Below are 918,164 nucleotides of genomic sequence, written 5' to 3'. Positions count from 1 at the left end.
TCGCCAAGCGATATCCCGATATCGCTTCCGCCATGGCGCGTATCCCCGTGGCGGCATCCGAGCAGCGCAGTGAAGAGCAGGCAGCGAGCGTCGCCGAAGCGGCGGCGGGCCAGGCTCGCGAAGACGCAGCGACACGGCGAGCAGAGGCGGCGACCTTGCGCGAGCGCGCCCATAGCCGACGAAGCGAGAAACTGCACTATCCCGAGACGGACGGCGGTGCTCCTGATCGCACGGGTATTCTTGAGGATCTGAGCGCCCAATACAGGACGGCTGAGCAAATCCTCAACAGCAAGCGTGATGCGCAACAGGCGAGGGTCTCTGCGCGGCTCGGTATCGTGAAGATCAATGTCGCCCAGCTCACAACCGCGGCCGACACGGCATACGAGGGATTGGTGGCCACCGATCTCCAGCCGTTCGAGGCTATTGTCGATCTTGAGCGGGCGATTGCGGATGCCGAAGCGGATGAAAGGCGGGCGCACGACGCTGTCGTGCAGACTGATACCGCACTTGGGTCGGCGAGCGCTGCCCGCGGACCTGTCAACGGTAAGCTTAAGCGCGCGCTCGAGCATGAGCAATTGAGTCCGATTGCCGTGCCGGAACTTGCTGATGCGGCGGCTGAAGAATTGGATAGAGCTGCCGCGGAGCGGGAGGAACTGACCGCGGGCCTTGAAGCCGAGGAACGGACTTTGGATCGCGCGCATGCGGCCCTGCAGACGCGCCAAACTGGAATCAAGGGCAAGATCACCGCAGTCAACCTGCAGATCAAGAATGCCGAAGGACACCTTCCGGAAAGCCATCGAGGCGAATTGCCAGACCTCAGTCTTAGCCATGAAGAGCTTGAGACCGCACTCGATCAGCTCGTCAGCCGGCTGAATGTGGCGGTCTCAGCCGTCCAGAAGCTCGCCGGAGCCGCCGACGACGCCTTCGAGGTTGTTCGCCTTCTCATCGAGGATGAGAGCTTCCGACGGCTGGAGCCGCATGTCGCGGACAATCTGCGGCGCTTCACCGCCCGTACAGCCGGCCGCGAACGAGCCGCGCTCGCCGCGCGGATCGAAGAGCGCGTGGCGATTGTGCGGAGTGAGATTGAAAATCAGCAACGCGACCAGAATGCGTGCCTCGAACAGATGCGCCTCTACGTGCTGCATGCCGACGATCTTTTGAGGCGCGCTGCACGATCCTCATTGATTCCGGATCACGTACCGATCTACGGGGGTGAGCGCATCCTAAAAGTCAAGCGCCGCGTCGGCGAGGTGCCGCAGGATGCCATTCGGAATCAGCTGGCGGTCTGGCTGGACGAGCAGGTCGTGATGGGGCGCGTTCCAAAGGATGGCGCGGCGCTCGCGGCCGAATTGCTGAGTCGCGCACAGGGCGGCCGTGCGCTGGGTATTGAGATGCTCAAGCCCAAGCGCGATGCCATTGAGGCCTACATGCCAGTCGACCGTATCGGCGTCTCGAATGGCGAAGGCGTAACCCTCGCCATGCTTCTCTACACGGTGATTCAGAAGATGGCGATGGACGAGCGCGCCGATGGAAAAAATGCTGCAACCGGCGGGTTTCTCATGCTGGACAACACCTATGGCACTTCGAATCTCATGGAGCACGTCGTCTTGCAAAAGACCATGGCCGATGTGCTCGACATTCAGCTCTTCGTCACAACCTGCGTCGAGGACAAGCACGTGCTGAATATGTTTCCGACCATCACCCGGCTGGTGCAGGGCGAGCGTATGTTCCGCGACGGCGCGGCGCAATATATCCGCGTGCGCGCGGCCGAGTTTCTCCTGAGCGAGTCCGAGCATGCAGCATGAGCCCGCGGCGCGCCTTATTCAGGCGCTGAAACGGACGGGTCGCCGCCGCATACCACTTGATCAGCTTCGCAAGGAATTTGCCGCCGCTTGCCCCGAGCTTGCGGAGCAGGCAGACCGGCGCTCGCGCCTGGCGCAGCTTCTCCAAAGCGCCGCGGCGTCCGGCGAGATTGTGTTGCCGCTCGGCAAGCGGAGCTGGGACCGAACCGGCGGGATGCCGCTGCCGGGTTTTGTGGTGCTTGCCGGACCCACACCGCCGCGTATTCCAGCCGTCGCGCCAGGATACAGCTGGCACCCCCTCTTGGGGTTTGCTGCAAGCGAGCGGAATCGTCTCCGCCTCGAGGCCGCACGCTGTATTAATGAGTGGCTGAAAAGCGATCCTGACTTGTCGCTGAACGTGCCCATCAAGGAACGCTCACTCGAAATCTTCGGGGACGAGAAGCGTCTCGACCGCCTGCGCGCAGGAAGCGACCACCTCTTCGGGCGCTTGAGCCTGTTGTCGCTTGGCTGCCGCATCTGTCCCATTCCACTTCCTTTCGAGGCAGGTCCAGCAGCGGCTTTAGGCAAGCCCATTCTGATCGTCGAGAACAACGACACCTGGGTCTCGTTTTCGATGTGGAATCGGTCGGCAGCCCGCCTATCCGCGGTTGCGTATGCAGGTGGTGGCCACGCCAAGAGCCTCGCCTATGACGAGACGTTCATCGATGAGCTAATAGGGCGGTTGCAGGCGCAGGCGCTGTACTACTTTGGCGACATTGATCCGGCCGGCTTGCGGATCGCCAGCCGGGCCGCGCAGCGGCGTGCCTGGCGGCTCGCTCTTCCGCTTCAGCCTGCACCGTCGCTCTATACGTGGCTTCTTGAACATGGGACGCGCACGCCGCTTGAGGGGAATGAGCGGGTAGCGGATGAGGATCTTGCGTGGCTTCCACCTGACATACGAAGTTCTGTTACTGCTTTGTTTGCTTCGAAGCAGCGTGTTCCGCAGGAAGCATTAGGGACGCGTGTATTGATGTCTGCACATGTGTCGGACTGGACCTAGGGCTTAACAAGGGGAACTGGGTAAGCTTGGCCAGGGAGATGGCAAGGCCCCCGGGGGTAGTGCTCCGACCACTTCGGATAACAACCAGCGTAATGGAGGATCATGATCGTGCGACGAATGCCCATTTTCGGCCGGATAAGCCCAGTGGTGCGACCAGTAAGTCATTGATTGTTCTCAACCCGGGGCTGTCTCTTAATCAGCGGGTCCCAGGTTCGAGCCCTGGTGCGCCCACCATTTCAATGCCTTAGCGACAGAAACCGTTTGAGTAGCTGATTTTTCAAACGGTCTTTTTGGGGCAGTAATCAACCAGCGGGCCGGCAACGCGAAGGGGGCATCGCGCCATAGTTCAGCAGTTCGTTGCGCGGGTGAGGCCTAGCCCGGCCTCAGCAGACGGCGACCAAGAATGCCGCTGGGGTTTATCCAATGATGGATTGGACTGAGAGTTTAAGATTTTCCATCAGTTAGAAGGCCACGTGTGCACGACGTGAGCATCGAGAGATAAAAGAAAATCCAGAGACAATTAGCGTGACCAGCCTGAACTGAATCCGTCAGGGCAGGCCAAGTTTTTGGCAGCCGGTGATGTGGTCGTCTGGCCAAAGGTTTACGCCGATCACTTCGCCGGCTAATCAGCTCGCGCTGACGAGCAGCGGATCGGCTGACATGATGAGCTTGAGGGTCCGCAGCGAAAAGGTCGATCGCGTGTGCCGGATACCCTGAATCCGGTAGAGCTTCTCGCGAAGGAAGCGCTCGTAATGCGTGGTGTCGGCGACCGCCACCTTGACCAGATAGTCGTAATCGCCGGTGACGAGGTGAGCCTCGATCACTTCCGGGATTCTGGCGAGTGCGTCACCGAATCGGGCGAGCACCTTGTCGTCATGCTTGTCGAGCGTCACCTCGATGAAGACGAGATCCTTCAGGCCGACGGCGATGTGATCGATGACGGCGGAGTAGTGTTTGATCACGCCGATCTCCTCCAGGTGCCGGACCCGCGACCAGCACGGCGATGATGACAGCCCGACGCGATTGGCCAGCTCGTTGACGGTCAGCCGTCCTTCGCTGCGAAGAATCGAAAGGATCTTTCGATCGGTCAGGTCGAGGTCCGCCTTGGTCCGCTGCTTTGCCGTCGAAGATGATTTCATCGCAAATCTCCATATCTGAAGACGATTCTTCTGCAAGGTCGCAACATCGCACAAGATAACGGGAAAATCACCTGGCGATCCAGCGGTAGAGTTTTGCCGAGGAGATCAGCCAATGCCATCTGCCGCTTGTCGCGCTTCGTCTGTCGCCTTCCGGGCCATCGCAACGGATTCGCTTGCGGCGGCGTCCCAGCTTCTCGCCGATGTGCAGCGCTTTGGGCTGCAGATAGTCGAATTCCGAATGGTGGTTGATGGGCAAGGCGGGGCCGCCATCGACTTCGGCATCGACGCGAAGGCGGACCGCGATCCCATCGTTCTGTGCTCGCGCTTCGCACGGCATCCGTCGCTGCGTTCCGTCGAGGTCGTTGGAGACTCGCCGGTCGCAACCGGCGGGGTGGCCTCATGAGCGGCGGGCCACTCACCTTGCACGTTCCCGAGCCGACGCCTTGCGCCGAGGCCGCCGATTTCAGCCGCCTTCATCTGTCGGAAGCGGGGCAGCTTCGCCGCCCGGCGGTCGATGTCGAGGCCGGCGAGATCCGCGATCTCGCCTACGGGCTGATCCGGGTGCTCGATGGCGAGGGGCGTGCTGTCGGGCCGTGGTCCGGCGCATGCACGATCGATCAACTCCGCGCCGGCCTGCGCGCGATGCTCAAGACGCGGGCCTATGATAGCCGCATGACCATGCTGCAGCGGCAGCGCAAGACGTCCTTCTACATGCAGTGCACCGGAGAGGAAGCGATCTCGTGCGGCTTTCAGTCGGCGCTGCAGGCGGGCGACATGAATTTCCCCACCTACCGCCAGCAGGGCCTTCTCATCGCGCAGGACTGGCCGGTAGTCGACATGATGTGCCAGGTGCTGTCGAACGAAAAGGATCGCATGAAGGGCCGGCAGCTTCCGGTGTTCTATTCGGCGCGCGAGGCCGGCTTCTTTTCGATCTCCGGAAATCTTGCCACCCAATATGTCCAGGCAGTGGGTTGGGCAATGGCCTCGGCGATGCGTGGCGACAATCGCGTTGCCGCTGCGTGGATCGGCGAGGGCGCCACCGCCGAAAATGACTTCCACGCCGCGCTGGTATTCGCTTCGGTGTACCGCCCACCCGTCGTTCTCAACGTGGTCAACAATCAATGGGCGATTTCGACGGCCCAGTCCGTTGCCGGAGGCGAGAGCGCAACCTTTGCAGCTCGCGCGCACGGCTACGGGATTCCCGCGCTGCGCGTCGACGGCAACGACTACCTCGCGGTTCGCGCGGCGGCGTGCTGGGCGGTGGAGCGTGCCCGCCGCAATCTCGGGCCGACCCTGATCGAGTGGGTGACCTATCGGGCTGCGCCGCATTCGACATCCGACGATCCGTCGAAATATCGCGCGCCGGAAGATGGGGCGGCCTGGCCGCTCGGCGATCCTGTCGAGCGGCTGAAGGATCATTTGATCGGGCTTGGTGCCTGGAGCGAGGCGCGTCACGTCCAGCTCAAGGCCGAACTGGACGAGGAGATCGGCATCGCGGCAAAGGCGGCGCAGGGGTTCGGGACATTGGTGGAGGGATCGAAATGCAGCCCGGCCTCGATGTTCGATGATGTCTACAAGCTGATGCCTCCGCATTTGCGCGAGCAACGGCAGGAACTGGGCTTCTGAGCATGTCCTCTCTCACGATGATCGAAGCGATCCGCGATGCCATGGATGTCATGATGGCGCGGGACGATCGCGTCGTCACCTTCGGTCAGGACGTCGGCCGTTTCGGCGGGGTCTTCCGCTGCACGGATGGTCTGCAGCGCAAGTATGGGCCATCGCGCTGCTTTGACACCCCGATCTCCGAAAGCGGCATCGTCGGTATCGCCGTCGGCATGGGTGCGTATGGACTAAGGCCCATCGCTGAAATTCAGTTCGCCGACTACATGTACCCGGCCTACGACCAACTGGTGTCGGAAGCGGCGCGGCTGCGCTTCCGCTCGGCCGGCGAGTTCAGCTCACCTATCGTCGTGCGCATGCCCTGTGGCGGCGGCATCTTCGGCGCGCAGACCCACAGCCAAAGTCCGGAAGCGCTGTTCACACATGTTGCGGGGTTGAAGACGGTTATTCCATCGAACCCGCATGACGCGAAGGGACTGCTCATCGCCGCGATCGAGGACGACGATCCCGTGATGTTTCTCGAGCCGAAGCGGATCTACAACGGTCCCTTCGATGGTCACCATGACCGGCCAGTCGTGCCGTGGTCGAAGCACGAGCTGAGCGAAACGCCGGAAGGCTACTACACCGTGCCGATCGGCAAAGCGGCGGTTCGCCGTCAAGGCACCGATGTGTCGATCCTTGCCTATGGCACCATGGTCCATGTCGTCGAGGCGGCGCGTCAGTCGGTTGGCGTCGACGCCGAGATCATCGATCTCAGATCGCTGGTGCCGCTCGACCTCGAGACCATTATTCAATCAGTCGTCAAGACAGGCCGCTGCCTCATCGTACACGAGGCAACCCGCACATCGGGCTTCGGCGCCGAGCTTTCTGCGCTGATCCAGGAGCGCTGCTTCTACCATCTCGAGGCGCCGGTCGTTCGCGTGACCGGGTGGGATACGCCTTATCCCCACGCGCAGGAGTGGGACTATTTCCCGGGCCCTGATCGCGTCGGCCGCGCGCTGACCCGGCTGATGGAGAGCTGAGAATGCCCGTCGAGCTAGTCAAACTTCCCGACGTGGGAGAGGGCGTTGCCGAGGCCGAGATCGTCGAATGGCATGTCGCGGTCGGCGAGACGGTCAGGGAGGATCAGATCCTGGCCGCTGTCATGACGGACAAGGCGACGGTTGAGATTCCTTCGCCGAGGGCGGGCGTGGTCGTCGAGCTCGGCGGAGAGCTGGGCGCGCGTCTCGCGGTTGGGAGTCCCTTGGTAGGTATTCGTTTTGGCGCAAATGATGACGTCGCCAACGACAAAGCCGTCGCTCGGCCTGACGGTCGCGCTTTAGCAAACGATGTGCCGGTTGACCCACAAGCAGGTTCTCTGGTCCAGGCGGAACAGCCTTATGATCGTCGGCCGAACGATGGCCACCCTACCAATGCCCATCGCAACGGCGCGGCCGGTGTCGAGGTGAAGCTCGCTCCCGTGCGGTCGATTGCGTCGCCCGCAATCAGGGCGCGGGCGCGTGAGGCAGGAATTGATCTTCGTCTGGTTTCGGGCAGCGGGGCCGCCGGCCGAATCACGCATGACGATCTCGCCGGCTACGTTCAAAACCGATCGACCGCGAGCGCCGGTCCACGGATCGCGCAACGCGACGATTCTGTCGAGCAGATCAAGGTCGTCGGCCTGCGCCGCAGGATCGCCGAGAGAATGGCGGAGTCGACCCGGCGTGTGGCGCATTTCTCCTATATCGAGGAGGTCGATGTTACGGCGCTCGATGAACTGCGCAAACAGCTGAACGCGAGGTTTGCCGGGAGCCGGCCGAAACTGACCGTCCTGCCTTTCGTCGTCGCGGCCCTGGTGCACGCAGTGTGCGATTTTCCGCAAGTCAACGGAACCTATGACGACGACAAGGAACTCGTCAGCCGGCATGGCGCCGTTCATGTCGGCATCGCTACACAAACTCCTTCAGGCCTGATGGTGCCGGTGCTCTTCCATGCCGAAGCACTCGATCTCTGGACCAGCGCAGCAGAGATCAAGCGGCTCGCGGAGTCAGCACGGCAGGGCAGCGCACGGCGCGAAGAGTTGAGCGGCTCCACCATCACCGTCACCAGCCTCGGCGATCTCGGCGGCATCGCAACGACGCCTGTTATCAACCGGCCGGAGCTGGCGATCATCGGGGTCAACCGGATGATGATCCGCCCGGTATGGCAGGGCGATCAATTCGTTCCCCGCATGATGATGAACCTGTCGTCCTCGTTCGATCATCGCATCATCGATGGCTTTGAGGCTGCGCAATTCATCCGGCGCACGAAAGAGCTGCTGGAAGCGCCGGCACTTCTACTGGTTGGGAACTGACATGCAGGATAGCGCCGCAGAAGTCGTGATTATCGGCGGAGGGCCTGGCGGCTATGTCGCGGCCATTCGTGCCGGGCAGCTGGGATTGCGCACCGTCCTCATCGAAAGTGCGGCGCTCGGCGGCACGTGCCTGAATGTCGGCTGCATCCCTTCCAAGGCGCTGATCCACGCTGCGGACGCCTTCCACAGCGCTGGTCGTCACGGCGAGATGACGTCGTTCGGCTTGAGCGTCAAACAGGTGCGACTTGATTTCGCGCGCACCGTCGCGTGGAAGGATTCGGTCGTGAACCGCCTGACCGGCGGTGTAGCGGCGTTGCTCAAGAAGAGCGGTGTGTCGGTGATCCCGGGCATGGCCGAAATCGTGGATGGCAAGACCGTCACGGTTGTAACGGCGGGCACGACAATGTCCTATCGTGCCAGGCATCTCGTTCTCGCAACCGGCTCGGTGCCGCAGGCGATCAAGACCCTGCCATTCGCTGGCAATGTCATCTCATCGACCGACTTGCTGTCGCTGCCGGAAATTCCCGCGCGGCTCGTGGTCGTCGGTGCGGGCTATATCGGTCTTGAACTGGGGATCGCCTTTGCAAAGCTCGGATCGAATGTGACGGTTGTCGAGGCCGATGAGCGGATCCTGCCTAAGTGGGATACGGCGCTAACGCGGCCGGTGGCGCGCAGACTGGAAGAACTCAAGGTAAGCGTCATCACCTCGGCGCAGGCGCAGGGGCTGACCGCCGGCGGCGAGAGCCTTCTGATCGAGCAGCGCGGGCATGGCCTGCGCGAACTGCCGGCCGACAAGTTCCTGGTCGCGGTCGGGCGCGAGCCTCGCACCAAAGGGTTCGGGCTGGAGCGGCTCGACCTCGCGATGGACGGAAAATTCGTCAAAATCAATGACCGTTGCGAGACGTCCATGTCCAACGTCTGGGCGATCGGCGATCTCACGGGAGAGCCGATGCTGGCGCATCGCGCCATGGCGCAGGGCGCGATGGTGGCGGAGATCATGGCGGGAAAGCGCCGTTCCTTTGACGCCGTCGCCATTCCGGCGGTCTGCTTCACCGATCCGGAGGTCGCATCAGTGGGATACACGCCGGAACAAGCCAAGATGGACGGTCACGACGTCAAGGTCGCGACATTTCCCTTTGCTGCCAACGGCCGGGCCCTGACGCAGATGGATGATGCGGGTTTCGTACGGATCGTGGCGCGGGCCAGCGACCACCTCGTGCTGGGAGCGCAGGCGGTAGGGGCGGGGGTGTCGGAATTGACGTCCTCACTCGCACTTGCCATTGAGATGGGAGCGGTGCTTGAAGACATCGCTGGCACCATCGGCGCCCACCCGACGCGGAGCGAAGCAATTCACGAGGCTGCGTTCGGCGCTTTGGGGCGCGGCTTGCATGTCTGATGGAAACGATAACGAACCAAGAGGAGACGTCATGCAGCAAGATCAAACTCTGGAGCACAACCCGTCAAACTCGGCACGGGTTTACCGCAACTACATCGCCGGCCGCTGGGTCGATGCTGCCGATGGACGGCGTCTCGCGATTCCGGATCCGTCCGATGGCTCGCATCTTGCGGACATTGCCCGGGGCAGCAGCGAGGACATCGATCGCGCGGTTCAGGCTGCCCGGGCGGCGTTGGCCGGCGAGTGGGGACGTTTGTCGGCGACCGAGCGCGGTCGCATTCTGCATCGGATCGGCGAGGGCGTCCTTAAGAATATCGACCTGTTGACGGAGCTCGAGGCGCGCGACGTCGGCAAGCCGCTGAAGCAGGCGCGGGCCGATGTCGAGGCGCTGGCGCGCTACTGCGAATTCTACGGCGCCGCGGCCGACAAGGTTCACGGCGATACCATTCCCTATCGGTCGGGATTCACTGCCCTCACGATCTATGAGCCGCATGGTGTCACCGCTCACATCATTCCCTGGAACTATCCGATGCAGATCATCGGGCGCAGCCTCGGTGCGGCGCTTGCGATGGGCAACGCCGCTGTCGTGAAGCCGGCGGAAGAAGCCTGCCTCACGGTGATCGAGTTCACCCGCATCGCGGAAGAAGCGGGATTGCCGGCTGGCGCGCTCAACCTTGTCACCGGCACCGGCGAGGAAGCTGGCGCGGCCTTGTCCGCCCATCCCGGCATCAATCACATTTCCTTCACGGGCTCGGTGACGACGGGCGGTCTGGTGCAGGCGGCCGCCGCGCGCAATGCCGTGCCGGTTACGCTGGAACTCGGCGGTAAATCGCCGCAGGTGGTGTTTGCCGATGCCGATCTCGATCGGGCGCTGCCGTTCCTGGTGATGGCAGGCATTCAGAATGCCGGCCAGACTTGCTCGGCGTCGTCGCGGATCCTCGTCGAGCGATCGGTCTATGAAGAGGTCGCTTCACGCATGGCCGATGCCTACCGGAAGCTGAGGGTGGGGCCGGCGCTGTCCGATCTCGATGTCGGCCCCGTGGTCTCGCGTCGGCAGAAGGACATCGTCGAAGGCTACATTGCGCTGGCCGAGCGTGGCGGCGCGCGTCTCGCCGCGCAGGGCACCATCGTGGCCGATGCGCCTGCGGGCGGCGCCTATGTCACGCCGACCTTGATCCGCGACGTTCCGCGAAGCCACCGCCTTGCGCAGGAGGAAATCTTCGGGCCCGTCCAGGTGATCATGCCGTTTGACGGCGAGCAGCAGGCAATCGAGCTGGCAAACGGCACGCCCTTTGGCCTCGTTTGTGGAATCTGGACGAGCGATGGCGGCCGGCAGTTCCGCCTGGCGCGGGCCATTCAATCGGGACAGGTCTTCATCAACAATTACGGTGCAGGCGGTGGCATCGAGCTGCCGTTCGGCGGCGTCAAGCGTTCGGGCCATGGCCGCGAGAAGGGCTTTGAGGCCCTCTACGGCTTTGCCACGACCAAGACCATTTCGATCTATCACGGCTGACAAATGCGAATGCCGGCGGCGATGCGCCGCCGCCATTCGCCAGGTGATCGCGTCAGATGCAACGGCCGCCGTCGACTTCCATGGCGACGCCCGTGATCATGCTGGCCTCGTCGGAACACAGGAACGCTGCGGCGTTGCCCATGTCCTCGGGCGTGGAGAAACGGCCGATTGGAATCGTCGAGAGGAATTTGGCGCGGATCTCCGGCGTGTCCTGCCCCATAAAGGTCTTGAGCAGCGGCGTTTCGCCGGCGACGGGATTGATGGCGTTGACGCGGATGCCGAACGGCGCAAGCTCCACGGCCATGGCGCGCGTCGCGGTGATGACCCAGCCCTTCGATGCATTGTACCAGGTCAGGTTTGGCCGCGGGCTGACCCCGCCGGTGGAGGCAACGTTGAGCACGACACCGTATTTCCGCTGCTTGAAATGCGGCACCACGGCCTTTGCGCCATAGTAGATCGACTTGATGTTGACGTTGGCGATCCTGTCGAACATCTCGTCTGTCACGGTTTCCAGCGGCTGCGGCGTGTGACCGACACCCGCGTTGTTGACCAGGATGTCGAGGCCGCCGAATTCCCGATGGGTTTTCTGCACGACCGCTGCGAAGCCGGATTCGTTGGAGATATCGGCGACGGCCGCGATGGTCCTGCCGGGAAGTGCGCCGGCCACGCGCTCTGCGGCGGCCTCGTCGCGGTCGGCAATGACCACGCGCGCGCCTTCCTCAACGAATTTGCGGACGATGCCCTCGCCGAAGCCGGAGCCGCCGCCTGTCACGATTGCGATCTTGTCTTTCAGTCTCATGGCGATCCTCTTTGCTAATATTGTTCGGAATTGGCTCGCGCGCGCCTTGCCATGGCAATGCGATCGCCAGCAAAGGCGCGGGAAGTGGATTGCTTTGCAAATGAACGGTCGGAAGGAGAGGGGGCGCCGCGGTCAGGACGAGTCGTCGAGAACGGCGGCTCTTGCAGCCTGTGCGGCGTTGTGCCTGTCGCCCCATGCCCCGCGCGACCTTTCGAGGTGGCGTTGCATGGTCGCTTCGGCGCCGGCCCGGTCGCGCTTCGATACATAGTCGAGCAGCTTGAAATGTTCGGCCGCCGATTGCTTGAGAAAATCCCGCGGCGAGTCGTTGCCGGCAAAGCCGTGCAGGCGCACGCGGTCTCTCAGCGTCTCGACCAGCTTGGCAAGCGAGCGATTGCCGAGCGTGGCAATCAGCTGAACGTGGAATTTGAGATCCGCATCGAGAAACGCGATCAGATCGCCGGCGTCTGCCGTTTGCTGCGTGGCCTCGGCCAGTTGATAGAGTTCGTCGAGTTGCTGCTTCGACAATCCGCCCTGGGCGATGTCGCCGACGCTTGGCACTTCGAGCAGAAGGCGGATGGCGAAGGTCTCATTGAGTTCGCTCAGCGACAGCGACACCACGCGAAAGCCGCGGTTGCGCTCCGCTTGCAGCAGGCCTTCGCGTTCGAGATCGAGCAGGGCTTCCCGCACCGGCGTTGCCGACACGCCAAGTTCGGCCGCCAGACGGGGGACCGAATAGAGCTGATCCGGCTGCATTTGCCCGGTGATGACCAGGCCGCGGATAACCTGTCGCGCCTGTTCGCGCAGGCTTGGCGCCGAAACCAAACCCAAAGGACCATTTTGAAGCGCTTCCATGCGCCTTCGTAGCAGGGGGCATCCAGATTCGCAACAATAAATGTGTGACATGTGATATGTTACTACTTGACCGGTCGAAAGTGCTGTGTGATGTTTTACTCAACGATAAAGGGAGGATTACAGGTGGCCGTAGATCGCATACTCATGATCGTTTCCGATACCGTCCGGACCCGATATGCTCGGTTACAACGGCGGTCACGTCCGCACACCGAACCTCGACCGGCTTGCCGCCAAGTCGATGGTGTTCGACCGTTATTATGCGTCGAGCTTTCCGACCGTCCCCGCCCGCTACGATTATCTTACCGGCAAGCCCGCTTTTGCCGGCGTCGGCTGGGGCGCACTGCCGCGCGCGGATCGCTCAATTGCAACCGCATTGACGGAAGTGGGTTACACCACGCTCGGCGTGGTCGATACGCCGTTCTACCAGGTCAACGGCTATTCATACGATCGCGGCTTCAATTTCTTCTACGATATGAAGTCCCAGCTCTTGGGAACGCCGCACTACTCTTCTTACAGCGCGCCCAACAAAACGAAGCGCCAGGGCGAAGGCAAGCTGCCGCAATGGCCGATCACCGGCAAGGTGAAGCCAGATCCCCGCACCGGCGAGATGGATTGTCCGGCGCCGCTCACCATGGTGCAGGCGGCGAAATGCCTGGAGCAGGTCTACGAGGACAAGTTCTTCGCACTGGTCGACACCTGGGATCCGCATGAGCCTTGGGATCCGCCAGCTTATTATACTCGCCACTATCTGCCCGATTATGCCGGCGAACGCGTGCATCCGCCCTATGGCGATTGCAAGAAGCACGGCATGACCGATCGCGATATCGCAGTCGCCCGCGCGCTCTATAGCGGCGAGCTCGAGCTCGTCGATCGCTGGATCGGCCATCTGCTTGACCAACTTGCCTATCTCGGCATCGAGGATTCCACCGCCATCATCTTCGTCTCCGACCACGGCTTCCTGCTCGGCGAGCACGGGCTGATGGGCAAGATGGTACGCCGCGCGCCCGGCGAAGCGACCTGGATGCGTTCGCCGCTTTACGAAGAGATCGCCAAGGTGCCGCTGCTGATCCACGTGCCGGGCGCAAAGCCTGGACGAACCAGCAAGCTTGCCTGTGCGCTCGATCTCGCGCCGACGATCTGCGATATGGCCGGCCTACAGCGTCTGCCCGAGATGCAAGGCTTGTCGCTGCTTCCTGCGGTAAGAGGCGAGGCGTTCGCAGGACGCGACCATGTGCTGACGGCGCTGCCGCTCGCCAATCCCGGCGAAAGCGTCGAAGTGGTCGACGATCTCATGCGGACCGTCGTCGAGTGGCAGCCAGTGACTATCACCACGCAGGACTGGTCGCTGCTGTATGCGACCCCGAGCGAGCCGATCGAGCTCTACGATCTGCGCACGGATCCGAAACAGACGACCAACGTCGCGACGATGCATCCTGAGGTCATCGCCAAGCTGGTAGAGCTCTACGCCGAGGATCTGCGTCGCGCGGGAGTTACGAAAAAATACTCCGACCCGCGCCTTGTGGGCTCCCTCAAGGCCGCATCCTAGCGCGCGGCTGCGCGCTTTGGTGCGCAGCCCGAAATTCCCCTTCGACCGGGCTGGTGGAGAGAGCTATGAGGGCCTACATCACGCGAAGGCAATTTCTTGGCTCCACCGGGGCGGGGTTTGTCGCCCTCGGCTACGGCGCCGCGCCGGCGGGAGCGGCGGACGAAGCGCCGGTGCCCAAACGCGGCGGCGTGCTCACCATCGGCCAGGACGAGAATCCGATCGGTCTCGACCCGCACAAGACCGCCGCATTCTCGACGGGCAACATCGCCGAACACATCTATACCTGCCTGCTGAGGTGGGACGAGACGTCGAGCCATATCGAGCCTGATCTCGCCACCGCATGGGAGAAGCCGGATCCGCAGACCTTCGTTTTCCATCTGCGCGACGGCGTGAAATTCCACAATGGAAATGTGCTCACCAGCGAGGACGTCAAGTTCACCTTCGAGCGCCTGGTCGATCCTGCCACCCGCTCGCCATGGGTATCGATCTTCTCGGTGATCAAGGCGATCGAAACGCCGGATCCCAAGACGGTGGTGTTCCGCCTCGCCAGTCCGTTCTCGCCATTCCCCAACTATCTTGCCACCATCAAATATTCCGCGATCGTCAACCGCGAAGACGTCAGGCAGCGCGGCGACCTCGTCAAGGGTGGCGCCGGCACCGGGCCGTTCATGCTGGAGGATTTCCGGCCGAATTCGCTGATCCGGATGAAGCGCAATCCCGACTATTACGAGCTGGGCCTGCCTTATCTCGATGGCCTCGACTTCCGCATCATTCCCGATGAGGCCAGTCGCATGGCCGCTCTGCGGGCGGGCAGCGTGCAGCTGACCTGGCTCGGCCGCCCCGACTCGGCGACGCAGATGCGCGATGTGCCTGACATCGTGGCACCCGACCCAAAGTCCTATTCGCGGCTGATGCTGCTCGAGTTCGATCAGCGCAAGCCGCCCTTCAACGATGTCCGCGTTCGCCGTGCTTTCAGCCTGGCGCTCAACCGCGAGCTAATTACCAAGGTCGTCTGGCGTGGCTTCGCCGGCCTCACTGCGTCGCTGCCGCCAATGCAAGCGCCGTTCGCCGTTCCGAGCGGCGAGGTGCTCGGCTTGCCCTATATGAAAGAAGACGTGGTCGCGGCCAAGGCACTGATGGCGGAGGCCGGCTATGCCTCCGGCTTCGAGGCGGTCTTTGCGGTCTCGCCGGCCAACTACGGCGACGTTCAGATTGCGCAGATCATGCAGCAGATGGTCGGACGCATCGGCATAAGGATTAAGATCCTGCAGAAGGAATGGAGCCAGCTCGTCGCCGATTTTCAATCGACGGAATCGCCGATGTCGATGGCAGGCTTGGTTTGGGGCCCGGATCCCGACACCAACATCTCGATCCGGCTGGACTCGAACTCCACGGTCAATCCGGGCAAGACGGCCGATCCCGTGCTGGACGAACTGCTGGCCAAAGCGCGGCAGAGCTATGACGAAGCCGAACGAACCAAGCTCTATCGGGCGGTGCAGCAGCGCGTGGCCGATATGGCCTACATCATTACGCCTTGTGCCGCGGCGCTGCGCTGGGAGATGTGGTCGAACAAGCTGCAGGGTTACCGCGCTGTGCCGTCGGCGCAGCGGGTCTATCTTCGGCAGTCCTGGCTGCAATAGGGCGCGTGCAGCGAGTTCGAAGGGAGTAGGCGATGCTCAGATATGCCGCGGGACGCATCGTTCTCACCGTGCCGGTGCTGTTCGGCGTTTCGCTGATGAGCTTCGCCATTATTCATCTGATCCCCGGCGATATCGTCAGCGTGCTGGCCGGGCCCACGGTAGCGCTCGATTCGGAAGCCGCCCAGAACATCCGCCGCTCCCTGCATCTCGATCAGCCGCTGCCGGTGCAGTATGGAATCTGGCTGATGGGCGCGCTGCGCGGCGATTTCGGCAATTCGCTGGTGATGGGATTGCCGGTCGCCCCGCAGATCGCCTCGCACTTGCCGGTAACGCTGGTGTTGACCGCGATGTCACTGCTTTTTGCGATCGCGGTCGGATTGCCCGCAGGCGTCGCCACTGCGAAAACCCGCGGGCGCTGGCCCGATCTTTTCATCCGCGCCGTGGCGCTGCTCGGCCTCTCGACGCCACCATTCTTCGTCGGTGTTGCAGCCGTGCTGCTGCTCTCGCTTTATTGGCCTTCGTTCAAGATCCTGAGCGCCGTCGACCTGCATCACGATCCGCTCGGCGGGATTAGGACCTTGCTGCTGCCGGCCTTCGTGCTTTCGCTGGCTTCCGCCACCACGATCATGCGCTACACGCGCGCCGCCATGCTGGAGGTGCTGACGGAGCCCTTCATGGCGACCGCACGTGCCAAGGGCGCAGGCCGCCTACGCGTGCTGATCCGGCATGGTCTTCGCAATGCACTGCTGCCGGTGGTGACCGCGGTCGGCGTCACTGCCGCGCACCTCGTTGCGGGCGCAGTCGTGGTTGAGCAGGTGTTCGGCCTGCCCGGCATCGGCCAGCTCATGCTCAACGCGATCTACCACCGCGACTATACGCAAGTGCAAGCCACTGTGCTGGTAGTCACCACGCTGGTGGTCCTGATCAACATCGTGGTTGACCTCAGCTACTACGTGCTCGATCCGAGGATTCAGCAACATGGCTGACGCGCATCCGACCATGATCGACTTGGCGGATCGGCCGGCGGTACCGGCGGACGAGCCGGCAGCCGACGAGGAGGGCATCCGCTTCCTGGCGCGACCCCGGCTGCGCTGGAATCTGCCGCTTGCAGTCGGTGCTGCGATGGTGCTGCTGTCGATCGTCCTTGCGGTCGCCGCGCCCTGGCTTTCCGGGCACGATCCGCTCGAGATTGCCGATGCCTCGCTCTCGCCGCCATCAGCGCAATACTGGCTGGGCACGGACCAGCTCGGGCGCGATGTGCTGACGCGCATCCTCTATGCGGCGCGCAGCTCTCTTGCGGTCGCCTGCCTGAGTGCCGCGCTAGCGTTTGCATCCGGCACGGTGATCGGCCTCATTGCCGGATACGCCAGCGGCCTGGTCGATGCCTGCCTGATGCGCCTTCTCGACATCCTGCAGGCCTTTCCCGCGCTGCTGCTCGCGATTGCACTGGTGGCGGCGCTCGGGCCGAACCTGCCGAATCTCGTCCTCACCATGGGTCTGCTGTTCATGCCGCGCTTTGCCCGCGTCGCCCGCGCTTCGACGTTGTCGGTGCGGGAGCGGGATTACATCGCTGCGGCCATCGGGCTTGGCGTCTCGCGTGCGCGGACGATGTACCGGCATGTGCTGCCGAATATCGCGGCACCGCTAATCGTCGAGGCGTCGCTGACGGTGACGATCGCAGTGCTGACCGAGGCTTCGCTGTCCTTTCTCGGGCTCGGCGTGCAGCCGCCCGATCCGACCTGGGGCGGCATGATCGCCGAATCCACCTCGGTGATGGCGCTCGCGCCGTGGCTCGCCCTTAGCCCGGGGTTTGCCATTGTGTTCGTCGTCGTCGGCTTCACGTTCATGGGTGATGGTTTGCGCGATGCGCTGGATCCAAGAGGTTGATCGATGCTCGACAAATTGAAGGCTGAAGCAGTGAGCGACCTGCCGTCCGATCTTCACTGGATGTCCGCCTGGCAGATCCGCGAGGCTATCGTGACACGGCGCTTATCAGCGACCGAAGTCGCCTGCCATTTCATCGAAAGGATCGATGCGCTCGATCGACGCCTCCACTCGTTCTTCACGGTGTCGGGGGAAGCGGCGCTGGACCAGGCCAGGGCGATCGATCGGCGGATCGATCGCGGCGAGCCTGTCGGCGCGCTGGCGGGTGTGCCGGTGTCGATCAAGGATCAGTTCTGGACCAAGGGCATCCGCACCACCAGCGGCTCGCGGATCTATGCCGACCACGTGCCGGAGGAGGATTCGCTACACGTCGCGCGCGTGAAGGCGGCCGATGGCGTGATCATCGGCAAGACTGCTACGCCTGAATTTGGGACGTTCTGGCGCACCACCGGCCGCGTCGCGCCCGAATGCGTCAATCCCTGGGATCCCCGATGCACGTCTGGGGGCTCGAGCGGAGGGGCGGCGGCGAGTGTCGCAGCCGGCTTCGGCCCGCTGGCGCTTGGGAGCGATTCAGGTGGATCGATCCGGCTACCCTCAGCAATGTGCGGGGTGCTCGGCTTGTTGCCGAGCAACGGCAGGGTACCGCAGCACGGCTCGCTCGGATCCACGCTGTTCCTTTGCAGTGCAGGCCCGATCAGCCGCGACGTGCGCGATGCGGCCACATTGCTGCAGCTACTGGCGCAGCCGTCCGTCGACGATTCCCTCTGCCGGCTGGATGAACCGCCCGACTACCTTTCCGGGCTCGATGATGGCATCGCGGGACTGCGGCTCGGATGGTGGGAGGATCAGAGCATCTCGGCTCAGGTCGATGCCGCCGTGATCGCCGCGATCAGGAAAGCTGCGTTTGGCCTTGGCTCGCTCGGTGCCAACTTTGTCGATGATGCCGTGACGTTCGACACGCAGGGGGTGGACGAAGCCTGGCGGGTGCTCGACTTCGTCGATCGTTACGCCGCGCTCGGCGAGTCGCTCTATACCGACCCGCTGGCACGGCGCAAGCTGACCCCGTATGCGCGCGAGCGATTTGCCTGGGCCAAGGGCGTGAGCGGCGCCGATTATTCGCGCGCGGTGCGCCGGCGCGCCGATTTTATCCGCTCGTTCGAGGCCGCCTTCCGCAGCTGCGATCTCGTGCTCTCGCCGACGCTCGGCTTCACCGCGCCGGTGATTGAATCCGTCGGTCCCGCCCAGCGCATCCCGGCGCTGGTCGCCCATACGCTGGCTGTCAATCTCGCCGGCTGCACGGCCGCCTCAATTCCCTGCGGCTTCGTCGATGGAATGCCGATCGGCCTGCAGGTGATCGCGCCGCCCAATCAGGAGGCGCTGGTGCTGCGCGCGGCGCGTGCCTTCGAGCTCGCATGGCCGTGGGTCGGACGAAAGCCGAATGTCTGATGGAGGATCGCGCGATGATCGAATGGCCACGCGTTCTCGCACCGTTCGCCGGGCTGCACGCCATCGCGCCAACCTTGCCGGCCGGCCTTGCCGACGGAATCGTTCGCGCGCCTGCGCGGAGTGGGCCGAACACGGCAGGTTCGCCGGCTCGCCTCTGGATCATTTCGACCGAACTCCTGATCGAAGCCGGGCCAGACGAAGGGCCGCGGTTTAGCGGGGCATGACCATGTCGCTCCTGCGCGTTGAAAATCTCCGGACCTATTTTGACACGCGATCCGGCGTGATGAAGGCCGTCGACGGTGTCGACTTCGACGTTCGTGAGGGCAAGACGCTTGGCATCGTCGGCGAATCCGGCAGCGGCAAGAGCGTCACCGCACTCTCGATCATGCGCTTGATCGAGAGGCCGGGCCGCATTCTGGCGGGCAGCCACATCTATTTCGAGGGCAGGGATCTCGCCGCGGCTTCCGAACGGGAGCTCGAGGCGGTTCGCGGCAATCGCATCTCCATGGTGTTTCAGGAGCCGATGACTTCGCTCAACCCGGTCCATACGGTGGGCAACCAGATCATCGAAGCCATCAGGCTGCATCGTCGCATGAGCGCACGCCAGACGCGCGAGCGCGCCATCGAACTGCTGGAGCTCGTGGGGATTCCGTCACCCGAGCGCCGCGTCGACGCCTTTCCGCACCAGCTGTCCGGCGGCATGCGGCAGCGTGTCATGATTGCGATGGCGCTTGCCTGCGAACCCAAGCTCCTGATCGCCGATGAACCGACGACGGCGCTGGATGTCACCATCCAGGCGCAGATCCTCGAGCTGCTGCGGCAGTTGCGCGACAGGCTGGCGATGGCGGTGATCCTGATCACCCATGATCTCGGTGTCGTTGCTGAGATGTGCGACGATGTCGCCGTGATGTATGCGGGCGAGGTGGTGGAGCGCGGTTCCGTCGACGCCATCTTCCGCAGTCCGCAGCACCCCTATACAGAGGCGCTGTTGCGGTCGATCCCACTATTGGGAATGACGCAAGCCGAGCCGCTCAACATGATTCCCGGCGTTGTCCCGAGCGCGCTGCATTGGCCGGAAGGCTGCCGGTTCGCCGCGCGTTGCAGTTATGCGTCCCAGCATTGTCATCGCCAGCCGCCGGCATTGGTCGCGACCCGTTCGGGATTCGCAGCCTGCTGGTTGCGCGGCAATGCCGCCGAACTATCGCAGCGGGGAGCAGCAACAAATGCATGAGCCGTTATTGTCCGCCCGCGACGTCAAGAAATACTTTCCGGTCGGTGGCGGGTTGTTCCGGCGCAGCGTCGCCTATGCGCGGGCCGTCGATGGTATCGATCTCGACATCGCCCCGGGAGAGACGCTCGGCCTCGTCGGGGAATCCGGCAGCGGAAAATCCACGCTCGGGCGGATTCTGGTCGGGCTGATGAAGCCAAGCGCCGGAAAATTGTCGTTCGACGGCGCGCAGATTGGCGATCTGGCAGGCGCGGAGCTGCGGCGCTCGCGGCGCGAGCTGCAATTCATCTTTCAGGATCCGAGCGGGTCGCTCGATCCGCGCATGAAGGTCGGCGATATCATCGCCGAAGGCCTCGATGCCCAGGGCCTGGAGCGCGGCGCGCGCGAGCGGCTGATTGCCGAAATGCTGGACAAGGTGGGACTGCGGCGGGAAGCCGCGCACCGCTATCCCCATGAATTGTCTGGCGGCCAGCGGCAGCGCGTCGGCATCGCCCGCGCCCTCGTGCTTCGGCCGAAACTGGTGGTCGCCGACGAGCCGGTTTCAGCGCTCGACGTTTCGATCCAGTCACAGGTGCTGAATCTTTTGGTCGAGCTCAAGCGCGAGCTGCGGCTGACCTATGTCTTCGTCTCGCACAATCTGGCGGCGGTGAGCTACGTCAGCGACCGCATCGCCGTAATGTATCTTGGCAGGCTCGTCGAGCTCACCTCGACCGAGCGGCTCTGTCGCTCGCCGCTTCATCCCTACACGAAGGCATTGTTGTCGGCGGTGCCGGAGCCGATTCCCGGCCGCCAGCGGCAGCCGATATTGTTGCGCGGTGACATTCCCAATCCGATCGAGCCGCCCTCCGGCTGTCGCTTCCGGACACGCTGTCCTTTGGCGCAACCGACTTGTGCGGAAAGGGAACCGCAACTGATGCCGAAGTCGGTGGCGGATCATCTCGTTGCCTGCCATTTGGCATGATCGGCCCCGCCGCCGTGCTCGATACCAGTGCCCACCATGTAAATCAGGATCTTAGTGAGAAACCGTTGAGACGGCCGAACTGGAACGGGTCCACGGACGATTGCAGATTTTTGCTGACCGTGACGCCTTGGTAACACCAGGCGACGGGTGCGATCACAGAGAGAAATTCTAAAGTTCAAATCCTGGTTGTGTCGAATCCTGGGATCGCGTTGCCGATCCTGTGCGCGCACCGCTACTGACGTCGCCCGCGATAACTCTGCAGTTTCAATGGGTACGTAGACTCGGCGATCGACGCAGCGCGGCTTGTGGCATTTGTAGGTGCATCGTTGTGACAAATTTGGTCCGTGTCAGGGCAGTAGATGTCGCTTGCGCCGCACGTGGAGCCTCACTCAGGATTGGAAACGCATCATTCATGTGCAGGCTCGACGCCCGCTGCATTGTTGCAATTCATAATCTCGCCAGATTGGAAGACCACTTGTGCGGCGACAACAACCGGTTGTTTGGCGACAAAAGGGCCAACTTGGGAAGGCCGCAGTCTCTGGCTGTTCAACTGTCGTTCGGTAGCTCGACTGTTTGTCAGGGGAGAGGTCATGTGGTCGCGCAGCCTGTTGGTCCAGAATCTGTTGGTCCCGAAAAAGGCCAAGTCAGAAGACGACGTTGCCGACAGTGCCAATGCGGTCGCCGAACGGCCGATCTCCTCTGAGATGCAGATTGTGCCGCCGCTGAGCGGCAACTTTGAGCATGCACTTGTCAATGCCGTTCTCTCCGGCGAGGTCGGCGCGGCGAGCAGATTTCTCGAGCACGTCTCGACGACACTGTGGTCGATCGTCGTGAAGCTGGTAGGCGATGGAGCCGAGGCGGAGGCTGCATTCCTTCACATCGTCGCATCGCTGAAGGCTGACGATTATACGCGGCTGCGGGGGTTCGACGGGCGTTCACGTATTACGACTTACTTGTCGCTTGTCGCTCGCGATGTTCTCGCCGACGAGCTGGCGGGGCAGTTCAGCAAAACGCCACACGAGGCGTGGGAGAGATTCTCGCGCTACTTCGAGGCAGACGTTCGCAGCCGGATCGCCAAGCAATTGCCGAGTAGACTTGGTAGAGCCGGTCGCGAGGACGCGTATCAGGAAGTATGCCTCAAGCTGATCGAGAATGATTTCCGTCGCATCCGCTCTTACGGGGGCCGCGGCAGTTTCACTGGCTATATTCTGACCGTAGTCGATCGTCTCTTGATCGATCTCGTGCGGCGTGAAACGCCTCGACGGCGTATGCCGGCGGCGATTTCCCGTTCGCCGCCGCTCGACCAGGCGATTTATACGGCCGTCGTATGGGAGGGTTGTCCGCTGGACGCCGATCGGCTTGCCGCTGCGCTACGCGGCAGGCTGGCGCAAGATCCGACAGCTGCTGACATCGCCGAGTCGATCGCGCGCCTTGCCGGTATCGTGAAGCTGGAGCGCGCGTCGCCCGCGACCGAGGCTGTCTCGCTTGACGCATTGCTCGGTGAAGGCGGAAGCATTTCGATCGCGGATTCATCGCCAACTCCCGAGGACCGGTTGCTGCTCTTTGAGGAGGAAGAGCGCCGCACAGCTCTCGTCGCCGCTATCAATGCGGCAGCAGAAAAGCTTCCTTCCGATGAACGGTTGTATCTTCAGATTGTATTTTCGGCCAATGAGCCGTTGCCAGCACGTGGCATTGCGCGGCTGATGGGTTGTCCGGTCGAGGACGTCTATCGTTTGAAGCAGCGCAGCCAGAAATGGTTAAAAGAAATTACGGTGCAATTGGAAAAGAATTCCGATATGTCCGTCTAAACATGGGTATTGGAACTCTGTCCGATGATTGAACGCCTCAGTCACGAACCGGCGTCTGTACCCGCCGAGGACGACGGTCGCTCTGACCGGCTGCAGGCGCTTGAGCTGCTTCGCGCACAACTGTCGCGGACCATTTCCGAAGGATTGGGGCAGGGCTCCGCTGCAGCAGGTCAATGGGGCGAGATCGACAACGCAGAGATCGCCGCGTTTCTCGATGGTTCCCTGTCGCGGGCAGAGTGGGATGCCGTCGCCACGAGGCTTGCCAACGATCCGGCAGCCCGCGCGGAGTTGGCCGCCGCGGTGGCATTGCTGGACGAAATCCAGGCGCAGCCTGCGACAGTTCCTGCGGGCTTGATGGCGCAGGCGGCCGGCGTTCTTGCTGCGCCGGAACAGAACCGGCCGCAGGTTTCGGCCGTGGCGGTTGCCCCGGTTGCTTGGTACCGGCGTTCGGTTGCATGGTCGGGCTTCGCCCTGGCCACCCTGGCTGTGATCGCGGTCCCGACTGTTGTGAAGATGGTTGGAGACAGCACAACGATCGCGGTCAAGCATGACGACGCAGGTGATGCGATGGGCCGCGGAATCGTGGCGACCCCGTCCAAGAAGAAAGATGCCCAGTCGTGCATTGAAGCGAACGAACAGGCCAAGAAATCGACGCCCGATAACATGGGAAGTGACCGCGGTACTGTAATCGAGTATCAGCAAGGCAAGGCGCCCACCAAAGACAATGATCCATGCGGGCCAAAGCCGGCGGGGGCCGGCAAGCATGAGCGCCCCGCTTCCGCAGGATCGAACTGACCTAAAAGCTCGACGCTTTAAGTCGTCCGAACCGCATCTCGTTTGCGGGCGGCAGGTTGTGTTCTGATCACAAGAACGGGAAGGAGACATCACGATAGCTGGCGACGGACCAAAAGTGAAAATCTGTCCGTCTTCTCCAGTGTTGTCGTACAAACTCACATTCCAAAGGAGAAGAATGTAATGCGCCACACAACGACGGAAGCTGCGATCGAATCACGCTTGAGCAAGCGCAGCGCGTTGCCGCTCCTGCATGTGGCAGGTGCTGTTCTGCTCGTCATTGCCGTCGCCGGGCCTGCACGCGCGCAGAACACCGGTATTGCCGCCTGCGACGACTTCTTGACGAAGTACGATACTTGCGTGACGTCGAAGCTTCCGGAGGCGCAGCGCGCGACCTACAAGGCGCAGCTCGACCAGACGCGCAAGACGTGGCTTGACATGGCCAAGAACCCGTCAACGAAGCCAGCCATGGAACAGAGCTGCAAGCAGACGATGGACGCGATGAAGACCTCGCTGCAAAGCTTCGGCTGCTCGTTCTGATGTAGCTGCACAAGAAGGCGTGGGACGTCCGTTCGTCCCATCCTTCGAGGCCTGGAGGTCATCCCACCAGAGCATCCGAAAACACCCGCCCCGCACTTGTTGCGGGGTGGGATATCGGCTTTCTTGCGAGAATTGCGGTTGCGCAGAGATCACGCTCAGGCAACAAGCCAAAGCGCGATGACAATTCTGAATCCGCTCGCTATTGACGAGTACTTCCGGCGAACCGTCGCGAAAGCAGGGGCGTGCGAAGGGAAATATTCTGCCCGTGTTATGGTCGCGACTGGTACGACTATCTCGCCTGTCGCGATTTGATTTCTTGGCAGCGGGCCGCGCGCAGCCCTGTCAAGGCGTCGCGCTGCAACAGTATCGGGCAAGCATTGCCGAGGTAATAGCTCTCGCCGCTCTCTCGCGCGACTTGCGCCACTACCGCGGTGCCGAGTGTGTTCCAGCAGGCTTCCGTGAGCGCCGCCGCTGCCTTGGCCTCATTCCAGTCGGGAGGCCGGCTGAGCGCGGCAATGACGGCGATTGCCAGATCCGGATCCGCACAGACCGCCGCGTTCGCTTCGGCCGGCACTTCGATCGCGATGGCGAAAAACGGCGCAGCGGCGGAACGGTTGAGCTTGCGTCCGACGAGACGGGCGGCGTCACGCGCGAGGTCGACGCGCACCGTACCGGCGTTCTTGGGCGTCGTGCGCACGAAGCTCTCCAGTCGCCGGCGGCAATCGACGGCGTAGGCCTGCTCAAGGCAGTCGCCGAACGCGGACAGGCCGATCGACGTGCGCAGGGCCAGGAATTTCGGGTTGTCGTTCAGGATCGGAAAGGTCGTGGCATAGTGCTCGAGCGCCGCAAGCCGATCGTCAAACGGTTGCGGCGACGTTGCAAGTGGAGTTAATTCGCCGATCGCGGCTTGCTCGGCCAACGAAGCCCAGTGTGCGTCACGCGCCGTCGGCCTCACCTTTGGCAGGTGGTCGCGGAGCTCGCTCCAGCTCTTCGCGGCCGCCAGAGCGTCGAGTTCGGCGATCGCAGGGTCGACCGGGGCAGCCGGCACAGCCTCGGTGGCGCGCTTGTCGACGTCGGAGAGCAGAGCCGCAGTTTGTGGTGCCGGCGGGTCGGCAGGTGTGGGGCGTCCGCTTGCGTTGAGCACGATCTCGCCAACGACCTGGTCGTAGTAGGCCGGCGTCTGGTCGCGACCGACGCTCGCCGCCAGCTGCCGGACCTCGATTTGCAGGCGCTTGGCAATCTGCACCAGCGTCAGGTCCTTCTCCGCCAGCCGGAGTATGAGGTTTCGCGTGAACACGGAGTTTGAGGCGCGCTCGGTGCTCGATAGCCGGTCGAGCGCGGTCTGCTTGGCGCCAGCGGAGAACATGATGAACACGCCTTCGGCAGGCGTCATCGCTGCGAGACCTCCGCTGCCCTTGAGCCCGCGCCCGCCCGGCCGCTCGAACGGATTGTTGCGGCAGGCGTCGAGCACGAGCACCACGGTGCGGGCGCCGCGCCCCTGCAGCCGGTCGATGATCCGGCTGGCTGGAATTGCGGAATCGCGGACTAACTCTTCCTGTCCTTCGCGGACCTCCGGCAGGTCCGTCGGCAGCAGGTAGTTCTGGCCCTGGATCTCGAAACCGTGTCCAGCGAAGAAAAACAGCGCGGTGTCGCCAGGTTCGACCGCCTTGTCGAACGCGAGCATCGCCTCGCTCATGGCACGGCGCGACTGGTTCTCTACGGAAATCACCGAGAAGCCGAGCTTGCGCAGTGCGGTGCCGACCGCGCGCGCGTCGTTGACGGCGGTCTGCAGCCGCGGAATGTTCTCATAGGCGTTATTGCCGACCAGCAGGGCAACGCGCTTCTCCGCGCGTGCGGGGGCAACGAAATTTATCGCGACGCTCAGCGCGAGGATCGCAAGGCAAAAGTTTTTCTTCGACATGAATGCTTTCGTCGATGCTATGGCGGGCTGATGGAGCGGCTGTCCCCGCCGGCTGGTCAAACGGTTCGGCGTTTGAGCGCCATTATTCGCCAATTCATTGTTGGTGGCCTCTGTGGCGGGATGATGGGCATATTGTGCCGGCTGCAAGCGGCGATGAGCAGGTCGGCAATGAAAAAATGGTCGAGATTGCCGATGTACTCGATTTTCAGCAATCTGCTAGAGCGCGATGACTTCAAGATGAATCGTCATCGCGCTCTTGCCTGTTATTTGAGCGTGATCTCTGGCAAACGCGGTCCGCGTTTGCTGCGAGGGAAAACGGTGTCTACCCTGCAACGAAGTGCGGAGCGGGGTTTTTCCGGATCATGCGTTAGGCGATACGATAGAGAAACGTAGCGACGATCGTCCATAGGCCGAGGACGATCGCGGCATAACCGAGCACGGTCTGATAGGGGACAATGGCAGCGCGAATCTGCTCGCCGCGCTGTGCCGCTTCAACGCTGCGGTTGAGAATGTACTTCGTCAGCAAGGCATAGCCGAGCAGCAGGCCGAGTGAGGCAATCAGCAGGCCGGTCGCGAGGTAGGTCAACCACCAGACCGGCACGTAGCTGAACCAGTTCAGGTTGATGATCGCGCTGATGATGATCCAGGCGCCCCACAGGCAGGTTATGAATCCGAACCACCCCTGGTAGGGTACCATCATTTCGATATAGGCCTTCGCGTCCGGACGCCTCGCGACGATACTCGAAGCGGCTGCAAGGGCGCCGAGCGCAAGCAAAACCAGCCCAGTAATCAGACCCGACATTGGATTCCTCTCTTTCTTGACAAGATAGCGCACCAAATTGCGGTGATATTTCAAGACGGCCTGCGGCCGTCGCCACCACATCACGATAGAGAGACGGACCGGCGAGGATTTTTCTCCGCGCCGGCTGCTGTAAATTCGTGCCCCGGGTAAAAGATTCAGCTACAGGAGGTCACCGATCGCAGACTTGAGGCGCGCCGAGGACGGTCGGCCTGTAACCGCCTCCTTCGCCTTGATCTCCACGATCAAGGCGTCGTCCGCCAGCTTGACGTCAACCTGGTCGGCGTCGCGGATGACGACGCGCCGCAATTTCGCCGCGATGGTCTCGCGTGCGATCGGTGAGGTGAGCATCTCCTCCAGCGTGTTTCCGGTGACCGCGATTGCGTCCGCCATGGCAGCCCATGCGGCGGAGTCATCGGACAGGCGCGGCGCGTCGAGCGAGATCGTGAGCGCCGGGGCGCCCGCGCCCCTGAGCCTGCGCCCGAGGGACTCGGCCCCGGTCTCGGCCTGCTCCTTCGTTGCCTTCTTCACGACGAGCGGCTCGGCGTCCTGGTCGCGATACGCGTCGGCCGAACCGCCCGACAATTTGTCACTGAATACGAGGATGCGGCCGGTTTCGTAGATCCGAAGAACCGAGACGCCGTCATCGCGCTTGAGCGTGATCGAATTGTATGGAGCCTGTTCGGCGGTCAGGGCCAGGATTTCGTCGGAGCCGTCGAAGCGCAGCTTGATCGGCGTTCCCATGCGGTCGATCACAAAGCCCATCAATCCGGTGCCGGTGCTGTAATGGCCGATGCGAAGCCGTGGGCCGTTCTCTGCGGCGAGGTCGCCGTGGCTGATGATCAAGGTGAGGGCGGCGCCGACGATCATTCGGAAACGTCCGGACATGGTAGACCTCACAACATCACGGCAATCCGCGGGATGCGGTATTGCCGACGAGCGCAGGGAGAAGTGAGAAGTAAATGCGGAGTTTTTGCGGCCGACACTCATGTTGAATGCGACGCATTCATTGTTCAAAGTGTTTCAATCAAGATAGGTGCTGCGATGACGCAGGAAAATCGCAGCCGCTGTCCGTCTATCCCTGGGTCGGTCGCAATGCCGGATGCCGTGCCCGCACCGGATGCGTGCATGAACATCTAATTCGGAGTTGTCAGCTATGGCCATGAATATCCACGTCGGTCTCGCCCTCGTCGGGCTCTCGATCCTCTCCTCGATCGCATTTGCACAATCGCTGAAGGACAAGGAGTATTTCGCAGACCAGGAGAAGTATCTCGCTGGAGAGGTCGCCACCACCAACGAGCGGTGCGGCAACAGTCTCACAGCGAAGTTTGACTGGTTGAAGCCGCCGGCGCCGGAGGAGCGGAAGATCTACAGCGCCTACGGTTATTGCGGCGCAGCTCTCGAGGCCATGCGGCGCGTCTGTGACTCCCAGGCCGGCAAGGAAGCCGTCAAACAGAAGATCAAAAGCCTGACGTGCAGTTTTGGACCGCAGCGTACCGTTGTGCTCAAGGATGGCGCGATCGACTACGAGGTCAATTTCAATTCAAGCAACGATGCCGACTACGTGTTCGAATATTTGCAGAACAATTTGTGAGCGCCTGGAGTGGTGAGGGCCACCTCGGCCCCGCTACGCGCGACCAAAATCTGATTTTTCAAACAGTTTCGGTCGTGCGGATTATGGATCTCTGCGAGAGCCATCCTTCTCGGATGGTGGCGCGGGGACGGTGCATTTCGGCCGAACAGGGAGTTCTTCAGCTAATTCAGCAAAGCGGAGTCGGTCATCGCGACGAGAATACGTTCTTCAACTGCACCAGGAATGTTATCAGCCACGCAAAGGCGTACATGCCCGCGAGGCCAAGAGCCGTTCTGCGATCCATCAAGGACAGGCCTGTCCACCACCATACCCGGTAAAGCCATAATCCGGTCGTGGCCGCGCCAAGCAAGCAGACCAATATTTTGAGGAAGGACGAGCTTGCGACGCCCAGGGCGCCGAACAAAAGCGTTGCTGGAACGAGAAACATCGTGCAGGCGGATATCAGAGTCTCGTTCATGGCCCCTCAAGACGTCTGCGAATCGCAGATACGGGGCGCAGTTTGCAGCAACGAGCACCTTTTTTGGAAGGGCCGATGTGTCGGCGCACAGTTCGATCTAGGCGCCTCCAGCAGCGCCGATGCGGGACGTGCTACGAGATTGAAATGATCTCAAGCTCCTGACCGGACGCGCCGACTTCGTCCCCAACAGCCTTGCCCATCAGAAGCCCTGCCACCGGTGATACGAAGGAAATAGAACCGGCCTTGGGATCCGCTTCGTCCTCTCCCACAATACGATATTTCTGCACGCGGCCGTCGGCTCGCCTGAAGGTCACCGTGCTCCCAAAGGCAACCGTGTCAGTCGACGTCGGATTGGGGATGACCTGAGCCGTACGAACTCTCGCCGCAAAGTAGCGCGCATCACGCAAAGGGGTGGCTGCTTGCCGCCGTCGTTCATTCACGTCTTCGATCTTCTGCGCGGCCTCGTATGCCTCGCGAGCCTGCTGGAGCTGAGATTCCAAAGCCTTTAAGCCGGCTTCCGTAACAAGGTTCGGATGAGGCGAGACCGGGCGGTCGGGGAGCAACGTCTCCGACGCCGTTTCGGCACTGTCTTCCTTGGTGAAAGCAACGCTCAAGCTCAAAACTCCTTTCAAGCGAGATATGCAAAAGGCGGTCGGCTACAAGAGCGCGGACACGTCAAAGGAATTTTAGCCCAACGCTCGACGACTCCCGCGAATCATATACCGCTGAGCGAGACGGGCGCCATTATCAAAAGTTACCTCGCATTATGGAGCCGAACTGCTGCAGCCTTGCTCCGCCGGCAGTTCCTCGGCATTGGGGTCGCCCGGCGCCGTCGCCCAGGCCAGTTCGACGAGCGTCACGATCCGCCGGCCGGCACCGTCGAGCTGGCAAACGATGAGGCCCTGCTCTTCGATGTAGGTCAGCAGGCGCCGCGCGCGGCGCAACGAATGTGAGCCGTAGGCGCGCGCAATCGCGGCATCGCCGGGGCAGGGCCAGCCTTCTTTCGCGGCGCGGGCGATCATCATGAAGACGCCCTGCATATCCTCCGGCAGAAGTGAGGCGCGGACGGAGACATCCTGCCATCCGTCATCCTCTGCGATATCGGAGCCGAGCCCGGCGCGGGCGCGCGTCAGCATGCGGCGGAAGTCACCGAGATCCGGCACTGCCGAACCGAGGCCCTCTATCCGGCAGCGGACCACGAACTCCTGATAGAGCACGCCGATGGCACGGAATCCCGCGTCGGGTTCCGCCATGATGGCGCGCAGAATACGGTCGACCCGCTCACGCCGCTCCGCCAGTTCCTCGGCGCTGAGTGGCTGCTCCACCGCTTCGGGACGGATCTCGAGCGCGGCGGTTTTTGCCGCCATGAGCTGGCCGAGGAGGTCTGGCGGCGGCGACCGGCGCTGAGGCCGATTATTCTCGGGCGGCGGCGCTGCCAGGATGATGGCGTGTGCGTCCGGTGTCGCTTCCGGCAGAGGCATCAGGCGCGGGGTCGCGTTGCGCGGCGTGGTGTCCGTCGGACCGATGCGCAGCCCCAGCGGACGGCGGGAGAGGGCCGGTCCCAGCGCCATGAACTGCCCGCGCTCCAGATCCCGGAAGGCCTCTGCCTGTCGCCGCTCCATGCCCAGAAGATCGGCGGCGCGCGCCATGTCGATGTCAAGGAAGGTCCGGCCCATGAGAAAATTGGACGCCTCGGCCGCGACGTTCTTGGCGAGCTTCGCCAGTCGCTGGGTGGCGATGACCCCCGCAAGCCCGCGTTTGCGGCCACGGCACATCAGGTTCGTCATGGCGCCGAGCGAGAGCTTGCGCGCCTCGTCCGAAACCTCGCCGGCGACTGCCGGCGCGAACAGCTGTGCCTCATCCACGACCACCAGCATCGGGTACCAGTGGTCGCGGGCGACCTCGAAAAGCCCGCTGAGGAAGGCGGCGGCGCGCCGCATCTGATTCTCGGCGTCAAGCCCCTCGAGATTGAGCACCGTGGAGACGCGATGGATGCGCGCGCGCTCGCCGGCGACCTCCAGGCCCCGCTCGGTATGGTCCTCTGCATCGATCAGGAGGTGGCCGAAACGGTCGGCCAGCGTCACAAAGTCGCCTTCGGGGTCCAGGATCGTCTGTTGCACCCAGGGCGCACTCTGTTCCAGCAGCCGGCGCAGCAGATGGGATTTGCCTGAGCCCGAATTGCCCTGCACCAGCAGCCGAGTCGCCAGCAGTTCCTCAAGGTCGAGGTTAGCCGGGGCGCCTGCCGTCGTCTGTCCCATCTCGATCGCAACGGTCATGTCCCGACTCAAACTCTCCTCAGCGGACGCGGGCTTAACAATCTGATCGCAGCGCGTCGAGCGCCCATGTCCGACTACTCCCGTGTTCTCCACGGCTGGTCGAACCCGATCGGAGGTTGGGAGCGACGCCCGATGAACGGACAATCATTTTTGAGCACGAGCACCCGCACCGCATCAAAAATCGTCACAACCCGCCCCCTTTCATCATCCCGACACATATGTCATTGTAGAAATACAAATGATCAGGGCGGCGCCATCGAGGTGCTGACCCGGGCGTTGCGAGGGAGAATCGCCATGAACAGGAAAACTGCACTCATCGCGGCTTTGTTCGGGGTCTTGGCGTTCGCCGCTCCAGCGCAGGCGGCACGCGTCGAGGTGCAATGGTGGCACGCCATGAGCGGGGTGCTCGGCGACCGGCTCAATGAACTGGTCGAGAAGTTCAATGCATCGCAGGACAAATATACCGTCGTTGCCGTCGCCAAGGGCAATTACGACGAGGTCACCAATGGCGTGATTGCAGCCTATCGCGCCAAGCGGCCGCCTGAAATGGTGCAGATCGCCGAGCGCGGCTATATGACGATGCTGCTCTCCGGCGCGATCGTGCCGGTGCAGGACCTCATGGATCAGAAGGCCTACAAGATCGACTGGCCCGACTTCATCAAGCCGGTGGCGAGCTTCTGGAGCTACAAGGGCCGGATGTCGGCGATGCCGTTCAACTCCTCGACGCCGATCTTCTGGTACAACAAGGAGCATTTCCGCAAAGCTGGCTTCGACAAGCCGGCCGACACCTGGCAGGAACTGGAGGCGCAGCTTTATGCCATCAAGGCCAAGGGTGTGAGCGAGTGCGGCTCGGTGCTGCCGGGCGACTTCTACTGGAGCCTGCTGGAGAATTACAGCGCCATCAACAACCAGCCCTACGGCACGCTGGCGAACGGCTTCGACGGGCTCGGCACCGAATTCGTCTACAACAAGACCAAGGTGGTTTCGCAAGTCGCGCGCCTGAAGAAATGGCTCGATGATGGCGTGCTGCAGATCGCAGGCCAAGGCTTCAGCCCGGAACAGTTGTTTACCTCCGGGCGCTGTTCGACCTTCGTCAACTCGACCGCCTCGCACGGCAATATCGAGCGCAACGCCAAGATCGACTGGAGCGCCACCTTCCTGCCGCACGAGAACGACATCAATCCGCCGCTCAACAGCACCATCGGCGGCGGCGCCATCTGGGTCATGAAAGGCCATACCCCGGAACGCTACGATGCGGTCGCAGCCTTCCTCGATTTCGTCGCGCAGCCGGAGACGCAGGTATGGTGGCATGGCGTGACCGGTTACGTCCCAGCGACCAACAAGGCATACGGGTTGGCGCGTGAGCGCGGCTATTACAAGGACCATCCCACCCGCGAGATCGCGGTGCTGCAACTCTCCCGAGGTACGCCCAACGAGAATTCGCGCGGTTTCCGCTTTGGCAATTTCGTGCAGACGATGCTGGCGCAACGCACCGAGGTGGAGGCGGTGTTCACCGGCCAGAAGCAGCCGCAGCAGGCGATGGATGACGCCGTCAAGCGCGGCAACGAGATCCTGCGCCAGTTCGAGAAGCTGAATGCCGGAAAGGATACCGAGGCGGACGGCAAGCCGAAATGAATGCAGGCTCGCCGATCGTCTTGTCCGAAGCATCCGCGGCGCAGGTGGCGCAGCCTTCCGGCCTGACCAGAACGCAGCATGCGCCTTCGGTTGGAGCCGTCACCGGGCGTGGCGCAATGACGCCTCGGCCCGGCAAGGCGCGGACGCTCAAGCACGGCCGTCCCGATCGCGAGCCGGGACTGAAGCGGGCGAATTTCGGCCATGGGCCCGGCTTGCCGACACTGTTGCTGTTGCCGCAGTTCCTGATCCTGGTGTTCTTCTTCTTCATCCCGTCGCTGCGCGCGCTGATGCAATCCGTGCTGCTGAGCGATCCGTTCGGCAACAATGTCCACTTTGTGTGGTTCGACAATTTCACGGCGCTGTTTGCAAACGGCGAATATCGCCAGTCGATCGTCACCACGCTCTGGTTCACGGTCGCGCAGAACGTGATTACGCTTGCCGTCGCCGTGGTGCTGGCATTCGCCACCGACCGCGTGGTGCGCGCACGTTCCGTCTACCGGACCGTCATCCTGCTGCCGTATGCGATCGCGCCGGCGATTGCCGGCATCCTGTGGGCGTTCCTGTTCAATCCCGTCGTCGGTCCGCTCGCACATATGCTGCACGCGCTCGGGATTGGCTGGGATCCCAACCGCAATCCGAGCGATGCGCTGCGGCTTGTGATCATGGCGGCGTCATGGAAACACATTTGCTACAACTACATCTTCCTGGCCGTCGGCTTGCTGGCGGTGCCGGCCTCGCTGATGGAAGCGGCCGCCGTCGACGGCGCCGGACCGATACGGCGCTTCTTCCTGATCGCGCTGCCGATGCTCGGGCCGACCGTCTTCTTCCTCGCCGTGATGAACTTCATCTACGGCTTCTTCGAAACCTTCGCCATCATCGATGCCGTCACCCATGGCGGGCCGGCCGGCGCGACCAATATTCTGGTCTACAAGGTCTATGTCGATGGTTTTGTCAATCTTGACCTCGGCTCCTCGGCCGCGCAGTCGGTTCTGCTGATGACGTTCGCGCTGATCTGCACGCTGCTGCAATTCCGCTATTTCGACCACAAGGTCAATTACGGGGTCTGACCGCATGGTGGAACGCGCACCCGTCCTCGACACGATCTGCCACGCGATCCTGATCGCCGGCGCGCTGTTGGTGTGCGTGCCGCTTTACTTTGCCTTCGTCGCGGGCTCGCTGACGATTGCCGAGGTGCAGAAGGTGCCGCTGCCGTGGCTGCCGGGCGACCAGTTCGTCGCCAATCTGCAGGCGGCCTGGGTCAAGGCTGATTTTGGCCGCACGTTCCTCAATTCCATTTTGGTGGCGGTCGGCATCGCCGCCGGCAAGATCGCGGTGTCGTTGCTCTCGGCCTTCGCCATCACCTATTTCCGCTTTCGTTACCGGATGCTGGCGTTCTGGCTGATCTTCATGTCGCTGATGCTGCCGATCGAGGTACGGATCGTGCCGACGTTCGAGGCGGTGGCGAATGCCGCGCTGCCGCTGCAATGGCTCGCCGACGCGTTGCATGTTTCCGGTCTCTGGAAATGGATCAGCGGCCATGACGTTGCGATCGCGCTGGAATGGAACATGGTCAATACCTATCCGGGGCTGATCCTGCCGCTGATCGCTTCCGCCACTGCGACCTTCCTGTTTCGTCAGTTCTTTCTCACGGTGCCGGACGAACTGTGCGAGGCGGCACGGCTCGATGGCGCCTCGCCGCTGCGCTTCTTCTGGAGCATCCTGCTGCCGCTGTCGGTCTCGAATATCGTAGCGCTTGCGATCATCCTGTTCCTGTTCGGCTGGAACCAGTATCTGTGGCCATTGCTGTTCACCACCGACAAGGACATGGCGACCGCCGTGATCGCGCTGAAGAATCTGATCCCGCGTTCCGACAACGAGCCGGCCTGGAACATCGCCATGAGCGGCGCGCTGCTCACGATGCTGCCGCCGACGCTGGTGATATTGCTGTTGCAGCGCTGGTTCCTTAAAGGGCTCATCGACAGCAGCAAATAGGGACGAAGCATGGTTTTCATTGCCGGACACCGCGGCGCCCGCGACCTTTGGCCGGAGAACAGCCTGCTCGGCTTCCGCAATCTATGTGGACTTGGCGTCGAAGCGGTCGAGTTCGACATTCACCAGAGCGTCGACGGCGGGCTCGTTGTCATTCACGATCCGCTGCTCGATCGCACCACCCATGACGCTGGACCGGTCGGCGTCCGCACGCTGAAACAATTGACCGCCACGCGCCTGCGCGAAGCCGGCGAAGAATGCATTCCGACGCTTGATGCCGTACTCGATCTGTACAGCGACTCACCGCTGGAGCTTCACATCGAGATCAAGACCGACGCCTTCGGCAATCCCTATCCGGGCATCGAAGGGCGCGTGCTCGATGCGGTGAAGCGGCGCCGGTTGGAGCGGCGCGCGGTGCTCACCTGCTTCGTCCCCGGTGCGATCGAGACAGTGCGGCGGCTGTGCCCGCAGGCGCGGGTGCTGGTCTCGCTGGATCGCCGGTCGGCGGAGATGATGGGGGGCATCTCGGCGGCGCTCGATCGTCTTGCGATCATCCCGGATTGCATCGTGGCGGTCGAGAAGTCGCTGCTGTCCCTGACGCTGCCGCTGGCGCTCAAGGTCCTTGGCCGCGAGCGGCTGGGCGCCTGGGTGACGAACGAGCCGCAGGAGATCGCCCACTGGCTGGCGCAGCCGGTGCGGCAGATCACCACGGACCGGCCGGATCTTGCCGTGAATATCCGGCGCGGAATGATGTCCGCGCCTGCGCCATCATGAACGGCCTCATGATGCCGCGCCGACGGTTCCTCGCGGGCTCGCTGGCCAGCGCCGCGGTGGCGTCGCCGTTCGGAATCGTGCGCGGTGCGCCGGTGATATTCGATGCGGATCCATACACGCTCGGCGTTGCGTCCGGCTGCCCGCGCGAGGATAGCGTCATCTTGTGGACGCGCCTCGCGCCGCGGCCGCTCGAGGAGGGCGGGATGCCGCCTTCGCCGGTCGAGGTCGAATGGCAGGTTGCGGAGGACGAAGGATTTGCGCGCATCGCCGCGAAGGGCGTCGTTCGCGCGACTGCGGAGCTTGCGCATTCCGTGCATGCCGAGGCGAAGGGGCTGCGCCCGGGTCGCGTCTACTGGTACCGGTTTCGCGCCGGCCCGGCGGTGAGCCCGGTCGGGCGCACCCGCACCGCGCCGGCAGCAGGCAATGGCAACAACCGGTTCCGGTTCGCGTTCGCTTCCTGCCAGCAATACGAGCAGGGCTACTACACTGCGTATCGCGACATGGCTGCGCGCGATCTCGACCTGGTCGTGCATCTCGGCGATTACATCTACGAGAAGTCCTGGGGCACGCGCCACGTGCGTCAGCACGGCGTCGGCATACCGACGACGCTTGCCGAGTTTCGCAATCGCTACGCGCTCTACAAATCCGATGCCGATCTCCAGGCGGCACACGCCGCCTTTCCGTGGCTGTCGATCTGGGACGACCACGAGGTGGCCGACGATTACGCCAATGATCGCTCCTACACGACGCGCGATCCGGAGCAGTTCCTGAAGATCCGCGCCGCTGCCTACCAGGCCCGTTACGAGCATATGCCGCTGCCGCCGTCGGCGCGTCCGGTTGGACCCGACGCCACCATCTACGCGCATTATCGTTTCGGCGACATGCTGGACCTGCTGCTGCTCGACGACCGGCAATACCGCTCTGCACCAGCCTGCGTGAAGGGCGGGCGTCCGACGACGGTGGCGGATTGCGAGGAGCGAACCGAGGAGGCGCGCACCATGCTCGGTGCTTCGCAGGAGCGATGGTTTGATGCGCGGTTGGGCGACAGAAGGGGGCGCTGGACTGTCGTGGCGCAGCAGACGCTGATGGCCGAGGCCAAGCGAAAAGATGCGGAGGGTGGTGACCGCTTCTGGATGGACGGCTGGGATGGATATCCCAATGCCCGCCGCCGCCTGCTCGACTCGATCATGACGCACAAGGTGCGCAATCCCGTCGTCATCGGCGGCGACCGCCACGCCTTTTTTGCCACCGACCTCAAGCGCGACTTTTCGCGGTCGCGCGAGGCGACCATCGCGGCCGAATTCGTCGGCACCTCGATCACCTCGGAAGGGCCGGGCGAGAGCAGCATCCGCAATGCGCTCGCCGGCAATCCCGGCCTGGTCTATGCGAACGGAGAAAAGCGCGGCTATGCCGTCGTGGAACTCGATGCGCGATCCTGCACGGTCGATTTCGAGGCGCTTGACGACGTCAAGGATGCGCGCAGCGCGGTGCGCCGACTCGCGACCTTCGTGGTCGAGGATGGCGTGGCCGGCGTGAAGGCAGCCTGAAGTGAACAGTTTCCACCAACAGAGTTTGATGCCGATGCCCGCTGAGACTGATTTGATGGCGCTGATGCGCGGCGCCGAGCCGGTGGTGGCGAAAGCGGCCGCGACGCTGGTCGAGATGCAGCGTGCGCCGCGCGCGACGGCGCGCAAGGAGCTGCGTGACATCGTCACCGATGCCGATCTTGCCGCGGAAAGGGTCGTGATCGACGGGCTGAAGGCGCTGACGCCGGGGGCGACGATCCTGTCGGAGGAGCGGGGCTTTAGCGGCGCTGCAAGCGCGTCGCGGTGGATCGTCGATCCGCTCGACGGCACCATAAACTACGCCACCGGTTTGCCGTGGTTCTCGGTGAGCGCCGCCTACCATGATGGCGGCGAGGCGCTGGTCGGCCTCATCGAGTCGCCGCTGGCCGACATCCGCGGCCGCTACGTGCGGGGCGCAGTTGCGACCGTGAATGGTAAGCCGGTGCGGGTGTCGGACACGCGCGCGCTTGCGGACGCGGTGGTGTCGGTGATCCTGACCTCGCATTATCAGCCCGACGAAGTTCGGATGGCGGCGGCCATTATCGAACGGCTCGGCTCGGCGGTGCGCGGCGTCCGCATCGTGGTCTCAGGCGCGCTCGAAATGACATGGATCGCGACGGGCCAGCTCGATGCCTTCGTGTCGGTCAAGGCCGATCTCGTCTCGCACGCCGCCGCGATGCCGCTGGTGCATGCGGCGGGCGGACGCGTGACCACGGTTGCGGGTGCCGATTCGCGGTTTGACGATTTGCAAAAGATCGCCTCAAATGGTCACATTCATGATGAGCTTTTGAGGCTGCTGCAGGAGATTGCGCTGTGAGTGACCAGACCATCCTGCGGGTCGCCTGGCTCTATTACATGGAAAACCTGACCCAGGCCGAGATCGGCGAGCGGCTCGGACTGACGCGTGCGCGCGTCAACCGCATGCTCTCGGAGGCGCGGCATAGCGGCATCGTCAGCATCCGGCTCAATTCGGCCTTCGCAAACTGCACCGAGCTCGAACATCAGTTGCGTCAGCAATGCGGGCTCGACGATGCCGTGGTGATCCCGAGTCCGGAAAACCCCGAACTGGTCGCCAGCCTGATCGGCATGGCGGCGGGGGCCTATCTGTCGAAATTCCTGGAAGAGAAGCGTCCGCGCACCGTCGGCATCGGCTGGGGCGCGACCTTGCGCGAAACCATCCGTCATGTCACGCCCGCGGAATATCCGGATCTCTGGATCGTCTCGATGATGGGCGGGCTTTCGCGCGGGCTCGAGCTCAACACCTTCGAGATCGCGGGCGAACTGGCGCGCCGGTTGCACGCAAAATGCAGCTACCTGGCAGCCCCGATCTATGCCAGCAGCCGGCGTTCACGCGACACTTTCATGGCGCAGGAAGTCTACGCGGAAGTGTTAGACCGCGTCGACCGGATCGATCTCGCGCTGCTCAGCATGGGCGACCTCTCGCCGCGCTCGCTGCTGGTTCGGCACGGACTGCCGCCCGACGTCGGTATCGAGGAATTGCGCGCGGCCGGCGCCGTCGGTGACGTGCTGGGGCAGTACCTCGATCAGTCCGGTCGGCAGATCAACCACGGCATCAACGCGCGCGCGATCGCGTTGCCGATCGAGAAACTCGCGCGGGCGCCGACCGTGATGCTGATCGCGGGCGGAACCAACAAGGCGCCGGTCATCGCGGCGGCGCTGCTCGGCCGGATCGGCAAGGTGCTGGTGACGGACGAGAAGGCCGCGGCTGGCGCGCTCAAGCTGATCGGCAAGCAGCGGTGAGCCTGTTTCTCGGGCTCGACATCGGCACCTCCGCTGTCAAGGCGATCATCGTCGACGCAGAGGATCGCGAGCAGGCCGCGGCGGAAGCGCCGCTTTCGATCGATCGCCCACAACCGCTATGGTCGGAGCAGCATCCGGACGCATGGTGGGCGGCGGCGGCCGCTGTGCTCGACCGCCTCGCGGCCGACCATCCAAAACTGATGTCCGGCGTCGCAGCGCTCGGGCTATCAGGTCAAATGCTAGGCGTTGCACTGATCGATGCGGCCGGCCGGCCGATCCGGCCGGCGCCGTTATGGAATGACGGGCGCGCGGCCGCCGAATGTGCCGAGCTTGATGCCACGGTGACGGATTTCGCCGGTCTTGCCGGCGCACGGCCGATGCCGGGCTTCTCTGCGCCGAAAATCCTCTGGCTGGCGCGTCACGAGCCCGATGCGACAGGCCGCACGCGGCATATTCTGCTGACCAAGGATTATGTGCGTCTGTGCCTTACCGGCGATGCGATCTCCGATCGGGCGGACGCCTCCGCGACGCTGTTGATGGACACGCGGGCCGGCGTGTGGTCGCCGCGGCTTGCCGATGCGTGCGGCATCACCGTCGACGTCCTGCCGGCGCTGGTCGAGAGTGGCGCGGTTGGCGGCACGCTGCGGCCGGAGCTGGCGCAACGCTTCGGCTTGCGGGCGCATCTTCCGGTCGCCGGTGGCGCGGGCGACAACATGGCGGGCGCGATCGGTGCCGGCGTGGTTCGGGCAGGCGACGCCTTCATCAGCCTCGGCACGTCGGGCGTCTATTTCGTCGCCAATGACCGCTTCGTGCCTGCGCGTGGCCAGGGCATGCACACCCATCGGCACGCCGTGCCCGAGCTGTTCGGCCAGCATGGTTGCGTTCTCAGCGCTGCCAGCGCGCTGGCATGGATCGCAGGCATTCTCGGCGTCGCGTCGATCGAACGGTTCCTCGCCGAGATCGAGGCCGCAAATCTTTCGCCGGCGGAGATACCGGTTTTCTCACCCTATCTCGGCGGCGAACGAACCCCGCATGATGATCCGCTCGCCAGCGCCACGCTGTCGAACCTGCGCGCCGCGGCGGGCCCGCTGCATATTGGCCGCGCGGTACTAGAAGGCGTCGCCTTTGCGATGGCCGATTGCCACGATGCGCTGACGAAAGCGGGCGCAGCCATTGATACAATCGCGCTGGTTGGCGGCGGGGCGCGCAGCCGTTTCTGGGGAAGACTGATCGCGACCGTAATCGACCGCCCCTTGCTGCTGCCGCCGCTTGCACCGCTCGGGCCCGCGCTCGGCGCCGCGCGGCTGGCACGGCAAGCCAGCGGAGGCGCGTTGATCGGGGAGGCCGAGCCGAGCGCCACGGTTACGCTTGAGCCTGACGCCGCATCCCGTGCCGGCTTGCAGGAGCGGCGCGAGATCTTCCGGCAGCACTATGCAAAAATGCCAGGTTCCTGAGCTTTTTGACCAGCTAGAACATTTGTAATCATAAAAAGACATATGTATATTCTCCGTCACTTGCCGGTGGCACCGTCGGAAAACAATCAGGGATCAGGGCTAGGACATGCGCGCAGCGGTTCTCCACGACATTCGCGACATCCGCGTCACCGAAATCCCGGCGCCGACACCTGCGGCAGACGAGGTGATCGTGCGGGTCAAGGCCGTCGGCGTGTGCGGCAGTGATCTGCATTCCTATCTTGAAGGCGGCACCACCGGCCCGACCCGGATCAATCCGTTCGTCCTCGGCCATGAGTTTTCCGGCACGCTGACCCCCGACACCGCGCGACGGGCAGGGTTGCCGGCCGATGCGCTGATGGCGGTGGATCCTGCGATTTCCTGCGGCCGTTGCGAATGGTGTCACCGTGGCCACACCAATTTGTGCCCGAACGTGCGCTTTCTCGGCTACGCGCCGAACAACGGCGCCATGGCCGAGTTCGTCTGCGTGCCGAAATCCGCCGTGCATGTCGTGCCCGACAACATCGATCCGGCCGCCGCGGCGATCCTGGAGACGCTCGGGGTTGCGATCCATGCCATGGACCTCGCGCGGCCGCGACTGATGGAAACCGTCGCCGTGCTCGGTTGCGGACCGGTGGGACTGCTGCTGGTGCAACTGGCGCGGTTGACTGGCGCCGGCAAGATCGTCGCCATCGACCCGGTGGATGAGCGCACCGCGCTGGCCTGCGATCTCGGCGCCGACGTTGCCTGCCGCAGCCATGACGAGGTCGCGGACGCGACCGAGGGCCGTGGCGCCGACCTCGTGATTGAGGCGACCGACTCCTCGCACGGTTTCGAGCACGCGGCGCGCTGTGCCCGCATCGGCGGCCGTCTCGTCATCGTCGGCATTCCCGAGAACAATCAATACGTCCTGAGCGGCGCGGAATCGCGCCGCAAGGGACTGTCGACCAAATTCTCCCGCCGCATGCCGGAGGTTTATCCGCGCGCAATTGCGCTAACGCAGAGCGGTCGCGTCAAGCTTTCCCCGCTGGCCACGCATCGCTTCTCGCTCGAGCAAGCGCCGGCAGCGTTCGAGCAGCAGGTCGCCCGCCGCGACGGCATCATCAAGGCGATTATCTATCCGTAGATCTGGCGTGCGAATGGCGCAGCCTGAGTAGCGAGACACGCGCTTATCTGCGTATTGACAAGAGACGCCATCGTATTCCCAAGCGCCGCGGTGTCCGGATCGCCCTTGATGTTACCCTCGTGATCAGGGGCGTCTTGCCGCCGGCACGATTCATGCTGTCGCCGCCGGCAGAAGCGCCGTCCGTCCAGCAAAACAGGACTGGACTTGGAGGCTTTCTAAAGAGGTGACACGTAACGGCAAAGCACGCGGGCTTCCAGATTTCGAATGTTTCAAATTGCTATGAGCACGCGATGGCTTGATGGCGGCTGCATCAGGGCGTAACCGTCCTGGGCGTGGCGTAACCGAAGAAGAGGACGCGAGCCGTGATGCAGCCAGATACTGACAGCGGATCTGCCGGCGCTGAAATGCATCGGTCCATCATGACTGCGTTCTGCGATGTTCTCCGGAGCAGTCAGCTTCCGCCTATGACGGTGATGAAGCTCGCCGCGTCCGCGCTCGGGGCCGTCTACAAGGAAGTCGCTGATCAGCATCGCTCTGATGGCGTTTGTCCCTGCGGCTGGCAGCCAAATCGGCGTACGGACATCGCGGTTCTGCAGGCCGCACTGGCTGCGTCAATGGAAGCCGTTCCCTCTGCTGATCTGCGTGTCATGCAGGCTGTCGGGCGGGCATAAGCCATCATGCGTGGGATGCCCGCCGGTCACGTGCATATCGTTTGGGTTCGCCGTCATCGTCTGCGCCGAGCCCAAGGGCCGCTCCGGACGTCCCGGCCACCTTCGCGGCCGGTGCGAACAGTACTTCGTGCGGCGCCGCCAGCGCAATAATCCAGCGCGGTCGTTTGTTTCGTCAATTTTGAGAGTTTCTAATTTCGCCTGGCGCGAAGCATAAGTGCCGTCAGGGTGCGCAGAACAGGCGCAAGTGTGCGGTAGTCGAATGGCGGCTGCTCGCAAATAATACCCCTCCCGGTGGGAAAAAAATCGCCCTTAAACGTCTTAATCCTGGAAGTGCCGCAAGGCCGCGACTGTCGGGGAATTGCGACAGCGAGCTGGCGGTAAGAGGCGCGCGCCTCATGACCGTACGCGGCGAACGAAGACGAAAGATTGAGGCGATGGCAGGTGTGATGACGAATTGGCCGATGCCGTGATGGCAGGGCGTAGGTTGGCGCGCGCGTGACGCCCTGCGAGGTGAAGAAGCGAAAGCTTATTCTGCTGGAAGAAGGCCATTGTCTGCGGGATCAGGCGCTCGATTATTGTGCAAAGGGGCGTTGGAACGTGGCCTCGAGCCTCAGTGCAACGAGCCTTGCAACCGTCATGCAGATGGTGGCAAGCGGATACGGCGCCACGCTAGTTCCAGAAGTCGCGGCCGATGCCGAGTTGCGCGACGAGCGAGTGAAGCTCCTTCGCTTTGTCGAACCACAACCCGGCCGCAGTATCGGGCTGGCGTGGCGCCGGACGTCTCCACGCAAGGCCGACTTCCTGGCGCTTGGTCAGATGGTGAAGAACGCGCTGAACGCACCCGCCTGGCCACAATGTATCCGCCACGAACGCACCGCTCGACGAATGGAAATCTAGTGGTGCTGATTCAACCAACGGGGCCGTTCAAGATTCTCGCAGCTTGCGAACATGCAAGACAGGAGGTGGGGTTCCGTCCTTCCGCAACGTGCGGCCATCGTCGTGGCTGCAAGTCTCCGAGCTTTCATTGCCGGGAATAATGAGCGATAATCAACAAGCCGGTCGTGGTGGGTAGGTGCCCAGCGTGACGGAATCGGTGCACGGAGATGGTAAAGGCCGATGCCTGAGCGGACGCACACTCCAGACAGCGATATCGATGCCACAAGAGCAAGCGCTCGTTTGCCCGGCCTCGACATCGACATCATTCACCGGCAATCGCCGAATGGTGATTGGGAGCAGATGTCGATCAACTTGCGGGCAACACCATCCTTCGAAGCGCTCGGGTCCTTGTTCGAGGCAGCTAACCCTTTCTCGTTTTGGGTGCAGGCCACACGATTTATGTGGATGCCCTGGCTGCTCACGGCGCAGACGATGCTGCTGCCGGCAGGCAGGCCGCGAACGCTCCCGAGCGCGATCCACCCTGAGCACGAGGCGCCGACGGCTCGTGGTTAGCGAGCCAAAGGATCAGGCAAGGCATAACGCTGACCGGCCGCGACGTTGCGAGCGGGATACAAAGCCCGAAGTGATCGCAGCCGAGCGTCCGTCAAGATGACCGCGCGGGGAGGGGTGATCTGGCTTAAGCTGCGGACGATCTGTTGCGTCGTGGCTATCGGTAATGAGTCCCAACGGTTGCCATTGCAAGCGCGAAATCGTTGCGAGGCGCCGGCGCAGTGGGCAAGATGACAACATGATTGCGCTGTTCACGGATTTTGGGTTGAACGGCCCATATACGGGTCAGATGAAGGCGGTGCTGCACCAGGTGGCGCCGGGCATACCCGTTATCGACCTCTTCTCCGATGCGCCAGTCGGCAATCCCAAGGCATCGGCGTATCTGTTGGCGGCCTATGCCGAATGGTTTCCGGTACGAACCGCCTTTCTCTGCGTTGTCGATCCCGGCGTCGGCGGAACGCGGCCATCCATTTTTCTCGAGGCGGACGGCCGCTGGTATATCGGCCCCGGCAACGGCTTGTTTGAATTGATCCAGCGCAGAGCCCGAGAGACGCGCAGCTGGGATATCGACTGGAAGCCGAAGCATCTCTCGGCCAGCTTTCACGGGCGCGACCTCTTCGCCCCAGTGGCAGCCATGCTGGCGCGCGGTGATCCGCCCCCCGGCCGGCCACGTCACGATGGCGCAGATCGCCGAGCAGACTGGCCGGACGACCTCTGCGAGATCGTCTACGTCGATCACTACGGCAATGCGATGACCGGGCTGAGGGCGGCTATGCTGCCGGCGGGCGCAAGGCTCGGAGCGGTGGGGCGGTTTCTGGACCGCGCGAGGACCTTCAGTGATCTGCCGCCAGGCGCGGCTTTCTGGTATGAGAACTCCAACGGGCTGGCCGAAATTGCCGTTAATCAGGGGCGAGCGGACCGCGATCTCGGTCTTGCCATCGGCAGTCCGGTCGAAATCGTCGCATGAGCAATGGCCTGCCGCTTTGACCCGAAGGCAACGTTCGACCAAACAGCGCCCACATCCGCATCGGCCGAAGCCGCCCGAGCGCTGCGACAAGCCGCAAGCTGACGCTAACAGGCGCCTTGCGGAGCAGACCCGCAAGATCCTGCGCAAACATTACATGAGCAAATACCGGGTGCGGTGAAATCGCGAAGACTGAAGTTTTGAAGTGAGCCTGACCCGATCGTACAGGTAGGCTCGCACGACATAATCGTGATGGACCCGTGCGTGTGTCGTGGAATGGCTCCGCGATTTGGCTGCCAAGCGCGGACCATGAAAGAAGCTCTTGAAGATCGCCGGTAGCTGCACGATAATCTGCTGCTGGACGGCGCGTTGCGCCGCAGTCCGCGCGAGGATGCCGGAGGCATCCCGTACAGGCCTTAATTGCAGTTTCGATCCGCTCGGCCGGGTCCCACGTCCCAATCTCATGCGGCTGCTGCGCCTCAGCCCCGTCCGGATGCAAGGACTCATTGTGATGTTGCAGCTTGGCACGCCGGCCGCAGCGTCGGCGGCCGCCGCTTGGTGACCGTCGCGGCCACCGACCACCAGACGGTCCCCCCGACACTTTAGGGCGAGCGGTGGATTTGAGAAGGCAACCCATCGGTCGAGGGAGGATATGCCATGAGAGCCTCGCCAGACTATTCACGTCGTCGCTTCCTTCGTGCCGGCGCAGCAGCAACCGTTGTCGCCGCGGCGGCAACGCCCGTTCGTGCGGCCGCCGAGGCGGGCATACAAGCGCCACCCTCGACGGCGACGGCGCCGCGGATTCTGCGCAAGCCACCGCTGGCTGAACTGGAGCGCATCGCCAGATCCTACAACTTGGCTCTCAGCCGCGACGATCTGACGTCATTCCGCAACCTCATGGACGGTGTGCTCGCGTCGTACCGTCGCTTGGACCAGTTCGCGGAGCCGACATTGGCGGTGAAGTACCCGCGAGACGCGGGGTTCCGTCCAGGTGCCTCGGACAATCGGCTCAACGCCTGGTACTGGAGGTGCTCGATCAAAGGCGCAACGTCGGGGCCTCTCGCGGGCAAGAAAATCGCTCTCAAAGATAACGTGTGCGTTGCCGGCATCCCGATGATGAACGGTTCCAACGTGCTGGAAGGTTACGTACCCGACGTGGACGCAACCATTGTGACCCGCATCCTCGATGCTGGTGGAGAGATCGTCGGCAAGGCCGTGTGCGAGCATCTTTGCTTCTCGGGCGGTAGCCATACATCCGATACTGGGCCCGTACTTAATCCGCACGATCCGAAGCGATCTGCAGGAGGCTCCTCCAGCGGCAGTGCGGCGCTCGTCGTCGCCGGCGAGTGCGACATGGCCATCGGGGGCGACCAGGGAGGGTCGATCCGAATTCCCAGCTCTTTCTGCGGAGCGGTCGGCCACAAGCCCACGCACGGGCTTGTGCCCTACACAGGTGTCTTCCCGATTGAACTAACACTTGATCATACCGGGCCCATTGCCCGTACCGCCGGCGATGCCGCCCGGCTTCTCGAGGTGCTCGCCGGAGCCGACGGCCTCGACCCGCGCCAACCGGCGGGACTGCGTACGGAAGCGTACACTAAACAGCTCACCGGAGACGCCCGGGGCCTCCGGATCGGGATCGTTAACGAGGGGTTTGGCTGGCCCAATTCCGAGCCCGATGTCGACGCCATGGTGCGCGAGGCGGCACAGCGCTTGACGCGAGTAGGAGGGACTGTAAGCGAGGTATCGATCCCTCTCCACCGCGATGGCATCCATATCTGGAATGCTATCGCTGTCGAGGGCGCCACGGCGCTGATGGTCGCCGGCAACAGCATGGGAACCAACTGGAAGGGGCACTACACAACTTCTCTTCTGGATTTCTACGGCCGGAGCCGGCGAGCGCGCGCTAACGACCTTTCGGAGACCGTCAAGCTCGTTGTCCTGCTCGGCCAGTACATGCAGGACAATTACCAGGGCCGCTACTACGCCAAGGCCCAAAACCTCTCGCGCGTCCTACGCGCCGCCTACGATGAGGCGCTCAAAGGCGTCGATCTCCTGCTCATGCCGACATTACCTTTGAAGGCCACGCTACTCCCAGCGCCGGACGCGAGCCGTGAGGACTATGTTGCGCGCGCACTCGAAATGATTTCCAACACTTGCCCGTTCGACGTCACTGGCCATCCTGCCGCCACGGTTTCGGCAGGCATGTCGGCGGGGCTCCCCGTCGGCATGATGCTGATCGGACGTCACTGGGAGGACGGCACCGTGTTGCGGGCGGCTGACGCGTTCCAGATCATCGGGTAGGCGCAATAGCGAATTGCGGCAACGCGGCGTCCAAAGGGTCGGAGACAGGAGGGCGTCGACGACGTTGCTCCAGATGGGAGCATGAAGGGTAGCATTCTGCTGTGTTGGTCGGAAACCGAGGCGGCTCGTCGCCGACGAGGGTAGCGCCTTGTGCCGAGATCATGAGAGGTCAGGCTATGGAGATCGAACGCACTACATTCGGCACCATCACGATTGACGGAAAGACGTATGAACACGACGTGATCATCCGTCTGTCCGGCGAAGTAGCAAAGCGGAAGAAGAAGCTGTCGAAGAAGTACTACGGCACCTCGCATGTCCTCTCGAAGGACGAGGCGAAGTTCGTCTTTGAGGACGGATGCGAGCAGCTGATTCTTGGCTCGGGCCAGATGGGCAATGTGCATCTATCGCCGGAAGCTGAGGCGTATTTTGCGAAAAAGGGTTGCACGGTCCTGTTGCAGCCGACCCCCGACGCGATTCGTACGTTCAACAATTCGCGCGCGAAGAAGATCGGCCTTTTTCACGTTACCTGCTGAATCGGGCCGGCCGAGACCCAGAGTCCGAGATTGTTCGAATTCCGCTGACTCGATGCGGCGCGTCTGCGGAAGCGGATTGACCGAGAAGCCTCTTTCAACCGCTATTCGACAGCATCGCTTGGAGTATTGCCTCGACCGAGAGCGGCGAAATCTCAAGTTCAGAAAATCCAGGCAACTCCGGCGACGACAAGGTGTCGATCTGCATCAGTTCCACTTGATTGCGAGTGAGGGGCGGACTCGGGAGCATTTCGGAGGCCCATGCGAGTGCGTGCCAAAGCGCGATCGGGATTGGAATCAGGTGGGACGCAACGCCGGCCTGGCGCGCAACGGCCCTGAGAAGCTCCTCGTAAGAGTAGACGCGAGGGCCGCCGAATTCGAAGATCGCTGAAGGCCTCTGCGCTCGCTGCATGATCCGGCCAATCGCCTCGGCAACATCCTCCACATAGACCGGCTGCAATCTGGTCTGGCCGCGGCCGAACATCGGATAGATCGGAAGCCGGCGGAGCAGTGTAAGGATGGTTGTGAGAAACGCGTCGTCCGATCCAAACATCACCGCCGGTCGGATGAAAGTTGCATCAGGGAACGCGGCCCGGACCGCAAGTTCGCCTTCGCCGCGCTTTCGGATGTACCGCGATTGTGACGCGGCATCCGCGCCTATTCCTGAAACATGAACGAGCCGTTCGACACCGGCCCGGCGCGCTTGCACTGCCACTCGTCGGGCAGATTCGACGTGAACGGAATGAAAAGTGTCCAGTCCGTGCTCGACGTAAAGACTGACTGCATTTACAACGCCGTAAGCGCCGGCAAGCGCATCCGCGACCGATCGCTCGTCGTGAACATTGGCCTCTACGGATTGAAGTTGCGGATCGTCGCGGCCAGGCTGACTATTTCTGCGATCCGGATGCCTTGACGCAATCCGAACCGGGAATCCGCGATGGCTCAGACGTTGAACGACGCGGCGGCCGAGAAATCCGGTTCCGCCGAATACGGTGACGGTGCGCCCGCTGGTAGCGACCATGTCTCAAATTCGCAAGTTCATGTGGGAGTCTTTCACCACTGGTGCGTCGTCATGGACCCGACGGTCGACCGGCGCCGCGACGGGATCGGAGCGGGCTTGCCCAACATTGGCGGCCGCTAGGCCTGAACCGTCGATGCGGCGAGCTCGTCCAGCACTTCGGTCAATCGCTCTACGGCCCAATCCACCTGTGATTCGTCGATAATCAAGGGGGGCGCAAAGCGTATCGTGTTCCGGTGGGTATCTTTGGTCAGAACTCCCGCCTGAAGCAAGTGCCCGATCACCGTACCGGCGCGTGCCATGTTGCTGTGTAACTCGACCCCGGCGAACAGACCGCGACCGCGCACCTCGCGAATGATCGGATTTTTGATCGCAGAGAGCCGATTGAGGAGATGCGCGCCGACAGTCGCGGCACGTTCAATCAATCGCTCGTCGATCAGAGTGTCGAGGGCGGCCAATCCAACCGCTGATGCAATCGGGTTGCCTCCGAACGTGCTGCCGTGGTCACCGGGAGTGAAAACCTGCATGACCTCGCGACGGGCGAGGAAAAGCGAAACCGGCAACATCCCGCCGCCGAGCGCCTTGCCGAGCATCAGACCATCGGGCGTTACGCCTTCGTGCTGGCACGCGAGCAGTCGACCGGTGCGTCCCAGACCACTCTGGATCTCGTCGCACAGCAGCAGCACGTTGTTCGCTTTGCAGATTCGCGCGGCCTCAGTGAGATATCCAGGCGGCGGCACGTTGATCCCGCCTTCGCCTTGAATTGGTTCGACCAGAAAGGCCGCAGTGTCAGGGGTAACGGCCGCGGCGAGCGCCGATGCGTCGCCGAACGGCACGCGCGTGAAGCCGGCCGGGAATGGTCCGAAGCCGTCGCGATATCGGGCTTGCGAAGAAAAACCAATGATCGAGATGGTACGGCCGTGGAAGTTTCCCTCCGCGGCAATGATTCCGGCCCGGTCAGTCGGCACACCCTTGACCTTATAGGCCCATTTACGTGCCGCCTTGAGCGCTGTCTCGACGGCTTCAGCGCCGCTGTTCATTGGCAACGCGGCGTCCATACCGGTCAGCTCGCACGCCCTGGCGAGGAAAGGCCCCAGCCGATCGCTGAAATAAGCGCGCGAGATCGTATCCAGACGCTGCGCCTGTTCGGTCAGCGCCTTGACGAGGCGCGGATGGCAATGGCCAAAGCTCGCCGCCGAATACGCTCCCATCATGTCGATGTAGCGCCGGCCGGCCTCGTCCCACACGTAGACGCCATCCCCGCGGACGATCGTCACCGGCAATGGCGCGTAATTTCCCGCGCCGAAGCGGGATTCAAGGCCAGCGAAATCGGTCATGACAAGCGCTCCTGCCGCGATCCTCGCTCGCGCCGGCTCGGCATGTCACCCCTGCTGCTGGTGAAGGCGCACAAGTGCAACTGCGTCGCGAGACCACGGCTCATGGCGCACTCTCCCGATTGGGCGCGCGTAAGGCATGCGCGCGCCTCTTCTTGGATGTAGGAAGGCCGTTGCAAAAAAACAGGTGCTAGGGCCCACGACAGGCGCCGCCACCTTTCTCGTTCTGCTATAATTTGTTCATGACGATCGGGATTACCGGGCCCGAGCGGAAGTCACCACGGCGAAACGCTGTGGTCGGGCTGATTGTGACTGCCATCTTCGCCGGAATTTGCCTGATCCTTCTCGCGCTCGTCGGCGACATCCTAGTCGACTGGATGTGGTTCTCCGCGGTCGGCTACTCGCAGGTATTTTGGACGTCGATCGGCGCGAAGGCCGGAGTCTTTTCCGTCGTCTGCGCGGCAACCGCCGCCATCGTGTGGGCAAACGCCGGGCTCGCACTTTACCTTGCTCGACGACGGCGAAGCCGGCTTCCCGCCGGTCTCGTCTGGAATCTCGTGGCTGCGATGCCGCCCGATCCGTTAGAATTCATACGCGATCGGTTGCCATGGTCCCGCGCCATTGCTGGCGGTGCCGGACTCCTCGCGCTGCTTGTCGCCTGGGCGGAGGTCGGCAACTGGAGCATCATTCTGCAGTTCGTCTATCACGTGCCATATGGCGCGAACGATCCGCTGTATGACAAGGAAATTGGATTCTATCTGTTTTCTCTGCCCGCCTATGTCGCCATCAGGAATTGGGCATTCTTGACGCTGTTCATGAGTGCGCTTTTCGCCGCAATGATCTACTGGGTGCATGGCGACATCGAATACCAGGTCCAGCGGCGGTCGATTTCGCCGACTGCGGTTGTCCACGGCTCGGCGCTGCTCGGCCTGCTCTTTGCGGTGAAGGCATGGTCCTACTGGCTCGACCGCTATTTGCTGCTCTACGGAGACAATGGCGTGGTGGTTGGCGCGAGCTACACCGATATCCATGTGGACCTGCCCGTCCTCTGGTTGCTGATCGGACTCTCGGTCGCCGCAGCCCTGGCCGCCTGGGCGAACATGTGGGTGCGCACCTACCGCCTCCCCACCGCCGCGCTGCTGCTCGTCTTTGGCGGCGCCTTCCTGCTGTCCGGCGTGCTCCCGATGTTGTTCCAGCGGTTCTACGTCAAACCGAACGAACTGGAGCTGGAGCGGCCCTATATCGAACGCAGCATCCGCCTGACCCGGGAGGCCTATAATCTCGATCGGATCGCGGCGAAGCCATTCCCGGCCGAACAGAACCTTACCGTCCGCACACTCGAAGCCAACAAGGCGACCATCGAGAACATCAGATTGTGGGACGGGCAGCCGCTGGCGGATACCTACGCGCAGCTGCAGGAGATACGCACCTACTACAAATTAAGCGACCTGGATGTCGACCGCTACTGGTTTCGCGGCACCTACCAGAGCGTGATGCTCTCGGCACGCGAGCTCAGATCCTCGCTGCTGCCGCCTAACGCCCAGACCTGGGTCAACCTCCATTTGCTGTTCACCCACGGCAATGGGGCAGTGATGAGCCCGGTAACGCACAAGAGCGCCGAGGGGCTTCCGCTGCTCTACCTGCGCGACATTCCTCCAGTTGCGGAGGGTGGCCTCGAAATCCGCGAACCGCGCATCTATTATGGACAAGAAAAGAGCAACTACGTCCTCGTCAGGACGGCCACGCCGGAATTCGACTATCCGAAGGGGAATGAAAACGTCTACGCGTCCTACGACGGTGCCGGCGGCGTCCCGCTGCCGGGGGTGCTGCGAAAGATCATCTTCGCCCACCACTTCAACGACATGAACCTGCTGCTCTCCAGCTACATCACTGACGACAGCCGGATCATGATCCGGCGCAATGTCGGGGAACGGGTTCGCACGATCGCCCCGTTCCTCAGTCTCGACCGCGACCCCTATCTGGTCATCAGCGAGGGGCGGATGTTCTGGATCCAGGACGCCTATACGACCAGCGACTATTTTCCCTCTGCGCAGCCTGCGCCCAGCCGCAATCTCAACTACATCCGCAATTCCGTGAAAGCCGTCATCGACGCCTATAACGGCAGCGTCGACTTTTATCTGATGGACCAGACGGACCCGATCGCCGGCACCTACCAGCGAATCTTTCCGGGGTTGTTCAAGCCGTTCGCGGCCATGCCGCCCGACCTGCAAAAGCACATTCGCTATCCCGAGGATCTCTTCCTGATTCAGGCGCAGCTTTACCAGACCTATCACATGGCATCTGCCGACGTTTTCTATAACCGCGAGGATCTTTGGCAGTTTCCGCGCCAGCCGGCTGGTGACGGCGGCGTCACGCCGATGGTCCCTTACTACATCGTGATGCGGCTGCCCGGAGAAGCCCAGGCCGAGTTCTTTATCATGCTCCCCATGGTGCCAAGCCGACGCGACAACATGATCGCATGGCTGGCAGCGCGCTGCGACGCCCCCGACTATGGCAAACTGATCGTCTACGAATTTCCCAAGGAGAAGCTCGTCTACGGACCGTTCCAGATCGAGGCGCGCATTCATCAGAACACGGAGATCTCCCAGCAAATATCACTGTGGAACCAGATGGGCTCGCGGGTGATCCGCGGAAACCTCCTGGTGATCCCGATCGAGAATTCGATCCTCTATGTATCGCCGCTGTATCTGCGCGCGGTCCACGGACAATTGCCGGAGCTCAAGCGCGTTATCGCGGCGTATGGCGAAAATGTCGTCATGAAAGAGACACTTGCCGAGGCCTTGTCCGAGCTTTTCATAGAAACTAACGCGTCGCCGGCATCGCCGAGTACTGCAACGGAAATGCCACGTGCGAGTCCTGCGGAAAGCAGGGCGCAGGAGGCGCGGGAGGCGCTCGATCGCTACAACCAGGCAATGGAGCTGTTGAGGTCCGGGGATTGGGCAGGCTTCGGCAAGCAGATCGACGCGATGCGCGGCCTTTTGGAGAAAATGAACCGGCAATCGGCCGAACACTGACCAACGCCGGGTAATTGTCATTCGACAAAGAGAAATTCTCTAGTGATCTCAAATGCCCATAATGCTGAGAAATGTCAGAATGGCTTTTGAAAGCATTGGGAGAAACCGGAGACTTCCAAGCTGGATACGTGGACCCTGAAGATTGCTTCGCGGTTCAAGCCGCTGTCTGGAACAGCAATTTGAGATGGTTGCGTGCCCCCATTAAGAACCCAGATTCCGGCTATGTGCCGAGCCGCGCTTCCGCTCTCGAAGCATTACCGGACGTCTACTCGAAGGACGATTGGAAACTGTACTTCTTTCAGGCCCGCAAATTCCTGGTGAACTTCACCAAGGAACCGTCTCCTGTGGCTGCTTCTCGCCGAGAAACTCCTCGGCTGTCACGCTGTTAATGCCGCTCGTGCCATGACTGTCGTCATCTCGCTAGGCGCAACACCGTCGAGAAAGGCTTTCACCGTGTGACTTGAGATGGAGATCAGAGGGGACATGGAATTCGAACGGCCCCCGTCAGCGCGGTCTCAATCGCGGACAGGCACGGGAGCGCGTGGGCATATCAGGGCGGCCTGCAGCTGACTTACAGTCAGTATCCTCGAAGACTTGCCACTGCAAGTAGAGCGAAGCTACGCCACCGTTGGTCGCCAGCTTTCGCACTTATACCAACTGATTACCCAATAACGGGTTCGGGTTGGTAAAGGCGGGACTTTGTAGGACTTTCGATCCGTTGTAATATGTGTGAAATTCGCATGGCTGCTCCCCGAAGGGCGCAGCAGCGTCACAATAAGCAGGCGCGAACCAACGTGCCGGTTTTTGGCATCGAGACCGACATGGCCGTTGGCGGATCGTTTGACACGTTCCCCAAGCTGCTGGCGCGAAATGCCGCGCAGTTTAGCAGCCGTCCTGCGTTTCGGCATAAGGATCTCGGCATCTGGCAGACGTGGACCTGGTCTCAGGTTGCAGAGATCGTGCGCGCTTACGCCGCGGGTTTGCATCGACTTGGACTGCGGCCAGGCGACACGATCGCCATCGTTGGCTCCAACCGTCCGAAGCTCTATTGGACGCTCATGGCAGCGCAAGCGCTGCGCGTGATTCCGGTTCCGGTCTACTCGGATGCGGTGGCTGACGAACTCGCTTACGTCCTCGCTCATGCCGAGGCGAAAATTGTTGCAGCGCAGGATCAGGAGCAGGTCGATAAGGTTCTGTCGGTATCCGACCGTGTGCCGCATGTCGAAAAGATTGTCTATGACGAGCAGCGTGGCCTCGATGACTACGACCACGACCGATTGATCGCAATCCGCGATGTCATCGAAGACGGCCGCGCCGCGCTTGCGGTCAGCGCGGGGCTCGGCAGGCAGATCGATGAGTTCATCCGGCAGGGTGAAGGTTCTGACATCTCAATTATCCTCTACACGTCGGGAACCACCGGCGCGTCGAAGGGTGTCATGCTGTCGGCGCGAGGCTGTATCGACGCCGCGACTGATACCGTCAGGTTCGACAACCTGACTGAAAAGGACGTGGCGCTCGCCTACCTGCCGCTCGCCTGGGTTGGTGATCATTACCTCAACTATGCACAAGGCATTGTCGCCGGATTCTGCATGGCGTGTCCCGAGAGCGGTGGGACGATCGAGCAGGATCGGCGCGAGATCGGACCAACCTTCTATTTCGCGCCGCCGCGAGGTTTCGAGGCCATGCTGACGCGAGTGATGATCCGCATGGAAGACGCTGCAGCCATCAAGCGGCGCATGTTCAACTACTTCCTTGGCATTGCGCGGAGGTATGGCGAGTCGATTTTGACCGGAAAGCCGGTGCCGCTGTCCGGCCGGCTGCTTTATGCGCTCGGGCGCTTGATGGTCTACGAGCCCCTAAAGAACGTTCTTGGCCTGTCGCGCGTGCGCGTCGCCTACACGGCAGGTGAGGCCATCGGCCCGGATCTGTTCGCGTTCTACCGCTCGATCGGATTGAACCTGAAGCAACTCTACGGTCAGACCGAAGCGTTCCTTTACCTAACCTGCCAGCCTGACGGTCAGATCTACTCCGATACGGTCGGTCCGGCTGCACCGAACGTCGACATCCGCATTGCGGAAACAGGTGAGGTGCAGTTCCGCTCACCGGGCATGTTAGTCGGATATTTCAAGGATCAGGCGAAGACCGCGGAGGCCATGACGTCCGACGGCTACGTCAAGACCGGCGACGCCGGTTTCTTCGACGAGAAGACCGGACACCTGAAGATCATCGATCGTGCGAACGATGTCGGCCGGCTGGCCGACGGCACGATGTTTGCGCCGAAGTATCTTGAGAACAAGCTAAAATTTTTTCCCAACATCAAGGAAGCGGTGGTTTACGGCGACTCCAGGGATTTCGTTTGCGCCTTTCTCAATATCGACCCGATCGCTGTGGCGAACTGGGCCGAACGCAACAACGTCGCATACGGTTCCTATCAGGAGCTGGCGGGGCATCCGCTGGTCTACGACATCGTGGCGAAAGATGTTGCCGAGGTGAACCGCTCCCTCGCGGAGGAAAAGGTGATGACGGGCGCGCAAATTCGTCGCTTTCTCATTTTGCATAAGGAGCTCGACGCAGATGACGGCGAATTGACCCGCACGCAGAAAGTTCGCCGTGGGTTCATCGCCGAGCGTTATGCACGACTGATCACGGCGCTCTACGACGGTTCGCATGAAGCCGACATTTCCACCGAAGTCACCTTTGAGGATGGCCGCAAGGGTGTGATTGCGGCGCGGGTCAAGATTCGCGACCTGGAAATATCTCGCTCGTCAGAATCTCTGGGGAAGGCCGCATGAGGACGCCGGGCACGAACGAAATCCTGCTGCGGGTCGAGGGCGTATCGCTGGCGTTTGGCGGCGTGAAAGCGCTGACGGACGTTTCATTCGATATCGTGAAAGGCGAAATTCGTGCCATCATCGGACCGAACGGTGCCGGCAAAACCTCGATGCTCAACGTCATCAATGGTTTCTACCATCCCGATCATGGCGCCATCACCTTCAAGGGACTGACCCGCGCCAAGATGCAGCCTTTCGAGGCGTCGCGCGGCGGCATCGCGCGCACGTTTCAGAACGTTGCCCTGTTCAAGGGGATGAGCGCGCTCGACAATATTATGGCAGGCCGCACCTTGAGGATGCGCCGCGGCCTGCTGTGGCAGATGCTGCGCTATGGCCCTGCGCTGGTGGAGGAGATCGAGCATCGGCAGCGGGTCGAGGAGATTGTCGATTTTCTGGAAATCGAGGCGATCCGGAAGGTGCCGGTTGCGCGTTTGCCATATGGCCTGCAGAAACGCGTCGAACTTGGCCGCGCCCTTGCGATGGAGCCCGACCTTCTTCTCCTCGACGAGCCGATGGCAGGCATGAATCTCGAGGAGAAGGAGGACATGTCACGGTTCATCATCGACGTGAACAATCATTACGGCACGACTATTGCGCTGATCGAGCACGATATGGCTGTGGTGATGGATCTCTCCCATCGCGTGGTGGTGCTCGATCATGGCGTGAAGATCGCCGACGGCACGCCGGATGAGGTCAAGAAGAATCAGGGCGTCATCGACGCGTATCTCGGCGTCGCGCACTAAGGAGCATTACGTGATCGCATTGGGCCAATTTCTCGAAGTGCTGATCGGCGGATTGATGTCCGGCGTGCTGTACTCGCTGGTCGCACTTGGCTTCGTGTTGATCTTCAAGGCATCCGGTGTCTTTAATTTTGCGCAAGGCGCAATGGTGTTGCTCGCCGCGCTTGCGCTGGTTCGCTCGCTCGACCTGCTGGTGGTCTGGGGCTTCTCGCTTTGGACTGCGATCATCCTCGGCATTGGCTTTGCCGCCGTGGTCATGGCGATAACGGCCAGGCTGATCGAGTGGTTCGTGATCGGGCCTCTTGTCAATCAGGACGCGCTCACGCTGTTCATGTCCACCATAGGCGTGACATTCGTCCTCGAAGGCGCGGCGCAGATGATCTTCGGTTCCGATGTTTACCCGTTGCGGCTGTTCCCGACGGACGTCTGGCTCCTGTTCGAAAGTCACTTTCCGGGTGGAATTCTGGTCAACAAGCTGGATGTCTGGGGCGCCTTTATCGCCGGAATTCTGGTAGCGGGTCTCGCGATCTTCTTCCAGCGTACCAAGACCGGTCGAGCACTCAGGGCGGTTGCCGACGACCACCTGGCGGCGCAGTCGGTCGGGATTCCAATCAGCTGGATCTGGTTTGTGGTCTGGCTTGTTGCCGGTCTCGTTGCGCTGGTTGCGGCGACCGTGTGGGGTACCAAGCTGGGTGTGCAGTTCTCCATCACGTTTCTCGCGCTGAAGGCCTTGCCGGTTCTGATCATTGGAGGCCTTACCTCGGTCCCCGGAGCCATCGTCGGCGGGCTTATTGTGGGTGCGGGCGAGAAGATCGCCGAGGTGTTCCTGGGGGCGCATATTGGTGGCGGTATCGAATATTGGTTCGCCTATGTGCTGGCGTTGGCGGTGCTGCTCGTGCGGCCGCAAGGGTTATTTGGTGAGCGTATCATCGAGCGTATCTGAGACGAGGGCCTAGTTATGCTTTATCGCGAGGCAGGCCAGTTCAAGACGACCTACGCGGCGGACATGGCGATTTTCCCCATCCGCCAGGATCGTATTGCGCTCGGTATCCTGCTCACGATTGCCTTCGTCGGGGTGCCGGTGCTGGCGAACTTCCGCATTTGGCCGTTCGCCAGCGAGTATCTGCTGTGGGCAATTCTGCTGCCCTTCCTGATCCTCGCGCTCGCCGCAATCGGCGCAAACATTCTCGTCGGTTACTGCGGCCAGATCTCGCTCGGCAGCGGCGCGTTCATGGCTATCGGCGCCTATTCTGCCTACAAGCTGGGGACCGGTGTTCATATTCCGCTTGCTTGGCTTGGCTTCGCGATTTCGATCCCGCCGCTGCCAGTGCTGGCATCCATTCTGCTCGGCGGGCTGATGGCGGCGGTCGTCGGAATCCTCTTCGGTATTCCCAGTCTACGGATCAAGGGTCTCTATCTGGCGGTCGCAACACTCGCGGCGCAGTTCTTCTTCGACTGGGTTTTCCTGCGAGTGCCGTGGTTCACCAATTACGCGCCCTCAGGATCGGTCAATGCTCCGGCACTGGAGTTCTTCGGCCTGACCGTGCGCACTCCGATCGAGCGCTATCTGCTGTGCCTGATCTTCGTAACCGTGTTCGCAGTTCTGGCGAAGAACCTCGTTCGCGGCAATCTCGGCAGACAATGGATGGCAATCCGCGACATGGACATAGCCGCAGAGCTGATCGGCATCCGGCCACTTTACGCGAAGCTTACGGCTTTCGCGGTTTCTTCATTTATCATCGGCGTGGCGGGCGCCCTCTGGGCGTTCGTCTATCTGGGGTCGTGGGAGCCGCTCGCCTTCTCGATCGAGCGCTCGCTGCAGCTTCTGTTCATGGTGATCATCGGCGGGTTGGGATCGATCATGGGTTCGTTCGTCGGCGCGGCCTTTATCCTCATCCTGCCGATCATGCTGAACCTGCTTCCAACCCAGCTCGGTGTGCCGCTATCAACAGAGACGATTACTCATCTGGAGTTCATCATCTTTGGATCGTTGATCTGCTACCTTCTCATCAAGGAGCCACATGGGTTTGCCCGGCTCATATCGATTGGCAAGGAGAAGCTTAGACTGTGGCCGTTTCCCTACTGAAGGGGGAAGTGCGAAGCAAGCCGAGGATCGCAAAGCGGAGCGGCGGTCGTTGGCAAAAGGAGGAAAGGAAGCCCCGCGAAAACAAGACCCGGTACGACAAGAAACGGGCTGAACGAGGAGGAGACTCACATGGTACGCAACAAATTGATACTGGCCGCAGCCATACTTTCAGGTGGAGCGTTTGACTCTCCCGCTGCGGCGCAGAACGAGCAGTTCATCCCGATACTATCCTACCGGACGGGTGCGTACGCCGTGAATGGCGTGCCGTACGCAAACGGCGTGGCCGACTACTACAACCTCGTCAACGAGCGGGACGGTGGCATCAACGGCGTCAGGCTTCTAGTCGAGGAATGCGAAACCGGCTACGCCACCGACAAGGGCGTTGAATGTTACGAGCGTCTCAAAGGGAAGGGCCCGACCGGCGCGGCCTTCGTCAATCCGCTGTCAACCGGCATTACATTCGCCCTCACCGAGAAGACCGCGACTGACAAGATCCCGATTATCACCATGGGCTACGGCCGCGCCGATTCCAAGAACGGAGCCGTGTTCGCCTACAATTTTCCGCTGCTCGGCACGTACTGGTCCGCGGCCGATATCGCGATCCAGCACGTCACCAAGGAGGTGGGCGGCGTCGACAAGCTGAAAGGAAAGAAGATTTCGCTGCTCTATCACGACAGCCCATACGGTAAGGAGCCGATCCCGATGCTGCAGGTGCTGGCCAAGAAGCACGGCTTTGAGTTCACACCGATCCCGGTCACGCATCCCGGCGTCGAACAGAAGTCGCAATGGCTGGCGATCCGCCAGAACCGGCCGGACTATGTCCTGGTCTGGGGCTGGGGCGTCATGAACGGCACGGCAGTCAAGGAAGCGGCGGCCGTTGCCTATCCACGCGACAAGATGATCGGTGTTTGGTGGTCGGGCGCGGAGCCGGATGTACAGCCCGCAGGCGATCAAGCCGTCGGCTACAAGGCGCTGATGCTTCAGCATGGTGCAGGCAAATTCCCCGTGCATGCCGACATCGAGAAGCACGTCTATGCAAAGGGCAAGGGGGCGTCGGAGCCCGGCAAGGTCGGCGAGGTTCTCTACAACCGCGGCATGGTGAACGCCATGCTCGGGGTAGAGGGGGTCCGCAAGGCGCAGGAAAAATTCGGCAAGAAGCCGCTGACGGGCGAGCAGGTCCGTTGGGGCCTTGAGAATCTCAACCTCTCTGAAGTGCGGCTCAAGGAACTCGGCTTCGAGGGCATGTTGAAGCCGATCAAGATTTCCTGCTCCGACCACGAGGGCGCGCGGGAAGGGCGCGTTCAGCAGTGGGACGGCAAGGGTTGGAAAATCATCTCCGACTGGTACACGGCCAACCAATCCGACACCGAACCGCTCGTCGACGAAGTGTCCGCGAAGTATGCCGCGGACAAGAAGATTCAGCCGCGAGACTGCTCGAAAGAGAGCTGAGAGCATCTCGGCGATCCGGGAGGAGTGTTCGTTTCCTCCCGGATATTTCCGAAAGCCGTACCAGTTTGGAGGGAGCAGCGTGTCAACCCCCAAGGCCGCCACGGCGACAGAAGCGGCAGCACCGTTCCTGTCGGTCAACAATATCGAGGTAGTGTACGATCACGTTATCCTGGTGTTGAAGGGTGTATCGCTGGATGTGCCGCGGGGCGGCATCGTCGCGCTTCTCGGCGCCAATGGTGCGGGCAAGACAACGACGCTGAAGGCGGTCTCCAATCTGCTGCATGCGGAGCGGGGTGAGGTCACCAGGGGCTCGATCCTGTTCGACGGCGTCGAAGTGCAGTCTCTGTCGCCAAGCGATGTGGTGCGGCGTGGCTGCATTCAGGTAATGGAGGGGCGGCGTTGCTTCGCTCACCTCACTGTCGAAGAGAACCTCCTGACCGGCGCCTTCACACGCACGGACGGCAAGTCCGCGATCGCGCAGGATCTGGAGCGAGTCTATGCCTATTTCCCCCGTCTCGGGGAGCGGCGTGGTTCGATCGCGGGTTATACGTCCGGCGGCGAACAGCAGATGTGCGTGATCGGCCGTGCGCTAATGTCACGCCCGAAGATGATCCTGCTCGATGAGCCTTCAATGGGGCTCGCGCCGCGGATCGTCGAAGAGATCTTCGAGATCGTGAAGGATCTCAACGTCAAGGAAAGTGTCTCGTTTCTTCTCGCCGAGCAGAATACCAATATGGCGCTCAAGTACGCCAGCCACGGATATATCCTCGAGAATGGCCGAGTAGTGATGGATGGCGAGGCGCGGGCGCTCGCCGCAAATGAGGATGTCAAGGAATTCTATCTTGGCGTCGCCGGCGAGAGGCGAAAATCATTCCGCGATGTGAAGCACTACAAGCGGCGCAAGCGCTGGCTCGTTTAGACAATGACGCGAAGCGATCGACGCGCGTTGAGTGGGCTCGCCGCGTGAGGCGCGGCGCAAGATCGGACTGTTTGTCTCGCATTGGGCACGATCAGTGCGACATCAACGTGGGTTTGGTCATCGAGGCAAGTATGCCACGTGTCGTCCCGCCAAGAATGAACTCCCGCAGCCGGGAATGCCCGTACCCGCCCATGACAATGAGATCGGGATCCGTATCGGCTGCATATGACAGGATTGCATTTGAAACATCGATCTTGCTGACGGGGATGCGCTCGATCTTGACGTTTACTCCGTGACGGGTCAGATGGGTCGCGATATCCGTACCCGGAAGGCCCGCGCTTTTCGCGCTCTGAATGTCCGCAACAACAACGCTCGCCTTGCCGGAGCGTGTAAGAAACGGCATGGCATCGGCGACCGCTCGCGCGGCTGCCATCCCAGCAGGCCATGACATTATCGAGTTTGAAGCGGTCTTTCTGAATAAAAGGAACGATGAGCACCGGCCTTCCGGATTCGAACCGCGCCGCCTCAATGACGATGTTTTTGGTTGGATGGTCGCTGCCGTTTTCAAATTGACCAATGATGGAAAGATCGAATCGCCTTGCGATATGCGCAAACTGGGTTGGTACGTCGCCAATGTCAGCTTCAATCCTGCGCGTTTCGGCTGAAGCGCCGGTGCGACGCGTCGCCTCGTTAGACGCGGTGACCACGGACTCTGCGCGTTCTCGAACGTCTGCTTGCTGGGGCTCGAACAAAGGCCGACAGGTCAGCGCGACCGAGCATTGCCGGATGGAAGGCGGCCCCCACGATGTGTGCGCCGAATGCTTCTGCAACCGACAAGGCGTAGTTGGAAACGACATCTTGCGACGTCCCGTAAGACAGGTTGACAAGAATATCCTTGATCATAGGTCTGCCTCCAATTAGGCGATCTCGCATCCACACTGATCGCTCCAGTATCTATCTTTATCCCTGCTGTTCCCGCGAGGTGCGTGGCGATTCAGGTAAAGGGCAAGCGGCTCCACGCTGCACGCTATCGAGACACTTCTCATCCGGCCTTCACCAGATGACGGTCCGGCTGACACGTTAGCAACGACCCTTCCCATCAGGTCATCAAGCGACCGGGTGATGCCAGCGATCATACCACCAGGTGATAGAGAGCGATCGGTCATCAGTTGCCAGGGCTGCAAAAAAGATTACCAATATACCCGACGCCACCAGTTGGGGATTGGCCGCGGACACATACGCGTGTGCAGTTCGAATTTCGTGTGCACGCTGTGTGCACTGAGAATGCGAAAATCGCGATTTTTGCTTCCAATCCGGTCGGATATGATCTTAGAGAAACCAATGTGAGGCAGTGGGGCAGGGGCGTGAATCTGGGCGTGGCGGACGACAGAGACTCGCTAGGGTGGGACTTACACGTGCGGGGGCGAGCCGCTGTTGTCGGAGGCGAAAAGTGCCGCCTCTTTTGCTTAGCTGCTCCGGTTCAGCTTGAAAGCAAAGAATCGCGGCAGCGGGGGCGTGACGCTCCCCTGATTTGAACGCCGATATTGTCTGGTGTTATGCGTGATCGAGACAGTCGGACACGTCGTTCGGCCGCGTGTCGAGAGATACTGCGCAATGCTGAGGATTGGAATCATATCGGACACCCACGGGCTCCTGCGGCCTGAGGCTGAGCAAAGGCTTGCCGGGGCGGCGCATATCATCCACGCTGGCGATATTGGTCACGCGGACGTTGTCGGCTTGCTGCGTAGGATTGCGCCTGTCACTGCGATCAGAGGAAACATCGATACCGGCGACTGGGCGAAACATTATCCCGACACTCAGCTAATACAGCTCGGGGAGCGGTCCTTCTATGTCTTGCACGACCTTCAGGATCTGCAGATCGATCCAGCAGTTTGCGGAATTGACGTGGTTGTTTACGGGCACTCGCATCGGCCGCGGATCCAAACGATTGACGGCGTGCTTTATCTAAATCCGGGAAGCGCCGGGCCACAGCGTTTCAAGCTGCCTGTCACAGTGGCTACTTTGGAGCTAACCGTAAGCGGCCTTCGGCCTGTCATTCACGACCTTAGTCCGCCGAAGTACTGAGCAGTGTGCTCTCCAGGGATATCCCGAAGGGAAGACTACAGCTGGATCTCTGACGGCGTCACGGGCATCCAAGGTCACCGTGAATTCTGGCCAGCCTCGGACTGTCGACCGGCACGGTCCTGCATCCAGCGGGGTTCTTCGCGCCGCTGGGGTGATTTTGATCTTCCTATGGTGCGCGAACCGACCTATATCGCGGCCCGGAGGACGCAAAGATGTTTGGAAGAAGGCGGCGAGAAAAGATACTGCGAGATCATGAAGCCAGGGAGGCTCGGGCGCGATTCGAGCGGAACACGCGTGCCGGCAGGGCCATTTACGCCCGGATCGCTGACTTGAAGAAAGTGCCGCGCGAAAATCTGCCGGATGCGGTGTTCCTGCTTTTTATGGAGGCAAAGCAGCAGAGCGAGCTGATTCGGCGATCGATAGGAGACCGTACCCACCATGACTTCAATTTCGGCGGCATGATCGACGGCGATCTCGCGACTTACCTTGCGCAGGACGCGGCGCACGCGCTCCGGGATCACGTCACAAATCCGCAGACATTCCTTGAAGCGATGTCTGAGCAATTGCCCGATGTACACTTCACGGTCCAGCAACAGGACGCCGTTTCGATGGTTGCCGCGATGATCCGTGAACAGCGTCTGGACGGAATTCTGGAAGGCTTGCGACTTGCCGGGTTATTGAACGAAGTGCCAAACCGCCGTCGCGTCGGCTCTGAAACCGAAGGGCCGGATTAGGTTCTCATTCGAAGCAGCTACTTGCATAGCAGCGGGGCTTGTGTTGCACACGAGTGCGACCAGCGAGTGCTGGCAGAAGTCGGATCGTCACCTTGGCCTTGTCCCCGTTGCTCAGATATCTCCTGGCCGCGACACTCTATTGAGGTTCGATTCCTGCCGCCTTGATGATTCGCCCCCATTTGTCGATTTCTGCTCGAAGGAAGGCCTCCAGCGCTTCTGGGGTCGCACGGTCTTGTTTGACCGGAGCCATGCTGAGTTCGCCAAAGCGACTGACAAGCGCCGGATCCTTGAGAGCGGTCTGCAGGGCAGCGACCAGCGTGGCGATGACGGGCTTCGGCGTGCCGCGCGGCGCATAGAGACCGTACCAGGTCGTAACATCGAATGCGGGGAGGCCGGCCTCGGCTGCGGTTGGCACGTTTGGCAGCGTCGGAACGCGCTGCTTGCTGGTGATCGCGTACCCCTTGATTGTGCCGGACTGTATATGGGGCGTCGGTCCGGTGGCGGGATCGCAATACACGTCGATATGACCCGCGAGAACATCATTTAGAGCGGGGCCGCCGCCCTTGTAATAGACCGATGTAAGCTTGGTGTCGGTCGTGCTCATGAACATCAATCCGCAGAGTTGCGATGCGGAGCCCAGTCCGACATTGCCGTATGTCGTCTTGTCGCCGTCGCTGCGGATTCGGGCGACCAGCTCCTTCAGGTCCTTTGCCGGAAAATTTGGTCGCGTCACGAGGATCATCGGCACGTCGGTGACGAGGCCGATCATGGAGAAATCGCCGACTGGGTCGAACGGCAATTTGGCGTAGAGTGCCGGCGCGGTCGCCTGGCCGACATGCATCAAGAGCAATGTGTAGCCATCGGGCGGCGCCTTTGCGACGCGATTGGTGCCGAGCGTGCCACCGGCGCCGACCACGTTCTCAATCACGAACGACTGCTTCAGTGTCGCGCTCATGGTAGTCCCGAGAATGCGCGCAATCACGTCACCGGGGCCGCCGGCAGAGAAGGGCACGATCATCGTGATCGGGCGGGAGGGGTAGTCCTGCGCAAGCGCCCTGGCGCAGGGAGAAGAAAGCACCAGAAGCAGGACCAGCGATCGCACCAGATACATCATTGAACACCCCCTAGGCGCTTCACCTATTCGTCGGGAAGCGAGTTCTCCTTGGCCGACGTGCGCGCGATCATGTCGAGGGCGGCAACCGCCGCCGCCTTGACGTGATCCACGCAACAGCGCTCGGCGAGTTCTTCATCGCCGCTCTGGATCGCGCGCCAGATTGCGGTCACCTCGCGCAAGCTCTTGTTGATCCGCTTCGGTTGCGACATCGAGGTGATCCGCAACAGTGTGATCCGGTCATGCAACGGCTTGAGCATCCGCTCGACAAAGCTGTTGCGGCAGCCTCCGATGAGTGCGCCATAGAAGTCGGTCTTGGCCTCCAGGCATCCGACCAGATCCTGCTTGGCAGCGGCGGCTTTCAGCCGGGTCAGGGCATCGCCAATTCGACGCACGACGTCGGGGTCGCACAGTCGCGCGCATTCGCGGCCGGCAAATCCTTCCAGAACCGCCCGCGCGTCGTAAAGCTGCCTGGCTTCCTCGAGGCTGATGGTGCTGACCACCGGGCCGCGATGCGGGACGGTCTTGACGAGCCCATCGGCCTCCAGGTGCCGCAATGCCTCGCGGATCGAGGGACGGCTGACGCCCATCATTTCGCAGAGTTCGCGCTCGACCAGCCGTTGGCCCGGCTTCAGGGTGCCGGACATGATTGCTTCGCGCAGCTTCTGGGCGACCATCGCCCGGACGGTCGGAACGTCCTCTATTCGAAGTGTCGACTGCAATTCCCTACGTCTGTCCATGGCCGGGCCTTCGTTTGCGTGGCTCAGTACCGGTTTACAGGCAGAATCATCATTTCGGCAATTTGAACATGGGCGGGCCGGTCAAGGGCGAAGGCGATCGAGTGGGCAATATCGAGTGCCATCTTGAACTTGTCGTCTGGCTCAACCCGTCGGTCATCGGAAGCATGCCTTTTCTGTATTGCTCTCCTCATGCGATCGACCAGCCTCCATCGATTGGCAGGCAAGCGCCGGTGATGTCCTGGGCGGCCGCGCCGCAAAGGAAGACCACAAGCGCGCCGACCGCCTCCATTCCGATGAACCGGCCGGAGGGCTGCCGCGTTGCTAGATAGCTCGCGGTGGCACTTTCGACACTCTCGCCGGCCTTTGCTGCGATGGATGCGATCTTGCCCTGGATGGCTGGTGTCGGCAGCGTGCCAGGCGCCACCGCGTTGCACGTGATTCCGGTGCGCGCTGTTTCCAGCGCAACGGCGCGGGTGATGCCAAGGATCGCCGTCTTGGTGGTGACGTAGTCGATGCGATCCTCAACGGCGCGCGTCGAATAGATCGACGCCATGTTGACGATGCGGCCCCAGCCGCGCTGTTTCATGGCGGGGAGTGCCAGGCGGATCAGGTGAAAGGGCGCGGACAGGTTCACCGCCAGCGCGTTGTCCCAGGCGTCCGGCGGAAAATGCTCCACGGCGGCGAAATGCCTGATAACGGCGTTGTTGACGAGGATATCGATGGCACCACAGCGGTCGAGCAAGCCCGCCATCATGGTTTCGATGGCGGTACGCTGCGACAGGTCCGCTTCGGTGGCCATGACCGAGACGCCAAAGCGGGCACTGAGGCGATCCGCGGCTTCTTTCGGCGCCACGAGATCGTGCAGGACGATATTGGCTCCCGCGCCGGCAAGGCTTTCCGCTACCGCCAAGCCGAGGCCGGCGGTCGCTCCGGTAACGAGGGCCCATTTGTCCTTCATTGCGTTGCGGCTCCTACTTCTTGTCGAACTCGGCAAACACTTCCTTGGCGTTGCGGAACGCATCCACGCCGGCAGGAACGCCACAATAGATCGCCACCTGCATGAAGACCTCGCGAATTTCCTCGCGTGTGGCGCCGTTGGCCAGCGCGCCGCGTACGTGCGTCTTCAGCTCATGCGGACGGTTGAGTGCGCAAAGCATTGCGAGATTGAGGAAGCTGCGGGTCTTTCGTGTCAGGCCGTCGCGGCCCCAGACATAGCCCCAGCAATACTCTGTCGTCAGGTCCTGCATCGGGCGGTTGAAGTCATCCGCCGACGCCAATGCCTTGTCGACGAACTCGCTGCCGAGCACATCCTTGCGGATTTCGAGACCGCGGTCGTAGGTCGCCTTGTCCATTGTGTTCTCCGTTTCTTATGGCGATGTCAGCTCTTGGGCCAGAAGGGTTGCGCGAGTGCCAGTTGCGGCGGGAATACCGTAACCGGTACGCCGGTCTGCCACTGCACGATAGTCATGCCGGCGCCGAGGCGTCGGCCTTTTTCGTCGAACTTGATTTCGCCGAGCGGGTAATACTTGGAAGGTCCGGCGTCCATGCTGCGCAGGGCCTCAGCGACCGCGACGCGATCGGCCTTGCCGGCCTTCTCGAGCGCGTCCTTGATCACCCACATGTCGCCATAGGTGGAGATCGCGTTCTGCGTCATCCATGGCTCCTTGTAGCGGTTCTTCAGCTCCGCGATGAGCGCTTCATGTCCCTTGGCTCCCCAGCTTGCGACGCAGGTCAATACGCCCTGCAGCAGCTCCGGGCTGACCGTCTGCAGCATATCCGGCTCGGCGATCGCAATTCCGAACGAGATGGTGGGAATCTTGCCCTGGCCGAGGCCGAACTCGTTCATCTTCTCCAGCAGCAGCTTTGCGTCGGAGATTATAGTGGGCAGGAAGAACAGAAGGTCGGGCTTGGCGGAGCGGATCTTCTGCACCAGCGACGTGGCGTCGGCGAGCGGAGGCGTAAAGGTCTCGTCGACGATCAGTTGCAACTGGTTCTCTGCCAGAAGACCTTCGCGCATCGACTTCGCGGAGGCGACGGAAGCTGCGGTGTTGTCGGTCAAGATCGCGACCGTCTTCGGCCGTTTGCCGGAGGCGGTTTCGGCAAGCTTGATGATCTGCGGCAAGGCCTGCCGTGCCTGGGAGCCCGCGGTCGCCGAGGTCTGGAAGACGTATTTGAAGCCGCGGTCGGTGATGAGGTCGGAATAAGAGAGGGTGAGGACGGGCAGGTTGGCCCGCTCCGTGACCTCGGTGACCGCGAGCGTGAAGGACGAGAGATAGGCGCCGCTCGCCGCCACCAGATCGGTCTCCTGCGCCACCATGCGCTGTGCGGCGTTCTTGGCCTTCTCGGTGCTGTCGCCGGAGTCGAGTACCACCAGTTTCATCTTGGCGCCGCCGAGCGCTTTGACGCCGCCCTGGGCGTTGATGTGATCGATCGCCATTTCGGCGCCCTGGCGCATCACGGTCCCCGGCCGCGCGTACATGCCGGATATCGGAACCAGCAGGCCGACCTTGACTTCAGAAGGCTGCTGCGCCCAGGCGCGGGATGCAATCAGCGCGCTGGATGCGCCGGCGAGCAATGTTCGCCGGGTCACTTTGGTCTGAAAATTCCCAGTCATGACGATCCTCCTCCCTCAATGGTGATGAAATTGTTCCTGTCAGGATTTTTTCGGCCAGAACGGCGAGGCCTGCGCGAGTTCGGGCGGATAGACGGTGACCGGCACGCCATTTTGCCACTGCACGATGACGACACCGGCGCCGACACGGCGGCCCTTCTCGTCGAATTTGAGCTGGCCGCCCGGATAGTATTTCGACGGCCCTGCATCCATGGTGCGGAAGGCTTGCGCGACAGCTTGGCGGTCGGCCTTGCCGGCTTTCTCCAGGGCTTCCTTCATCAGCCACATGTCGCCATAGGTCGAGACGACGTTTTGTGTCGCCCAAGGCTCCTTGTACTTGGCCTTCAACTCCGCGATCAGCTCTTCCTGGCCCTTCGAACCCCAGTTGGCGACGATCGTCATGATGCCCTGCACGGCTTCGGTGCTGACACTCTGCAGCATGTCCGGCTCGGCGATCGTGATACTGAAGGAGACGGTCGGGATCTTGCCCTGGCCGAGGCCGAACTCGTTGATCTTCTCCAGCCCGAGCTTGGCGTCCGATACCGCGTTCGGCATGAACAGGAGGAGGTCGGGACGCGCGGAGCGGACTTTCTGGATCAGCGGAGTGGCGTCCGACAGCGGCGGCGTCCAGATCTCTTCCACAACGAGCTGCAGACCTTCCTGCGCGAACAGCTTTTCCTTCAACGCCTTCGCGGTTGCGATCGAGGTCGCCGTGTTGTCCATCAGCATCGCCACCGTCTTCGGCCGCTTGCCCGATGCGGATTCGGCAAGCTTCATCAGTGTTGGCAGACCGAGTTCCGACTGCCGGCTGGCAGGGGCCGCGGTCTGGAAGATGTATTTAAAGCCGCGCTCGGTCAGCAGGTCCGAATAGGAGAGCGTGAGCACCGGCAATTCGGCGCGTTCGGTCACCTCGGTCACCGCCAGGGTGAAGGAGGAGAGGTAGGCGCCGGTCGCGGCAACGAGGTCGGTTTCCTGCGCCACCATTCGTTGCGCCGCGTTCTTTGCCTTTTCGGTGGTGTCGCCGCAATCGATCACCACAAGCTTCATCTTGGCGCCGCCGAGCGCCTTGATACCACCCTGTTTGTTGATGTGATCGATGCCCATCTCGGCGCCCATCCTCATCACCTGGCCGGGACGGGTGTAGATGCCGGACAGCGGCACGATAAGTCCGACCTTGACCTCGGCCGGCTGCTGTGCGCGGGCCAGTCCTGAGAAGCCGACAGCGGCGGCACCCGAAAGAACGGTCCGGCGCGTCAATCCTTTATTGTTCTTGTTCATTCTGCTTCTCCTTGTTTCTTGCTTTTTTGAACTTGTCACATGCCGAGATAGGCCTTGCGGACCCGATCATCCGCACGCAGCGTCTCGTTGTTGCCCTCGAGCACGACCCGTCCGGCTTCGAGGACGTAGCCGTGATCGGCGGATTCCAGCGCTTCCGCGACGCGCTGCTCGACCAGCAGCATGGTCAGGCCGGATTGCGTGCGGATGTCGATCAACCGTTCGAAGATGAAATCAGCCGTTGAAGGCGCGAGGCCCATCGATGGCTCGTCTAGCATCAGGAGCTTGGGCGAAGAGGCGAGGCCGCGGCCGATCGCCAGCATCTGCTGCTGCCCGCCCGACAGCGTGCCGGCGAACTGGCCCCGGCGTTCCGCGAGCACCGGCAGCCATTCAAAGATGCGCTCGATATTCTGTTTCCAGTCGCGCCGGCCGCTTTCGGTCATTGCGCCCATTTCCAGATTCTCCATCACGGTGAGCGACGGAAAAACCTGGCGTCCTTCGGGCACATGCGCGATGCCGAGATGCGCGCGCTGCGCCGGCGGTACCGTCAGCAGGTCGGCGTCGCCGAACATGATCCGGCCGGCGCCCGGCTGCAGGATGCCGGAGATGGTCTTGAACAGCGTGGTCTTGCCGGCGCCGTTGGGTCCTACGATTGCAACGAACTGGCCCGCCTCGACATTGATCGACACGCCGTTCAGAACGGGCTTGGCCGAATAGCCCGCGCTCAATCCTTCAATGCGGAGCATGGGCCACCCATTTCTTGCCGAGATAGGCCTCGATCACGCGGTTGTCGCGCGTAACGACCTCGGGCTCTCCTTCGGTGATGACGGCGCCGTGGTCGAGGACGACGAAACTGTCGACCAGGCGGACCATCGCCTGCATGGTGTGTTCGATGATCGCGATCGTGATGCCGTCACGGGCGAGCTGTTGGATGACTGCGACAACCTCGTCCGCCTCGCCATGGCCAAGGCCCGCGAGCGTTTCATCGAGCAGCAAAATTCTCGGCTGGCCGGCGAGGGCGCGCGCGAGCTCCATCAAACGCAATTCCTTGGTCGACAGCTCGCCGGCGACGCGATCCGCCACGTCAGAAAGACCGACGCGCGCAACGGCATCGGCGGCAAGCTTGCTCGCTTCGTCCTCGGTCGTTGCGCGCACATAGGCGCCGACCACGACGTTGTCGAGAATCGACATGCGCGGGAACGGACGCATGACCTGGAAGGTGCGGCCGATGCCGGCCTCGCAGATCGTATGCGGCCGTTCGCCGGACATATTGCGGCCATCGATGATAACTTCGCCCTCATCGGGGCGCAGGAAGCCGTTGAGGAGATTGAACAGTGTCGTCTTGCCGGCGCCGTTCGGGCCGATAATGCCGAGGATCTCGTTCTTGTGCAGCTTGAAGCTGACATTCTGAACGGCTTTCAATCCGCCGAACGAGCGTGAAAGATTACGCACCTCGAGCACGACTTCGGAGCCTGCGGCACGCCTGCGAGGCGCGGTGTGCAAGGGCGTCACGGTGGCCGTTGCCGGTTGTGGCGCGTCAGGCGCAGCATTTGCCTTCCGCGGGAAGCGCTTGCGCAGGAGATCGCGCAGCTTCCAGAACAGTCCTTCCGGAGCAACCAGGATCACGCAGATGATGGCGAAGCCGAAGATCACACCCTGGATGCCGGGGAAGCGATCGCCGGCTTCCGCGTGCAGTATCTCGGCCAGCGGGATCAGGATCACCGATCCGATCACTGGTCCCCATACCGTTCCGACGCCGCCAAACATGGCGACGGTCAGAGCTTGAGCCGACACCAGCATGCCGAACACGGATTGCGGCGTAACGACCAGAAGGACCTGGGCGTAAAAGGCACCGATCGCGGCGGCGATGGCGCCGCTCAGTATGATTGCGCGCAGCTTCCACGCCAGCGTATTGATCCCGGCGGCCTCGGCTGCGGCCTCGTTCTGCTTGATGGCGAGCAGCGCCATGCCGAAGCGGGACTGCTCGATGATCCGCGTCAGCACGATCGTGGCCAGCATGATGGCCAGCGCCAGCAATGTGTAGAGTCGAGGATCGCTAAACTGCATATAGGCGATTGGCGCATCGCGTTTCATCGGAAGCGTGACTTCCTGGAAACCGAGCCATTCGAAGACGTAGAGGATGGCGAGCGGGTAGGCGAGCATGGCCAGCGCAAAGTAATGGCCCTGCAGGCGGAAAGTCGGAAAGCCGATGAGAAGCCCGGCAATGCCGCCGAGCATTGCCGCGATCGGGATCAGAAGCCAGGGAGACAGATCGAAGTAGATCTGGCCGAGCGCGGTCGTGTAGGCGCCGATCCCGAAGAAAGCCGCATGGCCGAACGAGATCAGGCCCGTGTAGCCGCTGAGCAAATTCCAGGAAAGGCCGAACACGGCCCATACCGGGACCAGCGTCAGCACCAATTGATAGTAGGAATTGGTGACGCTGAGCGAGACCACCGCGTAGGCGATGGTAAAGAGAATCGCAGGCAGCAGCGAGCGGAACTGGGGCATGGTCACGTCCTCTCGACCATGCGTCCGAAGAAGCCTTGCGGACGGAAGAAGATGATCAGGAGGAAGACGACGAAGATCGCCGCATTCTGCAGCTGCGTCGGCAGGATCAGCGTCGACATCTGCTGGACCAGACCTATCGTCATGCCGCCCCAGAAAGCGCCGATGATGCTGCCCATGCCGCCGAGCACGACGCCGGCATACATCACGATCACGTATTCAAGGCCGACAAAAGGATGGAACGGATAGTTGGTGGCGAGCAGGCCGCCGGCGATGGCGGTGATGCCGCAGCCGAGCGCAAAGGCGACCCGGTGCGCACGATCGACGTCGATGCCCATATAGGTGGCCGCCGTCGGATTATCGGCCGCGGCGCGCAGCGACTTGCCGATCCGCGAACGTGTGATCAAGAGACTGAGCAGCGTCATGATCACCAGCGAGACAACGGCATCGATGCCACGCGCTTTGTTAATGAAGACGCTTACGTCGGAGAGAAGACCAAGCTCCCAGGCCGAACTCGATAGTGGAGTGCGGATCGAGGCCAGTACCGATCCGAAGATGATGAGGCCGCCGTTCTGCAGGATCAGCGCGATGCCGAGCGTGAGGATGAGCTGGGCATAATGGCCCTCACCCTCGAGTGAGGCGGTGCGGGTGCCCGATACGTGGGAGATCAGGGTGCGGTGAACGAAGTAGCCGAACACCGCGAGCACGGGGCCGGCGAGCAGGATCGCGACGAACGGTCCCACGGCGTTGCCGAACACGGCCTGCACCCCTGCGGCGGTGAAGAGGTAGAAGGCGGCATACATGCCGAGCATCATGAAGTCGCCGTGAGCGAAATTGATCACGCGCATGACACCGAAGATCAGCCCGAGGCCTACGCACATCAGGCCGTAGACCGCACCGATCAACAGGCCGGCGGCGAGCGCTTGCAGAAAGCCCTCCATCAGCGGCCGCTCCCGGTTATTGCAATGCTGGTTTCCTGGTTCACGATTCCCCCCGACACTCGCTTAAGATCGAGCCGGCATGCCGCGGCGATGACGCCGGCATCGCCAAGCTGCTCGCAGTCATCGATCGCCTGTTCCAACCGGTGTGCGCGGTCCGCACCGATCACCCAGGCTGCGGCGGCGCGAAAGCGGGTTCGGATTTCGGCCGGGGTCGCGGCGACGACGTCGGAAAGGCTGTGCCGGATCGTCTTGCCATCCCGCAGGTGGACGGTGACATCAGCGCCTTGTTTGGCGGGAAAGGCGGCCGTGAAGGCGGTATCGCTCTCAAGATCGGTTGCGGCGATCAGGCGGAGAACTTCCGGATCCTCGAGGGACGCGTAGTTCTCTTCGTCGATCTCGCCACGGGCAAGCGTGGCCGCCACGCTGAACGGAATGCTCATCTTTGCCTGCAACGCGTTCCGGTAGGGCCCCTTGGCATCGCAGCCGGGATAGCGAACCGCAGCATCAGGCGCGCGAATGATGATGCGCTCGACCGATTCGGTTTCGGCAAGCTCGTGCGAGACGCGGAGTGCGGCTTGCGATGCGGTCTGCGCGAAATTGCACGCCGGCGCCGGCTTGTTGTAGACAGCCATGATTTCCGCGTCACCGCCGCCGAACAGTTTGATATCGTTCGGTGCCCGCTGCCGCCGGTAGGCCGCGAACAGGCCGCCTTCGCCTTCCAGGATGGTCTCGGAGGCGGAGGCGCCGGCCTCGGCCAGCGCGATGGCCCTCAGCGCATTGGCTGCAGCGAAGCCCGGGTGAAAGTACATTTCGGCGCCACCGCCATGCGGCCACTCGTTGAGGCCGCTGGAAGTGTTGGCGGCGATCGCGATGGCGCTCGTCGCGGCTTGCTCCGACAGGCCAAGCGCAAAGCTGCCGGCCAGCGCGGCGCCAAGCGGCGCCACCAGACCGGTCGGTCGATACAGGCGAGCGAGGTCGGAGTTGAACAAGACACGGCCGATCCGTGCGCCGGTCTCATACCCGATGATGGCGGCAGCAAGCAGCGCGGTGCCGCGCAGGGCAGCCTGTTCGGAGAGCGCGAGCAATGTCGGCCAGATCACGACTCCATGGTGCGAGATGCTGGCCGCATGCATGTCTTCGCGGACGAGGCCGTGCCCCATCACGGCATTGGCAAAGGCCGCATCTGCCGGAGATGCAAGCCGGGAGGTTCCGATGATGGTCGCGCCACTGCTGGCTGGATGGGCCGCAGCCACGGCCTGACGGCTCCAAGGGTGATTGCCAGCCTCGAATGCGCAGGAGAGGAAATCGATCAGGCAAAGTTTGGCCTTCGCGACCACATCCGGACCGAAATCCGCGAACTCGACGGCAAGCGCCGATCGCGCCATTCGCCTCGCTAACGGTTCTTTGCCTGAAACGGTCGCGCCGATCACCATCGCACCCGCTGCTCCCTGAGATGCCTGCCGATCAGCCGCGCATCTGAACGCCGGCCCATTCCTCAACGACTTTGGCGATGGATGTGAAGTCCGACGCCGCGCCATATTTGGCGTTGGTGATCGCAAGCATCTGCCGCACCACCGCGCCGCAGACCATCGGCACGCCCATGGCTTCCGCTTCGTCGACACAGAGCCGCACGTCCTTGTAGGAAAGCCCGGTCGCAAATCCGAAATCGAATGTGCCGGGCAGCACTGCGCGCGGGAACTTGTCTTCGGACGCACTGTTGCGGCCGCTGCTGGCATTGATGATGTCGATCAGGACCTTGGCGTTGACGCCGCCCTTGACGCCCATCGCCACCGCTTCGGAGGTGATCACCAGCGCCGCAGCCGCCATCAAATTGTTGGCAAGCTTGGCCGTCTGGGCCACGCCGGGCTTGTCGCCGGTATAGAACAGCTTGCCGAAATTCTTCAGGATCGGCTGCACGGTGTCATAGGTCGCCTGCGGGCACGATACCATCACGGCGAGCGTGCCGTTGACGGCACCCTTGATGCCGCCACTCACGGGCGCATCAACCAGTGTCATGCCTTTTGCCTTCAGGCCTTCCGCCACCAGCTTGGCCGCGCCGGGGCCAGTGGTCGACAAATCGACCACGATTCGCGCGCGATTGCCGCTGCTGATGCCGTCGGGGCCAAGTGCAACTGCCTTGACGATGTCAGGTGTCGGCAGGCTCGCGAGCACGATCTCTGCGCGGGAGGCGACGTCGGCAGGCGATTTGGCTTGCTGCGCGCCGCGTTTGAGCAGCGGCTGCATCGCTTCGTTCTGGGTGTCATAGATGACGAGCGAATAGCCGGCGTCCAGTAGCCGCCCTGCCATAGGTCCGCCCATGCGGCCCGTGCCGATCACGCCGAGCGTCTCTCCCGCCATCGCTTGCTCCCTGTCGCGCGTCTCTTAAGGCGAGCGCGCTGTTGTTGTTCGACTTGCCGTCGCTGTTCGATTGTCGTTGCGGCACGGTTCCCACGCCGCCCCATATCTGTTCAGATTGTCAGTCAATCTGTCAAGCTGAACATTTAGAGGTCGACAGTTGGCCGCAGGTCGGCTTATGGTTCAACAAAGCGAGGAATGCGCCCAGGTGCCGCAAAGCGAAGTTTCAGGCGTCAGCCGGAGGTTGGCTGAATTGGTTGCCGCCACGTCATGGGCGGATGTCGCGGCACAGCAACATGAGGCCAAGCGATCGATTCTGAATTTCTTCGCTACCGCCCTCGGCTCGGCCCATGATCCGGCGGTCACCATCGCCATGCGGACCTTGTCGCCGTTTAGCGGTGCCGCGACCTCGGCAGTGATCGGCCGGACTGACCGGCTCGATGCGATGAGTGCGGCATTCGTCAACGCCATCTCGGCCAACCTGCTCGATTTCGACGACACCCACCCGGAAACGATCATCCATCCTGCTGCACCAGTTGCAGCTCCCGCGTTTGCGCTAGCGGAGGCGCGCGAGCTGCCCGGCCGCGACGTTCTGACGGCTTTCATCCTGGGCGTGGAGGTCGAGTGCCGCATCGGCAACGCCGTCTCTCCGCACCACTATGCACGCGGTTGGCACATCACCTCGACCTGCGGGATCTTCGGTGCGGCGGCGGCCTGTGCGAAACTGCTCGGGTTGTCTGCGGACGGCATCGCCAATGCGATCGGCATTGCCGCGAGCCAATCGGCGGGCAATGTCGAGAATCTTCCGACCGCAGCCAAGAATGTCAGCGTCGGCAATGCTGCGCGGAACGGGTTGTTCGCCGCATTGCTTGCGCAGCAGGGCTATGAAGCCGCGCCACGGGCGATCGAGGGGCCGCTCGGCTGGGCGCGCGCCATGGGTGATGATCCCGATCTCGAACGCCTGCTCGGCAGCCTTGGCCGGACGTGGGAGATATCGAAGAACACCTACAAGCCCTATCCAGCAGGCATCGTGTTTCATGCTGTCATCGACGCCTGCTTTGCGCTGCGCAGCCGCATTGGACGGATCGATCAAATCGAGGCGGTGATAGTGCAGGGGTCTGCACTATTGCTTGCACGCGGGGACCGGCCGGTCAGGAACGAGCGCGATGCCCGCGTGAGTATTCATCATTGCGTTGCCTGCAGCCTGCTGATCGGAGCCGCCGGCGTCTCTGAGTTTGCGCGCGAAACGGTGTTTCGGCCCGACATTGCAAAATTCCGCGAGAAGGTGCGGGCCGAACTCGACGGCTCCATGCCTGACGGTGCAGCGCATGTCAGCATCCGCCTGGCATCGGGAGAGACCGTGGCTGAAACCGTGACGTCTCCGCGCGGCAGTCTTGCCGACCCGCTCGGCGATCGTGACATCGAAGCTAAACTGCGTGACGGCGTGCGCACCGGGGGAAGCAATTGGGATGCCGAACGTATCATCGAGGCGGTCTGGCAGCTCGACGCATGCGACGACATCCCCAGCCTGATGCAGCGCCTGCACCACGAAGGCTCCACACCATTGATCAAACAGTAACGCTCTACAAACCTGAAAGGACGATCCATGAGCAAAAGCGAACTGTTCGAAAAGGGCCTCAAGGTCCGCAAGGAAGTGCTCGGCGAGGACTACGTCAACAAGTCGATCGCGGGCGCCGATGAATTCACCCGCACGATGGCCGAATGGTCGACCGAATTCTGCTGGGGGGCGCTGTGGACCCGGCCTGGGATGGACCGGAGAACCCGCAGCATCGTCAATCTGGCGATGCTCGGCGCGCTGAACCGTCCGCACGAACTGAAGCTGCATGTCAAAGGCGCGCTAAAGAACGGCCTCACCAAGGACGAGATCAAGGAAATCCTGCTGCAGGTGGCGGTCTACTGCGGCGTGCCTGCCGGTATTGATGCCTTCCGCAACGCGCGCGAGGCGTTCAACGAAGTCGAGGCAAAGTGATTAATCGCGAGGATGGCAGGAGATCGCATGGCTGAGCAGGAGTATGAACTCTTCGCCATTCGCTATGCGACCCGCGATGCGCGGCGCAGCGATCACTTCATCGGCGGAGATCCGCACGACGGACCGATGCCGATGGACTACTTCATGTGGGTGGCGAGAGGAGGGGGACGTACCTTCGTCATCGATACCGGCTTCAACGTGGAAGTATCGAAGAAGCGCAATCGGACTTTCCTGCGTTGTCCGGTCGAGACACTCGACGCGTTCGGCATTGATGTGAATGCGGTCGAGGACGTAATCCTCACGCATTTGCACTACGACCATGCCGGCAATTTCGACCGGTTTCCGAAGGCGCGCTTCCACCTTCAGGAACGTGAGCTGGCCTATGCCACCGGTCGCTTCATGCGGTATCCGCGGCTGTCGCACTCCTTTGAGGTCGAGGACATCTGCGGGATTGTGCGGCTCAATTATGCCCGCAGGGTCTTGTTCTACAATGGCGATGCCGAACTCGCGCCCGGTTTGACGATCCATGCGGCAGGCGGCCATTCGGCCGGACTTCAGTTCGTCCGTGTCAGGACGCGCAGGGGTTTTGTCGTGCTTGCCTCCGATGTCAGCCATTTCTACGAGAACATGGCAAGCGAGCGGCCGTTCACTACGGCGCTGCACATCGGTGAGATGCTCGAGGGGTTCGAACGATTGCTCACGCTCGCACCGGACGAAAACCATATCGTTCCGGGGCACGACCCGCTGGTGATGAAGCTTTATCCAGCGCCGAGCCCGGCGCTGGAGGGCATTGCTGTACGTCTTGACGTGCCCCCGTCAGGCTTTGCACCAGTTCGTGCCGACTTTCTGCAAGGGCACTAGCCGATTGCGAGGCTTCCTGAAGCGTGCGAATGCGTCAACGCTTTCCGTCCGTCGACCAGTCTTCGCGCAATGAGCGGTTTACAGAATGTCCGACACTGGTTGATGAAGTCGAAAGCACGGCGACCTTTGCGGGTAGTTCGGGCTATTCCGAATCGAGGCTGGAAGCCGTACGATCCACGCCGCGATTGTCTGGAGCGCCGCCTCCAGGAGCACGGCGGGACACGATGGCTGCTTCTTGCCCGGGAGTTCCTCAGCTGTCACGCCGTCAATGCTCGTGCAACGATTGGCGCCATCTCGCAAGGCACAGCACCATCGAGAAAGGCTTTCACTGTAGTGCGAGCGCGCAAATCGATCTCGGAAAGCGTTGGTATGTCGCCGAGCTGGAGCACGGCTTCCAGATGGATGTTTCCGTGGAGCATTCCAAGAAACTGGCGGGCGCCGGCTTCGCAATCCGCCAGATCGATTTCGCCGGCGTGCTTCGCTTTTGCGAGAATTTTGGCAAGGACTGCGATGGCCGGCTTAGGGCCATGTTGCGCATAGGCTCGTGTCGCATCGGGGTAGCGGTCCGCTTCGAGGATGGCCGTGTAGCAGACCTCCAGCAACGACGGCGTCATCATCGTACCGAGAAGATTGCGTCCAATGGTGATGAGCAACTCCCTTAGTGGCAGGGAAAGCTGGTCGGCACCGACACTCAGGGCGTTGGACGAGTAGTGGCTGACGACTTCGGTGAATTGGTCGACGAGAAGCTGCTGAACATCTGCGGGCCGTGTTGACTTTTCGCGGAGCAATTGCCGGTAGAGACCGTGCGGCGTCCATGCCCAGCTCGATCTCCCCAACAGGAACGCCGAGAGAACCGCGCAGTTCGACCACCCACGCAGCTGGCTCGCTTTACCCGGGACCGCTTCACGGACGCGAAGGATATCACCCATCGCACCCCACCGCAGAAATCTGACAGCATCGGCCGGCGGCAAGATCGTCACCATCATGCGCGTCCACCAGGGCTCCACGAGCAGCCAGCTCCCCGTGCTCGTTGGTCGCATGGCAAAGACGTGCTTATGCCTGTGATGAACGAACCGATGCCACCATTGCCGTCGAAGGCCTGGTACGAAGCAGACGATCCAGTCGGCGGGATCGACGGTCACCAGGGATCCATTCTCGTCGATGCTGTTCGCCAGGTCCGGCGGGACATCGCCGACTACCTTCAGTCTTGAAGGGCTCTCTCCACTTCGCCTCAGCCAGGTCCGATTCGACTGGACAATGTCGTTAGCTGCGCTCATCGGATCATGTCTCTCGCGCTCGCGCATCCATGAATGAAGCCTTCGATGTTGGCCCTGACGCGGTCGGCGGCTGCTCCCTCCTGGCGCATTGCAGGACTCAGCATGAGCGCCTGGTAGAGCGGTTCCCTCAGCAGTCCCAGCAATTGCTCGGCGTATAGCTGAGGGTCCGATATCGACAGAATCCCCCTCTCATTTGTTGCCGACAGAAACTCCCGCAGTTCGAATGTGACAGTCGCTTGCCCCGCCTCGTGCACCCGCTTCTTGAGCGCAGGATTGCGTGCACCTTCGGTCATCATCATCCGAATGAACCCGACAAAGGTGGTCGAGTACTCCTTCCAGGCAACGCGTCCGAACGCGATGAGCGTTTCGCGTGCATCGTCCAGGGTGCCAGGACGCGCTCTCCTCACCAATGGCTGCGATATGAGGGACGCTTTGTGTTCGGCGATCGCGACGACGAGATCGTCGACGCTGTCGAATTCCGATAGAATGTCTTCTTTCGAGTATCCGCTTCGATCCAGGATGCCATCGAGGTCCGCCGGCCCGCCGCTCGTATGAGCGAGAGCTTCGCTGATCGCTAGCACGATGTCAGCACGAGCATCCGGCTCCGATTCAGCATCGTCCGGTCGCGCGGAGGTCGGTAGCGATGCTTCGTGTTTTGTATCCGCAATCCCGACTGACTGCGCAGCGTGCATTTTCGCGTAGCGGTGGAATCCGACCTTGATGGCGACTAGGATGGGCGCGGCGATGACAAAGAGCAGCGCGACGGCATTGAACGCTGTGTCGAACGCGATCACGGTGGATTGACCGGTTACGGCTCTGCCAAGCAGGCTCGTGGCAGCCCGGCCGGCGGCCACCGCGTCCATTCCTTTTGCAGTCAGCATCGCCGTCGTCGCCGCCAGCCGCTCGCTGACCGCCGGAACGCCTGCGGTGACGCTGGCGCCAAGCACCGCGACATTGCCGGTGACGTTGTGGTCGATCAACGTCTGCAGTCCGGCTACTCCCATGAGACCGCCGAATTGGCGGCCTGTATCGAAGAGACCGATCCCGAACGCACGGTTGCGGTCGTTGAGTTCGCTGAAGGCGATCAGGGTGATCGACAGAAACAGGAAGCCGAGGCCCAGGCCGCGCAACAGGATGGCCGCCATCATGTCGTCCGCGCCGCTTTGGCTGGTCGAGCCGGACAGCATCCACATCGCAACCATGATCATCAGGATGCCAAAGGGCACGGTGGCGACCGGAGGGACGCGGCGGACCTGCATGAGGAACGCGGCTATCAGGAGCGTGAAGATGAAAAACGCGCCACTCGGCAGCAAAAGCTGGCCGGCGTCGGTGGGTCTGAACGCGAGCACGGATACGGCAAACGACGGAATCAGGAATGCGCTGCCGAACAGCGCGGCGCCGGCGACAAAGCTGACGATGAAGGCGAAGCAAAAATCCTCGGATTTGAACACGGTGAAATCGAGAAGGCCTTGGCCTTTCGCCACCACTTGCTGGCCGAGAAATGCCAGCAGGGCGGCAGCGCCGATCACCGTCAGCCAGAGAATGCGGGGTTCGTCGAACCAGAGCCATCGGCTGCCTTGGCTGAGGACATAGGTGAAGCAGAAGAGTGCGACTGAAATCAGTGAGAAGCCGATCCAGTCGAACCGACGGCGCACAGCCGTAACGGGGCTCGGGCCGTCGGCGATCACCAGCAGTCCGGCAGCCGCCAGGGCCACCGGGACAACGCTGAAGAATATCCATGTCCAGGACTGGCTGTCGATCAACCAGCCCTGGAGGGCCGGGGCGATTGTCGCGGGCGCGACGACCGACCCCATCGCAAACAGCGCCTGAAGGATCGGTTGGTGGGTTCGCGGATAGGCGAGAAAGATGATGGCCTGTCCCCCGACAAGCAAGGCGCCGCCGGAGAAGCCCTGTATCATGCGGAGCGCGACCAGCAGGTCCAACCGGGCCGTGATGGCGGCGATGCCGCATGCCGTGCCCATGATCAGCGTCGCGCCGATGATGAGGCTGCGCGGATTGATGCGGATCATCAGCCAGGGGGCGGTCATGAACCCGATCAGCTTCAGCGCGGTGTATCCGATATCGAGCCAGGCAAACTCGTCCGGTGTTGCATAGGTGTCGCCGATGATATCGTTGCGCCCGAGCGACAGCACGGTGCTGGCGATCGCCTCGGTCAGGGCGGCAACCACAACGCCCACGACAAGAAGGGAGCCTGTCGCGGGCACAGCGCGGCTCGGGGTGGCGGCGACGGCCGTGGTCATGAGCCGCTCCCCAGATCGATTTCGACACGCGCGGATAGCCCGGGCACGAGGCGGCCCGGCAATGGATTGCCGGCAAACCGGATCTTCACCGGCACGCGCTGAACGACGCGAATGAAATTCCCCGTGGCATTGTCCACCGGCAGGAGGCTGAAGGCAGACCCGCTGCCGGGCGCAAAGCTGTCCACCACGCCGTCCAACGTCTGGTTCGGATAGCCGTCGACGGTGATGCGGGCGCGCTGACCGGGCCGGATACGCTCGATCTGGGTTTCCTTGAAGTTCGCGACCACCCACACGTCGTTCACCGGCACGATATCGATCAGGGAGGCGCCCGGCGCGACAAGCCGGCCGACGCGGACCTGGCGGTTGCCGATGACGCCGTTGACGGGCGCATGTACGACGGTGTTGTCGAGGTCGATCTGAGCGAGATCGCGCGCGGCCGTTGCCTGCGCCAGGGCAGCGACGGCAGCTTCGCGCTGAGTAGCAAGCACGGCGATGCGTTGCTGCTGAGCCTCTACCGTTGCCGACGCCGCCGATACACCTGCCTCCGCTCTCGCCAGCGCGGCGTCACTTTCGTCGACCTGGGCCTGGCTGACCGCGCTGGTGCGGATCAACTCCCGGCGGCGATCGGAGGCCTTGGTCGCCAGGATCATTTCGGCAACGTTCGAGCGTTTTTGGGCCTCGGCCTGCCGAATGACGGCGTGCTGAAGCTGGACGTCCGCGTCGACATTGGTGAGGCGAGCTCGCGCAGCTTCGACATTGGCCTGAGCTTGCGCAAGCCGTGCGCGATAGTCCCGATCGTCGATGCGGAACAGGACGTCACCCGCTTTGACGGTCTGGTTGTCCTCGACCTCCACGGCCATGACGTAGCCCGCAACCTTTGGCGCGAGCGAGGTCACGTCCCCACGGAGGTAGGCATTGTCAGTCGATGCCTCGCCGCTGGCATGAACCCAGGTCCATCCAGCAGCGACGACCGCCACCGCGCCGAGGCACAGCAGCAGGCCGATCATCTTTCTCTTCTTCGGCGAGGAAATGCTCATCGTTCGTCACCACTGCGCGGTTCAGCCGCCTTCGATTGAAATTGAGGTGCCCGTAATCCGGTCTGCTACAGCCGCGCGTATCCAACGGGATTCACTGCTGGCTCAGCCGCGAGGCGGCTGATCAGCCCGCAACTAAGCCAATCCCAGGCCGCCATCGACATCGATCACCTGACCTGTCATCCATTCCGAAGCGGAGCCGGCAAGCCGCACGATCCATTCGGCTACATCTTCCGGAACGCCGCGTCGTCCCAGCGGTATGCGCGCTCTTTCCTGTTCCTTGATTGCCGCGGCCTGTTCGAGGGAGAGCCCCATCATGCCAGTCAGCGCGCCTGATTCCGTGGGGCCTGCCGCGACGGCGTTCACCCGTATGCCGAGTGCTGCAAGCTCCAGCGCCCAGCAGCGGGTCAAGTGCTCCAACGCAGCCTTGCTGGCTGCGTAGTGGGATAGCCCAGCCGCCGGCTTGTGGCCGAAAGTGCTCGAGACGTTGACGATCGTACCCCGGTTTGCCCTCAAGTGAGGAAGAGCAGCAGCGGCGAGCAGACTTGGGCCGAGCACATTTACGGCGAAGATGTCCGTGACCCTGTCGGCTGTCGTATCGGCCAGCGGAAGGATTGCGCCTGCGCCCGCATTGTTGACCAAGGCATCCACTCTGCCCCAGATTTCGACTGCCTTGGCGATCGTGCGCCTGGCATCTTCGGCGGAGGCGGTATCCGCAACGAGGCCAGCGATGTTCGAATGCTCGGCCGTTGTTTCCTCGATGGGGCCGGGACGGCGGCCGGTAACGAGCACCTTATCGCCTTGCCTGGCGAAGCGCAGTGCCGCTGCCCGTCCGATGCCGGAGCTGCCGCCTGTGACGATAACTACTTTCTCGCTCTGCATGTTCGATCGCCTTTCGTCTGTTACCGCGCTGTCCAACCGCCATCGACGGAGATTGTCGTGCCCGTGATCTGATCCGCCGCGCCGGAGCACAGGAACACAACGGTGCCGCCAAGCTGCTCCGGCGAGGCAAACTGCAGGGATGGTTGTTTCTCGGCAAGAAGCTCCTCGCTAGCTTCCTTCCGACTGATGCCGCGTTGCGCGGCGATATCGCCGATCTGCTTTTCGACCAGGGGCGTCCGCACCCAACCGGGACACACGGCATTGCAGGTGACGCCGCTTCCGGCCGTCTCGAGGCCGACCACCTTGGTCAGGCCGACCAGCCCGTGCTTGGCTGCGACATAGGCAGCCTTGTGGGTCGAGGCGACAAGGCCGTGTGTGGAAGCGATGTTGACGATCCGTCCCCAGCGTTGCTTTTTCATCTGCGGCACCGCGGCGGCAATGCCGTGGAACGCGGCCGACAGATTGATGCTGAGGATTGCATCCCACTTGGCAGCCGGGAATTCATCCACCGGCGCGGTGAACTGGATGCCGGCATTGTTCACCAGAATGTCGAGGCGTCCGAATTTCTCGACCGTCGCGGCGATCAATCCGCGCACGGCATCTCCTTTGGACATATCCGCGCCATCGTAGACGGCGCGCACGTCATGGTCGCGCTCGACCCCGCGGCGGATCGCCTCGATCTCGCCTGCGTCACCAAAACCGTTCAACACCAGATCGGCGCCGGCTCGCGCCAGCTCCCTGGCGATTCCTAATCCAATGCCGCTGGTCGATCCGGTGACGATGGCTACCTTGCCCTTCAACATGGGAATTCCTTTCGATGCTTTCTGGAAACGAAATCTGCCGCTGTTCATTCCGGGCGATGGATGTCGTGCGTGACGATGCCGACTTCGGGAGCCGGCGGATCCAGGCGCCGCGGATCGGCCAGCGTGCGGCGGATGTCTTCCAGTCCGCTCTGCCAATGCGCACGCATCGCACTCAGCCCGAATTCGTAGTCCCTTGAATGGCCCTCATAGACCTTGGACTGATAGATCAGGTGGACGATGTTGTAGGAGCGATGGCGGGCGAGGTCCGCGATCGCACGGAGTTCCGGATCGCTCTTTGCGCTCGCCGGCAGCTTCTCGAGGGTTCGTTGCAGTGCCTGACGCATCTTCTGCATCCGCAGTGCCTGGTCGGTGACGGCGCGGGTGCGGCTTGAATATTGAATGTCTTTCTGCCGGCTCGACACCTCCATCAGGTCGTAGGGAACCCGGCCCCTGGCCGACCACAGATCGATCTGGAATGTCAGCGTATCGCGAGGCTCGCCGGACAGTACGCGGGAGAGAGGCGTGTTCGAAACAACGCCGCCATCCCAATAGTGTTCACCCTCGATTTCGACGGCGGGGAATCCCGGCGGCAGCGCGCCGGAAGCCATAAAATGTTTTGGCCCCAGTCGGCGTTCGGCGGTGTCGAAATAGGTCAGGTTGCCGGTGCGGACGTTGACCGCGCCGACGCTGACGCGCACTTCGCCCGAGTTCAACCGATCGAAGTCGACGAGCCGCTCCAGGGTCTGGTGTAGCGGTGCCGTATCGTAGAAGCTGGTCGCGGCATCGCCCGAGAACGGCGACCAGAGCGGCGACGGGAAGCGCGGCTTGAAGAAGCCGGATTGGCCCTGGACCAACGCCTTCGCCGCCGCCAGCGCGTTACGCACCGAACTGATGTCGAACGCGAAGGGCAGGGCATTGGCCAGCCCTTCGCCGGCGGGCCACTCTATCGAAAAGGCACAGATGGTCTCCCAGAACTCGCGGAGCCGCGCGACGCGCTCGTCTTCCGGCGAGCCCGCGATGATGGCGGCGTTAAGCGCGCCGATCGAGATGCCGGCCAGCCAGTTCGGCCGGATGCCCGCTTCGTGCAGGCCCTCATAGACGCCTGCCTGGTAGGCGCCAAGCGCGCCGCCGCCTTGCAGCACCAGCGCGACAACATCATAAGGCAGCAGCGCCTTGTTGCGCGGCTGCGGCACAGGATCAGTCTGCTCGCGTATTACGTTCAGCATTGCCAATACTCCTTGCATTGCGACTGGTCCGATCAGCCGGCATTCGCTTCGATCAGGATTTCGGACCCGGAGCCGCGTCGCCGTACAGCCACGTTCGGGGCCAGATAGTCGTGGACCACGGTGCCAAGCCCGAGCGTCAGGTCGGCGACAACGTGCTTTGCCGACAGCACTTGAAGGACCGGCAGCTCAGCGACCGGGGCCAGGGCGTGGGAGAAGAGATCCAGAGCGGCCGGCCCGGTCCATGCGCCCTTCACCGTGATGTCTTCGAGGTGAAAGCGCACCAGCTCGCAGATACGCGGCGTGCCGTCGACATGCGGGATGACCTTGAGCAGGAAATTCGGTCCGGCAAGCTTCCTGGCTTCGGCAGCGGCGTCGAGCGCGCGGTGCTTGTAGCCCATGGTGCCAGTCGCGATGCGGACCGAGCCGTAGTTCAAGGTGCCGACAAGCGTGTCGGTCTCGACCGCGAGCTTCGGCTCCGCGAGCTTCTTGGGAAAGCCCCACAGCTCGCGCCCGCCTGCAATGGGCGGATGGTCGTTGAGAAACATCTGGTGGATGAAGCTGCCGCGCTCGCCCTGGTAGGACACCGGGATGACCTGGCCGCTTTCGGTGTAGTCGCCGAAGCCGGTGGAGTCAGGCATGCGGATGAATTCGTAATTCACCACGGGCTCGGTGATCGCCAGCGGCTCCGGCACGATACGGCGCAACGCTTCGGGATCGGTTCGGTACTGGATGATGAAGTATTCGCGGTTGACGAAGCGATAGGGGCCGGCGGGAAAGGCCGGGTTCGTCAGCGGCATGGCGAATGCGCTTGCGCGCACAGTCTCGTGTTTCATCGAGGTCGAGCTCCAAAAGGGTTTTTGGGTGAGCGGGTCGCGCTCCTAGTTGCGCACCGTTATGGCCTTCCTGTATGTCGCGGGGTCATCGAGGATCTTGACCAGATACTCGGCCACGTCCGCGCGGGTGGCTGTTGAGGTGATGTTCCAGCGCAGATCGGTCCCTGCCTTCAGGTTTCCGCGAGCGCGCTTGAATGTCAGCGTTGCCGGTCGAACGATCGTCCAATCGCAATCACTCTTCCGAACAGCTGCCTCTTGCTCCTCCTTGTCTGCCATCACCTCCCTGAGTACGAGCTTGACCATGAAGCCTGCGCCGAAACTCCCGGTGTGGTAGCTCTCACCGACGCTGACCGAACTCTCAACGATGAGTCGGCCACGGCCTCGAGGCATGGCCGCCAGAATGTTCTTGGTTCCCACCGAGCAAACCGGGACACTGGGCTGGCGTCGACCCCGGTCCCCTTTCGCCTGAGGTATCGCCCCCAACGCGCAGATAACCGCATCCGTACCTTGGACCGCAGACGCCATCGCGGCTGGATCCATTGCATCGCCCTTGACGATCCTGAGATTCGGATCCGTCAAGGGCATGCGCTTTGGGTCACGGACAAAGGCAGTGACGACGTGACCCGCGGACAAGGCGGACTCGACGACGAGCCGGCCTGTCGACCCCGTTGCACCAAAGACAACGACGTTCATCACACCCACCCGTCGCGCGGCTTCGAAGCGTGATCGCCGTGTAGGGTGACTTCCTTGACATGCATGTCCACGCAGAAGGCGCTGCCGTTGAGCTGCGAGGCGCGCAGGGTCTCGTGTTTCATCGAGGTCGAGCTCCAAGGGGTTTTGCGTGGGCGGGCCGCACTCCGGTGCTGGAAACGCGGCCCGTATCGGATGAAGCGCTTACTGCGCGCCCTGGTTCGCCCTAACCCGACAAGCGGTCAGTAATCCCAGGTGACCGGTACCCAACGAAACACGTCGCCGGTGACCGCCACCCGGCCGACGGACGGGAACGGCAGGTGAGTGGCCACCAGCAGCTCGCCGGTCGCTGCCAGCTCCCGCAAAAGCCGGCCCCGAACGCGGGCCGCCTCCTCGGGATCGTGTTCGAAGCCGTTGTGCCAGTCGGGGTTCTCGAACCCGACCGTGAACACGGCGTCGCCGGCGAATGTCAGCCGGTCGCCGCCGGACGCCAGGCGAACCACACTGTGCCCGGGGGTGTGGCCGCCGGTGCGGATGGCGACCACCCCTGGAGCCACCTCGTGCTTTTCCTTGAACAGCCGCAACTGGCTGCGGTACTCGTTCAAGAACCGATTGGCGGTCGCCCGAAGCGCGTCCGGGAAGCCCTCCGGCATGGCGGTTTGGGAAAAATCGGGCAACGCCCAGAACTCGGCCTCGGCGGCCGCAACGTGAATCCGCAGGTCCGGACGCAGCCGCTCCTTCACGCCGTCGACGAGCAGCCCGCCAATGTGGTCCATGTGCATGTGGGTCAGCACCACGTCGGTCACGGATCCGAGATCGATGCCGGCGGCCTCCAGTCGCTGGACTGTTCGCCCGGCCTTCGGCAAGTTCGGGTTCACCCCTAGCCCAGCGTCGACGAGTATGGTCTGCCCGCCACTACGCACCACGACCACGTTCAGCGGCCAATCGATCATTTCCGGCGGCAGCAACATGTCTTCGAGCCAAGCCGCCCGGACGGCCGGGTCGGTGTCGTGTGCCAACATCTTGGTTGGCAGCGATAGCACCCCATCGCTGATCACCAGCACCTCAATCTCGCCGACCCGCACCGCGTAGCGCGACGGAACCAGCTCGTCGTGTCCCGGTCGACCGAGATGTGAGGGGTTGTCCAGGCTCATGTGTGAGGTGTTGTGTAGGTTCATGTTTGTCTCCTCTCGAGTGTTGCGGATCATCTGATCCATCCTTGAAAGCTCTTGCGTTCGGTGCTGGGCGGGCCGCGCTGCTGCGTGAGAAGCGCGGCCCGTTTCGCGTGAAGGCCTAGAGGAAGCCGGTCACGTCAGTCACACGCTCCGGATCGGCCGAGGCCAGTGCGGCGGCGCGCTCGGCCTTCGGCGGATAGATCCAGACGGTGTTGATCTCCTGCTTGGTTTTCTTGGCGACGTCGCCGACCATCGTCACCTCGCGCTCCCAGCCGCGCGTGAACAGCGCGCCGGATTCGCCGAGGTCGAGGCAGGTGACGTAACCCTTCTGGTGGTAGGGTTTGGTCGGCACGCCCAGGAGCTCCGCGGCGGCGTTGTTGCCGGCGAAGGCCCCCATGCGCGTCGCGTGCTGACACGACATCAGTGCGTAGTTGCCGTCATCGTCGCATGCGGCTCTTGCGGCATCGCCGGTGGCGAAGACACCGGGCACCGTCGGCACGCGCAAATCGCGGTCGACGAGCAGGCGGCCGAAATTGTCACGCTCGGCGGGGATCTGCTGGGTCAATGGCGCGGCGCGCATGCCCGCCGCCCAGATCACGGTCTCGGTTTCGATGTGTTCGCCGTTGGACAGGGTGACGCCGGATTTGTCGAGCGAGGCGACGCCGGCCCCGAGCCTGGTCTCCACGCCGAGTTTGCGCATGGCTTCCTCGATGAGCGGGCGGGGGCCTTCGCCCATATCGGGAGCGATCGCGCTGTTGCGGTCGACGATGATCACGCGCGTCTTGGCATCCTTGCCGAAGATCTTGCGCAAGCGCGAGGGTATCTCGGTGGCCGCTTCGATGCCCGTGAAACCGCCGCCGGCAACGACGACCGTGTCGCGCCCGTTCACGGCTGGTCGGTCAGCCAGGCCGTGCAGATGCTTGTCGAGCGCGATCGCGTCATTGAGCGAGTCGACGCTGAAGCTGTGCTCGGCAAGGCCGGGAATGTTGGGGCGGAACAGCCGGCTGCCGGTGGCTACCACCAGACGGTCGTAAGAAAGCGTTTTTCGCGTGCCCTTGGGCGTCGCGATCTGCACCGTCTGCGCCTTGGTGTCGATCGTCTCGGCGCTGCCCTGCACATAGTCGACATCGATCGCCTTGAGGACGTCCAGCAGCGGCGCCGTCAGCGTTTCCGGCTTCGGCTCATAGAGCCGCGGGCGGACGACCAGCGTCGGCTCGGGCGCGATCAGTGCGATCTGGAGTTGTTCCGGCGAAACGCCCTGGATGTCGCGCAGGCGGGCGGCGGAAAGTGCGGCGTACATGCCGGCGAAGCCGGCCCCAATGATGATAAGTCGCATGGTGTTTGCTCCTGTGGTTGAATGTTATTGGACGCACGCGTCATCGCCGCCGCTCATGGCGGCAATCCTCGTACGATCGGTGACGCAGGGATGTGAGACGAAGCCCCGGCTGTTACGGAGCGGGGCAGTCCGGCACTAACGAGATCGGCATCGAGCGCTCGCACGCCGCTCGGCAGCCTCTGGGGCCCATGAGAGAGCTGCGTTGAAAGGCAGTCGACGGAACCGGCTTGGCGGGCCAGTCCTTGTAAAAGAGGATGGAAGGTACGGGATTTGCAGTGTGCGCGGCCTGTGCCGGAATTTCCGTTTCTTCACCCGCTGCCGAGGTGAAGCGAACGCTCAATGAAAGTCCGTACACGAGGGCGGTCGCGACGACCCTCCGTCGGGGTGCGATTGCAAGCGGGCTGATGACGTTCTTCCAGGCCATCGTTTTGTCTCCATCCGTTATTGGCGTTGAGCACCATGGTGATCTAGCGAATTAGACTGGCGGCTGCCCCAGAGCGATTGCCGTACCTGTAGAGCGATTGCTGCTACCGCATGCGCCGTCGCCAATCGCTCGGGGTTTCGCCGGTCAGCTTCCTGAAGGCTGCGGCGAACGCGGTCTGCGAGGAGTAGCCAAGCGCGGCTGCGACCGAGACGACTGATTCGTCGGTATCGCGCAGCATGTTCATGGCCTGCTCGAGCCGGTGCTGGCGCAGCCAGGCATGCGGGGAGAGCCCGGTGCTTTCCTTGAAGGCGCGGCAGAAGTGGAAACGAGACAGGCCGGCGTCCGAAGCGAGCGCCTCGAGAGAGACGTCCGCGTCACTGTCCGAGCGCAAGCGCTCGATGGCGCGGAGCAGGACCTTCGGGGCCAGCCCACCCACGGTCGGCTGGAACGGGGTGGGCGAGCCGGTGTGCGCGGCCAGGACGCGCGTGGCGAGGAGGTCCGTCAATTGCTGTCGGAACAGCGCATCCAGGGCCTCGTTGCCCTCCAGGACATCCGCCGCGCTCAGGAGCAATCGGGACGTAACGGGGTCGGGATGTCCCGTTCGCTCCAGGAGATTGATCGGTGTGGCGGTGTTGGCTTCGTCGGCAACGCGCTCGAGCGTTGCGTGAGGAAGATAGAGCTGAACGACATCAACAGGTTTCGGAATATCCCATCGGGAGCTTGATCCTTCCGGAATGATGATCACAACCCCGGGACGAAACGTTCCAATCGCAACCGATCCTCCTGACCGCCGCTCGATGCGCTGCATCGAGCCGTTGTAGGCCATGATGACGTGGTGGCTCATGGGCTCGACGACGTCGTGCAATGGTTCATGTTGCCAGTGCGCGATCCCGGCACCGGAGGCGTCCAACGCCATGCGAACTGGCTTGGTGTGAAGCACACGTGCCATCTCCACATCGGCGTGGCGGCGTTGGTCCGGACCTACCTCGGACGCGGTTGATAGAACTTCTGAAGAATGGCGCAAGATTCGGTTGCTCATTGGACTTGTTCTCGCGTCGAGGGTGGCGTCATTGCCTTCCGTTGCCTGCAATCATGACGGCAGGCATCGCGCGAAGGTATCGTGCGGCGAGACTGGTCCGGCTGGGTTCGGCGGATAGACCGACCTGCACCTTGGTATAGTGCAGGCGGCGCGTTCGGCATCGCAAAGCCTTCGTGCAGTGAAGTAGAAACTCATTGAATGAGGGGACGAGGCTAGCGAGGGAAGTCGGCAGAGGTGGCGTCAGGTGTGGCAGCGGCCGCAAGGCTGGTCGAGAGAGGTTTGCACGAGGTATGGAGGCGCAGATACGTTGTCAATCCTGGTAATCCGAACTGACAGGGACTGTGAACTGAAACGCCGCACCTTTTGGTACGTTTGCGGTCGCCCACAATTGTCCTCCGTGATCTTCGACGATCGAGCGGCAGATGGATAGTCCCATCCCCAAACCGCTCGACTTCGTCGTATAAAATGCCTCGAAGGCTCGCTCGATCGCGCCGTCTGACAGGCCCGGGCCGGAGTCTCGCACAGCAACGAGAACGCGGTCGGCTTCAGCCTGGGTGCTGATCAGCAATTCCCGACGGTCGTCGCTGATTTGGCCCATCGCCTCGACTGCATTTATGATCAAGTTCAGCATCACCTGTTGAATCTGGACCCGACTGCCTTGAATGACAGGTAAACCTTCCGCCAGGTGAGTCCGCACTTGAACGCCGTTTTTCAACACTTCCCCGCGCGTCAGTCCGATAACCTCCGAAATGGCTTCATTAATCTCCAGGCGATCCTTTCGCACCGGCTCCTTCCTGACCAACGCGTGCGTCCGGTCAACAACTTCAGCGATGCGCATGCCGTTCAGCACGGCTCGGTCTATTGCTTTCTTGGCCTTTTCAACATCTGGCTGCGGGCGTGTGAGCAGGCGTTGAGCGGTTTGGGTGTTCAGGAGCGCGGCCGTGATCGGCTGCTTGACCTCATGCGCAATAGACGCCGTAAGCTGTCCCAAAGTTGCCAGCCGATTGGCGTGGGCCAATTCCATCTGCATGTTGCGGAATCGCCGCTCGCTCTCACGCGCTTCTGCTTCTGCCCGCTTACGCTCGGTTAAATCGAGCACAAACGCGACGCCCTGGTCCTCTGTGCCTTCAAGGCTCGCGACCCCGATCAACACCGGGATACGGCTGCCATCCTTCCGGATATACTCCTTTTCAAAGGGCTTCACGGGTCTCTTGTTCTTTAGCTCGGATATCGTCATCGCAGTGCGATCGCGCCATTCAGGGGGCGTCATGTCCGCCCAGCTCATCCGACCGGACAGGAGATCGTGCTGATCATATCCAACGATGCGGAGAAACTCACTGTTGGCATCAAGAATCTGACCCTCCATATTCCAGATGATGATGCCGATGATGTTGGCATCGACCAGGCGGCGAATTTTCGCCTCGCGTTGCTCAATCTCTCGCTGCATGGTCGCAATGGATCTCAAGTCCGCCTGCAACACGTCCCGCCACTGCAATAGCAGTCTGAGGTAGAGCTCGCTGTATTTGTTGCTTTTCCTGTCGAGAACACAAATCGTTCCAAATATCTGGCCATCGGGCCAACTGATAGGCACACCGAGGTAAGAGATCATGCCTAGTTTGATGTCCGGATTTGATTTCCACGCCTCATCTTGCAGCGCGTCCGGGACCATCAATGGTCGGCGGGTGTTCATTACAGTTTCACAATAGAGCCCTGTATTGAGACAAGCGGCCTCGTCCGGTTCGTAAGGATTTCCCTTGGATTCGCTGGAAACGAAAACTTTGATGTTTGGAGGCTCTACCCTCATGATCAAGGCGGAGGGAACGCTGAGAATATCGGCCAGAAGATCTACGATCTCCTGCCATTTTCCCATGACTTCCGCGGGTATTTGCATGCTGTTGAACATGTCAGTCCACCTCGGCACTTATGTCCGTTGTGATCGCCTTGTGAAGGGGGCTGGCCATCGGAAAATTTTTCTCACCAGGCGTCAGATGGAAAGCCAGTCAGCCCCAGGGCGGACTGCAGATGCCGAAGCAGCGCTTCACTTTCCATCGGCTTCGTCAGGTATGCATAAGCGCCAGCTCTGGTCGCGCGCGATAGCGTCCCCGGATTTGTGTCAGCCGTGACAATGATCACCGGTATCGAGGAGCCGATGTCCCGCAGCCGCTGCAGCAGATCGATCCCACTGCGACCAGGCATGCTCACATCGGTGATCAGGCAGTCGAACCTGCCCGGGACGTACTCGGCCATGAAGGCCTCCGCTCGATCAAAAGTGCGACACGATAGTTCCAGCACCAGAAGGAGATCGGAAAGGGCCTCTCGCACAGCTTCATCGTCATCTACGATCGCGACTAAAGGCGCCTTGGACAACGGATGACTCTTCGCTCTCACGGCCGGATGGCCGTCTCCCTCATCTGACCCGCTGGCGGCCGGATCGTAACCATCCTTTGGTCTAGGGTGACTTTTTCTCCCGAACCTCCGCAGGCAAGAGTTCCCAGATGCGAATGAGTTGAGCGACCGAGGTCGCCTGCATCTTCCTGGTCACGTTGCCGCGGTGCAGCTTGACGGTGATCTCGCTGATGCCGAGATCGAAGGCGATCTGCTTGTTGAGGCGGCCCTTCGCCACTTCGCACAGGACTTCGCGTTCCCGCGGCGTCAGTTTTGCATAGCGATCGATATGTTGCTTGATGTGCCGGGCCGCGGTTCGCAGCGAAATGTCCTTCTCGATTGCCCCCGTAACCGCATCAAGCAGCGTCTGGTCCCTGACCGGCTTGGTCAGGAAGTCGACGGCGCCCGCCTTCATCGCCTGCACGGTCATGGCGATATCGCCATGGCCGGTGAGGAAGATGATCGGTCGCGTATTGCCGTTCGAGGCGAGATGGTGCTGGAGATCCAGGCCGCTTGCGCCGGGCATGCGAACATCGAGGATCAGGCAGCCGGGCCGTTCCGGAAGATCGGCCTGCAACAACTCCTGCGTCGATCCAAAACTGCATGCGTCGATTCCCACCGACATGAGAAGTTCTTCAAGCGCGGATCGGACGTCCTCGTCATCGTCCACAATCAAGACGAGTGGGCGGTCCGCAGTGTCGGCGGCTATACTCATGGGAAGGCGGGGCAAGGGTGGTGAAGCAAATGAGCCGGCGAGTGCAGCTGTCCCAATCATGGCGTGACCGTGCATGACTAAATCCTTCACTCAAGAATGGACCGGAGAAGGGCGTTGGTTTGCGCAATAGCGCCGCGGGCCGCGGGCGTATCGGCCAATGCGTTGAGCATGACGAAATCATGAATGGTGCCGTTGTATCTCGTAGAGGTGACGCGCACCCCCGCGCGAACCAGTTTGCGCGCGTAGCTCTCACCCTCATCACGGAGCACGTCGTTCTCGGCAACGATGATAAGTGCGTCCGGAAGGCCAGTAAGTTGATCAATCGAGGCGTTGAGTGGCGCCGCGGTGATCTGTTTGCGCGCGGCGACGTCCGGAAGATAGGCGTTCCAGAACGATTCCATCGCTTGCCTGGTCAGCCACGGACCATCTGCGAACGAGGCATAAGACACGGTGTCGAACATTGGACTGAGGGCGGGATAGAACAGCACCTGCACATCTATCTTGGGGCCGCGCCGCTCTTTCGCCATGAGAGTGACAGCGGCCGCCATGTTGCCGCCGACGCCGTCGCCAACGATGGCCAGGCGCGTGGAATCGATCCCTAGATGGTTGGCATGTTCCATCAGGTATTTGGTAACGGCATAGACTTGTTCGATTGCCACGGGGTATTTGGCTTCCGGCGTGCGGTCGTAATCCACGAAAAACAACGCAACTTGCGCACCGACCGCGATTTCGCGGATCAAGCGGTCGTGCGTCTCTTTGTCTCCGAAAGTCCAGCCACCATGGACATACACCAATGCTGGGAGCGTTTCACTTGCTCTCTCCGGTCGGACGATGCGAACCGGCACGGCTCCGGTGGGGCCGGTAGGGGCTATCATGTCCTCAAACCGCACGGCTGGCTTGCCGATCACGCCTGATTGGATACCCGCCAGAAATCTTCGCGCGTCTTCGGGAGATGGTCCGCGCATCATAGGGCCGTCAGCGATCGTATCGACGAACTGCTGCGTCAGAGGCTCCAGCAACGCTGTGTCGGGGATATTTGCCGGTGCTGCATTCTCAAGCATCGATATCCATCCGAAAAGGAGCGGTCGACGTGCATCATGCGCGCGCGCGCGATAAGCCTCTAACCAAAACTTGTGAAATCTCGTAAAATCCGGATGGAGGGCGTGAATCCTCCCCATGAAGCCTTGTGAATTTTCGTGAAATCTCAACAGGAGATGTGAAGCCGCCGGCTTTGGAGCCGGTCTGGGCTAGCGATGCTCCGAGAGTTCATCCAACAGGCTCTTTGCGACCTTGAGATCGTTGGTTTCGTATCCCTCGTTGAAGCGGCTATAGATCGGCGAGAGCAACTCGTATGCTTCGCCGGCTCTTCCCTGATCCCGCCGCAGTCGCGCCAGGCCAGTTGCGGTGCGAAGCTCCCACGCGAGGGCCTCCTGCGTTCGGGCTAACTCAATCGATCCCAGAAAATCTTCCTCGGCCTTGCCTGCGCCCTGATTGGCGTCCCGCTGCAAAACGACGACACCGTTGATCCGCAACAGCTCCGGGCTGCACCAGCGCTCTTCGCTTTGCTTGCTTCGTACGATCGCTTCATCGATCGTGGCCTTCGCCTGCGCGGCATCGCCGGCGACCGCCAGTCCCTCCGCCAGCACGCCCAGGAAGGTCGTGAGATACTGGACGAATCTGGCTCGACGGAGTTCGTCGATGCCGGCTTTCAGCTGCTGCAATCCGGCAGCGAGATCGCCGCGCCGGACGTGCAGTTCTCCTTCGAAGCAGCGCCCGTAAGCGCGCCAGATATCGAGCCCATCGCTTGCCGTCTGATTGAGCAGCATCCTTGTGTAGCGTTCCGCGGCCAGCAAATCGCCGGACATGAGCGCGACCGGGCACGCTGCTTGAGCAAGCGCGTTGCAAAGCGAAAGCTTGTGATTGAGCGAAAGAGCCTCACTGACATTGATCTCGACGCAATGTAACGCCTGATTGGCAAACCCTTGCAACCATAACACCCGCGCGAGCGTGATGCGGGCTGTCACCCGTTGATCGAATTGGAAGCGCACCGCATGTGATCGACGGACCGGAGTTACGTAGCGCGCCAGCATACGCTCAATGTGCTGTCTCGCACTCGCTTGCTTGCCCAGGAAATGCAGCGTCGCACCTGTCAATCGGTCGCCGAGCAATTGATCATTGATGTCCGCCGTCTTCTCGGCAACGGAAGAAAAGCGCCCTGCGAGGGCCAGAGCTTCGCGAAACTCTCCCCGATTAACTCGCGAAGCCCACATTCCCCAGAGTGCCCGTAAACGGTAATCAGTATCGTCCAACCCTTCCGCGATTTCGAACGCGGTCGCCCACGCCGCTCCAGTGTCTCGGGCTGCTGCCGTTGTGTACATCTGCGACCAGGCAACCGCGGCATAGAGGTGCATCCGGCGACGGTCGTCCTTCGTCGCGCTGTCTTCTAGGGCAGCCAGCGCACGCTCGGCCCGCGTGCGACATTCCTCCATCAGCGACATCTCGAACCAAAGCGGCACCGCCGCGACCGTCAACTCTACGCCGATGCCAACATCGCCACTCGATGAAAAGGCCCAATCGAGCGCACTGCGAATATCGTCGATCTTGGGAGCATGGGCGGTCAACCACTCGGTCGTGGGTTGCGTCTCCCACTCGGCATGGGCACGCTCGATCCGGTCGAGCTGGTAGAGCGCGTGTCGCTTCCTCACAGCCTGTGTTTCATCATCCTCGGTCAGCCTTTTCAGGGCGTAAGCTCGCGCCGTATCGGTTAGGCGATAATATACGGTCGCAGCCCCCACATCCGCGACGACAAGCGACTTCTCGACAAGGTCGGCAACGACCCCATCTACCTCGGAGGGGATAATTTTGGTGTCGCCAGCGATGGCGCTCGCTGCCTCCATCGTAAAGCGGCCGGCAAAAATACCCAGGCGACGCATGACGACGCGTTCGATTTCGGAGAGTAATTCGTAGCTCCAATCAAAGGCTGCACGAAGCGTCTGATGCCGTGGCAGGGCGGTGCGCCGACCGCGTGTCAACAGATGAAATCGATCGTCCAGGCGGCTGGCCACTCCGCGAACCCCAAACGCGTCAACGCGACATGCAGCAAGCTCTATTGCTAGTGCGATTCCGTCGAGCCGACGGCAGATTTGCGCGACAACCGGGACATCGTCATCCCTGAGTTCGTATCCGCCGGCGCTCGCTGCCGCGCGTTCGACGAAGAGTTGTACCGCCGGGTAGCTGAGCGCTTCCATAACTGTAAGTCCTGCCTCGGCAGGAGCGGTTTCCAGTGGCGGGAGGCGCTGCACGCGCTCATCTTCGGCGCGTAAAGGTTCTCGACTGGTGGCAAGAATGTGAACACCCGGTGCCGCTTTCAAAAGCTCTTCAGCCAGCGCTGCGGCTGCCAGCAAGACGTGCTCGCAGTTGTCGAACAGCAGCAGCATCTGCTTGTCCTTCAGAAGGGAGGCCAGTGCGGGATATGGATTCTCCGAGCGGATGGCAACGCCAAGCACAGAAGCGAGCGCGCTTGGCACAAGCTGGGGATCGTTGAGCGGGGCAAGATCGACAAACCGTCCACCATCCCTGTAGGAGGCAATCAGCTGGTCGGTGACCGCCAGGGCAACCGTGGTCTTTCCGATCCCGCCCGGTCCGACAATCGTGACGAAGCGGCCTCGCTGCAATCGACTGCTCACCATGGCAACGATGTCAGCGCGGCCGATCGGTCGGGTGAGGCGATCGGGGAAGTTGTGCCCTTTGTGGGCGGTGGCGGGGAGAGCTTGGGTTGCGTCACCTGTCAACCGTACAACCGTCGCAACGAAGCGATACCCTCGACCAGGCACCGTAACGATGTAATTCTCGCCGGTCCCGCCTTCCGCAAGAGCACGCCGCACGGCGTTGATTTGGGCTCGGAGATTCGATTCTTCGACGGTGAGGCCGGACCACACGCGAGCGATGAGTTCATCCTTGTCGACCAACTCGCCGGCGCGCTCAATCAGGGTGACGAGAATTTCAAAGGCTCGACTTCCGAGCGGAATCGGATTTTCGCCTTGAAGCAGTAGTAACTGTCGCGGGAAAAGGCGGAATGGGCCAAAGGTGAAGGTAAGCTCGACGGACGCTCTTGTGCTATTGCGTCCGTTAGCTTCCGTCACGGGCAAAGGAGGATCACGGTCGCCTCTGATAGCGGGTGCCATTTTTGGCTCGCCTCGTTGAGACCGAAGGAGGACGGACTACCACGCACGATGGAATCGGTCAATTCCACGGTCCATCGCAGGCCGGACATGTGCGTAATCTGGACAGGTCTCAGGCACGTGCCTGATCGTAACATCCTTCGGTCTAGGATGATGTTTGCTCTCGAAGTTCCGCAGGCAGGAGTTCCCAGATGCGAATGAGTTGACCGACGGAGGTTGCCTGCATCTTCCTGGTCACGTTGCCGCGGTGCAGCTTGACGGTGATCTCGCTGATGCCGAGATCGAAGGCGATCTGCTTGTTGAGGCGGCCCTTCGCCACTTCGCGCAGGACTTGGCGTTCCCGCGGCGTCAATCTTGCGTAGCGGTCGATATGTTGCTTGACGTGCCGGGCCGCGGTTCGCAGCGAAATGTCCTTCTCGATGGCCTCCGTAACCGCATCAAGCAGCGTCTGGTCCCTGACCGGCTTGGTCAGGAAGTCGATGGCGCCCGCCTTCATTGCCTGCACCGTCATGGCGATATCGCCATGGCCGGTGAGGAAGATGATCGGTCGCGTATTGCCGTTCGACGCGAGATGGTGCTGGAGATCCAGGCCGCTTGCGCCGGGCAGGCGAACATCGAGGATCAGGCAGCCGGGCCGTTCCGGAAGATCGGCCTGCAACAACTCCTGCGTCGATCCAAAACTGCATGCGTCGATTCCCACCGACATGAGAAGTTCTTCAAGCGCGGATCGGACGTCCTCGTCATCGTCCACGATCAAGACGAGTGGGCGGTCCGCAGTGTCGGCAGCTATACTCATGGGAAGGCGGGGCAAGGGTGGTGAAGCAAATGAGCCGGCGAGTGCAGTTGTCCCAATCATGGTGTGACCTCCTCTGATCGCTTCTGCTCCGCGTCCGGCGCGGTTGTTCACCAAGGGTTGAGCGTTCGGTGCGCGTTCTAGTCGCTGTCCGGTTCCGACGTCTTTCCTAAAGCCGCCATACTTTGTCGGAACCTGCTCCAAGCGCGTGATTGTGATACGAACTACCTAGCTGCACCAAGCTGTGACCGGATGATCCGGTGGGCGGATCATGTTGAAATAGCTTTGAAAATCGAGTTGGCGCCAAAGGCGTCGATTGCTTGTCACGACAGCTTCGCGCTTCGCGAGCAAGGCTGGACGGTCGCTCGCCGCTAACAGATAATGTGGGAAGACTTGAGGGCGATTGACGATTGCCCGCTGCAACTCCAGGGACTGCCGATTCAAATGACACAAGCGGGCGTCTTTGGACGAAGGCTCGGGCAATTCTTGCACCTGAAGGATGCGCCGCCCTCGCTGGTTACGCGTTCATTGCGCAGCACCGAACTCGCGGTCACCGAAACCCGGGATGACAACCCCGTGCCCGGTCTTTCCGGCTCGTTTACCCCAGAGGATGCCTTTCTCGTCAGCCTGAAACTGCACGATTACCCGGACTGCGAACTCTGGGAGAACGGCAAGTGCGTGATGAAAGCCGATGTCCCGGCGGGCGCAACCTATCTGTACGACCTCAAGACCGATCCGCGCTACGTGATCAACAAGCCGTTCCACTCCCTGTTTTTCTATCTGCCGCGCTCGGCGCTCGATGGCCTCACCGAACAGTCCCGCACGCCGCGCATCGGTCAACTCGCCTGTGAGCTCGGCGTAGGCCATGACGATTCAGTCGTCCGTCATATCGGCGCGACGCTGCAGCAGGGGCTACGTCGGCCGGACGAGACCAACCAGCTTTTCATCGACCATATGATGCTCGCGCTCACTGCGCATGTCGCGCAGGCCTATGGCGGACTACGTCCCGACAATAAACCGAACCGCGGTGGCCTTGCGCCGTGGCAAGCGAAGCAGGCCTGCGAAAGGCTCGAGGCAGACCTCGGCGGAAAGCTTTCGCTGGAGCAGATTGCGGCCGAATTTGGCCTCTCGGTCAGCCATTTTTCACGCGCATTTCGAACTTCCACCGGCTTGCCACCGCACCAATGGCTGCTTCGCCAGCGCGTGAAGACGGCCAAGCAGTTGATGACTGTCCGCGATCTGCCGCTATCTGAAATTGCGATCTCGGCCGGGTTCGCCAATCAAAGCCATTTTACGCGGGTGTTCTCGGCCGTGGTCGGCGTCAGCCCGGGAGCATGGCGCCGCGAAACGCAGGGTGGTCCGGAAAGCGACACGTGATCCGGATTTGTTGGCGCGTTTCTCTCGAAATCGCTATGGACGATGCCGGGAAATGGCATAGACGGCCCGGCGTAGCGCAAAGATCTCGTCTGGCGGATGACCGATGCCTTCGGCGAGATTTGCCGGATCGAAGACGGACGCGTCGCAGGCGTCATCCGCTTCAACACCGGTGATGACGATCGTTCCCAGCCGCACCGTGTCGCGACTGTCCTCATCCGGCCATCGGGCGGTCACGTCCATGGTGGGATCGCCGGGACGGTCGAGCAGCGCCATCACATTGAATCGGGCATCGCCTGCAGCGATCCGGCTTTCGAGGTCGTCATGCAGGAAGTCAACAGGCTTTGCCCTCGCTTCCTCATCGGTGAGCGTGACGCCTTCGCCCACCGGGACGGCCTTGAACTTGATGAACCGCGTTTCGCCCTTTGCATTCGTCGCGGGAAACGAATGTACGCCCCAATATGTGGTGGCCGCAAAACTCGCCGGCAGCGGATGCGTGGCGATGTAGTTCGCCTGATGCAACGTTTCGGGATTGGCGGCGGAGAATGCCATGATGTTCGCCGTATCCGGCTTGCCGTTCGTCCCCACCATGCGCGCCTTGAGGAAGGCCAGCATCTGGTCGGGCGTCCTCGCAAAATGCACCGGTACGCTCTGCAGGAGAATGTCCGAGCGATGGGCTTCGTTGCCGAGCCTGAAGCTGAAGCCGCGCGGCACGAATCTGTCGGTATCGGCCACGTGCGGATCGCTGCCGCCCACCGAAAAGCGCGCCAGTACGCGCGATGGTCTGGTGAAGCTGCGGGACTTTGTAATCTCTTTCGCCCGCTCCGAGGCGGCATAGGTGCCGCGAACGCACCGGCCTTTGACAAAGCTCGCGCGCGCCTTCGGATCGCCGGCTACCCCTTTCAGGGCGTCGACGATGGAGGCGGGCGTGGCGGTGCCGGTTGGGAATTCGGGCATGCTGAAATCTTGAGCGTGAGCGTTCTGTGTGCGTTTTGGCGCCGGACAGATCCGGTGTCTTCCTCAAAACGATCAGGCCTTGTCCGATCCTGCTGCCAGCTGCCCATCCGCGAGGCACCATGCGCCGCCGCTACCCCCGGTAGCGAATCCGCCTTTCCACCCACAGGCTATTCACCCTAGACCAGCGGATTAGAAATGCGATCCTCCCGTAGGATACCCCGGACCACGCCGCGCGACGCATCCTTGGCGCAATCTCGTCAATGGAAGTGGGAGAGAGAGATGCGCGAGTGTCGACAGGGGGCGGCGAGGCCGGATCGATTACCGGTTCGGCGCCGAGACAAGCTGGCCTATGCTGTCGGCAGCGCGACGGAAGCGGAGGAGGGTGTTTCCGACGAAATGCTTCTGAAGGGGGTTGCGGAAGGCGACAAGGCGTCGATGCACATCATGTTCGCCCGTCACCGCACAAAGGTGTTTCGCTTCATTCAGAGGATCGTTCGGAATGCGGCCATTGCCGAAGATCTCGTCAGCCAGGTGTTTCTCGATGTCTGGCGATCCGCAAACAGGTTCGAAAACCGCGCGCGGGTTACCACGTGGCTATTCTCGATCGCCCGCCTCAAGGCATTGTACTCCCTGCGGGAACGAAAGCATGAGGATATCGATCAAGACGATGTCGTCGGGATTGCCGATGCCTTGGATACGCCAGAAGCCGCGCTCGATCGCAAGAAAACGAGTGCGATGCTACGTTCATGCATCGACCAACTGTCTCCGGCGCAACGCGAAATCATCGAACTGATCTATTATCACGAACATTCCGTCGCCGAAGCCAGCCGGATCGTCGGCATTCCCTGTGCCACCGTAAAGAGCCGGATGTTCTACGCACGCAAGCAACTTGCGCGGATGCTTGTCAGCGCCGGTTTTGAGGCCACAACGGTCAGAACCGACGTTGATGAGAGAACAGAAGAACGGCCATCGCTTGGATTGCCGTTCGAGATGTGGCCGGGGTCAGCAGCCGTTCCGCAGGAGGCGTTCGGGCGGGTCGAGTGAATGCGCCCGCAAGCGCCATGGGAATGCCCGGATCAGACCGCGCGGCTATGCGTTGCCGCGGAAGGTGCGAGATGGGCATCGAACGCCGATGCAACGCTCCGCACCAGGAATTCCGCGCCATCGCTGATGGAGAGCCGGTCGTCGATCATCGTCACAACGCCGTCGGCGATCAGGCCCTCGATCCGCGACCGATCGACGATCGCGGATCGCAGGTCCCGGTCGTGCAACCGGGATACGAGGGGTAGATCGACGGCAAGGTCGCACATGATCCGCTCGATGATGTCGGCGCGGAAGCGATCTTCGTTGGTGAATGCATATCCCTTGGCGGTGGCGAACCGGCTTTCGGCAATGCGCGCGAGGTAGTCGCGGGTCGAAACCACGTTCTGTACGAAGCCTTGCTGCATGCGGCCGATGGCGCTGGCGCCGAGGCCGATCAATGTGTCGGCGGAATCGTCGGTATAGCCCTGGAAGTTGCGCTTCAGCCTGCCGTCCTGCTTGGCGAGGGCCAGGCTATCGCCCGGAAGTGCGAAGTGATCGAGGCCGATGCGGACGTAGCCTGCGTCGAGCAAAGCTTCGGCGATCGTTTCGGATTGAAGGTGCCGCTCGATGCTGTCGGGCAAAGAGTCTTCGGCAATCTTGCGCTGATGCTTCTTGAACGTGGGAACATGGGCATAGCCGAACACCGAAAAACGGTCCGGTCGGAGCTCGACGCATTTGGCAACGGTGTCGAGGCACGAATCGACCGTTTGCAGCGGGAGACCGTAGAGCAGGTCGAAATTGATACGGCCGACGCCCGCCCGACGCAGACGTTCGACGGAGCTTGCGGTTTGTTCGAAGCTTTGTAGCCGGTTGATGGCCCGCTGCACGGCGGGATCGAAACTCTGGACACCCAGGCTCGCGCGGTTGACGCCGCTATAGCCGAGCGCCTCCGTCATCGGTTCCGTCAGCGTGCGCGGGTCGATCTCGACGGCGATCTCGGCATCGGGGAGAACGAAGAACGAATAGCGTAGCGCGCCGACGAGATCCACGAAGGTTTCGGGCGGCATGATCGTCGGCGTGCCGCCGCCAAAGTGAACGTGCGAGATGGGCATTCTCTGACCGATCGCCTCCGCGACAAGCCGTACTTCAGTGCGCAGGCCTGCTGTATAGGTTGCGATCGGATCGTCGCGCTTGGTGACTGACGTGTGGCAACCGCAATACCAGCACATGGACCGGCAGAACGGCACATGCAAATAGATCGAGGCGGGCTGCTGGACCGGCACCGACTTCAGCCACTTTCGGTAATTGTCCTCGCCGATCGCCGGCGAGAAATGCGGGGCCGTCGGATAGCTGGTGTAGCGCGGCAGCCTGTCCTGCCCGTAGGATTGCGCCAAGTCCGATCGCATCTGCTGTTCTCCTTCCGTCTTCAGATCAACTACCGGACTTGGCGCGGAAGGACTTTGTTCTAGCTCAACCCGCTGGTCTGTCGCCAAACCGCTAGCTCCGCCGCAGCAGCTTCGCGATGTTGCGGGCGGCCGCGGTCACGATCGGCTGAGACGGTTCCATAACGAGCCTGAAGCCGAGATTGGCCGGCGGGACGCCCGCTGCGCAGCCGCCGGATCTTGGATCGCGGATGAAGTCGGTCATGTAGGAGCGATGGGCGCCTTGCACGACGCGGACGCCGCAATTGGTGTTGGTGGTCCGCTCCTGCCTACCGTCGAGTGAAACGCGAACGAAGCAGCTGTTCGTCCACTCCCAGACATTGCCGGCGAGATCGTCCAGTCCGTTACTGTTGGTGCCGAACGTGCCACCAGGTTGCGCGGCCGTTGCGGCCGGCCTGTCGCGGGCGGATTCGGTCTCATAGCGGGCGATCCAGGCCTGCGCGGGATCAGTGGGATCCACCAGAGGCATAGCTTCGTCGCGCGACTTCTCGGCGGCCGCGAATGTCCATTCTTCGTCGGTCGGCAGACGATAGTTGACACCGGTCTTGCGCGACAGCCAGGCGGCGTAAGCCGAGGCATCGTGCCAGCTGACGCCGACGACGGGAAGATTCGGCGCACCAGCGGAAGTGCTGACGCGCAGGCAGGCCCCTTCGTCGACACAGCGCGCGTATTCGGCGGCCGTGACTTGCCGCTTCATGATGACGAGATCGGCGGGCAGACGGAGTTCGCGCAACGGCCCTTCGACCGGCCGGCCGTTCCGCGAGAAATCGCCGGCGGCGCGGTAGCTGAAGGATGTAGATACCAGGCGCTGGGCTCTGTCCTGGCTGGGTGGAGGAGGGGTGAGCGCAAAGGTGGTCGCCACAATCGGCGCGGCCAGCGCGCCTACCAGCATCGCCATCTTCACTTTCATCACGATGAGCATGACATAACCTCCTCTTCGTGCGACGGCCCGCGGCGATAACCGCGGGCCGTCATTTTCGGCGCTACCTAGCGGGTGACGGCCACCGGGTCGGCGGCGCCGATTCTGTCAGGCGGGATCGGGCCGGGAGGGGAGACCTGTTTCATCAGGTCATCGTTCCATTTGCCCTCTACCTTGATATGCGCGCTTGCACCGAGTTCGACCGCCTCGATCAGGTTGTGGTTGACGTAGGCGTAGATGCCGGGCTCGCGGAAGGTGTAGAGGGCGGCACCCGCCGAGCCGCCACGAATGAACCAGGTCTCGAGGTCCTTCTGCGGCGGGTTGTTGAACTTGCCGGCCTCCCAGACGTGGTCGCCATGCCCGCCGATCAGGTGAGGCCGGGTATCGCGGTTGGCCTGCGAATGCACGAGCATGACGGTCTCGCCGACCTTCGCGGTCATGGCGTTTTTACCGGTGAGCGATCCGACCCGTCCGTTGAACACCACGTGGGTCGGGATCAGCTTGCGCATGACCTCGGTCGTGTCGGCAAAGGATTCGCCGACGGTCTCGTAGGTCTTGTACTTGCCGTTCGCGTCCTTCGGCACGTAGAGGTCATTCTCGCCGATGTAGAAGATCTTGTCGTAGCGCAGCGCCTTGCCTTCGGCGTCCTTCAGGCCGTCGCGCGGCAGCACCATCACCGTGCCGTGCATGCCGGAGACGACGTGCCAGGGGATCATGCCTTCGGGGGCGCAGTGATAGACGAAGACGCCGGGGCGCGTCGCCTTCCAGCGCAGCACCACCTGTTCGCCGGGATTGACATGGGTCAACGCGCCGCCGCCCAGGGCGCCTGTCGCCGAATGCAGGTCGATGTTGTGCGGCATGCTGTTGGAGGCGGGGTTGACCAGCGTGAGCTCCATGTAGTCGCCTTCGTGGAGCACCATCATCGGTCCCGGCATCGATCCGTCGAACGTCATCGCGTGGAATTTCGTGCCGGCATCGTCGATGACGACTTCCTGCTCGCGGATCGTCAGCTTGAACTCGACGATCTTCGGTCCCGCCTTGGTCGCCTGTTCATGCGCGTGGACGAAGGGCGGAGCCACCAGTTCGACCTTCTGGCGCGGCAGCTTCAGATCGTCTGCCGGTCCCGCCACGGCCGGTGCGGCCATCATCAGCGCCGCGACCGCGGCACCCATTAATGCAGTCCTTCTCGTCAGCATGATGCTCTCCATCGCTTTGTGCGTCCCAATTCGATGGATGCATCATGAGCGATGTGGCCGCGAGTCTCTTTGCTCTGGAACAACGAGAAACGCTTTATTGGCAGACGAAGCGGATCGTTCGAAAATTTGCGCGGGAGCAAAGAGCGCTGGAAGTTGTCGGGTTACGGTCGTTCGATGGGAAAGGCTGTCGAGGCTCGAGGTGAAGCGCCGGCTTATGGATTGGGTTTACGATTCAGAGCGCCTTCATCACCTTCGGCGAGGCCATGCAGTCTGTTCGCGTCGCGCAGCACGATGCGCTGCCTGCCGCCCTCGACCAATCCTTGTTGCTCCCATGCGCTGAGAATCCGGCTGACGGTGTGCAGCGTGGTCCCCGTCATCTCGGCGACGTCCTGCCGGCTGATCGGAAAGTCGATCTCGACGCCGGCATCGACTTTCCTTCCTGCCTGCTTGGCGAGCCGAAGCAGCGCATGGGCGACGCGCTGCTCGACCTGCTCGCTCGATATCTCCATGACGCGGGCCTGCGTATCCTGCAGACGGCTGCCGACGGTCTGCAGCGCGCTTGCGGCGAGGCTCGGATATTTGGCGAGCAGGCGATTCCAGGACGATGAGGGCCAGGCGAGCGCGATGCTGTCGACGGCGGCAACGGCGGTTGCCGGATAGTGCGTCAGGTTCATGGCCTGGGCGACACCGAACAGTTCGCCGGCCGAGACATAGCGCACGACGGACTGGTGTCCCTGCGGCGTGACCTTCTCGACGCGAAGATGGCCGTGAAGCAGGAGGTAGAAGTGATCGGCTTTCGCGCCCTGATCGAACACGGCGCTTCCCTTCGGATATCGAGTCGAGCGCGCTTCGCGCAGCAACTCGTCCTGTTCCGCGGGCGCAAGGCCGGCGAACATCGGCAGGTTGGCGACCAGGGAGCGGTCGACGGAGGCCATCGATATCCTCGTTTCAATGCCTGCGGAGAGTATCCGCGGCCGCGGCAAGCCTCAACGGCTTGCCACTCTCTTAATGCAGGATTCGGCGCGAAGATTGCGCTAGCGCAATATCGGCAAGATCAGGCGGCGATATCTGATCCCCGGGAGCCCGGTAGAGGCCGGGCCAGGTTCCAGGAAAACGGGAAAGAAACGGGAAAACATGAGAAAGATTGCGATGCTGGCCGCGGCTGCGGCTGCTCTGGTTCTGACCGGGAACGCCCGGGCGGCGGAGGTCGAAATCAAGCTTCTCAACAAGGGAAGCGACGGCGCCGTGATGGTGTTCGAGCCGGCTTTCGTGAAGGTCGCGCCCGGCGACACCGTCAAGTTCGTGTCCACGGACAAGGGACACAACGCAGAGTCCATCAAGGGCATGCTGCCCGAGGGCGCCGCGCCATTCGTCGGCAAGAACAACGAGGATATTGCCGTCAAGTTCGATCAGGAGGGCGTCTACGGCATCAAGTGCCTGCCTCACTACGGCATGGGAATGGTTGCGTTGATCGTGGTCGGTAAACCCGGCAACGTCGATCAGGCCAAGGCTGTTCCGCAGGTCGGCAAGGCAAAGCAGGTGTTTGCGAAGCTCTTCGACACGCTCGAGGCCAGCAAGACAGCCTCCAGATAGCGGCGTTCTAGCGCCAGCTTCTCCAGTGGGTGGGTGGATGAGCAGGGGCTCGTCCATCCAGACATTATACCGGACGCCTGACCTGGTCGGCACGGAAAGCGCAGCGCCTCGATCCCAACCATGCACATCTGGCCGAGTTCGAGGTCGCAGTCATCGGGGGAAAGCGCAATCGGAAGCCAACCGTCGCGCGAAGCAGCGCTGCGCATTGGCGATGATCTGTCGCCGAAGCAGCGGGCGCACCTTGATCTAGCGCAAGGTCGTCTATTGGGATGGCCTCGTTTCGGCCGAGCAGCAGGAACAACAGTCAGCTTTGCTCTCGGCAAGGGGCGGAATCGAGGTTTCGTCCTCCAGCTTCCGGAGAAGGTCGTCGGTGATGGCCTCGACAAGCCTGCGTTCGATGGCGCTATCGCCCCGGCTTCGCCCTCGCAATCTCTCGAAAATCCGCATTGCATCCTCCGTTGATGGTGGAACCAACAATGCAGCCGGGAAGCAGCACGGTCTTTGTCGGAGATCAAACGCCCCACCGAACGATGCTGCAATTTGTGCTTCGACAAAGAGCGCCGGCCGGAACGGCTTATGATCACGGCGAATGAACAGGGATCACCCATGGCGACGATGCAAAAATTGAGGGCCTATCAGGGACCGGCGCTGTTTTCCTACGGCTTCCGGCCGTTCTTTCTGTTCGGCGCCATCTATGCCGGCGCGACGGTTTCGCTGTGGCTTGCGGTATTCGCCGGTCATGTCTCATTGCCTAGCGCATTCACGCCGCGGGACTGGCATGTCCATGAGATGCTGTTCGGTTATGTCAGCGCCGTGATTGCGGGCTTTCTCCTGACGGCGGTGCCGAACTGGACGGGCCGGCTTCCGATCCAGGGTGTTCCGCTCGCGATCCTGTTCGCCACCTGGCTCGCCGGACGGCTGGCCGTGACATTCTCCGGGTTCATCGGCTGGGAAGTCGCGCTGGCGGTCGACGCTGCCTTTCTCACGTTGCTCGCTGGCGCAGCCGCCCGCGAGATCGTCGCCGGCCGCAAGTGGAATAATCTGATGGTGGTCGGCATCATCTCGCTGCTGGCCATCGTCAACATCGCGTTTCATGTCGAGGCGCATCTCGGTGGCGTGGCGGAATATTCCGCGCGCCTCGGTGTCGGCCTCGTGGTCACGCTGGTCTGCGTGATCGGCGGGCGGATCGTTCCGAGTTTTACGCGCAACTGGCTGGCGCGCCGCGAACCGGGACGGCTGCCCGTGCCCTTCGGTCGCTTCGATGCAATCACGATGGTTGTCGGCGTCTGCGCCATGATCGCGTGGGTCGCGGCGCCTGCGAACCGTTTCGTCGCAGCCGCGCTCGGCGTTGCCGGTTTGCTCCACCTCGTGCGCCTGGCGCGCTGGGCCGGCCATCGGACCGTGTCAGACCGCCTCGTGCTGATCCTTCATGTGGCTTACGCATTCGTGCCGGCCGGCTTCCTTCTCACGGCGCTGGCCGCCGTGGACCTCGTCGCCCCGAGCGCCGGGATCCATGCCTGGACCGGCGGCGCAATCGGCTCGATGACGATCGCGGTGATGACGCGTGCATCGCTCGGCCACACGGGCCAGGCGCTTTCGGCATCTGTCGCTACCCAGCTTGTCTATGCATCGATCGTCGTCGCCGCGCTGGCGCGGATATGTGCGGCGCTCGAACCGAGCCATGCGATTCCGCTTTTGATGGTCGCGGGTGTGGCCTGGGCGGGGGCGTTTCTCGGCTTCGCGGTCGTCTACGCGCCGCTGTTGTGCCGCGCGCGCAAGTTCTGAAGGGATACGATGATCGGCGCCAGCATATCACGATGGACGATGAGCTACTTCGCGATGGCGCTCGCGTGGTTGTTCGTGGCGCTGGCGCTGATGGTCGCGCGCGTCGGCTTTCCGGCGGCGCATCTGGCATCGCCCGATACGCTCGTTCTGGTACACGTGGTCTGCATCGGCTGGCTCAGCGTGGCGATGTGCGGTGCGCTGCTGCAGTTCGTGCCCGTGCTCGTGGCAAAGCCGCTGTATTCGGAGAAGTGGGCATTGCCTGCGCTTGCCCTGTTGACTGCAGGTCTGGTCGCGCTGCTCGCGGGCTTCCTGGGATTGGGCGGCCGGCTTCCCGCCTGGCTCTGGCTTCTTCCGCTCGGCGCAGTCCTGCTGACGGCCGGGTTCGGCCTGATCGTTATCGATCTCGGATTGACGGCATGGCAGCGGCCGACCGGCCCGGCACGCTTTGTCCTGGCAGGGCTGGCTTCGCTTTGTGCCACCGTCACCTTCGGCGCGATCTTCGCATTTGCGCATGCGGGGTGGGCGGGATCGATCGGGGCGTCGATTTTAACGAGCGGGGTTCCGCTGCATGCGATCGCCGGCCTTGGCGGCTGGCTGACGCTGACCGCCATGGGTGTGAGCTACCGGCTGCTATCCATGTTCATGCTCGCGCGCGATGTCGACGACCGGAAGAGCAGCATGACGCTGGCAGCCGGCGCGCTCGCCATCTCCATCGCGGTGGTCGGAGGCACCTTCGCGATCTGGCTCTCTTCCGGATTGAACGCCGTATTGTCGGTGGTTGCCGTCCTCGGCCTCGCGACGACTATTCTGTATGGGCGCGATGTGATCGAGATATTCCGCAGCCGCAAGCGGCGTCAGCTCGAACTCAACACTCGGATGGCGGTATTGTCCTTTGCCAGCCTCGCGGCGTCGGGCTTGCTGGGTGTGATGCTCGTCCTCACCGGCGCTTTCGCCGCGCAGCTCGGCGCTTTCGTCTTTCTCGTTATCTTTGGCTGGTTGTCGGGTCTCGTCCTCGCCAAGCTCTACAAGATCGTGGCGTTCCTGACCTGGCTCGAGACCTACGGGCCCGTGATGGGACGCGCGCCGACACCGCGCGTTCAGGATTTGGTTGCGGAGGCGAGGGCATCGAAGTGGTTCGTGATCTACCACATGGCCGTGTGGTTCGGCACGGCGATGCTGCTCGCTGATCAACCCTCGGCATTCCGCGCGGCCGCTGCGATGATGATGATCGGCATCGTCGGCATCATCCGCGAAGTGATCCGGACGCGCCAGCTTGCGGACGTCCAGAGCCCGTTGCGATTGCCGGACGGCGCCTGCGCGCCGCATCTGCTGTTTGCCAGAAGTTGACGATCAAACGAAAGGAGCAAGCATGATCGAATATATCGATGTCGACGTCCGTCCGATCCTGCGCGCAGGTGGCGAGCCGTTCTCGGTCATCATGTCCGCGCTCGAACGGCTCGAACCCGGGCAGGGACTTCGCCTCTACGCCACGTTCAAGCCAGTGCCGTTGTTCGCCGTGATGGCGGACAAGGGTTTCGCGCATGCCGCGCAAGCGCTCGATGCCGGCGAGTGGGAAGTGCTGTTCACGCCCGCGGAAACAAAACAGACTGCGTTCGTCCCCCGAGCAGCGACCTTCGATACCTGGCCCGAACCGACGGTCCAGCTCGATAATCGCGACCTCGAGCCGCCGGAGCCGATGGTCCGGATTCTCGCGGCTGCCGAGAAACTGGCGCCGGGTGAAACGCTGTCGGCGCTGCTGCGGCGCGAGCCTGTGTTCCTGTTCCCCCAGCTCGAGAAGCGCGGATATCGCTGGCTTGGCGGGTTCTCGCCGGATGGCACGACATACGAACTGACTGTCAGGGCGCCGTCATGACGGATCAACTCGTTGAGCAGATCCGCGACGCGATGCGTGTCGTGATCGATCCCGAACTCGGTTACAACATCGTCGATCTCGGCTTCGTCTACGACATCTCGGTCGTCGACGGCGCTGTTCGCATCACGATGACTGCGACTACGCCGGGATGCCCTGCGGTTCATTTCCTGAAAGAGGGCGTAGCGAGCGCTGTCGTACGGGTGCCGGGCGTCCGCTCCATCGACATCGTGATGACGTTCGATCCGCCTTGGGCACCCTCGCGCATCGAGCCGGTGATCCGCGCCTCGCTCGGCTTTGCCGCAGTCAACTGAAGTCCGAAAAAATGGCGCTTACTATCGAGATCGACCACGCGAAGACGCGCAGGGTCGCCGCAGCCGCAACGGGCCAACCGGTCGTGCCGCAGGCCGTCAAGGGACGGATTCGTCGCATCAAGTGGATCGTCCTGCTGCTGACACTCTCGATCTACTACGTCACGCCGTTCCTGCGCTGGGACCGCGGCCCGAACGCGCCGGATCAGGCGGTGCTGCTCGATTTCGCGCATGGACGGCTCTACTTCTTCTTTGTCGAGATCTGGCCGCAGGACCTCTATCTGGTCACGGGGCTGCTCGTTCTTGCCTCGACCATCCTGATCCTGACCAACGCGCTGGCGGGGCGGCTGTGGTGCGGCTTTGCCTGCCCGCAGACGGTCTGGACGGATTTGTTTCTGCTCGTCGAACGGCTGATCGAAGGCGACAGGCGCCAGCGCCTGAAGAACCTGGACGCGCCGCTTGGCGTCAAGCGGGCGATGCAGATCGTCGCAAAGCATTCTGCCTGGCTCCTGATCTCATTCGCGACCGGCGGCACACTGATCTTCTATTTTACCGACGCGCCGGACCTCCTGCGAAGCTTTGCGCGCGGCGATGTCTCGGCCAATGCGCTTGGCTGGATCGCCGTCTTCGCCGGCACCACTTATGGTCTGGCAGGCTTTGCGCGCGAACAGGTCTGCACCTTCATGTGCCCATGGCCGCGCCTGCAAGGCGCGATCTGGGACCCGGAAGCTTTCACGGTCAACTACCGGGACTATCGCGGCGAGCAGCGGATGTCGGCCAAGAAGGCGGCCGAACTCCGCCTGCAGGGCAAGCCGGCGGGGGACTGCGTCGATTGCCATCAGTGCGTCACGGTGTGCCCGATCGGCATCGACATCCGTGAAGGACCGAACTTTGCCTGCATCAATTGCGGGCTGTGCGTCGATGCCTGCGACAGCGTGATGTCGAAGCTTGGCCGCCCGCGCGGCCTGATCGACTACGAAAGCTGGAGCAATATCGAGCGCGGCCGCCGCGGCGAGGCGCCGGTCAACCGGCTGGTGCGCCCGAAGACCATCGGGCTGACGGCGGCGTGCCTGGTGTTGACGGCCGCGATCGTCTTTTCATTCATGGCGAAGACCGACGCCACGTTGTCGGTCCAACACGATCGCGATCCCCTGGCGGTCCGGCTCTCGGACGGATCAGTGCGCAATGGCTACACGGTCAAGCTTCTGAACAAGTCGTCGGCCGCGCACGCCTACACGCTTTCGGTCAGCGGCGTGGATGCCAAGATGGTCATCATCGGCAATGAGAGCCTCGCTCCGATCGAGGTGCCCGCCGACGGTTCCGAAGCGGTCCGGGTCACGCTTACTGCCATGAACCCGCGGGAAGCCGACGTGGTGTTCACCGCGCGCGATGAGACCGGCACAACGATTCTCTCCGCGAAAGACCGGTTCGTCGAACGTTGAAGCGTGGCCGGGTGTGTGAGGCAGACGCAACGTCGCTGCGATTGTCGCCGTGCAGCTTGCGCCCGATCAAAGTGAGGGACGCCGGGATTTGCCATGTTTGCGCAGTATCCCGGCCTGATCGGAGGTTCCGCCATGCTTTACCGGTTCAGCAAAATCGCGCTGATCGCCGCCGCTCTGACGACGTTCGTCGGCTCTTCGCCGGCTGCCGCCCACGACATCGCTGTGAAGCAGGCCTGGAGCCGCGCGACGCCGAAAGGGGCGAAAGTCGCGGGCGGGTACCTCTCGATCGAGAACCGCGGAATCCAGCCTGATCGGCTGCTTTCGGCTTCGAGCAACGCAGCCGCCAAGGTCGAGATCCATCAGATGGCCCTGCAGGACGGCATCATGACGATGCGGGCTCTCGACGACGGCCTGGTGATTCCTCCTGACGCCACGGTGACGCTCGCGCCGGGAGGAGATCACGTCATGTTCGTCGGGCTGATCGCACCGTTGGAGGAAGGGCAACGCGTCCCCGTTTCGCTCAATTTCGAGCGCGCCGGCAAGATCGATGCGAGCTTCGAGGTCGGCAGCGTCGGTGCCAAGGGGCCCCGATTGCAGGTCGCCTCGACGGAGCCTGCCGCGCCAGCAGCGTCTCGCGCGCCGGCCGCGGCAACCGACGAACCTTTCTTCACCCATATCTGCGGAACGCGCGTGATGGCCAACGTCACGGTCTCACCTGGCCGCAGCGGGCCGATCGAGGTCCTGGTGCAGCTCGAAGATAGCGAAGAGAAACCTCTCGCGGTGGATGCGCTTTCCGTGACGCTGTCCAATCCCGACAAGAAGCTCGCGCCCGTCACCGCGGCGGCCGAGCGCGTGGCGGCCGATAGCTGGCGCGTCCGCCTGACAGCCGCGGCGAGCGGGAAGTGGTCACTGTCGCTCGGCATCGACCTTGCGACGGACGACCGGGTCGACATCGCAGCCCCGATACTTATCGAGTGACATGACGCTACTGCGTCGTGAACAACACCACCGCGATGGCGATCGACAGCCCGACGGCGGATGCGGTCGCCGTCGTGGACAGGACGCCCATCGCCCTGAGCGCGCCGGCAAAGGCGATGATGATGGGGGTGGCGGTCAGCAGGCTCAGTTGTGCGTCGCTCATGGCGCTCCGTCCTCATTGTTTCAAAAGTCGCCGTATCTAGCGGCCATGACGGGCCGTTGACGTTGCGCTCCCGCAAGGAGCGTTGCGATGGCGGTGCCCGTCCCCGTGTTTGCTCGGCGACAAAGAACCCGTTCTGCCTGACGTGATAGGCGTCGATCGGGAGATCGAATGTCTATTGCGGATTGCGAACAGGAAGAGGCGGGCTGGGGTGTCTTTGAAGGACTCCCGGGCGACCCGATGATGTGGGTCCTCGTCTTCAGCGAACTCGTGGCCTTCGGTCTCTTCCTCGGCGCGTTCATCGTCGCCCATGCGGTCAAGCCTGCCATCTTCGCCTCGGGCCAGACCTCACTCGATGCGACGCTTGCCGGATACAACACGATTGTCCTGGTGACGAGCGGGTGGGCGGCGGCAAAGGGGGTGTCATCGGCGCGCGCGAATGCACGCCGCCATGCGCGACTTTGGCTGCTTCTCGCGATGGCGCTGGGCGGCGCCTTCGTGACGATCAAGCTTGTCGAATATGCGCGCGAGATCGGCAGCGGTATCGGCCTCGAGACAAGCGTATTCTTCACATTGTACTTCCTCCTGACCGGCTTTCACCTGCTGCACGTCTGCCTCGGAATCATCATCCTTGCGGTTGTGTGCCGCCAAGCCGATCCGGTCCATGTGGAGACGGGAACGATTTTCTGGCACATGGTCGATCTGGTCTGGATCGTGATGTTTCCGATCGTCTACCTGGTGCGCTGAAGCATGCGATATCAGCCCGACCGTATGGACCTCACGTTGCTTGCGCTGATCGCGCTCGCCGGCACTACCATGGCACTCACTGGCGCTGCCCACGGCCTGCCGCTCGCCAATGGAACCGTTCTCGCCATTGCGGCAATCAAGGGCCGGAGAATCCTGCTCGATTATCTCGATTTACGGACCGCACCGCCGATCTGGCGCGGGCTAATAACCGCCTGGCTGATGCTCATCGTCGGCTTCGCCTGGTCGGTCTCCGCCGTCTCCGTCCTGTTGTCCTGATTGAGAAATCCCGCGAACGGCTCGGGATCGTCGGGATCCTTGCGCCGGCACAAAGAGCGCCGGACGCGGGTGAATAGATTGACGCGACCGCTCAACTATTCAGCACACCAACCGGAAAGGACCCGTAATGGCTGAACGCCTTACCAAGTCGGCGGCTCGCAACGTCTTCTACGGCGGATCGGCCTTTTTCTTCGCGATCTTCCTCGGGCTGACGGCGCACAGCCACTACTACATGGTCACCACGTCGACGGACGAGAAGACGCTGACTGACTCCGTGGCGCGCGGCAAGCACGTCTGGGAGAAACACTCCTGCATCAACTGCCATACCTTGCTGGGCGAGGGCGCGTATTTCGCGCCTGAGATCGGCAACGTCTGGGATCGCTGGGGCGGCAATGAGGATCCCGCCACCGCCAAGGAAATCCTGAAGTCGTGGATGCAGGCGCAGCCATCGGGCGCGCCCGGCCGCCGGCAGATGCCGCAGTTCAACCTCACCGATCAGGAACTCAACGATCTCGCCGATTTCCTGCAATGGACCAACAAGATCAAGACGCAGAACTGGCCGCCGAACAAGGCCGGCTGAGTATCCCACCCGACAGCCCGTAGGAAACCTCACGATGAGATACGAAACCCAGAAAGTTGCGATGCTGTATTTCTACGGCGCGCTGACGCTTTTCCTCGCTCAGGTGCTGTTCGGCGTTTTGGCCGGCACCATCTACGTCCTTCCGAACACCCTGTCCGTTCTCCTGCCGTTCAACATCGTCAGGATGATACATACCAACGCGTTGATCGTGTGGTCACTCATCGGTTTCATGGGAGCGACATACTATCTTCTGCCGGAGGAGACCGAGACCGAACTGTATAGCCCGTTGCTGGCGAAGATCCAGTTCTGGATGTTCTTCGGCGCTGCCGGCGCCGCCGTGGTCGGCTATCTCTTCCATTACCACGAGGGCCGCGAATTCCTCGAACAGCCGTTCGTTATCAAGATCGGGATCGTCGTCGTCTGTCTCATGTTCCTCTTCAACGTGACGATGACGGCCTTGAAGGGAAGAAAGACGACAGTCACCAACATCCTGTTGTTCGGCCTCTGGGGCGTCGCGATCTTCTTCCTGTTTGCGTTCTATACTCCGAAGAATCTTGCGGTCGACAAGATGTACTGGTGGTACATCGTGCATCTCTGGGTCGAAGGCGTCTGGGAGCTCATCATGGCTTCCGTGCTGGCCTTCCTGATGATCAAGCTCAACGGAATCGATCGCGAAGTGGTCGAGAAGTGGCTCTACGTCATCATTGGCCTTGCGCTGTTCTCCGGAATCCTCGGTACCGGCCACCACTTCTACTGGATCGGCGCGCCCGGCTACTGGCAGTGGATCGGTTCGCTGTTCTCCACGCTCGAGGTCGCCCCGTTCTTCACCATGGTCATCTTCACCGTGCAGATGACCTGGAAGGCAGGTCGCAAACATCCGAACCGGGCTGCGCTGCTCTGGTCGGTCGGCTGCTCCGTGATGGCATTCCTCGGCGCCGGCGTGTGGGGCTTCCTGCACACTTTGTCCTCGGTAAACTACTACACGCACGGCACGCAGGTGACGGCGGCGCACGGACACCTTGCGTTCTTCGGTGCCTACGTGATGCTGAACCTTGCCGTCATGGCCTACGCGATCCCGCAACTGCGCCAGAGAGCGCCGTACAATCAGTGGCTCAGCATGGCGAGCTTCTGGATCATGTGCACCGCCATGATGACGATGACCTTTGCGCTGACCTTCGCCGGCGTGATCCAGGTTCATCTGCAACGCGTGCTGGGTCAGGGCTTCATGGAGGTGCAGGACCAGCTTGCGGTATTCTACTGGGTCCGGCTCGGCTCCGGCGTGTTCGTTCTGATCTCGGCCTTGATGTTCGTGTGGGCGGTTCTGGTGCCGGGCCGCGAACGCCCGGTGGTCGCGCCCGGCGCACTCCAACCCGCCGAATAGGCTTCAGGCGGCCGGTCATCGACGCGGCCGGCCGCCGCTCTAATGCTGGAGATTTGATATGAAGGCCGTACTTCACGCCGTCGAAGCGACATCCAAGATTCCGGCCTATGTTCCAAGCGGCAACGAGTGCACCCTGTTCGAGCACGCCTGGCGGCGTCGTCTGCCGGTTCTGCTGAAAGGGCCGACCGGCTGCGGCAAGACCCGCTTCGTTGCCCACATGGCGGCGCGACTCTCCTTGCCGCTGCACACTGTCGCCTGTCACGACGATCTCACCGCGGCCGATCTCACCGGGCGCTATCTGCTCAAAGGCGGAGACACGGTGTGGACCGACGGTCCGCTGACCCGCGCCGTGCGGGAAGGCGGCATCTGCTACCTCGATGAGGTCGTGGAAGCGCGCAAGGACGTCACCGTGGTGCTGCACCCGTTGACGGACGATCGCCGCATCCTGCCGCTCGAGCGCACAGGAGAAGAGCTGGTCGCGCCGCCGGGCTTCATGCTGGTCGTGTCCTACAACCCCGGCTATCAAAGTCTGCTGAAGGCTTTGAAACCGTCCACGCGTCAGCGCTTTGTAGCGATCGAATTCGACTTTCTTGCCGCGGAGCAGGAAATCGAGGTGGTCGCTGCCGAGAGCGGACTTGCGCCGGAGCGCGTGCACCCGCTGGTGACGCTTGCCGGCCGGCTGCGTGCGCTCAAGGGACAGGATCTCGAAGAGGGCGTATCGACGCGCCTGATCGTCTACTGCGCATCGCTGATTGCAGCGGGAGTTCCGACCGTGGATGCCGTGCTTGCCGGCATGATCGAGCCACTTACTGATGATGCCGACGTCAAAGCCGCGCTGCTCGATGTGGCCCGAGCGGTGATTGGATGAGACATGCTCGATTTCCTCGAACTTGAGGAGACGGTTGGCCGCGTCTGGCATCGGCTGGTGGGCGCTACGGCGAGCTATCTCGTTTATGCCGGGGAAGCCGCGACGCTTGCGGAAGTGCAGGGACAGATTGCCGTCATGTTCCGCGCGCTGGGCGGGGAGGCGGGCGTGCAGATCGCCGGCGCCAAGTCGCGAAAGTCTGGCCATCGGCTCGGCTGGCGGCAACGCATCGGCCTTGGCGACGAGAATCTCGATCATCCCGGCCGCGATCGGGCGACCGTCTTTCTGCCTGAGCGCATCGCCCTGTTTCCGAATCGCGAGCTCAACGCCTTGCTCTATCGCTGGCTGGCGGCGTGGTTTGCCACAGCGCCGGTGATGACGATCGACGAGACCGATCCGCTGCGGCGCGATCTCCTGACCTTGCGGCGCGCCCGCGAGACGGTCGAAAAAGTAAAGGTGCTGTTTCCTGGCCTGATCCTTTCATACGAGCGTCTGGCGGCGGCAATCGCGCAAGCGCGCCCCCGCAGACCCCTGCCTCGGGCAGAGCAGGAGGTCGAGCGCATCGTGCGGGCGCTGCTCGGAGCCGATGCGCCTCCGCAAGGCCGGCTGTGGCCAGTCGTGATCGGCACCGGCGATCTGCCGGCAAAAGCGCCGCCCGGATATCGATCAATGCTGCCTTGTCCGCTGTGGGGAGATTGCTGGATACGCGCGACCGTTCCTGCAAAGGTCGAGGATGACGATGCGCCTGTGCCAGGCGATGAGACCGACTTGCCCGATACGCGCAAGCGCAGGGCTGTCCGCGAGGCCGACGACGGCGGAAAGCGCGATCCGTTCATCCTGAACCGCTTCGAGAAGATACTCGCGATGGCGGAAATGGTGAATGTCGACCGCCCTTCGGACGATGGTGAGGACGAAGATGCGCGCAAGGCGGCCGACGACCTCGACGAACTCGCGATCGGCCGCCGCAGCGGCAAGCCTGCCACAAGGCTGAAATTCGACCTGGATCTGCCGCCGCAAACCATCGATGTCACGCGCCTCGACGCCGGTCGTCTTTATCCGGAATGGGACTATCGCGCCGGTGTCTATCTGCCAGATTGTTGCCGGGTGTTGACGGGGCAGGCGCCGGAGATCGGCGAAAGCTGGACGCCGGATGCAAACATTCTGCGGCACGTCCGTCATGTGCGGCGGCGCTTCGAGGCGCTGCGGCCGCAGCACGAGGTGATGCGCGGCCAGGCAGACGGGTTCGACCTGGATATCGATGCGCTCGTCCGCGCTCGATGCGATCTGCGGGCGGGCAGCGGATCGATCGATCGGGTCCATCTGGCGATGCGTCCGCAGCGACACGACCTCGCGGCAACGTTGTTGGTCGATGTCTCGCTTTCCACGGATGCGTGGGTCGATGGTCACCGCGTTCTCGACGTGGAGAAGGAAGCGCTGCTCATCCTGGCGCATGGGCTTTCCGCCTGCGGGGACCATCACAGCATCCTGACCTTCACATCGCGGCGGCGATCCTGGATACGCATCGAGGCCGTCAAGTCGTTCGAGGAGCCGATGGGAGCTGCCGTTGAGCGACGGATCGGTGCGCTCAAGCCGGGCTACTATACGCGCATCGGCCCGGCCATCCGCCATGCCGCCGCCGAGCTTGCCGGCCAACCGCAGCGCAAGAAGCTGCTGCTGGTGCTGACGGACGGCAAGCCGAACGACGTCGATCACTATGAAGGCCGCTTTGCGGTGGAAGATACCCGCAAGGCGGTGCGCGAGGCCCGGCGGCTAGGCGTTGCGGTGTTCGGCGTCACGGTCGACGCCGGCGCCCAATCCTACTTTCCCGCCCTGTTCGGACGCGGCGGCTACGCCATCGTCGGCAACATCAGCCGCTTGCCGGCGGCGCTTCCGGCGATCTACCGGCAATTGGCCCGCTGACGATGGCTGCCAGGATCAACGCAAGTCCAGGCAGCCGGAACTCAGGCTGCCGCGGCGGCAAGCCTGGATCGGCGGCGATATGCGAAGCCAACACCGGCGAAGCCCAGGAGCATCAGGTGGGTCCTCTCCAGGAGGCCATTATTAAAATCCTAACGAATGCGTTGGGCTGGAATTATTCATGCCCCGGGAGGCGCAGCGCCTTCGCACGCGAAAAAGCCATATGGATAAAACTGTAACGGTCAGTTTGAGCGGCGGGCAATAGTCATCCCGCCAAATCCCCTGAGAGCCCGCGAGAGGCTCTTTGGGGGTGTCTGATGTTTTCACGTGATCTGGCCGGTCCGACCAGCAGGGATGCGATTGAAGGCTTTGATGCGATCGCCAATGCGCTCGATCAGGGCCTGGATTCCGCCAACGGGAAAAGCTCTGGGCTGACCGACTTCCTTGCCATCGCCGCAGGCTGGCTGGTTCTCGGCGCGGTTGTTTTCTACCCCAGCCTCCAGCTCGTTGCATTCGCGGTCTGCGCAGCTCTCCTGGGAATGCGTTCGTTCGCGCGTCTCATCCTTGGTCCAAGCCCGGCCGCTGCGCAGCAGCGCGAAGGTAAACCGCTGCTGGCGGCTTAGGCTATTCGGCTCCGGCGCTATCAGCAGCCACGGCCGGCCGGGGCAGGGTGAGGTCGCCCATGTGCACCGGGTAGGAGTGGGAGGTCTTGTCCCACACCAGCGCTGTGCCGGATATCCGGTGACTCATATAGATGCGCACGGCGCGCCAGGTTGCGAAGAAGTTGACAAAATTTCCGACGACCAGTCGCGGCGCCGCCATCAGGGCGTGACGTAAATTGTAGATCATGCCCGTGAACGTCATTCGGTTGAACAGGCGCCAGATCAGAAACAGGAAGTTCACAAAGAACAGCCACATCGCCCAGTTCTGGTTCAACAGCGAATAAACAAACTGCCTTTCGGGATCGAAAACCGCCCGATAGAGTTCGAATATGGTCAGATTGGCGAGCGCAAAATAGGCCAGCATGACGGCTGGGCTGGTGATCACGCCCTTTCTGTCCCGCGCCAGGAAATATTTGGTCCCGAGCGAGCCTTTCCAACCGTGCTCCTGCGCGCCCTGGAACACGATGCCGAGCAACCAGCGTGCGCGCTGGCGATAGGCAGCCTCGAGGCCTGACGGAAAGAATTCGCGGGTCGCCACCGGAAGGGTTCGGTGCAGAATGCCGGGGTTGCCACTGTCGATATCGATGTCGATCGCATAGCTGGCCGGATAGGCGATGAACGCTGACTTGAATCCGAGCTCCGAGACGCGGAACGCGATGTCGTAGTCTTCCGTGAACGACGATGTACGGAAGGCCTCGCCCTGATTCTGATCGTTGAGATGCTGGATCGCCTCCCGGCTGAAGCATGCGGAAACGCCGGCGCAGGGAATGACGCCGCTGATGCGCTGGCGGACCTCGAGGTCCTTGGTGTGCATCTCGGCGAACTCGTCCATATAGAGGCCCGCGATGAGCGAAGTGATCGGCCGGGAGAACGAGTAGACCGGCAACTGGATGAAGTCGTAGACGTCGACCAGCTTGTTGAAGAGCTTGAGCTCCAGCGGATGAATGAGGTCCTCGGAATCGTGCATCACGATTCCCGCAAACTGGATGTTATGCTCGGCCTCGAACATGAAGATGTCGGAGATCGTCTGGTTCAGGCAGTCGGCCTTGCTGGTCGGGCCGTCATGCGGCACCAGTACCATGTGGATGTTTTTGTACAGCCCCTGCGCCTTGCGCACCTCGGCCTGGGTGAGGGGATCGTTCAGATAGACGCCGACGAAGTAATGCGCGCGCTCGTAGCGCACGAGCCGGGAGTTCGATGACAGCATCGAAAAGATGACGTCGTGCTCCTTCCAGCACGGCACCATGATGGCGATCGGGCGCTCGGGGATTTGCTCGAGGATCTCAACGCTAGGCAATTCCTTGGACTTGGCATCCGCCGTGCCCATCAGCCGGCTGGTCCAGTACAGCAGGTCCACAAACAGATCGTCGAAGCTGGAGATCGTGATGATCACAGCCGCGATCAGCATCAGAATCTCGACGACATAGAGGTATTGGAAGATGAAGGCGGGGGCTTGTGTCATTTCTCAGGACGCGTGGTGAAGCTGAACGATTTCGGCGGAGCGCATTTGCGGCGGCAGGACGAATTGCCGGTAGAGGGCCTCGACGATCCGCTTGCTGGCGTGGCCGTCCCCATAGGGAAATACCGGCCGGGCCATGCGGGTATATTTCGCGTTGTTCTTGTTCAACTCGGACAACGCGCCGAATACCGCCTCGCGAGAGGTTCCGACCAGTTCGACAACCCCTGATGCTACCGCCTCAGGCCTCTCGGTCACGTCGCGCAACACCAGAACGGGCTTGCCAAGCGCGGGCGCCTCTTCCTGAAGGCCGCCGCTATCGGTCACCACGCACCAGGCATTCTGTATTGCGGCGACGACATCGCGGTAGCCGAGCGGATCGACCAGCCTGACCCGCGGATGACCCGAAAGGATCTCGATCGCCGTTTCGCGTGCGTTTGGATTGGGATGAACCGGAAAATACACGGCGACATCGGGATTGAGGTCGACGAAGGCCTTGATCGCGGTGAACGCATCGCGCAGCGGCTCGCCAAAATTCTCCCGCCGATGCGCTGTGAGAAGGATGGTCCGCAACCTCGGAAAGTCGGCGGGCAGCGCCGGTTTTGAAGCCGCGACTTCGAGCAGGGAGTCGATCACCGTATTTCCGGAAACGATGATCTTCTCCCGCGCAATGTTCTCCCGCACAAGGTTCTGTGCCGCGGCCGATGTGGGCGCGCAGTGAAGGGATGTGGATACGGCGATCGAACGGCGGTGAAATTCTTCGGGGAAGGGCGCATCAAGGCTTGGCGTGCGCAGTCCGGCTTCCACATGCACAAAGGCGATCTTGCGGTAGAACGCCGCGATCGACGACGCATAGGCGGTCGTCGTGTCGCCCTGGGCGAGAACGCAATCGGGGCGAACCTGCCCGAAATAGCGATCCAGGCGGCGAATGAGCAGGCTGGCGAGAGCCGCCGGCGTGTGACAATTGCTGCGATGCCGGATCGAGAGGTCCGGGCGGAGGTCGAATTCGGCAAGGGTGCTGTCGAGGAGATCGCTCTGCTGGCCTGATGTCACGACCCGAACGACCGCCCATTCGGCTTCGCGCAGCCTGCGGACGATGGGGGCTACCTTGATGACTTCCGGGCGGGTACCAACGACGAAGACAAAGGTGCGGACAGGGGTCGAGTTGCTGAAATGCTCTCTGCGAGGGTGATGCATGCCTTGCTTTCAAAAAACATCGCATCGTCCCCACGATACGAACCACCAACCGAAATACCCCGCCCCATCATCCCTGCCCGGACGGCACGATTAGAAATCGGCGGCAATTTAGCCCGCGCCCCTAAATTAGACAATTGATTTAAATGGATTTTCGGACATTACCGTGGAAATGCGGAGCTTAGACTTGGACGCATGGTAAATGTCCGCGCGCCGGGCATAATGTTTAACCATCAACCCGGAAGCGATTTTTTGCGGCTGAAGATCGCCGAGTTCGGAGCGGTGGGGCGGATCTCACACCAAGCTCGATCAGTTAATCCTGAGCCGCTTTAAAAGAAGCATTTGTGAATCGGTCATCTGCGAGCCGCCGATATCCACACGCCCGGTGCTGAGCGAGCGGTTCGAGGGACGCGCGAGAGAAATCATGAGGTCAAGTTCCGCCTTGCGGACAGCTTTGCGAAGCTGCTGAACCTCCAGATAGGTATTTACAATATCGACCGGCATAAGGTGATCTCAACCGAACAGCCTGGACCCGCCCCCCTTGGCCGGGTCTCAACGCAATCAGGAAGCCGATAATGGCCTAGCGGGGCCATGCCATACAAATGGGCTTGCAAATGGGCTTGCCGGGATTTTCGCCGCTTGCGCGATGGCGGTGGAAGGATTGATGCTTGGCTGGCTGCCGGTGGTTTACCGCAGGACGCCGCTTTTTACCGCGAAGACAAAGTGGTTGACGAATGTCTCAAGCCCGTCGCGCCGGTTTCCCTCGAGGTTTTCGGCGGCCAGGCGCAACGAAGCATGTGGGCGTTGTTCAATGGCGTCCAAATCCGCTGAAACTGCCTCAAGGGCGTATCGCAATCGCCTCAAATCGGAACTGAGTTTGGTATCCACGGCCGCCACCGCTGGAAACAGAATTAAACAATTAAAGATTAAAGCTAGAATATAATATTGTGGCGGTCAATGCGGGGCAATTGAAAGTCTTGAGCGATTTTAGGAGCTTAACCCCGTAAAACCCCGGGCCGTCGCCATTTGCTCATTATCTGATGGCCGCTTGACGGGGCGAAACCGACCCGAACCTGTCATCACGTTTTTGCAATGGCTGTCCATCATGCGGCCGGCGTGACCCACATTGCACGTTGCCAATTGAAAAATCCAAACATCGGCTATCGGCATTATGGACTGAAGAACTTCGTGTGACGGTTGCTTCATACGGCTGCAGCGATGTCTTGGCGGCGGCCTTTAAGCTGGCGCAAACGTTGATGTTGGCATTGCCCGACAAAGCTCGCATCACTCATGGAAGCGATAGCGTGACGAACCGACGCTGATGCCCGCTTTGATCTGGCGGCGCATTTACTTGCGCAGCAGCGGTCCGGAATAAAACCGGAATGTTACGCAACTGTCACAGCGATTTAATACTGGTAAACGACGGTAAATTGCCGCCATGCCACAGCGGCCAGGAAAGCCTTGTCTGAGGCGAGGCTAAGCTTAGCAAATCAAGGAAGTACTATGAACAAAATCAAGACAGCCGCGGCCGTGGCCGTGGCCGCGATAACCTGCATCGCGGCGCTAAGTGCATCCCCCGCGTCAGCTGTTGTCGTCAGCAATCCAGTAAATAGTTACCCCAACGGCCCTCTTTCCGGCGCTCTGATTGGTGGTCAGCAAACCCAATTCATGGGTGAGACGTTCACCGCTCCTATCACGGGGGCGCTTACTAACTTTCAGTTTACCCTGAGTAACTCGACCATCACTTCCTTATATGGGGCAGTGTACGCGTGGGATGGCTCCAAGCCGACCACAATGCTCTGGCAGAGCCCGGTGATATCCGGAAATGGAGTCGGTCTGCTCGACTTCTCGCCCATTGGGCTCAACGTCACGCAGGGCCAGAAATACGTGGCGTTCCTGAGTACGTACGGAATCGCTGGTAACTCCGGCACAGCAAGCTTTGGTTCGTGTTTAAGCTTTAGTGGCTGCAACAACGTTAACTCTAACCCCTATCTTGGCACTTTGGTGTGGAGCACTATCTTCGCCGACACCGTGCCGCTCCCAACGCCTGGTCAAACTCAAAGTGCTTGGTCTTCAGCCAATCATTTCGATGCCACCTTCTCGGCGACGTTCACAAGCGCTGTCCCCGAACCCTCGACGTGGGCGATGATGATCCTCGGCTTCGCTGGTGTCGGCTTTATGGCTTATCGCCGCAGGAACAACGCCGCGCTTCGCGCCGCCTAATCCAGTCAGCCCTGATTTGAGATCGAGGGGCCGCCTCAGTTGGCGGCCTCTGTCCGTTCAAAGAACTGAAATTGTGGGGAGGGGGAGCGCGGCCTAAGAGCCGGTATTCCGCCAGACGCTGGCTTCGTAGCCGTCGATGACTTGCGAGGTGTGGGTGAACTCCTCGAGCTGACGCAACGGCTCAATGATCTTGCGCGCCACCAGCACGGTGTTCGGCTCGGCATTCTTCTGCATGTGCCCGGCGACGTCGATGACGCGGTCCGAGATCGTCTCGAGCGGCGTGGAATCGTCGAAGTAGACCAGGCCCGCGTTCACGCCGCAGCGAACGGAGAAATCGGCTTTCGACAGCTTTACCTCGCTGTTGAACACCTTGAGACTCTTGATGACGTCCTTGCCTGACTGGCAGGCGTCTTCCACATGGGCGAAGCATGCCATCACGCCGTCGGGCGTCCACGCCGTTTTCAACACGCCCCTGGCGCGGAAGATGCGCTCGACGAGCTTTCGATACTCCTCGAAGTCATACTGAATGGAAGCGGGATCCTCGCCGGCCTTCATCCCCGCCGAGCCGACCACGTCGATGGCAAGGAAAGCGACTTCGCGGCCGAACGTATCGAGCTTCTTCTTGGTTTCGGCGAACACCCGCAACAGCTCCTGACGGTTCACAGCCTTGTCGCTTTCCGCCATTCGCAGCGTCGTTTCCAGTTCGGCGTCGAGCCTGGAGCCCGGCTTCACGCCCTCTTTCCGGCGCCACGCCTGGGCCGACTTTCGCAGCAGCCGCCGGTTCTGCGCGGTCTGCGAGCGCTGCGCGACGGCGCCGGAAAAAATGGTAACGACAATGGCGAGACCGATCAGGATCCAGTCCGAGCGATCGCTGCCGGCAATGTTGGTCGGCACATAGCGATGTAGTACTGGCGCCGATTTACTGAGGATGTACTCGCGCGCCTCGAACAGTTTGGCTGGAACCGTTGCGTTCTTTGGATTGTCGAACAGGACAAACAGCTTCGGGCCGAGCAGAACGATGATCAGGGCAAAGGTTGCAATGCCCAGAAGTTTCCTCAGTCCAAAAAGCACGTGAACCAGGATCGATTTAGGAGCTTCACGATGAACCACTTTGATTGTCCCCAGGCCGAGCGGGCGAGACGCTCAGGCAGCCGCCCGGTCAGCTTATAGCTTGCCATCCGCTTGAGTGGCAAATCACTCGCTTAAACAGGCGCAGGACCAGCAATCTGCCTAGCCAGCTTACAGCGAGCGCTCGCTGTCAGTCGTCGGTGGCGGCGCTCCATCCACGTCGCCAATGTCCGGCTTGAGGGCGGACATTGCCGCCGCCTTCAGCCGGATCGGATCGCGTTCGCCGTCGCCGGCTACCTCCAAAATGGTCGCGGCGATCAGGCGAAGCTGCTGGACCGATGCCGGTTGCGGCAATGAAGCCTCGACATCCTCCAGAGCTTTCGACATCAGTTCGATCGTTTGCGGACCAAACGAGGGACCACCGAATTTCCCATGGTCCAGCTCCTCGATGATCCGGCGGGCCTTTCCATTCGGTGCGCGTTCCGCGGGAGTCGGTGTAGCGTCTTGCAAGGCTTCGTGCTTCGGATCGGACGCAAGGCTCCCGCCTGGGTGCATGAGCCTTTCAGGCACGAACAGTTCGAGAGCAAATTTCAATGTGTCTCGAAATCTCATCTTGCGTCGGTCCGGTCGTCACCTCGGCATATGCTTGGCAATCCTACACGCTTGCACGCTCGTCGCTAATCCGGAAATCCGAATCATCCGGGAGTCTAGCCTTTCGTTTCTCCCGGAAAAAGCAACGTTGTTGATTGGGCATCAGTTCGGTAGGCTGCACATAACTTCTTTTCCAACGTTGGTCTCGCGGTCTTGCCAGTCCGGCGAGCAGTGCTGCGAAACCGGTTAAGCCTAAGGAGACTCGATATGGCATGGGCTTTCAAGGTTCGTTCCGCAGAGCGCGACGCTCAAACCGACAGCGAACGGCTCGGCTCGATTTCGGCGGCGATCGAGGCCGCGGTTGCTTCAATCCGGAAGGAGAGGGATGCCTTGCGTGCGCGCGTCGATGCGGCGCGCGATCAGGCTGCCTTTGCCACCGGTACCGACTACGACGAATATCTGACGCGCGACGCCAAGGATGCGGCCAGGATCAAGGAATACGAACAGCAGATGGCGACCGGAGAAAAGCGCACGCAAGAACTCGATCGTCAACTGGGGGGCCTGGGCGCCGTCCAGGAAGCCTTCAACCAGTATTTCGCCGGCAAGGTGCGATAGGCCCGCCTGCTGCGGAAAATGCCTGATAATCCGCCTTTAAATCGCAGTCCCGGAATTATACCCGCTCTGAGTGCCAAATATTGAGCCGGGATCGCAAATGGAAATATGCCGGCCGACTGGTCAGCCCCAGAAAATACCCCACCTGAACGGTGAGTATTGGAAGCAGCACCGCGGTTATACTGTCCAGCAAACCTTGGCCGTTGGCCCAGGCCGAGACGATATACGCGGCGGCGCCTAATACAGTGAGTGGAAGCAGCGCCAGAATATTAAAATGAAGGCCCACATAGATGCCGGCAACGCAGGCGAGGATGGGCAACATTTGTCAACTTGCTCCGTAAAACGGTTAAAGGCGCATTCAAACCGATTAAATGTTGCGTTGCACTCCGGCCGAGTGTATGGTCACCGGTATTAACGAAGAGTTACTTAGACCTTTGAAGGTCTGTCGGATTTATGGGCTCCCAGCCGATAATCAGGCAGTTGGTTTCAGTAATACTGCGCGGGCATTTTCGTATGTCGATTGGAGCGGATATCGGCAACAAGGTGGGCCAACTCGACCAATCCGCTGGCGGTCCTCCGACTCGTTTCTCCAGCAACGCCGTCCCCTATCTCTTGTCGACAGCAGATGCCTTCGTGATCCTGCTGTCCAGTGTGGCAGGAGGCATCGGCTATCAGCTTTCCGTCGGAAACTCGGTGCCGAACATTCTCCCGCATTGCGCAGTCGGGTTGTTGGCGAGCTTCATTCACATCCTGCGCATGAGCGGAAACGGCTATTACGATTTTCCTGACAGCGCCAAACCGCGCGTCGAGATCGGCGAGATACTGATTTGCTGGTTCACGACTGGTTTGCTGCTCGCGTTCTTTGCGTTTCTGCTCAAGATCGGTGTCGATTATTCCCGCGGCGCCTTTGTGGTGTTTTATTTTGTCGCGCCGGCGGGATTGCTCGCGGTCAGGAAGGGGACCAAGTTGGCCCTGGCGGCCGCCGTGTCACGCGGCGTGATCGGCCGACGGGACATCGTGCTGATCGGCGATTTCGAGGAGATCGCCGCATTGGAGCCCCGGGATCTCCTGGTCTTCTTCGGGACGTCTGAAGTCAGCCGCTTCACGCTCAGTTCGGACGACGACCACGAGACGCGCGAGTCGACCGACGTCAACGTCATCAACGCAGCCGCAAATTTCGTCAGGCGCAACAATTGCCGGGAAGTTATGCTCGCCGTGCCCTGGGAGGACGCGGGCCGGCTGGAGTTCGTCCGCGAGCACGTCAAGATGCTTCCGGTTGCGGTACGGCTGTTGCCCGACATCCGGGTTCGGACGTTGACGAATTATGCGTCATCGGCGCGCCAGCGCGTCCTTGCCATCGAAATTCAACGCGCGCCGCTCAGCGCCGCGGAGCGCTTCGTCAAGCGCGTGATGGACATTGTCATCGCATCGCTGGCGCTCGTGTTCTTTCTGCCCATCATGGCGCTCACGGCGATCGCCATCAAGCTTGACAGTCCTGGCCCGGTTATTTTCCGGCAGTTCCGAAAGGGATTTAACGGCAAGCAGTTCATGATGTTCAAATTCCGCACCATGATCGTGCAGGAAAACGGGCCCGCCGTCGTGCAGGCTACGCGCGACGACCCCCGGGTGACATCCATTGGCCGTCTGTTGCGATCGGCAAGCATCGATGAACTGCCGCAGTTATTGAATGTCCTCAAGGGAGACATGTCCCTGATCGGTCCGCGACCACACGCGCTGGCCCACGACAATTATTTCGAGACAGTGTTGAGCGAGTATGCTTTCCGGCATCACGTCAAGCCTGGCATGACCGGTTGGGCGCAATGCAACGGAGCGCGCGGCGGCACACCTACGATCGAGCACATCTCCGAACGCGTAAAACTAGATCTCTGGTACATCAACAACTGGAGCCTGTGGCTGGACATCCAGATCGTGATCAAGACCTTTTTCGAAGTATTGCGTAAGCGCAACGCTTACTAATCGAAACGAGGTGGCCGGCGCTCGCTGGCGACTTTCCAAACACTGACTGGTTCCGCCTGATAGCGAAAGGGAACTTTGCCACCTGCGGTCTAGTGACTATCGGTCCGCTTGCAAAAATTGAGGAAAATCTTAAGCAACGATCCCGACACAGATCGCGATTTGAGAGATATTTGAACCACTTAGGTTTGACGCTCGGTAAATTCGCGTTCTGCGGAGATTTTCTGCCGAATCTACATTTTTGCTGGAAAGGCCCGGCGCTGGACTTATAGTTCATTACGAATCGTGATGGTCGCGAGCGGGATGAACAAGAAGCCAAATTTCGATGGAATGTCGGTAGACGAGTTGTGGCAGCTCCATGAGGAGCTCAGTCAGGTGTTGTCCGTTCGGTTGACGTCCGAGAAGCGCGAGCTTGAAAAACGGTTGGCGCAACTTCGGCGCGAGAAGGAAATGCGCCAGCCGGAATCAGCGGAGGCGCGAAGTGCGCCGCGCGAGCGCCGGAAGTATCCCCGTGTATTCCCGAAATATCGAAATCCGGACGAGCCTTCCGAAACCTGGTCGGGTCGCGGCAAACAGCCTCGCTGGCTTACGGCCGCCCTCAAGACCGGTCACAAGATCGAGGAATTCGTGATTGGCAAGCCGGAAGGCAGCGGCGAAAGTTCTCGCCGCCGCCGCGCATAGGCGTCTTTGGCGGCCGCGCACGCCGGATCATCGGGGGGTCTCCATGAAGCTCGCGCTCTGTGCAGCGTTGTCCCTGCTGCTGATTGGAACCGCCGCTGCAGGCCAAAGCAACGTCTCGATCGGTAAATTGCGCCTGGCCGATGCCGCCAGTGACGCCTGCTTTGCCAACTGCGCCAGCCAGAATGATGCCTGCAAGCGCGTATGTCCGACCACGCTCGGTGCGCCCTGCCAGAGCGCTTGTGACAGCCAGGCCCAAACCTGCAGGCAAAGCTGCCGGAGCAGGTAACAGGTTTGTCGCAACGCCATCGCCGGAGCGAATGTGACGTCCGCAACTATTTTGCGGCCTGCCTGTAGAATTCAGCCTCGGCGTCCCAGGCCGATGCTTCGCTCCAGCCGAAATCCGCCCCGTCAATCCGATCGGTATTGATCCGGACCATCGGTTCGGTGAATTCCTGCTGCTGCAGCAACGTGACGGGGCAGGGGATCCCAAGGCGGGATGACATCTCGGCGGCGAAGCGTTGGGCGAAGGCGCCCTGGCTCTCGACATAGAAACTCGGATTGAGCTTCGTTATGCCCTGACGCTGAGGCACGCTCTCCGCAAAGTTCGCGTAGGCTTGTGCCAGCAAATCAACATGAATGTTGTCCCGCACGTACAGGGGAGTTCGTACCGCCGGCACCTCGCCCTTGAACCAGGAGCGTATCAGATAGTTGCAGAACCGCGGCTCCTCGAACGGGCCAATGGGGTTCGCGATCACGAACTTTCCGAGATTGAAGTTCTGGGTCTCGCTCAGGAAGCGATAGTGTTGCCAGGTGAGGCCCTTCGACAGTCCGTAGGGCGAGAAAGCCCTGAGCGGCGCATCTCCCGCACCCTCGTCCTGCTCGAAGACCGAGCCGGTAAGCACAACGGCCACCGGGCCACGATCCATCATCTTCTTCAGGACCGCGACAAGATTTTTCGTGTTGTCGGCGACGGCGCCGATGACGTCAAAGTCCGGATTGCGGTAGTCGCCTGTTTGAGCCGCATGCTGACACAACAGGTCCCATGAGCCGGTGCTAGCGAGATCGAGAAAGCGGTCCGAGCCAAGGGGACAGTCCTCGACGACCTCGGCAACACGGCGAAGCTCGGCAACGCGATTGCCGCGCAGCCCCGAATAGTCGCTGCCCCTGAGGGGGGCGATGACGGTATGGCCTTTCGTGGCAAGGCTGCGCGCAAACCACAGACCGGTGAACGAGCTGCCTCCGGTCAGAAGGATTCTCACGTCAGGCCTCGCAGGGATTCGATGCCATGAAAGACGGGGTCGAAGTCTGGCCAGCTCTGGTCTTTGGGCGAAATTTCCGCGGGCTGCCGCGGCCACTCAATGCCAAACCGCGGATCGTCGAAGCGCAGGCCGCGTTCCTGTTCGGGAGCGTAGAACGCGTTCACCAGGTAGAACGCTTCGGTGTCGTCGGTGAGCGTCATGAGGCCGTGTGCAAAGCCCTGCGGAACGAAGATCATCGTTCGGTTTTCCGCGGTGAGCTCGGCGCCGAACCATTTGCCGAAGGTCGGGGAGTCCGGACGCAGATCGACGATGGCGTCGTAGAGCGCGCCGCGGATACAGCGCACTACCTTGATCTCCGCGGCCGGCGCGAGTTGATAGTGCATCCCGCGCAGGGTGCCGGCTTTCGCGCTCAGGGAGTTATTGATCTGGACGATCGGCATGGGCACGCCGGCTGCTTCAAATTCCTTCTGGCAAAAGAAGCGCGCGAAAAAGCCCCGGTCGTCACCGCGCTTTTCGAGTTCGATCGTGTAGGCGCCATGAAGCGGCGTAGGGTGAAACTTCACGATGTCAGGCCTTTCGAGGATTATTGCCAGCGGAGATCGGTGGACAGGCGACCCACTGCAATGTGGTCCTTGAGCGTCTTCAGTCGCATCAGCGCGGATGTGCGGAATTCCTTGTCCGAGAACTTCATGCCGTTCAGTCCGGCATGGAGATTTCGGACCGACTGGGCGAGCGGGACCGCGGGAAGATGCGCCGGAGCCAGTTCGGCAAAAAGCGAAAAATCAACCTGATAGGAACGCAAATCCGGCGGCGCCGCCGTGTTGATGCTGACCCTTGTGCCGGGCAACTGCTCGGCCACGACCTCCGCCAGGTCGCGGACCTGATAATTTCCCTTGTTACTGCCGGCGTTGACCACGAGGACCCGCCCGCCCTGGTCGGCATCGCGTCCGATCGCCCATTCAATGGCCCGGGCCATATCGGCCACATCGATCAGCGGCCGCCATGGCGTTCCGTCGCTGAGCACGGTGATCTCGCCGGTCGCCAGCGCGCTGGCGACAAAGTCGTTCAGGACCAGATCCAGCCGCAGACGGTCCGACATGCCGCAAGCGGTCGCAAACCTCAGGCACGTGACGGTCATCTCGCCCGCGTTGCTGGCGCGAAGCGCGTTTTCCATCGCGACCTTGGACCGTGCGTAGGCGGTGAGGGGATTGAGCGAATCGCTTTCGCGTTTGGGGCGGCCTTCGGCGGCGCCGTAAATGCTGCAGCTCGAGGCGAACACGAAGCGGCCGACGCCGCGCTGCTCGGCCATCTGCGCAAGCGCGACGCTGGCCTTTTCGTTGATCGCTTCAGTGACGCCTTCGAATTCCTTCCCCATCGGGTCGTTCGAAATCGCCGCCAGATGGACGACGACGTCGACGTCATCGAGTAGCTCCGGCGGGAAGTTGCGGATATCGCCGAAATGCACGCGATCCAGCAGCGACTCGGGCAGCCTGGTCGTTCCGGTAAGATTGTGGGCAAAGAATGCGGTATCGAAGCCGATCAGTTCGGCGTCCGGAAATTTCTGCCGGAGGTGACGCGTCAGGATGGGGCCGACATAGCCCATCGAACCGGTAATAAGAATACGCATGGAATCTTTCTTCGTTACCATTTTTTCCAGGGAGCCTTATTGCTTGACCAAAGATCTTCCAAATATCGCTTGTCCCGCAACGTATCCATCGGGTGCCAGAATCCGTCGTGGAGGAACACGCTGAGCTGGCCTTCTTCCGCCAGCTTCGTCATCGGTTCCTTTTCCCACACGGTCGCGTCGCCTTCGATGTAGTCGCCGACCTTGGGCGACAGCACGAAGAAGCCGCCATTGATCCAGTTGCCGTCGCCGCGCGGCTTTTCCTGGAAGCCGGTAACGCGGGGGCCCTGATGGTTGATGGCGCCAAAGCGGCCGGGCGGCTGCGTGCCGGTCACGGTCGCAAGCCGTCCTTCGCGGCGATGGAAGGCGATGCTTTCGGTGATGTCGATATCGGCCACGCCGTCACCGTAGGTCAGGCAGAACGCGTCGTCATCGCCGATATAGGGGAGGATCCGCTTGATGCGGCCGCCGATCATGGTCTCTTCGCCGGTGTCGATCAACGTCACCCGCCACGGCTCGGCGTGCTTCTGCAGAACCTCCATCCTGTTTTCGCGAAGGTCGAACGTGACGTTCGACTGATGCAGGAAGTAGTTGGAAAAATATTCCTTGATGACGTAGCCCTTGTAGCCAAGGCAGATGATGAAGTCGTTGATGCCGTGGCTGGAGTAGATCTTCATGATGTGCCACAGGATCGGCTTGCCGCCGATTTCGATCATCGGCTTGGGACGGACGTCGGTTTCCTCGGCAAAGCGGGTTCCCAGGCCACCGGCCAGCAATACTGCGCGCATTAATTTGCCATTCAATTCGTTGAGATTAATAGGTTTACCGGTATCACTACATGAAATGGGGAAGGGGCGCGAGGCCGCACCGTCATTTCGTGACAGAATGGTTTATTTGATTTCGTCGGTCAATTTACGGGTTCCCCTGCGGGAACGGGCTTGAAAATCGATGCCGCGGATCGTGCGCGTTGAGGTTGAATATGGTTGAGTAAGGTTGATGGGTTAGCTTAATCTGCGGCTTTAATTGAACCGTTCGCGGACGGAGCTATGATGAAGCATGAAGCGAAATCGCCCGCAACAGAAGGTTGTCATAAAACGTAAATCGCGGGCTCGGCCCGAGGATCTAGCGAAAAAATATCGGGAGGTGTGCGAGCTGCGGCGCAAACTCGAATGTATTACAGCCGCGGTGGCTTCCCTTCGTTCCAGACAAGTTGAGATGTGAACACGCCGTCGCCCCGCGCCGGCGCGACCAGCACTTTTGTGCCGGAGTTAGTCCGATGAGCCGCTACAATCTGTTTCAGAGCACGTCACTCAGCCCGGAGCGGGCGTGGGCCGATACCTGGCATCTCTGGACGGTCTTGATGCCAAGGCGCTCGATTACCGGGCGGCTGTTGTGGGGCAAGGTATGGCGCCGGCACGACGGCAGGCGTTGGATCTACAAGAAGTTCGTCGAATACGAGCCCGACGACCTCACTTGATGGATTGGTCGATCGCTCAGGCCTTGCGGGAAGTGCCGCTGCGCCGCTCGGCGCGAAGTGCCAGCGTAACGCCGATGGCGATGATGGTCATGGTCGCCAGCAGGCTGGCCGGAGCGGTGCAGTTGATGCACGTTCCAACGATCGAGAAGGTATCGCTCACGGGAGCTGCGACAAGGTTCGTCATACGGTCATCCCAGACATTCAGGCAAAAGCCGAAATTAAATGTAGCAGCTTCGTCCTGATCCAGCCAGCTTTGCCGGCACCCGCCCAGGTCAAACTAGCGATATTCACTCTACCTTGGATGAATATTAAACGGTCCGAAACGGGCCCATTGCTCCCCTGATTTTTCTCCCCACAAAGCTGCTTTCGAAACGCCGCAGCTTCGCGCCTCTCCCGCGGGCGCGGTCCGATTTACTGTCGATTAACCATGATGTTTTACCGATTATTTACGTGCCAATTTATTTCAGGGCGCGAAGTTTGTTTGGGGGTTTTCTTTGTCGTTTTCTCGTAGCCGTGCGACGAGGTTAGCCGCCTGTGGGGCGGCCATACTCGTTGTTTCGGGCTGCACCACCACCCCCATCGCGACGCCCCTGACGACGGTGTCGCAACCGAGATTGACTTCAGGGCAGCCGGTGTCTCTGGATGAAACCTATGCCCAGGCCGGCGGTCCGACCGGGGCCGTGCCGCTTCCGTCACCCTCGTCGCAGGCGGTTGCCGTCATGGACGGCGGCAGCGGCAGCATGATCGGCGGGACCTATTCGAAGCGGAAGGCGGCCGGCGCCGACGGCAACGTGGTTCTCAATCTGGCGAGTGTTCCGCTTCAGCAAGCCGCCAAGACCGTCCTCGGCGACATGATCGGCGTGAACTACGTCGTCGATCCCCGCGTCGACGGCGTCATTTCCGTGCAAACGACGCGTCCGGTCAGCAAGGCCGAAGCGCTGGAGATGTTCCAGACCGCGCTGGTGCCGATCGGCGCGGTGCTGGTCCAAAGCCGCGGCACCTACCGGATTGCGCCGTCCGACCAGGCCGCGACGGGCGCGATCGCGACCGGCGACGGTCCGGCCGACAGCGCCATCGCCGGCAACGGCATTCGCGTGGTTTCCCTGAAATACGTTTCCGCCACCGAAGTCGCCCGCGTGCTCGAGCCGATGGTGCCGAAAGGCGCCATCGTACAGGCCGACGACCAGCGCAACATTCTCGCGCTGAAGGGCTCTCCGGCGGAGATCGAAAGCATGCTCGACTCGATTTCGGTATTCGATGTCGACGTCATGAAGGGCATGTCGTTCGCCGTCGTTCCGGTGAAAACCTCGCAGCCGGAAAAGATGGTCGACGAATTGAAAGCGATCTTCGCCGCCGAAAAGGAAGGGCCACTCAAGGGGCGCGTGCGGTTCATCGCCAACACCCGGCTTGGCGCCATCCTGGTCGTGACGTCGCAGCCGAGCTACCTGCCGCGCGCGCAGACCTGGATCAGGCGGCTCGATGCCAAGGCCGCCGGCTCCGAGCGGCAGCTTCACGTCTATCAGGTGCAGAACCGGCCCGTCGCCGAGCTCGCCAGCGTGCTGCAGTCGATGTTCTCGAACGAAATGAAAGTGGTGAAGCAGCCGACGCGCAGCGTTTCACCGCGCTCGAAGCAGGCCAGCTTCTCGGCCAGGTCGCCCGGACCGGGCGGCTCGGTGACGGATATGGATCAGAACGCGGCGGCCGGGCTGCTCCGGGGTGGTGTCAATCCCGGCAACAATGATCTGCAGAGCCTGCAGCGTGCGCTGAACAACGAGCCGGACGCAGTGGCGCAGGATCCGATGGAGCGGCCGCCGTCGTCCAGCGGTAGTGCACCGGACGCCGAGCCGCCGCTCAAGATCGTGGCCGACGAGACCAAGAACTCGCTTCTCATCATGGCCAATGACCGGGATTACCAGCGCGTGCTTCGCGTGATCCAGGGGCTGGATGTCGTCGCCAGTCAGGTTTTGATCGAAGCCGTCATCGCCGAAGTGACGCTTAACGACAAGCTACAATATGGCGTGCAATGGCAGCTACAGAAAAATCGTACGCCGACTGCTACATTTACGAATGCGCTGACCGGCGGCGTCGCATCCGTCTTCCCCGGCTTCAACTATGCCGTCAACGCTGCCAACATAGCGTCAACGCTCAGCGCATTGAACGCGCTCACGCGCGTCAACGTTATTTCGACACCCTCGCTGATGGTTCTCGACAACAAGACGGCCCGCTTGCAGATCGGCGATCAGGTGCCGATCACCACGCAGACCGCGACCAGCGTCGTGACGGCGCAAACGGCGATCGTCAATTCGATCACCATGCAGGACACCGGCGTGATCCTTTCGGTGACGCCGCGCATCAATGAGAGCGGCAGGGTGCAGCTCGAGATCGAGCAGGAAGTCAGCGCGGTCGTGAAGACCACGTCATCCGGAATCGACTCGCCGACCATCCAGCAGCGCCGCGTCAAGACCACCGTCGTCGTCAACGATGGCGAGGTGCTGGCGCTCGGCGGCATGATCCAGGAGCAGGCCCACAAGTCCAGCAACCAGATCCCGCTGCTCGGCGACATTCCCGGGCTCGGCGCTGCGTTCTCCAACCGGGGCGATCAGGTTCAGAAGACCGAGCTCGTCATCCTGATCACGCCCAAGGTGGTCCGCGACGGCACCGAAAGCCGTCTCGTGACCGAAGAGTACCGGCGCAAGATGCATGTCTACATGCCGCACACGACGTCGCGCGAGCGGACACCGGCCAACACCTTTCAGCGGATAACGTCACAGTGACGAAGCGAGCCGCAGCCTGGTTGAGGAATTTCTCGCTGTCGGCGAGCCTGACCTGCTCGCTGGCCGGCTGCGTCACTTATGCCTATCCGATCGTCGAACCACCGCCGCCCTATGCTGTCCTGCCGGTCGATGAATCCATGAGCTGCAGCGGCATCGCGGCGTCGTTCCGTTACGCGGCGCGGCGGGCCGCCCGGCTGGAATATTGGCTGGCGGTCGGGCCGCTGGCGGGCTACGGCTACGAACGCTACCCGCTCGATGCGCCCAAGCAGCTCATCGATGAACGCAGGCGGCTCGACGCGCTGGCGGATTTGCAGCGCTACAAGGGCTGCACCGTGATGGAGCCGGGCCCTGCCGTTGTCGAGGAGCGGCTGAAGCTCGAAGGCTCGGTCCGTCCGCCACCGCCTCCGCCCGTGCCACCTATGCCGCCGCCGGTCGTGCTCAATTCAAAAGGCTAGGGCGTGAACCCATAAGATCAGAGTGCTCGGCCGACGTCCGCTTTGGTGCGCATACCGGACTCAAGTCTTATATTGCGTGAGGTCCGAAAAGGGCCAAAGGACTAAACCGCTCGCGCGGTAGGGCGCCGCGGCTGGCGACGGAGCCAAGAGGATAGCGCAACGGGGCGTCCTGCCTTGAGATCGAGGGGTTCGACAACCTCACTCAAGACAGGAGCATCCCCATGACCGACGAGGCAGTGAGCCCGTTGCGCCGGCGCATGATCGAAGACATGACGATCCGCAAGTTCGCGCCGAAGACCCAACATGACTACGTGCAAAGAATCAAGAACTTCGCTGCGTTTCTCGGGCGATCACCCGATACGGCGAGCTTCGAGGATGTCCGCCGCTACCAACTTCACCTGACGGCGAGCGGTGTTGGCGTGCCGACGATCAACCAGACCGTCTCGACCTTGCGGTTCTTGTTCCGGGTCACGCTGAAGCGGCACGAGATCGTCGAACATACCCATATCATTCACGAGCCGCGCAAGCTCCCTGTGGTGCTTAGCGTCGAGGAGGTGGCGCGGCTACTCGATGCTGCACCGGGGCTCAAATGCAAGGCGGCACTGAGCGTGGCCTACGGCGCCGGTCTGCGCGCCACCGAGGTGGTCTCGCTCAAGGTCTCCGACATCGACAGCAAGCGCATGATCATCCGCGTCGAGCAGGGCAAAGGCGGCAAGGACCGTAATGTCATGCTGTCGCCGAGCTTGCTCGACCTGCTGCGGACCTGGTGGAAGGCGGCGCGCCCACAGGGCTGGCTGTTCCCGGGCCGCGATCCGGCGCAGCCGATGACCACGCGCCAGCTCAATCGTGCCTGTCATGCCGCCGCGCAGATGGCGGAGATCAGCAAGCGCGTCTCGCTGCACACCTTGCGGCACAGCTTCGCCACCCACCTGCTCGAGCAGAACATCGATGTCCGCGTCATCCAGGTGCTGCTCGGTCACGCCAAGCTCGACACCACGGCGCTCTATACCCGCGTCGCCACCAAGACGATCAGCGAGGTCATGAGCCCGCTGGAGCATATCGCGCTCAAGCTCAAGGAGAGCCGACCGCCCAGCTGACGCGCAGGCCGCTCGTGTCGCGCCCGGCCTTGGAGGTTGCGGATATCTTCCGCAACCATGGCCCGGCATGGCGTCAAGCCCATGCCGGCCATGTCAGCCTCGATCAGTTGAAGGTGATGTCGGCGATCGAGCGCTGTCGCACGGCGGCGCTGGGCGGCCATGTCGCGCGCTGCGCGGACTGCGCCTATACGACGATCGCCTACAACTCCTGCCGCAACCGGCATTGCCCGAAGTGCCAAGGCGCCGCCGCGAAAGACTGGCTTGCCGACCGCGAGACCGAGCTGTTGCCGGTGCCGTACTATCACGTGGTGTTCACGCTGCCGGCGGCCATCGCCGACATCGCCTACCAGAACAAGGCCGTGATCTACGACCTGCTGTTCAAGGTCTCGGCCGAGACCATGCTGACGATCGCCGCTGATCCGAAGCATCTGGGCGCCAAGATCGGCATCACCTCCGTGCTGCATACCTGGGGCTCGGCGCTCACCCATCACCCGCATGTGCACATGATCGTCCCGGGTGGCGGCATCTCGCCCGACGGCCAGCGCTGGGTGTCCTGCCGGCCGGGCTTCTTCCTCCCGGTGCGCGTGCTCTCCCGCCTGTTCCGCCGATTGTTCCTGGAGAAGCTCATCGCCGCCCACCAGACCGGCCGCCTCAGCTTCTTCGGCGAGAACATCCATCTGGCCGATGCGCGATCCTTCGCGGCCTATCTCGCCCCGCTGCGCAAGGCCGAGTGGATCGTCTACGCCAAGCGCCCGTTCGGCGGACCCGAGGCGGTGCTGGCCTATCTGTCGCGCTACACCCACCGCGTTGCCATCGCCAACAGCCGCTTGATTGCCTTCGACGATCGCGGCGTCACCTTCAAGTGGAAGGACTACCGCAGCGAGGGCCGCGATCGATACAAGCACATGACGCTCACCACCGACGAGTTCATCCGTCGCTTCCTCATCCACGTCCTGCCCAAAGGCTTGCACCGCATCCGCCACTACGGCCTGTTCGCCAAAGGCGCTTGTGCCGACAACATCGCCCGCGCCCGTGAACTGCTCGCCGTTGCAAAACCTGACGACCAGCCTACCGCTGCCGCCGTCGATCCCAAAAAGCCGAGCTGTCCATGCTGCGGCGGTCGTATGATCATCATTGAGGTCTTCGAACGCGGCGCAACGCCACGGCATCGGCCGACAGCTCCAGCGACCGTCATCAGGATCGACACCTCATGACCGCGTTACAATCCCGCAAATCTGCGCGTCGCGCCCGCTGCCCCTCCGCCAGCCACGGCAGAGCGCGCCCAGCTCTCTGCCCACCGTCGCAAATCGTCGGACAGCTTATGCAGTTCAGCGTCATCCGCCGCTCGTTCGTCAGCCGCTTCACCGTCGCACAACGCGTTGCTTCGGCTCGATCCCAATCAGCCAGCGCGCCCGCGGCACTCAAATTCCCATAGCGCCTGCCGCACCGCCGTACGTTCCCTTAAGCGCGGTTTCCTCCCTTGGAGGCTTTCGGACGCCGGCCGCCGAGCACGCGGCGCCGTCCCTCAAGCGGCCGGCATCCGAAACCCTTCACACAACCGGACTCCATTCGCTGACGGGCTGTCTAGTGATTACCTCCGTCTATAACGCGGAGAGTCGGTTGACTAGCGGTGAGCGGAACGTTGTAGGTGACAACCGGCTGGGTGAGACCCTTCAATGCGAGAGCGCCAATTTGTTCAGTCGCTACGCTTCCGTTGAGCGCCACGTTTACGCGCTTACTGATCAGAATTTGGCCGTCCTTAGCCTCGCCGCAGAGCCGTGCCGCAACATTGCACACTGTGCCTATCGCAGTGTATCCGGAGCGCTCGGAATATCCGATCTGGCCCAAGGTCGCGTAACCCTGGGCGATGCCAGCACCAAAGCCCAACTCGCGACCTCGCTCGCGCCACGCGGCGATCAGCGTCGACACAGCCTCGCGCATCGCAACGGCCATCTTGACCGCACGTTCGGCCGGGTTGGGGACAGGCACGGGGTCGTTGAAGAACACCATGATCCCATCACCCGAGAATTGGTCGAGCGTCCCCTCGAACTGGCTGATTAGACGCCCCAGCTCGCCGTGATACTCGCGCAGGAAATCCAAAACCTCCTCGGGCTCGGCGGCCTCGGTGAAGGCGGTGTAGCCGCGAAGATCGCAGAATACGACAACGATCTCACGGCGATGACTCTCTAGGATCTTTTCATTGCCCTGCGAGACGATCATTTCGGCAAGCTGTGGCGCAAGGAACCGCTTCAGCCGCCCAACGCGGCCCAGCTCCTCAACCTGCTCCTTGACCCGCGCTTTCAGATCGCGGTTCCAGCCGGCGATCTCCTCGTTGCGCTCGCGTAATTCATTCAACAGCCTGGCATTCTCGATCGCGATTACCGCCTGGTCCGCGAAGGTCTTCAGAAGATCCTCCTGGGCCTTAGCGACAGGTCCGGCCTCGGCCCAGCCCACCACGATGACGCCGAGCGCATCGCGATCGCGCATTATAGGCATTCCCAGCATGCGACGCCAACCCATGGCGCGGGGAAACCGCTGATCGTAGTCTGGATCGGAAAGCGCATCGGCCAGCCGGACCACTGATTGATTAAGCAGTACGCGTCCGGATACCTGAGAATGATCGGGCCGCATCGGGTACGTCGCTCGAAGCATATCGACGTAGCTCGGCCCGACGTTGTGACTGGCGACGAAATGGATGAGGTCTCCATCAAAGCGGAACACGTTCGCGAACAAACTGCCGCAAAGCGCGACGGCGCGGCGCACGATCAACTCGAATACCGGCTGCGGATCGGCCGGCACGGCGCTGATCAGGCGGAGAATCTCCGCGGTAGCCGTCTGCTGCTCAAGCGCCTCTTTCAGTTCGCCAGCGAGAGCGCCTACCTGATTCTGTAGGTCGGCGATGGATGCGGCGGCCATGGACACTTTGTGAGCCCTATTCGCGCGCCGACCTTTGACCGGTTGTTTGCTTCCACCGCGTTCTCGCATCTCGCTCCCTCGGGTGGGCCAGGACAAGGAGGGGCATTAATCTTATGCAAATTCTCAGTTTCGCGCCATGGCAGGAAGTCGGCTGCGGAGCATTGGACCGCGGTAGAGGCCAATGTCCTCCCTGAGTCAATCGTGTCGTTTGGCCCTGGCTAAGACTTCCGGTCAGCCCTTGCGTGCGGCGTCTTCAGTGCTGGTGGGAAGGTCTCAATCGGGCCAAGAAGAGATGCACCGCATCAATTATTCGGCCTGAAATCAGTTAATTTGCCGGCGCAACATTATCCGCACTCAGCGATAAGATTAGCAGAATAAGCCGCCGCCGGGTTAAGAGCGGCGACGGCGTTCTTTAAGCTCTCACATGGCCGCGACTATCGCCTGATAAAGAAACAGTCAGCGATAGCGCCAGCTTTCGACGCCATCAATGAGACGACGCTCCTGCTTGCGCAATTCATCAACTAGACGTTCGAGTAGGGCGGCAGAGCTAGGCTTCGAGAGCTAAGTCCTGCTGCAATCGGTCACCCACCTCGTCACAGATCGACCGGGAGTCTTATGTTCAATGTGCTCGGACAATCGCCTGGAGGGTTCCATTTCGCGCTATCTCGATTTGCCCCCGATCCACTTAAGTTCCAGGCTTGGAGATTGTTTCGCGCTTACTTGGACGATGGCGATGGTTCCATCTATTGGAACGAAGGCCTTAGAGGTCATTGACTGCTAGCCACAATTCTCCAGGCGCGAAGAGTTCGCTGCCAACGTTTACACTTGACCGGTCTTTGCAAGCCTTCAGAACGTTGGTTTAGCAGTTGATCATGCCGGGTACCCGCGGCGAGTTGCCCAGCTTCTCAAGGGCCTCGTTGGGACCGACGGCCTCGACCCGAGCCAACCGGCGGGACTGCGGACGGAAGCCCATACAAGCAGCTCACCGGAGACAAATTCCTTGACCACCCGAAACACGCCCTACAGAATGAGAAAAGCCCCAGCTCGTTAGGCAAATGAGCCATGGCGCGCTCAAGCTCGAAGCCTAGGCAAGCTATTCTGGGCGCCGCGGGAGTGCTTGGCGCTGTCGTGGCGACCACGTTATGTCTTTTCGCCGTTGGCGATGGGGAGCGGGCCGTTGTCACGTCGTTCGGCAGGCCGGTGCAGGTGGTCACCACGCCGGGTCTTGGCGTGAAGCTGCCGTACGAAAGCGTGACCAAGTTCGACGGCCGGCTTTTTGTTTACCAGCCCCCACTGAACGAATTCCTGACGCTTGAAAAGACCGCCGTGACGGCAGCGGCCGCCGTCTTGTGGCGCATATCAGAGCCCAAACGTTTCTTTGAGACGGTTCTCAACAAGGCGGGTGCGGAATCGCGCTTGGGGGACATCCTCTCTGGGGAGCTTGGCGCCGCCATCGGCCGAAGTCCGCTCGCTGCCTTTGTCTCGACCGAAGCCTATCGAGCAGAGGTCGTGCTCGTTGAGGTCGCCGCAAAGTGCCGGAATGTTGCGCTTCGAGACTATGGCATCGAGGTCCTTGACGTGCAGCTATTGCGCTTTGACTTCCCTAAGCGCAACCGGCTCACGGTCTACGCTCGCATGCGCTCCGAGCGCGCCGCAATCAGCATGCGCTACCGCTCTGAGGGTGAGGAGGAAGGCCTCAAGATCCGTTCCGCGGCTCAGGGCGAGAAGACGAGCATTCTAGCCGAGGCCTTCAAGGTCGCCCAGTGGCACCGCGGCGCTGGCGAAGCAGAGGCGGCCCGCATCTACGCCGACTCGCTTAGCGAGGCACCGCAGTTCTACGCGCTGCGGCGGACGCTCGACGCGTCGCGCAAGTTCGTCAAGGAGGGCACGACGATGGTGTTGCCGGCGAACTCCGATCTCTTCGGCCTACTGTACGACAGCGGTTTCCATAAGCGCGCCAAGCCGCCGGCAAGCTTGGCCGACAGTGCGAGAAAGGACGCCCATAAGATGACGAGCGGAGATCTCATGCCGCCCCCATAGCAACAATCTACGCTGCCAAAACAGGAGGAATCTATGATTCGAATGAGCGAGCAGTCGGCACGAGCGGCCATCGTGGCTCTATCTTCGGCACTCGTAGTTATTGGGATCGCCCCTGCCTCGGCCGCGGAAGTCCGCTATGACCCAGGAGACACTGTTTACTTCACCTATTGCCATGCGCATCCGCCGGCGATCCGCATCAAGCCAGGCGACACGGTGATCACAAGGACCAAGGACGCGGCGAACGACGTCTTCCAGCCGACCGACAAGACGGTGTTTCCGAGACTCGACCTTACCAGAGTCAATCCGCAAACGGGGCCATTCTTCATCGAGGGCGCCGAGCCCGGCGATACGCTCGTCGTGCGTATCGACAGGATCGGCCTCAACAGAGACTGGGGTTGGGGAGCGTCGATCCCCTACTTCGGAGCATTGGCGCCCGAATACAAGACGGCGATGATAACCGACCCGGTGCCGGACCGGCTCTTTATCTGGCGGTTCGACAGATCGAAGATGGTCGGTGTGCTCGACCTGCCCAACAGCAAAATCGGCAAAGTCGAGGTCCCGTTGCGGCCATTCTTCGGAACAATCGGCACCGCACCTGCTGGCAAGGAGTGCATCAGCTCGCTGATACCCGGCCCTCATGGCGCGAACATGGACTTCAATGAGGTCGTTGAGGGTGTGACGATGTCTTTCCCGGTTTTCGAGCCGGGTGCGCTCTTCATGCTGGGTGACGGGCACGCAGCGCAGGGTGACGGCGAGGTGGACGGCGCCGCTGTTGAGACCTCGTTTGACGTCACCTTCACGGTGAATCTCATCAAGGGAAAAAAGATCAACTGGCCCCGGCTTGAGAACGACAGAATGATTATGTCGATCGGCAGCACGCGGCCGTTGATCGATGCGCTGCGGATCGCCTGCGTCGATCTCGTCAACTGGCTGGTGCAGGATCACGGCTACGACAAGATCGAGGCGGTTCAGCTTCTAGGCCAAGCAGCTCAGCTTGAGATCGCCAACGTTGTCGATCCAAATTACTCCGTGGCTTGTCAACTCGACAAGCGCTACCTGCCGCGATGAGGTTGCACTGAATGGAGACTTCAGGAAACGTAGGGCTCTGAACATGGGCGTAGCCTGTTGCGGAGAAGGCGCCACCTTCGAAGGCTTGTCGGCTGATTACAAGCGACGGCTTTGGATCGTCATTGCGATCAACGCCGCGATGTTCCTGGTGGAAATGGGAGCCGGCGCACTCGCCGGCTCGCAAGCGCTGCAGGCCGATGCTCTCGACTTTCTGGGCGACGCGGCGACCTACGGTATCAGCCTCGCGGTTATCGGTGCCTCCGTTCGGGTTCGGGCGCGTGCGGCCTTTGTAAAAGGCGTCAGCCTCACGCTGATGGGCTTGTGGGTGTTTGGAACGACCGGTTATCACGTGCTTGTGCTCGGTGTGCCCCGCGCCGAGATCATGGGCGTCATCGGCTTCCTGGCTCTCGCTGCCAACGTGGCTAGCGTCGTCATCCTCGTGCGCTACAAGGATGGCGACGCCAACGTGCGGTCCGTGTGGCTTTGCTCGCGTAACGATGCGATCGGCAACGTCGCCGTGATGCTCGCTGCGCTCGGCGTTTGGGCAACCGCGACCAAGTGGCCCGACCTGATCGTGGCCGCCATCATGGCGGGATTGTTCCTGTGGTCATCCGCTCAAATCCTGCGACAGGCGGTGTGTGAGCTCCGGACCGGGGAAATCTCGCTCCACACGCACGTGTCGCACACCCACGCGCCGCCGGAGTGGACCCGGCTGCGCGAGAGGTTTGCGGCCGCTACCCGTGTGTTTGTTACTGACACCCGCGTTAAGATCGCGGCATTGGCAGGCCTGGTCCTCCTCTGGTTCGCAAGCGGCTTCTTTACGATCCAGTCCGGGGAGATCGGCCTGCGCCTCCGGTTTGCTCGCATCGTCGCGGCCGATCTCGGCCCAGGCCTACACTACCGCCTGCCCTGGCCAATCGAGACGCACCGTCTCGTCGAAACCGAACGCACGCGGAGTGCAGAGCTCGGTTTCCGCAGTCAGGCGGACGAGAGCTTGATAACGCGCACACTCGCCCGCGAGCGGCTCACAGTAGGCGGCCCCTCCAATCCAGTGCCGGAGGCGATCAAGGCCAAGGGCTCCTGGTTCCAGCGTGAGGTGCTGGAGGGCGAGTCCTTCCTCCTGACCGGTGACGCCAACCTCATCGATCTTCGGTCAACCGTGCAGTACCGCGTCAAGGATCCAGTAGCCTACGTCACGAACCTGGCGGAGCCTGAGGCGCTCGTCCGGAGCGTTACTCGGGCAGCGCTGCGTAGCGTTATTGCCACTCAGCGAATCGACGCGGTGCTGACAAACGCCAGAGCCGAGGTTGAGGCGCGACTGCATGAGTTTGTTCAAGCGCGCCTAGACGGTCTGAACGCCGGCATCGCGCTCGTCTCGGTGCGCTTCGTCTACGTGCATTCGCCCCAGGAGGCACACGACGCCGAGCGGGACGTGGCTAGTGCACAGGAGGACAAGCTGCGCACGATCAACCGCGCCAAGGGGTTCGCCGCCGAGGAGGTAAACAAAGCGAAAGGGGAGGCCGCGGCGACGGTCGAGGGTGCCCTGGCCGTCCAAGAGGAACAGGTCCGCCGCGCTCGCGGCGAGGCGCTAGCGTTCAGCCTACAGGTCGAGGCGTTTCGGCAAGCGCCCGAATTGGCCGCATTCCGCTTGCAGATCGAGACGATCGAGGATGTGTTGCCGAAGGTGCACAAGCTTGTTCGGCCCAAGGCGGGTGCGATCAAAGACTTCGACCTTTGGCTCCTTGAGCCTCCGATAAGCGCGGGGGGCAACCGATGAAGGCAGCTCACTCTGGAGTTGGCAGAATGAGCCGCCCGGGCGGCAGACGGAGGGTAGCGCTCCGGGTGCTGACGCCTGCCGCTATCGCCGTGCTGGTGCTATCGGCTCTTGCGAGCCTCTTCACGTTAGATATCACTGAGCACGGGATGGTCACGCGCTTCGGCCGGATCGTGCAACTCGTTGACGAGCCGGGCCTAGGCTTCAAACTGCCTTTCGAGCGTGTGCAGCGGTTCGACAAGCGCCTCCTATACTTGAGCACTCGACCCGTTGAGTACGTCACGGCGGACAGGAAGAACGTGTCCGTTGCCACACTCGCTACCTGGCGCATCGCCGAACCGACGCGCTTCCTCGCGACGCTTGCCACGCGCGACGATGCAGAGCAGCGGCTTACGGAGGCTATCGTCGGTGAAGTCGGTGCAGTGCTCGGCCGCCATAGCTTCGCCTCCCTCATCGCGCCGCATGCTTCGGAGAACCGCTTCGGGGCGATAGTCGCGGAGGTACGAGCCGGTGTTCAGGCTCTTGTTGCGCCCGCCTACGGTATCGAGGTGATCGATCTCGGTCTGCGTGAACTCGCCCTGCCTCAGCAGAACCGGCAGAGCGTCTTCGAGCGGATGAAAGCGGAGCGGGCCCGCATCACCATGCAGCTGCGCTCCGACGGCAAGGCCGAGTCGAAGCGGATCATCGCCGAAGCTGATCGGCAGAAGGCACGCATCCTCGCCGAGGCCAACGAACATGCAAGGCAACTCGACGGCGAAGGCGACGCTGAGGCGATGCGTGTCTACGCGCGCGAGTTTGGCGCCGACCTACCCTTCTTCAAGCTCGTCCGCACGCTAGAGGCCTATGATCGTATACTCGACGACAAGACGACCCTATTCCTGCCGGCCGAGTCCGAACTCCTGCAGATGCTGAAGCCTAGCGCATCGGTCGCGCTGGATCCTAACCCGCCGCCCAAGGCTCGTCCCAGGAACGGTGAGACCGTGGGCGCTGGTGTCGAAGGTCAGCGGCCACCGTCACGCGGGGAATCGCCATGACGACCAGTCACGAACACGTGGTGCCGCAGGACCACACGGAAAGCGCCCCCAGACATCCGCGCTGGCGCGCGCACGCGCTCCGGGGAGGTATCGTCTTCTCGCTCCTGCTGATCGCGGCCTACTTCGCCACGGGCTTCCATCTCGTCGCAACGGACGAGCAAGCTTTGGCGCGCCGCCTCGGCGCGCCCCATGCCCGCCTGGGCCCCGGCATGCACTGGCGTTTCCCCTGGCCCATCGACCGGGTCGACGTGGTTAAGACCACAAGTGTCTCGAAAGTTGGCGTGGGCTTCGCTTTGCCCGAGGGCGAGCAGGAGGCCGTGATTGGGATGGAGCTGCTGACTGGGGACACGAACATCCTAAGCATCGCGCTCGTGCTACAATACGTGATACGCGATCCTGCCGACTTCCTGCTGCATGTCGAGGACACGAGAGCGCTGATCGGCGGGCTTTCCGAAAGTGTGCTCACCCAGATTTTGGCCGGCATGCCGGTGGATGAGGTCTTAACTACGGGCCGGCTTGCCATCCAGGATAGGGTGAAGATACGGACGCAGGAGCTCCTCGATGGCTACCGAAGCGGCGTTCAGATCACGGCTTCCAGCATCATGGCCATGACACTTGACGCGGCGGTGGCACAGGCCTTTCAAGACGTGGCGGACGCCATGGCCGATCGCGAGCGCTCACGCAACGAGGCGCGGGTCTATGCGGCCAACCTCCTGCCTAAGGCTCGCGGGGAGGCCCACACATTGGTCCAGGAAGCGAAGAGCCGGCGTGAGCAGCGCATCGCGCAAGCCATAGGCACGACCACCCGCCTCAAGGCTTTACAGCAAGAGTATGCAAAGGCCCCCGAGCTCACGCGCACCCGCCTCTATCTTGAAGCCATGGAGAAGGCTCTGCCCAGAGTGAAATCCTACATCCTGGGCACAGAGGACGGACAGGCCGCGCTCAACTTGCGAGTGAGAGGCCGGTAGATTCTGTCCAGCACAGCATCACGGGTGCTCTTTCGGCCGAGCTCTAGCCGCTCGACCAGAACCGGGCGAGCTGTGACTCCTGCCGCAGCTTCAGCGAGGCCTGCCAGGCAGCGGTTTAACAGCCTGAGTTCCTGATGCTTCCGCTTAGATATGCTGCGACGGTCTCGATGTGATCTTCTCTGATACGGCCTATCGCCGCGTGCCATCGGCGGACCAGATGATATTCAGGAAACGGGCCCGCTTGGGAAGAACCGTTGGATGTTCCTCCGGGTCAAACTCGGCCTTCCGATCCATCGAATTGGCCCTAAGTGCGTCTCCAATCATCCGAAAGCCGACGCGGGTTCACAAGGTTAACGGTTAGAGACTGACCAGCCTCATTAACCGAGGAGGTCATCATGACCGATGATGCGAGCACTAGCGAGTCCAAGCACGTCCCGTGGAACAAGGGAAAGATCGTGGGCGCGAAGCCGCCACTCCGCTCGAAGCACGTCTGGTCCATCCGGACGAAGCTCCAGGTCGAAGGCCGAATTCGCGATCTCGCGTTGTTCAACATTGCCATCGACAGCAAGCTTCGTGGGTGCGATGTGGTAGCCCTGAAAGTCGATGAAGTCGCGCCAAGCGGTTATGCGGCCGACAGGGCAAGCGTCCGCCAGAAGAAAACCGGGAGTACGCGGCTGTTGTCGGGTTGGCTAGCCGGTATAGGCTTGGATCCTCACCTGTTCGGAACGCATTCACTGCGTCGAACAAAGGCGACCCTCATCTATCGGCGCACAGGCAACTTGCGGGCCGTGCAGCTTCTTCTGCGGCATACGAAAATCGAGAGCACCGTCCGCTACTTGGGAATTGAGGTCGACGACGCGCTCGCAATAGCGGAACAAGTAGACGTCTGAACTTGGTGGGCAGAGCGGAAATGCTCTGCCCGTCCTTTACCGGCGGCTTGGGGCCAGAAGCCGACGAGTCCACGAGCAATGCAGAAGATGCGACTGTCATTCCGGCAGCCCAGCTTGGCGGAGAGCATCGGTCAGATGTTTACGATCGCTCGAAAGCCTGTACGCGTCCTTCAGCATAAAGCGCGAGATTGAGAACTCAGGCATGAGGTGAAGGATTTCGGCAGCATGATCTTTGGACCGATCAATATTGCCCGTCAAAGCATAGCAAGCCGCCAGGTATGTCTGCCCCCAATACATTGTACTTGGATACCGAGCAAAAGCCGCGATGGCGTCGTCATACCGGTGTGTCACGAAGTACGCTCTGCCCACCGCCCCCCAATACCATTTCGGAGCAAAGAAGGGATCGACGACTTTCGCTTCCTTCAAGTAAGCGATGCCTTTTTCGGATTCTCCGAGACGGACGTACAAGTCGCCTAAATTCGCCAAGACAGTCGGGCTGTTCGGGTTCAGCGCGCGCGCCCTAGCATAATAGTGCTCAGCGAGATCGTACGAATGGCGATACAAGTGCACAAAACCCAAAGCCCCCAGACACGTTTCCTGGCCATCGTCGAGTTCGACGGCCCGCTTCGCGAGCACTAGTGCTTGATCCAATGCGGCATTGGATCCACTCATGTCGACGTACCATTCGCGACAGACGGCAAACGCGAGCAGCGCATAAGCTTTTGCGTACCCGGGGTCGAGTTCGATAGCTCGGCTGAACAGACGGCGCGCTTCGGCCTCGCTAACGTCGTCGTATACGGGCAAGGCATCGCCGCGTAGCACACATTCGTATGCAACTAGGCTGGTAGGTGGCTTGCGTTTGGCACGATCAGCACGGTCGGCTTGCAGCCGTCCTACGAGAGTACCCACGATTGTCCGAACCACCTGATCCTGAACATCGAATAACTCTTCTAGAGGCCGATCAAATCGATCTGCCCACACATGGTGATTTGCTGACGCATCAATAAGTTGAGCAGTGATGCGAACGCGGCCTCCAAGCCGCCGGACGCTACCTTCCAATATGTATTGAACGCCAAGTTCTCGGCTGACGCGACCAAAATCAACATTTGGCCCGCGAAATTGGAACGAGGAATTGCGAGCCAGAACACGCAATTGTCGGAATCGTGACAGCTCGGTAATGATGTCATCACTGATACCGTCACAGAGGTATTGCTGTTCTTCTCCACTGCCCATGTTGTCAAAGGGCAGTACTGCGACCGAAGGCTTGTCTGTCGCAGTCTGGTCTACGGTTATTGCGACTGTCGGCGTGCCACTGATGCGATAAGCCCGCACCGGATCGGCGATGTTTTTCAGAGTTTGAGCGCCGATATCGTCGAACCCAACCTGGACCTTGTTCCTGACATAGTCATAGGCGTGGCCGGAGATCACGATGCCGCCCGGCTCGGCGAGGGTTTCGAGGCGCACGGCAATGTTGACCCCATCGCCAAAAATATCATCGTCTGCGATGATAATATCACCGACGTGAATGCCGATGCGGAGTTCGATCCGCTTGTCCCGCGGCACATCAATATTTCGTTCTGTCATGCAGCGTTGAATTTCATCGGCGCATCGCACGGCGTCGACCACACTGGCGAACTCAACGAGGGCGCCGTCGCCTGTATTCTTGACGATACGTCCGTGGTGCTCAGAGATTTTGGGATCGAAAAGCGTCTTTCTAAGAGCTTTCAGTTGCGCCAGCGTGCCTTCTTCGTCGATCCCTATCAATCGGCAAGAGCCCACGACATCTGCCGCCAGAATAGCCGCCAAACGCCGCTCCACGTGCTCACTGCTCACGACGTACCCCCGGGCTCGGGGAAAATAAATGTTTATATAGCAGGATTGTGGGCCGATGTCCGGCTATGCTCATGTCCGAAATGGGTCATTCGCGTCGATTTGGCATGTCCCCAGCATGTCCGGTTAGGGGTTAATCTCGGAAATGCCGATTGTCCGATTTTGCCAGGTGAAGGCATCGGTTCGGACGTGATTCAAGCGCTCAAATCGGGGCCTCGAATCATGCGGCATGAACTGACGCACTTTGAATGGGTTGCCATCAGGCCGTTCCTTCCGAACAAGCCGCGTGGCATTCCCCGTGTTGACGACCGGCGCCTCGCATCAATCCGAATTTGGTTGCGGGCTAATGGATCCGCGTCCTTGTTGCAGCTTCATCGTCGATGCAGCAAGTCAGCTTGCTGCTGCTTCGCGAACGCGCAGGCACGCGCGCGACGTGCCTTGGGGGTGTTCTTGCCGCGGGCTTGATGAATCGATATCCCCGCGCCGCCATTCGCGGATGACGAAGGGACGGCCATTGCCGCCTTCCAGCGAGACCAGCGCCTCGCGTATGAAGCGGGTACCGTCCGAGGCGCTGATATCCGCGCGGATGGTGATGCTGCCGCCTGTCGGCAGCCCTCGCTTGCCGGCCACCTGCTTCGGCGCGACATTCAGCAATCTGAGCGTAGCGGGAGAGGCGGCCTCGATGTCGGGCTCGGGCCGTCCGGAGCGAACCGTGACATGGCGAAGCGCTGTCCGGAACAGAAGGGGCGACATGCCGTCGATCTGGTCGAGCTGCATCACGGTCGTGAAGCGGGCTTCGGTAGGCCCGGCGCCTGGCGTGCTCTGCGCCTTGGGTTTGCGGAATTCGATGATCTGCGAGGCGATGCCGGTGCCTCGCGATGGATCGCCCGTGAGCGCGGTGAAGAACCGCGTCAGCGCGGCCGGGCTCGCGGTGTTCAGATCGATCTTCCCGGTCTCTTCCTCGATCGTGATGGTGGCGCGTTCGCCGCCGGGCAGCCAGCACCGCAGCGGAAAATTACTGGCTTGCTCGGGCGTCGGGGCCAGCGCCGTGGCAATTGCCAGGTTGACGGCGCTCTCCGCCGCCATCTCGGCGGCGGCCACCGAGGCATAGTTCGACGAGGTCTTGGTGCGGTAACGCGCGCCGACGATGACGGCCATTCCAAGCAGCGTAATCAGACCCAAGGTCCAGATCACGGCAACCAGCGCGAAACCCGATTGGCTGGCCTGGCGACGGGGCAGGGAAGGGCACTCCGGCCGGCCGGACGCGGGAAATCGGTTCGCTCGAGCTTTTGGCCGGTCTGCCACGTCGGGAAGCCTTTGGGACGGCCAGGCCGCCTGACCTTGCATGTTCGGCCGAAATTTACGCAGGAATGGCAAACAAAGCGTCAAAGCTTTGGTTAATCAAAACCTCCTAGAATCGCGCCGACGGAAAAACCTACGCCGAGCGCGCGAATGGCATTCGATATCCAGGAATTGTTGCGCCCGGCCGCGCCCTTGAGCCGGGCCACTGAACCGCCGGGGCCCAAGGACGCCGGCTTCGCCCAGGCGTTCTCCGACCTTCTGCTCGACAAGGACCTGGTCGATGCCGCCGCCATCAGCCGGGCGCGGCGGGCCGCGGAGGCGGCCTCCGAGCGCTTCGACCTCGTGCTGGTCAAGCTCGGACTGATTTCCGAGGCCGACCTCTGCCTCGCCTATGCCACCTATTGCGGCCTGCCGCTGATCGAGGCGGCGGATCTTCCGGCACGGCCCGTTCTGGCCGACCGCCTGCAGCTCGCCTTCCTCAAGACCAACCGGATCCTGCCGATCTCGTTCGACGGCCGGCGCCTGTTGGTCGCCACCGCCGATCCCTTCGTCGATGAGTCGGTCAAGGCCATCAGCTACATGCTCGACGTGCGCGTCGATCTCGCCGTGATCGCTCCGGCGGAAATCGAGCGCGCGTTGCGGACGCTGTATCAGGACGCGGCGCCCGAGATGCAGCCTGAGGAAACCGACGGCATCGCGCTTCCCGGCAATGACGGCAGCGAATTCGACGTCGAGCGCCTGCGCGACATCGCCAACGAAGCGCCGGTCATTCGGCTGGTGAATCAGATTATCGCGCGCGCCGTCGAACGCGGCGCTTCCGACGTGCACGTCGAACCGGGGCGCGATGCCGTCGCCGTTCGCTACCGTATCGACGGATTCCTGCAGCAGGAACGTCTCGTGCCCGCGCCGCTGCGGGCCGCGCTGACGACGCGCATGAAGATCATGGCCAAGCTTGATATTGCCGAGCGTCGGCTGCCGCAGGATGGCCGCATCAAGACCGTGGTGCGCGGCGTCGAGATCGACATCCGTGTCTCGACCTTGCCGACGGCGTTCGGCGAAAGCGTCGTGATGCGAATCCTCGATCGCACCCGGGTGGAGCTGGATTTCACCAAGCTCGGGCTCGACGGCAGGACGCAAGGATCTCTCCAGCGCCTGATGACGCTTCCGAATGGCATTATTCTCGTCACCGGCCCGACCGGCAGCGGCAAGACGACGACGCTTTATACTGCCCTAAAGGATCTCAATCGGCCTGAGCTGAAACTGTTCACGGTGGAAGATCCGATCGAATACCAGCTCTCCGGGATCAACCAGATCCAGGTCCAGCCGCAGATCGGTCTCGACTTCCCGACCGCGCTTCGCTCGATCCTGCGCCAGGACCCGGATATCGTCATGATCGGCGAAATCCGCGACCTCGAAACCGCGCGTATCGCGATCCAGGCGGCGCTGACCGGCCATCTGGTGTTTTCAACCCTGCACACCAACAGCGCGATTGCCGCGATCACGCGGCTGATCGACATCGGCCTGGAGCGTTACCTTCTCGCCTCGACAATCGCGGGCGTAATGGCGCAGCGCCTCGTCAGAAAGCTCTGCACTGTTTGCTCGCGACCGCACACGGACAGCGAACGGGCGCATGGCAAGCTCAAGATGGCGATCGCAGGCCATCCGCACGTGAGCTGGTCGCACAGCCGGGAGCCGGTTGGCTGCGAGGCCTGCGGCAACACCGGCTATAGCGGCCGCACCACGATATCGGAACTGTTGATCATCGACGACAGCATCCGCGAAGCGATCGGCCGGCGGAACCAGGATCAGCGCACGGTCGAGCAGCTCGCGCGCGAAGGAGGCTTTCACACGCTCTACGAGGATGGCCTCATCAAGGTCGGGGCCGGCGAGACTTCGCTCGAAGAAGTCCTTCGCGTCACCCGCGCGTCCTGAAGGGAGCACCGGCCTTGGCGACCTTTCACTACAAGGCTTACACGGCGCGAGGCGCGATCACGGCAGGAACGATCGTTGCTGAAGGCGTCGATGCGGCGATCGACGCGCTCTATGGCGCGGGGCTGACCCCGTTCGAAACCTATGGCGTCGCCGACCATGCGCCAGCACGCGCGCTCCAGCCATCCGCGTCACCGCAAGAGGCGGAGCAGTCGATCTGGAAGCGCGAGGTTGTTCAATCAAACCGCTTCAGCCTGAAGGAACTGACGGCCTTTACGGTCGAGCTGGCTTCGCTGATCAATTCCGGGCTGACGCTGGACGCTGCATTCCGCATCATCGCCGGGCCGGGCGCGGCGCCGAAAACCGCGCGTCTTGCCAACGGGCTGCTCAAGGACGTGCTGGCCGGATTGCAGCTTTCGGAAGCGATGGCGCAGCGACCGGACGTGTTTCCCTCGGACTACCGCGCCATTCTGGCCGCCGGCGAAGCCGGAGGGGTTACCGGGCAGGTGCTGACGCAGATCGCCGAACTGTTGACGCGCCGGCTCGAGATCCGCAACAAGATCACGTCGGCGCTGGTCTATCCGATGGTCCTGATCCTGATGTCGCTGGTCTCGGTCGTCGTCATCGTCTTCGTGCTGATACCGAGCATCTCGCCGATCTTTGTCGATGCCGGCCTTCCGCTGCCGGGTGTCCTGCATTTCTTCGAGGAAGTTCAGGACAACTGGCTGATCGTTCTGCTTGTGGCCGCACTTTGCGGCGCGGCGGGTTTCGTGGCGTGGGGCAGGGCGAAACAAAACCCCGAGATCATGCTCGGTGTAGATCGTTTGAAATGCTCGCTGCCAGTGGTTGGTCGGCTCGTGCAAAGCCGAGAAGCCGGCGGCTTTGCACGGGCGCTGGGCACGCTGCTCGTCGCACGGGTGCCGCTGATGTCCGCGATGCAGACCGCGCGGGCGCTCGTCACGAACCGGCACCTGAACGCGCTCTACGGGAGTGCCATCAAGCGCGTTCCGGAAGGTACGCCGCTGCACCGCGCTTTCGATAGCGACGGCCTGTTGCCACCCGCATCGCTTCGGCTCGTTGCCGTCGGCGAGGAGTCCGGTCAGCTCGGCCCCATGCTCATTCAGGTCGCCACCGTGATCGAGGCCGACCTGCAGCGGCGCATCGAACGCATGGTCGGCCTGCTGACGCCGGCGTTGACGCTTCTGATCGGCGGCAGCATCGGCGGGCTCATCATGCATGTGATGAGCGCGGTGCTGTCGATCAACAATCTCGCATTCCAATGAGGCGCCCCGCATCATCGTCAGCCGGGTTCACGCTGGCCGAACTGCTCGTGGTCATCGGCATCATCGCCCTTGTCCTTGCCGGCACGCTGTCCGCGAAGCCGAAGGCCGCGGCCACGCGTGTCGCGGTCACGGCCCGTTCCGTCACCGCAACGCTTCAGCTCGCCCGCGCGCAGGCGATGTCGAGCAATGCCGAAACGCTGTTCCGGATCGACGTCGAGAAAGGCCGGTTCGGCTTGCCGAACTCGATGCACGCGCTGCCGCGCGGAATGGCTGCCGCGGTGGTGGTGGCCGAGACGGAGCGTTCCGGCGACACGGGCGGCATCAGATTCTATCCGGACGGCCAGTCGTCCGGCGGCGAGATCGCGCTGACGCTGGACGGGCGGTCGGCGCGGATCGCCGTCAACTGGCTGACCGGCGAACCGCGGTTGATCCAGTGACGGGCGCGCGATCCAGACGGATGCTGGCGAGGCGCAAGGGCGAGCGCGGATTTGCGTTGCTCGAAATCCTCGTGGCCTTCGTCATCCTGGCGCTGGGGTTAGGCGCAATATCGACGGGCGTGGTGGTGGCGATGCGTTCCGATGCGCGCACGCAGGTCAATCGCACCGCGCTGCGGGTTGCGCAGTCCCGCCTCGAAGCCGCCGGCGTTTCCGAGATGCTCGTGCCGGGCACCCGCGAAGGCCTGGTCGCGAACAAATTCCGGTGGCGGCAGACCGTTACCGAAGTCCGTGTCGCCGGCGACACGCGTGCGCCGTCGGGCGCCCAGCCGGCCCCCGCAAGTGGTGCCCTGAAGTCGTTCTGGGTTGAAGTCGCCGTCGAGGCGCCAGACGGCGCCGCCACGAAACTTGCGGCGTTGAAGCTTGCGACAGAGGCGGGACAATGATGCGGGCGGTGAACAGCCGGCTGATCTCTCGCGTCGCTGCCCGCAGGAAGGGTGAGCAGGGGCTGACGCTGATCGAGTTGCTGCTGTCGCTTGCCATCCTCGCGATCTTGACCGGCTTTCTGGCCGGCGGATTGTCGATGGCACGGCGGGCCTTCGGCGCCGATCGCGCCGGCGAAATCGGAAGCGAAACCAGTGCCGCGATCCAGACCGTGGCGGCGCTGGTCGGGTCGGCGCTGCCGGTCCGGTTCGACGGAGCGGGCCCAAAGGACGCCATCGGGTTCGACGGCCGCGGCGAGGTGATCTCCTTCGTCGGCTTGAGCGAGGGGCGGTCGCTTCGGGGCGGGCCGCACAGGATCATGCTGCGGCGAAGCGGCAGCGATATCGTCGCGGACTTCGTCGCGCTCAACGGCGCCCGATCGAAGGAGAGCCCTGAACCATCGCCAACCCGCGTTGTGGTGCTCAGCGGCGTGCGCGACATCCGTCTCGGCTATTTCGGCACCACGGATCCAAAGGTAAAGCCAGCCTGGCGTGCGGACTGGCTGCGCGCCGAGCGGCTACCGGATCTGGTTTCGATCCGGATTGAATTTGAGGATGAGCGGCGCAACGAGCCCGCTGCTATCGTGGCGCTACGCCAAGGCTGATGCCTGACCAATTTTTCGAAAACATCGTGCCGGAACAACAAGATGAGCCGATAACTGAATGCAGTTAAAGCGGGCTGTGAGGCCGGCCGAAGCCTCACGCGACCGGGCGGAGTCCAATGAGACTAGAGCATGATCCGGAAAAGTGTGTAGCGGTTTTCCGAAAAGATCATGCTCAAACAAAAAGATAAAGCGGGATGACGATTCGAAGAAAAGTCATCACGCGTTAGGTCAGTCGATCGCCCTGCTAGGCCGGCCCTTGACGGCTACTTTGCATGGGGTTGTTTTCGATATTTCGTCTGGGCGATCAACGCAGCATCGGGCCGGACCTGCCCTCATCATGCTCCAGGGCCGCTCGTTACCCTTCGTAAAGAATTAGTAAATAGGCTTCGTCCATTCGAATCGAATGTGACGATCATGCCTGTCGCCAATCTGCCAGCCCGCGCCGGTGGCCTCCACGTCCTCACGGCGTGGGGCAGGGATTTTGCGCAGTGGTGGCTGTCGGGCTTGCGCGATGCGGTTCCCGCACGCTGGCGCGAATGGGCTGCCGGCGAGGCGAGACCGGCCGTGACGCTTTGGCGGGATGGCGACAGCGTCACGTGCCGCCTGACGTCTGCCGCCGGCCCGGTGGAAATCCGGATTCCCTCATCCCACTTCAGCGTGGCCGCACTCGAACAGTGGCTCACCGAACAGGGCGTGTCACGGGAGGTTGTGACAGTCGCACCGGTGATTTCGCGCGAGCTTTTCTTTCTGCGGGAGTTGAGCGTGCCCAGGGCCGCCTTCGCTGCCCTGCCCAGGATCCTGGAGCAGGACATCTTGCGGCGGACGCCATTCCAGCTTCCGGATATCTGGCATGCCGCCACCGCCGTCGGCGAGGGGGCGGACGGCGTCGTGCAGATGTGCCACTGGATCATCCGGCGCGATCGCGCCGAGGCCGCCTTGTCGGAGCTCGGTCTGGCGTCGCGCGATATCGATTGTCTGGCGGTGACGGATGCCGGCGGTGAGGCCGTGCCCGTGATCACGTTCCGCACCGTGAGCGACGAAGATCCGGCGTGGGCGTTGCGCGCGGTCCGGCTGCTGGCGGTCGCCGCGCTTGGGGCCGTCCTGCTCGGCCTCGTCGTCTTCGAATGGCGCCAGGCCAGCGTTGCCGCCGCGCTGGAGACGGCGCTCATCGAGGCGCGGCAATCGGCTCAGAGCGGCCGCGACGGGATGGATCCCGCGGCGCGCCTGTTCGCAATGAAGGCTGACACCGGTGTTCTCGCGGTGTGGGATGAGCTGTCGCGCATTCTGCCCGACCATACTTTCCTGACCGAAACCCGCATCGCCGACGGCACGGTGACGCTTTCAGGGTTTTCAGCTGATGCCGCAGGTCTGGTTCGCATCATCGACCAGTCTCCGCTGTTTTCCGGCGCGACGCTGACGTCTGCGATCACGACTGACGCGAACGAGCGCAAGGATCGCTTCAGCATCCTGTTCAAGCTGCGCGGCGCCCGTGCGGCGCGGCCGGCCGCAAGATCCCGGACTGCGCCATGATTGGAAGTCTGAAACTGGCGCGCGGGACGCCGTTCCTGGCCTTCAACGCCGCCGCGATACTCTTCGTTCTCATCTTCCTCGTCGCACCCATCCTGGGACACTTTGCCTCGCGGGGCGAAGAGATTTCGGACCATGCGGCGCAGCTTGCGCATTTCCAGAACGTGACGCGCACGGCAAGGAAGTCGGCCGGCAGCGTCGGGCTGACAGGCGATCCCTTCCTGCCCGGCAATGAAGAGCGCCTTGCCAGCGCCGATCTGCAGGCCAGCCTGAAATCGATGGCCGCGAATGCCGGCGTCAACGTGCTCGCGATCCGGGGATTGCAGGGGGGCCGGTCCCAGTCGCTGCCCATGATCGCCGTCAGCGTCGAGCTCGAAGGGCCGTTGAAGGCCGTTCGCGACATGATCTTTGCGATCGAGAATCAGACGCCGCTGTTGTTTGTGTCCTCAGCTTCGTTCCGCAGCCTGGCGGACGGGGAGGACGGTCCGATTAGGGCGGAGTTCAGGGTTCAGGGTGCGATCCGGAACGGTTCGCAACCTGCCGGTGACCGGGCGGTGGATGGCCAGCAAGCCGGTCGCCGATCGGCCTTGGTGGAGCGGACGCCATGACATCGTTTGCCCAGATGGTGCAGCTCCGGCTGGCGGGCGTGACCGGCTCCCCGCGGCAATTCGTAAGCTCCAGGCTCGCCGCCATGCTCGGACGGGCCGAGTTGCCCGGCCGAAGCGAATTGGTGGCGCTGCGGCCCGCGACGCGTGTCCTCATCATCGGCTTTTCGGCCGTCATTGGGCTCGCCGCGGTGGCAACGTTCAGCGCGGTGATTTCGCTCGAGCTCTCGACGGTCACGGCCCCGACATGGCTTGGCAGAAGCAACTCGGCCGCAAAGGGCGCCAGTGCGCGCGCCTCCGCAGGCTTTGAGAATATCTTGCAGCGTCCGCTGTTCTCGCGGAACCGGCAGGTTTTTGTCGCGGCGGAGCCGGTCTCCGCGCCACCGCCGATGGCGGCGACATTGGATTCCGGAATTACCCTGAAAGGGGTGTTCATGAGCGACGGGGTGGCCAAGGCGTTCCTGACGTCGTCGCAAAATCCGGTTGGCGTGTGGGTTCAGGTCAATGAGCAAATCGATGGCTGGCGCGTCGCGGCGGTTACGCCGGACCAGGTCGTGTTGGAGGGGCAGGGCGAGAAGCTGACCGTTCCCCTGCATGCGAGCGGGAGATGATTCGCGCGCTCCGCAAGACCTGCGACCGTACCGGCCGCTTTTTCGGCGACACGCTGGCGTGGCAGCCGTCCGGTCGGCAATACGTCGTCGTGGCATGGGGCCTGATCGCCGGCGCGATCTGGCTCGCACTTGGCCTTGCAGGCGATCCTGGCTGGGTATCGCTCGCCTTGGTCGGCTGCTACCTCGTCGTTCTCCTGGCCAGCGTATGCGCCATAGACGGCCGTTACGGCATCATTCCGGACAGCATGGTCCTGGCGCTGGCCGCTGGCGGAGCGCTACAGGCCTATCTGTGGGCCCCGGTAGACCTCTGGTCGCGCGGGGTGGAAGCTGTGCTGGTCTTTGCCGCCGCGGCCCTGTTTCGCGCCGGTTATCGCTGGCTGCGGGGCCATGACGGGCTGGGGTTCGGCGACGTCAAATTTGTCGCGGCGGGCACCTTTTGGATCGGCGCGGAAGGGATCCCCGGCTTGCTGTTGATCGCGGTGGCTTCCGCCTTGGCCAGCTTGCTGATCCTGAGAGCGCAAGGACATGAGCTGGATCGCAAGCAGGCGATCTCGTTCGGCCCGCACCTTACCATCGGCCTTTGGTGGATCTGGGTGTTGGGACAGCAGCCGGTTTAGAGCGGGGCGGCTTTCAGGTGGACATCAAGTCAGCAATGGAAAAGCCGCCCGAAGGCGGCCTTTCGCTTCATTGAGGAAGATGGGATCAGGCGGCCAACGCTGCCGGCCGCGATTTCCGGCGATAGGCCATGAAGCCGATGCCGGCGAAGCCTAGGATCAACATCGCCCAGGTCGATGGCTCGGGAACGGCATTTACCTGAATCGAGACGTCGGCCAGTTGCTGGTTTTCCGCGCTGAAGAGCTTGAGATCGAAAGTGTAGACGCCGGAGGCATTCGGATTGAAATTGATCGGGCCACCTAGAAAGGCGAAGCCGAGATTCTCGCTGTTCTGATAGAGCGGCCCGCCGATCGGCGTATTGTCCCCGATTATAATCGGATCGAATGCCAATGATCCTCCGGGACCGGTAATGGTCAGCAGCGAATGGGTGCCCACCAGCGAACCGGGGTTGACCGAGAACTCGAAATTCCACAGTGCCCTGCCGGGCGGAGTGCTGCCCACAGGCGCGATGTACAGATTTCCTGTCGGCGAGATCGGCCCGATAAATCGAAGGGAGGCGCGCAGTCCGAGCTCGACCCCATTATCCTCGGTGTCGACCGTGAAATGGCCGTTACTGGTGCCGCTCCCCTGGGTCCAGCCCGATGCCAGATTCTGATTAAACGTGACGACCGCCGAGGCGGAGCTGACAAACGACGTCAACGCCAGCGCGGCCCCCAGACCGATCAAGCCCAGCGACGAAAACCGCATAATACCCCCCCCATTTATTAGTGGTTGTATTTCCCTTAAACACATTCCTTTAATTTGAGTCAATCTCCGGTGGGGATAACACTTCGTTGCACGTGAAATCGGCTCTCGACCGGTTCCGCATTGCGGAACGGATCCGTTTTGGTCGGACGCCTTGGGGTTAAATCCAGCCGGAGCTAATCTCAAAATGGCCTATCCTTGGCGGACCATAACCGCCGTGCAGTTCTCGCACATAGGATACCGGCCGCGCCGCCCGCCATTTTCTCCAGCGCATCGATCAACGTGCCGTGCCGGTCCGGCGTAATGGTCTGCAAAACCTCCAGCAGCACTGCGGCGCCGAACACGATGCAGCAAACGAGGATCAGCCGCCGAGGGTAGGCGAACCAGAACAGGGCGCCGAGGATGGCAAACGCGATCACGTGCTCGAAATGCGCGTAGGTTCGCATCGCCGGCCGCATCAGGTACGGCGCGAGCTTGAAATAGATTGAATAGACAAAGCCGATGTGCGTCAGCGTGGCATAGGCAATCACGATGATCGCGATCCATGCCGCTACCGGCATTAGCTTGGTGACGAGCTTCCGGTTCATACCGGACTTGTGCATTGGCGATCGCTTTCGCGCGAATGATTTGGCTGCTTAACCTTACCGTGGTGAAGCGTCGGGATGAGTAGTCTAGCTTGTCAATCTTCGTGCTCGACCGCAGCAGGCAGCAGTTCCTACGCGCAAACGGCGGCGTGCGGGCGGCGGTTCTTGCCTTTCTGCTACTCGGAGCAGGGTTCTTTACAATTTAATGTATTAAATAAATTGTTTAATGGGCCGCCCATGCTGCCATGTGGCTCGGCTCGGAATTCGCCTTGCACAATCAAGTTGGCGGACAAAAAAGAAGCCGCCCAAATGGGCGGCTTCTAACTCAGACACGGCTGAAATCATCAAGCGAGGCGAAAGCCGATCTTCTTCGGGGTTTCCCGGCGGCGATAGGCCAGAAAGCCAACGCCGACAAAGCCCAGGATCATCATCGCCCAGGTCGACGCCTCGGGGACAGCCGCCACCGAGGCGTTATCGACCACAAAGTCTCCCGCGGGCACACCCTGTCCGTGGAAATTCAGTGCGAAAGTGTAGGGGTTGGCAGCGCTGGCCGTGAAAATAGCTGAGTATACGGTCCATCCGCTTGCCAACGTCTTGGCCGTGAAAAGCGGGGAAAGCACGCCGTCCACGCTCGACTGGAGGGTGGCATCGAATGCGTTACGCCGACCATTGTTGGGGGAGTAGACTTCGAAGCTCACCTGGTAGCTCTGACCCTGTGTCAGGCTGATTTCCTGGGAGATCGACTCGTTGGTGTTGTCCGAAACAAAGTAAGCGCCATAGTTACCACCATTGGGTGCAGTGGGGATCGGCTCCCCGAACGCGCCGGTGGGATAAGCGCCACCTTGATTATAGGCAATGACAACTTGAGGGTAGGTGGCCTCACCGCCGGTATTCACCGTCCAGCCCAAGAAATTTCCTGTTTCAAACCCGCCGTTTAGCAGCACATTCGCCTGCGAGGCGCCGCTCTGAAGAAGAACGCCAATTAATGCAGCGCCAGTAAATTTGAGCAGCCTATTCATTTTATCTCTCCTGGAATTTAATAAGATATTAATATCTGCGAATTCATGCCAAGTCAACTGCCGCGTATGACATTCCAATCATTCGCCCATCCGTTCTTTAGCATTTTTGCCCATTTATTGAACTGTAGGGCCAGTTTCAGTGCCAATTCTCGACTAGTCGATTGCAGACTAATATCTTTCGAGAAAACCTATCTCAAATTGCACATTATTCAAAATTTCGATCCTTTTTTTCAAGGCCAATTAACGTTGTCCACGATGTGATCGCCGCCCTGGCAGAAACCCCGAACGTGAAGCGCTATTGCGGGGGAACCGAAATAGTTAAAAGCTGAGACCAAAACTCCGAGGCTGACGCGGCTAAGTGGCTATTGTCGAAGTAGGCCGGTCGCCCTTCGATCGTTGCCGAACAGGAGCCTGTTCGGCAAAGAGCTCGCGAAGGTGAAACGGTGGCCTCTATCGACGGCCCGCTTTGCTCCAGGACGTCAAAGAAATAATCGAACTTTGACCAGTATTGCTGACTTGTGAATTCTAAAGATTCGGCAGGCGGCTTGTTGGGGTAAGCGTTGGCTAGCGCCTCAGGAACGCTTTGCTTTGCTCCCGGTAGAGGCTCCCATATCACAACTCGTAGCCCCATTTTTCTTAAGTGGGTGACGGTTGCCGAAAATTGGCGCTTGAATAGTGCGATCGATTCTTCCTTGGGTAAGCTTATGGTTTCCGAGGTCGTGAGAAATCCTTCTCGCGCCTGCAGCCACGTCGATACCAGCAACGTATTCTTGATCTCGGGCGACCTGTTGAGAAACTCAAGTACTTCATTATTGAATTCAAAACAGCCCCGATTATGTACGAGGTGAATTCCTTGCAGCGGCGGACAGGAGTGTCGAAAGATAAAGAAAGCGGATTCCCCTCTCGTATTTAGCCACTTGTCGAATGCCCCGTATGCAGCCCATGCATGCGAGTCCCCGTAAATCAGCCAGGTCGGCTTGGTGTTGGCTGCTCCAATCCTGCAAAAACTGGTGAGGTGGATTTTGCCCGACTTGAATTGGCATGGAAGCTCCTCGGTTTTGTCGGCGGTAAAGCTGGCCAATTTGATTGCCTCGGGCGCATAACGTTGCGGAAGGCCGTGCCCAGCATAGATCCAGAAACAGATGATGGCCGTTGCCGCAATCCCAGCAAGGTAGCCAGTGCCCAAAGATCGAGCGGTCCCTAAAACGCGATTTGTCCGGACCGGCTCCTCCACTATGTGGAATATCGCGGACGCGATCGCCAGCGACAGCGTGAAGGCGAACCATTTGGCTGGTTTGTTATAGCTTTCCGCCATGAGCCGCGCGGCAAAGATATGGACCGGCCAGTGCACTAGGTACAGCGGGTACGAAATTTTGCCGATATAGGCTGCCGCCGCATTGCTCATGCAACGTGAGAAACGCGTTGTTTGACCGGTCGATGCGAGAATTACGAGTGCCGCGCCGATTGTTGGCAGCAGAGCAAAATAGCCAGGAAAGTAGGAGGCTTTTTGATAGCCTAGCAGGCTCCAGGCGATCAGACCGATACCGATGACCCCTGCAATTTGGCTGACCAGCGGTCGAAGGGTGAACCGGGCACGCAGCCCCACAATCAACGCTCCCAGCAGCAATTCCCAAGCGCGTGTCGGCAAGAGATAGAAAGTGGCTTCCGGCTTGAGTTGAACAAACAATATGTTCAGAAAAAATGAGAGAAAGAAAATGGCGAGTATTATCTGCCAGACATGGCGCCTCGCGTATCGGTAGGCCAGGATTAGAAAGAGCGGATAGATCAGATAGAATTGCTCTTCAACGGCGAGCGACCATGTGTGGAGCAGGAAGGCTGAACTGCTATCGAGCCCGAAATAGTTTACAGTCCTCCAGTAGTAGATATTAGCAACGTAAGTTTGCGCGACGATTGCTTGCTTCGATAGTTCAATCAAATTGGACGGATACAGCCATACAAGCCCCGCCAGAAAAACAATGAGGAGTGTGGCAAGAAGGGCGGGGGCGAGGCGGCGGATGCGATTCAGGTAAAAACTGCCAAGACTGAATGAGCCGGCATTGATTTGCCGGCTGATTATCGAGGTGATCAAGAATCCCGAGATTACGAAAAAGACGTCGACACCCGTGAATCCACCTTGGCCTAATTCCAGCAGGTCAAAATGGAACACCAAAACCATCAAGACAGCGATTGCCCTCAATCCGTCGATGGCCGGAAAGTATCGATCATCTGATGCGCGATCGGCGGTCATGCCCTTGCTGTCGAATATGAGCGAATGAGAAAATGTCTTCATTGGCGAAATGCTGGGCTTTGAAAACTGAGAATTGTTCGAGCAGAGTACTAAGATCGAATGGCTCACCTAGCACGGCTTGCCTATGGCGCGCTCATCAATAGAAGTGGAAGGTCGGATGGGTCAGTCTGCCGCCCGATTTATTCGTAGGGGTCCGTGCTTGCATCCAGATGAGCCTCGATAATCATTTTGGAACGATGCACGCTTGGCAGATTGCTTGATCTATTTCCCTACCCGACATTCTCGTAGCAAGGATATTGTCTTCAATTGTTCGGCCATTTGGTGATTTGAGGTAAGGACTACCCAGCCCCTCTTTGCGCCCGTTTCTTCCCTTGATCCTGTCGTGGGGTAGAAGCAAGACAATTCCGGAAGGTCGGACTTTTCGACATAGGCGAGGGTTAGTTCCTTGTCCGGCGCATAGTGGTCGAAGCCATAACCCGCATCGTCGTCCACCTTGAAATCGTCGATCAGGACGACGGCGCTAGTGTAGTGATTGAAAATCAGTTCGAGTTCTTCCCGCAACGGGAGATAATTTTCCCAATGAGAATCCAGATAGAAAAGTTGTCGTGCGTCCTTTTCCGACGATCCTCGGGCAATCCGTTCCCTCAAAAACGGGACTGAGGACTGCAGGTAAATTTTCGCATTCGCGAATTTGGCCAACCGAGCCCGCGAAAAAGCCCAATAGCGTTCTGCAAGTTCGACGGTTTCCAATGGAAGGCCAAATTGAGCAAACCATTCAGCCGTAGTGCCGCGAAATGTCCCGGTCTCGACGATACTTTCAATTCCTAGCACGTGAATGATCTGGCGGGTGGCTTCCAATCTGGAAGTCATGCCGTTCATCGCAAAACCCCAAGGATAAAACTTTCCTTTGCTGCGAGAATAGTAGTCCACAAGGCCAATGACGTGTTGAAAATTCATAACCCACCGTAAAGTGATGATGCAAAGTATGAAGAGCTTTTCCGCTCAGGTTGGTTTCGGGAGATCCGTATTTTTAAGCGCTTCGGAAAACAAATCCATCGGTAAATCTGTCTTGGATTCTGGGCTGGTTTAAATATCCTGCCGTGGTCATCTGCTGAACGATCGCAATAATAATCGCCGGGATGCGGTGCTTGTGCCTTATTGGGCCCTTCTACCCGGTTCAGAGCTGCTTTTGAGACAATTGAATCTTTAACCTTACCTTTGGCCGGACAAGTCAGAGGGGGCGCCGAGCCGTGTTGGCTGTTGGCTAGCGGTAGCGGTAAACGTTCCAATAAGGAAAACCATCGACTGCGGGGCGATCGCTTAGGCGAAGTCCAATGGATTTTCGATAAGATTGCCGAAAGACAAAAATCAACGAGTATGGATGGGATCGAGTGTTTGTGGATCGGCGAAAAAGCGAACGTCGCGCCTGCCATGGGGCGGCAAAGGTTCAGCTGGGCGTCGGCTCGCTGCCGCGCGATTGCACGATCACGGACATATCAGATGGCGGCGTGCGGATTATTGCTGAAAATCTCGATGTGCCCGAAGAGTTCGCACTGATCCTTCCAACCGGTCGCCCGCGACTGTGCCGGAGATGTCCCGATCGCTGTTGAACTACGTCGGACCGGCGTTGGCGGAATGAATGTTACGCGGCTCTCGTGACGTGGGCAACGGGCTTGATCGTCATGCGATCGTGGTGAGCTTGAAGGGCCGCACGCAGAACCGACAATTGCTTATGCGCCTTCAATCGTCGGAAGCCCTTGTTGGCCTCGATCATGCCGGCCGCGACCCATCGCAAGGCCATGCCGGCATCCCGCCAGCGTTTGACGTTGCGCGTGACGCGGCGAATGGTACCCATCATGTTCTCGGCGATGTTGGTACAGGCGAGCGATCGACGCAGCTCCTTCGGCAGCTTCAACCGGACGACAGTCAGGATTTCGTCGAGGCCTTCGAGAATGCTGGCCGCTACGCCGGGCCATTGCTGGTCGAGTCGACGCGCGAGATTGCGGATCAATTTTTCAGCCTTGTCGGCATCATCGAGCTCCCAGGCCTGGCGCAGCACCCGACGGGTGGCCGCATGATGCTCTTTCGGCAGGCGTTCCGTGATGTTGCGCGCCTTGTGGATCTGACAGCGCTGGATCGCGGCGGCCGAACCGAAGGTGCGGCGGATCGCCTTCGACAACGCTTTCGCGCCGTCGACGATGAACAGTCTTGGCACCGTCGGGGCGAGCCCGCGGGAGACCAGGTTGTCCAGCAGGGCTTGAACCGTTGCGGCGTTCTCGGTTGCCCCTTCCACCAGCGCCAGCGGATGCTTGTTGCCTTCACCGTCGACCCCGATCGCGGCGACCAGCACGAGATCGTCGCCGAGATGCAGCCCGTCGATTTGAACCACCAGAAGGTCGAGCGCGGACAGATCGGCAGCCATGAAGTCGGCCAGCCGCGCCGCCGACAGCGCCACAAACCTCCGCGAGGCCGCCGACTTCGAAACCCCCGATCCGGGCGGTGCCGGCACATCACCCTCGGGCAGCCGGACAGCGCGGCCGAACCGGCGCGTCGATACATTGATCAGCATCAGGTTCATCGCCCAGCGACCAAGCCAGTCCTCCTCCGCCGCCGTTTCCCAGCTCGGGATCGTGACCTCGCGGCCGTCCAGGCCCCGGACCCGCGGGCGCTCGACCTCGATCTTGCCGCCGTGGAAGCCGATCCGTCCCCGCGTTCGGCCCCAACGGTGCGCCCGCCGCGCCGCGTCGCGACCGTGGCGCGGCCCGCAGGCCGCCGTGACATCCGCCTCCATCATCGTGCCGAGCGCCTCGATCCCTGCCGCAAGGCAGAACCGATCGAAGCTCGCCCGCACTTCTGCAAACGCTTCGTCCACAGCCCCGGTCGCCGGCGAACCAGCCGGTGTGATATCTCTCGTCATGGCGTTGCTCTCCTTTGTGGAATCAGCACCCCGAGCCTACCGGCTCAAGGGGGGCAACGCCGACCTCTTCAGAAATTCAACAGAACCCCGGGACATCCCCACTGTGCCGGCTGGCATGGCGCATCGGATGTGAGTTCGGCGCTCAGTTTATCGATCATCTGGCCAAGACTCCATCAGACCATTCCGCTCCACGGGGTAGTGCAAGGACGCCGGAATATGCGTAAAGCAAGTTCAGCTTTGTTTGCGTTTTGCCTAGCGCTCACGATCGTCCCCGAAGTCGCGGCAGCCGGTGGCACGTTTGTCGTCGCGCGGGGGTTCCGCGGGATTGGCTATCCAGGAGCCTACGGCTACGCGCGCCTCTACGGTCATCCATTTGACGATGGCTACGACTATCCGTCCGGCTACGGGGAATATGCCGAGTACGGTCCTCGGGCCTATCGCAGTGCGACTGCCTGCTATGTGGTGCGCCGTGTCTGGACCAGCAGGGGGTGGCGGCAAAGAGCGGTCAGCGTCTGCGACTGAGCGCTGGCCTCGAGGCGGCGTGACGTCGGTCCTCAGATCAGTCTAGAAATCAAACGCCCAGGCGAGGCTATGCAGAAGCAGCCACGACCAGCCAATCATGGCTGTGGCGATGGCAAACAGGTAGGCGCACCTGGTAACGGTCGGACGCATGAGGTTACTTCGCGGCGAGCCGATTGACGGTGGTCGGCGCCTGCAGCGCGGCCTGGGTCTGGCATATGGCCCGACGCAGTCTCAGTACTTCAGCGTAACGGTCTCTCAGCGACTTCGTGGCGGGTAGTGCCCGAACGTTCTTCGGTCTGCTCAAAGGTTGGCGCTTCACGTAATACCCCGCAAGGTGATGCAATCAATTCGGCCAAATACGGTAACTCGAAAACAACCATAGTTTCTCGCGGGGCATTCGCAATGCAACTTGCGCGTTAAGCTTGATAGCCGCGCAAAAGGTTAAATCGGGAACTTTGCTCTGACGGGCTCGAGAATGGACGAGCTTTAACCTGAACAGTGCCCCATAATCTGCGGCACCTTCCAAGCCGGACTATCTGGACGCCGCCGCCGGCACTTTGCCGACGTTTATACGCCAGGGCCAAGTCGCGAGGATGCGCTCGGCGTCGGCTTCGAGAAGTTTTTGTTTCGCGATGACTTCCTCCTTCACCGCTCTCAGATCTTCGTCCTGATAGAAGAAGTCGGAGCAGCGTGAATTGTAGTCGTTTGCGAGTGCGTTATAGGCGCGGATGTCTTCGGGGCCTCGAACCTGCTGCTTCACGACACGCAGCCGCTCCTCCTGGAAACGGCAGTAACGAACATATTCTCGCGCAAAGCGCTGACCCTTGCCGACGGGAGGAAGCACTTCCGGCTCCGCTTTTGCGTCAGGCGGATTAGGTGCTGAGGCGACGGAAAATGCCGCTCCTCCGTCGAAAGCCCAATACGCAACCAGAAGTCCAAGCATGACCAGCAGCGCTGCGACCGCAAGCGCGGCCTTTCTGACATGAGGAACGGTGCGGCTCCGGACCGGCACCGCAAGGCCGGGGTTCTGCACGACAGCAGTCGAGCCGGCCTGCAGCATTTCGCGCAGTATGTCCCCGACTTTGGCGAGGCGTGCAGCCGCATCCGGAATTGACCCGAAAGCGACGAGTGCGTGTTCCAGAACCTGCTGTGCCGTACGATAGTGCCGTTGGCTGCTGAGATCGCCGAGCAAGCCAAAGACGCGATCCGGAGTGACATTCGTTTCGCCGTCGTCCAATTCCTGGCGTGCGTCGAGCAACAACAGCGGCTCGTATAGCGACGTCCAGACGTGCAGCGTTTCTGCCAATCTCTCAACCGACGACGCGTCGCCCGGTTGTTGTTCCAGCGCGTGGCAGGCGCTGTCGACCTGCTGATCGGCGTTGATGCGCACTTTCGCAGTCGCGTGCCGATAGGCTTCCAATAGCGGTGAATGTGTTTGGATAAGCGTCGGTTCGCGGGTTGCGAGGATTTGGTGCGTGGCTTCCAGCAGTGGTTCTGCGGCTGCTTCAATCGGATCGTAGGCCTCGATAACGGCCACGCAATGCGCGTCCAGGAGATCGTCCAGCCCATCCCTCACGCTCGCCAGGGAAGGTGGAGGCCAACCGGCCCGATTCCGGAGCGCCTGCAGGGTCTGATAGATTTCCATCACATCGATGGAATTGTGCGCATCGATCAGTCCAAGGAGCAGTTCGCTGGAGACGCCGCGCCGCACCGCATGACGCGCAATGAAGTTGGCCGCTGAGAGCGGAGCAAACTGGGTCGATGTTTGCAGGACGTCGTCGTCGGAAGCATCGACGGGCCGCTCAGTGTAGAAGAGACCGACGCGATCGGGCGCGCTGTCGAGAGGATAGGAGAGCTCACTCGCAAGACGTCGAACCGGGTCCAGAACAGCTGCAGACGCCTCCGCCAGACTCGTCTCCCGCGCGATATGCATCTCGCGTGCCCGGCTGAGGGCAGAGTGGATTTCCGAAGCCGTTGTGCCAGGATCGATTCCGAGGAGGCGGAACGGCTGAGCTGACGAGTCAAACCTGGAAGGCGAGATGTTGTTGGCCGAATTGATTGCCATATCTGGGATACCCGACGTGCTCTCCGCTGACGTAACCTTGTGGAATGGTTACGACAAGCCGCTGGTCGAGATGGTTGATGTATCAGCCACGTCGAAGTCGTTTCTGAGCCGCACGCCGATCTCTTGTATTCGACAACGCCAGAGCTTGCGATCGATACGGGGGGCCAGCCTCCGGCCGAATCGTCAGCATGGCATTCCATGGGTTTGACCCATAGACCGTAACGACAAATCCGCTAGCAAGGCAACCATCGATAGTGCGCAGCGACTTCATGACGAGGCCTGCGATCTCATCCGTATGACGAATCTGTTTGCCGTCTGCGCTGGTGGGCGGGGCGGGCTGGGGTCCGCATCAGCTTGCCTGCTGGGTGGAAGCGGGGGCGGTAGGTTCTGGCTGCCGATTTTGACTGCGGCCGGCGACGTGTCGAGAGCGTCTGGCGGCGGCTGTTCGGAACGAGCTTCGTTCGCAATGCCCTTCGGTATGGCCGCGACTTTTTGGGCTCCGACCAATCTCATCGTCGGTGGACATAACGAAATCCCCGATCGAGCCTGAAAATCACGAGGTCAAGGCCGGATTCTTGACGTCGATCACCTTGAAGCCTTTGAAAAACACGCTGTGCCGGATTGAATCGGAAAGGTGCCGCGGAGGCGTGGTGTCTTCCTTCCCCGTGAGAATAACCCGCAGCCGCCAGAGCGACAGGCCCGCAATCCTGCAAATGTCGACCATGGCTGCGTAGAATGCGCCGTAGTTCTTCAGAAAGTGGCGTCTGCGCGCTTCCAGGAGATAGGGTGGCAAACGCTTCGGTTTGCTGTTCACACCGGTGGATTGACCGACAAGGTGGACCACGCGACTTGCCGGAACGTACCAGGTCGGCCATCCCCGCTTCCTGGCATTGAAGCAATAATCGATGTCGTCGAAATAGGTGAAGAAGCCTTCGTCGAGTAATCCCGTCGCTTCCATCGCCTCGCGACGGATGATCATGCTGGCGCCCGCAACCCAATCGGTTTCGCAGGCATAATCGACCACAGGAGGAGCTACGATCCAGCGCTTTAGCAATCTGCTTACCGGTCCAATTTTTAAACTGCCTTCAAGTTCTCCCAGCGGTGACTGAAAGCGGAACGCAGACCGTTGCGGCGTGCCGTCGGGATCCTCGAGCCGGCTGCCGGCGATGCCGACTTGCGGATTCTTGTCCATGAAGTCGACGAGTGCCTTGAAGGCGTTCGGCCGGACGATCGTATCGGAATTGAGCAGCAGGAAATATTGCGGTTTGTCGGCGGATTCCAGCGCCGGCCGCAGGACCGCATTGTTGCCGCCAGTAAAGCCGAGATTTACGTCGAGCGTCTTGAGCGTGCACCAGGATGACCAGCCATTGTCCTCGATCGTGCGCTGGATGCGTTCGGCGGAACCATCTCCCGATCCGTTCTCGCAGATCGCGACATGGATGCCGGGGACGCTGGCGATTTCCTTTGCGACCGAATGCAGACAATCAATCGCAAGCTGGGTGACGCGATAGTTAACAATGACAACGAGCAATTTCACGGGTGCGAGACCAGTTGGTGCAAACAATCGGCGATCATTAATCTTGCGGACGGGAAAAGAAAAGACGTCTTTCGGGCTCTTATTTAATGCATTGGGATAAACGTTAAGGGGCGGCCATCGTTCCTGCGGCACACCGGCTGCTTTCATCGGGGGGCGAGCCTATCGTAGGGCTGGTGGAGACGACGTTGATATCGGCGAAAGCGTGCTGCGGGATCGCATTTTTTGGCGCAGCCGGTCGATCAGCAGATAGATCACCGGCGTGGTGTAGAGCGTCAGGATCTGCGAGACGAGCAAGCCGCCGATGATGGTGATGCCGAGCGGCCGGCGCAGCTCGGTGCCGGGGCCGGTGGCGATGACCAGCGGAATGCCGGCGAACAGCGCCGCCATCGTCGTCATCAGAATGGGGCGGAAGCGGGCGCGGCAAGCCTCGAAGATCGCGTCCGCCGAGGACAGGCCGCGGTTGCGCTCGGCATCGAGCGCGAAATCGACCATCATGATGCCGTTCTTCTTGACGATGCCGATCAGCAGGATGATGCCGACAAAGGCTATCACCGTCAGCGGAGTATTCGTCACCTGCAATGCCAGCAGCGCGCCGAGGCCTGCTGAAGGCAGCGTCGAGATGATCGTGATCGGATGCGCCAGGCTCTCATAGAGCACGCCGAGCACGATATACATCGCGACCAGCGCGCCGAGGATCAGAAGCGGCTGCCGGCCGCTGGTCTTGTTGAAATCGCCAGCATAGCCTTCGAAACTGCCGCGGATGCCTTCCGGCATATGCAATTCGTCGACTGCGCGCTGAATGTTCGAGATCGCGGTCTCGATCGGCACGTTCGAGGCGACATTGAAGGATATCGTTGTCGATGGGATCGACTGGGTGTGGTTGATCGCCAGCGATGCCAGGCCGCGGTCATAGCGAACAACCGCGGACAGCGGTACCTGCGCATCGTTGGCACCGGCCACGAAGATGCGATCGAGATTGGCAGGGTCGCTCTGGAATTTCGGGTCGATCTCCAGCACGATCATGTATTGGTTACGTTGGGTATAGACGATCGAGATTTGCCGTTGTGCAAACGCGTTGTTCAAGGCGTCGTCGATGTCCTTGACGCGGACGCCGAGCGTGGCGGCGGCATTGCGGTCGATCATCAGCGTGAGCTGCAGCCCGGCGGCATCGCGATCGCTGGAAATGTCGGTAATCCCCTCCACCGTTTCCATGCGCTTGGCGACGATGGGGGCCCATTTCTTCAGCAGGTCGACGTTGACGCTCGAGACCGTGTACTGATAGTCGGAGGAGCTGCTTTGACGCCCGCCGCCCCGAATATCCTGAGCGGGGAACATGTAGAGCCGTACACCCGGCATCGTTTCCAGCTTCTTGCGCAAGCGGTCGATCACGACCTGCGTACTTTGTCCGGGTCTCTCCTGCGGCGGCTTGAGGCTGATGAAGAACAGCCCCCGGTTCGCGGTCATGCTGCCGAGGATCGAGCCGACGCCAGCGACGGCGTTGTCCGATTCAAGGGCATCCTCGAGCTGTTGCTGAAATCGGGTCATCGACTGGAACGAGGTGTCGGATGAAGCCTGCGACGCACCGACGATGAGGCCGCTGTCGTCGAGCGGGAAGTAACCCTTCGGGATCTTGATATAGAGCACCACCGTCAGCGCGATGGTGGCAAAGAATATGAGCAAGGTCAGGAACGGGAAACCCAGCACAGCCCGAAGGGTCCAGGCGTAGAAGGCGACGATGCGCGACAGCGTGCCTTCGACCAGGCGGTCGAACCGGGTCGCGCGATCCGACGTGGCTTCCTTGATGTAATGCGCGCAGATCATCGGCGTGATCGTGAGCGAGACCAGGGTTGAGACCAGGACAGCAAAGGTCAGCGTCAACGAGAACTCGCGGAGCAGCCGGCCGGCGATCCCATCCATGAAGATTAGTGGCGTAAAGGCTGCGACCAGGGACAGGCTGATCGCGAGGACGGTAAAGCCGATCTGCCTGGCGCCCTCCAATGCCGCCGGATAGGGCGCCATACCGCGTTCGAGATTGCGATACATGTTCTCGATCATGACGATGGCATCGTCGACCACGAAACCGACCGAGATCGCGAGTGCCATCAGCGACAGATTGTCGATCGAGAAGCCGGCGAGCCACATCCCGGTGCAGGTGCCGGCCAGCGCCAAGGGCACCGAGACGCCGGCAGCAATCGTTGGCGTCAGCCGCCGCAGGAAGGCGAACACCACCATCATCACCAGGAAAACGGCCGCCAGCAGCGTGAATTGCATGTCGAGCACGCTGGCGCGGATCGTATTGGTGCGGTCGACCAGCGTCGAAATCTCGAGGCCGGCGGGCAGCCATCGTTTGAGCTCTGGCAGCAAGGCCTTCACGCGATCGACGGTCTCGATCACGTTGGCGTCCCCCTGCTTGGTGATCTGGATCAGGACCGCCGGCTGCTTGTTGAACGAGGCGATCGAACGGTGGTTGCGGACGGAATCCTCGACCTCCGCGACGTCGGCGAGGCGGACGAAATTGCCCGCCGAGCTCTTGATGACGATGTCGCGGAACTCGGCCGCGGTGCGCATCTGCTGGTTGGTGGAAATCGTCTCGCTCTGGCGGCCGCCGTCGAAGATGCCGACGGGCCCGAGCGGATTGGCATTGATGATGGCGAGTCGTACGTCGTCGGTCGCGATATCAGCATTCGACAGCGCCACCGGGTTGAGCGCGATCCGCACCGCCGGCTGATCAGCGCCGGAGACGGTGACCTCGCCGACGCCGGGCACCTGCGAAATGCGCTGTGCGATCACGGTGTCGGCAACGTCATACAGCGCGCTCGCTGACAGCGTCTTCGACGTCAGCGCCAGCACGAACATCGGCGTCGCCGACGGGTTCGCTTTTTTGAAGCGCGGCAGCGACGGCAGGTCACTCGGCAGGTCGGCCAGTGACGCATTGATCGCCGCCTGCACGTCGCGTGCGGCGCGGTCGATGTTGCGGCCGATCGCAAATTGCAGCTGGATGCTAGTAGAGCCCAGCGAACTCGTCGAGGTGATCTGCTCGATGCCCGCGATCTGGCCGAGCCGTCGCTCCAGCGGCGCGGCAACGGTCGCCGCCATTACCGCGGGATCGGCGCCGGGGCGGCTGGCAAACACCCGGATCATCGGAAAATCGACATTGGGAACCGCCGAGACCGGCAGGAAGACATAGGCGACCATGCCCACCAGGAAGAGCCCGATCGCCAGCAGCGTGGTCCCAACCGGCCGGCGGATGAAGGGCTCGGAAATCGAGGCCATGCTCTATGTCGTCCATGGCGCCGGCGGGGCCGGGCGCCGCATGTGGTGCCCCAGTCTTTCGAACCTGCCTGAGCGCTGAATTAAATTATTACCCAGCTACTGTCCGTTTAATAAGGTATTTACCAGATGGCGGCGGCCCTGAATAAGCCCTTCCGCAAATATAATTAGCTTTCCTGATGTCCGTTACTTGACGTTGACCGTTTTCCCAGTGGGTTCCATTCGTAAACCCTTTGAACACCGGTGACCAACAGTATCGATCCCGGAAATTCACGAAGATGAGTTCAGGGGCGATCAGGATGTTGGCCAAGATATTGGACCGGGCGAGACCCGGCGTCGGAAAGCCATTCTGGGGCGGCGCGTTGCGGTCTCGCGCCCGTAAAAATGCGGGTTATACGTTGCTCGAATTGCTTGTCGTGATGGGCATTCTGGCGGTTCTGACGGCAATCGCGACGCCGCAGTTGATGGGGTATTTCGGTAAAGCGAAGACCCAATCGGTGCAGCTGCAGATCGAGAATATCGGGACAGCACTCGAGCTCTATTATATGGAAAACGGTGCCTATCCCAGTGCCAGCGCCGGCTTGAAAGCCTTGGTCGAAGCACCGCCGGAGGCGCCGCGCTGGAACGGCCCGTATCTCAAGAAGGCGAAAAACCTGCTTGATCCGTGGGGGCGGCCTTACCAATACGCCATCTCCGACGGCCAGTATGAGGTCTATTCGCTGGGGCCAACCGGTAAGGCAAAGTCCGCGAGCACAGGAGCTGCCCCGGGGGTCCGGGGAGGTTAATGAGCTGGAATTAAATAGTTCCTTGAAGTCACATACTAGCGTGGATGACGTGGCCTGCAGTAAAATCAGATCGGTCGCGTGATCAATCGTTCGAATTTATTCCTAACCGATGATTGGACCTGACTATGACGTCGAGAATGGACCGTAGAACATTCCTGCAAGGCACGAGCATCGTCGCCATTTCGTCCCTGTTGCCTATTGGTACGGAAGCCGCCACGCTCGCGGTGCCACTCGTTGGGCCGACGCGACGATCCGCTCTCACAAGCGCCAGCGTCGCGGCCAAGTTCAATGGGGGAAGGTCCCAGGTTAATTTCAACTTTCTGTCTTTTGGCGCGGCGTACCCGTTCCTGAACTGCATGAAAACCGCGCAGAACTGGACCCTCAGGGACAACAGTGGCTGGCCCGCGCCCGACACGCTCGACTCCGACGGGTATCCCGTCAAGATCGTGAATGGTGGCGTGTACACCGTCTTCGATGTTCCTTCCCAAGCTTCACGGCCAGGGAATTATGTGATCACTTGGGATGGTAACGGCACGATTTTCTGCGGTATGAGCAATGTTGCCGTTAGTGGAAGCAAGACCAGCACCACCGGCAGCGGCCGTTATGTTTTCTCGACGACTTCTTCCCAATTTAGCGTCGGTATCTCCGCGATCGGGAATCCTTACATCACCAACCTGCAAGTTTTTCACGTCGACGACGAGGCTGCACTGAAGGCGGGTCAGGTTTTCGGGACGAAATTCAAGCAGAGGCTGCTCGAGGCCAATTTTGGCGTCATTCGCTTTCTCAATTGGCAGTCCGGAAACACCACGAACGTGACCACTTGGGCGACACGGAAGCCCGTGTCCTATGTGTTCTATGCGGGCCACGAATTCCGCTCGAGCCTCTATGCCGGCCTAACGACGAATTCTGGCGCGGCCTATGCGGCAGCGCTTCCTGGCTTCAAGCTGGTCGACAAAGCCACCGTTACCGTCAAGTTCAACGCCAGCTACAACGGCCCATGTACGCTAAACGTGAACGGAACGGGACCCATCAATATCCTGAGTGAATACTCGCAGCCTCTCAACTCAAGTTCTTATCCGATCGGGGGGACTTGGCAGAGCTTCGCGACCTTAGTTTATGACGCTACTTTGAATGCGTGGATCAAGCATGGCGCTGACATTGCGCGTGGAAGCTGTGGCATTGATAGCGGTTGCCCACCCGAGCTGATGGTTCGCCTCAGTGCGGAGGTCGGCGCACATCCGTACTTTGTGACGCCTGTATTGGCAATTGACCCCGCGACCGATTATATGCCGAGCCTCGCTGCATTTTGCCGTGACTATGGTCCTGCATGGATCATCCCGCGTTTTGAGGGACCGAACGAGACTTGGAATAACGCCAGCGGTTTCTATTCGACGAAGTATGCTGTCGCTAAGGCTGCAGCGTATGGGTGGGGAGCCGACGTGCATAACTGGTACGGCAAGGCCATGTCTGTGCTAGGTCAAATCGTAAGTATTGCTTACGCCGGAAATCGAACCAGATATCAGGTCCTGTGTGGAGTGCAGTCGGCAACTGGCGCGACGCTCTCGGGTACTGCATCCAGCAACGCAAGGCTTGCCTCCGCTAAGTATCTTGCGCAGTCGGGTCCATCGCAGACTCCGTATACCAAGAGCGCCGCATCCAATTGGGTCACGCATATCTGCACCGCCCAATATATTACACCTTCTGCCCATGGCACGACGGAAGAGAGTGCATATGCATCCGCGTACACGGCTGCCGCCGGAAATGCGAATTTGCAGATGGACATCGCAGCTGCTTATGCGAACACAGTGAATAGCGGCACGGGGTCCTTTACGCTCTCTAAGGTGACCACTTGGTACACTAACTGGAAAGTGTGGGCGCTGGGTTTTGGCATCACCAAGATGTGCGGCTACGAAGGAGGGTACTCGCCGGACTACACTGGTGGAGGAAAGTCCGCCGTAGACATTCTCCGAGCTGCTTCCAAGAATGCTACGTCACTAAATGGCTTCACTACCACCAATTATAACAATTTCGTTGGCTTATCGGACAGCAAGTTCACTGCGGAATTCCCCTCCTGTTTCCAACTATCGGGAAGAGCGCCTTCCAATGGAGCATGGTCTGTGCTTGAGGACATCTACCAATCCCCCAATCCGCCGCAGTGGAATGCCATCGTGGCTTTCAACCGTGTTTAGTTGCGCACACTGGTTCATGAAGGTGCAGCCAACGTTGGTAACTATGTCGATGAGGCTTTCATCGGCGGCTCCATAGCGCGGGTTCTCCTCCCTCCAAGTAGGGAGTGCTAGGCGCAGCCAAGCAATCTTGGAGTTTGGAAGGTTTGGTAAGTATCGCTAGCTGGCTATCATGACTTCCGCGAGGCAAGCGGCTTAAATTTATCAAGCCAAGTTGTTCTTCAGAAGAGGAAGCGTGTTCTCATAAAGTCGGCATGAGCTTCGATCGTCAATTCAGAGCGGTTCACCGTTTCTTGGCGCGCCTTGTGATCCAAAACGTGGCAGACATACATCGCAGAATACCAGTTGTCTGCCTTTTTGGGCCGGTGACCAGGTAAGCTTCGATCGCTTCCAATCTTTCGCACTTCGTGCTCGACGTTAAATTCGGAGATCGCCGCAAGTTCTCCACACCATTCGTTCGCAAAAAAGAAGCCAACATCATCAAAATACATGCTCACCGCGGGCAAGTATTGCTCCGGTCGACCAGCTAGGCAGCGTAGGGCCGATTTCGTAGCCGAATAAATATCGACGTCTATGGAAACGAACCCCAGTGGAGTTTCTGGGTTGATGGCTGCAGTGAACGCGTCAACGGTCTCGGCAATGTCGCCCCAAATGATTTCTGCACGACCTGTCAGTTTGCGCGAAAGCGCCTCTCTGTCTTCCATCGCGAAGTCGCCGGGATTCCATATTTCCGGATGGTCTCTATATCCTTGAAAGCTCGGAAGGCCATGGCCGGTATCAAACCCGATGATACGAAATTCGATGCCAGTCTCCGCCTGAATCAGCCGCGCCAAATCGGCCATGTTTAATAAGCCGGCGCCACTGGCGACCCCAAATTCAATTGCTGTGACGCGGGCCTTGCCGAAGTACTTAGCACAATCTGCAGCGCGCAACATGCCATAGAGATAGTTGGGGCGGCCGATCAATCCGAACCGCTCGCGATCCCTGAACGTCCCGTATCGATCGATCCATGAATCCTCACCAAGCAGTCGGTTCCACAACTTTCTCTTTATAGCTTCCATAGCCAGAACCACTAAAGCACCTTTCCAAATCGATGTAGCGACGCAAAGCGTCGCAAATGTTAATTGAAACCGCGATGTGAGGTATCCAAGGTTGCCGTCGTCCCCCTTCGAAGGCCGTTGGATGCCCGTTCGCTAAGCTCCAAAGCGTGTATATCAGTCGTGCGCTGGCCATGCGCTCGCTATCTTCCAGATTGGTTAGCATGCCTTGGCGACTATGCCCAAGCTGCGAAATGATCCTTTGCCGGGGACGATTCGGCGTGTTGGGGCCGGATACTCAGCTCGGAAAAGGCTAGGGTGCACGTTCCTGGATTAAGCGAGAAATACAAAAGACATGGTCGTTTTGATTTTGTTCCGGTATTTTGCTTCTGTATCCTCCGGAATCGTTCGAATATCAGCAAAGAAGTCCTTTAGGTCAGTTGTTATCGATGACGGCTAACTGGTTTGCTACCATTGCCTTTTTTGCGTGGCCGATCGTCGCGATCATTTTATATCGAACAAAATCTTTTTCGGAGGCAACTCTTTGGACTATTTTGGGTGGGTTGCTGCTGCTTCCATCAAATGTCGCCATCAAGCTCGAGATGATTCCGGCGTTCGACAAGAATTCCCTACCCAATCTTTGTGCATTGGTCGGGTGCATCGCGTTGGCATCACGTCAGGGTACCGTAAAATCGGGATTTGGCGTGGCTGAAATCCTGGCGATTGCTGCCATTGTAGGCCCGGTATTCACTTCGATTAACAATCGCGACACCCTGGTTTATGGACCTACGATTATTCCCGGCGTTGGGTATTATGACGGTATTTCGGCCCTGCTGAGCCAGCTATTGTTTTTGCTGCCATTCTTTATTGCTCGCCGTTTCCTTCAGAAATCCTCAGATACCGAGTCGATCATGCGCGTCCTTGTGATCGCCGGCTTGCTGTACTCGACTCTCATGCTTTTCGAGATCCGGATGAGTCCTGTGCTGTCGAATTGGGTCTATGGCTATTTCCCCTCCGGATTTGTATCGGAAATGCGCTATGGTGGCTTTCGGCCTGTGGTGTTCATGAAAAACGGTCTAACGGCTGCTTTCTTCATGATGACAGCTTTCCTGGCGGCGGTCGCATTTTGGCGCCTCAAGTCAGGTGCAGTCAGATTGTTTCCGCCTGCAGGTGTTTCGGCGTATTTGGCCGTCGTAATCATACTTTGCAAATCGGCCGGAGCACTCATTTATGCTGGCTGCATAGGATTCTTTGTGCGCTGGTCCAGGCCGAAAACGCAAGTGCGGATAGCAGTCGTGATCACCACCATAGGGATATTCTATCCATTGCTTCGGATTACCGACAACTTCCCGACCGGCGCGTTGCTCGATACGGCGATGATATTCAGTCAGGAGCGGGCAGAATCTCTGAAAGTGCGCTTCGATCAAGAGCAGCAACTTTTGGCGCATGCTTCGCAGCGCTTTTTGCTTGGGTGGGGACGGTACGGACGCAATCGCCTCTACGAGGAGAACTACGGCAAGGATATAAGTATAACCGACGGCGCATGGATCCAAACATTGGGACAGTTTGGGATCGTGGGCTTTCTGGCGCAATTTGGTTTGCTCGCTCTGCCAGTTTTTCGGGCAATGTCGTCTTTGAGACTCGCATCGTCGGTACGCGACAGGATTTTTCTTGCAGCACTTACACTAATCGTTGCACTGAACCTTATTGAACAGATACCCAATTCATCGATGAGCTCGTGGAATTGGCTTCTCGCAGGAGCGCTATTGGGCCGTGCTGAATATCTTAAGGCCGTCGCGAATAGTCCGAAGAAGCCATTTGGTGCTGCAAGCTTTGGTGGACATCCCTTGAGGGTAGGAGAGTGAAATCTCCGTTGCGATCCGACACGGCGTTTGGGGGGCGGGAAGAGTACCCGGTCGGAAACCTGTCATTTGGCTCATTTTGCGCTACGAAAAGCCCGATGCTGTCCTGCCAAATTGAACGATTGTCGTAGAATGTCTTTATCCGAGCAAATCTCCCTCAAGCAACGGGTGGTGAAAGCGGGCATATGGAGCCTGGCTGGGTTCGCGATTTCGCTGGTGATCCGTCTTGGCAGTAGTTTGCTGATGACCCGTCTGCTTGCTCCGGAAATGTTCGGAATTATGGCTGTCGCTTCGACTCTGATCGTCGGCCTTGCGATGTTCTCCGACGTCGGATTGAAGCAAAGCGTTGTGCAGAGCAAACGCGGCCACGAGACCGCCTTCCTGAACACCGCGTGGGTAATCCAGATTTTGCGAGGCGTCTTGCTATCAGCGGCGGCGCTCACTCTATGCGTGGTTCTCGTCATACTTGGTCAGTTGCAGCATATACCCGTAAACAGCGTCTACGCGGCCCCCGTGTTGCCGTACGTTGTTGCAGTCTTGTCGCTCTCAGTGCTGATCGCCGCCTTCGAGTCCACGAAAGTATTGGAAGCCAATCGCACCATTTTGCTCGGACGAATAATCGGCATGGAGATTTTTTCTCAGGCGATTGGATTGATCTGTATGCTCGGCTGGGTTCTGGTTGATCGGTCGATATGGGCACTAGTGGCAGGCACGATCTGTTCGTCTCTTGTCAGGACCGTCGTGAGCCATATGTGGCTGCCTGGGGTTGCAAATCGCTGGCAATGGGACAGACAGGTCGCGCACGAAGTCATTCATTTCGGCAAGTGGATATTGTTGTCATCGGTTTTCGGCTTCCTTGCGAGCAGCGGTGACCGTTTGTTGCTTGGTGGGCTGGTAGACTCGACCGTACTCGGTCTTTACGCAATCGCATCTCTGTTTGTGATCTCGGCTGAAGGGGTTCTATCCAAGATAATGACCGACGTAGCGTTTCCGGCCCTGAGTGAGATCGTTCGAACAAAAGGAATGAACCTAAAGGGGAATTACTACAGGCTCGTCGCCATTATCGCTTTGGTCTCGTATTTTTCGGCGGGCTTCCTTATGACTTTCGGCCCTTCCTTGATTCAATTGCTTTACGATCCCCGGTATCATGAGGCAGGCTGGATGCTGGGAATTCTTGCCGCAACCCTCGCGACCATGCCGTTTCGCCTTGCGGTCCAAGCATTTTTGGCTTTGGGAATGCCGAAGATTCAGTCAAACGTCATCCTGGTCAGGCTCGTTTCGCTATATGTGCTGGCTCCCTTAGGGTTTTATTTTTTCGGCCTCGATGGAGCGTTGATCATGATTGTATTCAGCCATTTTTCGTATCTTCCAATCATCATTTTTTATAGTCTAAAGCATGGCCTGTTCGATTTTCGTAAGGAACTGTATTTTCTCGTCTGGGTGCCAATCGGGCTTCTGGCTGGTAAGATTTCTGCTTTGCTAGTCGGACATTTCCTATGAGCAGATACGGTCGGCAGCATCGAGCGGGGTGCGCTTCGCTTGAGCGATCATGCACGCTATCGCTGCGCGATATATCACTTCGAAGCGAGGACCGCCGTTCGTGCGGGTGGTGCGAATTCCAATGAATAAACTGAAGACCGCTCTAGTCGAAACACTAAAGATCGTCTTGCCCGATCGGGTCAAGGCGTCGCTCCTACATCTGTCTTTCAACCTAGCCAGGGATGAGTTCGATCGATTTGCCTACGATTATGGCTTCGCGCCGAGTATGAAGTTCGGCTTGAGCGCCATGGCCAACCGCGGTTTTTCCCCGAGAACAGTTGTTGACGTAGGAGCGTTTGAAGGAGACTGGAGCAGGCTTGCACGAGAGATATGGCCTCAAACTCGAATATTGATGTTTGAACCCAATGTCCAGAAGCAAGCTCGTGTTTCCGCCGTTGCTAATTCGCTCGGTGCGTCTCTATTCTACGAGCTGCTGGGAGCCGACGACGGCGCGCCGGTCTCGTTCAATGTGATGGAATCAGGCTCTTCTGTCCTGAGTGAGCGAAGTCCGCTTGATCGGACCGTGGAGCACCGCAAGCTGCGTCGGATGGACACGGTAATCGAAGAGTTAGAGTCGCCGGTATTCGTTAAGATCGATACGCAGGGTTACGAACTAGAGGTTCTAAAAGGGGCTCAGAGGATCTTGCCGAAAATCGATGCGATTTTGCTTGAGATCGCGATCATTGAGATAAACGAGGGAGCGCCTCTCCTTGATGACGTGGTTGCATTCCTCAAGCGTCTTGGATTCGTAACTTACGATATTCTTGAGCTCCACCGTCGGCCTCTTGATGGGGCACTTAATCAGATCGATATCTTGTTTGTTCGTGAGAATTCGCCGCTCATTGCGGACAAGCGTCACTTCGCGTGAACAACCTATTTAGTACTTTCCTCTGATTTCTAGAGATCAGTCGAGCTAGCATTAATGCGCATCACGTTCGTTTTGCCGACGGTTTCGATGGCAGGAGGTATTAGAGTCGTTGGCATTTATGCCCGCGAGCTGATGGAAATGGGGCATACGGTGTGCCTTGTCTCTCCGCCGCCGAGGGGGCTGTCGCTCAGACAAAAATTTACCTTATGGAGGAAGGGAGGCGGCTGGCCGAGGGAACAGGCCACGCAGTTATCTCATCTCGACGGGGGGCGACTTGATCACAATATCCTTGATGTATGGCGCCCCGTAAAAGACGCGGACGTTCCGGATGCCGATGTCGTCATCGCGACCTGGTGGGAAACAGCCGAATGGGTTGACGCGCTCAGCCCTCGAAAGGGAGCTAAAGTCTATTTCATCCAGCACCATGAGGTATTTTTCTATTTACCCGTTGAGCGGTGTCGGGCCACGTATCGACTCCCGATGCACAAAATTGTCATTGCGCGCTGGCTCAAGCAAGTTATGGAGGCGGAATATGGCGACACAGTCGTCGATCTTGTTCCTAACAGCGTTGACAAGAGTCAATTCTTCGCTCCTTTGCGCGGCAAGCAGGAAACACCGACGGTCGGTTTGCTCTACTCAAGTGCTTCATTCAAAGGGGTAGATATCACATTTGCGGCGCTTCGGGATGTGCGCAAGAAGATTCCAAACTTGAGAATAATTTGTTTCGGGAGCGAGTATCCGCTCACTAAGTTGCCTCTGCCTTCCGGAACGGACTTTATCCTATCCCCCCCACAAGATCAGATTCGAGATATTTATGCCAGTTGTGATGTGTGGGTGACTGCGAGCACAAGTGAAGGGTTCAACCTTCCCGCGATGGAGGCGATGGCCTGTCGAACCCCGGTCGTAGCTACGCGAACTGGATGGCCTAGTGAGGCGATAAGAACGAGGTGTAACGGTGTCCTCGTGGATATCGAGGACGTATCCGGGCTTGCTGGTGGAGTCGAGTGGGTGCTTACTCGAAGTGAGGAAGATTGGAAAGGATTGTCGTCGAATGCGTATGCGACAGTCGCTGCAAGCTCCTGGAAATCGAGCGCATCCATGTTTGAGGAAGCGTTGAAGAATGCTTGTCGCCGAGCTGCACGAAAAGAAATTGGTGGCGAATGCACTGTTTGCTAAGCGAGCGTCGGCACTTCACTCGATGCTGGCGGAATAGCGGGCTAGTAAGATGGCTAGCATAAACAGAGTGGACCAGGTGGCACGCATGCAGGAGGTGGCTAGATGAGGCAGCTGCAATCGCTCTTATCCGTCTTGAACCGTCGCAGCTTTTTTGGGTCTCTCGCGGGTGCAGCCGCGGCATTCGTAGACGTTCGATCCAGTCGCGGTCACGAGCTTCTGTCGCAGGCGCCCGGTGCGGAAGAAGCGGAGATGGAGTTTGAGATCGTGAAAGGCTGGGTTTTGCGGCGCCAGGACGTCACAGGCAGGAATTAATCTCCAATGATTTTTGACTTCAACGAAGCCTGGACTCGTGTTTCCGAGAGTAATTACGACGTGTGCGTGTGTGGGACGGGACCAGCGGGAATTACAGTCGCCAGGAAGCTTGCTACACGCGGCAAGAAAGTCCTGTTGCTCGAAGGAGGCGGTCTCGAATACAGCGATCAGTCGCAACATCTTTACGACGGCAAGAGCGTTGGAAGAAAATACTGGTCTGTCGAAAACACCCGGCTTAGATACTTTGGCGGTACGTCCAACCATTGGAGCGGGCGGTGCGGTGCTTTCGATCCAATCGATTTTGAGGCTCGCGAATATTTCGGGATGCCGGGATGGCCGATTTCACAGGATCAGGTCATCAAAGGCATGGAAGAAGCACAGGAAATTGTGGACATCGTAGGTAAAGACCTCTCGCCCTACGATGATCCTCGCTTTGCGTCCCGACTGTTCAGGCAGAGCGGCTTTGCTCTGAGCCCTCCCACCCGTTTTGCGGAGAAATACGACGGCGAAATTCGCGGATCGGAGCGAATCGATCTCTTTTACAATGCGAACCTTACCGACCTGAAGTTAAGCGATGACTTGTCACGAGTCCGCAGTCTTGTGGTTAAAAATTTCAATGGTCAGAAGTTAGATGTATCGGTGCCAAGATATGTTGTGGCGCTCGGGGCGATCGAAAACGCCCGGATCCTGCTGAACGCCAATCGACAAATGCCGGAGGGGATTGGCAATGGTAGAGGTTGGGTCGGTCGCTGTTTCATGGAGCATTTGAACGTCCCTATTGGACGATTCATCGTAACCGATACACAGTTCTGGCAAAAGGAAGTTGCGCTGGTTCCGACTGCGGAGTTCTTGCGGCAAAGCAACATTGGCAATGGCATCGTGAGCTTCGGACCCAATTCGTCGCCGCAAAGCTATGGACGGCTTCGTGTACTGAAGCAATTTGTCCGAGAAACGGGGTGCGCCTTGCCACGCATGACGGAGGTCATGAGACAAGTGGTGGATTTCGACTGTCCCGGTGATGGTTTGGTCACCTCGTTGATCGAGCAGTCGCCCAATCCCGACAGCCGAGTTACGTTAGTCAACGACACCGACAGATTTGGATTGCGTCGGATCCAGTTGAACTGGAACGTGAGCGAGCGTGACAAGAAGACTATACGTTTGCTTGCGATCAAGACGGCCGAGGAGATGGCCAGGCTTGATCTTGCACGAGTACAGCTCGCGCCGTTCATAACGAACCCGAATCTGGACATCGAGATTGGAGCTCATGCTCACCATATGGGCACAACACGCATGGCGGCAACGTCGGATCTCGGGGTTGTAAACGAGAATTGCCAGGTTTTCGGGGTGGAGAATCTATATATCGCTGGCAGTTCGATTTTTCCCACCGGCGGCGGTACAAATCCGACGCTCACGATAGTGAAGCTTGCTCTTCGTTTGGCGGAGTTCTTGGCTGCGCGCAACTAGAGCGCTTGCGATAACCAAACTGCCATCAAAATGTTAATGTTACTCTTTCAGTACCCCCTCGGGCCACGGTGTCGCCGACACCACAGTAGAAGACACCTTGCCCTTTGGGCCGACGCTAATCATTCCTCGACGCCAACATTCGTCGCGAAAGTTCCTGGCCATTGCGGCCAATGCCATTGTGGGGCCGAAACGGTAATACCAAGGCGCCGAGTTCAGGCTGCTTTGGGAACCTTTTTGAATGCTCAGACATGGGGAAGTTACGAGGCAGATTATTTCGGGGTTGCGCCGTCGGAACAACGTGTGAGCAGCGTCTATGTATAGTTTGCCGCCATCGGGATGACCCGCCGCCCGTTCGATGGTTTCTCGAAAGTATTCCACCATTCTCGGCATGATCCGGCGGTGTACAGCATAGCAGTGCGCCCAAAGAAAATCTCCGGAAAGCTTCACGAGTCCGGATTTGGAAGATGGAAGTCCGCTCGTGATGGAGTGACCGAGGAACAGTTCATCCCAATCGTGCGTCCTTAGATGGCGCGCAATGGAGGCCTGAAGGCGATTGAAAGCGTGGCTGAACAATGCGTCGTCTTCGAGAACAAGAACTGAGTCGAGCCCATCCTGATAGGCGCGCTCAAGGATATCGAGATGGCTGAGGAAATTGCCGTACACCCCACGAGATGGAAATCCGTTTGTGGTCTCGGATCTGGGGGCCTTGGGAATTCCGACTCTCGGGCCATCAATGTCCAGCCCGACGCGCGCCAGTTCGGAGCGCAGCGCTGCCAAGCGATCAGTTCGTTCAGGCAAATGGATGATCTCGATGCGATCAAAATATTCAAACAAAGCGCCCTTAGACATGCCGTGCCCGATGTGAGCTGTTGCGCCATGACCCGCTTTCTGGCGCGGATCGTTGTTGGTCATCGATCTCATTCCAATGTTTCACTTGTATTCAATGATACGGGACGGAACTTGCAGCAAGCTGTCGCGAACGAACCTGAGTTGGCCGATGCTTTCCGGAAACCTTGAGAGCAGCTCAAAGAACGCCAATTGAACTCGAACACGCCACGCTCCTGGAATGTGCAAGATCCTGCGTCCGAGCTGTAGCGGATAAATGAGGAACGCCAAGAGGCCTGGAAATCCAAAAGCTAAGGTAAGGCAGGCGCATACGAAGGGAATTATGAGGCCCCACAATATGGCGCGCCGGCTTTCCCAAACCCAAAGCCGTTCGGGGGGCGACCCATGGAGATGGGCCCCGTTTGCGAACGCATATCCGCTGCGTACGTGCCGACGCCACCATTGCTCGAATCGCATGATCGCAGCATCATGCAGGGTCATTTCCTCGTCAATTCGCCAGATCAGCCAGCCGCGTGCGCGAAGCCGAACGCAGAGTTCGGGCTCTTCACCCGCGATCAGATCGTCGCGATATCCCCCAGCCGTCTCGAGGCTCTTCACTCGCATCATTACATCGCCCCCACAGGACCTAGCCTTGCCGACAGGGACATTCCATTCATGGTCGCAGAGCTGGTTGTAGATCGATCGATCAGGATAGCGTTCTCGACGTCGACCAAAAACGGCGCATACGTTCTCTCGGTCACTGAGATAATCAACGGCCCGTCGAGGCCAATTCTGATCGAGTACACAATCACCATCAATGAATTGAACATATTCGAGCTGCGGCGCCAGTTCCAGCAGGCGTGCAAAGCCAGCATTGCGCGCCCGAGCCGCGGTAAATCGCAAATTCAGACTAAGTTCGACGACATCGATGCCTTCGCCCTGCGCCCACTCCACAGAACCATCGGAAGACCCGGAATCCACGTAGATGATCCGGGCAAACATCGAAAGAGAGCAAATGCATTGCTTGAGGCGGTCGCCTTCGTTGCGGCCGATCACGACGACGCCTATCGAATTTGAGTAAGCTTCGATCATCAGCAAAGCGCGTCGTTGCCTGGTTCAATGGAGCGGGGCCTGATGGTAGCCGGCACACCGATTGCGATCGAATTCGGTGGAACATCAATGAGTACGACCGCATTGGCGCCGATCAATGAATTGTCGCCAATTGTAATCGGGCCGAGGAGTTTTGCCCCCGAACCAATATCCACATTGTTGCCGATGACGGGTGCAACGGGCTGATCGACGCGGCGCAGACCGACAACGACGCCATTTCGGATGCGGCAATTGTCCCCGAAGCGAGCGTAGCCGCTCACAATGATGCCGCCAAAATGATCGATAACGAAATTGCGACCCACAATCGCCTCGCAAGGCAACTCTATCCCCGTAAGGATCTGAATTATCTTGTAGAGTACCTTGTAGACGAATGAACAGAGCTTGCGTAGCAGTGCCGGTCGCACGCTGTAGCGCCATCGACCAAATCGATAGACTATCATTACCCAAAAACCTTGGGCGCCGACGGTGCGGCCATGGGCTTCAAAATCGGAACGAATATTTTCAAACATTGCGATGACGCGCCGACAATCGGCTTTCCCGGTTCGAGGGAATGTAATGATTTCCCACCATTTTCGCCTCGCAAATTGTGCTGGAGGCTCAATAAGGCGGCTGATCAAACCGCCTTTGGGTATCACGAACCGAATTGCCTAATAGAATTATTATCCAGCGTGGTGAATTCTCCAGGACCCTGTTGCCAGCAGCATCACGGGTCACCTAGATATTAACAGGCTGGCTGTATTAACGGCGGTTTTGCTATATCGGCAATAGGTGCAATTGCGTCAGTATAGCTGCCGAGCTAAGGTGCGGCTGGTGCCTGTAGTTGTTGGTCTACTATTAGTATTAATGCTCGAGCCTTTTCGCAAAGTATGGTCAATGTCGAAGTTCGTCCACAGCGGTGGACGCCTTGACACTTTGCGTCGGCTGTCGCTGGTGGCCAAAAGCTATAAACACCGTTCGGAACTTGGGAACCTACTAGGGGGCCGATCGAGCACTAGTTTAATCCGCCTTTTCAACGAGCGTCCCGAGACTATCGGAGTGCTAGTCTGGCCCTATCAATGTGCCTCTTGGGACACCGCCACGAGGTTGAAACGGCTCAGAGAGCATTTCGATTGCGTCGAAAAACTTGCGGCACCTTTTAACCTTGGACCGAATGAACGGATGGTCGTGGCGGACCTCTCGTTTATTAGGGCGGGACTTCGAGTAGTCATTGATCAGCCCATCTGGTTCCTAAGGGAAGGCAATCTCGTCATAAACTTTTTTGTTGATCGCGTGAGAATGTATTCGTTGGCGTTCTCATTATACGAGGAAGAAGGAACTCTAACCGCAACGATAGGTAGTATTCAAGGGCGCGACCGAGAGGATGCCGTTGAGGAATATCGATACTTGACTAAACAAGCGCACGGCATGAGACCAAGGGACTTTCTTTTCGAAGTGTTCTGTATGGTGTGTTCGTATCTCGCGATCGAACGCGTATATGCCGTGACCAATGAAGACCGGCACCATACTCATCCGTATTTTGGGAACAGAATCCAAAAGACATCTGCCGACTATAACGAAATATGGGAAGAAAGAGGCGGCGTTCGAAAGAACAATTCGCTTTATTTGCTCAGTGTTACGGAAAGGAGAAGAAATCTGGAAGAAATCCCGCAGAAGAAGCGCGGCATGTATCGTAAGCGGTATGAGATGTTAGATCGGGTTCGAAACGTTCTTACGGAAGGCGTGAAGCAATTGAACGCAAATCCGGTTTCAGCGCCGCACGAACAATTCGATCTATGAATTATATATTCAACATCAGTGCGATTCTGCTTTCAGCTATTGAGCGTTATCAATACCATCGGGCGCGCACAGGGCTTCTTGCTCGGGTTGCGCAGAAATACTTTATCTTCAAGCATCTAATCTTCACTATTATCACCGGTTCCGACATTAATCCTCATGCCAAGCTTGGAAGACGGCTTTTTCTTCCGCATCCAAACGGCGTGACCGTTCATGCCGACGTGGTAATTGGGAACGATTGTATCATCATGCAGCAGGTGACTATCGGGCAATTGTCCGTTGGTGGCGTTCCAACCGTCGGAAATAACGTCTATATCGGCGCAGGTGCGAAGGTCCTCGGCCCAGTTAGAATCGGCGATAATGCCAAGATTGGCGCTAATAGCGTCGTTTTGAACGACGTTCCGGCGGGTAGGACAGCCGTCGGCATTCCGGCAACCCTGACTGTGCAACTTCCCACCCCCGGGACGGTTGCGGTGCGGTCGGAGCACTAAAACATTATTCCTTCTCTCCGCGGTATTAATCACGTATATTAAATCGATTTCACTAAACGACGTTTTCGTAGTAGATCGCTTATTGTTCGTTAAGCATATATATGGCCACCCGCGCTGCGCCGGGCGACGATTTGAAGTTCGTGGAGCTTTTATGTTGAAGACGTTGCGCATCCCACTGGGCTCGTCCGACCTTGCCGAGCGATGTGCCGACCCGCGATCGTCATGCGCCGCCATCCCGTCCGACCTTTCCCGCAATGTATTTGGCCTCCTCGGCATTCCCGTGGATGCGCTCGATTTTCCTTCGCTGCTGCGCTCGATGGAGCTTGCAACGAATGCCGGCTCGCCCTTCCTGACTTCGACACCCAACGTCAACTTTCTCGTTAAAAGCCAGATCAACGACACGTTTCGGGAATCGATGCTGCTGAGCGATCTGTGCCTTGCGGACGGCATGCCGCTGATCTGGATCGCAAAGCTGCTGCGTATTCCGATCCAGGAGAGGATTGCCGGCAGCGACCTGTTCGGCCGGCTCAAATCGGCCAACGCAACCAGCAGGCGTCTGCGGGTCTTCCTGCTCGGCGGCGCCGAGGGCCTCGCCGCTGAGGTCGGCGCCAGGCTCAACGCCGAGAAGGGTGGGCTGGAATGCGTAGGCGTGCTTAACCCCGGTTTCGGCACGATCGAAGAAATGAGCTCACCGGAAATAATCGACGAAATAAATGCAAGTAACGCAGATTTAATTGCGGTATTTTTCGGCGCCGAGAAAGCTCAGGCCTGGCTTTTGCATAACCACTGGCGCCTGGAAGCGCCCGTTCGCGCCCAGTTTGGGGCGACCATTAATTTCGAGGCGGGAACCGTACGGCGTGCGCCGCCAATACTACGCAGCACGGGGTTCGAGTGGCTGTGGCGCATCAAGGAAGAACCATATCTTTGGCGTCGCTATTGGAATGACGGTAAGGCCCTGTTCGCGATGCTGGTTACCTCCGTGCTGCCCCTCATGCTGGCTGAGCGGCGGACGCGAAGCTTCAATAGATTGTCGATTGCACGGAGCGAAGATCATGGTTCCGTAACCATAGTTCTCTCGGGAGCCGCGGTGGCCGCGCATGCAGACGCTGCGATCGAGCAACTCCAAGACGCACTCGATAGCGGTAAACGAATGATCGTCGACGTATCGAATACGCAGTATATTGATGCGAGGTTCTTTGGGGTGTTCCTGATGGTCCGAAAACATTTGGCAAGCCGGGGGCAGAAACTGCTGTTCATCGGCGTATCCGTCGGCCTACGACGGATATTCCGCCTGAACAGATTTGAATTCCTCCTGTCACAGGAAGTGTGATAGCGGAGCAACTGACGATTATTCGGCCGCGTTCAGCCGTGCGGTATTAATTCAGGCCCAAACATGAAGCAGCTAGCCGGTCAGACTTCTCTCGCTCTCCGCGGACTTGCGCTCCTGCTCGTAACGTTCGTAGCAGGTTGCGGATCGCCCGAAGAACGTGCGCAAAGCTACTATGAGAGCGGAATGGCTCTTATCGAAAAGAAGGACGACCTCGAGGCCCGGAAGGAACTCCTGAAGGCGGTCAAGTACAAGAGCGACAAGGTCGAAGTCTGGAGAGCGCTCGCGGGCATCGACGAACGGACAAAGGCGACCTCGCTCTTCTTGGACCTGCGCCGTGTCGTCGAACTCGATCCGAACGATCTGAACGCGCGGTTGAAGCTCGCGAGAATTATGGTGGGGGGCGGTGCTGCTGAAGCCGCGCTTCGGGTTGTAGATGCCGCCAACGAAGGCGACAAACCAAACGCGGAACTCCACGCCCTGCGGGCGATTATTCTCCTTCGTACGAACGACAATCCGGGCGCAATTCGCGAAGCTCAACGTGCGTATGAGATCGACCCGGCAAACGTCGATGCGATCTTGTTGCTTGCGTCGAAAAAAATCGCAGATGGCGATCTGGATGGCGCACTGAAGCTTCTGGATTCAGTCCCCGCCGGCAAGGACGAAACGCGCCTTACGCTACAGAAGATCGATGCGTATGCACGCAAGAAGGATTTGGCGAAGGCCGAAGAACTGCTGCGCAAGCTGATCGCACAGAATCCTCAAGAGGCGACTTACCAGGCTCAGCTTCTGCAATTTCTCATTGCGCAGCGAAAATTTGTCGAGGCGGAGAAGGAGTTCCGGGCGAGGGCCGGGGCCAATCCGACCGATAGCAAGCTTGGGCTCGACCTTGTTCGCTTCTTGATCGCTACGAAAGGCGCGGATACCGGCAGAGCCGAGTTGGAAGCGCGGATCAAGGCGGGGGGCAATGACTTTGATTACCAGATCGCTTTGGCCGACCTGAATGTTGCGCAAAATCGGACGGACGACGCCGTGCAGGCTTTGCAGAAGCTGGCCAACACGGCAGCCGCTTCCGACAAGAAACTCGCCGCCCAAGTCAAGCTTGCGGAGATCCATGTCGCCAAGGGTAACAAGACGGCAGCGGAGCCCTTGATTGTAGACATTCTCTCGAAGGATCGCCGAAACACCGGAGCGCTGCGGTTGCGGGCGGCCATGAGCATCGATAAGGGCCAGTTCGACAGCGCCATTTCCGATTTGCGCGAGGCGCTCAACGATCAACCGAAGTCGGTTGATCTGCTGTCGTTGCTGGCAGTGGCCTATGAGCGCAGCGGGAAAGGCGAGTTGGCCGATCGTCAGTATGCCGACGCGCTGAAATCATCCAACTCCAATCCCGATGTCGTCCTCCGCTACGTCGGGTTTCTGCAGCGCAAGGGTGACGCGGCTCGCGCCGAAGAAATTTTGACGGAAGCCGCCAATCGCAATTCCGGCGACCTCCAGATCTGGTCATCGCTCGGGCAGGTCAGATTGAGCCGGCAGAATTGGGCGGGAGCCTTGGCGATCGCGGATGCGATCGGACGCGTCGATGAAGGCCGCGTGGTGGCCGAGCAGATCCGCGCGGCGGCGCTCGCGGGCCAGAACAAGATCGAGGAAAGCATCGCGGCGCTGGAGGCCGCGCACAAGGCCGCGCCGGACGCGCCTCAGCCGGCGCTTGCGCTTGCCTCAGCTTATGTGAAACAGGGCAAGCCAGACAAGGCCTCAGCGCTGCTGCAGGCGATGAGTAACAAGTTCCCGGCCAATGCCCAGCTTCTCGTGTTTCTCGGACAGGCCAAACTGGTCGAAAAGAAAAACGATGAGGCGCTGCAAAGCTTCAAGAAGGCAGTCGAGCAGCAGCCGAAAGAGCCGGCAGGATACACTGCGCTGACTGATCTCTATGTTCAAAGCAAGGACTATGATGCGGCTGACAATGTGCTCAAGGCCGGACTCGCGGAGTTGCCCGGCAATGTAGCTTTCCGTCTTTCCCTGGCGGGATTGCAGATTCAGCGTGGAAATAACGACGCGGCAATATCTCAGTACGAAGCGCTTCTGCAGGACCAGCCGAATTCAACAGTGGCGATCAATAACCTCGCCAGCCTGCTGCTGGACAATCGGAGTGACAAGCCAAGTCTCGAACGTGCGTTTGAGCTGTCGGAAAAGCTCAAGAACGCCAACGCGCCGCAGTTCCAGGATACGTGGGGATGGGCCCAGTACAAGCGCGGCGATTTCAAGGGAGCGATCGCCACGCTTGAGGCGGCTGCGGTGGCAATGCCGAATCTTGCGGCGATCCATTATCACCTTGGGATGAGCTACGCGGCCGCCGGACAAAATGAAAAGGCGGCCGAGAAGTTCAAGACCGCGTTTTCCCTGGAGCCGGACGGGACGCCGCTCAAGGACAGCATCCGTTCTGCGATGAAGTGAACGCGCCGGAGTATGATCCGGAAACGTTGACAGCGGTTTCCTTCCGGGCAACCGCACCACGTTTGCCCGGAGATGGTACTCAACCAAAAAAGATGGAACGGGATGACGATGCGCGTAAAGGTCGTCACGCGCTAATTGCCGGACGGCAGCACAGTCCAGTTGTGCGTCACGACGAACATCAGGCTGTGGGAGTCCGCAGGGCCCGTGCCGGAAACCGTTGGCGTGCCGGTAATCGGATCGAAAATAGCCGTACCGGAGCTTGCGAACCGGTGCAGGTACCGGTAGGTGGCCGACGCCAGCCATTCCCGGGTCAGATTGTAGCTGTAAGTCGCCGACGCCGAAGCGTAATCTGTCGTAGTGGTCGATATCTGCCGGTTGCCGCTCGCTGAAAACGACAGGGTGGATCGCGCATTGATGCTGTGACTCAGCGATGCAATGACCGAATCCCGCTTGAACAGCGAGCCGACAACGCTCGGTCCAACCGACTGGCTGGCGGTGACGGACAGGGTCGTACTCTTCAGCATTCGATAGGTGAGGACGGCGTCACCGATCCAATCGACCAGGGAGCTCGATACGGGCGTGGCGGACGTCACGCCTCCGAATGAAGAAGTCGAAACGCCTCGATCGGTTACCAGATAAGCCACGCCGGCATTGGCGCGAAAGGAAAGCACTGCCGATAACGTGGCGTCGAATCCCACCTGGTCACGAAAAATCTGAACCTGGGTATTGAATGAGTTGCCGTACTCGAGCAGTTCGTATTCGGAGGACACGTTGATCGCCGTGACCGAACTTAGCGCGCGTCGCCAATTGCCGCGCACAAGCGTGTCTGTAAAGGGCGTGCCGCCGCTCGACGGCTCGTAGCTCGTGCGGCTGGACGTCGCGAGCAACGACACCGTGTCAATTGCGGTAATCGAACGATCGACGCCGCCGGTCGCCGTGAGCCGATCGATGAAACCTGAAGTCGGCACGGAAACGCCGAGATCATTTAACAGCGCGAGAGCAGTACTCTGCTGTCTCCAGCTTGCCTCGACGTACTCCCGATCGAATCTGGTCTTCTCCCTCTGCTCGTAGCGTGCGCTGAATCCATAGTTCAAGAATTCCGATGCGGTGCCGGCCGCGCCTGGGCCCCAATACTTCTTGTAAGTGCCGTCGCCCCTGAAATTGAACTTGGATGTGGGCGTGCGCGCCTCCGCGTCGGTATTGAGCGTCGTGTAGGAGCCCAACGATCCCGCCGGCGAGTTACGCAAAAACTGATTGCTATTCAGTTCGACCGTTTCGGTCTCGCTGGCCTTGATGGACCAGTCGAACGCAAATGCCACGGACGGCGCCATGCCAAAGCATACCGAGACTGCTATGGCAGTTCTCTTCACGTTGCTTCTCGCCCCCGCCGAACGTCAGGTCACTCAAACAAGCGTCGTTCCGGAACCATGATGACGTCGCCGGCCCGCAAGGTGATATTGCCTTCCAGATCGTCACCAGCTTCGTAAGCTCTATAGTTAAACATGAAAATTGTTTCGTCTCCGCCGGGGCCCTTGCGCCTTACCTGGATGCGATTCTTCGCTGCAAAGGGGCCGATGCCGCCGGCAAGGGCAATCGCCTGCATCAGGGTGGTCTTCTGCCTGACGACATAAGAGCCCGGCTTGATGATCTCGCCGGTGATGAAAACTTTCGGCTTGAGGTCGTCCTCGGGGATCTCCTTGGGCGCGGCTATGACGGCGACCGTGACGTCGAGATTGTCGTCCTTGTAGTTGTTCTTCAGCTTGTTCTTGAGAATGTTTTCGAGCGCCAATGGCGTCAGCCCGCGTGCCCGGATATGGCCGGCGAGGGGAAATGCGATTTCACCGGAGGGGTCGACAACGACCGTCCGGTCGAGCTTCGGGTCCTGCAAGACCGTAATGCTCAGGCTGTCGCCTGATTTCAGGGTCTGCGCGTTTGCCCCCGGGGTCAGAAAGGCAACAAAAAGCAGTGCCAGCAGGATTCGCATTTCATTCCCCCTAACCATCGGCAAAAAGCCCGTAGACAAAGACATTTAGGCCGTCGTGAAGGGATTGTTTCCAAGCACGCGGCCATTATTTAGCCACGGCGGAAATTAATGGGATACAAGGACTTAGGGAACCCGCGAGAACTTTTTTACCGGAAAAATGCTATACTGTTGCTTGTCTGCAATAACGTCCCGCACAATGTGATCCGAAATAACCCGCTGGTCATTGGCGAAGCCATACACCAGCGCCGTGTCGCACAAAACGTTGATCATCCGGGGTATGCCGCCGCTCGCGGAGGCTATCAGTGAACAAGCCTCCTGGGTGAACAACGGACGGCGGGCGCCCACCGCCTGGAGCCGAAATGCGATATAGTTAGCGACCTCCCGGTCATCGAGCGGGCGCAGATGGAAATCCGAGGAAATCCGCTGTGCGAACTGATGCAGCTTCGGCGCCAGCAGCAGGTCGCGGAGCTGGGGCTGGCCGACCAGAATCAGCTGCAAAATCTGGAACTTGTCCGCGTTGATATTGGAAATCATGCGCAAATGTTCGAGCGCTTCCGGCTCGAGATTTTGTGCCTCGTCAATGATCAATATGGTCCGTCTTCCGTTGGCGAACTGGCCATACAGAAAATCTTGTAACTTTTTGAAAAGATTTGGATAATCCCCTTCGAAGGATTGCCCTAACGACATCAGGATCCATTGCAGCAATTCCTGCCGGCCCTGAGGGGAGTTGGAGATCAGGCCGATGGTGATCGCCGGGCTGACTTTCTTGAGCAGATGCCTGACCAAGGTAGTCTTGCCGGAACCGATTTCACCGGTAATGACAGTGAAGCCGGCGTTGTTCATGACGCCGAACTCCAGCATCGTGAACGCCATGGAATGCATCTTGCCCCAGTAAATCAGGTCGGGGTCGGGAAGAATTGAAAAAGGTTTCTCCCGCAGCTGATAAAATGCCTCGTACATTGAACTTCCTTAGCCCGGCCACAGACCTCTTATAGCGCAATTTGCAGGATTCCCCCTGCTACTCTCGACCCATTTCTCCGATCTACGTAAACTCGCCGACGCCGCAGCCGTGGAACCATTAAGATTGAATTTTAAAAGTACCTTTGCTGAACAACTATTCATTAAATCCCTGCAAGATCGATGCTAAGGTCTCGCGTCGGAGCGATCCGCTGATCATTCCGCGGCACTGTTAACCTTGCAGGCTCGCAAACAGACGCTCGGACGAGACATGCTGCAGAAAGTTGAATTTGAGGACGATTTCCAGCCGCTGCAAGAGGACCGCAGTTATCTGTTGCAGCCTGCCTTCTACTGGGAAGTGTTCAAGCGCCGCTGGGCTTATTTCGTACTGCCATTCGTCACGATCCTGGCTGTGGGCGCCGCGGCGGCTTTGCTGTGGCCACCCACCTATCTCTCCGAAGGACGGATCCTCGTTCAGTCGCAGCAGATTCCATCCGAACTGGTCCGGCCTACGGTCACCAGCGCTGCGCAGGAGCGAATCCAGGCTATTCAGCAGCGGACGATGACGCGAGATAATCTCATCGCGATCGCCGACAAATTCAAACTGTTCCCGGAAAAGCGCACGCTGATGTCGCCGACCGAACTCGTCGCTGAAGTCAAGAAACACACGAAAATCGCGCCGGTCGACCTTCAACTGGACTTCAAGCAGCGGACACGCGCCTCGATGGAGAATCCCACCATCGTTTTCTCGGTCGGCTTCGAATACGGCAATGCTGCGGTGGCAGCCCAGGTCGCCAACGAGTTGATGACGCGGATCCTGAACGAGGATCTTCGCGATCGAACCAGCCGCGCTACTGATACGACGAAGTTCCTGGCGCGAGAGGTGCAGAGACTTCAGGCCGAGAACTCGGCGCTTGACGCCAAGATCGCCCAGTTGCGCCTCACGCAGGGCAAGCCCGCTTCATCAGCCGGCTCCGAGCAGCCGACCACGCTTACGCAGCTGAAGGCTGATTTGATCCAGAAGGGCGCCCTCTATTCAGAGCGGCACCCTGCGATTGTGTCTCTGAAGAAACAGATCGAGGCCCTGGAAAAGGTGGCTTCGGCGCCGGCACCTTCGAACGACGCTGCAACGGCGGCCAGTCTCGAGGTCATGGTCGCCCAGCAGGAAAGCCTGCAGAAAAACCTCGATGCCGCCTCGGCAAAACTGGCCGCCGCGCGGCTCGGCGAGAATCTTGAAAAGGACCAGCAGTCCGAAAAGCTCGAAATCATCGAGCAGCCGACGGCTCCGCAAGATCCGGTCAAGCCCAATCGGCTGAAAGTCCTTGCGCTGGCGTTCGCGGTCGCGTTTGGCGGCGGGGCAGGGCTGACATTCCTCGTCGAAATCTTGGACAAGGGAATCCGCAGAAGCAACGACCTTCTGTCAGTGGTCGATGGCAAATTGATTGTCTCAATTCCCTACATCTCGACGGCAGCCGAATTACGTGCGAAGCGGCGACGGATGTTTGTTTTTCTGGGAGTGTTTGCACTGGCTGTGATCGGATTGTTGGTCGCCGCCTACCTGTTCCTTCCACCCCTTGACCTCATGATTGCCAAGGCCAGGGTCGGGCTGTTTCGATAATTTGCGGAGTCACGCAGTGGATTCAATAAAGCAGGCTGTGGAACTCGCGCGCGCTGCCGAGGCGGTGTCCCGTCCGGGAGCCTTGAGCGGATCTGCCCTCGCGGCTGAGGGGCCGCTGCAGCGCTCTGCCGAGTCGCCGTTCAACGAAGTCCGTCTTCGCGCTGACCATCTCGAAGCCAACCGAATCGTCGCCCACGGCACTTCCGGTCAGAACGGCCGTTACTACGACATGTTGCGCACGCAGGTGCTGCAGGAGATGGATAAGAAGAGCTGGCAATTCCTGGCCGTGACTTCGCCCACCGCGGGGTGCGGAAAGACGGTTACCGCCTGCAATCTTGCGCTGAGTATTTCCCGGTTGCCGGAGCGGTCAGTGCTGCTCGTCGACCTCGATTTGCGTCGGCCGGCGGTTGGAAATTACCTGGGCATTGGCGGCCATGGTGGTGTTCTCGAGGTGCTTGAAGGGCGCGCGCCGCTTTCCTCATCGGTTGTGCAGGCAAGCGTGGGTCCCAACAACATACTCGTGCTGCCCGGAGGAGTCTCGTCAAATTCCTCGGAATGGATGGCTTCGCAGACGATGGGGGCGATGCTGCAGACCATCAAGCGAGACTTCCGGTCGCGTATCGTCATCTTCGATCTTCCGCCGATGCTGCTCGGTGATGATGTGATTTCGATTCTGCCTCGAATTGACGCGGCGTTGCTTGTTGCGGGGATCGGAAACACGACCGTTTCCGATATCAAGGAATGCCAAAGGCATTTGCAACGAACCCCTGTTATCCGCGTCGTTGTGAATAAGTCGACCGAAACGGTCGGTTCGTATTACGGCTACTATTGATTTCAAATCCGACCGCGATTCTGCTTACGGCCGTAAGGCTCGATTGCGCGTCTTTCGGAATGACTATCGTTGTCTTTCGCTGAGGAACGCCTGATAGGCGAGCCGGATGCCGTCCTCGAGGGAGGTGCTGGCCCGCCAGCCGAGTTTGGCCAGCCGGCTGACATCCAGCAGCTTGCGCGGCGTGCCGTCGGGGCGTGAGGTGTCGAAGCTGATCTCGCCGGTGTAACCCACGGTTGCCGCAACCACGCGGGCGAACTCGGCGATGGTGATGTCCTCGCCGGTACCGATATTGACCAACTCGCTATCCGAATAGGTCTTCATCAAGTGGATGCAGGCGTCGGCGAGATCGTCGACATAGAGGAATTCCCGCCGCGGCGTGCCGGTGCCCCAAACAACGACCTCCCTGGCGTCGGCAACTTTGGCCTCGTGGAAGCGGCGGATCAGCGCGGCGACGACGTGGCTGTATTCGGGATGATAATTGTCGCCGCGTCCGTAGAGGTTGGTCGGCATCACGTTGATGAAGTCGGCGCCGTACTGGCTGCGATAGGCCTCCACCATCTTGATGCCGGCGATCTTGGCGATCGCATAGGGCTCGTTGGTCGATTCCAGCGGCCCCGTCAGCATGCAATCCTCGCGCAGCGGCTGCGGCGCCAGTTTGGGATAGATGCAGGACGAGCCCAGGAACATCAGCTTCGCGGCGCCATGGACATGCGCCGCGTGGATCACGTTCGCCGCGATCGCCAGATTGTCGTAGAGGAATTCGGCGCGCAGCGTGTTGTTGGCGACGATGCCGCCGACCTTGGCCGCCGCCAGAAACACCACCTGCGGACGTTTGGCGGCGAACCACTGGTTCACTGCAGCCTGATCGCGCAGATCGACTTCGCTTCGGGTCGCGGTCAGGAGTTCGACGTGTTCCGCAGCCAGCCGGCGCACCAGCGCCGCGCCGACCATGCCGCGATGGCCGGCGACGTAGACGGTCTTGCCTTTCAGCTCAAACGGCAGGCTTGCCATTGGCGACCTCCCGCCGGGCTTCTGCGAGATCGCTCGCGACCATCTCCTTGACCAGTTGCGCAAAGGAGGTTTTGGGCTTCCAGCCGAGCCTGTCCCGCGCCTTGCTGGCGTCGCCGACCAGAAGATCGACCTCGGTCGGCCGGAAATAGACGGGATCGATGCGCAAAATGGTCTTGCCGGATTTTGCGTCGACGCCGGTCTCGTCGACGCCCTGGCCGCGCCACTCGATGCGGCGGCCGACTTCGGCAAACGCCACCTCGACGAATTCGCGCACCGACCGGGTCTCGCCGGTCGCCAGCACGAAGTCGTCTGCCACGTCCGCCTGCAGGATTTTGTGCATGCCCTCGATATAATCCCGGGCATGGCCCCAGTCGCGCTTGGCGTCGAGATTGCCGAGATAGAGCGTGTCTTCGAGACCGACCTCGATGCGGGCGACGCTGCGGGTGATCTTGCGGGTGACGAAGGTCTCGCCGCGGATCGGGCTCTCATGGTTGAACAGGATGCCGTTCGAGGCAAACATGCCATAGGCCTCGCGGTAATTCACCGTGATCCAGTAGCCGTACAGCTTGGCGACGCCGTAGGGCGAGCGCGGGTAGAACGGCGTGGTCTCCTTCTGCGGCACTTCCTGGACCAGGCCGTAGAGTTCGGAGGTCGAGGCCTGATAGAACCGTGTCTCCTTCTCCATGCCGAGAATGCGGATCGCTTCCAGTAGCCGCAGCACGCCGATGGCGTCGGCATTGGCGGTGTATTCCGGGCTTTCGAAGCTGACGCCGACATGGCTCTGGGCGGCGAGGTTGTAGATCTCGGTCGGCCTGATCTGCTGCATCAGCCGGATCAGGTTGGTCGAGTCGGTCATGTCGCCGTAGTGCAGCAGGAACGGCACGTTGCGGGAATGCGGGTCCTGGTAGAGGTGATCGATGCGGGCGGTGTTGAACGAGGACGACCGCCGCTTGATGCCGTGGACTTCATAGCCGAGGCCGAGCAGATATTCGGCGAGATAGGCGCCGTCCTGCCCGGTCGCCCCCGTGATGAGCGCCACGCGCCGCCGCGAATGTTCATTCGTCATGCCAGCCTCAACCTTCTTCCAACGCGCTGACGCGCGATCGATCGATCGACAGAGTCAAGAAGGTGCGACTAGAGTTGCAAATGGACGGGTAAGAAGGCCGCAATTTCTGAGGCCGGAACAAAGTATTTGGCAATATCACGTGTTTCCGTCTTTCTGGTACCAGGTCGAGAATATGATTGCGAAATTTTCCGGCTCATTATGCCGAGCAGGCATTTACGTTTGACATCGAACACTCCCGATCCGGAATTGCCGGTGCGAGCCACATCGGCGATGACTGTGCTGAACCGGCTGCGGGTTCCGATCGGCAGCCGATCGGGCGCGAGGATGTGGGAGCGCACGGCGGAGCCTGGCACAATGGTGACGACCTCTTGTCCGGGCCTAGGCGGATCGGTGCAAATCGAGTTTCGCCGAAGTCGCAAGCGCACCGGAAGAAGCTCTTCCTCGACCGACAGCAACGTGAGATCCGTTCCTTCGAAACTGCCTTCCTTGATGACGCGGGTAGGATATTCCAATCCGGCAATTGCGATTTTGGGGCGCGTTAGCCAGCTCCGGCCGGCGACATGCGCTGCCGTAATGAACAGGCCTTTTCCGAGATAGATGCCAGCCCCTGGTCCCCAGCTCTGCATCGGCGTTTGATGAATGCTCACCGCGTAGGGCAACAGCGTATCGTCAGCGCCCTGCGCGCATGCCGGCTGCCACAGTGTCGTCAGAAGAAGTGCGCCACGGAATAATGGTGCGCGCAGCAGCTTCGCGTTAAGTCGAGCGAACGACAAAATCACCTGCCAGGTTTGCACGCCCGACCATCAGCTCGCGCCGGTAAAGAACCTGAGTTCTTGAGGCGGAATGGCGGCAAGAAGGTCGCGGATAAATTGGTCCTGGAGCTTGAACGACACATCCTTCGGCAGGCCGATCGTGGAGACTCTGATCAAGGCACCATCGGGAATGATTCCACGCAAGCCATACTTCAACCGGCTCAGCTGATGATCGACGACGCCGTTGGCAATATCATTGCCGACCCGCAGCCAGTAAGTGACCGGTTCGAATCGCGACTCCCTTGATGCAATCAGTCGAGTCATCTTGATAGGCTGGACGCCGTTGCGATAGCTGACTGCGCCATCCGCTTTTTCCGAAATCCGGAACCCGTTGGCCGTATAGCAAATCTCCGGGCGGTGAGACTTCAGCCTGTAATTCTGCACCGGACCGTACGCGACCATCAACATGACGATATTGCCGTGTCCGTCCGTATAGCCTCGACCAACTTCCTGGCTGTAGATCTTTCCGGCGAGCGGGTCCGGCTGAACGTACGCGTCGGGATCTGCCGGCCGGACCGGGCTGATTTCCGGAACCAGCGTCCAGGTTCCGAACTTTCGGGGAATGACGGTTTCAAGGCTGGGGGAGGCCGATGTCCGGGCCATCAGTTGGCGGGGTGCCAGCACGGTCGCAAGCACCGCACATCCCACAATTGCAATACATGCCAATACGATCTGAATTCGAGGGTATTTCATTGAAGTCACGCACAATCCTTTAAAGAGTTAATTGGATCAGCTGTCTGGGCTAAGGATATACTCCAACCCGCTTATTTGCAGTCAAAAGAAAGAGATAATTGGTTCACTGAACGAAATTAACATAAATAACGGAAATGGCAGCGGAAAAGCGTTAGGGGCTCGACCCGGCGCGGCAGGCTCGTTAGTCGTACTGACATCTGAACGGCTGGCCCGTTGTATTTTGATTCTTGGCCTATTTGGTTGCACGGAGTTCCTGGATGAAGGGTATGTCCATCAAGATCGCTCGGCCAGCGGTTTTGCTCGCCTGTTGCGCGATCGCCTTGGCCGGGTGCGGCAAGAAAAGCGATCAGCCGGCCGCTTCCAAAGGACAGGTCGTTGCACGAGTCGGCGACGAAGTCGTAACCATCCAGGAGCTTGAGAACGAGTTTCGCTGGGCGAATGTGACGCCGGACAAACAGAAGGAGCCCGAGATCGTCAAACGCGTCCTGGGTGAACTGGTCGTGCGCAAATATCTGCTCCGTCAGGCTATGGCGGCTAAGCTCGATCGCGAACCAGGCGTGCTGCTGGACTTGCTGAGATCGCGCGAACAGATCCTCGAGAATGCGTATCTGCAGCGAACAGCGGCGGCCAAGGCGCCGGGCAAGGCGGATATCGACAGGTACATCGCCAACAACCCGGCGAAATTCGCCGGCAGAAAGCTGCTCAGCGTTGAACAGATCGCATTTCCAATCGGGCCGTCCACGCAGTCCTTCGTCGAAGCGAACAAAGGTGCCAAATCGCTCGACGAGATCGACCAGAAGCTCACTGCAGCCGGCATCCCCCACGGCCGACAAATGGGCGCGCTGAACAGCGGCGATTTGCCGCCGGAGTTTTACGGATTGATCGAGGCCAAGAAGGCGGACGATGTGTTCTTCGTTCGCTCTGGCCAGAACGGCATGTTCTTCAAGGTCAAGGGTGAGGAGCTGCGTCCGCTTGAAGGCGAGGCTGCGGTCAATCTGGCGCGGCAATTGATGCGCGCGGACGCAGTCAAAGCCGAAATGGGAATTGCGGCCTATTCCGCGAATCTCGAAGCAAAATATGAAGGTGATTACGCAAAGATCGTGCAGCCGGGCGACGGCAAGAAAAATTGAGCACGGGATCTGATCGCAATGGCCCAGGAGTTTCTGGCCCAACAGTTTCTCAACGCGATATCGATGTGAAATGACAACATTTTTTGATGTGTTGACGGTTACCTGTTTCGTGGCCCTGGTGATCGCGTTCTTCCAGTTCACCGAGCGGGACAATCGGACGTTGTTGCACTTTATGCTGGCCGGTATCGTGTTCGCCGTCGCGAACCAGGTCGGAAATGCAGGTTCGTTCTACCTTGCGCTGGTCTTGATTCTTGCTGGCGCTGGTTATGCGGTTCTGATAGCCCGGAGATAAGCGGCTTGTTCCTTTATAATGCTATCAGTAAACTGAGTTTTGGAACCCGTTGGTATTGAAATGACATATTCGCAAGTAATGCCATCGGCGAAGGCAGGTTTTCTCGGCCCTTTTCTATGGCCGGCGCTGCTTGGCGCCTCAGTGATCGGCGCCTATGCCCAGACCGTTCTCAGTTTGATCGATGGACCCTGGCAGACGGAGCAGGAGGGCCACGGACCGCTCATCATTGTGGCCTCGCTCTGGCTGGTCTGGCAATCGCGTGAGAAGCTGCGGGCTGTTGAAGTTTCTCCGGCTCCCGTTATGGGATGGATTGCTCTCCTGGCTGGCCTGATTCTGCTCTATCTGGCCCGCATCCAGCAGGGGTTGGTTACATTTGAGACTTTCTCCCTGATTCCCGTCATCGTCGGATGTGTCCTGATTTCGGCCGGATGGCCCGCTCTGCGGGTACTCGCGTTTCCGATTGGCTTCCTGATCTTTGCCGTGCCGATGCCCGACTGGCTGGTGGACGCCGCTACGGTTCCGCTGAAGGTCTTTATTTCGAACGTCGTTACCAACGTCCTGTATGCGACGGGTTTTCCGGTTGCTCAGAATGGCGTCATGATCATGATCGGAACTTATCAGCTCCTGGTAAAGGACGCCTGTTCCGGGATGAATTCGATTTTTGCATTGTCCGCGATCGGCGTTTTTTACGCCTATGCGTTTCGCTGGCAGGAGAAAATTCGCAGCCTGTTACTTCTCGCGGCGATCATACCCATTACCATCATAGCAAATTTCTTTCGCGTTTTCGCACTGGTTCTGATCGCGTACTACCTGGGACCTGACATGCTCGAAGGGATGCTGCACGATCTCACCGGCATCGGCCTTTTCGTCGTCGCGGTTCTTCTGCTGTTCGTGTTCGATGCCTTTCTGGGCCTTTGTTTTGCGCTCGCGCGCCGTGTCCGCAACCGCGCCGCTCCGGCGATGTCCGCTTAAGCTCGATCACCTGCACGGCCCCTCGTGAAATCGGCCGCCAGCGCGCTTGCTCTTGCAGGCGCTTTCCGTGAGGTGGCTGGTTTGTGCAACACTTGCTAAGCTCGTTTCCCTTCAGGGCCAGCTCTTGACCAAGGTTGCCGTGAGCCGAACGTACGCCATACCCGACCTTCATGGCCGACTGGATCTCCTCGATCGCGCCATTGATGCGGTTATGCGGCATGCAGAGGGGACGGCTTCCACGATCATAACCCTGGGCGATTACATCGACCGTGGGCCGCAGAGCAGGCAGGTCATCGAGCGTCTCATGAATTGGAGACCGGACGAGTCGAAGGTCGTCAATCTGAAGGGCAACCACGAAGCCATGATGTGTGCGGTCTGCGAGAACAGGGCCGAACTCGACTGGTGGCTCAGGAACGGGGGAGGCGAGACGCTGGCGTCATATGGCCAAAGCCCGGCGCTTCCCGATCTGCGAGCGATCCCGGTCGATCATCTGGACTGGATGGTCAATCTTCCGCTGATGCATGTCGATCGGCACAGAGTATTCGTTCATGCTGCGGTCGATCCGAAAGCTCCGCTCGACCAGCAGAACGAGGAAACGTTGCTGTGGAAGCGTTATCCCCGCGATGCCGACATCGGACACGGGCGTCGATACGTCGTACACGGCCACCATGCAGACGCGCGCGCGCCGATCGCAGGCAAGTACAAGACCAATCTGGACGGACTGGCCTGGAAGACGGGACGCCTGGTTATAGGGGTATTTGAGGATGACCGCTCCGGCGGGGCCCGCGAGTATCTGGAAGTGCGTGGCCACGAAATGTAGGACCGAACCCATCGTCGGCGTGGAGATGCACTCAGGGCCGGTCCGCCAGTAGCAAGCGCATAATTCCCGGCCCACTTGCGGAGGACCAAATAAACGTTGAGTTTTGAATAAAGGTCCGTGCCGTGTTGTCACACCACTTTCCAATTAAGGTTTAATTCCTTTCCGGTGACTACCCGTTTCCGCTATTATTGAGCCACGAATCAGTGCCGCGTTCGTTTTCACACAAAAATTTCAGGAACCTTGATGTTCATGAAGATGAGCCCGGCTGCCTTAGGGGCGGCGCTGATATTGTTTGCTGGTACGGTCAATGCGGACGCCGGTTTGGTCCCTTACGCAGATCTCTCGTCATGGAACGCCGCAACGGCCGGCAAGACGACGATCACTATCCCCAATCCGTCTTCGTCTAGCGGATTTGATAGTTTTCCAGGTAACAGCGTCACCTATGATGGCGTGACGTTCTCGTCAGATCTGACAACGTATAGTGGTGGCTTTTTCAACGTTGGCCCGATCTTAAGTGGCCTCCCAGCTGCGCTCACCGTGCAGCAACTTGGTTTTGATCTGGTCAACATCAAGATCACCCTGGCGGGGCCGGTGACTTCATTCTCTTTCGATTTCGGTACGTTTGACGACTACGATGTAACCTTCCTTCTTTCCAACGGAAATACCGTCACCAAGAGCAGCACGGCTAGCGGTTTTGCAACGAGCAACTTCTTCGGCATCACGGATACCACGCCCTTCACGGAGGTCCTGGTTACGTCGGGAACCGAAAGCCTTTCTCTGAACAATGTCAGATTTGGCATCGCCGTGTCGGCAATTCCCGAGGTTTCGACTTGGGCGATGTTGATTCTCGGCTTTGCCGGATTGGGGCTTGTTGGCTACCGGCGTTCGCGGCGGAGCGGCGCAATTGCTGTGGGCTAGCCTTTTGGCTGCCCTTTGGCTCGATTGTGCCCGCCTGGATATCCAATTCGAATAGATCGCGGCTTGGACGTTTGCGATCGGATTATTGATCGGTTTCTGTTCGTTGAATTCGGCAAAGGCGGCCGTTGTTTCGAGTTCGGACTTTGAAGTCATCGAAGCCGCGGGGCCCGGCAACACGGATTTCTGCACCGTGATCAGCAACTCGGCTTCCGAAATACATCTACGGATTCCCCGTCACCAATCCGCTTGCTTCGAGCATCGATAACTGGACGCCGAACCGGCTGGATCACCGGAAAGACGTCGGCTCTGCGACGGCCTGTGCGGGTCTGACGAAGTTCACAAATGCCAAGACCGCCCACGGCGGTCTTTTGCTGTTCGCTAATGCGGTCAGGAGCCGATCAGGGAAGACGCGCCGCGCTAATAACAGCGGCGCCCTGACGATCGTGCATTACATAGTCCGTTCCAGGTGACGGATAGTAGAGTTGACCGCACGAACCGGAATTGACCGGAGCGCCAATTATATCAAGCTTTCTATCCAGCGCGTTTGGCGAAGCGGTCTGGTCGCTGCTCCCGCGTCCGTAATACTGCCCGCTGTACTGGCCGCTAAATTGCCCGCCATACTGGCCGGCGTACTGTCCGCCATAGCGGCCGCTATACTGCATGTTGACCTGACCAACGGACGGCTGCAGCGAGCCGATCATCGTCACAACCGCCAGCAGCGAAAGCGATATCCTCATCTCACTTCCTGGAAGTATGAGGTATGGCGCAACCGGGGTCGCCGGCAATTTGTCGGCCCAACCGCCCGGTCTAGGCTTTAATCAGCCCAATCAGCTTAGCTGCTTCCTTGTCGACATCATGGCGCTCCAAGGCCCTTTGGCGGGCACTTTGTCCCATTCGCGTGAGCGCTTCCGGCGCGGTGCCGAGGCATTCTTCCATTGCCGTGGCCAGGCTCACGAGGTCGCCGGCAGGAACCAGCCAACCGTGCTCACCGTGTGCGATCAGTTCGGGGATGCCGGCGACGAACGTGCTGATGACCGGTCTGCGGAGCGCCATGGCTTCCATGATGACGACCGGCAGACCTTCGGCGAAGCTCGGCAACACCAGCGCGCGGGCTGCGAGAATTTCGGCCCGCACCTCGTCACTGCTGATCCAGCCCGTTATTCGCACAATTCCAGCCAGCTTGTATTTTGCGACGAGCGTCTCGATCTCGCCGCGCATTTCGCCATCGCCGGCGAGCACCAGTTCGAATTTTGTCCCGCGCTCCGCCAGCAGCCGCGCTGCCTCGATCAGCAGCAGCTGCCCCTTCTGTTCACACAAGCGCCCCACGCAAACCAATCGTCGTTCGCTGCCCGCCGGCGCGGTGGCGTCGGTTTCATGGAAAGCTGGCTCAAGCCCGCAATGGACCACCTTTATCTTCGGCCAATACCCGTGGGGGACATTGCGAAACAGCTGACTGCGCCCGAATGAACTGACCGCGACGACAAAGCGAGCCCGCCTGATTTTTTCGGGAAGCGAGATGAATTTCGGCTTGTCGAATTCCTCAGGTCCGTGGGCGGTGAAGCTCCAGGGCGGCCCGCCCAGTTCGCCGACAAGCATCGCGACTTCGGCAGAATTGGTTCCGAAATGAACGTGCAGGTGATGCACGTTTTCGCTGCATAACCAAAGGGCTACCTGACATGCTTCGAGCAAATAAATCAGATGAACGGGGAGGGGGCGTTCCGCCCGCAGGCCGACCTTCAACGTCAGAACGAACGCGCGAAACAGGCCGACGGGGTTGGTTGCCAGGATCCGCAAAAATGAGGCCAGCAGCGGCACCGCGCCGCCGCGCAAGACGTAACGCGTGCGAGCCTGCTCCTGCTGATCTTCGGAACCGCGCTGCGCATCGTCCCAGCCCCGCACCGATATTCGCACGATCTCGTGCCCCAGGCGTTCGAGCGCCAGGATCTCGCGCCGAATGAAACTGTGGCTCACAGCCGGATAATGGTTAATCAGATAGGCGATCTTCATGCCTGACTTTATCCCAAGATAGGCCCGTGGAATGTGCCCATTTTTGTTCCACTCGCCTATTTATCTATTTGGGAAATATAGTAGTAATCGACCTGGAAAAAGGATATTTATATCCCGCTTCCATATTCTCTTTTTTGCCTGACAAAGCGTTAAGTCAAACGTTTCGAGATCGGTTTTTGTGATGTTGATCTTGGCCGCTCTGGCTGGATTGCTCAGCGTTCCCGTCGCGGTCCTGCTGGTTGAAGTCATTGCGGCCCTCAAGGCGCCGAGGCTGGAGCTTTTCGAAGTCCGGGAATTAAATAGCGAGAAGCGCGTTGCAGTCATTGTTCCCGCGCACAATGAGAGCCTGGGCCTCGTTCCGACGTTGCAGGATATCAAATCCCAGCTTCGTGCTGGAGATCGTCTGATCGTCATTGCCGATAATTGCACTGATGACACCGCAGCGGTCGCGGCCGAAGCGGGTGCGGAGGTTGTTGTCCGCGACGACCGCGAAAGAATCGGCAAAGGATTCGCGATGGGGTGGGGCATCGCCCATCTTGCCCAGGATCCACCTGATTTTGTTCTCTTCGTCGACGCCGATTGCCGGCTCCAGGCCGACCTGCTCGAAGGGCTAAAGCGGGTCTGTCAGCAGGTTCAGCGGCCGGTACAAGCGCTGTTCATGATGCGAAGCGCTGAAAATTCACCTATCAATCACAGCTTCGCGGAGTTCGCCTGGATTCTCAGAAACTGGATCCGTCCCCTTGGACTGAGAAACCTTCATTGCCCCGTTCAGTTGATGGGAACGGGAATGATGTTTCCCTGGAATGCGATCAACTCCGTGCCGTTGGCCAGCGGTCATCTGGTTGAGGATTTGAAGCTGGGGCTCGATCTCGCGCAAGCGGGCAAGGCTCCGTATTTCTTCCCGTTCGTGAAAGTTACCAGCACATTTCCGACCAGCGCCAAGGGCACTGAGAGCCAGCGTCAACGCTGGGTGCAGGGTCATCTCGCTATGATCGGAAGATTCGTTCCGCAGCTTCTGGCTGCCGGCTTGAAGCGCGGCGACGCCAATGTTCTTGTGCTGGCGCTCGACCTTTTGGTGCCGCCGCTCTCTCTCCTTGTGCTGATGATCGTCGGCATGGTGGGCCTGACTTCATTGGTCACATTGCTTGGAGGCCCGTGGTTGCCGACGCTGATCGCGGGCGGCAATCTCGCTGGATTTATCCTATGTGCTCTTTTGGCCTGGTTTAAATTCGGGCGCGAGGTTTTTCCGGCGCACGAAGTATTATCGTTTGGTTCTTTTGCATTTAGAAAGATCGGGTTCTATAGCCGGATGTTGTTAGGCGGCACGGCGTCCCACTGGATACGGACCGACCGATCAACGCCTAACTAGCCATTTGCCCCGCGGTTTTTTTCCGCGACGTCCCCCAAATGGGTCACGCAACCGTTATCGAACTCCCATAAGAACGCGCCGACAAAGATTAAACGGAGCCCGGTCGCATCACCGATTTTAACTGGCATGCCGTTTGCCTGAGTTTCTCAGGCAGGAGGAGGGGGCACACATGAAAGCGCACAGTCGCACGACCATTTTGCCAAAACCAAAGAAGCCGCGGAAGGCCTCGAAAAAGCAGCCGGCCGAGACCATTGCGGAACGATATCTCGAATTACGACGCCTTCGCGAACGTCTGTCCGAGGCTGAAGCTTTGCGAAGTTCACAATGATCAAGTTGCGTCAAGGACTGACGCCGCCGCTCTATCTGGCAGCAATCGGGATCGCCATGGTTGGTTGGCTGTGGGCGATATTCACCGGCGTGGAATGGCTCTTGGGGGTTTAGGCAGTCCGCCTTGTGCCGTGCGCACTAAACGTACTCCCAAGCCGGACGATGGTTGCCCAGCGGTTGACCTATCGTCCGGGATATCCCTGCTTCCGTCGAATTTTCTCAGGCGATATTGCGCTGTTGCATTCCTGCCGCGGCGCGGAAGAATCGGCCAAGCCCAGACAACCGTTCATATCCACCGCGCCCCTTGTGGGCTATCAAACGGGCTCAATAGCCGTTCATCTAGAGTTGGAAAAAAGCAGGCGAATTCGGCGGCACGCTTGCGAATCGTCCCGTAGTTGGGATTTCTAGCTCAGACAGCATTGAGTTCGATTAGCGGCTTGAGTGGTTGCGACATCATTCTTCCGGCGTGGGAGCCGGGATGGTGTCAATGGAGCAGGGGACTGTGGCCGTGTCGGATAGACTGACAAGCGCGTTGCTTGCCGCGCTGAATGAATCGACCGAAATCAAGGAGAGCGATTGGCTGAAGCTCGAAAGGGCATTGCGCGGTCAATCGGAGCGGGACGATAGCCAACTGGGCAGCGAGCTGAAAACGACACCGGAAAACAGGTTCGCCGCCACGGTGTGCTCGGGGATGGCCAAGATTCGAGCGAACGTTTGAGACTTCCCAGCTTCTCTAATTTTCCGCATTGCCCGCCAACTCCAGTTCGCTAATCGCCTTGGAGGGGGCTTGTTGGGTCGACGGGATTCGATCAGGCTGAACAGCTGATATTTCCTCTGCCGGGCGCTCATAAGGCGCCGCCGATTGTACGTTTCGAGCCGCCGGTCAGGAGGCTTTTATTGTAGGATTAGGCCATCCGCTTCTGTGTGTCAGAAAGCCATGTGGAAAGCCTTTGTCGTCCAGGCCGCCTTGATGCTGAGCGCAGCGGCGCATGGACAGGAGAGCGGTCGCATTAGGCGGCCGCCACCCTCTGCCGCGGAGGCCGCGCGGATCGCCTCGGATATGGCCATGAATGATACCCTGCTTCAGAAGGGCGACATCGTGGTCACGGACCGGCGCTTTTTTGTTTTTCGCGGGCCGGCGGCGGATGGTGTGACAAACGAGTTCGCCAGGGTGCCAGATCCGGCTCTGCCGGCAAACCAGCCGGGTAATCCAACTGCAAAGTACCGATCGGACGGCCGACGTGCGAACTAGCCCGTCGCGGCGAATCAGCCTCGACCCCGTCGCGATCTAAAGCCGAACATTAAATCAGAATCAGTTAATTGAGGGCGATATTGCCGATGGTTATCACGGCTTTTTTGAGGATTTGAACCTCGGTGCCATTTTGGAACACTATCTGGTGCGGGAGGTCAGCAAAACTGAGCAAAACCGCGTTTATTGAAGGCCTAAATCAACCGATGCGCGCATGGACGATCCTTTCGCAACAACCTGCGCGTTCAGCCTGTTAACGATAAACGTTGCGCCGGAAGATGCAGCTTTGCACCGGGTAAGCTCCATGGTAATAACTTGGTAACAATAAACGACGGTGTTCGATTTATTTGTGCGCCTCTTGAGGAATTTAATATGCGGTCTCGTTTGCTCATTGCTCTCTCGACAATCTTGCTGGGTTCTACGGCTGCGTCGGCCGGCCTCGTCACTGTCACCAGTTATGAGATGAACAACGGCAACGGCGCCACGCAATTCACTACGCCGACCGGCAATCAGAACTATTTCGATTGGACCTATACGAAGACGGGCGAGGGATCGCCGACTGCAAACGCCAGCCAGAACGGATCGAACCAACTCGTTCCCAACAATGCAGCGCCGAAAGAAGCCTGGCTCAGCGGAGGCACCGGAAAGCTGACGGACGGCACGATCGCGACACTCGGCTACTCGGCGGTGAGCAGCCCCACGGGCAACGTATCGAATTTGATGTATACCGGCGCCTCCCAGTATGTCGGCTGGAAGTACCAGGACCCGAACATCATCTTCAATCTCGCCGCGGGCCAGACTGTCAGTTCGATTTCGCTTTATGTCGCTGCCTACAACCCGATTCTCGGCAATGCCAATGGCCTCGTGGCCGCGCCGGCCAGCGTGGAGCTCACGATCAATGGTGTTCCGACCGGCGTGACGTTTTCGTTGGCGTCGATCAATGACGACACGGCGCTGATCACCCTCAGCGGGTTCGGCTTGATTTCGTCCAGTTCGCAGTTTGGCTTGACGCTCAATCGCGGGGTGTTGCAGCAGGATGGCATCAATTACTACAACGACCACGTGAAGGGATATAATCCCGCTGATCCCTACAACTCGTCGAACTGCGTGACCTTCTGCGATCCGGACGAGGGCATCTACAGCAGCGGTTTCCGCAAGGAAGCTGCGCTTGGCCAAACCGGGGAGTTGAAGCCCAACTCGGGCCTGCAGCCTTGGATCATGCTCAGCGAAGTGCAGTTCCTGACGGCCGCCGTTCCCGAGCCGTCGACCTGGGTCATGATGATTGCCGGTTTTGCCGGTCTCGGCTTCATGGCTTATCGCCGCAAGACGAAGCCTGCTTTGGCGATGGCCTAACGTCCGCAAGTCTTCTTTCAGTGCCGAGAGCCGCCGCAAGGCGGCTCTCGTTTTTTATGCTTAGAGGAAGGTGCGGAAGCCCCGCGAGTAATTGATCTTCGATAGTTGCGCTCGGACTCGCGCACGCCGTACCCACAGCAGCCGACTGATGCCTGATCGATGCTCAGAAATGCCGAGCGGGCTCGCCGCTCAATAATTGATCGACGTCTGCGCGAAGATGCCTTCCGCCCGCTTGTCGCCGGCAATGCGGAAGCGATACTGCAGCGTCAGCTCCCAATAAGAAGGAGGTGCGAGATACTTGGTTTCGCCGAACCAGTAGCGCAGCGAGCCGCCGGCGCCGACCGAATAGGCTTCGTGGTTGGCGAAGGAGTCGTCGTAGCTCGCGGCCAGCACGGCATGCGGGAAGAACACCAGATTGCGGCTGATGGGATCGAGGCGGAAGCTGTGTCCGAAGCGTCCTTCGGCGATGCCGACAAGCTGGCTCTTCTCAAGGAATTTGTCGACCTCGGCGTAGACGTACCAGGTCGGCCAGTGGGTATCGATCGCCCTGAGATCGGTGCCGACCGTGTAGGAATAGGCTGCCCGCAATAGCGTATCGTTGCGCGCAGCATCGCCGAGCGCGATCAGCTTGTCCACTTCTAGAACGAGGTTGTGGTCGGAGAACGGCTTCCAGCGCGCGCCGACCATGCCTTGCGTGGTCCGCAATCCCGTGGGGCCGCCGGCCTGATCGTACAGCGTTTCGAAAAGCCGGACGAACACGTCGAACAGCGCACCGTTCCGGTTGCCGAACTCCGGAGGGCGATAATAGAACTCGGTACCGAGCTGAGACGTGTAGGTGCTTGCGGGATTGTTCACGATCAGGAACGGGTTCGGCGCCGACCCGACCTTGCCGTACGTAATCGAGCTGTTGATCCCCCACACGCGCGACAGATCCGAGATCGTGCGGCGGGTCTCGAACAGTTTCTGATCGTCGATGTTGATGCGACCGTCGACCTTGGCGTCGACCCCCTCCATCAGATAGGCGATCGCTTTCGGATTCTGGAACTGACGCATGGCCGTATAGCCGGCATCGATCGTTGCCCGTGGCGGAAGCTGCCCGCGGTCGTGCGCGCGATCGAAGCGGCTCAGGGCGACCTCGTCGTTGCCGACGGCGACCGCGAGATAGGCGAGATCGGCGTCCCGCATCGTGCTCAGCCGGCCACGCGCGATGGCTTCATCGAAGATCGCGCGCGCCTCGGGTTTGCGCTTCAGTTCCAGGAGCGTGTTGATCTGGGCGCGCAAGGCTGCGTCGCGTTGGACCGTCGTCGGGCCAAGTCGCTCGGCGGTCCGGAACTCGGCGATGGACTCTTCCTTCCGATCGAGCGCCTGCAAGGCATAGGCGCGGCGGATCGCGGTGTCGTAGCTGACCGGCAGCCTTTGAAGGGCGCGTAGCGCACGCTGCGGATCCTTGGCGGCGAGGGCGGCATCCGCCAGCGACAGCCGGACGTTCCGGGCCTGGTCCGGCGGCAGCCCGCGTTGCAGCGCGGTTTCCCAATCGGCCATTGCGCCACGCCGATTATGCTGCAGGTTACGGGCATAGCCGCGCTGGGCGTAGATTTCGGCGGTGCCGTGGCCCCGCGCAATGGCCCGGCTGGCAGCGACTTCCGCGTCGGCCGGCCGGCCTGCGCTGATCATTAGGTTCACCAGCAGGAGATGATTGGCGACCGTCTCCGGACTGGCCTCGACGGCCTTCCTGGCTTCTTCGATGGCGAGCGAATAGTTCTTGGCCCGGCTGGCCTGATAGGCCTTGCCTGCGGCCTCAAAACTCTCGGCGGTTTTGTCGACGGGAATGATCGGCGTGGCAACGCTCTGGACCGCGGGCGCCTCCAGGCTGCACACCGAGCCATACGGCGTATCGCGACAGGTCTGGACCGGCATGGGCATCAGCTTGCCGTCGCCCTTCAACGTCGCCTTTTTCTCGGCCGCAGCATCCGCGTCGCCCAGACGCGTTACGACCGCAGGATCGGTCTTAGAATAGTCCGCCAGCAATTCCCGGGCGGTGCGAAAATCGCCGTTGGCGAGCGCCGCGTCGGCTGCGATCAGGCGGATGTTCTTCTTCTCGATGTCGGTCAGGTTGGGTGTGGCCAGCGCCGCATTGAAATCGCTAACCGCCTGCGCCCGGTTCCCCAGCTTCTGGTAGAGGTAGCCGCGCCAGACCAGCGGCACATAGTTACCGGGGTCGAGCTTGTTTGCGCCGGTCGCCGTCGCGACCGCGTCATTGAAATTGCCGTCCGCGAGCTGAGCGCTCAGCAACAGCAGGCGGTAGGACATCGAGTCGGGCGCGTATTCGACTGCGCTGCGAGCCGCCCGGACCGCCGCCTTGGCGTCGCCCCGTTCAAACGCCTTGTAGCCCTCGCTGGCCGGCCGCTGGGCGAGGCGCTGCCGAATATTCGCCTGGCGCCCCTCGAGCTCCTGATTGCCGGCAAACGCCGCGGAGGCGGCCTTGGTTGCCTGCTCGGCCTGGGTGAGATCGCCCGCGGCAACCAGTGAATCGATCAGGAGCAGGTGCAAGCGAAGGAGGTCAGGACGGAGCGCCACAGCCTCTGCGGCGCTTGCCGCGGACGCCTTGTAGTCGCCCTGGCCGAACGCCTTGTAGGCGGTTTCCGTTGCCGTATAGGCCTCGCCCTCCAAGGGGGGCCCAGTATCCGCGACCTGGGCGACGGCGCCGGAGCACAGCACAGCCACGAGCAAAAGCGCCCCCAGCGCCGCCCGAAATGCCGTCCGGTTCAGGTATTTCCCGCCCCAATTCCCCATGCAACCAGTGCTATGCCAATCCAGTTAAATTTTACCGCCGAACTGTAGCCGAGGCGGTGATTCAGCGGAACTGAGAAACGGCTGTTTGGCGGCGCGGCAGGCCTTGATGTTATTCATTTTTCTCACTTTTTTGGGGGCTGTGATGTTTTTGCTGCGGCCTGACGGGCGCGCTTCCCGAGTTAACCAATTGTCCTAGTTGCGCAGCGCGTCCTGCAGACGCGCGGTCCAGTCGGCAGGACTGATAATGCTTTGAGCAGCCCATTCCCCGACCGCGTCAGGTCCATTTTGAAGCTGGGCCTCATTAAATTGCCAGACCACGAATTGGGGTGGATGTCCCGTGAATTCCGATGATTTAATGCACTGCAGCAAGGTGGCCCACGGGCCGATGTCGCCAGGGTTCCACTTGAGCGAGACGGGCCGGTCGATCTTGTTCGACAGCCGCTGAGAAAATCCGAAATAGGGCTGTACAAAGCTGTTCCCGACCACCGCCACCGGTGCCGGATCGCTGTCCAGCAATCCCGCGGCAGCCTTGGGGGCCTGGCGGATGACGTAGGCCTCCGGACCGATCTCGCGCTTCCGCTCCGGCGACAGGAAGTTGGCGGCGAGGTCGCCGAGATGGCGATCATTGATCCACTCACCGAGTTTCATTCCGGTTCCGGTTTTTCCCGGCAGCGGACTCGATGAGAGGATCAGCGCCGCCACCTGGTCGGCGCTCGCCTCCGCGGCAAATGTCGTCCAGTGGAAGTCGGCGCGGTAGAACACTTCCTGCTTGCCGGCGACCACGCTCTTGAACGCGTCCCTGACGTCGATCGCGGCAACGCCGCCGGCGCGGAGCTCGGTCAACAGCGTGTCATAGCGCTTGCGGATGTCGTCCGACATCGCGGCACCGTCGGGCAACAGCGATTCATAGTATCGCGGCTTCAGCGGCACGATCAGAACGATCAGCTTGATGTTCCTTTTCGCAAACTGGCGGCTCGCGTCGGCGATCAGGCCGATCGATGATTTTTCTGCGGCGGGTTTTGTGGTCGTGAGGCTCTCCCATCCGGCAAACAGCCAGTTCTGCTTGCCTTCGAGCACGGCATCGCGCGCCACTGAAACTGTCGTTGTCGCGAAGAACACGGCTGTCGTCGCAATCAGATTTGCAAGGGACCGGCGCACGATCAATGACCTTCGATTTGTCGCAGCATCTGCCGCTCGGGATCGCTCAGCGGCGCCACCAACGATCGCATCGGCCACTCCCATATCACAACCTTCGCGCCCGCCAACCTATCCGGCTTCTGTTGCAGCAGTTTGAGAAGGGCGCCCGCAAAGCCGCCACCGGCCTCGCTGACCTGCGCGACCTCGCGCGCAAGCGCCATCTGTAGGTATTCAATGAAACCGGAGTTTTGTGAAAATGACGAGCCGGCGAGCAGGACTGACGGTGCCGTCGCGTCGTCCAGCAGTCCGCCGGACCGCTGGATGGTAGCCCGCGCATCCTCGGTATATTCCGCAGCCGGCGCCAGCCACTTTGGCGCATCCTGCAATCCTGCCAGGCGCGCAAGATCACCGGGACGTTCATGCCTGACGCCGCGTGTCAGGCTGACGCGTTCGGTTCCCGCACCCATTGCGCCGTTGACAAGTTCGGCGACAGCTTCGGCGGCGAACTGTGCGCCAGTGCTGTCCCAGTGCGTGTCGGTGCGCCAATAGCCGGGCCGGGGCCACTGATCCCGCAAATTGACCTGATGAAGTTTCGTGGCGCCCGCCGCCCGCGCCCACGCATTCGCGCGAACGCGTGATGCGTCGGCGGAAATTCCGCAGAGCTGCTCTTCGACCTGTTCGGCCTTGTCCGGGACGGGAACGACGACGAGCAGAATCTTGCGCTCGGCAAACGCCTGCACCAGGCGTGGCAACAAGCGAAGGCGCGCCGCCATATGTTCGGCATCGCGACGATCGACGCGCAATTCCTCAGCGGAATAGAGCCAGTCGTTGCAGCCGGCCCACACCTGCGGTCCGGCATCGCGCAATCCCTTGTAGAGCAGCCCGGCCGAGAGGCCGTTCAACCCCGTGCTTCGCGGAATGGCATCGAACACGGCGCGATCGATTTTGCCGGACAGGCTTCCGGACATGTAGTCATTCAGCGGCGCCGTCTTGAGGATGTCGTAGAGGGAATCGCCGCCGCGAAAGAGGACAGACACGAAGCCTGAGAAGATGATCGCCAGAACGGTCAGGATTTTTATCATGCTGGCGCTCCTTCAGAACTGGAAGTAGAGGAACGGAATGACGGTTCGGCTTTGCATCACCCACAGCGACCACAGCCACAGCACCGCAGCCAGCAGAAAGGACGGTCGCGCAATGGCCGACGCCAACCGCGGCGACAATCTGCTCAATGCCGGCAGGTACACCATCGCGATTCCGACGACGAGCGCCGCCACTTCGATCGGTCTCATCGCGGCGGCGAAGCCGTTCGTCATTGCAAAACCGTGCTGACCTGCCAGGCCGCTGAACATCGTCGCTGCGGTTTGCCAGTCCTGTGCGCGGAACAGCGTCCAGCCGATCATGACGAAAACCAGCGTGATTATGTGTCCGACGGGTGCGGGCACGGCCGGCATTCGCATCGCGTTCCAGGCGCGGCCCACCACCAGTCCGGTGCCGTGCCAGATGCCCCAGATCATGAAGGTCCAGCTCGCACCGTGCCACAGGCCGCCGAGCGCCATCGTCACCATCAGATTGACATAGGATCGAGCGCGGCCGGCGCGGTTACCGCCCAGCGGGATGTACAAATAGTCGCGCAGCCAGCTCGACAGGCTGATATGCCATCGCCGCCAGAATTCCGCGAGCGATGTGCTCAGATACGGGTTGTCGAAATTCTCCGGAAATTTCAGGCCGACCATCAGCCCGAGACCGATGGCCATGCTGCTGTAGCCGGCGAAGTCGAAATACAGATGCAGCGTGTAGGCGACGACCGTGATGATCGTGTCGCACATCGATGGTGACGGTAATGCGTAGCCGGCATCGACGAGCGGCGCGAGCGTATCGCCGATCAGTACCTTTTGTGCAAAGCCCAGCATGAACCGCCGCAGGCCTTCGGCAAATTCTTTCGAATCGAACACGCGGGACTTCAACTGCTCCGCGACCGACTGGTAACGGACGACCGGGCCTGCCACGAGGTGACCGAACATCGCCTGATAGGTCGAATAGTTGATCAGGCTCGGCTCGGCCGGGACTGTCTTTCGGAATACGTCGACCGAGTAGGATATGGCGCCGAACACAAAGAACGACAGTCCGATCGGCAGGGGAATGGGCGACCAGTCCTTAACTGGCGCGCCGAGGCTGTTCATGCTGTCGACGAACAGGTTGACGTATTTGAAATAGATCAGGCTGACGAGCGGCGGCACGATCCCTGCGAGCAAGGCCCAACGGCGCTCTGATCCCCACGCTCTCGCGATCCACAGGCCGGTCAACCACGACCAGCAGGCGATTGCGACAAGCAGCGGCAGAAAATCGAAGCGCCACCAGCCGTAGAAGATCAGGCTGAAGAACAGGATGGTCGAATTTCGCAGGAAGGCGGGGACGCCCGCATAGGCGATCAGGAACAGCGGCAGGAACACGAAGACGAAGGAGTCGCTGACGAAAACCATGCAGCGATCGCCTACCGGTCTCGATACGGTTCGGTTTCGTCAAATTGGCCCGAGAGCACGCTCTTGCCGCCGGCCTGGGTGAGAAACAGGCTGTAGTGATCGCCCGAGCGGAGCGGGGGGAGCTTCAACGACACATTGCTGCTGCCGCAGGTGGCCTCGAGCTGAGCCTCCACCGGATTGATGGCGCGCGATTTGACGGTGGTGAAAGCGACCGCATCGAAAACGGTGGGACCTTCGGCAATTCGAAGCGTCGCCTCGCAGCTCGGCATGAGATTGAAGAAACGAAGCTGGGCTTTCAGGTCGCTGGCGTTGCCGCCCGGGCCTTCGTCGATGGCGTGCGTGCTCCAGTTCGCGCCCTCGGGCGCAACCACGACCGTGTAGAAGCGGTCCGGTAGAAAGGTGATGTTTTTCCCGACGGCGGCGCCATCGATCGACAGTCTGACCGGCGCGTCGGCGCGCACCGCCCGGTATCGGCTGGCGGCGTCGTTGTCGACGATCGACAGATCGCGGGCGTTGATGTGCAGGCGCGTGCCGGCCTTGATGTCGCCGACAGATGCGACGCGAATGAATGCCGATCCGGGAGGAGGGCGCGTAGCGTACAGCTTTCCGATTTCCTGCGCGAAGGCCGAACTGATCGCCAGCCAGCACACCGCAACTCCGAATAACCAGCGCAGGCGTTGATCCCGGGCGGTGAAAGGCGGCTGCAGGTTGGGTTGGCTGGGCCGGCGAGACAAATCAAACTCCGAAATAAAGCGCTTTTCCGCCAGCGTTAAATTTTAATCGGCAGCCCCCCGGGTGGGCTGCTACGCTGCAACGGAGGGGTCATATCATCCCAGGGCGAATTCGGAAATTTAATGCGATCAAGAACCGGTCGAATAGTAAACGTTCGCCCGTAAAACTCCGGGGATTATTAGGGTTAAATGCGTTCGCCCGTTGCAGAGATCGGCAAGAATCTGAATTTGTAGGTTCCGGGCGGCGGCCTAGGCCGGCGCTCAATTGAGGCTTTTTCGATCGTTCATTGTTTCAGTTTTCGAAGTCCGGATTGATGGTTTTTAGTATGGATATCGAGGCGAACGTGGCCCTGATGGACAGGCCAACATTCAAGCTGGTTTGCGAGCGATGCGGGAGCCTGACGGTGGCATTGCCGGTCGAGGCCCAGCCGGATCCATGCTCGATTCTGAAATGCGGCCGGTGCGGCTCTCCAAGAGGGACGCTTCAGTCGCTGCGCGACACCTCAATTCAGGCGGGCGTTCGGCATCCAGTGTAGCGGAAGCGCTTGGGGGCAATGGCCGCGGGGTGGCCGAACCCGCGGACGCCGATTGTCATGTGAATTCCGGTTGTTACTGGAAAATCAGGGCAGGAGGCCTAGTCATTATCCGGTCAAGCGGATAGGCTCGGGCAAGGAACCAGTTTTGTCTGTATGGGGCTTCGTATTTTCGGAGCAGCAGCTAGTTAATTCGCGAGGGGGAGACGAGACATGCGAACGATCTGTGCGTCGGTGCTGGCGGCCAGTTTTTTGATTGCTACCAGTGCCAGTGCAGCGCCGCTGCTGAGCCATATGCAGCCTGCTCCGGATTCGCTCATCGCGGCCGCTAAGGTGATCTGTGACGAGGCGGGTAACTGCTACCGACCGGATCGGCGCCGCCCAGTCGCCCGGTGGGTTTATGGCGACAAGAATTTCTACGGGCCGTACGCTGGGCCAGGCTACTACGGCAATCCGCGCTATCGCTATAACTGGTGGCCTTGGTACTGATCGCCAGCCGAAGATCTGCCAGCCGAAGATCTGGCAGGCGTCGTAGCCGCGTGGTCCTTAGCCTGCCGAAAGCCAATGCAGGAATGTGGCGCAGCCGCAAATGAGCTGCGACGCCAGCATCAAAACGGCCCATGAAACGAACAGGATACGAATCATCCCCCGCGCTCCCGACCGACCGCAGACCGCTAATCGGTCGGGCATAACGCTCCAGATTCGAATTTGTTCATCGTCGCGAAGCGCGAAGGCTCGTTTTGCTTGGCCCTGAGGGAGGCGAAGCGCACCCCGGACGTTGTTCTCACACGATGTGGTGGTCGCGGTCATCGCGAGTGAATCTTTGCGGCGAGTTGCAATTATATCTCGACATACGGATTGCCATGGAACCCAAATAAAGCCGGCTTCGCCCTATAAACCGTATCAAATCGCTGCTATAGGGTCGCACGACGCTGCCGATACTGGCGGCCGATCAAACCATGCGATCCCGTTTTTAAGATAATCACGCTGTTTAATTGTCATGGTCGTTAAAATGAATGATGCGGTTGCGTGGACCCAGCCTCCTCGAAACGTCGGGGCAAGTGACAAGCCCGACCTAGCTGACATCTCCAAGCCTGTACGGCACGAGCCGGAATTCGATGGCGTCGACTGGTCGGCTGCTGCTCCTGGTTGGCTCTCACTATTCATCGGACTCTTTCTGCCATTGCTGGCTCTCGCTTTGCTGGTCGTTTCCATCGACCTTGCTTTGGTTTGGTTGTTTGAAAGATGGATTGATCCTTCATCGAACATGTCGCCTTTACTGCTTGCCACGATCATGTTTCCGCCGGCGCTGATGAGCGTTTTTTGCGGCTTCAAGCTTTTCCTCCATTTCAGGGATGCGAGGACGGCGACCGCGCAATCGCGCAAGCAATAGAGCGCTATCTGAGTGGATTGATCGCTCCATCTTCTGATCTTCGTGTGAAGTCGGGGACGAAAATCTGCGCCCCAGCGCCTCCCTTGATATCGGCCTCGTGTGCGACGATGATTTCCGCTGGGAAGTCCGTCCCGGCTGCATCGCCTGGATAAGAGAGGGGGCCTTCATGAGCGCTGAAATCAAACCCTATCGCATTTCGATCGGCGACGACGTCCTTCACGATCTCAAGTCGCGGCTGCGCAACGCGCGCTGGCCGGAGGCCGAACTGGTCGACGACTGGAGCCAGGGCGCACCGCTGAAATGGATCAAGGATATCTGTCGCTATTGGGCCGAAGAGTACGATTGGCGCGGGCGCGAGGCGCGGCTCAATCGCTTTGCGCAGTTCACCACCGAAATCGATGGGCTCGATATTCATTTCCTGCATGTGCGCTCGCCGCATACGGACGCGCTGCCGTTGATCGTCACGCATGGCTGGCCGGGCTCGGTGGTCGAGTTTCACAAGGTGATCGAACCGCTGACTGATCCGACCGCGCATGGCGGCAACGCCGCCGACGCATTTCACGTCGTTTGCCCGTCGCTGCCGGGTTTCGGTTTTTCAGGGAAGCCGAAGACTACCGGCTGGGGCATCGATCGCATTGCGTCGAACTGGGCGGTGCTGATGGATCGCCTCGGATATGCGCGATACGGCGCGCAGGGCGGCGATTGGGGATCGGCTATCACCACCGCGCTCGGCGCGCAGGACGGGGAACATTGCGCCGGCATCCACATCACGCTGGCGATGTCGGCGCGTCCCAATATGGAGGGACAGCCGACGCCAGAAGAGGCGCGGGCCTTGAAGGGCATCCAATATTATGCCGATTGGGATTCCGGCTATTCCAAGCAGCAGTCCACCCGGCCGCAAACGCTTGGTTACGCCTTGACGGATTCGCCGAGCGGGCAGGCGGCGTGGATCCTGGAAAAGTTCTGGGCCTGGACCGATTGCGACGGACATCCCGAAAACATCCTCGGCCGCAACGAACTGCTCGACAATGTCATGCTTTATTGGGTGACGGCGACGGCCGCCTCATCGGCGCGCCTGTACTGGGAAAGCTTTGGGCCGAAGCGACGCACGGCTCACAAGGTGGTAGTGCCGACCGGCGTCGCCGTCTTCCCCAAGGAGATCGTCACGCCGGTGCGAAAGTGGATGGAAGCGAGCTACATGAACATCCAGCACTGGAGCGAAATGCCGAAGGGCGGTCACTTCGCGGCGTTCGAGCAGCCGGACCTGTTCGTACAGGAGGTGCGAAACTACTTCAGGACGCTGCGGAAGCCGCCCACTGTCTAGAGGTACCAGGCCAGCACCGCCTTCAGCATCGCGTTTTCGATTACGGGAAGAACGACGATCTGGTTCATGCCGGCTGCGCGCGCGAGCTGCGCCGCAACGGAATCATCGACCTTCAGATGCTCGTTGATGGCGGGCATGCCCGTCGCCCAGGCGCCGCCGATAGAGCCTTCGCCCTTGCGGATCGTCTTTGACGCATAAAGCGACGCGAGATCGGCATTCTTGCTGCAATCGCCGGACTGAAACACCAGTTCCGTTCGCGACGGGTCCGGCACCCAGATCTCAAAACGTCTGGCGATCGGAGTTGCCTGTGCGGACAGGAAGGTCATGACCCAGGTCTGATCCGGGGAGGTCGTATAGGGAATGCCGACGCCGCAATTGATTCCGATTTCGCTCGCTTCCTCCCAGCGCAGGAAGCTTTTCGCGTTGTGCAGATCCTTGATGATCAGCGGCATACCGGCTTTCCAGGCGCGGCCGGGCAGGCCGAAGCCGCGCGGGAATTTGGTATGGCGCGAATTGAACTCGAACATGTCGGCGGTGCCGTAGTATCCGTCGACGAGGCCCATCTCATGGGACTTCTCGGGATCGTTGTGCCAGAGCTCGATGGCGCCGACGTGCTTTTCGTCGTCGCCGCAGAACAGCACCATCACCGCCATCAGGAATTCGCCGGCAAAGACCGGCAGCGCCACGCCGCAGGTCAATCCTGCCTCGATCGCCTCGTCCGTACGCTTGAAGTAGGAGTTTGCGAATTCGGTGAGGATGACCGGATGGCCGGCGGCCCAGGCCTTGCCGGGCAGGCCTTCGTCATAGGCGAACAGCGCGTTCTCGCTGACGGCCTTGAACTCCGAATATTCGTCGCTGCAAAGACAGCCGCCGAACTCCAGGCGGGTGCGGGTTCGGTCAGGCACCCACAATTCAACCACGCGAATGAATGTCTTCATCGGACGCACCTGTCCCTACGCCTGACAGCAGCATCGGCGATTTAGCGGCGATAGGTGCGATCAAATTACAGGCAGGCTCCGCCCAAAGATCGTGCGGAGTTCCGGCGTGCCGAGCGGCTCAGTTCCGATAGGATGGATCGGTTCGGTCGAGCTTGCGCAACAGCGCCGGCCAGGCGAGCTCGCCGTTTCGCGCAGGCCGGTCCGTCCGTGGCCGCATCTTGTCGTAGGTTTCTTCCAGCACGTTCTGCGGCGGGTAGATCAGCTTGGTGTTGCACGACAACGCCATGACCTGCACCTGGCAGGCGCGCTCGAGGCGGAACAGCACGTTGAAGGCTGCAGGCACGGTGCGGCCGACGACGAGCAGTCCGTGGTTGCGCAGGATCATGGCTTCGTGATCACCGAGATCCCTGACCAGCCGCGCGCGCTCATCGACATCATCGGCGATGCCCTCGAAGTCGTGATAGGCGATGTGGAGAAAGCGCATCGAGGTTTGTGCCAGCGGCAGCAATCCGCATTCCATCGCCGAGACCGCCATGCCGGCCGGCGTGTGCGTATGCGCCACGCAGTCCATGTCGTGCTTGGCCATGTGGATCGCGCTGTGAATGACGAAGCCCGCGACATTGACGTCGTAGTCGGAGGCGTTGAACAGCGTGTTGCCCTCGACATCGACCTTGATCAGGCTGGAAGCGTCGATTTCCTCGTAGAGCATCCCGTAGGGATTGATCAGGAACTGGTCGGTCGTGCCCGGCACGCGGCAGGAGATGTGGTTGGCGATCATCTCGGTCATGCCGTACATCGCGGTGAGACGGTAGCAGGCCGCAAGATCTACCCGCGCCTGCCATTCCTCCGCGCTCACCTGTTCGCGAACGGATTTCACGACCTTGACGGCGGGCGAACTGACAGGAGGATTCATGGCGTTTCTCCGCGGAGAGGAATTATCCGGCCCGCTGGGGCCGATCATTATTCGGCAGGATAGCTGCATTTCGCTGCGCGACAAGGCGAGCACCGCAGGCGTTATTGCAGGTCTGGCGGGTGAAAATCGAATGCGCTATGGCACTAGGTGAGGGGAATGCCATGACCGAAGGACGCTACCGGCTGATCGGCTCGACCGCGTCGCCCTACGCCATCAAGCTGCGGGCGCTGCTGCGCTACCGGCGAATTCCCTTCGACTGGGTCGTCATGACCAAGGCGCTGCGCAAGGCGACCGGGCATTTGCGACCCAATCTGATTCCGGTGCTGCAATATCCTGATGGTACCTACCGCGGCGAAACGACGACGCTGGCCTACGACCTCGAGCGCCGTCACAAGGACCGCTCCGTCATTCCCGACGACAAGGCGGTCGCGTTCGTCTGCGATCTCCTGGAAGACCTCGCCGACGAATGGGCGGTCAAGCCGCTGTTTCTCTATCGCTGGTGGGATCCGGAAGACCAGGCCTATGTCTCGCGCTGGGCCGGCGAGGAGTGGTCGGTCTCGGAGGCCGCAACCGGCAGCGCGGAGGAAATAGAGCAGTTCCGGCAGCGGCAGATTTCACGGATGGTCATTCTCGGCGCCACCGCGGAAAACAAGCCGCTGCTTGACGAGAGCTACCTGCGAATACTGGCGGCGTTCGAGCCGCATGTCGGGATGACCAATTATCTGTTCGGAAGCCGGCCCTCGCTCGCCGACTTCGCCTGGTTTGGCCAGCTCAGCGAAATGGCGACCGATCCGACCCCGATGCGGATCATTCGTGCGAAGGCGCCGTTCACCGATCATTGGGTAAGGCGGCTGGACGATGCCTCCGGCGTGGAGGGGGAATGGTATCCGCGCGAACGGGCACTCGGCGGCATGGCCGAGGCGCTGCTGAAGATATCAGGCGAACTCTATTTGCCGTTCCTCGTCGCCAACGCCGAGGCGTTCGCGAAGGGCGTCGGGCGGCTGGAGATGAATGTCTGGGGTCTTCCTTATGCGCTGGCGCCGTTCAAATATCAGGTGAAGTGCCTCTCGCTGCTTCGCGACAAGTTTTCAGCACTCGATATCGACAGCCGTGCTGCGTTGCGGCCGGTGCTGGAGCGCACCGGATGCTGGCAGCATTTGATGACCAGCTAGGCGCGTCTTCACGTACGATGCCGGCTGCCGAGCGCCGTTGCGATCGATTCCGGATTTTGGATGCGTTCGATCAGCATGTCGATGCGATCGCCACCCCAGAACAGTTCGCCGTTGAAGACCATGGTTGGTACGCCGAACACGCCGAGCGCTTCCGCCTCGTCGATGATGCGGTCGTGTTCGGCCCGCGCCGGACCGTGGACGTAAGCTTCGAATTGCTCCGACGAACCGCCGATCGATGCGATCACGCCCGAAATCCCAGACAACTCGTCAATTTCGAGATCATGACTCCAGAACCGCCGGAACACCGTGTCATGGTAGGGGCGGAACAGGCCGTGGCGCTGCGCGAACAACATGCCGGCGCTGGCATAGAAAGCGTCATAGATGCGCCGCGGCCCCTTCATGGTGAGGCCCTGCGCATTGGCATAGCGGCGCGCGTCCATATAGGCGTAGCGAACCTTGCGCCAGAAGTGCGGCGTGCGCTCTTCTACCGTCCCCATGAATTCGGGAATGCGCAGTGTGTAGGGCCGCCATTCCAGTTCGACGCCGTGAGTCTCCTCGAGCTCGAACAGCCGCTTGTTGGCGACGAAGGCGTAAGGGCTTTTGTAGTCGGTGTAGATTCGTACGCGCGGCATGCCCATGACGTATCCTTCCTCCACCGGATCAGTATTCCCGATCTAGGTCGAGGATGGAACTGCGCGACGCGGTGTTGAGACTGCAAAAAAACGAATGGGCCCCGGTGCATGAGAGCATCGCGGGGCCCGACATCTTCGTTTTAGGCGAAGGATTTCTGGTAGACACCAGTATTTATCTCAGGATCCGGCAGCGCGTGGCCTTGGCGCTCCAGTCCCGCGTATGTGTTCGAATTGTCGAAAGGCGCAATGAGGCTGGCAGCTGCTTGTGACCTCAACCACGCCTGGACCTTGCGCTGAGCAAGGTCACCGGATGACCCGGTGGCGTCATGCTCCTCTCCAAGAGTTGGCCAACGGACTGTATGTCCGCTTCCGCTGCGTGTCGTCTCGATCATGTAACCGGGGCGCCAATGCCTGCGAAGCGGGGAGCTGACGCTCCGTGACTCCCGCAGGTGCAGTCGGGGAAATGCTGCGGCAGATAAAGGCACGTGTCAAGTAAACCAAGGTTTGTTGATCCGCCGGGTTCCCGCGCCCGCTGGTATGTCAGGCCTCGGTGTGGCGGTAATCGCGTAAATCGGGATCGTGGGTCATTGCCCAGTAGTCCACAAAACGCCATGGCATCGCCGAGAACACCCGGCCTTGCTTGTTGCGGTAATAGGTCGTCATTCCGGGATGGGTCCAGATCAATTGCTCATGCTCGGCATCTACTTTCTCGATGTACCGATCGTGCGCTTCCTGACGAACGTCGATCGCAGCGATGCCTTGCTCGATCATTTCGACGAGGCAGGCCGAGATGTAGCGGCTCTGGCATTCCGACTGGAAGATCACACTGCCGCCATGCGCGGGGCCTGAATTGGGACCGAGCATCACGAAGAGGTTTGGAAAGTCCGGCACGGTGAGCCCGAGATAGGCGGTCGGGTTGTCGTTGGCCCAGGCCGTTTTGAGATTCTTGCCGTCGCGTCCCGTGATGTTGAGGCGGGCAGCCATCTCCGTCACCTTGAAGCCGGTGGAGATGACGATGATGTCCGCGGGCCGCAACTTGCCGTCGGCTGCGACGATGCCGTCGGGCGCAAAATGGTCGATCGTATCGGTGACCAGTTCGACATTCGGTTTCGTCAGCGTCTTGAACCAGTTGTTGTCGAGCAGGATGCGCTTGCCGTAGGGCGGATAGGTCGGCACGCATTTCTCGATCAGGTCCGGGCGATCCTTCAACTCCGACAGGATGAATTCGGTCAATTCCTCGCGATGCCGGTCGTTGCCCTTGTTGACGGCGCGGTCGGGATGCGGCCACGCCGGGTCCTTGCGCAGAAATGGCAGCAGGCCGTCGCCATAGCGCCAGAACATGTTGAAGCGATACCACTGCACATAAAACGGCAGGTGCGCGAGCAGCCACTGCGCGCCCTCGGTGATGGGATCGGAATAGCCCGCCACCGGGCGCGCCCACTGTGCGGTGCGCTGGTAAACGGTGACCGACGCGACGCGGTCTGCGATCGACGGGACCAGTTGCATGGCCGTGGCGCCGGTGCCGATCACGGCGACGCGCTTGCCGTCGAGCTTGATGTCGTCGGACCACAGCGCGGAGTGCAGCGTCACTCCCTTGAAATTTTCCTCGCCCTTGAAATGGGCTGGGTGGGGGTCGTTGAGCTGGCCGATCGCGCTGACCAAAGTGGTCGATTCAAAAGTCTCTTCGCCGTTGGCGGTCTTGAGCGTCGAAATCCAGCGCTGTTTGCTTTCATCCCAGCGCGACGATGTCAGTTCAGTGTTGAGGCGCAGATGCTTCCGGATGCCGTGTTCGAGCGCAACCTTCTTCAGATAGTCGAGCAATTCCTGGCGCTGCGCGAAATAGCGCGTCCATGGGTTCCGTTTTCCGAACGAAAAGGAATAGGAATGGTTCGGCGTATCGACGCCGCAGCCGGGGTAGCGGTTGACATACCAGGTGCCGCCGAGCTCGTCGTTCTTCTCGACGATGGTGTAGGGAATGCGGAGCCGTCCCAGCGCGACACCGAGCGCAATCGCGCAGACGCCGGCGCCGACGATCAGCACATGCTGCTGCGCCAGCTTCTCGTTCGATGGTGGCTTGGTCCAGCGCGCCTCGCGGGGGATGAAGCCCATTTCCTCGCGCATCAGCGGCCCGTATTCCGGGGCTACATTTTCGCCGAGCGTCGCGCGCATCATCTTCAGCATCAGTTCATTGCCAGGGTCGGTGATGGCCGGCTTCGGTTCGCCGTTTGCGAACAGCTTCAGCACGGCCGCGCGGATCTCAGCCTGGATCTCCTCCGGAACACCGGCGTGCGGATCCGGAATCAGACGGACGTCGCGCTTGGGTTTGTAGGGCGGTTCCAGCCAGCGTTCGTCGCCGGTCATGTGCACCAGAACCATCAGAAGGACGCGGATATCACCTTCGGCGATGGCCGATGACAGATCGAGTTTCTTGCGCGGCAGCTCGATATTCATGCTGATGTCCTCGTTTACGCGCCTGACGCTTCCGGCAAGCCGCCATAGGCGGCCCAGGTGGTGCCGGCGATATAGCCGGCATCGACGGGAAGGTTGATTCCGGTGACGCCACTGCTCATTGGCGAAAGCAGCCAGGCGATCGCCTGTGCGACCTCGATCGGCTCGACCAGCCGGTTCATCGCGGTGGGGCCTTCAAGCCATTTCTTGTTCAGCGCGCCCGAGGCGATGCCTGCCTCCAGTGCGACGGTGCGCGTGAAGCCGGGCGAGACCGCGTTGACCCGGACGCCGCTACGGCCCCATTCGGCGGCCAGCGTCTGCGTGATCTGAATGACGCCGGCCTTCGCGGCGGTATAGGCATGGATCGGACCTGAGGTCATGCCTGCAACGGAGGCAACATTAACGATCGCGCCATGCCGGCGCTCGGCCATCTTCACGCCGACGCTGCGGGCGACCAGAAAGGTGCCGCGCAGGTCGATATTGACCTCGCGGTCCCATTGGTCCATCCGCACGCGCTCGATCCGGTGCATCTTGCCGAACACGCCGGCGGCGTTGACGAGGCCCGTGATCGGGCCGTGCGCGGCCTCGATATCGGCGATGCCGCTGACGACGGCGCTTTCGCCCGCGACATCGAACGGAGCGGGCCACAGGATCGTTTGCGTTCCCGCCAAAGGTTCCGGCGCGATATCGACAATAACGACCTTGCGGCTCTGTTCGGCCAGAAGCGTGGCAGTTGCCGCGCCAATGCCACGGCTGCCCCCGGTGACGAGCACGATCCCTTCAGCGGTCATGGCCATTCTTCCTCTCCGGTACGAACAGACCGCGCGTGACCAGTTTCTGGTAGGCGGAGATGACGTGCTCAGGGGCTGCCGTGACGTTTCCGCCAACGTAGGAGTAGCGACGGCTCAAGTAGCCGCGCGCGCCCATCAGCATGTGAACGATGGCTTCGAACTCCTCGTCGCTATAGTCGATGATCGCGCCGGCGTAACGGGCGCGCCGGAGAATGCGGACATAGGCGGTCGCGATATTGTCCAGATGCTTCTGGTAACCGATCGGCGCAAAATATTCGGCTTCGTTGAGGATGCGCAAAAACTCCGGTACCTCGCGGATGAAGTCGAAAAAGGCGCTGAAGCGCTCGATCTCCTGTCGCGCGGCATGCGCCGTGCCGGTGCGCTCGCGGATGAAATGAACCATGTCGATGCCGATCTTCGGCAGCAATTGGTCGAGCAGTTCCTGACGGTTCTCGAAATGATTGTAGAATGTTCCCTGCGCCACACCGGCTTCCTCGGTGATGCGGGCGACGGACGCTTCGGCGTAACCATACTTGCCGACGATCTTGGTGGCGGCGTCGAATATCTTGCGCTTGGTCCAGGCGTTGCGCTCGACACGGTTGAGTTTTGTGACCTTGCTCGGTGAAGTCTGCGATTGCGTCATGCGTGAGATTCCAGTTCGGCGCGCAGCACGCGCTTGAGAACCTTGCCTGAAGGATTGCGCGGCAGGCTGTCGCGGATGATGAGTTGCTTCGGCACCTTGAAGCCGGCGAGGCGCGCGCGGCAATGATCGGAGAGATCGGATAATTCCAGCGCGGCGCCATCTCCAAGCACGACCACTGCCACCGGTCTTTCGCCCCAGCGCTCGTCGGGTAGGCCGATGACAGCGACTTCGCGCACCTGCGGCAGTTCGTAGATGACGCGCTCGACTTCGGAGGAGGCGATGTTCTCGCCGCCGGAGATGATCATGTCCTTCTTGCGGTCGGTCAGATAGAGGAAGCCGTCTTCGTCGAGATAGCCGACGTCGCCGGTGCGGAACCAGTCGCCGAAGAAGGCTGCCGCGGTCTTTTCGGGATCTTTCCAATAGCCTTGCGTGACCTTGGGCCCGCGCAGACAGATTTCGCCGTTCACACCTGATGGCAGCCTGTTGCCGGCATCGTCGCGGATCTCGATCTCGACATGGGCGATGGCGCGCCCGGTCGAGCCGATTTTTTCGATCTCGCGGCCGGCTTCCATGAAGGTGTCGCCGCCGCAGGTCTCCGTCAGGCCGTAGGCGTCGATGTAGCGGGCATTCTTGAAATACTCGGAGAAGGCGCGGATGCGCACTTCCGGCGTCTTCTCGCCGCCGCCGATTGCCCAGCGCAGGCTCGATACATCGTAGCGGTCTCGCGCCGGGCAGGTGAGGATCGCGGTCGTCATGACAGGCGCGAACCATGCGGCGTTGAGTTTCTCCGCTTCGATCGCGGCGAGCGCCTGCTCGGGCTCAAAATTGCGGTGGATGGAAAGCATGCCGCCATGCCAAAGCACCGCAATTCCCGGCAGGTCGAGCGCGCCGACGTGGCAGAGCGGGCCGACCACCAGCAAGCGCGTTTCCGCATTCAATCCGAGCACCAGCGTCTGGTCAGCCGACTTCCAGTACAGGTTCTCGTAAGTGAGCATCACGCCCTTGGGGCGGTCTGTCGTGCCTGACGTATACATCAGCCGCATCAGGTCGCGCGGCTGCTTCACATGAACAGGGGCAGGGGCAATCTCGGGCGCAAGACGTGTTGCATTCGATTGCGCAGCTTCATCGAGCAGCACCACCGGCGCGCCGCCGGCTGCGATGCCCGCAAGCTCCTCATCCGCAATCAGGATACGCGCGCCGGAATTGCCGACGATGTAACCGACCTCGTCGGCGGACAGGCGGTAGTTGATCGGCAGAAACACCGCGCCGATATGGCTGGTCGCAAACACCAGCTCGAGAAACGCCGTGCTGTTCTTCATCAGCACCGCGACGACGTCGCCGGGACCAATGCCCCGCGCGGCGAGCCAGCCGCCGATCCGCCGGATGCGGTCGTCGAACGCGGCAAAGGAGACGTCCTCGCCGCGATATTTCAGCGCACAGCGGTCCGGCGTCCGCCGGGCGTGAAATGCGATGAAGCTCGAAAGATTGATCATAATCAGCTCGAACGGCCGGTTGCGGGGGCGTTTCTCCAAATATGAATTCTGACTCGTAATTCATATTTGGCTTGACGTCACCCCCTTTGCTCTGAAATTCTCAGGGTCATACGGAGACGACACGATCTCCGGCCGGGATTTGGGAACGCAAACCCCATAGGGAGGAAGCAATGACGAGAACCCGCAAACCGGGCGTAAGCCGACGTGCGACGTTGGCAATGATGGGCGCCGGTGCCGTAACGTTCGCGACGCCCTGGGTGGCGCGCGCGCAAGCCAAGACCATCAAGGTCGGCATGCCGACCATTCTCTCCGGACGCGTCGCGCAGCTTGGCACCTCCTCGCGCAACGGCGTGACGTTGGAAGTCGAGAAGGTCAATGCTGCCGGCGGTCTCGCAGGCCGACAGATCGAGATGGTGATCCGCGATTCCAAGGGGCAGCCGCAGGAAGCCGCCCGCGTCGCGCGCGAACTCGTCAATACCGACGGGTGCGAAATTCTGATCGACGCGGAGGCGTCGTCGGGCGCGTTCGCGGTGCATGAAGTGGCACGCGATCTCGGCGTGCTCTGCATTCACACCAATTCGGAAACGTCGTCGCTGACCGCCGATCCCAAGCAACACATTCCCAATGCGTTCCGCACCGCGCGGCAGGGCGTGCACGACTCGATCGTCGGAGGCAGCTACGCAGCGGCGATCGCGAAGGCGAAGGGACTGAAGAAATGGGCGACCTGTTCGCCCGATTACGCCTATGGTCGCGACACCACCGGCGAATATGTGACGTATCTGAAGCGCTTTGCGCCTGACGTCGAGATCATCAGCGAGTCCTGGCCAAAGCTGTTCCAGCCCGATTACACCGAGGTGGTGACAAAGATTCTGCAGGCCAAGCCGCAGGCGCTGTATTCCTGCCTCTGGGGCGGCGACCTGACGTCCTATATCGATCAGGCCAACATCTACGCGCTGTTCAGCCAGATGGAGGTGTTTGCGGTCAACATGGCCGACTACACCGCGCTAACCGTGGTGAAGAATCTGCCGAAGGGCATCCACTCCGGCAATCGCTACATCAAGACCTATCCGGCAACGCCGGAGAACGCCGCCTGGGGCGACGCCTACAAGGCGAAGTACAACGAATATCCCACCAACTGGTCGTGGGAGAATGCCACCGCCATCATGCTGCTGGCGGAAGCGTCGAAGAAGGCGAATTCGGCCGACGGCAAGAAGATTGCCGAGGCGTTGCGCGGCCTGAAAATCAAGTCGCCGTTCGGCGCCGACGGCACCGTCACCATGCGGGCCGAGGACCAGACGCTGGTCGGCTACGCGATCGGCTGGGGAACGACGATCCCGCAGGAGCCCTACGTGCCGCAGGTGCAGGCGGGCGACTGGAAGACGGTCTTCGAACTCGAAGCCGAGTGGAAGAAGAGCAAGGGTTACACCTGATCGATCGGCGAAAGGCGGAGGCAGCCGCAAGCCACCTCCGTCTGCTGCCGAATGTTTCTCGCGCGCCGTTAAGTGCGGCGTGCCGTAATGGATGCTTCCCTTGGACCTCGACGCGCTTACCGGCTGTCTCGCCAGCTCCGCCTGTCTGGTGACGCAAACCACCAGTGGCTTCATCATCGGCATGTTGCTGTTTCTCGTCGCCGTCGGGCTGACGCTAATCTTCGGCGTGCTCAAGGTCGTCAATTTCAGCCACGGCGCCTTCTATATGTTCGGCGCCTATTTCGCGATGACGGCCTATCAACTCACCGGCAGCTTTGCGCTGGCGATGCTGTGCGGCGCGGCCGGCACCGCCATTCTTGGCCTCGTCTTCGAACGCGGTTTCATGAGCCGCGTCTACGGCGCCGATGTGCTGATGCAACTCCTCGTCTGCTACGCCTTCGTGCTGATCTTCGATGACGTCGTGCGGATGATCTGGGGCCCCGAATTCAAATCGATGGGCATGCCGGCGGCGTTCCAGGTGGCGCCGCTGTTCATCGCGGGCGGGGTGGTGCCGCCATATTATCTGTTGCTGATCGGTGTCGCGCTGGCGGCTGCGGCGGTGCTCGGGCTCGGATTGGCGCGTACGAGAATTGGCAAGGTGATCCGGGCGGCCGCGCATAATCCGGGCATGGTGTCCGCGCTCGGCATCAACACCGGTTTGATCTATGGCGGCGTGTTCGCGCTCGGCGGGATGCTGGCGGGCCTCGCCGGGGCGCTTGCCGCGCCGGTGCGGTCGCTTACGCCGGGCATGGGATTTTCGGTGCTGATCGAATCCTTCATCGTCACCGTGATCGGCGGCATGGGCTCGATCCTGGGCGCGCTGATCGGGGCGCTGCTGATCGGCATGATCCGCTCGTTCGGATCGCTCGGCTTTCCCCTGTTCACGGAAGGGCTGATGTATCTGTTCATGGTGATCGTCCTGGTGTCGCGGCCGACGGGCCTGTTCGGCAAGGAGGTCGCATGACCGAGGTGCAGGCCGATCAGGGCGCGCATGCACTTGACGCCGCTGATGTCCGGGCAAAGCCGCGGCGTAATCGTGATGTTCTGATCGCGTTGGCGGCCTTTGTCATTCTTGCGCTGTTGCCGATGGTTTTCAGCAGCAAGTTTTTGCTCGACTTTGTGATCCGCTGCGCGGCCTACGGGCTGTTCGCGACGTCCCTCAACCTTCTGGTCGGTTACACCGGGCTGACTTCATTCGGCCATGGCATGTTCTTTGGCCTCGGTGCCTATGGCTTCGGGCTGATGATGCAGAAGACCGGCGTTTCCGTCCCGGTGGCATTCGTTGCCACGCTCGCAATCACGTTTGTCACAGCCTTCGTCATTGGCGCCATCTGCGTGCGGCTGAAGGAAATCTATTTCGCCTTCGTGACGCTGGCGTTTCAAATGTTGATCCACTCGACCATCCTTTCCTGGGTATCCCTGACCGGCGGCGATCAGGGATTGCGCGGCGGCATTCCGCGGCCGCCATTTTGGGGCATTGACCTGTCGAACCATCTGCATCTCTACGTTACGAGCTGCGCGCTACTGGTGATCGGACTGTTCCTGATGCATCAGATCGCGCAGTCGCCATTCGGCTATACGTTACGCATGATCCGCGACAACGCCACGCGTGCGAGCTTCATTGGTATCGATGTCTGGCGCGCCAAGTTGACGATCTTTGTGCTCGCGGCGCTGTTCGCCTCGACCGGCGGGGTCATCATGGCGCTGTTCGTCTCGGGGGCCTATCCGGAATTCGCCTATTGGACCATTTCGGGCGAGGGCATCTTCATCAACATGCTTGGCGGCGTGACCACGTTCCTTGGGCCGATGGTCGGCACCGTGCTGCTGCTGATCCTCAACGACACCGTCACCCGGCTGACTGAATATCACGGGCTCGTGCTGGGTATCGTGATCCTGTTCTTCGCGATCGGCCTGCGGAAGGGTCTGATGGATTTCGTCATCGAATGGTACGCGCAGCGCCGCGATGATCGCGGGAAGTAGCCATGCTGGAGATACGCGCCCTTTCCAAATCGTTCGGCGGCGTCAAGGCGACGGACAATGTCACGCTCGACTTTGCCGACGGTTCGCTCACCGCCGTGATCGGCCCCAATGGCGCCGGCAAGAGCACGTTCTTCAATCTGATCACGGGCGCGCTGACGCCGGATGCCGGCCAGATCCTGCTCAACGGCGTCGATCTGGCCGGGCGCACGCCGCCGGAGATCGTGCGCCACGGCATCGGCCGCGCGTTCCAGGTCGCGAGCATCTTTCCGTCGCTGACGGTGCAGGAGACGATGCTGGCGGCGGTGTGTGCCGATCAGCGCAAGGCGAGCGTCCTGCACCGTCGCTTTCCCCTGGCCGAGACGCGTGATCGCGCCGAGCATGCGATGGAGCTGCTGGGTCTGGCCAGCAAGCGGAACCGGACTGCTGCGACGCTATCGCATGGCGATCAGAAGCTACTCGATATTGCGCTGGCGCTGGTGCTCGATCCCGAAGTGTTGCTGCTCGACGAGCCCACCGCCGGCATGGGCACCGAAGAGCGCTGGCGGATGATCGACAAGGTGAGGGAGCTCTGGGAGAAGCAGAAGATCACGGTTGTGTTCATCGAACACGACATGGATATCGTGTTCAAGATCGCGCCCGAGATCGTGGTGCTGTGCTACGGGCGCATTCTCGCAACCGGCACGCCGGATGCGATCCGGCGGAACGAAGCCGTGATCGAGGCCTATCTCGGCACCGAACATCACGCGGGGGCCGACGTATGAGCACGCAGCCGGTGGTGCAGGTCGAAGACCTCGACGTTTACTACGGCACCAGCCAAATATTGTTTGGCGTCGGCCTGTCGGTGCGGCAGGGCGAGACCATGGCGCTGCTCGGCCGCAACGGTGCTGGCAAGTCGACCACGATGAAAGCGATCATGGGTCTTGCGCCCGCCCGCCGAGGAAAGGTCACCCTGCACGGCAAAGTGGTATCCGGACTGCGACCGCATCACATCGCCCGCGCCGGTCTGGGCTTCGTGCCTGAAGATCGCCAGATCTTTCCTGAACACACGGTCGAGGACAATCTCGTCATCGGTGCCAAGAAGGGGCCCAATGGCGAGGACGAGTGGCCGATCCGGCGTATTTACGACGTGTTTCCGCTGCTGGAGCCGCTGCGTCACCGCATCGCGGGGCGGTTGTCGGGTGGCGAACAGCAGATGCTGGCCATTGCGCGCACGCTGATGGGGAATCCGGCGCTGCTGCTTCTGGATGAGCCGAGCGAGGGGCTGGCGCCGATTATCGTGCAGCGGATCGGTGAATTGCTGCGGCAGCTCCGCGGCACCGGCGCCACCGTGCTGATTGCCGAACAGAACATGCATTTTTGCCTTGGCCTTGCGAGCCACGCGACGGTTATCGACAAGGGCCAGATCGTCTACACATCCGGGATCGAAGAGCTGAAAGCCAACGAAAACATTCGTCAGCGCTATCTCGCGCTGTAGCTTTCGGCCCGACCGGGGGACGAAATGGCCATTGAACGCAAGCTATCGCCGACGCATGAGGCGCCGTATCGCGGCCTGCGTGTGCTGGATTTCGGGCAGGGCATCGCCTCGCCCTATTGCGCGATGCTGCTCGGCGTGTACGGGGCCGACGTCATCAAGGTCGAGCCGCCGGAGGGCGACTGGTCGCGGTTTCTCGGCACGACGTATGGAAGTCATACCACGCTGTCGGCCGTCTATAACCGCGGCAAGCGCAGCCTTTGCCTCGACATGAAGCACAAGGATGGGGTCGCGGTTGCTCGGAAGCTGGCGAGGGACTGCGACGTGCTGATCGAAGGCTTCCGGCCGGGCGTCGCCGCGCGGCTCGGGATCGGTTACGATGAATTGTCGCGCGACAATCGTGGTCTGATCTATCTCTCGGTCAGCGCCTTCGGGCAGAGTGGTCCCTATTCGAAACGGCCGGGCTCTGATTCCGTGGCACAGGCGTTCTCCGGTTTTGTGTCGATCAATGTCGGCAATGATGGCACTCCACATCGGGCCGGCACCACGATCTCCGATGTCGTGACCGGTGTCTATGCCTTTCAGGCCATCGCCACGACGCTGTTCGCGCGTGCGACCGTCGGCACTGGCCGCTGGATCGACGTCAATCTTTGCCAATCTACTTCCGCGCTGCTTGGCCACAAGGTCGCCGAACATATTCTGGAGGGCGGTGCGCCGCGTGCGCTGAACGTTCCAGCGGGCTCCTATCAGACAGCGGACGGCTGGATGATGGTCACGCTGGTGAACGAGCCGCAATACAAGCGGCTGTGCGCGGCAATCGGGCGCGATGACCTCGCCAGCGATCCGCGCTTTGCCGACTTTGCGCGACGTGCTGACGCCGTAGATGCGCTGATCCCGCAATTGCGGGAGGTGTTTCTGACGCAGCCGACGGATAGCTGGCTGTCGCGTCTGCACGCCGCCGATCTTATTGCGGAACGGATACTCGATCCCGGGGAATGGCTGCGCAACGTTCATGTCGAGGCGACACGGGCTGCGGTATGTCAGGACACGCCGGGCGTCGGGCCGGTGTACTCACCGCGAACGCCGGGTATTGCGAGCTTTTCGGAGGATGACTTGCGTCCCGCACCTGATATAGGCCAGGACAGTTACGAGGTGCTGCTCGAAGCTGGTTTCGAGCGCGGCGCCATCGACGATCTGGTCAAGGCCGGCGCAGTGCGCCAGGCCAAGGGAGGCAAGGCATGAGCACCGATCTCGTCCGTTATTCGGTCACAGGCAATATTGCCGAGATCATGCTGGATCGGCCGCCGGTCAATGCGCTCAGCATGGACCTGATCGACGCACTGCTGGCGGCGCTTTCGAAAGCGAGAGACGACGAAGCGGTGCGTGCCGTCATCATCGGCAGCGCGCACAAGGTGTTCTGTGCCGGGCTCGATCTCGACATCGTCCGTGGCAAACCCGGGATCGAGACCAAGAAATTCCTCGAGCGGCTGTATTTCGCGCTCAACGATACCCAGTATCGCATGGGCAAGCCGACCATCGCCGCCGTTGATGGCGCGGTGCGGGCCGGCGGCATGACGATCGCGATTTCCTGCGATATGATTATCGCTGGCGACGCCTGTACCTTTGGCTATCCCGAGATCGATGTCGGTCTGATTCCAGCCATCCACTTTGTGCAACTACCGCGGCTGGTCGGCAAGCATCAGGCATTCGGTCCGCTGTTTCTCGGCGAGCCATTCGACGCTGCAACTGCCTTTCGCATGGGGCTGCTCAGCGAAGTGGTGCCGAAGGGCACCGCGCTTGAGCGTGCGCGGGAAATCGCACGCAAGCTCGCCGCCAAATCACCCATTGTCATGAAGATCGGGCGCGATGCCTTCATGCGGGCGGTCGACGCCGATTTCCGTCGCTCGGTCGAAAACGCCGCCGAGAGTTTTGCGCTTGTCGCCACGACGGAGGATTGTCAGGAAGGCTTGAATGCGTTCGTCGAAAAGCGGACGCCGAACTACAGGGGGCGCTGATGGCGGGATTGTATTTCGAGGAGTTCGAGGTCGGCCGGGAGTTTCATCATGAGTTCTCCAGGACCGTGACCGAGATGGACAACACCATGTTCAGCCTGCTGACCATGAACCCGCAGCCGCTGCATATCGATGCTCATTTTTCTGAAAGTACCGAATTCGGCCAGCGGTTGTTCAACAGCATTTACACGCTCGGCATCATGATCGGCATGAGCGTCTACGATACGACGCTCGGTACCACGATCGGCAACCTTGGTATGACCGACGTCAAATTCCCCAAGCCGGTATTTCACGGCGATACGCTCAAGGCGCACACCAGGATCATCTCCAAACGCGAGAGCAAGTCGCGGCCGAACCAGGGTATCGTGGAATTCGAGCACACCATGACCAATCAGCGCGGCGAGGTGGTGGCGAGCTGCCGCCGGACCGGCCTGATGCACTGCAAGCCGAAGGCGTGAGGCGATGCGTTCGTTCCTGTTCGTTCCCGGCGACAGCCAGCGCAAGTTCGAAAGCGCGAAGAAGACCGCAGCCGACGCACTGATCCTCGACCTCGAGGATTCGATTGCGCCGGACGAGAAGGTTGGTGCGCGGCGCACGGTGCGCGAGATGCTCGACGTCCGGAAGGCGGACCAGAAGATGTATGTCCGCGTCAACGCGCTCGACACCGGAATGACGCTCGGCGATCTCGCGGCCGTCATGCCGGGCCGGCCCGACGGCATCGTGCTGCCGAAATGCGCCGGCGCCGCCGACGTCAATCGCCTCTCGCTCTATCTTGATGCCTTCGAAGCTGCGGCGGCGATCGAACACGGCTCGACGCGAATAGTCACCGTGGCGACGGAAGCGGCGAGGGCGGTGCTCAAGCTGCTCGATTTCGAGAACATGAGCCCGCGGTTGTGGGGCATGATGTGGGGTGCCGAGGATCTCGCGGCGTCGCTTGGCGCGTCGCGGAACCGAACCGCCGGCCGCTTTCACGGGCCATTCCTGCTGGCGCGAGACCTCTGCCTGATCAGCGCGGCTGCGGCCGGCGTTGTCGCCATCGATACCATCGCGACTGATATCCATGACCTGGACACGCTGCGGGAAGAGTCCGTTGCCGCGCGTCAGGATGGGTTCCTGGCCAAGGCGGTGATCCATCCCAAGCACGTCGATGTCGTCAATGCCGCCTTCATGCCGACGGACGAGGAAGTCGCCTGGTCGGAGAAGGTGGTTAAGGCCTTCAACGACAATCCAACGTCGGGTGTTGTGAAGATCGATGGCAAGATGATCGACAAGCCGCATTTGCGTGCGGCAGAAAAAATCCTCGCGCTGCGCGGGTAGTGACGTAATGATGATGCAGCCCGGATGGGCGAAGCGACATCCGGGATGGACGATGGATAGGCCCTGGACATCGCTGCGCTCATCCAGGCCACGAGTTCGCTGACCAGATTGACTTCGCTACCCGATCGGCAGCAAATGCGGCCAAGCAACAAGAAGGAAAACACCATGGTTGACGCGCTGATCATCGACGCATGCAGAACGCCGCGAGGCATCGGCAAGGCCGGCAAGGGCGCCCTCTCGGGCATTCATCCGCAACAGCTCGGCGCAACGGTATTGCGCGCGCTGGCTGATCGGACCGGCATCAATACCGCCGATGTCGACGACATCGTCTGGGGCACCAGCTCGCAACGCGGCCAACAGAGTGGCGATCTCGGCCGGATGTCGGCGCTCGATGCCGGCTATGACGTCCGCGCCAGCGCGGTAACACTGGACCGGTTCTGCGGCTCCGGCATCACCAGCGTCAACATGGCGGCCAACTCGATCATGTCGGGCTCGGAGGATCTGGTGATCGCCGGCGGCACCGAGATGATGTCGATGGAGGGCCGGCGCGGCGAGGGCCCGTTCATGATGGACAACGGCAATCTCCGCCTCCGTGCCCGGCATCCGCAATCGCATCAGGGCGTCTGCGCCGACGCAGTCGCAACGCTGGAAGGCATCACGCGGCAGGACGTCGATGAGCTCGGCCTTGAAAGTCAGAAGCGCGCGGCAGCCGCGATCAAGGGTGGATATTTCGACAAGAGCCTCGTGCCAGTGTATCGCGAGGACGGCAGTCTCGCGCTCGATCGGGAAGAATATCCGCGGCCGCAAACCACGCTCGAAGGGCTGGCCGCATTGAAGGCCGCCTTTCCCGCCGTGGCGGACTATCCGCTCGACGACGGGGGCACGACCTATCGCAAACTCATCCTCGACAAATATCCCGACCTCGACATCAACTTCGTACATCACGCCGGCAATTCCTCCGGCGTCGTGGATGGCTCGGCGGCTATCCTGCTGGCGTCGCCGAGCTACGCAAAAGCGCATGGCCTCAAGCCGCGCGCCCGCGTGGTCGCGATGGCCAACATGGGCGACTCGCCGACCCTGATGCTTAATGCGCCGGTGCCGGCTGCCCGCAAGGTGCTGGCCAAGGCGGGTCTCACGCTCGACGATATCGACCTGTTCGAAATCAATGAGGCCTTTGCGGTCGTCGCCGAAAAGTTCATTCGCGACCTCAAGCTCGACCGCGCGAAGGTCAACGTCAATGGCGGCTCGATCGCGCTCGGTCATCCCATCGGCGCGACCGGCTCGATCCTGATCGGTACTGTGCTCGACGAACTGGAGCGGCGCGATCTCAAGCGTGGGCTGGTGACGATGTGCGCCGCTGGCGGCATGGCGCCGGCTATTATTATCGAGCGGGTTTGAGCAGGGGGCGCTAGGCAGCCGGAAACTGCAACTCGAACGTAACGCCGTGGTTGGATGGCAGAAGCCGGATCGATCCGCCATGGCTGGCCATGATCGCCTGGACGATCGAGAGCCCCATTCCCGTGCCGCCGGTATCGCGGCGCGTGGTGAAGAAGGCGTCGAAGATCTTCTCGCGGTTCGCTTCGGATATGGGATCACCGTCATTGCTGACGGTCATCCTGACGGAGGCTTCTTCCGCAGCGGCTTCGAGTCGCACGCGCTTTGCGTTGTGGCGGATGGCGTTGTCGGTCAGGTGCGACAACACGATCAGCGCCTTTTCACTGGACATGCCGATCGAGCGCTCGAGGTCGCCGGTGGCCTCGATCGCTCGTGTCGGGAACCGGCTCTTCAGTCCGCTTATCACTTGAGATAGTTCGATTTGCTCGTTCTGCGGGGCGGTTTCGGCGCGGGCCAGTTCGCGCAAGCGCTGGGTCATGGCTTCCAGGCGCCCGGTGTCACCCAGAATGTTCGATATGAAATTCTTCTGCTCCATCCGGGTGAGCGTGTCGGATTTGCTTTGCAGGGAATCGAGCAGGAGTTCGGCTGCACCCTTGATCGATGTCAGCGGCGACTTCAATTCATGGGTGAGGTGCGACGAAAACGTCGCGATGTAGTCCGACCGCCGTGACAATTGTTCGGCCATGTCGAGGAAGCTGTGTGATAGCTGGGCGAACTCGCGCGTGCCGTAATGGGCGAGCGGTTGAAATGCATCGCGGTCGCCGCGGCTGATGCGCGCGGCGCGATCGACCAGTTCGCGCATCGGGCGGGTGATGGTTCGGGAGAAAACCAGGCCGATGATGATGGTCGCGAGAATAACCGCAAGTCCCGCCAGGATAAACTTGCCGCGCTCCTGGTAGAGGTGATCGAAGATATTGCTCGGCGTCCTCGACGTATAGACCACGCCTGCGACGCGGTTGTTGACGATGACAGGCATGGCCGAGAATACGTGGACGCCGACGCCGCGGCTGATCGAGTAGATCGGAGGCGGCGGCTTGTCGGGTTTGCGGATCCGCAAGGCTGCCCGGTATTGTCCCTGAAGCGCGGTGGCGATCTCCTCGATATGAGCGAGCGATTGGCCGACCTCGTCGCGGCCGGCAATCACGACACCGCGGGGATCGAGGATGCGGAAACCGGCCAGCGTGACTTTCTGGGTTTCCCGGATGATCGGCATCAGCCGCGCACCGATCTCGACATAGGGTTGCGATGCGAGCGCGCTTGCCGGAAGCGCATCGGGCCGCCGCCGAAGCAGGTCGGCGCCTGCGGCGAGATCGAGCGCGGGCCGGATCGGCGTGAGCTCGTCTTCCCGGCCCGAGCGGGCCTCAGGCGGAATTTCAGCGCCGAGCGTGATCCCGGTGCCGAGGCGGGATTCTACTTCCCGCGCATAAACGGCGGCGAGCACCCGGCTTTGCGCGATCAACTCGGCCTGGGTTTGGTGAATGAGCTGGTTGTCATAGAGGCGGAAGAAGAACAGCCCGACCAGTGGCAGCGTCGCCGCAGTGGCCAGCGCGGTAAAAATGACCTGTCCTACCGACGGTCGCCATTTTTCAGCCCTGTGGGGCATCATGCCTGCGGCTCGCATCGTCCGAGCTTGAAGCCGACGCCATGAATGGTTTCGATGACATTGTCGCAATTCACGGCGGACAGCTTGGCGCGGATATTCCGGATATGGCTGTCGATGGTGCGATCCGATACCTGGATGTTGAGCTGATAGGCGGCGCTCATGATCTGTTCACGGCTGAAGACGAGCGTCGGACGCGTCAGGAAGGCCCTGAGGATTCCGAACTCGATGGCCGTCAGCCGAAGCGGCGTGCCCGCAAACTCGGCGACATGCTGGTCGGGATCGACGGACAACCTGCCTTGCGAAAGCGCGGCCTGCGACGCCTTCGCATCCTGCCCGCGCGAAGCGATGCGACGGAGAATGACATTCACGCGGGCGACGAGCTCGCGCGGGCTGAAGGGTTTGGTGACGTAGTCGTCGCCGCCGATTTCCAGGCCCAGCACGCGGTCGATCTCGTCGTCGCGCGCGGAGAGGAACAGGATCGGCACGTCAGAGGCTTTTCGAATTTCCCGGCAGACGTCCAGGCCGTCGAATTCCGGCATGCCGATATCCAGAATGATCAGATCGGGCTTGTCGGCGGCAAAGCGGGTCAACGCTTCCTTGCCGTCGCGCGCCTCGAAGATGGCCATTCCGGCCTTCTTCAGGGCGACGCGGATGACCTCGCGGATGTGAAGATCGTCGTCAACGATGAGAATGCGGTGCGTCAAACGTCTCTCCCGGCGCAATCGGCTTGCAGTCGAACTAGCCTGTGGTCGAACTCTTTGGTTGGGCATCCAGGGCGCGCTGGAGGCGCCAGTTCCGAAAACCCCAGGAGCGCCAGGAAGCCGTTTCTTTCTTTTGCTGTTCTACAAGGCAACCACGGCGGGAAACAAGGGTCGGATCGAACCCGCGAAGGGCTATGGCCCGGTCGATGGCCGGCAATGCCTGCGGTCCGAGGGACAACAGATAGTTCATGTCGACCCACACCCCTTTGCCGCCGGCTTCGCGGCTATGGCTCACATTGTACTCAGCGATGATCGAGGCAAAATTGATCAGCGAACAGGCGTAGAGCGTTGCCGTCAGGGTGACAAGGTTGGCGCGGATCAGCCAGGCATTCGAACGGCTCAAAACGATGCGGGCGACGATGAGGACAAGACCCATCGCGACCAGGACCATCCAGATGAATGCCGCGACGCGCCACCAGGTCAGCAGATAGATTTGAACGTAGAGATCGAGGCGCAGGATCGACGACATCACCAGCAGCAGGTTTTGCGCTACCCAAAGATAGACCAGCGGCCGGATCACTCTCGACTGCTCGGCCGGCCCACCGGGCCTCATGGCGGCCAGGACGAAGCCGGCCGCCAACAGCGCCGTGACAATGAGGGGATAGGCGCCTCGATGCGCATATGAAGCGTAACTGATATCGGAAGGTAGAGCCACGTTGCCCCAAAGATAGATCGCGTCGAGGATGGTCTGAACGGCGAACAGCAAATTGAACAGGATCAGCGAACGCAGGATCGTGGCAACACCGAAGAAGTGATTTTGGACCGATGGTATTCCCTGCGCCAGTGCTGCCGCTTCAGCAAAAGCTGCCGGCATCTCCCGCTTGCTGCTCCACCGGACGTGGATAAAGGGCCATACGATCGACAGCGCCACAGTCCAAAACAATACTCGTCCGAGACTGACGTAAGAAGCCGTGTTACCCGGGTTCAGCAGGCTGATCCACTTCTCGAGCAGTGGATTGGCCGATACCAGCAGAAACAAGAAGATGCCGCTGAGCACTACGGGAATGAGCCACACGGCAAATCCGGTCTTCAGTGCCGGTAGATTGAACGCACTGATGGCATCGCGGAGAAATCTGAACGGGCCGACCAGATAGAGATCGCATAACCCCGCGGCTCGCTCGCCGAGATCGTGCCGGTCACGATTGGTCGTCAGCAGCAGGCCTATGCCGAGGGCCAGCACCATGAAGGTCAGAGACGCGACATCGAATTCCTCGATGGCGGGGACAAGGGCGAACAGCAGGAGGACGCCGGCCAGCAGCACTTGCTTTCGGTTTAGAGTTGCGATGTTGGCGATCATCGAGCCGCAGGCTACGGCGACCGCAAAGATGACGGCCGATATTCCAATGCCGTGCCCGTAGAACAGCCAATCGGCCAGCGCAGCCAGCGCGAGAACAATGGCTGCCTTGATGGGAAGGCTACCTTCCTGAACGGAGCCTGCATCGGATGCCGGCGTGGTGAAATCGGTCATTATTGCGCTACCTGTCTGGACGGGAAAATTGCAAACCAGTGCGGTCGCGGGGCGCTCGCATAGCCACCACCCGTCATTCGCTAGTCTTGTCGGAATAGGCATTCGATGATCGCCCGCTGGTTTGCAGGAAGAACTATCCGGTGCGCTTGTGCAGTTGCTTGGAGCGTCGTCTGCAAGACTTCAGGATTCTTATGCAGTTTCCGTGCAGGTGCGGTTATGCGGCTCGCGCGGGCGAAACAAGTTTGATACGGCCAATGGTCTCGTTCGGTCTCGTCGCGCAAGCCGCCATCCATTTCCATGAAAATTCTCAAACGTATTGGCCTCATCCTGCTCTGGCTCGCCGGAGCTGTCTTCGTTTTCGCCGCAGCCAACAAGAACGATCCCTATCTCATTTCGCTGCGGGGATCTGGAAATATCGTTCTGGCCACGGCGAGTATCGTGGTTGCCCTCATCCTTATCCGCCGCGGTTACTGGAGGAGGGGCGTTGCGGGGAGGGCGCTCATTCTGCTGTGGTGTCTGCCATCGCTGTCGATGCTCGGCGCGCATGCTTCGTTTGAATGGCGCAAGCAGCGCGTTCTGCAAGCTGATGCCGCGCAGACAAGAAGCCTTGGGCGCCACTTTATCGTTGGATACTCGTCATTTGCCGAAGTGGCTGTTTTGGCCGAGAAGGGGCTGATCGCCGGCGTCTACATCACCAGGCACAACATCGTGGGATCTACGGCGCCGCGTCTGAAAGAAGAGATCGCAGCGCTGCAGGAGAAGCGGCGCGCTGCCAGCCTGCCGCCCCTGATCGTTGCGGCCGACCAGGAAGGCGGCATCGTATCGCATCTGGCGCCGCCCTTGACCAAATTGCCGGCGCTGTCGACGCTTGCGGAGCTAACGCCGGAAGTTCGCGCGGAAAAGGCCCAGGCGTTCGGGCGTACTCACGGGCAGGAGTTGGCAGCGCTCGGCGTCACCGTCAATTTCGCGCCGGTGCTGGACTTGCGGCCCGAAGTGAAACGCAACCGATTCGACTTCAATACGCTGATCGGTCGCCGCGCGATCTCCGATGATCCGGCGATCGTCGCCGATATCGCGCAAGCTTATGTGAGCGGCCTCGAAGCGTCTGGCGTTGGAGCGACCGTCAAGCATTTTCCGGGGCTCGGCCGCGTACGAACCGATACCCATCATTTCAGCGCCGACCTGGATACACCGTTCGAGGAGCTTGAAGCATCGGACTGGAGCCCGTTCAGGAAGGTGCTGGCCGGCTCGAAAGCACAATTGATGATCGGGCATGTGGCGCTGACCTCCGTCGATCCGGACCGTCCCGCGTCGCATTCCAAACGTGTCGTCGACGGCATCATTCGCAAGAAATGGAACCATCAGGGCGTCGTCATAACCGACGATCTCGTGATGGGGGCGATCTACCAACGCAATGTCTGCACAGCGGTGGTTGAGGCGCTCAATGCCGGCGTCGATCTCTTGCTGGTCGCGTTCGACGGGACGCAGTTCTATCGTATCTTCACCTGCGCCATGGTGGCCTCGGCCGAGGGAAGGCTCGATGCCGCCATGCTGCGCGATAGCGAGACGCGGTTGAAGGCAGCATTCCCCGTGGATTGAGGGCGATTCGTGGAGAACAAGCCGGCGCGAATTACTTCGCGAACCGGCCTTCCTCCGATAGTCGCGTCAGTGCCGGAGCTCGGAATGCCGGCTTTTGATCCTGCCGTTTGGACCACGACACATAGTAGGCCACGCCGGTCATGATCGAAATCCCGGTGAAGCTGACCAGCACGTGCATCAGAAGCGAGTCTGGGCCTGTGATCAGGACGAGGTGCGCGGCAAACGAAAGAAACACACCGGCGCAGAACACAGCCAGCCATTCCTGGCCGCATGTGATGACCGGCTGCAGCGCCGGCCATCTGAATCCGGACCAGTCTCGCGGCACCAAATAGGCAAAGAGAAAAGCCAGCGCGAGGAAGTGAAGCACCCTGTGCGGGGCGAGAGTTTCCTTGTCTTTCGATAGAAGGGCATCGCGCAGGAGGTCTGGGACGATGCCGGCCTGGGGAAACTTCGCCGCCACCGTCACCGCTAACGCAAAGAGCAGGTATAGCCACGCAGCGGCACGCAGGATCGCGAGGTCCTGAAGCGTACGAAGGGTACGCATTTGATTCGCTCCGCTCAGGGCAAACCAGGCACCGAGCACGAACAGGAGTTGCCAGCAGAACGGGTTGAGGTACCACTTTCCATCCGGAAACGAAGACAGATTCCAGTCGAACTGGCGGGCTGCCGCGTAGAGCCCGATCGACCCCGCCATCGTGATGTTGGGCCGGCGGACCAGGCCGAACAGAACGAGCGGGAAGGCCGCCATCAGCACGATGAAGAGCTGCAGCACCTCGAGATTGAGCGGCTTGGCCTGCAGCAGCAGGCCATGAATCAGTGTCCGGATCGTATGGTCGACGATCCCCGTGACGTTGAAATCGCCGATGAGTTCAGATGCCCGGGACTTGCGCGCGACATATCCGATTAGATCGATATAGACCACGAACAGGACAATATAGGCGGCGTAAAGCTGCCACAGCCGCTTGAAGATGCGGGTAGCCGTAACGATGAAGCCGCGCTCCAGCATCATCGTTCCATAGAGGACCGCGGCAGCGTAGCCGCCGACGAACACGAACAGGTCAGTCGCGCCGCTGAAGCCGAAATTGCGCATGGTCAGCAGGCTGACCGCATTATGGGGGACGTGATCCAGAAAAAGAACCCAGGCCGCGATACCCAGCAGCAGGCAGAGTCGGAGATCGCCATCGCGCGCGGCGAGATCAGCCTTCATTGACGGAGACATTGTTGATTTAAGAACTTTGCAAGTCGGAGGAATCGAATCGCGACAATACCGCGACTGTCCGCACCGTCGGAATAGAGTTTGCGTGAAGAATATTTAAGCAAGCCGTCGATGATTGAAGCGGCTTAACGATCACAATGTTTTGACGGAATAGCGAGGCTCACGCGCGCTCATGCTTGCGCAAGTCACGGAGGTGATCGAAATGGTTGGCTTGCAGATCGGCGCCGGTCGCCGCGATGTCGGGCAAGGACGCTTCGCTGAGAATCTCGGCAGTGATATCTTCAACCGAGCAATCGGCGATTTCATGAATGAAGCTGATATTCCTGTACTCACCCGACGCGACCCGGGAAATGACCTCGCGCCTGGTGATTTCCGGATCGACGATGGCTTCGCGGCCGCGCCGGCCGTAGTCGATCATCACGACGAAATACTGCATGCTGGCGATCTGACCTCATTCCGTACTCTGAAATCGATCGACAGAGTATTTAGGAAAATCCGAATTCTGTAAGGATAAAATTCGGAAAAGCGGAAATTATGCGTGACGGCGCGAGGCGGGCAGTCGCTCGGCGGCTTCGGCCCGATTCGGCAATCGTAAGTCACGGGCTTTATTTTTCCGGCGTGCGGCCACCCGGCGTCCTTGCCGCCTTGCGTGCCCGGGCGGCTGCCTTGTTACGCAACCGCTCGATCTGGCCCCTGGGCAGCGTGACGCAGATCTCGCCGATCCATTCCAGCTTGACGCCGGTGATCGGCTTGGCATTGAAACTCGTGAGATTGACCGCGGTCGGAGATTTTCCGCGCTCGATCGTCTTCAGATAGCGCTCGCCCGTCTTCAGGCGAACGGCGGCTTCCTCGCCGTAAAAGCTCGACAGCGGGTGACGCTGCTCGCGATAGACCACGATAATATCGCCATTCTCGTATTTCGGCAGCATGGAATCGCCTGATACCTCAAAGGCGATGGTCTCTTCGGCGATCGGGAAGGGCAGTTCGACTTCGCCGAGGCCCTCCGGCGGCACCTGTTCGTGTTCCGGCTCGATCGAGGCGCCGGCGCCGACCCGGCCCATGATCGGCACCGAGTTCAGTTCGAGATATTCGATGATCGGTGCGATCTCTGACGCCTTGATCAGGCGTATCCCTGACAGGATCTCGGAGACGGCGCCAGGGCGAACGCCCATTGCGGCCGCCAGCCCGCCCTTGGTCTTGCCCGGCTTTTCCAGGCCCAGCTCGATCAATCTGATGTCCAGCATGGTCGAATCCTTCCGAATTCCGGAAATCATATCAGTTCCGATTATCCGAAATCAAGCTTGACTTTCATTTCGGAATATCAGAAATTGAGGGCCGACGTCGGGCGGCGTTGACAAGAGCAAGGACAACAAAATGGAACTGTCGAACTGGGCGCCCGAGCACTCGGACGCGCTGCGGGAATTTATTGCCAAAGGCTTGAGCTTTTCGGAGGCCGCGCAGGCGATCAACTCACGATTCAATACGTCCTACTCTCGCAATGCTGCGCTCGGGCGCGCCCGTCGCCTGGGGCTGGGGTCGGACGATCGTCGGCAACCGATGATACCCACCAAACCGGCAAACCCGCACGACATCGCAGAGCCCCGTGCCAGCGATTCCAGGACCTCTACGCTTGTCTGGCCGGTTCCGCTATTCAAGGCGGCCAAGCCGCTCAAGCTGCGCTGCGTTGAGATCGAGCCACGGCATCTCTCCGTGACCGAACTGGAGAAGGATGATTGCCGCTATCCCTACGGTGGCGATGGAGAGAACGAGGCCATCACCTTCTGCGGCCATCCGCGCCGCCCGGGTTCGGCTTACTGCACGCCGCACTTTCATTTGAGTCGAAATCCGGTCATGCCGCCCGAACGCGCGATGAGTTCCGGTGTGCTGCGGGTGGTTGGAGGCGGCATAAAGAATGCTGATGTGACGGGCGTGGCCGACAGGCTGAAGCGGCTGCCGCGGCGGCATCGGATCGCGCACCTGCGCGCGCTGATCGGGCTTGAGCCGGAGGGCGGCATCAGGCGCGAACTGTCCGAATTGCTCAGCGAGGAGATATCGGACGCGTCGATTGAATAGACCTTCCGGTCAAACTTGAATTCCACTGCTTTCAAGGAGCACATCAGATGCCGAGAGCCAAACGCCGAAAGCCGTACGATCCTGCCAGGACGCATGACCGGAGATCCCGTGACTTGTTACGCAACGCCGAAGTCGCAACCGTGGAGGTCGATAATCCCCTGGCGCTGGAGCCGGGCGAGAAGATCGTTGCGCTGCGTTCGATCCGCAACGATCCACTCGCTCGCCTGCATTCGCACCGCCAAATCGACGAGGCGCAGTATCAGGCGGGGCGTGCGTTCCAGAGCGACTGGGAGAAGGCCGAGCGGGGACCGCGCGCGGTCGATCCGAGCCGCGACTATGTCGATGGCGGGCAGCGGCGCGAGCCGATTACCGAGGGCCAGCGCAAGGCCGTGCTGCGGTTGAACCGGGCCGAACGTGAGCTTGGTGCCGATGGTTCGGCGCTGGTGCATGACGTCCTGGTTCACGGAATGACCATGGAGCAGATCGGCCAGCGCAGAGGCCTGCACACGGGGCGCTGGAAAGACTATTTTTCAAAGCGATTCCGCGAGTGCCTCGACCGGCTGGCGCTATTGTACGGGTTCGCGACGGAGCATCCCGTTCCCGTCAAAAGCCTCCAGCGCTGAATCGCAGAGGCTGCACCACGTCATAGGCCGCCTTGGTCAACGGTACGGCGTAGTCGACGGTTAGGGCACCGAACGGCGAGGCCCAGGTCAGGCCTGCGCCGACCGACGAGCGCACGACGTTCTTGTTGGCGACCTGAAGCCCTGCCGTCGAGCCGCTGTAGCGGAAGACGCTGCCGGCATCGACGAAGGCGGTGGCCCTGAGGCCGTACTCGTTGGGTATGCCGGGGATCGCACTCTGCAGTTCGGCGGTCGTCGCCCAATAGGCGCTGCCGCCGACATTATCCATCGTGGTGCCCGACGTCAGGTCGCGCGGGCCGAATCCGTTCGGGGCAAAGCCGCGCACCATGGTCGGCCCGCCGAAGAAATTATTCATCAGCGGCACCTGCTGGCCACCCCAGCCGGTGACGTAACCGCCCTGGGCGCGAACCATGCCGACCAGATCGCTACTGAGCGATTTGTAGTAGCGCACGTCTTCCGTCGTCTTCAGAAACTTTACGTCGCCGCCCAGTCCCGCCAGATCCTGGCTGAGCTGTGACCTGATTCCACTGGTCGGGCTCTTTATGTTGTCGAGCGTGCTGTAGGTCGTCACGCTGCCGGGAGCGGAGACCCACGTCGGACCGGCGGCCGCCGCCTCCCGGACGGCCAGCGAAGGTGTCAGGCCGGAGCTGTTCGGCGATAGCGTGATGTTCTGATTGTAGATCGCATAGCGCCATTGCACGCCGATTTCCTCGGTGATCGGCGTGCCCAGCAGCAGTCTCGCGCCATAAATGGTGCTGCCGTAGGATTGGTAGCTGCTGGCGTCGTTCTGGCGGCCGAAGAGTTCGATTCCAGCCGCGACCTTTGTGCCGAGAAAATAGGGCTCGGACGCGGCCAGGTTGATCCCGCGCGCATACTGGCCGTAAGTGAAAACGGACTGCAGATTCTTGCCGGTGCCGTAGAAATTGCGTTCGCCCAGTTTGACCTCGACCAGCGCGCCGTCGACGGTCGAGTAACCGCCGGCGATGTTGAAGTCGCCGGTGGCCTGGTCGACCGCCTCGACATCGAGGATGATGTGATCGGGCGCCGAGCCCGGCCGATTCGATACTTTCACTGTCTTGAAGTAGTTCAAATTCTTCAGGCGCCGCTCGGCCCGGTCGATCAGCGTTTTGTTGTAGGGATCGCCTTCCGCGATATCGAATTCGCGACGGATCACGTAATCGCGGGTACGCGTGTTGCCACGAATTTCGATCCGTTCGACATAGGCGCGAGGTCCCTGTTCGATCACGAAGGCAACGTCGATGCGTTGCGTGGCGGCATCGCGGGTGAGGCGAGGGGTCGCCTCCGCAAAGGGATAGCCAAGCTTTGCCATTTCGATGGCCAGAAGCTCGGTGGTTTTATCCAGCGCATTGCCGTCGAACACTGCGCCCGCGTGGGCGGTGGGAAGAGCACGAAGCCTGTCGCAATCCATGCCGGGAACGTTGCAGGTGACGGTGACTTCCCGGAAGTGATAGAGCGGACCCTCATCGATGGCGAAGTTCAGCGTGAAGCCCTTTGCCGCCGGATCGTACTCGGCCTTGGCCGAGGGGATGCTGACATCGGCATAACCCCTGCTGCGGTAGTAACGCCGCAGCTGTTCCTGGTCCTGCGCGACACGGTCGGGATCGTAGACGTTACCGCCGGTCAGGAAACTCAGCATATGCGTGGCGGAGGTCTTGATCACCGCGCTGAGCTGCCGTTTGCCAAAAGCCTTGTTGCCGGTGAAATCGATCTGCCGCACTGGAGTCTTGGCGCCCTCCGTTATGGCGTAGACGAGGTCGACCCGGCCGTTACCACGGTCGATGATCTGCGGATCGACGCGGACCTCGGAACGGCCGGCACGCCGGTAGGCCTCGATGATACGGCCGACGTCGGACTGCACGGTGGCGCGTTGCAGCGAGCCGCGCGCCTTGGATTCGATGGCGGCGGCAAGGTCGGCGTCCTTGACCTTTTTATTGCCTTCGAATGCGACGCGGTCGAGCACGGGTGCTTCGGACAGATGCACCACTAGCCGCTCGCCGGCGCGTTCGATGGAAACCTTTTCGAACAGTCCCGTCGCAATCAGTGCCTTCAGCGCCGCGTCACGCGCGGCCTCGTCGAAACGCCCGTCGGGAGTTGCCTTGAAGTAAGAGCGTACGGTCTCGGCATCGACGCGGCGGTTGCCTTCGACGATGATCGATCCTTGCGGCGGCGGCGCGGTTTCGGCGACGACAGGTGTCGCGAAAATCAATCCGAGAACACCGGCAATTCGACAAGCGACCAGCCCCGATCGGGACGATCGGTTGTGTTGCGTGATGCGTCTAATCGCTCTGATCCCCACGTCCCGCGGGGCTCCTATTGATCACGTGAGATCGAATTGCCCGCGCAGGGCAAAAAAATGTCTGGGATAAGGTGAGTTGCGGGCGAATTTTTCGTCATACGCCACAATTTCAACGCTTTTTGTTAAGGTCGAATTTCTCAGAATTGTCGCAATGCGCGCTTCATGCTTCCTGATCGAGAGTGCTTGGGACGCATGTGCCGGAACCGTCGCATGCGTCTGCGCTCGCAGGAGCATCACATGCGATATGTCGCCTTCATTGCCGCCGCGCTCATGCTGATCCAGCCCGCGCACGCAGAGAAGGCGCCGGAGGTCGATCCGCGCGCCTCGCTCGGGGTCGTCCAGCAATGGATCTATAATTATCGGGCCAAGCCGGACTATGCCCATGTCCCGGCAGCCGTGCGTGTGCTGTTTCATTCGCAGACGTTCAAGGAGCCGGAGAATGCCGGCATCTATCTCGGCTTTATCGCCGGTGCGATCAGCTCTAATCCGGCCAAGGCCGAGCAGCTCATTGCCAGTTTCTTCCCCGTCCGGCCGGAAGACGAATGGGTGATCGTCCGCGCCATCGCCTATTCGGGGCTGCCCGACTGGAGAAACGTGCTGCGCCGGGTCGCGCCACGAATGCCGGGCCGGCGGGTCATGATCGACAGCTACCTGGCCGGTAAGCTGCCGACCTTGACCGATATCCCGCTGGAGGAAGTAAAGCCCGGCATGATGGAGAAGATGCGCGGAGCCTTCACGAAGAATCCCTTCGCCAAGGACGAGCGCAAGCTGAACACGACGCTTACGTTCGCGGGCAACCAGGATTTGCTGGATACGCTGTGGGGTTACTATTTCGCGACCGGTTCGCATGCACCGATCCAGCGCATCGTGCAGATGCTGCCATGGAGCAAGAGCCGCGACACGATCGACAAGCTGACGGTCGGAAGCATGGCGCGCTATACGCTCGCGAGTTATGCGATCCGCGATGCCAGTCTGCGTGAATATCTCCGCGGCGAACTCGGGAGACAACCGGCGGCAGTGAAGGTACCGCTCGCCGAAGTGGTCGAGGCGGCGGACACGGTGCAGATCGCAGCGCTGCGGAAGGATGCGCTGGCGGCCGTTGACGAGCTCAAGACCAAGGGCTCCGATAGCCGCCGCGACCTCAGCTTCTGGGGCCAGGTCGGCGTCGGTGCGGTCGCGCTCGGATGCGTCTCGGCCGCGGCGTTGGGGCAGGTGGCGGTCGGCATTCCCTGCGTGATCGGCGGCTCGGCGTCGCAGGGATTGCTGTCGTTCTGGGAAAAGCAGCAGTAACGCAGGCCAGGTCGCCGGCGTTCATTCCAGTCCGGCGCGGCGAAAGCCTTCGAGATAATGCTCGCGATCTGCGTCGTGCTTCCAGGGTAACTGCGTCGCGATCCAGGCGAGCGAAATATTCGGCTGGGTCCGGCGCAATTCCTGCAGGGCGGAGCGCGCGAGGTCGATCTGGCCGGTCATGCCGGCCGCGACGGTCAGCACCCGGTAGGCGCCGGTGAGATCGCCGCGCTGGCGAGTTGCCTCGCGGGCCAGCGTAATCGCTTCCTCATAGTTTCTTCCGACGAACTGGGCGTAGGCCGCAACGCCGTAGTAGATGGCGGAAGAGGGGTCTCGAGGACTCTGGCGGATGGCGCGTTGCGTCGCCGCAAAGGCATCCTCCCACCGCCCGGTATAGGTCAAGGCCAGGGCATAGTATCCCTGCGCCAGCGAGAAGTTCGGGTTGAGCTGGAGCGCCAGCTCGAACTCGGCCAGCGAATGATCGAGACGGCGCGTGGAGAAATACACGCTGCCCAGCGCCGTATGCGCCCAGGCATCCTCGCTGTCGGCGGCAATCGCCGCCAATGCCGCTTGTTCCGCAACTGGCGCCGCGGTTGCAATATCTCTCCAGCCCAGATGCACGCCGAACATGTGGTTGGTCGCGAACAGCGCTAGCGCCTGGCCGTAGTTGGGATCGATCGCAATGGCTCGTTCCAACAGCGCCTGCGCGGCGAAGCTATCGGGCCGCGTCACCCGCCAATGGTGGGACAACGCCCGCATCACCAAATCCCATGCATCCACGCTGTTGGGCGGCTTGCGCCGGCTGCGAAAATTCTCGGCGGCGTAGATCTGCGGCTCGATCGCGGTGACGATGGCGTCGGTGATTTCATCCTGCACGGCGAATACGTCCGTCAACTCGCGGTCGTAATGCTCCGCCCAGATGTGGCTGCCGGTCGCGGTGTCGTTGAGTTGTGCGGTGATGCGGACGCGGTCGCCGCTCCTTCGCACGCTGCCTTCGACCACGTAGCGCACACCAAGCTCGGCGGCGACCTGCCTCATGTGCACAGGCTTGCCCTTGTAGGTGAATGAGGAATTGCGCGCAATCACGAAGAACCAGCGCAGTTTTGACAGCGCGGTGATGATGTCTTCGCTGATTCCGTCGGAGAAATACTCCTGCTCCCGGTCGCCGCTCATATTGTCGAACGGCAGCACAGCTATCGCCGGGCGGTCGGGAAGCGCGAGCGCCGCACGTGGCTGTTCTGCTTCCGCCGGCGGTGCGGCACGCGCTTCGCATGGACTATTCACGTCACCGACGAAGCGAATCCCCTTGCGCGGAATGGTGCGGATCAGCCTCTGCTCCTTGCCGTTGTCGCCGATCGCGCTACGGGCAGCGTTGATCCGGCTGTCCAGCGTGGAGTCCGAGACGATCCGTCCTCCCCACACCAGCGCAATGAGATCATCGCGGCTGACCACGCGATGTCGGTGCTTCAGCAGGTGAACCAGCAAGTCGAATACCTGCGGTTGCATCGCAACTAGATCGCTGCCACGCCGCAGCTCGCGGCGATCGGTGTCCAGGATGTGGTTATCGAAGTTGAATCTCACTTGCCCCATCATCTTTCCTAAAGAAACAATCAAGTCCGTCTAATGAAGAGCTGAAGCGTAAGGCAAAGTTTCGTGGCCGCTTTTGCGGCATCCTGAGAGAATCAGGAGTTGCGATTCCATTGCCTGTAGCGGAGCCAATTTCATGACGGAAATCCAAGCCATCCGCCCGGCGAATCCGGGCAATCACGCGCTAAGATTCACTGCATTTCTGTTCGGAGGTGTGGCCTATCTCACATTTCTGTTCACGATTATGTACGCCATCGGGTTCGTATCAGGCATCGCCGTGCCGAAGGCGATCGATACCGGCGCGAAATCGGGAACATTCGAGGCAATTGTCGTCAATCTTGCGCTGATGGCGTTATTTGCCATCCAACATAGCGTCATGGCGCGCAAATCGTTCAAACACTGGTGGACGCAGTTTATTCCGCAGTCAGTCGAGCGCAGCACCTATGTGCTTTGCGCAAGCCTGACACTGTTGTTGCTGTTCTGGCAATGGCGTCCAATGCCGGACCTGATCTGGAGCATCCAGGAGCCCGACATGGCCGTGGCGATCGCGACATTGTCGTTCGTCGGTTGGGTGATCGTGTTCACGAGCACCTTCCTGATCAATCATTTCGAGCTGTTCGGATTGCACCAGGTCGCCAACAATCTCGCCGGTCGCGAGATGCCGCCGCCGGTCTTCCGGACGCCGTTCTTCTACCGCTTTGTCCGGCACCCGATCTATCTCGGTTTCATCATCGCCTTCTGGGCGGCGCCGACGATGAGCGCGGGACATCTGCTGTTTGCCGTCGTAACCACGGCCTACATATTCATCGGCATCATGCTGGAGGAGCGCGATCTGATTGACATGTTCGGCGACGAATATCGCCGCTACCGGGAGCGCGTTTCGATGTTGTTTCCCTGGTGCAAACTGACCTGATCACTTTGTGATTATGTGCAAGGAGAGGGAGGAATCATGAAACATACTGGAAGCTGTTTTTGCGGCGCGGTCGAGGTCCAGGTCACCGGTGCGCCGGAAGGCATGGGTTATTGCCATTGCCGTTCCTGCCGTTCGTGGTCCGGCGGGCCGGTGAACGCGTTCACCCTTTGGAAACCGGAGGCGGTACAAATCACGGCAGGAGCGCAACACGTTGCAACCTTCGAGAAGACGCCGATGAGTCAGCGCAAGTACTGCAAGGAGTGCGGTGGTCATCTGATGACCAATCATCCGACGCTCGGGCTGGTCGACGTCTTCGCCGCAACTCTCCCGACATTTCCCTTCACGCCCGGCGTACACGTCAACTACGCCGAGACGGTGCTGCCGATGCGGGACGGGTTGCCCAAGCTCAAAGACTTTCCTGCCGAACTCGGCGGCTCCGGTGAGATGATTACCGAATAGGGAAAGCCCGCTTTCACTGAGGTAACGACGCGGCGAACGCCGCTCGCAGCGGGTCCTCGCCAAGCCACCGCTCGGCTCTTTGGGCCAACCGGGATGAATCAACGGTCCGTCCCGCTCTGCAGCATGGCCGCGGGGGCAACGCTGCGGACTCATGCACCGTCACGAGAGCTATGTCGGCGGAACGTCCCGCCCTGCAAAATAGGGGTTTGGCGTTGCCCACCCGGTTCCGGTAGAAAGCCTTGAAGTCGCGGCGAAAAGCCTTTGTTTCGCCAGGCAGAATAACAAGGGGAAACGCCGGAAATGACTGCCAAGCCGCAATTGCCGGAGCGAATGCCGCGCGCCAAGGGAGAGCCGACGGCCCTGGATGGTCTATTGGTCGTCGATTTCACCCGGGTCGTGGCAGGTCCGGCCTGCACGCAGACGCTGGCCGATTTCGGCGCCGAAGTGATCAAGATCGAAAACCCCGACGGAGGCGACGATACCCGTCACTATGAGCACGCGGAAATCGGCGGCGAGAGCGCGGCGTTCCTCAGTCTCAATCGCAACAAGCGCGGCATTGTGCTCGATTTCAACAATCCGGCGGCGCTCGAAGTCGCCCGCGAACTGATCGCGAAAGCGGACGTCGTGGTGGAGAATTTCTCCGGCGGCGTGATGAAGAAGTTCGGTCTCGATTATGCTTCCGTCGCGCCGACCAATCCGCGGCTGATCTATTGCTCGATCTCCGCCTATGGCCGCAAGGGCGATTTCGCCTTGCGTCCGGGCTTCGATCCGATCACGCAGGCCGAAAGCGGCTTCATGTCGCTCAACGGGTTTCCGGATGGCGAGCCGGTGCGAACCGGTCCGCCGATCGTCGACATGGCGACGGGCATGTCGGCATGCAACGCGATCCTGCTGGCGCTGATCGCCCGCGACCGGCTGGGCCGCGGCCAGCAGGTCGAGGTCGCGCTGATCGATACTGCCGTGTCGATGACCGGTTTCTACGGCATGGCGTATCTGATCAGCGGCGCGAATCCGGGCCGCTTCGGCAATTCACCGAACGGCTCGCCCACCGTCGGCCTCTACCAGGCTTCCGATGGGCCGCTCTACATGGCCTGCGCCAATGACCGCCTGTATCGCCGGCTCGTAGTCGATGTGCTCGATCGGCCGGATCTCGTCACCGATCCCCGGTTCGCGCACCGGAAAGACCGAACAGCCAACAGGGAAAAGTTGCGTGCCGTCATCGCCGGCGTTTTTGCCAGCGACAGCCTTGAGCACTGGATGGCGAAGATGAAGAAGGCCAACATACCGGTCGGCTATCTGCGCACCGTGGAGGAAGGCTTCAACGCGCCGGAAGTGCGCGACCGCCATCGTCTCAGCCGGATTCCGCATCCGACCGCGGGCGCGATCCCCAATATTGAAACGCCGCTGCAGATGAGCCTGACGCCAACCATCGATCCGGTGGCGGCGCCGCTGCTCGGCGAGCATACCAGGGAAGTGCTCCGAAAGACCCTCGGCTATGATGAGCGACGTATGGCTGATCTGGCCGAGGCAGGGGCTTTCGGGAAGGTGGGCAATACGGCTTGAGCGGCGCCGACCGGCACCGCCGCATCTCGCAAATGAATAACGTCCCCGCGTTTGCGTGACGCCTAACCTGTTCAAAGCGGTAGCTTTTTCCGTTTAGCTGCGGCTAAGGTGCAGCCAAGATGATGGGAGAGAAACAGCATGAATGACGGCACCCCCACGCGTCCGGCGAGGAATGTCGAGCTCGGCGCCAGCGGCGAGGAATTCCAGAATCTCCACGAATTCATTCGAAAGGCCCGCGCCCGGCTGAACCAGAACGCATGGGACTACATCGTAGGCGCCTCCGAGACCGAGACCACGATGCGGCGCAACCGGATGGCGCTCGACGAGATCGCATTCCGGCCGCGGGTGCTGCGCAATGTCGCGCAGGTCGACGCTTCGACCGAGGTATTCGGCCGCCGCTTGCGTTTGCCTGTGATGATTGCGCCGGTTGGCGCGCTTGAGATTTTCGACCCCAATTCAGGCGCCGCGGTCGCGCGTGGCGCGGGGCAGTTTGGCGCCGCTCATATGCTGAGCTCGGTGTCCGAGCCGGGGCTTGAGGCGACCGCCAAGGCTGCGCCCGATGCGTTGCGCATCTATCAGCTCTATGTCCGCGGCGATGATGCTTTTGTCGAGGATGTTGTCAGCCGCACCATCGACAATGGTTATGCGGCCTTCTGCCTGACCGTTGACACGGCGCACTACAGCCGGCGTGAGCGCGATATCGCCAAGCGGTATGTCCGCGAAAGCCGTATCCGGGCCACCGGCGGCGACTTCCAGAAGGGGCTGGATTGGCGCACGGTGAAGCTGATCAAGGACAAGTATAAAATTCCGCTGGTGATCAAGGGTATCGCCACGGCGGAAGACGCCGCCATCGCGCTCGACCATGGCGTGGACTGGATCTATGTGTCGAACCACGGCGGCCGCCAGCTCGACCACGGACGCGGCGCGATGCACGTCTTGCCGGAAATCGTCGACGCCGTCGCTGGCCGCGCCAGGATCATGGTCGACGGCTCGTTTTGCCGCGGCACCGACATCGTGAAGGCAATCGCGTCCGGTGCCGATCTGGTCGGGATCGGCCGGCTGCAATGCTGGGCGCTGGCGGCCGCGGGCGAGGCCGGCATCGTGCGGATGCTGGAGCTGCTCGAGGATGAGATTATCCGTTGCCTCGGATTGCTGGGCGTCACCCGCTTTGCAGAACTCGACAAATCCTATCTGCATGCGGCGACCGCGACCAATCCGCCGAGCGTGTTCAGCGCCTTCCCGCTGCTGGACATCGAGCCCTATCGCTATTGAGAAGAGCGGCTGCGCCGGCTCTTTCACGTGAACGGCCCTATTATTGTCCGGGGGCGGTCCCTCGCCAGGGAACCTGGCGGGGGGTTCTGCATTATCTGGGCGCCGAAGGTGGCGCCGTGAGCATAAGTCTGATCCCCATGGTCCTGTAGTTGCAAGCGAATGCCAGAGAATCCTTTCGCTGAACTCAGCCTCGAAAAGGCGATCGCTCTCCGCTGGACGTTGCGGGATATTCAGGCACGCCGACTGAAATTGTCGCCGGTCAGTGACGAAGATCTGCGAACGTTGACGGACCTTGGCCTGGTCGAAGCGCGGGAGGAGGGACTTGTGCTGACGCCGGCCGGAACGGCCGTCGTGAACGGGCCGTAGTCAGCGCGCCTTCAGGAAACTCTCGCCTGAGTCGCAAGGCGTGCAGTGATAGGTCAACACGTCGTATTGCTGGTCGCGCGGCTCGATCATGGCTAGCCGCATCTGCGCACCGCATTTCATGCAGGGCATTTCTATGCTGGTCTGAAACCGCGTGCAGGTGGGTGTCGGTCGAAACGTTTGTAGCATCGTATCCCCATGTCCCAAGAGAGACTTAAAACCAGAGACGCAACGCCACCGAACCCGAATCACTATGCCACACTGTTGCCACCATTGGAATCACGCGTCACGTCCGTACGGTTACGGACTATTTCCGGGCGGGGCTCGATGCCGGCCGTGGAAGTCCATGCCCGGCGAAGACCCGGTCAATACGGCGCAGACGCAGGCGGGAATTGTGCTAACCTGCCAAGGCCGACACTGGAGGAGCGACCATGACTGAACCGAAACTCGAAGTCCCGGCCGAGCTGCGCGATCTGGCCGAGAAAACCATCGATCAGGCGGAAAAGGCGTTCGGCATGTTCTTCGACGCCGCCGGCAAGTCCATGACATCGATGCCCGGCGCGGGTACGGAAATTTCCAGGCAGGCGCTGTCGTTTACCGAGCAGAACATGAAGGCTGCGTTCGAGCATGCCCGCAAGCTGGTCCACGCGACCGACCTTCAGGAGGCAATGAGGATCCAGTCCGAATTCCTGCGCAGCCAGTTCACCAACGCCGGTGAACATATGCGACAGATCACCGGCGGCGTCATGTCGGCCGCAAAGGACTCGGCGAAAGGCAAGTTCTGAGAAAGTGAGAAAGCTCGCTAGCGGCGGCGCGCAATCGCGACGCCGAACAGAAAGGCGACGAACAGGCTGGCCAGCGGCGCTTCGCGGGTAATCGCGCTGATGGTCGCGAGCGGCATTCCGGGCTTCCGTGCCGCGGTGATCGCCTCGCTGAGACGTCCGACCGCAGCCTGCAGCGCGGCAGATACTTCCGTCAGCGTGCGCGACACATCGGTCGCGGTGTCGATGGCGCGTTCTGCCATCCCGGGTTGCGGTGGCCCTGAGTTTTCGATTTCCACGTTATCAACTCACTCGATCGCCTGGCAATTGCCGGGCAGGGCTAATGTCCCGACAATGCGCGGACAAGACGTTTGTTCCTGCAGATCGTCGCTTCCTTGATGGATCCGGCGGAACCTTCTTCGTCGCCGGGATTTGAATTCGTCAGAGGAGAGCAGCATGGATTTTCCGATGACGAGGGAATTGACCGAGGATCAAACGACCAGGCGTGGTGGCGCGCCGTTGAAGGTTGCGATTGTGGTCGCGGTTCTCGGCGTGCTCGGCATGCTGATCGTCGATCAAGGGCCATGGAATAAGCCGAAAATGCAGCACCCCGTGATCGCGAACTACAGCACTACCGGCGAGGCCGCCCGGGCAGCCGGTGCGGATGTTATCCCAACCGAGCCGAAGCTACAGGTCGAGCCTAGTCCACCAGTGCCAAAGCCTGTTTATCCGGTGAACCCCCCGCCGCAGTAGGGCGCGCCATTTGTCACGTCGGGCAAATCACCCGGCACTACGGCATCATCACACGAGTTCGCAGGCGCTTCAACGATCGCGTCAGCGTACGCTAACGAATGAGCGTACGCTGACGAATGCGCTCCAGCACGCAGCCAACCCTGCGGCCACCAGCACAAGCAGTGGGTTGTCGCAGAACGGACTGCCGTACTGGCATATGGCGACACCCAGCGAGCCGATCTCATGACGGCCTGCTGTGTAGAACAAGCCCGACGTTGCGCCATCCACGGCCCAACAATTTCGTTTCGATGCCGCCGCGCCCGATCTGAAGCTGTTGGAAAAGCACGATCGGGCAAGTAGCCAGCGAAAGACGCAAAAACCTTCAATTGCTATGATCCTCTTTCGCGGCGACTCAACAACTGGCGGATTCAAATGAAGGCTAGGGGTTTAGCAATTTCGGAAAATCAGAAATTAAGTTGACTTTTCACCCAAATCAGTGGTCTATGGAGCACCTGGTTCTTCTTTCCAGGAGGCGCTGTAATGTTCGACCAATCTTCGGAGCTTGTCGAGATATCGAAGCTCAACGGCGAGTTCAGAAAAAATTACGGCAAGCTAATCGGCGCGTACCTCTATCTACGCTCCGTCAGTGCCGCACGCGGCCGTTCGTGGTTTTGGGCCAGCTTGATTTCCCTCGCTTGTTCTGGAGCTTTGGCTTGGCTGGCGCGGCATGGCTGGCCGCTATCAAGCTCGCCTTGATCTCTCCGTCCCGATTATCGAAGCGCACTGCGTTTGACAGCTCAAAGCCTAGTCGGAAAGCCTTACGTTCGGCCTGGTTCTTTCCGAAGCGGCTAAGAGCACATGGTCCTGCATGGCTTTATTCGCTTTGTTCAACCTTAAGGACCAGCAGGAACCTGCTAAGTTCGGACGATCGTAAGGCTGCTCTGTAGAGCGTATGTCGCGATGGTAGCATCCTGGTCGATGCCGCTGAACTCAGTCGAAATTCGAATATATCGCGTCCGCTCGGAGGCGCCTTCTGCGCTTTTGCCCGTTGCATATGCGGCAGAAGACGAGCGCATTGAACGAGGCCTCAGAAGTTTTTCAATCGCGGCCGGCCCCTGACGCTGAAAATGATCCGCACGATCAGCAAAGAATGGAACGTCTCAGTATGAATTGGTACGTGCGTGGTCGTCTCGCGACGGGGACTTTTCAGGCCGCGACTCCAAATAACAAGCCTATCCCAAATGCAACGAAGCACACGACAATTCCAACCAGTCCCGCAGATCTCGCTTCTATTTCTATTCGGCCATCATCATCGTAGCGATAGCCGAACACGTTGAACTCTTTCCAAGGGCCGCCGAGAGGCTCGACATGGATCCGGCCAAATGAGAGCAGCGGCAGAGTCAGCCGCGCCATTGTGTAGCCAATCACCTCGATCAGGAAGTCGAGAAGCGCCATAGTGTCCCGGCAGATTGTCAGCCAGCTGTAGCCTACAGGCTCAGAGTCCGACGATCAACGACACGTGTTCGCGTATCGATTTGTCGCTTGCGGAGGCGTCGCTAACAAATATGCGCAAGGCTTTCTTTCAACCTGAAACTTCCGCTCGGCTACTGAAGTGGCTTATTAGCCACCGGGCTTTTTTTGCGTTTGGGGGTAGTGCTTTATGGCGAAATAGTCATGCTCGCCGCGCCTTGATCATTGGCGCTCAGTCAGTAGACTAGCAGAGCTCGGTCGACGTAAAGCAACGGAGCGGGCGAGGAGACATATGGCGGAACACAGCGTCAGGTCGGATGCAGGTTCGCCCGGAGCACCGGGTACGGCCGGCTATGCCGCCATGGTCGCGCGAGCCAAGGCCCTGATTCCAGAGCTGCGCGATCGCGCTTCAAGAACGGAAGAGCTCCGGCGCTTGCCGCCGGAGACCGAACGCGATCTGCATGATTCCGGCCTGTTCCGGATCGTGCAGCCCAAACGCGTCGGGGGCGCCGAGCTTGACTATATTGCTTTGGTTGATTGCGCCGACGCACTAGGGCAGGCGGATGCTTCCGTTTCATGGAATTTCGCCAATCTTGCCAGCCATCACTGGATGCTTGGCATGTTTGACAAGCAGGCGCAGGACACGGTCTGGGACAAGAATGCCGATGCGTTGATCGCGTCGTCCTTTATCTTTCCGGCCGGCCGCGCGAGGAAGGCGGACGGGGGATATGTCCTGCGCGGTCATTGGCCGTTCTCGTCGGGCGTTGAGTCCTGCGACTGGAACATGCTTGCCGGCGTCGTGGCGTCGGACGATGAGGCCGACGGCATCGAATATCGGCTATTCCTGCTCAACAGGAACCAGTACAGGATCAACGACACCTGGAATGCGACGGGCCTATGCGGCACCGGATCGAACGACGTATGGGTCGAGGATGCCTTCGTTGCGGAGAACATGACCGTCGCGATCAGCGATCTGACTGGCGGGCCGACGCCGGGGAGCGTTGTCAACCCAAACGCACTGTATGCGCTGCCGGTCTTCTCTCTCTTTCCGTACGTGTTGTCGGGTGTTGGTTTGGGCAACGCCCAGGCCTGTCTGAATGACTATGTTGAACTCGCACGACATCGAGCGTCGACTTACAACCGTGCCAAGCTCAGCGATTTGCAGACGACCCAAATCAAGATTGCGGAGGCATCCGCCAAGATCGACGCGGCCCGCCTCGTCATGCGCACGAACTGCATCGATGCGATGGCTGACGCGAGGCGGGGCTATATCCCCGATCTGGTGGGCAAGACGACATTGCGGAGGGATGGCGCCTTCGCGGTGAACCTCTGCACCGAAGCGGTTTCGCTGTTGTTTGCGGCTAGCGGTGCGCGCAGCCTGTTCACGTCTGGCGCGCTGCAGCGGCAGTTCCGCGACGCGCACGCGGTGAATTCGCACCTCGCATTCAATTTCGATGCGGCGGGAACCAATTATGGACGCGTGGCGCTTGGCCTGCCGTCCGAAAATCTGACGCTCTGAGGCCTGGCGGATGTCTGACTCACCCAAGCATCCGGCTGATCCCGCCAACGAGCTTGCCAGCGACAACTCGGCGATCGATCCACGTGATTTTCGCAATGCGCTTGGGACCTTCGCCACGGGCGTCACCATCGTCACGGCGATGGCCGCGGATGGAAAGCCATATGGCGTGACCTGCAACTCCTTTGCCTCGGTCTCGCTCAATCCGCCGCTGGTGTTGTGGAGTCTGGGGATGTTTTCGCAAGGGCTTACGATCTTCCAGAACGCCAGCCATTTCACGGTCAATGTCCTCGGAGCCTCCCAACAGGCGCTGGCGTCGCAGTTTGCAAAATCGTCGGAGGACAAGTTCGCCGGTGTGAGCTGGACACCGGGGCTTGGCAACGCGCCGGTGTTGACCGACAGCGTCGCAAATTTCCAATGCCGCGCGGCCAATCGGTATTACGGTGGCGATCACATCATCTTCCTCGGCGCGGTCGAATCCTACGCCTATAATCGGCAGGAGCCTCTATTATTTGCACGCGGCGGCTTCGGCCGATTTCTTGCCGGAGATGGCAAGAAATCTTCTTAAGCGGATGCCGGCCTCTCGTTGGAGCTATCGCGGCCGCGCGATCGCGCGTTACTCTAGGTCTTCGTCATCTCTGCGCGGTACCAGTCGCCAATCTCACTTGCGGTCATCAGCGCCACGCCGTCGTGACCGAGGACATAGTCGAGCAGTGCCTCCAGATACCTGATGCGGTGCGGCACGCCTGTAATATAGGGGTGAATCGAGATCGCCATGATCCGCGCATTTGATGCGCCTTCAAGATACAACCGGTCGAACTGATCGGTGCAGCGCTTCAGGAATTGCTCTGAAGGAAGATGCTGCAACGCATGGACGACGATGTCGTTGGTTTCGACCGAGTAGGGGATCGTCGTGATGGTACCGTGGGGCGTAGCGATATCCTGCGGCAGGTCGTCGATGACCCAGTCCGCGACATAGTCGATGCCGTTGAGGCGCAGCAGATCGAGTGTTTCCTCGGTCTCCGTTAGGCCGGGACTTTCCCATGACCGTGGCGGCTTTCCCGTAAATTTCGAAATCGTCTCGACCGATCGTTTGATGGCATCGGCCTGGTTTTCGACTTTGTGCATCGGGCCCTGCACGAAACCGTGGCCCATGAACTCAAATCCGGCTTCGAGTGCAGCGGAGGCGACGCGCGGGTAAGTGTTGCAGACGTTGGCGTTGAGCGCCAATGTGACGGGCATTCTGCGGTCGGTCAGTGCCTTGAACTGTCGCCAGAAGCCGGCGCGCATCCCGTACTCATGCCAGGACCAGTTCGGCACGTCGGGCAACAGCGGCTGGCCCATCGGTGGGCTCAGCACGGTGCGAGGCATCGCGTTCTCGATCCGCCACTCCTCGACATTGAGGATGACCCATACCGCGAGCTTCTTGCCGCCGGGCAGCGTCAGCTTAGGCCGGTCGACCTGTGCCTGATAGGGGATGCGATCACTCAGCGCCACGGCAAGAATCCCTCTCGGATCATTCGGCGGCTTTGGAGCCGCTGGTCGCGGCGGCATTGATCATCGGCATGACCTTTTCGGCCATCAGGATCATGGACTGACGTCCCAGTTCGCGATCCTTCCAGTCCTTCCCGGCATAGAGCAAGGTGCCGAAGGGCCCGGTCTCTTCCTGAAAAGCAAGCAGTTGATCCGCCACGCTCTCCGCCGTGCCATGAATGATCAGCTTGTCGCAGATCGACTCCAGTGTCACCTCGTCGTCGGGCTGATCGCGGCGCGTCTTGAACAGTTCGATGCGACCACCGCGCTTCAGCTTGGTGAAAAGCGAGCGATAGTAGTAGACATAGGGGCCGTCCGGATCGGTGGCATAGGCCTTTGCGGTGGCTGCGTCCTTGGCGACGAACACGCTCTTGGCAACGCGCCAATTCGTCGGATCGGCTGGACGTCCGGCACGTTCGCAACCCTCGACATATTTCGGCCAATGGCTTTTCACCCAGGCCGGCATCAGGAAGTTTGCGGAGATCGGATCCCAGCCGCGTGCAGCAGCTTCTGTCACACCCTTTGAAAACGGCGCCACTGCCGTCACCACGATCGGCGGGTGCGGACGTTGCAGGGGACGCGGGATGAAGCCTTGGCCGATATCCTCGATCAGAGTCTTCTGAATCGATATGTTCCAGTATTTGCCTCGAAGATTGTAGGGAGGCTTACTGGCCCAGATCTGAAGCACCTGATTGATCGCCTCCAGGAACATGGCGTTCCTGTCCGCGTCGAGGTTGCCGAATACTTCCGCGTCCGATAGCAGGCCGCCGGGGCTGATGCCGAAGATCAGGCGTCCGTCGAGCATATGATCGAGCATCGCGATCTCGGCTGCAATCGCCGCAGGATGGGCATTCGGCATGTTGACGGTGCCGGTCCCGAGCTTGATCTGCCTGGTTGCCGCCGCAAGCCATGCGATAAAAGCGACGCAGGACGTGATGTTCTCAGCTCTGTCGGTGGTGTGCTCGCCGACATAACCCTCGGTGTATCCGAGTTCATCGGCCAGCAGGAAGGCCTCGCGATCCTCCTTGAGCGAAAGCCGCCAATCCTTGTCGACGGGATGGATAGGCATCGTAAAGAAGCCAAGCTTCATGATCGCTCTTCCCCAAAAGGCAGGCTTTTTGTTTGCACAGAACCTGCGTCGTTCGTCGTTCGAAAACAAGCGTAAACTCGAAAATAATCGCCCGATAACTTGACCTTTGCTGATCCGAGCCGTCTAATCCCGTGAAAATGCCGATAGTTGGCCGGGGAGGTCACGCTAAGAAATGAAAGCCTCGGCTTTCGATTACGCTCGCGCGAGCAGCGTCGCAAATGCGCTGGAATTGCTTACCGCGCATGGCGAAAGGGCCAGGGTGTTGGCGGGTGGCCAGAGCTTGCTCCCGGCGATGAATCTGCGCTTGGTCACGCCGGACCTCATTGTAGATATTGGCGGGCTGGACGACTTGCGCGGGGTCGCGGTGAACGGGGACGTCCTCACCATCGGCGCGCTGACACGCCATACCGATCTCCTTAAATCCCCGGAAATAGCGGCTCATGCTCCCTTGCTGAGGGACGCGGTCGCTCGTGTCGCCCATCCCGCGATCCGCAACCGCGGCACCATTGGTGGAAACCTTGCCCAGGCAGATCCGGCATCGGAGCTGCCAGCCTGTATGCTGGCGCTTGGTGCTACCATCATTGCGCGCGGGCCGGACGGAGAGCGGCGGATTGCGGCTGATGAGTTCTTCGCCGGAATCTACGAAACTGCGCTTACGCCGCAGGAGCTGCTGGTCGCCGTTGAATTGCCGGTGCAGCCGACGGACTCGACGCATTACTTTCATGAGTTCGCCCGTCGACATGGCGACTACGCGATCGTCGGCTTGGCCGCGCAGGCTTTGGTCAGGGATGGGCGGTTCGCGGATCTTCGCCTTGGTTTCTTTGCAGTGGGCGATCGCCCGTTATTGGCCAAGTCTGCCGGTGAACTGATTGATGTGGCCGTCACGCCTGCAGTCTTGTCCGCGGTGTCCTCCGCGCTGGATGAGGAGCTTAGTCCGCTCGGGGATCAGCAGGCGACGCCCGCCATGCGCCGCCATCTGGCGAAGGTCCTGCTGACACGTTGCGTATCCTCGCTGCTTGCCCGGACCGATCTCTGTGCGGGAGTATCCGCGTGACGGCTACGGTTGCGATTTCGCTGAGTGTCAATGGCGAGCTTGTTGAAGCGAGTGTACTGCCGCGCCTGAACTTGGCGGATTTTCTTCGTGAACATCTTAAGCTGACCGGCACGCATCTCGGGTGCGAGCATGGCGTGTGCGGCGCCTGCACGGTCCGCGTCAATGGCGACATCGTCCGCTCCTGCCTGATGCTCGCGGTGCAGACCGACAATGCAAAGGTCGAGACGATCGAGGGTTTATCCGACAGCGGAGAGATCGCCGATTTGCAGTCCGCATTTCGGGAGCGCAACGCGCTGCAATGCGGCTTCTGTACGCCGGGAATGCTGATGGCGGCGCAGGATCTGCTGCAGCAATCGCCAACCCCGGATCGAGAGCAGATCCGCGAGCATCTTTCCGGTAATTATTGCCGCTGCACAGGCTACCAGGCGATCGTCGATGCCGTCGAGACCACAGCGCGGGCGCGTACCGGACGCCTGCCATGACCTCTGAACAGCCAAATCCTGAAATGCTTTCTGCGCTGGATCGTCCGAATTCCTATATCGGCAAGACAGTGCCGCGGCCGAATCTCGACCGGCTGATGCAGGGGCGGGGGCTCTATGTCAGCGACGTTGAACTGCCGCGCATGGCGCATGTCGTGTTCGTACGCTCGCCGCACGCGCATGCGAGGATTGTTGGCATTGACGCGTCTCCGGCCAAGCAGATGCCGGGAGTGATTGCCGTCGTATCGGGCAGCGAGCTCGCAGCCGTTATCACGCCATGGATCGGTGTACTTTCGCATCTGAAGGGGTTGAAATCCGCTCCGCAAAGCGCCATCGCGATCGACCATGTGTGCTGGCAGGGTGAAGCGGTTGCGGCCGTCGTGGCGAACAGCCGCGCACAGGCCGAGGATGCAGCCGAACTCGTCTCGGTCGAGTATCAAGAACTCGATGCCGTAACGGATATGCGCGCCGCGCTCGATCCGGCAACAGCCGTGATCCATGCCTCGCTCGGCGACAATCTGGCTTTCGAGCGCAATCACGATGCGGGCGCCGTCGACCAGGCCTTTGCCGAATCCGACGAGGTGGTGGACGCAGAGTTCATATTCGGGCGGCACACCGGCGTGACGCTGGAACCGCGCGCGGTGGTAGCAGACTGGAACGCCGCAGAAGCGCGACTGACGATCTATCAAGGCACGCAGGCGCCGCATATGGTGCAGAATATCGCGGCGCTCCATCTTGGTTTGAAGGAATCGCAGGTGCGCGTCGTCTGCAAGGACGTCGGTGGCTCATTCGGCATCAAGGTCCATATCTATGCCGACGAGATGGCGACCTACGCGCTGTCCAGGCTGTTGCGGCGTCCGGTCAAGTTCGTCGCCGACCGGGTCGAGAGCTTCAACACCGACATTCATGCCCGCGATCATCGCTGCAAGGGAAAGATCGGCGTCAAGCGCGACGGCACCATCACGGCATTCGAGATCGACGACCTTACGGGCATCGGACCCTATTCGATGTATCCCCGCACCAGTGCGATCGAAGCCAATCAGGTCGTCAATCTCGTCGGTGGGCCCTATGTGACCAGGAACTACCGTGCCCGTGCCCGCGTCGTGTTCCAGAACAAGAATGTGATGTGCCAGTACCGCGCCGTCGGCCATCCGATCGCCTGCTCGGTGACAGAAGGATTGGTCGATCTGGCGGCCATGAAGATCGGCATGGACCCGGTCGAGATCCGCCGTCGCAATCTGATTGCGGATAATGCATATCCCTGTGCCTCGCCGTCAGGCCTGCGCTTCGAGCAATTGTCGCACCATGCGGCTCTAAGCAAACTCGTCCAGATGATGGACTATGAAGCGTTACGCGCCGAACAGTCGACCCTGCGGGCAAGAAACATTTATCGGGGTATCGGCGTCGCCAGCTTCATCGAGGTCACCAACCCCAGCGCGGCGTTCTATGGTGTCGGAGGCGCGAAGATATCCTCCCAGGATGGCGTCGCGGTGCGGCTCGACGCTCAGGGCTCGGTGATTTGCCAGACGAGTATCACCGAGCAGGGACAGGGATCGGAATCGCTCACGGCACAGATCGTTGGCAGCGTGCTTGGCGTCTCGATGGATCGCGTTCGGGTGATTTTGGGCGACACCGACAATACACCATATGGCGGGGGTACGTGGGCCTCGCGAGGTGCCGGCATCGGCGGCGAGGCTGCGCTGCAGGCCACCAAGGTGCTCCGCAAGAACATACTCGACGTCGCGGCCGCCATCCTCCAGTCTACGGCGGGTGAACTCGACATCGTCAACAACGCCGTGGTGACGGTGGTCGATGGCGCGCCGCGGATCGAGTTGAGCGAGCTTGCCCGCATCGTCTATTTCCGCCCGGACACGCTGCCACCAGGCATGCAGCCCGAACTGATGGCGACCAGGCACTTTGTCCCGCGCGAATACCCCTTCGCGTTTACCAACGGCGTTCAGGCTTCGTGGCTTGAGGTTGATATCGACACCGGCTTTGTGAAGTTGCTGAAGCACTGGGTGGTCGAGGATTGCGGCACCATCATCAATCCACAGCTAGTCGATGAGCAGATCAGGGGCGGCGTTGTGCAGGGGCTTGGCGCGGCACTGTTCGAAAAATGCGTCTATGACGAACGCGGCCAGCTAACCAACGCCAATATGGCCGACTATCTGGTTCCGATGTCCGGTGAGATGCCGGATATCGATGTCGGGCATGTGGTTTCGCCGACCTTGGAATCGGAGCTGGGTGCAAAGGGCGCAGGGGAGGCCGGCACGGCAGGTGCGGCCGCTGCCGTCACCAATGCGATCAATGACGCCCTCAAGCCGTTTGGAGCGGTCATCACGGAAATCCCCCTGACGCCCCAGGTTATCCTGACTGCCCTTAGACGAATCTGACGCGAGCACGATAGGATTCAGCAGAACAGGACGCCCCATGGATCGAACTTAGCGCACCCTGCAAACCGAATCCAACGAAGTACTTTACGACGTGGCGGACCATATCGCGGCCATGACACTCAACGCACCCGGGCGCATGAATGCGATTTCCTGCCCATGCTGAATGACCTGACGCGGTTGCTCGTCAGGGCGAGGACCGCGACGTCTACTGCGTTATTCGCGCTGCCGACCAACCTTACGGCGGTGCGCGCGCTGCGCAATCACGTCAAGATGCTCGGTTCCTGAGCCTGCGGCGACGCAGCCAGAGGTGTCGACTGACTTGGTCCGCGCATGAACGTCCTTGCCGCGAAGCACCTGCCGCTCCCGCGTGTCCTGCATCCATGGCCGGAGCAACGCTTCCTCGTCATCCACCCGAGGTAGGAGCCGTATGCGTGAATTGCGCGCATACGGATCTGGGCGGAGGGCGCTCAGCAATGGGCGTCTCTACCGAAGCAAAGATAAATAATTTCAATGGGTTAGAGGGGGCGTGCGCACCAAGAGATCAAAGAAAATCCGGCGACAACCGGTGTGAGTACGCTCAACCGAACGCACTGCGGTGTCAGCGGCGGGCCGATGTTTGGGGACGGGAGCGATCTCGTTCGGCAGGCCGTGAATTTGCGCCGGTCAGGTGCCGAGGGTTCAATTCGCGGAATGAGCCGTTATGGGACTTCCGCTTGATTGCCGCTGAAACTTCGCCATGGGTGCGCGTTGTCGTCTGATCGCTTCGCTCATTCATCGCGGAATCGCGGGCGGCGCTTGGCGATGAAGGCATGTATTCCCTCTTGAGCGTCATCGGTGGCGCTGGCGGTGACGATCGATTCCCTTTCGGCATCGAGCTGATCCGACAGGCCGGTCTCGAATGACTGCCTCAGCATGCGACGAACGGCGCCGAAGGCGCGCGTCGGACCGGCGGCAAGCTTGGCGGCGAGGGCAGCCGCTTCGTCCTCAACCGCATCGCTAGGCGCCAGACGCGATACCAATCCGAAATCGAGTGCTTCCTGGGCGGTGAGGCGGCGGTTGAGCAGGAACAGCTCCTGCGCGCGCCGCATTCCAACCATACGCGGCAAGAACCAGGTATTGCCGCCATCGGCCGTCAGGCCCAGCGCACTGTAGCCGAGCGCAAACCGCGCATCGTCGGCCGCTACGACAATGTCGGCGGCGCAGAGCAGGCCCAATCCACCGCCACCTGCGCCGCCGCGCACGGCCGCGACCACGGGCGCATCGATGCTGGTCAGCCGCTCGATCGCCAGATGATAGCTGTCGATCATGCGGCGCAGCCGGCTCGGCAGTTGCTCGCGTGCGGTGCCCGCGAACAGGCTGAGGTCGCCGCCGACCGTGAAGTTCGGCCCGTTGCCGGCGATCAGGACAGCGCGGACATCTGACCTTTCGGCAATCTGTGTTGCAGCTTCGGCGAGATCGGCGGCCATGCCGGTATCGATTGCGTTGCCCTTATCCGGTCGGTTCAGGCGCAAGGTCGCAACACCGCCTTCGAAATCGAGCAACACGGTTCGGAGCCGGCCAGCGGCGTCATGCCAGCGCGCGGTGTCGGTAAACTGCTCGAGCGACTTGATGCGTCCCTGGTCTATCGCAATCAGATGCGCAAAGGCTGCGTCGAGCGCGGCGCCGCCTTGCCTGCCGTGGCCGCGATAACGGCCTGTCACCAGCAGGCGGCCGTCGGCGAGATCGAGGAACTGTTCCGGTTCGGCGCGTGCCTCGAAATGTCGGGCGATCCGGCCCCAGCCATTGCGCCGCATCGCCGTGGGGCTGTCGTGATCGCCACCAATGCCGAACGGCATTCCTTCGGCTGTTCGGCCGGTGAATTCTGGATGCAGCAGCGCGTCGAGCTGCTCGCGGTCACCGGCGGCAAGCGCGGCATAGAGCGCGCGGGCGAGATCGGCGCGGTTGCGGCTCTCCATCCCAATCTCCCTCTTCAAACCCGTGTTCGGTCCGGTGCCAGGGCCGAACGGGAAAATCCCCTTGAAGCCGCCCAATGCCGGTGCTATTATTTGAACGGTCAGTCGGATTATTTTTAACCCAAACCGCAGGTCTTCGCAAGAGAGTCCGCTGTCGGCCAGTGGGAGATGCAGCAATGAACGTCGTGCCGCGCGCGTCACAGTGGGGCGAATTGATCCGGCCGGACCGGGTGCACGGCTCGCTCTACAGCGATCCCGCGATCTTCGAAGCCGAGCTGCAGAACATCTGGTATCGCATCTGGGTCTATGTCGGGCATGAGAGCGAGGTGCCCAACGCTAACGACTACGTCGTCAAGTCGATCGGCCCGCAATCGGTCATCATGACCCGCGACGAGCAAGGCAAGGTCAATCTGCTGCTGAATCGATGTTCGCATCGCGGCAACCAGGTCTGTTCCTATGACAGGGGCAACGCGCGCTCCTTCACATGTCCGTTCCATTCCTGGACGTTTGCCAATGACGGCCGTCTGGTCGGCTACGCGTTCCCGGATGGCTACGAAGGCCAGGACAAGTCAAAGCTGGCGTTGGGCCGCGTGACGCGGGTGCAATCCTATCGCGGCTTTGTGTTCGGCTCGTTTGCGGCCGAGGGCCCGACGCTGGAAGAACATCTCGGCGGCGCCGCCGAAACCATCGACCGTCTGGTTCGTTTCTCGCCGGAAGGCGAGGTCGAAGTCACCGCGGGGTTCCTCAAGCATCGCGTCAAGGCCAACTGGAAATTCATCCTCGAAAACGAATGCGACGGCTACCATCCGGCCTTCGTGCATTCTTCGATCTTCGGCGTCGCCGACAGCGCGATCGGCAAGCTCTATGGTGGCGCATCGACGGCGGTGACGCGTGACTATGGCAACGGCCATACCGAAATCGATCTGCGACCCGAATTCCGCAAACGCGACGCGCCGATGAGCTGGTTCGGCACCACGGAAGAGCGGCTGCCGGATTATACGGCGCGGATGAAGGCTGCCTATGGCGACCAGAAGGCGCGCGAGATCATGATCGACGGCACGCCGCATGTGATGATCTTCCCGAACCTGTTCATCGCCGAAATCCAGATGTTCGTGATCCAGCCGCTCGCGGTCGACGACAGCGTGCAGCATGTCACGGCCTTGCAGTTCAAGGGCGCGCCCGACATGAATCGACGCTTGCGCCAGCAGACCATGGGTTCGGTCGGGCCGGCCGGATTGCTGCTGGCGGACGATTCGGAAATGTACGAGCGCTGTCACCGCGGCGTGCTGGCACGCATACCCGAATGGATTTTCCTCGGCCGCGGCGAGAGGCGCGAGCGGCGGGACGAGCTCGGCTTCAAGGTCGGCCACGTCACCGACGAGATCCCGTCGCGCGGCATCTGGAGCCATTATCGCAGCCTGATGGAGAAGCCGTAATGCTGTCGCGCGAGAGCAGCGCCGCGTTGATGGGTGCCGTGACCGCCTTCATCTACAAGGAGGCGCGACTGCAGGATGAGCACGCGTATGAAGCCTGGGAAGCGCTGTGGACCGACGACGGCATCTATTGGGTGCCGGCCAATGGCGACGACATCGATCCCGAAAAGGAAATGTCTGTCATCTACGACAACCGTTCGCGTATTTCGCTGCGCATCAAACAGTTGCTGACCGGCAAACGCCACACCCAGACGCCGCAATCGCGGTTGCGCCGGCTCGTGTCCAATATCGAGTTGCTGGACGAGCAGGCGAGCGGCGATATCTCGGTCGCCAGCAACAGCATGGTGTTCGAATCCAGTCTGCGCGACGACACCATCTGGGCCGCCCGCAACGAATACCGGTTGCGCTATGTCGATGGCGAGCTGCGAATGGCGTACAAGAAGGTGATCCTGGTCAACAACGAGAAAGCGCTCTTTACGCTCTCGTTCCTCATCTAGCCGGCCAAAGGCGGAAACTTGCCATGATCGATAAAGGTCCCGTTCTGCTCGACATCGCCGACGGCATCGCGCGGCTGCGGCTCAACCGCCCCGATGCCGCCAACGGCATGAGCGCCGAACTCTTGAGCGCGCTGTGCGATGCCATCATGGTCTGCCACGGCCAACCTGACCTGCGCGTGTTGCTCCTGAGCGGCGAGGGGACCAATTTTTGCGCGGGCGGAGACGTCCGCGCGTTTGCTTCCAAGGGCGAGAAGTTGCCGGACTATATCAGGCAGGCCACGGCCTATCTGCAGAATGCGGTGACGGGATTGTTGCGGCTGGAGGCGCCGGTCATCGCTTCCGTTCAGGGCTTTGCGGCGGGTGGCGGTGGCTTCGGCCTCGTCTGCGCCTCCGATATCGTCATCGCCGGCGAATCCGCGAAATTCCTTGCGGGTGCAACGCGCGTTGCGATGGCCCCTGACGCGGGCGTGTCCGTTACGCTGTCGCGCCTGGTCGGCCTGCGCCGGGCGATGTCGATCCTGTTGACCAATCCGGTGATATCGGCGCCCGAGGCGCTTGCCATGGGCATCGTCACCAAGGTCGTGCCGGATGCGGAACTCGCCGACTCATCGCTTGCGATGGCACGAGAACTGGCAGCCGGCGCGCCGAAAGCGCTGGCAGCAACCAAGCGGCTGGTTTGGGCCGGGACCGGCACCAGCATCGAGCAGTGCTTGTCGGAAGAAGCGCGCACCGTGTCCGAACTGTCGGGTATGGCCGATGCACGCGAAGGGCTCGCCGCCGTCATCGAGCGGCGCAAACCCTTCTTTACGGGACGCTAGGCGTGCCGCCCGCCGCCACCCGACCATTCGGAAGGCTCAATGGCCGTCGCGCTTTTGTATCAGGCGGGGCGCGGGGAATCGGTGCGGCGATCGTGGGGAGTTTTGCCGATGCCGGTGCGAAGGTCGTTATCGGCGATCTCGATGTTGAGGCTGCATCCAGTCTTGCCGGGCAGGTTGGCGCGACCGCGGTCCGCCTCGATGTCGGCGACACCGGCATGGTGCAAGCGATGATGTCGCAGCATGGGCCGTTCGATATCGTCGTCAATAATGCCGGCGTCGACCAGCATGCGTTCTTCACCGACACGACGGCAGACGATTGGGCCAGGTTGCTTACGGTCAATCTGGTTTCGGTCCTGGCATGCACCCACGCCGTGCTTCCTGCCATGCAGGCAGCCGGCTTCGGGCGGGTTATCAACATCACCTCGGAAGCCGCTCGGCTCGGCTCCAGGGGCGGCGCGGTCTATTCAGCCGCCAAGGGCGGCGTGATCGCCTTCACCAAGAGCATTGCGCGCGAAAACGCGCGCTTCGGAATTACCGCCAATGCGATCGCGCCGGGGCCGATCCGCACACCGATGCTGGAAGCGGCCGTCGCCAAGGGCGGCGACAAGATATTGCGCGCCATGACCGATGCAACCTTGTTGCGGCGGCTCGGCGAGCCCGAAGAGGTCGCCGCTGCGGTATTGTTCCTAGCTTCCGATCAAGGGGCCTATATCACCGGCGAGACCATCGGCGTATCGGGCGGCATGGGATTGGGCGGCTGATATGGCGCGCGCAGGCGAGGACATCGCAACCGCTCCGATCGATCGTGCGATCGCGCGTATCCGCGCGGTGTATCGCGGCTGGAATCGCGACACGTCAGTGACCCAGATGCGCCGCGATTGGGATGCGGCCTTCGGAGGCAGCACCGCACCCGTTACCTGCGAACGCATCTCTGCCAGTGGCGTCGATGGCGAATGGATATCACCAGCCGGCGCGCCGCAGGATAAGGCCATCCTTTATTTCCATGGCGGTGGCTTTCGCATCGGCTCGGTGTCCTCGCACCGCGATCTGATTGCGCAGATCGCTGTTGCCAGCGGCTGCCGCGTGCTCGGCATCAACTATCGCCTTGCGCCGGAGCATCCTTTTCCAGCCGCGCTGGACGATGCGCTCGCTGCATATGATTGGATGCTTGGTCTGGGGCTGCAGCCCGGCAACGTCGCCTTTGCCGGAGATTCCGCCGGCGGAAACCTCGCACTCGCCACCATGCTGGCCTTGCGCGAACGAAAGCGTCCGCTACCCGTGTTGGCGGTGTTGATGTCGCCATGGACCGATCTGTCGGCGACCGGCGCAAGTTACCTCAGCCGCGCCAAAGCAGACCCGATCCATCAGCGCCCGATGATCCTGGCGCTGGCCAGGAATTATCTGGGCGAAGGCGATCCCTATGATCCGCTCGTATCGCCGCTATATGCCGACCTCGGCGGCTTGCCGCCACTATTGATCCAGGTCGGCGACCGCGAAACCGTGCTGGACGATTCCGTCATGTTGGCCGACATGGCGCGCGCTGCCGGGGTCGACGTCGATCTGCAGGTGTGGGACGGTATGATCCACGTTTTCCAGATGTTCGGTACGGAACTTCCCGAGGCGCATCAGGCCATCGCATCGATCGCACAGTTTCTCAACCGGCACCTTCACATCAAGGCCGAGAGGGCATCCCCATGAACGTCAGGCCCGCCGAACAGCGCAGCCACTCCGACGGCGAATTCCATTTCTCGGAGCAGCCGCAGCTTCCCGAGGAATTGCGGATGCTGCGCGAGCAGGTCCGCCGCTTTGTCGAGAAGGAAGTCGTGCCCCATGGCGAGCAGTGGGAGCGCGACGGCAAGATTCCGCGCGAGATCTACCGCCGCATGGGCACGCTTGGCTTCCTTGGCATGCGCCACGCAGCCGAATATGGCGGCACCGATATGGGCCCACTGGCCTCAATGGTGTGGGCAGAGGAGCTGGGACGTTCGACGTTCGGCGGCTTCACCTCGTCGGTTCTGGTGCATACCGACATGTCGGCCGTTCACATCACGCTGCGGGGTACGCCTGAGCAAAAGCAAAGATATCTTCCCGCGATCATCCGCGGCGAAACGATCTGCTCGATCGCGGTAACGGAACCCGATGCGGGGTCCGACGTCGCCGGATTGAAGACGCGCGCCCGCCGGGATGGTGATTCCTGGGTGATCAATGGCTCAAAAATGTTCATCACCAATGCGGTCTATGGCGACATCCTGATCGTCGCCGCGCGCACCGATCCCACGGCCAAGGGCAGCCGGGGCATTTCGCTGTTCATTGTCGAGCGCACGACGCCCGGCATTTCCGTGACCAAGCTCGACAAACACGGCTGGCTGTGCTCCGACACCGCCGAGATCGCCTTCCAGGATGTGCGTATCCCCGCTGCAAATCTGCTGGGCGAGGAAAATCGCGGCTTCTACGGTATCATGGAAACCTTCGAAAACGAGCGGATCTGCATCGGTGGCATCTGCGCAGGAGAGTCCGCCAAGGCGATCGAACTCACCACCAATTATGTGAAGAGCCGGCAGGCGTTTGGCGGCCCCTTGTGGAACCAGCAGGCGGTGCGGCTCAAGCTCGCTTCGCTCGCAACCAAGGCAGCGGCCGCCCGGGCGCTCGCCTATCATGCGGCGGAGCTTGTGGAAGCCGGCAAGCCGTGCCCGCGTGAAGTATCGATGGTGAAGGCGCTGTCCCCGGAAGTGCTGCACGAGGTCGTGCATGGCTGCCTGCAATTGCACGGCGGCACCGGCTTCATGCGCGGCACGCCCATCGAGCGGATGGCGCGTGATGCGCGGGTGCTGACCATCGGCGGCGGCGCCACCGAGGTGATGCTCGAGGAAGTCGCCAAACGGATGTGAGCGCTGACCGGCGCCGATACCCCGGTCAGCGCTCCGCCGATCAGTTCACCGGCTTGAAGCTCAGCGTCGCGGTCTCGGCCTGCATGATCTGCAGCTTCTGGTTCGAGAAGCGGACGCCAGCACCGAAGCTGATCGGCGCCATGATGCCGGTTTCGACATTTTTGGTCTTCTCCAGCTCGGCGATGGTGCAAGCCCAGGTCGGCTGCTTGCCGCATCGCTCGATCGCAGAAATCAGCACCTTGGCGGCGGCATAGCCGGTCATCGAATAGCGGTTGATGCCTTTGATCTCGGCTTCCGGAAGTAGTCCCTTGGCCTTCTCGAGGAAGGCCTTGCCCGCCGGTCCCGCGAACGGCTCGACATAGTCGACCGCGTAGATGCCGTCGCCGGCCGGGCCCATCAGCTTCAGCACCGGCTCAACTCGTCCAGGCCAGAAGATGCCGACCACCGGCTTGATATTGAGCTTCTCCAGCTCCTTCATCATCGCGATATTTTCGCCGATGATGCCGCCGGCCAGAAACACCTCGGCGCCGGAATCCTTCAGCTGCAACATGTCAGACGAAAAATCCTGCTGGCCCTTCTTGTAGTTGCCGCTGTAGACTACGTTCAGCTTCTTGGCCTTGACCACGGTATCGAAGCCGTCGCGCACGGTGATGCCGTAATCATCGTCCTGCGTGATCAGGCCCCATTTCTTCCCCGGGTTCTTGTCAGCGAGATAATTGACGAGATGGATGATGCCTTCCTCATAGGATTGCCCGACTACGAACACGTTCTTGCGCGGCGGCTCCCAGAGGAATTTTACCGGCGCCACGTCGATCACTGTGGGGATACCGGATTTCTCCAGCAACGGCATCACGGCGATCGACTGTCCCGAGCCTGAGATGCCGAGTATCGCGAAGGCCTTGTCGACATCGATCACCTTCTTGACGCCCTGAATGGTGCGGGCGGTGACATAGCCGTCGTCCTCCAGCACATATTTGATCTTGCGGCCGTTGATGCCGCCGGCATTGTTGGCTTCCGCGATCGCGATCTTGTGGCCGATGGATGCGGCAACGCCGAGCAGTGCCGGCGGCCCGGTCAAGGGCTCGACGTCACCGATCACGATTTCGGTGTCGGTGATGCCGGGATCGGCTGCCAGCGAAGGACCGGTCGAGAGGCATGTGCCTGCGAACAACAGCGACGCGGTCGCCAGATATTTGATCATTGTTTCCTCCTCCTGCCTGATTGCTTTTCTGGTTAGTAACGAAGCGGCCAGTTCACCCACATCCGCCTGATGTCGTGCCATGCACCGACCAGGCCACGTGGCTGGAAGCGCAGGAACAGGATGATGACGAGGCCGTAGAGCATGCTCTTGAGCTCCTGCGCGCCGGTCGTGAACATCGCGTCCATCTGTGCGCTGAACAGGCTGAATACGAGGCGCGTCGCCTCCGGCAGCAGCACAATCAAGATGGTGCCGAGGACGGCACCCAGCGCCGAGCCGAGCCCGCCGACGATCAGGATCGCCAGCGCCTCGATCGAGAGCAGGAACGGGAAGCCTTCGACGCTGACAAAGGATAGGTAGATGCCGTACAGCGCGCCCGCCAGGCCGGTGATGAAGGCGGAGGTGACGAAGGCGAACAGCTTGTAGGCGTGCAGATTGATGCCCATGACCCGGGCGGCGGTGTCGTTGTCGCGGATCGCGACAAAGGCGCGGCCGACGCGGCTGCGGCGAATGTTGAGCGTTGCAAACAGCGTGAGGATGGCGAAGCCGAGGCAGAGATAGGTGAAAGCGGCATCGCTGTCGAAGCTGAAGCCGAAGATCTCCGGCCGCTGCACCGGGATGCCACGGGCGCCGCTGGTCAGCCACCGCGCTTCCAGGATCACGGTGTTGATGATGAAGGAGAATGCCAGCGTGGTGATGGCGAGATAAAGTCCCTTCAGCCGCAGCGACGGTGCGCCGACGATGAGGCTGGCGAGCGCCGGCACCACGCCCGCGCCGAGAAAGCCGACCAGCGGATGCATGTGATATTTGGAAACCAGCACCGCATAGGCGTAGGCGCCGGTGACGAGAAAGCCGACATGGCCGAGCGAGATCAGGCCGGTGTAGCCGGTCAGGATATTCAAGCCGAGCGCTCCGACCACCGTGATCAGGATGATCATCAGGAACGACAGCGCGTAGGAGTTCAGCACAAAGGGCGCGACGACCAGGCCAGCGACCAGAACCGCCGACCACAGCCATACCGGCGGCGAATCGACGAGCGTTACGAGTTCGCCATAGGTTTGCTTGAAATCGCCGGTGCGCATCGCCGTTAGACCCTCTCTATGTCGCGTTCGCCAAAGATGCCGAACGGGCGGATCATCAGCACCACGATGATCATGGCAAAGCCTGCGACTTCCTTCATGCCGGAGCCGACATAGCCGCCGGCGAGATTTTCGGTGATGCCGATCAGGAGGCCGCCGAGGCCGGATCCGATCACGGCGTCGAGGCCGCCGAGGATGGTGGCCGGGAACGCCTTCAGACCGAGCTGAAACATCGCCGGCGACAGATCGTAGGACAGCGCAAAGAACACGCCGCCGATTCCGGCGATCACGGACGACGCGGCCCAGGCCAGGGCATGAACCCGGGTGGCGCTGATACCCATCAGTAGCGCGGTGCGGTCGTCGGCAGCAACGGCGCGCATCGCGACGCCAATCTTGCTGTAGCGGAAGAATGCCCAGATCGCCGCGAGCAGCGCCAGAAGCGTGGCGATGACGGCGATCTGGCCGGTGCGGACCCCGATCGAACCGATCCGCACGATGGTGCGGCCGACGCCGACGTCGAGGCCGTGCGGATAGGCGTCCCAGATAAAATTGATCGACGAGCGGAGGATCACAGCCAGGCCGATGGTCACCATGACGGTGGCAAAGACCGGCTCGCCCAGCATCGGCCGCATCACCACGCGTTCGATGACGAGGCCGAGCACGACGGCGGCCAGGATGGCGCCGAGTGCGACAACAAACACGTTGCCGCTGACCGTGGTCGAAATGGTCCAGGCGATATAGGCCGTGATCATGGTCATTTCGCCCTGTGCGAAATTGACCAGGCCGGTGGATTTGTAGATCACCGCAAAGCCCATCGCGATCAGGCCATAGATGGCGCCGATCGCAAGGCCGGATATCAGCAGCTGGATCAAATACTGCATCACCCCTCCTGGTAGATGATGGCAAGTTCTCGCGCGAACTTCTTCTCGATCAGGGCTCGGCGGACCTTTTGCGTGGCGGTCAACTCGCCGTCGTCGTGGTCGAGTTCCTTTTCCAGGATCGCGAAGCGGCGGATGTTCTCGACGCGGGCGAAGCGCTTGTTGGTCTCGTTGACGATGCGCTCGACCAGCTCGTGCACCTCGGCAAGCTGCGACAGCGACTTGTAATTGGTGTAGGGCAGGGCCTTGTCCCGCGCCCAGCGGCCGACATTGTCGAAATCGACCTGGATGATGGCGCCGAGATATTTCTTGGCTTCGCCGACCACGATCGCTTCCTTGATGAACTCGCTATCCTTCAGCGCGTTCTCGATCTCGGAGGGGGCGATGTTCTTGCCGCCAGCGGTGATGATGATCGCCTTCTTGCGGTCGACCACGGTAATCTCACCGTTGTCCAGGACCTCGACGATGTCGCCGGTGCGCAGCCAGCCAGCGGAATCGAGCGTAGCGGTGGATGCTTTCTCGTCGAGGAAGTAGCCTTTGAAGACGCCGGGATTGCGCAGCAGGATCTCGCCGTCGCTGTCGAGCTTCCACTCGGTGTGGAGCAGCGGCAAGCCGCAGCCGCCGAGCCGGTGATGGCTGTCGGTCTGGATAAAGGCGACGCCGCCGGATTCGGTCAGGCCATAGCCCTGCGAAACCGGGCGGCCGACGATATCGAAGAAGCGCAGCGTCTCCGGCGAGATCGAGGCCCCTGCACACAGACGGTGACGGCTGCGTGCAAAGCCGAGATGGCGCTGGATGTTGCGGAACAGTAGTACGCAGAGCAGCGCGTAGCCAAGGCGGTCGTACCACGTGGTGGTTCCGGATTGCCGGCGGTCCGACAGTTTGCGGCCCCAGGCCATACAGGCTTTCACGAAGCGCTGCCGCAGTTGTCCGCTTTCCCCGAGCCGAAACAGGAAGCCTTGCTGCAGCTTTTCATAGATGCGGGGGACGCCGACGAAAAAGGTCGGCGCGATCTCGCGGATGTTGAGCGCGACGGTGTCGATCGATTCGGCAAAACTGACGGCGCCGCCGAGCACCAGATGCGTCACCTCGCCATAGCAACGCTCGGCCACGTGGCACAGCGGCAGGTAGCTCACCGCCTCGAACGGCTTGTCGGCGATCCCGACGGCTTCGGCGTAGATGTAGGCGGCATAGACCAAATTGCGGTGCGTCAGCATCGCGCCTTTCGGCGGGCCAGTCGTGCCTGACGTATAGACTAGGATGGAGACGTCGTCGGGCGACGCCTGCGATATCAGGCGGTCGAGCGTCGCGTTGGCGTCGGGATTTTCGAGTGCGTAAGCCTTGCCGCGCTCGCACAGTCTTTCGAACGACATTAGCTGCGATTGGCTGTACTGCCGGAGGCCCTTCATGTCGACGCAGACGATGGCATCGAGCACGGGCAGGCCATCATTGTTGGCCAGCGCATCCAGCACCTTGTCGGTTTGTTCCTGGTCGCCGGTGACGACGACCCGCGCACCGGAGTGGCGGACGATGTACTGCAGCTCGACCCAGGGATTGGTCGGATAGATGCCGACTGCGACCGCACCGATCATCTGGACACCGAGATCGGCATAAAACCATTCCGGCGAGTTCTCGCCGGCGATGGCGATGCGGTCGCCGGGCTTGATGCCGAGCGCGAGCAGGCCGAGGGCCACCGAACGCGCCGTCTCGTAGTAATGGCTCCAGGAATAGGGATTCCAGATGCCATATTCCTTTTCGCGGAGCGCAAGCTTGTCGCCATGGATCGCGGCGCGCTGGCGCAGCAATTGCGGTATGGTGATCGCGGCGTTCTTGAGTGCAGTCCGCAGCGAACTGGTATCGTCCGCGGACGACGTTCGCGCCGAACTCGATTGCATCGGCGGATGTTCGGTGCGCAGGCTTTCGAGTGCCGACATCACGCGCTCACCTGTGCTGGGGCTTCCGCCCGGTGGCCGCCCAGATAGGCCTTCGTTACGGCGGGGTCGCGCCGTACTTCAGCGGGCGCACCTTCGGCGATCTTGCGTCCGAAATTCAGGACATGAACGCGGTCGGAAACATCCATCACGATCCGCATCTCGTGCTCGATCATCAGCACGGTGATGCCTAGTTCGTCGCGGATGTCCAGGACGAAGCGGGCGATATCCTCGGTCTCTTCCTGATTCATGCCCGACACCATTTCATCGAGCAGCAGCAGCTTCGGCTCGCATGCGAGTGCCCGCGCCAGCTCGACGCGCTTTTGCTGGCCGTAGGACAGCGTGCCGACGATGGCGTCACGGATGTGCTCGATTTCGAGGAATTCGATGATGTGCTCGACCCGCTGGCGGGCCTCGATCTCTTCGCGTCGGGTGCGGCCGAAAAAGATGACGGCGTCGAGCACGTTGGAGCGAAGATGGGTGTGCCGGCCGGTCAGGATGTTTTCGACCACAGTGCCGTGCTTGAACAGCGCGAGGTTCTGAAAGGTCCGCCCGATCCCGATTCTGGCAAACCGCGAGGGCGAGACAGCTGCGAGGTCGATGCCGTCGAACAGCATGCGGCCACCGCTTGGCCGCAGCACGCCGGAGATCATGTTGAACAACGTGGTCTTGCCGGCGCCGTTCGGGCCGATCACGCTGCAGATTTCGCCGGATGTCACGTCAAGGCTGACATCGGCAACCGCCTGCAGGCCGCCGAAGCGCTTGCTGAGGTTTTCGATCCTGAGCAGCGTTGTCACGACAGCCACCGTTTGCGCCGCTTGTAGTGCTTGACGTCGCGCAGGCTCTTGCGTCCCGAATTGGAGACGCCGAGATAGAACTCCTGCACGTCCTCGTTCGCGGCCAGCTTTTTTGCGGAGCCGTCGAGGACCACGCGGCCTGTCTCCAGAATGTAGCCATAGTCGGCGATGTCGAGCGCGCGCTGTGCGTTCTGCTCGACCAGCAGCACCGTCATCTTCATCTCGTCTCGCAGTTTTGCGATCACCTCGTAGATCCGGTCGATAATCAGCGGCGCGAGGCCCAGCGACGGCTCGTCTAGCGCCAGCAGCACGGGATCGGTCATCAGGGCGCGGCCGATCGCCAGCATCTGCTGTTCGCCGCCTGACATGTAGCCTGCGATTTGGTCACGCCGCTCGAACAGGCGCGGGAACAGCGCGAACACTTTCTCGCGCCGCTCACGCGCTTCGGCAGTGGACTTGGTGTAGCCCCCCATCTGCAGGTTTTCGTCGATGGTCAGCGCCGGAAACACGCGGCGGCCCTCCGGCACCTGCACGATGCCGCGCCGAACCAGCTCATCGGGCGCCAGATGATGCACCTCCGCGTTGCGGAAGCGGATGGTGCCGTTCTCGATCACGCCTTCCTCGGTGTAGAGGATTCCCGACATCGCCTTCAGAAGCGTCGATTTGCCGGCGCCGTTGGAGCCGAGCAGGGCGACGATGCCGCCCTCGGGAACCGCAATGCTGACGTCGCGGATCGCCTCGATAGCGTTGTCATAGACGATGCGGATGTTGCGGAATTCCAGCAGGCATGACGGGTCGGGCACTGCCTGCGCGCCGCTGATGTTCGCTTGCGTCGGGATCGCTGTCGGCATCGCACTCACACCCGGCCGGCCTGCGGCATGCGCGGCCGCTGCGCCAGGATCGCATCGGTGACGATTTTTGCGGTTTCCGCGCAGGCTTGCGTACCGCCATTGCCGTATTGCTTGACGGCGTCGCCGACGCACCACAGGCCGTCGATGCCGGTCTCGCGCGGCAGGTCATATCCGGCGCAACTACGCTGGGCCGGCCAGTCGTCGCGCATGACCCGGATCGACAGGATCTTGGCCTGGGCAAAACTCGGGAACTGTTCACGCAAATCCGTCAATGCCAGTTCGACCTCGGCATCGGAATCGAAATCGCCGAGCGCGGGGATCGGCACGGCGTAGGCCACATAGAGATGCCAGCCGGGAGGCGCGAGTTCGGGGCAGGTCGCGGTGAGGTTCGCCATGTTGCAGAGCCGCCGCGTCTTGCCAAAGGTGACGATGCCGGGGTGGGAGATCAGCGGCTCCCGGCTTGCGATATTGATGACGATGTTAGCGGCCGGCCGCAGCCCGGAATTTACCTGCGCGACATAGGCGGGCGGGAAGGCGGCTTCACCGCCGAGCGCAACGGTGGCCTTCGGGCCAGCATTGCTGATGACGAGATCGGTCTCGATCCGCATCCGCTGACCGTCGCGCAGGACGGTCACGCCGTCGACGCGGCCGTCGGTCGTGTGGATCTGTACCGCCGGCGTCGACGACCAGATATCGCCGTTGTGCTTGATCGCGGTTCCGAGCGCGTTCCAGACGCCGATCGTGCCTTGCGGGCAAAAGCCAAAGCGCTTGAAGGCGCCTTTGCTCGTGAAATAGGTCAGGAACGCGCGCGCCGGCAGTTCGGCGGCGTTGCAGGCGAAGATCGCGGCACAGAGGTTGCGGAAGATGGCATGCACCGAGGCGTTGCTGGTGTAGGTCTTGAGCCAGTCCTCGGTTGATTGCCGCCCGCCGGGAAGGTTGCCGGAACGGGCGTCGGCGAATTTTTCCAGGATGCGTGAAGCCTGTTTTGTCAGTTGCCCGAGCAGCAGCGACCAGCCGCCGCGGCCGACATCGATCAGCTTGCCGTCGATAAAGAATGAGCTGGCGGGCTCTGGCGTGCGGATATCGAGGGGCGCGCCGACGGTGTTGAAGGTCTCCTCGAACACCCCGCCTAGTTCGATCGCAATCGCCCCGATATTGACGGTAAAGCCGTCGATCTGTTCGGTCGAGGCCCGCCCGCCGATCCGGTCCTTGTCGTCAACGACGACGGTATAAAGCCCGGCATGGGTCAGCCGCGCCGCGGCGCAAAGTCCGCCCGCGCCGGCCCCGATCACGACAGCATCCGCCCGAACAACCGTCATTCGACCTCCCAAAGCATGCCGCGCGGTTGACCCGGGCTGGTGTCTTCAGCAATTCCAATCTGTATATTATAATCCGACTGGCCGTTCAAATAATTTTTTGCGATAAGGGCGATATGGTCGATCGGTCGCAGGTCCGGGCCGGACCGGCGGCGGGACACAGCGTCGAGAGCTGAAAATGGGCTGCTGAATCAGCTAGGCAGTCCTTGGGAATACGAGCTAAAGCTGAATTGAAGCGGGCAAGATCTGATGGCGCGAACACGCTCTGAGAATTACGACGGCATCCATCTCGGCATATTGACCAATGCCGCGCGGCTGTTTTCGGCGCAAGGCTATATGCGTGCGTCCATCGCCGACCTTGCGGACGCCTGCAAGCTGTCGCGCGGCGCGCTCTATCATTACTTCGACTCCAAGGAAGCAATCCTGTTCGCGATCCTGGACGCCCATATCCGGGAAATGATCGATCACGTCGAAACCGCCCTGGCGGGCGGCGGTCCGACGCTGACGCAATTTCAGAACGTCATTCGCGCGATCGTCGAGGTCAACGCCAAATCGCCACACGAGCAACGCGTGCTGATTCACGACCTCTCATTCCTGAACGAGGACGAGCAGCAGGCCATCAAGAACCTCGAACGGCAGCTCGTCGACATCGTCACCGATCTCCTGGTCAGGCTCGATGCCGAGGGCAAGATCGTCAGGCGTACCAAAAAGATCTACACGATGATCCTGTTCGGCATCATCAACTACACCTACACCTGGTACGATCCCAAGGGCGGGATCGGGCCGCAAGAATTCGCCGATATGGCGGTCGAATTGTTCCTGCACGGCTTCGCGGCCGGCGACGGCGCGAAGTCGGCCGCAGCGCACCGACGAGAGAAGGCTTAGCCCGCGGGAAACATATAGCGGGTTGCGCTTGATACGGGCGCGCCGTCCGCCGTGTGATTTAGGAGATCAGTCCTTCCGACCACGTTGGCTGAAGTTAGATGAAACTTGCTTATGATGAATTGGAGCGAGAGTTAAAGTTTTTCAATTGGTTAGAAGGCGGCGTGTGCACCGGGATCAAAGAGAATCTAGCGACCGCTAAATTAGTGGAGCCGCGACTGGCATGCTTCCTCTATTGTCCTCTCGCCGCGTCCATTGACACAGCTGCTGTCTGCTCGACGATAGCACGGGCAGGGGAATGCGTTGTGGCAGCGGCGTGGAAGCGCGTTCCCCGCTGGCGCCCCGGGGTAGGGTTTTCTTCTAACGGCCAGAATTGTGGCCTCAGCCAGCGAGAAATCCGCCGTCAACGGCGACAACCGTGCCGGTCGCGTATTGCGATGCCGGCATGCAGAGAAATGCGACGGCACCCGCAATGTCCTCCGGCTGTCCCCACCGCTTGAACGCCGTGCGGTCGGCGATGCGCTGGTGATGCGCGCGATCGGAACGTCCTGCGGCATTGATCGCCGTCGCGACGTAGCCCGGTGCGACTGCATTGACGCGGATACCCTCTTCCGCCCAGGCCAGTGCCAGCGCCTTGGTCAACATGACGACGCCGCCCTTGCTTGCGCAATAAGCGGGGATGCGTGGCAGCGCGAGCGTTGCGTTCATCGACGCGATATTCACGATCGAGCCTTTGGTGCCGGCAAGCGCGGCCCGGAAGGCCGTGCAGGTACGGAACGTGCCGGTGAGGTTGACATCGAGCACCTTTATAAAAGTCTCGATCTCGAACTCCTTGTCGCGCGCCAGTATGCCGGCGCAGTTGATCAGCGCATCGACGCGTTGCTGCCGGCTCGCAAACGATGCAACCGCTTCGTCATTGGTGATGTCGAGAGGGACCAGGTCCAATCCCGGCCGCGGCCGCAGCATCGTGCGCGCGATATCGGTCTCGCTGACGCCGGTGGCGGTTACTGTTGCGCCGAGATCGCAGAACAGGTTGGCGATGGCCGCGCCGATGTCGCCGGCGCCGCCGATCACTACGGCATGGAATCCCGGAGCCAGCGCGAAAGGTGCGTTCATCGGATTGTCCCTGCTATTTGGATGATCGCGCAGGCTGCGCGGTCGACTCGCGGACGATCAGCGAATAGTCGACTTCGTGATGCATGATGGTCTGCTCGCCCGCGAGGTGGCGCACGAGGTACTCGCCGGCGCGCTGCCAGGTATCGCCGGTCGGTACATGGATGGTCGTGAGGCTGGGCCGCAAATGTCGGCTCCAGTCGAGGTCGTCGAAGCCGACTACCGACAGATCGTCGGGCACTGAAAATCCACTGCGTTCAGCTTCTAGCAGCACGCCATAGGCGATGACGTCATTGCCGCAGACCACGGCCGTCGGCCGGTCCTTGAGGCCGAGCAGGTAGCGGGCCGCTTCGCGTGCATCGTCCAGCGTGTAGGGTACTTCGACATGCCATTGCGGGGGCGTCTCGATGCCGTGTTCGGCCATCGCGCGGCGAAAGCCGGCGACGCGGGCGCTGGCCCGATCGTTGTTGCGCTGGAGTGCGGACACAATCCCGATCCGCCGATGGCCGAGTTCAATCACATGCGAGGCGGCACGGTGCGCGGCGGCTTCGTTGTCGGTGCCGACACAGGGATAGGGCCGGTCGGGGCGATAGATTCCGACATTGATGAATGGTACGGAATAGTCGGCGAGCATTTTGCGCAAGCCGTCGTGATGGCAGTCACCGCGCAACACGAGGCCGTCGACGCCGCGGCTGACAAGGTTGCGCGCCTGCTCCAGTTCGACGTCGAGGTCGTAGCCGCTCGTGGTCAGGAACAGCATGTAGCCGACGGAAGAAAGATATTTTTGCAGCGATGCGATGCCACGCGCGAACATGGTGTTGTCGATGGTCGGGACGATCGCGCCGAGCGTTCGCGAACGGCGCGATGACAGCTCGCGTGCCGGTGCGTGCGGAATATAGCCGACCGTCTCGACGGCGCGCGCGATTCGCGCCCGCAGCGGCGCGCTGACCGAATCCGGGTTGTTGAGGGCGCGCGATACCGAGGCGGTCGATACGCCGGCCTTGGCCGCTACCGCGCGAATTCCTTGTTTTGCAGATCGTTCCATCGCCACGAGCCGATTGGCATCGAAATGTAACGTTACAAAGCAAGGATGCCGGACAGCAGGCGGGATGTCTATCGATATTTGCCTTATGAGTTGTATTTTACGCTAACTTGACAGCTAGCTTCGTCGGCCTAGTATGTAACCGTTTTCAGAACAAATCCGGTTCAGCCGGAAACGGGAGCATCAGCTCCCACCAAGGGAGGAAATCGATGAAAGCCAGAGCCTTTGCGGAGCGCCTTGCGCTTGCCCTTGTCGCAGCCGGTGGTGCGGCTTCGGTGGCTTGCGCGGCCGATTTCGACTGGAAGAAATTCCAGGGCAAGACCGTCACTTTCCTCGCCAACAACAATCCGGTGTCGCAGGCGCTGCTGACGCACAAGGCCGATTTCGAGAAGCTCACCGGCATCACGCTGAAGGTCGACGGCTACCAGGAGCAGCAGATGCGGCAGCGCCTGGTGACCGTGATGAACGCGCGTAGCGACGAGGTCGACGTGTTCATGTCACTGCCGTCGCGCGAAGGCCCGCAATTCGCCGCCGCCGGCTGGTACGCCGATCTGACGGCAATGACCAAGGGCGCGGTCGCCGGCGACTACGACTATGCGGGCCTCAGCCAGGCTCTGTTGAAGGCAGCAACCTTCGACGGGAAGCTCACCAGCATGCCGATGAATATCGAGGGGCCGATCCTGTATTACCGGACCGACATCCTCAAGAAATGCGGTGTCGAGCCGCCCGCGACCATCAAGGACATCGAGCCGGCGGCGAAGAAGCTGAAGGCGTGCGACGCCAATATCACGCCATTCGTCTCACGCGGTCTGAAGCCCGCGATCGCCTATACCTTCAGCAACATGCTGCACAATATCGGCGGCAACTACATCGCCAACGGCAAATCCAGTCTCTGCTCGGCCAAGGGCAAGGAAGCGCTTGAAACCTACGCTGGCCTGCTCCGGGATTTCGGACCGCCCGGCGTCGTCAATTACAGCTTCCAGCAGATTTCAGCACTCTATCGTAGCGGTCGCGCGGCGATGTCGTTCGAATCCTCGAACGAGCTGCGTACCGTAATGGATGGTGGCGAGCGGCTAAAGGATACCGCGCTTGTTCCGTTCCCGGCCGGCGAAGCGGGCCAGGTCCCGACCGCGATCGGTTGGGGCATGGCCGTCTCCGCCCACAGCAAGCAGCCCGAGGCCGCCTGGTATTTCGTGCAATGGGCAACGAGCCCGGAGATTCAAAAGCGCATGGCACTGCAGGGGATTGCGCCGCCGCGCTCCGCCGTCGCCAACGATCCCGCGTATCGCAAGTGGATCGAGGAAGAGCCGGTGCGCAAGCAATGGCAGGCCGCGCTCGATGTGCTGGCGGCGAAGGGTTCGTCTGAGGTCGGCTATCCCATTGTTGCCAACCCGGAGTCGCGCGAATTCATCGGTCAGGCCGTGCAGGATCTGATCCTGAAGCAAAAGACCGTGGATCAGGCCTGTGCCGACGCCGACAAGGCGCTCGATGCCCTGATTGCACAGAAGTAGCCCATGACGCGTCGGCCGCCTTGTCGCGGTCGACGCTTTCGTTCCAGATTGAATCCGGGAAACATGCAGGCATGTCCGAGGCTGCCGCCGCATTGACTGAAGATCGGCAGAGGCTGGAACTGGCCGCGCTTTCGGCGCCGGCAGTGATCTTCACCGTCGCCATGATTGCATTTCCGGTCGTCTATACGATCTGGCTCGGGCTGCACAGCTTTTCGTCTACCGGCAAGCAATCCTTCGTTGGGATGGCAAACTATTCAAAGCTGCTTGGCGATACCGAATTCTGGCACGGGCTGTGGGTGACGATTGCGCTCTATGTCCTCTCGCTGGTGCTGCAACTCGTGTTCGGCGTGTGGCTGGCGCTGGTGCTGTTTCACGCCAAGCGCCTGCCAGGCATCGTGCGCTCGCTCTTCATCTCGCCCTTCATGATGCCGCCGGTGGTCGCCGGCATGATGTGGCTGGTCATTCTCGATCCGTCGCTCGGCGCCGCCAACTACATCCTGCAATCCCTCGGGCTGCCGCCATCGGAGTGGCTGGCCTCGCCGGTCTGGGTGATCCCGACGGTGGCGTTGATCGACACCTGGCAGTGGACGCCTTACGTGGCGCTGATCGTGCTGGGCGGCCTGCAGTCGCTGCCGCCAAGCGTCTATGAGGCCGCCCAGATCGATGGCGCCTCGGCATTCAGAACATTTCAGCGCATTACGCTGCCGCTGCTGCTGCCGACCATCGTCACGGCAACGATCCTGCGCAGCGTCGATCTGCTGCGCTTCTTCGACATTATCTACATCACGACGCAGGGCGGTCCCGGCAACGCGTCGAATACGCTCAACATCTACGGTTTCCGGGTCGGCTTCGAGTTCTTCAACATCGGCTATGCGAGCGCGCTGATGCTGACATTGACCGCAATCGTGTTCGGCGCGGTGCTGGCGTTCAATCGCCTGCGCGGCGCAGTGGCCTGGTGAGGTGAAGCCATGACCGACGCGCCGATCACCGATGTCTGGATACGCCGCCTCAACCTGCTTCAGCTCGTGTTCGCCGGCATCATCGTCCTGACGCCTACCCTCTGGATGGTGCTGTCCTCGCTCAAGCCGTCATTCGAGGTTACCGCCTATCCGCCGACCCTGATATTCGCGCCGACGCTCGAGAACTATGCGCAACTCACGAAAACGACACCCTTCCTGAGCTACGCGATCAACAGCCTGATCGTCACCATCGGCTCGACCGCTCTCGGCCTGTTGTTCGGAATTCCAGCGGCGTTCGCGGTATCGTGGACGCGCATTTCATGGCCGGCGATATTGACGCTGGCGGCGCGGATGGCGCCCGGCACGCTGTTCTTGCTGCCGTGGTATGTGATGTTTCGCCAGGTCGGCATGATCGGCTCCTACACCGCGCTGATCCTGAGCCATGCCGTCATCACGCTTCCGATCGTTATATGGGTGCTGTTGCCGTCGTTCGACGCAATCCCGCGCAGCGTCTTCGAGGCAGCTCAAGTCGATGGCTGCAGTGTCACGCGCATTCTCTGGCGGATTGCGCTGCCGCTGGTCGCCTCCGGCGTGGCGGTGGCGTCCATCCTGGCCTTTGTGTTTTCCTGGAACTACTTCCTGTTCGCGCTGGTGCTCTCGAACGGCGACAGCAAGACGCTGATTGCGGCCGCCTTCAACTTTATTGGTGAGGGATCGACGCAATGGGGTGCGTTGATGGCCGCGGCGACGCTGATCGCGCTGCCGCCACTGATCCTGGCTGCGCTCGTTCAGCGCTGGCTGGTATCCGGACTGACGCTTGGCGCAGTGAAAGGCTAGGGATTGGATGACCGTCGTTCCGCTAACCAATTCGATCATGCAGGCTGCCGTGTTCCACGGCTCCGACCGTATCACCATCGAGCGTATCGCAATGCCGGAGGTGGCGGCCGGCGAGGTGCTGGTGCGCGTCTCGCGAACGGCGCTGTGCGGCTCCGATTTCAAGCTCTGGCACAAGGGCGCCGAGTTCACCGCCGGTCACGAGATTTTTGGCGTGGTCGAGCAGCCCGGCCATCGCATGCACGGCAAGCGGTGTGTCGTCTACATTCCGCTGCATTGCGACCGCTGCGCGGCGTGCCAGCGCGGCGATACGCAGATGTGCCTGGAGATATCGAGTCTGATCGGCTGGAACAGGCCCGGCGGTTACGCCGAATATGTGCCGGTTCCTGAAAACTGCCTGCTGCCGGTGCCTGACGATATCGAAGACAGCCTGGCGCCGCTGCTGCTCGACGTGATCGGCACGTCAGGTCATGCCGTGCGTTTTGTCAGCCGGATCGTGCCGCCGCAGGAGGCCGGCCCAGTTCTGGTGATGGGCGCAGGGCCGGTTGGACTTGGCGTGGTGCTGGCGCTCCGCAGCCTCGGTCATCGCGATATTCATGTTGCCGATCCCAATGCGGCGCGCCTCAAGATCGCGCTGTCCTTCGGCGCAAAGGCGCATCCGGTCGGTGACACCTCGCGGCGATTTGCGCTGATCATGGAGTGCTCGGGCGCGCATGCGGCGCGCAATCTCGGCATTGAGCTCGTTCTGCCGCGCGGGGCCCTGGTACTGGTCGGCGAGAACGCCGCGCCCTGGACCATCGAGGAGGGCAAGGTGTTCCGGCGCAAGGATTTCTACATGATCCGCACCTTCTATTTTCCGGTCAGCGATTTCGAGCCGAACGTGGCCCTGCTGCGCCAGTGTAGGGAGGAATATCGCGTGCTGGTCGACGGCGAATTCGGACTCGCGGCGCTCCCGGAAAACTTTGCGCGGTTCGCCCAAGGCGAATTGATCAAGCCCGTGCTGGCGCTGGACTAGCGGTCATGGCCTCGATCTCGATCCGCAATCTTGTGAAGCGCTACGGCAACTTCACCGTCATTCCCGATCTCAATCTCGAGATCGCGGACCACGAGTTCGTCGTTTTTGTCGGTCCGTCCGGCTGCGGCAAGTCGACCTTGCTGCGGATCATCGCCGGGCTTGAACCGATCAGCTCCGGCGAGCTCTATATCGGTGCCAATCGCGTCAACGGCGTTCCCGCCGCCCAACGCGACATCGCCATGGTATTCCAGGACTACGCGCTCTATCCGCACATGCGGGTCTACGAGAACATGTCCTTTGCGCTCGAATTGCGCGGCACGCCGAAGGCCGAGATCGATGCACGGGTCAAGCGCGCGGCGGCGTTGCTGCATATCGAACCCTATCTCGACCGCAAGCCCAAGGAGTTGTCGGGCGGCCAGCGGCAGCGCGTGGCGATGGGCCGCGCGATCGTGCGCAATCCAAAGGCCTTTCTGTTCGACGAGCCGCTTTCCAATCTCGATGCCAAACTGCGCGGGCAGGTGCGTGCCGAGATCAAGGCGCTGTCGCAGCAACTCAAGACCACGATGGTTTTCGTCACGCACGACCAGATCGAAGCCATGACCATGGCGGACCGTATCGTGGTGATGCAGAGCGGCACGGTTCAGCAGTACGACACGCCGGAGACGGTCTACGAGCGACCCTCCAACCAGTTCGTCGCCGGCTTCATCGGTTCGCCGGCGATGAACTTCTTTCAGGTCGAACAGCGCGGCGAGCAGATCGTCTTTTCGCAAGGAGGCACTGACGCGCCGCTGGATGCGGAGAGCCGGAACCTGTTGCGCAAGGCTGGGCATGGCGTGCTCGGTATTCGCCCCGAGCATTTTTCGGTGGCCGCGGACGCGGCCGGAGCCGCGGCTGTGACGGTTAATCTGGTTGAGCCCCTTGGCTCGGATACGCTGATTCACTTTGATCTGGCCGGCGCATCGGCGATCGCGCGGGTCGATCCCTTGCTGCGGCCCAAGGTCGGCGATCGTCTCAACTTGCGCCCACAGCCCGGCAAGACGCATCTGTTCGACAGCACCAGTGGCCAGGTGCTGCGGTGAACGAGCCCACCAATCCCGCGACACGAACGAAACTGGCCGACATGGCCGTCAAGGCGAAGCGCGCGCGTGTGATCTGCCTCGGTCTCTCGGCGCTCGATCAGATCTGGCGCGTCGACCGGAGGTTTTCAGGCGAGAGCGAGAAGATCAGGAGTCTCGACTATTCCACACTCGGCGGTGGCATGGCTGCCAACGCTGCGGTCGCCATCGCGCGCCTCGGCGGCTCCGCTGCCTTCTGGGGCCGTGGCGGCGAGGATGCGGCCGGGCATGAGATGCGGTCAGCGCTGTCAGTCGAAGGAATAGATGTCACGAATTTCAAACTGTTTCCGGAAGGCCGCTCATCCGTCTCGGGCGTGATCGTCGACAGGTCCGGTGAACGTCAGATCGCGAATTTTCGTGGAGCCTATCCCGAGCCGGCCGATTGGCTGCCGCTCGATGCCGTTGCAGGCGCTACCGCCGTGCTGGCTGATCCGCGCTGGCCCGAGGGAGCCGTTGCCCTGTTCGGAAAAGCGCGCGCATTGGGTATTCCGACCATCCTCGACGGCGATGTTGCGGACGCCACCATTTTCGAGCGCCTGCTGCCGCTCACCGATCACGCCGTCTTCTCCGAGCCCGCGCTTGCCGCATTCATTGGCTCTGCCAGCGACGCCTCGCTGGCGAAACTTGCGCGCTTCAACTGCCGCGTCGTCGCGGTCACCCGCGGACATGAAGGGGTGAGCTGGTGCGAAAACGGCAGTCTGCAAGAGCAAGCCGCATTCCCCGCCAGGGTCGTCGACACGACGGGGGCGGGCGATGTCTTCCACGGCGCTTATGCCCTTGCGGTCGGTGTAGGTCTCGCTGTGCACGACGCCATGGCGTTCGCTGCTGCCACCGCGGCTTTGAAATGTGAGCATGCGGGCGGACGCGCCGGAATTCCCTCCATCGAAAATTGTCTTGCATTCATGAGGACGAACCAATGAGAACAATTGGAAAGAACCGCGGGCTTGCGCGTCTGGCCGATGCGGACGGGCACTTTCGCATGGTCGCACTCGACCAGCGGCCGCCGCTGTTTGATGCCATCGCCCAAGCGAAAGGCATCTCCAGGGAACAGGTTGAATATGCCGATGTGACCGCGGCCAAGCGACTTCTGGTCGAGGCGCTGGCGCCACACTGCAGCTCGATGCTGTTTGATCCGAATTTTGCGGTGCCGGCGGCCATCGACTTGCTGCCGGCCCGTTGCGGCCTCATCATGACGCTCGAGGAGCACCGCGTCGAGGAAAGTCCGGGTGGCCGCAAGTCGCGGGCAATCACCGATTGGAGCGTGGAGAAGATCCGTGCCATCGGCGGTGACGCGGTCAAGGTGCTGGCCTGGTACCGGCCGGATGCCGCTTCTACCGTCAACGAACATCAGAAGCGCTTCGTGCGGGCGGTCGGCGAGGAATGCGCCCGTCACGACATCCCCTATGTGCTCGAACTGCTGGTTTACCCTTTCCTCGGCAGTGCCAACCACACCGCCGACTATGTGGAATCGCCGGGCAAGCTGCCGAAGCTTGTCATCGACAGCGTCGAGGAGTTTGCGAAATCCGAATATGGCGTCGATCTCTTGAAACTCGAAAGTCCGCTTGCGGCCAATAGCCTGCCGCCGCGCGATGGAAGTGCGGCGTCGAAAGCCGCGCAAAAGGAGTTCGAGGCGATCGGTAACATCTGCCGCCAACGCAACATCCCTTGGGTGTTGCTATCGGGCGGTGCGGCGCCGGAGAAATTCGAGCGCGTGCTGGACTTCGCCTACGCCGCTGGCGCGGGCGGCTTTCTGGCTGGCCGCACGATCTGGCTCGATGCCGTGCGCAGCCATTTCCCTGACCGCGCCGCAGTCGCCGCCAGCCTGCGCAAGGATGGTGTCGGTGTGCTCGAACGGCTCAACTCGCTGACCAAGGAGAAAGCAAACGCCTGGACGGCGCGCTTTCCGGCCTTCAGCGAAATCAGGCAGGAAGGCGATTTCGCGCGCGCGTATTGATTGAGATGACTTTGCAAACATTCACCATCCAGAGCGTTCAGGCGTTCTGCTATCGCTACCCGTTGTCCACACCGGTCGTTACGTCCTTCGGCAAGATGCTGGACAGGCCGGCAGTATTCGTTCGCGTGGAAGACACGGACGGCAATGCTGGCTGGGGCGAGGTCTGGTCGAACTTTCCATCCACCGGCGCCGAGCATCGGACGCGGCTCGTCAACGAGGTTCTTGCCCCGTCGACATGCGGACGCACTGTCGGCGCACCCCACGAAATCTTCGAGGCCCTGACACAGGGCACCTCTGTACTGGCGCTGCAATCCGGCGAGCCTGGCCCGTTCGCGCAGGCGATCGCCGGAATTGATCTTGCAATCTGGGATCTGTACGCGCGGCGACGGAAGCAGCCACTCTGGCGAATGCTCGGTGGCAACAGCAAGACGATCCGAGCTTACGCCAGCGGGATTAATCCGACGGGGTCGCGGCAAACGGCCGAAGCGGCCTTCAAACGCGGGCATCGCGCACTGAAATTAAAGGTCGGCTTCGAACCGGCGACAGATCGTGCCAACCTGGTAGCGCTGCGTGACCTCGTCGGCGACGGCGTGCTGGCGGTGGATGCCAATCAGGGCTGGTCGTTGGCTCGCGCGCTGGAGATGGCGCCATATCTCCGCGAGTTCGATCTTGCCTGGCTGGAAGAGCCGATCCGAGCCGATCGGCCATGGCGGGAATGGCAGCAGCTGCGCGAAAACATCGGCATCCCGCTGGCGGCCGGAGAGAACATCGCAAGCCGCGCTGGTTTTGAGCATGTCCTCGGCGACGACGTGTTGCGGGTTGTTCAGCCCGACATCGCCAAATGGGGTGGTCTGACGATGTGCCTGGGCGTCGCACGCGACATCCTGGCAGCCGGCAAGACCTTCTGTCCACACTATCTCGGCGGTGGGATTGGCCTACTGGCGTCGGCGCATCTGCTTGCCGGGATCGGCGGCGCCGGGCTGCTGGAAGTCGATTCAAATGACAATGTGTTGCGCGATCGCCTTTGCGGACCGCTCGTCAACGTGACAGACGGAACTGTAACCTTGAGCGAGGATCCTGGATTAGGAAGCGAGCCGGATCTGAGTTTTATCGAGCGGTACCGGACAGCCTGATCCGGCGGGGCGCATCCAAGAGTGAATGCTCAACGCTATGAAGATGTCGACCGAACGTGGAATCGATCGCAGTAGTGGAGCGCTCGCGCCCGATGTGCCTGCGATCTGACACACTCCAGTCGGCTAGCTATGTGATCCACGTTCGTCATGTCCCTCACGCTCTATTGAGGTGTTTCCCTGGCTACGCTCACGCATGCGGTGCATGTGATTTACGCCGCGAAGCGCTGGATCAACACATTCCAATCAAACGGGGCCTTGCCAATGAGGTCGTGCGGGGGGCTGAGCTGATGGGACCGGCGCGCGAGATCGCGGCCAACGCGCCGCTGGCGGTTCAGGCCGCCAAGCGCATGATGCGAATGGGGCTCAACGAAACGTTCCCCGATCATGTGCATCGCGTCTATCTGCAGCTCCTGCCGCTGTTCAAGACGCAGGACATGCAGGAAGGCATCAAGGCGTTCATGGAAAAGCGAGAACCGAAGTTCGAAGGGCGGTGAGCGCTGCCGCCCCGTGCTATTCGGCTGCCGTTCTTGTGACCGCATCCGCTTTCCGATTGGTGACAACGACCTTGATCGCATCTTCGACGCGCTCGCGGGCATATCGCAGCGCAGTCGGTAGGTCGGTCAGCGGAAATGTGTGGGTGTGGATCTTGGTCGCGTCGAAGCGCTTCTCCGCCATCAGCGCCATGGCACGGCGGGTGGCGCTGCGACCTTCGCCACGGATTCCGTAGGCATAGATATTGTTCTTCACGAGATGTGCGAGATCCATCACGACCGGATCGTGTGGAAATGCGGCGAGACATATCTTCCCGCCGCGATTGGTCATGTGAATGGCCTGGTTGATTGTCGCCTCGTTGCCGGCACATTCGACCACATAGTCTGCGCCGATGCCGCCGGTGAGCTGTTTGACAACCGCAACCGCGTCTTCGTCGTTGATATTGATAACGCGGTCGGCCCCGAGTTCGCGGCCGATCGCGAGCCTGCCGTTGCGCGTTCCGGTCAGAATGACCGGACTGGCGCCCAGCGCCTTTGCGACGGCCACTGCGAGTAGTCCGATCGGTCCCGGACCGATCACCACGACGCTCTCGCCGGCAACCAATCCCCCCAACTCTGTCAGCCCATACATCGAGGTGCCTGCGGTAACCACGAGCGTTGCCTCGGCGTCGCTCATGGTGTCGGGCACCCGCGCCAGCGTATTGATGTGATTGACGGCGTATTCGGCAAAACCGCCGTCCGTCGTGAAACCGTTCGCGCGATGGCCCTTGTCCGGCTTCCCGTAGTTCAGGCATGACGTGTACATGCCCTGGCGGCAGCGCTTGCACTGGCCGCAGCCGGCGTGGATCTCCACGCTGATCCGCTCTCCGATCTGGAATTCGTCGACGTCGGGCCCTAGCGCCGCGACTGTACCCATATATTCGTGGCCCGGCGTGAAATTTCTGTTGAAGGGCAGGCCGCCCTGGATGCTGGCCGGTGAACCTGAATGAATGATTTCGAGATCGGTGGCACATATCGCAACGGCATCAATCCGGACCAGCACTTCGGCGCGCGCGGGAACGGGTACCGGCTTTTCCCGCAGTTCAAGTTGATCCGGATCGCCCAGCACCCAGGCCTTCATCCGATTGGGAATGGGAAAGTCCGGCGAGGTCTTTACGCCTGAAGGTTGATACATGAGCGTCTCCTCTCGCGCCGGATGCTACCGGAAATCTCCGGCCGACGAAATTGCTGGATGACGACGCGCTGCCGGGTTTGCTGCATAGCAAAATGCTTCGTCGCAAAACCTTCATACGCGGCCTATACTTGCACTCCGGTTGGTGTTGAAATCCTCAACTGCCACTTTTGAAGCTGGAGTGACCCATGAAGATCGCCCGTTTTGCTCTTGCCTTGCTGGCGCTAACACTGATCGCGCCCTGGCAATCCGCCAAAGCGGCCGACGTCATTTGCTACAATTGCCCGCCGGAATGGGCGGACTGGGCTTCCATGCTCAAGGCGATCAAGGCTGATCTCAACTACGACATCCCGCACGACAACAAAAATTCAGGCCAGGCACTGGCGCAGATTCTCGCCGAGAAGAACAACCCGGTCGGCGATATCGGTTATTTCGGTGTCACCTTCGGCATGAAGGCCAAGGCGCAGGACGCACTCGAGCCCTACAAACCGGCCAAATCGGATCAGGTCTCCGCCGGCCTGAAGGATGCCGATGGTTACTGGACCACGATTCATTCCGGTACGCTCGGCCTGTTCGTGAACAAGGATGCGCTCGGCGGCAAGCCGGTACCGGCCTGCTGGAAGGATCTCCTGAAGCCTGACTATAAGGGCATGGTCGGCTATCTCGATCCGTCGTCGGCCGCGGTCGGCTATGTCGGCGCGGTTGCGGTCAATCTGGCGCTCGGCGGTTCCGAAGCAAACTTCGATCCCGCCATCAAGTTCTTCAAGGATCTACGCAAGAACGATCCGATCGTTCCCAAGCAGACTTCCTACGCCCGCGTCGTCTCCGGCGAGATGCCGATCCTGTTCGACTATGATTTCAACGCCTATCGCGCGAAATACTCGGAGAAGGGAAATTTTGAGTTCGTGATCCCCTGCGAGGGATCGGTGGTGTTTCCGTATGTCGTCGGCCTCGTCAAGAATGCGCCCAACAAGGAGAAGGCCAAGAAGGTGCTGGACTATCTCCTGTCCGACAAGGGCCAGGCGATCTGGACCAATGCCTATCTCCGTCCGGCGAGGCCGATCGAACTGCCCGAAGCCGTAAAGAAGAAGTTCCTGCCTGACAGCGATTACGCGCGCGCGAAGAATGTCGACTGGGGGCAGATGGAAAACATGCAAAAAGGCTTCGTCGACCGCTATCTCGCCGAGGTCCGCTAAGGCAATATGACGCCTCTCGCCGGGGCGCTAACCTCTGATGTCACATAGGTCCTTTGTCTGGTTATGCTTGCTGCCGCTTGCGGCAGTGACAGCGGCATTTTTCCTGTTGCCGATGGGGCGGCTGGTCGTAACCGGGGCAGGGGGACCGCAGGGGCTTGCGGGATATCTCGCGATCCTGGCCGAGCCGCGTTACCGTGCGACCCTCGTCAACACGGTCCTGCTCGCCGCCGCGACCACCATCGTAACCCTGGTCGTGGCGACGATCGCCGGGATGTTCCTGCAGCGGCATCGTTTCCCCGGCCGCGCCGTTCTGATTGCGATGTTGACCTTTCCACTGGCGTTTCCCGGCGTGGTGGTCGGCTTCATGATCATTCTGCTTGCCGGCCGACAGGGCCTGATCGGCGACTTCTCCAACCGCCTGTTTGGCGAGAAGCTGGTCTTTGCCTATTCGATCTACGGCCTGTTTCTCGGTTATCTCTATTTCTCCATCCCGCGCGTTATTCTCACGGTCATGGCGGCGGTACAGAAGCTCGATGTCGGCCTGGAGGAGGCCGCGCGTTCGCTGGGTGCGGGCCCATGGGCGGTGCAGCGCGACGTGGTTCTGCCAGCGCTGGCGCCAGCCTTCGTCGCCTCCGGTGCTATTGCTTTTGCGACCGCGATGGGGGCGTTCGGCACGGCGTTCACGTTGGCGACGAACATCGATGTGCTGCCGATGCTGATCTATACCGAGTTCACGCTGGCTGCGAATTTGTCGATTTCCGCCGCGCTGTCGGTCGGCCTTGGCATCATCACCTGGTTCATTCTTGCGCTTGCCCGTTCCTTCAGCGGAAGCGCCGTCGCGGCTGCCGGATGAGACCATGCGCGACCGCCTGATCTTCACCGGCCAACTCATTTTCACGCTGCTGGTCGCCTCCTTCCTGGTGGTGCCCGCGATCCTGTCGATCTCTGCCGGCGTCACGGTGAATTACTTTCGCGGTATCCAGTCCGGCGTCACCCTGCAATGGGTAATGCAGGTGTGGGAGCTCTATGCCGGCACCATCCTGCTGTCGTTCGTCGTTGCCTTCGCGACTCTTGCCGTGACACTCGCCGCAGGCGTTCCGGCCGCCTATGCCTTGCATGTGCGGGGCGGGCGGCTGTCACGGATCGTCGAAGAAATCATCACCCTGCCGTTGGCGATTCCAGGCCTCGCCATCGCGCTGGCACTGCTCCTGACCTACGGGGGCTTCGGCAATTTTCGCCGCTCCTGGCTGTTCATTCTTGTGGGCCACGTCATCTTCACGATGCCCTTCATGGTGCGATCGGTCATGGCGGTATTCGCGACCGTTGACATTAAAACGCTGGACGAGGGCGCGGCATCGCTCGGCGCATCGCCGTGGCGGCGCTTCCGCGACGTAATCGTGCCCAATGCTCTGCCGGGTATATTGGCGGGCAGCCTGATGGTGGTGACGCTGTCGCTTGGCGAATTCAACCTGACCTGGATGCTGCATACGCCGTTGACCAAGACGTTGCCGATCGGGCTCGCCGACAGCTATGCCTCGATGCGGCTCGAGGTCGCTTCCGCCTATACGCTGATCTTCTTCGTAATGATCATTCCGCTGCTGGTTGCCATGCAGTTGTTCGCCGAGAAGGAAATAAAGAAATGAGTGCGGAGGCCGGACACGGCGCCTCGGTGCGTATCGAGGCTTGCGGCAAGACCTTTGCCGACGGAACGCGCGCGCTCGAACCCGCGACGCTCGACATCGCCCGCGGTGAAACGCTGGTGCTGCTCGGCCCCTCCGGCTGCGGCAAGACCACCATGCTGCGCATCATTGCGGGGCTCGAGCGGCCCGATGCCGGCGGCAGGGTGCTGTTCGACGGCAAGGACATGACGGCGGTGCCGATCGAGCGGCGCAATGTCGGCATGGTGTTTCAGTCCTACGCGCTTTTCCCCAACATGACCGTCGCAGACAATATCGGCTATGGCCTGAAGATTCGCGGGATGCCGGACAAGGAGCGGGCGGCGCGCGTCGCCGAACTGGTGGCGCTGACCAACATTTCGGGCCTCGAGAACCGCCGCATCGACCAGCTTTCCGGTGGCCAACGTCAGCGCGTGGCGCTGGCGCGCGCGGTCGCGATCCGGCCGGGCATCCTGTTGCTGGACGAACCCTTGACCGCGCTTGATGCTGCGTTGCGCGACCGGCTGCGCGGGGAGCTGAATCGCCTGCTGCGTGCGCTCGGTATCACCACGATTTACGTGACGCATGATCAGTCCGAGGCGATGGAGCTCGGTGATCGCATTGTCGTCATGCAGAGGGGCGCAATTGCCCAGATCGGCACGCCGCGGGAGATCTACTTCACGCCGCGAAGTCGCTTCGTCGCCGAATTCATCGGTGCCGCGAATATCGTCGAAGCGGCCATCGAGGACGGTCATCTCGTGTTGCCGGGCGGGCGGCAGCCGATTCATTGCGATGGTGACATGCCGGCGGCGGTTGCGATGATCCGCCCGGAAACCATCCACGTAGCGGTAGCCAGAAGTGCGTCGCTTTCGGGCACGATCGACAGCGTCAGCTTCATCGGAGACAGGCAAAGGCTGGTCGTCAGTGGCGCATCCAGCAGGTTGCTCACGGTCGACGCACCGAATACGGTTCAAGCAAGGCCGGGTGAACGGATCGGACTATTGATTTCACCCGACGCTGTCCGTCTGCTGCCGCCCGAGAACTGAGAAGGCCGATGTCGCCAAAGCCGATTTATATTGCCCAGATTTCCGACCTGCATATCAAGCCGCCGGGATCGCTCGCCTATGGCAGAGTGGATACGGCAAAGGCGCTCGAACGTTGTGTGGCTGCCCTGAACGAGTTCGAGCCGACACCCAATTTTGTGGTGATTTCGGGCGATCTGGCTGATACGCCGACGGCAGAGGAATATCAATATCTCAAGCGGTTGCTGGCGCCGCTGAAACTTCCATTTGCCGCTATCCCCGGCAATCACGATTCGCGCGAGTTAATGCGCGCCGCGTTTCCTTCCGCTTCGTACGCCTTCGTATCCGGACCACTCAACCAGAAGATCGAAGTGGCTGAGCTCGATCTGCTGTTGCTCGACTCAAGTGTGGATCGGAAGCCGCACGGCGAACTCGAAGGGGCCTCGCTGCAATGGCTTGACGCAACCCTGGCTTCGTCGCCCGACCGGCCAGCCCTGCTGTTTCTACACCACCCGCCGTTCAAGGCGGGCATCTGGCACATGGACCGCCAGAATCTCCTCAACGCAAGCGACCTGGCGCCGATCGTGCGCCGTCATCCGCGCGTGCAATTGATCGCAACCGGGCATGTGCACCGCGCGGCGCTGACCATGTTTGCGGGCGTGCCGACCACAATCTGTCCGGCTCCGAATCATGCGGTCGACCTCGACCTGGCCGAGCTGCGCGGGCCCTCTTTCAAGGTCGAGCCGCCGGCCTTCCATCTTCACAGCTGGTTTCCTGGTGAGGGAGGCGGCACCATCGTCACCCACCAGGTCCCGATCGGGAGTTTCGACGGTCCGCATCCGTTTTTTGGACCAGATGGAAAGTTGCTTTAGCTGCTGCGTCCTGCCGGTTGGCCTGGCGGATTGATTCGCCGGTCGGGCCATTTCGCTTCTGGGCCGATTGCAAAACGAGACGTTCGCGCGCACACTTTCTCCAAGAAAATCGCGGCTTCGACTAGGCAATTTTGCCGCGGATAAGGTTTGGGGAGCACAAATGCGCTTGATCCATTTTCTGATTCCAGCGTTCGCGCTGTTTTCAAGCCACCAGGCGCTCGCTCAAGCGAACTATCCGGACCGCCCCATCAAGATGATCGTGCCGCTGGCCGCGGCCAGCGCGGTCGATGTCGCTGCGCGGATCGTGACCCAGAAGATGGCCGACAATATGGGCCAGCAAATCGTGATCCTGAATCAGCCCGGCGCATCAGGGCTGATCGGGGCGGAGGCCGTCGCCCGGGCTGAGCCGGATGGCTACACGATCGGTGGGTTCAACGACAGCATCATGACCATGGTGCCGAACCTTCAATCCAAGATGCGCTGGGATATTCTGAAGGACTTTGAACAGGTGTCGCTGGTCGCGACGGTGGAATGGGGGCTGATTGCCAGCAATCAGGCACCCATCAAGAGTGCAGCGGATCTGATCGCGGCTGCGAAGGCAACACCCGGCAAGATCGATTATGGCTCCGGCGGACCGGGAAGCCCGCAGCATCTGGCGATGGCGATGTTCGCGTCGGCTGCCGGCATCTCGTTGACGCATGTGCCGTATAAAGGGGCCACCCAGGCTGCAACCGACATTGCCGCAGGCCAGATTCCCGTCGGTTTCCAGGGGCTGGGCACCGTCGCAACGCTGGTGCGTGGCGGCCAGCTCAAGCTGATCGGGGTAACCACCGAGAAGAGATTGGCGCAATTCCCCGACGTGCCGACCGTCTCGGAATCAGGTTTGCCCGGCTTCTTCTTCAATTCATGGTTCGCGATTCTTGCGCCTGCTGGCACCCCGAAGGATATTATTGCCCGGCTGAACGCCGAGGTGCTGAAGGCCGTCGGCGATCAGGATGTGCGCCGAAAACTTGAAGAGCTGGGTTTTGCGGTGCGCGGCAGTTCAGCCGAGGAGCTGCGTGCCATGACGCGCGATCAGCTCGCGAAGTATGAGCGCGTGATCAAGGAAACGGGAATCGCCAAGGAATAGCCGCCGGCGCATAGCGCCACAGGCGCCTGCAGCCAGCGGCCGGTCCCGCAATCAATAGCAGGCGTAACGGCGCCCGCCGCGGCCGACATAGTAGTCAGCGCCCATCGCACAGGGACTAACCCCCCACGCATAAGCTCCGCGAATCTGGTTTCGCCGCTGGTAGTCGCCGGTATAGGGGCTGTTGGCTCCCTTGTTCTGGCAGTTTGCGTTCGGATAGAACTGCGCGCAGTAGCCGGGATTGTAGACGACCTCCTGCGCGGCGGCCGGCGCTGAGACGGCAGTGGAAAGGAGGGCGGCTACGCCCAGCAAGGCGAATTTCGTCATGGATATTCTCCTTAAAAGACAGATCAAGGGGCGCCGGCTCAAGCCTATTCGGTCCCGTGCGCGGGTGGGGGCAACGGTCAATCTGAGCCGTTAGTGCCGCGCATGGAGGAAAGGTTCACGGAGCCATGTATGACATGGCGGGCTGTCCGGCATCCCCTAGTTGCATGGCATGTTATCTGCTAGGAGAATCCCGGTTATGTTTGAATCAATTGCCTTCAGATCCCTCCGAGATCCAGTGCACCATGGCTTGTCCGTCCGAACGCCCACCGATCCCGACTGCTGACGTAAAGGCTTGTTCGCCCACGATCTTTCGCTAGTCTGAACAAGGTGGATGGAGGAAGCTGAGGGTGTCTTGCCAGGTCTGTTCGTCGACGCTGAGAGCTGGCGATCTGTTTTGCTCTGCATGCGGCGCGGCCGCGCCCAACCATCCAGTGAGCCCATCTGTTTCCGAAGCGCGCGGCCGTATTGCCGGCGAGCGGAAATTCCTCACCGTGCTTTGCTCCGACCTGCAGCGTTCGACCGATCTGATTTCGGAGCTCGACCCCGAGGAAGCGATTTCCCGCCTCGAGCCGGCCTTGATCGCCATGCGCACGGCAGTTCGCCGCAGCCGCGGCATCGTCAGCAAGGAAGGTGGTGACGGGCTGATTGCCTTGTTTGGCGCACCGCACGCGGACGACAATCACGCCGTGCTGGCCTGTCATGCAGCCCTCGAACTCGTCAGGCGCATCAAGCTGCTGAACGATCCGGAGCTTCACGTGCGGGTCGGCGTTCATTCCGGCTATGTCGTCGCGCATGTCATCGAAGCGGACTTCTCGTCGATCTATGAAGCGGGCGGGCCGGCGGTCCATCTGGTGAAGCGGTTCGAGAGCGCGGCGAATGCCGGACAGATCCTTGCTTCGGAGTCCTGCCAGAGCCTGGCGACCGGAATCGTGACCTTCAAGGCCCTGCCGCCGAAACGGCTGGAGGGATTTCCCGCACCGGTGCCTTGTTATGAGGCCGTCGAGATCAGTGGTCTCAGCCGCTGGCGAGCCCGGTCGACGGGTGGTCTTTCATCCTTCGTCGGTCGGAACGAGCAGATTTCGCAACTGGAGCGCACGGCACAGCTAGTCGGCCCTTCCGGGAAGATCGCTGCCATAGTGGGAACGGCTGGAATAGGGAAGTCCCGTGTAGTCCACGAATTCGTGGCTACCTTGCGGCAACGTGATTGGCAGGTGATCGAAGCTGAGGGCAATCCACTCGAACAAGCAGTTCCCTATGCCCTGCTGAAGAAGCTTCTTCAAAGCGCGCTGCAGCCAGAGAATCTCGTCGTTGCCGATCAAGCAGGCTCAAGCGAGGTCCTTGCGTCGGCGGACGCCGAGGTTTGGCCGGCGGCACTCAATTCTGTTCTAGATCAGCCCGTCGGGGATCCGCGCTGGCGTAATCTTGAGCCGCTGCTGCGACGGCGTGTAATTATCGATGCCGTTCGCAATATGCTGGATCGGATGGTCTCGTCGCGACCCACGGTGCTATTGCTGGAGGATTTGCATTGGATCGACGGCCAAAGCGAGACCGTCGTTGAAGCTCTGATGTCGCTTGCGGCAACCCGCCCGTTGCTGGTGCTGCTGACGTGGCGGACCGAATATACGCCGGAGTGGCTTGAGAATCGCGATGTGCTGCGGATCTGGCTTCGATCGCTCGACGCCGCGTCGGCAAACATGTTGCTCGACAATCTGTTGGGCACTGCTCCCGATCTCGATGCGCTCAAGGCCCGCATCCTCCGCCATACCGGACAGATCCCGCTATTCATCGAGGAGGTTGCCCGGCAGTTCATCAATCGGCGCGACGCTGGGGGGATCGGCGGCGATGCATCCTGGGACACTCTGGAAATTCCCCCCACTGTCCAGGGGGTGATCGCATCGCGTATCGATCGTTTGCCGAAAGAAGACAAGGCGCTTCTGCAACTCGCTTCGGTTCTCGGACCGCGCGTGTCGCCAAATCTGCTCGCCACTGTCACCGATATGCCGGCGGCGCAATTGCAAAGCCGGCTTTGGTCGCTGGAGGTTCTGGACTTTCTCGAGGAGGTGCGGTCAGTCCCGTCGGTTGAATACGTGTTTGCCCACGACCTTATTCGCGAGGTTGCCTACGAATCCATTCTCCGCTCGCAGCGCGAGGTGCTGCACCGGCGAATTCTAACGGCGCTGGAAGCAACCTCGGTTGGACGCGAGGAAGATGTTGCGGAAGCGCTTTGCCATCACGCAATCAAGTCCCAGGACTGGAGCAAGGTTGACCGATATGGCCATTTGGCCGCCAGGAAGGCGTTTGCCAGATCGGCGTTCCGTGACGCTACGGAATATTTCAAGGCCGCCATGGATGCGGTGGACATGCAGCCGGAATCGACGGCCCGTGAACAACGGGCGATCGATCTGCGCATCGAAGCGCGGCTCTCGTTCGTGTCGTTTGGAAGCATCGAGGAATGGTTCAGTCTTGGTCAGGACGGCGAGGCGCGGTCCCGGAAGATTGGCGATGAAAAACGCCGGCTGGCCTCCATCGCGATCAGGGCGGCGGCGCTGAACTTTTACGGGACGCCCTATGAAGCGATCGCGGTGGCGGAAGAGGCCGTCGCGCTGGCCAACCAGATGAACAACTCCCCCTGGCTTTGCTTTGTCGAATATGGCCTGGGCCAATCATATTTTCTGGCTGGACGATTTCGGGATGCACAACGCCATCTCGCAAAGGCAACTGCATTGCTTGCGAGTGCGCCGAACAACGTCCCGCCGGGGACAACGGGATCCAGCCTCCTGGTGCTCTGCCGCATGATGAGCGCCATCGTTCATGCGTGGCTCGGCGAATTCGACGAGGCCGAACATTGCTCCGAAGAGGCGAGTATCCTGGCGGAAACGAACGACCGCCCTTATGACATGATCGCAGCCGACTACGGGCGCGGGGTCGTGCAACTGATGCGTGGCGATTTTGAAGAGGCAGAAAGCGCCCTCGATCAGGCCCTTCGTGTTTCGCGCGAAAGCGAGGTGCGTCTATTTCAGCCTCTCATCATGAGCGCACTGGGAAGCCTCTACTCGCAGCAGGGACATGCCGTGCGTGCGACAGAGATCCTGTTGCGGGCGAAGGATGAAGCCGACAAGCTTGGTCATGAAACCAGCAAAGTCGCCGTCTCGGCGTATCTCGGCGCGGCCTATGGCCAGCTCGGAGAAGTCCAGCACGCATTGTCTCTCTTGCACGCTTGCGAGGCCAGCGCGAGGCAGAAGGGATATGCGGGCATCGAAGCGCTGGCGGCGAGCGCGGAGGCGAATATCCTGGCGTCCCAAGGCGGGCACTTGCTTGAGGAGGCCATGGACTGCCTCCAACGAACGATCGAATTCACCGCCAAGCTCGGAGCGCTGCCCTTCCTGGGCACGGCCAAGGGACTGCTGTCCCGGCTCCTGGCGGCTTCGGGGCGGACAGACGAAGCGAGGGAGGAGCTGGTCCAGGCGATCACGCTCTTCGACCAATCAAAAATGACTGTACATCTAGAACGTGCTAAGGCCGAACTCTCCAATTTCTCTGATATTTGACATATTGTGGCCACGTTGCGGCCACGGCAACTGGCGCCGCTATTCAAGGAGCAAGAAATGGGTGGATTAGTCTACAGCGGAAAATTTGAAGAACACATCAATGAATTATATAGCCCGCAGAATATCAACAAAACCGCGAAGAAGTTCAAAGAGTACGAGAAGAAGAACGGTGCTTATGCGTTCGGTAAGTTCACGAAATTCCTGGTGCCGAAGAAGGAAAACTGGGCCGGCGAATCCGGATCGACCGAGGGGCATGACAAGTGGGAAAAGCACTCTGGAGCAATTCCAAAGGCGATCCGCGACAAGATTACCGAAGTCATTGCGACCAATCTCAGATCGCCCAATCCGATGCCGCTGGTGCTGAAGGTCGGCGAGAACGTCGATGGTACGCATGACCTGAAGGTTCGGATCTTTGCCCATAATGGCCACATGCATATCGGGCTTCACATGCTTTGCCCGAATTCCGCGCTGAAATAGCCTCGTCAGAATTGGAATTAGCCAGCAAGACCATTGGGTTTTGCTGGCTTTTTGCTGCAATATCCCGCCCGCCGGAACGGGCCGTGCGGTCCAGCCATGGTTCTGCCGCCAAGGCATGGGCTGTCTTAGGTCCGCCAAATCGACGCGGCCGTGCGCTTTCCGGTTGAAAAGCCTGCCTGCCTTGATTACGGAAGGGGTGCAATCCCTTGTTTCCCCTGGAGTTTGACTGGCGTGCCTCAACAAAGGACGGGTGAAGCTCACGGATTCCCGAGCGGTAAACTGTCGGTTTTGCGCAAGCACCCGGCCTTTGCCGACCTTGAGCTTGAGGCGTTCGAGCAGCTGTGCCGTTACGCCAAACATACCACGCTGAAGCGGGGAACCACGCTGTTCTCCAAGGGAGACCCCGGCAACAGCCTCTACGCTGTCATTTCGGGCACAGTGAAGATGAGCATTTCTTCACCGGATGGGCGGAACGCCATTCTCAATATCGTTGGGCCTGGCGAAATTTTTGGCGAAATCGCACTGCTCGACGGAAAGGCCCGCTCTGCCGACGCCATTGCAAACAGTAATTGCGAACTCTTCGTCATCGACCGGCGCGAATTCATTCCTTTTGTGAAGGGGCAACCGGCGCTGGCGATGAAGTTCATCGAATTGCTCTGCGACCGTTTGCGATCGACCAGCGATCAGGTCGAGCAGATCATCCTGCAGAATCTGCCAGGACGGCTGGCCAGCGCGCTGCTTCGCCTGTCCGAAAAGCATAAATCCGAGCCGCAGGGTCGAACCATCGCGATCACCCAGCAGGAGATCAGCGAGATGGTCGGCATGACCCGGGAGAGCATCAACAAGCAATTGCGCGCCTGGGCAGGCCGCGACTGGGTCCGCCTCGAGCATGGTGCCATCGTCGTGTTGAACGCCGAGAAGCTTCATGATCTCGCCGAAGCAGGATCCGGACACGACGGCGAATGACCGGGTCGCGAAGCTGCAGGAGCGAGGTCCGTACGCTCAGGGCTCGCTAAAGCGCGGTGACTTTTCTTCGAATCGTCATCGGAAAACCGCTACACACTTTTCCGGATCATGCTCTAAGGTACGGGATTGGCGCCACGTTCAATCGTGAATTCCATGTCAATCAGTCCACGCGAGTGATTCAGGTCCGATTGCGACATCAGCAAGGTCAGATCCTTGCCCTTGAGAGATGCAAGCACCTCCGACAGCCGTTCCGAAAGCGCTGGAGCAATGCCTTCGAACGGCTCGTCAAGCAGCAAGCACTTGGTGCCAATGGCGAGCGCGCGGCCGAGCGCGACCAGCTTTTGCTGTCCGCCGCTCAGCAGTAGCGCCTTGCGCTGCCGCATCTCGGTGAGTTCGCCGATCACCTCATAGACGAAGTCGAGCCGGGCCTTGCGGTCGAGGTGCCCGGCGACCCACAACGGCAACATGATGTTTTCCTCGACCGTCAACTGAGGCACCAGGCAGCGATCTTCCGGCATGTAGCCGATTCCGAGTGCAGCGCGCGCATGGCGCGGACGGGACGAGAGGTCGCTGTCTTCGAACCGCACCATGCCCCTGGCCGGCGTAAGGTGTCCCATGATTGAACGCATCAGCGTCGTCTTGCCGGCGCCGTTGCGGCCTACCAGACTGACCATGGCGCCCTTCGCAACGTGCATTGTAAAGCCGCGCAACGCCGGCATCGACTGGATCTCGACGACGAGATTGTCGATTGCGAGCAACGGCGCCGCGTCATTCATCGCACGCTCCCGGTGACGTAGCGGCGGACTTCCTGATTATTCAGCACGTCGGCGGGCGCTCCATCAGCCAGAACCCGGCCCTGATAGAACGCCACCACGCGATCGGCATAGCGGCTGACGATTTCCATATCGTGCTCGACAAATACGATGGTCGCTGCGTCGGGCGCGACGGCGTGGATGACACGGTCCATGGTCGTGAACTTTTCTTCCGCCGATACGCCGGAGGTCGGCTCGTCCAGCAGCAGCAGTTTTGGGCGGCGCACCAACGCCATGGCGATGTCGATCAGTTTGCGCACGCCCCCCGCAAGCTCCGAGATCGGGCGATCGGCCAGATCGGCAAGACCAAAGCGTTGCAGCAATTCGACGGCCTTGTCTCGGCGGCCCTGGGCCTCCGCCGGCGCTCGGAGTGACATCCGTGTGCCGATGCCGGAAATCGCCACGGTGAGATTTTCGGCGGCGGTAAGCTCGACAAACAGTTGCGGAATCTGGAAGGAGCGGGAGATACCGAGCCGGGCGACGCTTCGCGGCGAACGTCTGCCGATGTCCATTCCGTCGAGCAGGATCGTTCCGCTGTCGGGTTTGAGATAGCCGGTGACCATGTTGACGAAGGTGGTCTTTCCGGCGCCGTTGGCGCCGATCAGGCTGATCTTCTGACCGGCCGGAATATCGAGGGTGAGCGCATCGGCCGCAACCACCGCACCAAACCGCTTCTCGAGCTGGCGTACCGAAAGAACCGGGGTCACGGTGCGGCTCCTCGTTCGGCGGTGAGGGGAGCCGCAGCCGAGATGCGCCGCTTGCGCCGGTCCCTGATCCAGAGCGAACCGATGCCGCGCGGCAGAAACAGAATGACGCCCAGCAGGAAGACACCGAGCACGAGCTGCCAGGTATTGGGCAAATAGAGATTCGAGAACGAACGGACCAGTTCCAGCGCCATCGAGGCGACAAAGACAGCGGCCACGCTCTGGTTGCCGGCAAGCACCGCCACGAAAACGAATTCGCCCGATGTGGTCCAGTATGCGAATTGTGGATCGATATGCCGCTGCGCCATCAGGGCAAAGGCGCCGCTGGCGCCGGCGAAAATGGCGGCGATCAGGAAGTTGATCGATATGATCCGGTTGGCCGAGAGGCCGAGATATTCGACTCGCAGGTTGTTTTCACGCACCGCAAGGCTGGCAAGACCGAATTCGGACCGGAACAGGATGGTCGCGGCGATGCCGGCAAATCCGGTCACGATGACCGAGACGGCATACAGCATGAAGTCGGCCTCGCGCGGATCGGTGAAGCTCATGCCAAACAGGCTCGGCCGTCCGACATTGAACCCGTCGGAGCCGCCAAGCGCGGTCGATTTCACCAGCGCGCCGTAAAACACCATCGATAGCGCCAATGTCAGCATGCCGAAGAAAATTCCGCTGTAGCGTGCGATCAACGGCCCGATGACCAGGCCGAGCAGCCCACCGCAAGCCGCGCCGACGATCACCTGTGCCACCGCGTCGGTGAGACCCCAGGCGTTGGCGATCAGCGCCACGCCATAGCCGCCGGCGGCAAAGAACAGACCCTGGCCGAACGACACGTTGCCGGTGCGTGCCAGCACGACGATGCCAAGGGCGATCAGCGCATTGGAGGCTGCAATCGTCGCCAGCGACAAGGTCCAGGTCGGGAGTGCGCGGCCGGCCAGCGTCACCACGGCGACAAGGGCGATCATGACCAGGGGATGCAGGCCTGTCTTCATCAAATCCGCCTTGCCATTTCACGCTTGAACAGGCCCTCAGGGCGAAACATCAGCACTGCCGCCATGATCAAATAGATCATGAACAGTTCGGCTTGCGGCATCAGATGCACCGACGCAGCGCGTGCCAGCCCAACCAGAATCGCGCCGACTGCCGCCCCCTCGACGCTGCCCAGCCCTCCGATCACGACGATTGCGAAGCTCAGGATGATGACATCAGAACTGAGGCCAGGCTGCATCGATATTTTCGGCGCGGTCAGGGCGCCGGCGAGGGCGGCGAGCAGGACGCCGAACGCAAATGCGATCGCATAGACGCGGTTGACGCGGACGCCCATGCTCACGCTCATTTCCTCGTTATGGATGACGGCAAGCACGATTTTTCCGATCACGGTGCGATTGAGACCGAACCAGATCGCAAAGCCGATCACGGCTGAAATCGGTATCAGCACCAGATCGTAGCCGACGTAATAGAGCCCGGCGAATTCGATATTGCCGAACAGCTCGTATGGCTGCGTCGCATAGATCGGATTGACACCCCAGATCAGCTTGGTGACATCTTCAAGGATCAGAAACACGGCGTAGGTCACGAGCAGCAGCACCACTTCGTCCCGGCCATAGAACATTTTCAGGAGGCCGCGTTCCAGCAGAAGTCCGACGGCGGACGCAATCAACGCCACCGAGAGCAGCATCGCGACGAACCCAACGCTTGGGGGGAGGCTGCGCGCGGCCACCATGGTTACGACGGTTGCCGCTATGTAGGCGCCGAGGGCGTAGAAGCTGCCGTGGGCGATGTTGAGGATTTTCAGTACGCCGAATACCAGCGTCAGCCCAAGGGCGACGATGAACAGCCACGAGGCTTGAATCAGGCCATCGAGAATGATCGTCAAAAAGAAATTCATGGCGACGGGATCACGCGGTCCTGAGCGAACGGAAGGCAGCAGCGCGGACTTCAGGCCCGCGCTGCTCGATGGCGTTTTTCAAATGCCGGTGCCGTCTAGTTGCACTTGGCGCCTTGCATGCCGCCCTTGATCCACTCGATCGACTTCACGCCCGGTGGCGGGTTGACGCATTCGGCGGCAAAGTACTGGATATCAATCAGATCGACCCGCTTGAGATCCGGATTATATTTGGTGCGGCTGAAGGCGATCGGCTGAATCGCCTGATGGCCGTCGGCGAGCTTCATCTGGATGAGTCCGCCAGGCGACGGCCACTCCAGGCCGGTCATTGCGGCGACCATTTCATCGGTCGAAGGCTTCTTTCCGCCGTTCTTGCTCATGGCCTTTTCGACCGCGGCCTTCAATCCGAGAATCGATTGCGTAATGCGATAGGCCGCCTGAACGGGGTAGACGCCATTGGTTGCCTCGTACCCTTTGAAGAGCCAATCGTTCAGCGGGGATTTCTGCGACATCAGGCCATAAGAGCCCCGCGCGCCGATGATGGTGCCGTCGGGCATCTTGTCGCCGAGCGGCGGCAGCACATGATCGGCGGCGCTGAAGACGAGCTGGCTACGCTTGGGCAGCCCACGGGGAGCCGACTGCAGAACGAAGGCCTGCAAGTCGCCGCCCCACAGGCTCGAATAGACCACATCGGAGCCAGCTCCTACGAGGGCGGAAATTTCGGTGCCGTACTGGCCCGCACCGAACTTGGGCAACAGGTCCGTCTGAACCTTGACGTTGGGGTAGAGCTGTTGTGCGGCTGCGACGAAGTCAGCCCGGCTGTCCTGGCCCCAAGCGTAATCCTGATTGATCGCCGAGAGCGTGTCCATCTTGATGTTCTTGGCCTTCATGTACCTGACGAGGCCGACGTTATCCATCGTGGCATGTGCGGCAGTGCGGAAGACGTAGTTGTATTTGGCTTCCTCGAAGATACGCGGCGTGCCGCAATCCATCAGCACCAGCATCTTCTTCAATTCTTCGGCGATCGGCGCCACTGCCAGGCAGTCGCCCGAACTGATGTAGCCGAGGACGACGTCGACATTATCGCGCTGGTAGAGGTTACGCAGCTCCTGCACCTGCTTGGTGGCGCCGCCATTCTCGTCGATGATGACGGGCTCTACCTTCATGCCGCCAAATCCGACCTTCTCGTAAGGTGAGGGCACCGAACCTTTATTCAGCTGGTCGATGACGAACTGCGCGCCGTTGCGTGCGGGAACGCCGAAGCTATCGGCTGCCGGCCCGGAGAGAAACGTTACGATACCGAGCTTGAAGGTATCTTGCGCAGATGCCGGTGTCGCCATGAGGAGCGACATCGCAGCGACGGATGCAACAATGAGTGCGCGGTTGGTGCGCCGAAAATGATCCATGAACTCCTCCCTGATATCGGCGGGTGTGCCCGCCCGATCGTCCGCACCTTTAGTCAGGTGTCGGTTTTTATTGGGATGAGTTTAGGCAAGCTTTTGCGGCGCGTCCATACACGTGACGTTGGAAGGGTAGCGGCCTGATGCCGCCTTTGGCGACGATGTGCCGCCAGTGCGTGCTGCCGGCTCTCTCACATATCGAACACCGCCACGGCGCGGATCGGCGAGGCCGTCCCGCCGCGCCACTTCATCGGCAGGCCGATGAAGGTGAACTGGCCGCGGCCGAGCAATGCTTCGAGATTGCACAGGCTCTCGATATGGGTGATGTCGAGGTCGAGGCAGGCCTTGTGGACGAGGGCGTTCACCTTGCCCTCGGGGCCCGGCCGCATCGAATCGATGCCGAAATGCACGACGCCTTGCTGCGCCAGCCACTCGGTGGCCGCAACGTTCACGCCGGAATTGTCGGTCGAATATTCCTTGCGGGGGAATGTCCGTTCGTGGTGACCGGTGCAGAGCAGGACGGTGCCGCCCTTCGGCACCGGCACGCCGGCCTTTGCCACCGCCGCCTCCAGGTCCGCAGGCGTAATCTCGGCGCGTGGCGCGATGTGGCGCAGGTCGATGCAGATGCCCGGCACGATGCATTTCTCCAGCGGGTACTGATCGATCGAAATGCCGCTCCTGCCGAAATGCCGGGGCGCATCGATGTGGGTGCCGGCGTGGTCCACCATGGAGATGAACATCGACGCCAGCCCGTGCACATTGCCGGATTCGGCAAAGGATTCCTCGTGGGTCTTCCAGATACCATGCATGACCGGCGGGTGGCCGGGATAACTCGGCGTGCGGTGATAAAGCTCTCGGCTGAGGTCAACGATCTTCACGCGGTGTCTCCTCTGCCCGCGAACTGCGGCGCCTGAACTAGAACCCGAACGCCCTCGGCAGCGCCAGCGACAGCCAGGGCACGTAGGTCACGATCATCAGCACCGTAAACATCACGTAGTAGAATGGCCAGATGCCGCGCATCACCTCATCGACAGAAACCTTGCCGATGGCGCAGCCGACGAACAGCGTCGTCCCCACCGGCGGCGTCAGCAGGCCAATGCCGAGGTTGAGCAGCATGACGATGCCGAAATGCACCGGGTCGATGCCAAAGCTCTTGACCACCGGCAGCAGGATCGGGGTGCAGATCAGCAAGAGAGGCGCGAGATCGAGCGCCGTTCCCAGAATCAGCAGCATGATGTTCAACCACATCAGCAGCACGTATTTGTTGCTCGATATCGCAACAAAGAATTCGGTCATTTTCGCCGGCATCTGCATCAGGGCGGCGACATAGCCGAAGCACGATGCGGTTGCGACCAGCGTCAGCACCATCGCGACCGTCTGTAGCGTCTTGTAGACCAGTAGCGGCAGCTCGGACCATTTGTAGTCCCGATAGATGAACATCGTGACGAAGAACGCCCAGACGCAGGCAACCGCACCGGCCTCGATCGGGGTGAAGACGCCGGTGAGGATGCCGCCGAGGACGATGACCAGTGTCACGATCCCCCATACGGCGTCGCCAAGCATCTTGACCGCCTGCCGGATTGGGACCGGTTCGCCCTTCGGATGCTTGTCGCGATAGGCGTAGAACAGGCAAAGCAGCATCAGCGAGAAGCCCAGCAGCAATCCGGGGATCACGCCGGCGAGGAACAGGCTGGTGATCGAGACCACACCGCCGGTCGCCAGCGAATAGATCACCGAATTGTGGCTCGGTGGGACGATGATCGCCTGCAGCGAGGCGCTGATGGTCACATTGGTTGCGAACACCCGTGGATAGCCCTTGGCGGCCATCTGCGGGATCATGACCGAACCGATCGCGGAGGTGTCGGCGACCGAAGATCCGGAAATGCCGCTCATGATCGTGGTTGCGAGGATATTGACCTGTGAGAGGCCGCCCCGGATGCGCGTGAAGCCGACGACCACGGCCGCAAAATCTACCAGCCGCCTCGCCATGCCGCCCTCGGCCATGATGGCGCCTGCCAGCACGAAGAACGGGATGGTCAGCATTGAGACTTTTCCGACGCCGCTGGCAAATTGCTGCATGACCGCGCCGACGGGCAAATCGATCCAGAGCGCGCCGACGAGCGCGGACAGTGCGAGCGCATAGGCGATCGGCATGCCGATCGCGAAGAACAAGCACATGCTGAGAAGCAGAACCGCGATATCCATGGCAGTTACTCGACCGGTACGTGAGCGTCAGCGCCATCCCGCGGCGGCGGGCCAATGGTCAGGCGTTCGACGACGAACAGGAGCATCATTGCGCCGCTGACCACGATCGGAAGATAGGTGATGCCGACCGAAAGCCAGGGAAACTCATCCACCGAATTATCCCAAGTGGTCTGAACGAGCCGCAATCCCCAAACGACCATGAAGATGGCGATCACGCCCATCAATATCTCGCTGAGGAATAGCGAGGCGCGTCGCAGCAGGGGCGGCAGCAAGTCGGTACCGACAGTCATGTTCATGTGGATGCGCTGGCGATAACAGTTGGCCGAACCGATGAAGGTGATGCCGACGGTCAGCAGCACGGCCATCGGCTCCGGCCATGACGAGGCGCTGTTGAGGATGTAGCGGGTATAGACGGCCCACGGAATGACCGCCGAGACCAGCACGAGCGCCACGCACGCGATCGTGGCACCGGTCCAGTAAACGGCATCGTTCACACGCCGGAAAATTCCGGCCGCAGAATTGGACATTTTGACCTCGAAGAGTAACGGCGCCTCAAATCGCGTCGGCAACTCGGCGGAGCGGCCGGAGCGAACCTCCGGCCATTCGCGATCGCCAGTCGTGTCCTATTGGACCGCTTCGATACGCTTGACCATCGCGGCATACTTCGCGCCGTACTTGTCCCAGACCGGCTTGACGGCATCCTGGAACGGCTTTTTGTCGATGTCGGTGATGATTTCGGTTCCGGACGCCTTCATTTTTTCGATGGCGGCGTTCTCGGCTTCATACCAGAGCACGCGCTGCTCGGCCTGCGCTTCCTTCGAAAGTTTCTTGATCAGCGCTTGGTCTTCCGGCGACAGTTTCTGCCAGGAGATGCGCGAGAACACCAAGAGCTCCGGAATGATCAGGTGCTCGGTCATCGTGAAATACTTGGCCACCTGGTTGTGGTTCTGCGCGATGAACGATGGCGGATTGTTCTCGGCGCCGTCGACCACGCCGGTCTGCATCGAGCTGAACACCTGATCGAAGCCAAGCGCGACGCCGTTGCCGCCCAGCGCGTTCATGGTATCGACGAACAGTGGATTGCCCATCATGCGGACCTTGAGGCCCTTGAGGTCGGCGATGGTCCGGATCGGCCGCTTGTTGTTGTAGACGTTGCGCGAGCCGGCATTCATCCAGCACAGCGCGATCAGGCCGGTCTTTTCGGCCGAGGAAATCTTCGCCAGCAACTCGTCGCCGATTTCGCCGTCGATGACTTTCTCCATGTGCTTGGAGTTACGGAAGACGAACGGCATGTTGAAGACGTTGACGTCGTCCACGACGGGGCCGACGGCGCCAACCGAAATACGGGCGAACTGCAGTGCGCCGAGCTGGGCCTGCTCGATCATTTCCTTTTCGCCGCCGAGCTGCATCGAGGGGAACATCTGGATCGTCAGCCGGCCATTGGTGGCGGCTTCCAGCTTCTTGCCCATCCGAACGACGGCTTCGACCGTCGGATAGCCGAGCGGGTGAACGTCGGAGGCCTTCAGCACCATTTTGGTTTGTGCAAAGGCGGACGACAGCGGCGCCGTGGTCGCCATCGCTGCCCCGAGCCCTGCGCTCAACTTGATGAAGTCGCGGCGTTTCATGTTGTTCCTCCTGATGTTGTTTATCGTTTTATGGGCTTTCGAGCTCTAGGGTCGCTCGTCGAAGTACTCCGGATTGATATGCTGGGTAGCCGAGATGTTCTCGAGCAGGTTTTCGAGGTGGATTTCCATCGCCCGCCTTGCGCCCTCTGCGTCATGCGCCTCGATCGCAGTCAGGACGGCCTCGTGTTCGACGATCACCTTTGCGATCCGCCCGCGCTGGGGCAGGGTCAGCCGGCGATAGCGATCGACGTGAACCTTCACCTGCTGGATATATTTCCAGATTCCGGGATAGCCGGCGACCTCGGCGACTGTAGCATGAAACATTTCATCGGCTTGATGGAACGTGTCGCTGTCTCCGGCCGCGCTGGCCTCGCGCTGGCGTTCCAGGATCGACTGCAGCGCCAGGATCTGGCTCGAGGTCGCGCGTTCCGCGGCCATCCGCGCGGTGGTCTCCTCCAGCGCCTTGCGGATGATGATGGCTTCGGGGAGCGCAGCCACCGGAATGCGCGAGACGAAGATGCCGGACTGTGGATAGATCTCCAGCAGGCCTTCATCGGATAATTTGAGGATCGCCTCGCGAACGGGGGTGCGGCTCACCCCGTAGGAGAGGGCGATCTGCGCCTCGGAAATCGCTTCGCCGGGGCGGCGCTGCAGGGACACCAGTTCGCCGCGAAGATCGGAATAGATCTTCGATGCTGCTGTCGCCGCACGCGGTCTGCCGCTGCGGCGCGAGCCGGCGGCAATTCGGCGAACCGTTGGATTCGTCCTTTTCGATGCGCGGGCGGGCATGGCTGCTTTCTCAATTGATATATTAGTATATGAATTCGCGTTGGCAACCAGAAATCGTGCGCGCGCGGATTTTGATTCCGCCGAGGCCGTTGCCATCGTCGCTATTGAACGCCTTGTTGTGGATAAAAGCATTGGCCGTCTTATGCCAACAATCGCGGTACTCGTTGAATGTTCGGCAGCTATCGTAGATCGCAAGGAGGCCCTGGGCATCCTGGCGCGGAGACTGGAAAATCTTGCCTTTGTTGCTTCGCCAGCGTTACTGCCCGAGGGGTTGGACACCTTCCGGGCAATTCAGTCGTTCAATGAAGACTTGGCGCCTCTGCTCGGTCGGGCGATAGCCACGGCTCGCCTAGGAGTACCGTCGGGAACAGCTGGTTGAAGCAGCGATGCTGGTCCGGATAATGTGAATTGGCCACTCCGCCTCGCGACTTTACCAGTCGCTGACAAACCGAGTTACCGGCTTACGTCACAACAGAACACGACAGCGTGCCACCATTCCAACACGCATGGCGGCGATCAGGCCGACATCGCGCCACTGACGCGCGGTACTTTTGGGTTATTCACCGAAATGCGGCGCGAACCTCTTCGATGGTCTGCTTCGGATTCTGGAGGTGAGGGTAGTGCCCGACACCGGGAAGAAGCATCAGCTCGGCGCCAATCTTGTCGGCGAGCTCGATGCCCATCTCCTTCTTGATGTAGAGGTCCTTCTCGCCCCACACGACCTTCACCGGGATTGCGAGTTGCTCCAGATGCGATTCGAAGTGGTTCTGGTCCCGCGTAAAGTGCGCGTAGTAGTACGAGAACGCATCCGCTGTCGTTATTGCGCCGTGACCCCAGGCGCGTGACATGTCGTCCTTGAAGTCGCGCGGCACATCGAATTGTGCTTCTTCGTGCAGGCCTCTTCTGAACGCGTTCTCGAGGATGTCGTCGCGATTCTTGTTCAGCTGGTCACGAGCCTGGCGCATCAACGGTCCAGCCTTCAGGTTCTGCAGGCTCTCGTACATGTACTGAGGTCTATCGAACGGGGCGAAATCGCCGACGATGATCGAGGTCGCGATGCCGGGCTTCTCCTGGGCCAAGAGAAGTGCCGGCAGAGCTCCGATGTCCGTTGCGTAGATCGTGAGCTTTGATGTGTCGATGCCCGCCTTGCGTATGTAGTCGTTCAGAACGCGTGCGTAGTCGCTCGGAGCGTACGAAAACCTGTCGACCGTCGGCCGCGACGAAAGCCCGAAGCCCGGCCAATCGAAAGCGTGGACTTCGTAGTCGGCGGCGAGGGTAAGAGAGATGTCTTTCCAGGCGTAAAGTGTCTCCGGAAATCCGTGCAGGAAGAGAACGGTCCCCTTCGGGTTCGTGTTGCGGACCACCATTCTCCGGAGCGTGATGTCCTTGTCGATCTCGAGGAAGCCGATGTCCGCCTTCTGTTCCTGTCTGGAGAGAGTTTGGGCGTGTGCCGGTGCAACGAAAGAGCCGGGTAGTGAAGCGCTGAGTGCCGTGACCGCAGCGATTGCTATAGCGACGCCACCGTGACATCGGCCGCGAAGGTCGATTTTCTCCAAGCTATTGCTCATGGTCGGTCTTCCAAATTCGAATGTCGCGTGCGTGCAGCTGTGATGCCGGTTGCCTGGCGTTCTTGAGCTGCTTACTCGCTCAGCTTCAGAAGCGGCTTGCCTTTCTCGACGATGTAGGTGGCAAGCTCGGCGGCCTTGCTAGAGCCGACGTTCTTCACCGCGTGCGGCTAATAGAGGCTCACATACAGCAGCGGCGTCGGAGACTGCTTTTGCGTCGTTACGCCATACTGGCGCACCTGGTCCGGCAATCTGCTGAGCGCCTGACTCACCCAGACGGTTGGGCGGTATGAATGCAGCGTTGTCGGCGCGGCAAGCCAGGAACCGATCGCTGACCGGGATGGGCATCAGCTCATCAGCCTCCAATATTCTTGCCTTGGTGTGGAGGGCATGCTGAAAGGCACGGTGTACACAGCGTCTGCGATCAGTGAGTGGGACGGTCCTCAAGGAACGTATTTGTCTGCTGGCGGAATTGTCCGAGCGTCCGGGGGGCTAGCAGTTAGCCAACTCACCGAGGGTAGAGGGTCCGTTGTCATGAAAGATGGCAAGCCTGCCGGTAGAGAAGCTTCTGGAAAAGCGCTGTTCAAGTTCGCTTCCGGCACACTTGCCGCACTCTCAGGCAAGGCCGTCAAGTTTGAAGCCAAGCCAACAGGCGTTGGTCGATTTAGCATCGAATTGACGACTGACAGCGAACCGGGTGCTGTTGGCATGAGCCGGCAATAGCGTCCAACGCGCAAATAGCCTTGCGCTACACGGGCGGGATAGTGAAGCGTACGCCGCCATTCAACCTCGTCGGAGTGGCGGATGACGCGCCTTCGATACCCCGCTTGTTGATAACGACCTACAAGGATCGCGACAGCCGCCCATGGCCCGAAAGCGAAGTCCAGTCTGGCTCTTTGATTGTCGCTCATCGGGGCAAACCGGAAGCAGCCGAACGATCTTCCGCACGGCGCCTTTTGACCGATTCAGACATTGGGGGGCCAGTCTTTGCTGTGACGCACAACACAGCCCTCATGCAAATGATGTGGTGTCGCTCCCAAACCGTGCCATTGACATTCGCACGATCGGTCGCCATCCGCTCGCGTCGGTCGGAAGCTTTCAGCCTTCAAGGATCGTGAACATTGCAGTAGCGTTGCGCGGTCACTCTGAATGGCAGCCCGGCGGAATCGTCCTGTCGAGATAGACGGCGACCGGCCCGGTCAGCGCCATGCCGCGCAACTCACTCGGCGATATCAGCCGCGCGCCGATGATCTCGCGGTTGTCGAGCTGTAACTCGGGCAGCCGATCCAGTCGTAGTTCAAAGAAATGCACTTTATCGTTTCGCCCGTCCCAGAGGCCCCAGGCGTCGCCCACGGCGACCAGCGGGAATGCTCCGGTGAGGCCGATCTCTTCTGCCAGCTCGCGCCGAGCCGCTACTTCAGGCGTCTCACCCTGCCGGACAGTGCCGCCGGGGAAGTTCCACTCGATCCTATACGACGAGCGCACCAGCAGTAGCGCCGGACCGACGTAGACAGCCACAAGCGCCCCCTCATGCTGCTGGTGCCGCAGCCGCCACCAGATTCGGGCAAGCGGGAAACCGACGCGGTATGCTGTCCGCCAGGCAGCGTCGAGAAGCGTGGAACGTCGAGCTTGTCCAAGGTCTGACATGGATCAACCTCTACTATCTTTGCCGGTAAGAAGGACAGCTTTTTGCCGGCACTGGGGCTCGGGCTGTTGTCCCAGCTACATCTTGTCGTGCCCCTGAAGCCGAGCCGTCGACATTCGAACGATGCCCGCCTCCATATTGCTGCGAGCCGACCGGGTGATCGAATAGGGGCTGCTTGCGGCTGCGCATGAGTCTGTTTTTGGCCGATTTTGTTGCAAAAGTCGGTTGAGACAGGTCGCGAAGCGTGATTCCGTTGTGTTGACGCGATTCTCGGTGAGGTCGATCCATGATGGGCCGTCTGAAGAGTGACCAAGGTCAACTGTTCTACGAGTTTCGTCTTGGCGATGCGGTCCCCGAAGATCATCTGGTGCGGAAGATCGACACTGCTCTCGATCTGTCCTGGCTCCGCAGCGAACTTGCACCCCATTATTCGTCGATGGGCCGCCCGTCGATCGATCCGGAACTGATGATCCGGATGCTGGTCGTGGGGTATGTCTTTGCGATCCGCTCGGAGCGGTTAATCTGCCGTGAAGTGCAGGTGAACCTCGCCTATCGTTGGTTCTGCAAGCTCGGTATCGAGGATGCTGTCCCGGATCATTCGGCGTTTTCGCGCGCCCGCAACGAACGCTTCCGCGACGGAGATATTTTTCGCCGCATGTTCGAACGGGTCGTCGAGGCGTGCATTGCGGCCGGACTAGTTGGCGGTGAAGGCTTCGCCGTCGATGCGAGCCTGATTGCGGCCGATGCCAACAAGCAGCGCTCGATCGCTGGTCAGGATTGGCGCAAGGATCGCGATCCGGCAAGGTCAAGCCGCGCTGTGAAGGAGTATCTGGCGACCCTTGACGATACGGCGTGGGGCGCCGCCAGCGAGGTTGTCCCGAAGTTCGTCTCGCCATCTGATCCTGCGGCGCAGTGGACCGGAGCTCACAAGGGGCCGGCATTCTTTGCTTACTCCGACAACTATCTCATCGATGTGAAGTTCGGCGTTATCGTTGACGTCGAGGCCTCTCGCTCCATTCGGCAGGCCGAAGTCGGTGCGGCAAAGACCATGATCGAGCGGACAGAGGAGCGCTTCGGCCTCAAGCCAGAGCGGCTTGTCGGGGATACGGCTTACGGTGCGGCTCCGATGCTGAACTGGCTGGTCGAGGAGAAGGGCATCGCGCCACACATCCCCGTGTTCGACAAATCGAAGCGGGACGATGGCACCTTCTCGCGTGGTGACTTTCGATATGACCCGACGAGCGACGTTTATCACTGCCCTGCGGGTAAGACCCTGACTACAACCGGGACATTGGTGAATGACGGAACCACGCTGCTCTATCTGGCGAGGAAGCATGATTGCGACGGCTGCGAACTCAAATCGCTATGCTGTCCGAAGGCTCCGTTTCGCAGGATTCCGCGCGACATCCATGAGCACGCCCGAGACGTTGCCCGGTCTCTCGCGGACACCGAAGCCTTCGAGCAATCACGGCGTGAGCGCAAAAAGATCGAGATGCGGTTCGCCCACTTGAAGCGTATCCTGAGGCTTGGTCGGCTTCGATTGCGCGGGCCTCAAGGTGCTCAGGATGAATTTGTTCTGGCCGCAATAGCTCAGAATCTCCGACGGTTCGCTTCGCTGGTCGCTCGACCACCACCCACTACGGCTCTGTGTGCCGCGTAGCGTTGGAGTTGCGTAAACCGCGTAACGGCCGGCAGATCAAAGCCGGTCGTCCTAAGCCGAATGCTCACGGTCATCCATCGGCCGTGGCCGACTTTCGCAACAAAATCGGCACTTTTCTGACGTGAGACTTTCTCGCAGCGATTTCTCTTTATGGGGGTAAAGCGGACGTATCCTTGAGCTCGGGATTGAACCCGTCATGGCGGTTAAGCGCCTCAGGAATTGCGGCGCTCTAAAAGGCCATAACCCATTTGGGTGATGTCATCGCCTTCGGCTCGCCGCGACTCCGATAGGACTCACAGCGACGACTTTTTGCCATGAAGCGGCCATGAGCTTGGCCGACGAATCGCGCGTGATTGAGATCCATCTTTTTCATTAAAGGGAGATACTAATTGGCGATAGGGACAGTGAAATGGTTCAATCCCACCAAAGGTTATGGATTTATTCAGCCCGACAACGGAGGCAAGGACGTGTTCGTCCATATCTCGGCCGTTGAAAGGGCGGGATTGAGCAGCCTGAATGAGGGTGCGAAGGTTAGCTACGAGCTAGTTACCAACCGCGGTAAAGAGTCGGCCGAAAACCTCAGGATAGGTTGATTGTCGTGACTCGCAGGGCCCGCCGGTTCACGCTGGCGGGCCACTAATGAGGCACTCCAAAAGATCTGGTTGGATGCCCCTAAAGCGTAAGTACGAGCCAGTCTGCCTTTTGCTATCGAGGGATGTGCCGAAGCCAGTTTGTTTCTCGGCACAGGAGACGCATCTCACTTGCGGCCCCAGTCCGCCCCCCAAGGCCCCCGCTGGGGCCGTATCTTAGTTGGCGGCAATTGCAGTCCACAACGACCTCAGCACCTGCCAGACGATCGCCAGCACTACTATGATCACAAGCATAGCGTAAGCGGTCCTGCGGACGATGCGGCTCACTTTAGTAGACCCGGCGATGCCGCCGATAACCCGCGGGTTCTTGCGCGCTCGCGAAATATGGATTGATGACGCAATGTGCCGAGCGGCCCGATGCCGACGCGTTGCACTGAGGCAGCGACGTTTAGCTGCATTCGTAATAGATGGTCCGGTCGTACAAGCGCAGACAAACCGGAAATGCCGGATCGTACATCTGGGTGGCGGCCGGCCCTATTGAGACCATCCCGATCGCCAAAATCGCCAAGGTCAGAATGCGCATCAGAGCCTCCTTCATTCCAAGGCCTCATACTCAAGGGCTACGCCTTCGGGGTCGTTCTCCTCAAACCACTGCTCGGGGTCGCCAACCTGCTTGCTCGTGTTGACGGACAAAAACAGTCATTGGTCTCTCTTCAGCTTGCGCTTGCCCCAATGGTGACTTTTCCGATCGAGATCAAAGACCCGTGGAGGTTAATTCTGGAACTGAATTTTAGCGCAGGCCCATTACCAAGCCTTGCTTGCTGCTACCTTGAAAGTCTGGCCGGACATCGGCGCCGCGCTTGCCACATGGCTTACAGACGAACTGCGGCTCGACGTCCGAGAGCCTTACATGATCCGGCCAGCGATCGGCGGGCAGGGTGATGGAGTGGCTACAATGATAATCGCCGCAGAAGACGACGACATCGAACACGCCCGATTCCCGCATCTCGCCAAAAGTGATCTTCTGAGGCCGCATGCCGCTATCAAAGCGTCACCGCGGTCGGTCGGCAAATTATCAATCCGTTGTGCCTAGCTGGCTTCGGGGACCCCGCGCGTCGTGGGTCCGGGTGCGGATAGCCGGGCAGAGAAACACAAAATGGGTGTCGGGATGGCGGTCAGATCGGTGCTGTCCTGCGGGGGCAGGGGGCATCTGTCGAGCCGTATCCCTCAACAAGCCGTGCAGCGTCGGCTAGCGCGGCGCGCGCCGGGCCGCCTCCCTGATGCCCGGGGATCAAGACAGTCGGGATCACGTTATTACGCTCCTCGTGCCCTCGCTGGCGATCCTGTAGGTCAATCGACGTGGACACCGTAACGGCCGCCAGTATCATGATACTGGGATTTGCCAGCGCCGTCGCAGCCATGCTGGTCCGGTCCGCTAGGCCGGCTCGCGCGCCAGCTTCTGTCATCGCGAGGATCACGATCGGATCACGGCTCGCAGCTGATTGTCCGACCCCGGAGAGGAACTGAGGGATCCCATCATGACCCAGCGAATCTACACGGTGAGGGCGCGAAATTGCGAGTACCGCGCCGCCAAGCCGACGCTCGAGGAAGCTCTAATTGTTGCACACGAGAAGGTTTGGCAGATCGCGCCCGGCGCGAAGGTGTCAATTTATCGAGGCACGGAGCTGATCGGCGAGATCAGACCGATGAGCGATGTCAGAGAAGGTGCCAGAAGGGCGGCCTAGAAAAAAATCGCTCAAGGCGATCCCTCGCGATCTTGAGGATGCGGCGATGATCGACGGGCTTTCGCGGCTCGGCGCGTTCGTCAAGGTGGTGATGCCGATCTCGCTCGCCGGCGTGCTGCGCGGTTATCTTCGCGTTCACGCTCGTGACGCAGGAATTCGTCTACGGCGTCACCTTCATCACCTCCGTATCGAGTTACACCGTCAGCGTCGGCGTACCGACTTTCCTGGTGCGCGGCGACGTCTATTTCTGGGGCTCGATGATGGGCGCCTGCTTGATCGCAAGCGTTCCCATCGCGATCATCTACAATCTCTTCGTCGACCGCTTCGTGGCCGGCTTTACGGTGAGGGCGGTGAAGTAGGGCGGTGGCACATGTCAGGCGCGAGCATGTCGGATCAGGAACGCGAACGGCATGAAGTGAACGGCTGCCTTGAACTTCTTTTCGCCTTGCGCTCGGAATTCGCGCAATGGCAGGGAGAGGCGCGGGACGGCTCCGCGCGCGAAGTGTTGGAGAATGTCCTGGGTCATATCGAGGCGCTGGAACGCGAGTACCGCGCCGCGCCGGGACGAACTGCGGGAGCAGCAGGCTACCCTAGCTCGCCGACCCGCGAGCACAAAACGCCGCCTTCAATATGAAAACACGATCCGCAGGATGGGCGCGATAGAAGGACTTCGCCGACGTCAAGATCCTAAATCCTCTTCGGTGATGTTTGGCAATAACGACAGTATCTGTTGACGCGGCGTCCATTCGTCGCCGCACACGATCTGCTCATTCCCGTTCCATGCCACCCCACAGCACGCAAGCAGACACGTTTACGTGTGACCTTTGCGGGGCAACTGTCTATGCCACAATGGCTGTTTTCATTTGGAAACGACTGCCAAGCTATTGATATCCTTGGAGGGCATTTTGAATCTTTTTTCCAAATGCGTCTTGAAATCGTTGAATAATCAAACGGATTTTGATTCCGCCATTCGGAGGTTCGATCCCTCCCGCCCCAGCCATTGATATTGCTTATCAAAATCGCTTATTTCACTGCTTCATTCTGAACACCGCGTTCCGCTGCCCGTTGCGAAAGCACCCAAGCAGTTGGTGCGTGTCGACCCCTTTTATTGCAAGCAACGCTGCAGCCATTCCTGCGCGTTCGCAATGAAATCCTGGGCTAGCTTCGTATCAAGCGCCCGGGGTTCGAATCCGTGGAGAGCGCCGGGAACGGAGGTGAGGGTCGCGTTGACGCCGGAGGCACGCAAGCGGTCGGCATAATCGCGAACCTCGGCGCGACCGTGGGCGCGGCTGCGTTCGGCGCGGCTGCGGCGGGCGCGTACTATCGCGGCGGCTGCGGCTACGACGCCTACGGCAACTATGTTTGCCCCGGCAGGTACCCGTACTGAGCGGCGCGACACTGACAGTCACGAAAGGATCGGGCGGCCACCCTGCGCCAGCGGGATGGCCGCCTGCCGCGCCTGCCGGTATGTGCTGCCATGCTCGACTTCGTAATTGCAGGGCCCCCGGGGACCACCGGGGCCGTGCAAAGACGCATCAGGGCGCTCGGACTGATGCACTCAATAATGAAGGCTCACGCCGGCACGCCGTGCGAGCGCAAGTCCCGGTTCACGTTCAGCGCTTTCCGTGCTGACAAGAGCGCAGCTCTCGCATCTGAACAGCCTGCATTCCGCGTGATCGCCCAAGAACTTCATAGGCTGCAAGCAAAGCTCGCATGCCATCACGGGCATACTGCGTTCTCTGAAGAAAAATTTCATTTCCGAGGTCCTCGCGCCTTCAGCATAGAGATTCGCGTTCCGGTTAAAGCTAGAAACCGCGTTCGACAGAAGCGCGTTGCGCCAATTTTCTCTTCATACGTGCCGGCATCGACTTTTAACGATCTCTCCCGTGTCACCAAATTCGAGAGCTGTCTGGCGAACCACGAGCTCGTCACCCTCTGCCTGCAAGCCTTCAAGTTCGCCAGCTGGACTCTCAGCGAATTGCAGCCGCCAATATTCGGTGATTGCGGCGCGGCCAACTACTGTCGCCTGACCATTGCAGCATTCCGCGGCGCTCTCAGAGTACAAGTCTGCTATCGAAAGATCGCTTGCGCGGTAAGCGTCCAGCCAATCAATCGCTGCGGCCATCGGGTCAAAAGGAACTCATCTGTCCTACCTACTTGCCATGAACGGAGCAGGTTAGGACCTGTCGACTGAATGTTAGCTGAACAACATGTCCAAAATGGTCTCAGCACCGAGACTAGGACAGCTTGCAAGTGTGCGGACTCATTCGAGGCTTGGAGGCTCCTCGAACAAGTCCGCAACCGCCGCCGCGGCCTTCAACCAAGCTCAACTGAACCATTGCCGTCTGCACGTTAGCCGACGCTTGGCTAGTATCCCCAGCACTGTGACACGGCGGCCTCATGGCCGGGCAGGGTCATTTTTGCTGCATTGCGCCCTTGTCGTCGTGCCAGCCTTGTATCGGTATCAACTCACCGCTCGTCACCGCGACAATCGTCCGTGCTCAGGAACGCTGCCTCATGAATCTGCATTTCATAGTCGTAGTTTTTGTTCTTGAGGCCTTGTCATGCGTCTGCTTCATTTTGGAATACTCGCGATTGCTGCAGTCCCGGCCTGGTTGGGCGTTCAAATAAATTCTGCTGCAGCACAATCCTTCGACGATAGATGGTCCATCATCCCAAAGGCCCACGCAGAGCCAGCTCCCGAGCTGCCCAACGAGAGCAAGCAAAATCTGCAAGAGCAACCTTCGATAAGGGAAGAGCAGACAAGCCGTCCCTCGTCAGGTCGCTCGGCATCTCGATCTTTGAACCGCGCGTTCTCCGGAAAAGCCTCCTACTATTCATACTCGAAGAGGAAAACGGCTAGCGGCTCCTCGTTCAATCGAGATGCGCTGACTGCTGCGCACCGCAGCTTACCATTCGGCACCAAGGTTCGCGTAACCGAACAGACGAACTACAGATCCGTAGTCGTTCGTATCACGGACCGGGGACCTTGGGTTCGAGGCCGCGTCCTCGATCTTTCGCTCGGTGCTGCACGCAGCTTAAGAATTACAGACCGTGGCGTGGCCCAAGTTCGCGCCGAGGTGCTTTAGCCTGTTGTTCTATTCGAACAGCCGAGCACTTTGCCCGTAGTCGCGATTCTCATCACGTGCGGGCACATCTCCTTGTGCAAAAGCCGCACGGCACCGATCGCTGAGTTGCGGAGTATTTCGCCGCAAGCAAGCCACGATCCTGTCCACATCGGGGATTTGCGCGCCGCATAGCCGCCAAACGTCGGGCGTGCATGCCCGTTGTTGTTCCCAGGTTCCGCGATACTCTTGCGAAAGGGCGGTACTCTGAACGGTGATGCCGCAACCGACCGCCAATGCAAAGCTCAGAAGAAATCGACCCGCTCGCATGTCCGCCCTATCTTCGATTGAACGTGCGGAGTATCCGCACAAATTACTTCGCTCTGTGTTTGAAATTAATGCAGCTCAGGAAGGTTCGCGAGCACAACAACTTGTGAACGGGGAAAGGAGCGCCCACCGCATCTACGCCCGGTGCGCCGAGGTCATTGAGCCAGCCAAGGCACCTCGATGGTTAGTGCGCCTTGCAGGAGAGGCATCGTCGTGGACGCCCATCGCGAGCGCAGGCTTCGCCGGCTAGGTCCTATCCGTCCTGGCCGGAGCCGACCGCTCGTAGAGGGCTTAGACTCAGAAATCGGCGGATCATTTAGGGCTGTACAGCAATTAGCGATGCTGCATCAGTGCGCTCGTGAACGACCTGGCTCGCGGTCTCGTCTAGCTGTTGCGTCCTCATCCTGGGACGAGATGATCCGCAACGGCTCCTCCAGGTTATCGATGGTCCGCGCAATGGCGCCACCGTCGGCATAAGTCACCATATGCCCGGCCTCATTCACAAGGTGCAGATCGGAGCGGCTGAGCACTTGATGTAGGCGTCGAGCCTGCTCAGCTTCGATAAGCTGGTCTCCTGCTCCGTGGAAAATATGGACCGGGCACCGAATGCTTGAATAGCGCGACTGCAGTCGCGCTGCTTCCGGAATCAGAAACGCACTTTCCTCCGCGGCCGCCCTCAGTTGCTTCGGTCGAAGCGTCAGGGAGGCTGGAAAGCGATCCTTGAAATTGTCCGGAACGGAGCGAGGCGCAAAAAGCATTCGAAGTAGTGCAGGCAGGATGGTCCAGGAGATGACTGGGGCTACGGTGTAGCGCATCAAATCACCCAACACCGGCACCGCTGGACCTGACATCATCCAGAAGTCCCACCGTCGTGTCGGAAAGTAGTAACCGGAGGCAAGCACGAGACCGCGGACGGGGTAGTTATCCTGCAATCCGATGGCGATGGCAACCAGCGCACCCCATGAGTGGCCCAGCACGACAGGTTCGCGCACACCGAGTTGGTCAAATGCCTTCACGAACAGCGCCGCCTGGGACGTCGCCGTCCAGATGCGCGCGCGGGGCCGTTGACTATATCCGAAGCCTGGCCGATCAAAGCATAGAACCCGGTTGTGACGAGCAAGACGGTCCACAAGCCCGCTGATTATGAGATCCTGGATCAACGAGCCGTTGCCGTGAAACAGCACCACGCTGGGCGCTGCCCGATCACCACGCTCAAGGTAATGAATCCGGACGCCTTCACACTCGATGAAGCTGCCTATGGGCGGGTCTTTCCGTTCAGCCGCGAACGAGAATACGAGGTTCCCGATCACTAGAACGAGAAGAACGCCCACACCGATGGAGACAATTTCAGCAGAGTGCATTTGCTAAGCCTCGCGAGGTCAATAGCCGGCAGCATGGCCCAGCCAAGCCAGTCTGCAGCATAACCGGGACACGTTGTCGTCGTTCCAAAGCGCTATCGAGGATCTCAGAACGATAGCCTTGGAACGGTCTCACCCAAGTCGCGTTGCTCGCGAAGGAGCTGGGCACGTCATCAATCAAGGAGAACAAAAATGACAAACCCACATCAAGAGCACAGGCCTACGCACGGCATGGAGGACGCGGCCCGCCGCGCCGGCGAGAAGGCCGCTGAACAGACAAGCCGCGTCGGACAAACTGCAGCCGATCAGACCGCGCGTGTTGGATCAGACCGCGCGTGTTGGACAAGCAGCGGCTGAAGCCGGCGAGGAAGTGGCTCGAGCAAGTGCCAATCTGATCAAGCAAAACGTCGAGACGTTACAGAACGTATGTCGTTTCGGCTTGGACATGACGACTTCGGTAATGGGCCAGTCTACTGAGCAATTTGGTCGTACGCTCGGTTTGTCAGGAGACGGGGTGCAGCAGGCTACCGAACGGTCGGCTCGCAACGCACAGACCATACTTTACACCGGCACCCCTGCTGCCAGGACGATGAGCGAAATGTCTCAAGAGTACTTCGAGATGATGCGGCATCAAGTTGAGAAGAACACGGGACGCATGAATGACTTATGATCCTGCCGGACTCCTCAGGACTTTGCAGCCGTTCAGAGTGATATGGTGCGGGAGACCGTAGAAGCCGCTCTGGAGTGTAGCCGACGGATTGCCGACATGTCGCTCAAAATGGCCGATGAAGCCGGGAAGCATATCAAGCAAAACATGGAAGAGAACCGGCGCGCGGCCTAACCCGGGCGTACGGGTTCGACGGCGAAAAAGAGCGGCTTACCGTCAGCCACTCTTGCACTTTCGGCGGAGACATTTCGAGCAATCAAGCAGCTCACATCATTGCGCGTGGTCGCGCCTGAGGTGGCCGGTCCCGACGCAAGGACACTGGGCCCACGCTGAAAGCTAGACCGCTTATCTAATGATTCGGACCGCTTGAGGGCGTATCAAAGCGGTTCGGCCTGTGTTTGCACGCGATTGACTTTATGGAGGATTCGGCAAAAACGATGCTCTTTGACTATCTGAGAGTTGCTTAACTCGCCCGGTCTGCAATTGCAGAAGTCAGCCGTCCGAGCCAACTGCGCCACCCTTCCAAAGAAACCGGATTATCATCATGCAATCAAAGGAAACCGCAGCGATGTTGTCGTGCCCGAGGCGGAGCTCTCCTGTTCGACGGTCCCCCCGATCTGCCTTGCTAGGGAGGCAATCAGGTTTAGTCCGGACCCGCGTTCGGTTGCATTTTGTATGCCGCGCCCGTTGTCGGACACCGACAAGATGGCCTCGCCATAGCCAATGCCTCCTTCCAAACGGACCCTAATCCGGCCGCCCTCGGGCCCGAAGGCATGCTTGATGCTGTTCATCGCGGCCTCGTTCAAAATGAGGCCGACCGGTACCGCCCGGTCAATACTCAACTCAAGCTCATCGGTAATCACATCAACTTCGACTTCCTCAATCTGTTGATGGATCGCGCTACACAGTGCGCGAATGTAATCGGAAAGCTTAACTATCTGACGCTCGTCTCGAGGTGCGAGCTGATCATGCGCGAGCGAAATCGCATTGATGCGGTTCGCGACATGGTCCAGCGCGCGGTGGAGTTCCTGACTTTGATGTCTGCGTTTTTGAAGTGAAATGGAAGCCAGAACGAGCTGAAAGTTGTTCTTTACGCGATGTTGCATTTCGCGCAGCAAAATATCTCTTTTCTGGGCCTCCGCAGCAGCGGTCAATAGGCGTGTTTCTTTGTCGGGAAACTCAAGGTGACGAAGTACGAAAGTTCCTATCAACGCAGCCGCGGCGGTCAGGAAATCGGTTGTATCCTCAGAGAAGTCTCTCGGCGTGGTACTGTCCACCTCCAACACGCCCCACGCTGCGCCGTCAATCCGCACAGGCACGTTTGTGAGAGAGATAATTCCGTGCTCCTTGAGAAAATTCGAATGAACGTATTCGTCCTGCTCATTCAGATTTTTGATATTGACCGGCTCGGCCGTCTGAAACGCCCGTCCAGGCGGTGAACGCAGGTCGGCTGATAACGTGGCGGTGCGGACGACACCTTCCTTCCATCCAATACCCGCAACGACAAGGAGATCGGACGTTCGCGGACGATATTGGAGAACCTTTACGTGAGTTATCTCCACCGCTCGGGCGATCTGCACGACCGCTTGATCGAGGAAGCGATTCAAATCCGCGTTTTCACCCACAAGTCGAGCGATATCCACCAGAATGCGAACATGGCGCCGGAGCTTGTCCAGCACTTCACTTTCATTCATGCCACCCGATTGATGTTGCATCGAGCATAACGTTTCAATTTCGGATTGGTGCCAGAGAGTCCGCTTCGCAGCGCAGATCCTGTTAGCCGGGCGGCCTCCGATTGCTGAATCATCGGGAATCGTTCCGGGACGAAGTCAAAACTCGATCCTGATGGGCGTTTGATTCTCGGTGATGCCCAAGACGAAGCGGTCATTGTGCCGACGTCAAGCAGGCGTCCGGTCGGTGGTAGCGCCCGGTGACATCCTGTGCCAATAGGGTCTGTCGCGTCGGGCTCATCCAAATCCAAGCTCTTCGAGTAGGCCGTCTCGCTTGCATAGGCATTTCGCATCCGAGCCCGACTGCAACTGCAAGCGGGCGGGCAAGAAAGGAACCCGCGGAAAGACTCACAGTTCGGGCGATGCTGAGATATCTCGTCCCGTCCGGTGTCGCGGCCAATTGGACCATGATGCGGCCAGGATGCGAAAACGATTGGTGCACGTTCCAGAGAGTGCGGTCCTCAGATGGACGGGCTGCTCAGGAAAATCCGCCAGCTAGAGACCGTCCTCCACATGAACGAGTGGCTCACCTCTCCGGGGCTTCGACCACCAGAACCAGCCTAGGAGAAGTAAGGCTGCCTCAGTTGGCGGCCGTCGGCTCGGCTACAATCTGCCACGGCAGTCCGGCTCGAACTGACAGTCCTAATTCGCCCTTCCGCGAGTGTTGCATAGCGAACTGACTGCGCCGACTGACTCGCGCATACTAGTCTTCCGGGATTTTGCATCCTACCTTCCCGGGGCTGGAGCAACGCCGCCTGCGTTCATTTCAAGCGGGCGGCGTTGTTTATTTGCGTGTGCTAATCTGTCGCTGCGAGTGTCCTGCTTAGTACCGCTGTGGAGACGAGGGGCATGGCACTTCGGCTGGCGCATGGTCAAGAAGGTCGGCACCAGTCGGAAACGGTCGAGCGCCGGCTAGGACGTTAGGAACGCGATCGAGGGTGGCGGGTGAGGCGCTGTCGCATCTTCCCCAGGCTGCGACTCCTCAGTCCAAGAAGGGTCCCAGTGAGCTGGCTGGGACCCTTCTCGCTTTGAGGACCGCTCTACGTTGCTACACCGATTTCCTTGATTGCTTGGGCCGCAATATCGGCCGGGTCGCGGATGCCAGTCTGTGCGACTTCGATGATTTTCCTGGCTAGCAGCTCTGCCAGCGGGTCGCCCCGGTCAACGATGCCGATGGTGCGCAATGCTTGCTCAAAAGCAGTCGTCACGCGGCTGATCTCTTCCGGCCCCATCGGCATATTTTGCAGTAGGCGATAAATGGGCATCTGAGATCCGCTGGGCTTTGTATCATCATAGGGAAATCCGCAGCGGGCACGCCAGATCCGGAACCTAAGCCTTTGGTTCAATATTGAACAGATATTGCCATCTTTTCCCGCTTCCATATTAGATGCCAGATAGGCTCCACTTGTCTGGTTGTGTAAGAGGGAAGCGACTTGAATGGCCTCGGTGCATGCTCGCGCTGAGGCCATTTTTGACCATCCCCGCACTAACCGATCCTGCGTCCTCAACGTCCGGTAGAACCGATGACGCATCTTTCCCTGGTGCGATACCCAAGAAGGTCTCGGCGGAAAGGGGCCTCAAGCTGCGGACGTGACGAAGTCCCAAAAATTTTTTTGCTCTCCCCTTGAACTTTCTTGGCGGTTGCAGATTTTTTTGGTCGCCACAGAAATGGTGGCCGGGGCGCCTTCAGGGGCCCCGAAATCAAGGCGGGCGCCGGAAGGTGTCCGGTGCCAGCTCGTACCCAACTTGCTCTTTGGAGGATTTGGCTATGAGGTATGATTGGACTCCCCTGTGGAGGTCGACCATTGGCTTCGACCGCCTGTTTGACGTTCTCGACGAGGTCCAGCGGACCGCCGAAGAGAGCTATCCGCCCTACAACATCGAACGGCTGGACGAGAACCGCTTCCAGATTTCGGTGGCACTAGCCGGGTTCACACCGGACGAGGTGACGCTTACGGTGGAACAGAACGTCCTGACGTTGGAAGGCCAAAAGGCCGAGAAGGACGAGAAGACCTTTGTGCATCGCGGAATGTCGACACGCTCGTTCAAGCGCCAGTTCACCCTGGCCGACCATGTCGAGGTCAAGGGTGCTCGGTTTGAGAATGGTCTACTGGTCATCGAGCTCCAACGCGAGATTCCGGAGGCCATGAAGCCGCGCCGCATCGCCATCACAGGCGCAAGCGCCGGGCAGGTCAAGCAGATCGAGGGCAAGGCCGCTTAACCAAACTCGCGGCTTAGGACCGATCACTGCCGCGCGGACAGTTCCGCGCGGCCACCCATAACTCGTCTTATGATTGGAGGCAGCCATGCGGACGACGACCGCGCACGACAACGTCTTCGATTTCAACGCTCTCCTTCACCCTGGCTCAGTTTTCGCGCACCCGCGCGACGTTGTAGCTCATCCGGAATTAAGCCTGGCCGAGAAGCGCGCCATCCTCGCGTCATGGGCTTCCGATGCTTCGGCGGTCGCGTCTTGTCCAGCGCTTCGCGCGCCGAAGGGACTGAAGGCTCCCGTTCATATCGACGAAATTCTCGAAGCGCTTTGCGCGCTAGACGGGAGCGGCCCACGCCACCCGCCAGGCGGAAAGCCTATGCGCCTGCGTTCAACCGAGCGGTGCGCAGCGGCCTGACAAAGAGACGACAATGGAAATGACCGAATTGCAACGCGACGTCGAACACCGAGGACGGGCACCGGAGGAGAAGACTTCTGCAAGGACCCTTTGGGAAAAGTCCTCACGGCTGTCAGTCCGCGCGCCGGAAGTGAGGACAGCGCATGTGAGCGCTTTGCTCAACAGGAGTAGATCACGAAGACGGCAAGTCGATAGGCCAGCTAACCTTTGTTGTGTCCCCGGAGCGACTACTAGATGCATACTTTCCCCATCACCGCACGGTAGTATGGCAGTCATCGGTGATGAGAACGCCTGTCGCGCTCCCGCCTTCCTCTAACGAACGGAGCAGCGCATGGTCATCAAGCGTCGCCGTTTCAAACAAACCCAATCGCTCGAAGAGCGTCTTGCCCAAGACACACTGAAACTACGCGCGCAAGCTAAGATGCTGCCGCCTGGTCCCGCTCGGGCCGATATTGCACGTAGGATCAGACAGAACGAGGCCGCCTCGCATTTTTGCGAACTGCTTCGTTCGCCGGAGCTTGAGCTTTCTGAGTAAGGATTTTTCGATGACTAGGTATCAGGCGTACTTCGTCGGATTGGACGGGCATTTCACGCACTGCCGCGTGTTTAGATGCGACACGGACGAACACGCCATCGAGTGGGCGAAGCAGCTGACCGATGGGCGGCCGGTGGAGCTTTGGAGCGGCGCGCGAGTGGTGAAGCGCCTCTCTTGCCCGGATCATTCAAATGCGCTTCATGCCCTTCCCGAAGGTACATGAGCCGCGGCGAACTAGTAAAACGCCCCCAATCGTCTGACACAGCTCGTGATGACGTGGCTCTCATGCACGGCGCTGGCTTCATTGCCCACGATGAGGGGTCGAGGGCTGGGGCTTCAGTGGTTCGCTCGATTGATCTGCTGCTGAAGAATGAAGATCGCCACCTCGGCTGCGCGAGGCCCCGCAGCGGCCCCTGCGATACGCAACGCGCCGGGGCCGCCAACACTTGGAGAGACCCCCGGCGGGGCTTGGGGGGCATTGCCGGGGGAGGGCACAGAATAGCCGGCCACTGGGACCGTCGTCTGTACGGTCGCCGACAAAGGGCGAGGCACGCGGGCGGAAAGCGCCGAGTGGCTCAGCGGCGGCTCTACGCGCTTGACCAGAAGATTGGTTGCAAGATGGAATCGGCCGCCGACGGCGGCGGTCTCACACTGCGACAAGCAAGTAGATCATCATGCGGGCAAGGAACATTATCCAAGCCGTTACGGTCGTCATTGTCACTCGAAAAGCTGTCATCGGCTCACTTCGGTGGCTGCAATCCGGGAGATCGCAGCCACTCACTCATGTGCGAAGCTGTTTCGGCCTGCCGGGCTTGTCGCAATAGCAGCTCTTGGGCGTGACTTCCGGAAGGCTCCTTTTCTGCAGCTTCCCTGAATCTTATGGCCTCTTCCGCCAACCGCTCTTCAAAAGTCCTCTCGTGTCTAATGCGCCGTCGTTCCTGCATGACGTTGCCCTCCATCCCATGAGGACCCATTGGAAGCCCTATTTGGAACCCCGTCTGTACGGGACCTGACGCAAGCGCCTTACTTTCCGTCGCGCTCTTTGAGGAGGCGGGCCAAATCCTCCTCGAAGATTGCCTGTGATTGCTCAAACGTCGCCAGCAATTCGCTAGCTCCTGGAGCGGCCGTTCCTGAGGCAATGCGCTGGCGTTGCCGCTCCACAACACGGCGTCCTTTCGCGACGTAGCGCTTCGCCTGCTCAATCTTCTCGTTCAGGTCCCGCATATTGGGAACCTTAACGCGGGACAACCCAAAGTTAACTCCCGCCAGCGTGAACCGGCGGTCCTTGCATTGAAGCCGGTTCGAGGATTGGATGACCCGCGAGCCGACTGATCGGGTAAGTCCATGGTCAATGCGCTGGTCATCCGCCGCAACACGCAACTGATTCGACGCCTGTGTACTTTTCGTGCTCGCCCTTCGTCATCTTGGCACCGCTCGGACCGGCGCTTAGGCGACGGGATGCAGGATCTCCCGGCCCGGTTCGTCCGCGCCGATCAGCAACGGCGTAAGGGCAAGCGCGGCGGAGCTAGTCTCCTGGAGGGTCCACGGCAAGGATTCCGACGGACTGAATGGCTTTTTCAAAAACCGGACACCTACAGGAATCGAAAAGTTATTGTCGCCCGATACGATGATCACCGGAAGATGCGGAAATCGATCCTTCGCGAAGGATGCCACGTCTGCACCCGTGCCATTGCCCGCAAGTCGGAAGTCCGTCACCAACAAGCTTAGCTCTGGACCTGCGCTCGCAATGATAAGTTCCGCGGCCTCCGCGCTTTCACAACTGATTACGTCCATACGCTCTTCCTTTAGGAAGTCGCTCAGCAACTCGCGCTGTAGTTCGTCGTCTTCAACGACTAGTGCAACCGAGGGAAGGGTCATTTTGGGCCTCACGCAGCACATATTTCCCTTAGCCATTAAGTCGGGTAGCCGACAAAAGGTTGCTCGGGACGGACCGCCTAGAGGCGGCTGTGCCTCAGTGAAAACTTTTCGCTCCTTGGACCTATATTAAATGCTCCAAGTAAGCCCGGTCATTGTTTTCGTTAAGTTTTGCCTGCCCTGTCACGGCGCCGCGGGTTCGAGCCCCGTTTGTCGCGCCATCTTGTCAATGGCTTGACGTAGATGTTCCGAGACTGCCTCAAATGAACGCCGACGACCCTGCCGTAGACGAAGGCGCGGACCTGCAATCATGATTGAGGCCGCAGTTGGGGCGGCCTCTTTTTGTTGCCAGTTTCGCTTACTGTTTGTTGACGCCGCCCTGGACGGCGCCCGGTTCCTTGGCGGTGCCCGTGTTGTTGACCCCGGCTGCTGTACTTGCGCCGGAAGTGCTGGCGTCTCCTCCGGGCGAGGGTCTGCTAGCCCCGGTGGTGCCCTTGTTCATGGTCCCGGTTCCGTCCTTCACCGCGCCTTCCGACGCGCCTGGCCCGACATTGCCTTGGCCGGACGCGCCGCCAGTAGGCTGAGTGGTCTGCGCGAAGGCGGCGGGTGAACCGAGTGCCAAGATGCAGACCGAAGCCAACAACATAATCTTCTTCATTAAAATGATCTCCCTAGGTTCTGTTTAGTTTCACCCACGGAAAAGCGCCGCTCATTGCTTTCGTTCCTAGTGCGACTTGAATGCGGAATGGCCCCAGCCCTCCGTCGGCGCAATTGTGGAGTCCAATCCCACGTTTTCGGTTTGCGCCTCCCAAAGTCTGGGAAGAAGAGCTCCGTCGTTGGCGGCTCCGGTCACCGACCCGGAGCATTGGCCGAGCAAATGCTAAGAGTATAGGCCGCTCGGACGTTGTGCCTGATGTTTCGATATCCAGTTGCCATAGCGGCACATGGAGCTTGTGAGTTTGGATTCCTGCGCTCACCTCATTTAGTTCTCCAGGAAACTATCGCTGGCTCACGCGTTGTGCGGAGAGGGACGACGGGAGGACAGCCCATGCGAACCTTAGTTCTGGCCACGACGGCCGCTCTTTGTATAGCCACCGCCGCGCCCGCATTGGCGCAGCATTCGACAACGCCCGGCCAGCAGATGCAGTCTGACAAGCAGATGCAGGAGGAAGCGGACAAAGGCATTAAGACTCGCAACTCCGGAGAAGCCGGATTCGTGGGACAGCAGGAAAAGCCTGGTGCTTCCGCGCATCCGCCGGGACGTCCCGATCCCGGCAACAGCCAGACCACTACCGGGACGGGCGCTGGTACGGGCAGCGGCCAAGGTACTGAAACTAGCCCCACCCCACGCTAGCTGCTGAACAATTGACGGTACGAAGGAGGCGGCCCGCCCCGATTGCAAAGGTTAGCTGTCTGATTGGATCGCAATCGGCAGCGGCAACTGGATGGGCCTATATCGTAGCGCTCAAGAAATTCCTCAAGCTGATGCGGATCTCACCTCCCAGAATGCAATCCAGCCGGGGGACCGCAGCCACCGGAGCTCATATGCGGACCAGTCTTGGATGTCCCACTTTCCGTTCGACCGCGGGGGGTGCGCGGGCGCGAGAACCGATTCGGCTTCCTCACGCAACGCAGCGGCTGATTGGCGAGGTTCGTCGGAAGGACTGCATTTCTGCGCTATTCGGCCTGTTCAATCGCGGCAGGCATTTTCGCTACTGACATCAGCGATCGAGCGACTTGGTTGAGTAACTGATCCGAATTCTCTTCTTCCGCCAGCGACTTCGACAGCAGCGCGACGACTGCGCTGTGGCGTAATTGCTGGGCGAGGTTCTTCGCCGTCGTGTAAGCCGAGATCTCATAGTGCTCCACACGCTGCGCCGCTCCGATCAATGCGAGGTCGGCCGCGGCATCGTCCTTTTCTTCGCCCTCGGCCATAATCTCCTGGCCTTCCTCCACGAGCCCCATCATGCCCTTGCAAGGTTTGGCGCGAGCCGTTTTGCTGAGGAGCTCGAAGCACTCATTGATGCGCTCCACTTGATTCTCGGTCTCGACGAGATGCTGCTCGAAGAGTTCGCGCAATTGATCGAAGCGCGCGGCTTCCGCCATCTTGGGAAGCGCTTTCGTCAGTTGTTTCTCGGCGTGAAGGATGTCGCGGAGCTCATCGATCAACAGGTCGCTCAACCCGGCTTGCTCGGCCGGCGGCGAACTTTCCGTAACGATTGCTGCGGAGGCGCCGGGTTCGGCCTGTATGGCCGGCGATTCTGTAAAAACCCAACCGTTGCCCTCGTTCCATGGACCGCGAGTGTCGATCTCACCATGCTCTCCCGTTCCGGTGGAGTCGTTGAAGTACTGGTCGACCAATCCAGGCGTGGGCGCGATGCGACCGATGCTGAAGGCGGGCTTGCCCATGCTCTCGAGTGCCAACGCGAAGGCCTTCATGTGGGTAATTTCCCGGGTCATCAAGAACTGCAGCGCGTCCTTTGTGCCAGCGTCATCGCAGAAATTGATCAGCCGCTCATAAACGATCTTGGCGCGGGCTTCGGCGGCAATGTTGCTGCGCAGGTCGACGTCGAGCTCGCCCGTGATCTTGAGGTAATCGGCAGTCCAGGCGTTGCCCTGGGAATTGAACAGGTTCACTCCGCCGCCGCCCGCGATCGCAATCAGGGGATCGGCTTCGGCCGCCTGGCGATCGAATTTCGTCGGCTGGAGGTGCATGCGGGCCAGGGTGCCCACGATTTCGAGATGGCTCAGTTCCTCGGTGCCGATATCCATCAGCAGATCCTTGCGATCCGGATCCTCGCAGTTCAAGCCCTGAATCGAATATTGCATCGCGGCCGCGAGTTCGCCGTTGGCGCCGCCGAATTGTTCAAGAAGCATATTGCCAAAACGAGGGTCCGGTTCATCGACGCGGACGGTGAACATCAGCTTCTTGACATGATGGTACATGGAAGGCCCCGAGAGCGAGAGGGATAATCATCCCGAACGCTGCCCGATGTCGTTCGTTCCTATCGAACGAGGATTCGGGTCCCTAGGGCTCCTCAAGCTCGAGGCGGGCTGGGCGACACGAAAGAGCGGGGGGCACCCGGCTCAATAGGAACATTGGTTGCCGCATAATGTTTGCGTCAATCTTGGCACTGAAATTGGGAATGGAGATACAGCTCGCGCAGGTCGCGATCACATGCCTATCGAAGCCTTTGACCCGATACGTGATACTAATCCCAGTATGGAATGACCGGACGGGCGATCATCAGCCAGAAGATCATGAGCACCGCGGCGAATGCCGGAAACCCAAAGGCAAACCACCGGCGAAAAAGGCGGTGGTATTCAGCCGGCAGGTTGGCGTCCGTCTTGACCGCGTGAACGGCAAGGTCGCGCATCCGCATCTGCATCCACACCACCGGAAGCCAAAAGGCGCCGACCACTACATAGAGTGCGATCGACGCTGTAATCCATCCATCGCGCAGGGAATATCCGCTCGACCAGGCGAGCCAGGTGCCGGTGATCGGCTGAAGGATCACGGCACTCGCCGTAAACAGAAAGTCGGCAAGCACCACCGTCCGTGCGACGCCCGCTATCTCGCGTGGGTCGCCGCGCAGATGCGCCACCAGCATGAAGAAAGCGATACCGGCACCTGTGCCGAGCAGCACGGCGGCTCCAATGATATGCGCCATCTTGAGAAGGAAATAGAACATCAGCGGTCTTCCCGAATCGCCATGGCGACCAGATTAAGCATCAGAACAGGCCAGATCTTCAGCATGGGCCCGAGCGGATCGGCCCATAATCGCGGCACCAACACCGTCCCGATCACGACATACACCAGAGAAATGATAAAGGCCGCCCATAGGCCATAGCGGCTTGAGGGTCGCCAAAGAATTGCGAGGCCAATGATGATGTCGGCGAGGGCGCCCGCGATGACCGTGAGCGCGGCGACATTCTCGCCCAGCCCGCCTTCCCGGACATACGACATGCCGATTTCCCAGCCCGGCCCCAGTGAAATGATTCCGGTGACGATCCAAAACAGACCGAAGACGCCGAATATCAGCGGCTTCAGCGCGTAGAGCCGCGCAAACCAGCGCTCCTGCACCGAGGCGGGTTCGCTTGCGAGCGCGGGCTCAAGGTCGTATGGCACTAGTCCTGTCGCCCGACGCCAAGGGCCGGGATCGCCGGTCGCGCCGCGCCGCATTTCGGCCTCTGCCGTTGAGTTGACCGGCGTTGGCCAGCCCAGCCTCTGTGCTGCATCCCCGGCGAGGTAAGCGCCGGAGGCCGCCCATGCGGGCAGATGCAGACGGTAAGCGGGCCGCCAGCGCAGCCAGCGGCGAAACAGTGCGACGGCGTCACTGAACGCCATCTGCCGCGGGCCGGCCAGATCCAGCGCGATGCGCGAAGGTGCGCCCGGCTTCAGAAAGAACAGAATCGTTTCGACGACATCATCCAGATGCACGGGTTGAATCGGCGCCGTGCCCGGCATGACCGGCAGAACCGGTAGGGACGCAAGCCCCCGCAACAGCGCGCTGCCGCCATAAGCAGCCCGGCCGACCACGACGGAAGGCCGCAGCACGACCCAATCGAGGTCGCGCGTCGTCAGGGCTGCTTCGCCCTCCTGCTTGGTGCGGGAAAAGTCGCTTCGTACTTCGCGATTGGTGCCGATCGCCGAGAACAGGATCACGCGGCGGACACCTGCGCTTTCGCAGGCCGCGTAGAGCGCGGCGCTGCCGGCGACATGAACGCCCTGCATGTCCTGGCCTTGCAGGGCGCCCGCCGCATTGATGACGGCATCGATACCTGCGAGGGCTGGCTTCCACGCAGAAGCATCCGTCGCCTGCGTAATATCGAGCGCGACGTGACGCGCGTTCTGCACGATGGATGTGTGGCGCGACACCAACACGCATTCATGCCCTTCGGCGGAGAGCCTTGCGTGGATCGCCGATCCGATCAGGCCTGTACCGCCAACGAGAAGGACACGCATCGAACTAGTCCTTCGCTCGGCGGTCGCTATAGCGCAAGCCGCGAGCCAGCTCTTCAAGGTAAGGCAAGACTTCGAGCAGCGCGGTCAAGGACAGCATCGTGACAATATAGGTCAGGGGAAGCGGCGCTTGCTTGAGCCTGAATGAAAAGTCCGGCGTTCCGAAGCCAAACAATGCCGCAAAGGCCGGCCAGTGAAGCGCGATGACGAGCAGCAATCCCGTTAGCGGAAGCATCTCGAGAACGCTGTGAACATGCTGCTCGGCCGGCGAAACGTCGCGCCTCGCTGCCGCGTAGCGAACGTCCCAGATCGCGGTGGCTTCGTGAAGGACCAAGAACGTCATCATCAGCAGAATCACGCTCGATGTGATTTCGAGAAACAGCGCGGCCAGCACCGGAACAGTCATCTCAGCGAACTGGGCGAGATGCAGAAGAGACTCTTTCCAGCCGCTGGTTTTCTCGATGTGGCTGGCGCGATGACAGAGATAATCGGCAAAGCCGGCGGCCAGCCAAAGCGGCAGGACAAAATACATCAGCATCCCACGCAGGACCTCGTCGGGTCCCATGTCAGATCTCCCTTGGCGAGCGCCCTATCGGATAAAGCGAGATTGATCCAATCGTTCCTCGCGGCGGAACAGACGAGCCTTGTTGCAACGGCTGCTTACCGCCAGCAACGCGCATTTCGGCGCGATCACATGGCTTGGAACATCTGGAAGCGCGTTACGGTTGTCATGGAAATCGAACTGACGTTAGGTCACCAATGAGAACCACGCAATTGCTGGCTTCCACTCTTATCACAGGCAGCGTAGCCAGCGTCGTTTCGACAGTCACGCTGGGAAACACGCTGCGCAACCGTTGAACTCGACGAGCCATTGGCTTCAGGGCGATAATGCAGCGCGTGTTCGCGGGGTCGACGCTGCGCATACCGGGGTAGGGCTCGCCACCCATCACGCATCAGCCCTGTTCTGGGCGCTCCCTTTTGAGGCTTGGTTAGCGGTTCGTCCTTCTCAATCATCAATCGAACTGCTGCGAGACGCTGCCGTCATGTCGACGATCGCAGCGGTGGTGGACTATGGAATAACTCCCAAGCGTCTGACGCCAGGATGGGAGCTTACGTTATCCAGGCAATCGATGGCGAGAGCTTTTGCGGGCTTGGCTCTGGGGCTCGCTGCGGGGGCCTATGTATCGCGACAGTTGCGTCAAAACTGACGTGCCAAGTGGAATGCGACGATCTATGAACGCTTAGGTCTCTTTCGCATTGTTGGATCGTTGAGATAGCGAAATGGCCGCTGCCTTGGCCGTGCCCACCGTTCTAGCTGATCCGACGGCACCCGCTCCAGCGGCACTGGCAGCGCCGTCGACCACTCCGCCAAAGTTCAAAACGAACCGCTGGAGATTCTCCAGCGTGTCGTTTCTATTTGCGCTCTGCGATCTGCTTCTTCAGTTCGTCGATAAAATGCTGGGCCCCATCCTGGGTTAGCAACTCGCCCGATTTGTCCGGCACGTCCGCCTTCAGGCAGAGAGTCTTGAGCTCGTCCCGTTGAGCTTCGGTCATCATCGGCTCTTCCGGCATTGTTCCACTCCTTCCTTTCACGCCTTTGATCGTTTAGCTTTGATGCTTCGGCTGTCGCTGCATGTGCGGCTATCTTATTCCTGAACGCGGGCAAGCGGGCCGATAGCCGGCGCGTTGATGGGTTGTCCTTTCACGTCGAAGATTGAGCCGTGGCAAGGGCAATCCCAGCAAGTCTCAAAACTGTTCCAGTGCAGATGGCAGCCGACATGGGTGCAACTCGCCGAATTCAAATGCAGCGCTCCCTTCATGTCGCGATAGGCGGCAATCTTCTCAAGGCCGCGCCGGATGATGGCGCCGTCGCCGCGCGGCAGCGCTTCGAGTGAAGTGAGCTCGCCTGGGGCCACATATTCAGCAAAGCTCTTGAGCGCTGTTACATTCTCCGCCACGAAATTCTTCGCGGCCTTCAGCGGGACGCGGCCCGGCGCGTAGATTTCCTTCCATGGATGGTCTTCGCCCATGATCAGTCCGGCATTCAGCATCGCGCCAGCAACGCCGTGCGTGAGGCCTTGTCCGGAATCGCCCATCGCGACATAGATATTCGTGCCCCCGGGATCGCGGCCAATGAAGCCGGAGTAATCGATGGTGTCGAGCACTTGCCCTGACCAGCGATGCGTTTCTTTGCCGAGGCCGGAGATCAAGCCGCGCGCCCATGCTTCAAGCTTTCTGAATCGATCCTCCGCGTCGTCGGCTTCTCCGCTTTTGTGGTCCTCACCACCGACGAGAATGTAATCGGTATTTGCCTGGCCTGGCTGCAGGCGGACATAATGGTAGGGGTCTTCCGTATCCCAGTAGAGGGCATCGGGCAGCGCGCCGCGATCGATTTCAAACGTGATCACATATGTCCGGTATGGCGCCGTCTTGGTGTGAATGGCGAAGCGGTCAGATATCGAGGAGTTGGTCGCGACGACCGCGTGCCGGGCGCGAATGACGCCGCGTGCTGTTTTCGCGGTCACAATGCCATTCTCTTCAGTTACTTCCTCAACAGGGCTGTCACGGAAAAAAGTCGCGCCGCTCTCCTCGCAAGCCTGCGCAACGCCGGCAAGATACTTGAGCGGATGAAAGGTCGCCTGCTTGGGATAGCGCAGGACGTGACGCTTCTCGCAGCCGGTAAAGGGCACACCCACGAGCCTGTGGACCGGCGCGCCGACTTCGCGGACTGCCTCCAGCTCTTCATCGATGATGTCTGCCGGCATACCGTGACCCTGGAAGAGGAACCCGTCGAGACGGCGAAAGTCGCAATCGATTTTCTCCTTCTTCTGGATTTCTTCGATGCGGTCGACCGCAGCCGCCTGGCTGTCGCAAAAACGCGTCGTCGCCTCCTTGCCCCTGATCTTTTTCATCTCGCTGACGAGATCATCGCACAAAGGGGCAAGATGGGCTGAAGTCCTCGATGTCATGCCTCCGCAGATGCGTCCGCGATCGATGACAATAACGGATTTGCCTCGCCTGCAGAGCTCATACGCGGTCGAAATGCCGGCAATGCCAGAGCCGATGATGGCGACGTCGCATTCTCGGACGCCGTCCAGAACTCCCGCGGTCGGGGCAATGTCAGTATCCATCCAAAGAGATGTGCTGGCCATGAGACGGTCTCCCAACCACTTGAGAACGCGTACGATCCTGGCGAGTTCCTAGTCCGGCCTTTGGCCAACGGTACGGCTTAGCATTCGCCGCAGAGCTGCCGCGTTTTCTGGTGCATGAGCTTCATTGTCGTTGTTGAAGTAAATCCAGGCTCTTTTCGCACCACTCGCCCTGATCCTGTCCGCCCAGATCGCCAGCTCGCCCTTGGAGTAGTCGTGCCGATACCAGCGCTTGGGACCATGCAGGCGAATGTAAACTTCGTCGGCTGTCCGGATAAGTTCGTCGGGCAGACGCGGCCCGCTGCAGGAGCAGAAGATAATTCCGGCGTTTCGGAACGCGGCATAAACTTCCTCATTCCACCAGCTGGCGTGCCTAAACTCCACCACGTTGCGGCGCGCAGGATCGAGTTGGCTCACGATCGCGTTCAGCCGCGCGTTTGAATAGCGGTAGCTCGGCGGCAGCTGGAACAGGAAGCAGCCCATCCTTTCACCTAGAATATCAGCGATGGTGCCAAAATCCCGAATGAGTGTCCTTGTGCCCTTGAACGATTTTACATGACTGACGAGCTCACAGACCTTGACGGTGTAGATGAACTTCCTCTTGCCGGGCTGGCGCCGCCAAGCCTGGACGTTGGCAACCGTCGGCCAGGAATAGAAGGATGCGTTGATTTCGACGGTGTCGAAGCGCTTCAGGTAGTGCTCGAACCACTTTTCCTGTGGAACACCTGCATAGAACGAGTCCCGCCAGTTCCAGTAACGCCAGCCCGAGCATCCCACATAGACTGATGACTTCAATTCAGGCGGGTCCTTCGTGCTCTCAGCTTTCATTCTGAGCCGGGCGGCGTGCATCTTCTGGGCGCGCCCGACATTGTCCTCGGCTGCTTTTCGCGGCGGAGCTGCCGCCGCTCGCGGCGCTCCTCAGGCGTCAATACCCTCCAATTCGCTACTGTCCGTGCGCGCGGCATTATCTTCTTTCCCGAGTACCTAACGAATGGGCAGGACGAAGGGGTTCCAAGCCTTGGGATGCGTCCCATATGAGTTCGAATGGAGGTGATCCGGATGAAAATCGACGTGGTTATCGTCGGCGGAGGACCTGCCGGATTGAGTGCTGGCCTGATCTTGGGGCGATGCCACCGGCAGGTTCTGCTTTGTGATGATGGACAGCCGCGCAACGGCGCATCGCAGGCCATCCACGGCATGCTCGGACGCGAAGGCCGGTCTCCATCCACGTTTCTTGAGGAAGCCCGGCAGGAACTGAGCTGCTACAAGTCGGTTTCATTCCGGAGGACGCGGGTGACCGAACTCAGACCTACAGAGGACGGCTTTGCATTTGTCTGTGCCGACGGCACGGGCGGCCTCGCGTCGAAAGTCCTTCTCGCCACGGGTATGGTGGACGAACTCCCGGAGATAGCGGGGATCGAGCCCCTCTACGGGATTTCCGTCCACCACTGTCTGTATTGCGACGGCTTTGAGTATGCAGGCAAACCTGTAGCTGCGCTCGGCAAGGGGGATAAGGGGGCGGACCTTGCGGTCATGATGAAGCACTGGATAGCGGATGTCGTAGCTTGCAGCGACGGCGCCGAGGTCAGCGCGAATGCAGCGCGGAAGCTGAAGCAGCACGGAATCCCCCTGCGGAACGAACGGGTCGTTGCCCTTGAAGGCGCGAAGGGGGTGCTCGCGAACATCAAGTTAGAAAACGCACCCGATCTGGAGCGGGCAGGTCTGTTCTTTTCAACCGGTTGTCATCAGGCGTCCGACCTGTCTCAGCGCCTTGGTTGCACGCGGGATGTCAAAGGCGGAGTCGTTACAGACCCCGAGACTGAGGAAACCAGTGTCCCTGGCGTATATGTGGCCGGGGACGTGTCACGCGACGTTCTACTTGTATCAATCGCGATCGCAGAAGGCGCCAAGGCGGCGGTCGCTATCAACAAGGCCTTCCTGCGCCGTGACGGGTTTTGCGACTGAAGCCGCTCTCTTACGACTGAACCTCCTTCTCAACCTTCGGAAGCCAGCGCCAGACTCCGAGCACGTTAATTAAAAGCAGAATGACGTTCTGGATGATGAGCGATGCTTTGTTTTCCAGCCAGCCGTCAATCATCCACGCGATGGAAGCAACGATGAAAATAACAAAGCCAGTGACGGTAACGCGAGCATTCCAGTTGGCGGCCACGAGCGCGGCCGCGAGAACAGTCGTCAACGCCGAAAACGTCCTCAAAACCGTGAGTTCTTCCATCTCGTTTCTCTCACCAGGTGTGGCGCCTGCGCGGCGGCATGTTACTTGAGGCGCCAATTTTCGAGAATCGCTTCCGTCGACACGCATTCCACCTGCTGGGCTAACCGGTTCTCATAGACATTCATCATTGCATCGTGCGTCTCGTCCGCCGAGCTGCACAGGGCGTCCGTCACCAGAAGGACACGGAAACCCCAGTCGACAGCGCCCATCATGGTTGCGAGCACGCAGACATCGGTCTCTCCGCCGGTGATAATGAGGGTATCGATTCCGGCGCCGCGAAGCTGCCGGTCCAGATCGCTCGCGGTCCAAGGGGAATAAACATACTTGTCGAAGTAGCGGGCAGGAGGGGCAAACCGCGCAAGCTCCGGCACCACATTTATCATGTCCGCGCCGAGCTCATCGACGGTCATCGATGCCCAATGCTCGTAATAGCGCCGCCACATCCCCATGCCCTGACCGGAATGCTGTGCTGGGATGAAGCGCGTGAAGATGGTCCTTTCGGGATGCAAGGAAGTTATTGAAACGATATTAGGCAGCACGCGCTCAAGCCACGGCATCTTCCATTCCGTGCGTTCTGCAAACATCCTTTGCATATCGACGCATAGGTGCATCGCGCTGGCGCTCGGCGCTCCGTAGCGTAATCCAACGATCTTCGACATAGCCATTCAAACCCTGAAAGCCAGCTCCAACGGTGACCGAAGAGCTTGGTTCCTGTATTGCTCTGCCCGGCAAGTGGGTGCCAGGAAGTCGTGTGGGAACGCAAACGCCGCGCGGATAACCACTTCCCGAGGCCTCATTCTTCCGCCGAGGAACTTTTGCCTAGGCTTTGTCCTTATCGGCGAATAGCCAGGATTAAGATCGATGTGGTGGACAGTCGCAAAAGAAGCGGTAGCCAACTGGTCGAGCCACAAGGACGCCCGTCAGGGAGCGGCTCTGGCCTATTACTCCGTCTTTTCGCTTGGACCCATCATCCTGATTGCGAGCGCTGTGGCAGGTCTCTTCTTCGGTCAGGAGGCGGTTACTGCCCAGGTCATTTCATCATTGAAAGCGATGCTGGGCGAAACCGGTGCCAAGGCTGTCGAGGCGATGCTGGCTGCGGCAAGCCGTCCCGCCGCAGGCGTCCTCGCAACGGTCCTTGGAATAGGCGCCTTGCTGTTCGCCGCCATCGGCGTCGTTGTGCAATTGAAGGATGCTCTCAACGTCGTATGGGAGGTGGAGGAGTCGAAGGAAAGCGGCCTCTGGCACTTCGCCCGCAACTACGTCTTGTCGTTTGCAGCGGTGCTTGCTTTTGGCTTTCTGCTTCTCGTGTCGCTTCTTGTAACCGCAGGTCTCGCCGCGGCAGGAAAGTTCATCGCTCCTTACCTGCCGGAAGGCATCTTGCATATTGTCAGCATGCTGGTTTCGTTTGCCGTTGTTACGGTCCTGTTCGCGATGATGTTCAAATGGCTGCCAGACGTTTCCGTCGCCTGGGCCGATGTCTGGCTCGGCGCGCTGCTCACGGCGCTATTCTTCGAATTAGGTAAGGCCGCTATCGGCTTTTACATCGGCAAGCAGGGCCTTGAATCAACCTACGGAGCTGCCGCGTCGATCGTGGTCGTGTTGATCTGGGTCTACTACACCTCGCAAATCATTCTGATGGGCGCCGAGATCACCCACGCTTATTCCAGACGTCACCATCATCCATCAACCGATGCTCATCCTGCGTCGGGCGGAGTGGCCCGCGGACGCGCTTGAGGCGAGTCCTTGGCCGTGCTGGCGATAAATTTGGATCTCGACTGTTACTGCTCATCGGTTTGCAACTGAGCGGGCGCTTGTCGGACGCGTCGCCGCAGAATAGAAAGGCGGGCTGCTATCGCCGATTTGCTGCGTTTGAACGCCGCGGCGATGGAAAATAATGGTCGCCCAGTCCTGTGCAGCTCCAGCAAACGGTGGTCGTCGTCAATAGTCCAAGGCGCGTTTCTCTTCATGGATGTGTCTGGGCGTTAAGCCATTACCCTGTAGATCACGGTGATCATTGCATTGCCGATGCAGAAGGCGAGCAACATACAGACGATGACCTCATCGTAATACAAGTCTGGTTCTCGCTTTCTCAAAGATCCTCCCGCACACCGCGATAGGACGAATGCCGTACCTTCCTTTGGCTGAGTGCGCCTGGTATTCGATCGCCGCAGGCAGGTCTGGCTCAACCCACACGTCTTCGCATACTTCAAGCGATCCGCGATTGAGAAGCGTGGGGGCCTCGCTCCAGAGATCGCGAGCATACCCCACGCCTTCACTCCACCGCCAATTCCTTGCGGATGGCGGCGGCTGAATTTCCGACTTTCTCGACGGCCTTCTGTAATTCTTCCTTCGAAACGTTGAGGTGCTTCGTCCAATACCGAACCTCATGGATCTGGTTCATATTGATCTTACTTCGGTCAGGCTGCTCTCTGGTTGTAAGGTTATCCGTCATCAGATCGTCCTTGCGATCCGTCGCCTGGAAACACGATCGGGGCCGCGCAGATAGCGAAGCCCCTCGACTGCGAGCGTCTTTTCGTCGGCCTCTATGCCGGCCAAATGTGCCGTCAGCCTTTCTTGCGCGGCCCTTGCCTCTTCGGGAGTGAGGCTGGCCATCATCACGAAGGTCTGCATTACGCGGTCAATTGCTGCCTGCATTCGTTCCTCCATTTGCGGACGCTTAACTGCGGAGCAAAAGCTAGGTTCCTAAGTTTGGAGCCGCAGGGGGGACAACATGGACCGAGTGACACGTTGTTTGCAGTGCGGAAAGCGGATGGTCCCAGTCCCTAGTCTCAACCGTCGCACCGAATTGCGGTGCCCGTTCTGCGATAAGCTGGACCCAATAGAAGTAACGAAGGCAAAGCAGTGGGCCGATCGCCCGCTTGCCGTTCCTATTTCCGAGCCAGTCCCTTAACGACTCACTTGAACCAGTAGCCGTTTGGACCTTGCCGGCACGTGGCGCGTTGGAAGGTACCTACCTTTCCAGTCCTAGAACCATGTTGAAGCCGGCCAGATTTCCAGGACATAGCCTCCGCCGCGGACGAAGCTTTCCGATCGCCGTCCGGCCAACGAAGGTGGACGTCGGTATCGCGCACGAGATCGCCCGCAACACGGCTCCGGCCCCGGAGTACGCGGCTCGCGCCTTGACCTGGGGTGCCGACGAAAAGGTCCTGTTGGTTCTGGCCACGGCTGGCTGGATCGTCTCCCGGGGCCGCAGCGAGTCGTTGCGGCGTGCAGGTAATCACGCGCTGCTCGTTACGGCAGCATCGTCTTTGCTGCCCCACGTCATGAAGTCGTTGTTCGACCAGACCCGGCCCGATCGCAGGACAGTGGTCGGGCACATCCATGGAGTCTCCTTTTCCGGAAAGCGCGACGACGCCTTTCCTTCCGGGCATGCGATTCACATGGGCGCGTTGGCATCCGCAGCCGGGACCTTGCCGGTTGAGCCCCGCCGGGCGATCCGAGCCTTCGCGATCGGTCTCTCGCTGACGCGGGTTGTGGTCCTGGCGCACTGGGCGAGCGACGTCGTCCTGGGCTTCGCGCTCGGAGCGGCCCTTGAGCGCTTGCTGCGGCTGTGGACCGGCTATCCGATCGCCACGGCCATCTCGAAGGAAAACGAACATGCCGATACTTGAGGACCTGAAGGAATACGCCGAACGTGCGACCGGCCTGCGGCGACCCGGCAGACGGAAAGCCGCCACGCTCGCCCGACCGCGTAAGCCTCACACGGTTCGTTTCAAGGACGACGGCCTCGTCCCGAACCATCCGCGATGGCCGCTGATCATCTATCGGGGCGCTATTGATCTCGGCGAAAGCCACGATCCGGCGGCCGTGATCGAAGATCTGTTTGAGGCCAACGGGTGGGGTGAGACCTGGCGCGACAGCATCTACGATTACTTGCACTACCACTCGCGCATCCATGAAGTGCTCGGCGTTGCGAGCGGCAAGGGGAGGGTCCGCTTCGGCGGCGCCAAGGGACGGATATTCACCTTGAAAGCAGGGGACGTCGTCATTCTTCCGGCTGGCACGGGTCATCAATGCCTCTCCGCCGATGACGATTTCCTCGTCGTGGGGGCGTATCCCCCGGTCGGCACCTACGACGAGTGCAGAACGGTGCAGGATCGGCCGCGGGCACTGAAGACCATTCCGAAGGTGCCGGTGCCGCGCAAGGATCCGATCTCCGGGTCCGGCGGGTCGCTATCCAAACTTTGGAAGAAGGCCAGATGACCGAGTACATCGTCCGCTTTCTCGTTGGTGGCGCGGTCGTTTCGGCCTTCGCGATGCTGGGCGACGTCCTGCGTCCCAAGAGCTTTGCGGGTCTTTTCGGTGCGGCGCCCTCGGTAGCGCTTGCCACGCCTGGCATCGCGGTATACGCGCATGGCGCGGCCTACGCAGCCGTACAGAGCCGATCCATGATGGCTGGCGCAATAGCGCTCGCCATCTACAGCGTCGTCGTCTGTCATCTCCTCGTTCGCACGCGGCTGCGCGCCTTGCCGGCGACCATGCTGTCGCTCGCTGCTTGGCTCCCGGTTGCCTTCCTTCTGCTGGCGATCGCCGGAGCGCAGACATGACGCCCGTCCGCTTCTCGCCGTCGTCTCTCAAGGAAAGCCGGTGGTACGAATACCTCATGCGTTTTGTCCTCGGTGGCGCGGCTACCGTCTTCACCGGTCTTATCAGCAGCCGCTATGGAGCGTCCGTAGGCGGCCTTTTCCTCGCGCTTCCGGCCATCTTCTGCGCCAGCGCAACGTTGATCGAGAAGCACGAAATTCGCCGCAAACGGGAAGCTGGCCTCTCCGGCGAGCGCCGCAGCCAAATGGCCGCCGCGGTCGATTCCGCCGGCGCCACGCTCGGAGCACTGGGTATGCTGGCGTTCGCAGCCGTCTTTTGGCTCACCGTGGAGCGCAGCGTTGCGGGCGCGTTCATTGCAGCATCGTTCACGTGGCTGGTCGTTTCGATTGCCGCCTGGTACGTGCGACGCAAAATGCGGTCGGTTCGGAGAGCGGGAAGGCTCCGAAAAGCAAACGGCCCCGCTATTTCGCGGAGCCGTTCTAGCTGATCGGAACTGCTGTCAGGCCGCGTCGGACGCTTTCGCGTTGACGCCCTTGCGCAGTGCTACCGTGTTGAGCTTGGTATTCGCCGCCTTTTCCTCGTTCAGATTGGTAGTCAGGAAGCGCACGATCTCGTCGTGGCCGAGCTCGTCGGCCCAAGCGATCAGCGTGCCGTATCGGCATATTTCATAGTGCTCGACGGCCTGCGCGGCTGCGACGAGGGCGGCGTCCAGTACCGCCTTGTTCTCGATCTCGCCCGCCGTCTCGTCGGCCTCCTTGATGATACCATCGATCGCGGGACACTGCGTGCCGGTCGGCTCCTTGCCGAGCTTCTCGAACACCTTTTGAAGTCGCTCGACCTGCTTGTTTGTCTCTTCGAGATGGGCTTTCAGACCCGCGGCGAGGTCGCGGTTGGTCGCCTTTTCGATCATCTTGGGCAGGGATTTGATGATCTGCTGCTCAGCGTAGTAGATGTCCTGCAGGCCATGGATCAGCAAGTCCTCCATGGTTTTGATGTCCTTGGTGAAGATTCCCATATTCGACGTCTCCTTTCGCAATGATGGCAATGGAACGTCGTTGCCCCTTGGGGGTTCCCATCCATGTGGTCGCAGCCGAGGCTGCTGGCCGCATCATTCAGCGCTCTGCAATCGGCGAAACCAGATCTAGGGCGAAAGTTGCAGGATGGCCGAGCAAAAGATCACGACGACCGGTATCGCCGCCCATGGCTCCTCACGCCTGCCGTCGGTCGATGTCGATAGTTTCAACATCGAACTTAAGGACGAGGACGGATTCCTTGGCGACCGCGCCAGCAAGGGCGCCTTCCGGGACATTCTCGAGAAATGGCGGAAGCCACTGCGCAAGTCGGGCGAGGATCCCTTCGGTAAGGAGCACTCAGAAAACATCAGCAAGAAAGCTCTCGACGCGATCCTGATTGGCGACGACACCGAGGCTTCGGCCGTCGTCCACAGCGCCGTCGAGGACTTCGCGCAGGAACTTGCCCATGTCACGCGCCGCATCCTCAATACCAAGGCCTGGGACAAGACCGAGCGGATCGTGGTCGGCGGCGGCTTTCGCGACAGCCGGCTCGGCGAACTGGCGATCGCCCGCACCGAGATCATTCTCAAAGCCGAAGACTTCAAGATCGAGATGCAGCCCATCCGTCACAATCCGGACGAGGCCGGTCTGATCGGCGCTCTTCACCTGGCGCCCTCTTGGATATTCGAAGCGCACGACTCGATCCTGGCCGTCGACATCGGTGGCACCAATGTTCGCTGCGGCGTAGTAGAGACGCGCCGGAAGAAGTCTCCCGATCTATCAAAGGCATGCATCTGGAAGCCTGAGTTTTGGCGCCATGCGGACGATGAGCCGTGTCGCGAGAGCGCAGTGAAGCGCCTCGTCAGGATGCTCGAGGGGCTGATCTCAAAGGCGGAAAAGGAAGGTTTCAAGCTCGCGCCATTCATTGGCATCGCTTGCCCCGGTGTCATTGAGAGCGACGGGTCGATCCAGAAGGGCGCGCAGAACCTTCCGGGCAACTGGGAGAGCAGCAAGTTCAACCTGCCGACAAGCCTGGTCGAAGCCATTCCGCGGATCGGAGATCACGACACGGCCATCGTCATGCACAACGATGGCGTAGTGCAGGGCCTTTCTGAAGCCCCTCTCATGCAGGACGTCAAACGCTGGGGCGTGCTGACAATCGGCACGGGGCTCGGCAATGCTCGGTTCACCAATCGCAACGGGAAAGCTGAAAAATGACGTGATTTCGGAGCACTTGTTGCTTGCTTGGAGAAAGCCGACTCATTCTTCCAGCGGTCAAACATGCCCAAAAAAGGCCAGTGCCTATCAGGCCCATTGATGAAGGCGATGCCGACCGCGATGGCCTTGCTGTAGGCACAGCGCTCAACATGGCGTCGCGTCTGGCAATGGCGGCAACTGTCATTCAGTCGCTTGCGGCATCCCTTCCTAACCAGGTCGTCGCAAGTTGGCTGACGAGGGGCGAGAACGTGCTGATGACAAGGTCGAGCTGAGCGGCCGCCACCCAATGCGACTTCGCCTCTTTCGCGGCTACCTCTCCCATCAGCCGAACGGCTTCATGACTACTTTGATGCAGCCATCCTTCTTGGCCCGGAACGTCTTGTAGAGGTCTGGCCCCTCGTCAAGCGTAGCGCGATGGGTGATGACGAAGCTTGGATCGATCTCGCCTTTTCCGATGCGTTCCATCAGTTTGGGCAGGTAGTGCTGAACGGGGGTCTGGGCCATGCGAAAGGTTAGGCCGCGATTGATTGCGCTGCCCATGGGAATGTTGTCAAGCATGCCTCCATAAACGCCGACGATGGAAACGGTGCCGAAGTTGCGGCAGCATTGGATCGCCTGCCGCAAAACATGCGGACGATCCGTACCCATGAAGGTTGCTACCTTGATACGGTCAATCACGGAATCCGCGCTTGCCTTGGTTTCGGGCTCGGTGCCGACCGCATCGATGCAGGCATCGGCGCCGCGACCTTGCGTGAGTTCTTGGATGCGCTCGTAAATATCTTCCTTCATGAAATCCAGCGTGATGGCGCCTGAGTTCGTAGCGAGCGCCAGGCGCTCGGGTACCGTATCGATCGCAATCACACGCTCGGCGCCCAGCAAGAATGCGCTCTTGATTGCAAATTGGCCAACCGGTCCGCAGCCCCACACCGCAACCGTCTCTCCGCCCTTGAGGTTGCAGAAATCGGCGGCCATGTAGCCAGTCGGGAAGATATCTGACAGGAACAACACCTGCTCATCCGTGAGCCCCTCTGGAATCTTGTAGGGACCGACGTCGGCATAGGGGACGCGCATGTATTCCGCCTGGCCGCCGGCGAAACCGCCCAGCATATGCGAATAGCCGAAGAGGCCGGCTGGAGAATGGCCCCAGAGTTTCTCGGCCTGCTTCGCGTTGGGGTTGGAGCGTTCGCAGCCGGAGTAAAAGCCATTCTTGCAAAAGAAGCATTCGCCGCAGGCAATGGTGAACGGCACCACTACCCGATCCCCCACCTTGAGCCTCGTGTTGTCCTTGCCGACCTCGACAACCTCGCCCATGGTCTCGTGGCCGAGTACGTCGCCCTTTTCCATCGTCGGCATGATGCCGTCGAACAGATGCAGATCCGAGCCGCAGATCGCGCAGGCCGTTACCTTGATGATTGCGTCGCGCCCATTCTGAATCTTCGGATCGGGAACCGATTCACAGCGAACATCGCTCTTGCCGTGCCAGGTGAGGGCTTTCATGGACTGCTCCAAAGAGGTGTTTGACGAGACCAAGCGTGAGCGCAGCGGCTTGTTCCTTTTCCAAATAGGAACGGTCTCGCGTCAGTTCGATTAGGTCCAAAGCCAACTAAAAATGCGGAAAGCCTAGATGGAGATGGCCATGGCCGGACAATTTGCGATCGTGACAGGCGCCTCGACCGGCATTGGTTTTGAGCTTGCCCGACTTTGCGCGGCCAAGGGCTACGACCTTCTGGTCGCGGCGGATGAGCCCGAAATCGAGACGGCCGCGCAAGCGCTGCGCGACGAAGCGAACAGTAGCGCCATCGTGACGGTTCAAGCCGACCTTGCCACCGTCAAAGGTGTCGACAAGCTCTGTGAGGCCGCTCAGGACCGCAAAGTTGACTTGCTGATGGCCAATGCCGGCCGCGGCCTAGGCCATGCTTTCCTTGATCAGGACTGGGACCGCATTCGTCGGGTCATCGACACTAATGCCACCGGCACCACCTGTCTGATCCACCGTGTTGGCCAGGACATGCGGCGTCGCAATGAAGGACGCATTCTGATCACCGGCTCGATTGCCGGCTTCACCCCCGGCAGCTTTCAGGCGGTCTACAATGCGACCAAGGCCTATTTGAATTCATTCTCATTCGCGCTGCGGGAGGAACTGCGCGGTACGAAGGTTACCGTTACCTGCTTGATGCCCGGGGCTACGGAAACGGAGTTCTTCGTCCGTGCGGACATGCTCGATACTAAAGTCGGATCCGAAGACAAGGATGACGCCGCCATGGTCGCCCGAATGGGCTTTGAGGCCATGATGAAGGGCGAAGGGGATGTTGTCACCGGCCTGAAAAACAAAATCCAATCGGCGGTTGCCAATGTGACGCCGGCCGAACTCCTTGCCAAGCAGCATCGCAAGAAGGCGGAGCCTGGTACGGCAAAATCATAAGGCTGATGTTTATGGCAAGTGCTTCGCCCCCAGCCCGCCGCGTTTGCACTGATCTCGATAGGCCAGCGATGCTAGATCCAATCACGGCCGCCTCGCATTCGAGATCGCCGGCTGCGAGCTTTCGGTGGAATGACGTACACGTACTTCCACGGTGACTTGCTTGCCCATTCGTCGTTCCTAACCACTGAGAAGATCGGCGCACGAGCGAGTTCCCAATGCTTCGCTCGATGCACAAAGCCCCGCCACCGTCGCGAGCCAGCCCAGCCGGACCGCAAGTGGGTACGTGATCAGCATCGCCCATCCGACCGAGCCCGAAACCGACGATCGCCTGTAACCGCAGCCGATCAGAGTCGCCGACGGCGAATAGGATCGAGGCCGCGGCTAAATGCCGAGTCGGCTCTCTGCCGCGGCTGGTTGCGGCGTTTCGGGCGCCGGCTGCGACGCCGCGCTGCATGCAACAAGAATGGGAACGCTCCCGCGGGCGCAGCGTGCGGTTGGTCCTGAGCGGCACCGTGAAATTAGAGCGCTATAGCTGCGCACCTTTGTCGTCCGCCGGACGTGCTTGTACATCCCGACCGATGCCTTCGTCTGCCCGAGGAACGATTCAACACAGCGTGAGTTCGTCCCGAAAGAAATCCAAGGGGATAAGTCATGACACGATCAGTGGAAGATCTGAAACGTGAGTCCGAGCGGAGCCGTGCCGAGTTGGCGGCCACCGTCGATCAGTTGAGGGAGCGGATATCAGATACCGCCGATGACATCCGTCATAAGGTTTCGCCGCAACACATCAGATCGGAAGTTTCGGGTTACATCAACCACACGACCCAAAGCTGGGTCGAGGCGCTGAAGCAGCAGGCCATGGATAATCCGATGCGCGCGGTCGCCGCGGCCACGGCGGTTGCGGTACCGTTGCTGCGCCTCGCGCGTGGTTTCCCGCTGCCGCTTCTGATGATCGGAGCCGGCCTCGTCCTGACCTCCAAAACAGCCCGCGACCGCGTCGCCGAAGCGGCCGCCCCGGCGGTGGAGAAGGCCGGGGAAATGCTGGGTGATGCGGCGGATCGCGCTGAGGCACTGCGGGGCGACGTCAAGGACCAACTCGCTTCGGCTCAGAGCCAGGCCACCGGCATGGCCATTGACGCGCGCGATACGGCTGCCGGCGCGGCCGACAATCTCCGGAGCCGCGCAGCGGAGGCCGCCAGCACGGTCGGCGACAAACTCAGGGGCGGCGTGGATGCCGTCATGGACACGGCAGGCGCAGCAAAGGACGCGGCAGCGACAGCGCCTGCAAAGGCTCGCCAAGTCATCGGCGACAACGCGGCGCTGATCGGTGGCCTGGGGATCGCAATCGGCGCGATCATTGCCGCGGCTCTTCCCGAGACCAAGGCCGAAGTCAACGCGATGGGCGAGGCGAGTGACAGCGTGAAGCAGGCGGCGGGCGAGGCGGCGCAATCCGGATTTGAGGCCGCCAGGGATGCGACGATGTCGGCGGCCGACGCTGCGGCGAAAAGCTTCTCCGAGGCCGATCTCGGGCGACACACCAGCCGCATGACACAAAACATTGCCGACACGCTCAAGGAAACCGCCGACGACGTGGTGAGCGCAGCCTTCAATCCTTCTCGAAACCCGAACACCTGAAAGTAGATACCATGAGCGATTTGGACCTGACCAAAAGGACGAATTTCACCCAGAATCAGAATACCGGCGCTTCGCAGAGCCTGAAGGATCAGATGGCGGATGCTGGAGCCGAAGTGAAGCAGCGCGCCGGCGACGCCCAGCAAGCGTCGACCGATGTTGCGCGCGACAAGTTCAAGGAAGCGGCTGACGCCGCCAAGGACGTGGCCTCCGGGACAGCGGACCAGATCGAGGACCAGACGCGCGACAAGCAGCGGTCAGGCGCCGACTTCGTCGAGCGTCTTGCCGGCAACATTCGCGAAGCGGCCCACGCCTTCGAGAGCGACGCGCCTTTCGCTGCCCGCGGCATCAATTCCGCCGCCGGATATGTCGACGATGCCGCCGAGAAAATCCGCAACGGAAGCTTCCGCGACCTCGTCCACGGCGCAACCGACTTCGCGAGGCGGCAGCCAGCCGCGTTTCTCGGGATCTCCGTGCTTGCTGGGTTCGCGGCAGTCCGCTTCCTCAAGGCGTCCAGCGGGCAGTCTTCAGCTTCGAAACGGCCTGAAAATGCCCGGGAGCAATCGTCATCCACACAGCGAAGCAACATGTCATGAGCATTCAGAACGATATCAGAACGAGCAAGGACGACCTTCGAACCATCTCCACGCTACTGGGCGATGCGCTGTCGCAGTTCGCCAAGCTATTTCAGAACGAGGTAGATCTCGCCAAGGCTGAATTCGGCGAGAAGGTTCAGAAGGTCAGTGGCGCGCTGGGCTTCATTGCCGGCGGCGCGGTGCTGGTTATCCCCGCCCTGGTCATGGCGCTGTTCGCGTTGTCCGCGGCATTGATCGCCGCAGGTTGGTCGCAGCCGGTTTCGTATTTGATCTCGGCTGCCTTGGCCGCGGTAGTTGCCGGCGTGCTGTTTGCGATCGGCATCAAACGGCTCGACACGCGAAATCTCGCGCCTCGTGAAACCATCCGGCAGCTCGAAAAGGACAAGGACACCGTGAAAGGAATGGTGCGATGAACAGCACGCAAACCGGCTTTTTCGATAGCCTGGTCGCGGAGATCCGCGAAAATCCCCTTGCGGCGGCCCTTATCGGAGGCGGCGCGTTCTGGCTATTGGTCGGCGACAAAAAGCTGAAGAGCGCTGCGTATTCAGTGACGGCCGCGGCTTCGCCGATCGTCGATACCGGCGCGCGCAACGTTCGTGCGGCCGCGTCCGGACTCCAGCGGACCGCGTCGCCGCCGACCGCACCCGAAATGAACCAAGGAGGCGTCATCGGCGTCGGTGAAACCCTGCGCGAAGCCAGCAGTGTCGCTTCCGCCTCCCTTTCAGGAGCGGCTGACAAGATCCGGGAAAGAGTCGACGAAGGTGTCGCCTATGCCCGGGAAAACTTTGACAAGCTAGGCAATGTACTTCCTGGAAAGGAGACTCTCACGAAAGCGCAATCATCGGTGGCCGACGTGCTCGAACGTCAACCTCTCGTCCTCGGGGTTGTGGGCTTGGCGATCGGAGTAGCAGTGGCGGGAGCGTTCCGGGCGTCCGACCTCGAGAACGAATGGATCGGCGAACTCAGCGACGATGTGAAAGCTGATCTGAATACACGTGCTGGCGCGGTATCGAAAAGTCTGCGCGAAGCTTCCGATACGCTCAAGGCCGAACTTGGCGACACGGGCGCCGAAGCCGTCGATCGGGTGAAACAGGCCGGTATGGATGCCGCAGACGCCGCACGGGAAAAGATAATGTCGTCCTAACTGGCCCGGGTTGAGCCGGAGGCGCTTCGATGTGGTGATACGCGCGCAGAAACGGTATCGCAGTGGCTGCTCGAGGCCTCGGATACGCTAAGGCTGAAATCAGCGACACGGGCGCCGAAGTTGATGATCGGGTGAAGCAGGCCGGCATGCCACAGACGCTGCTTCGAGCCACAGACGCTGCTTCGGGAGATTTACCCGGAGTGCGAGCTCGACGTACTCGCGCTCGACCTTGTCTCGCCTTAGCTGTTGCCGTCCTTATCCCGTGGGGAGATGATCCCCAACGGCTGCTCCAGCTCGAGCAGTCGAAGCTCGTGGCAAAGTGCTTGATCGCGCGCGAAGAGCCGGCTTTCAGGCTTGAGCCTACTGCCACCGAAAAACGGCACCACAGATTATGATAACGATGACGACAGCAAACGTCGTCAGGAGCCACGGCATGTCTCGGCGTTCGCGGGGCGTCACTCGAAATTCCTTTAATCTTAGAAGTGGCCTCAGCACGGAAGCGCTGGGGTTCTCGCTTCGATAGACCTTTGCTTAAACAGGCCCGCCTAGTGGACGGCGCGAACCAAATAGTATGACGCCCCCACGACGATAATGGTCGGCACAGCCCACAACAATATAACCGGCATAAGTTGCTCCTCCTCAGTTTGCCCTCAATGGAGCAACTTGGGCCATTGCAACTTGTTCCCGATCCGTCACCGTGTCTTGCAACGCAACACACATCCGGTCCTTGCTCGTGCAGTTCGTGGAACAGTTGCGTTGCAGGGTCGTTGTAAAGCATCCCCCATTTGGAGCTTCCACCATGCGACAATAGCGCACGCAACGAACGCCTGTGGCGGCGCGAGCCGCAACGATCAGGGCGCCGACCGACCTTCCGACAAGTGGTTACGCCCTCATCGTTGATGGCCACGCGAAGCAGGAGTTCGAAACCCGAGATTTTGCTATCCAAGCAGCCAAGGGCTTGAAGACGCGTTTTTCCAACCTTCAGATCAAGGTTTACGATGCGAACACAAAACGTTCTGAGCAGATCGAACTCGCTCAGGCCTAATAAACGGCCCTGGCAGCGGAGGACAAGACTCGCAGGCGTGTGCGAACATTTCCTTGCCGTCACGAATCTGGGGAAGGGCGCTTTGACGCCGATTGTCGCCGGCTTCTTACGCTGCCGCAAGCTCCGCTAACAAAACAGATCGATCAAATGGTCCCGTGAACGTCCCGGACTTGGCGTCGCTTCCCGATTTCCGGAACCTTCGGAAGCGTCAAGGTTTCTCCCTTCGTCATCGGCTGTAAACCAACGGGAGGATGAGAGCACCAGTCGATGCCCGGAAGGGCGGGGTGAAGAAGCGATCGCAGGACTTATCGCGCTATCGTTTGCGCTCCAGTTCCCGCACAAAGCGGGCGTCGGTATTCCGGCCCTCATACTCCCCATCGATGCGCTTGAGGAGTTCGTCGGCTTTCTTTGGCTCAACGGCCAAGAGGATCGCGTCGATCTTGGCCTCCATCCGATCATCGCCTTCCTTTGATTGCGGCGAGCCTACATGCAGGAGAATTGCGAGCCCGGCAACCTGCCAGATCAGTTGCAGGAATTCGGATTGCCAGTTTTCAAGGGTGTCGCGCATCATTTGGATCGCATAATCGCCGATCTCGATCGGCTGCTGGTGCGCCTGCTGCTCGTTGACGTAGGCAAACCAACCGAAGATCCAGTGGCCGGAGAGCGTGATGACGAACAGGGCGCCCGTCACCCAGGCAAATCCGTAACGCTTCCAGATCGAATGTCGGGTCATGATCAAGGGTTCTCTTTACCTCGGTTAGCCCTTCAACCGCGCCGGACAAGATTGTGTTCCGCCGTAACTGCGCGCCTTCGCGATATCCCACGCTCACATGAAGGAGGCCTCGACGATTGATGCGAAACGACCTGAGGCCCAGGGAGAGCTGAGATCATCGACGGCATCTGAAAGAAAAGGCCCCAGATCAAGTCGGATAGCTGGGGCCGCCAGCCCCGAGTCTTTCTTCCGGCGGGGCGCTTCGGGAGCAAAAGCCGGAAGCCACAAACCGACTCCGCTGGCGGGCGCTTGTTCCTCGGAGTGCCACTTTTCCCGCAGGCTGCCTCAAAGATCGCTCCGGTATCCGAACGTAACTGCCCCAGCAACTTGGGCGTTGAGCCATTCCAATGCGCCAGGCACCGAAACGTCACCCGCTATCTGTCCAAGGATGATCCCAGGCTGCGGAACCTGGGATAGTAAATGACCTGCAGCTACTGCCGTCCTCATCCCGCGACGAGACGATCCGAACGGCTACTGGTGGCAAACATTCAGGTTGTCGACGGCCTGCGCAATGCCGCCATCGTCGGCATAGGTCACCATGTGCCCGGTATCATTCACGAGGTGCAGGTCGGAGCGGCTGAGCACATTGTGTAGACGTCTGGCCTGCTCGGGTTCGATAAGCTGGTCGCCGGTTCCGTGGAAAATGTGGACGGGGCACCGGATGCTGGAGTAGCGAGACTCCAGGCGCGCCGCTTCCGGAATGAGAAACGCACTTTCTTCCGCGGCCGCCCTCAGTTGCTTCGGGCCGGAGCGTCAGAGAGGCTGGACCACAGCCTGTCGAGATTGTTCGCTCAAATCCCAATGCACGACGGGGCCAGAGCGGCGGAGTCCCCGATGGGAACATGAGCATCTGCTCGACGCTGTGCAGCAGCGCCTTGATGCAAACCCACAAGCCATGCGCCAGCGTCGAGAGACAGTCGAGCATCCGTTCGGCACGATGAAGGCCCGCATGGGCGCCACACACTTCCTCACCAAAACGCTTCCAAAAGTAGCCGCTGAAATGGCACTCTCGGTCCTGGCCTATAATCTGACACGGGTCATGAACATCGTCGGGATCAGGCCGCTGATCACTGCGATCGCGGCCTGAGACAAGCGCGGCTCCCGGCTTCTAGGACCCACGTCCTTTGCGGCCGTTTTTACACGGCCAAGACCCAGAGCGAAAGTCGCGCCTTGCGACGCTCACTTGATTCCCAGGACGTCCTTGAGCTCTGCCGCTTTCTTCATACACTCTTGTTCGTTGCCAGCCGCGGACAACTTGCGGGCTTCGGCAATCAGCTGGTTGGCATGTTCGGCGCTCTGAGTGCCGCGCTTGGTAACTTGCTCCTGATGCGGTGAAGTGGGAGTCACAGCCGGTGCCGTTGATCCGGTGGTTTCAGGCTCACCGCTCTTTTGCTTGGTGGCCAGAACCTCCTCTTGGTGCTTGGTCCCCGGCATTCCCGTTTCGCTCGTGCTCGCGCCCGTCCCGGCGGCAACGACATTCTGTTCGAGCGTTTTCAGTTCTTGGTTACAATCAGCAAACGCTGGCCCCGCGAGGACAAGGGCGAATGCTGCTGTGATTGCTGTGCGTGTGGACATCTGAACCTCCTGCTTGAGGTTGTCTCTCGCTCGAAATGAGGGATGCAGGAAAACGTCCATAGATGTTCGGTGGTTCCTTCAATCTGGCTACGATCTGGTCTGCAGAGGTCGACGGTCTGGCAACGCAGGGCGGCCGATGGTCAGGCCCACTGGCCGCAAAGCCCTGTTTCTCGACCGTTCAAGCGCCTGGTCGAGACTCGGGGTTAGGTCTCCCTGTGAGCCCTAAGCAGACATCCGGTTGGCCACAAAAAGGCCCGCAGTGTTATGAGCACTGCGGGCCTTTTGATCGCTTAGCTGGCTACACCCGACAGTTCAGATGCGCTGCCTAGCGTATCATGCCACCTCGTGACTCCCAGTACGTCGGTGTCCCGTAGTACTGGTGGGTGCGCGTTTCCCAGTCTCTGTCCTGCCACGAGTCATCACTGAACTCTGGCGCGTCCCTCAGCTGTTGTTCGGTGATAGCGGTTCGAAAACCACCAAGCGATGTATCGTAGGTCAGAGCAGCCCAAGGAATGGGATAATGGCTGTGCCCCAACCCAACGAAGCCGCCAAAGCTCATGACGGCATAAGCTACTCGGCCTGACACTTTGTCGATGATGAGGTGATCAATCTCGCCGATATTCTTTCCACCTGCTCCATAAACCTCGGTTCCTTGAATGTCTTCGCTTGAGATGCATTGATGATCCGGATGGGCTGTTGCGCGGGCCATGACTAGACTCCCTCAAAGGTGGGTTTGATCGAATTAACTCGACCCCTATGGGGACGTTCCTGTTTCGAGGAACGTATTTCCGATCTATCGTCGCGACACCGAATTAACAACCGCAAGTCGGGATGAGCGCGGCTGGATCAGCCGGAGGGGCGTCGCGGACTTCTGGCGGGAGCGGCAAAGCGCGTAATTCTGCTCGTCCATGTCTGCATTTGATCCAAACCGTGCATTTCGAAGTCACGACGGCGCCGCGGGTTTGAATCTAACTCCGAAGTTCTCCGGGAACCTTTTCCATTCAAAACCATCCGATGGGCAGCACGGCGGTCACCGACAAGGCCGCGGCCATGCGCACCGCTCGCTTGCAGACGGTGCCGAGCTGCAGGGCTTTTCGAACCCGACATAAGGAGGTACCAATGCCAAGGGCTCGTTCAACTTCCATCAGCAGACGAAGTGTAGTCGCAGGGTTGGCGCTGACAGCCGCCCCGGCGGCTTTGGCGGGGGCCGATCAAGCGTATGCGCAGGGCAAGCAAACCACGCCGGACAAAAGCCTGTATGAGCGACTTGGCGGCGTTTTCGCCATTGCAGCGGTCGTGGATCACTTCAGCGACGCTGTCGTCAAGAACCCTATCGTCGGCCAGAAGTCCAAAAACCCGCAGCTGAGGGAATGGCACACCAAGAATCTGAAACGACTACCAGGTCTCAAGTTCATGCGAACACTGTGGGTCTGTGACGTTTCGGGTGGGCCGTTGCAATTCAAGGCCACTAGGCCTGGCGCGACGCCCCTTGGCCTTGAGGAGGCGCACCGGGACTTGCGGATCTCCCCGGCGGAATTCGACGAGGTCGCAGCGGAACTGAGGCGGGCACTCGACTTCGCCAAGGTCCCGAAGCGCGAGAAGGCCGAAGTACTGGCTGCGTTCGCCGGCCACAAAGACGAGGTTACCGCCGGCTACGCATCGAGAGCCAAGCGCGGCTGAAGCATCCTGTGGTGCCGAATGTCAGGGCCTATACTCCCGCAAAGGCTTCATCGGGTTCTACAGAGCGAAAACGGCCCCTGGCGCCGGGGAGCACAGCCAAGCGGTCTCAACACCGATAGATGCCGGGGGCCGTGCGGTGGTGCTTGGACGGTAGGTCCATCCGGAACCTTTGACCGTCCGGTACCGGACTCATGGGAATATTATTTACGAGGCCCGGGATTCTCCACGATGCGGGCCGTTCGACCCTCTCGATTGCAGGGGCGCCGAAGCGAACCAAGGGCGCCGTGCTCGCTGCAGAGTCGCCAGACGTCGGGCGTGCAGGCCTGCTGCTGCCACGTTCCGCGATAACCTTGCGAAAACGCGGTGCTCTGAAGGGTGATTCCGCACCCCATGCACCTCAGGAAGGTTGCTCGCACAACACTTGTGAACCGTGTCGAAGCAGCATCAGCGCTGGCGGCAAGGCCCAAGCGTGTCTCGCTACGAACAGTTGCGCAGGGGGCAGGGACGCCCGCCCCCGCAAAATGGAGACGGCCCCGCGTGAGCGGGGGCCGTCTCCCGCTCACTGCGGACAGGTCGTCGGTGAGCGCTCCGCCGCTAAAAAGATCTCCGACGCCGCGAATGCGGCATCAACGCGGTCGGCGGCGGACAATGCCTCTTTAGTTGGCTCTCTGACCTAAGGACTTAAAGAACGCTCGGCTTACCTGGCCCGCGCTGATGCGCTAGTTGAGATCGGCTTAAAGATCGCAGGCATTACTGGCACGTCGTCCGGATCGGCCGGATCGGTTTTTTTGCAGTTCGGGCAGCGCCACCGCAACCACAGGCCCGTTCTCCCAAGAACGGCCGATCGAAGTGGTTTCACAAACCCAGCGAGTATTGTCGCACTGAGGAAAGACCGCATCGTTCCGTTCGCTCTAGCAACCGAAATGTCGGCGCAGTCATTGTGTTCCGGTGACTTGCTGTCGACCGAGCGCGGTTAACTTTTGTTGTAGCGGGCGACGGCTGCCCGGTGTTTTGATTTCGGCGTGGCCCTTTGTGGTTCTGGCCTCCAAGAGCCTCAGCTCCACGTCCTGGAGCTGGGGCTCTTGGTGCTAACCTTGGCTTCTTGCTCCGGGTTGCTAGTCACGAACTCTTCCCATAATTCTCCCATCAGCCTCATAACATCCGGCACTGGATAGGCCTTCGCAGTTGGGGGCTGATTAGCGAGTTGGCCCACTCGAAATCTTCCCGAATATGGGTTACCGGGAGCCGGGATGAAGGCGGCATCGGTGGGCTTATGAACGACCCCTTCCCGGGTGACATTGAACTGGTTGCGTGTGACAAGTGCACTATCCATGTCCGGGCAACCGGAATAAACGGGCGGAGTTCCTAATTCCTTGGCGGCGATTAGGCGTACTGCACGGCAAGTTCGAGACGGAAGCACGCAAGAAAGCGGACCGGCTCGCCTGCGAGGCGTAGAACAAGCGCATGCTCGGCTTTCCCGACTATGATCCGGCCGAAAGAGACGGCGGTCTGGCACTGGGCGAAATCGTTATCTAAACTCCTCGATCAGCGCCTTCCAGCCGAGCGCATCGTGCCTCGTCAGCAGCAAATCGCCAAGCGCGGCCAAGTGCTGTGGCAATTCGCAATCGGGACGGGCATTCATATTGTTGACGAACGAGGCGACCGCGTTTCTGAGGTCGCCTCGGTCGAGATAATCGAAGGCTCGTTGCTTACATCGCTCGACATATTTGTCGCGCGGAACATCGGCAATAATTGAACGATCCATTTATTGGCTCCCAACCGACCAGAGCATGGAATGAACGCATTTGACCTGTCGGTTCGAAAAGCAACAAACAGACGCTTTTCAGTCCCAGTGTGGGGATTAGGACACAAACGCGCGCAAGCCGAGTCGTACATGGCCGGGCGATCATCGCTCCCCGCGTTGACGCCCTTCCGCAGTGCCACCGTGTTGAGCTTGGTATTCGCCGCTTTTTCCTCGTTCAGATTGGTCGTCAGGAGGCGAACGATCTCGTCGTGGCCGAACCCTTCGGCCCGAGCGATCAGCGTGCCGTAGCGGCACATTTCATAGGGCTCGACGGCCTGCGTGACTGCGACGAGGGCAGCGTCCAGCACCGCCTTGTCTTCGATCTTCACCCGCAGTCTCGTCAGCCTCCTTTGATGCCGTCGATCGCAGGACACTGCGTGCCGCTCGGGTCCTTGCCGAACTTCTCGAACTTTGTCCGATCCATCGCAGCCGCCGCGGCGCGCTCCTAACGCAATTCCTGCCGCTTTACGTGCCGATCAGCTATCGCCGAGAGGCTGGCCTTGCCGCAGCTCTCAAGATGTGAGCAACGCTATTTTATTTCGGGGCGCCAGTCTGGCCGCTACCCGTGGTTTGCTGACTGTTCGGCCGGCCCGGCGGATGGGCAGACGCTCCCGGCTTGTCTTGATCGCCCACGTATCCAGATTCTCCGGAGTTGCGGGTCTTGACCCCTTTGTCGGCATCACGCTGCATCTGGTCGTTGGGCTCGCTGGTCTTGAGCCCTTTGTCCATCTGCTGCTTGGTTAGCTCACTAGGTGCGGCCTGTTGCTGTTGTGCCGTTGCTTGGAACGCAATCGCGCTTCCGGCAACGACAATCATCGCGAGAGCTGCCGTTCGCATACGTCTCTCCTTTAGTACGTTGCTTCGGTCCGCTAACGCGCGAACTTCCCGACGTTTCCTAGTGCCGGTTGCTATTTCAAAAGATAGCTGCGTACGCCGCGCGAAACCCTCGCAAAGCGCGCGATCGAGGCAGTGACTTAGCAGAATGTGAGTAAGGGAGATGATCTGAAACCGCGCCTGTCAGCCCGGATAAACTACTTCGGCAATCCCTTTTGCTGGGCTTGCGGCGTAGCTTGCTTGGCGGTTTCTGGCATCGTGTCTCGGCCTTGATCGGCATTATCGTCCCTGCCGCCCGAAGCAGAGGTTCCGCTGCCGCTGGGGTTATTTGTGGACCTGCCCCTAGGCGTCGGATCTGCATTTGGATTCGCCGAGCGGGCAGCAGGATCTCCAGTAACCGAGCCACGGCCTGAGGGGTTTCCCTGCGCATAGGCGCTCGCGCCGGACAACAACAACGCTGTGGCACATACGATCGCAATCTTCATGGGAATACGTCCTTGATTTGTCCCGAGATGAGCCCTCGACCACGAACGCTAGTAAGCGGCCGTGACCCAATTCAACAGGAGGCATGCCCGTGTCCGCTTGGAAACCCTGAGCGGCGGGATTAGTTGCAATGCGCTCGTCGGTCGTCTGCAATGAGGTGACCTTCTTAGTCGTGCAGTTAGATTGTCCAGAAACTTCGGGAGGGCGGCAAGATGGTGACGGACGGGACAGGTGTCACTCTGGTGTGTCTCCAGCCGAATAGCGGCTTCGAAGTCCGACCGGTTCTCCGGCGTAAGCCGGCGGCCGGCGAATGCCGCCGGAAAATCGAACGGACGTTCGACGCCACACTCAACTTCGCCGCTTGGGACGATGATTTGGCGCTCATCGGCGCTCTGCGCGACGGCGCGCTCGGCCATGCCACCACTGTGCATCCGCTGCTCGTAAATTTCGACGAGCTCGGCTGGGTGCGCGGTGTTTTAAGGACGACTTCCGACAAGCGCCGCCATCGCGCCGCCTTGCCAAAGGCCGCCTTGCCAAAGAATGCACGCTACGTGTGTCAATCGGCGTTCAAATTTGACCCCTCATCGGCTTCCAATTTTGACCCCTTTGAGCGGCGAGGTTTGGCGGTAGCGCTCGGCTCGTCGGAGCTGGCCGGGATTGCGGAGACGAGACGAGCGCGGGTTGCGTGATCGTCGTCGCGGCTTTTGAATCGCCAGCTGTCATTGCCGGTCTCGACGATGTCGCAGTGATGGGTCAAGCGGTCGAGCAGCGCGGTGGTCATCTTGGCGTCGCCGAACACGCTGGGCCATTCTCCGAACGCAAGATTGGTGGTGACGATGACGGAGGCACGCTCATAGAGCCGGCTGACGAGATGGAACAGAAGCTGGCCGCCGGACTGGGCGAAGGGCAAATATCCGAGCTCGTCCAGGACGATGAAGTCCATCCGGGTCAGATGCTCAGCAAGCCGGCCCTGCCGTCCGTTGCGGGTCTCGATCTCGAGGCGGTTGACGAGATCGACCACGTTGTAGAAGCGGCCACGGGCACCGGATCGGATGCAGCTCCTGGCGATTGCGATGGCCAGATGGGTCTTGCCGGTGCCGGTGCCGCCGACCAGCACGACGTTGCGTTGCTGGGCGATGAAGCCGCCGCCGGCGATGTCATTGACCAGCGTCCGGTTGATCGGCGTGCCGTCGAACTGGAAGTCCTCGAGGTCCTTGGCAAGCGGCAGCTTGGCGATGGTGAGCTGGTACTTGATCGACCGGGCCTGCTTCTCGTTGATCTCGGCGTTGAGCAGGTCGCCGACAATGCGCTGGGGTTCGTGCTGGCGCTTGACCGCAGTCGCCATGATCTCGTCGAAGGCGGCCTTCATCCCGTAGAGCTTGAGTTCGCCCATGAGGTCGAAGATTTGGGTTCGTTCCATCAGATGGTCCTCCGGAGGTTGTCGTAGCGAGCACAATCGGCGATCGGCGCATGGCGAAGCGTCAGTGCGGCCGGCGTCATGATGTTGGCCGGTGGGGCGGGTTCGCGTTGACGAGCCAGGATGTTAAGCACGACATCGGCAGAATGGACGCCATGACCGAGGGCTTCGGCACAGGCGGCTTCCACCGCGGGCAGACCGTCAGTCAGCACCGCGTTGAGGATGTCGACCATCTGCCGATTGCCATCGTCGGTGCTGGTAAGCCTGCGCCGGATCCGCTCGATCGCGGCCGGCAGCACCCAGTCCTTGAAGGGAGCGCCATTGCGCAAGGCGCCGGGTTTGCGAGCCAGCACTGGCACATAATGCCAGGGATCGTAGGTCGTCTCGCCGCGTCCGAAGGATCGCGGATGCTCCGCAACGATGCGCCCATCCTGACGGATCACGATGCGATCGGCATAGGCCTGGACCTCAACCGGCCGTCCGACCGCGCTGGCCGTGACCGAGTACTTGTTGTTGTCGAAGCGCACCAGGCAGGTCTTCGAGACCGACGCCGGCACCGCATGGAAGCCGTCAAACCGGCCGGCATAGGGAACGAGCTTGGGTCGTTCGGCTTCGAACACTTCCCAGATCGTCTGCTCGGACAGCTCCGGATGGCGGTGCGCCTTGGCGTAGGCGATACATTTATCGAGCAGCCAGGCGTTTAACTCGTCCAGGTTTTTGAACCGCAGCCGCGGCGTGAAGAAGCGTTCCCTGACCAGCCCAACCTGGTTCTCGACCTGGCCCTTCTCCCAGCCCGAGGCCGGCGTGCAGGCCACCGGGCGTCGACCAGGTAGTGGCTGCACATCTGCAAGAAACGGCGATTGTAGCGGCGATCCTTGCCGACGAAGATCGTCTCGACCGCGGTCTTCATGTTGTCGTAGATGCCGCGACTACAGGTGCCCTTGAACAGCGCGAACGCCCGATCGTGGGCGTCGAACACCATCTCCTGCGTCTCACGCGGATAGGCCCGCGCGAACAGCATGCGGCTGTGGCAGAGCCGGACATGGGCGACCTTCACCATCACCGTGGTCCCGCTCAACAGAACCACCTCGTGGCTCCAGTCGAACTGGTAGGCTTCGCCTGGCGCAAAACTCAGCGGGACATAAGCCGCCGCGGTCGATTGCCCGCGCTCCTTGCTCCACCGCCTGGCGTAACGCCGCACGGCATCGTAACCGCCGTCGTAGCCGCGGCCGCGCAGCTCTTCGAAGATCCGGATCAGCGTCAGCTGTTCACGAGCCGATTTAGCCGCGTTGGCCGCCAGCAGCCTATCGAGCTCCGACGCCCATCGCCCCAGCTTTGGCCGCGGCTGGACCTGCCGCTCGTACTCGAAGGAGGTCTCTCCCGACCTCAGCACCTTCCGGACCGTGTTCCGCGACACCTTCAGGTCACGGGCGATCTCCTTGATCGTCTTGCCCTTGATGAAGTGCTCGCGCCGTATCCGCGCAATCGTCTCCACGACCAGCATCCCCGACCACCTGCTTCATTCCAAAGCAGGCAGCGCAACAGCCCAACCTATAGGGGGTCAATTTTGGACGCCGATCCCCCGGCTTAGGGGGTCAATATTGCAGGCCGAATGACAGAAAAAGTGCAAGGCAACTAACTTTTGTTGTGGCGGAGATCGCCGACCCAATGCTGAGGATACCGCGTCAGCCCTGGGTGAGGGCTGAGCCGCCGCAACAGCCTCAGCTCTGAACCCCCGGAGCTGGGGCTTTGGCCATGACATCCGCAACGAGGGGCTTCGATGCGCCATTACTATTTTGACGTTCGCGACGGCGACACGTTGCAAACTGACGACGAAGCTCGCGAACTATCCTCTTTTGACGCCATGCAGGAGGAGGCCACCCTCACTCTGGCTGAAATGGCTTTGGATGCGATGGGCAAACGTAGCGCGGACCACCGCATGAGCATTCAAGTCCGGGATGACCGCGGGCCGCTACTGAAGGTCAGGTGCGCGTTCGAAATTGAGCGGCTCCAGGAACGATGAACTCAATGTCCTAGAGCGGTCTGCTCGGCCTCGATGGCGCCGGTGCTGATCAGCCATTCTCGGTCTTTGGCGAGCAATCGATAACACGCTGCGATATCGGCATATCGCTTCCGCAAAACCTCAACGCTGGCCGACGCCGCGAGGTCGTCGAACTGGGTCGCCCGTTCAAGGTATTCCGCAACGCTGCGCAACTCTCACTCCTAGGATTTTCGGGTACTGTACATGTTGTGTCAGAGCATCATCAACCAAGTCAGGCTGACGACGAGCACCACAAACCCGGTTGCCGCTGTGATCGCGAAACCACGCTCTACCCGCTCCATAGGAATGTTCCTCACGCCGAAGAACACTTTGGCAGCCGACCAAGTAGTCGTCTGTCCGGTGGTAGACTCATTTGTGGGATTTCTCCGTTTCGAGGTCAGGCGCTTCGCAGTCTGGCTGGCGGGCAGAATTGCGAGGTGGCGTTACGAGGCACCGCAATGAAAGCCGTTAAGAAGGCGGAGACCAGCCGCAAGCGGGTCGAGCGGCGTCTTGGACGTTAGGAACGTGCTGCATGGTGGTGAGTTGAGACGTGCATCTTTCCCCAGATGCAATCCTCAGCTCAAAGAGGGGCTTCGGCGCCGCCGCTCCGAGGCCCTTTTTCTTACACGCGCTGTTCGCGGTTGTCGCCAAACTGGCGTGGTCACTCTGAAGGTGGAGACGAATTTGGCCTCATCGTCAGGCAGTCAGGGCGCTTCGGCGTCCATCCTGATAGGCAGGAGAAGATCGAAAGGAGGGGCGGAAATCCCTTATTCCACCAGTTCCATCAAAAGCAGGTCGCGGTGAGCGACCTGCTGAGCATGGGTACTGCGGAATGTCTCGAGTAGGCTCTGAGCCTCAGTCGCGTTATGACCTTTGCGCCGAAGCCTGAAAACGCGCTGCTCCTGTTTCGAGGAACTAGCGGCATCCAGTGCACTTGAATCCATGGGCCAGTTCCAAAAAGTTCTGGCCTAGCACGGTCCCGCCGATAAGCCCCCATTACCCCAGAGGAGGGGCCGTGCTCCAATCCGGAGGATGTGATGCCCGAACCGAGCAAGGAAGAGATCGAGGCCCGAGCGTATCAGCTCTGGGAACAAGCCGGCAGTTTTGGAACTTGGCTGAACAGGAGCTGCGCAACGAGGACAAATCCTCGCCAGTGCGCACCCCCCCGACACGCTGTGAGTCTTCATGAACAGTGACGAAACACCCGCGTCGGGTAAAAGGGCCGAACAACGAATCGATAGCGCTGTGGATGCGATCCGCAGCATGTCCTCGGACCTTGCCGACGAGCTCGCGCCGCAGCCGACGTGGATTGACCAGATTAGTATGGCTACACGCGAGGCACCCATTCAGTCGTTGGCAATTGCATTCCTCATTGGTGTGATCCTGGCACGCCGATGATGCGCCGCGGGTGAAGCAAACCATGGCAGGGACATTACTGTTGCGGACCGCTCAACACATTTCTCGCTACTAGCTGCCCCCGAACGGGAGTAGGACGGACGAATAGAGTCTGCAGGCGGCGTAGCGAGCGTACTGCTACCAACACGTCCAGGCCATCAAAGTGGCCATCTGACCACCATGCGCAGATCACCTTAGGCGACTGCGAACACTTCCCTAACGCGCCCCTACAGCATTGGTGGTGACAGAAAGGATTACATCCCCTAGATTGTTCGAGTTTCCTGCGAAGTCAGTGAGAATGCTCGGGCTGGCGGAGCTCAAAGGCGCGGGCCGCGACCTGCGAATAGATGCCTGCCGTGGCATCGCGCTGTGGTTCATCTTTCTTGACCATATCCCAAACAACATCGGAAGTTGGCTGACGCTGCGGAACTACGGCTTCAGCGATGCCGCGGAAGTATTCATGTTCGTCTCGGGCGTAACCTGCGCGCTGGCCTACGGCAAGGCATGGCGCTGCGAGGGCTGGACTGAGGTGATCCGCCGGACCCTTCGGCGAAGCTGGGACATTTACGTTGCATTTTTGCTGCTCACGCTCGCTTGCGCCATCCTGGTTCACCTCGCAGGCGGCGGCCGTCTCGCTGACGAGAGCAATACGCGCATTCTATTGGACCAGCTGGGCGCGACGCTCGCCCACGCGGCGATACTGCAATACCGTCCGGTCAATACCGACGTGTTGCCGATCTTTGTGCTTCTTCATCTTTTGTTCGCGCCGTTACTGTGGTTGCTGCTGCGACTGCCGAACGTGACGCTTGGCGCGTCGGTAGCACTTTACGTGCTGGTGCATGTCTTCGGCTGGACAGTCCCGGCGTGGCCGAGCGGTCACTGGGCCTTCAATCCGCTGGCCTGGCAGCTCCTCGTTGTGCTCGGCGCGTGGTGGATGATCGAGGACAGGAACGTCCGGCCGTGGGTCACGTCACGCACGGTGCTTGGACTTGCTGTCCTATATCTACTCTTCAGTCTGGTCGTCGCACTGAGCTGGCGCATCAAACCGCTGGAAGCACTGATCCCGCAGACGTTTGCGCGGCTGCACCAAGCGGATAAATCAAATCTCGATCCATTGCGATTGCTGCATTTTTTGGCGATAGCCGTTTTGGCAGCGTGGTTCGTGCCTCGCAATTGGCGAGGGCTGATGACACCAGTGATGCGCGGCGCGATCTGTTGTGGCCGGAACTCGCTACCAATCTATTGCCTTGGCGTTCTGCTGGCGTTCGCCGGTCACATGGTGCTGTTCGATATCTCGGACGGGTTTGCGATGCAGATCGCGGTGAGTCTCGTTGGCATCGCGGCGATGATCGCGACCGCAATGCTGCTGAACTTGATCAGTATCAAGCCCAGGCAGCAATTAGCAATAGACAGCGCGCTGCCGAGTGAAAAACGGCGAACTATGATGTCTCACTCCATCGGCTGAGACTTGGCGGACGGCCGGCAACGTGCTCGGATGAGCCGCGTTAAGGTAGAGGCAGCCGCGTTTGGGCGGCACAAGCTGACGAAGGCGGAAAGGCGATAGCCTTTTATGCCTCGCGCCGGGTCGCCCAAAAGGGCGCAGAAATACAGTAATCAGCGGCTTTGCTGAGTTGGCGTCCAACTCTTTCCCAAGAGTGGCGCAAAGGGGGCACTGACCAACGGTTTGGGGGCCTTACGGGAATACCCCTCGTCTGCACCAATCAACCCGATCCACCGCGGTCTGTCAGGTTCGCCGGGGCGATGGCATTGCTCGCAACTCCTGTACTCCCTCACAGCGGAACGGAATTCTTTGCTATAAGGTACGCCGTCAGCCGATGCAGAATGGCATCGCGGAGGCTCGCCGTGTTGAACGACTCTCGGTCCGTTCTTGACGATGGCGATGAGCGCGCGACGCTTGCAATCGGACCATTCCGATTGGATGTCGATACCGCAACTCTCTATCGTGGCAATGATCTGCTACCCGTTGGCTGCCGCGCCGTCGCACTGCTCAGCGCGCTGGCGAAACGTCAAGGTTTGGTGGTTTCCAAGGACGAATTGATCCAGGCCGCTTGGTCAGGCTTGGTCGTCGAAGAAAGCAATCTATCGGTTCAGATTGCGGCGCTGCGCAAAGCGCTTGCGGCCGAGCCGGGCGGAGAGCGTTGGATCGAAACCTTGCCGCGCCGTGGATATCGGTTCGTCGGCCCGACCACGACGAGTTCGCACCACAGCGCGATCGAGGAGAAGGTGCCGCCTGCCCAGGGAGTTGGGCGCACTATCCTGTCCCCCGGTGCAGCCGGCGGCAGAAGTCAGGAGGGATCAATCCCCCGCCGGTCCCGCTGGCTCGTCGGGCGAAACGGTCCGCTGGCTACGCTGGACAAGGTTACGCAGCGAATGCTCGCCGGCGACAGACAGGTCGTCTTCATCACCGGCGAGGCTGGTATCGGCAAGACCTCGTTCGTCGAAATGGCGATCGAGCAGCTTTCTCGGTATCGCGTCGAGACCCTGTGCGGTTTCTGCACCGAGCGTTTCGCATGAACGAGGCATTTCTCCCGTTGATCGATTCGCTGACGACGCGTTGTCGCGGCCCGGACGGTTCGGCTGTCCTGGAGGCCGTGCGCGCCAATGCGCCGACTTGGCTGCTCCAGATGCCCGGTTTTCTCGACGTGGCGGACCGGGCCGCGTTCCGGAATGAGGTATTCGGAGCGACACGAGAACGGATGTCGCGTGAGTTCTGCGATCTGGTCGAGGTGTTGAGTGTGGATCGCCCGTGGGTCCTCGTCATCGAGGATATGCATTGGAGCGACTTCCAGACGGTCGACGTCCTGTCGCGCTTCGCACACGGAGACCGCAAGGCTCAAGTGCTCGTTCTTGCCACCTATCGTGTTGGCGACAGCATCATGAGTGGACATCCGGTTCGCCGTCTGCATCAGGATTTGGAGATCCACGGGAGGTGCAGCGAGCTGCAACTCGATCGATTGTCCAAAACCGAGGTGGAGCACCACCTCGCCTTGCGTTTCCAGGACGAGAAGCTCGCTTCGGCGCTCTCCGGGCCGATGTTCGGGCGCACCCAGGGGCAGCCGTTGTTCATCGCCTCGCTTGTGGACTACCTGGTCAATCACGAGTCGATTGTGGAGATCGACGGCGCCTGGCGCCTCGGATCCGGAACTGCCCTATCCGAGGATGTCGTGCCAAACGATCTGATCAACATGATCACACATCGGATCGATCGTCTGAGTGAGGACGAACAGCAGCTGCTCGAGGCGGCCAGCGTAGCGGGAAGCGAATGTGCCGCAGCCCTCGTGGCCGCTGGTCTGTCGCGCGACACCGTGGAGACCGAGGAAGTCCTGGAGGGTCTTGCGCGCAAGGATCACACGGTGGTGGCGTGCGGCGTTTCTGAATGGCCCGACGGGACCTATTCCGGATCCTACGCTTTCCAACACATTCTCTATCAGAACGTGCTCTATAAACGGCTCACCCCGGCACGGCGCCTCCAGATCCATCACCGCATGGGCGAGCGCCTCGAGCAGGGATATGGGGGCCGGACGGAAAATATTGCGGCTACGCTCGCGTTGCATTTCGAGCAGAGCCATGATTTCCCGCGTGCACTGCGCTACCTCAGCCAGGCCGCAGAAAATTCCGCGAAGCGCCTCGGTCACGAGGAGGCGACCAATTATCTGTCCCGCGCACTCGGCATTCTCGACCGTCTGGGAACGACCGATCAGTATGGGCCGCGTACCAGCCTGTTGCGACAGCGGAGCTGGGCGCGGCGCTCGGCGGGGGATCTCGCCGGCTCGGTTCGCGATCTCGAGGAGATGATCGCTTGCGCCGCGGACGCGGGGCAGCTTCGCCATGAGGTTAACGGGCTCCTGGCCGTGAGCCGGTTCTGCCTTCATGCCGACCGCCGCATGTGCCTTCACGCTTCCAACGAAGCGCTTGCCAAGAGTGAAGGACTTGAGGATGACGCCTTCAAGGCTCTAGTGCAGGGTAGCAGCGCCAGCATCAATCTCTGGCTGAAAGGTTGGCAGGAGCAGGATGCTGCACTTTGCGAGAAAGCGTTGCGCGTAACAGCTGACGCGCGCGATCACGGCACGCTGATCCGGCGATACGGGATCGAGGGAATCCTCGAATGCTTACGGTCGCGTTACGAGGAATGCCGTCGTTCGGGAACCGATGGCAAGAAGCTCGCGCAGGAGGTCGGCGACGTCTACATCTTTGTGCTGTTCAACGTGATGGAGTCGACCGCGCTGATCCATCTTGGCCAATGGCGGCGATTGCAGCGCGAGACCATCGCCGCGCTGGCGCTGGCGGAAAGAAACGCTAACCGCCCGGCGATTGCCCTGTGCCGCCTCACCTTGGGGTGGCTCCACGTCGAGGCGATGGATTTTCATGGTGCGCGCGAGCTCTGCGAGAGCATCGACCAAGCAGTGCTTGAAGAAAATCCCTTCGCCTTCTTCTTTCAGCGAGCCGTTCTTGCGAAGGTCTTCGTCGGCCTGAACGAGCCGCAACGAGCGCACCAGCAGTTCGATGACGTCATGCAACGGTCGAATTCCGACGGCATCATGATGGATTACACGATCTACGCGCAGCTACACCATTGCCTTTGCGAGTACAGCCTTCAGGTCGGCGATATCGCACAGGCGCGGACATCGGCGATAAAGCTGTACGAGTACGTCGCGCCGGCGCCCGATCGCAATCATCTGGCGCAGGCGCACGGGCTGCTCACCCGGGTTGCGCTCGCTGCGGGCGATTTGGAGGAGGCAAGGGCGGAGCTCTCGCGTGCCCTTTCAACTCTCGAAGATACCGACATGCCGCTCGCCGCTTGGCGGGTCTATCGGGCGGGTGTAGAGGTCTGCGAGAGCCTCGGCAAGCCGGCCGAGGCGGTCAGGTACAGAGCTCGCTTCGAGGAAGTCATTCGAACCCTTGCCGGGAATTTCGAACCTGATGACCGATTGCGGTCGTCATTGCTTGCCGCCCTCGATGCGCCGGGGGCGCGCTGAGCCAGCCAACTAACGAACCTAAAGGAGAAGGACGCTGCCACCAATGTAGATGCAGTTATCCGTTCGCCGACAGATAGCGAAGCCAACTTGAATTCGGCCCGCCTCCGTGTAACATCGTGGGATGCTTGCCATTACTTATTACACAATGTCCATTTAGCGCACTGTGTCAGCCACAGGCATGTCGCCCGATCGGAGCAGGCTAGGGAGCTTCCGTCATGCCGCCTATTCTGCCTTCTGCAGGGTCCCCCCGACCATCGCGTAGCGACCACCTGCTGCGCGTCGGCGAGATGGCACTTCGTTTCGGCGTGGAGGCTTATGGCCAATGGTGGACAATAGCCAGTCGCAGTTGGGGATACGAGGTCGACCGTCTAGTGCGGGGCGCGATGGCATCCGTGCCGCCGGAGGCGTTGCTGCGGAACATGGTCAGCGGCTACGTGAATTGCTTGGGCGGGTTGGCGGCGATAGCGCCGTCGATTGCCGAAAAGGCGGCGATGGAATTGATGCGTCGAACCGATGCCGGTCTGGAGCCCTACATTGGTGACGAGTACACCGGGCCGGAACCGGATGGAGAGATTTTCCAGGTGGACGGCAAACCGTTCGCGATGCCGGCACGGGTTCTGGACGCGTCGCAGGGATGGGCGATGTTTTTCGTGGACGTCAAGGCGGCTAACGATGCGCTTGGTGAAGAAGTGCGCGAAATCCTGTCGGCGTTCGATGCCGGCAGCGGACGGACGCCGCTGATGATTGTCGGAGTGGACTATCGCAACAGCGATTTTGGCGTTTATCCGGAAATCGTTGTCGCGTTGACGGTGACCGTGAAGGGCGATCCCGCACGGCAGTTGTTCACCTATTACTTGGCGATTGTCGTCACGCAGGAGTTCACCAAACAGGCCGCCCGCATCGTATGGGGGTTAGAAAAGATCGTCTCCCCCAAGCTCGCGGTCGGTTACGTCGCGGACAACGTGCTATTCGGCGTTCCGAACGCGAAGGGGAAGGCGTTGTCGATCCGATTTCCGCGATTCGGCGATGCGCGGACCTTCGATCTGCCGACTTTCTCCATCTCTCGACGTGGAGCGGGTTCGGAACGGCGGACCTATTGGGCAATGACGACGAAAAGCGGCAGTGGAGAGGGAACGCAGATCGGCGGCTCGGTGATACTTGAATTGGGCGTCTCGGGAGACGGCTTGTGTCTGTGTGCCGACGGCAAGTCGGTTTGTGTATGCGACATGCTACGCCGTTTCGATATCGCCGACAGGTTGCCAGCCGCGAATGGCTGGACGGAGCGGCAGACCGCCACGTACGGTCCGCCTCGATTGCTGGATTTTCCTCGATGAGTTGCAGCGTCTCATCTCATCCGTTGGGAAAAATCCGGGAGAAATTTGCGCGCATCATGGAGTCGGTCACCGAGACCGCCTTTGCGGCCCAGGCCGCAGGGCGTAGAGCCACCGCGAGCGCCGCTGGAAGAAATGCCGGATAGGAATCCGGCCGGATGATATCGATCGGAGCGCCAGTCTTGTGCTTGCGGCGCAATGCCTCCGCTGCCAAAAGTCCGCTGACCACAGCTCCTTCGACCGTGACGACATCGATGAAGGTCTGGCAGAAATCGCCGGCCAGAAAGAGGTTCGGAATCTCACAAGTCGCCTTTGGGCGGGAGTTCCAACTGCCGACCTGGTTGACGAAAAGCTCTTCGCCGACGTTGGTTTGAACGTGGCAACGGTCGTAGTCCACATCAGTAAGCTTGAAGTCGAGGAAGCGTTGCAGCTCCTTGAGCATTATGTCCTTGATGACTTTTTCCGGATAATCAGCGATCAAGTCAGCATTTGATGAGATGACGTTAAGCGCAGTGCCTTCTCCCGCTGGCCAGTCGCTCCAGACCTGCGAAATGTCGAGCAGACTTAGATTGTATTTCGAGCCCAGAAGCAGCGTGATGCTTCTGGTCAAGCCTGGGATCTTGCGCTTGAAATACGCATCAAGGGAGATCATCGGCTCCGATCGCAGCTCCCGAACTGTTTCAAGCTTTGGTGCGCAAGCCGCGACATCGGGGCTAACGAGGCATCCGAGCGGGCCCGGCGGTACGGCGAGCACCAGATCTCCGGGAACGTCGATCTTCCACTTTTTGCTTACCCTCGGCCTGTCATTGCGGTGGGTAGTCGGCTCCTTCGGCATCTGGCCGAGTGTCAATTCGCGCACCTGGCCATCCCTCAGGTGAAGGCCTTCCACCCGCGTCTGGAAATAAATCTTGAAGCGGCGCTTGAGAGTCTTTGCACGCGCTTCCAGGTGACGTCTCCATGGCTCGAAGATGGCGTCGTTGGTATTCTGCGTGAGTAGCCACAAGGATGGAGTCGGGTCGGGATACCCGTACTTTATCAAGCTCTGATAGCTTCGCGCGGAAGAAAGGTAGCTTGGCGAGGCAAAGGCCTCCGCCAAGGTGCGGGCGGAGGCTGCTAATGAACCTTCGGTGCTGTAGCCCCTTGATCGAAAGAAATTGCTAACGGAGGTTTGCTCCAGCACAGTCCCAGACATCGATTGCGTGCCGATGAGGTCGAGCAACGAATACGCCGAGAGGAATTGGTCTGCAGGGGACGCGATGCCGTTCAGCATGTTGGTCAAAACGGTCGCGGGCGATCCGGGATTGGTGAGATATGGCCGGGTCTGCTTGTCTCCCGGAAAGCGGCAGCCGATGACAGGGCTTGGTATGAACTTGTCGACGGCGCCGATCTCCGCCATGAACTGCCAGAAATTATTGTACCAGTTCAGGTACATGTGGTAGCAATGTTCGTGCGGATCGGGTGTGTGGCTGTCCCTATGGGCGCCAAGCTTGCCGCCGAGAAAATTGTTCTGCTCATATAATGTTATGTCGAAGCCCCGCTCCATCAATCGGGTGGCTGCGGACATACCGGCTAAACCGGAGCCGACAATTATTACTTCTGGCATCTCGCCCTCGAGTTGCGCTGAATAATATCAGGATTGTCGCCCCTCGTTGATTGCAAATCAATGGAATACTACCGGATGCAGGCAAACTATCGGACAATCTTCACCGAAATGCTTCTGGCCCAATCGGCCGCGGCGGGCGCGCTAGCCGATGTCGCTGGCCGCTATGCCCAACTAATGGGGCAGGCATATCAGGAAGCGCTTATGACGCTTGCCGCGGAAGTGCAGCCGAAAGACGGGGCTGCCGGGCCGGCGCGCCCAGTTGATGTGGCGAGGATTTCCGGAGCATCCCGGCCGGCTTTGGCAGACCTCTGTCGTGGCTTCGCTGGTCTGCCGCGAGTTTCAATGATGGGATTTCTTTCGCGATATGACAATTTGCGTGGACGGCGCGCCATGGTCCGGGATTGACCGTCGCCTAAATTGCCGGGAAACAAAGTGCTGGTTGCGCTCCGCAACCGCGCACGCCACCCCGCGCGACACAGGGTCGGGGTAACAGTGCGGTGCACAGGTTCTCAGAATGTCAAAGGGAGAAGGCATGTTTGGTTCTGGTCCCGGTCGATCGGCGCACGACCCTCTCACCGGCATTTTCATGGCAATGCGTGACGCCTGGTTGGCGGGTGTTGGCCTTCGGGAAAACATGACGGTGCAATCCGAGGCCGGCAATCCGGGGACGGGCTTGCTCGGGGCAACGCTGCTGGGACCCATGATCGGTATGCTCAGCGCGATGGCTGATCTGGCCACTGCCAATCTCCAGCGATTCGACCAGCGGAGCGCCGAGGGGGCGATTGGTTCGCCGCCGGGCGGCCGGGAGAATTCGGTCCTCACTGATTTCGCGCTGCCAATGGGCCACGCAATGACGATCGCCGCGAACAGGTCGGCCATGTACTGGTTCGGGCTGGCTCAAATATGCGAAAGTCATCAAGCGAGGTTGGCGCAGGTCGTTGCCATCAACGCGGTCGACGGCCGTGTGTCGGGATCTGAGCGCCTCCTTGCCGTCGATGAATTGCGTGCATTGCTACGTGAGGTGGGGGACCTGGCTGTCAGGGAGGCGCGAATTTTGCAGAGCGAGTTGAGCAATTTGGATGAGAGCTTGGCGCAGAATTTTCAAGAGCCAGACCTGTCTGGATCCTACCGCAGGCGCTGGCGCAGTAAAATCTAGGGCGGCGCGTTTCAAACATGCAAGAGCAAACGACAAAATCTGTCATTGCGCGACTTGGTTTCGGGACGGAGATGGCCGACTTGCGCGAGCGCATTGCACGCTGGATTGACGGCTGCAGCGAGGAGTTGCGCGAAGCGCTTGAATGGCAATTCCTGACTGGATCAAAATACTTTCGTCCGCTGACGATCTTTTCCTGTTATCGGGCAGTGCGCGAAGGGCCGATCCCCGAACAGATCATGCAATCGGCTCTGGTGATCGAGCTGTTTCACAATGTTTCTTTGATCATTGACGACATCGTTGATCGTTCCCCGACGCGGCGCGGTCGGGCCACCATGCACACCAAGTTCGGCGAACTATCGGCTTTGATGACTTCGGGCTACATCGTGGCGGAGGGCTATCTGCAGCTGAAGGATGACCTAACAGGCATTGCATTGTTTTCGGAACTGTTGAAACGATTAGGCGTGGCTGAATGCCTGCAGTGGCGGCTTCGTCGTCAACCGCTGGGAGTTGAGGACTGGCGCAAGATCGCCGGAGAGGACACCGGCTCGATGTTCGAGGTGTGTGCCTGCCTGGGCGATCGGTCGGGCAGGCTGCGAACTTTTGGTGGCCTGCTGGGGCTGCTCTATCACGGTTGCGACGATGTTGGCGACGTGAAGGGGCTGGCCGCACTCGGAGGCGGTGGAGAGGAGGACTTGCGCGATGGCATCCTTACGCTACCTGCAGCGCTGGCAATTCGTGATCCCGCAGCGGCAAAGCTATTTTGCGACCCGGAGGGCGGCAATCTGGCAGAGCTGGGCAGGCACTTCGTCGCCAAGCTGCCCGAAGCAGAAGCTTATCTCGACCAGATCGCCGAGGAGGGGCGAACCGAGGCACGATCGTTCGCTGTTGATCCCGCCCCCTTGATCGCGCTGATCGAGCAAACCCGGCAATTGAGCCGCTACTAGCCAGCGATTCTGGTGTAAGGTCACCAAAGTGGAAGCTGAAGAAACGACCTTTTGATAACATAGCGCGCGCAACTTTGGATCGAAGCTGCCCAGAGGGCGCCGAGGTGCGGCGTCGCGGTGATCTGAGCGAGCAAGTGCGCTAGGCTATCAGGATTTTGGGACGTGCAAGCTCATGCAAAGTCTGGACGTCGGTGCGTGGCTTGAAGAGCTTGGGCTTGGCCAATACCGGGCCCTTTTTTCCGATCAGGCGATCGACAGCGATGTTCTGCCTGACCTGACAGACGACGATCTGGTGCATCTTGGTGTACCGCTGGGGCACCGCAAAAAGATTCTTAAGGCCATCGACGACCTTCTCGGGCGGGAAACGACCGAACAACACGCGCGCAGCAAACTTGTGCGGGCGTGGCCTGACGCTGAGAGACGACAGTTAACCGTGCTGATCTGCGACATGATCGAGTCGACGGACCTTGCCTCCAAGCTGGACCCTGAAGAGCTTCGCACGGTGATGGGCGTCTACCTCGATGCGTGCGTGAGTGCTGTGACCTCCCTTGGCGGTTTCATTGCCAGATACACCGGAGACGGAATCGTCGCCTATTTTGGCTATCCGGCCGCCTTGGAAGATGCCGCGGAACGGGCTGTCCGCGCGGGCTTGGAACTTGGGCAGGTTGTACCAAATCTGGCTCCGCTACCGGGTGTAACGTTGCATGTGCGAACAGGTATCGCGACAGGTCTTGTTGTCGTTGGTGACCTTCTGGGTGAGGGCGCAGCCAGGGAAGAAGCGGTTGTCGGCGAAACCCCGGCACTGGCCGCACGGCTGCAGAGTCTTGCTCCCCCCGACGGCGTGGCTATTGCCGGCAGCACACGCCGGTTGGTGGAGGGCATGTTCGAGCTTGAATTTCTCGGCATGTGCGACTTGAAGGGTCTCCCCGGCCTAAGACCTGTATGGCGCGTGCTGCATGAGGCAGCGGCCGAAAGCCGCTTCGATGCTACACACCCCGCCGATCTGACAGAAGTGGTTGGCCGGGAGGATGAGCTGTCGCTGTTGCTTGGGCGATGGCGGACCGCGTGCGAAGGCGAGCGTCAGTTGGTCCTGCTGACGGGCGAAGCAGGAATCGGAAAGTCGCGATTGTGCATGGCCCTTGCGAGCCGGATTGCAACAGAGAGCCATTTCATCATCCGCCTGCAGTGCTCGCCGTTCCATACCGTTAGTGCGCTGCATCCGATCTTCACGTATTTTGAACGCGTGGCCGGACTGACGCTCGGCATGGAGCCTGAGGAGAAACTGAATCGATTGATTGCTGAGATGCAGAAGTCCGGGAATGTGGCGCCCGAGACGATAGCGCTTTTTGCAGACCTGCTGTCGATACCCATTGGCGATCGTTTGCCTCGACACGAGGGGACACCCGAGAAGTTGAAGAGCCTGACACTTGATGCTCTGGACGATTGGGTCGTGAACCTGTCGCGGTTGAAGCCAGTATTATGGATACTGGAAGATGCGCACTGGATTGATCCGACGACGGTCGAGGCAATCAGCCGCGGCTTGGGCCGGACAAGCAGCGCTCGCATCCTGGCCGTAATAACGCACCGGCCGGAATTTCACCCCCCGTGGACCGGCCGTAGCCAGGTTGCTTCGTTCAGCCTCAATCGGCTGAGCCGACGGCAGTCGTACGAGTTGGTCCGACGGGTGGCGGGGAAGGATTTAGCCGATGCGCTTGTTGAGCAAATCGTCTCCAAGGCGGACGGGATGCCTTTGTTCATCGAGGAATTGACGAAGGTCGTAATCGACTCCGGCCCGTATGAGGCGATTATCGGATCCTATGACGACAAGCGGGGATCTGGTGAGTCGACGATACCGGTGACGCTGCAGGACTCATTGCTTGCCCGTCTTGACCGGCTGACAGAGAGCAAATCCGTTGCCCAGATTGGTGCGGTAATCGGGCGGGAGTTTTCATTCGAACTGTTGGCTGCGGTGGTGCCATCAAAACCCAAGGAACTTGAAGCTGCGTTGACACTGCTAGAGGCAGCGGACCTGATCAGCGCGCGAGGAAATCCACCGGAGGTGATCTACACATTCAAGCATGGCCTCGTGCAGGAGGCTGCCTACTCGACGTTGCTCATCAGTCGCCGCCAGAAGCTGCACAAACGCATCGCCGAGACGTTGCGGAGTAACTTTGCCCAGATAGCGGAGGCGCAACCAGAATTATTGGCGCACCATTTCACCGAAGCGGACCTCATCTCGCTGGCGATTGATTGGTGGGCCCGCGCCGCTTCGCGGTCGGCGGGCCGATACAACAACATTGAAGCGGTCAGCCAGTTTCACCGTGCTTTGGGGCTACTCACGCACCTTGCGGATGATTCATTGACCCAACTCCGGGAGTTCGAACTAAGGATCGCCATGATCGAACCGCTCTACGCGACGAGTGGTTATTCCGGGACGGAGGTCGAACAGAACTACGCCCGGTTGCTCGAACTTGGTCTGGACCTCGGAGAAACGCAGCAATTGCTGCGGATCTTGTGGGGCCGGGCCGGCGGCGCTCTCGTACGGTGCGACTTTCCGCGCGCTCTTGAGTACGTGGGGAGTTTTCTCGAACTGGCGCACCGGGCCGAGGACGGGACATCGGCGGCACAAGGGGTTCGGATCAAGGCAATGATTGCGCTGGCGAGCGGCGAGCTGGTCACGGCGCGCGAGCGATTCCTGGAAGTGATAGAGGAGTTTGAGCGCGAAGGCACGGCGACGACGCTCGGTAACTATCTGACGATTCCGCGTCCAACGACCTTGGCACAGTATTCGATCGCCGCACAACAACTCGGCCGTCTTGACGAGGCAGACGAACTGTGCGTGCGCAGTTTGCATGAGGCCCGTGAACGCGGGCACCACTTGACGAGCTGCTATGTGATCTATCATTGCGCGATGAAATCAATGGTTGAGCAGGATCCGGTCGCGGTCTTCTCCCTCGCTGAAGAGCTTGTCGAGATCATGAACCGGCACCATGTTTTCTACTGGGAATGTTTTACGGAGGCGCTTCTAGGTTGGGCTTCGGCCACAACGGGCGCGTTGGATAGCGGCTTGGCGCGACTGCAGCGCAGCAGGGAAATCCGAGATCGGGTGCAAACCAGGATCTGGCTTCCCTATTTCCTGATCAGCGAAGCCGATATCCTGATGCAGAACCAGAGAAACGATGAGGCTATCGCCTTGCTGGATCTAGCGGCGGCGGAGGCTGATGCAACTGGGCAGCGTTACAGCGAGGCGGAGGAATTTCGCGTACGAGCCTGCGCCAGACACTCCCAGGGCGCGTCGCTTGCCGAGGTAGAGGCTTTGTTCGGACGCGGATTGGAAACGGCACAAAGGCAGAATGCAAGACTTTTCGAATTGCGGACTGCGACAAGTCTGGCGCAGGTCTGGCGGGATGCCGGACGAATTGACAGCGCGCGTACGCTGCTCTTGGCGAGGTATGGTGGGTTCACGAATGGCCACGGGACTACGGATCTGCAAAAGGCTCGCTCGGTGTTGGAGAGTATAAGCTAGGATCTGGGACACTCAGCCCTCCGGCGCCCCCGCCGGACGCATTCCCTGATAGGATCGTCCGCGGCAATGTCGAAGATGTTGCCAGGCTGTGAAGTACATTACATCCCTGTGTTCTTGGCTTGGGCTAAGATGGCGGAGGCTTCTTACGTTGAAGGAGGCATCCGATGTTCGCGACAATCAAATGGAACTCCCGATACAACGCTCGCGAATGGTTGATGATGGCTGGGGCGCTCGTCGTCCAACTCAGCGCACTGAATGCAAAACGACAGAAGGGTGAAAGCAAACCAAGGCGGCCACTCTGGAAACACTTCGACGACACCCATCATTGGGACCCAACCGCGGAGGAATGGGTCCCCAACCATGATCGGTGAGCGTGCAACGCGGCAGGCCGAATTCCGAGGCTTCAAGATCCTTTCACTGACGGGCTGTCGAGAGTTGCGGTCGTGCACAAGTAGCTGGATCGGGATATGAGTTCCTGCCGGCCGCTTGATAGCGGTCAAGCAATTGCTTTTTGGCCGTATGCCGACCGCTTCGGTCCTGGCACCTTTACGCGGTCATGGGTTGATGCCCGTTGGCGGCGTTAAAGGGGACGTGCTTGGACGCCGTCGGGATGTGATCCCGCGAGTGCCAAGTATCGGGAGAAATACGCAGAGATCGCCCGCCGACCGACGCGCGCGGAGAGGCCAAAGTGGCGAAATTCCCTGTTTGCAAGCAATTTGGCTGGAGACGGGCGCGATCACCACTGCGTCGCCAGCCAGTTGATATTACTCAACTAAATTGCTTCTCTGTTGCTTCATTTGGAAATGGCGGATTCCGCTGCCCGTTGCTTGGTTAGAACGAACGTACAGCTCAACAACCAATGTGAGCAGTCCCTCAGAGATGGGACGGTCCAACGGTTTCACTTACAGCAGCCTGCGATCGCTAAAGAAATGCTTCCTGTGATAGCCTCCGAAGCCGCGGCGCGTTTCGGAAACAGCAGCCAAGCTAATTGAAATTACTGGAGCGAGTTTCGTCCATTTTTTCCAAATGCGCCTTGAAACCGCAGAATAATCAAGCGGATTTTGATTCCGCGCGCCCGCTGAGGCTCACGAGTGTAGGACGAGGTCTAGCTGACGAAGCCAGCGCGCTTTCGCTGTTCAAGCTGGTCAGCGCCGGTTAACAAGCCGATCAGCTCCGGGGCCTGTTTGGGGTAGGCTGCGGTGGTCGTGATGCCCGCGGTGTACATGGTTGCGAGCTCGCAGCCCGGCGGCAGTGAGCCGGACAAGGTTACGCCCTTGGTGCTGATGATCTCGGTTGATTGCGTGCAGCCGATCGGACGCCGCGCGTCCGAGGCCGCCAGTTCGCGCATCGCGGTCGCGCCGTTCGGGAGAACCCGGAGGCGGGCGGCAACCTCATCAGCGATGCCGAGCTGCTGAAGGACGCTTGCGACGTGAATTCCGGCCGTCGAGGTTTTGGTATCCGGTACGAAGATCGCGTCGGCAGCCCGCAGGACCTCGCGCAAATCATCGGCATCCCTGACGGCGGCCTGGGGATCGCCGGTTCGGACGGCGAGGGCGGTTTCAACCAGGCCGATATTGGCGATCGAAGGAGCTGCAATCAGCTTCTCTTGCGCCAGCTTGGCGAGCAGCGCCGCGGTCAAGATGACGATGTCAGCCGGCGTCCCCTTGCGCAATTTTTCCGCCATGAGGCCGACCGCGCCGAACTCACCCGCGATATCGAATCCGGTTTGCGCTTTGAAAGCCTGCGTCAGGCTGCCGACCAGTCCCTGCGCCGCGCCGCCGCTCAGGATGTTCAGGCTGTTCATGAGGTCAATTCCATCGCGGCGATGATCCTGTCGCGGGTGATCGGCAGATCGCGCACCCGCACGCCAAGCGCATCGAACACCGCGTTGGCGATGGCGGCCGTAACCGGGCCGTGGGCGGCTTCGCCGGCGCCGACCGGATCAATCTCTGGCCGCTGGATGACCTCAACTTCGACATCGGGAACTTCGCTGAAGCGCAGGATCGGATAATCCGTCCAACTCGTGCTGGTGATGCGTTGCCGGTCGAAGCGGACGCGCTCCTTCAGCACCCAGCTCGTGGCTTGAATGGCGCCGCCTTCGATCTGGTTGATGACGCCGTCGGGATTAATGACCTCGCCGACATCGACCGCCAGCGTCAGCTTCCTGACGGTAATCTCCTCGGCGCCCTCGATCTCGGCGATCGCGGCGCAATAGGCGCCGGTGTTCTTGTAGCGGCCAAAGCCGATGCCGTGCCCGATGCCGGGCTGCTTCTCGGGCTTCCACTTCGCGCGCCTGGCCACAGCCCGAATGACGTCCCGGGCCCGCTCATCCCGCAAGTGACGCAGCCGGAACGCGATCGGATCTTCGCCACGCTCGGCGGCGATTTCATCGAGGATCGATTCAATCGCAAACACATTGCCCTGCCCACCCAGCGTCCGCAGCGCCGACGTGCGAATGGGCATCGTCGTCAGGCGATGGCTTTCAATGCGCCATGACGGAAAATCATAGAGCGGAATCGAGTTGCGATCGCCGCCGCCGCCGTTTGCCTGCGGCGGATTGGTCGAGATCATGCGTGGAAATGGTTGCTCCAGTTCGAAAGCCGCCAATAGCGCCGGCAGCGCCGCGCGGCCCGGCCGCGCCGCGTGACCATTGCTCCAGATCGAATGCCGCCAGTCGACGATTTCTCCCTGCGCATCGAGGTCTGCTTCAATCTCGATGGCCATCGCCGCGCCAAACGGCGCATCTGACATCTCGCCTCGCCGCGACCACTGAACCCGCACCGGCCGTCCACCGGCGGCCTTGGCGAGCAGCACGGCGTCGAGTGCAACGTCGTCGGCGGCGTTGTGGCCGTAGCAGCCGGCGCCTTCCAGGTGCTCGACGGTGATGTTCTCGGCCGGCAGTTTGAGAACCAGCGCCAGATCCGCGCGCAGGAGATAGACGCCCTGGCTGTGGGTCCAGACATGAACGCGGTCGCCGTCCCACTGTGCCATCGCACAGGACGATGCGATCGACGCATGGGCAATATAGGGGCGGGTATATTGCCGCCGGATCGTTCGCGCCGCCGCGCCCGATGATGCAGCCGTCTTCTGGTCGATGACCGTCAATTCCGTCGGCTGCGCTTTCAGGAATGAGGCCAGATCGTTTTCATCGGGGAGGGGTTCGCCGTCGGACCAGACAGCGCCCTTGCGCAAGGCTCGAACGGCCAGTTCAGCGCCATGCTCGGTTTCGCTGACGACACCCGCAAAACTGCCATCGCGCACGATGGCGACGAGGCCGGCCACCGCGCGGGCGCCATCCTCGCTCAATTCCGAAAGCTTCGCGCGCGCAGTCTCAGGCCGCAGCACGCGGCCGTGCAGCATCCCCGCCAATGCCTGATCGTGGATGAACCGCGGCCGTCCAAACACCTTGTCGGGAATGTCGACGCGCTGGACGGAATGGCCAGCTAGCGCCCGCCGTGTTGCGATCTTTGGCGTTGCGCCCGGCGTGGCGTCGCGATCGAGCGACACGTCGTCGGCAAGTTCCCAATAGCTGGTCCTGACATTGCCGGGGCCCGAAATCGTGCCATCCTCGATTTCGAGCGCACCGATGTCGACGCCCAGCCGGTCCGCAGCCTGCTGCAGAAATATCCGGCGAACCTCGGCGCAGGCATGGCGCACCGCGCGCCCCGACTGCTGGATGGAGAGGCTGCCCGAGGTGACGCCCTCGTTGGGGCTGGCGAGAGTCGACGCCCGGACCATCTGCACGCGCGACAGGTCGACATCGAGCTCATCAGCGACGATCTGCGCCAGCGCCGTTACGATGCCTTGCCCGATCTCCACCTTGCCCGGCGAAACCGTTACTTGTCCGGTGCTCGAAAATTTCAGCCACGACGACAGTTTCGGGTTGGCCGCGAGGCTTGCCGGCAATGCGGGCTGAGACGGAGTGGGGGCCTGCTGGTTCATCCTGCCGCCATTTCTTCCGCTGCCCGCAATACTGCCCGCACCATGCGCTGATGCGAACCGCAACGGCAGAGATTGCGGTCGAGCGCTTCCTTCACCTCCCGGCTTGTCGGCGCCGGATTTCGCTTCAGCAGCGCCGCGGCGCTCATCAGGATGCCGGAAACGCAATAGCCGCATTGCAATGCCTGTTCAGCAATGAAGGCGCGTTGCAGCGGATGCGGCCGCTCGCTCGTACCCAGCCCTTCGATTGTTGTGACATCCTTGTCCGCCACCGACCACAGCGGCGTGTCGCAGGCCGACACCGCGCGATCTCCGACGATCACATTGCAGGCGCCACACTCACCGGCGCCGCAACCGAAATGCGGTCCGGTCACGCCGAGTTGCCCGCGCAGAATGTCCAGCAAGGGCCGGTCGGGATCGGCGTCAACGTCCAGCTCGACGCCATTGAGGCGAAATCGAACGCTTGGCATCGAGGGGAGGCCTTCTCTAGCGGCTTCTTATTGCGGTTGCTTGTCGAACTTCTTGACGACCTCCGCCCACTTCACGATATCGCCGCGGAGGAATTTGTCGAATTCGTCTGACGTCATTGAGATAGGGACGACGCCCTGCTGGGCCCATAGTCTTGTGATGTCAGGTCGCTTCACGATGTCGTTCACAGCCGCGTTGAGCTTGTCGATGATCGGCTTGGGCGTGCCCGCTGGCGCCATCAAGCCGAGCCAGATGGTGGCCTCATAGCCGGGAATGCCGGCCTCGATCGCCGTCGGCGCGTTGGGCAGCACGGTCGAGCGCGTCTGGCCGGTGGTTGCCAGCGCACGCACCTGATTTTCGGCGACGTTGGGCGCCATCGCCGGAACCGCGTCGATCATCATCTGAACCTGGCCGCCGATCACGCCGCTGCGTGCCTCGCCGCTGTTGCGGTAAGGTACGTGCACGAGGTCGATGCCGGCCATGGCTTTGAACAGCTCGCCCGCCATGTGATACGGCGTGCCCTGGCCTGATGAGGCGTAGTTCAATTTCCCGGGCTGCGATTTGGCGAGCGCAATGAACTCCTGCAGAGTCTTTGCCTGCACGGAGGGATGAACCACGATGACGAGGTCGGAATAGTTGACCGGAGCGATCGGTGCGAGATCGCGCATCAGTTCGTATTTGCGTTGCGGAACCAGCGATTCGTTCGCGGTCTGGGTGTTCGACATCATCAACAGCGTATAGCCGTCCGCCGGTGACTTGATGGCTTCCTGCGTGCCGATCACCCCGCCGGCGCCGGTGCGGTTTTCGACCACGAAGGGCTGACCGAGCGTTTCCTGCAGAATGTTCCCGATCTGGCGGGCGGTGACGTCGGCAGGTCCCCCGGCGCCGAAGGGAACAATCACCTTCACCGGACGCGACGGATAGTCCTGCGCCAGACCGGATGTCACCAGCAGAGATGGCACCGCCAGCATTGCCGCCAGCGCGAGCGCCGTTCCCAAGCGCATCATGTCAACCTCCCGAACTCTGTCTTTTTTTGAAAGGGCCCGTTTACCGGCCTCGTGCCAAGTCTGGCTATCCAAGTCTAGCTATCCGCGGACTGATCGCTAGTCCCAGAATCAGATATTCGTCGGCATACAATTTCAGGGCGATTATAAGGAATTGACATGAGGCTCTCTCCCAGTCTGGCCGTTGCTGCATTGCTCTCGACCGGGACCGTCGCCACCGCCCAGACCCTGCCGGCCTATATGGCGCCAATCTCCGGAAAGGCCACCACCACACCTTCTGACGTGGCTACCAACGACATGCTGGCGCTCAACACCGGCATGTTCGAGCTCTATGGCGATGCAGCAAAGGTTTTCCAGAAGAATATCCTAAGCAAGCATCCGGTGATCCTCGGCCTGTTCTCGGGCGCGGGCGGCCGGATGATCCTCTACCGGCCGGGGATGGCGCCGATGGATGCGCCGCAGGTGCCGATCGTCTATCAATTGCTCAAGTCGGTCGGCCACAGCACGATGGCCCTGGTGCAGGTCGTCGGCCCCTATGTCGACAATCCCGATAACAAGTCCTGGCGCGGGTCGATGCTGGCCTATCGCAGCCGCATGGAATCGGCGCTCGTCGGCCTCGATGCGACCCCGATGGAGCCGGGCTGGCGCGACAACAACCGCACCATTCTGCAGAACAACATCGCCTTCATGGACGAATGCATCGCCAAGGGCGTCATTCCTTTCGCTACGCTTGAAGCCTTCGGCAAGAAGCAGGCGCCTTATCTGGCCAAGAACGTCGCATGGGCGGCGCAGACGCAGGTCGCGCACTGGATGACGGTGCTGGCCGAGTGGAAGGCGCAGCTCGGCGCCGACTGGGACAAGACCTATGCTGCCAGCAACACGATTTACGTCGCGCGCCAGAACAATGTGCTGTTCAGCGTGCTGGCGCAGTTCTTCGGGCCCGAGGCGATCAATACCCGCCTGCTGCTGATCGAGACGATCTCGTTCACGACCACGCCGGCCGACATGCTGGAATCACTGACCCGCATCATCGCCGATCGCTCGGTCGGCGCGCTGTTCTTCGGCAATTACCATTTGATGGATTACGAGCTGATGGGCGGTGACGCGCGCGCCGCGATCATCGCCGAGACCACCAAGCGCGGCATGACGCCGTTCCTGCCGCCCGCTGTCCCCTTTGGCTCGAAGCAATGGCCGACATTGGTCACCCCGGGGCCGGGGCCCGCGACCATCGCCGATCTGAAGTAGTTCCGGCAAATGACTGAGAGCATGCGGCCTTCGCGGCGCGACTTTCTGAACTGGGTATCGGCGGGCGGCATCGCGCTCAGCCTGTCACCTCTTAGCTCGGCGGATGCCGCCGGCCTGCCGCCGCGCGCGTCCCTGCCGGGGCGCGCAAACTGGAACCCGGCCGCCAATGGCGCGGGCCGGGTCGATGGCACTGCCAAGGTCATCGGCGCCAAGCTCTATGCCTCCGATTTCCGGGCGAGCGATCTTCCCGGCTGGCCGGTGAAGACGTCCCATGCGATGCTGATCCGCGCGCCGGATGCCACGCACGTCTATCTTGGAATGGACCTTGGGCGGCTAACCGGCGCGTTGAAGCCGTCCGTGGTGGTTACCGCAGCCGATCTGGCCCGGATCGGCGCCCGCGTTCCCGAATTCTACACCGGTGATCTGTTCTGCCCGCTCGGCAAGACGCCGCTCTATCTGGGGCAGCCGGTCGGGCTTCTGATCTTCGAGACGTTCGACGCCTTCGATCAGGCGCGCCTTGCTCTGCGCGATGGAACGTTCGTGAAGTTCGGCGAGGAGACCGGTCCGGTTGCGATGGCCCCTTACGCCGCCTATCGCTTCACCCGCGTGGCCGGTGCCACGCCGGAGGCGCCCGACGTCTATTCGCCCATCCTGGCCGGCTGGGTCAGCCCAGGACGTTCGCAGAGCTCGCCGCTGCCGATATGGTCGCCTGCCGCCAAGGATACCGAGGCGGCCTACGCCAAAGCCGCGCTCCATGGCGAACGGATCCGCGGCGAACTTGCGGCCAAAAATCCGAACCTGCTGGTGCTCGACCGCGAATTCGAGACGCAGTCGGTCGATCCGATGTTTCTCGAACCGGAATCCGGGCTCGCTTGGTACGACGGTAGGAGCGGCGGACTCGAACTGGTGCTGGGCGTGCAGTCGCCCTATGAGGCGGCGGACTCGATCGCGCATCTGCTCGGCGAGGCCCGCGCGCCCTTCAAGCCGGCGCGCATCAACACCCAGTTCACCTATATGGGCGGCGGCTTCGGCGGCCGCGACCACACGCCGTTCGTGCTGTACGTGGCGCTGGCAGCGATGTTCTTCCCCGGCCATCCGGTCCGGCTGGCGCATGACCGCTACCAGCAGTTTCAGGGTGGCATCAAGCGCCATCCGTTCAAGATGCGATCGCGGATCGGCGTTGACCGCGCGACCGGCAAGATCCAGGCCTTCGCCGCCGACCACGTTCTCGACGGCGGCGGGCTGGCGAATTTCTCACCCAATGTGGCGACCGTCGGTGCTACCGCGGCGATCGGCATCTATGATGTTCCGAAAGTCGACGTCACCACGGTGGCGCTGCATTCGCGCGGGGTGACCGCGGGCTCGATGCGCGGCTACGGCACGCTGCAGACGATGACCGCGCTGGAAGTGCTGGTGGACGAAGTCGCGACCGCACTGCCGCTCGATCCGATCGAGTTCCGGCGGCGCAACGCGCTCGGGCCAAAAGGCCGGACCATGACCGGCAATCCCTATGGCGTTTCGGTCCGCACGCCGGAAATTCTCGACAAGCTCGAGAAGCATCCGATCTGGCAGCAGCGAGCGCGGCACAAATCGGCTGCGCCGCAGGGCGTCCTCGTCGGCACCGGCGTTGCGTGCGTCACCAAGGACTATGGCACCGGCGCCGACTGTTCGCTGGGGCGTATCGAACTGTCGCCCGACGGCAAGGTCACGATCTATTGCGATCATACCGAGATGGGCAATGGCATCGGCACGGCGCTTGCGAACCGCGTCGCCCTCCATCTCGGCGCAGTCGCCGACGAAGTGTCGGTGGCGCGGGTCGACACGTACGACGCCCTCGGACTGGTCACGTCTGGCGATCCCTACACAATGGACCAGAAGACGCAGGATGCCGCGGAAAAGAACCCGCGCTGGGTGCCCGCGATCAGCTCGGCCACCAGCGCCTCGATCGGCGCGCATGTCGGCACCCATGCGGCCGCCGAGGCGGCGCGCGTCATCTTCCGGTTCGGTCTGTGGCCGGCGGCGCTGCAACTATGGGGCATCGCGCCGAATGACCGCCGCGCCAAGGATTGGTCCAAGGCTCAGTGGAAGGACGGGCAACTTGTATTGGCAGGCCTTGCGCCGCTGCCGCTGCCGGCGCTCGCCGCAACAGCGCATGCACGCAATCTCGTGACCGGGGCGGTGGCGCACAGTTTCTCCCGCTGGGACTGGTCGCGCGCCCGTTTTCCGCTTTTTGGCGAACAATATCGCGCCGAGATCGATGCGCTGGCCGTGCGCCGGGGTGGGGGCAAGTTTGAGCGCATCAACCGCCTCAGCGTCAAATTTCCGCCGACGGACAATAACCGGATCGGCACCACCTATACCTCGATGTGCGGCACGCTGGTGCGCATCGAGATCGATCGTGCGTCCGGCGCGCTCCGTATCGCCAAGGCCTACAGCGTGTTCGAGTGTGGCCAGGCGCTGGTGCCCGAGGTGGTGATGGGGCAGGCGCAGGGCGGTTTTGCAATGGGCGTCGGCTATGCCTTGCTTGAGACGCTGCCGCCTTTCGAAGGCGGTCCCGGCAACGGCCAGTGGAATCTCGGGCAATACCTCGTCGCACGCGGATCGGACCTGCCGTTGCACGATCTCGAAATCGAGATGCTGCCGCCGCTGACGCCGGACGAGCCGCCGAAAGGCATGGCGGAAGTCGTCATGGTCCCGGTGGTGCCCGCCATCCTGAACGCGATTTTCGACGCGACCGGCCGCCGTTTCCAATCGCTGCCGGTGACCGCAAGCCTGCTCAAGGGAGTTTTGGCGTGACCAAATTGAGCCTCACGATCAACGGCCGCGCGCTTGGGCCGGTGGATGTTCGCGACGAACTCTCGATGAACGATTTTTTGCGCGAATATCTCGGCATGACCGGCACCAAGTTCGGCTGCGGCGCCGCGCAGTGCCTGAGCTGCGCCGTGATCGTCGACGATCCCGATGGCACCAGCTACACCAGCCCGACCTGTGTCGCCTCGGCGGTGAGCTTTGACGGCAAGACCATTCGCACGATCGAGGGCCATGCCAGGGATGGCGAACTCTCGGCGCTGCAAAAGGCGTTCATCGCGCACTTCGCCTTCCAATGCGGCTATTGCACTGCTGGCTTCCTCAACGAGGGGCAGGTCCTGCTGGAGCGTCTGGCCAAGGCTCCTGTGAAGCGCGCTGACCTGGAGAGTACCATCGCGGAAGCGCTCGATGGTCACATCTGCCGCTGCACCGGCTACATCAAATACCACGAAGCCGTGCGTGACGTGATCCTCGCGGATTCCAGGCGCTATATCGTGGCTAACCAATGAGCGCGCGCGAGGGGAATGCGGCATGAAATCGGAACTGCGGTTTCAGCTCGCGGTCGCCGTCATCGCGGTCGCGACAAGCATGTTCGCTGGCTACGCCGTTTCCCAGACTGCGCCGCCCGCGCTGGCAAGCCCGGAGAGTTTTGCTTCGATCGCCGATACGAACGCGCGATCGGCGGCCATGTTTACCGAGTTGGGCAAGGTGCTCACGCATCCGCGCTGCACCAACTGCCATCCGGCGACCGACCGGCCGCGGCAAGGCGACGAGGGGCGGCTGCATCAGCCGCCGGTCACACGCGGTGCGGACGGCCATGGCCTTGCCGCGATGCGCTGCTCAAGTTGCCACAAGCATGCGAACTTCGAACCCGGCCGCATGCCGGGCCATCCGGAATGGCACCTGGCGCCGCGCGAAATGGCGTGGGAGGGCAAGACGGTTGCCGAAATCTGCGCGCAGCTGAAGGACCCCGCACGCAACGGCGGGCGCAAGGTCGAGGAACTCATCCATCATATCGGCGAGGACACGCTGGTTGGTTGGGCCTGGGCTCCCGGCGGAAACCGCAGCCCTGTGCCGGGCACGCAGAAACAGGCCGGCGCGCTGGTGGAAGCCTGGGTGAAGACCGGCGCGGCCTGTCCGGCGCAGTAATACTTGGGCCGTAGTCGCGACAGCAACGCGCCGTCGGCGATGGACAGCCGCCGATCCATAGGAATAATGCATGGGGTTCAGGTGTACCTAACTTCGCCAACAGCGCGGGGGACGAAAACATGCAACACCCAGGGATTTCCCGCCGCCAAATGCTGGCCGGCACCGGCGCCGTTCTCGCAGGCGCAGCATTTTCCACGCGCGTGATGGCCGCCGCGCCGCCACCTGAAACGGTGACGCCGGCGCTGATCGACGCGGCGAAGAAGGAAGGCAAGGTCATCTACTACACCTCGACCGATCTGCCGGTCGCGGAGAAACTGGCCAAGGCCTTCGAGGCGAAATATCCGGGCATCGCCGTGCGCGTCGAGCGCACCGGCGCCGAGCGCGTGTTCCAGCGTATCGGCCAAGAATACGCCAGCAACATCCACGCCGTCGACGTGGTGAACTCGTCCGATGCCGCGCATTTCATCGTCTGGAAACGCGACGGCATTCTGGCGCCTTACGTGACGGAAGACGTCGCTAAATTCTATCCGGCCGAGCACAAGGACCCGGACGGTCAGTTTGCGAGCTTCCGCGTCTGGCTCAGCATCATCGCCTACAATACCAATCTGGTGAAGGCGGGGGACGCGCCGAAGAGTTTTGCCGATCTGCTCGACCCGAAATGGAAGGGCAAGATCGTCAAGGCGCATCCGGGCTACAGCGGCACCATCATGACCGCGACCTACCAGATGCAGCGCGATCTCGGTTGGAGCTACTTCGAGAAGCTCGCCAAGCAGAACATCATGCAGGTGCAGTCATCGGCCGATCCGCCGAAGAAGCTCGATCTCGGCGAGCGCGCGGTGATGGCCGACGGCAATGAATACAACATCTTCCAGATGAAGGAGGCGGGCCGCCCGGTCGAGCCGGTCTATGCCACGGAGGGGTCGCCGCTGATCATCGGGCCGAACGGCGTCTTCAAGGATGCGCCCAATCCCAACGCAGCAAGATTGTTTCAGCAGTTCAGTCTCAGCCAGGAGGCCCAGCAGCTCATCATTGATGTCGGCGGTCTCCGCTCGGTGCACTCTCAAACGGTCGAGAAGGCGGGCCGCACGTCGCTCAAGGACATCAAGACCATGAAGGACGACGCGGCGGCGGTGGAGAAGGAAAGCGAGGCCATCAAGGCGCGCTACACCAAGATCTTCCGCATTTGACCGGCATGGCCTCCGGACTGCCCAGAATTTCGGTTGCTGAAACGCTGGCAGAGAAGGTCGTCGCGCTGAAGCCCGGCGCGTTGCCGGCCGCGACCACGCGCAAATGCGAGGACCTGCTGATCGACGTGGTCGGCCTATGCGTAACCGCGCGCAACCAGGATTACATCAGAAGCGCGTTGGCAGGTTGCGACGACGACGGTGTTTGCACCGCGATTGGGCACGGACGCACCCTGAATGCGGCAGGCGCCGCCGTCGTCAACGGCACGGCTGCACATGGCGAGGACTTCGACGACACGTTCGAGGGCGGCCCGGTCCATGCCGGCGCGGTGATCGTGCCGGCCGTGCTCGCCGCCTGCGAGCGGCATAATCCTGACGGCCGCATGGCGTTGATCGGGATCGCGGTCGGCACCGAAGTGCTCTGCCGCTTGAGCCTCGTGGTGCCGAAGGCCGTTCACAAGGCCGGCTTCCACCCGACCGCGATCTTCGGCGCGATGGGTGCGGCCGCCGGCGTCGGCGCGGCGCTTGGCCTCAACGCCAGACAGATCGTCGATGCGCTCGGCATCGCCGGAAGCATGGCCGGCGGCATCATCGAATATCTCGCCGAAGGCGCCTGGACCAAGCGGCTGCATGCCGGATGGGCGGCGCAATCGGGCATCCGTGCGGCACTGTTGGCGCGGGCAGGGTTCGTCGGTCCGCGAACGGTGTTCGAGGGCGTGCACGGCCTGTTCCACGGCTTTGCGCACACCACGAACGGTGACTACGACGCGCTGACCGGCGATTTCGGCACGCGCTGGGTAACCGACACGCTGGCGTTCAAGCCTTATCCGTGCGGGACGATGGCGCAGCCCTATATTGATTGCGCGCGCCGGCTGGCCGCACGCGGTATCGAACCTGAGGATGTCGTCCAGATGGTCTGCGAAGTGGCGGAGGGGACGGTGCACCGTCTCTGGGAGCCGCTCGCCGACAAGCAGCGCCCGCCCAACGGCTATGCCGCCAAATTCGCCGTGCCCTATCTGTTGGCCACTGGCTTCGTGCATGGCGGCGTCGGCCTCGGCGCGTTCACGGAAGATGCGATCCGCGACCCGCGCGTGCTGGCGCTCGCTGCCAAGGTGAAATTCGTGATCGATCCGGACAATCCCTATCCGAGCAACTATACCGGCCACATCCGCGCCACTCTCGCGGATGGCAGCGTGGTCGAAGACCGGCAGCCCCATCTGCGGGGCGGCGCGCAGGAGCCATTGACGCGGCAGGATGTGACCGACAAGTTTGTGCTCAACGTCAGGCATGGCGGCTGGAGCGCTGCACAAGGCGATGCGGCGTTGAAACTGATGGCCAGACTGTTTGATGGCCGCATCGATCTCTCCTCATTGCGCGGGTAGCAGCTCATGTCCAAAGAACTCTCCGGCAAGGTCGCTGTCGTCACCGGCGCAGGCCGAAATATCGGCCGTGCGATCGCCCTGACCTTGGCGGAAGGCGGCGCGTCCGTGGTGGTGAATGCGCGCAGCAATCGCACTGAGGCGGAAGCCGTCGCGCGCGAGATCGAGACTGCCGGCGGCAAGGCGTTGGTCCATATCGGCGACGTTGCCGACGCCGTGGCGGTGCAGGCGATGGCGGATGCCGCCGTGAAGCAATTCGGCCGGATCGATATCCTTGTCAATAACGCCGCGCGGCGGCGCGAAAAGCCGTTCGCTGAGATGAGCTATGCGGCGTGGCGCGAAATCCTCGACGTTACGCTCGACGGCACGTTCCTCTGCGTAAAAGCCTGCCTGCCGGCGCTGCGCAAGTCCGGCGCGGGAACCATCGTCAATATCGGCGGTCTCAGCGCGCATACGGGCGCGAAGAACCGCGCGCATGTGGTGACGGCGAAAGCGGGCATCATCGGCCTGACGCGGGCGCTGGCCCACGACCTGGCCGATGACGGCATCACCGTGAACTGCGTCGTACCGGGGCTGATCGGTACGCCACGGCCGAAGGACAAGCCGGAGCCGGCGCATCATCTGACGCACCAGACCATCAGCGGCAATCGGGGCCGGCCGGAAGACGTCGCCGCAACCGTGCGGTTCCTGTGCGGGCCCGGCGCGCGCTACATCAACGGGCAGGCAATTCACGCCAATGGCGGCGCCTATCTGGGCGCCTGACGCATGGCTAAAGGCCGTTTTTGTGGGTGAATTGCCGGACAAAGCCTCTCGGCGACCGCGATGTTTGATGTTACCTAGAAACGCATGAACCAGCATGCCAAGGTCGATATCCGCCATTCCACCTGTCCGCACGATTGTCCGTCGGCCTGCGCGCTCGACGTCGAGGTGATCGACGGCCGCTCGATCGGCCGGGTCCGCGGCTCCAAGGTGCAGACCTACACGGCGGGCGTCGTCTGCGCGAAAGTTGCGCGCTATGCCGAGCGCATTCACCATCCTGACCGGGTGCTCTATCCGATGCGCCGCACCGGACCGAAGGGCTCGGGTCAGTTCGCGCGGATTTCCTGGGATGAGGCGCTGGACGAAATCGCCGCGCGGTTCGATCTGGCCGAGCGCGAATTCGGTGCTCAGTCTGTCTGGCCCTATTACTACGCCGGCACGATGGGGCTCGTCATGCGCGACGGCATCAATCGCCTGTCGCATGTAAAGAAGTATTCGCGCTTCTACGGCACGATCTGTGCGACCGTCGCGCGCATCGGGTTTGCCATCGGCACCGGCAAGATCGCGGGCGTCGATCCGCGCGAGATGGGTGTCTCCGATCTCGTCGTGATCTGGGGCACCAATCCAGTGAATACCCAGGTCAACGTGATGACGCATGCCTCGCGCGCCCGCAAGGAGCGCGGCGCCAAAATTGCGGCGATCGACATCTACAACAACGACACCATGAAGCAGGCCGATATCAAGATCCTGCTTCGGCCCGGCACCGACGGCGCCTTCGCCTGTGGCGTCATGCACGTGCTGTTTCGCGAGGGCTACGCGGATCGCGCCTATATGGACCGCTACACCGATTGCCCCGATGAACTCGAGGCGCATCTTAAGACCCGTACGCCGGAATGGGCTTCGAAGATCTCGGGCGTTCCGGTCGAGGAGATCGAGGCGTTCGCGCGCCTGGTCGGCCAGACCAAGCGCACGTTCTTCCGCCTCGGCTATGGCTTTACCCGTAGCCGCAACGGTGCCGCGCAGATGCATGCGGCGAACTGCATTCCCGCCGTGACCGGTGCCTGGCAATATGAAGGCGGCGGCGCCTTCTTCAACAATGCGTCGATCTGGAAGTTCGACGAATCCATCATCGAGGGGCATGACGCGATCGATCGCACGACGCGCTGGCTCGACCAGTCCCAGATTGGGCGCATCCTGACCGGCGACGCCGAAGCCTTGAAGGGCGGACCACCGGTCAAGGCGATGCTGATCCAGAATACCAACCCGGTGACCGTAGCGCCCGAACAGGCGCTGGTGCGAAAGGGTTTTGCCCGTGAAGACCTGTTCATGGCGGTGCACGAGCAGTTCATGACCGAGACGGCTGTCATGGCCGATATCGTGCTTCCTGCCACGATGTTCATGGAACATGACGATCTCTATTATGGCGGCGGCCACCAGCATATTTCGGTGGGGCCCAAGCTGATCGATCCGCCCGGCGAGTGCCGTTCCAACCATGAAGTGTTGCAGGGCCTCGGCCGCCGGCTCAATGCTGTGCATCCTGCATTTGAGATGACGCCGCGCGAGTTGATCGATGCGACGCTGAAGAAGAGCGGCCACGGCGATATCGAAACGCTGGAAGCGGATCTGTGGCGCGACATCCAGCCGGATTTTCGCACTTCCCACTATCTCGATGGCTTCGCGCACGCGGACAAGAAGTTCCACTTCAAGGCCGATTGGGCGAATCCGCCGGTTGGCAATCCAGGCCTGGGGCCTTGGGCCGAGATGCCCTCGCTGCCCGACCACTGGACCATCATCGAGGAAGCGGACGAGAAACATCCGTTCCGCCTCGCCACGTCACCGTCGCGCAGCTATCTCAACACCAGTTTCAACGAGACGCCGGGATCGCAGGCCCGCGAGGGCGTGCCGACGGTGATGATGCACCCCGAAGACGCCTCAGCTCTCTCCATCATCGATGGCGACGCCGTGACGCTCGGCAACATGCGCGGCGAAACCACGCTGACTGTAAAGCTGTTTGACGGTGTACGCCGTGGCGTCCTGATCGCCGAATCCATCCATCCGAACAAGGCTCATATCGGCGGCCGCGGCATCAATATGCTGACCGGCGCCGAAACGATTGCACCGATCGGCGGCGCGGCGTTCCATGACAACAAGGTCTGGGTCAAAAAAGCGGCGCCAGCCACTCCGCGCAAGAGTTAAAACGCCCTTGCAGTCCACCGTCGTCCTGCCGCAAATGCTTGTCAGCATTTGACAAAAAAGCGAGCAGGACTATGACCGATACAAGCAGCGTGATACGCGAAAAGCGCGGGCAGGCGTTCTGGATTACCATCAACCGGCCGGACAAGCGCAACGCCATCAATGCCGATGTCGTCGCCGGCATCGCCCGCGGCTATCGCGAAGCCCATGACGACAAGGACGTCCGCGTCATCGTGCTGACGGGGGCTGGCGACAAGGCGTTCTGCGCCGGCGCCGACCTGCAGAACAGCGGCGCCGCCTTCGCGATGGATTTTTCCAGGCCGAATGTCGACTACGCCGATCTCTTGCGGCTGTCGCAAAATGCCACCAAGCCCGCGATCGCCCGTGTGGGCGGCGTCTGCATGGCCGGCGGTATGGGGCTGTTGTGCATGACCGACATGGCCGTCGCCGCCGACCATGTGATTTTCGGTTTGCCCGAGGTGAAGGTCGGCGTGTTCCCGATGCAGGTGCTGAGCCTGTTGCAATCGATCGCGCCGAAGCGGCTGGTCAGCGAGTGGGCGCTAACCGGTGAGCCGTTTGACGCCAGCATCGCCAAGGAGGCCGGCCTCCTGAACTACGTCGTGCCGGCGGCCGAACTCGACGCCAAGGTCGAATGGCTGGTCAGCCGTATCGTCGACAAGTCGCCGACCGCAATCCGCCGCGGCAAATATGCCATGCGCGCGATCGCCTCGATGTCGTTCGACGAGAGCATCGCCCACACCGAGAGCCAGATTGCGCTGCTGGCGATGACGGAAGACGCCAAGGAAGGCCTCAAGGCTTTTGGCGAAAAGCGCAAGCCGTCATGGACGGGAAAATAGTTTGGTTGCGGTCGTAGATGAACTTTTGGAAGCCCGACAAGCAAAAATCTAGTGGCTCATGATGCTTGTGAGGTATCATTCCGGGTCCTGAGCAGCGCAGGTTTTGTTCGTTCCTCACGACGCTTCTTGGAGCCTGAAATCAGCTGTTTGCGCGTCCGCTTGGCATAGGCTGGCAGCGGGCGTGTCGATCGATGACGGGCGGCGGCCCGTAACTCGGCATCTGTAAGGTCGCTGTCGGCACCTTCCGTAAAGCCGCCGTGACGGAACGAGGTAAATGATAGTTCAGTTCGAATTCCAGCAGCTGCAACGATCTTCTTTACGACGCGCCGGAGATAGCGAAGATCCTTGCGTTCTGTCATCCAAGGGAGCTGAGCACTCGACCTGCGGTGCCCATGGTCGCGCCGAATCATCAGTCCTGAGACGATAGTGTCCTTGATCGCATCGAGCTCCGCCATGAGTTCGGGGAAAAGAGGCTCACCGGTGTCGTCGAACAAGGGCCACCAGGCCTCCTCGCCATTCTTCGGATGCACGATTTTTGCGCTGTTCGGCCGCTCTTTGGGCCGGTAGTGCGAGACATCAAAGACGCCAAACACATGCTCTTCGCGCTGCAACCATTCCCAGGTCAGCAGTGCCGCCGTCCCCACCGAGTTGTACCCGAGGCTCTTTGCGGCCATTCTGAATGCAATGAGTTCGTCCCAAGTCGCCGTGGGGGTTTCGCGTGCCGGCTGGCCAGGCGCGCGGCTCTTTAGGTCCATCCGCGAGAATGGATTGATCGCCGGCACCATTGCTTCTTGCGCGCGTTGACCAACAAACCAGGCGCGCCGGCAGGCGATCATGGCTGCATTCGCGAAGCGACGACGTTCTCGTTTGACGATGTTACCGTCAGCGTCTTCGTCGTCCACAACAAGCAGTTTTGCGTAAATTGCGTCCACGAAGGCCTTCGTGAAATCAGAAATCTGCTTCGAGCCCGCGCAGCTACCATCCTTTAAGGTTTGGTTGGAAAACAGCGCGAGTCCTTGTTCGTAGAAGCGCTGAGTTTTGTGATCGATTTCCTTCCATTTCTGATGGGTCTTGAATACGCCGATCAACCAATCAAAGCTGCCCGGCGCAGGAGATGCTGGAATCATGTCAGTCAATCCTCCTGAGCGCCAGCTGTCGAATGCGGGCAGCAGAACATTCTTGGCTCGGTCGACGGCGGCCACGCGTTCGTGTCCCAAGGCTTCAGCCCTGACGTGACAGCCCTGTCTGCGGGCCCAAGTCGGCGGCTCAAAGAAGTATGCCCACTGACCGCCCTTCAATGATTTTCGGCGGAAGTAGCGAGGAAGCTTCGATTCTGTGACGAGTAGTTTCATACTAGGGAGGCCAAATTCTTTCTTTCCAATCTGTCTAGATCCTTAGGCTTGGCTGGCGTCGTGAGGTTATCGATAACGGCCTTAGACCAAACTGGCTGTCGAGATCGCCCAATTCGATAATAGCCGGTTGGAGGTGGTGCTTCCCCGCGCACCACGGCACGTGCGAGCTCGCCGGTGTCGCGGTAGTCTAGGTAGGCGGCCGCCATATCGGCGCGCATGAGTGCAGGCCATATGCCAACAGGTGGATAACGCGCAGGAAGGGCAGGGCGTGGCGGCATGAGCGGCAGTTCGTCGGTATGCGTCAATCGTTGAGACCAAGAATGAGTGGCGCCGACGAACCGCTTATTCGTTCGATGAGGTGCTGCCGTAGATTCAGAAAGTACGGATCCAGATACTTCAGCTCGCGATCGATCCCTTCGTGCATGCTTTCACGCCTTCTGTCGCCCGACCCCTTGATATGGAAAACGAGAAGGCTTGATGGAAAAAGGGGAGCCAGAATCTGATGGTGGCGTCGGCTGGCATAGCGTGCAAATTGGCCGGACGGCGGTCCGTGCAGTCGTAGTGACAAACCTGGAATGATGCTTGTTCGCGATGGTGGGCGCACCAGGGCTCGAACCTGGGACCCGCTGATTAAGAGTCATGGGATTCCACTGGGGGATCAGTGCTCAATCCGACAAATAAGTCGCCGCTCTTCCATTGAAACCGCGATAAGTCTTCGCTTTGTCGGAATGGCATGCCTCGCAACGGGTCGCCGATACCGCGGATGCCGCTGTTTGCAACTGGTTAAGAAAGACGCGGAACCGTGGCATGCGCTTGGTGGCAATCGGACGCACGCTTCGCGGTCAAAGACGTGCTTCATTTGTGATGGTTGTACATACGGGCTTGCGATTCCGGCTTGTTCGCGACCCATATTCTCAATAGCGCATTGAAGCGATGGGGTGCCGACCGTCGGCGTTGGGCGCGCCCGCTGGTCGCGGACCGGGCTCTCGTACACCGAGCCGCAAGGCGTCTCGGTAGGGTAGGCGCGGGACACCTCGCAGAGGATATCCCTACGCCTCCCCCCAAACCGTACGGGCACTTTTCAATGCACACGGCTTTCCATACGCGCATGCTCTCGACCGGACACGGTTACACGGCATGACGGACACAGGACGATGGTCTTGCGCCGCCAACCGGACCGTTTCCAAACCGTCAGCGATCCGCTTCGCAGGTCTCCTATGCGGCGGAGGTGATGCATCTCAAATGGCCCTTTCGTCTCGCCGCACGCTTCGCATCTGCGAGCGTTGAGGCGATCGATCAGATCATTTGGGCTTTTGACCCACCACGCACCTGCCGTGACGTTGTCGACCACAGGACTCGTCCAGTAGGTTTGGGTCAGATGCTTCAGTCTCCACAGCTTGATGCTACGAAGCTTTCCACGGACCACGGATTTGACCTCGTAGTCCGTACCATTCCACAGACGTGCCATGGTTCTCGCTCTCGTCGTCCGATGTCGCATCGCCAGCGTCTTCACAAGGCTGCGGAACACAACAAGCTCCAACAGTCCCAAGGCGCTCTTGAAGTCATCAGCAAACGAATGGTAGTTCGCAAAACCACGGAACTCTGAGTTATAGGCGAGGACGGTTGCGACATCGCTGGTGACCAAGAACTGCTCGCGAGGACGGCCAGTTTTTCTGGCGAGATCGCCATAGCCGTGTCGCTTGCAGAACGCGGTAACCTCCTTCCGCGGCACTCGCAAGCTGACATTCCCGGTGGTCGGCCGGCGTACCACGCGCCATGTCCGTCCATCCGGTCCCGTGCGGTTGGATTTGCGTCCAGCCCCGTAGGATGTGTATGTCGAGATGCGATAACTGAGGAAGGTCACTCCCTTTGAAGCGGCATAGACCCCGCTTTTCTCGGGCGACACGGTGAGCTTCAATCTCTGCGTCAGGAATTGTTCGACGCAAGCCATGATCTCACACGCTTCTCGCATGTTCCCGATTACGCCGATGAGGAAGTCGTCAGCGTAGCGGCAGTAGCGGAGCCTTTTGAAGTTGGGGTCCATCGGATCGACGGAGGGCACTTTCCGTCTCTCCTTATTAATGGCTTTGATCTCCGCGAGTGCCGCGTCGATCTCGGCCCGATCCGCGCCGCTGGCGCGGAGCCGTTCAATTTTCCGGCGGAGACTGAGGACGCGCCGTTCCAGCGCCGCATAGCGCGGGAATGGACGTCGGTCGCGGCCTTTGTCGAAGCCCGTCTTCATCGTCTGCATGTGCTGGTCCAGCTCGTGCAGATAGATGTTGGCGAGCAGGGGCGAGACAACACCGCCCTGTGGCGTGCCACTGTAAGTGCGTCCGTAGACCCAATCTTCCATGTAACCTGCTTTGAGCATTCCTTCGATCAGAGCGATGAACCTATCGTCATCGATCCGCTTCTTCAGAAGCCCAAGCAGAATGTCATGGTCGATGTTGTCGAAGAACCCACGCACATCCACTTCGACCAGCCACTTGCAGCCCGTCCAGGTCTTCTTGATGGACTTGAGTGCGGTATGACAGGATCGTCTCGGGCGGAACCCATGCGACTCATCGAGGAACACGGGTTCGTAGATCGCTTCGAGCAGAATCCTGACCGCCTCCTGCACGAGCCGGTCTTCCACCGTTGGGATACCCAGCGGTCGTGTTTTGCCGTTGTCCTTTGGGATATAGACCCGCCGGACTGGCCGGAAGCGATAAGTGCCATCGGCTACGCGCCTGGCGATGTCAGCGAGCTTCGCCAGCGACATGCCGTCGAAGGTCTTGCCATCTACACCGGGCGTCAGGGCTCCCTTGTTGCGGGAGACCTTTTCGTAGGCCCACTCGAAGAGATGCGGAGATCTCATCAAGCGGTGAAGGCCATTTACGCGCTTACCCGACCGCGACAAAGTCGGCAGTGATTCAATTCTTCTCTGGATGGTAGCGGCCTGCATCAGCAGAACCTCTCCGTCGAAGAATCTCTTCTACGCATACTGCAAATACCGTTATTAGCGGCATCGTCCTTCCCCCGATCGGAGGCGCTTTCGGTCCGGTCACCCGGCCTTATACGCATGATCGTCCACCTCGCGGTGGCTGTCCTGGCCATTACGCCGGGCATTTGGGTACTATGACGGCTCCGTCGCCATACAGGTCTTTGAAAGAGCCTGCTGCAGGCGATCCCGTAGTTGCGTGTGTAGGAAGTTGCGGTGTGTTTAGGTGTCCCATTCGTCTCCTTGACCCACGGATGGTGGTCGTCCCACGCAGACTGGTGGCAGATCGCACTGGCCGGTGCGATCTGCCCCGCGTGGCATAGCGTGTCAGCCGCGTTCGCTACGGCCAGCCCTTTGGCAACTGGAAACTGGGATTCAGGCAATACAGCTTTCACCATGCACACCTTACTCTGTGCTCTCCACCGGACTGCGGCGCCCGATTTCGAGACGTTTCCCGGCATGCTTTGGTCCCGTTCTCCTTTCGGAGTCTCAGTCGTTTCCGACACCGGTAAGCCGGGCAAGTAAGAGCCATAACCAGCAGGCTCCATTCTTTCGAACACTCCCTTCTTCTCCACGCCTCAACGGCGCACGCCATCCGGCTTCGATCCCTCGCGCAATCATGAGTCGCTCGCCGGAGGCACTCGCCTTCGGTGCCCGCCGTCATTTCATTCCGGCGTCGCTATCACTGCCCCTCTGCGGGTGCCTTGTTAACCGGTCTCGCGACTGCAGTCGGTCCCGCGTCCCGCCGCGTTCCCGCGTCGGCGCGATGCTGACGCTCCTGCGGCTGCCTCTTTCTCCGGCCGGCGCTTCGCTACGGCGTTCTCGCAGGTCACGGGCGCCAAGGCTTCATACGATGAGCGGCTATCGTGACAGGTTTGCGCTTTTGGGACCCGATCATGCTTGTCTTGGACGTTTTTGGTCCATTATTAGAGCATATACCATTATATGGAACGTTTATGGACAGTTTCTTGACATTCCCTAGGAATGATCTATAAATAAGTCATAATGCTTATTATGGTCTGTTTATGGATCGGGTGGAATGTCGAAAATCCAGCGCCCTATTTCTCCCTACGCCGCCGACGCCGTGGTTCTTCTTGGCCAACTCATTCGCAAGGCGCGTATCGAACGCAAGCTTAAGGCCGTCGATGTGACCGACCGGGTAGGGATTTCGCGCGGTCTTCTGCGACGCATCGAGACGGGCGATCCCGGATGCACGATCGGTGTGGCCTTCGAGGTCGCGGCACTTGTCGGTGTGCGACTATTCGATACGGATCAGGCGGCATTGACCAAGGCCGTCGAAACCAATCGCGAACTGATGACGCTGCTGCCGAAATCGGTTCGCAGTTCACGTGTCGAGGTCGCCGATGATTTCTGACGCCAAATACACCCAGGCCTTTGTCTGGGTATGGCTTCCTGATCAAACAGAGCCTGTCGTCGCCGGCCTTCTATCGGCGAGCGGCAGGCGACTCGTATTCAACTACGGGCGAAGCTACCTCGCGCGCAAGAACGCTATCCCGCTCTATGAACCAGAATTGCCACTGCGGAGCGGAATCTTGTCGCTGACGGCAGGGTTGAGCATGCCGAACTGTATTCGCGATGCGGCTCCTGACGCTTGGGGGCGCCGGATCATTATTAATCGAAAATTCGGAGCGCAAGGCAACAATGTCGATCCGGGCAATGTCGATGAGCTCACCTTTCTGCTGGAATCCGGCTCAGACCGCATCGGCGCTTTGGATTTTCAGGTATCTTCTGCGGCGTACGCGGCTCGGGAAGGAGTTGAGGTCCCTCTCCACGAACTCCAGAATGCCGCTGCGCTGGTCGAAAAGGGAGTTCCGCTCACGGAAGAACTCGACCGAGCCCTTCTCCATGGTAGCTCGATCGGAGGTGCCCGCCCCAAGGCGATGATTACGTCGGGCAACCGGAAATTTATTGCGAAGTTCTCATCGCAGAACGATCTCTATAGCGTGGTCAAGGCCGAATACATCGCCATGCGTCTCGCCTCTGAAGTCGGCCTGACTGCGGCGCCGGTTAGACTTGAGCGTGCGGCGGGAAGGGACATCCTTCTTATTGAACGCTTTGATCGCCTGAAAATGGAAGACGGCTGGAGCCGTAAATCCATGGTGTCCGCCCTCACGCTGCTTGAGCTCGATGAACTCATGGCGCGCTATGCCAGCTATGAGCAACTCGCGACGGTCATTCGTCACCGATTTCAGGCGCCGAGGGAGACCCTCAAAGAACTCTTCGCACGAATGCTGTTCAACATTCTCTGTGGAAATACCGATGACCATGCGCGCAATCACGCGGCTTTCTGGAATGGCAAGGAACTGTCTCTGACCCCCGCATATGACATCTGTCCGCAAAATCGGACAGGTGGCGAAGCCACCCAAGCTATGCTGATCATGGGCCAAGAGCGTGCGAGCCAAATCGCGCTGTGGCTGAAAGCGGCGCCGCTGTTTCTGATGAGCAATGCTGAGGCAATCCTACTTGCAACCAAACAAGTCAAGATGATCGTGCAGCGCTGGTCCGCCGTATGCGACGAGGCAAAGCTCAGCAAAGTAGATCGGAACTTCCTCTGGCGCCGACAGTTCTTGAACCCGTACGCCTTCCTGGAAGCACCGGAAGCCTTGACGAAGCTGATCGATTAAAAGCTGATCTCGCTGCTTCAAGTGCTTCACTGCTGCCCGACCAGATTGTTCCGTCGGCGCTCGCTTCCGCGTGTGCAGTATGCATACCTAATGCGGCCAGCGACTTCGTTCAGGTGTCGGCCGGCCACCTTCGAGTCAAATCACGGAAAGTAGCGCCGCGTTCGTTGCACCTCGTTTGGAATCGCGCCGACCGTACGACACGCCGACTACACCGGCTTGTGGCTCAAGAGACCGCGCAAGGGCAACCGCGCGGTCGTGAGGGCGGCATGCGCTGCATCCAGAGTGGCCGATTCCTGGCCTCATAGGATCGACTCCGCTCCCGATGGTGAGGAAGCCGCTGCCTGAGGATCCGTCGAATGCTTCGGCCTCCTGTGGCCGCGGCGCGTCAGAGAGTGAGAGGAGGGCAGTCGAATTTCGCGGCGGGTTGGAGGTCGAGAGAGAGGCTCTCGGCCGCCCGCTGCGGAGAATTCGAGATGGCAAGCGCCGTTCAGAAGATCAAGCTCAGTCCGTCCCGTGATATTCCCTTCAACAAGCCGGTGTTGAGCCATTCCAACGTCCGCCGCGTCGAGGCCGGCATCTCGATTGCGCAACTGGCCAAGGGCATCGCGAACCGCACCTTATTGCAAAGCCTCAGTGTTCGCGCTGTCGTCGATACCGATGGTCTGCGAACCGGCATGTTCGAAGTGCCCGCTGGAGGTCGGCGGTACCGTGCTCTAGAATTCCTGGTGAAGCAGAAGCGGATGGCGAAGACCCAACCGGGGCCCTGCGTGGTCAGGAATGACGGCGTTGCCGAGGATGGCTCCCTCGCCGAAAAGGACCAGCGTATCGGCCTACATCCGCTCGACCAGTTCCGCGCGTTCCAGACCCGCCGTGATGGCGGCATGAGCGAAGAGGAGATTGCCGCCCGACATTTCGTGACGCCGGCAATCGTCAAGCAGCGCCTGCGCCTGGCGCGCTATCCGCTCTCACATATCTCCGATCGCACGGGGGTGTAAGATGCCGTGCGATGCAACGGAGCTGGCAGATCGTCTGGCGCGCGAGGCCGAGGCGGTGTGCCGTCACTATCTTTCCAATGGGCGACGGGTAGGAAGCTACTGGCAGGTTGGTGATGTCAGGAACACGGCCGGTCGGTCGATGTTCGTACGCCTGTCAGGCGTGTCCGGTAAACGCGTCGTCGGCAAATGGACCGATGCTGCCACCGGCGAGCATGGCGATTTGCTCGACATCATTCGAGAAAGTTGCGGCCTCGTCGATTTCCGCGAGGTCGCAGCCGAAGCACGACGGTTCCTCAGGCTTCCGCGACCTGAGCCGGATTCGAAGCGCCAGCCACGTGCGTCAGCAACCGGCTCGCCGGAATCGGCACGGCGGCTATTCGCGATCTCGCATCCGATCAAGGGCACGATAGTAGAGACTTATCTGCATGCCCGCGGCATCACTGTCCTTCCCGGCAACGAAAGCCTTCGATTCAATCCGCGCTGCTACTATCGTCCGCGCCCTTCTGAACCGTCCGAGACCTACCCCGCGATGATCGCGGCGGTGACCGATCTCGACGGTCGGATCACCGGCGTGCATCGCACCTACCTCAATCCTGAAGGGTTCGACCGTTCGGCCAACGGCAAAGCGCCGATCGACTCACCACGACGCGCGATGGGCCATCTTCTTGGTCACGCCGTCCGCTTCGGTATCGCGGATGACGTCATGGCGGCTGGGGAGGGGATCGAAACCATATTGTCGCTCCGTTGCATCTTGCCGGCCATGCCGATGGTCGCCGCACTGTCGGCGGCTCATCTGGCAGCCATCCTTTTCGCCGTGGGTCTGCGCCGTCTTTACATCGTTCGCGACCGCGATTCTGCCGGGGATGGAGCGCTGGAAAGATTGGCCGCACGTGCTCGCACGAACGGGATCGAAGCGATACCTCTGTCGCCGCGCTGCGAGGACTTCAACGAGGATCTCCGGAAATTTGGCAAGGATGCGCTTCGGGAGTCCCTGCGGCTGCAACTTGCTCCGGAAGATGTGGCGCGCTTCGTGAAGCGGTGAGACGCCGCCAGAGAAAGGTGCGCGTCGCTTTCCGGGTTCGCTCGACCGGGCCCGCGAGCGTTTCGCCGAGTGTGTCGGAGAGGCCGCAGCCCTGGCCTTCTGAGAGGGCGACCCTGCGGCAAGCGAACCGGCCACGCAATGGTGGCGGCCGGCTATTTTCCGTCGCGTCCTTACTGACGCTTTACATCGCGATACAAAATAGCCGGCCGCCACCATCCTTCGCTCCGCTTCGGCCGCTTCGCCCAGCTCAGCGGTGCAGGTCCGGTCCGCCCGCCGCCTTTCGTCGCCACGAAGGCCGCGATGGTCGCGGCCGATCCGACAAAGGAACACGCCATGACGACCAATCGCGACGAACAGGACTACGATCCTGCGCTCACAACATCCCCGACCGATCACGTTCTCACCGAACTCCAGCTTCATGGCTATCGCCCCTTCCAGGACGAAGCCGATCCGAGACCGCTGCCGGAGGCGCGCACCATTGCCAACGCCGTCGCCGATATCTTCGACGCCCTGATCGCGACACTCGGAGAGACCCGCCTCGAACCCGATCTCGAAAACCTCCTGTGGTCGAGCGTGAATATCTTCCACCGCGCCACTGAGCGGATCGAACGCGAGCTCGATGGCAATGAAATAGCGCAGAAGCGGAGCCAGAAGGATCAGGACGGTTCGGAAATCCGCTCGGTCGAGTTGGAACGCCTGATCGCAGAGGGCATGACTCTGATCGAACGTCGCAACGCCATAGAGTTCTTCCGCGATGAGGCCGCCGGGCAATTCGAACGCCACACCGGATCAGCCTGGCGACCACGCTCGGGATCTTTGATAAGTCACGGCACGCTGACCTCGGCTATGATTGATAGCCGCGACTTTCTCGCCGCCAAGCGTCGCATTGCGCTCGAGCCGCTGACGCCCGCAGGCACGAAGATCGCCTTTACCGGAGGACTCGATTGCAACGATCATCGCCTGATCTGGAACACTCTCGACAAGGTCCGTGCCAAATATCCTGACATGGTCCTCCTGCACGGCGGCTCGCCAACGGGGGCCGAGCGCATCGCTGCCCGATGGGCAGATCACCGCAAGGTAACACAGATCGCTTTCAAGCCGGACTGGACCCGACACGCCAAGGCCGCGCCCTTCAAGCGTAACGATCAGATGCTCGACGTCTTGCCCGTTGGGGTCATGGTATTCCCTGGTACCGGTATCCAGGACAATCTCGCCGACAAGGCGCGTAAGCTCGGCATCCCTGTCTGGAAGTTCGGGAATGGCGGCGCGTGAGCGCCGCCATTCCCGACAAAGGTACATTTCCGCCCGGGCCAGATGCGCAGCGAAAATTCAACGCAGCGAATCTGCGCTGTCGGCAAATCGCTACTCTCGTCACCCCGACGGCGCGGCCATACTGGGCGCGCCGTGGTGGTGGCGTAACCCGCGAGATATCTGTCACGGGACCATCACCATGATCATCATCATTGGTATTCGTCTCAATATCGCCGGGTTCGGTGCCGTCTGTGGGCACTGTTTGCACTGGCAATCTATGCGTTGCCGTTCTTTGTCTGCATGACCACCGGGATCTACGCGTATCGAATCGGAAAAGGCCCCAGTTGGTGCCGGCCGCCAGAAGAGCGTGCATCAGGTAATATTCAATCTTAGCGTGTGTTGCCGTTAGCCTTTGAGCCCTGGCTACCCCGAAACTGTCTGACGCTGAGCCAGATAATCCTCTTTCTTATCAGTGGCTTACTAATCTGGAGGCCCAAGCTTGAAATAACTGCCAATTGGCAGTATATTGTCTGCCAAATGACGGAAGCGTTCCGATGAATCAGGCAGCTATTAGATCGGTGATAGACCCAGGGATGACGCAATCAGCGCCGAATCTCTCGGATGCTTCCACACGTGAACGACTGACGCCGTCTGCGGTCGACGGCATGGTTCGTCTGACCGAAATCTGGCGTCTAACAGGGCCCGAGGTCTGCGCGCTGCTCGGCGACGTGTCGGAACGAACTTGGTTCCGCATGAAAAAAGGTGAGTGGTCTGGCACGCTATCGCAGGACACGCTGACCAGGATCAGTGCACTTGTCGGCATCTTCAAAGGCCTCCGTTTGCTATTTTCCGAGCCGTTGTCGGACGAATGGGTGCGGCTACCCAACAAGGGACCGCTCTATGGCGGCCGACGTCCACTTGATACGATGATAGAAGGCGGCATTCCGAAGATGCTGGAAGTGCGTCGACATATTGACGCACTGCGTGGCGGGTTATGAATGTCCCAGCTACCAACGTTCAACCTGACACAGCGCGACACCGTGCGGCTGATCTCAACCGGTCGGCTCAAAGACCCGGTGTTGCTTCCGCTTGCTGCCAATCACGGTGCGCTTGAAGATCTGGCAGCGCTCGAGAGTGCTACAAACGGCCGCTTGGTCGCGCAGGAGACAGGGCTTCCGCAGCTCGATCCGCGCGAACTCGTGTTTGGCCGGGCCGGATTTACGTTCATCAACGCTGCATTCACGCATACGCGCCCAGGTGGCAATCGTTTCAATGACGACGACCGAGGTGCCTGGTATTGCGCCTTCGATGCCGATACTGCGATTGGCGAGGTCTCCTATCACCTGACGCGCGAGCTTGAGGCCGTTGGGCGCTTCGAAAATGTCACCGACTACGCCGAACTCATTGCCGATTTTTTCGGCTCGTTTCACGATTTGCGTGGCGTAGACGTCGAACTCGACCCGGTCCTGAATAAGGACCCCGCAATTGCCTATCCTGCAGGCCAGACCCTGGCTCGACACTTGCGTATCGATCATTCGAGTAACGGAATTATCTATCCCTCGGTTCGCCACGCTGGAGGCACCTGTCTCGCCTGCTTTCGTCCCGACCTTGTCCAGAATCTGCGGCAAGGCGGCATTTGGCGTCTTGAATGGCAGGGTGCGCCGCAGCCGGTCATAACTCGCCAAGGTCAATAGGGCGCCTTGCTTGGCCCGAGGCTCGTCAGCCGCGGCTCTGTCCTGCCTCTTGGCGCTGGCGTGAGAGTGGCACCGGGTATGCGAACATCGCAATGGCTGCGGACGGCGAAGCTTGGTATCCGGGAGAGAGCGTGATCGGCATTAGGACGAGCGCAAGCACTGGTTTGTTCGCGACATTGATCGTTCTCGCTTCAAGCGCGGTCGCGTTACCCAGCGAATTGACGGGGCGGGCCAGCATCCTCGACGGCGACACGCTGGAAATTCACGGTACTCGCGTTCGCCTCTGGGGAATCGACGCGCCGGAAAGCACTCAGCTCTGCCGCGGTTCCGACAGCAATCTGTATCGATGTGGTGCAAAGGCCGCGAGCGATCTTGACGCCTTCATCGCGCGGCGACCGGTGAATTGTGAGCCCGTTTCCCATGATCAATACGGACGAACGGTGGCAAAATGTTTCGTCAGTCGCATCGACCTCGGAGAGTGGCTGGTTCGGAATGGCCTCGCGCTCGATTGGCCCCAATATTCGAGGGGGCAATACGGTGCCGCGCAGCACGCTGCCGAGCACGCCGGACGCGGGATATGGGCGGGCAGCTATGTCGCACCTTGGCTCTATCGCGCATGCATCCGGCTGGGCGGTCGCCCGGCTAGCTGCTCGGATGGCTCGAATGCGCATCCGTGACCAACATTCTGCATGCCGGCAGCGATTCGCGTTGGATCTTCGCTTTCGCAAGTGTGGCCGCACGCTGGCCTGCTCCGGGCGACTCAGATTAAGCAGTCGTCATTGATCGACCAACGAGCCAAAGGAACAAAATGGTCGTAGCCACTCGTGAACTGCCAGCTTCTGGTTATGCGCTCGAAGTTGACGGCCGATTCAAGGCCGAATTTGCGACCAGAGACGGCGCGCGCGCCGGAGCGGAAGAGCTGAAAAAGCGCTTTCCCATGCTTCAGGTCAGGATCTACGACGCTTTGACCAGAGCCAGAGAGGACGTCCAGCTTCCGCGGGCTTGAATTTTACTTAGATATTTTTTTGCGCGTACGGCTGTCGCCGCAGCGGGCTTTCGTGAATCGAGCCGCATGGCGTCCCGGCCATCCGGCTCGATCCCTCGCGCCCGAATAATGTGTCGCTCGCCGGAGGCACTCGCTCGCGTGCCCCGCCGTCATTGCATGCCGGCGTCGCTATCACTGTCCCGCGTTCGGGTGCCTTCTTAACCGGTCTCGCGACTGCAGTCGGTCCCGCGTCCCGCCAAGTGGCGGCGCTATGCTGACGCTCCTACGGCTGCCTTTGTCGTTCGAACTTCCGCCTAGTGGTCTTGCTTGCATTGGCACGACAATTCGCATCCTTGCGGAAGTGAACCAAGGGGCGCCGCCCCTCGCGCTCGATGATCCGCAAGGCGGCGGCGACTATTCGCAGGCCGCAGAGTGAGGATCGAGCCGGGGCCGCGCGAGCGGCCCCGGCGAGTTCCAAAATTTCGGCCCCGCGCCTGACCGGCGCGCGGCCGCTTCTTTTCGCGCACAGCGGCGATCGCCGCATGAAAACCCACCATGATCGAGACCTCGATCACTCTGATCTACACCATCTGCGGCGGACCAAGGGACGTTGGTGTCGTGCTCGTCGATCAGCAGCAAGCGAAGAGGCCGGACGCTTTGATCGCGTGCTGACTGGAGCATTGTGATCACTATCTGGCGGATCACTCCGGCCGCTCCCCCCGGCACGCGGGAATGCGATGAGGGGGCGTTAGCGTTTGCCGGGATGCGTCTTCCTTGCCGTGGACGCGCCGCCGTCAGCATGTGTCCGATAGATCCAGCTGTTTCCTTGTGCTGCGTCGGTGTCGGCCGCCATGGTTGTCTCCGTTCAGTTCGTTCATGGCTCGCGTCCAACGCAACCTCGAATGGGCTGATCAGGCCCGAGGGACGGCCAAGGCCTCGATCGCCTTCCCGCAACGGCTGCGCCTGCTTTTTTCCCCTGCCGCGAAGGGGCGGCATTCGTCGCGGGAAAACAAAAAAGCAGGCTATCGCCGTCCTCCGCTGGCGCTGCGGGCCTGAAGGCTGCGGGCCGATCGCTCCCCGGGCCAAGGATCGCCATCGAGGCCGCGATGGGCGCGGCCCGAGCAACAAACGGAGACTACCATGGCTACCATCGGCACCTTCACCGCTTCGCACAACGGCTACATCGGCTCGATCAAGACGCTGACGCTGAACATCAAGACCAGGTTCGCCGCAACCGAGAAGGAAAACGACAAGGCGCCCGACTACCGCATCTTCGCCGGTGTCACTGAGTTCGGCGCCGCCTGGAAGAAGACCGCCCGCGACAGCGATCGCGAATACCTCTCGGTCAAGCTCGACGATCCGAGCTTCCCGGCCCCGATCTACGCCTCGCTGGTGAAGGTCGAGGGCGACGAGGGCTTCACCCTGATCTGGTCCCGCCGCAACGGCGACTGATCTCCCAGGACCATCGGCCCCGCCTCCTCGGAGGCGGGGCTTTTTGCTTTTCTTGCGCGGCTTTACAGGAAGAAGAGCATTTTCTTTTTGAAGAGATTGCTAAGGGCTCCGCCCTCGCGCCGGCAAGGGTGAAGCACGCCATGCGTGCCGGCCGGACGGGTTTCCCCGGTCTTCCGCGCAAAGGATCTTCATGACGACGACGTCGTCAGGCGCGTGCAGACGCGCGCTTCCGCGCGCCCTTGTCAGGCGGGTGATCCCCCTCCGCGTCCAGCCGCCCTTGCCCTTGCTACCCCAGGTCTCGCCGACGGGCAGGGTTGCAGCGCAGCGCTGCGCTTCAACCTCAGCCCATAGGAGAACGACCATGAACATGATGACTCAGCCTCAGAACGATCAACCACATTCCGGCGGCTTTCGCGTTGATGTGTCGCGAGGCCAAAGGAATAGCCGCGTGTCGTCCGAATGGTTCTCGCGGCCGGACGACGAGCGGTATTTGAACCTGCCGGACCTCTATAAGGCGGTGCGAGGCCGGGCCGAGCGGGCGCAGACGCGAACAGTGGAAAGCCGGGCGATCCGGGTGGAGGCGAACCGGGAGAATTCCGAGCGGCTGGCGCTGATGGTGCCGGGACGTGACGAACCGGTGGCGCCGACCCATTGGAGCTTCGGCCAATTGTGTACGCTCGTCGGTGCGCCGACATCCTATCTGCGGCAGCTTCCCGCAGCCCTATCGGCCATCAACCTGCAACACGGCTTGTTGTCACATCGCGCCGAGCTCGTGAAGACGCTGGAAGCCGATAACGGACGGGTCGAACTTCGCGCCGTGACCGGGCCGGACTATGGCCGCATCTGGGACCACGAACTAGTCGCCGCCGTCATGAAGATCGCGGGCAACGGCACGGGCGACACCCGGTGGAAAGTTCCAGGCGTGATGGACTGGGCGACCATGACCCACAATCCCTTTGTGGACGTGACCAAGGACACCACGACGCTCTACGCCAGCGATCGCGACGTGTTTCTGTTTCTGGTCGACGACACCAACCCGATCGAGGCGGGGCGCCTGTCGGATGGATCGCCGGATTTGTATTTCCGGGGATTTTATTGCTGGAACAGCGAAGTCGGCAGCAAGACGCTGGGCATTGCCAGCTTCTATCTCCGCGCCGTCTGCATGAACCGCAATCTCTGGGGCGTGGAGAATTTCGAGGAAATCACAATCCGCCATTCGAAATTCGCAGGTCAGCGCTTCGCGCATGAGGCAGCGCCCGCGCTGACAAGCTTCGCCAACTCGTCACCGGCCCCTTTCATTGCCGGGATCAAGGCCGCGCGGGAGCGGATTGTTGCCCGCACGGACGAGGACCGAGAGACCTTCCTCCGCAAGAGCGGGTTTTCCAAGTCCGAGACGTCGAAAATCATCGAGACCGTCTTGGGCGAAGAACACCGCAAACCCGAAAGCATCTTCGATTTCGTGCAGGGCATTACCGCGTTTGCCCGCGGTAAGGCTCATCAGGATGCGCGTCTGGAACTGGAAGGAAAAGCAAAGCGCTTGATGGAGCGCGCAATCTGACACCGTGAGCCGCGCAATCGGGAACGGTTGCGCGGCTTGCCAGACGACCTGATGCGCCGCCGCCGATCCGGCAAGCCGGATCGGCGGCGGTGACGCGTGTCCGCGTCCAGGGCTCGCCGGCCTACGGCCGGCTCGCGGAAGGCGCGCTTATTTGGCGCGACCTCTCTTTGCAGTCCGCCTTAGGAATTCGTCAGGCTCGACGTTGAGCTTGTCGGCAAGGCGACCAATGACCTTTATGCTGACGTAGTACACGCCCTTTTCAAGCTGGCTCAGATAGCTCCGGCTTATCTCAGCTTCCCAAGCAAGTTCGTCTTGAGACCATCCCCTCGCGTTGCGTAGACGACGCAAATTGGTGGCGAATGTCTCCCGCAAATCCATGCGGTGCAAGGTCGCCGCTTGCTCAGTATATTGCACCTCGATATACTTAACAAAGTGCGGTTACACGAACCGTCACTAGAGCAAATTCCGCGAAGCGTAACACCATGCAGACGCCGCCACGTGATCCAGATGTTGCCGATCTAGCTCCAAGGGATCCGGCGTTGACGTCCTATGACGAACAGCATGTCGTCACGTACATTCGCCTTCTGCAGGCCGACAGCGAAGGCGCGGACTGGCGGGAAGTCGCTCGTGTGGTCTTGCATATCGATCCGGATCGCGAGCCGGACCGCGCGCGGAATGCATTCCAGAGCCATCTTTCGCGCGCTAAGTGGATGACCGAACAGGGACGTCTCTTGCGCGGCACTGGATCAAATTAGAAGAAGTTCATCGGCCGAGTCGTCGATTTTGGAATCTTCTTCTCCTGCCGGCGCGTGGTCACCTGAGAGCACCACGTGGTGCCAAATTAGGGTCTTCCTACGACTCCGTCGTTCGTAATTATTGCGACGCAATCCTTGTTAGTTGCGTGCAATGGGGCGGAAGCAATGCCTGAGTTCGACTGGCGGTCGCCGGAATCCTACAAGAGTCTTCAGGATGCAGAGATAACCGACATCGCCTGGGAATGTCTTCGTCGTAACGCGGACTACCGACGCGATTACGAGGCGACGATCGCCAGCAGCCCAGATGGCGAAGTGACACCGGAGTTCAGGAGGAGGTGGGGCATCTGCTTTCGCCCATGACCCACTGAGGTCCTTCACAGAACAGAGTATCTTTTGGGCGCCCGAGGTTCTGCCGACCGTCGTGCCGGTCGCAGTGACCGCGTCACCGCGCAGCGCTGCCGCAGCGTCTCAGCCGTTACTCGATCTCGCGGCTGGCCAGGTTCGCCGTGCAAGCGACGGCTGGCACGCGGTGCTTCGTTTTGGTGCGGTTGAACACCGCGTCTGGTTGCGAGAGCCGCCGGCTGTCGGCGCTCGCTATATTGCCGAACTGCCGTTCGACGGCGATTTCGAGGAACGCGCCTATGCTGCACGACGGCTGTGGCGCGCGATGAACGGGCGCACGGCAGGGCCTGCGTTCCGTGATCTCTCAAAACAAAGGCGCGAACGCCTGAGCGAGGCTATTCGCGCGCTCGATGCACAAAGTGCCGGCAGTACATATCGCGCCATCGCCGAAGCGGTGTTCGGCAAGAAGCGCATCCCAGATCGTGCCTGGAAAACCCACGACCTGCGCAATCGGACCATCCGTCTGGTGCAGCGTGGCCTCGCGCTGGTGCGCGGCGGCTATCGTCAGCTCCTGCGGCCCAGGCGCCGGGACAGATAGCACCATCCGCTTGGGGGTATCGAAAATCGACCCCTTGATCTTCGGCATCCCCCTCCGAAGCCGCGCTTCTCCATGATGACCGCACTCACTCCGGCGCCCCCATCATCAGTGCGCTGTCACCCTGGAGCTTTCCAATGTCCGATCCGTTGGCCGGTCTACCCCCGCGCTTCCTGCGCACACCGGAAGCCGCGCGTTATCTCGGCCTCTCCGGTCGCACGCTCGAGAAGCACCGCACCTACGGCACTGGACCGACATATCGCAAGATTGGCGGCCGTGTCGTCTATGCGCTGGACGATTTGAAAGCCTGGGCTGATCTCGGCGCCAAAACGTCGACATCCGATCCCGGCAAAGGGACTGTGCTGCCGGCCAAGAAGCGCCCGTATGCGGGGCAGGAACGTCGCTGATCGCCGCGTGAGAGTAGTGACCATGCGGCGCAAGCCCAATTCCGAGCGCGACCAGCTTGAGCTCTTTCGGCACTGCCCGGCGATCTCGCGCCCACGCCGTTCCAGAGACTTCGCAGGCGCGATCTCATCTCTAATGCGGGGGGACAGCCCTTGAATCAACGCGTGCTAGCGGGGACCGCAATCGTCGTGCCATCAGGGATCGGATCCCCCCGGTATCGAGGACCGGAATCGGGCTTAAGGCCTTGGTTCCCTGCACTTTGCTGCCGCCGCAACCAGAAGTCCTTCGTGTTTCCTCTAACGGACGCCGCAAACCGCGTTGGGCCCGACCAGCGCCAGCGCCTCACTAATCGTGCTGACGTTCACAATCCAGGCTCGCTACCGCACCTGTTCCTCAACGAATACCGGACACACGATCCTTACCTCCCGAACCGAGCGGTCTCTGCATGAACGATCTTACGCTAGTCGAGATTCTGTGGCTCGAGAAGCGCATCGAAAACCGCATTCGATTCGGTCGCATCGCTGAAGAAAAGAAAATCGATCGTCATCGCCGCATCCTGTCATTTGCACCGGGCAGCGTCTTTGCCTTCGTCCGTTGGACATCCAGCGACTTTGGAACCGCTATTTCGCGGATCGACATCTTGCGTGCGGTCGCTCCAGGACAGCGTTGCTCGACCGTGCCGTATGTGAAGCCCGGCGGCGAAATTCTGCTGCGGCTCTCCGGCTGGCCGAAGGTCGAGCGCGTGCTGCAGATTGTTGAAGCGATCGAGGCGCTCGGCATCGATCCGGCCGATGTCGCGCCCGATCATTGGCATCATATTCACAACCGCCTCTCCGTGAATGAGGACCCCCGTCCGTATACGAAGGCGCGACATCAGGCCTGGCTCCACCGGCAGAGGGCCACGCGATGACGGGCAGCCTGATGATCATGACCGCCGTGGGTGGCGCTGCTGCCGCGCTTGTCACGACCATGATCATGGAGCCAAGTCCGCTCTACATCTGGAATGCATCCGCCAGCGTTCCAATCGGCCTCTATCGTTTGCAGCCCGCGGAAAATCTCGCAGTCACGGAACTGGTTGCCGTTCAGCCGCCGAAGCCGCTTGCGATCTTTCTCGATTCGAATGGCTATCTGCCTATCGGCGCCCCAATGCTCAAACGCGTGCTGGCGCTGCCGGGGCAGACGGTCTGCAGAGCCGGGGGCACGATTTCGGTCGACGGCATTGCGGTGGGCGGGGCCAAGGATCGCGACGGGCGCAGTCGGCCGTTACCCCAATGGGAGGGGTGCCGCGTGGTCGGTGAAGGCCAGCTTTTTCTCATGAACTGGCAGTCCGGCGAGTCGCTGGACGGCCGCTACTTCGGATTTCTGCCTGCGCTTGCTGTGATCGGCCGTGCGCTTCCGGTGTGGACCTGGGAGGAGTGACCGTGCTTGATCGGCGCTTCCGATCCTCCATTCCTCTGTTCGATCGAGTGCGGGACCATTCCTCCGTCCCGACCAACAATTGGCCGTGCCGTCGCGCGCAGCGGCGGTCCAGGACGGCCGAACGGCCGGCGCGAAGCAGCTTCACCTTGGACGGTCGCGAGCACGGTGGCACGCTCATCGTCTGTCGGGATTGCGCTTCATGTGTGGTGGTAGCGCTCGTGTTTGCAGTTCTCTTGCTCGCATCGGCAGCAAATGAGCTGAATCGCCTTCTGTCGAAGTTCTTCGCAATCTCAGCGGTGGTGATTACGAGCAGGGGCAGATCAACCGATCAACCGTAAGCGTCCGGCGGCTGCACATCGGGCAGCTCGTGATATCAGCCGTCAGTTTCCAGATTCGCTGGCGCCCCGTGACGGACATTCGGTTTGCATTCGAAACGCTGCAACACGATCATGACGCTAAGACTTTCGGGTTTGCTACTAAAGGAACCCTCGCTCACGCAGCCAAGAGTTCGTGGAGGAGTGCGACAATGCCGTGCTGATGGCATACGGGCGATGCCTTCGGCCCGCGCTCTACTCGTCGCTTCGCTCCTCACCGAGCCACCCTACGGGTGTCTCGGCCCTTCGGGTAACGATCGCTATCGCAAACGCTCGCAAAACAGTGGGGGCTTCGCAAGTCAACTGCCAAGTCGCGGCCGCTCTTTCGCAACAGATCGGCCACCAGCCGACGTGTTCGGTCAGGCGCTATTGGATGATCCCTCCGCAATGACCCGAACGATCAACCGCGCATGGCAAGGGAAAAGCGCCGCCTTCGGTTCAGTGCATATGGTTGATGGCGTTGAGGTTCTGCGGCGCGACGAGTTTGGTCATGCCATCGCTCCACTCAGAAGCCTCAAAGAAATCAATGCGCCGAGAGCCGTCGGCCTTCGAAAACGCGGTGAGACGTCATGAGTCAGCGCGACAATGAGTTTCGTATCCGTCCGGGTCGCATTCGCGATAGTGGGCATGGTCTCTCGCGTCCGAAGAGCTTTGTCGGTCAGGTCATGCGCGCCGCAAAGAAGGCTGGCCATGTCGGCCACAGCTTTGGACGTGGCAAGGGCGGTGCCAGCCGATCCCGCTTTGGTCGGGGCCGGCGTGCTGCGCTCTCCCTGTCGCAGCGATCGACCTCACGACGTGTGGTGATGAAGGCGCGCGTGGTCCGTCATCAGGGCACCCGCTTTCGCTCGGCGCCCCTCGCCAAGCACATCACCTATTTGAAGCGAGACGGCGTGACGCGGGACGGAGCGGAAGCCCGGATGTTCGACGTGTCGTCGGACGCGGCGGACGAACGCGCCTTCGCCGAGCGCTGCAGGGATGACCGGCATCATTTTCGCTTCATCATTTCTCCGGAGGACGCTGCCGAGCTCGGCGATCTCCGCGCCTTCACCCGTGAGCTGATGACCGATGTCAGCCGGGATCTCGGAACGAAATTGGATTGGATCGCGGTCGATCATTGGAATACCGACAATCCGCACGTTCATGTCCTGATCCGGGGACGTTCCGAGGATGGTCAGGACCTGGTCATCAGCCGGGATTACATCAGCCGTGGTTTTCGGGATCGTGCTGCCGAGCGCGTTACCCTTGAGCTTGGACCACGCAGCGAGCAGGAAATCCGCTCGGCCCTGGAAAGGGAGGTCGAGGTCGAACGTTGGACAAGCCTCGATCGGGCGCTGCGCGTTGCCGCCGACGAAGGTGCCGGCGTGGCGGACCTTCGCCCCAGTGCATCTGGCGAAGACCCCGAACTCCGCCGCCTGATGCTCGGACGGGCGGCCAGACTGGAACGTCTCGGTCTTGCCGAGCAGATCGCACCCGGTTGCTGGACCCTCAAGCCCGGCATCGAGGACAAGCTGCGTGATCTCGCGATTCGTGGCGACATCATCAAAACAATGCATCGGGCGATGAGCGGTTTTCACCGCGAGCCCGACGTTTCAGGCTTTGCCCTGCACGGTGACGAGCCGGTCGATACCGTACTCGGGCGCCTCGTCGAGCGCGGGCTACAGGATGAGCTGAAAGGGTCGGCCTACGCAATCGTCGAAGGCGTCGATGGACGAACGCACCATATCAGGTTTATCGATATCGAAATGACCGGCGACGCTACGCCCGGCGCGATCGTGGAGGCGCGGACACATGAGGATGCACAGGGGCGCAAGCATCTCACGCTCGCCACGCGGTCGGATCTCAGTATTGAGGCCCAGGTCACGGCGCAGGGAGCGACCTGGATCGACCGACAGTTGATTGGCAGAGGTTCGGAGATCAGCAGCGCTGGATTTGGCATCGCAGCACGAGATGCGATGGAACGCCGGATAGATCATCTCGCAGGCGAAGGACTTGCGCGGCGGCAGGGGCAGCGGGTCATCTTCGCTCGCGATCTGCTCGACACCTTGAGGCAAAGAGAACTTGATGCAGCTACCGCGCGGCTTTCAGCCGAGACAGGGTTGCCGCATCGCCCCTGTTCTGAGGGAGAGCATGTGGCTGGCATCTATCGTCGACGCCTTGTGCTGGCGTCGGGCCGGTTCGCCATGATTGACGACGGCGTTGGCTTGCAGCTGGTGCCGTGGCGACCGGCATTGGAGCGGCATCTTGGTCGAGAGGTATCAGGCGTCGCAATCGGAGGGGAACGGGTGACCTGGAGCTTTGAGAGGAAAATCGGTCTCGGTATTTGATCGCAACCGTGCCAGACCTTCGCGCTGATCCGCGACACACTTCGATTCATCATCGCTTCAGGTCCCATATCGGCTTGATCAGTCTTTGTGCGCGAGTCTATCCAAACGTACGACAACTGCGGTTGAGCGGTTGCCTAAAGACGCGATGCCTCGTTTTGTGGTCCCGTTCCTGGCGGCCAAGGTACTTCGGCAGCCAATCATCGGATGCGTAACGCAAGCGCAAGGCCCTTCATGAAACCCAGAATAGGCGCTTACCTATCGGAACAAATGGCCGCGCGGTTGACGGCAGCGGCCAAACGCGCCGGCACAAGCAAGTCGGCACTCGTTGAGGCGGCCCTCGCTCAGTTCCTCGGTGCCGACGATAACACCGACGGCCTCCCGCTAGACCTTCGCATTTCGCGTATGAGCCGCCAACTCGAAGAGCTCGACCGCGGCCTTAGAATTGTAAATGAGACCGTTGCACTTCAGGCGCGCTTCCATCTCGCCATAACACCGGTGCTGCCCGCAGCGGAGCAACGCGCGGCCTGTGTCCTTGGATCCGAGCGCTTCGACGAATTCGCCGCGCAAGTCAGGCGCCGCGTTCAGTCAGGAACGTCGCTCATGCAGGAGACGATGGATCGGCTCGGCACTCCGATACACGACCCTCGGACGATTTCTCTCGCAGGCGCAGCGCCGCAGCCATGCTCCCCAGCTCAAAAGCCTGCTGTCCGCATGTCAGTTGGTGATAAAGCAAGGTCATCCGCTGCCGTGCGGGAGGGCGGCAGCCTTCTCAGCTTTCCAGGCAAGGCAGGAATACCCTTGCAACAGACCGCATGCTAGGCGGCAATCTGTCGACGCACCGAGACCGCCTCGATCGGATGACCTTAAGACCGCTGGTCGCAATATCGGAGGCCCAACGAAAAATTGGCGTCTGATTCTGTGCGTGTTCTTGCCGTTTGTTGCTGCTTACTACCTTTCATTTCTGTTCCGGACCATCAACGCGACGGTCGCTGGACCCCTGACGGCGGAATTTGGCCTTAGCGCCGGCGATCTTGGCCTGCTGACGTCCGTCTATTACCTGACCTTCGCGGTCGCTCAGATTCCGATCGGCACGTTGTTGGACCGGTATGGTCCCGGGCGGGTTCAGGGTGGCGTAATGGTTGCCGCGGCTCTGGGAGCGGCGTTACTTGCTGTCTCGGACAATTTTTGGCTGCTTCTCGGTGGTCGAGCACTGATCGGCCTTGGTGTCGCTGCATCGTTGACGGCGGGCTTAAAAGCCCTCGTGCTCTGGTTTCCCAGCGAACGTATCCCACTACTTAACGGTATGATGACGATGCTGGGAGCATTGGGGGCCGTGGCGGCAACTTTGCCTGCGGAATTCCTGCTGGTTTCGGTAGGCTGGCGAGGGCTGTTTGAATTGCTCGCCATTGGCTCGGCCGTATGCGCGCTCATCATCTATGTTGTCGTGCCAAGGACGCCGACGGCCATATCGGTGGCAGGCAAGCCAACGACCAGTCTAAAGATGATTTACGCCGATCCACGCTTCTGGCGCCTGGCCCCACTTTCGGCGACCTGTATTGGGACCGCCTGGGCGCTGCAGGGACTATGGGCGGCGCCATGGCTCAGCGATGTCGAGCGACTCGACCGGCCGGTATTGCTCTGGCATCTGCTGATCATGGCAGTTGCATTGAGCTTGGGCGCACTTCTGTGGGGTGTCGCGGTCGATCGGTTGCGCCGGCACGCTGTCGCACCGCGGACGCTGTTGAGCCTCGTCGCCACGATGCTCATCTTGGCCCAGTTGGTATTGATCCTGCGATTGCCGCTCCCGTCGTATGTGCCGTGGATCTTCGTGGCAGCGGCCGGTGCTGGTACTGTCGTGAGCTACGCGACCATGGCCGATTATTTCCGAAGCGAACTCGCGGGCAGGGCCAATGCAGCGCTGAATCTCTTCCATGTCGGTGGTGCGTTTGTCGTGCAATATATGACAGGCTTGGTGGTTCAGTTTTGGACGCCTATAGATGGGCACTATCCTGAGATCGCTTACCAGACCGCGTTTGCTTGCAACATCGGTCTTCAGCTCGCAGCTGCAGTCTGGTTTGCTCTAACCGGGGTCCAGACGCGCTTGCGAAGGGTGGTTAGCAGCGTGCGTGTAGCCGTGCAGCAAAACTTGAGCATCCCGCGAACCGGATGAAAGCGTCACCCATCGGTACGAAGGTATCGCTGAGTGGATGTGGCTCCAGAAGCGCCGGTACGCATCCAGATAGAGCATTAACCGTTCGTCATGGGTCTTGGCAGCGAGAACGCGGTCCTGCCAATCGTCGGCATAGACCTGATCGCCGACCAGCAGCGCGAAGCGGACTTTTTTTTTGCTCTCGCTGGAGATGATCTGTGGAATGTCTGCCCAGACGGCGTGGCCGTCGAATCCGTCCTCATGCGAAACAGTTGGAGTGTGACAGGCTCATCATCAGGAAATCGATCTGACCGTCATCGTTCTCGGGGAGTGTACGGAAGCAGAGTTCTTTCTCGGCCAGACCCTGGAGGCGAGCGGGATCGCGCACGCCACGTTCGTCCATAGCTTGTAGAAGTAGCGGGTGTCAGGCGTGAGGCCCTGGACCCGCAATCCGTCCAGAGTCGGTCCTTGGTGAAGGTGAGCTTGGCCTTGGCTGTCGAAGCCGCATCAACGTCAGAGGCGTAGAGGCTCACATAGATTTCATCGCTGTCGCCTTCGAGATGCAGCCAGAAATGCTGGTTGGGGTGACAAAGCCTAGGAAGGGTCCAAGTAGGGTAGGCTTGGTCGATGTCTCAGCTGGGGTGATATCAGTGGCCATCGTCCCCTCGACGCCTGTGCCGGAAAATTGCAAATAAGGGTTTTAATGGAACGTTCACTGTGTGTTCCGCGAGTCAGGCGCTCTGGGGAGGGGCCGCCATTGAGCTATAAATGATACCCTATAACTCATAATACCTGACATTGGTGAGCTATAGAGGGAGGGGCCTATAGCTCATGACTTGGAACTGGAAACAGCCCGGTTGGCCTAATTTTTCCTATGATTCGAAGGCCTTGGAGTCTCTGGAACCGCAATTCCTAGTCCAGGCAGGGGAATTCGTCGGGACCTGCAAACATATGGGGGCGGACGATCAGGAGACCCTCAAGATTGAGCTGATTAGCGAGGAAGCGGTCAAGACTTCGGAGATCGAGGGCGAGATTCTCAACCGCGACAGCGTGCAGTCGTCCTTGCGCCACCAGCTCGGCCTCGGGCCAGCCAGACCCGGTATCGATCCAGCGGAGCGCGGCATCTCGGAGATGATGGTCGATCTCTATCGCAATTTCGGCCCCGCGCTCGATGATGCGACGATGTTCGCATGGCACAAGATGCTGCTGGCCGGCGACAAGAAGATCAGTGTTATCGGCGGTTACCGCACGCATGAAGATCCCATGCAGGTCGGTTCCGGACCAGACTACAAGCGCACGGTGCATTTCGACACGCCGCCATCATCGCGCATGCAGGCCGAGATGGCCCGCTTCAATGCCTGGTTTAACGACACGGCGCCCGGCGGCAAAAACCCGCTGCCGGCGCTGACCCGGGCCGGGATCGCGCATCTCTACTTCGTGTGCATCCATCCGTTTGAAGACGGCAATGGCCGCATCGGGCGTGCGCTTGCCGAAAAGTCGCTCGCACAGAATCTCAGCCAGCCCAGCCTGATCGCGCTCGCTTACACGATCGAGCGCAAGCGTAAGGACTATTACGCGGCGCTGGAGCGCAACAACAAGGAGCTGGAAATCACGGCCTGGCTCACATACTTCGCCAACACGATTCTTGAAGCGCAGCGCAACACTATCAAACGCGTTGATTTCTTCGTCATCAAGGCGAAATTCTACGAAACCTTCCGCGGTCAGTTCAACGAGCGCCAGGACCGGGTCATCGCCCGCATGTTCAAGGAGGGCATCGACGGATTCAAAGGAGGCCTTTCGGCAGAGAACTACATCTCGATCAGCAAGACCTCGCGCGCCACAGCCACGCGCGATCTGCAAGACCTCGTCGAAAAAGGCGCGCTCACCAAGACAGGCGAGCTGCGGCATACACGGTATTTTCTGAAGCTCGGCGACGCCGCCGGTGACTGAGAACGAAATCAGCGAAGTCATGCGCAGGACCGTTTTTGACTTTTGGCAGTCTGAGGACGATGCGGACGTCGGGTTAGCGAGCGACGATCGAATGATGGCCACCCGCCACTGAGAGGCTGATCTCGTCTTTCGCTTGGCGAACGGAACTGCTTCAATCTAGTAGCAATAGGTGCCGGACCTGCCGAAGTTTTCCTGCAGGAAAGCGAGGGGAATGGTTGTGAATGTCGAGGCCGGTCCAGATTCCGAAGGTGTTGAATTTGGCAGCGGTTGCCGACCCGATGCCGTGAAACTTCCCGACCAGCGTCTCGACGAAAGTCGGTCCCATGGCGAGATGACGTACTGCCCGTTGGGTTTGCGGTGATGGAAGCGAGCTTCGCCAGGAACTTGTTATAGGAGATGTTCGCCGAGCGGCTGTTGGAGACATGCCTAATAGCAGTGCCCTTCAGGCAGAAACGGCGGGAGGATATAATGAAGCAAACAAGCAACGTGGCTCGAGATTGTGCGATAGTTTGCCTGGCACTGGGGCCGTCTCTCCTGTTGCCATCTCGCCGGCACCTGTGGCCTGACCCGGAGAAATGTAATGTCAGCAACTTTCCGACCGGCCACCATGAAGGGGCCCGCTATTTTTCTGGCGCAGTTCATCGGCGATGCGCAGCCGTTTGACAGCTTCGATGCCATCTGCGGCTGGGCGGCTGGACTCGGTTACAAGGGCGTGCAGGTCCCGACCTCCGATCCACGCCTGATCGATCTCGACAAGGCCGCGGCCTCTCAGGCCTATTGCGATGAAATTGCCGGCGTGGCCGCGAGCCACGGTCTGGTGATCACGGAATTATCCACCCACTTGCAAGGGCAGCTCGTTGCGGTTCACCCGGCCTACAACGAATCCTTCGACGCTTTTGCACCCCCTGCAGTCAGGGGCAGGCCGAACGAACGTCAGATCTGGGCGGTAGATCAAATGATGAAGGCGGCACAGGCGTCTCGCCGTCTCGGCCTCACCGGCAGCGTGAGCTTCACCGGCGCGCTGGCCTGGCCGTTTCTTTATCCCTGGCCGCAGCGGCCGCCGGGCCTGATCGAGACGGCGTTCGACGAACTCGCGCGTCGCTGGCGCCCGATCCTCGATGCATATGAGGAAGCGGGCGTCGACATCTGCTATGAAATCCACCCGGGCGAGGACGTGTGTGACGGCATTACTTTCGAGATGTTCTACGAGCGCACCGGCAATCACCCGCGTTGCGCGATCAACTACGATCCGTCCCATTTCGTCCTGCAGCAATTGGATTATCTGACCTTCATCGACATTTACGCCGAGCGCATCCGCGCCTTCCACGTCAAGGACGCGGAGTTCAATCCGACTGGGCGGCAGGGCGTCTATTCGGGCTTCCAGCCCTGGATTAATCGCGCCGGGCGCTTTCGCTCGCTCGGCGACGGGCAGGTTGACTTCAAGGCAATCTTCTCGCGGCTGGCTGCCATCGGATTCGACCGCTGGGCGGTGCTGGAGTGGGAATGCTGTTTGAAGAACGCAGAGGACGGCGCGCGCGAAGGCGCCGCCTTTATCCGTGACCACATCATCCGCGTCACGGAACGAGCCTTCGACGACTTCGCCGGTGGCGCCAGCGACGAGACGCAGATCCGACGAACATTGGGCCTCATCTGAGCGCTGGAATAAATCGAAGGGAGCGCGCGACATGGCTGAGCCACGCATTCGACTTGGAATGGTTGGCGGCGGAGAAGGCGCCTTCATCGGCGCCGTCCACCGTATCGCCGCGCGCCTGGACGATCGTTACGCATTCGTCGCTGGCGCGCTTTCAGCCTCACGCGATAAGGCGATCCGATCGGCGGCGGCTATCGGCCTTGAGTCCGATCGATCCTATCCTGACTTTCGGACCATGGCGCGGGCCGAGGCCGCGCGAACTGACGGTATCGAAGCGGTTGCGATCGTCACTCCAAACCATATGCACGTACCTGTCGCCACCGCCTTCCTGGATGCCGGCGTTCATATTATTTGCGACAAGCCGCTGACGACAACCCTTGAGGAGGCGCGCCGCTTGCGCGACAAGGCGCGCGCGAGCGGACTGATATTTGCCGTCACTTATAACTATTCCGGTTATCCACTTGTCCGCCATGCACGCGCTATGGTTCAGGGCGGCGAACTCGGCGCGATCCGGATCGTGCAGGTCGAATACCCGCAGGATTGGTTGGCCGATCCGCTTGAGGCCGCGGGCCAGAAGCAGGCCGACTGGCGTACCGACCCAGCGCGCGCGGGTGCTGGCGGCTGCGTCGGCGACATCGGTACCCATGCATATCAGCTGGCGCACTTTGTCACCGGGATGATGCCTGAGCAGATTCTGGCCGAGGCGACCATCTTCGTGCCTGGCCGCCGTGTCGATGATAACGTGCAGATCCTGCTGCGTTACGGGAACGGGGCGCGGGGCGCATTATGGGCCAGCCAGGTTGCACCCGGAAACGATAACGGGCTGCGGTTACGGATCTTCGGCGAGAAGGGCGGTTTGGATTGGCGGCAGGAAGACCCGAACCTGCTCACCTGGTCGCCGCTCGGTGACGCACCACGATTGATTCGCCGCGGAACGGCGTCCATGAATGCCGCCGGTCAACGCGTCAATCGTATTCCACCTGGCCATCCTGAGGGATACCTGGAAGCGTTCGCGACGATCTATGCCGAAGTGGCCACAGCTATCGTGGCCAGTCGTACTGCTTCCCTCGCCAATCCGGGGCTGACTTTTCCAACCATTGAAGATGGCTTCGCCGGTGTTGCGATGGTGGACGCCGTCCTGCGCTCAAGCGCGGCCGGAGGAGTTTGGATGCCGGTTGAATTGTGAGAGCGCCGACGGACATCGTCGTCCTCGTTACTCCTGGTGCGGAGCCCACTCATCCAGCTCTTCCGAGGGATCTATATTGATCCCGAAGACGACGCCGACGCGACAGTCCTTCGGCACGCCGTTCGCATTGCCAAGTACCTCTACCCCCATGCGTACCTCTCGGCAGCAAGCGCCGCTTTGCTTGGGCCCTCGGCCATTCAAAGCCGTCGTGGCGCAGCCGGAAAGCTTCGAGGAAACGTTGACGAATAGAGGACACATCGACTCTGAGTTCGCCGATCCCGTCGGCGACAATGGCAGAAGCTGGGGAGGGATATGGAGGCGTCTGATTCTGGATAACTTCGAGGGCTCGGATGCGCACGTGCTCGAGTCAGAGTGGACGCTGCGAGGATGCGACGGCGCCATCGCCCCCGGCGCGTTGGCCAAACCTTTTGCCTGGCCTCCTCGAGCGATCTAGACCGCAAACTCACTGAATGACAGAACGCGTCGCCTCCATGTGCACGGCCCGAAGCGGGGAAGCACATCTCGCCGGCTCATGGAGGCAACGGCCACCGAGGATTTACCAATCCCAGGAGGCGTCGCGGTATCCGTCACTATAACCCGACGAATAGCCATGGCCGGAGTAATAGGGGGCTTCATAATAGCGATACACGTGGACCCGCCGAGGTGAACGATAGACGGGGACATAGGTAGGCTCGTCGTACACGTAGGCGGGTGCACGATGGGAGTTCGCGATGGCGGCGCCGGTGAGGGCTCCGACCGCGAGGCCGCCGATCACGCCCGCCGCAATTGCGCCATCACCGGCTTGTGCGGTCGATGGCGACAATGAGGTAGCGGCAATGAGAGCCGCGGCCGCGATCACGATCTGTCTTTTCATCTGGAGAGCTCCTTGCACAAGTTGTGGCTCGGAACGTAGGTTGGCTGCATTGCCTGAAGATTACGTCCGATGGCCAAGGCGGCGAGATGCTTGAAAGCAAGACCACCGGCCGAGCCGCTCTTCACTGTGAATCTGTAATGTACCGGTAATCTTGGTTGCTGATCGAGCTGGTGCGAACCCTCCACCTCGCGCTCCAATGATGGCTTTTGCCGCCTTGTGGCCGTCACACGAGCATGGATTGGCTTCGCTGGTAGAGGAGGTTACTGTGCCCACAATGGATCAGGCCAAAGCAATGGCCAGGCGACTGCGTTTTGCGCTTGCAGCCCGCAACATCGATGTGTCTGAGTTGATCGCGCTGGAACTGATCGCTGTCACATTCGGTCATGACGACTGGATCACAGCATCAGTCAAGATGGACGTCGAACCGCCTCGCGGTCTCGAATTCTTGCAGGCCGTCCCGATTCTACGCATCTTCGACGAGGCCAAGGCGCGCGCGTTCTACTGTGACTTTCTTGGTTTCGCGGTAGAGTTCGAGCATCGACTCGAGGCTCGTCGGCCGCTCTATATGGGCGTATCGCGAGCCGGCGTGAAGCTTCACGCTTATCGGCAAGAAGCTCGGCTTTGGCCGACCGAGGATCGAGCAAGATCCTGAGGGTGATGTCATGGAAGTCAGCGATCCTTTCGGCAACCGCATTCGCTTCTGGCAGGAACTCGCGCATTCCAAGCTCGAGCGGATCTGCGCTCTTTAGCGATTAACCACTGAGATGCTCAGGGCGAAAAACATCAGCATGACGGTCGTTCCACCGCCCGACTTATTCTCGATTGTGACGCCGTCGTTGTGAAGCGCCATGCCTGCGCGACGACAGCGAGCCCAAGTCCGGTGTGCCGTCGCCATCCTGTTGTCGGCGGACGACGGTCCGATCAGTGGCCATGATGCGGGCGCTCACATGCTCGTCCAAAAGACCGTTCGTGGGGCGGGCGCTGTAGGTTGCGATCTAGCAGTGGGCCTCAATTTGCTGAGCGCACCAATTGGGCGTAGGCACCATTGAGGGCGAGCAATTCGTTATGGTTACCCCGTTCAACCACGCACCCCTTGTCTATCACGATGATCTGATCGGCGTATCGGACGGTGGAGAGCCGGTGCGCGATGGTGATGATGGTGCGGTCCTTGGCTAGCACTGCAAGCGCCTCCGACATGGCCCGCTCGGTGGCCGTGTCGAGGGCGCTGGTCGCTTCGTCCATTAGCAGTACGCGGGGATTGCGCAGGATCGTGCGGGCCAGGGCGAGTCGCTGCTTTTCGCCACCCGAGAAACGATAGCCGCGTTCGCCCACCAGCGTGTTGTAGCCATCTGGGAGCGCCAATATGAGCTCGTGGATCTGGGCTACCCTGGCCGCAGCAACCAGTTCATCGTCCGTGACATCCGGCTTGGCGAAGCGAAGATTGTCGGCAATGCTTGCGTTGAATAAGTATGGCTCCTGGGTGACGACACCCAGCACCTCCGTCAGTGATTGAAAGCTCAGATCACGGACATCGACACCGTCATAGAGGATCGAGCCCGCATCAACATCGTAGAGTCGTGCCAGAAGATAGCCGAGCGTGGTCTTGCCAGATCCCGTGGCACCAACGATCGCCACGTGCGAGCCGGCGGAAATGTCGATCGATACGTCGGCGATCGTCGGCGGCCCGGATTTGTTATAGGAGAAGCAGACCTCATGGAGTCGCACCGCACCACGGATCTTTTTTTGGTCGAAAACGATAGGATCAGGGCGTTCCGTGATCTCGACCGGTCGGTCGAGATACTCGAAGATGCGCGCGAATAACGCGCGGGTCGTCCTGATCTGGACGCCCGATTGCAGAACTTCCTCCAGCGGCCAGAGAAGCTGCTCCTGCAGCGCGATCATGGCGACCAGGGTGCCGATGGTCACCGCGGCGCCCTGGCTCATCAGCCAGCCGCCGAGCAGCAAGGTGAGCGCCGGCAGTGCCTGAAGTACCAGATCGATCAGCGACCATTCCCACTGCCCGGCCGTGTGGGAGCGCACCTCGAGCGCTGCGACGCCTTCCGATGTGCGGGCGAACCGACGGGTCAGGTGATGGGTGCGACCCATCGTGCGCGCGAGAATGATGCCGGAAACCGAAAGCGATTCCTGCACGGCCGAGGACATATCCGCGATCCGTAGTTGCTGCTCGTAGGTGATCGTCTCGCGCATGCGCCCGACACGATGGCTGATCCATATCGCTATCGGCAGTACAAGGAAGGAAAAGAGCGCCAGCCGCCACTCCAGCGCTAGCATGGCGATGGTGGTCATCACCACAGTGCTGACATTGCGCGTCAGGTCGCCGGCGGTGTGAGTGACTAGTGCCTGCAGGCCGCCGATGTCGCTGGCGATGCGTGACTGGACCTCGCCTGTCCGCGTTGCGGTGAAAAACCCGAGTGAGAGCGACTGCAGATGCGCGTATACCCGCACCCGCAAGTCGTGCATGATCGCCTGACCGACCTTGGATGTAACCAGGGCCTGCAGCACGGTGATCGCAGCGCCCAGGCAAGCGATCGCGATGAGGCCACCAGCTAGCAGCGCCAGCAGGCGGAGGTCGCCGTGCGGCAATGCGTCATCGACGATCGCCCGCAACAGAAAAGGCGCAACGGTTCCCGCAATCGACGACGCGAGGATAAGAACAAGCACAGTGAGCACGTGGCCGACATAAGGCTTGAACAGACCGAGCACGCGGCGCGCGGAAACATGCGAAGCCGCCAACTCGTCATATGGGATATCCTCGCGTTCCATTGATCATTTCCATTGGAGCATACGAGAACGCCGGGCCCTGAGGCAGATGAGAATGGCCGTCACGAGAAGATGGCATCGCAACGCCGATCACGGTTCCGAACGCTCGGTCAAAAGGCTAAAAGCGCGAGTGCCCACAGGTCGATTATGACGAGTGCGACCGGGCACTGATGGCGGCCGTCCCTGCACGGTCGGGCGGGGCAGAAAGCATGATCAAGCCCGTCGCTGCCGCCAAGATGCTGTTGTTGCCTGACCGTTCCCCACAGAGCATGAGGCCTTCTGTCAACTCCGCCGTCCTGGCGGTGTTGGTGCTGACCGCACGCGGACGCGCTGACGTCGATCGAGATCGCTGTTCTGCGAAGGCGAGCGGTGCTGTGGATGGAGAAACATCACGAGTGACATTGCACTAATGGCAGCTAAGATGATGATCATTACAAGCGCGGAAACAGTCATTGCTTTGCTCCACTAGGTCCCTGCGCAGCAGAGGCGGGACTGCCAATCCCTGGTGACTTTGCCAGCAGGCTTGCCGGTGCGCAGTGACCAGGGCGATAGGTGTCGGATTACGAGGCGACCGTAAGCCTCATCGGTTGTACCTTCGATAACATGCACAAACTCGATCATCGTCACGCCGGTTCGAATCGACGCTGGCACAGGCGAGGCGATAATGAGGGCCACCATCGAAAGACACATGTGTCGTGCTAGGGCTGCCGCGTTACCGTAGTGTTACACGTTTAACCAGGGCCGGCCTGGGGCGAGCGGGCATGCGTACAGCGCTTTGCTATTTGCCGATCGTGGAATCCGATCCACGTTTCTATTCATGGCGAAGCGCCTCGATTGGATTGAGCGTTGCGGCGCGTCGCGCCGGGAAATATCCGAATCCGATGCCGAGGAACAGCGAAAATAGGAACGAGGCGAGATTGATCCAAGGATCGAATAGAAAGGGAATTGTCAAGATCGACGCGAGCAGGAGATTGCAGATCAGCGCAAACGTAATCCCGGCGACGCTGCCGAGACAGGCGAGGATCATTGCCTCGACGAGAAACTGGAGCAGGACATCACGCGGAACCGCACCGATCGCCATGCGAATGCCGATTTCGCGCGTTCGCTCAGTCACTGAGACCAGCATGACATTCATGATGCCGATGCCGCCAACCAGCAAGCTCACCGCCGCAACGGCTCCTAGCAATGCCGTCATCGCCTTGGAAACACCGGAAACCGCATCGATGATCTGCTTGGTGTCAGTGATCGAGAAATTGTCCGGTGTGCCGGTGGCCAGTCGTCGCCGCTCGCGCAACAAGGAGGTGAGCGAACTCTTGAGATCGGCAGTCAAATAGGTCGGGTCGACGGCGATCAAGATTGTCTGGACCTCGCGGTTTCCACTCAGCCGTCGTTGGACCGCTTTCAAAGGCAGCACGATTGTCGAGTCCCGATCGTCGCCAAAGCCGCTCTGTCCGCGAGCAGTGAGGACACCGACAACCTCGCAAACCAAGTCTTCCAGTTTGATTGGCTTTCCGAGCGGATCCTCGTCACGAAAGAAGCTGCGTCTGATTTCCGCGCCGATCAAACAGACCGTCTTGCCCAGTTCCTCCTCCTCGGGCGTGAAGCGGCGTCCGCTGGCGAGCGTACAACTCTGCGCGATCAAATATTCATCGGTAACGCCATCAACAGACACCCTTCGATTTATCCCGCTCCGAACAGCAACGACCGCGGTTCGGACCTGGGGTGCAACGGCACGGACTCCGCGGAGTTGGGAGCGAACGGCCTCCACATCCTGGATGTGAAAAGGCGGTGGATTTTCGGTGCCGCCCATTCGGAGGCGGCCCGGTTCGACGATCAGGAGATTAGCGCCGAGTTCAGAGACTTGCTTCACGATCTTGACAGTTGCACCGCGGCCCACCGTGACGATTACGATCACCGCTGCGACACCGATGATGATGCCGAGCACCGTTAGCAACGATCGCAGCAGATGGCGACGAATCTCCCGGATTGCCAGTACAACGCTGGCGCTCAGCACGAGCTCGACCTTGTGCTGCCGGCACGATCGATCCGATCAATCAGGCCATCCCGAACGTGAATTGTAATCTGCGCAAATGCAGCCATGTCTGCTTCATGCGTGACCATCACGATCGTAATTCCGCCAATTTGGTTCAACTCGCGCAACAGCATCATGATTTCTACGGACCGCTGGCTATCGAGATTCCCGGTTGGCTCATCCGCCAACAGCACTGCGGGCCCAGTCGCGATCGCACGCGCAATTGCGACACGTTGTTGCTGACCGCCGGACAACTCAGCAGGCGTGTGCTGCGCCCAGGGACCAAGTCCAACGCGCTCAAGCGCTTCCATGGCCGCCGCGCGGCGCCGGCGTCGATCGTCCCGCCGATAGACCAGCGGCAACTCGACATTCTCGATGGCGGTGGTGCGAGCGAGCAGGTTGAAGCCTTGAAACACGAAGCCGAGGTGTCGCCGCCGCAACAACGCTCTTTCGTCCTGACCCAAACGCTCGACCGCGACATCCTTAAACCGGAACGATCCGCTGGTGGGAACGTCCAGGCAGCCAAGAATGTTCATCAAAGTCGATTTTCCGGATCCTGAGGGTCCCATCACGGCTACAAATGAACCTGTCGCGATGTCGAGATCGACGCCGCGAAGCGCTCGGAAGGGGGCGTCTCCCGAGCCGTAGTTCTTCATGACATCTCGCAGACGGATGACCGGTGCTGTCATGTGCCGGAGGCCCGTCGACCAGTCACGACGTCAGTTCCGGCCGCGAGATCGCCTTCGAGAATTTCTGTCAGTCGTCCGTCCGTTGGGCCGATCTTTACTTTCACTTGCCTGAGGCGGCGATTGCCGTCCATCGTGTGCAAGATTCGCTGTTCGCCGTGCTTGGCCGCAGGACGTTCGTCCGCGAGCGGCTGCTCAGGCGCTGCATCATCGAACAGTGAACCGAGGAATCCGCCAGATGCCGGCAGTTCCGGCGTGGCCGCTGGCTTATAACGAAATGCTGCATTGGGAGCCAGCAGCACATCTGCCTTGTTGTTTATGACGATCGTTGCGAGCGCCGTCATGCCGGGACGAAGGCTGCCATCCGTGTTGCTAACGTTCAGAACGGCCGTATAGGTGACGACAGACGTCGGGGCCGCTGATGCGGCCGGCGTCGCTGCGGCGCCTTGCGTTGCTGAACTATTCGTCGTCTTTGGACCGAGATTGACGCTAACGATGGTCGCTGGAAAGCTACGATCGGGAAAGGCGTCAACGGCGAAAGTAGCCGCTTGCCCAGACTTCACTTGACCAACATCAGCTTCGTCGATGCTGACTTCAAGCTTCATGGCGGCAAGATCGCCAGCGATCGTGAACAGAACGGGTGTTTGGAATGACGCCGCAACCGTCTGGCCAGGTTCCGCCTGACGGCTCAGAACTACGCCATCGATTGGGGCCCGAATGGCAGCCTTTGCCCGGTCTGTTTCATCTGTCGACAACCGAGCACGCGCCTGAGAGACTTCCGCAGTGGCGGACACGAGTGCCGCTTTTGCGCGCGCGAACGCCGCCTCAGCCGTCTCCAACTCGGCTTTGGCGGGTGCCTTTCCACTCGACGATCGCCAGATCTCCTGCAAACGCGTCAAAGTCGCTCGCGTTTCGCCGATGGTTGCCGTTGCCGTTTCGACATTTGCCTCGGCGACGCGTAGGGCGGCCTGAGCTCGAACGACAGCATCATCGAGCTTCGAGGGGTCGAGCTCGGCAAGAAGCTGCCCTCTGGCGACGCGGTCATTATTCTCGACGAGGACACGACGGATGATTCCGGACAACTCCGTTCCAACATCAACCCGATTGGTGGGCGCGAGCTTTCCAGTCGCCAATACCGTAACCTTCAGCGGCCCACGCCGGATCGACTCCGTGACATAGCCGGGATCTGGAGACGACGCGAGCCACAGCGCAGCCATACCCCCCGCGGCGATCAAAAGCCCGGCACAGATTACAACCCAGCGCAACCAGCGAGAGGGCCGGTGACTAGCGAGAAGGGCCTCCTTGGACAACACTCCGCCTTCGCCTTCGACTTGGTCGGTTGCCGTGTCGAGACGTGGCGATTCGAGAAGCAGTTCCATGCCCTCCTGGGCTTTGTCTTCGGACTTCACTGAGTACATCTTTGGAGCCAACCTCACCGATCCCGCATCGTCGCTAATCTAGAAGCTGCGTTTGCCGCGCGCTCCTTTTGGACTAGCCATCATCCGGGTTGAATGAATCTCCGCTCAACCTTGCGCAAACATTACGGATTGCAAGATCTGCTGACGGTCATAAGTCTTGCGTTTACAAGCGAAATACTAGCCTTGACGCTGGGACCCCGCGCGGTAGCGCAGCTGAACCAACTCAGACATCTTCAATTCTGCGTTTAGTGAAGCTGGCTTTGAGAAGGGGTCAAAGGAGAGAATTTCAGAACGACAGTCGTCCCTCCGCCGACAGTGTCTTCGATCGTGACGAAGCCTTTGTGCAAGGCCATTACCTGCGCGACAATTGCAAGTCCAAGTCCGGTGCCATCGCCATCCTGCCGACGCCGGACGAAAGGCTGAAGCACCGCGGCCCTGTCCTCAGGTTTAATCCCTGGGCCATGATCGACGACGCGCACCGTCGCGGTTCGGTCCACCTCGATCAGGACCTGCTGACCTCGACGCGAGTATTGCAACGCGTTACGAACAATATTGGAGAGTGCGATACCAATGGCTTGGTCGGAGCCCTTGATTTTGACGATCTCCGCCGGGCTGGAGAACTCAATCTCGATATCGGAGTACAGAGCTGTTGGGCCGTGTTCGGCGGCGATGCGTTTCGTCAATTCTACAAGATCCACGTCGGCGGATTCCGCAGGACCCGATGAGAGCCGCGCCAACTGCAGCAGCATTGTTACGGTGGAGGAAAGCGACTGAAGATCCGCAACGAGCGCTGCTTTCAATGTCTTGTCATCGATATCTTCCAGGCGCGTCCGGACTCGCGCCAAGGGTGTCCGCAATTCGTGGGCAACATTGGATAAGAAACGGCGCTGCGCAGCAACCGTCGCATCGATCCGTTCCAGTGCGCGATTGAAAGCACTGACCATTGGAATCAGTTCCAAAGGGGCACCTTGCTCGGGCAGGCGAACTCCCTCGCCAGCGCCGTCGATCATCTCAGCGGCCGCCGCGGCGCGGCGTACGGGGCGCGCGATCAGCACCGGTACGATCACAAGTGCAGCGAGAACCGTGGTGATCAGGACGACAAGAATGGGAATGGTCATGAAAGACGTGTCTTTAATCGTACCTATCGCAATCTGTGTTCCGCTGTAAGCAACGCCGCCGACCTCAATCAAAACGTTGCCAGCGTCTGTCTGGGCGATCGACGCCGATCGAACCAGTTGCATCGACTCCCCGTGGACCTCGTATCCAGAAGACGAAGCCCTGTCCCCCTGATGGGCTAGGCCTGCCATTATGCGCTCGGGGACAGGTCCGTAGTGGAGGACGTTGTGGCCATCCGAGACAACGAACCAAAATCCTGGAAAGTCCCGCTTAAACTCTGAGACCGTTGGCGTGGGCTTCGCGGTCTGAGCGCGATGCTCGTTGATGACCAGCTCGCCTCGTTCATTCCGAGAAATTGCCGCCTTGATGGCCGTCGCAGCATCATACTGGGCGTAGCCGCCGTCGTCGCCGACGAGGCCAAGAAGCAAGACAGCAGTACATACCACTACGATCGTGATGACGACGCTCAAGAGCGTGGCCGTAATCAAAGTAATGGAGCGGCGAAACCCTCTCATCGCGTGTCGCTCAACAAGTACCCGAGCCCACGCAGAGGCTTGATTGCTGCCTTACATCCATTCTCGCGAAGCCGCCGGCGCAGGCGGGAGACATGAGCGTCGATGGCATTTGACTGAATTTCGTCGTCAAAACCATACGCCGCAGCTTCCAACGTTTCGCGCAAGACAACTTGTCCCGCCCGTCGCGCGAGCGCCTCCAGCAGGGCGAGTTCGCGCCTTGGAACGACAACGGGTTCACCGTCGATGTAAGCGGTTCTCAACGCCAGGTCGAACGTCAAATTGGCCACGGCGACTAGGCCTCCTTGATCGAGCTGAAGCCGCCGGACCACCGCCTTGGCGCGCGCGATGAGCTCGATCGGTTCGAAAGGCTTGACCAGGTAGTCGTCGGCGCCCGCGTCGAGCGCTCGGGCAATGTCGATCGGATCATCGAGCGCTGTCAAAACGAGTATGCCGGGACGAGGCTGCAGCCCTCGCAGCCGTGCAAGCAGCTCGACACCGTCACCATCCGGAAGCCGCCGATCGATCACAATCAAGTCAAATTGACGAACCGCGATAGCCGCCAAGGCCTCATCGAGGGTCGCGACCAGTTCGGCTCCGCCGATAGAGGTCGCGAGCGTTTTCCTCAACCAAGGCCCCAAGTGCCCGTCATCCTCGATGACCAACGATCGCAACTCGTTCTCCCACAATAGTACAGATGGTCGAAAGATGACCGTAACATTACAGTAGGATTACGACTGGCCCGTGCGCGGCGCAATGCGGGACTGCCGGCGACCCTCCGGGCAGCCATTAGACTTCGAACCCAACGCCTCCTTCCTTTCGTCCACCGCCCAGCAGCAAATTGGTTCCGGCGGCTAGATGGCGCTCGGCCGTCAGCCTGGTGGGGGCCGCCATAACCTGTCTGATCGTCTGACGTGTCGATGTCCGGTAGTTGGCTGGCAAAACGGAGTTGTTGGCCAAGACTAGCCCTGAGCGAAGGGCCGGTGGCCGGCCGTACGCATCGCGCTGCAGCTGCACCTGAGTTTGTCAAACATCGATCCGCAACTGTCCGTACTCATAAGAGGAACGCGCATTCGTGTGTTGACCTCGCGTTGCGAAATCCTCCCCAACCATTTTCCGACGTCTGGATTGCGAACGCAATACGCGAAACTAATGCCAGAACGTAATCTACCCGCAATGCTTTGCCCGCCAGTTCGGCGCCATCGCAACGGTCACAGCGCGACTCCGGGAGAGAATCGGAACGAATGCCTCAGTTCTTCACCTTCATTATTGGCTTCGTCCGACGAGTCGCGCGCTGGCGCAATCGCGCTCTGCAACTGCGGCGGGCTCCGCCGCCCATGCACCGATGAACAGCTGCAAACGTATCGCTGGCAAAGTGACGGCGGGACTGATGGAACGGGGCGCTCCGGTAGGAGCGACGACATCATCGGATCCTGGCAACCGCCGAAGGTATTGTGCTGGCTCCCTCGTTCTGGCCGCGGTCTGCACCCTGTCGCTCGTCGGTTGTGCGGTAGGTCCGGACTACGTCCCGCCGCAGCTCGAGGTTCCAGCGCATTGGAGCAATAGAAAGCATGCGCGGCCGACTGCGCCGACTCATCTGAAAGAATGGTGGCGGCGTTTGCGCGATCCAGTGTTGAACGCACTGATTGATGAAGCAGTCGCAGGCAATCTCAATGTCGCAACAGCGATGGCGCGTGTTCGAGAATCGCGCGCCAGCTACCGGCAAATCGTCGCCGGTCTGTTGCCGACGATCAGTGGCAGGGCCGCGGCGACCCGAAGCAGCACTGGTGACGTAGCCGTGAGTCCTCCTAACGTTCCCTCGCTGGAGGCCACGCCAGGCAACAGCGCGGGTGGCGTCGATCAGACTGGTAATTTTTTTCGGGTTGGCTTCGATGCAAGTTGGGAACTCGACCTGTTCGGGGCAAATCGGCGAAACGCAGAGGCCGCCTGGTATGGCATGGAAGCGGCCGAGAAGCAGCTTGATGCCGCCCTGTTGACCCTTATCGGCGACGTCGCCACGGCCTATGTGAACGCCCGCGGACATGAAGCCCGAATCGCGTTGGCGCGCAGGACCGCGCAGGCGCAACGCGAAACCGCCGCGCTGACCCAGACTAGGTTCGCGGCTGGGGCTGTCTCGGCCGTTGATCTGTCAAATGCGGAAGGCTTGGCGAGCAGCACCGAGGCGAATATTCCTGCGATCGAGATACTACACGCAAACGCTCTAAATCGGCTCGGGGTATTAATCGGGAGAGAGCCTGCGGCTGTCGTCGGCCTACTAAGAGGGGGCGCTCCAATCCCTTCGCCACGGCTGCCGATCGCGACTGGCGTACCAGCCGACATTCTGTCGTCCCGACCAGACGTCCGTCTTGCCGAGCGTCAACTTGCGGAGGCGACAGCGCGGATCGGCCAAGCGGAAGCTGCGCGATATCCGAACGTCAGCCTCACCGGAAACATTATCACGTCCGGAACGAAGATCGGCGATCTGGGTAAGAACTCGTCAATCGGCTGGTCGTTCGGTCCAACGTTGACCGTACCGATTTTCAATGCCGGCAGGTTGGCAGCCGCTGTGGATGTCGCCGGAGCGCGGCGAGACCAACAATTCCTCGCCTACCGAAGCATCGTGCTGACAGCGCTCGAAGAAGTAGAGAACGCAATTCTAGCGCTCGTGAAGGGCCGAATTAGAGGCGAAAAGCTGGCCGCGTCGGTTACATCATATCGTGAAGCAGCAACGCTGTCGCGATCGCTTTATCAAGGCGGCTCCGCGAGCTTCCTGAATGTTCTCGATGCTCAACGCTCGCTTTACGGAGCAGAGGAAGCTCTAATTCAAACCCGAATTGCCATCGCGACAGACTATATCGCGCTCCATAAGGCACTCGGCGGCGGCTGGGACGGTATGCTCGACGTTTCTCGCCCAGAAATCATCGATGGAAATACAGCACCGCACGTTCCCCTGCCGTGGAACGATTCTCGTCGCGATCTGCACGGCAGGGGCGGGGGAAGTTCGTCGAGTATTAACTATCGTGATGTCCGCGTCCACAACTCGCTTCCGCAGAGAGCTCCAACGCAGCCACGTACTTCCAGGCGTGCAGGATCAAGCTGAGTCACGGTGCTGGCGTAAGTCTGGCCGGAATCCGCGTTGTAAATGCGACCCGACCACGTATTTGCTTTAGCGGGACGCATATCCGCGAAGAGCTGAAGACCAATAATCGGACGCTTCTTCAAGGATGGATCTGGGTTCTTGTCATCCGTCTGAGGTTTACCTGTGGCGCCGTCGATCGGTTGCTTCAGCCAAACCACCCGACCACAGATAGCTTGCCCACACCGGCTCACATGTACCTTGGCATCGCCAGCCTGGGTCAGCCAAATACCGGCGGGATCGACAGTCGATCCAGCCAAGCTAACTGAGCTACTGCACGCAAAGACGAGGGCGGCAATGAAAGCAGACGTAGAAGTTAGTGATGAGCGAAGGCCATGTTGCATCGTTGGTAAACCTTGAGTGTGATGTGATCGATCCCGAACCTGTCCGTGCGCCGGTTTCTCGCATGGTCAAGCGGACTGGCTGACCATATGGTCTGATATTGCAATAGCCTTACGTATGCGGTTTGGCGGAAGCCGAACTCAGAGAGCCCGAACCAATCTAGGTCTCTCAAACGTTGAGGGCGTTTCGGATCCAGCCAAATGCCTGGTCGGAAGCAAAGTGCATCACGCTGATTGAGCCGATGTCCGCGACCATGTCAGAAAAGGCGCTGCTTGAATTGCGTTAGCGCTGCTCGCGAGCTCGAGCCGAACGGACGTGCAATAGCTGGAAGCGACCGAATGCCGCGGCTGAAGCGATCAGAGCCGATTGCACCAATCGTTTCTTCAAACTGGAAGCGCCTTCGCGGTGCGACATCGCGTCGGCTTTGTGGAAGGAACTTCTCAAGAGATTCGACTTTGCGCCCGCGACCCAACGGATGCGTGGTTCGCTGTGTGCGATAAGATCTCGCGCACAATTCGGTTCGCATCCTTCGATCTTGCGTTCATCCAAAGGGAATCGATCGCTGCTTGCCAGCACTCTGCTTCCGCGCCGCTCGATCTACAGCGTCGGGCCCTGACGAAGGTCCTGGATTGGTACCGAGCGGGCGCATTGGCCTGCAAGGCCTTGTCCTCCCGGCTCAAGTGGTGAAGTTATTGCGGTGCCTCGTCACCATCATGGCTTTCATTTTCACCATACTCAGTAGGCGCAGCAGGGTCTTGGCGGGGCTAGACGGGTTCTATCGGTTGGATGGCAGGAGTTTGGATCTTTGGATCCGAAGCGTCGGAATCGCCCTCGTTTTTCGTTGCAGGTTTCACTCCGGGCTTGATCTGCGCGGGCGCTGTTGCCGGCGCGGCGGAAGACTCTTTTTCATCGTTATCGCGTCCCGCTGGCGTTGCGCCGGGCGACTGTGGAACAGGCTGCGCCGTCGCGTCGGCATCGGCAGGTACAGAGCGGTCGGCAGCCGACCGAGGCGCCTCGGAAACCGCCCCGTCGACCTCAAGCGTCCGCAACGTTTCCGCATTTGGCTTCACGGTCTCGGCAAGTTCTGCTGCGTCCGGAGCATGCTCCATGCCGGTGGTGGCTGAGCGCTCTGGAATGTCCTGCGCCGCCGGCGTGACTTCAAATGCCGCTTCAGCAGCTCCGGTTTCCTGGACGAAGACGTCGATGTTTTGCGTCGTGTAGTTTTCGACCTGCTGATTGATCGTCACGTCGACGTTGACGACCGTAGCATCCGGCGCTTCGAAAGGAGCTTCGTAGTAGGTTGCCGGCAAGCTTTCATAATATGCATCATAGTAGCCATCCCAATAACCCTGATAATAGGCAAACTGTTCGCGGCAATCATGCAGGATCACATAGACATCCGGATAGTAGACGCGAGACACCACCTCATAACCGACGAACACGCCGTTGATGGCCGACAACGCCACCAAAGTCGAATGATATGTCTCTTCCGTAATCCGGCGTTGCTCCAATCGATCGATGCGGGCGTAGAGCGCGTCGAGATCGCGCGTTACGGCAGCGTTGCCGCGAACTTTGGTGCGTAGATTTTGGACCTCGCTTCGCAGGCGTGCAACGTTACTCCGAACTTCGGCGACCTGGGCGGGGTTGGCCTTCGCCTTAGATTGCGCCGGCCGCGCCAGCGCATAGCGGGCGGTGTAAGTCGCCCAGTTCGCCGACAGGGCCCGCATACCTTCCGCGGCACGCGGATCGGTGGTGCCAGCCATACGAAAGATACCATCGAGTCTACCGATTGCTTCGGCGGTCTTGCGTGTCGCCTCCGAAATCGCGCGCGGTTGCCGAGAGGCCAGCACCGACGTCAGCCGATCGATTTCGAGCGCTGCTTCTTTGGTTCCGTTGAGAACGATCGCGCCAGCATGCGATTTTGCCGTTTCTGGCGCCTTATAGGCGACAAGGACCGTCGCCAGAGCGCGGCGCATATTCACAAGCAGGATTTCGGCGTTCGCTTGGCGGTCCCTCGGCGCGGTTTGCGCGCGGCCCGCCATCGAGAGAACTGTAACGTCGGCCATCATCGCCACGATGAGACTAACAAGATGATGAAGCGGCTAGTCTTAGAGGTCATCGGGCACAGCTCCACTGTTTGCTGGTTCGCGACATTGCGCAGATGCGCGTTGTCGAGCAGTGAGGCGGTTGCGTCGTCTCTCGGGGTTACCGAAGTATTACAGATGTCGCTAAGCGCGCGGGGGGGGGACCGAGTGCGTCCGAACTGTCATCCCAAGAATTGCCGCAATTACATGTTCGGCGGCGCGATCTCGCGAAACCGAACGAGCTCTCGGCCCTTGGGGGAAGCTGAATGTAACGTTGCTGCAATCAATGAGAGTTAGCTCGGAGCAGCACCTTCGTGCGCCGCGTCCGAAGGCGTTAAGCGGCGCGGCCTTCAGCCTATGAAAAGCGGAATGGAGAGATTATGCGGAACCGAGCCCTTGGCTTACTCGCGATCGTCGGTGTTGCAGTCGCCGGACTGGAGGCGCCGTCAGCCGCACCGACGATGGGCCGCCAAGTGCAGGGGCTTGATGCTCCCATGGGGCTTGTCGTGGAAGTATCCGATAGCCGGTACTGCCAGCACTTGCGGAATGCATGCATGTACAAGGAAGAGCTCGGCGAAACCGGAGAGGGGAATTGCCGTCGATATCGTAGCGAGTGTGGCGGACGCACCTCGTACTGTGAGCGCTTACGCCATGCCTGCGTCTACAAGGAAGAACGCGGCGAGGTTGGAGAAGGAAATTGCCGCAGGTATCGCAGTGAATGCGGGAGTTGGTGGTGAGAAGGGGCGGATCGCACCGAGGGATCTGTGCTCGGAACATCCTTCTCATCGTTGTGGGAATCCCTGTTTGGCGACCCAGCAAATCTCCAGCGCAGGACTGAATAATCAATAAGGATACTCGCAACCGTACCGTCAGAGGAGGCTTGTATACTGCAAGAATTTATCATTCGGCCCCTCGCGACCGATCTTTGGCCGGCGCTGGAAGACCTGTTCGGTCAGAACGGAGCAAAAGGCGGATGCTGGTGCATATCGTAGCGCATTGGCAGTGCTTACCGAAGGCGACCGCCGGACCACAACAGGAAGGCGTTCAAAGGAGATGCCGACCAGGGACCAGCACGCGGCCTGCTCGCTTTCGATGGCGCTATGGCGGTGGGGGCTGCCAGATCGCACCACGCATCTCCCTTCCTTGGATTGACCGCACATGGCGGCTCATATGCACTGACGATGCCGCTATTTGGTCGATCTCGTGCTTCTACGTTCGCAATGGATGGCGCAAGCACGTGTCACGCCGCGCTGATCGCAGCTGCATTGGAAATGGCAAAACGGGCGCAAGCTCCCGCGGTCGAAGCCTATCCTATTGAGGCGAGCAAATCGCTGAGCACCTCGAGTACCGGTCATGTCTCGACATTCAAGCGTGCAGGATTCAAGCTGGTTGCCTCGCCAACTCTGGAACGACCGGTTATGCGGTACGATCTGAATGCGTGAGGCTGCATGCTGACGGCTGGATCGATTATTTGTGCTGTTCGAAATGTTCGACGCGCGATCGAGTTCTGAATGGTCCTGGTTACGGATGCCGGCAACCGCCGCAAATCGAGCGTTACCGAACTCAAAGCGCGGCATTCAACAAGAACTTAAAATCATACGGTGCGCGCATACGCAGCAGATCGTCCATGCCTTACGCAAAGGCCAATGTCGCGGTCGAGAGGGCGTCTGCTCACCTGCGTTCTAGCGTCAATCCAACTCCCGGGCCGAGTTCGGAATGGCGCTGCGCGTTGACTGGTGCGGCGTTACCATGAATACAACGACATTTCGTTTGATGCCTGGCAAACCGAACAGTTTCGATTGAAGCGCAAACTCGCGCTCGACGAGGTCTCCGGCTTGGATCGCCAGTCGCCTCATCGCATCGATGCAATCAACTTGGTCGCGAAAGCAAAGTGCCGCCCAGCCTCGCTCGACCGTTGTCTTGGGAGGCAATTGCAAATTGTACAGATGTGCGAAGGGCTGCCCCTAATGCGGATGATCGGGGCTGTAAAACGCAGTTGCCATCCCAAGGCTGTCATTGCCTCCGACGACTGGGAGTGAAGCTCCCGTCCGTTCGTGCCACTGGTGAGCAAGCTCGTTTGCTGCTTGATGATAGAAGCTTCGGCCTTCTTCATAACCATAGCTGTTGCGATAGAGGGCGTGGATCGGCGCCGCGATTACGACCGCTACAATGGCGATACCGGAAACGAGGACAATTGCATTTACCGTATAGAAGCGTTCTATCCGATAGCTCGTGCCGCACACGACGGGCACGATAAACAGAAACAATCCCTGCAATGCCCACAAGGACGGCAAGTCGGTACCCATGAGCAGCGAAGTGATAACGGGCAGCACAATCGTACCAATTGCGATGCAATAAAGGAGCTTGAGGCTTGAGTTCATCGCAGCGAAGTCTCGTGAGAAACGTCTTATCCGGTAACCGGCAATCGTTATCCAGGTTATGGCGGATACGCTCATTGCCGCTGCAAGCCCCATCACGAAGGAGATGGAATCGCGGGACGATGTCGATACGTCGGCGGTGGCATGCGTTAACGCATGATGGAAGGGCGCGGCACCTGTCGTGGCGAGCCAGTGAAGATGCGGCGATAGGGTAACCAGCCCGACGCCGGCGGAGATCCAAGGTGAGGCGGAAGCGAAATAGGCCCTCCCTAGCGGATGGGCAATCGCCGCAAGTGCATAGCTCGCGACGAGGAAGATTGAGTAGTATTTTCCCAACATCGCCAAGGCGGCCGTGAACCCCGCAGCAATCGCCCAGAGTGTCGCTCTCGTCTCAAAAGCGCGGAGAAAACAGTATGTGGCAAGGGGCCATATCGCCAACAGCACCGCGTTGGCATTAAAGCGTTGCGCGTGAAACTGGTAGGCGGGCGTCAGCATCAGCAGAAGCAGTACGAGCACTCGCTTGTCCCCATTCACAAATCGCTTTGAAATCAGGTCAACAAACCAAAGCGCCACGGCCGCATTGGTCATCGCCATCAGGTGCAACGACAAATCGGTCAGAGGAAAAATGGAAGTCCAAGTCCCGGTGACCCATCCCATCAGCGGCGGATGCTTGGGATAACCCCACGCGAAGTGTCGTCCAAGCGACCAGGTTTCCAGCACATCGGGATGCAGGCCGGCTCCAAGATAGCTGATCGACAGGTACGTCGTCCAAATTGCCACGAACAGGACGAGCAGAAATGGCACGGACCATCCCTCTTCAACTCCCTCGAGCCACCGGATGAAAGGGCGGCGCCACGGCGCCGGGCAGCGATCCGACCGTTTGGCCATGGCCGAAAACGAAAAATCCGGCGGCAAGTCGTTTAGTGGGAAGCGCGATTTGCCGAGAATTTGAATAACAATCGAGGCGAGCCGTGCTCCGATCGACCCAATATCGTTTTTGCGCCGTGCGCGGCGAGTCGGCGCGCACACAGATCCTGGCGAGTGGGCGGAATGAACATCCTTGCCCGACGTTTCGATCTCGATCATGTGCCGGCCCCAGCTATACGCCGGACAACCCTCGTCCCGGCAGCAAGATCGACAAGATGTTGGTGGGGACCATTACGATAGCCTGACACTCGCAGTCGGCAATCGTCACGGGCATCGTGCCCGCGAGCGACCAGCGTGTAAGCTCGGCATGCTTACAGCGGCTGATGATCCCGACGTAATACGACTGCAATCACGGCGGCGGAGAAACCACTCAAATGAGTGTCCATCGGAAGTTGAAGAGGATGGTAGAGCCGAGGCTATTCACGTTGACGGATGCCGGTTTCGACATCACGCAAACGAGCCGACCGATCTGGTCGTCACGAAGAGCAGGTCACTCTGAGCAGACTGGTGGACCTAGCAATCGCACTCTGGAGTGTCCACGATGAACGTCCCCCGCATGCTGGGTATGCACGTCGACCTGCTGCGTGAAGAAGTGTCGCGCGTCCGCATCATGCGGTTGGGTTTTGGTCGGGCCTGTATTTGCACCCAGCTTCGGCATTTGCTCTCGCTGATTGGCCCGACCGATGAAGTGGAACGTGTCGGAAGGAATGCGGTCACTGCAATCTACGAGCTGTTCGACGCACTGAGCCAAGATGACCTTCCCGGTTTGGAAGAAACTAGCCTTGTCCAGGAACGGCGAAAGCGCGCTCTTGATGCTGTCGGTGAACTGGAGCGTGTCCTTTGCTCTGCGATGCCCAGTGATGAGGCTCGGAGGCTGGGTCTTGATTGGCGGGCCGAAGAGACATTCGCGCATGGATCCGAACAAATGTGAGCCGTCTTCAAGCGGATCGGCGGATTGCGTGCAACCGTGAAGTCGGCATCCGGTTGCTTCGACCCGATCAGCAGTGTGAACAAAATTCTTGGACCCAACGCTAGCGCAGGTGAACACTCGTCAGGCATCTTAAGAGGCGCGCTGAATGTTATTTGATATCAAATAGTTAAAATAATGTAGCTCTTGCGCGCTGGCCGTAATCCTATTGTAACCTGCCAGTAATGATTGGAGCGCGGATGCAAATGATTCAGGAGACTGTGGTGCGAGTTTTGGTCGTGGAGGACGATCCGCAGCTGGGGCCGTGGCATCGGGATGCGCTCGCGACGGCTCTTGGCTCGTCCGATATGGTCACAACGCTGGACGAGGGCCGAGCCGCAGTGGCCGTGCGGAATTTCGAACTTGTCGTGATCGATCGGGGGCTTCCGGACGGCGATGGATTGGCGTTGCTGCCCGACCTGAGGCAACAGAAGCCGAGCCCGGCAACGCTTGTGTTGACTGCACTCGACGATCCGATCGATATCGCGCGCGCGCTCGATGAGGGCGCAGATGATTACATCGCCAAGCCGTTCGAACCGATCGAACTGGTTGCTAGGGCGAAGGCAGTGCTGCGACGTCTCTTTCTCGATAGGGGTGCAGTGGTTAGCATCGGAAATTTGAGTTACGACATCGTCAACCGCACGGTCAGCATCGATCAGAGTCCAATTGTGGTCCCGCGGCGCGAACTGGCGATCCTTGAGGCCATGGTTCGGCGCAGCGGACGCGTCGTTTTGCGCGAAACTCTTGAAGCAGCGACCTATGGGTTTGAGGACGAGATCCAATCGAACGCAATTGAGGCCCATGTCTCCCGGCTGCGCCGTCGCCTTCGCCAAGCCAATTGCAGGGTAGCCATCCGACCCGTCCGAGGTCTCGGATATCTGCTGAGTGGCGAATGATGATCTTGAAGTGTGGCAAAAAACTTAGACGTATTCACCGCTCGATCGCCGTTTTATCTGCGACTCTCATCGGAGTGGTCACCAGCATCATGCTGATCTGCGCTACCGCTCTGTTGATTCGATTTGGCGGTGACGATGACGGCACGTGGGGAGCTGCCGATGTGGCCGACGCATTGAAGGCGGCGGTTGCGCGAAACCCGGAAGGTCAGTTGATTGTCAAACGGACCCCGCGACTCGATCAGATTATCCGCGACTTCCCAACGTTCTGGTATGTCGTGTCCGACAAGAGTGCAGAGGTCAGTTATGGCCCAGTGCCGAAGTGGCGTCCCCAGAAGACGCCGATGTCGCAGCAAGGGACGAGTTTCATTGCCTATGCGATTGACGGGCAGACCAAAAATCTAAATCTCAAGAAGATGGCTGCCGTCAGAAATACGTCCGTAGGCGAGGTTTGGATCGAAACAGGAGGTGTCGCTTATACCGCAACGCAGCTTACGGTCGGAACGCTCACCGACGCGACGCTTGTCGCGTTCCCAGTATTGTTTGTCCTGGTTGCGACGGCATTCACAGCCTTGGTCTTCGTCCCGACACTCATTGCGCGTCCGGTCCGCGCTGTCGCAATAGCCGCCGAGAAGATCGATGGAGTGCCGAACGGTCGTCGGCTTCCGGAACAGGATGCTCCAGCCGAATTGTTGCCGCTGGTGAAGGCATTCAATCGAGCGCTGTCGCGCATTGACGTTGCTTCGAAGGCTCAACGAAATTTCTTGTCCAACGCGGCGCATGAACTCCGAACGCCGCTTACCAATGCGCGCACCACGCTTGAGCAAGTCCAGGATCCTGAGCTGCGCGCCAAACTGGTTGCCGAGAACCAGAAATTATCATCGATCGTCACCATGCTACTCCAGTTGGCGCGCATCTCCATTGAGTCCGCCGAGCTCACCGAAGTAGATCTCGTCGCGTTTGCACGAAGAGTTACGGCCGAGCACGTCCCGATGGCACTGAAGAGCGGGATCAATATTGGGTTCACCGAGCCGGGCTGCCCGGTCTGGATACGCGGGTCGGAGGCAGCTATCGCGATTGCGCTTTCGAACCTCATTCGGAATGCTGTGCGTCATGCAGGGGCCAGCGGTCCCATTCTCGTCAAAGTAGGGCCGTCTGGGCGTCTCAGTGTGATCGACTCTGGACCGGGTCTGCAACTCAGTCAGCCCGACCTTTTGCTCGAACCATTTAAGCGTGGAAACACGCGAGCCGAAGGCATGGGACTTGGGCTTTCGATTGTTTCCCAGGTGATGCTCACACACAACGGCAGTCTCTCTCTGTCAGACGCCGGGAGGCGGGACGACCGTCGAGCTGAATTTTCCCATTGCTTGCCGTCAGGCAAGTTTGCCTTCAGCCAACTCGGAGAAGGTCGTTCAGACCATGCCAGAAGCACGGACTAACGATCCAGTCTCGGCTGCTTGAGGAACTGGGTATGAGCGTCCAGGGTTGCATTAAAGTCCGAACGTTCGTATATTATTGGTCGCCAGTGAGGAACAAATTGTCCAGAACGCGCAAAATCACGACCGACGACATTCTCGATGCTGCCGAGCGGGTGGTTGTCCATCTCGGGGCGGCGGGGCTTTCGATCGATGCGGTCGCCCAAGAGGCCGGCGTGAGCAAATCGCGGGTCGTTTACGACCACGGGTCGAAGAGCGCGCTGTTGGAGGCCTTGATCGACCGCCGCGTGAAGGCGGAGCTTGAGCGCATCGATACGGCGGTGGCGGAAAGCGCCGGGACGCCGCATCCCGAACTGTTCGGCCGGATCGCGGTCGCCGAGCAGATTCCCGACGATCGGGACAAGGCGGTGGCGCTTGCGATCAGCGCCGCGATGTCGAGCGAGGCGAAGGTCCAGCAACAGATGCGCGACTGGACACTTATGGACCTCCGCGCGATGGCGAAGGGCGAGCGGCCCAAGGCGGCACTGATGGCCTACCTGGCGCTAACGGGCTTTTACTGCACCGAACTCTTCGGCTTCCACCAATGGGGCGCAGCCGAGCGATCCGAAATCCTCGCGGGCATCAGGGCGATCTATGCGTCCTATTCCGACGAAAGCTGATACCGCCCCACAATTGTTCGACACTCAAGGAAGATGAAAATGTACAGCAGCGGGCTTTCGCCGCGTGCGAGAACGTATCTGATGGCAATGGCGTTCCTTGCCTTGGGAATCGATGGGGTTGCCGCGCAGCAAGGCGCGGAGCTACCTCCTCCCGCCGTCGGTGTGATCGAACTCAAAGCGCGTCCAGTTCCGGTCGTGAGCGAGCTTCCGGGCCGCGTTGCAGCGACGCGCATCTCAGAGGTTCGTGCGCGTGTTTCCGGAATCCTTCAGGAGCGCGTGTTCAGGCAGGGTACGCCCATCAACGAGGGCGACATCCTTTACCGCATCGATCCGAAGCTCTTCCGGGTGCGTGTGGCAAGCGCCGAAGCCTCGCTGCGGCGAGCCAGGGCGGTTCAGCAAAATGCTAAACAGCAGTTCGAGCGGCAGAAGACCCTTCACGAGCGCGACGCCACCAGCGGCGTGAACCTCGATGCGGCAACCGCGACCCTTGCCCAGTCCGATGCCGACGTCGCATCGGCCGAAGCCGCGCTCGCGGAAGCAAAGATAAATCTCGATTACACGGAAGTCCGCGCTCCAATCAGTGGCCTCATCGGTGGCGCCCTCGTCACCGAGGGCGCGCTTGTCACTGCCGACGGAACCCAGAATCTGGCGCTGATCCAACAGGTGGATTCCGTCTATGTCGACTTCATGCAGTCGGCGCAGGATCTGTTGGCACTCAAGCGCGCCGTCGAGGAAGGCAAGCTCGCCAGCCCGGCGCCGGGAGAGGCTCCGGTCGAACTCGTTTTCGACGACGGCAGCCTCTACCCGAAGGCGGGGCGGTTGCTGTTTGCCAGCGCTAGCGTCGATTCCACCACGGGGCAGGTGACCCTGCGCGCGGAATTCCCGAACCCGAAACATGATCTGCTACCGGGCATGTATGTTCGTGTGCGCATTGCGCAGGCCGTTCGCGAGGGCGCAATCACGATACCCCAGCGTGCGGTGATCCGGGCACGCGACGGCAGGGCGCAGGTCTACTTCGTATCGGAAGGCGGGATTGCAGAGACGCGGGACATCGAACTTGGGCAGGCACTCAGCTCGGAATGGGTCGTCAAGTCCGGCCTGAAGGAGGGCGAACGGGTCGTCGTCGATGGCGTGCAGAAGGTCCGGTCGGGCGGCAAAGTTGTCCCGGAGCCGTGGAAGCTCACGGATCGGGAGGCGGGGATCACCGCAAACCAGCCGAACAGCCAGGCGAGGTAATTCGATGGCTCAGTTTTTCATCAGGCGGCCGGTGCTTGCCTGGGTCTTTGCCCTGTTCATCACCATTGCCGGTGCCATCTCGATTCCGCTCCTGCCGGTGGCGCAGTATCCCAAGGTCGCCCCGCCGCAACTGACGATTTCGACGTCGTATCCGGGGGCCTCGCCGCAGGAAATCTATCAGGGTGTCACACGCCTGATCGAGGAGGAACTAAATGGTGCCGCCAGGTTGATGTATTTCGAATCGACGTCGGACACGTCGGGATCGATCAGCATCAACGTATCTTTCGAGGCCGGCACGAGCATCGAGCAGGCGTCCGTCGACGTGCAAAACAGGCTCCGGCGGATTCAATCGCGATTGCCAGCGGCGGTGGCCGCGCAGGGTGTGACCGTGGAAGAGGCCTCTGCCGGCTTCCTTATGATCGTGTCGCTCACGTCCACCGACGGTAAGCTCGATGAAGTTGCGCTCGGCGATTACTTGAATCGCAACGTGCTTGGCGAACTCCGTCGTCTTGGCGGAGTGGGACGCGCGCAGTTGTTCGCCGCTCAACGCGCGATGCGCGTTTGGATCGATCCAGACAAGATGGTCGGTCTCCGACTGGCCGCCGCCGACGTCAACGCCGCCATCTCGGCACAGAATGCCCAGGTCGCGGCTGGACAGATCGGCGCGTCGCCGAATCCCGTCACGACCGATCTGACAGCGACCGTTCTCGTCAAGGGGCAACTCGCGAACACAGAAGAATTCGGCAACATCGTGCTGCGGGCAAACCCGGACGGCAGCACGGTTCGGCTCAAGGACGTCGCCCGCCTGGAACTCGGCGCGGAGAACTACAACTTTTCCAGCCGCCTGAACGGCCAACCGAGTGCGGCCGTCGGCATTCAGCTTTCCTCAACCGGCAATGCGGTCGCGACGTCACGTGCCGTCAAGGCTAAGCTCGAGCAACTGTCGCGATTCTTCCCTCCGGGCGTCAAATATTCGGTGCCTTACGACACCAGTCCCTTCGTGTCCGCATCGATCGAGAAGGTGCTGGAAACGCTGCTCGAAGCGGTCGTGCTCGTCTTCGCGGTGATGTTCGTCTTCCTGCAGAACTTCCGCTACACGCTGATCCCGACGCTGGTCGTGCCGATCGCATTGTTGGGCACCGGCGCGGTGATGCTGGCGGCCGGCTTTTCGATCAATGTTCTGACCATGTTCGCGATGGTGCTGGCGATCGGCATCCTTGTCGATGACGCCATCGTCGTCGTTGAGAACGTCGAGCGCATCATGGCGGAGGAGGGACTTTCACCGAAGGACGCCACCAAGAAGGCCATGAACCAGATAACGGGCGCCATCCTCGGGATCACGCTCGTTCTTTCCTCCGTTTTCGTCCCGATGGCGTTCTTCCCCGGTTCGACGGGCATCATCTATCGCCAGTTCAGCCTGACCATGGTCGTCTCGATCCTGTTCTCTGCATTTCTGGCACTGTCGCTGACGCCAGCGCTTTGCGCGACCTTCCTTAAGCCGATCAAGCATGGCCACCACCAGAAGCGGGGAATTGGCGGCTGGTTCAACCGCAAATTCGAAGCATTGACCAACCGCTACACCAGCGCTGCCGTCGGCATCGTGCGGCGGGCCGGACGCATGATGGTGATCTATCTCGCCCTAGTTATCGGCCTCGGCTACTTTTTCGTCAGCCTTCCAACCGCCTTTCTTCCGAACGAGGACCAGGGTTATCTGATTGTTGACATCCAGGGCCCGCCCGAAGCCAGCGCCAACCGGACCCTGGCATCGATCAAGCAGATCGAGGAGATCTTCAAGGCGGAGCCGGCCATAAGCGATATCGTGGCTATTCAGGGCTTCAGCTTCTCGGGCAACGGCGCGAACGCCGCTTTGATGTTCGTCACTCTCAAGAACTGGAGCGAGCGGGGCGCGGGCCAATCCGCCCAAGAGATTGCCGATCGCGCCAACGCGCAACTGTTTGCACTAAAGGACGCCACCAGTTTCGCGCTCTCGCCGCCGCCGATCGAGGGCTTCGGCACGACCGGCGGCTTCGCCTTCCGGCTTCAGGATCGCAATGGCCTGGGGCAGGTGGCGCTTACGGAAGCGGCGGCGGCGTTGATGGAGAAGGCCGGCAAGAGCCCGCTGCTCGCGGGCCTTCGCATCGAAGGATTGTCGGATGCGGCGCAGGTTCTGCTCGTTATCGATCGCGAGAAAGCCAACACGTTCGGCGTGACCTTCGCCGATATCAACAACACCATCACGGCCAATCTCGGATCGTCTTACATCAACGATTTCCCGAACGCCGGCCGCATGCAGCGGGTCATCATCCAAGCTCGGGACCATGGTCGCCTGCGGGTGGAAGATCTTCTGAAGCTCAACGTCCGCAATGCGGGCGGCGGCATGGTGCCCCTGTCCTCATTTGCCATGGCTCAGTGGCAGAAGGGATCGCCGCAGATCGTCGGCTACAACGGATATCCGACAGTGCGCATCGCTGGCGAACCGGCTCCAGGTCATTCGTCGGGTGCGGCGATCGCCGAGATGGAGCGCCTTGCTTCGGAGCTGCCGAACGGTATCGGTTTCGAATGGACCGGTCAGTCGCTTGAAGAGATCAAATCGGGATCGCAGGCGCCAATTCTATTCGGCCTCAGCATTCTTTTCGTCTTCCTGCTGCTCGCCGGCCTCTACGAAAGCTGGTCGATCCCTCTCTCCGTCATGCTCGTCGTGCCGCTCGGCGTGATAGGCTGCGTGTTGGCCGTGATGCTCCGAGGAATGCCGAACGACCTCTACTTCAAGGTCGGGCTGATCGCTATCATAGGCCTGTCGGCGAAGAACGCCATTCTGATCGTGGAATTCGCCAAGGACTACTACGCGGAAGGCAGATCGCTCGCTGACGCCGCGGTCGACGCGGCTCGCATCCGCTTCCGGCCGATCATCATGACCTCGCTCACCTTCACGCTCGGCGTCGTGCCGCTCGCCATCGCATCGGGCGCGAGCGCGGCTAGCCAGAACGCCATCGGTACGGGCGTCCTCGGCGGCATGATCTCGGCGACGGTTCTTGCGATCTTCTTTGTCCCTGCCTTCTTCGTTTTCGTTCTGCGGGTGCTGCGGACCAGGAGGCCGACGACGAATGATGGCGCGGCAGTCGAGGCTTCGCTTGCGAAGCCATCTAAAGCGTAGCGTCCAGCTCGGCCACATCTCATAGGAGCGATCATGAATCCCGCCCTTGTCGCACATGGCGCTCTCGCGCTGGCCATCATTTGCGAGGTCACGGGATCCGCTTTCCTGCTGAGATCCGACGGGTTCACCAAGCTGGTCCCGACGGTCGCCATGGGGCTCTGCTACCTCACCTCGTTCTACTTGCTCTCCGTGGCGTTGAAGATGATTCCGCTCGGTGTGGCCTATGCGATCTGGGCGGGGCTGGGTATCGTGCTGACGGCCATCGTCGGTGTTGTTGTCTTCCGGCAGGCGCTCGATCTGTGGGCCTGTGTGGGGATTGGGCTGATCGTGGCCGGTGTGGCCATCTTGAACTTGCTGTCGAATGCTGTCGGGCACTGAAGGTTGCGCGCTCCCTCTTCGTGAGGCAGGACGAGGTCCACAGCGAATTTTCTGCTTTGGGAACGCAAGGTTTGAAACAATTAAAGTTAGGAAGTGTCGTGATCGTGGAACTCAGAGAGGACGATCCCCGCTGTGGAAGCGATCGCAGAAGGTGCGTTGACCGCGACATACAATGCATACCATTCCGCTGAAGAAGAACCTCCGGAAGAAGATGATGAGGAAGACCATCATCCGGATCCTCAGTTTTTCGGTGAACGTGGCGCAGCTTACAAAATCATCGTCGAGGATGAAGTGATCGGCGGCATCTTTTGTCCTTCGATTCATTCGATCCGCAGGTGAAAACCGGCACGCTCTCATTGCTGGGAATCAAAGATGACAAATCACAATCAAAGTCCTGAAGGTCGCGATCAAAACTGACCTGCCCGTGGACTTGCGTATGTTTGGCCGTTCGGCGTTATCCCGAGCCGCGGGCCTACTCGCGTAACGTTGTCGCAATGTTCGATTGGCTAATGGAGGGGCGAAAGCAACACAGCGGCCGAAGTGCACGATCACAGGCCTAACGAATTGAGGAATCTGATGAAGAAGATGATGCTTGGTCCACTCGCGCTCGCGGTGCTCGGCACGAACTCTGCGCTCGCGGCCGATCTCGGGCGAACCTACACCAAGTCGTCACCGCCAGTTTATCTTCCGGCTGAACCCGTCTACAGCTGGACCGGCTTTTATGTCGGCGGCCACCTTGGCGGCGCATTCAGCGGCGGCTCGATTTTCGATAAATCTCGTTTCGCTGGCGGTCTTCAGGTTGGCGGCGACTATCAATTGGCACCAAACTGGATCGTTGGTGTCGAAGGCCAGTACAGCTGGCTTTCCGGCGGCGCACAGGCCGCGCGTTTCAGCACTGTTAACCTGAGGCAGGACCGGAACGCTCTGGGCTCCATCACTGGTCGTATCGGTTATGTCTCAGGTCCGACCCTCCTTTATGTCAAGGGCGGATGGGCATATCAGGATACGACTTATGGGGTCGCAAGGCCGAACAGCTTCACTCTCGACAACAAGAATGGTGGCTACACAATCGGAACCGGTTTCGAGTACCTCTTCGCCTCGAACTGGTCGAGCAAGATCGAATACCAGTATTATAACTTTGGAAGCACGCGCTTTGTCGCTGTCTCACCGGCCGGGCTTGTGACGGCTGGTTCGTTCGACAACAACGTGCACTCTGTCAAGGTAGGCTTAAACTACCGCTTCAAGTAAGATAGATCGGCTCAGGAACCAGCGGCCCTAATGAAAAGCCGGCGCAAGCCGGCTTTTCGCAAATCAGCCGGCCAAAGAGTTCTCATGACAGCAGATGATCCGCTTGGCGGTGCCGAGCCCATTGCATCGCCTTAACTTTTGAAAGCAATTAAAGCTATCGTCATCGTAGATCGCGGTTCACGTTGGCCGCACGCCAGTGATGCAAACCGGGTTATCGAACGCAAGAAAACAACGGCCTTGGCGATGGAGCATCGTTGCCGAGACGCATAAGCCCTGTCCGGTTCATCGTTGTCGATTCCGGTTCGGCCGTAAGACCGCGCCTATCGCTCAGGGTTTTTTCCGGCGCGACGGCGTCGCCCGCCCGTGCTGCGTGGCCCTGTTCACGCGCGCAACGGTGATGCCAACAATCACCGATTTACCCAGTTGCAGACTGAGACCGCTTGCGTCGGCATTCGGCTATTCACCGAACTGACATTGATGATGGTCGCGCCGCAATCAGCATGCGCACCCAACAGAACGGACTTCCCGTTGGCAGCGAGCTTGCAGCCGACTTCCGGCTCATCATCCCCCTCAAACTGTCCACAAACATATCGCGTCGAGCGTCTGGCCGCAGGGGCTTGGGCTGCTGCCTTGCTCACCGGCGCATGAACCGGCGGCACGTTGGCGAAAATCCGCTCGCGCGCGACCTGAGCCCACTCCCATTCCCCTAAGCATTGTTCACCAAAGATCGGCGCTCGTAGTATTAATGGAGACGTTCGAAGTAAAAGTACAAAAAGTACCATATACAGGACAGTAAGTCCCTCAATAATACTGCAGAAAGTCCAGATATTTCCAAGCGTTAAACTATCGAGATCTAGCCTTTTGCTTGTCGCGCAATGAAAGCGATGAGAACAGAAGGACTCAAACAATGCCCTCCGACATCACTCTATCCGCAGCCACGCGCCAGAACTTGCTCTCGCTGCAGGACACGGCGGCGCTGCTCGCAACTACCCAGAACCGCCTGTCGACCCAGAAGAAGGTCAACTCGGCGCTCGACAATCCCGTCAATTACTTCGCAGCCCAAGGCCTGTCGGCTCGTGCGGCCGATCTGAACATGCTCATGGATGGCATCGGAAACGGCATCCAGACCATCCAGGCGGCCAACCAGGGCATCACCAAAATTCAGGGCCTTGTCGACGCGGCCAAGGGCTTCGCGCAACAGGCGCTCGCTGTTCAGAATACCGCATCGGGATCGGCCGCAACCGGGGCCGTTGTGGCCGCCGCGAGCGGAAAATCTCTGCTGGGATCCGGAACGGGTGCGGCGGCTGACGGCACACATGATTACAGTGGAGCTTCGGCGGCTTCGGTCTTTACCCTTACCGATGGTTTCGGCAGCTCGGCCACCATCACGCTGGACCGAACCCGTCTGGCTCAGAACGCCCGGGACATCACCAAAGTGACCTCGACCGAGATCCTCGGTCAGATCAACCAGCAGCTCGCTCAGGCTGGCGGCTTCGCTATCGCCTCGTTGACGACGGACGGTAGGCTGACCTTCACCTCGAGCGGCGCAGGTTCGGACGCCAAGCTGACGATCTCGGGTGGCGGCGCGACGAATACCGTCGACGTCGGCTTCGGTACGGGCGCCATCACAACAGTGGCCACCACTGGCATCGACGCAACCGACGGCTCAGCCAAGGCAAGCGTCACCGGAACGGCGGTCACGGCGCTTGGCGCTGCGAGCAATTTCGATCTCACGAGCGGCGACGCCTCGATCACCGTACAGCTTGGAAACGGCCTCTCGAAAACCATCAACCTCAACAGGACTGCCGACGCGGCGCTCAACGTGGCTACCTTGAAGGCGCAGGACATTGCCACTGCCATCAACAAGCAGCTCAACGCCGATACAGGCGTTTCGGGCAAGGTCGTGGCGACCTACGACAACACGGCCGGCACCGTTTCGCTCCGCACCACGACAGCTGGCGGCGATCAGAAGCTCACGGTGACATCGGCCTCTGCTAGCACAAAAGATATCGGCTTCGGCATTGCCGCCGACACCACCAAAGCTAAGACAGGTGCTGGGGCGGGCGCTACCGCCGCGAACGGCAACAATCAGCGTGCTGCCTTTGCGCAGAACTTCAACGACATCCTGAACCAGATCACGATGACCGCGCAGGATGCACGCTATCAGGGCATGAACTTGCTCCATCGTTCGGGCAGTGATGCCAAGGAAAACACCTTGCGCCTGCAATTCAATGAAAAAGACTCGAGCTTTCTCGAGATTAAGGGTGTGAAGTTCGACGCTGCGGGCCTTGGGGTCACGCAAGCGAGCGGCAACTTCGCAACGAACGACGAGATCAAGGCCGCGCTAAGTCAGCTGACGAATGCAGCCTCGAATCTGCGAAGCCAAGCGTCAACGTTCGGATCGAATCTGACGATCGTGCAGAATCGGCAGAGCTTCACCAAGAACATGGTCAATATCCTCGATACTGGCGCGTCCGATCTGACGAGAGCCGATCTGAACGAGGAAACCGCGAACCAGCAGGCCCTTGCGCTCCGCAATTCGTTGTCGATCTCGGCTCTGTCACTGGCCAATCAGTCGCAACAGAGCATCCTGCAGCTTCTCCGCTAGCTCTCTTTCTAGCGGGGCGCGAACCGGTACCTCGCACTCACAACGGCGCTTCTACAATACCGGGCCCAGGACGGGTCAGAAGCCCTTCGGCTGAGTGCGGGGTGCCGGTCGCGATCGAATCTGATCGCCACCGAAGCACCCTCACGGCGCCACCTGTTCAACGAACGACTGCGACCACTACGCCCCCCACGACAAGGCAGAACAATGAGCATCACCGCCGCAATGAATACCGCGATCAGTGGCTTAACCGCGCAGTCCTATGCGATGGGCAACATCTCCGGCAACATCGCGAACGCCCACACGCCGGGCTACAAGCGCATCGATACTAGCTTTGCCGATCTCGTCACAGACCAAGGTCCCAAGCGCGCGATGGCCGGACCGGTCCTTGCAGAAGCAAGGTTCACCACCTCTCTGCAAGGTCCACTCAACTCCACGGGCGTCGCCACAAACATGGCGATAAATGGTTCAGGGTTCTTCACGGTCATGCAGAGAACCAGCGATTCTGGAGCCGGCCAGTCTCTGTACACCCGCCGCGGTGACTTCGGAATCGACAAGGATGGTTATCTCGTCAACGGCACCGGTGGCCACCTGCTCGGTAACAATCTTGATCCCGTCTCGGGCCGGATAACGTCGTCTGGTCTGATCAAGATTGCCAACGCAAGCCTGCCCGGGCGGCAAACCACCAAGATTGATTATGCCGCCAACCTCCCGAAGATGCCCATCACGACCGCGTCGGCCGCCGGCGATTCAGCACCCTATGCGGTGCCGGCTGCGGTCGTGACCGACCCATCGCTGTCCGCACCGGATCTCACCAAGAAAGTCACGGGCACTGCGCAAGTGTCAGCCTTCCTCGACAAGTCCATCATGGGGCCGTCGCTGGCAATCTATACGTCCGGAGGAGCTCCGGTTTCACTGTCGACGCGCTGGGCCAAGGTGCAGGACGCGGCTCCTTCATCGGCACCGCCGAAAAATGCGATCTGGAATCTGTTCTACGCATCAAGCTCCGGCGCATCCAAGGACAGCGACTGGATCAACGTCGGATCCGCCTTTTCCTTCGACTCTTCGGGCAAATTCCTGCCTCCAGCCAGCGCAAACGTAACCCGTAACGGCAACGCGTCGGTCAAGATTCCGCAAGTGACCGTCGACGGCGCGATTATCGGCGACATCACGATGAACCTCGGCACAGGCGGTCTGACCCAGTACGCTGCATCCGCCGGAACGGCGACGACCAGCACCCTGACACAGGATGGCTACGCGGCCGGAACCTTAAAGAGCCTTTCCGTGTCGGCGGACGGCACAATCATCGGCGCCTTCTCCAACGAGATGACCGCTCCAGTCGCAACGGCTGGCATCGTGAACTTCACAAATCCGAACGGTCTCAGGGCTGCTTCGGGCGGCAATTACGAGCAGACCCGCGACTCTGGTCCGCCGATCGCCGGACTGAACGGCGGCACCATCGTTGGAGGCAACATTGAGGGATCCAATTCAGATCTCGCCAGCCAATTCTCAAGGCTCATCGCAACTCAGCAGGCGTACAGCGCGAACGTGAAGGTGATGACGACCTCTCAGCAGATGATGTCTGAGTTGCTCAATGCAATGCGTTAACTTCCAAAGACACGTGCGTCGGGAGCACTAGGATGCTGACGAACGCTTTTAGCACGGCGGCAGCCGGTCTGCAGGCCACGCAGAAAGCCATCGGTATCGTTTCGCAAAACGTAGCCAATGCCGGCGCAGCCGGTTACGTGCGACGGACGGTGACGACGCTCGCGCCCGGACCGGGCAATTCGGGCGTTGCCGTCGCCTCCGCGAGCCGCATTTTCGAAGAGGCTGCGCTCAAACAATTGCGCTCGGAAACATCGGGTGCCGCTTACAGTTCGTCAAAAGCGGATGTCCTCTCGCAGATCGACAGATTGTTCGGCAAGCCCGGCGACTCGGCAGCCCTCGACGGCCGGCTAAATGCCTTTACGCAGACGCTTCAGGGCCTCGCTGCAAATCCGGCGTCGGTCGCAATGCGGAGTACGGTACTAAACGCAGCTTCCGTTCTTTCGGAGCAGATCCGCGACATCGCGAGCAACGTACAAGGGCTTCGCAGCGGCATCGAGAACCGTCTCGCTGCGGACGTCAGAACAGCAAATGGTCTGCTCAGTTCGATCGCCAACCTGAACGTCAAGATAGCCGCAGCGTCGGATGACTCCGATCGCGCTTCGCTCGTCGATCAGCGCGATCAAAAGGTTACGCAACTTTCCTCGTTTCTCGACGTGCACGGCGTTCAGCAGCGCGACGGAGCGGTAACCCTGATGACGACATCAGGCGTCGCTCTGGTCGATCGCGGCGCGGCGACGGAATTGTCGTTCGACAACCGTGGCACCTTAGGCCCGACTTCCACATATTCGACGAATCTGTCGTTGCGCGGCGTCGGAACGATCAGCGCGACGATGCCCGGCGGTAGTGTCATCGATCTTGGCTCCCGCGGTGCCTTGCGCTCCGGATCGATCGCAGCAGGGCTGGAACTCCGCGACACGGCGCTGCCGCAGGTTCAGCGCCAACTCGATGATCTTGCCTTTGGCTTGGCTCAATCGCTTACCGACAAAAATACGATCGCAACACAGGGTGGAGCCGGCTTCGATCTCAACGTCAATGAGCTCGCCAATATCAAGCCTGGCAACACCATCACGATTCCGATCAGCTCAGGCGGTTCGGTCCGTAACGTCATCCTTGTGGCGTCAGCGCTCGGCTCGAAGCCGGTCGACGCCACGCAAACCATCGACTCCCACGCGCTGGTACGAACTTTCACGATACCGCCTGCTCCGGCAGCATCGCAAGACTATACCAAGGCCATCTCGGCAGCGCTCTCTGTCGTTGCAGCGAACGTGACAGTGACAAGCACCACGCAGGGCAGGGTAACGTTTTCCGGCCCGGGCATTCAGAGCGTCATCGCAATGATCACACAACCGAAATCGGAGAATGACCTCTCTGGCGCCCACCCGCGGATCCCGTTGTTCGTTGACGGCTCGGACAACACTCTCGTCACCGGCTCGCTCGATGACGGATCTCAACGCATCGGGCTCGCCCAGCGTTTCTCGGTCAACCGCGCGTTAGCTGCCGATTCCTCGGTCCTCACGCGGGCCAGTGATGCTGGGGCTTCACCCAATCCATCGCGTCCGCAATTCGTCTACGACGCGCTGACAAGCACCCGGCAGACGTTCTCATCGGCGAGCGGCATCGGCGGCACTCAGATCCCGCGCATCGCCACCGTCGCGTCCTTCGCCCAAGACGTCATCGTCGCGCAGGGCACAGCTGCAGCCGTCGCGACCAAGATGAACGAAGGGCAAAGTATTGTCCTGGCCGCCGCGCAGGGACGGTTCGCATCCAGCGCAAGCGTCAAGGTTGATGACGAGATGTCTCGCCTTCTGGCCCTGCAGACGGCGTACAGCGCAAATGCCCGCGTGCTGACCGCCGTAAAGGAGATGCTCGATCTCCTGCTCCGAAGCTGAGGGTGACCATGACATTCATACCGGGCTTCGCCGCAAGCGCGCCTGTCATGAGCCGCAATACGTCCGACCTCCTGACCCTCAAGAATCAGATTGAGACGCTAACACGGCAATTGACGACAGGCCGCGCGGCAGAGACTTACGCGGAGCTCGGCAGCCGACGATCCGAGAGCCTTAGCACGCGCGCGATGCTCAGCGCGATTGATGGCTATGATGCCACCATCGTAACCGTCCGGCCTCGCGTCGAGCTGGCGTCCGCCAGCCTGACCCAGATTGCGAACCTGACCACGACTCTCCGCAAGGGTCTAACGACCAATCGCAGCGATAGCGACGCCAATCGGGCGCTCGCACGCGCCAGCCTGGAGAACATCGTCGACGCCCTCAACCAGCAGGCGGGGGGACACTACCTGTTTGCTGGTCGGGCGTCGAGCACGCCACCTGTCCTGCCAGCGAGCGTTCTGCTTGATGGAGATGCGACAGATCCAGCAAGGCCGCTGGCGGGCCTCAGGACACTCGTCAATGAGCAGATCAGGGCCGATCGCGGTACTGGCCTCGGGCGCCTGACATTGTCGCCTCCGACATCGACGAGCATTGCGGTGGGCGAAGACGCGGATGCCGGCGCCAGGGCCAACTTTGGCTTTACGATCGCCGAGGCGCCCACGGCTTCGAGCGCATTCGCTGCGATCAGCTATTCGCCGAGCCCCCTGCAAGGAGCGACGCCGAGTTTCGCAAAAATACCGAGCGCAAATGATCATTTCCGCGTTGTCGTCAATCGGGTCGGCGGAGGTCAAAAGATCTATGACCTTACGGGAGCCGACCTTGCCGACGTCAGCTCCGTTACGAATGCGGCCTCGTCTTTAACAGCCTTGATCGGGAGCGATAAGATCGCCAGCGTTCAGAGCGCGACGCCCCCCGGTCTGACGGCGTCCTTTGCCAATTCGACTGCGCCCACTTCCTTCACCATCAATGTCGCCTCACAGCCTAAAAGCGGAGATCAGATTTCGATCAAGCTCGCCATGCGCGACGGCACCACGACAACCTTGGCCCTTCGTGCCCAAGTCACAGCCGATCCCGCCTCGACCGCCGACTTTACAATCGGAGCGACGGCCACAGCGACCGCCCAGAACTTATCGGATGCGCTCCGCCGTGCGCTGAGCGTGGCGGCCGAGACTACACTCGCTGCCAGTTCGACAGTGCGCGCCGCGCAGGACTTCTTCGCAGGTTCCACCGCGGTTGGGCTCGCGCCACGACGGATCGATTTTAGCGGATCAGCGCCGGCTTACGCACAGACGCCGTCAGCTTCAACGGTGATCTGGTACAGGGGCGAGGCGTCCGCCACCGATCCGCGCGGGTCTTTTGCGGTGCGAACCGGCGCCACGAGCACAGTTTTGATGGGGGCTCGTGCTAACGAGCCGGAGGTCCGTAACATCCTGTCAGGCTTCGCCGCTATCGCCATCAGCGACGGCGGTACCAGCGCCAAACCGTCGGCGGATCATTGGAAAGCGCTTGCCGAACGCACGACGTCGCTTCTACCACAGACCACAGCACTCGAGGCCATCTCGACTGACTTCAGCCTAGCGGCGAGCTCCCTTTCGGAAGCTCAAGCACGCAACAGGTCTGCCCGAGGCATCCTCCAGTCCGAGCTCGACGGCATCGAATCAGTCTCTCCGCAGGACATCGTCGCCAAGCTGCTCGACCTCCAGAATAGATTACAGGCAAGTTACCAAGTGACAGCGATGCTCTCAAAATTATCGCTCGTGAACTTTCTGCGATAGAGCGCGTGCAGTGCAAGCCTCCCACGCGGAACTGAAAAGGACAAGAGAAACACGAGCGCTTGGCGGCCGTGTAATGCAGCTGCAAGCTTCTACCGAAAAATGGGCAGCGTTCGGAGAGGCCAGCCTCAACCAGCCCATGACACTCAAGCTCATCGATCCAAGGCTTTCGGAGGTCAAGGACGATCAATCAAGATTTGCAGCATGGCAGGATCTCACCTCAAGTCTATTCGTATCCAAGAAGAGAGAGCCGGCGAGCACCAATTGCGAGCCCTCCTTTCGCTGCTTCAATCTGGATCGGTTACTCTTCCTTGACCACAGTATCGGCGCTCACGACGCTGAACGAACGCCAGCTCAAATCGTCTCACAGGGGGTGGATCACATCCTCCTCGGATTGCATACCTTCGGAGTGACCTGCTTGATGCGCTCCGACGGTGACGCAGTGGCTACCGCCGGCGATTTCGTAGTTCTGGATCTGGCGCAAACATTTCGATCAGTCACCGACGGGTCGTCGGCGATTCATATCTGCATTCCACGAAGACATTTCGACAGCCGAGGGAGAAAGATCGGTGCCTGGCACATGGAAGTTCTTCCCTCCAGGACCCAGCCACTCTTAAAGTTGCTGTCGGACCACCTTTTCAGCATGCGGGCCTGCCTCGATCACGTTGAGCACGAACAGAGGCATCTTCTGACATCGGCGGCCCTATCGGTTTGCAATGCGGCATTCACCCCGTCGAAAGACAGCGCATATAACCAACCCGCCATTGCCGCGATCGAAATCCGGCAGTTCATTGAGGACAATATTGAACAGCTGGATCTCGGGGTCGATTTGCTGTGCACGCAGTTTGGTCTCTCCCGCACCCCTCTTTACAAGATGTTTGAGGTGGATGGCGGGATCGCAACCTATATTCGCAACAGGAGGCTGGCCCGCGCGATGCGGATATTGGCCGGCGTGGAAGGCCGGTCGCGCCAGCGTGTCTCCTCGGTCGCTTACGCTTGCGGCTATGAGTCAGCCAAGATGTTCAGCCGCGCGTTTCATCGCCGCTATGGCATCAATCCGCGTGAGGTCAACACAGCGTTCCAGGCTGTGGCAATTCGCGAGAGGGGCGCGCTTCTCGCCTCGTGGATACAGAACCTGTGATGAGACACTGGTTGCTGCTGCCAGATTAGGGCAAAGTTATACAAGGACACGATTTCCGATCTCATGCGACACAAGGTTTTGGGGAGATGTTTACAAGACAACGCTACTTGAAGTGAGTTGTGTCTACTTCAGACGCCGGTCTGCCGTACTTCGGGAAGCGCTGTCCGTCCACATCAGCTGTCAGTTCGTCGTCAAAATGGCAACAACACATCAAGGACCTGCTGGCCGTAGCGCGGTTGCTGCACATCAGTGATCTGACCACGGCCTCCATAGCTGATGCGGGCCTCCGCGATTTTTGACCACTCGATGGTGTTGTCGCTCTGGATGTCCTCGGGACGAACGATGCCAGCAACGATCAGCTCCCGGACCTCGTTATTGACCCGCATTTCCTGTTTGCCTTCGATTACCAGATTGCCATTCGGCAGCAATTGCGTGACAACGGCGGCGACATTGGTCTGCAGGGCTTCGCGGCGCACCACTGATCCCTTGCCGTCGCTGGACCCCGCGGCATCGGCCGTCAGCAGCCGGCCGGGCAGTGGTGCCTGGCCGCCGATGAGACTGCTGCCAAAAAGATTGCTGATGCCGGAGTTCTCCTTGCTGCTGCGGCTGCGCTTGCTCTCATTGGCGAAATTGGCTCTATCAGTGATCCTGACGTTGATCGTCAGAATATCGCCTACCTGCGCTGCGCGCTGATCTTTGAAGAACGCCCGCGACCCGGTGCGCCACAACGAGTTTGGGTTATAGGAGGCGTGCTGTGGGGGCGGCATTGGCATTTGCACAGGCTGATAGCCGGGTTGTGTCGTCGGATTTTCAATAGAAGATAGGGGCGGCTTCTCGCCGACGGTCGATAGGCGATTGACAGCCGCGCAATTGGCCGCCAGCAGGCTCAGTCCAACCGCGTTCGAAATGAGCAGCGCACGCCTAAAGCTTCTACGCCCGATCAAGGTGCGATTGCCGAGTAACAGCCCAAGATGCGGAGAAGGCGCCCCGCCGCGTTCGAAGTAAAATGCCGATCGAGCTAGGTCTGCAGCCCAGCGCGTCCATCCTTGACACGTCCGGGGGAGGAGGTGCGCGAACAACCAGAGCCGTACTCTGGAAACCAAAGCTCTAAGCCAAGTGCACGGAGACAAATGTGTCAAAACCGAGCGATCCTGTAGCGGCGTCTGTCGCATACGTCTTCGATCACGCGCGCATGGTCTGAGGGCATCCGTCACACACGGGCTTTATCGGCGAAAGCCGCCACCACGCGCTTGATCTTGTCCACTGGATACATTTGACCGCCGACAGACAGCAAAGCAGGGTTAGCGGTCAGATCGATGAAGTCGACGGTGCCCTCGGTCTCGGTCGTCACCGCCACACCTTGACCGTTGCCGTCCTGCGCGGTGGCGCTCAGCTTGTAAAGGCCGTCCGGACATGGTGTGCCGTCACTGCCCTTGCCATTCCATGTAAAGGTGGAGCGGCCCGACTTGATCGACACATGCCCGGAATAGACGGTCTGACCACCGGAATTCGTAATCGAGACAGCAGTGGCGCTCTTCGGAGCGCTCAACGTCCAGCTCGCCGAGCCCTGTGCCAAAGATGCGCTGCTGCCATCCACCGCAACAGTGGTGCCGACAAACGCCAGGGCCTGTGTCGACTGCGCGGCCTTCTGGCTGTCCAACAACCCTGACAGCAGACTGTTGCTCTTGAGCTGCGCTTCGACTTGCGCGAATTGCACAAGCTGCTGCGTAAACTGATTGGTGTTCAAGGGATCAAGCGGATTCTGGTTTTTCAGCTGCGTCGTCAGCAGCGTCAAAAATGTCTGAAAGTTTTCGGCGATTCCGGGCGTCTTCGCCTGGCTTGGGTTAGCGCCCAAACCCGCCATGCCCGGACCTGAGGCCGCAGACGGAGCCGAGCGGAGTCTATTTGCCGCGTTCGCATCGATCGCCATCAGCCCCTCCGCCAGATGTCGATGCCCCCAAGTCCCCACCGAATCGTCCGTGCATCGATGCCTTTGTTAGAAGTCCCCGAACATTGCGATAACCTTACATCGCTGGTTTGCTGCCTACTCAGCGACGTGATGCTCCGCTGATGAAAGTCGCAACTAGGCGAGCTAGGCTGAAAACGGTGCTTCCATCATTCGCGATTGTCTGATGCGCAGAAGAGTGATGAGGTAGGAGATTGGCGCGTCGGCAAGCCGCGGTGCTTCTGACGTCTCGCGAGCTCAGCGGAAGCGTCGCGGGGTCTCAATGGATTGACCCCGGCCAGAGCCGTAATACGACTGCAATGCTTGCGGCAGAGAAGCCCGTTCCTGCGGATCTATAAACATCCGGAGAACGAGGCTCGATGCGCTCATCGATCCGATCATCAAATACGAATGGGGGTGTCCGGTGCCTTCGCGACTCCTCTGTTTCAAGCACGCCGGATCAATCCCTTCTGACCACCCGTCAAACATCTGGGAATCTATCGATGTGTATTCCGCTCGTATTGGCGATACAGGTTGAACTCCTGCGCGAAGAATTGTCGTGCGTACGTCATGTCCGACTGAATGTTGGCCGGGCCAGGATCGTGACCCAGCTCAAGGAGCTGCTCTTGCTGGTTAGTTCAAATGCCGAAGTAGAAAATGCTAGCGAACGGACCTTTGCTGCATGTTTCCAACTGTTTGAGGTACTGAGGAAAGAAGATATGCCAGGTCTGCGCGAAACCCACCGGATCTGGGCGACGCGGCAGCGCGCGCTCGAGGCCGTCGCTGAACTGGAGCGAACCCTTCGCTTGGCGTGCCCAAGCGTCGAGGCCCGGAGGCTGGGGCTGGATTGGCTCGCGGAAGAACCAGTCCAGCGGAATTGTGGGTAGGTGGAAAAGACACACCGTTCGGCGCTGAGGATGGTCGCAGCTGTGGAGATAGCCGAACTCAGGGGTCAGACGCACCTCCTGCGGGCGGATGAGCTGACGCCTGCCGACGGCGCTGGTGTGAGCTCTGACCCGGCGGCCACCAGCCTGACGGTGGAATGGGCAAAAAGTTTTTTCTTTAACGGCAGGACCAAGCCAATGAGGGGAGCGGTGCCCGGCACCACCGTGTGGCCCAGGGCGGGCATCCCACACCAACTCATTGATCAGAGCTTCTGGAATTATCGCCACATTCTCGCTGAGCGCGAAAGCCCTGTGTTGGCCGAGCTTCGAGGGGGTCAAGATGGGCCCCGCGTTGCTCGGCGCGCATCTGGAGAGGTTACATATGTTTCGGCAGCAACGATGCTTGCGCGCTGGGATGAGGCATCATGAAGCTATCAGATAATGCCTTTCAGGAGTTTACGGATTCGATCGTGACTGCGCGCGATGATCGGGACTTTGAGCGTATCGCGGCTCGGGTTGCCGCGCGTCTCGGTTTTCGCTGGTTTGCTTACTTGAAGATCGTTGACGGAGCCCCGAAGCTGATTTCCTCATACCCCAAATCCTGGACAAGCCGGTATTTCGATCTGCACTACGAGCGACTTGATCCCGTCATTCAGAGGGCGCGCCTTGATCATGACCTGTTCGGCTGGACGAGCGGCACGGCTATGCCACAAGGCACGAAGGAGCAGCGCAGATTCTTCGAGGAGGCCGCGTCATTCGGTATTCGCGGCGGCGTAACGATCCCGCTTCGCGGCGGCTTTGGCGGCATCGCCGCCTTCACGCTCGCTACCGATGACCGCGGCTTGTGTCCTGAGCGCTTGATCACGAACTCAAACGACGTATTACACCTAATCGCATTATACTTTCATACGCATCTCGCCGTGCGGCAATCCCGGCAAGCGCCACTCGCCGCTCCGGTGTTGAGCCCGCGAGAGCGGCAGTGCATCGCATGGGCAGCGCGAGGCAAGACCGCCTCGGACACCGCGGTGCTAATGGGTATCTCGCCTCGAACCGTGGCATTCCATTTGGAGAACGCCCGACACAAGCTGGATGCGACCTCAATTGCGCAATGCGTAGCCGAGGCGCTTCGTCGTCGCCTGCTGACTTGAACCCGTTGTTCTGGCCGACGACATGGATGCCCACGTGGCTTGATATGCTACCTGGCACCGGAATTGCTTGCCGAAATCTCCCAGAACTTCGGTTTTCGCCGATACCCCTGTTAAAAAGCACAGGCGCTGCGATCCACCGTTTCTGCTGTTGTGATGACCGCCCGATTCAACCGGAGGTCATATGCTCGCCACAGCCCTCGACCATGACTTGTTCGGAAAGCATGTCGATTTGCTTGCCGATATGTACCGGTTGCGCCGCAACGTCTTCAAGGACCGACTGGACTGGTCGGTCGCGGTTTCCGGCGATATGGAAGTTGATCTCTTCGACGCGCTCAATCCGACCTATCTTCTCGTGCTAACCCAGGACGGCGCTGTCGTCGGCAGCGTCAGGCTGTTGCCCACGGTCGGCCCGACGATGCTTGCAGACACGTTTCCGCTTCTGTTGGGCGATCGACCGATGCCGAGGCACGAAAAAATCCTCGAAAGCTCCAGATTTTGCGTAGATACCAAGCGAGCGCCGCAACTTGCGGACAACGGCATCAACCGCGCGACCATCATGCTGTTCGCTGCGATGATCGAAAGCCTGAGAATGAAAAATGCGGACAGCATCGTAACAGTTACTGACGTTCGAATGGAACGGATACTGCGTCGCGCGGGCTGGCCACTCGAGCGGCTCGGCTCGCCACACCGGATCGGACAGACCATGGCGCTGGCCGGTTATCTGCACGCCTCGGAGACAGCGTTGCAGGCGCTCTATCAAGCCGCAGGGCTTGTCGGGCCAGCGCTCGTTCCGGTTACGTCAGTTCGGACTGCGGCGTGACACCGTCGTATGAGCCGGAATGTGACGCGTGCTGGCGTATTCCGGGCAGGACCCGGGCCGGCTCTCGAGTATCGCCAAGACCACAGGACGAGACGACCACGGGACTAATTTGTGCCTTCTGGCGCGGGGTGTCGTATGTTGGGCGTGTCTCCATTGAGCCTCGGCGATTGCGAGCCGCAGGAGCTATCCGCAATGGTGCCGGACGTGAACGGACAGGTGGGTCCGGGTCGGCTGCTGTGCCGTATCAAGGTCGCAATCGGCCCGGCAACTGACGCGCCGATTTGTTCGCCCGGATGTCCGAAAATACTCGCGATCAGCAAGATCGCTTGTTTGCGGGCTACGTGGGATATTTCAGTTCCTGTGCTATGTCCGCAACCAGAATACTTTGGGGCCAGATTACTGTCGTCTTGACCCTCGTGCTGGTCACGACGTGGGCGGCGACACAGTGGACAGCATGGCGGCTCGGCTACCAGTCGCAGCTTGGCCAACCCTGGTTCGAACTCGCCGCGGGCATTCCCATCTATCATCCGCCGGCGTTCTTCTGGTGGTGGTATGCATATGATGCCTATGCACCCGCAGTGTTCGTCGAAGGGGCATGCGTTGCCGCATCGGGCGGGATCATCTCCATCATAGTTGCATTTGCGATGTCGGTGTGGCGGGCTCGGGAGGCGGAGACGGCGGCCACGTACGGTTCCGCACGTTGGGCGAGCCAGTTTGAGATGCGAAGGGCAGGCCTCGTCGGACCTGACGGCGTAATCCTCGGACGTATCGAGGCGCAATATCTGCGACACGACGGGCCAGAGCATGTGTTGTGCTTCGCGCCAACCAGGTCCGGAAAGGGCGTCGGACTTGTTGTCCCCACGCTTCTAACCTGGCCCGGGAGTTGTATCGTCCACGACATCAAGGGCGAAAACTGGACCCTGACGTCAGGCTTTCGTGCCCGGCACGGCCGGGTGCTGTTGTTCGACCCGACGAATTCAGGGAGTGCGGCCTACAATCCTCTTTTGGAAGTGAGACGAGGGGAATGGGAGGTTCGCGACGTCCAAAATGTCGCCGATGTGCTTGTCGATCCGGAGGGGTCGCTGGAACGGCGGAACCACTGGGAGAAGACCAGTCACGCCTTGTTGGTTGGAGCCATCCTTCACGTTCTTTATTCTGAGCAGGACAAGACGCTTGCCGGGGTCGCAAGCTTTCTGTCCGACCCGAAACGTCCGATCGAGACTACGCTTCGCGCAATGATGACGACCCGGCACCTTGGAGAAGCCGGGACACATCCGGTGATCGCATCTGCGGCGAGGGAGTTGCTAAACAAGAGCGAGAACGAACGATCAGGCGTGCTCTCGACCGCGATGTCGTTCCTCGGTCTCTATCGTGATCCCATTGTTGCCCGGGTAACGCGCCGCTGCGATTGGCGCATCCGGGATCTCATTGAGGACGAAAAGCCAACGACGCTTTATCTCGTTGTGCCGCCGTCTGATATCAGTCGCACCAAGCCGCTTGTGCGATTGGTCCTCAACCAGATTGGTCGCCGTCTCACCGAGGATCTTAAGGCCGCCCAAGGACGCCGGCATCGGTTGCTGTTCATGCTTGACGAGTTTCCGGCGCTTGGAAGGCTTGATTTCTTCGAGTCCACGCTAGCCTTCATGGCCGGCTATGGCCTGAAGAGCTTTCTCATTGCCCAATCCCTCAATCAAATCGAGAAGGCTTACGGGCCGAACAATGCCATCCTCGACAACTGCCATGTGCGAGTATCGTTCGCGACCAATGACGAACGCACCGCCAAACGCGTGTCGGACGCGCTCGGGACGGCAACCGAGCTGCGGGCACAGAAGAACTACGCTGGTCACAGGCTGAGTCCCTGGCTCGGCCATCTCATGATTTCTCGCCAGGAAACGGCGCGACCCTTGCTGACACCGGGGGAGGTCATGCAACTCCCGCCGGATGATGAGTTGGTTCTGGTCTCCGGCGTGCCGCCAATCCGCGCCAAGAAGGCAAGGTATTTTGAGGATCCGCGTTTGACTGAACGTGTGCTGCCACCGCTAAAATCAGCGCCTCTCAACCGCGAGAGTAGCGCACCGACGGACGATTGGAACCGCTTGCCAGCTCCAACGATCAGGAGTGTGCCCGAGGCGATATCTGCGTCGGGCGTTCGTCCATCCGTCAATGACCCCGCAAATGCCGGCATTCGTCGCGAGCCTGGCCTTCCCGGGCACGAAGATATCGCGGCGGAAGTCTCGAAGCCGCCGACTGAGTTCGACTTTCCAGAAGAGGATGACGGTGTTGCCGTCCGCGCTCGCGTGATGCGCACCAACGGATCCCGCCTGGCGCGACGGGCCGCGATGGACCCGGACGACGGTCTAAAACTTTAGGGTGCGAGATTATGCGGACAAAACACACGTTTCGCTTGCCTCCGGAGCTTGCGGGCAGGCTCGCGGACCATGCCAGCCGCAAGCGAGTGCCCCAGGCGCTCGTCGTCGAAACCGCACTGGCGTCATTCCTGTCGCCTGATAGTTCCGAGCGGATGGAAGCCGCGCTCGGCCGCCGTCTTGACCGGTTGACCCGACACGTCGAGCGGCTCGAGCGTCACATCACGATATCGAATGAGACGCTGGCCTTGTTCGTGCGATTCTGGCTAACGGCAACGCCGCCGCTGCCTGACACGGCGCAACTCGCTGCACAGACCAAGGGGCGGGAGCGGTATGAAGGTTTTGTCGAGGCACTCGGGCGCCGGCTGGCCAGAGGCCAGACCCTCGCGCAGGAAATATCGCTCGACATTGAGGCAGCCACGGCAACTCCAATCGTTCCCGAAGAGTGAGTGCGCCGTCTCTTTCTTTTGCTACGCCACAGCGCGCCGTCCGACTTGGTCTTGTTGCGCAGACACGCGACCTGCTTTTTCTAATGATCCCAGTCGTCGAGGCCGTTTGCGCTCGACGCTTTGGGGGCAATGGTGGCAGTTCATTCCATCCAGTCCGAAGTGATATCGCGCGGTGCGCGCATGCTACGCACTGCGCTCGGACCGTCGATTGCGGCTTGGCTCGAGGATCCTATTATCGTTGAGGTGATGCTCAATCCCGACGGCCGGCTCTGGGTCGATCGGCTCTCGGACGGCTTGGCGGACACAGGCGAGCGCCTTGCTGCGGCCGATGGCGAGCGCATCGTGCGGCTCGTCGCCCATCACGTTGGCGCCGAGGTTCATTCGGCACGTCCACGAGTATCGGCCGAATTGCCGGAAACCGGAGAGCGGTTCGAGGGGCTGCTGCCACCCGTGGTAACCGCACCAGCCTTTGCGATCAGGAAGCCTGCAGTCGCCGTCTTTACCCTCGAGGATTACGTTTCCGCCGGCATCATGGCGGAAGTTCAAGCAGAGCTGCTCCGTGAGGCTGTTCGGGAGCGCCGCAACGTCCTCGTGGCGGGCGGTACCTCGACCGGTAAGACCACGCTGACGAATGCCCTCCTGGCCGAAGTCGCCAAGACGACCGACCGTGTCGTGCTGATCGAAGACACACGCGAACTCCAATGCGCCTCGCCGAACCTTGTAGCGTTGCGTACCAAGGACGGCGTTGCCTCGCTTTCGGATCTCGTCCGCTCCTCGCTGCGGCTGCGACCCGACCGGATTCCGATCGGTGAGGTACGTGGCGCTGAGGCGCTCGATCTCCTCAAGGCCTGGGGGACCGGCCATCCCGGCGGCATCGGTACCATCCACGCTGGCACAGCGCTTGGCGCGCTCCGCCGGCTCGAGCAACTGATCCAGGAAGCGGTCGTCACCGTGCCGCGGGCGCTGATCGCGGAAACGATCGATGTAATTGCTGTTCTCTCCGGCCGCGGCGTGGATCGGCGGCTGGCAGAACTTGCGCATGTCGAGGGCCTGACACCCGACGGCGACTACCTCATTCGACGGCAAGGAGATCGACCATGAAGCGGATCATCTTTCAACGCGTGGTGCTGGGCGCGGCCACCGCTCTTATGACTGTACTAGCTGCTTCGAACGCCGATGCCGCCGGCTCGAACATGCCGTGGGAGCAGCCACTCAACCAGATTCTGCGATCGGTCGAAGGACCGGTCGCCAAGATCCTGGCCGTGATCATCATCATCGTCACGGGTCTTACGCTTGCCTTTGGCGATACCTCCGGCGGCTTCCGGCGCCTGATCCAGATCGTCTTCGGATTGTCGATCGCGTTCGCGGCGTCGAGCTTCTTCCTGGCATTCTTCTCGTTCGGCGGCGGAGTCCTGATCTGATGGACGGGCCCATGGAAGGCTTCGCGGTGCCGGTGCATCGCGCGTTGACCGAACCGATCTTGCTCGGCGGCGCCCCGCGGGCGGTCGCCATCCTCAACGGCACCGTGGCCGCAGCGCTTGGCCTCGGCTTAAGGCTTTGGATTGCCGGTCTTCTGCTCTGGGTGCTCGGCCATGCCGCCGCCGTGTGGGCAGCGAAGCGTGATCCGCTGTTTCTCGAAGTCGCAAGGCGGCATCTGCGTATCCCCACCCATCTGAACGTGTGAGCAGGCAATGATGAACCTCAGCGAATACCGCCGTTCCAACGTGAGCTTAGCAGATTTCCTGCCATGGGCCGCACTCGTCGACGAAGGCATTGTCCTCAATAAGGACGGGTCGTTCCAGAGAACCGCGCGCTTTCGGGGGCCCGACCTTGATTCCTCCGTTCCAGCGGAGCTCGTTGCTGTTGCCGGCCGCCTCAACAATGCACTTCGCCGCCTCGGTTCAGGTTGGGCCGTATTTGTGGAGGCGCAGCGATATCAGTCGAACGCTTATCCGCCGAGCAGTTGTCCGGATGTCGCTTCGGCCTTGGTCGATGCTGAACGCCGAGCTCAATTCGAGGAGGAGGGCGTTCACTACGAATCTGCATACTTCCTCACCTTCCTGTATTTGCCGCCGGTAGAGGATACGGCCCGCGCCGAGCACCTCCTTTATGAGGGACGGCAGCGCGGGCAGGCTGCCGACGCCGGCGAAGCATTGCGCGGCTTTGTTGACCGGACCGACCGCGTGCTGCAACTGGTCGAAGGGTTCATGCCGGAGTGCCGGTGGCTCGATGACGGCGAGACCCTGACCTTTTTGCACGCGTGCGTCTCAACCAAGTGCCACCGCGTCCGTGTCCCCGAGATTCCCATGTACCTCGACGCGTTGCTGGCCGATCAGCCGTTGACCGGCGGCCTCGAGCCGATGCTTGGCGACCAGCATCTGCGCGTGCTTACGATTGTCGGGTTCCCAAGCGCGACCACGCCGGGGATCCTGGACGACCTCAATCGGTTGGCGTTTCCCTATCGCTGGTCGACCCGCGCGATCATGCTCGACAAGGCTGATGCGACGAGGCTCCTGACCAGGATCAGGCGGCAATGGTTCGCCAAGCGGAAATCCGTTGCCGCAATCCTCAAGGAGGTAATGACCAACGAACCGTCGTCCCTGATCGACACCGACGCCAGCAACAAGGCTATCGACGCTGACGCCGCGTTGCAGGAACTCGGCTCGGACATGGTCGGCGAAGCCTTCGTCACCGCAACGATCACGGTCTGGGACGAGAACCCGCACACTGCGAATGAACGGTTGCGGCTGGTCGAGAAGGTCATTCAGGGGCGCGACTTCACCTCCATGGTAGAGACCGTCAACGCCGTCGATGCCTGGCTGGGGTCGTTGCCTGGGCACGTCTATGCCAATGTACGCCAACCTCCGGTCTCGACCCTGAACATCGCCCATATGGTTCCATTGTCCGCGGTCTGGGCAGGGCCAGCAAGGGATGCCCATCTTGGGGCGCCGCCCTTGTTCTTTGCACGGACGGAAGGGGCGACGCCGTTTCGCTTCTCCCTGCACGTTGGGGACGTCGGACACGCGTTGGTGGTCGGTCCGACAGGGGCGGGCAAGTCGGTGCTGCTTGCGTTGATGGCGCTGCAGTTCCGCCGTTATCCTACCTCCCAGATCGTTGCCTTCGATTTCGGCGGCTCAATCCGGGCCGCAGCCCTTGCCATGAAAGGAGATTGGCACGACCTCGGCGGCGCGCTCTCCGACGGCACCTCCCAACCCGTAGCGTTGCAGCCGCTTGCCATGATCGACGATGCGGCCGAGCGCGGCTGGGCCGCGGAATGGATCGCCGCCATCCTTACCCGCGAAAAGATCGACGTCACACCCGAAGCAAAAGAGCATCTTTGGTCGGCGCTGTCTTCGCTGGCTTCGGCGCCTGCGGGCGAACGCACGCTGACTGGTCTGTCCGTTCTGCTGCAGTCCCAGAGCCTGAAAAGGGCCCTTCAACCCTATTGCCTCGGTGGCCCGTCTGGGCGCTTGCTCGATGCGGAGACCGAACGGCTTGGAACAAGTTCGGTCCAGGTGTTCGAAACCGAGGGGTTGATCGGAACCGGCGCGGCACCGGCAGTCCTATCCTATCTATTTCATCGGATTGAGAGGCAACTCGACGGGAGGCCCACGCTACTCATTATCGACGAAGGTTGGCTTGCACTCGATGATGAAGGGTTTGCCGGCCAGATCCGTGAATGGCTGAAGACGCTGCGCAAGAAGAATGCCTCCGTCATCTTCGCCACGCAATCGCTCTCGGATATCGATGGCTCCGCGATTGCAACTGCCATCATCGAGAGTTGCCCGACGCGGCTGTTCCTTCCGAATGAGCGAGCGATCGAGCCGCGGATCACGGCGATCTATCGGCACTTCGGTCTCAACGATCGCCAGATCGAGATCCTGGCTCGCGCCACCCCAAAACGCGATTACTACTGCCAGTCACGGCGCGGCAATCGCCTGTTCGAGCTGGGTCTTGAGGAGTTCGCGCTCGCCTTCACTGCGGCTTCATCAAAGTCCGATCAGGCAATGATTGAGCGTGTGCTGGCGGAACATGGCCGTGACGGCTTTGTCACCGGATGGCTCGCCGCGCGCGGGCTAGGTTGGGCCGCCGATCTTATTCCGGGTCTTATCAAGCAGGAAGGCCTGTCATGATGTCTCGCCGTCACCTCTCAGCAATGAGTGCGCTCGCCATTACGATCGCAGATACCGCTTCGCCCGTATCCGCCCAATTGGTCGTGTTTGATCCCAACAACTATGCGCAGAACGTGCTCACGGCCGCGCGTGAGCTGCAGCAGATCAACAACCAGATCACTTCGCTGCATAACCAAGCTCAGATGTTGATCAACCAGGGTAAAAATCTCGCCAGTCTGCCATATACCTCGTTGCAGCAGCTCGAGCGGTCTTTCCAGCGAACGCAACAACTGCTCGCCCAAGCACAGCGCATGGCCTACGACATCAATCAGATCGATCGAGCGTTCTCGACGACCTATGCGTCAGTCCAGGCGAGCGAGACAGATCAAGCCTTGATGGCGAATGCGCAAACACGCTGGCGGAATTCTATGGCCGGCTTGCAGGATGCTCTACGCGTTCAAGCGACCGTGGTCGGCAATCTCGATGGCCAGCGCAAAGAGATGTCCGCCCTTGTCAGCTCCAGCCAGGGCGCGACTGGCGCGCTACAGGCCAGTCAGGCCGGAAATCAGCTGCTTGGTCTGCAGGCGCAGCAACTCGCTGACCTCACGGCGGCTGTTGCCGCGCAAGGACGTGCACAGAATCTAGAAATTGCCCAGCGTACTGCGGCCCAAGACCAGGGTAGGGAGCAGCTTCGTCGCTTTCTCGCATCCGCTCGAGGCTATCAGCCTTCAACGGTTCGGATGTTTCACCAATGAACAAAGGTGATGAGCTCAAGCGCATGATCTTTGTGATCACGGCAGCTGTCGTGTCTCTCCTGGTTGTCGCGGCCTGCACGATCCAGCTTCGCGACGATAGGGAGAGTCCACCAACAAGATCCTCGGCATCCCGCGCGACCCATCCACCTGACGCCAAACTCGAACACTGCCGGAAGGTGACCTCCGAGCAGGCGGCAGAACTCCGGGAGTGCCGTCTGATCTGGGCGGAGAACCGCCGTCGCTTCCTGGGATCAAAAAAGACGTCATCCGTTTCGTCCGCCGATGATCAATCAGGCAGTCCGGCATCGGCGTTGGCGCAGCCCAAGTTTCTCGATCGTCTTCCCCAGGGCTGGCCGCCCATTGCAGCACCAGAACGCGAGTAAGTTGGATGGGTGGCACCGGCGTCATTGACCGATTCCTGGAAACGTTTACCCGCTATATCGACAGCGGATTCGGGTTGCTCGGAAGCGAAGTCGCCTTCCTCGCGACGACGCTCGCCGCGATCGACGTCACGCTGGCCGCCCTGTTCTGGGCCTGGGGTACGGATGAAGATATCATTGCTCGCCTCGTGAAGAAGACGCTGTTTGTTGGCGTCTTCGCTTACCTGATCGGTAATTGGAATAATCTTGCCCGTATCGTTTTCGAGAGCTTTGCGGGTCTCGGCCTCAAGGCCTCCGGCACGGGACTGTCCTCGGCTGAATTCCTACGCCCGGGCCGGATCGCCCAAGTCGGCATAGATGCGGGGCGGCCGATCCTGGACTCTATCTCGGGATTGATGGGTTACGTCAGCTTCTTCGAGAACTTCATCCAGATAAGTGTGCTGCTATTCGCCTGGGTGATCGTGCTGCTCGCCTTCTTCATCTTGGCAATCCAGCTCTTTGTCACTCTGATTGAATTCAAGCTAACGACGCTCGTTGGCTTTGTCCTGATCCCTTTTGGGCTGTTTGGCAAAACAGCCTTCGCCGCTGAACGCGTGCTCGGTAATGTCATCTCATCCGGCGTCAAGGTCATGGTGCTGGCGGTCATCGTCGGTATCGGCTCAACGCTGTTTTCGCAGTTTACGGCGGGATCAAGCGGGGCACAGATCGGAATTGAAGATGCCTTGGCCCTGGTGCTCGCAGCATTGGCGCTGCTGGGCCTGGGGATCTTTGGGCCCGGCATCGCCAATGGCATTGTGTCCGGCGGCCCGCAGCTTGGCGCCGGAGCCGTCATTGGCACGGGGTTAGCTGCCGGCGGAGCTGTGATGGCTGGAGCCGGACTTGCTGCAGCCGGCGCTGGCGCGCTCGCGGGGGCTGCGCGTGGAACTGCCGCGCTATCGGGTAGTGCGAGCCGTGCGTTTCGGGCAGGTGGCTTGTCCGGCGTCAGGGATGCCGCCACGTCCGCGATGATGAGCCCGCTTCGTCGCGCTGCGACAAGTTCCGGTAGCAGCTCGGCATCAACCGGCGGTGCTACGGTTGGCGAAGCTGGCGTAGTCCAGGCCCCTGCGAATGCCTCATCTGCAGACACTCAATCCAAATGGGCTTCGCGTATGAGGCGCATGCAGGCCATACGCCATGGAGCATCAACCGCCAGCAACGCCGTACGCTCTGCTGATCGAAATGGGGGAGGTGCCTCCGTCGATCTCTCGGAAGGAAAGCAATGATGTTCAAGCGACCAGCCGTTCATTACGGCCGCACGCCCGCGCCTGTGACGCCCTATCAAAGGGCGGCCCAAGTTTGGGACGACCGCATCGGTTCGGCGCGCGTGCAAGCGAGAAACTGGCGGCTGATGGCTTTCGGCTCACTAACCCTATCGGCTGGACTCGCATCCGCTCTTGTCTGGCAGTCGACGCAAGGCACCGTCACGCCCTGGGTCGTCGAGGTCGATCGTCTCGGCCAGGCACAGGGCGTTAGCCCCGCCAATCCCTTCTATCAGCCGACCGATCCGCAGATTGCGTTCCATCTGGCACGCTTCATCGAAGACGTACGCGGGCTTCCGGCCGACGCCGTCGTACTGCGTCAGGACTGGCTGCGAGCCTATGACTTTACCACGGACCGCGGCGCGGCGGCTCTCAACAACCATGCTCGGGTCAACGATCCCTTTGCCAATCTCGGTAAGGTGCAGATTGCCGTCGAAATATCGAGCGTCATCCGCGCTTCGCCGGAGAGTTTTCGTGTCGCCTGGATCGAGCGCCGCTATGACAATGGTCAGCTTGCCACTACCGAGCGCTGGACTGCCATCCTCACCATCGTGATCGATACGCCGCGCGATGCCGATCGTCTGCGCAAAAATCCGCTTGGCGTCTATGTCAATGCCATCAACTGGTCGAAGGAGGTCGGGCAGTGAACGGGCCGATAACCAAAATTACTAGCTCTCGTGTGGGCGACATCCTGTGTCCGATGTTGCTCGTTTGCATGGTTACGCTCAGCGGCTGCACCACCTTCAAACCCCCGCAGATCAGCTACGACGCTGATATACCGCCGCTTCCCAATCCAACAGTGTTGGCGGAGGAGCGTCCGCGATCACTGCATGTTCCACCCTCCTGGATCCCAGCCAAGGGCGGCAGGAAAGGAGCGAAGGAGGCCGAAGAGCCGATTGCCCGGATTGAGACGGCGAATGATGCCGCGCGCGTTGAACCCCGGAAGCAGGGCTACTTCAACGCCGTGCAGGTGTTTCCGTTTAGTCCCGGTGCCCTCTATCAGATTTACGCTGCGCCCGGACAGATTACCGATATCGCGCTCGAGCCCGGTGAGCAGCTCACGGGTTCAGGTCCGGTGTCGGCCGGTGACACCGTACGCTGGGTTGTCGGCGATACCGAAAGCGGAAGTGGCGACACCAGGCGCGTCCATATCATGGTCAAGCCGACACGGCCTTCAATCGAGACCAATCTCGTGGTCAACACTGACCGGCGCACCTATCTGATCGAGCTGCGATCGCGTGAGAAGTCCTATATGCCTTCGGTGGCCTGGTTCTATCCGGAGGATCGGACGACGCGTGCTCAGGCCGTTCCGCCAACGCCAGTTCTTCCCGACCCCGCTCAGCGGCGCTATCGCTACACCCTCGAGGGCGACAATCCGCCCTGGCGGCCGATCGGTGCCTATGACGATGGCCGCAAGGTCTATGTGGAATTCTCACAAGGAATCGTTCAAGGCGAGATGCCGCCGCTGTTCGTCATCGGCCCGGATGGCAATCCCGAAATCGTCAACTACCGAACCCATCATAATGTGCTGATTGTCGATCGGCTGTTTGCCGCGGCGGAACTGCGGCTTGGTGGCGATGCCCAGCAAAGGGTTCGGATCGTTAGAAGCGACGGGAGGTCTTGATGACCGGCACCGAAGCGAATAATGCCGGCAGCTCTCATTCGACCGCGCCGAAGACATCCGAGGAAATTGCTCATTCTTTGCGGCTCCGTCCAGAACGCCCGCTTGTTACGCGTCTGTCGCGTAAGGTTTTGGCCAGCGGGACGGCATTGGCGCTTCTTCTGGTCTCTGCAGCCGTCCTTTGGGCCATGCAGAACAATCGCACGCGGACGCCTGCATCAGAAGAACTCTATCGTACAGATCATCACAACGTAGCTGATGGCTTGGCCGGGTTGCCGCGCGACTATGCAGGTGTACCGCGAGACGTGCCGCGCCTCGGACCACCGCTGCCGGGCGATCTCGGCGGCCCGATCGTTGCAGCTCAAGCTCAGTCGGGACCGCTTGTTGCCGACGCCGAACAGCAGCGAATGAACCAGGAAAGCGAGGCCGCTCGCATCAGCAAGGTCTTTGCGTCAACCAATGTTCGACCCTCCGCGGCGGCCGCTCCCGCCGAGACTGTTCCGAACGCGGTGTCCTCGTCCGATGAGGCCTATGCCCAGAACGGGCAGGATCGCAAGCTCGCCTTCGTCAATGCCTCAGTAGATCGACGGACGACGAGCTCCGATCGCGTGACGATGCCGGCTTCGCCGTACGTTGTGCAGGCTGGGTCCGTGATTCCGGGAGCTCTGATTACGGGCATTCGCTCCGATCTGCCGGGACCGATCGCAGCGCTGGTGACTGAGAACATATTCGACACACCAACGGGACGCTATCTTCTAGTTCCGCAGGGGGCACGTCTCATCGGAATCTACGACAGTCAAGTAACTGCCGGCCAATCACGTGTGCTGCTCGTCTGGACGCGGCTGATCATGCCGAATGGACGTTCGATCGTCCTTGAGCGAAAGCCCGGCGCTGATGCCGCAGGTTATGCAGGCCTCGAGGACCAGATAGACAATCACTGGGGCGAACTCTTCAAAGCCGCCGCGCTATCGACGTTCTTGGGAGTCGGCGCCGAACTGGGCGAGGGCTCCGACACAAATGGCAACAACGGTGCAATCGTTCGGGCATTGCGCCGTGGTGCTACCGATTCGCTGAATCAGACTGGCCGGCAGGTGGTTCGACGCAGTCTCAACATCCAACCAACGCTTACAATTCGACCGGGCTTCCCAGTTCGTGTGATTGTCAATCGCGATCTGGTTCTTCAGCCGTATGGAGGACGATAGAAGATATGGCTAAGCTCAAGATCGAAGCAATTCCAGATGATAAAGTCGCAAAGGTGATGATCGAACTGACTGCGCCGGTTCATCGGGATCTGATAGCCTATGCGGAAGCGTTAACGCGGAAGACCGGACAGCGCGTAGACCCGATAAAGCTAATTCCGCTGATGCTCGCACGCTTCATGGCCACTGACCGTGGCTTCAGGAAGCTGCGACGGGCAAGTCACTCGGCTAATGATCCCGCGGTTGCCAAAGACGGGCGATGATCCACCAGCAAGCTGAGAAAGTGGGCAAGAGCTGCGTTCTTGTTTCGCGTGAGCCAATGGGCGCTGAAACACACCTCGATGGAGCTCGCGCTATCGCGGAACTCGCGATAGACGACGTTCTCATCAAGAGTTCCAATTTCGGATTCCCAGGCGAAAGTAACGCCTAAGCCGAGACTCACGAGATTCTTCACCAGCAGCTGGCTCACATCGTGCCGTTGTACAGCTGGCCGGTTGCTAAAGTGCGGGAGCGCGGACCAAAGGAAATGTTCCAACTCTCCTTTATCCTCAGATCCGCCAAACAAGACCGTTTCATCGAGAAGATCAGTCCAGAAGATAATATCGCGCGCAGCAAGCGCGTTGTCCTTGTTGAGCAACACAAAAATGCGCTCCGTCCATAATGCTCTGGTTTGCATGTCTGCTGAACGAAGCCGTCCTGGAGCTATGACAATGTCTGCGGCCCGATTGTCCAGACATCTCAACAAACCCCGCGGTGAACGCTGTATGACTTCCAGCTCAATTTTGGGAAAGCGGCCCCTAAACTCCGTCAACGTCTCGCCAAACTGCGCTCGTTTTCCCGGCAGCGGTCCGCAAAGCCCAATTGCAATACGACCGACTTGGCCGGAGCTAGCGCGGCCTGCCGCGTCGACCAGGTCGTCAACCTGCGTCAAAATCCCGCTCGCGAGGTGTAAGAATCGTCGGCCGACCTCGGTAGGTCTTATTCCTCCGCTCGATCTCTCGAACAAAGTTGCACCAAGCAGGTGTTCCAATTGAGCGATAGAGCGGCTTAGCGCCGAATGCCGAACGGACAATAGTTCAGCCGCCCGTCGAAAGCTGCCGCAATCGCAGGTCAGTAAAGCCAAACGAAGATGCTTGAGCTCGATCGCCTTTCCGGAACGTCTTAGGTCGTTCATGTTGCCGAAGTCACTCCCTGGAAATCATCGCTCTCGTCACGACAGAATTAGCTTGGCGCCCTCGAACCTACTTCGGTGGCGCTCGTGGGCGCACCTGTTTGATTTCGCAGGGTGACTTTCCCTAGAGAAGATGCTCCTTTCGTAGTTGCGGCGGACATTCGACTTTGCCAATCCCTTCGTTCAGCGAATGCGTAATTCGATTCGAACTTTCGAGGGGGGTTAAGTTTTTCAATTAGTTGGAAGGCGCCGTGTGCACGATGTGTGCGCCGAGGGATCAAAGAAAATCTAGCGACGGGTAACGTGAGCAGGCTGACCAGGACGTGCTTCGGTGTCCGCGGCGGGCCTACGTTTAGGGCACGGAGTAATCTCGCTCGGCAAACACAAGTTTACGCCGATCAATTGCCCAGAGTGCAGTTCGCGGAATGACCCGTTATGGAATTTGCTGCAAGTCTCTACGAATTCAACAGCAAAAGTTTTTGCTGTACGTTGTGTTCGGGCCACGAAGTTAGCCGCCCGTTCCGACGTGGCAGTTACAAATCGCGGGCGTTTGGTGAGTACGTTGATGCGGGCGATTTTAGCGACTTAGGAGCTGCGGCACTCGCAGCACATAATGGCTCTGCGGTGGCCCGCTGGTTCACGCTGGCGGGTCATCCTGACGTTGCACCATGACTTTCGATCGAAGCAGATTCTTATTTCATCATGTCGATGGTCAGCAAACTCTGACGGAAAGCGATCAGGACACCGACCTGCGCAATGCGCGGGGATCGTTATCCCGCATTCGCCTTCAATCCAGCAGCTTCGATGCCCGCGACAGCGCAGATCTCGTCATTGTCCGACGTGTCGCCGCTGACACCGACCGCGCCGAGGAGTGTGGTGCCGTCCATGACAAGGACGCCGCCGGGCACCGGCACCAGGCGCCCCTGCGCCAGCGCATTCACGGCACTGACGAAATAGGCCTGTTCCTGGGCGCGCTGGAACAATGCCCGCGACCCCATGCCCATCGCGAGCGCGCCGTAGGCCTTGCCATGCGCGATCTCGGCGCGCATCAGGCTGGTGCCGTCCTGCGCCGCCGTGACCTTCACGCAGCCGCGGGCATCCAGAATGGTGATGACCAGCGGCTTCAGCTTCTTCTCGACGCCCTTGGCGAGGGCGGCATCGAGAATCTTGCGGGCGACGTCGAGGGTAAGTTCAGCCATAAAATCAGGTCCTTTGCGATTGAGTGGGGATTAATGCTTCACTTGCGCGCTGTCGAGGCTCATCGCGAGCACGCGGGCGACATGCAGGGCTGCACGGCTCGTGCCATCCTTGATCTGGTGCCGGCACGAGGTACCGTCGGCCACGATCAGTGCGGAAGCATCGGCGCGGCGGACCGCCGGCAGCAGCGACAGCTCGGCCATCTCCATCGAAGCCTCATAAGTGTCTGCGCCGTAGCCGAACGCGCCGGCCATGCCGCAGCAACTGGATTCGATGGTTTCGACGCTGAGTTCGGGAATGAGGCGAAGCGCCTTTTCGACCGGCTTGAACGCGCCGAATGACTTTTGATGGCAGTGGCCGTGAATCAGCGCTTTTCCCGGCATCGCGCCAAGCGGCAGCTCCAGCCGTCCGGCCTCCGCCTCGCGGACCAGGAATTCCTCGAACAGAAGAGCATGTGCGCTGATGCTCTTCGCCTCATTATCCGAGCGCAGCGAGAGCAACTCGTCGCGCAGCGTCAGGAGACAGCTCGGCTCCAACCCGATGATCGGCACCCCGCGCGCAGCAAACGGCGCATAGGTGGTGACCAGCCTGTTCAATTCGCTGCGCGCCTGATCGACTAATCCCGCTGAGAGGAACGTCCGTCCGCAACACAGCGGCCGGGCGCGATCCGCAGGCCGTGGGATATGGACGCGATATCCGGCCTCGACCAGCACCCGCAAGGCGGCGTCGAGATTTTCCCGCTCATAGGCGCGATTGAACGTATCGGCGAACAGCACGACTTCGCGGCCATCCGACGCACCATATGTCTCGGCATCGGGCCTGAACACGTCGCGGCGGAACGCGGGCAGGGCGCGTTTGGCGCTGATGCCGGCAAATTTCTCGAACAGTGCACGCAGCAACGGGCTGCTGTTGCGCCAGTTGGCGAGCGGCGCGAAGCGGGACGCCAGCTCCACATAGCGCGGGAGATAGCCGACCAGCCGGTCGCGCAGCGAAAGGCCGTGCGTCGCCGCGCGCGCAGCCAGCACCTCGATCTTCATCTTGGCCATGTCGACGCCGGTCGGGCATTCATGGCGGCACGCCTTGCAGGACACGCAGAGTTTCAGCGTCTCCATCATCTCGTCCGAAGCCAGCGCATCCGGCCCGAGTTGGCCCGAGATCGCCAGCCGCAGCGTATTGGCGCGGCCGCGCGTGACGTCCTTCTCGTTGCGGGTGGCGCGATAGGACGGGCACATCACGCCGCCCTCCAGCTTCCGACAGGCGCCGTTGTTGTTGCACATCTCGACCGCGCCCTGAAAGCCGCCGCCGGCGCCGGGATAGGCCGACCAGTCGAGCGCGGTCTTCAGGTCACCGACGCGATAGTCAGGCCGATAGCGAAACAGGCTGCGGTCGTCCATCCTGGGCGGATCGACGATCTTGCCGGGATTGAGCAGGTTCTCCGGATCGAAGCGCTGCTTGACCTCCCTGAAATCGGCGACGATGCGGGCGCCGAACATCGCTTCGTGGAATTCGGAGCGAACCAGGCCATCGCCGTGCTCGCCGGAATGCGAGCCCTTGTATTCGCGCACCATCTCGAACGCCTCTTCGGCGATGGCACGCATCGCCTTGGCGTCTTTTTCGAGCTTCAGATTGAGAACGGGCCGCACGTGCAGGCAGCCTTCCGAGGCATGAGCATACATCGTGCCGCGCGTGCCGTGCCTGGCGAAGATGGCGTTGAGCCGCTCGGTGTAGTCGGCGAGATGTGGCAGCGGCACGGCGCAGTCCTCGACGAAGGAGACCGGCTTGCCCTCCTGCTTCATCGACATCATGACGTTGAGGCCGGAGGTGCGGAAATCCGCGATGGCCGTCTGCCTCGCGGGTTCGACAACGTCGACCACGCCGCCCCATTTGCGCTGCGGATGGTTCCAGCCGAAGCCGAGATCTGCCATCAATTCGGAAAGCTGCTTCAGCTTCTGCAGATTGTCGGCCTGATCCTCTTCCGCAAATTCGACGATCAGCAGTGCATCCGGATCGCCGCGCACGGTCGCCTCGATCACGGGCTTGAACATCGCGATGTCGCGCCCGAGCGCGATCATGGTCCTGTCGACCAACTCCACCGCGATGGGACGCAGTTTCACCAGATGCTGCGCCGCGTCCATCGCCTCATAGAAACTGCCGAAATGGCAGACGCCCAGCACCTTGTTGCGGATCACGGGCCACAGTTTGAGTTCGACCTGCGTCGTGAACGCCAGCGTACCTTCGGAGCCGACCAGCAAATGCGCCAAATTGTTCGGCGCATTGCGCGGCACCAGCGCATCGAGATTGTAGCCGCCGACGCGGCGCTGCACCTTCGGGAAACGCTCGGCGACCTCGGCGGCCTCACGCTCGCCGAGATCGAGCATGTCACGGAATAGTTCGAGCCCGCTCTGCGGTGAATTCACCCGGGCCAGATCTCGCGGCACTTCGCCGAAATGCAATAGCGTGCCGTCGGCCAGCGCCGCATCCATCGACAGCGTGTTGTCGCGCATGGTGCCGTAGCGCAGCGAACGGCCGCCGCAGGAATTGTTGCCGGCCATGCCGCCGATGGTGGCGCGCGAGGCGGTGGAGACGTCGACCGGAAACCACAGCCCGTGCTTCCTGAGCTGGCGGTTGAGATCGTCGAGCACGATGCCAGGCTCGACCACGCAGGTCCGGTTCTCTACATCGAGCGAGAGCAGCCGGTTCAGGTGCTTCGAAAAGTCGACGACTAGCCCCTCGTTGACGGTCTGGCCGCATTGCGAGGTGCCGCCGCCGCGCGGGGTCACGATTCGTCCCTCGTCCTTCGCGATGGCGAGCGCCCGCAGCGCCTCGTCCATGGTCCTGGGAACCACGACGCCAAGGGGGAGGATCTGATAGAACGAGGCATCGGTCGCGTAGCGGCCGCGGCTAAATCGGTCGAACAGGACGTCGCCGGTAATATTAGACCGTAGCCGGCGCTCAAGTGATGACGCATTCTTCATCCCAAATCCTATCGTCCAAGAGGATTGTTTCGGCAATCTCTCAAGGAAGCAGATGCAATTTATCTTGGGGCGGCGTCAATTGTGAATTCATAATGTGTTGAGGGTTAGCCGTCTGTGGCCTCAGCGATCACCGCCTCCGGCATCCCGCCGAGGTGCTCGACTGCCGCGGTCCGCTTGTTGCGCAGGTGCTGGAACAGGATGTCAGCGAGCTCGCTGCCGGCCCGGCGCCGCAACGCATCCAGGATCGCTTCGTGCTCGCGCATCGCCTCGGTCCAGCGCTGTCGTTCGCGCGCGAAGTTGGCGGAATAACGAACCCGGCGGATCCGGCCGGCCAGGTTGGTGTAGATGGTGCGCAGCGTCTCGTTGCGGGATGCCGCCACGATCCTTTCATGGATGCGCTGGTTGGCCTGAAAGTAGTTGTGCATGTTGCGATGCAGGTAGTGGCCGTACATTTCGTAGTGTAGCCGCTCGATCTCGGCGATTTCTTCATCCGTGATGGTTTCGCAGGCGAGCCGCCCGGCGAGGCTTTCCAGGCCGCCCATCACGTCGAAAAGCTCCTCCAGATCGCGCTGGCCAAGCTGGCGCACGCGCGCGCCGCGGTTGGGCAGCAGCTCGATCAGTCCTTCGGCAGCCAGTACCTTGAGGGCCTCGCGCAGGGGGGTGCGGGAAATTCCGAACATTTCGCAGAGCTGCCGTTCGGGAACGCGCCCGCCGTCCGGAATGTTGCCTTCGACCACGTAGTCGCGAAGCCGCGACAGGATTTCGCCGTGGAGCGAAGGCTCAGTGCGCTCCGCGCCGTTGTCGGCGGGCTTTGCGATTGGCATCCCGGATTCGGGAATCGTTGATTTCATAGTTGCAACGGTAGTTTGCGGAGCCATCAACGTCGACGACCGATAATGCATGTAAAATATCATTTTACAAACCAAAAAATGAATGCAAAATGATCGGAGGGGGCGACGACGGGAGGTCATCATGCGGCAAGGACGGCATTTTCTGCAGATTCCGGGCCCGAGCCCTGTCCCCGACCGTGTTCTTCGGGCGATGGACATGCCGGTCATCGATCACCGCAGCGCCGAGTTCGGCCAGCTCGGGCGCACGGTGCTGGAGGGCGCCCAGAAGATTTTCCAAACCTCGGGACCGGTCATGATCTTTCCTTCGTCGGGCACCGGCGCCTGGGAAGCCGCGATCGTCAACACGCTGTCGCCGGGCGACAAGGTGCTGATGGTGGAGACCGGTCACTTCGCCACCTTGTGGCGCCAGATGGCCGCGCGCTGGGGAATTGACGTTGATTTCCTGCCCGGCGACTGGCGCCGCGGCGCAGACCCCGCGGTCATCGAAGAAAGGCTAACGCGCGACACGTCACATGCGCTCAAGGCGGTGATGGTCGTTCATAACGAAACCTCGACCGGTGCCACCAGCCGGATCGGCGAAATCCGCGCCGCGATCGACCGGGCCGGTCATCCGGCGCTCCTGATGGTCGACACCATCTCCTCGCTGGGATCGGCCGACTATCGGCACGACGAATGGAGGGTCGACGTCAGCGTGAGCTGCTCGCAGAAAGGGTTCATGCTGCCGCCCGGTCTGGGCTTCAACGCGATCTCGGACAAGGCCCGCGCTGCCGCCAAGACCAACACAATGCCGCGGTCGTATTGGGATTGGGAGGAAATGCTGAAGCCGAATGCAAACGGCTTCTTCCCGTACACGCCGGCAACCAATCTGCTCTACGGCCTGCGCGAGGCCATCGCGATGCTGCTTGAGGAGGGGCTCGACCAGGTCTTTGCACGCCATCAGCGGCTTGCCGCTGCGACGCGTGTCGCCGTCAATCACTGGGGACTGGAAGTGCTCTGCCAGGAGCCTAAGGACTTTTCGCCTGTTCTCACCGCCGTTCTGATGCCGCCGGGGCATGACGCGGACCAGTTCCGCAAGGTCGTGCTCGACAACTTCAACATGTCGCTCGGCTCCGGACTGTCGAAGGTGGCCGGCAAGGTATTCCGCATCGGCCATCTCGGCGAGTGCAATGAGCTGACCTTGCTCGCTGCGCTGACGGGCGTGGAGATGGGATTGTCGGTCGCCGGTATTCCGTACCGGGCCGGCGGCGTCGATGCCGCGATGACGTATCTGGAGCAGCGCCCGCAAGGCAATTCCCCGGCGCATCTCAAGGTCGTTGGCAGCTAGCCGGCAACTCGCGCCAGGCCCCGGGGGCGCGCTCAAGCCCCGCTTCTTATGCATTGACGTGCTCCGTCCGGCGGGCGACAAGCCCGCCAAATGGTGATATTCGAGCGGCTCGAAACGCCAAGACCGGGAAGGACGCCCATGACTGTGCATACTGGACGGCATTTTCTGCAGATTCCGGGACCGACCAACGTGCCGGACCGGGTGCTGCGTGCCATGGATATGCCGACCATGGACCACCGGGGTCCGGAATTTGCCGAGGTCGGATACGCCGCGCTGGCGGCCATGCAGCGGGTGTTTCGCACCAAGCAACCGGTGATCATCTACCCGTCGTCGGGCACCGGCGCCTGGGAGGCGGCCATCGTCAACACACTGCAGCCCGGCGACAAGGTGCTGATGGCGGAGACCGGGCAGTTCGCCGTGCTGTGGCGCGGTATCGCCGACAAGTTCAAGCTCGAAGTGGATTTCATCCCCGGCGACTGGCGCCACGGCGCCGACCTCGAGCAGATCGAGGCCCGGCTGGCGGCCGACAAGGCGCACACGATCAAGGCCGTGTGCGTGGTTCACAACGAGACGTCGACGGGCTGCGTCACCCATCCGCAGGACGTCCGCAAGATTCTCGACCGCGTGGGTCATCCCGCGCTGCTGATGGTCGACACCATCTCCGGTCTCGGCTCGCTGGAATATGAGCACGACGCCTGGGGCATCGACGTGTCGGTGGCCGGATCGCAGAAGGGCCTGATGCTGCCGCCGGGTCTCGGCTTCAATGCCATCTCGGAAAAGGCGCTCGCGGTGGCGAAGGCCAATCCGGCGATGCGCTCCTACTGGGACTGGCAGGAAGTCATCGCCATCAACAAGGCCGGCACCTGGCCCTATACGCCGGCCACCAACCTGCTGTTCGGCTTGCGCGAAGCGGTCAAGATGCTCGAGGAGGAGGGGCTGGAGAACGTCTTCGCCCGCCACAAGCGCCACAGCGCCGCGACGCGTGCCGCCATCAAGGTCTGGGGCCTGGATACGCAGTGTCAGGAGCAGGGCGCGCACTCGCCGGCGCTGACCGGCGTCGTCATGCCGGAAGGTCATGACGCCGACAACTTCCGCAAGGTCGTGCTGGAAAACTTCGACATGTCGCTCGGCACCGGCCTCAACAAGATCAAGGGCAAGGTGTTCCGGATCGGCCATATCGGCCACTTCAACGACCTGATGCTGATGGGCACGCTGTCGGGCGTCGAGATGGGCCTCGACCTCGGCAAGGTGCCGCACCGCAGCGGCGGCGTGCTGGCGGCGATGGAAGTGCTGAAGGGACGCGATGTCGTCGCGATGCCGAAGGCTGCTGCCGTCGCCTGAGATCGTTTGACCGAAACAACAATAGAGAGAGCTGCGATGAACGCGCCGGTAGCTTCGACTGAAGACCTGATCTATTCCGTCGAGGACGGGATTGCCCGGCTGACGTTCAACCGTCCGCAGGCGCGCAATGCGCTGACCTTTGCCATGTACGAGCAGATGGCGGCGATCTGCGAGACCATCAACAACGACCGTTCGATCAAGGCGATGATCCTGACCGGCGCGGGCGACAAGGCATTTGCGTCGGGTACAGACATCTCGCAGTTCCGAGCCTTCAAGACGGCGCAGGACGCGCTCGATTATGAAGCGCGGATCGACCGCGTGCTCGGCACGCTGGAAGCGTGCCGGGTGCCGACGATCGCGGCGATTGCCGGCGCCTGCACCGGCGGCGGCGCCGGGATCGCGGCGTGCTGCGACATCCGCATCGGCACCGAGACGACGCGGATGGGTTTTCCGATCGCGCGCACGCTCGGCAATTGCCTGTCGATGTCCAACATCTCCAGGCTGGTTTCGCTGGTCGGCCCGGCGCGGACCAAGGACCTGATCTTTAGGGCGCGCTTGGTCGAGGCGCCGGAAGCGCTGGCGCTCGGGCTGCTCAACGAAGTCGTGCCCGATGTCGAGACCCTGCAGCGCCGCGCCGATGAGACCGCAAAACTCGTCGCCAGCCACGCGCCGATCACGCTCGAGGTCACCAAGGAGGCGGTACGCCGCATCCGCAGGACCCTGACGCGCGACGAGGGCGAGGACCTGATCCTGCGCGCCTATATGAGCGAGGATTTCCGCGAAGGCATGGACGCGTTCCTCAACAAGCGCTCGCCGAACTGGAAGGGCAAGTAGCCTTCGCTGGCGTGTGAGTGCCTCCCTGGAGGCGCGGGCTTTCGGCGAGCCCGCGCCTTTTTGCGTATGTCGCCTACTCATGCGAAAGTCATACGCAGTAAGGTTGCAGACCGGCTTGAACTCGCCTGCATTAGTCAGCACAATGGTGCGGCGGACAGTGTCTATTTTTCTAAATACAACAATCACATAGGGATGAAACTCGTGGGACATATCCTCAAAGCCGCGGCCGCCATGACGGCCATGATCGCAACCACTCCAGCGCTTGCCGCCTGGGAGCCGACCAAGCCGGTCGAAATCGTGGTCGCAGCCGGCGCCGGTGGTGCTTCCGACCAGATGGCGCGAATGATGCAGGCGGCCATCCAGAAGAACAATCTGATGAAGCAGCCGATGGTCGTGTCGCTTAAGGGCGGTGCGTCCGGCGCCGAAGCGTTGATGTACATGAAGTCCAGCGACGGCGACGCCAACAAGGTGCTAATCGCCTATTCGCTGATCTACATGTTGCCGCTGTCGGCGAAAATCCCGTTCAACTGGCGCGACCTGACGCCGGTGTCGGTCGTCGCCCTCGATCAGTTCGTGCTGTGGGACAACGCCGAGGGTCCCAAGACGGTGAAGGACTTCATCGCCGCAGCCAAGGCGGCGAGTTCGCCGTTCAAGATGGGCGGTACCGGCTCCAAGCGGGAGGACCACGTGCTCACCGTGTTCATGGAGCAGAAGACCGGCGCGAAATTCTCCTATCTGCCGTACAAGTCCGGCGGCGAGGCGGCGACGCAGCTGGTCGGCAAGCACACCGAATCCAACGTCAACAATCCATCCGAGAATCTGGAAGTCTGGCGCGCCGGTCAGGTCCGCGCGCTCTGCGTATTCGACAAGGAGCGGATTTCCTACAAGACCAAGGTCACGGAGACGCAATCCTGGAACGACATCCCGACCTGCAAGGAGGAAGGGCTCGACGTGCAGTATCTGATGCTGCGCGCGATGTTCCTGCCAGGGAAGGTGACGCCGGACCAGCAGGCGTTCTATGTCGACCTGTTCCAGAAGGTGACGCAGACGCCGGAGTACAAGGAATATATGGAGAAGCAGGCGCTGAAGCCGATCTTCCTCACCGGCAAGGACATGCTGAAATTCCTCGAAGAGGACGACAAGCTGAACTCGCAGCTCATGAACGAAGCGGGCTTCGTCGCGAAATAATCCATCTACAATAGTTACTCCTCCGCGTGGCCGTATCCGGCCATGCGGAGGCGGACCTTTTCGATTTCCTCCTTTGAGAGCAAGGGCGGCGTGCCGATCTGCAGGCAGCCGTGATATTGCCGCGCCAGCGTCTCGACCTCGACCGCCAGCCACATTGCCTTCGACAGCGAAGGCCCGACCGCGATCATGCCGTGATGCTCGAGCAGGCAGGCCAGCCGTCCCTCCAGCGCCTTTACGGCATGTTCCGACAGCTCCTGGGTGCCGAAGGTCGCATAGGGCGCGCAGCGGATGGTGTCGCCGCCGGCGACGGCGACCATGTAGTGCACCGGGGGGATCTCCATGCCCATGATCGCCAGCATGGTCGAATAGGGCGGATGGGCGTGGACGATCGCCTGCACCTCCGGACGGGCCTTGAGGATGTCGCGGTGAAAGCGCCATTCGCTCGACGGCCGCTGCGAGGGATCGTGGTTGCCGTCGAGATGCATGTAGACGATCTGGTCGGGCTTCATCGCCTCGTAGGGCGTGCTGGTGGGCGTGATCAGCATGCCATCGCCATGGCGCAGGCTGATATTGCCTGACGTCCCCTGGTTGATGCCGAGCGTATTCATGCGCAGGCAGGCATCGATGATGGATTGGCGTTTGTCCCGGTCCTTGGTGGTCGGCATGTCAAGCCCTCTTGAAGGGGATGGACAATGCTTGATTATTGCGTCGCAGTATAGTCGAACATGTCTCTGGAATAGTTGAGTGGAGAAGTCATGACGCGCGCCGTGCTTGGCATCATCGGCGGATCCGGCATCTACGACCTGCCGGGATTGGAGGACGTCCGCGAGGAGATCATCCAAAGCCCTTGGGGCGAGCCGTCCGCGCCATTGACACGCGGTGTCATCGAAGGCCTGCCGATCGTGTTCCTGCCAAGGCACGGCAAGGGACACGTGCTGTCGCCCTCCGACATCAACTACCGCGCCAATATCGATGTGCTGAAGCGGGCAGGGGTCACCGACCTGGTTTCGCTCTCGGCCTGCGGCTCGTTCAAGGAGGAGCTGGCGCCCGGCACCTTCGTGCTGGTCGATCAGTTCGTCGACCGCACCTATAAGCGCGAGACTTCGTTCTTCGGCAAGGGCTGCGTCGCCCACGTCTCGATGGCCCATCCGGTGTCGCCGCGGCTGCACGTGCATCTCGTGGCCGCAGCCAAGGCCGAAGGCATCGCGCCGGTGCAGGGCGGTACCTATGTCTGCATGGAGGGCCCGCAGTTCTCCAGCCTCGCCGAGAGCATGACCTACAAGGCGCAGGGCTATGCCGTGATCGGCATGACCAACATGCCCGAGGCCAAGCTCGCCCGTGAGGCCGAGATCTGCTACGCCAGCGTGGCGATGGTCACCGATTACGATTGCTGGCATCCGCATCATGACGCCGTCACCGTGCAGGACATCATTCGCGTGTTGAACTCGAATGCCGGCAAGGCCAAGGTGCTGGTTGCCCGTCTCGCCAGGGATTTTCCGCGTGAGCATGAACCCTGTCCTATCGGTTCGGACAAGGCGCTCGACACCGCCTTGATCACGGCGCCGGAAGCGCGCGATGCTAAGCTGCTCGCCAAGCTCGATGCGGTCGCGGGCAGGGTGCTCCGGTCGTGAGGATGCCTTCCAGCGGGCGCGCGACGCGAAGGACGTAGAACATGAACGTCGACGGCCGGCATTTTCGCAGTATCTGGCTCGAGGACGACGGCTGCACCGTCGCCGCGATCGATCAGCGCCGGCTGCCGCATGAATTCGTGGTGGCGCGTATCACCCACGCCGAGGACGCGACCGAGGCGATCCGCTCCATGCTGGTGCGGGGGGCTCCGCTGATCGGCGCGACCGCGGCTTTTGGCGTGGCGCTCGCCATGCGCGCCGATGCTTCCGATGCGGCGCTCGACCGCGCCTATGCCATGCTGCTGGCGGCCCGGCCGACCGCGATCAACCTGAAATGGGCGCTCGACGAGATGGCGCGCTTGCTGCGGCCGTTGTCGGCGTCCGAGCGGATTGCCGCGGCCTACCGGCGGGCGGTCGAAATCGCCGACGAGGACGTTGCGATCAACCAGGGGATCGGCCGGCATGGTCTGGCGCTGATCGAGCAGATCGCGGCGAGCAAGCGGCCGGGCGAGGTGGTCAACGTCCTGACGCATTGCAATGCCGGCTGGCTCGCAACGGTCGACTGGGGCACCGCAACAGCGCCGATCTACCTTGCCCATGACCGCGGCGTGAAGGTCCATGTCTGGGTCGACGAGACGCGGCCGCGCAATCAGGGGGCTTCGCTGACCGCATGGGAACTCGGCCACCACGGCGTTCCGCACACGGTGATCCCCGACAACACCGGCGGCCATCTGATGCAGCACCGCATGGTCGATCTGGCGATCGTCGGCACCGACCGGGTGGCGGCCAATGGCGATGTCTGCAACAAGATCGGCACCTATCTGAAGGCGCTGGCCGCGCACGACAACGGCGTGCCGTTCTATGTTGCACTGCCGTCGCCGACCATCGACTTTAGTATCGATGATGGTCTCAGGCAGATCCCGATCGAGCAGCGCAGCGCCGACGAAGTGGCGACGATGTCCGGCCGCACCGCCGACGGCCGTGTCGAGACGGTGCGGGTAGTTCCCGACGGGTCGCCGGTGGCCAACTATGCCTTCGACGTCACGCCGGCGCGGCTGGTCACGGGACTGATCACCGAGCGTGGCCTGCTGCGGCCCGATCGTGCTGCACTTGCGAGCGCATTCCCGGAGCGCAGCGCCGGACATTGACGCCAGCGGCGTCGGCACGTATCCCCGTTTGCGTCTGTCGTATCGGGGTTCATCGTCTCCATGTCCAATACCGACATCGAAATCGTCGTCGAGGATCCGACCGCGCCGGAGGCCAACTCGCCTCAGGTCGTCAGCGTTCGCGTCGTCGACGTGGTCGTCTCGCTGCTGTTGCTCGCCCTCGCAATCACGCTCGGTCTCGATAACTGGCGCGCTGGAGCCGGCTGGGAATCCACCGGGCCACAGCCCGGCTATTTCCCGTTCTACCTCTCGATCATCCTCGGTGGCGCCAGTCTCTACGGGCTGGTCGCCGCGTTCCTGTCGCGCACGGAGGCCACTGAAACCTTCGTGACGCGGGCGCAGCTTCGCCGCGTGATGGCGGTATTCGTGCCAACGGTTCTGTTCTGCCTCGCCACGCAGTACCTCGGGCTCTATGTCGCGAGCTTCCTCCTGATCTCCGGTTTCATGCGCCTGGTCGGCAAGATCGCGCTGTGGAAGTCGCTGCTCACCGCCTTCATCTTCACCGCCGCGATGTTCGTGACCTTCGACGTCGCCTTCGATGTCATCATGCCAAAGGGCCCGCTCGAAGCGGCGCTCGGCCGCTAACAGGTTCGGTGGGATAGCGCCATGGAAGCCATCGGCCTCTTGATGCACGGTTTTGCCGTGCTGCTGACCTGGAAGACGCTGCTGCTGATGATGACCGGGCTGGTGCTCGGCATTTTCGTCGGCGTGCTGCCGGGCCTCGGCGGCCCCAACGGCGTCGCGATCCTGTTGCCGCTGACGTTCACGATGGACCCGACCTCGGCGATCGTGATGCTGTCCTGCATCTATTGGGGCGCGCTGTTCGGCGGCGCCATCACCTCGATCCTGTTCAACATCCCCGGCGAAGCCTGGTCGGTCGCGACCACCTTCGACGGCTATCCGATGGCGCAACAGGGGAGGGCGGCGGAAGCGTTAACTGCCGCCTTCACCTCGTCCTTCATCGGCTCGTTGGTCGCGGTGATGCTGATCACCTTCCTGGCGCCGATGATCTCTTCCTTCGCGCTGAAATTCGGACCACCGGAGTTCTTCGCGGTCTATCTGCTCACCTTCTGCTCCTTTGTCGGCCTCGGCCGCGAGGCCAAGCACAAGACCGTCATTTCAATGTCGCTCGGCCTGCTGCTCGCCGGCATCGGCATGGATACCGTTTCCGGCCAGTTGCGCATGACGTTCGGCTCGGCCGAACTGCTGCGCGGCGTCAACTTTCTCGTGGCCGTCATCGGCCTGTTCGGCATCAGCGAGATCCTGCTCACGATGGAGGAGCGGCTCGCGTTGCGCGGCCATGCTGCCGGCATCTCCCTGCGCGTGGTGCTTTCGGTGTGGAAGGATCTGCCGAAATACTGGGTGACGTTGTTTCGTTCGTCCTTCATCGGCTGCTGGCTCGGCATCACGCCGGGCGGCGCGATCGCCGCGTCCTTCATGGGCTACAACCTCGCCAAGCGCTTTTCCAAGGACCAGGACAGCTTTGGCAAGGGCCGCATCGAGGGCGTGTTCGCGCCGGAAACGGCCGCGCACGCCTCCGGCACCGCGGCGCTGCTGCCGATGCTCGCGCTCGGCATTCCCGGCTCCGGCACCGCCGCGATCCTGCTCGGCGGCCTGATGGTGTGGGGCCTTAATCCGGGGCCGTTGCTGTTCGTCGAGCACAAGGATTTCGTCTGGGGCCTGATCGCGTCGATGTATCTCGGCAATGTCGTCGGCCTCGTGCTGGTGCTGACGACGGTGCCGATCTTCGCTTCCATCCTGCGCGTGCCGTTCGCCGCGGTGGCGCCGATGATCGTGGTGTCCTGCGCGATCGGCGCCTTCGCGATCCAGAACGCGATGTTCGACATCTGGCTGATGCTGGGCTTTGGCGTCGTCGGCTACGTCTTCAAGAAGATCGGCATTCCCTTGGCGCCGTTCACGTTGGCGCTGGTGCTCGGCAACCGCGCCGAGGACGCGTTCCGCCTGTCGATGATCGGCTCGGGCGGCGATCTGAAGGTGTTCTGGTCGAACGGCCTCGTCGGGTCGATCACCACGCTGGCGATCGTGCTGCTGTTCTGGCCGGTGATCGATAGGGCCTTCAGCGGCGTCTCGCGCATGCTGCGGCCGGCGAAGGCGTAGCGGCGGGGATAGACGTTCCGCCCATCGCTGTTCGAGCTACGGCGGATAAGTCGTCTCAATGACGGTTGGACTGGCGCCAATGGTACTGCCGACCGTTAATCCGCCGAGGCTGTGGAACACTCCTGATTATCCCGTCATGATCGCTGGCGCGCACGCGGCGGATAAGATATCAGCGGGCGAGGGACACCCTGTGAATTCCATCGTTTCCGCAGCCAACCATTGAATGACACCTCTTTCGCAACTCCCCGTCGCGATTACCTGATCGCATTGCATGATGTGCTGGCGACGGCGCTTGCGCTGTTCGCAAGCTTCTGCCTGCACTCTCGAGGGGAGCGACTCCTTTTATGCCCCGCCTGCCACTGCTGAAGACCTTACGCTCTTCGTCGTCTTCATCGTTATCTGCTACGTCTTTAATCTGGCGACCACGAAATGGTGTCTTCATTGTTGTCGATCATGGCATCTGCCCGGCGCGATCCGTTCGCGCGCATGCTGAACGTTGACCTCATCGCGGTCGTGGTGGCGGCGCTGCTGCCGTGGTCGACCAGCGGGGTGAGCATCGGCATGGTGGTCTGGCTGGCTGCACTGGCCACAAGGCTCGAATTGCGTCCGTTCTTGCGCTCGCTGCAACGGCCGATCAGCGCGCTGCCGATTGCGCTCGTTGCGCTTGCCGTCGCGGGAACATTGTGGTCGGACGCGTCCTGGGGGGCGCGCCTCTATGCCCTGAGTCCCGCGACGAAGCTACTGCTTCTGCCGTTCCTATTCTATCACTTCGAGCGGTCGACGCGGGGCATGTGGGTATTCATTGCATTCCTGGCGTCCTGCACGCTGCTAACGGCCGCCTCCTGGCTCGTCGCGATTTATCCCAGCCTCTCGCTGAAGGCTCCCGGCGAGGCGGGGGGGCACGGCATCTTCGTCAAGAACTATATCGCCCAGAGCCAGGAATTCGTGCTGTGCACTGTGGTGCTCGCTTTCCCCATCGTTACGTTGCTGCGCGATGGGAAAATCAGGCAGGCACTGTTGCTGACGGCTTTGGCGACGAATTTTTTCCTTAACATGACGTTCGTTGTGGTGTCGCGCACCGCGCTGGTCACGCTGCCGGTGATGCTCGCCGCATTCGCGATGGCGCATTTGAGATGGCGAACCAACGTGCTCCTGTTCGTTGCCGCCGTCATGCTCGGCGCGCTGGCCTGGACCTTATCGCCGCAATTGCAGGCGACCACGGATAAGTTCTCGCGGGATTACCGCATCTATAAGGAATTCAATCAGCCGACGTCGATCGGGCTGCGGCTCGAATTCTGGGAGAAGTCGTTGCGGTTCTTCGCCGAGGCGCCCGTGATCGGCCATGGCACGGGATCGACACGAGGGTTGTTCGAAGCGGCCGCGACCGGGCCTGCGGTGCTGGCGCAGGGCGCGGTGATCGGGAACCCGCATAACCAGACTCTCAACGTCGCGGTCCAGTGGGGTGCTGTCGGGGTGGTGATCCTGTACGCAATCTGGTTTTCGCATTTCGCGCTGTTTCGCGGCCACGGTCTGGCGGCTTGGATTGGTCTGATGGTCGTGCTGCAGAACATGTTCAGTTCGCTGTTCAACTCGCATCTGTTCGATTTTCACGAGGGCTGGATGTATGTGCTCGGCGTTGGAGTGGCCGGCGGTATGGTGCTCCAGGCCAGATCCCGCGGCGAGGCGGGGGAACCTTCCAAAATTGTTCGACCATGATCGCTGGCCTGCGCGCCGGAGATGAGATATCAGCGGACTCGGGACGCCCACGAATCCGCCCGCCGGTTTGTGCAGCCGACCTTTGGAATGACGCCTCTTTCGCAACTGACCCGTCGCAATTTCCTGATCGCAACGCGCTGGCGACCGCAATGGCGCTGCTCGCGAGCTTCTACCTGCGGTATGACGCGGGCGCAGCCTTTTATGCGCGCCTGCTGCTGCGCATTACACGCCCTACAGCGCCGCTCTGCGTTAGCCTGACGAATGTGCCGCTCTCCGTGCACTTCCGGCCAGCCACGCCCGTCGCCAGTTTGACACCCGCACTGCATGCCTTTGTCGCTGAAGAGGAAGGGGCGTTCATCTTCTCGATGTAGATCCGGCCATCCTGTATGGGCTGAAGGCGTGCGCGTGCTCCATTGGGCGACGCGGCTTTCTAGGTCGTGGTAGGGAGCGGGCGGTGGCTGCCGCTTCCTGTGCAGCGGCCTCTCGTTTCGGAAAATCAGAAATTTAGATTGACCTGTCGGGCAAATCAGTGCTCTATAGAGTGCCTGGGACGTTTCCAGGAGGTTGTAATGTCCGACCAATCATTCCGAGCTTTTCGCGATTTCGAAACTCAACGGCGATTTTAGAAGGAACTACGGCAAGCTATTAGGCGCTTATCTCTATTTGCGATCCGTCAGCGCCGCGCGCGGCCGCACTTGGTTTTGGGCGGGCTTGGTTTCCTTCGCTGGTTCCGTAGTGTTGGCGTGGGTGGTGCGGCATGGCTGGACCATCCAAATCTCGCCTTGATCTCTGCAATTAGTTTGTCCACCGTCTCAACGCGAGCCGCCCTGTGGTGGGCCAAAGAGCTGTCGGAAAGCGTCAGATACCTCGGGCAGTCCGACACACGCACGAGCACATAATCTTGAATCGCTATGTTGGAGGCATTCAATCGCAGGACAACGAGCACGTCGTCATCGGGCTTCGGGCGGTGGGCTCGCCATTGCGCAGCATGATTTGCGCCCCTTTTCGCCAACTGGCGAACGACCTGAAACCGAATCTTTCGTCGTCGCCCAAGTGACAGACTTGGGCCATCTGTTATGTCCACCGGAATGCCAAGGTCGGTTCTCAGTGCTTCAGCAACCCGCGCTGCAAGACTTGAGAGAGCATCAGACCAATGCTGTCGTGCATCATACCAAGCGCAGTCACGTGAGGCTTTGTAGCCAATGAGCGCATAGGCTTTCCTTATAGAGCCAAAGTGCTTGACGTAACTTTGGGTAGACGGAATTCCGGCCGTATTTCGGATGATGCCATCGCTAAAGCTTTCCCTTGCGAGCAAGCGTGAGCCGTAGCCGCCGCAACATCTCGTCCTCAGGGAGAACCATGTACCGGTCGGACATAATTTTCTGGGCACGAGCGAAGAGGTCTTGTTCAATTATCGGGTCCACCGCCCCCGTACTCCGAATCCAAGATTGATGAGGGTTGTTTATCAACTTTTGCCCAAGGCGGCGGGAGGTGCGATTGTAGACTAGATTTCCAACATAGTTCTCGTTCTTGAGAATAGCTTGGATCATGATGTCGGTCCACGGACGGCCATGCTGATTGGCGATGCTCGCAAAATTGAGCTGTCGTGCAATTTCGACGTTCGTTTTTCGCTCGATAACAAACTGGTGGAATATCCATCTGACGACTGCGACCTCTTCGTCAGACCCGAGCCGAAGCCGCACGCGATCGGTTTTCAGTGCCTTACACTCCCCCTTCGCCAACTTGCCTTTCGAACGTTTTTTCTCGTCCACCATCTCCCTGTACAGCCCGAACGTGAGCGGGCCACCCACTCGATAGCCTAACCCTGCTATCCGGCAGTGACCGGCGTGCACCTTCACGCCAAGTTCGCGGCTATACTCAGCCGCCATCACGCGCTTGATGTTCTTGACGATGCTCGACAGAAGGCTTCCGTCATTGTCGAACTGCTCAGCGCAATAGGCAACCTTGATGCCGTTTCGCTTGCAGACAAACTCGTAATGCGCGCTCTCGTCGACATCCTGGAAGCGTCCCCATCGACTGACGTCGTAGACTAAGATGTGGTCGAAGTCCGCGTTTCCGGATTGAACATCCTCGATTAACTCGATCAGGCCCGATCGTCCGTTGATCCTTAGACCACTGCGTCCTTCGTCGACATAAGTCCGAACAATAGTGAGGTTGCGTTGCTGCGCGTACGCCGCAATGGCAGCCGCCTGATTCTGAATCGAATACCGCTGGAGTTCGGTCGACATTCGCACATACTGTGCCGCACGAAGCGCCTTCTGGGCTTTTGCCAGCTGCGTATTGCGGCGGATGACGAGCGCATTGACCATGGCCCTTATTCCCGATCGGTCTGCTCGCAGATCATCCAATCCCTGAACCGGCTCGGGTGCAAGGGTTGCCTGCTTAAAGGCGTTCCGCTGGCCGGCTTTCCACGACCCCGAGAGAAATTACCGGGTTCTTTTGTTTTTTCTGCCGATCAATTTTGCCGGCGGTCCACTTAAACCAGGTGCAACTAGCGCGGTTTAACTTTGTTGTGGCCAGTCTATTCCGAGTCCATGCCATCTTGCGATGAACAGGACAATCGCAACCCGCTGAACCGAGTGCCCCCGAAGCTCGCCCACGCGCAGCCGAGATGCCGGCTTCGTGTTGCTCCTCTGCAATGGAACGTCGACTGGCTTTTCCAGCGGCCTGCGGCACCCGGTTGACGAATTCGATTTGTACCGGGGCGGCTAACGCCAGCTCGGATGAAACGCATCATGTTCGCCGGCGAGGTTAAACCGGACGCCGGTGTGCCTCGGGCAAAATTGCACACACTAGAAGGGATGCCTATCGATGACAGCTTTGGATATTCTCTGACGCACTTAGCTTTCATCCGCCAACCACTGTTCTACGGCCTCAACTGCGTCGAGCGCCTTTGCTCGCGGCAATGCTTTTGCCTCTAGATAGAGCGAAAGCAGTGCGCTGCCATTGGCGCTGATACGTGTGGTTTCGGACGCTAGGTTGTTGCCCGCAGTCTTGGCAGCTTTCATTATCTGCTCCGCGATCGCCTTTTTCCGACCAATCGGCCATTCTCCGACCGGGCCGAACTGGTCTTCAAATTCGTTACGAACTGCAACGAACGCGGAACGGACCCAGTACCTGTCGTCGCGGTTCATGCGCCGATAGCGGCTCAAGATACTGTTGACCTGCTGCGAGATGATATGCGCTCGTCTAGCTTCGGCCCAATATCTTCTGATAGCTTCGATCATGACTAGCTTCCCGCACAGACGGTATCTTAACCGTTCCGTCGCGTTTGGGTAAACTGACGTCCGGCCATTAGCGGACGCCAGGATTTTTGGTGGGTTTTCCGGTGGACCGCGCGGCCAGGACCGCGTTCTCGCGTTGCTCAAGAATGCTGATTTTGCTGCCCGTCTCGCGCTCCTTGACGCGGCGGTGACCGAGAACGGTCGAAAGGACTGCGATCACGATGGAGCGAGTGATCAACGGGCTCGCCAAGATGCTTTCGAACATGGGCGGCTGCATGCTCTCTGACGGTGCCGCCGCGCTCGGCTGCGAGCATCAGGTGATGGACAGCGATCTGCCAACGCTCCTGCCCAGATGTCTTCCCAGGAACGGCGACCGTGTAATCGGCGGCGTCGCGCAGCCTTCCGCCATCACCCTCACTTGGAGAAGCTGTTAGCGGGGACCAAGCAGTGGTTCTCCGGCTTGAGCGAGCCGCGCCAGTGCGGCGATGATGTGTTGCGGATGTTTGTGATCGGCGGTCGCAATTGCGCATTGAAATTGCGCTTGCGTGCAAAGCAAATCAGTTCCCAATCGGGCTATGAATCGTGTGCCGGAGCCGATGGCATGAGTTCACGTTCTAACTCGGTGCCCGGCAGCGTGCCTCGCACGTTGATGCGCTCCCCGCCTGGCTTGCTGACGTAAAGTTGGCTCTCCAATATGGATTGCATGTTCTCGAACATCGAATAGAGGTCGTCGCAATAGACCGACGGATTGTCGTAACCATTGTTCCTGGAAAAACGATGCGGAAGATAGCCGCCGCCGCAGGCGTTCATGAACTTGCACGCTCGGCACTTTTCGCAAAGATAGATTGAAGCATCGCGCGCGGCTTGCCAGCGAGGCTCGTTCCTGACGTCATCGATGGCATGATCGAAGATGTTGAACCTGGTCTGGGTGAATCCGTCGCCCGCGATCCGCAACACGTCGTGGGCCTCCACGGTGCCATCGGTCATGACGGTGCAAAGTTCGACCGGCTTGTGCCCGACGCCCTCGGTGGGCGAATTGTTGCCGAGCAGGGCGGTGATCATGTCGGAAACGATCCGGATACTGGTTGTCGGCGCGCTGCGATTGGCCGCCAGCCACAGGTCGAACAGGCCATTATAGAACGAGGCGATGGATGCGGGCTTCTCATCCACCGTCGCATCGGGAATCATGATGTCATAGCTTGAAATCCCGCACTTCGCGAAGAACTCGACATACTCTGCCGGCGGGTAGGCGGGATTGCAGACGGCCAATGCCATGACGCCAATGTCGCGCGATACCAGCATGCGGGCAGCGCGTTCCACGGCGGCGTGGGTGCCCGTGCCTTGAAACGTGCGGCGGTGAATGTCGTGAATATGTTCTGGTCCATCAAGGCTGATCGCAACCGAGATGTTGCGCGTCTCGAAGCAGTCCAGCCATTCATCATCGATCAGCACGCCATTCGTTGTAACCGCGATCGGTATTTCGCAGCCTGTTCGTGATGAAATGTCTTCACAGGCTTCGGCAAAACGGTGGAAATTCTCAACGCCCCACAGCAAGGGCTCACCGCCGTGCAGAACGGTGGGAAAATCGACAAGGGAGTGTCTCGCGACATGCTGTTCGATGCGCTGAAATAATTGATGCAACACGCGGCTGCTCATCAGCTTTGGCTTGTCGTAGACAGCGGCGTCGCGGAACCAATAGCAATAGGAGCAATCAATGTTGCACCTCGTTGCTACCTTGACCAGCAACTGGGTGATCGGCTGGTCCCGAAAGGCAGTGGAATCTGAATCGTCAGCCGACATGCCGGCACCGAAATGGGCTGGATGAAATGATTACCAGTCTTCGACCATAGCGCTTTCGAGCGAAGTGGATCCCGGTTCGCGTTAAGAAAACGCGTCAAATCAAGAATCCAGAGCCGGTTCTGATTTGATCAGAACCGAAGGGGCTCTAGCCTAGTAGCCTCGGAGAAATCCCCCTCTGCGGAACGCGCCGGCACCCGGATAGTATCCCCCCGCTCTGCGAAAAGCACCTGCACGCGGCCCTCTGGCAAATGCGCCTCGTCTGAAGGCAACCTCGGTTGCCACGGGATCGGCACCCTGTCCACGCAGGTCATTCAGCAACGCGTCAATGCCTTGGTGGTCGCTCTGTATTGTTGCGCCTGGACCGTGCAGTTGCAGGAGGCTCGCCAAAACCTTCAGCGTCGTTATCGCCATGATCATGCTCCTCTTTTCGCGAAGCAGTCGAGGGATCGAACGAAAGGCCGGTGTTCACCGGTTGAGCAGCGGAGAAAGTATGCCTCCTTTATTGTAGCCGAAATGTGGTGAGGTCGGGGTAACTGCTTCTGACGGCGCAAAAGCGAGCTGCCTTCATCGTCTGCGCTTCAGCCCGGTAACAGCCGCTTCGGCAGGCTGAACGCGAGCCGGTAGAGCGGCAGAGCATCGATGGCCCCTTGCTCCTCGGCAGGAAGGATCTTGCGCAAGTGAGCGAGGGCGTCGCGGACCGCGGGCTCTTCGAGTCCCTCGATCAGCAGCAGCGCGGCGAAGGAGCCGTCGTTGGCCCGCATGCCTTTCTCGCGGGTCTTGATCGAGGTCTGCGCGACGTCGGTGAGGAGCACGCGTGCGGCGATGATCCGGTCGAGGCGGGCGAGTTCGGCGACGATTCCGGCGGCGTCCCAGGGCGGGACGGCGTCGAGCCGCAAGGGCGCGACGATACCGCCCTGGCCGGTGCCGGCGGAGGCCGCAACGCGGCCGCCGCCGCGCGCGAAATTGCCGAGCCGGGGCATGATGCGCTGCGACCATGGCGTCGGCGCGTTGAGCCGGGCCAGATAATCCGGTCCGCCGACGACGCGCTTATCCTCGAGCTCATAGAGGATGAAGTAGCGGTTCACTGATGCACCCAGCGCGCGAAAAATGCGGCACGCCAGAAAACCATCGATGCCGACGCGCTCGGCGGCATGTTCGCGCGTGATCCAGTGCGCCCAGTCGGTTTCGTCCTGCGGCGTCAGATCGCTCCAGATGGCGAGATAGCCGGCTCCCTGCATGGCGGGGTTCCTTACTTCGGTCCGACGCGCACGGCGGCCGGGAGGGCCGCGGGCAGCTTGCCGGCGCCCTGCAGCGCGGCCTGCATCGCGACGATGTAGCCGTAGGGGCCGAGGCCGGCGATCACGCCCTTGACCGCGGCCGAGAGCTTGGAGTGCCGGTGCAGCTCGTCGCGGGCATGGATGTTCGAAATATGCACCTCGTAGATCGGACCTTCGAAGATCTTCATGGCGTCGAACATCGCAATCGAGGTGAAGGAATAGGCGGCGGGGTTGATGATGAGGGCGTCCGCTGAGGTCCGCGCGGACTGGATCAGGTCGACCAGCACGCCCTCATGGTTGGACTGGTGGAACGCCAGCACCGCGCCGGCAAAGGCGGCGAACTCCTCGCAGGAGGCCTTGATGGCGTCGAGCGTGGTCGAGCCGTAGATGTGCGGCTCGCGGATGCCGAGCATGTTGAGGTTAGGACCATTGAGGATCATGATGCGCATGGAATGCCTTTCACGGGAAAATGAGGGGCAGTGTAGCCGATGGTGGCGACATGTCAGCCCGGCCCTACGGCCTGCTCGAAGCCGCGCTAAAGCGTGATCTGAAGACCGTGACCGAAACGCTGATCGCGCATGTGAAGAATTGCATGGAGCAGCCGCTGGCAACGGCGTTGCCGAAGTAGGGCGGAGCTCTCACCGCGTCATTGCCTGCAACAAGCGCGAAGCGCTCGTGCAAGGGAGCAGCGCGACGAAGCAATCCATTTCAACGGGTTAGATGGATTACTTCGCGGAGCCTGTCATCCGGCGGCGCCTCGTGGCTCGCAATGACGGTTCGGGCGGATCACACCACCTTGCGCTGCCGCAACTCAGCGATCTCGTCCTTTGCGAAGCCGAACTCGGCCAGCACTTCCTCGGTCTGTTCGCCGAATTCCGGCGGCCGCGCGGCCATCGTGCTTGGCGTGCGCGACAGCGATACCGGCTGGCCGACGAGCTGGATGTGGCGATTCTCGTCGTTGGGCACGTGCTGGGCGATGCCGAGATGCCTGACCTGGGCATCGTCGAACATCTGGTCGATTGAATAGATCGGGCCGCAGGGCACGCCGGCCTCGTTCAATTCCCTGACCCAGGTTTCGGTCGATTTCTTCTCGGTGAGCTTGCCGATCGCGGCATTGAGCGCGTCGCGGTTCTTCGAGCGCGCGGGCGCGGTGGCGTAATCGGGATTGGTGATCAGCTCAGGCGCGCCGATCGCCTGCGCGCAGCGCTCCCAGATCCGCCCACCCGTGGTGGCGATGTTGATGTAACCGTCGGAGGTCTTGAAGACGCCGGTCGGGATCGAGGTCGGATGGTTGTTGCCGGCCTGCCTGGCGACGTCCTTTTCCATCAGCCAGCGCGAGGCCTGGAAATCCAGCATGAAGATCTGCGCCTGCAGCAGCGAGGTCTGCACCCACTGGCCCTCGCCGGAGACGTCGCGCTCCAGCAGTGCCGTGAGGATGCCGAGCGCGCAGAACAGCCCGGCAGTGAGGTCAGCGACGGGAATGCCGACCCGCATCGGGCCCTCGCCGGGGGCGCCGGTGATCGACATCAGCCCGCCCATGCCCTGCGCGATCTGATCGAAGCCCGGCCGCTTGTGATAGGGGCCGTCCTGGCCGAAGCCGGAGATGCTGCCATAGACGAGGCGCGGATTGATCTGGCGCAGGCTCTCATAGTCGATGCCGAGCTTGGCCTTCACGTCGGGACGGAAGTTCTCGACCACCACGTCGGCCTGCCCCGCGAGGCGCTTGAACACTTCCAGACCCCTGGGATCCTTCAAATTCAGCGTCATGGCCCGCTTGTTGCGGTGCAAATTCTGGAAGTCCGAGCCCTGGCGCGGGCCGCCCGGCTGCTCGCCGCCGCCGTCCTCCAGCAACGCGTCGATCTTGATGACGTTGGCGCCCCAGTCCGCCAGCTGCCGAACACAGGTCGGCCCGGAGCGAACGCGGGTCAGATCGAGCACGGTGAACCGGGAAAGGGCCTGTGAAGCGCGGGGGGAGGGCATCAAGAAATCTCCAGCCAACAATTGGTCAAGCTCAAATTATCGGCGAAATACATGGGCTTGTCATGCCATCATCGCGGATGCTGTCCGCGCCGGGATGCATGGCATGTCGGGGTTAGCGCGATAACGACCGCAAATCGGCTCGCGCTCTCGCAGCGAGGGGGTCGTCGGGGTGCCTTGCGATGAAGAGCTCCAGCGACTGAACCGTGTTCAGTCGCCGCGCTATTTGATATTCTTCCTCCACCGCCAGCTTTGGATCGCGTGCGGGCGGCATGGTCCTTGCGGGAGCCGTGTCAGGCCTTGCATCCGAAGCGATGGCTTTGGCCATGGACAAATGACCTTTTCGAAGTAACCGATCCGAATCCGGCAGGAGGACTGCCACGGTCAGTAAAGAGATCGTAAATGCTAAAGAAGCGGTAAACAACCCTGGCGCAGCGCTAACGCGGAACAGTCTTCGCATGGTTGAACCCACGGTGTATTCTGGACATTTCCGATCACCGGAACCCACCCAAACAGTTTTAGCATCGCATTGTAACTTGATCGAAACCTGAATCGCCTGGAAATGAAGGCCGCCCGAATCAGGTAAAGCAGGAATTTCCCGGAGATACACTTGGCAACGGCTGCAGGGGTTACCCAAACCAACAATCCGGAAATTGATGGTCTGCTGCGCGGCACGAAATGGTCCGGCACGATCTCCTATAGCTTCCCGGATTCCCCGAGCGATTACTCTGCCAGCTATTTTGGCAATGGCGAGCCGACCACCTCAGGTTTTTCGTCGGCGCCGGCTGCGATGCAGCAAGCCATCCATTACGCCATTTCGCTGATTGCCGGCTACACCAATGCCAGCTTTCAGTACGCAGGAACGAACGGAGCGGATATCGCGATCGCCCAGTCGCCTGCCGCCAATCCGACGTCCTACGCCTATTACCCCGCTAATGTGCCGGCCGGTGGCGATGTCTGGTTCGGAACCGCATATAATTACTCGCTTGCTGCGCTAGGAAATTACTATTTCGCTACCGCGCTGCATGAGCTCGGCCACGCTCTGGGCCTCAAGCACAGCCAGGAAACCGGCGGTGTCGCCAATGTCGCGGTGCCCGCGGCACACGACAATTCCGAATATACCGTCATGAGCTATCGCAGCTATGCCGGTGCGCCGCTCACGGGATACACAGCCGAATCCTACGGTTTCTCGCAGACCTACATGGCCAACGATATCCTGGCCCTGCAGACGCTTTACGGCGCGAACTACTCGACCCATAGCGAGAACACCGTCTACTCCTGGAGCCCGGCGACGGGGCAGGCGTTCATCAATGGCGTTGCGCAGCTCGCGCCGGGCAATGGTGTCGGAGGTTCGGCGAACCGTGTATTCGAGACAGTCTGGGACGGTAACGGCGTCGATACCTATGACCTGTCGAACTACACGACGGCCGTAACGATCAATCTCAATCCCGGCGCATCCTCGATCACGTCGAGCACGCAGCTTGCCTATCTCGGAAACGGCCACTATGCGGCCGGGAATATCTACAACGCCTATTTGTTCAACGGCGACGCGCGATCCTATATCGACAATGCCATTGGTGGTTCGGGAAATGACGCCGTCACCGGCAATGCGATCGCCAATACGTTGAATGGCGGCGGCGGCAACGATACGCTGATCGGCGGCGCCGGAAACGACAGGCTGATCGGGGGCTCCGGCGTCGACAACCTGACCGGCGGCGCCGACGCCGACACGTTCGTATTCCTGTTCGGCGATAGCTCGGCCACGAGCGGTCAGCATGACCGCATCACCGATTTCGCTTCCGGCACGGACCACGTCGACCTCAGCGGGTACGACGCGATCAGCAGCACTGGCAGCTACGATCAGTTCAGGTTCATCGCGACCGCCGGCTTCAGCGGTGCGGCCGGCGAACTCAATTATTTCTACAACAGCTCGACCGGCCTCACGACGCTGCAGGGCGATACCAACGGCAACGGCGTCGCCGATTTCGCGATCGATTTCACCGGCAACGTTGCAATAAGCTTGGCCGATGTGGTGGGGGCTTACTCCGTGCCCATCGTGATCGAGGCGATGGGCGCGACGACGCTGACCCAGTCCGGTGCCAATTTCTATCTTTATGCCAACGGCACCTCGTCCGGCCCGACGCTGAAATATGGTGGCGCCGCGATCGTTGTGGGGCAGTTCGATCCTTATGTGCCTATTGCTGCGGAGCAGACGGCAAACGGATATGAGGTTGCCTGGAGAGTGCTGGGTTCGAATCAATATGGGGTTTGGTACACGGACAGCAACGGCAACTACATCTCGAATACCGGAGTTATCTCGGGAGCCGAACTCTCGTCCTTTGAGAACAGTTTCGATCAGGATTTGAACGGGGACGGGAGGATCGGCGTGCCTCCTCCGATCGTAATCGAAGCATTTGGATCGACCGACCTCACGCAGATCGGGAATCAATTTTATCTCTACAACAACGGATCGGGGCCTACGCTGAAATATGCGGGTGCTGCCGTGGTTGCCGGTCAGTTTGGCGCATATGTGCCGATCGGAGCGGAGCAGATAGCTACTGGATACCAAATTGCCTGGAAAGTCAGCGGTACCGACAGCTATGGAATTTGGAATGTAGATAACGCCGGCAACTATATTTCAAACAGCGGAGTTCTCTCCGGGACCAGCGCTACGCTTAAATCATCTGAGACCAGTTTCGTCCAAGATCTCAACGGCGATGGGGTAGTTGGCTCTATTCCCACGATCATTGAAGCGAATGGAGCGACCAGCCTAACTCAGGTTGGGAGCAATTTTTATCTTTATAATGGCGGTTCGGGTCCATCACTGAAATACGCTGGCGCTGCCGTAGTAACGGGCCAGTTCGGAGCGTTTGTACCAATCGGCGCAGAGCAGTCCGCTACCGGGTATGAAATTGCCTGGAAGGTCACAGGTGCTGATCAATATGGAATTTGGTACACGGACAGCAACGGTAATTACCTTGGAAATAGCGGCGTTATGGCGGGCGCCAGTGCTTCGCTGCAGTCGAGTGAAACCAGCTTCCAACAGGATCTGAATGGCGATGGCGTGATAGGCATGCCGCCTTCCGCAGCAACAACAATCGAATCTTCAGGTGCGACAGACCTGGTCCATATTGGAAACAATTTCTATCTTGATATCGGGGGATCGCAGGTTTCGCTGAAGTATGCTGGTTCGGAAGTCGTCGCCGGTCAGTTTGGCACCTTCGAACCGATCGGTGCGGAGCAGACGGCAACTGGATACGAAATCGCTTGGAGGGACCAAGCCTCAGATCAGTATGGGTTATGGTATACAGATAACAACGGCAACTACATCTCCAATTCCGGGGTGATGTCGGGAACCAGCACGTCCTTGGCGTCGACAGAAGTCAGGTTTCATCAAGACCTCAATGGGGATGGGACGATTGGGCCTCTCTCAGAGGCGATCGCAGCAAACGGTGGGATCGGCTTGATTCCAGGTGTTTCGTCGCAGGCGCTTCCACTCACCATCGATAGCAAAGAACAATTCGCATTCCGCGCAGGCATCGAGGCGGGATCTGCGGCGTATATTGATGGCGCGAATCTAATTCCGAATGGATTTGCGCCATTTATCGACGAGCAGTTGAAGGCTCTCTTGGACGAGATACAAAACGGACATTTGGAATGGCCGCGAGCGCAAACAAACGGCGAGCATGATACTGCGGTCAATGTCGTCGATCAGGATAATGCAATTTTGGCGAACCTGAGCGCGTTTCACTTCCTCTAGGTCAGCGAAGGGAGCGGGGGGCTGCTCGGCACCATCTATGAACGTGGCAGCTCCAACAACGCATCAGGATCGGTCTTGGACCAGCAAAAGGCGTCGTTGCATTGGGCAGTCGCAAGGTTATGAACGTCGCCTTGGAAACTGATGCTTGTGTCATATATGAATGTCAGCCGCGGCTTCAGTTTGATCAGTGCTAGAGTCGCTCCAATACGACCATCATACGAAATGCAATGTGTTTTCTTACAACTTCGGGCACTCGTTCTTCGAAGGCCAGCATCGAGCGAACTAAATATGCCGGCATGAGGGACCAGGGCTGAAATCCTCCGCTCAAAGGATAAGCGAACAGGCTTAGCCACGTTACGCTCCTCACCGCGAGGGAGGGAATCGCTTCTTCGACCCGTGTGCGAGCCGCTACAGTTGCAAACAACAACGTCGGGACAGCCTGATTAGCGTCGAACGGATCGCGATCGGAATTGATCGCCACTTCAGCAAAAGGATCGGTGGTCATATCCACCGGCTCCTCATGAAAACGCTCATAGAACGGGCGCGCCAGAGTTGTCATCGCCGGTTCGATCATCGCGAGACGTCCGCCGGGTTTCAGCACGCGCGAAGCTTCCTTTAGGAATTCGACCGGGCGTTCCAGATGATGCAGCACGTCTAACATCACCACACCCGAAAAGAAATCATCCGCGAACGGCAGCCGATGCGCATCCGCAACGACGTCGATCCCCGGAAACGAAAGGATGTCAGTGGAAATCACGTCAGGCCTGAAATTCTTGACATGAGCGGTTCCACCACCAATGTCAAGAATGCGGCCTTCAGGACAGGCTCGAAGCAGTCTTTCGTGGAAATCCCTGTAGATCAAACGGACTGAGGGCTTCCTTTCCCACGCGCCCCGATGAACAATCTGACGCTGGTCCAAGCCGGCTAGGTCGTCTGTCATGACACAATCAGACGGCTTTGAGCTTGCGATACGCGAACCACACCATTTTCAACAGCAGCCAGCCGTCTCGAAAACGCGAGATCTGAGTCTCACCGAAGGTGCGTGCTCTATAATGGACTGGCGTTTCGACTATTTTAAGGTTCTGCTTCGCCGCACCAAAGATCAAGTCGAAGTCACCGAACGGATCGAAGTCGCCGAAATAGTTGCGCTCCCTCGCCAGCACCTCGTAATCCTTTCGCATCAGCGCCTTGGTGCCGCACAGCGTGTCCGTCAACCGGGTACTGACGAGATAACTGAATAAATACGCGAAGAACCTGTTAGCGATGAGGTTGAGGGGACGCATCGCCTCCTCCTCCATCGGGTATATCAGGCGGGTTCCGTTGACGAACTCCGCCTTTCCGGTCTCTATTACCGCGTGATACTTTGGGAGCGCTTCTGGCGGCATGGTCAGGTCGGCATCCAAAATCATCAGGACGTCACCGGTCGCCGCTGCAAAGCCCTTTCGCACGGCGTCTCCCTTGCCCCTCCCGTCCTGCTTCAGCACCTTGATGTTCCAGGTGTCCTTATAGGCATCACGAACCCTTTCGCATTCCGCGAACGTATTGTCGCTGGAATTGCCTTCGACGAACAGTATCTCTTGCCGTGCACCAAACTTCGGCATCCGTAGAATGGCGTTCTCGATATTGCCCGTCTCATTGCGGCAGGGAATGACGATGCTTACCGAAAAATTCCGGTCAGGAAACCGCCGCACCGGTCGACCGATGATGTAGGTCCGCAAGCACAGATGCCGTATCCCAGGCAATGGGGCGATGAAGCGGTTGACGAATCGACCCAATCCGAAAAGATGCCGCGGCAATAGTTGCCGCTGCTCCTGCCTGACCACTTCAAAATCCGCCAGGTCCATCAAGTTTAGAAAATCGGCAGTCGCGATGTAGTTGATCTTTGGCTGCCGGCTCTTCAGCCTCAGCAATTCGCCAAGCTTTAATATTGGCTCCCATAGGTGAGAGTAGTAAGAGATAATAATACGCGTAGAAGGTGCACTCAGGTGATGCGCCATCCTCAGTGTGTCGTCGATGTTTTCGAACATTCCGATTGTATCGGCGACTACGATATAATCGAAAGGACCTTCGATCGAAGCCAGCGTCGCCTGCTCTTCTGCGTCACCCAGAATAAATTGCAGATGCGGATGCATCGCTTTGGCTTTTGCGACCATCGAACTGCTGAAGTCAACGCCAACGCCATAAGAGGGCTGCAAGGCAGCGAGCAAGTCCCCACGACCGCAGCCCAACTCAAGTACTCGCTTTCCCGGGGGAACCAGAAACTGCATGAATTTATGATCTGAGTCGTAATACGCACGATTTATACGGCGCCAGCGATCCTGCTCATCGATATGGGCCTCAACGTGCTCGAGCAGCTCCTGCTTGCGCGCATTCTTGAACGAGGGAAGGACAGAATGGACGGTTCTCTCTAAAATCATTACAACCTCGGTACCGGAACCCAGATCTTGTCGACCTGGCGAGCGCTTCGACAGTACAGCGTGAATTTAGCGATGTGACGGTTGATTGTTAACATGCCGGAGGCGAAGGTGGATCCAAAATATTCAGAAATGGCGCGAGCTGCCCACCAGGCGGTTGACAAGGAGTTTCTTGCAGGTTTGAAAGAGAAGCGGCCGGCGGCGATCTTCGTGGCCACGGCCGCTATTTGGCTGCAACTGATTTTGGCTTGGGCTTTGGCACTTCTAGGGCCGCTTTGGTTAGTCTTCATTCCCTTTCTTGTATCGTGCGCGCTCGCGCAAGCCATGCTGCTTTGGGTGCACGAAGCTTCTCACTTTTCCCTATTTGACGATCGTCGTGTCAACGATATCTGGAGTGACGTTTTTTTTGCAGGGCCGATCGGGATTACTGTGGCCGCCTATCGCGAGCGTCATTCATCACATCACGCGCATCTCGGGACGGACCTCGACCAGGACGGCTACCCCTACCACATCGACGTACGGGGCAGACGGGCGTTGATGGCGGCCATGGGCCGGACACTCATTGGGTTGACAGGTCTTTGGTTGGCAAGGACCAAGTACATCGGCAGGCGCTCGGAGTCTGTGCCGCCGGTTTCGCCGCGATGGGTCGGTCCATTGATAACGGTCGTATTCAATTTAACCCTGGTGTCGCTATGCGTACTCTCCGGTCGCTGGTACCTTTACGCGGTGCTTTGGGTGTATCCGATCGTTGCGGTCGCGGTCGCCCTTAACATCGTGCGTTCGGTCGCTGAGCATCAGCCCGAAGATTTCCCCCAATTTCGCGACGGTGTAGAGGCGGCGATGCGACCCGTCGTGCGCACCACGGTGCCCGGCCGGTTTGAGAAGTGGATGCTGTATCAGGCGAACTTCAACTATCACGTCGAGCATCACCTTTTTCCAACCGTACCTCGACATAACCTCGGAAAACTGCATCTCCACCTCGTCGCGAACGGTTTCTACCGGCAGTTCCCTAGTTCGCTGCAGAGCAGCGGTTTTCTGAAGTTCCTGCAGCTAGCGCGAAACAAGCAGCATGACGATTTCTCGGGTGCAATTGAAGATGCAATGCGACTCTAAGCCCGTGGGGCAAGGCTCCGAACGCACTCTCGAAACCCGACCGACAACATGTTCCTGTTGCGGGTTCGATACTTCGCGCGAGATCGCGTGCGGACGTGACTACATCTATCAGGCAAGCGACGTATATCTTTCACTCGTCACCTGCGAGCGTTGCGAGCACATATACCTGAACCCGCAGCCGACAATCAGTTCGCTGCCAGTGATGTACCCAAGCAATTACGGGACTTTCTCCTCCAAATTTCGCAGCGGATACAACCTGCTGGCGGTCATTAAGAACACGGTGAACTTCAGGCGATTCAAGACGGTCGCCGGCGTGCTTGCGAAAGGCATGCGGATACTGGATGTCGGATGCGGCAACGGTGAATTATTGCGGGCCTTGGCAACCGTTCGGCCGGACCTCGAGCTTTATGGTCTGGATTGGCATTTTCCGGCAGCCACCCGGGAAGAATTGGAGGCCGCCGGCATTCATCTTGTGGAGGGCACGCTCGAGGACGCAGCCCTGCCTGAGAACTTCTTCGATCGGATACTGATGTATCAACTGGTCGAGCATCTTTGGGAGCCAAGGATAGGACTAGCCAAGCTCGCTACCACTTTAAAGCCCGGCGGCGTTATTGCCATCGAAACGCCCGACACTGACGGGTACGATCGAAATTTGTTCCTGAATGGCACTTGGGGCGGGTATTACGTCCCGCGCCATCTCAACCTCTACAACTTCAAACGGCTCGCGAGGCTGCTTAAAGAAGCAGGCTTTGAAGTTGTGCATCAGAAAAGCTTACCGGCTCCCGTGATTTGGTGCTACTCCTTGCAAGCCGCTCTGCAAGAGCGTTTCGGTCCGAGGACTTGGACCGCGCGACTGTTCGATCTTCAAAACATCGTGGCTCTTGCTGGCTTCACGCTGCTGGATATGGCGGCGATCGGAATTGGCTTGAAAAGCTCTAATCAGCAGACGGTTGCACGTAAGCCAGTGTCGGACTGACCCCACGATGTGGCGCACTTTCTTCAATAGGAGCGAGCGCGTTTGGTGCGTTATTCTGCTGCTTTTTTCGAGCGCCGCCCATGCTTATTCAATGTTGGTTACCGGCGCGAAATATTGGATCGATTCGATCGCCTATTTTCAGCTCGGGATGGCTCTGTTCGATGTTGACCAACTTAGCCAACTGTATGGTTCCCAGTTTGGCTTCCTGTATCAGCACTTCACTCCTGGACTGCCGCTTCTGATTCACGCGTTGGAGTCAATCTTTCAGGAACGGCTGTGGCCGGCGTTGGCCATTCTGCAGGGGGCATTCAGCGCGTCAGCCGTCACTTATTTTGTTCTGGCTTTCAAGGACAAGCTCAGCCGGCCGGCGCAGTTGGTCGCTGTTATCCTCTGTGGCCTTCATCCCTATTTTGCCTCGTTTCACAATGCTGCGATGACGGAATCCTTTTCTGCATCGATCTTGCTGGTGTCGCTTGGAGTGGCTCTCCGTTCACTAGACGGGCGCTTCTCCCTGAGCCGTTCCGTGCTCGTGCTGCTGCTGCTGTCGATCCTTGCCGCGCAATTCCGGCCCTATCTGGGAGTCGTCGGAGGTCTCCTTGCCGCATTAGTTGTGTACTGGCGAGGGAAGCCATGGCGCTTTCCTCTGTATGCGGTCACGGCGCTGGCTTTGGCCGCTGGAACACTGGCCTTTCCGCTTTACCGAGCCGCACTGGGACTAGGCTTCTTCCTGCCAAACACGAGTGCGCTGCTTCTCACACATACATCATATGTCGCATGGAACCTCGACAAGGATACGGCGCACGCACTGAAAGAAGTCGTTCTAAGCGCCGAGATCCGCACGCGGCTGATTGGAAATCAACCAGTCAACTATGATGACGCGAAGCGCATTTATGATGACTTGATTGGAGCGGGCCTTTCTTCCGATCAGGCCAGGCAAAAAATTGCATCCGCTGCCTGGCGCATCCGGACGTCTTCTATGTGGATCATGGAGCGGCAACTCCAGCTTCCGCTTGCGTCGATCGGGTTTCAGATTGCTCCCATGTGCTGCCAACCAAGCCGGCAACTTACACGTGAGCTAACCGGCTCGGCGATGCTCAGCCACATTCGACGTTATTTCCTCTGGAATTCCGGCGTGGACGACGGGAACTATACGGAGCTGTTCGACAGGTTCTCGGAAATCACGAGGGCGACGCATGTCTTCACCGACGCAGCGGATAATTTCTATGTTTCCAGAATTCGTCCTTATGTGACCGACTCGCTAAAGTCATTCCGCGATCCCCTGCATCTTACGCTTCTCGTTAGCGATCCGCTGATCATCGTGAGCTGGCTTGGCTTGTTGCTTTGCTTCCGGCGTGGACAACGGATTGGTCTCCTGGCTTTGGCCGCTCCTTTTGCAGTCATCTATGTCGCGGCGTTTTATGCCCACATCTTTGGCGACAATCGGCACGCCCACCCGTTGATTCCAATAGTCATCGTCGGCTTCGTAAAGGTGGCGGATGAGTTTTTCGCGAACCGCTGGTGGAGGCTCCGCGGACTTCTTCGGGCTTCGAAGAATCCGTCGGCGAGTGTCTCTTAGCTGGTAGCTTGGTTTTCAGGCGGCGATGGCAATCGCATTGATGCCTGCACCATTGGCTATCATCCCCTCCAGCTCCCTGGCCGATGATGGAAGTGGCCTTTGAGTGCGCTCATCATAAAATGCGTATCCGTTGGGAACGAAGAACGAAAGTAGTTCTTCCAACGATGTGTTGCGTTCTTCCAGCACGTAGGGGGCTAGCTCCATGACAAAGGTCGGTCGCATGTTGCGGAGCATTGAAGTTGCGCCGCGAAGCACGTCGCATTCGAACCCATCTACATCAAGCTTTACCAGTTGTACCTTGCGATCGGCCCGCTCGCTCAGGATACTATCGAGGCTACGTGCTCGCGCCGCTTGAGTGTGCATTTCGCGGCCAAGATGCTTCGCATGCAGCCCAGCTTGCCAGGCGAGAGGCCAGCTCGAATAGATGGCCTCCGGAACGTTTGCTCCATCGCCGGCGGTGAGAAAGCAATGGTGGGCTTCCACGCGATTCGCCAGCAACGGATTCAGGTCCAAGTTGCGACTGAGCTTTTTGAAGGCAAAATCAGTCGGCTCGAAAGCCATCACGCGGCCGTCTGCTCCAACGAGTTGGGCTAGGTGGAGGGTGTGCGCTCCAATGTTCGCTCCAATATCGAGCACTAGAGTGCCGGGAGAAACCAATTTACGCAGCGCTGCCTTTGTCTGACGCTCATAGAAATTGCCGAGAAAGATTGCAAAATCGATACCCTGGGAAAGATCCAGATCGTAAGTGACGCCATCCCGGCGAACAATCTCATGGTCGGTTCGGCCAAAAAGCATCCGTCCCGCATGGATGACGTGATAGATTGCACGTGCAGCAGCAATCTTGTGGGTTGTTTTCATGGCGAAGCCCAGGCAAATGAACGAAGAGTACTCCTAATCGATAGCGCATTCGCTGTAAATTCGGGGCATCCGCAGGCCAGTGGGAAGATTGAGAATACGGGAGTCGACTTCGATGCTTCGAAGCTTCATGAGAAATGCCGCGGTTGCGTCATATGGACTAGTCACGAAGCTCGGAATTCATCGAATACCCTTCGCTGATCGGATCTTCCTTGCGCTTTATCGTGTCTACAAGCAGTATTTGGAGGCCGGTCCAATCGACCGACTCAAGGAATTTGTTCCAAGCGGATCTTTGGTCATCGATGTGGGAGCAAACGTCGGCTTTTTTTCGCTCCGGTTCGCAAAATGGGTAGGAAATGAGGGGAAGGTCATATCGATCGAACCCGAGGATCGAAATTACGACCACTTGATTTCTGCGCTGAGGCGGGAAGATCTCTTGGACCGGGTTGATAGCCTGAAGGCGGTTGCCGCCGACGCGCAAGGTAAAATGTTTCTCGAGATTAATCCGCTTCACCCCGCAGATCACAAGCTCTCCCGTGATGGCACCGGTTTGGCTGTGAATGCCGTGACGCTGGACGAACTGGTCCAGGACGCACGGCATCTGCGGCCGGCGCTCGTGAAAATCGATGTTCAAGGCGCAGAGATGTTGGTGCTCAAGGGAGCGACCAACATTCTCAAAAGCGCCGCGCCGGCTCTTTTCATTGAGCTTCACGAAGAGGGATTATGCGAGTTTGGGACTTCTGTATCGGCAGTTCTAAATCATCTTTCAGAATACGGATATCAACCTTACCAGCTAATGAATGCAGAGGCGCACAGAAGAACAAGCGCAACAGAAATTCATGCGAGAATTGCTCAGATTGGATACATCGATGTCCTGTTTCTCTCCGAACCCGATGCGGTCCTAAATGTTTAGCTGAATTGTCGCCGCATAGCTAAGTATGACGGCATCGGGACTGCAGCGCGGGCCCTGCCCTATGTAAGAGCGCACTCATTAGCATGCGTCGGCAGAGCTGACCAGAACCCCAGAATCTCCTCCAAAAATTGGGAGAGTCTATCACCTCGGAGAGAGGTTGGAATGAAGCCGAGCCGGCAGCTCATCGCTGAACCAGAAACGCCCTTCACATGGATCAGACACGCTGGTCGCAAACCGAGCAAGACCGCGTTGCCCGATGCCTGAGAGCCCAAGGCTACAGCCGGGTGCAAGTGCGATGTGGTGACAAGCGCGTCCGTCTCGCGGTACCGGAAAGCAGTGACGGCCGGTGACACCGAGGAGAATAACGAGAACGTCACACCCCTCAAACTGGTGACCACCAGTTGAACGACAAAGACCGGTGACATGAGAAACCCTCGCGGCATCGGGATTGTCAGCCCGGGCGGTTTCTTGGCTTGACCGATACCAGATAGCCTTGTTTCGTTACAGAGGTCAAAATGGACGGAAAGTGGATTTCTTACCTTCGCGTCTATGATTTGGTAGCGGCACCTTGGATCCCGTCGTAATTGGCTATCAACCCGAAGACGGCCGATGGTTCACCGGCGACGTAGAGATACGCCCGGTCTACATCTGTGCCATTCCAGCGTTCGATGCCGATGGCGCCGAGGGAGGCACTGCATGAGTGGGCTACGCTGCGCAGTTCTCGCTTTCGCCCTGATTGCCGGGTTTGGCTCGGCTTTCGCCCAAGCTCCGCCGCCCGTTCCAGCGCTTCCCGACACCGAGCGGCGAACCTCCTACATCATCACCAATTCGGTCAGCGCGACGGCCGATGCGCCCGCGCTCTACGTCCGACCGCACGACTACGGTGCTTTTTGCGATGGCGTGACGAACGACGCCGCGGCCCTGCAGAACATGCTCAATGACGCTGAGGGCAAGACGATCTTCATGCCAGCCGGCACCTGCCTGACGAAATCGACGCTTACGATGCCGTCGAACACGACGATCACGGGCGCGGGCAGGGAAGTGTCGATACTCAAGAGCACGGCAAATCCGGCACTTTCGGCTGCGAACCAGTCGAACATCTCGCTCAGCCATTTCCAGATACTCGGTACGGATTCCGTGACCTCATGGACCTCTTCATCCTACGGTCCAGTGAGGATCGTGCAGGATGGATCGGCTGTTGCGGCTGGCACTAATTACAATATCCAGAACATGAAGTTCGCGGGTTTCAACACGACCTATTGGATTTATTTTTCGGCCGTCGGATCGACGTTCCCACTTCGCAATATTACGTTTGCCAATAATTATATCCTAAGCGTATCGGCCGACATTCCGACCGATGAAAACCCCGCCAAAAACAACAATTTCGGGCTGACGATCTATAGCGGCAATGCTGGCCACGGCCGCATCGAGAACACGTTGGTGAAGGATAACCGCGCCGACTCGACGGGAATGTGCTTCCCGCTCGTGCTATTTTCCAACCACTACAAATTCCAGATCACAGGCAATCTGGTGCTCAACCCTGGCAACACGACGCCGGGTCATTGCTCGAACGCCGGAGGAACGGCGAGCAATTCCTATGGAATTTTGGTCTACGACATCAATGGCGACAACAATCCGCCTTCCGATGGGATTGTCTCATCGAACACCGTGATTGCTCCGACCTCGGCCGGCATCTACATGGTGGGGACCGGCAGCAGTAACAGCATCGTTTCTAACAATCTCATCGATGGACAGACGTCTCAGGACGATACGACCCTGCCGAGGGGTGGGATCGCGATCAATGGGCTGACGGACATCAACGCTTATGGAAACCGGATCGTCAACAGCTTCGGCGGCGTTGCCGCAGTGAGCCAGTCTCGCGGCACGATTCATATCAGCGGAAACACCTGCTCGACAGGCGTCGGCGCGGGCACCTCAACCCCGTTCTGCGTAAAAGTTGGCGCAGCCAATGGCTCCAGCAATACCTCAAAGCACGTCGTCAAGCAGAATTATCTCGAAACTCTTGCCTCTTCGACCACCACCATCCGTAGCGTCTCGGCAACAGGTGCCCGATTCGGCGACGTCGACATTTCGTTTAACACGATCATGGGTGGCTTTAATGGACTGGACTTTTCAAGCCAGTTCGCTTCGGGATCAGTCATCATCAGTGGCAATAAATTTGGCGGTGTCGCCAGCAGCTTCATGATGTCGGTGGCCGGCAACACAGGATCGGCAATCGCCATTACGAATAACGTATTCGATTCCATCGCGGGCGTCTCGGGGAATGCTCTCGTCGCTGGCTCCGCGACGATCCACACAGCCGGCAACAAATTCATTAACCGAACTTCGGGCGCTGTCGCGATGTTCACGGCTGTCGGTGCCTGCGGAACGATCACCGGCACGCAGTTCAACAAGGTTGTGCAGGCGGCCCAAGTCGCGGCGACAAGCCTCGGGACAGCAAATCCATCCGGCTGCACACTGAACTACTTGGATCGGGTGCAGAACCTGACCCCCACCGAAATTGGGCCTCGCGGCTCAAAATACAAGGTTGACCATTGGTGGCATGCGTCGACGTCGCCCGGCATGACCCACCTCGAGGCGAGGATGCTGACCGGCAACTGAAGTTGGTGCCGTCACGACTCCGCGGGGTCCGCATTTGCGAACACCCTGAGGTCGTCGGGGTCTCCAACCTGCTTGCTCGTATTGGACGTAGATCAGCACGGTCGCTGGTCCCCTCGTCGGATAGAGGCGGCCAGCTAATAGCGTCCGCAAGCGACGAGCGCTTCCCGCCGTCGCATGCAGATGCCGTATTTACGCGTCGCCGAACCGTATTCGCGCGCGCATTCGCTACGCCACATATCGCAGTCCGCAGTCTCTGGCGGGGGATATCCGGCATAGCCCGCTGGGTCTTGGCAATCATACACTGCTCGGCGCTGGTTCATGCATACATACCAGCGCTCGGTCTGCCCATGAAGCTTTGTACATTCTTGCTCCCAGCGATCGCAGCTTTGCCCTGGATACTGCATAGCAGGCGGCGCTGCCGCTGCGCCTTGCTCGAATGCGATAATCACAAAGGCAAATAACAAGTAAATTCCGATCAGAATGCGCGGGGTCATCGGTCCCTCGCCAGCTTGCGCGGCTGTTCTGCATTAAAGAGCGCGCTTCTAGAATCGCTTGTTGGAGCATTCAAGAGATGGCGCGCTGGCTAAAAATAGTTCTTATCATTTCCGGCATCTTTGCCGGATGGGTGGCGCTTGGCGTCTTAACGTTTGATGACAACATCAGGGTTGTTTGCGAGCGATGAGCCAGACTTGCCGCGAGCCAACTCACTCATCGGTCGTCATCGCCAGCACGCCAGCAGTGGTGACTATGCAAAACACGGCAGCACCAAGAATGCGAGATAGCCATTTCCTGTCTGCCAATGGCGAGGCATAAGCCCCCGCCGCGGCGAACACGCCAAAGAGAACGAAGGTTTTCATGAATCTGTCCCCTCAAGCAGAATTCTGCCACAGCAACCTTAAACTTGGAAACCATCCTTTGATGACAGAAAATCGCGGCTCGCGGTTCCAAGTACAGACCAGTCCTTCACCGCAAGCCGGTATGCGACAGAGGCCGCCAGCTAAGGCGGCCTTACTCGTCCGTCACACCATGAGGCCCCAGACCGCTACCAGAAGCATGGCGTCGATGAGCAGGGCTGAAAGTAATTCGGTCCCCCACCGCTTCCTGTCCGCAACTTTTGTGGCAAGGCCCGCGGCTAGCACGATCGCGGAAATACCGAGGGTACGCATTTCTGGCACTCGAAAATTACCGGAAAATCTTCGAATGGAACCTAAGCCAAATTCTGTTGCGAATACGACGGTTCCCCGCCGGGAACTGACCAAAAAAATGGTCAGCCATATCGAGCGGCTGAACCGGCTTGTATGGTGGGGGAATCGAGGGTAAAACTCAACCAAGCGGTGCAGGGGGGACCCACCTCAATGAACACCAGAGATTGGCTCCGATTAGGCGTTTTTCTAACTTTGCCGTCGTTGGCCCTTAGCGCTGGTACCCTGATCGTCGTCGGTGGCGTTCTCGCCGAGACGAGATCTCAGGTGATCGTCGAGCGCCAGCGAATCGACCAGCTCACAGAATTGATGACTGCCACATCCCGAATGATGCGAGCGTCGCAGGAAGAGCGAAATGTCGATCTCGTATCGCGGGTTTCCGCCGTGGCAGACGCAGTTTCCGCTCGCGTCGATGGTGCTGAAACCCGTCTCGATGAGCTCGCGCAGCGAGTAAAGGGTATTGAGACGAACCGAGCTCAATTGAAACGGACCGAGGTGAACGCAGCGTCACGGGCTCGTTAAATTGCCCTGTGCTCCAATCCTTCAACGCTTTCATGACAACAGCGCCCAATCTTGGCCTGTTAGGGAGCGAAAGCACCTGTAAAACCTTTTTTTCGCCTTGGTCAGGCTTGAGCCCGGGAACACCTCCTCCTTACCAATTTTGAGCGACCAGATGTCGTTGAAATAGTCGCCATTAGATCCGGCCAGCACCCACAATCGATCGTTGAAAACGATAGAGGAATGCGCCAATCGGGATGGCCATGGCTTTGCCGCCAAATAGGGATACCAGTCGCTGCCGTCGTCTGAATACCAGATGTCATTGGCGCCGCCGCGAGGCGTGTTTATGAAGCCTCCCATAATCCAGAGCAGTCCTTCGTAGGATGCAGCAGTTGCCCAGATACGGCCGGGCCACGCACCCTTGCTCGAATGTTCTTTCCATTTGACCCCGTCGAAGCTGGACCACACATCTCGGAAAAACTTCGGGTTCTTGCCCCAATGACCGCCTCCTATGACCCAAAGTCGGCCGTTGTGTGCTATCACCGAGTGAAACGCGCGTGGTTTCCATGGTGCATTGGCCGCTACCTCCACCCAGTCGACACCGTTTTCCGTTGACCAGACATCGCTCAACGCCGGCTGATCGCCTTCATTCCGAGGATGCTGCGTCCCTCCCAGCAACCACAGCTTTTCATTGTGCACAACTAGTGCTCCACCGCCGCGCGGTCCCCACGTGGGAGCCGCTGTGGCGAGGGTCCAACTGCGACCATCAACCGACGACCATATTTCGCCAATAGGAAGAAGTCGGCTCTCGTTTTCCACGAATCCGCCCATGCGCCACATGCGACCAGCGAAGGAGACGCTCATCGACTGTCCCGACGGCGTCCACGCGGCCCGATCAACTTCCTTGCGCCAGTCAACTCCATTGACGGAGCTCCAGCCATCACCAATATCCAACATTTGGTTTGGGGCCGATCCGCCTAACACCCAAAGGCTACCGTTGTGGACGAGCAGTGCAACTCCATCCCGCGGTGACCAAGGAGCTTTGTCCGTGAGTCGGGTCCAAGGCGGATCGGGAGTTGGCCGATATGTCAGCGCCCAGACCGCGCCGGCGACTGCGGCTCCTCCAATAATCGCGCGCCGGGTTGGAAAGGCTGAATCGCGGACACTTGCGGTGCTCGGTCGGCTGGTACTCATTTCATTCACTTCCATCTAAGTCACTGGAAAGATTTAAGAAATTTCATGTGACGTAAATGCTGGGATTGAGAACCAGTTCCCTTGCCTCGAAAGAATGTTAGCTGTTAGACAGCTGACAACTTAAGCGTCGAAGATACAGAAATGTGACCTACAGCTATGATCGAATTTCGCATGCCTGTGGTAGACAAACGCGCTAAACATTTGGTTTTTTTCCCATGATCAAGATCGCTCTGCTTGGGTGCGGACGCATCGCCAAGCGTCATTCGGATCTGCTCGGCGGCGGCCACATTAAGGGCGCTAAATTGGTCGGCGTCTGTGACGTGATTCGCGAAAGGGCAGATGCGATCGGTTCACAATATCATGTCCCGACGTACTACGATCTCGAACAACTGCTGGAGCGGCGAGATGTCGATGTCGTGTCTGTGCTTACCCCAAGTGGTTTACATCCGATTCATGCTATCGCAGTAGCGAAAGCCGGGAAACACGTGGTTGTTGAGAAGCCTATGGCATTGCGGCTGGAGGACGCCGACGCCATGATCGAGGCGTGCGATGCCGCTGGCGTCAAGCTGTTCGTTGTTAAGCAGAACCGATTCAATGTTCCGGTGGTAAAGGCTCGTGAAGCTCTCGATGCGGGCAGATTCGGGCGGTTAGTTTTAGGTACAGTCCGTGTTCGCTGGTGCCGAGACCAGTCGTACTACGACCAGGACGCTTGGCGCGGTACCTGGGCGTATGACGGCGGCGTCCTTGCAAATCAAGCCAGCCACCACATTGACATGCTCGAGTGGTTTTTCGGCGACGTTGTAAGTGTGCATGCGCGCGCAACTACAGCGCTGGTCAAAATCGAAGCCGAAGATACGGCGATTGCAACATTGAGATTTCGCAATGGCGCGCTAGGAATTATCGAAGCAACCACAGCCGTGCGACCAAAGGATCTAGAAGGCTCTCTCTCAATTCTGGGAGAAAATGGAGCGGTCGAAATCGCAGGATTCGCCGTTAATCAGATTCGGCATTGGCGTTTCGTAGGCGAGCTCGAGTCGGATAAGGAAATCGTTGAGAATTATTCGGTGAATCCCCCAAATGTCTATGGCTTTGGTCATCAAGCCTACTACGAGCACGTCGTTGATTGCTTGCAGAATCAAAGTCCCGCGCTTGTTGATGGGTTTCAAGGCCGGAAAAGCCTTGAATTGATATCGGCTCTGTACGAGTCGATCGAAACTGGCCGAGAGGTAGCATTGCGCTTTAGCCCTCAACTTTGCCGACTAGGGGCGGTGCCATGAACGCCTTGAGCGTCCAGCATGTCAGTGTGAAGGATGTAGCTTTCGGCGCGCGCGTGAAAATCGTCGAGCCTTGCAACCTCTACGGATGTGATATTGGTGACGATTGCTTTATCGGCCCGTTTACCGAAATTCAGAAAACTGCGCGCATTGGAGCAAGGACGCGTGTCCAGTCTCATGCCTTCATTTGTGAGATGGTCTCGATCGGCGAGGATTGCTTTGTCGGTCACGGCGTAATGTTCATCAACGATACGTTCTCCATAGGCGGTCCGGCGCGAGGTCAGAGAGAGATCTGGCGCTCCACCACCATAGGTAACCGCGTATCGATCGGCTCGAATGCTACGATTCTTCCAATTCGGATCTGCGACGATGTCGTAATCGGCGCTGGTGCCGTGGTGACGAAGAATATCACCGAGATCGGTACTTACGTCGGAAATCCCGCGCGAAGGCTCGTACGCAAATAGGTGGGTTTCACCTGCAAATCTAGTGATGGATCTCGCTGATGTCTGTACCTTACGCGGACCTTCATCTTCAGTATCAGACTATCAAGGCTGACATCGACGCTGCGATTGCGGCGGTTATTCGCGACAGCGCATTCATTCGCGGTACTTATGTTGACGCGTTTGAGAGCGCATTTGCGGCCGCAATAGATGCGAAACATTGTGTTTCATGCGCCAACGGGACCGACGCTCTTTTTATCGCGATGGCAGCGTTGGGCGTTAAAGAGGGTGATGAAGTCATTACTACCGCGCACTCGTGGATAAGCACTTCGGCCATGATTACGCATGCCGGCGGCACCGTCGTTTTTTGTGATACGGACGCCAACACCTTCACAATCGATCCTGCAGCCGTTGAAAACGCCATCACGCCTCGAACGGTGGGAATCATTCCGGTCCATCTCTACGGGCAATCGGCTGATATGGACGCGATCATGGCTATCGCACAGAAGCACCAACTTTGGGTGATCGAGGATTGTGCTCAGGCCCACTTGGCCCGCTACAAGGATCAGCAGGTAGGCACATTCGGTAACGCAGCAACCTATTCCTTTTACCCGGGGAAGAATCTTGGGGCGATGGGAGATGCCGGTGCAGTCGTAACAAACGATGACGATCTCGCGATGCGCATGGCAATGTTGGGTCGACATGGCGGGCTGACAAAGCACCAGCACAAGATCGAAGGTATCAATAGTCGCCTTGACGGACTACAGGCAGCGATTTTGTCTGCCAAACTTCCTCATCTTCAGCAATGGACGCGGGCACGTCAGAAAGCTGCTGCCGTCTACAACGCGGGACTTAATCAGGTGAAGGACCTTGAAATTCCCCACGTCGCTTTTGACCGTACCCACGTCTATCACCTTTATACCATCCAGCACCCTCATCGTGACGAGTTAGCTAAGTATCTGAGCGCGAATGGTGTGCAAACGGCGATCAACTATCCAATCGCGTTGCCGTTTCTTGAAGCTTACTCGCGCTTTGGTCATCGGCCAGAGCAGTTTCCAAATGCACATCGTCAGCAAAGCAACATTTTGTCGCTGCCGATGTTCGCGGAGATAACAGCAGATCAGCAAGAACTGGTCATCGATCTCATTCATCATGCCTTTGAGTAGCTAAAAGGACTCGCATTGAAAGGAGAAACGAAAAGCAGTCTGAGGCGGAGTCTTGTATCTTCAGGAATGGGTCCAGTGCTGTCCCAAGGGCTTGCGCTAGCAGCAGTACCGTTGCTATTTCGCCTGTACACACCTCAGGATTTTGGAATGTGGGCTACCGTTCAGGCAATCACAATGATTGCGGGCTCACTCGTTTCGTTAAGATTTGACCTCGCGTTAGTGCTCGAACGCAACTTAGAGTTGGCGTGCCCCCTGTTTTATGCAATCATCGGCGTGGTCGTCGCTTGTTGCATAGTCTGCGCTTTCTTGATCGGCATTTCCATTGAGATTCTTGGTTACGCGGGAATTGATGGCACCACAGCAGTTTTGGGCTGGAGCTGGCTGGTGCTGGTCGGCTTGGCTGTAGTCCTTCAGAGCTGGCTCATGCGCGCAGGTGCTTTTGCGAGTATCTCGGTCGCGATCGTTCTCAATGCTGTGGTCACAAATATTGTACAATTAGCGGGCGGTGTTTCGGGGCACGGGATCTGGTTGATCGTTGGAAGCGTTGCAGGTCAGGCAACGGCCGCTCTATTTTGCATCTGGAGCATCGTGTCCGGAGATGAGCGGCCAGTTTGGCGATGGCTGACATTTAGCGAAACATCGCGGCTACTGAGCCAGTATATACGGTTTCCCCAGCTCTCACTTCCGTTTACCGTGCTCTCGCTTGTGCGCGATCGCGCTCCGATTTTTATCATTGGCGCGTTCAGTCCACCGGCGGTGGTTGGCCTCTATAGCCAGGCTTGGCGTCTCACTCATTTTCCGTCCGGCTTGACGAGCGCCGCACTTAGGCCGGTATTTTTTCACCGCACCGCGACGGAAGGATTGACGGCACAAGGCAGGGCGGTGGACCGGTTTGTGAGATGGCTGCTACTTGCGTGCAGTCCTTGGATCGCGATTGTCGCGTTCGGCAATGATGCACTATTCATTCTTGTGCTCGGAGATCAATGGCTAGATGCGGGCTATTTGGCAGCCGTTCTCGTGTTCCCCGCCGCGTTGTTCACGATCACCAATTGGATGGATCGTCTGCTCGACGCGGTCGGCCGGCAGGATGTGAACCTCAAGGTAGAGACGGTCGCTGGTCTCAGTTCTGTTGGTGTCCTTTGGCTAGCGCTTGCGGCCGGTTACTCTCTCACGGTAGCAGTTCTCCTGCAGAGCGTGGCCTTGGTGCTCAGCTATATCGGGTTCATCTGGATCTGCTACGGAATCGCGGGTTGGCCCCGTTCAGGATTCGTGAAATCATTGTGCGTGGCGTTTGCTGTTGGGGCTTCAACCTACGTTTTCTTGGTCTTGGTCTCGCTGGTTCTGCCTCAGACTGGTGTGTTTCTTGTCGGTGCCGCATCCGCTATGTCGATCACGATTGTCATTTTGTTGATGGTCCGGAGAGAATTGCAATGATCACGATCGTCAACTACGGCGTTGGCAATCCAGGCGCTCTCGTTAACATGTTCGAATTCATCGGCTACGATGCGCGCATCGCAGACGAGAGTTCCAGCATACTGGGTGCCAGCCATCTGGTGCTGCCGGGGGTGGGAGCCTTCGACGCAGCGATGAACTGTCTGCGGAACTCCCAGCTCATTCCGTCGCTGGAGCAAGCGGTATTGGAACGCAAGGTCCCACTATTAGGGGTCTGTCTCGGCATGCAGTTGCTCGGACGCCGAAGTGAGGAAGGTTCAACAAAAGGGCTTGGTTGGATTTCGGCTGACACGGTACGAATGCAGCCTGATCCGTCGTTCAACCTCAAGGTTCCGTTCATGGGGTGGGCCGAGATTGAATGCTCCCCCACCGCAAGACTGTTCGACGCAGGTAGCGAACAGCGTTTCTATTTCACACATAGCTATCAAATGCGATGCGATCATCAATCGGACGTCGCCGGAATTTATCAATTTGATGGGCCAATTGTGTCCGCGGTCCAGCAAGAGAATATTTTCGGCGTACAATTTCACCCCGAGAAGAGCCATCGGTTCGGGATGAGATTGCTAAGCAACTTCGTCGAAAGAAGCCGTTGATGAGGCCACGTATTATACCAGTACTGTTGCTGGATAGCCGCAAGCGGCTTGTCAAAACCCGCCGTTTCAGCGAGGAAGTTTATATCGGTGATCCCTTCAATGTCATTCGTATCTTCAACGAGAAGGAGGTCGACGAGGTTTGCGTTCTTGATATCAACGCCAGCATTGAAGAGCGTCCTCCCGATGTGGGATTTTTAGCGGAGCTCGCTAGCGAATGTTTCATGCCTCTAAGCTATGGCGGGGGAATAAAGTCGGTTGCCGACGCAACGCCGATCTTCGCGGCGGGTGTGGAGAAAGTGGTGCTCGGCCGTGCCAGCAACGATCCAGTCGCTGTGAGGGCATTAGCTGATAGCTTTGGATCCCAGGCGGTCGCAGCTTGCATCGACTGCCGCCGTATCCACAACGATTGGCGTGTCGTTTTCGATCGCGGGCGCGCCGTGACAAGCCGAGATCCTGTCGCTCAAGCCAGTGCGGTCGAACAGGCCGGCGCGGGTGAAATCATTCTTCAGAATATTGACAGAGATGGCGAGCGAACCGGATATGACGTCAATCTGGTTCGCGCAGTTTCTGGCGCGGTTAATGTGCCTGTCGTTGCCCTGGGAGGCGCGGGGCAACTCTCGCATCTCGCTGAAGGGCTTCGGGCTGGCGCTAGTGCAGTCGCATCCGGCAGCGCCTTCGTCTTCATAGGTCGGTTGCGTGCGGTGCTGATCACTTATCCATCCCCACACAACGTCAAGGAAATATTTACGAATGGCGGCGCGGTTTCATAATGCAGCAATTAGCCCAATCACATCAGGTGTGTTCATACTGTGTTATGGACAACAGCAATCCGGGCGTCACATTTGACGATAGCGGACAGTGCACCTGCTGCCGTGACGCGCTGGCCCGTAAGCCGCATGAATGGTGGCCGACGAATGAGGGCCGGATCCGCCTGAATTCGACAATTGAACGCATCAAGCGGGAAATGGCGGATAGGCCGTACGACGTCATTATCGGGCTGAGTGGCGGCGTCGACAGCGCGTACGTGGCGCATATGCTGCGTCGCGACTTTGCCCTGCGTATCTTGGCGATTCATGTTGACGGCGGCTGGAATACGGAGGCTGCGGTCCGCAACATTGAGTTGCTCGTTCGCAAACTGGACATTGATCTCCACACCCACGTGGTGGAGTGGCATGAAATGCGTGACTTGCAGCTCGCCTATCTCAAGGCCTCGGTTTTGAATCAGGACGCGCCTCAGGATCACGCATTCTTTTCGGCGTTGTATCGTCTGGCCCATAAATATGGCCAAAGATACTTTTTGGGCGGGATGAATTTCAGCAGCGAGAGTGTTTACATTCCAGAGGGCGGATATCCGGCGATGGATGCGCGGAATCTCCGCGCAATTCATCGGGCTCATGGTTCGATCGCCCTTCAAACATTCCCGACGCTCGGCTCACTTGAGTATTTGTGGTTGGCAAGAATTCGCAAGCAAATACAGATACTGAAGCCGTTAAACTACTTGCCATATGATAAGGAGGCCGCCAAGCGCGAGCTGCTCGAAACCTATGGCTTCGTCGACTACGGCAGCAAACACCAAGAGAGCCGGTTTACTAAATTCTATCAGGAGATCTATCTGCCGGCGCGTTACGGCTTTGACAAGCGGCGGCTGCATTTATCGGCTTTGATTGTCTCCGGGCAAATGACCCGCGACGAGGCTTTGCAGGAGCTTAAAGTTCCGCTGACAACGCAGGAGCAGGCAGCCCGTGACAAGCGGTTCGTAGCTAAGAAACTCGGCATTACCGTTTCAGAATTGGAGCGCCTGATAACCTTACCGGTGGTGCCGCACGAACGTTTTGCCAACAACCAGACGCTTTACCGGATTAATCAAAGATTTCGCAAGATCGTCGGGAGCCGTCGATGATTGTTGCCGCGAGTTACGTGATTGCCGCTTTGGCTATCTATTCCGCCGGCCTTTATCTTATTTATCGCTTGAGACTTTACCTCACAGCATCGTCAATGCTGCTGGGGTTCCTTCTGTTCGTCTATGGACCCGCTTATCTTGCCTACATGTTATTTCGCAGGCCGATCTCGGTGGTCGACCTCCGGATTTCGAATTCTTTGAATTTAGATAACGCCGTAGTTTCATTGAACCTGTCAATTGCCATAATGTTTGCCTGCGTGATCGCGGGCATAGAATTCGTCGATCGTCTGGCGCCGCGCTCAGCCCAAGCGCTTCAGAAGTCGATTTCAGGCTGGAACCTCCAGCCCCTGAGCGGGGGCCGCTCTAAGCCTTGGCCGTTGCTGTTCGCAATCCTGGCTCTGGGGCTATTCATGGCATGCATATCCTTGAAGGAGGACCATTTTGGAATCATAGCAGGATTTCTTTCGGTCTCCGGCAACGAGGCTGTTAAGACCGCTTACCGGCAGCAATATGGTGGAAGCCACGTCTATCTCTACAACGTCGTCGTCGCCTCGATCGCGCCAATGATGATTGTCTGGGGCGGACTCTCGGGATGGATACTGCGCTGGTGGCCGCTCTTGGCCGTGACGGCTCTCCTAGCGGTCACAACGGTGCTGGGCAAGCTTGAAACTCTCAGTAAGGCACCGATTGCGCTGTTTCTCCTTCAGCTTATGCTGGTTGCTTATCTGGTTCTTCGCAACAACATCAATTGGCGTGTTGCCCTTGCCAGCGTCATTGTCACCTTGATCATTTTCTATCCGATTATCCGTATTGCAGTTCCAGAAGTCGACCAAATGGAGGCCTTGGGCTTCTTCTACTATCGGGCGTTTGACGTCTCGAACCAAGCGTTGCTCGAGTATTTTGCCGCCTTCCCTGAGCGAATACCTCACATGTGGGGAGCCAATATCCGCCCCGTTGCGGCGATCTGGGGACTTCAATATACGCCATCTTTCGACGTCGTCTCGCGTCTCTGGCGTTTTTCTGGGGGCTCGACCACTACAGCGATGTTCATCGCAGATGCCTGGGCTGACTTCTCATATTTCGGTGTGATTGGCTTTAGCATCGTCGTTGGCGTGATCTGTCGTGCGATCGACATTGTTCTGCTGGCCAGCGGCAAGGCAGTGGCGGCGGTGGCCGCGCTGGCCGCGGCCTTTGTGGGAATCTACAACCTCATGATATCGGCGCTGCCGACCTCAATGTTATCGGGCGGGCTAATTTTGCCGCCGCTTCTTGTATTCACAATTGTAGAAGGTCAGAAGTTACTGACGCGCCGTCGCGGCAGGCAACAACCACGGCCGAACCAGTTGGTTTAATCTGAGAACCATTTTTTATTTGCGTTCGCAGAGCGCCCCGCAAATATATACAAAAAGTTCTGGTGAAAGTCTCGGGAACAACTTCAACGCAAAACTTCGAATCAGGTACTTTGCCTTGCCTACAAAGGGTCCGCTCAAAAAAACCTCGTAGTCCAAAGAGTTTGGAAAAACCGCGATGGAAAGCAAAGACAATTCCACGGTACTAAGCAAATTCTTAAATGTTTCCGGCGTGTAGAAATTAAGATGGCCGTAAGGCGCACTTGTTTGGATTGCGCGCTGTACCCGGAACGTATGTTCCAACGGTACTTCAATGTAACATCGCCGCGCCACGCGCGAAAGCTCACGCAAGAACAAGCGTTCGTGTTCAACGTGCTCAAGTACATGCACTGCAAGGGCCGTATCAAAGCTATTGTCGGCAAACGGCAGCTTGTAGCCATCGAATTCCTGAACGGATTGAAGAGTATTCAGCTTTCTCTGTCTGATTCGTTCTATCCCTGAATTCGAAATTTCAACTGCATGCAATTCGGACGCCATTCCCCGCTTTTCAATCTCGGCTAACACCGCCCCGTCGCCCGCGCCGACATCAAGGAGGTTTCCCAGCGATGCGCCGCCACAAAGAGCCGAAATGTGGTCAACTGTCTGTTTGGCAGCAATCACGCGCTTCCGGGCGACCTCATCATTATAGTAGTCCTCGTAGAACGATCTAAGCTCAAGACTTTGGTTCATGACCAACATTATTCCTTAGCAAGAAACCATCATTGTTCCATGTCCTTGATAATTATAGCATGACTGTTGCCGAAGTCTTGTTCGACGTCGTTCCAGATTAGAAGGTTCTAATCGCTTGTTTCCGAGGTTGGAATGTTGAGAGGGTCAATTGTTCGCATAGTTGACGCTGTTCTTGGCTGGCGCAGCCGGAGTTCGGGAGCCGTTACCATTGGCCACGGGACGACCATAGCTTGGCGGCGCATTAGGCGAGTTTCAGGTAATCGACTGTGGGTCGGAGATGAATCGATCATTCATGCCGACATAAGTTTCGAGGATGATGGAGGCGAAATTCGCATTGGAAGCCGAACGTTTATTGGACGCAGCAATCTTGTTTGCTATCGAAGACTCATCATTGGCGACGACGTCATTATGTCGTGGGGCATTACCGTGGTTGATCACGATTCTCACAGTATCGAATGGGAGAAGCGGCAGAATGACGTGCGCGACTGGGCTCGCGGCCGTAAAGAATGGGACCACATTGACCATGCCCCGGTGGCTATTTCCAACAAGGCCTGGATCGGCTTTAATGTGAGCATTCTGAAGGGAGTAACGATTGGGGAGGGCGCTGTCATAGGAGCGTGTTCGGTGGTCACGCGAGATGTTCCACCTTATTCGTTGGCAGTAGGCAACCCTGCAAGAGTGATACGAACCTTAAGCCCCTCCTAATCCGTATATGGTTTTTGCATGCGAGTGTTTCAGAATAATGGCTTGTCGCGCGGCTTTCGAGAGAGCTGTGCAAGAGAGCGCAAAAGCCAGAACTTTGCACTCGAATTGGCGGGATTTCTGGATACCCGATTCTCTGCCCCGCACATCCTCGCGCCTGTATTGGCAGGAGAGCCTGAAGCCTTCTACACGAATGGCGATGATGAGCATCTGCAGAAGCTATGGGCGCGCGAGCAGGGGAGGCCGTCTGACGATCTAGAGCAAATCCTGCTTGCGCAGATCGAACACCACCGTACGGACGTGTTCTACAATCTTGATCCGATGCGCTACGACAGCGCTTTCGTGCGAAAGCTGCCCGGTTGTGTAAAAACAACTCTGTGCTGGCGCGCTGCTCCGTCGGGAAATCTTGATCTGACAGGTTACGATCTGGTCGTCTGTAATTTTCCGTCAATTCTGGATGACTGGCGGCGGAAGGGATGCAAAGCTGAATATTTCTTCCCGGGCCATGACCCGGTCATGGACACTTATGCCAATGCACGGCGCGATGATCTCGATCTCATTTTTGTCGGCGGTTTTTCCCGGCACCACGTGAATCGCAGTTTGGCTCTGCAAGCCGCAGCATCTACACCGGGCATTCGCGCGCGTTTTCATCTCGAAGATTCGCGCTTAACACGGCTGGCCAATATTCTGCCGTTCATGCCGGGGCTTGGTGCATACCGGCATCCGCCAGAAATCCGCGTTATCCGTGCGGGACCACTTTACGGCCGAGACCTGTATGCGGCGCTAGCGCGGACGCGAATCGTGCTCAATGGCGCTGTTGATATGGCAGGCGCCGACCGGGGCAATATGAGGTGCTTTGAGGCAACGGGCTGTGGCGCGGTTCTGCTCACGGATGCCGGGCGGTATCCCGAAGGCTTCGTCGATGGCGAGACCGTGGTGACTTATTCGTCACCTAACCAAATTCCGGGGGTGATCAAACGCCTCGTTGAGGACGCTTCTTGGGCAAATTCAGTCGCTAAAGCGGGCTGCGCCATGGTGCGCGACCGCTATAGCAAAGAACGCCAGTGGGCGAAATTTCAGGGATTGGTTTGAGGTATGTGTCCCTCAAGCTGACTTGAAGCGCTATGCCCCGCACCGCGCTTTGGGACTTGGGAGGCCGCAGTAAGGCGGTTTCAGCCGACACTTGACATTACATATTCCGTATTCCGGGGATCAAACGCCTCGTTGAGCAGGGTTCCTGGGTAAATTCAGTCGCTAAAGCGGGTTGCGCCATGGTCCTGGACCGCTATAGCAAAGAACGTCATTGGGCGACGAAATTCCAGGAATTGGTATGAGCAGAATTGGTATGAGCAATTGCTCAGTTCTTTCTTGCACTTGCTGGGACTAAGGGGAAACTGATGGCACGTGAGGCGCAGTTTGGAACTTGGGAAGCCGCCGTGGCTTGGCTGCGCGATCAGCCGGAACGACGCGAGTTGATTCTCGACGCTTTCTACGACGATCCGCTAATCGCGGCGGCGCAGCGTTATCGCGCCAGCGGCGAGTGGCAGGCGGTCTCCCAGCTTCTCCAAGGCCGCAGCGGTACGGCGTTGGATGTGGGCGCGGGTCGCGGGATCGCGAGCTACGCGCTCGCGCGGGAAGGATTTGCAGTGACTGCGCTTGAGCCAGATCCCAGCGCCATGGTCGGCGCCGCGGCGATCCGCCAGCTTGCGGTCGACAGTAGGCTACCCATCGAAGTGGTGGAGGAGTTCTCCGAACGTTTGCCGTTTGCCGATGCAGCCTTCGACCTAGTGTTTGCGCGCGCTGTCCTGCACCATACTAGCGATCTGGAGGGCGCATGCCGGGAAATGCATCGTGTGCTCAAGCCAGGTGGAATTTTCATCGCGGCACGCGAGCACGTGATCAGCAGGGAAGCTGATCTCGGACAATTCCTTGATCAGCATCCGCTGCACCATCTTTATGGCGGAGAACACGCTTTTCTGCTTGAGCGATATATCGGTGCACTGACCGGCGCAGGCTTCGCTCCTGTCGACGTGCTCAAGCCGCTGAAGAGTCCGATCAATCTGTTTCCGTACACGCTTGATAGCCTGCACGATATTGTTGTTCAAAAACTGTCGCGGAAATTGCCAGTTGCTCCACTATGGCGTGCGGCCCTTCGTTCGGATCGCATCTTTGACGTGATGTTGTCGGTAGCAGAACGTTTCGACCATAGGCCCGGTCGGCTTTACTCCTTTGTGGCCCATAAGGCGCCGGTATGACGGTTTGGATTACGGGCGCGAACGGTTTCATCGGCCGGTCCCTTGCGCGGGCTCTGGCCGACCGCGGGCATACGGTCCACGGTGTCGGGCATGGTGCGCTTGAGGACCCCCAGAAACACCGAATTGGCCTGCAACTCTGGCTGAACGGCGAGATCGACGCTACCAATCTCAACGCTCTGGCCGCGCGCGGCGGATTGCCGTCGACGATCTTCCATCTGGCCGGCGGGTCTTCGGTCGGGCAGTCGATCGCGCAACCCTTTGAGGATTTCTCTCGTACAGTTGCCAGCACCGCGCGGCTGCTGGAGTGGCTGCGCAGCTCAGCGCCGGAATGCCGGCTGATCGTTGCATCGAGCGCGGCGGTCTATGGCGCTGAACACAAGGGGCCGATCTCCGAGCGCGCCGCGACGGTTCCGATGTCGCCCTACGGTCAGCACAAGCTGATGATGGAGCAATTGTGCCGCAGCTACGCGGTGACGTTTGGATTGCACAGCACGGTTGCCCGATTGTTCTCAGTATACGGGCCTCATCTGCGGAAACAATTGCTGTGGGATCTGTGTTCGCGCTTGCACGGCGGCGAACAAGTGCTGACGCTGGGTGGAACCGGCGCCGAAGTGCGTGATTGGACCGACGTCCGTGATGTGGCGCGGCTGCTAGTAATGATCGAGGGGCAACCGCAGCGCGAAAGCTTTCAGGTCATCAATGGTGGATCGGGTGTTGGCACAACGGTGGCCGACATCGCCTGCATGCTGTCGGAAGCTTGGGGAGGCGACATTGCTGTGCGGTTTTCCGGCGTGGTCCGGCCCGGCGACCCCTTCAGCTTGGTGGCTGACGGCACACAGATGCGTGCCCTGTCGTTTGCCTGGCAGATACCGGTGACGCAGGGGCTTGCGGACTATGTCGCCTGGTTCAAGGATCAGGTCCGTTGAACGATCGTGGCCCGCTACGCCTAGCATTTACGTTTATTTCGCGCCAGCTTTGGGCCGGTGGCTACAACTACCAGCGCAATCTGTTTGCGGCACTGCATCGATATCGCCGCGGCGAATTGGCACCGGTGGTTTTTGCCGGCACTACCGCGGACGCCAATGATCTCGCCGGCCTTTCTGAAGTACCCGATGTCGAGGTAGTGCAAGCGAGCGCATTTGACCGGCGTAGCGCCGGTCTTTCCACAGCCTTGACGTTCGGACTGGACGGCGCGGCGGTTGCTGCATTCCGGGATCAGAACATCGACGTTGTGTTTGAAAGCGCGCGTTTTTTTGGCTGGCGCCTGCCTTATCCGGCCGTCGCCTGGTTTCCGGATTTTCAGCATCGGCGGTTGCCACAACTCTTTTCCCCAACAGCACGATGGCGCCGCGAGATCGGCTTTCGCGTACAGATCGCGTCCGGCCGTACCATCATGCTGAGCAGCGAAAGCGCGCTGCGCGACTACCAGAGATTTTATCCGGCGGTGGTAGGTAAGACGTCCGTTGTCCGGTTCGCGACGCAACCGGCACCCGAACTTCTTATCGCGGACCCCCTCGACGTCATCAAGAGATACGATCTACCCGCGAAATACTTCTATCTGCCGAACCAGTTCTGGCGCCACAAGAATCATCAGGTCGTCGTCGATGCCTTAACCATTCTGGCGAAACGCGGGATCGATGCTGTCATTGCCACATCGGGCAGCAGGGGTGATCCTCGCGAACCCGATTATTTCACCAGCATTATGACGCAGGTTGATGAGCGCGGGCTTGCAAAGAAATTCCGCTACCTCGGAATGATTCCGTTACCTCACGTCTATGCGCTGCTGCGCGCATCGGCGGCGCTGATTAATCCGTCGCGTTTCGAGGGCTGGAGCACGACCGTTGAGGAGGCGAAGTCATTCGGTGTGCCAATGATCTTGTCCGACCTCGACGTTCATCGCGAGCAGACGGCCGGCAGCGCACGCTATTTCGGGACAGACGATCCTGTTGCCTTGGCGGACCATCTCATGGCTGCCATTCTGGATCCTGAGCCCGTATCAGTCCGAAACCTCCTCCCGGACCTCGATGCACGGGTATCGATGTTCGCTGCAGATTTTGCGCATACTATCCGGCGTGCGTTACAGCCCGCACAAGGCCTTCCTTCAAGGTGAACAATGGTTCCACCCCGCCGGGCGGGCCTTGTTTGCATCCATCTCGAGAGATCCGGGCAGCGCAGCGCTCAAATCAAATAAAGCCTTCGACGGGCTAGCAATTGAAGTATTTCGAGGCAAATGCGAAAACCTTGCGGAATTGAAGGAAAGATGGTCTTTCCTTGATCTTGCATTCTTGTGAGAATCGCTCGTTCGGGGCAATCCGATGACGCTAACCAAGACTTTTGATCGCGTAGACGACATCTCCAAGATCGAAGGCTGCAATACTCGCGGCATTGAGTATCGATGGTCGACCTTTTCGAAGGTGATTGCCACCATTCCTGTCGGACAGAACGCGCTTGATTTCGGCGCTGGATCGCTACGAGAAAGTTTCGACCTTGCCATGCGGGGCTTCAATGTAACCTCGATCGACATAGATAGCGAGTTAATGTCGGCTTATAAGAGCGGTTATGATTGGCCAGCAAATGGAAGCTTGCACCGTATAATAGCTGCGAGCGATTTGACCGATGGGCTTTCCCAAATCTCTGACCAAAAGTTTGCGTTAGTTACATGTTTTGATGTTCTCGAACACCTCCAGTACCCAGCAGCTGTCTTGCGCCTGATTGAACCTCACCTAACTGACGATGGAAAGATTTTTATAACGGTGCCAAATGGCCGCACGCTATTCGAGTTAGCGTTTCGGTTCGATCTTCTACTTGCCCGAGCCACTAAACGCTACATGCGACCCGGTGAGCCTCACTTGCAGCGAAATTCACCGAAAAAGTGGAAAGAGATCGTTGAAAGCGCTGGATATGAGGTCCTTCAGCATGACATGGAAATTGGCTTTCTTGCCAATACGGCGGCCGCCCTTGTGCAGCTGCCGTTGACGCTTGGCGGCAGAATACTTCGGAAGCTCGGCGTGCACGTGGATGCTCTCGCTTTGTCCGAAAGAATTTGCAGCAGAGCGCGAATGGCCGCGATCGATCGAATTGACCAAAAAACAAAGTCGATCTTCAGCGGCCTTTATGGATGGAACCTACTTGTGGCTTCGCCGACGCGAAATCGGACCATCGATGAAGATAGCAAGAGTCGTCAAGCTAAGGACCCCGAGCCGCTCAGACCAAGCCTGAAGGCCCTTTAGAGGTCGAGGCAACCAAACTGAATTCTCCAAGCCGAATCGTACGCATACGACGAAGGCCGCCGGATTGACGCATGCGCGGGAGCGCGGCGAGCACTATGATTGCGTTGCGTGCAGGTCAGGCGGCCTGCTGATCGGTGGGCTCGCTGGCCTGCCGCAAAAGCTTCCATTCCCAGGGCAGCAGTTCGTGCAGACGCGAAGCGGGAAGATCGGCGATACGGGCGAGGACATCGGCGAGCCAGGCCTTGGGATCGACGTCGTTGAGGCGACAGGTCGTGATCATGGTCAGCATGATGGCGGCGCGGTCGGCGCCGCGCAGGCTGCCGGCAAAGGTCCAGTTGCGCCTGCCCAACGCGATGCCGCGCAACGCTCTTTCAGCGGCGTTATTGCTGAGGCAGATCCTGCCATCGTCGAGGAAGCGGGCGAAGTCGTCCCAGCGCCTGAGCATGTAGTTCATGGGCTTCAGGACCTCGGAGGAGCGCGATAGGGTTTCCCGCTCGCGGAGCAGCCAGACGTGCATGTCATCGAGCAGCGGCTTGCTCAGCTCCTGGCGTACGGCACGCCGCTCGTCGGCACTGCGGCCGTTGATGGCGCGCTCGATCTCGAACAGGGCGTCAAGACGCCTGACCGCCTCCAGCGCGATCGGGGAGACCGGTTTGCCTTTCTGTGGGTCCCGGGCGGTTTTCTCGATGTCGGCCAGCTCGAAGAAGCCCCGCCGCGCATGGGCCAGGCAAAATGCCGGCGTGATCGGCATCGCTTTCCTTTGTGGGTCGAACAACGGATCGAAGCCGCTATAGCAATCCGCCTGCAGGATACCGGCGAAGGCGGCCAGATGCTTCTGGGGATGTTCGCCCCGTCGGTCGCTCGAGGCGTAATAGGCCGCCGCCGGCGGCGCAGGCCCACCGTAGGGCCGGTCATCCCGTACATAGGTCCAGATTCGCCCGGTCGTGCACTTGCTCTTGGCCAGGATGCGGATGGTGGTGTCGTCGCCATGAAGGCGATCAGCCGCGAGCACATGACGCTCGATCAGCTGGAACAGCGGCATGACGGCAAGGGTTCCGTGGCCGACCTGGTCGGCCAGTGTCGATAGCGGCAAATCGATCCTCTCAGCCTTAAAGCGCACGCTCTGGCGATTGAGTGGGATATGCATGCCGAACTTGTCGAACAAGATCGTCGCCAGCAGTTGCGGACCGATGAAGCCGCGCGGCGTGGCATGGAACGGTGCCGGCGGCTGGCTGATCTTCTCGCAATCGCGGCAGGTGAACTTTTCCCGCACCGTCTCGATCAGCTTGAACCGACGCGGGATCTCCTCCAACGTCTCGGTCACATCCTCGCCCAGCTTCGCCAGGCGCGATCCGCCGCAGCATGCACAGCTCGTCGGGGCCTCGATGACGACGCGCTCGCGTTCGATGTCGTCCGGCCAGGGCTTGCGCACCGGCCGCCGACGCGTGAAGGCGCGCACGCTCTGGCTTTTCGCCGCGGCGGCCTGAGCGGCAAGCTCGTCCTCGCTCGCCGTGGTGACAAGTTCTTCGAGCTCCAATTCCAATTGCTCGATCAGCCGCGCCGTGCGCTCGGAGCGCTGCCCGTACAGTTCGCGCTTGAGCTTCTCGATCCGCAGCTCAAGATGCACGATCAGCGCCTCGTTGGCCGACAGCTCCGCCCGCGCACTGGCGGCTACCGCCTCGGCTTGCAGCCGCGCCTCACGCTCGGCCTGCAGCGCCGCCAGGGCACTCACGAGGTCCGATGGAAGGTCGTCCGGCTTCGATGTCATGAAGCCATTGAATCAGATCACGTTGCAGATTCAAACCGTAAAACGGCTATCCGACCCGCGTTGGTCGCAGCGTATCTTGAGGGTTGCGCCAATCGATTCCGGACAACAGGTAGTTCATCTGCGCCGGTGAGATCGTCACTGCTTCGCCCGCAACCGTTGGCCAGATGAACCTTCCTCTCTCGAGTCTCTTGGTAAACAGGCATGCCCCCTGGCCATCGTGCCAGATCACCTTCACAAGATCGCTTCGGCGACCGCGGAACACGAACAGATGACCGCTGAGCGGGTCCTTGCGCAGCACCTCCTGCACTTGGAGTGCCAACGACGGAAAGCCTCGGCGCATGTCCGTGTAGCCTGTCGCGAGCCACACTCGCGCGCCCGTCGGAACCGGGATCATCGGCGTACCAAAGCATCGAGAACGCGACGCAGTGCGTCTCCATCAACGTCGCCATCGACCCGGATCCGGTGCCCGCTACCAAGATCAATCTCGATGATGCCCTGGCTCTTCCGTCGACGCGCCGCCGTCGTCGTCAACGGCGCTTCGGCCACCTCCGGCGGCGGCACAGACGGCCCAATCGCGACCGGCACGAACGGCGCTCTACTCGTTTCACCGTGCTTGCAAAGCTCTTTGCGCCACCTGAACAGCTGGCTCACATGAAGGCCGGCCAGGCGGGCCACCTCGGAAACGCTGGCTCCGGGCCCGAGCGATGCTGCAACGAGCCGCTCCTTCTCATCCTGCGACCACCGGCGCCGCCGCTCGACCGATGTGATCACCTCCGCACGCGAAATCGTCATAGCGCTTCTCCTAGGATTACCCCTAGGACCTGCAGCGATCGCGTTCGTCGAACAAGGCGGCCTTTGGCGGAGGGATACGCCGAATCACGATGAAGTGCGAATAGAACGGCGTCTTGACACACAATGCTGTTTTCGAGCTACCACTTTTTTGTATTTTTGTGGACAACGATTGTTGTGCTCGCCTTGGCCGGGCGCATCGGCCAACGAGCCTTCCTTCTGACTATGATAGTTTGCTCGTTGGTGTTCTATGGTTGGTTACGCGCCGACTACGCCTTGATTCTTGTCGGGCCGGCGTCAATTTTGCGATCGCTACCCGACTTGAGAAGAATCGAAGCAAGGCCCTCTTCGGATGTGGCGTCGCTTTCAATCTACTCCTTTTGGGTGTCTTCAAGTATGCCGACTTTGCCGTCGCCAATGGTAACAGCCTCTTTCACGCCGGCTGGACGCTCCCGCATATCGTGCTGCCACTCGCGCTCTCCTTTATCACCTTCGAGCAAATTTCCTTTCTCTCCGATGTGCGGTCCAAGAAAGTCGCCCGAGGCGATTTTCTCCAGTACTTCGCGTTCGTCACATTTTTCCTCAAGCTGATTGTCGGTCCGATCATCCGTTATCGTGAACTGCTCCCTCAGCTCAGCTGCGCTGGGGTCAATTCATCCGAGCGGGTTTTTCACTGGACTACTGGACTGTGCCTGTTCTGCTTTGCATTGTTCAAGAAGTGGTGATTGCGGACGGGCTTGGCCCCATGGTCGATCAAACCGTATCCAATTTGCAGAGCGGCGGGATGGCCAGCCAAGCCGATGCCATTTCAGCTCTGCTCGCCTATTCACTACAGATCTTTTTTGACTTTTCGTCCTACTCGGAAATGGCGATTGGTATCGCCTGGATGTTCGGGGTTCAATTGCCCGTCAATTTCAATTCGCCTTACAAGGCCAGTTCGTTGATCGACTTTTGGCGGCGTTGGCGCGCCAATGCTGGTTTGCGTCTAAGTTTGCCCATTGAGAAACGCCGCGAGCTGATAAGCAGTCCAAACGCGGCCGCACAGTAAGGGGCGTATCCGCTAGGCCGCTTGACGGCGCAGTGAGTTACGTCTCAAGCAGAACGCACCAAGCGAGAACAGCCGACCAGCAGAACATTGTAGCCTGTAACTCGGTGGAAGCAACACGGCGATGCAGGGATACAGCTTGCCTGTTCATTGAACGCATTTGCAACATCAGCCGAAGGAGCATGCGTACTCAACATTCTCGGAGTGAACACAAATCCAATACGATCCGGCTATGGGTTTATAGAGCGCGAAAGTCCCTCAGCCAGGGTCAGTGGACAATGCCATCCGGTTGCATTTGCTTTTCTTGCATCCATTTCCAGGGAGCCGATCAGAGCGTCACCTAGTCCCAAATAGTTCATTGGTACACGTAGCAATGAAACCGGAATAGGCAAGAGACGGGGCGGTCGCGCGCATGCTCGGGCCAGCAGCCGAACGAACTCCGGCGTTGAAACGTGCTCATTGTCGGCCAAAAGAAAGACTTCAAAGTTCGAGAGATCCGATGTCCCCAAGCGATGGTGAACAAACGAAGTCAGATTGTCTATTCCGAGGAAGGCGCGCCGATTTCTAATGAACCCAAAGGGGAGCGGTACGCCGGCACGGACCGCCGACCTAAGTCTGCCAAAGTTACCGACTGCGCCGGCGCCGTAAATCATCGGTGCGCGAATGGCAGTTATAGACATTTTGCTGTTTGAGGCTAGGTCCGAAAGACGCTGCTCCGCGATGGCCTTTGATTTTCCATAGACGGTATCTGGCGCGATGCTGTCCTGCTCGCAAAACGGCTTTCGTCCATCGGTTGTGCTGCCATTGACCGCGATACTACTGAGAAAAATGAAATCTCGTACACCGGCTGCAATGGCGCTGCGGGCAAGTTGGATGGTGCCCTCGACATTGATAGAAAAATATAAATCGCTCTCACGTTTCTGAGTGGTTTTGGATCGGTGTGCACGCGCTGCAAGATGCACGACCGCCTGCACTCCGGTAAGGGCCGGTTGCCAATTGGTCGACGACCCCAGTTCCAGCCCCGATATAATGTTTGCGTTTGGGGTTGTAGATCCGACCGAGCGTTGGGCGCAGCGGACGTGCCAGCCAGCCCGGGTCAAGGCCGATACCATGTGACGTCCCACAAATCCATCGGCGCCAGTTACAAGAACGGTCGGGGCCATGGCACGTTATGAGCGGTTAAGCATGAGATCGCTCATGATTTGTCGATATGAAGCGAGTGCACGATCGTGGGTATAGCGTCGTGCAGCGAGAACGGCGCGGCGACCTTTTGTTAGCGTCTCCGCGCGGTCGGACGCCGCCGATCGAATGGCCTCTGAGAGGTCGAGCGCATCTTCCGGTTTTACGACCCAACCAATATCCTCTTCCTTCAACATCAAAGCTGCCTCTGAATTAGCTTCGGAAGCAACGATGATTGGCCGTCCGACTGCAAGCAGATTGTAAGCTCGACTCGGAACTGACACGCCTGCAACATTGCGGCGATAAGGGATTATCCAGACGTCAGCCGCAGATAGGAACTGCTCAAGTTCGGATTCCGAAACGGGATCGATCAGTGTAACGTTGCTAAGGGGGGTCGTTGCACAAAGCTCTGTCAGCTGCTTCCATCCGCTCCCCCACCCGGAAAGCAAAAAGTGGATGTTCGTCTCAGCCTTTAACAATCTGGCGGCCTCGTAGACGGTACTTGGACTGTGCGTAAATCCCAAATTCCCTGATAGTCCAACAACAAGCTTATCATCGAGCCCACGACGGAAGGAATTGCCAATGGCTGGTTCGCGATATCCTATGGGCAACAGTGCCCAGTTCGGAATGAATTTGATCTTCTGGCGATCGACCACGCTTTTGTAAGTGAGCAGAAGCGCTTCGACGTCGCGCCCAATCGTTATGATTGAGTCGAGTGCGCCGAACAGAATACCATTGGCAAAACGAATTGACCTCGCGACCAAAGACGTTGGCTGGATGAAACCTGCCATGATCAAGGCTTCAGGATAGAGGTCGTAGATCACAACAACTGCTGACGCTCTGCGTAACTTAGCCGCTAGCACCACCGCATAAGGGAGTGTAAAGGGCGCAGTGACGCAGAGCACCACGTCATCTTTGGTGACATGTTTGAAGGTTGCAAAGAACATCTTGAGAGTGAGTAGCACCATGGCAATTGCACGTCGTACCAGCGCATCTTTTTCCGGAGTACGGGTTCTTATCTCTGCGACAACGGGTCGCCCGCTCCCGGCGTGGGCCACCGATGCGGAATTAGGCGTTCCGGCGATCACAAGAACGTCGCTAACAGTCCCGAGCCCATTGGCAATGGCAGTCATGTAAGTCGCTGTGGTACTCGGATCAGGAGCGTAATACTGGCTCACAATGACGATTTTACCTGGTGCGCTCATTGACATCATCTTAAAGTACTGGACGAAGAAGGACGATGGCCGGAAGCCTTAGCACCGTCGCCGCCGTGTTTCTACGGGCAGACCACTTACGGTCGCTCATTTTCGCACCAGTTTGGGTTTGCTGGGGCGAGCTTGCTGACTGTGCCGAGCCGATCTTTCTGTCGAAGCAGAGTAGCCTGCCGCGCCGGTTCCATCGGCGTGATCGGAGGTTGGCCTAATCAAGCGCTGCCCATCTCAGCGGTCTGGGCGCCTCTATCCAGAGCAAGTTGTGATCCATACAGCGGCCGGTCTACCGAAGCGAGCTTAGCCCGACGAGCGTCACTCTTACGCTTGTTTGGATTGGCTCAAGTACGCCTGGTAAGCGAGCCGGATGCCGTCCTCGAGGGAGGTGCTGGCCCGCCAGCCGAGTTTGGCCAGCCGGCTAACGTCGAGCAGCTTGCGCGGCGTGCCGTCGGGGCGTGAGGTGTCGAAACCGATCTCGCCAGTGTAGCCGACAGTCGCCGCGACCACGCGGGCGAACTCGGCGATGGTGATGTCCTCGCCGGTACCGATATTGACCAGGTCGCTATCCGAATAGGTCTTCATCAGATGGATGCAGGCGTCGGCGAGATCGTCGACACAGAGGAATTCCCGCCGCGGCGTGCCGGTGCCCCAGACCACGACCTCGCTGGCGCCGGATTGCTTTGCCTCGTGGAAACGGCGGATCAGCGCGGCGACGACGTGGCTGTATTCGGGATGATAATTGTCGCCGCTGCCATAGAGGTTGGTCGGCATCACGTTGATGAAGTCGGCGCCGTACTGGCTGCGATAGGCCTCCACCATCTTGATGCCGGCGATCTTGGCAATCGCATAGGGCTCGTTGGTCGGTTCCAGCGGCCCCGTCAGCATGCAATCCTCGCGCAGCGGCTGCGGCGCCAGTTTGGGATAGATGCAGGACGAGCCCAGGAACATCAGCTTCGCGGCGCCATGGACATGCGCCGCGTGGATCACGTTCGCCGCGATCGCCAGATTATCGTAGAGGAATTCGGCGCGCAGCGTGTTGTTGGCGACGATGCCGCCGACCTTGGCCGCCGCCAGAAACACCACCTGCGGGCGCTTGGCGGCGAACCACGCGTTGACCGCAGCCTGATCGCGCAGATCGACCTCGCTGCGGGTCACGGTCAGGAGTTCGACCTGTTCCGCAGCCAGCCGGCGCACCAGTGCCGCGCCGACCATGCCGCGATGGCCGGCGACGTAGACGGTCTTGCCTTTCAGCTCAAACGGCAGGCTTGCCATTGGCGACCTCCCGCCGGGCTTCTGCGAGATCGCTCGCGACCATCTCCTTGACCAGTTGCGCAAAGGAGGTTTTGGGCTTCCAGCCGAGCTTGTCCCGCGCCTTGCTGGCGTCGCCGACCAGAAGATCGACCTCGGTCGGCCGGAAGTAGACGGGATCGATGCGCAGAATGGTCTTGCCGGATTTTGCGTCGACGCCGGTCTCGTCGACGCCCTGGCCGCGCCACTCGATGCGGCGGCCCACATCGGCAAACGCCACCTCGACGAATTCGCGCACCGACCGGGTCTCGCCGGTCGCCAGCACGAAGTCGTCGGGGGCGTCCGCCTGCAGGATTTTGTGCATGCCCTCGATATAATCGCGGGCATGGCCCCAGTCGCGCTTGGCGTCGAGATTGCCGAGATAGAGCGTGTCTTCGAGACCGACCTCGATGCGGGCGACGCTACGGGTGATCTTGCGGGTGACGAAGGTCTCGCCGCGGATCGGGCTCTCATGGTTGAACAGGATGCCGTTCGAGGCAAACATGCCATAGGCCTCGCGGTAATTCACCGTGATCCAGTAGCCGTACAGCTTGGCGACGCCGTAGGGCGAGCGCGGGTAGAACGGCGTGGTCTCCTTCTGCGGCACTTCCTGGACCAGGCCGTAGAGTTCGGACGTCGAGGCCTGATAGAACCGCGTCTGCTTCTCCATGCCGAGAATGCGGATCGCTTCCAGTAGCCGCAGCACGCCGATGGCGTCGGCGTTGGCGGTGTATTCCGGGCTTTCGAAACTGACGCCGACATGGCTCTGGGCGGCGAGGTTGTAGATCTCGGTCGGCCTGATCTGCTGCATCAGCCGGATCAGGTTGGTCGAGTCGGTCATGTCGCCATAATGCAGCAGGAACGGCACGTTGCCGGCGTGGGGATCCTTGTAGAGATGATCAACCCGCGCCGTGTTGAATGATGAAGACCGCCGCTTGATGCCGTGCACGGTGTAACCGAGACCGAGCAGATATTCAGCGAGGTAAGCACCGTCTTGCCCGGTGATCCCAGTGATTAGTGCAACACGTCGCTTAGAAACCTGAGGATCCAAGGAAAGTCCCTTTTACTATTGTTAAGCTCCTATTACACGGCTCCGTTAATCCGTGCAACTTGGTACGAAGTAACCAAATTTTACAGTTTCCCGTCGCGCTTGCGGGTCGCTGTCTGATATTCGGGTTGCTTAGAATGCCAGACCGATGGAAGCACATGGCGGTATAAGACAAGCGGTTCTTCAAGGACACGCGAGGGAGCGTCCGTTCTATTCCTTGGCCCGCTCAACACAAGTTTTTCTAGCCCGCCGAACAGTGCGCAGACGGATGAGTTCGTGCTCTTTGAAGCTTAGTCTGTCCCTTGTGTAAGAGATCCTGTTGGGCCATTTTGGAAGCCGACACTTAGCTGCATACCCAATAAACGCGACTTAGCTCTACGGAATCAATACGAGTAACCAATGGAAGAAGCGACGCAAACTAAGAAGGCATCTGGTCGGATGCTTTCTGTTTTCCTTTTCGCCCCGCGATCCTCATTTTGGCTCCTGTGCGTCGACCTCTACCCGGCCGTGGTAGCAGCATCGCTACCCTGGTCAACGAGCGCTGTCTCCGTTTTCACGGTTGTCTGGTTCTTTGCATTGCTTCCGACCGTTGAACCATGCTCATTTCTTCTCTCGTTGAGGCGGCAGGCTTATTGGTTGCCATTGGCATTCTTCGCTCTGGCCGCCCTCGGGGTGCTTTGGGTGGATGGCTCATGGTCTGTGGGAGTCCAGGGGCTCAATCCGGTAGCGAAGTTGCTCATCCTCCCCTTTATCATTTCGTGCGTTCTACCCGCGCGAATTGGGTGCTCATAGCTTTCCTGAGTTCTTGTACTTTGCTACTCACCTATTCGTGGATAATCTACGTCGCACCCGCCTGGCGCTTTACGATCGCTCACGGCTTTGACACGACAGGCGTTCCCGTGAGGAATGCCATAGATCAAAATCAAGAATTTGCCCTCTGCTTGTTCATATGCGCCTCGCTAGCAGTAACCGAGGTCCGACGACACCATTTCGCAATTGCCACCGCTTTAGGACTTCTTTCGGCTACGTTCCTAGGCAACATCATTTCGTCGCGCTGGCACGAACGTCGATCGCCTATATCATCCCGCTAGCGGCAATGTTTGTGTTCTGGCACTTTCAAAACAGGATGCGGCTATTCTTGTTCATGGGACTGCCGATTGCGATGGTGATCGCCTGGTTTGGTTCGAGCTATTTGCGAACGCGTCCAGTACATTGCAATCGAGTATAGGGACTATCGAGAGAGCAGCCAGCCAACATCGACCGGTCAACGGCTTGAGTACTGGCGCGTCTCGATCCGGGCTATTGCTGAAGCCCCGCTGTTTGGTCACGGCACAGGCGCAACAAAGCTATTATTTGACAGGGAAGCCGAAGGGAAGAGCGGGGCTTGGGCTGATTCAATCAGAAATCCGCACAATCAAACGCTGTCGGTTGCCGTGCAGTGGGGCGTCTTGGGCTGCACCATCCTCTACGCAATGTGGTACTTCCATCTCAATTTGTTTCGAGAGGCGAGTTTGGCGGGGTGGGTAGGCTCCATCGTAGTTTGTCAGAATTTCTTTAGTTCGCTTCTGATTCCCACCTGTTCGATTTTCACGAGGGTTGGATGTACGTGTTGGGTGTGGGGGGCGCGGGCGGTATTTGCCAATCAGCCTGCGAGCTCAGGCAGAGCTCAGCGCGGAGTCATGTAACGGTAACTGACAGTTCGAGCTAGCGACTCTTGCTCCCATGGAGATGCAAGAGGGGTCTCAAGAATTGTGCAAGATTGCCGCTCGAATACAGGCAACCGTGAATGCCAGCAGCTCTTGCCGCTTCTAGATCAGTGGATTTGTCGCCTATGAGAATGCTGCGACCGACATCCACTGAAAAGCGCTCCAAGAGATCGTTGATCATGCCTGGTGCAGGCTTGCGTCGAAGACTTATTTGACGATACCGCTCTATTACTGCGTCAGGATGGTAGGGACAGTATTCGAACGCATCGATGTGAGCTCCGATAATAGCCAAATCGTCGGCCATCCACTTATGTAATGCTTCAACGTGAGTTTCCTCGTAAAGGCCTCTGGCCACCCCTGACTGGTTCGTAACCACGAATACAAAGTACCCCGCGTCATTAGCGATCTTTACTGCTTCGCGTGCGCCATCTATCCACCTAAGCTTGCCGATTTCGAAAACATAACCGCTGTCCTCGTTCAGCACTCCGTCCCTATCAAAGAAAACTGCTGGTTTCTTCATTTCGTCGCCCTGAATCAGGTACACATTCCAGAGTATAGCAGTAAGGGCGGGCCAGCGATCCGAATTCCGCCGGCGCAAAGCAAGTCTAGCGGCTCGAGCTTTCGCGCAGGCCAAGTGCATACTGCAAAGGTGCTGAGGTTGCCCGACGCATTCGCAGACGTCCTGCTGCACGGGCACAGCTGCTTAGCAATAGGTAACGGTGCGATCTGCAGATTCGCCCACCAGGATTCTCGTTGCCGTGCTGATGCAGATTCTGGTGGTGAACACGGCAGAGTGGCACCGTGAATTGGTCGCTGACCTTGCGGCCCCAGGTTCTCGCTTGAGTAGACTTTAGGTCGTGCGGGTCTGAAGGTATTTTTCGCACCTTCGCTTGCGGACAGGCTCTTTGAGAAAAGACCTCCGTTGAGCGAACCTTTGTTGGCGACTTTAGGGCAAGTCATCCGTGATGCGCCTCCCTGCCACCATGTTACCTCAAGACCATGACTACTGGAACCCTACAATGACCCCAAGCAAACCGCGCTCGGCGTGATGTCAACGCTGTCGTTTATCCGCGATGCCGGTTCCTCTCTCGACGGGTTCGGCGGCGGTGGTGCGTATGGGGCGATCACTGAGGAAATCACCAAGCCGCTCAAGCAGGCAGCGCAGGGCGAGGTTGATAAGGCCCTGGTGAAATCGGTGATCGGCGCGACCGGCATCCCCTCGACGCAGATCAACCGCGCTGTCGATGCCGCGTGGCGGCAGTCAGAGGGCGAAGACGTCTCGCCTCTGGAGTATCTACTCGGCAAATCGAAGAAATAACCGTTCGGCTTCTATGGTTCCGCCAATCCACGATAAGGCGGGGCCTCATGACTGTTGCGAGCGAAGAGAACAAATCCGGCCCCTATATCGGCAACGGTGCGACGACGGTTTTTGATTACGAATTCCGCATTTTGAACGAGGCTCATATCAGGGTCATTCGGGCGCAGGCCGGAATTGAGACCGTCCTAACGCTCGGTGCTGACTATACCGTGTCCGGTGTGGGCGACGCGGGAGGCGGCTCGATCACCGCGACCGTCGCACCGACCGCTGCGCAGACGATTACGATCTTGAGAGATGTGCCGTTCACCCAAGACACGGACCTTGAGAACCAGGGCTCATACTTCGCGGAGACGATCGAGGCGGCGCTTGATCTCTCTGCCATGCGCGATCAGCAATTGAGGAGCGCATTGACCGCGCGATCACCATCCCGGCCTCGGCTGATCCGTCAGAGCTTGCGGCGCTGCTTGGCGACGTGCTTCTGCTTGCGGATCATGTTTCGGAAATTGATACAGTCGCGGGCATCTCTGGTGCCGTTGCCGCAGTTGGCGCTATCGCGGCTGATGTGACTGCTGCCGTCGATGCTGTCCCGGCCGTGCTGGCTAACGCAGCGGACACGCTGACGCGCCTCAATGACTTCAAAGGCCGCTGGTATGGTTCGCTTCCAAGCAACCCTGCCGTCGATCCGTTGGGCAATCCCCTCACCGAAGGCGATGTGTATTACAACTCTACCGCCAATGAATTGCGGGTTTACACAAGCTTTGCTTGGCAACCGATGTTCACGCCAACGTACGCATACGACGAAGACCGCCTGATTGACGCATGCGCGCGGGCGCGGCGGGCTCTATGATGGCGTTGCGTGAAGGTCAGGCGGCCTGCTGACCGGCGGCTTGGCGCAGGAGTTTCCATTCCCAGGGCAGCAGTTCGTGCAGACGCGAAGCGGGAAGATCGGCGATACGGGCGAGGACGTCGGCGAGCCAAGCCTTGGGATCGACGTCGTTGAGGCGACAGGTCGTGATCATCGTCAGCATGATGGCGGCACGGTTGGCGCCACGCTGGCTGCCGGCGAAGGTCCAGTTGCGCCTTCCCAATGCGATGCCTCTCAATGCGCGCTCAGCACAATTGTTGGTCAAGCAGATCCTGCCATCGTCGAGGAAGCTGGCGAAGTCGTCCCAGCGCCTGAGCATGTAGTTGATCGGCTTCAGGACATCGGAGGAGCGCGAGAGGGTTTCGCGCTCACGCAGCAACCAGGCGCGCATGTCATCGAGAAGCGGCTTGCTGTTTTCCTGGCGCACGGCGCGCCGCTCGTCGGCGCCACGGCCGTTGATGGCGCGCTCGATCTCGAACAACGCATCGAGGCGCTTGACCGCCTCCAGCGCGATCGGAGAGACCGGCTTGCCCTTCTTACCTTCCCGAGCATTTTTCTCGATGTCAGCCAGCTCGAAGAAGCCCCGCCGCGCATGGGCAAAGCAAAACGCCGGCGTCATCGGCAGCACTTTCCGCTGCGGGTCGAACAGCGGCTCGAAGCCGCTGTAACAGTCGCACTGCAGGATACCCGTGAAGGCGGCCAGATGCTTCTGGGGGTGCTCGCCTCGTCGGTCGCTCGAGGCGTAATAGACCGCCGCCGGCGGCGCAGGCCCGGCGAAGGGCCGGTCATCCCGCACATAAGTCCAGATCCGCCCGGTCGTGCACTTGCCCTTCGCCAGGATACGGATGGTGGTGTCATCGCCATGCAGGCGCTCGGCCGCGAGCACATGGCGTTCGATCAAGTGGAAGAGCGGCATGACGGCGAAGGTCCCGTGGCCGACCTGATCGGCCAGCGTCGACAACGGCAGGTCGATCCCTTCGGCCTTGAAGCGCGCACTCTGGCGGTTGAGCGGGATATGCATGCCGAACTTGTCGAACAGCATCGTCGCCAGCAATTGTGGGCCGATGAAGCCACGCGGCGTGGCATGAAACGGCGCCGGCGGCTGGCTGATCTTCTCGCAATCGCGGCAGGTAAATTTCTCCCGTACCGTCTCGATCAGCTTGAAGCGCCGCGGGATCTCCTCCAGCGTCCCGGTCACATCCTCACCGATCTTCGCCAGCCGCGATCCACCGCAGCAGGCACAGGTCGTTGGAGCTTCAATGACGACGCGCTCGCGTTCGATGTCATCCGGCCATGGCTTGCGCACCGGCCGCTTGCGCATGAAGGGGCGGACGTTCTGCGTCTTCGCCGCGGCGGCCTGCGCGGCAAGCTCATCCTCGCTCGCCGTGGTGACGAGCTCTTCCAGCTCCAGCTCCAGCTGCTCGAGCAGCCGTGCCGTGCGTTCGGAGCGTTGCCCGTACAGTTCGCGTTTCAGCTTCTCGATCCGCAGCTCGAGATGCGCGATCAGCGCCTCGGTATCCGACAGTTGCGCCTGCGCATTCGCGGCTTGCGCCTGCCAGTTGGCAGCCACCGCCTCAGCTCGCAGCCGTGCCTCACGCTCGGCCTGCAGCGCCGCCAGGGCACTGACGAGGTCCGATGGAAGATCGTCCGGCTTCGATATCATGAAGCCATTGAATCAGATCAAGCAGCAGATTCAAACCGTAAAAGCGGCTATCCGACCCGCGTCGGCCGATGGGTTTCTTGAGGGTTACGCCAATCGATCCCGGACAGCAGATAGCTCAACTGCGCCGGCGAGATCGTTACCGATTCTCCGGCAACCGATGGCCAGATGAACTTTCCTCTCTCGAGTCTTTTTGTGAACAAGCAGGCTCCCTGGCCATCGTGCCAGATCGCCTTCACAAGATCGCTGCGGCGACCGCGGAAGACGAACAGATGACCGCTGAGCGGGTCTTTGTGCAGCACCTCCTGCACTTGGAGTGCCAGCGACGGAAAGCCTCTGCGCATATCCGTGTAGCCTGTCGCGAGCCACACTCGCACATTCCCCGGTATCGCAATCATCGGCGTCCAAGCACATCGAGGACCCGCGCCAACGCCTCCGAATCGACGTGCGCATCCACCCGGATGCACCGTCGGTTGCCGAGATCGATCTCTATCAATCCAGTACGCGCGGCTGCCACGGAGCGAACTCGGCCATCAACCGTAGGCAAAAGCCTCGGAGTTTCCTCAGCCGATGCCGCTACGGCAGCGATCTGCACCGGCGTAAAAGATGGTACAACTTGTTCCGATGTCCGTGCTTGTCGACGCCAGGTAAACACCAAGCTGGCCGCTACTCCGTTGCGACGCGCAACCTCAGTCACCTTCGCGCCCGGCGCCAATGTCTCCTCGACAATCCGTGCCTTGTCGTCCTGCGACCAGCGCCGCCGCCGCTCCAGCCCACCCAAAACCTCGACCCGCATCGCCTGATGACCTTAAAGCTAGACTTAAGGCCACACGCTTCGCGAATTGCCACCCGTCACGCAAGACGGCCCCCGTCGGATGCGTACACGCCAACGGGCGGGGCCATCGTTCACGACGTGATCCACATTAAGGACTTTGGCGCGGTTGGAGATGGCGTCACAGACGACACATCGGCTTTGGTGGCGTGGGTGGCAGCGATCAACGCCAGCACGGATACGAACGTCACGGCCATGCTTGGCAGCGGCACCTATCCGCTGGCATCGGCGCTTGTGGCTAACGGTCTCGTAATTACCCGCGACAAGGTGCATATCGAAGGCAATGGCGGCGCGATCAAGGTGACCGGAACGTCGGTGGTGAAGTCCGTGTTCAACTCTGACGGCAGAAGCTGGCTCACCTATCGCAACGTCCGCTTCCTCGGCAACAGTCAGGCAAACGCGTTTGCGAACGGCGCGGCTATCTGGTTCACCACGTACACCGGAGGCAACGCCACAGGTCTCCTAGTCGAAAATTGCTACTTCGAAAACTTCAAGGCGGACTACTGGGTATTCTGCGAGAACTACCAAACCCGCGCCATGTCGCACATCAACATCCGCGACAACATTGCGGTGAGCATGGCTGGCAACGCCCGAGGCCCTGCGACAATCACGATTGCATCGTCGTTTTGTGGAGTGTTCGGCTCCGGCGATCCTGGATATTTGTGTTCTGAGGTGCTGATCGAGGACAACGTAGTTTATGCCGATTACATCAAGAGTGGCGCGGTCGTCCAAAACCAAGTGCAGAACTTTACGATCCAAAACAACACGGTATGGAATGCGGGGCAGCAAGGCATTTCCAACGATGTCGGTGCTTACGGTATACAGATTTACGCGAATGTGCCGTTTACTCCTGGCAAGTACGGACGCACGACTGGGAACAAAATTCTGTTCCCTCGCTCGATTGGTATCTATCAAGCCAATACCTTCCCCGGCAGCATCATCGCGAATAACCTCATCGAGAGCCAAGGGCCGGACACGCTCAACGTGACCCTGACGAAGGGCGGTATCTGCTTGAACGGTGCGTATGAGTGCAGCGTTACCGGGAACATCATTGTCAACACGGCGAGAGATGCAATTTGGTGCAACACCTCACCGCAGCTTCACACTGGCCTGAACATTTCGAACAACACCATTCGCGGGGCTGATCGCGGTGTTGTGTTCGAGAGCGCGACTTATGACGGTAGAGACGTTGTTATTCAGAATAATCTGATCCGCGACATTGGGACCGTGGGCATTACTTGCCGCAGCTATACAGGCGTCTCAACGTCGGACATCACCATCCGCAACAATCAAATACAGCTATTGGCGAACGCGTCCATCGGCATTGTGTTCGACAGTCCGACTTCGACGTTCCAGCTGTTCTACTGTCTCGTTCAAGCGAACACGATCCGCGCGAATGCAAGTTCGTGCAAGGGGATCACGTTCAACGGGTTCACGGCGTCATCCAGTCTCATACGAGATAACACGTTGTTCGGCACGTTCGCGGCCGGTGTTGAAACCACAGGCTCGACCGGGGTCACGGCTGCCACCAATACAACAATAGCTTAGGGTGGAGACCGGACCCACACGTCGGAATAAAGGGCCGCATCGAGCCCGCCCAGCATTATGAGCCTGTCGCCATGAACGACTAGGTTATGCGCGTGCCTGGGTGGAAATTCCCCCTCGAACTGTTTCCAATGCTCGCCATCCGAGGAAAACCACACGTCGGACAAGTTCCGCCCCGCGTTAGCTTCGCCTTCATTTTCCGTGTAGCCGCCGACAACCCAAAGCTTTCCTTGATACTCCGCTGCCGCCGTCCATATCCTATCTGACCACGGAGGCGCTGCCGATTGTGTCCAAGTCACGCCGTCGCTTGAACTCCAAACATCGTTTTTCAGATCGACGTCCCCGATCTGCCAGTTGCCGCCGCTAATGACCCAAATACGATCGCGGAACACCACTGCGCAATGAAAAGCGCGAGGGGGCCACGGCGCGGCGGCTGTGACGAGTTGCCAATGCTTTCCGTCATCAGATGACCAAACGTCGTTGTAAAGGCGCTGCGGATCACCTGAAACATCGGCGGTTCCGCCCATGAGCCAAAGCTTGCCTTTGAATTCGACTGCGGCACCGGCCACTCGTGCCGGCCATTCGGCGGAAGATGTTACCAAGTCCCAATTCGCCCCGTCAGCGGTTGACCAAACCTGATTGCTGGCTGTTGCGCCGGGAAGTCGGCCGCGATCCCACCCACCCATAACGAACATTCGGTCGCCGAACGTGGCGGCCATCGTAGCGCCACCGTGTTCCCAGGGGGCTTGTGCGGTAACCTCCGTCCATTTCTTGCCATCGGTTGATCGCCACACGTCGCGAGGCGTTGCTTTATAAGACCCGAACCATCCGCCGAACAGCCATACCGACCCCTTGAAGCTGACCGCTGCGGCGTTGTCACGGGCGGGCCAAGCGGCAGTTTCTACAATTCGTTGCCACGCAACTGCCGGGGCCGCCGCTTGGTCTGATGTTAACAGCAAGCCCGCGACTGCGGCGGCAAATGCAAGCGGAAAAAAACGTTGCATTTCCCAATTCCCCGGCCAATTTCGGGGCGAGAACCCTATCATCTCAACCCTTAATAGAGCAACCCTGATACACGCCGTTTCGTGGGGGCAACTATTCGACATTAGAAGCGATCCGGGCAACAATCGGGGCTTGGGCGCGTTACCATGAGCGCACTCGGGCGGAAATGGAGGCGGTTCATGGGAGGATCAGCGACTTGAAACAGCGCGTCACGGTCCTTGAAACCGATCTACCTTACATCCGGCGCGGCGTCGAGAAAATCGAAAGCTCGATCACCTGGGCCGTTCGGATCATAATCGGCGCGATCCTGGCGGCGCTCGTTGCGTTCATCGTGCGCGGCGGCCTCCACATCCCGCCAGTTTAGCCGGCAACCGTTGCCGATGCATGGTGCGGCCTCTCAATGGAGGGGTTCCCGTCATGCTCACGGTCATTACTCTCATCGCCGCTGTTGTCATCATCGTCGTCGGCTACCAGAGCGGGCACATCAAAAGCCTTGTGGTCGAGCCCGTCCGCGAGAAAGACAAATTCACGCACGAGCCGACGAACCCCAAGAAACCGATCACTCACAAGGTCGATCACAGCAAGGATCGCGGCAACGTCTATGCGGTGTACGCGCTTGCCAAACTGATGAGCGGAGGCCTCGTCCACGAGGTCATGAACCTCGCAGACGTGAACGCGATCCGCGACCGATCCGACGCCTTACCGTGCGGAAGCGCCCAAGCGGGGTATCGATAATGACATCATGGTCCGGTCCCGTCACGCCTTGCCCGTAGTGCGCGGTCCACATGGCGCGGGCCTCGTCCTGGAGCCGGGCCATGTAGTTGACGCGGGATAGCGCCGCGACCTGGACAGGATCAGCGGCGCGCAAGCGTTTAATCGCCGCGATGATCTTGAGCGCCTGGGCGGTCGCCGGCTCGTCGCCGATGACTTGGGTGGCAACGCGCAAGGCTTCTGCAATCGCCTCGTCGCGGGCTAGGCGGGCGGTGTGGTTCAAAGTCCGATCTCCGGTGATGCTTCGCCGTGGCGGATAGCGCGGCGGTCCTCGCTTACGGTGACGCCGTTCACCAGGAAAGCGTAAAAGCAGCCTTGGAAAAAGCCGGCCTCGCACGCCTGCTTGAATGCGCGGTATTTCGCGCCGGCTGGCGTCGATGCCTGGACGATACAGTCATCGAACCCGTAGGATCTTCCAGGATAATCCACCACATCGATCGCCAGCAGCCAGTCGATCAAGTGGTTGGTGTGAGGTCGGCGGATATTGTTTGGCGCATCAGCTCATATTTTTCGAGTGAGTCACCCGGCAGGAGCAGGGGCGGAACCGAGAGTGACTCCGCGGGCAAGTTGGATAGTATTAGGTTTTGAGCGGTACTGAAGGGCGCATTCATGTTGCGAGTCCCTTGTGCATTATTGTGTGTGCGGCGTTTGCCAATACCGCGGCTCCGTCTTGGCCGCCGGTCTGGCTAGCGTCCCACAGTTGTCTGGCAATAGGCATCGGCGCGATCTGCATGTTCGCCCACCAAGCCTTCTCGTTGCCGTGGCGATGCAAATCTTGGTGGTGAGTACGGCAGAGTGGCACGGTAAACTCGTCGCTGACCTTACGCCCCAAGGCTTTTGTTTGGGCGAACTTCAGGTGGTGCGGGTCAGAGGGCACTTGTTTGCAGATTAGACATGGCTGACTTCGCACAAACGAGAGATGCGCTTTGCTCCGCCTGCGGACAGGTTCCTTGGGGAAAGCCAGATTAGCCACCGGCTCTTCCACGTCACTCTGCGCGGAAGGTTCTCCTTGTATGCTGCCGTCCAATAAGCCGGCGGAAAGGATGATTTCTCCGAGCCTCTGTTGGTACGCGGTTTCGATCAGCCGGGCATCGTTCTCCAACAGAGCATTCTTACGCAGAAGCCCATTTTCGGCCCAAGTCAGAAGGTCGTCCTCGGCGGCTAAGGAAAGGATCTCGCCCAGCATCTGGTCCCTCAGTAGGGCGGATTGGTCTCGGCTCAGGATTGGGGAACGTTGCAGAACGTTCCTGTCCGGTTTTCTCTTGGACCCGGTGGCCGTACGAAGTTCGGTCGACCGAGGACTCGGCAAGGTCTCCGGCGCATCAAGATCGTCCTCTCCGGCAATGCCGACCAAGGTGAACAGGGCATAGCGCCGGGCATAGGTCAGGGCTGCGCCCATCCGGTGGGGGGCGACGGTTTCGGCGACTGGGCACACCGGCCATTCGGAGGAAATCCATTCACCCGAGGTGTGGAACAAGGTGGTCGTGAGCTTGATCAGCCCGGTCTCGGGCTCAATTGCCGTAGCTTGCACGGTAGCGATTTCGTGTTTCGTGAGGCACTTGCGCACGATCTCAAGCCCGCTGGCGAGCGAGGCATAGCGGAAAGTACGGCTCTCCTCGTGCGGGAAGGGAGAGGCGATGGTTGCGGTCAGTGATTTCTCCGGGTTTTCCAGTTCAGCCTGAGCTCTGGCGAGCGCTCCGGCGATCTGGCTGATCGTGTCGCTTGACCGCTGCATGGCTATCTCCAGGGATGCCGCGCGGCCAAGAGGTCAAGCTGGACCGCTAGGACCAGCCCGGCGATGACCATCTGTTGCTCCAGATGGCCGGCCAGGCCAATGAGGACGTCGTCTTGCCCGCAGCTCGATCGAAAGGCGCGTAACTTTTGCCACAGCTCGCTGAACAGCTCGAAGGCCGTCTGGTACCGCTCCGGTGGATCACGCGACGGATCGAGGTGGACGAAGTCGAATGGCGGTTGCATGGACAGACCCCGCGATGCTCGAATTGGCGCGCCCAATGTTCGGTGTACGAATGTCGAGGTACCTAATCGACACCTACCAATTCGAAGCTGATCGCCCCCGATTTCGAGCGCTTGGCCCGGAGGCCGTGGCCGTCTGCCTGCTTGGCATCCTCAGGGACCAGCGATTTCAGCTCCGTTTTTGGACCGCTCATGCTCCAGCGCGGCCGCCCGCGTCCGGCGGTAGATATCGGCAAACTCTGCCCACACGTTTGAGCCGGTCATATCGACGACGCGCGCCGCCTCGAGGCGTGGTCGTGGCGGTTCCACCCCGAAGAGTCGGGGGGGCTCGCCGGTCTCGACGCAGCGCCAGAACTTCTTCTCCGCCGTGAGCAGGAGATGCTGGTAAAGAGGGTCGGCATGAACTTTGATTTCCACCCATTTGCCGCCGCGGTGATGATCGAGAGGACCGCTGCGCGCGCGGCAACCACCCACATGTTGTGCTGCAGCTGCGCCATATGCTTTTCGGCTGCAGCCTCTTCGGAGAAATTCCAAGGCAGCATGAACTTGGCCTCGAATACCTCGCCCGTCGGATGAACCTGCCCATCCAAGGTCGCGGCCATCCACTTGTGGACGGGATGCGCTAGCCGCCGCTGCACGTGCTCGACGGCGTAGCCCGTCTGGCGCTCATACCAGGCTCGGTTGAGGTGCTCGGTCACCGTGCCGAGCTGCACCAGCAGGTCGTCTGACAAGTCCTCCGGCTCGATCTCACCGCGCTTTTCCTTCCAGAGCCGCAGCAGGGCGGCTGCATTGTCACCCATGATGATCCGGGCATCGGAGCCGCCGATAAAGCTGCGCCTATTGGTTGAATCAGGTAACATTCGAAATTGCATCATTTCTTTTCTCCCAAGGGCGAAGTAGTTTTTCGTGACCATGATACGAAATCAGTGCACTGTAACTATAGCTGAAGAATCAGGCATTGCAACCGAAATCAGGACAATGTTATGATTTTGCCAGTGCAGTGCCGAATGGCCCGTGCTGCTGTTGGGCTAGGCGTCCGGGAACTTGCGGCAGCGGCCAAGGTGTCGATTGACACTGTCACTAGGTTCGAACGAGGAGACGAGCTAAAGGAACGGACGATCGAAGCCTTACAGCGTGCGTTAGAAGCCGCTGGAGTCCAGTTCATCGATGAGAATGGCGGCGGACCTGGCGTGCGTATCCGCAAGCCGAAGAAAGCTAAGATCTAGGATTGAGGCGAGCTTCGCATGCGCCTCCGGTAAAACTACGGCGGCCGGAATTGACTGAATCTTTGGCGCTCGATTTGCTGCCTCACCCACGCTGGGGATTTCAGCGCCCAGCAAATACCTCAACGCCGCCCAATCAACATACTCGGTTGAGCGGCGCTGTGCATTTCCGGAACTGCGCGGTCTAAAGTAAAGCGGCGCCAAGGGCTCGACTTGCGCTGGTGGATCACCGAACGCATCCGTGACTGGGGCGTATTGATCTTCGCGCGAGAAATCTTCGGAACAGTTGGCGCTCTATGGGAAGAAAACGCCGAGACCCGCCTCAATGTAACGGTACCGATCGCTCATATGCTGCCACAGACGCTGCTTCCTTGGTGGAGGTGGCACGGACGCCTCCGGAGTGGATGCCGCTGCATCGAAATGATCGGCTTGACAATCCCGTCTTAGGGCAAGTTTTGGAATTTATTGCAAAACGAACCCGGCATTGTCTGGGCGTTTCAGACACTTGGCGAAATTCGCGTGCAGCAGTTTCGTGTATGCCGACGACGTCGCGCCTGCCGGCCGCTGGGCATTCCATGACTTGTGCAGGGTGGTGGCGCGCAGCTGTTGAGTCTAATGATTGCTGTCAGCTCCACACCGGTCAAGCAACGCTTAGACTTTCTTAACGGAGGCGGGCCTAGGCTGCGTCACGGTGATTGATCGTCTCCGATCGTCAGCCCCTTCCTCCAGCGGCGTTTCTTGGGATTGCGCATGGAAATCCATCCATGCGCTTGTCAGATAAAGCCGACTGGAGGAGCCGCGATGGCTGCCAAAAAACCGCGCGCCGACAACTCGTTCGATGCCCTTTTCAAGCCGATTCTTCTGCGGTCGGAATCGGCCCAGAGCTTCAAGGCGTTGGCAAACGAGATCTTTCAGGAGATCAAACCTCGCAGTCCGATTGAGCGGATCATTACTCACCAAATTGTCGCCAAGGCAGGAGATATCGCGCGTTACCAGCAATTGCGAACCGGGATCTTGAATACCGGATTCCTGCCGGCGATGCAGACCTTGCTGGAGGTGGGGGGTCCGCCCGGCGGGGTCATGACCGATATTCTTGTCTTGGAATATTTCGTCAAGCCGCAATCTCGCCGCAAGGTCCGTGAGAAACTATCGCAGCGTGGATTCACCGAGGCGGACATCGACGCTGAAGCCTTTAGATCAGAGCCGATTGTTTTGGAAAAAATTGACAAACTACTCGCCGCAGCGGAAAGCGGGCTACGTAAGTGGGTTCGGGAATTGCAGGACCTTCGCATCAAACAACCTCCCGCCGCGGAGAAGCCGATCCTGCCCGCACCGGATGCGGATATCCGCTGTGTGCCGGACTCGGCCGATGACCACTGTCGCGCGACGCGATCGCAATCGGCAAAATGCCTCCAGAAGTACTGGACCGCGGTCTGTGCACGGCAAGCGGCGATCGAGCCAGAACGCGTGCCGGCATGGCCTGTTTGCTCGGCCGCGTTACACCGACTCTGAGCGAGTTGCGCCGTTGGCGCGTGAGCTGGTTGGCGAGGATGCTGACGTAGAGGCTTTGGCATGTGCACGCGCTGTCGCGCGTGCAAGTCTCGACCTCACCCGCGCTCAACGGATGAGGGTTTCGCTGATCAATCGGACGCTGCAGTTTTGGTCGCTTGCGGCGGGTCGTACTCGCCAAGCCAGCTCGACCAGATTATCTTCACCAAACGCGAGATGGGGCGGATCGATAGGGCGTTCACAGCGGGTCGCATGCCGCGCTTGCGCCGGATCCGCGAACCAAAGCCTTTGCCCGCAACCGAGCCTGCGCGCATGGCTGAGGTGTATCGCCGCATTATTTGACGACCTGGTTGCGATCGATCGTTTACGAGCGGCAATCCTCGGCCTGCCTGTTGCACGCGCTACGCGAATTGATAAGGCTTGCCCTATGAACCGTCTGCTCAAGCTGGAGTTTTTAGGACCGCTGGCGCTGTTTGGCGTCACTCCTTTGCGCCCGCTCGCCGCGCGTGCGCTCGAAGACGCGCCGCGCTCAGAGCTCCTCTGGTTCGTCAACCTGCGCATGTTCGGCATCTTCCAGCGCAGCCACGCGCCGGTGAGATCTGCCGCTGGACGGTTTCCAGTTGTTCGGTATTACGCTGCCGATCTTTGCGCTGGCTTGCGCCGGCCGGTAACTGGATTGGCCTAAGGTGGGATATTCCATCGGAACAGCGCATTTTCCCTGCAAAGTCCTTCTAGCAGGGAATGAGATTTTAGGCGGCCTCAGCGCTCGTCTGATATCACCTTGCCGTCGTTCGGCAGCGAACCTGCAGCAACAAGTTCGACTTTGCCGCCGAGCTTCGTCACCGCGCGCAGCGTTGCTGCAAGTTCGTCCTGAAGACTTGCCGCAGCCGAAGCCGCTTCCGCGTTTAGCGTCATCAAATCGCTCTCGCCGGATCGTGTGACCACGAGGCGCAGCCGGCCGAGCTCGGGATGACGCTTGCCGATCTCGGCGATCTGTTCGGGGCGGACGAACATGCCCTTGACCTTGGTGGTCTGGTCAGCGCGGCCCATCCAGCCTTTGATGCGCATGTTGGTGCGCCCGCATGGGCTCGTCCCCGGCAATGTTGCCGTGAGGTCTCCGATCGCGAGTCGGATCCAGGGATGCTGCGGGTCAAGTGAGGTGACGACGATCTCGCCGACATCGCCGGGAGCCATGGGATCGCCGGTGCCGGGACGCACGATTTCCATGATCAGGTCCTCGTTGACCACCATGCCGTCGCGGGCCGGCGTCTCGAATGCGATCAGGCCGAGGTCGGCAGTGCCGAACGCCTGATAGGCATCGATGCCGCGCGACTTGACCTCGTCCTGCAGCGATTTCGGGAACGCCGCGCCGGAGACCAGCGCGCGCTTGATCGAGGAGACGTCGCGTCCGGCGGTTGCGGCGGCGTCGAGCAGGATTTTCAGGAAATCGGGCGTGCCGCTATAGCCGACCGGATGGTACGCTTCGATCAGTTCGAACTGCTGCTCGGCATTGCCGGGGCCGGCCGGGATCACCGCGCAGCCCAGCGCCCGCGCCGAGGCGTCAAAAATGAAGCCGCCGGGCGTCAGATGATAGCTGAAGGTGTTGAGCACCACGTCGCCGGGCCGAAAACCCGCTGCGAACAGCGCCCGCGCACCGCGCCATGGGTCGGTGTGAACGGATTCGGGCTCGAAGATCGGCCCCGGTGAGGTGAACAACCGCCCGAACGATCCCACGGGTCCCGCCACGAACCCGCCGAAGGGCGGCGCGGCCTTGTGCAGGGCAGGGAGTTCCGACTTGCGCAGCACCGGCAGGCGCGCCAGCGCGGCGCGGCTGGTCACGCCGGCGGGATTGATGCCTTGCAATCGCTCGGCATAGGCGGGCGCGGCCAGCGCTTTCCGGAGCACATCGGGAAGTCGGGCAAACAGCTCCGCCTCGCGTTGGGCCGGCTCGCGCGTTTCGAGGGCGTCGTAGTGGGCGGTCATGACGGATGCCTTAGATTTACTTCGATTGCGTGCCGCCTCTGACGTGCTATCAGACGGCTTCTACCGGGGTTGATGTTCCAGGGAACGCAATGGCTGAAAGAGATAGCGCTGCGGCGGCAGATGGGCTGGATTCGGCCGATATCGTCGCGAGGCTGAAGCTTCGCATGATCGAGCACTGCCTGCCGCTGTGGTCGACCGAAGGCTGGGACGACCAAGCGGGCGGCTTTATCGACCGGCTCACTCCGGACGGCCGCGCCGACTTTGCGGCGCCGCGCCGGGTTTTCGTGCAGGCGCGCCAGATCTACTGCTATGCCAAGGCGGCGCGGATGGGCTGGTATCCGGAAGGACGCGCGATCGCGCTGAAGGGGCTGGAGCATCTGCTGGCGAAGGCGAAAGCCCCCGACGGCAAGCCCGGCTTTGTCCACACGCTGAAGCCTGACGGGACGGTGCTGGACCCCTTGCGCGATTCCTACGACCACGCCTTTGTCCTGCTGGCGCTTGCAACCGCCTACGGGCTCGACCGCGATGCGCAGATCCGCGCCGAGATCGATGCGCTGTGCCGCTTCATCGAGACGGAGTTGCGCTCGCCGCATGGCGGGGTTCACGAAGGATTGCCGGTATCGATGCCGCGCCGGCAGAACCCGCAGATGCATCTGTTCGAAGCGATGATCGCGGCGTTCGACGCGACGCATGACCTCGCGTTCCAGAACCGGGCCGGGAATTTCTTCAGCCTGTTTCTGGCCAACCTCTACGACAAGCAGCGGCAGGTGCTCGGCGAGTATTTCGAGGAGGACTGGTCGAAGATCGAGCCGGTCAGCGTCGAGCCCGGACATCAGGCGGAATGGACCTGGCTGCTGAAGGGCTTTGAGCGCATCACGGGTTGCCCCACCGGTCGCTACCGCGGCGAGCTGCTGGCGTCGGCGCTGCGCTATCGCGACGAGGCGACCGGTTGCCTCGTCGACGAAGGCGATGCCGTCGGCAACATCAGGCGCCATACGCGGCGGCTGTGGCCGCAGACCGAAATCGCCAAGGCGTGGATCGCGCAGGCCGAAGCGGGCGAGGCCGGCGCGGCCGATGAAGCGCGCGCGGCGCTGGCGCGGCTCGAACGGCATTATCTCAGCCACCCTGTCACGGGCGGCTGGTACGACCAGTTCGACCGCGACGGCAATTCGCTGGTCGTCACCATCCCTGCGTCTTCGTTCTATCATGTCCTTTGCGCAGTCGTGGAAGCGGAGCAGGTGCTTGGGTGAGCATTTGAATTTGCTCACAGCCACCGCTTTCGCCGCTTGAAGCTCTTCAGGTTCTTGAAGCTCTTGCGCTGGTCGCCGGCGCCGCCGAGGTAGAATTCCTTGACGTCCTCATTGTCGCGCAATTCTTCGGCCGTGCCGTCGAGCACGACCTTGCCCTGTTCCATGATGTAGCCGTGGCTCGCCACCGACAGCGCCGCGCGCGCGTTCTGCTCCACCAGGAGAATGGTGACGTCGAGATCGCGGTTGATCTCCTTGATGATGGAGAACACTTCCTTGACCAGAAGCGGGGAGAGACCCATCGACGGCTCGTCCATCAGGATCATCTTGGGGCGCGCCATCAGCGCACGGCCGATCGCCAGCATCTGCTGCTCGCCGCCGGAGAGATAGCCGGCTAGCCCGGTGCGCTCCTTCAGCCGCGGGAAATATCTGAACACCATGTCGATGTCGTCGGCGACCTCGTTGTCGGTGCGGGTGAAGGCGCCGAGCTTGAGGTTTTCGATCGATGTCATGTCGGCGATGATGCGGCGGCCCTCCATCACCTGGAAGATGCCGCGTCGGACGATCTTGTCGGGATCGATCCCGTTGATGCGCTCGCCGTCGAAGACGATTTCGCCGCGGATCACTTCGCCGTCCTCGGTCTTGAGCAGGCCCGAGATCGCCTTCAGCGTCGTCGATTTGCCGGCCCCGTTGGCGCCGAGCAGCGCCACGATGGCGCCCTTCGACACTTCGAGGCTCAAGCCCCGCAGCACCAGGATGACCTTGTCGTAGACCACCTCGATGTTGTGGACGCTGAGCAGCGGGGCGGTCGGTGCCGCTGACGGTGCAGGTCGATTGAGTTCGGTTGCTTCAGTCATATCTCGTCTCATCACCTCTTGCCGTCATCACCCGCGAAAGCGGGTGATCCAGTATTCCAGAGGCGCCTGCGATCGATCGAGAAGCCGCAGCGTACTGGATCCCCGCCTTCGCGGGGATGACGACGGAGTGTTGGGGATCGCCCGGAGGCGATCCGGGAATTACCAGCCGAGCCACTCGGGCTTGCGCGGCAGGTCAATGGTCTTCACCTTCTCCATCTTGATGCCGCCGTTCTTGACGAGATCGTTGAGCGGGGCATCGGTCGCGCCGGCGACCTTCATGCGATAGAGATCGACCTTGAGCGTGCCGCGGTGATCGGTCTCGGTGAAGGTCGAGGGGTTGCAGATGCCTTCGCCGCCGGCGGGCACCCAATCCTTCTTCTGGTAGAAGCCCTTCTTGACGTTCTCGCCGGTGGCGCCGCCGTTCTTGGCAGCCCATTCGACGGCTTCCTTCATGTAGAGCGCGGTGCAGACGCCGGCGATGTAATGCACGGGACGGTAGGCGGTGCCGGCCGTATCAGACATCTTGGAGATTTCCGTAAAGGTCTTCATGCCGGGTGCGTTGCCGCCCCATGCCACTGCAGTGCGCAGCGGGAACACCACGCCGTCGGCGGCAGCGCCGGCGGCCTTGGCGGCGTTCTCGTCCATGCCCCAGACGTTGCCGAGGAACTGCACGTCGACGCCGGCGGCCTTGCAGGCGTTGAGTACGGAGATGTTTGAGCCGGCGGTGTTGCCGAGATAGGCGTAGTTCGCGCCCGAGCTCTTCAGCGTCAGGCACTGCGCGCTGTAGTCGCCGGGCGTCAATGCGAACACGATCGGCGGCAGCAGCTCGAAGCCGAGTTCGGCGGCAATCGCTTCACCCGCCGCCTTCGGCGCGTTCGGATAGGGGTGGTTGGCGCCCATATGGACGAACTTCGGCTTGCCGGGCTTGCCCTTGGACTTCCAGTCCTCGGCAGCCCAGGTCAGCATGCCGCGTACCGCGTCCGAGTAGCTAGGACCGTAGAAGAAGTTGTAGGGCGCGGGCTTGGCCTTGCCGCCGGCGCCGGTGGGATCGGAGAGCGCTGCGGCATAGGATGCCGAAATATCCGGGATCTTGTCCTGGGCCAGGAATCCCGTCAGCGCTTCTGTATCGGCGGTGCCCCAGCCGAGAATGGCGGAGACCTTGTCGGACCCCGACCATTTCTTGTACTGCGCAATCGCGCGCGGAACCTGATAGCCGTAATCGACGGTATCAAGGTTGACCTTGGCGCCGTTGATGCCGCCGTTCTTGTTGATCCATGCATAGGTGTCGGCGACCCCCTGTCCAAACGGCGTTCCGACGTCCGAAGTGGGCCCTGAATAGTCGGTCAGATGCCCCAGTGCGATCGGCGCCTGGGCCGATGCCGCGGTAGAACCCAGCAGCAACGCAAGCGAGGCGGTGCTCAATAGAGTCTTCATCGTCATGGACATAGTCCTCCCGGTTACTTCTCGAGGTCTTCTCGTTGTTCGTCCCGTTCCGACCTCAATGCGAGAACGGGTAGAGTTTCCAGTACGCCTTGATCTGCCGCCATCGATGCGCCAATCCATCCGGCTCGAACACCAGAAAGACGATGATGATCACGCCGATGGCCATCTCGCGCAGGAAGGCGATGTTGTTCTTCAGTCCAAGAAATTGATCGATCGGGCTGTCGCGCAGCGCGACGCTCAGCCATTCCATCGATTCCGGCAGCAGCACCATGAAGGCCGTGCCCATCAGCGTGCCCATGATCGAACCGAGGCCGCCGATGATGATCATCGCGAGGAAGATGATCGAGCGATCGATGCCAAAACCTTCGTTGGAGACCACCTGATTGTAATGCGCATAGAGCGCGCCGCCGACGCCCGCAAAGAAGGCGGCGAGGCCGAACGACAGCGTGCGATATTTGGTCAGGTTGATGCCCATGATCTCGGCGGACAGGTAATGGTCGCGCACCGCGACCAGCGCACGTCCGTCGCGTGAACGGATCAGGTTCGTCACCAAGAGATAGCAGACGATGACGTAGGCCAGCACGACATAGAAGTACTGTTTGTCGCCGCGAAGCATGTAGCCGAAGATCGAGAACGGCTCGGCGCTGGCGGGCACGCTGCCGCCGGTGAACCATTCCGCGCGGGCAAAGAAGTCGAGCAGGATGTACTGCGCGGCCAGCGTCGCGATCGCGAGGTAAAGCCCCTTCAGCCGCGCGGCGGGCAGGCCGAAGATCAGGCCGACGGCCGCCGTGACGACACCCGCGAGCGGAATGCAGAAGAAGACGGGAATGCCGAACCGGTTCGAGAGATAGGCCGAGGTGAAGGCGCCGAAGCCGAAAAAGGCGGCATGGCCGATCGAGATCTGGCCGGTGAAGCCGACGACGATGTTGAGTCCAAGCGCTGCGATGCCGAAGATGCCGATCTGGATCAGCAGGCTGAGCGCGTAGGCGCTGACGACATGGGGCGCAAAGCAGATCAGGACGATGCCAAGGATCATCGCGTTGCGGCTGGTGGTGGTCGGAAACGCGGTGGTATCCGCCGCATAGCTGGTGCGGAAATCGCCGGCGGGAATGAGAGTCTGGCCTGCCATGGGCTCTACTGTCCGTGCCGCTTGATATGAGTCACTGGCCCGCCTCTTTTTGTTTGGGCATGATCGTTACCGAAAACCGGTTCCCACTTTTCGGCGATCATGCCTACACCCGCTCGATGTCTTTGGTGCCGAACAGGCCGTACGGCTTGATCATGAGAATAATGATGAGCGCATAGAACGGTGCGATCTCGTAGAGATTGCCCCAGTGCAGATATTCGCTGTCGAGAAAGTGCGCGACGTTTTCCAACAGCCCGATGATGATGCCGCCGAGCACCGCACCGCCGACGCTGTCGAGACCGCCGAGGATCGCCGCCGGAAACACCTTCACGCCATAGGCGGAAAGCCCTGCCGACACGCCGTTGACGACGGCCACCACCACGCCCGCGACGGCGGAGACGGTAGCCGAAATCGCCCAGGCCATCGCGAAAACGCTCTTTACGGAAATGCCGAGCGACTGCGCGACCTGCTGGTTGAACGCGGTCGCGCGCATCGCGAGACCATATTTGGAGAGGCGGAAGAACCACGCCATCCCGATCATCATCGCTACCGAGACCGCAAGGCTCATCAGATAGACGGTCTGCACCTGCAGCCCGAGGATGTTGATGTTCTGGGTCTGGAAGATGCGCGGGAATGGCTGCAGATTGACGCCGAACATCCACTTCATCAGCGCTGAAAATACCGTCGACAGCGCGATCGTCACCATGATCACGGAAATGATCGGCTCGCCGATCATCGGCCGCAGGATGACGATCTGGATCGCGATGCCGAACAGGAACATGAACACCAGCGTGATCGGCATGCCCAGATAGAACGGCACCTGGTATTTGGTGAGCAGCCACCAGCACACCCAGGCGCCGACCAGCAGCAGTTCGCCTTGCGCGAAGTTCACGACCTGCGTCGCCTTGTAGATCAGCACGAACGACATCGCGACCACGCCGTAGAGCGTGCCGACCACGAGGCCGTTGACCAGGAGCTGTATGAGAAGCTGGGTGTTCATGCGCGAGTGGCTCGGCTGGTGATGGTGGGGCTCATGGAATGCAACGGACCCTCATTCGTCATGCCCGGGCTTGTCCCGGGCATCCACGTCTTGCTTGGTGGTTGCAAAGAAGACGTGGATGGCCGGGACAAGCCCGGCCATGACGGCCGTGGCAAAACGTGTTTGTTCATCATTCCGCGGCCTCCGCCATGGACGCTGGCCCGCCGAGATCGACGACCCGGAGCGTGGTCCGGATGCGCTGGGTGGTGCCGTCCTGGAAGCGGATCACGGTGTCGACGGGAATGTCGCTCTTGCCTCCGTAGATCGCGTCGATGATGTCGGCGTATTTTTCGTTGATGACGCTGCGGCGGACCTTGCGGGTGCGCGTCAGCTCGCCGTCGTCGGCGTCGAGTTCCTTGTAGAGCAGGAGGAAGCGCGATATGCGCTGCGCCGGCGGCAGCGTCGCGTTGACGCCCTCGACCTCCTTGCGGAGCAGCGCATAGACCTCGGGGCGCGAGGAGAGGTCGGTATAGGTGGTGAACGAGATACGATTCTTCTCCGCCCATTTCGAGATGATCGAGTAGCGGATGCAGATCATCGCCGCCAGCGTGTCGCGGCCGGCGCCGAGCACCACGGTCTCGGCGATGTAGGGCGAGAACTTCAGCTTGTTCTCGAGATATTGCGGCGAGAAGCGCTCGCCGCGCGAGGTCTCGGCGAGATCCTTGATGCGGTCGATGACGACGAGTTGCCTGTCCGCGTTGAAATAGCCGGCGTCGCCGGAATGCATCCAGCCGTCCTTGATGTCGGCGACCGAAGCCTCGGGATTCTTGTAATAGCCGAGGAACATGTTGGGATGGCGCACGACGATCTCGCCGACGCCGTTGACATCAGGATTGTCGACGCGGATCTCGATATCAGAGGCCATCGGCACGCCGGTCGTATCAGGATCAACCTTGCCGGCCGGATGCAACGTGTAGGCTCCCAGCAGTTCGGTCTGGCCATAGAGCGTGCGCAGCGGGACGCCCATCGCCTGGAAGAACTTGAAGGTATCCGGTCCGAGCGCAGCGCCGCCGGTCGCAGCGGAGCGCAGCCGCGTGAAGCCGAGCCGGTCGCGCAGCGCGCGGAACAGCAACTGATCGGCAAGTATCGAATGCTTGCCCTGCGCCAGCGCCGAAAGCCCGGTCTTCATGCCGACGTCGAACAGCTTTTGCTTCAGCGGCGAAGAGTCCATCACGCCGGCGCGCACGTCGGCGGCGATCGATTCCCAGAGCCGCGGCGCGAACAGCACGAAAGTCGGCGCGATCTCGCGGAAATCGTGCATCATGGTCTCGGGCTCTTCGACGAAGTTGACCTTCATCCGGCAGAGCAGCCCTTTGCCGAGCGCGTAGACCTGCTCCATGATCCACGGCAGCGGCAGCACCGAGACGTATTCGTCCTCGGGCCCCTTCGGATCGAACGCCAGATAGGTCGCGCAATGTTTCAGCACGCGTCCCGCCGCGAGCATCGCGAGCTTGGGGTTCGCCGTCGTGCCCGAAGTGGTGCAGAGGATCGCGACATCCTCGCCGTGGGTCTCGTCCACCAGCCGGTCGTAGAGACCGGGCTCGCGCGCGGCGCGGTCGCGGCCCATCTTGACCAGCTTTTCCGCTTCCATCAGCCGCGGATCGTCATATTTCCGCATCCCGCGCGGATCGGAATAGACGATGTGCTTGAGGTTGGGCGCGCGGTCGGCCAGCGCCAGCAGCTTGTCGACCTGCTCCTCGTCCTCGGCGAACACCAGCTTGGCCTCGCCATAGCTGAGCAGATAGGCCGCTTCCTCATCCAGCACGTCGCGGTAAAGGCCGAGGCTCATGGCGCCGATGGCATGCGTTGCGATTTCTGCCGCGACCCAGTCGGGGCGGTTGTCGCCGATAATGCCGATGACGTCGCCGCGCTTGAGACCCAGTTCGATCAAGCCGAGCGCGAAATCATGGACCCGCGTCTGGTAGTCGCTCCAGGTGAAGATACGCCACAGCCCGAGGTCCTTTTCGCGCAGCGCAATTTCGCTGCCGTGCTCTTTCGCGTTGAGGCGCAACAGCTTCGGAAAGGTATCCGCTTCGGCGGCGCGTCCGGCATAGTCCATCATGCCGCACTCTCCCGCGGTGCCGGCTTGTCGTCGGGATCGACCAGAACCTCGTCCTCTTCGCCGAGATAGGCGCGCTTCACATGGGGATCGGCGAGCACGGACGCCGGATCGCCCTCGGCGATCTTGCGGCCGAAATCCAGAACCATGACGCGGTGCGAGATGTCCATCACCACGCCCATGTCATGCTCGATCATCATCACGGTCATGCCGAACTCTTCGTTGAGATCGACGATGTAGCGCGCCATGTCCTCCTTCTCTTCGAAGTTCATGCCGGCCATCGGCTCGTCGAGCAGGATCAGTTGCGGCTCCAGCGCCATCGCGCGCGCCAGCTCGACACGCTTGCGCAGGCCGTAGGGCAGGGTGCCGGCGGTGGCCTTGCGCACCGACTGCAGGTCGAGGAAGTCGATGATCTCTTCCACCTTGCGGCGGTGTTCGAGTTCCTCGCGCCGGGCGCCGGTCAGCCAGTACAGGGATCCCGTGATGAAATTGTTCTTCAACAAATGGTGCCGCCCGACCATGATGTTGTCGAGCACGCTCATATGATGGAACAGTGCCAGGTTCTGGAAGGTGCGGCCGATGCCCAGCCGCGGTCGCGCGTTCGGGTTAAGGCCGGTGATGTCCTTGCCCCGATAGAACAGCTTTCCTTCGGTCGGTTTGTAGCGGCCAGAAATGCAGTTGACGATCGAGGTCTTGCCGGCGCCGTTCGGGCCGATGATCGAGAACAATTCGCCCTCGTTCACGCCGAAGGAGACCTCGGTCAGCGCGCGGACGCCTCCGAAGCGCAGCGATACCCCGCGCACTTCCAACGTATGAGCCACTCATTCCCTCCAGATGCGGCGCTTGGGCAGCGCTCTTTATCTTACGTTTGCAATGTCTAACGCTTGCAATTGCATGTGCGATCCTACATCGGCGATGACGGGCAGGCCATCCGACTATCGGTGTCGGCCGTTGCCCAGCGTCACGCGCGGTAGTGTCGCACCCCGCCAGCGCGCCATTGGCTGCGCGTGCCGAGGTGGCCCTCCTTAGGGCAATGCGATAGTTTGAAATGTCTTTTGCCTGACAATTCGTCGGGAAATTTTGCCGGACTGCATTTCTGTTGCGGTGCAGCAAGGGAAGCGATGGGGATGCGACGGTCGATGCGGTCATGATTGCTGCGGAATATCTCAAGCGCATCGCGGCCTGGTCGCGTGAACTGAACGAGCGGGAAATCGAGGCCGCGCGTGCCGGTATCGTGGAGAAATCCTATCGCGCCAACGAGCATATCTTCATGCGCGGCGACTCCTTCGAGTACTGGACCGGCGTTGTGACGGGCCTTGCCCGTATGAGTACCGTGTCGAGCGGCGGCAAGGCTGCGACCTTCGCCGGCCTCACGGCCGGCGCCTGGTTCGGCGAGGGCTCGATGCTCAAAGGCGAGCCGCGCCGTTACGACGTGGTGGCGTTGCGGGACACGCGGCTGGCGCTGATGGATCGCGCTACCTTCTTCTGGCTGTTCGAGAACAGCGTCGCGTTCAACCGCTTTCTGGTCCGGCAGCTCAACGAGCGGCTCGGCCAATTCATCGGGGCGCTGGAGCATGGCCGTACGCTGGATGCGACCGGCCGCGTGGCGCGGTCGATCGCCTCGCTGTTCAATCCGATCCTGTATCCGGACATGACCCGACATCTCGAGATCACGCAGGAAGAAATCGGAGCGCTCTCCGGTATCTCACGGCAAAATGCCAACCAGTGCCTGAAGCGGCTGGAGAAGGAAGGCTTGCTACGGCTCGAATATGGCGGCGTCACCATCATCGAACTCGAACGCTTGCGCCATCATGGCGATTAGACCGCTAAGATCCTGATTTCAAACGGCTTTGGGAATAGACTTGGCGGGGGTCGAATGCTATGGCCTGCGCGACGGGCACGTTTGGAGAAGACATGGCGGCTGAAGACATGGCGGCTCAGGATTCACAGCGGCGCGTGGCGCTGATCACCGGCGTTACCGGGCAGGACGGCGCCTATCTCGCCGAATATCTGCTCGGCCTCGGCTATGAGGTCCACGGCATCAAGCGGCGGTCGTCCTCGTTCAACACCGCGCGCATCGATCACCTCTACCAGGATCCGCATTCCCGCAACGTGCCGTTCCTGCTGCATTACGGCGACATGACCGACTCGACCAACCTGATCCGGCTGATGCAGCAGATCAGGCCGACCGAGATCTACAACCTCGCCGCCCAGAGCCATGTCGGCGTCAGCTTCGAAAGTCCGGAATATACCGCCAATGCCGACGCCATCGGCGTGCTGCGGCTTTTGGAAGCGATCCGCATTCTCGGCATGGAGAAGGAGACGCGGTTCTATCAGGCCTCGACCTCGGAGCTCTACGGCCTGGTCCAGGAAGTGCCGCAGAAGGAGACCACGCCGTTCTATCCGCGCTCGCCTTACGGCGTCGCCAAGCTGTATGGCTACTGGATCACGGTGAACTACCGCGAGGCCTACGGCATGTTTGCCTCGAACGGTATCCTGTTCAACCATGAGAGCCCGATCCGCGGCGAGACCTTCGTCACCCGCAAGATCACCCGCAGCGTCGCCCGCATCGAGGTCGGTCTCGAAGACACGCTCTATCTCGGCAATCTCGACGCCAAGCGCGACTGGGGCCATGCCCGGGATTATATCGAGGGCATGCACAAAATCCTGCAGGCGGACGCCCCCGACGACTTCGTGCTGGCGACCGGCGAGACCCGGTCGGTGCGCGAATTCGTCGAGGTGGCGTTTGCCGAAGTCGGCCGCCACATCGAATGGCGCGGCCAGGGCGTCAACGAGACCGGCGTCGACGCAAAATCCGGCAAGACCATTTTGCGCATCGATCCCGTCTATTTCCGGCCGACCGAGGTCGATCTTCTGGTCGGCGATGCCAGCAAGGCACGGGACAAGCTCGGCTGGAAGCCCACAACCTCCTTTGCGCAACTGGTCAAGGAAATGGTCGCGAGCGATCTCGCAGAAGCCCGGCGGGAGGTCGCCAATGGCAAGCCTGCCGTTTGAGCTGAAAGGCAAGACCGTCTACGTCGCCGGCCATCGCGGCATGGTCGGCGCGGCACTGGTGCGCCGGCTGGCTGCGGAACACGTCGAACTCCTGACCGCGACCCGAAGCGAGGTCGATCTGCGCGATCAGGCTGCAGTGAACGCGTGGTTCGCCGCCAAACGTCCGCAGGTGGTGTTTCTGGCCGCGGCCAAGGTCGGCGGCATCGTCGCCAACAACACGCTGCGCGCCGAATTCCTCTACGATAATCTCGCAATCGCTTCGAACGTGATCCACGCGGCGCATGTCAGCGGCGCCGAGAAGCTGATGTTCCTGGGCTCGTCCTGCATCTATCCCAAGCTGGCGCCGCAGCCGCTGCGCGAGGATTGCATGCTGACGGGGCCGCTGGAACCGACCAACGAGCCCTATGCGATTGCCAAGATCGCCGGCATCAAGATGGTGGAGGCCTATCGCAGCCAGTATGGCGCCGACTTCATCAACGTGATGCCGACCAACCTCTATGGCAGCGGCGACAATTATCATCCCGAATACAGCCATGTCGTCGCCGCGCTGATCCGCCGTTTCCACGAGGCAAAGCAATCCGGCGCCAGGGAGGTCGTGGTTTGGGGCACCGGCACGCCGCGGCGGGAATTCCTCTATGTCGACGATCTCGCCGACGCCTGCATCCATCTGATGAAGACCTATTCGGACAGCGAACTGGTCAATATCGGTACCGGCCAGGACATCACCATCGCCGAGTTCGCCCGCGTGGTCGCGGCAACCGTGGGTTACACCGGCGAGATCAGCTTCGACACCTCACGCCCCGACGGCACGCCGCGCAAGCTGCTGGATGTCAGCCGGCTGGCAAAACTCGGCTGGCGGGCCAGCACCTCCCTTGAGGACGGCATCAGGCTCGCCTATCAGGCGTTCCTGAGCGAGACGAAGTGACGCGGTGAACCTTCCGCCTCCTACTTAAGAATATTCGGCTTCGCGACGTCGCGCAGGTAGGATGCGCGCACCCAGGCGTGCCGCAAGAGCCGCCGGTGCGTCGGAGGAAGCATGATGAAGATTCAGCGTCGTCAATTTCTGCAACTCGCAGCCGGTGCGGCTGCTGTTCCGCTCACAGCTGCAAGCGCAAGCGCGCAGGCCTATCCGGCGCGGCCGGTGCGCCTCGTGATCGGGTATACGCCCGGCGGCTCGGCGGACCTCACGTCGCGCCTGATGGGGCAGTGGCTGTCGGAAAAGCTCGGCCAATCCTTCGTCATCGAGAACCGGCCGGGTGGCGGCACCAATATCGCGACCGAGTCCGTGCTGCGCGCCACGCCCGACGGCTATACGCTGCTGCTGGTCGCGCCGGCCAATGCGATCAATGCCACGCTGTACGACAAGCTGCCGTTCGATTTCATGAAGGAGGTGGAGCCGATCGCCGGCATCATCCGCTTTCCCAATGTCGTGGTGGTGCATCCCTCGCTGCCGATCAAGACGATTCCCGAACTGATCGCCTACGCCAAGGCCAATCCTGGCAAGCTCAACATGGCGTCGTCAGGCAACGGGTCGACGATCCACATGTCGGGCGAGCTGTTCAAGATGCTGACCGGGATCAACATGCAGCATGTGCCCTACCGGGGCGGCGCGCCGGCGCTCACCGACATGCTCTCCGGCCAGATGCATGTCATGTTCGACAACCTTCCGACCTGCGCCGAGCACGTCAAATCCGGCAAGCTGCGGGGGCTTGCGGTTACCAGCACGACGCGCTCGGACGTGTTGCCGGATCTGCCGCTGGTCGCCGATTTCCTTTCCGGTTACGAGGCGAGCGCCTGGTACGGCCTCGCCGCGCCGAAAGGTACACCGGCGGAAATCGTCGACAGGCTCAACAAGGCAGTCAACGAAATCCTCGCCGATCCCAAGGCGAAGGCGCGCTTTGCCGAGATCGGCGCCATCCTGCTGCCGGGCTCGCCCGCCGATTTCGGTAAGCTGGTGGCTGACGAAACCGAGAAGTGGGGCAAGGTGGTCAAGTTCGCCGGCGCCAAGGTGGACTAGGCGGCGAAGGCGTCAAACTAGCGAGCAAGCCTGCGCGGCTTCGCTGGTATGATCTTCACCAGGTACCGTAGCCAAACCAGCCATAATGCGCTGGCCGCGCCATCATGAACTCATGCGGCGCCCTGCGCTTCTTCGCCGGTTTGCGGTGGTGCTGCTGCTTCACCTCACGCCTTCTTGAATCTGATGCCCGGGGTTGGACAGCGTCAGACGGTCGCAATTGCGCAAAAGCCTCCCGCGCTTTCGGGACATCGGCGACTGTCGTTGCTGGATCGGAAACATTTTGCTCCGCGTTCGCAATCTTCTGGGGGACGATTGTTGGAACGGTGGTGTCGTAAACCACGCGCTCCGGCAACTTCTGCTCGGAATGGATGCGGATGGTGACCGGACTCGAACTTGCCTCGATGGCAAGTGGCAGCATCGGCAAACAGGCACTCGCAATAAGCAGCAGCGCGAGCAGCGCTCCGCCAACATAGATGAAATACCGGGCCAGGGGCATACGTCGCTCCGCGGCCCCCCTGTCATGCATAGTTGAGGGTTTCGTCCTGCGACCCTTGATCCAGATCAAGTCTCGGCTTGTTCGCGGGCAGGTGACCGGTTTGCCGTAAGAAGCGGAACCTTGTGCAAGTAGGCCGCATCTTCCACCCATGCGAGCCTGAACGAGATCAGGCGGCGTTTGGTGTCAGACGCCAGGTGCAGGAAACCCAAATCCGCTACCCCCGATGACTGGCAGCGCCACGATGCGTCTGATCTCTCCTGATCAGGATTTCCCGCTGCTGCGGCGGCGTTGATCTAGGTCAATCACTGCAATCGAGATGCAGTTCATCTGCGTCCGGAGTAACCAGCAGCGTTCTGGGTGCCTTGTTTCAACTCGGGAGGAAACCCAATGAAATTAGCTCGTCCAAAATTCATTCTGCTTGCGCTGGGCTGCGGCATTTTTGGTACGATCGAGTGGTCGCGGGACAACGGTCTTGCGTTATCCGTTCAAAGCGCTGAGGCCAGAGTGGGACGACCGGCAACGCCAATGAGCGTCGCGGGTGTCGCTCGTCGGACAACAAGACGCGCTGTCGTTGGCGGAGCGGCTGTCGGCGCGGCTGCAGCAGGCACAGCCTGCGTACGCGTGCTTGTGAACGGCAGATACGTATGTCGCTGATGCGTATCTTGCCGGTGGTCGCAGGGCCGCCGGAATTGCCGAACGTATGACGCCGCCTGCGCGCGTCAGCCTCTCGCTGCCGCGCGCGGCGGATTCTTGCCGAGCGCCGCCGCCATCGCCGAGATCAGCGGTCGCATGAAGAAGGCATCCTCGGCCGGATAGATATCGGTGCGCAGGCCGTGAGACTTGAGTTCATCCGATACCGCAGGTCCGACGGAAGCGATCGGCGTGCGATCGAGCCCTTCGCGTAACCGATCCTCGCAACCTTTCGCCCGCGCGACTTCCATCAGGCGGCGGATCTGGCCGAGATTGGTCAGCGCGATCGCGTCGATGCGGCCTTCGGCCATCTCGTCGATCGCGGCGATGATGTTCGCGTCGGCCGCCTGCGCGTCATAGGCATAGGGCAGCACGCTATCGACGTCGGCGCCTTGCGCCTTGATCTTGCCGATCAGGACGCTGTGATCCTTATCCGGGTAAAGTTGCAGGCCGAGGCGGTGGCCGCTGAGGTCGAGGCGCGACAGCATTTCGGCGATGCCTTCGGAGGTCGGCTTCTCCGTCGTCATCTGCGGCTCCAGCCCGATTTCGCGCAGCGCCTTGCCCGGCTTGGGCCCGCGGGCGAATTTGCGCGCCTTGCCGAGCGAGGCGACGAACGCCTGTTCGGCACCGATGCGCCGGACCACCTTCATCAGCCGGCGCAGGCCTTCGCCCGTCATCAGCACGATGTCGTCAAAGGGCTTTTCGATCGACCGCCTGATCCAGGCTTCGACCGGCGCCGGGTCGGGCGCGTCGTGGATAGTGAACATCGGACATTGCAGCACGTCGGCGCCCTGCTCGGTGAGCAGGCGGGAAAACTGCGCTTCCTCGCGCGTTTCCAGGATCAGGATACGGTACCCGTTCAATCTGTCAGCCATGATCTCGCTCCAACGCTTTTGCTTCGCGCTTTGTTCATCCTGACCCCGGTTTCCGGATTGGCGCAAGCGCGTCTGCGGTGATAGAGCAGGGCGCAAATCCGAGGTTTCACCCTTCTGCCTGAATTGTAGTCAACGCCGCCATGCCCGATCATCAATTCGTCCTGACCCTGTCCTGCCCGGATCGCCCCGGAATCGTTTCCGCGGTGTCGACCTTTCTCGCCCATAACGGGCAGAACATCCTGGACGCCCAGCAGTTCGATGACGTCGAGACCAAGAAATTTTTCATGCGGGTGGTGTTCACCGCCGCCGATCTCGCGGTCGAACTGCAGGCGCTGCAGACGGGATTTGCCGCGATCGCCGAGCGCTTCGGCATGGACTGGCAGATGCGCGACCGCGCCAACCGCCGCCGCGTGATGCTTTTGGTCTCCAAATCGGATCACTGCCTGGTCGACATTCTCTACCGCTGGCGCACCGGCGAGCTCGAGATGATCCCGACCGCGATCGTTTCCAATCATCCGCGCGAGACTTACAGCTCGCTCGATTTCGGCGACATTCCCTTCCACTACATGCCGGTGACCAAGGAAACCAAGCGCGAGCAGGAAGATGCGGTCTGGAAGCTCGTCCAGGACTCCAGGACCGATCTCGTGGTGCTGGCGCGCTACATGCAGATCCTGTCGGACGAAATGTCGGCCAGACTGTCGGGGCGCTGCATCAACATCCACCATTCGTTCCTGCCGGGCTTCAAGGGCGCGCGGCCCTACCACCAGGCCCATGAGCGCGGCGTCAAGCTGATCGGTGCCACCGCGCATTACGTCACCCGCGACCTCGACGAAGGCCCGATCATCGACCAGGACGTCGAGCGCATCAGCCATCGCGACACGCCCGAAGACCTCTCGCGCAAGGGGCGCGACATCGAGCGCCGCGTGCTGGCGCGCGCCATGCGCCATCACCTGGAGGATCGCGTGATCCTCAACGGCCGCAAGACTGTGGTGTTCATGGATTAGCGCGGCGTGGCCGGCGCAGGCTGTTCTTCCTTGTCGCGTTCGGAAGCCGGCAGCAGGCGCTTGCGCTCGCGCTCCCGCATGTACTCGTCGTACTTTGCGGTGCCCGGGCGCGGTGGCGCGTCCGCTGGCAGTCCGCCGATCGCGGCCGGAATGGAGTCGCTGACTCCCGCCGCGATCTTCTCGTTGATGGTCCCACAGCCGCTCAGTCCGCAGCCCGCAAGGGCTACGGCCAGGATCGTGGCAATATGGCGCGCGCTGGTCGGCATCGGCAGAAGTTTACGCCTTTCACCTTTAAGGATGATGGATTTAGGGCGCCCCATTCCGGGAACTCTGCGGTCGCGCTTATTCGTTGACAGGACCATTTCATTTGTACAATCGTACAAATAGGGCGCCGTGTCCGGCAGTCCTGACGTTCGATAGTATTTAGATACCCAACAGAAGGGCGCAAGCGGCGCGCGTGTGTCGCGGGCACGCCCATCGTCCGATTGACAACAGGACACTCCGGGACGCCATGTTGCCGCGCTACCCGGCGGAAAAATCTGGGTTATGGTGAGATCAAGGGCCGGGGACTCGGTTCGAGGACACAAGGCCGTTCAGGGGGAGGGATGCTCATGTCTATTCGCAGTCAACTATTGCTGGCCGCAGGCTCGGTCGCCGCGATGCTGGCGCTTGCGCCGGCGCAGGCCCAGGAGACCGTCAAGATCGGCCTGATCCTGCCGATGACCGGCGGCCAGGCGTCGACCGGCAAGCAGATCGACAACGCTGTCAAGCTCTACATGCAGCAGAACGGCGATACCGTCGCCGGCAAGAAGATCGAGGTCATCCTCAAGGACGACGCCGCGGTTCCCGACAACACCAAGCGCCTCGCGCAGGAACTGATCGTCAACGACAAGGTCAATTTCATCGCTGGCTTCGGCGTGACGCCGGCGGCACTCGCGGCGGCGCCGCTGGCGACGCAGGCCAAGATTCCGGAAATCGTGATGGCGGCGGGCACCTCGATCATCACCGAGCGCTCGCCCTATATCGTCCGCACCTCCTTCACGCTGGCGCAGTCGTCCACCATCATCGGTGACTGGGCTGCCAAGAACGGCATCAAGAAGGTCGCAACGCTGACCTCCGACTACGCGCCGGGCAACGACGCCTTGAACTTCTTCAAGCAGAACTTCACGGCCGGTGGCGGCGAGATCGTGGAAGAGGTGAAGGTGCCGCTGCAAAACCCTGATTTCGCTCCGTTCTTGCAGCGCATGAAGGACGCCAAGCCTGACGCCGTGTTCGTGTTCGTGCCGGCAGGCCAGGGCGGCAACTTCATGAAGCAATATGCCGAGCGCGGGCTCGACAAGTCGGGCATCAAGGTGATCGGCCCCGGCGACGTGATGGACGACGATCTGCTCAATGGCATGGGCGACGCGGCGCTCGGCACGGTGACCGCACACCTCTATTCCGCCGCGCATCCCTCGGCGGCCAATAAGGAATTCGTCGCCGCCTACAAGAAGGCGTTCGGCCAGCGTCCCGGCTTCATGGCGGTCGGCGGCTATGACGGCATCCGCCTGATCTACGAGGCGCTGAAGAAGACCGGCGGCAAGACCGACGGCGATGCGCTGATCGGGGCGATGAAGGGCGCAAAGTGGGAAAGCCCGCGCGGCCCGATCTCGATCGATCCGGAAACCCGCGACATCGTGCAGAACATCTACATCCGCAAGGTCGAGAAGGTTGACGGCGAGCTCTACAACGTCGAATTCGCGACCTTCGAGGCGGTGAAGGATTCCGGCAAGACCAAGAAGTGACCGAAGGTCATTCCGGGGCGCATCGAAGATGCGAACCCGGAATCTCGAGATTCCGGGTCTGGTCCTTCGGACCATCCCGGAATGACGAGTGCTGCTGAGAGGCTCAACCCCATCCTATGACCACGCTGTTCACCATCCTGTTCGACGGTGTTGCCTACGGCATGCTGCTGTTCGTGCTGGCCTGCGGGCTGGCGGTGACGCTCGGCCTGATGAATTTCGTCAATCTCGCCCATGGCGCGTTTGCCATGGCCGGGGGCTACATCTGCGCCGTGCTGGTCAACAACCAGGGCTGGCCGTTCTTTTCGGCGCTGCCGCTGGCATTTGTTTCGTCCGCGCTGATCGGCGTCGCGCTGGAGCGTACGCTCTATCGCCACCTCTACACCCGCAGCCATCTCGACCAGGTGCTGTTCACGATCGGCCTGACCTTCATGTCGGTGGCGGCGGTCGACTACATCATGGGATCGTCGCGGATCTTCATCAAGCTGCCGGCGGCGCTCGAAGGCCAGTTCGATTTCTTCGGCGTCGGCATCGGCCGCTATCGGCTGATGATCATCGTGATCTGCGGCCTGCTTACGGTGGCGCTGCAATTGATCCTGGCGAAGACCCGCTTTGGCAGCCGCCTGCGCGCGGCCGTTGACGATCCCCGTGCCGCCAGCGGCCTCGGCATCAACGTGCCGCAGGTCTTCGCCTTCACCTTTGCCTTCGGCTGCGGCCTTGCAGGGCTGGGCGGCGCGCTGAGCGCCGAAATCCTCGGGCTCGATCCGTATTTCCCGCTAAAATTCATGATCTACTTTTTGATCGTGGTCACCGTCGGTGGATCCTCCAGCATCACCGGGCCGTTTCTCGCCTCGCTACTGCTCGGCATCGGCGACGTTGCCGGCAAATATTATGTGCCGAAGATGGGCCCGTTCGTCATCTATACCATCATGATCGTGATCCTGATCTGGCGCCCGAACGGCCTGTTCGGCCGCGCCGCCGCGCGATGAGCCCGCGATGACCGCTGTTTCCGACGTCTCCTCCCACGCCATCGCCCGCGCCCGCTGGCACCCGGCCGAGATCGTGTTCTGGGTTCTCGCGTTGTCCTGTGCGTTCCTGTTTCCGTCGCGCTATCTGATCATGACCGACATCTTGCGGCTGGCGTTGTTCACGCTGTCGCTCGATCTGATCCTTGGCTATGCGGGGATTGTTTCGCTCGGGCACGCGGCCTTCTTCGGCGTCGGCGCCTATTCCGCCGGGCTGCTGGCGCTGCATGGCATCATCAACGAGCCTGTCATCGCGCTGGTCGTCGCCGGCCTGGTCGCCATGGTGCTGGGCTTCCTCACCAGCTTCCTCGTCATCCGCGGCGTCGACCTGACGCGGCTGATGGTGACGCTCGGCATCGCGCTGCTGCTGGAGGCGCTGGCGGAACGGTTTTCGAACATCACCGGCGGCACCGATGGGCTGCAGGGCATCGAGATGCAGCCGATCCTCGGTATGTTTGCATTCGACATGTTCGGCAAGACGGGCTTCTTCTATTCGCTGATCGTGCTGTTCCTGCTGTTCCTGCTGGCGCGTCGGATCGTGAATTCGCCGTTCGGCCTGTCGCTGCGCGCGATCAAGAACAATCCGTTGCGGGCTTCCGCGATCGGTGTGCCCGTCAACCGCCGCCTGATCGCGATCTATACGGTGGCGGCGTTCTATGCCGGCATTGCCGGCGCACTGTTCACCCAGACCACGGCGCTGGCCTCGCTTGACGTGTTCGCCTTTGAGCGCTCGGCCGATCTGATGCTGGTGCTCGTGATCGGCGGTACCGGCTATCTCTACGGTGGGCTGATCGGTGCTGTCGTCTTCAAGATGCTGCAGGAACTGTTTCAGACCATCACGCCGCAATACTGGCTGTTCTGGATCGGGCTGGTGCTGGTGGTGATGGTGCTGGTCGGCCGCGAGCGCATTCATCGCTGGGTGCTTTGGGGGCCGAACCTCATTATCCGTCAGGTGTTCGGGCGCAAGGCCGGCGTCGCTGTTCCCGAAAGCGAGACGCCATGACGATTGCGCTGGAAACCAGAGGTTTGGAAAAATCCTTCGGGGGCCTGCGGGTCACCCGCGATCTGTCGTTGAAAGTGGAGCAGGGCGCCCGCCATGCCCTGATCGGGCCGAACGGCGCCGGCAAGACCACCGTCATCAATTTGCTCACCGGCGTGCTCAAGCCCAATGCCGGACAGATCCTGCTCGAAGGCAATGACATCACCAACCTTGCGGTTCACAAGCGGGTGCTGCGCGGGCTGTCGCGCACCTTCCAGATCAATCAGCTCTATGCCGACCTGACCCCGCTCGAAACGATAGGGCTCGCCGTCTCCGAACGTCTCGGCCGCGGCGGCGACTGGTGGCGGCGGATGGGGACGCGGAACGACGTCAACGAGGAGATTGCGGAAACGCTCGGGCGTTTTCACCTGCTTGACGTGATGAACGAACCAACAGCGACGCTGCCCTACGGCAAGCAACGGCTGCTGGAGATCGCGCTTGCGATCGCGACCAAGCCCCGCGTGTTGCTGCTCGACGAACCTGCCGCCGGCGTGCCCGAAAGTGAGCGTCACGACATTCTGGCTGCCGTTGCGGCGCTTCCCCGTGATGTCACGGTGCTGCTGATCGAGCATGACATGGACCTCGTATTCTCGTTCGCCGACCGCATCTCGGTGCTGGTCAACGGCGCCATGCTGGTGGAGGGTCCGCCGGACGAAGTGGCGCGGGATCCGCAAGTGAAGGCGGTCTATCTCGGCGAGGCTGCGGATGTCTGATCTTCTCGACATCGATGCCTTGCGCGCCGGCTACGGCGAGGCCGTGGTGCTGCCCTCGATGTCGCTTTCGCTCGGCGAGGGCCAGGTGCTGGCGCTGCTCGGGCGCAACGGCACCGGCAAGACCACGCTGATCAATTCGATCGTCGGCATCACCCGTCGTTTCGGCGGCACGGTAGCGCTCGGTGGACAGGACATCACGGCGATGCGCCCGGACCAGCGGGCGCGGGCCGGGATCGGCTGGGTGCCGCAGGAACGCAACATCTTCCGCTCGCTGACGGTCGAGGAGAACATGACCGCGGTGGCCCAGCCGGGTCCGTGGACGGTCGATAAGGTCTACGAGATGTTTCCGCGGCTGAAAGAGCGCCGCAGCAATTTCGGCAACCAGCTATCCGGCGGCGAGCAGCAGATGCTGGCGATCGGCCGCGCGCTGACCCTCAACCCGAAAGTCCTGCTGCTGGACGAGCCGACCGAGGGGCTGGCGCCGATCATCGTTGAGGAATTGTTAAAGGCGCTGGGTACCATCACCCGCTCGGGGGGTATCTGCTCGATCATCGTCGAGCAGAACGCGCAAAAGATTCTGGGGCTGGCCGATCGGGTTGTGATATTGGAACGCGGCGCAATCGTGCATGATGCGGCAAGCCACGCGCTGAAGGCCGATCCTGCGGTGCTCGAACGCTATCTCGGCGTCGCCGGCGCCGCCGCGCACTAGATCCGCCGCGCACTAGATCCAATGGGAGTTGAGACCATGCAGAGAACCAAGCCCCCGTTCCGCGCCGACGAGGTCGGCAGTCTGTTGCGGCCGCCGCGCATCAAGGAAGCGCGCGCCAAGCTGGAGAAGGGCGAGATCACAGCCGAGGACCTGCGCAAGGCCGAAGACCTCGAGATCGAGAAGGTCGTGCACCGGCAGGCCTCGGTCGGCCTGAAACTCGCGACCGACGGCGAATTCCGCCGCTCCTGGTGGCATTTCGATTTTCTCGCCAAGCTCACGGGCTGCGAGCTCTTCCACCCCGAAACCGGCATTCAGTTCGCGGGCGTCGAGACCCGCCATGACGCGGTCCGCGTCATCGGCAAGCTCGATTTTCCCGACAACCATCCGATGCTGGATCATTTCCGTTTCCTGAAGAAGCAGGCCGACACCGCGCACGTCACGCCGAAGATGACGATCCCGTCGCCGGCGGTGCTGCATTTCCGCGGCGGCCGCAAGTCGATCTCGAAGGAGGTCTATCCCGATCTGGAGGAATTCTTCCTCGATCTCGGCAAGACCTATCGCAAGGCGGTGAAGGCATTCTACGACGCCGGTTGCCGCTATTTGCAGTTCGACGATACCGTGTGGGCCTATCTCTGCTCGCAAGACGAATTGCAGAAGGCGCGCGACCGCGGCGATAATCCCGACGGCCTGCAGGAGATCTACGCGCGCGTCATCAACTACGCGCTGGCGGATCGGCCGGCCGACATGGTGGTGACCACGCATGTCTGCCGCGGCAATTTTCGCTCGACCTGGATCTCCTCCGGCGGCTACGAGCCGGTGGCCGAGACCATGCTGGCCGGCACCAATTACGACGGCTACTTCCTCGAATATGATTCCGACCGCGCCGGCGGCTTCGAGCCGCTGCGCTATTTGCCGAAGGGCAACAAGGTCGTGGTGGTCGGCGTCATTACCTCCAAGTTCGGCGAGCTCGAGAAGAAGGACGACATCAAGCGCCGCCTCGATGAGGCCGCCAAATTTGCTCCGCTCGAGCAGCTCGCGGTCTCGCCGCAATGCGGCTTTGCCTCGACCGAGGAGGGCAACATCCTGTCCGAGGAAGAGCAGTGGGCGAAGCTGAGCCTCGCGGTCGAGGTCGCGAATGAGGTTTGGGGGAAGTAAGTCCCTCCGCCGTCATTCCGGGATGGTGCGTCAGCACCAGACCCGGAATCTCGAGATCCCGGGTTCGATGCTGCGCATCGCCCCGGGATGACGGCGCGAGCACGCCGTCACTTCTCCGCCAGATAGACTTCACCCAGCAGCGACGAATTCGACCACGGCACCTGCTTGCCCTTGGTCGCGGCGACGACTTCGGCGCGGACCCGCGTCAGCATCTGCTGCACCTCCAGTCCCGGTGTGCCGATATGGCGTGACAGCGCGGCCGAGAACGGGCTGTTGGCGCCTTCGCCGTCGAGCGCGACCTGCCCGGGGGCGGTCGCAAACGCGATCAGCGTGCCCGCGCCGAGCGTCGAACCTGCGCCAAGCGTCGTCGGCGCGGCCAATCCCGAGCCGCCTTCGATGCCGCGCTCTTCACCTGCGGACACCACCTTCGGTGCCATCGGATTGTTGCGGCAGGCATCGAGGATCAGGATGTTGGTGCGGACCTGGTCGTCGAGGCCGGCCATGATCGTATCCATGTCCATCATCGCTTCAGTCATGCGATTGCCGGCCTGAAACTGCGCGTCGATCGGCACCAGATAATTGCGGCCGTCGACCTGGATGCCGTGGCCGGCATAGTAGACCACCGCGATCTGCGCCCGCGCGGCCTCGCGCAGGAAATCGCGGATCGTGGCCTGCATCGCGGTGCGGTCGAGATCGATGCCTTCCTTCACGGTGAAACCGATGTCGCGCAGGCTCTTGGCGATCGAGCGGGCGTCATTCGAGGGATTGGGCAGCGGTCTGACATGCGCGTAGCCGCCATTGCCGATCACAAGCGCGACGCGCCGGCTGCTCGCAGTCGGTGCTTGTTGCACGGGCGCGGGAGATGGGGGCGCCGCACCGGCCGGCGCAGGCGGGGCCGCCGCGTCAGCGCGCGAACGCTGCGATTCTGCCGGATTTCTCGGTGGCGGCAACACCTCCGACAGCAGCGACAGGCGAACCTTCGCGGTCGCCTGATTGGCCTTGCTGCCGGCATCGGAAGCCTGGCCTTCCAGCACCGTGGCGTAATCCTGCTTCGCGCGGTTGAGATCGCCCTTGGCCTCGTAGGAGAGGGCGCGCTGGCTATAGGCCGAGATCAGCACGCTGCCGGGCGGCGTCATGATGTTGACCGGCGCTTTTGCCTTCGCCAGCCGGATCGCCTCGGTGGTGTCGGCGATGGCGCGATCGAGATTACCCTTGGCGCGCCAGATGATCGAACGGCTGGTCAACGGCTGCGGCAGTTGCGGATCGAGGCGGATCGCTTCATTTATGTCGGCCAGCGCGCCATCGAGATCGCCGAGTGCCTGTTTGGATATGCCGCGGTTCTGCCAGGAGAAGGCGGAGGGCGGACCGAGCTTGATCGCTTGATCGTAGTCGGCGATCGCCTTGGCGTATTGGCCCTTGTCGTAATAGGCCGAGCCGCGCAGATTGTAGGCGGCGACGCTGGGGTGCAGGCGGATCGCCTCGCTCGCATCCGCGATCACCTGCGCATAATTGCCCTTCTTGTTCCAGCCGACTGCGCGCCAGAAGTAGATGGTCGCGGGCTTCTCGCCGGAAAACACTTTCAGCGCGATGATCTTGTTGCAGGCGTTGATCTGCTGATCGGCCGGCGTGGTGTCGGTGGTGCAGAGCGGCCCAAGCTGGCTGCGCGGCTGGGCTGTTGATGGCTCGGACCACAGCGCGGCGGCGAGCAGGGCAAGCATCAGGATTGCGCGGCGCATCAGGTCCCCATGATTGGCGGTCGCACGTGGCGGATACCGCTTTGTTGCCTGCCGCGGAATGGGGGTTCAAGGCCGGCGCCGGTGCATGCCGGCTGTCCGAGACGGGGGCTTCCTTTGGTGGGCAGATGGTGGTAGGACGCTAACATCACCCGGCGCTGCCCACCTGAGTTTCCCAATGTTTTCCGGTCTCCCTGGCCCGATGAAGAACGACCAGATCCTCAGCCAGATCACCGAGTTCTGCCGTCAGTCCGACATGGCGGAGACGACGTTCGGCCGGCGGGTGGTCAATGACGGCAAGCTGGTGCATCGCCTGCGCGAGGGGAAGCGGATCACCATCGACACGCTGGACCGGATCAATGCCTATATCGCGGCGTCCACGGGCGCGCTTCCGCCTCCGCGCGGGCTCGACGTGCCGCCGGAGAAGCGCGATCCCAGAGGCAATTTCCGCTTCTTTGAGAATCGACAGAAATACCTGCTGTTCGTCCATACCTGCAGCGAAAAGCGGGTCATCGCCGAGCGGGTGGCGCTGGAACTCTCCAGCCTGCATCCGCGGCCGCCGGCGCTTCGGGTATTCGACGCCGGCGTCGGCGACGGCACGGTGTTGGCGCGGGTGATGCGCTCGATGCACGGCCGCTTTCCCCATATGCCGTTCTACATCGCCGGCAAGGAACTCAGCCTGGAGGACGTCCGGCTGACGCTCGACAAGGTGCCCGACCGGCTGTTTGAGCATCCGGCCACCGTCGTGGTCCTGACCAACATGCATTACGCCGAGGCGCCCTGGCTGACGCCGGCTTCGCCCACCGCTGCAGCGGGCATGCTCTGGCACGAGGTCGCCCTGCGCGGGGCGTCTTCGGGGGAATTCGAGACCCAGATCGCTGAGCTGGGGCCGTTTCTGGAGCAAAACTGGCGGGCCAATATCAGCCCCAAATCGGGCATGCCGATTTATGAACGGCCGGTAGCGCTGGTGCTGTACCGGGAGGACCACCGGTTCCTGCTTGATTCGATCATTCCCCGGGCGGGCCGGACCGAGGCCAACTTCGACCTCGTGATCGCTTCCCAGCCTTACCGGGCCAAATCCTCTGTGAATTTCCGTGCCAAGCGGATCATTGCGCCGCTGGCGCGGGCGTTGCGGGCAGGAGGCCGTTTGATTGGAATTCACTCCCACGGCCACGATCCGGGCCTGGAAATCATCCAGACGGTGTGGCCGGGAGAAAATCCTTTCGCCGTGAGCCGCCATGAGCTATTGCGCGCGGTGAAATACGAGCTCGGGTCGGCCGGGCGCGACCTTAACTTTAATGCCTACGCCGATAACCGTTCCATCTTTCGTTATGATATGGAAGCGCTGCCCAACGAGGTCACCGGCTCGATCGGAACCTCCACGGCTTTTGCAGCGTGGAATGCGGCAGTGTATGTCGCCCAGATCGAAGACGACCGGTTGACGGAAATGACTGAAAACAGCCGAGCCCTCGATGCTACGCGAGAGGTTCTGCGCAAGCATAATGGGCTTTGGTTCTACGACGAATCCTACGTCATTTCGCGTCGTCGCGACTGACATTCCAGGACACTTGAACAAGCGCCGCCGCGAATGGCGGAAACGAAGGGGTTTTAGATGCGCGCGTCCTATCTGTTTACCAGCGAGTCGGTCTCGGAAGGTCATCCGGACAAGGTCTGTGACCGGATCTCCGACGAGATCGTCGATCTGTTCTATCGGGAAGGCCCGAAGGCGGGCATCGATCCCTGGCAGATCCGCGCGGCCTGCGAAACGCTCGCCACCACCAACAAGGTTGTGATCGCCGGCGAAACCCGTGGTCCGGCATCGGTCACCAACGACCAGATCGAAAGCGTGGTGCGCGACGCGATCAAGGACATCGGCTACGAGCAGGAAGGCTTCCACTGGGAGAAAGCCGACATCGAGATCCTGCTGCATCCGCAGTCGGCCGATATCGCGCAGGGCGTCGATGCGCTGCAGCCGGGCGAGGTAAAGGAAGAGGGCGCGGGCGACCAGGGCATCATGTTCGGCTACGCCACCAACGAGACGCCCGACCTGATGCCGGCGCCGATCTTCTATGCCCACAAGATCCTGCGGCTGATTTCCGAAGCGCGCCACTCCGGCCGCGAGAAGGTGCTCGGCCCGGACTCCAAGAGCCAGGTCACCGTGCAGTACGAAAACGGCAAGCCCGTCGGCGTGCGCGAGATCGTGGTCTCGCACCAGCATCTGGTCGAGGATCTCTCCTCCAACCAGATTCGCGACATCGTCGAGCCCTATGTCCGCGAGGCGCTGCCGAAGGACTGGATCAACGGCAAGACCATCTGGCACATCAACCCGACCGGCAAGTTCTTCATCGGCGGTCCCGACGGCGACGCCGGCCTCACTGGCCGCAAAATCATCGTCGACACCTATGGTGGCGCGGCTCCGCATGGTGGCGGCGCGTTCTCCGGCAAGGATCCGACCAAGGTCGATCGTTCGGCCGCTTATGCCGCGCGCTATGTCGCCAAGAACATCGTCGCAGCCGGTCTCGCCGACCGCTGCACGCTGCAGCTTGCTTATGCGATCGGCGTGGCGCGTCCGCTGTCTATCTATATCGACACCCACGGCACCGGAAAGGTGCCGGAGGACGTGCTCGAGAAGGCGGCTGCGCAAGCGATGGATCTGACGCCGCGCGGCATCCGCACCCATCTCGACCTCAACCGTCCGATCTACGCGCGCACGTCGGCCTACGGCCATTTCGGCCGCACGCCCGACAATGAAGGCGGCTTCTCCTGGGAGAAGACCGATCTGGTCGAACCGCTCAAGCGCGCGGTTTAGCGAACACGTCATTCCGGGGCGCCGCGATAGCGGCGAACCCGGAATCTCAAACTGCTGGATTCCGGGTTCGCTCGTTTCACGAGCGCCCCGGAATGACGAGCAAACAAACAGGAAGCTCTCATGAACGCCCCCACCAAGCCCGCCTTCACCGACTACATCGTCAAGGACATCTCGCTCGCCGATTTCGGTCGCAAGGAGATTTCGCTGGCCGAGACTGAAATGCCGGGCCTGATGGCGACGCGCGAGGAATACGGTCCGAAGCAGCCGCTGAAGGGGGCCCGCATCGCCGGCTCCCTGCACATGACGATCCAGACCGCGGTCTTGATCGAGACGCTGGCAGCCCTCGGCGCCGACATCCGCTGGGTGTCGTGCAACATCTATTCGACGCAGGACCATGCGGCGGCGGCGATCGCGGCTGCCGGCATTCCGGTGTTTGCGGTGAAGGGCGAGACGCTGACCGAATACTGGGACTACACCGCAAAACTGTTCGACTGGCACGGCGGCGGCACGCCCAACATGATCCTCGATGACGGCGGCGACGCCACCATGCTGGTGCATTACGGCCTGCGCGCCGAGCAGGGCGACGTGGCCTTCCTCGACAAGCCGGGTTCGGAAGAGGAGGAAGTGTTCTTCGCGCTGATCAAGCGGCTCCTGAAGGAGAAGCCGAAGGGCTACTTCGCCGAGATCGCCAAGAGCATCAAAGGCGTCTCGGAAGAGACCACCACGGGCGTGCATCGCCTCTACGACATGGCGAACAAGGGCAAGCTGCTGTTCCCCGCCATCAACGTCAACGACAGCGTGACAAAATCGAAGTTCGACAACCTCTATGGCTGCCGCGAGTCGCTGGTCGACGGCATCCGCCGCGGCACCGACGTCATGATGTCCGGCAAGATCGCGATGGTCGCGGGCTTCGGCGACGTCGGCAAGGGCTCGGCCGCTTCGCTGCGCCAGGCCGGCTGCCGCGTCATGGTCTCCGAAGTCGATCCGATCTGCGCGCTGCAGGCGGCGATGGAAGGCTATGAAGTCGTCACCATGGAACACGCCGCGCCTCGCGCCGACATCTTCGTCACCGCGACCGGCAACAAGGACATCATCACCATCGACCACATGCGCGCGATGAAGGATCGCGCCATCGTCTGCAACATCGGCCACTTCGACAACGAGATCCAGATCGCCGGCCTTCGTAACCTGAAGTGGACCAACATCAAGCCGCAGGTCGACGAGATCGAATTCCCCGACAAGCACCGCATCATCCTGCTCTCGGAAGGCCGCCTGGTGAATCTCGGCAACGCCATGGGCCATCCGTCCTTCGTGATGTCGGCCTCCTTCACCAACCAGACGCTGGCGCAGATCGAGCTGTTCGCCAACAACAAGGACGGCAAGTACGAGAAGAAGGTCTACGTGCTGCCGAAGACCTTGGACGAGAAGGTGGCGCGGCTGCATCTCGCCAAGATCGGCGTCAAGCTGACCGAGTTGCGCAAGGACCAGGCGGACTATATCGGCGTCAAGCCGGAAGGCCCGTTCAAGTCGGATCACTACCGCTACTGATTTCGGACAGGACCTCCCGCAGTGGGCGCCGTCCTGACGTGAACGCACAAGCACAAGCAAGCCCCGGAGCGATCCGGGGCTTTTTGCTTGCCTGCGGCACAATCTGCGACAGTTGAAATTCAACGGCAAATTTCGATACAGCCTGTATCGCTGCAGTAAGCTCACAATGCGAGTTGCAATTTCTGCCTGCTGCCCATTACATCTGGGAGCAGGGAGAACGCCATGACCGATACGGCAGAACATTTCGACGTCCTCATCGTCGGCGCGGGCCTGTCCGGCATCGGCGCGGGCTATCATTTGCAGGAGAAGTGCCCGGGCAAGAGCTACGTGATCCTGGAGGGGCGCGATTGCATCGGCGGCACCTGGGATCTCTTCCGCTATCCCGGCATCCGCTCCGACAGCGACATGTACACGCTCGGCTATTCGTTCCGTCCCTGGACCGAGCCGAAGGCAATCGCCGACGGTCCGCGGATCCTGAACTATGTGTGCGAGACTGCTTCCGACAACGGCATCGACAAGAAGATCCGTTTCCATCATCGCGTGAAACGTGCGTCGTGGTCGTCGCCGGATTCGCGCTGGACCGTGGAAGCGGAACGCACGGTGGGCGAGGGCGCGACCGAGACCGTTCGCTTCACCTGCAGTTTCCTGTTCATGTGCTCGGGCTATTACAAATACGAGGAAGGTTACACGCCGGAGTTTTCGGGCACGGCTGATTTCGCCGGCCAGATCGTGCATCCGCAGAAATGGCCCGAGGAACTCGACTATGCCGGCAAGCGCGTGGTGGTGATCGGCTCGGGCGCCACCGCCGTGACGCTGGTGCCGGAGATGGCGAAGACCGCCGCGCATGTCACCATGCTGCAGCGTTCGCCGACCTACGTGGTGGCGCGGCCGGCGGAAGACGCGCTCGCCAACAAGCTGCGCCAGAATCTTTCGGCCAAGCTCGCCTATCATTTGATCCGCTGGCGCAATGTGCTGTTCGGCATGTATTTCTTCCAGCTCTGCCGCCGCAAGCCGGATCGCGCCAAGCAGTTGATCCTCGGCGGCGTCAAGATGGCGCTGGGTCCGGAATACGACGTGGCCAAACATTTCACGCCGCGCTACAATCCGTGGGAGCAGCGGCTCTGCCTGGTGCCGGACGGCGACCTGTTCAAGTCGATCCGCGACAAGCGCGCTTCCGTCGCGACTTGCGAGATCGACACGTTTACGAAGAGCGGCATCAAGCTGAAGGACGGCGGCGAGATCGAGGCTGACGTCATCGTCACCGCAACCGGACTGGTGCTGCAGGTGGTCGGCGGTCTCGAGGTCAGCGTCGACGGCCGCGCGGTCGATTTCGCGCGGACGCTGAACTACAAGGGCATGATGTATTCGGACATTCCGAACATGGCCTCCGCGTTCGGCTACACCAACGCATCGTGGACGCTGAAGTGCGACCTGACCTGCGAATATGTCTGCCGTCTCATCAATTACATGGATCGCAACGGCTACAAGCAGTGCATGCCGCATAATGTCGATCCTGACGTCACCGAAATGCCGTCGCTGGATTTCTCCTCCGGCTATGTGCAGCGCTCGATCGCAAAACTTCCCAAGCAGGGCTCGAAGCGGCCGTGGCGGCTGTATCAGAACTACGCGCTCGACATCGTCACCTTGCGCTATGGCAAGGTTGATGACGGCGTGATGCAGTATTCGTGACGCCGAATTGGGAACCGTGCTTGGGGGCGGCTGCGTCCGCTCGTCCCATGCGTCGTTTCGCGTATACGTAGTCGTCCTCGAATCGTCCAACATGTCCTCACGGTTAACGCCGGATTAACCGGCGTGGCGCACGCTGCGTAGCTTGCGGCCCCTGACAGCACGAGGAAGCCCATGGACGCTCAGCGAATTGCCATCGAGGCTATCGTGGCGCTGACCGATTGCGACCGCGAGGCGGCCGCCGCCTTCGTCCGCAAGTGCTATCTCGCCGGCGTCCGCGATCCCAAGCGGCTCACATTCAAGGGCCTGCAGGCGCTGCGGGGCTGAGCTCCATTGCACACCAAGACTTGTCATGCCCCGCGAAGGCGGGGCATCCAGTACGCTGCGGCCCATCGGTTCAATCACTGGCGTCTCTGGAATACTGGATCCCCCGCCTTCGCGGGGGACGACAACTGAATGTGAGGGGGCGATCTCGCGGCGCACTGCGTCCGAGGTTTGAATTCGTTTGTCCCCCTTGAAATCAGAGGACGCAGGGAAGACCGGATGCTTGCTGCACCCGAGGTCTCGGGTGCCGTTGCGCATAGCAAGAAACGCACACGAGCATCGGGCTACGGCAGCTACGCTTGCCTCGACATAGATAGTAGATGTCGCAGCGCCTCATCGGCTCTGTGCTCGGGCACAAACAGATGATCGTGATAGAAGGCCGATACCGCATTCACGCTGATGCCGGCCTCCGCCAGACGAGCAGTGACTGCCGCCAAGAAGCCTACAGCCTCAAGTGAGGAATGAACCGTGAGTGTGATCAGTCGCGACGCACATTGATAGGTAAACCTGGCGCTCTCGGCTTCTTCACGCCGCACCACGAAGCTCGTTCCTTCGCGTTCGCGGAAGATGTGCATCGGGGTGAGCGCGGCTGGAATTTTCTCGTCGCCCGGGACGCTGCAGAAGACGAAGACGCCTTCGCGCATCTCGGGCTTCATGTTCTGCAGCAATTTCGCGAGATTGCCTTCGCCCGGCATGGTCTGTGTCTTTCAAGGCGCGCCGTGAAATCGGCGGGTTACGCTTTCGCTAATAACCCGCCCTACGGATCGAGCCCGAAGGCTAAGCCATCAGCCGACGACGACTTCGCTGATCTGGATCACCGGGGACTGATCGGTATAGTTCGGGATGTCAGCCATGATCTCCTTGGCATGCGGCCCGAAGCCGGCCTGGAAGGCCTCGATCGAGTCGCAGAAGATGTGACACATGCCGACATAGGTCGCGGGCGCGCCGGGGGCTCCGCCGGCGAGGCCCTTGTCGACCGTGTAGGACTTGCAGGCATCGCCCATGCGCGCCTTCACCAGCGGCATATGCTTGTCGCGGTAGTAGTCGTGATCGAAGCGCCCGCCGGGCGTATTGGGATACATTACGCTGACCTTGATCATGGACGTCCTCCGATCTGATGTTCGCCGTTATGCTCCGGCAATAGCGAAAATCTGCGGCAGTTTTGCGGATCTTGCAACCGATACTCATCTTGGCAGAATCGTAGCCCGCATGAGCCAACGGGTCCGCGCGTAGCGCGGCCCGATGACAGGCTCCGCGATATGCGGGGACGCCACACCCCGGATGTCGCTGTGTGCCCCGAAAGGGCGTGTATCACCAGTGGAGGAAGAATCCACCCAGATAGTTGTCGATAGGTCTGGTAGCTGACGAGCAGGGTGGCTGGGTAACTGGTCACACTGAAGCCTCGTGACAAAGGTCGCCTTGGGCGGTCGAGCAATCCAGCGGGCCGTAACGTGAGTGAAGCCTGAGCAGGCCTCGAAAGTGAAGATGCGGATGCCGACCCGCCAGCGATACGGGGAAGGCAGCACAGGTGGGGAAGCAATCGACGCGCGCACCCATCTGATCCGCCGGGGTAATGGGCACGGCACGGTGGCAAGGTGATGCAGGCAACGGGGGAGACCCGTTTTGGCGAGGGTGGCGGCCTCAACGTCGCTAAAGGCGGCGGCCGGAACGGGAGTCGGACAGGGTCATAGTACTGATGAAACCGGGTAACTCCGGTGGAGGGAAGGACCCTGACTTCGGGCACGCCTTTCGAAGGAGCCGAGGAGTGGTGATTGGCGATAAGCCTGCAAACACCAGTTAGCTCCGGACGCTCCTGAGAAGGCTGTACGACAGAACGAAGGCTGATCAGTCGTGTGTTCTGTCGTGAAGCCAGTCGGAAAGCCGGATGCCGGAAATCGGCACGTCCGGTTTGATGAGCGGGGAGAGGAAACGGAACGTTGCCGCATGGCCCAAGTCACCGCGCCTCTCCTCGACTCTACGCGCTCATCCGGGCTACAAAAAAGCCCCGGGGCATGTCCGGGGCTTTGGATCTCGTGACGGCCTTCGCCGCTCGCTATTCCGGCTTGCCGATATTGACCTTCAGCGTGCCGACGCCGTCGACGCCGCATTCGAGCTTGTCGCCGGGCTGGAGCTGGGAGACGCCGGCCGGCGTGCCCGTCATGATGATGTCGCCGGCGGCGAGTTTCACCTGCTGCGAGAGCTGCCAGATGATCTCAGGCACGTTCCAGATCAGCTCGGTGAGGTCGCCTTTCTGCGCTTCCTTGCCGTTCACCGTCAGCCAGATCTTGCCCTTGGCGGGATGACCGATCTTGGAAGCCGGCTGAATCGCCGAGCAAGGCGCGGAATAGTCGAACGACTTGCCGATTTCCCACGGCCGCTCCTTCTTGCGCGAGGCGATCTGCAGGTCGCGGCGGGTGAGGTCGATGCCGACGGCGTAGCCGTAGACATGGTCGAGCGCCTTGTCGGCGGGGATGTTGAGGCCGCCGCTCTTCATGGCGACGATCAGCTCGACCTCGTGATGCAGATCCTTGGTCAGCGGCGGATAGGGGATCGTGGCGCCGTCGGGCACCAGCATGTCGGCGTGCTTGCCGAAGAAGAACGGCGGCGCGCGCTCGTCATTGCCCATCTCGCGGATGTGCTCGAGATAGTTGCGGCCGACGCACCAGATGCGGCGCACCGGATAGGTGCCGGTCTCGCCGACGACGGGAAGGGCGGGCTGCGGGACTGCTGGAATGACGTAGGAGGCTGCGTTCATGAAGGGGGTCTCGAGTGGTTACAATAGGAAACCGGCGGGGTCGCTTTTACGCGGTTGCGCTGACCGGCGCCAGACTGGGATGACCGGCATCACGCTGCTGCAGGCGGAAGAAGGACGCATAGCGGCCGCCGCGGCGCAGCAAATCGTCGTGCTGACCGCGCTCGACGATCTCGCCGCCCTCGACCACCAGGATGGCGTCGGCATGCATGATGGTGTGCAGGCGGTGGGCGATCACGATGGTGGTGCGGTTCCGGCAGAGATGCTCGATCGCCTCCTGCACCGCCTTTTCGGATTCGGAATCGAGCGCCGCGGTAGCCTCATCCAGCAGGATGATCGGCGCATTCTTGAGCAGCGCCCGCGCCACGGCGATGCGCTGGCGCTGGCCGCCCGAGAGCTGCGTGCCGTGCTCGCCGACCGGCGTGTCGTAGCCGAGCGGAAAGCCCATGATGAAGTCGTGCGCGCAGGCCGCTTTCGCCGCTGCCACGATCTCGTCCTGGCTGGCGCCTTCCTTGCCGAAGGCGATGTTGGCACCGATGGTGTCGCGGAACAGATAGACGTCCTGCCCGACATAGCCGGTCTGGCGGCGTAGCGACTGGCGCGACACGCCCGAGATCGCCTGGCCATCGATCAGGATCTCGCCCTGATTCACCTCGTAGAGCCGCAGCAGCAGCGCCAGCACCGTGGACTTGCCGCCGCCGGACGGGCCGACCAGCGCGGTGGTCTTGCCGGGTTCAGCGACGAAGCTCATGCGATTGAGTACCGGCTCGCCTGGCCGGTAGCCGAAGGTAACGCCACGGAACTCGACCCGCGCGTCGGTGAGTTTCAGCGCTGGCTCGTCACCGTCGTCAGGCTCGCTCGGCGGGCTGTCGACGATTTCGAGCAGCTTGCGCGCGCCGATCAGGTTGCTGTTGAGCTCGATGTTGAGCCGCGCCAGCCGCTTGGCCGGCTCATAGGCCAACAGGAACGCGGTCAGGAATGAAAAGAACTGGCCGGGCGAAGCGCCCATCGCGACCACGCGATAGCCGCCATACATCAGGCCGCCTGCGATCGCGAAGCCGCCAAGGGTTTCCATCAGTGGGCTGGAGCGGTTGGAAACGCGCGCCATCTTGTTGGCGTTGCGCTCGACCGCGGTGATGCTGGCGTCGATCCGCTCGCGCATCGCCTGTTCGAGCGTAAAGGCTTTCACGGTGCGGATGCCCTGCAGCGATTCCTGCATCGTCTCCATGATGTCGGCGGTGCCGGAGAACTGGTTGTGCGCAAGACCCTTGATGCGCTTCACCAGCTTGCGCAGCACGATCATCGCCGGCGGTGCCACCGCAAAACCAAGCAGCGCCATCATGGGATCGGTCATCACCATGACGACGACGAGCGCGATCAGCGACAGCAGATCGCGGCCGATGGCGTTGATCAGGAGATTGAGCACCTGCGTCACCGCGGTGGCGCCAGCAGTCAGCCGCGCCAGGAATTCCGATGAATGCCGCTCGGAAAAGAACGCGATGTTTTCGCTCATCAGCTTGGCAAACAGCCGGCGCTGGTTATTGGCGAGGATCGCATTGCCGATCTGCGACAGGATCACGGTGTGCCCGTAGGTCGCCGCGCCCTTGATCGTAAAAATGACGACGGTGACCAGCGACAAAAGCGCAATCCCGCGCACATCCTTGTCGACATAGGCCTTGTTGATGACTTCGCCGAGCAGGTAGGCGGAACCCGCGGTCGTCACCGCCGCGACCCCCATCAGCGAAAAGGCGAGCAGATAGCGCCGCCAGTAGGCGAGCCCCTGTTCGGCAACGAGGCGCCGAATCAGGATCGCCGCACCATAGGGGTCGTCGGTGATTTTCTTCGGAGTTTCTTTTGGAAGTTCGGTCATCCGCGTTCCATCGACGGCGCCGGGCGAACCGGCGCGTCAGGGCTGCTGCGATGCCTCCTTGCCTGCTTAACCGGGCTTTTTCAAGCCCAATAAGTGTTTGATTTCACGCCGATTGCGCGTGCTGCGGGAGGCCGCCGCGCTCGCTGAACAGCTTCTTTTCCCAGGTCAGCGCATGGCCTGCGATGGTCTCGAGATTGTCGTATTGCGGCGTCCAGTCGAGCATGGCGCGGATCCGGCTGGTATCGGCGACCATGGTCATGATGTCGCCGGGGCGGCGCGGCGCATATTGAACTGCGAAATTGCGCATCGAGACGCGGCGCACGGCCTCGATGGTTTCCTTGACCGAATAGCCGCGGCCGTAACCGCAGTTCAGCGTGATCGAGCCTCCGCCGCCGCGCAGGTATGACAGCGCGGCGCGATGGGCCTGCGCGAGGTCGCTGACATGGATGAAGTCGCGGATGCAGCTGCCATCCGGCGTCGGATAGTCGGTTCCGTAGACGTCGACCTTGGCGCGCTGCCCGGTCGCGGCTTCCACCGCGATCTTGAGCAGATGCGTCGCCCCGACGGTAGAAAGGCCGCAGCGTCCTTTCGGATCCGCGCCCGCGACGTTGAAATAGCGCAACACGATATACTTCATGTCGTGCGCACTGGCGACGTCGTGGAGCATGATTTCGGTCATCAGCTTGGAAGAGCCGTAGGGCGACATCGGCCGCGTCGGCGCATGCTCCGATACCGGCACCTGGTCCGGATTGCCGTAGACGGCGGCGGTCGACGAGAAGATGAAGCGGTTGACGCCGCCCTTGACCGCGGCATTCAGGAGGCTGCGGGTCGTCATGGTGTTGTTGCGGTAATAGCCGAGCGGATCGCGCATCGAATCCGGCACCACGACCGAGCCTGCGAAATGAATGATGCTCTCGACGCGGTGCTGGGCGATCACGCCCTCGACGAGGTTTTCGTCGCCGGCGTCGCCGATGAACAGCGGCACGGGCCGCGGCAGGAAGGCAGAAAAGCCGGTCGACAGATTGTCGATCACGACGACGCTTTCGCCGGCATCCGCCAGCGCATGAACCATATGACTTCCGATATAGCCGGCGCCGCCGGTGACGAGCACGGTCATTGGTCACCTCTCCCGATTTATTTAGGTCGATGCTAGCGGGGCTGCGGTGAAGAGGGGGTTTCGGCGCGGGCGAACTGGCCACTATGCTTAATGTTGCGTATAGGAACTTTCCGAACCGGAGCCGGACGTGCCTATCGAGAATAATTTGGCCAGAGATCTGCAGCTGATCGTGCCGAATCTGCACAGGCGCTATTCCGGTGTCACGGCGACCAACCGGATGGTGGCGCCGATACTCGCCACAATGTACCGCGCCGCATGGCTGGGTCCGCACGCGCCCGACGGCATCGCGCGGATGGGTTTTGCCGATCTGTTCAAACTCTGGCGGCATCGCACGCCGCTGATCTGGCATGCGCGGCGCAATGACGAGATGATCGCGGGGCTGTTGCTGCGCGCGCTCGGTTGGCCGATGAAACTGGTCTTTACGTCCGCCGCACAGCGTCATCATAAACGGCTGACGCGCTGGCTGATCCGGCAGATGGACGCGATCATCGCGACCTCCGAATTGTCGGCGTCGTTTCTCAAACGCGAGGCGACGGTGGTGATGCATGGCGTCGATACGATGCGCTACGCACCGCCGGCCGACCGCGCGGCCGCGTTTGCGGAAGCGAAGCTGCCGGGACGCTACGCGATCGGCTGCTTCGGCCGGGTGCGTGCGCAAAAGGGCACGGATGTTTTCGTCGAGGCGATGTGCCGGCTGTTGCCGCGCTATCCCGATTTCACCGCCGTCATCGTCGGCGCTGTCGTGCCGGAGCAGCAGGGGTTTGCCGACGGCTTGAAACGACAGATCGAGGCCGCCGGGCTGCAATCGCGCATCGTCATCACGGGCGAGCTCGAAATCGAGCAGGTGCAGCGCTGGTACCAGCGGCTGACGATCTACGCCTTCACCTCGCGCAACGAAGGTTTTGGCCTGACGCTGATCGAGGCGATGTCGTCGGGTGCAGCACTGGTGGCGGCGCGCGCGGGCGCGGCGCAGTTCGTGGTCGAGGACGGCGTGACCGGCGTGCTGACGCCGCCGGGCGATGCCGACGCGCTGGTGGCGGCGCTCGAGCCCTTGATGCGCGATCCGCAAGCGGCGATTGCGATGGGCGAACGCGCACGAAAGCGCGTCATTGAAAAATTCAGCCTGGAAGCGGAAGCGAACGCGATCGCCGCGGTCTATCGGGCGCTTGATTGAGTCATCACGCGCTGCGCGATGTCGGCCACCTCGGACGCGGCAATGTCGCGCATGCAGCGGTGGTCGTTCATGGTGCAGACGGTGCGCTGGCAGGGCTGGCAGGACAGCTTCGATTTGTTCTGCAGCACCGTGGCGGCAAGGCCGTTCAGCGGCGCCCACAGATAGGGGCTGGTCGGGCCGAAAATGCCCATGGTCGGCGTGCCGATCGCGGCGGCGATGTGCATCAGGCCGGAGTCGTTCGAGATTGCGACGCTCGCCGCCGCCATCGCCAGAACGCCGTTGCGCAGATCAGTGCCGGTAAGGTCGCGGGCCCTGCCGCTGGTAGCGGCGACGATTTCCTGCGCCAGTGCCTTTTCGCCGGGGCCGCCGACCACCCAGACGTCGAGGCCGCGCTCGATCAGGAGCCGTGCTGCTTCCGGATAATAGGTCCAACGTTTCGAGGCGCCGACGGAACCGGGGCCCAGCGCGACCGCAGGCCCCGATCCCAGCCCGTTGGCCTGCCGCCAGCGGGCGGCTTCCTCCGGCGGAACCACGAGCTGCGGTACCGGCCATTCCGGCGGCAGCGGCGCGCCTGATGGCAGCGCCAGCGCGGCATTCTTGTCGATGAAGCGGGGTAGGGCCTTTTCGCCCCAGCGCATCCGGTTGATCAGCCCGAATCGCGCCTCGCCGAAAAAGCCGACGCGCTCGGGTATCCCGGCAAGTGCCGGCGCAATCGCCGCCTTCCAGGTGCGGGGCAGGACGAGGGCGGTTCCGTAGCTGCGGGAGCGGAGTTCGGCGGCCAGCCCCCTCTGCCTGGCGATAGCAAGCCGGCTGCGGGGGAGGTCCCGGACGATGCCCGCCCGGACGCCCGGCATGTAATCGACCAGGGGGGCGCACAGGGAGGTCACCAGCAGGTCCACCGGGCGGTTCGGCCAGCGTTGTTTCAGGACCCGCACGACCGTATGACCGCGGACGAAATCGCCAATCCACATATAGGGAACGATCAGAATCGGCCTGATGTCGGCGGCATCCTCCAGCTCGATTTCATGTGGTGAATTTAAATTCATGCCTTGACGGGTTCGCCGCTAACCGATTACGGCACCGTCGGTAACCGCTCCGCATCGGCAGGTAAAGCCGGTCGATCAACTTCGCTTCGGCTTGAGAAGCAAAGTTGCCTGCCGCCCGGGAGTGGGGCAAAGCTTTTGCCGAACAATCAAGGCAGGGGATGGCATGTTGCTGGTGACCGGGGGCGCCGGTTTTATCGGGTCGAACGTCGTGGCCGCGTTGAATGACGCCGGCCGGGACGTGGCCGTGTGCGACATGCTCGGGCACGACGGCAAATGGCGCAACCTCGCCAAGCGCCGGCTCGCCGATTTCGTGCCGCCTGTGGAAATGATGGACTGGCTGAAGGGCCGGCGGCTCGAGGCGATCATCCATCTCGGCGCCATCTCCGAGACCACCGCGACCGACGGCGACCTGGTGATCGAGACCAATTTCCGCCTGTCGATGCGGCTGCTCGACTGGTGCACGGCGAACACCACGCCGCTGATTTACGCCTCATCCGCCGCCACCTATGGGGACGGCAGCAGCGGCTTTGGCGACGACCAATCCATGGATGCACTGAAGAAGCTGCGGCCGATGAATCTCTACGGCTGGAGCAAGCATTTGTTCGACATGGCGGTGGCCGAGCGCGCTGCACGCGGTGAACGGCTGCCGCCGCAATGGGCCGGGTTGAAGTTCTTCAACGTGTTCGGCCCCAACGAGTACCACAAGGGCACGATGATGAGCGTGCTGGCGCGGCGCTTTGACGACATCAGAGACGGGCGTCCCGTGCAATTGTTCAAGTCCCATCGTGAAGGCATCGCCGACGGCGACCAGCGGCGCGACTTCATCTATGTCGACGACGTCGTGCGGGTGACGATGTGGCTGCTTTCCACGCCCGATGTCAGCGGCATCTTCAATGTCGGCACCGGCACCGCGCGCAGTTTCCGCGACCTGATGCTGTCGGCCTATGCCGCGCTCGGCACGCAACCGAACATCCAGTATATCGACATGCCCGAGCAGATCCGCGGCAGCTATCAATACTTCACCCAGAGCGAAGTCGATCGGCTGCTGCGCGCCGGGTATAATGGCGGCTTCACTGCGCTGGAAGACGCGGTCGAGACCTATGTGAAGGTCTTTCTCGACCGCGCCGATCGCTTTCGCTGACGGGCTTGAGGTGGACAGATGTTCGATTTCGAAGCCCTGAGCCAGGCGATCCCGCGTCAGACCGTGCTCTGCGTCGGCGACCTCATGCTCGACGAGTTCGTCTATGGCGAGGTGTCGCGCGTTTCGCCGGAAGCGCCGGCACCCGTGATCGCCGTTCAGCGCAGCGAGACCAATGTCGGTGGCGCCGGCAACGTCGCGCGCAACATCGCTTCTCTCGGTGCGCGCTGCATCTTCGTCGGCCTGATCGGCGATGACGAGGCCGGCGCGAAGCTGAAGGCCGATCTGGCGCGGGAGCAACTGATCGAGGCGGTGCTGGTCTCCGATTCCTCGCGCCCGACGACGCGTAAGGTACGCTTCGTCTCCGAGCATTTTTCCACCCACATGCTGCGCGCGGATTGGGAACTGTCCGTGCCGGCCTCGGCCGATGTCGAGCAAAGGCTGATCGACGCGATCGTGCCGCAGGTCGCGCGTGCCGATATCGTGCTGCTGTCCGATTATGCCAAGGGCGTGCTGACGGCGCGCGTCATCCGCAATATCATCGATGCCGCGAACAAGCTCGGCAAGCGCGTGATCGTCGATCCCAAGAGCGCCAATTTCGCGATCTATCGCGGCGCCACGCTTTTGACGCCCAACCGCAAGGAGTTTGCGGAAGCCACCCGCAGCCGCGCCGATACCGACCAGAACATTGCCGGAGCGGCGCAGGACGCGATGGTTCTCGCCGATTGCGAGGCGATGCTGGTGACGCAAAGCGAGCACGGCATGACGCTGGTGGTGCGCGGCGGCGAGGCGATCCACGTGCCGGCGCTGCCGGTCAAGGTGCGCGACGTCTCGGGCGCGGGCGACACCGTCGCCGCGGCGCTGGCGCTGACGCTAGCGGCCAGGGCGGATTGGGAAACGGCGCTGCGGATGGCGAATGCGGCGGCGGCCGTCGCGGTCGGCAAGAAGGGTACCGCTACCGTGTCGCCGGCGGAACTGCGGCGAAGAATCCTGCCGCATGCCTCGCTGGCGGCGGAGGAAAAGATCGTGGCTGCCGGCGGCGATCTCGATGCGCATCTTTTGGACTGGCGCCGGCAGGGGCTGCGCATCGGCTTCACCAATGGCTGCTTCGACATTCTGCATCCCGGCCACGTCAAGGTGCTGACGGCCGCGCGCGGCGCCTGCGACCGCCTGATCGTCGGCCTCAACAGCGATGCGTCGGTGAAGCGGCTGAAGGGCGAGGGGCGCCCGGTGCAGGACGAGCGGGCGCGTGCCGAAGTGCTGGCGGCGCTGGAGGCGGTCGATCTCGTCGCGATCTTCGAAGAGGACACGCCGATCGAACTGATCGCGAAGGTGAGGCCGAGCGTGCTGGTCAAAGGCGGCGACTACACCCGCGAGCAGGTCGTCGGCCACGAGATCGTCGAGGCCGCGGGCGGCGAGGTCATGCTCGTCGACATTCTGCCGGGCCACAGCACGACGTCGCTGGTCGGCCGCGCACGGGGAGACAATGCGTGAGCGTTAGTGCTGTGGTGCCACCGATGTCCCTGGTGCGACGATACTGGCGCGACCAGGCGCTGTGGCTGACGATTGCGGATGTCTTCGCCATTCTGGCCGCGTTTGCGCTGCCCTGGTCGACGACGGTCCTGGCGATCTTCGTGCTCTGCTGGCTCGGCGCCGTGGCCTGGATGATGGACTGGCGGGCCTACGGGCGTTTGCTGAAACAGCCGATCTGCTATTTGCCGCTCGCACTGGTCGGCCTTGCCGCCGTGGGTACGTTATGGGCCGACGCCGCGTGGAACGTGCGGCTTGCCGCCATCGCCCCAACCCTCAAGTTCCTGGTGCTGCCGGGATTGTTCTATCATTTCCAGCGGTCGTCGCGGGGGATGTGGGTCTTCACCGCATTCCTGGTGTCGTGCGCCCTGCTGATGGTGGTGTCGTGGCTGGTCGCGATTGATCCAAGCCTCTCGCTTAAGCCCGGTGATGATGCGTATCGCGGCATCTTTGTCAAAAACTACATCGACCAGAGCCAGGAGTTTGCACTCTGCGCGATCGCGCTGACCTATCCGATCGTCAATCTGCTGCGGCTGAAGAAGGTGCGGCAAGCATTGGTGCTGAGTGCCGTTTCGCTCGGTTTCATCGCAAACATGGCGTTCGTCGTCGTCTCCCGGACCGCCATCGTTACAATGCCGATCATGCTGGCGGTGTTTGCGCTGCTTCACCTGAGGCGACGCACCAGTTTGATCATCATAGGCGTCATGATCGCTCTCGTGGGCGTCCTTTGGTTCACCACGACCGACTTGCGCTGGGGTCCCAAGAGATTTCTCAGGGATTATCAGCTCTACAAGACGGAACAAACCGTGACATCGATTGGGCTTCGGCTCGAGTTCTGGCAAAAATCCGTGCGGTTCTTTTCGGAGGCGCCGGTCATCGGTCACGGAACGGGCTCGCTGCGCGGGCTCTTCGAGCGGGCTGCGACCAACTACTCCGAATCGCCTGCTGGCTCCGTTATAAGCAATCCTCATAACCAGACGCTCAATGTCGCCGTGCAGTGGGGCGTCATGGGCGTGATATTGTTGTATGCGACGTGGCTGTCTCATCTGTTGCTGTTTCGCGGGCCGGGCCTCGTTTCCTGGCTCGGGTTGCTGGTCGTCGTACAAACATGTTCAACTCGCATCTCTTCGATTTTCACGAGGGATGGATGTACGTGCTCGGCGTCGGCGTTGCCGGCGGCATGACGCTGGCGGCCAAACAACGCAGTGAGAAAGCGGATCCGGTGACGGGACCATGAGTTTCGACGGTGAGCGCGGGGCAAAGCGCTCGATCAGTTGGATTGTTTCGCGGATATTGGCGTTCCGCCACGATCACGCAGCGCGGATGCTGAACGTCGACCTCATTGCGGTCGCGGTCGCGGTCATGCTGCCGTGGTCGACCAGCGGCGTCGGTATCGGCATGGCGATATGGTTTTTCGCCCACGTCGCGGTGATCGAATGGCGCCCGTTCCTGCGCTCGTTGCTGCGGCCGATTTGTCTGCTTCCGATTGCACTCGTGGCATTGGCCGCGATCGGAACCCTCTGGTCGGATGCGCCCTGGAACGTACGTTCCTATGCTTTGAGCCCGACGACAAAGCTGCTCTTTCTGCCGTTCCTGTTCTATCATTTCGAGCGCTCGACGCGCGGCATGTGGGTATTCGTCGGCTTCCTGATTTCCTGCGCGCTGCTGGTGCCGGTATCCTGGCTGGTGCTGCTCGAACCATCCCTCACGCTGAAGGTGGACGATGCGGAGCGGGGCATTTTCGTCAAGAACTACATCGACCAGAGCCAGGAATTCGTGCTGTGCACGGTCGTGCTCGCTTTCCCCATCATCACATTGCTGCGAGCCGGGAAAATCAGACAGGCATTGTTGCTGACCGCGGTTGCGGCCAGTTTCATCCTCACCATGGCATTCGTCGTCGTGTCGCGCACGGCGCTGGTCACGCTGCCGATCATGCTTGCCGTGTTCGCGATGGCGCATTTGAGGTGGCGGACCAACGTGCTGCTGTTCATAGCCGCCGTCATGCTCGGCGCGCTGGCCTGGACCTTGTCGCCGCAATTGCAGGCGACCACCGACAAGTTTTCGCGGGACTACCGCATCTATAAGGAATTCAATCAGCCGACGTCGATCGGGTTGCGATTGGAGTTCTGGGAGAAGTCGTTGCGGTTTTTTGCCGAGGCGCCGGTGATCGGCCATGGTACGGGATCGACGCGACGGCTGTTCGAGGCGGCGGCGACCGGCCCTGCGGGGCTGGCGCAGGGGGCGGTGATCGGGAACCCGCATAACCAGACCCTCAACGTCGCGGTCCAGTGGGGTGCTGTCGGGGTGGTGATCCTGTACGCAATGTGGTTTTTTCATTTCTCGTTGTTTCGCGGCGAGGGGCTGGCGGCCTGGATCGGGCTGATGGTGGTGCTGCAGAACGTATTCAGTTCGCTATTCAACTCGCATCTGTTCGATTTTCACGAGGGTTGGATGTATGTGCTCGGCGTCGGGATCGCCGGTGGCATGGTGCTGCGCGCCAGATCCGCGGCCGCCGAATCTTCCGGCACAGGCTTGGCATGATCGCTGGCATGCGCGCCGGAGATAAGATATCAGCGGGCGAGGGGACGCGCCTCGCGAATCCCGATCGTTCCCGCAGCCGGCCATTGGAATGACGCCTCTTTCGCAACTGACCCGCCGCAATTTTCTGATCGCAGCGCATGATGCGCTGGCGACGGCGCTTGCGCTGCTGGCGAGCTTCTACCTGCGTTTCGAGGGCGGCGAGGCCTTCTTTGCGCGCCTGCCGCTATTGCTGCGTATCCTGCCGCTGTTCGTCATCTTCAGCGTCGTGATCTGTTACGTCTTCAACCTGACGACGACGAAATGGCGTTTCATTTCGCTTCCCGACGCGCTGAACATCCTGCGCGTGGCGAGCGTTCTGGCGGTCGCGCTCGTCGTGCTGGACTATGCGTTCATCTTCGGGGCATCGAGCGGCAAGGCACCGGTGCTGTTCGGCCGCATCACCATCGTTCTCTACTGGTTTCTTCAGGTATTCGCGCTGAGCGCGCTCCGTTTCGGCTACCGCTATTTCCGCTACACGCGCGTCCGCCGCCATGCCCGCACCGAGGGCGCCTCAGTGACCCTCTTGATCGGCCGCGCCGCCGACGCGGAGGTGCTGCTGCGCGCGATCGAGAGCGGTGCTGTCAAACAGCTTTGGCCGGTCGGCGTGCTGTCGCCGTCGGCCGCTGACCGCGGGCAGTCGATCCGCAACGTGCCGGTGCTCGGCGGCATCGATGACGTCGAGGACGTGATCCGCGACTATGCCGGCCGGGGAAAGCCGATTGCGCGGCTCGTCATGACGCCGTCGGCGTTCGAACCTGAGGCGCATCCCGAATCGGTGCTGATGCGCGCCAAGCGGCTCGGCCTGTTCGTCAGCCGCCTGCCGTCGCTCGAAAGTGGCGACGTGCCAAGGCTGACCAATGTCGCCGTCGAAGACCTGTTGCTGCGGCCGAGCGAGAAGATCGATTACGCGCGGCTTGAAACGCTGGTGAAGGGCAAGGCGGTGATCGTCACCGGCGGCGGTGGCTCGATCGGTTCGGAGATATGCGACCGTGTCGCGACCTTCGGCGCCGCGCGGCTGCTGGTGATCGAGCATTCGGAACCGGCGCTTTACGCGGTGACGGAGGCGCTGACCGCGCGCGCGGCCAATGCCATGATCGAGGGCCGGATCGCCGATATCCGCGATCGCGACCGGATCATGAACCTGATGCGGGAATTCAAGCCCGATATCGTGTTCCATGCCGCCGCGCTGAAGCATGTGCCGATCCTCGAGCGCGACTGGAGCGAGGGCGTCAAGACCAACATCTTCGGATCGGTCAACGTCGCCGACGCGGCGATGGCGGCGGGCGCGACCGCGATGGTGATGATCTCGACCGACAAGGCGATTGAGCCGGTCTCGATGCTCGGCCTGACCAAACGCTTTGCCGAAATGTATTGCCAGGCGCTCGACCATGATCTGATGGCGCAATCGGCGGGCAGGCCGCATATGCGCCTGATCTCGGTGCGGTTCGGCAACGTGCTGGCTTCGAACGGATCGGTGGTGCCGAAATTCAAGGCGCAGATCGAGGCGGGCGGCCCGGTCACGGTGACGCATCCGGACATGGTCCGCTACTTCATGACCATCCGCGAAGCCTGCGATCTCGTGCTGACCGCGGCGACGCATGCGCTGACGCCGGCACGGCCCGACGTCTCGGTCTACGTCCTCAACATGGGACAGCCGGTCAAGATCGTGGAGCTTGCCGAGCGGATGATCCGCCTGTCCGGCCTCGAACCCGGCATCGATGTCGAGGTGGTCTTTACCGGCATGCGGCCGGGCGAGCGGCTGAACGAGATCCTGTTCGCCAGCGAGGAGCCGACGGTGGAGATCGGGGTCGCCGGCATCATGGCGGCCAAGCCGAACGAGCCGCCGATGCAGACCTTGCGCAAATGGATCGCGGCGCTGGAGGATGCGATTGCGCGGGATGACCGTTCCACCATCCGCGCGGTGCTCAAGGACGCCGTGCCCGAGTTCGGCTCGAACGCCGCCTGATCTTTTTTCGGTATCCGCCGGCGATCCGGGCCGCTTCGAAAGCAAAGATGCAGAGTTACGGAAAAGTCGTCGTCGTCAGCCAGCACTACCCGCCGGATCCGAGCACGACGGCGGCGATCATGGCATCGATTTCGGAGCGCGTGGCGCAGGAGGCCGACGCACTGGTGCTGTCGGGAACGGCGGGCTCCGCGATACCGGCGCAAACGGGCAAGCCTGAGGTCGTCGAAGTCAGGAGCTGGATGCCCGCAAAGGGCGCGCTGGGAAAGCGGGCGGTGGCCGAATTGCTGTTCACGGTCCGGATGTTTTTCGTGCTGCTGGCGAGGCTCAAGCGCGGCGATGTCACGCTCACCGTTCCCGCGCCCTTCATGCTGCCTTACGCCTTTGCCGCCGCGGCCAAATTGAAGGGTGCGAAGTCGGTACTGATCATGCACGATCTCTATCCCGACGTTCTCGTCATGGTTGGCCTGTTGAAGCCGCAGTCGATGCTGGCGAGGGCGATGCACGCCCTCAACGCGCCGATGTTCCGCGCGCTCGACGCCGTCGTCATCATCGGCCGCGACACGGAAAAACTGTTGTTGCGCTATGGCGGAATGACCCGCGACAGGATTCGCTTCATACCGAACTGGGCGACCCTTGCACCCGGCGTTCGCGCCATCGCGCCCGACAATCCGTACCGTCGCCCGCTCTCCACCCGTTACGTCGTCGGGCTGTCGGGCAATCTCGGCTTCACCCACGATCCCGTCATCGTGTTCGAAGCGGCGCGGTTACTGCGGGACAATAAGGATATCCATTTCCTCTTGTCGGGCTGGGGAGTGGGCTTCGACCAGTTGAAGGCGATGCAGGCGGAGGTGAAACTTCCGAACGTCACTCTGGTCGAGCGCGTCGAGGACGATGAGTTGGAGATTTTTCTCTCGGCCGCGGACGTCTGGATCATTCCCTACCGCAAGAACGTTGCCGGCGTATCGGTGCCGAGCCGGTTCTACAATCTGCTGGCAATCGGCCGTCCGGTGATCCTGGTTTCCGAAGCCGATGCCGAGGCCGCGCTGACGGTGATCGAACACGATGTCGGCTGGGTCGTCGAGCCCGGCAACGCCAATGAATTGGCGGAAACGGTCGGTCGCGCCGCCCGTTCCGTGGACCCGCAGCGGGCCGAACGCGCGGCCGAAATCTCCAAACGATTCGATTTTGAGATCGCCATGACCGAGTATTGCGGCTTGATCCGCGAACTGGCGCAGAAGAAGCCGGGCTAAAGCGTGATGACGTTTCTTCGAATCGTCATCCCGCTTTATCTTTTTGTTTGAGCATGATCTCCGCGCAAACGCGTTCCGCGTTTGTCGCGAGGGAAAACCGCTACACACTTTTCCGGATCATGCTCTAGCCGAGGGACGGCGCGCGGCGCGAGAAGCGGTACATCAGGAACGCTGTTGCGACGCCGCCTGCAACAAGAAGCAGGCCGGAGATCGCAGGCGAAGACGTTATCACCGAGCCGATCGCCAACGCGGCCAACAGGATGTTGAGGGCGAACACCTCGCTCACCACGCGCGATACTGAAAATCCGTTGTCGGTGGCCCGCTGATAGAAGTGGCTGCGATGCGCCGCCCAGAACGGCTCGCCCTTCGCGATGCGCCGCAGCAGGGTAATGGTGGCGTCGGCGAGATAATACAGCGGCAACAGCAGCGCCGCCGCCACGTGCTGATGCCAGGCGAGCTGCAGCAGGCACCAGCCGGCGAGCAGGCCGATCGGCAGGCTGCCGACGTCGCCGAGAAAGATTTTTGCCACCGGCCGGTTGAACGGCGCAAAGCCAAGCATTGCCCCGAACAGGGCGGCTGCGGCGACCGTCGTCGACGCCGGAAGATCGCCGAGCCAGCCGAGCAGGATCAGCGCGGCGGTGACTGGCACGATTTCGGCGGCCGTCATCAGATCGAGCCCGTCCATGAAGTTGACGAGGTTCACGAACCACAGGCCTGCGAGAATCAGCAGGCCGCGCTCGAGCCAGAACGGGCAGGCGGGAACGATCCGCAAGTCTTCGGGCGCGGCAACGATCACCGCGGCAACGGCAAGTCCCTGCAGCAACAGCCGCGGCAGGACATGGAGGGGCTTGACGTCATCGGCAAAGCCGACGGCCGCGATGAACAGCGTCGCGCCGAACACGGCTGCGGGGACTTTCATGCCCGCCGCGCCGGCAAGCGCAATGACGGCGGTCGCCGCGACTAGCGTGGCTGCGATGACAGCGATGCCCCCGCCCTGCGGCGTCGGGATGCGGTGGGAGGAGCGCGCATTCGGTTTCGCCAGCGCTATTCGCACCATGAGCGGCCGGATCGCAAAAGTCAGGGCGCCCGACAACAGCGCCGCCGGCACCGCTGCGGCAAACGACAGCACTAGTTGCGAATTGACCATTCTACCCGCGCGGAACGTTGTCAGGAGATCATTTGGGAACTTCGATCGGCGCCGTGCCCTGCGCGGCTTTCTCGGCGCTCAAGATCCAGACCAGCCCGCCGATCAGGCCGACGATAAAGGACACCGCGCCGTAGAGCAGCGAGATGTTGACGCCCTCATTGGCCATCAGGCCGGCATAGCCGAATGCCAGCCCCATGGTGGCCTCGCGGACGCCCCAACCGGCAATCGAGATCGGCAGCATGGTGATAAGCATCACTGGCGGAACGAGCTGGAAGATCTGGCCGAACACCACGGGCGCTTCAATCGACTGCACCACGCACCAGGCGATGACGACGGCGAGCACGTGCACCAGCAATGACAGCACGGCGACCTTCAGGCCGTGGGTACGGCTGAACAGCACGCGATTGGCGATCACCGAACAGGCATGGATGTGATGGGTGCCCCACCAGTGCTTCAGCCACGGCCATTGCAGCCTGCCGAGCAGGAGAAATCCGAGGCCGCCGGCCAGTGCCGCGAAATCGACGAACAGCAATGCCGACCTGCCGTGCGGATCGGTGATCAGGCGGTAGCTCCAGGGCAGGCTTGCGACGATGACGACCGCGAGCGCGATCAGGCCGATGGCGCGGTCGACGAAGATGGAATAGGTCGCAGCCCGCCAGCCATGGCCGCTGCGCGCCACCAGCCACAGCCTGACCGCGTCACCGCCGATCGAGGAGGGCAGCGTCTGGTTGAAGAAAGTTCCGATCACGTTGAAGCGCATCGCCTGCCGGGTCGGCAGCGGTGCGCCGCACTCCGCGCTGATCTCGCGCCAGCGCAGCACGCCGATGAAGATCTGCAGGAACGTCACCGCGATCGCCACGCCGATCCAGCCCAGGCTGGAAACGTCGATGCGGGCGGCGAGATCGGCAAGGTCGACCTTGCGCAGCGAGAAATACAGCAGCGCCGCCGAGACCAGTATCTTCAATGTCGAAAGCAGGATTCGGCGCATCTCGCCCATGCCGGGTTTGGAGAGGTGGGGTGCAAAAAGCGATGCAACTCGGCGCCTTGGTATGGTTTTCGAGCCGTTCTGGCAATAGCAGGGCTGGTAGGTGTTGCGGCGGCCTTGGCAACGCAGGTAAAGAGGCTTGGCGACAGAAATTTCGGCCGTTGAGCGCTACCTTCCAGGGATATGATGCCGGATCAATCTATTTTGGTCACCGGAGCTGCGGGTTTCATCGGCTTTCACGTCGCTCGCCGGCTGCTTGCCGAAGGCCGCGCCGTCATCGGCCTCGACAATCTCAACGACTATTATGATCCGGCGCTGAAACGGGCGCGGCTGGACATCCTGCGCGGAGAGCAGGGTTTTGCGTTCGAGCAGATCGACCTCGCCGATCGCGCCGCCATGGAACGCCTGTTCGCCAAACACCGCTTTGCCAGGGTGGTGCATCTGGCGGCGCAGGCCGGCGTGCGGTATTCGATCGACCAGCCGCATGCCTATGTCGACGCCAACCTCGAGGGCTTCGTCAATGTGCTGGAAGGTTGCCGGCATCACGGATGCGGGCATCTGGTCTATGCGTCGTCCTCGTCGGTCTATGGCGCCAATACGAAACTACCGTTTTCGGTGGACGACAAGACCGACCATCCGGTCAGCCTCTACGCTGCCACGAAGAAGGCCAACGAACTGATCGCGCATTCCTACAGCCATCTCTATCGCCTTCCGGTGACGGGCTTGAGGTTCTTTACCATCTATGGGCCGTGGGGCCGCCCTGACATGGCGATTTACCTCTTCACCAAGGCGATCGTGGAGGGCACCCCGATCAGGCTCTTTAACCATGGCCGGATGCGGCGCGACTTTACCCATGTCGACGACGCGGCGCGCGCGGTATTGCAACTGGTCGACCAGGCCCCGCGCGACGGCGGCCCGGCCGCCGGTGCGCCGGCACGAATTTACAATGTCGGCAACAATCATCCGGAAGAGCTAACCCACGTGGTAGCGGTTCTGGAGCGGGAATTGGGTCGCGCGGCGGTTCGGGAGATGCTGCCGATGCAGCCTGGAGATGTGACCGAGACCTTTGCCGATGTAGCGGAACTGATGCGCGACACCGGTTTCAGGCCGCAGACTTCGATCGAGGACGGGCTTGGCGATTTTGTCGCCTGGTACCGTGGCTACTACAGGATTTGAGGCACCGATGAACCGACGAATTATTCCCCTCATCATGTGCGGCGGCGCAGGAACGCGGCTGTGGCCGGCTTCGCGCGAGGTGCACCCCAAGCAGTTCCTGTCCCTGTTCGGGGAGCGCTCGACGTTCCAGGACACGCTGTTGCGGGTTTCGGACGCTGATCTGTTCGAACGGCCCGTCATCATCACCAACAATGCCTATCGCTTCATGGTGCTCGAGCAACTGGCGGAGATCGGGCTCGAGGCCGACGTGCTGCTCGAGCCGATGCGGCGCGATTCCGGTCCGGCGATTGCAGCCGGCGCCGCCTTTGCGGAGGCGCGCGACAAGGACGCGATCGTGCTGGCGCTCGCCGCCGATCACGTGGTTCGCGACACGCCCGCTTTCGTCGCCGCCTGCCGCGAGGGGCTGGCCGCGGCGGAAGCCGGCCACATCGTGACGTTCGGCGTGCAGCCCGAACGCGCCGCCACCGAATATGGCTACATCAACCCCGGCGAGGTGATTTCCGGCAAGGTTCGCGCGGTCGCGAAATTCGTCGAGAAGCCGGATACGGCGACGGCGACGGGTTATGTCGAGGCCGGCTATCTCTGGAACAGCGGCAACTTCATGTTCCGCGCTGCCGTCTTGTCCGACGAATATCGCAAGGTCGATGCGGAAAGCGTGCAGGCTGTCGCCGATGCGGTGACGAAGGCGGGCACCGATCTTGGTTTCGTCAAGCTCGACGAGGCTGCGTTCGGTTCGGCGAAGTCGATCTCGATCGACTATGCCGTGATGGAAAAGACCGCGCGCACCGCCGTCGTTCCGGTCGCATGCGGCTGGTCCGATGTCGGTTCCTGGCATGCGGTGTGGGAACTGTCCGGCAAGGACGGGGAGGGCAACGCGGCACGCGGCGTGGCCGTGTTCGAGGATTCGCGCAACTGCAACGTCTCGACCGACCGCGCGCTGGTCGCGCTCGAAGGCGTCGACGATCTCGTGGTGGTCGCAACGCAAGACGCCGTGCTGGTCTCCAGGCAGAAGGATTCCAACGGACTGAAGCGGCTGGTCGCCAAATTGAAGACGGTCGCGCCGCAGGTGACCGAGGATCACATCCGGGTGCATCGGCCCTGGGGATCCTATCAGTCGGTCGACAATGGCGACCGTCATCAGGTCAAGCGCATCATCGTCAAGCCGGGCGGGCGCTTATCGCTGCAGAAGCATCATCATCGGTCGGAGCACTGGATTGTGGTGCGCGGAGCGGCGCGAGTGACCGTCAACGAACTGGTCAAGACCGTGCACGAGAACGAATCGATCTACATCCCGATCGGCGCGGTGCACCGGCTGGAAAATCCCGGCAAGATCCAGCTCGAACTGATCGAGGTCCAGACCGGCAGCTATCTGGGCGAGGACGACATCATCCGCATCGAAGACGATTACAAGCGCAGTTGAGCAGGCCGTAGTTTTACCGGACCGACGTTGTAACTGTTTGAATCAAAACGTGTCCGAAAACGAACGATCGCATTCGCCACATCTGTGATGGCGTGCTAGAGAACCGCCGGGGACGCTACGGCGCAAATCTGCCAGCATTCTACTTGGGGTCTACAAATCATGAGTTCCAACGGGTCCGCTTCCGACGCGAAGACCGATGCAAAACGCGGCCTGCGTGTAGGGGTCGTCGGCGCGGGCGTGATGGGCAGCAACCATGCCCGCGTGCTGGCCGGCCTGCCCGGCGTGACGCTGGTCGGCATTGTCGATCCGTTGCCGGAGCACCGCGCGCGCGCCACCGCGTTCGTCGGCTGCCGCGCGTTCGCCGAACTCGACGAACTGTTCGACGAGGGCGTCGATGCCGTGACGATCGCGGCGCCGACCCATCTGCATCACGAGATTGCGCTCGCCTGTATCACCCGCAACATCCACCTGCTGGTCGAGAAGCCGGTCGCCTCGACGGTGGAAGAGGGGCAGGACATCGTCAATGCGGCGAAGAGCGCCGGCGTGACGCTGATGGTCGGCCATGTCGAGCGCTTCAATCCCGCGGTTGCCGCGATCAAGCAGGCGATCTCGGGCGAGGATATTCTGTCGATCGGCATCACCCGCGTCGGGCCGTTTCCGCCGCGCATGTCCAATGTCGGCGTCGTCATCGATCTCGCCGTGCACGATATCGACCTGATCCGCTGGTTCACCGAGTCCGACATCGTCGAGGTGCAGCCGCAGCTTTCCAGCGCGGTGGCCGAGCGCGAGGACATCGCGCTGCTGCAATTCCGCACCGCTTCGGGCGTGCTCGCCCACATCAACACCAACTGGCTGACGCCGTTCAAGGCGCGCAGCGTCACGGTCGCGACCCGCGGCAAGTATGTGATGGGCGACCTCCTGACGCGGCAGGTGACCGAGTGCTTCGGCTTTAAGCCCGACGGCAGCTATTCGATGCGGCATCTGCCGGTCGGCCATGACGAGCCGTTGCGCGCCGAACTGATCGCATTCCTCGAGGCCGTCCGCACCGGCAATGTGCCGGCGGTGTCCGGCGACGAGGGCGTCGCCAGTCTCGAGATTGCGATCCGCTGCCTCGAGCAGCCCGCCAAGCCTGCGGCCTCTGCCGCGCGCAAGGGACCGCGCCGCGTCGTCGGCTGACCTCACTCTATAATTCCTGCAAGGCTCCATGAACCAGCACATGCGCCCAGAACTCGTTCCTTTCTATGATCTCGCCTCGCAGCGCCGGCGCCTCGGCACATCGATCGATGAGGCGATGGCGCGGGTGACGAGCCATTGCCTCTTCATCAACGGTCCGGAAGTGGCCGTGCTGGAGAAGGCGCTGGCGGATTTCTGCGGCGCCAGGCATGTCGTGAGCTGCGCGAGCGGCACCGACGCGCTGCTGATGGTGCTGATGGCCGGGGAAGTCGGCCCGGGGGACGCCGTCTTCTGCCCATCATTCACGTTCTGTGCGACGGGCGAAGCCGTGGCGCTGACCGGCGCGACGCCGGTGTTCGTCGATGTCGATGACGCAACCTTCAACATGGATGCCGCTTCGCTCAAGCGCGGCATCGCGACGGCGAAGCAACGCGGCCTGAAGCCAAGGGCGGTGATCCCGGTCGACCTGTTCGGCCAGAGCGCAGACCATGATGCGATCGCGGCGGTGGCACAGGCAGAGGGCCTGTTCGTGCTCGATGACGCTGCGCAGGGATTTGGCGCGAGCTACAAGGGCCGCCGGATCGGCTCGTTGGGACTCGCGACCGCGACCAGCTTCTTCCCGACCAAGCCGCTCGGCTGCTTCGGCGATGGCGGCGCCATCTTTACCGATGATGACAGGCTTGCCGAGACGCTGCGCAGCATCCGCGTCCACGGCCAGGGCTCCGACAAATACGACAATGTGCGTCTCGGCCTGACCGGACGTCTCGATACCCTGCAGGCGGCGGTCCTGATCGAGAAGCTGAAGATCTTCGAGGACGAGATCGCGGCCCGCAACCGCGTCGCGGAGCGCTATGCCCGCGGTCTCGGCAATATCGTGACGGTGCCGCGCCTGGCCTCCGGATGCACATCGATCTGGGCGCAGTATACCATTCGCCTGCCGAAGGGGACCGATCGTGACGGCTTTGCGGCAGCGCTGAAGGCGCAGGGCGTTCCGACCATGGTCTATTATGCGAAATCGATGCATCAGCAGACCGCCTACCGGAATTATCCGGTTGCGGAGGGCGGGTTGCTGGTGAGCGAACAGCTTTCCGACGATGTCATCAGCCTGCCGATTCACGCCTATCTCGACGAGGCGACGCAGGATCGCGTCATCGAGGCGGTGCGGGGCGCGCTTCAGGCATGATCCCGACCCGAAGGGCCGCGTTAGCGAAAAGTGGCCTTCCGGTTTTCGGACCGGATCATGCCTAAACGCTTAGCTGCCTGATTTCACCGTTTGACGAATATGCGCTAGAAGCGGCGCATGCTCGGACGCATTTTCACCGTCGGCGGTTACACGCTGCTTTCGCGGCTGACCGGATTCGCGCGCGACATCATGCTCGCCGCCATTCTCGGCGCCGGTCCCGTCGCGGACGCGTTTTTCGTGGCGCTGCGGCTGCCCAATCATTTTCGCGCGATCTTTGCCGAGGGCGCCTTCAACGCCGCCTTTGTGCCGGCCTATGCGCGCCTGCACGGCAAGGGTGAAGCGTCGGCGCGGCTGTTCGCCGATCGCATCTTCACGCTGCTGCTTGCCGCCCAGGTGATTCTGCTCGTCCTGGCCTGGGTGTTCATGCCGGAAGTGATCGCCATTCTCGCGCCGGGGTTCAAGGACGATCCGGCGCGCGGCGAACTGGCGATTTCGCTGACACGGATCACGTTTCCGTATCTGCTCCTGATCACGCTGGTGACGCTGTATGGCGGCATGCTCAACGTGATGCACCGCTTCGCCAGCGCCGCGGCCGCGCCGATCCTCCTCAATCTGTCGATGATGGCGACGCTGGCGCTGGCCGCGTTCTTTCCGGGCGTGGGCTACGCCGCCGCCTGGGGCGTCCTGCTTGCCGGCATTCTTGAATTCCTGCTGCTGGCCGGTGACGCAACAAAGAGCGGGATCCTGCCGAAATTCGCCATCCCGAGGCTGGACGAAGACGTGCGCGCGTTTTTCCGGGCGCTGGGGCCTGCGACTGTCGGCTCGATGGGAACGCAGATCGCGCTGTTCGCCGATACCATCATCGCGACCTTTCTGCCGGCGGGCGCGCTTTCGGCGCTGTATTACGCGGACCGTCTCAACCAGCTCCCGATCGGCGTGATCGGGATCGCGATCGGCACCGTGCTGCTGCCGGAGATGTCGCGACGCCTCTCCGCCAACGATGTTGCTGGCGCATCGGCCGCGCAGCGGCGGGCGTTCGAATTCTCGCTGTTGTTTTCGGTGCCGTTCGTTGCCGCCTTCCTGACCGTGCCTGACGTGATCATGCGCGCGATGTTTGCGCGTGGTGCGTTCTCGAAGGCGGATGCGGTGGCTGCGGGCGCCACCTTGGCGGCTTACGCGATCGGGCTGATTCCGTTCGTGACCATCCGCAGCGCGGTGGCGACCTTCTTTGCCCGCCACGACACCGTGACGCCGGTCAAGGCGGCCCTGACCGGTGTTGCCGTCAACTTGGCGCTCAAGGTCGCCTTGATGGGACCACTGGCGCAGATCGGCCTGGCGCTCGCCACCGCCATCGGCGCCTGGGTCAATCTGCTGCTGGTGCTGTTTTTCGCCGTGCGGGCCGGCTACCTCGAACTCGACCGCGCCTGGATGATTTCGCTCGCCAAGTTTGCCGCGGCGGGGATTGTCTTAGCCGCTGCGCTGTGGGGCACCGCCCGATTCGCCAGCTTTTATTTCGCGCAAATGCACGCCTTCCGCGACGAGACCGCGCTGCTGCTGCTGATCGCGGCCGGGGCCTTCGTCTACGGGGTCGCGATCCTGCTGCTGTTCGGGCGGGGGTGGATATTCGCGCTGGTACGCGAACGCAAATCCAGAACCTAAGCCTCTGTGAGTAAAGAGAATTTTTCTATGGCTGCTATCTCGGGCCTGTGGTGTTGCCGCGCCTGCCGCCCGAAAGAAAGTCGTCCGCAATAGGGTCAGCAGACAACGGCGGTCTGTTTCGCGCCGGTCTGAGATGTCTGCAGCATCAACTTTTCTTGTTGTGCATGTGCGGAAAAGCCGGCGGGCCGGCGTAGCGCTGGGGCCTAATGCGGTTTGCGCTGGCTCGCGAACCGCTGCAATATAGAACGCTTCCAGGTGCGTGATCCGCAAACGCGGATAGGGGTCTCTCCGAAAAGGATCATGCTCAAAACAAAAGTGAGCGCGATGACGTTTCAAGTCATGACGCGCTAATGGAATTGGAGATACGATGGCAGCTCCCATCAAATTCGGCGTCGGCCAAAGCGTTCTTCGCAAGGAAGACGACGCGCTCATTCGTGGCAAGGGCCGCTATACCGACGACCATTCGCCACAGCCGGCGTTGCATGCGCTGATGCTGCGCTCGCCGCATGCGCACGCGAAATTCACCCTCAACGTCGCCAAGGCCCGCGGCATGCCGGGCGTGTCCTTGATTCTGACCGCAGCCGAGGTCACCGATCTCGGCGATCTGCCATGCCTGTTCAACCTGGAAACCGATCCCTTCACCGGCCCGCCATACCCGATCCTCGCCAAGGACGAGGTGCGCCATGTCGGCGACGCCGTGGCCTTCGTGGTCGCCGATACGATCGATCAGGCGCGCGACGCGATCGAGGCGATCGACGTCAAATGGACGCCGCTTCCCTCCGTGGTCGGCGTCGTCAACGCCGTGAAGAAGGATGCGCCGCAGGTCTGGCCCGACAAGCCCGGCAACGTGCTGTTCGACGTGCCGGTCGGCGACAAGCAAGCAACCGATGCCGCCTTTGCGAAAGCGCATGCGGTCGCCGAAGTGTCGATTGTCAACCCGCGCGTCATCACCAACTTCATGGAAACGCGCGCAGCGGTCGCTGAATACGACGCCAAGCGCGATCATCTGACGCTGACGATCGGCAGCCAGGGCAGCCATCGCCTGCGCGAAATCCTGTGCGGGATGGTGCTGAAGATTCCGATGGAAAAGATGCGGGTGATCTGCCCCGATGTCGGCGGCGGCTTTGGCACAAAACTGTTTCCCTACCGCGAATACGCGCTGATTTCGGTTGCCGCGAAAAAACTGCGCAAGACCATCAAGTGGACCGCCGATCGCTCCGATCATTTCATGGGCGATGCGCAGGGACGCGACAACGTCACGACCGCGAAGATGGCGCTGGCCGAGGACGGCAAATTCCTCGGCATGGACGTCGACCTGATGGGCGACATGGGAGCCTATCTCTCGACCTTCGGGCCGTACATTCCGCATGGCGGCGCCGGCATGCTGCCGGGTCTCTACGACATCCAGGCCTTCCACTGTCGCGTCCGCACCGTGTTCACCAACACCGTTCCGGTCGATGCCTATCGCGGCGCCGGCCGTCCCGAAGCGGCGTACGTGGTCGAACGTCTGGTCGACGCGGCAGCACGCAAGCTCGGCATGACGCCGGATGCTATCAGGCGCAAGAATTTCATTCCGCCGAAGGCGATGCCCTACAAGACCGCGACCGGCAAGGTCTACGATTCAGGCGACTTCACCGCGCATATGAAGCGCGCAATGGAAGTCGCGGGCTGGAAGGAGTTTCCCAAGCGCGCCAAGGCGGCGAAGAAGGCCGGCCTCGTGCGCGGCATCGGCATGTCCTGCTATGTCGAGATCTGCGGCACCATGGGCGAGGAGACCGCCAATGTCGCGCTCGATCCCAACGGTGACATCAACATCCTGATCGGCACGCAGTCGAGCGGGCAGGGGCACCAGACAGCTTACGCGCAGCTCGTCGCCGAGCAGTTCGGCGTGCCGCCGGAGCGCGTCCATGTGCTGCAGGGCGACACCGACAAGATCGCGACCGGTCTCGGCACCGGCGGCTCGGCGTCGATTCCGACCGGCGGCGTCAGCGTCGAGCGCGCCACGCGCGAACTCGGCGCCAAGCTGAAGGAGATTGCGGCGGAAGCGCTGGAGACCAGCGCCGGCGACCTCGAGATCAGCAACGGCGTCGTTCGCATCGCCGGCACCGATCGCTCGATCAGCTTCGCCGACCTGGCGAAGCGTCCGGGCGTCGATCCCTCGAAACTGAATGCGAGCGCGACGTTTGCGCAGGCCGACGGCACCTATCCGAACGGCACGCATCTCGCGGAAGTCGAGATCGATCCCGCCACCGGCATCATCAAGATCGTCAACTATGTCATCGTCGACGATTTCGGCGTCACGCTCAATCCGCTGCTGCTCGCCGGCCAGGTGCATGGCGGCGCGATGCAGGGCATCGGGCAGGCGTTGATGGAGCAGGCGGTCTATAGCGCAACCGACGGCCAGCTCGTTACCGGCACGTTCATGGATTATGCGGTGCCGCGGGCTTCCGACGGTCCGTCATTCCATTTCGAAACGCACAACGTGCCGTGCACGACCAATCCGCTCGGCGTCAAGGGTGCGGGCGAGGCGGGCGCGATCGGCTCCTGTCCCGCGGTGGTCAATGCGATCGTCGAGGGGCTGTGGCGCGAGTACAAGATCGACCACATCGATATGCCGGCTACCGCAGAACGGGTCTGGATCGCGATCCGCGAGGCGCAGAAGCGGCATAATCTCTGATATTTTGTCGCATGCGGAATGATGCACCGCACGCGGTGTTGGGAGAACAGGCGGGCTCGCGGCGGTCGCGAGCCCGTGCTTTGAGCCAGCCAAGAAGGGGCAAGCGAATGAAGCGAATGTTGGTGGTCGCAGGGGCATTGCTCCTGAGCGTCGGTGCAGGCATCGCCCAGCAGAATGTAGCCAACGAGACCCAGAAGACCATGAAGGCAACCGGGAGGGCCTTGGGCGCGGTCTTGAGTCCGATGGTCAAGGGCGAAAAACCCTATGACCAGGCGGCCGTCACTACGGCGCTCGGCCAACTGGAAGAGACGGCAAAGAAGCTGCCGACGATGTTTCCCGAAAGCATCAAGGGCTTGAAGATTGAAGGCGATTACAGCGCTTCTCCGAAGGTCTGGGAAGACAAGGCCGGCTTCTCTGCGAAGATCGACAGCTTCGCCAAGGTCGTGACCGAAGCCAAGGCGAAGATCAAGGATATCGATTCGCTGAAGGCGAACGTGCCGGCCATCGGCAAGGAATGCAGCGCCTGCCACGAGACGTTCCGCCTCAAAATCTAATTCGGATCAGAAAAAGAGGGCGGCGTGTAAAGCGTGCCGCCCTCTTTTTTACCTGCCGTCGGCCGGTGAATCTACTTGGTTACCTGACCGCGGATTTCGCCGCCCGGATTGGCCGCGGTGTGAATGTTGACATAGTACTTGCCGGCCACGAGGTCCGCGGCCTGCGCGTCGGTCAACGTCGCGCTGCCTTCGACCGGGCTCGACGTCGCATTGGGAATGGCGACCGCGACGCCTGCATTCTTGCCGGCTTCGGCAGGCCCGTGGAAATGCGCGGCGGTGGCAGGGCCGGACAGCCCGGAATAGGAGAGCTTCCAGCTCAGCTTCTTGCTGGCGGGATCATAGTCGATGTCGGCGGTACCAGTGGCCGCGCTGGTGTTGGGCGGCACCTGGGCCTTGCCGTCCAGCGTCGCCTTCATCTTGTCGGCAGAAGCGGGCCCGGCAAAAGCAATCGCTGCCCCCAGCGTGAGCGTGACAAGCATGGTTTTGTTCGACATGGTGTTTCTCCCTGTTGATACGAAAGCGGCCGTGTCAGCCTCAAAACAACGACTTTCCGGATTTATTCCCCAAACGGCGGCCATGACACCAGCAATTTCGTGGAAGCCAAATTTCGTGGAAGCCTATGGCGCGATGTGCGTTCATACTGTCATCGGTTTGAGACTGCTGACGATGGATCGGTGAATGCTGCGACGAATTCTCCTTGGGCTGATAGTGATCGGCGCCGCCGGCTTTGGCGTCTACTGGTGGCTGACGATTCCGGCAGTTGTCGCAGCGGCTTCGCTGCCGCCCCGCACGCCGAACCTTGCCAACGGCCTTGCAACGTTCAATGCCGGCGGCTGTTCCTCCTGCCACGCCGTTCCCAACCAGCCCGACCGGCTGAAGCTCGGCGGCGGGCTTGCAATGCCTTCGCCGTTCGGAACGTTTTACGTTCCCAACATCTCGTCCGATCCCACTTACGGCATCGGCCGATGGAGCGAAGCGGATTTCGTGACTGCGGTGCTCAAGGGGGCTTCGCCGGATGGCACGCATTATTTTCCGGCTTTTCCCTATCCGTCCTATCAGCATGCGACGGTCGATGATGTCCGCGATCTCTTTGCCTATCTGAAGACGCTTGCGCCGGTGACCGGCAAACCGCGCGACCACGACGTGCCGTTTCCATTCAATATCCGCCGCAATGTCGGAATCTGGAAATGGCTGTTCATGGACGACAAGCTCACCACGGTGGACGCCTCGCGTTCTCCGTCATGGAATCGCGGCGCTTATCTCGTCAACGGCATGGGCCATTGCGCCGAGTGCCACAGCCCGCGCAACTTCCTCGGCGACATCGTCGAGACGCAGCGCTTCGCCGGCGGGCCCAATCCGGAGGGCGAGGGCTGGGTGCCCAACATCACCCAGAAGCGACTGGCCGAGTGGAGCGCAAAGGACATCACCTACTTCCTCGAGACCGGACAAACGCCCGATGGCGACACCGCGGGCGGATCGATGGTGCGCGTGATCAAGAATACGTCGCAGTTGTCGCCGGAGGATCGCGCCGCGATAGCGGAATACGTGAAGTCGCTGCCCGCGGTCGAGGGACCGCCGCGGCCGAAGAAGAAAGAAGGCTGACGGCCTCGATGGAAGAACGCGCCTCGCGCGCCGTCAGGGCGTCAAGGCTGCGGTGACCGGCTCGCGCCTCCAGGGCGTCAGGGCCGCGGCGACCGGTTCGCGCCTCTCCGGCAGCGAGGGCACGATGGTCAACGGCTTTTGCGGCACGGGCGCGGGCGTGGCGATCTTGCTGCGTCTCAAATCCGCAGCACGCCTGGCGGCTGCAATGTCGGCAGACGGGCGGTCGAAATCGTCCACCCGGTACAGCACGAAGCCGCGATCCAAATAGGCGGCGCCGAAGCGCGGCGAATACTGAATGCCCAGATTGTACATGGCGAAAGCCGGCATCGGCCCGAAACGGCCGATCGGCGCGGCGCCCACTTCCTTTGCTGCCGGCGCTGCGGAGGCCAGCGTGACCGTGCCGGTTGAAACCTCTCCACCGGGCGGCACCTCTCTACCGCGCGGGGCGTGGGCCTCGTCCTGCATCGGGGTGTCGGGCAGCAGCGCCAAAACTTCCTGCGCACGGCCGGTGGTTCTGTCGGTCAGCAATTCCGCGGCGCCGGGAGGGGGCGAGAAAAGCCCGAACAGGACGTAGCCGCCCACCAGCACCGCCGAAATGACCGAGGCCGCCATCGTGTTGGAGGCGAGCTTGTGCAGCCTCTCGTAGGTGTGCGTTGTCTTCGTCTCGGGGGGCGGCTGAAGCGCGATCGCGAGCAGTTCATCATAGGTCGCGCGCTGCTCGGTATCGTTCAGGATGTCATAGGCGCGCACGAGTTCCCTGAATCTCTGTGCCGCATCTGGATTGTCGGGATTAATATCGGGATGCGTCGCCTTCGCGGCCTTGCGGAACGCCGTCCGCAAGCCCTCGGCGTCATCACTCGGAAGCGCTCCGAGCAAATCGTACAGCGTCCCCATGGTGGTACTCGCGACTACTCCCCCCGGAACGTCCGCCGCCGCGGAACTCCCGATTGACGACGCCCCAGATAATGAAAAATATCAAGGCGGTAGAATGATCCTGTTATGGCAAAAGCGTGCCATGGTTAACGTCCATGACGTGCGTTGCGGTAAGGCAGTGCCGTTTTGCGTAGCAGGGTCGACTTCGCAAGGCTATCCGATGGGCCGGCCCGATGCCGGTCGGCGGCTTCGACCGCCAGCCGCAGGCCTAGTCTCCAAGCCGCGATATTCCGAGGTCGTCGGCGACCTGGTCCAGTGCGCGCAATAGCGCCGGGGCGACGGGAATTCCACCGCTCGTCCGCTTCATCCGCGTTTCGTGGCTGCGTTCGCCGGGCACCCAGATGCGGTCTACGCCCGGGATGCGCTCGCTGTTGCGGAAGTCGCGCACCAGCGCATCGACGCTTCGTTTGAAGATGGCGACGTCGCCGAAGGCTGCAATATTGATCGCGGCGATCGCCTGTCCGGTGTTGGTGACGCTATCGTCATCGTGGTTGAAGTCGATGACCTCGCTTCCCATCGCGGCGCCGCCGAGCGTGCCCGCGAGCAGGCCGATGATCATGGCTAGGCCGTAGCCCTTGTATCCGGCCTCCATGCCGCCGAGCGGCAGCAGCATGCCTTCGTCGGCGCGTTTCGGGTCGGTCAGGGGCTGACCTTTGCGGTCGATCATCCAGCCCTCCGGCATGGTCTCGCCGCGCAGCGCCTTGGCCTTCACCTTGCCGTAGGCCGCGACCGTCGTCGCCATATCGAGCACGATGGGGTTTTCGTCGCCGGCCGGAATCGCCGCCGCGATCGGATTGGTCGACAGCAGCATGTCGAGGCCGCCCCAGGGCGGAAGGTGATTGGCATTGCCGACCGCGAAATAGAGCCCGATCATGTCGTGGGCCAGCGGCATCGTGGCGTAGAGCGAGGCGGGGCCGGCATGGTTTGAGAACTGCGAGTTGACCCAGCCGATGCCGGTGCTGCGCGCCTTCTCGATCGCCATCCCGGCGGCGCGCTTCATGACGAGGTGGCCCATGCCGTTGTCGCCGTTCAGCACGGCCGTGCTGGCATGCTCGTGCACGATATGGATGTTCGGCCGCACATTGAAGCCACCGGCCTTGATCCGCCTGACATATTGCGGCAACCGGCTGACGCCATGTCCGTCCGACCCCTGCAGGTCGGCCGCCGCCATCAGCCCCGCGACCTCTGCGGCGTCAGTGTCCGGCAGGCCAACCGCGGTGAGCGCCTGCTGAATGAAGGCCTTCAGCCGGTCGAAGGTAACTGACGTCTCGGACAGGACGGGCACTCCCATAAGGCCCCCGGGCGTGGCCGCGCCGGGCGAAGTCGTCGGCGATTTTTTGGGCAGGCGGGGTTGCTGCTAGCCCGTGCCGAACGCCTTGAAGGTGATGATGGTGTGGGTGTCCTGGATGCCCGGAATCACCTGCACCTTCTCGTTGACGAAGTGGCCGATGTCGGTGTCGTTGTCGACGTAGAACTTGACCAGCAGATCGTAATCGCCGGCGGTGGAATAGATCTCCGAGGCGATTTCGGCCTCGGCGAGCGCATTGGCGACGGCGTAGGACTGGCCGAGCTTGCATTTGAACTGGACGAAGAAAGGAACCATCGCTGTCGTCTCCGAATAGATTGGCCCCAATAGGCCAAAAACCGCCGGTCATGGCAACCCGGCTTGCTGCCCGTGGCGGGGCGCGGTAGGACGATCCATGACCTCCAACACGCCAACTGCGCGAGACCTGCGGTGACGACGCCGATCGCCCTGACCATCGCCGGCTCCGATTCCTCTGGCGGTGCCGGTATCCAGGCCGACCTGAAGACGTTCGCTGCGCTGGGCGTCTACGGTGCCTCCGTGATCACGGCGCTGACGGCGCAGAACACCACAGGCGTCAGCGGCATCCATCAAGTGCCGGCAGAATTCGTCACCGCGCAGATCGACGCGGTGTTTTCCGATCTCGACGTCGGCGCGGTCAAGATCGGCATGGTGGCGCATCCGCCGGTGATCGATGCCATCGTCGCGGGACTTTCGCGCTGGTCGCCGAAGCACGTCGTGCTCGATCCCGTGATGGTCGCAACCTCGGGCGACCGGTTGCTCGCCGCGGAAGCCGTCGAGGCGCTGCGGACCAGGCTCATTCCGCGGGCGTCGGTGATCACGCCCAACCTGCCGGAGGCTGCGGCGCTGCTCGATGAAGCCGTGGCAACGGACGAAGCCACGGTCGAGCAACAGGGCAAGCGTTTGCTCGGGCTGGGGTGCAAGGCGGTGCTGATCAAGGGCGGCCACGGGCAGGGCGCTGAGAGCATCGACTATCTGATCGGCGCGAATGGCACGATCGCGCTGGCCGCGCCGCGCGTGGCGACGAAGAACACCCACGGCACCGGCTGCTCGCTATCCTCGGCGATTGCGGCGGGACTCGCGAAGGGCGAGGGCATGGAGACGGCCGTGCGTAACGCCAAGGCGTGGGTCACCGCCGCGATCGCAGCGGCAGACCGGTTCAGCGTCGGCCACGGTCACGGGCCGGTGCATCATTTTCACAAGTTTTATTGAGCTGTCTCCGTCGCCCTGCGTCCGCAGGGACGACGTCGAGATATCGCCGTTGCCGTGTCGCTTGCCTGTCGCATCGCGCTGCTATCCGCAAATCGCGGGGGCGCGACATTGATTCTCGTGGGGCTATGGGCCGCGTGAACTAGTCATCGCCCTGTCACAGAAATCTGTCAGGGGACAGGCATGGGTAGTGACGCCTTGAGTGAAGAAAGCCCGGAACGGCGCTTTCGTACCTTGTTCATCTCCGATGTCCATCTCGGGGCTCGCGGCTCGCAAGCCGATCGATTGCTGGACTTTCTCAAGACCCACGACGCCGACACGATCTATCTGGTCGGCGACATCGTCGATGGCTGGGCGCTGAAGTCGAGCTGGTACTGGCCGCAATCGCATAACGACTTCGTGCAGAAGATGCTGCGCAAGGCGCGCAAGGGCGCCAAGGTCATCTACGTGCCCGGCAATCACGACGAATTCCTGCGTAACTATTACGGCACCCATTTCGGCGGCATCGACGTGGTGGAAAACACCATTCACGAGGGCCTCGACGGCAAGCGCTACCTCGTCATCCATGGCGACATCTTCGATCTCGTGGTGCAGAACGCGCGCTGGCTCGCCCATCTCGGCGACAAGGCCTACGACTTCGCCATCCAGATGAACCGTCTCGTCAACTTCTTCCGGCGGATGTTCGGCGTGCCCTACTGGTCGCTGTCGCAATGGGCGAAGCTGAAGGTCAAGAACGCCGTGAACTATATCGGCGCGTTCGAACAGACGCTGGCCGGTGAAGCGCGACGGCACGGCGCCGACGGCGTGATCTGCGGCCACATCCACTACGCCACCATCCGTGACGAGCACGGCATCCGCTACATGAATTGCGGCGACTGGGTGGAGAGCTGCACGGCGCTCGCCGAGCACGAGGACGGGAGGTTCGAGATCATCACCTGGACCGATCCGCAGCGAAGGGCCGCGCCGGTTCCCCGCGTCGCGGCGCGCGCCGCATGACGCATATCCTGGTCGCAACCGATGCGTGGCATCCCCAGGTCAACGGGGTGGTGCGCACGCTGACCGCAATGGCGGAAGCGGCCAGGGGGCTTGGCATCGAGGTGAGTTTCCTGACGCCGCAATCGTTTCGCACCTTTGCGATGCCGAGCTATCCCGACCTGCGGCTGGCTCTGCCGTATCCGGCAAAAATCGCGCGACTGATCAAGGCGGCAAAGCCAGACAGCATTCATATCGCGACCGAGGGCCCGATCGGGCTTCTCGTGCGGCGCTATTGCCGCAAGCATGGTTTGCGGTTCACCACCAGCTTTCACACCCGGTTTCCCGAATACGTCTCGGCGCGCTCGCCGATTCCGGAATCATGGGTGTGGAAGGCGCTGCGCTGGTTTCATCGGCCGAGCCGGGCGGTGATGGCGGCGACGCCGGCGCTGGCGGCCGAATTGCGGACGCGCGGCTTTCGCAACGTGGTGCTGTGGTCGCGCGGCGTCGACACCTCGCTATTCCATCCCCGCAGTACCGATCTCTGCCTGCCGATGCCGGTCTATCTCTGCGTCGGCCGGATCGCGGTGGAGAAGAATCTCGAAGCCTTCCTCGACCTCGATTTGCCCGGCACCAAGCTCGTCGTCGGCGATGGACCGGCCCGGATGGCGCTGGAGCGGAAATATCCTGATGCCGTGTTCCTTGGCGCAAGGCACGGCGAGGAATTGGCCGAAATCTACGCCGCCTCCGACATTTTCGTCTTTCCCAGCCGAACCGACACGTTTGGGCTGGTGCTGCTGGAGGCGCTGGCCAGCGGCCTGCCGGTCGCGGCCTTTCCTGTCACCGGTCCGCGCGACGTGATCGGCTCGGCGCCGGTTGGTGTGCTGAGCGAGGATTTGCGGGCCGCCTGCCTGGAGGCGCTGCAGATCTCGCGGGAAGATTGCGTCGAATTCGCCGCCGCCCATACCTGGCAGGCCTCCACGCGGGTTTTCATCGAGCATGCCCTGAATTCCCGTCCCATCGAATCGGAGGGCGACGCGGCCGAATTTGTGGCGGAAGACCCGCATTTCGCCGCCTGATATCACCTGAATGCGTCTTGCCGGGCTATCCGCTAGCGCGATACAACATGCGCATGACGGAAAAAGCCTCAACGGCACCGGTCGGTGCTGCAGATATCGATGCGGCAGCGCGGGTAGTTGCGCCGTTCGCAGTACGCACGCCGCTCTTGTCGTTCCCCGTTCTCAACGAGCGCGTCGGGACCAAGGTCTTTCTGAAGCCAGAGATGCTGCAGCGGACCGGATCGTTCAAGTTCCGCGGCGCCTTCAACAAGCTGGCCTCGATCCCGCAGGACAAGCGCGGCGGCGGCGTCGTCGCGTTCTCTTCCGGCAACCACGCCCAGGGCGTGGCGGCGGCGGCGCAGATCCTCAACATGCAGGCGACCATCGTGATGCCTGCGGATTCGCCGGTCACCAAGCGCGAGCGCACCAAGGGCTACGGCGCCGAGGTGGTGCTCTACGACCGCGACAAGGAAGACCGCGAAGCCATCGCCAACGGCATCGCCAGCAAGCGCGGCGCGACGCTGGTCCGCCCCTATGACGATCCCTTCGTGATCGCGGGGCAGGGCACCGCGGGCCGCGAGATCGCCGAGGACATGGCGGCGCTCGGACTCAGCCCCGATATCGTGGTGGCCCCGGCCTCGGGCGGCGGGCTGATCGCCGGCGTCGCGACCGCGGTGAAGTCGAAATTCCCGCAGGCGCAGGTGATCGTCGCCGAGCCGAAGGATTATGACGATCACGGCTTGTCGCTGCGCGCCGGTCATCGCGAGGCCCATCACGCCGCCGGCCGCACCATCTGCGATGCGCTGATGGCGGCGATGCCGGGCGAACTCACCTTTTCGATCAACAGCAAGCTGCTCGCGAACGGCGTGACTGCGTCCGATGAGGAAGTCGGCGCGGCGGTCGCCTATGCCTATCGCGAATTGAAACTGGTGGTCGAGCCCGGCGGCGCCGTCGGCCTCGCCGCGCTGCTGGCCGGACGCATCGACGCCAAGGGCAAAAACGTCGTCATCGTGCTGTCCGGCGGCAATGTCGACGCGGACCTGTTCGCCAAGCTGGTGGCCTGATCAGGCTCTCTTAAAATTTAGATCCGGGCAGAGCATGTGCTCTGCCCGGATCTTTCATTGCGCACGAATTGTTTGCGTTAGCGCCTGAAGCCGCCGCCACCCATTCTGCCGAACGAGCCCCCACCGAACGAACCGCCACCGAACGAGCTGCGGGACGGACCTGCGGCGAAGCGGTTGAAATTCCCGCCGCCCATGCCGCCGCCGTTGAAATGCCGCGGCGCGGTGGCGAAAGCAGGCCTTCTGGCGATCATGGGCCGGGAGGTCATCATGGGCTTGTTGGCGAACCGCGTCGGACCGCGGTTGAACCTGCCGGGAGAGGTGGCGATCTTGCCGGCATTGCCGACGTTGTTGACGGAGCCCGGCTTGAACTTCCCAGGCAGGGTCGTGACCTTGCCCATGTTGCCGTTGATATTGCCGCCATTGGCCGGGTTCATGCCCTTGGCGGGAAGTGTGACGATCTTCGAGGGCATGTGACCGTGGCCGAAATTGCCACCAAGGTGGCCCTTGGAGATGCCAAGGGTGGACACGTTGCCGATATGGCCCGGCTTGAACGTCGGCGACTGCTTCGCCAGATGCGTGAAGTGCATCATCGGCACGGCCTTCGGCGCGGCCTGCAGCTTCAGCGCGGACTTGGCGTAAGCACTGCTCGAATAATTGTCATAGAAGGTCTTGTAGGCGAACGGCGAGTTGGCCACGACCGCCTTGTGCCACGCCGTCGCCACCCGCAGGTTGCCGAGCAGCAGGCGGACGTGGTCGCACAGCGGATCGTGCGGGTAGAGCCGGATGAACTCTTCATAGTATTCGGGCGAGCCTTCCGACAGCACGTAGTCGTAAGCCTGGCGCGCCGAGCGCGACGGCAGGTTCGACGCGACCTGCATGATCGGGCGGCGATCCGGCGCGCGGCCTGCGGCAACCGCGGTATCGCCGAAGAAGTAGAAGTCGCTTGTCAGCGAGGAGCTCTCCCACGGCGTCTGTCTGCCGGAGGTGGTGTTGTTCACCTCGAGTCGGACGCGCTTGAACAATTGCTCGATCGGCAGGTTCGGCTCGCGTGCGATATCGAGAAACGCTCTCGTGTATGGGCTGTGCTTGCCGTCGCCATCCTGCGCCTCCATTCCGGGCGCAGTCGAGTAGCCGACGATCGAGCCTCGCGGCGCATCGACGATGGCGAGGCCGCGTCCGGCGTCGTTGACCTCCGGGAATGGGTTGTTGCGGCAGGCGTCGAGCACGACGATGCGCATCCGGCTCTGGATCGATTCCAGCGTGCCCATCAGGTCGACCAGCCGCAGCGAGTTGCCATCGAGATCGGACGGCGACGAGATTCTGGCATCGACCGGCAGCAAATAGTTCTCGCCGGCCACCTGAACGCCGTGGCCGGCATAGTAGACCATGGCGACCGCGCCCGGGCCGCGCTCGGCGACCTTATTGGAGAAGTCCTGCACCACCCTGACCATGTCGCTGCGCGTGAGGTCGGTCGCCTGGGTGACCTCGAAGCCCGCCGAGTTCAGAAGCTGCGCGATCGATTGCGCGTCGTTGCCGGGATTGGCGAGTTTTGGCGCGGTCTGGTAATTCGAATTGCCGATCACCAGCGCGACGCGCTGGTCGGTCAGTGGCCCCTGCATGCCGTTGCGGATGTCGGCGTTCGGCGCTTCGGCGAAAGCCGCACCGGTAACCGCGAAGCTCAACAGGCCTGCCAGCAGGCTGGCACCCAATAGCAATGGCTTGAAACGGGACATGGCTGCCTCCTCGGGCGGACCTCGTTGCGAGGTTTGCTGCCGGGACGCTAAGTCAGGTCCGCCTTGCCGTACGTGACCGCGATCACGGTTGTATGCGGAGGCGTCGTCGCTCTTGCCGCCGTTCACTGCGGCTGACAATCTTGGGTTGGCTAGAGGTCGAAGGAACCCAACATGGGCTTCGGACTGAAGACCACCACGGGACTCATCGCGGCAGTGCTGGTCACAGCGGCACTGGCCCAGTTGAGCAAGGTGTTCGCGCCGCTTGCGGCGGCCCTGTTCATCATCGCGATCGTGTGGCCGGTCCAGAAGTGGTTGCAGTCCTGGATGCCGAGGCTTATCGCGCTCGCGATCACGGTCGTTGCGACGGTTGCGGTCTGTCTCGGCGTTGCTTCGCTCGCGGCCTGGGGGTTTGGCCGCGTCGGCCGATCGCTGATCAACGATCTGCCGCGCTACCAGGCCCTCTATTCGGCGGTGGTGACATGGCTCGACGGCCACGGCATCTCGGTCGCCGGGCTCTGGGCCGAACATTTCAACGTCGGCTGGCTGCTACGCGCGACGCAGCAGGTGACGACCCGCGTCAATACCACGCTCACCTTCTGGGTGATCGCGCTGGTTTACGTCATGCTCGGGCTTCTCGAAGTCGAGAACATAAGGCGGAATGTAGAGCGGTTGGAGAACAAGACCGCAGCCCGCGTGCTGCTCGACGGCAGCGCAGCGACGGCGGCGAAATTCCGAAGGTACCTGCTGGTACGGACGAAGATGAGCGCGATCACCGGCCTGCTGGTCGGCGCATTTGCGTGGGTGACCGGATTGCCGTTCGCATTGGAGTGGGGCGTGATTGCCTTCGTGCTCAACTACATCCCGTTCATCGGCCCGTTCGTCGCGACGCTGTTTCCGACCCTGCTGGCGATGACGCAGTTCGAGAGCTGGCCGGCGGTGCTCGGCGTCTTCGTCTGCCTGAACATCATCCAGTTCGCGGTCGGCAGCTACATCGAGCCGCGGGTAGCCGGCTCCATGTTGTCGATTTCACCTGTTGTCGTGCTGTTCGCGATCTTCTTCTGGACGTTTCTGTGGGGCCTGTTCGGCACCTTCATCGGCGTGCCGATCGCGCTGGCCATTCTGACCTTCTGCGCCACGCATCCGTCAAGCCGCTGGGTCGTCGATCTGTTCGGCGGACCGGATCAGACGAAGCCGGGCAAGCTCTAGGACGCAATGAGCCGGGCGGACGGTTGACGTCCACCGAGTTCAAACAACTCGATCCTCTTATCGTGCGACGATCTCACAATCGCCCCAGGACTGCTGCGCTCCCGCCTCGCTTCTGTCAAACCAGGTTGGCCTCTTCCGTCAACAAGAAGAACCGCTGGGTGGAGTTACCAGATGTTATACTCGCAAAGTCCACCACTCGCGGAGCAGCAGTGGCCGCGCGCCGAGGAAATCTCGTCGGGCGGGCTTGCGCGCGATCTGGACGTCCGATCCGATCGGCGCATGGGTGGACGGCGTACGAAGCCGTCGGTCGATTCTTCTCATTCCTACCGCTTCGGGGAGGGGCCGATGACGAGCGGTCGGCCGTCGATCGGCAGGCGAATAGTCCGCAGCCTTATCCGGTTTTCCATTACGGTTCTCATCGGTGTCGGCGCGACGCTCGGCTGGCAGTCCTATGGTGATGCAGCAAAGGAGATGGCGGTGGCCCGGGCTCCAGCGCTGGCCTGGTTGTTACCCACTTCGACGACGAAGTCCCCGGCCGTGGCAGCAACTTCCGCTGGCCCGGTGCAGCTTGAGCCCTTGGCGTCCAATCTCGATGCCGTGCGGCGCAGCGTAGAACAACTCGCTAACAAGCAGGAACAGATCGCCCAGAACGTTGCGGCACTGCGCGCTGTCCAGGAGGACATCAGACAGAAGATGTCGCTGGCGCCTTCGTCACCGGCGCCGGCCCCGCAGGCGGCGTCCACCCCGCAGCCCAGCACGCCGCAACCCAGGGCGCAGTCATCGTCGGCGCCTCGCCCTTCGTCTTCTACGGGAACACTCACGGATCGCGATCGGCGAAATTGACGATCGCCTTTCCATTTGGGGCGGTCAATTTGTGGTGACCGAAACCTCCTGCCTCAGTCAACTTCGAGCTGAGGCTGCTTTATCTTGTGAGAATATCGCAGCGCTCGCACAACATTTTCGGCGCTTCCCTCAGCGACCGTCGCTTCATGCGTGCCACGACTGGATCTGGTCAGCATTCCAGCCATACTACCTGTGATTGGGTTCACAGCGTCCATGCGCGTCGACGTGGTAAGGACGTGGATGTGCAAAGGAGGTAAGTCGTGTTCGCGATTTACGTGCTGGTGCGCAAAAAACCGAACTCTTCCCGGCATCCACTTGACATATTCGTGGTCGGGAGAATTTCAGGGTCCAGTATTTAGCAAAAGTGATAACGCGAGGAGTGAAAGCCATGCGTGCATTTTCGGTAGCGATATTTTTGCTAGTTGGATTGACCGACGTTGTGTTCGCGCAGAACTGCAGGGAATTGCAGCGCACCTGCGAAATGAAGAACGCGCTCGGCGAGCGCGGTCAAGGCCATTGCCGCAGATTCCGCGAAGCGTGTCAGGAGCCGCGCGCGTCATTCGAGCGTGTATCAGCGCGCCAGATTTGCGCGCAGTTGCGCCAGCAGTGCCTCTTCAAGGATGAGCTTGGCGAACGGGGCCAGGGAAACTGCCGACGGTATCGGGAAATGTGCCGCGGCGGAATCTAGTCTTTTCCGGACGCGTTCGAGTCAAACGCACCGCGTCGGACTCGTGCGGGTTCGGATTACCCTCGGGCACGTAGGCTCGCTCCATCGCGACGTGCCCGCGAGGCTGTCGCTGAAGGTTTCGTGCTCGATCTGGGTCGCTACCGCTCGAACGCCGCTTGCCGTCCGTTGAATGGAGCAATCAGGCGTATTTCGCCGTTTGTGGCATGCTGTTCGGCGGATGGTGCGTCAATGACGGCGCCGAGCGCATTTTGTCGATGGCCCAGCGGAGCAGCTAGCACGTCGTGGCGTGTGCCTGGGCGTTCTTCTCGCCAGCAATCTCCACGCGCTGCGGCGGCGCCAGATCAAGTCGTCCATCCGGGCCGGCTGCCAGCGTGTGAATATAGAAATGCGTGGCCGCATCATCGGCCGCGTTCATCACCGGCGAAGGCGCGGAGATGATTTTCAGCGAACCGCAGGTGCCGATCCAGTCGATGTGGCGGTGACCGTGCATCACCACGGCGCGACCGGCCAGGGCGTCCAGCCTGCGCACGAACCAGCTACCGTTGATCAAGGCCGTTCCGATGCGTTCGGAGAATGCTTTCACCGGCATGGGATACTCCACGACGTGGTGATGCAATGCGACGATCCAGCGTGCTGCCGGATAATGCCGGATCGCTGCCTCGAGGCGGTGCGTCTGTTCGACCGACACCAGCCCGAGCGCATTGGTGAAGGAAAAATGGGTCTCTGCGTTGGAGTTCAGGATGGCTATTCCGAGGCCGTCTTCCGTCTCGGGCGGGACGATCATCGGAAACTGGTCGTCGAACAGGCCGTGCAGGGCTGCGGCACGGCGCAGGCCGCCGTGGTCCGCAAGCGCCACGATCGCATCGCGCTTCGGCGCGAGCGCATCACTCAGCGTTACGGTCGGTTTTCCCAAGGGATCGACTACCCGCACGCGATCGCCTTGCATGGCCGCCATAGCTGACAGCACGCGGATCTGCCGTAACCGCTTGTTCGGGCTGAACGGTAGGTCGAGCCGGGCCGGATTGGCGCGGTCGACGATGTTGACGTCGTGATTGCCCGGCAACATGATCGTGCGCGCGACGAGTTCCGGATGACGGGCCATGGCGTCGAGGAATGCGGCCCATTCGCTGGCGCGGCCCGCGTCGGTCATATCGCCGGTAAGGAGAATGTGGTCGAGCGGATCGGCCGCGTGAATGGCGGCGAGGTCCGCCAGGACCCGGTCGAGCCGGTTATTGCCGCGCGGGCCCGCCCGTCCGCTTTCGATGCGAAAGCCGTATCGATCGCCAATCACATGCAGATCCGATAGATGCGCAACGCGCCAGGTCCGCCGTCCGGACGAGGCGCTATCGAATGCGGCAAGGTCGACGGGCTGGGACATGCTGGCATCAGCAAATCCCCACATCAGCGAAGCGACCGCCAGATATCCGGACACCAGCAGGATCGCATTTGCCAGCGTCGGCACGACGAGACGGTGCAGCACGACCAGATCGCTCCAGCCGCCCGTCCAGCGCGAGGCGGGCCAGGCCAGCATCGCAGTCAGCACTGCGCATGTGGACAGCACGATGGCGGCGCCAACCGAATTGACGCTGCGCAGCCTCGCCCGGCCGGCGACGGTCAGCGTCCTGCCCCAGATCCGTTCCGTCAGGTGGCGCAGCGCTTCGCGGGTGAAGGCGTAGCCGGGCTGCACGGCGAGCGCGTTGAGCGACCAGAAATTATTTTCGGCGATCCGGAACAGTGGTCGCCATCCGATCCATCCCACCGCGGCAATCGCGAGCAAGGCGAGGGCCGTGCCGATCCCGGTCAGCGTGGCGATCTTCTCCGTCAGGGTTGAGAGCCAGGCGGAGACCAGCAATGGCGCGAGGCCCAGCAGCACGGCCGGCAACAGCAGCAACACCGTCCACGCAAACAACAGCTTCGGCAAACTGATTTCGACCAGCAGGCTGCCGGCGATGGCGAGCAGGGACCGCTGCCCGGGACTGGCGGCATCGTCCTCGATATCGCCGTGGCGCGGATCGATCAGCATGCCTGTCCCGGGGCTGGTGGGCTTCGGTTTCTCCGCTTAAGCGGCGTCTGTTTTGGGCGTGGCCTGGTCGGTGCTCGTCTTCGCCAGTGCGTCGCGAAGTTGCTGTTCCTTGCTGTCGTCAAGGGATGTCTTGAGCACGGTGCCTCCCGCGTCCTTGATCTCCCGCAGCACCTTGTCGGGCGTCATATTCTTGATGAGCACGAACAGTGCGGCATTGCCGGGCTGCATGCTCTTGGAGAGATCCTTCATGAAGGCGTCATTGATGCCGTAATCCGACAGAGCGCCGCCGAGCGCTCCCGAAGCCGCGCCCAAGGCAACACCAAGAATGGGATTGAGGAAGATCAGCCCGATCAGCAACCCCCAGAAGCTGCCCGATGCGGCGCCGATCGCTGTCGTATTGACAAGCTGGTTCAGCTTGATGGGGCCGGCTTCGGTCTTCACCGCGATCACGGCATCGCTGATCGTGATTAGATATTCCTTCTGCAGCTTGAACAGACGCTGCCGTACCTCTTCAGCCTTTGCCTCGGATGGATAGACGATCGCGACTAGATCTGACATCTCCGTATCCTCCAACTCGATAATGGACATGATGTAGGCCGCGCGGGCGCGATGGATCGACACTCCTCAAAGCATAACGGTCGCAGCGGAGGGCTTCCGTTGCGTCAGCAGCGATGGCAAATGTCGACGGCTGCGGGATCATCCCGGAGAGCCGCGGAATGAGCAGCGGCCGTGCGGCACGGGCGCCACGGTATCACAACTCGGAAACGAACGGATCACGGTTCGCTGATCGCACTCTGGCGATGTCTGTAGTCAAATTCGCGGCTAATTCGGCGAACGGTTCCCGCGTGCGCAGCGTCGCCGCATCGTTATAGTCACGCGATTTGTCACAAAGTGTTGTAGCAAAACCCACACGCCGCAAACCGTCTTTCAGGTTGTGTCGTTGACTCAACATATATTTGGGCGGTACCGTGCATCCAATCAGCAAGAAGGCTGAAGCGATTGAGTATGGTCGCTTATCAGCGCGTAATTTGTGTTGCCGAACGGCTCGACAATCCGCGAGCAGGATCGCTCGAGCCGGGTGGAGGAGTCCGATGGACATGCCTTCGATCTCGGAACCAACGGGCCGGCCATACATTTCGACAGGGCATCTGCCTGAGCCAGAGATGGTGCAAAGACTGGTGTCGGATGCGCACCGGCGTTTCAAGTCGAATGGAGAGGGCCACAACTCTCAGGTCTATCCGGCGCTGGCGCGGGTTCCGCGAGAGCTGTTCGGCGTTTGCGTCGTCGGCACCAGCGGGCGCGTCTACGAGGCCGGCGACACCGAATATAAATTCTCGATCATGAGCGTATCGAAGCCGTTCGTGTTCGCGCTGGTGTGCGAGACGATCGGCCCGGAGGAGGCGCGCGCAAGACTTGGCGCGAACGCTACCGGACTGCCGTTCAACTCGCTGGCCGCCATCGAGCAGGGCGGCGGCCGCACCAACCCGATGGTGAATGCGGGCGCAATTGCGACGACGAGCCTGGTGCCGGGCCTGACGGCGGAAGGCCAATGGCAATTCATTCACGACGGGTTGTCGCGGTTTGCCGGGCGCAAGCTCACGCTCAATGAAGAGGTATACGCCTCGGCCTCGCAAACCAACTATCGCAACCGCAGTATCGCCCGGCTGCTGCAGAGCTACGACCGCATCTATTGCGACGCCAAGCAGGCGACCGATCTCTATACCAGGCAGTGCTCGCTGAATGTGAGCGCGCGGGATCTGGCCGTGATGGGCGCGACGCTGGCGGACGGCGGCGTCAATCCCGTTACCCGGCAGCGCGTGGTGGACGCTGCTGTCTGCCACTATGCGCTCACCGTGATGATAACGGCCGGCCTGTACGAGACCTCGGGTGACTGGCTTTACGACATCGGCCTGCCCGGCAAGAGCGGGATCGGCGGCGGCATCGTCGCGGTCTCTCCCGGCAAGGGCGGCTTCGGCACCTTCGCACCGCCACTCGACGCGGCCGGCAACAGCGTGAAGGGACAACTTGCGGCGAAATTCCTGTCGCAGCAGCTGGGAATGGATCTGTTCGTATCGCAACCGGAAAACTGAACCAGATGCAAAGAATGGCTTGATCGAGCCGAGGGCTCAATCGATCCGACAACCGAGCAATTCGGGAGGACACACCATGGCTACGCCCTCGATATCGATCGGAGCAATCCGGGAAGGAGCGCGGGAGTCATGGGTGCCGATGATTGCAATCGCGCTCGGCCAGATGATCATGTCCTTCAACGTCGCCTCGCTGCCGGTCGCGCTCGGCGGGATGGTCAATAGCTTTGGCGTTCCGCCGACCACCGTCGCCACCGGCATCGTGGCCTATTCGATGCTGGTCGCTGGCTTCGTCATGCTCGGCGCCAAGCTCGCGCAGCGGTTTGGCGCGCTGCAGGTGTTCCGCTTTGCGGTGGTCCTGTTCTGCGCGTCGCAGATATTGATGACGTTCAGCCCGACGGCGACGCTAATGATCACGGCGCAGGCGCTTTGCGGTGCGGCGGGCGCGGTTATCGTGCCGTCGCTGGTGGCGCTGATCGCCGAGAATTACACGGGGCGGCAGCAGGCGACGGCGGTCGGCGCGCTCGGTTCGGCGCGGGCGGCCGCCGGCGTGCTGGCGTTCATCATCGGCGGCGTGCTCGGCACCTATATCGGCTGGCGGCCGGCATTCGGAATCCTGATTGCCGTTTCCGCCATCGTCTTCCTGCTGAGCTTCCGTCTCAAGCGTGACTATGGCCGCCCGGACGTGCAGATCGATATGGTCGGTGTCGTGCTGGCCGCGGCGGCGATCGTCCTCATCAGTTTCGGCTTCAACAATCTCAACAGGTGGGGCCTTGCGCTGGCGACCGCCAATGCGCCGTTCAATCTGCTCGGCCTTTCGCCGGCGCCTGTCCTCATCGTTCTCGGCGTCGTGCTCGGACAAGCGTTCCTGATGTGGACGCGCCGCCGCCAGGCGGCGGGAAAAACGCCGCTACTGGCGCTCGAGGTGATCGACTCGCGGGAGGAGCGCTCGGCGGTCTACGCACTGTTTGCGGTGGTCGCGCTGGAAGCCGCGCTGAATTTCTCGGTGCCGCTCTATATCCAGATCGTCCAGGGCCGCACGCCGCTGGCGACCGCGATTGCGATGATGCCGTTCAACCTGACGGTATTTTTCACCGCCATGCTGGTCGTCAATCTCTATGACCGGCTGACGCCGCGGCAGATCGGCCGCTACGGCTTCGTGGCCTGCACCGTCGGTCTGGTGTGGCTCGCCTTCGTCGTGCGCAACGACTGGAGTGAGGTTCCGGTGCTGTTTGGCCTCATTCTGTTCGGCATCGGTCAGGGCGCGCTGGTGACGTTGCTGTTCAACGTACTGGTTACGGCGTCGCCCAAGGAACTGGCGGGCGACGTCGGGTCGCTGCGGGGCACCACGCAAAATCTGGCCAGCGCAGTCGGAACGGCGCTGGCTGGTGCGCTTCTGGTCGGTCTGTTGAGCACGATCGTGCTGAGCCAGATCGCTGCGAACCCCGTGCTGCCAAAGGAGATCCAGAGCCAGGTCGATCTCGACAACGTCAATTTCGTCAGCAACGACCGGCTGCGCAGCGTGATGGAAGGCACGACCGCCACGCCACAGCAGGTCGAGGAAGCCGTGCGCGTGAATACCGAGGCGCGGCTGCGCGCGCTGAAGATTGGGCTTTTGATCATGGCCGGTCTTGCGCTGCTTGCGATCATTCCGGCGGGCCGGCTGCCGAACTACTTGCCTGGCGAGATCCCGAGCGATGCGCCCGGCAGCCGATTGAAGTCGGGCGGATCAGCATGAACATGTGAGGAAAGGGGCGTTCCAGGAAGGAGAACAACAATGGATGCAATCGACCGTCGCACCGCGCTATGGACCCTGATGGGTGGCGTCGTTGCCGCCGGCTTGGGCGCAAGCCTGCTACCTGATCTAGCCGAGGCGGCGCCGCTCGCGGTGCAGAAGGATCCTGGAAGGAACGCCGGAGATTTCAAGCTGGAGGCTCAAGATCCTGGAATGCGGCGGCCTGGACCGCCGTCTGGACGGCCACCGGGACGACCGTCGGGACGACCACCTGGACGGCCGTCGCGTCCTCCTCCTCACTGGCATCGCCGTCATCGGCGTCGTCGTCGTTGGGTCTGCTGGTGGCACCGCGGCCGCCGCCGGTGCGGATGGCGATGGGTATAGCGGGACTCGAGGTCGGTGAGACCTGAGGTGAGGAAAATGACATGACGACATATGACAGCAGTTCGCGAACGGGCGTCGGCAGTCTGCCGGCGCCGCCGTTCTGGATCTGTGTGCTGCTCGGGCTTGCGTTGATCGTGGCGGGCTTCCTGGTTCTCGGCGACGTCATGCTCGTTACCGTCATCAGCACCATCTTCATCGGCTGGGTCGCCATCATCGCGGGCGCTTTCGAAATCGTCCATGCGTTCTGGACCAAGGGCTGGGGAGGGTTCGTATGGCAGGTGCTGCTCGGCATCCTGTACGTCGCCTTCGGCGCCGTGCTGGTCGGCCAGCCGCTCGTTAGCGCCCTGATCCTCACCTATGTTCTCGGCCTGGTGTTGGCGGTTTCCGGCTTCGTCCGCATCCTGATCGGCGTCAGCCGCTGGCGGGATCCGGGCTGGATCATGCTGCTGTCCGGCGTGTTCGGCATCGTGGCCGGTTTCATCATTCTCACGGGATTTCCCACGACCGGGCTGTGGGTGCTCGGATTCCTGCTCGGCGTCGACTTGATATCGCATGGGATCGGATGGCTGGCCTACGCGTGGCAGCCTACCGCTCGCAGCGCATAGTTCCTCCCTGCCACTCGAGCAAGATGGCTTTTATTCAAATCGTCATCTTGCTCGTTCTTTTCTTTTTCAGCATGATCTCCCGGTAAACCACCTCGCTCTTCGCACCGGATGTTTCGGCTCCTGCTGAATCGCGCGATATCAGGACGGAGGTCTTACGTGCCCTTAAAAGAATGGCCCAAACTCGTCAAAGTCCTCGGAGCCGTTGCATCGACGGCATTGAGCCTCGCGGCGCCCTTACGGCCCGCGCATGCCCAGCAGGGCGGGGCTGTACTGTTTCAGAACGTCCGTATCTTTGACGGGAAGAGCGAAACGCTTTCGGCGTCGTCCAATGTTCTGGTGAGGGGCAACAAGATCGAAAAAATCGCGCCGGCTGCGGCCGCAACAGACGCGCAAACTGTCGTCATTGACGGCGGCGGACGGGTGCTGATGCCCGGCCTGATCGACGTACATTGGCATGCGATGCTGATCCGGGTGACTCCGGCACAGTCATTCGGTGATGTCGGCTACGTCAATCTCGTCGCCGCCGCGGAAGCTACAGACACGCTAATGCGTGGCTTCACCACCGTTCGCGACGTTGGCGGCCCGGTGTTCGGACTCAAGGCCGCTATCGACGAGGGCATCGTCAATGGCCCACGCATCTATCCGTCCGGCGCGGTGATCACCGTCACGAGCGGGCACGGCGATTTCCGCCAGCTCACCGATTTGCCGCGCACGATCGGCGGCATGCTTACCCGCATGGAGCAGGTCGGCGGCGCCGTGGTGGCGGACAGTCCTGACGAGGTGCGCGTGCGCACGCGCGAGCAGCTCATGCAGGGCGCCTCGCAGATCAAGTTGACGGCGGGCGGCGGGGTTTCGTCACCCTTCAGTCCGATCGACGTGTCCACCTTCACCGAACCTGAACTGCGCGCCGCGGTCGAAGCAGCCGAGAATTGGGGCACGTACGTCGCCGCGCATGCCTTTACGCCGGCTGCGATCCAACGGTCCATTGTCGCAGGTGTGAAGTGTATCGAACACGGCATGTTGATGGACGACGCAACTGCCAAGCTGATGGCCGAAAAGGGCATTTGGCTGAGCATGCAGCCGCTCCCCGAGGACTTGAGGCTCGGCTTTCCAGTGGGGTCAGTCCAGCGCGCCAAGGCGGATGAGGTTTGGCCCGGCATAGCCAAGACCTACGAGCTGGCGAAGAAGTACAAAATCAAGACGGCGTGGGGCACCGATGTGCTGTTCTCCGCCGCGCTGGCGCGGCAACAGGGGGCCATTCTGGCCTCGCTGTCGCGGTGGTACACCCCCGCTGAAGCGCTCGTCATGGCGACGTCGACAAATGCCGAACTGCTCACGCTATCCGGCAAGCGCAATCCCTATCCGGGCAAGCTTGGCGTGGTCGAGGAGGGTGCGCTGGCTGACCTCTTGCTGGTGGATGGTAATCCCATCGAGAACATCAAGCTGATCGAGGATCCCGCCAAAAATTTCCTCGTCATCATGAAGGACGGGAAAATTCACAAGAACCTGGTTGCCGGCGGCAAGCTGAACTAGAGGCGTGGACTCGCAAGCCGAGATTCGTGAGCGCGGCTCGATCGATGTCCGCGAACCAACGTTTTGCCGAATCAAACCGGTGAAGTCCGCAAAGGGCCAAAGCCAGACATAGATGTGAAGGAAGCTGTAGGTTTCCGCTACGAGAATTTCCCCCACGCCCGTTCCGTCATCCACCAAATGATCCACCCGCCAAAGATAATGAGAGCGGCCAAGGCGAGCCAGGCATAAAAATGCAGAGTGAAGAGACCGGAAACCAGCAAGATCACTGGTGCGATCATCGCGAGATAGTAAGGGCCTGTATAGCGGCAGTGAGTGCGCCCGCAGCGCCGCGAGTTTAAGATGCAAGCAGTCCCCATCCAGAGGAGTGCGGCGGTCCAAACCACAGCACGCATGTGTGCGGGGGCGAACAGGGCGGCAATGATGGCACCCGTTGGTATCCACCATGCGAGAACGCTTGTGCCGACGCTGCCGACCCAATCTGCAGCGGATTTCGTGACGGTGCTCACGGCGCCTGCCTTACACAGAAGGCCGCCCCGGTCTCGCCCAAGCGCTCGGCTTGGACCGGCGGACAGGGCACAGAGCCATAGGAACAGAAAACGCAACAGTCGCCTTCCTTGGGCTTGAGCTTAGTGCCGCAGCCGGTGCACACGTAGAAAAATTGACAAGCATCAGTTGGCATCGTTTCCGACTTGCCGGTTGCGCAATGCGGGCAGGTGATCGTCGATTGCAAGGTCACGATGCTGTTTGGTACTTGCTCAAAGTTACCCATCTCATTGTCCTTCGTAGTTCTTTGGCTTAAGTACTTCCTGTAGTGACTACAGGAGCAAGGTCGTTGTCCATATCTTCGATCACAGATGCGCGAGCGAAAGTGTTTACTATCGGTGCTCTGTCGGACCTGACCGACGTGAATATCGAAACCATCCGCTACTATGAGCGGATCAAGATGTTACCCGCGCCACCGCGCACAGCGGGTGGCCGTCGCGTCTACGACCCTACTCATCTTCGTACCCTCGCCTTTATACGGCGGTCGCGGGAGTTGGGTTTCTCTCTTGACGACATCCGAGCGCTGATCCGCCTCGGAGGGCCTGATCAAGCCTCATGCCGCCAAGTTCGCGAGATCGCGACGCATCATCTCGACGATGTCCGTGCGAAGATTGCCGATCTTCGTAAGATGGAACGGTTGCTGTCAAAAACCGTTGCGCAATGCACCGGCACCACGGCTCCCAATTGCCCGGTACTTGATATTCTCGATAGTCGGCGTTCGAAATAGGACCGCATGTCCACCTTGGGTCATTCGCGTCGGTTTTGCCAATTCTACGACTGTCCGCTATCCGGCCGCTTTCGGACCTGCCTGTTCGACGTAGCGCCCCCCAACTGACGTTCCAGAGCGGCGTCGCGGCGGCGTAGTGAAGCCAGGTACGACGGGAGTGGCGCGCTACGACCGATTGACCGCTGCGACCTTCAGGTGGAATGGCAGCATCGTCACCGACATAGGCAGGTGCCCGATACTTTCGCCGTCGACATCGGCCCGGATCATGCGATCGCTGTCGATGGTGATCCGGCTTGCGTGCCGCCGCGAGTACAGTCCGCCATCTTCCGAGCAGGCGCGATGGCACATGACGGCGTATCGGCTTCAGGACCCGGTCAGTGATGCCTTTGCAAGGCTCAGCGCACGCCGCCGCGCCTGCAGGCGGCAAGAAAGAACGGAACGCTGCGTGCCACGTGCGCGTCGATCTCTGCGTCCAGCGTCTTGAGGTCCACCTCGAACAGCGCTCGGAACAGCATCGGCACGGCGATGAGATCAAGGAAGAAGCGTGCAGTCGTTGTCAGCTGCTTCGGGGCAAAAGCGGGCAGCGCACGAAGCTCGTCGGCTTGCGTCAACTCGCCCAGCAACCGGACCCCGAGTTTTGTGCTGAGATCACGCGCCGTCCGGCCGACCGTGCTCGCCAGATCAGGGAAGCGGCGCGATTCCGCGATTGCCAGCCGCATCAGTGCAATCCTCTCGCTGTCCAAACCCCAATGCAGCAGGGTGCTCGCGGCGCTTATAAGGCGCGCCTCGATCGTTGTGCCGGTTGGCACCTCGGCCTTGAACTCTGCGATGCGAGATAGGATGTCCCGCGTTACCACTGCAGTGAACAGCGCCCGCTTGTCGCGGAAGCGGGCATAGATCGTGGGCTTACCCGAACGTGCAACTTCGGCGATCTCGTCGATGCTCGCGCCTTCAAATCCGCGCTCAAGAAACACCTTTCGCGCCGCATCGAGAATGCGGGTATCAACCTCGCCGGCAAGCTCCTTCGGCGGGCGGCCAAAGCGCACTTTGGCCCGCTTCGGCGCCGGCTTCTTCTTCAACAAACTGCTGGCTCTCATCGCGACTGGACCGCGCTTCTGATCTCCGCTGAGCATCAAGTAACCACGCAACTGTGATGTTTAAAGAGAACGAAACCGTTTCGTTCCTATTGAGGAACCGCTTCGCCTGATTACCTGCAAATCGAAACGGGGCAGTTTCTTTTCTCGGTGTCGCTGAGGCGTCGCCTAGCAGCAGGAGCGGCCGCATGTCCGAACAAAATGTATTGGAACGGGACGGACGACTGCTCCACGGCGTCGAAAGCCCGCGACCCGTCCCGGATCCCCGCCAGCCCAGCGTCGAATTCGACCAGCAGGAAGTCACTGAGCGGGCTCGGCTCCCGCACGAAGATCCGGCGGCCAGAGCGCCTGCCTCAGCCGATCCGCCGGAAGCAGTTCGGCCGCCGGCGACCAGCAAAGAGCGCAGGGCCGGCTTCCTGCGTCGCCGCCCGGTTGTCTCCGCGATCGGGGCTGCGCTCCTCGCCTCCGCGGTCGCCGGTGGCTACCTCTACATGGACTATGCGAGACATTTCGAATCCACCGATGATGCCTTCGTCGCGGCGCGCCAGTTTTCGATCGCGCCGAAAGTCACAGGCTACATCACCGCCGTCCCCGTCACCGACAACCAGCATGTCAAAGCCGGCGACGTGATCGCCCGCATCGATGACCGCGACTTTCGCACGGCGCTCGAGCAGGCGCAGGCGCAGGTCGCGGCGGCGCAAGCCAGCATCGAGAATATCGACGCGCAGCTCGATGTGCAGCAGGCACAGATCGGCGCCAACCAGGCGCAGGTGGATCAGGCCCAGGCGGCACTGGTGTTCGCGCAGCAGCAGGCGGCGCGCTTCCAACACCTGGAGCAAACAGGCTATGGCACGGTTCAGAACGCCCAGCAGTTCACCTCGCAACTGCATCAGCAGCAGGCGGCACTTCTGAGCGCGCAGGCAACCCTCAAGCTGGCGAATCGGCAAGTCGAGGCGCTGAAGGCGCAGCGCAAGAGCGCTGTTGCGAGTCTCGCGCAGGCAAAGGCCCAGCGCGACCAGGCGCAACTCAATCTGTCCTACACGACGGTGACGGCGGCCCAGCCGGGGCGCATCGTCAACCTGAGCGCCGCGGCCGGTCAATTCGCCCAGCCTGGCAACAGCCTGGCGATGTTTGTGCCGGATCAGATTTGGGTGACAGCGAACTTCAAGGAGACTCAACTCGACCACATGCAGCCGGGCGATCCGGTGACGCTCGCGATCGACGCCTATCCGGAACGCATGATCCACGGTCATGTCGCGAGCGTCCAGCCCGGGTCCGGCACCGCGTTCTCGCTGCTGCCGGCCCAGAATGCCACCGGTAACTACGTCAAGATTGTCCAGCGCGTGCCGGTCAAGATCGACATGGAAAACCCGCCGTCCGACGTCGCGCTCGGCCCGGGCATGTCGGTAGTCCCCACCGCGCGGATTGATCCGAGGCCGTCCCTCTATGAGCGGCTGAGGAGCGACCTGTGAGCTCCGCTGCGATCCGAGCCGAGCTTCCCGCATCCGCGAGCGGCGGCGTGGCTAATCCGTGGATGATCGCTATCCTGGTCGCGCTCGCAAGCTTCATGGAGGTGCTTGACACCACCATCGCCAACGTTGCGCTGCCCTATATTGCAGGCGGCATGGGGGTGAGCCAGGACGAGGCGTCCTGGGTCGTCACCACCTATCTCGTCTCCAACGCCATCATCCTGACGGCCTCCAGTTTCCTGGCCCGGACATTGGGCCGCAAAACGTTCTTCCTGATCTGTCTCGGAGCATTCACGCTCAGCTCGCTGCTGTGCGGCTTTGCTCCGAATCTGAATGCGCTGCTGTTGTGCCGCATCCTGCAGGGCTTCGGCGGTGGGGGCATGGTGCCGGTCGCGCAGTCGATCCTGGCCGATTCCTTTCCACCGGCGAAGCGCGGTCAGGCTTTTGCGGTGTTCGGCGTCGCCGTGGTTGTGGCCCCGGTGGTCGGGCCGACGCTCGGCGGCTGGCTGTCCGACAATATGTCCTGGCACTGGTGTTTCCTGATCAACGTGCCGGTCGGCATGATCGCGGTGGCGTTGATCTGGCTGCTTCTGCAGGAGTCCCCAACCGCGCGTACGGAAGCGCAGCAGCGAGGCAATCGATTCGATGTGGTCGGCTTCGTGTTGGTCGCGACCTTCCTCGGTGCCCTGGAGGTCGTGCTGGACCGTGGCCTCGAGGACGACTGGTTCGGCTCACGCTTTATCGTGACGTTCACGGTCATCTGCATCCTGGCGTTTGTGCTGATGATTCCATGGGAGTTGAGCCGCCGCCATCCGATCATAGACCTGCACATGGTGGCGACGCGCCAGTTCGGCGCCTGCTTTCTGGTCATGCTGGCGACCGGTGCGATCCTGCTCGCGACCACGCAATTCCTGCCGCAACTGGTGCAGCAGGATTTCGGCTACACCGCCACCTGGGCGGGCCTCGTGCTCTCGCCGGGCGGCGTGGTCACCATGATGATGATGTTCGTGGTCGGTCGTCTGGCCGCCAAGGTGCAGCCCAGATATTTGATCGCCGCGGGCGCAGTGGTCTGCGCTCTTTCCATGTACGCCATGACCAACGTTTACGCCGATCTCGGCTTCTGGTTCATGGCGCGCTCGCGCATGCTGCTCGGCGTCGGCCTGCCGCTAATCTTCGTGCCGATCATGGCCGCATCCTATGACGGCATTCAACCATCCAAGACAGACCAGGCTTCCGCCCTGATCAACGCAGCCCGGAACACCGGAGGCTCGATCGGCGTATCGATCGTCTCCAACGTGTTGATGCACCGCGAGCAGTTCCACCAGAGCCGGCTGGTCGAGCAGGTGCTCCCGTCCAATCCGCAATATCAGGATACGTTGCAGCAGATCACGAGTTTCTTCGCTGGCCACGGAAGTTCACTGGCCCAAGCGCATGATCAGGCGATCCAGTGGATCGGACAACAGGTGCAGACACAGGCATCGTACCTCGCCTACATGGATGCCTTCTGGGTCTTGATGCTGATCTCGCTTGCGGCCGTGCCACTCGCCATGATGCTTCGGACGATCAAGCTTGGTGGAGCTGTTCACGTGGGCCATTGAGGATCGTGCACGTCGGCGTCGTAATGAAACCCTGTGCGACGGGAGTGGGCATCCTACGACCGATTGACCGCCGCCACCTTCAGGTGGAACGGCAACATCGTCACCGACATCGGCAATTGCCCGATGCTTTCGCCGTCGACATCGGCGCGGACCATATCATCGCTGTCGATGGTGATCCGCACCGCGTGGCGCCGCGAGACCTTTGGGTGTTCCAGATAGCTGCCGTCGGCGAGGTTGGGGACGATCCTGGTCAGGCTCTCCCAGCGCCCCATGTCGCCGACCATGATCAGGTCGAGCTTGCGGTCGGCGGGATCGGCGCCCGGCGCGAGCATCAGGCCTTCGCCGGCGCCGTCGAAGCTGCACAGCATCAGTGACCACATCGGCAGGCGCTGCTCGGCCTCGTCGTCGATCTGGATACGATAGAGGCGCGGGCTGTAGGTCAGCGACGTGAACGCTGTCATCAGCACATAGCTGATCGGGCCCAATCGTTTCAGCAGCGGCACGCGTTGGGCGCGCCAGGAAATCGTGGCGGCGGCGCCGACGATGGCGAGCACGAAGCCGTAGCGCGTCACCTGACCGCCGGCATAGCCCTTGGCGTCGGCGCGGAACACGTCGATGTCGCGCGTATGCCCCATGGCGATGGCCTTGCCGGCCTCGGCGAGCGAAAGCTGGCCGAAGGAGCGGGAGAGTTCGTTCGAGGTGCCGCCCGGCAGTTGCGCCAGCACCAGGTCTGATGCAATCGGGCGATCATCCGCGATCACCCCGTTCATCATCTCGCTGAAGGTGCCGTCGCCGCCGACCGAGACCAGGCGGCGATAGCCGGCATCGACCGCTTCCCGCGCCAGGTGGGTGGCGTGGCTGGGCGCGCGGGTCATAGCAACGTGCGCGGAGCCAAGCGGGCCAAGATGTTTTTCGAGTTCAGCGCAAATCTGCGGCCAGCGCTTGCCGCAGTTGCCCTTGTTCGCCATCGGATTGACGATGATCTTGGTTTGCACGGCTGTCTCCGCGGAGAGGCAATCGCGCCAGCTTGATCTCGGCAGAGAAGTGAATCAACCGGAAAGCGAACTATTCGCAGGTGCAACAAATGCTGCGGGTGCGTTGTGGAGCCGGCACGCGTGACGCGCGCTTTAAGAGAAGAACGCGATCTTCTCGGCCTGGCTCATGCGCCGGATCGGCGCCAGCGGGTCGTTGGCTGCACTGACCGGCTTTTTGAGCATGCCGCTCGCGATGAGGGTCGAGCCGAGCGAGACTTCCATCGCCGGCGCAGGCGCCGGTGCGGCAGCAGGCGGTGGGGGAGGTTGAACCACCTGTTGAACCGGCGGCGGCGCCGGCGTGGCGACCGGCTGGGGCGCTTCGGCGACGACCTTTGGAGCGACCGGTGCTGGCTCTGCCGCACGGACCTGTTCTTCTATCGCTGCGGCGATCTCCGCGTCGCTGATCGGATCCGGCGCGCCCATCTCCATCGCGATGATGTCGAGGAGGGCCTCGTCCTGCACGTCAGGGTCCTGGGCCTCCACATTCTGGATGGCGTTGTCTTGAGCGGAGCTGTCTCGAACTGAATTGTCTTGCGTGGCCGTGTGCAGGGCTGCCCCGTCCTGCACCGAGATATTTTGCGCCGAGGCATCCTGGGCCGAGCTGTCTTGATCCAGGGCGGCTTCGGCAGCTTGCCGCGCTTCCGCAGCCTTCAGCCCGGCTTCCGCCGCCGCGAGCGCGGCTTCGGCAGACCTGGCCAGCGCGGTGAACGGCGTCTCGGACGTGAACGGCGTCTCGGCAGCTTTCTCAGCTTCCGGCGCGACGAACGTTTCGGCGGCCGCTGTCGCGGGTATTTCCTGCGCGGCCGAGAAGGGGGCCATGGCGTCGGCCTCGGCCAGCGGCACTGGCGCGGCGTCCTCGTCCTCGACCTCCACAAGCCGGCCGTGCAGGGCGGCAAAGGCCGCACGGAGGGCTACTCGCGCCTCCTCGGAGGAAAACTGTTCGGTGCCCCTTTCGATGACGGTGACCTGCGAATCGATCAGGTCGCAGATCCGCCCGTCATTGCCGATTTCCCGCAACCGCCAGGCGATTTCACGCAACACCCGCGCGCCCTTGCGGACCGGCGCCAGCCGCTGGTCCAGCGCCAGGCTGTCGAGCGCCTCGACCGCCGATTCCTCGGCGGCCTCGACCGCGCCGCGGATGGCATCGAGCGCCTCGGTCAGCCGATCCTGCGCCGCGGCCGCCGCGGCGATGGCCTCGGCCGCTTGCTGTGCCGAAAGCCCTTCTTCCCGGCGCAGGCTTTCTTCCCGCTGACGGCTTTCTTCCTTCTGGGCGGTGAGGCTTTGCTCGATCCGTGACACCGCATCGAGCACCATGCGGGTGTCGGAATTGCGGTTGCGCTTGGCGTATTCGGTCAGGAACCAGCGGCCCCGCGAAGTCTCCATGAAGGCTTCAGCGATTGCAGCATAGTCCTCCTCGCTCGGCAGCGTGGCGCGTGCTGAGATCGGTGAAAGGGCAAATGCTTCGTCGGCCATGTCAAACTCTTCGCGCAAATCAGCGCGCCTTGCGATAACGAAACAACACGATATTGCCCGAATCGCAATTGAATTGATGCCAAGCGAATCACAAATCCCCATCGCTTCTCAAGACACATCCCGCCGTTTCGCGACCCGGGTGGCGCTGTTTTACGCCACGCTGTTCGGCATGACCGGCACCCATCTGCCGTTTTTCACGGTATGGTTGAAAGCGGTCGGGATCGATGCGTTTTGGATAGGGTTGATCACGGCCGTTCCCTCGGTGACCAGGTTTACGGCGCTGCCGTTGGTGACGGGCTTTGCGGAACGCCGTCAGGCCCTCCGCGGGGGCATCATCGTCACCTCATTTGCCACTGCGGTCGGCTTTTTCGTGCTGGGCACCCAGCATTGGCCGTTGCTGGTGTTCCTTATCTACGCCCTGACCTGCTGCCTGTGGACGCCCATGGTGCCGCTGACGGACGCCTATGCGCTCCGGGGGGTGAAGCGCTACGGCCTCAACTACGGACCGTTGCGGCTGTGGGGCTCAGCCGCCTTTGTCCTGGGCGCGCTGGTCTGCGGCATGCTGTTCGACCTGATCGCCGCCAAGAATCTGATCTGGATCATCGCCGGCTCGGCCGCGCTGGGGGCGGTCGCCAGCCTTGCACTGCAGCCGCTGGACGACGCCGGGACTATCCGCCCGGTCACCGGGGGCGCCAACGCACTGCTGCGCGACGGCGGCTTTCTCGCAATCATTGTGGCCTCGGCGCTGATCCAGGGCAGCCACGCCGCCTATTACATTTTCGCGTCGATCGCCTGGCAGCAGGCAGGGTATGACGGGCTGACCATTGCCGTTCTGTGGGTGCTCGGCGTGATCGCCGAGATCGTGCTGTTTGCCCTGTCGCCGCGCTTCACGCTGCAGCCGTCGATGCTGGTGGTGATCGCGGCGCTCAGCGCGGCGGTGCGCTGGGTGCTGACGGCGCAGGACCTGCCGCTGGCGGTTCTTGCGATCGTCCAGCTCGCGCATGCGCTCAGCTTCGGGCTGACGCAGGTCGGAATCATGGGGTTGATGCTGCGCCATGTGCCCGGCCATGTGATGGCGAGGGCGCAGGGTTATCTCACCGCCTGCGGCGGCATCGTCGCCGGTCTCGCCTCGGTTGCGTCAGGCTCGATCTACGAGATGTGGGGGCAGGCCATCTATTACGGGATGGCTGTCATGGCCGCCTCTGGCGGGCTGGTGATCTGGCTGGCGCGGGACCGGCTCTCGCATCAGCCCCACAAGGCGGCTTCCGGCGGGTAGACGAGGCTGCCGTCATAGCGCAGGCCGCCGTCGCGGTCGCGCGCCAGCAGCAGGGGGCCGTCAAGATCGACGAACCTGGCCTGTTGCGCCAGCAGCATGGCCGGCGCCATGGCCAGCGAGGTTGCGACCATGCAGCCGATCATGATCTCGAAGCCGAGCGCCTGCGCGGCATCCGCCATCGCGAGCGCTTCCGTCAGCCCGCCGGTCTTGTCGAGCTTGATGTTGACGGCGTCGTAGCGCGCGCGCAGCCCTTCGAGCGAGGCGTGGTCATGCACGCTTTCGTCGGCGCAGACCGCGATCGGGCGCCTGATGCGCGCCAGCGCCTCGTCGCGCCCGGCCGGCAGCGGCTGCTCGACCAGCGTGACGCCGGCATTGGCGCAGGCGGCGAGGTTGTATTCGAGATTATCCGGCGTCCAGGCTTCGTTGGCATCGACGATCAGTTCGGACTCGGGGGCCGCCTTCCGGACCGCGGCAATCCGCATCTCATCGCCATCGCCGCCGAGCTTGATCTTCAGCAGCGGCCGGCGCGCGGCCTTCGCGGTGGCCGACGCCATGGCTTCCGGCGTGCCGAGTGAAATCGTGAATGCGGTGGTGCAGGGGCGCGGCGCCTTCCGGCCGAGCAGGGTCCAGACCCGTTGTCCCGCGGTTTTGGCCTCGAGGTCCAATAGCGCGCAATCCAGCGCGTTGCGGGCAGCGCCTGCGGGCATCGCCGCCTGCAGGGCCGCGCGGTCCAATCCTCCGGCGAGCGGTTCATGCATCGCTTGAAGCGCTTCCAGCGTCGCTTCCGCCGTCTCGCCATATCGCGGATAGGGCACGCATTCGCCGCGGCCGGTCCGGTCGCCCTCGTTCACGGTGGCGACGACGGTGACAGCCTCGGTTTTGGCGCCGCGGCTGATGGTGAAAGCACCCGCAATCGGCCAGCGTTCGATGCTGACGGCAAGCTTTCGAGATGCGCTGGAAGTCATTTCAAAATCTGGCAATTTTCTGAACCTAAGCTTGCCCGCCGCTACCAACTATGGCTGGTTAGGGGCAGATTCTACAAGGCGAGCGGCGTGCGGAACCTGACGTTTTTTCAGGGAGCGCATATCTGCCGAAGGGTGGGTAAGGTGAGCGGCGACCCGACATTAGAGCGGATAGCCAGGGGCAACGCGCTGGCGCTGTGCGCGGCCGGCTCCTGGACGGCCCGCTTTGCGCCGATGCTGGAGCGAATGGTCGCCGATGCCGAGAAGCTCAGCGGCACCCGGCCCAACATCTTTATCGACGTCTCGCAGGTGTCGAAGCTCGACACGTTCGGCGCCTGGCTGATCGAGCGGCTACGCCGCAGCCTGACCCATGGCGGTGTCGAGGCGGAGATCGCCGGGCTGTCGGATAATTATTCGAGCCTGGTCGACGAGGTGCGCCGGGTGAAGGCGGAGCCGGTCGTCGACACCGACCGGGTGACGATCACGGGCATGCTGGAGCAGATCGGCCGCGCCGTGGCCGGCATCGGCGGCACCCTGATCGGGCTGATCGACATGCTGGGCGCGGTGCTCGCTGCGACCGCCCACGTCATCATCCGCCCGCGCGGTTTCCGCCTGACCTCGACCATCCATCATCTGGAGCAGGTGTGCTGGCGCGCGGTGCCGATCGTGGTTCTGATCACGTTCCTGATCGGCTGCATCATCTCGCAGCAGGGCATCTTCCACTTCCGCAAGTTCGGCGCCGACATCTTCGTGGTCGACATGCTCGGCGTGCTGGTGCTGCGCGAGATCGGCGTGCTCTTGGTCGCGATCATGGTGGCGGGCCGCTCGGGCTCGGCCTACACCGCCGAGCTCGGCTCGATGAAGATGCGCGAGGAAATCGACGCGCTGCGCACCATGGGTTTCGATCCGATCGAGGTCCTGATCCTGCCGCGGATGCTGGCGCTGGTTTTGGCGCTGCCAATCCTGGCGTTTCTTGGGGCGATGGCCGCGCTCTACGGCGGCGGGCTGGTGGCCTGGCTCTATGGCGGCGTCGAGCCCGAGGCGTTTCTGTTGCGGCTGCGCGACGCCATCTCGATCGATCATTTCGTCGTCGGCATGATCAAGGCGCCGGTGATGGCCGCCGTCATCGGCATCGTCGCCTGCGTCGAGGGGCTGGCGGTGCAGGGCAGCGCTGAATCGCTCGGCCAGCACACGACATCCTCTGTCGTGAAGGGTATCTTCTTCGTGATCGTGATGGACGGCGTGTTCGCCATCTTCTTTGCATCGATCGGAATGTGACCATGGCGGGCGAAATTTCCGACGCCATCATCCGGGTGCGCGACATCACCGTGCAGTTCGGCAAGACGCGGGTGCTCGACGGACTCAACCTTGACGTCAAGCGCGGCGAGATCTTGGGATTTGTCGGCCCGTCGGGCGCCGGAAAATCGGTGCTGACGCGCACCATCATCGGTCTCGTGCCCAAGATCGCCGGAAGCATCGAGGTGTTCGGCGTCGACCTCGATGCGGCGAGCGCCGCCGAGCGCCGCGGCGTCGAGCGCCGCTGGGGCATCCTGTTCCAGCAGGGCGCGCTCTTCTCCTCGCTCACCGTGCGGCAGAACATCCAGTTTCCCGTGCGCGAATATCTCAAGGTCTCTCAACGGTTGCTCGACGAGATCATGGTGGCCAAGCTCGGCATGGTGGGCCTGCGGCCCGAAGTCGCCGACCGATATCCGTCCGAACTGTCCGGCGGCATGATCAAGCGCGTGGCGCTGGCGCGCGCGCTCGCGCTCGATCCCGAACTGGTGTTCCTGGACGAGCCGACCTCCGGGCTCGATCCGATCGGCGCCGGAGATTTTGACGAGCTGGTGCGCACCCTGCAGCGTACTTTGGGCCTGACGGTTTTCATGGTAACCCATGATCTCGACAGCCTATATACGGCCTGCGACCGCATCGCGGTTTTAGGGAACGGTAAGATCATTGCAGCAGGATCGATTGCCGACATGCAGGCCTCGCAGCATCCCTGGCTGAGGCAATATTTTCACGGCAAACGCGCCCGCGCTGTGATGGGCTAAAGCATGATCCGGAAAAGTCGATGCCGGTTTTCCGATAAGATCATGCTCAAATCAAAGAGTTAGAGCGTGATGACGATTCGAAGAAACGTCGTCACGCTCGGAGCATGACCCCCAAAAGTGTGATCGGTTTTCGGATCGGATCATGCTCAAACATGAGATAATGACGGGTCTATCGGCGACGCCGGACAGACCCTGGTTTCGGAGTACCTTGAGTTATGGAAACGCGGGCGAATTACGTCCTGATCGGGGCCTTCACGCTGGCGGTGATCGCCGCGGCGTTCGGTTTTGTGCTGTGGTTCCAGAGCCTGCATACCACCAAGCTGCGCAGCCCGATCCGCATCGTGTTCGAAGGCCCGGCGTCAGGCCTGCGCAATGGCGGCAGCGTCAATTTTAACGGTATCAGAATAGGGGAGGTTGTGTCGGTCAAGCTCGACAACCCGCGGCGGGTGGTCGCACTGGCGATGGTCGAGAACAACGCTCCGATTCGGAAAGACACGCTTGTGGGTCTCGAATTCCAGGGGCTGACCGGCGTCGCCGCGATCTCGCTGAAAGGTGGCGAGGAAAATGCGGCTGCCGTGCCGCTCGACGAGGACGGCGTGCCGATGCTGACGGCCGATCCGAGCGCGCTGCAGGATGTGACGGAATCCATCCGCGCTACGCTGCAGAACGTCAACCGGCTCGTTGCCGACAACCAGGAATCGGTGAAGAACTCGTTGCGGAATCTCGAGACCTTCACCGCTACGCTGGCGCGCAACTCCGAGAAGATCGACAACGTCATGCTCCGCGTCGACGGCGTGATGGGCAAGGCCGACAGCCTGATGCTCGGGCTGAACACGATCGCGGGCGGCGCCGCCGGCGGCGAACTGAACTTGATGGTGAAGGCGATCAAGGATCTGGCGGAGGATTTCGACAAGCGGTCGGGCGCGCTGATGGCCGACGGTCGCCGCACGCTCGCCGATATCAGCCGCGCCGTGAACAATTTCGACCGCAACCCGACCCGCGTGATTTTCGGGGGAGGCAGCAGCAGCAACAGCCAGGCGGCCGCGCCGCCGCCAGCACCGGCTCCAGCGCCCGCGGCTCCGAGGGCACCGAGCGGACAGAAGCGACAGTAGGGGCGCATGGCGAGTAGTTCGCCTCGCCCTGTCACCATCCGCGATGCCGAACTTTCACCGCGTCATTGCGAGCGAAGCGAAGCAATCCATAGCTTCCGCGCCGACGGTATGGATTGCTTCGTCGCTTTGCTCCTCGCAATGACGGCAACCTGCAAATCGGCAATGGGTTGGCTGATTTATCCCGTCGTCAGACTTGTCTGGCCGCCTTCAACCACATTGCTTCAAACTCGTCCTTCGTGATCGCCACAGGTTCGAACTCGGGAATTGCAGCAATCTCCGAAAGCGTCGGTATTGGTTCGAGGCCCAGGAAAGTCGTCCCGCGAGACGTGGAGCGATCGGCATATCCGAACGACCCGTCGGGAAATACTTCCACTTTCCTGACCTCCCACCGCTCATCGTCCATCTCGCTGTAAAGCAGGACCGGAGTGTGAGGATTGTCCTGTTTCCAGCTTACCTTGATGTAGTCCATTGCCGTTCCCATCCAGAGCGCTGCATCTCGATCGTGGTCGGAAAAACAAAACGGAGGCATCACTGCCTCCGTTTTTCTGACTTACGATTGATCCGGGCCTTTACCCCAGCCGGCCCGCTGCATGCGCGAGCAGGGTGTAGACCATGCCCGTCTCCGAGGTGAGGTGGCTGCGCAGCGCCTGCGGTCCGCGATCATCGCGTGCGACCTCATCCAGCAGCCGTTCGAACTCGGCGATGTAGCGGTCGACCGTCTGCTTGAAGCCACGGTCGGCGCGGTATTTGCGCGAGACTTCGTCGAACGCCTTCTGGCCGGCGGGCGTGTAGAGGCGCTTGGTGAACGCCTTGCTCTCGCCGCGCTGGTAGCGATCCCACATTTCAGCGGCGAGGTTGCGATCCATCAGCCGGCCGATGTCGAGCGACAGCGATTCCAGCGGATTGGCCGCGCCCTGCGGCCGGCCCCGCGGCGTTTCGCGTCCACCGGCATCGGTGCGGCTCAGAAGATCGGACAGCCATCCGTCGCGTCCCGCGTCCTGAGCAGCCGGCGAGACCGGCGGGGCTTCGGTGCGGCGCTGGGCGGGCATCGGCATGCCGAGATCCGGCGGCGGCAGGGTCGACGCGCTGCCGGCGTCGCGCATGCGCACCTCGTTGCGACCAGTGACAGCGGCGGCCATCACCGGCTCTTCCTGGCGTTGTACGCCGGCACGACCGGCGGTCACGACGTCGAGCCCGCGACCGTGATGGGCGACGATCCGGTTGAGCTCGGCCAGCGCCTCGATCTGGTCGACGATCACCTTGCGCATCTGCGCGGTGTTGTCGGCGGCTTCCTGCGGCATCTCAAGCACGCCGCGGCGCAGCTCGTTGCGCGTCGCCTCCAGCTCCTGATGCATCTCGGCCGCCATCTGCTTCATGGTCTGCACCATCGCCGCGAACTTCTCGGTCGATTGCTTGAACATCTCATCGGTTTCATGCGTGCTCTGCTGGTACAGATCGTTCATCGCATGGAGGGTCTGCTGCCGCTCGTTCTCGGCCGCAGTTCGCACCGCCTCGAACTGGCGGCTGATCGCGGCCGATCCGGCGCCTGCGGTCTCCGCGACCACGCGCGCGATGTCGCGGGCACGCTCTTCGGCCGCGGCGAGCGATTCATCGAGCAGACCGGTGAAGCGCGACAGCCGCTGGTCGAGGTCGGTGGTGCGCAGATCGATGGTGGTCACCAGCGATTCAAGCTGCGACTTGCGGTCGGCGACCGACGTCGTGGTGGAGAGGTTGGCCTTTTCGACCACGCCGGCCGCATCGACCAGCGCCTTGCCGTGCTTCTCGAACTCGCTGGAGAGCGAGCCGAGATCTTCCAGCGCCTTGGTGGTCTTGCCGTTGAAGACCGTGAGCTGGTCTTCCAGGGTCTGGGTAGCGATGCCATTGCGGGCGGTGACGTCGTTCATGGCGGATACGAAGTCGGCCACGCGGGTCACCAGCGCGCGTTCCAGCGAGTTGAGGTTGTCGTGGGCGCCGGTCAGCACTTCCTGCAGCAGGATGTTGCCTTCGCGCAGCCGCTCGAACAGCGCCACCGTGTCGGTGCGCAGGATCTTGCTGGTCTCCTGCATCTCGGTGACGGCGGCGATCGACACCTGACGCGACTGGTCGATGGCCGAACGCGACGCCTGTTCGAGGTCCTTCAGCGACTTGGCCACCGCGCCGGTGGCGAGGTCGCCGGCGGTGGTGATCGTGCGCGCGACGTCCGAGCCGTGGGTCGACATCGATTGCGAGAATGCCTGGCCGCGGGTTTCGATCGATTTCAGCGCGTCGGCGGTGACGCGGTCGATGTCACCAGTCAGTTGCGTGGCCTTGGTGCCGAGTGCCTCGATCAGCGAGCCGCGGCGGCTGTCGACGATCTGCGCCAGACGGTCGGTCTGCTGCTGAACATAGGTGACGATTTCGTCGGTCTTGCCGGTCATCGTCGAGCCGAAATTGCTGCTCGCGGCGAGCACCGAACGCTCGATATCGGCCGAGGTCGATTTGACCTTGGAGCTGACCTCGTTGGTTGCGGCAACCAGCGCGCTCTGTGCGTTCTGCGCGGTGGTCTGGATGGTGTCGGTCGTGGAGGCGGTGACGGCGCCGAGCGAACGCTCCATGTCGGCGGCGATCGCCTTGATCTGGTTCGCAGCCTCCGTAGAGGTCGCAGACAGCGAGCTCTGCGCCTCGCGCGCACTGCCGAGGAGGGACGTGGCGGCGGCGGCGCCGACCGCGGTCAGCGTGCGCTCGACGTCGATCGCCAGCGACTTGACGTGGTTGGTGGCTTCCGAAGACGCCGTCATCAGCGTGTTCTGGGCCTCGCGCGCGCCCGTCGTGATCGACTCGGCGGTGGCGTTGCCGGCCATCGAAAGGGAACGCTCGATGTCGGCGGCGAGCGACTTGACCTGGGTCGACGCTTCGGCGGACGCGCTCATCAGGGTAGTCTGGGCCTCGCGCGCGCCAGCTGTGATCGACTCGGCGGTCGCCGTGCCGGCGATCGACAGCGAGTGCTGGACGTCGGCGGCGAGCGACTTGACCTGATTGGCGGCCTCGGTGGAGGCGGCGACCAGCGTGCTCTGGGCTTCGCGGGCACCGGCGGTGACGGCCTCGGCGGTGGCCGTGCCGGCGATCGACAGCGAACGCTCGACATCGATGGCGAGCGACTTGACGTGGTTGGCGGCGTCTGCGGACGCGGTCACCAGCGTGCTCTGGGCCTCGCGCGCGCCTGAGAGAACCGATGCGGCGGTGGCGTCGCCTGCGGCCGAGAGCGTGCGCTCGACGTCGGCGGCGAGCGACTTGATCTGCGTGGCGGCCTCGGAGGAGATCGACGCCAGCGTGGTCTGCGCATCCCTGGCGCTGGTCAGGATCGACGTGGCGGCGCCGGTGCCGACGGCGGTGAGGGCGGCTTCAACCTCGGCCGAGGTCAGTTTCAGTTGCGCGCCGACGTCCGAGGAAACCGACAGCAGTGCCTGCTGCGCAGTGCGCGCGCCGGTCTGAATGGTCTCGGAGGTATTGACCACGAGGTTGGTCAGCGAACGCTCGGCGTCCTCGACATGCGACTTGATGCCGGAGGACAGCATTTCGGCGCGCGACATCAGGTCGTCGCTGGCCTGGCGGCCGCTGCTTTCGATCCGGCCTGCCACGGCCTCGATGCGCGAACCGAGCAGATCCTCGAATTGCGCAACGCGGGTATCGATGTCGCCGGCAAGGGCGCCCACCCGGGTTTCGATGCCGCTGGCCATGTCGCCGACGCGGGTCTCGATGCCGTTGGTGAGATTGCCGACCCGGGCCTCAATGCCGCTCGCGATTTCGCCGACCCGCGTCTCCATGCCCTGGTGAATTTCCTGGAACCGCGCCTGGATGGTGTCGGTCAAATGGGCGCTGCGGCCGTCGATGGTTTCGGTGACGTTGGCAATACGATGGTCGACCGCTGCAATGGCTTGGGCGGTGCCTTCGGTCAGCGAGGAGGTGAGCAGGCTGAGCCGCTGGTCGATCGACTGGATCGCCTGCGCCGCGCCGTCGGTCAGCGAGCCCGACAGCGTGCTGAGGCGGTTGTCGATGGTTTCGGTGACGGACCTGGCGCGGGTGTCGAACGTCGTCTCGAGCGATTTCAGGCGGCCGTCGACAGCCTCGTCGAACCACTTGATCTTGCCCTCGAGCGAGTTGTCGAGGCTGCTGACGCGGGTGCCGAGCTGGGTTTCGAACTGCAGCAGCCGCTGGTCGAGGGAAGCGGTGATCTCGCCGCTATTCGAGACCAGACGGGTGTCGAAGGTGTCGACGTAGTTCTTCAGGCTGTCCGAAATCTCCTGGGTCCGCGCGCCCATTCGTTCCACGATCTCGCCGCCGAAGGTCTTGACGGTGCGGTCGAACTCCGAGATGTGCCGCGTGATCAGTGCGCCGAGCGTGCCGCTGTCGCGGGCGAACTTTTCCGCAAGCTCCGCGCCCTGGTTCTTCACCAGTTCGTCGTACGCGCTCATCTGCAGCGCGAGACTGTCATGCGCGTTCTCGGTCTGGCTGATCACCTTGGCAACCAGCGTGTTCACGGTCACGTCGAGCGCGTCGCTGGCCTTGTCGCCGGAGGTGAGGATGCGGCTCGCCAGGCGGTTGCCGGCATCGTCGATCTTGCTGACGAGATCGCCCGAACGCAGCTCAAGCTCGAGCAGCAGCGAGTCGGAGGAGTTCTTCAGGGAGTCGTGGACCTGTTCGGTGCGGTCGGAGATGCCGTCGACGATGGTCGAGGAGCGCTGCTCGAACTCGCCGGTGATGCGGTCGATGCGTTCGTTCAGCATCTCGTGGACGCGGTCGGCCAGATCGACGAACTCGTCGTGGACGTGGCCGGTCTTGAAGTTGAGGCTGGTGGTCAGCCGCTCGGAGGCGTCGAGCACGGCGCGCGTGGTCTCGGCGCTGGCTTCCTCCAGGCGGTCGAGCAGGTCGCCGCCGCGCTCGCCGAGCGCGAGGATCATGTTGTCGCCGGCGTGGCTCAGCGCGCTCGTGATGTGCTGGCCGCGCTCTTCCAGCGCGCCGGTGATGCTTTTTGCGACCTCGTCGACGCGCGAGGCGATCGCATCCGAGATCAGCGCGATATCGTGGCGCAGATCGATCTGGACGCCGGAAATGGCGCTGCGAACCTGCTCGGCCTGACCGACCAGATTGTCGCGCTGATGGGCGATGTCCTGCAGCAGCGCGCGAATGCGCACTTCGTTGTCGGTATAGGCGCGCTCGAGGGCTGCGACTTCATTGGCGACGAGCGTTTCCAGTTCGCCGGCGCGCGCGATCGCGCGCTCGACGCCGTCGCCCATCGCGGCGACTTCGCGGCGGATCGCCTGGCCCACGGTCACCATCGAGTCGGCGGCGGCGCCCTCGGGCTCGGAGAAGCGGATTGCGACCTGTGCCATCGACTGCGCGATCATCCGCATTTCCTGGCCGCGCCAGGCGAGGCTGGCGAGGAAGTAGAACAACAGCACCGGCGCAAAGAACAACGCCGCAAGGCCGGCGAGCACCAGCACGCCGCCGCTCTGTCCGATCGCCGCCTGCAGCGAGGGCAGGAAGCTGATGGTCAGCAGGGCGCAACCGAGCACCCAGACGCCGCCAAACACGGTGGCAAGCGTGTAGACGCTGCGCGCAGGGTGGTTCTTCTGGATCGCTTGCAGAATCTGTCCGATGGTTTCGCGATCGTCATTGGCGGCGCGACGGGGGCTGCGCGGTTCTTCGATCGGATCGAACACGGGCCGCTCGGCGCCGCCGCGCGTGTCGAACGGCGCGCCCGAATAGGAAGGTGCGGCGGAGGGCATGGCCGGCGGCGCAAGTTCGCCGCCGATCGAATTTCGGTTGGGGTTGACGGACGTATCACTGATGTTGAGCGCTTCCTGAATGGCAGAGAGCGCGACTTCGGTGGGATCTTTCGCCTTCTTCGGATTGTTCGCCATGTCAGTCCGAGCCCTCTTAAACTTACGCGTCCAGCCGTTCTTGCTAAAACCCCCGCAAGCTCGAAGCTGGATTCATAACCCCCAGCGGACCGCAAGCGTGCCCGCCGGCAGCCTTGTCCGCACACATCCGCAAACATCCTATTGGGTGAGCGATACGAATGAAATGGCCGCGATTAAGACATTCTTAATCATCGTTAACAGCTTTGTTCCTTAAGGCCCTAAGGATACACAGGTTTCTGGAACCGGATCGCCGATCAAGGCGGGCTGGCGTCTAAAATGTGTCGAAACTGGGGATAATTCCGGGAACGTTCCGTTAACCGATGCCGTGATTGGCTCTGCGGCATGCCCCCAGAGCCAGAATCAGTGCGGCGGGGCGACCCGGAATTATGGCCATGCCGCTTCCTCTCGAACGGATTGAATGGATGCCATCGCCACCGCTGGCTCCCGGCGCCGGGCCGATTGATTTCGACCATCTCCAACGCATGACACTCGGCGATGCCGGTATCGAGCAGGAGGTGTTGACGATGTTCTCGGCCCAGTCGTTACAACTTATGCACACGCTCGCCGCCATCCCTGCGGACGCCGGTGCGCTGACGCACACGCTCAAGGGCTCGGCCCGCGCAATCGGCGCCTTTGCCGTCGCCGATGCCGCGGCCCGACTGGAGGCGGTGATCGCCCGTGGCTCCGACATCTCAACTGCGCTCGCCGAACTCGGCGAGGCGGTTACGCAGGCGCGGGAAGCAATCGAGGCGGTTCTGCGCCGTTCCTGAGCGGAAACCGGTCAAAACCTTCGTATAATGCCTCGTTCAAGGTTTTCGTCCCGACCGCTGGCGCTGTACGGATCGACCCGTTATACGACTGCCGGGACCTTCCTCAGATTCCGGTAGTACGAGCGATCATGGCCAAAATCCACTTTGTCGACCACACGGGCGAAAAACGAACCATTGAAGTCGAGAACGGCGCGACCGTGATGGAAGCCGCGATTCGCAACGCCATCCCGGGCATCGAAGCCGAATGCGGCGGCGCCTGTGCCTGTGCGACCTGTCACGTCTATGTCGAGGAGGCCTGGCGCGAGAAGGTCGGCGCGCCGACTCCGATGGAAGAAGACATGCTGGATTTCGGTTTCGACGTGCGACCGAACTCGCGCCTGTCATGCCAGATCAAGGTGAGTGACGATCTCGACGGCCTCGTGGTGTCGACGCCGGAACGGCAGGCCTGAACTCCGGACGACGTTCAGCGCGATCCGGCATTGGCGGTCTCAGTGAGATGGTCGTCGACCGCATATAACGCGCAATCGGGCGCGTATTCCGCGCAGGCGGCAAGCGCCGCCTCCGCCGCTTCGTTCGCCGACCGCCGCGCGCCCCTGAAAGCAAAAGCTCCTTTTGGCGAGACGGCAAACGCCCGGTGCGGGCTCGCCGAAAGATAGTCGGCAAATCCCGCGCGTCCCTTGTCGCGCAGTTGCGGCGGCGGCGGAATTGATGATGGCGCCGGCATCGCGGCGATGTCGCGCGTTCCGAGATTCTGATCGCGCAGGAAGCCATCAACCGCTGAAGTCCAGAGCGGGATGCCACGCGAAAACAGAAAATGCCCGTCTTCGCCATGTGGTGGGAAGTCGACGAATTGGGCCCGTCCGCCGGCGCCGGTAAAGCCAGCGTGTATTCTGCGCACCAGTTCAGGCCCGAAGAACCTGTCGTTCTGCGCATAGATCCACAGCGTCGGAATCCGCGACGTCCTGCCGAGCGTGGCGAAGGCGCGGACGAGGGCATCCTCGTCGCAGACCTCGTTGCTGGCGCGCGAACCGCGGCCGCCGGCAAAGTTGATCGCGGCGACGAGGCCCGGCGGCGGATCGGCGGTCAGCGCCAGCGACGCGAAACCGCCGGCGGAGACGCCGACGGCAATCATGCCATCGGTCGAAACGTCGGTCCGGCTCCTCATGGCCTCGATCGCCGCCCGCAGGTCGCTCGCCGACTCGCGGGCCGCCCGCATGTAGTCGCGCCGCTCGCACGGGCCGCTGCTCTCGGCATATTGCCCGCCGGAATCGCCATAGCCCCGGCGCATGAAGACCAGCGCCGCAAAACCCCGCCGGGCGAATTCGAGCGCTTGCCGATAGGATCCGTACGGCGACATCGGCGCCCGCGCCATGCCTTCGCGCGGCGTGCCGTGGCTGATCAAAGCGAGGGGATAGCGGCGCGTGCCCGCGGGCCTGAGCAGCATCGCTTCAAGTCCGCGCGGACCCGCGGCCTCCATCGGAATGCGCAACTCCTCGCGATGATAATCTGCCGCTGCGGCAGATCGTGGCGTGACGCTCGCGATCGCAAGCAGGAGCAGCGCGGCCCACCTCATCCGGGGTCCACGCCGTGGCGGATCCACGGCGCAAATTTCGCCTTCAACTCAGGTGTCAGCGGCACCGGCTTGCGCGTGGCTTCATCGATCAGGACCGTGATCGCGCGCGCCGAGGCGACGCATCTGCCCTCGGAAAACACCACCTGATCGAAGCTCACCGAGGTGCGGCCGAACTTGGCGACGCCGAGCCCCAGTTCGATCTTGCCCGGCCAGTGCAGCTCGGCGCGGAAATGGATGTCGATCCGCACCATGATCCAGCCGAGCCCCTCCGGCATCAGCCCGTAGCTGCGATCCTTCATCAGCGTGACGCGGCCGGTTTCGAAATAGGTCGCGTAAACCGCATTGTTGACGTGCTGGTTGGGATCGAGGTCGGCAAAGCGCACATTGTCCGACAGGCGATAGGGAAAATCTTCCAGGCGCGGGGTCGCGTCGGGACGCAAGGGGGCGTTCACGGGGCCATCTCCGAAAATCTCGCCCTCTTACAGCCCACTTGTCGAATGGCGGCAAGAGGTTGCCGCGGCCGGGAACGCGATATTTGGCTTCCCTGTTGCCGCCGCCTTGGCTAGACAGATGCGGCCTTCCCGACAGTTTAACCGAAAAGAAGCTGATATGAGCGAAGCGATCAAGACAGATGTGCTGATTATTGGCGCGGGTCCGTGCGGACTGTTCGCCGTCTTCGAACTGGGCCTGTTGGACATGAAGGCGCATCTGGTCGACATCCTCGACAAGATCGGCGGCCAATGTGCCGAGCTCTATCCGGAAAAACCGATCTACGACATTCCCGGCATTCCCTTCGTCACCGGGCAGGGCCTCACCGACGCGCTGCTCGAACAGGTCAAGCCGTTCGGCCCGACCTTCCATCTCAACGAGATGGTGGAGACGATCGAGAAGATCGGCGATCCGCTGTTCCGCGTGACGACCGATGCCGGCAAGGTGTTCGAGTGCAAGGTGGTGGTGATTTCCGCGGGCGGCGGTTCGTTCCAGCCGAAGCGTCCGCCGGTGCCGGGCATCGAGGCCTATGAAGGCTCTTCGGTGTTCTATGCCGTGCGCAAGATGGAGCAGTTTCGCGACAAGAGCATCCTGATCGTCGGCGGCGGCGATTCCGCGCTCGACTGGACGCTCAATCTGCATCCGATCGCCAAGCGCGTGACGCTGTTGCACCGGCGCGACGATTTCCGCGCCGCGCCCCACAGCGTCGAGCAGATGCGTGCGCTGGTGGCAAGCGGCAAGATGGATCTGAAGATCGGTCAGGTGACGTCGCTCGAAGGTGAGGGCGGCAAGCTGTCTGGCGCCGTGATGAAGGGCAACGACAACGCGATCTCGAAGATCGAGTGCGATACCATGCTGCCGTTCTTCGGCCTGACCATGAAGCTCGGTCCCGTCGCGAACTGGGGCGTCGCGCTCGAAAACAATCTGGTGCCGGTCGACACCGCCGCGTTCGAGACCAACGTTCCCGGCATCTTCGCGATCGGGGACATCAACACCTATCCCGGCAAGCTCAAGTTGATCCTGTCCGGATTCCACGAGGGTGCGCTGATGGCACAGAAGGCGCACCGCTACGTCTATCCGGACAAGCGGCTGGTGTTCCAGTACACCACCTCGTCGTCGAGCCTGCAGAAGAAGCTCGGGGTGAGCTGAGTTCCCAAAAATGTCAGGCGCGGTGCTTGGTTAACGCGACGATCGCGACTGGAACCGTCCGCGAAATGGCCTTAGTCTGCGGCCATTCATTTAGGGAATTGATCAGGTGATGACGATGCGCAAGCTGACCGGATTTCAACTGGTGCTCTCGATCGTGCTTGGGCTTGTGTTTGCCGGCGAACTGGCCGCACAGCCCGCGGGACCCTCTGCGGCCGGCCTGTGGCAGAAGACCGAGAAAGGCAAGCCGGTCGGATGGTTTCTGGTGGTTGATCGCAACGGCAGCTTCGAGGGCGCGTTCGCCAAGCTGTTTTCTGAGCCCGGCGATCCTCCGAATCCGATCTGCTCGAAGTGCACCGACGACCGGAAGGATGCGCCGTGGCTCGGGCTTTCCTTCATCCGCGAGATGAAGCGCGACGGATTGAAGTATGAGAACGGCAACGTGCTCGATCCGCGCGACGGCAAGATCTACAAAGCGAAGATGACGCTCAGTCCCGATGGACAGACATTGACGATGCGCGGCTATCTCGGCATCTCGCTGTTCGGCAAGGATGAGGTGTGGACGCGACTGCCGGACACGGAGTTGGCGCAGGTCGATCCCGCGGTCATCGCAAAATATCTGCCGGCGTACGCCGCGGCAATGAAGCCACCCGCCGGTCCGGCGAAGGCTCCGGCCGTCAAGAAGGCCACCACTCCAGCGCCCGCGGTACCTGCGCCTGCCAAATAGCAAACGCGCTGCCTTACTAGTTGAGTCCGCCGCTGCGGCCCGGCGGCCGCGGCGCATTCTGTATCTGCATCTGCGCCGGTGGCGCGATCGGCTGCGAGGTGACTTCAGGCACCGCCGCATCGAGTTGCAGCACGGCCGCGGCGGCCGGCGTGGCGGCATCCGCCATGGCGGCATGGCCCTCGGCGCTCGGATGCACCGCGCCGCCATAGACCGCCGACAACACGCCCCAGGTTGCATCATGGATATCGGACGGCTGCTGCGACGTCGGCAAGCCTTGCGGATAGGTCATCGCCGCGAAGTAGCTGTCATTGGCATCGCGGATCCAGCGCGCACGCGGCAGGTAGGCGCGGTACTCGCCGGCGCTGCGGCCGCACACCATCGGCTGGTTGGCGGCCGTGACGATATCGGAATCGAAGCTGTCGCCCTTCGCCGAGAAGCATTGCCGGTCAAATTCGGGATCGCTTTCGGAGCGTGCGCAGAAGCCGTGGCTGGCAAAAGCGGCCTGATGGCTGTCGACGAACGTCATGCGGTCGGTGCGCGGATTGCGGCACAGGATGCCGCCCTCGCAGAGCGCCAGCCCTCGTAGCTGCGGCAGGAATTCGTTTTCGACGAAGTTGGACACGGCGGTCAGCCGCTGCGGCTGGGCGTTGAAGGAGGGATGAATGTCGAAGCCGCCGCGTCCGCCGGGGCAGGGCGCACCGCCATTCGCAAGCGTCGGATTGGCGTAGGAGGTGTAGACGACCCGCGACAGGTCGCCACCGACAAGGGGCTTGAGCGCCTCGCGCAGCTTGGCAAAGCCCTGCGGCAGATCCCGCGCCATCGCGCTGCGTGCGTCGTCGACCGAAGCCATCACGCCGCTGCGCCGGAACAGCGCGCGCTCGGTCGCGGTGTCCACGATGACGTCGGCGACGAGACCGGAGAAGTAGATGTCGTTGGCGCCGATCGACAGCAGCACCAGGTCGAGCTGGCGGTCCGCCTGCCGGCGCTTCGCGGCGGCGAGGGCGTCGCGCAGTTCAGCCAGCTGTCCGTTGACGGTGCCCTGGCACGCGCCGCCCGATTTCGACGGCAGGCAATCGCGGGCGCGCTGCGAGCCGAACAGTCCATCGGCAATGGTGGCGCCGGTGCAGGCCAGCGGCAGATAGGTCACCGCGATGTGCGGATATCTGATGGCGAGCGCCAGTGCGGTCCGGGTCTGGTAGCTGTAGAGCGAACGGTGACAGGCGGGGTTGAACCAGAGCGCACTCTGCCGCTGCCAGACGGCGAGGGAATCAGGCGCCTCGCAGGCGCGCCCGCCTTTGTAGTTGGCGCGGCTCGGCCGGTAATATTGCGCGGCCGCCGTTCCGAGATAGGAGCGGAAGCAAAAGCCTTCATCGGCGAGCGCAATCGGGCGGTCCGGATTTCCTTCGCCGGAAGCGACGCTGTCGCCGAGGCCTGCGATGAAGATGTCGCGCACCGCGATCTCGGTGAAAGCGCGCTGGGTGCCTTCCGATGAGGATATGTCGGCGGTCACGACTGTGGTGCGGCCGTAGCGGACCCGCAGATTGACCGGTTCGGCGCAGTCGAAGGCGGAAGTTTGCGGGCCATCGCCGTCGTCGACCGTCCAGGCGCAGGTGGCACCGACCGGCACCGGGCCCGTCAGGCGGATCACGACGGGATGATCGATCGGCGTCAGATAGCTTTCCTTGACGTTGTCGCGCATGCAGGGCTCGCTGACGCGGCCGGCGAGATCGATGCAGAGCCGGTTCACGGTGTTGCGCGCCCAGCCGCGACCGTCGCTCTGGATTGCCAGCACCTGCTCCGACGCCAGCACGCTGCGGCCGCGCCCTGCTTCTGCGTGCAGCAGGAAGTCCCGCTCCTCGCGGAACAGGCGGAAGCGGTTGCGCACTTCCCAGGAAATCTGCAGCGGCCCATAGCCACCGGCGGTCTGGGCCTGCGCAACGGAGGCGTGCATGCCGGCCAGCCCGGCGGCAATCAGCACGACCGACATCATCGAACGTATGAGAATTCCAGCCATGGCGCCGTTTGACGTTAGCGGTAAGGCAGAAATAAGAGAATGAGGCAGCTCCGGCCCAAAAGACCAGATGGCGCAGATAACGACGGCGTTACTGGCCGCGGGATTGGCGGCCCTCGACACGTTGCCGCACCCTGGCCTTGGCGGTGCAGGCTTCGCTGAGCCGGCGGCGTTCCAGCCAGGGCTGCACCACGCTGAGCCAGAGCTCGCGCGTCCCCATGATCCAGATCGAGATGCCGAAGGGAATCATGAAGTAGAGGATCCGAAACACCACCAGCGTCGCCAGCAATTGTTCCTTGCCGAACTGCGGCAGCGCCACCAGCATTGCCGCGTCGAACACACCGATGCTGCCGGGCGCGTGACTGGCAAATCCGAGCAGCGTCGCCAGGATGAACACCACCGCCAGCGAAACGAAATCGATATGCGGTGACATCGGCATCAGCAGATACATTGCCAGCGCGCAGAAGCCGAGATCGACGACGCCGATCAGGACCTGCAGCAGCGTCAGCCGCGCCGAGGGCAATACGACTTTCCAGCCGTTCTGCCCGAGCTCGCGGCGGCCTTTGCCCATCAATAGCCAGACGAAATACGCAGCGATGCCGGTCAGACAGCCGATCGCGATCAGCCGGTTCATCGCCGGCGGCAGCAGGTCCATCGCCGATGCCGCTTCGGGATGCCAGGCCATGCCGCAGCCGAGCACGAACAGATTGCCGAGCCAGAAGGTGAGGCCCGAGAGAAAGCAGATTTTTGCGACATCGATCGCCGTCAGGCCGTAGTCGGAATAAATCCGGAACCTGATCGCGCCGCCGGTAAAGACCGTGGCGCCGATATTGTGGCCGATGGTGTAGCTGGTGAAGCTCGACAGCGCAGCGATGCGGTAGGGGACGTGGTTCTTGCCAATGGTTCGCAATGCGAAGAAATCATAGAAGGTCAGCGTGCAGAACGCACCCACCACACACAGCGCCGCCAGCGCGATGCGATGCGGCGCGATTTCGGTCAGCGCAGTCAGAATCACCCCGGTATCGACACCCTTGAGGGTGCGAACCAGATGGGTAATCGCAAGAGCTATGATGAGAAGACTCGCAGCGATTCCTAGCCGTTTCCAGCCGATCTTCTCCTTGAAGCCGCGCCCGAGCGCGGTCAGCAGCCGATGCATTCATCCTCCCGGCGGGGCGGCAATACGTAAAGGTTGGCCTGTCACGACAGGTGACAGTCGACGGGCAGAGGCACCGTGCGGGCAACCCATAAGCCAAAACCTGGCCGTTGTGCAGCCCTTGACAAGCATGCCTTTTGGCTTCGCTCGCCGTCTTTGTCATACGCCCTACATATGTCGCCGCGTTAACGATTTTGAGTCGCAATGAGGTCCGTTCTGCGGACTGTTTTTGCCGCAAGCGTTCCCTCGTTCCATCGCGACGTCTTCGGGTGGCTTTAGGAACATGCTTTTTGCGACCCGGTTAGCCCTGCATCAGCATCGACCACGAAGCGCACGACCGGCCTGGACGAAGGCCTGACCTCGCGCGTTTCCAAACGAAGGACGACCGCAATGGGACTCTTCACCCAAGACATCAAGACCATGAACGACCTGTTCATCCATCAATTGCAGGACATCTATTACGCTGAGAAACAACTCGTGAAGGCGTTGCCGAAAATGGCTGAAAAGGCCACCGACAAGCAGCTAAAGCAGGGCTTTTTGACGCATCTCGACGAAACCAGGACGCATGTGCAGCGCCTCGAAGAGGTGTTCCGCATGCACGGCGCCGAGGTGAAGGCCGTCGATTGCCCGGCAATCGACGGCATCATCGAGGAAGCCGATGAGGTCGCGGGTGAGGTCGTGGACAAGAACGTGCTGGACGCAGCGCTGATCAACGCCGCGCAGGCCGCCGAGCACTATGAAATTACCCGCTACGGCAGCCTGATTGCGTGGGCGCGGCAGCTTGGACGCAACGATTGCGCCAGCATCCTGCAGCAGACGCTCGACGAGGAAAAGATGACCGACAAGAAGCTGACCTCGCTGGCGGAAGGCAAGGTCAATTTGCGCGCGGCGAGCTGATCGTCGCCCTGGTTGAGGCAAAACGCCGCGCGGGAAAATATCCCGCGCGGCTTTTTCGCGCGGGAGGCCGGCTACATTCATGTTTCGATATCTAGCGAAATGTTTTGTTGGGCGGACGTCACGACGCTTCGCGGGCATTTCGTTGCATGAAAGCGATTCGGAAGCCGAAACCGTGATGTTTGCTAACGCCCGTTAACCATCGGGGTGCTGCGGCCGGTTGAGTTCCAAAAGTTTTGTTCACCATCCGCGCAACCGGATCGCGGCGGTTACTCCAAATATACGAATGGGACCGTTGTTACAGACTGCTGGGGAGTGTCTGTAATGTACCGCGTCTTAACCTGCCTCACGACTGAACATGATTGGCGCCTGGTCGTATTGGCAGGCACCATCTGCTGGCTCGCCAGTGCTGTCGCCATCAGCCTGTTTCATCGCGCCAGGGCATCGCGCGGCCGAACGCGTGCGGTCTGGATCGCTCTCGACGCGGCCGTCGGAGGCTGCGGAATCTGGGCCACTCATTTCGTCGCGATGCTGGCTTACGATCCGGGCGCGGGCGCCGGATACAGCATACCCGTCACCTTGTTGTCGCTGGTCTTTGCGATAGCCATCGTGGCCACCGGCCTTTGCATTGCGTTGTCCAGTGCACGCCAGTGGGTGGTTGCCCTTGGCGGCGCCGTCATCGGCGGCGGTGTCGCAGCGATGCACTATACCGGCATGGCGGCGCTCGAGCTGCCGGCGTTCATTGTATGGTCGCACGGCCTCGTGTTGGCCTCGATCGTGTTTGGCAGCCTGTTCGCGGCCATTGCGCTTCTCGTCGCGGTACGCCGTGACAATCCCGTCTATACCATGGCCGCCACCGGACTGCTGACGGTTGCCATCGTCTCGCATCATTTCACGGCGATGGGCGCGGTCACACTGATTCCCGATCCGACACTGGGCACCGACACGATGTCGATTTCTCCGACCGCGCTATCGTTCCTGACGGCGGTCGCGGCCTTCGCCATCCTCGGCCTGTCGCTGCTCGCGGCCATGATCGACCGCCGCGCGAAAGGCGAACTCCATAGTCAGAAAGTCCTGCTCGATACCGCGCTCGATAACATGTCGCAGGGGCTGTGCATGTTCGATGCGGATGGCCGCATCCTGCTCAACAACCAACGCTATGCCGAAATGATGGGGCGGACCGGCATGACGCTCCAGGGCCGTTTGCTGCTCGACGTGCTCCGGCAGCAGAAGGCGCTCAATCGCTGGGACGGCGATCCCGATCAGTTCGTCGCCAGCGTGATTGCCGCGGCCAAGGCCGGCGACAGCGTGACCAGGACGTTGACCCGCAACGGACGGTCGATCCGCGTGGTCGATCAGCCCAAGAACGGCGGCGGGTGGGTCGCAACCTTCGAAGACATCACCGAATGGCAGCAGGTCCAGGAACAGATCTCGCACATGGCGCGCCATGACGCGCTGACCAACCTGCCGAACCGGATACTGTTTCGCGAGCAACTCGAAAAAGCCCTGCGGCTCGCCAAACGCACCGATCAGCTCGCGGTGCTCTGTCTCGACCTCGACCACTTCAAGGACATCAACGATTCGCTCGGCCATCCCGTGGGCGATGCGCTGCTCAAGCAAGTCGCGCGTCGCCTCGGCGAATGCGTCACCGAGAATGACACGGTGGCGCGGCTCGGCGGCGACGAATTCGCCATCGTGCAGTTCTGCCACGATTGCGATCCGTCCGCCGTCGCCTTGCTCGCCAGCCACGTGGTCGAGCAGGTTTCAGCGCCTTACGAGATCGCCGGCCACCAGCTCGTCATCGGCGTCAGCATCGGCATTTCGCTGGCGCCGGAGGACGGCAAGAATCCCGACGAACTTCTCAAGAAGGCCGATCTCGCGCTCTATCGCGCCAAGGAGGACGGCCGCGGCACCTATCGTTTCTTCGAGACCGGGATGGACGCCCGCGCGCAGGCGCGGCGGCTCCTGGAACTCGACTTGCGCGCGGCGCTGCAGCGCAAGGAATTCGAAGTCTACTACCAGCCGATCCGCGACGTCGCCAAAGACGTCGTCGTCGGCTTCGAAGCCCTGGTGCGGTGGAATCATGCCTTGCGTGGCATGATCTCACCGGCCAACTTCATTCCGCTGGCGGAGGAAACCGGGCTGATCGTGCCGATCGGCGAGTGGGTGTTGCGTCAGGCCTGCATGGACGCGGCCCGGTGGTCGCGCGATGTCGGTGTCGCCGTCAATCTCTCTCCGGTGCAGTTCAAGAATCCCAATCTGGTACTGAGCGTGAAGGAGGCGCTGAAAGCCTCCGGCCTTCCGGCGCACCGGCTCGAGCTCGAGATCACTGAATCGGTATTGCTGCAGAACAGCGAGGCCACGCTTTCGGTTCTGCACGAGCTGCGCGCCTTCGGGGTGCGGATTTCGCTCGACGACTTCGGAACCGGATATTCCTCGCTCAGCTACCTGCGCAGCTTCCCGTTCGACAAGATCAAGATCGACCGCTCTTTCGTCACTGAACTCGCGACGCGCGACGATTCGATGGCGATCGTCCGCGCCGTGACCGGCCTCGGCAAGAGTCTCGGCATCGTCACCACGGCGGAAGGCGTCGAGACCGACGAGCAGTTCGACCTGTTGCGCCAGGAAGGCTGCACGCAGGCGCAAGGTTACCTGTTCAGCCCGCCGCGTCCCGTGGCCGAAGTCGAAACCATGCTGTCGAAGGCACGCGCACAGGCCGTCGCCTGATTCCTCAGGCCTTGCGCAGCGCGAAATGCGCGCCGCAAAACGCCATCACCGCGCCGAGGCACAGGGCTGCGAGGCCGGCGAGCACGCCCGATACGGTCGGCACCGGGCTCGGCGCCGAGGCGGCCTGTCCGGCGCCGGCGAGGATCAGCACGCCGACCACGATGAGGAACTGCCGCATCCGCTGCGGAATCTGGCCCGAAGCCGCGCCATGCATCAAATTGGCGGTGAAGTAGCCGCCGGAAAAGCCCACGGTCGCGATCAGCCACCACGCGATCGCCGCGCCTGCAGGCATGAATTCGCCGGTATTGGACCGCCACAGGCCGCCGAGATCGAGCCCGTAACGCGCGCCCAGCATGTGCACGGCGAGCGCCAGCAGCACGCCGGAAACGATTGCGCCGGCCAGAATCAGGCGGCGCGGAAAATAAGTCGTCTGGGCCATGGCCCGCTTGTAAGGTAAAGCCGGCGCGCCGCGCAAGCAGGCGGCCCGCAAACGACACGGATATTTTGAATTGCCGACATCACTACCGAATCAGGCAACGGACGGCGAGGGCGCACGCACGCTCAGCTACGCCTACAAGGCGTCGTTGGTCTCGTCGGCGCAACAGTTCGAACTGACGGACGCCGGATTGTCATGGCGGATCGGCAGCCGGTCCGGTGTATGGCCCTATGCCGAGATCGCTTCGGTCCGTCTGTCGTACCGACCGATGTCGATGCAAGCCCGCCGCTTTCGCGCCGATATCAAGAGGACGGGTGGCGGAAAGATCGCCATCGTTTCGACGAGCTGGCAGACGGTCACGTTGATGACGCCACAGGATCAGGGTTACCGCGCCTTCATCACCGAGTTGCACCGCAGAATGAAAGCGGCCGGCAGCAAGGCGTCCCTGCTCGGCGGTATCGGGACGATGACCTATGCCACGGCGGTCGTGATGCTGGCCTTGCTGGCCACCGCCATGGTCGGGCTTCTGGTGCGCGCGCTCGCGACGTCCGAATTCACCGGCGCGCTGTTTCTGGTCGGCATCGCCATCTGGTTTGCCTGGACCATCGGCGGCTTCATCAAGCGCAACCGGCCGCGCCGCTATACGTTCGACGAATTGCCCGAGACATTGCTGCCGTAACCGGCTTCGCAATCAAGCGACATGGAACGTGATTTCGTCAAGGCCGAAGGGCGCGGCACTCTGTGCGCCGTCCTCTGGTAGCAGGCGAGATGCCGTGATCACATCAACGACGCGATTGCCGACGGAAGCGGAAATTGCCGCGATCAATGCGCGGCATCTGGTCGAGACGCCGCTGCGGCCGGCCGACCTGCTGTTCGTGTTCGGCACGCGCGAGGATGTCGACCAGCGCGTCGACGAAGCCTGCCGGCTGTGGCGGAAGGGATATTTCCGCTGGGCCATCGTGAGCGGCGGCGTGACGCCGGGATCGGACCGGTCGGAATGCGCCGTCATTGCCGACGCCATGATGGCGCGCGGCGTCCCGGCCGACATCATCCTGAGAGAGGATCGCGCGATGAACACCGGCGAGAACGTAATCTTCTCGCTGCCCATCATCGACGCCGCGCTGGGGCTCGGCAACATCCGCAGCGTGATTTGCCTCGGCAATACCTGGACCGCGCGCCGCTATCCGATGACGCTGCATCGGCACTGGCCGGCAGTGGAGAAGATGCTGGTCACGGTCGACAGCTTCAAGACGCCACGGGCGCTTTGGCACACCGACGCCGAATTCTGCCGCCGCATGCTCCGTGAATGGGACAAGATCGAGCCGTACAAGGCCAGCGGCTTCATCGCGGAGTGGCCGGCGCGCGAAACCTGCGACCGATAGCGCTATTCGGTCGTATCGACGTCCTCTTTCGCCGTCAGCATGCCCGACAGCGTTCGTAGCGCCAGATCGAGCTGTTCGGTGCTGGGGGCGCCGAGCGCCAGGCGGACGGCGTTGGGGGCATGGCCGGGGATCACGGCGAAGGTGGTCGAGGGCGTCAGCGCGATGTCGCGCCGGGCCGCGGCCGCGACAAAAGTCTGCGAGCGCCAATGTTGGGGCAAAGTGAGCCAGAGGTGGTAGGATTTGGCGTTGGCCTGGATTTCGAAGCCGGCGAGATATCTGGCCGCCATCTGCTGGCGCCGGGCCGCATCGATTCGTTTCAGGCGTGACAGTTCGGCAACCGTGCCATCAGCCATCAGCCGCTGTCCGGCGGCAAAGGCAAATCCGGAAGCCGTCCATCCGCCCGATCGAACCGCAGCCATGACGCGTTCGCGCAGATGCGGCGGCGAAACGATGAAGCCGAGCGCAAGGCCGGGCGCCACCTTCTTCGACAGGCTGTCGAGCGTGATGCAGCTATCGGGCGCGAGTGCGGCCATCGGCGTTTCTTCGTCGAGAAAGCCATAGACCGTGTCCTCGATCACGGTGAGGCCGAGCTTCTCGACGACGCGGAGCAGGTCGGCCCGGCGCGCCTGCGGCATGGTCATGCCGAGCGGATTTTGAATCGTCGGTTGAAGGTACAGCGCCGACAAATGCGCTTCACGGTGCGCCTTCTGCACCGCGTCCGGGCGCACGCCGTTCTCGTCCATCGCGAGTGGCACCAGCGTGACGCCGAGCCTGGCGGCGATGTCCTTGATGAAGGGATAGGTCAGCGCCTCGACACCGCAGCGCCCGCCGCTGGGCACCATCGCCGCAAGCGCGGCAGCGATGCATTGCCTGCCGTTTGCGGTGAAAACGAGCTGATCGGGGGCCGGGGTCCAGTCCTCGCGGGAGAGAAATTCGGCGGAAATGGTCCGCGCCGCCAGCGTGCCTGTCGTGGTCGAGTGCCGCAACGCGAGATCGAGCACTTCGGGGCGCTCCAGACCGGCCAGGCTTCTTGCGATCATCGCCGATTGCGTCGGCAGGATCGGGTAGTTCACTTCCAGATCGATGCGCGCGCCGCGTGGCTCAGTCGGCATGGCGACACCGCGGCGCGTCTCGCCTGAGACGAAGGTGCCGCGCCCGACTTCGCCGACCACCAGGCCCCGCCGCAACAGCTCGGTGTAGACGCGGCTCGCGGTCGAGACCGCGATCTTCCGCTCGTAGGCGAAGCTGCGCTGCGGCGGCAGGCGGTCGCCTGGCTTGAGCGCGCCATTGGCGATCTCGGCGGCGACGGTATCGGCAAGCTTCAAATACTCGAACTTTGACATTATTGCACCGAGAGCAATGTTTCCCTTGCACCGAGAAATGTATCGGATCATTTTGAACCCATCAAGCCTGAGATTGCACTGAGAGGGGTGCAAGCAATCGGATCAATAGGCGCAAGCGCATTGGGCGTTTGCGCCAGCGGCAGCGCTTTGCCGCGCAACAGCAAGGAGAAGGACGATGACGACGCTATCCCAGACGGCAGGCCAGCCTGCGTCCCGAAACGCGCGGACCGGATTTTTCCGTCTGCTCGGTGGCTGGGTGAACGGCGTCGTCACTTATTTTGCGCACCGCGAAGCCGTCAAAACGCTGAGCGAACTGGACGACCGCGCGCTTCGCGATATTGGCGTCGAGCGTAGCCAGATCGAGACGGCCGTGCGCGGCCTGATTGATCCGACGTTCGGGCGAATGATGTGAGATAACGGGCGCCGCCATTCTACGGCGGCGCTACCCTCAGTGCCGGACCACGAGCACCGAACACTTGGCATAGCGCACCACGTGGCCGGCATTGGAGCCGAGGAAATAGGTCCGCATCGCCGGCCGGTGTGAGGTCATCACGATCAGGTCGGCCTTGATCGCGGCGGCCTCTTCGAGGATCTCATGATAGATCCCGCCCTTTCGCACTGCGGTGGAAATACGCGGTGCGGCGATGCCGGATTCCGACGCGACGATTGCGAGCGCTTCCTCCGAGGTGGCGCGCTGCTGCGCATCGAAATCGGCCGGCACATATTCCGCCAGCATCACCGGCGTCATCGGCAACACATTGAGCAGGCGCACCGAGCCGTTCCAGGTCTGTGACAGCGTTGCCGCGGTCGCGATCGCGGGCTTGGCCAGATCCGTGTCGGCGAGATCGATCGGCACGAGAATCGACTTGAACATCTGCGCCTCCGGCTTCCGGCCGGTCCGGTTCCGATTTGTCAGAACTCGACGCCAGCCCATTGTTTTGACGCGTTTTCTTTTTACGCGAACTTGTTGCTAATTCGCTCGAAAACGGGTCATGGCCAGCTTAACACGGGCAGGCTTGGATGTCCGCGCGGGCTCAATCGTCCAGCGCCTGCTTGAGCAGTTTCGGGCTGGTGAAGCGAACGAGCTTGCCGCGGCGGAACGCCACCTCGCTCCAGTCGTCGGTCGCGAAATCCAGGATGGCAAGGCCAGCGGTCGGCAGATTGCCTTCAAGCGCTTTCTTCGCTGCCGCGTCCCCGCTGCCGGCGAGCATCAGTGCCAGCTCATGCATGCCGGGATTGTGGCCGATCAGCATCAGCCGCGCGGGGTCGGTGACGTCAGCCATGCGGATGATGTGCAGGAGCTGTGTCGGCTCGGCGCCGTAGAGTTCGTCAAGCTGTTCGACCTGCGGCTGCGGCAGCCGTTCCCGCACTGCATCCTTCATTGCATCGCGAGCGATTTCCCACGTCTGGCGCGCCCGCACTGCGGTGGAAACCAGAACGGCATCGGGAAGCGGCGGATGTTGGCCGATCCAGGTTCCAATGGCGGCGGCATCCAGCCGCCCGCGCTCGTCGAGACGGCGGTCCTGGTCATGGCCCGAAGGCGCGTCATGTTCGGTCTTGGCGTGACGCAGCAGCATCAAACGGCGCATGGGCGCAATCTCGATTCGGTCTTAGTCTGGACTAATCTACAAGCTCATGTCCCGGACAAGGTGACAAGCGCCGCAGCGGTCCGTTAAGAAACGCTATGCCCGAGACTTTCACAAGTGCGACCAACGGCCCCGATGACGACGCGCCTTTTCGCTCGCGTCTCTCATTCGACCTCGATGTTGACATTTGCGTGGTGGGAGCCGGCCTTGCCGGTCTCACGGTAGCGCTGGAGGCCGCGCGGCTCGGCGCCAGCGTCGCCGTGCTCGAGGGACGGCATGTCGGCTGGAACGCGTCCGGCCATCAGCTCGGCACGGTGATGCCGGGCTACAGTCTTCCGATCGGCGACCTGATCGAGCGCGTCGGCCTCGATGACGCGCGCGAATTGTGGGCGCTGTCGAAGGAGGGCGCCGATTACGTTCGTGCTGCCGCGACCGAAGAGGCGATATCAGGCATTGCGCTGAGCGAGGGCGCGCTGGAGGTCTCCAATGTCGACGCCGGCGAAACGCTGATCAGCCGGCTGCAGATGCTGAGCGAGGATTTCGAGACCGAGGTCGAGGGGTGGCAGATCGATCGCGTTCGCGATCAACTGGGCACCGGGCGTTATTTCCACGGCATCTACTATCCGCGCGCGTTCCAAATCGACGGCCGCAAATATATCCACGGCCTTGCCGCGCAGGCGAGGCGGGCGGGCGCGCGCATCTTCGAGGATACGCCCGTCGTCAGCATCGATCCATCAGGCATTCGCAAGCGCATCGTGACGCCGTCGGCGCGGCTGCGCGCCTCGCATATTGTGCTGGCCGGCAACGTTCACCTCGGCGCGCCCTTGCGCCGCCTGTCGGAGACGTTGCTGCCGGTCTGGCGCTATGCCGCGGTGACGGAGCCGCTCGGCGAGCGGCTTGGCGAGGTGATCGCCTTCAGGGGATCGGTAACCGACAGCGACGGCATCGATCATTTCCGAATCGTCGACGGCGACCGGCTGATGTGGGCGAGCCCGGAAACCACCTGGGAGGCGCGGCCGCACCGCTTCGGCCCGGCCATCCAGCGCCGCATTGCGACCGTTTTCCCCAAGCTCGGCAAAGTCGCGATATCGGACGTGTTCGGCGGCGCGGTCGGGGTGACCGTGCACGGCATGCCGCAGATCGGCCAGCTCCGCAAAGGGCTATGGGTCGCGAGCGGCTTCGGCCGGCAGGGACTGAACACCTCGGCGATGGCAGGGCAGGTGATCGCGCGCAGCATCCTGTGGGGCGAGGACCGCTGGAAACTGTTCTCGCCGTTCGAGTTGGTCTGGGCGGGCGGCGCCACCGGCCGCGCCGCCGGCCATCTGATCGGCCTGTGGGGGCGGGGCCATTCCGCCGCCGCGGGCGCGCTGGCCCGTTACCGCGAGGGCGCCCGGGCCCGGGAACGGGTGCGTGAGGCGCGGCTGGCGGAGGCCAACCGGCAGGCCGGAACCAGGCCACCGCACCGTCCGCCGCCAGGTGCGCCGCGCCCGGTGCGGCCGCAGCCGCTGCGGCCGGCGGAGGCACAGGACGGCGGGATGCCCGCCATGGCCCCGCAGGAGAGCATGACCTCGCATGAAAGTGAGAAAATCCGGGACGGTTCCGTGTAACGTGGACGTTGCCGGCCCGTATTTGATGGCGAACCGTTACGTCCGCTACGCACGGAGATTTGCCATGTTCGACCGCCGTATCCTGCTCGCATCCGTCGCCGGCCTGTTTGGCCTGGCTGCTTTCCGCTGGCTGCGCACCACGCCGGCGCAAGCCGCGGAGAAATTCGAGGTCGAAAAGACCGACGCCGAATGGCGCGCGCAGCTCACGCCGCAGCAATATGAGATCCTTCGCAAGCACGGCACCGAGCGGCCGGGCTCGAGCCCGCTGCTGAAGGAAAAGCGCAAGGGCATTTTTGCCTGCGCCGGCTGCGACCTGCCGCTGTTCTCCTCGGACACCAAATATGACAGCGGCACCGGCTGGCCGAGTTTCTGGCAGCCGCTCGACAATGCGCTCGGCAAAACCGAGGACCGTACCTTCGGCATGACGCGCGTCGAAGTGCATTGCCGCCGCTGCGGCGGCCATCTCGGCCACGTCTTCGAGGACGGACCGAAGCCGACCGGCTTGCGCTATTGCATCGACGGATTTGGGCTGGTGTTTCACCCCGCCGGGCCTTCGGCTTCGTAAGCCGCGCACCCGGCAATTGTTGCCCCGCCCGGCAAATGTGCCCCGGTCCCTGGACCGGGGCTTTTTTCTTAAGGTATTGATTTTTATCGATTTTGTTGTTTGGCACAACGCTTGCGACATCTTCTCCCGACGCGGCCTGGGATCACTTGGATCGGCGAGCCGCCCGGATCGAATTTGGAGAACATGTCATGGGTATCTTCGGCGCTCTCACCACCGCGGTCGGCGGCCTTCGCGCCAACTCCTACGCGCTGGAAAACGTCTCGGGCAACATCGCCAACTCGCAGACCACGGCGTTCAAGCGCATCGATACCTCGTTCCTGGATCTCATCCCGCAGACCGCCACCACCGCGCAGCTTGCCGGCGGCGTCACCACGCAATCCCGCTCCACCAACTCGGTGCAGGGCGACGTGCAGACGGCCTCGGTCGCGACCTTCATGGCGATCAACGGCAACGGCTTTTTCGCGGTGCAAAAGCCCGGCAACTTCACCGACGGCACGCCGGTGTTCGACGGCGTCGACCGCTTCACGCGTCGCGGCGACTTCCAGCTCGACAAGAGCGGCTATCTCGTCAACGGCGCCGGCTATTATCTGCAGGGCGTGCCGATCGACCCGACCACGGGCAACCCGTCCGGCAGTTCGCCGCAGGTTCTAAGGTTCCAGAACGACTTCCTGCCGGCGCAGCAGACCACCAGGATCGACTATCGCGCCAACCTCGCCAGCTATCCGCTGACCACCAAGCATGACGTTTCCGTTCCCGGATCGGAGTTGATCGTGCCCGGATCGTACAGTGCCGGACACAATCCGCTGGCGCTTGGCACGCCTGCGGCGCCCTATACCGACGCATCGCGAAGCGGCACCACCCAGAACAACAAGGCGACGCCGTCGGTTGCAAATACGGCCACGACCCTGCTCAGCGGCATTGCCGGCAGCAACTCGATCTCCACCAATTTCGTCGCGGGCGACACCATCACGGTCAACGGCCAAACCCTCACCTTCATGGCGTCGGGCACCGCCGTCGGCGCCAACGAGATCAACGTCGACGACAACATCGGAACCTTGCTGGCCAAGATCGACGCGCTCCAGCAAACTTCAACCCCGTCCACGATCGCGTCCGGCTCGATCACGCTGCACTCCGGTACGAACTTCAATCTCTCGATCTCAAGTTCGAACACCGCAGCCTGGGCCGCCCTCGGCTTTACCGGTACCGTGACGGCGCAACGCGGCGGTGGCGGCGGCGTCGGCACCGGCCAGGTCGTCGGCAACGACAACTCGACATTCCTTGCCGAGTCGATAGCGGGTGGTGCGGTCACGACGTACGATATCTCGGGCGCGCCGGTGAACCTGCAATTCCGCTGGGCCAAGGTCGACAGCGCTTCGCTTGGCGCCGGCCATACCGACACCTGGAACCTGTTCTACCAGGTCAATCCCAACGCAACCGGCACTCAGGTCTCGTGGCAGAACGTCAATACCAACTTCACCTTCTCGGCCTCAGGCCAGATGACGCCGGCGATTCCGTCGGTGGAGCTTACCAATGCCGTCGTCAACGGCGTCGCGCTCGGCAGTCCCGTCATCAACTTTGGCACCGGCGGTGTCACCCAGTTTGCGGACGCCAACGGCAACGTGCAGGTCAACCAGATCCAGCAGGACGGCTTCCCGGCCGGCCAGCTGCAGTCCGTCGGCGTCGGCACCAACGGTCGAATCGTTGGCAACTATTCCAACGGCCGCAACCTCGACCTCGCCGAAATCTCGGTCGCGACCTTCAACGGCACCAACTTCCTCAAGCGCGTCAATGGCGGCGCGTTCGAGATGACCGACGGATCCGGACAGGCGCTGTATGGCAAGGCCGGAACCATCGTCGGTTCGTCGCTGGAAGGATCAAACACCGATATCGCCGACGAGTTCACCAAGCTGATCGTCACCCAGCAGGCTTACTCGGCCAACACCAAGGTGATCACGACTTCCAACACGATGGTGCAGGATCTGCTGAACGTACTGCGCTAGTTCCGCGACACCGTTCGGGATGCGATTTGAGATGGGCAATTAGTCATGGGTTTGAGTCAAGCTCTCTCTACCGCGATGTCCGGCCTGCGCGCGACGCAAGCCGCGATCGCGCTGGTCGGATCTAACGTCGCCAACGCGGAAACGCCTGGTTACGTCAGGAAGTCGATCATCCAGTCCGCCGGCGTGACCGGCGATTACGGTTCGAGCGTTCTGCTCCACGGTGTCGACCGGCAGCTCGACCAGTATCTGCAGACGCAACTGCGCACCGAAACCTCGGGCGCCGCCTATGCCGATATTCGTTCGACTTTTCTGGCCAATCTGCAGAACGTTTACGGCAATCCGGCTGAAACCGGCACCATCGAGGATTCCTTCAACAAGCTGCTGACGGCCTTCCAGGGCCTGCAGACCAGCCCGGATTCGCAGTCGGCGCGGATCAGTGCGGTCGCCGCTGCGCAGACGATGGCGCAGACGCTCAATGCGGCGACGCAGGGAATTCAGGCGCTTCGCGCCAATGCCGAGATGGGCATCAACGATTCCATCGTGACCGCGAACAACGCGATGGCCCAGATCGCGTTCATCAACAACCAGCTTCAGAACAACGGCAAGACCGACGCTGCGACGGCCTCGCTGCTGGATCAGCGCGATCAATACATCACGCAATTGTCGAGCCTGATGGATATCAGGACGGTCGTCAACGACCTCAACCAGGTGACCGTATTCACGAACTCTGGCGTGCAATTGGTCGGGACCGAAGCGGCACAGCTAAGCTTCAATCCTCAGGGCACGATGACGCCCAACACGTTGTATAACGTCGATCCGACCAAGAACAACGTCGGCACCATCACGATCAATTTCCCGCATGGCGGCAGCTACGATCTGGTGTCCACCAACTCGATTCGCTCGGGCAAGATCGCCGCCTATCTCGAGCTGCGCGACGACACGCTGGTGAAGGCGCAGACGCAGATCGACCAGTTCGCGGCGTCGATGTCGAGCGCGCTGTCGGACAAGACCACCGCGGGCACTGCCGCTCCCGCGTCCGTCCTGCCGCAGGTCGGTTATGATCTCGATCTGACGGGATTGCAGTCAGGCAATGTCATTAACGTCAGCTACAAGGACAACACCACCGGCATCACGCACAATCTCTCGATCGTGCGCGTTGACGATCCGAGCGTGCTGCCGCTCAGCAACACCACGACGCTCGATCCGAACGACGAAGTGCTCGGCATCGATTTTTCCGGCGGCATGGCGTCGGTAGTCTCCCAGCTCAACGCCGCGCTAGGGGCGAGTGATCTGCAGTTCTCAAACCCGTCGGGATCGACCCTGCGCGTGCTGGATGACGGCGCGGCAAACCGTTCGGACGTGCTGGCGGCATCGGTCACCACGACGATGTCGTCGCTGACCAGCGGCAATCCCCAGCTGCCGCTGTTCACCGACAATGGTGGGCTTTTTAGCGGCGCAATTACCGCCAGCGGTTCGCAGATGACGGGCCTCGCCGGCCGCATCAGCGTCAATACCGCTCTGCTCGGCGATCCCTCGCGCACCATCGTGTTTTCCACCAGCCCGCTCACGGCCGCGGGCGACACGACGCGCGCCGATTTCATTCTCGCGCAATTGCAGACGGGCAGCTATCGCTACTCGCCGCAGACCGGCATCGGGACCACCGGCGCTCCGTTCACCGGCACGCTGGTCAACTTTGCCAAGCAGTTCATCAGCCAGCAGGGCGAAGCCGCGACTGCCGCCAAGCAACTCGCCGACGGTCAGTCCGTGGTGCTGAACACCCTGCAGAAGAAGGTGACCGATGCCTCGGGCGTCAATATCGACGACGAGATGGCTCACCTGCTAGCGCTGCAGAATGCCTATTCCGCCAACGCGCGCGTAATGTCGTCCATCAAGCAGATGTACGACACGTTGATCCAGGCCATGTGAGGGTACCATGTCGATCGATGGCGTTAACGGCAGGACGTCCTATATCGGGACCTCGATCCTCAATATCCGCAAGCAGCTCGATGATCTGACGCAGCAACTCGCCAGCGGCCGGGTCTCGACGACCTATGCAGGGCAGGGCGCCAATCGCGGCTTTGCGCTGAGCCTGCGCGCGCAGGTCAGCAGCATTGATGCGTTCGCCGACACGGCAAAGAACGTCAACACAAGGCTCAATGTCGTCAATCTCGCGCTGCAGGGAATGGTCGACATCGGCACGTCGGTGAAGAGCGCGGCCAGTACGTCGACCATCGTGCTCAACAACAACGGTCAGACTTCCGGCCAGATCACGGCGCAGGCGGCATTTTCGAATGCGGTGTCGCTGCTCAACAGCCAGGCGGGCGACCGCTATCTGTTTTCCGGCCGCACCACCGACACGGCAGCGACGGTGTCGGCGGACGTCATGCTCGATGGCTTGGGAACGCAGGCCGGGTTGAAGCAACTGATCAACGAACGCCGCCAGGCCGATCAGGGTGTCGGCAACATGGCGCATCTGACCGTCTCGTCGCCGCCATTGACGACGACCGTGACCAGCCTCGCCGAGGACGGCTCTTCGTTCGGGCTGAAACTCGGTCCGATCAGTTCATCGCTGACGGGCGCGACCGTGACGCAGCCGACCGGCACGCCGCCGGCCGCCACCGTCGACCTCGGCGCCGTCAATCCGAACGATGGCGACAAGATCACCTTCAACTTCAACCTGCCTGACGGCACCACCGAAGCGATCACGCTGACCGCGACGACGACGAACCCGCCTCCGGCCGGCTCGTTTCTGATCGGCGTCGATACGGCCGCAACCACCGCGAACCTGCAGGCGGCGATGACGTCCTCGATCCAGACGCTAAGCGACACGGCGCTGGTCGCCGCGTCCGCCATCGCCGCATCGGACAATTTCTTCAACCCGTCCGCGACCGTCACCGGAAGTGCGGTCAACAACCAGGCCGCGGTGCCGGCGCCGATCACCGGCGCCACGCTGTTGTCCGGCGCGGCGGGAACGGATTCGCTGGCCGCGAGCTTTGCGGCAGGCGATACCATCACGGTCAACGGCACGCCGATCACCTTCGTCGCATCGGGCGCGACCGGCAACCAGCTCAACATCACCGATAATGTGCAGACCTTGCTGGCCAAGATCGATTCGATCTCCGGCGCCACGACGCCGTCGACCGTCACCGGCGGCGTGATTGCGCTGCACGGCGCCGACGGCGCGAGCTTGACGGTTTCGAGTTCGAACGCGGCCGCGTTTGCGGCGCTGGGGTTCAGCGCCACGGCAAGTGCAGATCCGGCGCCGCTGCGCGTCAACGGCCCGCCGTTTGCGACTGCTACCAATCTGATCGCCGGTACATCTGCCAACACCGTGTCGTGGTACACCGGCGAGGTCGGCACCGATCCGGCGCGTGGCACCGCGATCGCGCGCATCGATCAGTCGATCACGGTGCAGTATGGCGCGCGCGCCAACGAGCAGGCGTTGCGCTACCAGTTGCAGAACATCGCGGTGTATTCCGCGGTCACGACCAATGCCGCCAATCCGAATTCGAAGGCGCAGGTGAACGCGCTGCAACAGCGGATTTCAGCAAACCTGGCGCCGCAAAACGGACAGCAATCGATTCAGGACATCCAGGCGGAGGTTGCCGGCGCGCAGAACGCCATCAAGGCGTCGACCGATCGCCAGACCCAGCTCAAGGGAATGGCGCAAACCATGCTCGACCAGATCGAGGGCATCAACCAGGACGAGGTGGCGACCAAGATCCTGGCGCTGCAAACCGCGCTGCAGGCCTCGTATCAGACCACGTCGATGCTCTACCAGACCACGCTGACCAAGTTCCTGCCGGTCTGATCGCAAGCCGGTTCGCGCCCAACGAAAAGGCCTCCTTGCGGAGGCCTTTTCTTTTCAGGTGCGAGCGGTGGTTACGCGGATTTGCGATCGGGCTGCCCGGACGATTGCATTTTACGGGCGCTTTCCAGGATCTGCTCTTCATGGCCGATCAGCTTCTTGGCTTCCTTCAGCGCGTGGTAGAGATCGCCGTTCAGAGTGAAGTTGTTGATGCCCTCGATGAAGGGCCATGCGCTCGGCATTGTCGTGAGGATATCGCGCACCAGGCTGAAATAGGTCGGGTGGTGCGCCATCGGGTCCGGCGACAGGTACATGAGCTGCACCGCGAGATATACCAGCTTGGCCGGCGTGTCGGCGGTTTCCGGGGTGAGAATGTCCTTCTCGCGCAGGATCGGAATCCGGTCGCCGTCGATCAGCAGCCTGGCACGCTGATCGGTGTTGGTGACCACGCAGGCGCCGATGATGATTCGCTCGTGCGGTTTGAGCTCGACTTTCAAGGCCATGCCTGTTCTCCCATTGGCGCTTTTCGCGCGTTGTCGTGCCCGCCGGCAGATTCGGCATCCTTCCCGATGATGGTTAACCAATGGTGAAGATGCGACTTGTGCCCATTTTACGGGCCTTTCCTGCACCTGATCCGTAGGAATACGGAAGCCCGCCCGTGCAGCGAATTAATTTCGAATTCACCGCCTTCCCGCGCACCTTATCCGACCAAATTCATTTTTTCTTAGAGACTTGCTTCCAGAGTGAGCCGTCGCCCGATCGAGAGGTCGGGATCATGGCTCGTTTGATTTCACACCAGAAAGGTATGAAAGATGTCCGGTATTGTTCTCTCCGCGTCGGTTCGCCAGAACCTCCTCTCGCTGCAGTCGACCGCCGATCTGCTCGCCACCACGCAGAATCGCCTTGCCACCGGCAAGAAGGTCAACACGGCCCTCGATAACCCCACCAACTACTTCACCGCGGCTTCGCTCGATGCGCGCGCCGGCGACATCAACAATCTCCTCGACGGCATCGGCAACGGCGTGCAGGTCCTGCAGGCTGCCAACACCGGCATCACCTCTCTGCAGAAGCTCGTTGACTCCGCCAAGTCTGTCGCCAATCAGGCGCTGCAGACGACGGTCGGTTACTCGACCAAGTCCTCGTTCACCTCCGTCGTGATCGACGGTGCAACGGCCGACAATCTCGTCGCCGATCAGGCCCCGACCAACGCCGCGTTCACCGGTGCTTCAGCCCCGCAGCGCGCTGCGTATACCAGCACCGCGGTGGCTACCCCGGGCGGCCAGCTCCAGACGGCCGGCCCGATCAACGCGACCGATTCGTCGCTTCTCTCGCAACTCACCGTTGCGGTCGCCGCTAACGATACGCTGGTTGTCAACGGCAAGACGATCACGTTCCAGGCTGGCGCGAATGGCCTCGTCGGTTCGGGCAACGCCTATACGATGGGTGTCGATACCTCGCTGAGCGATTTGATGACTGCGATCGACACGCTGTCGGGCAACACGACCCCGGCCAACGCCTCGACGGCAACGGGCGGCATCATCACCTTGAGGTCCGGTACGGCCGCCGACCTCGTCGTGACCGGTACCGCGGCCGTCGCGCTCGAAATCAACACTGCCGCTCAAAGCACTGCTACCCGTGGCGGTGGCGCCGTGACGGCCGGTGCCCTGGCCGGCACCACCAAGCTGAGCGTCGGCGACGGCACGGCTCCTTCGCTGTCGAACGCCTTCGCGGTCGGTGACACCATCACCGTCAACGGCAAGACGCTGACCTTCGTGGCCGCGAACACGATCGGCAACGATCCGAACGAAATCAAGATCGACAGCGACGTCACCAACCTGCTGGCGAAGATCGACGGTCTGACCGGCTCGTCGACGGCCTCGACGATCACCGGCGGCCAGATCACGCTGAACACCGGCACGCTGAGCGACCTGACGCTATCCAGCAGCAATGCTGCAGCTCTCACCGCGCTCGGTCTGCCAGGCGGCGTGACGCAGGCTCGCACGGAGGTCCCGGGCGTGCTGGAAGGCAAGACCCTGAGGATCGGTGCGACCGGCGGCGGCGTTGCCACCGACATCGTGTTCGGCGAGGGTGCGGGCCGCATCTCGAACCTCAACCAGCTGAACGAGGCTCTCGCCGCCAACAACCTGCAGGCCACGTTCGTGTCCGGCAAGCTGACGATCACCACGACGAACGAAGCGGCCTCGGCCACGATCGGTGCGATCACCGGTTCCGCGGTTGGCGCCGGCCAGGCGTTCGCCGCCGGCACCACGGCTCCGGCTCCGGTTGTTGATCCAGATGCCAAGCTGACCCGTGACAACCTGGTCATTCAGTACAACAACATCATCAATCAGATCACCACCACCTCGCAGGATGCGTCCTTCAACGGCATCAATCTGCTCGGCGGTGACACTCTGAAGCTGACGTTCAACGAAACCGGCAAGTCCACGCTGAGCATCCAGGGCGTGAACTTCAACCCGGCCGGCCTCGGCCTCGACGTCCTGACCACGGGCGCTTTCAAGGACAACGCTGCGATCAACGATATCGTGACGGCGCTGAACGGCGCGTCGACCACGCTGCGCTCGCAGGCTTCGGCCTTCGGTTCGAACTTGTCGATCGTGCAGATCCGTCAGGACTTCTCGAAGAACCTGATCAACGTGCTGCAGACCGGCTCGTCGAACCTGACGCTGGCCGACACCAACGAGGAAGCGGCGAACAGCCAGGCGCTGTCGACCCGCCAGTCGATCGCGGTGTCCGCGCTGGCGCTGGCCAACCAGAGCCAGCAGAGCGTGCTGCAGCTGCTCCGCTAATCGCGGCAGCGACGCAGAACTTCAGAACGGCGGGGGAAACCCCGCCGTTTTTCTTTCGCGAGCGAGCGGCGAGTATCGGCCGCGCAAACAAAAAAGCTTCTTCAGGAAAATTTGGTTTGCGATCTTAATTCCATCAGAACCGATGGCGGGCATGGTGGTGAAAATATGGATTTCGCCGGGCTTCTGACACAATCGGTAACCTTCGCTAACCATATTTAAACGCGCTACCTGTATGAAAGTTGGGCAGTTTTCCTGAAGTCTCCGCGGTCGTCCTGCGAATCGCTCTCACAGAGGTTAGTGAATGTCTAATGCAGCCCAAGCCTACGCTCGCACGTCGCAAACTACATCGTCCCCCCGTGAAATCGAGGCGCAGGCGCTGCTGAAGGCCGCACGACAGCTCCAGGAGGTCCAGACCAACTGGGCTGGTCCAGGCAAGGCCATGGAGAACGCGCTGCTGTTCAATCGCCGGCTCTGGTCGATCTTCATGAGCGCGGCACAGGCCGACGAAAACCCGCAGTCGATCGAGGTGCGTCAGAACATCGCCAACATCGGTGTGTTCGTGATGAAGCAGACGGTAGACATGCAGTTGAATCCGGATCCGGCCAAGCTGAAGTCGCTGATCGATATCAACTGCAATCTCGCCGCTGGCCTGTCCGGTCGCGGCTGACCGGTCCGTAAGATGGCTGACCTCTGGAACATCATCTCAGCCAACTACAAGACGGTGGGAATGACCGTCCCGTCCAAGACTCCGTACGTGGCGGTCGATCCCAACCTCTATGAAGGTAGTTGGACGGGAAAATATGCGGACCAGAAGACGTTCAAGATCACGGTCTCTAACGTCACGGGATTTCGCGCCAAGGTGCAATACCAGAGCGGCGGCACCAACAAATATCAGGAAGTGCTGATCAAGGACAACGCGTTCCGGGTCGGTGACACCAAGTTCACGCTCACGGGCAACAATACCGCGCTGATCAAGAACGTCGTAACCGATGGCGCCAGCGGACAGACCTATCTCGACCAGGCATACGCCAAGCGTTCGTAAGCTACCGACGCATCGTGATCGCGGACCGCGTCGGCCGAGTCCGATGCCGATTCAGAGCCGAAGCGGTCAAGCCTGGCGGTCAGTGGCGCGGAGGCGCTGCGGGGCGTCCTTGGTCAGGTCGAGAGTATGGAAATAGGCCCGCCGCCTCAGCACGGCTTCCTCGGGAAACTGCTTCACGACCTGGCTCGTCTTGACGTCGACGACCTGATAGACGACGGCGCGTGCATCGCGATCGATCACGACCTGGTTCGATACCGCAGGATTCGAAATGGAAATGCGGACCGCGGCGGAATCGGTGCCGGCGCGCGCGCTTGAATCGACTGCCGAGACGCTCTGGCTCGCCGGCAGTTCGGTCGCGACCGCATGTTGTGCCGCCTCGCTCACGTGCTGAACGATCGGCGCGGCAACCGGTGCCCCCACCGGCTTGATGTTGAAATCTGTACTCATGGCAGCCTCCGGGCTTGCTGCGAGTCAAATCCAACCCCTCATCGGTTGCAATATAGCCGGGCACCCCTCAACGCGGCGTTAGGGAACACGCTGAATCCCGCTCTGACGCGGCCGCGCAAATTTAGATAAAATTGCAGAGAACCGAAAACGCGATTCACTTACAGTGAACGGCTGACCGAGAGCGGGGTGATATTGCGCGGTCCGGGCGCGGCGCGTTGCCCCGAAGCCGTATAGGTGCTCGGAATGTTCTTGCGCTGGATTTCGGTGTTGACGCCGCGCACGATGCCCTCGGACACCGCGTGCGCGGTCGCAAGCACGGTGAGATTGATCTGCAGCATGGCGCGGAAAGTGTCGTGATGGCGACGCAGGGTGGCCAGCAGTTCCGGCGACACCTGCGCCAGATATTTTTGCGCGTTCTTCAGATTCTCGACCGCGACCATGTAGCGGCGCGACAGCTCGCCCTTTTTCTCTTCCAGCCGCATCGCCTCGCGCACGCTGCCGGCGCGCACCAGTTCGGTTTCACGCTCGATGATGCCGAGCAGCGCGCTCATCACCTCCATCAGTTCTTCCGCGAGCTTGCGCGCCTCGGTCGGCGTCGAGATCGATCTTGCTGGTGCTGGCTGGGCCTGAGGACGCTGATTCATGTCGAGATTTTCCTTGTGGTCAGCCGGCGCGATTGGCTTGCTGCAGGATCAAGGTGCGGAAGACGTCGTTGGAAATGCCGATGCCGCCGGACTTGGTGAAGGACTTCGAATATTCGTCCGTCAGCATCGAGCGCCAGACGCCGGTGCCGGGCGTGTCGCCGAACGGCCCTTCGCCTTTGACGCCGGTGGTCATCTGGGAAAACATCGAGTTGAGGAACATCGACTCGAACTCTTCGGCCTTGGCGCGCGTCTTTTTCTGCGCTTCGGGCGAAATTTTCTTGAGCGCGTCGGCGAGCTGCGGGTCGTTGCGGCCGTTGATCAGCGAAGTCTTTTTCTTCGAATATGCGCCGATGCCGTTGATAAGGCTCGCGTCCATCACATCACCTCGATGTCGGCCTGGATCGCGCCGGCGGCCTTGATCGCCTGCAAGATGCTGATGAGGTCGCGCGGGCCGATGCCCAGGCCGTTGAGGCCGTCGACGAGTTGCTGCAGCGAGACGCCGTCTTTCACGACTGCAAATTTCTTGCCGTCTTCGGAAACGCTGACGCCGGTGCGTGGCGTCACCACGGTTCGGCCGCGCGACAGCGGATTGGGCTGGCTGACTTGCGGGCTCTCCGAAATCGAGACGGTGAGATTGCCTTGCGCCACCGCCACGGTAGCCACGCGAACGTCGCGGCCCATCACGATGATGCCCGAGCGTTCGTCGATCACGATCTTGGCGGCGAGATCCGGGTCTACCTGCAACTGCTCGATCTCGGTCAGGAAGGCGACGACGTTGCCCTTGAATTCGGCGGGGATCGAAAGCTGCACCGTGGAGGGGTCGATCGGCTCGGCCGTCTTGACGCCGAGGAAATCGTTGACCGCGGCGGCAATGCGCTTGGCGGTGGTGAAATCGGCGTTGCGCAGCGCCAGCCGTACATTGGGCAGGCGATTGAGCGCGAATTCGATCTCGCGCTCGATGATGGCGCCGTTGGGGATCCGGCCGTTGGTCGGCACGCCGCGCGTGACACTGGCGGCGGCGCCCTCGGCCGCGAAACCCGCGATCGCGAGCGAGCCCTGGGCGACTGCATAGACGTTGCCGTCGGCGCCGAGCAGGGGGGTAACGAGCAGGGTGCCGCCCTGCAGGTTCTTGGCGTCGCCGAGCGCGGATACCGTGACGTCCATCCGCGTGCCCTGGGTGCCGAAGGCCGGCAAATTGCCGGTGACCATGACGGCGGCGACGTTGCCGGTGCGGATGGTGGCGCCGCGGATGTTGACGCCCATGCGCTCCAGCATCGCCTGCAGCGACTGCTTGGTGAAGGGAATGTTGTTCAGCGTGTCGCCGGTGCCGTTGAGGCCGACGACGAGGCCGTAGCCGATCAACTGGTTCTGCCGCACGCCTTCGATATTGGCGAGGTCCTTGATCCGCGACGTCGCGCCCGCGGACGAGGGCGATAACGCCAGCGCCAACAGCGCGGCGCAGGCCACCCAAATCAGTCTTGCCGAACGGATGCCGGGCATCCTGTGCTCCCCTCGAGAACTTCCACCGGACCGAAGGCGCCACTCCCATGACGGCGGTCCGCGATTAACTATGCGAGCGCCGTGCCATATCGCGGTTTCGGAGCAATACCTTGATATCGCTGAATGTTCGCTGGAAGCGCGCAGCTGCGGCGGCTTCACCACGATGGGCGAAACTGCCGCATGTCGGCAGATTTTGCCGGGCCGTTTACGCGTCATTAACCATAGGAAGGCGAAGGTCTGTCGACTCTCACAACGAGATCACCACGATGCGCATCTACGGACCGAACGGCACCACGCTTGGATCGCCCGCGAGCCACACGCGGCGGACCAGTTCGACCGGCTTCTCGCTGCCGGAAACGCCGGCTACGCCCGAAGAGCCGCGCTCGGCCACAGCGCCCAAGGCCGCCGGCAATATCGATGCGCTGCTCGCGCTGCAGGGCGTCGAAGACCCGACCGAGCGTCGCAAGCGTTCGGTGGCACGGGGCAGGGGCGCGCTCGACGTGCTCGACGAACTCAAGCTCGGATTGCTCTCCGGCAACCTCGATGCTTCCACGGTGAACCGGCTGCGGGACGCCGCGGCCAACCTGAAAGCTTCCTCCGGCGATCCTGGTCTCGATGCGGTGCTCTCCGAGATCGAGCTTCGCGTCGAAGTCGAACTGGCGAAGGCCGGACAACGATTTTAGTTCCGAATGTCATTGCCCGACCGGGCAACCCAGCATTCCAGAGACGGCCGCTTCTGACCGAGAGGCTGCGGCGTACTGGATGCCCCGCTTGAAGCGGGGCATGACAGCTGTGGATGGCCTCTACGCCGCGATATCCTTGCGCGCCGCATCGTAGCGGCGTTGCGCGTTCAATACCTCCTTCAGATTGTTCTCGGCCCACTCGCGCAACGGATCGACCGCGTCGGCCAGCGTCGCGCCGAGCGGCGTGATCGAGTACTCGACCGTCACCGGCACAGTTGCGATCGCGCGGCGTCTCATCAATCCGTCGCGTTCAAGCGATTTGAGAACCTGGCTCAGCATCTTCTGCGAGATGCCTTCAATGGCGCGGCGTAACGCATTGAAACGCATCGGCTCGTCGCGCACGAGAAGCAGGATTAACACCGCCCATTTGTCGCCGACCCGATCGAGGATCTGGCGCGTCGGGCATTGGGCCGAATAGGCGTTCGGGATTTTCGAATTGGCGGCTTTCACGGCGGTTACTCCGGCGTAATCAGGTGACCCAAAAGTGCTCTCTTAACACCTACATTCTTTTCGCTATCTAGTCACCATTGGATACCACATTCGCGTATCGCAAGGGAGACCTCCATGAAAATCGCCGTCATCGGCGCGTCCGGCAATGCCGGTTCGCGCATCACCGCCGAACTCGCCCGCCGCGGCCATAGCGTGACCGCCATCGCCCGCAATCCCGAAAAGATCGTTGCCCAGGCCGGCGTCACGCCAACCAAGGGCGACGTGATGGATCAGGCTGGCCTTGCCCGGCTGGTCACCGGCCATGACGCCGCGATCAGTTCGGTCCACTTTCTGGCCAGCGACCCGGCCAAGCTGATCGCCGCCGCAAAGGAATCGAAGGTCGGTCGCTACCTGGTCGTGGGCGGCGCCGGCAGCCTCGAGGTGGCCCCGGGCGTCCGGCTGGTCACCACCCCCGGGTTCCCCGTGGCATACAAGGCGGAAGCCGAGAAGGGCGCCGCCTTCCTCGACCTGCTTCGGGCGGAGAAGGAACTCAACTGGACCTTCCTTTCGCCCTCGGCCCTGTTTGTCGCGGGCGAGCGAACCGGCAAGTTCCGCCTTGGGACCGACCAGCTTTTGACCGCCGCCGACGGTAAAAGCTCGATTTCCTTCGAGGACTTCGCAGTTGCACTCGCCGACGAAATCGAGCGTCCGGCCCATATCCGCCAGCGCTTCACGGTCGGCTACTAAAGGGCAGGCCGCCCCGATAGCTTTGCCTGTGCAAGGCCTTGGGGGCGGTACTCCCACGGGGACGTCCGATATTGTCTGTCACAACCCGCCGCTATATAAGGCCCGCGCGGACGGACAATTTTCCGCCCCGCCTTGCACGTGAAGATGGGCTGGCCTTGGAAAAGTTGAAGAATTATCGACCCTCCGAAAAAGAGCCTTTCATGAACGACCGCCAGCGCGATTATTTTCGCGCGAAGCTGCTGGCGTGGAAGGACGAGATCCTGAGGGAATCGAAGATCACCCTGCAGACCCTTCAGGAAGAGAACGTCAATCATCCCGATCTCGCTGATCGCGCCTCTTCCGAAACCGATCGCGCCATCGAACTGCGCGCCCGCGACCGCCAGCGCAAATTGATCTCCAAGATCGACGCCGCGCTGCAACGCATCGAGGACAACACCTACGGCTATTGCGAGGAGACCGGCGAGCCGATCTCGCTCAAGCGGCTGGAGGCTCGCCCCATTGCAACGCTGTCGGTGGAAGCGCAGGAACGTCACGAGAAGCGCGAGAAGGTTTATCGCGACGAGTAGGGAACCTGGCGTCTGACCGGGTGTGGTCGGCGCCGCAGGTTGCAAACGAGAAAGCCGCCGCTGATGGACAACATTCTTGCGGCCGCACAGACCATCGCCACCGCCCGTCGCAACCGCGCGCCGCTGGCCTCGCTTTCCCTTGAGCTTGCGCCCGGCGATGAGGCGGAAGGCTATCGCATTCAGCGCGCGGTCCACGATCTGCTGCTGCCGCAGGCGGGCGACCTGGTCGGTTACAAGATCGGCTGCACCAGCGCGGTGATGCAGGAATATCTCGATATCCCCCATCCCTGCGCCGGCGGCGTCTTTGCCAAGGGCGTTCACGACAGCGGTGCCAAACTGCGTCACGGCGACTACGTCCGTGTCGGTGTTGAATGCGAGATCGCGGTGCGGCTCGCGCGCAATCTTGCGCCATCGGAAGCCCCGTTCACCGCGGAGTGGGTGATGGAGGCGATCGAGGCCTATTTCCCCGCGATCGAGATCGTCGACGACCGCTATGTCAAATGGGAGACGATGGGCGCGCCGACGCTTGTCGCCGATGATTTCTTTGCCGCCGGCTGCGTGCTCGGCAAGGCGGTGGCGCGTATCAAGGCGCCCGACCTGCTCAAGGTGAAAGGCCGCGCTGTCGTCAACGGCAAGGAGGCCGGCAGCGGCACCGGCGCCGACGTGCTCGGCCATCCCCACAACGCGCTGGCCTGGCTTGCCAATCATCTCGCCGAGGAGGGCAAGGGATTGCACGCCGGGCAGATCGTGCTGACCGGGAGCCTGGTGAAAACGGTGTGGCTCAATGCAGGTGATACCGTGGAGATGGAGCTCGACGGTTTGGGCACGGTGAAAGCGTCGTTCAAGTAGATTCGTAATGGCTGAAAGCGTTCCGTCGGTTCTCGAATCAGATGCCAGAGGCGAGATCGCCGACATCTATGCCGACATCCGCAAAGTGCTCGGCACCAGCGTGGTCAACCTGATCTGGCGCAACCTCGCGACCATGCCGGGCGCGCTCGAATGGACGTGGTCGACGGTGCGGCCGCTCTATCTCGGCGATGCGCCGTTACATGCCGAAGCCGTCAGGCGAACGATCGCGCTGCCGGATTGGCCCGGCTTCTCCACCGACACCTTGCTCGCCGCCGGCGTGGACGAGACCGAACGCGTGCTGATTCGTGACGTGCTCGACAGCTATCAATATACCAATGCGCTCGCCATCGTCGTGCTCTCGGCGCTGCTGGCGCATTACGAGCCGCGCCCGGCCGATACGGTGAGGGCCGCCGAGACCGCGCCAAAACCATCCGGCACCAGGATCCCGGAACTGCCGCCGATGGATGCGCTCGATCCCGAAGTGGCGGCGCTGGTCGAGGAGTTAAATACATTCGGCGAAGACACCAAGCCGCAGGTGATCGCGAGCATGTACCGGCATCTCGCGTACTGGCCGGCCTATCTTGCGCTGGTTAGAACCATGCTAGCGCCACTGCAGCAGGACGGGCGACTGAACGCGCTCACGCTTTCGACTCGCGCGCTTGGGCATGCGCATGGTGCTGTGCTCGCGTCGCAACTGAAACCTGCGGCGCCGCCTGCTACGCTGCAGGGCGCGCTCGCATCCTGCCGTCTGTTTGTCGAGCACCCGATCGCGCGGATGAGCGGGCTTTGCGCGCTCATTCGGCGTGCGACGCCGAAGTGAGGCCTCAGCCGTCGGAACACTTCAGCTCGGACTTGTCCCAGAACGCCTTGATCGCGCTGAAGGGGACTGTCAGCCGTTCCGGATTTCCGCTGAATCGCATCAAGACGTCGAAGCGGTCGTCCTTGACGTTCAATTGGTCGAATTCATTCTGCAGGATGATGGTCATGTCGTCGGGATATTTCGACTTGAGGCTGGGCGACAGTCTCACACCATCGGCATGGGTGCGGAACGTGAGATTGACCGGCCGCTTGTCCGAGGCGAGCTTGAGCGTCTCGGCGATCCTGGAGCGCGCTGTCGGCCTGCTGCACGGCTCGGCGAACGCAGGCGAGGCGTAAATAAGAATCGTCAGGAGAAGAAGCAGTATCGCCGCTTGCGGGCCATCCGGCACGCCGCGACCTGTCGTTTCAATCACTGCTGCCACTGGAATAACTCGAGCGCCCTGCCTTCGCGAGCGAATGACAACTTGGGTGTGTGTTCGCTCACTTTTCCCGGGCGGCATGCTAACCGGTTCCCTCAAAAAAGAAAGAGGGCACAGGAGCGCACGGCTTTGGTAGCACCCGCAGCCCATGTGTATCGGCGGTAAGCATACGGTAATCATGACGGGCACCCCGGTCGGTGCTTTCTACGCAACGACTGCGTTCATGTCGTTAAGCCGGTCGTACCGCCATCGCCGGCGAACTAATAGTTAATCGAAAGTCTGATCTGGCTTCGATGTCGTGGCATGCAGCAGACCACGCGGTCTCGCCGACGGCAGCGTCGTTAACCATCGTCAGGCTCCGGCGCAATCTTCCCCGGCGTCAGTTTTCTTGCGACCTCAACTGTCATGGTCAGGGGACGTGAGAACGCGGTCTCGAACCACGGGGCGGATGACAGTCGTCGCGCATCCTTCGAAGACGCGCGCGTGCGATAGGAAAAACGCGCCATCGCTTCCGATCGACCGCCCGCAGGCTGCATCGCCGCTACAGGCTGATGACATAGGCGCTCATCGCCAGCAAAATGGCGACGCTTACAGCGATAATGATCAAGAAGAATTTTCCCATCGTGCTGCCCTTTCGAATGGTCCCAACGCGAAGCAGCCGGAATAGTTCTCTACCCACGGGAAGATGCGAGCTGGCGTTCGCGATCACGCCTGCCAGCAAAAAGGCCCGCCATCGAGGCGGGCCTTGTGAAGGGCAGGCGTGACCGCCATCAGATCGCGACGCCGTAATAGTCGTTGACAGCGCGGGTTCTGACCGGGTCGCTCCAGTTCCACGCGTTGTCGTTGCCGTAGTGCGGCGCGCCCTTGAGCTGCGTCTCCGTTACGCCGGTGACGTAGCCGCCGAGCGAGGTATCGTATTTCAGCGACTGCCAGGGCAACGGATAGTGATCGTCGCCGATGCCGAGAAAGCCGCCGAACGACAGCACGGCGTAGGAAACCCTGCCGCTCTTCTTGTCGATCATGACGCGTTCGATCGAGCCGATCTTGTTGCGATCGGCGCCATAGACCGCAGTTCCCTCGACCTTGTCGCTGCCGATCAGGTTGCCGGTTTCGTTTGCTTCCAAAGCCATGAATTTTCCTCCAGGGATTGATGGACAGCAAACGAAGGGCGTGAGGAAACGTTCCTGATTGGAAGGCTACGCGTCGTCGCAAAAGCGATGCGAGCCTCGCGAGCAGCGGAGTTCCTGCGTTACGTTTTGAACAGGCGCATTGCCAGTCGAGTATTCCGGCAATTGCTCGCGGAGCGATGAGATTTGCGGTGCAGCTACATCGCGCCATCACCTAACAGTGACGCGCGCGGTGTGAAATAGCTCACGCGGCGCTTCCGAGATCGGCGCAACGAATGCCGCATTGGCGTAGGAGGGAAACATGCGTATCGTATTTGTTGCCTTCGTGACATCGGCAGTTGTCTTGCTAACCGGCATGAGCGCGGCCTCGGCGAGGGATTATCCTTATTGCATTCAAGGTGACGATTTCGCCGGCGGGATGGGCGAGTGCATCTACTCGACCAACGCGCAGTGCCAGGCCGCGGCTTCGGGCCGAACGGCTTCCTGTACAGAGAACCGCAATTTCGGCGCCAACGCCGAGCTCATCGACAAGAACCGCTCGCGTCGTCGTCCGCACTGAAGCCGGACGCCGCGACAGGCATTCGTTACCTTCGCGATGATCGGTCAAAAGCGACCACGGCCTCCGCCAGGGGAGCTGACGGAGGCCGTGTTGAACATCCCCGTCGCGCCTGGTTCGCAACGAGATGTGGGAGCTCGGGAGAAGAGAACGGCAGCGGCACGTCCATCGCCTGCTGGCTGTCGCGGGCATGGAGCCGCCGCAGGGCTTTCCCCTGCGGGGCTCGGCTGTTATTATCCCCCGAAAGAGAGCCTGAATGGCCCACGAGACGACACTGGGAGGATGACGGATGGCAAGGACATTGGTGACGATGGCCGGCGCTGCCGCGCTGGCCGGGGTGCTGGCTGCTTTATCGGCGCCGGCGATGGCGCAATATCCCGACCGCCCCATCAAGATGATCGTGCCATGGGCCGCGGGCGGCGATACCGACAATATCTTCCGGCCGTTCGCCGCCGAACTCCAGAAGCACATCGGCCAACCCGTGGTCGTCGCCAATGTCAGCGGCGCATCCGGCACCACCGGCGCGCGCGAGGCCAAGGCCGCGGCGCCCGATGGATATACGGTCTACGCCGTGCACGACTATATCCATCTGACGTTCTACGCGGGCATCAGTGATGTCAAATACAGCGATTTCGAGCCGATCTGCCTGGTCTCAGCGACACCTTCGGTGCTGACCGCGAGCGCCAAAACGCCCTGGAAGAACTGGCAGGAACTCGCCGACGACGCCAAGAAGCGCCCGGGCGAGATCACGGTCGGCGCCACGCTCGGTTCGACCAGCCATATCTTCCCGGCAATGATCGAGAAGGCGGCCGGCGTGAAATTCAAGTTCGTGTCCTACGACGGCCTGGCCCCGCGGATGAACGCGCTGCTCGGCGGCCACGTCAATCTCACGGACTCCAACCTGACGCAGAAGGGCAAGGTCGAAGCCGGCGTGCTGCGCTACATCGCGATCGCGAGCGAGAAGCGCGATCCGGAAGCGCCCGACGTGCCGACGCTCAAGGAGCTCGGCATGAACATCGTGTACGAAGTAGCGCGCGGCATCTTCGTCCCCAAAGGGACGCCGGCACCGGTGCGCGTCAAGCTCGAGGAGGGCTGCGCCAAGGCGACCAAGGAGCCGAGTTTTGCTCAAGCGATGAAACTGCAGGGCACCCGCGTGGCGTTCCTCAATGCCAGTGACTATGCGCAGTTCCTCGCCAAGATCGACAACGAGAACAAGGTTGTCATGACCGATCTCGGCCTGATCAAGAAATGAGTATCGGCCGCGATGGAATTACCGGATTGATCCTGCTCGCGGTCAGCCTGTTCCTCCTGGTCAAGTCCTTTCAGCTTCCGTCCCTTCCCATCGTCCCGGTCGGGCCGGGCTTTTACCCGGCCATCGTGCTGTCGTTGATGGCGGCCGCGAGCGCGCTGCTGGTCGTGCAGGACCTCCTGAAGCGCCGCGCGCCGGCCGACGCGGGCGACGCGCCGCGACGAAATTATCGCCTGGTCGTGATCGCATTCGCGATCGTCGGCGCCTATGTGGCACTGCTGCCGCTTTTGGGATTTCGCATCGCCACGGTCTTGTTCGTCGGCGCGTTGCAGGCTGCATTGGATCGCCCGCGAACGGTGCGGCAATGGGTTGTGCTCGCCACGATCGCGCTCGGCACCGCCGTGATAAGCTATTTCATCTTCGAACGATACCTGCTGGTGCTGCTGCCACGCGGTGCGTGGACGGGTTTCTGATGCTCGATTTGCTCTGGAGCGGCCTCGTCAACATCGCCCAGTGGAAATACCTGTTGCCGCTGTTTGCCGGCACGTTCATCGGCGTGGTCGGCGGCTCTCTTCCGGGCGTCACCATCACGATGACTGTCATCGTGGTGCTGCCGTTCACCTATGGGCTCGATCCGCTGGCGGGCCTTGCGGCGATGACCGGCGTCTATGTCGGCGGATCGACCGGCGGCCTCATCGCCTGCTGCCTGCTTGGTATCCCCGGCTCGCCTTCTTCGATCGCCACCACGTTCGACGGCTTTCCAATGGCGCGTAATGGCGAGCCGGGACGCGCCATCTGGCTCGGCGTCTGGGCTTCGGTCTGGGGCGGCTTGCTCGGCGCGTTGTTCCTCGTGTTTCTCACCGGGCCGCTTGCGGCGATCGCGCTGGAATTCGGGCCGTGGGAGTACTTCTCTCTGTTCGTGCTCGCGATGGCGATGGTCGCGGGTCTCAGCGAATCGTCGCTGCTGAAGGGACTGATCTCGACCGCCATCGGCTTGTTGATCACGGTGGTCGGCCACGATCCGATCGGCAGCGTGCCGCGCTTCACCTTCGGCTCGGCGTTCATCGGCGGCGGCTTTCCGTTTCTCCCGGTGCTGATCGGCATTTTTGCCTTCGCGCAGATCATGACCGATCTGGAGAAGCTGAATTCGCCGCGCAGCGACGCGCTGCAATCGCTGGCCGGGGTCAGGCTCGAGCGCTTCTCGCACCTCAAGGTGAACCTGGAAATCTTCAAGCAGCCATTCCTGCTCGCGTGGTCAACGATCGTCGGGCTGATCATCGGGATACTGCCTGCCATCGGCGGCAGCGCATCGAGCGTCATGGCCTATGACCAGGCCAAGAAATTCTCGAAAACGCCGGATCGCTTCGGCAAGGGCCATCCCGAGGGCATCATTGCCTCGGAAGCCTCGAACAACGCCAATGTCAGTGGCTCGCTGATGACCATTATGGCATTCGGGATTCCCGGTGACGCCGTCACCGCCGTGATGCTCGGCGCGATGACGATCCACGGCATTCAGTCGGGACCGCTGTTCATCTCGCAAAACCCCGATATCGCCTATGGCATCTATGCGGCCTACATCCTGGCGCATCCCTGCATGCTGCTGATCTGCCTCGCACTGATGCCGCTGATGCTGCGCGTGACGTCGGTGCGGATGGCGGTGCTGGCGCCGGTCGTGCTCGTGCTCTGCGTTGTCGGCGCCTACGCGCTTAACAACACCATGCAGAGCGTCTACGTGCTGCTGCTTTTCGGCGTCATTGGTTACGTGCTGGTCAAGCTCGGTTTTCCGCTCGCGCCCCTGATCCTCGGCTTGATTCTCGGCGACCAGATCGAGATCAACCTTGTACGTGCGATCATGACCGACGCGAATCCCTGGCTCTTCCTGACGCGGCCGATTTCCGGCCTGCTGCTGCTGGCGGCGGCGACCTCGGTCGGGCTGGCCATATGGCAGCATTGGCGCCACCAGACCAGGATGGCTGAGGAAGAGCCGGATTTTTGAACAGAGGCGATGGTACCCTTTGGAAATTGCGACAGCGAGGTCGCCATTCCTGGCATTCAGCCAAACGACCACGGCCTCCGCCAGGGGAGCTGACGGAGGCCGCGTTGATACACTTCATCGCGCCTAGGTTCGCGATGGAGTGTGGGAGCTCTGAGAAAAACTAGAACGGCAGCAGCACGTCCATCACCTGCTGGCCGTAGCGGGGCTGCTGCACGTCGGTGATCTGGCCGCGGCCGCCATAGGCGATGCGGGCCTGCGCGATCTTGGTGGAATCGATGGTGTTGTCGCTCTGGATGTCTTCGGGGCGGACGATGCCGGCGACGATCAGTTCGCGGATTTCGAAGTTGACGCGGATTTCCTGTTTTCCCTCGACCACGAGATTGCCGTTCGGCAGCACCTGCGTTACCACGGCGGCGACGTTGGTGGTCAGCGACTCCTGGCGATTGACCGATCCCTTGCCGTCGCTCGATGACGTCGAGTCCGTGGTCAGGATCTTGCCGGGCAGGATCTTGTTTGCCTGCGTGATCGTCTGGGATCCGATGAAGTCGGTGATGCCGGAGTCTTCCTTGGCGGAGCGGCTGCGCTGGGTCTCGTTGGACAGGTTGGCCTTGTCGGTAATGTTGACGGTCACCGTCAGCAGATCGCCGATGCGGGCGGCGCGCTGATCCTTGAAGAACGCGCGGCTGCCGTTCCGCCACAGCGAGTTGGCGTTGTAGGAGGCCTGCTCCGGCTTGGGCATCGGCATCTGCACCGGCTTGTAGCCGGGCTGCGTGGTCGGGTTTTCGATCTCCGTCAGCTTCGGCTTCTCGCCGATCTGGGAGAGACGGTCGATCGAGGAACAACCGCTCGCGGCGGCGGCCAGCGACAGCACGGCGCCGGTGAGGATGATGCGGTTGAGGCGGGGAACTGACATTTACATTACTCGGCTTTTGAAGCGGCTGGCGAACTGACGGTGGCGACGGCGATGGGAGCGGCAGGGCTGAGCGAGGAGGTGGCGTCGCTAGTTTGCGCCGGGCGGGAGGCCACCGGCGTAATCGAGACGGGGGTAATGGAGACTTGGCCGCGGCCGATCACGGTGCCGGACACAGTACGCTTCGACTGCAGGTTCATGACGCTGACGACGTCGCCCTCGGTGCCGTTGTCCAGCGCCTTGCCGCGCATGGTGAGATAGATACCGGTGGTCTCGTAAATCAGCGTGACGTTCTGGTCGCGTTGCACCAGATCAGGCTTGGCGAGATCCGCGGTCTTGATCGCCTGGCCGGCGCGGAGCTGGCGGCGCGCCTGCATGCCCACGGCACGATCGCGCGCGGAAGCATCGGTGCCGACTTCCGCCTTCGGGCGGCGCTCAACCACCACGTCGGATGATTTCAGGACTTCATTGCGCTCGACATTGCGCGTCAGCACCGCGGCTTCGACGGTCTCGATCGCCGTGCCGGTGAAACGCAGCTTGACCGGCGCCGTGCCGTTCTCATTGGTGATTTCAAACGTGACGTCGAAGCGGCCGTTGCGGTTGTCGTAACGCACGATCGTCGCCTGCGGGCTGCCGCTGAAGCCGGAATCCAGCCTGACGTCGCCGGGATCGCGGTCGAAGGTCAGCGCCAGGTTGGCGGCGTCGCCGAGGCCATTGCGGCGCTCCAGCGCGCGCGCGACCTGCAGCTCGATGTCCTTGCCTTCGAGCGTTCGGGCCAGCCGCGTCACCGAAATTTCCTTCAGCTCCCGGGTGTCGACGCCGATCACATGATGGGCGCGCAGGGTGTTGAGCACCTGCGCCACCGGCAGCGCGCCGGTGGTGCCAAGATCCGGCGCGCGGTAGATCGCGATCTGCCCCGCGCTGCCGGCATTGTCGATGACGTCGCCGATCCGCACCAGATCTCCCGATACCTGCACATTGGCGCGCAGCACGGGCGCGGCGATCACGTTGCGGTTTGCAAAGGCGTCCTGGGTCTGTGCGGTTGCGCTCGATGCGGCGATCAGGGCAGCGGCCAGGAGGAGGGGGCGGGTGATCATGATCATTGCTCAGCGGAACATGTTGGAGGTGGATTGCAGCATCTGGTCCGCCGCGCTGATGACCTTCGCATTCATTTCATAGGCACGCTGGGCGGCGATCAGGTCGGAGATTTCAGTCACCACCTCGACGTTGGCCTGTTCGAGGTTGCCCTGCTGCATGTCGCCAAAGCCGTCGGTGTTGGCGACGCCGTCCTGCGGCGTGCCCGAGGCCGGGGTGTCCGTGAACAGATTGTCGCCGATCGGGTTGAGGCCGGCCTTGTTGATGAAGCGCGTCAGGCCGATCTGGCCGACAAGCGTCGGCGTGGTCGAGCCCGGCAGCATCACGGTGACCTGACCCTGCGCGTTGATGGTGATCGCCGAGGAATTCTGCGGGATCGTGATCGTCGGCTGCACCGGGTTGCCCTGGGCGGTGACGACGCGGCCCTGCGCGTCCATCATGAACGAGCCGTCGCGAGTATAGGCATAGGTGCCGTCGGGCACCTGGATCTTGAAGAAACCTTCGCCGCGGATGGCAATGTCGAGATCGTTGCCGGTCGGCGACAGCGTGCCCTGGCCCATCAGACGCGGCGTGCCGACGGTCTTGACGCCGCCGCCGATGTCGACACCGACCGGCAGGATGGTGCCCTGGTCGGAAGCCTGCGCGCCGACGCGGCGCACATGGTCGTAGATCAGGTCCTGAAACGCAGCCCGCTGCTTCTTGTAGCCGGTGGTGCGCATATTGGCGATGTTGTTGGAGATCACCTGAACGTTGAGTTCCTGTGCCGCCATGCCGGTCGCTGCTGTGTAAAGTGCGCGCATCGATCTATTCCTTGAGCGTTATGCCGGAACGTCGGCGAGTTTCTCGACGGCGGTTCGGTGCAAGTCGTGCTGCTGTTGCAGCATCGCCGAGATCTGCGTGTAGGTACGCGTGATCTCGATGAGGCGGCTCATTTCGTGGACGGAATTGACGTTCGACTTCTCGATGTAGCCCTGGTTCACCCGCGAGGTGATGTCGGGCTGGGGTACGATGCCCTGGCCTGCGGAGTAGAGGTTGCCGCCTTCCTTCACGAGCTTCTGCGGGTCGGCAAAAGAGACCAGGCGCAGCTTGCCGCGGACCGTGTCGGTGCGGCCGGTGCCCTCGACGACCGTGATGTTGCCGTCGGCCGCGATGTTGATCGACTTGTCGGTCGGCTGGAACACGATCGGGCCGGATGTACCCTGCACCAGATCGCCGCTCGCAGTCACGAGCTGGCCCTGGTTGTTGATCTGCAGGCCTCCGTCGCGGGTGTAGCGCTCGCCGGCCGCCGTCTGCACCACCAGGAACGCCTTGCCGTCGATCGCAATGTCGAGCGGGTTCTTGGTGTGCTCGGAGGGGCCGGCCGCGAAATCGTGATAGGTGGCGCGATCGTGCACGAACGAGACGCGGCGGTCGGCGTGCATGAAGTTGTCTTCATGCGCCGGCGAGCGCAGATATTCCTCGAACAGCGACCGGTCGGCCTTGAAGCCGGTCGTGTTGATGTTCGCGACGTTGTTGGCGACGACGTCCAACTGCCGTTCCAACGTCATCTTCCGCGATAGTCCGACGAGAAGCATATTCTCCATCGGTGGTTCTCCCCTTGATCGATCCGAAACTGGCTCTCCCAAGCCCGTGGTCCGGATCCGTCGTAAACCTTTGGGCTCTCCCAAGCCGGCAGGTCACGCCGTTTACTCAGCGAAAGCCGTGCCAAGTCGGGAAGTGCTGAATTTTTAATGGGTTAGGATATTTTCGGAACGCGGCGGGGGCGGCAGAAAGGTCTTGTTGACCATGTTTGCCCGGCAGATTTTTCCTACTTGGGCGCGAATGGAAAGGTTCCGTTAACCATTATTACCCTAGCGTTGCACCTGTAGAGAGCGCGTGTGCGCTGGCGGCTTTTGTTTCGCGTTGTGGGGCATCGTTACCCAGGCTGGTGGCAACCGCGTTCGTTTTTCGGAATCGAAGCGGGCGGGGCGATGGCTGATAACGAGCAGGCGGAAGGCGCAGACGGCGCAGAAGCCGCAGCGTCGAAAAAGGGCAAGCTCAAGCTGATCATTGCGGTCGCCGGATTCGTCGCCATCCTTGGCGTCGGCGCGGGCTGGTTCTTCCTGATGCGCGGCCATGGCGAGGAGAAGCACGCCGAAGCGCCGCCGCCAAAGCCGCCGTCCTTCGTCGAAGTGCCGGACATGATGGTCAATCTGGTCGGCGCGCCCGGCGAGCGGGTGCAATATCTCCGCGTCAAGGTCGTGCTCGAGATCAAGGAAGAGAAGCAGGTCGAGCAGATCAAGCCGAACCTGCCGCGCGTCACCGACCTGTTCCAGACCTACCTGCGCGAATTGCGTCCCTCCGACATCAACGGTTCGGCCGGGCTGTTCCGCCTCAAGGAAGAACTGACCAAGCGGGTCAACAGTGCGGTGGCGCCGCAGCAGGTGAGCGCCGTGCTGTTCAAGGAAATCGTCGTGCAGTGATGATGGGACGGATCTAGCATCATGGCCGGCAACCAAGACCAGATGGACCAGGACGCCATTGCCGCGCAATGGGAAGCGTCGCTGGATTCCGAGGACCCCACGGCGGCGGCCGAAGAAGCTGCCGCCAACGAACTCTCCGAAAGCATGGCGCTGCAATGGGCGGCCATGGTCGAGGATGGCGGCCGCGAATTCGGCAACAAGAATTCCGGCGAGCGGGTTCTGTCGCAGGAAGAGATCGACAATCTGCTCGGCTTCACCGTCGGCGACGTCAATCTCGACGACCATTCCGGCATTCGCGCCATCATCGATTCCGCGATGGTGTCCTACGAGCGTCTGCCGATGCTCGAAATTGTGTTCGACCGCCTGGTGCGGCTGATGACCACGAGCCTGCGCAACTTCACCTCCGACAACGTCGAAGTCTCGCTCGACCGCATCACCTCGGTCCGGTTCGGCGATTACATGAATTCAATTCCGCTGCCGGCGGTGCTCTCGGTGTTCAAGGCCGAGGAGTGGGAAAATTTCGGCCTGGCGACGGTCGATTCCAGCCTGATCTATTCGATCATCGACGTGCTGCTAGGCGGCCGCCGCGGCCAGACCTCGCTGCGCATCGAGGGGCGGCCCTACACCACGATCGAAACCAACCTGGTCAAGCGGCTGGTCGAGGTGGTGCTGGCGGATGCCGAGCAGGCGTTCCGGCCGCTGTCGCCGGTGACGTTCTCGATTGACCGGCTGGAAACCAATCCGCGCTTCGCCGCGATCTCCAGGCCCGCCAATGCCGCGATCCTGGTGCGGCTGCGCATCGACATGGAAGACCGCGGCGGCAATATCGAGCTGCTGCTGCCCTATGCGACCATCGAGCCGATCCGCCCGGTTCTGCTGCAGATGTTCATGGGCGAAAAGTTCGGCCGTGATCCGATCTGGGAAGGGCATTTCGCGACCGAGGTGGCTCAGGCCGAGATATCGGTCGATGCCGTGCTCTATGAAGCCGACATTCCGCTCAAGCATCTGATGAAGCTGAAGGTCGGCGACACCCTGCCGCTGGAGATGCGTCCCGACGCGCTGGTCTCGGTCCGCTGCGGCAACGTCACGCTGACCGAGGGGCGGATGGGCCGGGTCGGCGACCGCGTCGCCATCCGCGTCACCAAGCAGTTGCGCAAACCCAATACCACCTTCGCGATGTTCGAGAAGGCCGACGAGCAAACCAAGTTGATGGAGGCACAATGAGTCATTCCCTTGGCATTGTAATCGAGAGTCTGGTGGCGGTGCTGCTGGTGCTCACGATTGCCTACTGCATGCTGCTCAACAAGCGGCTGAAGCGGCTGAAGGCGGACGAGCATTCGCTGAAGGCCACGATCGCCGAACTGATCACCGCGACCGAAATCGCCGAGCGGGCGATCGGCGGCCTCAAGCACACCGTGCGCGACGTCAATGAGAATCTCGGCAGCCAGCTCAGCGCGGCGACGCAGATGGCGGGGCATCTGAAGAACATGCTCGCCGAAGGCGACGGCGTCATTCGCCGTCTGTCCAAGATCGCGATCGCGGCGCGGCCCTCGCAGGAGGCCGAACCCGCAGCACAGCCCAAGGTCTCCAGCGCCAAGGCGGTCGCCGCGGCAGCTGAAGCATTCTCCGAGCGCCGAAGGGCGAGTGGCCTCGCCGCATGAAGTCGTTTCGCGATATCCGCGTCATTCCGGTCGTGCTGGTCGCGATCTTCGGCCTTGCAGTGCTGAAGGTCGCTGGCCTCGTGATCGATGGCGGATACGTGTTCGATTATCAGATCAGCCAGCCCGCCAAGCGTTCCTGGGCGCAGGACAATCTGGGTTTTCCCGGCGGCTCAAGGCCCGATACCGCCGACATCACCGGTTCGGTCAAGAAGGAGGAGGCACCGAAGCCGGCCGCGCCGGCTACCGAGGCGCCCAAGCACGACGGCGTCGTGGTGTTTCCCGACCAGAATCCGCAATCGGTGTCGGCGTCGGAGCGCGCCATCCTGGAACGGCTGCAGGCGCGGCGCCAGGAACTGGAGCAGCGCGCGCGTGAAATCGAAATTCGCGAGAGCCTGTTGAAATCCGCCGAGAAGCGCATCGAGGGCCGCGTCGAGGAGGCGAAGGCCACCGAGGCGCGGATCACGACCGCAAGCGGGCAAAAGTCCGAACAGGACGCCGCCCGCTTCAAGGGCATCATCACCATGTATGAGGGCATGAAGCCGAAGGACGCCGCCAAGGTGTTCGACCGGCTGGAGATGTCCGTGCTCTACGAAATCGCCTCCCAGATCGCGCCTCGGAAGATGTCGGACATTCTGGGCTTGATGCAGCCGGAAGCGGCCGAGCGGCTGACGGTCGAACTGGCCCGCCGCGCCGGCACCGATAAATCCACCTCCACGGCCGAACTGCCGAAGATCGAAGGCAGGATCCTGCCGCAAAAGCCCAACTAATGCGCTTTGCCGATAGATCGGCAAAGCGCATCGGCGCTACCCCGGTCAGAATCTGCGCGGCCCCGATGAGACAAACGAACGGTGGGCTACCGAAAGTGCGCCACGCTCGTTGGTTTCAAGGGCGATCTTCTGCGCCAGCATGACATCGCCCGCGACGAGATCGCCATCCGGAACGAAGCACCATTTGCAGACGTGGTGACCCGTCTCGCTGAGTTCCTCGATGTTCGTCTGCGTGCCATGATGGATCCGATACCGCGTCCCGGTTTGGCTGCCGATGACGTCGAAATATCGGAATCGCTCGTAAGAGGCGCGCTGCTTCGGCGAGAGCCACTCCTTGAGAAGCGTGAGGGCTCTCGCCTCGGTTTCGAAGCGGAACGTCTTGCTGCCGGAACCGGATCGCGCCACGACCAGCGAAAGCGCCGAAAGCAGCGCCGTGCCGAGCAACGCGAGGACGAACGAGCATACCGCAAGCGCGATCTGCTGGGTCACGGCCGTCAGCCGCCAACGAGACGCGGATAAAACAGCGTTTCCTCCGCTGTCGGATCGAAGGAGCGGATAACCCGTTGTTCGCCGGGCCCCGATCGTACCGCTGCCGTAAAGCCTGCGCCGGTCAAATCCCTGAACCGCCGCTCGGCCTTTTCGACTTCCGCGCGATCATGGATGTCGAATGTATGCCGGGTGTCGCCAGTACGATCCATCACGATCTGGGTTGCCATTTCACGCACTCCGAATTGACTGCCTGAGGCAGGTTTGGCGACTCGGGAAGCGTTGGTTGACTTTGCCGGCCCCGCATCCCGGGTCCATTGTTTCCCTAAGACGGGATGGCTGATGTTAGTTCCATCCGTCGTAAGATTAATGATCCAGATCAAGGCGCGGGACGGCGCCATGGCGATAGCCGCAGCCCCGAGGCGTGTGGCGCTTACTGGGGACCTGGGAAGGGCTCAACCCGGCTCCCGACCGCCCCTTCAACGAAATCAATAAGTTGACGTTAACAAAGCCTTAAGCCGGCCAATCCAAGATTCAAACCTGCGGGCGAGAGCGCTTCGCCGCTGAATTCACTGAGGTACGAGATCTTCTGGATGGGGCGAAGGGCTGCCGCTGAAACTGGATCGCCGGACCGCGCATTGGCGCGGGCGGCGCAGCGTTGCCTTAATTTTCTCGGCCAGCCCCTTGCTGTTGCTTTGTTATTCGCCGGTCTGACGTTCTCGCAAGCCTGCCAAGCCGACGATCCCGTCCGGGGGGAGGCGACGTTTACCTCCGCAGGTGGCTTCGCCCGGCTGGTGTTGAGGCTGGCGGAAGACGTCGAATCCGACGTTTCGACCGCCGGTTCGATCATCATCATCCGCTTCAAGCGCCCGGTGGACATTCCCGTCGACAAATTGTCGGACGCCGTGCCCGATTATGTCGGCTCGGCGCGGCGCGATCCCGACGGCACGGCGATCCGGCTGTCGCTGGCGCGGCGGGCGACCGTCAATACGATGACGGCGGGGGAACGGATTTTCGTCGACTTCCTGCCCGATGGCTGGACCGGTCCGCCGCCGCCGCTTCCTTCAGCGGTCGTGCGCGAACTGGCGGAGCGGGCGCGGGCTGCCGAGCGCGCGTTGCGCGCGCAGATGGCGATCAACGCCGCGAAGAAGAGGCCGCCGGTGCGTGTCCGCGCCTCGGTGCAGCCGACCTTCGTCCGCTTCGTGTTCGAGATGCCGGATGGCGTCAACGTCTCGTCGGTGCTGAACGAGCAGAAGCTGACGCTGCAGTTCAACAGCGTGCTCAATTTCGATCTGGCAGATGCGAAGGTGGCGGCGCCGCCGAACATCGCCTCGATCAATCAGCGGGCCGATGTCGATTCTTCCGCAGTCGACATCGTGCTGATCGGCGAGGTCGATGTGCATTCCTTCCGCGAGGAAAAGAACTATGTGATCGATGTCGGCTTCCAGCAGCCGGAAAAGGCCGCCTCGGCGGAGCCGCCCGCTGCGGCGAAGCCGGTCGTGCCGCCGGCCAAGCCCGGGCCTGCCGCGCGGATGTCACGCGACAAGGCGCTGAAGGAAGCGCCGCCGCAGCAGCCGGCGGAGATTCCGCCTGCTACGTCGGAGATGATTGCCGAACAGGCCAAAATCGAGATCAAGCCCGCGCATGTAAGCGACGCGCCGCCCCCGGCGGAGGCGGCAATGGCTGCCGTCGAGGCGCCGCCTGCCAACGCCATTCCCGCGCCCGAGAAGACGGCCGCCGCTCCGGAAAAGCCGCTGCCTCCGGTCGAAGCTGCGAAAGTAGCGCCGCCCGAGCAGGTGCAGGCCGCCGCCGCGGAAGCGCCGAAACCCGTCGCGCCCAAGCAGGCGCCACCTGCTGCGGAGCCGCCGATGAAGGCTGGAGCAGCGGCGTCCGGTCCGCCGCCGGAAAGCGGCGCCAAGGACAAGACCCCCACCGTCGAGGCGAGGCGCGACAGCGACGGCCTGCGCGTGACGTTCTCCTTTGCCGCGCCGACCCCGGCTGCGCTGTTCCGCCGTGCCGATACGGTGTGGCTGGTGTTCGACCAGACCAAGCCGGTCGATATCGAACCGATCCGCGCCAAGGGCGGCGCCATCATCGGCGATGTGGTTCGGCTGTCGCTGGACAAGGGGCAGGCGATCCGTATCCGGCTCAACCGGCCGCAGATTCCTTCGCTCGAAAGCGAAGGCCGCGCCAACGGCGCCGAGTGGACGCTGATCTTCGCCGATCGCGGCCAGACTCCGCCGCTGCCGCTGACGGTGCTGCGCAACATCACCGATCCCGCGCTCGCCAGCGTCACGGTGCCGCTGGCCAATCCCGGGGCGATGCATCGGCTGGTCGATCCCGATGCCGGCGATACGCTGCTGGTCGTAACCGCGCCGCCGCCGACCCGCGGCCTGATCAAGCGGCAGGATTTCGTCGAATTGTCGCTCCTGGAATCCGTGCATGGCGTGGTGGTGCACCCGAACTCCGACGATATCAGCGCCGAGGTCGGCGCCGACAAGGTGATGCTCGGCCGGCCCGGCGGATTGACGCTGTCGTCCGCCGACGTCGCGGCCGAACGCGCCACCGCGGCAGTGAGGCCGCTGTTCGACGCCGCTGAATGGCGCAAGAACCGGGAAGAGAAATTCCTGCCGCGGCTGGATGCGCTGATCAAGGCGGCTGCCGCCGCGGGACCTGAGCAAAAGGCGCAAGCCCGGCTCGAGCTTGCCAATTTCTACATGTCGCGCGGCATGTATCAGGAAGCGAGAGGGGTGACCAACCTCATCCTCTCCGACACCAATCAGGGCAATGAAGATGCCACCGTGATGATGGTGCATGCGGTGGCCAGCATCCTGATCGGCCATCCCGAGCGCGCGCTCAAGGATCTTGCCAGTCCGGCGATCGGCAACGGTTACGATTCCCAATTGTGGAAAGGGTTCGCGTTTGCCCGCCAGGAAAAATGGGCCGACGCGCGCGAGAAGTTCAAGAACGCCGAATTCTCGATTGCCGCACTGCCGCTGGAGCTGCAGCGCATCGTCACCGCGGACGCGATGCGGGCTTCGCTCGAGGTGAAGGATTATGGCGGCGCCTCGCGGCGGCGCAGCGAGCTCGAGGTGATCGGCATTCCCACCGAGATGAAGCCCGAGATCGCGGTGCTGCGCGGGCGGCTTGCGGAGGCGCTGGGGCACGACAAGGACGCGCTCGACGCCTACCGGTTTGCGGCACAGTCCAGCGACCGGCAGGCGTCGGCGGAAGCGAGGCTGCTGCAGGCCCTGCTGCGGCACCGGCGCGGCGAACTCGGCGAGGCCGAGTTGACGCGCGAGCTGGAAATATTGTCGGTCATCTGGCGCGGCGACGCGATCGAGTTGAAGGCGTTGAACAAGCTGACGCAGCTCTACTCGGAAAACGGACGCTATGGCGAGGCGCTCGCCGCCGCCAAGACCGCAACCAAGCTGCAGCCCAACTCCGAAATGTCGCGGCAGAGCCAGGATGTTGCGTCCGCGCTCTTCACCGAAATCTATCTCGGTCAGAAGGGCGACGACATGAAGCCGGTCGATGCGCTCGCGATGTTCTATGAGTATCGCGAATTGACGCCGATCGGCCGGCGCGGCGACGAAATGATCCGGCGGCTGGCGGACCGGCTCGCCTCCATCGATCTGCTCGACCAGGCCGCGGAACTGCTGCAGTACCAGGTCGACAAGCGCCTGGAGGGAGCCGCGCGGGCGCAGGTGGCGGCGCGCCTTGCCATGGTCTACCTGATGAACCGCAAGCCCGATCGGGCGATCACGGCGTTACGCCTGACGCGGATCTCCGATCTCTCAGGCGAATTGCGGCAGCAGCGCCTGCTTCTCGAGGCTCGCGCCCAGAGCGACGTCGGCCGCCACGACCTCGCGCTCGACATCATCTCCAACATCACGGGACGCGAAGCGATCCGCCTGCGCTCGGACATCTATTGGGCGTCGCGGCAGTGGCGGGAAGCTTCCGAACAGATCGAACTGTACTACGCCGACCGCTGGCGCGATTTCAGGCCGCTGAACGCCGCCGAGAAGAGCGACATCGTCCGTGCCGTGGTCGGCTATGCGCTGGCTGAGGACGCGATCGGCCTGGCCCGTTTCCGCGAGAAATACGCGCCCCTGATGACCGGCGAGGCCGACAAATCCGCGTTCGATACCGCGAGCAAGCCGGCCACCTCCAACAGCGCCGAATTCTCGCTAATCGCCAAGATGGCCGCCAGCGTCGATACGCTCGACGGTTTCATCCGCGAAATGAAGACCCGCTTCCCGGACGCCACCGCCCGCGCGCCGCTGACGCCGGAAATGTCCAGGAATGAGCCCGTCCACACCGGCGTCTTGCCGGCGATCGCCGGGGTGAGGCGGATCGATCTGACGAAGCAGTCGAAGTAGCGGATTTGGCCGCAGGTTCGGCCAATTTTTGACCAGTTGACGCATTAGGGAAGACGTCAGCGCCGCTCCGGCGCTTTTCTGCAATCGTCTCCAGCTAGCCGTCCAGAACTGGCCGTCCGATGCCACTGACCCGGGACCGAATTATAGGGCACGACAACGAACGCCTGGCGTTCAGGTTCACCATGTTGCACGACGCGGATACGGTCGAGTGCCAGATCAGTGATGCTGCGATGGACATCCTCGGTGGCGTCAAGGGGACCGAGAGCATGGCAAGACAGGCGCAGTTCCTGTCGCTGCGCGACGCCGTCGAGGGGCTAGCATCCGATCTTTTCGACAAAGGACCGTGCGTGAGGGGACAGGTCGTCAGGATATTCACCAAGCACGTTCAGAAAATGCCGCTGACGGACCCGATCGCGACCGGCTCGGAGTCCGCCCTGGATCAGGCCGCTTCGCTGCGGGTCCTCGCCGAAGCGCGGCCGGCGAGCGCGGCGCAATAACGCGCCAGGCTTTTGTTGGATGCGAGAACGGCCGCAAGGCAGCAACTGCGTCCGTGTGTCCTATCGTCTCCTCGCGTCACCCCTCGACAGATGCGCGCCAAAGCGTCACCCTGCGGGCAAGCAACCCGCCGGAGGACGCCTTCACGATGAGCAAGCCCGCCAAAACCGAAGCCGAACTCATTGCGATGGCGCGAGCCGAGTTGAAGGTCCATGTCGATTGTCCCGACGGCATTGAGATCTCCGTGATCCGCGACGGCAATAGCTGGGAATTCCGCGCCAAGGCCGACGAGGCCACGATCGCCAGGCCCGGCTATCCCGAATGCGTCGCCATGCTGGTTCAGATCGGCGACCACCTCTGCAAGCAGTATGATTTCAGGGAGTGAGGGGGGCGTCGCGAACGTTCACTTCAACGCCAAAAGCGCGTTCACACCGTAAAGATTCGTCCCGGGTTGAGAATGTTCTTCGGATCGAGCGCGCGCTTGAGGGCGCGCATGGTTTCGATTTCCTCTTCAGTGCGACTCATTTTCAGGTAGGGCCGCCTCGAAATGCCGATACCGTGTTCGGCAGAGATCGAGCCGCCGAATTCGCCCGTGAGGTCGTAGACCAGCTTCTCGAACTCATCGTGCTTGTCAGGCGTATGTTCGTGATACACGCTGGGATGCAAATTGCCGTCGCCGACGTGTCCCATCACGATGGTGAAAGCGTGCGGATCGATCGCTTTGACCCGTGCATCGAGTGTATCCGCATATTCCTCCATCCTGTCGATGGCCACACTGACATCGAATCCCATCCTTGCCGCGAATGGAAAGCTGCGGCCCAGCTCGACGCTGGAATCGCGGATGCGCCAGATCGCAGCCACGGACGCGTTCGAGGTTGAAAGCGTGGCGTCGAGGATCAAATTATCGTTCAACGCCGTCTCCAGCATTTTCTCGAGGCCGTCCCGAATGCGTTCAGCGTCGCTTCCGGAGGCCTCCAGCAGCACATAGAAGGGATGATGGGTCGGCAGTGGGCCAACCACCCCCTTCACGCGCTCGACGGTCTGGCGGTAGTAGGCATTCCACATCGCCTCGAACGCGGTCAGATCGCCGCCGAGCGATTTGCGCGCCAGCTTCAGGAATGCCATGACCTGTCCGAACGAGGGCAGGGCGCACAGCGCCACCTGCCGCTCCGCCGGAGCCGGAAAGACGCGCAGCGCGGCGCGCGTCACCACGCCGAGGATGCCTTCGCTGCCGATGAAAAGCTGCTTTAAGTCGATGCCGGTGTTGTTCTTGATGTATTTGCGCAGGCCCCTGAGCACGGTGCCGTCGGCGGTGACGACTTCGAGGCCGAGGATCAAATCACGCGTCATGCCGTAGCGGATGACGCGGTTGCCGCCGGCATTGGTCGAGATGTTGCCGCCGATCGTGCAACTGCCGCGCGCGCCGAGATCGAGCGGAAACATCAACCCATCCTGCTCGACCCTCTCCTGCAGCTTTTGCAGCGGCGTGCCGGCCTGCGCGATGGCGACGCCGGCAGAGGCATCGACCTCTTCGACGCTGTTCATGCGCTCCATCGACAGCACGATCTCGTCCGCATTCGGCAGCGCGCCGCGCACCAGCCCGGTCATGCCGCCCTGCGTCGTCACGGGCACGCCTTCGCGATGACAGAGCCGCAGCAACACGGAAACATCTTCCGTCGTTCTCGGACGGACCACCGCGCGCGGTTTTGGAACCGGATTGCCGGCGACGTCGTGATGATAGCGCGCATCGATGTCGGCGCCTGACAGCACCGCGCCCCTGCCGAGCGCGTTGTACAGTTCGTCAATGAAACCCTCGGACATGCCCCTGCCTCTTCTTTACGCGGAGTGTGGCCGAAGCTTTACATGCGGCATGGCCGGGAAGAAACCCGGTCCAGCGTGTGGGGAAGCCGCGTTTTTGCGGGCTGTCTATCTTGGCCAGAACCTCTTCCGTTCCGGTTGAATCAGAACGGGGCTCTAGATTCTTGAGTTGACGCGTTTTCTTGACGCGAACCGGTTTCCACTTCGCTGGAAAACGCTCTAGCGCCGCGGCCGCCGCATCGAGCCCGAGCGGCTGCGAAGGGCTTCTTCCTTCCGCTCCGGCTCGACCGAGGTGATCTGGTTGCAGGAATCGCACTTGTATACGTACACGAGCGGGCGCAGTCCGATCTTGGGCAGCTTTCCGATCCGAACCGTGCCTATCCCGCAAGCTTCGCAGCGCGGCGGCAAACCGTTTTCTGAATGCGGTACGGACATATGAACGAATCGCTGAGCAACAAATAAACGCTTCAATGAATCTGGCTTCTGATTGCATCTTAATCGTGGAAATCGGAGTCCGTAAGAATACGAGGATGGCGGCACGTTCGCGGCGGGGCGTCCATCTTTTGCCATCAAATCGACCCGCACCGGGCATCCAAACAACACACTGCAGGGAGCAAGATCGGAGCACCAGCGCGACCACACGGAAAATTCCGCCGGTCCGAATCCGGCCGGACTTCAATTTGTGAGGCGTGCAGACATGTCTTCCCACAAAGGTCACGACACGCCGATACGATCGGCGCTTTCCGCCGTGGACGCTGCGGCGTCCCGCCCATCGCCGGCCGACAGATTCAATATTGATCGGGAAGGGCCGGCCAAACGCGCCGGAAATCTGCGGGCGCTGCAGCAACACTTCCAGAAATTGAACGAATATTGCGACGAGACGGTTGCCGAAATCCGCGCTTCGCTCGAACGCACGTCGCTGCGCTAGTTACAAGGCCCGGACTCCCCGAGGGCACTCCGGGCCTCGCTGTTCTCCAATCGAAGCGACACATCACGAAGCGGGACGTCGCTTCGGGATTGCCTCACTTCTTGTCGATCTTCGTGACGGCGTCCGCCTTGTCGATCTTGGTGATGGTCTTGGTGCCCGCCGTATCGCTCACGGCGAAAGTGACCCTGTCGCCGGCGTGCAGCACGTTTAGCCGCGCGCCATCCTGGATCTTGAATTCTTCGCTCGCGGCGCCGGCATTCGCGCCGGTGGTGCCATCAGGCATATCCCTGATAGTGATCGTGCCGCTGATCCGATCTATTCTCGTCACCATTCCGGTCCGCTGCTGCTGCTGCTGGGCAAGAGCCGCCGTACCGACGATGCTGAGGGCCGCGGTGGCAGCCATAATCATCCCTGCGATTTTCATGAAAACACTCCCGGCTGTAGGGTGTCTACGATAAGCCGGGATTGCGGCATTAGTTCCGCAGCGGGAGGCATTGCGGCTTTTCTTCGCAGGCGATCGAACTGCTAGGCCGCGCCAGCCTCGGGCTCGAGTTCGGTTTCCGTCACCGTGCGGTTGCGGCCGAGCCGCTTGGCTTGATACAGCCCGCGGTCGCAGCGCTCGATCATGGCTTCCGCCGATTCGGCGAGGCGGAATTGCGACACCCCGATCGAAACCGTGATGCTGCCGATTTCCTTGCCGGTTGCGCGGCGGGTCAGCTTCGCTTCGGCAATTCGGCGGCGAATGCGCTCGGCGACAGACGTACAAGCCTCGAGATCGGCCCCCGGCAGCACCGCGATCAATTCCTCGCCGCCGTAGCGGGCTGCCAGATCGACTTCGCGAACGCCTTCCTGCAGCACCTTGGCCACCAGCCGAAGCACCTGATCACCGACCTGATGGCCGTAATCGTCGTTGAATTTCTTGAAGTGATCGATGTCGATCAGGAAGACGCTGAGCGCCTCGTCCTTTTCCATCGCCGCGATCTGGGCGAGGCGGAGGAATTCATCCATCGAGTGCCGGTTGGCCAACCCGGTCAACGCATCGGTGTTGGAGCGCTGCTCGGCCGCCTTCAGGGAGTCGCGGATGCTGTCGAGCTCCTCGGAGGTGGCGGCGAAGTTCGCCTCCAGCGTAGCGGCGCGCGCCGTCGCCTTTGACAATTCATCAACCAGCTTCGAAATGATCGTCCGGGGATCGCTGCTGGCCGCGGCTTCGGAAGACACCTCGCCGAGCGCCTTGATATGGGTCTGGTTGTCGGTGACGGCGGTGTTGAGGAATTGCTGGGCGGTGGCGATCAGGCCGCTCAACTGCTCGGGCAGGTCACCCAGCGGGTCGGCTGCGGCCTGCGGCGCCACATAGGTAATATAGAGCTCGTGGTTGGTCGCCGCGTCGAACTTGCGCTTGCCCGCGATCAGGATGTCGATGGTCTTTCGCAGCGCCAGCGAGCTGCCGAGCGAATACTCGAACCAGACGGCGAAATTGGAGGGGGTGGCAGGGACGGACTGCTGCGACATCAACCGAATAGCCCGATCAGCAATCGTCGTGGCGTATTCGACGTCCATCTCGCCGATAGGCTGGCCTGCCATAGTATGGTCCGGTAATGCTTTTGTATGTCTGTTCCCTGGCCCATTGTGCACGAAGGAACTAATCTCACCTTAAATTCGCTGGGAAACTCCGCTGCAAATACGTAACGAATGTTGACCTATTCGGTTGTGAGACCGACGGAATTCGCCCGTCAAGTAGCGCCGTAGCTCTGTACAAGGCTGCCTGCGACCAGCGTCCAGCCGTCCACCAGCACGAAAAAGATTAACTTAAACGGCAAAGACACGACGACCGGTGGCAGCATCATCATACCCATCGACATCAGGACGGATGCAACCACGAGATCGATGATCAGGAAGGGGAGGAACAGCAGGAAGCCGATCTCGAAGGCGCGCTTCAGTTCGGAGATCATGAAGGCCGGGACCAGAATCCGCAGCGACAGGTCTTCTGGCGTTGCCGGCGGCGGCTCGCCGGAGAGGTCCACGAACAGCTTCAGATCCTTTTCGCGGACATTCTTCTGCATGAAGCCGCGCAGCGGCACCGAGGCCTTTTGCAGCGCTTCCTCGACACCGATCTGGTTGGCGACCAGCGGCTTGATGCCGTCGTCATAGGACCTCTGCAGGACGGGGCCCATCACGAACGCAGTCAGGAACATTGCGAGCGCAATGATCACGGAGTTGGGTGGGGCGGTCGCAGTGCCGAGCGCCGTGCGCAGCAGCGACAGGACGACGACGATCCGCGTGAACGACGTCATCATGATCAGGATCGATGGCGCGATCGACAGCACCGTTAACAGCGCGATCAACTGGATCGCGCGCTCGGTGACGCCGCCGCCGCCCTGGCCGAGATTGATGCTGATATCCTGAGCCAGTGCCGGATCGGCGAGCGATCCGGCGGCGGTCAGGATTAGGAAAAATAAAACTCTACGCGGAGAAGTCGCCGGCCTCACGAAGGGTTCTTCGGCCGGCCTAGCAGGGACGCCATCTCGTCTTCGAGATTTTCGAAGCCGCTCTTCTGCGGCGCGGGCGCAGGAGGTGTGGGGGCGGGAGGCTCGCTGCGAGCGTTGCGGGGGCCTGCCGGCGGCGTTTCCGGCGCAACCGGCGGTGCCACAGGTTCGGCCGGCCGGCGCAGGGCGGCTTCCAGCCGCTGCGCCATCTCGGCGAGATTCTGGTCGGCGCTCGATGGCGCGGGAGGCGGCGGGGCAGGAGGCGGCGGCGGCGCGGCAGCGCGTTCCGGTGCTCGGGTAGGCGCCTCGCGGACGGGCGGTACCTCACGGATAGGCGGTGCTTCGCGGGCTATCGGTGCCTCGCGGACTGACGCTGGGTCGCGGGCCGGCGGTGCCTCGCGTACTGACGGTGCCTCACGTACTGGAGGTGCCTTGGCCAACTCACGCTGCGGTCGGGGCATCAGCGGTTCGGGACGGGTCAGGCGCGGCGGACCGGATTCGGGCCGGCCGCTGATCGGTTCCGGCGCAAAGCCCGTCAATGGATCGACGCGACGCTCCGGCATCGGCGGCGGCGCGGGCCGGCGGAGTTCTTCGGCGAAGGAGGGACGCGCAGGGCGCGGCGGCGGCTCTGGTATCTGCGGTTCGGTGGGATGATCGAAGCCGTCGGTCGATCGCACGTCTGACCTTGCCGGCTCTTCACTCCAGGCCGCATCGGGCAGCGGTGCAATTCGCGGCGGCTGCTCGGCGACCGCGGGACGCGGCGCCATCTGCTCGCGGTTGGGCATCGCGCGCACGATGTTGGGCTCGACCACGATGTCGCTGGGACCGCCGATCATCAGGAGATGCTCGACATTATCGCGCCGTACCAGCACCAGGCGCCGGCGGCCATCCACGGCGGCGGCGTCGATCACGGCGAGCCGCGGCATCCGCCCGCGCTGGGTGTTGGCGCCGAGGCGGTTGTTGGCGAAACGACGAACCAGCCATGCGGCCACGCCGATCAGCGCCAGAACGGCGATGAATGCGAAGAGGAATGTCAGTGTCTGCATGCTTTAGTCCCCGGCCACGAGCCGTTCTCTGATGCTGGCTTCGACGAGTGCGGTCTTCGGTCTTCCCGTCCGAGCATGTTCCCCGGGAACACGATTTCCCGCCATCCTGACCATGCCCCGAAGCGATCCGCAGCCGGCGAATCACGCCCGAGATCAGCCTTATTCCTTAATTCCCCACGGCGAGCGCCGCCGTCCGGTTAATTAATAGACCAAGAATCGCTTGAGCCAAAACGACTTCTGAGCGCCCCAAGTCGTGTTGGTGGCTGCTGGTTAACGCAGTTTTCGTGGCGAAAATGCGCTCGTTTCGTCACTACAGCCGGGCATTCGCCGCTGTCCGAGCTCTCCGCGGGCGATTTTAACCAGCCGTTAACTATACACCGGGCAAATTCTGCCTACCTCGCGGCGGCTGCCAGAGGTTAACGGGGAACAGCTCGATGGCCATCAACGATCTTCCGATCCTGTCGGCGCTGCGCACCAAGATGCAATGGCACCAGGAGCGCCAGCGCGTGCTCGCCGAAAACGTCTCCAACGCCAATACCCCGAATTTCAGGCCGAGCGACCTGGTCGAACCGAAGTTCGACAGCAAGGGCGCCAATGTCGGCGGCGCGATGGGTTCGCTCGCCATGATGCGCACCAGCGCCACGCATATGAGCGTCTCCGGCGGCGGACAGAGTTTCAGGGGGGACGGCGGCAAGAGCGGCTTTCTGACCAAGCCTGCCGGCAATTCGGTCAACCTCGAAGATCAGATGCTGAAGGTCTCGGCCAACCAGATGGACTATGCGGCCGCCACGTCGCTCTACACTCGCAGCCTCGGCCTGCTCAAGACCGCCATCGGCAAACGCTGACGCAGCCCGATTAGGAGAACCGGATCATGGCAGATGAGGCAAGCGATTTCGCCCGCTCGATGAGCATCGCGACCTCCGGCCTGCGCGCGCAGGCGGGACGGATGCGGGTGATCTCGGAAAACATCGCCAATGCGGACTCGACGTCGCCGACGGCCGGCGGCGATCCCTATCGCCGCAAGGTGCCGACCTTTTCGTCCGCGCTCGATCGCTCGCTGGACGCAAGGGTGGTGACGCTCGGCAAGGTCAGGACCGACCAGTCGGCGTTTCGCGTCAAGCACGAGCCGAGCAATCCGGCGGCGGATGCGGCCGGCCACGTCAAATATCCGAACGTCAATCCGCTGGTCGAAATGACCGACATGCGCGAGGCGCAGCGGTCCTATGAGGCCAATCTCAACATCATCAGCGCCACGCGCCGCATGATTCAACGCACGCTCGACATCCTCAAGGCCTGAACAGGAACCATAGAAAATGGCTTCACCAACCGTTGCAGCAAATGCCTACGCCGCGCTTTCGCGCATCGTGGAGACCGGCGGCGCCGAGAAGGGCAACCAGTCCACCGGCGGTCCATCCTTCAGCGCGCTGCTCAAGGATGCCGTCGGAAGCGTGCTGGAGGCCGGCAAGAAATCCGACTCGCAGGCGATGGCGATGACCTCCGGCAAGGCCAACGTCATGGACGTGGTAACGGCGGTGGCGGAAACCGATGTCGCGGTCTCGACGCTGGTGTCGGTGCGCGACCGCGTGATCCAGTCGTATGAAGACATCATGAAGATGCCGATCTGACTGATGCTGTCATTCCGGGGCGCGAAGCGAACCCGGAATCTCGTCATTCCGGGTCTGGTGCTTACGCACCATCCCGGAATGACGGTCCAACTGAAAGAGAGAGCAGCAATGACCGGTGCCGAAACCCTCGACGTGGCGCGCGATGCGATCTGGACCATCGTGGTGGTATCAGCGCCCTTAATGGTGATTGGGCTCGTGGTCGGCGTCGTGGTGTCGCTGTTCCAGGCGCTGACCCAGATTCAGGAACAGACCCTGATCTTTGTGCCGAAGATCCTTGCGATCTTCCTGACATTACTACTGGCTTTGCCGTTCATGGCTGACTCGATGCACGGCCACATGATGCGGATATCGTCGCGAATCATAGGCGGTTGATGCATTGTCGATGAATGCGCGTCGACATCTCTCTGCTGCCCGCCCTTGCCGCCACCTTCATGCTGGTGTTTGCCCGCGTGGGCGCGATGGTGATGCTGTTGCCGGGGTTCGGCGAGAGCAATATCCCGGTGCGCATCAAGCTCGCGATCGCGCTGCTGCTGACGCTGATCATCCTGCCGCTGCATCGCGCCGCCTACCAGATCGACCTCTCCTCGATGAGCGCGCTCGGGGTGCTGCTGGTGCACGAGATCGCCATCGGCATCGTGCTTGGCGCCACCGCGCGCGTGACGCTGGCGGCGCTTGCCGTGGCCGGCTCGGTGATCGCCCAGCAGCTCGGCCTCGGCTTCGTCACCGCCGTCGATCCGACGCAGGGACAGCAGGGCGTGCTGATTGGCAACTTCCTCTCCATTCTCGGCATGACGCTGCTGTTTGCCACCGACACTCATCACCTCGTCATCGCGGCGCTGAACGAGAGCTACCGGATCTTCGCTCCGGGCGAGCTGATGCCGAGCGGCGACGTGGCGGCGCTTGCCACGCGCGCCTTCGCCACCGCCTTCAAGATCGGCATGCAGCTCTCCGCGCCGTTCCTGGTGTTCGGGCTCGTCTTCAATATCGGTCTTGGCGTGCTGGCGCGGCTGATGCCGGCGATGCAGGTCTATTTCGTCGGCGTGCCGCTGTCGATCATGATCGGATTCCTGATCTTCGGCCTCGTCCTGTCGGCGATGATGGGAACCTATCTCAACTACTTCATCGGCGTGATGCACGAGCTGACGCCGCTGAAATAGAGCTTGATCCAAAAAAGTGGGTGCCGGTTTTCGCTTGCCACAAACGCGGAACGCGTTTGCGCGGAGATCGTGCTCAAACAAAAGACTAGAGCGCCGCGATGGCCGACGATTCCGACGACAAAACAGAAGACCCTACGCAAAAACGTCTCGACGATGCGTTGGAGAAGGGCGACGTCGCCAAGAGCCAGGAGGTCAACACCTGGTTCATCATCGCGGGCGGTACGCTGGTATTGTCGACGTTCTCGGGGTCGATCGGCGGCGGCATCCTGATGCCGCTGCGCAACCTGATCGCCAATGCGGGCCAGCTTCGCACCGACGGCGCGGCGCTGCTCGCGCTCGGCAACACGCTGGGCTATGCCGTGCTCGGCGCGATCGGCGTGCCGCTGTTGATGCTGGCGCTTGCCGCGATCGCCGGCAACATGATCCAGCACCGGCTGGTGTGGTCGTCGGAATCGCTCAAGCCGAAGTTCAGCAAGGTATCTCCGGGCGCCGGGTTTAAGCGCATCTTCGGCAAGCAGGCGCTGGCGAATTTCCTCAAGGGCCTGTTCAAGCTGATCGCGCTCGGCGCTGTCATGATGGCGGTGCTGTGGCCCGAGCGCGATCGTCTGGAGTCGTTCCTGCGGTTCGATCCTTCGGCGATCCTTGGCGTTACGACCAACCTGACGCTGCAGTTGATGGGCGCGGTGGTGGCGATGCTGGCGGCGGTCGCGATCGCCGATTACTTCTTCCAGTACCGGCAGTGGTTCGAGCGCCAGAAGATGTCGCTGCAGGAGATCAAGGACGAGTTCAAGCAGTCCGAAGGCGACCCCCACATCAAGGGCAAGATCCGGCAGTTGCGCCAGCAGCGCATGAAGAAGCGCATGATGGCCGCCGTTCCCAACGCCAGCGTCGTCATCACCAATCCGACCCACTATTCGGTGGCGCTGTCCTACGATCGCGGTATGGCGGCGCCGGTCTGCGTCGCCAAGGGCGTCGACAACGTCGCGTTCAAGATCCGGGAAATCGCCAAGAAACACGACATTCCGATCGTGGAGAACGTGCCGCTGGCGCGCGCGCTCCATGCCACCGTCGACATCGACGAGGAGATTCCGGTCGAGCACTATCATGCGGTCGCGGAGATCATCGGCTACGTCATGCGTCTCAAGAACGGGCTCGGCGCCCGAAGAATGTGATGGGAACGCTGGAAAAACGCCTTGAAATGCCTTCAACCTGTCAAATAACCGCCTGATGGACTTGCACTTGCAGGTCCGATTCAGGCACTCAGGAGGGGCGTGCGAATCCGCCCGTCTCCTCTTTGCCGAAGGGCAGCGCCTCTTCAGATGACCGCCGAAACCGCCAGCCGCCGTCCGCCCACCGAGCCCTTCGCGGCCAACGAACCGGCGCGACGGGGAGGTAGCATCATGCTGGTGCTGCTGGTGGCCGCCGGCATCGTCGGGGTGGCGATCGCGCTGATGACCATCGGCCGCGCCCAGGCCCAGCCCTATATCCTGGGCGTGCTGGCGCTGCTCGCCATGGTCGGCCTGTTCAATCTGTTCGCCTTTGCCGCCGGTATTGTCCGCTTTACCGACCGCGCCTCCGACGACCCCGTCATGGGCCGTATCGCCGATCAGGCCCATGACGGGCTCGCGGTGACCGACCCCAAGGGCCATGTGGTCTATTCCAACGCCGCCTATCTGGCGCTGACCGGAGCTGCCAGCCGGCAGGATGTGCGCCCGGTCGAGCGCGTCTTCATCGGCAATCCTGACGTCTCGGAGGCCGTATTCCGCCTGCTCAAGGCCGCCCGCGAAGGCAAGCGGCAGCAGGAGGAGGTCCGCATCGCCGGCTCCGACGGTGCGCAGGGCCGCTGGCTGCGGATGCGGGTGCGGCCGCTCGGCCAGAGCAAGCGCGAAGCCAAATATGCGGTGTGGTCGATCGCCGACATCACGCGGGACCGCGAGCGCCAGGAGGACGTGTTCCGGGAATTGCAGCATGCGATCGAATATCTCGACCACGCGCCGTGCGGCTTCTTCTCGGTCAATCCGGCCGGCGACGTCATCTATGTCAATGCCACGCTGGCGAACTGGCTGGATTACGATCTTGCGGAGATTGGATCCGGCGGGCTGAAGCTCTCCGATATCGTCTCCGGCGACGGCGCTTCGCTGCTGACCTCGATCGTGGCGGTGCCGGGCGAAGTCAAAACCGAGGTGTTCGACATCGACCTCCGCATGCGCGGCGGCAAGACCATGCCGGTGCGGCTCTATCACAAGCTTGCCTTCGGCGCCAACGGCTCGCCGGGGTCGTCGCGCACGCTGGTAATCAGCCGTGCGCGCGACGAACATTCCGATCCCGAGCGCGCCGCCGAAGTGCGCTTCATGCGCTTCTTCGACCATACGCCGATGGCGATCGCGACGGTGGACCGCGGCGGCGCCGTCGTCCGCGCCAATGCTCGCTTCGCCAAGCTGGCGCAGAACCTGAGCCCTGATGGTGCGGCCAACAAGTCGATCTTCCGCACCGTGAATGCGCGCGATCGCGGCCTTCTGATCGCGGCCATCAACCAGGCTGCCGAAGGGCAGGGCGACATTGCGCCTGTCGAGGCCATGCTCGACGGCGCCAAGGAGCGCTGGGGCCAATTCTTCGTCACCGCGGTTGAGGAGGACGAGCGCGATACCGAAGCCGCCATCGTCTATCTCCTGGAGACCACCGAGCGTCGCACGCTGGAAAACCAGATCAACCAGTCGCAGAAGATGGACATGGTCGGCCAGCTCGCCGGCGGCATCGCGCACGATTTCAACAACGTGCTCTCGGCCATCATGATGGCGAACGACTTCCTGCTGAACGCGCACAAGCCGACCGATCCCTCGTTCCAGGATATCATGCAGATCAAGCAGAACGCGACCCGCGCCGCGACGCTGGTGCGGCAACTGCTCGCGTTCTCGCGCCGCCAGACGCTGCGGCCGCAGGTGCTCGACCTCGGCGACGCGCTTTCCGATCTCACGATGCTGCTGCGGCGCTTGATCGGGGAGAAGGTCAAGCTCGACCTCGTGCACGGCCGCGACCTCTGGCCGGTCAAGGTCGACGTCTCGCAATTCGAGCAGGTGGTGGTCAATCTCGCGGTCAACGCGCGCGACGCGATGCCCGATGGCGGCAAGCTGACGGTGAAGACCGCGAACGTCACGGCGGATGAATCCGCGCAGCTCTCCTACAAGGGGTTGCCGGCCGCCGACTATGTACGCATCGACATCTCCGATACCGGCACCGGAATCCCCGCCGAGATCGTCGACAAGATCTTCGAGCCGTTCTTCTCGACCAAGGAAGTCGGCAAGGGTACCGGGCTCGGCCTCTCGACGGTCTACGGTATCGTCAAGCAGACCGGCGGCTTCGTTTACGTCGACTCCACGCCCGGCGAAGGTACCACGTTCCGCATCTTCCTGCCGCGCCACCGGCCCGAGCTGGAAGCGCAGCCCGAAGCGCAGGCCACCAATGGCGCGGCCAAGGAAGGCGCGGCCGAGCCGCCGAAGCCGCGGCCCGACCTGACCGGGCAGGGCACCATCCTGCTGGTGGAAGACGAGGACGGCCTGCGCTCGCTCAACGCGCGCGGGCTTCGTTCGCGCGGCTACAGCGTGATCGAGGCTTCCAACGGCATCGAGGCAATGGAGGCGCTCGATGAAAAGGACGGCGCCGTCGATCTCGTCGTCTCCGACGTCGTGATGCCGGAAATGGACGGCCCGACGCTGTTGCGCGAAATGCGCAAGCGCAACCCGAACCTCAAGATCATCTTTGTCTCCGGCTACGCCGAAGAGGCTTTCGACAAGAGCCTGCCGGAGAACGAGCAGTTCGCTTTCCTGCCAAAGCCGTTCGCGCTGAGCGCGCTGGTGGAGAAGGTCAAGGAGACGATGACGGCTACCTAGAACACCGGGCGAAAGCCTGCTTCTGCATGGTGAATGCGGAGTTCACGGCCAAATCGTCACATCCCCGCGACTGAGGGCCGCAGCTGCGGTTCCCGATATTTGCTTCACTTTTGGGTCGCTCTGCCCATCTTAGGGGCACTTCCCCATGGGGGGGAATGAGGAAACAGATATGAATTTCACGCAGACTGCGCGCGGAATTGTAAGGGCTTTTGCCATTGTCCTATCGGTGGCGGTTCCCTTGGCGATCACGATCTCGGCGGCTGACGCCCGTGTTGGCGGCGGTGGCAGTTCGGGTTCGCGCGGATCGAGGACCTATTCAGCGCCGCCGAGCACGACCACCGCGCCGGGCACGGCGCAACCCATGAACCGTACCTTCACCCAGCCGGGCACGCCCGGAGTGGGCGCACCGGCGGCTGCCGGCGCGGCGAACAAGGGCGGCTTCTTCAACCGGCCCGGCATGGGCATGCTCGGCGGTCTCGCCGCGGGCTTCCTTGGCGCCGGCCTGCTCGGCATGCTGTTCGGCGGCGGGTTGTTCTCGGGCCTCGGCGGCTTGTCGTCGATCATCGGCCTCCTGCTGCAGGTCGCCCTGATCGTGATCGTGGTGCGGCTGGCAATGTCCTGGTGGCAGCGCCGCCATACCCCGGCTTCCGCCTACGCGAACGGACCGGCCCCCGGCGCGCCTGCCGAAGGTCCCGGCGCTCAGAGCAGCTTCCGTTCCGGACTGGGCGGCTTCGGGCTGGGATCCAGCCAGCCGGCGCTGGAAATCCAGCCGGCTGACTATGAAGCCTTCGAGCGTCTGCTCGGCGAAATCCAGGCCGCGTGGTCGAACGAAGACGTTGCCAAACTGCACACGCTGGCGACGCCCGAGATGGTGTCCTACTTCTCGAAGGATCTCGAGGCGAACAAGGCCAACAACGACGTCAACAAGGTGTCCGACGTCAAGCTGCTGCAGGGCGACCTCGCGGAAGCCTGGCGCGAAGGCGAAACCGACTACGCCAGCGTGGCGATGCGGTTCTCGCTGGTCGACAAGACCCTGGAGCGCACCACCGGCCGTCTGGTCGCGGGCAGCGAAACCCCGACCGAAGCCACCGAGGTCTGGACTTTCGCCCGCCGTCGCGGCAGCGATTGGGAACTCTCGGCGATCCAGCAGACCAGCTGATCGCCTGTACATCATGACGAAGGCGCTGCGGTTCGCTCCGCAGCGCCTTTTTCTTTTGGCGGGATGGCCTGCTTTCCTCCACGGTTCACGGCAGCGGAATAAAGGTTGCCGTAATGGGTTGAAGACAAAGTCCAAAACTAAAAAACAGGGAGGACTTTGATGAACAGCTTCGCCAGAATCATCTCGCCGACATTGGTTGCGCTTGCCGCTATATCGGTTCTCGCAAGCGCGCCCGCGCAGGCGCAATCCGCCGACACCAGCTTCTTCCTGACCAGCAATGGCATCGGCAATGGCGGCAATCTCGGCGGGCTCGCCGGCGCTGACAATCATTGCCAGACATTGGCGCAGGCCGCCGGCGCGGGCGGCAAGACCTGGCGCGCCTACCTGTCGACGCAAGTCGCTGACGGCGCGCCTGCCGTCAATGCGCGCGATCGCATCGGCAAAGGGCCGTGGAAGAATGCCAAGGGCTCCGTGGTCGCCAAGGACGTTGCGGATTTGCACAGCGCCAACAACAACCTCAACAAGCAGACCGCGCTGTCCGAGAAAGGCGAGGTGATCAGCGGTGCTGGCGACACACCGAACCGCCACGATGTGCTGACGGGATCGCAGGCGGACGGTACTGCGTTTGCGGCCGGCGAAGACCGCACCTGCAAGAACTGGACGAGCAGCACGCAAGGCGCCGCGATGGTCGGCCATTTCGACCGCAAGGGTCTTCGGGACGACGAGCCGTCAAAATCCTGGAACACGTCGCACCCCTCGCGCGGGCCGGACGGCGGCTGCTCGCAGGCCGACCTCAAGAGCACCGGCGGCGACGGACTGTTCTATTGCTTCGCGGCGAACTGACGCGCGGCATTTTTTGTGCTCGCCAGATCACCTCTCCGGCAAGCCGGAGACCTGGTCTGCCTTCTGATCGCGGAACTCCTGATGGGCCTGGCGAGTTTTAATCCGGATAGGAGGACTTGCCATGAAACGCCTGTTTGTCGCGTTAATTTTGACCGTCCTGGCGCCGACGACGGTGGCGTTGGCCGGCAACACGTCGTCGAATTCCAGCTCCAACTCGTCGAACGGCGTTCATACGCGTGTCGATACGATTACGGCCGACAATGGCCGCGGGCGGACAATTTATCAGCGGCGCAACGTCCGCATCGACGCTGATCGCGGACGACCACACATGCGAAGCATTGTCCGCGAACGCTACGGCCATCGCACGATGCGCCGCTGGCACGATGACGACGATTAAGGCCGTTCACATCTGGTGCGGGGCAGGTATTTGTCCCGTGCGATTACCGCAGCTTTTTCCACTGGTTTCTCCGGGCCGCGTCATCGCGTATCGCACCGTCATGGTGCCGCAGACGGTGATGGTTGCGCCCGAGGGTGTTTCGCATGGGCGCGTCGCTCTGGTCGACGACGCGCCCGGCGATCGGCGCCGATGCAAATCCTGATGCCAAGGGCCGCCGTCAGGCGGCCTTTTTCTTTGCGCGCTTCTTTGCGGTTTTCCCGGCAACCTTCTTGGCGCTCTTCTTCGCTTTCTTCGCAGCCTTGCGCTTGGCGAGATGGGCGCCGACCGCCTTCGACGAATGCCCGACCGCGGCGACGGCGGCCTTCAATCTGGCGGGCGTGACCTTGAACTTCTTCGACCAGTAGCTGACTTCGTAGGGCTGGCTCACCGCGATACGGGCCCTATCAGAGGCCTTGTGCTTCTGCAGCTTAATATAGGCTTCCACGTTCCTGGCGGAGTGCCCGGCTTTTTTGACGGCGGCTTTCAGCTTGGCCGGCGTGATCTTCAGTTTCTTCGACCAGTAGGCGACCTCGTAAGGCTCGCTCAGCGCGATCAGCCCGCGATCGGCCCCGCCGCGCTTCTTCCTGTTGTCCGCCATCCGCATTCTCCTGTCGTGTTGAGAAAATCGACGCTTCAAACGGAAGCAACCTAACACCCTCGCGCGCGTTCGGACAGTTTCGGGGTGTGGAGAACCTGCGCGACCGGCCGATGTGCGTTTGGCGTGACGAACCAGCCGCGGAGTGATTTGTTATGTCGGTGAAACCGGCTGCGGAGGCGTCATCGATGCGTTACGAACTCTATTACTGGCCCATGATCCAGGGCCGCGGCGAATATGTCCGCCTTGCGCTCGAAGAGGCCGGCGCCCGCTATGACGACGTGGCGCGCCGCGGCAACGGCATGGCCGCGATGACGCGGATGATGGACGCGGGGAAGGGAACGCCGCCCTTCGCGCCGCCGTTCCTCAAGGACGGCAAGCTCGTGATCGGGCAGACCGCCAACATCCTGCTCTATCTCGGATCGCGCCACGGACTGGCGCCGAAGGCGGAGGCCGGCAGATTGTGGGTGCATCAGTTGCAGCTCACGATCGCCGATCTGGTGCTGGAAGTTCACGACACCCATCATCCGCTGGGTCCCTCGCTGTACTACGAGGACCAGAGGGCGCCGGCGAAAAAACGCACCGAAGAGTTCTGGAAGGAGCGGGTGCCGAAATATCTCGGCTACTTCGAGGACCTGCTCGCGGCCAATGGAGGCACCTACGTCACCGGCCGCCGGCTCACTTACGTCGACCTGTCGCTGTTCCAGATCGTCGAGGGGCTGCGCTACGCTTTCCCGAAACGGATGAAAGCTTTCGAGCGGAAGATTCCCGGTCTCGTCGAACTGCGCGACCGTGTCGCGGCGCGGCCGAACATCAAGACCTATCTGGCCAGCGACCGACGGATCGCGTTCAACGAGGACGGGATTTTCAGGAGGTACAAGGCGCTGGATGGGTGAGACCCGTTGATCGTCCCTCTATCTCTCCGTCATGCCCGGGCTTGTCCCGGGCATCCACGTCTTACTTGCTGAGGGCGCGTCCAAGACGTGGATGGCCGGGACAAGCCCGGCCATGACGACTGTGGTCTCACATGTTGCGTCCATCCACCGGCGTCATCTCCAGCTTCGACAGTTCAATGCCGTCGATGCAGCTCACATTCAGCGCCACCACGTCGCTGCCGTCGGGCTTCTTGCCGCGCGCGAAGACGTCGACGCCGCAATCGACGCAGAGCTGGTGGTGGATGGCGTGCTTGTTGAAGAGATATTCCTTCAGGTTTTCCTCGCCGGCGCGGAGCTGAAAGCTCTTTGGGTCGAGGAAGGTGAAGTGCAGGCCCTTCTTGGTGCAGATCGAGCAATTGCAGGCGGTGACCATCGCAAGGTCACTGGTGCATTCGAAGCGCACCTGGCCGCAATGGCAGCCGCCGGTGTAGGTCTTGCTATCGGGCATCCGCGTCCACCTCCCGGTCTCTCACCAAAGCCGTCTCTCGCCAAAGCCTTCTTTCACCATAGCCTTCTCTCACCAAAGGCCTGGCACCAGACGATAGCGCACGCGCGCGGCATAGTCAGCATAGCCGGGCAACCCCTCGACCAAAGCGCGCTCCTCGATGCGGGCGCGAATGGCGAACAGCACGGCGAATGCCGGTGCGATCGCCACGCCCCACCATGATCCCAGCAATAGCGGGACGCCGACGAAGAACAGCATGATGCCGCTGTACATGGGATGGCGGACGAAGGCATAGGGGCCGCTCGAGACGACGTGATGCTGGCGCGCGGCCTGCACCTTCACGACGGGCGCGGCAAAGGAATTTGCACGGAACACCCACATGATGAAGGCGGTCGAGAGCAGGTACATCGCAAGCCCCACCACCTGCAGCACGAGCGGAACATCGGATGCATGCGCGCGCCGGTCCAGTCCGATCGCGACCAGCCAGATGAGCGTCGCCAGGACGAAGACAAGCATGAATTTCTTGTCGGCGGCCGGCTGGTCCGCTTGAAACGTCGGCCGCATCCGCTCGGCGAGCAGGGCGGGATCGGTTTTCGCAAGCCACAGGCCGCACGCGGGACCAATGGTCGCGCTTACGACCAGGAACACCCATGCTGCCGGCCAATGCAGCGAACCTGCGGAGGCGAACAGCAGCGCGCCGAGAACGACGACAGTGATGGTGTTCTGCAGCAGAAGCTTTGTGATCATGCGCGGGTTCCATTCGCCCCACGGTCAATATGATCGCGCGATTCTCAGGCAAACTTGCGGCGCCGAGGTGAGGTGGAAGCACCACGTTTTCGCGCGACTGTCATGCCGCAAAAGCGGGTATGCAGTACGCCGCGGCCTATCGACTGAATCGCTGACGCCTCAGGAAGACTGGACTGCCCGCTCCAGTGCGCAATTGCGTACTAGGCGGGCGACGACAGCGCGCTGTGAGTTCAAACGAACCGATCGACCCGCGTTCCCTGTCCGGGCGGCAGGGGAGCGACCAGCGTCGGCTGCGGCGTGCGGGTGCCGTCGGCGGCGGCGCCGTTCTGTACGTCCGGGGTCTTGTCGGGAGCCTTGAACACGGGGACTTCAGGCGCTTTGACCACCACCGTTGCCGGGACAGCAGAGACATCCATCGGAAGCATCCTTTTGGTTGCCTCCGACACTGGCCGGTTTGAAACGAACGATTGGTGAATCCGGCGGGGCAATCCCGCGCCGATCCCGTCAATCCCGTCCGATGGTGAACGGACAGCTCGCGGAATCGTTAGAATGCGACCGATCGGGAGCGGCTACTCGTCCTTGCCGCGGGTTACCACGATCGAGGCCTCGGTCTTGGTGCGCGTGCATTCCATGTTGAGCCGGCGAAAGCGCATGGAAACCTTGTCGCCCCGCAGAAGCCCCATGCGCTTGATGCAGCGCGAGGAGCCGGTCATCACGTCGGGCTTCGGGATCGTGAAGATGATGGCGCCGGCGGACGCAACGAGCGCGAAGAATTCGGGCTTCGGCTTGCGGTCGGTCTTGGCGTAGAGCTCGATGGAATAGTTGCGGCCGCGGCAGCCGAGCGACAATTCCTTGGCGGCCGGATGGGTCAGATAGACCATGTTGCCGGTGTTCATGCTGATCTTGAGGCCGTCGATCTGGTTCTTCAGCTCCTTGGCGGTGTCCTCGCAGCGGTCGGCCCGTGCCGGCGATGCACTGAGCGCGGCGACCAGCGTCAGCGCTGCGGCGAGCAGGGTCGGTCGTCGAATTTGTGGTCTCAAAGCCATTGTGAATGCCCCCTTGTACCATTGAAGCTCGCGCGCGAATTTCCTGCAAGGAGCGCACGCGGAAGTCAACTTGCTTGTCAGAAACCGTAGAGGAAGACGCTGATCCCGAAGGCGATCACGGCGAGCACGTCGAACAGCGTGGGAATGCTGACCAGCAGGCTGGCGAGCCCCAGCCGCTCCTGGCGTGCGGCGAGCGCGATGGCGCAGGCGCCCATCAGCGGAAACGCGATGATCTGGACCGGGGTCTGGAAGGCGGAGAGGCCGCCAAAATCGAGCCCGTGCCGCACCACCGAGGGCATGTAGTTCAGCCAGTTCATCAGCACCAGCGCGCCCAGCGCGATGACCGCGTAACGCAGCCGGCCGACCGTGGCAAACGCCAGCGCGGCCAGCGCCAGCAGGGGATGAGAGGCGACATACGCCTTGACGATTGCGCCGCCGAGGCCGGGCCCCGGAATCTCCGACATGTCGCCGAACAGCATCGGCGCGTGCGACAGCCCCTCGAACGCTTCGATCGCGGCCATGATGATCAGAAGCAGATAGAGCCCGAGCAGCCGCGGCGGGCGCGCCGGGACGGAAGCTGCATCAGGCAATGTGGTCGCGGAGGTCATTACGATCGCAAGTCTGCTCGAGGTAGATCGGAAATCTCGGGTTTGTCTGAAATGGACCCGGAACGGTTCAATCGCCGATGGGCGACCGCAATAGCCGGATTCGGCCGCATCTGGCGGGCCAGCAAAACCTTCCTTTTGGTCGAAAAATGCTTAGAACGGGTCTATCTCCGCGGCGCCGTTCCGGCCGCCGCCGGCTCCAACCCGAGATATTGATATGAACGCTCCGACTGCCTTTCCCGATCAAAAGCCCGTTCCGCCCTACAAGCATACGCCGCTGTTTCCGCTGGGCGCCGACACCACGCCCTACAAGAAAATCACTGCTGAGGGCGTGCGGGTCGAGAAGGTGCTCGGCAAGGAGATGCTGGTGGTGTCGCGGGAGGCGCTGCGGGCGCTGTCGGAGGCTGCCTTCGGCGACATCAATCACTATTTGCGGCCGGGGCACCTGAAGCAGTTGCGCTCGATCCTGGAAGACAAGGAGGCCAGCGACAACGACAAGTTCGTCGCCTTCGACTTCCTCAAGAACGCCAACATCGCCGCCGGCGGCGTGTTGCCGATGTGCCAGGATACCGGCACCGCGATCATCATGGGCAAGAAGGGCTGCAACGTCATCACCGACGGCGACGACGAGGCCGCGCTCTCCGAAGGCGCGCGCGACGCGTACCTGCGCCGTAACCTGCGCTATTCGCAGGTGGCGCCACTGTCGATGTACGAGGAAAAGAACACCGCCAACAACATGCCGGCGCAGTGCGAGATCTACGCCGAGGGCGACGACGCCTACAAGTTCATGTTCATGGCCAAGGGCGGCGGTTCCGCCAACAAGAGCTTTCTGTTCCAGGCAACGCCATCCGTTCTGACCAAGGACCGCCTGCTGGCGTTCCTGAAGGAGAAGGTGTTGACGCTCGGCACCGCGGCATGCCCGCCATACCACCTCGCCATCGTCATCGGCGGCACGTCGGCCGAGTTGTGCATGAAGACGGTGAAGCTTGCCTCCGCGCGCTATCTCGATGCGCTGCCGACCCAGGGCTCGGCGGACGGTAATGCCTTCCGCGATCTCGAGATGGAGCAGGAAATCCTCAAGATGACGCAGTCGCTCGGCGTCGGCGCGCAGTTCGGCGGCAAGTATTTCTGCCACGACGTGCGCGTGATCCGGATGCCGCGCCACGGCGCGTCGCTGCCGATCGGGCTCGGCGTCTCCTGTTCGGCCGACCGCCAGGTGCTTGGCAAGATCACGAAAGACGGCGTCTATCTCGAAGAGCTCGAGCATAACCCGGCGCAGTATCTGCCGGCTGTGGAACAGTCGCTCGGCGGTGAGGTCGTCAAGATCGACCTCGACAAGCCGATGAAGGAAATTCTGGCGACGCTGTCGCAATATCCGATCAAGACGCGGGTCTCGATGACCGGCACCATGATCGTGGCGCGCGATTCCGCCCACGCCAAACTGCGCGAGCGGCTGGAGAAGGGCGAGCCGCTGCCGGATTACTTCAAGAACCATCCGGTCTATTACGCCGGACCGGCCAAGACGCCCGACGGCTACGCGTCCGGCGCGTTCGGCCCGACCACCGCGGGACGCATGGACTCCTTCGTCGACCAGTTCCAGGCGGCAGGCGGATCGATGGTGATGGTGGCCAAGGGCAACCGCGCGGTCGCGGTGCGCGAGGCCTGCAAGAAGCACGGCGGCTTCTATCTCGGCTCGATCGGCGGCGCCGCGGCAAACCTCGCCGAGCACTGCATCAAGAAGGTCGAGGTCGTCGAATATCCCGAGCTCGGCATGGAAGCGATCTGGCGCATCGAAGTGGTGGATTTCCCCGCCTTCATCATCATCGACGACAAGGGCAACGACTTCTTCAAGGAATTGAATCTGGGGTAGGATTTTTGCGGAATGGCATCGATCGGTAGTCCGAGCCAAATAAATACGGGATTGAACTTGGCAGTTGCTGGATGCCGTAAACAGAGCGCGCGCTTTTCCTGACGGGAAGAAACAACAACATGGTCGAGTGGTTCGACGACTTGAAGGTCGGCATGCGCTTCAAGAGCGAAGCAGTGACGGTGTCGAAGGACGACATCCTTCGCTTCGCCAGGGAATACGATCCGCAGCCGTTTCACCTCGACGAGGAGGCCGCCAAGAAGACGGTCTTCAAGGGGCTCGCCGCATCTGGCTGGCATACGGCGGCTATCGCCATGCGGCTTGCCACCGAGTGCCGGCCGTTCGGGCCGCATCCGCTCTTGGGCGCCGGCGTTGACGATCTGCGCTGGCTGAAGCCGGTGCGGCCCGGCGACAAGCTGCATCTTGAAGGAGAAGTGGTCGAACTGGCGCCTTCACGGTCGAAGCCGCAAGGCGTCGCCCGTGTCAGATGGACCCTCTATGACGAGCACGGCGAGGCGGTCTACACCTTCATTCCGATCGCGATCGTGCCCACGCGTCCGACGTGAGCGCGGGGTCCGGGCTCAGGGCAATTGGCCTCGACGGGTTCCGCAACGGCTGGGTTGCGGTGCTCCTTGACGGCGACCTTCACGCGATCAGATTTTGTCACGACGTTGGCGAGGCGCTGTCTGTTCGCTTTGACCGCGCTGCGATCGACATTCCAATCGGCATGACCGATGACGGCGAGCGGGCTTGCGATCTCCTTGCCCGCGAGAGATTACGGCCGCATTCTTCGCGCGTGTTCACCGGAGCACGGCGTTGGCTGTGGCGAGAATTTTCCGATCCAGACCGTGCCAACCGGGATGCCTCGCGGCGTGGCCAGAAGCGCGTGTCGCGCCAACTCTGGCATCTTGGGCCGAAGATCATGGAAGTGGATAGGTTCGTGCGGGCCAACCGCACACACGACGTTCGCGAGGTTCACCCGGAACTGGTCTTCTTGCGCCTCAACGACTGCAAGCCGCTACCGTCGAAGAAATCGGAGGATGGAATTCGTCTCCGCCGCTTGCTGCTGAAGCGGGAAGGAATCCGGGCTATCGACAGGTGGCTGGCCGCCGAGCGTATCGGTACCGGCGCCAAGTGCGACGACGTGCTTGATGCCTGCGCCGTCGCGATCGCTGCGCGTGATGCCGCTGGCTGCATTCCGGAAGGCGTCGCGCCACGTGACGCTTACGGACTGCCGATGCAGATCTGGTCGTGACCCAACCTTAATTGCAATTCGTCACTTGGCTGGAGCACAGCGAGCGCCACCAGCCGCGCACACCGTCATGGCCTTCCACCGATCGCATTGGCTGCTGCAGGTGAGCAGCTTGGCCGGTTCTGCCTAAGGCGCCTGCGCAATCGCCGCACCCGCCAGCGAGGCGAGTACGGCGATCGTCACGATTATCGTCTTGTGCATGGAATGAGAGAGGAGGCGTTGTCGCCTCCTCATCCGTCAGGCCCGTGACCCCGTGAACGGGAAGCTGCCCATCGGACCGATACCCATTTCGCCGGACATGCTGTCGCCGGAAACTTTTCCGGTAAAGGCAAGCGTGAGCGGCATCGGGTTGGTGATGGAAATCTTCCAGGCGACGTCGTCGCCGTTGACGGTGCCGTCAAAGATTTCGCCGGAATTGCCATCCGCGCCTTGCGTGCCCGTCAGCGTGCTGCCCGCGCTCGTCAGCGACAGCGTCGCCTTGCGCTCGCCCATCGGCGTGCTCATGGTGATGTTCCAGTTTCCGTCCACGGCCATTGCTGTCTCCCCGACAATTTCCCGGCAAACCGGAATGGCTTGCGAGATCCGCTAAACTCGATCGGCGGTATAGCCTATCTCGCCACACAAGCCCAACCGTCTCAAGCGTCCTTTTGACGCGTATTTTTCAGGCGCGCTGGGCGGCAGCGCGAATCCGATTGCCGACCAGAACACGAAACGCAATGTATTGAATTGCAAAGGCGGCGATCTTGGCGCCGACCAGCACGACCGTCACATAAAGCGTCCACAGCTTCATGTCGCCGGTCATCGCAACGCCGATGGTGCCGGCGGCGAGCACGAAGCACAGCGCAGCCCAGGCATAGCCTGCGAAGGTGACGTATTCGGGAATGGTCTGCGACACGATCGGCGGCATGTAGCGCAACATCCAGCCGCGCTTGAGCATGATGAGGCCGATCGCGAAATGCCCGATCGCGGGTTTCGCCAGCACGAAGCGCGGATCGTGGGTCAGAAGCGTTGCGCTGCCGAGCACGATGACGAGCGCAAGGCTCGCCCAGGTCATGTAGCCGAGCTCCTTACCCTTGATACGGAAGTAGATCACCTGGCCGATCGCGCCTGCGATCGCCACGCCCGTTGCCAGCAGGACGTTGTCGGTCGCCAGATAGATCGCGATGAACACGATGGTGGAGAAAAAATCGGCGCCCAGTCTGGCGAATACGTCCTTCATCGGTTTGCTCTCTGTTGATCGTGTTGCGGCTATGAAGTCTGGCTCAGTTGGTGCCGGGCAGGGCGTTCGCAGGCGGGGCACCATACTTCGCCTTTCGATATTGCGGATACCACGTCGTGAAGAAGGCGGCACTGTTACGGGCGGCAAAGGCGACCACGAGACTGGACCAGAGCGGCAAGCCCGGCACATAGATCGCGAGAGCGTTGCCGGCCATCATCAGGACAAACGCTGCATTCCAGACCCAGGTGATGAGATAGACTGCCTTCAGAAAGCCAGGCTGCTTCACTGTCTCTGCATCAACCTCCTCAAGCGCATATTGCAGGATGAACGGCTTGCGGATGATCAGCGAGACCAGCGAGATCGCGAGCACGCCGACATCGACCGTCAGCCTGACGCATGAATGGCTGAGGTTCGGATCGATCAGCGCGACATAGGAGCCGAGCGTGGCGAACACGACCACCGAGCCCGCGCCGAGCATCTTGATCGAACGGCCACGATAGACGTCGATACCGACGACGGCGAGACAGATCGCGGCCGACGTGAACAGGCTGATCTCGGCCGAAGTCACCAACATCAGCAGGGCGAATGACCCGAAGGGGGCGAGGATCAGGAAGAGCGTCATGGTAGCCTCCCGGGACAAATCTTTACATCGTAAAGATACCGTAGGGGCGCGCGGGGGAGTCGTCAAGAAAAATCTTTACAGTGTCAAAATAAAACTGCGGTATCCGAAAATGGCGCGTATTTACAAGGGAGTACGCGAGGTCCGTGGCGGGCTATGCACCGAGCAGGCGCGCAGCAGGATTATCAGTGCGCAGGCAAGCAGCAAAACCAGCGTGATCGCGATGCCGCCGAGGCTAGCATCGAACTCCGATGTGCAATTGCACATCGGAGGATGACCACGGCTGACTTACTGCGCGCCCACCCAGTTGCCGTGAAAGCCATCGGGCACGCGATGGCCGAGATGCACCAGCGCGACGGGACCTCCTTCGACATCCTGCGCGTTGAACACCGCCAGATCGCTGCGGTTCTCGCGCGCGCGCCAGACGGCGACAAGTAGCCAGCCGTCGCCCTCGGCGGCGTCGGGCCCGCGCTCCACGAACACCGGCTCGGAGATGGTGTCGCCGGCGGGCAGCAGGTAATGGCCAAGACGTTTGCCCTTGCCGTCGACATGGACGATGCCGGACAGCGCGCCGAACATCGGCAGGTCGGGGTTGGCGCAGGCGTACCAGCCATGGCTGTTGGCATAGCCGGCGCGGCGGTCGTCGATGCGCGGGAATTCGCCGGTGAGATCGTCGAGATAGGTTTGCGTGAAGCGGTCGGTATTGCCTGCGAGGTCGAACGTCCAGCGGCAGTATCGCGCGCGCGATTTCTGCGGATCGGTCTTCGATCCATCGGGATGCGGGAACAGCGGCGCTTCCTCGAACTGCATCACGTCGGCAATGATGCGGTTGCCTTCCTCCCAGGCGTTCATGACGTGGAAGACGTAGCAGTTCTCGGCGCGGAACCAGACGAGGTCCGCAGGTGAGCCGTTGCGCTTCATGACACCGACGTAAGCGCCTTTCTCCGGCTCCCACGCGTAAGGCGGCTTGCTGCGCATTGCGCGCTCCATGCTGCCAGTGATCGGCAGGATCGGAAACAGCAGATGATTTTCAGTGACGATGAAGTCGTGCACCATGCTGGCGTAGGGCGCCTCGAAGCGATCGAACCGCGTCACCACGCCTGAAGCGTTGACGGATCCGAAGGAGAGGGCGGGCGTGAGCGGGCCCATGGCGTTGTAGCCGAAGAAAACCATCTCGCCGGTCACGGGATCGATCTTGGGATGCGCCGTGAACGGTCCCTTGATGGCGCCCTTGTAGTCGCAATAGCCGAGACGATCGAGCGTGCCGGGCTCGATCTCGGTCGGCAGATGGCCTTCCTCCAGCGCCAGCAGTTTTCCGCCATGGAAGATGATGTTGGTATTGGCGACGCCGCCATCATCGGTGATGCCGGCGGAGGCGCCCGGCAGCTTGCGGCCGAAGCCGCCAAACAGCGCGCGGCCGGCATCGTGCTCGGCCAGCCATTTCGGGGTGCGGACCCAGCGGTTGCGATAGCTGGCGCGGCCGTTCTCCAGATGGAAGGCGTGCAGCATGCCGTCGCCGACGAACCAGTGGGCGCCCGGCGCATCGAATTGCGGGTTGGGGCCGTTACGATAGAGCGTGCCGTTGAGTTCGCGCGGCAATTCGCCTGTCACCTTGAGATGCGGCGCGTCGCATTCCATCGGAATCGGCGCCAGATTGGGCCGGGTCATCTCGGTCGTCACCTGGTCGAGCATTCACGTCTCCTCCGGTTTTAATCTTTACATCGTAAAGATATCAGTAAGGACGATGTGGCTGCTCGTCAAGCAAAATCTTTACAGTGTAAAAATTGCGGCTATAAGGATCACATGGCAAGAACATCGCGAGAAACCAGAACCAATCGCCCCGCCGAGAAGCGCAGGCCCGCAAGAGTGGCAACCGAAAGGCCGGCCAGCCGCCGGCGTCGGCCGGCGGGCGAGACCCCTTATCATCACGGCGATCTGCACGACGCGCTGCTGGCCGCGGCCGAGCGGGTGCTGGAACGTGACGGGTTGGTGGGACTGACGCTACGCGCGGTGGCGCGAGAGGCCGGCGTATCGCATGCGGCGCCCACCCATCATTTCGGCGATCTCACCGGGCTATTGAGCGAACTCGCCGCCATCGGCTTTCGCCGTTTCAACGAGGCGATGGTCGTGGCGGGCAAGACCGAAACCCACCCGCTGATGAAGGCGCTGGCGCGCGCCAAAGCCTATGTCGCCTATGCACAGGCTAGTCCGGGCATGTACGGGCTGATGTTCCGCAACGAGCGGATCGACATGACGCGGCCGTCGCTGCATGAGGCGGCGACCGCCTCTTTCGCAGGATTGGCAAGCGCAATCGGCGCCGGCCGCAACGAGAACCTCACCGGCGAGGCGTTGGAGGCATTGTCGCTCGACCAGGCTGCCGCAATTGCCCGCGCCTGGTCGCTGGTGCACGGCTTCACCTCGCTGCTGCTCGACGGCCGGCTCAAGGACATCCTGCACCGACTGCCCGAAGGCACCGGGGTCGACCAACTCCTCGACGCCATGCTGCGCTCGACGGCGCCGCGGCCGCCGGTGGTCTAGCGCAGGCGTTGGCGCGTTACGCGAGGGCGGGGATGGTCATGAGCAACGTAATCCCGCGCAGCGCATGACGGTTATGGCAGCAACATGCCGCTCAGCAGTTCTGGCAAATCTTGATTTGCCGCTTCAATCTTGCGTCAGCCTCGGGGTCTTCGTTGGGCAGGCGCGTCCACTCTTCGTAGGCTGATCTGGGTGAAGTGCCTCTCTGCGGGCTTTCGTTCAGCGGGCCGAGGATGATCTCGCGATTGCGCGCTGCTGTCCTTCGCTTCGGCTTGGCGGCCCCGGCCTGTTCGCCATCTGCGGTCGGCGGTTCACCCAATCCGTCCCAGGCGATTGGCGCGCCGGTGGCCGTCGGCGTCGAGCAGCCGGTACCGGAAGCGCAGCAGCCGGAGAGGGCGGAGCCGACGAGGAGGAGAGCCAGGAGTTTTATGTGCATCGCTGCCCCAGGTGCGCCGTGAAAGAAAGAACATGATCTGACAAGCAATAAGCACTCAAACCTTAAGCTTTGACGTTAATGCGGCGAAAACAGGCCGGGTAGCCGGCTTGATCAGCGCTTCGCAAGGCTCACCGCGGTACCTTTTTCGCCAACTATCCTCACTTCATCCTTGCCGCATTTGAAATCGCGGGCGAATTCGTCCGCGGCCTGGCGGGCGAGTTCGTTAGCATTGCGGTTGGCCTGGCCGTCGATATAGGCGACGTGGCAGACCGGCCCGGGCGGCAGCCGGGTCACGGCGAGCATCGGTTTGTTGGTCGGGTTTCCGGCCTTGTCGGCGTTGTCGATGTCGGCGATCAGCCAGCGCTGGATGATGGCGAACGGCTTGCCGTCGATGGTCCGCCATTCGACGGTGTTGGCGGTGGAATTGAACGGACCGAACCAGGTCTCCGCGGCCGGCTCCTTGGCGGCGGCCTCGCGGGTACGCCCGACCGAGACGGTTTGGCGCAGGTCGCCCTCGCTGATCACCACCACCAGCCCCGATTGGCCGGGGCACACCTGCGTGCCGCCGTCCTGGGTGCTGGGTTTACCGATCGTGCGGCAATCCTTTGGCGCTGATGACGTGTAGCTGCTGCTGAATGTTTGGGCGTTGGCCGGTGAAATCAGCCAAAATGTAGCTGCGAACAGGATGGTGGCGACCGGCACAATGAGCTGCCGGGGGGAAACGCGTTTCATCTGCACTTCTCGCATGGAACTTCCGTGATCAGACGTATGCAATCTGGGGAAGGTTCATGGCAAAGGTACGAAACACCTGACTTTGCCGCGGAATCATCCTAGAAGGTCGGCTTCGCATTTCCTGCTTTTCCGAGCGTGCAGTCACACAGTCGTCATGCCTTCCATACCATCGCATAAACCGTATCGCGTCGGCCGCTCCAACACCGGCCTTGGCCTTTTCGCCACCAAGCCGATCAAGAAGGGCAGCAAGATCATCCGCTATTTCGGGCCGCTGCTGGATTCGAAGAAAAAAGAAGAAGACGCGATCGAGAACAAATACCTGTTCGAATTGAACGACCGCTGGACCATCGACGGCTCCGTACGCAAGAACATCGCCCGCTATATCAACCATTCCTGCCGGCCGAACGCCGAATCCGACGTTCGCCCACGCAAGCGCAAGGTGTTCATCCGCGCCATCAAGAACATCGAGCCGGGCGAGGAGATCAACTACGATTACGGCACCGACTATTTCAAAGCCTATCTGAAGCCGATCGGCTGCAAATGCGCGGCCTGCGAAAAGAAGCGTGCGAAAAAGCGTGCCGAGGCGCGAGCCGAGAAAGCCCGCCTGAAGGCCAGGGCCGAGCGCAAGGCGCTGAAGAAGGCCGAAAAGCTGGCCAAGGAACAAGCGAAGCTGAAGGAAAAATTGAAGGCGAAGGCTGAGAAGAAGGCGAAGAAGCTCAACGGCCATTCGCTGAACGGCAAGTCGCTGAATGGTAAGCATCTGAACGGCAGCAACCGCGCCAGGGTCGCCGGCAGGAAACCGGCCGGCCGGAAACAATCGGCCTCCGCGCCGGGGCCGGCCCTTCAGGCCTAGGCCTCATCCACCGGGCTTGCGTACCGATTTCGGCAGCGACGCATCGCCGAAGTCGACCGCCGAGCGCTGAACGATCGCGCCTGTTTCGTCGACCACAACGCGAAACCGCCGGTGCTCGGCGAAGAAGGTCAGGCGGTGCCGGCCGAGATCGGCATCGACCCCACGCTCGGCAAGGCTCGTGATCCGGCCCGCTCGCATCTCTTCCTGCAGCAGGGACGGCGCCAAGCCCAGACCTTCGGCGACGATGGCGGCGTCGATCTGAATAGTGCCATCTTCGAACGCGATCGGTTTCATCTGTTGCACCTGATGCTTGGTGGCCTCCGTCATGCGTGCGCCTGATACCGCCTGGCCGGTGCGGGGTAGGCGCATTCCGCCAGTGTCGTGGAGTCGAGCTCGCGCATGAACGCTTCGCGCGCGGCCGCGAGCTTCGCCTTCAGCCGGCAGCGCGGCTTCAGCACACAACTGCCGCCGTCCTCGCGAAAACATTCGACCAGCGGTGGCCCTTCGAGGGCGCGCACCACTTCGCCGATCGTGATCGTTTGCGCCGGTCGGGCCAGCATAAAACCGCCGCCGACGCCGCGCTGAGTCGAGATGAAACCACTGTCGGCGAGGTCGCGCACCACCTTGGCCAGATGGTTACGGGAGATGCCGAACTCGGCCGCGATCTCGTTGGTCGCGAAGGAACGGCCAGGTTCGCCCGCCAGCCGCATCAGGGCGCGCAGCGCGAAATCCGTGAACGACGTCAGGCGCATGGGAGCCCTCTCAAAAGATCTGCTTGCAAATCATCTATAGCCGTCTAAATAGGTATTTGAAATACCTATTTAAGGGCAGGCGCGAAAATGGAAGCGATCGTGGCAGGGCCGGAGCGGCGTGAGCGCTTGACGGCCGAGATCATGGAGCGGACGGGCATCGATGAGACGATGATCGAGCGCCTAGTGCGCGGTTTCTACGCCAAGGTCCGCGAGGACGCCGTGCTCGGGCCGATCTTCGAGGCCCGCATCAGGGATTGGGAACCGCATCTGGCGCAGATGTGCGCGTTCTGGTCGTCGGTCGCGTTGATGACGGGGCGCTATCACGGCACGCCGATGGCCAAGCATCTGCCGCTGCCGGTCGACGCCGCGCATTTCGACCGCTGGCTCGGCCTGTTCGAGGTCACTGCCCGCGAGGTCTGTCCGCCCGCGGCGGAAGCGCATTTCGTGGAACGGGCCCGGCGGATCGCAGCAAGCCTCGAACTCGGCATCGCCGGGGCTCAGGGCGTCATGCTCGGCAACGGGGAAAGATTTCGGCGTAATCAGACAGGAGCAGTGTGATGGCTTATCGTGCACATATCGTGACCAACAAGGAGCAGGCCGACCCGTATTCAGGCAGCAGCCTGGTGCCGATGCTGATCATCGGCCTCGTGCTGACATTTGCGGGGATGATTGCGGCGCTGGTGTTGAGCTGAGGCGCTCACGCGTCATTCCGGGATGGTGCGTTAGCACCAGACCCGGAATCTCGAGATTCTCAGGGGCGCAAGGTGCGCCCCGTAGGTCGATGCTTTCGCATCGCCCCGGAATGACGGTACACAGCCTACGCCGTCACCGTCTCATCACTCTTGCGTAGCCCGATATACTGCAGCTCGGCAAACACGCCGGTGGCAATCGCCTGCGCCACGATGAAGACCTGACCGAGCAGGTTCGGCGACACCGCGCCGGAGAACAGCAGCGCGATGCTGCCCAGCGTCCACGCGGCATTACCTACGATCACGAACAGCACCAGCGCCTTCATGACTCTCGACCGTGAGGCCAGCCAGCCGACGAGTGCGGTGTAGGCGATCAGGAACAGGCCGGTCTCGCGCAACAAGACTTCCGGCAGATTGAGGAACGGCGCGAGCGCGCCGGCGCCGAGCGTCAGCGCGACCGCGGCGACGCCGCTGAAGATGGCGTCGGCGAGCAGGGCGCGGCTCAGGAAGGTGGACGGATGGATCATGACAGTTCTCCTTTGCTTGGGATAGGTTCTTGGGGGCAGGTGTCAGCGCTGCAGCAGCGACCTGAGCTGACGCATCAGCCGCTTCGGGCCGAGCGTCCTGAAAACCCTGTTCTCGATCGTCTGCACCTGTACGAACACGAAGACGCCGGTGTCGTGCACCACGGGTTCGGGCATGTTCAGGGAACGCGCCAGTAACCAGGTAGCCAGATTGAGCGTCCAGCGGATCATGACGGCCGCAAAGCGGAACAGCGAAAGCATCAGCATGGGTCATCTCCTGTGCCCCCAAGATGACCCGGTCCGCGACCCGTTTCGATTACCTCACACGTAAGAACGCTGACTGTTCGGAGACGTCCTAAGATGTTCGATGGTGTTCGCAGACGCTCAGAAACGCTTGAAAAATAGGGGTTTCTGCGTACATTCATGTTCGTCACTGTTTGTTCCCATTCGCGCCCAGCCGCCGACTTTGTTGGTATTTTTGTTGGTATCGGAAGAACAGACGTCGCGGCATACTTCCGGTCTTCCAACACGCGGGAATCGAAGCAGATGGCACGCAGTCAAGTTGGCGAGCACGCGAACCCCGAGCAGATCAGGACCGACGTCGACTGTCGCGCCGCCAAACCGAAACTCGAGAACGGCGCTTGGACGGCCACCAAGATTTCTGACGTGACAGGCGGCGGTCTCTATCTCTTCATCAAGCCGGACCTGAGCAGGCCGGGCAAAGCCGCCTCCAAGCTCTGGCAGATGGCCTATCGCTTTCACGGCCGACAGAAGACCTACTCCATTGGGGCTTACGGCGATGGCAACGACGGGACCTTCTCACTCGCCACTGCACGTCAGAAGCGCGACGCGGCAAAGGCGCTGCTCGCCAAAGACCCACCAGTCGATCCCTCCGTCGAAAAGCAATTCGAAAGACATCGTCAGGCGACCGAACGCCCTCTCAGCGTGTGGATCGATGAATGGCTCGCAGAGAAGAAGATCGAGAAGATCAAACGCGGCAGACTTGTCACAGTTCGCAGTCCTGAAACCATCGCGCTGCTCGAAAGGTGGGCTGGTTATTTGAAGGGTCGTTTCGGCAAGCTCTATCGAAAAGACATCAAGCGCCCCGACGTCCTCGCTTTCTTTCGGACGATGCAGGCTGAAGGCAGACTAGAGACTCGTGACCGAGTTCACAGTATCGGTTCGCAAGTTTGTGACTACGCTGACCTCGAAGGGGATGGCTACAATCCGTTTCGTGCCTGCAAGAAGCAGCTTATTGTCAACGTCTCGACGCCGCGGCCCGGCGTCACTGATCCGCAGGATGTCATTCGCCTGTTCAGGCTGATCATGCCGACATGGGCGAAGGCCAGATTTAGCGATGTCGTCGGTGATGCCCTTCGGCTCGATGCACTTACGATCCCGCGCCCCGGCATGATCAACAACATGGAGTGGTCAGAAGTCGACTGGGATAGCGAACGATGGACTATCCCTGCTGCTAAGATGAAGACCGGCTGGGATCATGTCGTGCCCCTGTCGCGACAAGCCGTCGCTATCCTGCGACGCGTGCGGAAAATCACCGGCAATCGGCGATACGTGTTCGCTTGTGCCGAAGATGCACCCTTGTCCGGTAGAACGCTCTGTTCTCGACTGCGCGCGCTCGGCATCGACACCAAAACCGAACATTGCGCCCATGGCTTCCGCACTACGTTCTCGACCCTTTGTCACCATGAGGAGATCAAGGAAGCCAAGGCATGGGATGGCGACGTCATCGAGTTGCAACTTGCGCATCTCGAAAGTGACTCGGTAAAGGCGATCTACAAACGGCATGGACCGCTGGCCCTGATCGGCTCGCGCACCAAGCTGATGCAGCATTGGGCTGACCGGATCGATAGCTTTGCCTATCCAAAAAAGATTGTGCCGATCAAGGCAATCCTTGAAAGCTGCGCCAACTAGCTAGAGCGCCTTTCTTCACGTCCTCGGCTGAATGCGAGGGAGGGTCATATGATAGGCGTCGATGGAATCGGCATCGACCATGGTCTGGCCCTCCATCTTGTAGGCGATGATCTTTCCCTTCCTGATGAGCTTGTAAGCCTTGGTCCGGCCAAAACCACCCCGCTCCAACGCCTTTTTCAACGGAATCAGGTTCCTTTTTTGACGGGGCTCATCCGTAATCGCCATCGATCGCTCCCGTGCTCGGTTGTTCATTCTTCTCCCCGCCCGCAATTGAATCAACATCGGCGGTCTGGTGCTGCTAACGTCCGCGCGTTCGGAACAGCGCGCGCCTGACGTCCGCCTTTGTAAGTATGGTTCTCGAGACCAGGTTGGTCACCGCAATATAAAACGAGTGGCAGGGAAGAAAGCTCGGCGTCGATCCATTCAATCACGGCGTTCGCTCCTCTCTCCAGTGAAAGCTAAGAAAGTTTCGAGTATTACGGGACAGCTGAAAGAGCCGAGGATCATTGAGAGCCGGTGAGATCGGGAGAAGAACACAGCGATCATTTTCCGGTGACTTCATTTTTGGGTGTGGCCAAGTTTGCTGAACGCGCATCAAGCCGTCGCCTTCGTTGCTTTAGCTCGCGCAATTTTGGCCATGATGGACTGGACAGGCCGACGGTTGCCCTAGCTGGCTGCTATCGGATCACGTGAAGTGACGATGTGATGCGGAGAGATGGTCAAAAATTGCGCGTTGTGATTAATGGGCAGAATTCGTCAACGGCGTGTTTGGGAAGCCAGTGCTCCAAGTTGCTAGAGGTGCCGTAATTGTCCCGCCGAGTGCTATTTGGATTGGTCACATGTAAGGCTGATCGTAAGGGACCAGATGGCCCGCCGGGCGCAGCACTAACGGTTATGACGCGTTCGGGCTAGACGGCAAGAAAGTGCAGGTAAGAACAAACTATGCCGCGTCGCAAATTGGCTTATTTAACGATCGACATGAACGGTGACTGGGAGCGCAGCGCTGAAAATCGAGAATCTGGATACATGCCGCCGGAAGTCTTGCCTTTTGTTGAGGCAGGTCGAGTCGCCCATTTTGCGGGTAGGAATATTCGACCCGCCGCTCGATGCCCCGAAAAAAACGCTACAGAGCAAAAGGGTCGGCCAATTTGCGACCCGGCTTTCGAATTTAGAACTTTGCGCGGGCTTCTTTTTCACGTGACCGCTCGGTGTCTGCGCTCGCATGCCGTCGTCATTGTTCGTAAGGCCCAGAAGCCGTTTCTTAACAAAGGGTCTGTCTCTTCCGCAAGCGCCCGAACGAGGCGCGCTCTATCCATATATATTCGCTCGCCCCATGCAGGTCCCCCTTGACATGAGAGGTACATGCTCGTTTTTGCGCCCGACAACAGTAATTCAGATCTCAGGCAGCGAAGTCGCATTCACATTCTCGCAATAGAAGCTTGTTCATTGTCGTCTACGCAGACTGTCATGATAGAAGCCCGGCTCTGTCCCAATCCGATTCGGAGAAAGAATGGCAAAAGCAAAGAAAGTAGTTCGCCGCGCGTGGACAAAAGACGATGTTCGAAAAATGAAGACGATGGCAAAAGCAAAGTTAGGCGTCGCCAGGATCGCAAAGGCGCTAAGGCGGACTCCAGGTGCCACCACTGTGATGGCAGCAAAGCTAGGCGTTTCATTATCAACGCGCGCTTAACCTATAGGCGACGGGCCGGTGTGCGGCCTGTCGCCCATTTCCCGCATCGCCGAGTCTTAGCGATTGGTGGCGGTCATGTCGGGACCAATCAATGCGAGCCGGCTAAGATCTTGATTTTTGGTCTAGTCCAAAAAATCGTGAGTCTGAAAACCAAAAAAATATGAGTCGATTCAAGCCTTGAAACCAACAATTGCGAATCGCTTCTTTGAATGGGCTTGGACTTGGGTTCGGAATGCCACGGGTCCCCATAGACATTCTAGATCGCCGCCAGGATCAGATGGATAAACTACCGAGCATTCGGAATCTCGCCGTCCTTGTGAGGCGTTCGTTGAGGGGGGCGTCCAGGTGCGCTCGGAGGGTGCCCACAGCCCATATTCCTTCGCGTTGGACACCACCCGGGTTTCGCCGATCGTGGCGTCGAAGGACTCGTGCGTGTGGCCGTAGAGCCAGAGCGCCCCGTCCGTCGTCAGGCGCAGAGACTATCAGTCGGCTTAGATCGCTGCGGTAGGCGGGGTCGAAGGTGAGGTCGCTCTCCGGACGCCGCGCTGCGGGCGGCATCTGGCGCACCGGCGCTTGGTGCGTGATGACGACCAAGCGGTCCCGCCGCGCGGCTTGCGCATTACGGCCTCCCGAAACGCCCCAGACTTGAAACGCCTCGTGAGGGCGTGACGTGGCAGGAAGCGCGGCTCATAGTTCGAAATCCGGACCTTCTTGAAGTCGTTCGTCCGACGCCGGTGGTCATCATCGCGCGATGCGCGTCGTCGCCGTTGAGGCCGACGTCCGCCCAGAGCGTCGCACCCGCGAACGTGACATCGCCGACGCGGACGGTCTCGTTCTCCAAAACGTGCACGTGCATTCCGGCAGCCGCAGCCCTGGCCTTCTCAAGCGTTCTTCCCAGGTCGGTGCAGTAGGCTTGGTGATTGCCGGGCTTTCGATGATCTCATCGGCGAGCTGGTCCGGCATTTCTTCGACGCCGAGCGCGAACTGCACCTCGCGCGAGCCGCAGCGCGGGCACTCGTGCCGCTTCGGGTCGTAGACGAAATCGCCTCGATTCAGGGGGAGGCGGGATCGACGTCCACGAACGCGTCGTTCTCCCGGTCGTAGCGGCGGCAGGTGATCCGTCGCTAATCGCCGATGCCGTACCGGACGATGTGGATGTTCTCGAAGCCGGGACGGACCTCGGCAGGGGCCGGCCCTCGGCGTGCCGGTCGCAGCGCGGATCGAGCCGTATTTCTCTTTGATCTGCGTCAACTGGAAGGTGCCTCCGTCGGCTTCGACCGCCGTCCGGATCTCGACGCAGCACGGTCGATGAGATCCTGCCACCCGGGCCCGCACTCGCGCGAGCCTTGCTCAGGGGCGCCGGCGGCTGGAAGAGGTCGCGGTGGCGTTCGATGAGCTCGACCCTCCAATTTCCAACGACGCCCGACATGTGACCGACCTCGAATACGACTTGATAACGTGAGAACGAAACAAAAACATTAAAATCAGGAAAGTCAGCTCGGTCAGGCGCTTAGCGCGTCCTTCTTATATAAGAAGGAAATAAGAAGGGGCGCGAGCGCTAGCGCGGCCCCTTCTGGTTAACGAAAGGTTTCTCGCAGCGGATGGGTCAATGGTGGGAAGGAAGAGGGCGCCGAAAAGGGGCAAACGAACCCCCATCGGGGATCGGGTTACGTTTATTGCGATGATGGACAAGGACGTCATCGCAGACATCAAGCAGGCGGCCAACTACGAGCATCGGGCAGCCTGGGATATCATGGAGCAGGCTGCGAGGGAGTTTCTGAATCGGAGGAAAGCAAGGAGAACGCCCTGAAACTCTAATGTTTTTCCTTGCGGTTGAAGGTGCGTAACGGTTCAATCTATCGGCTGAAGGACCGATAAATGAAGCTGTTTGGTTATCTTCCGGAGACCCTCTTCAAGCCTCTGTCGGGGCCGAAGAAGCACGTCTACGCGCGCCTGCTGATGCGTCTCTACGAGAGGCTCTATTCGGCACGGATCCTCGAGACGCCGCTTAGGGAAGAGGTCGTGAAGCAGATCGAAATCGGTCTCTCGGAGTTTGCCATAAGATCGACGGGCGAGCTTTCCGAGGGCGACCCTGAAGAAGATCAGACCACGAGCCAAGCTCATTACCTCGCCTATTATCGACTGCGCGATACCGGTTGGCTCACGGAAGAGACCGAGAAGTGGCGCACCTACGTCGACATGAATCCGGACGCGTTCATGGTCCTGGGCGCGATCACCGATTTCGGCAACAGCCGGGTGCGCGTCGCCGGCGCCGTTGTCGACGTCAAAAACAACCTTGAGGCCGCGAACCGCGAGCCGGAAACCATGGCCCAAGGTCTGGCCAACGCGCACGACACCGCCTTGCGGTTCGCCCGCAGCATGCGCCGGATCCTCGCCGGCATGCGCGAGATTGAGGACCGCATTCTGGGCAATCCGAACGCAGCGGCCATCCTCCGCACTTTCTTCCAGGACTTTGTCGACGGGCTGCTGATCGCCGACTACAAGCAGCTCAAGACGTCTAACAACCCCTATCCGCCGGCTATCTGGTTCAAGTTGAACGAGGTCGGCGCGCCGGACCTCGGCGTCGTCGTGGATGCTCGAGATGCGGTTCGTACCAGAGGCGGGCCCGCTCAAGTCCGACGGCCATTCCGAGTATCGGAGGTTAGACAGTTTCGACGAAGGCGGTCCAGTCATCGCCGGTACGGGGAGGTTGGCCGCGTTGTATCGTCATGGGCATGCGCGACCCAATCGTCGAAGAAGATCGCGCGGTCAATTGGCATAACGCACCGTCAGGTCGCGCGAGATTTTCAACCCATCCTTGATGTAGCGACTGATCGCCACGTTGGCCGCGGGCGTGCAGGTTCGGTAGGTCCGCTCGAAGCCGTTGTAGCCGCGGTTAAAGCCCGCGACCATGCGGGCGCGGCGGGCGCCGGAGGGGGGTCGGCATCGACCAGCGCTTGCATCTCGTAGCGCCATTTGGCGCCCTCGTTGGAGCCGCAGATGCCGCGCAGATAGTGCAGCGCGCCGAGGATCTCGGCCAGCCGCTGCAGGTCGCCATCGAACGGCGCAGCCGCGTCCTGCGCGCGGGCCGGCGTCGCAAGGCATGCCGATATCAGAATTGCAACGGCGAGAAAGGCTTTGATCATCAGGGGTTCCGGAACGCCTTAGTATGCCCTCTCAATGCGCCCGAAGCAGGGCGGATAAGGTCCCCAAAGCGCCCTAGCTGTTTAGTCCAACATTTTCTGGAGCGGATTGAGTTTGAATCGTTCTGGCTCGGAACGCCAGCATTTGCAGATGTATTGGTAGGGCGTGAGGCCCTTCGGAGTATTCAGCCGCCGAGCGTGTGATAAAGTTGCCAAGGCATCGCTTTCGGGTAGCGATCCAGCAGGCGCTAAGCGAGCGGAGCATCTAAAGCTTAGCAATACTCCAAGCCTCATCAGCAAGGCCCAGTGCTTTCGCTGGCCTTCTGCCCGAGGCTTCATTGCCGCGGCAGAGATTTGTAGCTGAGAAACGTAACCTTTAAGAGGCCGCGCGCGCCTGCCCGACGCAGGTCGGCCTCTGACCACATCGCCCGCTTGATGTTCGAATGCAGCAGACCGGCAAGGAAGTGCCGGAGTGTCATCACCGACCGTAATCGAAATGACTTTGGATTACTTCCTTTAATACTTTCTTTGGCTTTCGTATACCGCGCCAGCTAGCAATGTACTTGAGGGACATGAGTGGCGGTGGACGTAACCACGTGGGTCGTCTGAGCCAAGACTCGAGCGCCTCAACGGCCTGTACTTGCCCATCGAACAAATCGAGACGCTGTCGACCGCATTAGCCGAGACGCCCCCATTCGCGGATCAATGCGGAGTCGCCAAAGAGGATCGGCTCGATCGTGAGCACATAGAACCGCGCCATGTTACGGGCCGGATGACGACACTCACGCACGAGGTGTTGCACAGTGAGTTCGGACATGCGCAACCCTTGCTATCGAGGCTGCTGTACGTCCCTTGTTGTCGGCCCCGCGGCTTCCGGCGCTGCCCTGTTGCCCGCTCCATCTTCTCCGTTGCTCTTGTTGCGTGGGGCAAAGGTTCCGTAGCTGGCAACAGGATTGGCGGCCCGATCGCCATTACTTGTCATGACCGATCGATTGTCCAGCAGGTCGAGCGGGTCGTTGACCATGACTGCCAGATTGTTTCTGGTCGAGCAGCCGAGCGTCGGGTCGAACGAATTATCGTTCACTGCAGGACCGACGATGGAAAGCGACGGACAGACAGGAGGATGGGCTTCAAAGGTGATCGCCTCGATCCTCACCCCGAAACGCGCGCTCAGATCGAGCGGGGAGGCGGACAGGCGGATGTTATAGGGGGCAACGCCAATGGAACGGGCTTCGTGGGCCACCTGCGCGATGAGCCGGGGTGAACCGGTGACATCGAGATGGAGCGCGTCTCGCCGGCCGCCACTGGCACTCGCAATGAAGCTGCGCAGCCGATGCCTTTCCGAGCCGCGAAGGCTCTGTAGAAACAAGACACGGCTCTTCTGCTCCACCTGGATCGCTTGTTCAGCTGGTCTGGAATGAATCGGAGCACTGTTTGCGCATCCGCCTAATGTTGCCGCCGTGACGATCAATTGGCACAGATGTCGCAAGTTCATTTGACGATCCTCATTCGATGATAAAGCCGGCGCCGCCCGTCAATCCTGGTGCGTTCGTGCGGGGCGCATCGCGGTCCCGGGGCGGCCGTGCCAGCGTGTTCGTCAAGACACGGCCCGCGTCTGAGGGCGGTGCAATGCGATCGGTCGGCGCGCTCAATCGGGTCGGGTTTGATCCCGGCCGCACGATGTAAGGCGTGACAATAATAACCAGCTCGGTTTCGCGTTTTTGAAACGATGAGGAGCGAAAAAGCGCGCCGAGGATCGGCACGTCGCCCAGCCAAGGAAACTCGTCGACGTCGTTGTTGAAGTTGCGCCTGATGAGCCCGCCGATTGCAAAGCTCTGGCCGCTGGCGAGCTCGACCACGGTGCTCGCCCGCCGCGTCGAGAGGGCAGGGACTTCCATGCTATTGATTTTGACTTTGCCTTCGCTCGACAGTTCGCTGACTTCAGGCTTCACACGGACATTGATTTGATTATTGTTGAGAACCGTCGGGACGAACTCGAGGCTTACTCCGAACTGGCGAAATTGAACCGAAACCTGTCGGTTATCCTGCATCACCGGAATGGGAAATTCGCCGCCAGCCAGGAAGCTTGCGGACTCGCCGGACATCGCCGTTAGATTCGGCTCAGCTAGTATCGAGGCGAGGTGCTCGCTGGCGAGCGCGTCGAGAACAGCGCCCAGGTTGGTATTGCCGGCGCTAAACCCGATACCGATCGTGCCGCCGCCGCCAGCCGCGCTTGACCGGCCGTCTTTGCCGCTGATCAGGAAAGCGCCGTTCGGACCCGAGGCTGTGAAGTGGATATTGAGATCCTTGACGGCGCTGCGGGAGACTTCTGCCACCCGCACACTGAGATTCACCTGCAGCGAGCCGGCGACCTGGATCTTATTGACGACCAGCGCACCCGCTCCGAGAAACTGCTCGGTGACCTTCTTGGCGGTCTCGACGACCTCGGCGTTGGGCGCCGTGCCGCTGAGGATCGCGCCGCGCGGGGTATAGCTGACCTGGATTGGATAATCGCCGACCCCCGCTTTCAGGGCTGCACGCAGGTCCTCAATTGGCTGCGTGACGACAACACGCAGTTCGGCGAGAGCCTCTCCGTTCTCGCTCAGGGCGAACAGGCTGGTCCGTCCGGACTTTTTGCCAAACACGAAGATCGTCGTGTTCGACGGCGCCTGATAATCCGCGATCGTCGGGTCGGCAACAAAGATGCTCGCCGCCGGGGCGGTCAGATGAACTGTCTTGCCCTGTGATGAAGTAAGAGTCAGCGTGCCGGTGGTGCTGCCGGGCGCCGCGCGTGGTGTTTCTCTGCCATCCCGCTTGGTTTGGGCTGCGGCAGCAAGCGGAAATAGCAGAGCGAGCGTGCAGATAGCGTGGCAGAGACGAGGCAGAGCGGCAGAGCGCGGCGCTCTGGCGGTGACCATCGACGGCTCATCAGCGCCGGCAGCATTGTTGACGACCTTCAAGGGATTGTTGCTTTCGTTCGATCGGCTAGGCTGCCGATGCTGCGCCAGTAAGTTCAAGGGTGTAACCGACACCGCGCGCGGTCTTGATGCTGAGCGTTGCACCCGCCTGGCTCAGATGCGTGCGCAAGCGATAGATCCCGACTTCCAGCGCATTGGTCGAGACCTCGTCGTCGAATGCGTATAGGCTATCCTCGAGCGACGTGCGGGGCACGGTGCGGCCGGCGCGGTTGAGCAGATGTTCAAGAATGCACACCTCCCGCCGGGCAATCCTCAGTATTCGACCGCCAACAGAGACTTGCCTCGCGATGGGGTCGAAATGCAGATTGCCGAATGTCAGGACTGGCGCCGTCATTTGCGTTGAGCGCCGCAAAATGGCCCGCATGCGAGCGATGAGTTCATCGGTAGACACGGGCTTGGGCAAAAAATCATCCGCACCCGCATTGAAAATCGCAATCCGCCGGCTGAGATCGTTGCGACTGCTCATCATTATGGCAGGCATTGAACGTCCCTCGCACCGCAGCTGCTTTAGCCAGTCCAAGCCGTCGCCATCCGGCAAAGCCGATTCGAGCAAGAGAATGTGGTAGCTTGCGCAGTCCAGCGCGGCCGCCGCCTCATCCAGGCTGCGTGTCACGTCAACGGCAAACCCGCAATTCAGGAGTGCTTCCTTCACTGCGCGGGCAAAGTCCGCGTCATGATCAACCAGGAGAATTCGCATTTCTTCGCCTCTCGTCCATCCACGCCAAGACCTGAGCGCGTCACAGTTGACCAAGAGGTTCGACGGAACTTACAGACGTCCGGTTTGGCGGGAACGCCGAAGCCAAAGCCCGACGAAGCAGAGCATGGGGGCGGGCGATCAATCCCGGCAGATCCTTCGTCACCGGATTGGAAAGCGCGATGGACTGCCCGGGACTGCACGCGTCGTCGACGATACTCAACAGGCCTCCTGTGCTAACCCCGCACTCATTCACGGGGCCGAAACCAGTAGCAGCAGGCTGAGCTATCTGTGCGTCGATAGCAGCCATCTTTGCACGCACTGAGCCGTCGCGCTCCGTTTCGATCACGCCCGTCCGCGCAATCGAAACCCAGCGCAGGAGAGAGCTGATGGATTTGTGGCTGAACAGTCTGGCGAAACTGGTATTTTGGAACTCCCCCACCTTGCCTCAGTCCCAGCGGTCGGTCTTGTTAGGCAATCGAGCCTGTGGCGTGGCCAAGTCACGAGCAAGTGTTTCCGCGTGAAGACAGTTCAGGCCTCGCATCTGGCCGATGCCCCAGGGCCCCGATGCGAGACGATGTCTTGGATGCAGACACGCGATTGCCCAAGTCGAGGTGACCGGCAAGGAACTGAAGAGGGAATCGATTGTCACACCACATTCTTGAATGCTGCCTCCAAGCTTGGTCGCGACTATGGAGCCTCGGGCGAGATCGGTAAAATTGATAGTTTTGATGGAACACATTCAGGGCGCGGATAGGCCGTAGTGCGATGGCGATTGCCATGGCTGAGCGGATTTTACGGCGCTTGGTAATGCGATCGCGTCTGACGGTCTTCTGGTCGAACGCCCCTCCAGCATCAACCAAGCCGGCCGTGGGTAGAAGCGCGGCTTTCAACGGCTCACGTCACCGAGCTCAGTAGCGAATGTGACTCGGTGATCGCGCATTCTTCTATGAGAGGCGGCCCCCCGACCAGGTGCACTTCGCGCACGAGGTAGCGACGTTCAGACCGCGTGACGCACGACCGAGAACAGGTCAACGAGGATCTCCGCGCGCAGCAGGTCGTTGATCTCGCGCGTTGCGTAGCGTCCCATTAGGCGTTTCAGCGGAGCCGGTGAACCTCCTCCGAATGAGTGGACACCGGTAGTAGGCTCATTGAGCCCCTAGATGTCGAATGGAACGTCAACGCCCGAGGAGTACAAGGCCAGGCGTCGAACTGGTCGTGTCCAGCCGTCGAACTGGTCGTGTCCAGCCGTCGGCCGGTCACGTCGGTTACCAATGGAATTCGGTCTGCGCGACTGTGCGGCGCTGGGTCGACAAGTCGCGTTGAGGATCGCCTCGCACGCGAGCCTCCATGCGCTCGCCCAAGGCGTTTGGAGCAGGTTCGTCGCCGCACCGCCAAGAGCGCATCGGGTAGCCAGTCTGCGGAAGATTGAACACCGACTGGTTCAGGCAATCCCTTGAAATGGACCCACAGGAGGTTCGTTGGAAGGGGGCTGCTCCGTTTGATAGACGGAGCGGATGATGACGACGAAGACGAGACGCAAGATCGACGCGGCACCAAAGGCAAAGATCGCGCTGGAAGCGGTGCGGGAGCAGGCGACGGTGGCCGATCTGGCCCAGCGCTATGAGGTTCACCTGAACCAGATTTATGCCTGGAAGAAGCAACTGCTGGATCAGGCGGCCCGGGCCTTTGACGCGGGTGTCGGGCCGGAGAGCGAGGAAGCTCGGGAACGCGAGATCGAGAAGCTGCACGCGAAGATTGGACTGGAGTGACGCGCGAGACGTTCCAGGGCCGCCGGATCGCCCATGTCGAGCCGCTCGAAACGGAAACGGTTCATCTTAATGGCGCCGGAATCGGAAATGTCGCAGCCGATGATGTCGGCTCTTGGAAAGAACTCCAGCCACATTTTAATGGACGGAGTGTCCTCTCCCCGACAAACGAGCAGCGCGTCGGGATCCAGACAACCTTGCTGCAGTCCAATCTCGACCATTGTGAAAGACTCGTGGCGGAACTTCTCGAACATAAACGAGTAACACTTAGCGTAATCATGGGCGTAAAGAACGGCATCGCCCTTGTCAGTCCCGAAAGCATTGGCCAGTTTTGTCAAATTCGGTGCGCTCATTCCCATCATCTTTTTGCAGCCACTCGGCCCTTCTTTTCTTCAAGAAGCGCGCCAACTGCTGGTACTCATTTCCGGGCCAATTCGCGGCGGTCTGCGTCGACAAGGCCGGGCACATTTGCCGCGGTCGACGGCGTCGGGCTGTTCCCGCCGTGCGAAGGTCGCGGTGTTGGTCGTGGCGAGGATGCCCGCTAAGGGGGCTGCGCCGACGCGATGGCGGCAGCTGCGGCTAAAGCCGGCCTTGCCCTTGCCGATGCACTCCACTCGAGACCGCCCTCAAGCTCAAGCCACCCACTGTGCTCGACGGCGAGGCCGAGGTGCTGCAATGTCGACAGGACGTCCGACTCGTCCGCGCAGCAGTCGCATTATCGCAGTGTCGAGTGATTGTCCTAATGACCTGGAATCGCTTGAATTATGGATTGCAGTACATTTGTCCGAGCAGTGCGCCCCCTTCGGCATTGTTGAGGTAGCGGATATATCGAATGTGCCGAAGGTCAAAGGGAACATCATGCTCGCTTTGAGTGATCAGGATAACCTCTCTCCCCAATGTATGAGCAATTCCGGCCTCATAGAATACGTTTGGATTTCGGCCCGTGCTCAAGAAGAACTGCCTATTACCGAGCGCCGCCTCAGCGTCAGATGGCGGCTGTTCGCTTGAACCATTTCCTTGGTAGGCCAATGTAGTAGCCGCGCCTGCGAAGCTCTGGCTCAGACCTGTTGAGCGTTTCGCAAATGGATTTTACGGGCGCGCCTGCATCAACAAGCTCGTGCAGCAGATCATCCTCTCGTTTTGTCCAGCGAGGAGAGCGGAGAGTCACCTTCAATCCAACCTCTTTCTTCGATTTCATGCGGCTCTGAGAAAAGCTAGCGCCAGACGTCGTCGACCTTTAAGTGCTGAGCGCCTTCCAAGCTTTGTCTGCGATCTCCGCGTTCGTGTTCTGGAATGCGAAGTACAGACCCAGAATGGCGAAACTCATTTGAACAGGTTCGAGTGTGACTCAAGTTGGGCCTCCCATAACGGCGCCTCAGGAAATGGCAGGGGAGAAGTTCCTTCGAAAGCTATACGAAAGCTCCCGGTTCTTGCCAACGAGATCTGGAGCCACTAGGATTCACCCAGACTTGGCGGACGACATGTGAGATGGCCGTGCGGCCCAGGAGTTAACCCCGTTAGACCGGATACTCGGCCCGCGATGAGCGGCCCAGCCGCAAGTATGTCGGCAGCTACGCTAGGTTACGTCGGCGCGTCGTCATGCGCTCGATTGTCCAATTAGTCATGGCCCCTCAGGGTAGCAGCACGATTTGGGCCGGACCGCGTCGCCGAGCCTCTCTATTGCGGCCGCGCTCCCACCGCGAAGTGTCAATCCGCACATCACTCATGTTCGGTCCTGATAGCCTCGAAGATTACAACCTTGCCCTAGCGGCCGTGCTCCAGGGCGTCAACTCCTTTGGCTGGTGGGCGTTGGGCTTGCGCTTGATGTTCTGGAGGCAGGCCCCCATGGAGATTGCAAGCGGCCGAAAATCTTCTCCAGTCAAACAAGCGCCTCTTCCTTCTGCCCCACTTCGATATCGGTTTCAGGTAGGCGATCCCGCAGGCGGTACAGCGAGCGCAACATCCAGAAGCTCAGCAATACTCCAAGCCTCATCGCAAGGCCCAGTACTTTCGCGTCGTCGTGCCTGAGGACTTCATGGACGCGGCAGAGATTATCCCTCCGGACATTGCGCTCGAAGTGTTCGCGAACCACGACATTCGGCGTTATCTCGCGACCTGTCGGCGCCTGCTGCCGAGCCTCGACGAGCTCTCGCCGGATTGCCTCGGCGTCATTCTCTCGATGGCGTTCAACCACGATGCCCGCGGGCTTCAACGAGCCGGGGCCGCGCTGGTCGGAGATGCGCCAGATCAAGGCGGCGATCGGGCAGCGGCGAGCTCGCCAAGATTCCTGGCCTGATTCGGTCGATGAAACGGCTCTGGCCGGACAGCAGGGGCTGCGCATCCGCCGCGACGACGCGCTATTCGAGCACGGCCTCGCAACCTCGCATCCGCATGAGCATGCGAAGCTCGCCACGACGCCGGCGCCAGTCGATCCCGGACGCCGTCGCCTATGTCCAGTGGCGACTGCGCGAGCTCGGCTATTGCGACGTCGGCCAGATCGACAGCGAGCAATCGCCGCAGGGGCGGACCGAGGGAATGATCCTGGCCTATGGTACTGTCCAGAATCTTTCGCACATTTGCTCAGGCGACGGCTTCGGTTTCAGAGAGTTGCTGCTGATAGCGCGGTCGCATATTCATGTAGCATTTGGTCGACCACCCCGTTGCGGCAATGTGCCGCAGCCGTGCCGCCGCCAAGTTGAGACAGGATTGGCCGTCGGGAACGGCGCCGACGACGCGGGTTCGTCGCCGGATCTCCTTCATGAGGCGCTCGAGCGGATTGTTCGTTCGAATCTTACGCCAATGGATGTCCGGAAAGGCGTAGTAGGTCAGCGTCTCATGGACGGCCTGCTCGATGAGATCGGCGGCTTTGACCATCCGGCTAGCGCGTAAATCCGCACGACGAGCCTCGCCTTCTCATCGGCCGCGGCGCGGCTTTCTTGGGCATGTATCGCCTTAAGCCTATGGCTCACTTCGCGTACCTTGGTCGAAGGCACGTGGTTGAAGACATTGCGATAGAAATGCACCATGCAGCGTTGATAGCGGGCCTCTGGCAGATAGTCGGCAACGCTTTCGAAGGCCCCGGCAGGCGTCGGGAATCGCCAACTGCACGCCCTTGAGGCTACGATCGACGAGATGGCGCAGAAACCACGACCAGCCAGATTTGTCCTCCTTGGCGCCTTCACAGATGCCAAGGATCTCCCGGAACCCCTCAGCATTGACCGCCGAGGCCACCGGCAGAGACACATTGCGAACCTCGCCGGCCCAGCTGCGCTTAATGACGATGCCATCGAGATAGAGATACGGATGCTCGCCTTCGATCTTGCGATTCCGCCAGGCCCCGACCTTGGCGTAGATCTTCTTGTTCAGGTTCGACACCGTGCTCGGGCTCACCCGGGTGCCCCACAAAGCCGCGGTAATGTGTTCGACCCGCCGAACCGAAATCCCGGCCAGATACATCTCGATCAACGCTTCCTCGACCGAGCTCTCTCGCCTCCGGTAGCGCTCGATAATCGCCGTCTCGAAGGTTGGCCGCCGCAGCTTCGGGATCTTCAGATTGACGTCTCCCGCCTTGGTCTGTAGCGTTCGCTCGTAGCTGCCGGCCCGCGTGTCCTGCCGAGCCTGGCTAGGCTCATAGCGCCCGGCGCCGCAAAGCTGGTGCGCTTCCGCCTCCAGCATGGCATTCAGCGTCTCTTCGACCGTCCCACGGACCATCTCGCCCAGGTGATCCCGAATCCGTGCTTCATCAAGCTGATCACCTGACCCATGGAATTCCCATCGTTCATCCTTGCTCCTTCATTTTAGAAGAAGCCGTCAATCCTGAAAGTGCGAAGGAATCTGTACGTTTTTTGGCCTACCGCAACGCGCGCGGCCTGCCGCTGACGCCTGATATCGACGACCAGCTGATCGCCGAGCTCGGTAAGGCGCCGCGCCAGGTCGGCCGAGAGGCGGGCGAGCGCTACCGTCGAGGACTCCGCGACGAGGGATCGCAGACAATTGCGCTGACCGATCGCGCCAACCCTCCCGCGCGCGCATTCCAAACTCAAGAGTCGATGGGTACGCGCCTAGAGTATGTCCACTCGCAAAGCGTACCGCCGTTCAATTTTTCCCAAGTTTATCCGCACTCGCGGCGGACTCGCGGGATGCGCGCGCCTGGCCGTCGGCGGGAATCGCAAGTCCCGCGACAGCTTCGCCGAAGCTGGTCGGAGAGTTCAAGGCACAAGTTGTGGCAGAGGCGCTGGAGCCCGGCGAGTGTATCGGGGGATCGCTCATCGGATCGGCATTCATCCTTCGCAGCTCTTCGCCTAGCGTCGCGATGCTCTGGCCGAACGAACTAACCCGTAGCGACCTTCGAGTCGCGAAGCCGCAGTGGCCTGCTTGTCAGTCGCGGTGATCGAGAGATCCAAAGGCGAGGTCATCGTGCGCGCTGGCGCGAATGCGGAGAGAATAGTTATGGTTGGCATCAAGGAGCTACAGGATCAGGCGAACGACACCTTGGCATCGGTGCAGGCGGAGACCGACGTTGTCCACGCGCCATATTGCCCAATAGCGCCGCCGACGCCGACGCTGCAGTTCCTGGTAATGAGGTAGGACAGCCTTCAATTTGCGCAGTGTATTGAGTTCGTGGGTCTCTCCAGGCGATCGGATTTGTAGGCGGACTAAACGGGTTGAGTGAAGGCTTGTCAGGCTCGCGACAGATTGACGACTTTCGCCTTAAGCTCGTCGAGCACGCCCGCGATCCCGTCGACGAGTTCGTCGATCTGGTCCTTGTTGACGATCAGAGGTGGGCACATCGCCAACGCATCGTCCACATTCCGAACGATGATCCCTCGCTCGTGCATCAACCGCCTCGCGACCTTACCAACGTCGCCCGGAGTAGCAGCTGCGACTTTCCGCTCCTTGTCCAGCACCAGCTCGACTGCCGCAATAAGGCCAACGCCGCGGACTTCACCGACGAGTGGATGCTCACTGAGCGTACGCAGCCGATCCTGCATGTAAGCGCCGATGCGGCTAGCGTTCGCAATCAGCTCCCGCTCCTCGATGAGTTTGAGGTTTTCAATCGCGATGGCGGCTCCAACCGGGTGACCGCCACCTGTGAAGCCGTGAGCCAGCACTCCAACCTTATTGCTCTCTTCCGCGATCGGTTCGAACATATAATCATTCATTATGATAGCGGAGAGCGGAAAATAGCTGGACGTGAGCTGCTTTGAAACTACGATTACATCGGGGGCGATGTCGTAGGTTTCGCAACCGAACATTTTGCCGGTTCTGCCAAAGCCGCAAATTACCTCATCGGCAACCAAAAGAATCCTGTGCTGTCTTAGTACTTGTTGTATTTTGTCCCAGTAAGTCGGCGGCGGAACGATGACGCCACCCGCGCCCATTACAGGTTCGGCGAAGAATGCTGCAATGGTATCGGCGCCTTCACGCTGAATCTGCGATTCTAGCTCCTCGGCCCGACGCGTCGCAAAGGTCTCCTCCGATTCGCCCGGACGGCTGTCTTTGTAGAAATGGGGGGAGCCGGTGTGCAGAATGTTCGGCAGCGGCAGATCGAAAGAGCGGTGGTTGTCCGGTAAGCCGGTCAGGCTTGCTGCAGCGATCGTGACGCCGTGATAGCCACGTAAACGGCTGATGACTTTCTTGCGCTGAGGCTGGCCCAATGCATTCGAGCGATAGGCGATCAGCTTCAGCACCGTGTCATTCGCCTCCGAGCCAGAGTTTGTGAAGAACACCTTACTCATCGGCACTGGAGAAATCTTCACGAGCTTCTCGGCGAGCTCGATGCAAGGCCCATTCGATCGTGATGTGAAGGTATGATAGAACGGCAGGACTTGCATCTGACGATGTGCGGCTTCGATGAGCCGTTTCTCACTGAAGCCAAGTCCTGCACTCCAGAGACCGGCCATGGCATCGAGGTAGCGCTTTCCGGCCGTGTCGAAGACATAGGGGCCCTCGCCGCGTTCAATTATGAGCGGTCCGGTCCCTTGGTGCGATCGCGCGTTAGTGTAGGCGTGGAGCTGATAGGCCACATCTCGCGCTTGTTGAGAATTTGGCAGCATGGTCGACGTCACGCCACCGGTTCAGAATTGGAGCATGATCGCGCGCTATGCAGTGCTGCGAGCGAGTAACAATTTCCAGTGCCCGCTCGAAGTCCTGCAGCGCTATTTCTTGGCGGTTGCAAGCAAACGCTTCCCCTAACGATGGCCCGATGCCTCGTTTGGCCCAACTTTGGTCGGGCCGGCACTAACTTCAGCCTGGCGCCCGGAGCCGAGCCAGTCGGGACGATCATCGTAGCGGCGCCGTCGGCGAGCCGACGCGTGGTGTGCCCATTTTGATTAACGTGCTTCTTGTAGGCCATCTATGATCTCCTGCGTCTCGTCTCCGCACCGGCCACGTTGCTTGGAGGTGCGCGGCCGAGGGGCCTGCTGGTATGCTAGTCAGACTTATTGAGTTCGCCACCTGCCAAAACTCATAGGCTCTTATTCGTGGCTTGGTACCGATCCGAGGGCAGATCGCTTCCGCATCCGGCTTGGTACGGTTGCCTACCCTTGAGCATCTGTTCGCGGAGGCCATGCTGGAGCAATTGCAGACAAGGATTCGGCTGGTACCGTGCTGACGTGAGATAGCAGCGGATCGTCATTGAAAACGATTGCTCCGCCGACGCCGCGCAACGCGAGTTTGCGCGCATCCCCGGTGCGTCAATGACTGCTCTGCCAGAGCACCTATCTTTGTTGCATTCCCGGTACAGAGCACGCGGTTATTAAAGCAAGCCGACACTGGAATACGAAGCGAAGATTGCGAATCGTTTTGGGATTGCGGAGCAATTGGAGTTGCCCATGCCATACCGGCCGAAGGAAAGAGGCGCCGCCAACTGAGGCGGCCTTACTTCCCAATCTGTTCCTTGAGTAGGCGGGCTAGGTGTTTAGTCCCGGCATTTGCTGGAGCGGATTGAGTTTGAATCGTTCTGGCTGGGAAGTCCAGCATTTGCAGATGTATTCGTAAGGTGTGAGGCCCTTCAGGGTTTTCAGCCGCCGAGCGTAGTTGTAGGCGTTTATGAAGTCGGCAAGGTGAGCTTCGAGCTGATCGTGCCGATCGTAATAGTAGCGTTGGACGGTCGCTTCCTTGATCGTGCGGTTCATGCGCTCGACCTGGCCATTGGTCCAGGGATGTTTGATCTTGGTCAGCCGATGTTCGATCCCGTTCTCTTGGCAGCGCATATCGAACATATGCGTCACGTATCTCGCCGTCGGGCCGTCCGCATAGCGCGGCGGGAAGGTGAACTGGATCCCATTGTCGGTGAGAACCGTGTGGATCTTGTAGGGGACTGCCGCGATCAGGGCTTCGAGGAACGCCGCGGCGGAGGTCCTTCCCGTCTTCTTGACCAGTTGCACGAAGGCGAACTTGCTGGTGCGATCGATGGCGACGTAGAGGTAGAGCTTGCCTTCAGCGGTCTGGAGCTCGGCAATGTCGATGTGGAAATAGCCGATCGGATAAGCCTTGAACTTTTTCTTCGAAGGCTTGCCACCTTCGACCTCCGGCAACCGGCTGATGCCGTGGCGCTGGAGGCAACGATGCAGGGATGATCGCGTCAGATGCGGGATGGTTGGCTGCAGCGCATAGAGGCAATCGTCGAGTGGCAGCAGCGTATGTCGCCGGAAAGCGACGATGATCGCCTCCTCCTCGATGGAAAGGACAGTCGACTTGGCTTCCTTGGGGCCTGTCGAACGATCGGCGACGGTCTCTCGCGCTGCTTCCACTTCGCAACAGTCTTCTGGTTGATCCCGTAGCGCTTGGCGAGTGCTCTCAGGCTCTCTTGACTATTCTGTATTGCTCGACGGACTGCCTCCGTCGTGGTGGCGCAGCCGTGTAAAACTTGTCCCATAGCGCATCCTTCGAATCGTGCGATAAGAATGCACCATCAAAGCTTGGGACTAAACACCTAGAGGGCCGCCCCTCAAGACTGCGATAGGGCCCATGCTGCGCGCTCCCCTACCGAATCATGAGGTGCCACACAGCCGCACCTAGGGCGAGCCGAGCATACATCCTGCCCCGGCTATATGAAACGCGGCCTCGTCAGCTTCTCGAAAGCTTGCCCGAGTAGATGCTGAGGTGATCGATCTTGGACGTGAGGCTACTGTGGACCCGCACAATTTTGAGCCATTTAATGTACCAGCTCGGTCGCAGGTGCAGCACGCCGCCTCCGAAGAGCCGCAGACGGGCCAGGCCGGGCAAGAGAGCTTTGAGCAGCACTTGGCCGAGGCAAGCCAGGCCAATTCCGGTCCTGCCGCCAGCCAGGCGGCTGGTCGCAATCGCTATCCGCATCTGTCTAGAGAAGACCGGGACGTTATCGATAAAGCGATTGCTCAATGGGGGGCTCAGCCGAACCGACTTCCGTCCACGGTTAGGCTTTATACTTATGCACTTCTCAAACTCGCGAATGATTTCCGCGCTCGTGGCCAAACGACTGATCTAGCGGACCACCAGTCTCTACTCGATCACGTCAACACTCACTTTTCGAAAGACGTAGCCATGAAGACAGGGTTGGGCGTCCTTCGTGCGTATCATGATTCGGGCTATGTAGCTTCTCGCGGGCGGCCGCGCACGATCCCCTCAGCGAAAGACGCGTCTAGCGGCAGCCAGCAGTCCCCGCACGAGCCGATGGGTGCGCTTGCCCGGAGCAACCTCCTGCCAAGCGAGGAGGTCGTCATCAACGATGAGCATGACACAGCTGAGTTGAGACCAGCGAAGAGGCCGAGGGCCGTAAACAATCCGCAAGGCGTTGCCATTGAGCGGCAGCTGAGCGAGATCACCAATTCAGGTGGAGGTGATGGAGCAATGCCGGCCGCCTCGGCACTGCAGCCGGCTCAGCCAACGGGGATTGTCATACGATGGGATAAGCGGCCTCTTTATTCCGAGGATGCTCCCGTTATCTTGGGGCTTGAGGAGGCCCTCATCAAGGGCGGGATGACCAACCCCGCCGCGAAGCAGCATGTAAGCGCTCTTCTTAGCTTTAGCCGTTGGCTGTTCGCAAAAAACAGACCGAGCATTGTTGCTCGGATGGACAGTAAGTCGCTGAGCGACGGCGGTGACATACACGAGTTCACCGGCGGGGGTAATAAGAGGCTCTTTAAGGCATTAGAGCATCTCCGGACCTTGCGGTCGACGGGCGTAGCCGTGCCGGTCGTACGCCCTGGGCGCGCTCGCGCTGAGCTGAATCCGCCCCCCCAGAACGCGCCCCTCATCAATCCCGAAGACGCGGTACTGATGGAGCCGAGGCGCGTCGACGCCGCCGCTGCGCCGCACAGCGCGCCGCAGGAAGCTGGCAGTCGGCCAGAGGAGCATTAGGGACGGTGGGATGATCAACCCGCCCCGTCGGTTTTTGTTCAAGAGCACGTCGCGTTCGATGCAGAGCAGATTTCTCCGGAGGAGCTTCGGCGAGTGCTGGATCATCTGGATGACCAATCCCTCGCGTCGCCAGCTTCCCTTCCTTCAGAGGAGCTTCAGCGACTGGAAAAGGAGTTGCATGACGAGCTTCACGGACGAGGGGACAATCACCCTATCCAGTCGTTCTCCTTCGATCCAGAACAGTCTACTTTCGATCTAGAGCAGTTCTCTCCAGGGGAGCTTCGGCGACTGCTGGATGCTGAACCCGCGCAGTTGGAAGTGGATCATTTAGCCCGCCAGTCGCCAATCGATGATTGGAGTACAACGAGCCGTTCCCAGTGGGCGCCGCAGCCGGCCTATTTGCCAGCGCAAAGTGTCAGTCAGTCGAACCCGCCATCCTGGGATAAAAACTTCGAGGCATATACCTCCGGCCCGGTAGATCAGTCGTCGTACGACCCGGGTCCGCTGCCGAATCTATCGTCGTATCTTCCCCTGGAGTGGCAGCACGGCGCACAGTGGGCGCCCGAAGACCTTAAGGAGGGAATGCGCTTGCACAACGTGCTGCCAGGCGCATCTCAACCGGAGACAAATCTCACCCTTAAGGGCGTGAAATACACCGCCACCATTGGAAGCTCTGAGAGTGAGGTTTTTCTGCACCCAACCGAATGAGGGGTGACAATCTTCGAAAGTGGGTCGCGTTCAATGACCGCTCTCAAGCGCAAACGTCGTGCAGCATTGGCTATCGTCGTCTCCCTCAACGAAACGGCCCAGTAACGCGCGTCGTTCGAAGTTAAAGCGCAGCAAGTCCGGCAACATCCGACAGCCCCACAAAGCTGAAGTGAATTCAGAGCATTGGCGCATCCTCGACGGGCCGTTGTGAGTTGATGGTACCGCCGTGACTCCCGAGCCGGAGCCTCGCAGTGACTAACCATGGGACAGGCTAAAGAAATCCGCGTCGCGCCGATGTCGAAGAAAGACGCAGACGCGCTGATCATTCGGCTGCATTACAGTCACAAGACGGTCGACAACGCCGTTCTCGCGCTCGGCGTCTTTTTGAACGGCCGGCTCGAAGGCGCGATGACGTTCGGCCCGTCAATGGACAAGTCGAACATCCTCAGGCTCGTGCGCGATACCGCATGGAACGGCTTTCTCGAATTGAACCGGCTGGCGTTCTTGGAAGCGCTACCGCGCAATTCCGAAAGCCGCGCGCTCTCGATCGCGCTGCGGATGATCAAGAAGCATTATCCGCATATCGAATGGGTGATCTCGTTCGCCGATGGGTGCCAGTGCGGCGACGGCACTATCTATCGCGCGGCCGGCTTTGTGCTCATTGGGATCAAGCTGAACAAAAGCTTGTTGCGATTGCCCGATGGCTCAGTCACGCACAAGATGACGCAAGTAACCGGAGCGAATCGCGCGGCGCATTTCGCCAAGACCGGCAGTTCATGGTCCGGGCAGGGCGAACCGCTCGACGGCTACGAGATGCGATATATCTATTTTCTCAATCCGTCCGCGCGCGCGGCTCGCTTGCAAAGAAATCCCATATGCGGAGATCGAGCGGCGCGGCGCCGGCATGTATCGCGGAATTGCGCGTGGCAAGCAGGCGATGGCCGAGACCCCCCGGCACAGCGGCGCGGCAGCGGCGACCACCATGCTCCAGTTTGAGCCAGTCAGGCGGGCCAAGGCCAAAATGATCTGGCAAATCGCACCAAGGTGCCGCGGATCGCAGGATCCCAGAAGATGCCGTTGAGGACGCGTCGATCGTTTACGCGAGGAAACGCCACGCGGGTTGTTCGGCAGCATGGGCTGATGGCAAGCCTCCGCGGCGGTCGTCGCAGATCTCTTCGATCTCTGGCAGCAGACCTTGCGGCGGATCTCCGGCAAATCAAAACTGGCCGAGGCGATCCGCTATGCCGTCCCGCGCCGTGCCATCTTCGAACGCTCTCTGACCGATGGCCGCATCGAACTCGACTCCAACATCGTAGAACGCGCCATCAGGCCACAATCAATTACGCGAAAGAATAGCCTCTTCGCTGGCAGCGACGGCGGCGGACGAACCTGGGCGACCATCGCGACGTGCTCCAGACAGCGAAAATGAACAACGTCGATCCGTTCGACTGGCTCACCCTAACGCTTCAGCGTATCGCCAACCGCTGGGCCAAGCAGCGAAATCGACGCCCTCATGCCATGGAACCACGCCGCCTGACGGCATCAGCTTGCCGCTTACGATACATCGGCTTTCGCAATTACAGAGACCGGCGCGCGCATAAGACGGCGGCCGACAGCCGAGTCCGCGACGCCAGGGCGCGCGAGATGGAGTTGCGCAACGCGGTTCGCGAAAGTCGCTTGATCGAGATCGACGAAGCGATGGCGACCGTCGAGGCCATGATCGGATTGTTTCGCGCCGAGAGCGCGGGCTTGCCGGCCCGCGTCACACGCGACTTCCAATTCCGCAAAACAATCGAGACCGCTTTAAATGACATCCTTGAACGGGTGGCAGATATTGCCACCGAAAGGGGACGCGCTGTGGCAGAGGCTCCCATTGCTCGCGAGACCGGCGCGGCGAGCCCCGCCCGACCAACCGGCCTGTAAGCAATTGGGGGGCGCGCCGGCGGGTGCTTTCGCGTACAGGCGGTGCATCGGGCCATAACGCCGTCCTGGGGTCGGCGCCAAAATGGTAATTCAACCCGATCTTCCCGACGCGATAGTTGCTCGACAAGCTCGTTGTGCTCTCCGTTAAATTGCGAATGGCGGATCCTGCACCCCTGAGGCGTCGTGACACGCGGCCCGCCGAAATGCAGATAGTCATTCTCGCCTTGACGACCACGCAGGCGTAAGCGCTTGCTCGACGCCCAGCCGATGATGCCAAACTCGTTGTTGAGGACGTCGCCCCGTCTGTTTTACCAAGCCACGCCTTCCTTGAGATAGGCCAGCGTGTGGCCCAGCGCGCCAAACGCGTAACCGACGCGACCGGTCTCGGTGGCAAAGACGTTGGGACCTGCCTTGCAGTTTGCGCTCACGACAAAGCCGGGGCCGCGAGGCAGGTATTGGTGCCGTCGGAGACGCTACCGTTGGCATGCAGTTCTCCATGAAACAACTAGCCATTCTTCTGCCAACTAGCCATCTGGCCACCTGCAAGGAACACAGGCGTATCGACCACGTCGCCATAGATTGACGGACCGTAGGGACTGCTGAAGGAGGTTCGGCCGTACCTGCCGCCGACGTAACGACAAGCGATATACCGCCGTCTCCAATCGGCGCGCGGAACGGAAGTTACATTCACGTTGGACGCCGCTTTGCGTGGACGATGCGGCTGTGATCAGTGGCAGGCCGAGACTCGATCAGCTTTCGAGCTCACGACGCACCAGACGGAATTAGCCCGGAAATGAGCACCAGCAGTTGGCACGCTTCTTGAATAAAGAGAAGTGCCGAGTGGCTGCAAAAAGGTGATGGGAATGAGCGCACCGAATTTGACAAAACTGGCCAATGCTTTCGGGACTGACAAGGGCGATGCCGTTCTTTACGCCCATGATTACACTAAGTTTTACTCGTTTATGTTCGAGGAGTTCCGCCACGAGCCGTTCACAATGGTCGAGATTGGACTGCAGCAAGGTTGTCTGGATCCCGACGCGCTGCTCGTTCGTCGGGGAGAGGACACTCCGTCCATCAAAATGTGGCTGGAGTTTTTTCCAAGAGCCGACATCATCGGCTGCGACATTTCCGATTTCGGTGCCATTAAGATGAACCGTTTCCGTTTCGAGCGGCTCGACATGGGCGATCCGGCGGCCCTGGAACGTCTCGCGAGGTCACTCCCGCCTGTCAGGATCATCGTCGAGGATGCATCGCATGCCGCTTATCACCAGCAGCTTGCCTTTGCGAAGCTTTTTCCCATTGTCCAGCCAGGCGGATTTTATATTATCGAGGATCTGCACACCACCCATCCGATTGCTGCAACATTACCATCGTGCAGTCCGACGGCGGCGGTGGTTGAGAAGTTTACGCGCACGCGTCAGATCGAGATTCCCTTTTTGAGCGGGATCGAACGCAGAAACCTCGAGACCTCTATCCGAAAGACGTTCATCCATTGGAATGACAAGGGGGGCGTCGACCGGTGGGCCATGAAAATGGTCGCCTTTGAGAAGTATTAATTGCCAATCGCACATGGCTTACGACACGGCTACGGTGCAGATGCTCCGCAACATCCTTGATGAGGTACTTGCTAGCTCCACGTTCGTCAGGCAGAAGCGGCGCTCTGCGCTGGAGATCGCGGAGCGCATTCTTTGCTTGCCTCACAGGGAGAGCGAGAGGCCGCAACGATCAAGCAGCACTTGTTGAACGAGTTTTTGGCAAGCGCTAGCTATAGCGTAAGAGCCGAGAAGGCCGTCTCGCGCCGCGATGCCCATCGTCGTACGCGATTCGATTGAGCTGAAGCCCCCAGTCTTCAGCATCGTTGTCATTCACCGCGAGCCCAGGAATGGCCAGGCGGTGAACAGCTCGTCGATCCGTTACATCTAGGCAATGGCGTTGTCGTTGGCCGGCCGTGGCGGCCGGTAGCCTCCAGAACGGGCGATGCAAAGCAACGTGCATTACCGGCGGATCGACAGCGCCTGGTCGGCGCGATCGAGCATTCTTCGACGGTCCGGCGTGCTCATCTTCCGGACCTCCGCGCTAAAAATTCCCGCTCGACTTTCAGTTGTCCAATCTTCGCGTGCAGCTTCTCGATCTCGCGTTCCCGAGCGTCCTCGCTCTCCGGCCCGACACCCGCGTCAAAGGCCCGGGCCGCCTGATCCAGCAGTTGCTTCTTCCAGGCATAAATCTGGTTCGGGTGAACCTCATAGCGCTGGGCCAGATCGGCCACCGTCGCCTGCTCCCGCACCGCTTCCAGCGCGATCTTTGCCTTCGGTGCCGCGTCGATCTTGCGTCTCGTGTTCGTCGTCATCATCCGCTCCGTCTATCAAACGGAGCAGCCCCCTTCCAACGAACCTCCTGTGGGTCCATTTCAAGGAATTGCCTGAACCAGTCGGTGTTCAATCTTCCGCAGACTGGCTACCCGATGCGCTCTTGGCGGTGCGGCGACGAACCTGCTCCAAACGCCTTGGGGAGCGCATGGAGGCTCGCGAGGCGATCCTCAACGCGACTTGTCGACCCAGCGCCGCACAGTCGCGCAGACCGAATTCCATTGGTAACCGACGTGACCGGCCGACGGCTGGACACGACCAGTTCGACGCCTGGCCTTGTACTCCTCGGGCGTTGACGTTCCATTCGACATCTAGGGGCTCAATGAGCCTACTACCGGTGTCCACTCATTCGGAAGAGGTTCACACCTCTCTTATGCCCTGACTTGGGCTGCACCTTCAGGCCCAGCTCGACCAGGCGGCAGATGGCTTCGGGGTAAGCGCGAATTTCCCCGCACCTTTTGCGGTTGAGTGCTCTGATGCATGAGGTGTCCACCAAAATAGGTGGACACCTTTTGATGGAAGACGATGATCAGAAACTGCGGGTCAGGCTTGTCGGTCGGAACGGGCGCCGGCGGTACGATCCGGCATCGAAGGAGCGTCTTGTCGCGGCCTACCTTGAGCCTGGCGTTTCGGTATCGAGGCTTGCGCTCGAACATGGGGTCAATGCGAACCTTCTTCGGAAGTGGATCAAGAAGCAGACGGCGCCCCGGTCTCTCCCGCCGTCTTCACCACCGGCGTTCATTCCGGTTCAGCTTGAAAGGGCTGCGGATCGGGCCCTGTCGCGGCAGAGCAGCGTGGCGACGGTGGATTTGCCGGCGACTTGCGATGAAGTGCGTGGGTCGGAATCCAAAAGAACTGCAGCTTTTTGCTCTCCAGCCAAAGTGAGCGCGTCCTGCCGAACGGCGTGAAGCTCGCGCTGGAATGCGGCGATGTGGATGCATTGACAGCGGTCATCGGAGCACTGAGCCATGTTCAGACTGGGCGGTGACCTGCAAGTCTATCTGCACCGTGAGCCGATCGACTTCCGGGCTGGCATCAACAGCCTTGTGGTTCTGGTCCAGGAGACGATGGCGCTCGATCCGTTTGCTCCGGCGGTTTTTGCGTTCTGCAATCGCCGTTGCGACCGGATGAAGCTGCTGTTCTTCGATCGGTCCGGCTTTGTGCTGGTCCTAAAGCGGCTGACCGAGGACAAGTTCCGATGGCCGCGCCGCCAAGAGGCGGTCGTCACGCTTACGACCGAGCAATTGCACTGGATCCTCGACGGCATCGACATCGATGCGATGGTCCGCCATCCGGTGCGGCAATATCAGGTTGCCGGCTGAGCTCTCTAGATACGTTTATACAATACAACATATTGCTTCATGGCAGTTGATGCGAATCGGTTAGTGAGCTCCATTGGTGGTCGAGCCCAAGCGTAATAACGCCATCGTCTGCAATACCAGAATGGACGCCAATTGACGTCTCAGGAGCTTGGCGGGGCGACGCCGCTGAATCGGTCGAGCTGAAACGCCTTCGGCGCGATCAGTTTCGCATCGAGTGCCAGATCCGCGAGCATCGTACCGATCGCGCTGGCGAACTTCGCACCGTGGCCGGAGCAAGGCGATGCGACGACGATGCGTGGGTCGGCCGGAAGTCGATCGATGATGAATTCGTTGCCCTCGTCCGGTCGCAGATCTGCTCGGAGCGTGTTCGTATAAAGACAGATATCGCGCTCGACGATTGGGCCCGCCGCACCGGGGATCAATTCCGCGAGCGTCAATCCGACACTCTCCAGTTCTGCGTCGGTTGGCGGCGGCTGCCAGGCGTCTGCCGCCACGACTGGCCCATGGTCGTGCTGTGCAGCCTTTACACCTCGTCCCTCGAAATCAGGAAAGCCGTATACCAACCCTTTCTTCCCTTCGACAATGAACGCCGGAAATTCCGCGTAACGCGCCAATTCGGGTCTAACCGGCTTGAACCAACCGACCGTCTGCCGTGTGATCTTTAAGTGTCGCGCGAGTCCCGGGATTAGGCCGGCAATCCATGGTCCTGCAGCGACAATGGCCCTCTCCGCTAAGATTACCTCTTGGGGCGTTGAAATACGGATGCCGGCGGCCATCGGCCGTATGCGGGCCGGAGCCAGAATGATTCGGTGCTCGGCTCCCTCGCGAAACGCGCGGATCGCAGCTTCCGCCAACAGGATCCCGCCGCTTTCCTGGACGACCACATCCCATTCTTCAGGAAGCTGGAACGCCGGAAATGCGGCGTTTGCTTCCGCTCCCGTGGCCAAACCGGGGATGGCGTCCTTGAGCGCGCTGGCTCGGGAGTTGGCCACCATCTTCGATCCTGGAGGTCCTGCTTCGAGCACGCGAGTAGGCATGAGGATTGTCCGACCGCTGGCGGCCTCCAACATCCGCCATCCCTCATAGGCAGCATCGCTAAGCTCGGTGTAGGCCGCGCTCTCGAAATTGAAGCGTCGGTACACCCGGCATGAGCCATGCGATGAGCCGCGAGCCTCGCCCAACACAAGAGGGTCGAAGCCGAGCACATCGGCCCCCCGACGCACCAGCGAATGGAACGCAGAGCTGCCGATCAGGCCGAGGCCGACGACGGCAATTTGGCAAACACGCATCCCCGCTCCATCTTCCGCCGTCTGGCATGCCCCATTGATCTGCCACGCCGCCGCCCTTCTGAGGGCCCCGTACTTGGTGGACACGCCGCAGCCGCGGCAGGAGCACAACGATCCCTGACACTCGCGCAGCATTCGCAATGCGCCTTGTCAGCCTTTTTCTTGTTATGGGTTACGACCCGCCCGTGATCCAAACGGAGCGAGGGGCTCTACCAGGTAAGAGCGAGCGGCGCTTGCCCCCTGGGCGGAACGGCGAAGTGCCGCCCGCGATCGCCAGCGTCTCGATACCTTAAGTCGTTGAGTTCGTCGCCTGCCAAAGCTTGTAGGCTCACTCCCAAATGATTCAGCAACCTGTCGGCGCGTGCGACGCTGACGCAGCGATAATCGCGCGTCACTCAGAATGCAGATGGCGCCAGGATTGCGCCGGATCATGATCCCGGCGGGCTCGCGATGACCTTCGGGCAAATCCTTCTCGTTGCGCCGCATGCGTGGGTTGGAAAAGGAACGGACAGGCCCGCACCGTGCACTCTCGCGGTAGTCAGCTTCTCGAAAGCCAACCTTCCTAGAATTCGAAGCCGGTCTCTAGATGACGATGCCGCCCACGACTGAACTGGTCACGAACCTAGGGTACCCGCTTGGCGGATCGGCAAGAGGCTTCGGTCCCATAAGAGAAGGAGAGCATTATGGATTCCAATCGGATAAACGGTGCCGGCTCGCCAGAATCCCCAATGGGGTACGTCTGCTCACAGGAGCATCATGATCTTTTTAGGCAGGCTGTGAACGACGTCAGGTCATCGGCTGCCGCGCCTGTACCAACAAAGGGCCCGATTTGGAGTTCGAGCGCTCCGTATGGGAACTTTTCACGCGATGGCTACTCCTGGAACAACGACGTGTGGGGCAGTGGTGCCGGGCCTCAGACCATTTCGGTGTATGGAGCGAACCGGTGGAGCGTGTGGTCGAACCAGCCTGGAACTGGTGGCATCAAGAGCTATCCACACGAGGCTGTCCATATCGGAAAGCCACTCAGTGCAATCAACACTTTGAGCTCGACCTTCAATCAGGACGTTCCTAAAAGCGGCGCCTGGGACACCGCGTACGATATTTGGGACAGCTCAAACCAGCATGAGATCATGATCTGGACAAACTACACCGGAAACTCGGACGGTAGCGGCAACGTTAAGCCGATTTCTTATCATTATCGGCAGGATCCCTCCGGGGCGGCAATCCCGGTCTACGCTAACGTCGACGTGGGAGGGACGACCTGGAACGTGTTTGAAGGGAATAACGGTCACAACGTCATCTCGCTCGTTCCCACTTCGAAGAGCAACAGCGGGACAGTGGACATCAAGGGCATCCTAGAGTGGATCAAGTCGAAGGGCTACTTCGGCGACATAAACGTCGGTAGGTAGCGTCCAATACGGCGTCGAGATCACCTCGTCCCCAGGCGGAATGAACTTCAAGTTCAATAACTGGACCGTGACCTCAAAGTGAAGATCCAGTTCTGAGTTCGCCCCGGCTGTTGGATTTAACCCGGCGCGGAGAGCGCATCGTCGCGCCGGGGCACATGACCGGGAGCGGATCATGACTCGAACTAATTCAGCCTGTTACCGCCCAAAGCGGAGCATTGTCTCGCGCAGGCGCATCATTGAGAAGCTTGCAAAATAGATGGGCGCGGACCATGACACGGCGCGTGGCTCACCTTAACGCTTCAGCGTATCGTCAACGGCTGGCCAGCAGCGAAATTGGCGCGCTTATGCCATGGAACCACGCCGCCTGACGGCTCAGCTTGCCGCTTACAGGACCCTTGGGTCTGTCTTCTTAAGTGGAGCTGACATCTTCATCGCGCCGAGCCGAGCTCCCGCGGAGTCTGCACCCTTCGCCGAGAAATATGCGCGCGCGGTTGATTGCGTGGCAAAGAATCGCGAGGATCTGCTGCCATTCTATGCCTTTCCTGCGGAGCTCTGGGTCCACTTGCGCACCACGGACGAGTGGGCAAGCAAAACCCGTCAAAATATGCGCGGCAAGTCCATTCTTTTGTTAGGCCGCGCCACCAGCAATCTTCCATCCCGACCGCCCATCTCGCGGCCTCCGCGCGCAGGGCGGTCAAGGCTGCGGAACCGGGCGCGAAGAATCCTCGAGAGCTTGGGAGAGTAGTTGTGTGTTTTCTGTTCGCAAGAAAGCCATCCGTAGGAATACGGTTCTCTCTCTGGTTGCGTTTTGCGGCTGCCGCGAGAGTATGGCCCTATGAATGATTCGCGCACACCGACGGTCTGGCAGGCTCTCGATACTTGGGCAAAGCAGCTCAGTGCCTGGCAACAGTTCATCGTTGCGCAGGCGACTTCGAACGGTAGGCTGAACGACAACCAGGTCGCCGAGGCCTACCGGCTCTTTCTAAGTGCACATCTACTCGGTGACGCGCCGGTGGAAAGCTTAGCTCCCCGGATTGTGTCGGCTCGCTCCGGCGATGACGAAGCCAAGCCGCTCTCTCTCATTCGCGTCGATAAGCTCGTGGGCATCAACGCTCTTCCGGACGGCTCCGCGCTCACATTCGATTCGAAGCTCACCGTCGTTTACGGGCGGAATGGCGCTCGAAAGAGCGGCTTTGCTCGTTCGCGAACGCCAGTTTCAGTCGGCATAAACCGGAGATCGTGCCGAACATCTATGCGAACGGTAGGAGCGCCGATCCAGCGGCGATCTTCCACGTTGAGCTAGATGGTACGGCTCACGATCCCCTCGTATTCTGCATCGGCACCGAGCACCCGGATCTCCGACGCATCAGCTTCTTTGATGTCGTAACTGCGCGGTTCCACGTCAGCGAAACGACGGATTTGAATTCAAGCCGTCTGGATTCGACGTGTTCCCCGAAATGGCCCGCGTGGCTCGGCAAGTTCCTCACAAATGCTATGCAGTCTCGGACGCACACCACGCGGTTTTCTGACTCGTTTATCGGGCAGGAAACAGAGGTATCAAAGCTCGTTGCAGCAATCGGCGCCAAGACCGATATGGCCGCGGTGCGAAAAGTTGCGAAGTATGGTGAGACCGAGAAAGCTCGCTTCCGAGAGGTGGATGCACAAGCAACAGCACTGAAAGCGAGTTCGCCTAAGCAGGTCATCGAGAACCTGAAGCAGGCCACGAGCGATATTACAGCGCTCATTGCGAAGCTCGACACGCTCGGTATTCAATTCTCTGCCGAGAAGGAGGCCTTTCGGAAAGAACTGTCGAGTGCTGCCAACGAGTGTGCGGCTGCCGCGGCTGCGACCGGAGCAGAGACATTCAAGAAACCATTCTTCAAAGCAGTTGGCACGCCACAATGGGAAGTGTTCGCGAAAGCTGCACATGCTCCCGCGCACAAGGAGAACGACGCGTATCCAGGACCCGGAGACCGATGTATCCTTTGCGAACGCCCGCTGGATGAAGACAGCCGGTCCCACATCGTTGCACTACTTGCGTTTGTCGAGGGCGACGCGCAGCGCGCAGCACAGACTTCGGCAAAGGCGGTTGAGAACGAAATCGCGGTGCTGAAGACGATGGAAGTGAACATCTTCGCCTCGGATTCGGCAGTTCGAGCTCATGTCAGTAAGTTCGATCCTGGACTCGCAACAATAATCGATAGCACCGCCCGTAGCATCAGCGAGTTGCGTGATAGCTCGATCGCGTCATTAACCGCACGAGGGCCGGTTCAAGGCTCAATCAATTGCACCGAGGTCTGTTCCGCACTGCGGGCTCTTATAGATCGGATCACAGCGGATTTGGATCGCCTGGATAAAGAAGATCCGACAAGCGCTGTCGCGTCCTTGGAACTTGAACGGCAAACCCTGCGCCACCGGGAGGTCCTGTCGAACCTTCTCGGCAGTATTGAGACCTATGTCGCCAACGCGGCTTGGTGCTCCAAAGCGGAGCGCGCGAAATCTGCTTTAAATCCCCGACACATAACGGACAAGGAGAAGGAGCTCTTCGCGCAAATTGTGGGGCCTTCATATCGCGCACGCCTTGCGCACTAGTGCGACGAACTCGAATGCAATATGCCGGTAGAACTCCAGACCACCGGCCAGTGCGGTCTCTTGTCTTGAAAGGCGGGCACCGGCCAGAGATTATCCTTAGCGAAGGCGAGCAGAAGGCCGTTGCACTGGCGGACTTCCTGACCGAAGTAGCGATGAACCGCTCGAACGCTGGCATCGTGCTCGACGATCCTGTGACCTCACAGGATCACCAGCGCAAGGAACTGATCGCAAGACGTCTTGTTCGCGAAGCCAAGTCGCATCAAGTAATCGTCTTCACTCATGACTTGCCGTTCCTGAATCAGCTGATTGTGACGGCTGAGAAGGATGATGTCTCATACCAGGCTCACTGGATCGATCGCGACGAGGACGGCAATCCAGGGCAAATTACGCTGAATGATGCGCCGGCAACGAGCAAGGCACACGATACGACGGAACGGGCCAAACAATGTCTCGCGGAAGCGCAAGCGCTGTCAGGGCGAGCGCGACACGATGCTATCAGCAAAGGGATGGCCGCACTTCGCAGAACCATTGAAGAAACGATGGTCAACCGATTGATGAAAGGCGTGGTGCCCCGGTGGAGCGACCGGGTCATTGTCACAGGACTTCGAAAGATCGCGTGGGACAGCGGTCTCGTCGAGAAGATGTGCGAGACGTACGAGGAGCTCTCCACCTATATTGAGGGGCATTCGCACACCGACGAGGCGATGGGTGCGCCACCCGAGATCAAGGATTTGGCCGATATGATCCCGCGTGTTGATGCACTCATAAAGGCTGCTAAGCAGGACAAGAAGGCGCAGCAAGCTGCGATTGCTCGCGCGCAGCCAATCGCCTAACGGGGCTAGGAGTTCGATCCTCTGCTGGCGGATGGGCGCCGGTTCAAGAAAGAAGCCCCCGCGTTAACGAGCGTCCGAAGAAAGATCTGCACTAATCGGGCGCCTAACCGCAGAGCAGTGTCCGTGAGGCCAGCCGATGGTTCCCCACAACGGTGCTCCGCCGGCTAGAGCATCTGTTCGCTGCGTCTAGACGGGGGGCGGGGGGGGGCGGTCACTTCTTGCTCTATCAGTACTCGGTTGTGAGCGTGAGCGTGCACACGCAGCGTCGGTCCCGCAGAACCTGCGTCGGGAGTGTCATTGAAAGGGCGATACTATTCATCGTCGCGCTTCTCCGCGTCCCGGGTGCCATGTGACGCACCACACTGCTGACAGTCCTCATCACATTGTGCGGATCACAGGCCCCTCCACTCACGGACGCAATACCCGCAGTGGTGGTAATTTCGGACTCGCATGGCCTCGTCCAGCCCGCCTGCCTACGCCAGGCAAGATGCTACTCAAGATCGGATTTCTTGCCTTTCTTTTCGTCCTCGAGGTCGCGGTCAACGGCGGTTTCCTCTCAAAATCCAATCAGGGCGGGATTCTTGACTAAGCTGGACGGCACTGGAGTTCGCCGCGCGTTCGATTTGGTTGATCAATCGGGCGGACTCGGCAGGCATGGCAAGGCCTCTACGGCGTCATCATCACCCTCAGCTCCTCGCGATGGGCACCACCATCATGGCGATGGGAAGACGGCACTCAGAGGACCCACCGCGCGGACGGGACAGTTCGTGGCTGGGACGTCGGTACAAGATGCGCAGCGGGCAGCTGCATGTGCTTTGAATAAGAGCCAGTGCTCCGGCTAGCCGGTCGCAAGGACGAAGGCAGCACTGACGTACAGCTCTGCTTTCGACGGCGAAGCGGAATTGTTTTCCCTGATCTGAGACTCGCCGATTTGAGGCTGACCTTCGCCTGGTCCAGACGTGCCCGACAGGAACATCCCGATCAGAGGAAGCTTCGGAATCTGGCGAGTTCCGTGATCTGATCGGCTAACAAGATTTCCGTTACGAGCGGAGGCTGTGGCGCTGTGTGGATCTCGTAAAGATGACGTGTGACCTCAGGCTTCGTCATAAACTCTCGTATGCAGTCGTCCAGCGTGCCTTCCGCCAGCTGATAGGAGCTTCTGTCTGCACGACGTTTGTTGTTTATGGAGGGCCATTTGCGAAGCGTGGCGGGCGCATCGAATCGCATTTGAATGTCATTCGCCTCCATCATCTCTGTTGTCGATCGCTCAATGTGGCTGCTCCGCCTCTGAACAGTCGGGAAATGCCTGATTGCCTCATGCTGCGTCATAAGACATTGCCAGCCTTTGCCGAAGCCGCGTCTGCTTCTTTACAAAATGGCGCAAAGCGGACGCCCTCAAAGATCAGTATTCGCTTGCGGGCAGTAACCCCGCTAAGGCCTTGGCTTCCGATTTGAGAGCATCGATTGCCGCCTTGCGGGCTTTGGCATCGAAGCGCGTCTTGATCGCTGATAGCGAAAGGGCACCCCTCAAGTTGCCGTGTACGTCCATCAACGGCACCGCCGCCGCGGCGGCCTCCGGATCCCGCTCTCCGATCGAAACATAAAAGCCTCTATCGCGGATCTTCTTCCCTTCTACGTTCGTTGGCTCGCGGAATGCAGTGAGAATTCGACCGGCGGCGCCGCAATCAATTGGCAATCGCTGGCCTTCTTCGAGATGATATCGAACTGAACGTGGAGAATTGACGCGGTAAAGACAGATGCGTTCGTCGCCATCTGCAACGTAAAACGACGCAGTTTCTCCCGTTGCCTCAACCAGACGCCGAAGGGATGGCCGGATGACTTCGCCAAGATCCAGACCGCGCTGATAGAGCGCCCCAAGACGCCACAATTCTGGTCCTGGTCGAAATAACCGGTCCGCGCCGCGGACGAGAAAGCCATCAGCTTCCAAGGAGGAGGCCAATCGGAGCACTGTGCTCTTGTAGAGGTCTGTCATCTCCGCAATCTGCGTCAGCGTCATCGCAGACTGCTCCGCGTCGAAACTTTTCAGGATCGCGAGCGCTCTCCTGACGGCGTCAACTCCTATCTTGCTCATCCTTACTCCAAGTTCTGAACAGTAGAACCACCGTAAAATTGAGGTGCTAGAGGCTATCAAATTTGGAGGAAGGTAGTTCTGTTTGCCAGAACAGATTGACCTTTTTCACACGCAGGACTATGAGTGCGCATAACAGAACGAGTTCTGAAATGCGAGACAATGGAACGCCACCAACGCTGGCCGTTGACTTGCGCGAGGTAATGATCCGCTTCGGCGCATTCATCGCAGTCAAAAGCATGAACCTCCAGGTAGGCGACGCGGAGTTCGTTGAGGTCGTGGGCCCAACCCGTTGCGGCAAGTCCACCATCCTGAACACTGTCACAGGTCTCTTCAAACAGCCTCGCAGACGTTCAGATCTTCCTCAAGTCGCTCACGAGACTGAATGATCAGTCCGGCTACATGCTCAAACAGGCGGGCCTAATGCCGTGGAAGATCGCGCAGGACAACATTGGGCTCCGGCTCGTCCTTCAGGGCAAGTCAGTCAAGGAGGCGCGCGCCGAGGCTCGGTTCGGCGTGACGGGGTTTGAGCAGCGTTATCCGCATCAGCTATCAGGCGGGCAACGCAAGCGCGCGGCGATGCAGACGCTCATCACGGAGCCGAGAGTACTTCTTCTGGACGAGCGCTTCTCGGCGCTCGACGTTCACACGCGCCGGCTGATGCACCGCATCCTGCTCTGGCAGGCCGAGCGCCGCTCGTTGATCTTCATCACCCATGATCTCGATGAGGCGATCGCGCTGGCTGACCAAGTCGGCGTGATGTCCGCGGGGCCTGCAAGCGGGATGGTCGGCGAGGTCAGGAAGCGCTGCCTGATCGCCGGGACGTCTCCGCGCTGCAGACAACGGACGAGTTCGTCGCCTTCTACTCGAAATCTGCTCGCTGCTTGGCGCTAAAGTGGAGAAGAAACATGCCGCCCGAACTAAGCTCGTTGTCGCGCAAGGCGCCATATTTGTCGCTTTTGTCCCGATCTCGGAGCTCGGGGTGCGATCAGGCATCATCGACGCCTTCTTGTTTGCGGCGCCGTTTGTCGTCGGCAGGATGAGGGAGTGGACGTCGACGCCGGATTTCCGGGGCGATGTTGGAATAATGCTGGTCGAGACGATCCTATCGACTTCAGCCAAAAACTTCACCAATCGCTTCGCCGAGCGTGCGACCCAGCAACTGCAGTAGCAACCGCAGCGGCCGAAGATACCGCAAAGGAGGCTTCGTCAGATGTCCCTGCCGCTCACCGGTATCCGTGTCCTCGACCTGTGGAACGTATTGGCAGGCCCGTTCTGCGGCTACCATCTCGCGCGCCTCGGCTCGGAGGTCATCAAGATCGAAAACTCCAATGGAGGCGATCTCGCGCGCCGCCTTGGCGCCGATCCGCAAAGGGCAGAGCGCCTTCAGGGCCTCTCCTTCGTCGCCGTGAACGCCGGTAAGCAGTCGGTGGCGCTCGATCTGAAGTCAGAAGCGGGAAGAGAAGTGTTTTTCAGGCTGGTGTCCACGGCCGACGTCCTTCTCGAAAACTTCCGGCCCAAGGTCATGGAGCGGCTTGGTCTCGGTTTTGACGCGTTGTGCAAGCGCAATCCGCGGCTCATCTATTGTGCGATCTCAGGCTTTGGGCAAAACGGGCCTTGGTCCGCCCGCCCGGCCTACGACCAGATCGTCCAGGGCCTTTCCGGCGCGATGAGTATTACCGGTGATGCAGCCTCGGCTCCGCTGCGGACCGGCTTCCCGATCTCCGACACCATCGCCGGGCTAACGGCCGCCTTTGCCATCTCCGCGGCGCTCGTCGAGCAGCGGCAAATTGGCAGGGGCCGGTTCATCGACGTGTCGCTGCTCGAGGCGACAATCGCAGCCATGGGATGGGTGGTTTCCAATCACCTGAACGGCGGAGTCGAGCCGCGGCCGATGGGGAACGAGAATTTCACGGCCGCACCCTCCGGCACGTTCCGTACCGCAACCGGCCCGCTGAATATAGCCGCCAATGAGCAGAAACAGTACCGCACCCTTTGCGATCTGATCGGCCGGCCGGATCTGAAGATAGATCCGCGCTTCGCTAAGCGCCAAGCACGTAAAATCAACCGCGGGGCGCTTAGCGATGAGTTGAACGCGGCCTTGAGCTGCAGGCCTGCGGAGGAGTGGGAGGTACTGTTGAATGCCGCCGGCGTGCCCGCCGGCTGTGTGCTGACCGTTCCGCAAGTTTTGCGCGAGCCACAGTTGCTGGAGCGCGGTTTTGTCGAGACGCTGCCGCTCGACAGGGCTGGCGAACCACCATTACGCATTACGCGCCCTGGTTTTCGGCTGGATGAGGCGTTTCCTGTCCCCGCACTCCCTCCGTCGCTCGGTGCGGACACAGAGCGATGGCTGGCTCGGCTCGGTTATACCTATCCGGAAATTGAGCACCTTATCGCAAGCGGTGCCGCCGGAACGCGACGTCAAGGAGGAGCTCCGCGGGGCCGCCCGGCGATGGGTGGAGCAGCGTGACGGGCAGGGCGTTGCGCGCAAGCAAGCTTCGGCCGGACATAGGCTGACGAGATCGGAGAACAGAATGAGCGAAGCGCAGCTGCGAGAGCAGGCCGCCCATTGGTGGCGGACCTCCATATGCGACATTGCGCCCGGGCGGATCGCGTACCGCGGATACACCATCGAGGAATTGATTGATCATATTTCCTTCCCGGCAATGATCTGGTTGATGCTGCGCGGCGAGCTACCCACACCGGCGCAGGAGCGGCTGTTGCAGGCTGCACTGGTTGCATCAGTGGATCATGGCCCGCATGCACCTTCTATCGCCATCGCGCAGATGGCTGTCAGTTGTGGGCTTCCGCTCAATGGCGCGATGGCTTCCGCGATCAACACGCTCGGCGACCTGCATGGCGGAGCGGGGGAGCAGGCGATCGAGCTCTACGACGAGGTCCTGCGACGCAGCGAGACCAAGAATATGGATGAGGCTGCCGCTGAGGCAATCGATCATTTCACCGCCACGCGCAGCAAATATCTGCCCGGCTTCGGTCACCGGTTTCATCCCGTCGACCCGCGCGCTGACCCGCTGCTCGCACTAGTCGATGCTGCGGTCAGTGATGCTGCCGTCAGCGGTCGCTACGCCAGCGCTGCGCGCGCGATCGAGCGCGTCATGCGCGAGCGCAAAGGCAAGCTCATCCCGATGAACGTCGATGGAGCCACTGCAGTCATCTACGCGGAGCTGGGCTTTGCTCCACCCCTAGCCCGTGGCATCTTCTGCTTGTCACGCGCGGTTGGCATCCTGGCGCATGCATGGGAGCAGACCGGACGCAAGGACCGCAATAAAGGGCCAATGCCCAAGCAGTTCGCCTACAAATATCAGGGGCACCCCAAAGCGCAGCCTGAAAGAAGCGCCATGATGTACCTTGAGGGACTGCCGCAGCTCATCCAAATGCGCGTCTTTTCGGCCGTGCACGCCAAATTTCGCCGGCCCGGAGTCCGCTCCGATTGGACGGACGCAAACCGTGTAGGCAAGCCCCGGCTGACTGCTTCATCGAGGGGCCGTCGTTCGATGCGTCTGGAAATCGTTATCTGGTCCATATTCCCTTCAGCCGATCTTCAGGATTGCACCGATGGCTTCTGGTCCTTGACCATCGAATTGAGGTTGGCCGAACGGGTTGAAGATTGCGCTGATGGCCGCATTCTGGTCGCCGACTGCATGAATGGGCTCGTGGAGCTTATGCTGGTCGCGGCACAATCCACACGTTACTCAGTCACCGGAATTCCGAGTCGTTCATGGGCTGCAACGGCCTGTATATCGCCTCGACCGGCCCCATCTACTTTAGCGAGCAGGGTTAGACCGGACTGCACGACTAAACGGACCGCGTGTTCCGCCAGCGTCCGGACGAACGACTTGGTTGCCTGATCTCGAACGCCCCGAACTGTCTCTTGCCCGATCCGCATTGGTCCGTAGTGTTCATAGCAATGAGGCGCGATAACAGCCTTGGCGCGTGCCCCTGATGAAAGATGGTGGTGTCGCATATGTAAGTAGGTTTAGCTCATTTTTCGGAACGAGCGGTCCCGTCGCAGATCTTGGCACTTCATAATACAGAAGGATGTAGCCACGTCCTCAAAACAGCGGTACGTTGGCAAGCTGCATCTTTCTGCCATTTCAATCTGCTCGGTTTGAATGGACTCAGACCGTCGACCCTTGCGGTCGCGGCGAGCGGACCTGGCGCCAAACCGACGACTTCCACGCCGCTATGAAGAGAGGCCGCGAGCTCGGGGGTAGGCTAGGCCGTTTGCTGGGGGGCTTAAAACGGCACACGCACTTTTCGCTGCGACGTTAACAGTCGGAGACCAAGACTATAATTAACATCTTATCGTCCGGACCGAATTTAAGATGAAAAACGTTCGCCCAGCGACCTGGCGGGGTTGCGCGACCCGACGCCGCGCCGCGGGCCACTGGGCACCAACGTCCGTAACACCCGCGCACGGGCGCATTTGGCTCAAGGCGGAACCGCTGCTTAGTGCCCGCCAAAGCTTCGTCGGGTGATCGCGGCACCGATTTCATGTTGATTTAACTTGCTGCCATTACCTGCCCTAAGCGATCTGCTTAGTATCTATCAGTCTCGTAGAAGGTGACGATTCGCTTCCGTGCGTTGAGCTGGCAAGTGTGCGACACGCTCTCGGATATCCTCACGATTGGCAAGTCTCTGCGAGTCGCAAGAAGTTCATCAGTAGCACCTGCCCTTGTTGGGTAAGTATCGATTCCGGGTGGAACTGTACGCCATAGGTCGGATGAGAGCGATGTGCGAGGGCCATGATCTCGCCTTCATCCGAACGCGCTGTCACCGTTAGTTGCATTGCGCATGACTCATCGAGCTCAACAACAAGAGAATGGTAGCGGCCAACGCAAAGTGGGGACGGGAGGTTCTTGAACAGTCCGCGGCCGTCATGGGTGACGTATGAGGACCGGCCGTGCATCGGACGACGGGCACGCGCGACGCGTCCGCCGAACACGCTCCCAATACACTGGTGTCCGAGGCAGATGCCGAGAATTGGGAGATGACCTGACAGCTCGCGGATTACGGTTGTCGACAGTCCGGCCTCCATTGGCGTGCAGGGACCGGGGGAGAGGACCAGCGCGTGCGGCTTTAGGCAGGCAAGATCGCTGACGCTGACGACGTCATTCCGGATCACTGCCGTTGCGGCACCCAGCTGGCGAAAATAGCGGGCAATGTTGAAGACAAAGGAGTCGTAGTTGTCGATGATGACAATCAAGATCCACCAGGTGTGTCAGCACGAAACGCGTCAAATATGCGCTGCGCCTTGGCGAGCGTCTCCTCGTATTCGGCCTCTGGATCCGACATGGCCGTGATCCCGCCTCCTGCATGAAATAGAGCCAAGTCATCGTCGATCGTGACCGTGCGGATCGCGATATTTGTATCCATGTGCCCGTTGAAGCCGATAAAGCCGATCGCCCCGCAATACACCTCTCGCGCCACCCGCTCGATCTCTGCAATGATCTCCATCGATCGCACCTTGGGCGCCCCGGTGATGGAGCCGCCGGGAAAGCAAGCTCGCAATAAAGTGACGGCGTCTTCATCTACGGCAAGTTCACCCGTCACGGTCGACACGAGGTGGTGCACCGAGGCATAGGATTCCAGGGCACACAGCGCTGGAACCTCGACCGACTGCGGCGTGCAAACGCGTGACAGATCGTTGCGCAGGAGGTCGACGATCATCGTGTTCTCGGCACGGTCCTTTTCGGACGCGAGGAGGAGTTCAGCGCGGCGCCGGTCGTCTTTGGAATCAGCGGAGCGCGCGGTCGTGCCCTTGATGGGGCGCGTTTCGACCTGCCGTCCATCAAGCTTGAGGAATCGTTCCGGCGAGCTCGAGGCAATGGTCAGCTTACCGTACCGCAGGAGGGCTGCAAAGGGAGCCGGGTTCAATGACCGTAGCCGACAATAGAAGGCCAGCGGATCAAATGAGCTCGATAAGCGAGCGCTGAAGCGCTGCGCAATGTTCGCTTGGAAGACGTCGCCCGCCAGAATCAAGTCGATGACGCGCTGCACCGCCGCCATGTAGCCCTCACGGCTGAAGTTAGAATGCCATGCGCCCGCTGTGGCGGGGAAGTCATTCCGCGGCGTCCTTGGGCGGTCGAGCAGCGCTGCAAACTCATCGGCCCGACGACGCGCACGCTCGCGCCGTCGTGCGGGATCCTGCTCCGGCCAGCCGGTCGAGACGATCCAGCATCTGTTGTCACGGTGGTCGAAGCTGATGACCACGTCATAGAAATGCAGGATGGATTGCGGCAACCTCTGACCGGAGATTGCCGGCGCGGGCAGTCGCTCCAGTGTCCTGTTCAGATCATAAGCAAAGAAGCCGGCCGCACCGCCCTGGAATGGCGGCAGATCGGGACGATGCTCTTCTGGGCACCTCGCGAGCAGGCTGCGAAGCGCTCGCCACGGTTCGCCCGCGAGAGCCTCTGTGTTGTAACTCGCCTGTCCGTCCGTGACCGTATAGGTGCTGAACGGCTCGCAGCTCAGATAGGAATAGCGCCCAAGCAGTTCATGCGTTGCCGCGCTGTCGAGAAACGTCAGGTGCGGTCGATGCGCGAGACAGTGCATCGCGGTGACAGGCTCAATCCACCGCAGTTCACGGACGTGCATCGCCTTGTCAGTCACCGACAACGGGCGTGCTGGTGGGACGCGCTCCGATTGCGAATCCCACCCTCGTCTGGCACCCACAAGCTTTTGAGACCGATTGCCAGATTAACCCCCGCCAGTTGACCCGAAGCGCTCACTAACTTCGCTTATCGCTACCGTCGAGCGAACCGCGCATCGGCTGATACATTATAGTCGGCCGCGAACCGTAACTCCCGAAGGGGTCGTACCTGCCTGATCGATTCCTGATACAGATCATGCGCTTTGTACGCTGCCAGCTCCGTCTCGTTATCGAACTCACCATACACCACCACGTCGATCTCGTTACCGAGCTGGTCGGTCTTGCAATTGCGGGCAATCTCGAGCCGACGTGCATGCGGGATTGTGGTAAGAACCGATAAGCCTTCGATGATTTGCTCGATATGGGCCTGATCCTTGGCGCTGAACAAGACGATGTGACGAATCATGGGTGGCCTTAAGGAGTGATGTCGCAAGGAGGTCGCTTTACTATCTTGGGATCGAGCCCGCTGCAACGGGGGCGCACCCGCAAGCCGCGTCGCGCGGCAAAAAGGTCGGAGGTTTGGCGCTCTTGCGCTTTGCCCCGGGGTTTGCAACGGACCTCGCCAGATCTCGTTCGCGGTCATGACGAGGGAAGGGCAAGGCGCTCAATGGTTTGAATGTGGCGCGCGAGCAGACTACAGGCTTGATCGACGTTGCGCGCCCGCAGGGCGTGCAAAATCAGGCGGTGATCCTGATTGGACCGCGGTCGCCAGCCGCTACTGCGCGCCATCGCGAACACGAGTCGTGAATTTGCAAGCTGTAGTCCGTCAAGGCTCGCGAGCAGGCGCGGCATCGCGCAGGGCGCCACCAGCGCGTAGTGAAAAGCGCGGTTGGCCATTTCAAACTCCTGAATGGTCTGGGCGGTGTCTCCTTCAATCACGGCGAGCTCGATCCGTGCCAAATGGCTAGAGGTGAGCTTTGGCGCCGCATTGCGCAACGCGACCACTTCGAGCGCGGCGCGCATCTCGGCGATCTCCTTCACGGAATTGATATTAAGTGGGGCAACTCGCACACCGCGACGGGGCACGGCAACGACAAGATGTTGGGCCTGAAGTTGCCGAAAGGCCTCGCGCACCGGGACGTGGCTGGAATTGAATTCTCGCGCGATGCGGTCCTGCCGGAGTGGGGCGTCCGGCTGCAGCTCGCCGCTGATGATGCGCTCGCTGATTGCCCCTGCAATGCGCTCCGCGGTCGTCATATTCTCAGTCATTATAGATTATCTATCATAAACGTTTGCACTCGGGGAAGTAGGCGAGTGCCCGGCCATGCGCAACGCTCAGGCGTCAAAATCGTATTAGATGCCCTGATTTTGAGGCATTTCTCCAAACCTAGGCTTAATTCGCGGTCCTTAGGCGCAAACACACTTTACATCTTTGCCTTGAGCGCTCAGCTGGACGCCTGCAAGCTGCGCCGAGGGTTCCTGAAGGTCATCTCCTGAATGTTCAAGTACGGTTGCCGTGAGCAATTGTTATAGATTATATCTTCAATTATCTACGGTAATCGCTAAATAGGGAAGCAAGTCTGAATGGTTCGTGGCGTGGGAGTGCAAAGGAACGAAAACGGCAACAGCGCGCCGGTTCGCAGTGACTGGGCGCGCGCGGAGGCCGAAGCACTTTATGGCCTGCCGTTTGCCGACCTGATGTTTCGGGCGCAGAGCGTTCATCGCGAGAGCTTCGATCCAAATCACATCGAAACCGCAAGTCTACTCAGCATCAAGACCGGCGGCTGTCCCGAAGACTGCGGCTACTGCGCCCAGAGCGCGTACTACGACACCGGCCTGAAAGCCAGCCGCCTAATGCCTCGCACCGATGTTGTCGCCACCGCGCAGCGTGCCAAGGACGCCGGCGCGAGCCGCTTCTGCATGGCCGCCGCTTGGCGCAATCCAAAGGACCGCGATCTCGATCAGGTCTGCGAGATGGTCAGCGCGGTCAAGGCTCTGGGCATGGAAACCTGCGTCACGCTCGGCATGCTGACCTTGGGGCAGGCCGCACGGCTCGCTGAGGCCGGGCTCGACTTCTACAATCACAATGTCGACACCTCGCCGGAGTTCTACGGCAGAGTCATCACCACTCGCACCTTACAAGACCGCATCGATACACTTGCGCACGTGCGCGAGGCTGGCATCAAGGTTTGCAGCGGCGGCATTATCGGCATGGGCGAGCGTGCCGAGGACCGACTCGGCATGCTCGTGCTGCTCGCTAATCTCCGAAAGCATCCGGAAAGCGTGGCGATCAACCTCTGGAACGAGGTCAAGGGCGTACCGGTCTACGCCACCGCCGAGCGCCCTGATCCGATCGCGCAGGTGCGCCTGGTGGCGACGGCCCGGATCATGATGCCCAAGAGCGTGGTGCGGTTGTCCGCCGGACGGCAATACATGACCGATGAACTACAGGCGTTGTGTTTTTTGGCCGGCGCGAATTCAATCTTCATCGGTGATGTGCTGTTGACGACCGAAAACCCGAAATCCGACCGGGATGCCGATTTGCTGAACCGGCTCGGTATCACGTCCGGGCTTGCCTGAGTAAAGCAGACCAGCGGCGAACACCTCCCGCGAAATTTCAGTCTAGGTGAACAATGCAGATTACTTTGATGAAAGGTAAAATCCATCGCGCGTCGGTAACCGAAGCCGATCTGCACTATGACGGCTCGATATCAATCGATCGTACGCTGCTGGATGCGGCGGGATTTTTGATAAACGAACGTGTTGAAATCTATAATATCGAAACCGGAGCGCGCTTTGCTACCTATGTGATCGAGGCGCCCAAGGGCTCTAGCACGATAAGCCTCAACGGTGCGGCCGCTCGAGTCGCGATGCCCGGAGAGAAGATCATCATCGTCGCATATGCCTCCTTCGAAGAGGCGGAAGCGAAATCTTTAGACCACGCGTTGTGCTGGTTGATCAAGAAAATCGCATCTTACCAGGTTGAAAACATGAATGCCTTGGATGAAGCCTTGTTCTTGGCTGCCAATGGAATTCTGCGCGTAAATGCGACCTGGGAGTGAAGGATGAGCTCGACCCATGCGGCCAAAATGAGAAATTATGCCACGGCCCTGCATGCCTTAAAAGAACCGGCTGCGCTGCCTCAAGCCGCGCGCTGGCGTCGACTTTTCTTCGAACGATTATCTTGCGCTGGCGAGCGCGCCTCGTATGAAAATGGCCGTCGTGGCCGCGCTCGAAGCCGGCACACCAGTTGGAGCCGGCGGCTCGCGGCTCCTGCGCGGCAATTGCGAGGAACACGAAAGTCTCGAAGCAGAAGCAGCTCAGTTCTTTGGGGCGAACACCGCGCTTTTCTTTAGCGGCGGCTACCTTGCAAATTTTGCCGTCCTGACAACGCTGCCGCAGCGGGGCGATCTGCTCGTTCTCGATTCTCTTGTGCACGCGAGTATTCATGAAGGCGCGCGCGCTGGCCGGGCGGAGTTTCGGATAAGCGATCATAACGACGCCCAGTCGGTCGAAGACAAAATTCGTGACTGGCGGGTCAAGGGCGGAACGGGCCGGGTCTGGATCGTGGCCGAAAGTCTCTACAGCATGGATGGCGATTTCTCACCACTTGAAGATCTGGTCGCGCTCGCGGACCGCCACGACGCATTCCTAATCGTTGATGAGGCCCATGCCACAGGCGTTTACGGCAGGCAGGGACGGGGGCTCACCGCGCCGTACGAGGGGAGCGAAAATCTCGTGGTCGTTCATACCTGCGGCAAAGCGTTGGGCGCTGCCGGTGCGCTCGTCACTTGCACACGCGTGCTGCGCGACTTCTTGGTCAATCGTTGTCGCCCGTTTATCTTCGCCACCGCGCCGCCACCGTTGACGGCCGTCGCCGTGCGGGAGGCACTCTCAATTTTGCATGAGGAACCTGAGCGTCAGCAGTGTCTGGCCAAGCTGGTCGCCTTCACGCATCGGGAGATTAGTTTGCGCGGTCTGCGCAGTCCTTCGGACTCGCAGATCGTGCCCTACATCATTGGCGGCAACGCCCATACAATGCGGCTCGCCTCTGCACTGCAGGGGCGCGGCTTCGACGTTCGCGGAATCCGGCCGCCAACCGTGCCGGCGGGAACGGCGCGATTGCGAATTTCACTCACGCTTAACGTCAGGGAAGGTGATGTATCCGACATGCTTGATGCGTTGGTCGAAGAGACGTGGGGCGATTCGCGATGACTCAGCGGATCGTGGTGACAGGCACAGATACCGGGATTGGGAAATCGGTCTTTTCCGCAGGGCTCGCCAATCTCCTCGGCGCGAACTATTGGAAACCGATTCAGGCCGGCCTTGAAGGAGAGACCGATAGCGAGCTCGTGGCGCGGCTGGGCAGTCTCTCACCCGATCGCATCGTGCCGGAGCTTTACCGGCTTCGAACGCCCGCTTCGCCCCATTACTCAGCCGAAGTCGACGGAGTTCGCATCGACACAGATGCGATCGATGTGCCGGACAGCGGGGAGCGTCCGCTCGTGATCGAGGGCGCCGGCGGGCTAATGGTCCCGCTGAGTGGCGGCACACTTTTTGTTGATGTCTTCGAACGCTGGCGGCTTCCCGTCGTGCTTTGCGCAAGCACGCGACTTGGCACCATCAATCACGCGCTGCTCTCGATAGAAGCTCTGCGAAAGCGCCAGATCCGCATTCTCGGAATTGCCTTCATTGGCGAACGAAATTTTGAGCCTGAGAGGGCAATTTGCGAAATGGGACGCGTGCGTTGGTTGGGGCGATTGCCTTGGCTTTCTCCTTTAACGGCAAACGCGCTGCAGGCGGTCTTCAAAGACTCGTTTCTCCCTTGGGACTTCAAACCATGATCAAGACGAAGTCGCCGATCTGGCATCCGTTCACGCAACACGCGCTTCAGGATGAGATGATCAAGATCGTGCGTGGTGACGGCGCTTATCTCCACACCGCGGACGGTCGCCGTATCATAGATGCAATCTCATCTTGGTGGGTCGTGACCCATGGTCATTGTCATCCACATATCGTGCGCGCGATTCAGAAGCAGGCAGGCAAGCTCAACCAGATGATCTTCGCCGGCTACACCCATGATCCAGCTGAAGAGGTTGCTGCGCTACTTTTGAAACTCGCGCCCCGTGGCCTGGACCATGTCTTCTTTTCCGACAGTGGCTCAGCCAGTGTGGAAGTAGCTTTAAAAATGGCACTCGGTTATTGGCATAACATCGGCAAGCAGCGAATACGCATTGTCGTGATGCAACATTCCTATCACGGCGACACGGTTGGGGCGATGTCGGTAGGTGCTAGAAGCGTGTTCAACGCGGCGTACGGGCCCCTTCTATTCGAGGTTACCTCAATCCCGTTCCCCGCGGCAGGTCGTGAGCAGGTGATGCTTGATGCGCTCGAGTCCGTTTGTCGAAACGAAATTCCGGCCGCCTTTATTGTGGAGCCTCTGATATTGGGTGCGGGCGGAATGCTGATGTACCCAGCCTGGGTGCTAAAAGAGATGAAGCGAATCTGCGAAGCATCCGAGGTTCTGTTCATAGCCGATGAGGTCATGACGGGCTGGGGCCGTACCGGAACCTTATTCGCCTGCGAGCAGGCCAATGTGACGCCCGATATTGCTTGCTATTCGAAGGGCCTCACGGGAGGAGCGCTTCCGCTCGCGGTAACACTCTGCCGCGCGGATATTTTTCACGCGCATTATTCGAAAGACCGTACGCGTACGTTCTTTCATTCGAGTTCATATACCGCTAATCCAGTGGCCTGCGCCGCCGCAAAGGCTAACCTGGATCTCTGGCAAAGTCAGGAATACCGCCAGCGCGTGGCGTCGGTTGCCACCATGCAAGAGCAGGCCGTTGAGCCATTCCGCACCGACCCGCGCTTTGCAAACGTCCGTCGGGCGGGCACCATCACAGCACTCGATCTGCAAACGAGCGATGCCGGCTATCTCGCTAGCATCGGACCGAAGCTTCAGGCCTTCTTTAAAGACCGAAATCTGTTGCTGCGCCCGCTCGGCAATACGATCTATGTGATGCCGCCTTATTGCGTCACGGCGACAGATCTTGACCAAATCTATGCCGCCATCAGGGATTCTGCTGATGCGCTGGCTTGAGGGTGCCTTGGTGCGTGTAGCCAGTAGGAGCTTTTGACCTTTTCTGCACTTGGGCGATAGTTATCTAGCTGAATATCAATCTACAGCAAACTTTAGAGCCGATCTGAGAGAGTGTTGCTGATACACCAGATACCAAACGCACCCGTAGATGGCGTGAATTCGCTAATGTTGCTGATAGCGCTCCCACAGGGTGTACGGCAGCGCGACCCAACGACGCTCCCCATGAGGAAAGCGCAGCTGAGAAGTTCTTCTTTGATGGTCCGCGGTTAAAAACGTCACCGTGCGTTCTTATGAGGAACGCGAACACCTCGGCTTCGCCAAGGCAGCCGCAAAATCTACATCTTACCCAGCCCACAGTGAACGTGCATTTCGAGCAGCTGGAGGTAAAACCGGATGCTGCCCTCTGACAGCGCAAAAGGCTGCGACGAGATCGGGTGAGTGCTGCCACACGCACCCCATCAGCCCGGCTAGTTGAAATCGGTCGAAGAAAGGCGTGCGATCGCAGGATTTAACCCCTGACGCGCCGCTCATTGCATTAATCAAGATGAATACATTCGTTACAAATTGGAAATCTCGGCGAAGCACTTCGATCGAGCGGTCGCTTCACCAAGGCGGCGCACATCAGGGTCAAACTCTTGCGCGCGTTGCCCGTACGCTAATGGGGAGACTTGGCATCGCCGGCGCGGCATTTCACGTGCGGGCGTGGTGCTGAGGCGAAGAAAGTGCAGGGGGTATCCACCTAACTCCGACAGGAGGCGAAATGCGCAACAGCTCCCATATTCCCTACCACGGTCCAGTGAGGTGCTGTGCGATATGCGGCGGAAAGTTCGGGCTGATCCGCCACTACTGCTGGCGAACGGCCCTTTGTTCCATGAAATGCGTCGACCGCTTCAAGGCGCGGCGGGAGGCCGACCACAAATGGCTTCGCTGGTTGCGAGCGGCTTGATAGGTGGCACCGAGACGCCGCGGGAGACGGGGTCGGGGCAGAAGCGCATTAGCGGAGTTGAGAAGCTTGTCATTAGAATTCGGTGTGACGCATTAAAGAGTAACATGGAAGTATCAGGTGACAGAGACGTCGGCAACAATCATCGACTTTACTGCTTACAGGATGAACAAGCGTGCCGCGGCCGACCTGTCGCGCGACGTAATTTGGTTGACTGCGCCATATCCAGCGGTCGCATCCTTGTATCTCTTCTGGCCGTTTCTGGCCTGGATCCCGTTTGGTGTGCTGGATCCGTCCGTGTCGGAACGAGAGCCTTCGTGAGCAGTCCCCGGACGCGCCGCGGGGAACTAGTGACGGAGATGGATGCGCGACTGCTAACGTTTGTGCGTGGGTTCCCAATTTTGGAGACGAGATCGTTCTTGCCAGCATTGACAGTTTTCTCTCGACCTAGGAAGCACTGACTGCAGGGATACGAGGCAAGCGATCGATCAAGATCTAAAATAAGTCAAAGTTAAGAGCAGCCTCCTTGAACGTGTCGCGATTCCAATGCTGCAGCGGTGGATGGTGGAGGGACGTCGTGTCGCCTGGGCCGCCGCGTACACATGATACGGCACGCATGGCCGATCCATCGTCGAAGTATCCTGGTCGGAGATAGGGTTGGCAATGTCGGCCTGGGATTCGGCAAGACAGCGTCTGTCAGCATGGCCTAGGGAATTATCACTTAGATGCGGCTGCTGCGCAGACAGGCAGATCCATGCCTTGCTTCTGGCGGAACGCCGGAGGACCATCTCGGTCTCACCCCCGGAGCGTTAATGTCATGCTTAGATCCAGGGTGCAGGGAATGAAAGCCGGCCAAACGACTGAGTGTGCTAAGATATACGTAGACTTGCACTGAATAGGTGTTTTCGTGGATGAGCAGTTTTTAAAGGACCGGGCCCAGATCATTCGCGATCTAGCGGACAAGGCAGACCCTTTCACTAGAAAAAGGCTGCTGGACCTAGCGGAACGGTATGACAGACGTATGAGACCGACGGTCTCAGATGACAAAGCGCGGCGAAACTAACTGGCCGTGGAACTGTTCCGGCCGATCTGGCGGCTCACCATCGATTGCACGTGGCCGATTTCGTGGTCGACATACATGAGCGACGCTCTGGAGTCCGCCTGAAGAGACCCGACAGCACGTTTTCTTCAGAGCCGCTCGCGCCTGAAGACGCGGAGGCGGCTTATTACATTACGAGGACGTCAATCGCCGGTCTTGCGGGGGCGTCCTCTTCTCGAAATTAGGATGGGTGACCGTATGCCGGCATTTACGAACAACTGTTCGCCGAGGCTAATGACCTGTATCTGCGCGAGAGCCTACTCGCACCATGCGTTTTTGCGGTCAAAGCCATTGAGATCCTGCAAATCAATCTCTTGCCGGATGCAGAAAAAAGGCCGCGCGAATGTTACGCGCGGCCAAGTCAGGGAGGAACGCCCCAAGGGGCGGCTGAAGGAGCATCGAGATGAGTAGATCGATCACTCACCGAGAACTCCAAGCTTGTGAGAGCATCAGTGTTACGAGATGCTTTTTTATTCGTCTCTAGTCGCGCGAAGTGATCGAATACTTGAGTTCTTGCGCGGTTTGGCGGTAATTTTTGTGCATGTCTCGCATCTTTTGTGCAAAGATGATTAACTGGACGCAGCGTTCAGCTCGACGTATCGGTCGGTCTACCGCGATAAGCCCGGATACCTAGGGAGGTCACCGTTCCCTTCTTTGTTCAGGCGGGATGTCGTTTCGGCGACACTCATCACGGGTTTCGGTGATCTATTACAAGCCTGTACGTGACGTGCACTGCGAGTTCAGAATCGTAAGCAGCTACAGGCCTATGGGAATGTCAACGTAGCGCATCGATGGGGCGTCCGCCGGACCGAGCTGGTCCGAAGCCGACAGGCAAGCCGCAAGTGCTGCCGATGTCTGCTCTATGGCCTGCAAATGGCGAAGCATCACGTGGATATGGCGCGGCCAAACTGGTCGTTTCGGAGTGCGACGGTGGACGGTTCAAGTCCGCAGACGACAGAATGGATGACATGCCGCTCGAAGGCCACGAGATCGGGGGTGCCCGTAACTTTCAAGCAAGGCCCAGGAAGGTGATGCGACAGTCGTGTCTGAACGGTCGTTTTTGGCCAAGGTGGTCGCGGAGCCGATGCAGGCGATAGAGATGCGCGCAGGTGGGCAACCTTCGGTCAATGGCTACGTCAGCGCATGGGTACGGCGATGCGACAGTAAGTTTCGGCAAGATATGGGTGTGCCTCGCGATATAGCATATAGGCGCGTGCAGAGTTGGAGGCGGGCGCCTACCGATTTTTCCCGCGGCGCTCACTACCGCGGAAATGTTCGTGCCTTTGCCGAGCGGATGCCGGGCGTGCCGCTGCTCGCCAACGTGACCGCCTTCGGCAAGACGCCGTTTCTTTGCGGCGGCAGAATTCGAGATAACTAATCAATGGTGATCTGGCTCGTGTCTGCGCTGCGGGTGGCGAATAAGGCGCAGGAAGATGTGTAAGCTTCGATCGCGCGACCGCCGCACCCACAAGATTGTCGATCGAATCCAGACGTGCGCCCAACTCTATGCCACGATCGGGCCACACGAGGACGAGGCTAGATGCCTCCGTTCTCCAGACAGTCGCTCCGAAAACCGCACAAAGAATTATCGAGAGGTTGACGGAACAGTCCTCTTGCAGGTAATCGGAGATGTCGAGGTTCTCCGGATGGATCCGGAGCTAAGAGGGAAGCCGGTGCGATGCCGGCGCTGCCCCCGCAACTGTAAGCGGCGAGCCGCTGTCCAATAGATGCCACTGAAGCCACGCGGCTTCGGGAAGGTCGGATACCGGCGATGACCCGCGAGCCAGGAGACCTGGCCCGACAACATATTCGTCCACGGGCGGGGTGTCCCGGTGGTGCGCCAAGCAGTTGCCGCTTTCGGTGGCTTTTCTGCACGCGTCCGCCATGGCCTTTGCTCCCAACATGGGGTTGAAGCTATGTCTCTTCTCTCGATTCCTGTCGCTACCCTCGGTACGCCGCGCATGGGTCCGCGCCGCGAACTCAAACTCGCGCTCGAGAGCTATTGGGCCGGAAAATCTGACGAAACGCAGCTTCTTGAGGCCGCGGCTGCGCTTCGCGCCGCCAACTGGGCGCGGCAGAAATCGCTCGGCGTAACCGTTATTCCTTCAAACGACTTCTCGCTTTATGACCATGTGCTCGATACCAGCGTGATGGTCGGTGCCATTCCGGAAATTTACGGTTGGAGTGCAGGCCCTGTTTCGCTCAAAACCTACTTTGCGATGGCACGGGGCGCGCAGCGCGATGAGCATGATGCGAATTGCGGTCACGCCGAGCACGGCGCGGCAGCGCAGGAGATGACCAAATGGTTCGACACCAATTATCACTACATAGTGCCGGAATATCACAAGGATCAGACCTTCACGCTTTCCTCTCGCAAGCCGATCGAGGAGTACGAAGAAGCGAAAAACCTGGGTTATCAGACGCGCCCGGTGCTGGTTGGTCCGGTCACCTTTCTCAAGCTCGGCAAGAGCGCCGATCCTGCATTCGATACGCTGTTGCTTCTCGATAGGCTGCTGCCGGTCTATGTAGATGTTCTCCGCGAACTCACCTTAAGGGGCGCCGAGTGGGTGCAACTGGACGAGCCATGTTTGGTCCTGGACCTCGATGCTGCCACACGCGACGCGCTGCGCCGGACCTACACCCATCTGGCCAAAAAGGTTCCCGACGTGAAGATCATGCTCGCTACCTATTTTGGAACGATCGGCGATAACCTGGAAGCCGCTTTGACGTTGCCGGTCGCGGGCCTTCACATCGACCTGGTCCGCGCCCCTGAGCAGTTGGACGTGATTGTCGCCGACGCTCGAAGGGATCTTGTCATTTCCCTCGGAGTCGTCGATGGCCGCAATGTCTGGCGTTCGAATCTTCCAGCAGTGCTCGACCGGCTCGAACCTGCCATCGCAAAGCTCGGCAAGGACCGCGTGCAGATTGCACCCTCATGCTCGCTGCTTCATGTCCCGATCGACCTCGAACTAGAGACCGATCTCGATCTCGATGTGAAAAGCTGGCTTGCTTTCTCCGTCCAGAAGATCGGAGAACTCGCAACGCTGGGACGCGTGCTGGCTAAAGGATGGGAGGAAGCGGCGGATGTACTTGAGGCCTCGGAGGCCGCGGCCGTCGGGCGCGAAACGTCACCCAACGTTCACAATGCGAACGTCGCCAAGCGAATGGCTGCAATCGATGGCAGCATGCAGCGTCGTCACAGTCCTTTCGCCCGGCGCGCCGAGGTTCAGCGGGCGCGGTTCGGATTGCCGACATTTCCAACGACGACGATCGGATCGTTCCCGCAGACGCTGGAGGTCCGCAACGCCCGCGCAGCCCATTTGCGGGGAACGATGAGCGACGCACAATACGAGCAGTTTCTCAAGGAGGAGACGGCGCGTGCGGTGCGCTGGCAGGAAGACATTGGTCTCGACGTTCTCGTGCATGGAGAGTTCGAGCGCAATGACATGGTGCAGTATTTCGGTGAGCGGCTGTCCGGCTTCGCATTCACCAAGCATGGTTGGGTTCAGTCCTACGGCTCGCGATATGTCCGGCCGCCCATCCTGTTTGGCGACGTCTCCCGGCCGACGCCGATGGCGATGGAGTGGTGGCGCTTCGCGCAATCGCTGACCAAGAAGCCACTGAAGGCGATGCTGACAGGGCCGGTGACGATCCTGAACTGGTCATTCGTCCGTGATGATATTCCACGGAGCGAAGCATGTCATCAGATCGCGCTCGCGATACGTGACGAGGTGATCGATCTGGAGAGGTCCGGCGCGATGATGATCCAGATTGACGAGGCTGCGCTCCGAGAAGGATTGCCGCTGCGCAAGTCACAATGGAAGACCTACCTCGGCTGGGCAGTAGACAGCTTCCGCATCTGCTCGTCTGGGGTGGCCGACGAGACCCAGATCCACACCCATATGTGTTATTCCGAGTTCAACGACATCATCGATGCGATCGCGGCAATGGATGCCGATGTCATCTCGATCGAGACGTCACGGTCAAAAATGCAGCTGCTTGATGCCTTCAAGAGCTACAAATATCCAAACGAGATCGGACCGGGCGTTTACGACATCCATTCGCCGCGCGTGCCGGATGCAGCCGAGATGAAAAACCTCATTGCGCTGGCGCGGCAGCGGCTTTCCGATGCGCAGCTCTGGATCAATCCCGATTGCGGCTTGAAAACGCGCCGATGGGAGGAGGTGCGTCCCGCGCTCACCAATATGGTCGCGGCTGCCCGTGAATTGCGGGCGGCGTCCTGATCCCGAGGCAGTCGCCGATCTCCGACGTCTTTTTTCACAGGGGGCGCCGATGCGTTTTCTAAATCAAATGCGTCCGCTTTGGAAAGGAGGAGTCCTGTTGCGTGATTTATCGCTTGTGGGAGCGATGTAGCGTGGTGGCGAGAAAACGATCCTGAAGTTCGTCGGAAGCAAGGCTCAAACGATCGAGGGGAACGAAATACTCTCGATCCATCTCGGTACTGCTAGGTGTTTAGTCCCGGCATTTGCTGGAGCGGATTGAGTTTGAATCGTTCTGGCTGGGAAGTCCAGCATTTGCAGATGTATTCGTAAGGTGTGAGGCCCTTCAGGGTTTTCAGCCGCCGAGCGTAGTTGTAGGCGTTTATGAAGTCGGCAAGGTGAGCTTCGAGCTGATCGTGCCGATCGTAATAGTAGCGTTGGACGGTCGCTTCCTTGATCGTGCGGTTCATGCGCTCGACCTGGCCATTGGTCCAGGGATGTTTGATCTTGGTCAGCCGATGTTCGATCCCGTTCTCTTGGCAGCGCATATCGAACATATGCGTCACGTATCTCGCCGTCGGGCCGTCCGCATAGCGCGGCGGGAAGGTGAACTGGATCCCATTGTCGGTGAGAACCGTGTGGATCTTGTAGGGGACTGCCGCGATCAGGGCTTCGAGGAACGCCGCGGCGGAGGTCCTTCCCGTCTTCTTGACCAGTTGCACGAAGGCGAACTTGCTGGTGCGATCGATGGCGACGTAGAGGTAGAGCTTGCCTTCAGCGGTCTGGAGCTCGGCAATGTCGATGTGGAAATAGCCGATCGGATAAGCCTTGAACTTTTTCTTCGAAGGCTTGCCACCTTCGACCTCCGGCAACCGGCTGATGCCGTGGCGCTGGAGGCAACGATGCAGGGATGATCGCGTCAGATGCGGGATGGTTGGCTGCAGCGCATAGAGGCAATCGTCGAGTGGCAGCAGCGTATGTCGCCGGAAAGCGACGATGATCGCCTCCTCCTCGATGGAAAGGACAGTCGACTTGGCTTCCTTGGGGCCTGTCGAACGATCGGCGACGGTCTCGCGCTGCTTCCACTTCGCAACAGTCTTCTGGTTGATCCCGTAGCGCTTGGCGAGTGCTCTCAGGCTCTCTTGACTATTCTGTATTGCTCGACGGACTGCCTCCGTCGTGGTGGCGCAGCCGTGTAAAACTTGTCCCATAGCGCATCCTTCGAATCGTGCGATAAGAATGCACCATCAAAGCTTGGGACTAAACACCTAGAGGGTTGAGTTATTGAGTCGAGTATTTGCCGACTTTGGGGTACGCATACGACGAAGACCGCCTGATTGACGCATGCGCGCGGGCGCGGCGGGCTCTATGATGGCGTTGCGTGAAGGTCAGGCGGCCTGCTGACCGGCGGCTTGGCGCAGGAGTTTCCATTCCCAGGGCAGCAGTTCGTGCAGACGCGAAGCGGGAAGATCGGCGATACGGGCGAGGACGTCGGCGAGCCAAGCCTTGGGATCGACGTCGTTGAGGCGACAGGTCGTGATCATCGTCAGCATGATGGCGGCACGGTTGGCGCCACGCTGGCTGCCGGCGAAGGTCCAGTTGCGCCTTCCCAATGCGATGCCTCTCAATGCGCGCTCAGCACAATTGTTGGTCAAGCAGATCCTGCCATCGTCGAGGAAGCTGGCGAAGTCGTCCCAGCGCCTGAGCATGTAGTTGATCGGCTTCAGGACATCGGAGGAGCGCGAGAGGGTTTCGCGCTCACGCAGCAACCAGGCGCGCATGTCATCGAGAAGCGGCTTGCTGTTTTCCTGGCGCACGGCGCGCCGCTCGTCGGCGCCACGGCCGTTGATGGCGCGCTCGATCTCGAACAACGCATCGAGGCGCTTGACCGCCTCCAGCGCGATCGGAGAGACCGGCTTGCCCTTCTTACCTTCCCGAGCATTTTTCTCGATGTCAGCCAGCTCGAAGAAGCCCCGCCGCGCATGGGCAAAGCAAAACGCCGGCGTCATCGGCAGCACTTTCCGCTGCGGGTCGAACAGCGGCTCGAAGCCGCTGTAACAGTCGCACTGCAGGATACCCGTGAAGGCGGCCAGATGCTTCTGGGGGTGCTCGCCTCGTCGGTCGCTCGAGGCGTAATAGACCGCCGCCGGCGGCGCAGGCCCGGCGAAGGGCCGGTCATCCCGCACATAAGTCCAGATCCGCCCGGTCGTGCACTTGCCCTTCGCCAGGATACGGATGGTGGTGTCATCGCCATGCAGGCGCTCGGCCGCGAGCACATGGCGTTCGATCAAGTGGAAGAGCGGCATGACGGCGAAGGTCCCGTGGCCGACCTGATCGGCCAGCGTCGACAACGGCAGGTCGATCCCTTCGGCCTTGAAGCGCGCACTCTGGCGGTTGAGCGGGATATGCATGCCGAACTTGTCGAACAGCATCGTCGCCAGCAATTGTGGGCCGATGAAGCCACGCGGCGTGGCATGAAACGGCGCCGGCGGCTGGCTGATCTTCTCGCAATCGCGGCAGGTAAATTTCTCCCGTACCGTCTCGATCAGCTTGAAGCGCCGCGGGATCTCCTCCAGCGTCCCGGTCACATCCTCACCGATCTTCGCCAGCCGCGATCCACCGCAGCAGGCACAGGTCGTTGGAGCTTCAATGACGACGCGCTCGCGTTCGATGTCATCCGGCCATGGCTTGCGCACCGGCCGCTTGCGCATGAAGGGGCGGACGTTCTGCGTCTTCGCCGCGGCGGCCTGCGCGGCAAGCTCATCCTCGCTCGCCGTGGTGACGAGCTCTTCCAGCTCCAGCTCCAGCTGCTCGAGCAGCCGTGCCGTGCGTTCGGAGCGTTGCCCGTACAGTTCGCGTTTCAGCTTCTCGATCCGCAGCTCGAGATGCGCGATCAGCGCCTCGGTATCCGACAGTTGCGCCTGCGCATTCGCGGCTTGCGCCTGCCAGTTGGCAGCCACCGCCTCAGCTCGCAGCCGTGCCTCACGCTCGGCCTGCAGCGCCGCCAGGGCACTGACGAGGTCCGATGGAAGATCGTCCGGCTTCGATATCATGAAGCCATTGAATCAGATCAAGCAGCAGATTCAAACCGTAAAAGCGGCTATCCGACCCGCGTCGGCCGATGGGTTTCTTGAGGGTTACGCCAATCGATCCCGGACAGCAGATAGCTCAACTGCGCCGGCGAGATCGTTACCGATTCTCCGGCAACCGATGGCCAGATGAACTTTCCTCTCTCGAGTCTTTTTGTGAACAAGCAGGCTCCCTGGCCATCGTGCCAGATCGCCTTCACAAGATCGCTGCGGCGACCGCGGAAGACGAACAGATGACCGCTGAGCGGGTCTTTGTGCAGCACCTCCTGCACTTGGAGTGCCAGCGACGGAAAGCCTCTGCGCATATCCGTGTAGCCTGTCGCGAGCCACACTCGCACATTCCCCGGTATCGCAATCATCGGCGTCCAAGCACATCGAGGACCCGCGCCAACGCCTCCGAATCGACGTGCGCATCCACCCGGATGCACCGTCGGTTGCCGAGATCGATCTCTATCAATCCAGTACGCGCGGCTGCCACGGAGCGAACTCGGCCATCAACCGTAGGCAAAAGCCTCGGAGTTTCCTCAGCCGATGCCGCTACGGCAGCGATCTGCACCGGCGTAAAAGATGGTACAACTTGTTCCGATGTCCGTGCTTGTCGACGCCAGGTAAACACCAAGCTGGCCGCTACTCCGTTGCGACGCGCAACCTCAGTCACCTTCGCGCCCGGCGCCAATGTCTCCTCGACAATCCGTGCCTTGTCGTCCTGCGACCAGCGCCGCCGCCGCTCCAGCCCACCCAAAACCTCGACCCGCATCGCCTGATGACCTTAAAGCTAGACTTAAGGCCACACGCTTCGCGAATTGCCACCCGTCACGCAAGACGGCCCCCGTCGGATGCGTACACTTTGGGAACCGGAACCGGCGAAGCGTCGGACGCTTTGCGAATGGTCGACGCGCATCCGGACCATTCGTATCGTCTTGACCGGTCATGTGAGGTCAGGCCGGACGGCGCCTTCGCTTCCTCGTCTCGCGGGCGAACCAATCGTCTTCGTTCGCCTGAGACAAGGCGACCTTTTCGCGCTGGAAGATCGCTGGGCTCATCAGTAGGTGCCCTTGTCGAAGGCGTCGCGAGGGATTACTGGCTGCACTGCTGCTACCCACGGCGCTCCACGCCACCTCCGTCGCTATCACCCACCCAACCGGGCAAATCCAATAGCCAGGGCGAATACGGCATCGGAGAAAACTTGGGCGTAAGGTCGCTAACCCGATGAACCAGAGTTTATCGCTAATCGCAAAGTCGGCAAAATATAGCTCCGTAGCGGAGCGTCCTTGCCGCGATGCGCTTCCAAAGCTCTTCCTGCCTTCTGAAGGCGTGAACAGCACAAGGCCGCTGTTCGTTCTGCGCCTTCCTATCCTGCTCGACTGATCTCCAGACGGAAGGCGCGGAGCTAGCGCACTAACGCTAATCACAGTTCCGGAAATCACAAATCGCTTGAGGCGAGCAGGCGCGTCGAGTTTAATGATCTGATACGCAATTTGATTGAAGTGATTCGGAGAGAAGAACATGCCCAAAGGCAAGGTGAGGCTGTTTAAGGAGGATAAGGGTTACGGCTTTATAGGGCCTGACAGCGGTGGTGAAGACCTCTTCTTCCACGTGAGCAGCTTATCGCCCGGTGTAACGCTCAAGCAAGGCGACCGCGTCAGCTATGAAACCGGTGTAGACCACAGGACGGGACGTGGTCGAGCCGAAAAAGTCGTGATCGATTGATCATAGAGACTTGGGCAGATTCATCCCGGCCCATACGAAGGCTTATCACCGAGGGCGTCAGAGCGCCTTTAGCTTCTCCGACACGATATTGCTCTGCGAACAGAACTTGCTGCACTATGCTACCGGAGTGGCCACACCCGACACAGCGCGAGAATCACGCACTCGACCCAAGCTTGCCGCATACCTCGTACTCCAGTTTACGACATGAAGTCGGAGGGCGTTATCTCGAGTCGGTTGGCATGCAACGTGTAATCGCGAACGCCGTGCATCTCGCAAAACTTTCGTTTGGCGAGATCTACAGCCTGCGCATTGTCTAAGACATCCAAGTCGACTATGCCCTCACAGATGTCACACTACTTGGCCGTTCTCGCCGAGAACATTCTTATAAAATCGAGCGATAATGCGCGACATACATATGATCTTGCTTTACCCGTCCAGAATGAACAGCCAGGTTTAGTCTCCCGACTGGCATCGATTGATCTTCGTCAACTTGCCGGAACGCGTCGGGGTCGGAGCGCCTGCTTATTCACATCGGCCAACCTGAATTCGTTCGACTTGAGCTCGCTCAATGCGACCAGCCAACCTCGCGTGCTTGAATAGCCTAATCGACAGCGAGGGCTGGCCTTGTACAATTTTCTCGAGCAGACGGTTGCCCATTACATGACGCGAGAGCCTCGGACGGTTTGGCGCGATATGACGGTGTGCGAACTTGGCGACCTTTTCGAGAAGGAAGATTTCAATGCCTATCCAGTCATGGACGGATCGCATGTGGTAGGCATCATGTCCAAGCTTGACTACCTGTCCTGCTTCGTTTTCAGGCCGGCGCGCATCCTCCCGCGCTACCCCGACCTGATGCAGCGGACGGTCGTTGATCTGATGAGGGCGGAATTTATTTATGTCGCGCCGTCAACGAAGTTGACCCGCGTGCTGGAGCTGATGGTCAACCACCGCCTTCGCAGCATGCCGGTGCTCGAAAGCGAGCAGCGGCTTGTCGGCATCATTTCGAGCAAGGACGTAATGCGAGCGCTGCAGGATTGCGCCACGGCGGATGCTGTTTCTCGCCCGATCTCATAGGCGACTGCCTTAATGCACCCTTCAATCTTCGATCTCCAGCAATAGATATGCGCACGACAATCCGTGGCGCGGTAGGCGCGGTTCGTTCCAGTCGTTGCCTAATCGTTAATCGTCTCTCCAACATGATGGCGAAGTTGGATTGATCTGGACGAGGTCCAAACGAACGCAATGTTCCAGAATTCGGATTGGTGAGGTGGAACAGCGCTTCCGCTTCCCTTGTTCCGTGGCGGACCGCGCGCGGGCGGCGAACCGATTAGGCCGCCCACCGAGACATAGTTGCCGGGAACGAACGGTGGTCCTTGAAATGAAATCGCATCCTGGCAGAGTGAGGAATTAGTGTAACACCCGGCCACCTCCTTAGTTTTCCTCATTCGCCGCCGTTTTGCGATGCGACGCGCTTCGCCGCGGGCCCGCCGAGCGTGGCGTCGATCCTGAAGTCATCTCCAGGGACGCAACGATCATATGGCCGGTGCCCGCGCCGCGTTTGGGGGAGAGCCCGGCTCTTACGAGAAAAGTGCGATGGCAGAATCGGCTTCAGAAAAGGTTGTTCGTGGCGATCCTGCTCTGTTCACAGCCAGCTTGAGTGGTGGTGGGAGCTGCTGCGGGCTTTATCAGGCCCGTGATAATTATGCTGACCAGCGGCCCGAGCGGGGTGACCGTCTGTTCACGAGGTGGTGCAGCAGGCCAGAGACTGCGATAGCCGGGCGCGCGCCTCGATCTGGTGCGATCTAGAAGCCTTGGATCTCATTGAAAGCTCGGGCTCGCCTCCTCAACGACGTCCGCGGGGCCGCCGAACGGTATAGCCTCACGGCATCTCCGGCGATGATCTGCATCAACCACGTCATACCTACGGACGCTACACTGCATCAGCCGCGGGAAAACGCGCGCATGAGGCGTCTGCAGGCTGCGATCGGAGGAACGTGTGAAGATTTCGGGTTCGAGGGAAGGAACACATTGGCAATCGTGTCACGATTGCACAGCGAGGGGCTTTGCCATCTGCGCAGCGCTCAACACCACCGAATTGCGCGAATTGGCCCAGCTGTCGCGGCATGTTCGTTTCGAATCCGGCGCCACGGTATTCGCACAGGCAAACATAGCCACGTCATTCTTCAGCGTGCATAAGGGGATCCTGCGTATCTACAAGCTGCTGCCGGACAGCCGGCGCCAGATTGTCAGTTTTGCATTGCCGGGTGATTTCCTCGGGCTCTCCACCTTGCCGCGGCACGAGTTCTCCGCTGACGCGATCGGCCGCGTCGCGTTGTGCCAGGTCGCCAAAGAGTCGTTCGCGACATTCTCCGAGAACCGGCCGCGGTTGCTGTGCCGTATGATGGAATTGGCCGGCCGGGACCTGGCCCGGGCACAGGAACATATCGTCTTGCTCGGACGGCGCTCCGCCGAAGAGAAGATAGCCAGCTTCCTGATCGGGCTGGCGCGACCGACTGAATGGAATTGGACGTGAAGGAGAAATTCTGACGCTGCCGATGAAACGGCTGGACATCGCGGATCATCTCGGGCTCACCATTGAGACGGTGAGCCGTACCTTCTCGAAGCTCGAACGTGGTGGTGTGATCCAGATCTTTGCTGGTGGCGTCGTCCTGTTAGATGCCGCGCGCGTCGAAGCGTTGTCTGCGGGCGTAAGTTGAAGCGCATCGAGTTGGGTTCTTTTACCTCTTTTGATCAAGGTCAAAGACGCATCCCTTGAAACCGCGATATATTCGCATCGACGCTAATGGAGTTCGTCATGCCCGCTGCGCTCTTGGTTTCCGCCGCTGTCATCTCGGTCTTTGTGATTGTCGCCGCTGTTCTTGCTTGGGCCAGTGTCCAATCACCGGGGTCGCATCAGGCGACCCCGGGAGGGCGCAAGCGTCGTCCATTCTGATTCCTAGTGAAGTCGCTGGAGGTGGTGCAACACGCCCGCCGATCGTGCGGGTAGCTCATCGGGGCTGATCCCAATCAAAGGCAACACAGCGAATCGGGCTGACGGGGCAGACGCGCATGCAAAGAGAATTGCACATGCAGCAAGTTCAATCCGCGACATGGATGACCCACGGTGAAGCCGGGCTGATGCTATTCTTCTCGATGGCAGCTTTCGTTTGCGCGTTCGCAGCAGCCATGGCGCTGGACGCGCCGTTCGCGTTCCATGCTTCGCTCGCTGCAGTGGCAAGTGGCGCCGCGTCGTTCACGATCATGAACCGGTATCTCGATCGTCCCGTCTCGCTGCCGCCGCAGAAAATTAACGACAAGCCGAACTACAATCTCGGTCCGATCAAGTTTGCTTCCTTCATGGCGATGTTCTGGGGCATCGCCGGATTTGCGGTCGGCTTGTTGATCGCGTCCCAGCTCGCATGGCCCTCGCTCAATTTCGATCTGCCATGGACCAGCTTCGGTCGCCTGCGGCCGCTGCATACGTCGGCCGTCATCTTCGCGTTCGGCGGCAACGTGCTGATCGCATCCTCGCTCTATGTCGTGCAGAAGACCTGCCGTGTGCGCCTGGCGGGCGATCTCGCCCCCTGGTTCGTCGTCATCGGTTACAACTATTTCGTTCTCGTTGCCGGCACCGGCTATCTGCTCGGCATCACCCAGTCCAAGGAATATGCCGAGCCGGAATGGTATGCGGATCTCTGGCTGACGATCGTCTGGGTGGTGTACCTGCTGGTCTTCCTGGGGACCATCATCAAACGAAAAGAACCGCATATCTTCGTCGCCAACTGGTTCTACCTGGCTTTCATCGTCACCATCGCCGTACTGCATCTCGGCAACAATCCCGCCGTGCCGGTGTCGATGTTCGGCTCGAAGTCCTACGTGGCCTGGGCCGGTGTCCAGGACGCCATGTTCCAGTGGTGGTACGGGCATAACGCGGTCGGCTTCTTCCTAACCGCCGGCTTCCTCGCCATCATGTACTACTTCATCCCGAAGCGCGCCGAGCGGCCGATTTATTCCTACCGCTTGTCGATCATCCATTTCTGGTCGCTGATCTTCCTCTACATCTGGGCCGGTCCGCACCACCTGCATTACACGGCACTGCCGGACTGGGCGCAGACACTCGGCATGACGTTCTCGATCATGCTGTGGATGCCCTCATGGGGCGGCATGATCAACGGCCTGATGACGCTGTCGGGCGCCTGGGACAAGCTCCGCACCGATCCCGTGCTGCGCATGCTCGTCGTGTCGGTCGCCTTCTACGGCATGTCGACCTTCGAAGGGCCGATGATGTCGATCAAGGTCGTCAACTCGCTCAGCCACTATACCGACTGGACCGTTGGCCATGTGCATTCCGGTGCGCTGGGCTGGGTCGGCTTCGTGTCCTTTGGTGCGCTCTACTGCCTGATTCCATGGCTGTGGGATCGCAAGGGGCTCTACAGCCTGAAGCTGGTCAACTGGCACTTCTGGACCGCAACTATCGGCATCGTTCTCTACATCTCGGCGATGTGGGTGTCGGGAATCCTGCAGGGCCTGATGTGGCGCGCCTACACCTCGCTCGGCTTCCTCGAATATTCCTTCATCGAGACCGTGGAAGCGATGCATCCTTTCCACATCATCCGCGCCGCAGGTGGAGCGCTATTCTTGATCGGGTCGTTAATCATGGCCTATAATCTATGGATGACAGTGCGGGCAGGCGGGGCGGAATTGGCTACAGAGCTCGGGATGCAGGCGGCGCAATAAGGAACGATCTGATTGCCTTCTGGACCCGCCATCAAATCTTCGAAAAGAATTTCGTTATCCTGATCGCGAGCATTCTGGTTGTGATGCGATCGCGGCCTTGGCCGAGATCAGGCCGCTGTTACCTGAAAAGCACAACTGAGGTGGTCGATGGCGTCAGCCCGGCGCTTCTGACGACGACGAAACGCCGGCTCCGTGCCGCGTCGAGCGGATGTCGGAATCGCGGCTGTAACGCTTGATCGTAGCGCCTTGTCCTCGCGCGCCCTGGGCAGCTGCTTCCGAGGTTGATCTAGCGCGATACGGTCGGCTGTTTCGTCCCTAATACTTGACCCGCTCAACCGTAAAGGAGGGGATTATGTCATCGGCCATAAGGACGTAATCGATCGGCGGTAGGCCCTTAGGCAGGTTTTCGGAGTGGCTCAGCCGATTCCTTGATGCCGCCGAGCTCTGCGCTGTTGGGTTGCCGAGCTCGATCGCACACGACTTCACGTCTTAGCCCACCGAGCTAAATCGACGGGCATCTATCAGTTTGGGAACCTCTCAGGTGGCTCCCCGAAAGGTTGTCTCGTGCATTGTCGAATCCCGAATACGAAAATCCGGATACAGAGCAGCGTGCATGGTCAAGACAGGCGTTGCCATAGGCAAGGGGATGTTCTTGCAAGGGCGTGTCTGTATGACCGAAAAAGCCCGACGCACTTTGCTAAAGGGAAAAGCAAGAGGTGCGTCGGGCTGCAACCTGAAGGTTGCGGGCATCGGCACGGCTGAAGGTCCGTGTCCATGCCCAATATCACCCTTGCAAACGACGTGCCGCTCGAAAGCTGCCGATGATCTGCGTCTAGTCGGCCCAGGGAACGGCCGCGCGACATTCTTGGATTGAGAATAGTGTCGCAATTACCACGTTGCGTAGCGAGACTTTGTCGGCCACCAAACAATCCTGCGCCATGATGAGCTGGGTGCTTCGCTGTTTGCGAGCCGTGTCCGTGCAAGCCTCGATGAGCAGCTTCGCACCAGCCGTCGGCCAACATGCCCTCTCAGCGGTCTTTCGCGATTGAGCCCTAGACTCGCAATTGTGGGGTTTCCGCCGCGTGCGCTGGCTGATCCGAAAGCAGCGCAAACACGCAGCGGGCCTTGCAGGTGGGAAACGGTCCGAGGCCACGCAAAAAAGTCGGCCACCGCGATGTCTTGGTAAAATGGACTGCAATTCGGCCAGAGCTTACGCCTGGTCACCAGAGCGTCCTGCGCGAATGAGGCGATTTAGACAAGGGTCGCTGAACGCATGTCTTTATGTATCAACAGCATAGATGCATCCCATCGAAACAATCGATTTCACCAGTTTTGCGGAATGCTGTTAGAAAGCGCGCATAGTCTGGTGCAAATGGCACACACACTCGGCGTCACTTCCATGGCGGATGAGTGATCACAGGCGGGCGAAGCATTGGCGGACAGCCTCTTTTCCGTGGGGTTCATCTTGAAGCATATCTTTGATGACCGCCTCAAGATTACGTGACCGACGCACTTGTCGAGCTTCACGCGATCGTTGCGCCGAATTCCCTGAATAGAGCAGAAGGAAGCGAAACCTGATTTCATTTGGAACGTATATCGGCCTTCCCGTGGCTAAAGTTAACGGCGAATGCCCTCGCCGTAAATGAACCGCCGGCACCCTCCCTCTGCCGGCGGAAGCTGGTGCGATGTGTAGCAGCGTCGCTCCCCCCCAGACTGACTTCCGCCCGGCCGCCGAAAAGGGGGCCGGGCATTTTTTTTGGCGAGCAGGAGCGCCAGCTTGCAGATCTTGCATTTGATCTCACTCACGCCCATGAATTCAGGGGTCGGCGCCGCGTCCTCGCACCAATCCATCGATAGGTCCCAGAACGGCCCATCGGATTAGTTGATGTCTGTCAGCGGCCTATTATTCCGCAACGATAGTGGGCCGGCAGAAAAGCTTTTTTCCTAAGGACAGGCATGGCATTTACCACGTTGCGCTTCGGCCAATCGCCAGGTTCGCATCAAATGCATCGCGGTCAGCATCCTGATTTGTTGACCTACGAGTTGACACGCGATGAAGGCTCTGGATGGAAAGTTGAAACCTGGGCGCTATCGTGGAGTGGTAAATTCCTTCGCCGATCGCCGATATTCCCAGTTGGCGCGACACAATTCACCAAAATGTCCGGTCAGCAGCGGGCGCTCGCCGGTGTCCCACGCACCTTTGATGAATTGCATCATGGCGCAGGGAAAGCCATGCGCAACGCACCGCATGATCATGCCGAGAGCCGAGGAGGATTTCCCTTTGCTCGCGCAGGTATGGACGATGATGAGTCCCTTCTCACCGCTCTTGGCGGCTATCATCCGGTCGCGCGCTGCTTTTTTTCTTCGCCATTTGGCCGCATGGCGGGCGTCCAGCGAGGCTTCAGAGGTCACAGTTTCGTCCTCAGCGGCATCAGGTTCGGAAGTCATGAGCACGCTCCTATGGCTTGACAAGCTGCACGCTTGGGCAAATGGTGGGGTGGCGTTGGTTCCTGTCCTAGGACAGGCGAAGAGGGAATGCGATAGGGCTCTAGCCGCAAAGCTTGGACCTGAAGCGCAGCCGCCCCCGCGACCGTGACCGGAGAGATCTCTAGGAGCCACTGACCCGTCAAGGGTTGGGAAGGTGGAGATCGAAGGGAAAACCTGCTCCGCAAGCCGGGAGACCTGCCAGCGCAGAGACTTGGGACCGGCGGACGGGGTGCTCCGCGACGGCAACGAACCGTAGTGTCTCCGGTTCGTGCGCCTCATCGCCTCCGCCAAAAATCGAGGAGGGCGATGACCGTCACGCTTCATGTCTGCATCACCTGCCGTGCCGACCAACCCGTAAGAGAAGGCAAAATCACGCCAGGCGCGCGTCTGCACAGCGCCATTCTCGCCGGCGTGCCGGAAGACGTCCACGTGGTTCCGGTCGAATGCCTGTCTGCTTGTAGCCAGGGTTGCTCGGTCGCGCTCAGCGCGCCTGGACAGTGGTCTTACGTCTGCGGCCGCCTGTCCGACATAAACGCGCCGGACGTGATCGCCGGTGCTGCGGCCTATGCGGCGGCGGCCGACGGCGTCGTGCCGTGGCGCAGCCGGCCGGAGATCTTCCGCAAACAATCGCTTGCCCGCATTTTCACCGATTACCATGAAACGGATCTGCTGCTCGCCGCAGACTATGCCGTGCATGAGGCGGGCCTTGCGGCCGCGGCGGCGCGCCTCGGCGCGGCCACACCATCGCTCTACCACCTACGCGACACATCCCGATCAGCCGCGTGCTCGCTCGTTGACCGAGGAAATTTCGCGCGTTGTGCGTGCGCGTGCGGCCAACCGAAATGGATGTCCGGCATGATGCGCCACGGCTTTCAGGGCGCGGCGGAAATCGCTGCCACGCTAGAGCATATGGCCAGCTTTGCACATCTTGCCGATGCGGTGCCCACGCATCTCTTCGATCTCTATTACGACGCGATGCTTGGCAGCGACAACGTGCGCACTTTCATGGCGCGCGAGAATCCGGCGGCGCTTGCGGCGATCGAGACTTGCTTCACCCGTTTGAATCAAGCTTCGCCCTGGAGGACACGGCGCAATTCGATTGCGGCCGCGCTGCGGGAGGCTTCATGAGCGCTGTTGCGATCAAGGGCTGGTGCCCCAGCGCCTTACGGCCGATGCGGTCGGGAGATGGGCTCGTGGTTCGCATCCGGCCGCACGGTGGCCGGCTGGCTCCGAAGCAGGCAGCGGGAATTGCGGCGCTGTCCAAGCGCTACGGCAACGGCCTGATCGATCTGACCAGCCGGGGCAACCTGCAAATCAGGGGTGTCAGTGATCAAGGTCATCGGCCCTTGATCGAGGAACTCTCACGGCTGCACTTGCTCGATCCCGATGCGGAGTCGGAAGCGCGGCGCAACATCCTTGTCACGCCCTTCTGGAGCGCCAGTGACGATACCTGTTTTCTCGCAGCAGAACTTGAACACGGGCTTGTGATGGGACCGCCCGGCCTGCCGACCAAATTCGGCTTCGCCGTTGATTGCAGCACAGAGCCCGCGCTGGCCGGCGCCTCCGCCGACATCCGCATCGAGCGCAGCACCGCGGGAGAGCTGATCGTGCGTGCCGACGGTGCGGAGCATGGTCGTCCCGTCTCGCGGACAGGAGCGGTAAGCGTTGCGCTCGCGCTTGCCGAGTGGTTCGTCGACTCGGGCGGAGCCAGGGAGGGGAGAGGGCGAATGAAAGCGCATGTCGGGGCTGGCGCAAAACTGCCCGACGCGCTTCGTAGCAACGTCAAGCCGGCTTGCATGATCGCGGAGCCGCGTCCCGGACTTTATCCGCAAGGCGCGATGGTCGCTGCGGCTTTCGGACAGCTGACACATGCCGCTCTCAGCCATCTTGCCGGATGCTCGCAAGGATTACGGATGACGCCCTGGCGCATGATTATGGCGGAAGGATTGCGCGAAATGCCCCACTGCGAGGGCCTCGTCACCCAAGCGGACGATCCGATCCTGCGCGTCATCGCCTGCAGCGGTGCGCCCGCCTGCTGTGAGGCGCATTCCGATACTCGTGCACTTGCAGCGTCGCTTGCGTCGCATATTGCCGCGGACGAGAGGCTTCACGTCTCTGGCTGTGCCAAAGGCTGTGCCCATTCGGGGACTGCTGCGCTCACCCTTGTTGCGACCCGCGAGGGATTTGATGTCATCCGCAGCGGCTCAACGCGGGATACGTCTAGCCAGCGTGGAGTAAGCGCAGGCCGAATGATCGCGGATCCTTCCGTTCTAACGGGATCGCCCTGATGACGCACGTCTATGAAACCGATGGTGCAACGATCTACCGTCAATCCTTCGCCACCATTCGCGCGGAGGCGAACCTTGAGCGATTTTCCGCCGACGAGGAGCCGGTGGTCGTGCGGATGGTCCATGCCGCCGGCATGGTGAGTCTCGAATCCTGCATCCGCTTCACGCCCGGCATGGCGCGCATCGCGCGGGCTGCGCTGCAGAACGCCGCGCCTATCCTCTGCGACGCACGCATGGTGTCGGGGGGAATTACCCGTGCGCGCCTGCCGGCCGGCAACGCCATCATCTGTACGCTTGACGATCCTAAGGTTCCCTCCCTCGCGCAATCCATGCGCAATACCCGCTCAGCCGCAGCGCTGGAATTGTGGAGGCCGCATCTGGACGGCGCGATCGTCGCTATCGGCAATGCGCCGACCGCGCTATTTCACCTGCTCAACATGCTGGAGGATCGCAACTGTCCAAGACCTGCAGCGATCATCGGTTGTCCGGTCGGCTTTGTCGGCGCGGCTGAAGCCAAGGTTGCGCTGATGGCTGACCAGCCTGCGCCGGCGCTGACGGTCGAGGGGCGCCTTGGCGGCTCCGCAATCACGGTCGCCGCCGTGAACGCGCTGGCGAGCCGGAACGAATAGCTATGGGGCGCATCATCTGTTGCGGCCTCGGGCCAGGAAATCCGGACCTCATGAGCGTGCGCGCCGATCGTGAGGTCCGTGCGGCCAAGCACGTAGCCTATTTCCGGAAGAAAGGGCGGGCCGGCCAGGCGCGCCGCATCGTCGATGGACTACTGGCAAAGGACGTCTGCGAGTATCCGATGGAGTATCCGGTCACTACGGAGATCGCCTTCGATAGTCCGGAATATGTTGGCCTCCTTACCGGCTTTTACGACGAGTGGGCGGAGCGTCTTGCGCGGATCGCCCGCGCGGCCGACATCGTCGTTCTCTGCGAGGGCGATCCCTACTTCTACGGTTCCTTCATGCACCTCCGTGCACGTCTGCAGCGCCGCGTCGAGATCGAGGTGATCGCCGGCATTCCCGGCATGGCTGGCTGCTGGAATTCGGTCGGCCTGCCGATCGCCCTCGGCGACGACGTGATGACGGTACTGATGGGTACGCTGTCGGAACACGAGCTCGAGCAACGCGCGCGCAATTCCGATGCGCTCGTCATCATGAAGACCGGTCGCAATCTGAAGAAGGTGCGCCGCGCGCTTGCCGCCGCCGGCCGCCTTGGCGAGGCATGGCTGATCGAACGCGGCACTATGCCGGCCGAGCGCGTCGCGCGGCTGAAGGACGTGGACGAGACCGAGTGCCCCTATTTCGCGGTCGTGCTCGTGCATGGGCGGGGACGCCGGATAGAGGCGGCCGAATGACGGGCATATTGACGATCGCGGGACTTGGGCCGGGCGACCAGGCGCTAGTCACGCCGGAAGTCTCCGCCGCGCTCGCCGCCGCGACCGACGTCGTGGGCTATGCGCCCTACGTCGCGCGAGTAGCCCCGCGTGAAGGACTTACGCTGCATCCATCAGACAATCGCATGGAGTTGCAGCGCGCAAGCGATGCATTGCAGCTGGCATCGGAAGGACGCCGTGTTGTCATGGTTTCTTCGGGAGACCCAGGTGTTTTCGCCATGGCAGCGGCTGTGTTCGAAGCACTTGAAGTCTCGCCTCAATGGCATGGGCTTGCAATCCGCGTTATGCCCGGCGTGACTGCAATGCTGACAGCCGCCGCGCGCGCCGGCGCGCCACTCGGCCACGATTTTTGCGCGATCAATCTCTCCGATAATCTGAAGCCGTGGTCGATGATCGAGAAACGCTTGCGGCTTGCCTCCGAAGCCGACTTTGCGATCGCGATGTACAATCCGCGCTCAGTGAGCCGGCCCGAGGGTTTTGAACGCGCGCTCTCGGTGCTGAAGGAGGCAGGTTGCGGCGAGCGCCTCGTGATCTTCGCCCATGCGGTCAGCACGGTCGCGGAGCGAATTGAAACCGTGATGCTGCGCGAGGCACGGCCCGAGATGGCCGACATGCGAACCCTTGTCATCGTCGGTAATTCGGCAACGCGCCGCGTCGGCCGCTGGGTCTATGCACCGAGGCATGCCCGATGACGGAGCCATTGCATGACCTCCGCCACGCTTTCGACTCGGGGCCTGTCAGGCAATTCGGGCCGCTTGAGCATCACGACGGGAAGGCCGAGCTCGCGCGCGGCGTCGATCTTGGCGCGCGCGCCCGCTCCACCGGAGTTGCGGGCAACAACCCATTCGATGCCGCGCGCACGCATCATCTCCAATTCGCCGGCGAGGGTGAACGGTCCGCGCGACACGATGACATCGACGTCCGGAAACGGCAGTGGTCTATCGGGAGGATCGACAAACCGCAAAGTGTAGGCGTGCTGCGGCCTGGCGCTGAAAGCTGCGATGTGCTGCCGTCCGATCGCAAGAAATACCCGCGCGCAGTTGTTCGGCAATGCTGCCGCAGCGGAGGAGATATCCGCGGCCTCGATCCAGGTGTCGCCGGTCCCTTTTGCCCAGGGCGCGCGCTCGAGCGCGATCAGCGGTGTTCCGGTCGTCTCGCACGCTGCAACCGCATTACGGCTCATTTCGGCCGCGAAGGGATGGGTTGCATCGACAAGGTGCGTTATTCCCTCGCGCCGAATGAACTCGGCAAGGCCATTCACGCCGCCGAACCCTCCGATGCGGGTCGGCAGCGGCTGGTTCGCGGGGGCGCGGGTGCGACCTCCATAGGAATAGATCGCATCACACCCCGCGCGCGCCACAGCGTCTGCGAGCAGATTGGCATCGCTTGTTCCGCCCAGAATGAGGGCGCGCATCATGCATGATCCCTGGCTGACGGTAATCGGCATTGGCGAAGATGGCCTTGCCGGCCTCTCGGATGCAAGCCGAAAGGCGCTTGCGGAAGCCGAGACGGTGTTTGGCGGCGAACGGCATCTCGCGCTGGCAGGGATTGCCGACCGCGGCCGTCCCTGGCCGGCGCCGTTCGAGACAGATTGCGTGCTGGCCTGCCGCGGTCGTCCGACGGTGGTGCTGGCCTCGGGCGATCCGTCCTGGTACGGCGTAGGAGCTAGTCTCGCGGAACGGCTCAGCAAGAGCGAATGGATTGCGCATCCCGCGCCCTCGACATTCTCGCTTGCCTCGGCGCGGCTCGGATGGCGGCTTGAATCTGTCGTCTGTCTTGGAATCCACGCGGCGCCATTTGAACGCCTGGTGCCGCATCTGACACATGGAGCACGCATCATTTGTCTCGTGCGCGACGGCAAGGCGCCCGGCGATCTGGCCAAATGGTTGACGGCGCGCGGCTGGGGCGATTCACGGCTGTGGACGCTCACCGCGCTCGGCGGTCCCCGCGAATCCGTGGCGCAATATCGGGCCGACAGCTACGCCGCAGATGGCGGCGCGGGGCCGGTGGCAATTGCGCTGGAAACCAATGGACCGCACGGCGTTCCGCGCAGCTCCGGCCTTTCGGACGCGCTCTTCGTGCATGACGGCCAGATCACCAAGCGGCCGATGCGCGCGCTCGCGCTTTCGACGCTGGCGCCGAGATCCGGCGACAGATTATGGGACATTGGCGCCGGTTCAGGTTCGATCTCGGTAGAATGGGCTCTCTGTGGGGGCACGGCGATCGCCATCGAAGCGCGGTCTAATCGCGTAGCGAATATCCGCAGCAACGCGGCAACCTTCGGTCTGACGCATCGGATCGCCATCGTTGAGGGAATAGCGCCTGATATCCTCTCACGCCTTGAGACACCGCAAGCCGTCTTCATCGGCGGAGGGCTCGACGCTAGGATGTTCGATTCGGTGTGGTCGCGCATTGAGCCGAGAGCAAGGTTGGTTGCGCATGCCGTCACGCTGGAGACCGAGGCGCTACTCTCGGACCTTCATCAACGCCACGGTGGCGAGTTGATGCGAATCGAGATTGCGCATGCGGGTCACCTCGGCCGCTACCGCTCCTGGGAAGCGGTGCGGCCGGTCGTGCAATGGAGTGCAGTCAAGTGAAGGTCGCAGGTCTGGGGTTCAAGCGGGAGGTCACACTGGCTGCGCTGCGCGAAGCTCTCGCCGCAGCGGGCGGTCCTGAAGATCTCGCGGCGGTTGCAACCGTCAGCGACAAGGCCGAAACCGCCGCGCTCAAATTGCTGGCGCGCGAACTCACCGTGCCGATCCGGCCTGTTTCGGCCGATGTCCTGGCCGGCATTGCCACGCCCACACAGTCAGAATCCATCAAGGCGAAGTTCGGTACGGGCTCCGTCGCCGAAGCCGCAGCGCTTGCGGTCGCCGGCCGTGGTGCGCGCCTCGTTTCGACGCGGGCCGTCTCGCAGGATCGGACGGCGACCGCAGCGATCGCGGAAGGAGACGCCGAATGACGGTGCACTTCATCGGCGCCGGACCGGGAGCAGCTGATCTGCTCACCTTGCGCGGTCGCGATCTGATCGCCGCCTGTGCGGTCTGCCTCTATGCCGGCTCTCTCGTACCCGAGGGCGTTCTTGCCCATTGCCCAAAGGATGCACGGATCGTGAACACCGCGCCGCTGTCGCTCGACGACATCATGTCGGAGATCGTCACCGCACATCATGAGGGCAAGGACGTCGCACGGCTACATTCCGGGGATCTCTCGATCTGGTCGGCGATGGGCGAGCAATTGCGCCGCCTGCGCGCGCTTCAAATCTCCTATTCAATCACGCCGGGCGTGCCGGCCTTTTCCGCCGCCGCGGCCGCGATCGAGGCCGAGCTCACGCTACCGGATCTTGTGCAATCGGTCGTGCTGACACGGATGCCGGGCCGGGCGAGCGCGATGTCGCAAGGCGAGAAGCTCACCACCTTCGCCGCGACCGGTGCGGTGCTCGCCATCCATCTCTCGATCCATCTGCTTTCCACGGTGATTGATGAGCTGACGCCGCACTACGGAGGAGACTGCCCGGTTGCAATAGTCTGGCGCGCAAGCTGGCCGGATCAGCGCATCGTCCGCGCCACGCTCGGTACCTTGGACTCTGCTGTAAGCACCGAGCTCGAGCGCACAGCCGTTATTCTGGTTGGCCGCACACTGGGTTCGGAAGATTTCGGAGAGAGCCGACTGTATGCCGTCGACTATGACCGCCGATATCGGCCGATCGGGCCGACGCCGCGCTTTCCGGAAGGCTCGTGATGACGGCGAGCCTTGTCATCTCCGCGCCTGCATCCGGGGTCGGCAAGACGATGCTGATGCTGGCGTTGGCGGGCGCCTATCGCGATCGCGGGCTGAAGGTCCAGTGCTTCAAGAGCGGGCCCGATTATATCGATGCGCGGCACTTGCCGATCCGGAATCAACGACCGGGTTTTATATGAGGAAGCGACACATTCCCGGCGCTCGCGGCAAAACTGATCGAGCACGGTATGGCTGCCGACACGCCGGCGCTATTTGCAAGTCTCTTGGCCACGCGGAGGAGCGGATTGTCCGCACCACGATTGCGAAGCTCGTAGAGCAGCTAACGCAAACCGGCGCCGCAACGACGGCGCCGATCATTCTTTTCGGCACGCTGGCGGGAGAGACTCGATGATGACGCTGTCGCCCGATCTCGCGAGCCCCTTGACGTCTCCTCGTCGGAAGGAGCACACAGAGCAGGCATGGTGCTCGAAGCGGCGCAAAGCGCCAGAGCATAATTCGGAACGGGGAAGGGCGGACCTGAATGCGGCGCCCAAAGCCCGGCCGCCCCCGCGACTGTAAGCGGTGAGGGGCTCCGATCCGCCACTGGGCCATCAGGCCTGGGAAGGCCGGGGACCCGTTTCGAACCGCGAGCCAGGAGACCGGCCCTGCAGTTTTTAACGCTAACGCCGTCGGGTGTGACGGCAGAAGGGACTTAAGTCATGCATATCGAACCAGGTATCGTTACGGGCGCCAAGCTCGTGCTGAGTTATGCGACCGGTGCCGTTGCCGCCGGCTGCGCCTTCAAGCTCGTGGTCGAAACCGTGCGCGCGCAGGGGATTGTTTCGCTGGCGGTGCGCACCGTCGCAACAACGGTCCTGGTCTTCTCGTTCTTCGAACTCCTGCCGCATTTCCGGGTCGGGGTCTCGGAGGTGCATTTCATTCTCGGCTCGACGCTGTTTCTCCTGTTCGGCGCAGCGCCAGCCGCGTTCGGGTTGGCGCTTGGTCTTCTGCTGCAGGGGCTGTTCTTCGTGCCGACCGACCTGCCGCAGTATGGTATGAACGTGACGACGCTGCTGGTGCCCTTGTTTGCGATCCAGGCGCTGGCTGGGCGGATCATTCCTCGCAACACCGCCTATGTTGACCTGCAGTATCGGCAGGCACTTGCGCTTTCGACCGCCTATCAATCCGGCATCGTGGGGTGGGTCGCCTTCTGGGCGCTGTATGGTGCGGGCTTTGCGGCCGACAACCTCGCCTCCATCGCGTCTTTCGCCGCTTCTTACGCGCTCGTCGTGGTCATTGAACCGCTGGCCGATCTGACCGTGTTGGCACTGGCGAAATCGCTGCGAGGTGTGACTGCCGATGGTCTTGTTACCTATCGGCTTCACAACGGCGCCTGAAGATGACGTACGGGCGGTCGCAAGCCGCGGCCGCCCCCGTTTCATAACGTGATGCTGACACTCTCCCTGATAGGCATTGGCTGCGGCGATCCCGAGCAGCTCACGCTTGGGGCGATCCGCGCGATCAATGCGGCTGACTTGGTGCTGATTCCGCGCAAGGGCCCGGTGAAGTCCGATCTCGCCGACCTGCGCCGGCTGATTTGCGCGCAAGCCCTGACGAACAGCCGCACGCGCGTTGCTGAGTTCGACGTGCCCGTTCGCGACACTGCGCAGGAGAGCTACCGCAAGGGAGTGGAGGAATGGCACGACGCCGTCGCCGTGACCTGGTCCCGCGCAATTGCGGCGCATCTCGGTGATGACGGGCGCGTTGCCCTGCTGATCTGGGGCGATCCTTCGCTATACGACTCGAGCCTGCGGATCGCACAAAGGCTTGATCCGTTGCCGATAATCGAGGTCGTCCCGGGCATCACGTCGATCCAGGCGCTTTGCGCCGCACATTCACTGCCGCTGAACGACATTGGGGAGCCTTTTCTCGTCACCACCGGACGGCGGCTGCGCGAATGCGGTTGGCCATCCGGCGCCGACACGGTGGTCGTCATGCTCGATGGCGGCGCCGCGTTCCAGTGGCTCGATCCGAACGGACTACATATCTGGTGGGGCGCCTATCTCGGGATGCCCCGGCAAATCACCATGTCAGGTGCGCTCGCAGAAGTGGGGCCAATCATCGTCGCCGCCCGACAGGAAGCACGCGCCAAGCATGGCTGGATCATGGATAGCTACATCCTCAAGCGCGTGTCGTAGCACTCGTGCGAAGGCTGCTGGCATTTTGAACAATCACCAAGGGCAGGACGACATGCTACCCGAGTGCGTCTATCACGAGTGCCCGGGCGTTTCGACTGCCCATCGTGATGGCGCCCTTGCCCGTCAGGCCGAGCTCACCAAGCCGACCGGTGCGCTGGGTCGCCTCGAGCACCTCGCGATCGACCTGGCCGGTCCGCAACAAACCGAACGGCCTCGAGCCGAGCGCGTGCCGATCATCGTCTTTGCAGGGGATCACGGGATCGTCGCGCAGGGCGTATCGGCCTATCCTCAGGAAGTTACGATGGCGATGATGTAGAATTTCGCGTCAGGCGGTGCAGCAATTTCGGTTCTCGCGCGCGAACTGGGCTTAAGTCTGGAGATCGTCGATGCCGGAACGCTCGCCGAACAGCCCATCCCGGGAGTCGCGACAGACAAGCCGCGCCGCGGCAGCCGGAATTTCAGCAAGGAAGCGGCGCTCAAGTTGGGGAGGTCGCCTTCGCCTTCGACGGCGGCAAGCGCGCGGTCGCGCGCGGCCTCAGCGGAGCCAGATCTTCTGATCCTTGGTGACATGGGTATCGGCAACACCACGACTTCTGCGGCAGTTGCCGCCGCCCTGCTTGGCATCGGCGCCGAGCAGGTGGCCGGCAATGGCACCGGGATCGATGCCGACAGCCGTGCGCGCAAGGCGCACCTGATTGATGCAGCGCTGGCTCGTCATGCCCTTACAAGACCAGGAACTTCTGCCGAGCGGATCCTGTGTGCGGTAGGCGGTCTCGAAACTGCTGCGATTACGGGCGCGATCATCACCGCCGCTCAACGTCGGCTCCCGATCCTGATCGACGGCTTTATCGTGTCTGTCGCGGCATTGACGGCGGTGCTTCTTAATCCGTCGTGTCGGCCCTTTCTCTTATCCTCGCATCAATCGGCCGAGCAGGGGCGCCGCCTAGTTCTTGAGGCGCTGATGTGCCGCCGTTGTTCAATCTGGACCTCAGGCTAGGGGAGGGGGCGGGCGTCGCGCTTGCATTGCCAATCCTGCGGCTTGCATGCGCTCTGTACAATGGAATGGCAACCTTCGCGCAAGCCAGCGTTCCGAATCGCTCATAACGCGACATTCGGATTGACCGACACAATCCGCCAATCGTTCCGCAGCCGATCAATTCGGGTGATCGACAGCGGATCGATCACGAAGCGCAACGCTGCTTGCGGTGCGATGTCGAGGGCTACGCAGAGCGCGGCGCGAATAGTGCCGGAATGCACCACGAGTGTTGCTGGACCAGCAGCTATTCTACGAAGTCCCGAACCCTCGCAATTTGATCTTCGAAGCTCTCGCCGCCGAGTGGGCTTGAACGAGCGGGATCCTTCCAGAACTCGGCGTACCCTTCATCTCCGAGAGCGGCGAGATCGTCGTGACGTCGGCCGGTCCAATGCCCGAAGTCCCCGAACTCAGGCACGAGGATCGGATCAAGCTCGAATGCGCGCGCGGTATCAACAGTTCGTTGAGACGGACTCGCATAGCTTGCGGCGTCCCGCGGTAAGCGCCTTCGCACGGCTTGCAAATGCGCCCGACGGCTGAGATCAGCCGGAGCGCTCGGAGGGGAGATTTGTTCCTTCGGTAGTATTGACGACCGCATGCCGGACCAACCAAAAAAGGCTTCCCCTTCCATCCCTATATCTCCGATGCTTATCAATGCGAGAAACATTCTTAACATTCGCCCGTGGAGGCTTTACCGCGAAGGACTGATATCACGGCCGGAGAAAAATGCGTATCTCAACACCTTCCCGTGCCGCGGACCTGCAATGAAGGCGCGTTGGCTCGTGTCAGGCCAGTTACTCATGACCGCGCTCGCCCCTTCTCGTTGATGCGACGGCGATGGGCCGCTCGCGCCGAAGTGTAGCAACTCGTTCCGAGCGTGGCGGTCGCCTAACCACCTGCGGAAGCCATTTCCGAAAAAATTGCCGGGGTTGTCGCCACAGCGGCGACCCAGAAAAAAGGCCGCTTGTAATGAACAAGCGGCCCAAGTCTAGGGAGGAAACGCCCAAGGAGGGCTGCGATAGCGCATCGCGCTACCGTGGTGCATATATGCGTTGGCGGTGCACAAAACGCAAGAGTTGACTTCCGGATCGGCATCAAAGCCCACGCTCACGCCTCGGGGTGAAGCCGTTTGCAGTCACCTGCGATTAACTCAAAGCATCCGGCACTCGCGGAACAGCTCCGGAGCCTGCGTTAAGGCGCGTGGCGAAACTGAGGGCGCCGGCGGCTCAGAGTTCAACTACCAAAGGAGACGACAATTCCTGGACAAAAAGCGAGCGAAGAGCAGATCGTAAGCCGAAAGTTCGTACAAATTCGTGCGAGGGCCCTCAGGTGAGACTTGAATCGCACGTAGCGTCAGGTTGTACGCTTTCGAAGCAGTGGTTCCGACTCAGCGAATGCGGCCGCCGAGAGGGATCGGGCTTCTTTACTGTGGCGAACGCCCGCTTAGAGATCTTACATTTGATCTCACACCCCTGAAGTTAGGAGGCGATGCTATTCCCAAGACCATTCGCCAACTGCCACGGAGCTCCGGAAAGCTGGGAAAATACTGCCAGAGCCCGGCAGCGCCCAAAACCCTGGCACCGCCGTATTGCGCGGCTTCTTTATCGCTGTTATGCGCACTTCATGCAGTTCTGGCCTAACAGGTTCAGGGCGAGTTCGACATGCGCATCGAAACGGTTGCGAAATCGAGGGATGCTACGACGGTGGTGTCGTATTCGACGTGTCCGGTTGCAGACGCGCATGTTCGAAAAGCGACGCCGAGGTGCAAATATTCCCTCGCCGCCAAGCGAGGCACATGGTTTTCACTCTTCAAGCAAGGCTCGCACGACGTGCTTGGTGGCATTGTCCATTGCTGGGAAGGACCTACACGATCATGCCGCTCTCCCAGTCGTAGGCGCAGGAGTTATAAGAAACCTACTCGATTGATCCAAATCAGCACCGGAGACGCCGTACTGAGCCGTCGGGCTTCGCAACGCACGAAGACGCATTGGCCGCGATATCCGTCCTCGACAAACTGTACTCATCCCGCGCGCCTCGTCGGCGCATCGAAAGGTGCGATCTGACCTGCGTCGAGTGACAGGAGACGAATGCAGTTCGCTGATCGAAATGCGCTTCTCAGCAAGGAGCCAAAGAAGAAAGTGATGTGACGGCGGCCGCAGCTGTCATCGCGGCTTCTCTCACACGAAAATTAGTGGGAGTCCGAAAGCATGAACGCGCCGAGCTATCGGACGCAGATATTTTCTCATCTGACCGATAGTATTGATCGCGGGCAGAGAAAGCGCCCGCTTGGGCTTCTCAGCAATTTGGTCGCCGATCAGCTCCCGCACTGCATTGCCGAGATCAAACGCTGTAAACGGCCAGACGAAGGGGTCAGGGATCTTGGACGCAGCATTAACGGGATGATTGCATCGGCCGACTATGAGGTGCAGCTGCTGAATCTGCCGCAGCCCGAGCTCGCGATCGCCAAGACAGACATCCACTATCTCGTCAACTGTGCTTATCAGATGTCAGCGTTTGTTGGTCTTCATCCCGTAGAAGCGGAGTTGACCATAGGAGAGGAGCTGGCCCGATTAAGTTGTGATCGGAAGCCTAGCATTGAGGTCCTCTCGTATGAAGATATGATTTTGCAAACCCGGTGCAGAGCGATCCACGCGTATATTGCCTCGGCGCGGCCGGGGTCGAAGAGCGAGATTTTTGCTTGGGTCACCAACTCATCGAGAGCGATCTACAGCTAGCAATCGATGCTCTACTTGAATTGCGTGACACGGCTGACGCTGACGCTCGCCAATGTCTTGCGGTATGCTTAGAGCGTCTTGAGTCAGCAAATTATGTTCTGACGCGCTTTTTGGAGCACATGTCACCCGACCTATTTGGCCAGTTTCCTGTGTTTTATGGAAAAAACCTTTACAAGAATAGGCTTGGCCCGAGCGGCCGGTTCTCTGCGCGGATAGTGGCGGTCTCGGTGCTACTGTTCGGTGAAGATCTCTTCCAACAGAAGCCGCAATTCTATAGGGACGTATATCGGCTGTCCGAAATACTATCCGCAGGGATGCATTAGCGAGGTATTCCGCTGCTTGTCACCGGGCAATGCAAGCGCGGAACCCACGCCAACTTGGCTAGAAGGGGAAGCGGACTTTCCCCGGTCTGCGCCCATTTCGCCCGTCATCGAACGCCTTGGTGATGAATCGCAAAGCTACGCGCGTCTTGTGTTTATGCGCTGGATCAGTTTACCCGGATGCACCGTATTACTGCCTTAAAACATACGGTCGTACCGGGGCGTCCAATTGTCGGAGTTGAAGGGTCCGAAAGTGTTGAGGCTGTTCTTTCACAGCGGCTGTTAACCCGCGGCGCGTCCCTAATCTGACGGTATGTGTCAGACGTGTGGTGTCCGACACTGGTCGAAGGATTCTTAATGAATTGGAGTTGCGAGCCGGTGCTCTAGCATTCACTTGGACAATTCTTGATACGACAAAGATCCAAGTAGGGGCTCAAAGACGTCACGGCACGGCTGGCTACGTTCGCCGCAACGAAGGGATGTTGCACGGATATGCTGATCTTCTAGGATAAGCGGCTGACTGGCCGCGATAAGCCACCTGACGAGATTGCGAACCTGGAAATCCAATCTAGTCCTGAGAGGCCAGCTTCGTGAAAACCTGAAGAAGGTGGAGCCGCCGGATTGCGGCATGCGACGACTTGGTTATGTAGACGCTGCGAACGCACATCGTGCGTTCGTTTCCGTTTCCTCAGCTCTCATGGCCCCACGTGACTAATTTGAGCGCTTTTTCTGGAAACCGGTTGGCATCTCTCAAGTGTTTCAGGTGGTGTTGGCCTGCTTCTTGCTATCAGAGCGTCAGTAAGCCGTCGATAACAGCTTGGAAGAGGTTTATGGGTGAGGCAACGGAAACGTTTTACGGCGTCATCAGACGTCAGGGTATCACGCGTCGCAGTTTCCACAAATTCTGCAGTTTGACGGCAACGAGCCTCGGGCTCGGTCCGCTCGCGGCAACCCAGATTGCCAACGCGCTGGAGACAAAGCCGCGTGTGCCCGTGATCTGGATTCACGGGCTCGAATGCACCTGCTGTTCGGAAAGCTTTATCCGCTCGGCCCATCCGCTGTTCAAAGACGTGGTGCTATCGATGATCTCGCTGGATTATGACGCCCCAATCATGGCGGCGGCAGGGCATCAGGCCGAAGCTATCCTCGAGGAGACCCGCGCCAAGTACAAGGGCCAGTATGTGCTTGCCGTTGAAGGCAATCCGCCGCTGAACGAAGGCGGCATGTTTTGCATTGATGGCGGCAAGCCGTTCGTCGAAAAGCTCAGGGCGATGGCGGAAGATTCCATGGCGATCATTGCTTGGGGTACTTGTGCGTCTTGGGGTTGCGTGCAGGCAGCCAAGCCCAACCCGACTCAGGCGACGCCGATCGATAAAGTGATCACGAACAAACCGATCATCAAGGTTCCTGGCTGCCCGCCCATCGCAGAGGTCATGACCGCCTTGGTGACCTTCATCACCACGTTCGGAAAGCTTCCCGAGCTCGACCGCCAAGGGCGTCCAAAGATGTTCTATTCCCAGCGGATCCACGACAAGTGCTATCGGCGTCCCCATTTCGACGCCGGCCAGTTTGTCGAGGAGTGGGACGACGAGTCCGCGCGCCAGGGCTATTGCCTCTACAAGATGGGCTGCAAGGGGCCGACCACCTATAACGCCTGCTCGGCCGTTCGGTGGAACGACGGCGTTTCCTTCCCGATCCAATCCGGCCACGGCTGCTTAGGCTGCTCCGAAGATGGCTTTTGGGACAAGGGCTCATTTTACGATCGGCTGACGACCATCAAGCAATTCGGCATCGAGGCCAACGCCGACCAAATTGGCATGGCCGCTGCTGGCGCGGTCGGCCTAGCCGTTGCCGCGCACGCGGCGATCACAGCTGCGAAGCGGCTGACCCGTAAACGGGGCCGCGTAGCTCAGGAAAAATAATCGGATTCAGGGAAGGACAACGATGGGCGCCCAGACACCGAATGGGTTCAAGCTCGACAATTCCAGCAAACGCATTGTCGTCGATCCGCTGACCCGGGTCGAAGGCCACCTCCGCGTCGAGGTCAATCTCGATTCCGACAATGTGATCTGCAACGCGGTCTCATCCGGAACTATGTGGCGCGGCATCGAGACGATCTTGCGTGGACGCGATCCTCGCGACGCCTGGGCGTTCACCGAGCGGATTTGCGGCGTCTGCACCGGCACGCATGCGCTCACCTCGGTGCGCGCGGTGGAGAACGCGCTGGGTATCATCATTCCCGAGAATGCTAATTCGATCCGCAATATCATGCAGCTCTGCTTGCAGGTGCACGATCATCTTGTGCACTTCTATCACCTGCACTCGCTGGATTGGGTCGATGTGATTTCCGCCCTCAAGGCCGATCCCAAGGCGACCTCTGCGTTGGCGCAGTCGGTCTCCCCCTGGCCGCTATCATCGCCAGGCTATTTCAAGCATCTGCAGATCAGGCTGACCAAGTTCGTTGAATCAGGGCAGCTCGGCCCGTTTAAGAACGCCTATTGGGGGCATCCGGCCTACAAGCTTCCGCCGGAAGCGAACCTGATGGCCTTGGCGCATTATCTGGAAGCGCTCGACTTCCAGAAGGACGTCGTCAAGATCCACGCCATCTATGGCGGCAAGAACCCGCATCCGAATTGGCTGGTCGGTGGCGTGGCCTGCGCCATCAATGTCGATGGTACCGGTGCAGTGGGTGCCATAAATATGGAGCGGCTAAACCTGGTATCCTCGATCATTGGCCGTTCGATCGAATTCGTCGAGCAGGTTTATCTGCCCGACATTGCCGTGATTGGCTCCTTCTACAAGGACTGGCTGTATGGCCGCGGTCTCTCGGGTAAGAGCCTAATGTCCTATGGCGACATTCCCGAGAACGCGAATGATTATTCCGCGAAAAACCTCAAGCAGCCGCGCGGCGTGATCCTCAATGGCAATTTCAGCGAAGTTCTGCCGATCGATCACGGCGATCCCGAGCAGATCCAGGAGTTCGTCGCTCATTCCTGGTACAAGTACCCCGATGAAACCAGGGGGCTGCATCCCTGGGATGGTATAACCGAGCCGAATTTCCGGCTCGGACCCAACGTTAAGGGCACCAGGACCGACATCAAGGAGCTCGACGAAGGCGGCAAATATTCCTGGATCAAGGCGCCTCGCTGGCGCGGCAACGCCGTCGAGGTGGGACCGCTGGCGCGATACCTCATAGGTCACGCACAAGGCAAAGAGGAGTTCAAGGAGCCAACCGAGAAGCTGCTGAAGACACTCGATCTTCCCTTCGCTGCACTCTTCTCGACGCTCGGCCGCACTGCGGCACGTGCGCTCGAATGCCAATGGGCCGCGCACCAGATGCGCTATTTCCAGGATAAGCTTATGGCGAATATCAAAGCTGGTGACACCACTACCGCCAACATCGATAAATGGAAGCCGGAGAGCTGGCCGAAGGAAGCCAAGGGCTACGGTTTCACCGAGGCGCCGCGTGGTGCGCTCGGGCACTGGATCAAGATCAAGGAGTCCAAGATCGACAACTACCAATGCGTCGTGCCGACGACATGGAACGGCTCGCCGCGTGATCCAGATGGCAATATCGGTGCATTTGAGGCCTCGCTGATGGATACGCCGATCGCTGATCCGGAGAAGCCGCTGGAAATCCTGCGCACGATCCATTCGTTTGATCCATGCCTGGCCTGCTCGACACATGTGATGGGGCCGGATGGCCAGGAAATGGCAACGGTCAAGGTCCGCTAGGGGAGGCGGCATTGTTGGACAAATCTCCGCAAGCGCTAACTGCCACGGTCGCGGTTGACCCGGTACGCTCCGCCAGCAGCGAGCGTGGCGTCGTCTACGTGTACGAAGCGCCCGTGCGGCTGTGGCATTGGATCAACGCCGCGGCAATCCTGGTGTTGGGCCTCAGCGGTTATTTCATCGGCAATGGGATACCGACCATTCCCGGAGAGACAGGCGACAATTTTCTGTTCGGCTATATCCGTTTTGTGCATTTCATCGCAGGCTATGTGCTCACGCTCGGCTTCCTCTTGCGCATTTACTGGGCGTTCGTGGGCAACCCCCATGCTAAGCAGATTTTCTACGTGCCGCTTTGGCGCAAGAGCTATTGGCGCGAGGTGTGGCACGAGATTCGCTGGTACGCTTTCGTTGCGACCGAGCCAAAGAAATACGTCGCGCACAATCCGCTGGCCCAGCTTGCGATGTTCTTCATGTTTACGCTGGCGACCGCGTTCATGATCGTCACCGGCTTTGCACTGTACGCGCAGGGCACCGGCAACGACAGCTGGCAGTACGGGCTGTTCGGCTGGGTGTTTTCGATTAGGCCGAACAGCCAGGACGTCCACACCTGGCATCATCTCGGCCTGTGGATGATCGTGACGTTTGCGCTCATTCACATCTATACAGCGGTTCGTGAAGATATCGTGTCGCGCCAGAGCATCGTCTCGTCGATCATTTTCGGCGAGCGAGAATTCCGCGATTGATTGACGATGCAGCTGCCAACTCCGGAGAACACAAAACGGATCCTGGTGCTCGGCATCGGCAATATCCTGTGGGCCGATGATGGGTTCGGCGTGCGCGTGGTGGAGCAGTTCCACCGCCGCTACGCCGTCTCTAGCAATGTCACCATGCTCGATGGCGGCACGCAGGGGCTCTACCTCGTCAACTTTCTCGAAAAGGCCGATTGCCTGATCGCGTTCGATGCCATCGACTATGGACTCGCGCCCGGGCACTTGAAGCTCGTGCGAGACGAGGAGGTGCCGAAATTCACCGGCGTCAAGAAGGTGAGCCTGCATCAGACCGGCTTCCAGGAGGTCTTAAGTGCGGCTGACCTGCTTGGCCACTGCCCGCGACAGCTCGCTCTAATCGGCTGTCAGCCACTTGATCTGGAGGATTGGGGCGGGCCGCTGACGGCTCCGGTGCGCACACAGATTGCGCCTGCGATCGAACTGGCGTGCGAACTGCTGGCGCAGTGGGGTTCTCCGGCAAAACTGCGGACGGTGCCGCTACCGCACTCGGAGCATCTGCTCGCGAACGCTATCGACCATACAAATTATGAGAGGAGGGCGCGGCCGATCTAGCGGCTCGCGGATTACCATGTGCCTTGGCTTGCCAATGACGATTATTGAGACCGACGGCACGTCGGCGCTTTGCGAATATGGCGATGAACAGCGGCGCGTCTCAGTCATGCTGCTCGCCGAGCCACCTCTCGGTGCCAAGGTGCTTGTCCATATCGATACCGCGGTGCGGCTCTTGGATGACGACGAAGCGCGGCTGATCGCGGACGCTCTTGAGGGCCGTGATGCGGCCCTCAATGGCCACGATTGTGATCGTTTCTTTGCGGACTTGATCGGTCAAGAGCCGCAATTGCCCGAATACCTGCGCTAGCCCGGCGCCGCCTCCCGGTCACTGCCTGCCCATCTTTGCCCATATCAGCGGAAACCAAATTTGAAGCCGAAACAAGCTTCACGAGGAATATCTCGACCGGGTGCTGATACGAGCGGGAATGCAATCGCGAAAGAGCAACGATTGGCACGTCCCTTGCTACACCTGACCCAGCAGAACCATGGACTATCAAAGAGGCGGCTAATGGACTTTCAATCCGGGAAACATGATCTGACGCGGCTCCGTCTGTTCGAGGTGGGAACCGCAAGCGTCCCGCAAGCGCGAGACACTCGGCATGATCGCCAAGATCCGGGAGATCTCTATCGACCGCATTTCGAAGCTCATTGATCGCCCGCGCCAATGACGCATCGTGGAAATAAGCACCAGCCCCGCACACAAACGGGACGTCGTATCATGAAGCAGGTTTCCGGGTCGCGTCCGATAGCGCCGAGAAAATGCGAGCAGCCGATGAGCGTGTTTCCCATCGCCGCGGAAAGTCTCGACGCAGCCCATAGCGGGCTAGGGGCTGCGAGGGCGCTCGCGGACCCCACTGCGCTCAATGGCATCGAGCTGGCAAGGAACTGTCCGACTGCCATCGCGCTGTTGTATTCGGTCGCGGCCGCCGTTGCTCGCCAGAAGAGCGATGTGCCGACGCAGCTGTTCAGGATCGGAAATCTCAACGATCTGGAGCGCAGGCTGATTGCCGAAGTGCTCGGGGAGGGCGAGCTCTCCGGCGTTGTTGCTTTGCCGAGTGGCCGCGTGGCGCAAATCCAGGAATCGGTACTTGCGGGAATCTGGCGCGTGCGCATCGAGACCGACGCGGCACACGAATATGTCGAGGTCGGTGCGATCCCGGAAATCGTGCGGCGCGCCGCAACCGACCTGACGTCGAGCGATCTTCTGATCGGCGCGGCACCGGACGGCGCGATGAACGTGCTGCCGGTACTCGCAGAAATCCGTGAGCGGGCAATGGCCTGGCAGCCGGGCATGCGCTCGCAGATCATCAACTTCACCCTGCTGCCGATGAACCCGGTCGACCTGGCGTTTTTGCAGCAAAGCGTCGGCAACGGTCCGATCCAGCTCATCTCGCGCGGCTATGGGACTTGCCGAGTGCTTGCGACGGGCATCCGGAACGTCTGGTCGGTGCAGTTCTTCAATGCCGTGGACAGCATCATTCTGGATACGCTGGAAGTCGGCGGCGTGCCAATGGCTGCGTTGGCCGCCGAGGAAGATTTCTGGGTTTCCGCCGAACGCCTGCAAGAAATCATCAAAGCTTACTTCGAATGACGAGCTTCGAGAATTTTGGCGTCCGGAAGGATATCGCAAACGGCGCGCGCATGGAGTGCGGCATCTGTTGGATCGTCTACGACCCGGCTGAGAGGGATGAGGCAACGCAAATTGCAGCGGGAACGCCTTTCGCCGGGTTACCGAAAATTGGCGTTGTCCAAACTGCGATGCGCCCAAAACGAAGTTCATGGTGATTGAAGATGACGCCTGACTGCGAACAGCGTTCCTGCAGGAGCTTGCACGCTGATGCGTCGGCGTGGGGCGAGAGGCTCGCGGCAGCCTATCGGGATATCGCCGATCGTACCATGCGCCACCTGCCGATCTTCAACGAGGTCTTGAGCATCGAAGCGATCGGCTTTCGCGCGCGCGAGGGCAGGGTCGTCGGCATGATGGTCACGCCCTGGTTCATGAACGTGGTCACACCCATTCGCGACGGCGCTTCCCAATCCTCTCCGAGCCCGGGATCGAACCTGCGCTTGCGATTTCCGGCCGGCCAGATCGAATTCACCGTCGGTGAGCTGGCGCCCGTGGGCTTGATCGCGAGCTACTCACTGTTCTCGCCGATGTTTGAGTTCGAGCACATGACGTCCGCGCGCGCCACCGCCGAAGCAGCGCTCGCGGCGCTGATGTCGCCGGCCAACCGCGCGGCGTTACATGGGCCCGATGCGCGACCTGGTTCGATCGACCGCCGGCATTTCTTACGCATTGTACTGACGGAGCGGCGCGCATGAGCCTCGCCGTCCGCAACCAGATCGATGTTACCATATCGCTTGCTGGCGACGCAATTGCCGCGGTCGAGATTCTGCCGCGCGTCCGGCCGCCATTAGGGCGGCTGTTCGCCGGCAAGCGGGCCGTTTCGTTGCTCGACGTGCTGCCGCGAATCTTCTCGTTGTGTGCCGCCGCGCACCAGGTGGCATTCCTGTCCGCGATCGAGGCGGCGCGCGACGAAAACATCAGCCTTGCGACGCGCCAGCATCGTATCGCCATGGTCGTTGCCGAGCGGCTGGCGGAATTGCTGCGGGGCCTGTTTGTCGGGCATTTCGCGCTGGATACCACGAGCGCCGCAGCGATCCGGGCCCTGATGGAGGGGGTATCGGCACTTCTCAGCAGTGCAGAGCCCAGCTGCGGCCAGGTTCGACGCGAGGCAATGGCGCGGGTTGCGATTGCGCTGACAGCGCTTGGCATAACGAACGAAGACGGAGCGCCGAGGCTCGGTACCCCACTAGCGCTTCGCGTTGCGGCTCTCGAGGAAGACGCGTTGAACCCAACGCCGATGCAGCACTCGTTTTTGTCGGTTGCCGACGACCGCGACGTCATTGAACGGCTCGTGGATGATGCAGGATTTTGCCGTTGTCCCGACCTTGAGGGCCGCATTCCCGAAACGGGTGCGTGGGCACGCCAAATGATGCGTGATCAGCTCACGCTAGGCCGGTCGGGGCCGGCCGATCGGCTAAAGGCGAGGATTGCGGAAATCGTGCGGCTGCACGCTTGGCTCCGCCACGGTGCTCATGTTGAAACAGCGGAGGATGGGATCATCGAAAGCTACAGGCTGGGGCAGGGCCATGGTGCGGCCGCGGTCGAATGCGCCAGGGGACGTCTCTATCACGCGGTTGAGCTTGATCGTCAGGGACAGCTGTCGCGCTTCGAATTTCTTGCCCCGACGGAGTGGAATTTCCACGCGCGCGGACCGCTTGTCCGCAGCCTGCAAGGCGTGGTGCTGGCCGCGAAACCACAGTCACGGGGTGCCGTTCGCGCGATGGTCGGATCCTTTGACCCTTGCGTTGGGTTCACTCTGAATTTTCGCGAAATTGGCGATGCATGAAATGGCGCTTTGTGAGGGTATCGTCGAGATCGTCGAGGAGGAGGCGCGCCGACGATCGTTTTCCAGGGTGAAGACCGTGTGTCTGGAGATCGGGGCGCTGAGCCATGTCGCTCCCGAAGCGATGAAGTTCTGCTTTGCGGCCGTTGCCGCGCGGACCATCGCCCATGGCGCGGTTATTGAGGTCGTCGAATTGCCTGGTGTCGCCTGGTGCATGGCCTGTTCGAGGAGCGTTGAGATTGCGCAACGCTATGAGCCGTGTCCCTGCTGCGGCAGCTTTCAGCTACAGGTGACCGCGGGCGAAGAGATGCGGGTCAAAGAGCTGGAGGTCGACTAATGTGTAACGTATGTGGCTGTAGCAAAGGAACGCCCTCCATCGAACGCGCCGACGCCCAAGGTGCGCAAACCCAGGGCGATCACCATGATCGTGCGCATGGTCACTACGGTCACCACCATGATCATATGCACGGCGGTGAAAAGGTGCATGATTCTCACAACCATTACCACGGCCATGATCACCATCATGATCATAGCGATCAGCATGCTCAGCGCGGAGGGGCGCTTGTGGATTGCGGCGCCGACCCGGCCGGCTTGAAGACCGCGGGTATAAGCGGCGAGCGAGCCATTCAGATCGAGCGCGACATCCTCGGCAAGAACAATAGGATCGCCGCCGACAACCGCGCGCGCTTCCTGGCCGATGACCTGATCGTGTTCAACCTTGTTTCCGGTCCGGGCGCGGGCAAAACCTCGCTGCTCGTCCGCGCCGTCTCCGAGCTCAAGGGTAGCCGCCCGGTTGGTGTCATCGAGGGCGACCAGCAGACCTCGAACGATGCCGATCGCATTCGCGCAACCGGCGTGCCCGCAATCCAGATCAATACCGGCAAGGGCTGCCATCTCGATGCTGCGATGGTCGGCGAGGCTTATCGCCGCTTGCCGCCGCTCAAGGGCGGTATTCTCTTCATCGAGAATGTCGGGAATCTAGTGTGTCCCGCGGCGTTCGATCTCGGCGAGGCCTGTAAGATCGTGGTGTTCTCGGCCGCCGATGGTGAAGACAAGCCGCTCAAATATCCGGATATGTTCGCCGCATCGTCGCTGATGCTGATCAACAAGATTGATCTGGCGCCGGTGATCGACTTCGATTTAGCCCAAACCATCGAATATGCGAGACGCGTCAATCCGAGCATTGAGGTGCTGACGGTTTCGGCGCGTACGGGCGTGGGCTTTGTCGGGCTCTACGCTTGGATCCGGAAACAGGCTGCGCATCAGAGGCGTCCCGTCGAGGACGCATCGCGATGAGCGCGAGCAGCGACGCCATCATCCGCGGTGAAACGCGGCTGCGGGTGCGCATCAGTGGCGCCGTGCAGGGTGTCGGCTTTCGTCCTTATGTATATGGTCTCGCTACCCGCTATGGGTTGACCGGGTTCGTCGCCAACGATCCCGATGGCGTGATCATCGAGGTTGAGGGCGACCGTACGTGCGAGTTTGTCGCCGCTCTGCCACGCGAAAGGCCTCCATTGGCGCGGATCGACCACATCTCCGTTCAGGAGATTGGTGCGCTTGCGGCGAAAGACTTTTCGATCCGCGCCAGCGAACACGGGAGGGTGTCGACCCGAATCCTCGCCGATACCGCAACATGCCAGGAATGTCTTGATGAGTTGTTCGACCCGAACAGCCGATATTACCTCTATCCCTTCATCAACTGCTCTCATTGCGGCCCTCGCTATACCATCGCCAAACGGCTTCCCTACGATCGCCGTAACACTGCGATGAGGGAGTTTGCGATGTGTGCCGCCTGCGCGGGCGAATATGCCGATCCGGCGAGCCGCAGGTTTCATGCGGAAGCGATTGCCTGTCCGACATGCGGTCCTCGGCTCAGTCATGGGATCAACGATATTGCCGCGGCGATCGACGGCGGCCAAATCGTCGCGATAAAGGGAGTGGGCGGGTACCAGTTGCTTTGCGACGCTCGCAACCATGACGCCGTGCAGCGTTTGCGCAAGAAGAAGCAGCGCGACCAGAAGCCGTTCGCGGTCATGGTTGGTTCCGTAGAGCAGGTCAGCGAGATTGCGGAGGCGAATGCCGCCGAGCTCCCACTGCTCGAATCCATCGCCCGCCCGATCGTTCTCCTGCTGTCGCGCAACAATCTGGCGCCGGCGATAGCCCCCGGCCTGTCGCGCGTTGGCATCATGCTGCCGGTGGCCCCGTTGCATCACCTCATCTTCCATGCGCTTCGTTCGACAGGTGCATGGGATGGGGGTCAAGGTCCGGTCATTGTCAGCACCAGTGCTAATCCCGGCGGCGAACCGCTCCCGATCGACAACGCGGAGGCGCTGTGGCGGCTCGCGGGCATCGCCGATCTTATTGTGACCCATGATCGTGATATTCTGACGCGCGCCGATGATTCCGTGGTGGCGGTGGTGGCGGGGCGGCGTCAATTCATTCGTCGCGCCCGCGGCTATGTTCCCGAACCGATCCGGCTTGCGAGGTCTGTGCCGCCCGTGCTCGCCGTAGGCGGCGCGTTGAAATCGACCATCACGGTTACACGGGGCAGTGAGGCGTTCGTCTCCCAGCACATCGGCGATCTCGATACGGCTGAAGGCATCCGCTTCTTTGAGGAGACGATCCGGCACCTCACATCGACCCTCGACATCGATCCTGTCGTCATTGCCCATGATCTGCATCCCAACATGGCGACCACCCGATTTGCGGAAGCAAGCGGCCGCGCGCTGGTCGCTGTCCAGCATCACCACGCGCACGCTGCCGCCGTCATCGCAGAGCATGGCCTTGGGCGGCCTACGCTCGCCCTTCTCCTCGACGGCTATGGTTATGGCTCCGACGGCGGCAACTGGGGTGGCGAGCTATTGTTGTGCGAAGGTGCCGGGTTTCGAAGGATCGGGCATCTCGCGCCCTTGCAAATGCCTGGCGGAGATCGCGCAGCCCGCGAGCCTTGGCGCATGGCGAGCGCAATATTTCACTTGCTGGGGCGGAAAAACGAAATCGGGCTGCGTTTTGCAGCACAGTCGCAGGCCGAGCGTCTGCCGTCATTGCTCGATCCACCCAGCGTGACGACTACGACCAGCGCGGGCCGGCTGTTCGACGCAGCAGCGGCGCTGCTGGGGATCGCGGCTTTGCAGAGCTATGAGGGCGAAGCCGCGATGAAGCTAGAGGCGCATGTGCGGCGGACTGCGGTGCTTGAAGCGGGCTGGATGATCGATGGCCACGTGCTGTCCTTTCGCCCGCTGTTTGCGCGCTTGATTGCAGACAACGTCGGCGCCACGGAGGGAGCCGGGCTGTTTCATGGCACGTTCGCCGCTGCCTGCGTTGATTGGGTCGCGCGCGCGGCGCGGACAACTGGCGTTGCCACCGTCGTTCTGAGCGGCGGCTGCTTCCTGAACGCGGTACTCGCGGAAGAAATCCAACGGGGTTGCATTGCGGCCGGCCTCACTCCGCTGCTGCCGCGGCAGGTTCCGCCCAATGACGGTAGCCTGAGCCTCGGACAAGCCTGGATCGCCGCTCTGCAGATTGCAGAACGACCGTCAGTCCTGGAAGGAATAGCCTGATATGTGTCTCTCGGTACCAGCTGAGGTCACGAAGATTCTTCCCGACGACCTTGCCATCGTATCCATCGACAGCATCAGGAAGGAGATATCGATTGCGCTCATCGACGATCTCGCGGTCGGGGACTACGTCCTTGTCCATGTCGGCTACGCCCTGGCTAGAATCGACCCGGCGGAGGCCGAGCACACGCTCCAGCTCCTACACGAGCTAGGCAGCGTCGGGCATGGGCTCCAGCCATGAAATATGCCGACGAATTTCGCGACAAAACCATCGCGCAGGGGCTCGCGCGTGCGATTGGCGCCGAAGCCAAGTCGCAAAGGGACTATCGGTTCATGGAATTCTGCGGCGGACACACGCACGCGATTTTCCGCTATGGTCTGGAGGATATACTTCCTGCGAATGTTCGCATGATCCACGGGCCCGGTTGTCCCGTCTGTGTTCTCCCAGCCAGCCGGATCGACATGGCGATCAGGCTCGCCGAGCTGCCGCAGGTCACTCTCTGTATTTATGGCGACTTGATGCGCGTGCCAGGCTCGCAGGGAAAATCCCTGCTGAGCGCCAAGGCGTTCGGCGCCGACATACGGATGGTCTACTCGACCCTCGATGCAATCCTGATCGCCGAACAGGCGCCGAATCGGGAGGTGGTCTTTTTTGCCATTGGATTTGAGACCACGACGCCGCCGACAGCGGTGATGATCCGGCTTGCCGAGAAGAAGTGGCTGAAGAATGTTAGTGTGTTCTGCAATCACGTGCTAACTCCCGCCGCGATGCATAGCATTCTCGAGGGTCAGGATATCCATAATGGCGGGCGGATTGAAGTTGATGGCTTCCTTGGACCTGCGCATGTCAGCACCATCATTGGCACGAAGCCTTACGAGGTCCTCGCAGAAAAATTCGGCAAGCCGATCGTGATCGGGGGATTCGAACCGCTCGACATGATGCAGGCGATTCTGATGCTGGTGCGGCAGGTGAACGAAAGCCGATATGAGGTGGAGAACCAATACAGCCGTGCCGTGACGCGGAAAGGCAATCGACGCGCCAAGGAAAAGGTATCGGATATCTTCGAAGTGCGTGACCAGTTCGAATGGCGCGGGCTCGGGCTCGTACCCCATAGCGGACTGAAGCTAAAACAGGCTTACGCTCAATTCGATGCGGAGATGCGTTTCGCGATGCACGAAGTACGTGTTGCCGACAATCCGACGTGCGAGTGCGGGGCCATCCTGCGCGGCCTGAAGGGGCCGGTCGACTGCAAGCTGTTCGGAACCGTCTGCACGCCGGAAACTCCGATAGGATCCTGCATGGTTTCATCGGAAGGCGCCTGTGCCGCGCATTGGACGTATGGACGGTTTCGCATCATCAATTGAGGCGGGCGTGATGAGAGCAAGGGCCTATCAACGCAAGATCGATATCAAGAACGGGCGGGTCGACCTGTCCCACGGCGCCGGAGGGCGCGCGATGGCGCAGCTGATCTCCGGCCTGTTTCACGAAGCCTTCGGCAATGAATGGCTCGCCCGCGGCAACGATCAGGCGGCCTTCGATGTTGACGCCGGCAGGATGGTGATGACGACCGACAGCTATGTCGTTTCGCCGCTGTTCTTTCCCGGCGGCAACATCGGATCGCTCGCGGTCCACGGCACGGTCAATGATGTCGCGATGGGCGGCGCGCGTCCGCTCTATCTGTCGGCAAGTTTCATCATCGAGGAGGGCTTCCGCTTCTCGGATCTGAAGACGATTGCGGATTCGATGGGCGAGGCCGCGCGCGCAGCCGGCGTTTACATCATCACGGGTGACACCAAGGTCGTCGAGCGTGGGAAGGCGGACGGAGTGTTCGTCTCGATGACAGGGGTCGGGGCTTTGGCCGATGGGCTCGATCTCTCCGCCGAGAAGATAAGGGTCGGAGACCGCGTGCTGGTCTCCGGCAGTCTCGGCGACCATGGTGCGGCGATCATGTCGAGGCGCCAGAATCTCGCTTTCGAGACCGAGATCGCCTCGGATTCCGCAGCGCTACATGATCTCGTAAGTCTAATGGTTGCGGCCGGCGGCAGCAGCATCCGGGTGATGCGCGACCCCACGCGCGGCGGTCTTGCGGCGCTACTCAACGAGATTGCGCATCAGTCGGGCCTCGGGTTCCGTCTGCAGGAAGAGGCCATTCCGGTGAAGCCGGCGGTTGCCGCCGCCTGCGAACTCCTTGGGCTTGATCCGCTATATGTCGCCAACGAGGGCAAGCTCGTTGCCATCGTGGCGCCTGACATGGCCGATGCTGTGCTTGCAGCTATGAGGGCGCATCCGCTCGGGCGCGATGCGGCTGATATCGGCGAGGCCGTTACCGACAATCATCAGTTTGTGCAGCTGTCAACCAGCTTTGGTGGCGGGCGAATTGTCGATTGGCTGTGGGGAGAACAATTGCCGCGGATCTGTTGAGCACAATTGCAACTTCTGCCATTTCGTTGTTGCCTTGAGGAGATCGCCCGGGCAATTCCCCGTAAAGCACTCGTTCCGCCTCGAGCGCATCTATCAAACCGAAGATGCGGGATGGGCCTCGAAAGCAGAATGGTCGTCGCACCTCAAATCATCACATAAGCACTGCTTCAACATCAGTCGTGCAATAAAGTCCTTCTCTTCACAAGCATCAAACGAGTGTCAGGGAGTGGCTATCTCTCCTACTATCATCCTAACCGATTTACCTTAGCATGGACGGGATGCAGAGTTCTGGGCTAACGCCGATCGTTTGATATGGCGCAAAGACACAGGGGGCGCGCAGCGGTTAGGATGATTCTATATAACGCCTGGGAAAGTAACCTTTGCAGACCTCAATCCAGAAAAAGTATTGCGATGCCCGCCTGCCTTGGTACACCATCTATCCAACCGTGCCAGAGTTCTCCGCGGAGGTCGGTGCACAGGATTGTGAGAAATGGCTGAGGCGCCTGCCGCCTGACGAGCCCGTGTCGCTCTATCTCCACATTCCGTTCTGCCGATCGACCTGCTGGTATTGCGGCTTTCCTACGGCCAGCACTCGCCGGGATGCGCCGGTCCTCAATTATTTGTCGGTGCTGCGTGAGGAGATCCGTTTGGTCGCGGAGCAAGCGCCGCAAGCGCTGCCCGTGAGCGACGTGCACTTCGGCGGCGGAGCGCCGACCCTCATCGCGCCAGCGGATTTCCTCGCTCTGATGGAGCTCCTGCGCCGCTGCTTCGCCTTCAGGAAAACGGCTGCGATCGCCGTCGAGATCGACCCGCGCACGTTCACGGTCGAGATGGCCGAAGCCTTAGGAGCAGCCGGCGTGAACCGCGCGAGCCTCGGCGTGCAGAGCTTCGATCCCATTGTTCAAAAAGCGATCAACCGGGTCCAGAGTAAGTCGCAGACCGCCGCTGCCGTCGATAATCTTCGCCAGCACGGAATAAGCCGCATCAATTTCGACCTTATTTTCGGCCTCCCAAATCAGACGGTGCAGTCCTGCGTCGAGAGCGCGACGATGGCGGTCGCCATGCGCCCGAACCGGGTTGCGGTTTTCGGCTACGCGCACGTTCCTTCGTATATGAAACGTCAGCGCCTGATCGATGAGGCGGCGCTGCCGGACAGTGCTGCCCGCGCCGACCAGGCCGCGGCCGTGGCCGGTACGCTGGTCGCTGCCGGCTACCTCCAAATCGGGCTTGACCATTTTGCCTTGCCGGACGATGAGCTCGCTCTGGCGCAGAAGGCCGGTCGGCTGCGGCGTAATTCCTTGGGTTACTCGGCTGACACCTGCAAAACCCTGATCGGCTTCGGCACGTCGGCCATCGGCCGTCTCGGCGACGGTTACGTCCAGAACGATGTTGCAACAGGCTCCTACAGCGGGCACATCAGAGCAGGCCGTCTGGCGACGTCAAAAGGCTACCGTCTCACCGATGAAGACCGCGTCCGAGCCGCGATCATCGAGCGGCTGATGTGCGATCTGGAGGCCGACGTGCCGGCAATCTGTACCAACCACGGATTTCATGCGGTCCCTTTTCTGGATTCAGCTGAACGCTTGGCGATGCTTGCCGAGGACGGGATAATCGACATCGAAAAGGGTTTCATCCGCGTGAGGCAGGAGCACCGCTTTGTGATTCGCGCTGTTGCTGCCGCATTCGACGCTTATCTCAACCGTTCACCTTATTAACAAGCAGCATAAACGGATCCAAAAGCAACACCGTTTCGCGCTAACAGGACGGCGCCTCGACCATATAGAAAATGTTTCTATGCAATCTGAGCCAGACTGCCGTCGTTGCGGCAACGATCTCGACGGCCTCGGCGAGCCTCACGTTAGAGGTCCTGGCACTGCCGTAAGCTTTGGCGCCGCCGTAATCGCCCGGCAGGCCGCTTGGGGAGAAACGATCAACCGCGTCGAGCGGGGGTTGGCAAGCTGGAGGTCTGTGGCACCTGTCGTCAAGGCTCGTCCGCCTTCGGTCCTGAAATCAGTGGCGCGCCCCCGACGGAAACCGGCCCTTGTGGTTTAGTCGATCGCACGGGTTTCTTGGCCGACTCCGAAACGGCATGGCCAGGACGAGGAACATGAGGAGAAGAAGCCGTGGGTGTCGGGTTCTGCAGCGAGTCGAGTCGTGAAGTGAGAGCTGCGATTTGATCCGACATTCGTGTTAAATCGGCCAGCTGGGCATTGATGCTGCGGTTGAGTTCCGCGAGCTCATCGCTAGTCTTCTGTTGTCCCGATTGAATCTCCGACAGGGTCGCTCTGTCCTCAGGTGACAAGCCTGGCATTGGGCCCACGTCACGGGCCGCCGACGTCTCGACAAATTGTCCGACATTAGTCCAGAAATAGGCTCCTGCAGCGCAGAGGCCAACGAGGACAATTACGAGCAGTAAAACCCACGGAACGCGTTTCGACGAGGTGTGCAATGACGGCGGCAAGTCCGAACCGGTCGCTTCATCCATCATCTCCATCATCCCTCGCTCGATATCAGTATTGGCTTTGCTCGTTGACGCGCTATCACACGATGGTCAAGAGCTGCAACGAGCCGCAACCATCGACAAACCCTTATCCGCAAGTTGCCCTCTTCGTTTTGTCATCTCCGCCTATGATCGGCGCGATGTGATACTCTTGGCGCATGGTCAGCTCCTACATCATAGCGCCACTGCAAAGCAATATTCTCGTCTTCATCCGTCATCGCGCAGCATTTCCTCGCCATTCAGAAAAAGCCTGCAAACAATCTTCCATTTGCCGGCGCGCGTATGCGAACCAATCGTTGTTTCCTGAATTATCATTCCGACTCGTGAGCCAGGCCTCCCCATTGGCCCTGGCCCGCAAGTCCATCCCTTGGCGAAACACGCCACTTAGAGTTCTGCGAGCTGGCAGCCGAGTCCAATCTTCACGCGCCGGAATAGTCGGCGCGTGCTCAAATACTCTTGAAAGCTATCTGGCCGGGCGCAGTCGAATACCGAGCACATCGCCGACTTGGTCTAGCCAAATTACACAGAAAAAGATTGGGAAAAACACACCCGTTCGGCGGGGCCGGCGGTCGGCATAAATCTGCAGGATCAATGACGCCGGTCCTCTCGCCTACGGGACCGGCTTCCTGTGGATGATCGTTAATGGTCACCGCAACGACGAACTCGGCCAACTTCTTGCCTGGGCCTATCCGGGCAACCCTCAAAAACGTCGCTTGAGCACGACGTTAATGATGCAGATCAAAAATCGCGGTTCAGCTGCGTCTCCGCCGAGAGATGCGCGCGTAAAGAGCTGAGTGGCTGCAGCGCTCGCGAGTGACCGACGCCCGATTTCCGGAATGATAGTAGCATCGGCAGAGTTCTTCTAGCTGCCGAGGAGGCCTCATCCCGAGCAGGCCACGATCCTGCATCGATAAGCAACGCCTTGCGACCTGGTCAACTACTAACGTTAGCAGTTGGTGGAGATGACGGACACATGGCAATCGGCGGTTAATGAAGGTTCGCGGCGGGTCGCACTTTAAGGACTGGGATGCAACATAGAACTGGCCACTCCAACGGCCCTGATGGATGCGCCAGCGCGTTTGTAGCCGTCAAATCGGCTCCAGCCGCGATTGCTCCCTTTTTATGGAAGCCCATGATGCACTTTCTGGCGCGATCGCCGAGCGCACAGGTTGCAAAGGGGCCTTCGGCCTGTCAGTTGCCTCGTCTCTCGGTTAACGCGATGCCAGCGAAGTATCATGGAGCGAACGCGTGGTCGCTGGCGCGCGAGCCCTGTCTTCTGATCACTGCCATCTTTCGAAGGAGACGTCCTCTTCGCCGTCGAATGCCGAAATCCTCATGCTTGTAGTGGAAGAGGTGGGTCGCTCGCAGTGTATTGGTGGCGAGGACAGCAAGGCGCCGCCCACCCGTCCTAACTATCTCGCGGAGCAAAGAAGCCGAATAAACCCGGCCGCTTTCGACACGGCGGCAGCGCAGCAGAACTGCCTTGGAGCAGTCGACTAGCTCGGCCGCGTTATGGCGCACTCGACACGTGCTCGCCGATCAGGCCAATAGCTCGCCGGCCGGTGACGAGGCTCGGGAGGCTCAGCGGGTAGACGGGCCGATTGCTGCCAAGCGTCAGCCCCGCCTCCAGACACTAGAAGGGTAGGGGGCGCTCCGGGCAAGTTAGGCCGGAGCGCAATCTATTCGAGACTAGCAATTCGGATGTGGAGTTCACTATGCATGGTTACTTTGTCGTGGCGACCGCTGTGACAGACGTTTTCAGCTTTCGATCAACTACGAAGCAAAGAGGGCTTGCTCTCGCACTCTCCCTAGCTGCGAGCCTCGTCGGCAGTTCGGCGCCGGCACAGACTGCCAATGGGCTTAAGCCAAAACGCAACATTCCAGATGAGGTTGCTAAAAGAGGAATTGAGAAGGACTCTGATTCCGCCACAAAATTCCAAACCCGCCAGCTCACACGAGCAACGCGTCTCGTCTCTAGCTCAGCGCTAGCACAAAATTCCAGTGTGCCTGCCGCAAAGCGCGGCAGTGCGGATGAAATTGCTAAGAACAGAACTCAAAAGGAGATCGACCCATTCGCAAAGTTCGAGAACCTCCGCGAAAAAGGTATGTGGCTCAATATCCCTGGTCCTGCCGATACGATAGATCAGGATAAAGGCGGCGTTAGATCCGCGCTGGCAGACGTCGGGATTGGCTACGTTGGCGGGACAGTAGTCAGCGTCATAGACAATCAACTGCCAAATGCAGCCAGAGCCACCACCGCCAATCAGCTATATATGGGCCAGAATCCGACATTTAGTACCGTAAATTTCATGATAGTGACCTACGATCTCAGCCGCTTTGGAATTCCCGATGGTCAGATCATCGTGGGAGCCGAGCAGCAATACTGGACATGGAAACCCGGCGGGCCAGATAGAGCAGGTCTCAATACGTTGGCCTACTACCAGACGTTCTTCGACAGGAAACTCGAACTCAAAATGGGCTACCTCAGAAATGTAAATGAGTTCGCAGGCACATTGGTTGGAGGGAATGCAGGAGCAAGCGTTTTGGCGCCCTCGTCGAATATCCTGTATCAAGCTGGTATGAGCAACAATGCCGCGCCTACGCCAGCTCTCAACGTGAAGTACAATTTTGATGATCACCTATATGACAAGGTCTCAATCCAGCGCTCAATCAGTCCAGACGGTCAGTATGCGCAGATCAGCGAAAATCCCACCGCCTTAAGCTGGAGCACCGCCAACACAGGCATTCTTTTGCTTGATGAAGTTGGCTACAAGAACAAGGCTGCTCCGGGCGTACCTGAGACCTGGTTGCGGGCGGGCGCCGGTTTCAATAACAGCAGCTACAAGAACTTGCAGTATCCGCAGCAATCGAGAGCCGAGGCGAACAGCGTCTACTACGTCGCAGCGGACAGGCAGCTCTGGCAGGCTGATGTACAGGGCTCGGCATCTCGTGGTATCTATGGTGGGTTCTCTGTAATGTACGCTCCACCTGACTTAAACAAAGTCAGTCAATATTACGAGCTTCGTCTCTATGCGAAGGGACTGTTTGACAGCCGGCCCAGTGATCAGATTGCTATTGTTGCCACTAACACCGTCTGGAGCAACTTTGCAGTGGACGCTGCCTTGGCTAAAGGGAATCTCGTGCATCGCGACAGCACAGCGATCTTGGGTACCTATACCGCGCATCTGGCACCCGGGATATATGCAAGTGTAGGACTGGCATACATCAACAACCCGACGAGCATTACACACACACGCCAAACGGGACATGCTCTGAATTTGTTGGTGTCTACCTCGATATTCTTCTAAGTCCTCAAGGCTAGTCAAGTGACTCTAAAACCGAACGGTTCATGACCAAGGCGACGATTATTGGTTTCGGCGCGATCGCGAATCTCATTCGGGAAGCGTTCTATACGGCTGGTTGAGGTTCGACACCGAGCGCTCTTCTGATCACAATCGTCGGATCCGCCCCGCGAGGCCGACACGTTCGAGGTAGGCCCATGAGCATCGGTCAAAGGCCGGCGCCAACACTGTCCGATTCACCCCAGAGAGTGTTGCAAAAGTCGAAAGTCGCTGGGTTCAGAAATTGTCGCGAAAAGCACTAAGCAGCGAGCGATCGCTGATCGTATGATCTTAACCGCATTATTGAAGTCGCCTGTAAAATTTTGCGTGATGCAGTGAGGTCCCTCACATTTGTATACGGAAGTCGCGCCCACGGCCTGCAGAATTGCGGTCATCTGCGAAGATCGACCTTTGCAACACAATCCCCCACAGCGGACGCGCGTCCTTAGTGATGGTCTTCGGCTTGGGGCCGTTAGCCGGCGTTCAGTTCACCCTAATCACGGGGGCCCTGCCGCGGCAGAGGATTGTTGGCGGGGTTGGTATCGTACTTCGATATTCGCGTGACGAGCCCGCTAGTGGTGAGCGGTTGCAAGTCTGCCTCCAGCGCGTCGGCAATCTCTTTGGCATAGATCTCCCGATCGTCTACGTGGAGTGCAAAGGATTTCAAATACTTTTCTTTTTTCGCTGGATTCTTGATCGTCGCCTTTGTCCACTGGTAGAGCGGATAGTTTTCGACGCCGTGCTCTTCTGCCGCGGCGACATACTCCGCAAAGGCATCGAACTGGCATTTCGGCGCGGCGCGATGCTTGGCAAGGATATTGAACAGCGGTGCCAGTGCCGGAGCAGGGAGCTTTCGGCCTACCGATTCCGCGGTGGCGGAATCATTCACATCGAACCTGACCTGATACTGCCAGTGAGAAACCACGCTATGCTCGCGTTCTGGTCGCACCCGATTTTCTCCTTTTGCCATCGCAAGGCGCTACCGCTTCCTCGCGAGCAGGTCCGGCGGCATGCATTGTGTCACAAGCTGCCGCAACGTCGGGCCAACCGTTGCGTTTGGAGCTCCTCATATTCACGGCTCTCGTTGGACGAACGAAAGTCAACCTCCTCCGGTTGATACGTGCCGCTGCCGATCTCCTCTGCCATCACTTGCCGGCACCTTGAGGCAACTCGCTTTCCCTCGAGTTGATTACCTCGGCCGTTGCGCATACGCGGTGGCCTATGCGTTGCGGCGTAGCGGTGTACGTACACTGCAGCGCCGACCGCGCTCTCGATGAGGCTCGCGAAACCAGATCTTCATCAGACCCGCACAGGCCGTTTGACCTCAACTAGTACAAGTAGAGAGCGCGGGAGCATAGTCTATAACGGCCGGATCTCCGTGAATGTGTGAACGCCTTGTGGGCGGCTGCTTGGTGACCTTTACGCGCGTTACACTGCACCGGCCATCAATGCTGACGGGCACGTCACCCTCGATGGTGGCGCGACGAACGATGCGATGCTGGTCGCCGTAATCATTGACTGCATAATGGTGCGTGGCCCGGTTATCCCAGATCGCAACATCGCCCGCCCTCCAGTTCCAGCGCACGGTGTTTTCGGGCGCGGTGATATGAGACTGAAGTATATCAAACAGTTTTTGACCGTCATATTTGGGGATGCCAAGAAAACGCTGTACCAACGCGCCGAGCACTAGCGTCCGCTCTTCGGTCTCGGGGTGGACACGCACGACGGGATGCTCAGTCTCGAAGATGGTTCTGGTGAAGACCTCGTCAAAATGCTTTTTATCGACCTCGCGGACTCGGGCCATTCCGGCATAGTCGAAGACGTTGCTATGAACGGCCCAGAGCTCGTCTGCAAGCCGTTGCAGTGGTGGCGGCAGATCGAGATAAGCCGCGGCGGTGTTCGACCACACCGTATCACCGCCGAATAGTGGGATCACAACGGCCCGCAGAACCAAAATCTTGGGATAGGCATCGGCGAAGGTCCCATCGGCATGCCACACATCGGCCCGGCCACCACCGCGAGCGGAGTCAAGCTCGAGGAGCGATGCCGTTCCCTTGGCAACGCCGAGCATCGGATGCGGCACCAGCTTCCCGAAACGGGCGGCAAATCGCTCCTGCTCGGCGTCATCGAGATGACCTTGGTTGCGGAAGAAGATCACCTTGTGGTCGAGCAGCAAGCTGTTGATTGCAGCGATCGTCTGATCCGGCAAATCGCTCGAGAGCTTGATGTTTCTGATTTCCGCGCCAATGCGCGCTGCGCGTTTGACGACATCGGTACGCGGAATGACATTCTCGATTGAGATCGTTTCGTTCATGGGTGTTCCAGCCTTTTCGGTTTCTTCACCAAAGGAACTATTCAGCTGCGGGGCTGAATGGGGAAGGGCTGTATTGCTTAATCATCAGAACCCGCGGAATCGGCGGCTTGGTGCGCTGTTCGTGCGACGCAAAATCGGCCGCGCACCTATCGTCCGTACCGTTGTCGATGGGATGCGCCCGAAACTCGCCGGTCTCCCGTGCTTCGGTGCAGAACTAGCTTGATTGAGGATCGACGTGCCGGCAGGTTCAAATTCGAAAGTTTCATCGAGACTGCCTTCGATCATTGGTTTGGTGAAACTTCTCTAGGATCGCGATAAGATCTCGTCCTTCCAAAAAGATACGAATCGCCTGGTGGCGTGCGGACCGCTGGTGACGTCACCGCAGACCTCGCATTTAGCGAGTGATCTCCAGCAAGCACCGTGCCAGCCGCGAAAACGGGCCGCGAACGAGGCAAGAGCGCCAAAGAATCGGGAAAACCCGGCGCGACGGTCACCGGATTAGGCGATAATTCGACCAGATAGCTTGCTAGTCTCGATGGCAGCGCGCGCGAAGAAGCAGAGCCTAACGATACGTGAGGTGGGCGCCAACGGCACAGGGGCGTACGATCGTCAGCAATCCGTTCGGCCCAGCACGAGAGGCGATAGTCATCAGATGACCTTCCATCTTTCAACATCAGGCCACGTCGGGTTCAAGACGGAGATGTCGGAGATCTGACAACCTGCAGCGTTGATCCCAAGGGATCTGTCGGCTGCGCGTGTTTTCTCTCGTGAAGCAAGGCGCACACCAAATTCCGGAACCATCGCGGCACCCCTGACCTCGATGCGGTGGCACCTGTCATTCTTCAGCTGCTCCGGCGATAGCCGACCGCTCGATGCGCGTAGACCATCGAGTTACGGGGTGCTGGTCGACAGTGCCGCCGGCACATTGTTTGCGCTCTCCGCGAGTGATCGAATATCGCGTCACCAGAACATCGCGATTCACGTTTGCTCAGGTTATTCTCGCGTGACCCCGCCTCGTTGCTAGTGTTCTGTCCCGCAACTTCGTAGCATGACTATTGCATGAATTCGGAGTATCCCGATGAAGGAGGTACCGATGCGCACCGAACGGGCGAAAGGCGATGCTGACTATTTCCAGCGACGAAGACACGCAGCTTACGGCCATAACACGGTCGCGCTCGCTGTCTCGGCGCTGACGCAGCGAACAGGGATCGTGCTGGCCTGCCAACGTGAACCGAGCAACATCGTCTTGGCGACCCGGCTTGGTGGTCGGCCCCATAGGATCGGCAACTGGCCCAATGGCGTCATCGGAAAACACATCGCGATCATCTACGATGAGACGCCCACCAGTGGACCCGGCACGGTTGAGGATGAGGCTGTGGCCGAGCTGATCAGCAAGACACGTGCGCGCAGGCCTAAAGCAGCAATCCGTCGGAGTGTGCGCCCATCTAAAGGGACGGAAACTGCCAAAAGTACCGTTCATTGCCTGTTCCAACTCTTCGGTCTGCGGCCTCGCTGTACCCGCAGCTTTAAACCCTCGACGGATGCTTTTTTGTCGAGAAGTCACGCTTCCGGAAGATTGGGAGGCGATAGAGGAGATTGCTCGCATGAGTGACGGGCTTCAAAAGGGCAATGATGCGGCCGCGATCGAGGAGCTGCTCCAACTGCTGATCGGCATCTTATCGTCAGCAACGCGACTTCCGCGCGGCCCAGAAAGCGATGCAACGTTACTGCAGATAGGGGAACTTCAAAGAGGTGTAGGCGTGCTCCTGCTTAAGCGGTTTTACGATGAAGCATAGCGAGATCTCATTGGTGTGGGGCAGGGGCTCCCTGCGGATAATCTGCTTCAACTTACGACGGAGCCGCCTAAGGCCCGCAACGAGATGTCGGATCTCGCTGGTCGCCGATGGCTCCAGGCGAATCTACACCCAATCCATCGGCCGCCCAGAGGGGTGATAACCGAGATGGCGGGTCATCACCGATGGCGAGCTGTCCTATTCCAAAGAACTCTTCGATTTCTTGCATCATATGTCACGCACCGGGTGCCAAAATCCGAACAGTGCGCACTGTCGTGTTCCACGGGTCCTAGCATGACATGGAGTCGGCCCTTGAAGGAGCTCTTGCAGAAGCCCGAGCAGCACTCTCGCAGCGGCAGTCTCCGGCAGCCCTGACCAAGAGAGTGGAGGAGGCGGGCGGCTTAATCGAGCCGGCTGTGGTTCTCGGCAGGCCAAATATCAATTTCTTCTTCAACGTGCTGGTTTTTCAGATTCATAAAGCCGAAGCGAGGCGTGCAACTTCGGTTAGCTCGTGCAACCGAGGACTGGCCGGATGGCTTCATTGGAGACCTCAACAACAGTAGCTGATGCAGGCCGGCCGCAAGCAACGTGACGAATAGTGAACGAAGAATGTTAGCAAAAAAGCCCGATCGCCAAGGATTGCTGGCGAGTTGCGCGTGAGGCCGAGGTCCTCATCGACTTTGTGGTATGGCGAAGCGCGCGGTTCCGCGGCCCGCGCTCACAAATCAGACCCGAACTTTGAGCAGACTGCGTGCTTATCGTCTCATGCGCTGGCTCCGCCGCGATGCTTATCCAGTGCAGTATCGAGGCACCTGATCAAGTGCTGTCCGGCGAAGGGCTTGGCCAGGAAGCAAATCGCTCCGGCGCTCAGCGCACGCACGCGAACGCGATCATCGGGAAAGGCAGTGATGAAAATGAAGGGTGCACCGTAGCCATGGTCCCGCATATGTGCCAGCAGGTCCAAGCCGCCCATAATCGACATCTGCACATCCGCAATCACACACGATGTTCCGTTCAGGTGGGGCGAGCGCAAGAACTCCTCGGCCGACACAAATGTATGAACGATATAGCCGTGGGACTTCAAAAGGTTATTTATCGCAGCACGAACTGAACCGTCGTCGTCGACGATGGCAATGAGCGGAGGCGTGGACAAGACGATCCCCTCTATCGCGGGAACGGCGCTTGCCGAAGCACAGCCGCCTGGACAAAGGGTGCGCTTGCGGGATGAGATTGTAAACTCATACTTAGGCTTATTCGGGGTGGTTGGAACAAATTCCGAGGGCCTCAGCCATTCTGATTAAATCGGCCAGCGTCCGCGCGCCCATTTTCTTCATCACCCGCCCGCGATAGATCTTGACGGTAATTTCGGCGAGCTCGAGCTCTGCGGCTACTTGTTTGTTCATAAGCCCGGCGGCGACCAGTTTCATAACTGCCTGTTCGCGTGAGCTTAAGGTGTCGTACAAGGACTGCAGGTTCGCAACTGTCTTCTCAACCTCCCGCCTCTTGCGATCCCGTTCGGTCGCGGCGACGACGGCATCAAGCAGCTCCTGATCGCGAAACGGCTTGGTAAGGAAGTCGACCGCTCCACCCTTCATCGCCTTGACGCTCATTGGAATGTCGCCATGGCCAGTGATGAAAATAATCGGAATGTGAAGGTTCGACTTGGCTAGCTCGGTCTGCAGCTCGAGGCCACTCAATCCTGGCAGCCTGACGTCAAGGACGAGGCAGCTGGCGACCTCCGGAAGCTTGCCCTGCAACATTTCCTGAGCCGATCCGAACGCAGCAACGTCCAAGTTCACCGATTGAAAAAGATTCGAGAGCGAACGACGCATTGAGACGTCGTCATCGATCACGAACACGATCGCCCTTCCGCTGGGCTTCTCGACCTTTACGGTTTGGTGCGGCAAGTCGGAGCGCCCAGTCACGACACGACCTCCTTATGGAACGGTAGGACGAATTGAAACGTCGCGCCCGGCTCTTGCTTGCGAGCGATCGATAGGCTCCCTCCGTGAGCCTCCACAATCGAACGGCAGATCGAAAGCCCCATTCCAAGGCCGCTTGATTTAGTGGTAAAAAAGGGATTGAACACGCGATCCGCGTCGTCCTCGGTGATCCCTATACCGCAGTCAGTCACGGCGAGGTGCACGTGTCCCATATCGTCTCGAGATGACTGAATCATCAGTTCGCGCGGCCGGTCCCTGACCATTTGCATGGCCTCAATCCCGTTCATCACTAGATTTGTGATCACCTGTTGCAGTTGAACCCGGTCACCCAGGATCAGGGGGAGGGCCGGCGCCAACTCGGTCCGCAACTTCACCTGATGGCCGACAAGCTCCCGTGTCACCAGCGCGATTACCTCCTGGACGATGTCGTTGATATCGAGCGGCACCATCTCGATCTCGCCTTTCTTCGCAAGCGCGCGGATGCGGCGGATCACCTCGCTCGCCCGGATCCCGTCCTCGATGATCCACTCCACTGAGCGGCGCGCCGCGGAAAGATCAGGAGTTTCGCGACCAAGCCAACCCAGACAAGCCTCGCCATTGGTGACAATGGCGGCAAGCGGCTGATTTATCTCATGGGCGATGGAGGTTGTCAGCTCGCCGAGCGTCGTCACCCGCGTCACGTGCGCGAGCTCTGCCTGTGCCTTCCGCAGTTCTCGTTCGGCCTGATCTGCGCGGATGGTTGCGGTGATGTCGGTGCTGACGCCGCGATAGCCGAGGAAATTGTTGTCAGCATCAAAGAATGGCCTGCCGCTGGTTCGGACGTAAATTGGAGATCCCATCTGAGTGAGGGTGCGATAGATGAAATCGCGAAACGGAAGACGTGCATCGAGTGTCGCCCGATGCTGGTGCCACTTCTCGGGTTCTGCGTCGAAATCGCGCGCTATTTCCCAGCGAAGCAGTCCGACGACCTCTGAAGCCGGAAGGCCTGCTGCGCTGGTGTGCTCCGATAAAAGCGTGACCCGGTGGTCCGGCCCGGTCTCCCAGAGCCAGTCGGAGGCCGTTTCGGCGTAGTCGCGAAACCGCTGCTCGCTTTCGCGCAACGCAGCAAGAGCCCTTTCCAATCGTTCCCTGGCCGCATGTTGCTCGGTAACATCCATATGCGTTCCGATGAGCTCGCTGACGTTGCCGTCGCTGCCGACCACGGCGTGCGCAACGGAATGTATGCGCCTCATCGCGCCATCTGGAAGAAGGATTCGGAAATCATATTCGAAGTGTCCGCCATTGCGTATGATAGCCTGGCGCGGCACGTCCTGAAGTCGCGGCAAGTCGTCTGGATGGATACGCGACCGGATGGTCTCTATCGATACAGCCTGTCCCGGCTCGAAGCCAAACAGACGATCGGTTTCGGCGGAGCGATACACAAATTCGAGGCGGTGGACGTCCCAGGACCAACTGCCCGTGTGGCTAAGATGCTGGGCTTCGGCCAGATAGGCCTCGCTACGACGCAACTGCTGTTCCGCCTGCTTTGCAGCCGTAATATCCGTCACCGCGCCGATAAACTCGATATCACCAAAGGCGTTTCTAGTGGCTCGTACCACCGCGTGGAGATGCTTCACCGAGCCGTCCGGCATCAGCAGTCGGTATTCGTGCTCGAAATCCTCTTCGTTTGGGACCGCTCGTTCGATGGTCTCTCGCACGTCAGCCCGATCTTCTGGATGGGTTCGATCAACGACGAGTTGCGGCGTCGGTTGGGTCGACGGATCGTATTGGAAGATACGAAAGGTCTCCTTTGACCAGTGGACCTCGCCGGTGGCGACGTTCCAGCCGAAGCTGCCGGTGCGGCTCAATTCCTGCGCCTGGGCCAGATGGGCTTCGCTCCGCCGCAGGGCAGTTTCCGTCCGCTTTCGCTCGGTAATATCTTCGCAGGCAATGAGGACGACGAGCTTGTCGTCTGCGCCAAGCATGGCTTTGGCGCTCTCGCGCACCCACAGCACCGAGCCGTCCTTCCTGATCTTCTGGATCTCCCAAGTGTGCGATTGGCCAACTGTTTCAATGCACAGACTGACGCGTTCGCGAACAAACGGACGATCGTCTTCCAAAAATACGTTCAACACGGAATGCCCGACAAGCTCCGAGGGCGCATAACCGAGCTGTGTGGCGCCGAACGTGTTCACGTTCAGGACCATTCCGGTGGTATTGACGATGAAGTGCATGACGGGGCTATGCTCGAAGATTTCGCGCCACTGTTTCTCCCGGTCGCGCAACCCAGCCGCGCCGCGCCGGAGCCTCGCTGCGGCCTCAAGCGCAACGTTCCTTTCTCGGCGGACCTTTTCGATTAGGTGCGTTCCGACAATTGAGACAACAACAAAGGCCACAATCACAGGAAGCGTCTGCGGATCGTCCATCCGTAGATTGAAAGGAGGCGGCGCAAAGAAGTAGGCTGAAACAGCGAAGGGGAAGACGAAAAGCATGGCAGATGCGATGAGGCTGCCCATCAGTGGAAACACCAATATCATTTCCAAATAGCCGAACGCCGTCGCGGCGAAAGTGAAGGTACACCGAAGTTAGCGTCATCAACGCCCGCACAAAAAACTGCGTGAGCTTGCGAACTTGAATCCAGTAAGCTGATCACCCATCAACCTAAACTAACGAAAGCAGCTAGAGAACTATACGAATGTTTTAGGCTCCCTTGTGCTCGCACTGATTCAGCAGCTAGCGCTAGCATTGTCAGGCTGTCTCGGTACAATTAATCCATTTATATCAATGACTTGAGCGGAAGACAGGGTTCCGTGCTTTCGGGCTTTGATGACGCCGAAACAGACTTTCGTTTAAATGAATTGGCTGATCGAGGCGGCCATGAGGGCCCGTAGAACCCACACGGCAGTGCGGTTAGAACCAGTGGAGCGCGGCAGCCCGGCCGACACTTCGACCGAAAATAAGAAAATAAACCGAGCAACAATCAGGGAAAGCCTTGGGGGAGGTGTCTATCATTGGCCCGTCTAACTTAGGATTTGAAAAGGGCGTCGGCCAGGTGGCGTCGTCGACCTCACCGAGCCAGATCAGGACGCGATCCGGCGGCCTTGTTTCAATCCACGCGTGGATCTTGGGGAGGAGGCCGCCTCGGCTTCGGGCCACACAAGGATCTCCACTCTTTTTACCCCGAGACGTGCTGATGGACGCGTACAATCGAACTGCCATCGTGGCCTTGACGACAGGATCGAATCGGGCCGATCGCCGCGATAGCGGCCTTGATCACAGGTTGACCCGATTGTAGGCGGTCGTGCACAGCCCATATCGTTCCGGTAAGTAAAGCCCGCTGCCGCGGCCGAATAGATTTCATCCAACATCGCCACGACAACGCGACCACCATAGTGAGCTCCGCTTCTGCATTGTTTGGTTTGATGGATTGCGCTCCGACCTGTTTGGCCCGCCCCTGGGCACCACGTCGCTACTAAGCGACTGATATCCAGAGCTATTCAGTGAAATCAAGCACTTGGGGCTACCCGATTGGCACACACGGGTGGTACACATGCCCCTTGCAATGGCTCGTCCCTGGAAGCACCCAGAGACAGGCATCTATTGGCTGCGAAAGCGCGTGCCAGATGATCTGCTACGTGTTGCCGGCAAGCGCGAAGAGAAACGGAGCTTGGGTACGCGCGATCCGGCGGCTGCCAAAGGTCTCCATGCTGCAGCTCTAGCCGACGTCGAGCTGAGGTGGTCAAACTTGAGATCGCCTCCAAAGGCTCTCAGCGAAAGAGAGGCATTTGATCTGGCTTTACCGCTTGGCGACTGGTGGATTGCTCAGCATCGAGATAATCCGAGCGCCCAAAAGACGTGGAAGACTGAATTCGGCGACAGGGTACTCGCACCACTGCCCGTGATCAAAGATGGCGACCTAAGTTCACTCGATAGGCCCTTGGCTGCGGAGGGCTACTTCGATGTTAGGCAGATGGAACAATGGTGCCTTCAGGGTGCATCCGAGCTTTCTGAAGCTCGCGGTTTGCAGCTCGATGAGACTGGTTGTCATTTGCTTGCCCGGTGCATTGCGCGAGTAATTCAGCGGGCGAGCCTTCGATTGAAACGGCTGGCAGATGGCGAACCATTCGAAGCCATTACACCGTTCGCGATACATCAGAGAGCGTCGCCCGCATCAAGCCGAGAAACGGTTTCTTTCTCCAAATTGGTCGAAGGATGGACCGGTGAGCGACGCCCAGCCCTGAAAACAGTTTACGAGTGGCAGAGGCTAATCAAGCACACTTGGCCTCGTTTCTTAGGAACGAGAACGCGTCTGCGTTGACTGCAGACGATTTGCTTAGGTGGAAGTCCTCCATGGTCGAAGCCGGATTGAGGCCAAAAACGGTTCGAGATGCAAAGCTCGCACCCGTGCGTGCGATACTGCAATGGGGAGTTCAGAAACAGCTTCTTGCTGAAAATGTAGCCGAAAAGGTCACTATTGATGTTCGTGCCAAGCAGGGGGAGAAAAAGCGGAGCTTCACGGACGAGGAGGACCGATTAATACTGCGAGCGGCGCTGAAGGAGAGAGACCCTGTCCGTCGATGGGTACCTTGGATCGGCGCTTAAGCGACTTCACCCTGCCGCCGAGCCAATAAGCATTGCCCAGCTTCTCTTCCAATTCGACCTTATCTTTGAGCCAGTGCGTACCGTGGAGGAATGCGCCACCGCCGCCCGAAGTGATGAATTGTGTCACCCCGTCGTCACCGGCATAGCGGCTGTAATAGTGGGTATCTCCCGAAAGAACGATGGGCACTTTCATGTGATGCCTGGCCGCGCTCCACGCGATGTTGTCGACCACGCCAAAGGATTTCGAGCTCTGTTGCAGCGTGTAGAGCCACCCAGGCTCGGGACCACAAAGTATGACTCTTGAATCCTTCTCCATGCACTCGGCTATCTGATCAAAGTAGTCCTTCTGCGGCTGATCAACAGTGTCGTCGAGCTGGGCGTCCATTGCCCAGATCCACCATTTGTCAGTCAATTGCAGCGCAAAGTAACTCCTTCGTTGCCGCGCACGCCATGTGTGAAATCGACTGAAAATGTCCTTGTATCGCGGGCCGTTCCACATTTGCGAAAGATTCAGGATAGTGCCGAAAACCTCGGTATAGCTTTCCAATCCCTGCGTGTATTGGCTAATTACCTGAGTAGAATTGAATTGCTCTCATAAAATCGCCTTAGGTCGCGACGAAACGCGATTGGCGTATGCAGTCGGTGAACGCCGGTCAAGGCGTAGGAGGCGCAATTGAGTACCACGGTGTCCGATCCTGCAGGGGAAGGAGCGACGCACCCACGAGTGCAGTGGAGGCTGCGCTGGGAGAGTCAGTTGACGCTTGCCGACCATACCGAACTCTCCGACTTCTTCCGAAACACTTACGGGCCGACCGGAGCATTCAATACGAAGTCATTTGAAGGCGCTCGCAGTTGGGCCGGTGCGAGGCCCGAGCTCCGTGCAATCGCCTACGACGATCGCGGTGTCGCGGCTCACATCGGCGCGCTGCGCCGCTTTATAAAAGTTGGAAAGACTGATTTACTGGTCGCTGAACTCGGCTTGTACGGGGTGCGTCCAGATCTTGAGGGACTTGGAATCAGCCATTCCATTCGCGTCATGTACCCAGCACTGCGGGAACTCGACGTTCCGTTCGGTTTCGGCTCAGTCCGACCGGAGCTTCAGAAACATATCACAAGGTTGCTCGGCCGGCAGGGCTTGGGGAATATTCTGATAGGAGTTCGCGTGAAATCCACCCATCCGGATGTGTATCTGAACTTGCCGCCCACTCGGGTTGATGAGGACGTACTCGTCTTGGTTTTGCCAATTGCCCGACCGATGGGCGAATGGCCGAACGGTACGATGATAGACCGGAACGGACCAGAACTGTGACACACCTGACCTACGTGTCCGAAGCGCCAATGGCTCCGGCGGATAGTGTTATCTGCCGGACCGGTGGTACGCCGCGAAGGGCCGGAGCTGATCCAGTGGATGGGCACAGAAGGGCACGAAATCGCAAATCACATGATGAATCACCCGAACCTACCAGATCCACCTAGCAGAAGTGGAACATGAACTCCTAACGGCGAGCGGCCATCGGCATGGCAAACTACGCTTCGTTACGGCACACATGCGTGCGCCGTATGGGAATTGGGCTGACGAAGTGCTCAACACGCCAGGGAATGCACTTCAATTTGGTAGGCCGCGGAGACTGGTCTCCGGCCCGGGGGAGGGGGCACTCAACAACAATGGCGCGGAGATGTCGCGTGGTTGTTTGAGGCCGATCACATCTGGCAGCGCATCGGCGCGGGCCAACTGTGCATTCTTCCGTAGACGTAGGTCGGGAATTCATGACTCCAGACAACAAGTATCAATCACTACAACAGGAACTGGCCTCCGATGATCCGTGGGGGCTCAACGGGAATCCATTCGAGCGCGAGCGTCACTCGCAAATGCTCAGGCTATCGCTTTCGCAAGGCGCGATTTCACACGCCCTCGAGGTCGGGTGCGCGGCCGGCGCTTTTACGGAAGTACTAGCACCTCACTGCAAGTGGCTCACAGTCATCGACGTTATGCCGCAAGCGATTGGTAGAGCTCGCCTGCGCACAAAAGAGTGGTCGCACATAAACTGGATGGTTTCGGACGTTCAGCAGTTTTCGACCACCAAGCCGTTTGATTTGATCGTAGTGGCCGAACTCCTTTACTATCTTGAGAACACGGTCGAGATGAGTGCGATCATTCGCAAGTTGGTGCAGATGCTGGCATCAGATGGACAGCTGGTTTTTGGGTCAGCCCGTGAATGCCACTTGCAGCCGTGGCCATGCCGCTGGAGCAGAGACTTGCATCGCCATGTTGAAGAAATCGCTAGTCGAAGTCGAGCGGGTTCAGTGCCAAGGTCAGTCGGCTAACGAAGACTGCTTGATCGCCTGCTTTCGGAAGCCGCATTGATCGTTAGCACTTGCCTCCTGAGCAAAAAGTCCATCAGAATGAAACGGGGCACAATTTCTGACACGAGGACGCTGGCCGGCCTTTGTGCTATGAATTTGCCTGCCGCGCCGATCGAGCGGAACGTCATGGCACCGGCCGCAGAATCTGTTCCAGAGCGGAGCTTGCGGCCGGTTACGGGTCGCAAATGTCGGCACCATATCTAACTCATAGCCGGTGCGGCCCCAGCCCAGGGTCCTTTCTCCCGGCCTGGTGTCGTTCGTTCTGCCGCAAGGGCGGAGCGGGCCCTCAGCCGGCGCCGATCGCGGCAGAGCGTGGTGCATCTGGCGCGCTCCGCCTCTCAGCCGTTTTTCAGTGCTCGGTCAATGAGCGTCCGAACGCGTCGGACTGCGAGGAGGCCAAGCCTCGTTTGGACCGTACCGGACTTTACTTTATTGTCGAACGAGAATGAGTAATTCCAGCGGTCGATGCTTTCGCGTTCGAGGGTGTAAAAGACGCCGCGGTGAAAACCGCTATGGCTGGTTGATAAACTTGCGTCAGGCATGCACAGAGCTGAAGATACAATCGAGCGAGAAATCGCCGCAGAATAGTCAGTAAACGTGCTCACGCCGAGCTCGCATCACCACGGCCGTAGCCCCGGCTTGTCTGCATCAGGGCCGGGAGATGGTCAGGGTCGTTCTACGCGGCTGAGATGAGCGCCCGTAGTTGTCCAAGCTTGCGAGCTGCGGCCTCAGAGGCGGGCCGTCGTCTTGATGTACTTGTGCCCACACCACATCAACCCTGCGGCCGTTTTCTTCGACATAGAACTTCCATTCGTCGATCTTGATATCTTTGATAGCCTCACGATGGATCGCTTCCACAGCGTTCCGTCGGGGTTTAGTCCGCCGACATGTGTGATTCTTTCGTGAGTGTTCTTTCTGTTCGTCTTGTTGGTGCAACGAATGCGTGCGCGTTTGGCCATTCGAGTCTCCCCTAAATCTGCAAGCAGCTTAGATGAAGGCAGTCGATCAAGGCGGCCACCAATCCTGGTAGGTGCCCTGGAGTCCTTCTCCGCGATATAACTTGGCGGCACCCCGAGGATTACGCACCACCGCAAGTCCCGAAGGGCGAGGTGGTGAGCCTTGCTAATTCAAGGGCGAAGGCTGGCCACCAAGTTTGCGACGTGCGGTAGGACAGCGCTTTCATGGTCAATACGCGAGCGCCGAGTCATCGCCGCTAACTTCGGTGGCAGCGCTGGCGTGGTAGGGACAGCGTGGGTTCTCGCTCACTCAAGGCGGCGAGTCACGTCCGCGCTGCCTCCGGCTCCGATAACGCCTGAGTCGCTGAGTCGGGAAGCAAAAAGACCCGGAAAATTCAGCCAAATGGCGTTCGGAACGGGAACGTTGCAGGAACGTTAACATGCCTCTAATAACGGGGTTCAAATCCGGGGTCTGGGTGATGGCAGCGGTCTTCGATGTGGCCAAGTACATAACTGAGCGCGCTGGCGAACTGTCAGCGATGAAGCTCCAGAACTCTCAAGCTTGGAGCTTCGTTTGGATGAGCAGCACCTATTGTCCAGCGATTTCAGGGCCTGCGCGAACGGCCCCGTATTGACGGAGCTGTACGCGCGTCATCGCGGCAGGTTCAAGGTTGATGCATCGCTTTTCGGGGAAGCGGATAGCGGCCAACTCACACCTGACGAACGCGAGACCGTCAACAAGGTACTTGATTTCTACGGAGATAACACCGCGCACTGGCTCAGTAATCTCACGCATCAAGAGGCCCCTGGCTCGACGCTCCCGGCATACGCCTATCGGGCAAGCTTCCAATGCAATTATCGCGCAGGCGTGCCGTGCACGAATATTATTCGTCCCAGATGGGTAAGAAGAGCGACGCACGCGCCCGAAAGAAGGCGCTTGCCCAAGAGAAGTTTGATTCTACCAAAGCCAAATTCGTTGCGAAGGTTAATGGCAGCGATCAGCCGAGGCAGCGCGCTGCAAATCTTCGAGACTGCGGTAATCACAAGCGAGAATGCGGGATAGATCTGAGCCATCTTGAACAAGATGGAGTTGCGATGAGCACCCAGTCTCAGAAAACAACTGCTGGATACTGATCGCCTCGGATAGCGCATACCCGAATGGATGCGTCTAACCGGCACGTCACGCCCACGCTCTGGCCTCAAGTCAAGCGCGGCAGGCGATGGATGTGAAGACGTTTTGGGACACCAAACTTAGCAAACAACTTCACAAGGCCTTTCACGTGCACGAGAAGTTCACGGCATATACCGGCGATCCGCGCGTGTTCACTTGGGAGAAGACCGTAGCCGATTTTCCTCCGAGCCATGCCGGTGCAGTCAAGGCACTTCCACTTGCGAATACGGGCATTGCCGCCGCAGCCAGGAGCGACGGCCGTGTCGGAGACGGCGCACTGATGATTGAGGAATGGCAATCCAGAAAGCCCGTCATATTGCGTAACCATGAGGTCTACCAGCTCGCCGCCGGCACGCTTGATCCGGTAGCGGGCTTGGGCGATCTCCTGATCGTGAGCAACTATGCTCTAATGACCCGTCACAGTCTCGTCGTCGCGGCCTTCGGCGACCACCTGTTGGCTCGGCGCTACGATGATTCGGACACGCATCCCGACATGGTCGTCCTGACCGGCCAAGCACTGGAGCCACCTGAACTGCCGCTTCCGGTACTCGCGCCAAGAGAAAAGCTAGTCCGGCGCAAAACGTCGGCACGCTTTTCGCAGACCATGCCGTGCCTGTGCCTGCAAAAGTTGCAGGCCGTGAGCTCGCGGCCGTCCCGGAGTTCGGGTTGGTGCAGTCACTGCTCAAAGATGCCAGGTTCCTCGAGGTCAAGGGTAGAAGCGCTGAGCCTATCGCGATGGAGGGGCAGTTCTCATAACGCGTCCGGCCCTGCCGGCCCGCCTGCTATTCGTCAACTCGATAGATAAGCGGCTTGTCGTCGCAATCGATAAGACGGGCGGGCGCTACTTCAAACGTCTTCAGGTCAAACAACCATTCGCGGTCCTGGAGAGTCTTAATCCTGACGGCACGACAGCCCCGGAACTGCTAAGCCTTGAACCACTCAGCCATTTCCCGAGTCGTCGGAGCTGCTCGAAGTGATTGGCGTTCTCTTTGAGCTGCCGGGTACTAGGAAGAAGAGCTGAAATCGGACCTGCAGGCCAAGTCGCTACCCGCTGTCTACTTTGGAAACGGGCCGCCGGAGCGGTGCGGGTCCACTTGTCTTCAAGCTATAGAAAATCCAAATCGACATTCATTACCGGGTTGGGCAATGCCTTGCTCGATTCGCTGCACTAGGAACTCAGCCACATCTTCGGAGCTGTTCTTGAAATAAGCCCATTCCACCCTCATCGAGTGACCCCGACCAATGCCCGCGGCGCGAGAGCCTCCCTGAGCGAAGGTAGCGCTGAAGGATCGAGACCTGGACTTGCATCCTACCAAAACAAGGAGGCGACAGCACGATTTGTCTGTGGCACAAACATCTTGTGAGCGTTTGTCGAAATCTTGTGAGCGTTTGGCGAATGAGCGTTTGGCGAATGAGCGTTTCGCGAAAATGCGCGTCCCAGTAGCGCTAGCAGACTCGCTTCGGTGCAGTCCGACACTCACGTCGGGATTGGCGGTACGCAGACATTGGCGGCAGCTTGATAAGCTTTAGCGTGGAGACGTATTACTTAACACTCGAGTCAAGGAGACGAGCATGACGCAGCAGCCGACGTATGGACAGGGCCAGGAAGCCGAAGCCCTCAAGGAAGCAATTCGCGAAGTCGCCGAGGCTCAAAAAGCAACGCAGCTTGCTGTCGTGAACGAGAAACTGACGCGAATCGCACAGTTGCTCGCCGCTGTCCAAGTCTAGATCGCATGTGAATTCATTCGGTCCCACCCTAAGGCTGGGCGGTGAGGCTCAGCCTTAGGTATATTTTTGTCGATTTATCAACGGGTGTTTTTATTGACTACCGACTAGCTATTCATTTGGACCTTCTGTGAGGGAGCATGTCATCTGTTGGCGCTGATATCGTTGCTCGACGACTTCCTCATATCCTGGCTGCGCGAGAGCGACTTGAAAACCTCTGGGCTGCAGGTACCGATTACGCGCGGGATCTAGTCGAAGACGCGCGCTTGCATAACCGCCTGCTGCATCTCGATATAGACTTGACTGGCGAATGCGAACTAAAATGCTTCTATTGCGATCGTACCTCTGATCGACATAGCGACATGCCTAATCGCGTTGAATTAAGCACTGCTGAACGACTTGATTTGATCGCACAGGCGCATGCGATGGGAGCCACAACAGTAGAATTCCCAGGCGCAGGGGAGCCGATGGCCGATCGCGAGTTTTGGCAAATCGTCGAGAGCGTGCAACAGCACGGCATGACTCCCGTAGTGTTCACCAGCGGATACCATTTAGATGGCGCGGCCGTAGAGCGCTTATTTCAGCTGAGAGCAACGGTGTTCATTAAGCACAATTCCCACGATGTGGCCATCCAGGATAAGATGGCGGGGGCGCGAGGATACGGCGCCAAATCCAATGCTGCCTTGCAGACGTTGCTCAAGCGGGGATTCAACCGATCAATTCCAACGCGAGTAGCGATCGATGCGGTGGTCACGCCGCAGTTTAACGAGGATTTTGCTGAGGTCGCGTCTCTTCATCGTTGGTGCCGTCTCAACAACGTTCACAACTATATAGTGCCATTGATTCCTGAGGGGCGAGCAGATCGATCTTCAGTGCTTATCGAGAGAACGCGTGCTGATCATATCAACAACATGATACGAAAGATTGACGAGGAGGAATTCGGTCTCTCGTATCGTCCGTCTCGACCCATGACTGGCGGTTACCGCTGCCGACAAGTCAATGTTGGGCTGTTCGTGAACCTCTTCGGAGAGGTGTACGATTGCAACGGCTTGGGGCGTTTTCTCGGTCATACCAAGTGCGACAGCCTTCAAACGATTTGGAACGCAACTTTTGCGAGGCACATCCGTGAACCGGTGCAGGACGGTTTCTGTCTCTTGCGGGAGCGAGTGTGGGATACCGTAAGCTCATCTGGCTTGGAACGTAAGCTGGAATTCTATCGGAACTTTGAAGCGAGCCATGGAGAAGATGAGGTGGTGAATCGTGGCCTCAAGCAGTTTCGGAAGGCAGCGATCCTCGCTTCAAAGGCATGATGAACGGTCCTTCATGAGTTTCTCGCGCGACCACCTACCTGTCGTAGTCGATTCGACAGTGCCTTGGATTCGGGATCGTTGGACGACCGACGCGACGCAGGTGCGCCATGAGCCGGCATTTGCCTTCATTAGCGTCCCGTTTGATTATGCAGTCAGCCATCGCCCGGGCTGTCGTTTTGGGCCCGAAAAGATTTTGCAAGCGCTTGATGCCAGTAGTACCTATTGCGTCGACAAGCGAGTTTCGCTCTCCGACGCCACCTTGGTACGGTGCAAACCCATAGATGTCGTGCATTCCCTAGAGCAGACCTATGGGAGCATCCGAGGAGCTGTTTCCAGCCTGCCAAGATGCGTTCGGCCGATCATTCTAGGTGGGGATCATTCCATCACTGATCCTGCAATCAGGGGTGTGTTGGATCGGTTGAGTGATGGAAAGCTAGGACTGATTGTTCTCGATGCGCACTTCGATATGCGGCTACCCGTTCCAGGAAAAGAGCATTCGGGTCACTGGATGAGAACCATTTCCGACGTCATCGATTATCACAACGTTGCTCAGCTCGGGATCAACGCTCCGATTTATTCAGAAGAGTATATGCGGTTGGCAGAAACAAACGGAATGCTTGTCCTGACACCTTACGATATCCGAAAAATGGGGTGGGAGGCCGCTGTTGGCGCCGCTCTCAAGCATGTCAGCGAGGGAGCGGATGGAGTGTATTTGTCGGTAGACATTGATGCTGTAGACCAGGCTCATGCACCGGGAACGAGCGTTCCAAATCCAGGCGGATTTCTAGCTTACGAAGTACTGGACGTAGTGTTTGAAATTGCTGCCAGAGCGCATTTGCTTGCTCTCGACATTACGGAGGTAAGTCCGCCGCTGGACCGGGACGAGATGACATCCAAGCTAGCGGCGCAGATCGCCCTTAACTTTATGGCTGGCGTAGTTCGAAGAGAGGCAAACCGCCTGCGGACGGCTACTGACTGAGCTCGTTGCACTATGGCCGAACATCTCATTCTGGCTTCCTCACAAACTGCCGAATTCGCAGCCCGGCGATTTCCTAGGCGCCCGTTGACGGTCATTCCGGACGCCATTGCCTTAGAGACGTTCTTGGCATCATGCCAAGCGTCTTCGCTCACCTTTTGCGGAACATGGCTGCAGCTTACCGTTGCTACGTCTAGATCTTTGGCTGAATGGGCCTGTCAAGATTCAACACGAGGCTGCGGGTTGTATTTGGCATCTGACGATCACTATTTGGATCAAAGTTACACGATCGATGGTAACGGTTCGGTTTGTGAGTTACTCGCTGGAGAAGTAGCTAGAGAATATCGGAGAGATGGCACGGCGGAATTCGTTATCGACGAGTTCCTAGCACATCTAACTGATGACAAACGGCCACGCCCCACTGGGACGGCTCTTACCGGTCACGGGGCGGAATATTGCGTCCAGTTTGGATCGAAATGGCTAAGTACGTTCAAAACGACATTTTTAAGCGGCCCCGTTATTCAACCGTGCTTTCAACTGGGAGCAGCGGTGTTTCTGAACTGTTGTTCGTCCATGCGACTTGGTGATTCCTGTGTCCCGCAACAATATTCGCTGGCCAGAACACTGTTCGCAGCTGGCTCTGTAGTAATCGGCAGTTTCAGAAATTTGCATATACTGCCCCAATACGGTGAAGCCTTTGCCCGGGCCTTGCTTGCAGGACAGCCGCTCGGCCATATCGTGAACAATCTGAATTTACAGGCGGACGCGTTGGAGCAGAGAGGCTGCGCTTTCCAACTTTTGGGAGACCCCTGTATTAGTTATCCTGCCAACTTGAGTTCATCTCAGGTTCGCCCTCCAACTGTGGCGTCTGCCAGCACTGCGCCCGCCGGTGTTTGTGATCTTGTTAGCAACGTTGCCTGGCTTGAACAGTTTGCAGACACCCTTTTGCATTGGATGCCTGAGAACCAACTGGTGACCGGGTCCTATATACGCGTAACGCTTCTGACGAGCCGCGCCGGATGTATTGCCCATGCCACGCGAGTTGGAGCGCTTCCGGCTAACGAGCTGAGCCTAGCTGTTCAAGACCTAATTGAAAAATTAGCCAAGATGCGCGCCGAGCTATTCGAGATCCTTACCCGTTTTATCCGCAAAGAAGGATGGATTCAGCTGCGATACGCAGCCCATTGTTGCCGGGGAGATACGGTTCGAGCTATTTGCGAGCGTTGTGGCGGAGTAAGTTACGTCACGTGCTATCAGCCGTTGGCCTCACACTTGCTGCCTATCGAACGGGAAGAGTGTGATCGATGTGGCACCACTAAGGAACACATCGGCGTAGAATGCCCACCGCACACTTTCCTCTCGCGCTTAAGCGAAGACCGCTTCACGATTAACCTATCGCAACTACCGGAGTTCGCGGAAGGAGCTATCTTCTTCCACCGGATACCGGATTTCACGGCAGTACCGTGGCCTCGTACGGGCGGCATCATATCAATCCCAACTGCGCGGCTGACCCTCAGGGGCCGCCTGACTTTGGTGGCTGCGGCTCTAGCGCCGCAGTTTGTTACGCTGCGGTATCACACGTTCTTCATCGATCCGAAACTGGATGAGTAGAGCCGCATTCCCAAGTCTTGCAGAGGGAACATGGGCCGCGCGATTATATTCGTTGAGGCGAGCACGACGGGAGCGGGAGCATGCGCCAATCAGCTGGCGCGTGCCGACGGCTTACATATTGTTCTGCTCACGCGCGAGCCGGGAAGGTATGGGCCCGAAATTCTGTCATTCGTCGATAAGATTTTGGTCTGCGACACGAATAACCCAATAGAGGTCTCGAACACAGCACGGCAACAGAGCCAATCTTTCGATGTGGCTGCCGTCACCACAACAGCGGATATGTACGTTCCTCAAGCGGCGCTGGCTGCTAGGCTATTGAACCTCCCAGGGCTCAGCTATGAGGCCGCGCTCTCAGCCCGGAACAAACACCGCATGCGAATAGCTCTAGCAGAGCATGCAGCCGAGTACAATGTGCCGTTCTTTCTGGCACAGAGTCGAGACGATGCCATTTGCGGCGCGGCCCAGCTCGGCTTCCCGCTCGTGATCAAACCTCAGGAGGAAAATGATGGCTACGGCGTAAGGCGTATCAACAATCAACGCGAGCTTGAGGAGTATATAGAGATTGCGCTGGCTTGGTCGCGTAATGCTGCTGACCAACTAATGCCGAGGGGGGTCCTCCTTGAGGCCTATTGTTCGGGTACTGAGTTTAGCGTCGAAACGATCCAATATCCAGGCGGCCGCTGCCAAATCATAGGTGTTGCCAGTAAAGAGATGGTCGGCATCGATCGCAATCACTTCATTGAAGCGGGACATAGTTTTCCATATCTGGGTGCAGAGGCAATGGCGGCGATAGCAGCGACTCGGCGGGCGCTAGCCGCTTTAAACATCGATCACGGCGCCGCGCACACCGAATGCCGGGTGAGCGGCAACGAAACACGCGTCATCGAAATTAATCCCAGGCTCGCAGGTGGCAAGATCGGCAGCCATCTTATCGAGATGGCAACCGGTCGGAGTGCAGTGCGTGCCGTTCTGGATGCGGCATTAGGTAAGAATCCTAATTGGGCTCCTATGCGAAACAGCGGCGCTGCAATTCATTTCTTGTTTGCAGATGTTCCTGGCATTTTTCGCGGCATAGAGAATGTTGGTGAACTTCTGCGCATGCCGGGAATTACGACGGTTTCTCCGATCGCTAAACCAGGAGAGTATGTACATCCACCGAGCAGTAACCGAGACTACGTTGCAGAGATTCTATCGATTGGCCGTACAGCGACTGAGGCTCACGACCGAGTGATAGCGGCATTCCAGCGCACAAGGCTGCATATAGATTCGATCTAGTGTCGTTTCGGGATGCAACATTGCCGTGAGCCGGGGGTACTGGGCGCACGGTTTCCGAATTAAGAGCGCGGAACGCACAGGCACTGCAAGCATTCTCGCGAGTGCAGTGGAGGCTGCGTTGGGAGAGTCCGTTGACGTTTGCCGACCATACCGAACTCTCCGACTTCTTCCGAAACATTTACGGGCCGACCGGAGCATTCAATGCGAAGCCATTTGAAGGCGGTCGCGGTTGGTCCGGTGCGAGGCCTTAGCTTCGTGCAATCGCCTACGACGATCGCAGTGTCGCGGCTCATATCGGCGCGCTGCGCCGCATTATTGAAGTTGGAGAGACTGATTTACTGGTCGCTGAACTGTAGGGGGCGTCCAGATATTGAGCGACTTGGAATTGGCCATTCAGTTCGCGTCATGTGCTCAGCACCGCGGGAACTGGCCGTTCCGTTCGGTTTCGGACCACTCGGCCGTAACGTCCTGGTCCCGAAGGGAAGCCTGGCGCCCTATCTCACACTTGGCGGATTGCTTATCTTACCGCAGATGATGGCTGTGTTTCAAACGATCCAACATCCGCCGTTCGCGTTTCTCGTCTTCGCCTGTGGTCGCGGGCATTCGATATCTCCCGGAAAGGATTGCTACGTACGGAGTGGTGCGCTGCTCACCTACGATCAGCGAGCTCAGAGGGTACCACGACCTTCAACATGTCATACCTGCCCCTCAAGGAACAATGTGAAGTTCGCCAACGACTCTGGATGCAGTTGAAGGCCCGCAACTTGCTCGCGCATATACCTTGAAGACCACCGATATCCGTCGGCTAGCGTCTGCTGCCTCCAGGCGCCGCATGGACAGTCTCTGTCGCCATCCCGATCCTCTGCTGTCGGGCAAAAGACCAAGCTACCTTGGGTCGCAGACTGTCGGAGTGTCCGGCTCGCTGCCTCCGATCACGATCCGCTGGAAATAGCGATCACGATCTCCTGGAATGGTGATGACGATCGTCTGGAACGCACAGAGGGTGGGTTCGACGTCACGTCCGCTCCGTGCCCGCGGAGCGCGATTTTTTGTCTCCCCGCATTTTTTCGTTAACCCAGAAATATCCGCAGAGTTGATCTTTTGACGTTCCGCCCGGCGATCCGGGACTGCATGCCGCGGATGTCACCATGGCCGACGGAGGCGACCGGGTTAACCGTGAACCTTGACTCAATATAGGCACTTGGCACGCCGTCGATCCAATCAGCGACAATCAGGGAGCGCTTGCGTCGCGCGTGACATTCTTTGTCGCCGCTTGTTCGCGTTCGGAGTGCGCTGGCAAATCTGTGGCCGAACCGCTGGCTGACTGCTTGCTGCCATCGCGGCTCGCCGAGCGTGAGAATCCCGGGAAGCTGCTGTGCGAAATTGCGCTTGACGAAGTCGCTGTTGTAGACGCAAGACGCGAGCGCGGGCCCTTTTCCCACGTCACGGCGCACGACGCGTAGGAGTCAGGATCGTTGATGCCGCACTCACCCACGCGATTCTCAGCCCGGGCTAATCGTGATTCAAACGCGCCGCTATGGCGACGCTAGCCGCGGGGCGCACTTGGCGTGGCTCGTGCCGCCGCTTGCGGCCCCAAGCGTCGCGTGTGATAGATCGTCATCAAACACCAGCGTGTAGCGCATTTCCTCTCCCCCCCACACGTGAACAGCCCCCAAGTACGTTCCCGAGATGTTGTCGGAGACGAAGCGTCCGTCGATATAGAGGCCCAAGCGACCATTCCGTACGGTAAAATCTCCATCGCAATCGATGTAGGACAGCGCGACGCGTGCCTTTAGCGTCTCGTCGTCGTCAGTACGAACGGCCGGTTTGCGCGCCGCGCGCTCCATATTAAGTGCAACAAAGCACACACGTGGCGCATCGTTAGAGTTCGGCAACCACTCCGCGCAGATGCGATGCAGTTCGGAAGAGTCTTGCGGTAGCTTGGCCTCCTCGCCGTACACCGGCCGCGCGACGAGCACGAGCAGAATTGCGATGGTTCGGTTCATTTGCAGTTCCTTCAAAAGTCATCAGAGCGTATCGCGGGGGATGTCCCGGGGTTCTGTTGAATTTCTGAAGAGGTCGGCGTTGCCCCCCTTGAGCCGGTAGGCTCGGGGTGCTGATTCCACAAAGGAGAGCAACGCCATGACGAGAGATATCACACCGGCTGGTTCGCCGGCGACCGGGGCTGTGGACGAAGCGTTTGCAGAAGTGCGGGCGAGCTTCGATCGGTTCTGCCTTGCGGCAGGGATCGAGGCGCTCGGCACGATGATGGAGGCGGATGTCACGGCGGCCTGCGGGCCGCGCCACGGTCGCGACGCGGCGCGGCGGGCGCACCGTTGGGGCCGAACGCGGGGACGGATCGGCTTCCACGGCGGCAAGATCGAGGTCGAGCGCCCGCGGGTCCGGGGCCTGGACGGCCGCGAGGTCACGATCCCGAGCTGGGAAACGGCGGCGGAGGAGGACTGGCTTGGTCGCTGGGCGATGAACCTGATGCTGATCAATGTATCGACGCGCCGGTTCGGCCGCGCTGTCCGGCTGCCCGAGGGTGATGTGCCGGCACCGCCCGGATCGGGGGTTTCGAAGTCGGCGGCCTCGCGGAGGTTTGTGGCGCTGTCGGCGGCGCGGCTGGCCGACTTCATGGCTGCCGATCTGTCCGCGCTCGACCTTCTGGTGGTTCAAATCGACGGGCTGCATCTCGGCGACGATCTCGTGCTGGTCGCCGCGATCGGGGTCGACGGTGAAGGCAACAAGCATCCGCTGGCGCTGGTGGAAGGGGCAACCGAGAACGCCGCAACGGTTCAAGCCCTGCTGGACAACCTGGTCTCCCGCGGGCTCGCCCCGACGGTGCCAAGACTGTTCATCGTCGACGGCGCGAAAGCGTTGTCGAAGGCGATCCGCCGCACCTTCGGTTCGGCCGCCGCGATCCAGCGCTGTCAGATCCACAAGGCGCGCAACATCACGGAACGCCTGCCGAAAGAGCATCATGCGGCCACCCGTCGGGTGCTGCGCCAGGCCTGGGAGCTCGATGATGCCGACAAGGCTGAAAAATTGATCCGCAATCTCGCGCGTCGACTCGACCAGCAATGGCCCGGCGTAGCGGCCAGCATTCTCGAAGGCCTCGACGAAATCCTGACTGTCGTCCGGTTGAAGCTGCCGAAGGAGCTGCGTCGATCGCTCGCCTGTACCAACATCGCCGAGAACATGATGGGTACCATTCGCCGCGTCACGCGCAACGTCAAACGCTGGCGGGATGCCGGCATGGCCTTGCGATGGGTCGCGGCCGGCATGATCGAGGCCAACAAGGGCTTCCGACGATTGAAGGCGCATAAGCAATTGTCGGTTCTGCGTGCGGCCCTTCAAGCTCACCACGATCGCATGACGATCAAGCCCGTTGCCCACGTCACGAGAGCCGCGTAACATTCATTCCGCCAACGCCGGTCCGACGTAGTTCAACAGCGATCGGGACATCTCCCGTATCGCGCCCGCAGGCCGGGAAGCGCCGGAGCCCCAAGCAAATTGACTAGTCGATATCGATCTCACGGCCAGTTTCGGCGAACTGCTACGTCTCCATGTCGTACCGGTCACCTATCTTATCTGGTAGGGCTCGCTATTCGATCTCGTTAAGCATGTGTTAACCACGTTTGCACGTGCCCGAGCGAGGGCGCCGCCCCGAAGTGATGGATGTCCCAATCGCTGTTGAACTAGGGTGTGGACTCAATTGATCGAAGTCAAAGTCGCACGGAGGCGAGCTGAATGAAAGCGAAGAACCTGGGTCCCAGCTTGTCGTAGCGGGTAGCGATGCGGCGGAACTGCTTCAGCTTATTAAAGAAGCGTTCGACGTGGTTGCGCCCGCAATAGATGGCTTTCTTCCACCGAAACTTCTTTTTCCGGTTGGATTTGTTTGGAATGTTCGGAATTGCATCTTGATGACGGATATGTGCGCGAACGCGATCGGCATCATAACCTTTGTCGGCGATGACGACGGCGCGCGCCTCAAGTCCATCGAGCAAGGCTTCGGCGCAGGTCACGTCGTGGGCCCCGCCGGGCGTGATGATCAGGCGGACCGGACGGCCTTTCGCGTCGACGCGCGCGTGGATTTTCGTGGTGAGTCCACCTCGGCTTCGGCCCACACAACGATCTCCACTCTTTTTTCACCCCGGAGCGCATGCTGATGCACACGCGCGATCGAACTGTCGATCATCTGCACCTTGCCATCGTGTGCCTTGATGACGGCATCCATCAGCCGGTCCCAGGTGCCTGCCTTGCGCTAGCGGTTGAAGCAATTATAGGCGGTCGTATAAGGCCCGTATCGCTCAGGCAGGTCGCGCCACGGCGCACCCGCGCGCAGTATCGAGAAACTTTCCGGTTGTCCTTTGGCTTCGGCCCACGGCGATCCATAGGCAGAAGAAGTTCAATAACACTCCACTCGAAATCGGTCAGGTCGTAGCGCATGATCCCGCCCCCAATGCTTGGTAGCTTGAATCATGGTCCGCGCCGATCCGCTAGAGAAAATTGAGTACACAGCTTAGCACTACTTTGGCAGATTTACTGACGGTACTGTTTTTCACGGCTTCGTCTTCTGCAGTGTGGGCATTGCTGAGATAGCGGTCGAAGTATGAGATCGACGATCGCGTGGCGTACGGCCGGCAGGCTAGGCTGAGGCGGTGGTCCGTTGATTCTTTTTTTTCCGCCCCACTTGTGTGAGGCGACGATGTTGCAAGAAGGCGTAGGCGATCATGGTCATCAGCGCGTGACGATGAAGACCTTGCCAGGATCGTCCCTCGAAGTGATCAAGCCCGAGTTCCTCTTTCAACTGCTGATGCGCCTGCTCGCAAATCCATCGTGCCTTGATGGTGGCGGCTAGTGTGCGCAGATCCGTCGCGGCGGGCAGGCTGGCGAGATAGTATTTCTTCTCCCCGGAGGTGCGTTGCTCGCCGATGAGCCAGGCTTCGTCGCCTGGCAGATGCTGTTGACCCTTATCCCATATTCGCTGAGGAGGTCCGTCGGCGGTGCGTACACGGACAGCAGCAAATCGGGCTTTCAGCCGACCTTTGGTCCCGCTGCGCCAACTCACAGTTTTCCACTTGGCGCTGGCCAGCATATCTTCGGCCGCGATCGATAGAATATCTGGCACGTGGCGCTTACGTGGCTTCCCTCGAACTTTGGTAATCGGCCAAATGAGCTGCACACCGACCGGATACACCTTGAGGTGACGAGGGATGCCAACGGCCCATGCCAGCCCGCGTGTCGTGAGACCTTGTCGAAACGGCGCGCTGAGGCCGTATCCTGCATCCGCCAGCACACAACCGAAGCGCACGCCGACTGCCATTGCGCGATCGATCTCGGCCAAAGCGATCTCCGGCTTGGATCGTGGCGTCCGGTATTCGACCGGTACGCCGGCGCGCTTCAAACGAGGGCGTCGCTTGTCCAGCTCTCGGGCAGGAAGAGACGCAATGCGATCATCACCGGCACCTCGCAGCGCGCAAGTGTCAGCGACACTAAGGTTTGACAATTTGCCGTTTTGCCAAGAGACGATGCATATTGAGCCGCGACACCAACCGAGCGCTCGCCCTTCTTCGGCATCGCGGTATCGTCAATAACCAGCACCGCATCCTTGCCGCCGACAAGCCGGTCAGCCTGGTTGAGCAGTTCCGATTCCAGCGGTGCCGCGTCCCAGACACCATCGGCGATGAAATGGTGCAACTGATCATAGTTTCCCGTCGCAAGGCGTTCCGCCATCGGCTGAACGCTTTTGCGATCACCAGGACCGATCAATCCCGCAACGTAAAGCGGACACATCCGCTGCCGGGTCTTATTACCCAACCGATCCTGGAATGGCCTCAGCCAGTGTTCGAGCTCGTCTTCCCATCCCACCATGGTCAGCCCTCCAAGAGCCGACCACCCATGAATCATTGAAAAATCGATTCGGGAATCCTGATAAGCGCGCCAAACCTAACAATCTGCCAAAGTAGTGCTAGGTCGGGCCGACGTTGCCAGAATGAACTTACGCCGCACTCGTAACGTGGGCAACGGGGTTGATCGTCATGCGATTGTGGTGAGCTTGAAGAGCCGCACGCAGAACCAACAATTGCTTATGCGCCTTCAATCGTCGGAAGCCCTTGTTGGCCTCGATCATGCCGGCCGCGACCCATCACAAGGCCATACCGGCATCCTGCCAGCGTTTGACTTGCATGTGACGCGAATGGTGCCCATCATGTTCTCGGCGGTCTTGGTACAGGCGAGCAATCGACGAAGCTCCTTCGGACGACAGTCAGGATTTCATCGAGGCCTTCGAGGAAGCTCGCCGCTACGCCGGGCCATTGCAGGTCCAGTCGACGCGCGAGATTGCGGATCAATTTCTCAGCCTTGTACGCCCGGCGGCGTGCCAGCGGATCTCAATAGCTTCATCAGCCGCTGCGCAGCGCGCGAGTTTCTTTGGGCGCAGGATCAAGACCTCTAGAACGAAGCCATTCTGGTCGACAGCGCGTCAGAGCCAATGTTGTTCGCCCGATCGCGATAACGACTTCGTCCAAATGCCGTTTGTCGCGGCGAGCGGGGGCGCGCTGGCGGATCCGATCGGAGAACGGCTGCCGAATTTCCTTCCCGAGTGGCGACGGTTCCCGCAACGCCACGCCCCGCCAGCATGCGCAAGCTAAGTGAATCCGGAAATACAACCAAACGGCATAGCTGACTTTCGGTGCGAGCGTTCGCGGCGATAAAGAGGGCCCGGGCGGTCGGCATGCCGGTCATCTATCTCTCGGCCGCTCCATTCCGTAACGTGACGGTGGCGACTTGACGAATCTCGGCGAGCGTCCGCTATATGTAGATCTGGGGCTGCGCCTTGCCGACGCACTCGGCTAAATGTGGGTAATCGAAAGCTTCACCGGACCTCAACTATCAAGCAGGTCTTTCGCCACCTTGAACACTCTCATGCAAGCTATAGAGCCTCGTTACGAGGAGACAACCTGGCAAGGGCTTCAGGTCAATCGCAGGCAAAGCAGTCGATGCGCACGACATTGCGCCGCTGATCATGGGGGTCACTAGAATCCCCAATGGCTTATCCCCGAAGACAAATGCGGGGCCGTGCTTGCCATCGAGGCGGCCTTCTCAGCTTTTACGCTATAGCTATCGCTCGCCAAAAACTGCTGCAGCAAGTGCTGTTTGATCGTTGCAGCCTCCCGCTCTCCCTGTGAGCAAGCCAAAGAATGCGCTCCGCGATCTCCAGCGCAGAGCGCTGCTTCTGCCCGATGAACGTGGAGCTAGCAAGCACTTCATCAAGGACGTTGCGGAGCATGTGAACCGTAGCAGTGTCGTAGGCCATGTGCGAACATCCATCTCGATAAATCACCAAACAAAAAACATTGCGCTCCACTCCGAGCAGCAGCAATGCGTGGATCGAATTGCTTAGCACGCTTTGATCGTATATTTATGACGGTTATCACCATGATTGCCGCCATACTACCGCCGGTGACGTTGCCTCAACGCCGCAGCATCAGCGCGACCGACGGGCTATTTCTATCCGCGAGCGCGTGACCGTTTTGCCGGCCGGTCCGTCGGGCGGACCTTCCATGGACTGCCTTATTGCATGAACAGTGCTGATTCACGCCCAAAAAGAAGCCTTCGGAGAGAGGAGATCACTAGGGAGAGGCGACTGACATGGCGCCGTCTCCTCGCGCTCTACCGATTGGTTCCGCGACTTGCCTGGCGAGCACGAGAAGCCTCTTCCTTTGCCACCGCCTCCAGTTCAAATCGTTTGCCGGAGAAGTTTGCTATTCTGTATGGTGCGCTGAGCGTCTTCGGCTTGCAGATCGCGCCAGATTTCCTGTGCCCACTCAGCACCTTCGCCATGCAAAGGTCTAACGTCTCGTCCGCTTCCAGTCCCCGAAAATTCATGAGACCTCATGAATGTCTCTGCACGTTTTGCATCCAAAAAATTCTAACGTCCCGCCGAAGCATTGCCCTGCGAGTTGTTCTCGAAGGTGTACGTTGCAAAATTTGAGATCGCGGATCACGCCACAATCGAGCATGTAGATGAGTCGTCCGCCATCAATCAAATTGCGCGCAAGACTGTCTGGCGCCCACGCGATAATCCCGTGAGCTGCTCTTTTCTCGATCTCGACGAAAGCTCGCTTCAACGTGGTCAACTGAGATTCGATTGACGCGACTGCCGATCTTTAGCTTCCGATGATCTTTGCCAGTAGATGAACTAAGGCATAAGTTATACTGGCTCGAACCAGGTTTAGTCTACCTCCTCGTAAAGAGGTCCTGGCCGGTCATTTTGTGAAAGTTCCAGTCCGATCCCACGTAGTACAGCTTCCATCGCGTTGGAATTTTGTCACCAGCCACACGGCCATTCCAGATCGTGATTGTTCTGCAGTTGGGAGCTGTGGGTGACGTCCAATTGACGTAGAAATCTATTTTGTTCGCCGCGACGTTGCCCGCCATAGCGTAAGGCTGTCCCCGGCAAGAAAATCCAGCCGCGTTGTTCACATAGGTTCCCGTGAAATTGCCTGTTGATGCGTCGATCGCCTGTATCGAAAGAATGGAGCCCCTTTGATTCACCCACGTAGAGGGGACTGCTAACTGCGCGTGAGCCGGTAGAGATACAAGGGCGAAGAGGAGCAGCACAAACAAGCGGGTCAAGGTGTTCTCCTGCAAATGCAACTGGCCTTGTTTAGTTATAGATCCGTTTCATGAAGAACACGTGACCAGTACAACACAATGGGAGAGATACGCATTTGAGTCCGCCCACCTCCGACAGAACAGGATCGCCTTGGGTACGGCACAGCTGATCAGGCTCGCTATCTGCTGGATTGCGCCGGGCGGTCACCGACTCGTACCTTGCTCTGCGGCTGAGCTCTGGAGTCGTCGATACGCTTCCGAGCTTCAACTGCGCGACCAACCACCGCGGTTCCTTGCCTCGACCTGTCCAGGTCTCTGATGGCTGATCGGGATTCTGGTATTTTACCGGCGGGTATGACCGACTCGGTGACGCCAACTGCCTCAGGCGCTCGTCTATACGCAGTTTTTCCTGCTGGATCTTTTGCTGCAAGAGTTGAGAGACCTCAACGTGCAACGTCCAGAGCTAGTCAACAGTCATCCGTTCCAGTTCGGCTCGTTTCACGACGTTCCTCCATCACGTCCAAGCTCGGCGACGATGCTAATGTATCACTCGGCGAGCTTTGGTCGCCGTCTGCTCCCGGTGAGCTTCGAATTCCGCTAGGAGCTTTTCCGGATCTAGAGTTTCCGCCCGTCTGACCTGCTCTTCTTGCAGCAAAAATAGCTCGGCAAACTGTTCGCCTAGATCGGCGCGCACTGCTGCGATTTCAGCCGTTGTCTCTTCGTCCGGACGTTCTGCCTCACTTCTAAAACCGGCCCACACGCAAGGATAGTATCGTGGCGTTTTTACCCGTATAGTCCATTTAACGAACTGACCAATGGCGGGGCTCAACCATTAAGCTCGGCAGGCGTCTTTACCTTGCCTGCCCCCACGACGAGGGAGACGGAATGATCACAAATCACCAAGCCTTGTCCGCTGAGAGATTAGTGGCCTGCAGATAAGTCAAGAATTAGCGACCAAGATCGGTTATTCGAATCCGATCTCCAGATCGCTCGATCAAGCCGGCCGTCAGAGGATGGCGTATCCACTCTTCAAACGTAGTCTTCTCATAAAAATCTGGATGTTTGGCTTTGACCCCATCAAAAAATGCGGACCATTCAGAAAATGCGGATTCATCGCTGGGTGCGGCTGCGAGTTCGGTCAATGCAGAGATCTGGCTGCCATATAGTGCGATAGATTTGCTTACCCGCCCCAAACGAGCGACGGCTAGATGCCTACTAGGACATCAATTTGCTTCTCTGGATCAATTATGCCGAGCTCCGCGTGCAGCTCGACTCCGACCTTAGCTATCATAGGGCTTCGGTCTGGAAAGCCGGCCAGCTCCCGCAATTCTCGCGGTGACGCGCTCAGCACTTGCCGCGCAGGATCAAACTCCAAGCCGGTTGGCCCCTTAGGTATCGCCGCGTCGTTCGACCAATCCGAACGGGCCGCCTTGCTCGTCCGCATCGCCTTTCATCTCGTCGTATTCATCGATGAAGGCGAGCGCGGCGGGATCGGATTTCAGCGCGGCGGATGATCCGGCATGCGCGAGACGAGCCGGCACGCCGGCCACTGGCTTTCGCGTTTTCGTCATCCGCTTGCCACGCGCGACTTTCGCGGTCAGCGTCGGCGCCTCGCCGAGCAGCGACATCACGCGTGGCTCAAACTGCTCGGTCAGGAACTGCTTGTTCGGTCCGACATACAGGATAGGGCCCGGGCGCTGGTCGAGCAGCTGGCCGGCGCAATCGAGCGCCGCGTCGGTCTTGCCGGTCTGCGCGCGCAACATGAGGATGACACGGCGCGAGGAGCCGCTGGCTACAACGCGCTCGGGCTCGATGACATAGGGCGTAAGCTTTGGATCACGCGGTCCCGGCACGCCCGCCGTTTGCGAATATATCCTGTTCTCCGCTGCTCATACGTCGGGCGGCATCTGCCGCGACGGCCTCGCTAACAGCGCGAGCCTCTGCCACAGCGCCTCTCCTTTCGGCGGCAATATCTGCCACCCGTTCAATGATGGCAAATTAAAGCGATCTCGATTGTATTGCGGAACTGTAAGTCGCGCGTGATGCGCGCCGGCAGGCCGGCGGTCTCCGCGCGAAACAATCCGATCATGGCCTCGACGGTCGCTCGCCTCGTCGACCTCGATCAAGCGACTTTCGCGTACCGCGTTGCGCAACTCGATCTTGCGCGCCCTGGCGTCGCGGACTCGGCTATCGGCCGCCGTCTTTTGCGCGCGCCGGTCGCTGTCATTCCGAAAGCGGATGTAGTCCTGCACGACATCGACCAGAAAAAAACTGGTCGCGCCCGTGCTTCTCAATCCAGCCCTCCTTTGACAGTTGCCAGATGCGCTCGGGGCTCACCTCACCAAGAGGAGCCGCGCGGCAAGGGCAGATGTGATCAGTTGGCCAGATCTTCTCTGGCCAGTTTGAACAAATTGCGCCAGTCCGCTTAAAGATGTCGCATGAGCGCGGTCGGTGCTCACCGGATCTTCGGGATCGGAATATGCGCTATCCCGGCTATGCTCGCCCGGCAAGAAGCCCTCTGTCCCGGATCCCCGATCAAGGTCGTGCGTCGGATTGATGCGTTGTTCGAGATCGAGCGCTCCCGGGCAAGAGCGCCGAAGGGCGTCTTAAACGCGCCAGACTGCTCAGGCGCGGCGGCCTTCGCCAAATGCATATGGCGGACAAGACCATAAGAGAGCTGCTTCAAGACAACAAACTGAAGACCGCTTCATCAGAGGCCCCTCTGCTTTCACGCTCGGTTACGTCAGCCCCTTGCTGTTACTGGCCGGGGGCTAGACGGGAGCGGAGACCCCCACGTGCCCGGGGGCGGGTTATAGAGGGTCTTGCCCGAATGAACGGCGGTTGAGGATAGTCGCCGGTCTGGTCACGCGCTTCTGCGAAATGAAAGGAGATCGACGCGCCTGACGGCCGAGGGAAAGCGTGTCGCGCACCGCGAACAATGGAGGCGCCGGGTCGCTGTGCACGAGGCTAATGTTGTGCGGATGCTGACGCTGAACCCCTCAGTGCTTTTGCGATCTCGGTCGCTTGCACGTGCAGACGACCATTGTTCAGCGCTGCAAGCACAAACCGATTTATATCCTCAGCCCTAGAGCGGGTTCCGACCAGATTGAATCGTTTGGGATTCCCAAATCAGGCCGGTTCTGATTCAAGCTGTCTGCCGGCGAAGGAGGCCGGCGGGCATGGCGGCATCTCTTTCGGCCGATCTTCGTAAGCGTGTGGTCGCCGCTGTTGAAGGCGGCATGTCGCGTCGAGCGGCTGCGGCGCACTTTCGAGTCGGAGTGTCGAGTGCGATCCGCTGGGTAGCGCAGGCGCGCGAGACGGGCGAGGTGATGGCGAAGCCGCAGGGCGGTGATCGACGCTCGCAGGCGATCGAGGCACAGGCCGACCGCATCCTCGCGCTGATTGCGGCCAAGCCCGACAGCACACTGGAGGAGCTGAAGGCGGCGCTCGCGGCCGATGGACTCGCCTTCAGCATCTCCGCTTTGTCGCGCTTCTTCCAGCGCCGGAAGATCACGCTCAAAAAAGACCGCGCACGCCGCTGAGCAGGAACGGCCGGACGTCCTGAAGAAGCGGGAGGAATGGTTCGACGGCCGGCTCGCCCTCGATCCTGACAAGCTCGTCTTCCTCGACGAGACGTGGGCGTCGACCAATATGGCGCGTACCCGCGGGCGTGCGCCCCGCGGCGAAACGGCTACGTGCCTCCATCCCGCACGGCCACTGGAAGACGACGACCTTCATCGCCGGGCTGCGCCTGTCGGGCATGGTCGCACCGATGGTTCTCGATGGGCCGATTAACGGGGCTGCGTTCCAAGCCTATGTCGATCACGTTCTCGTTCCAGAATTGCGGCAAGGCGATATCGTCGTCATGGATAATCTCGGCAGCCACAAAGGCGCCGGCGTGCGCGCGGCAATCGAAGCGGCCGGCGCAACTCTCCTCTATCTCCCGCCCTACAGCCCCGACTTCAATCCGATCGAGAACGCCTTCTCCAAGCTGAAAGCACTGCTGCGCGCCGCCGCCGAACGTTCGGTCGAAGGACTGTGGACTGCCATCGGGCGTTGCCTCGACCGCTTCACGCCACGCGAATGCGCCAACTACTTCGGAGCCGCCGGATACGCGCCAACCTGATCGAGAACCGCTCTAATCGAGCTGAGTCGATCGGCTTCTGCGATCTGCCGTGTCGTGGCCAAAGCCTCTGCGAGTTCACCATCAATTCGGGCGAGGGTTGCCGAGAGGCCCGAGTCTTGATTGCGATCGTTTCGGTTTTCGGCGGAGCCATCGCACGATTTCATTGTACAGTCGTGCAAACGCGCTGCTCGACGGCGACAGACTGATGCACGCTACCGCGGCTTCGCGACTCGAAGGCCGCGACAGGTAAGTTCGTTCGGCCCCAGCATGGCGACGCAGGCGACGAGCTGCGATGGGTGAATGCCGATCCGATGGGCGATCCCCGATACACTCCCGGCTCCAGCGCCTCTGCCACGACTTGTGCCTTGAACTCATCCGACCAGCGTCGGCGAAGTTGTCGCGGGGCTCCCTAAAGACGCTCTGCGATCGCTTCGATCATATGGAAGGTTCTAGTTTCAGAACTAGGCGCAGACATAGAAGCTCACATCGGCTCACACACTCCGCAGCCGATAGCTGATCGCTCATCCACTCCGCCAGATGGGATCTCTTTGCCGCTTACCTTTGTCATAGGACTACTCCTAGTGCTTGCAATAGGAGTTGCAGCCAGCAGACCCTCTGAGCAAGGCGGCCCTCGCCGTAGTACAGCGCAAGTAGCTCGATCTCGTCGGGTCGAGAGTTCCGACAAAGGCATAAAATTCGGCAATACTAGTGACCGTGAACGATTGCGCGCGCCCTCAGGACATCTATGACGGCCTCCGCAAGTTGCTCGGGCGTCTGATCCATGGTCCTGAGATGAAATTCGGGTCTCATCGGTATTTCGTAGGGTGCATCGATACCCGTGAAGTTCCTGATCTTGCCAGACTTCGCCTTCGAATAGAGACCCTTGGGATCGCGCCGCACGCATTCTTCAAGCGGCGTGTCGACAAAGATTTCGATGAACTCCTCCGTAGCAACCAGGTTGCGCACCATGTCTCGCTCCGCTCTGTAGGGCGAAATGAACGAGCAAATCACGATCAGGCCACCGTCGGCCATCAACTTGGCGACTTCGCCGACACGTCGAATATTCTCGACACGATCGGCCTCGGAGAAACCGAGGTCTCGGTTCAACCCGTGCCGCACGTTGTCGCCATCCAGCAGCATGGTGTGACACGACATTGCAAACAGCTTTTGATCGACGATGTTGGCGATTGTCGACTTGCCGGCACCGGACAGGCCGGTGAACCAGATGATGCAGGGCTTTTGATTCTTCAGGGCGGCCCGCTCGCTCTTTCCCGCTGAAAGAGGTTGCCGAGCAATATTGGTAGCCCGCCGCAGCGGGAACGCAATCATGCCGGCGCCAACGGTGCGATTGGTAAAGCGGTCAATGACAATGAACGATCCGGTCTTGCGATTGACCTCGTACGGATCGAAGGCCACGGGCAGTGCTGTCGCGACATTGCAGAAGCCGATCTCGTTGAGGCCAAGCTTCCTGGCTGCCAGGTGCTCACGTGTGCCGACGTCGATGCGATGCTTGATCGCGGTAATGCTACCGGCGACTCCGGTCCGAGTTCCAATGCGAAGGATGTAATTGCGTCCAGCAACGAGCGGATCGTTGTCCATCCAGATCAGATGGGCCGCGAACTGGTCGGTGACCTCAGGCCGCTCGTTTGGACGCGCCAGAAGATCGCCACGGCTGATGTCGATCTCGTCTTCGAGGGTAATGGTCACGGCATCGCCAGCGTCGGCGCGGGCAAGATTGCCGTCTTGGGTCACGATTCGCTTGACGCGCGTGGTCCGTCCAGACGCTGCGACAACAATCTCATCTCCCGCCGAGATGCTTCCGGAGGCGACTGAGCCGGCATAACCGCGGAAGTCCAGATTGGGCCGATTCACCCACTGAACCGGAAAGCGGAAAACCTGGCTCGCAACGTCGGATTGAATATCGATGCTCTCCAAATAGTCGAGTAGGCACGGGCCTTGGTACCACTTGGTCTTATCGGATTGGTTGATGACGTTGTCGCCGTACCGGGCGGAGATCGGGATCGGAAAGACCGAGGTGAAGCCAAGACCGGCAGCAAAGGCCATATAATCGCCGACGATCCGATCAAATCTCCCCTTGTTGTACTTGACCAGATCGATCTTGTTCACTGCCAGCACCACGTGGCGGATGCCTAGCAGCGAGCAGATGAAGGAGTGACGCTTGGTCTGGACCAACACGCCCTTGCGGGCATCAATCAGGATGATGGCGAGCTGGGCGTTCGAGGCGCCAGTTGCCATGTTGCGGGTGTACTGCTCGTGGCCGGGCGTGTCTGCCACCATGAACGATCGGCGCAGGGTGGTAAAAAAGCGATAGGCCACATCGATCGTGATGCCTTGTTCCCGTTCAGCTTCAAGCCCGTCAACTAGCAGAGCAAAATCGACATCATTGCCGGTGGTGCCGTGCTTGGCGCTGTCGTGTGCCAGCGCCGCGAGCTGATCCTCGTAAATCACTTTGCTATCATGCAACAGCCGTCCGATCAGCGTTGACTTTCCGTCGTCTACCGAACCACAGGTGATGAATCGCAGCTGGTCCTTGCCGGCCAGGACACGGTCGATTGTTGCCTTGGAAGTAATCAAAAGTAACCTTCCCACTTCTTCTTCTCCATCGAAGCGGCTTCATCGGTATCGATCAAGCGTCCCTGGCGCTCAGATACGGTCGCAGTGTGCATTTCCGCGACAATGCCCTCAATTGTGGTCGCGTCGGAGTCGATGGCGCCGCTCAGCGGATAGCATCCCAGCGTGCGAAAACGGATCATGCGCATCTCCGGCGTCTCGTTGGATTGAAGACGCAATCGTTTGTCGTCGACCATGATCGTTGCGCCGCTTCGCCGCACCACGGGTCTTGGCTTTGCGAAGTAGAGCGGGACGACCGGGATCTTCTCGAGCATGATGTATTCCCAGATGTCGAGCTCGGTCCAGTTCGACATTGCGAATACACGCATGGTTTCGCCCTGGAGGAGTTGGGTGTTGAAGAGGTTCCAGAGCTCCGGCCGCTGGTTGCGGGGATCCCACACGTGCCCGGCCGAACGGAAGGAGAAGATCCGTTCTTTCGCACGGCTCTTTTCCTCGTCACGTCGCGCTCCACCAAACGCAGCATCGAACTGATAGAGATCGAGCGCCTGCTTCAGGGCATCGGTTTTCATCACCCGAGTATGAAGAGCTGAGCCGGAATCGATCGGGTTAATCCCACGCTCAAGGCCCTCCTTGTTCACATGGACGATGAGTTCGACGCCTAGCCGCTTGGCCGTCTCATCCCGGAAAGTGATCATCTCGCGGAATTTCCAGGTCGTATCGACGTGAAGGAGGGGAAACGGCAACTTCGCGGGATAGAACGCCTTGATTGCGACGTGCAGCATGACACTCGAGTCTTTACCGATCGAGTAGAGCATAACCGGATTCTTGAACCCGGCGACTACCTCACGCATGATTTCGATCGACTCAGCCTCGAGGCGACGCAAATGTTTCGGCAGCATATGGTTCTTCTTTGATACAGAATCGTTGTTCGTTAGATGCCGTTTGGCGCAGGGCTTCCGCTTGGGGTCCGATAATCCTGCCGCAGCAGCAAGCAGGACCGCACGACCGGAAGCCGCTTTGCTGCATATCGGTGCTAGTCAGGGGTAGGCATCGGCCTCGCTTTCAATCAAACGGAACTCGAGCGACCATCCGGACCGTTTCAATTCTTGCACCGCGTCTCCGTCCATCCCCGCTTTGGTGTTACGACTGGGAGCTGGCGCCATAGACCGGTCCAGCCGAGGGCATTCCCTCCTCAACAAGACCAATAATGACGGTGTGCTCGAGTTCTCGAGCTCCCGGGATCGGCCGCTTTCGCTTGCTCGCAAAGCTAGGGCCAAGTCGAGGATTGGCTCAACTGTACGAAGATAAACGGGCCGGCATAAAAAGGTTGGTAAAACCATACGGAGGTTTATTGGTAGTAAATGCCTACGCGACGTGAGCGACACTTGTCGCCCCGCGCCCGTGATGCTGCTTGCGTAGAGCATCGAACAAGCTGGCCCCATACGCCTTGGTTGGTGCTCGGCTTACAAATGAGAACCACCTCTTAGAGCGACGACAAAGTTTGATAGCCATCCTGATATGCCTGAGTTCTCTAAGAGGGTGTTCTCCTCTGCGGACTGAGATGTTCGAGCGCAAACGTGGCGGCGCTGCCTTGTTTCTTTCCAGCCGGATGAGATGCTGCGCTCGGTTGCCTAGCGCTAGAAGGGCCTGCGGAGATGGTTCCGGAATCTGGCGACGCGGAACAGCATTTGGCCCCCCAAACGCGACATTCTGTTCTCTCCTGATCGCGGCGGTGGAGTTTTCTTGTTTGGTCGCGCAGGCGATAGCCGTCGCGAACGGTCTGGACCATATGGAGGCGATGGAGCAGGTGATCGAGCGTTGCAGCCGTCGTGCCGATCGTCCGCGGAAGCGGCCTAAATTCAACTGGCTAGTCAGGATGATGGATGGTCGCAGGCTTGCTGCTGTGTTGGAAGAACAAGCTGGTGTTTGTCGACGGAACGGCGCAACCGCAAGCGTCGAGGACGACGAGGCTTTTGGTGGTTGTCACTGCACGATTGTGCGGCTTCCTGTGAGGAGCCAAAGACGCCGCGTTTGGTCTTTTGAAAGAAGTTGGAAGCTGCGGTCACATTCCGTCCCGTTGACAACGCAGCGGCGATACACCTGCCATTGCGCGATGCCTGGGTAGCAGTGCCAGCTCTCATCCATCCACTGGAGCAGATCGTTTTGCAAAGTCAATGCGATCCATACTATTGGATGTGGTAGGGGAGGCTGCCTGCACTTTGAGATACTCTGTTCGAGCAACGACCCGCGCAACCCAAAATGTCACGGCAGCTCGAACCATGAATCGCGACCAGATCCGTATATCTCAAGAGACAGCAATCTGCTCATGAAAACGCGATTGGCGGACTTGAGGGCCGATGACGTGTGTCAAATCCCGCTGAGCAATCTGGATGTAAGCGAAGCCAAGCGCTTTCAGGATGATAGCATATGGGGGTACTTCGAGCGGTTGCGAACGGAAGATCCCGTTCACTACTGTCAAGCCAGCCCTTATGGTCCATATTGGTCCGTAACGAAATACCGGGATATCGTAGCGGTAGATACAAATCACAAAGCGTTCTCGTCGGAGCAGGGTGTCGCTATCGTCGACGTGCCTGACAAGCACTGGACTCAGAGTTTCATCAAGATGGGTCCTCCCAAACATGGCGAGCAGCGCCATACTGTAAGCCCGATCGTCGCACCGGAAAACCTGATTAAGCTCGAAAGCTTGATCCGCCGACAGGTCAAGACGATTCTGGACAGCTTGCCGCGCAATCATGACTTCAATTGGGTGGACATGGTCTCCATCGAGTTGACGACGCAGATGGTGGCCACGCTATTCGACTTTCCATTCGAGGATCGGCGGCTCTTGACCTATTGGTCAGACGTAGCTGTTGCAATTCCGAAAACGGGCCACGCGATCGACAACTGGGATAAGCGAAGCACGATCTTGTCCGAGTGCCTGGAGTATTTCACGCGGCTTTGGAACGAGCGCATCAATGCCGAGCCACGCATGGACCTGATTTCCATGATGGCGCACTCGCCTGCAACTCGACACATGGAGCCGAGCGAGTTTCTCGGGAATCTGATTCTGCTGATCGTCGGCGGAAATGACACTACGCGTAATTCGATTACCGGGGGCCTCCTGTTCATGAACCAGCACCCCTCCGAGCTGCGAAAACTACGCGATAATCCCGAACTGGTATCGAGCGCGGTGTCCGAAATTATTCGGTATCAGACTCCCATCGCACATATGCGCCGCAACGCCGCGACCGATATCGTCGTAGGTGGGAAACAAATCAGGAAGGGCGACAAGGTCGTCATGTGGTACATCTCTGGTAACCGCGACGAAGAGGTCATCGAGAACGCCGACAGATTTCTCATCGACCGCAAGAACGCCCGGCAGCATCTCTCGTTCGGATTCGGCATCCATCGCTGCCTTGGTCGGCATCTTGCCGAACTGCAGCTGAAAATCCTCTGGGAAGAAGTCTTGAACGCGCGGCTCGAAGTCGAGGTTGTCGGCGAACCCGATCGAATTGCGTCTAACTTTGTGCACGGTTATTCCGCTCTTCCTGTGCAGATTAGAGCTTAGGCTGTGATGCGCTTGGGCCGCCAGGCCATGAGGTTTTTCTGCGCCCGACCTGAATGAGCGGATAGCTTTCGTCGAAAATGAGGGAAAGGCGGCCGCGATGCAGATCTCATTTTTCATGAAAAAGCAGCGCCCGTAGACCGGTCGTTTGCATCGCCACGACGGAGGGAAGAAAACTGCGGGCGGCGGCCAATGCTGCACGGTTTGTGAACGTTTGTACGATAGCCAAACACACGTGTGCGCATGCGTGCCGGGCCGACCTCGATAGGACTTCGATAGAAGCATCTCGGCCGGGGCAAGATGCGCGTCGACGTCCAAAGTTCCGAGCTATCATCCCCACAGCAATCGGATTGGCAATCGTTGGCAGCATCATCGCCGCGACGGAGTTTGGGGCCCATCCTCGTCGGCTGTCCGATAAAGGGCAACATCAGCAAGAGCACGGGCGAGCGCATCTATCACTCACCGGGGCAGGAGTATTGTACTCAAACTCGGATATCTGGCTCTCAGGCGAACGATGGTTTTGCTCGGAGGCAGATGCGCGGGCAGCCCGGAGCTGACAGCATCTGGCGTCTGAATCGGCCCGCAGCGGTGCTTTGCAGCAGCGTTATCGTACGGTGTCGCTTAGGCCGCTCGGTAATATCGTCTTGCTCGGCAAGGAACACCAAGCTCGCCTGGAAGATGAAAGTTGCCACCGGCGGCTTCGGTTGGAAGTGTGGAGGCTGCGCGTCATGGCAGATGCGTCAGAGCGCGCCCAATCAACTACCAAATTCAGCAATTGATGGAACTGACGGACACATGGCAATCAGCATCCAGGAACCCGCGAGGCGACCGAATCGAGGAAAGATGGATGCAACATATTAAGAGCTTTGATGCAATGCCATTTCGGGATTGCGCGTCAGTGCCAGGGATGGAGTGAAGTTTGGTCAAGGCAAGAGCGACGACAAAGTCGCGGGTTGGCAAGCCCACGCTTTCCGCTCCAGACGATGATCCCTATCTGTGGTTGGAACAGATCGAAGGCGCACGGGCGCTGAAATTTGTCGATCGGCAGAATAGCATGACTCTGCAGGTGTTTGGCGGCGCCGCATTCGAGGGGGATCGCGATGCGCTGACCTCGATTTATGACCGATCGGATAATATCCCCTATGTCAGCCGGTGCGGCGACTATCTCTACAATCTCTGGAAGGATGCCAATAATCCACGCGGCCTTTGGCGACGAACTACTCTGGAAGAATTTCGTACGCCGAAGCCGTCATGGGAAGTTCTGCTCGACATCGATCAGCTCGCTATCAGCGAAGGCCAAGACTGGCTCCTGAACGGGACGGCCTCACTGGCCGGGGATCATAGACGGACGATTTTGAGCCTTTCGCGCGGCGGCAGCGATTCCGTCACCTTGCGTGAGTTCGATACCGACGCGAAGACCTTTGTCAGCGATGGCTTCGTCTTGCCGGAGGCTAAGGGCTCGGTTGAATGGCTCGATCCCGATACGCTGGTGCTGTCGAGCTCGCATGGGCAGCGCATGGCGACGACCTCCGGCTATGCGCGCACGGTGAGGCTGTGGCGGCGCGGTACGCAGGCGGATCAAGCACCAGCGATCTTCAAGATCGCAGCCAATCATGTCGGAGTCAGCTGCAATGTCGACCACACCGTTGCGCCGCCGCGGATGTGGTTCGTCGATGGGGTGGACACCTTCAATTTTGCCATCTGGCTCGGTGACGAATCCGGTGCCACGACCAAAATCAATCTGCCAAGCAACACCAGGATGCTCCCCCATCGCAATTGGCTGGCCATCAAGCCGCGCGAATCCTGGTCTGTGGCGGGGCGGACCTATGCCGCCGATACAGTGCTCGTCATCTCGTTGGCGGCGTTCCTCGAAGGCAACCGTCAGTTCGAGGTTCTTTTCGAACCAGGCCCCCGCCGCGCTCTGCAGGGTTTCTTTTGGAGTGCCGGCAAGCTTGTGCTTTCTATTCTCAACGAACTGCGGCCGTTCTTCGAGATCTGCACGCCATCCGACAAGGGCTGGAGCCGCGCGCAGCTCCGTGGGCTTCCCGACATCGGGGTCGTCGACCTCTGGCCCCTTGATTGCGATCCGTCCGAAGACAATGGCGACCTGCTCGTCGGGAGCCAGGATCCGCTCACGCCAGCTTCGCTTATGCTGATCGAGAATAACGTCACCAGTCCGACCGTGCTCAAGCAGGCGCCCAAGACCTTTACCGCGGATGGGCTGGTGGTCACACAACACGAGGCCATTTCGATAGATGGAGAGCGCATCCCCTATGTACAGACCGGTCCGGCCGACGAGACAGGCGGTGCGCCCGTCCATATGAGCGGCTACGGCGGCTTTGGGATCTCCGTGAGGCCGTACTACAATTCAGCGCTTGGCAAGCTTTGGCTCGAGCGCGGCGGCACCACTGTGCAGGCGAATTTACGCGGCGGAGGCGAGTTCGGTACGCGCTGGCACGACGCTGGTCGGCTCCGCGGTAAGAAATTGTCGCACGACGACTTCGCTGCCGTTGCCGCCGATCTCGTGCGTCGTGGGGTGACGGGGCCGAAGCGGATCGCAGCCCAGGCAGGATCGAACGGCGGCATCCTCATTACCAATATGCTGACGCGCTATCCGGAACGCTTCGGCGCGCTGTTCTGCACGATCCCGCTGATCGACATGCGCCGCTACACCAAGCTTCTGGCAGGAGCAAGCTGGATTGCAGAATATGGGGACCCCGATAAGCTCGAGGAGTGGGAGTGGCTCAAGACCTATTCCGCGTATCATGCCGCCAAGCGCGGCCAAAAATACCCCCCGATCCTGATCGCCACTACGCGGCGGGACGATCGTGTTCATCCCGGACATGCGCGCAAGATGGCCGCGAAGCTCCAGGCAATGGGCTACGAGGCCTATTTCTACGAGCCGGCGGCGGGCGGCCATGGTTACGGCCGGGACAACAGGGAGCGCGCCGGCTTCGAGGTGCTGGGCTTTCAGTTCCTGAAGAGCAAGATCGGCTGGCTTGACGGCAAGGCTTAGGCAGGCCCGGCGTTTGTGATCCGACAAACTAGCGTGATTGTTGCATAACATTTCAGCGATAGGAGATTGGAAAGAAGCTCGGTTTGACCAGCCCTTCTGAGGGCCACGCCGTCCAGTGGCATAGGGGGCAGCCTTTCCATTTCTAGCGCTTCAGCGTTCGCGTGGAGAATACGGTTGCGCAGCCGCCAATTTCGAGGCCGCAACCTCAACAACGATCATGGCGAGCGGGCTTGGCTGAGCTAGCCGCCCGTTCGCCCCAAAGGAGAAACAAGATGAATCGGCGGGATGTGGACGAAGTCAATCTTCGCGACCTACAGGTCTCGGATCCGTTGATCGGGAAATGCCAGCACTTGGTGAGGGAAGTGGCAATTCCCTATCAATGGCACGCGCTGAACGACCGCAATCCCGAAGCGACACCGAGCCACGCGGTAGAAAACTTCCGTATTGCCGCCGGACGTGCGAAGGGGGCACAATTTTTCAGGACAGTGATGTCGCAAAATGGTTAGAGGCGGTTGCTTGGTCGCTGTGCCAGACACCTAATCCGGACCTGGAGAAAGCCGCCGATGAGCTGATTGAATTGATTGCGGCCGCCCAATGCGGCGATGGCTATCTCAACACCTATTTCATACTAAAGGCGCCTCAGGACCGCTGGAGCAACCTAGCTGAATGCCATGAGCTTTACTGTGCCGGCCACTTGATTGAAGCGGGTATCGCTTTCTTTCTGGCTACTGGCAAACGACGCCTGCTGGACGTCGTTTGCAAGCTTGCTGACCACCTCGGCACAGTTTTCGGCCCGGAGCGCGATCAGTTACACGGCTATGATGGCCATCCAGAAATTGAACTTGCATTGACGCGCCTTTACGAAGTGACGCAGGAGCAGCGATATCTGACGCTGGCCAACTATTTCGTGGAGCAACGCGGCACAGAGCCGCACTTTTATGACATAGAACACGAGAAACGCCGGCAATCCTGCAACCTCAAATCATCTGGCATGCCCTGGACGGTGCAAAATAAAGCCTATAGCCAGGCGCACCTGCCAATTCGGAACAGCGGACCGCAACCGGTCATGCGGTTCGGTTTGTATACCTCATGACCGCGGTCGCTCATCTGGCGCGTCTGCGTCAGAACGAGCACCAACGCCAGGCTTGCCTACGGTTATGGCAAAAGATGGTGCAGCGCCAGATCTATATCACCGGCGGTATCGGCTCGCAAAGCTTCGGCGAAGCGTTCAGCAGTGATTACGATCTGCCGAACGATACAGCGTACGCGGAAAGTTGTGCGTCGATTGGCCTGATGATGTTCGCGCGCCGTATGCTGGAAATGGAAGTGGACAGTCGCTATGCCGACGTGATGGAGCGCGCCTTATATAATACGGTCCTGGGCAGTATCGCTTTCGATGGGCGTCACTATTTCTATGTTAACCCGCTCGAAGTTCATCCCAAAACGCTGCGGTCCAATGGCATCTACAGTCATGTCAGGGCGGTGCGGCAACGCTGGTTTGGCTGCGCCTGCTGTCCACCGAACGTCGCACGCATTTTCACATCAATCGGTCATTACATCTATAAGTCATGCTCCGACGCGCTCTATATCAATCTCTATATTGGCAATAGAGTGGCGGTATCGGTCGGCGGGCATACGCTGCAGTTGTTCATGAGCGGCAACTATCCTTGGAAGGACGAGGTGGAAATCGCTTTGGAATCTGCACAGCCAATCGTCCACACGCTCGCCCTGCGCCTGCCGGAATGGTGCAGCGCGCCGGAGACGACCCTGAACGGCGAACCTCTCAATTGCGAGTCGCGCAAGGGCTATTTGCATATTCACCGCACGTGGCGGCAGGGAGATCGGGTCAAACTATCGCTGCCGATGGCAGTACCCGCATATACGGCCATCCGCAACTTCGCAATTTGGCGGGCAAGGTGGCTATCCAGCGTGGCCCTTTGATTTATTGTCTCGAAGAGGCCGATAACGGGACCGAGTTACACAACGTGTGGCTTCCTGCAGAAAGCCGGTTTTCGCTTATCGAAGGCACTGGTCTCTTTAGCGACAAGATTGCTGCAGGCTGATGGGGCCCGGTCGCAACACACGCATTCTGAAGAAAGGGCGCTTTATCACAACGACAAAGTGCCAGCACAGCTACAATCGCAGCGGCTGACATTCATTCCGTGGTTCAGCTGGGCTAACCGCGGCGAAGGCGAAATGCGGATTTGGATCAATGAGCGTTGACGCGAACGCCTGAGTGGCGCGTCAAGGTGCGATCAAGTGTGGCCGTGATGATGCTGTATCATCTGGGGCGCATCGGAGCTCACCCTCGCTTTCTTGACGGTCGGGCTATCTTGCAGTGCGTCAGCCGTGTTCGGATTATCTACGCTGGCTGTCCGATAGTCAGCTAGATTGCCGCCCAGAAACAAGACCTCGGTCTCCTCGGTCGGTATTCCCCTCAGCCAAACTCGCAATTCCTCATCTCCAGGAGCATTACCGCGCTCTAAAATACCGTTGATCTTTTTGGTCGGCCAAGCGGTGACACTCGGTACCGTGTAGGTGTGTAACTTCTTAGCGTTCTTTGCAATTGCCTTCGCGCCATGCTCGGTCTCGTCCTTTGAAACGAGCAGTCGTGAAGGGTTCTCGCACAGTGACACAAAAGCACTTTCTGTAACGCCTTGGGTGTGCAATGCAGCGAGGCGCGCCTTATCAATTTCGTCCTCCCTTTCGTCGTCCGAGCAGATAGCGGCCTTAGAGACATGCGGGCTAGCGTGAGCACGCAAATCCGCTAAGGAACGCACATGAGCGATGGCACTCACCTCCGTGTCTAGGAGTGGCTCGCAATCGATGTCCTCGTTCTGAAAGCGATGTAGCGGCAGATACGAGGATGCCAAAACGTCGTTGAGAATTCGGTCGCCATTGATAGTGCCCGCGGAAGATCCGGTTGTTCTTGGCCACTGTGCTGTTCGCTGCTGAGCCAGCCTGATCTCGTTCCTGAGCGCCTCAACGTTCGCTCCGGCCAGTGATGCGGCAAGTTCGGCACGCCCTCGGATGAACGATGGGGCTGGGCACCGTTCGCCTTCCTGGATAGCGCACGCTCCCAGATTGCCTCTCGTCATGATCGAGGGCGATCCAACTTCGGAATCTGTCAAAGCGGTAGCCGAATCAGACGTTTGGTGGATCGGCCGAAGATCACTTAGCTGCTGGTCAAAGTTCGCTTGGCCCGTGGACGGGTGTGCTGGTGACCTGGTTTGTCCGGTCAGGTCGTCCGGCTGTTCCGGCGCCCGTTGATGCTGCTGCAGGAGCCCGTAAGCTTGAACAAAGTTTTCTGCGGTCTTCGGTGTATCGATATTCATTATTTTCCCCGCGAGCATGGTGCATCAGGGCCTATTTTTGTAAGGGCCGCGGCTTTCGAGAAGCTGACGAGTCAGAGAAAGGAATGCCACTGACGCCCAAATTGTTCGATCGCTTCCCGCTCAGCTGCCATCACTGCGGAGGAGAGCGCCCCACGAACCTGCATCGGCGGCGCGGATCCACCCTCCGCCACGAAGCGGACGATTCGGAGCCTGCAACAGCACCACCACAGGATGTCAGAGCCGTGCGGGCTAGAGGGCTCTCTCCTCTCTAGTCGCGCTCGGCGTCGTGGCTCGCTGCCGCGCCTGCGGCCGAGGCACCCGCAAGATCTATCGAGCTCAGCCGCAGCGCAAGCATCGGCCGGGCAACGTTCATGATTTTGATTTTGAGTTCAGCATGATGGCCTGTACGGCGCATAGTGCGATCCGCTGCCCCGTACTGGGCTCCTAGTGGAGCGGCAAACGGAGGTTGGAATTGCTTTCACTTTCCCGACTCAAAACTCTCTCATGCTCATAGCAGCCTTTCTTCGGCAGACACCGATCCTGCTGCACCCGCAGAAAGAACACTTTGGCCATTGGCTCATATTCTATTTTCTCAAAACCGCGTCAGCTTCTCGAAAGCTAACGGTAGTAGCGTGGGAGGTAGAGAGCGAACGAGCTGCTCAGATATGCGAAACGGCTCCAATCCGACGGGAACATGGCCCCATTTAACAATATCAACCCGTTCGACAGAGATTTTGCTGCCTACGACTCCACGGTCCAACAGCAGCAAGCGGAATTTGAGCAGCACTTGGGCGAGATGCCACAGGTCGATGCCGCAAATCTCGGCACAGAGCCTTTTGATATCTCGGAGGAAGACGATCGCCTCATCCAAGCCGCCGCCGCTGCAGCCCGTGATCGGGGGGTACCGCCGAGCACCGTCACTGTCGGCATTTATGATCGTCGTCTTCGCAAATTGGCTGATGCGCTCAAGCGTCGTTCTGGCGAAACTATTGCTACGCTCGATGACGAGTCGTTGCTCGATCACGCTAAACGGCTGTTTCCGAAAGACAAGGTAATCGTCCCCGCGTTGTCAATGCTTAGTCGGTATCGTGATCCCGGTGCCCCCGCTCGCCCCATTACAACACATTATCGTGCTTCCAAAGAAGATGACCGCCTCATCAGGGCGGCAGCCGAAGCAGGCTTTGGTCGAGGGATCGACCGGAAAACCGCCGAAAACTATTCTAGCAATCTTCGCAAGTTATCTGCGGCACTCCGGCCTTTCTCAATTGCTATGCTCGGTCACGATTCGCTGGTCGGCCACGCTAAGAGGTTGTTTCCGAATGACAACAAACTCATCTACGCGTTGAATAGACTTCGTGAATACCGCGAGAGCACGGGGCAGGGCACTTCGCGCGGGGAGGGAGGCAGTTCGCGGTTGCCACTAGAGCCGGCCGCCCATTCGCCCGTGCGAAGTTTCGGCCAGGAGCAGCTATTGGGTAGTGCCGCGGATCTGGGCGGTGCGGTGCCGGCCGACAGATTCGATGAGCCGGAGCTTTGGCGGGCAATGGGTTCAGCCGCTCACTGGCCCGCGCAAAGTATCGACCAGGAGGAGCATTTGGATGCCGTGGATCTGGACGGCGCGGTGCCGGCCGACAGATTCGACGCACCAGAGCTTTGGCAGGGAATGGGTGCAGCACCCCTCTGGCCCGTGCAAAGTGTCGACCAGGAGCAGCATTTGGATGCCGCGGATCGCGGCGGTGCGGTGCCGGCCGACAGATTCGATGAGCCGGAGGTTTGGCCGGCAATGGGTTCAGCCGCCCACTGGCCCGCGCAAAGTATCGACCAGGAGGAGCATTTGGATGCCGTGGATCTAGGCGGCCCGCTGCCAGCCGACCGATTCGATTTGGCCTCAACGAACTGGGGGCGTCAACAATCGGGCAGCGCGGGCGGACAAGAGAGCTCACCGGCGCCCCCGTCCGCAGATGCGGTGGCCTTTGGGTGGCAGCTGAGCGAGATCGGCAATTCAGGCGATCGCGTGCTGATGCAGGCCCCTATCCATCGCGTGGGTGCATCGCCATGGGAGGCGCAGTCCATGATGCAGGGGAGCGGGCACGAATACATCTCAGCGCCGCATGGCGGAGGCGGTGGGGCAATGCTGGACGCCTCGGCGCTGCAGCCGGGTCAGTCAATCGGGGTTTACGTGGGTGACAGCGCGCGCCCTCTTTATTCCGAAGACGCGTCCCTTATCTTGGGGCTTGAGGAGACGATCAGTGGGTCCAATGGAGAGCATCTTCTTGACTTGGGGCGTTGGCTCTTTGAAAACAACAAGCCGGGCATTGCTGCTCGACTTGACGACGAGACGCTGACCGAGGATGTCGAGGAGTTCGAGAGAAACGGTGGTTCCTCGTACGTCGCTACGGCATTAGCTCATCTCAAGGCCTCCATGTCGGCGGGCGTAGCCCCGCCGATTGTAGAACGCGCTGTCCTGAATCCTTATCCCGAAGATACGGCCCTCATCGAAGCGTACAAAGCAGCGCCTGCGGAAGGGATCATTCAAGATACCGTCAGCAATTATGCAAGACGTCTTAGAAGGTTCAGCGACCACCTTCGCAAAAAGAACAAGCCGCGGATTGCTGCTCGCCTTCACGACAAGTCGCTGGATAAAGATGGTAAGGACTATAAGGACTCCGGTGGACTCGACATCAGTGCCGCACTGGCTCATGTCCGCAAGTCGCTGCCGCGCGCCGGAGCGTTGGAACTCGGGCAGCACAGTGCCCGCGTTCCTCATCCCGAAGACGCGGTCGCAAGGCGCGTCGGGGACGCCGCCGCGCAGCACAGCGCGTCGGATGGAGCTGTCAACTGGCCAGAGGTCCTCCTCCCTGCGGAACGTCACGATCAGGATGTGGTTTCGGGGATGATGTACGAAGCCGACCCATCGTTGCCGTTCGAGCCAACCGCGCGCCATAACCAGGCACCGAATCCTGGAGAGGCCGTTCACCCCTTGAACTGGCCCCGGGACCATCAGCCGGCTCCGGACGAGCTGACCGGGAGCAACCTCCTGCCACGAGACGAGATCCCCATCGATGAGGATTACACGGGGCAGTTGAGGCCAGCGAAGAGGCAGAGGACGCTGAGCAATCCGCAAGGAGATGCCCTTGGGCGGCAGCTGAGCGAGATCGGCAATTCAGGCGATCGCGTGCTGATGCAGGCCTCCATTCATCAATTGGGTGCTTCGCCATGGGAGTCGGAGTCGCAGCCCATGATGCAGGGGAGCGGGCACGAATACATCCCAGCGCCGCATGACGGAGGCGGTGGGGCGATGTTGGACGCCTCGGCGCTGCAGCCTGGTCAGTCAACTGGGGTTTTGGTGGGGCGCAGCAAGCGCCCTGTTCATTCCGAGGATGCGCCCCTCATTTTGGGGCTAGAGAGGGCACTCATCAAGGGTGGGGCCAAGGAGCTCACCGCCAAAAGTCGTGTAGGTCAACTTCTCAGCTTGGATCGTTGGCTCTTTGAAAAGAACAAGCCGGGCATTGCTGCTCGGCTTTACGACAAGTCGCTGGACAATGATGTCGAGGAGTTTTTGGAAAGAGGTGGTGCCCCACACGCCCGGACGGCACTGGCTCATCTCAAGGCCTCTCAGTCGGCGGGCGGAGCGGCGCCGATTGTGAGCCGCGCTGTCCTTAATCCTTATCCCGGCGACGCAGCCCTCATCAAAGACTTCGCAGCAGCGTCTGGGAAAAGGACGTATGCAACTGCTCTTCGTGGTTTCGGCCACTACCTGCGTGAAAACAACATGCCGGGCATTGCTGCTCGGCTTTACGATAAGTCGCTAGATGAAGATGCCGAGCACTATGAGGCCTCCGGTGGGTCCGAATACACCAGTGAAGCACTGAGTCATCTCCGAGGCTCGCCGCTGAAATTCGAGCGCCGGTATAGCCGCATTGCTACTCCCGAGGATGAGGTCCTTATCGAGGCGGCCAATAAGTGGGCACTCGCGGCAGCCACTTCGCAAACCGAACGGGAAGCGGTCTGGAGGAGGGCTAGCTCCGTTCGCGGGTTCAGTCAGTGGCTGCATCACAACGGCAGGGAGCCCATCATTGGCCGACTCAACAACCCTGATGCGCTGGAGAAAGATCTTAAGGACTTCAAGCGTGCTACCAATGAGCTGCTTCGGAAGTACCAAGAAGCAGTTGGAGCAAGCAATCCGTTTGGGTTGCAATACCTTGAGCACGGGGCTATCGGATCGCCAGTCGCGGAGGGCTACGATCAGGATCCGCCGTGGGGGGTGATGGACGAAGCCGGCCCACTGTCGTCTCTCGGGCCCACCGCGCGCCATCCCCAGGCCCCGGATTTTGGAGAGGCCGTTCGTCACTTGGACTGGCGCCACGACCACCAGCGCGCCCCGGACGAGTTGATCGCTGCGCTGGACAGGAGCAACCTCCTGCCAACCCAGGAGGATCAACTGACCAGCTTCTTGATCAACGGTGAGCGTTACACCGCGGGCTTGATGCCAGCAGGGGTGACGAGGCCGAGGACCCCACTCAATCCGCAAGGCGTTGCCATTCGTCTCAGATATCGACCAGAAGGCGCTTCGCAGCCCAGCTCGCGGCCGGAGAATCTCGCCTCGGCAGATCTCTTTGTATCGATGGAGCAAGCCGGGCCGGCGCCCGCCAGAGCTGAGGCGACTTCCCCCACGGTCGGCGAGACCTTTGATGTTTCATTCGCCGCTCCCGAGGACTTTTCCCACCGCACCCAACCGGTCCCGGACGGGATGCTCTCTAGGTTGCGCCAGTTCGGCTTCTTGCCGAACGCGGCACAGCGGGTAATGAGCTACGACATTCGTGGTGAGCGCTACACGGCCATCTTGGGGCCAGGAGGGCCCAATGACGTTCAGCTCATCCATCACCCTCGAGTTGGTAGTGAAGCTGCGCCAGCGGCACCGGCGAGGGCTCGGTCAGACATCTACAGCGGTCTTGAGTCACTTGTTGATTTGACGTCCACTCCGCAGGAGCTGCGTGATGACGGCAAGTATCCGTCGGTGTTTTCGCGCACACTGTCTGATGCTCAGATCGGGGATTTGGGTCCGACAGCCTCGCTCCACGACCGCAGCGGACTAGAGCTCGGCGCCAGGGACTGGCTGGGCGATGAGCATATCGCGGCGGACTATGCGCTCCTCGAGCAGGAGCTGCGGAGGGACAATCCGAATCTGGCCGCGCGCACGCGGTTCGTGGATCCCCTCGTAGCCCATTATCATCTGCGCTTGGGCCCGGAGAGCGTCGCGCTACGCGCATTCCAGCGCATAGTCCATAATCAGAATGGTAGCGACACCGCCGACTTCCTTTTCCTGCCGGTGAACGATGCCAGTCCTACGGATCCTAATAGCCGTGGCACCCATTGGTCGCTGCTGCTCGTTGATCGCCGCGAGCAGGCAAGGCCGGTCGCCTATCACTACGACTCTTACGGGATTACCAACCGTGCCTTTGCAGCAGAGCTCGCACAAAGGCTGGGCGCTCGCCTGAAGCCAGCCCGCATGGCCCAGCAGTGGAACCGTTATGATTGCGGCGTCTTCGTGGTGGACGGCACGCGGGCGCTGGTTGGACGATTAGCGCAAGGAGAGAGGCCAGAGCACGAGCCGTTGCACCTCGAGAACCTTATCGCCGATCGGCAGGCCCTCCAGGACCGACTCAGGTCTCATCCCCGCTTGGGTTGATGAGCTGACTGGAACGGCTCTCGCCGACACCAGACTGCGGTGGCCTGAACTAGCGGATCAGGGGACGACGACCTCTCTCTGCTCTGAGGATCGGCCGGTCCGTCAATCAGAGGCCCTCTTCTCGAATCGTTGGCAAGCTGGTGAGGAACATATCGATCGGCGAGGGCCGCAGTAATCAATTGCCCGTCGACTTCATGTCGGCCAAACATTGCTGCGCCAGCAACTCGACCAAACTAAGATATGCAGATTACCCGCAGTCGGGCCCGAACCGCGTTGGAGGTACGTGGCTCGGCATTCAGCCGCTACCAATGCGCAGTGTCGGCGCACTATGAGATTTCTGGACGCGTGCGCCATCGCGTTGCACATGGTTCGAGTTGCGTGACGATGCTCATTCTGTGCCGGCGCCTGACTTTCCACCCTCGTCGGCCAGGCCAGCACGAGGGCATCACCAGGTCCCGCAGCTGCCTGATGTCGGAGAGTTCGTCGCCACGGCTGGCGCCACGGCCCCGAGAGGCCTGGTTCGTCCAGATCGACATGCTCTTGGCCTGCTGCCGAGGCAGGACGGCCCAAGGACATGTTTCTTGATCAGTCGACCCCACAAAAAAACTGCCCAGAGCGCGTTCTTCTCTTCCATCGCCCGCCAGCTGGCTGAACGAGGCCTTGGACTGAAACCAACGAGTCAGTGGGTCTGCGCATCAAGGCGGCTACGCGGCGGAAAGGCAAGTTGTCCGGCGAGAAAAGGTGCCGGCCGCTGGATCTCAATCCGCGAATCTTCTTCGCATCGTTCGCCGATGTCCAGCGCCTGAAATATCGACATTTCTCTAGGCCTGAGGTTCGTGCGCCCAAAAACGTTCTCGCGGGGCTTCGCCGATTCGTTTTGGACTGTCGTTCTGCGAGACCCGTTGGTTGAGGTGCGCGCTTGCGGGGTTTTGAGAGAACTGCGCTGGGCGAGCACGACGAAGTCCATTCGCTTCCTACGGATCCCCCCGTTCAGCTTTCAGATTTCGCTGGGTCGCATGGGATCGTCCAACGGTCGTTCCTGGCTCTTAGGCTCAGTCTTCTCCAAAAATACCAGTGCGGTGTTGATCTGCCCAAGCTGACGTCCGATCTGGTCTCGCTCGTCAGCGTCTTCGGTGACGCCCAGTTGCTCGATGAGCTTCTGTTTACGAGCGAGCAAATTCTTGATGAGTGTGGTCACCGAACGGCCCAAACGCAGCCAACAAGCATCGCAGCGAAAACGACTGCGGCGCCGATTCCGCGGGGAATTTCCATCGCATTACTCCGTCATTCTCTACACGGTTCCCATCAGCCGGTTTATGCAAAGAACCAGTCTTCCGGCAATTGAATATAAGGGCGTGATTTTCGGTGCCTTCACCGAGGAGTGGGTGGAGGTGTCGTAATCAAAACTGCTGTATGCTCGCAACAGCCTAGGTTTCCCTTGCCACGTGACGTCGCACCGTAGTGAAATATGTTAGCTAACGAACCGCTGACTGCATTGATTGTCATGGTCGTATCCGTTTGCTCGGCTCGCGCGTACGGAAACACTGATCCTGTCGTACCCACGGGTTTCGTGTTCGTGCACGAAGGAGATCACGGCGGAGAGCGCGAGCGAATGCGACCGCAGCCTCTCCAACATCTGTTTCATTTCGCCTCACAGCAAACGGCGGGGCGCACCGGACGCTACCGAGCACGTGCAAAGTCCTCCCGTAACATTAGCGGTCCCACGTGTGATCAGATCAGTCGTTGTGGTTGAACGAAGCAATCGGCGTGCCGATTCGAAAATTGGAGGTTCTACAATCGCTTCTTATGGGTGTAGGTAGCGTCCAGTTGTGGGACATTGGTCTCAAAGCTGACAAAACGGCGCGGTTAGTGTCCGAATCTTCGCAAAGGTTTGAAGAACGGTGAATGCACCGGGCCTCAGAAACGACCGGTGCCGGCTCGGCGCAGCAGTTCACCGATGCGCGACCGATACATATTGGCCACGCTGATTTCTCTAGTCAGCTCCTTGAAAGCTTCAGGCGCCGACGCGCCTACAGCCAGGCCTTTGGGAAGGACGTGGCGCTTATTCGCGAAGCCAAGCGAGCAGCCTGCGACAAAGGCGTACCAGAACGTTTCCGTCACGAACTCGGGAGACCGAGTACAAAATCCAAACCGGCCGTAAGCCGTCCGGAATCCTCCCGCCCGGTAAGCGGTTCAGAGGCATATCACGCAGTGACCTGATTTCTGTTTCGCCTTCCTGCAGGACTTTCCCGCGGCACCTGACCAGCTGCCGGACGCGGGCAGGGGAGCAGGGGAGGGTAATTGGTCGGCGTCAAGGCCAGCCGCGAGCTAGCCGACATTTTGGCTCGAGATGGATTGCGTCGCACTGAGAGGGTTCGAGATTTGCAAGAGCGATTTAATCGGCGCGAATGCGAAATTGACTGCGTCGCTGATTAATCAATGCGGCAGAACCCACGCTGTAGTGCAATCTTCTGTCGCCAGGGCTCGCCTACGCATACTGTTGATGATGCCGCAAACCCAAGACCAAAGCGATCCTGAGAATCCCGGGAAATCACACCATCGCTGTTGCAGGAAGGGGAAGCGCGGCATTCCGCCTTCGGCCGCCAGCGCAGCAGTTCAAGTGCCCGGGCGATACGCAAGATGTCGCGCGCAGGTCACCACCCTTCACATCCGTAGCAGCTACGACAGGAGTCCTGCACTTTCCGCACCGCGACACGCGCCAAGATAGTTGGATCCGATTCACCCTCTGCGGCCAGAGTTAAGACCTTCTCAGCAAGGCATGCCTTCAACGAAGAGGTCCGCCTCGCTTCGGGCACCATCCGGACAGCATGCTCCAGAACACCCCTCAACTCAGCACACACTTTATTTTGCGAGGATTTTGCAGGCGTCATGATGCTACTCCACAAGACGGGCTCCGGCCTTCACAGCCAGTGTGCCCGAAAAACTTGGAACTCGGCACCTGATGGCCCCCTTCCGCCAAGTGAGTGTGGCAGTCGGGTGGGGACGGTCACGCCGACGAATACAAGAGATATAATGAGCTGATGTGACAGTTGGACGAAGGAATCACTGTGGCTCGTGATCTAGTACCACTCGATCTGCCGGTGCTGCGACCAGCGCAACGTTGCCATGCTGGTGAGCCCGGTGCCGCTATCAGGGACGATCATCGCTGGAACAAACGTGCAATGCAATCACAGCATCGAGCTCGCCAGACCCCCAAGAGTGGCGGCGCGCTATCAAAGATAAGCAAGACATTCATGCGGAAGCCAAAACAGATCTCAACTTCTAACTGGTTGAGAGCGACCGGGCCCTCATCGCGCTCTTGGGGAGCTCAGTTCATTTAGCCGGAGACCGAAGCGCTCCGGCACCCCGGGGACGGCGCGCAGCCGGCTAGCAATGGCTTCAATGCTCTTTTGATCGCGTCCCGATGAGCCAACAGCTTTACCTTCATCCACTGCCAGATCGTCATCTCGTCCATGCGATACCAGTCCAGAGAAGAATTCGATGCGCTGGCTGCCTCCGCCTCGTTCTACGCACGAAGTTTGCGCCACAACCCCTTGCCGCTCACCACAGCTAGCCCAAATCCACCCGGTATCGCACTACGGTTCACTCGAAGATGTGCTCGATGCCTCCTTTGGGCAGACGAGAAGCGTGTAATCATATCGTCATAAGCCTTGCATATGTGTGATCAAAATTTCCCCGGCGCTCCGCGAGGTAACGGCTATCCTGCATAGATTGTGTGTCTGGACGACATACTAGCGGCGCTGAATCAGGTAGACGAAAAGTCGGTCGGCGGCCAAGCGGAGCATTTGCCAGGTGGCGGCCGCATTTCAGCCACTCTGATTGCACTGCTGCTGACGAACCGCAGCGTTATATCGAAGAGACGCTGCGATGAGTGGCATCGATCGATATAAACCTCGCGCACACCGAATTATTCGGAGATGAAGACGCCAGGGAAATGTACGGTGGCTTGCTGAAGAATGGCACCATTGGTCAGTTTTCAAAGGTTAGGTTCTAAACTAAGTATCGGAATCCGGGAGGAGATGTCCCGATCGCTGTTGAACTACGTCGGACCGGCGTTGGCGGAATGAATGTTACGCGGCTCTCGTGACGTGGGCAACGGGCTTGATCGTCATGCGATCGTGGTGAGCTTGAAGGGCCGCACGCAGAACCGACAATTGCTTATGCGCCTTCAATCGTCGGAAGCCCTTGTTGGCCTCGATCATGCCGGCCGCGACCCATCGCAAGGCCATGCCGGCATCCCGCCAGCGTTTGACGTTGCGCGTGACGCGGCGAATGGTACCCATCATGTTCTCGGCGATGTTGGTACAGGCGAGCGATCGACGCAGCTCCTTCGGCAGCTTCAACCGGACGACAGTCAGGATTTCGTCGAGGCCTTCGAGAATGCTGGCCGCTACGCCGGGCCATTGCTGGTCGAGTCGACGCGCGAGATTGCGGATCAATTTTTCAGCCTTGTCGGCATCATCGAGCTCCCAGGCCTGGCGCAGCACCCGACGGGTGGCCGCATGATGCTCTTTCGGCAGGCGTTCCGTGATGTTGCGCGCCTTGTGGATCTGACAGCGCTGGATCGCGGCGGCCGAACCGAAGGTGCGGCGGATCGCCTTCGACAACGCTTTCGCGCCGTCGACGATGAACAGTCTTGGCACCGTCGGGGCGAGCCCGCGGGAGACCAGGTTGTCCAGCAGGGCTTGAACCGTTGCGGCGTTCTCGGTTGCCCCTTCCACCAGCGCCAGCGGATGCTTGTTGCCTTCACCGTCGACCCCGATCGCGGCGACCAGCACGAGATCGTCGCCGAGATGCAGCCCGTCGATTTGAACCACCAGAAGGTCGAGCGCGGACAGATCGGCAGCCATGAAGTCGGCCAGCCGCGCCGCCGACAGCGCCACAAACCTCCGCGAGGCCGCCGACTTCGAAACCCCCGATCCGGGCGGTGCCGGCACATCACCCTCGGGCAGCCGGACAGCGCGGCCGAACCGGCGCGTCGATACATTGATCAGCATCAGGTTCATCGCCCAGCGACCAAGCCAGTCCTCCTCCGCCGCCGTTTCCCAGCTCGGGATCGTGACCTCGCGGCCGTCCAGGCCCCGGACCCGCGGGCGCTCGACCTCGATCTTGCCGCCGTGGAAGCCGATCCGTCCCCGCGTTCGGCCCCAACGGTGCGCCCGCCGCGCCGCGTCGCGACCGTGGCGCGGCCCGCAGGCCGCCGTGACATCCGCCTCCATCATCGTGCCGAGCGCCTCGATCCCTGCCGCAAGGCAGAACCGATCGAAGCTCGCCCGCACTTCTGCAAACGCTTCGTCCACAGCCCCGGTCGCCGGCGAACCAGCCGGTGTGATATCTCTCGTCATGGCGTTGCTCTCCTTTGTGGAATCAGCACCCCGAGCCTACCGGCTCAAGGGGGGCAACGCCGACCTCTTCAGAAATTCAACAGAACCCCGGGACATCCCCATCCGGGATGACTTCGATTGATGATAGCTTAAGTGAGATCAAATCCGTGCGGAACTACATTTGGCGTGTTCGTACGTTGCTTCAAACCGAGTTGCCTGATGCGGAGCGAAAAATCGTTGAGAAGCGCCTGCTTGAACAGCGTTCCGCCTTTGAACAGCTCTTAGCGACCACATTTCCTTTGACGTTGAGGCTCTGAAGTCAATTCGGAGCCCGTGCCGCTCAAAAGGTAACTAAACGACGGACGTTTGAACTTCTTGTTGACCGAGAGCATCTCGTGATTGGGAGTGGATTGTATGCGAGCCCTCCGGCAAAGCTCAGATGGAGGCAAAACTGAATCGCCAAAAAATGTCGCGGTGATAACCTGCCTTATTCCTTGTCTTGCTTTCCACAAGTTTGATTAATTCTCCTATCCGCAGTCTGCCGATCCCTGATCAGCGGCAGACCAATCTGCACTCTTTTCGGCCGCCTTCGATGGCCGATCTTGGCGATTGCCCGTTGCATTCGGGAGCTCAGGACACCAACTCGGCAGAACGCGAGCTCGAGAATTGCGTGTAGCGGACGGCGACGCCGGCCAAGAAACTTGCGATCATCAGGACTGACTTTGCCCAGCTCCTCACGGCCAGCATCTGTCGC

Annotated in this window: 815 protein-coding genes, 45 pseudogenes and 3 riboswitches (1 of these 863 cut by a window edge); of the genes and pseudogenes, 506 read left to right on the top strand and 354 right to left on the bottom strand. The window is 60.7% G+C overall.

Going from position 1 to position 918,164, the window contains the following annotated elements:
• Positions 1-1,805 carry the 3' end of a coiled-coil domain-containing protein gene (locus LMTR21_RS30320; RefSeq protein ID WP_065751064.1) on the top strand. It extends 2,542 nt beyond the left edge of the window, so only the last 1,805 of its 4,347 coding nucleotides appear in the window; the start codon falls outside the window, past its left edge; it ends in the stop codon at positions 1,803-1,805.
• Entirely contained in the window at positions 1,795-2,841 is a 1,047-nt protein-coding gene (locus LMTR21_RS30315; protein WP_065751065.1) for a Wadjet anti-phage system protein JetD domain-containing protein, read from the top strand. The genes LMTR21_RS30320 and LMTR21_RS30315 overlap by 11 nt, the downstream gene beginning before the upstream one ends.
• Before the next feature lie 626 nt (positions 2,842-3,467).
• Here the strand turns inward: LMTR21_RS30315 and LMTR21_RS30310 are convergent.
• Both LMTR21_RS30310 and LMTR21_RS30305 read right to left on the bottom strand, forming a co-directional pair.
• Complete coding sequence (locus tag LMTR21_RS30310) at positions 3,468-3,980, bottom strand: Lrp/AsnC family transcriptional regulator (protein WP_065751066.1); 513 nt, start codon at positions 3,978-3,980, stop codon at positions 3,468-3,470.
• Positions 3,981-4,047: 67 nt separating this feature from the next.
• Positions 4,048-4,317 carry a hypothetical protein gene (locus tag LMTR21_RS30305; RefSeq protein ID WP_065751067.1) on the bottom strand — a complete coding sequence of 90 codons (270 nt, stop codon included), beginning with the start codon at positions 4,315-4,317 and terminating at the stop codon, positions 4,048-4,050.
• A gap of 62 nt (positions 4,318-4,379) precedes the next feature.
• Between LMTR21_RS30305 and LMTR21_RS30300 the strand changes: the two genes are divergently transcribed.
• Genes LMTR21_RS30300 through LMTR21_RS30280 form a run of 5 tightly spaced genes read left to right on the top strand, consistent with a single transcriptional unit; the run spans position 4,380 to position 10,841 of the window.
• On the top strand, positions 4,380-5,606 hold the full coding sequence (locus LMTR21_RS30300; protein ID WP_065751068.1) for a thiamine pyrophosphate-dependent enzyme: 1,227 nt from the start codon (positions 4,380-4,382) through the stop codon (positions 5,604-5,606).
• Positions 5,607-5,608: 2 nt separating this feature from the next.
• Positions 5,609-6,622, top strand: coding sequence for an alpha-ketoacid dehydrogenase subunit beta (locus tag LMTR21_RS30295; RefSeq protein ID WP_065751069.1), 1,014 nt, complete (start codon positions 5,609-5,611; stop codon positions 6,620-6,622).
• 2 nt (positions 6,623-6,624) lie between these two features.
• The gene (locus LMTR21_RS30290) at positions 6,625-7,932 is read left to right on the top strand and encodes a dihydrolipoamide acetyltransferase family protein (protein WP_065751070.1); all 1,308 of its coding nucleotides are present in this window, start codon (positions 6,625-6,627) and stop codon (positions 7,930-7,932) included.
• A 1-nt stretch (position 7,933) separates the two neighbouring features.
• On the top strand, positions 7,934-9,328 hold the full coding sequence (lpdA, locus tag LMTR21_RS30285) for a dihydrolipoyl dehydrogenase (protein ID WP_065751071.1): 1,395 nt from the start codon (positions 7,934-7,936) through the stop codon (positions 9,326-9,328).
• Between the two features lie 31 nt (positions 9,329-9,359).
• Complete coding sequence (locus LMTR21_RS30280) at positions 9,360-10,841, top strand: aldehyde dehydrogenase family protein (RefSeq protein WP_246174467.1); 1,482 nt, start codon at positions 9,360-9,362, stop codon at positions 10,839-10,841.
• A gap of 52 nt (positions 10,842-10,893) precedes the next feature.
• On the opposite strand, the gene LMTR21_RS30275 is transcribed toward LMTR21_RS30280, so the two are convergent.
• Both LMTR21_RS30275 and LMTR21_RS30270 read right to left on the bottom strand, forming a co-directional pair.
• Positions 10,894-11,640: a glucose 1-dehydrogenase gene (locus tag LMTR21_RS30275; protein WP_065751072.1), complete on the bottom strand. Its 747-nt coding sequence runs from the start codon at positions 11,638-11,640 to the stop codon at positions 10,894-10,896.
• Positions 11,641-11,772: 132 nt separating this feature from the next.
• The gene (locus LMTR21_RS30270) at positions 11,773-12,492 is read right to left on the bottom strand and encodes a GntR family transcriptional regulator (RefSeq protein WP_065751073.1); all 720 of its coding nucleotides are present in this window, start codon (positions 12,490-12,492) and stop codon (positions 11,773-11,775) included.
• 175 nt (positions 12,493-12,667) lie between these two features.
• Between LMTR21_RS30270 and LMTR21_RS30265 the strand changes: the two genes are divergently transcribed.
• The 11 genes from LMTR21_RS30265 to LMTR21_RS30215 all read left to right on the top strand — a co-directional run bounded on the left by LMTR21_RS30265 (position 12,668) and on the right by LMTR21_RS30215 (position 24,337).
• The gene (locus tag LMTR21_RS30265; RefSeq protein ID WP_065751074.1) at positions 12,668-14,038 is read left to right on the top strand and encodes a sulfatase family protein; all 1,371 of its coding nucleotides are present in this window, start codon (positions 12,668-12,670) and stop codon (positions 14,036-14,038) included.
• A 65-nt stretch (positions 14,039-14,103) separates the two neighbouring features.
• A complete protein-coding gene (locus LMTR21_RS30260) occupies positions 14,104-15,678 on the top strand; it encodes an ABC transporter substrate-binding protein (protein ID WP_065751075.1) in 1,575 nt (524 codons plus the stop codon).
• 32 nt (positions 15,679-15,710) lie between these two features.
• Positions 15,711-16,664 carry an ABC transporter permease gene (locus LMTR21_RS30255; RefSeq protein ID WP_065751076.1) on the top strand — a complete coding sequence of 318 codons (954 nt, stop codon included), beginning with the start codon at positions 15,711-15,713 and terminating at the stop codon, positions 16,662-16,664.
• Positions 16,657-17,565 carry an ABC transporter permease gene (locus LMTR21_RS30250; RefSeq protein ID WP_084030434.1) on the top strand — a complete coding sequence of 303 codons (909 nt, stop codon included), beginning with the start codon at positions 16,657-16,659 and terminating at the stop codon, positions 17,563-17,565. Before LMTR21_RS30255 ends, LMTR21_RS30250 begins: the two co-directional genes overlap by 8 nt.
• 3 nt (positions 17,566-17,568) lie before the next feature.
• Positions 17,569-19,008: an amidase gene (locus LMTR21_RS30245; protein ID WP_065751077.1), complete on the top strand. Its 1,440-nt coding sequence runs from the start codon at positions 17,569-17,571 to the stop codon at positions 19,006-19,008.
• A 14-nt stretch (positions 19,009-19,022) separates the two neighbouring features.
• Positions 19,023-19,232 (top strand): hypothetical protein, encoded by a 210-nt coding sequence (locus LMTR21_RS30240; protein WP_141688128.1) that lies wholly within the window; start codon positions 19,023-19,025, stop codon positions 19,230-19,232.
• Positions 19,233-19,234: 2 nt separating this feature from the next.
• Complete coding sequence (locus LMTR21_RS30235; RefSeq protein ID WP_430642485.1) at positions 19,235-20,239, top strand: ABC transporter ATP-binding protein; 1,005 nt, start codon at positions 19,235-19,237, stop codon at positions 20,237-20,239.
• Positions 20,232-21,197: an ABC transporter ATP-binding protein gene (locus LMTR21_RS30230; RefSeq protein WP_065751080.1), complete on the top strand. Its 966-nt coding sequence runs from the start codon at positions 20,232-20,234 to the stop codon at positions 21,195-21,197. The genes LMTR21_RS30235 and LMTR21_RS30230 overlap by 8 nt, the downstream gene beginning before the upstream one ends.
• A 590-nt stretch (positions 21,198-21,787) precedes the next feature.
• Positions 21,788-23,005, top strand: coding sequence for a sigma-70 family RNA polymerase sigma factor (locus tag LMTR21_RS30225; RefSeq protein ID WP_065751081.1), 1,218 nt, complete (start codon positions 21,788-21,790; stop codon positions 23,003-23,005).
• Positions 23,006-23,029: 24 nt separating this feature from the next.
• Positions 23,030-23,800, top strand: coding sequence for a hypothetical protein (locus tag LMTR21_RS30220; protein WP_065751082.1), 771 nt, complete (start codon positions 23,030-23,032; stop codon positions 23,798-23,800).
• A gap of 180 nt (positions 23,801-23,980) precedes the next feature.
• Positions 23,981-24,337, top strand: a complete 357-nt coding sequence (locus LMTR21_RS30215; protein WP_065751083.1) for a hypothetical protein — start codon at positions 23,981-23,983, stop codon at positions 24,335-24,337.
• Positions 24,338-24,626: 289 nt separating this feature from the next.
• Here LMTR21_RS30215 and LMTR21_RS30210 read toward each other — a convergent pair whose 3' ends face one another.
• The 3 genes from LMTR21_RS30210 to LMTR21_RS30200 form a co-directional block, all read right to left on the bottom strand.
• Complete coding sequence (locus LMTR21_RS30210) at positions 24,627-26,258, bottom strand: caspase family protein (protein ID WP_065751084.1); 1,632 nt, start codon at positions 26,256-26,258, stop codon at positions 24,627-24,629.
• A 367-nt stretch (positions 26,259-26,625) separates the two neighbouring features.
• Positions 26,626-27,060, bottom strand: coding sequence for a hypothetical protein (locus LMTR21_RS30205; protein ID WP_141688129.1), 435 nt, complete (start codon positions 27,058-27,060; stop codon positions 26,626-26,628).
• Between the two features lie 159 nt (positions 27,061-27,219).
• A complete protein-coding gene (locus LMTR21_RS30200) occupies positions 27,220-27,945 on the bottom strand; it encodes a DUF4908 domain-containing protein (protein ID WP_187399234.1) in 726 nt (241 codons plus the stop codon).
• 268 nt (positions 27,946-28,213) lie between these two features.
• On the opposite strand from LMTR21_RS30200, the gene LMTR21_RS30195 reads away from it, so the two are divergent.
• Positions 28,214-28,651, top strand: a complete 438-nt coding sequence (locus LMTR21_RS30195) for a hypothetical protein (protein WP_065751086.1) — start codon at positions 28,214-28,216, stop codon at positions 28,649-28,651.
• 184 nt (positions 28,652-28,835) lie between these two features.
• Here LMTR21_RS30195 and LMTR21_RS30190 read toward each other — a convergent pair whose 3' ends face one another.
• The 3 genes from LMTR21_RS30190 to LMTR21_RS30180 form a co-directional block, all read right to left on the bottom strand.
• Complete coding sequence (locus tag LMTR21_RS30190) at positions 28,836-29,108, bottom strand: hypothetical protein (protein WP_065751087.1); 273 nt, start codon at positions 29,106-29,108, stop codon at positions 28,836-28,838.
• A gap of 131 nt (positions 29,109-29,239) precedes the next feature.
• The gene (gene greA / locus LMTR21_RS30185) at positions 29,240-29,722 is read right to left on the bottom strand and encodes a transcription elongation factor GreA (protein WP_065751175.1); all 483 of its coding nucleotides are present in this window, start codon (positions 29,720-29,722) and stop codon (positions 29,240-29,242) included.
• Between the two features lie 150 nt (positions 29,723-29,872).
• Positions 29,873-31,384 carry a helicase HerA domain-containing protein gene (locus LMTR21_RS30180; protein WP_065751088.1) on the bottom strand — a complete coding sequence of 504 codons (1,512 nt, stop codon included), beginning with the start codon at positions 31,382-31,384 and terminating at the stop codon, positions 29,873-29,875.
• A gap of 294 nt (positions 31,385-31,678) precedes the next feature.
• Between LMTR21_RS30180 and LMTR21_RS30175 the strand changes: the two genes are divergently transcribed.
• The 14 genes from LMTR21_RS30175 to LMTR21_RS30110 all read left to right on the top strand — a co-directional run bounded on the left by LMTR21_RS30175 (position 31,679) and on the right by LMTR21_RS30110 (position 47,603).
• Entirely contained in the window at positions 31,679-33,019 is a 1,341-nt protein-coding gene (locus LMTR21_RS30175; RefSeq protein ID WP_065751089.1) for an extracellular solute-binding protein, read from the top strand.
• Between the two features lie 116 nt (positions 33,020-33,135).
• Positions 33,136-34,086, top strand: a complete 951-nt coding sequence (locus LMTR21_RS30170; protein WP_065751176.1) for an ABC transporter permease subunit — start codon at positions 33,136-33,138, stop codon at positions 34,084-34,086.
• Between the two features lie 4 nt (positions 34,087-34,090).
• Positions 34,091-35,011 (top strand): ABC transporter permease subunit, encoded by a 921-nt coding sequence (locus tag LMTR21_RS30165; protein WP_065751090.1) that lies wholly within the window; start codon positions 34,091-34,093, stop codon positions 35,009-35,011.
• Positions 35,012-35,020: 9 nt separating this feature from the next.
• Positions 35,021-35,782, top strand: coding sequence for a glycerophosphodiester phosphodiesterase family protein (locus LMTR21_RS30160; RefSeq protein ID WP_065751091.1), 762 nt, complete (start codon positions 35,021-35,023; stop codon positions 35,780-35,782).
• A gap of 8 nt (positions 35,783-35,790) precedes the next feature.
• Positions 35,791-37,329 carry an alkaline phosphatase D family protein gene (locus LMTR21_RS30155; protein WP_210250539.1) on the top strand — a complete coding sequence of 513 codons (1,539 nt, stop codon included), beginning with the start codon at positions 35,791-35,793 and terminating at the stop codon, positions 37,327-37,329.
• 34 nt (positions 37,330-37,363) lie between these two features.
• Entirely contained in the window at positions 37,364-38,164 is an 801-nt protein-coding gene (locus tag LMTR21_RS30150) for an inositol monophosphatase family protein (protein WP_187399233.1), read from the top strand.
• Complete coding sequence (locus LMTR21_RS30145) at positions 38,161-39,108, top strand: sugar-binding transcriptional regulator (protein WP_065751094.1); 948 nt, start codon at positions 38,161-38,163, stop codon at positions 39,106-39,108. The genes LMTR21_RS30150 and LMTR21_RS30145 overlap by 4 nt, the downstream gene beginning before the upstream one ends.
• Entirely contained in the window at positions 39,105-40,562 is a 1,458-nt protein-coding gene (gene xylB, locus LMTR21_RS30140) for a xylulokinase (protein WP_084030436.1), read from the top strand. The genes LMTR21_RS30145 and xylB overlap by 4 nt, the downstream gene beginning before the upstream one ends.
• 106 nt (positions 40,563-40,668) lie before the next feature.
• On the top strand, positions 40,669-41,685 hold the full coding sequence (locus LMTR21_RS30135) for a zinc-dependent alcohol dehydrogenase (protein WP_065751095.1): 1,017 nt from the start codon (positions 40,669-40,671) through the stop codon (positions 41,683-41,685).
• A gap of 1,181 nt (positions 41,686-42,866) precedes the next feature.
• A complete protein-coding gene (locus LMTR21_RS30130) occupies positions 42,867-43,253 on the top strand; it encodes a LysR substrate-binding domain-containing protein (RefSeq protein ID WP_347339135.1) in 387 nt (128 codons plus the stop codon).
• A gap of 219 nt (positions 43,254-43,472) precedes the next feature.
• On the top strand, positions 43,473-43,805 hold the full coding sequence (locus LMTR21_RS30125) for a hypothetical protein (RefSeq protein ID WP_065751098.1): 333 nt from the start codon (positions 43,473-43,475) through the stop codon (positions 43,803-43,805).
• A 286-nt stretch (positions 43,806-44,091) separates the two neighbouring features.
• Positions 44,092-44,769, top strand: coding sequence for an SAM hydrolase/SAM-dependent halogenase family protein (locus tag LMTR21_RS30120; RefSeq protein WP_246174464.1), 678 nt, complete (start codon positions 44,092-44,094; stop codon positions 44,767-44,769).
• A gap of 654 nt (positions 44,770-45,423) precedes the next feature.
• Positions 45,424-47,070: an amidase gene (locus LMTR21_RS30115; protein WP_084030437.1), complete on the top strand. Its 1,647-nt coding sequence runs from the start codon at positions 45,424-45,426 to the stop codon at positions 47,068-47,070.
• A gap of 176 nt (positions 47,071-47,246) precedes the next feature.
• Positions 47,247-47,603 (top strand): Mth938-like domain-containing protein, encoded by a 357-nt coding sequence (locus LMTR21_RS30110; RefSeq protein WP_065751099.1) that lies wholly within the window; start codon positions 47,247-47,249, stop codon positions 47,601-47,603.
• A 94-nt stretch (positions 47,604-47,697) separates the two neighbouring features.
• Here LMTR21_RS30110 and LMTR21_RS30105 read toward each other — a convergent pair whose 3' ends face one another.
• Together LMTR21_RS30105 and rocD are read right to left on the bottom strand one after the other, a co-directional pair.
• A complete protein-coding gene (locus tag LMTR21_RS30105; protein ID WP_065751100.1) occupies positions 47,698-48,621 on the bottom strand; it encodes a complex I NDUFA9 subunit family protein in 924 nt (307 codons plus the stop codon).
• Between the two features lie 116 nt (positions 48,622-48,737).
• Positions 48,738-49,955, bottom strand: a complete 1,218-nt coding sequence (gene rocD, locus LMTR21_RS30100; protein ID WP_065751101.1) for an ornithine--oxo-acid transaminase — start codon at positions 49,953-49,955, stop codon at positions 48,738-48,740.
• A gap of 239 nt (positions 49,956-50,194) precedes the next feature.
• On the opposite strand from rocD, the gene LMTR21_RS30095 reads away from it, so the two are divergent.
• The 7 genes from LMTR21_RS30095 to LMTR21_RS30065 all read left to right on the top strand — a co-directional run bounded on the left by LMTR21_RS30095 (position 50,195) and on the right by LMTR21_RS30065 (position 61,012).
• Positions 50,195-52,987, top strand: coding sequence for a UPF0182 family membrane protein (locus tag LMTR21_RS30095; RefSeq protein WP_065751102.1), 2,793 nt, complete (start codon positions 50,195-50,197; stop codon positions 52,985-52,987).
• Between the two features lie 821 nt (positions 52,988-53,808).
• Positions 53,809-55,779 carry an AMP-binding protein gene (locus tag LMTR21_RS30090; protein WP_065751180.1) on the top strand — a complete coding sequence of 657 codons (1,971 nt, stop codon included), beginning with the start codon at positions 53,809-53,811 and terminating at the stop codon, positions 55,777-55,779.
• Positions 55,776-56,561 carry an ABC transporter ATP-binding protein gene (locus tag LMTR21_RS30085; RefSeq protein ID WP_065751103.1) on the top strand — a complete coding sequence of 262 codons (786 nt, stop codon included), beginning with the start codon at positions 55,776-55,778 and terminating at the stop codon, positions 56,559-56,561. Before LMTR21_RS30090 ends, LMTR21_RS30085 begins: the two co-directional genes overlap by 4 nt.
• Before the next feature lie 55 nt (positions 56,562-56,616).
• Positions 56,617-57,501: a branched-chain amino acid ABC transporter permease gene (locus LMTR21_RS30080; RefSeq protein ID WP_065751181.1), complete on the top strand. Its 885-nt coding sequence runs from the start codon at positions 56,617-56,619 to the stop codon at positions 57,499-57,501.
• A gap of 15 nt (positions 57,502-57,516) precedes the next feature.
• Complete coding sequence (locus LMTR21_RS30075) at positions 57,517-58,644, top strand: branched-chain amino acid ABC transporter permease (protein ID WP_065751104.1); 1,128 nt, start codon at positions 57,517-57,519, stop codon at positions 58,642-58,644.
• A gap of 129 nt (positions 58,645-58,773) precedes the next feature.
• On the top strand, positions 58,774-60,093 hold the full coding sequence (locus LMTR21_RS30070) for an ABC transporter substrate-binding protein (protein ID WP_065751105.1): 1,320 nt from the start codon (positions 58,774-58,776) through the stop codon (positions 60,091-60,093).
• Positions 60,094-60,172: 79 nt separating this feature from the next.
• Positions 60,173-61,012 (top strand): ABC transporter ATP-binding protein, encoded by an 840-nt coding sequence (locus LMTR21_RS30065; RefSeq protein ID WP_065751106.1) that lies wholly within the window; start codon positions 60,173-60,175, stop codon positions 61,010-61,012.
• A gap of 91 nt (positions 61,013-61,103) precedes the next feature.
• On the opposite strand, the gene LMTR21_RS40380 is transcribed toward LMTR21_RS30065, so the two are convergent.
• Positions 61,104-61,415: a universal stress protein gene (locus LMTR21_RS40380; RefSeq protein WP_187399232.1), complete on the bottom strand. Its 312-nt coding sequence runs from the start codon at positions 61,413-61,415 to the stop codon at positions 61,104-61,106.
• Here LMTR21_RS40380 and LMTR21_RS40375 point away from each other — a divergent pair.
• From LMTR21_RS40375 to LMTR21_RS30050, 3 genes are all read left to right on the top strand, one after another.
• Positions 61,414-61,677, top strand: coding sequence for a hypothetical protein (locus LMTR21_RS40375; protein WP_187399231.1), 264 nt, complete (start codon positions 61,414-61,416; stop codon positions 61,675-61,677). The genes LMTR21_RS40380 and LMTR21_RS40375 overlap by 2 nt on opposite strands.
• 949 nt (positions 61,678-62,626) lie before the next feature.
• Positions 62,627-63,097, top strand: coding sequence for a metallophosphoesterase family protein (locus LMTR21_RS30055; RefSeq protein WP_065751107.1), 471 nt, complete (start codon positions 62,627-62,629; stop codon positions 63,095-63,097).
• Positions 63,098-63,426: 329 nt separating this feature from the next.
• The gene (locus LMTR21_RS30050) at positions 63,427-63,831 is read left to right on the top strand and encodes a hypothetical protein (RefSeq protein WP_141688133.1); all 405 of its coding nucleotides are present in this window, start codon (positions 63,427-63,429) and stop codon (positions 63,829-63,831) included.
• A gap of 136 nt (positions 63,832-63,967) precedes the next feature.
• Here LMTR21_RS30050 and LMTR21_RS30045 read toward each other — a convergent pair whose 3' ends face one another.
• From LMTR21_RS30045 to LMTR21_RS29990, 11 genes are all read right to left on the bottom strand, one after another.
• Positions 63,968-64,945: a tripartite tricarboxylate transporter substrate-binding protein gene (locus tag LMTR21_RS30045; RefSeq protein WP_065751109.1), complete on the bottom strand. Its 978-nt coding sequence runs from the start codon at positions 64,943-64,945 to the stop codon at positions 63,968-63,970.
• Between the two features lie 23 nt (positions 64,946-64,968).
• The gene (locus LMTR21_RS30040) at positions 64,969-65,682 is read right to left on the bottom strand and encodes a GntR family transcriptional regulator (protein ID WP_065751110.1); all 714 of its coding nucleotides are present in this window, start codon (positions 65,680-65,682) and stop codon (positions 64,969-64,971) included.
• A gap of 187 nt (positions 65,683-65,869) precedes the next feature.
• Positions 65,870-66,640 (bottom strand): SDR family oxidoreductase, encoded by a 771-nt coding sequence (locus LMTR21_RS30030; RefSeq protein ID WP_065751111.1) that lies wholly within the window; start codon positions 66,638-66,640, stop codon positions 65,870-65,872.
• Between the two features lie 13 nt (positions 66,641-66,653).
• Positions 66,654-67,034 carry a carboxymuconolactone decarboxylase family protein gene (locus LMTR21_RS30025; RefSeq protein ID WP_065751112.1) on the bottom strand — a complete coding sequence of 127 codons (381 nt, stop codon included), beginning with the start codon at positions 67,032-67,034 and terminating at the stop codon, positions 66,654-66,656.
• Positions 67,035-67,060: 26 nt separating this feature from the next.
• Positions 67,061-68,296 carry an ABC transporter substrate-binding protein gene (locus LMTR21_RS30020; RefSeq protein ID WP_065751113.1) on the bottom strand — a complete coding sequence of 412 codons (1,236 nt, stop codon included), beginning with the start codon at positions 68,294-68,296 and terminating at the stop codon, positions 67,061-67,063.
• A 39-nt stretch (positions 68,297-68,335) separates the two neighbouring features.
• Positions 68,336-69,571 carry an ABC transporter substrate-binding protein gene (locus LMTR21_RS30015; protein ID WP_065751114.1) on the bottom strand — a complete coding sequence of 412 codons (1,236 nt, stop codon included), beginning with the start codon at positions 69,569-69,571 and terminating at the stop codon, positions 68,336-68,338.
• A gap of 35 nt (positions 69,572-69,606) precedes the next feature.
• Complete coding sequence (locus LMTR21_RS30010; RefSeq protein WP_065751115.1) at positions 69,607-70,314, bottom strand: ABC transporter ATP-binding protein; 708 nt, start codon at positions 70,312-70,314, stop codon at positions 69,607-69,609.
• Positions 70,301-72,076 carry a branched-chain amino acid ABC transporter ATP-binding protein/permease gene (locus tag LMTR21_RS30005; protein WP_187399230.1) on the bottom strand — a complete coding sequence of 592 codons (1,776 nt, stop codon included), beginning with the start codon at positions 72,074-72,076 and terminating at the stop codon, positions 70,301-70,303. Before LMTR21_RS30005 ends, LMTR21_RS30010 begins: the two co-directional genes overlap by 14 nt.
• Before the next feature lie 2 nt (positions 72,077-72,078).
• A complete protein-coding gene (locus LMTR21_RS30000; RefSeq protein WP_065751117.1) occupies positions 72,079-73,014 on the bottom strand; it encodes a branched-chain amino acid ABC transporter permease in 936 nt (311 codons plus the stop codon).
• On the bottom strand, positions 73,014-74,399 hold the full coding sequence (locus tag LMTR21_RS29995) for an MmgE/PrpD family protein (protein WP_246174448.1): 1,386 nt from the start codon (positions 74,397-74,399) through the stop codon (positions 73,014-73,016). Before LMTR21_RS29995 ends, LMTR21_RS30000 begins: the two co-directional genes overlap by 1 nt.
• A 79-nt stretch (positions 74,400-74,478) precedes the next feature.
• On the bottom strand, positions 74,479-75,372 hold the full coding sequence (locus LMTR21_RS29990) for an NAD(P)-dependent oxidoreductase (RefSeq protein ID WP_065751119.1): 894 nt from the start codon (positions 75,370-75,372) through the stop codon (positions 74,479-74,481).
• 241 nt (positions 75,373-75,613) lie between these two features.
• Between LMTR21_RS29990 and LMTR21_RS29985 the strand changes: the two genes are divergently transcribed.
• Genes LMTR21_RS29985 through LMTR21_RS29975 form a run of 3 tightly spaced genes read left to right on the top strand, consistent with a single transcriptional unit; the run spans position 75,614 to position 78,220 of the window.
• Complete coding sequence (locus LMTR21_RS29985) at positions 75,614-76,948, top strand: MmgE/PrpD family protein (RefSeq protein WP_246174435.1); 1,335 nt, start codon at positions 75,614-75,616, stop codon at positions 76,946-76,948.
• A 27-nt stretch (positions 76,949-76,975) separates the two neighbouring features.
• Positions 76,976-77,359 (top strand): carboxymuconolactone decarboxylase family protein, encoded by a 384-nt coding sequence (locus LMTR21_RS29980; protein WP_057859155.1) that lies wholly within the window; start codon positions 76,976-76,978, stop codon positions 77,357-77,359.
• A 27-nt stretch (positions 77,360-77,386) separates the two neighbouring features.
• The gene (locus LMTR21_RS29975; protein WP_084030441.1) at positions 77,387-78,220 is read left to right on the top strand and encodes an N-acyl homoserine lactonase family protein; all 834 of its coding nucleotides are present in this window, start codon (positions 77,387-77,389) and stop codon (positions 78,218-78,220) included.
• 257 nt (positions 78,221-78,477) lie between these two features.
• Here the strand turns inward: LMTR21_RS29975 and LMTR21_RS29970 are convergent, their stop codons facing one another.
• The 19 genes and pseudogenes from LMTR21_RS29970 to LMTR21_RS29880 form a co-directional block, all read right to left on the bottom strand.
• On the bottom strand, positions 78,478-79,497 hold the full coding sequence (locus LMTR21_RS29970; protein ID WP_065751122.1) for a TetR/AcrR family transcriptional regulator C-terminal domain-containing protein: 1,020 nt from the start codon (positions 79,495-79,497) through the stop codon (positions 78,478-78,480).
• Positions 79,494-79,790 carry a TetR/AcrR family transcriptional regulator C-terminal domain-containing protein gene (locus tag LMTR21_RS41345; RefSeq protein WP_246175929.1) on the bottom strand — a complete coding sequence of 99 codons (297 nt, stop codon included), beginning with the start codon at positions 79,788-79,790 and terminating at the stop codon, positions 79,494-79,496. Before LMTR21_RS41345 ends, LMTR21_RS29970 begins: the two co-directional genes overlap by 4 nt.
• Before the next feature lie 369 nt (positions 79,791-80,159).
• Positions 80,160-81,758, bottom strand: a pseudogene (locus LMTR21_RS29965) (MFS transporter); the annotation flags it as partial.
• Complete coding sequence (locus tag LMTR21_RS29960) at positions 81,755-82,795, bottom strand: HlyD family secretion protein (RefSeq protein WP_065751123.1); 1,041 nt, start codon at positions 82,793-82,795, stop codon at positions 81,755-81,757. The gene LMTR21_RS29960 and the pseudogene LMTR21_RS29965, both read right to left, overlap by 4 nt.
• 132 nt (positions 82,796-82,927) lie before the next feature.
• Complete coding sequence (locus LMTR21_RS29955) at positions 82,928-83,674, bottom strand: SDR family NAD(P)-dependent oxidoreductase (RefSeq protein WP_065751124.1); 747 nt, start codon at positions 83,672-83,674, stop codon at positions 82,928-82,930.
• 20 nt (positions 83,675-83,694) lie between these two features.
• The gene (locus LMTR21_RS29950; protein WP_065751182.1) at positions 83,695-84,477 is read right to left on the bottom strand and encodes a 3-hydroxybutyrate dehydrogenase; all 783 of its coding nucleotides are present in this window, start codon (positions 84,475-84,477) and stop codon (positions 83,695-83,697) included.
• Between the two features lie 44 nt (positions 84,478-84,521).
• The gene (locus LMTR21_RS29945) at positions 84,522-85,703 is read right to left on the bottom strand and encodes a DUF3734 domain-containing protein (RefSeq protein WP_065751125.1); all 1,182 of its coding nucleotides are present in this window, start codon (positions 85,701-85,703) and stop codon (positions 84,522-84,524) included.
• Positions 85,704-85,735: 32 nt separating this feature from the next.
• On the bottom strand, positions 85,736-86,536 hold the full coding sequence (locus LMTR21_RS29940) for an acetoacetate decarboxylase (RefSeq protein WP_065751126.1): 801 nt from the start codon (positions 86,534-86,536) through the stop codon (positions 85,736-85,738).
• Positions 86,537-86,581: 45 nt separating this feature from the next.
• Entirely contained in the window at positions 86,582-87,229 is a 648-nt protein-coding gene (locus LMTR21_RS29935) for an NAD(P)-dependent oxidoreductase (protein WP_065751127.1), read from the bottom strand.
• A complete protein-coding gene (locus LMTR21_RS41535; RefSeq protein ID WP_283813523.1) occupies positions 87,229-87,351 on the bottom strand; it encodes a hypothetical protein in 123 nt (40 codons plus the stop codon). Before LMTR21_RS41535 ends, LMTR21_RS29935 begins: the two co-directional genes overlap by 1 nt.
• A gap of 117 nt (positions 87,352-87,468) precedes the next feature.
• Positions 87,469-88,443 carry an MBL fold metallo-hydrolase gene (locus LMTR21_RS29925; protein ID WP_084030442.1) on the bottom strand — a complete coding sequence of 325 codons (975 nt, stop codon included), beginning with the start codon at positions 88,441-88,443 and terminating at the stop codon, positions 87,469-87,471.
• 76 nt (positions 88,444-88,519) lie between these two features.
• Positions 88,520-89,737: an NAD(P)/FAD-dependent oxidoreductase gene (locus LMTR21_RS29920; protein WP_065751129.1), complete on the bottom strand. Its 1,218-nt coding sequence runs from the start codon at positions 89,735-89,737 to the stop codon at positions 88,520-88,522.
• Between the two features lie 527 nt (positions 89,738-90,264).
• Positions 90,265-91,200 (bottom strand): helix-turn-helix transcriptional regulator, encoded by a 936-nt coding sequence (locus LMTR21_RS29910; RefSeq protein ID WP_065751130.1) that lies wholly within the window; start codon positions 91,198-91,200, stop codon positions 90,265-90,267.
• A 310-nt stretch (positions 91,201-91,510) separates the two neighbouring features.
• A complete protein-coding gene (locus tag LMTR21_RS29905) occupies positions 91,511-93,103 on the bottom strand; it encodes a GAF domain-containing sensor histidine kinase (protein ID WP_065751131.1) in 1,593 nt (530 codons plus the stop codon).
• A gap of 71 nt (positions 93,104-93,174) precedes the next feature.
• Entirely contained in the window at positions 93,175-93,588 is a 414-nt protein-coding gene (locus tag LMTR21_RS29900; RefSeq protein WP_283813522.1) for a response regulator transcription factor, read from the bottom strand.
• Positions 93,589-93,649: 61 nt separating this feature from the next.
• The gene (locus LMTR21_RS29895; RefSeq protein ID WP_065751133.1) at positions 93,650-94,300 is read right to left on the bottom strand and encodes a response regulator transcription factor; all 651 of its coding nucleotides are present in this window, start codon (positions 94,298-94,300) and stop codon (positions 93,650-93,652) included.
• Positions 94,301-94,386: 86 nt separating this feature from the next.
• Positions 94,387-95,361 carry an alpha/beta hydrolase gene (locus tag LMTR21_RS29890; RefSeq protein WP_065751183.1) on the bottom strand — a complete coding sequence of 325 codons (975 nt, stop codon included), beginning with the start codon at positions 95,359-95,361 and terminating at the stop codon, positions 94,387-94,389.
• Between the two features lie 186 nt (positions 95,362-95,547).
• Entirely contained in the window at positions 95,548-98,484 is a 2,937-nt protein-coding gene (locus LMTR21_RS29885) for an ATP-binding protein (RefSeq protein ID WP_084030445.1), read from the bottom strand.
• 142 nt (positions 98,485-98,626) lie between these two features.
• Positions 98,627-99,277, bottom strand: a complete 651-nt coding sequence (locus LMTR21_RS29880) for a response regulator transcription factor (RefSeq protein WP_065751134.1) — start codon at positions 99,275-99,277, stop codon at positions 98,627-98,629.
• Between the two features lie 441 nt (positions 99,278-99,718).
• Between LMTR21_RS29880 and LMTR21_RS29875 the strand changes: the two genes are divergently transcribed.
• Positions 99,719-100,651, top strand: coding sequence for a helix-turn-helix domain-containing protein (locus LMTR21_RS29875; RefSeq protein ID WP_065751135.1), 933 nt, complete (start codon positions 99,719-99,721; stop codon positions 100,649-100,651).
• A 33-nt stretch (positions 100,652-100,684) separates the two neighbouring features.
• Here the strand turns inward: LMTR21_RS29875 and LMTR21_RS29870 are convergent, their stop codons facing one another.
• A complete protein-coding gene (locus LMTR21_RS29870; protein WP_065751136.1) occupies positions 100,685-101,605 on the bottom strand; it encodes a catalase family peroxidase in 921 nt (306 codons plus the stop codon).
• A 279-nt stretch (positions 101,606-101,884) separates the two neighbouring features.
• On the opposite strand from LMTR21_RS29870, the pseudogene LMTR21_RS29865 reads away from it, so the two are divergent.
• Positions 101,885-102,526 (top strand): annotated as a pseudogene (locus LMTR21_RS29865) (sigma-70 family RNA polymerase sigma factor); the annotation flags it as partial.
• Between the two features lie 155 nt (positions 102,527-102,681).
• On the opposite strand, the gene hemN (LMTR21_RS29860) reads toward LMTR21_RS29865, so the two are convergent.
• The 4 genes from hemN (LMTR21_RS29860) to LMTR21_RS29845 form a co-directional block, all read right to left on the bottom strand.
• Positions 102,682-104,034 carry an oxygen-independent coproporphyrinogen III oxidase gene (hemN, locus tag LMTR21_RS29860; RefSeq protein ID WP_065751138.1) on the bottom strand — a complete coding sequence of 451 codons (1,353 nt, stop codon included), beginning with the start codon at positions 104,032-104,034 and terminating at the stop codon, positions 102,682-102,684.
• Between the two features lie 91 nt (positions 104,035-104,125).
• On the bottom strand, positions 104,126-104,992 hold the full coding sequence (locus LMTR21_RS29855) for a formylglycine-generating enzyme family protein (RefSeq protein ID WP_065751139.1): 867 nt from the start codon (positions 104,990-104,992) through the stop codon (positions 104,126-104,128).
• A 65-nt stretch (positions 104,993-105,057) separates the two neighbouring features.
• Positions 105,058-106,185 (bottom strand): copper-containing nitrite reductase, encoded by a 1,128-nt coding sequence (gene nirK / locus LMTR21_RS29850; RefSeq protein WP_065751185.1) that lies wholly within the window; start codon positions 106,183-106,185, stop codon positions 105,058-105,060.
• Positions 106,186-106,397: 212 nt separating this feature from the next.
• Positions 106,398-107,120: a Crp/Fnr family transcriptional regulator gene (locus LMTR21_RS29845; RefSeq protein WP_065751140.1), complete on the bottom strand. Its 723-nt coding sequence runs from the start codon at positions 107,118-107,120 to the stop codon at positions 106,398-106,400.
• A 199-nt stretch (positions 107,121-107,319) separates the two neighbouring features.
• Between LMTR21_RS29845 and LMTR21_RS29840 the strand changes: the two genes are divergently transcribed.
• From LMTR21_RS29840 to LMTR21_RS29805, 7 genes are all read left to right on the top strand, one after another.
• Entirely contained in the window at positions 107,320-107,778 is a 459-nt protein-coding gene (locus LMTR21_RS29840; RefSeq protein ID WP_065751141.1) for a pseudoazurin, read from the top strand.
• Positions 107,779-108,384: 606 nt separating this feature from the next.
• Complete coding sequence (locus LMTR21_RS29830) at positions 108,385-109,563, top strand: NnrS family protein (RefSeq protein ID WP_065751142.1); 1,179 nt, start codon at positions 108,385-108,387, stop codon at positions 109,561-109,563.
• Positions 109,564-109,572: 9 nt separating this feature from the next.
• Positions 109,573-110,910, top strand: a complete 1,338-nt coding sequence (locus LMTR21_RS29825) for a hypothetical protein (RefSeq protein ID WP_065751143.1) — start codon at positions 109,573-109,575, stop codon at positions 110,908-110,910.
• Between the two features lie 22 nt (positions 110,911-110,932).
• Positions 110,933-111,436, top strand: a complete 504-nt coding sequence (locus tag LMTR21_RS29820; protein ID WP_065751144.1) for a DUF2249 domain-containing protein — start codon at positions 110,933-110,935, stop codon at positions 111,434-111,436.
• Positions 111,433-111,747, top strand: a complete 315-nt coding sequence (locus LMTR21_RS29815) for a metal-sulfur cluster assembly factor (protein ID WP_065751145.1) — start codon at positions 111,433-111,435, stop codon at positions 111,745-111,747. The genes LMTR21_RS29820 and LMTR21_RS29815 overlap by 4 nt, the downstream gene beginning before the upstream one ends.
• Positions 111,748-111,758: 11 nt before the next feature.
• Entirely contained in the window at positions 111,759-113,186 is a 1,428-nt protein-coding gene (gene ccoG / locus LMTR21_RS29810) for a cytochrome c oxidase accessory protein CcoG (RefSeq protein ID WP_065751146.1), read from the top strand.
• A gap of 132 nt (positions 113,187-113,318) precedes the next feature.
• Entirely contained in the window at positions 113,319-114,164 is an 846-nt protein-coding gene (locus LMTR21_RS29805; RefSeq protein WP_084030450.1) for a copper chaperone PCu(A)C, read from the top strand.
• Between the two features lie 7 nt (positions 114,165-114,171).
• Here LMTR21_RS29805 and LMTR21_RS40370 read toward each other — a convergent pair whose 3' ends face one another.
• The gene (locus LMTR21_RS40370) at positions 114,172-114,327 is read right to left on the bottom strand and encodes a hypothetical protein (protein ID WP_187399228.1); all 156 of its coding nucleotides are present in this window, start codon (positions 114,325-114,327) and stop codon (positions 114,172-114,174) included.
• Between the two features lie 168 nt (positions 114,328-114,495).
• Between LMTR21_RS40370 and LMTR21_RS29800 the strand changes: the two genes are divergently transcribed.
• From LMTR21_RS29800 to LMTR21_RS29770, 7 genes are all read left to right on the top strand, one after another.
• Entirely contained in the window at positions 114,496-115,071 is a 576-nt protein-coding gene (locus LMTR21_RS29800; RefSeq protein WP_065751148.1) for a cytochrome c oxidase subunit 3 family protein, read from the top strand.
• 3 nt (positions 115,072-115,074) lie between these two features.
• A complete protein-coding gene (locus LMTR21_RS29795) occupies positions 115,075-115,347 on the top strand; it encodes a cytochrome C oxidase subunit IV family protein (RefSeq protein ID WP_065751149.1) in 273 nt (90 codons plus the stop codon).
• Between the two features lie 127 nt (positions 115,348-115,474).
• On the top strand, positions 115,475-115,927 hold the full coding sequence (locus LMTR21_RS29790; protein WP_057837951.1) for a c-type cytochrome: 453 nt from the start codon (positions 115,475-115,477) through the stop codon (positions 115,925-115,927).
• A 34-nt stretch (positions 115,928-115,961) separates the two neighbouring features.
• Positions 115,962-117,308 (top strand): cbb3-type cytochrome c oxidase subunit I, encoded by a 1,347-nt coding sequence (locus tag LMTR21_RS29785; protein ID WP_065751150.1) that lies wholly within the window; start codon positions 115,962-115,964, stop codon positions 117,306-117,308.
• 58 nt (positions 117,309-117,366) lie between these two features.
• Complete coding sequence (locus LMTR21_RS29780) at positions 117,367-118,176, top strand: CbbQ/NirQ/NorQ/GpvN family protein (RefSeq protein ID WP_065751151.1); 810 nt, start codon at positions 117,367-117,369, stop codon at positions 118,174-118,176.
• Between the two features lie 3 nt (positions 118,177-118,179).
• Positions 118,180-120,093: a nitric oxide reductase activation protein NorD gene (locus tag LMTR21_RS29775; protein ID WP_065751152.1), complete on the top strand. Its 1,914-nt coding sequence runs from the start codon at positions 118,180-118,182 to the stop codon at positions 120,091-120,093.
• 314 nt (positions 120,094-120,407) lie between these two features.
• Positions 120,408-120,713, top strand: coding sequence for a hypothetical protein (locus LMTR21_RS29770; protein WP_065751154.1), 306 nt, complete (start codon positions 120,408-120,410; stop codon positions 120,711-120,713).
• 1 nt (position 120,714) lies between these two features.
• On the opposite strand, the gene LMTR21_RS29765 is transcribed toward LMTR21_RS29770, so the two are convergent.
• The 3 genes from LMTR21_RS29765 to LMTR21_RS29755 all read right to left on the bottom strand — a co-directional run bounded on the left by LMTR21_RS29765 (position 120,715) and on the right by LMTR21_RS29755 (position 123,906).
• On the bottom strand, positions 120,715-122,214 hold the full coding sequence (locus LMTR21_RS29765; RefSeq protein WP_065751155.1) for a glycosyl transferase family protein: 1,500 nt from the start codon (positions 122,212-122,214) through the stop codon (positions 120,715-120,717).
• Between the two features lie 3 nt (positions 122,215-122,217).
• Positions 122,218-123,405 (bottom strand): non-hydrolyzing UDP-N-acetylglucosamine 2-epimerase, encoded by a 1,188-nt coding sequence (gene wecB, locus LMTR21_RS29760; protein WP_065751156.1) that lies wholly within the window; start codon positions 123,403-123,405, stop codon positions 122,218-122,220.
• Positions 123,406-123,711: 306 nt separating this feature from the next.
• On the bottom strand, positions 123,712-123,906 hold the full coding sequence (locus LMTR21_RS29755) for a hypothetical protein (RefSeq protein WP_065751157.1): 195 nt from the start codon (positions 123,904-123,906) through the stop codon (positions 123,712-123,714).
• Between the two features lie 135 nt (positions 123,907-124,041).
• Between LMTR21_RS29755 and LMTR21_RS29750 the strand changes: the two genes are divergently transcribed.
• Both LMTR21_RS29750 and LMTR21_RS29745 read left to right on the top strand, forming a co-directional pair.
• A complete protein-coding gene (locus LMTR21_RS29750) occupies positions 124,042-124,233 on the top strand; it encodes a hypothetical protein (protein ID WP_065751158.1) in 192 nt (63 codons plus the stop codon).
• Positions 124,234-124,905: 672 nt separating this feature from the next.
• Positions 124,906-125,625, top strand: a complete 720-nt coding sequence (locus tag LMTR21_RS29745) for a PEPxxWA-CTERM sorting domain-containing protein (protein ID WP_065751159.1) — start codon at positions 124,906-124,908, stop codon at positions 125,623-125,625.
• A gap of 93 nt (positions 125,626-125,718) precedes the next feature.
• Here LMTR21_RS29745 and LMTR21_RS29740 read toward each other — a convergent pair whose 3' ends face one another.
• Positions 125,719-126,735, bottom strand: coding sequence for a hypothetical protein (locus tag LMTR21_RS29740; protein WP_141688135.1), 1,017 nt, complete (start codon positions 126,733-126,735; stop codon positions 125,719-125,721).
• A gap of 129 nt (positions 126,736-126,864) precedes the next feature.
• Positions 126,865-127,287: a hypothetical protein gene (locus LMTR21_RS29735; RefSeq protein WP_065751161.1), complete on the bottom strand. Its 423-nt coding sequence runs from the start codon at positions 127,285-127,287 to the stop codon at positions 126,865-126,867.
• Between the two features lie 264 nt (positions 127,288-127,551).
• On the opposite strand from LMTR21_RS29735, the gene LMTR21_RS29730 reads away from it, so the two are divergent.
• Positions 127,552-127,899, top strand: a complete 348-nt coding sequence (locus LMTR21_RS29730; RefSeq protein WP_065751162.1) for a hypothetical protein — start codon at positions 127,552-127,554, stop codon at positions 127,897-127,899.
• Positions 127,900-127,954: 55 nt separating this feature from the next.
• Here LMTR21_RS29730 and LMTR21_RS29725 read toward each other — a convergent pair whose 3' ends face one another.
• Positions 127,955-128,218, bottom strand: a complete 264-nt coding sequence (locus tag LMTR21_RS29725) for a hypothetical protein (RefSeq protein WP_065751163.1) — start codon at positions 128,216-128,218, stop codon at positions 127,955-127,957.
• Positions 128,219-128,409: 191 nt separating this feature from the next.
• On the opposite strand from LMTR21_RS29725, the gene LMTR21_RS29720 reads away from it, so the two are divergent.
• The 3 genes from LMTR21_RS29720 (at position 128,410) to LMTR21_RS29710 (ending at position 130,837) form a co-directional block, all read left to right on the top strand.
• Positions 128,410-129,873 carry an undecaprenyl-phosphate glucose phosphotransferase gene (locus LMTR21_RS29720; protein ID WP_084030446.1) on the top strand — a complete coding sequence of 488 codons (1,464 nt, stop codon included), beginning with the start codon at positions 128,410-128,412 and terminating at the stop codon, positions 129,871-129,873.
• Positions 129,874-130,173: 300 nt separating this feature from the next.
• Entirely contained in the window at positions 130,174-130,551 is a 378-nt protein-coding gene (locus LMTR21_RS29715; protein ID WP_057856415.1) for an H-NS histone family protein, read from the top strand.
• Positions 130,552-130,594: 43 nt separating this feature from the next.
• Positions 130,595-130,837, top strand: coding sequence for a hypothetical protein (locus LMTR21_RS29710; protein ID WP_084030447.1), 243 nt, complete (start codon positions 130,595-130,597; stop codon positions 130,835-130,837).
• Between the two features lie 46 nt (positions 130,838-130,883).
• On the opposite strand, the gene LMTR21_RS29705 is transcribed toward LMTR21_RS29710, so the two are convergent.
• The 4 genes from LMTR21_RS29705 to rfbF are packed head-to-tail and all read right to left on the bottom strand — an operon-like array spanning position 130,884 to position 134,222.
• Positions 130,884-131,810 (bottom strand): NAD-dependent epimerase/dehydratase family protein, encoded by a 927-nt coding sequence (locus LMTR21_RS29705; RefSeq protein ID WP_065751165.1) that lies wholly within the window; start codon positions 131,808-131,810, stop codon positions 130,884-130,886.
• Positions 131,807-132,373: a dTDP-4-dehydrorhamnose 3,5-epimerase gene (gene rfbC / locus LMTR21_RS29700; protein ID WP_065751166.1), complete on the bottom strand. Its 567-nt coding sequence runs from the start codon at positions 132,371-132,373 to the stop codon at positions 131,807-131,809. The genes LMTR21_RS29705 and rfbC overlap by 4 nt, the downstream gene beginning before the upstream one ends.
• 20 nt (positions 132,374-132,393) lie before the next feature.
• Positions 132,394-133,437, bottom strand: coding sequence for an NAD-dependent epimerase/dehydratase family protein (locus tag LMTR21_RS29695; protein WP_065751187.1), 1,044 nt, complete (start codon positions 133,435-133,437; stop codon positions 132,394-132,396).
• A gap of 14 nt (positions 133,438-133,451) precedes the next feature.
• Positions 133,452-134,222, bottom strand: coding sequence for a glucose-1-phosphate cytidylyltransferase (gene rfbF / locus LMTR21_RS29690; protein WP_065751167.1), 771 nt, complete (start codon positions 134,220-134,222; stop codon positions 133,452-133,454).
• A gap of 488 nt (positions 134,223-134,710) precedes the next feature.
• Between rfbF and LMTR21_RS29685 the strand changes: the two genes are divergently transcribed.
• Complete coding sequence (locus tag LMTR21_RS29685) at positions 134,711-134,911, top strand: hypothetical protein (protein ID WP_065751168.1); 201 nt, start codon at positions 134,711-134,713, stop codon at positions 134,909-134,911.
• Positions 134,912-134,927: 16 nt separating this feature from the next.
• Here LMTR21_RS29685 and LMTR21_RS40365 read toward each other — a convergent pair whose 3' ends face one another.
• Positions 134,928-135,095 (bottom strand): hypothetical protein, encoded by a 168-nt coding sequence (locus tag LMTR21_RS40365; protein ID WP_187399227.1) that lies wholly within the window; start codon positions 135,093-135,095, stop codon positions 134,928-134,930.
• A 448-nt stretch (positions 135,096-135,543) separates the two neighbouring features.
• Between LMTR21_RS40365 and gspD the strand changes: the two genes are divergently transcribed.
• The 4 genes from gspD (at position 135,544) to LMTR21_RS29665 (ending at position 140,451) form a co-directional block, all read left to right on the top strand.
• A complete protein-coding gene (gene gspD / locus LMTR21_RS29680) occupies positions 135,544-137,685 on the top strand; it encodes a type II secretion system secretin GspD (protein ID WP_065751169.1) in 2,142 nt (713 codons plus the stop codon).
• Positions 137,682-138,140 (top strand): hypothetical protein, encoded by a 459-nt coding sequence (locus LMTR21_RS29675; RefSeq protein ID WP_065751170.1) that lies wholly within the window; start codon positions 137,682-137,684, stop codon positions 138,138-138,140. The genes gspD and LMTR21_RS29675 overlap by 4 nt, the downstream gene beginning before the upstream one ends.
• A gap of 221 nt (positions 138,141-138,361) precedes the next feature.
• Positions 138,362-139,237 carry a tyrosine-type recombinase/integrase gene (locus LMTR21_RS29670; RefSeq protein ID WP_187399165.1) on the top strand — a complete coding sequence of 292 codons (876 nt, stop codon included), beginning with the start codon at positions 138,362-138,364 and terminating at the stop codon, positions 139,235-139,237.
• A gap of 14 nt (positions 139,238-139,251) precedes the next feature.
• Positions 139,252-140,451 (top strand): IS91 family transposase, encoded by a 1,200-nt coding sequence (locus LMTR21_RS29665; RefSeq protein ID WP_065756975.1) that lies wholly within the window; start codon positions 139,252-139,254, stop codon positions 140,449-140,451.
• A 370-nt stretch (positions 140,452-140,821) separates the two neighbouring features.
• Here LMTR21_RS29665 and LMTR21_RS29660 read toward each other — a convergent pair whose 3' ends face one another.
• Positions 140,822-142,153 (bottom strand): adenylate/guanylate cyclase domain-containing protein, encoded by a 1,332-nt coding sequence (locus tag LMTR21_RS29660; protein ID WP_065755989.1) that lies wholly within the window; start codon positions 142,151-142,153, stop codon positions 140,822-140,824.
• Positions 142,154-143,281: 1,128 nt separating this feature from the next.
• On the opposite strand from LMTR21_RS29660, the gene hflC (LMTR21_RS29655) reads away from it, so the two are divergent.
• The 6 genes from hflC (LMTR21_RS29655) to LMTR21_RS29630 all read left to right on the top strand — a co-directional run bounded on the left by hflC (LMTR21_RS29655) (position 143,282) and on the right by LMTR21_RS29630 (position 149,927).
• On the top strand, positions 143,282-144,193 hold the full coding sequence (gene hflC / locus LMTR21_RS29655) for a protease modulator HflC (RefSeq protein ID WP_187399226.1): 912 nt from the start codon (positions 143,282-143,284) through the stop codon (positions 144,191-144,193).
• Between the two features lie 33 nt (positions 144,194-144,226).
• Positions 144,227-145,261, top strand: coding sequence for an acetamidase/formamidase family protein (locus tag LMTR21_RS29650; RefSeq protein WP_084030944.1), 1,035 nt, complete (start codon positions 144,227-144,229; stop codon positions 145,259-145,261).
• Positions 145,262-145,304: 43 nt separating this feature from the next.
• A complete protein-coding gene (gene hflK, locus LMTR21_RS29645) occupies positions 145,305-147,038 on the top strand; it encodes an FtsH protease activity modulator HflK (protein ID WP_148636026.1) in 1,734 nt (577 codons plus the stop codon).
• Positions 147,039-147,064: 26 nt separating this feature from the next.
• Entirely contained in the window at positions 147,065-148,069 is a 1,005-nt protein-coding gene (gene hflC / locus LMTR21_RS29640; RefSeq protein WP_065755991.1) for a protease modulator HflC, read from the top strand.
• Positions 148,066-149,037, top strand: a complete 972-nt coding sequence (hflK, locus tag LMTR21_RS29635) for an FtsH protease activity modulator HflK (protein WP_065755992.1) — start codon at positions 148,066-148,068, stop codon at positions 149,035-149,037. Before hflC (LMTR21_RS29640) ends, hflK (LMTR21_RS29635) begins: the two co-directional genes overlap by 4 nt.
• Before the next feature lie 395 nt (positions 149,038-149,432).
• Positions 149,433-149,927, top strand: coding sequence for a tyrosine-type recombinase/integrase (locus LMTR21_RS29630; RefSeq protein ID WP_065755993.1), 495 nt, complete (start codon positions 149,433-149,435; stop codon positions 149,925-149,927).
• Positions 149,928-150,023: 96 nt separating this feature from the next.
• On the opposite strand, the gene LMTR21_RS29625 is transcribed toward LMTR21_RS29630, so the two are convergent.
• Together LMTR21_RS29625 and LMTR21_RS29620 are read right to left on the bottom strand one after the other, a co-directional pair.
• Positions 150,024-151,760 carry an adenylate/guanylate cyclase domain-containing protein gene (locus tag LMTR21_RS29625; protein WP_141688604.1) on the bottom strand — a complete coding sequence of 579 codons (1,737 nt, stop codon included), beginning with the start codon at positions 151,758-151,760 and terminating at the stop codon, positions 150,024-150,026.
• A 387-nt stretch (positions 151,761-152,147) separates the two neighbouring features.
• Positions 152,148-152,939 carry a type II secretion system protein GspK gene (locus LMTR21_RS29620; RefSeq protein ID WP_187399225.1) on the bottom strand — a complete coding sequence of 264 codons (792 nt, stop codon included), beginning with the start codon at positions 152,937-152,939 and terminating at the stop codon, positions 152,148-152,150.
• A 270-nt stretch (positions 152,940-153,209) separates the two neighbouring features.
• Here LMTR21_RS29620 and LMTR21_RS29615 point away from each other — a divergent pair, with 270 nt between their 5' ends.
• The 9 genes from LMTR21_RS29615 (at position 153,210) to LMTR21_RS29575 (ending at position 161,152) form a co-directional block, all read left to right on the top strand.
• On the top strand, positions 153,210-154,991 hold the full coding sequence (locus LMTR21_RS29615) for a GspE/PulE family protein (RefSeq protein WP_084030947.1): 1,782 nt from the start codon (positions 153,210-153,212) through the stop codon (positions 154,989-154,991).
• A gap of 14 nt (positions 154,992-155,005) precedes the next feature.
• Positions 155,006-156,271: a type II secretion system F family protein gene (locus LMTR21_RS29610; RefSeq protein ID WP_065755995.1), complete on the top strand. Its 1,266-nt coding sequence runs from the start codon at positions 155,006-155,008 to the stop codon at positions 156,269-156,271.
• A complete protein-coding gene (locus LMTR21_RS29605) occupies positions 156,268-156,708 on the top strand; it encodes a GspH/FimT family pseudopilin (RefSeq protein WP_065755996.1) in 441 nt (146 codons plus the stop codon). The genes LMTR21_RS29610 and LMTR21_RS29605 overlap by 4 nt, the downstream gene beginning before the upstream one ends.
• Positions 156,709-156,728: 20 nt before the next feature.
• A complete protein-coding gene (locus tag LMTR21_RS29600; protein WP_065755997.1) occupies positions 156,729-157,151 on the top strand; it encodes a type IV pilus modification PilV family protein in 423 nt (140 codons plus the stop codon).
• Positions 157,148-157,792 (top strand): prepilin-type N-terminal cleavage/methylation domain-containing protein, encoded by a 645-nt coding sequence (locus LMTR21_RS29595; RefSeq protein WP_084030948.1) that lies wholly within the window; start codon positions 157,148-157,150, stop codon positions 157,790-157,792. The genes LMTR21_RS29600 and LMTR21_RS29595 overlap by 4 nt, the downstream gene beginning before the upstream one ends.
• A gap of 414 nt (positions 157,793-158,206) precedes the next feature.
• The gene (locus tag LMTR21_RS29590; protein ID WP_246175909.1) at positions 158,207-159,322 is read left to right on the top strand and encodes a PilN domain-containing protein; all 1,116 of its coding nucleotides are present in this window, start codon (positions 158,207-158,209) and stop codon (positions 159,320-159,322) included.
• Positions 159,319-159,927 (top strand): type II secretion system protein GspM, encoded by a 609-nt coding sequence (gene gspM / locus LMTR21_RS29585; RefSeq protein WP_065756000.1) that lies wholly within the window; start codon positions 159,319-159,321, stop codon positions 159,925-159,927. The genes LMTR21_RS29590 and gspM overlap by 4 nt, the downstream gene beginning before the upstream one ends.
• Positions 159,924-160,535 carry a hypothetical protein gene (locus tag LMTR21_RS29580; RefSeq protein ID WP_065756001.1) on the top strand — a complete coding sequence of 204 codons (612 nt, stop codon included), beginning with the start codon at positions 159,924-159,926 and terminating at the stop codon, positions 160,533-160,535. The genes gspM and LMTR21_RS29580 overlap by 4 nt, the downstream gene beginning before the upstream one ends.
• Positions 160,532-161,152 (top strand): prepilin peptidase, encoded by a 621-nt coding sequence (locus LMTR21_RS29575; protein ID WP_084030949.1) that lies wholly within the window; start codon positions 160,532-160,534, stop codon positions 161,150-161,152. The genes LMTR21_RS29580 and LMTR21_RS29575 overlap by 4 nt, the downstream gene beginning before the upstream one ends.
• A gap of 85 nt (positions 161,153-161,237) precedes the next feature.
• Here the strand turns inward: LMTR21_RS29575 and LMTR21_RS42085 are convergent.
• The 5 genes and pseudogenes from LMTR21_RS42085 to LMTR21_RS29550 all read right to left on the bottom strand — a co-directional run.
• Positions 161,238-161,339: pseudogene (locus LMTR21_RS42085) on the bottom strand (PEPxxWA-CTERM sorting domain-containing protein); the annotation flags it as partial.
• 737 nt (positions 161,340-162,076) lie between these two features.
• Positions 162,077-162,481, bottom strand: coding sequence for a VanZ family protein (locus LMTR21_RS29565; protein WP_065756003.1), 405 nt, complete (start codon positions 162,479-162,481; stop codon positions 162,077-162,079).
• Positions 162,482-162,822: 341 nt separating this feature from the next.
• Positions 162,823-163,497: a PEP-CTERM sorting domain-containing protein gene (locus tag LMTR21_RS29560; RefSeq protein WP_065756004.1), complete on the bottom strand. Its 675-nt coding sequence runs from the start codon at positions 163,495-163,497 to the stop codon at positions 162,823-162,825.
• A gap of 295 nt (positions 163,498-163,792) precedes the next feature.
• Positions 163,793-165,787, bottom strand: a complete 1,995-nt coding sequence (locus LMTR21_RS29555) for an acyltransferase family protein (RefSeq protein WP_065756005.1) — start codon at positions 165,785-165,787, stop codon at positions 163,793-163,795.
• Between the two features lie 219 nt (positions 165,788-166,006).
• The gene (locus tag LMTR21_RS29550; RefSeq protein WP_141688607.1) at positions 166,007-166,624 is read right to left on the bottom strand and encodes a hypothetical protein; all 618 of its coding nucleotides are present in this window, start codon (positions 166,622-166,624) and stop codon (positions 166,007-166,009) included.
• Between the two features lie 512 nt (positions 166,625-167,136).
• Between LMTR21_RS29550 and LMTR21_RS29545 the strand changes: the two genes are divergently transcribed.
• Entirely contained in the window at positions 167,137-167,355 is a 219-nt protein-coding gene (locus tag LMTR21_RS29545) for a PilZ domain-containing protein (RefSeq protein WP_141688608.1), read from the top strand.
• Between the two features lie 32 nt (positions 167,356-167,387).
• On the opposite strand, the gene LMTR21_RS29540 is transcribed toward LMTR21_RS29545, so the two are convergent.
• Positions 167,388-168,662: an IS256 family transposase gene (locus LMTR21_RS29540; RefSeq protein ID WP_065750578.1), complete on the bottom strand. Its 1,275-nt coding sequence runs from the start codon at positions 168,660-168,662 to the stop codon at positions 167,388-167,390.
• Positions 168,663-168,878: 216 nt separating this feature from the next.
• Here LMTR21_RS29540 and LMTR21_RS29535 point away from each other — a divergent pair, with 216 nt between their 5' ends.
• Positions 168,879-169,184, top strand: coding sequence for a hypothetical protein (locus tag LMTR21_RS29535; RefSeq protein ID WP_141688527.1), 306 nt, complete (start codon positions 168,879-168,881; stop codon positions 169,182-169,184).
• A gap of 532 nt (positions 169,185-169,716) precedes the next feature.
• Here the strand turns inward: LMTR21_RS29535 and LMTR21_RS29530 are convergent.
• The 3 genes from LMTR21_RS29530 to LMTR21_RS29520 form a co-directional block, all read right to left on the bottom strand.
• Positions 169,717-171,249 carry a hypothetical protein gene (locus tag LMTR21_RS29530; RefSeq protein ID WP_141688528.1) on the bottom strand — a complete coding sequence of 511 codons (1,533 nt, stop codon included), beginning with the start codon at positions 171,247-171,249 and terminating at the stop codon, positions 169,717-169,719.
• A gap of 553 nt (positions 171,250-171,802) precedes the next feature.
• Positions 171,803-172,786, bottom strand: a complete 984-nt coding sequence (locus LMTR21_RS29525; protein WP_210250538.1) for a glycosyltransferase family 2 protein — start codon at positions 172,784-172,786, stop codon at positions 171,803-171,805.
• 159 nt (positions 172,787-172,945) lie between these two features.
• Positions 172,946-176,059: an efflux RND transporter permease subunit gene (locus LMTR21_RS29520; RefSeq protein ID WP_065755355.1), complete on the bottom strand. Its 3,114-nt coding sequence runs from the start codon at positions 176,057-176,059 to the stop codon at positions 172,946-172,948.
• 296 nt (positions 176,060-176,355) lie between these two features.
• On the opposite strand from LMTR21_RS29520, the gene gspG reads away from it, so the two are divergent.
• Together gspG and LMTR21_RS29510 are read left to right on the top strand one after the other, a co-directional pair.
• Positions 176,356-176,841, top strand: coding sequence for a type II secretion system major pseudopilin GspG (gspG, locus tag LMTR21_RS29515; RefSeq protein ID WP_084030877.1), 486 nt, complete (start codon positions 176,356-176,358; stop codon positions 176,839-176,841).
• Positions 176,842-176,978: 137 nt separating this feature from the next.
• Positions 176,979-179,030 (top strand): hypothetical protein, encoded by a 2,052-nt coding sequence (locus LMTR21_RS29510; RefSeq protein ID WP_141688529.1) that lies wholly within the window; start codon positions 176,979-176,981, stop codon positions 179,028-179,030.
• A gap of 218 nt (positions 179,031-179,248) precedes the next feature.
• On the opposite strand, the gene LMTR21_RS29505 is transcribed toward LMTR21_RS29510, so the two are convergent.
• Positions 179,249-180,088 carry a hypothetical protein gene (locus LMTR21_RS29505; RefSeq protein ID WP_065755357.1) on the bottom strand — a complete coding sequence of 280 codons (840 nt, stop codon included), beginning with the start codon at positions 180,086-180,088 and terminating at the stop codon, positions 179,249-179,251.
• A gap of 425 nt (positions 180,089-180,513) precedes the next feature.
• On the opposite strand from LMTR21_RS29505, the gene LMTR21_RS29500 reads away from it, so the two are divergent.
• The 5 genes from LMTR21_RS29500 to LMTR21_RS29480 all read left to right on the top strand — a co-directional run bounded on the left by LMTR21_RS29500 (position 180,514) and on the right by LMTR21_RS29480 (position 187,285).
• Positions 180,514-181,929: an O-antigen ligase family protein gene (locus tag LMTR21_RS29500; protein ID WP_065755358.1), complete on the top strand. Its 1,416-nt coding sequence runs from the start codon at positions 180,514-180,516 to the stop codon at positions 181,927-181,929.
• A gap of 129 nt (positions 181,930-182,058) precedes the next feature.
• Positions 182,059-183,426 carry an oligosaccharide flippase family protein gene (locus tag LMTR21_RS29495; RefSeq protein WP_065755359.1) on the top strand — a complete coding sequence of 456 codons (1,368 nt, stop codon included), beginning with the start codon at positions 182,059-182,061 and terminating at the stop codon, positions 183,424-183,426.
• Positions 183,427-183,547: 121 nt separating this feature from the next.
• Positions 183,548-184,333 (top strand): FkbM family methyltransferase, encoded by a 786-nt coding sequence (locus tag LMTR21_RS29490; RefSeq protein ID WP_065755360.1) that lies wholly within the window; start codon positions 183,548-183,550, stop codon positions 184,331-184,333.
• Between the two features lie 54 nt (positions 184,334-184,387).
• Positions 184,388-185,509, top strand: coding sequence for a glycosyltransferase family 4 protein (locus LMTR21_RS29485; protein ID WP_065755361.1), 1,122 nt, complete (start codon positions 184,388-184,390; stop codon positions 185,507-185,509).
• Between the two features lie 318 nt (positions 185,510-185,827).
• Positions 185,828-187,285, top strand: a complete 1,458-nt coding sequence (locus LMTR21_RS29480; RefSeq protein ID WP_065755363.1) for a GMC oxidoreductase — start codon at positions 185,828-185,830, stop codon at positions 187,283-187,285.
• A gap of 39 nt (positions 187,286-187,324) precedes the next feature.
• Here LMTR21_RS29480 and LMTR21_RS29475 read toward each other — a convergent pair whose 3' ends face one another.
• The 3 genes from LMTR21_RS29475 to LMTR21_RS29465 are packed head-to-tail and all read right to left on the bottom strand — an operon-like array spanning position 187,325 to position 189,855.
• Positions 187,325-188,197, bottom strand: coding sequence for a glycosyltransferase family 25 protein (locus LMTR21_RS29475; protein ID WP_065755364.1), 873 nt, complete (start codon positions 188,195-188,197; stop codon positions 187,325-187,327).
• Between the two features lie 18 nt (positions 188,198-188,215).
• Positions 188,216-189,202 (bottom strand): glycosyltransferase family 2 protein, encoded by a 987-nt coding sequence (locus LMTR21_RS29470; RefSeq protein WP_065755365.1) that lies wholly within the window; start codon positions 189,200-189,202, stop codon positions 188,216-188,218.
• Positions 189,202-189,855 carry a serine O-acetyltransferase gene (locus LMTR21_RS29465; protein ID WP_246174431.1) on the bottom strand — a complete coding sequence of 218 codons (654 nt, stop codon included), beginning with the start codon at positions 189,853-189,855 and terminating at the stop codon, positions 189,202-189,204. The genes LMTR21_RS29470 and LMTR21_RS29465 overlap by 1 nt, the downstream gene beginning before the upstream one ends.
• A 238-nt stretch (positions 189,856-190,093) precedes the next feature.
• Here LMTR21_RS29465 and LMTR21_RS29460 point away from each other — a divergent pair, with 238 nt between their 5' ends.
• The 4 genes from LMTR21_RS29460 (at position 190,094) to LMTR21_RS29445 (ending at position 195,265) form a co-directional block, all read left to right on the top strand.
• Positions 190,094-190,996: a VirK/YbjX family protein gene (locus tag LMTR21_RS29460; protein WP_187399224.1), complete on the top strand. Its 903-nt coding sequence runs from the start codon at positions 190,094-190,096 to the stop codon at positions 190,994-190,996.
• The gene (locus LMTR21_RS29455) at positions 190,993-191,484 is read left to right on the top strand and encodes a serine O-acetyltransferase (RefSeq protein WP_065755368.1); all 492 of its coding nucleotides are present in this window, start codon (positions 190,993-190,995) and stop codon (positions 191,482-191,484) included. Before LMTR21_RS29460 ends, LMTR21_RS29455 begins: the two co-directional genes overlap by 4 nt.
• A 151-nt stretch (positions 191,485-191,635) precedes the next feature.
• Positions 191,636-192,814, top strand: a complete 1,179-nt coding sequence (locus LMTR21_RS29450; RefSeq protein ID WP_084030875.1) for a WecB/TagA/CpsF family glycosyltransferase — start codon at positions 191,636-191,638, stop codon at positions 192,812-192,814.
• Positions 192,815-192,997: 183 nt separating this feature from the next.
• Complete coding sequence (locus LMTR21_RS29445) at positions 192,998-195,265, top strand: tetratricopeptide repeat protein (protein WP_187399223.1); 2,268 nt, start codon at positions 192,998-193,000, stop codon at positions 195,263-195,265.
• Positions 195,266-195,396: 131 nt separating this feature from the next.
• Here the strand turns inward: LMTR21_RS29445 and LMTR21_RS29440 are convergent, their stop codons facing one another.
• The 3 genes from LMTR21_RS29440 to LMTR21_RS29430 form a co-directional block, all read right to left on the bottom strand.
• A complete protein-coding gene (locus LMTR21_RS29440) occupies positions 195,397-196,584 on the bottom strand; it encodes a porin family protein (protein WP_141688532.1) in 1,188 nt (395 codons plus the stop codon).
• Between the two features lie 80 nt (positions 196,585-196,664).
• Positions 196,665-197,249: a polysaccharide biosynthesis/export family protein gene (locus tag LMTR21_RS29435; RefSeq protein ID WP_065755371.1), complete on the bottom strand. Its 585-nt coding sequence runs from the start codon at positions 197,247-197,249 to the stop codon at positions 196,665-196,667.
• Between the two features lie 123 nt (positions 197,250-197,372).
• Positions 197,373-198,209, bottom strand: coding sequence for an ExeA family protein (locus tag LMTR21_RS29430; RefSeq protein WP_057856293.1), 837 nt, complete (start codon positions 198,207-198,209; stop codon positions 197,373-197,375).
• 268 nt (positions 198,210-198,477) lie between these two features.
• Between LMTR21_RS29430 and LMTR21_RS29425 the strand changes: the two genes are divergently transcribed.
• Together LMTR21_RS29425 and LMTR21_RS29420 are read left to right on the top strand one after the other, a co-directional pair.
• Entirely contained in the window at positions 198,478-199,824 is a 1,347-nt protein-coding gene (locus LMTR21_RS29425; RefSeq protein WP_065755372.1) for a GumC domain-containing protein, read from the top strand.
• A gap of 16 nt (positions 199,825-199,840) precedes the next feature.
• Entirely contained in the window at positions 199,841-200,656 is an 816-nt protein-coding gene (locus LMTR21_RS29420) for a CpsD/CapB family tyrosine-protein kinase (protein WP_065755373.1), read from the top strand.
• A 63-nt stretch (positions 200,657-200,719) separates the two neighbouring features.
• On the opposite strand, the gene fcl (LMTR21_RS29415) is transcribed toward LMTR21_RS29420, so the two are convergent.
• From fcl (LMTR21_RS29415) to epsI, 4 genes are all read right to left on the bottom strand, one after another.
• Positions 200,720-201,667, bottom strand: a complete 948-nt coding sequence (gene fcl, locus LMTR21_RS29415) for a GDP-L-fucose synthase (RefSeq protein WP_148636025.1) — start codon at positions 201,665-201,667, stop codon at positions 200,720-200,722.
• Complete coding sequence (gmd, locus tag LMTR21_RS29410; protein WP_148636024.1) at positions 201,648-202,733, bottom strand: GDP-mannose 4,6-dehydratase; 1,086 nt, start codon at positions 202,731-202,733, stop codon at positions 201,648-201,650. The genes fcl (LMTR21_RS29415) and gmd (LMTR21_RS29410) overlap by 20 nt, the downstream gene beginning before the upstream one ends.
• 68 nt (positions 202,734-202,801) lie before the next feature.
• Positions 202,802-203,527, bottom strand: coding sequence for a S1 family serine peptidase (locus tag LMTR21_RS29405; RefSeq protein ID WP_084030731.1), 726 nt, complete (start codon positions 203,525-203,527; stop codon positions 202,802-202,804).
• Between the two features lie 9 nt (positions 203,528-203,536).
• Positions 203,537-204,238 carry an exosortase-associated protein EpsI, V-type gene (epsI, locus tag LMTR21_RS29400; RefSeq protein WP_065754232.1) on the bottom strand — a complete coding sequence of 234 codons (702 nt, stop codon included), beginning with the start codon at positions 204,236-204,238 and terminating at the stop codon, positions 203,537-203,539.
• A gap of 266 nt (positions 204,239-204,504) precedes the next feature.
• On the opposite strand from epsI, the gene LMTR21_RS29395 reads away from it, so the two are divergent.
• The 5 genes from LMTR21_RS29395 (at position 204,505) to LMTR21_RS29375 (ending at position 208,370) form a co-directional block, all read left to right on the top strand.
• Positions 204,505-205,368, top strand: a complete 864-nt coding sequence (locus LMTR21_RS29395; protein WP_065754233.1) for a hypothetical protein — start codon at positions 204,505-204,507, stop codon at positions 205,366-205,368.
• Between the two features lie 70 nt (positions 205,369-205,438).
• On the top strand, positions 205,439-205,660 hold the full coding sequence (locus LMTR21_RS29390; RefSeq protein ID WP_065754234.1) for an XrtV sorting system accessory protein: 222 nt from the start codon (positions 205,439-205,441) through the stop codon (positions 205,658-205,660).
• A gap of 60 nt (positions 205,661-205,720) precedes the next feature.
• Positions 205,721-206,632 carry an exosortase V gene (gene xrtV, locus LMTR21_RS29385; RefSeq protein WP_084030732.1) on the top strand — a complete coding sequence of 304 codons (912 nt, stop codon included), beginning with the start codon at positions 205,721-205,723 and terminating at the stop codon, positions 206,630-206,632.
• Positions 206,633-206,756: 124 nt separating this feature from the next.
• Positions 206,757-207,452, top strand: a complete 696-nt coding sequence (locus tag LMTR21_RS29380; RefSeq protein ID WP_187399222.1) for a metallophosphoesterase — start codon at positions 206,757-206,759, stop codon at positions 207,450-207,452.
• A gap of 243 nt (positions 207,453-207,695) precedes the next feature.
• A complete protein-coding gene (locus tag LMTR21_RS29375) occupies positions 207,696-208,370 on the top strand; it encodes a hypothetical protein (protein WP_065754235.1) in 675 nt (224 codons plus the stop codon).
• 398 nt (positions 208,371-208,768) lie between these two features.
• Here the strand turns inward: LMTR21_RS29375 and LMTR21_RS29370 are convergent, their stop codons facing one another.
• The gene (locus LMTR21_RS29370; RefSeq protein ID WP_065754236.1) at positions 208,769-209,107 is read right to left on the bottom strand and encodes a hypothetical protein; all 339 of its coding nucleotides are present in this window, start codon (positions 209,105-209,107) and stop codon (positions 208,769-208,771) included.
• Between the two features lie 70 nt (positions 209,108-209,177).
• The gene (locus tag LMTR21_RS29365; protein WP_065754237.1) at positions 209,178-210,377 is read right to left on the bottom strand and encodes a glycosyltransferase; all 1,200 of its coding nucleotides are present in this window, start codon (positions 210,375-210,377) and stop codon (positions 209,178-209,180) included.
• Between the two features lie 181 nt (positions 210,378-210,558).
• On the opposite strand from LMTR21_RS29365, the gene LMTR21_RS29360 reads away from it, so the two are divergent.
• From LMTR21_RS29360 to LMTR21_RS42080, 4 genes and pseudogenes are all read left to right on the top strand, one after another.
• Entirely contained in the window at positions 210,559-211,746 is a 1,188-nt protein-coding gene (locus LMTR21_RS29360; protein WP_065754238.1) for a glycosyltransferase family 2 protein, read from the top strand.
• Positions 211,747-212,560: 814 nt separating this feature from the next.
• Positions 212,561-212,791 (top strand): hypothetical protein, encoded by a 231-nt coding sequence (locus tag LMTR21_RS29355; RefSeq protein ID WP_141688404.1) that lies wholly within the window; start codon positions 212,561-212,563, stop codon positions 212,789-212,791.
• Between the two features lie 348 nt (positions 212,792-213,139).
• Complete coding sequence (locus LMTR21_RS29350) at positions 213,140-213,325, top strand: hypothetical protein (protein WP_141688405.1); 186 nt, start codon at positions 213,140-213,142, stop codon at positions 213,323-213,325.
• A 1,242-nt stretch (positions 213,326-214,567) separates the two neighbouring features.
• A pseudogene (locus tag LMTR21_RS42080) lies at positions 214,568-214,675 on the top strand (PEPxxWA-CTERM sorting domain-containing protein); the annotation flags it as partial.
• A 189-nt stretch (positions 214,676-214,864) separates the two neighbouring features.
• Here LMTR21_RS42080 and LMTR21_RS29340 read toward each other — a convergent pair.
• The 5 genes from LMTR21_RS29340 to LMTR21_RS29320 all read right to left on the bottom strand — a co-directional run bounded on the left by LMTR21_RS29340 (position 214,865) and on the right by LMTR21_RS29320 (position 221,819).
• Positions 214,865-217,399, bottom strand: coding sequence for an NfrA family protein (locus LMTR21_RS29340; protein WP_187399221.1), 2,535 nt, complete (start codon positions 217,397-217,399; stop codon positions 214,865-214,867).
• 261 nt (positions 217,400-217,660) lie between these two features.
• The gene (locus LMTR21_RS29335; RefSeq protein WP_187399220.1) at positions 217,661-218,626 is read right to left on the bottom strand and encodes an alginate O-acetyltransferase AlgX-related protein; all 966 of its coding nucleotides are present in this window, start codon (positions 218,624-218,626) and stop codon (positions 217,661-217,663) included.
• Between the two features lie 2 nt (positions 218,627-218,628).
• Positions 218,629-219,687 (bottom strand): alginate O-acetyltransferase AlgX-related protein, encoded by a 1,059-nt coding sequence (locus LMTR21_RS29330; protein ID WP_065754244.1) that lies wholly within the window; start codon positions 219,685-219,687, stop codon positions 218,629-218,631.
• Positions 219,688-219,699: 12 nt separating this feature from the next.
• Positions 219,700-221,085 carry an MBOAT family O-acyltransferase gene (locus LMTR21_RS29325; RefSeq protein WP_065754245.1) on the bottom strand — a complete coding sequence of 462 codons (1,386 nt, stop codon included), beginning with the start codon at positions 221,083-221,085 and terminating at the stop codon, positions 219,700-219,702.
• 11 nt (positions 221,086-221,096) lie between these two features.
• On the bottom strand, positions 221,097-221,819 hold the full coding sequence (locus LMTR21_RS29320; protein WP_187399219.1) for an alginate O-acetyltransferase AlgF: 723 nt from the start codon (positions 221,817-221,819) through the stop codon (positions 221,097-221,099).
• A 743-nt stretch (positions 221,820-222,562) separates the two neighbouring features.
• On the opposite strand from LMTR21_RS29320, the gene LMTR21_RS29315 reads away from it, so the two are divergent.
• From LMTR21_RS29315 to LMTR21_RS29305, 3 genes are all read left to right on the top strand, one after another.
• A complete protein-coding gene (locus LMTR21_RS29315) occupies positions 222,563-222,838 on the top strand; it encodes a hypothetical protein (RefSeq protein ID WP_141688406.1) in 276 nt (91 codons plus the stop codon).
• Positions 222,839-223,361: 523 nt separating this feature from the next.
• Positions 223,362-223,742, top strand: a complete 381-nt coding sequence (locus tag LMTR21_RS29310; RefSeq protein WP_141688407.1) for a hypothetical protein — start codon at positions 223,362-223,364, stop codon at positions 223,740-223,742.
• Positions 223,743-223,908: 166 nt separating this feature from the next.
• Positions 223,909-225,066 (top strand): epoxide hydrolase family protein, encoded by a 1,158-nt coding sequence (locus LMTR21_RS29305; protein ID WP_065754502.1) that lies wholly within the window; start codon positions 223,909-223,911, stop codon positions 225,064-225,066.
• Here LMTR21_RS29305 and LMTR21_RS29300 read toward each other — a convergent pair.
• On the bottom strand, positions 225,063-226,004 hold the full coding sequence (locus LMTR21_RS29300; RefSeq protein ID WP_065754247.1) for a GAF domain-containing protein: 942 nt from the start codon (positions 226,002-226,004) through the stop codon (positions 225,063-225,065). The two genes, LMTR21_RS29305 and LMTR21_RS29300, sit on opposite strands and share 4 nt — an antisense overlap.
• A 118-nt stretch (positions 226,005-226,122) precedes the next feature.
• The gene (locus LMTR21_RS29295) at positions 226,123-226,917 is read right to left on the bottom strand and encodes a class II aldolase/adducin family protein (protein WP_065754248.1); all 795 of its coding nucleotides are present in this window, start codon (positions 226,915-226,917) and stop codon (positions 226,123-226,125) included.
• Here LMTR21_RS29295 and LMTR21_RS40360 point away from each other — a divergent pair.
• On the top strand, positions 226,916-227,068 hold the full coding sequence (locus tag LMTR21_RS40360; RefSeq protein ID WP_187399218.1) for a hypothetical protein: 153 nt from the start codon (positions 226,916-226,918) through the stop codon (positions 227,066-227,068). The two genes, LMTR21_RS29295 and LMTR21_RS40360, sit on opposite strands and share 2 nt — an antisense overlap.
• Before the next feature lie 10 nt (positions 227,069-227,078).
• Complete coding sequence (locus tag LMTR21_RS29290; protein WP_065754249.1) at positions 227,079-228,089, top strand: glutathione S-transferase N-terminal domain-containing protein; 1,011 nt, start codon at positions 227,079-227,081, stop codon at positions 228,087-228,089.
• A gap of 8 nt (positions 228,090-228,097) precedes the next feature.
• Here LMTR21_RS29290 and LMTR21_RS29285 read toward each other — a convergent pair whose 3' ends face one another.
• The 5 genes from LMTR21_RS29285 to LMTR21_RS29265 form a co-directional block, all read right to left on the bottom strand.
• Positions 228,098-228,727, bottom strand: coding sequence for a 2-hydroxychromene-2-carboxylate isomerase (locus LMTR21_RS29285; RefSeq protein WP_065754250.1), 630 nt, complete (start codon positions 228,725-228,727; stop codon positions 228,098-228,100).
• A 534-nt stretch (positions 228,728-229,261) separates the two neighbouring features.
• Positions 229,262-231,172 carry a flavin-containing monooxygenase gene (locus LMTR21_RS29280; RefSeq protein WP_065754252.1) on the bottom strand — a complete coding sequence of 637 codons (1,911 nt, stop codon included), beginning with the start codon at positions 231,170-231,172 and terminating at the stop codon, positions 229,262-229,264.
• Between the two features lie 14 nt (positions 231,173-231,186).
• The gene (locus LMTR21_RS29275; RefSeq protein ID WP_187399217.1) at positions 231,187-231,960 is read right to left on the bottom strand and encodes an SDR family NAD(P)-dependent oxidoreductase; all 774 of its coding nucleotides are present in this window, start codon (positions 231,958-231,960) and stop codon (positions 231,187-231,189) included.
• Entirely contained in the window at positions 231,950-232,603 is a 654-nt protein-coding gene (locus tag LMTR21_RS29270) for a TetR/AcrR family transcriptional regulator (RefSeq protein WP_065754254.1), read from the bottom strand. The genes LMTR21_RS29275 and LMTR21_RS29270 overlap by 11 nt, the downstream gene beginning before the upstream one ends.
• Entirely contained in the window at positions 232,600-234,096 is a 1,497-nt protein-coding gene (locus LMTR21_RS29265) for an AMP-binding protein (RefSeq protein ID WP_065754503.1), read from the bottom strand. Before LMTR21_RS29265 ends, LMTR21_RS29270 begins: the two co-directional genes overlap by 4 nt.
• A 170-nt stretch (positions 234,097-234,266) precedes the next feature.
• Here LMTR21_RS29265 and LMTR21_RS29260 point away from each other — a divergent pair, with 170 nt between their 5' ends.
• From LMTR21_RS29260 to LMTR21_RS29215, 10 genes are all read left to right on the top strand, one after another.
• Entirely contained in the window at positions 234,267-235,526 is a 1,260-nt protein-coding gene (locus LMTR21_RS29260; protein WP_065754255.1) for an ABC transporter substrate-binding protein, read from the top strand.
• 100 nt (positions 235,527-235,626) lie between these two features.
• Positions 235,627-236,529, top strand: coding sequence for a branched-chain amino acid ABC transporter permease (locus LMTR21_RS29255; protein ID WP_065754504.1), 903 nt, complete (start codon positions 235,627-235,629; stop codon positions 236,527-236,529).
• On the top strand, positions 236,526-237,545 hold the full coding sequence (locus LMTR21_RS29250; RefSeq protein ID WP_065754256.1) for a branched-chain amino acid ABC transporter permease: 1,020 nt from the start codon (positions 236,526-236,528) through the stop codon (positions 237,543-237,545). The genes LMTR21_RS29255 and LMTR21_RS29250 overlap by 4 nt, the downstream gene beginning before the upstream one ends.
• 2 nt (positions 237,546-237,547) lie before the next feature.
• A complete protein-coding gene (locus LMTR21_RS29245; RefSeq protein WP_065754257.1) occupies positions 237,548-238,306 on the top strand; it encodes an ABC transporter ATP-binding protein in 759 nt (252 codons plus the stop codon).
• Complete coding sequence (locus tag LMTR21_RS29240) at positions 238,303-239,019, top strand: ABC transporter ATP-binding protein (RefSeq protein WP_065754258.1); 717 nt, start codon at positions 238,303-238,305, stop codon at positions 239,017-239,019. Before LMTR21_RS29245 ends, LMTR21_RS29240 begins: the two co-directional genes overlap by 4 nt.
• A 24-nt stretch (positions 239,020-239,043) precedes the next feature.
• Positions 239,044-240,258: a CaiB/BaiF CoA transferase family protein gene (locus tag LMTR21_RS29235; RefSeq protein ID WP_065754259.1), complete on the top strand. Its 1,215-nt coding sequence runs from the start codon at positions 239,044-239,046 to the stop codon at positions 240,256-240,258.
• Positions 240,255-241,031: an enoyl-CoA hydratase/isomerase family protein gene (locus LMTR21_RS29230; protein ID WP_065754260.1), complete on the top strand. Its 777-nt coding sequence runs from the start codon at positions 240,255-240,257 to the stop codon at positions 241,029-241,031. The genes LMTR21_RS29235 and LMTR21_RS29230 overlap by 4 nt, the downstream gene beginning before the upstream one ends.
• The gene (locus LMTR21_RS29225; RefSeq protein WP_065754261.1) at positions 241,031-241,486 is read left to right on the top strand and encodes a MaoC family dehydratase; all 456 of its coding nucleotides are present in this window, start codon (positions 241,031-241,033) and stop codon (positions 241,484-241,486) included. Before LMTR21_RS29230 ends, LMTR21_RS29225 begins: the two co-directional genes overlap by 1 nt.
• Positions 241,487-241,490: 4 nt before the next feature.
• Positions 241,491-242,345 carry an HpcH/HpaI aldolase/citrate lyase family protein gene (locus LMTR21_RS29220; protein ID WP_065754262.1) on the top strand — a complete coding sequence of 285 codons (855 nt, stop codon included), beginning with the start codon at positions 241,491-241,493 and terminating at the stop codon, positions 242,343-242,345.
• A 165-nt stretch (positions 242,346-242,510) separates the two neighbouring features.
• Positions 242,511-243,743, top strand: a complete 1,233-nt coding sequence (locus tag LMTR21_RS29215) for an acetyl-CoA C-acetyltransferase (RefSeq protein WP_065754505.1) — start codon at positions 242,511-242,513, stop codon at positions 243,741-243,743.
• Positions 243,744-243,753: 10 nt separating this feature from the next.
• Here LMTR21_RS29215 and LMTR21_RS29210 read toward each other — a convergent pair whose 3' ends face one another.
• Genes LMTR21_RS29210 through LMTR21_RS29200 form a run of 3 tightly spaced genes read right to left on the bottom strand, consistent with a single transcriptional unit; the run spans position 243,754 to position 247,572 of the window.
• Positions 243,754-245,343, bottom strand: coding sequence for an ATP-binding protein (locus LMTR21_RS29210; RefSeq protein WP_065754506.1), 1,590 nt, complete (start codon positions 245,341-245,343; stop codon positions 243,754-243,756).
• Entirely contained in the window at positions 245,343-246,047 is a 705-nt protein-coding gene (locus LMTR21_RS29205; protein ID WP_065754263.1) for a response regulator transcription factor, read from the bottom strand. The genes LMTR21_RS29210 and LMTR21_RS29205 overlap by 1 nt, the downstream gene beginning before the upstream one ends.
• Before the next feature lie 34 nt (positions 246,048-246,081).
• On the bottom strand, positions 246,082-247,572 hold the full coding sequence (locus LMTR21_RS29200) for a DUF4153 domain-containing protein (RefSeq protein ID WP_065754264.1): 1,491 nt from the start codon (positions 247,570-247,572) through the stop codon (positions 246,082-246,084).
• 297 nt (positions 247,573-247,869) lie between these two features.
• Between LMTR21_RS29200 and LMTR21_RS29195 the strand changes: the two genes are divergently transcribed.
• Positions 247,870-249,171, top strand: a complete 1,302-nt coding sequence (locus LMTR21_RS29195) for a glycoside hydrolase family 3 N-terminal domain-containing protein (protein ID WP_065754265.1) — start codon at positions 247,870-247,872, stop codon at positions 249,169-249,171.
• 31 nt (positions 249,172-249,202) lie between these two features.
• Here LMTR21_RS29195 and LMTR21_RS29190 read toward each other — a convergent pair whose 3' ends face one another.
• From LMTR21_RS29190 to LMTR21_RS29180, 3 genes are all read right to left on the bottom strand, one after another.
• Positions 249,203-250,327, bottom strand: coding sequence for an OpgC domain-containing protein (locus tag LMTR21_RS29190; RefSeq protein WP_246175901.1), 1,125 nt, complete (start codon positions 250,325-250,327; stop codon positions 249,203-249,205).
• 220 nt (positions 250,328-250,547) lie between these two features.
• A complete protein-coding gene (locus tag LMTR21_RS29185) occupies positions 250,548-250,823 on the bottom strand; it encodes a hypothetical protein (protein WP_065754267.1) in 276 nt (91 codons plus the stop codon).
• A 169-nt stretch (positions 250,824-250,992) separates the two neighbouring features.
• Positions 250,993-251,631: a LexA family transcriptional regulator gene (locus LMTR21_RS29180; protein WP_065754507.1), complete on the bottom strand. Its 639-nt coding sequence runs from the start codon at positions 251,629-251,631 to the stop codon at positions 250,993-250,995.
• A 130-nt stretch (positions 251,632-251,761) separates the two neighbouring features.
• Between LMTR21_RS29180 and LMTR21_RS29175 the strand changes: the two genes are divergently transcribed.
• Both LMTR21_RS29175 and LMTR21_RS29170 read left to right on the top strand, forming a co-directional pair.
• The gene (locus LMTR21_RS29175; RefSeq protein WP_065754268.1) at positions 251,762-252,460 is read left to right on the top strand and encodes a GcrA family cell cycle regulator; all 699 of its coding nucleotides are present in this window, start codon (positions 251,762-251,764) and stop codon (positions 252,458-252,460) included.
• Between the two features lie 47 nt (positions 252,461-252,507).
• Entirely contained in the window at positions 252,508-253,083 is a 576-nt protein-coding gene (locus LMTR21_RS29170; protein WP_065754269.1) for a DUF6456 domain-containing protein, read from the top strand.
• Here the strand turns inward: LMTR21_RS29170 and bamA are convergent.
• A complete protein-coding gene (gene bamA, locus LMTR21_RS29165) occupies positions 253,064-255,328 on the bottom strand; it encodes an outer membrane protein assembly factor BamA (protein WP_246174422.1) in 2,265 nt (754 codons plus the stop codon). The two genes, LMTR21_RS29170 and bamA, sit on opposite strands and share 20 nt — an antisense overlap.
• 327 nt (positions 255,329-255,655) lie before the next feature.
• On the opposite strand from bamA, the gene LMTR21_RS29160 reads away from it, so the two are divergent.
• On the top strand, positions 255,656-256,708 hold the full coding sequence (locus LMTR21_RS29160; RefSeq protein WP_065754509.1) for a hypothetical protein: 1,053 nt from the start codon (positions 255,656-255,658) through the stop codon (positions 256,706-256,708).
• A gap of 21 nt (positions 256,709-256,729) precedes the next feature.
• On the opposite strand, the gene LMTR21_RS29155 is transcribed toward LMTR21_RS29160, so the two are convergent.
• Positions 256,730-258,286, bottom strand: coding sequence for a winged helix-turn-helix domain-containing tetratricopeptide repeat protein (locus LMTR21_RS29155; protein ID WP_065754510.1), 1,557 nt, complete (start codon positions 258,284-258,286; stop codon positions 256,730-256,732).
• A gap of 142 nt (positions 258,287-258,428) precedes the next feature.
• Between LMTR21_RS29155 and mddA the strand changes: the two genes are divergently transcribed.
• The 6 genes from mddA (at position 258,429) to LMTR21_RS29125 (ending at position 263,647) form a co-directional block, all read left to right on the top strand.
• Entirely contained in the window at positions 258,429-259,205 is a 777-nt protein-coding gene (mddA, locus tag LMTR21_RS29150; RefSeq protein WP_065754270.1) for a methanethiol S-methyltransferase, read from the top strand.
• Between the two features lie 36 nt (positions 259,206-259,241).
• On the top strand, positions 259,242-259,664 hold the full coding sequence (locus LMTR21_RS29145) for a GFA family protein (protein ID WP_065754271.1): 423 nt from the start codon (positions 259,242-259,244) through the stop codon (positions 259,662-259,664).
• Between the two features lie 300 nt (positions 259,665-259,964).
• Positions 259,965-261,227: a CaiB/BaiF CoA transferase family protein gene (locus LMTR21_RS29140; protein WP_065754272.1), complete on the top strand. Its 1,263-nt coding sequence runs from the start codon at positions 259,965-259,967 to the stop codon at positions 261,225-261,227.
• Between the two features lie 138 nt (positions 261,228-261,365).
• Positions 261,366-262,499 (top strand): alpha-hydroxy acid oxidase, encoded by a 1,134-nt coding sequence (locus LMTR21_RS29135; RefSeq protein WP_065754273.1) that lies wholly within the window; start codon positions 261,366-261,368, stop codon positions 262,497-262,499.
• A 159-nt stretch (positions 262,500-262,658) separates the two neighbouring features.
• Positions 262,659-262,865 (top strand): hypothetical protein, encoded by a 207-nt coding sequence (locus LMTR21_RS29130; protein ID WP_065754274.1) that lies wholly within the window; start codon positions 262,659-262,661, stop codon positions 262,863-262,865.
• A 428-nt stretch (positions 262,866-263,293) separates the two neighbouring features.
• A complete protein-coding gene (locus LMTR21_RS29125) occupies positions 263,294-263,647 on the top strand; it encodes a phasin (protein ID WP_057840260.1) in 354 nt (117 codons plus the stop codon).
• A gap of 17 nt (positions 263,648-263,664) precedes the next feature.
• On the opposite strand, the gene LMTR21_RS29120 is transcribed toward LMTR21_RS29125, so the two are convergent.
• Complete coding sequence (locus LMTR21_RS29120) at positions 263,665-263,886, bottom strand: hypothetical protein (RefSeq protein ID WP_065754275.1); 222 nt, start codon at positions 263,884-263,886, stop codon at positions 263,665-263,667.
• 193 nt (positions 263,887-264,079) lie between these two features.
• On the opposite strand from LMTR21_RS29120, the gene LMTR21_RS29115 reads away from it, so the two are divergent.
• Both LMTR21_RS29115 and LMTR21_RS29105 read left to right on the top strand, forming a co-directional pair.
• Positions 264,080-264,376 (top strand): hypothetical protein, encoded by a 297-nt coding sequence (locus LMTR21_RS29115; RefSeq protein ID WP_246174413.1) that lies wholly within the window; start codon positions 264,080-264,082, stop codon positions 264,374-264,376.
• Positions 264,377-264,895: 519 nt separating this feature from the next.
• Positions 264,896-265,111: a hypothetical protein gene (locus LMTR21_RS29105; RefSeq protein WP_084030739.1), complete on the top strand. Its 216-nt coding sequence runs from the start codon at positions 264,896-264,898 to the stop codon at positions 265,109-265,111.
• A gap of 450 nt (positions 265,112-265,561) precedes the next feature.
• On the opposite strand, the gene LMTR21_RS29100 is transcribed toward LMTR21_RS29105, so the two are convergent.
• Positions 265,562-265,810, bottom strand: coding sequence for a hypothetical protein (locus LMTR21_RS29100; RefSeq protein WP_065754276.1), 249 nt, complete (start codon positions 265,808-265,810; stop codon positions 265,562-265,564).
• Between the two features lie 376 nt (positions 265,811-266,186).
• On the opposite strand from LMTR21_RS29100, the gene LMTR21_RS29095 reads away from it, so the two are divergent.
• Entirely contained in the window at positions 266,187-267,344 is a 1,158-nt protein-coding gene (locus LMTR21_RS29095; protein WP_187399216.1) for an acyl-CoA dehydrogenase family protein, read from the top strand.
• A gap of 10 nt (positions 267,345-267,354) precedes the next feature.
• Entirely contained in the window at positions 267,355-267,909 is a 555-nt protein-coding gene (locus LMTR21_RS29090) for a flavin reductase family protein (RefSeq protein WP_065754278.1), read from the top strand.
• A gap of 53 nt (positions 267,910-267,962) precedes the next feature.
• Here LMTR21_RS29090 and LMTR21_RS29085 read toward each other — a convergent pair whose 3' ends face one another.
• Together LMTR21_RS29085 and LMTR21_RS29080 are read right to left on the bottom strand one after the other, a co-directional pair.
• Positions 267,963-268,838: a polysaccharide deacetylase family protein gene (locus tag LMTR21_RS29085; RefSeq protein WP_065754279.1), complete on the bottom strand. Its 876-nt coding sequence runs from the start codon at positions 268,836-268,838 to the stop codon at positions 267,963-267,965.
• Positions 268,839-268,857: 19 nt separating this feature from the next.
• Positions 268,858-269,964, bottom strand: coding sequence for an LLM class flavin-dependent oxidoreductase (locus tag LMTR21_RS29080; RefSeq protein WP_065754280.1), 1,107 nt, complete (start codon positions 269,962-269,964; stop codon positions 268,858-268,860).
• Positions 269,965-270,136: 172 nt separating this feature from the next.
• Here LMTR21_RS29080 and LMTR21_RS29075 point away from each other — a divergent pair, with 172 nt between their 5' ends.
• The 4 genes from LMTR21_RS29075 to LMTR21_RS41530 all read left to right on the top strand — a co-directional run bounded on the left by LMTR21_RS29075 (position 270,137) and on the right by LMTR21_RS41530 (position 274,175).
• Positions 270,137-271,018: an FAD binding domain-containing protein gene (locus LMTR21_RS29075; RefSeq protein WP_065754281.1), complete on the top strand. Its 882-nt coding sequence runs from the start codon at positions 270,137-270,139 to the stop codon at positions 271,016-271,018.
• Positions 271,015-271,500: a (2Fe-2S)-binding protein gene (locus LMTR21_RS29070; protein ID WP_065754282.1), complete on the top strand. Its 486-nt coding sequence runs from the start codon at positions 271,015-271,017 to the stop codon at positions 271,498-271,500. Before LMTR21_RS29075 ends, LMTR21_RS29070 begins: the two co-directional genes overlap by 4 nt.
• Positions 271,497-273,890 (top strand): xanthine dehydrogenase family protein molybdopterin-binding subunit, encoded by a 2,394-nt coding sequence (locus LMTR21_RS29065; protein WP_065754283.1) that lies wholly within the window; start codon positions 271,497-271,499, stop codon positions 273,888-273,890. The genes LMTR21_RS29070 and LMTR21_RS29065 overlap by 4 nt, the downstream gene beginning before the upstream one ends.
• A 156-nt stretch (positions 273,891-274,046) precedes the next feature.
• Positions 274,047-274,175 (top strand): hypothetical protein, encoded by a 129-nt coding sequence (locus LMTR21_RS41530; RefSeq protein ID WP_283813521.1) that lies wholly within the window; start codon positions 274,047-274,049, stop codon positions 274,173-274,175.
• Positions 274,176-274,657: 482 nt separating this feature from the next.
• On the opposite strand, the gene LMTR21_RS29055 is transcribed toward LMTR21_RS41530, so the two are convergent.
• Positions 274,658-275,845: an enoyl-CoA hydratase-related protein gene (locus LMTR21_RS29055; protein ID WP_084030740.1), complete on the bottom strand. Its 1,188-nt coding sequence runs from the start codon at positions 275,843-275,845 to the stop codon at positions 274,658-274,660.
• A gap of 173 nt (positions 275,846-276,018) precedes the next feature.
• Here LMTR21_RS29055 and LMTR21_RS29050 point away from each other — a divergent pair, with 173 nt between their 5' ends.
• The 6 genes from LMTR21_RS29050 (at position 276,019) to LMTR21_RS29025 (ending at position 281,478) form a co-directional block, all read left to right on the top strand.
• A complete protein-coding gene (locus LMTR21_RS29050; RefSeq protein ID WP_065754285.1) occupies positions 276,019-277,278 on the top strand; it encodes an aromatic ring-hydroxylating oxygenase subunit alpha in 1,260 nt (419 codons plus the stop codon).
• Complete coding sequence (locus LMTR21_RS29045; protein ID WP_065754286.1) at positions 277,278-277,772, top strand: aromatic-ring-hydroxylating dioxygenase subunit beta; 495 nt, start codon at positions 277,278-277,280, stop codon at positions 277,770-277,772. The genes LMTR21_RS29050 and LMTR21_RS29045 overlap by 1 nt, the downstream gene beginning before the upstream one ends.
• Positions 277,773-277,795: 23 nt before the next feature.
• On the top strand, positions 277,796-278,590 hold the full coding sequence (locus LMTR21_RS29040; RefSeq protein WP_065754287.1) for an enoyl-CoA hydratase/isomerase family protein: 795 nt from the start codon (positions 277,796-277,798) through the stop codon (positions 278,588-278,590).
• 92 nt (positions 278,591-278,682) lie between these two features.
• Complete coding sequence (locus tag LMTR21_RS29035; protein ID WP_246174410.1) at positions 278,683-279,351, top strand: SDR family NAD(P)-dependent oxidoreductase; 669 nt, start codon at positions 278,683-278,685, stop codon at positions 279,349-279,351.
• A gap of 1 nt (position 279,352) precedes the next feature.
• Complete coding sequence (locus LMTR21_RS29030) at positions 279,353-280,288, top strand: alpha/beta hydrolase (RefSeq protein ID WP_065754289.1); 936 nt, start codon at positions 279,353-279,355, stop codon at positions 280,286-280,288.
• The gene (locus tag LMTR21_RS29025) at positions 280,285-281,478 is read left to right on the top strand and encodes an acyl-CoA dehydrogenase family protein (RefSeq protein WP_084030741.1); all 1,194 of its coding nucleotides are present in this window, start codon (positions 280,285-280,287) and stop codon (positions 281,476-281,478) included. The genes LMTR21_RS29030 and LMTR21_RS29025 overlap by 4 nt, the downstream gene beginning before the upstream one ends.
• A gap of 40 nt (positions 281,479-281,518) precedes the next feature.
• Here LMTR21_RS29025 and LMTR21_RS29020 read toward each other — a convergent pair whose 3' ends face one another.
• From LMTR21_RS29020 to LMTR21_RS28990, 7 genes are read right to left on the bottom strand one after another with little or no spacing between them, the layout of a single operon-like run.
• On the bottom strand, positions 281,519-282,679 hold the full coding sequence (locus LMTR21_RS29020; protein ID WP_065754290.1) for an ABC transporter substrate-binding protein: 1,161 nt from the start codon (positions 282,677-282,679) through the stop codon (positions 281,519-281,521).
• Between the two features lie 32 nt (positions 282,680-282,711).
• A complete protein-coding gene (locus tag LMTR21_RS29015; RefSeq protein WP_065754291.1) occupies positions 282,712-283,758 on the bottom strand; it encodes a branched-chain amino acid ABC transporter permease in 1,047 nt (348 codons plus the stop codon).
• A 5-nt stretch (positions 283,759-283,763) separates the two neighbouring features.
• On the bottom strand, positions 283,764-284,636 hold the full coding sequence (locus tag LMTR21_RS29010; RefSeq protein ID WP_065754292.1) for a branched-chain amino acid ABC transporter permease: 873 nt from the start codon (positions 284,634-284,636) through the stop codon (positions 283,764-283,766).
• Positions 284,636-286,567 carry an AMP-dependent synthetase/ligase gene (locus LMTR21_RS29005; RefSeq protein WP_084030743.1) on the bottom strand — a complete coding sequence of 644 codons (1,932 nt, stop codon included), beginning with the start codon at positions 286,565-286,567 and terminating at the stop codon, positions 284,636-284,638. The genes LMTR21_RS29010 and LMTR21_RS29005 overlap by 1 nt, the downstream gene beginning before the upstream one ends.
• A complete protein-coding gene (locus LMTR21_RS29000; protein WP_065754515.1) occupies positions 286,567-287,361 on the bottom strand; it encodes an ABC transporter ATP-binding protein in 795 nt (264 codons plus the stop codon). The genes LMTR21_RS29005 and LMTR21_RS29000 overlap by 1 nt, the downstream gene beginning before the upstream one ends.
• Entirely contained in the window at positions 287,358-288,212 is an 855-nt protein-coding gene (locus LMTR21_RS28995) for an ABC transporter ATP-binding protein (RefSeq protein ID WP_065754293.1), read from the bottom strand. The genes LMTR21_RS29000 and LMTR21_RS28995 overlap by 4 nt, the downstream gene beginning before the upstream one ends.
• A gap of 5 nt (positions 288,213-288,217) precedes the next feature.
• Positions 288,218-289,531 (bottom strand): phytoene desaturase family protein, encoded by a 1,314-nt coding sequence (locus LMTR21_RS28990; RefSeq protein ID WP_065754294.1) that lies wholly within the window; start codon positions 289,529-289,531, stop codon positions 288,218-288,220.
• A 246-nt stretch (positions 289,532-289,777) separates the two neighbouring features.
• Between LMTR21_RS28990 and LMTR21_RS28985 the strand changes: the two genes are divergently transcribed.
• Positions 289,778-290,413 (top strand): TetR/AcrR family transcriptional regulator, encoded by a 636-nt coding sequence (locus LMTR21_RS28985; protein WP_065754295.1) that lies wholly within the window; start codon positions 289,778-289,780, stop codon positions 290,411-290,413.
• Positions 290,414-290,791: 378 nt separating this feature from the next.
• On the opposite strand, the gene LMTR21_RS28980 is transcribed toward LMTR21_RS28985, so the two are convergent.
• Together LMTR21_RS28980 and LMTR21_RS28975 are read right to left on the bottom strand one after the other, a co-directional pair.
• Positions 290,792-291,526: an SDR family NAD(P)-dependent oxidoreductase gene (locus LMTR21_RS28980; RefSeq protein ID WP_065754296.1), complete on the bottom strand. Its 735-nt coding sequence runs from the start codon at positions 291,524-291,526 to the stop codon at positions 290,792-290,794.
• Positions 291,527-291,539: 13 nt separating this feature from the next.
• Positions 291,540-292,568, bottom strand: coding sequence for a LacI family DNA-binding transcriptional regulator (locus tag LMTR21_RS28975; protein WP_065754297.1), 1,029 nt, complete (start codon positions 292,566-292,568; stop codon positions 291,540-291,542).
• Positions 292,569-292,774: 206 nt separating this feature from the next.
• Between LMTR21_RS28975 and LMTR21_RS28970 the strand changes: the two genes are divergently transcribed.
• The 9 genes and pseudogenes from LMTR21_RS28970 to LMTR21_RS28930 form a co-directional block, all read left to right on the top strand.
• Positions 292,775-294,076 (top strand): ABC transporter substrate-binding protein, encoded by a 1,302-nt coding sequence (locus LMTR21_RS28970; protein ID WP_065754298.1) that lies wholly within the window; start codon positions 292,775-292,777, stop codon positions 294,074-294,076.
• Between the two features lie 71 nt (positions 294,077-294,147).
• Positions 294,148-295,035, top strand: a complete 888-nt coding sequence (locus LMTR21_RS28965) for a carbohydrate ABC transporter permease (protein WP_065754299.1) — start codon at positions 294,148-294,150, stop codon at positions 295,033-295,035.
• Between the two features lie 9 nt (positions 295,036-295,044).
• A complete protein-coding gene (locus tag LMTR21_RS28960) occupies positions 295,045-295,872 on the top strand; it encodes a carbohydrate ABC transporter permease (RefSeq protein ID WP_065754300.1) in 828 nt (275 codons plus the stop codon).
• A gap of 7 nt (positions 295,873-295,879) precedes the next feature.
• Positions 295,880-296,884 (top strand): alcohol dehydrogenase catalytic domain-containing protein, encoded by a 1,005-nt coding sequence (locus LMTR21_RS28955; protein ID WP_065754301.1) that lies wholly within the window; start codon positions 295,880-295,882, stop codon positions 296,882-296,884.
• Positions 296,885-296,889: 5 nt separating this feature from the next.
• The gene (locus LMTR21_RS28950; RefSeq protein WP_065754302.1) at positions 296,890-297,963 is read left to right on the top strand and encodes an ABC transporter ATP-binding protein; all 1,074 of its coding nucleotides are present in this window, start codon (positions 296,890-296,892) and stop codon (positions 297,961-297,963) included.
• The gene (locus LMTR21_RS28945) at positions 297,960-298,919 is read left to right on the top strand and encodes a sugar kinase (RefSeq protein ID WP_065754303.1); all 960 of its coding nucleotides are present in this window, start codon (positions 297,960-297,962) and stop codon (positions 298,917-298,919) included. Before LMTR21_RS28950 ends, LMTR21_RS28945 begins: the two co-directional genes overlap by 4 nt.
• A complete protein-coding gene (locus LMTR21_RS28940; RefSeq protein WP_065754304.1) occupies positions 298,916-299,953 on the top strand; it encodes a tagatose 1,6-diphosphate aldolase in 1,038 nt (345 codons plus the stop codon). Before LMTR21_RS28945 ends, LMTR21_RS28940 begins: the two co-directional genes overlap by 4 nt.
• Before the next feature lie 5 nt (positions 299,954-299,958).
• Positions 299,959-301,086, top strand: coding sequence for a mandelate racemase/muconate lactonizing enzyme family protein (locus LMTR21_RS28935; protein ID WP_065754516.1), 1,128 nt, complete (start codon positions 299,959-299,961; stop codon positions 301,084-301,086).
• 251 nt (positions 301,087-301,337) lie between these two features.
• Positions 301,338-301,580, top strand: a pseudogene (locus LMTR21_RS28930) (enoyl-CoA hydratase/isomerase family protein); the annotation flags it as partial.
• Between the two features lie 16 nt (positions 301,581-301,596).
• Here LMTR21_RS28930 and LMTR21_RS28925 read toward each other — a convergent pair.
• A complete protein-coding gene (locus tag LMTR21_RS28925; RefSeq protein WP_065754306.1) occupies positions 301,597-302,751 on the bottom strand; it encodes a zinc-dependent alcohol dehydrogenase in 1,155 nt (384 codons plus the stop codon).
• A 185-nt stretch (positions 302,752-302,936) separates the two neighbouring features.
• On the opposite strand from LMTR21_RS28925, the gene LMTR21_RS28920 reads away from it, so the two are divergent.
• The 6 genes from LMTR21_RS28920 to LMTR21_RS28895 all read left to right on the top strand — a co-directional run bounded on the left by LMTR21_RS28920 (position 302,937) and on the right by LMTR21_RS28895 (position 308,622).
• Positions 302,937-303,944 carry an ABC transporter substrate-binding protein gene (locus tag LMTR21_RS28920; protein ID WP_065754307.1) on the top strand — a complete coding sequence of 336 codons (1,008 nt, stop codon included), beginning with the start codon at positions 302,937-302,939 and terminating at the stop codon, positions 303,942-303,944.
• 37 nt (positions 303,945-303,981) lie between these two features.
• Entirely contained in the window at positions 303,982-304,797 is an 816-nt protein-coding gene (locus LMTR21_RS28915; RefSeq protein ID WP_065754308.1) for an ABC transporter permease, read from the top strand.
• Between the two features lie 4 nt (positions 304,798-304,801).
• Complete coding sequence (locus tag LMTR21_RS28910; protein ID WP_065754517.1) at positions 304,802-305,587, top strand: ABC transporter permease; 786 nt, start codon at positions 304,802-304,804, stop codon at positions 305,585-305,587.
• Entirely contained in the window at positions 305,584-306,645 is a 1,062-nt protein-coding gene (locus LMTR21_RS28905; RefSeq protein ID WP_065754309.1) for an ABC transporter ATP-binding protein, read from the top strand. Before LMTR21_RS28910 ends, LMTR21_RS28905 begins: the two co-directional genes overlap by 4 nt.
• Before the next feature lie 8 nt (positions 306,646-306,653).
• Positions 306,654-307,493, top strand: coding sequence for a phosphodiesterase (locus LMTR21_RS28900; protein WP_065754310.1), 840 nt, complete (start codon positions 306,654-306,656; stop codon positions 307,491-307,493).
• Between the two features lie 160 nt (positions 307,494-307,653).
• The gene (locus LMTR21_RS28895; protein WP_065754311.1) at positions 307,654-308,622 is read left to right on the top strand and encodes a Bug family tripartite tricarboxylate transporter substrate binding protein; all 969 of its coding nucleotides are present in this window, start codon (positions 307,654-307,656) and stop codon (positions 308,620-308,622) included.
• Between the two features lie 51 nt (positions 308,623-308,673).
• Here LMTR21_RS28895 and LMTR21_RS28890 read toward each other — a convergent pair whose 3' ends face one another.
• A complete protein-coding gene (locus LMTR21_RS28890; RefSeq protein WP_065754312.1) occupies positions 308,674-308,946 on the bottom strand; it encodes a hypothetical protein in 273 nt (90 codons plus the stop codon).
• A 347-nt stretch (positions 308,947-309,293) separates the two neighbouring features.
• On the opposite strand from LMTR21_RS28890, the gene LMTR21_RS28885 reads away from it, so the two are divergent.
• The 3 genes from LMTR21_RS28885 to LMTR21_RS28875 all read left to right on the top strand — a co-directional run bounded on the left by LMTR21_RS28885 (position 309,294) and on the right by LMTR21_RS28875 (position 313,937).
• Positions 309,294-312,494: an ATP-binding protein gene (locus LMTR21_RS28885; RefSeq protein ID WP_084030744.1), complete on the top strand. Its 3,201-nt coding sequence runs from the start codon at positions 309,294-309,296 to the stop codon at positions 312,492-312,494.
• A gap of 57 nt (positions 312,495-312,551) precedes the next feature.
• Positions 312,552-312,971, top strand: a complete 420-nt coding sequence (locus LMTR21_RS28880; RefSeq protein WP_065754314.1) for a hypothetical protein — start codon at positions 312,552-312,554, stop codon at positions 312,969-312,971.
• 231 nt (positions 312,972-313,202) lie between these two features.
• The gene (locus LMTR21_RS28875) at positions 313,203-313,937 is read left to right on the top strand and encodes a Crp/Fnr family transcriptional regulator (RefSeq protein WP_065754315.1); all 735 of its coding nucleotides are present in this window, start codon (positions 313,203-313,205) and stop codon (positions 313,935-313,937) included.
• Positions 313,938-314,050: 113 nt separating this feature from the next.
• On the opposite strand, the gene LMTR21_RS28870 is transcribed toward LMTR21_RS28875, so the two are convergent.
• The 10 genes from LMTR21_RS28870 to LMTR21_RS28825 form a co-directional block, all read right to left on the bottom strand.
• Positions 314,051-314,713: an ATP-binding cassette domain-containing protein gene (locus LMTR21_RS28870; RefSeq protein ID WP_065754316.1), complete on the bottom strand. Its 663-nt coding sequence runs from the start codon at positions 314,711-314,713 to the stop codon at positions 314,051-314,053.
• On the bottom strand, positions 314,710-315,456 hold the full coding sequence (locus LMTR21_RS28865) for an ABC transporter ATP-binding protein (protein WP_065754317.1): 747 nt from the start codon (positions 315,454-315,456) through the stop codon (positions 314,710-314,712). Before LMTR21_RS28865 ends, LMTR21_RS28870 begins: the two co-directional genes overlap by 4 nt.
• Entirely contained in the window at positions 315,453-316,442 is a 990-nt protein-coding gene (locus LMTR21_RS28860; protein WP_065754318.1) for a branched-chain amino acid ABC transporter permease, read from the bottom strand. The genes LMTR21_RS28865 and LMTR21_RS28860 overlap by 4 nt, the downstream gene beginning before the upstream one ends.
• Entirely contained in the window at positions 316,442-317,338 is an 897-nt protein-coding gene (locus LMTR21_RS28855; protein ID WP_065754319.1) for a branched-chain amino acid ABC transporter permease, read from the bottom strand. Before LMTR21_RS28855 ends, LMTR21_RS28860 begins: the two co-directional genes overlap by 1 nt.
• 95 nt (positions 317,339-317,433) lie before the next feature.
• Positions 317,434-318,741 (bottom strand): ABC transporter substrate-binding protein, encoded by a 1,308-nt coding sequence (locus LMTR21_RS28850; RefSeq protein ID WP_065754320.1) that lies wholly within the window; start codon positions 318,739-318,741, stop codon positions 317,434-317,436.
• 185 nt (positions 318,742-318,926) lie between these two features.
• A complete protein-coding gene (locus LMTR21_RS28845; RefSeq protein ID WP_065754321.1) occupies positions 318,927-319,613 on the bottom strand; it encodes a cyclase family protein in 687 nt (228 codons plus the stop codon).
• A 37-nt stretch (positions 319,614-319,650) separates the two neighbouring features.
• Positions 319,651-320,940, bottom strand: a complete 1,290-nt coding sequence (locus LMTR21_RS28840) for a TRAP transporter large permease (protein ID WP_065754322.1) — start codon at positions 320,938-320,940, stop codon at positions 319,651-319,653.
• 5 nt (positions 320,941-320,945) lie between these two features.
• The gene (locus tag LMTR21_RS28835) at positions 320,946-321,467 is read right to left on the bottom strand and encodes a TRAP transporter small permease (protein ID WP_065754323.1); all 522 of its coding nucleotides are present in this window, start codon (positions 321,465-321,467) and stop codon (positions 320,946-320,948) included.
• 96 nt (positions 321,468-321,563) lie between these two features.
• The gene (dctP, locus tag LMTR21_RS28830) at positions 321,564-322,565 is read right to left on the bottom strand and encodes a TRAP transporter substrate-binding protein DctP (RefSeq protein ID WP_065754324.1); all 1,002 of its coding nucleotides are present in this window, start codon (positions 322,563-322,565) and stop codon (positions 321,564-321,566) included.
• Between the two features lie 45 nt (positions 322,566-322,610).
• Entirely contained in the window at positions 322,611-323,354 is a 744-nt protein-coding gene (locus tag LMTR21_RS28825) for a GntR family transcriptional regulator (RefSeq protein ID WP_065754325.1), read from the bottom strand.
• On the opposite strand from LMTR21_RS28825, the gene LMTR21_RS28820 reads away from it, so the two are divergent.
• Positions 323,353-323,733, top strand: a complete 381-nt coding sequence (locus tag LMTR21_RS28820) for a hypothetical protein (RefSeq protein ID WP_065754326.1) — start codon at positions 323,353-323,355, stop codon at positions 323,731-323,733. The two genes, LMTR21_RS28825 and LMTR21_RS28820, sit on opposite strands and share 2 nt — an antisense overlap.
• A gap of 181 nt (positions 323,734-323,914) precedes the next feature.
• Here the strand turns inward: LMTR21_RS28820 and LMTR21_RS28815 are convergent, their stop codons facing one another.
• Complete coding sequence (locus tag LMTR21_RS28815; protein ID WP_084030745.1) at positions 323,915-324,922, bottom strand: alpha/beta fold hydrolase; 1,008 nt, start codon at positions 324,920-324,922, stop codon at positions 323,915-323,917.
• Positions 324,923-325,453: 531 nt separating this feature from the next.
• Here LMTR21_RS28815 and LMTR21_RS40355 point away from each other — a divergent pair.
• The gene (locus tag LMTR21_RS40355) at positions 325,454-325,642 is read left to right on the top strand and encodes a hypothetical protein (RefSeq protein WP_187399215.1); all 189 of its coding nucleotides are present in this window, start codon (positions 325,454-325,456) and stop codon (positions 325,640-325,642) included.
• Positions 325,643-326,059: 417 nt separating this feature from the next.
• Here the strand turns inward: LMTR21_RS40355 and LMTR21_RS28800 are convergent, their stop codons facing one another.
• Positions 326,060-326,437, bottom strand: coding sequence for an NUDIX domain-containing protein (locus tag LMTR21_RS28800; protein ID WP_283813519.1), 378 nt, complete (start codon positions 326,435-326,437; stop codon positions 326,060-326,062).
• A gap of 413 nt (positions 326,438-326,850) precedes the next feature.
• Here LMTR21_RS28800 and LMTR21_RS28795 point away from each other — a divergent pair, with 413 nt between their 5' ends.
• A complete protein-coding gene (locus LMTR21_RS28795; protein WP_065754328.1) occupies positions 326,851-328,224 on the top strand; it encodes an IS1182 family transposase in 1,374 nt (457 codons plus the stop codon).
• A 389-nt stretch (positions 328,225-328,613) separates the two neighbouring features.
• Positions 328,614-328,817 (top strand): cold-shock protein, encoded by a 204-nt coding sequence (locus LMTR21_RS28790; protein WP_065754329.1) that lies wholly within the window; start codon positions 328,614-328,616, stop codon positions 328,815-328,817.
• Positions 328,818-329,142: 325 nt separating this feature from the next.
• Here LMTR21_RS28790 and LMTR21_RS41655 read toward each other — a convergent pair whose 3' ends face one another.
• The 3 genes from LMTR21_RS41655 to LMTR21_RS28780 form a co-directional block, all read right to left on the bottom strand.
• Complete coding sequence (locus tag LMTR21_RS41655; protein WP_347339185.1) at positions 329,143-329,256, bottom strand: DUF3551 domain-containing protein; 114 nt, start codon at positions 329,254-329,256, stop codon at positions 329,143-329,145.
• Positions 329,257-329,262: 6 nt separating this feature from the next.
• Positions 329,263-329,397, bottom strand: a complete 135-nt coding sequence (locus LMTR21_RS41650; protein ID WP_347339133.1) for a hypothetical protein — start codon at positions 329,395-329,397, stop codon at positions 329,263-329,265.
• Positions 329,398-329,604: 207 nt separating this feature from the next.
• On the bottom strand, positions 329,605-329,850 hold the full coding sequence (locus LMTR21_RS28780) for a hypothetical protein (protein WP_065754330.1): 246 nt from the start codon (positions 329,848-329,850) through the stop codon (positions 329,605-329,607).
• A 502-nt stretch (positions 329,851-330,352) separates the two neighbouring features.
• On the opposite strand from LMTR21_RS28780, the gene LMTR21_RS28775 reads away from it, so the two are divergent.
• The 4 genes from LMTR21_RS28775 (at position 330,353) to LMTR21_RS42075 (ending at position 333,648) form a co-directional block, all read left to right on the top strand.
• Positions 330,353-330,559, top strand: a complete 207-nt coding sequence (locus LMTR21_RS28775; RefSeq protein ID WP_141688408.1) for a hypothetical protein — start codon at positions 330,353-330,355, stop codon at positions 330,557-330,559.
• Positions 330,560-330,702: 143 nt separating this feature from the next.
• A complete protein-coding gene (locus LMTR21_RS40635; protein WP_210250536.1) occupies positions 330,703-330,918 on the top strand; it encodes an ABC transporter permease family protein in 216 nt (71 codons plus the stop codon).
• A 26-nt stretch (positions 330,919-330,944) separates the two neighbouring features.
• A complete protein-coding gene (locus LMTR21_RS28765; RefSeq protein WP_141688409.1) occupies positions 330,945-331,193 on the top strand; it encodes a hypothetical protein in 249 nt (82 codons plus the stop codon).
• A 1,930-nt stretch (positions 331,194-333,123) separates the two neighbouring features.
• Positions 333,124-333,648 (top strand): septal ring lytic transglycosylase RlpA family protein, encoded by a 525-nt coding sequence (locus LMTR21_RS42075; protein WP_084030746.1) that lies wholly within the window; start codon positions 333,124-333,126, stop codon positions 333,646-333,648.
• Positions 333,649-334,298: 650 nt separating this feature from the next.
• Here LMTR21_RS42075 and LMTR21_RS28745 read toward each other — a convergent pair.
• A complete protein-coding gene (locus LMTR21_RS28745; RefSeq protein ID WP_065754335.1) occupies positions 334,299-335,312 on the bottom strand; it encodes an alpha/beta fold hydrolase in 1,014 nt (337 codons plus the stop codon).
• 313 nt (positions 335,313-335,625) lie between these two features.
• Here LMTR21_RS28745 and LMTR21_RS41305 point away from each other — a divergent pair, with 313 nt between their 5' ends.
• Positions 335,626-335,979 (top strand): hypothetical protein, encoded by a 354-nt coding sequence (locus tag LMTR21_RS41305; RefSeq protein ID WP_246174399.1) that lies wholly within the window; start codon positions 335,626-335,628, stop codon positions 335,977-335,979.
• Positions 335,980-336,021: 42 nt separating this feature from the next.
• Positions 336,022-336,150, top strand: coding sequence for a hypothetical protein (locus LMTR21_RS41300; RefSeq protein WP_246174393.1), 129 nt, complete (start codon positions 336,022-336,024; stop codon positions 336,148-336,150).
• Between the two features lie 368 nt (positions 336,151-336,518).
• On the opposite strand, the gene LMTR21_RS28735 is transcribed toward LMTR21_RS41300, so the two are convergent.
• The 3 genes from LMTR21_RS28735 to LMTR21_RS28725 all read right to left on the bottom strand — a co-directional run bounded on the left by LMTR21_RS28735 (position 336,519) and on the right by LMTR21_RS28725 (position 338,971).
• Entirely contained in the window at positions 336,519-337,691 is a 1,173-nt protein-coding gene (locus LMTR21_RS28735; protein ID WP_065754336.1) for a sensor histidine kinase, read from the bottom strand.
• Positions 337,692-337,860: 169 nt separating this feature from the next.
• Positions 337,861-338,148: a short-chain fatty acyl-CoA regulator family protein gene (locus LMTR21_RS42070; protein ID WP_210250535.1), complete on the bottom strand. Its 288-nt coding sequence runs from the start codon at positions 338,146-338,148 to the stop codon at positions 337,861-337,863.
• A 598-nt stretch (positions 338,149-338,746) separates the two neighbouring features.
• Positions 338,747-338,971 carry a helix-turn-helix domain-containing protein gene (locus tag LMTR21_RS28725; protein ID WP_065754337.1) on the bottom strand — a complete coding sequence of 75 codons (225 nt, stop codon included), beginning with the start codon at positions 338,969-338,971 and terminating at the stop codon, positions 338,747-338,749.
• Between the two features lie 503 nt (positions 338,972-339,474).
• On the opposite strand from LMTR21_RS28725, the gene LMTR21_RS28720 reads away from it, so the two are divergent.
• The 3 genes from LMTR21_RS28720 to LMTR21_RS28710 all read left to right on the top strand — a co-directional run bounded on the left by LMTR21_RS28720 (position 339,475) and on the right by LMTR21_RS28710 (position 340,871).
• Positions 339,475-339,927: an Hsp20 family protein gene (locus tag LMTR21_RS28720; protein WP_065754338.1), complete on the top strand. Its 453-nt coding sequence runs from the start codon at positions 339,475-339,477 to the stop codon at positions 339,925-339,927.
• An 85-nt stretch (positions 339,928-340,012) separates the two neighbouring features.
• On the top strand, positions 340,013-340,336 hold the full coding sequence (locus LMTR21_RS41295) for a hypothetical protein (RefSeq protein ID WP_084030748.1): 324 nt from the start codon (positions 340,013-340,015) through the stop codon (positions 340,334-340,336).
• A gap of 331 nt (positions 340,337-340,667) precedes the next feature.
• Positions 340,668-340,871: a hypothetical protein gene (locus tag LMTR21_RS28710; RefSeq protein ID WP_141688410.1), complete on the top strand. Its 204-nt coding sequence runs from the start codon at positions 340,668-340,670 to the stop codon at positions 340,869-340,871.
• Between the two features lie 1,023 nt (positions 340,872-341,894).
• Here LMTR21_RS28710 and LMTR21_RS28700 read toward each other — a convergent pair.
• The 3 genes from LMTR21_RS28700 to LMTR21_RS28690 all read right to left on the bottom strand — a co-directional run bounded on the left by LMTR21_RS28700 (position 341,895) and on the right by LMTR21_RS28690 (position 343,404).
• A complete protein-coding gene (locus LMTR21_RS28700; RefSeq protein WP_141688411.1) occupies positions 341,895-342,095 on the bottom strand; it encodes a hypothetical protein in 201 nt (66 codons plus the stop codon).
• 222 nt (positions 342,096-342,317) lie between these two features.
• On the bottom strand, positions 342,318-342,749 hold the full coding sequence (locus tag LMTR21_RS28695) for a response regulator (protein WP_065754341.1): 432 nt from the start codon (positions 342,747-342,749) through the stop codon (positions 342,318-342,320).
• A gap of 355 nt (positions 342,750-343,104) precedes the next feature.
• Positions 343,105-343,404 carry a hypothetical protein gene (locus LMTR21_RS28690; protein ID WP_065754342.1) on the bottom strand — a complete coding sequence of 100 codons (300 nt, stop codon included), beginning with the start codon at positions 343,402-343,404 and terminating at the stop codon, positions 343,105-343,107.
• A gap of 390 nt (positions 343,405-343,794) precedes the next feature.
• On the opposite strand from LMTR21_RS28690, the gene LMTR21_RS28685 reads away from it, so the two are divergent.
• A complete protein-coding gene (locus LMTR21_RS28685) occupies positions 343,795-344,100 on the top strand; it encodes a hypothetical protein (protein ID WP_141688412.1) in 306 nt (101 codons plus the stop codon).
• A gap of 323 nt (positions 344,101-344,423) precedes the next feature.
• Here the strand turns inward: LMTR21_RS28685 and LMTR21_RS28680 are convergent, their stop codons facing one another.
• The 7 genes from LMTR21_RS28680 to LMTR21_RS28645 all read right to left on the bottom strand — a co-directional run bounded on the left by LMTR21_RS28680 (position 344,424) and on the right by LMTR21_RS28645 (position 351,653).
• Positions 344,424-345,692, bottom strand: coding sequence for a DUF892 family protein (locus tag LMTR21_RS28680; RefSeq protein ID WP_065754343.1), 1,269 nt, complete (start codon positions 345,690-345,692; stop codon positions 344,424-344,426).
• Between the two features lie 266 nt (positions 345,693-345,958).
• A complete protein-coding gene (locus LMTR21_RS28675) occupies positions 345,959-346,438 on the bottom strand; it encodes a DUF2269 family protein (RefSeq protein ID WP_065754344.1) in 480 nt (159 codons plus the stop codon).
• Positions 346,438-347,712 (bottom strand): SDR family oxidoreductase, encoded by a 1,275-nt coding sequence (locus tag LMTR21_RS28670; protein ID WP_065754345.1) that lies wholly within the window; start codon positions 347,710-347,712, stop codon positions 346,438-346,440. Before LMTR21_RS28670 ends, LMTR21_RS28675 begins: the two co-directional genes overlap by 1 nt.
• A 4-nt stretch (positions 347,713-347,716) precedes the next feature.
• Positions 347,717-348,274, bottom strand: a complete 558-nt coding sequence (locus LMTR21_RS28665) for a diguanylate cyclase (RefSeq protein ID WP_065754346.1) — start codon at positions 348,272-348,274, stop codon at positions 347,717-347,719.
• Between the two features lie 848 nt (positions 348,275-349,122).
• Positions 349,123-349,281: a DUF3072 domain-containing protein gene (locus LMTR21_RS28655; protein WP_084030750.1), complete on the bottom strand. Its 159-nt coding sequence runs from the start codon at positions 349,279-349,281 to the stop codon at positions 349,123-349,125.
• A 74-nt stretch (positions 349,282-349,355) separates the two neighbouring features.
• Positions 349,356-350,861: an FAD-dependent oxidoreductase gene (locus LMTR21_RS28650; protein ID WP_065754348.1), complete on the bottom strand. Its 1,506-nt coding sequence runs from the start codon at positions 350,859-350,861 to the stop codon at positions 349,356-349,358.
• A gap of 48 nt (positions 350,862-350,909) precedes the next feature.
• On the bottom strand, positions 350,910-351,653 hold the full coding sequence (locus LMTR21_RS28645) for a DUF72 domain-containing protein (protein ID WP_246174391.1): 744 nt from the start codon (positions 351,651-351,653) through the stop codon (positions 350,910-350,912).
• A 264-nt stretch (positions 351,654-351,917) separates the two neighbouring features.
• On the opposite strand from LMTR21_RS28645, the gene LMTR21_RS28640 reads away from it, so the two are divergent.
• The gene (locus tag LMTR21_RS28640; RefSeq protein ID WP_065754519.1) at positions 351,918-352,823 is read left to right on the top strand and encodes an NAD(P)/FAD-dependent oxidoreductase; all 906 of its coding nucleotides are present in this window, start codon (positions 351,918-351,920) and stop codon (positions 352,821-352,823) included.
• Positions 352,824-352,833: 10 nt separating this feature from the next.
• On the opposite strand, the gene LMTR21_RS28635 is transcribed toward LMTR21_RS28640, so the two are convergent.
• Both LMTR21_RS28635 and LMTR21_RS28630 read right to left on the bottom strand, forming a co-directional pair.
• Positions 352,834-353,091: a hypothetical protein gene (locus LMTR21_RS28635; protein ID WP_065754349.1), complete on the bottom strand. Its 258-nt coding sequence runs from the start codon at positions 353,089-353,091 to the stop codon at positions 352,834-352,836.
• A 41-nt stretch (positions 353,092-353,132) separates the two neighbouring features.
• Positions 353,133-353,750 carry a cysteine hydrolase family protein gene (locus LMTR21_RS28630; protein WP_065754520.1) on the bottom strand — a complete coding sequence of 206 codons (618 nt, stop codon included), beginning with the start codon at positions 353,748-353,750 and terminating at the stop codon, positions 353,133-353,135.
• Positions 353,751-353,952: 202 nt separating this feature from the next.
• Between LMTR21_RS28630 and LMTR21_RS28625 the strand changes: the two genes are divergently transcribed.
• Positions 353,953-354,825, top strand: a complete 873-nt coding sequence (locus tag LMTR21_RS28625; protein ID WP_065754350.1) for a YihY/virulence factor BrkB family protein — start codon at positions 353,953-353,955, stop codon at positions 354,823-354,825.
• Between the two features lie 538 nt (positions 354,826-355,363).
• Here the strand turns inward: LMTR21_RS28625 and LMTR21_RS28620 are convergent.
• Together LMTR21_RS28620 and LMTR21_RS28615 are read right to left on the bottom strand one after the other, a co-directional pair.
• A complete protein-coding gene (locus LMTR21_RS28620) occupies positions 355,364-355,543 on the bottom strand; it encodes a DUF3606 domain-containing protein (RefSeq protein WP_065754352.1) in 180 nt (59 codons plus the stop codon).
• Positions 355,543-355,746: a hypothetical protein gene (locus tag LMTR21_RS28615; protein WP_065754353.1), complete on the bottom strand. Its 204-nt coding sequence runs from the start codon at positions 355,744-355,746 to the stop codon at positions 355,543-355,545. Before LMTR21_RS28615 ends, LMTR21_RS28620 begins: the two co-directional genes overlap by 1 nt.
• Before the next feature lie 338 nt (positions 355,747-356,084).
• Between LMTR21_RS28615 and LMTR21_RS28610 the strand changes: the two genes are divergently transcribed.
• Genes LMTR21_RS28610 through LMTR21_RS28595 form a run of 4 tightly spaced genes read left to right on the top strand, consistent with a single transcriptional unit; the run spans position 356,085 to position 358,144 of the window.
• Positions 356,085-356,723, top strand: a complete 639-nt coding sequence (locus LMTR21_RS28610) for a phosphatase PAP2 family protein (RefSeq protein WP_065754354.1) — start codon at positions 356,085-356,087, stop codon at positions 356,721-356,723.
• Positions 356,710-357,315, top strand: a complete 606-nt coding sequence (locus tag LMTR21_RS28605; RefSeq protein ID WP_065754355.1) for a cupin domain-containing protein — start codon at positions 356,710-356,712, stop codon at positions 357,313-357,315. The genes LMTR21_RS28610 and LMTR21_RS28605 overlap by 14 nt, the downstream gene beginning before the upstream one ends.
• A complete protein-coding gene (locus tag LMTR21_RS28600) occupies positions 357,312-357,659 on the top strand; it encodes a DUF3147 family protein (RefSeq protein WP_065754356.1) in 348 nt (115 codons plus the stop codon). The genes LMTR21_RS28605 and LMTR21_RS28600 overlap by 4 nt, the downstream gene beginning before the upstream one ends.
• Positions 357,656-358,144 carry a DUF3147 family protein gene (locus LMTR21_RS28595; RefSeq protein ID WP_065754357.1) on the top strand — a complete coding sequence of 163 codons (489 nt, stop codon included), beginning with the start codon at positions 357,656-357,658 and terminating at the stop codon, positions 358,142-358,144. The genes LMTR21_RS28600 and LMTR21_RS28595 overlap by 4 nt, the downstream gene beginning before the upstream one ends.
• A 12-nt stretch (positions 358,145-358,156) precedes the next feature.
• Here the strand turns inward: LMTR21_RS28595 and LMTR21_RS28590 are convergent, their stop codons facing one another.
• A complete protein-coding gene (locus LMTR21_RS28590; protein WP_065754358.1) occupies positions 358,157-358,672 on the bottom strand; it encodes a YciE/YciF ferroxidase family protein in 516 nt (171 codons plus the stop codon).
• Between the two features lie 145 nt (positions 358,673-358,817).
• Here LMTR21_RS28590 and LMTR21_RS28585 point away from each other — a divergent pair, with 145 nt between their 5' ends.
• Positions 358,818-359,888, top strand: a complete 1,071-nt coding sequence (locus LMTR21_RS28585) for an ROK family protein (protein ID WP_065754359.1) — start codon at positions 358,818-358,820, stop codon at positions 359,886-359,888.
• Between the two features lie 321 nt (positions 359,889-360,209).
• On the opposite strand, the gene LMTR21_RS28580 is transcribed toward LMTR21_RS28585, so the two are convergent.
• Complete coding sequence (locus LMTR21_RS28580; RefSeq protein WP_065754360.1) at positions 360,210-361,385, bottom strand: zinc-dependent alcohol dehydrogenase; 1,176 nt, start codon at positions 361,383-361,385, stop codon at positions 360,210-360,212.
• A gap of 133 nt (positions 361,386-361,518) precedes the next feature.
• Here LMTR21_RS28580 and LMTR21_RS28575 point away from each other — a divergent pair, with 133 nt between their 5' ends.
• From LMTR21_RS28575 to LMTR21_RS28550, 6 genes are all read left to right on the top strand, one after another.
• The gene (locus tag LMTR21_RS28575) at positions 361,519-362,310 is read left to right on the top strand and encodes an SDR family NAD(P)-dependent oxidoreductase (protein WP_065754521.1); all 792 of its coding nucleotides are present in this window, start codon (positions 361,519-361,521) and stop codon (positions 362,308-362,310) included.
• A gap of 651 nt (positions 362,311-362,961) precedes the next feature.
• On the top strand, positions 362,962-363,945 hold the full coding sequence (locus LMTR21_RS28570) for a DUF3618 domain-containing protein (RefSeq protein WP_065754361.1): 984 nt from the start codon (positions 362,962-362,964) through the stop codon (positions 363,943-363,945).
• 11 nt (positions 363,946-363,956) lie between these two features.
• Positions 363,957-364,538, top strand: coding sequence for a hypothetical protein (locus tag LMTR21_RS28565; protein ID WP_065754362.1), 582 nt, complete (start codon positions 363,957-363,959; stop codon positions 364,536-364,538).
• The gene (locus tag LMTR21_RS28560) at positions 364,535-364,951 is read left to right on the top strand and encodes a phage holin family protein (RefSeq protein WP_065754363.1); all 417 of its coding nucleotides are present in this window, start codon (positions 364,535-364,537) and stop codon (positions 364,949-364,951) included. The genes LMTR21_RS28565 and LMTR21_RS28560 overlap by 4 nt, the downstream gene beginning before the upstream one ends.
• The gene (locus tag LMTR21_RS28555; protein ID WP_065754364.1) at positions 364,948-365,682 is read left to right on the top strand and encodes a hypothetical protein; all 735 of its coding nucleotides are present in this window, start codon (positions 364,948-364,950) and stop codon (positions 365,680-365,682) included. The genes LMTR21_RS28560 and LMTR21_RS28555 overlap by 4 nt, the downstream gene beginning before the upstream one ends.
• An 829-nt stretch (positions 365,683-366,511) precedes the next feature.
• A complete protein-coding gene (locus LMTR21_RS28550; RefSeq protein ID WP_065754365.1) occupies positions 366,512-366,727 on the top strand; it encodes a hypothetical protein in 216 nt (71 codons plus the stop codon).
• Between the two features lie 313 nt (positions 366,728-367,040).
• On the opposite strand, the gene LMTR21_RS28545 is transcribed toward LMTR21_RS28550, so the two are convergent.
• Positions 367,041-367,418, bottom strand: a complete 378-nt coding sequence (locus LMTR21_RS28545; protein ID WP_246174381.1) for a DUF6766 family protein — start codon at positions 367,416-367,418, stop codon at positions 367,041-367,043.
• Between the two features lie 501 nt (positions 367,419-367,919).
• Here LMTR21_RS28545 and LMTR21_RS40350 point away from each other — a divergent pair.
• Together LMTR21_RS40350 and LMTR21_RS28540 are read left to right on the top strand one after the other, a co-directional pair.
• The gene (locus LMTR21_RS40350) at positions 367,920-368,093 is read left to right on the top strand and encodes a hypothetical protein (protein WP_187399214.1); all 174 of its coding nucleotides are present in this window, start codon (positions 367,920-367,922) and stop codon (positions 368,091-368,093) included.
• A gap of 175 nt (positions 368,094-368,268) precedes the next feature.
• Positions 368,269-368,586, top strand: a pseudogene (locus LMTR21_RS28540) (transposase); the annotation flags it as partial.
• A 92-nt stretch (positions 368,587-368,678) separates the two neighbouring features.
• Here the strand turns inward: LMTR21_RS28540 and LMTR21_RS28535 are convergent.
• Positions 368,679-369,074, bottom strand: a complete 396-nt coding sequence (locus LMTR21_RS28535) for a hypothetical protein (RefSeq protein ID WP_065754523.1) — start codon at positions 369,072-369,074, stop codon at positions 368,679-368,681.
• A gap of 325 nt (positions 369,075-369,399) precedes the next feature.
• On the bottom strand, positions 369,400-369,783 hold the full coding sequence (locus LMTR21_RS28530; protein WP_065754367.1) for a PRC-barrel domain-containing protein: 384 nt from the start codon (positions 369,781-369,783) through the stop codon (positions 369,400-369,402).
• Positions 369,784-370,244: 461 nt separating this feature from the next.
• Here LMTR21_RS28530 and LMTR21_RS28525 point away from each other — a divergent pair, with 461 nt between their 5' ends.
• A complete protein-coding gene (locus tag LMTR21_RS28525; RefSeq protein ID WP_246174369.1) occupies positions 370,245-370,754 on the top strand; it encodes a group I truncated hemoglobin in 510 nt (169 codons plus the stop codon).
• 1,920 nt (positions 370,755-372,674) lie between these two features.
• Here LMTR21_RS28525 and LMTR21_RS28510 read toward each other — a convergent pair.
• From LMTR21_RS28510 to istA, 4 genes and pseudogenes are all read right to left on the bottom strand, one after another.
• Positions 372,675-372,967 (bottom strand): annotated as a pseudogene (locus LMTR21_RS28510) (DUF892 family protein); the annotation flags it as partial.
• A 125-nt stretch (positions 372,968-373,092) separates the two neighbouring features.
• Positions 373,093-373,395 carry a hypothetical protein gene (locus LMTR21_RS28505; RefSeq protein ID WP_141688416.1) on the bottom strand — a complete coding sequence of 101 codons (303 nt, stop codon included), beginning with the start codon at positions 373,393-373,395 and terminating at the stop codon, positions 373,093-373,095.
• A gap of 1,036 nt (positions 373,396-374,431) precedes the next feature.
• On the bottom strand, positions 374,432-375,295 hold the full coding sequence (istB, locus tag LMTR21_RS28495; protein WP_065754371.1) for an IS21-like element helper ATPase IstB: 864 nt from the start codon (positions 375,293-375,295) through the stop codon (positions 374,432-374,434).
• A gap of 8 nt (positions 375,296-375,303) precedes the next feature.
• Positions 375,304-376,796 (bottom strand): annotated as a pseudogene (istA, locus tag LMTR21_RS28490) (IS21 family transposase); the annotation flags it as partial.
• Positions 376,797-377,072: 276 nt separating this feature from the next.
• Here istA and LMTR21_RS28485 point away from each other — a divergent pair.
• Positions 377,073-377,315 (top strand): DUF6894 family protein, encoded by a 243-nt coding sequence (locus LMTR21_RS28485; RefSeq protein ID WP_065754372.1) that lies wholly within the window; start codon positions 377,073-377,075, stop codon positions 377,313-377,315.
• A gap of 2 nt (positions 377,316-377,317) precedes the next feature.
• Here the strand turns inward: LMTR21_RS28485 and LMTR21_RS28480 are convergent, their stop codons facing one another.
• Entirely contained in the window at positions 377,318-377,506 is a 189-nt protein-coding gene (locus LMTR21_RS28480; RefSeq protein WP_065754373.1) for a hypothetical protein, read from the bottom strand.
• Positions 377,507-378,518: 1,012 nt separating this feature from the next.
• On the opposite strand from LMTR21_RS28480, the gene LMTR21_RS28470 reads away from it, so the two are divergent.
• From LMTR21_RS28470 to LMTR21_RS28450, 5 genes are all read left to right on the top strand, one after another.
• A complete protein-coding gene (locus tag LMTR21_RS28470) occupies positions 378,519-378,731 on the top strand; it encodes a hypothetical protein (RefSeq protein WP_141688417.1) in 213 nt (70 codons plus the stop codon).
• Between the two features lie 295 nt (positions 378,732-379,026).
• Positions 379,027-380,193: an OpgC domain-containing protein gene (locus LMTR21_RS28465; RefSeq protein ID WP_065754374.1), complete on the top strand. Its 1,167-nt coding sequence runs from the start codon at positions 379,027-379,029 to the stop codon at positions 380,191-380,193.
• Positions 380,194-380,663: 470 nt separating this feature from the next.
• A complete protein-coding gene (locus tag LMTR21_RS28460; protein ID WP_246174353.1) occupies positions 380,664-381,263 on the top strand; it encodes a winged helix-turn-helix domain-containing protein in 600 nt (199 codons plus the stop codon).
• Positions 381,260-383,725, top strand: coding sequence for an ATP-binding protein (locus tag LMTR21_RS28455; RefSeq protein WP_084030755.1), 2,466 nt, complete (start codon positions 381,260-381,262; stop codon positions 383,723-383,725). Before LMTR21_RS28460 ends, LMTR21_RS28455 begins: the two co-directional genes overlap by 4 nt.
• Positions 383,726-383,940: 215 nt before the next feature.
• Positions 383,941-385,059, top strand: a complete 1,119-nt coding sequence (locus LMTR21_RS28450) for a hypothetical protein (protein ID WP_141688418.1) — start codon at positions 383,941-383,943, stop codon at positions 385,057-385,059.
• Positions 385,060-385,075: 16 nt separating this feature from the next.
• Here the strand turns inward: LMTR21_RS28450 and LMTR21_RS28445 are convergent, their stop codons facing one another.
• Positions 385,076-386,620, bottom strand: a complete 1,545-nt coding sequence (locus tag LMTR21_RS28445) for an FAD-dependent oxidoreductase (protein WP_187399213.1) — start codon at positions 386,618-386,620, stop codon at positions 385,076-385,078.
• Positions 386,621-386,719: 99 nt separating this feature from the next.
• Between LMTR21_RS28445 and LMTR21_RS28440 the strand changes: the two genes are divergently transcribed.
• From LMTR21_RS28440 to LMTR21_RS28425, 4 genes are all read left to right on the top strand, one after another.
• Positions 386,720-387,064 carry a hypothetical protein gene (locus LMTR21_RS28440; RefSeq protein WP_065754377.1) on the top strand — a complete coding sequence of 115 codons (345 nt, stop codon included), beginning with the start codon at positions 386,720-386,722 and terminating at the stop codon, positions 387,062-387,064.
• Positions 387,065-387,191: 127 nt separating this feature from the next.
• Entirely contained in the window at positions 387,192-387,815 is a 624-nt protein-coding gene (locus tag LMTR21_RS28435; RefSeq protein ID WP_141688419.1) for a hypothetical protein, read from the top strand.
• A 71-nt stretch (positions 387,816-387,886) separates the two neighbouring features.
• Positions 387,887-388,759: a polyprenyl synthetase family protein gene (locus LMTR21_RS28430; protein ID WP_065754379.1), complete on the top strand. Its 873-nt coding sequence runs from the start codon at positions 387,887-387,889 to the stop codon at positions 388,757-388,759.
• 172 nt (positions 388,760-388,931) lie between these two features.
• Positions 388,932-392,285, top strand: coding sequence for an AAA family ATPase (locus LMTR21_RS28425; protein WP_065754380.1), 3,354 nt, complete (start codon positions 388,932-388,934; stop codon positions 392,283-392,285).
• A gap of 1,105 nt (positions 392,286-393,390) precedes the next feature.
• On the opposite strand, the gene LMTR21_RS28420 is transcribed toward LMTR21_RS28425, so the two are convergent.
• From LMTR21_RS28420 to LMTR21_RS28405, 4 genes are read right to left on the bottom strand one after another with little or no spacing between them, the layout of a single operon-like run.
• Positions 393,391-394,089 carry a molybdate ABC transporter substrate-binding protein gene (locus LMTR21_RS28420; RefSeq protein WP_065754381.1) on the bottom strand — a complete coding sequence of 233 codons (699 nt, stop codon included), beginning with the start codon at positions 394,087-394,089 and terminating at the stop codon, positions 393,391-393,393.
• Complete coding sequence (locus LMTR21_RS28415) at positions 394,086-396,227, bottom strand: xanthine dehydrogenase family protein molybdopterin-binding subunit (RefSeq protein ID WP_065754382.1); 2,142 nt, start codon at positions 396,225-396,227, stop codon at positions 394,086-394,088. Before LMTR21_RS28415 ends, LMTR21_RS28420 begins: the two co-directional genes overlap by 4 nt.
• A complete protein-coding gene (locus tag LMTR21_RS28410) occupies positions 396,224-396,694 on the bottom strand; it encodes a (2Fe-2S)-binding protein (protein WP_065754383.1) in 471 nt (156 codons plus the stop codon). The genes LMTR21_RS28415 and LMTR21_RS28410 overlap by 4 nt, the downstream gene beginning before the upstream one ends.
• A 27-nt stretch (positions 396,695-396,721) precedes the next feature.
• Complete coding sequence (locus LMTR21_RS28405; RefSeq protein ID WP_246175894.1) at positions 396,722-397,663, bottom strand: tripartite tricarboxylate transporter substrate binding protein; 942 nt, start codon at positions 397,661-397,663, stop codon at positions 396,722-396,724.
• A 192-nt stretch (positions 397,664-397,855) separates the two neighbouring features.
• Between LMTR21_RS28405 and LMTR21_RS28400 the strand changes: the two genes are divergently transcribed.
• From LMTR21_RS28400 to LMTR21_RS28360, 9 genes are all read left to right on the top strand, one after another.
• On the top strand, positions 397,856-398,941 hold the full coding sequence (locus LMTR21_RS28400; RefSeq protein ID WP_065754384.1) for a hypothetical protein: 1,086 nt from the start codon (positions 397,856-397,858) through the stop codon (positions 398,939-398,941).
• A gap of 21 nt (positions 398,942-398,962) precedes the next feature.
• Complete coding sequence (locus LMTR21_RS28395) at positions 398,963-401,737, top strand: xanthine dehydrogenase family protein molybdopterin-binding subunit (RefSeq protein ID WP_065754385.1); 2,775 nt, start codon at positions 398,963-398,965, stop codon at positions 401,735-401,737.
• The gene (locus LMTR21_RS28390) at positions 401,734-402,258 is read left to right on the top strand and encodes a (2Fe-2S)-binding protein (RefSeq protein ID WP_065754386.1); all 525 of its coding nucleotides are present in this window, start codon (positions 401,734-401,736) and stop codon (positions 402,256-402,258) included. The genes LMTR21_RS28395 and LMTR21_RS28390 overlap by 4 nt, the downstream gene beginning before the upstream one ends.
• A gap of 22 nt (positions 402,259-402,280) precedes the next feature.
• Complete coding sequence (locus LMTR21_RS28385) at positions 402,281-402,898, top strand: Isoquinoline 1-oxidoreductase subunit (RefSeq protein WP_065754387.1); 618 nt, start codon at positions 402,281-402,283, stop codon at positions 402,896-402,898.
• A 119-nt stretch (positions 402,899-403,017) separates the two neighbouring features.
• The gene (locus tag LMTR21_RS28380) at positions 403,018-404,085 is read left to right on the top strand and encodes an ABC transporter substrate-binding protein (protein ID WP_065754388.1); all 1,068 of its coding nucleotides are present in this window, start codon (positions 403,018-403,020) and stop codon (positions 404,083-404,085) included.
• 5 nt (positions 404,086-404,090) lie between these two features.
• A complete protein-coding gene (locus tag LMTR21_RS28375; RefSeq protein ID WP_065754389.1) occupies positions 404,091-405,464 on the top strand; it encodes an MmgE/PrpD family protein in 1,374 nt (457 codons plus the stop codon).
• A 6-nt stretch (positions 405,465-405,470) separates the two neighbouring features.
• On the top strand, positions 405,471-406,223 hold the full coding sequence (locus LMTR21_RS28370) for an SDR family NAD(P)-dependent oxidoreductase (protein WP_065754390.1): 753 nt from the start codon (positions 405,471-405,473) through the stop codon (positions 406,221-406,223).
• Positions 406,224-406,307: 84 nt separating this feature from the next.
• The gene (locus LMTR21_RS28365) at positions 406,308-408,416 is read left to right on the top strand and encodes a molybdopterin-dependent oxidoreductase (RefSeq protein WP_065754391.1); all 2,109 of its coding nucleotides are present in this window, start codon (positions 406,308-406,310) and stop codon (positions 408,414-408,416) included.
• A gap of 71 nt (positions 408,417-408,487) precedes the next feature.
• Positions 408,488-409,270: an enoyl-CoA hydratase/isomerase family protein gene (locus tag LMTR21_RS28360; protein WP_065754392.1), complete on the top strand. Its 783-nt coding sequence runs from the start codon at positions 408,488-408,490 to the stop codon at positions 409,268-409,270.
• A 56-nt stretch (positions 409,271-409,326) separates the two neighbouring features.
• Here the strand turns inward: LMTR21_RS28360 and LMTR21_RS28355 are convergent, their stop codons facing one another.
• Positions 409,327-410,472 carry a site-specific integrase gene (locus LMTR21_RS28355; RefSeq protein WP_141688420.1) on the bottom strand — a complete coding sequence of 382 codons (1,146 nt, stop codon included), beginning with the start codon at positions 410,470-410,472 and terminating at the stop codon, positions 409,327-409,329.
• Positions 410,473-411,703: 1,231 nt separating this feature from the next.
• Positions 411,704-413,566 carry a reverse transcriptase domain-containing protein gene (locus LMTR21_RS28350; protein ID WP_065754394.1) on the bottom strand — a complete coding sequence of 621 codons (1,863 nt, stop codon included), beginning with the start codon at positions 413,564-413,566 and terminating at the stop codon, positions 411,704-411,706.
• Positions 413,567-414,641: 1,075 nt separating this feature from the next.
• Here LMTR21_RS28350 and LMTR21_RS28345 point away from each other — a divergent pair.
• The 11 genes and pseudogenes from LMTR21_RS28345 (at position 414,642) to LMTR21_RS28290 (ending at position 425,224) form a co-directional block, all read left to right on the top strand.
• Positions 414,642-414,977, top strand: coding sequence for a helix-turn-helix transcriptional regulator (locus LMTR21_RS28345; protein WP_065754395.1), 336 nt, complete (start codon positions 414,642-414,644; stop codon positions 414,975-414,977).
• Positions 414,967-416,247 (top strand): type II toxin-antitoxin system HipA family toxin, encoded by a 1,281-nt coding sequence (locus LMTR21_RS28340; RefSeq protein ID WP_065754396.1) that lies wholly within the window; start codon positions 414,967-414,969, stop codon positions 416,245-416,247. The genes LMTR21_RS28345 and LMTR21_RS28340 overlap by 11 nt, the downstream gene beginning before the upstream one ends.
• A 473-nt stretch (positions 416,248-416,720) precedes the next feature.
• Positions 416,721-417,200 (top strand): annotated as a pseudogene (locus LMTR21_RS28330) (ParB/RepB/Spo0J family partition protein); the annotation flags it as partial.
• Between the two features lie 43 nt (positions 417,201-417,243).
• On the top strand, positions 417,244-418,284 hold the full coding sequence (locus LMTR21_RS28325; RefSeq protein ID WP_065754398.1) for a DUF7146 domain-containing protein: 1,041 nt from the start codon (positions 417,244-417,246) through the stop codon (positions 418,282-418,284).
• 333 nt (positions 418,285-418,617) lie between these two features.
• On the top strand, positions 418,618-419,556 hold the full coding sequence (locus LMTR21_RS28320) for a DUF2493 domain-containing protein (protein WP_065754526.1): 939 nt from the start codon (positions 418,618-418,620) through the stop codon (positions 419,554-419,556).
• 533 nt (positions 419,557-420,089) lie between these two features.
• Complete coding sequence (locus tag LMTR21_RS41280) at positions 420,090-420,533, top strand: DUF2384 domain-containing protein (protein ID WP_065754399.1); 444 nt, start codon at positions 420,090-420,092, stop codon at positions 420,531-420,533.
• Positions 420,534-421,229: an RES family NAD+ phosphorylase gene (locus tag LMTR21_RS28310; RefSeq protein ID WP_065754400.1), complete on the top strand. Its 696-nt coding sequence runs from the start codon at positions 420,534-420,536 to the stop codon at positions 421,227-421,229. It abuts the gene before it with no gap.
• Positions 421,230-421,321: 92 nt separating this feature from the next.
• Positions 421,322-421,906, top strand: coding sequence for a thermonuclease family protein (locus LMTR21_RS28305; RefSeq protein WP_084030759.1), 585 nt, complete (start codon positions 421,322-421,324; stop codon positions 421,904-421,906).
• A gap of 131 nt (positions 421,907-422,037) precedes the next feature.
• A complete protein-coding gene (locus tag LMTR21_RS40620) occupies positions 422,038-422,235 on the top strand; it encodes a hypothetical protein (RefSeq protein WP_065754401.1) in 198 nt (65 codons plus the stop codon).
• Positions 422,236-423,354: 1,119 nt separating this feature from the next.
• Positions 423,355-423,666, top strand: a complete 312-nt coding sequence (locus LMTR21_RS28295; protein ID WP_065754403.1) for a DUF736 domain-containing protein — start codon at positions 423,355-423,357, stop codon at positions 423,664-423,666.
• Between the two features lie 361 nt (positions 423,667-424,027).
• A complete protein-coding gene (locus LMTR21_RS28290; RefSeq protein ID WP_065754405.1) occupies positions 424,028-425,224 on the top strand; it encodes a DUF932 domain-containing protein in 1,197 nt (398 codons plus the stop codon).
• A 147-nt stretch (positions 425,225-425,371) separates the two neighbouring features.
• Here the strand turns inward: LMTR21_RS28290 and LMTR21_RS28285 are convergent, their stop codons facing one another.
• Complete coding sequence (locus LMTR21_RS28285; protein ID WP_065754528.1) at positions 425,372-425,602, bottom strand: helix-turn-helix domain-containing protein; 231 nt, start codon at positions 425,600-425,602, stop codon at positions 425,372-425,374.
• 104 nt (positions 425,603-425,706) lie between these two features.
• On the opposite strand from LMTR21_RS28285, the gene LMTR21_RS41275 reads away from it, so the two are divergent.
• The 11 genes from LMTR21_RS41275 to LMTR21_RS28230 all read left to right on the top strand — a co-directional run bounded on the left by LMTR21_RS41275 (position 425,707) and on the right by LMTR21_RS28230 (position 435,537).
• The gene (locus LMTR21_RS41275) at positions 425,707-425,979 is read left to right on the top strand and encodes a DUF2285 domain-containing protein (protein ID WP_065754406.1); all 273 of its coding nucleotides are present in this window, start codon (positions 425,707-425,709) and stop codon (positions 425,977-425,979) included.
• A 165-nt stretch (positions 425,980-426,144) separates the two neighbouring features.
• Entirely contained in the window at positions 426,145-426,339 is a 195-nt protein-coding gene (locus tag LMTR21_RS28275; protein WP_065754407.1) for a transcriptional regulator domain-containing protein, read from the top strand.
• Between the two features lie 61 nt (positions 426,340-426,400).
• The gene (locus tag LMTR21_RS28270) at positions 426,401-426,919 is read left to right on the top strand and encodes a DUF2285 domain-containing protein (protein WP_246174344.1); all 519 of its coding nucleotides are present in this window, start codon (positions 426,401-426,403) and stop codon (positions 426,917-426,919) included.
• 134 nt (positions 426,920-427,053) lie between these two features.
• Positions 427,054-427,323 carry a helix-turn-helix transcriptional regulator gene (locus tag LMTR21_RS28265; protein ID WP_065754409.1) on the top strand — a complete coding sequence of 90 codons (270 nt, stop codon included), beginning with the start codon at positions 427,054-427,056 and terminating at the stop codon, positions 427,321-427,323.
• Between the two features lie 443 nt (positions 427,324-427,766).
• A complete protein-coding gene (locus LMTR21_RS28260) occupies positions 427,767-428,231 on the top strand; it encodes a DUF2840 domain-containing protein (RefSeq protein WP_065754410.1) in 465 nt (154 codons plus the stop codon).
• A complete protein-coding gene (locus LMTR21_RS28255; RefSeq protein WP_065754411.1) occupies positions 428,228-428,740 on the top strand; it encodes a S26 family signal peptidase in 513 nt (170 codons plus the stop codon). Before LMTR21_RS28260 ends, LMTR21_RS28255 begins: the two co-directional genes overlap by 4 nt.
• A 761-nt stretch (positions 428,741-429,501) precedes the next feature.
• Positions 429,502-429,687: a hypothetical protein gene (locus LMTR21_RS28250; protein WP_141688421.1), complete on the top strand. Its 186-nt coding sequence runs from the start codon at positions 429,502-429,504 to the stop codon at positions 429,685-429,687.
• Positions 429,684-431,438 (top strand): relaxase/mobilization nuclease domain-containing protein, encoded by a 1,755-nt coding sequence (locus tag LMTR21_RS28245; protein WP_065754412.1) that lies wholly within the window; start codon positions 429,684-429,686, stop codon positions 431,436-431,438. The genes LMTR21_RS28250 and LMTR21_RS28245 overlap by 4 nt, the downstream gene beginning before the upstream one ends.
• 204 nt (positions 431,439-431,642) lie before the next feature.
• Complete coding sequence (locus LMTR21_RS42065; RefSeq protein WP_065754413.1) at positions 431,643-432,257, top strand: ribbon-helix-helix protein, CopG family; 615 nt, start codon at positions 431,643-431,645, stop codon at positions 432,255-432,257.
• Positions 432,258-432,360: 103 nt separating this feature from the next.
• Positions 432,361-433,608 carry an MFS transporter gene (locus tag LMTR21_RS28235; protein WP_065754414.1) on the top strand — a complete coding sequence of 416 codons (1,248 nt, stop codon included), beginning with the start codon at positions 432,361-432,363 and terminating at the stop codon, positions 433,606-433,608.
• Positions 433,609-434,418: 810 nt separating this feature from the next.
• The gene (locus LMTR21_RS28230) at positions 434,419-435,537 is read left to right on the top strand and encodes a Fic family protein (RefSeq protein ID WP_065754415.1); all 1,119 of its coding nucleotides are present in this window, start codon (positions 434,419-434,421) and stop codon (positions 435,535-435,537) included.
• Between the two features lie 159 nt (positions 435,538-435,696).
• Here LMTR21_RS28230 and LMTR21_RS41270 read toward each other — a convergent pair.
• Positions 435,697-435,944: pseudogene (locus tag LMTR21_RS41270) on the bottom strand (DNA polymerase IV); the annotation flags it as partial.
• A 173-nt stretch (positions 435,945-436,117) separates the two neighbouring features.
• Between LMTR21_RS41270 and LMTR21_RS28220 the strand changes: the two are divergent.
• On the top strand, positions 436,118-437,191 hold the full coding sequence (locus LMTR21_RS28220; RefSeq protein ID WP_065754416.1) for a sugar phosphate isomerase/epimerase family protein: 1,074 nt from the start codon (positions 436,118-436,120) through the stop codon (positions 437,189-437,191).
• Between the two features lie 31 nt (positions 437,192-437,222).
• On the top strand, positions 437,223-438,374 hold the full coding sequence (locus LMTR21_RS28215) for a Gfo/Idh/MocA family protein (protein ID WP_065754417.1): 1,152 nt from the start codon (positions 437,223-437,225) through the stop codon (positions 438,372-438,374).
• A 556-nt stretch (positions 438,375-438,930) separates the two neighbouring features.
• On the opposite strand, the gene LMTR21_RS28205 is transcribed toward LMTR21_RS28215, so the two are convergent.
• Positions 438,931-439,248: a hypothetical protein gene (locus LMTR21_RS28205; protein ID WP_065754419.1), complete on the bottom strand. Its 318-nt coding sequence runs from the start codon at positions 439,246-439,248 to the stop codon at positions 438,931-438,933.
• Positions 439,249-439,444: 196 nt separating this feature from the next.
• On the opposite strand from LMTR21_RS28205, the pseudogene LMTR21_RS28200 reads away from it, so the two are divergent.
• Positions 439,445-439,997, top strand: a pseudogene (locus LMTR21_RS28200) (glyoxalase superfamily protein).
• Positions 439,998-440,256: 259 nt separating this feature from the next.
• Here LMTR21_RS28200 and LMTR21_RS28195 read toward each other — a convergent pair.
• The 6 genes from LMTR21_RS28195 to LMTR21_RS28170 form a co-directional block, all read right to left on the bottom strand.
• A complete protein-coding gene (locus LMTR21_RS28195; RefSeq protein WP_065754420.1) occupies positions 440,257-442,032 on the bottom strand; it encodes an ABC transporter ATP-binding protein in 1,776 nt (591 codons plus the stop codon).
• An 808-nt stretch (positions 442,033-442,840) separates the two neighbouring features.
• Entirely contained in the window at positions 442,841-444,043 is a 1,203-nt protein-coding gene (locus tag LMTR21_RS28190; RefSeq protein ID WP_065754421.1) for an ABC transporter permease, read from the bottom strand.
• Positions 444,037-444,717, bottom strand: coding sequence for an ABC transporter ATP-binding protein (locus LMTR21_RS28185; protein ID WP_246174336.1), 681 nt, complete (start codon positions 444,715-444,717; stop codon positions 444,037-444,039). Before LMTR21_RS28185 ends, LMTR21_RS28190 begins: the two co-directional genes overlap by 7 nt.
• Positions 444,718-444,746: 29 nt before the next feature.
• On the bottom strand, positions 444,747-446,156 hold the full coding sequence (locus tag LMTR21_RS28180; protein ID WP_187399211.1) for an efflux RND transporter periplasmic adaptor subunit: 1,410 nt from the start codon (positions 446,154-446,156) through the stop codon (positions 444,747-444,749).
• Between the two features lie 254 nt (positions 446,157-446,410).
• Positions 446,411-447,751 carry a sensor histidine kinase gene (locus LMTR21_RS28175; RefSeq protein WP_246174328.1) on the bottom strand — a complete coding sequence of 447 codons (1,341 nt, stop codon included), beginning with the start codon at positions 447,749-447,751 and terminating at the stop codon, positions 446,411-446,413.
• Positions 447,752-447,792: 41 nt separating this feature from the next.
• Complete coding sequence (locus LMTR21_RS28170; protein ID WP_065754530.1) at positions 447,793-448,467, bottom strand: response regulator; 675 nt, start codon at positions 448,465-448,467, stop codon at positions 447,793-447,795.
• A 671-nt stretch (positions 448,468-449,138) separates the two neighbouring features.
• On the opposite strand from LMTR21_RS28170, the gene LMTR21_RS28165 reads away from it, so the two are divergent.
• Complete coding sequence (locus tag LMTR21_RS28165) at positions 449,139-450,893, top strand: efflux transporter outer membrane subunit (protein ID WP_430642482.1); 1,755 nt, start codon at positions 449,139-449,141, stop codon at positions 450,891-450,893.
• Here LMTR21_RS28165 and LMTR21_RS28160 read toward each other — a convergent pair.
• The 3 genes and pseudogenes from LMTR21_RS28160 to LMTR21_RS28145 all read right to left on the bottom strand — a co-directional run bounded on the left by LMTR21_RS28160 (position 450,809) and on the right by LMTR21_RS28145 (position 456,621).
• Complete coding sequence (locus tag LMTR21_RS28160; protein ID WP_084030764.1) at positions 450,809-451,273, bottom strand: DUF2147 domain-containing protein; 465 nt, start codon at positions 451,271-451,273, stop codon at positions 450,809-450,811. The two genes, LMTR21_RS28165 and LMTR21_RS28160, sit on opposite strands and share 85 nt — an antisense overlap.
• A 762-nt stretch (positions 451,274-452,035) precedes the next feature.
• Entirely contained in the window at positions 452,036-453,337 is a 1,302-nt protein-coding gene (locus tag LMTR21_RS28155; RefSeq protein WP_141688422.1) for a hypothetical protein, read from the bottom strand.
• A gap of 1,706 nt (positions 453,338-455,043) precedes the next feature.
• Positions 455,044-456,621 (bottom strand): annotated as a pseudogene (locus LMTR21_RS28145) (glycosyltransferase family 39 protein).
• Positions 456,622-457,201: 580 nt separating this feature from the next.
• Here LMTR21_RS28145 and LMTR21_RS28140 point away from each other — a divergent pair.
• The 14 genes from LMTR21_RS28140 (at position 457,202) to LMTR21_RS28075 (ending at position 475,643) form a co-directional block, all read left to right on the top strand.
• Positions 457,202-457,591 (top strand): hypothetical protein, encoded by a 390-nt coding sequence (locus LMTR21_RS28140; protein ID WP_065754428.1) that lies wholly within the window; start codon positions 457,202-457,204, stop codon positions 457,589-457,591.
• Positions 457,592-457,833: 242 nt separating this feature from the next.
• Entirely contained in the window at positions 457,834-458,523 is a 690-nt protein-coding gene (locus LMTR21_RS28135; protein WP_246175887.1) for a response regulator transcription factor, read from the top strand.
• On the top strand, positions 458,520-459,959 hold the full coding sequence (locus LMTR21_RS28130; RefSeq protein ID WP_347339132.1) for a sensor histidine kinase: 1,440 nt from the start codon (positions 458,520-458,522) through the stop codon (positions 459,957-459,959). Before LMTR21_RS28135 ends, LMTR21_RS28130 begins: the two co-directional genes overlap by 4 nt.
• Before the next feature lie 98 nt (positions 459,960-460,057).
• The gene (locus LMTR21_RS28125; RefSeq protein ID WP_065754532.1) at positions 460,058-460,615 is read left to right on the top strand and encodes a TetR/AcrR family transcriptional regulator; all 558 of its coding nucleotides are present in this window, start codon (positions 460,058-460,060) and stop codon (positions 460,613-460,615) included.
• Between the two features lie 39 nt (positions 460,616-460,654).
• Positions 460,655-461,851, top strand: coding sequence for an efflux RND transporter periplasmic adaptor subunit (locus LMTR21_RS28120; protein WP_141688423.1), 1,197 nt, complete (start codon positions 460,655-460,657; stop codon positions 461,849-461,851).
• 4 nt (positions 461,852-461,855) lie between these two features.
• The gene (locus LMTR21_RS28115) at positions 461,856-465,005 is read left to right on the top strand and encodes an efflux RND transporter permease subunit (protein ID WP_065754430.1); all 3,150 of its coding nucleotides are present in this window, start codon (positions 461,856-461,858) and stop codon (positions 465,003-465,005) included.
• 33 nt (positions 465,006-465,038) lie between these two features.
• Positions 465,039-465,383 carry a DMT family transporter gene (locus tag LMTR21_RS28110; protein ID WP_065754431.1) on the top strand — a complete coding sequence of 115 codons (345 nt, stop codon included), beginning with the start codon at positions 465,039-465,041 and terminating at the stop codon, positions 465,381-465,383.
• A 132-nt stretch (positions 465,384-465,515) separates the two neighbouring features.
• Complete coding sequence (locus LMTR21_RS28105; protein ID WP_065754432.1) at positions 465,516-465,722, top strand: hypothetical protein; 207 nt, start codon at positions 465,516-465,518, stop codon at positions 465,720-465,722.
• 237 nt (positions 465,723-465,959) lie between these two features.
• Positions 465,960-466,631, top strand: coding sequence for an outer membrane protein (locus tag LMTR21_RS28100; protein ID WP_065754433.1), 672 nt, complete (start codon positions 465,960-465,962; stop codon positions 466,629-466,631).
• Between the two features lie 907 nt (positions 466,632-467,538).
• Positions 467,539-469,239 (top strand): flagellin, encoded by a 1,701-nt coding sequence (locus LMTR21_RS28095; protein WP_065754434.1) that lies wholly within the window; start codon positions 467,539-467,541, stop codon positions 469,237-469,239.
• 204 nt (positions 469,240-469,443) lie between these two features.
• A complete protein-coding gene (locus LMTR21_RS28090) occupies positions 469,444-470,844 on the top strand; it encodes a flagellar hook protein FlgE (protein ID WP_065754435.1) in 1,401 nt (466 codons plus the stop codon).
• Positions 470,845-470,876: 32 nt separating this feature from the next.
• A complete protein-coding gene (gene flgK, locus LMTR21_RS28085; RefSeq protein WP_065754436.1) occupies positions 470,877-472,733 on the top strand; it encodes a flagellar hook-associated protein FlgK in 1,857 nt (618 codons plus the stop codon).
• Positions 472,734-472,741: 8 nt separating this feature from the next.
• Entirely contained in the window at positions 472,742-474,505 is a 1,764-nt protein-coding gene (locus LMTR21_RS28080; protein WP_065754533.1) for a flagellin N-terminal helical domain-containing protein, read from the top strand.
• 73 nt (positions 474,506-474,578) lie between these two features.
• Positions 474,579-475,643, top strand: coding sequence for a helix-turn-helix transcriptional regulator (locus LMTR21_RS28075; protein ID WP_084030766.1), 1,065 nt, complete (start codon positions 474,579-474,581; stop codon positions 475,641-475,643).
• A 191-nt stretch (positions 475,644-475,834) separates the two neighbouring features.
• Here the strand turns inward: LMTR21_RS28075 and flgH (LMTR21_RS28070) are convergent, their stop codons facing one another.
• From flgH (LMTR21_RS28070) to LMTR21_RS28060, 3 genes are all read right to left on the bottom strand, one after another.
• A complete protein-coding gene (flgH, locus tag LMTR21_RS28070; protein ID WP_430642603.1) occupies positions 475,835-476,557 on the bottom strand; it encodes a flagellar basal body L-ring protein FlgH in 723 nt (240 codons plus the stop codon).
• 296 nt (positions 476,558-476,853) lie between these two features.
• Complete coding sequence (locus LMTR21_RS28065) at positions 476,854-477,573, bottom strand: flagellar hook assembly protein FlgD (protein WP_065754437.1); 720 nt, start codon at positions 477,571-477,573, stop codon at positions 476,854-476,856.
• A 653-nt stretch (positions 477,574-478,226) separates the two neighbouring features.
• Positions 478,227-478,811, bottom strand: a complete 585-nt coding sequence (locus LMTR21_RS28060) for a hypothetical protein (RefSeq protein ID WP_141688424.1) — start codon at positions 478,809-478,811, stop codon at positions 478,227-478,229.
• An 86-nt stretch (positions 478,812-478,897) separates the two neighbouring features.
• On the opposite strand from LMTR21_RS28060, the gene LMTR21_RS28055 reads away from it, so the two are divergent.
• From LMTR21_RS28055 to LMTR21_RS27985, 15 genes are all read left to right on the top strand, one after another.
• Positions 478,898-479,620 (top strand): autoinducer binding domain-containing protein, encoded by a 723-nt coding sequence (locus LMTR21_RS28055; RefSeq protein WP_065754440.1) that lies wholly within the window; start codon positions 478,898-478,900, stop codon positions 479,618-479,620.
• A gap of 181 nt (positions 479,621-479,801) precedes the next feature.
• On the top strand, positions 479,802-480,440 hold the full coding sequence (locus LMTR21_RS28050) for an acyl-homoserine-lactone synthase (RefSeq protein ID WP_065754441.1): 639 nt from the start codon (positions 479,802-479,804) through the stop codon (positions 480,438-480,440).
• 365 nt (positions 480,441-480,805) lie between these two features.
• Positions 480,806-482,809, top strand: coding sequence for a conjugal transfer protein TraG (locus LMTR21_RS28045; RefSeq protein WP_065754536.1), 2,004 nt, complete (start codon positions 480,806-480,808; stop codon positions 482,807-482,809).
• Between the two features lie 11 nt (positions 482,810-482,820).
• Positions 482,821-483,255 carry a CopG family transcriptional regulator gene (locus tag LMTR21_RS28040; protein WP_065754442.1) on the top strand — a complete coding sequence of 145 codons (435 nt, stop codon included), beginning with the start codon at positions 482,821-482,823 and terminating at the stop codon, positions 483,253-483,255.
• Positions 483,256-483,435: 180 nt separating this feature from the next.
• Complete coding sequence (trbB, locus tag LMTR21_RS28035; protein WP_430642602.1) at positions 483,436-484,356, top strand: P-type conjugative transfer ATPase TrbB; 921 nt, start codon at positions 483,436-483,438, stop codon at positions 484,354-484,356.
• Between the two features lie 47 nt (positions 484,357-484,403).
• Positions 484,404-484,676 (top strand): TrbC/VirB2 family type IV secretion system protein, encoded by a 273-nt coding sequence (locus LMTR21_RS28030; protein ID WP_246175861.1) that lies wholly within the window; start codon positions 484,404-484,406, stop codon positions 484,674-484,676.
• Positions 484,676-484,939, top strand: coding sequence for a VirB3 family type IV secretion system protein (locus LMTR21_RS28025; RefSeq protein WP_065754445.1), 264 nt, complete (start codon positions 484,676-484,678; stop codon positions 484,937-484,939). The genes LMTR21_RS28030 and LMTR21_RS28025 overlap by 1 nt, the downstream gene beginning before the upstream one ends.
• Before the next feature lie 7 nt (positions 484,940-484,946).
• A complete protein-coding gene (gene trbE / locus LMTR21_RS28020; RefSeq protein ID WP_065754446.1) occupies positions 484,947-487,388 on the top strand; it encodes a conjugal transfer protein TrbE in 2,442 nt (813 codons plus the stop codon).
• Positions 487,385-488,122, top strand: a complete 738-nt coding sequence (gene trbJ / locus LMTR21_RS28015) for a P-type conjugative transfer protein TrbJ (protein ID WP_065754447.1) — start codon at positions 487,385-487,387, stop codon at positions 488,120-488,122. The genes trbE and trbJ overlap by 4 nt, the downstream gene beginning before the upstream one ends.
• Positions 488,119-488,505 carry a putative entry exclusion protein TrbK-alt gene (gene trbK-alt, locus LMTR21_RS28010; protein WP_084030768.1) on the top strand — a complete coding sequence of 129 codons (387 nt, stop codon included), beginning with the start codon at positions 488,119-488,121 and terminating at the stop codon, positions 488,503-488,505. The genes trbJ and trbK-alt overlap by 4 nt, the downstream gene beginning before the upstream one ends.
• A gap of 5 nt (positions 488,506-488,510) precedes the next feature.
• A complete protein-coding gene (trbL, locus tag LMTR21_RS28005; RefSeq protein WP_065754448.1) occupies positions 488,511-489,764 on the top strand; it encodes a P-type conjugative transfer protein TrbL in 1,254 nt (417 codons plus the stop codon).
• A complete protein-coding gene (gene trbF / locus LMTR21_RS28000; RefSeq protein ID WP_065754538.1) occupies positions 489,764-490,447 on the top strand; it encodes a conjugal transfer protein TrbF in 684 nt (227 codons plus the stop codon). The genes trbL and trbF overlap by 1 nt, the downstream gene beginning before the upstream one ends.
• Before the next feature lie 53 nt (positions 490,448-490,500).
• Positions 490,501-491,424, top strand: coding sequence for a P-type conjugative transfer protein TrbG (gene trbG / locus LMTR21_RS27995; protein ID WP_065754449.1), 924 nt, complete (start codon positions 490,501-490,503; stop codon positions 491,422-491,424).
• Complete coding sequence (locus LMTR21_RS27990; protein ID WP_065754450.1) at positions 491,424-492,623, top strand: TraB/TrbI/VirB10 family type IV secretion system protein; 1,200 nt, start codon at positions 491,424-491,426, stop codon at positions 492,621-492,623. Before trbG ends, LMTR21_RS27990 begins: the two co-directional genes overlap by 1 nt.
• 5 nt (positions 492,624-492,628) lie before the next feature.
• Positions 492,629-492,883 carry a DUF2274 domain-containing protein gene (locus LMTR21_RS27985; protein WP_065754451.1) on the top strand — a complete coding sequence of 85 codons (255 nt, stop codon included), beginning with the start codon at positions 492,629-492,631 and terminating at the stop codon, positions 492,881-492,883.
• On the opposite strand, the gene LMTR21_RS27980 is transcribed toward LMTR21_RS27985, so the two are convergent.
• The 4 genes from LMTR21_RS27980 to LMTR21_RS27965 all read right to left on the bottom strand — a co-directional run bounded on the left by LMTR21_RS27980 (position 492,841) and on the right by LMTR21_RS27965 (position 498,814).
• The gene (locus LMTR21_RS27980; RefSeq protein ID WP_065754452.1) at positions 492,841-493,794 is read right to left on the bottom strand and encodes a LysR family transcriptional regulator; all 954 of its coding nucleotides are present in this window, start codon (positions 493,792-493,794) and stop codon (positions 492,841-492,843) included. The genes LMTR21_RS27985 and LMTR21_RS27980 overlap by 43 nt on opposite strands.
• Before the next feature lie 767 nt (positions 493,795-494,561).
• Positions 494,562-494,990 (bottom strand): GlcG/HbpS family heme-binding protein, encoded by a 429-nt coding sequence (locus LMTR21_RS27975; protein WP_065754453.1) that lies wholly within the window; start codon positions 494,988-494,990, stop codon positions 494,562-494,564.
• Between the two features lie 30 nt (positions 494,991-495,020).
• A complete protein-coding gene (locus LMTR21_RS27970; protein WP_065754454.1) occupies positions 495,021-497,963 on the bottom strand; it encodes an FAD-binding and (Fe-S)-binding domain-containing protein in 2,943 nt (980 codons plus the stop codon).
• 104 nt (positions 497,964-498,067) lie between these two features.
• A complete protein-coding gene (locus LMTR21_RS27965; RefSeq protein WP_084030769.1) occupies positions 498,068-498,814 on the bottom strand; it encodes a GntR family transcriptional regulator in 747 nt (248 codons plus the stop codon).
• Between the two features lie 121 nt (positions 498,815-498,935).
• Between LMTR21_RS27965 and LMTR21_RS27960 the strand changes: the two genes are divergently transcribed.
• The 4 genes from LMTR21_RS27960 (at position 498,936) to LMTR21_RS27945 (ending at position 503,501) form a co-directional block, all read left to right on the top strand.
• Complete coding sequence (locus tag LMTR21_RS27960) at positions 498,936-500,138, top strand: pyridoxal-phosphate-dependent aminotransferase family protein (RefSeq protein ID WP_065754455.1); 1,203 nt, start codon at positions 498,936-498,938, stop codon at positions 500,136-500,138.
• 138 nt (positions 500,139-500,276) lie between these two features.
• On the top strand, positions 500,277-501,479 hold the full coding sequence (locus LMTR21_RS27955) for a pyridoxal-phosphate-dependent aminotransferase family protein (RefSeq protein WP_065754540.1): 1,203 nt from the start codon (positions 500,277-500,279) through the stop codon (positions 501,477-501,479).
• Between the two features lie 36 nt (positions 501,480-501,515).
• Positions 501,516-502,313, top strand: coding sequence for an enoyl-CoA hydratase/isomerase family protein (locus tag LMTR21_RS27950; protein WP_065754456.1), 798 nt, complete (start codon positions 501,516-501,518; stop codon positions 502,311-502,313).
• 231 nt (positions 502,314-502,544) lie between these two features.
• Positions 502,545-503,501, top strand: coding sequence for a Bug family tripartite tricarboxylate transporter substrate binding protein (locus tag LMTR21_RS27945; RefSeq protein WP_430642601.1), 957 nt, complete (start codon positions 502,545-502,547; stop codon positions 503,499-503,501).
• Positions 503,502-503,515: 14 nt separating this feature from the next.
• Here the strand turns inward: LMTR21_RS27945 and LMTR21_RS27940 are convergent, their stop codons facing one another.
• Positions 503,516-504,166, bottom strand: a complete 651-nt coding sequence (locus tag LMTR21_RS27940) for a class II aldolase/adducin family protein (protein ID WP_065754457.1) — start codon at positions 504,164-504,166, stop codon at positions 503,516-503,518.
• Positions 504,167-504,256: 90 nt separating this feature from the next.
• Between LMTR21_RS27940 and LMTR21_RS27935 the strand changes: the two genes are divergently transcribed.
• From LMTR21_RS27935 to LMTR21_RS27910, 6 genes are all read left to right on the top strand, one after another.
• Positions 504,257-505,132, top strand: coding sequence for an S-methyl-5'-thioadenosine phosphorylase (locus LMTR21_RS27935; protein WP_065754458.1), 876 nt, complete (start codon positions 504,257-504,259; stop codon positions 505,130-505,132).
• A gap of 41 nt (positions 505,133-505,173) precedes the next feature.
• Positions 505,174-506,277, top strand: a complete 1,104-nt coding sequence (gene mtnA, locus LMTR21_RS27930; protein ID WP_065754459.1) for an S-methyl-5-thioribose-1-phosphate isomerase — start codon at positions 505,174-505,176, stop codon at positions 506,275-506,277.
• A 60-nt stretch (positions 506,278-506,337) separates the two neighbouring features.
• A complete protein-coding gene (locus LMTR21_RS27925; RefSeq protein ID WP_065754460.1) occupies positions 506,338-506,880 on the top strand; it encodes a tripartite tricarboxylate transporter TctB family protein in 543 nt (180 codons plus the stop codon).
• A gap of 21 nt (positions 506,881-506,901) precedes the next feature.
• Complete coding sequence (locus LMTR21_RS27920; protein WP_057840312.1) at positions 506,902-508,413, top strand: tripartite tricarboxylate transporter permease; 1,512 nt, start codon at positions 506,902-506,904, stop codon at positions 508,411-508,413.
• A gap of 429 nt (positions 508,414-508,842) precedes the next feature.
• Positions 508,843-510,129 (top strand): O-antigen ligase family protein, encoded by a 1,287-nt coding sequence (locus LMTR21_RS27915; RefSeq protein ID WP_065754461.1) that lies wholly within the window; start codon positions 508,843-508,845, stop codon positions 510,127-510,129.
• A 149-nt stretch (positions 510,130-510,278) separates the two neighbouring features.
• Complete coding sequence (locus tag LMTR21_RS27910; protein ID WP_065754462.1) at positions 510,279-510,500, top strand: hypothetical protein; 222 nt, start codon at positions 510,279-510,281, stop codon at positions 510,498-510,500.
• 921 nt (positions 510,501-511,421) lie between these two features.
• Here LMTR21_RS27910 and LMTR21_RS27905 read toward each other — a convergent pair.
• From LMTR21_RS27905 to LMTR21_RS27870, 7 genes and pseudogenes are all read right to left on the bottom strand, one after another.
• The gene (locus LMTR21_RS27905) at positions 511,422-512,459 is read right to left on the bottom strand and encodes a recombinase family protein (RefSeq protein ID WP_065754463.1); all 1,038 of its coding nucleotides are present in this window, start codon (positions 512,457-512,459) and stop codon (positions 511,422-511,424) included.
• A gap of 531 nt (positions 512,460-512,990) precedes the next feature.
• Positions 512,991-513,377 (bottom strand): hypothetical protein, encoded by a 387-nt coding sequence (locus LMTR21_RS27900; RefSeq protein WP_065754464.1) that lies wholly within the window; start codon positions 513,375-513,377, stop codon positions 512,991-512,993.
• Positions 513,378-513,444: 67 nt separating this feature from the next.
• Positions 513,445-513,639, bottom strand: coding sequence for a hypothetical protein (locus LMTR21_RS27895; RefSeq protein ID WP_084030771.1), 195 nt, complete (start codon positions 513,637-513,639; stop codon positions 513,445-513,447).
• A gap of 152 nt (positions 513,640-513,791) precedes the next feature.
• A pseudogene (locus LMTR21_RS41260) lies at positions 513,792-513,890 on the bottom strand (SOS response-associated peptidase); the annotation flags it as partial.
• A 57-nt stretch (positions 513,891-513,947) separates the two neighbouring features.
• The gene (locus tag LMTR21_RS27885) at positions 513,948-515,174 is read right to left on the bottom strand and encodes a radical SAM protein (RefSeq protein ID WP_065754466.1); all 1,227 of its coding nucleotides are present in this window, start codon (positions 515,172-515,174) and stop codon (positions 513,948-513,950) included.
• A 578-nt stretch (positions 515,175-515,752) separates the two neighbouring features.
• Entirely contained in the window at positions 515,753-516,412 is a 660-nt protein-coding gene (locus LMTR21_RS27875; RefSeq protein ID WP_148636021.1) for a hypothetical protein, read from the bottom strand.
• An 11-nt stretch (positions 516,413-516,423) separates the two neighbouring features.
• Complete coding sequence (locus LMTR21_RS27870) at positions 516,424-516,900, bottom strand: type II 3-dehydroquinate dehydratase (RefSeq protein WP_065754469.1); 477 nt, start codon at positions 516,898-516,900, stop codon at positions 516,424-516,426.
• A 50-nt stretch (positions 516,901-516,950) separates the two neighbouring features.
• Here LMTR21_RS27870 and LMTR21_RS41525 point away from each other — a divergent pair, with 50 nt between their 5' ends.
• Positions 516,951-517,079: a hypothetical protein gene (locus LMTR21_RS41525; RefSeq protein WP_283813517.1), complete on the top strand. Its 129-nt coding sequence runs from the start codon at positions 516,951-516,953 to the stop codon at positions 517,077-517,079.
• Between the two features lie 158 nt (positions 517,080-517,237).
• On the opposite strand, the gene LMTR21_RS27865 is transcribed toward LMTR21_RS41525, so the two are convergent.
• Complete coding sequence (locus LMTR21_RS27865) at positions 517,238-518,431, bottom strand: CaiB/BaiF CoA transferase family protein (protein ID WP_065754470.1); 1,194 nt, start codon at positions 518,429-518,431, stop codon at positions 517,238-517,240.
• 607 nt (positions 518,432-519,038) lie between these two features.
• On the opposite strand from LMTR21_RS27865, the gene LMTR21_RS27860 reads away from it, so the two are divergent.
• Complete coding sequence (locus tag LMTR21_RS27860; RefSeq protein ID WP_084030772.1) at positions 519,039-522,188, top strand: M10 family metallopeptidase C-terminal domain-containing protein; 3,150 nt, start codon at positions 519,039-519,041, stop codon at positions 522,186-522,188.
• A gap of 190 nt (positions 522,189-522,378) precedes the next feature.
• Here LMTR21_RS27860 and LMTR21_RS27855 read toward each other — a convergent pair whose 3' ends face one another.
• The gene (locus LMTR21_RS27855; protein ID WP_065754472.1) at positions 522,379-523,128 is read right to left on the bottom strand and encodes a class I SAM-dependent methyltransferase; all 750 of its coding nucleotides are present in this window, start codon (positions 523,126-523,128) and stop codon (positions 522,379-522,381) included.
• Between the two features lie 7 nt (positions 523,129-523,135).
• Positions 523,136-524,605, bottom strand: coding sequence for a glycosyltransferase (locus LMTR21_RS27850; protein WP_065754473.1), 1,470 nt, complete (start codon positions 524,603-524,605; stop codon positions 523,136-523,138).
• 93 nt (positions 524,606-524,698) lie between these two features.
• Here LMTR21_RS27850 and LMTR21_RS27845 point away from each other — a divergent pair, with 93 nt between their 5' ends.
• Genes LMTR21_RS27845 through LMTR21_RS27835 form a run of 3 tightly spaced genes read left to right on the top strand, consistent with a single transcriptional unit; the run spans position 524,699 to position 528,267 of the window.
• Complete coding sequence (locus LMTR21_RS27845; RefSeq protein ID WP_246174318.1) at positions 524,699-525,715, top strand: fatty acid desaturase family protein; 1,017 nt, start codon at positions 524,699-524,701, stop codon at positions 525,713-525,715.
• A complete protein-coding gene (locus tag LMTR21_RS27840) occupies positions 525,672-526,691 on the top strand; it encodes a class I SAM-dependent methyltransferase (RefSeq protein ID WP_246174312.1) in 1,020 nt (339 codons plus the stop codon). The genes LMTR21_RS27845 and LMTR21_RS27840 overlap by 44 nt, the downstream gene beginning before the upstream one ends.
• A gap of 7 nt (positions 526,692-526,698) precedes the next feature.
• Entirely contained in the window at positions 526,699-528,267 is a 1,569-nt protein-coding gene (locus tag LMTR21_RS27835) for a hypothetical protein (RefSeq protein WP_141688425.1), read from the top strand.
• 15 nt (positions 528,268-528,282) lie between these two features.
• Here the strand turns inward: LMTR21_RS27835 and LMTR21_RS27830 are convergent, their stop codons facing one another.
• Complete coding sequence (locus tag LMTR21_RS27830) at positions 528,283-529,125, bottom strand: FkbM family methyltransferase (protein ID WP_065754476.1); 843 nt, start codon at positions 529,123-529,125, stop codon at positions 528,283-528,285.
• 112 nt (positions 529,126-529,237) lie between these two features.
• On the opposite strand from LMTR21_RS27830, the gene LMTR21_RS27825 reads away from it, so the two are divergent.
• Both LMTR21_RS27825 and LMTR21_RS27820 read left to right on the top strand, forming a co-directional pair.
• Positions 529,238-530,035, top strand: coding sequence for an FkbM family methyltransferase (locus LMTR21_RS27825; protein WP_065754477.1), 798 nt, complete (start codon positions 529,238-529,240; stop codon positions 530,033-530,035).
• Positions 530,036-530,731: 696 nt separating this feature from the next.
• A complete protein-coding gene (locus tag LMTR21_RS27820; protein WP_065754479.1) occupies positions 530,732-532,657 on the top strand; it encodes a glycosyl hydrolase family 28-related protein in 1,926 nt (641 codons plus the stop codon).
• A gap of 134 nt (positions 532,658-532,791) precedes the next feature.
• Here the strand turns inward: LMTR21_RS27820 and LMTR21_RS27815 are convergent, their stop codons facing one another.
• The 3 genes from LMTR21_RS27815 to LMTR21_RS27810 form a co-directional block, all read right to left on the bottom strand.
• Positions 532,792-533,151, bottom strand: coding sequence for a hypothetical protein (locus LMTR21_RS27815; protein ID WP_141688426.1), 360 nt, complete (start codon positions 533,149-533,151; stop codon positions 532,792-532,794).
• 210 nt (positions 533,152-533,361) lie between these two features.
• Positions 533,362-533,514, bottom strand: coding sequence for a hypothetical protein (locus LMTR21_RS40345; RefSeq protein WP_187399210.1), 153 nt, complete (start codon positions 533,512-533,514; stop codon positions 533,362-533,364).
• An 897-nt stretch (positions 533,515-534,411) separates the two neighbouring features.
• Positions 534,412-535,221, bottom strand: coding sequence for a Kelch repeat-containing protein (locus tag LMTR21_RS27810; RefSeq protein ID WP_141688427.1), 810 nt, complete (start codon positions 535,219-535,221; stop codon positions 534,412-534,414).
• 545 nt (positions 535,222-535,766) lie between these two features.
• On the opposite strand from LMTR21_RS27810, the gene LMTR21_RS27805 reads away from it, so the two are divergent.
• From LMTR21_RS27805 to LMTR21_RS27770, 8 genes are all read left to right on the top strand, one after another.
• Complete coding sequence (locus LMTR21_RS27805) at positions 535,767-536,828, top strand: Gfo/Idh/MocA family protein (protein WP_065754482.1); 1,062 nt, start codon at positions 535,767-535,769, stop codon at positions 536,826-536,828.
• Entirely contained in the window at positions 536,825-537,289 is a 465-nt protein-coding gene (locus tag LMTR21_RS27800) for an acyltransferase (RefSeq protein ID WP_065754483.1), read from the top strand. The genes LMTR21_RS27805 and LMTR21_RS27800 overlap by 4 nt, the downstream gene beginning before the upstream one ends.
• A gap of 38 nt (positions 537,290-537,327) precedes the next feature.
• A complete protein-coding gene (locus LMTR21_RS27795) occupies positions 537,328-538,431 on the top strand; it encodes a DegT/DnrJ/EryC1/StrS family aminotransferase (RefSeq protein ID WP_065754484.1) in 1,104 nt (367 codons plus the stop codon).
• A 147-nt stretch (positions 538,432-538,578) separates the two neighbouring features.
• A complete protein-coding gene (locus LMTR21_RS27790; protein ID WP_065754485.1) occupies positions 538,579-539,865 on the top strand; it encodes an oligosaccharide flippase family protein in 1,287 nt (428 codons plus the stop codon).
• Positions 539,862-540,476 carry an imidazole glycerol phosphate synthase subunit HisH gene (hisH, locus tag LMTR21_RS27785; protein ID WP_065754486.1) on the top strand — a complete coding sequence of 205 codons (615 nt, stop codon included), beginning with the start codon at positions 539,862-539,864 and terminating at the stop codon, positions 540,474-540,476. Before LMTR21_RS27790 ends, hisH begins: the two co-directional genes overlap by 4 nt.
• Positions 540,476-541,246, top strand: a complete 771-nt coding sequence (locus LMTR21_RS27780) for a HisA/HisF-related TIM barrel protein (protein ID WP_246174297.1) — start codon at positions 540,476-540,478, stop codon at positions 541,244-541,246. Before hisH ends, LMTR21_RS27780 begins: the two co-directional genes overlap by 1 nt.
• Before the next feature lie 44 nt (positions 541,247-541,290).
• Complete coding sequence (locus tag LMTR21_RS27775) at positions 541,291-542,376, top strand: N-acetyl sugar amidotransferase (protein ID WP_246174293.1); 1,086 nt, start codon at positions 541,291-541,293, stop codon at positions 542,374-542,376.
• Positions 542,373-543,728 (top strand): hypothetical protein, encoded by a 1,356-nt coding sequence (locus LMTR21_RS27770; RefSeq protein WP_065754489.1) that lies wholly within the window; start codon positions 542,373-542,375, stop codon positions 543,726-543,728. Before LMTR21_RS27775 ends, LMTR21_RS27770 begins: the two co-directional genes overlap by 4 nt.
• 15 nt (positions 543,729-543,743) lie before the next feature.
• On the opposite strand, the gene LMTR21_RS27765 is transcribed toward LMTR21_RS27770, so the two are convergent.
• Positions 543,744-544,454: a class I SAM-dependent methyltransferase gene (locus LMTR21_RS27765; protein ID WP_065754543.1), complete on the bottom strand. Its 711-nt coding sequence runs from the start codon at positions 544,452-544,454 to the stop codon at positions 543,744-543,746.
• A gap of 132 nt (positions 544,455-544,586) precedes the next feature.
• On the opposite strand from LMTR21_RS27765, the gene LMTR21_RS42060 reads away from it, so the two are divergent.
• The 6 genes from LMTR21_RS42060 (at position 544,587) to LMTR21_RS27735 (ending at position 550,641) form a co-directional block, all read left to right on the top strand.
• Positions 544,587-545,159 (top strand): acyltransferase, encoded by a 573-nt coding sequence (locus tag LMTR21_RS42060; protein ID WP_084030776.1) that lies wholly within the window; start codon positions 544,587-544,589, stop codon positions 545,157-545,159.
• Between the two features lie 18 nt (positions 545,160-545,177).
• Entirely contained in the window at positions 545,178-546,248 is a 1,071-nt protein-coding gene (locus LMTR21_RS27755; protein WP_065754491.1) for a glycosyltransferase family protein, read from the top strand.
• Between the two features lie 305 nt (positions 546,249-546,553).
• Complete coding sequence (locus LMTR21_RS27750) at positions 546,554-547,411, top strand: class I SAM-dependent methyltransferase (protein WP_065754492.1); 858 nt, start codon at positions 546,554-546,556, stop codon at positions 547,409-547,411.
• Positions 547,408-548,337: an NAD-dependent epimerase/dehydratase family protein gene (locus tag LMTR21_RS27745; protein WP_065754493.1), complete on the top strand. Its 930-nt coding sequence runs from the start codon at positions 547,408-547,410 to the stop codon at positions 548,335-548,337. The genes LMTR21_RS27750 and LMTR21_RS27745 overlap by 4 nt, the downstream gene beginning before the upstream one ends.
• Positions 548,334-549,521 (top strand): glycosyltransferase family 4 protein, encoded by a 1,188-nt coding sequence (locus tag LMTR21_RS27740; RefSeq protein WP_065754494.1) that lies wholly within the window; start codon positions 548,334-548,336, stop codon positions 549,519-549,521. Before LMTR21_RS27745 ends, LMTR21_RS27740 begins: the two co-directional genes overlap by 4 nt.
• Positions 549,522-549,726: 205 nt before the next feature.
• Positions 549,727-550,641 carry a class I SAM-dependent methyltransferase gene (locus LMTR21_RS27735; protein ID WP_065754495.1) on the top strand — a complete coding sequence of 305 codons (915 nt, stop codon included), beginning with the start codon at positions 549,727-549,729 and terminating at the stop codon, positions 550,639-550,641.
• A 115-nt stretch (positions 550,642-550,756) separates the two neighbouring features.
• Here LMTR21_RS27735 and tnpC (LMTR21_RS27730) read toward each other — a convergent pair whose 3' ends face one another.
• The 3 genes from tnpC (LMTR21_RS27730) to tnpA (LMTR21_RS27720) are packed head-to-tail and all read right to left on the bottom strand — an operon-like array spanning position 550,757 to position 553,201.
• Positions 550,757-552,409: an IS66 family transposase gene (gene tnpC, locus LMTR21_RS27730; RefSeq protein WP_065756977.1), complete on the bottom strand. Its 1,653-nt coding sequence runs from the start codon at positions 552,407-552,409 to the stop codon at positions 550,757-550,759.
• Positions 552,410-552,455: 46 nt separating this feature from the next.
• Positions 552,456-552,803, bottom strand: coding sequence for an IS66 family insertion sequence element accessory protein TnpB (tnpB, locus tag LMTR21_RS27725; RefSeq protein WP_065756978.1), 348 nt, complete (start codon positions 552,801-552,803; stop codon positions 552,456-552,458).
• Complete coding sequence (tnpA, locus tag LMTR21_RS27720) at positions 552,800-553,201, bottom strand: IS66-like element accessory protein TnpA (RefSeq protein ID WP_148636019.1); 402 nt, start codon at positions 553,199-553,201, stop codon at positions 552,800-552,802. Before tnpA (LMTR21_RS27720) ends, tnpB (LMTR21_RS27725) begins: the two co-directional genes overlap by 4 nt.
• 113 nt (positions 553,202-553,314) lie before the next feature.
• Between tnpA (LMTR21_RS27720) and LMTR21_RS27715 the strand changes: the two genes are divergently transcribed.
• Both LMTR21_RS27715 and LMTR21_RS27710 read left to right on the top strand, forming a co-directional pair.
• Complete coding sequence (locus LMTR21_RS27715; RefSeq protein WP_141688695.1) at positions 553,315-553,923, top strand: MBOAT family O-acyltransferase; 609 nt, start codon at positions 553,315-553,317, stop codon at positions 553,921-553,923.
• Positions 553,887-554,246, top strand: coding sequence for a hypothetical protein (locus LMTR21_RS27710; protein ID WP_141688694.1), 360 nt, complete (start codon positions 553,887-553,889; stop codon positions 554,244-554,246). Before LMTR21_RS27715 ends, LMTR21_RS27710 begins: the two co-directional genes overlap by 37 nt.
• A 227-nt stretch (positions 554,247-554,473) precedes the next feature.
• Here the strand turns inward: LMTR21_RS27710 and LMTR21_RS27705 are convergent, their stop codons facing one another.
• The 4 genes from LMTR21_RS27705 to gmd (LMTR21_RS27690) all read right to left on the bottom strand — a co-directional run bounded on the left by LMTR21_RS27705 (position 554,474) and on the right by gmd (LMTR21_RS27690) (position 558,968).
• Positions 554,474-555,355: an NAD-dependent epimerase/dehydratase family protein gene (locus tag LMTR21_RS27705; RefSeq protein WP_246174290.1), complete on the bottom strand. Its 882-nt coding sequence runs from the start codon at positions 555,353-555,355 to the stop codon at positions 554,474-554,476.
• A 57-nt stretch (positions 555,356-555,412) separates the two neighbouring features.
• A complete protein-coding gene (locus LMTR21_RS27700) occupies positions 555,413-556,627 on the bottom strand; it encodes a glycosyltransferase family 4 protein (RefSeq protein WP_246174288.1) in 1,215 nt (404 codons plus the stop codon).
• Between the two features lie 324 nt (positions 556,628-556,951).
• Entirely contained in the window at positions 556,952-557,902 is a 951-nt protein-coding gene (gene fcl, locus LMTR21_RS27695; RefSeq protein WP_148636018.1) for a GDP-L-fucose synthase, read from the bottom strand.
• Positions 557,883-558,968 carry a GDP-mannose 4,6-dehydratase gene (gene gmd / locus LMTR21_RS27690; RefSeq protein WP_065755375.1) on the bottom strand — a complete coding sequence of 362 codons (1,086 nt, stop codon included), beginning with the start codon at positions 558,966-558,968 and terminating at the stop codon, positions 557,883-557,885. The genes fcl (LMTR21_RS27695) and gmd (LMTR21_RS27690) overlap by 20 nt, the downstream gene beginning before the upstream one ends.
• A gap of 1,175 nt (positions 558,969-560,143) precedes the next feature.
• Between gmd (LMTR21_RS27690) and LMTR21_RS42055 the strand changes: the two genes are divergently transcribed.
• Positions 560,144-560,650, top strand: coding sequence for an O-antigen ligase family protein (locus tag LMTR21_RS42055; protein ID WP_084030876.1), 507 nt, complete (start codon positions 560,144-560,146; stop codon positions 560,648-560,650).
• 19 nt (positions 560,651-560,669) lie between these two features.
• On the opposite strand, the gene LMTR21_RS27680 is transcribed toward LMTR21_RS42055, so the two are convergent.
• Positions 560,670-561,191 carry a D-glycero-alpha-D-manno-heptose-1,7-bisphosphate 7-phosphatase gene (locus LMTR21_RS27680; RefSeq protein WP_065755382.1) on the bottom strand — a complete coding sequence of 174 codons (522 nt, stop codon included), beginning with the start codon at positions 561,189-561,191 and terminating at the stop codon, positions 560,670-560,672.
• Positions 561,192-561,719: 528 nt separating this feature from the next.
• Between LMTR21_RS27680 and LMTR21_RS27670 the strand changes: the two genes are divergently transcribed.
• Genes LMTR21_RS27670 through LMTR21_RS27660 form a run of 3 tightly spaced genes read left to right on the top strand, consistent with a single transcriptional unit; the run spans position 561,720 to position 562,836 of the window.
• Positions 561,720-561,989 carry a hypothetical protein gene (locus LMTR21_RS27670; protein WP_065755377.1) on the top strand — a complete coding sequence of 90 codons (270 nt, stop codon included), beginning with the start codon at positions 561,720-561,722 and terminating at the stop codon, positions 561,987-561,989.
• Between the two features lie 47 nt (positions 561,990-562,036).
• The gene (locus tag LMTR21_RS27665) at positions 562,037-562,555 is read left to right on the top strand and encodes a hypothetical protein (RefSeq protein WP_065755378.1); all 519 of its coding nucleotides are present in this window, start codon (positions 562,037-562,039) and stop codon (positions 562,553-562,555) included.
• On the top strand, positions 562,552-562,836 hold the full coding sequence (locus LMTR21_RS27660) for a hypothetical protein (protein ID WP_065755379.1): 285 nt from the start codon (positions 562,552-562,554) through the stop codon (positions 562,834-562,836). Before LMTR21_RS27665 ends, LMTR21_RS27660 begins: the two co-directional genes overlap by 4 nt.
• Positions 562,837-562,852: 16 nt before the next feature.
• On the opposite strand, the gene tnpC (LMTR21_RS27655) is transcribed toward LMTR21_RS27660, so the two are convergent.
• From tnpC (LMTR21_RS27655) to tnpA (LMTR21_RS42050), 3 genes are read right to left on the bottom strand one after another with little or no spacing between them, the layout of a single operon-like run.
• The gene (tnpC, locus tag LMTR21_RS27655) at positions 562,853-564,517 is read right to left on the bottom strand and encodes an IS66 family transposase (protein ID WP_148635933.1); all 1,665 of its coding nucleotides are present in this window, start codon (positions 564,515-564,517) and stop codon (positions 562,853-562,855) included.
• A 47-nt stretch (positions 564,518-564,564) separates the two neighbouring features.
• On the bottom strand, positions 564,565-564,885 hold the full coding sequence (tnpB, locus tag LMTR21_RS27650) for an IS66 family insertion sequence element accessory protein TnpB (protein WP_430642467.1): 321 nt from the start codon (positions 564,883-564,885) through the stop codon (positions 564,565-564,567).
• Positions 564,886-564,908: 23 nt separating this feature from the next.
• The gene (gene tnpA, locus LMTR21_RS42050; RefSeq protein ID WP_065750890.1) at positions 564,909-565,229 is read right to left on the bottom strand and encodes an IS66-like element accessory protein TnpA; all 321 of its coding nucleotides are present in this window, start codon (positions 565,227-565,229) and stop codon (positions 564,909-564,911) included.
• Between tnpA (LMTR21_RS42050) and LMTR21_RS27635 the strand changes: the two genes are divergently transcribed.
• On the top strand, positions 565,149-566,894 hold the full coding sequence (locus LMTR21_RS27635) for a right-handed parallel beta-helix repeat-containing protein (protein ID WP_246174286.1): 1,746 nt from the start codon (positions 565,149-565,151) through the stop codon (positions 566,892-566,894). The genes tnpA (LMTR21_RS42050) and LMTR21_RS27635 overlap by 81 nt on opposite strands.
• On the opposite strand, the gene LMTR21_RS27630 is transcribed toward LMTR21_RS27635, so the two are convergent.
• Positions 566,891-567,895, bottom strand: a complete 1,005-nt coding sequence (locus tag LMTR21_RS27630; protein ID WP_065756406.1) for a Kelch repeat-containing protein — start codon at positions 567,893-567,895, stop codon at positions 566,891-566,893. The genes LMTR21_RS27635 and LMTR21_RS27630 overlap by 4 nt on opposite strands.
• 194 nt (positions 567,896-568,089) lie before the next feature.
• Between LMTR21_RS27630 and LMTR21_RS27625 the strand changes: the two genes are divergently transcribed.
• On the top strand, positions 568,090-568,257 hold the full coding sequence (locus tag LMTR21_RS27625) for a hypothetical protein (RefSeq protein ID WP_187399207.1): 168 nt from the start codon (positions 568,090-568,092) through the stop codon (positions 568,255-568,257).
• A gap of 20 nt (positions 568,258-568,277) precedes the next feature.
• Positions 568,278-568,628: a recombinase RecT gene (locus tag LMTR21_RS42045; protein ID WP_084030995.1), complete on the top strand. Its 351-nt coding sequence runs from the start codon at positions 568,278-568,280 to the stop codon at positions 568,626-568,628.
• Here the strand turns inward: LMTR21_RS42045 and LMTR21_RS40340 are convergent.
• From LMTR21_RS40340 to LMTR21_RS27600, 5 genes and pseudogenes are all read right to left on the bottom strand, one after another.
• Positions 568,546-568,887, bottom strand: a complete 342-nt coding sequence (locus tag LMTR21_RS40340; RefSeq protein WP_187399434.1) for a hypothetical protein — start codon at positions 568,885-568,887, stop codon at positions 568,546-568,548. The two genes, LMTR21_RS42045 and LMTR21_RS40340, sit on opposite strands and share 83 nt — an antisense overlap.
• Entirely contained in the window at positions 568,884-569,123 is a 240-nt protein-coding gene (locus LMTR21_RS27615) for a hypothetical protein (protein WP_065756409.1), read from the bottom strand. Before LMTR21_RS27615 ends, LMTR21_RS40340 begins: the two co-directional genes overlap by 4 nt.
• A 148-nt stretch (positions 569,124-569,271) precedes the next feature.
• Complete coding sequence (locus LMTR21_RS27610) at positions 569,272-570,399, bottom strand: ERF family protein (RefSeq protein WP_065756410.1); 1,128 nt, start codon at positions 570,397-570,399, stop codon at positions 569,272-569,274.
• A 2-nt stretch (positions 570,400-570,401) separates the two neighbouring features.
• Positions 570,402-570,641 (bottom strand): hypothetical protein, encoded by a 240-nt coding sequence (locus LMTR21_RS27605; RefSeq protein ID WP_065756411.1) that lies wholly within the window; start codon positions 570,639-570,641, stop codon positions 570,402-570,404.
• A gap of 62 nt (positions 570,642-570,703) precedes the next feature.
• Positions 570,704-571,510 (bottom strand): annotated as a pseudogene (locus LMTR21_RS27600) (YqaJ viral recombinase family protein).
• Between the two features lie 135 nt (positions 571,511-571,645).
• Here LMTR21_RS27600 and LMTR21_RS27595 point away from each other — a divergent pair.
• The 3 genes from LMTR21_RS27595 to LMTR21_RS27585 all read left to right on the top strand — a co-directional run bounded on the left by LMTR21_RS27595 (position 571,646) and on the right by LMTR21_RS27585 (position 574,055).
• Entirely contained in the window at positions 571,646-571,864 is a 219-nt protein-coding gene (locus LMTR21_RS27595; protein ID WP_430642600.1) for a helix-turn-helix domain-containing protein, read from the top strand.
• 798 nt (positions 571,865-572,662) lie between these two features.
• Positions 572,663-573,373 (top strand): hypothetical protein, encoded by a 711-nt coding sequence (locus tag LMTR21_RS27590; RefSeq protein ID WP_148636017.1) that lies wholly within the window; start codon positions 572,663-572,665, stop codon positions 573,371-573,373.
• Positions 573,374-573,797: 424 nt separating this feature from the next.
• Positions 573,798-574,055 (top strand): hypothetical protein, encoded by a 258-nt coding sequence (locus tag LMTR21_RS27585; protein ID WP_065756414.1) that lies wholly within the window; start codon positions 573,798-573,800, stop codon positions 574,053-574,055.
• Between the two features lie 74 nt (positions 574,056-574,129).
• Here the strand turns inward: LMTR21_RS27585 and LMTR21_RS27580 are convergent, their stop codons facing one another.
• Positions 574,130-575,353: a phenylacetate--CoA ligase family protein gene (locus tag LMTR21_RS27580; RefSeq protein ID WP_065756415.1), complete on the bottom strand. Its 1,224-nt coding sequence runs from the start codon at positions 575,351-575,353 to the stop codon at positions 574,130-574,132.
• An 89-nt stretch (positions 575,354-575,442) separates the two neighbouring features.
• Between LMTR21_RS27580 and LMTR21_RS27575 the strand changes: the two genes are divergently transcribed.
• Positions 575,443-576,603 carry an AGE family epimerase/isomerase gene (locus LMTR21_RS27575; RefSeq protein ID WP_065756416.1) on the top strand — a complete coding sequence of 387 codons (1,161 nt, stop codon included), beginning with the start codon at positions 575,443-575,445 and terminating at the stop codon, positions 576,601-576,603.
• A gap of 14 nt (positions 576,604-576,617) precedes the next feature.
• Here the strand turns inward: LMTR21_RS27575 and LMTR21_RS27570 are convergent, their stop codons facing one another.
• From LMTR21_RS27570 to LMTR21_RS27545, 6 genes are all read right to left on the bottom strand, one after another.
• Positions 576,618-577,457: an ABC transporter ATP-binding protein gene (locus LMTR21_RS27570; protein WP_065756417.1), complete on the bottom strand. Its 840-nt coding sequence runs from the start codon at positions 577,455-577,457 to the stop codon at positions 576,618-576,620.
• Between the two features lie 159 nt (positions 577,458-577,616).
• Entirely contained in the window at positions 577,617-578,897 is a 1,281-nt protein-coding gene (locus LMTR21_RS27565; protein WP_065756423.1) for an ABC transporter substrate-binding protein, read from the bottom strand.
• Positions 578,898-578,955: 58 nt separating this feature from the next.
• Entirely contained in the window at positions 578,956-580,029 is a 1,074-nt protein-coding gene (locus tag LMTR21_RS27560) for a branched-chain amino acid ABC transporter permease (RefSeq protein ID WP_065756418.1), read from the bottom strand.
• A 103-nt stretch (positions 580,030-580,132) separates the two neighbouring features.
• Positions 580,133-581,026, bottom strand: coding sequence for a branched-chain amino acid ABC transporter permease (locus tag LMTR21_RS27555; RefSeq protein ID WP_057840860.1), 894 nt, complete (start codon positions 581,024-581,026; stop codon positions 580,133-580,135).
• Positions 581,027-581,195: 169 nt separating this feature from the next.
• Positions 581,196-583,127, bottom strand: coding sequence for a long-chain fatty acid--CoA ligase (locus tag LMTR21_RS27550; RefSeq protein WP_065756419.1), 1,932 nt, complete (start codon positions 583,125-583,127; stop codon positions 581,196-581,198).
• On the bottom strand, positions 583,124-583,945 hold the full coding sequence (locus tag LMTR21_RS27545; protein WP_065756420.1) for an ABC transporter ATP-binding protein: 822 nt from the start codon (positions 583,943-583,945) through the stop codon (positions 583,124-583,126). Before LMTR21_RS27545 ends, LMTR21_RS27550 begins: the two co-directional genes overlap by 4 nt.
• Positions 583,946-584,271: 326 nt before the next feature.
• On the opposite strand from LMTR21_RS27545, the gene LMTR21_RS27540 reads away from it, so the two are divergent.
• The 4 genes from LMTR21_RS27540 (at position 584,272) to LMTR21_RS27525 (ending at position 588,156) form a co-directional block, all read left to right on the top strand.
• On the top strand, positions 584,272-584,946 hold the full coding sequence (locus LMTR21_RS27540; RefSeq protein ID WP_065756424.1) for a Crp/Fnr family transcriptional regulator: 675 nt from the start codon (positions 584,272-584,274) through the stop codon (positions 584,944-584,946).
• Between the two features lie 107 nt (positions 584,947-585,053).
• Positions 585,054-586,139, top strand: coding sequence for a GDP-mannose 4,6-dehydratase (gmd, locus tag LMTR21_RS27535; protein ID WP_148636064.1), 1,086 nt, complete (start codon positions 585,054-585,056; stop codon positions 586,137-586,139).
• Positions 586,120-587,064: a GDP-L-fucose synthase gene (fcl, locus tag LMTR21_RS27530; RefSeq protein WP_065754230.1), complete on the top strand. Its 945-nt coding sequence runs from the start codon at positions 586,120-586,122 to the stop codon at positions 587,062-587,064. Before gmd (LMTR21_RS27535) ends, fcl (LMTR21_RS27530) begins: the two co-directional genes overlap by 20 nt.
• Before the next feature lie 114 nt (positions 587,065-587,178).
• Positions 587,179-588,156: a Bug family tripartite tricarboxylate transporter substrate binding protein gene (locus LMTR21_RS27525; protein ID WP_084030730.1), complete on the top strand. Its 978-nt coding sequence runs from the start codon at positions 587,179-587,181 to the stop codon at positions 588,154-588,156.
• A 55-nt stretch (positions 588,157-588,211) separates the two neighbouring features.
• Here LMTR21_RS27525 and LMTR21_RS27520 read toward each other — a convergent pair whose 3' ends face one another.
• Positions 588,212-588,652 (bottom strand): hypothetical protein, encoded by a 441-nt coding sequence (locus LMTR21_RS27520; RefSeq protein WP_065754497.1) that lies wholly within the window; start codon positions 588,650-588,652, stop codon positions 588,212-588,214.
• 387 nt (positions 588,653-589,039) lie between these two features.
• Here LMTR21_RS27520 and LMTR21_RS41235 point away from each other — a divergent pair, with 387 nt between their 5' ends.
• Positions 589,040-589,306: a hypothetical protein gene (locus tag LMTR21_RS41235; RefSeq protein WP_084030728.1), complete on the top strand. Its 267-nt coding sequence runs from the start codon at positions 589,040-589,042 to the stop codon at positions 589,304-589,306.
• 65 nt (positions 589,307-589,371) lie between these two features.
• Here the strand turns inward: LMTR21_RS41235 and LMTR21_RS27510 are convergent, their stop codons facing one another.
• Positions 589,372-590,217 carry a uroporphyrinogen-III synthase gene (locus LMTR21_RS27510; RefSeq protein WP_065754228.1) on the bottom strand — a complete coding sequence of 282 codons (846 nt, stop codon included), beginning with the start codon at positions 590,215-590,217 and terminating at the stop codon, positions 589,372-589,374.
• A gap of 140 nt (positions 590,218-590,357) precedes the next feature.
• Between LMTR21_RS27510 and purU the strand changes: the two genes are divergently transcribed.
• A complete protein-coding gene (gene purU, locus LMTR21_RS27505) occupies positions 590,358-591,221 on the top strand; it encodes a formyltetrahydrofolate deformylase (RefSeq protein WP_065754227.1) in 864 nt (287 codons plus the stop codon).
• Here the strand turns inward: purU and LMTR21_RS27500 are convergent.
• Positions 591,218-591,487, bottom strand: coding sequence for a hypothetical protein (locus LMTR21_RS27500; RefSeq protein ID WP_065754226.1), 270 nt, complete (start codon positions 591,485-591,487; stop codon positions 591,218-591,220). The genes purU and LMTR21_RS27500 overlap by 4 nt on opposite strands.
• A 345-nt stretch (positions 591,488-591,832) precedes the next feature.
• On the opposite strand from LMTR21_RS27500, the gene LMTR21_RS27495 reads away from it, so the two are divergent.
• From LMTR21_RS27495 to LMTR21_RS27470, 6 genes are all read left to right on the top strand, one after another.
• Entirely contained in the window at positions 591,833-593,005 is a 1,173-nt protein-coding gene (locus LMTR21_RS27495) for an ABC transporter substrate-binding protein (protein ID WP_141688403.1), read from the top strand.
• Positions 593,006-593,121: 116 nt separating this feature from the next.
• Positions 593,122-593,991 carry a branched-chain amino acid ABC transporter permease gene (locus LMTR21_RS27490; RefSeq protein WP_065754224.1) on the top strand — a complete coding sequence of 290 codons (870 nt, stop codon included), beginning with the start codon at positions 593,122-593,124 and terminating at the stop codon, positions 593,989-593,991.
• A gap of 7 nt (positions 593,992-593,998) precedes the next feature.
• On the top strand, positions 593,999-595,030 hold the full coding sequence (locus tag LMTR21_RS27485; RefSeq protein ID WP_065754223.1) for a branched-chain amino acid ABC transporter permease: 1,032 nt from the start codon (positions 593,999-594,001) through the stop codon (positions 595,028-595,030).
• Entirely contained in the window at positions 595,027-595,779 is a 753-nt protein-coding gene (locus tag LMTR21_RS27480) for an ABC transporter ATP-binding protein (protein ID WP_065754222.1), read from the top strand. Before LMTR21_RS27485 ends, LMTR21_RS27480 begins: the two co-directional genes overlap by 4 nt.
• Positions 595,772-596,488, top strand: coding sequence for an ABC transporter ATP-binding protein (locus tag LMTR21_RS27475; RefSeq protein WP_065754221.1), 717 nt, complete (start codon positions 595,772-595,774; stop codon positions 596,486-596,488). Before LMTR21_RS27480 ends, LMTR21_RS27475 begins: the two co-directional genes overlap by 8 nt.
• Before the next feature lie 36 nt (positions 596,489-596,524).
• The gene (locus LMTR21_RS27470; RefSeq protein WP_065754220.1) at positions 596,525-597,643 is read left to right on the top strand and encodes a cobalamin-independent methionine synthase II family protein; all 1,119 of its coding nucleotides are present in this window, start codon (positions 596,525-596,527) and stop codon (positions 597,641-597,643) included.
• Positions 597,644-597,750: 107 nt separating this feature from the next.
• Here the strand turns inward: LMTR21_RS27470 and LMTR21_RS27465 are convergent, their stop codons facing one another.
• On the bottom strand, positions 597,751-599,379 hold the full coding sequence (locus LMTR21_RS27465; RefSeq protein WP_084030727.1) for a caspase family protein: 1,629 nt from the start codon (positions 599,377-599,379) through the stop codon (positions 597,751-597,753).
• Between the two features lie 199 nt (positions 599,380-599,578).
• Between LMTR21_RS27465 and LMTR21_RS27460 the strand changes: the two genes are divergently transcribed.
• From LMTR21_RS27460 to LMTR21_RS40335, 5 genes are all read left to right on the top strand, one after another.
• Positions 599,579-600,931, top strand: coding sequence for a hypothetical protein (locus LMTR21_RS27460; RefSeq protein WP_065754219.1), 1,353 nt, complete (start codon positions 599,579-599,581; stop codon positions 600,929-600,931).
• 57 nt (positions 600,932-600,988) lie between these two features.
• A complete protein-coding gene (gene metK / locus LMTR21_RS27455; protein ID WP_065754218.1) occupies positions 600,989-602,185 on the top strand; it encodes a methionine adenosyltransferase in 1,197 nt (398 codons plus the stop codon).
• Positions 602,186-602,305: 120 nt separating this feature from the next.
• Positions 602,306-603,733, top strand: coding sequence for an adenosylhomocysteinase (ahcY, locus tag LMTR21_RS27450; RefSeq protein ID WP_065754217.1), 1,428 nt, complete (start codon positions 602,306-602,308; stop codon positions 603,731-603,733).
• A 222-nt stretch (positions 603,734-603,955) separates the two neighbouring features.
• On the top strand, positions 603,956-605,422 hold the full coding sequence (locus LMTR21_RS27445; protein WP_065754216.1) for a flavin-containing monooxygenase: 1,467 nt from the start codon (positions 603,956-603,958) through the stop codon (positions 605,420-605,422).
• Positions 605,423-605,593: 171 nt separating this feature from the next.
• The gene (locus LMTR21_RS40335; protein WP_187399206.1) at positions 605,594-605,746 is read left to right on the top strand and encodes a hypothetical protein; all 153 of its coding nucleotides are present in this window, start codon (positions 605,594-605,596) and stop codon (positions 605,744-605,746) included.
• A gap of 290 nt (positions 605,747-606,036) precedes the next feature.
• Here LMTR21_RS40335 and LMTR21_RS27440 read toward each other — a convergent pair whose 3' ends face one another.
• From LMTR21_RS27440 to galE, 5 genes are all read right to left on the bottom strand, one after another.
• Positions 606,037-606,438 (bottom strand): ACT domain-containing protein, encoded by a 402-nt coding sequence (locus LMTR21_RS27440; RefSeq protein WP_065754215.1) that lies wholly within the window; start codon positions 606,436-606,438, stop codon positions 606,037-606,039.
• Between the two features lie 90 nt (positions 606,439-606,528).
• Positions 606,529-606,843 (bottom strand): EthD family reductase, encoded by a 315-nt coding sequence (locus LMTR21_RS27435; RefSeq protein ID WP_057858971.1) that lies wholly within the window; start codon positions 606,841-606,843, stop codon positions 606,529-606,531.
• A 953-nt stretch (positions 606,844-607,796) separates the two neighbouring features.
• Positions 607,797-608,498: a fumarylacetoacetate hydrolase family protein gene (locus tag LMTR21_RS27430; RefSeq protein ID WP_065752627.1), complete on the bottom strand. Its 702-nt coding sequence runs from the start codon at positions 608,496-608,498 to the stop codon at positions 607,797-607,799.
• A 46-nt stretch (positions 608,499-608,544) separates the two neighbouring features.
• Positions 608,545-610,365 carry an ABC transporter ATP-binding protein gene (locus tag LMTR21_RS27425; RefSeq protein ID WP_065752626.1) on the bottom strand — a complete coding sequence of 607 codons (1,821 nt, stop codon included), beginning with the start codon at positions 610,363-610,365 and terminating at the stop codon, positions 608,545-608,547.
• A gap of 103 nt (positions 610,366-610,468) precedes the next feature.
• A complete protein-coding gene (gene galE, locus LMTR21_RS27420; RefSeq protein ID WP_065752625.1) occupies positions 610,469-611,482 on the bottom strand; it encodes a UDP-glucose 4-epimerase GalE in 1,014 nt (337 codons plus the stop codon).
• A 145-nt stretch (positions 611,483-611,627) separates the two neighbouring features.
• Between galE and LMTR21_RS27415 the strand changes: the two genes are divergently transcribed.
• Positions 611,628-612,656, top strand: a complete 1,029-nt coding sequence (locus tag LMTR21_RS27415) for a glycosyltransferase family 4 protein (protein WP_141688263.1) — start codon at positions 611,628-611,630, stop codon at positions 612,654-612,656.
• Here LMTR21_RS27415 and waaF read toward each other — a convergent pair.
• Positions 612,638-613,702, bottom strand: a complete 1,065-nt coding sequence (gene waaF, locus LMTR21_RS27410; protein ID WP_148636016.1) for a lipopolysaccharide heptosyltransferase II — start codon at positions 613,700-613,702, stop codon at positions 612,638-612,640. The genes LMTR21_RS27415 and waaF overlap by 19 nt on opposite strands.
• A 163-nt stretch (positions 613,703-613,865) precedes the next feature.
• Between waaF and rfaD the strand changes: the two genes are divergently transcribed.
• The 6 genes and pseudogenes from rfaD (at position 613,866) to LMTR21_RS27380 (ending at position 622,166) form a co-directional block, all read left to right on the top strand.
• A complete protein-coding gene (gene rfaD, locus LMTR21_RS27405) occupies positions 613,866-614,843 on the top strand; it encodes an ADP-glyceromanno-heptose 6-epimerase (RefSeq protein ID WP_065752622.1) in 978 nt (325 codons plus the stop codon).
• Positions 614,844-614,861: 18 nt separating this feature from the next.
• Positions 614,862-616,334: a D-glycero-beta-D-manno-heptose-7-phosphate kinase gene (gene rfaE1 / locus LMTR21_RS27400; protein ID WP_065752621.1), complete on the top strand. Its 1,473-nt coding sequence runs from the start codon at positions 614,862-614,864 to the stop codon at positions 616,332-616,334.
• Positions 616,335-616,357: 23 nt separating this feature from the next.
• Positions 616,358-617,607: pseudogene (locus LMTR21_RS27395) on the top strand (O-antigen ligase family protein).
• Between the two features lie 86 nt (positions 617,608-617,693).
• Positions 617,694-618,911 carry an O-antigen ligase family protein gene (locus tag LMTR21_RS27390; protein WP_141688266.1) on the top strand — a complete coding sequence of 406 codons (1,218 nt, stop codon included), beginning with the start codon at positions 617,694-617,696 and terminating at the stop codon, positions 618,909-618,911.
• Positions 618,912-618,999: 88 nt separating this feature from the next.
• Positions 619,000-620,916: an SDR family NAD(P)-dependent oxidoreductase gene (locus LMTR21_RS27385; RefSeq protein ID WP_065752619.1), complete on the top strand. Its 1,917-nt coding sequence runs from the start codon at positions 619,000-619,002 to the stop codon at positions 620,914-620,916.
• A gap of 47 nt (positions 620,917-620,963) precedes the next feature.
• Entirely contained in the window at positions 620,964-622,166 is a 1,203-nt protein-coding gene (locus LMTR21_RS27380) for a glycosyltransferase family 4 protein (protein WP_065752618.1), read from the top strand.
• A gap of 124 nt (positions 622,167-622,290) precedes the next feature.
• Here the strand turns inward: LMTR21_RS27380 and LMTR21_RS27375 are convergent, their stop codons facing one another.
• Entirely contained in the window at positions 622,291-623,313 is a 1,023-nt protein-coding gene (locus tag LMTR21_RS27375; RefSeq protein WP_065752617.1) for an MraY family glycosyltransferase, read from the bottom strand.
• Between the two features lie 28 nt (positions 623,314-623,341).
• Positions 623,342-624,301: a lysylphosphatidylglycerol synthase transmembrane domain-containing protein gene (locus tag LMTR21_RS27370; RefSeq protein WP_065752639.1), complete on the bottom strand. Its 960-nt coding sequence runs from the start codon at positions 624,299-624,301 to the stop codon at positions 623,342-623,344.
• A gap of 183 nt (positions 624,302-624,484) precedes the next feature.
• On the opposite strand from LMTR21_RS27370, the gene LMTR21_RS27365 reads away from it, so the two are divergent.
• From LMTR21_RS27365 to LMTR21_RS27335, 7 genes are all read left to right on the top strand, one after another.
• Positions 624,485-625,474, top strand: coding sequence for an NAD-dependent epimerase (locus tag LMTR21_RS27365; RefSeq protein WP_065752638.1), 990 nt, complete (start codon positions 624,485-624,487; stop codon positions 625,472-625,474).
• A 7-nt stretch (positions 625,475-625,481) separates the two neighbouring features.
• Complete coding sequence (locus LMTR21_RS27360) at positions 625,482-626,894, top strand: mannose-1-phosphate guanylyltransferase/mannose-6-phosphate isomerase (protein WP_065752616.1); 1,413 nt, start codon at positions 625,482-625,484, stop codon at positions 626,892-626,894.
• Positions 626,895-627,053: 159 nt separating this feature from the next.
• Entirely contained in the window at positions 627,054-628,070 is a 1,017-nt protein-coding gene (locus tag LMTR21_RS27355; RefSeq protein ID WP_065752615.1) for a Gfo/Idh/MocA family protein, read from the top strand.
• 28 nt (positions 628,071-628,098) lie between these two features.
• Positions 628,099-629,250 carry a DegT/DnrJ/EryC1/StrS family aminotransferase gene (locus LMTR21_RS27350; RefSeq protein WP_065752614.1) on the top strand — a complete coding sequence of 384 codons (1,152 nt, stop codon included), beginning with the start codon at positions 628,099-628,101 and terminating at the stop codon, positions 629,248-629,250.
• 117 nt (positions 629,251-629,367) lie between these two features.
• On the top strand, positions 629,368-630,909 hold the full coding sequence (murJ, locus tag LMTR21_RS27345; RefSeq protein WP_065752613.1) for a murein biosynthesis integral membrane protein MurJ: 1,542 nt from the start codon (positions 629,368-629,370) through the stop codon (positions 630,907-630,909).
• 367 nt (positions 630,910-631,276) lie between these two features.
• A complete protein-coding gene (locus LMTR21_RS27340) occupies positions 631,277-633,586 on the top strand; it encodes a xanthine dehydrogenase family protein molybdopterin-binding subunit (protein ID WP_065752612.1) in 2,310 nt (769 codons plus the stop codon).
• Between the two features lie 107 nt (positions 633,587-633,693).
• Positions 633,694-634,140 (top strand): c-type cytochrome, encoded by a 447-nt coding sequence (locus tag LMTR21_RS27335; RefSeq protein ID WP_065752611.1) that lies wholly within the window; start codon positions 633,694-633,696, stop codon positions 634,138-634,140.
• A 71-nt stretch (positions 634,141-634,211) separates the two neighbouring features.
• Here the strand turns inward: LMTR21_RS27335 and LMTR21_RS27330 are convergent, their stop codons facing one another.
• Entirely contained in the window at positions 634,212-634,634 is a 423-nt protein-coding gene (locus tag LMTR21_RS27330; protein ID WP_065752610.1) for a CHRD domain-containing protein, read from the bottom strand.
• On the opposite strand from LMTR21_RS27330, the gene LMTR21_RS27325 reads away from it, so the two are divergent.
• On the top strand, positions 634,618-634,818 hold the full coding sequence (locus LMTR21_RS27325) for a hypothetical protein (protein ID WP_141688262.1): 201 nt from the start codon (positions 634,618-634,620) through the stop codon (positions 634,816-634,818). The genes LMTR21_RS27330 and LMTR21_RS27325 overlap by 17 nt on opposite strands.
• Complete coding sequence (locus tag LMTR21_RS27320) at positions 634,819-635,742, top strand: c-type cytochrome (protein WP_065752609.1); 924 nt, start codon at positions 634,819-634,821, stop codon at positions 635,740-635,742. It abuts the gene before it with no gap.
• 33 nt (positions 635,743-635,775) lie between these two features.
• Here the strand turns inward: LMTR21_RS27320 and LMTR21_RS27315 are convergent, their stop codons facing one another.
• From LMTR21_RS27315 to LMTR21_RS27305, 3 genes are all read right to left on the bottom strand, one after another.
• Positions 635,776-636,636, bottom strand: coding sequence for a J domain-containing protein (locus LMTR21_RS27315; RefSeq protein WP_065752608.1), 861 nt, complete (start codon positions 636,634-636,636; stop codon positions 635,776-635,778).
• Positions 636,637-636,883: 247 nt separating this feature from the next.
• The gene (locus tag LMTR21_RS27310; protein WP_065752607.1) at positions 636,884-637,966 is read right to left on the bottom strand and encodes an Ldh family oxidoreductase; all 1,083 of its coding nucleotides are present in this window, start codon (positions 637,964-637,966) and stop codon (positions 636,884-636,886) included.
• Between the two features lie 66 nt (positions 637,967-638,032).
• Positions 638,033-638,278 carry an Lrp/AsnC ligand binding domain-containing protein gene (locus LMTR21_RS27305; RefSeq protein WP_029583462.1) on the bottom strand — a complete coding sequence of 82 codons (246 nt, stop codon included), beginning with the start codon at positions 638,276-638,278 and terminating at the stop codon, positions 638,033-638,035.
• A 132-nt stretch (positions 638,279-638,410) separates the two neighbouring features.
• Between LMTR21_RS27305 and thiD the strand changes: the two genes are divergently transcribed.
• From thiD to LMTR21_RS27285, 4 genes are all read left to right on the top strand, one after another.
• Positions 638,411-639,211, top strand: a complete 801-nt coding sequence (gene thiD, locus LMTR21_RS27300; RefSeq protein ID WP_065752606.1) for a bifunctional hydroxymethylpyrimidine kinase/phosphomethylpyrimidine kinase — start codon at positions 638,411-638,413, stop codon at positions 639,209-639,211.
• Positions 639,212-639,391: 180 nt separating this feature from the next.
• The gene (locus LMTR21_RS27295) at positions 639,392-640,204 is read left to right on the top strand and encodes a UDP-2,3-diacylglucosamine diphosphatase (protein WP_065752605.1); all 813 of its coding nucleotides are present in this window, start codon (positions 639,392-639,394) and stop codon (positions 640,202-640,204) included.
• Positions 640,201-641,259 carry a glycosyltransferase family 4 protein gene (locus LMTR21_RS27290; RefSeq protein ID WP_065752604.1) on the top strand — a complete coding sequence of 353 codons (1,059 nt, stop codon included), beginning with the start codon at positions 640,201-640,203 and terminating at the stop codon, positions 641,257-641,259. Before LMTR21_RS27295 ends, LMTR21_RS27290 begins: the two co-directional genes overlap by 4 nt.
• Positions 641,260-641,312: 53 nt before the next feature.
• A complete protein-coding gene (locus LMTR21_RS27285) occupies positions 641,313-642,302 on the top strand; it encodes a threonine ammonia-lyase (RefSeq protein ID WP_057836636.1) in 990 nt (329 codons plus the stop codon).
• Positions 642,303-642,379: 77 nt separating this feature from the next.
• Here LMTR21_RS27285 and LMTR21_RS27280 read toward each other — a convergent pair whose 3' ends face one another.
• Complete coding sequence (locus tag LMTR21_RS27280) at positions 642,380-644,035, bottom strand: caspase family protein (RefSeq protein WP_065752603.1); 1,656 nt, start codon at positions 644,033-644,035, stop codon at positions 642,380-642,382.
• A gap of 171 nt (positions 644,036-644,206) precedes the next feature.
• Here LMTR21_RS27280 and LMTR21_RS27275 point away from each other — a divergent pair, with 171 nt between their 5' ends.
• Both LMTR21_RS27275 and LMTR21_RS27270 read left to right on the top strand, forming a co-directional pair.
• Positions 644,207-645,241 carry an AI-2E family transporter gene (locus tag LMTR21_RS27275; RefSeq protein ID WP_065752602.1) on the top strand — a complete coding sequence of 345 codons (1,035 nt, stop codon included), beginning with the start codon at positions 644,207-644,209 and terminating at the stop codon, positions 645,239-645,241.
• Positions 645,242-645,412: 171 nt separating this feature from the next.
• Positions 645,413-646,084 (top strand): hypothetical protein, encoded by a 672-nt coding sequence (locus tag LMTR21_RS27270; RefSeq protein WP_065752601.1) that lies wholly within the window; start codon positions 645,413-645,415, stop codon positions 646,082-646,084.
• Between the two features lie 959 nt (positions 646,085-647,043).
• On the opposite strand, the gene LMTR21_RS27265 is transcribed toward LMTR21_RS27270, so the two are convergent.
• Complete coding sequence (locus LMTR21_RS27265) at positions 647,044-648,795, bottom strand: metallophosphoesterase family protein (RefSeq protein ID WP_065752600.1); 1,752 nt, start codon at positions 648,793-648,795, stop codon at positions 647,044-647,046.
• A 36-nt stretch (positions 648,796-648,831) separates the two neighbouring features.
• Positions 648,832-649,353: a DUF1269 domain-containing protein gene (locus LMTR21_RS27260; RefSeq protein ID WP_065752637.1), complete on the bottom strand. Its 522-nt coding sequence runs from the start codon at positions 649,351-649,353 to the stop codon at positions 648,832-648,834.
• A gap of 533 nt (positions 649,354-649,886) precedes the next feature.
• Here LMTR21_RS27260 and glsA point away from each other — a divergent pair.
• From glsA to LMTR21_RS27240, 4 genes are all read left to right on the top strand, one after another.
• Positions 649,887-650,885 (top strand): glutaminase A, encoded by a 999-nt coding sequence (gene glsA, locus LMTR21_RS27255; protein WP_141688261.1) that lies wholly within the window; start codon positions 649,887-649,889, stop codon positions 650,883-650,885.
• Positions 650,886-651,024: 139 nt separating this feature from the next.
• Entirely contained in the window at positions 651,025-652,620 is a 1,596-nt protein-coding gene (locus LMTR21_RS27250) for an MFS transporter (protein ID WP_065752599.1), read from the top strand.
• Positions 652,621-653,042: 422 nt separating this feature from the next.
• A complete protein-coding gene (locus LMTR21_RS27245) occupies positions 653,043-653,606 on the top strand; it encodes an HdeD family acid-resistance protein (protein ID WP_065752597.1) in 564 nt (187 codons plus the stop codon).
• 216 nt (positions 653,607-653,822) lie between these two features.
• Complete coding sequence (locus LMTR21_RS27240; RefSeq protein WP_246175851.1) at positions 653,823-655,139, top strand: metal-dependent hydrolase family protein; 1,317 nt, start codon at positions 653,823-653,825, stop codon at positions 655,137-655,139.
• A gap of 137 nt (positions 655,140-655,276) precedes the next feature.
• On the opposite strand, the gene LMTR21_RS27235 is transcribed toward LMTR21_RS27240, so the two are convergent.
• On the bottom strand, positions 655,277-655,645 hold the full coding sequence (locus LMTR21_RS27235; RefSeq protein WP_065752595.1) for a hypothetical protein: 369 nt from the start codon (positions 655,643-655,645) through the stop codon (positions 655,277-655,279).
• A complete protein-coding gene (locus LMTR21_RS41230) occupies positions 655,642-655,875 on the bottom strand; it encodes a GDCCVxC domain-containing (seleno)protein (protein ID WP_084030578.1) in 234 nt (77 codons plus the stop codon). Before LMTR21_RS41230 ends, LMTR21_RS27235 begins: the two co-directional genes overlap by 4 nt.
• A gap of 96 nt (positions 655,876-655,971) precedes the next feature.
• On the opposite strand from LMTR21_RS41230, the gene LMTR21_RS27225 reads away from it, so the two are divergent.
• Positions 655,972-656,409 (top strand): MerR family transcriptional regulator, encoded by a 438-nt coding sequence (locus tag LMTR21_RS27225; RefSeq protein ID WP_246174278.1) that lies wholly within the window; start codon positions 655,972-655,974, stop codon positions 656,407-656,409.
• A 165-nt stretch (positions 656,410-656,574) separates the two neighbouring features.
• Here the strand turns inward: LMTR21_RS27225 and LMTR21_RS27220 are convergent, their stop codons facing one another.
• Positions 656,575-656,757, bottom strand: a complete 183-nt coding sequence (locus tag LMTR21_RS27220) for a hypothetical protein (protein ID WP_065752593.1) — start codon at positions 656,755-656,757, stop codon at positions 656,575-656,577.
• 47 nt (positions 656,758-656,804) lie between these two features.
• Complete coding sequence (locus LMTR21_RS27215; RefSeq protein WP_187399204.1) at positions 656,805-657,491, bottom strand: TetR/AcrR family transcriptional regulator; 687 nt, start codon at positions 657,489-657,491, stop codon at positions 656,805-656,807.
• 200 nt (positions 657,492-657,691) lie between these two features.
• Between LMTR21_RS27215 and LMTR21_RS27210 the strand changes: the two genes are divergently transcribed.
• Both LMTR21_RS27210 and LMTR21_RS27205 read left to right on the top strand, forming a co-directional pair.
• Positions 657,692-658,975, top strand: coding sequence for an HlyD family secretion protein (locus LMTR21_RS27210; protein ID WP_084030574.1), 1,284 nt, complete (start codon positions 657,692-657,694; stop codon positions 658,973-658,975).
• A 62-nt stretch (positions 658,976-659,037) separates the two neighbouring features.
• Positions 659,038-660,570, top strand: a complete 1,533-nt coding sequence (locus tag LMTR21_RS27205; protein WP_065752592.1) for a DHA2 family efflux MFS transporter permease subunit — start codon at positions 659,038-659,040, stop codon at positions 660,568-660,570.
• A 53-nt stretch (positions 660,571-660,623) separates the two neighbouring features.
• On the opposite strand, the gene LMTR21_RS27200 is transcribed toward LMTR21_RS27205, so the two are convergent.
• Both LMTR21_RS27200 and LMTR21_RS27195 read right to left on the bottom strand, forming a co-directional pair.
• Entirely contained in the window at positions 660,624-661,565 is a 942-nt protein-coding gene (locus LMTR21_RS27200; protein WP_065752591.1) for a diacylglycerol/lipid kinase family protein, read from the bottom strand.
• A 132-nt stretch (positions 661,566-661,697) separates the two neighbouring features.
• Positions 661,698-663,077, bottom strand: coding sequence for a hypothetical protein (locus tag LMTR21_RS27195; protein WP_065752590.1), 1,380 nt, complete (start codon positions 663,075-663,077; stop codon positions 661,698-661,700).
• A 76-nt stretch (positions 663,078-663,153) separates the two neighbouring features.
• Here LMTR21_RS27195 and LMTR21_RS27190 point away from each other — a divergent pair, with 76 nt between their 5' ends.
• A complete protein-coding gene (locus LMTR21_RS27190) occupies positions 663,154-664,353 on the top strand; it encodes an MFS transporter (RefSeq protein ID WP_065752589.1) in 1,200 nt (399 codons plus the stop codon).
• On the opposite strand, the gene dgcA is transcribed toward LMTR21_RS27190, so the two are convergent.
• Positions 664,323-665,318, bottom strand: coding sequence for an N-acetyl-D-Glu racemase DgcA (gene dgcA, locus LMTR21_RS27185; RefSeq protein ID WP_065752588.1), 996 nt, complete (start codon positions 665,316-665,318; stop codon positions 664,323-664,325). The genes LMTR21_RS27190 and dgcA overlap by 31 nt on opposite strands.
• Before the next feature lie 141 nt (positions 665,319-665,459).
• Between dgcA and LMTR21_RS27180 the strand changes: the two genes are divergently transcribed.
• The 3 genes from LMTR21_RS27180 (at position 665,460) to LMTR21_RS27170 (ending at position 668,478) form a co-directional block, all read left to right on the top strand.
• A complete protein-coding gene (locus tag LMTR21_RS27180; protein ID WP_065752587.1) occupies positions 665,460-666,593 on the top strand; it encodes an MlaE family ABC transporter permease in 1,134 nt (377 codons plus the stop codon).
• A 2-nt stretch (positions 666,594-666,595) separates the two neighbouring features.
• A complete protein-coding gene (locus tag LMTR21_RS27175) occupies positions 666,596-667,366 on the top strand; it encodes an ABC transporter ATP-binding protein (RefSeq protein WP_065752586.1) in 771 nt (256 codons plus the stop codon).
• Between the two features lie 215 nt (positions 667,367-667,581).
• A complete protein-coding gene (locus LMTR21_RS27170) occupies positions 667,582-668,478 on the top strand; it encodes an MlaD family protein (RefSeq protein ID WP_065752585.1) in 897 nt (298 codons plus the stop codon).
• Positions 668,479-668,665: 187 nt separating this feature from the next.
• On the opposite strand, the gene LMTR21_RS27165 is transcribed toward LMTR21_RS27170, so the two are convergent.
• On the bottom strand, positions 668,666-668,947 hold the full coding sequence (locus LMTR21_RS27165) for a DUF6881 domain-containing protein (protein WP_065752584.1): 282 nt from the start codon (positions 668,945-668,947) through the stop codon (positions 668,666-668,668).
• Positions 668,948-669,047: 100 nt separating this feature from the next.
• Complete coding sequence (locus tag LMTR21_RS27160) at positions 669,048-674,378, bottom strand: apolipoprotein A-IV repeat region-like domain-containing protein (protein WP_065752583.1); 5,331 nt, start codon at positions 674,376-674,378, stop codon at positions 669,048-669,050.
• Between the two features lie 392 nt (positions 674,379-674,770).
• On the opposite strand from LMTR21_RS27160, the gene LMTR21_RS27155 reads away from it, so the two are divergent.
• Positions 674,771-675,148 carry an Hpt domain-containing protein gene (locus LMTR21_RS27155; protein WP_141688264.1) on the top strand — a complete coding sequence of 126 codons (378 nt, stop codon included), beginning with the start codon at positions 674,771-674,773 and terminating at the stop codon, positions 675,146-675,148.
• A gap of 128 nt (positions 675,149-675,276) precedes the next feature.
• A complete protein-coding gene (locus LMTR21_RS27150; protein WP_057835376.1) occupies positions 675,277-675,597 on the top strand; it encodes a 2Fe-2S iron-sulfur cluster-binding protein in 321 nt (106 codons plus the stop codon).
• A 14-nt stretch (positions 675,598-675,611) separates the two neighbouring features.
• Here the strand turns inward: LMTR21_RS27150 and LMTR21_RS27145 are convergent, their stop codons facing one another.
• Complete coding sequence (locus tag LMTR21_RS27145) at positions 675,612-676,721, bottom strand: alpha/beta hydrolase family protein (protein WP_065752582.1); 1,110 nt, start codon at positions 676,719-676,721, stop codon at positions 675,612-675,614.
• A complete protein-coding gene (locus tag LMTR21_RS27140) occupies positions 676,718-677,173 on the bottom strand; it encodes an acyl-CoA thioesterase (protein WP_057835374.1) in 456 nt (151 codons plus the stop codon). The genes LMTR21_RS27145 and LMTR21_RS27140 overlap by 4 nt, the downstream gene beginning before the upstream one ends.
• A gap of 157 nt (positions 677,174-677,330) precedes the next feature.
• On the opposite strand from LMTR21_RS27140, the gene LMTR21_RS27135 reads away from it, so the two are divergent.
• Both LMTR21_RS27135 and LMTR21_RS27130 read left to right on the top strand, forming a co-directional pair.
• Complete coding sequence (locus tag LMTR21_RS27135) at positions 677,331-678,359, top strand: NAD(P)/FAD-dependent oxidoreductase (RefSeq protein WP_065752581.1); 1,029 nt, start codon at positions 677,331-677,333, stop codon at positions 678,357-678,359.
• Between the two features lie 115 nt (positions 678,360-678,474).
• Complete coding sequence (locus LMTR21_RS27130; protein WP_065752632.1) at positions 678,475-679,083, top strand: DUF2147 domain-containing protein; 609 nt, start codon at positions 678,475-678,477, stop codon at positions 679,081-679,083.
• Between the two features lie 16 nt (positions 679,084-679,099).
• On the opposite strand, the gene LMTR21_RS27125 is transcribed toward LMTR21_RS27130, so the two are convergent.
• Together LMTR21_RS27125 and LMTR21_RS27120 are read right to left on the bottom strand one after the other, a co-directional pair.
• Positions 679,100-681,097 (bottom strand): SGNH/GDSL hydrolase family protein, encoded by a 1,998-nt coding sequence (locus LMTR21_RS27125; protein WP_065752580.1) that lies wholly within the window; start codon positions 681,095-681,097, stop codon positions 679,100-679,102.
• Between the two features lie 88 nt (positions 681,098-681,185).
• Positions 681,186-682,250: a lysylphosphatidylglycerol synthase transmembrane domain-containing protein gene (locus LMTR21_RS27120; protein ID WP_065752579.1), complete on the bottom strand. Its 1,065-nt coding sequence runs from the start codon at positions 682,248-682,250 to the stop codon at positions 681,186-681,188.
• Positions 682,251-682,637: 387 nt separating this feature from the next.
• On the opposite strand from LMTR21_RS27120, the gene LMTR21_RS27115 reads away from it, so the two are divergent.
• Together LMTR21_RS27115 and LMTR21_RS27110 are read left to right on the top strand one after the other, a co-directional pair.
• Positions 682,638-683,144, top strand: a complete 507-nt coding sequence (locus tag LMTR21_RS27115; protein ID WP_065752578.1) for a YciE/YciF ferroxidase family protein — start codon at positions 682,638-682,640, stop codon at positions 683,142-683,144.
• A gap of 321 nt (positions 683,145-683,465) precedes the next feature.
• Entirely contained in the window at positions 683,466-685,868 is a 2,403-nt protein-coding gene (locus LMTR21_RS27110; RefSeq protein ID WP_065752577.1) for an EAL domain-containing protein, read from the top strand.
• A 4-nt stretch (positions 685,869-685,872) separates the two neighbouring features.
• Here LMTR21_RS27110 and LMTR21_RS27105 read toward each other — a convergent pair whose 3' ends face one another.
• Positions 685,873-686,307 (bottom strand): hypothetical protein, encoded by a 435-nt coding sequence (locus LMTR21_RS27105; protein WP_057861867.1) that lies wholly within the window; start codon positions 686,305-686,307, stop codon positions 685,873-685,875.
• 70 nt (positions 686,308-686,377) lie between these two features.
• Between LMTR21_RS27105 and LMTR21_RS27100 the strand changes: the two genes are divergently transcribed.
• Both LMTR21_RS27100 and LMTR21_RS27095 read left to right on the top strand, forming a co-directional pair.
• Positions 686,378-686,983, top strand: coding sequence for a hypothetical protein (locus LMTR21_RS27100; protein WP_065752576.1), 606 nt, complete (start codon positions 686,378-686,380; stop codon positions 686,981-686,983).
• A gap of 94 nt (positions 686,984-687,077) precedes the next feature.
• Positions 687,078-687,686, top strand: a complete 609-nt coding sequence (locus LMTR21_RS27095; protein ID WP_065752575.1) for a YdcF family protein — start codon at positions 687,078-687,080, stop codon at positions 687,684-687,686.
• Positions 687,687-687,688: 2 nt separating this feature from the next.
• On the opposite strand, the gene LMTR21_RS27090 is transcribed toward LMTR21_RS27095, so the two are convergent.
• Entirely contained in the window at positions 687,689-689,029 is a 1,341-nt protein-coding gene (locus LMTR21_RS27090) for an aminotransferase-like domain-containing protein (RefSeq protein ID WP_065752574.1), read from the bottom strand.
• A 175-nt stretch (positions 689,030-689,204) separates the two neighbouring features.
• Between LMTR21_RS27090 and LMTR21_RS27085 the strand changes: the two genes are divergently transcribed.
• The gene (locus LMTR21_RS27085) at positions 689,205-689,441 is read left to right on the top strand and encodes a DUF1127 domain-containing protein (RefSeq protein WP_065752573.1); all 237 of its coding nucleotides are present in this window, start codon (positions 689,205-689,207) and stop codon (positions 689,439-689,441) included.
• A gap of 36 nt (positions 689,442-689,477) precedes the next feature.
• On the opposite strand, the gene LMTR21_RS27080 is transcribed toward LMTR21_RS27085, so the two are convergent.
• The gene (locus tag LMTR21_RS27080) at positions 689,478-689,903 is read right to left on the bottom strand and encodes a universal stress protein (protein ID WP_065752631.1); all 426 of its coding nucleotides are present in this window, start codon (positions 689,901-689,903) and stop codon (positions 689,478-689,480) included.
• 160 nt (positions 689,904-690,063) lie between these two features.
• Positions 690,064-690,618: a SixA phosphatase family protein gene (locus LMTR21_RS27075; RefSeq protein ID WP_065752572.1), complete on the bottom strand. Its 555-nt coding sequence runs from the start codon at positions 690,616-690,618 to the stop codon at positions 690,064-690,066.
• 95 nt (positions 690,619-690,713) lie between these two features.
• Here LMTR21_RS27075 and LMTR21_RS27070 point away from each other — a divergent pair, with 95 nt between their 5' ends.
• The 5 genes from LMTR21_RS27070 to LMTR21_RS27050 all read left to right on the top strand — a co-directional run bounded on the left by LMTR21_RS27070 (position 690,714) and on the right by LMTR21_RS27050 (position 698,598).
• Entirely contained in the window at positions 690,714-692,222 is a 1,509-nt protein-coding gene (locus LMTR21_RS27070; protein WP_084030573.1) for an NAD(P)/FAD-dependent oxidoreductase, read from the top strand.
• Between the two features lie 64 nt (positions 692,223-692,286).
• Positions 692,287-692,787 carry a peptide-methionine (R)-S-oxide reductase MsrB gene (gene msrB / locus LMTR21_RS27065; RefSeq protein ID WP_065752630.1) on the top strand — a complete coding sequence of 167 codons (501 nt, stop codon included), beginning with the start codon at positions 692,287-692,289 and terminating at the stop codon, positions 692,785-692,787.
• Between the two features lie 188 nt (positions 692,788-692,975).
• Positions 692,976-694,787, top strand: a complete 1,812-nt coding sequence (locus LMTR21_RS27060; RefSeq protein ID WP_065752571.1) for a flagellar hook-basal body complex protein — start codon at positions 692,976-692,978, stop codon at positions 694,785-694,787.
• Between the two features lie 45 nt (positions 694,788-694,832).
• Complete coding sequence (gene flgK / locus LMTR21_RS27055; RefSeq protein WP_065752570.1) at positions 694,833-696,713, top strand: flagellar hook-associated protein FlgK; 1,881 nt, start codon at positions 694,833-694,835, stop codon at positions 696,711-696,713.
• 7 nt (positions 696,714-696,720) lie between these two features.
• Positions 696,721-698,598, top strand: a complete 1,878-nt coding sequence (locus LMTR21_RS27050; protein WP_065752569.1) for a flagellar protein — start codon at positions 696,721-696,723, stop codon at positions 698,596-698,598.
• A 71-nt stretch (positions 698,599-698,669) separates the two neighbouring features.
• Here LMTR21_RS27050 and flbT read toward each other — a convergent pair whose 3' ends face one another.
• Positions 698,670-699,098 (bottom strand): flagellar biosynthesis repressor FlbT, encoded by a 429-nt coding sequence (gene flbT, locus LMTR21_RS27045; RefSeq protein ID WP_065752568.1) that lies wholly within the window; start codon positions 699,096-699,098, stop codon positions 698,670-698,672.
• Between the two features lie 309 nt (positions 699,099-699,407).
• On the opposite strand from flbT, the gene LMTR21_RS27040 reads away from it, so the two are divergent.
• The 3 genes from LMTR21_RS27040 to LMTR21_RS27030 all read left to right on the top strand — a co-directional run bounded on the left by LMTR21_RS27040 (position 699,408) and on the right by LMTR21_RS27030 (position 702,444).
• A complete protein-coding gene (locus tag LMTR21_RS27040) occupies positions 699,408-701,402 on the top strand; it encodes a flagellin N-terminal helical domain-containing protein (RefSeq protein ID WP_065752567.1) in 1,995 nt (664 codons plus the stop codon).
• A gap of 301 nt (positions 701,403-701,703) precedes the next feature.
• Positions 701,704-702,069, top strand: a complete 366-nt coding sequence (gene flaF, locus LMTR21_RS27035; protein WP_065752566.1) for a flagellar biosynthesis regulator FlaF — start codon at positions 701,704-701,706, stop codon at positions 702,067-702,069.
• Between the two features lie 12 nt (positions 702,070-702,081).
• On the top strand, positions 702,082-702,444 hold the full coding sequence (locus LMTR21_RS27030; protein WP_065752565.1) for a hypothetical protein: 363 nt from the start codon (positions 702,082-702,084) through the stop codon (positions 702,442-702,444).
• Between the two features lie 66 nt (positions 702,445-702,510).
• On the opposite strand, the gene LMTR21_RS27025 is transcribed toward LMTR21_RS27030, so the two are convergent.
• From LMTR21_RS27025 to LMTR21_RS27010, 4 genes are all read right to left on the bottom strand, one after another.
• Complete coding sequence (locus LMTR21_RS27025) at positions 702,511-702,891, bottom strand: hypothetical protein (RefSeq protein ID WP_065752564.1); 381 nt, start codon at positions 702,889-702,891, stop codon at positions 702,511-702,513.
• Positions 702,892-703,049: 158 nt separating this feature from the next.
• Positions 703,050-703,535, bottom strand: a complete 486-nt coding sequence (locus LMTR21_RS27020) for a hypothetical protein (RefSeq protein WP_065752563.1) — start codon at positions 703,533-703,535, stop codon at positions 703,050-703,052.
• 19 nt (positions 703,536-703,554) lie between these two features.
• Entirely contained in the window at positions 703,555-703,911 is a 357-nt protein-coding gene (gene flgJ, locus LMTR21_RS27015; RefSeq protein WP_065752562.1) for a flagellar assembly peptidoglycan hydrolase FlgJ, read from the bottom strand.
• Entirely contained in the window at positions 703,911-705,035 is a 1,125-nt protein-coding gene (locus tag LMTR21_RS27010) for a flagellar basal body P-ring protein FlgI (RefSeq protein WP_065752561.1), read from the bottom strand. Before LMTR21_RS27010 ends, flgJ begins: the two co-directional genes overlap by 1 nt.
• Before the next feature lie 266 nt (positions 705,036-705,301).
• Between LMTR21_RS27010 and LMTR21_RS27005 the strand changes: the two genes are divergently transcribed.
• On the top strand, positions 705,302-705,718 hold the full coding sequence (locus LMTR21_RS27005) for a flagellar assembly protein FliX (RefSeq protein ID WP_065752560.1): 417 nt from the start codon (positions 705,302-705,304) through the stop codon (positions 705,716-705,718).
• 120 nt (positions 705,719-705,838) lie between these two features.
• On the opposite strand, the gene LMTR21_RS27000 is transcribed toward LMTR21_RS27005, so the two are convergent.
• Positions 705,839-706,228 (bottom strand): winged helix-turn-helix transcriptional regulator, encoded by a 390-nt coding sequence (locus LMTR21_RS27000; RefSeq protein ID WP_065752559.1) that lies wholly within the window; start codon positions 706,226-706,228, stop codon positions 705,839-705,841.
• Between the two features lie 114 nt (positions 706,229-706,342).
• On the opposite strand from LMTR21_RS27000, the gene LMTR21_RS26995 reads away from it, so the two are divergent.
• The 4 genes from LMTR21_RS26995 to LMTR21_RS26980 all read left to right on the top strand — a co-directional run bounded on the left by LMTR21_RS26995 (position 706,343) and on the right by LMTR21_RS26980 (position 709,189).
• Positions 706,343-706,954, top strand: coding sequence for an NAD(P)-dependent oxidoreductase (locus tag LMTR21_RS26995; RefSeq protein ID WP_065752558.1), 612 nt, complete (start codon positions 706,343-706,345; stop codon positions 706,952-706,954).
• A 200-nt stretch (positions 706,955-707,154) separates the two neighbouring features.
• On the top strand, positions 707,155-707,520 hold the full coding sequence (gene dksA, locus LMTR21_RS26990; protein WP_092509290.1) for an RNA polymerase-binding protein DksA: 366 nt from the start codon (positions 707,155-707,157) through the stop codon (positions 707,518-707,520).
• 63 nt (positions 707,521-707,583) lie between these two features.
• Positions 707,584-708,369 (top strand): 2-keto-4-pentenoate hydratase, encoded by a 786-nt coding sequence (locus LMTR21_RS26985; protein ID WP_065752557.1) that lies wholly within the window; start codon positions 707,584-707,586, stop codon positions 708,367-708,369.
• Positions 708,370-708,376: 7 nt separating this feature from the next.
• Entirely contained in the window at positions 708,377-709,189 is an 813-nt protein-coding gene (locus tag LMTR21_RS26980) for a hypothetical protein (RefSeq protein WP_065752556.1), read from the top strand.
• A 4-nt stretch (positions 709,190-709,193) separates the two neighbouring features.
• On the opposite strand, the gene LMTR21_RS26975 is transcribed toward LMTR21_RS26980, so the two are convergent.
• From LMTR21_RS26975 to LMTR21_RS26965, 3 genes are all read right to left on the bottom strand, one after another.
• Positions 709,194-709,610 (bottom strand): ClpXP protease specificity-enhancing factor SspB, encoded by a 417-nt coding sequence (locus LMTR21_RS26975; protein ID WP_187399203.1) that lies wholly within the window; start codon positions 709,608-709,610, stop codon positions 709,194-709,196.
• Between the two features lie 538 nt (positions 709,611-710,148).
• Positions 710,149-710,328, bottom strand: coding sequence for a hypothetical protein (locus tag LMTR21_RS26970; RefSeq protein ID WP_141688259.1), 180 nt, complete (start codon positions 710,326-710,328; stop codon positions 710,149-710,151).
• Between the two features lie 49 nt (positions 710,329-710,377).
• A complete protein-coding gene (locus LMTR21_RS26965) occupies positions 710,378-710,737 on the bottom strand; it encodes a PRC-barrel domain-containing protein (protein WP_065752554.1) in 360 nt (119 codons plus the stop codon).
• Positions 710,738-711,035: 298 nt separating this feature from the next.
• Between LMTR21_RS26965 and LMTR21_RS26960 the strand changes: the two genes are divergently transcribed.
• The 4 genes from LMTR21_RS26960 (at position 711,036) to LMTR21_RS26945 (ending at position 714,535) form a co-directional block, all read left to right on the top strand.
• Positions 711,036-711,293, top strand: coding sequence for a DUF3551 domain-containing protein (locus LMTR21_RS26960; RefSeq protein WP_065752553.1), 258 nt, complete (start codon positions 711,036-711,038; stop codon positions 711,291-711,293).
• 286 nt (positions 711,294-711,579) lie between these two features.
• Positions 711,580-712,542 (top strand): Bug family tripartite tricarboxylate transporter substrate binding protein, encoded by a 963-nt coding sequence (locus tag LMTR21_RS26955; RefSeq protein WP_065752552.1) that lies wholly within the window; start codon positions 711,580-711,582, stop codon positions 712,540-712,542.
• 26 nt (positions 712,543-712,568) lie between these two features.
• Positions 712,569-713,012, top strand: coding sequence for a tripartite tricarboxylate transporter TctB family protein (locus LMTR21_RS26950; RefSeq protein WP_187399202.1), 444 nt, complete (start codon positions 712,569-712,571; stop codon positions 713,010-713,012).
• On the top strand, positions 713,012-714,535 hold the full coding sequence (locus LMTR21_RS26945; protein ID WP_065752550.1) for a tripartite tricarboxylate transporter permease: 1,524 nt from the start codon (positions 713,012-713,014) through the stop codon (positions 714,533-714,535). The genes LMTR21_RS26950 and LMTR21_RS26945 overlap by 1 nt, the downstream gene beginning before the upstream one ends.
• 160 nt (positions 714,536-714,695) lie before the next feature.
• Here LMTR21_RS26945 and flgH (LMTR21_RS26940) read toward each other — a convergent pair whose 3' ends face one another.
• From flgH (LMTR21_RS26940) to flgF, 4 genes are read right to left on the bottom strand one after another with little or no spacing between them, the layout of a single operon-like run.
• The gene (gene flgH / locus LMTR21_RS26940; protein WP_065752549.1) at positions 714,696-715,448 is read right to left on the bottom strand and encodes a flagellar basal body L-ring protein FlgH; all 753 of its coding nucleotides are present in this window, start codon (positions 715,446-715,448) and stop codon (positions 714,696-714,698) included.
• A 5-nt stretch (positions 715,449-715,453) separates the two neighbouring features.
• Entirely contained in the window at positions 715,454-716,542 is a 1,089-nt protein-coding gene (gene flgA, locus LMTR21_RS26935; RefSeq protein ID WP_065752629.1) for a flagellar basal body P-ring formation chaperone FlgA, read from the bottom strand.
• A gap of 9 nt (positions 716,543-716,551) precedes the next feature.
• Positions 716,552-717,340, bottom strand: a complete 789-nt coding sequence (gene flgG, locus LMTR21_RS26930; protein ID WP_057840377.1) for a flagellar basal-body rod protein FlgG — start codon at positions 717,338-717,340, stop codon at positions 716,552-716,554.
• Between the two features lie 18 nt (positions 717,341-717,358).
• Positions 717,359-718,123 (bottom strand): flagellar basal-body rod protein FlgF, encoded by a 765-nt coding sequence (gene flgF, locus LMTR21_RS26925; RefSeq protein ID WP_065752548.1) that lies wholly within the window; start codon positions 718,121-718,123, stop codon positions 717,359-717,361.
• A 387-nt stretch (positions 718,124-718,510) separates the two neighbouring features.
• Between flgF and fliL the strand changes: the two genes are divergently transcribed.
• The 4 genes from fliL to LMTR21_RS26905 are packed head-to-tail and all read left to right on the top strand — an operon-like array spanning position 718,511 to position 721,430.
• Complete coding sequence (gene fliL, locus LMTR21_RS26920; RefSeq protein WP_065752547.1) at positions 718,511-719,002, top strand: flagellar basal body-associated protein FliL; 492 nt, start codon at positions 718,511-718,513, stop codon at positions 719,000-719,002.
• A gap of 21 nt (positions 719,003-719,023) precedes the next feature.
• Complete coding sequence (fliM, locus tag LMTR21_RS26915) at positions 719,024-720,226, top strand: flagellar motor switch protein FliM (protein WP_065752546.1); 1,203 nt, start codon at positions 719,024-719,026, stop codon at positions 720,224-720,226.
• Complete coding sequence (locus tag LMTR21_RS26910; protein WP_065752545.1) at positions 720,223-720,663, top strand: DUF6468 domain-containing protein; 441 nt, start codon at positions 720,223-720,225, stop codon at positions 720,661-720,663. Before fliM ends, LMTR21_RS26910 begins: the two co-directional genes overlap by 4 nt.
• Positions 720,660-721,430 (top strand): MotE family protein, encoded by a 771-nt coding sequence (locus LMTR21_RS26905; RefSeq protein WP_065752544.1) that lies wholly within the window; start codon positions 720,660-720,662, stop codon positions 721,428-721,430. Before LMTR21_RS26910 ends, LMTR21_RS26905 begins: the two co-directional genes overlap by 4 nt.
• 45 nt (positions 721,431-721,475) lie before the next feature.
• On the opposite strand, the gene LMTR21_RS26900 is transcribed toward LMTR21_RS26905, so the two are convergent.
• Together LMTR21_RS26900 and LMTR21_RS26895 are read right to left on the bottom strand one after the other, a co-directional pair.
• A complete protein-coding gene (locus tag LMTR21_RS26900) occupies positions 721,476-721,841 on the bottom strand; it encodes a hypothetical protein (RefSeq protein WP_057840391.1) in 366 nt (121 codons plus the stop codon).
• An 83-nt stretch (positions 721,842-721,924) separates the two neighbouring features.
• On the bottom strand, positions 721,925-722,146 hold the full coding sequence (locus LMTR21_RS26895) for a hypothetical protein (protein WP_057840383.1): 222 nt from the start codon (positions 722,144-722,146) through the stop codon (positions 721,925-721,927).
• 363 nt (positions 722,147-722,509) lie between these two features.
• Between LMTR21_RS26895 and LMTR21_RS26890 the strand changes: the two genes are divergently transcribed.
• From LMTR21_RS26890 to LMTR21_RS26880, 3 genes are all read left to right on the top strand, one after another.
• Positions 722,510-726,298: a hypothetical protein gene (locus tag LMTR21_RS26890; RefSeq protein WP_065752543.1), complete on the top strand. Its 3,789-nt coding sequence runs from the start codon at positions 722,510-722,512 to the stop codon at positions 726,296-726,298.
• Between the two features lie 182 nt (positions 726,299-726,480).
• On the top strand, positions 726,481-726,795 hold the full coding sequence (locus LMTR21_RS26885; protein ID WP_246174276.1) for a hypothetical protein: 315 nt from the start codon (positions 726,481-726,483) through the stop codon (positions 726,793-726,795).
• Between the two features lie 146 nt (positions 726,796-726,941).
• The gene (locus LMTR21_RS26880) at positions 726,942-727,178 is read left to right on the top strand and encodes a hypothetical protein (protein ID WP_065752542.1); all 237 of its coding nucleotides are present in this window, start codon (positions 726,942-726,944) and stop codon (positions 727,176-727,178) included.
• A 41-nt stretch (positions 727,179-727,219) separates the two neighbouring features.
• Here LMTR21_RS26880 and LMTR21_RS26875 read toward each other — a convergent pair whose 3' ends face one another.
• The gene (locus LMTR21_RS26875; RefSeq protein WP_065752541.1) at positions 727,220-728,614 is read right to left on the bottom strand and encodes an FAD-binding oxidoreductase; all 1,395 of its coding nucleotides are present in this window, start codon (positions 728,612-728,614) and stop codon (positions 727,220-727,222) included.
• Positions 728,615-729,308: 694 nt separating this feature from the next.
• Between LMTR21_RS26875 and LMTR21_RS26870 the strand changes: the two genes are divergently transcribed.
• Entirely contained in the window at positions 729,309-729,539 is a 231-nt protein-coding gene (locus LMTR21_RS26870) for a hypothetical protein (protein WP_065752539.1), read from the top strand.
• Between the two features lie 94 nt (positions 729,540-729,633).
• On the opposite strand, the gene LMTR21_RS26865 is transcribed toward LMTR21_RS26870, so the two are convergent.
• The 4 genes from LMTR21_RS26865 to LMTR21_RS26850 all read right to left on the bottom strand — a co-directional run bounded on the left by LMTR21_RS26865 (position 729,634) and on the right by LMTR21_RS26850 (position 733,068).
• Positions 729,634-729,963: a copper-binding protein gene (locus LMTR21_RS26865; protein ID WP_065752538.1), complete on the bottom strand. Its 330-nt coding sequence runs from the start codon at positions 729,961-729,963 to the stop codon at positions 729,634-729,636.
• A 101-nt stretch (positions 729,964-730,064) separates the two neighbouring features.
• A complete protein-coding gene (locus tag LMTR21_RS26860; protein ID WP_065752628.1) occupies positions 730,065-731,048 on the bottom strand; it encodes a GGDEF domain-containing protein in 984 nt (327 codons plus the stop codon).
• A gap of 221 nt (positions 731,049-731,269) precedes the next feature.
• Positions 731,270-732,025 carry a flagellar type III secretion system pore protein FliP gene (fliP, locus tag LMTR21_RS26855; protein WP_057840389.1) on the bottom strand — a complete coding sequence of 252 codons (756 nt, stop codon included), beginning with the start codon at positions 732,023-732,025 and terminating at the stop codon, positions 731,270-731,272.
• The gene (locus LMTR21_RS26850; protein ID WP_148636015.1) at positions 732,022-733,068 is read right to left on the bottom strand and encodes a flagellar biosynthetic protein FliO; all 1,047 of its coding nucleotides are present in this window, start codon (positions 733,066-733,068) and stop codon (positions 732,022-732,024) included. The genes fliP and LMTR21_RS26850 overlap by 4 nt, the downstream gene beginning before the upstream one ends.
• Before the next feature lie 434 nt (positions 733,069-733,502).
• Between LMTR21_RS26850 and flgB the strand changes: the two genes are divergently transcribed.
• The 10 genes from flgB (at position 733,503) to LMTR21_RS26800 (ending at position 742,136) form a co-directional block, all read left to right on the top strand.
• Positions 733,503-733,913, top strand: a complete 411-nt coding sequence (gene flgB, locus LMTR21_RS26845) for a flagellar basal body rod protein FlgB (RefSeq protein ID WP_065754843.1) — start codon at positions 733,503-733,505, stop codon at positions 733,911-733,913.
• A gap of 26 nt (positions 733,914-733,939) precedes the next feature.
• Positions 733,940-734,365, top strand: coding sequence for a flagellar basal body rod protein FlgC (gene flgC / locus LMTR21_RS26840; RefSeq protein ID WP_065754842.1), 426 nt, complete (start codon positions 733,940-733,942; stop codon positions 734,363-734,365).
• A gap of 16 nt (positions 734,366-734,381) precedes the next feature.
• Positions 734,382-734,693: a flagellar hook-basal body complex protein FliE gene (gene fliE / locus LMTR21_RS26835; RefSeq protein ID WP_065754841.1), complete on the top strand. Its 312-nt coding sequence runs from the start codon at positions 734,382-734,384 to the stop codon at positions 734,691-734,693.
• A 108-nt stretch (positions 734,694-734,801) separates the two neighbouring features.
• Positions 734,802-735,065 carry a flagellar biosynthesis protein FliQ gene (gene fliQ, locus LMTR21_RS26830; protein WP_065754850.1) on the top strand — a complete coding sequence of 88 codons (264 nt, stop codon included), beginning with the start codon at positions 734,802-734,804 and terminating at the stop codon, positions 735,063-735,065.
• A gap of 14 nt (positions 735,066-735,079) precedes the next feature.
• Positions 735,080-735,850, top strand: coding sequence for a flagellar biosynthetic protein FliR (gene fliR / locus LMTR21_RS26825; protein ID WP_065754840.1), 771 nt, complete (start codon positions 735,080-735,082; stop codon positions 735,848-735,850).
• Between the two features lie 98 nt (positions 735,851-735,948).
• Positions 735,949-737,022 carry a flagellar biosynthesis protein FlhB gene (gene flhB, locus LMTR21_RS26820; protein ID WP_065754839.1) on the top strand — a complete coding sequence of 358 codons (1,074 nt, stop codon included), beginning with the start codon at positions 735,949-735,951 and terminating at the stop codon, positions 737,020-737,022.
• A 147-nt stretch (positions 737,023-737,169) separates the two neighbouring features.
• Positions 737,170-739,737 carry a cell cycle histidine kinase CckA gene (gene cckA, locus LMTR21_RS26815; protein WP_084030815.1) on the top strand — a complete coding sequence of 856 codons (2,568 nt, stop codon included), beginning with the start codon at positions 737,170-737,172 and terminating at the stop codon, positions 739,735-739,737.
• Positions 739,738-739,906: 169 nt separating this feature from the next.
• The gene (locus tag LMTR21_RS26810) at positions 739,907-740,896 is read left to right on the top strand and encodes a Tim44 domain-containing protein (RefSeq protein ID WP_246174273.1); all 990 of its coding nucleotides are present in this window, start codon (positions 739,907-739,909) and stop codon (positions 740,894-740,896) included.
• A gap of 159 nt (positions 740,897-741,055) precedes the next feature.
• Positions 741,056-741,739 carry a lectin gene (locus LMTR21_RS26805; RefSeq protein ID WP_065754837.1) on the top strand — a complete coding sequence of 228 codons (684 nt, stop codon included), beginning with the start codon at positions 741,056-741,058 and terminating at the stop codon, positions 741,737-741,739.
• 121 nt (positions 741,740-741,860) lie between these two features.
• Positions 741,861-742,136, top strand: a complete 276-nt coding sequence (locus tag LMTR21_RS26800; RefSeq protein WP_065754836.1) for a hypothetical protein — start codon at positions 741,861-741,863, stop codon at positions 742,134-742,136.
• 217 nt (positions 742,137-742,353) lie between these two features.
• Here LMTR21_RS26800 and LMTR21_RS26790 read toward each other — a convergent pair whose 3' ends face one another.
• Positions 742,354-742,773, bottom strand: coding sequence for a DUF3606 domain-containing protein (locus tag LMTR21_RS26790; RefSeq protein ID WP_065754835.1), 420 nt, complete (start codon positions 742,771-742,773; stop codon positions 742,354-742,356).
• A 185-nt stretch (positions 742,774-742,958) separates the two neighbouring features.
• Between LMTR21_RS26790 and LMTR21_RS26785 the strand changes: the two genes are divergently transcribed.
• Positions 742,959-743,666, top strand: coding sequence for a glutathione S-transferase (locus tag LMTR21_RS26785; RefSeq protein ID WP_065754848.1), 708 nt, complete (start codon positions 742,959-742,961; stop codon positions 743,664-743,666).
• A gap of 127 nt (positions 743,667-743,793) precedes the next feature.
• Here LMTR21_RS26785 and LMTR21_RS26780 read toward each other — a convergent pair whose 3' ends face one another.
• The 5 genes from LMTR21_RS26780 to LMTR21_RS26760 all read right to left on the bottom strand — a co-directional run bounded on the left by LMTR21_RS26780 (position 743,794) and on the right by LMTR21_RS26760 (position 746,551).
• Positions 743,794-744,153 carry a GFA family protein gene (locus LMTR21_RS26780; protein ID WP_065754834.1) on the bottom strand — a complete coding sequence of 120 codons (360 nt, stop codon included), beginning with the start codon at positions 744,151-744,153 and terminating at the stop codon, positions 743,794-743,796.
• Between the two features lie 69 nt (positions 744,154-744,222).
• Entirely contained in the window at positions 744,223-744,897 is a 675-nt protein-coding gene (locus LMTR21_RS26775) for a methyltransferase family protein (protein WP_065754833.1), read from the bottom strand.
• Positions 744,898-745,127: 230 nt separating this feature from the next.
• The gene (locus tag LMTR21_RS26770; protein ID WP_141688463.1) at positions 745,128-745,313 is read right to left on the bottom strand and encodes a hypothetical protein; all 186 of its coding nucleotides are present in this window, start codon (positions 745,311-745,313) and stop codon (positions 745,128-745,130) included.
• A gap of 153 nt (positions 745,314-745,466) precedes the next feature.
• Positions 745,467-745,943, bottom strand: a complete 477-nt coding sequence (locus LMTR21_RS26765; RefSeq protein WP_065754832.1) for a hypothetical protein — start codon at positions 745,941-745,943, stop codon at positions 745,467-745,469.
• Between the two features lie 77 nt (positions 745,944-746,020).
• On the bottom strand, positions 746,021-746,551 hold the full coding sequence (locus LMTR21_RS26760; protein WP_065754831.1) for a hypothetical protein: 531 nt from the start codon (positions 746,549-746,551) through the stop codon (positions 746,021-746,023).
• A gap of 214 nt (positions 746,552-746,765) precedes the next feature.
• Between LMTR21_RS26760 and LMTR21_RS26755 the strand changes: the two genes are divergently transcribed.
• From LMTR21_RS26755 to LMTR21_RS26745, 3 genes are all read left to right on the top strand, one after another.
• Complete coding sequence (locus LMTR21_RS26755) at positions 746,766-748,418, top strand: fumarate hydratase (RefSeq protein ID WP_065754830.1); 1,653 nt, start codon at positions 746,766-746,768, stop codon at positions 748,416-748,418.
• 119 nt (positions 748,419-748,537) lie between these two features.
• A complete protein-coding gene (locus LMTR21_RS26750; protein ID WP_065754829.1) occupies positions 748,538-748,981 on the top strand; it encodes a MaoC family dehydratase in 444 nt (147 codons plus the stop codon).
• Positions 748,978-749,670, top strand: a complete 693-nt coding sequence (locus tag LMTR21_RS26745) for a DUF429 domain-containing protein (RefSeq protein WP_187399201.1) — start codon at positions 748,978-748,980, stop codon at positions 749,668-749,670. Before LMTR21_RS26750 ends, LMTR21_RS26745 begins: the two co-directional genes overlap by 4 nt.
• A gap of 234 nt (positions 749,671-749,904) precedes the next feature.
• On the opposite strand, the gene LMTR21_RS26740 is transcribed toward LMTR21_RS26745, so the two are convergent.
• The 3 genes from LMTR21_RS26740 to LMTR21_RS26730 all read right to left on the bottom strand — a co-directional run bounded on the left by LMTR21_RS26740 (position 749,905) and on the right by LMTR21_RS26730 (position 751,508).
• On the bottom strand, positions 749,905-750,201 hold the full coding sequence (locus LMTR21_RS26740) for a hypothetical protein (RefSeq protein ID WP_065754828.1): 297 nt from the start codon (positions 750,199-750,201) through the stop codon (positions 749,905-749,907).
• 127 nt (positions 750,202-750,328) lie between these two features.
• Entirely contained in the window at positions 750,329-750,886 is a 558-nt protein-coding gene (locus LMTR21_RS26735) for an inner membrane-spanning protein YciB (RefSeq protein ID WP_065754827.1), read from the bottom strand.
• 43 nt (positions 750,887-750,929) lie between these two features.
• The gene (locus tag LMTR21_RS26730) at positions 750,930-751,508 is read right to left on the bottom strand and encodes a hypothetical protein (RefSeq protein WP_065754826.1); all 579 of its coding nucleotides are present in this window, start codon (positions 751,506-751,508) and stop codon (positions 750,930-750,932) included.
• Here LMTR21_RS26730 and LMTR21_RS26725 point away from each other — a divergent pair.
• A complete protein-coding gene (locus tag LMTR21_RS26725) occupies positions 751,507-751,782 on the top strand; it encodes a hypothetical protein (protein WP_065754825.1) in 276 nt (91 codons plus the stop codon). The two genes, LMTR21_RS26730 and LMTR21_RS26725, sit on opposite strands and share 2 nt — an antisense overlap.
• An 11-nt stretch (positions 751,783-751,793) precedes the next feature.
• On the opposite strand, the gene LMTR21_RS26720 is transcribed toward LMTR21_RS26725, so the two are convergent.
• Positions 751,794-753,197 (bottom strand): carotenoid oxygenase family protein, encoded by a 1,404-nt coding sequence (locus LMTR21_RS26720; RefSeq protein WP_065754824.1) that lies wholly within the window; start codon positions 753,195-753,197, stop codon positions 751,794-751,796.
• A 111-nt stretch (positions 753,198-753,308) separates the two neighbouring features.
• On the opposite strand from LMTR21_RS26720, the gene LMTR21_RS26715 reads away from it, so the two are divergent.
• The gene (locus LMTR21_RS26715; protein ID WP_148636014.1) at positions 753,309-754,043 is read left to right on the top strand and encodes a TetR/AcrR family transcriptional regulator; all 735 of its coding nucleotides are present in this window, start codon (positions 753,309-753,311) and stop codon (positions 754,041-754,043) included.
• 91 nt (positions 754,044-754,134) lie between these two features.
• On the opposite strand, the gene LMTR21_RS26710 is transcribed toward LMTR21_RS26715, so the two are convergent.
• Both LMTR21_RS26710 and LMTR21_RS26705 read right to left on the bottom strand, forming a co-directional pair.
• A complete protein-coding gene (locus tag LMTR21_RS26710; protein ID WP_065754822.1) occupies positions 754,135-754,476 on the bottom strand; it encodes a hypothetical protein in 342 nt (113 codons plus the stop codon).
• Between the two features lie 111 nt (positions 754,477-754,587).
• Positions 754,588-755,208 carry a hypothetical protein gene (locus LMTR21_RS26705; RefSeq protein ID WP_065754821.1) on the bottom strand — a complete coding sequence of 207 codons (621 nt, stop codon included), beginning with the start codon at positions 755,206-755,208 and terminating at the stop codon, positions 754,588-754,590.
• 154 nt (positions 755,209-755,362) lie between these two features.
• Here LMTR21_RS26705 and LMTR21_RS26700 point away from each other — a divergent pair, with 154 nt between their 5' ends.
• Positions 755,363-756,061, top strand: a complete 699-nt coding sequence (locus LMTR21_RS26700; RefSeq protein WP_065754820.1) for an SET domain-containing protein — start codon at positions 755,363-755,365, stop codon at positions 756,059-756,061.
• A 3-nt stretch (positions 756,062-756,064) separates the two neighbouring features.
• Here the strand turns inward: LMTR21_RS26700 and LMTR21_RS26695 are convergent, their stop codons facing one another.
• Together LMTR21_RS26695 and LMTR21_RS26690 are read right to left on the bottom strand one after the other, a co-directional pair.
• Positions 756,065-756,388 (bottom strand): DUF6522 family protein, encoded by a 324-nt coding sequence (locus LMTR21_RS26695; protein WP_246174271.1) that lies wholly within the window; start codon positions 756,386-756,388, stop codon positions 756,065-756,067.
• Entirely contained in the window at positions 756,385-756,813 is a 429-nt protein-coding gene (locus LMTR21_RS26690; RefSeq protein WP_065754819.1) for an RrF2 family transcriptional regulator, read from the bottom strand. Before LMTR21_RS26690 ends, LMTR21_RS26695 begins: the two co-directional genes overlap by 4 nt.
• Positions 756,814-756,900: 87 nt before the next feature.
• Between LMTR21_RS26690 and LMTR21_RS26685 the strand changes: the two genes are divergently transcribed.
• Together LMTR21_RS26685 and LMTR21_RS41520 are read left to right on the top strand one after the other, a co-directional pair.
• On the top strand, positions 756,901-757,371 hold the full coding sequence (locus LMTR21_RS26685) for a group III truncated hemoglobin (RefSeq protein WP_065754818.1): 471 nt from the start codon (positions 756,901-756,903) through the stop codon (positions 757,369-757,371).
• On the top strand, positions 757,371-757,505 hold the full coding sequence (locus tag LMTR21_RS41520) for a hypothetical protein (RefSeq protein ID WP_283813514.1): 135 nt from the start codon (positions 757,371-757,373) through the stop codon (positions 757,503-757,505). Before LMTR21_RS26685 ends, LMTR21_RS41520 begins: the two co-directional genes overlap by 1 nt.
• 125 nt (positions 757,506-757,630) lie before the next feature.
• On the opposite strand, the gene LMTR21_RS26680 is transcribed toward LMTR21_RS41520, so the two are convergent.
• Positions 757,631-758,029, bottom strand: a complete 399-nt coding sequence (locus tag LMTR21_RS26680; RefSeq protein WP_065754817.1) for a hypothetical protein — start codon at positions 758,027-758,029, stop codon at positions 757,631-757,633.
• A 42-nt stretch (positions 758,030-758,071) separates the two neighbouring features.
• Positions 758,072-758,293: a hypothetical protein gene (locus tag LMTR21_RS26675; RefSeq protein ID WP_065754816.1), complete on the bottom strand. Its 222-nt coding sequence runs from the start codon at positions 758,291-758,293 to the stop codon at positions 758,072-758,074.
• A gap of 156 nt (positions 758,294-758,449) precedes the next feature.
• On the opposite strand from LMTR21_RS26675, the gene LMTR21_RS26670 reads away from it, so the two are divergent.
• Positions 758,450-759,958 (top strand): tyrosine-type recombinase/integrase, encoded by a 1,509-nt coding sequence (locus LMTR21_RS26670; RefSeq protein WP_245320147.1) that lies wholly within the window; start codon positions 758,450-758,452, stop codon positions 759,956-759,958.
• 15 nt (positions 759,959-759,973) lie between these two features.
• On the opposite strand, the gene LMTR21_RS26665 is transcribed toward LMTR21_RS26670, so the two are convergent.
• The gene (locus LMTR21_RS26665; protein ID WP_057856382.1) at positions 759,974-760,183 is read right to left on the bottom strand and encodes a MerR family transcriptional regulator; all 210 of its coding nucleotides are present in this window, start codon (positions 760,181-760,183) and stop codon (positions 759,974-759,976) included.
• A 1,285-nt stretch (positions 760,184-761,468) separates the two neighbouring features.
• On the opposite strand from LMTR21_RS26665, the gene LMTR21_RS26660 reads away from it, so the two are divergent.
• From LMTR21_RS26660 to LMTR21_RS41225, 3 genes and pseudogenes are all read left to right on the top strand, one after another.
• Positions 761,469-761,648, top strand: coding sequence for a hypothetical protein (locus LMTR21_RS26660; RefSeq protein ID WP_082649669.1), 180 nt, complete (start codon positions 761,469-761,471; stop codon positions 761,646-761,648).
• A gap of 751 nt (positions 761,649-762,399) precedes the next feature.
• On the top strand, positions 762,400-762,684 hold the full coding sequence (locus LMTR21_RS26655) for a hypothetical protein (RefSeq protein ID WP_065754815.1): 285 nt from the start codon (positions 762,400-762,402) through the stop codon (positions 762,682-762,684).
• 842 nt (positions 762,685-763,526) lie between these two features.
• Positions 763,527-764,120 (top strand): annotated as a pseudogene (locus tag LMTR21_RS41225) (Wadjet anti-phage system protein JetA family protein); the annotation flags it as partial.
• Between the two features lie 297 nt (positions 764,121-764,417).
• Here the strand turns inward: LMTR21_RS41225 and LMTR21_RS26640 are convergent.
• From LMTR21_RS26640 to LMTR21_RS26620, 6 genes and pseudogenes are all read right to left on the bottom strand, one after another.
• Positions 764,418-764,794: pseudogene (locus tag LMTR21_RS26640) on the bottom strand (TIGR02301 family protein).
• A gap of 73 nt (positions 764,795-764,867) precedes the next feature.
• Positions 764,868-764,992 (bottom strand): annotated as a pseudogene (locus LMTR21_RS41220) (IS481 family transposase); the annotation flags it as partial.
• Positions 764,993-765,467: 475 nt separating this feature from the next.
• Complete coding sequence (locus LMTR21_RS40325; protein WP_187399200.1) at positions 765,468-765,608, bottom strand: WGR domain-containing protein; 141 nt, start codon at positions 765,606-765,608, stop codon at positions 765,468-765,470.
• Positions 765,609-765,620: 12 nt separating this feature from the next.
• On the bottom strand, positions 765,621-766,286 hold the full coding sequence (locus LMTR21_RS26630) for a CpaD family pilus assembly lipoprotein (RefSeq protein ID WP_065754812.1): 666 nt from the start codon (positions 766,284-766,286) through the stop codon (positions 765,621-765,623).
• Positions 766,287-766,296: 10 nt separating this feature from the next.
• Complete coding sequence (locus LMTR21_RS26625; RefSeq protein WP_065754811.1) at positions 766,297-767,751, bottom strand: type II and III secretion system protein family protein; 1,455 nt, start codon at positions 767,749-767,751, stop codon at positions 766,297-766,299.
• A 25-nt stretch (positions 767,752-767,776) separates the two neighbouring features.
• Entirely contained in the window at positions 767,777-768,466 is a 690-nt protein-coding gene (locus tag LMTR21_RS26620) for a response regulator (protein ID WP_065754810.1), read from the bottom strand.
• Positions 768,467-769,980: 1,514 nt separating this feature from the next.
• Between LMTR21_RS26620 and LMTR21_RS26615 the strand changes: the two genes are divergently transcribed.
• The 3 genes from LMTR21_RS26615 (at position 769,981) to LMTR21_RS40320 (ending at position 771,240) form a co-directional block, all read left to right on the top strand.
• A complete protein-coding gene (locus tag LMTR21_RS26615) occupies positions 769,981-770,235 on the top strand; it encodes a transposase (protein WP_084030812.1) in 255 nt (84 codons plus the stop codon).
• Positions 770,232-770,777: a hypothetical protein gene (locus LMTR21_RS26610; RefSeq protein ID WP_141688462.1), complete on the top strand. Its 546-nt coding sequence runs from the start codon at positions 770,232-770,234 to the stop codon at positions 770,775-770,777. The genes LMTR21_RS26615 and LMTR21_RS26610 overlap by 4 nt, the downstream gene beginning before the upstream one ends.
• Before the next feature lie 130 nt (positions 770,778-770,907).
• Positions 770,908-771,240 (top strand): hypothetical protein, encoded by a 333-nt coding sequence (locus LMTR21_RS40320; protein ID WP_187399199.1) that lies wholly within the window; start codon positions 770,908-770,910, stop codon positions 771,238-771,240.
• A gap of 871 nt (positions 771,241-772,111) precedes the next feature.
• On the opposite strand, the gene LMTR21_RS26600 is transcribed toward LMTR21_RS40320, so the two are convergent.
• The 4 genes and pseudogenes from LMTR21_RS26600 to LMTR21_RS26585 all read right to left on the bottom strand — a co-directional run bounded on the left by LMTR21_RS26600 (position 772,112) and on the right by LMTR21_RS26585 (position 778,111).
• Positions 772,112-772,483 (bottom strand): hypothetical protein, encoded by a 372-nt coding sequence (locus tag LMTR21_RS26600; protein WP_065754807.1) that lies wholly within the window; start codon positions 772,481-772,483, stop codon positions 772,112-772,114.
• A 329-nt stretch (positions 772,484-772,812) separates the two neighbouring features.
• Positions 772,813-773,943: pseudogene (locus tag LMTR21_RS26595) on the bottom strand (IS256 family transposase).
• Positions 773,944-774,911: 968 nt separating this feature from the next.
• Positions 774,912-776,288: an aspartate aminotransferase family protein gene (locus LMTR21_RS26590; RefSeq protein WP_065754804.1), complete on the bottom strand. Its 1,377-nt coding sequence runs from the start codon at positions 776,286-776,288 to the stop codon at positions 774,912-774,914.
• 855 nt (positions 776,289-777,143) lie between these two features.
• Positions 777,144-778,111: pseudogene (locus tag LMTR21_RS26585) on the bottom strand (IS481 family transposase).
• A 755-nt stretch (positions 778,112-778,866) separates the two neighbouring features.
• Here LMTR21_RS26585 and LMTR21_RS42040 point away from each other — a divergent pair.
• The 6 genes and pseudogenes from LMTR21_RS42040 to LMTR21_RS26550 all read left to right on the top strand — a co-directional run.
• Positions 778,867-779,568 (top strand): annotated as a pseudogene (locus LMTR21_RS42040) (hypothetical protein); the annotation flags it as partial.
• A 99-nt stretch (positions 779,569-779,667) separates the two neighbouring features.
• A complete protein-coding gene (locus LMTR21_RS26570; RefSeq protein WP_065755431.1) occupies positions 779,668-780,282 on the top strand; it encodes a hypothetical protein in 615 nt (204 codons plus the stop codon).
• A gap of 261 nt (positions 780,283-780,543) precedes the next feature.
• Positions 780,544-781,278: a Mom family adenine methylcarbamoylation protein gene (locus LMTR21_RS26565; RefSeq protein WP_488225947.1), complete on the top strand. Its 735-nt coding sequence runs from the start codon at positions 780,544-780,546 to the stop codon at positions 781,276-781,278.
• 154 nt (positions 781,279-781,432) lie between these two features.
• Positions 781,433-781,819: pseudogene (locus LMTR21_RS26560) on the top strand (IS66 family transposase); the annotation flags it as partial.
• A gap of 140 nt (positions 781,820-781,959) precedes the next feature.
• Positions 781,960-782,205: a hypothetical protein gene (locus LMTR21_RS41210; RefSeq protein ID WP_246174268.1), complete on the top strand. Its 246-nt coding sequence runs from the start codon at positions 781,960-781,962 to the stop codon at positions 782,203-782,205.
• Positions 782,206-783,068: 863 nt separating this feature from the next.
• The gene (locus tag LMTR21_RS26550; protein WP_148636013.1) at positions 783,069-783,761 is read left to right on the top strand and encodes a hypothetical protein; all 693 of its coding nucleotides are present in this window, start codon (positions 783,069-783,071) and stop codon (positions 783,759-783,761) included.
• A 500-nt stretch (positions 783,762-784,261) separates the two neighbouring features.
• Here LMTR21_RS26550 and LMTR21_RS26545 read toward each other — a convergent pair whose 3' ends face one another.
• Complete coding sequence (locus LMTR21_RS26545; protein ID WP_065755435.1) at positions 784,262-784,552, bottom strand: transposase; 291 nt, start codon at positions 784,550-784,552, stop codon at positions 784,262-784,264.
• 534 nt (positions 784,553-785,086) lie between these two features.
• Here LMTR21_RS26545 and tnpA (LMTR21_RS26540) point away from each other — a divergent pair.
• Together tnpA (LMTR21_RS26540) and tnpB (LMTR21_RS26535) are read left to right on the top strand one after the other, a co-directional pair.
• Positions 785,087-785,559: pseudogene (gene tnpA / locus LMTR21_RS26540) on the top strand (IS66-like element accessory protein TnpA).
• Positions 785,540-785,893 carry an IS66 family insertion sequence element accessory protein TnpB gene (gene tnpB, locus LMTR21_RS26535; protein ID WP_065755426.1) on the top strand — a complete coding sequence of 118 codons (354 nt, stop codon included), beginning with the start codon at positions 785,540-785,542 and terminating at the stop codon, positions 785,891-785,893. Before tnpA (LMTR21_RS26540) ends, tnpB (LMTR21_RS26535) begins: the two are co-directional and overlap by 20 nt.
• A gap of 140 nt (positions 785,894-786,033) precedes the next feature.
• Here the strand turns inward: tnpB (LMTR21_RS26535) and solA are convergent, their stop codons facing one another.
• On the bottom strand, positions 786,034-787,182 hold the full coding sequence (solA, locus tag LMTR21_RS26530) for an N-methyl-L-tryptophan oxidase (RefSeq protein WP_187399197.1): 1,149 nt from the start codon (positions 787,180-787,182) through the stop codon (positions 786,034-786,036).
• Positions 787,183-787,862: 680 nt separating this feature from the next.
• Here solA and LMTR21_RS26525 point away from each other — a divergent pair.
• From LMTR21_RS26525 to LMTR21_RS26515, 3 genes are all read left to right on the top strand, one after another.
• Positions 787,863-788,588: a GH12 family glycosyl hydrolase domain-containing protein gene (locus LMTR21_RS26525; protein WP_246174266.1), complete on the top strand. Its 726-nt coding sequence runs from the start codon at positions 787,863-787,865 to the stop codon at positions 788,586-788,588.
• A gap of 1,239 nt (positions 788,589-789,827) precedes the next feature.
• Positions 789,828-791,180 (top strand): hypothetical protein, encoded by a 1,353-nt coding sequence (locus tag LMTR21_RS26520; RefSeq protein WP_141688535.1) that lies wholly within the window; start codon positions 789,828-789,830, stop codon positions 791,178-791,180.
• Positions 791,181-791,194: 14 nt separating this feature from the next.
• Positions 791,195-792,013 carry an AAA family ATPase gene (locus tag LMTR21_RS26515; RefSeq protein ID WP_141688534.1) on the top strand — a complete coding sequence of 273 codons (819 nt, stop codon included), beginning with the start codon at positions 791,195-791,197 and terminating at the stop codon, positions 792,011-792,013.
• A gap of 1,402 nt (positions 792,014-793,415) precedes the next feature.
• Here LMTR21_RS26515 and LMTR21_RS26505 read toward each other — a convergent pair.
• A complete protein-coding gene (locus tag LMTR21_RS26505; protein ID WP_065755420.1) occupies positions 793,416-794,105 on the bottom strand; it encodes an IclR family transcriptional regulator in 690 nt (229 codons plus the stop codon).
• Positions 794,106-794,525: 420 nt separating this feature from the next.
• Here LMTR21_RS26505 and LMTR21_RS41205 point away from each other — a divergent pair, with 420 nt between their 5' ends.
• The 4 genes and pseudogenes from LMTR21_RS41205 to LMTR21_RS26490 all read left to right on the top strand — a co-directional run.
• A complete protein-coding gene (locus LMTR21_RS41205; protein ID WP_246174265.1) occupies positions 794,526-794,996 on the top strand; it encodes an ATP-binding cassette domain-containing protein in 471 nt (156 codons plus the stop codon).
• A gap of 88 nt (positions 794,997-795,084) precedes the next feature.
• Positions 795,085-795,273 (top strand): hypothetical protein, encoded by a 189-nt coding sequence (locus LMTR21_RS41200; protein WP_246174263.1) that lies wholly within the window; start codon positions 795,085-795,087, stop codon positions 795,271-795,273.
• Positions 795,274-795,315: 42 nt separating this feature from the next.
• On the top strand, positions 795,316-796,572 hold the full coding sequence (locus LMTR21_RS26495; RefSeq protein WP_065755419.1) for a CaiB/BaiF CoA transferase family protein: 1,257 nt from the start codon (positions 795,316-795,318) through the stop codon (positions 796,570-796,572).
• A gap of 64 nt (positions 796,573-796,636) precedes the next feature.
• A pseudogene (locus LMTR21_RS26490) lies at positions 796,637-797,440 on the top strand (citryl-CoA lyase); the annotation flags it as partial.
• Positions 797,441-798,744: 1,304 nt separating this feature from the next.
• Here the strand turns inward: LMTR21_RS26490 and LMTR21_RS26485 are convergent.
• The 4 genes from LMTR21_RS26485 to LMTR21_RS26470 all read right to left on the bottom strand — a co-directional run bounded on the left by LMTR21_RS26485 (position 798,745) and on the right by LMTR21_RS26470 (position 801,984).
• Positions 798,745-799,329: an anthranilate synthase component II gene (locus LMTR21_RS26485; RefSeq protein ID WP_057856396.1), complete on the bottom strand. Its 585-nt coding sequence runs from the start codon at positions 799,327-799,329 to the stop codon at positions 798,745-798,747.
• Entirely contained in the window at positions 799,326-800,720 is a 1,395-nt protein-coding gene (pabB, locus tag LMTR21_RS26480) for an aminodeoxychorismate synthase component I (RefSeq protein ID WP_065755433.1), read from the bottom strand. Before pabB ends, LMTR21_RS26485 begins: the two co-directional genes overlap by 4 nt.
• Positions 800,721-800,869: 149 nt before the next feature.
• Positions 800,870-801,181 carry a Dabb family protein gene (locus tag LMTR21_RS26475; RefSeq protein ID WP_065755418.1) on the bottom strand — a complete coding sequence of 104 codons (312 nt, stop codon included), beginning with the start codon at positions 801,179-801,181 and terminating at the stop codon, positions 800,870-800,872.
• Between the two features lie 173 nt (positions 801,182-801,354).
• A complete protein-coding gene (locus LMTR21_RS26470) occupies positions 801,355-801,984 on the bottom strand; it encodes a GntR family transcriptional regulator (protein WP_065755417.1) in 630 nt (209 codons plus the stop codon).
• A gap of 315 nt (positions 801,985-802,299) precedes the next feature.
• Here LMTR21_RS26470 and bioB point away from each other — a divergent pair, with 315 nt between their 5' ends.
• The 6 genes and pseudogenes from bioB (at position 802,300) to metE (ending at position 813,104) form a co-directional block, all read left to right on the top strand.
• Positions 802,300-803,295, top strand: a complete 996-nt coding sequence (gene bioB / locus LMTR21_RS26465) for a biotin synthase BioB (protein ID WP_065755416.1) — start codon at positions 802,300-802,302, stop codon at positions 803,293-803,295.
• 53 nt (positions 803,296-803,348) lie between these two features.
• A pseudogene (panD, locus tag LMTR21_RS26460) lies at positions 803,349-803,701 on the top strand (aspartate 1-decarboxylase).
• Between the two features lie 79 nt (positions 803,702-803,780).
• Positions 803,781-804,930, top strand: a pseudogene (locus tag LMTR21_RS26455) (8-amino-7-oxononanoate synthase).
• Entirely contained in the window at positions 804,927-805,559 is a 633-nt protein-coding gene (bioD, locus tag LMTR21_RS26450; RefSeq protein WP_065755415.1) for a dethiobiotin synthase, read from the top strand. Before LMTR21_RS26455 ends, bioD begins: the two are co-directional and overlap by 4 nt.
• Positions 805,556-806,818, top strand: a complete 1,263-nt coding sequence (locus LMTR21_RS26445; protein ID WP_065755414.1) for an adenosylmethionine--8-amino-7-oxononanoate transaminase — start codon at positions 805,556-805,558, stop codon at positions 806,816-806,818. Before bioD ends, LMTR21_RS26445 begins: the two co-directional genes overlap by 4 nt.
• A 3,660-nt stretch (positions 806,819-810,478) precedes the next feature.
• A riboswitch (cobalamin riboswitch) is annotated at positions 810,479-810,674 on the top strand.
• 102 nt (positions 810,675-810,776) lie between these two features.
• A complete protein-coding gene (gene metE, locus LMTR21_RS26435; RefSeq protein ID WP_065755413.1) occupies positions 810,777-813,104 on the top strand; it encodes a 5-methyltetrahydropteroyltriglutamate--homocysteine S-methyltransferase in 2,328 nt (775 codons plus the stop codon).
• A 221-nt stretch (positions 813,105-813,325) separates the two neighbouring features.
• On the opposite strand, the gene LMTR21_RS26430 is transcribed toward metE, so the two are convergent.
• From LMTR21_RS26430 to tnpA (LMTR21_RS42035), 4 genes are all read right to left on the bottom strand, one after another.
• Positions 813,326-814,291, bottom strand: a complete 966-nt coding sequence (locus LMTR21_RS26430; RefSeq protein WP_148636012.1) for an IS481 family transposase — start codon at positions 814,289-814,291, stop codon at positions 813,326-813,328.
• A gap of 177 nt (positions 814,292-814,468) precedes the next feature.
• Positions 814,469-816,133, bottom strand: coding sequence for an IS66 family transposase (tnpC, locus tag LMTR21_RS26425; RefSeq protein ID WP_148635933.1), 1,665 nt, complete (start codon positions 816,131-816,133; stop codon positions 814,469-814,471).
• A 47-nt stretch (positions 816,134-816,180) separates the two neighbouring features.
• Positions 816,181-816,501, bottom strand: coding sequence for an IS66 family insertion sequence element accessory protein TnpB (tnpB, locus tag LMTR21_RS26420; RefSeq protein WP_430642467.1), 321 nt, complete (start codon positions 816,499-816,501; stop codon positions 816,181-816,183).
• Positions 816,502-816,524: 23 nt separating this feature from the next.
• Positions 816,525-816,926 carry an IS66-like element accessory protein TnpA gene (gene tnpA / locus LMTR21_RS42035; RefSeq protein WP_148635932.1) on the bottom strand — a complete coding sequence of 134 codons (402 nt, stop codon included), beginning with the start codon at positions 816,924-816,926 and terminating at the stop codon, positions 816,525-816,527.
• 749 nt (positions 816,927-817,675) lie between these two features.
• Between tnpA (LMTR21_RS42035) and LMTR21_RS26405 the strand changes: the two genes are divergently transcribed.
• The 5 genes and pseudogenes from LMTR21_RS26405 to LMTR21_RS42030 form a co-directional block, all read left to right on the top strand.
• Positions 817,676-817,879 (top strand): cold-shock protein, encoded by a 204-nt coding sequence (locus tag LMTR21_RS26405; protein ID WP_065754154.1) that lies wholly within the window; start codon positions 817,676-817,678, stop codon positions 817,877-817,879.
• A 624-nt stretch (positions 817,880-818,503) separates the two neighbouring features.
• The gene (locus tag LMTR21_RS26400) at positions 818,504-818,953 is read left to right on the top strand and encodes a CBS domain-containing protein (protein ID WP_065754153.1); all 450 of its coding nucleotides are present in this window, start codon (positions 818,504-818,506) and stop codon (positions 818,951-818,953) included.
• Between the two features lie 922 nt (positions 818,954-819,875).
• A pseudogene (locus tag LMTR21_RS26395) lies at positions 819,876-820,596 on the top strand (helix-turn-helix domain-containing protein).
• Positions 820,597-820,993: 397 nt separating this feature from the next.
• The gene (ccoN, locus tag LMTR21_RS26390) at positions 820,994-822,616 is read left to right on the top strand and encodes a cytochrome-c oxidase, cbb3-type subunit I (RefSeq protein WP_141688393.1); all 1,623 of its coding nucleotides are present in this window, start codon (positions 820,994-820,996) and stop codon (positions 822,614-822,616) included.
• Between the two features lie 11 nt (positions 822,617-822,627).
• Positions 822,628-822,777, top strand: a pseudogene (locus LMTR21_RS42030) (cytochrome-c oxidase, cbb3-type subunit II); the annotation flags it as partial.
• A 1,978-nt stretch (positions 822,778-824,755) separates the two neighbouring features.
• Here the strand turns inward: LMTR21_RS42030 and LMTR21_RS26385 are convergent.
• Positions 824,756-825,064: pseudogene (locus tag LMTR21_RS26385) on the bottom strand (cob(I)yrinic acid a,c-diamide adenosyltransferase); the annotation flags it as partial.
• Between the two features lie 39 nt (positions 825,065-825,103).
• Positions 825,104-825,320, top strand: a riboswitch (cobalamin riboswitch).
• 89 nt (positions 825,321-825,409) lie between these two features.
• Here LMTR21_RS26385 and LMTR21_RS41190 point away from each other — a divergent pair.
• From LMTR21_RS41190 to cobJ, 6 genes and pseudogenes are all read left to right on the top strand, one after another.
• Positions 825,410-825,745 (top strand): annotated as a pseudogene (locus LMTR21_RS41190) (DUF1636 family protein); the annotation flags it as partial.
• A gap of 48 nt (positions 825,746-825,793) precedes the next feature.
• The gene (locus tag LMTR21_RS41185) at positions 825,794-826,231 is read left to right on the top strand and encodes a cobaltochelatase subunit CobN (RefSeq protein WP_246175836.1); all 438 of its coding nucleotides are present in this window, start codon (positions 825,794-825,796) and stop codon (positions 826,229-826,231) included.
• Entirely contained in the window at positions 826,228-827,391 is a 1,164-nt protein-coding gene (cobG, locus tag LMTR21_RS26375; RefSeq protein WP_065754151.1) for a precorrin-3B synthase, read from the top strand. Before LMTR21_RS41185 ends, cobG begins: the two co-directional genes overlap by 4 nt.
• On the top strand, positions 827,391-828,020 hold the full coding sequence (locus LMTR21_RS26370; protein ID WP_065754150.1) for a precorrin-8X methylmutase: 630 nt from the start codon (positions 827,391-827,393) through the stop codon (positions 828,018-828,020). Before cobG ends, LMTR21_RS26370 begins: the two co-directional genes overlap by 1 nt.
• A 2-nt stretch (positions 828,021-828,022) precedes the next feature.
• A complete protein-coding gene (locus LMTR21_RS26365) occupies positions 828,023-828,754 on the top strand; it encodes a precorrin-2 C(20)-methyltransferase (RefSeq protein WP_065754149.1) in 732 nt (243 codons plus the stop codon).
• Complete coding sequence (gene cobJ / locus LMTR21_RS26360; RefSeq protein ID WP_065754148.1) at positions 828,751-829,485, top strand: precorrin-3B C(17)-methyltransferase; 735 nt, start codon at positions 828,751-828,753, stop codon at positions 829,483-829,485. The genes LMTR21_RS26365 and cobJ overlap by 4 nt, the downstream gene beginning before the upstream one ends.
• On the opposite strand, the gene LMTR21_RS26355 is transcribed toward cobJ, so the two are convergent.
• A complete protein-coding gene (locus LMTR21_RS26355; protein ID WP_065754147.1) occupies positions 829,461-830,210 on the bottom strand; it encodes a cobalt-precorrin-6A reductase in 750 nt (249 codons plus the stop codon). The two genes, cobJ and LMTR21_RS26355, sit on opposite strands and share 25 nt — an antisense overlap.
• Here LMTR21_RS26355 and LMTR21_RS26350 point away from each other — a divergent pair.
• The 7 genes and pseudogenes from LMTR21_RS26350 to cobT all read left to right on the top strand — a co-directional run bounded on the left by LMTR21_RS26350 (position 830,209) and on the right by cobT (position 835,815).
• Positions 830,209-831,390 (top strand): bifunctional cobalt-precorrin-7 (C(5))-methyltransferase/cobalt-precorrin-6B (C(15))-methyltransferase, encoded by a 1,182-nt coding sequence (locus tag LMTR21_RS26350; RefSeq protein WP_065754146.1) that lies wholly within the window; start codon positions 830,209-830,211, stop codon positions 831,388-831,390. The two genes, LMTR21_RS26355 and LMTR21_RS26350, sit on opposite strands and share 2 nt — an antisense overlap.
• On the top strand, positions 831,387-831,755 hold the full coding sequence (locus tag LMTR21_RS26345) for a cobalamin biosynthesis protein (protein ID WP_065754145.1): 369 nt from the start codon (positions 831,387-831,389) through the stop codon (positions 831,753-831,755). The genes LMTR21_RS26350 and LMTR21_RS26345 overlap by 4 nt, the downstream gene beginning before the upstream one ends.
• Entirely contained in the window at positions 831,752-832,534 is a 783-nt protein-coding gene (gene cobM, locus LMTR21_RS26340) for a precorrin-4 C(11)-methyltransferase (protein ID WP_065754144.1), read from the top strand. The genes LMTR21_RS26345 and cobM overlap by 4 nt, the downstream gene beginning before the upstream one ends.
• A pseudogene (locus LMTR21_RS26335) lies at positions 832,534-832,668 on the top strand (nucleotide-binding protein); the annotation flags it as partial. The gene cobM and the pseudogene LMTR21_RS26335, both read left to right, overlap by 1 nt.
• 308 nt (positions 832,669-832,976) lie before the next feature.
• A riboswitch (cobalamin riboswitch) is annotated at positions 832,977-833,195 on the top strand.
• A gap of 37 nt (positions 833,196-833,232) precedes the next feature.
• Positions 833,233-833,910, top strand: a complete 678-nt coding sequence (locus LMTR21_RS26325; protein ID WP_065754141.1) for an energy-coupling factor ABC transporter permease — start codon at positions 833,233-833,235, stop codon at positions 833,908-833,910.
• Between the two features lie 51 nt (positions 833,911-833,961).
• A complete protein-coding gene (cobF, locus tag LMTR21_RS26320; protein ID WP_065754140.1) occupies positions 833,962-834,711 on the top strand; it encodes a precorrin-6A synthase (deacetylating) in 750 nt (249 codons plus the stop codon).
• Positions 834,668-835,815, top strand: a pseudogene (cobT, locus tag LMTR21_RS26315) (nicotinate-nucleotide--dimethylbenzimidazole phosphoribosyltransferase). The gene cobF and the pseudogene cobT overlap by 44 nt, the downstream one beginning before the upstream one ends.
• On the opposite strand, the gene LMTR21_RS42025 reads toward cobT, so the two are convergent.
• Together LMTR21_RS42025 and LMTR21_RS42020 are read right to left on the bottom strand one after the other, a co-directional pair.
• On the bottom strand, positions 835,810-835,971 hold the full coding sequence (locus tag LMTR21_RS42025; protein ID WP_430642477.1) for a histidine phosphatase family protein: 162 nt from the start codon (positions 835,969-835,971) through the stop codon (positions 835,810-835,812). The pseudogene cobT and the gene LMTR21_RS42025 sit on opposite strands and share 6 nt — an antisense overlap.
• A 20-nt stretch (positions 835,972-835,991) precedes the next feature.
• The gene (locus LMTR21_RS42020; RefSeq protein ID WP_430642599.1) at positions 835,992-836,342 is read right to left on the bottom strand and encodes a histidine phosphatase family protein; all 351 of its coding nucleotides are present in this window, start codon (positions 836,340-836,342) and stop codon (positions 835,992-835,994) included.
• Between the two features lie 1,609 nt (positions 836,343-837,951).
• On the opposite strand from LMTR21_RS42020, the gene LMTR21_RS41175 reads away from it, so the two are divergent.
• The 17 genes and pseudogenes from LMTR21_RS41175 to hemN (LMTR21_RS26220) all read left to right on the top strand — a co-directional run bounded on the left by LMTR21_RS41175 (position 837,952) and on the right by hemN (LMTR21_RS26220) (position 854,975).
• Positions 837,952-838,479, top strand: coding sequence for a hypothetical protein (locus LMTR21_RS41175; RefSeq protein ID WP_246174252.1), 528 nt, complete (start codon positions 837,952-837,954; stop codon positions 838,477-838,479).
• 1,150 nt (positions 838,480-839,629) lie between these two features.
• Complete coding sequence (locus LMTR21_RS26295) at positions 839,630-840,721, top strand: hydrogenase small subunit (protein ID WP_065754139.1); 1,092 nt, start codon at positions 839,630-839,632, stop codon at positions 840,719-840,721.
• 22 nt (positions 840,722-840,743) lie between these two features.
• Positions 840,744-842,534, top strand: coding sequence for a nickel-dependent hydrogenase large subunit (locus tag LMTR21_RS26290; protein ID WP_065754138.1), 1,791 nt, complete (start codon positions 840,744-840,746; stop codon positions 842,532-842,534).
• A gap of 11 nt (positions 842,535-842,545) precedes the next feature.
• Complete coding sequence (cybH, locus tag LMTR21_RS26285) at positions 842,546-843,274, top strand: Ni/Fe-hydrogenase, b-type cytochrome subunit (protein WP_065754137.1); 729 nt, start codon at positions 842,546-842,548, stop codon at positions 843,272-843,274.
• A gap of 6 nt (positions 843,275-843,280) precedes the next feature.
• Positions 843,281-843,871 (top strand): HyaD/HybD family hydrogenase maturation endopeptidase, encoded by a 591-nt coding sequence (locus LMTR21_RS26280; RefSeq protein ID WP_065754157.1) that lies wholly within the window; start codon positions 843,281-843,283, stop codon positions 843,869-843,871.
• 16 nt (positions 843,872-843,887) lie between these two features.
• Positions 843,888-844,178 carry a HypC/HybG/HupF family hydrogenase formation chaperone gene (locus tag LMTR21_RS26275; RefSeq protein WP_065754136.1) on the top strand — a complete coding sequence of 97 codons (291 nt, stop codon included), beginning with the start codon at positions 843,888-843,890 and terminating at the stop codon, positions 844,176-844,178.
• Between the two features lie 411 nt (positions 844,179-844,589).
• On the top strand, positions 844,590-845,462 hold the full coding sequence (locus LMTR21_RS26270) for a hydrogenase expression/formation protein (protein WP_065754135.1): 873 nt from the start codon (positions 844,590-844,592) through the stop codon (positions 845,460-845,462).
• Positions 845,459-845,673: pseudogene (locus LMTR21_RS26265) on the top strand (rubredoxin). The gene LMTR21_RS26270 and the pseudogene LMTR21_RS26265 overlap by 4 nt, the downstream one beginning before the upstream one ends.
• Positions 845,663-846,193, top strand: a complete 531-nt coding sequence (gene hybE / locus LMTR21_RS26260) for a [NiFe]-hydrogenase assembly chaperone HybE (protein WP_065754134.1) — start codon at positions 845,663-845,665, stop codon at positions 846,191-846,193. Before LMTR21_RS26265 ends, hybE begins: the two are co-directional and overlap by 11 nt.
• On the top strand, positions 846,190-847,284 hold the full coding sequence (locus tag LMTR21_RS26255; RefSeq protein ID WP_065754133.1) for a nickel-dependent hydrogenase large subunit: 1,095 nt from the start codon (positions 846,190-846,192) through the stop codon (positions 847,282-847,284). The genes hybE and LMTR21_RS26255 overlap by 4 nt, the downstream gene beginning before the upstream one ends.
• Entirely contained in the window at positions 847,277-847,618 is a 342-nt protein-coding gene (gene hypA / locus LMTR21_RS26250; protein WP_065754132.1) for a hydrogenase maturation nickel metallochaperone HypA, read from the top strand. Before LMTR21_RS26255 ends, hypA begins: the two co-directional genes overlap by 8 nt.
• The gene (gene hypB, locus LMTR21_RS26245) at positions 847,618-848,577 is read left to right on the top strand and encodes a hydrogenase nickel incorporation protein HypB (RefSeq protein WP_065754131.1); all 960 of its coding nucleotides are present in this window, start codon (positions 847,618-847,620) and stop codon (positions 848,575-848,577) included. The genes hypA and hypB overlap by 1 nt, the downstream gene beginning before the upstream one ends.
• A complete protein-coding gene (hypF, locus tag LMTR21_RS26240; protein WP_065754130.1) occupies positions 848,574-850,841 on the top strand; it encodes a carbamoyltransferase HypF in 2,268 nt (755 codons plus the stop codon). The genes hypB and hypF overlap by 4 nt, the downstream gene beginning before the upstream one ends.
• Before the next feature lies 1 nt (position 850,842).
• On the top strand, positions 850,843-851,079 hold the full coding sequence (locus tag LMTR21_RS26235) for a HypC/HybG/HupF family hydrogenase formation chaperone (protein ID WP_065754129.1): 237 nt from the start codon (positions 850,843-850,845) through the stop codon (positions 851,077-851,079).
• Positions 851,076-852,203, top strand: coding sequence for a hydrogenase formation protein HypD (gene hypD, locus LMTR21_RS26230; protein WP_065754128.1), 1,128 nt, complete (start codon positions 851,076-851,078; stop codon positions 852,201-852,203). The genes LMTR21_RS26235 and hypD overlap by 4 nt, the downstream gene beginning before the upstream one ends.
• Before the next feature lie 10 nt (positions 852,204-852,213).
• The gene (gene hypE / locus LMTR21_RS26225) at positions 852,214-853,260 is read left to right on the top strand and encodes a hydrogenase expression/formation protein HypE (RefSeq protein WP_065754127.1); all 1,047 of its coding nucleotides are present in this window, start codon (positions 852,214-852,216) and stop codon (positions 853,258-853,260) included.
• A 380-nt stretch (positions 853,261-853,640) separates the two neighbouring features.
• Positions 853,641-854,975, top strand: a complete 1,335-nt coding sequence (gene hemN / locus LMTR21_RS26220; RefSeq protein WP_065754126.1) for an oxygen-independent coproporphyrinogen III oxidase — start codon at positions 853,641-853,643, stop codon at positions 854,973-854,975.
• Positions 854,976-855,241: 266 nt separating this feature from the next.
• On the opposite strand, the gene LMTR21_RS26215 is transcribed toward hemN (LMTR21_RS26220), so the two are convergent.
• On the bottom strand, positions 855,242-855,757 hold the full coding sequence (locus tag LMTR21_RS26215; RefSeq protein WP_246174250.1) for a hypothetical protein: 516 nt from the start codon (positions 855,755-855,757) through the stop codon (positions 855,242-855,244).
• A gap of 1,718 nt (positions 855,758-857,475) precedes the next feature.
• Here LMTR21_RS26215 and LMTR21_RS26205 point away from each other — a divergent pair.
• Positions 857,476-859,068 carry a carbohydrate porin gene (locus tag LMTR21_RS26205; protein ID WP_084030714.1) on the top strand — a complete coding sequence of 531 codons (1,593 nt, stop codon included), beginning with the start codon at positions 857,476-857,478 and terminating at the stop codon, positions 859,066-859,068.
• 526 nt (positions 859,069-859,594) lie between these two features.
• Here the strand turns inward: LMTR21_RS26205 and LMTR21_RS26200 are convergent.
• Both LMTR21_RS26200 and LMTR21_RS26195 read right to left on the bottom strand, forming a co-directional pair.
• A complete protein-coding gene (locus LMTR21_RS26200) occupies positions 859,595-860,026 on the bottom strand; it encodes a hypothetical protein (RefSeq protein WP_187399415.1) in 432 nt (143 codons plus the stop codon).
• Between the two features lie 483 nt (positions 860,027-860,509).
• A pseudogene (locus LMTR21_RS26195) lies at positions 860,510-861,415 on the bottom strand (TauD/TfdA dioxygenase family protein); the annotation flags it as partial.
• Between the two features lie 1,078 nt (positions 861,416-862,493).
• On the opposite strand from LMTR21_RS26195, the gene LMTR21_RS26190 reads away from it, so the two are divergent.
• Complete coding sequence (locus LMTR21_RS26190; protein ID WP_141688390.1) at positions 862,494-863,027, top strand: hypothetical protein; 534 nt, start codon at positions 862,494-862,496, stop codon at positions 863,025-863,027.
• The gene (locus LMTR21_RS26185) at positions 863,020-863,211 is read left to right on the top strand and encodes a hypothetical protein (RefSeq protein ID WP_141688389.1); all 192 of its coding nucleotides are present in this window, start codon (positions 863,020-863,022) and stop codon (positions 863,209-863,211) included. The genes LMTR21_RS26190 and LMTR21_RS26185 overlap by 8 nt, the downstream gene beginning before the upstream one ends.
• Before the next feature lie 760 nt (positions 863,212-863,971).
• Here LMTR21_RS26185 and LMTR21_RS26180 read toward each other — a convergent pair.
• From LMTR21_RS26180 to LMTR21_RS26170, 3 genes are all read right to left on the bottom strand, one after another.
• Positions 863,972-864,361 carry a response regulator transcription factor gene (locus tag LMTR21_RS26180; RefSeq protein ID WP_065754122.1) on the bottom strand — a complete coding sequence of 130 codons (390 nt, stop codon included), beginning with the start codon at positions 864,359-864,361 and terminating at the stop codon, positions 863,972-863,974.
• Between the two features lie 97 nt (positions 864,362-864,458).
• A complete protein-coding gene (locus LMTR21_RS26175; protein WP_065754121.1) occupies positions 864,459-865,133 on the bottom strand; it encodes a response regulator transcription factor in 675 nt (224 codons plus the stop codon).
• Positions 865,130-867,646, bottom strand: coding sequence for a PAS domain S-box protein (locus LMTR21_RS26170; RefSeq protein WP_246174249.1), 2,517 nt, complete (start codon positions 867,644-867,646; stop codon positions 865,130-865,132). Before LMTR21_RS26170 ends, LMTR21_RS26175 begins: the two co-directional genes overlap by 4 nt.
• Positions 867,647-868,680: 1,034 nt before the next feature.
• On the opposite strand from LMTR21_RS26170, the pseudogene LMTR21_RS42015 reads away from it, so the two are divergent.
• A pseudogene (locus LMTR21_RS42015) lies at positions 868,681-868,821 on the top strand (DUF6538 domain-containing protein); the annotation flags it as partial.
• A gap of 231 nt (positions 868,822-869,052) precedes the next feature.
• Here LMTR21_RS42015 and LMTR21_RS40315 read toward each other — a convergent pair.
• Both LMTR21_RS40315 and LMTR21_RS26160 read right to left on the bottom strand, forming a co-directional pair.
• Positions 869,053-869,283: a hypothetical protein gene (locus tag LMTR21_RS40315; RefSeq protein ID WP_065754120.1), complete on the bottom strand. Its 231-nt coding sequence runs from the start codon at positions 869,281-869,283 to the stop codon at positions 869,053-869,055.
• Between the two features lie 360 nt (positions 869,284-869,643).
• Complete coding sequence (locus LMTR21_RS26160; RefSeq protein WP_065754119.1) at positions 869,644-870,279, bottom strand: hypothetical protein; 636 nt, start codon at positions 870,277-870,279, stop codon at positions 869,644-869,646.
• A gap of 126 nt (positions 870,280-870,405) precedes the next feature.
• Between LMTR21_RS26160 and LMTR21_RS26155 the strand changes: the two genes are divergently transcribed.
• The 9 genes and pseudogenes from LMTR21_RS26155 to LMTR21_RS41170 form a co-directional block, all read left to right on the top strand.
• Positions 870,406-871,041, top strand: a complete 636-nt coding sequence (locus LMTR21_RS26155; RefSeq protein ID WP_065754118.1) for a NodA family N-acyltransferase — start codon at positions 870,406-870,408, stop codon at positions 871,039-871,041.
• A gap of 458 nt (positions 871,042-871,499) precedes the next feature.
• Positions 871,500-872,097: pseudogene (gene nodS / locus LMTR21_RS26150) on the top strand (nodulation methyltransferase NodS).
• A gap of 2,175 nt (positions 872,098-874,272) precedes the next feature.
• The gene (locus tag LMTR21_RS26135; protein ID WP_141688388.1) at positions 874,273-875,028 is read left to right on the top strand and encodes a hypothetical protein; all 756 of its coding nucleotides are present in this window, start codon (positions 874,273-874,275) and stop codon (positions 875,026-875,028) included.
• A gap of 767 nt (positions 875,029-875,795) precedes the next feature.
• A complete protein-coding gene (locus LMTR21_RS40310) occupies positions 875,796-875,951 on the top strand; it encodes a hypothetical protein (protein WP_156435719.1) in 156 nt (51 codons plus the stop codon).
• Between the two features lie 137 nt (positions 875,952-876,088).
• Entirely contained in the window at positions 876,089-877,258 is a 1,170-nt protein-coding gene (locus tag LMTR21_RS26130) for a radical SAM protein (protein WP_065754114.1), read from the top strand.
• A 13-nt stretch (positions 877,259-877,271) separates the two neighbouring features.
• Complete coding sequence (locus LMTR21_RS26125; RefSeq protein WP_082650144.1) at positions 877,272-878,237, top strand: agmatinase family protein; 966 nt, start codon at positions 877,272-877,274, stop codon at positions 878,235-878,237.
• A gap of 240 nt (positions 878,238-878,477) precedes the next feature.
• Positions 878,478-879,845 carry a hypothetical protein gene (locus LMTR21_RS26120; protein ID WP_141688387.1) on the top strand — a complete coding sequence of 456 codons (1,368 nt, stop codon included), beginning with the start codon at positions 878,478-878,480 and terminating at the stop codon, positions 879,843-879,845.
• A 30-nt stretch (positions 879,846-879,875) separates the two neighbouring features.
• The gene (locus LMTR21_RS26115) at positions 879,876-881,120 is read left to right on the top strand and encodes an ATP-grasp domain-containing protein (RefSeq protein WP_065754112.1); all 1,245 of its coding nucleotides are present in this window, start codon (positions 879,876-879,878) and stop codon (positions 881,118-881,120) included.
• A gap of 83 nt (positions 881,121-881,203) precedes the next feature.
• Positions 881,204-881,570, top strand: a pseudogene (locus LMTR21_RS41170) (GNAT family protein); the annotation flags it as partial.
• Between the two features lie 1,085 nt (positions 881,571-882,655).
• On the opposite strand, the gene LMTR21_RS26105 reads toward LMTR21_RS41170, so the two are convergent.
• Positions 882,656-883,126 carry a hypothetical protein gene (locus LMTR21_RS26105; protein ID WP_141688386.1) on the bottom strand — a complete coding sequence of 157 codons (471 nt, stop codon included), beginning with the start codon at positions 883,124-883,126 and terminating at the stop codon, positions 882,656-882,658.
• 136 nt (positions 883,127-883,262) lie between these two features.
• Between LMTR21_RS26105 and LMTR21_RS26100 the strand changes: the two genes are divergently transcribed.
• Complete coding sequence (locus LMTR21_RS26100; protein WP_065750578.1) at positions 883,263-884,537, top strand: IS256 family transposase; 1,275 nt, start codon at positions 883,263-883,265, stop codon at positions 884,535-884,537.
• Positions 884,538-884,848: 311 nt separating this feature from the next.
• Here LMTR21_RS26100 and LMTR21_RS26095 read toward each other — a convergent pair.
• The 9 genes and pseudogenes from LMTR21_RS26095 to LMTR21_RS26055 form a co-directional block, all read right to left on the bottom strand.
• A pseudogene (locus LMTR21_RS26095) lies at positions 884,849-885,572 on the bottom strand (IS5 family transposase).
• Between the two features lie 112 nt (positions 885,573-885,684).
• Positions 885,685-887,033, bottom strand: a pseudogene (locus LMTR21_RS26090) (IS701 family transposase).
• 91 nt (positions 887,034-887,124) lie between these two features.
• Positions 887,125-887,494: pseudogene (locus LMTR21_RS26085) on the bottom strand (IS256 family transposase); the annotation flags it as partial.
• Positions 887,490-887,710 (bottom strand): annotated as a pseudogene (locus tag LMTR21_RS42005) (DDE-type integrase/transposase/recombinase); the annotation flags it as partial. The pseudogenes LMTR21_RS42005 and LMTR21_RS26085, both read right to left, overlap by 5 nt.
• A 72-nt stretch (positions 887,711-887,782) precedes the next feature.
• Positions 887,783-887,861 (bottom strand): annotated as a pseudogene (locus tag LMTR21_RS42000) (IS6 family transposase); the annotation flags it as partial.
• A gap of 1,503 nt (positions 887,862-889,364) precedes the next feature.
• Positions 889,365-889,682 carry an avidin/streptavidin family protein gene (locus LMTR21_RS41995; RefSeq protein WP_430642598.1) on the bottom strand — a complete coding sequence of 106 codons (318 nt, stop codon included), beginning with the start codon at positions 889,680-889,682 and terminating at the stop codon, positions 889,365-889,367.
• Positions 889,683-889,794: 112 nt separating this feature from the next.
• A complete protein-coding gene (locus tag LMTR21_RS26070) occupies positions 889,795-890,118 on the bottom strand; it encodes an H-NS histone family protein (protein WP_430642597.1) in 324 nt (107 codons plus the stop codon).
• A gap of 1,012 nt (positions 890,119-891,130) precedes the next feature.
• Positions 891,131-891,595 (bottom strand): phage terminase large subunit family protein, encoded by a 465-nt coding sequence (locus tag LMTR21_RS26060; protein WP_065755903.1) that lies wholly within the window; start codon positions 891,593-891,595, stop codon positions 891,131-891,133.
• Positions 891,596-891,631: 36 nt separating this feature from the next.
• Positions 891,632-891,994, bottom strand: coding sequence for a hypothetical protein (locus LMTR21_RS26055; protein ID WP_141688589.1), 363 nt, complete (start codon positions 891,992-891,994; stop codon positions 891,632-891,634).
• Positions 891,995-892,921: 927 nt separating this feature from the next.
• Between LMTR21_RS26055 and LMTR21_RS26050 the strand changes: the two are divergent.
• A pseudogene (locus LMTR21_RS26050) lies at positions 892,922-893,868 on the top strand (IS630 family transposase).
• A gap of 160 nt (positions 893,869-894,028) precedes the next feature.
• On the opposite strand, the pseudogene LMTR21_RS41990 reads toward LMTR21_RS26050, so the two are convergent.
• The 3 genes and pseudogenes from LMTR21_RS41990 to cysD all read right to left on the bottom strand — a co-directional run.
• Positions 894,029-894,232: pseudogene (locus tag LMTR21_RS41990) on the bottom strand (hypothetical protein); the annotation flags it as partial.
• A 341-nt stretch (positions 894,233-894,573) separates the two neighbouring features.
• Positions 894,574-896,478, bottom strand: coding sequence for a sulfate adenylyltransferase subunit CysN (gene cysN / locus LMTR21_RS26040; RefSeq protein WP_065755906.1), 1,905 nt, complete (start codon positions 896,476-896,478; stop codon positions 894,574-894,576).
• On the bottom strand, positions 896,460-897,359 hold the full coding sequence (cysD, locus tag LMTR21_RS26035) for a sulfate adenylyltransferase subunit CysD (protein WP_065755907.1): 900 nt from the start codon (positions 897,357-897,359) through the stop codon (positions 896,460-896,462). Before cysD ends, cysN begins: the two co-directional genes overlap by 19 nt.
• A gap of 1,427 nt (positions 897,360-898,786) precedes the next feature.
• Here cysD and LMTR21_RS26030 point away from each other — a divergent pair.
• From LMTR21_RS26030 to LMTR21_RS41970, 6 genes and pseudogenes are all read left to right on the top strand, one after another.
• Positions 898,787-900,028, top strand: a complete 1,242-nt coding sequence (locus LMTR21_RS26030; protein WP_065755908.1) for a cytochrome P450 — start codon at positions 898,787-898,789, stop codon at positions 900,026-900,028.
• A gap of 1,006 nt (positions 900,029-901,034) precedes the next feature.
• A complete protein-coding gene (locus tag LMTR21_RS26025; protein WP_246175800.1) occupies positions 901,035-903,041 on the top strand; it encodes a prolyl oligopeptidase family serine peptidase in 2,007 nt (668 codons plus the stop codon).
• 340 nt (positions 903,042-903,381) lie between these two features.
• Positions 903,382-904,532 (top strand): annotated as a pseudogene (locus LMTR21_RS41985) (glycoside hydrolase family 127 protein); the annotation flags it as partial.
• Complete coding sequence (locus tag LMTR21_RS41980) at positions 904,524-904,982, top strand: glycoside hydrolase family 127 protein (protein ID WP_430642596.1); 459 nt, start codon at positions 904,524-904,526, stop codon at positions 904,980-904,982. The pseudogene LMTR21_RS41985 and the gene LMTR21_RS41980, both read left to right, overlap by 9 nt.
• The gene (locus LMTR21_RS41975) at positions 904,868-905,104 is read left to right on the top strand and encodes a hypothetical protein (protein ID WP_430642474.1); all 237 of its coding nucleotides are present in this window, start codon (positions 904,868-904,870) and stop codon (positions 905,102-905,104) included. Before LMTR21_RS41980 ends, LMTR21_RS41975 begins: the two co-directional genes overlap by 115 nt.
• Before the next feature lie 58 nt (positions 905,105-905,162).
• The gene (locus tag LMTR21_RS41970) at positions 905,163-905,264 is read left to right on the top strand and encodes a hypothetical protein (protein WP_430642595.1); all 102 of its coding nucleotides are present in this window, start codon (positions 905,163-905,165) and stop codon (positions 905,262-905,264) included.
• A 32-nt stretch (positions 905,265-905,296) separates the two neighbouring features.
• On the opposite strand, the gene LMTR21_RS26015 is transcribed toward LMTR21_RS41970, so the two are convergent.
• On the bottom strand, positions 905,297-906,376 hold the full coding sequence (locus LMTR21_RS26015) for a hypothetical protein (protein WP_187399195.1): 1,080 nt from the start codon (positions 906,374-906,376) through the stop codon (positions 905,297-905,299).
• A 694-nt stretch (positions 906,377-907,070) separates the two neighbouring features.
• Here LMTR21_RS26015 and LMTR21_RS41160 point away from each other — a divergent pair.
• Positions 907,071-912,065 carry a Ulp1 family isopeptidase gene (locus LMTR21_RS41160; protein WP_084030930.1) on the top strand — a complete coding sequence of 1,665 codons (4,995 nt, stop codon included), beginning with the start codon at positions 907,071-907,073 and terminating at the stop codon, positions 912,063-912,065.
• 679 nt (positions 912,066-912,744) lie between these two features.
• Here LMTR21_RS41160 and LMTR21_RS26005 read toward each other — a convergent pair.
• From LMTR21_RS26005 to LMTR21_RS25990, 4 genes are all read right to left on the bottom strand, one after another.
• Complete coding sequence (locus tag LMTR21_RS26005; protein ID WP_141688590.1) at positions 912,745-913,032, bottom strand: hypothetical protein; 288 nt, start codon at positions 913,030-913,032, stop codon at positions 912,745-912,747.
• Between the two features lie 30 nt (positions 913,033-913,062).
• On the bottom strand, positions 913,063-913,263 hold the full coding sequence (locus LMTR21_RS26000; protein ID WP_065755912.1) for a hypothetical protein: 201 nt from the start codon (positions 913,261-913,263) through the stop codon (positions 913,063-913,065).
• A 719-nt stretch (positions 913,264-913,982) separates the two neighbouring features.
• Positions 913,983-914,186: a hypothetical protein gene (locus LMTR21_RS25995; protein WP_065755913.1), complete on the bottom strand. Its 204-nt coding sequence runs from the start codon at positions 914,184-914,186 to the stop codon at positions 913,983-913,985.
• 1,970 nt (positions 914,187-916,156) lie between these two features.
• Positions 916,157-917,431 carry an IS256 family transposase gene (locus tag LMTR21_RS25990; RefSeq protein ID WP_065750578.1) on the bottom strand — a complete coding sequence of 425 codons (1,275 nt, stop codon included), beginning with the start codon at positions 917,429-917,431 and terminating at the stop codon, positions 916,157-916,159.
• Between the last annotated feature and the right edge of the window lie 733 nt (positions 917,432-918,164).

The sequence above is a fragment of the Bradyrhizobium paxllaeri genome (assembly GCF_001693515.2).
Taxonomy (GTDB): Bacteria; Pseudomonadota; Alphaproteobacteria; order Rhizobiales; family Xanthobacteraceae; genus Bradyrhizobium; species Bradyrhizobium paxllaeri.
The sequence above is the reverse complement of the archived record's forward strand: the minus strand, read 5'-3'. Positions and strand labels throughout refer to the sequence as shown.

Bases quoted from the DNA above. Each gene is read 5' to 3' on its own strand.
- LMTR21_RS27290 (WP_065752604.1), top strand. From the start codon at position 640,201: ATGACGCATATCCTGGTCGCAACCGATGCGTGGCATCCCCAGGTCAAC.
- LMTR21_RS28415 (WP_065754382.1), bottom strand. From the start codon at position 396,227: ATGAACCAGCAGGCCCCCACTCCGTCTCAGCCCGCATTGCCGGCAAGC.
- LMTR21_RS40310 (WP_156435719.1), top strand. From the start codon at position 875,796: ATGACGCAGCAGCCGACGTATGGACAGGGCCAGGAAGCCGAAGCCCTC.
- LMTR21_RS26665 (WP_057856382.1), bottom strand. From the start codon at position 760,183: ATGGCGATTACGGATGAGCCCCGTCAAAAAAGGAACCTGATTCCGTTG.
- LMTR21_RS27005 (WP_065752560.1), top strand. From the start codon at position 705,302: ATGCGCATCTACGGACCGAACGGCACCACGCTTGGATCGCCCGCGAGC.
- LMTR21_RS28275 (WP_065754407.1), top strand. From the start codon at position 426,145: ATGCCTGAGTTCGACTGGCGGTCGCCGGAATCCTACAAGAGTCTTCAG.
- LMTR21_RS28815 (WP_084030745.1), bottom strand. From the start codon at position 324,922: ATGAGCAATAGCTTGGAGAAAATCGACCTTCGCGGCCGATGTCACGGT.
- LMTR21_RS27020 (WP_065752563.1), bottom strand. From the start codon at position 703,535: ATGAATCAGCGTCCTCAGGCCCAGCCAGCACCAGCAAGATCGATCTCG.
- LMTR21_RS26945 (WP_065752550.1), top strand. From the start codon at position 713,012: ATGCTCGATTTGCTCTGGAGCGGCCTCGTCAACATCGCCCAGTGGAAA.
- LMTR21_RS27835 (WP_141688425.1), top strand. From the start codon at position 526,699: ATGTGGCGCACTTTCTTCAATAGGAGCGAGCGCGTTTGGTGCGTTATT.
- LMTR21_RS28595 (WP_065754357.1), top strand. From the start codon at position 357,656: ATGACGCCCGTCCGCTTCTCGCCGTCGTCTCTCAAGGAAAGCCGGTGG.
- LMTR21_RS28250 (WP_141688421.1), top strand. From the start codon at position 429,502: ATGACCCGAACGATCAACCGCGCATGGCAAGGGAAAAGCGCCGCCTTC.
- LMTR21_RS26100 (WP_065750578.1), top strand. From the start codon at position 883,263: ATGACGAGAGATATCACACCGGCTGGTTCGCCGGCGACCGGGGCTGTG.
- rfaD (WP_065752622.1), top strand. From the start codon at position 613,866: ATGTTGCTGGTGACCGGGGGCGCCGGTTTTATCGGGTCGAACGTCGTG.
- LMTR21_RS28440 (WP_065754377.1), top strand. From the start codon at position 386,720: ATGGAATACTACCGGATGCAGGCAAACTATCGGACAATCTTCACCGAA.
- trbL (WP_065754448.1), top strand. From the start codon at position 488,511: ATGGGTGGCACCGGCGTCATTGACCGATTCCTGGAAACGTTTACCCGC.
- LMTR21_RS26130 (WP_065754114.1), top strand. From the start codon at position 876,089: ATGTCATCTGTTGGCGCTGATATCGTTGCTCGACGACTTCCTCATATC.
- LMTR21_RS29095 (WP_187399216.1), top strand. From the start codon at position 266,187: ATGGTCGCGCGAGCCAAGGCCCTGATTCCAGAGCTGCGCGATCGCGCT.
- fliE (WP_065754841.1), top strand. From the start codon at position 734,382: ATGGCTTCACCAACCGTTGCAGCAAATGCCTACGCCGCGCTTTCGCGC.
- LMTR21_RS27175 (WP_065752586.1), top strand. From the start codon at position 666,596: ATGGCGGGCGAAATTTCCGACGCCATCATCCGGGTGCGCGACATCACC.
- ccoN (WP_141688393.1), top strand. From the start codon at position 820,994: ATGACCCACGGTGAAGCCGGGCTGATGCTATTCTTCTCGATGGCAGCT.
- LMTR21_RS29500 (WP_065755358.1), top strand. From the start codon at position 180,514: ATGACGGCTAACTGGTTTGCTACCATTGCCTTTTTTGCGTGGCCGATC.
- LMTR21_RS26030 (WP_065755908.1), top strand. From the start codon at position 898,787: ATGAAAACGCGATTGGCGGACTTGAGGGCCGATGACGTGTGTCAAATC.
- LMTR21_RS29955 (WP_065751124.1), bottom strand. From the start codon at position 83,674: ATGCAGAGCGAGAAAGTAGTTATCGTCACAGGCGGCAGCTCCGGCATC.
- LMTR21_RS40335 (WP_187399206.1), top strand. From the start codon at position 605,594: ATGGACGCTCAGCGAATTGCCATCGAGGCTATCGTGGCGCTGACCGAT.
- LMTR21_RS29105 (WP_084030739.1), top strand. From the start codon at position 264,896: ATGTTCGACCAATCTTCGGAGCTTGTCGAGATATCGAAGCTCAACGGC.
- LMTR21_RS29315 (WP_141688406.1), top strand. From the start codon at position 222,563: ATGCGAACGATCTGTGCGTCGGTGCTGGCGGCCAGTTTTTTGATTGCT.
- LMTR21_RS30090 (WP_065751180.1), top strand. From the start codon at position 53,809: ATGGCCGTTGGCGGATCGTTTGACACGTTCCCCAAGCTGCTGGCGCGA.
- LMTR21_RS28090 (WP_065754435.1), top strand. From the start codon at position 469,444: ATGAGCATCACCGCCGCAATGAATACCGCGATCAGTGGCTTAACCGCG.
- LMTR21_RS28915 (WP_065754308.1), top strand. From the start codon at position 303,982: ATGTCACATAGGTCCTTTGTCTGGTTATGCTTGCTGCCGCTTGCGGCA.
- LMTR21_RS26270 (WP_065754135.1), top strand. From the start codon at position 844,590: ATGAAGCAGGTTTCCGGGTCGCGTCCGATAGCGCCGAGAAAATGCGAG.
- LMTR21_RS29720 (WP_084030446.1), top strand. From the start codon at position 128,410: ATGTCGATTGGAGCGGATATCGGCAACAAGGTGGGCCAACTCGACCAA.
- LMTR21_RS27010 (WP_065752561.1), bottom strand. From the start codon at position 705,035: ATGCCCGGCATCCGTTCGGCAAGACTGATTTGGGTGGCCTGCGCCGCG.
- LMTR21_RS26865 (WP_065752538.1), bottom strand. From the start codon at position 729,963: ATGAAAATCGCAGGGATGATTATGGCTGCCACCGCGGCCCTCAGCATC.
- LMTR21_RS30180 (WP_065751088.1), bottom strand. From the start codon at position 31,384: ATGACCGTTGCGATCGAGATGGGACAGACGACGGCAGGCGCCCCGGCT.
- LMTR21_RS26680 (WP_065754817.1), bottom strand. From the start codon at position 758,029: ATGATCCATCCGTCCACCTTCCTGAGCCGCGCCCTGCTCGCCGACGCC.
- rocD (WP_065751101.1), bottom strand. From the start codon at position 49,955: ATGACCGATTTCGCTGGCCTTGAATCCCGCTTCGGCGCGGGAAATTAC.
- LMTR21_RS27355 (WP_065752615.1), top strand. From the start codon at position 627,054: ATGAGTTCCAACGGGTCCGCTTCCGACGCGAAGACCGATGCAAAACGC.
- LMTR21_RS26275 (WP_065754136.1), top strand. From the start codon at position 843,888: ATGTGCCTTGGCTTGCCAATGACGATTATTGAGACCGACGGCACGTCG.
- LMTR21_RS27130 (WP_065752632.1), top strand. From the start codon at position 678,475: ATGCGCAAGCTGACCGGATTTCAACTGGTGCTCTCGATCGTGCTTGGG.
- LMTR21_RS27945 (WP_430642601.1), top strand. From the start codon at position 502,545: ATGACGGCCATGATCGCAACCACTCCAGCGCTTGCCGCCTGGGAGCCG.
- LMTR21_RS28220 (WP_065754416.1), top strand. From the start codon at position 436,118: ATGTCAGCAACTTTCCGACCGGCCACCATGAAGGGGCCCGCTATTTTT.
- LMTR21_RS27775 (WP_246174293.1), top strand. From the start codon at position 541,291: ATGGACAACAGCAATCCGGGCGTCACATTTGACGATAGCGGACAGTGC.
- LMTR21_RS29300 (WP_065754247.1), bottom strand. From the start codon at position 226,004: ATGAAGACATTCATTCGCGTGGTTGAATTGTGGGTGCCTGACCGAACC.
- trbG (WP_065754449.1), top strand. From the start codon at position 490,501: ATGTTGCTCGTTTGCATGGTTACGCTCAGCGGCTGCACCACCTTCAAA.
- LMTR21_RS27565 (WP_065756423.1), bottom strand. From the start codon at position 578,897: ATGACGATGAAGACTCTATTGAGCACCGCCTCGCTTGCGTTGCTGCTG.
- LMTR21_RS29090 (WP_065754278.1), top strand. From the start codon at position 267,355: ATGTCTGACTCACCCAAGCATCCGGCTGATCCCGCCAACGAGCTTGCC.
- LMTR21_RS27750 (WP_065754492.1), top strand. From the start codon at position 546,554: ATGGCACGTGAGGCGCAGTTTGGAACTTGGGAAGCCGCCGTGGCTTGG.
- LMTR21_RS30235 (WP_430642485.1), top strand. From the start codon at position 19,235: ATGTCGCTCCTGCGCGTTGAAAATCTCCGGACCTATTTTGACACGCGA.
- LMTR21_RS30105 (WP_065751100.1), bottom strand. From the start codon at position 48,621: ATGGTCGCTACCAGCGGGCGCACCGTCACCGTATTCGGCGGAACCGGA.
- LMTR21_RS27795 (WP_065754484.1), top strand. From the start codon at position 537,328: ATGTCTGTACCTTACGCGGACCTTCATCTTCAGTATCAGACTATCAAG.
- LMTR21_RS27070 (WP_084030573.1), top strand. From the start codon at position 690,714: ATGCCCGAGACTTTCACAAGTGCGACCAACGGCCCCGATGACGACGCG.
- LMTR21_RS27905 (WP_065754463.1), bottom strand. From the start codon at position 512,459: ATGGTCAATGCGCTCGTCATCCGCCGCAATACGCAGCTGGCAAAAGCC.
- LMTR21_RS28640 (WP_065754519.1), top strand. From the start codon at position 351,918: ATGAAAATCGACGTGGTTATCGTCGGCGGAGGACCTGCCGGATTGAGT.
- LMTR21_RS26550 (WP_148636013.1), top strand. From the start codon at position 783,069: ATGAGCGCACCGAATTTGACAAAACTGGCCAATGCTTTCGGGACTGAC.
- LMTR21_RS28870 (WP_065754316.1), bottom strand. From the start codon at position 314,713: ATGAATGACGCGGCGCCGTTGCTCGCAATCGACAATCTCGTCGTCGAG.
- epsI (WP_065754232.1), bottom strand. From the start codon at position 204,238: ATGAAATACCCTCGAATTCAGATCGTATTGGCATGTATTGCAATTGTG.
- LMTR21_RS27485 (WP_065754223.1), top strand. From the start codon at position 593,999: ATGACCGCTGTTTCCGACGTCTCCTCCCACGCCATCGCCCGCGCCCGC.
- LMTR21_RS29725 (WP_065751163.1), bottom strand. From the start codon at position 128,218: ATGTTGCCCATCCTCGCCTGCGTTGCCGGCATCTATGTGGGCCTTCAT.
- LMTR21_RS27425 (WP_065752626.1), bottom strand. From the start codon at position 610,365: ATGACCGAACTTCCAAAAGAAACTCCGAAGAAAATCACCGACGACCCC.
- LMTR21_RS27735 (WP_065754495.1), top strand. From the start codon at position 549,727: ATGACGCTAACCAAGACTTTTGATCGCGTAGACGACATCTCCAAGATC.
- LMTR21_RS27580 (WP_065756415.1), bottom strand. From the start codon at position 575,353: ATGACCGCCCACTACGACGCCCTCGAAACGCGCGAGCCGGCCCAACGC.
- LMTR21_RS29520 (WP_065755355.1), bottom strand. From the start codon at position 176,059: ATGGCCTCGATTTCCGAGCCCTTCATCCGCCGGCCGGTTGGGACCACG.
- LMTR21_RS27360 (WP_065752616.1), top strand. From the start codon at position 625,482: ATGAACCGACGAATTATTCCCCTCATCATGTGCGGCGGCGCAGGAACG.
- fliQ (WP_065754850.1), top strand. From the start codon at position 734,802: ATGACCGGTGCCGAAACCCTCGACGTGGCGCGCGATGCGATCTGGACC.
- LMTR21_RS29200 (WP_065754264.1), bottom strand. From the start codon at position 247,572: ATGACCGATTTCACCACGCCGGCATCCGATGCAGGCTCCGTTCAGGAA.
- LMTR21_RS28905 (WP_065754309.1), top strand. From the start codon at position 305,584: ATGAGTGCGGAGGCCGGACACGGCGCCTCGGTGCGTATCGAGGCTTGC.
- xrtV (WP_084030732.1), top strand. From the start codon at position 205,721: ATGACATATTCGCAAGTAATGCCATCGGCGAAGGCAGGTTTTCTCGGC.
- LMTR21_RS29580 (WP_065756001.1), top strand. From the start codon at position 159,924: ATGACATCGTTTGCCCAGATGGTGCAGCTCCGGCTGGCGGGCGTGACC.
- LMTR21_RS30045 (WP_065751109.1), bottom strand. From the start codon at position 64,945: ATGATGTATCTGGTGCGATCGCTGGTCCTGCTTCTGGTGCTTTCTTCT.
- LMTR21_RS27270 (WP_065752601.1), top strand. From the start codon at position 645,413: ATGTTATACTCGCAAAGTCCACCACTCGCGGAGCAGCAGTGGCCGCGC.
- LMTR21_RS27520 (WP_065754497.1), bottom strand. From the start codon at position 588,652: ATGCCCCTGGCCCGGTATTTCATCTATGTTGGCGGAGCGCTGCTCGCG.
- LMTR21_RS29745 (WP_065751159.1), top strand. From the start codon at position 124,906: ATGAACAAAATCAAGACAGCCGCGGCCGTGGCCGTGGCCGCGATAACC.
- LMTR21_RS41530 (WP_283813521.1), top strand. From the start codon at position 274,047: ATGCTGAATGACCTGACGCGGTTGCTCGTCAGGGCGAGGACCGCGACG.
- LMTR21_RS30280 (WP_246174467.1), top strand. From the start codon at position 9,360: ATGCAGCAAGATCAAACTCTGGAGCACAACCCGTCAAACTCGGCACGG.
- LMTR21_RS26445 (WP_065755414.1), top strand. From the start codon at position 805,556: ATGATCAAGACGAAGTCGCCGATCTGGCATCCGTTCACGCAACACGCG.
- LMTR21_RS26985 (WP_065752557.1), top strand. From the start codon at position 707,584: ATGGACAACATTCTTGCGGCCGCACAGACCATCGCCACCGCCCGTCGC.
- LMTR21_RS27340 (WP_065752612.1), top strand. From the start codon at position 631,277: ATGGCAGCTCCCATCAAATTCGGCGTCGGCCAAAGCGTTCTTCGCAAG.
- LMTR21_RS26350 (WP_065754146.1), top strand. From the start codon at position 830,209: ATGCATGATCCCTGGCTGACGGTAATCGGCATTGGCGAAGATGGCCTT.
- LMTR21_RS29450 (WP_084030875.1), top strand. From the start codon at position 191,636: ATGTTGAAGACGTTGCGCATCCCACTGGGCTCGTCCGACCTTGCCGAG.
- LMTR21_RS30205 (WP_141688129.1), bottom strand. From the start codon at position 27,060: ATGTCGGGTCTGATTACTGGGCTGGTTTTGCTTGCGCTCGGCGCCCTT.
- LMTR21_RS29145 (WP_065754271.1), top strand. From the start codon at position 259,242: ATGAAACATACTGGAAGCTGTTTTTGCGGCGCGGTCGAGGTCCAGGTC.
- LMTR21_RS28580 (WP_065754360.1), bottom strand. From the start codon at position 361,385: ATGAAAGCCCTCACCTGGCACGGCAAGAGCGATGTTCGCTGTGAATCG.
- LMTR21_RS28940 (WP_065754304.1), top strand. From the start codon at position 298,916: ATGAGAACAATTGGAAAGAACCGCGGGCTTGCGCGTCTGGCCGATGCG.
- LMTR21_RS29175 (WP_065754268.1), top strand. From the start codon at position 251,762: ATGGAACTGTCGAACTGGGCGCCCGAGCACTCGGACGCGCTGCGGGAA.
- LMTR21_RS27165 (WP_065752584.1), bottom strand. From the start codon at position 668,947: ATGGACTACATCAAGGTAAGCTGGAAACAGGACAATCCTCACACTCCG.
- gspG (WP_084030877.1), top strand. From the start codon at position 176,356: ATGTTGGCCAAGATATTGGACCGGGCGAGACCCGGCGTCGGAAAGCCA.
- LMTR21_RS28725 (WP_065754337.1), bottom strand. From the start codon at position 338,971: ATGCCCATTTATCGCCTACTGCAAAATATGCCGATGGGGCCGGAAGAG.
- LMTR21_RS28075 (WP_084030766.1), top strand. From the start codon at position 474,579: ATGCAGCTGCAAGCTTCTACCGAAAAATGGGCAGCGTTCGGAGAGGCC.
- LMTR21_RS27525 (WP_084030730.1), top strand. From the start codon at position 587,179: ATGAAGATTCAGCGTCGTCAATTTCTGCAACTCGCAGCCGGTGCGGCT.
- LMTR21_RS42065 (WP_065754413.1), top strand. From the start codon at position 431,643: ATGCGTAACGCAAGCGCAAGGCCCTTCATGAAACCCAGAATAGGCGCT.
- LMTR21_RS30260 (WP_065751075.1), top strand. From the start codon at position 14,104: ATGAGGGCCTACATCACGCGAAGGCAATTTCTTGGCTCCACCGGGGCG.
- LMTR21_RS29670 (WP_187399165.1), top strand. From the start codon at position 138,362: ATGACCGACGAGGCAGTGAGCCCGTTGCGCCGGCGCATGATCGAAGAC.
- dgcA (WP_065752588.1), bottom strand. From the start codon at position 665,318: ATGACTTCCAGCGCATCTCGAAAGCTTGCCGTCAGCATCGAACGCTGG.
- LMTR21_RS26710 (WP_065754822.1), bottom strand. From the start codon at position 754,476: ATGCACATAAAACTCCTGGCTCTCCTCCTCGTCGGCTCCGCCCTCTCC.
- LMTR21_RS26755 (WP_065754830.1), top strand. From the start codon at position 746,766: ATGAACGCTCCGACTGCCTTTCCCGATCAAAAGCCCGTTCCGCCCTAC.
- LMTR21_RS29825 (WP_065751143.1), top strand. From the start codon at position 109,573: ATGATCGGCGCCAGCATATCACGATGGACGATGAGCTACTTCGCGATG.
- LMTR21_RS29650 (WP_084030944.1), top strand. From the start codon at position 144,227: ATGATTCGAATGAGCGAGCAGTCGGCACGAGCGGCCATCGTGGCTCTA.
- LMTR21_RS26655 (WP_065754815.1), top strand. From the start codon at position 762,400: ATGCGCGTCGTCGCCGTTGAGGCCGACGTCCGCCCAGAGCGTCGCACC.
- LMTR21_RS28285 (WP_065754528.1), bottom strand. From the start codon at position 425,602: ATGGATTTGCGGGAGACATTCGCCACCAATTTGCGTCGTCTACGCAAC.
- trbK-alt (WP_084030768.1), top strand. From the start codon at position 488,119: ATGAACAAAGGTGATGAGCTCAAGCGCATGATCTTTGTGATCACGGCA.
- istB (WP_065754371.1), bottom strand. From the start codon at position 375,295: ATGGAACGAACCCAAATCTTCGACCTCATGGGCGAACTCAAGCTCTAC.
- LMTR21_RS27950 (WP_065754456.1), top strand. From the start codon at position 501,516: ATGAACGCGCCGGTAGCTTCGACTGAAGACCTGATCTATTCCGTCGAG.
- LMTR21_RS28255 (WP_065754411.1), top strand. From the start codon at position 428,228: ATGACGGGCAGCCTGATGATCATGACCGCCGTGGGTGGCGCTGCTGCC.
- LMTR21_RS28265 (WP_065754409.1), top strand. From the start codon at position 427,054: ATGTCCGATCCGTTGGCCGGTCTACCCCCGCGCTTCCTGCGCACACCG.
- LMTR21_RS29470 (WP_065755365.1), bottom strand. From the start codon at position 189,202: ATGATCGAAGCTTACTCAAATTCGATAGGCGTCGTCGTGATCGGCCGC.
- LMTR21_RS42060 (WP_084030776.1), top strand. From the start codon at position 544,587: ATGTTGAGAGGGTCAATTGTTCGCATAGTTGACGCTGTTCTTGGCTGG.
- LMTR21_RS29790 (WP_057837951.1), top strand. From the start codon at position 115,475: ATGGCTGAACGCCTTACCAAGTCGGCGGCTCGCAACGTCTTCTACGGC.
- LMTR21_RS29880 (WP_065751134.1), bottom strand. From the start codon at position 99,277: ATGAGTATAGCTGCCGACACTGCGGACCGCCCACTCGTCTTGATCGTG.
- LMTR21_RS29230 (WP_065754260.1), top strand. From the start codon at position 240,255: ATGAGCACCGATCTCGTCCGTTATTCGGTCACAGGCAATATTGCCGAG.
- hflK (WP_148636026.1), top strand. From the start codon at position 145,305: ATGGGCGTAGCCTGTTGCGGAGAAGGCGCCACCTTCGAAGGCTTGTCG.
- LMTR21_RS27700 (WP_246174288.1), bottom strand. From the start codon at position 556,627: ATGAGCGCACCAGGTAAAATCGTCATTGTGAGCCAGTATTACGCTCCT.
- LMTR21_RS27540 (WP_065756424.1), top strand. From the start codon at position 584,272: ATGATTGCTGCGGAATATCTCAAGCGCATCGCGGCCTGGTCGCGTGAA.
- LMTR21_RS26505 (WP_065755420.1), bottom strand. From the start codon at position 794,105: ATGAGCAAGATAGGAGTTGACGCCGTCAGGAGAGCGCTCGCGATCCTG.
- LMTR21_RS29845 (WP_065751140.1), bottom strand. From the start codon at position 107,120: ATGGCCTCCGTCGACCGCTCCCTGGTCGCCAACCTGCCGATGTTCGCC.
- LMTR21_RS26910 (WP_065752545.1), top strand. From the start codon at position 720,223: ATGAGTCATTCCCTTGGCATTGTAATCGAGAGTCTGGTGGCGGTGCTG.
- flgC (WP_065754842.1), top strand. From the start codon at position 733,940: ATGGCAGATGAGGCAAGCGATTTCGCCCGCTCGATGAGCATCGCGACC.
- LMTR21_RS28040 (WP_065754442.1), top strand. From the start codon at position 482,821: ATGCGGACAAAACACACGTTTCGCTTGCCTCCGGAGCTTGCGGGCAGG.
- LMTR21_RS27755 (WP_065754491.1), top strand. From the start codon at position 545,178: ATGCGAGTGTTTCAGAATAATGGCTTGTCGCGCGGCTTTCGAGAGAGC.
- LMTR21_RS26475 (WP_065755418.1), bottom strand. From the start codon at position 801,181: ATGATTCGTCACATCGTCTTGTTCAGCGCCAAGGATCAGGCCCATATC.
- LMTR21_RS28505 (WP_141688416.1), bottom strand. From the start codon at position 373,395: ATGCGAACGGCAGCTCTCGCGATGATTGTCGTTGCCGGAAGCGCGATT.
- LMTR21_RS27445 (WP_065754216.1), top strand. From the start codon at position 603,956: ATGACCGATACGGCAGAACATTTCGACGTCCTCATCGTCGGCGCGGGC.
- LMTR21_RS29135 (WP_065754273.1), top strand. From the start codon at position 261,366: ATGAATGACGGCACCCCCACGCGTCCGGCGAGGAATGTCGAGCTCGGC.
- LMTR21_RS28365 (WP_065754391.1), top strand. From the start codon at position 406,308: ATGAACCAGCATGCCAAGGTCGATATCCGCCATTCCACCTGTCCGCAC.
- LMTR21_RS27990 (WP_065754450.1), top strand. From the start codon at position 491,424: ATGACCGGCACCGAAGCGAATAATGCCGGCAGCTCTCATTCGACCGCG.
- LMTR21_RS30020 (WP_065751113.1), bottom strand. From the start codon at position 68,296: ATGACTGGGAATTTTCAGACCAAAGTGACCCGGCGAACATTGCTCGCC.
- LMTR21_RS28030 (WP_246175861.1), top strand. From the start codon at position 484,404: ATGACTGTACTAGCTGCTTCGAACGCCGATGCCGCCGGCTCGAACATG.
- LMTR21_RS26685 (WP_065754818.1), top strand. From the start codon at position 756,901: ATGGAAGCGATCGTGGCAGGGCCGGAGCGGCGTGAGCGCTTGACGGCC.
- LMTR21_RS27595 (WP_430642600.1), top strand. From the start codon at position 571,646: ATGGCCCGTGCTGCTGTTGGGCTAGGCGTCCGGGAACTTGCGGCAGCG.
- LMTR21_RS26630 (WP_065754812.1), bottom strand. From the start codon at position 766,286: ATGAACTTGCGACATCTGTGCCAATTGATCGTCACGGCGGCAACATTA.
- LMTR21_RS28445 (WP_187399213.1), bottom strand. From the start codon at position 386,620: ATGTCCGCAGCCACCCGATTGATGGAGCGGGGCTTCGACATAACATTA.
- LMTR21_RS28610 (WP_065754354.1), top strand. From the start codon at position 356,085: ATGTTGAAGCCGGCCAGATTTCCAGGACATAGCCTCCGCCGCGGACGA.
- ccoG (WP_065751146.1), top strand. From the start codon at position 111,759: ATGGCGCTTACTATCGAGATCGACCACGCGAAGACGCGCAGGGTCGCC.
- LMTR21_RS28860 (WP_065754318.1), bottom strand. From the start codon at position 316,442: ATGAAGACAGGCCTGCATCCCCTGGTCATGATCGCCCTTGTCGCCGTG.
- ahcY (WP_065754217.1), top strand. From the start codon at position 602,306: ATGAACGCCCCCACCAAGCCCGCCTTCACCGACTACATCGTCAAGGAC.
- LMTR21_RS28305 (WP_084030759.1), top strand. From the start codon at position 421,322: ATGGCTGCGGACGGCGAAGCTTGGTATCCGGGAGAGAGCGTGATCGGC.
- tnpC (WP_148635933.1), bottom strand. From the start codon at position 816,133: ATGATATCGAAGCCGGACGATCTTCCATCGGACCTCGTCAGTGCCCTG.
- LMTR21_RS29805 (WP_084030450.1), top strand. From the start codon at position 113,319: ATGCTTTACCGGTTCAGCAAAATCGCGCTGATCGCCGCCGCTCTGACG.
- LMTR21_RS29260 (WP_065754255.1), top strand. From the start codon at position 234,267: ATGACGAGAACCCGCAAACCGGGCGTAAGCCGACGTGCGACGTTGGCA.
- LMTR21_RS28840 (WP_065754322.1), bottom strand. From the start codon at position 320,940: ATGGATATCGCGGTTCTGCTTCTCAGCATGTGCTTGTTCTTCGCGATC.
- LMTR21_RS26280 (WP_065754157.1), top strand. From the start codon at position 843,281: ATGCAGCTGCCAACTCCGGAGAACACAAAACGGATCCTGGTGCTCGGC.
- LMTR21_RS28560 (WP_065754363.1), top strand. From the start codon at position 364,535: ATGAGCATTCAGAACGATATCAGAACGAGCAAGGACGACCTTCGAACC.
- LMTR21_RS26170 (WP_246174249.1), bottom strand. From the start codon at position 867,646: ATGGGCAGCCTCATCGCATCTGCCATGCTTTTCGTCTTCCCCTTCGCT.
- LMTR21_RS27310 (WP_065752607.1), bottom strand. From the start codon at position 637,966: ATGGGAGTGCCCGTCCTGTCCGAGACGTCAGTTACCTTCGACCGGCTG.
- LMTR21_RS29120 (WP_065754275.1), bottom strand. From the start codon at position 263,886: ATGGCAGAACGCGCCATCGACACCGCGACCGATGTGTCGCGCACGCTG.
- LMTR21_RS30225 (WP_065751081.1), top strand. From the start codon at position 21,788: ATGTGGTCGCGCAGCCTGTTGGTCCAGAATCTGTTGGTCCCGAAAAAG.
- LMTR21_RS28825 (WP_065754325.1), bottom strand. From the start codon at position 323,354: ATGCCCGCCCGCGCATCGAAAAGGACGAATCCAACGGTTCGCCGAATT.
- LMTR21_RS26965 (WP_065752554.1), bottom strand. From the start codon at position 710,737: ATGGCTTTGGAAGCAAACGAAACCGGCAACCTGATCGGCAGCGACAAG.
- tnpC (WP_148635933.1), bottom strand. From the start codon at position 564,517: ATGATATCGAAGCCGGACGATCTTCCATCGGACCTCGTCAGTGCCCTG.
- LMTR21_RS29550 (WP_141688607.1), bottom strand. From the start codon at position 166,624: ATGAACGGCATGACTTCCAGATTGGAAGCCACCCGCCAGATCATTCAC.
- LMTR21_RS27220 (WP_065752593.1), bottom strand. From the start codon at position 656,757: ATGTGCCATCGCGCCTGCTCGGAAGATGGCGGACTGTACTCGCGGCGG.
- LMTR21_RS26960 (WP_065752553.1), top strand. From the start codon at position 711,036: ATGCGTATCGTATTTGTTGCCTTCGTGACATCGGCAGTTGTCTTGCTA.
- LMTR21_RS27500 (WP_065754226.1), bottom strand. From the start codon at position 591,487: ATGCCGACCAGCGCGCGCCATATTGCCACGATCCTGGCCGTAGCCCTT.
- LMTR21_RS28685 (WP_141688412.1), top strand. From the start codon at position 343,795: ATGCGAACCTTAGTTCTGGCCACGACGGCCGCTCTTTGTATAGCCACC.
- LMTR21_RS29100 (WP_065754276.1), bottom strand. From the start codon at position 265,810: ATGGCGCTTCTCGACTTCCTGATCGAGGTGATTGGCTACACAATGGCG.
- flbT (WP_065752568.1), bottom strand. From the start codon at position 699,098: ATGGCCTTGAAAGTCGAGCTCAAACCGCACGAGCGAATCATCATCGGC.
- LMTR21_RS29185 (WP_065754267.1), bottom strand. From the start codon at position 250,823: ATGCAGTATTTCGTCGTGATGATCGACTACGGCCGGCGCGGCCGCGAA.
- LMTR21_RS27865 (WP_065754470.1), bottom strand. From the start codon at position 518,431: ATGCCCTCCCCCCGCGCTTCACAGGCCCTTTCCCGGTTCACCGTGCTC.
- purU (WP_065754227.1), top strand. From the start codon at position 590,358: ATGCCCGATCATCAATTCGTCCTGACCCTGTCCTGCCCGGATCGCCCC.
- LMTR21_RS27900 (WP_065754464.1), bottom strand. From the start codon at position 513,377: ATGATCGAAGCTATCAGAAGATATTGGGCCGAAGCTAGACGAGCGCAT.
- LMTR21_RS29265 (WP_065754503.1), bottom strand. From the start codon at position 234,096: ATGATCAATCTTTCGAGCTTCATCGCATTTCACGCCCGGCGGACGCCG.
- flgB (WP_065754843.1), top strand. From the start codon at position 733,503: ATGGCCATCAACGATCTTCCGATCCTGTCGGCGCTGCGCACCAAGATG.
- LMTR21_RS41175 (WP_246174252.1), top strand. From the start codon at position 837,952: ATGAACGCGCCGAGCTATCGGACGCAGATATTTTCTCATCTGACCGAT.
- LMTR21_RS27560 (WP_065756418.1), bottom strand. From the start codon at position 580,029: ATGGCAGGCCAGACTCTCATTCCCGCCGGCGATTTCCGCACCAGCTAT.
- LMTR21_RS28120 (WP_141688423.1), top strand. From the start codon at position 460,655: ATGTACAGCAGCGGGCTTTCGCCGCGTGCGAGAACGTATCTGATGGCA.
- trbJ (WP_065754447.1), top strand. From the start codon at position 487,385: ATGATGTCTCGCCGTCACCTCTCAGCAATGAGTGCGCTCGCCATTACG.
- LMTR21_RS29540 (WP_065750578.1), bottom strand. From the start codon at position 168,662: ATGACGAGAGATATCACACCGGCTGGTTCGCCGGCGACCGGGGCTGTG.
- LMTR21_RS27960 (WP_065754455.1), top strand. From the start codon at position 498,936: ATGCGGCAAGGACGGCATTTTCTGCAGATTCCGGGCCCGAGCCCTGTC.
- LMTR21_RS29030 (WP_065754289.1), top strand. From the start codon at position 279,353: ATGGCGCGCGCAGGCGAGGACATCGCAACCGCTCCGATCGATCGTGCG.
- LMTR21_RS28735 (WP_065754336.1), bottom strand. From the start codon at position 337,691: ATGCAACATCAATCGGGTGGCATGAATGAAAGTGAAGTGCTGGACAAG.
- LMTR21_RS28230 (WP_065754415.1), top strand. From the start codon at position 434,419: ATGACTTGGAACTGGAAACAGCCCGGTTGGCCTAATTTTTCCTATGAT.
- LMTR21_RS26495 (WP_065755419.1), top strand. From the start codon at position 795,316: ATGTCCCTGCCGCTCACCGGTATCCGTGTCCTCGACCTGTGGAACGTA.
- LMTR21_RS29895 (WP_065751133.1), bottom strand. From the start codon at position 94,300: ATGAGTATAGCCGCCGACACTGCGGACCGCCCACTCGTCTTGATTGTG.
- LMTR21_RS29730 (WP_065751162.1), top strand. From the start codon at position 127,552: ATGGCATGGGCTTTCAAGGTTCGTTCCGCAGAGCGCGACGCTCAAACC.
- LMTR21_RS26905 (WP_065752544.1), top strand. From the start codon at position 720,660: ATGAAGTCGTTTCGCGATATCCGCGTCATTCCGGTCGTGCTGGTCGCG.
- trbB (WP_430642602.1), top strand. From the start codon at position 483,436: ATGCTACGCACTGCGCTCGGACCGTCGATTGCGGCTTGGCTCGAGGAT.
- LMTR21_RS29840 (WP_065751141.1), top strand. From the start codon at position 107,320: ATGAGAAAGATTGCGATGCTGGCCGCGGCTGCGGCTGCTCTGGTTCTG.
- LMTR21_RS28765 (WP_141688409.1), top strand. From the start codon at position 330,945: ATGTCGGATCAGGAACGCGAACGGCATGAAGTGAACGGCTGCCTTGAA.
- LMTR21_RS29505 (WP_065755357.1), bottom strand. From the start codon at position 180,088: ATGGAAGCTATAAAGAGAAAGTTGTGGAACCGACTGCTTGGTGAGGAT.
- LMTR21_RS28135 (WP_246175887.1), top strand. From the start codon at position 457,834: ATGATTCAGGAGACTGTGGTGCGAGTTTTGGTCGTGGAGGACGATCCG.
- LMTR21_RS29045 (WP_065754286.1), top strand. From the start codon at position 277,278: ATGCTGTCGCGCGAGAGCAGCGCCGCGTTGATGGGTGCCGTGACCGCC.
- trbE (WP_065754446.1), top strand. From the start codon at position 484,947: ATGATGAACCTCAGCGAATACCGCCGTTCCAACGTGAGCTTAGCAGAT.
- hypE (WP_065754127.1), top strand. From the start codon at position 852,214: ATGAGAGCAAGGGCCTATCAACGCAAGATCGATATCAAGAACGGGCGG.
- LMTR21_RS28720 (WP_065754338.1), top strand. From the start codon at position 339,475: ATGAGGTATGATTGGACTCCCCTGTGGAGGTCGACCATTGGCTTCGAC.
- LMTR21_RS29170 (WP_065754269.1), top strand. From the start codon at position 252,508: ATGCCGAGAGCCAAACGCCGAAAGCCGTACGATCCTGCCAGGACGCAT.
- LMTR21_RS28320 (WP_065754526.1), top strand. From the start codon at position 418,618: ATGACGACCAATCGCGACGAACAGGACTACGATCCTGCGCTCACAACA.
- gspM (WP_065756000.1), top strand. From the start codon at position 159,319: ATGATTGGAAGTCTGAAACTGGCGCGCGGGACGCCGTTCCTGGCCTTC.
- LMTR21_RS26735 (WP_065754827.1), bottom strand. From the start codon at position 750,886: ATGAAGGACGTATTCGCCAGACTGGGCGCCGATTTTTTCTCCACCATC.
- LMTR21_RS28665 (WP_065754346.1), bottom strand. From the start codon at position 348,274: ATGGGACCCGACGAGGTCCTGCGTGGGATGCTGATGTATTTTGTCCTG.
- flgA (WP_065752629.1), bottom strand. From the start codon at position 716,542: ATGATCACCCGCCCCCTCCTCCTGGCCGCTGCCCTGATCGCCGCATCG.
- LMTR21_RS27260 (WP_065752637.1), bottom strand. From the start codon at position 649,353: ATGTCAGATCTAGTCGCGATCGTCTATCCATCCGAGGCAAAGGCTGAA.
- LMTR21_RS26810 (WP_246174273.1), top strand. From the start codon at position 739,907: ATGAATTTCACGCAGACTGCGCGCGGAATTGTAAGGGCTTTTGCCATT.
- LMTR21_RS26885 (WP_246174276.1), top strand. From the start codon at position 726,481: ATGTTGCACGACGCGGATACGGTCGAGTGCCAGATCAGTGATGCTGCG.
- flaF (WP_065752566.1), top strand. From the start codon at position 701,704: ATGTCTAATGCAGCCCAAGCCTACGCTCGCACGTCGCAAACTACATCG.
- LMTR21_RS29180 (WP_065754507.1), bottom strand. From the start codon at position 251,631: ATGCTGGACATCAGATTGATCGAGCTGGGCCTGGAAAAGCCGGGCAAG.
- LMTR21_RS27845 (WP_246174318.1), top strand. From the start codon at position 524,699: ATGCCGGAGGCGAAGGTGGATCCAAAATATTCAGAAATGGCGCGAGCT.
- LMTR21_RS27470 (WP_065754220.1), top strand. From the start codon at position 596,525: ATGCAGAGAACCAAGCCCCCGTTCCGCGCCGACGAGGTCGGCAGTCTG.
- LMTR21_RS30150 (WP_187399233.1), top strand. From the start codon at position 37,364: ATGCCCGCTGAGACTGATTTGATGGCGCTGATGCGCGGCGCCGAGCCG.
- LMTR21_RS26860 (WP_065752628.1), bottom strand. From the start codon at position 731,048: ATGTCGCAGCAGTCCGTCCCTGCCACCCCCTCCAATTTCGCCGTCTGG.
- LMTR21_RS26995 (WP_065752558.1), top strand. From the start codon at position 706,343: ATGAAAATCGCCGTCATCGGCGCGTCCGGCAATGCCGGTTCGCGCATC.
- LMTR21_RS29125 (WP_057840260.1), top strand. From the start codon at position 263,294: ATGACTGAACCGAAACTCGAAGTCCCGGCCGAGCTGCGCGATCTGGCC.
- LMTR21_RS28485 (WP_065754372.1), top strand. From the start codon at position 377,073: ATGCGCCATTACTATTTTGACGTTCGCGACGGCGACACGTTGCAAACT.
- LMTR21_RS27665 (WP_065755378.1), top strand. From the start codon at position 562,037: ATGACTGTTGCGAGCGAAGAGAACAAATCCGGCCCCTATATCGGCAAC.
- msrB (WP_065752630.1), top strand. From the start codon at position 692,287: ATGTTCGACCGCCGTATCCTGCTCGCATCCGTCGCCGGCCTGTTTGGC.
- LMTR21_RS28955 (WP_065754301.1), top strand. From the start codon at position 295,880: ATGACCGTCGTTCCGCTAACCAATTCGATCATGCAGGCTGCCGTGTTC.
- LMTR21_RS28385 (WP_065754387.1), top strand. From the start codon at position 402,281: ATGAAATCGGAACTGCGGTTTCAGCTCGCGGTCGCCGTCATCGCGGTC.
- LMTR21_RS29025 (WP_084030741.1), top strand. From the start codon at position 280,285: ATGAACGTCAGGCCCGCCGAACAGCGCAGCCACTCCGACGGCGAATTC.
- LMTR21_RS28295 (WP_065754403.1), top strand. From the start codon at position 423,355: ATGGCTACCATCGGCACCTTCACCGCTTCGCACAACGGCTACATCGGC.
- LMTR21_RS26800 (WP_065754836.1), top strand. From the start codon at position 741,861: ATGAAACGCCTGTTTGTCGCGTTAATTTTGACCGTCCTGGCGCCGACG.
- fliL (WP_065752547.1), top strand. From the start codon at position 718,511: ATGGCTGATAACGAGCAGGCGGAAGGCGCAGACGGCGCAGAAGCCGCA.
- LMTR21_RS30165 (WP_065751090.1), top strand. From the start codon at position 34,091: ATGGTGGAACGCGCACCCGTCCTCGACACGATCTGCCACGCGATCCTG.
- LMTR21_RS27770 (WP_065754489.1), top strand. From the start codon at position 542,373: ATGATTGTTGCCGCGAGTTACGTGATTGCCGCTTTGGCTATCTATTCC.
- LMTR21_RS26215 (WP_246174250.1), bottom strand. From the start codon at position 855,757: ATGATGGAGATGATGGATGAAGCGACCGGTTCGGACTTGCCGCCGTCA.
- LMTR21_RS29275 (WP_187399217.1), bottom strand. From the start codon at position 231,960: ATGACCGCTGAAGGGATCGTGCTCGTCACCGGGGGCAGCCGTGGCATT.
- LMTR21_RS30245 (WP_065751077.1), top strand. From the start codon at position 17,569: ATGCTCGACAAATTGAAGGCTGAAGCAGTGAGCGACCTGCCGTCCGAT.
- pabB (WP_065755433.1), bottom strand. From the start codon at position 800,720: ATGCACGTCCGTGAACTGCGGTGGATTGAGCCTGTCACCGCGATGCAC.
- LMTR21_RS28950 (WP_065754302.1), top strand. From the start codon at position 296,890: ATGGCCTCGATCTCGATCCGCAATCTTGTGAAGCGCTACGGCAACTTC.
- LMTR21_RS26730 (WP_065754826.1), bottom strand. From the start codon at position 751,508: ATGACGCTCTTCCTGATCCTCGCCCCCTTCGGGTCATTCGCCCTGCTG.
- LMTR21_RS28620 (WP_065754352.1), bottom strand. From the start codon at position 355,543: ATGACGGATAACCTTACAACCAGAGAGCAGCCTGACCGAAGTAAGATC.
- rfbF (WP_065751167.1), bottom strand. From the start codon at position 134,222: ATGCGCGCAGTATTGCTGGCCGGTGGCCTGGGAACCCGCTTTGCCGAG.
- LMTR21_RS27980 (WP_065754452.1), bottom strand. From the start codon at position 493,794: ATGAACGACCTAAGACGTTCCGGAAAGGCGATCGAGCTCAAGCATCTT.
- LMTR21_RS27440 (WP_065754215.1), bottom strand. From the start codon at position 606,438: ATGCCGGGCGAAGGCAATCTCGCGAAATTGCTGCAGAACATGAAGCCC.
- LMTR21_RS28990 (WP_065754294.1), bottom strand. From the start codon at position 289,531: ATGACGGTTGTTCGGGCGGATGCTGTCGTGATCGGGGCCGGCGCGGGC.
- LMTR21_RS28065 (WP_065754437.1), bottom strand. From the start codon at position 477,573: ATGGCGATCGATGCGAACGCGGCAAATAGACTCCGCTCGGCTCCGTCT.
- waaF (WP_148636016.1), bottom strand. From the start codon at position 613,702: ATGAATTTAAATTCACCACATGAAATCGAGCTGGAGGATGCCGCCGAC.
- LMTR21_RS29370 (WP_065754236.1), bottom strand. From the start codon at position 209,107: ATGAGGATATCGCTTTCGCTGCTGGCGGTTGTGACGATGATCGGCTCG.
- LMTR21_RS27805 (WP_065754482.1), top strand. From the start codon at position 535,767: ATGATCAAGATCGCTCTGCTTGGGTGCGGACGCATCGCCAAGCGTCAT.
- LMTR21_RS26015 (WP_187399195.1), bottom strand. From the start codon at position 906,376: ATGAATATCGATACACCGAAGACCGCAGAAAACTTTGTTCAAGCTTAC.
- LMTR21_RS26760 (WP_065754831.1), bottom strand. From the start codon at position 746,551: ATGACCTCCGCGACCACATTGCCTGATGCAGCTTCCGTCCCGGCGCGC.
- LMTR21_RS28855 (WP_065754319.1), bottom strand. From the start codon at position 317,338: ATGAATTTCTTTTTGACGATCATTCTCGATGGCCTGATTCAAGCCTCG.
- LMTR21_RS26785 (WP_065754848.1), top strand. From the start codon at position 742,959: ATGCGTTACGAACTCTATTACTGGCCCATGATCCAGGGCCGCGGCGAA.
- LMTR21_RS27855 (WP_065754472.1), bottom strand. From the start codon at position 523,128: ATGACAGACGACCTAGCCGGCTTGGACCAGCGTCAGATTGTTCATCGG.
- LMTR21_RS30305 (WP_065751067.1), bottom strand. From the start codon at position 4,317: ATGCCGTGCGAAGCGCGAGCACAGAACGATGGGATCGCGGTCCGCCTT.
- LMTR21_RS41280 (WP_065754399.1), top strand. From the start codon at position 420,090: ATGAATCAGGCAGCTATTAGATCGGTGATAGACCCAGGGATGACGCAA.
- LMTR21_RS29815 (WP_065751145.1), top strand. From the start codon at position 111,433: ATGACGGATCAACTCGTTGAGCAGATCCGCGACGCGATGCGTGTCGTG.
- LMTR21_RS29820 (WP_065751144.1), top strand. From the start codon at position 110,933: ATGATCGAATATATCGATGTCGACGTCCGTCCGATCCTGCGCGCAGGT.
- LMTR21_RS42020 (WP_430642599.1), bottom strand. From the start codon at position 836,342: ATGCGGTCGTCAATACTACCGAAGGAACAAATCTCCCCTCCGAGCGCT.
- LMTR21_RS27335 (WP_065752611.1), top strand. From the start codon at position 633,694: ATGAAGCGAATGTTGGTGGTCGCAGGGGCATTGCTCCTGAGCGTCGGT.
- LMTR21_RS29245 (WP_065754257.1), top strand. From the start codon at position 237,548: ATGCTGGAGATACGCGCCCTTTCCAAATCGTTCGGCGGCGTCAAGGCG.
- LMTR21_RS29920 (WP_065751129.1), bottom strand. From the start codon at position 89,737: ATGCGACTTATCATCATTGGGGCCGGCTTCGCCGGCATGTACGCCGCA.
- LMTR21_RS29220 (WP_065754262.1), top strand. From the start codon at position 241,491: ATGCGTTCGTTCCTGTTCGTTCCCGGCGACAGCCAGCGCAAGTTCGAA.
- flgG (WP_057840377.1), bottom strand. From the start codon at position 717,340: ATGCGCGCACTTTACACAGCAGCGACCGGCATGGCGGCACAGGAACTC.
- LMTR21_RS29210 (WP_065754506.1), bottom strand. From the start codon at position 245,343: ATGCCCCACAGGGCTGAAAAATGGCGACCGTCGGTAGGACAGGTCATT.
- LMTR21_RS40315 (WP_065754120.1), bottom strand. From the start codon at position 869,283: ATGTATCGCGAACGGTGTAATGGCTTCGAATGGTTCGCCATCTGCCAG.
- LMTR21_RS30160 (WP_065751091.1), top strand. From the start codon at position 35,021: ATGGTTTTCATTGCCGGACACCGCGGCGCCCGCGACCTTTGGCCGGAG.
- LMTR21_RS29875 (WP_065751135.1), top strand. From the start codon at position 99,719: ATGACACAAGCGGGCGTCTTTGGACGAAGGCTCGGGCAATTCTTGCAC.
- LMTR21_RS26870 (WP_065752539.1), top strand. From the start codon at position 729,309: ATGTCTTCCCACAAAGGTCACGACACGCCGATACGATCGGCGCTTTCC.
- LMTR21_RS30265 (WP_065751074.1), top strand. From the start codon at position 12,668: ATGCTCGGTTACAACGGCGGTCACGTCCGCACACCGAACCTCGACCGG.
- LMTR21_RS27850 (WP_065754473.1), bottom strand. From the start codon at position 524,605: ATGATTTTAGAGAGAACCGTCCATTCTGTCCTTCCCTCGTTCAAGAAT.
- LMTR21_RS30300 (WP_065751068.1), top strand. From the start codon at position 4,380: ATGAGCGGCGGGCCACTCACCTTGCACGTTCCCGAGCCGACGCCTTGC.
- LMTR21_RS27555 (WP_057840860.1), bottom strand. From the start codon at position 581,026: ATGAACACCCAGCTTCTCATACAGCTCCTGGTCAACGGCCTCGTGGTC.
- LMTR21_RS29660 (WP_065755989.1), bottom strand. From the start codon at position 142,153: ATGGCCGCCGCATCCATCGCCGACCTACAGAATCAGGTAGGCGCTCTC.
- LMTR21_RS29475 (WP_065755364.1), bottom strand. From the start codon at position 188,197: ATGACCAACAACGATCCGCGCCAGAAAGCGGGTCATGGCGCAACAGCT.
- LMTR21_RS29455 (WP_065755368.1), top strand. From the start codon at position 190,993: ATGAATTATATATTCAACATCAGTGCGATTCTGCTTTCAGCTATTGAG.
- LMTR21_RS27940 (WP_065754457.1), bottom strand. From the start codon at position 504,166: ATGCCGACCACCAAGGACCGGGACAAACGCCAATCCATCATCGATGCC.
- metK (WP_065754218.1), top strand. From the start codon at position 600,989: ATGCGCGCGTCCTATCTGTTTACCAGCGAGTCGGTCTCGGAAGGTCAT.
- LMTR21_RS41525 (WP_283813517.1), top strand. From the start codon at position 516,951: ATGTCAGCCCGGCCCTACGGCCTGCTCGAAGCCGCGCTAAAGCGTGAT.
- LMTR21_RS28155 (WP_141688422.1), bottom strand. From the start codon at position 453,337: ATGGCCGACGTTACAGTTCTCTCGATGGCGGGCCGCGCGCAAACCGCG.
- dksA (WP_092509290.1), top strand. From the start codon at position 707,155: ATGAACGACCGCCAGCGCGATTATTTTCGCGCGAAGCTGCTGGCGTGG.
- LMTR21_RS30030 (WP_065751111.1), bottom strand. From the start codon at position 66,640: ATGAAGGACAAATGGGCCCTCGTTACCGGAGCGACCGCCGGCCTCGGC.
- LMTR21_RS29800 (WP_065751148.1), top strand. From the start codon at position 114,496: ATGTCTATTGCGGATTGCGAACAGGAAGAGGCGGGCTGGGGTGTCTTT.
- LMTR21_RS28405 (WP_246175894.1), bottom strand. From the start codon at position 397,663: ATGCTGGCGGTGCCATCTCTGCTGGTGACATCCGGTCTGGCGCAGGAC.
- LMTR21_RS26620 (WP_065754810.1), bottom strand. From the start codon at position 768,466: ATGCGAATTCTCCTGGTTGATCATGACGCGGACTTTGCCCGCGCAGTG.
- LMTR21_RS29130 (WP_065754274.1), top strand. From the start codon at position 262,659: ATGCCAGAGAATCCTTTCGCTGAACTCAGCCTCGAAAAGGCGATCGCT.
- LMTR21_RS29755 (WP_065751157.1), bottom strand. From the start codon at position 123,906: ATGCCGGTCGATATTGTAAATACCTATCTGGAGGTTCAGCAGCTTCGC.
- trbF (WP_065754538.1), top strand. From the start codon at position 489,764: ATGTTCAAGCGACCAGCCGTTCATTACGGCCGCACGCCCGCGCCTGTG.
- dctP (WP_065754324.1), bottom strand. From the start codon at position 322,565: ATGAAACGCCGCGACTTCATCAAGTTGAGCGCAGGGCTCGGGGCAGCG.
- hflC (WP_065755991.1), top strand. From the start codon at position 147,065: ATGAGCCGCCCGGGCGGCAGACGGAGGGTAGCGCTCCGGGTGCTGACG.
- LMTR21_RS41160 (WP_084030930.1), top strand. From the start codon at position 907,071: ATGGCCCCATTTAACAATATCAACCCGTTCGACAGAGATTTTGCTGCC.
- LMTR21_RS40620 (WP_065754401.1), top strand. From the start codon at position 422,038: ATGGTCGTAGCCACTCGTGAACTGCCAGCTTCTGGTTATGCGCTCGAA.
- LMTR21_RS28290 (WP_065754405.1), top strand. From the start codon at position 424,028: ATGAACATGATGACTCAGCCTCAGAACGATCAACCACATTCCGGCGGC.
- LMTR21_RS26790 (WP_065754835.1), bottom strand. From the start codon at position 742,773: ATGGCGGACAACAGGAAGAAGCGCGGCGGGGCCGATCGCGGGCTGATC.
- LMTR21_RS28395 (WP_065754385.1), top strand. From the start codon at position 398,963: ATGCGGCCTTCGCGGCGCGACTTTCTGAACTGGGTATCGGCGGGCGGC.
- LMTR21_RS28260 (WP_065754410.1), top strand. From the start codon at position 427,767: ATGAACGATCTTACGCTAGTCGAGATTCTGTGGCTCGAGAAGCGCATC.
- LMTR21_RS30295 (WP_065751069.1), top strand. From the start codon at position 5,609: ATGTCCTCTCTCACGATGATCGAAGCGATCCGCGATGCCATGGATGTC.
- LMTR21_RS27155 (WP_141688264.1), top strand. From the start codon at position 674,771: ATGCCGCTTCCTCTCGAACGGATTGAATGGATGCCATCGCCACCGCTG.
- LMTR21_RS27120 (WP_065752579.1), bottom strand. From the start codon at position 682,250: ATGCATCGGCTGCTGACCGCGCTCGGGCGCGGCTTCAAGGAGAAGATC.
- LMTR21_RS26115 (WP_065754112.1), top strand. From the start codon at position 879,876: ATGGGCCGCGCGATTATATTCGTTGAGGCGAGCACGACGGGAGCGGGA.
- LMTR21_RS29430 (WP_057856293.1), bottom strand. From the start codon at position 198,209: ATGTACGAGGCATTTTATCAGCTGCGGGAGAAACCTTTTTCAATTCTT.
- LMTR21_RS26780 (WP_065754834.1), bottom strand. From the start codon at position 744,153: ATGCCCGATAGCAAGACCTACACCGGCGGCTGCCATTGCGGCCAGGTG.
- cobJ (WP_065754148.1), top strand. From the start codon at position 828,751: ATGACGGGCATATTGACGATCGCGGGACTTGGGCCGGGCGACCAGGCG.
- mddA (WP_065754270.1), top strand. From the start codon at position 258,429: ATGACGGAAATCCAAGCCATCCGCCCGGCGAATCCGGGCAATCACGCG.
- LMTR21_RS28680 (WP_065754343.1), bottom strand. From the start codon at position 345,692: ATGTACCATCATGTCAAGAAGCTGATGTTCACCGTCCGCGTCGATGAA.
- LMTR21_RS29390 (WP_065754234.1), top strand. From the start codon at position 205,439: ATGACAACATTTTTTGATGTGTTGACGGTTACCTGTTTCGTGGCCCTG.
- LMTR21_RS29935 (WP_065751127.1), bottom strand. From the start codon at position 87,229: ATGAACGTCGTTGTCTTTGGTGCAACGGGGTCGACAGGCCGGCTCGTC.
- hybE (WP_065754134.1), top strand. From the start codon at position 845,663: ATGACGCCTGACTGCGAACAGCGTTCCTGCAGGAGCTTGCACGCTGAT.
- fcl (WP_148636025.1), bottom strand. From the start codon at position 201,667: ATGGCAAGCCTGCCGTTTGAGCTGAAAGGCAAGACCGTCTACGTCGCC.
- LMTR21_RS26955 (WP_065752552.1), top strand. From the start codon at position 711,580: ATGGCAAGGACATTGGTGACGATGGCCGGCGCTGCCGCGCTGGCCGGG.
- LMTR21_RS29005 (WP_084030743.1), bottom strand. From the start codon at position 286,567: ATGTCGGCACTCGAAAGCCTGCGCACCGAACATCCGCCGATGCAATCG.
- LMTR21_RS28820 (WP_065754326.1), top strand. From the start codon at position 323,353: ATGGCTGCTTTCTCAATTGATATATTAGTATATGAATTCGCGTTGGCA.
- flgH (WP_065752549.1), bottom strand. From the start codon at position 715,448: ATGTCAGTTCCCCGCCTCAACCGCATCATCCTCACCGGCGCCGTGCTG.
- LMTR21_RS26720 (WP_065754824.1), bottom strand. From the start codon at position 753,197: ATGCTCGACCAGGTGACGACCGAGATGACCCGGCCCAATCTGGCGCCG.
- hemN (WP_065751138.1), bottom strand. From the start codon at position 104,034: ATGCGATCGGACTTGGCGCAATCCTACGGGCAGGACAGGCTGCCGCGC.
- cobG (WP_065754151.1), top strand. From the start codon at position 826,228: ATGAGCGCTGTTGCGATCAAGGGCTGGTGCCCCAGCGCCTTACGGCCG.
- LMTR21_RS29195 (WP_065754265.1), top strand. From the start codon at position 247,870: ATGAAAATTCTCAAACGTATTGGCCTCATCCTGCTCTGGCTCGCCGGA.
- LMTR21_RS30000 (WP_065751117.1), bottom strand. From the start codon at position 73,014: ATGGAGGGCTTTCTGCAAGCGCTCGCCGCCGGCCTGTTGATCGGTGCG.
- LMTR21_RS29960 (WP_065751123.1), bottom strand. From the start codon at position 82,795: ATGAGCATTTCCTCGCCGAAGAAGAGAAAGATGATCGGCCTGCTGCTG.
- LMTR21_RS28565 (WP_065754362.1), top strand. From the start codon at position 363,957: ATGAGCGATTTGGACCTGACCAAAAGGACGAATTTCACCCAGAATCAG.
- LMTR21_RS28045 (WP_065754536.1), top strand. From the start codon at position 480,806: ATGTCCGCAACCAGAATACTTTGGGGCCAGATTACTGTCGTCTTGACC.
- LMTR21_RS26565 (WP_488225947.1), top strand. From the start codon at position 780,544: ATGGGACAGGCTAAAGAAATCCGCGTCGCGCCGATGTCGAAGAAAGAC.
- flhB (WP_065754839.1), top strand. From the start codon at position 735,949: ATGGCCGACGATTCCGACGACAAAACAGAAGACCCTACGCAAAAACGT.
- solA (WP_187399197.1), bottom strand. From the start codon at position 787,182: ATGCGTGTTTGCCAAATTGCCGTCGTCGGCCTCGGCCTGATCGGCAGC.
- LMTR21_RS28185 (WP_246174336.1), bottom strand. From the start codon at position 444,717: ATGAAGAACTACGGCTCGGGAGACGCCCCCTTCCGAGCGCTTCGCGGC.
- LMTR21_RS29970 (WP_065751122.1), bottom strand. From the start codon at position 79,497: ATGAGCGCAGCTAACGACATTGTCCAGTCGAATCGGACCTGGCTGAGG.
- LMTR21_RS27380 (WP_065752618.1), top strand. From the start codon at position 620,964: ATGCAGAGTTACGGAAAAGTCGTCGTCGTCAGCCAGCACTACCCGCCG.
- LMTR21_RS26700 (WP_065754820.1), top strand. From the start codon at position 755,363: ATGCCTTCCATACCATCGCATAAACCGTATCGCGTCGGCCGCTCCAAC.
- LMTR21_RS29940 (WP_065751126.1), bottom strand. From the start codon at position 86,536: ATGAAACACGAGACTGTGCGCGCAAGCGCATTCGCCATGCCGCTGACG.
- LMTR21_RS27920 (WP_057840312.1), top strand. From the start codon at position 506,902: ATGGAAGCCATCGGCCTCTTGATGCACGGTTTTGCCGTGCTGCTGACC.
- LMTR21_RS28965 (WP_065754299.1), top strand. From the start codon at position 294,148: ATGTCCGAGGCTGCCGCCGCATTGACTGAAGATCGGCAGAGGCTGGAA.
- fliM (WP_065752546.1), top strand. From the start codon at position 719,024: ATGGCCGGCAACCAAGACCAGATGGACCAGGACGCCATTGCCGCGCAA.
- LMTR21_RS26190 (WP_141688390.1), top strand. From the start codon at position 862,494: ATGAAGGAGGTACCGATGCGCACCGAACGGGCGAAAGGCGATGCTGAC.
- LMTR21_RS41235 (WP_084030728.1), top strand. From the start codon at position 589,040: ATGAAATTAGCTCGTCCAAAATTCATTCTGCTTGCGCTGGGCTGCGGC.
- LMTR21_RS29360 (WP_065754238.1), top strand. From the start codon at position 210,559: ATGTTGATCTTGGCCGCTCTGGCTGGATTGCTCAGCGTTCCCGTCGCG.
- LMTR21_RS27050 (WP_065752569.1), top strand. From the start codon at position 696,721: ATGTCGATCGATGGCGTTAACGGCAGGACGTCCTATATCGGGACCTCG.
- LMTR21_RS29980 (WP_057859155.1), top strand. From the start codon at position 76,976: ATGAGCAAAAGCGAACTGTTCGAAAAGGGCCTCAAGGTCCGCAAGGAA.
- LMTR21_RS28080 (WP_065754533.1), top strand. From the start codon at position 472,742: ATGACATTCATACCGGGCTTCGCCGCAAGCGCGCCTGTCATGAGCCGC.
- LMTR21_RS29605 (WP_065755996.1), top strand. From the start codon at position 156,268: ATGAGGCGCCCCGCATCATCGTCAGCCGGGTTCACGCTGGCCGAACTG.
- wecB (WP_065751156.1), bottom strand. From the start codon at position 123,405: ATGCATCACCCTCGCAGAGAGCATTTCAGCAACTCGACCCCTGTCCGC.
- LMTR21_RS26255 (WP_065754133.1), top strand. From the start codon at position 846,190: ATGAGCCTCGCCGTCCGCAACCAGATCGATGTTACCATATCGCTTGCT.
- LMTR21_RS28575 (WP_065754521.1), top strand. From the start codon at position 361,519: ATGGCCATGGCCGGACAATTTGCGATCGTGACAGGCGCCTCGACCGGC.
- LMTR21_RS28710 (WP_141688410.1), top strand. From the start codon at position 340,668: ATGGTCATCAAGCGTCGCCGTTTCAAACAAACCCAATCGCTCGAAGAG.
- LMTR21_RS27895 (WP_084030771.1), bottom strand. From the start codon at position 513,639: ATGTTCGAAAGCATCTTGGCGAGCCCGTTGATCACTCGCTCCATCGTG.
- LMTR21_RS30175 (WP_065751089.1), top strand. From the start codon at position 31,679: ATGAACAGGAAAACTGCACTCATCGCGGCTTTGTTCGGGGTCTTGGCG.
- LMTR21_RS29435 (WP_065755371.1), bottom strand. From the start codon at position 197,249: ATGCGAATCCTGCTGGCACTGCTTTTTGTTGCCTTTCTGACCCCGGGG.
- LMTR21_RS40320 (WP_187399199.1), top strand. From the start codon at position 770,908: ATGTCGACAGGACGTCCGACTCGTCCGCGCAGCAGTCGCATTATCGCA.
- LMTR21_RS27305 (WP_029583462.1), bottom strand. From the start codon at position 638,278: ATGGTTCCTTTCTTCGTCCAGTTCAAATGCAAGCTCGGCCAGTCCTAC.
- LMTR21_RS28635 (WP_065754349.1), bottom strand. From the start codon at position 353,091: ATGGAAGAACTCACGGTTTTGAGGACGTTTTCGGCGTTGACGACTGTT.
- LMTR21_RS27575 (WP_065756416.1), top strand. From the start codon at position 575,443: ATGGCTGAAAGAGATAGCGCTGCGGCGGCAGATGGGCTGGATTCGGCC.
- LMTR21_RS28095 (WP_065754434.1), top strand. From the start codon at position 467,539: ATGCCCTCCGACATCACTCTATCCGCAGCCACGCGCCAGAACTTGCTC.
- LMTR21_RS27745 (WP_065754493.1), top strand. From the start codon at position 547,408: ATGACGGTTTGGATTACGGGCGCGAACGGTTTCATCGGCCGGTCCCTT.
- LMTR21_RS27030 (WP_065752565.1), top strand. From the start codon at position 702,082: ATGGCTGACCTCTGGAACATCATCTCAGCCAACTACAAGACGGTGGGA.
- LMTR21_RS27915 (WP_065754461.1), top strand. From the start codon at position 508,843: ATGGTGTCTTCATTGTTGTCGATCATGGCATCTGCCCGGCGCGATCCG.
- LMTR21_RS27970 (WP_065754454.1), bottom strand. From the start codon at position 497,963: ATGAAGAATGCGTCATCACTTGAGCGCCGGCTACGGTCTAATATTACC.
- LMTR21_RS27115 (WP_065752578.1), top strand. From the start codon at position 682,638: ATGGGACTCTTCACCCAAGACATCAAGACCATGAACGACCTGTTCATC.
- LMTR21_RS29950 (WP_065751182.1), bottom strand. From the start codon at position 84,477: ATGTTGAAGGGCAAGGTAGCCATCGTCACCGGATCGACCAGCGGCATT.
- LMTR21_RS29330 (WP_065754244.1), bottom strand. From the start codon at position 219,687: ATGATAAAAATCCTGACCGTTCTGGCGATCATCTTCTCAGGCTTCGTG.
- LMTR21_RS28410 (WP_065754383.1), bottom strand. From the start codon at position 396,694: ATGCCAAGCGTTCGATTTCGCCTCAATGGCGTCGAGCTGGACGTTGAC.
- LMTR21_RS26235 (WP_065754129.1), top strand. From the start codon at position 850,843: ATGTGTCTCTCGGTACCAGCTGAGGTCACGAAGATTCTTCCCGACGAC.
- LMTR21_RS30095 (WP_065751102.1), top strand. From the start codon at position 50,195: ATGACGATCGGGATTACCGGGCCCGAGCGGAAGTCACCACGGCGAAAC.
- LMTR21_RS28795 (WP_065754328.1), top strand. From the start codon at position 326,851: ATGATGGGCCGTCTGAAGAGTGACCAAGGTCAACTGTTCTACGAGTTT.
- LMTR21_RS28900 (WP_065754310.1), top strand. From the start codon at position 306,654: ATGTCGCCAAAGCCGATTTATATTGCCCAGATTTCCGACCTGCATATC.
- LMTR21_RS29040 (WP_065754287.1), top strand. From the start codon at position 277,796: ATGATCGATAAAGGTCCCGTTCTGCTCGACATCGCCGACGGCATCGCG.
- LMTR21_RS29445 (WP_187399223.1), top strand. From the start codon at position 192,998: ATGGCTCTTATCGAAAAGAAGGACGACCTCGAGGCCCGGAAGGAACTC.
- LMTR21_RS27570 (WP_065756417.1), bottom strand. From the start codon at position 577,457: ATGACTGAAGCAACCGAACTCAATCGACCTGCACCGTCAGCGGCACCG.
- LMTR21_RS42045 (WP_084030995.1), top strand. From the start codon at position 568,278: ATGGTGCGGCCTCTCAATGGAGGGGTTCCCGTCATGCTCACGGTCATT.
- LMTR21_RS26005 (WP_141688590.1), bottom strand. From the start codon at position 913,032: ATGGACTTCGTCGTGCTCGCCCAGCGCAGTTCTCTCAAAACCCCGCAA.
- LMTR21_RS26695 (WP_246174271.1), bottom strand. From the start codon at position 756,388: ATGACGGAGGCCACCAAGCATCAGGTGCAACAGATGAAACCGATCGCG.
- LMTR21_RS29925 (WP_084030442.1), bottom strand. From the start codon at position 88,443: ATGGATCAGATGATCCGCAACACTCGAGAGGAGACAAACATGAACCTA.
- LMTR21_RS28980 (WP_065754296.1), bottom strand. From the start codon at position 291,526: ATGAACGCACCTTTCGCGCTGGCTCCGGGATTCCATGCCGTAGTGATC.
- LMTR21_RS29075 (WP_065754281.1), top strand. From the start codon at position 270,137: ATGAAAGCCTCGGCTTTCGATTACGCTCGCGCGAGCAGCGTCGCAAAT.
- LMTR21_RS40325 (WP_187399200.1), bottom strand. From the start codon at position 765,608: ATGTCCGAACTCACTGTGCAACACCTCGTGCGTGAGTGTCGTCATCCG.
- LMTR21_RS27825 (WP_065754477.1), top strand. From the start codon at position 529,238: ATGCTTCGAAGCTTCATGAGAAATGCCGCGGTTGCGTCATATGGACTA.
- LMTR21_RS29785 (WP_065751150.1), top strand. From the start codon at position 115,962: ATGAGATACGAAACCCAGAAAGTTGCGATGCTGTATTTCTACGGCGCG.
- LMTR21_RS29225 (WP_065754261.1), top strand. From the start codon at position 241,031: ATGGCGGGATTGTATTTCGAGGAGTTCGAGGTCGGCCGGGAGTTTCAT.
- LMTR21_RS28585 (WP_065754359.1), top strand. From the start codon at position 358,818: ATGGCCGAGCAAAAGATCACGACGACCGGTATCGCCGCCCATGGCTCC.
- LMTR21_RS26405 (WP_065754154.1), top strand. From the start codon at position 817,676: ATGCCCAAAGGCAAGGTGAGGCTGTTTAAGGAGGATAAGGGTTACGGC.
- LMTR21_RS26325 (WP_065754141.1), top strand. From the start codon at position 833,233: ATGCATATCGAACCAGGTATCGTTACGGGCGCCAAGCTCGTGCTGAGT.
- LMTR21_RS28590 (WP_065754358.1), bottom strand. From the start codon at position 358,672: ATGGGAATCTTCACCAAGGACATCAAAACCATGGAGGACTTGCTGATC.
- LMTR21_RS29600 (WP_065755997.1), top strand. From the start codon at position 156,729: ATGCTGGCGAGGCGCAAGGGCGAGCGCGGATTTGCGTTGCTCGAAATC.
- LMTR21_RS30170 (WP_065751176.1), top strand. From the start codon at position 33,136: ATGACGCCTCGGCCCGGCAAGGCGCGGACGCTCAAGCACGGCCGTCCC.
- LMTR21_RS30310 (WP_065751066.1), bottom strand. From the start codon at position 3,980: ATGAAATCATCTTCGACGGCAAAGCAGCGGACCAAGGCGGACCTCGAC.
- LMTR21_RS27585 (WP_065756414.1), top strand. From the start codon at position 573,798: ATGAACCGTCTGCTCAAGCTGGAGTTTTTAGGACCGCTGGCGCTGTTT.
- LMTR21_RS28100 (WP_065754433.1), top strand. From the start codon at position 465,960: ATGAAGAAGATGATGCTTGGTCCACTCGCGCTCGCGGTGCTCGGCACG.
- LMTR21_RS29975 (WP_084030441.1), top strand. From the start codon at position 77,387: ATGGCTGAGCAGGAGTATGAACTCTTCGCCATTCGCTATGCGACCCGC.
- LMTR21_RS27295 (WP_065752605.1), top strand. From the start codon at position 639,392: ATGGGTAGTGACGCCTTGAGTGAAGAAAGCCCGGAACGGCGCTTTCGT.
- nirK (WP_065751185.1), bottom strand. From the start codon at position 106,185: ATGCTGACGAGAAGGACTGCATTAATGGGTGCCGCGGTCGCGGCGCTG.
- LMTR21_RS27075 (WP_065752572.1), bottom strand. From the start codon at position 690,618: ATGCGCCGTTTGATGCTGCTGCGTCACGCCAAGACCGAACATGACGCG.
- LMTR21_RS27780 (WP_246174297.1), top strand. From the start codon at position 540,476: ATGAGGCCACGTATTATACCAGTACTGTTGCTGGATAGCCGCAAGCGG.
- LMTR21_RS40370 (WP_187399228.1), bottom strand. From the start codon at position 114,327: ATGAGCGACGCACAACTGAGCCTGCTGACCGCCACCCCCATCATCATC.
- LMTR21_RS28025 (WP_065754445.1), top strand. From the start codon at position 484,676: ATGGACGGGCCCATGGAAGGCTTCGCGGTGCCGGTGCATCGCGCGTTG.
- LMTR21_RS29685 (WP_065751168.1), top strand. From the start codon at position 134,711: ATGAGCCGCTACAATCTGTTTCAGAGCACGTCACTCAGCCCGGAGCGG.
- LMTR21_RS28465 (WP_065754374.1), top strand. From the start codon at position 379,027: ATGCTCGGGCTGGCGGAGCTCAAAGGCGCGGGCCGCGACCTGCGAATA.
- LMTR21_RS27810 (WP_141688427.1), bottom strand. From the start codon at position 535,221: ATGAGCGTCTCCTTCGCTGGTCGCATGTGGCGCATGGGCGGATTCGTG.
- LMTR21_RS29695 (WP_065751187.1), bottom strand. From the start codon at position 133,437: ATGCGTATTCTTATTACCGGTTCGATGGGCTATGTCGGCCCCATCCTG.
- hypA (WP_065754132.1), top strand. From the start codon at position 847,277: ATGCATGAAATGGCGCTTTGTGAGGGTATCGTCGAGATCGTCGAGGAG.
- flgK (WP_065754436.1), top strand. From the start codon at position 470,877: ATGCTGACGAACGCTTTTAGCACGGCGGCAGCCGGTCTGCAGGCCACG.
- LMTR21_RS28925 (WP_065754306.1), bottom strand. From the start codon at position 302,751: ATGTATCAACCTTCAGGCGTAAAGACCTCGCCGGACTTTCCCATTCCC.
- LMTR21_RS40375 (WP_187399231.1), top strand. From the start codon at position 61,414: ATGGCATCGGCGACCGCTCGCGCGGCTGCCATCCCAGCAGGCCATGAC.
- LMTR21_RS29560 (WP_065756004.1), bottom strand. From the start codon at position 163,497: ATGAATAGGCTGCTCAAATTTACTGGCGCTGCATTAATTGGCGTTCTT.
- LMTR21_RS30135 (WP_065751095.1), top strand. From the start codon at position 40,669: ATGCGCGCAGCGGTTCTCCACGACATTCGCGACATCCGCGTCACCGAA.
- LMTR21_RS27320 (WP_065752609.1), top strand. From the start codon at position 634,819: ATGCTGCGACGAATTCTCCTTGGGCTGATAGTGATCGGCGCCGCCGGC.
- LMTR21_RS29350 (WP_141688405.1), top strand. From the start codon at position 213,140: ATGAATGATACCCTGCTTCAGAAGGGCGACATCGTGGTCACGGACCGG.
- LMTR21_RS29595 (WP_084030948.1), top strand. From the start codon at position 157,148: ATGATGCGGGCGGTGAACAGCCGGCTGATCTCTCGCGTCGCTGCCCGC.
- fcl (WP_065754230.1), top strand. From the start codon at position 586,120: ATGGCAAGCCTGCCGTTTGAGCTGAAAGGCAAGACCGTCTACGTCGCC.
- tnpC (WP_065756977.1), bottom strand. From the start codon at position 552,409: ATGACATCGAAGCCGGACGACCTTCCATCGGACCTCGTGAGTGCCCTG.
- LMTR21_RS27815 (WP_141688426.1), bottom strand. From the start codon at position 533,151: ATGACCCCGCGCATTCTGATCGGAATTTACTTGTTATTTGCCTTTGTG.
- LMTR21_RS27910 (WP_065754462.1), top strand. From the start codon at position 510,279: ATGGCGCTGCTCGCGAGCTTCTACCTGCGGTATGACGCGGGCGCAGCC.
- LMTR21_RS27875 (WP_148636021.1), bottom strand. From the start codon at position 516,412: ATGCAGGGAGCCGGCTATCTCGCCATCTGGAGCGATCTGACGCCGCAG.
- LMTR21_RS30110 (WP_065751099.1), top strand. From the start codon at position 47,247: ATGGAGATCGAACGCACTACATTCGGCACCATCACGATTGACGGAAAG.
- LMTR21_RS26705 (WP_065754821.1), bottom strand. From the start codon at position 755,208: ATGAAACGCGTTTCCCCCCGGCAGCTCATTGTGCCGGTCGCCACCATC.
- LMTR21_RS27350 (WP_065752614.1), top strand. From the start codon at position 628,099: ATGAACCAGCACATGCGCCCAGAACTCGTTCCTTTCTATGATCTCGCC.
- LMTR21_RS29870 (WP_065751136.1), bottom strand. From the start codon at position 101,605: ATGCCCGAATTCCCAACCGGCACCGCCACGCCCGCCTCCATCGTCGAC.
- LMTR21_RS29305 (WP_065754502.1), top strand. From the start codon at position 223,909: ATGAGCGCTGAAATCAAACCCTATCGCATTTCGATCGGCGACGACGTC.
- cckA (WP_084030815.1), top strand. From the start codon at position 737,170: ATGACCGCCGAAACCGCCAGCCGCCGTCCGCCCACCGAGCCCTTCGCG.
- LMTR21_RS30250 (WP_084030434.1), top strand. From the start codon at position 16,657: ATGGCTGACGCGCATCCGACCATGATCGACTTGGCGGATCGGCCGGCG.
- LMTR21_RS26660 (WP_082649669.1), top strand. From the start codon at position 761,469: ATGGCAAAAGCAAAGAAAGTAGTTCGCCGCGCGTGGACAAAAGACGAT.
- LMTR21_RS29425 (WP_065755372.1), top strand. From the start codon at position 198,478: ATGCTGCAGAAAGTTGAATTTGAGGACGATTTCCAGCCGCTGCAAGAG.
- LMTR21_RS29065 (WP_065754283.1), top strand. From the start codon at position 271,497: ATGACCTCTGAACAGCCAAATCCTGAAATGCTTTCTGCGCTGGATCGT.
- LMTR21_RS28775 (WP_141688408.1), top strand. From the start codon at position 330,353: ATGACCCAGCGAATCTACACGGTGAGGGCGCGAAATTGCGAGTACCGC.
- LMTR21_RS26355 (WP_065754147.1), bottom strand. From the start codon at position 830,210: ATGATGCGCGCCCTCATTCTGGGCGGAACAAGCGATGCCAATCTGCTC.
- LMTR21_RS29280 (WP_065754252.1), bottom strand. From the start codon at position 231,172: ATGAATATCGAGCTGCCGCGCAAGAAACTCGATCTGTCATCGGCCATC.
- LMTR21_RS27430 (WP_065752627.1), bottom strand. From the start codon at position 608,498: ATGAACGCAGCCTCCTACGTCATTCCAGCAGTCCCGCAGCCCGCCCTT.
- LMTR21_RS28985 (WP_065754295.1), top strand. From the start codon at position 289,778: ATGGCGCGAACACGCTCTGAGAATTACGACGGCATCCATCTCGGCATA.
- LMTR21_RS27790 (WP_065754485.1), top strand. From the start codon at position 538,579: ATGTGGGCTACCGTTCAGGCAATCACAATGATTGCGGGCTCACTCGTT.
- LMTR21_RS26430 (WP_148636012.1), bottom strand. From the start codon at position 814,291: ATGGGACAAGTTTTACACGGCTGCGCCACCACGACGGAGGCAGTCCGT.
- LMTR21_RS30005 (WP_187399230.1), bottom strand. From the start codon at position 72,076: ATGCCCCAGTTCCGCTCGCTGCTGCCTGCGATTCTCTTTACCATCGCC.
- LMTR21_RS30115 (WP_084030437.1), top strand. From the start codon at position 45,424: ATGAGAGCCTCGCCAGACTATTCACGTCGTCGCTTCCTTCGTGCCGGC.
- LMTR21_RS28050 (WP_065754441.1), top strand. From the start codon at position 479,802: ATGCTCGCCACAGCCCTCGACCATGACTTGTTCGGAAAGCATGTCGAT.
- LMTR21_RS41205 (WP_246174265.1), top strand. From the start codon at position 794,526: ATGCCGTGGAAGATCGCGCAGGACAACATTGGGCTCCGGCTCGTCCTT.
- rfaE1 (WP_065752621.1), top strand. From the start codon at position 614,862: ATGTTCGATTTCGAAGCCCTGAGCCAGGCGATCCCGCGTCAGACCGTG.
- fliR (WP_065754840.1), top strand. From the start codon at position 735,080: ATGCGCGTCGACATCTCTCTGCTGCCCGCCCTTGCCGCCACCTTCATG.
- LMTR21_RS30085 (WP_065751103.1), top strand. From the start codon at position 55,776: ATGAGGACGCCGGGCACGAACGAAATCCTGCTGCGGGTCGAGGGCGTA.
- flgJ (WP_065752562.1), bottom strand. From the start codon at position 703,911: ATGGACGCGAGCCTTATCAACGGCATCGGCGCATATTCGAAGAAAAAG.
- LMTR21_RS40365 (WP_187399227.1), bottom strand. From the start codon at position 135,095: ATGACGAACCTTGTCGCAGCTCCCGTGAGCGATACCTTCTCGATCGTT.
- LMTR21_RS27135 (WP_065752581.1), top strand. From the start codon at position 677,331: ATGAGCGAAGCGATCAAGACAGATGTGCTGATTATTGGCGCGGGTCCG.
- LMTR21_RS28655 (WP_084030750.1), bottom strand. From the start codon at position 349,281: ATGCCGGAAGAGCCGATGATGACCGAAGCTCAACGGGACGAGCTCAAG.
- LMTR21_RS28670 (WP_065754345.1), bottom strand. From the start codon at position 347,712: ATGCGTGTCCTTCTCGTTGGCGGTACAGGCCTGATCGGATCGGCGATC.
- LMTR21_RS27975 (WP_065754453.1), bottom strand. From the start codon at position 494,990: ATGGCTGAACTTACCCTCGACGTCGCCCGCAAGATTCTCGATGCCGCC.
- LMTR21_RS30255 (WP_065751076.1), top strand. From the start codon at position 15,711: ATGCTCAGATATGCCGCGGGACGCATCGTTCTCACCGTGCCGGTGCTG.
- LMTR21_RS28920 (WP_065754307.1), top strand. From the start codon at position 302,937: ATGAAGATCGCCCGTTTTGCTCTTGCCTTGCTGGCGCTAACACTGATC.
- LMTR21_RS29945 (WP_065751125.1), bottom strand. From the start codon at position 85,703: ATGCTGAACGTAATACGCGAGCAGACTGATCCTGTGCCGCAGCCGCGC.
- LMTR21_RS29630 (WP_065755993.1), top strand. From the start codon at position 149,433: ATGACCGATGATGCGAGCACTAGCGAGTCCAAGCACGTCCCGTGGAAC.
- LMTR21_RS28195 (WP_065754420.1), bottom strand. From the start codon at position 442,032: ATGGAACGCGAGGATATCCCATATGACGAGTTGGCGGCTTCGCATGTT.
- LMTR21_RS27605 (WP_065756411.1), bottom strand. From the start codon at position 570,641: ATGCAACCGCCATTCGACTTCGTCCACCTCGATCCGTCGCGTGATCCA.
- cobM (WP_065754144.1), top strand. From the start codon at position 831,752: ATGACGGTGCACTTCATCGGCGCCGGACCGGGAGCAGCTGATCTGCTC.
- LMTR21_RS28625 (WP_065754350.1), top strand. From the start codon at position 353,953: ATGTGGTGGACAGTCGCAAAAGAAGCGGTAGCCAACTGGTCGAGCCAC.
- LMTR21_RS29355 (WP_141688404.1), top strand. From the start codon at position 212,561: ATGGAGCAGGGGACTGTGGCCGTGTCGGATAGACTGACAAGCGCGTTG.
- LMTR21_RS29015 (WP_065754291.1), bottom strand. From the start codon at position 283,758: ATGCGCACCGGCGATTTCAAGCAAACCTATGGCGAACTCGTAACGCTC.
- LMTR21_RS27125 (WP_065752580.1), bottom strand. From the start codon at position 681,097: ATGGCTGGAATTCTCATACGTTCGATGATGTCGGTCGTGCTGATTGCC.
- LMTR21_RS27110 (WP_065752577.1), top strand. From the start codon at position 683,466: ATGTACCGCGTCTTAACCTGCCTCACGACTGAACATGATTGGCGCCTG.
- LMTR21_RS27925 (WP_065754460.1), top strand. From the start codon at position 506,338: ATGTCCAATACCGACATCGAAATCGTCGTCGAGGATCCGACCGCGCCG.
- LMTR21_RS29050 (WP_065754285.1), top strand. From the start codon at position 276,019: ATGAACGTCGTGCCGCGCGCGTCACAGTGGGGCGAATTGATCCGGCCG.
- LMTR21_RS29495 (WP_065755359.1), top strand. From the start codon at position 182,059: ATGTCTTTATCCGAGCAAATCTCCCTCAAGCAACGGGTGGTGAAAGCG.
- LMTR21_RS26850 (WP_148636015.1), bottom strand. From the start codon at position 733,068: ATGCAGACACTGACATTCCTCTTCGCATTCATCGCCGTTCTGGCGCTG.
- LMTR21_RS27590 (WP_148636017.1), top strand. From the start codon at position 572,663: ATGGCTGCCAAAAAACCGCGCGCCGACAACTCGTTCGATGCCCTTTTC.
- LMTR21_RS29080 (WP_065754280.1), bottom strand. From the start codon at position 269,964: ATGAAGCTTGGCTTCTTTACGATGCCTATCCATCCCGTCGACAAGGAT.
- bioD (WP_065755415.1), top strand. From the start codon at position 804,927: ATGACTCAGCGGATCGTGGTGACAGGCACAGATACCGGGATTGGGAAA.
- LMTR21_RS29325 (WP_065754245.1), bottom strand. From the start codon at position 221,085: ATGGTTTTCGTCAGCGACTCCTTCGTCTTCGTGTTCCTGCCGCTGTTC.
- LMTR21_RS29775 (WP_065751152.1), top strand. From the start codon at position 118,180: ATGCTCGATTTCCTCGAACTTGAGGAGACGGTTGGCCGCGTCTGGCAT.
- LMTR21_RS29270 (WP_065754254.1), bottom strand. From the start codon at position 232,603: ATGACGCAATCGCAGACTTCACCGAGCAAGGTCACAAAACTCAACCGT.
- LMTR21_RS30275 (WP_065751072.1), bottom strand. From the start codon at position 11,640: ATGAGACTGAAAGACAAGATCGCAATCGTGACAGGCGGCGGCTCCGGC.
- LMTR21_RS29565 (WP_065756003.1), bottom strand. From the start codon at position 162,481: ATGAACCGGAAGCTCGTCACCAAGCTAATGCCGGTAGCGGCATGGATC.
- LMTR21_RS27265 (WP_065752600.1), bottom strand. From the start codon at position 648,795: ATGCTGATCGATCCGCGCCACGGCGATATCGAGGACGATGCCGCCAGT.
- tnpB (WP_065756978.1), bottom strand. From the start codon at position 552,803: ATGATCCCGGTTCCGACGGGCGCGCGAGTGTGGCTCGCGACAGGCTAC.
- lpdA (WP_065751071.1), top strand. From the start codon at position 7,934: ATGCAGGATAGCGCCGCAGAAGTCGTGATTATCGGCGGAGGGCCTGGC.
- LMTR21_RS29365 (WP_065754237.1), bottom strand. From the start codon at position 210,377: ATGAAGATCGCCTATCTGATTAACCATTATCCGGCTGTGAGCCACAGT.
- LMTR21_RS27390 (WP_141688266.1), top strand. From the start codon at position 617,694: ATGCTGAACGTCGACCTCATTGCGGTCGCGGTCGCGGTCATGCTGCCG.
- LMTR21_RS27195 (WP_065752590.1), bottom strand. From the start codon at position 663,077: ATGGCCGACGAAGCATTTGCCCTTTCACCGATCTCAGCACGCGCCACG.
- LMTR21_RS41650 (WP_347339133.1), bottom strand. From the start codon at position 329,397: ATGCGCATTCTGACCTTGGCGATTTTGGCGATCGGGATGGTCTCAATA.
- LMTR21_RS27385 (WP_065752619.1), top strand. From the start codon at position 619,000: ATGACGCCTCTTTCGCAACTGACCCGCCGCAATTTTCTGATCGCAGCG.
- gmd (WP_148636024.1), bottom strand. From the start codon at position 202,733: ATGACGAATGAACATTCGCGGCGGCGCGTGGCGCTCATCACGGGGGCG.
- LMTR21_RS29780 (WP_065751151.1), top strand. From the start codon at position 117,367: ATGAAGGCCGTACTTCACGCCGTCGAAGCGACATCCAAGATTCCGGCC.
- LMTR21_RS26525 (WP_246174266.1), top strand. From the start codon at position 787,863: ATGGATTCCAATCGGATAAACGGTGCCGGCTCGCCAGAATCCCCAATG.
- tnpA (WP_148636019.1), bottom strand. From the start codon at position 553,201: ATGACGATTTCGCGTGCGGAGGTGATCACATCGGTCGAGCGGCGGCGC.
- LMTR21_RS27935 (WP_065754458.1), top strand. From the start codon at position 504,257: ATGACGCGCGCCGTGCTTGGCATCATCGGCGGATCCGGCATCTACGAC.
- LMTR21_RS30200 (WP_187399234.1), bottom strand. From the start codon at position 27,945: ATGTCCGGACGTTTCCGAATGATCGTCGGCGCCGCCCTCACCTTGATC.
- LMTR21_RS29770 (WP_065751154.1), top strand. From the start codon at position 120,408: ATGTTTTCACGTGATCTGGCCGGTCCGACCAGCAGGGATGCGATTGAA.
- LMTR21_RS28600 (WP_065754356.1), top strand. From the start codon at position 357,312: ATGACCGAGTACATCGTCCGCTTTCTCGTTGGTGGCGCGGTCGTTTCG.
- LMTR21_RS27250 (WP_065752599.1), top strand. From the start codon at position 651,025: ATGATTGCAATCGCGCTCGGCCAGATGATCATGTCCTTCAACGTCGCC.
- hypB (WP_065754131.1), top strand. From the start codon at position 847,618: ATGTGTAACGTATGTGGCTGTAGCAAAGGAACGCCCTCCATCGAACGC.
- LMTR21_RS28470 (WP_141688417.1), top strand. From the start codon at position 378,519: ATGAACAGTGACGAAACACCCGCGTCGGGTAAAAGGGCCGAACAACGA.
- LMTR21_RS26895 (WP_057840383.1), bottom strand. From the start codon at position 722,146: ATGGCAACCCAGATCGTGATGGATCGTACTGGCGACACCCGGCATACA.
- LMTR21_RS28340 (WP_065754396.1), top strand. From the start codon at position 414,967: ATGATTTCTGACGCCAAATACACCCAGGCCTTTGTCTGGGTATGGCTT.
- LMTR21_RS28380 (WP_065754388.1), top strand. From the start codon at position 403,018: ATGCAACACCCAGGGATTTCCCGCCGCCAAATGCTGGCCGGCACCGGC.
- LMTR21_RS27680 (WP_065755382.1), bottom strand. From the start codon at position 561,191: ATGAAGAAACCAGCAGTTTTCTTTGATAGGGACGGAGTGCTGAACGAG.
- LMTR21_RS28530 (WP_065754367.1), bottom strand. From the start codon at position 369,783: ATGGCCCGCGCAACAGCCCATCCGGATCATCAATGCATCTCAAGCGAA.
- LMTR21_RS27275 (WP_065752602.1), top strand. From the start codon at position 644,207: ATGGGCTTCGGACTGAAGACCACCACGGGACTCATCGCGGCAGTGCTG.
- LMTR21_RS27490 (WP_065754224.1), top strand. From the start codon at position 593,122: ATGACCACGCTGTTCACCATCCTGTTCGACGGTGTTGCCTACGGCATG.
- LMTR21_RS29710 (WP_084030447.1), top strand. From the start codon at position 130,595: ATGAAGCTCGCGCTCTGTGCAGCGTTGTCCCTGCTGCTGATTGGAACC.
- LMTR21_RS28700 (WP_141688411.1), bottom strand. From the start codon at position 342,095: ATGCGGGACCTGAACGAGAAGATTGAGCAGGCGAAGCGCTACGTCGCG.
- LMTR21_RS28630 (WP_065754520.1), bottom strand. From the start codon at position 353,750: ATGTCGAAGATCGTTGGATTACGCTACGGAGCGCCGAGCGCCAGCGCG.
- LMTR21_RS29575 (WP_084030949.1), top strand. From the start codon at position 160,532: ATGATTCGCGCGCTCCGCAAGACCTGCGACCGTACCGGCCGCTTTTTC.
- LMTR21_RS27800 (WP_065754483.1), top strand. From the start codon at position 536,825: ATGAACGCCTTGAGCGTCCAGCATGTCAGTGTGAAGGATGTAGCTTTC.
- LMTR21_RS40350 (WP_187399214.1), top strand. From the start codon at position 367,920: ATGACCTGCAGCTACTGCCGTCCTCATCCCGCGACGAGACGATCCGAA.
- LMTR21_RS40355 (WP_187399215.1), top strand. From the start codon at position 325,454: ATGAAAGATGGCAAGCCTGCCGGTAGAGAAGCTTCTGGAAAAGCGCTG.
- LMTR21_RS29590 (WP_246175909.1), top strand. From the start codon at position 158,207: ATGCCTGTCGCCAATCTGCCAGCCCGCGCCGGTGGCCTCCACGTCCTC.
- LMTR21_RS27765 (WP_065754543.1), bottom strand. From the start codon at position 544,454: ATGAACCAAAGTCTTGAGCTTAGATCGTTCTACGAGGACTACTATAAT.
- LMTR21_RS27885 (WP_065754466.1), bottom strand. From the start codon at position 515,174: ATGTCGGCTGACGATTCAGATTCCACTGCCTTTCGGGACCAGCCGATC.
- LMTR21_RS27040 (WP_065752567.1), top strand. From the start codon at position 699,408: ATGTCCGGTATTGTTCTCTCCGCGTCGGTTCGCCAGAACCTCCTCTCG.
- LMTR21_RS27210 (WP_084030574.1), top strand. From the start codon at position 657,692: ATGTCCGAACAAAATGTATTGGAACGGGACGGACGACTGCTCCACGGC.
- LMTR21_RS26890 (WP_065752543.1), top strand. From the start codon at position 722,510: ATGGGGCGAAGGGCTGCCGCTGAAACTGGATCGCCGGACCGCGCATTG.
- LMTR21_RS26185 (WP_141688389.1), top strand. From the start codon at position 863,020: ATGAGTGACGGGCTTCAAAAGGGCAATGATGCGGCCGCGATCGAGGAG.
- LMTR21_RS30315 (WP_065751065.1), top strand. From the start codon at position 1,795: ATGCAGCATGAGCCCGCGGCGCGCCTTATTCAGGCGCTGAAACGGACG.
- LMTR21_RS28350 (WP_065754394.1), bottom strand. From the start codon at position 413,566: ATGCAGGCCGCTACCATCCAGAGAAGAATTGAATCACTGCCGACTTTG.
- LMTR21_RS28605 (WP_065754355.1), top strand. From the start codon at position 356,710: ATGCCGATACTTGAGGACCTGAAGGAATACGCCGAACGTGCGACCGGC.
- LMTR21_RS28110 (WP_065754431.1), top strand. From the start codon at position 465,039: ATGAATCCCGCCCTTGTCGCACATGGCGCTCTCGCGCTGGCCATCATT.
- LMTR21_RS28215 (WP_065754417.1), top strand. From the start codon at position 437,223: ATGGCTGAGCCACGCATTCGACTTGGAATGGTTGGCGGCGGAGAAGGC.
- LMTR21_RS27150 (WP_057835376.1), top strand. From the start codon at position 675,277: ATGGCCAAAATCCACTTTGTCGACCACACGGGCGAAAAACGAACCATT.
- LMTR21_RS30155 (WP_210250539.1), top strand. From the start codon at position 35,791: ATGATGCCGCGCCGACGGTTCCTCGCGGGCTCGCTGGCCAGCGCCGCG.
- LMTR21_RS28960 (WP_065754300.1), top strand. From the start codon at position 295,045: ATGACCGACGCGCCGATCACCGATGTCTGGATACGCCGCCTCAACCTG.
- LMTR21_RS26690 (WP_065754819.1), bottom strand. From the start codon at position 756,813: ATGCGCCTGACGTCGTTCACGGATTTCGCGCTGCGCGCCCTGATGCGG.
- LMTR21_RS26545 (WP_065755435.1), bottom strand. From the start codon at position 784,552: ATGACGACGAACACGAGACGCAAGATCGACGCGGCACCGAAGGCAAAG.
- LMTR21_RS28935 (WP_065754516.1), top strand. From the start codon at position 299,959: ATGACTTTGCAAACATTCACCATCCAGAGCGTTCAGGCGTTCTGCTAT.
- LMTR21_RS26290 (WP_065754138.1), top strand. From the start codon at position 840,744: ATGGGCGCCCAGACACCGAATGGGTTCAAGCTCGACAATTCCAGCAAA.
- LMTR21_RS30040 (WP_065751110.1), bottom strand. From the start codon at position 65,682: ATGGACAGACGTAGGGAATTGCAGTCGACACTTCGAATAGAGGACGTT.
- LMTR21_RS28425 (WP_065754380.1), top strand. From the start codon at position 388,932: ATGCAAAGTCTGGACGTCGGTGCGTGGCTTGAAGAGCTTGGGCTTGGC.
- LMTR21_RS29830 (WP_065751142.1), top strand. From the start codon at position 108,385: ATGGCGACGATGCAAAAATTGAGGGCCTATCAGGGACCGGCGCTGTTT.
- LMTR21_RS26125 (WP_082650144.1), top strand. From the start codon at position 877,272: ATGAGTTTCTCGCGCGACCACCTACCTGTCGTAGTCGATTCGACAGTG.
- LMTR21_RS26295 (WP_065754139.1), top strand. From the start codon at position 839,630: ATGGGTGAGGCAACGGAAACGTTTTACGGCGTCATCAGACGTCAGGGT.
- LMTR21_RS29795 (WP_065751149.1), top strand. From the start codon at position 115,075: ATGCGATATCAGCCCGACCGTATGGACCTCACGTTGCTTGCGCTGATC.
- LMTR21_RS28555 (WP_065754364.1), top strand. From the start codon at position 364,948: ATGAACAGCACGCAAACCGGCTTTTTCGATAGCCTGGTCGCGGAGATC.
- LMTR21_RS27190 (WP_065752589.1), top strand. From the start codon at position 663,154: ATGCCAAGCGAATCACAAATCCCCATCGCTTCTCAAGACACATCCCGC.
- LMTR21_RS26725 (WP_065754825.1), top strand. From the start codon at position 751,507: ATGGTAGCCTCCCGGGACAAATCTTTACATCGTAAAGATACCGTAGGG.
- LMTR21_RS27090 (WP_065752574.1), bottom strand. From the start codon at position 689,029: ATGTCAAAGTTCGAGTATTTGAAGCTTGCCGATACCGTCGCCGCCGAG.
- cysD (WP_065755907.1), bottom strand. From the start codon at position 897,359: ATGCTGCCGAAACATTTGCGTCGCCTCGAGGCTGAGTCGATCGAAATC.
- LMTR21_RS28360 (WP_065754392.1), top strand. From the start codon at position 408,488: ATGACCGATACAAGCAGCGTGATACGCGAAAAGCGCGGGCAGGCGTTC.
- LMTR21_RS26670 (WP_245320147.1), top strand. From the start codon at position 758,450: ATGTTCGTCACTGTTTGTTCCCATTCGCGCCCAGCCGCCGACTTTGTT.
- LMTR21_RS26980 (WP_065752556.1), top strand. From the start codon at position 708,377: ATGGCTGAAAGCGTTCCGTCGGTTCTCGAATCAGATGCCAGAGGCGAG.
- LMTR21_RS27085 (WP_065752573.1), top strand. From the start codon at position 689,205: ATGACGACGCTATCCCAGACGGCAGGCCAGCCTGCGTCCCGAAACGCG.
- LMTR21_RS41520 (WP_283813514.1), top strand. From the start codon at position 757,371: ATGGCTTATCGTGCACATATCGTGACCAACAAGGAGCAGGCCGACCCG.
- LMTR21_RS29910 (WP_065751130.1), bottom strand. From the start codon at position 91,200: ATGAGCAACCGAATCTTGCGCCATTCTTCAGAAGTTCTATCAACCGCG.
- LMTR21_RS28895 (WP_065754311.1), top strand. From the start codon at position 307,654: ATGCGCTTGATCCATTTTCTGATTCCAGCGTTCGCGCTGTTTTCAAGC.
- LMTR21_RS28165 (WP_430642482.1), top strand. From the start codon at position 449,139: ATGAACAGCTGCAAACGTATCGCTGGCAAAGTGACGGCGGGACTGATG.
- LMTR21_RS28455 (WP_084030755.1), top strand. From the start codon at position 381,260: ATGAACGAGGCATTTCTCCCGTTGATCGATTCGCTGACGACGCGTTGT.
- LMTR21_RS28420 (WP_065754381.1), bottom strand. From the start codon at position 394,089: ATGAACAGCCTGAACATCCTGAGCGGCGGCGCGGCGCAGGGACTGGTC.
- LMTR21_RS27965 (WP_084030769.1), bottom strand. From the start codon at position 498,814: ATGAAATCAACGATTCCCGAATCCGGGATGCCAATCGCAAAGCCCGCC.
- LMTR21_RS29215 (WP_065754505.1), top strand. From the start codon at position 242,511: ATGGTTGACGCGCTGATCATCGACGCATGCAGAACGCCGCGAGGCATC.
- LMTR21_RS27830 (WP_065754476.1), bottom strand. From the start codon at position 529,125: ATGAAAACAACCCACAAGATTGCTGCTGCACGTGCAATCTATCACGTC.
- LMTR21_RS27145 (WP_065752582.1), bottom strand. From the start codon at position 676,721: ATGAGGTGGGCCGCGCTGCTCCTGCTTGCGATCGCGAGCGTCACGCCA.
- hflK (WP_065755992.1), top strand. From the start codon at position 148,066: ATGACGACCAGTCACGAACACGTGGTGCCGCAGGACCACACGGAAAGC.
- LMTR21_RS29485 (WP_065755361.1), top strand. From the start codon at position 184,388: ATGCGCATCACGTTCGTTTTGCCGACGGTTTCGATGGCAGGAGGTATT.
- LMTR21_RS26470 (WP_065755417.1), bottom strand. From the start codon at position 801,984: ATGACTGAGAATATGACGACCGCGGAGCGCATTGCAGGGGCAATCAGC.
- bioB (WP_065755416.1), top strand. From the start codon at position 802,300: ATGGTTCGTGGCGTGGGAGTGCAAAGGAACGAAAACGGCAACAGCGCG.
- hypF (WP_065754130.1), top strand. From the start codon at position 848,574: ATGAGCGCGAGCAGCGACGCCATCATCCGCGGTGAAACGCGGCTGCGG.
- LMTR21_RS27280 (WP_065752603.1), bottom strand. From the start codon at position 644,035: ATGTCCCGTTTCAAGCCATTGCTATTGGGTGCCAGCCTGCTGGCAGGC.
- LMTR21_RS27315 (WP_065752608.1), bottom strand. From the start codon at position 636,636: ATGGGGACGCTGTACGATTTGCTCGGAGCGCTTCCGAGTGATGACGCC.
- LMTR21_RS28375 (WP_065754389.1), top strand. From the start codon at position 404,091: ATGGCCTCCGGACTGCCCAGAATTTCGGTTGCTGAAACGCTGGCAGAG.
- LMTR21_RS28975 (WP_065754297.1), bottom strand. From the start codon at position 292,568: ATGGAACGATCTGCAAAACAAGGAATTCGCGCGGTAGCGGCCAAGGCC.
- LMTR21_RS40345 (WP_187399210.1), bottom strand. From the start codon at position 533,514: ATGAAAACCTTCGTTCTCTTTGGCGTGTTCGCCGCGGCGGGGGCTTAT.
- LMTR21_RS30080 (WP_065751181.1), top strand. From the start codon at position 56,617: ATGTCCGGCGTGCTGTACTCGCTGGTCGCACTTGGCTTCGTGTTGATC.
- LMTR21_RS29480 (WP_065755363.1), top strand. From the start codon at position 185,828: ATGATTTTTGACTTCAACGAAGCCTGGACTCGTGTTTCCGAGAGTAAT.
- LMTR21_RS26205 (WP_084030714.1), top strand. From the start codon at position 857,476: ATGCATGGTTACTTTGTCGTGGCGACCGCTGTGACAGACGTTTTCAGC.
- LMTR21_RS29240 (WP_065754258.1), top strand. From the start codon at position 238,303: ATGAGCACGCAGCCGGTGGTGCAGGTCGAAGACCTCGACGTTTACTAC.
- LMTR21_RS29715 (WP_057856415.1), top strand. From the start codon at position 130,174: ATGAACAAGAAGCCAAATTTCGATGGAATGTCGGTAGACGAGTTGTGG.
- LMTR21_RS41535 (WP_283813523.1), bottom strand. From the start codon at position 87,351: ATGAAACACGAGACCCTGCGCGCCTCGCAGCTCAACGGCAGCGCCTTC.
- LMTR21_RS30210 (WP_065751084.1), bottom strand. From the start codon at position 26,258: ATGTCGAAGAAAAACTTTTGCCTTGCGATCCTCGCGCTGAGCGTCGCG.
- metE (WP_065755413.1), top strand. From the start codon at position 810,777: ATGTCTCTTCTCTCGATTCCTGTCGCTACCCTCGGTACGCCGCGCATG.
- LMTR21_RS41300 (WP_246174393.1), top strand. From the start codon at position 336,022: ATGGTGCGGGAGACCGTAGAAGCCGCTCTGGAGTGTAGCCGACGGATT.
- LMTR21_RS26750 (WP_065754829.1), top strand. From the start codon at position 748,538: ATGGTCGAGTGGTTCGACGACTTGAAGGTCGGCATGCGCTTCAAGAGC.
- LMTR21_RS29010 (WP_065754292.1), bottom strand. From the start codon at position 284,636: ATGCAGTATTTGATCCAGCTGCTGATATCCGGCCTTGCGATCGGCGCC.
- LMTR21_RS29235 (WP_065754259.1), top strand. From the start codon at position 239,044: ATGGCCATTGAACGCAAGCTATCGCCGACGCATGAGGCGCCGTATCGC.
- LMTR21_RS27480 (WP_065754222.1), top strand. From the start codon at position 595,027: ATGACGATTGCGCTGGAAACCAGAGGTTTGGAAAAATCCTTCGGGGGC.
- LMTR21_RS41275 (WP_065754406.1), top strand. From the start codon at position 425,707: ATGCAGACGCCGCCACGTGATCCAGATGTTGCCGATCTAGCTCCAAGG.
- LMTR21_RS26805 (WP_065754837.1), top strand. From the start codon at position 741,056: ATGAACAGCTTCGCCAGAATCATCTCGCCGACATTGGTTGCGCTTGCC.
- LMTR21_RS27375 (WP_065752617.1), bottom strand. From the start codon at position 623,313: ATGGTCAATTCGCAACTAGTGCTGTCGTTTGCCGCAGCGGTGCCGGCG.
- LMTR21_RS29490 (WP_065755360.1), top strand. From the start codon at position 183,548: ATGAATAAACTGAAGACCGCTCTAGTCGAAACACTAAAGATCGTCTTG.
- LMTR21_RS27435 (WP_057858971.1), bottom strand. From the start codon at position 606,843: ATGATCAAGGTCAGCGTAATGTATCCCAATACGCCCGGCGGGCGCTTC.
- gmd (WP_148636064.1), top strand. From the start codon at position 585,054: ATGGCGGCTCAGGATTCACAGCGGCGCGTGGCGCTGATCACCGGCGTT.
- LMTR21_RS27465 (WP_084030727.1), bottom strand. From the start codon at position 599,379: ATGCGCCGCGCAATCCTGATGCTTGCCCTGCTCGCCGCCGCGCTGTGG.
- LMTR21_RS27670 (WP_065755377.1), top strand. From the start codon at position 561,720: ATGTCAACGCTGTCGTTTATCCGCGATGCCGGTTCCTCTCTCGACGGG.
- LMTR21_RS28140 (WP_065754428.1), top strand. From the start codon at position 457,202: ATGAACGTCCCCCGCATGCTGGGTATGCACGTCGACCTGCTGCGTGAA.
- LMTR21_RS27080 (WP_065752631.1), bottom strand. From the start codon at position 689,903: ATGTTCAAGTCGATTCTCGTGCCGATCGATCTCGCCGACACGGATCTG.
- LMTR21_RS26135 (WP_141688388.1), top strand. From the start codon at position 874,273: ATGGATGTGAAGACGTTTTGGGACACCAAACTTAGCAAACAACTTCAC.
- LMTR21_RS28615 (WP_065754353.1), bottom strand. From the start codon at position 355,746: ATGCAGGCAGCAATTGACCGCGTAATGCAGACCTTCGTGATGATGGCC.
- LMTR21_RS29510 (WP_141688529.1), top strand. From the start codon at position 176,979: ATGGACCGTAGAACATTCCTGCAAGGCACGAGCATCGTCGCCATTTCG.
- LMTR21_RS28535 (WP_065754523.1), bottom strand. From the start codon at position 369,074: ATGTCCACACGCACAGCAATCACAGCAGCATTCGCCCTTGTCCTCGCG.
- LMTR21_RS42075 (WP_084030746.1), top strand. From the start codon at position 333,124: ATGCGTCTGCTTCATTTTGGAATACTCGCGATTGCTGCAGTCCCGGCC.
- LMTR21_RS26370 (WP_065754150.1), top strand. From the start codon at position 827,391: ATGACGCACGTCTATGAAACCGATGGTGCAACGATCTACCGTCAATCC.
- LMTR21_RS27205 (WP_065752592.1), top strand. From the start codon at position 659,038: ATGATCGCTATCCTGGTCGCGCTCGCAAGCTTCATGGAGGTGCTTGAC.
- LMTR21_RS29395 (WP_065754233.1), top strand. From the start codon at position 204,505: ATGTCCATCAAGATCGCTCGGCCAGCGGTTTTGCTCGCCTGTTGCGCG.
- LMTR21_RS28325 (WP_065754398.1), top strand. From the start codon at position 417,244: ATGCCGTGCGATGCAACGGAGCTGGCAGATCGTCTGGCGCGCGAGGCC.
- LMTR21_RS27550 (WP_065756419.1), bottom strand. From the start codon at position 583,127: ATGATGGACTATGCCGGACGCGCCGCCGAAGCGGATACCTTTCCGAAG.
- LMTR21_RS26615 (WP_084030812.1), top strand. From the start codon at position 769,981: ATGATGACGACGAAGACGAGACGCAAGATCGACGCGGCACCAAAGGCA.
- LMTR21_RS28835 (WP_065754323.1), bottom strand. From the start codon at position 321,467: ATGTCCAATTCTGCGGCCGGAATTTTCCGGCGTGTGAACGATGCCGTT.
- LMTR21_RS30195 (WP_065751086.1), top strand. From the start codon at position 28,214: ATGGCCATGAATATCCACGTCGGTCTCGCCCTCGTCGGGCTCTCGATC.
- LMTR21_RS27820 (WP_065754479.1), top strand. From the start codon at position 530,732: ATGAGTGGGCTACGCTGCGCAGTTCTCGCTTTCGCCCTGATTGCCGGG.
- LMTR21_RS30055 (WP_065751107.1), top strand. From the start codon at position 62,627: ATGCTGAGGATTGGAATCATATCGGACACCCACGGGCTCCTGCGGCCT.
- LMTR21_RS27955 (WP_065754540.1), top strand. From the start codon at position 500,277: ATGACTGTGCATACTGGACGGCATTTTCTGCAGATTCCGGGACCGACC.
- LMTR21_RS29375 (WP_065754235.1), top strand. From the start codon at position 207,696: ATGTTCATGAAGATGAGCCCGGCTGCCTTAGGGGCGGCGCTGATATTG.
- LMTR21_RS26770 (WP_141688463.1), bottom strand. From the start codon at position 745,313: ATGGATGTCTCTGCTGTCCCGGCAACGGTGGTGGTCAAAGCGCCTGAA.
- LMTR21_RS28370 (WP_065754390.1), top strand. From the start codon at position 405,471: ATGTCCAAAGAACTCTCCGGCAAGGTCGCTGTCGTCACCGGCGCAGGC.
- LMTR21_RS28205 (WP_065754419.1), bottom strand. From the start codon at position 439,248: ATGAAAAGACAGATCGTGATCGCGGCCGCGGCTCTCATTGCCGCTACC.
- LMTR21_RS29555 (WP_065756005.1), bottom strand. From the start codon at position 165,787: ATGAAGACATTTTCTCATTCGCTCATATTCGACAGCAAGGGCATGACC.
- galE (WP_065752625.1), bottom strand. From the start codon at position 611,482: ATGACCGTGCTCGTCACCGGCGGCGCCGGCTATATCGGAAGTCATATG.
- LMTR21_RS41295 (WP_084030748.1), top strand. From the start codon at position 340,013: ATGCGGACGACGACCGCGCACGACAACGTCTTCGATTTCAACGCTCTC.
- LMTR21_RS27160 (WP_065752583.1), bottom strand. From the start codon at position 674,378: ATGGCGAACAATCCGAAGAAGGCGAAAGATCCCACCGAAGTCGCGCTC.
- LMTR21_RS30190 (WP_065751087.1), bottom strand. From the start codon at position 29,108: ATGAACGAGACTCTGATATCCGCCTGCACGATGTTTCTCGTTCCAGCA.
- LMTR21_RS28780 (WP_065754330.1), bottom strand. From the start codon at position 329,850: ATGCGGCCTCAGAAGATCACTTTTGGCGAGATGCGGGAATCGGGCGTG.
- LMTR21_RS30015 (WP_065751114.1), bottom strand. From the start codon at position 69,571: ATGAACAAGAACAATAAAGGATTGACGCGCCGGACCGTTCTTTCGGGT.
- LMTR21_RS29310 (WP_141688407.1), top strand. From the start codon at position 223,362: ATGAATGATGCGGTTGCGTGGACCCAGCCTCCTCGAAACGTCGGGGCA.
- LMTR21_RS29160 (WP_065754509.1), top strand. From the start codon at position 255,656: ATGCGATATGTCGCCTTCATTGCCGCCGCGCTCATGCTGATCCAGCCC.
- LMTR21_RS26880 (WP_065752542.1), top strand. From the start codon at position 726,942: ATGAGCAAGCCCGCCAAAACCGAAGCCGAACTCATTGCGATGGCGCGA.
- LMTR21_RS28880 (WP_065754314.1), top strand. From the start codon at position 312,552: ATGGGTGGATTAGTCTACAGCGGAAAATTTGAAGAACACATCAATGAA.
- LMTR21_RS27105 (WP_057861867.1), bottom strand. From the start codon at position 686,307: ATGGCCCAGACGACTTATTTTCCGCGCCGCCTGATTCTGGCCGGCGCA.
- LMTR21_RS30070 (WP_065751105.1), top strand. From the start codon at position 58,774: ATGGTACGCAACAAATTGATACTGGCCGCAGCCATACTTTCAGGTGGA.
- LMTR21_RS28115 (WP_065754430.1), top strand. From the start codon at position 461,856: ATGGCTCAGTTTTTCATCAGGCGGCCGGTGCTTGCCTGGGTCTTTGCC.
- LMTR21_RS26675 (WP_065754816.1), bottom strand. From the start codon at position 758,293: ATGCTGATGCTTTCGCTGTTCCGCTTTGCGGCCGTCATGATCCGCTGG.
- LMTR21_RS27325 (WP_141688262.1), top strand. From the start codon at position 634,618: ATGGTTTTGTTCGACATGGTGTTTCTCCCTGTTGATACGAAAGCGGCC.
- LMTR21_RS30240 (WP_141688128.1), top strand. From the start codon at position 19,023: ATGATCGAATGGCCACGCGTTCTCGCACCGTTCGCCGGGCTGCACGCC.
- LMTR21_RS29890 (WP_065751183.1), bottom strand. From the start codon at position 95,361: ATGCTTGAGAATGCAGCACCGGCAAATATCCCCGACACAGCGTTGCTG.
- LMTR21_RS28310 (WP_065754400.1), top strand. From the start codon at position 420,534: ATGTCCCAGCTACCAACGTTCAACCTGACACAGCGCGACACCGTGCGG.
- LMTR21_RS29055 (WP_084030740.1), bottom strand. From the start codon at position 275,845: ATGGAGAGCCGCAACCGCGCCGATCTCGCCCGCGCGCTCTATGCCGCG.
- LMTR21_RS28695 (WP_065754341.1), bottom strand. From the start codon at position 342,749: ATGACCCTTCCCTCGGTTGCACTAGTCGTTGAAGACGACGAACTACAG.
- LMTR21_RS29140 (WP_065754272.1), top strand. From the start codon at position 259,965: ATGACTGCCAAGCCGCAATTGCCGGAGCGAATGCCGCGCGCCAAGGGA.
- hypD (WP_065754128.1), top strand. From the start codon at position 851,076: ATGAAATATGCCGACGAATTTCGCGACAAAACCATCGCGCAGGGGCTC.
- LMTR21_RS28450 (WP_141688418.1), top strand. From the start codon at position 383,941: ATGCCGCCTATTCTGCCTTCTGCAGGGTCCCCCCGACCATCGCGTAGC.
- LMTR21_RS27460 (WP_065754219.1), top strand. From the start codon at position 599,579: ATGAAGAACGACCAGATCCTCAGCCAGATCACCGAGTTCTGCCGTCAG.
- hisH (WP_065754486.1), top strand. From the start codon at position 539,862: ATGATCACGATCGTCAACTACGGCGTTGGCAATCCAGGCGCTCTCGTT.
- LMTR21_RS27610 (WP_065756410.1), bottom strand. From the start codon at position 570,399: ATGCAGCGGTCAAGCGACACGATCAGCCAGATCGCCGGAGCGCTCGCC.
- LMTR21_RS27985 (WP_065754451.1), top strand. From the start codon at position 492,629: ATGGCTAAGCTCAAGATCGAAGCAATTCCAGATGATAAAGTCGCAAAG.
- LMTR21_RS27285 (WP_057836636.1), top strand. From the start codon at position 641,313: ATGACGGAAAAAGCCTCAACGGCACCGGTCGGTGCTGCAGATATCGAT.
- LMTR21_RS30120 (WP_246174464.1), top strand. From the start codon at position 44,092: ATGAAGGCGGTGCTGCACCAGGTGGCGCCGGGCATACCCGTTATCGAC.
- LMTR21_RS26515 (WP_141688534.1), top strand. From the start codon at position 791,195: ATGCAATATGCCGGTAGAACTCCAGACCACCGGCCAGTGCGGTCTCTT.
- LMTR21_RS27495 (WP_141688403.1), top strand. From the start codon at position 591,833: ATGTCTATTCGCAGTCAACTATTGCTGGCCGCAGGCTCGGTCGCCGCG.
- LMTR21_RS29855 (WP_065751139.1), bottom strand. From the start codon at position 104,992: ATGCTCATCGTGATGAAAGTGAAGATGGCGATGCTGGTAGGCGCGCTG.
- LMTR21_RS27330 (WP_065752610.1), bottom strand. From the start codon at position 634,634: ATGTCGAACAAAACCATGCTTGTCACGCTCACGCTGGGGGCAGCGATT.
- LMTR21_RS30025 (WP_065751112.1), bottom strand. From the start codon at position 67,034: ATGGACAAGGCGACCTACGACCGCGGTCTCGAAATCCGCAAGGATGTG.
- LMTR21_RS30125 (WP_065751098.1), top strand. From the start codon at position 43,473: ATGCCTGAGCGGACGCACACTCCAGACAGCGATATCGATGCCACAAGA.
- LMTR21_RS30230 (WP_065751080.1), top strand. From the start codon at position 20,232: ATGCATGAGCCGTTATTGTCCGCCCGCGACGTCAAGAAATACTTTCCG.
- LMTR21_RS28650 (WP_065754348.1), bottom strand. From the start codon at position 350,861: ATGGCCAGCACATCTCTTTGGATGGATACTGACATTGCCCCGACCGCG.
- LMTR21_RS29535 (WP_141688527.1), top strand. From the start codon at position 168,879: ATGCGTAAAGCAAGTTCAGCTTTGTTTGCGTTTTGCCTAGCGCTCACG.
- LMTR21_RS41345 (WP_246175929.1), bottom strand. From the start codon at position 79,790: ATGACCGAAGGTGCACGCAATCCTGCGCTCAAGAAGCGGGTGCACGAG.
- LMTR21_RS28850 (WP_065754320.1), bottom strand. From the start codon at position 318,741: ATGGATCATTTTCGGCGCACCAACCGCGCACTCATTGTTGCATCCGTC.
- LMTR21_RS29290 (WP_065754249.1), top strand. From the start codon at position 227,079: ATGACCGAAGGACGCTACCGGCTGATCGGCTCGACCGCGTCGCCCTAC.
- LMTR21_RS28130 (WP_347339132.1), top strand. From the start codon at position 458,520: ATGATGATCTTGAAGTGTGGCAAAAAACTTAGACGTATTCACCGCTCG.
- glsA (WP_141688261.1), top strand. From the start codon at position 649,887: ATGGACATGCCTTCGATCTCGGAACCAACGGGCCGGCCATACATTTCG.
- LMTR21_RS28435 (WP_141688419.1), top strand. From the start codon at position 387,192: ATGTTTGGTTCTGGTCCCGGTCGATCGGCGCACGACCCTCTCACCGGC.
- LMTR21_RS29885 (WP_084030445.1), bottom strand. From the start codon at position 98,484: ATGGCACCCGCTATCAGAGGCGACCGTGATCCTCCTTTGCCCGTGACG.
- LMTR21_RS28345 (WP_065754395.1), top strand. From the start codon at position 414,642: ATGTCGAAAATCCAGCGCCCTATTTCTCCCTACGCCGCCGACGCCGTG.
- fcl (WP_148636018.1), bottom strand. From the start codon at position 557,902: ATGGCAAGCCTGCCGTTTGAGCTGAAAGGCAAGACCGTCTACGTCGCC.
- LMTR21_RS27705 (WP_246174290.1), bottom strand. From the start codon at position 555,355: ATGGTATCGGCCTTGACCCGGGCTGGCTGGCACGTCCGCTGCGCCCAA.
- LMTR21_RS26765 (WP_065754832.1), bottom strand. From the start codon at position 745,943: ATGGCTTTGAGACCACAAATTCGACGACCGACCCTGCTCGCCGCAGCG.
- LMTR21_RS28160 (WP_084030764.1), bottom strand. From the start codon at position 451,273: ATGCAACATGGCCTTCGCTCATCACTAACTTCTACGTCTGCTTTCATT.
- LMTR21_RS26715 (WP_148636014.1), top strand. From the start codon at position 753,309: ATGGCAAGAACATCGCGAGAAACCAGAACCAATCGCCCCGCCGAGAAG.
- mtnA (WP_065754459.1), top strand. From the start codon at position 505,174: ATGAACGTCGACGGCCGGCATTTTCGCAGTATCTGGCTCGAGGACGAC.
- LMTR21_RS28430 (WP_065754379.1), top strand. From the start codon at position 387,887: ATGGCCGACTTGCGCGAGCGCATTGCACGCTGGATTGACGGCTGCAGC.
- LMTR21_RS27475 (WP_065754221.1), top strand. From the start codon at position 595,772: ATGTCTGATCTTCTCGACATCGATGCCTTGCGCGCCGGCTACGGCGAG.
- LMTR21_RS28995 (WP_065754293.1), bottom strand. From the start codon at position 288,212: ATGCCGACAGCGATCCCGACGCAAGCGAACATCAGCGGCGCGCAGGCA.
- LMTR21_RS27370 (WP_065752639.1), bottom strand. From the start codon at position 624,301: ATGCGCCGAATCCTGCTTTCGACATTGAAGATACTGGTCTCGGCGGCG.
- LMTR21_RS30010 (WP_065751115.1), bottom strand. From the start codon at position 70,314: ATGCTCCGCATTGAAGGATTGAGCGCGGGCTATTCGGCCAAGCCCGTT.
- LMTR21_RS28890 (WP_065754312.1), bottom strand. From the start codon at position 308,946: ATGACGAAATTCGCCTTGCTGGGCGTAGCCGCCCTCCTTTCCACTGCC.
- LMTR21_RS29905 (WP_065751131.1), bottom strand. From the start codon at position 93,103: ATGTTCAACAGCATGCAAATACCCGCGGAAGTCATGGGAAAATGGCAG.
- murJ (WP_065752613.1), top strand. From the start codon at position 629,368: ATGCTCGGACGCATTTTCACCGTCGGCGGTTACACGCTGCTTTCGCGG.
- LMTR21_RS27840 (WP_246174312.1), top strand. From the start codon at position 525,672: ATGACGATTTCTCGGGTGCAATTGAAGATGCAATGCGACTCTAAGCCC.
- LMTR21_RS28690 (WP_065754342.1), bottom strand. From the start codon at position 343,404: ATGAAGAAGATTATGTTGTTGGCTTCGGTCTGCATCTTGGCACTCGGT.
- LMTR21_RS30220 (WP_065751082.1), top strand. From the start codon at position 23,030: ATGATTGAACGCCTCAGTCACGAACCGGCGTCTGTACCCGCCGAGGAC.
- LMTR21_RS28570 (WP_065754361.1), top strand. From the start codon at position 362,962: ATGACACGATCAGTGGAAGATCTGAAACGTGAGTCCGAGCGGAGCCGT.
- LMTR21_RS27630 (WP_065756406.1), bottom strand. From the start codon at position 567,895: ATGCAACGTTTTTTTCCGCTTGCATTTGCCGCCGCAGTCGCGGGCTTG.
- LMTR21_RS29765 (WP_065751155.1), bottom strand. From the start codon at position 122,214: ATGACACAAGCCCCCGCCTTCATCTTCCAATACCTCTATGTCGTCGAG.
- LMTR21_RS28745 (WP_065754335.1), bottom strand. From the start codon at position 335,312: ATGCACTCTGCTGAAATTGTCTCCATCGGTGTGGGCGTTCTTCTCGTT.
- LMTR21_RS30270 (WP_065751073.1), bottom strand. From the start codon at position 12,492: ATGGAAGCGCTTCAAAATGGTCCTTTGGGTTTGGTTTCGGCGCCAAGC.
- LMTR21_RS27060 (WP_065752571.1), top strand. From the start codon at position 692,976: ATGGGTATCTTCGGCGCTCTCACCACCGCGGTCGGCGGCCTTCGCGCC.
- LMTR21_RS26875 (WP_065752541.1), bottom strand. From the start codon at position 728,614: ATGTCCGAGGGTTTCATTGACGAACTGTACAACGCGCTCGGCAGGGGC.
- LMTR21_RS29295 (WP_065754248.1), bottom strand. From the start codon at position 226,917: ATGAATCCTCCTGTCAGTTCGCCCGCCGTCAAGGTCGTGAAATCCGTT.
- flgK (WP_065752570.1), top strand. From the start codon at position 694,833: ATGGGTTTGAGTCAAGCTCTCTCTACCGCGATGTCCGGCCTGCGCGCG.
- LMTR21_RS30290 (WP_065751070.1), top strand. From the start codon at position 6,625: ATGCCCGTCGAGCTAGTCAAACTTCCCGACGTGGGAGAGGGCGTTGCC.
- cobF (WP_065754140.1), top strand. From the start codon at position 833,962: ATGCTGACACTCTCCCTGATAGGCATTGGCTGCGGCGATCCCGAGCAG.
- LMTR21_RS28400 (WP_065754384.1), top strand. From the start codon at position 397,856: ATGAGGCTCTCTCCCAGTCTGGCCGTTGCTGCATTGCTCTCGACCGGG.
- LMTR21_RS29995 (WP_246174448.1), bottom strand. From the start codon at position 74,399: ATGGCGCGATCGGCGCTTGCCGTCGAGTTCGCGGATTTCGGTCCGGAT.
- LMTR21_RS27170 (WP_065752585.1), top strand. From the start codon at position 667,582: ATGGAAACGCGGGCGAATTACGTCCTGATCGGGGCCTTCACGCTGGCG.
- LMTR21_RS26105 (WP_141688386.1), bottom strand. From the start codon at position 883,126: ATGAACCGAACCATCGCAATTCTGCTCGTGCTCGTCGCGCGGCCGGTG.
- LMTR21_RS28675 (WP_065754344.1), bottom strand. From the start codon at position 346,438: ATGTTCTATTTCCTTCTCAAGATGGCGCATATCATTGGAGCCGCCGTG.
- LMTR21_RS28245 (WP_065754412.1), top strand. From the start codon at position 429,684: ATGAGTCAGCGCGACAATGAGTTTCGTATCCGTCCGGGTCGCATTCGC.
- LMTR21_RS26775 (WP_065754833.1), bottom strand. From the start codon at position 744,897: ATGATCACAAAGCTTCTGCTGCAGAACACCATCACTGTCGTCGTTCTC.
- LMTR21_RS26365 (WP_065754149.1), top strand. From the start codon at position 828,023: ATGGGGCGCATCATCTGTTGCGGCCTCGGGCCAGGAAATCCGGACCTC.
- LMTR21_RS29460 (WP_187399224.1), top strand. From the start codon at position 190,094: ATGTCGAAGTTCGTCCACAGCGGTGGACGCCTTGACACTTTGCGTCGG.
- tnpA (WP_148635932.1), bottom strand. From the start codon at position 816,926: ATGCGGGTCGAGGTTTTGGGTGGGCTGGAGCGGCGGCGGCGCTGGTCG.
- LMTR21_RS27245 (WP_065752597.1), top strand. From the start codon at position 653,043: ATGACGACATATGACAGCAGTTCGCGAACGGGCGTCGGCAGTCTGCCG.
- LMTR21_RS27510 (WP_065754228.1), bottom strand. From the start codon at position 590,217: ATGGCTGACAGATTGAACGGGTACCGTATCCTGATCCTGGAAACGCGC.
- LMTR21_RS29285 (WP_065754250.1), bottom strand. From the start codon at position 228,727: ATGGGCATGCCGCGCGTACGAATCTACACCGACTACAAAAGCCCTTAC.
- LMTR21_RS28970 (WP_065754298.1), top strand. From the start codon at position 292,775: ATGAAAGCCAGAGCCTTTGCGGAGCGCCTTGCGCTTGCCCTTGTCGCA.
- LMTR21_RS29020 (WP_065754290.1), bottom strand. From the start codon at position 282,679: ATGATCAAATATCTGGCGACCGCGTCGCTGTTGTTCGCAGGCACATGC.
- LMTR21_RS29115 (WP_246174413.1), top strand. From the start codon at position 264,080: ATGGATTTTCCGATGACGAGGGAATTGACCGAGGATCAAACGACCAGG.
- LMTR21_RS28055 (WP_065754440.1), top strand. From the start codon at position 478,898: ATGAAGCTATCAGATAATGCCTTTCAGGAGTTTACGGATTCGATCGTG.
- tnpB (WP_065755426.1), top strand. From the start codon at position 785,540: ATGTTCAGACTGGGCGGTGACCTGCAAGTCTATCTGCACCGTGAGCCG.
- LMTR21_RS40380 (WP_187399232.1), bottom strand. From the start codon at position 61,415: ATGCCGTTTCTTACACGCTCCGGCAAGGCGAGCGTTGTTGTTGCGGAC.
- LMTR21_RS27025 (WP_065752564.1), bottom strand. From the start codon at position 702,891: ATGAGTACAGATTTCAACATCAAGCCGGTGGGGGCACCGGTTGCCGCG.
- LMTR21_RS26590 (WP_065754804.1), bottom strand. From the start codon at position 776,288: ATGCTGCCAAATTCTCAACAAGCGCGAGATGTGGCCTATCAGCTCCAC.
- LMTR21_RS40360 (WP_187399218.1), top strand. From the start codon at position 226,916: ATGGCGTTTCTCCGCGGAGAGGAATTATCCGGCCCGCTGGGGCCGATC.
- LMTR21_RS30075 (WP_065751104.1), top strand. From the start codon at position 57,517: ATGCTTTATCGCGAGGCAGGCCAGTTCAAGACGACCTACGCGGCGGAC.
- LMTR21_RS27365 (WP_065752638.1), top strand. From the start codon at position 624,485: ATGCCGGATCAATCTATTTTGGTCACCGGAGCTGCGGGTTTCATCGGC.
- LMTR21_RS25990 (WP_065750578.1), bottom strand. From the start codon at position 917,431: ATGACGAGAGATATCACACCGGCTGGTTCGCCGGCGACCGGGGCTGTG.
- LMTR21_RS28910 (WP_065754517.1), top strand. From the start codon at position 304,802: ATGCGCGACCGCCTGATCTTCACCGGCCAACTCATTTTCACGCTGCTG.
- flgF (WP_065752548.1), bottom strand. From the start codon at position 718,123: ATGGAGAATATGCTTCTCGTCGGACTATCGCGGAAGATGACGTTGGAA.
- LMTR21_RS30215 (WP_065751083.1), top strand. From the start codon at position 23,981: ATGCGCCACACAACGACGGAAGCTGCGATCGAATCACGCTTGAGCAAG.
- LMTR21_RS29615 (WP_084030947.1), top strand. From the start codon at position 153,210: ATGGCATTCGATATCCAGGAATTGTTGCGCCCGGCCGCGCCCTTGAGC.
- LMTR21_RS29530 (WP_141688528.1), bottom strand. From the start codon at position 171,249: ATGGCAATCAATTCGGCCAACAACATCTCGCCTTCCAGGTTTGACTCG.
- LMTR21_RS29990 (WP_065751119.1), bottom strand. From the start codon at position 75,372: ATGGCGGGAGAGACGCTCGGCGTGATCGGCACGGGCCGCATGGGCGGA.
- LMTR21_RS29250 (WP_065754256.1), top strand. From the start codon at position 236,526: ATGACCGAGGTGCAGGCCGATCAGGGCGCGCATGCACTTGACGCCGCT.
- LMTR21_RS26740 (WP_065754828.1), bottom strand. From the start codon at position 750,201: ATGGCCGTGGACGGAAACTGGAACATCACCATGAGCACGCCGATGGGC.
- LMTR21_RS27870 (WP_065754469.1), bottom strand. From the start codon at position 516,900: ATGCGCATCATGATCCTCAATGGTCCTAACCTCAACATGCTCGGCATC.